A 922,746-nucleotide genomic window follows, 5' to 3' on the forward strand; every position below is an offset into this window, starting at 1 on the left:
TCTTTCTTGTTCTTGTTGCTTGCGCAATTTTTCTGCTTCAAGTAAATCTTTTAAGGTTTGCTCCAGAAATTTTTCTCTGCTAACGGGATCCATGTCAGCAATGCGTTGCACGCTGTCCTCAAACATTACTGTTTCATAGTGAAAAACCAAATCTTCTAAGCCATCAGCTTTGCTTTTTATCGCAGGATAATCTTCATATTCTTCAGGCATTACTTTAACACAACTGTCATAATATTTTTGTGCTTTGATATAATCTTGTTCATTAAAATGCAGATCAGCCAGCCGCAGATAACTGATGCCTTTTTGACGATCATTTTTAACTGACCAGTATACTGAACTTGAATAATTTGTTTTAGCTGATGGAACATCACCATCCTTCATGTCTAATTCGGCCAAGGCATAATAAATCTGATCTTTGTACTCTGCATTCTTTTCATCGCGCAGCATTTTATGAAGTTCCTTGCGGATATCTTCTCCACCAGATGTTGCAGCCAGCGCACGATTAATTTTTGCTTGGAATTGCATTTCATAAGGCGCTGATGAGTGTGCCACTTTGTTATAATAATTTACGGCCATTACACCATCACCCATGCGTTGATATAATTGTGCCAACACAAACATATAACGGGCTTTTAGTTTTCTGTTATGACATGTTTCAATGGCTAATTCAAGATTTTCAATGGCGGGTTTATACTGTTCTTGTTGAATATATAAATCAGCCATGGTTGCATAGTAGTCTGACTCTAGTCTTTTTGGAAAAATAGCGGGTTCTTTGATGCCTTTTTTCTTATTTTTCTTTTTAGCGCTGCGATTTTTTTTCCTGTCACTGAGTTTTTCACCAAGTTTTCTGTCACGCAATTCCTCTGCATTTTTCATGGAAATTTCTACCTGGGTAAGTATGCGTTTTGCTTCAGGATAGTTGCCCAATGCAATATAAGTGCGCGCCAGCCAAATTTGCGCTTCATACACTGACTCTTCACCTTGATATACTTTCTGAACGTATTCAAATTTTTGTGCAGCTAATAAATATTCTCTTTTATAAAAATGTGCTTGAGCAATTACCAACCAGTTGTCATCAATCCATCGGCAGTATTCTTCATTTTGTTTTTTCTTGCCTTGCATGGGCATGCTGTGGCGCAGAATTACCTTCTCACATTTTTCAATGGCTTTGTCCATTTGAGGGTAAAGTGCCGGAGCATCTTTTTCTGATGGATATACAATGAGCGGAATAATGTCATAATACGCATCAGTGTACCCGCTGCGGTAAGAGAGCAAAGTTTCATCAATAATAACACCTGCATTGTAGTAACCGTTGAAGCGTGCGGTCATGTTATGGAAACCGCGGTTAATGGCAACATTTTTTCAGTTGAACATGATCCAAGCACAACCAATAGGATGATTGCAATATAATTGGATATGTCTTTTAGTACTTTCATTTAGCTGCCGCCGATTTGTATTAACTGCAAAACGCCAAAATTATTTTAAATTATTCAATCAACACGTCCTTTAGCACTTGAATTAAATTTTCAGGTTGTTCAATAAACCCCATGTGCCCGCAGTTTGCTAAAGTAAATACACTTGGTTTAATACGCAGTTTTTCAAGTTCTTGATCTAACAGACTAACAGGTATTACCGGGTCATTATCTCCTTGAATCATGATCACCTCATTGTCGTTCATTTGATCATACGCCCCGTGGCGATCACGTAAACCCCGCGTTGCAGCAATGATTTCTGATACCGGTATTTTGTCTGCTCTTTCAATCAGTCTGTCAATATGCTCTCTTCTGAATTCTCGGTTTTGTGGTGCAAATAAATTGGGAATAGCCTCATTTAAAAACAGGCGCCGTGATTTTTCAACTACTTCACACACGCGGTCTCTGTCTTTTTTTTTCTCCTCAGAATCAGCCCAGAAATTAGAATGGAGTAGTATTAATTTTTTCAGCGGTGACATTTTCTTCAGCGCTAGTCCGACATAACCACCCATTGAATGACCAATGATGATGGGGTGATGGATTTTTTCACGGATGATCAGATCTTGTATCCCCCAGGCCATCTCTTGCATGCTGCATTTTTCTCCCTCAAATCGTGAATTACCATGACAAGGCAAATCAGGCATATAGCAGGTGAAACCGGCATTGACAAAGGTTGGGAAAACAGAATACCAGATGGTGTGATCTTCAAGAAAACCATGTAGAAATATCAGTGCGGGTCCGGTTCCGGATTGTTTGACGAACAAAGGTTTAGATGACATCTCTTATCCTTTGTTGGTCTTTTTCTTTTTTGAGGCATTCATCAATTCTTCAATATGATCAGCTTCAATAGGGATATTTCTCATCAGATTAAACGGACTGCCTTTCTTTTGAACAACCACGTTATCTTCTAATCTGATTCCCAAATTTTCTTCAGGAATATAAATTCCGGGCTCAACAGTAAATACCATGCCTGCCTTGAGAGGTTCAGTCCACAAGCCAACATCATGTGTGTCTAATCCCAGAAAATGGGAAGTGCCATGCATGAAATATTTTTTGAACGCCGGCCAAGCAGGATCTTGTTTTTTAATATCCGTTTTATCAATCAGTTTTAATCCTAACAATTCTTTTTCCATGAGTTTACCTACTTCAATATGATAGTCGGCGAGAATGGTACCTGGCACTAATAATTTGGTGGCATTATTTTTTACGCGCAGCACGGCGTTATACACATCTTTTTGTCTTTTAGTAAACTTACCATTCACCGGAACGCAGCGAGTCAGGTCAGATGCATAGTTGGCATATTCTGCAGCAAAGTCCATCAGAATTACATCTCCATCTTTACATTGTTTATTGTTTTCAATATAATGTAATACGCAGGCATTTTTACCTGATCCAAGAATGGGTGTGTATGCAAAACCTTTTGAGCGGTGGCGAATGAATTCATGAATAATCTCAGCTTCAATTTCGTATTCCCACACATTAGGTTTAATAAAATCAAGAATGCGTCTGAAGCCTTTTTCAGTAATATCACAGGCTTGTTGCATCAGATCTAATTCTTCTTTTTCTTTTATTGAGCGCAACCGATGCATGATAGGTGCACTTTTTTTGTAAGTGTGCGCAGGGTAATGTTTTTTCAGGCGGCGAATAAAACGATCTTCCCTTGTTTCAGTCTCAGAATATCGTCTTGTATGCTCGTTGGTATTAATATAGACACTCTCAGCTTGAGCCATTATCGTTTTTAAAACGGTTTCAAATTGCGAAAGCCAAAATACATTTTTAATTCCAGATGTTTGAAAAGCAGCTTCTTTAGTAAGTTTTTCACCTTCCCAAATCGCAATGGTCTCACTGGTTTCTCTTAAAAACAACATTTCACGATGTGCAGTATTAAAGGCATCAGGACAAATGACCAGAATGCTCTCTTCTTGATCAACGCCTGAGAGATAAAAAATATCACGGTGTTGATGGAATGGTAAGGTACTGTCAGCACTAACCGGATAAATATCATTAGAATTGAAAAAGGCAACAGAATTTGGCGCAAGGGCTTTGACAAACTTGGCGCGGTTTCTTACAAACAGATCTTTTGAGATAGAATGATACTTCATGTAACTGAATTTAATGATACTGGTACGGTGCAGTGTTTCTTATAAAATTCCAATATCGATTTAATATTAAATGTGATACACTGCAAACAGGCGTCTAAGTTACATTTTTGTATATTTTATCAGAGTGTTAAGGCAGATTAATTTTCTTTGATCAGATAAAATTCTAAGAAAACAAGTTAATAGGCTTGATAATTCAGGATAACTGACTACATTTGCACCCTCAAAAAAGCGTGATATAACATGTCAGCCGGAGTAAAAATATTTTCAGGTCGTGCCACTACCGAACTAGCTCAGAAGATTGCCGATGAGTATGGTCAATCATTGGGTAAGGTAGATGTGAGTGTTTTTAGTGATGGAGAATTTTCTCCTTCATTTGAAGAAACGGTGCGTGGTCAAGATGTTTTTCTGATCCAGTCAACTATGCCACCATCTGAAAATTTGATGGAATTGTTGCTGATGATTGATGCGGCAAAAAGAGCTTCAGCAAAATCCATTGTTGCTGTTATTCCATATTTTGGATTTGCAAGACAAGACCGCAAAGACAAACCGCGTGTTGCCATTGGTTCAAAATTGGTTGCATCCATGTTGGAGACAGCCGGTGTACACCGCATTATGACTATGGATTTGCACGCTGATCAAATTCAGGGATTTTTTGAAAGACCGGTTGATCATTTGTATGCATCGTCAATATTTATTCCCTACATCAAATCCATTGACACCGGAAATTTGGTGATGGCTGCTCCTGATGCAGGCGGAGCGAAAAGAGCAAACTCCTATTCTAAAAAATTCAATACAGGTCTCGCCATTTGCCACAAACAACGCAAGGTGGCGAATGAAGTTGCAGAAATGACTGTGATTGGAGATGTGAAAGGAAAAGATGTCATTCTGCTTGATGATATGGTTGATACAGCAGGAACCTTGACAAAAGCTGCTGATCTTTTTATACAAGAAGGTGCAACAACGGTCAGAGCATTCTGCACCCACGCTGTATTATCAGGCTCAGCTTATGAAAGAATTGAGCAATCACAATTAACTGAATTGGTAGTGACAGATTCAATTCCACTCAAAAAGCAAAGTAAAAAAATAAAAGTACTTTCAGTAGCACACCTCTATGCTGAAGTCATGCACGCACTAATAAAACAAGAATCAATCAGCGCGCATTTTTGATGATTCTTACTTTTCCCAAGCCGCAGGCGCAGAGAAAAGTTAGAAGCATCAAATCCCGACCGGAGCGAAGCGGAATGTCGGGATCGGTAACCAAACGAGGAACCAAAAAAAGCTTTTCCCAAGCCTCAGGCGCAGAGAAAAGTTAGAAGCATCAAATCCCGACTGGAGCGAAGCGGAATGTCGGGATCGGTAACCAAACGAGGAACCAAAAAAAGCTTTTCCCAAGCCGCAGGCGCAGAGAAAAGTTAGAAGCATCAAATCCCGACTGGAGCGAAGCGGAATGTCGGGATCGGTAACCAAACGAGGAACCAAAAAAAGCTTTTCCCAAGCCTCAGGCGCAGAGAAAAGTTAGAAGCATAAAAATTCAATCAATCGAGATTGAAAAAAGTTTAAAGTTGTATTATTAACCAGTCCGGCAGATAACCCGGACATAAAAACAAATAAAAATGAAAGAAGTATCGTTGAGCGGTTCGCTAAGAGCGGGCGTAGGGACTAAAGATGCTACAGCTGTAAGAAACAGCGGAAGAATTCCATGTGTAGTTTACGGAAGCGGGAATCAAACCCACTTCAGTGTTATGCAGTTGGATATGGAACGTCTTGTTTTTACTCCCCATGTATCTATTGTTAATTTGGATATCGAAGGAAAAAAATCAAAGGCAATTATTCAGGATATTCAATTTCACCCGGTGACAGACAAAATTCACCATGTGGATTTTTTGGAATTGAATGACAGTAAAAAAGTGAAAGTTGATGTGCCGGTAAAACTAACCGGACGTTCAGTAGGTGTTATGGCCGGTGGTAAATTACAACAAGTTTTCAGAAAAATGAAAGTGCATGCTTTACCAAAAGATTTACCAGATGCCATTACCATTGACATTACAAATATGAAAGTAGGCGATGCAGTTCGTGTGAAAGAATTAAACACCGATGCGGTTCAAATTTTAACTCCACAAAATGCGGTTGTTGTTTCCGTAAAACAAGCACGTGGTGTAGTTGAAGAGGCTCCTGCTGCAGGTGCTGCTGCTGCTCCAGCCGCTGCTGCTAAACCAGCTGCTGATAAAGCAAAAAAATAAATAGTATTCAAATCAAGTAAAAAGCCGGTAGAATTTTCTGCCGGCTTTTTTTTTGAATAATTAACGACAATTGAAGCAGACGATAATTGGTACCAACCTGATGAGCGTTGATTAGATGAATTGTTTCCCAATTTCACAAAGCGAAAAAGAAGGGTATTTAGAATTATTGCAATAATTCCCGTTGCAATATGGATATTACTTTCTATACTCATTCTGTCTATCATTAGAAAAATTAAGTCTACTTGTGCTAAAAATTGATTACACCTGCTTGCGTTCAGCATCAATTGCATATCTTTATATAAGCCGTCGCAATTTATTGTGGCTCGTTTCATCCAAACCCAAAAGAACTTAAAATGAAGCCATTCCTGAAATCAATTCCCTGGATACTTTTATACTCGCGGTTATTTATAAGTATGCTTTTTGCGTTTTTTGGAATAGTTGAGCAATTGTATTTCAATAACACGGTGCTATGTCTGGTGCTTTTCAGTTTTGGTTTTATCGGTGATATTTTTGATGGAATTATTGCGAGATATCTAAAAATGGATACAACAAAAATGAGAATGTTGGATAGTATATTTGATACCCTGTTTTGGTTATCTGCAAGCTATTTGTTATTTCTTACTAGTGGAGAAATGCAGCATGTTTTAATTGTTGGAATTGGAAGTGTTATTGGTTTGGTTTTTGTTGAATATGTAGTTTGTTTCTTGAGGTTTTCCAGAACTCCTTCTTCTCATAATTTCATATCTAAATTCTTTGGCTTATTCTTGTTCACTTTTTATTTTTTAGGATTTATGGGTATGTCACCTATAGTTTTTGGAATTGGGGTTTTTTGCTTTGGTTTTATTGCCCGCCTTGATTCTTTGATTATCTATCTAATTGTCAAAGAATGGACACATGATGTTCCCTCTTCATACCATGCGTATTTAATACGAAATGGCAAAAAATTCAAGCGCAATAAACTGTTTCATTCTGAGCATTCAGGGGTATAGATCCTGTTCTTTAAGTACTTGAAACGCATAGATGCAACGCAAATCCAAAACGAATTGATTAAATTCTGATGCCCACAATGCATACATCATCAATTTGTTCCAGATCTCCTTTCCATGTTTGAAAATATTTTGCCAATGTTTCTTTTATTTCGTGAAGTGGAAGATGGGCTGATTCAGTGAGAAGTTTTTGCAGACTTGAATACTTAAATTTTTTTCCTTTCTCTCCGCCGAACTGATCAGCGTAACCGTCAGTGAGCAGAATGATGAGATCATTTTTCTTCAGTTCAATTTCATGTGCTGTAAATGAAGTGGACATGTGTTCATGTTTGCCAACCGGCATCTTATCTGGTTTGTATTCAGTTAGCCCCCAAGACACCTCCTCTTCCCCTGTCCCTCTGCGAAGGAGTGGGGGGATGTTTGTGGTGGAATTTGAAGTAGCGCTGGCCTCTGATGGCTCAGAGCTGATTTTTCGTAATAACCAAAGTGGGTTGTTGGCCAATGAAAATTCCAGCTTGGTTTTTTCTTGGTTGAAAATTATTAGTGCTGCATCCATCCCGTCTTTTCCGCCATCTGCACTGCCGTCGTTGGCAAGTGTTTGTACTATTATTTCTCTGGTTTTATTAAGTAGTTCATTGGATTTTTCATAGCCAAAATTTACCGCTTCTTTCAAGCTATTCATGTTCATCATACTCATGATTGCGCCCGGTACGCCGTGACCGGTGCTGTCGGCGCACACAAAAATGAATTTTCCGTTTTGAGAAGTTGTCGCCCAGAAAAAATCTCCGCTTACTTTTTCTTTTGGATTAAAATAGACAAAGTGATCAGGCAGATATTGCTTGAGCATGGTTTCTGTTGCCATCAAAGATCTTTGCAGCCTTTCAGCATAATTGATGCTATCTGTAATTTCAGAATGTTTTTCATGCAGCACTGAATACATGACTGAAATTTTCTCTTCTGCTTCTTTGCGCTGTCGCACTACTAATTTGAATATCTGATTCCACCCCAGAAAAACTAAAATGAGAATGACAACACCCAAATATTGCAGAATATTTCCGCCCGGCCAATGCATTACTTTGAATAGATAACCAAGCAAATTTGTTGTCAACGCAAGTAAATCTCCAATGCATAGAAAAAGTAATTTCCAGTTCGCAGGTGTAAACTGCTGCCACTTTTCATATCTGTTTTTAACGAGAAGAGGCATGTAGCTGAAGCACATGAAAAGTGATGTGAGAATAAATAGAATTGAGCCGCCGGGTATTTTAAATTCCCTAAAGAAAACAAGTGCAACAACGAGTGTTAAACCAATGACCAACAATATCAGCGCTGTTTTTTTACGTCTGTCATAAGACCATTCGAAAAACAGGAATGACAAACCAAGGAACCCCAATGCAATTTCAATTAACATAATGATCATGCCGGCAAAATTGAATTCCTGTTTACTAAACCACACAATAGTGGGGGGTAAACTAATTGCCATGATGCAGATGAATATCCAGCCTGTTTTCTTCAACATGATGTAGAATTTAATCTAAGCTATTTATTTGTCAATTTGTTAGATTGTTGATACGAATATCAATATTAATCTTGTCAATTCTTTCAATTTCTAATTTAGTCTTGCCAGTGAATTATGCTGAACCCCCGCTTTTGTAATGAAAGAATTTCTGTACTATCAAGCTCAAATGCATAAGCAGCGGTAACATCAGTAAAATACATCAGTTCTATATAGTATGGAGTACCGGAAATGATATCACCCGCTTTGTATTTATTTTGGAAAGATGATACATCATTATAAAAATCAGTATCATTGGATGATAAGTCCTCAAAGGGCTTTATGCGCTCTGTTGAAAAACGAAAGGGTAAAGCAAACAAGGCAAACACCAAAATGGAAATCACTATTCTACCTTTTAATTGGTAGTCTTTTAATTTAAGCAGAAGGTAATCTGCGGCATAAGCAATGAGTATAAAGCAAGCCGGCGCACTCAGTAATAGGTAGGTGAACCTTTTTGTTTCACCGAATGAAAATATCAAGAGTGGAATGCATATCCAGGTCAATAGAATAGACAGCTTCAATTGATCTGTTTTCTTGTAAATCAAAAAGAATATCAGAGCGAGTACAAAATAAATCAGCTCACCATAGAGAATCAACATCTCTTGCAAATAATAATACCACGGGCCTGAATGGTTTTCTACAGCTGTGCTATATGCGCCAAGAAATTTATCTTTGATCAGCATAAATTCAGTCGGATAGTGTTGCGCAATATATAGAATCCAAAATCCGGCAACACTGAGAAATGTGCAGGTGATAATTAACGAGTGAGTAAAATAAAACCTGAATTTCATTTTTGGAAAATGGAAATAAAGCACGAGCAACCAAAGCGGAAAAATTATCCCGGCAGGATACCATTTTGAAAGAAAGGCTAAACCGGCAACAATTCCAACAAGCGCAGTGATTAGAATTTTGTTTTTTTTCTGATAAAGGTAAACAGCAATCCACACGGCAAGTTCAACATAAAATAGCAAAGCAATTTCAACATGATCTGAAGAAGTGCGACCGGCAATGAGTTCAACCAGCACTCCATGAATGGCATGAAGAAATGCTGCGTAATATGCGGTTCGTATGTTGAAGAATTTTTTTGCGATACTCCAAGTAAGCAATATGGCTAACATACCGTAAATAAATGACATGATACGAACTGCCCAAACCGTGTTGCCCAGTATTTTTATCCAGAGAGCCATACCCCATAAAGCGACCGGAGGTTTAGCCAGCCAGATATGATTACCAACCCAATTCTGTTGATCATAGGGTAACACAGGATGTTGATACAACGTTGGTTTTAATGGATCATCAATCAAATGTTTTGCTACTAAGGCATGATATTTTTCATCCCAATGATGCAGTTCGCCTTCACGAGCCAAGTACCATCTCAACCCGAATCCGATGAACAAGAGGCAAAGCAACGCCAATGTATTATTGTTTTTTTGCAATAACCGATATCCCGTATAAAACAAGAGTAAAACTGAGCTAATAATCGAAAGCCCTTTAAGCAAATCAACCCAGGATATCAACATGAAATTTTAGTAATGAGATAATTTTGTTTAAACGAATTTAGAGATAAATCGTCTATTACTTACTACCTACAATTTCTACCGACACTAAAACCGGTCGCAAGGGTTTTGAAAAACTATGAACTAACGTCACTTCCTCTCCTCAATCCTCTCCAAAGGAGAGGAAGACCAGAGCAAAAGGGTTTAGAAAAAGTGTGATGTAACGTCACTTCCTCTCTCCTTTGGAGAGAGGAAAGAGGAGAGAGGAGAAAAGCGTACAATCACACCACCCCAAACATATACCCTTCACTCTTCCAATATTTAATTAACACGGGCAACTCATATTTGAGATTTGAGAATGCTTTTTGAGAATCATGAAAAACAAAAATTGCTCCGGGTTTTGTTGCTGATTTTATTTTTGAAATCCGTGCAGATGAAGTCATGCTGTCATCAAAATCATACGTGAGGTGAGACCAAAACACTAAGCGATATCCCATTTGTGTGAGGGCTTCATACTGCCCCGGAGATATGCGCCCATAAGCCGGACGATAAAGCGTTGTTGGAATTATTTTAAAACCCGCTTCTGCGTTTTCAATATAATCTGCTTCTTTCGTTTTAAATCCATCCAAATGAAAATAGCCATGATTGCCAATAGCGTGTCCTGCATCACGCATTTTTTGTATGAGATCAGGATACAGCGATGCGTTTTTTCCAAGACAAAAAAAGCTGACTCTTATTTTATGCTGCGCTAAAAGATTCAACAGCCAGCAAGTCGTTTCAGATGTTGGTCCATCATCAAACGTGAGGTAGATTGTTTTGTCCGGTGATGAAAAAAAATCCCAAATGGCGTTTGGATAAAATCTCCTTAACCATTTGGGAATTTTGTAAATGCGCATACAGAAATTTTACATTCCCATGATGCGCTGGAAGAATGCGTAGAATGTTTGTTCTATCTGTTGTCTTGCGCCAGGACTTACTTTTTGAACGGCAGGTAGTGCACTTTGTACGCGCTCTGTCATGCTGTAGAAAGTATTTCCAACCTCTTCTTTAAATGCTTCATTGGTGCCGTAAATATTTACCGCTTGATACAATGAGAACATTCCACGGTAAGCTTGGAATAAATCATCAATCATACTTGCTGTAAATTCAGGTTCAACGCCAATGTAATAATTAATTTCTTCATCAAAAATAGCCATCATTTTCTTGGTGAGTTCTTCTGCTTTCGCTTCGTGACCAACACCGTAGTAGGTAGAAATGTATGACGGGAACACTTTATCATACGGCACATTGTACTCAGGCATTACCGCCAATGAACGATCAAGCACCTGTTCAACTTTCACTTTACTATCTGCAATTATTTCTTCTGATTTTTTTATTTCAGCAGGAATATCGTTGCGCTTAAAATTACCAATTGGAGTTTGAATAACCTGAGTAGAATCTCCAACCGGACCGGCTAAAATTTGATTGAATAAAGTCAAACGCTGTTGGTGAAAATCATAATCTTCTAAATAGGCATCAGCCAATACACTGAATTGAACACGATAATTATTGGTTAATCTGCGTGTATAGTAATCAACCAATACACCTTCTTTTTCCATATTACCCCATTTGAAAACAGTCATCAAGTTGTCATACAATTTTGGTTTGTTGATTTCGCCTAATGAGTTTGGGTTGCGGTTTGCTTTCACGTCAAATGGCATGAGTTTATATACTAAACCTTCAGCGTAGAAGAATTTATCAAGACCAAGATAAGTAGTTTTATCAGCTGAACTTGCAAAGTAAATAGCACGTTCCCAGTTGAAATGCGCAATCATATCTAATATCATGACATCAGCTTTGTAAATGGCTTGTTTATTAATTTTCCAACGGATTTTATCTTGAATGCGATCAGCATCTGCTTCAGAAACAATACCACTATTCAGCGCATTTTCTTTATTTACTTCAACGGTTAGTCCTTTAGAAGGCAAAAAGAATAATCCATTTGCACCGCGAGCTTCAGCATTATTATCATCAGCCAACCAGGTCATGGCATAATCAGCCGGCAAGTAATCAAACGCATCATTGAAGGTTAACAAAATATCTTGAATAGCGATTAGTTGTGGTTCAACCAATTTATATTTCTCAGGCCCTTTTTGCAAGAGATTAAAGATGAGATTGCGGAATTCAAAATAAGTTCCTGTTGTATCAAATCCCGGTAATTTTGCAAATAGTTCTGCCTCTTTTGTAGCAAATTCTGTCTTAGAGAGAATACTTGTCAAACTATCACATGCAGCACTGAAAGCAGGTTGGTAAAGATCAGGATTGAATTCAATTTTTTTAGTGATGATATCTCTCCATTTAGGTAAAATTTCAGCTTCTCGCATGGTGAGTTCATTGGTGCTTAGCACATACATGAAATCACGTAAACCACCTTGTCTGTATTGATCTTTTGTAAAGCTTATTGGCAATGGTTTTGAATCATATGCTTGTCTTGTCATTTGTTCAGTATACCAATCAGTATTCAAGAGTGATAAGTTACAGACACGCACACTTGTTTTTGTTCCTTCCACCTCTTGTAAGTACCAAAGTGGGAAAGTATCGTTGTCACCATTCGTAAAAATTATCGCGTTGTCATCACAACTGATCAAATAATTATATGCAAGCGCTTGTGCAGTGTAACGATCACTGCGGTCATGATCATCCCAACCAACAACACCCATCAGAATAGGAACCGGCAGGGCAAGTAATGTTGATACCAGAGCACCGTGAGTTTCTTTAGCAATAGTTTTACGCAAGGTTATCATCAAAGCAAAAACAATTGCTATAACAAAAGTGATGTAAAGCATACTTAATGCAAGTGTGGTATCAGCAATGGCAAATATCAGTGAAAGCACAACCATAGGGGCAAGCATCATGGCAAGCTCTTTCCAATTTAACGATTTGAATGCTTGATACAATGAAAGCACACTGAGACCAATGAACATGGCGAATGCGTAAAATGATGCAGCATAAGCATAGTCACGTTCACGAGGTTCACTTGGTTTTTGGTTCAGGTAAATGATGATAGCAAATCCGGTGAGTAAAAAGAGTAGCATGATAATCCACCATTCTTTTGAAGCACGCATTAAAGTGAAAAGAAAACCAATCATTCCCAATATGAGTGGCAACATATAGAATTTATTATGTGCTGCATTTTCAGTAATGAATTTTGGTGCATCGGTTTGATCACCTACGTGATGTTTATCTATGAAATTTAAACCTGAAATCCAGTTTCCATCTCTGGCACCACCGTAACCTTGTTCATCCCATTGACGACCTGAGAAATTCCACATAAAATATCTCCAGTACATCCAGTTAATTTGGTATCCGCCAAAGTATGTGAGGTTTTCACCCATGGTTGGTTTACGCGTACCACTGTGCCCACTCCAATTTTTATATCCGGTGATATGATGTGGTTCTCCGCTGTACATTCTTGGGAAAAATCCGCTGTGATCATCGTCATAGGCAGGTTTTGCTTTTTCACCATTAAAAGTCATGTAGTATTTTTCTTCTACTTCACCTCCGTTTTTCACAGCAAATGAATCAGCATCTGCTTTATTATTGAAACCCTCTAATTCTTTTCCGGTGCGTGATGTTACAACCCATAGTCTCTGATAAACATCACTGCGGTCATCCCATTCACTTTGATCTTTTGGTTTTGCCGTGAAGTATTGACCATAAAGAATTGGCCAGTCACCATATTGTTCGCGCTTAAGATATGATTCAAGACTTACCAGGTTTTCAGGATCGTTTTCATCTAATGGTGTGTTAGCGCCGGAACGAATAACAATCATGGCAAAGCATGAGTACCCAATAAATATCATAGACAATGCCCAAGCAGATGTATTGAGAATTGGCCATTGTTTTTTCTTTGAATAAATCAACAAGGCAACAATAATTGCTGTCATGAAAAGGAAGAAGAAAATTGTTCCTGCATTAAAAGGCATACCAAAACTGTTCACGAAAATACGTTCAAAAAATCCGGCAATTTGTACTGTTTTTGGAATGAGAATACTTTGAACAAAACCTAATGTAACTACACCAATGATGCCGGTAAGAATAAATCCACCCGTTGTAATAGTTTTGTATTTTCTGAAATAGATTACATAAGCAATTGCCGGTATACACAAGAGATTCAATAAATGGACACCAATAGACAGACCCACCATAAAGAAGATAAAGATCAACCAGCGATTTGCATTTTTTCCCGCAATAGCAGTGTTGTCCGGATTCCATTCTTGCGTTTGTAATTCATGATCCCATTTGAGAATAGCCCACATAACAATGGCGGTGAAGAATGATGACATGGCGTATACCTCACCTTCAACGGCTGAAAACCAGAATGAATCAGAGAATGTATACGCAATGGCGCCAATGAGTCCGCTGCCAATTATTGCCCATTGTTCGCCTTGAGATAATTCACGTTTGGTTTGTTTATTATCTGCTGAATCATCTGAACTAAAAAGAGATGAAGGAGATAATACAATGCGTTTGCCAATCATGGTTATTGACCAGAAAAGGAAAAGAATTGTAAAGGAACTACTGAGAGCCGACATGAAATTCACCATGTAGGCTGCATTTTCAGGTGATGCAAAAACGGTGAATAAACGACCAAGCATCATGAATAATGGTGCCCCCGGAGGGTGACCCACTTCTAACTTGTAGGCAGTAGTGATGTATTCGCCGCAATCCCATAAACTTGTTGTCGGTTCAAGGGTCATCCAATACACGGTGGTAGCAAAGATGAAAACCATCCAGCCTACAATTGTGTTCATTCTTTTATAATCCATAGGTCATTTTTAAGCTGTGCGAATTTAGAAATATATTCGCTCGTTTCCTCTTAAAAATCCCTAAATGCACCTTGTTTTAAGTACTAATAAGATTGTTTGGTGTCCTTCTATTCAAGTTTTTCTGGCGTAAATACTCTCTGAAAACCAAACAGGCACGGCTTTTTACCGGTTCAATGGGTAAGATTTTCTTGCGAATTAAAAATAAATATTTATATTTGCGCCCGCATTGCCCGATCGTCTAAGGGCAGGACTTCAGATTTTGGTTCTGAAAGTGTTGGTTCGAATCCAGCTCGGGCAACTTGAAAACCTCTCAAAAAAACTGGGAGGTTTTCTTTTTTCATACCATTTAGCAATAGCATCAGCGGGTATTACTTTGATTCAGTGAACTCAACATAAAAAAAATTCCTACCTTAGATAAAAACTTTTTTATGAAAAAGATATTCTCCTTATTTCTTTTGTGTTCAATTGTAAGTATTGGATTTGCTCAAAAAGTGAAAATAAAAGATGGTGTTGCTACGGTGGATGAACAACCCACATTGAAATGGGAAAAAGGAGCCGCTGGGGAAATTAATATTTCCGGCATCAACTCAACCGCACAAGAAATTTTTGCGACTTACTTGAGTTATAATGATCCAGGTAAAATTACTAATTCAAATCCTGAAGGTAAAGTAAGATACATTGAACTGAATTTTTTAACGCTTGGTAAAAAATGTGAAATTGAAACCCGTCTGCAAGCTGCACTGGTGAAATTTCTGCTTGAAAATAAGGTTTATGTTGATGGCGTGTTTAATTCTGAAAATGCTGAGTTGGTAATCACTAAATACGGAACACGTTATACTGAAAATCGTCCGGCCAATGTACATATTTATGTGCATGAGGATTAACTAGAATTTCCTACTTAAAGGTTATTGGGGGTTTAGCACGAGCCAGATGCTTGCGCTAGCAGGAATTTCGTTTTGCAAGATGCTCGCGCTAGCAGGTTATTTAGTTTCGTAAAATGCTCGTGCCTTTGAAAGTTTCTGGTTTACTTTTAGCGTTTAATCTTTATTATTCTTTGATCTTTTTAAATGAGAAAGAGATTGTCCTAAAACACGGCAATATCATAGTTGTTTATGCATCTAGAATATCTGATTCAAGCCGTGAAATTTCTTTCAAAAAAATAAACGATTGTATAATAGGGGTGAAGCAAAGCAGATAGATAGTGATTTCATAAGCTGCCCAAAAATCAGTGAAATAAAAAATGAGGCATGGGATTAAAATCAGCAAATTTGCCAAGCTAAACAAGCGCAACCAGTTTGGAAAATTTTCTTTTGAAAAGAGCAAGAGAACACAATAAATGAACATCAAAGTTGACTGTGCGAACTGAATAGGTAATGGCGGATACAAACCGGCAACGTACATAAAAAAATTCACACAAATAGCTGCATTAAAAAGTATCCATGCTGATAAAATATGAGGATATTTTTTTTGGTAGAACCACTTCGCAAAAAAATAAATTACCGGCAGATAAGCTATGCCCGGAATCAAAAAAAATGGTTGTGACAATATGCCTTCAATAAAATTTTCCTGCGTGAATAAAATGTGATTGGCATACACCATTCCCGCGCAGACCAATACAACGCAACCAATTTTTATATAGGGCAAGACGCTTGACACGGCATGAGTTTAAAGAATTGACTCACCGTTGCTATTGGTTGTAAGCGCAGTACTCATATAATCAAAAAACGGACGCATTTCTTTAAATGCAGCATTCATTTTGAGATGAAAATCTGACGCAAGCACTTCTTCATCAGTAAATGATTTGCTGATTAAAAATTGTTTCAATCTAATGTATTCAATATGCGGATGATTTTTGTCAAAACCCTTTGGAGCAGTTTTCAAACTTTCACCCCAGATTGTTCCAAAAGTGGACTTGAATTTTTTTGCTTGAAGAATTTTTTTCAATTCATCTCCGTTGTCTGCAATATCTTCTCTGACGCGCTGCAAGTCTTCCGGTTTAGGACCCCAAAAACCACCGCCAACAAATGAGTTCCCGGGTTCAATGTGAAAATAATAACCTCCGCGTCTGGCGGCTGTGGCGCGTTTAAAGCTTCCACCAAAATGTGAGTTGTACGGTGTCTTGTCACTTGAAAAACGAATATCACGATAAATGCGGTGAAGACTTTTTTTGCCGGTAGGTGTTTCAATTACATCATGCTTATTCATTTCAGTTAGTAATGCATCAGCAAAATGAATCATCTTTTCATGTTGTTCAAGATAGATTGATTTATGTGCATTGAACCAATCACGGTCATTGTTTTTTTTCAACTTTTTTAAAAAGTCAAACACCGATTTATCTAAAAAGATTTTAGCCATGCAAATGAATCAATTTATAAACTGTAAAAAAAAAATTCATCGTGCCAAAAGAATTTTCATAATTCTTCTGGTCAATTTTTACTGAGTGCTATTTTGTGAAAACGATTAGTGCCCTTTGATTAATTTGAAGGTTTTTTTGCCTTCAGTGGTTGAAAGAGAGACGAAATAAATGCCCGGAGCATGTGATGAAAAATCTACCGTTTTCACATTGGTGCCTTTGAATACACGTGTGCCTGAAATGTCATATACTTCAACTGAATATTCAGGTGCGCTGCAAACTAATTGAAGATTTCCGTTTTCAAACCAAACTTGTGATACCATTTCTAATTCTTGAACTGAAGCAGAACCAACGTTAATTTGCACCTCATTAGAAGTTTGTATGTCACCTGAAAAATCACTCACGCATACCACATAATAAGTGCCAGCGCTGGCGAAATTTGGAGTATAAGTGGTGCCTGTTTGTGCCGTACCAAATGATACATATCCTGAGCCTGAAACTGTTGAATATTTCCATTCACGAGAAGTTGCTGCTGATGGTGATTCTGCGGCGGTAAGCATGGTTCCGTTTGCGCCAACGTTTATACTTTGCGTGGCAGTTGGAGAAATGGAAACCGCGTTGGTTGAATTGAGCACTGCATCAATTTTTAAACTATTGAAGTTTGCTTGCGCCGGTGAACCAAATGTGCCTGACATTTTTAGTTTAATATAAAATGTGGTGACACCCGGATCAAATGTTGGGGATATGAGTGTAGATACTGAAAATCCTGCCCCCCAGCTTTGTGAACCCACTAAGGTATAGCTAACATTATCTGTACTGAATTCAATGGAAACTAAACAATTTTCAGTGGTTGCGGTAAGATAAAAATCCAAATCATTTGAATTGATCGTGAACTGACGATAAGTTTCTATGGTATAGGCGTTACCTGTTGTACCGTTAAAATTGTAGATGTTGGCGCCATTAACACTATTGGATGTGATATTGGTAGTTACCGGAGTTGACCAGCCCGTCCATGCGTCTACATACGATTGTCCTGTTGTGTAAACAGTAGTTTGTGCAAATGATGCTCCAATCCATACAAGGGATAATAACGTGAAGAGTAATTTTTTCATAAGTGTTCTGAGTGTATAGTTTTCAGTGCCGAATTTACATAAAATAATAAACCAAGCAAACTGCAGGAGTTAGACCAGCGTCAGTATTTTGTTAAATTTAGTGAAGACGACATTCCATGATATTCATCACTTTTGACAATTCCATGACAAATACCCATTTACCAATCCTGATTTTTGCGGCATGATTCGGTTTAATGTTATCGCATTTACACACAATTGTATTGGAGTAGAAGAGATTGGTAAGTTCCATGTGGAGGCTGATCAAATTGTGCAACGCATGCAATTTCTGCAAGAGGAAGTAGGTATTTCTGAAATCATGTATTTAAGTACCTGTAATAGGGTAGAATTTATTTTTGTGACAAGTGAAGAGGTGGATGCAGATTTTATTGCACTCTTTTTAAAGGCATTCAATCCATCATGGCATCATACTCAAATTCAGCATTACCTTGAGCGGGCAAAATGTTGGAATGGTATCAACGCCGTCAATCACCTGATTGAAGTTGCATCTTCAGTTGACAGTATGGTGCTTGGAGAACGTGAAATCATTACGCAAGTGCGCAATGCGTTTGATTTTTCACGTGAACATCATTTGTCAGGAGACATCATTCGCTTAGTGGTTAGGCAAGCAATTGAGACAGCAAAAAAAGTGTATACAGAAACGCAAATTGCTACAAAACCGGTATCGGTTGTTTCATTGGCTTATCATCATTTGTGTGAAAGAAATCCTGATATCAATTCCAGAATTCTGGTTGTTGGGTCAGGTGTCACCAATACAAACATGTGTCGGTTTTTGAAAAAGCATGGATTTAAAAATTACCAAATTTATAACCGCACAAAAGAAAATGCTGAGGTGCTTGCTCGCTTTACGGGTGGCAGTGCGCATGCATTGAGTGAATTGTCAGATCATATCAATGGGTTTGATATTCTGGTTACTTGCACCGGGTCACAAGATCATGTTATTACACAGGCAATTTATGAACGATTGATTGCAGACGATAAGAGAAAAAAAATTGTGATTGATTTGGCAATTCCGGCTGACCTTGATCCTGCTATACCTGAAAAATTTGAGGTTGACCATATCTCAGTTTCATTTTTAAAATCAGTGGCAGATGAAAATTTAAAAGAGCGCCGGAAAGAACTCATCAAAGTGAGGCAAATTATTTACGAAGCGGTTGAAGAATTCAAAGAGATTTTTAAAATGCGTCAGGTAGAAATTAAAATGCGCTCAATACCTGAAAGAATCAAAGAAATCAGATCAACTGCAACCGGTCAAGTATTTGCAAAAGAGATCAATCAGCTGGATGAAAATTCACGTGAAATACTTGAAAGAGTCTTGGATTACATGGAGAAAAAATACATCAGCGTGCCGATGGTGATGGCAAAAGAAATGATGATGAAAAAAGAGGCTGAGGAAATCTGATTTGTTACATTAACCTGAACACATTTGTTCTACCAAAACGCCAAACAAAAATCATATAAGAGATTAACATGAAATAGCCAGATGACTCGGCTTGATAAACCGAAAATCAGTATGGCGCAGTACCCGTCTACCAACAGGCAGGTATGTTACCTTCAAAAAATAAATTATTTACACATGAAAATCAGAATAGGTTCACGCGGTAGTGATCTGGCTTTATGGCAAGCAAACTTTGTAAAAGCACAACTTGAAAATCTGGGTCATCAGGTAGAGATTAAAATTATTGTAACACGCGGTGATCGCATTCAGGATTTGAGCTTTGATAAAATTGAAGGGAAAGGTTTTTTCACCAAGGAAATTGAAGAAGCGCTCTTGAATAATGAAGTTGATTTAGCAGTTCACTCGCATAAAGATCTTGAAACTACCAATCCTGAAGGACTCATCATTGGTGCGGTTTCGTATCGTGAAGAGCCAAATGATATTTTATTAATTCACCCATCTGCATCAGATAAAAGCCAACCGTTTTCACTGGCAGTTAATGCTGTAGTTGGCACCTCTGCCGCAAGACGCAAATCACAACTGAAGCGTTTACGACCCGATTGTTTAATTGAAGATTTGCGCGGCAACGTACCAACACGTGTTCAAAAATTGCGTGATGGAAAATACGGCGCTATCGTTCTGGCTTGCGCCGGTGTTGAGCGCTTACGTCTCAATTTAGAAGGGTTACATGTTATGAAATTAGCCCCTGAAGATTTTGTGCCTGCACCTGCTCAAGGGGTGCTGGGTTTACAAATAAGACAACAAGACATTGAACTTGCTCAAGCCCTGAAGAAAATTCATCATGAAGATGTGGCTGAATCAATACAGGTAGAGCGCGATGTTTTGCGTTTAATGGAGGGCGGTTGCCAATTACCTTTAGGCATCTATTGTCAAAAGTTAAATACCGAATTTCATGTATTGGTGAGCTATTCTAAATCAAGTGCTGAGGCAGGTAAATTATACCAATTCAATCAATCATCAAGTGCAGGTTTGGCTGAAAAAATTGTGCAAGAACTAAAGCGTGGCTAAGTCAAGAGTCATATTGATTACTCGCAAGTTGAAGAATGATTCTGCTTTGAAGAACTGGGCACATCATCAAGGATATACATTGAATGATATTTCTTTTATAAAAACAATTCCGGTCAAGGGTTTGAAAATTCCTGAAACGGATTGGATATTTTTCAGTTCTCCGTCAGCGGTACGTTGTTTTTTTGAAGAATACACCTTGAAGCAAAAACGCATTGCTTCATTGGGTAAAGCCACTGCAAGTGTATTGGCAGACTATGGGTATCAGGCTGATTTCATAGGTGATGATGAGAAAACGCCCTCTGAAATTGGCAAAGAATTTTTTGATAAACGGTCAGGAAATGAATCCATTTTTTTTCCGCTCAGTAATTTATCACAACGGAATGTATTATCCCATCAGGGCAATAGAAAAGTAATTGAATTAAATACGTACCACACGCTGCCCATTCAATATACCTTGAGTGAAAAACCGGATGTCATAATTTTTACCAGCCCGTCAAACATTGAATCCTATTGTTCAACAAATGAACTTACTTTATCTGATACCCTTGTTGCAATTGGTAAAACAACAGCTGCTGCGCTTGAGAATTTAGGTTTTCGCAAAATCATCGTGAGCAGCACACCGCGTGAAGAAGATTTGATTGCCGCATTGCAATCTCTTGAATAAATTGGAAACACTACCTTTGTTACCATGAGTGACGGCATTTCATTTGAAACTTTGTTAGAGAATTCAGTAGTTGTCTCTGAAAATAATGATTATCATTTCGAGATACGCTTGTATGCCGACCCGAATAAGCAATACCAGTTACTTTTCACCAATGGGTTGCGAACAAAAGCACAAGAAGTGAATGAGCGAAATGTGGGTTTTGAACATATTGAACTCTACATGTTGTTGCCTGAATACTGGAATCTTCAACAACATAGCTGGCCACAAGAATGGCTGAATAAAATTGCCCAGATTCCAAAAAAAAATAATACCTGGTTTGGCCTCGGAGATACCATTCCTGCGGGTAATCCAACAAAACCAATTACTGAAAAATTCAAGGCTGAATATTTTATTATAGCCAAACCCATGAAGTTGGAACGAGTGCTGAAAACAAAAGATGCTGGCTTTGAATTTTTAGCTGTTATACCAATTTATAAAAAGGAATTTCAATACAAAACACAATTTTCATCTATTGTACTATTTGAAAAATTTCAGGAAAAAAACATTTCTGAAATGATAGATGAATTTCGATTACCGGCTGCGCGCAAGAAGTTTTTGGGGGTGATATAATCTTTCCGTTTTACTTAGAGTTGTACAAACTCATTGTCTTCTCTATGCCTATAGTTACAAAGGCATGAATCATTTCACAGGCCAATTTCATGCGTTCTTGAAGAACAGGGATTTCATCTGTTTGCCATTCGCCCAGCACATAATCTACTTGTTTACCTTTTGCAAAATCACTTCCAACACCAAACCGTAACCGTGCGTAATTTTCAGTTTGCAAAGTAGCCTGAATATCTTTCAACCCATTATGGCCGCCGTCACTGCCTTTGGGTTTCATCCGCAATTTTCCCAAGGGCAAGGCAAGATCATCCGTAATTACGAGTAAATTTTCAACCGGAATTTTTTCGTGTTGCAACCAATAATTTACTGCCTTACCGCTTAAATTCATAAAGGTTGATGGCTGCAACAAAATAAGCGTGCGCCCTTTGTATTTATGTGTTGTCACATTCCCTAGTTTGGCCGTTTCAAAACGTGCATCAGTGCCCTCAATCAATTGTTCAACCACCCTGAAACCAATGTTGTGACGGGTGTTTGCGTATTTTTCTCCGGGGTTTCCTAAACCAACAATCAGGAATTTCATGTGAGGGAATTTGGTGGTAAATATACGAAGTGAGAATTGATAAACTCACATCAATTATTCCGATCTTTACGAGGCATCAATCGTAATCTTCTTTAAAATGAAGCGCACCAATCTTACACTTGTTATTTTGATTTTTTTTGCAACGCATCTGTTCTCTGTGCGAGAGGCATTTGCTGTGTCACTGGCGTATTCTATTTGTGAAAGTGAAGACAGTTTACATACTGACTCAATAAACGTGATGGCATATTACGCTGCTAATCATGACACCTTGTTGCCAAGCAAATCAGTTGGAACTGTTTCAGAAGGAGAGTTAGTGAATGGTCGAATCATTCCGTTTTATGGTGAAAATTTTCAATATTTTTCTGCTGAGAGTTATTTGGGAGGAAGAGCATTTGCGCACGAAAAAGTAATTAATACGCTCTTGCTTTTTTATGCTGATTTGAAATCAAACTATCCTGAAAGATTTTTTTATATCATGGAAATGTCAAACAAACAAGGAGGAAAAATTTATCCGCACCGTACGCATCAAAACGGCCTGAGTGTTGACCTCATGTTGCCAAAAATTAAAAATGGTCAACCTGATTATTCATTAGACTCATTAGGGAAGAATCACTATTTTCTTTCGTTTAATGATCATGGTGAATTTGCCGGTGACTCTTCTCTCACCATTGATTTTGAATTGCTGGCGCATCAGTTACTCTTGCTTGATTTTTGCGCGAAGAAATCAGGTTTGAAAATTGCCAAAGTCATTATCAAACTGGAATATAAAGATGAATTATTCACGACAAGTTTTGGTGAGCAATTAAAAAACACCGACATTTATTTTGCCCAAAAACTTACACCACTGATCAATGATTTGCATGATGATCACGTGCATGTTGATTTTGAAGAGAAAGATTAGTTTTTTAAAAATCAAACTTAATCCCTTGCGCAAGTGGCAAAGCGGTAGAGTAGTTGATGGTGTTTGTTTGACGGCGCATGTAAACTTTCCACGCGTCAGAACCTGATTCGCGTCCTCCGCCGGTTTCTTTTTCACCACCAAATGCTCCGCCAATTTCAGCACCGGATGTTCCAATATTTACATTCGCAATACCGCAATCTGATCCGGCTTGTGAAAGGAATAATTCTGACTCGCGAATATTGTTGGTGAAAATTGCAGAAGACAATCCTTGTGCAACATCATTCTGAATTTTAATGGCATGATCAATTTCACCTGAATATTTGATCAAATATAAAAGCGGAGCAAAAGTTTCATGCTGTACAATTTTGTATTTGTTGTCAACTTCTGCAATGCATGGTGAGACATAGCAACCTGATTCATAGCCTGCGCCTGATAGTACTTTGCCTTCAACTAAAATATTTCCACCTTCACTTTTTACTTTTTGAATGGCTTCAAGATAGGTTTGTACTGCGTCGGTATCAATGAGTGGCCCCATGTGATTCCCCTGATCAAGTGGGTTACCAATTTTTATTTGTTTATACGCATTAACCAGAATATCTTTTACCTGGTTGTAAACTGAATCATGAATAATCAAACGACGAGTTGAAGTGCAGCGTTGTCCGCTAGTGCCAACTGCACCAAAAACTACAGCGGGAATTACCAATTTCAAATCGGCAGATGGCGTAATAATAATTGCGTTGTTTCCTCCAAGTTCAAGTAATGAACGTCCCAGACGTTTTGCTACTGTTTCACCAACAGCGCGTCCCATGCGGGTTGAACCGGTTGCTGAGATTAAGGGTACACGATTATCTGATGTGAGCATTTGTCCAATTTCTGCACCGCCAATTACTAAACCGCAAACACCTTCAGGTACATTATTTTCTTTGAAAACTTCAGCGGTAATTCGTTGGCAAGCAATTGCAGTAAGGGGAGTTTTTTCAGATGGTTTCCAAACACAAACGTCACCGCAAACCCAAGCTAGTGCAGTGTTCCAGCACCACACCGCTACCGGAAAATTGAATGCTGAAATGATGCCAACAATTCCAAGTGGATGATACTGCTCATACATTCTGTGTGAGGGTCTTTCTGAATGCATGGTGAACCCGTGTAATTGTCTTGACAAACCAACTGCAAAATCACAAATGTCAATCATCTCCTGTACTTCCCCCAATCCTTCTTGTAATGATTTGCCCATTTCATAAGACACCAATTTACCAAGTGGCTCTTTGTATTCACGAAGCTTTACTCCTAATTGTCTAACCATTTCTCCGCGTTTTGGAGCCGGTATTAATCTCCATTCTGCAAAGGCTTCTTGTGCCTTTAAAATGGTTGCCTCGTAATCTGTTTCTGAGGCACTGTGAACTGATGCAATGAGTTTACCATCAACGGGAGAATAAGAATCTATCTTGGTTCCGCGTGTTGCAAACCAGTATGAACCGGTTGATGCACCGGAATTTATTTCCTTAATTCCGAGTTGTGATAAAATTTGACCAATTTCAGATTGTACAGCAGTTGCAGACATAATGAGCAGATTTAGTTTTGCAAATTTACCACTTATTGAAGGAAACCGGTTGTTGTTTTTAGAAAATTTAACTTGTAGGGACAGGTCGCGACCTGTCCCTACAAGTATCTGCCGAATTAGCTTGATTCATGGAAATGACTTGCATCATGGTATGATTTATGCTAAACCACCTATATTTGCTAAAAATTTGACTTATGAAAAAACTATTATTAATTCCTGCTTGTGCTGCCTTAATGGCTTTCACCATGAGTGGAGAGACCGATAATGGCTGTAACGGTTATTGGATGGTTGAAAAAGGTGTTACCCTAGAGTATTATGACTACAATTCGAAAGATAAACTAGAAGGTTCTCAAACAACAACCATCACTGAATTGTCTACAGTTGAAGGGGTATTAAATGCCACAATTCATTCAATTACCAAAGATGATAAAGGAAAATTAACCTCTGAAGGTGATTTTGGCTTTACATGCAAAGACGGTGAGATTACGATTGATATGAAATCTATGTTGGACCCTTCAACTACTGAAGGATTTGAAGACATGGAAGTAAAAATTGATCAAACTGATTTGGTTTATCCATCAACGCTTACTCCTGGTCAAACATTGCCTGATGGTAAACTTACCATGACGGTGTCAACAGGCGGTATGACGGTTATGACCATGGTGGTTGATGTGGTAGATCGCAAAGTTGAAGCGGCGGAGAGCGTGACTGTTCCGGCTGGTACATTTGAGTGTATTAAAATGAGCCAAACCAATAAAATGGATATGGGTATGATGAAAATGACAACTACATCGGTTGATTGGTTTACGCTGGGTGTTGGGGTAGTTAGGTCTGAGTCGTATGATAAAGATGGAGCCCTGGAATCGTATCGTGTACTTAACCAAATAATCCGATAATCAGGCATTGAAACAACCTGACTGGACATCACTAAAAACTATTTTAATTGCCGCATTGGTCGTTCGGGTCATTGCGGCAATTTTTTCGCAGGGCTATGGCATGCATGATGATCATTTTCTGGTGATTGAAGCTGCTGCATCCTGGTCTGATGGATATGATTACAACCATTGGTTGCCTTGGTCTATCGGAAGTACAGGTCAACCTGAAGGACATAGTTTTACTTACGTAGGCATTAATTACATCTACTTTGTTATTGCTAAATTTTTTGGAATTGCTGACCCTAAATTGCTCATGCTTTTTAACCGGTTGCTGCACGGAATTTTTTCATTGCTCATAGTTTATTTGAGTTATCGAATTACAGAGAAAATTTCAACAAAAAAGGCGGCACAAACTATTGGTTGGATTTTAGCTTTACTTTGGTTATTGCCTTACTTATCTGTGCGCAATTTGGTTGAAGTTGCTTGCATACCTTTTATTCTGGGTTCGGTTTGGCTTGCCATAAAATATGATTCTAAAAAATATCTGCTTGCTGCCGGAATGCTGATGGGTGTGGCGGTATCATTCCGTTATCAGGTGGGTGTATTTGCAGTGGGGATGGCTGCAGTTTATTTTTTCAAAAAGGAATGGAAATCTTTTTTCAATTATTCCGGTGGTGTGATTATTGTTTTTATCATCACGCAGGGAATTGTTGACATGCTCATCTGGGGTTATCCCTTTGCAGAATTTATTGCGTATTTCACGTACAACTCGAATGAGGGCACCGCGTATATTCCCAATAATAATATTGCTATTTACATGTTGGTGCTTGGCGGAATTTTTGGCTTGCCGTTAGGCGCACTTTTAATTTTAGGGTTCTTCAAATCATACAAAAAATATGTATTGATTTTTGTGCCGGTACTTTTGTTTATTCTCTTTCACTCTTTTTATCCAAGTAAGCAGGAAAGATTTATCATGCCCGTTTTTCCGCTGTTTTTAGTCTTGGGTGTTGTAGGTATATTGCCCTTGTTAGAAAAATTAAATTGGAAGAAATGGTGGAATGTTTCATTGAAAATATTTTGGATTTTGAATATTCCAATTCTGATGGCAGCCACCTTTGCGTATACCAAAAAATCTAGAGTTGAAGCCATGTATTATTTTTATGAAACCGGTCAAAAACCTAGAAAGTTATTACTTGAGGCAAGCGGAGAAACCGATGTTTCCATGCTGCCAAAATTTTACTGCGGAAAATGGAGATATGGTGTTCTTGAACATAAAAAAGATACTCCTTTACTCACCGTTTTTCCGGGGTATGAATATGATTTTATCGTGTTCTTTGGTGAAGAGAATCTGAAAAATCGCGTGGATGAATACCGGACAATTTACCCAAAAATGGAATTGGGTAAAGTATGTGAACCCGGTTTTGTTGACCTCTTTTTAAGGTGGCTTAATCCGCGCAATTCAAATGAATATATTGAGGTTTGGAAAACAAATGAAATTGCCCGTTAATATTGAGTTATGGCTATGTTTTCTACTGTGATTGAAAGTGAATTTCTGTTAAAAACTTGTTTACAAATCAGGCACAAAACTTGCGTACCATGAAACTGAATTAATCGTTTTATTAATTAGTTTCGGTCTAGCTATGAGAATCAAATTGATTGTTTTTGTTCTGCTTGCTTTTCTGGTAATCTCAGGATTGCTAGCGTAAAGATTGTCCTTTGTATGATGTACGCCTGATTTCTTGAATCAATTTGGTTTGTGCATCTAGTACATTGTTGATAGAAATGAATTCACCTCCACCTAGGTTGGCTATACCGGTAAGGTGCTCAGCAATTAATTCCGTTACTTTAATTCCCACAACTGAAAAACGTGTACCGTGTTGCGCATAATGTTGCTTGATGGTTTCATCATAATCTTTTGCCCCTTTATTAAACATACCATCGGTAATAATGATGATGAGGTTATTGCCGTCATGCAAGTGTTTTTCATAATTTAAATTGTAGGCAGTTTTAATTGCATCACCGCCTGCAGTTGATCCGCTTGTTTTAATTCCTTTAATGGCTGAAATAATTTCATCCTTTTTATCGCCTGATGTATGATCAAGCACAATTTCAGTTTCTGCTGCATACTTCAATACAGTCACGTTGTCTTCAGGACGCAAAATTTTCACCAACTCAATCATACTTAGTTTGAGTAATTCTAATTTTCCATTTGCGTTCATTGATGAAGACGCATCCAATATAAACGTGATATTGCTGTAATTAAAATATCCCGGGTCAAGAATGGTGTCGGGTATTTCAGTAAGTGGCGGAATAATTTCAGGTACAATTTCAACGGGCGTTGAATCAATGGGTGTATCGTTGGTGATTACAACATTGGTAGTTGTGGTATCTTCTTCCGGTTCATCATCAGAAACAATTTCAACCGGCTCAATATAGGTGTCAGGATTAATTTCAGTATAACTCATTTCAATCTCAACATAGTTTCTGGTAGCGTTGAGATATCCTTCAAAATAATTATTGGTATAGGGTGATTTTTCAGCGGTAATAAAATAATAACCCAAGGGCAAATTTCTAATCACAATACCTTTTTGATTGGTGGTGTAATTTCCAACCAATTCTCCGCGCTCTACAAAATAAACGCGTGCATTGGCTATTGGTTCACGGGTAATAGAATCAATCACTTTCACAACTAATGAAAAAGTTAAATCACCTGATGGTGGCTTGTCATTAAAATCAGGACAATCAGTAAGCGAATTAGAATTTACTTTCTTAATATCACCTTCCAAATACAACGTGGTTGCCGTAGGAGAATCTGAAAAATAAATATCAATGGTATAGTTGAATTTACCTTTAATGGCTGTGTTTATTTTGTATCGTATGACAATGGAACTATCTGGCAGAATTTTTTTATCGGAGAAAAGATAGTACACGTCTCTCGGTTTATCAATTGTCAACAGATATTGTGTTTTGCCGGTATTGTTGGTATATGTAATATCAACAAATGAAGCCTCTTCATCATAAATCTCTCCAAAATCAAATGATGTTTTAGATGGCGTTATTTGTGCAAACAAATTCTGGTGGGTGATTAAAAAGAGAATCACAAAACAGGTTGATTTTATGGACTTATGCGCAAATTTCATATCAAGGGTACTGCAAGAATAATTCCAAATGATTTATTGGTAACAAGGTAAATTGAAAGTTTTCATAGTAAGAGTCTCAATCTGAGATCATGAGTAGGCTTCTACGGTTTTTTACGGATAAAGTTAGGTTATCTACCGTAGACTTGATGCTTCTGTGGCCAATAATTTAGCACCAAAATACAGATGTTATGAAAACCCGATTTAATTATTTAAGAAGTGGCACCTGGTTATGGGTGGCCTCTTTATTTTTTGTGTTCAATTCATCAGCGCAGATGTCGTATGAAGAGTTTCATGCCAAATACGTTCCGCACTATGAAAAAATTGTTCCTGATTTTGAAACCGTAAAAATCACCAATGATGCTGATGCGGCAACAGGTGCATTGATTGTACAGTTGCTCATGCTGCAAGCTGAAGAGGGAGATGAAGATTCTCAACTGAAAGTGGTAGCCATTCTCACCAGTTGTAACCGAGAAAAAGTTGCGGCTATTCTCAAAGAACTTAGCGTTGATCAAGCAGTAAAAGCCTTGGGATATGTGAAGTATGAATGGCAATTAGAATTGATGTGGTTCGTTGATGAAACTACCTATCATAATCTAGCACCTAATTTATTATCCATGCTTGTGTATGATGGTCCAAAAGGTCCTTTCGGACCGGTGATTGGTGATTGGAGCCCGGCCTATGCAGGCATAGGTCTTGACAAAGGCTGGTCTATGTTCAAAGGAGCAAATGAATTTTTAGATACGTATGGTGATGCTGAGTTGTTGGGTGGCTTAACCGGTTTCACGGCTTTTGCTGGTTTCCGTACAAGTGGTGCAAAATTTATTCAGCTGGGGTATCAAAATCGCTCTGCCAAAGCAATTCAAACTTCAACAGGGTATGAAGATATTAAATATGGAATGCATACCATTTCTGCCACCTTTCTAAAATGCAAGTCTGATGAACCTAAATTCTTGAAATTTGCCCAAGGATTTGGCTTGCAGGTAAATTTTGCTAAATGGTCAACAGATAATGGATCCGGTTGGAACAAAGCCGGTGGAGGAATAAATGGCGGCTTGAATTATCATATGAAATTTTTTATTAATCCGGTGCAAAAATTACCGGTGATGTTGAGTCTGGATGCTTATGCACAATTAAATTTTCCGGGCATGAACTTCAACAGTTTGTATGATACTTTGTACAATATTCCTGCTGCTTCATCTATTCCAAATGATGATTTTAAATCTGGCATTGCATCTTTTGGAGTGCAGATTAATGCGATGTATAAATTTGGTAAAGCAAAAGATCCACGTGTTTACACAGATTTCAACACGGAGATGGTGCAGCACATGGACAAACACGTTAACACGGCGTATACAGAAATTCTTCCGGTAATTTCTCCTGATGGTAACACACTTTATTTTATCAGATCTGATCACCCGGTGAATACAAAAGGTTCTTACTCTACGCAAGATGTTTGGGTAGCAGATGTAAGTAATGGTATTGATAATGCAACTGCTGAACACATGCCGGCTGTGCCATTCAACTCGCTTCAATATAACATGATTGCCGGTGTTAGTCCTGATGGAAACTCCATGGTTATTAAAGGTATTTATGACGCTGAAGGAAACTATGTGAAACGCGGTTATTCTGTAATTTATCGTACTAAAGAAGGATGGACAAAACCTCAGTCACTTGAGATTGATTCGTATGATGAAATGTCTGTTGGAAATTATACCGGCGCATATTGGACTCAAGATGGAAAACATATTATCTTATCTATGTCTGAAATTGATAATGATGAAGAACAAGATTTGTATGTTACACATTTGAAAGATGACGGAACATGGACCAAACCTGTTTCTCTTGGATCAACAATAAATGATAATGAAACTGACGAACATTCACCGTTCATGGCCTCTGATGGAAAAACGCTTTATTATTCAACCAATAAAGAAGGCGGTTTGGGAAGCAATGATATTTACATGGTGAAGCGTGAAGATGATTCTTGGACAAAATGGAGCGAGCCAATTAACCTGGGTGAAGGGGTAAATACTGATCAGTGGGATGCGTATTACTCTATTGATGCCCAAGGAAAATATGCGTACATGGCCAGCGCAAAAAATTCTAAAGGTAAAGAAGACATTGTACGTATTCAGTTGAAAGAGGAGGTACAACCTGACCCTGTAGTTTTGATTACCGGTAAAGTGTTAAATCAAAAAACAAATGAACCGCTTGACGCTATCATTACATACAATGGTTTAGTTGATGGAAAAAATTATGGTATTGCCAGAACAAATCCAACAACCGGTGAGTACACCATCGTATTGCCTTACGGAGTGAACTATGACTTCACTGCTACTGCTGCCGGATTTATTGGTGTATCAGAAAACCTTGACCTTACTAGTGTTGGAGAGTATCAAGAAATTAAAAGAGATCTTTACTTAGTACCAATTGAAGTGGGTGCAACAGTTAGGTTGAACAATATTTTCTTTGAAACCGGAAAGGCAGAATTGAAAACAGAATCATACAGTGAATTAAATCGCGTAATAGATTTCTTGCAAAAAAATCCGAATGTAAAAATTGAATTGTCTGGTCACACAGACAATGTGGGAAATGCAGATTTCAATAAAACACTCTCGCAAAAGCGAGCAGATGCTGTAATGGCTTACTTGGTTTCGAAAGGAATTGATCCTTCGCGCTTGTTGGCTAAAGGTTACGGTATGGAAAAACCTGTGGCAGATAACGCCACAGATGAAGGGAAAGCTATGAATAGAAGAGTTGAATTTACAATTCTATCCAACTAGCAATCTCATAACAATCTGTCTCCACCCCGGTCTTGCAAAAGGTCGGGGTGGTTTTTTTATACTTGACCCCTGCCTAATGAAAAATTCATGTTCTAAGATGAATGAATCCAACACACCAAATATTTTCTATCTTAGATCTATAAAAAAAAAGTGAAGTATGCAAAAGCAAGCACCGGGCTGGGGAAAGGCAATCGGAATTTTAATGATCATTTTTGGTTCGTTTGGAGTTTTTATACAGATTTATAAAATCATTATTCCAAGCATGCTCAAATTACAAAATAGAATGATGCATAGCTTTTCATCTATGGATATGAACGGAGAACCAAATCCTTTTCGTGAGAGCCAAGAGGTTTTTGATGAGCTACTTTATATGTCTGATACGCAAGCAAACGTGATGATGGTGTCAGGGATACTTGGTTTTATTTTATGTGTTTTTTATATTGTGGGTGGGGTAAAATTACTGAAGCCAAAACCGGCTCATTATAAATTCGCTTTGTATTCATTGTTCGCATTTTTAGGTTTGAATGCGCTTACTTGTATTCTACTTTTCGCATCAGGTCCTTCTATTGTTATTATTGGAATTCTGGTGTATGTTATTATGGGGTTGGTAATGGATCTTGTATACACAATTATACTGGCAACCAGTGATAAAACCAAGTATGGTATTGGTGTGCCTGAAAGTGCAGATACGGTGTATACGCCTGACGATGTCTTACAATAGTCAGGATTCAATTCTTATTTTTTTTGCAGAGAATTGGATTAATGTCTATGGTGAAGGGAGTCAATGGCTTCGTTCTTTCAGCATTGAATCTTGTATGTGCAGGGTTGAGAATTTACTCAAAAGAATTATATTTACCTTAAATCATTAAACCCTGAAACATGAAAAAGTATCTTTTAATTTTGCTCATTGTAATTACCGGTAGTTTGGCATACGCTCAAAAATTTGAAGAGTGTGAAGATATCAAACTGGATGATGAAGAAGATTTTGTTGCGTCAGAACCAAAAGTCATTGAATGTGTTGACTATATTTTTGCGTGCAAATTAGATGACCCCGGAAAATCTAGAGAAAACGCAGTCGTTTTCATGTTCCGCTGGGCTATTGAGGCCCCGTATGATTTGATGATTTTTAGCTGGGGAACCAAATTAGCCAAGAAGCATCCTCAATTCATCATACTTCAACTTGCCGCCCTGGTAAAGTCAAAATTGAATAATAAAGAAGCAGATGAAGATGTGGTTCAACTTGAAGCTGCAACTATGGTTTACAAGTACATCAAAGATCCTCAATTCAGAGTTGAAGTAAAAGGACCAATTAAAAAATTTGTCGCCGCCGGAGATAAAGGCATATTGGCTGAATTTATTGAGGAATAAAATGCAGTTGGCGAAGGTCGCGACCTGCGCCTACGTTTAAGAATTTAATTTGCAACCCACAAATAGACCATCAATATTGCATTGCTTATTTTAAAAGAAACCATTTGCTGAAATTATTTTCCATTTCACCAACACCTTAACCCTAACTCCTAACCCCTAATTCCTACCTCCTAACCAACTCACACCTCCTTGTTTAAAAAATAGATTGAAGCCTAGTTGGTGAGTAATATCAATTCATACCTTTATTGGGTTAAACTTTTTGCATCATGACATATTCAAACATACTCACTGAGCAACGCGGGCATATTCTGCAAATCACAATCAATCGTCCCAATCAGCTGAATGCTCTGAATAAGCAGACTATTGAAGAGTTGCACCATGCGCTGTCCAGTGCAAATCAAGATAAAAATACCGGAGTAATTATTCTTACCGGATCAGGTGATAAAGCCTTTGTTGCCGGTGCTGACATTAAAGAATTTGCTGATTTTGATAAGGCAAAAGGAAAAGAACTTAGCGCCTCAGGACAAAAATTACTCTTTGATTTCGTTGAGAATATGAGTAAACCGGTGATTGCTGCCGTGAATGGTTTTGCCTTGGGCGGAGGACTTGAGCTTGCCATGTCTTCTCATATTCGTATTGCATCTGAGAATGCAAAAATGGGATTACCAGAAGTTTCTCTTGGTGTTATTCCCGGGTATGGCGGAACACAGCGTTTGGCGCAGTTAGTTGGAAGGGGCAAAGCTTTTGAAATGATTACCACAGCCGGCATGATGAATGCGCAAGAAGCCTTGCAATGGGGCTTAGTAAATCATGTTGTACCACAGGCTGAGTTGTTGGCATCTGCTGAAAAAATAGCTTCAAAAATTCTTGCTAACTCACCCAATGCTATTGCGGCCGCAATACGCTGTGTCAACGCCAATTTTAAAGATGGTATCAATGGCTATCAGCAGGAGATTGATGAGTTTGGCAATTGTTTTGACACGGTTGAATTTAAAGAAGGTACCGGCGCATTTCTTGAAAAGAGAAAACCAAATTTCCGCGGATAATTCGCCCTTTATTTTCAGTAAAATAGTTGAATGCTGAAAAAATGGCCTGCTTGTTCCGGTGCATTATGAATAAAATAATTGTTGTACACGGGTAAACATATCTCATGAGCACCCTTAAAAAATTGGCAGGACAAACAGCTGTTTATGGTCTTTCTACCATCTTTGGAAGACTGTTGAACTATGCGCTGGTTCCGTTGCATGTTTGGATATTTGCCCCGGCTGAATTTGGCGTAGTGGGTGAGTTTTATGCGTATGCTACTTTTTTGGCGGTGCTGCTAACGTTTGGTCTTGAAACTACCTATTTCAGGTTTGTCAGCAAATCAGGTAATGAGGAAAAAACCTACACTGAAATCTTTTCAATCATCCTCATTCTGAATGGAATTTTTTTAATTCTTGGTCTACTCTTTTCACAAGCTATTGCGAATGTATTACTCTATCCGCAGTATCAATATATTGTGATGGTGTTTGTAGTTATTCTTGTAATTGATGCATGCACAGCGTTGCCTCTTGCCCGATTACGACAGCAGAATCAAGCCAGAAAATTTGCCTTGGTTAATCTGAGTTCAATTGGCGCAGTTATTCTATTCAATCTCATTTTTATTCTCTATGCAAAACGTCAGGTAGACGGGGGTGATGCAAGTTCGTTAGCAAGTGTGTTGTATTCGCCTGCCATAGGTATTGGATATGTTTTCATAGCAAATTTATTGGGCAGTTTGGTTAAACCGCTGATGTTATTAAACGACTTGAAAAAATTCAAATTCAGTTTTCCAAAAGCTGATTACAAAACTTATCTCATGTTTGCTGCACCCATTGCACTGGCTGGTTTAGCAGGTATGGTAAATGAAGCTATTGATCGGCCATTGCTAAAATATATTGTTTACGCACAGTCCAATGATCTTGAATTTGCGAGTGCACAGGTTGGTGTGTACTCTGCCAATTATAAATTATCTATCATCATAACCTTGGTGATACAAGCATTTAGATACGCGGCTGAACCGTTCTTTTTTGCCCAGGAGAAAAATGCTGACCGTGCAAAAATTTATTCAAGGGTAATGACCTGGTTTGTGATTGTGGTAGTTTTTATTTTTTTAAGCGTATCATTGTCTTTAGATATTTTTAAGTGGTTTTTGCCCAAACCTGCGTATTGGGAGGGTTTGCATGTTGTGCCTGTGCTGCTGTTAGCCAATGTGTTTTTAGGTATTTATTATAACCAGAGTATTTGGTATAAGCTGGCAGATAAACCTTTGTACGGAGCATGGATTGCTGTTGGTGGTGCTTTGATGACCCTGGTGTTGAATTTTATTTTCATTCCATTTTTTGGCTACACCGGCGCGGCATGGGCTACATTGTTTGTCTATGCGAGTATGACTGCCGGGTCGTGGTATTTTGGTCAAAAGCACTATCCTATCAAATACAATCTTAGAAAAATTGCGCTCTATCTGTCGGTCGCTATCATCTTGTGTTTACTGGGATTATGGTTGCAGGGTGATCAGGTGACACAGAATTTATTGATCGGGTTTATTTTCTCAGCACTATTTATTGGTCTTGTCCTGTTCATAGAAAGACCTTTATCCTCACTCAGAAAGACATATTTTATCTAATTTTGAACGGGCTGAGGTAGCTGTCGTTTTGAATCCATTATTCAGTGAATCAACTGACGACCACAAAATCATCTCAACATAAAATTATCATGCATGCAAGTAGACATCATTAATAAATCAAAACATCCACTGCCAAAGTATGAGACAAGTTCGTCAGCAGGTGTTGATTTGAGAGCAAATATTGAGGCACCCGTAGTGTTGAAACCACTTGAAAGGGCTTTAATAAAAACCGGACTTTTCATTGCTTTACCTCACGGGTACGAAGCACAAGTGCGACCTCGCAGCGGTTTGGCTTATAAAAACGGCATAACGGTTTTAAATTCGCCGGGCACTATTGATGCTGATTATCGTGGTGAAATTGGTGTGATTTTGGTGAATCTTTCAAATGAAAATTTTACCGTGCAAGATGGTGAACGTATTGCGCAGCTGATTGTAGCTAAACATGAGCAAGCAGAATTTGTTGAAGTAAACGTGCTGAGTGAAACAACACGTGGAGCTGGTGGATTTGGAAGTACCGGGGTGAAATAATTTCCGTTAGAAATTATTCACCAAAAAACGAAAGTTGAATTGACAAGAAAAACATTTTACAAAACGCATGAAAATAATTATTCCCATGGCTGGCAGAGGCAGTCGGTTACGTCCGCACACACTCACAATTCCCAAGCCGCTTGTGCCTGTTGGCGGTAAACCTATTGTGCACCGCTTGGTTGAAGATATCGCCCGCACACTTCCGCAAAAAATTGATGAAATTGCTTTTGTGGTAGGTGATTTTGGAAAAGAAACAGAAAATGAATTGATTGCAGTTGCTGAAAAATTGGGTGCAAAAGGCAGTATCTATTATCAACATCAGGCATTAGGTACGGCGCATGCGGTATTGTGTGCTGAGCCTTGTTTAACGGGCCCGGTTGTTATTGCTTTTGCTGATACCCTGTTCAGAGCTGATTTCACGTTTGATAATCAAACGGATGGTATTCTTTGGGTGAGTCAAATTGATGACCCATCTGCTTTTGGTGTTGTTAAACTTGATCCGGAGGGCTTCATTACAGATTTTGTTGAGAAACCTAAAACTTTTGTCTCTGATTTGGCCATGATTGGGATTTACTATTTTAAAAATGGAGATCAGTTGCGTGATGAATTAAAATATTTGATTGATCATAACATTGTAAAAGGTGGCGAATATCAGTTGCCTGATGCGTTAAAAAATCTTACTCAAAAAGGCGTACGCTTTAAGCCGGGTAGGGTTGATGAATGGTTAGATTGTGGAAATAAGGAGGTAACTGTACACACAAATCAACGGGTATTGGAATTTGATAAAGACAAAAAACTAATTGCTGATTCAGCCACTCTTATCAACTCCACAATTATTCCGCCTTGCTTTATTGGTAATAATGTCACCATTGAAAATTCTGTTATTGGTCCGCATGTCTCAGTTGGAGAAAAATCTGTTGTACAAAATGCAGTCATCAGCAATTCAATTATTCAGTCTAACACTAGAATTAGCTGCACGGTTTTCAAAAACGCCATGATAGGCAATCATGCTCAAATCAAAGGAAAGATGTCAGATTTTAGTATTGGTGATTATACAACGATTGAATTTTAATGTTTCAAAAAGTAAATATCCATTCCGGTGTTACGTATGCAAATCGTAAAGTATTACGTTATGCATTTATTGCATGGTTGAGTGTATTTATTTTTAGTGCTTGCAAGACACAAGAAGAAAGCACACATTCAACTAAACCGGTAGATCCGAGAGAACAATTCAAAACATTGTTCCATGAAGCCATGAGTGAAAAAATGGTGGGGCATTATGATCGCGCGGTAACGCTTTTTGAGCAATGTCTTTCCATAGAACCCGAAAACGGAGCAGTGAATTTTGCTTTATCTGAGCTTTATATTCTCACCGGAAATGTTTCCAAGGCGTTAATAGCCGGACAGGCGGCGTACAAATCAGACAACACGAATAAGTGGTATGCGCTTAATCTTGCACAATTGTATTATCGCACGGGTGATTTTTTAAAGAGTGCAGAGTATTATGAAATTGCCCTGCAAGATGATGAACCAAATATTGAATTAAAATATCAATATACTGATGTACTTATTCTGAGCCAGCAATATGAAAAGGCTATTGCTATGCTGAATGAAATTGAAACTGAAATTGGCAGAATACCTGAGTTTGCGATTGCCAAGTATGAGATGTATATGATCATTGAACAACCCGAAAAAGCACAGCAGGAAATTAATTTATTGTTGAGTGAAAACCCAAAAGATACTGAGATGAGAAAAACCTTGGGGATTTATTATTTGGGACAAGATCAATTTGAAAAAGCGCGTTTGATGGGTGAAGAAATGATCGCCATTAATCCGGATGCGGGTGAGGGGTATTTTTTAACTGCAGATGCTGAAATCAGATTAAAAAATACACAACGAGGTTTTGATTTGTATAAACAGGGCTTTGCAAAGTCTGATATTTCGTTAGACAGAAAATTGGAATTGTTGTGGACACTAAGTGGTATGCCATTTGATTACACAAATCCTGATGCAAAAATTGCTGAACAAGGTCTTGAAAGTTTGTACGTTTTGGTCTATGATGCTTCGCTGAAAAATCAGACATTGCACACGTATTATGGGACATTTTTACTCAATCAAGGAAAGAGTGAAAAGGCCTTGGAGCAATTCAAAATTGTGTGTGATTTGAATGCATCGGATTTTTCTTTCTGGAATCAGTTATTATTTCTTGAGCAAGAACTGAGCGCATTTGAATTTTTGTATACGGATGCGCAAAAGGCCATTGAACTTTTTCCATCACAACCGGTTTTTTATTTACACACGGGTATTGGTGCTTATGAAACAAAAAGATATACTGAGGCAGAAGAATTTTTATTTCTTGGAAAAGATCTGGTAGTGAATAATCCTTCTTTGCTGGCTGATTTTTATATTCATCTTGGCATTATGGAATTCAGGCAAAATCATCAATCAGCGGCATACGCGTATTTTGATCAGGCTGACCAAAGTAATCCAACAGATGCAAAAGCTACAGGCATCAAGGCGTATTATCTTTATTTGGATGGAAAGTACGCTGAAGCAAATACGTCTGTTTCAAAAGGTCTTTTAATCAATCCGCTAAACGCTCAGGTTTTGCACGCACAGGGCGTGTTATTTCTTCAACAGAAAAATTTTACAAAGGCACTTGAATCTTTAGAAATGGCTGCAATACATGAACCACGCAACGGCTTAATATTGGAACATTATGGTGACGCCTTATTTTTAACCGGCGCACCTGATAAAGCTTTACAAATGTGGATTGAGGCATCAAGACACGGAAATAAATCAGCTTTGCTGAATAAAAAAATTGCGGACAAAAACTATTATGAAAATTAATTCAATTCACTATATATATACACTCACTGCGGCAGTTTCTTTCCTGTTGCTATCATGTAAAACAAAAGCTGATAGTGGTAACGAGCCAATGAAACGACTCAATGATAAAGAATTGCTTGAGCATTTGGATTCAATCAATATAATCCCCTTTGAATTTTTCTATTCAAAAATTGGTATTGACTTTACCAGTTCTGTGCGCTCTAATTCTTTCAAGGCAACAGTGAAAATGAAAATAGATTCTGCTTTCTCAGGCACGCTTAGTGTGGGTCCGGTAATTGGCGCCACCTATCTGGTTGCAACTGATTCTATTTTCTTTACTGACAAAATGAAAAGCTGTTATTTCAAAGAAGATTTCAAATATTTGTCAATGATTTTTGGAACTGAAATTGCCTATAACTTTTTTCAAGATTTGATACTGGGCTTGCCGGTTGGGTATGATGAAGATTTGAAATATAATATCAAACACACGCGTGACTTTTACATACTTTCAAGTTATAAGAAGAGGGAGTTGAAAAAACCGGATGATAAAGAAGAAGACAATATTTTTGTTCAGTACTACATCAATACAGCAACGCGTAACCTAGATAAAATATCAATTCAAGTGCCGTCTGATACGGTTGACATTGACATTGATTATATGAACAGAGTGAATTACGATAATTTCATGTTGCCCGAATTGACAAAAATACGCTTGGTGCATCCGCGTGATTCTATTTTTGTGAATATGGATTACGGATCTGTTAAACTGAATGAGAGAAAAGAAATTGGCATCAATATTCCTGAATCGTATGTTAAATGTGACTAAACTGATTTGGATACTTTGCTTTATGTGCTGTGCCATAGTTTATGGTCAGCAAAAGGAGAGTGATCGTCTTAAAAAAGAGCAGTCTGATTTGCAGAAGAAAATTTCTTTCACGCAGAATCTGCTTGAAACAACCAAAGAGAACAAAGAAAATCTCACAGAGAATATCAACCTGATTGATCGCAAAATTGACTACCGCAATGATTTGTTAAACAATTTGGACAAACAATTGAGTCAACTTGCGTTGGATATTGAAGACAGAAAAAGTGAAATTGAAAAATTGCATGTTGAAATTGAGCGCCAGAAAACCGCATATAAAGTGATGTTGGTGCATGCGTACAAAATGCGTAATCAAAGTGCGTCACTTATTTTTATCTTATCGTCTGATTCATTTAATCAAGCTTCTCGCAGAATGGCTTATCTCAAACAACTTTCTAAATTCAGATCTGATCAGATTTTCAAAATTCAAAACGGGAAGAAAAAACTTGATCAGGAATTGGCAGAACTTGAAACTAAAAAGAAAGAGAAAGATGATTTATTGAATAGTCAGAAAACTGAACAAGCTCAATATATTAACGACCGTGAATATCAGAAAAAACAAATTGAAAATCTAAAGGGAAAAGAAGCGCAACTACAAAAGGAATTAGAAGCACAGAAAAAGAAAGAAAAGGAATTAAAAAACGCACTCAACGCTGCTTTGAACAAAGAAATTTTAGACAAGAAGAAAAAGAATGATGACAAGCCAATGACAGAAAAGGAAATAAAGGAATTGGAATTAAGCAATAAAGGTTTTGAAGCAGATAAGGGGAAATTGCCATGGCCTGTGAGCAAGGGAGAAATTACGCGTGGGTATGGAAAACAGGCGCACCCTGTACATATCAATGTGTACACGTATAATAATGGGGTGGATATTACTACGGTTAAAGGTTCAACCGTGCGTGCAGTGTATGATGGTGAAGTGAGCAGTGTTATTGTAATTCCCGGCGCCGGAAAAGCAGTTATCATTGCGCATGGTGATTATAGAACCATTTATTCTAATTTATCAGAAACATACGTAAGCAAAGGAGATCAGGTAAAAACAAAAGATGAAATAGGTGTTTTACTTGTGAATGAATCCGGTACATCGGATGTGCATTTTGAAATTTGCAAAATCACGGCAGAAGGTGATATCGTGCATGTGAATCCATCTTACTGGATTGTTCCAAATTAGTGCTGACTCTTACTTTTTATGCCATCGCATATTGGTGTGTAGTTGTTGCTCTCTACAAAAACATGAGTAACCCATAACGACCTTCTTAATCCACATGAGTGCGCTTATTTTTTATGCATTGCAGCTTTTCTCATCCTGCTCGTATTAAATGTCAGCATTGACTTTGTACCAAGAATAGTAAAAAAAAATCCACCTCAATGGGTGGATTTATAAAGTAAATAGTACTGTCTATTACGGTGTGATCACCACGGTTTCTTCTGAAGTTTTTTCGTCTTCAATTTTAATGATGCCTTCTCCATACAAGGTATCTCCGCTGCTCACTTCAATATCTAACACAGCAAACCCTGCTTGGCCTAAATTATAATTTTCGGTATAATCAAAAATGGCAACTCCTTCAGCGTTGGCATAGAGGGTATCATCAATAATGATTGCGCCATGTTCAATTACAGTAGGAGTTGGGTACAAGCGAACCATTGCTCCGGGAAAAGGATTTCCGGCAGTATCAACCACATAAATACGCGCAATGGTTGGACTTTCTTTACGGCACGATAAAAGTGATACAGAAATCAGTCCTGCAAAGAAAACTGCAATTCCTGCTTTGGCAATTAGTTTATTCATTTTTTCAGTTTTTGGCACATTTAACAATCTGCGTATTAGCAAAAATAGTTTTTTTTCTGCTTCAATGCATACTTTCGTTAGCTATAATACGGTAATTAAGTCCATTTGGTTGTTTAATCAGCCTTGTTTTTGAGCTGAGTTTTACATGGGTTCCATAATTACGGTGTGTTCATTCAATTTTTCTTCTTCAATTTTAATGAGGCCTTCTCCTTCCAATTCATCACTTGCCGTTACTTCCAATGTGAGTACAGCAAATCCGGCTTGACCCACATTAAAATCTGGTGTAAAGTCAAAAATTACTTCTCCTTTATTATTTGTAATCAAGGTTTTATCAATGATCATGGCTCCGTGTGGATCAGTTGTGGTAGACTCACCATAGATGCGCACCTCGGCGTTTTCTAAACGGTTTCCATCCGTATCAAGTACGGTAATTTTGGCCAAAGTGGGTTCAGTTTTTTGACAAGCCGCGGTCAAAACAGAGATGAATGCAAAAGCGCATAGCCGACTCAATATTTTTTTTGTTCTCATATACGATCTGTTAAAGTATGTTTCAATTATCCGTGGTCAGCGTTATCACTTTGAGTATCGGTTGCTTTTTTATGTAATTTAGCAACGCCTATATTGGCGTCTCTATTGGTAAAACAACTGAGATCCCTTAAAAGTTACACTGCATCTATGGAATTGAAAGAAAAAATTGCTGAAATCCGCGTAAGTATTGATAAATCTGTGCTTTCATCAAAGGCTGAATTGGAAACCTTCAGGGTGCAATTTTTAGGCAGTAAAGGATTAGTTAAAGGTTTATATGAATTATTGAAAGAAGTTCCCAATGAGTCAAAAAAGGAATTTGGTCAACTGATCAATGATGTCAGAACCATGGCTGAATCTAAACTTGCTGAGGCTACTGAACAATTTTCAGCATCAGGTTCATATAAGGGCGGTGATTACGATTTGACCAGACCGGGAGAGGATTTGGAATTAGGCAGCAGACACCCGCTTGCTGTTGTGCGCAACGAAATTGTAGAAATTTTTAAACGCATCGGATATACCGTCTCTGAAGGACCGGAAATTGAAGACGACTGGCATAATTTTTCTGCATTGAATTTTCCACCTGATCATCCGGCAAGAGATATGCAGGACACTTTTTTTATTGCAAAAGGTGATGGTTCAGATCCAAAAAGTGAAATTGCATTGCGCACGCATACTTCTTCTGTTCAGGTGAGGGTGATGGAATCAAGCAAGCCACCAATACGCACTATTTCTCCTGGGCGTGTATATCGCAATGAAGCCATTTCAGCAAGAGCACATTGCTTTTTTCACCAGATTGAAGGATTATATATTGATAAAGATGTTTCATTTGCTGACTTGAAGCAAACACTATTATATTTTGCACGTGAAATGTTTGGTGAGAAAACTCAAATACGTATGCGCCCTTCGTATTTCCCTTTCACTGAGCCAAGTGCTGAGGTTGATGTTTCATGCACCTTATGTGCAGGTAAAGGATGTAATGTCTGTAAATATTCCGGCTGGCTTGAAATTATGGGTTGTGGCATGGTTGATCCTAATGTATTAGAGGCTTGTGGTATTGACAGTAATACCTACAGCGGATTTGCTTTTGGAATGGGCATTGAACGTATTGCTCAATTAAAATTCAGAGTGACTGACTTGAGAATGTACTCTGAAAATGACATCCGTTTTTTAAAGCAATTTAAAGCTGCTTTCTGATGTGGGGATCTTCTAAAAACAAAACAATAGTAAACTGGAATCATCTAACAGAGATGAGCCAGTTAGCTGATCTTGAAAATATTTCTGGTGAAAAACCGGTACTCATTTTTAAACACAGCACACGTTGTTCTATTTCATCTATGGCTAAAAACCGCCTTGAGTTGTATTGGGATCAAACTATAGGAATTGAACCCTGGTATCTTGACTTGCTTAATTACCGCAACATCTCAGATGAAATTGCCAACCGCTATGGGGTGGTGCATCAATCTCCACAAATTTTACTTATCAAAAATGGGGCTTGCACGTATCATGCAAGTCACAACGAAATAGATTTTAATCAGATAAAAAAATTGATATGATTCGTGCTGTTATTATTGATGATATTCCTGAAGCAATTTCTGTGTTGAAATCTGATTTAGAAAATTATTGTGTAAACATTGAAGTCATTGGATCTGCTGAAGGAGTAGTTACCGGAGCAAAATTGATTCGTGAGCAAAAACCCGATCTTGTTTTTCTGGATATTCAAATGAAAGATGGCAGCGGCTTTGATTTGCTTGAAATTGTTCCTGATGTTCATTTCAAATTAATTTTTACTACCGCAAGTGATGAGTTTGCAGTGAAAGCGTTTAAATTTTCAGCCGTTGATTATTTGCTCAAACCCATTGATCCTGATGAATTGATGGATGCCGTAAGCCGTGTTGAAAGCCAAGATAAACCTACCCAACGAATTGATTTGCTCAAAGAAAATTTTGTAAAGACGAAACGCATTGCGTTGAATACACTTGAAAAAATTCACATCGTTAATATTGATGAAATTCTGCGCTGCGAATCTAATATCAACTATACCATGTTTTATTTTGTTGACGGAACAAAACTATTGGTAACAAAAACGCTGAAAGAATTTGACAATCTTTTATCAGAACATCAGTTTATTAGAGTGCATCAATCTCATCTTATCAATGCCAATTTCATTAAAGAATTCCTTAAATCAGCCGGGGAAATTGTGATGAAAGACGGAACCCGTGTGCCGGTTTCTACTCGCAAAAAACAAGTGCTCATGGATATGATTTCAAATTTTTAATTATGAATTTATTTCGCGTAAAATATCTTACACTTCTGGTATTACCTGCTGTACTTTTTGCCTGCAGCGGAGAACAAAATAATGACGGTGATGAGCATTTGCAAAAAAATCAACCACCCCTAAAAATAATCAGCCCCTTGAATGAAGACGACTTCACCGTAGGCGATATCATTGAAGTACAAATTGAAGTTAACAAACCAACAGAAGTAAAAAACCTTGAGCTTTATTTTGCAGACACTTTATATCAAACCGGCTTAGATGCCGTGACTCAAACAATTCAAATTGACACCAAAAATGGAAATGTTGGTTTCACTAAAATACATCTATCTTATCAAACATCAGATGGAGAACAACATGGTGATACCCGTAAAATTGTATTGTTCTCAGATACCGCACCGGTACAGAAAAAAGCAGTCATCGTAAAATCTTACGTACATGACAAATCATCGTATACACAAGGGCTTGAATTTAACAACAATCAATTATTTGAAGGTACCGGACAATTAGGGCAATCTATACTGGCAGAAGTAAATTTGAACACAGGTCAGATCCTAAGAAAAATTTCTTTGGAACCAAGTTATTTTGGAGAAGGGATTACCATTCTCAATGATACTATTTATCAAATAACCTGGACAGATAAAACTTGTTTTGTCTATGACCTGAACTTTAATAAAATCAGAGAAATGAATTATGAAGGTGAAGGCTGGGGCTTGTGTAATGACGGCACATACATCATCATGTCTAATGGCACAAATGAAATTGTTTGGAGAGATCCGCACACGTTTGAAATAGTAAAACAGCTATATGTTTTTTCAGATCAGTCAGACTATTCCAATTTAAATGAGCTGGAACTAATCAATGGCAACCTTTTCATCAACGTGTATACTGAAGACTATATCGTTGAAGTTGATACTGCGTATGGTAAAGTGCTGTCTGTAATTGATTGTGCTGATATTGTGATTGACGGGCGTGTTCCGGGTGCAGATGTTTTAAACGGTATCGCGCATCATAAGTCAAGCGGTAAAACTTACCTTACCGGAAAATGGTGGCCTAAATTATACGAGGTGAAATTTGAAGAAGTCACTCTTCCTTAATTTACCGACGCTTCAATACAATCTGTTAGATTAATTTTCCGGATATCCTTGCTTGATCCAGCATTGCATGGTTTTTATTTCGTCTGCCGTAAGAGAGTCTATTCCAAAATCATTTGGCATCACCGGCATGGTGTGAGCAGTAAGCACTTCGTATTGCCAAATGCCGGCATCACAATATGCTTTAATGGGTGTGTAATTTGTAATCCAAGCATCATGACAACCGGTGCCTGGGCCTAAGCCTGTCATGCATGAACTTTCTATAATGGGTTTTATTTCTAAACTATAGCTGATTATTTGAGGACAATCAGGATCAATTGGAAAAGTTTTATCCTTATAACATGATGTTAAAGTGACAATCAAGAAGGGTAGTAATAAAAAACGCATGTTCATGCAATTTACTAAAGATCCTAAAGACTTTGTTGAGTATGATAAAAAATAATGGGGAATCATAGACTCCCCATTTTATTCTGGTTGATTAGTTATTTCTTAAAAAGTATATGGTAAAAGTAAACGCAGAATAGGTGTAAGTACTATTTAAATTTTGCATATCTGCTGGCCACTTCATTCCAATTTATCACGTTAAAAAAAGCATTCACGTAATCAGGTCTGCGGTTCTGGTATTTAAGATAATATGCATGCTCCCATACATCAAGCCCAAGAATTGGAGTGCCTCCACAACCTATGCCGGGCATCAGGGTGTTGTCTTGATTTGCAGTAGAACATACTTCAACAACACCTCCTTTTTTTACGCAAAGCCATGCCCATCCTGATCCAAATCTGGTTGCAGCTGCTTTTGAAAATGTTTCTTTAAAATTGTCAAAAGATCCGAATGCCGCATTGATAGCATCAGCTAATTCACCTGAAGGCAAGCCGCCGCCATTAGGACTCATTACTGTCCAAAAGAGATTGTGGTTGTAGTAACCGCCACCGTTATTTCTCACAGCCGGTATGTCAACACATTTCTGAAGAACTTCTTCAATACTTTTTCCTTCTAATTCAGTGCCGGCTAAAGCAGCATTCAAATTAGTGGTGTATGCTGCATGATGTTTGCCATGATGAATTTGCATGGTTAGTTCGTCAATATGCGGTTCTAGCGCGTTGTGCGCATATGGTAGTGCTGGTAATTCAAATGCCATGTTTTCTGTTTTTTAGATTTATGTCAAAGTTAAGGGCTTTATTTTTTTTGAGAATACTTTTCAAATCTCAATTTCAATCATTAATTTCGATATACGAATAGATGGAATTGATACTCCTTGCTTTTTTTACCTCTTAGAGTAATTCTGTTTCATTATTATTTATCACCCTAAAGCATCTATTATGAAATTTGTTTTGAAAAGTATTGCTGCACTTCCTTTGCTTGCATTATTGTCATGTGGTTCTGAACCACCGCCACCGCCACCACCGCCAACAAACCCTGTCAACAACGCTATTCAACACGGTGTTAATGAAGTGACTGAAGAACTTAGTGACACTTCTTCAGAACTCAATCATGCCATGGACACGCTGGATGAAGTCCTGGATGAAGGCATGAAAGAACTCAACCAAGGACTCAACGAGCTTAAAAAGAATTTCTGATTTAACTTCACGTATCAACCCCACAAGGTTGATAAACTCTGTAACTATAGCTGGTATTGCGTTATGGTCTAAACTACCTTTACAGGTTGGATGAAGAAATTTTGGCGATACCTTAAAAAAATTCTTTTCTGGGTTTTTTTTGTTTGTCTCTTTTTAGTGACAACCGTTGTGGTATTGCTGCACATTTATGAAGATGATATTAAACAATACGCAATAGATGAAATCAACAGCCATCTCAATACTGATTTGGATGTGCAAAGTATTGAATTATCTTTCTTTCATGATTTTCCGCGCGCATCACTTGAATTCAGACACGTACTCATTCACGATGCGTATAAAGAAACCTTAAGCGAAGACACCTTGTTTTATTCAAGACAAGCATTCTTAAGTTTTAATATTTGGGATTTGTGGAATGGTGATTACCGCGTGAACCGAATCTCATTTAAGAAATCAAAACTTAACCTGAAAACTGCGGCAAGCGGTGATGTGAACTATGATATATTGAAAGAGGATGATGATACCACTGAATCCAATTTCAGATTCGTGATGGATTTGTTGAGAATTGATGAACTTGAGTTTACCTACCTCAACCTAGCAACCGGACAGAACTATTGCATTGATTTTAACAAGGCATTGCTCAGTGGTGATTTTTCTCAAAATGAATTTGAAATACATGCTGAAACGGAAATGTTTGTGGAGAAACTCAAAAGCAATTCACTTACCTTAATTCGTAATAAACCTGCAACAGGCAATATCATTTTACATGTTAATACCCAAAGTGAAAAGTACACGTTTACTCAAGGAGACATTACCATAGCCAAAATGCCGTTTGAGCTAACGGGATACATTGACTCAACATCAGTTGATCTTGAAATTTCTGGAAAAAACATTGAGTTGGCAGACCTCGCAAACTCGCTTTCTGCGGGCACAATGCCATCCGCTACTAAATACAAAAGCACCGGTGAATTATCCTTCAGTTCACATATAGAAGGCCCAATGTCAAAAACTGCAATGCCATCTATTACTGCGGATTTTAGGCTGGATCAAGGCACTCTTACGAATCCCGTTAACAACTTAAAAATTTATGATATTCAATTGGATGGACGCTATGAAAACGCACAAACTGATCGTGAAGAAAATCTGGCGTTCAAAAAATTTAATCTTAAATTACTAAATAGTTTTTTTGAAGGCAACGGAGATGTAAGCAATTTCAGTGAACCTAATATTCACACCAAAATGAAGGGGAATTTAGACCTCTTCAGTTTTAATCAATTTTTTCAGTTTCCTGGCATTGAAAAAATTGAAGGCAATATTGTTTTAAATTGTGATCTGGCTATTCGTTTTCTTGACCCTCAGTATCGTGCTGATAAATTTGTGGTTTCTAAATCTAACGGCTCTCTTGCTTTAAAAAACGTGTCTTACAAACATGTTAAAGATCCAATAACTTACCAGGACATGAACGGAAATGTGGTAATCGTAGATAACGATGCCGCTGTGAAAGATCTTTCATTTAAAACTGATAAGTCTGATTTTCTGGTGAATGGCGCACTCAATAATTTACTACAATATCTTGCCGGATTTGGTGGTCTTGGAATGATAGCTACTGTTGAATCAGAGCATGTTGACCTCAATGAATTTATAGGTGAAACAAAAGAAAATGAAGACGATTCACCTGAAAAATTCATTCTGCCCGCTGATTTGAATCTTAATGTTGATCTTGAAATTGGAAAATTAGATTGGGATGAACATGTTTTTGAGAATGTGAACACCAATCTTATTTATATGAATAGAAAGGCTACTGCGACGAATTTTTCCCTGAACACCATGGGTGGCTCAGTTGCCGGAACACTTATGCTCAATAATCTGGTTGATGCAGGAAATGTGATAGAAGCAAACCTCTTGTATAAAAACATTGACGTGAAAAGAATGTTTACTGAATGGAAAAATTTTGATCAAGAAACTATCACCGATGAACATCTTTCCGGCAAGTCAAACGGAAACTTGGATATACTCATGTTTTTCAATCCTTATTTCTCGTTAATTGAAGATAAATTGTTTGCAATTTCAAATATTGAGATCACCAATGGAGAACTCAATAATATGGAAACTATGAAATTGATTACTGATTATATGAGATCGAACAAAGCATTAAAACTGATGCTCAATAAGCACATTGATCAATTTGAAGACAAGTTGCTGCATCTCAAATTTGCTACCCTGTCTAATACTATAGAAATTAAAGACAGAAAAATTTATATTCCGAAAATGATCATTGCCAGCAACGCACTTACTGTTGAACTATTCGGCTGGCATGACTTTGATAATAATGTTGAATATCACTTTAGCTTTAGATTCAGAGAACTAAAAACTGTAGCTGAATATACTGAATTTGGCAAAATTGAAGATGATGGTTTAGGTTTGGTAATCTATATGACTATGTCCGGTCCAATGGATAATCCGGTATTTGCAATGGATAACAATGAGCTCAAAAATGAATTGAAAGAAGATCTCGCGACAGAGAAACAAACCTTGAAATCTATTTTGAAAACTGAATTTGGTATGTATAAAAATGATTCAACTGTAATTGAAATGGAAGATCGCAATAAAGCACAGGTTGAGTTTATTTTTTATGAGGATGAAGCATCTGATACGGTCACAACAGATAAGATAAAGAAGAAAAAAAACAGATCAGGCAATATCTTTGGTGACCTGGAAGAAAAATCAAAAAATGAAAAGGAAGAAGTGGAATTTGGTGAAGACGAATAAACTATTCCATCAATATTTTCGTTATTTGCCATAACCATGAACTTATATCACAGAAAACAACGTTGGAAAATTGCGCTACTTGGATCCGCTATTCTTTTGGTGGTTGCGTCCATTTGGTTTTCTTACCGAATTGTGTCCAAAGTACAAGATCGTGAGGTTGATAGAGTACATCAATGGGCTGATAATGTTAAACGCAAGTCAGAATTGGTTAATCTTACCAACCGGGTATTTGAAGAATTAGGTGAAGCACTTTCTGTCATTGAAGAGAACGATTTTAGAACCGTGGGTATGTGGGTTATGGCCATTGAAGAAGCTAACCGCCCGCTTGATGACTATTCCTTTGTAGTCAAAATTTTAGGTGAAGTGTCTACCGTTCCTATGATTGTTACGGATATGGATGAAAACATTGTATCAAGTTACAATTTGGCAGGGCTTGATAGTTTGATCTCAAAAAATATTCGTGATGAATATAGTGTGCAAACAAAAGCATTTAGAGATTCCGTATTCAGGGCGGTGAAGACAGATAGTCTCAAATCATTTCTTCCGGTATGGAAAAAAAATCATACGCCTATAGAAATGGATTTGTACATGAGTGAAAAACAAAAGGTATTTTATTTTGATAGCGTGTTCTTCAAAAATGAGCAGCTTGCTAGGTTAAAATTTAGTCGTGATTCCTTGGTGAATGCATTCAGTGATGAATTAGTAAACAATGAATATTTGGTGCCCGTTGTATTTATTAATAGCAACAGCAGAGAAATAATTGCCACCAATATGCCGCAGTATGACACGGTTACCGGACCTTTGCATGACAATTTACTACCTCATTCAGATGATTCTATTCTTGTTGATTTAGGGAATAAAAACAAAGGCGTAATCTATTACGAACATTCTCCTGAACTGGTACAAATGAAATATTTTCCGTTTGTTCAGTTCTTCATGATCGGTTTGTTTATCCTAATCGCTTATCTTGTGTTCAGCACATTTAGAAAAGCTGAACAAGATCAGGTTTGGGTGGGTATGGCCAAAGAAACAGCTCATCAGTTAGGAACACCAATTTCATCACTGATGGCGTGGAATGAATTATTGAATGGTCAAGGGGTTGATCGCTCAATTACTGACGAAATTGCAAAAGACATTGATCGGTTGAATACTGTTACCAATAGGTTTTCTAAAATAGGGTCAGAATCCTCACTAGAAGAATTGGAAATTGCGCTAGTCGTTGAGCGCGCGGCTGAATATCTGAAAAAAAGAATTTCATCAAAGGTTCATCTTCAATTTATATCTGAGGCTGATGAAATGAAGTCCATGATTAACGCCCCATTACTTGAGTGGGTAATTGAAAATATCGTTAAAAATGCCGTTGATGCTATTGAAGGTGAAGGGCAGATAAAAATATTGGTGCATCCGTTTGAACAGGATCTTTATATTGACATATCAGATAACGGCAAAGGAATTCCGGCCAACAAAATTAAAACCGTTTTTCAACCTGGCTATACAACAAAAAAACGAGGATGGGGTCTTGGTCTTTCACTAGCTAAGAGAATAGTAGAAGATTTTCACAAAGGAAAAATATTTGTGCTTCACTCAGAACCTGAAAAAGGAACAACGTTCAGAATAGTGCTGAAACAAGTCTAATTATTTCTTTTCTTGACAAATTTCTATCAGAACACCATTTGCTGATTTTGGATGCAAAAAGGCGATACGCTTATTGTCAGCACCATCTTTAGCCGTTTTATTAATCAGCTCAAAACCTTCTTTTTGAAGCCGCTCAATTTCTTCATCAATATTATCAACCTCAAATGCCAAATGATGTATACCTTCTCCCTTTTTGTCAATATATTTGGCAATGGCGCTATCAGGTTTTGTTGCTTGCAAAAGTTCAATTTTTGTCTCACCGGTTTTGTAAAATGCCGTAAGCACGCCTTCAGAATCTACTTGCTCTGTCTTGTAAGGCTCTTGTTTGAAAAGAACAGAAAACAACTTATTAGACTTTTCAATATCGCGCACCGCAATTCCAATGTGTTCCAATTTCATAAATAATAGATTAAAAAAAATCCCGGACTACTAGGTAACCCGGGATTTAAATATAGAATTGACTAATTTATATTTTCACGAATTTTTCGTTTTTATTGTCGTAGTTAATATAGTACGCCCCTTTTTTCAAGTTTGTACAATCTACATTATCTCCAACACCCTTCTTCACAATGTTGCCGTAAGCATCATATATTTCATACTTAGTTTCAACAGCTGCTCCATCAGCAATAAATTTGATTACATCTTTAACCTTGAGTGGAGTAATTGTTGGTTCCTTGACATTGGTTGGAGTAAAAGTAGTTTCCGGTGATGGACGTTTTTTACCTGTATGGTCAGTTTGAACTACACGTACTTTATTTTCACCTGAGTGCGGAGAAACCTTAAAAGTGTATTTATTGGGTCCTTCAGTTCCTAATCCATCAACTTCTCCAATTGATACCCATTTGTTCCAACGATATTGTTCAATGGTGAATGTGAGTTTGCCTGATTCACCGGTAGTTGTCCATGTCAATGTTCCGTCTGGGGTACATGATATATCACCATCGGCAACAGTAAATGTACTTTTAGGTAAGAGTACTTCAGGATTCAATATTTTTGGCTTGCAACCCATACCGTGCTCAAGCACAATAAATACAGCATCACCAATTCTGAGATTAAACTCAGCAAAATTGATTTCAAATGCGCTAGATTGAATTCCGTCAGAAATAGGATCTCCGTTAACGGTTGCGTTTGTTACACAAAAACCAAATCCGTCTTCATCTTCTGGGTTTTGAACAAAGAGATTTTTTCCCTGATAATGACCTTCAATAGATAAATCAGCAAACGAAGTATAGGAAGCTCCTAAAAAGAGTAAGAGTAAATAACTGTTTTTCAACATGATAGATTTCTTTAAAAACCTTGTAAGTCCAAAAGTTAGTGCAATATTAAAACTAACTTTCAATAAAAACAAGACTAACAGATATTTTTTTTCTACGAAGTTGCCTTATTGGTAGGTAGGTGAAAATTTAGTTCAGATAAGATTTTCATAATTTTGATATATATTTGGCATATTATCAAAACCCGATCGGTTATAAAAAACCGGTAAGCCTATGATCAAAAAATGGATGCTTTTACTGGCAGGTGTGCCGGTTGTTTTTCTTAACTCCTGCGGGGGTTCCGGAGATGACAATAACAATAATGTTGACAGCGTTTCTATGTACGGCGGTACTTTTAATATGCCTATTGGAAGTTATTTCTCTCCAACCCGGGTGGTTGAAGTACAAAAGCTTGAAACAGCCCAGGTCTATGACCAGATTTTAGAAGGATTGGTGAAATACAATCCAAAAACGCTGGAGGTTGAACCTAACCTGGCAACAGGATGGGAGGTTTCAGAAGATGGCCTCACTTACACTTTCACCCTGAAAGATGATGTTTATTTCCATGACCATGAAGTTTTTGAAGGTGGCAAAGGCCGCAAACTAACAGCTGAAGATGTACTTTATACCTTCACTACCATTTACACTGCCGGTCCTGAAAACAGAGCCTACGCTGCATTTAAAAATACTATCGCCGGTGGTGATGATTTCTACAACGGCAAAGCAACAGAAATTTCAGGCATCAAAGCGGACGGCAATAAAGTAATTTTCACGCTGACAGAAACCAGTACCATTTTTCTGCAAAAACTAGCTGCTATTCATGCGGTGATTGTTCCAAAGGAAGCAGTCGAAGCGCCTGAATTTATTCCTGTTGGAACCGGTCCGTTTGTTTACGACAAACGGTCTACTTCTGAAGTAGTGCGGTTAGGTAAAAATCAAAAATATCACGGTAAAGATGAAAAAGGAAATCAATTGCCATACCTTGATTCTGTGGTATTCAGTTATTATGAACATCAAGAAGACCCAATGGAACTTTTCTGGTCAGGTAAAATGAGCTATATTCCAAACGTACCTATCACCAGAATCTCTGAAGTACTTGAAGAACGTATTGCAGACTTTGAGAGCAAACCGCCAAAATATGTTTTGATCAGTGAGCCGCAATTGTCAACTACGTATCTTGAGTTCAACATGACCAATAAAGTACTCAAGAATAAAAACGTGCGCAAAGCCATTAATCACGCAATTAATCGCCAAAAACTGGTTGAAAAAATCATGAAAAATCAGGCCTATGAAATTGGCAAATTCGGGGTTACTCCGCCACTGCCAAAAATATTCAAAGACTACGATTTTGAAGGTATAGAAGATGCATCATACCAATACAATCCTGAGTTGGCAAAAAAATTACTAGCTGATGCAGGATACCCTGATGGTAAAGGTTTTCCAACACTAACTTTCCAGTTCAGATTAGGAAATGATCACTATCTGGTTGCATCAGAAATTCAGAATCAGTTGAGAAGTGTGTTAAATATCAATGTAGAAATTGAAGCTATAGAATTTAATGACCTCATTGAAAACCAAGGTAACGGACGTGCAGATATTTTCCGCACTACCTGGTTTGGTGACTATCCTAGTCCTGAAACCTGGTTGTTGAATGCGTATGGAAAAATTGTACCATCTGATCGTAGCCTTCCATCTTACGTGAATAGTTCGCGTTTTCAAAATGCTGAATATGATAAGTTGTTTGAACAAGGTGTGCACGCATCCACTGAAGAAGAAGCATACAAATCATTTGCTGCTGCAGAGAAAGTACTCATGGAAGAGGCTCCGTTCATCATCTTGTGGTATGGTGAAGACATGATGCTGGTTCAGGCAAGTGTGCGTCAGCTTGAAACGAATGGCATGCGTTATCTTGATTTGAGAAACGTATATTTTAAAGAGCCAACAGCCGACGAATACGCTGAGAAAGAAGATAAAAAATAAAAAATGGCGGCCATGTGAGCCGCTTTTTTTATGGCCGGACTCTATATACACGTTCCATACTGCAAGGTAAAATGTAATTATTGCGATTTTCATTTTTCTACTTCAAGTAAAAATCAGCATGACATGTTAGAAGCCATGTTGCTTGAACTTGAAATGAGAAAAAATTATCTCGCAGATACACCTGTTGAAACAATTTATTTTGGCGGAGGTACGCCCAGCGTAGCCGGTGGTTTATTTATCTCCAAAATTCTTTCTGCCATTCAAGATAATTTTAATGTATCACCTCAGCCTGAAATTACGATTGAATGTAATCCTGATGATATCACAGACCAACTCTTGAATGAATTGGTTGCTGTTGGTGTTAACAGGCTCAGTTTGGGTGTTCAGTCTTTTGATAATGAAGTTTTAAAAATGATGAATCGGGCACATGATTCATCACAAATTTTTAATGCAATCAATCTTATTAAAAATGCGGGCATCGCTAATTCTACGCTTGATTTAATTTATAGCATCCCTGGAAAAAACATGGATTATTGGAAAGAACAGATTGATGTTTTTCTCTCGTTAAACATTCCTCACCTTTCTGCCTATTGTCTTACAATTGAAAAGAAAACGGTATTTGGTGCCATGCATAGAAAAGGTTTATTGGCTCCCGTGACCGACGAACTTGCTCTTGAACAATTTGAGTTTTTAGTAAGCCGGCTACATGACAGGGGTTATGAGCAATATGAAATTTCCAACTTTGCAAAGGATGGATACATTTCAAAACACAACTCAGCTTATTGGCTTGATGAAAAATATCTCGGTATTGGTCCATCTGCACATTCATACAATCTCGAGAAAAGAGACTGGAACATCAGCAACAACGCACGTTACATAAGAGCATTAAAATTCGGAGAGAAATTTTCAGAATCAGAAATGATAACTACAACCATACGGTGTAATGATTATTTGCTTACCAGGTTGCGCACCAAATGGGGAATCAATTTGGACGATCTGCATTATATAGGTGAAGGTAGACTGAATACTTTGAGAAAAAAAACTAATCAATTTTTGAAAGATAATTTACTTGAAATTAACGCTGACGGCAATCTTATTCTCACTAAGGAAGGTAAATTTAGAGCTGATGGAATTACGGCAAGTCTTTTCACGGATGATGAAGGTTGATAAATTGGATTAATTTTGCGCTATGGCTGAAAACTTACTGATAGGGGGTTCAAATCGCGCTGAAAAATATCAAGTACTCATTCCACAAGTGAAGGCGCTTATTGAGGGAGAGGCAGATATCACCGCAAATCTTGCCAATATTTCGGCCGCGTTGAGACAGACCTTTGGATTTTTTTGGGTTGGTTTTTACCTTGTGAGGAATAATGAATTGGTGTTGGGTCCTTTTCAGGGCGATATTGCCTGCACTAGAATCCAAAAAGGGAAAGGAGTTTGTGGTGTCTGTTGGGAAAAATCTCAAACCATCCTAGTTGCTGATGTTGATCAGTTTCCCGGACATATTGCCTGCAGTTCATTGAGTAAGTCTGAAATTGTTGTTCCAATAATTTGTAAAAATCAAGTGGTTGCCGTATTAGATGTCGACTCAGATCAATTAAATGATTTTTCAGAAACAGATAAAATATATCTTGAACAAATTACGTTCATCATTTCCGGCTTATTTACTAATTGATTGGATTTTCCAGAAAAACATATTAATGGGTTCTATGCTCTTTCAGCAAGAGTGAGCAGACGGGCATTGATTTTTTCAATGGTCCTATTACTCAATGGCTGCGCACAAATTGCTGTATTAACCGGAGGACAAAAAGATGAAACAGCGCCAACCATTGATTCTTCGAAGACATATCCAATGAATGGTGGTACTGATTTTTCAGGAGATCGTATTGAAATACGTTTTGATGAATACATACTGCTCAATAAACCCAAAGACAATATTTTAATTTCACCCAGACCTGCGCTTGCACCCATCATTTCATCACATAATAAAACGCTCAAGATTGAATTTCAAGAACCGCTGCTTGACAATACTACATACACCATCAATTTTAATAGAGCAATAACTGATATTACCGAAAAAAACGACTCTGTTTTCCAATATGTTTTTTCAACCGGAACATGGATTGATTCTTTTTCAATTCGGGGAACAGTCAAAGACGCATGGACAAATCTGCCTGCTGAAAATTTTGTTGTGGCGCTTTACCCGGTTATTGATTCAGTTCAATTTGACTCTATTCCAAAAAAACTCAAACCTACTTACCTTGCGCAAACTGACAACCAAGGAAATTTTGTGATGAACTATCTGCATTATGGCTTGTATTATGCAATTGCTTTTGATGACAGAAATAAAAATTTATATCTTGATAATGACGAAGCCTTAGCCTTTTTACCGGAAAAAACTATTCTCGTAAATGATGAAAATATACGAATTTCTTTAGTTTCATTTTTACCTAACCAAACCCAATCTGATGTCAAAAAAATAAACTTTTCAGCGCCTGGTAGAGTAGAAGTTTTGTTAACTGCACCGGCAGATTCTTTTGTAATAGAAACACCAACATGTGCACTGCTTAAAGAAGAAACAGGACGCAATGACTCCTTAATATTCTGGCTTGACAAGGTACCCGTGCCAAAAATGATTTTTACGTATCATTTAAATGGGATACCTGATACCATAAAACCGGTTTATAAAAATGCTGAAAAACCTGCCGGCCTGAATATTAAGGCCAATACGGATGCACAAACTAAAAAGCTGAAACCTGCTCAAAATTTAGAGCTAACTTTTTCTGAACCAATTCTACAAAGTGATGTTCAATATGATCTCATTAAACTATATGATAAAGATTCAAATCTACTCAGTCCTATCATTTCATTCATTGGTCCGCGTACAATGGTTATTGAGAATTTATCAGAAAATAATATGAGACTGGTGATTGATTCTGGTGCTGTAAATTCAGTTTACGGAACTGGTTTGAATGAGGAATATACAATTGAATTTTCTCAACATCCGCAAACCTGGTACGGAACATTACTCGTCAATATCGCAACCGAAAACCAACAATCCGCCATCGTCTATTTGTTGTTTGACGGAGAAATTATAGACACTGCTGTTTTTGCAACAACCTTAAAATTTGAACAATTAACGCCCGGAAACTACCAGTTGCAAATTATTTTTGACCAAGATCAAAATGGAGTTTGGACCAATGGGTCGTTGCACGATGTGCGTTTGCCTGAAAAAGTTGTCTACTTTAATGAAGCAATTACTGTGCGCTCACGATGGGATTTGGAAATTGATTGGATACTAAGTGATATAGAAAACTAACAGATATGGGGTTTATCAAAGATTTTCTTAAACGTAAATTCTATATTTTTAAAGTGAGAGATCGCTTTTCTGCTTCTGTGCAAATTCATCAACGAAAATTATTCCTTGAATATCGCAAGGCAGCGCAAGAAAATAAATTGCCTGCTCTTAAAGACACCGGTTTTCGCGTGTTTTCTCAATTTGAAGAAGATGGAAAAATTTTATTCATTCTTTCTTTATTAGGCATGCCACAGAAAACATTTCTTGAAATAGGCTCTGATGACGGAATTAATAGTAACTGTGCTAATCTTGCGTTCAACTTTGGGTACCACGGCCTCTTTCTTGACGGAAATGAAAAGGCGATTAAGCGTGGTCGTGAATTTTATGCAAAGTATCCACATCCTTACATGTATGCTCCAAAATTTACTTGTGCAAAAGTGACAGCAGAAAACATCAATCAGCTTGTTACAGATGCCGGATTATCTGGAGAAATTGATATCATGTCTATTGATATTGACGGTAACGACTATTGGATTTGGAATGCGCTCAATGTGGTGAAACCAACTGTTGTGATCATTGAAACACATGTTGAATTTGGTATGCGCAATATTGTGGTGCCTTATGACCCAAATTATTTTTACCCGGGTAAACATCCGGTTTATCATGGTGCTAGTCCGGTTGCGATGATTAAACTTGCTCAAATGAAAGGATATCGTTTGGTTGGCGCTAACGATCTTGGCTTTAATTTTATTTTTGTTAGACAAGGAATCCTTGAAAGTGAGTTACCTGAAGTTTCTGTTGAATCTGTTCTTTCTCATCCTTCTGTAAAAGAATCATGGAACAGATTTGAGCCAATCAAAGACTGGAAATTTCTTGAAGGTTAATTTCCTTTTTAACTTGTGTCAAGGATGTTGTTGGCATGATTTTTCTGTTTTGTCTTGAAAAACAAATTCAATTGTTGATAATATTCTGGAACTTACGGAACCTGAATTTTTAATTTTACTGCGAGAAAATTTGCAGTATGAATGTACTAGTTTTAGGGTCAGGTGGAAGGGAGCACGCAGTAAGCTGGAAAATTGCCCAAAGTTCACAAATTGATAAACTTTTTATTGCTCCGGGAAATGCCGGCACAAATCAGGTTGGTACAAATGTGGACATTGAAGTGGATGATTTTGAAGCCTTGCGTGATTTTTGCGTTGAAAACAAAATTGATGTCGTTTTTGTTGGACCTGAAGGACCTCTGGTGAACGGAATTGTAGATTATTTTAGAAGTGACAAACAAGTTGCTCACATTGCCATGATTGGCCCTGACAAACAAGCTGCGCAGTTGGAAGGAAGCAAAGATTTTGCAAAACGCTTCATGAAAAAATATAATATTCCTACTGCTAGATTTCTAACTGTTACAAATGAAAACATTGAAGATGGTTACACTTTTCTTGACTCGCTCAAACCACCTTTTGTATTAAAAGCTGACGGTTTAGCTTCTGGCAAAGGCGTGCTCATTTTGAAAACAATAAAAGAAGCAAAAACTGAACTCAAGACTATGCTTGACGGAAAATTTGGTCAGGCATCTTCACAAGTTGTTATTGAAGAATTTTTAAAAGGAATTGAATTGTCTGTTTTTGTTATTACAGATGGAATTTCATATAAAATTTTACCTGAAGCAAAAGATTACAAAAGAGTAGGGGAGGCTGACACTGGTTTGAATACCGGCGGTATGGGGGCCATTTCTCCCGTGCCTTTTGCCGCAGGTGGTTTTATGGATAAGGTAGAAAATCAAATCATCATTCCTACCATTAAAGGATTGAAAGCAGAAGGAATTGATTATCGTGGATTCATATTTTTTGGACTCATCAATGTGAAAAATGATCCTTTTGTTATTGAATATAATTGCAGATTAGGTGACCCGGAAACGGAAGTCGTTATTCCTAGATTGAAATCTGATTTATTAGAATTGTTTGAAGGGGTTGCAACACAAACATTATCTGAGCGTGATGTGGAATTTGATGAGCGTGTAGCAGCCGGTGTCATGCTAGTTTCAGGTGGATATCCTGAAAAATTTGAAAAAGAAAAAAGCATTAGTGGGTTAAATAATATTTTTGACTCAATGGTTTTTCACGCAGGCACAAAACAAGATGGACCTGCCGTGCTTACCGCCGGTGGACGTGTATTGTGTGTAACATCTCTTGGAAAAAATCAAATGCGGGCACTGGATAAAACGTACGAAAACGTGGCAAAAATCAAATTTGATAAAGCGTATTTCCGAAAAGACATTGGTTTTGATTTGGATGATCAGGTAGATTAAAGCACAAATTATTTATCTTTACTGAAAGCGGTTGTCATGGATGATGGTCCCCAGACGGTACTCATAATTTTGATAAGCCTGATTTTTTCAGCTTTTTTTTCAGGTGCTGAGATTGCATTTGTATCGGCCAATAAACTGAAAATTGAGCTGGATTATAAACAAGGACATCTCAGCGGAAGAATACTTCACTATTTTGTTCAACATACTTCCCGGTTCTTATCTTCATTGCTTGTTGGAAATAATCTTTCATTGGTAATTTATGGCCTGTTCATGGCTAAACTTCTTGCCCCGGTTTATGGGCAAATTGCGCAAGAACCTTTTCTCATCATTTTGCTTCAAGCTATTAGTGCTACGCTTATTGTTTTGGTAACTGCTGAATTTTTGCCCAAGGTATTTTTTGCACTCAACCCAAATAAAAAATTGCAGTGGACAGCCATCCCACTGCTCATTTTTTATGTTCTGTTATTTATTCCCACAATTATTATTACGGCAGTTTCAAAATTGTTACTGCGTTTAATTGGTGTTAAAACAATTGAAGCCCAACCCTCTTTCTCACGGTCTGACCTTGATCGTTTTGTTAGAGATATTGACGAAAAAATGGAAGGCAAAAGTGAATTGGATAATGAAATTCAAATTCTCAAAAATGCATTGGAATTTTCAAGCGTCAAGGCGAAAGACTGCATGGTTCCTCGCACAGATATTGAAGCGATTGCAATTGACAGTTCACTTGCGGAATTGAAAAATAGGTTCATTCAAACCGGTTATTCAAAAATTTTAATCTATCGTGACAATACTGATAACATGGTGGGCTACGTGCATGCCTTTGAGTTATTTCATGAGCCAAGTTCAATTCAACAAATTTTATTTCCGGTTTTCATCATTCCTGAAAATGCCCTGGTGAAAGAAATTTTATCACAGTTTACCCGTACTAAAAGAAGCATTGCAGTGGTGGTTGATGAATTTGGTGGTATAGCCGGCATGGTGACAGTTGAAGACATCATTGAAGAAATTTTTGGAGAAATCAGAGATGAGCATGATGTAGAAGAAGAGATTGAAAGGGTTGCGGGTCAAAAAACCTGGCTCTTGTCCGGCAAACTGCAGATTGATTATTTGAATGATAAATACAGTTTTGATTTACCAAAACTTGATAGCTTTGAAACCCTCGCAGGGTTGGTGCTTCATAAACTTGAAGACATTCCTGACGCTGGAGCAAAAATTGAAACAGAAAAATTAATTATTGAGGTGATTAGCGCCACCGATACGCGCATTCTAAGCCTTAAAGTGAGTTTAAAATAATATGCAACCATTTATTGGATGTTATTTTTATTTAAAATTCACCTGTCTCGGCTTGATCTCATTGAGATGCCATAATAATTTTGTATATTTGACATTCATCAAAAACGGATTGGGATGTTTAAAGGAAGCAGCAGTAAAGCAGAAGCCGTGAATTCACCAGACAAGTTAAACCGTCTGGTAGAAGGTACTTCAGTAAAAGGTGATGTAAAAACCGATAGCAACTTCAGGTTGGACGGCGAATTAATTGGCACCCTTAATACCTTAGGCAAGTTGGTTGTTGGTCCGCAAGGTCGTATTGAAGGAGATATTATATGCGGCAACGCGGATATTGAAGGAGAAGTAATAGGCAATATCAGAGTGGATGGAACCCTTCTGTTAAAAGCCACTGCCAACGTAAAAGGAAATATTATAACACAAAAATTGGGCATTGAAACCGGGGCAACTTTCAACGGCAATTGTCAAATGGGTAAAGATATTTCCACACAAAACTCTGTTCCATTGAATCAGCCATCTGAAAATGAGCTGGTATACTAATGACTCAAGCCGGTAAAAAAAAGCAAGGTCCAAATCCTTATATCCGGTTTTCATCGGTGGGTGTTCAAATGGGTTTGATGATTGGCGCCGGAGCTTGGGGAGGCTCAGCGTTAGATAATTATCTTAAATACCAAAAACCTGTTTTCACTATTGTTTTCAGCTTGCTGGCTATTGGTATATCCCTGTTCCTTGTGATCCGTGAGGCAATCAGACTTTCAAAAGATGAATAATAAATTACTTTTTACTCAAATTGTCGTGCTGATTGCCGGGCTTGCGGCCGCATGTGTGCTGCATTATTGGCTGGTCAACACTTTGTTATTGCAATACTTCATTCCGCAAACCTGGATTATATATTTGGTGGTGACATTACTTACAGTTTCTACCGTGGTGGTGGTTACCTATCGTTACGCAAAGCAAAAAACGAGTGCAGCCATGGCCTATTTTGTTATGGCTTTTATTAAAATGGTGATCTCGGTTTTATTCCTTCTACCGTGGCTCATAAATAAAACACCATTAACAAAACCGTTCGTTTTACAATATATTATTGCTTTTTTTATTGCACTCTTTATAGAACTGGCTTTGATAGCCAATGTTTTAAACCAGAAATCCGCGCTGTCAGTAAAAAATGATTAAAATCAATTTTATCATTTGGTGATAACAAGTTTTTATACCTAATTTTGCAGCGCTTTTTCGGAACAACCTTCTCCGGCATACACAGAAGCGTATGAACAAACGTGTAAAAATTCTCGTCTCTCTTGTTGCAGTCCTGATTCTGTCTTTAGTTATTTATCCTGTGGCTTTTGCAACCAGTCCGGAACATAACGAGACGCATGAAGCGGAAACTTCACATGACCAACATGCTGAAGCTACTAAAGAATTTAATACAGCTGAACACGCAACGCACCATGCCAAAGATGCGCACGAGTTTCATTTCACAAATAATTTTGTTATTCCGCTCCCGGTTATATTATGGACAGAAAAAGGTCTGATAACATTTATGTCCTCAGAGTTTCACCATGATGATAAAGGACACCATGTAGTTGAAAAAGAGGGATTGAAATTTATTAAAATTCACGAGAAAATTTATCAGTTAGAAGCGGGTGAAGATCATGCCGTTCTGGATGGACAACATCATCCAATGAATGCTAAGGCAACGTTGGATATTTCGCTTACAAAAAATGTGATCACCATGTTTTTAGTTGCAATTCTGATGATATGGATTTTTATGGCCAGCGCAAAACATTACAGAATGGGTTCTCCGGCGGCTCCAAAAGGAATTGCAGGGTTTACTGAACCGTTGATTTTATTTGTGCGCGAAATCGCAACCGATAATATTCATGGGCACGACAAATACAAAAAATTCATGCCGTATTTATTGACCGTATTTTTCTTTATTCTGATCGGAAATTTGCTTGGGTTGATTCCTTTCCTTGCAAATCCTAACATGACCGGTAGCATTTCAGTGACCATTGTACTGGCAACATTTACTTTCATTGTTCAAATGATTCATTCTAAAAAGGCATTCTGGGCTCACATATTTGCGCCTCCAGGGGTACCTTGGGCTTTGTGGCCAATTCTGATTCCGATTGAATTTGCTGGGATTTTTATTAAACCGGGCGCTTTAGTGATTCGTTTGTTTGCAAATATTACCGCCGGGCACATCATTGTGGTTTCTTTGATCTCAGTAATTTTTGTTAATCAAAATATGGGATGGGCAGCCTTGTCAGTACCAATGACTTTGTTTATTTCTGTTCTTGAATTGCTTGTGGCGTTTTTGCAGGCGTATATTTTTACCATGTTGTCAGCATTGTTTATTGGCACGGCGGTAGATGAAGGACATCATTAATTGTGTAATTGTTTAATTAAATATAAAGTAAAATGGGATCAACAGGAATCGCAGTACTTGGAGCAGGTTTAGCTGTTATCGGTGCCGGAATTGGTATTGGTAAAATTGGTGCTTCTGCCGTAGAATCAATGGCAAGACAGCCTGAGATTGCAGGTAAAATTCAAACCGCAATGATCATCGCAGCGGCGCTGATTGAGGGTGCAACTCTCTTCGCAGTCGTTGTTGCTATGATGGGGTAATTAAAGGCTGGTGCAGAGGATTGCTCTGCACCACTTTTTTTGATTAAACAGAATATAAAAATAAGATACTATGGATTTGATTACACCCGCAATTGGGCAGATGGTTTGGGCAAGTATAGTTTTCGTGCTCTTATTATTCTTGCTGGCAAAGTTTGCATGGAAACCAATTTTAAAATCGGTAGAAGAGCGTGAAAAAACAATTTCAGATTCAATTGCATTGGCTGAAAAAACGCAAGCTGAAATGAAACAACTTCAGGCACAAAATGAAACGCTATTGCGTGATGCACGTGCTGAAAGAGATTTGATGATTAAAGAAGCTGCTGAAACCGGCAAAAAACTTATTCAGGATTCAAAAGACGAAGCAAAAATTCAGTTCAATAAAATTGTTGCAGAGGCGCAGGATGTAATTAAAGCTGAAAAGGCAGCTGCATTGGCTGACTTGAAAACACAAGTGGCTTCTTTCTCTATTGAGATTGCTGAAAAAGTGATCAAAGGAGAATTATCATCAAATGACAAACAAAAAGCACTCGCTGATAAACTGGCAGGTGAAATTAATCTTAACTAATCAGCATGAATACCAGAGTAGCGTCACGATATGCACAAGCTTTGCTTGATCTGGCAATTGAGCAGAATCAGCTCGACCGGGTGGATGCTGATATGGCATCACTGCATGATGTTTGCCAGGATTCAAAAGATCTGACAAGCGTAATGAAAAGTCCGGTAATTTCACCATTCAAAAAGGTTGAAATTTTGAATACCATTTTTGGAAAAACAATGAACCAAATGTCATTGGCTTTTATGTCTTTGATTGTAAAAAATTCAAGAGCGGCATTGTTACCTGAGATAGCTGAAAGTTTTATTCACCTGAGCAAAAAACATCGCAATATTTTGGATGTTTATCTTACCGCGGCACAGCCACTTGACCAATCAGTAAAAGATAAAATTTTACTCAAAGTGAAAGCGGTCCATAATGGACAAATTAATATCATTGAGAAAACTGATCCACAATTGTTAGGTGGATTTATTGTACGCATGGACGATCGTCAGATTGATGCATCAATTGCAAATCAACTGACAAACCTTAAGAATATATTATTAAACTGAAACAGGCTTGGCCTGACTAAAGCTAAATTAAAATAACATGGCAAACATTAAACCAGCAGAAGTTTCTGCAATACTGAGAGAACAGTTATCCGGTTTTAAATCGGAGGCAGAACTTGAAGAGGTAGGCACCGTGCTCCAGGTGGGTGACGGTATTGCACGCGTCTACGGACTTTCAGGTGTTCAATATGGTGAAATGGTGGAATTCCGCAACGGACTGCGCGCTATTGCACTGAACCTTGAAGAAGATAACGTCGGTGTCGTTTTGCTTGGTAAATCTGACGAAATTAAAGAAGGAGATACAGTAAAACGTCTTGGATTAATTGCCTCATTGAAAGTTGGTGAAGGCATTGTTGGACGTGTGGTTGATACCATGGGTAATGCTATTGATGGTAAAGGACCAATTCAAGGTGAAACTTTTGAAATGCCATTAGAGCGTAAAGCACCCGGTGTAATTTTTAGACAACCGGTAAATGAACCATTGCAAACGGGTATCAAAGCTATTGATGCCATGATTCCAATTGGTCGTGGACAACGTGAGTTGATCATTGGTGACCGTCAAACCGGAAAAACTACGGTTGCTATTGATACGATCATCAATCAGAAAGAATTTTACGACAAAGGAGAGCCGGTATATTGTATTTATGTTGCAATTGGACAAAAAGGATCTACCGTTGCAGGATTATTGAAAAAACTTACTGATGCGGGCGCAATGGCTTATACTACAATTGTTGCAGCTAACGCATCTGACCCGGCTCCAATGCAATTCTATGCTCCATTTGCAGGTGCTGCTATCGGAGAATATTTCCGTGATACCGGTCGTCCGGCGTTGATTATTTATGATGACTTGTCAAAACAGGCGGTTGCTTATCGTGAGGTGTCTTTGCTTTTAAGAAGACCACCGGGACGTGAGGCTTATCCTGGTGACGTATTCTATTTGCACTCACGTTTGCTTGAGCGTGCTGCAAAAGTGATTAAAGATGATAAAATTGCTTCTACCATGAATGACCTTCCTCCTTCATTGCGTGGAAAGGTAAAAGGCGGTGGATCGTTAACTGCTCTTCCAATTATTGAAACGCAAGCAGGTGACGTGTCAGCTTATATTCCAACAAACGTAATTTCTATTACTGACGGACAGATTTTCCTTGAGTCAAACTTGTTTAACGCGGGTGTACGTCCTGCAATTAACGTAGGTATTTCTGTGTCACGTGTAGGTGGTAATGCGCAAATTAAATCTATGAAAAAAGTGGCAGGTACACTTAAGTTGGATCAAGCCCAATATCGTGAGCTGGAAGCATTCGCAAAATTTGGATCTGATTTGGATGCTGCTACTAAATCAGTACTTGATAAAGGTGCGCGCAACGTAGAAATTCTTAAACAAAATGAAGGAGATCCGTTTACGGTAGAGAATCAGATTGCTATTATTTATGCCGGTTCAAAAGGATTACTTTCTAACGTGCCGGTAAATAAAGTGAAAGCGTTTGAAAAAGAATATCTGACCTACTTGAATGCACAACACCGTGATGTTCTTGATCAGTTGAAGGCAGGAAAGTTTGAAGATGCAATCACATCGGTACTTGAAAAAACCGCAAAAGAAATTGCATCTAAATACTAAAAAAGTCACTTTGAAAAATGGCTAATTTAAAAGAGATACGGAATCGCATTACATCAGTTGGATCTACCATGCAGATTACTTCTGCCATGAAAATGGTGTCAGCAGCTAAATTGAAACGTGCGCAAGATGCCGTGATTAAAATGCGGCCGTATGCTGAAAAGCTTCATCATATTCTTGGCAATCTTTCTGCCTCATTGGATACTTCAGAGAATGAATATTCAATGCAGCGTGATGTGAAAAATGTATTGCTTATTGTGATGAGTTCTAATCGCGGTCTGTGCGGTGGTTTCAATAACTACGTGATTAAAGAAGCTTTGCGTCAGGCTCGTGAGACATACAAGGATCAAAATGTTGCCGTGCTAACAGTTGGAAAAAAAGCAACAGACACATTTAAAAAATCAAATTACTATATCAAAGGATCTGATTTACCAAAAAATTTAGATGATGTGTGGGGCACGCTCAATTTCGCTACGGTTGGTCCTATTGCTGAAAAAATCATGAAGAGTTTCACCAATGGTCAAATTGATAAAGTTGTTTTAGTTTACAACCGTTTCAAAAATGTGGCAACACAGGTGGTTACTGTTGAACAGTTTTTGCCAATTGTGCCGAAAAAACAAGATGAAAAATCAGCAAATCTTGATTATATATTTGAACCTTCTAAGGAAGAAATTGTGAGTGAATTGATTCCAAAATCATTAAAAATTCAATTCTACAGTGCCTTACTTGATTCGTTTGCAGGTGAACACGGTGCACGAATGACTGCGATGCACAAAGCAACAGACAATGCCACTGCACTGAATAAAAAACTTAAACTAGAATACAATAAAGCACGTCAAGCTGCAATTACAAATGAAATTCTTGAAATTGTAGGTGGTGCTGAAGCCCTTAATGGATAAACAATTCTATTGATTTCTTTAAATCCCGATTGAACAACTTGTTTGATCGGGATTTTTTTATTTCCTGTGATAACTGACCCTAAAAAATTCATAGTCACGAATTCTGCGTAATTTTATCACGTGACAAGATGAGGTATACTCATGTTAAGTCAACAAATCAATTGTATATGATTATTGAAATTGAAGATAAACTGGTTTCATCAGAACTTTTTACCAAAGATTTTGTATGTAACCTGCAGGCATGCAAAGGCGCTTGCTGTTTAGAAGGCGACACGGGTGCACCACTTGAGAGAAAAGAAATTACCTTAATTGAAAAAAATCTGGACAAAATAACTCCTTTCATGACATCTGAAGGAATAGGAGTGGTGAATCAACAAGGTGTTTTTTATCATGATCCTTTTGGTGATCCGGTTACGTCATTAGTAGAGGGTAAAGATTGTGTTTTTGTTTTCAGAGATGAGCAGGGAATCACCAAATGTGCAATTGAAAAAGCCTACCGCGACGGGAAAATAGATTTTAATAAACCCATATCTTGTCATTTGTATCCTATACGTACACGCAAACTTGCCAAACATGAATCACTCAACTATGATAGATGGTCAATTTGTGATGATGCCTGCAAATTGGGTAAAGAACTTCAGGTACCGGTATTCAGATTTTTAAAAGAACCAATCATCAGACGATACGGTGAAGCCTTTTTCAAAGAACTTGAAATAGCCGAAGAGGCAATAAAAAATCAAGCAAAAGAAAAAAAGAAATCAAAGTGAAAATCAAGAGATGGCTTTCAATTTCGGAAAAAAAGATAAACTGTGCTCAACCAAATTGATTGATGAAATTTTTTCCCGCGGAAAAGAAGTGAAAGTTTATCCATATGTATTGAAGTATCTGATAATAGATGAACAAGATGGTGCAAGCGTTAAAATTGCCTTCTCAGTGCCAAAAAAAAGGATTCGTAAAGCCGTGAGTAGAAATTTAATCAGACGAAGAATGAAAGAAGCATATCGGCTGAATCGTGCGGATTTTATGAACCTGGTTGATCAACACAAAATGCATTTAGCTGTTTTTTTGATTTATACCGGCAAAGAAAATGAGACGTACCAATTTATTGAAGAGAAAATAAAACTAATTTTAAGTGAGATAAAAACCAAATTGTTTGTATGAAACTCCGTCAACTTATTCTCATTCCCCTGATTTGTTTTGCTGCATTTGGTAATGCACAGACCAATACAGATTTTGAGATCATCAAAAATCTTGAACTATTTGAATTGGTTTACAAACAGGTTGACATGGAGTATGTGGATGAGCCCAACCCGGGCCACCTGATGAGAGTTGCCATTGACGCTATGTTGAGAGAGTTGGATCCATACACGGTTTATATTCCTGAATCACAAATTGAAGATTTGAAATTGATGACCACCGGGCAATATGGTGGAATTGGTGCGCTCATTCAACAACAAGACAATCACGTGGTAATTTCAGAACCGTATGAAGGCTGGCCGGCAATGAAATCAGGCTTAATGGCAGGAGATATTTTTATTGAGATCAATGATCGGAATGTTGAATATTTAAGCTCATCTGAGGTGTCTGATGTACTCATGGGTAAACCGGGCAGTGAGGTAAAAATAAAAGTGAAACGGCAAGATCAATACATCACTAAAACAGTAATTCGTGAAGAGATAAAACTGAAATCAGTACCCTATTATGGTATGATTGATCAAACCACGGGTTATCTGAAATTCACATCATTTACACGCGGAGCTTCAGAAGAAGTTTTACAGGGTTTTTTAGCATTGAAAAAATCAGGCATGACAAAATTTGTTTTTGATTTGCGCGGCAACGGTGGAGGCCTTCTGGATGAAGCCGTGAAGATTGTCAACTTTTTTGTAAATCAGAATGAAACTATAGTGTGGATGAAAGGGCGCAAAGAAGATGACATCACCATTTGGACTGCCGTTAACAAACCGGTTGACACTGAAATACCAATTGTTGTGTTGATTGACGGAAATTCAGCATCTGCCAGTGAAATCGTCAGTGGAGCTTTGCAGGATTTGGATCGTGCGGTAATAGTGGGGCAAACTTCTTATGGTAAAGGATTAGTGCAACGTCCGCTAGATTTAAAATATAATGCCAAACTAAAAATTACCATTGCAAAATATTTTACCCCAAGCGGAAGATGTATTCAGAAACTAGATTATTCAAACCGAAACATTGGTCAATCTGCACAAAATATTTCTGACTCTCTCATCAATAAATTTAAAACAAAAAATGGCCGTGAGGTGATTGATGGAAGAGGAATTGAACCAGACTTGCCGGTTGCATTGCCAGAATACAGCCGACTCACCGCTATGTTGGTGATTGAACACATCATTTTTGATTTTGCTACACAATACCGTATTCATCATGAGAATATTGCACCTGCACGTGAATTCAAAGTGACTGATGAATTGTACTCTGAATTTATAAACTATGTAATGACACAGAATTTTACCTATACAACGGCCTCAATAGAGCTGATGGAAAAATTGAAGCAAACCGCCGAAATAGAAAATTATTTTGCAGATGTTACGAATGAGTACAACGCATTGCTTGAAAAACTTAAACCATCAAAAGAACGTGACCTTGCAAAATTTAAACCTGAAATTAAAGAACTACTTGCTGATGAAATTGTTGGAAGATATTACTTTCAAACCGGACGTATAGAGTATGCATTAGTTGAAGATCCATTTATTCTTGAGGCGGTTAAAATATTAAATGATTCACCACGTTACAAGCAAGTACTTCGCATCACGGAATAATTATTATCACCAGTGAAATTTACTAAATAGTGCGGTATTGATTGTTTGACAAAATTCCATGTTTGATCAGTGGCTTAAAATACCGGCTCATTATTATCTGCGCATTACGGCGCTGATTATTCTTGCAGTGGGAGTGTCTGTGTCAAATGTATTAATGAGCATTGGCGCAATCTGGATTATTTCAAACTGGCTCATTGAAGCAAAATTCTCTGACTATAAATCGCGTATTTTACGTTCTCCTGAGTTGCTTTTAATTCTTTGCTTTTTAGCTTGGACAATGTTGAGCGCAGCATGGAGTGATGATTTCTGGTTTGCGTTTAAAGATGTCCGTATAAAACTTCCCCTGCTTGCAATTCCGCTTGCGCTGGGAAGTGGCAAACCGTTGGAAAAAAATGTACTTCCATTTATTCTTTTTGTGTTTATTGGGTTGGTGCTTTACACGAGTGTATACAACTATGTTGCATTTAATATTCATGATCAATCACAAGATATTCGTAAGATGTCTCGTTTTATTTCTCAAATTCGTTTTGCAACGTTGGTGAATCTTGCTGCATTTATCTCAATTGCTTTGGTCATTGAGAAAAAATGGAGATGGTATTTGGCTTTACCTGTTTTTATCTGGCTAAGCTTCTATACTTACAAAGCTCAGGTTGTTAATGGGTACGTGTTGTACACGGTATTATTTGTTTTTACCTATGTTTATTTTATTGTCAGATCAAAAAAATATTATGCAAAAATTGGTTTGTTTCTGGTATTTTTTGCGTTGATATCTTTTGGTGTAATTTCAATCAACAAAATGATTGGCCGATATAAGGGTCTTGATAACGTTGATTACAAAAAACTTGAATTTTATACACCCAACGGAAATCCTTATTTTCATGACACAACGCAAACGATTACTGAAAATGGTCATTATGTTTGGATGTACGTATGCCAATACGAACTGGAAAAAGAGTGGAATGAACGCGCCTCAATTCCTTATGATTCTCTTGACTTGAAGGGTCAACCCATGTTTGGAACTTTGATGAGATATCTCACTTCAAAAAATTTTCATAAAGATTCTGTCGGTGTATGGTCACTTGATGAACGCGAAATTAAAAGTATTGAAGCAGGTTGTACGGGCATCAATATGAACAGCGGTCTAGAGGCTAGGGTACATTCTTTTTTATATGAATGGGACATGTATCAACATGGTGCTGATCCAAATGGATTTTCTTTTTTACAACGAATGGAGCACCTCAAAGCTGCTAAAATTCTTGTAAAAAAATATTGGTTATTTGGCTGTGGCATAGGTGATCTTAAAACTGTTTTTGATGAGTACTATGCTGAAACCAATAGTTTACTTTTACCTGAAAACAGATTGCGTGCACACAATCAATTTTTAACGGCATGGATTGCAACCGGGGTAGTTGGTTTTACTTGTACCCTATTCTTTTTTTTAGTGCCTGTTTTCAAATTCAACCGAAATTATTTTTCTATGATCTGCCTACTTTCCATCTTCATTTCTTTTTTAAGTGAAGACATGTTGGAGACACAGGCCGGAGCAACTATTTTTGCTTTGTTTTATTCTTTGGGAATTTTCAAAGCAACTGAGGGAACAGAATAGATCAAATTAGCTAATCATGCTGCAACTCATCAGCAGGCATGTTTTCACCGTTTAAATATCTCAGCATTTTTTGGTACTGGTGCACATTGGTAAACCAACTGTTGAATTTGAGTTTTTTTCCTTGCACAAAAACGCGATTCCCGCTTATACAAATCTCATTTTTTTGTTCCCATTTATATGTTTTGGAAATTTCTCCAAAGAGCCCTGTCACAGTAATTTCATTTTTAAAACAACAGATATATGGCTTTCTCAGCCTGTTGATTCCCATCACAACTATACCAATTGATAAAATCAAATACAGGAAATAAAAAAAATCCTTCAAAATCAGAGCACCCAGAATAAAAATAACCGAAAACAAAACGCCGGTGAGTATGTGAAATGTTGCAAACGCTTTCATATACCACACCTCAATTTCAGGTTCTATAGATAGGGTTGTTTTCATAGATTATAAACAAATATCTATGAATTATTTTATTTAACAGTGTCACTAACAAAAATGTATCTACAGTATTTTGGCGGCATGAAGTGGATTATTTTGATTTTTTTACTTGGTACAGGTTTTATTTTATCAGGACAAAAAACTTCTGTCACCATTCTCATTGACCCGGGGCATGGCGGTAAAGATCCCGGTCACCTGCCACTGACAAATGACATTGGACAAGAGAAGGAAATTGCGCTTATTATTTCTACTAAACTGGGTATTTATCTTTCTACTAATTTATCTAATGTAAACGTGCTGTACACGCGCACCGGAGATACCTACCCAAGTTTGGATGAACGAGTTGAAATGGCTAATTCAAACAACGTAGATTACATGTTGAGCATTCACGTGAATGGCAGTGACAACCCTGAAACGCACGGAACAGAAACACATATTCATAGTTTTGATGCTAAGGTTTCTTATCAATGGGCATTATTAATTGAAGACCAATTTAAACGTCGGGCAGGAAGAAAGAGCCGAGGTGTAAAAACACTAGATGATATTGGTCACTCATTGCAAGTATTAAAATACACAAAAATGCCGACGGTTTTAGTTGAATGTGGTTTTCTGACGAATACCAACGAGGCTACTTTTTTAAATTCAGATTACGGTCAAGATATTTTGGCGTCAGCAATTTTTAGAGCAACGCGGGATATGCTGAAGAAAAATCATCCTGATATTGATTTTAGTCCTGTAACAAATCAAGTAACACAAACTGATCAAAAGTCAGGGCCTGTTTATAAAATTCAAATTATGTCTTCAGTTGATTCTGTGTCAACTAACATTGAGCAATTTAATAAATTGGATTATCCGGTAGAACGAGTTCATGTTGAAAGTGCAGGTAATTTTAAGTACAAGTATTATGTTGGTCCTTTCACCGATAAACAAGAGGCCAAAAAAGTGCAGAAAGACGTGCAGGCTAAAGGTTTTGCTGATGCTTTCATTGTTCAGTTTGATTAATCAATTTATTTAAATCACTCATTAATAGTTGGATAAGTCAAAAAAAAGACTTATATTGCTTTGTTGTTCCATAAAAACTGACTTACTATGGCTACTATTTTTGAGACCCGACTTATTGGAAACATTGGCAAAGACGCAACGGTGAAATCCATGGAAAAAGGCGTAGTTGCCATCAATTTTCCTGTTGCTCATAATAAAAACTGGAAAGATAAGCGCACCGGTGAACAGCGCACAAAAACAACCTGGGTAAATTGTACTATCTGGAAAAGAGAAGGTGCCAATATGCGCATCCTTGATTTTCTTAAAAAAGGAACTTTGGTGGAAATAACCGGAACACCTTTTGCTAAAGGCTATCTGCAAGAAGATAATAGTGTAAAAACTGAAATCAGACTCAATGTTTCTCGCACGAATATTTTGAGACCATCAGGTGGTTCACTTAGAAAAGATGATGAGTTTTTTGATTTTGATGAGGATGAATTTGATTCAGAGTCTACCGATTCTTCTCGCGCATTGGAAGAGCTTGAACAAGATCTTTTTTAATTCTCTCATTCATCAGCATTTCAACTTGTGTACATTTGTGTATGCATGATTCAGTTTTTGGTTTCCGCCTGAACGTACCGGGGCGAATAAATTTTCTGCTATGCAGATCACGGATAAAATTATTATCCATTTTTTTCTTTACACTTCTTTCAACGTGTCCCTTTGCTCAAACAACTATTTGCACCTTGGAAATGGGTGATAGCGTAATCCAGGTAATCAATGAAAACTCAGAATCAAAAAGTGAAATTTTATTCATCAATGTGCATGAGAATGAGTTGACCAGTGTTGAGGCTTACCGAAAATTTGACCTTGAAAAAAAGTATCAATTCATTTGGTTACAACACAATATTACCAGACGAATTTATTTTAACCATCACGATGTTGTTTACAGCGTTGATCCAAATCGTATTTTCACACATGCCGGAATTGAAGAAACCATTGCCTATGACACACTCTTCAGCAGAAAAGCTGAACGCATGGCTAAATCTTTTGCGCATGATATATTGAAATTGTTGCGCAGTGCAGGTTGGGTGATATCATTGCACAATAACACGCCAGACAATTATTCTATTTTCAGTTATCAAGTCGGTGGTGATGAGTATGGAAATGCTGCCCAAATACATATTGATCAAAACATGGATCCGGATGATTTTATATTCACTACTGACAAGAACTTGTATGATCATCTTTCACAATTGCCGGTAAATATTATTTTGCAGGATAATAATAACTGCAAAGATGATGGATCACTCTCAGTTTATTGCGGCAGAAAAGGAATTCCGTATGTAAATATTGAAGCTGAATATGGTCATTTAACTGAGCAGGTTAAGTTGATTGAAATGGTAGTCTCTGAAATTGTCAGCATGAACGAATGAAAAAAAGCACTCCAAGTCAATGAAGTGCTTTCCCCTTTTTGTTATGAAACCCAGAAAATGTTATGATGGCCGGTGTATCTGGCCCCAAAAAAGCGTGTGTGAGTAAAAGAACCGTTTACCATCATCACAACATCTTCAACTTGTTAATCTTATTATGGATGTCGGATTATTGAAAAGGTAACCTCTCGAATGGTTTTTATTCAATTATTTGGTTGGGAACTATGACAAACTACTGTGCATCGTAAAAAAACAAAAGTCCCCTCGCTTTCTACGGGAGACTTTTGCCGTTACATTAGTTGCAAATCGGAAAACTGCAAAAATTCCGACTTTGTCTTTGAGGGCAAATTGATTGCCGATTTCATGTCACCCTCAAAAAATGGAGCTTGCTGAAGGCTCTCTGCTTATATATGTCAACATCAATAAAAGGTAACCAAGGGAAAAATTTGAATTGAAAAATATTTTCAATAACATGAATGAATAGTCTCATTTACAGGGATATTTGATTCATTTATTTCAATATAATTATCATTATTCCTCAACTTTTTCTTTCATGTAGGATTGTTCAATACATTAAATTACTATATTTGCCCTCGCTTTTAGCGAAAATAAATTCCTCCTTAGCTCAGTTGGTTAGAGCATCTGACTGTTAATCAGAGGGTCTCAGGTTCAAGTCCTGAAGGGGGAGCAAATGATAGAGCCGGTTTCTGACCGGCTTTTGTTTTTACCTTCATTCAATTGCACATAATTTTGTGACGCTTTCCAGATATAGTGACATCAGGCTGAATATTGTATAGTTGGCATGAGTGTGGCTTAAATTAGTGGTTATTCAAGTAATTCGCCGTAATGAGTCTAATGACTTATTCTACTATGGTAATTAATTCTGCGCAAAAAAAAAACAGACCCTAAAGTCTGCCTTTCTTTTTCATAAGATTTGCGATTATTCAAGAATAATGCGCTCGTATTTATTGTCGTAATTCACGTGGTAAACACCTTTTTTCATGTTCTCACATACAACCTTAGAGTTCATTCCTTTTTTTACAATGTTCCCGTAGCTGTCAAAAATTTCATATTTAGTTTTAACCGGTTTGCCGTCTTTTTTGAATTCAATTGCATCACCGGTTTGTTCCATTTCTGGCTCAGGGCATGATTCACACGTAAAGGAAATTTCTTGAGAGTTTCTTTTTTTACCGGTGTTATCAGTTTGGCTGATGCGAATTTTATTTTCACCTGAGTGAGGCGTGATATTGAACGTGTATTTGTTTAGTCCTTCAGTTCCAACGCCGGCAACTTCACCAATTACCACCCATTTATTCCAGCGAAATTGTTCAATCTGATAAGACAGTTTACCAGACTCACCGGTGGTTGTCCAAGAAAGAAGACCATCAGCGGTACATGACATTTCACCAACTTCAAATGTGCTTTTTGGTAGTAAAACTTCAGGATTCAATAGTTTTGGATTGCAGCCATCTTCATGTTCTACAACAACTAAAACCGGATCACCAATTTGAATATCAAATTCGGCCATATCAATCATGAATGCACTTGAGTGAACTGAGGCAGATGTTGGAGTGCCGTTTACAGTTACGCGATTGATACAGTAGCCAAATCCGTCTTCACTTTCAGGACTTTGAACTATCAGATTTTTTCCCTGATAATGTCCCTCTACTGAAATGTTTGAAAATACCGGTAATGCTAGTATCGTGGTTAAGCATCCGGTGATTATTATTTTTTGAATCATTCCTTCTCTCATTTCGTTTGCAGTTATTTTGTGTTTGTTGTATAGCAACTACTATACCAAAAAACTTCGACAAAGTTACGACTTTTCGGGTTCAGAGCAATAAAAATGATCGATGAGTACGTTAAATGTTCGTTAAAATACGGCATTTCAACAGGTTTTCACGGGCTTGTTAATTCTTTAACTTGCTCAAAATCAGAATTTATATGAGAAACCAATGCCTATTACCTCTTTAAACTGTGTGCGCGGACCGGTATTTCCGTCTGCATCGGTAATATCAATATCATCATCATAAATCAAATGCGTTGCAAGGGTAGCTGAGATATATTTGTTCACTTTAAATTCTATAAGATTTTCCCAGTTGACATCAATGTTCTGTGGATTATTGGCATAATTAGAAAACAAACTCAGCTTAGACGTGATGGTAATATTTTCCATCACTGTTTTTTTGTAGGAGAAGCGCACATACCCTCCATACTCAAAACGAGTTTTTGAACCCTTTGTAACAATATTTCCCAAGTCATCATAAGTAGCTTCTTGAACACCATAAGCACCAGCGTCTGCAAGAGAATCATCATTGACAAAGGTCATTTTCATGGTGATTGGAGAAATAAACGCAGTAAAATATTCACTGGGTTTATAATCCATACCCGCAGCACCAAGCAAATAGGCAGGAGCCATGAATCGTGAAATAACTAATGAATCATTGGGATAAGTATAACCCGGAGTAGATTGCGTATTGAAATTGATCAGCCCGGCGTAGTACCATTTTTCAGATGCCATTCTTCCATATTTAGAAACAAGGTCAATCTTATCATCTGTTTTCATAAACACGCCGTTTCGTAAAGCCATACCTGAACCCTGACGCAAAATTCCGTAACCCAAATCCAAAGAGTTATCCCAGGTTGATTTTCCAATTTTTAAATTGGCATACAAACTCACAATGCCGTTCAATGCAATGGAACTTTGACCACCGGCGGCCCAATTGGTTAATCCAACTTGTGAAATATTCAATGCCGTGAGTCCGCCTTTTTCCATCCATCCAATGAATCAAGCCTTATTTCTTTCAGCTTGTCTTCTTTTTCTGTTACTTGATTGTATGCAGAAAATCCTGAAAATAACAGAATCAACACAAGGTAAAATTTAGATTTTGACATATACTTTTTTATTCTATAATTTTTGAAAGACAATAAAAAATAGCAGAGTTCAACTTGATGGACTTCGCATATTTTTTTAATAAAAAAAGCGTTTTACTTTTTTAGTAAATCGCGTATTTCAGTTAGTAATTTTTCTTCGTTACTAGGCTCCTTTGGGGCGGGTGAAGCTTCTTTTTTACGCGTTGCTTTATTCATGGCTTTCACCATAATAAAAATGACAAATGCAATAATGACAAAGTTGATGACGGTTGCAATAAATTTACCATACAATACCCCATTCCACGCAATTTCTTCGAGTTTTGTTACGTGTAATTTTTCCATTACCGGATTTAGAATGAGCGGGGTTAAAACATCAGTAACCATAGAACTTACGATTGCTCCAAACGCGGCACCCATTATGACAGCTACTGCCAAATCAACTACATTGCCTCTCAAAATGAAGGCCTTGAATTCTTTTAACATAATACAGTTTTTAAAGTGTACAAAGTTAGATTAGCGCAACTCAACACGCAATAATAATGTGTTAAAATTTTGAAAAGCAAATTGTTGAATGATTCACATCAAAAGCCAGCTTATGGATAGTTGTACAGGGTGATTAGTGCAGCCTTTATTGAATCAAAACACCCATTACGGTCATATCATCAAGTTGGTCAAATTGACCTTGCCACTTGTGCATAAAATTTGTGAGGTATTGACCTTGCTCAGTTGGAGAGAGGCTAACCATTTTGGTTAATTCCTCTTTGAATCGTGATGTTTTTAATTTTTTTCCGCCCACTTTACCGGCAGGTAAATTTTCACCACCAAACTGATCAGCGTAGCCGTCAGTATATAGATACAACATATCTCCAGGCAATAGTGTGAATGTGGTTTCAGTAAATTTTACAGCACCGGTGTAATATCCAATTGGTCTGTTACACGCTAATAATTCTATGAATTGGTAAGGCCCGAACTGCCGTACTTTCATGTTATCTTTTTTTTCTGTTTCAGCATCTGATTTTCTGATGATGTATGCCCCGTTGTTTGCTCCGCAGAAACTGAGAGAATACTTTTCCAAAATACAAAATGATATATCCATCCCGTCCTTAATATCATCATGTAATGAATCTTTGTTTGAGAGTGCTTCAATTAAAGTGGCATTGAGCTGTTCCAAAATTTCTGCGGCATTTAGGTTATGAACGGCTACTATTTTTGACAACGATTCATAACCCAACATGCTTACCATAGCACCAGGAACGCCATGTCCGGTGCAATCAGCAACTGAAAAATATTTCTTCTCACCTGATTTATATACAAAATAAAAATCGCCTGAGACAATATCTTTTGGTCTGAAAAAAATGAAGTGATTACCCAGAACATCATTCAATTTATTTTGTGATGGTAGAAGTGCAGATTGAATTCTTTTGGCATAAGTAATACTATCTGTGAGTTCAATATTTTTTTCTTCAATAATTATTTTTTGCAAATTAATTTCTTCGTTTTTTTCAAGGAGAAGATTATTCATCTGCTTTTGTTTTTTTGAATTGCGATAAACGTAGATCAACAAACCAAGTGTCAATGCGGTTAATAGTAATGAAGCTGCTAGTTGCCATGCCTTGCGTGATGCCTTTGCCTCGGCTTCACTTTCTCTTGCAAGTGTAATATCAAGCTCTTGCTGATTCATGTGCAATGAATCTTGGATTTTTTCTGTCTGATACTTTTTGTCTAACTCAACTAATTGCGCTTTTTGTGACTCACTATAAACGCTATCACGATATTGATTACTCAACAATAAATATTCGTAGGCTTGCTTGTATTGATGGAAGTTAGCATTAATCTCTGCCATATTTTTATAGAATTCATAGATATCGGATTTTGCATTCCGTTCTTCAGCAATTTGCAATGCTTGATTAAAATATTGCATGGCTTTGGTAAGATTTCCATCCGGATTTCCCCAAACACCGCCAAGGTTTGCCAGATTAATCATTTCATAGCGCCGATTACCGCTGAGCCTGTTTATTTCTAATGCCTTGAGCACATATTTTTCAGTTGTGATATATTCTCCCTGATAAAAATACAAACTGCCAATATTGTTATAGATACTTGCCATTGCTAAAGAATCATGCAACTGTTCCTCCTGAATTTTCAGAACATGGCGGTAATAATATTCTGCTGAATCAAGTTCGCCTGAAAGTCGTTTGGTAATGCCAATGGAAATATAAAGAGACGAAGCAGTAGTATAATTTCCGGTTGTTTCGCATATAGCTAATCCTTGACGATAAGTCAGCAATGCGTTTTCATAATCTCCGGTGCGCGCATACACATTACCTAACAATAGTTTATTTGCTGCTATGAGGTTAGTGTAATTATTTTTACTTGCTTCACGGTCAGCTTCCATTAACAAGGTTTTGGCGGTGATAAAGTCTCCCTCATGCCAGGCCAGTGTTCCCTTTACAAGCATTACCCCAACTAAACCCCGATGATAATTAATTTTGGTAGACAGCAATTCTGCCTTGGACAAATAGTACTTTGCAGAATCCATGTTCTGCTCTGAAATGTCTTTGCAATATTCAAGCAACGCCTCCACTTTAGCGGTATCATTAGACATAGCAATAATCTCTGAACTAGTGATTTGCTGTGCTCTTAATGCCACGGATAAAAAAAGCGGAAATATTACTTTCAGCAATTTCATGCAGTTTTGTTTTGTTTAAAGTTAAGGAATAGTTTCAATAAATAAATGAAAAACGTTTTCAGCTTGCAGATGATTCATGAATAGTGATTTTAAAAGGCAATTTTAAATTTCTTCAGGATAAATAAATATTTTTAACGAATCAACAATCTCTTTATAACAGGATATTCTTACTTTTATCTGCCTTGAAGGAAACAGATTTCATACAACAAAATAAAAAGAAGTGGGCGCGGTTTGAAAAACTGTCTGCCAATGGAAATAATGATCCGGATGAAGTAGCTGAACTCTTCACTGAAATTACGGAAGATCTTTCCTACGCAAAAACATTTTACCCGCGTCGCTCTGTTCGTGTTTACCTAAACCAATTGGCACAAGGGGTATTTACCAGTTTGTACAAACAGCATAAGCAACCAATAGGAAGTTTTTCAAAATTCTGGACACAAACCGTACCACTTGAAATGTATCGGTCACGATATAATTTGCTAACGGCGTTTCTCTTTTTCTTGTTGGCTTGTTTAATCGGTATCGCATCGCAAGCAAATGATGAAGGTTTCGTGCGTATTATTTTAGGTGACGGATATGTGGATGAAACTCTTCGCAGAATTGAAGATGGCAATCCAATGGGGGTTTACGGTGATTCACCTTCAGGCAGTATGTTCTGGCAAATCACCATTAATAATATTCGCGTTGCGTTTATCACTTTTGTTGCCGGAATCACCGTGGTGCTTACCTACTTTTTGTTGTTATACAACGGCGTTATGTTGGGCGCTTTTCAGTGGTTCTTCAAAACTAAAGGCTTATTGCTTACCTCCTTTTTAGCGGTATGGATACATGGTGCTTTTGAAATTTCTTCCATTGTGATTGCCGGCGCTGCAGGAATAACGGTTGGAAGTGGTTTGCTTTTCCCAAGATCGTATTCCCGTTTGCAATCGTTGGTTTTTTCTGCAAAGCGAGGCTTAGTTATCATGGTGAGTTTGATTCCGTTTTTTATTATTGCAGGATTTCTTGAAAGTTATGTCACTCGGCATTATCTTGCTATTCCTGATCCCATAAAACTGGTGCTTATTCTGTTGTGTTTTGGTATCATGATTTTGTATTATGTTATTTATCCATTTTTTGTTGCGAAAAAATTCCCTGAAAAAATAGAATTAAAAGAGGTGCCAAGACATATACCTGAAAAGAAAATGGAGTGGAATATTATCCGCAATGCAGGTGAAGTTTTTACAGATACTTTTTATCTCTTCATTGCAAAGGCTTCACGTTTATCTCGCATTTTTATGTCGGTGGTGCTGCCGCTAATTCTTGTTTTCACAGTGTTGATTTATATTTTGGAAGCCGGTCGTTTTAACTATGTTTCATTAAGTTGGTATGAAAATATGGGGTCGCTTTTTGGTACTCGAGGAGATTTTACTTTTTATAAATTATTTGGCTGGCCGGTTGCCCTTAGTTTGCTAATTCTTGCGGCACACTTTATCACACATGACAAGTCAGATGAAAGTTTGATGTCAAAATTTTTCAGTTATAGTTTGAAGCCTTTCATTTGGGTATATTTATTTTCTCTAATGATATTTTCAATTTTAATTTTTGCAAACGGGTTTATTATATTTCTGCTTCTTTTTGTGAGTCCTTTTCTTCTACTTATTCCATCTATCATATTAATTGAGAAGAAAAATTTTTTCTCAGCTTTTGGACAGTGCTTCTCATTGGGTAAAGGCGCGTATGGAGATGGCCTTGGTTCTGTCATGCTCTTTGCTCTTATCACGGTTATTTTCTTTTTCTTTCTTGAAAATCCATTTTTTGGTTTTCTTGAGTTGTTACTTCAAATTGTTAAAGAATTTGTCATTACATCAAGTGATAGTTATTTGATTATTCTGGCTTTTATTTCAAGCATCGCTTATCTGTTGTTCATCTTTTTTATGTTTAGCATTGTGCTCATTGCGCTTCAGTTTTGTTACTACACCTCAAGTGAAAAAAGCACGGCAAAAGGTTTGTATGAAAGACTGAATCAATTTGGACGTCGAAGCCGGAATTTTGAAAATGCACTTGACTTTGAATAGGCTATTTTTCTATATCATCTTTGTGTTTGGTTCGTCCATATTATTTGGGCAAGATAATGAATTGTATGACCACAGATTGGACGACAAAAAGTGGGAAGAAATTCGCAGAAATATTCGCTATGAAAATCGTCCGCAAAATGATGCAGGCCGAGAATGGACTTACGAAAACCGCGAAGATTATCAGCGAGCCCAGCGTGATATGCAACGCAAACGTAATGGTGGAGGAGGAACAGGCCAAGGTGATGGTGGATCTGAAAGTGGCGGTAGTTATCGCCCAAATGAATCAGAATCGTATGATTATGAACCACCTCCTTCAGCTCAGATTAACCCACCGGCATGGGGTGGTATGGGTGCTTTGGGATATATCCTGTTGATTCTTTTGGTTGGTGTGTTGGCTTTTCTGATTTATTATTTATTTGTCAATCGTGCACGAGATGGCGCCAAAGTGAAACCAATTCTTGATCTGGATGAGCAGGCACCAACTGAAATTCCGTTGACAGAATTACAAAAATTATTGCGTGATGCCCTTGCACGAAATGACTATCGCGCGGCGGTGCGTATCTATTTTATTTTCATCCTTCGTGATCTATCTCAAAAGCGTTGGATTGAGTGGCAAAAGGAAAAAACTAATTATCATTATATGCGTGAGATGAGTGAGAATTCGTTGTATTCTCCTTTTAGTAAATCGGTAGGATATTTTGAGGTGATTTGGTACGGCAAACGTGAAATTGACCGGCAAACTTTTGATAAAATTCAACCTGAATTTAAAGGCTTGCTTGATAAACTGGGGGTAGAATAATTGAGTAAAAACGGCAAAATATTAGTTGTTGCGGGAGTGATTATTCTCTTTGTTGTATTGCTCTATCTTTTTGGAGGAAGTAAAAGAGAAAAACAACCAGAACAATTTGTGACGGATGTTTGGCTTGAAACTTATGATCCCGCTGATCGGGGTCCTTATGGAACCCATGTTTTGAAAGAGTTGCTGGATACGGTGGGTCTCTTTGGTAATTTTCTTCAACTCAATGAAGAATTGTCTACGGCATTAAAAGACAATAAAGATGTCAATGATATTTATTTTTTCATTGGAGCCTACAATTTTTTGGAAGATGTGGATGCCGACTATTTGTTTGATTTTTTACTGGAAGGTAATACCGTTTTTATGGCTTGTGATGAATTTCCTGAGCCGTTCATTTCTTTGATCACACGTGATGCGGATTCGTTGTTGTATGAATTCTCTGAGCGTGATTCAGTGCAACGTTTGCAGTTTACTCATCCTGATTTAATGAATGATTCCTATGAATCAAAATACATTTATGAAAATAAAGGTAGAGCACGAGCATGGGAATATATGCGCTCAGATATTTTTAGTCTCTTTGGTGATGATACCCTATTTGTTTTAGGTACTGATGAGTATAGCAATGCAAATTTTCTGCGCATTAAATATGGGGCAGGTAATATTTTTCTTCATAGTACTCCGTATCAGTTTACGAACATCTCAATGATGAAACGCAGAGGGTTTGAATATGTTGAAAAGGTTTTGGCACATATTCCACCCGGACGCATTCAATGGGATAGATATAATCTTGAATCTCATTATAGCTCTGAAGGTGATGATACCGGAGGAGTAGAGGAGAGGAGAAGTATACTTGAATTCTTAATGAATAATCCTCCGTTGCTGTGGGCAAGTATTGTTTTATTGCTTGGCGCATTGTTCTATGCTATTTTCAGAGGTAAGAGAAAACAACGAATCATTCCGGCAACTGAAGCTAAAGATAATACCAGCATGCAGTACATTACAACGCTGGCATCTTTGTACTTGCAAGAAAACCAACACAACAAATTAATAAAACTCAAAGAGAGAACTTTTCTAAATTTTCTTGCTGATCACTATTATATAACCAGCAAGGACATAGATGAAAAATTTATCTCACGCGTTGCTATGAAATCAGGAATAGAAAAGGAGCGCATTGCTGAGATATTTAAATTGTTTAGCGTGCTTGAAAATAAAATGGGAGTAACAGACGAAGATTTAATTCTGTTACATCAGAAAATAGAATACTTTTATAAAAAATGTCAATGATGGAAGAACAGGAAAATGTAAATGCCGGCAACGATTCAGGCATGAATCAAGGCGGAAATCTACCTGCGTCAGGGAGCGCACAATCACAGAGTATAGACCCGCTTTTCGCGTCATCGCTGAACCTTGGTTTAATTCATGATAAAGTAGTTCAAACACGCAAGGAAATTGGAAATTTTGTCATTGGTCAGCATGACATGGTTGATCTGCTGATGGTAAGTATTTTTTCAAACGGGCATGTCTTACTTGAAGGTGTTCCGGGTGTTGCAAAAACACTCACGGCAAAGGTGCTCTCTAAAACTCTGTCAGTTGATTTTTCAAGGATACAATTCACCCCTGATTTAATGCCGTCTGACGTGATTGGAACTTCAGTGTATGATTTAAAAGATAGTTCTTTCAACTTTAAAAAAGGACCTGTATTTTCAAATATTGTACTTATTGATGAGATTAATCGGGCTCCGGCAAAAACGCAAGCAGCGTTGTTTGAAGTAATGGAAGAGCGCCAGATTTCTTATGATGGTAAAGTATATCAAATGACTTTTCCTTTTCTTGTTTTGGCTACTCAAAACCCAATTGAGCAAGAAGGAACATACAATTTGCCTGAAGCACAATTAGACCGTTTTCTATTCAAAATAAAAATCAATTATCCTACCCTGGCTGATGAGCAGGAAATTTTAAGCAGATACAAAAACAATGTAAAGTCTCCTGATCTCAATGAAGTGAAAGGAGTGTTTACCGCCGGTGATTTGCAAAAAATTCAAGATTTGGTTGCACAAGTAAGAATTGAAGATCAGATTTTAAAATACATTGCGCAGATTACGGATAAAACCAGAAATCATGGTAAATTATATTTAGGTGGTTCACCGCGTGCGTCGTTGGCAATGATGAAAACCTCCAAAGCTTTTGCTGCTATCAGAGGTCGTGATTTTGTTATTCCGGATGACGTACAGTTTGTAGCTCCACATGTTTTGAATCACAGATTAATATTGACTCCTGAAGCTGAAATGGAGGGGCTCACAACGGAAGATATCATCAAAGAAATTATTCACGAAGTTGAAGTTCCAAGATAAGGTTGAATGAGATATTTAATACGCCTCATATATCCTGATTTATACCTGACACCCAGATTTTTTCTGATGCTGTTTATCGCGGCAGGAATTCTGGCAACAGGCTTTGTTTTGCCGGTTTTTTTCATTGCCGGACAAGTTTTTCTGGCAACGCTGCTTGCTATTATTCTGGTTGAATTATTGATGCTCTTTTCCAATCGCAAGCCTGTTTCAGCTCAGCGGTTTGTGCAAAGTCAAATTTCAATGGGTGATGAAAACAAAGTGCGTATTAATATAAGACATCATTATCCATATCTGGTTTCGTTAGACATTTATGATAATCCACCATATCAATTGCAATTGCGTGATATGCATAAACAAATTAGAATTGAAGCCGGATTTGAGGCAGATTGGATTTATCACATCACACCCACAGAACGGGGCGAGTATCTTTTCAATGATATTTTTGTTTTCATTTCAACCCTGACCGGCTTTGTTCAACGGAAGTTTGTTGTTGCTGAAAAGCGCACAGTTGCTGCTTATCCTTCTATTCTGCAAATGAAAAAGTATGAGTTGAAGGTATTTGCTAAAACTGCTACAACAGGCATTAAAAAAATTAGACGTCTTGGACATAACAATGAATTTGAGCAAATAAAAAATTACGTTCAAGGAGATGATTTGCGCACCGTAAACTGGAAAGCTACAAGCCGAAGAAATGAATTGATGGTGAATCAATATCAAGATGAACGAGCACAACATGTTTATTCCATTATTGATAAAAGCCGAAGCATGCGCATGCCATTCAATAATCTCACCTTGCTTGACTATGCGATTAATTCAACCCTCGCTTTTTCAAACATCTGTTTGAGAAAAGGTGACAAGGTTGGGCTCATGACTTTTTCAGATAAACTGGGTTCTAAAATTGCGGCAGAGCGAAATTCAAATCAACTTACCAAAATTCTTGAAATTTTATATCGGCAAAAAACAAGATTTCTGGAAGCTAATTATGAAATGTTGTATCATGGTGTGCGCAATCACATCAAAGGTCGCAGTCTCATTATGCTTTACACCAATATTGACACTGAATACGCGCTGAAACGCAATTTGCCATTACTGAAAAAAATTAATCAACTCCATGTTTTGGTGGTGATCTTTTTTGAAAATACAGAGATTGAAAAGGCAGCTGAAATGCAAACAAGACACGTGCGTGACATCTATATAAAAACCTTTGCTGAAAAGCATAAAATGGATAAAAAGAAGATTGCGCTTGAGTTGAGAAAAAATGCCATTCAAACTGTTTTGACTACACCTGAAAAACTCAGCATTGACACCATCAACAAATATCTTGAATTGAAGGCCAGAGGGGTAATTTAAATAAGATCGTAATGAATTACGTTCGTTTTTTTAATTCTGTTTTTCTTGGGGCAATTATTACAATTCCCATCATGGTGCTAACAGGCCGTGAAGTAGATGAATTGGAATTTTTAGAAGATTTTTACTGGATTCCAATCATTGTTGCACTGCTAGCGCTTTTCATGAAAACGGTGATTGAGAAAAAAGGGAAATGATTGTTGGCAGGAATCCGCAACCGCATATGAATCAATTGAATGAATATTGAACAAGAAGGGTTGCAATTTATTGTCGTTCAGTAGGCTCAGGTCGCGACCTGAGCCTACGCAGAGAATTTGATTTGCAACCCTTCATGGACCTCAAGATTCTATTGCTTAATTTGGGGTAATAGTAACCAGTTACCGCAGTATCAAATCAAGTCTACGATCGCAATCCCGAGGGGATGACATATTACTAAATTGAGAACTCAATAAGGTACGAACCCAGTATGGGTGACATAATACCCGGTTTCAATAATCCTGGTATTCGATCATGTCATGGCTTCTCGGAAAGTTGCAACCTGCTATAACTAAAGTTTTTGATCAGAAACATCTTTCATCACAATGCGCGCCGTATGTCTTGATTTTTGTTCAAGATAAATTTCTTTGTCAACAGTTACACGCTCAATCGTTGGCTGATCATAGTGACGAATGGTTACTAATTCAAGCCCTTCGTTATATTTCACTAAGTAATTTGACGTAAAGTGATCATACAATTTTTTCAAATCTACTTTTTCAGCATCCACGCAGAATGAAAAACTTACAGCTGAATTTTGCATCAGGTGAATGCGAATATTTTCCTGACTCAGGTAACTGAAAATACTCTGCAAATTTTCTTCTACGATGAATGAATAATCTTTAGGCGTCAGAGAAATCAACACCTGATTCATTTTAAAAATAAAGGATGGAATGTTGGCATCAAAATCTTCTGAAGCTTGAATAACCGAACCTTTTGCATGGGGATCAAGAAATGATTTAACGTAGAGCGGAATGTTTTTTCTTTTCAGCGGTTGAATGGTTTTCGGGTGAATTACGGAGGCACCGTAATAGGCTAATTCAATGGCTTCATGGAATGAAATTTTTTCAAGCAGCAAGGTATTGTCAAAATATTTTGGATCAGCGTTGAGCATGCCGGGTACATCTTTCCAGATGGTTACATCTTTTGCACTGAGGGTATAAGCAAGTATGGCAGCGGTAAAATCTGACCCTTCACGACCCAGTGTAGTGGTGAATCCTTCTGCTGTTGAACCAATGAATCCTTGCGTTATAATGATACGTTGACCTTCTTGAGTGAGCTGTTGTATTTTTTGATTCACGAGTTCTTCTGTTTTATCCCAGATGATGTTGGAATCTCTCCAACGGTTTGTAGTACGTATTACATTACGCGCATCAAGCCAGGCGCATGGATAGTTTTGTGCCCGTAACCAACCCGCAATTATTTTGGTAGAAATCACTTCACCTAACGAAATGATCTGATCATATTCAAAATGAAAATTCTCTGAGGCATTTCCCTTGCACTTTTCTTTTAGCGAATTAAAAATACTTGATATTTCTTCTGAAACCGGGTGATTATTTTTTGCAAATAAATCGGTTTCAATAGTCAAATGGTATGAGCGAATTTGGTCAATGAGTTCATTGGTTTTTCCGTCTTTATTCCAATATGATTTCATTACTGCTTCCAAGGCATTGGTGGTTTTGCCCATAGCTGAAATAACTACCACTAATTGCTCTTGCTGAAAAAGAGAAAGTATTTTAGCAACGTTGCGCACTGCAGATGCATCTTTCACTGAAGCACCGCCGAATTTGAAAATTTTCATTCTATCAATTTATTTATACCGTTGATGCACGCACCAAACTTTGTGCGAAATTAATACGATTACGCTCAACCTCGTCATGCAGAACTTGTTTTCAATTATTTATCACGACTGATTTATTATGTGTGAAAAATTATTGTGAATCGGTGGCTGGCGTATCTATTTGATTTCTCAGGTGATTGTTGTATATTTGTCTTGTGAAAAATACCTCACTTAAATATCAAATTGATGCATTGCCTAAAGCACTTCGCGAACAGGTAATGGATTTTATTGCCTTTTTGGTAGAGAAAAACGAAAAGAAAAGAAAACCCATAAAAAACAAAAAGCGTCAATTCGGTGCACTTAAGGGAAAAATCAAATTATCTCCTGATTTTGATGAACCGTTAGATGATTTTAAAGAGTACATGTAGTGGGATTTTTATTAGACACACATACTTTTCTTTGGTTTGCAGCTGGGGATAGACAATTACCCAAAAGTTCCGTTACTTTGATTGAGGATTTGGATCTGACATGTTGTTTGAGTATTGCTAGTTTATGGGAGTTCACAATTAAAGTACAATCCGGGAAATTACTAAAGGCTCCAACTCTCAGCGAACTTGTGAACGTAGCACAGAAAAATAATATCAGTATTCTTCCAATTTCACCTGAACATCTTGAGGCGCTTTCAACCTTACCCTTTCACCACCGTGACCCTTTTGACAGATTAATTTTTGCCCAGGCTCTTTCTGAAAATCTCACATTGATTTCAAGAGATAAAATTGCGAAATCATACAAGGTGAAGTTGCTTTGGTAACATTTCATGCTATCCATCTGTTATTGATTTTTGCAATTCTAAGGCTTGTATAAAACAGCAATCACATCAAAACACATTTTTTGCATTTGCGTCTTCGACTTCTTTTAACAAACAAATAACACGGGCGCTTTCACATAAGTTGTACCTTTTCATTTTATTCTCGCGCTAAATAATTTTTGTGGAAAATGTGAATAAACTCCAGTACATATTCTTTGCTTTGCTTTTACTTTTGGCTAATAAATCAATTGCTGGAAGATATTGTTCTGATGCATCAGGTTTTGACCTCAACAGAATATGCTCTGCAGACACAAATTTACGTTCACCAAGAGACGCATATTTTCCTGGTGGAGAATCCGCTTTCATCTCATTTCTCGATGAGAATTTTAATCAAAGTTTAATTGATAGCATTGGAATTGCAGGCACAATCTATGCTGAATTTGTAATTAACGAAAATGGAATAGTGAGTTCGTGCCAAATAAAAAAATCTTTACACCCTTTATTGGATTGTGAATTGAAACGGGTTATCATGTTGTCACCTCAATGGTTGCCTGCAGTTTGTATTCCAACCTATGTTACTGATCCACACGAAAATCCTAATTATGTTGAAACGTATGTATACTGTAAATCAAAATTGATTATACCCTTCAAAATAGTGATTTGAAGGAAGGGTCAAATAATCCATAGTGTAGATATTTTCCTCATTGAAAAAATGATGTGTAGATTTGGTTTGAAGAAAATGCAGTGACCACGTAAAACTCGTATAGCAAGGGCATGAACCAAAAACTCGTTTTAAGCAGACAAAATCTGACAACCTATTTTCAGGGTGAACAATTTGTGCGTGATACTATTGCTCAAATTAATAAAGATTTAGGTGAATTTGATATCATTGAACCAAGTATTGAATTCTATGCACTTCATGATAAGCTGCGCCAACTGGTTATAATCCTTGCGCCGGTGTTGGATAAGCTTGCTCGCCATGCCGGTGACCAATTAGCGCAATTTATTTACCGGGTAGATGTGAACGAAACCATCTTCAAACAATGTATGTCAGAAGCACAACCCTATCATCATTTGGCAGAACAAGTAATTCAACGATGCGCGCAAAAAGTTTACTTGCGTATTAAATTTTCTCAGAAATAGGATCTGCGTTTACTCTAAATGAACAATATCAAAGGTTTTAACGTTATTTACGCAAGTCACGGATAATTTCTAACTTTGTTCGGGCAACTATCATTTTTCATCATGGACAAATTCACGTATTTAGGCAATAGCGATATCAATGCTATTGACGATTTGTATAACAAGTATCGCCAGAATCCTGAGTCGGTTGACATTCAATGGGCCAGATTTTTTGAAGGCGTTGATTTCGTAAAAACTGATTTCACCTCAGGCGGTATTCCTGAAAATTTTCAAAAAGAATTTAAGGTAATCAATCTGATAAACGGGTATCGTACCCGTGGTCACTTATTCACCAAAACAAATCCGGTGCGTGAACGACGCAATTATTCACCTGATTTATCAATTGAAAATTTTGGTCTTGAACAGGCTGATTTGAATACAGTTTTTCAGGCCGGTAATGAAGTTGGAATTGGACCGGCAACCTTGGTTGAAATCATTGAACATCTTAAACAAACCTATTGCCAGTCTATTGGTATTGAGTTTGCTTACATGCGTGAACCTGAGAGAATACAATGGCTCAGAGAGCGCATTGAATTAAAAAATCGTCCCAAGTTCAATGCGATTGATAAGAAAAGAATTTTCCAGAAATTGAATAATGCAACCGTGTTTGAACAATTTCTCCATAAAAAATATGTTGGTCAAAAAAGATTTTCACTTGAAGGTGGTGAGTCGTTAATTCCTGCTTTGGACATCATTGTACAACATGGTGCAAAATTGGGTGTGAAAGAAATTGTGGTTGGCATGGCGCACCGCGGTCGCTTGAGCACGCTGGTAAATATTTTTGAAAAAGATCACAAGTCAGTTTTTACAGAATTTGACGGAAAGACTTTTGATACTGATGAGTCGTTTGATGGGGACGTTAAATACCACCTTGGTTATTCAAATGATATCAAAACCGATGACGGAAAAAGCATTCATATCACCTTATCACCAAACCCATCTCACCTTGAAGCGGTGAATCCTGTTGTTGGTGGTATTGCACGCGCAAAATTAGATCATTATCTGAAAGATGAAAACAGTATTATACCTGTGCTCATTCATGGTGATGCCGCCGTTGCCGGACAGGGAATTGTTTATGAAGTAATTCAGATGGCGCAGTTAGATGCTTATCGTGTTGGCGGAACCATTCATATTGTTGTAAATAATCAAGTTGGTTTTACGACAAATTATTTAGATGCTCGCTCGTCAACCTATTGTACTGATGTTGCAAAAACAACCTTGTGCCCTGTATTCCACGTGAATGGTGATGATATTGAAGCAGTGGTTCAGGTAATGAAAATTGCAGTTGACTACAGACAACATTTTCATCGTGATATTTTTATTGATCTCTTGGGTTATCGCAAATATGGCCACAATGAAGGAGACGAACCAAAATTTACACAACCTAAATTATATAAAGCAATTGCAGCCCATCCAACGCCGCGTGAAATTTATCTTAACCAATTAATTGCTGAAGGTGTTCTTTCAAAAGATGATGGTCAGAAATATGAAAATGATTATCTGACAACATTAGATAAGGCGTATGATGAATCTCGCAAAATGGATAAAACCGTTGTGCTGAATTTTCTTGAAAAAACATGGGAAGGATTCAGACATGGAAAAGCAGAGGATTTTGATCAGTCACCGGTAACTGCTGTGGCTAAAAATAAATTGACAGATATTGGAACAAAACTGGCAACGCTTCCTAAAGAAAATAAATATTTCCGCAAGATTGAAAAATTATTGGAAGACCGATTGCAAATGTTGAAAGACGATGCATTAGATTGGGGAATGGCGGAGATGATGGCCTATGCATCATTGCTTGTTGAAGGCCACCCGGTACGTATCACAGGTCAGGATGTTGAGAGAGGAACATTTTCTCACCGTCATGCCGTGGTTAAAACTGAAGATGATGAAAAGGAAATTATCACACTCAATTTGCTTGAAAAAAATCAGGCACCAATGTCTATTTATAATTCCTTGTTGTCAGAATATGGTGTGCTGGGATATGAATATGGATACTCGCTGGCAAATCCGCAGGGCCTAACTATTTGGGAAGCGCAGTTCGGTGATTTTTTCAATGGTGCGCAAATCATGATTGACCAGTTTATTGCAGCGGGTGAAGATAAGTGGTGGGTGCAAAGTGGTTTAGTCATGTTGTTACCACACGGTTATGAAGGACAGGGTGCTGAGCACTCAAGCGCCAGAATAGAGCGCTTTTTACAGATGTGCGCTGATTATAATATGCAAATTTGCAATACATCAACACCGGGAAATCATTTTCATTTATTGAGAAGACAAATTCATCGTGAGTTTAGAAAACCCCTGGTTGTATTTTCTCCAAAAGCTTTATTGCGTCATCCAAAAGCAGTCTCAAAATTAGATGATTTGGCCAAAGGTTCATTTCAAGAAGTGTTAGATGATGATGTAACAAAATCTAAAGTTGACACCATTGTACTTTGCTCGGGTAAATTTTATTATGAAATGAAAGATGAAGCAGAGAAGAGAGGTGTCATCAATGCGACTTTCATACGTCTTGAACAAATGTATCCGTTGCCTGAAAAACAATTGGAAAAGGTATTGTCAGGATATAAAAATGTGAAACAATTTATTTGGGCACAAGAAGAACCTGAGAATATGGGCGCGTGGTCATACATGGCGCTTGCACTGAGAAAGTATAATCTTGATTTTGCTGCAGGACGTCCATCTGCTGCGCCAGCGGCTGGTTCGGGAGCTTTGCATAAAAAACGGTTGGCTGATTTGTTTAATCGCCTGTTTGATAAAATTGCACTTCAAGAAAAAACAACTAAAAAATAATTGAATTCAACATACTAAAACGAATTGCACATGTCAGTACTTGAAATGAAAGTTCCCTCACCGGGAGAGTCGATATCTGAAGTAGAAATTGCTACCTGGTTGGTAAAAGATGGTGATTTTGTAGAAAAAGATCAACCCATTGCTGAAGTTGATTCAGATAAAGCCACATTAGAATTACCGGCTGAAGCAGCTGGAATTATCACACTAAAAGCTGCGGAAGGTGATGCTGTAAAAGTGGGGGCAGTTGTTTGTCATATTGATACTTCTGCAGCTCGTCCGGCAACTGCAACACCGGTTGTTGAGAAAAAAGCGGCTGAACCGGTTGCAGAAAAATCAACGGTAAAAGCTGAAGCGGCCAAACCAAATCCAATGCCGGCTGAAACCAAAAAAACGGAAACCGGAAAATCGTATGCAACAGGTCATCCATCTGTATCTGCAAAAAAATTAATGGATGAAAACGGAATCAGTTCACAACAAGTAAATGGTACCGGTAAAGGCGGACGCATTACAAAATCTGATGTGGTAAATTTAATGGCTGCCGGTTTCTCAACTGAAAGTACGCAAGGTTGGGGCGGTTCACGAAATCAAAATCGTGAAAAAATGTCTATGCTCAGACGTAAGGTTGCTGAGCGTTTGGTCTCGGTAAAAAATGAGACTGCTATGCTCACTACATTTAATGAAGTAGACATGAAACCCATCATGGATATTCGTGAAAAATATAAAAAAGCATTTGCAGATTTGCACCAAGTGAATCTTGGATTCATGTCGTTCTTTACTAAAGCGGTTACTGAAGCATTGAATTTGTTTCCGGCGGTGAATGCTCAACTTGATGATAAAGAAATTATTTTCCATGATTATGCTGATATTGGAATTGCCGTATCATCTCCCAAAGGTTTAATGGTGCCAATTGTACGCAATGCTGAGCGCATGAGTCTGGCTGAAATTGAAGCTGAAATCAAACGTCTTGCTGTACGTGCACGTGATGGAAAAATTACTCCCGACGAAATGACTGGTGGAACATTTACTATCACTAATGGAGGAGTTTTTGGATCTATGCTTTCTACTCCAATTATTAATCCGCCGCAATCTGCCATTTTAGGTATGCACAATGTGGTTGAACGTCCGGTTGCCGTGAATGGAAAAGTTGAAATTCGCCCTATCATGTACGTGGCGCTTTCTTATGATCATCGCATTATTGATGGTAAAGAATCAGTGAGTTTTCTGGTGAAAGTGAAAGAGATGCTGGAGAACCCTGAACGCATGTTGTTTGGCGGTAAAGATCCGGTGCAGGTGCTGTTAGGATTATAAACTCAAATAATTCTTTACCTGACAGGTTTCAAAGAAGGGAATTGAATTTATCCCCAATTAAACAATAGAATTTTAACGTCTATGGAGGGTTGCAAATCAAATTCATCCCGTAGGCGCAGGTCGCGACCTGCGCCTACAGAAGGATTATTAATTGCAACCCGTCTTGTTCAATATTCATTCATTTGCTTAATTTGGGTTTATCATTTAGTTGACAGAAATTCTTTAAACATCATCTGAAAGAATTTTGTATTTTCGTTCCATAAAACAAACCACTATGAAATTAAAAATATTTATGTCCGGGCTTGTTGCTGCCATTTTGTTATCGGCTTGCTCAACCGGTAATGATGTTGTAAGCGGCAACGGAATTCAAAAAAGAAAATACAACGATGGGTATTATATCTCATGGGGTAAAAATTATAAAAAGAATAATGCGGATGCAAAAGTTGACGATGTCACTATTGCAGAATCTCAAAATGAAAAATCAAAAATTGAATTTACTGAAGAGAGCGTAAAAGTTACGTTGGATTTAACATCCGAAACAGAAGAAACTTTTGTGCTGGTTCCGGTGATTGAAGAGCGTGAATCTGAAAATGAAATTCAAACTACCCCTTCACAACATAGTTCAACACCACTTAGTGTGACAGAGAAAAATGATCGCACGGTTTTCAAACCAATGCGCAAGTTTTCACCAAAGTCAATGAAAAAAACGGTAGAAGACAATGCAAGTGCTGCTGCTGATACCATGATAATTCTTCTTGTTATCCTAGCCTTGTTTATTCCCCCATTGGCGGTGTTTTTATTTGAAGGAGCAACGGGTCGTTTTTGGATTGATTTAATTCTTGCCCTAGTGGGTTGGGGTGTTGGTTGGTGGTTGCTTGGACCAATTGGTTGGGTTTGCGGTTTGGTTGCCGTTATCTATGCCATCTTAATTATTCTAAGCGTCATTTGATTTCAAAGTATAGAATTTATTTGAGGAGCTTTAGGGCTCCTTTTTTTTCTTTCGTGAATTACGTAAACTATGGCCGGTTTTCTTTACATGAAAACAAGGCTCCCTCTACAACAAACTATACCTTTTCCCCGGTGCGCAACGTACCAATCCTTTTAATTCAAGATTAAAAAGATGCATAGATAAACTGCCATGAGTCATTTGAACGCCAAACGATAAATTGTCAATGTCTGTTTCAGATTTTTCACGCAGATATCCAACAATTTTATCTTCTTCATCTGATAATTCTGGAAAAAGCTGTGGCTGTACCGGGGCAGAAATTTCTTTTTCTTCCCACCCCATTATGCGCACCAAATCTGCAGCTGAGGTAATGAGATGTGCTTTATCTTGCTGAATTAAATAATTGCATCCTTTAGAATATTCTTGATCAACATTGCCGGGAAAAGCAAACACATCACGGTTATAATCATTAGCGAGATGAGCAGTAATTAATGAACCGCCTGAGAGCGCACTTTCTACAACAATGGTAGCTGCACACAAGCCTGCAACTACTCTGTTGCGTTTTGGAAAATTGGATGTATCACCCGGAGAGTTGCTCACGAATTCAGTAATCAATCCACCGTTTTGCAACATTTGTTTAGCGGTATTTTTATGTGCAGCCGGATAGATCAAATCAAGTCCATGCCCAAGCACGGCAAGGGTTGGCATTTCATGATGAAGACATGCACGGTGCGCTTCGATATCTATACCGTAAGCAAGTCCGCTTACAATTTGAACATCGTATTCTTTAAGTTGCGCAACCAAATCTTTTACAATTGTCTTACCGTAATTAGTTGCTTTGCGTGTGCCAACTACGGCAATATTGCGATGATTAAAATTGACATTTCCTTTACTAAATAAAACGATGGGACTGTCATCACAAAATTTTAATTTGGCAGGATAGTTTTCATCTTGATAATAGTAATATCCAATCTGAAATTTTTCAATAAATGAAAGTTCTTTTTCAGCACGCAGCAGGCATTCATCACGATTAAGGCCACGTAAGGTAATCGTGCCTATTCCTTCAATTTTACTTAATGCCCTGATTGATTCTTTAAAAACTGCTTCGGCACTTCCTGCATGTGCTACAAGCGCTTTGGCTTTGACCGGTCCAACGCCGTTGAGTAAACTCAGCCCTATCTCAAATATCCTCTTCTCCACGCTGCAAATGTAATCGGATTTTTGAATTTTAAATCATCCTATCTGATCCAAATAACAATAGAATTAGAAAAATGAATTGTCTTTTTTCTATCTAGAATAAAATTGCAGTGAAGAACAAAAGGGATAGTGATGTATTAATAAAGGGAATTTTGTAACTTTGAAGCATACGCTGAAAAATTATGTTAAAGCAAACACTGAGTCAAAAGATGCTTCAAAAGCTGTCTCCACAACAGATACAGCTCATGAAGTTGCTTCAGGTACCTACCATGGAGCTGGATCAGCGTATCAAAGAGGAGATTGAAGAAAATCCTGCTCTTGAAGAAGGCGCTGATGATGATGAAAGCTATGAGGCGGATGATTATGAAGAGCGAGATGGGGAAGTAACAGAAGCAGAGCGTGAATTTGACATCAATGATTATCTGGATGATGATCTTCCGCAATACAAAACTTCAGTTAACAATAAGGGTAAAGATGATGAAGACAGAAGCATGCCATTGAGTGGTGGTGTGTCTTTTCAAGAAGTATTATTATCTCAGCTTGGATTGCGCAAACTAACACAAAAAGAGCGCACCATTGCCGAAATTATCATTGGAAATATTGATGAAGACGGATATCTGCGCAGAGATATTGCTGCTATGGTGGATGATCTTGCTTTTACTCAAAATGTGCAGTGTGCTGAAGAAGAAATTGAAGATGTACTTTTTTTAATTCAGGATTTTGAACCGGCTGGCGTTGGCGCACGTGATTTGCGTGAGTGTCTGCTATTGCAGTTAGAGCGCAAACACCACGGTAATATTGCGATACATACGGCTAAAAAAATTCTGGAAAAGTGTTTTGAAGAATTTACCAAAAAGCACTATGACAAAATCATGGCAAAGTTTGAAATTGAAGATGAAGACTTGAAAGATGCCATTGATGAAATTGTGAAATTGAATCCAAAACCGGGTGGATCTGTCAAAGAGGTAACCGACGCTAAAAATATTCAGCAAATTATTCCTGACTTCATTCTTACTGAAGAAGAGGGAGAACTGCAACTCACGCTCAATGCACGCAACGCACCACAGTTACGGGTGAGTAAAACGTATGAAGAGATGTTGCGGTCTTATGCTGAAGGCGCAAAATCAAGCAAGGCAGATAAAGAAGCTGTGCAATTTGTCAGACAAAAATTAGATTCGGCGAAATGGTTTATTGATGCAATTCAACAAAGGCAACAAACCTTATTGCTCACCATGCAAACTATCATTGATTATCAAAGAGATTATTTTTTGTCAGGTGATGAGACGCAAATGAAACCCATGATTTTGAAAGATATTGCAGACATAGTTGGTATGGATATTTCAACCATATCAAGGGTTGCAAATAGTAAATACATTCAAACGCCGTATGGTATTCTTTCGTTGAAATTTTTCTTTTCTGAGGCTTTATCTACTTCAAGCGGCGAAGAAGTTTCAACCCGTGAAGTAAAAAAAATTCTCTCAGAGGCTATTGGGGCAGAAACAAAAAAACGTCCGCTTACTGATCAAAAGTTAACTGAAATACTCAAAGAAAAGGGATACAATATTGCCCGACGCACCGTGGCAAAATATCGAGAACAATTGAATATTCCGGTGGCACGCCTGAGAAAAGAACTCTGATTAACATCATCACAGAATCGTTGTTACTTATGAAAAATAGTACATTTTACCTGTAAACTAGTTTTAATGAAATTGCTTGCACAGGTATTGTCGTATATTTTTCATCCGCTGCTGATGCCTGTACTGGGTTTGATTTGTATTTTTTTTCTGCCCACTTTTCCACGGACGCTTTACATTTTTGACTCACTCTATTTTTATCCCGGTGAAATAAAATCAAAACTTTTTTGGGTTTTTGGTGTGCTCTTATTTCTTGCGCCGCTGGTCAGTGTGCTCATCATGTATTGGAACAAAATGATATCAAGTCTTCATCTTGAAAAAAGAGAAGAAAGAGGTTACCCGTTTTTTATTGTCACGTTTTATTATCTGCTTACGTATATTTTTTTCAGGTATCAGTGGCCTGAAGAATTGAGGCATCCGGCTTTGGTATCTTTATTATTTGGCTTGGTGATTACCGGTGTTGTGGTATTGCTTATTAATAGGTACTTTAAAATTAGTATACATGCCGTAGCTTCTTTTGGTCTTGCAGGATTGCTGCTTGCATATAACCAAAACCAAATGTCGTTTTATGAAAAAGTGAGTTTTCCAAATATTCCGGTGATTCTTGCGACTATTGTACTGGCCGGTATCATTTCAACTGCACGTCTCTATTTAAAATCACATACCTTATCTGAAATATTGCTTGGTATGATTGTTGGTTTTGGCACCATGTACGCGTGTGTGAAATGGGAATTATATTTGTAGTTCTTCTAAAAATTACAACAAACAATTATTATTAATTGAATTATGAAAACCGGATACATGTTAGCATTGGCCATGGTTGTAGGTATTTTATCCTCATGTGGCATTGGACAAGGAACAGATGGTAAACCCGGCAGTGGGTTCAATTTATTCACTGTTGAGCAAGATAAACAACTGGGTTTACAAGTAGCTATGGAGATAGAAAGCAAACCTGCGGAATACCCCATTCTTGACTCAGCAACCAACGTGAGTGCTTACAAATATATTTATGATATCCGCAATAAAATTCTTGCTACTGGTAAGGTGACACATAAAGATGAATTTGCTTGGAGAATTCGCATTGTAAAGGATGATGAAACGTTGAATGCATTTTGTACACCCGGTGGATATATTTATGTTTACACAGGTATAATAAAATATCTTGACAATGAAGCTGAACTTGCCGGCGTTATGGGGCATGAAATGGGACATGCTGATTTGCGCCACTCTACCCGACAAATGACAAAAATATTCGGTATTCAAATTTTGGTAAACGCTACGCTTGGTGATTCATCTGCAGTTGCTGATATCACTACCGCTTTGATTGGATTGAAATTTTCACGTGATCATGAGACTGAGGCAGATAGAATGTCTGTTGAATATTTATGTGGTACTGATTGGCCGGCTGATGGTGCAGCAGGATTCTTTGAAAAGATTGAAGCTTCAGATGGTGTAGGTGTACCGGAATGGTTGAGCACGCATCCAAGTCCGCAAAACAGAATTCAAAATTATCATACATGGGCAATTGAACTTGCTTGTCCCGGAAAAGAAAAATTTGAGCAGCGATACGCAGCGTTCAAAAAATTATTTTGATTCTTCAGGTGCGGATTTTTTAAAGCAAGCAGGATTTAAAACCAGACTGAAGGTGACTGCCTGTTTATATTTCAATTTCTCTGTATTGAAGTGTTGATACACCGGAAAATCATAGGTTGCAGAAATGAAAATTTTCTTGAAAAAAGTATAACCTATTTGCGGTGCAACAAAAACAGTATTAGAGCCGGTGGTAGTGACATCTGCACCGGTTGAAAGTTTATCCATCATGCGGTAATCATGGCGCACCTGCAAAACTCCCAATAAATTGCATGAGATAAAATTTAGATTTTTTGCGACAAAAAGTGATGTGGTAAAACTATGACCATAAGTATAGTCATATTGATTTGGAAAATTGATATCTGTGCGGTGCTGTAAAAATAAATTCAGACTTTGTTCTTTGAATTTTTTGAAGATTAAAATCTTTGGTGCCACACCAAATGCACAGGTTGAAGGTTGATTGTCTAACGGAATTTGAACGCCATCTACAATTTGATAATCTGTAGTGAAAGGAAATTTGAAACCCATGCCGGCAACAAAATCCCATGTTCCGCTTTCACCTAATTTAAATCCGTATTTGAGGGTGAAATATCCATTGGAAAAACCAAAACCGCGCACAAGAAAATCAGTGGTACCAACTGTATAATGTTGTGATTTGTTGATGAAATATCCCAACTCTGCTTCGGCAGTTATTCTGTTGGTAATTCCGTATGAAAGTGCTGTTCCAACAAAATTAAAATCTGCACTTGTGATATTGTATGGGTTTGGTGTTTTCTGGCTAACAGATTCACTCCAGCGATAAAAGCTCACGAATTGAAATTCATTTCTGCCTAAAACGCCCATGTTGCCTGCGCCACCCATCGGAGTGCCTTGCGCGCAGCATTGTGCAAACGAACTACTGCCTACACCGCTTAGGAGAATAATGGCAAAAACAGAATAACGTATCAAACCAATCACGCAATCACTTTAATGGTAATAGACTTAGCTTGTGTTGCACCATATTTATCACTTACCGTGCAGGTGACATTATGCATACCTTCACAACAAGCCGTGAATGTTACAACGTTTCCGGTACCTAATAAGGTTCCAATATCAATGGTCCAAGTATAGGTTAACTCATCACCATCTGCATAGGCATTGATATCTACCGTTTCATTCATGTGAACAACTGAAGCTGTTATTAGTGAATCAAACACTAGGGCTTTTGGCGGAATGGTATCATTATTATTATCGTCATCTACCGGTGGATCAGCTTTCTTACATGAGGCCATGGCCACAATTCCTAGAATGAAAAATACCGAAAGTAGTCTGTACATAATTTTAGCTTTAAAACGTAAAGTTCAGAATAATTGAACTCTTCTGCAAAAATAATTGATGTGATTCTTGGATTCTATGATTGAAACCTGATAAATACCGTGATGTTGATCATGAAGTTTGCCTTAAACACTGGTTATTAGCAACAAAATTGAATTTATTGCGTAGACATTGACGTGTCAAACCAGATTAATAAAAAGGAAATAGAACACTTAATCGGTCAGGTGAATGAGCGAAGTGTTTCCATTCAGTATCTTGATTTTTTTAAAGTGCATGCTTATTCAGGTAATCGTTTGATGATTTTAGGCAGTGCAGATTTCACAACACATCACAGCTTAGAATTAATTTTTGAAGATGTTCTTTTTTTCAAGGGAGATTTTGAATGGAGCCGAAATGATGAAAAACCTCTGATACAACTCAGCGATATTTCACCCGGCGAATCAGAATTTAAATTGCAATTTGTTTTAGAAAGTGACGGTTATTATTTTTCAAACAATGATCATCGCATAGAAATTCACGCGCGTGATTTTAATTACAATACAGATGTAGTTCTTTATTTTCATAAAGATGTGCTGGCACCCGGAGAGCGCATTGCGGAATGGATACGGAGGCCGGAGTGAGGGTGAGTTTGAGAGTGAGTTTGAGAGTGAGAAGATGAATTACAGAAAAAATTTCTACTTTTAGGTTGCAATTTAATTTTATGAAGCATTTCTTATTATATACATTATTCATTTTGTTAAGCAGTTTCACTTTTGCGCAAGCAGAGGAAGAACCCATTGCAGATTTTGCTGAGCAAGAACCAACTTATAAAGGTGGAAATGAAGCCATGTTTAAATTTATTGAACAAAATTTTGTCTATCCGGACTCATCCAGAATTAACGGTGAGCAAGGAACAGTTTTCGTTCAATTTGTAGTCAATACTGATGGTACATTAACAGAGATTAAGATTGTCAAAGGCGTATCTCCATTATTAGACGCAGAAGCTAAGCGTGTTGTGTCCATCATGCCGCCATGGAATCCAGGCTCAAATGCCGGTAAATATGTGAGGGTACGGTACAGAATTCCTATTAAGTGTGTGATATAATTTTACTTCGGTCTACTCGACCGTACAACCATTGGGGTTGCAAAATAAAAAAAACATTCTGTAGGCACAGGTCGCGACCTGTGCCTACTTGGAGAATCTAATTTTGCAACCCGAAGATACACTTTCCAATTCTATTGCTTAACCCGAGTTAATTGAAAATAAATTATGAGATTCCTGATAGTACTTTGTTTATCTTTTTACTCATTAACGCAGGCTGTCGCGCAAGATCCTATTCCCATATTTGAAGACGATTCATTAATTTATTTAGGTGATGTGGAAGCATCTTTTCCGGGAGGTGATTTGGCTTTGGAGAAATTTGTTAGTGACCATATAGTTTATCCAGACTCAGCAATTTACTATGGAGCAGAAGGCACGGTATATGTTAGATTTGTTGTGAACAAAGATGGTACCTTATCGGATATTGTTGTGATGAAAAGTGCCGGTAAATTTATTGGAGCCGAAGCCATCCGGGTGTTTAGCATAATGCCCAAATGGGAACCGGCCACGCATAATGGATATCCGGTAACATGCAGATTGACTTACCCACTCAAGTTTAGTTTGAATCAATAATTCATCGTCTGATTCTCTTGCAAAGGCCTGATCAACTCAGATAGGAGTGAATAATTTTGTAGCTTTATCTTACGTTTTATCCAAAACACACCATTATGAAAAAATTTGCAACACTTCTTTTTCTATGTGGCATTACCTCATGGAATTTTGCACAAGACACCAACAAAGTAAAGACCGCCGAACCAATTGTTGATTTTGCTGAGGTAGAGCCGCAGTATCCCGGTGGTGATTCAGCTATGGTTAATTTTATCAGAGATAACGTAACGTACCCTGAAAAATCAAGAGAACTCGGCGAGCAGGGAACCGTATACGTACAGTTTGTTGTTAACACAGATGGCTCAATCAGTGAGGTAGAGGTTATCAAAGGGGTATCTCAACTTTTGGATGAAGAGGCGATGCGAGTCATTAAACTAATGCCAAATTGGATACCCGGTATGCAACAAGGAAAACCTGTAAGGGTGAGATATAGAATTCCTATTAAGTTTTCAATTTCTTACGGTAGGGGAGATAAGAAGAGAAAGAAGGATAGAGGGTGATTCTTGCTTGATAAGCAACGTCAAGAGATATTTCTTACGAAATTCATATGTCGGCGCAAAGGTATTTTTGTTTTGTGCAGCACCTTTTTTTATTCCTCTAAATAGTACCTTTTGTAACTTCAGAAAACTCCTTACAAAAACCAATATCAGTTTTCACTCAATTCTTTGACCTTTTCGGCCCAGTTATTTAGTATGATTTTCTGTGTTTCATAATCACTTCTAAAAGGACCACAAACTATTTTCAAAGTAGTGGTTTTTGTTTCACCATTTTCCAGCAATAAAAATTTTTCTGTGTAATCCGTATAATCATTCTGCACATAAAAATTCCCAAACAAGATATCAGCATATTTTGCGGTAAGGGTACCGCTTTCTGGATAATTATAATTTACATTTTTTCCCTCTATCCAATTTGGTTGAAGTTGATTTTTTTCATCAAAAGTGCGTTGAAGTTTTGACGCATACTCTGTTTCTGTCAACACTTTTTGAATAAACGATGCCGAAGCATTTATTTCAATATCAAATGAGACAAAACGGGAAGCCGGAATTTTTGAAATTTCATCATCAGAAAGAAATTTTACATCTGAAATTAGTGCTGTTCCATTACCTCCATTTAAAAATCGAAATCCTACAATTGAATCCGCATCAATTGTGAAGGCTTGAATCACGATGATAAAATCTTCACGCCCACTATTTGGGTTAAAGTATGTTGCTAGTTTTGGCATAGTTATTCCAAGAACCGTTGCTGTTGGATATTCAGCGGGATCTACATAAACAAGTGATGCGCCATTTTGAGTTTCTTCTTCAGTTGGCATTCTTCCGTTTATAACCGGTACGTTTTTCCAATCTGCAATGTCCACTGCAGGTAAGCCATTCAGATTATCCGGGCAATACCATCCAACAAAATTATGCGGTTGGGAGTTTACGTTGTCTTCTGTTTGAGTTAGCGTATCTGAATTGGAATTGGCATCTGAAGAATTTCCCTGGGAGCAGGCAAAAAGTAAATAGGCACCTGCAATCACAAGTCCTTTTTTAATGATTTCATTTTTCATACTGTTTGATTAAAATATTTTGGGTCGAAAGTATATTCTCTTGATTAGCAAAAGAGTTAAGTAATGTAAATTAGTGTAAAATTCAGAAAAACTAAGTCTCATAGGGATATATTCAAGTAATTTTGTTGCGTTATTATGGATATGCTACGCAAAACTTATTTTCTTTTAACTGTGTTGTTGCTTTTAGTTTCAAATCTAAAGGCAGCAACTGATGAACAGCATATGAAGGTTGCTCTGCGAAATATTGGACATCAATTCTTACTCAGTATTGGTGATTCAACCTCCCGGGTTTTGCCAATTGAAAAGATTAACGGTCGCTATGCCATACAATTTGAGCGAACCTTTGCCTTTCAACCTGAAAAACTCATTGAACTTTGTTCATCGGTACTCAATGCGTCAAATCCAAATGAAGATTACATTGTTGAAGTGGAGAGATGCCATTCACCGTTAGTAGTTCATAGCTTTGAAATAAATTCAAACATACCGGATAGCGCCATTTCCTGTTTAGGGAGAACATTGCCTGAAGATTGTTATGTGTTCTTTTTCACAGAAATTGAATCAAAAAATTCTAGTGGGTCTATTGTTACGCAAGTTGATGATGAACCTAATTTCACAGAAAAATCTGCTTCCAAATTCATATATTTTTTACTGATTATACCCATTGCTGCCACCGTCGTTTGGTTTTTAAAACGTCAAAAGAAGAAAACATTAAATACGAATCCGCATATCATTCAGATAGGTCAATTGGAATTCGATCAGAAAAGAATGATATTGCGATCAAAGTATGAATCAACAGAGCTTTCAGGTAAAGAAACAGAATTACTTTTGTTGCTTTACCATAACGAAAATAAAATTCTTGAACGTGAGTATATTCTAAATCAGGTTTGGCAAGATACCGGTGAATACGTGGGCAGAACATTGGATGTATTCATATCAAAACTGCGAAAAAAAATGGAATCAGATGCTAATTTAAAGATCATCAACATCAGGGGAGTTGGGTATAAGTTTGTGATTAGTGAGGGGTGATTTTCCTGTCCTCCCTTGAGGGAGGAAATAATCTTTAAGGGCGAACTGTAAATTCATTCAAATTAGCACTTCACAAATTTAAATCTTTACCACCTTCTTTTTAAATTCTTGAGTTGAATGTCCAAAAAATTGAATGAAATAAATTCCGGGCTCAAATTCTGAAAAATCTAGTTCTAGTTTTTCATGAACTTGTTTCGTCAATAATACTTCACGATGTATTGTGACTATTGATATTTGACCAATTTCCGGGACTTGAATAATTAATTTGTCCTGAACAGGATTGGGGTAAACTGAAAATTCGTTCCATTTTGTTTCTGATAATTCCAAGTGCGTTAAGAGATATTCGCAATCGGTGCCGGATGGATTATACAAACTGAACGAATCATCTTCAAAACACTTAAATGAAGTATAATACCATTCAACAATGACATTGGTGTCACATTCTATAATGCGTGGGAATAAATGCCAGGGACCATAGGACATTAAACCAAATTTTTCATTGTAAACTCCGGCTAAACCGTACGATGATCCTGCAACCGGCTCAAGGGTTATTGTTCTCAATACTTGTGAATTGATGATTACAGTTCCTGTATCAATTACTTGAACTCTTGAAGTATCATCACAAAATCCACCCCCGTTATTGGTTGTAGAAATTATCCAAGTGTCACCAATTGAAGCACCAAAATCAAATAGCACAAAAAATGCATCATTGTTGCGGTAATAAACAGTGTCGTTGGAAACATATGTGTAATATTCAGCAACCGAGTTACTGTCAAGAAAAACTACCTCCGGCCAAGTGTAAAATTCATAAGCCCTACACGCTATTTTTTGACAAGTAATTCCGTCAATAATTGTATCCTCATGGTATAAGTATTTGTAAAATCCCTGAATACTTAAACCGCTTAACTCTTCTAAATTGTAATGCCAAGTCGCGTTTGAATCAATCCAGATTTGAGAGTTTGCCTGATGCAAAACAAAAAATAGAATTATCAGATGGAAGAATTTTTTCATTTAGACCGGCTTCTGAACGGGAAACGGTATTATTTTGGAATTCGTTGGTGAGATGATGTTTTTGCTTTTGTCTTTCGAAAGACAATTAGATTTTAACGAATTGCTGCATTAGTATACCTTTTTCGTTAGTTACTATTTTGATAACGTAATTCCCGTTTTTGAAACCAGATAAATCCATCGGAAAATTGATCAACTGGCTTTCCTTGTGAATACAAAATTGCTCGATTACCTTTCCTGTCATATCACAAATTTCTAGAGTAAAGTCACCCATATAATTGCCTTCGATTAAAACTGACAAAATATCTTTGGCTGGATTCGGATAGAGATTAATTGAGTTTTCCGACAACCATAAATCATCAAATCCAACAGTAACAAGTGTACAAGTGTCAAGAAAACATCCATTGGCATCAGTTATTCTAACACAATACGAGTCGTCACATAATTTATCCAAAAAACTTGAAGTGGAAAAACCAGCAGCATCATTCCACAGGTAGGTATAAGTTGGTGTTCCACCAGTTGCATTGACTGTAATAGTTCCATTACAATTCTGCACTGCACTTGCAGTATTAGGAGTGATGATGAAATTTGCCACTATTGGACTTGGGTCATCAATGACTATTGAATGCGTTGATGAACATCCTATTGAATCTCTGAGTGTCAAGTTGTATGTTCCACCTACCAAATTGTAGATAGAATCTATTCCATTGTTGTTTCCAAAATTGGGGGACATTGAGTAAACAAACGTGCCGTTGTATCCAATCGGATGGAAACTTATTGCTCCGTCCGAATCGCCATTACAAAGTGGATTATAAACAGAATATTCAAAATCAAAATCACACGAGTTGAAACAAGCAGTATCAATATCTATATATGACATATTAAGAGTCATTGGCTCATTAATTTCACTAACAGTACCAGCGGTTAATGGAAAATCAACAACACTTAAAATTGGAGTATTATTAACCACGCTAATTGGCGAACTTAAACATCCATCAATCCCATTCTGAGTAATACGTGAAATCCATCCATCATATTGAAAAAAACCAGCTCCATTACTACTTTGGTTTATTCCTGTTAGGATATAACCGTCCTGATAATTTTCTATGTCAAACAAAATGTCGCCATAAATACCAGAATAAATTCTCGACCAAACCAGATTTAGGTTAGAATCGAGCTTTAACGACATCCCCTCATCGTTACTCCCTATTACATAAGATTTGGCCGCCATTACGAATTCACCTTCTGAATTTGATGTGACATCATAAGAAAAATCTTCGTTAGGCGTACCGTATGTTTCAACCTGAAGAATATTGCCATTCGTGTCGAGCATCAAAAACAAATTATCATAGTTTAATCCTGGATTTGCATCGTCATGCATTCCAACTATCAATATTTTGTCTTCATTCACGAACAAAGTATTTAGAGGTTCCTCATCTCTAACAGAACCGTATACTTTCGACCAAACTGTATTACCGAGCATATCCAATTTAAATACCATGACGTCGGTTCCGCCATGAATACTTGGACTATCAGTGCTTCTTCCTGCATAGATTATCCCACCCGGTATTTCTTGAATTGCGCATGAGTTTGTTGGGATAGCTTCGATGAAAGTTTTGCTCCATAAAGTTGTCCCATCAGCTGCTATTCGAATTATTGAACCTCCATTATTATGAGCACAAACAACAATGATTGAATTGTCGTTAAGAATTTTCAGATAGGTTACATTTCCAGCGTCAAAGGTTTTTTGCCAAATTTCATTTCCAGATATATCATAACTAAAAACTTTTGCCTTCTGAACAAGTCCATCGGGTGCATTAGTGTAGCCACCAGTGACGAGCATATTACCTTTAACGTCAAGTGCTGACAAGGATTGATTAAATCCGGCATTTGTTGATATGATCCACTCAATTTCCTCAGTAACTAGATTAAAATTAACGATAAATGCATCTTGTGCAGAACCATTATATAATCCACATAAATAGAGGCTGTCTCCCTGAACTTTTGACGCCTCAATGTATCGTGAGTTTGATCCGTCATTAATAAAAAGATTGTAATAGTCTTGACTAAATACACTCAAAGATGATGAGAGAAATGAAATCAATGCGAAGTAAAATATTTTCATTTGTAAGTATTTGTTTCTTTCAAATATAATTAAATTCAACCAATTGTAAATCAAAGAAAAGCTATTGTTTCCCGCAAGTAGTAATCCATTGCGTATGATTTTTTAAGACGAGCGCTTCGTTTTTTATTTCCAGTTTACTTTGCACGGATTTCTTCACTATCATTGCTACTTCGGAGATATTCAGAAAGTTATTTGTTCGTTTAAGAATTTAGTTTACATTTGTTTTAATGATGTTTACGTGTTTATGTGTCATTATGATTAACAAATTCTACAAAAATATTTCTTCAGGTAAATTAGTTAAATGCATTGGAATTCACGATCGCAAAAAGGGAGATCTAAATCCAGATGTGTTAGCACAAATGCCTAATGATCATGACAGCAATTTAAACACTGATATTGCCCGAGAAATTTGGTTGATAAACTGTGAAAAAGAGTCTGAAACACACAGGGTAATTACCTTGAATTCCTTTGTTGTGTGGGAGTCCGAATTCAATAAAGACTACAAATCAATTTGATCTATTAACAACAAAAAAGCTATGAACAGAATGAATTTATTCCTTTCACTAGTTATTACTTTCAGTTTCTTTTCTGCAGAACTGGGGTTATATGCACAAAATTCTTTTGTAATACAACATTATGATTCTTTCGGTAATGAACTTAACCCTAATGTTAGTGAGAATAGCAAAATGGTCTGGACTGTTTCAAAAGACGGTAAAATTCTTCACATGAGAAGATACGACACTGAGGATAGCGGAGCGATAAGTTGGGAGAAGGACAGGGATATTTTTTCAGTTGAAACAACGGATAAGGGTCTAATATATACGGTTTCAGATAATGAAGGCGGTAGCTTAAAAGTCGAGTTTTTAAATCCCAGCCTTTATACTAAAAAAGTTAAAACAATATACTCCGATGGAGGCATGATGGTTTATACTGGAAATATTGATTATTCAAGTTTGTTTTAAGATTGTTGTGAATTAATTTCTGGGACACTTTTTCAGTAGAGGACTATCTTGATTTAATCCAACCCAAAGACTATTCCGGCATGTCATGGATAATTTCCTGTGTGAGAGATTCCATATCAATCCAATGAGCCGTCAGATCTATTAGTTTTTTTAAATCCCTTAAATCTTTATTTTGCCATTTTCTTTCGTAATGGGCCTCATCGTTTCCAATCCATACCGCCCTCTTAGCAACTGATTTTATTCGTGTGTCATTTACCAATTCATCGATACACCTTCCAAGTAACATTTTCTTCACCTGACTCTCTTGTTCAGGATAAAGAATAATTAAATAATCCTTTATCAGGTGTTCAAGTGCTTTTCTGAAACCAACGCCACAGATTTCACAGAGGCCTACCATCTCTGCCTCTAAGGCTTGATTATAAATTATCACAAAATTTGGAGAAATCTGATTGATTGTTTCACTAAAATCCTTTGGCATAGACCGTTTTGGTATAATTATCTTCTCGAAGTAAACGTCTCCATGCCCAGAGTCCCCATAAAATGCTAAGAATGAACTATTACATTTTAAATTTGGACAGACGAAATTGACCTCAACTCCTTGATTTACATAATTAACATGACCAAAAACTGGAATTGGTTGAATAGCTTTATGACAGTGGGGGCAATTTCCAGGGAGGTCATTCAATCTCGCACTTCCAGTATCAGTTTTGATGTCTATCATTATTTCCATAATCGTTAAAAAATGTCATGGTTTGTTAGCTGACCAACACCCTCACAAATTCGGAATATCCTCTTTTCTGAACTCATACAACTTATCGGCTTCTTCAGCTTTGAGTTGCATCACTAAGTCAAGCGCTTCTGGCACTACATCTGAACACAGCACAACAAGCGATCCTTTACTTGCATTTTTTACAGCGTAACGGATAGCCTCGTTTTCTGATGGTATGATGGTAATCTTTTTATTCGGATCTACTTCTTTGATTCCGTCAACTAACATGTTGATGAGTTCGTCTTCTGATTTTCCACGTAAGTTTTTATCTTGTCTGATGATGATTTCATCAAACATTTCAGCGGCAATTTTTCCTATTCCGTTGTTGTCTTCAACTCGTCTGTCTCCAACGCCGGCAATGATTCCAACTTTTGGACTGCCGTCCATGCGTTCTATCATTTTTTGTAATGCTCTTAATCCCGGAGGATTGTGTGCATAGTCTAATAACAAATCAAAATCTTTGAAGTTGAACATGTTCAATCTGCCCGGTGTTTGTGCCGGTGATGGTATGAATGTTTCCAATGCTACCTTGATATCTTCAATACCAAATCCCTGAACGTAACCGCTTATGACCACAGGTAAAATATTCTGAATCATAAACACGGCTTTACCTCCAAAAGTTAATGGAACATCAACAGCGCGTATGACTCTCATTTTCCATGTTCCTCTGCAAACAGTGATATATCCATTTTCATACATGGCGGTAATACCACCTAATTTTTGCAGCGCTTTGATGCGTGGATTATTTTCATCTAAGGAGAAAAGTGCTACATTGGCTTCTACATTTTTACGCATGCCGTAAACCAAATCATCATCTGCATTTAAAATAGCGTAGCCATCTTTTTTTACTACTTCAGGTACCACCCCTTTCACTTTTGCAAGTTGCTCCAAAGTATGAATTCCTTTTAGTCCAAGATGATCTGCAGTTACGTTGGTGACAATTCCAATATCACATTGTTTAAAACCTAAACCTGCGCGTAAAATTCCACCGCGTGCGCATTCAAGTACTGCAAAATTTACGGTTGGATCTTTCAAAACAAATTCTGCACTTTGTGGTCCGGTGCAATCACCTTGCATCAACATTCTATTTTGAATATAGACACCGTCTGTTGTGGTATAACCAACTTTGAATCCTTTCATTTTGGCCATGTGAGCCATCAAACGGGTTGTCGTTGTTTTACCATTTGTTCCGCTCACCGCAACAATCGGAATTCTTGCAGATGAACCCGGAGGAAACAACATATCAATAATAGGCGCGGCGACATTTCTTGCCAATCCATCGGTTGGATCTAAGTGCATACGTAAACCGGGGCCGGCGTTTACTTCCAAAACTGCTCCGCCTGTTTCAGTTACCGGAATTGAAATATCAGATGTCATCACATCAATTCCGCAAATGTCTAAACCAATTATGCGGGCAATTCTTTCTGCCATAAAAACATTGTACGGATGCACAATATCTGTTACATCGCTCGCTGTTCCGCCTGTGCTTAGGTTTGCGGTGTCTTTTAAATCTAATCGCTCTCCTTGCGGAATAACAGAATCAAGTGTCAGATTTTTTTTGACCAGTATTTTTTCTGTCATCGCATCTACTGAAATCATGGTCAGCATTTTTTCATGACCATATCCACGACGAGGATCTTTGTTTACTTCATCAATTAATTGTTGAATAGTTGATTTTCCATCACCAATGACATGTGCCGGTTTGCGCAATGCCGCCGCAACCAGTTTGTAATTGATTACGAGCAGACGATAATCTTCACCGGTAACATATTTTTCAATGATCACTGTTCTTGAAACTTCTTTTGCTTGTGCAAATGCGGTGACCGCGGTGTTCCAATCTTTAATATTTGCAGTGATTCCTCGCCCATGATTTCCATTGACAGGTTTTACAACAACCGGATACCCGATGCGATCAATGGCATCTTTCATGCCCGCTTCAGTGCGCACGATATCACCTTTGGGAACAGGAACTTCTGCCTGCTCTAATAAAAATTTCGTATCTTCTTTATCGCATGCTAATTCTAACGCAATAGAACTTGTATTACTGGTAACGGCAGCCTGAATTCTTTTTTGATTAGCACCATAACCCAATTGGCAAAGAGAATATTTATTCAACCGAATCCATGGAATATCTCTTGACACAGCCTCATCAATAATTGATTGTGTGCTTGGTCCAAGACGACTGCTTTCACGCAGTTCACGCATCTCTTGAATATCTGTTTCAAGATTATATTCTTTACCGGCAATCAATGCTTCAGCAATAGCAATAGCAGCTTTTGCGGCGTATAATCCAACTTTTTCTTCAAGATAATCAAAGACAACAAAATAGACCCCTTTTTGCCCGTAGTCACGGGTGCGACCAAAGCCAACTTCCATCCCGGCGAGTGATTGAATTTCTAATGCAATGTGTTCAATGACATGACCCATCCAGGTGCCTTCTTTTACGCGCATGAAAAATCCGCCCGGGCAACCTTCAGAGCAACGATGCTCATACATAGTAGGAAACATTTTTTCCAAACGCTCTAAAAATCCGGGAATTAAATTGGTAGGTTTTTCTTCGAGATCTTCCAAATCCAACGTCATTACAATTAGTTTATGTCTTCTGACTGACCAGTAGTTTGGTCCGCGCATGGCACGTAGTTCGAGTATTTTCATAGGGTGTTTGTATTAATTATATCGTTCGGTCAATCCCGTAGGCGCAGGTCGCGACCTGCGCCTACGGGATCGGGAACGCGGTTGATCAATGCTAAATTTAGAATTAAAATGAATATATTCTTAATTTTGAAACGTATATTCTGAAAAAACAAAATTCGTTTCCCCCTTTGAAGGGGGATTAAGGGGGATGACAGTCGTACTATGTTGAGCGAATTACTGTCACCTCTGTCTGCGCTGTCGCTTCGACAGACAGGCTCCTTAATCCTCCCTCAAGGGCAAGGGAAGAAAGGCACTCAAAAACCAAACCATGACACACGTAAAATTTATCAAAGGCACTCTTTTTCCCATCGGCGGAAACGAAGACAAACACATTGAAGACAACGAGCTGTATACGCAAGATTTTATTGAAGATGGAATTCTATCACATGTAGTGAGAGAAGCGGGCGGAACGGATGCAAAGATTGTGGTGATTCCCACCGCATCAAGTATTCCGGTTGAAGTGGGTGAAAATTATTTGCATGCGTTTGATCATTTGGGTTGTAAAAAGGTGAAGGTTTTGCAAATAAAAAACCGTATTCATGCAGGCAATAATGATTACATGAAGGCCATTGAAGAAGCCGACTGCATTATGTTTGGCGGTGGAGATCAATCTAAAATTGTGGCGGCCATTGGCAGTACACGTATGCACCAATTGATTTTAGATAAATATTACAATACGCCATTAGTTATTGCCGGAACAAGTGCCGGAGCCATGTGTATGTCACACGAGATGATTGCTGGTGGTTCAAGCACCGATGCCCTTGCAAAAGGATCTGTGCGATTAGACAAAGGAATGGGTTTTATTCCGCAAACAATCATAGATTCTCATTTCATTCAGCGTGCCCGGTTTGGGCGTTTGGCTGAAGCTGTAGCTGCATTTCCAAATTTGATTGGCATTGGTCTTGCTGAAGATACGGGGGTAATTATCAAAGAAGCTCGTCACATGAAAGTTGTAGGTTCAGGCATGGTAGTTTTATTTGACGGTCATGGGTTAACTCACAACAATCACGCAATATTAAAAATGGGTACGCCCATGTCAATGACTGATTTAAAAGTGCATATTTTAGCCAACGGAGACCGTTACGATCTGGAAACTCGCCAGGTGAGTGTCTTGCCAATGGCGTCTAAGTTTGAGTAGGGTTTTTAAGGAGTTAGGAGTTAGCGCTTAGGAGATAGTAGATTATTGATTTCAATTTGTAACTTATCCACGCGTTTTGCTTTATATAGAAGATTGTTTGTAAAGATTAACTTGATTCAAATATTTACTTTGACCCGTGTCCTGATTTCAATATTGCTCATTTTATTGACATTCGTAGTAGCGAGCTTTTATGATTATCCATCAACTTTTTTAAATCATGACCCTGATTTCAGGTACTGGGTTAATAAAAACAAGGTTAAAAAACTCACTTGTTCACCAAAAACATATTGGACAGGTTTTGACACTAATTATTCAACTGAATATTCCTATTCAGAAAAAGGCGAATTGATTGAAGAGCGCTTTTATGAAGAGTTTATTGGAGATGTTTCGATAGATGATACCGCTGCATTATTTGACGACGGTTTTGTTTTTTTTGACACATTAGGCATCAGTCACAAAGGATATTTTTTAAAGGGAGACATCATCAGAAAAATTCAACTGACCGATGCAAATGGAAATTTGGTGTTTTACTTTTTTAAAGATGACGAAGATGATTTCGATTTTTATAGAGCGAAAATTCTTGTTAAATCAATCAAGTACATTGATAAAAAAAGAGACATCGAAATATTGAATTTTGGTTTTATGAGCTATTACGCTCCTTACTTTGATACGTTGTCATCTGTGAAATTATTAAATGACAACAAAACAAATCTAATATCCGTAACTGCATGGGTGAAAGATCCAATTGAACAAGATTGGTATAACGGTGAATTACGCAAAGTATTTTCAACCGAAAGAAAACGCATTGACACACTTTCCGGTGATAAAATCATCAGATTAAATAATGAATTCTACAATGAAAAAATTATTGCTCACTTTGGAAGAAATTTTCCAGCCGTTTTTAAAAGTTGTTTGGTAACTGCCTATTTTGATACTAATGCAAATTGGTTCATTAGATCAAGACTACCACAATTGAATCTGGATGATATTAAATATAGCATGCAATATGCATTTTCTGAAGAGCGCAGATTCTTTTTTACAAATTCAGATTCAAGTATTATATTTCACTACCGGCATTCACAAATTGAAACAGTGACTAAAAATGAAATCGGAAAATTGAAAAGAACTTATTATTTATATGGCCCGATTTCTGAGAATCCACCTGAATTAAATGGTTATTTTCAATATGACAAAAATGGCAATTTAATAGAAGCGTATAGTCTCAATTGCATAGGTTGGAACAAAACCAGTTATGAATACGATGGAGAATTAATCAAAAAAATGACGATTTACAAGGAACATATGGATTCAATAGTTTACAGGTGTGAAAGAAAAAAATTCCTTGTGAGGTTGCCATACGGTCAATCCTTTTATGATGATGTTATTGAATTTTATTCAGACGTTGATTATCCTCCATCACTGATTTATGACACAATAAAGTCCGAAGATTATTCACAAAAAAGCAGAATAAGTTTTGTTGGTAATAGCAGAGACACCATCACAAATTTTATTGTTGCTGATAGTTCAAATAGAATTTATACAGTGGAGTATTGGTGATATAAATTGCATTCCCCACGCCCTTAAGCACTTTGTCCTCTGTCCTTTTTCTGTTGGCTTAGCCCTCTGTCCTAAGGCCTCTGCCCTCAGCCCTCCTCCCCATCCACCTCGGTAAAATAATAGACCCAATAATCAGATACGGATAATATGAAATCAATCTCCACAAAAAGGCAAGGCTTAATGCAAGAGCACCGTTGCGAATATAGTCTGACAATAATTCACCAAAGAGATATTCTGCCATGCCGCTGCCGCCTGGTGTTGGGGTAACTAACATGACCAGCCACATCACCAATTGTCTGCCAAGAATAATGAAATTGTCAAACAGATTTAATTCTATAAATGCCAGCAAAACAAAATTGATCACCAAATAACGTGATGTCCATGACCAAATGGTGGCCAGAAAAAGTTTTATCCAAAAAATAATTGTTTTTCCTTTTAATTCAATGGAAGCAATTTCAATGTCGTGCGCGAATTTTTCAGCTTTGTGTTTTCGTCGTTTTAATAAAGGCAAACGGTAAATGAACAGAGCTAATTTTCCAAATAATTTCGGATAGATAAAAATGCTGATGAGCAGTAAAAGATTTATTGCGGTGATGATCGAATATCCTATCCAGAACACTGTCATTCCACCTTCACGTATTGATGCAAGATTTGCCGGAAGTAAATCAATCGGAGAAACGAAGAGAAACAGAACAGGAAGTAAAAAAATATAGAAAAAATTGTCCAAAATTGTGGTGATGATAACCAGCGCAGTGGACTTGCCAAGCGGAATTTTTTCTTTCTCCAAAATAAACATAGCAACCGCTGCACCACCCACAACGCCGGGTGTTACGGCTGATGCAAATTCCCACAGAAAAATAACGTTGAAACATTTTTTCCATGGCAAAATTTTATTAGTGAGAATGCGAATACGAATCATGTATGCAAAATCACGAAACGCCATCATGACAATGGCACAACATAAAAAGACGAGAGATTTTGAATTGAAATGTATAAGCGACCAATCAACTTCTGATTTAGAAAATTCGCGATAAAAAAGAAATGAAGTGAGACCGAGGCAAATTACCAAAACCCAAATGATGCGACGGTAATTTAATAAGCCGGAAACTTCACCTCTTTTTGACATGTAATTTGAAACTACATAAAGGTATGAAGAAATACATATTGACCTTGCATTTATTTAGATCATGGCATGTAAATGATCTATACGATACACGAATAAAGAAAAAACGCTCGTTTTTTTGTCACTCGCTTAATGGGGAGTTTCAATAAAACACTTTGACTTTATACCAAGAATTGGTATATTTGTATAAATACATTAGATATGTCAAAGAACACATCAATACTTCTGGGTGAATATTTTGAGCATTTTGTGAATGAGAAAATCTCATCAGGTAAATATTCCTCAGTCAGTGAGGTGATTAGAACAGCACTCAGATTGTTAGAGAGTGAGGAGAACAAATACAACGTTTTGATTCAGGAGCTGGAAATTGGTGAAAAAAGTGGATTTGTAAAGAAATTTGATCCCAAAAAAAATCTTAAAAAACTTCACGCCAAACATGTGAAGAAATGAAATACGTCATTAGCAAGAAAGCAGCTCAAGACATTGAATTGATATGGTTGTACACCTATGAAAACTGGTCACTTGAACAAGCCGATAGATACTACAATTTATTGATGGATGAAATAGAATTTATTTCTGAAAATATTGAAAGGGGTAGAGACATTGGGTATTTAAAAGAGGGGTACAGAACATCATTGGTAAAATCGCATATTATCTTCTATAGAAAAACCGGCAGAAACTTAATAGAAGTGGTGAGGATACTACAGGTAGCATCTCAAAAAGTGTGTAAGGCCAAAAGTTATTCTGAAATTTTTGACCTTTAACAGTCAAAAAAATTTCGGAAATAACTTTTGGGTGGCTTTAACACATAATGTATGAAAAAAGAGGAATTATTAACTAAAGAATTTTTAAAGCAGTTCAAGACAGGAGATGCCTTGAATAGTTTTATTGAAGAGCTTCAGAAACGAGGCATAGAACAGTTATTAGAAGGTGAAATGGATGCTCACCTTGGTTATGAAAAACATGAAAGATCCGATGGTAAAAATGCCAGAAACGGTCACATAACCAAGCGACTCAAAACCAAAGAAGGCGAAATGGAGGTAAAAGTGCCACGCGATCGCCAGTCAGAATTTAACCCTATTCTGGTTCCAAAACGCAAGAGCATGGTTGAGGGTGTAGAGAATATTATTGTCTCAATGTATGCCAAAGGAATGTCCGTGAGCGATATTGAAGAACAGATTCGAGAGCTCTACAATTTTGATGTGTCAACATCTACAATATCTCGCATTACCGAGCGTGTATTGAGCGATGTGAGTGCTTGGCAAAATCGTGCTCTTGATCCGGTCTATCTCGTAGTTTGGATGGATGGTATTGTTTTCAAGGTTCGAGAAAACTCAAGAGTGGTTGAAAAAACAGTTTACATTGCTATTGGACTTAGTATTGATGGTAAAAAGGAGGTGCTTGGAATGTGGCTTGGAAAAAATGAATCTGCTGCCTTTTGGATGTCCGTACTGACTGACTTGAAAGCCAGAGGCGTAAGAGATATACTCATCACAGCTACCGATAATCTCAAGGGATTTACAGAAACTATCCGTGCTATTTTTCCCGAATCAACAAAACAAATCTGCGTGGTACACCAAATACGAAACTCTTGCAAGTACGTTTCCTACAAAGACAGGAAAGAGTTCTCAGCTGATATGAAACATATTTACAATGCTCCAAACCGTGATGCTGCCGCTATCGCTCTAGATGACCTTGAAAAAAAATGGGGCGGTAAATACGGTTATGCTATTAAAGTTGGCGCGCCAACTGGGAGGAACTAACTGCGTTTCTTGACTTCCCGGTTGAAATCAGAAAAATTATTTATACAACCAATGTTATTGAAAATCTGAACGGAAAAATCAGAAAGTACACTAAAAATAAACTATCATACCCGACAGACGATGCCGTAATCAAATCCGTTTTTTTAGCAATAAGAGAAGCAACAAAACGATGGACCATGCCCATCAGAAGTTGGGGTGAAATATTAAATCAATTTATGATTATTTTTGGAGAAAGAATTAAACCGTAGCCGGAACTACTTACACACTTTTAGGGATACTGTCATACTACATCAGAAAATGGACTTGGAAAGTAGAATTGATAAATAGTACTGAATTGTACGGATGTATAAACCGACCTTGATTGATAATTGAGTACAGAAAATCAATCCGCTGCGAATTCAATTTCAATACGGCGGTTGATATCACGTCCCCATTTGTAAGCATTTGGCGCTATGGGGTTTTCTGAGCCGTTGCCTTTATAAATTAATCTGCTTGCAGGTATTCCGTTTGCAATTAAATAGTCATACACGGCTTTTGCGCGTTGCTCTGAAAGTACAATATTATTCTCTTCAATACCTGATGCATCTGTATATCCGTTGATGGTTATTTTTACGTACTTATGTTCTTGCAAATATTTCACCAATAGATCTAGATTATTTTTGCCATAACCGCTGTCCGGCAACGTAGCCATGCTTGATGGAAACTCAAGTGAATCAATAATAAACACACTTCCTAAATCAGAGCTTCCTTGATTGGCAAAGAAATAGGTGAGTGACATTTTACGCAACTTTTCTTCATCAACCACTTGCGCGTTATTGGAATAAAATGATTCATCAACAAGTCGGTTTCCGCTGTGTTGGGTTTTGTTTAAAATCTTTACTTCAATCCTTCGGTTTCCTTCTCGTGTGGCTTTGTATTTATTGCTGAAAATAGGATTTGCAGGTCCATATCCTTTATACGAAATACGATGCGGCGGATATCCTTTTGCAATAAGAAAATCATAGATGAATTTTGCCCGTTGAGTTGATAGCGACATGTTTTCAGAATAGCTTCCTGAATTATCTGTGTATCCTCCAATTTCAATGACTAGGCTGGTATCCATATCCAGTGCTTGCATGAGGTAAACAATGTCTGAATTGGTTTCTATGCCGGTGAATGAAGTATAACCCGGTTTGAATTTTACATTGTACAATACAATTTGATATCCCACCGGAATTGCTTCCGGCACAATGACGAGATGTTCAATTTCAATATGCAATTGTGAGCTGTCAATTTTAGTTGGCATATCAGGACACAAACAATCTTGCAATGAATCAGAAATCATGAATTCCGGGTAAGGGACAAATTCTTTTATTCGTTCGCGCTGCTCTTGATAACGCGGGCTTGTATTGGCTCCGTCTGTTCCTAAATCCCAATAGTTTACAGCATCCCAGTTTGAGAATCCGCAAAATTGTTTTAGCATAACCGCAGACACGTAACCTGAGGCATGCCAGCCATTCCAGCAATGTAAATAAACAGGTCCAACCTCTGTACTTGTTGCTGAAAGATACGTCATCTTCAACATGCGATATACGTGCGTTGAATCAAAATAATCTAACTGATGATATTGCATACTATTCCATGAAGAATCAATGCATGAACAGGTGTCACCTTTTGGATAATTTTCAAATCCATGGCGATACAAATAAACTGAATTTGAAAATCCTTCTTCACATAAATTATGTAATCCATCTTCAGGCAATGGATTTTGATTATCGCGTTTATTTGTGAGATGATAATAGTTATTTGCACCACCTCTGTATGCTACGCCGTGCAATATCGGTCGCATATTGCGCGTTCCGTATAAACTGTCAAATCCGTTGCCTTTATTGTCAGTGATTTTATACATCAAATCTCCTTCACCATATCTGCGGATATAGTATTGCGGATTTAATTCAATTTCCGGATGAATGGCAAACAACGAATCGTAATTTATTTTTGATCCAACAGGCACAACTACCCAAGTGTCCAAACCAATTTTAACAGTGTCTGTCTGACAAAAAACGGTGTGGGCTGTCGTTAATAAAAGTCCTGCTATGAATACAAATCGAATCATCCTTGTAAAGTTACATAACAGGTATTATGCCATTTTCAATGTGTGTATAAAGTTTTTCACAGTCTTTTTTTTGTAAACAATGATTGATTATTCGCCCTTGGCGTAGGGGCAGTTCGCCACTTGCGCCTACGCCGCGCCAAATATTGAATTTAACTCGTATAACCATCTTGCTGATCTGTGTTATATTTACATCCATTCTTGCTCTATGAGATTAACAATTATTATCAGTTTTCTGTTTCATTGTCTTGTTAGTTTGAGTCAATTGCCTATGAATCTCAAGTATGACCAACTTGAATATTCTTATGATTCTGCCACGGTTCTGGTTTATTCTAAATCAAAATCTGCTGTGTTTGATTTGAGAACCGATAAATTTTTAATTGATTTTACAAAGGATGTTGTTGTCAATTATCCATTCACAAATTTTTACCTGAAAATTGCCTTAAAGAAAGGTGAATTATCAATTTATGATTTTAGCAATCAACATGAATTTTATCAGGTGACAGATAGAGATTCATTTATTTATATAGGTATTGAAGATCCCCGAATTCAGCCTGGTTTGATGTCAATGAATGGAGTTATGAATACAGATTTTCCAACGGTGGAATCTCCGTGTAAATGGTCAAAAATATCTTGCACAAAAGTCACTCATGATATCTATATTCTCAACGCATACAAAACACATATTTATAATGAAACTGAGAATCTTCCAAATGATGATTTTATTGATGGATTTAATTCTTCAGGTGTTTATTTGGTCTCTGAAAAAAAGTGGTTAATTGACCCTGTTTATCACGCTTGTTATTCATTAAATGATTATTATTTCTGTGCCAGACAAACGCTGGTACCAAATTATCGTGATGGGGGAGAAATGATCAGAACCCCTAGTTATGAATACAGTTGGGATCTCTACCACTACACGGATGAAAAAATGAATTTAATTGTGGGTGATGCGTATGAAATAGAGCCGGATTTAATTGCGCGAATTATGCGGGTTGATTCTGTGATGAGTTTGAATAATGACAAATCTCTATTTGAATTTATTGATGCCGGTAAAAGAGGAATACTCAGTTTTCAACTTTATTCGGGAGGTTATTTTGGTGAACAGACATTTCATTGCAAAATATTATTGGATGCAAAATATAATTTAGTGGTTTATTCAGAGATGTTGAGCAGATTAGTTGTCTCTGAATTGAAAGATACATTGAGTCATACTATGTATAAAATTAGATTTGATGAGAAAGGGTTCGGGTTGCGTAAACAATTTCAAATTGATGATAATTTTTCATTCGATGCTCCTGAAGCCCCGGCAGAAAATTGGAAAGAGTTTTTGGTCCTTTATCCTTCTAGTTCAAATAAACTATTTTATCAAGTGATATTTAGTAATGAAACTGAGTCATACACGTTGTCAGAAATATCATCAGAAAATCCAAATACCGAATTGAGCAATATTGGTGTGAGTAAAATAAATGACTCACTTGTATTGGTGAATTTATATGTACAAGATAATCGCATAGAGGTTGTGCACAGTGAAGTTCATCCTGATGAAGATTCAGTTGATAAGGATGGAAATACAATTTACTATGAGCCAAATCCTTCTGAAATTAGCTCAGGCGTTTTTAATTATCAAAACGGCAACTGGTTTATTGAGCCGCAATATGCTAAAGTTATTCAAACAGCTAATGGTTGGATATGTGTTATTGAAAGCGAAAACGATCAGAGTACTTATACGATATCTTTATTAGATGCACGGGGTGAAACAGTGTTCTCATCAAAGCTACCTGAAGATATTATATTGAATGATTATTTAGAATATCTATCTCCCTATAAAAATACTGATACCGTTTTTTTGGCGCCAAATGGATTTCAATCACATCAAAAATGGAATACACCAAATCAAATGTATTACGCTCGTTTTAATGGAAAGTACAGCTTGTATAATCCGGGTAGATTTTTTGAAAATGAGTACTTCGTAAAGCCCTACGATTTCATTCACGTTCATCCACAGTTAGATATTTTAATTGCTATTGAAAATGATTCACTTTATTTTAGTTCACCTTTTGTTTCAACCTCGATGAAAGCTGAAGGCGCAGAACTGGTTTATAAACAATACGCAGATTTCAATGATCCGTATGAAGCCTGGGAATTGACAACTATTTATCAGGGACAAGCTACGGTTGATGGAACAAAAGAAGTTTGGGGTTCTCAAATCACAACCATATCCATTCAAATTTCTGAAAATGAAATTATCATCAACGATTGTACGCCAGATTCAAGAGTTTCTTTTTGCCCTGAATGTTATAATGAAAACGATGAAATATACACCTCACAAACTATGTTCTATACTGAGAATTCTTCAGTTTGGAGACGAACAGAATATGGATGGATTAAAGCTAGCCCATATTATGCCGGTATTGAAAAATTAAAACATGGTGAGTACATTGCGCACTCAGGAAAATTTCTCTCATCTGTTATTTATGATGGACTTGGAGTATTGCACGGTAATGATGATGTACTCACCGAAATCCCATCTCGCTATTTCCTCCTTGACTCCAATTTCAACGCAATTCCCTTCATGGATTATTTTGATTTTGCCTACATTGAAGATTTGGGTTTTGGCTTAAAAGTGCAGTTCAATCCGGGTGAAAAATATTTTTTTATGACTTATGATCATCGTGGCATAACCAATGCTGAATGGGATGATTTTACATTAGAAAACGGAAAATTGAAAGCCATCATTCATACCCAATATGAAGTTGATGAAAATGGTGAATTGGTTTTGGATGAATTTGGCAATCCTATTGAAGCGGTTTCAGAAACTATCAAGTTTTTTAAGTTGAGATAGACTCTTTATTTTCCCATCATCCGCTTCACATACTTTCCAATAATATCAAATTCAAGATTAACAACAGAACCAACTTTCAGCGTGTGAAAATTGGTATGCTCAATGGTGAACGGAATGATGTGAACAGAAAATAATTTATCTTCTGAACGCACCACGGTTAATGAAACTCCATTTACGGTTATAGATCCTTTTGCAACAGTTACATCATCAAAATCATACGTGAAAACAAATTCAGTACTGCCTTCATGATGATGAATTTCAATGCAAATTCCTGTAGTATCAACATGTCCTTGAACAATGTGTCCGTCTAAACGTGAACCTACTTTTGTGCAACGTTCTACATTCACTAAATCACCCACCTGAAGCTGACCTAAATTGGTGCGTTTGAGTGTTTCATCTATTGCCGTCACGGTATATTCATTATTTTGAATTGAAACCACCGTGAGGCAACATCCGTTATGCGCTACACTTTGATCTACTTTTAATTCGTGCGTAAATGGGCATGAAGACGTAAAATGGATATTGGTTTTGTCGCGTTCAATTTTTTCAACGCGCGCCATGGATTCTATTATTCCGGTAAACATTTAGTGTGAATTGATTATTTGAATATTGCCTTGAAATGATCTTGGAATCAGACCTTCTAATTTTATTTCGTAAACTGTTACGGAGTAAAAATAAACTCCATCATTTAATGGTTTTCCACCGTCTCTGTCAGTACCATCCCAGTTCAAGTCAGGGTCATTGGTTTGAAAAACTAATTTACCCCATCGGTTGAATACTTGAAAATCTACGCTGTCAACAAATTTATAAGGCAGCAATGGATGATACAAATCGTTGATTAAATCATCATCCGGCGTAAACACATTGGGCAACACATAATATCCTTCACAATTGTCAATACACACTTTGTTTGACGGCACACTTTCATTGTTGTATTGAATTGAATCAAGTGCAGTGATGTAATAACATCCGGCAATACTACCGCGATCTTTGTGAGTATAGAATGTATCTAGATCTGATGAAAAACTGATGAGTAATTCAAGAGAATCTCCTGAGAATGGAGCAAAATATAAATTGTACCGTGTAACATCATCAGCACAAAGGTTGTTTGGATTGGTCCATGAAATATAGGTTTCTTCCAAATCGCAATCACCGGCAATAAATGCAGTAGGAGCACATGGTGCCGTCAGGTCTACCGGTTCAGCGCAGGCCTCTTGTGACCAGTTGATAATTGGTGTGATGATGCCATCAGCGGTGTATGCACCTATGCTTTTAATTTTATAACAATAAGATATTCCGTTGATCAGTCCGGTGTCAGTGAAATTTTGCAAAGTGGATGATCCTATCAGATTAAAAATTCCGCTGCCGGCAAATGTTTCTTTATAAATTTCATAGAGGGTGTTGGTCCATGGCACTTGCTCATTCCAGTTTATCGTGATGGCATTGTCGCTTGGTGTAAGTGTAATGAAAATAGAAGATGCATCAAGGGATGAGCCTATCAAAATATTGTTGCTGTACATTTCAACGCGGTATGTATATGGAAGATTTTCTGTGTTCAATGTAAGATCTGCAAATGCGGTATCAGCATCTTCAATCAATATTTCCTGTGGTGTGGTGAGCACTAAGGTTTCTGCTCCACCTCCATAATTTTCTGAGCGATATAACTGGTAATGGTATGGACCAGGATACAAAAAAGCATTCAATTCTTTTGGATACGACCAAAGAATAGAATCTTTTCCTGTAGACAGGTTTGTTTCGTAAACGCTTACGTTGGTCAATACCGGAATTTCAAAATTCAGATGTTCGCAGTCCTGAATTGATACGCAACTTTCTACACCTGATTCATTAACGGCTGTTACCAAATAGCAATATTCATTTCCAACGGTGAGTGTAGAATTATCGGTGTAAGTTGGAAGAGTACTTGTGCCAATTTGTGTATATCCCATCAGTTGTGCTGTGCCGTTTGCACAACAATTATCAATGCTGTTGGTGCTGTCAATACTTCGGTAAATAGTGTAATGATCAATGTCGGCACATGAAGATGCGTCCCAGGAAAGTACCATTGAATTTCCGGAAGGAGTGACTGAAAAATTTTCAACTGGCGGAATATTGACTTTAATTTTATACGTACTCAAATCTGAAAGCTGTACTCCGGGATCATTGTCTTCAGCGTGAATGATGATGTTGTATGTTGCATTAGACGCATCAGCACAGGTTGGTTCCCATAAAAATGTTCCGGTTACACTATTCACTGCAGATATTTCTGCAAATGTTGCCGGATTTGCCGGAAGATGAAAAACTGCACCGGTAGCATACAAGGTAATAACATCTCCAGCATCCGGGTCAGTAGCGGTAAATTGAATGGACAGGGAATCTCCTGCAAAAACGCAGGTGTCCGGTTTGTCTGTGATATCCGGAGGATTATTTGAACATGCTTGCACTGTAAGTTGCATATCCTGAACCACTGCACCAACATAAAAACCATTGCGCCATTCTGAAATTTTGATGGCTAAATTATATTCTCCGGGTATTTGCGGCATGTCCCAACACAATGTTCCGGTAATTGAATCAATACTCATGGTTCCTCCTCCGGCGGCGTCAGGCCATTTGTAAATAACCGGAATTTGCATTTCAAGACAATCTTCTCCACGACAAGGTACCAATGAATAACTTAAGCTATCGCCATCAGGGTCGTAGGCTGATAAGTTATAGCAATACATCTGATTCAAGCAAGCAAATTCTGGACAAGGACAATCTTCTATAACTAATGAATTATTGGGGTTGCCAATAAAAGGTGAGATGATTAATTCAGTTTGAATGCAAAATACTTTATCTACTGAATTAGTAATATTAATCACGCCGGCATTTCTATTTGGGTCTTCAACACTAATAATGTATGATGATGGTCCGGTATACGTATGTTGTCCAATGTACGTATTGATTTGAACGTCATACAAGGTGATGTATTCTATATTAACTCGTGGAATAGTATCGTATGATCCGTCTCCCCATTGTATTTCTAGTTCGGGCCGGTCAGCTTCACTGCTGGTTTTTGTACATGTGGTTACAGTGAATTCATACGTGGTGCCGTACAAATGACGATACTTAATGGTGCCCGAACGGTTGTGCGTAGCCAATGCAGATGCACTCTGAATCAGAAAAAGCAGTAAGACAATATATTTAAATCTTATTATCACCAGACTAGCAAAGTTAGCAAAAAGCAAGGCGCCTTTATGCATATTAACGAAAGAAGGGGGTCGTTTGTTGATTGTACTATATCTAATTCTGAATTTTGCATCAGGGATATCTTGTAAAATAGATACCTTTAAGGCAAAAATTTTGTAGATATATGTTTTTATTCCCTCAATATAGTGCAAAGCCAAAAACAGATAATCTGGTATGGCTGGTGGCTGAAGATGATAATCTGAAAAATCTAAAACTGGACAAAAACCAGACGCAGTTTTTAAAAGATGCTTTCAAAAAAGAAAACATGGTGGTAATGCATCATTACGGATTGATGAATATCTATTGCAAAGTTGAAAATCTGAAAGCAGATGCAGATAAAGAAAAACTTCGTGTGCTTGGTTATAAAACTTATGAAGCTTTGAAATCTAAATGTGAAACGGCGCATATCAAAAGTGAATCTGCTTTTGCACTTGAATTATTTGTTGAGGGATTTGCGTTGGGATCATATGAATTCATCAAGTATTTTACTAAGCCCAAAGAACAAAAACTTCAATCTATCACGCATGATAATTCAAAGGCTGATTTAAAGAAGGTGGAAACAATTGTTGATGCTACTTTATGGGCGCGTGATCTCATCAATGAACCGGTGAATGTTATTAATGCACCACAATTGGCAAAAGAAATTGTGAAAAAATGTAAGGGCACTAGCATACATCATGAAGTTTTGGGTCAGGCAAAAATTGAAGCCTTGAAAATGGGTGGTATTCTTGCGGTGAATAAAGGATCTGTTGATGAAGCCACTTTTACCATTTTAGAATACAAACCAAAAAAAGCAAAAAATAAAAAACCTATTGTATTGGTTGGAAAAGGAATTGTTTATGATACCGGAGGTTTGAGTTTAAAACCAACCAAAGGCTCAATGGACAATATGAAATGTGACATGTCTGGGGCAGCAGCTATGGCAGCTACGGTTATTGCATGTGCTAAACTTGGTGTCAATTTGCATTTGGTTGCGCTGATTCCTGCAACTGATAATCGTCCGGGAGGCAATGCTTATACTCCTGGTGATGTCATTAAAATGTTTGATGGTACGACAATAGAAGTTTTAAATACAGATGCTGAAGGACGAATGATTCTTGCTGATGCCTTGTCTTACGCCAAAAAATATAAACCTGAATTGGTGATTGATGCCGCAACGCTTACTGGTGCGGCTGCTGCTGCAATCGGACCATTTGCTTCTATTGTGATGGGTAATGCTTCGCAAAAAGAATTTGATGCTCTGAGTAAAGCTGGTTTTGCAACGCATGACAGGGTAGTGCAATTTCCATTTTGGAGTGAATACAAAGATGAAATGAAATCAACCATCGCAGATATGAAAAATGTTGGTGGCGCGTATGGAGGTATGATAACTGCCGGAAAATTTCTGGAACATTTTACTGATTATCCTTATATCCATATTGATATCGCAGGGCCAGCTTTTACAACTAGTCGTGATTCATACAGAGGGCTGGGCGGAACAGGTTGTGGTGTCAGATTGTTAGTTGAATATCTTTCAGGTAAAGCAAATGGAAAATAAATTGATACGTGTTGGTATTACTGTTGGTGATATCAATGGGGTTGGCATTGAAGTAATCATGAAAACTCTCAATGATCACATGGTATATGCTAATTCAATTCCGATTATTTACGGAAGCTCAAAAACTTTTTCCTTTCATAAAAAAGCCTTGGGTCAAAATGAATTTAATTACCTCGTGATTAAAAACGCGGCGGAAGCAAAACCCAAAAAAGTGAATTTGATAAATTGTTGGGATGAGGAAATAAATATTGTGTTGGGTGAAAAAAATTCCAGCGGCGGAAAATATGCTATTAAATCTCTCTCCATGGCACTGGATGATTTAAAAGCAGGCAGAATTGATACACTGGTTACTGCGCCCATTAATAAAGATTGTGTGCGTGAGGCTGGTTTTGAATTCCCGGGACATACAGAATATTTGGCGCATGAATTTGGATCTAAAGATATGTTGATGCTCATGGTGGCGGGTGATTTGAGAGTTGGTGTTGTTACCGGTCACGTGCCTTTGAAAGATGTAGCGTCATCAATTACGAAAGAGAAAATTGAATCTAAATTAAATCTATTATTAGCTTCACTCAAAAAAGATTTTGTAATCACCAAACCGCGCATTGCTGTACTGGGGCTGAATCCTCATGCCGGTGATAGAGGTACTTTGGGAACTGAAGAAATTGATACGATTATTCCGGTAATACAAAAATTCCGTGATGAAGGTGAAATGGTTTTTGGACCCTATTCTGCTGATGGGTTTTTTGGCTCATCCAATCTTAAAAACTTTGATGCAATTTTAGCTATGTATCATGATCAGGGATTAACCGGCTTTAAATCTATATCATTTGATGAAGGAGTCAATTTTACAGCTGGCTTATCAATTGTACGAACAAGTCCTGACCATGGAACAGCGTATGACATTGCCGGTAAAGATAAAGCGTCTCCAACATCTTTTAGAAACGCTTATTACTTAGCTTTAGATATTTTTGAAAACAGACAGAATTTCAAGCTATTACAAGATAATGCGCTTCAAAAACAGGCACCGGTAAAGTGAAATTTTTGAATTGCTTGAATTTTTCAGAATTTTATTTCTACCTTTGCCCCTCTTATTTCTTAGGCAGTGGCGAAGAAAAGTGAATATGCAATCGGGTTTACCGGTCTGTCAGACGGACTTCACCACTTCAACTTTGAGATTGGAAAATTGTTCTTTGAAGCTTTTGAAAATACTGAAATTAAAGATGGAAAGGTAACCGTGAATCTTTCACTTGAAAAGAAACCCAATATGATGCTTGCGCATTTTGAAATGAAGGGTGACGTGATGGTGATGTGTGATCGTTGTACAGATGATTTCTATCTACCGGTGAATGGAGCGTATGATTTGGTATACAAGTTTGCTGATGAAGATTATGATGATGAAAATATTATCACCGTTTTACCTTCTCAAACAAGTATAGATATTGCTCAACCTGTGTATGAATTCATTATACTTTTGTTACCAACCAGACGGTTGCACCCAAAAGGTAAATGCAATGCACAAATGCTGGCCGACATTGATAAATATCTCATTGTTGAAGAAAAAAAACAAGAGATCAGTAAGGAAGCTTCTGAAGGAGAAGTTGACCCGCGGTGGGCAGCTTTAGAAAAATTGAAAAATAACAAGAATAAAAAATAAAAAGCGATGGCACATCCTAAGAGAAAAATCTCAAAAACACGCAGAGATAAAAGAAGAACGCACGATAAAGCCGTAGCAAAAAATATAGCTACATGTCCTACAACCGGACAACCTCATTTATTCCACCACGCTCACTGGCATGAAGGTAAACTTTACTACAGAGGAAAAGTGGTGATGGAGAAAGAAGTAGCTGTATAAGGCTATTTTAATACAAGTACTGGAAGGATAACTACTGCCTATTAAGCAGAGTTGTCCTTTTTTAGTTTTTACGCTTTTTATTGATTTCCATTCTATTTTGCATAAAATCCCATCAATTTTTACCTTTTTTGGGTTATTTCCCGCCAATTTTTACAATTTTGATACATTTGTACTTGTAGATTTTACAATTACCGATTAACTAACGAATACGTGAATGCAAAAAATCAGGGCCGCCATAACAGCCGTTCAGGGATATCTGCCTGAAAAAAGGCTAACCAATCATGACTTAGAGAAAATGGTGGATACCACAGACGAGTGGATTTACACCCGAACAGGAATTAAGGAGAGACGCATTGTTTCACCCGGTGAAGCTTTATCAGATTTTGGAGCAAAAATAGTTGAAGGCATTTGTCAGAAAAAAGGAATTTCACCACTTGAAATTGACATGATTATTGTGGGCACCATTACGGGTGATTACCGTTTTCCAAGTGCCGGCAACGTGATTGCTGATAAAGCCGGATGCAAAAATGCATGGAGTTTTGATTTGAGTGCTGCTTGTTCTGGTTTTATTTACGCCTTGGATGTTGGCAGGGTGTATATTGAAAATGGAAATTACAAAAAAATAATTGTTATCGGTGCTGATGTGATGTCAAGTATCCTCAATTACGAAGACCGCGCTACTTGCATTATTTTTGGTGATGGCGGCGGAGGTGTTTTGCTTGAACCAAATAATGAAGGCTACGGTGTGATTGATGCTGTATTAAAAGCTGACGGTTCTGGAAGAGAATTTTTATTGCAAGCTGTTGGAGGATCTCTAGAGCCAATCACAAAAGAAAATGTTGGTTCACCTCGCCAATACGTTTATCAAGAAGGTAAAGCTGTATTCAAACATGCCGTTCAAAACATGGCGGATGTTTCGGTAGAGATCATGCAAAGAAATAATCTCAGCTCAGATGATGTGACATGGCTGGTTCCGCATCAGGCTAATTTGCGCATCATTGATGCAACGGCCAATCGCATGGGACTTGGAAAAGAGAAGGTGATGGTAAATATTGAAAAGTATGGAAATACTACCGCCGGAACAATTCCGTTGTGTTTATGGGAATGGGAAAAGAAATTAAAAAAAGGTGATAATCTTGTACTGGCATCATTCGGTGGAGGATTTACCTGGGGCGCCCTTTATGTTAAATGGGCTTATGATTCAAACTAAAAATTATAAAACGTGCAAAATAAACATCTTATGGACATCAAAGAAATTCAAAACCTGATCAAGTTCGTCTCTAAAGCAGGCGTAAACGAAGTAAGTATTGAACAGGGTGATTTTAAAATTACCATTAAAACAGAATGCAATGGTGGCGCAAGTTTTGACCAACCCGTGCTAGTTCAGCAAACACCGGTTGCAATGCCTGTTCAAACTGTTGTTCAACCTTTAGTTACTCAGCAGGCGGTTGCTCAACCAACAAAAGATGCTACACCTGCCAATGGTGCAAATGAATCAAATTATGTCACCATTAAATCGCCTATGATTGGCACGTTCTACCGCAGATCATCACCTGATAAAGATGCTTTTGTTAATGTGGGTGACACGATTAGTCCGGGTACGGTTTTATGTATTGTTGAGGCCATGAAACTTTTCAACGAAATTGAAGCTGAAATTTCCGGACGCATTGTGAAAGTGCTCGTTGATGATACTTCTCCAATTGAGTATGATCAGCCATTGTTCTTAGTTGATCCATCTTAGGTGATGGTTAAGCTGAGTTCTCTTTACTAAATTAAAATACGAACCTATGTTCAAAAAAATATTAATTGCAAACCGTGGGGAAATTGCGCTTCGCGTAATACGTACCTGCAAAGAAATGGGCATTAAAACAGTGGCTGTTTACTCTACTGCTGACCGCGATAGTTTGCACGTGAGATTTGCTGATGAAGCTGTTTGTATCGGGCCACCGCAAAGTGCAAATTCTTATCTTGATATTCCAAAAATTATTGCAGCATGTGAAATTACTAATGCTGATGCCGTGCATCCGGGATATGGATTTCTTTCTGAAAATGCGCACTTTTCTAAAGTTTGTCAAGAAAATGGAATCAAATTCATTGGTGCATCACCTGAAATGATTAATGCCATGGGTGATAAAGCATCTGCAAAAGCCACCATGATTAAGGCGGGTGTTCCTTGTATTCCGGGATCTGTTGGATTGCTCAATGATTTGGATGATGCCAAATCAACCGCAAAAAAAATCGGTTATCCTATCATGATGAAAGCAACTGCAGGTGGTGGTGGAAAAGGAATGCGTGTATGTTGGGATGATAAACAACTGGAAGATGCGTGGGAATCTGCACGTAAAGAAGCTAAAGCTGCTTTTGGAAATGACGGAATGTACATGGAAAAATTCATTGAAGAACCACGTCATATTGAAATTCAAATTGCAGGTGATCGTTATGGAAATGCCTGTCACCTTTCTGAACGTGACTGCTCTATTCAGCGCAGACATCAGAAGTTAGTTGAAGAAACTCCTTCACCGTTCATGACTACTAAACTGCGTGATAAAATGGGGAAAGCTGCGGTGAAAGCAACCAAAGCAATTAACTATGAAGGTGTGGGTACCATTGAATTTTTGGTAGATAAACATCGGAACTTTTTCTTCATGGAAATGAATACCCGTATTCAGGTTGAGCATACCATTACTGAAGAAGTAATCAATTATGATTTGGTGAAAGAACAAATTAAATTGGCTGCCGGTGAAAAAATTGTAGGCAAAGAATATTTTCCTCAGCTGCATGCAATTCAGTGCAGAATTAATGCTGAAGATCCTTATAATGGTTTCAGGCCAAGTCCTGGAAAAATCACCAATTATCATCAACCTGGCGGACATGGAATTCGCGTAGACGCACATGTATACGCCGGTTATGTGATTCCGCCTTATTATGATTCACTCATTTCAAAATTGATAACAGTAGCACAAACCAGAGAAGAAGCAATTACTAAAATGGAGCGCGCGTTGGAAGAGTATTATATAGAAGGTGTTCAAACTACTATTCCTTTTCATCAGCAACTCATGAAGAATGAAGCGTTCAGAAAGGGAGAATTCACGACCAAATTCATGGAAACATTTGTGATGAAAAAGTAGATTTCAAATCTCAATGAAAAGCCGGTTTATCCGGCTTTTTTTGTTTTGTACCGGTAACAAATACGTAACCTTAATTGTTATACAGAGTATAATCATGCGCATCTGAGAAGTTGTCTTTTCCATATCTTATTGGTTTTAGTGCCGTTTTCACTACAGGCGCAGGACATTCATTTTTCTCAAACAACCCGAGCTGACTTTCAAATAAATCCGGCATTCACAGGTGCATTTTCAGGAAATTTACGTGTAACCAGTAATTGGAAAGATCAGTGGCAATCCATCAACAAAACCTTCAGAACATATTCTGCAGCGGCTGAATTTTCATTTGGTAAGGGACGCGCTCAAAGTCCAACTTTTTTTGCCGTTGGAATTAATGCATTTAAAGATGCAGCAGGAGATGTAGAGGTGGGTAATACAAGTATTGGTTTAAATTTTTCTACCCTAGTGAAAATTGACAGAAATAGCAGATTCATTGCTGGATTACAAGGGAACTATGGAATCACTGGTTTAAATCCTGCCAATATGCAATGGGGTAGTCAATATGACGGAATTAATTTTGATCCTTCGCTGGTGAATGGAGAGGGTACTGAATTCAGAGGATTTAATTATCTTGATTTTGCAGCTGGCATTGCATATTGGTATACAAAAAATGATAAAAACGTAGTGCATCGTGCACCATCAGACGCAAAGGTCGGAATCTCTGTATTTCATATTAACAAGCCGGATTTCACCTATGATCCAAAAGGAAATTCAAAACTTCCCAGACGATTTTTGATTCATGGCTCAGCACTCTTTTCAACAGAGCAATCTAATTTGTATTGGTATCCAAATATTAATCTGATGTTTCAAGGCAAGCAGCACGAAATTTATGTTGGGTCGTTGTGGAAGTGGGTACTGTCTTCGGGTTCAAAAAACACCGGGTTCATGGCTGAAGCATCCATTACCGGAGGAATGAATATGCGCATCACCAATGTGATTGATGCTTTGGTGCCTCAGTTGTATATTGGTGCATATAATTTCAGTGTCGGTTTATCTTATGACATCAATGTTTCTAAATTGAACGCAGCATCTCAGTATCGTGGTGGTTTTGAGATATCGCTGCGTTATACAAATCCTGACGCCTATATTCACAGAAATCCTTTTAGAGGAGCGGTGTCTATTTAATGGTTTACAAATCAAGTATTTGCCCTTTATCCTTTCAGCAAACATCTTTGTCTAAAATATCGTTGCTATGCATAATTTTTATATATATTTGTTGGATAGCGTGGTTTGAGCCTTGTTGCTAGAGTTTATAAAGAAAAAGCATAATTGATAATCAGATGAGACATTTTGGATACTTCACATTTTCGGCATTTTTATTTCATTTCATAGTTTCATGTAGTGGAAGTTCCGGTAATGATGCGCCTGAGATTGACCCAAATAAAATTGAAAAAGTTGAAGGTGGCAAATTTCGGGGCGGTGTTTTGAGGTTAAATTCAATTGAAGATTATACCTCCCTTTTTCCGGTTGCAATCAATGATATTTATTCAACTCACATTGCAGGCCAGTGCTATGAAGGTCTTTTTAAATTCAATCAAAAAACATTGCAAGCAGAACCATGTTTGGCAGAAAGTTTTGAAATAGATAATTCAAAAAAAGTCTACACATTTCACATTAGAAAAGGAGTTTATTTTCATGATGACGAATGTTTTCCTGAAGGTAAGGGACGTGAAATGAATGCCAATGATTTTAAATATTGTTTTGATTTTATCTGCTCAAGTCATGAAGAAAATAAATGGCCCACTCTTTTCCGTGATCGTATTTTAGGCGCGGCTGATTATGCAGATGGAAAATCAAAATCAGTTGAAGGAATTAAAGTAATAGATAACTATACATTACAGTTGACATTAATTGACCCTTTTGCAGGTTTACCTGATTTGCTTGCCGTACTAGCGGCCGCAGTGTATCCAAAAGAAGCTATTGATAAGTACGGTTACACTGGTATGCACAATAAAATGGTTGGTACTGGTCCTTTTCTCCCAACTGTATTAAAGAATGGAGAGAATGTTGAGTTCATTCGCAATGAAAAATATTGGAAAAAAGATGAATTTGGAAATCAGATGCCGTATTTGGCAAAGATTACTTTCTCTTTCATCAAAACAAAACCTGAAGAGTTAAAATCATTTCAAGATGGAAATCTGGATATGGTTTGGGGCTTGCCTGTTGAAGAAATTCCAAATATTATGGCTGATTTTGAAGAGGCGCTTGAAGGTGCAAATCGCCAATTTGATTTGCAATCAGTGAATAGTTTGAATATACAGTATTATGGATTTTTGTTTACCAGTGAAACTTTCAAAGACGTGAGAGTAAGAAAAGCATTCAATTATGCAGTTGATCGCGATTCACTGGTAGAATTTGTTTTGCAAGGTGAAGGAATTCCTGCTCATCACGGATTCGTTCCTCCTATGTCAGGATACCCAACTGAAAATGTGAAAGGTTTTGATTACAACCCAAAACTTGCAGCAGATTTAATGAAACAAGCGGGATTTCCGGGTGGTAAAGGTTTCCCTGAAGTTACTCTGCACTTGAATTCTAGTGGTGGAACTAACGAAAAAATTGCAACCTATATTCAAGGAATGCTCAAACAAAATTTAGGAGTGAATATAAAATTGAATGTTATTCCTATGGCTGAATTACATCCGCAAGCTGAAAAGGGACAACTTGATTTTTGGCGGTTTGGTTGGATTGCTGATTATCCTGATCCGTCAAATTTCCTTTATCTGTTTCACGGAAAAAATATTGATTCAACGAAAGAATCTTCCATCAATTATTTCAGATATACAAACCCTGCCTTTGATGAATTGTATGAACAAGCATTGAAAGAAATTGACGATAAAAAACGTATGGAACTTTATGCGCAATGTGATCAGTTACTGATGAATGATGCAGTAGTGATGCCTTTACTTTTTAATGTTGACATTAGATTGATTAATCCTGAGGTTACTGATTTTGATATCAATGAACTTGAATATCGTGATTTATCTGTAGTTTACTTTACGCAAAAAAATAAATCAAATGTGAGAGTTTATGAAAATCTGATTGAAGAAGAAGCAGAATAAATAATACTTGATTGTAGTTATAGAAACTAAAAAACCCGGGTCATAAGAATCCGGGTTTTTTTATTTTCTGATCTTTGTTTTTGAACACAGATTGATTGTATTTGGATTAACGATTTACGCAGTCACCATCTTTTTATCCAGCAAGTAGCGCGCAATTTGTACAGCGTTTGTTGCTGCACCTTTTCTCAAATTATCAGCAACTATCCAAAGATTAATTGTTTTGGCTTGTGATTCATCACGACGAATTCTTCCAACAAAAACTTCATTTTTACCGCGTGCGTACAAAGGCATTGGATAGGTATTGGTATCTGTATTATCTTTTAAAACTACACCGGGAGTTTGGTTGAGTATGGCCCGCACTTCATTTAAATCAAATTCATTTTCAAATTCAATGTTCACCGCTTCTGAATGGCCTCCGCGTACCGGCACACGCACTGCGGTTGCGGTTACATTGATCGTCGGATCAAGAATTTTTTTTGTTTCATTGGTAAGTTTCATCTCTTCTTTGGTATAACCATTTTCAAGAAAAACATCACAATGTGGAAGGCAATTTTCTAATATTTGGTAAGGGTAAGCCATCTCACCTTGCATGCCTGCTTTTTCGTTGTCTAATTGTTGAATGGCTTTAGCTCCTGTGCCTGATATAGATTGATACGTGGAAACAACAGCGCGTTTTACCCCATATTTTTTGTGTAAAGGTGACAACACCATAACCAATTGAATTGTTGAGCAATTTGGATTAGCAATTATTTTGTCATCTTCTCCTAAAATATCCGCATTGATTTCAGGAACAACCAATTTTTTTGTGGGATCCATTCTCCATGCACTTGAATTATCTACCACCGTGGTTCCAACCGCGGCAAATTTTGGTGCCCATTCAAGTGAGGTGCCGCCTCCGGCAGAGAAAATAGCCAAGTCAGGTTTTGCATCAACGGCTGTTTGCATGCTAACTACTGTATAGTCCTTACCCTTGAATTGAATTTTTTTACCAACTGATTTCTCGGTTGCTACTAATATCAATTCATCAAAGGGAAAATTCATTTCAGCCAATACGTTCAGTATCTCATTCCCAACAAGACCTGTGGCTCCAACTACAGCTAGTTTCATACGTTTTGATTATTACTATGTTAATTCTGGTGTGACTTTAATTTGGTCACGGTGCAAAATTACTATATTTAACACGCTTAGTTTTCATCTGTCATGCGCAATTATTTAACCTTTTTATTATTTGTTGTTAGCAGCCTATCGTTTGCGCAATTCTCTGATGATTTTTCTGATGGTGATTTTACCAATGCACCTGCGTGGGTTGGAATGACTGCGAACTTTGAGGTGGATGCCTCAGATAAACTTCATTTGCTTGCGCCGGCAGTTGATGATACATCTTATCTCAGTGTGGCAACAAGCAATGTAGTAACCACCTGGGATTTTTATGTGCGCATGGAATTTAATCCATCTTCATCAAATCTCACGCGTGTTTATCTCATGTCTGACAATGCCGATTTAACGGCTTCACTTAATGGTTATTTTGTGATGATTGGAAACACGGATGATGAAATTTCGCTTTATCGGCAAACCGGAACTACGATAACTGAAATTATTGATGGAGCAAACGGAACAGTTAATTCTGACCCGGTAAATGTGCGCATACGAGTTTCGCGTGATGCATCCGGTAATTGGGATTTGACAAGAGATGCTACCGGTGGATATTCATTCACATCGGAAGGTACAGTGAATGACAATACCTATACCTCAACAAGTCATTTTGGCGTCTTTTGTAAGTATACGTCTTCAAGATCTGAGTTATTTTATTTTGATGATTTGGGTGATCCCTATGTTGATGGAATTGCACCAACAATAATTTCTGTTACACCTGTTTCTGCAACTCAAGTTGATGTTTTGTTTTCAGAACCTTTAAATGCAATTAGCGCTGAAACGGCGTTGAATTATTCTGTTGATAATGGTATAGGTGTGCCACTTACCGCAGGTCTTGATGGTACCAATTTTGCCTTGGTGCATTTGACAACAGCAACATCATTGGTCAACGGAACTTCATATAATCTTACTGTCAACAATGTCACTGATGTGAATGGAAATTCCATTAGTTCTCCAACCATCATTCCATTCCTGTATTTTGTACCAGATGTTGCAATTTACAATGATGTGATTATTACTGAAATTATGGTTGATCCAAGTCCGGCTGTTGGATTACCTGAAGTGGAGTACATTGAAATTTATAATCGCTCAGCAAAATATTTTGATTTGACAGGATGGACAATTGCGGATGCATCATCAAGCAGTGTGGTGTCAACCTATGTACTGGCGCCTGGTATGTATGCACTAATTTGCAATACAGGTGACGAGACTTTGTTTTTAGCCACAAATAAAACAAGTGTTTCTCTTCCATCTTTCAATAATGATGCTGATGCGGTAGTATTAAAAAATGATGCCGGGGTTATGATTGATTCGCTCTATTTTGACCTAACCTGGTACCATGATAATTTAAAAGATGAAGGAGGATGGAGTTTGGAAAGAAAACATAATGATGCACCATGCAGCGATGAGAATAACTGGTCAGCATCAAATGACATTGCAGGTGGTACACCGGGTACACAAAATTCTGTATGGACTGATCAGGCAGATATTACGGGTCCGGTTGTAAGCGATTACGAGGTAATTTCTGAAACTGAAATGCAGATTTATTTTAACGAATCCTTAGATACAACCATCAGTGCCATACTTAGCTTGACACCGGCAATATCAGTGCTAAGCTGGAATTATATTTCACTTTCAGCCTTGCACGTAAACGCAAACACTTTGGCGGTTAACGTGCCATATTTACTAGCGGTTTCAGGTGTAACTGATTGTTGGGGAAATACCATCAGCGCAACAACCATTGAACTTGGTTTGCCTGATAGCATTGAGTCTGAAGATTTGATTTTAAATGAAATTATGTTTAACCCATTAACCAATGGATCTGATTATGTTGAGATCTATAATCGTTCAGAAAAAATTCTTGATCTGAATGATCTTATGATGGCAAATTGGGATGATGACTCTATAGCAAATTATAAAGATGTGATCAATCAACAACAATTGATTTTGCCCGGTGAATATATTTTACTTACTGAAGATTCAACAGATATTCAACATGATTTTTCTATCTATGGTGTAGGCAGATTTGTGATCATGGATTTGCCAACATATAATGATGATTCGGGTTCTGTTTATTTGCTTAATTCAAGTTTTCAAGTGATTGATTTTTTCAGGTATGATGAAGATATGCACTACGCCCTGATTACAGATGAAGAAGGAAAATCTTTGGAACGCGGTACTTTTGATGGCGGCATGAACAACGCTGAAATTTGGCACACGGCAGCAGAAAATGTAGCGTGGGGTACGCCGGGTTATCTCAACTCTCAACTTTTGTATCCTGCCGTTAATGGAGCAGTAACTTTATCTCCTGAAATTTTTTCACCTGATAATGATGGATATCAAGATGTACTTACCATTCAGCTTGAACTGGAAACAACAGACAATATCATAAACATAGAAATTTATGATAACAGAGGACGAATGATTAAAGAATTAAAAGACAATTTTTTTGCCGGTAATTCTGCGCTTTTTACCTGGGATGGAAGCACTGAAGAAAACACCAAAGCGCCCATTGGTACCTATGTATTGCTAATAACAATTACGCATGCTGACGGAAGCAAATCAACATACAAAGAGGTTTGTGTGGTGGGAGGAAAATTGTAAAAAAAATCTTGTTGATGATAAAAAGATACCTTTTCTTTTTTTTTATTCTCATTGCTGCAATAAGAACGGGTAATTCATTGGCGCAAGAAAACGAATATGCACCTAGTGATTTTTATCTCATTGATACTCTCAACCTGAATTTAATTTCTAATGAAGAGCTCCACTATATAGATAGTTGTCTAACAATTTATCATGAATCAACGTCTGATACAACCAAAATACTCGCTCTGTTTTCTATCGTTGACAACATTTGGAATGATAACGTGTGGCCATTATACAATCGCTACGTGATGGATCGTATTTTAAATACCGTATCCTATTCTGCTAGTAAAGAAGAAAAAAAATTCATGCAAAAAAGTTTAGGCTCTGCTTTGAATAACGAAGGATTTTTTCAGCGTAGTCAGGGAAATTATCCAATGGCAATCCAGTATTACTTAGAGAGTCTTAAGATATTCGAATTAATTGAAGATCAGCAAAGCTTGACATTCTCTTACAATAATCTTGGTGTACTCTATCAACAGCAATTTGATTATGATAAGGCACTTGAGTATCACAACAAATCACTTGAGCAAAGCAAAACTGTTGGTGATTCAGCTATGATTGCATACAGCTTGAACAACATTGGTGTAGTTTGGCAGTTGAAAGATAGTTTAGTTTTTGCCTTGAATTATTTTCAGGCTGGGCTTGAATTGTATACAAAGTTTAATAATGTCAGAGGTCAGGCTAACGGCCACTATAATATGGGGTTTGTTTATTTGCAATTAGACAGTTTAGCGGCCAGTGAAGTTCATTTTGAAAAAAGCTTAGACGGATTCGAATCTATAAGAGAGGAATATGGAATCAGTCTTGTTTGTTCTGGCTGGGGTGAACTTGATTTGAAGTTAGGCAGAATTGAATCAGCAAAAATTAGAGGAGAATACGGATTACAGCTTGCTAAAAAATTGCATGATCCTGATCTAATGAAACGAAACGCAAATCTCCTTTACGAGGTTGCTGTAAAAAATGGTGACTGGAAACATGCGCTTGAGATGCGTAATCTTGAAGTTAGTATGATTGACAGCATTGAGAGTATGGATAATATTAGGGCAAATGCTAAAGCAGAAGCGGGGTATGCCTTTGAAAAGCAACAAGCTATTCGCGACACAGAACACAGAAAGGAAATGGAAAAACAGCAGTCACTTTCACTTGCAGAAAAAAAACGTCAGAATGTTATTATTACTGCAGTGAGTGTTGGATTGTTAATCGTCGTGATTTTCACTTATTTTCTGGTAAAGCGTTTCAGAATCACCCAAAGGCAAAAACAGATCATAGAAGAACAAAAATTTGTGGTAGAAGAAAAGAATAAAGAAATACTTGACAGTATCCATTATGCCAGAAGAATTCAAAATGCTATTCTGCCTTCAATGAATGCAATGCAGCTCGCTTTGAGAGATGGATTTGTATTATATAAACCAAAAGACGTGGTTGCAGGAGATTTTTTCTGGATGGAGAAAAGTGACACCAACGTGTACTTTGCCGCTGCGGATTGCACTGGTCACGGTGTGCCTGGCGCTATGGTGAGTGTGGTGTGCAGTCATGCCTTATCAAAAGCTTTGCTTGAAGAAAATGCAAAAACAACTGGTCAGCTTTTGGATAAAACCAGAGAGATTGTAATAGACCGGTTGGCAAAGAGTGGTGATGAAATGAAGGACGGAATGGATATTTCTATTTGTGCCGTTGATTTTTCAAATTTGACCATGATGTGGTCAGGGGCTAATAACCCATTATGGATTGTACGTGATAAAAGGCTAATAGAATATAAACCCGATAAACAACCAATCGGTTTGTATTCAAAAAAATCTTCGTTTCAAACACACTACATTGAGCTCTTCAAAGGTGATAAGCTTTACATTATGACAGATGGATTTCAGGACCAGTTTGGTGGGCCTTCAGGTAAAAAATTTAAGTCTGCTCAGTTGAAAGATTGTCTACTCTCTTTGGAAGCTGAGAGTATGGATCAGCAAAAAATTGTGCTAAATCAAACCTTCGAAAACTGGAAGGAAAATTCTGAACAAATTGACGATGTCTGTTTAATTGGAATCCGAATTTAAATCTGACTCAACTTAACCATGTTTGATTTCCCTTTTTCCTCAACGGGAACAGAAGCAACATTAATCACATAATCACCGGTTTTTACCAAGTCTTTTGCTTTTAGAAAAAGTTGACAATCTAAAATGGTTTGATCTGTGCTTCCAATTTTATCATAGAAATATCCTTTGACTCCCCAAACTAAATTCAGCTGCGTAAGTATTCTGCGGTTTTCTGTAAAAACATAGATGTCTGATTTGGGCCGTTGTGATGAAATTTTATAAGCAGTGTAACCCGAGAATGTCATGGTAATAATAGCACTTGCTTCTACGCGCTGAGCAAGGCGTGTTGCATTGAAGCAAATAGAGTCAGATATAAAACGATCTTCGCTGCGTTCAGGCAATTCTTCTTTGTGGTATATTTCATCGTGCGCTTCAATTTCTTTAACGATGCGAGTCATAGTTTTAATTACTTCTACCGGATATTTTCCAACTGATGTTTCACCTGATAACATAACAGCATCTGCGCCATCAAGCACGGCGTTGGCAACATCATTTACTTCAGCTCGTGTGGGTGAAAAATTATGAATCATGCTTTCCATCATTTGTGTGGCAACAATGGTTGGTTTGCCATATCGTCTTGCTTTTCGAATGATCATTTTTTGAATGCCAGGTACTTTTTCTGCAGGTAGTTCAACACCCATGTCACCGCGCGCAATCATGATGGCATCTGTGGTTTGTATGATAGCATCTATATCTTCAACGGCTTCAGGTTTTTCTATTTTGGCAATAATTTTTGTGTGCTTTTGTTTTTTAGTTATTAGTTTGCGTAAATCTTCAATATCTTTTGCTGAACGTACAAAAGATAATCCTATCCAATCTACATTGTGATCAAGGGCGAAATCTAAATCGCGCAAATCTTTCACGGTGAGACAAGGCAATGAAATTTTTGTGTTTGGTAAATTCACCCCTTTTTTTGAGCTTAATACTCCTCCGTTAATTACGCGGGTTGTTACTTCATCTTTACCGTTTGTTGCTGTTACTTCCAATTGAAGTTTGCCATCATCCATCAATACTCTATCACCAACGGCAACATCTTTTGGAAATTCTTTATATGTGAGATATACTCTATCCTTGGTGCCAGTGCATGGCTCAGTACTAATGGTTAGTTGTGCCCCTTCAACCAGTTCAACCGCATTATTTTCAACATCGCCAATTCTGATTTTTGGTCCTTGCAAATCTGCCAATAGCGCTACGTCAACATCTAATTCTGAGTTAATGTCACGCACCATATTTATCGTGTTGAGATGATTCTCATGCTGACCATGTGAAAAATTTAGACGACAAACATTGGTTCCATGGATGATCATTTCTTTCAAAATTTCTTTTGATTCTGTTGATGCAGGCCCCATGGTGGCAACTATTTTTGTTTTTTTCATGCTGTTTTATTTTCTTTTACTGATATTCAGTTTAATTATCAGAGCTGTTTACATTTCTTTGACAATGTTAGGCATTCCAATGTAGATGTCAGACATTGGTGTTTTACTAAAACATAAAATTTTCTTTTGACTTCAGTTCAAATGGATCAATATCAATAACAACAGAAAACTGATCAACTTGTTTTAACTTATCGCTTAATTCGGCTGAATCTAACTGGACATTATTTTTAATTAAAATGAAATAATCAATTTGGTTCATCTCAGGGACAAGGTGTGTAAAGGCTGAAGATAAATTTTTGATCAGATAAAATTCTGTGCCATCTTCATGAGTGAATTGATAAAAGGAATGACTGCTTTCTTTTTCTTTTTTATTTATGGTGGAAAAATCTTGCTTTTTTTCCAGATTAATACCTAGAAAATTATTCAATATCCAGCAAAGCCGGTAATCAGCTACCGGAGAACAAATACCAATGAGTTCAAAATCCGGCTCATTCTCAAAATCTAATTTGTACTTTGGCATAACCTAATAACGAATGTAAGGTTTTTTAATTTTTTTGTTGCAGGTAATCAGTCGCTCTCAACAAAGATTGAAGTAAATTTGAACATGCAATTGGATATAAGTTCAAAACATTACATTGATACATCTCAAGGTATTGATATTTCTATTCCTTTAAAAAGCGGTGAAAATACTGTACGAGCATGGTATTGTGATGAGGTGAAAATTGAAGCGGTAAAAGCAAATGGCTTTATTGGAGATGTAAATGAGGGGGGTAGCGTAAACTTTAGAAATGTTGCTTTTAATCCGCATGGGAATGGAACGCATACTGAATGTGTTGGTCATATTTCAAAAGAATTTGTTTCTCTGAATGATGGTTTGAAAGAATTTCATTTTAACGCTTTGCTAATTTCTGTAAAACCTGATTTAGTTTCGATTGGTAAAGATGAGTTTGATCAAGTTATAACCCGTCAGATGATTGAAACGGCCTATAATAATTTGTTGCCTCAAGTTTCTGATACGCTATCGGCGCTAATTGTGCGCACTTTGCCCAACGATGAGAATAAATGTCAGAAAGATTATTCAAATTCTAATCCAACTTATTTTACTGCTGACGCGATGAGCCTTGTTGTGGAGCTTGGCATTAGGCATTTCATTACTGATCTTCCTTCTGTTGATCGTGAAGAAGATGAGGGAAAACTAGTGGCTCATCATATTTTTTGGAATTATCCGGCTCAAAAATTCAGCAAGAATACAATTACTGAACTGGCTTTTATCCCAAATTCTGTTATAGATGGCTGGTATCTCTTAAATCTCCAAATCACTAGTCTGGTCAATGATGCGTCACCATCTAAACCTGTGCTCTATAAACCCATTACAAAAAAATAATCAGAAAAAATTGGAGCAAAGCACCTAAAATGAGTATATTTGCACCGTTGATTTATTAAAAACAAGGAATGAGGGGACGAAAGTCCCCTCTTTTTATAAGCAATGATTTCAAGGGAAAAAATTATCCAGCTGATTGAAGAGCGGATTGCAGAGCATGACCAGACACTGTATCTGGTAAACCTGAAAATTAATCCCGGTAATATCATTCAGGTTGAAATTGATAAAGAAAACGGATATGTTTCTATTGATGATTGCGTTGCAGTGAGCAGAAACATAGAACACAACCTTGACCGTGATGCAGAAGATTTTGAATTAGAAGTTTCCTCTGCCGGACTTGACCAGCCATTGAGAATGTACAAACAATACATTAAAAATATTGGCCAAAAAGTAAAGATTAAATTACCTGAAAAAGGCAGTGTTGAGGGTGAAATAAAATCAGCTGATCAAAATGGTTTTGTGATTGAAACCAAAGAGAAAAAAACGGTTGAAGGACGAAGAAAAAAAGAATGGGTGGTGAATGTGATTCCGCTCCGTTATGATGAAATAAAAGAAACAAAACTTATTCTCTCTTTTTAAAATGTGTAATAGATTATGAATGCGCTGGAGTTAATTGAATCGTTCTCAGAATTTAAAGAATTCAAGAATATTGACCGTGAAACCATGATGAACATCTTGCAGGATGTATTTAGGTCCATGCTCAAAAAAAAATATGGTAATGATGAACATATTGACGTAATCATTAACCCTGATAAAGGTGACCTTGAAATCTGGATCAATCGTGAAATTGTGCCTGATGGTGAAGTTGAAGATGAAAATCTTGAAATTGCGCTTTCTGAGGCTGTAAAAATTGAACCTGATTTTGAAGTAGGTGAAGAGGTGGCTGAAGAAATTAAAATTGGTGATTTCGGACGCCGTAATGTATTGTCTCTGCGTCAAAATCTGATCTCTCGTATCCTTGAACTTGAAAAAGATCATATCTACAAAAAATATCGTGAACGCATTGGTGAAATTGTTACGGGTGAAGTTTATCAGGTTTGGAAACGTGAAATTCTTGTTTTAGATGATGAAGGAAATGAACTTATTTTGCCTAAGTCTGAACAAATTCCATCTGATTATTTCAAAAAAGGTGAATCTGTACGTGCCGTTGTTGCTCGGGTAGATTTAAGAAATAATACACCAGTTATTGTACTTTCTCGCACCGCACCTGAGTTCCTTGAAAGACTTTTTGAACTGGAGGTACCAGAGGTATTTGATGGTTTGATTACAATTAAAAAAATTGTGCGTGAACCAGGTGAACGTGCTAAAGTTGCAGTTGAATCTTATGATGATCGCATTGATCCGGTTGGTGCTTGCGTGGGAATGAAAGGTGCCCGCATTCATGGTATTGTGCGTGAATTAAAAAATGAAAATATTGACGTAATCAATTACACAAACAATGATAAGTTGTTTATTCAGCGCGCTCTTTCTCCGGCAAAAATCACCTCCATTGAATTGAATGAAGAAACCGGAAGAGCTGAAGTATATCTTAAACCTGATCAGGTTTCTCTGGCAATTGGTAAAGGCGGACACAACATTAAATTGGCCGGTAAATTATCTGGCTATGAAATTGATGTTTATCGTGAAGGTGCTGAAGATATTGAAGATGTTGACTTAGATGAATTTGTTGATGAAATTGAAGGTTGGATTATTGATGAATTAAAATCAATAGGTCTTGACACAGCTAAATCAGTTCTTGAATTAAATAAAGAAGAATTACTTAAAAGAACTGATCTTGAAGAAGAAACAATTGATGATGTACTTGGAATTTTAAAAGCAGAATTTGAAGAATAATATCAAGCTCAGATTAAATATTGAATAAGAAAGAAAATTAAAGAATGTCAGCAAAAAGGTTAAATAAGGTTGCCAAAGAATACAATATCAGTATTACTACCATCATTGATTTTTTGGGTACAAAAGGCGTGAAGCTTGATTCAAACCCAAACACAAAGGTAGAGGAGGATATTCTGCAGATACTTGAACAAGAATTTGCGGATGATAAAAAAGCTGCCAAACAAGCTTCTGAAAGTGTCGTGCTTTCCAAAGAAAAAAGAGAATCACTTTCACTGCGTGACATAAAAAAAGATAAAAAAGAGGAGGAAGAAGAAGAGGAAGAGGAGCAACCAAAACCACGAAAAGCTCGAACCGTTGTTGAAAAGAAAGAGCCAGTTGAGGTAGTTGAAGAACCGGTCAAATTAGAAGAAAAAGTTATTGAAGAAGAACCGGTTGAAAAACCAAAAGTGGCTGTTGTTGGCAAAATTGATTTGGATGCATTGAATCAGAAAACGCGTCCAACAAAAAAGAAAAAAGAACCTGAACCTGAACCTGAACCAAAGAAAGTGGTTGAGGAAAAAGTTGAACCAAAAGTAGAAGTTAAGCCTGTTGAACCGGTTAAAGTAAATACGCCTGAACCAATTGAAACTATAAAGGCTAAAACTGAAAAACTAACCGGACCTGTGGTGATTGGTAAAATTGTATTACCTGTTGCAAAAGAAAAAGCTTCGGACCATGATTATGCTGACCGCAAAAAACGCAAGCGAATCAAAAAGGTAAATATTGAGAAACAGGCAGCAGAAGCAGGTTCTAAAAAACCAGGTCAGAAAGGAAAACCAAAACAAGAAAAACCTCAGGTAACTGACGAAGAAATCCAAAAAGAAATTAAAGAAACTCTTGCGCGCCTGCAAGGTGGAGGAACCAAAAGTAAAGGTTCAAAAATCCGCCGTGAAAAGAGAGAACTTTTTGCACAAAAAAGAGAAGCAGAACTTGAACGTGAAGAACAAGAAAAAGGCATACTTAAATTAACTGAATTTGTAACCGTTTCTGAGTTAGCTTCCATGATGGATGTTTCAGTAAATGAAGTAATCAGTGCCTGTATGTCACTTGGAATTTTTGCTTCTATCAACCAGCGCCTTGATGCTGAAACCATCCAAATTGTCGCAGCTGAGTACGGATTTGAAACGCAGTTTATCAGCGCTGAGGTTCAAGAGGCAATTAAAGAAGATGTTGACAAGCCCGAAGAATTGAAGCCGCGTCCGCCTATTGTGACTGTTATGGGACACGTAGATCATGGTAAAACTTCGTTATTGGATTATATCCGAAATACAAACGTAATTAGCGGTGAAGCAGGTGGTATTACCCAGCACATTGGTGCATACAGCGTTGTAACAAGCAGTGGTAGACACATTACATTTTTAGATACTCCCGGTCACGAGGCATTTACTGCTATGCGTGCTCGTGGTGCTCAAGTCACAGATATTGCAATTATTATTATTGCTGCTGATGACCAAGTGATGCCGCAAACAAAAGAGGCTATTTCACATGCTCAGGCAGCTGGAGTTCCAATGGTATTTGCAATTAACAAAATTGATAAACCTGGAGCTGATTCTGAAAAAATTAAACAGCAGCTTTCTCAGATGAATATTCTCGTTGAGGATTGGGGTGGAAAATTCCAGTCTCAAGAGGTTTCTGCAAAAAAAGGATTGCATGTAGACGAATTGCTTGAGAAAGTTTTACTTGAAGCTGATTTACTTGACCTCAAAGCAAATCCTGAAAAAAATGCAGTAGGTACGGTGGTTGAAGCAACGCTAGATAAAGGTCGGGGTTATGTAACTACCTTATTGGTGGCTGCAGGTACTTTGAGAATTGGTGATTTTATTGTTGCCGGTCAACACTACGGTAAAGTGAAGGCAATGCACAATGAGCGTGGTCAAGTGGTTAAAGAGGCAGGCCCATCTACTCCGGTTTCTATTCTTGGATTTACCGGTGCGCCTAGCGCTGGGGATAAATTTAATGTCTTGAGTGATGAACGTGAAGCAAAACAAATTGCAACTAAACGTGAACAACTGCACCGTGAACAAGGATTGCGTACTCAAAAACACATTACTTTGGATGAAATTGGAAGACGAATCGCTATTGGTGACTTCCAAGAACTCAACATCATTGTAAAAGGTGACGTGGACGGTTCTATTGAGGCATTGTCTGATGCATTGTTGAAATTGTCTACTCCAAAAATTCAAATTAATATTATTCATAAAGGGGTAGGTGCAATTTCTGAAACGGATGTTACGCTTGCCTCTGCTTCTAATGCAATTATCGTTGGTTTCCAAGTCAGACCTTCGGCGTCGGCACGTAAACTTGCAGAAAAAGAAGAAATCGATGTAAGACTTTATTCTGTCATCTATCAGGCTATTGATGAGGTAAAAACGGCCATGGAAGGCATGCTTGCTCCTGAGTTTAAAGAAGAAATTGTGGGTACAGCTGAAATTCGTGAAACATTCAATATCTCCAAAGTGGGTACCATCGCGGGATGTTTTGTCACAGAGGGTAAAATTATCCGCAATAACGAAATCAGACTCATTCGTGATGGAATTGTAATTCACACCGGAAAACTTGATTCTCTAAAACGCTTCAAGGACGATGTAAAAGAAGTGAAGCACGGTTATGAGTGTGGCTTGAGTCTCGAGAAATTCAATGATCTTGCAGTAGGCGACATCATAGAATCATACCAAATGGTTGAGGTAAAATCTAAATTGTAAGTTTACTGCCTAATTGATTGAATAGTTGCTCGGATATTTTTGAATAAGTAACTCAATTATTTCCTGCGCCGGTTTCCGTATTCAGATTAGGTAACTGAATTTTATCAGCAACCACAAGTGCTGTTGGAAAAAGTGGAAGTAGTTCTTGTTTTAATTTTTCTGCCTCAAGCTCTGTTCTAAAATTGCCAACTCTAACCCTATAATTTGGAGCAAGATAGTCTACGTAAGCTTTATAGTCAGGATACATGGTTAGAAAATAAGCCTTCTGCTGCTCTGCAACTGTTTTAGACATGTCAAAAAATATCAGCACCCGATAACCATCTATCTTAACTCCTTCAATGCTTTCTTCCCCGCTTCTTACAAATGCTTCAATTTTAGTAATTCGGTCATCTTTATGGATCGTAACTGTGCCAGGTTTGGAATTAAAACTCAGTTTATTTGCAACCACAGGAATGCTATCCTGAGGGCTGTTAAATCCTAGGCTTGTGTCCTGTGAAAAACTGATATGAGTTAGACAAAGAAAAAGAAAACAAGTGATCCCTTTTTTCATGGTTGTTTTATTTGTTTAGTATTAGGTGAAAATCTATAAACATTTTTCAAGGTCAAAGGTAGTTGTTTTTCTGATCACGTATTTTTTAAGGTGATATTACCCGCGTGTCATTCTATTCAAAGCAAGGTTCAAGTTATTATTATCTAACTCTTTGTGATAATCCGTTATTTAGAATGATTTTAAATTATGTAAATCAGAGCTAAAAAGTGTACTCATAAGATATGTTAAATCGACAATCTTATAATTTTGTCCGTGATTAATCAACGTGTACATACAGCAAAAAGTCTAAAATTTTGCAAATGAAAATAGCTAATTCATTCATCCGCAAGTCATTCAGTTCGTTTCTGGCAGCTTCAATGCTGCTCTTTGGAACATTGAGCAATACCCATGCCAATGCTCAGGACGGAGAAAAATTATTCCAACAAAATTGTGCATCCTGCCACAAGCCCGATAAGGACATGACAGGGCCTGCCTTGAAAGGTTCTCGCCAACGTTGGATAGATAATTCTTCTGAGGATAATTTCTATTCGTGGGTACGTAACTCTGGTGATGTAATAGCATCAGGCGATGCTTATGCAAATGAGCTCTTCAATAAGTGGAATAAGTCTACCATGACTCCACAAAACTTGACAAATGAGCAAATCGATGCAGTATTTGAATATATTGAATCTTACACTGGTCCCGTTGCTAAAAAATCTGATGCAGCTGCGCCGGTTGCCGGCGGTGAAGAAGAAGAGTCATCTACTTGGATATGGTGGGCAATGGCTGTTTTACTACTGGTGGTGATTTTTGCGGTTGGCTCTGCACGTTCAACTCTCGTGAACGTTCAACGTCGTCAGGACGGTTTAGATCCACTTCCGAAAGAAACTATCGGAAGATCATGGCGCAATTGGGCATGGAATAATCGTGGTTTTGTTGGCGTAGTTGGGTTCATTGTAATGATTATGCTTTTAGTGGCAGGTATGATTGACTTGCTCCAAATTGGCGTATTCGAAAACTACAAACCTGAACAACCAATTGCGTATTCACATAAATTGCACGCAGGTGATTTGGGTATTGATTGTAAGTATTGTCACAGCTCTGTAACTAAATCTAAACATGCTGGAATTCCTTCTGTAAACGTTTGTATGAACTGTCACCGTGCTGTGAGTGAAGGTACGACAACCGGTACAGCAGAGATCCAAAAAATCTACGATGCTGCCGGATTTGATCCTAAGACAATGTCCTATTCTGGCGTTGAAAAACCAATCAAATGGGTAAAAGTACATAATTTGCCTGATCACGTTTATTTTAATCACTCGCAACACGTTGTGGTTGGTGGACTGGATTGCCAAGCTTGTCATGGAAATATGAAAAATGAAACGGTAGGTCGTGTTATGTCTTCAACTGATTTGAATGCCGTTGGAACTAATGGTGATGGACTTCAAGAAAACACGGTTAAATTCACTAGACCTACTTTAACAATGGGTTGGTGTGTAGAGTGTCACAGACAAAGCAATGTGGATATTGCCGGTGCGGCAAATAAAAATCCTGATTCTTATTACGGAATTATTCATCAAAGACTTTTGTTGGATAAAAAAACTTACCAGTCTTATCTTGAAGACGATGTTGTAACAGTTGCTGAACTTGGCGGCTTAGAGTGTGCTAAATGTCACTATTAATCTTGATTTAAGAGCCTTATTATAGATATGGGAAATAATAAAAAATATTGGAAAGGTCTTGATGAACTGAATGCTACTCCTGAGTTTGTGGAGCGCACTGAAAGAGAATTCCCTCAAGAATTATCTGTTGATCAGTTTTTAGCTGATGATAAACTGAAAGAATCTTCTACCGGTCGTCGTGATTTCCTTAAATTTTTAGGATTCAGCGTTGCCGCTGCAACAGTTGCAGCTTGTGAGTCTCCGGTTGTGAATGCTGTACCTTACGTTGTGAAACCTGAAGATGTAAATCCTGGGGTTGCTAATTGGTATGCTTCTTCTTTTTATGATGGAAATTCTTACGCAAGTATTCTCGTTAAAACGCGTGAAGGAAGACCTATTTTTATAAAAGGAAATCGTGAGCATGGCTTCACTAAAGGGGCAATTAATCCGCAAATTGCAGCATCAGTTTTATCCTTGTATGATGGTGAAAGGCTAAAAGGTCCAATGTCGGCCGGTGCTGACGCAGAGTGGAACACTGTTGATTCTGACGTTATTAAGAGTCTTCAATCTGCTGCATCTAAAGGCAAGAAAATAGTATTATTATCCGGAACTGTGATTAGCCCAAGTGCTCAGGATGTTATCTCTCAGTTCATTACTAAATTTGGCGGTACTCCAAGTGTTCAAATGCAAGCGCCGGTAACTGCAGTGCCGGTTGAAGGTGAAGAGCAACCGGTTGATTCTACTAGCCTAGTTGGGTCTGCTGCCACCGACAGTTCTGTTATACATATTCAATATGATGCTGTATCGTACAGCGCTATTCGTGAAGCAAATCTTGAATCATTTGGTAAAAAGGTGATTCCTGATTACGATTTCTCAAAAGCTCAGGCAATAGTTTCTGTTGGCGCTGACTTCTTGAATTCGTGGTTGTTGCCTACACAATTTGTGGGTCAATATGGGTTGAACAGAAATCCAAACAAAGAGTCTATGTCGGTTCATTACCAGTTTGAATCAAACATGTCAATTACTGGTTCTAATGCTGACTTCAGGGGTATGGTTAAGCCATCTGAATATGCTAAAGTGCTGGCCATGCTGCATAAAGAAGTTGTGGGCAGTGCGGTACCAGGTGTTGATTTTAGCACACTCAGTGAGGATGTTCAAGCGAAAGTAAAAGCGGCTGCAGAGTCACTTAAAGCTAACAAAGGAACATCGTTGGTGGTTTGTGGTTCTAATCGCAAAGGTCTGCAAGTAATAACCAATTCAATTAATAGTGCACTTGGAAATTATTCTTTGACTATTAACTTGAATGACCCAATTAATCTTTTTGCTTCTGAAGATTCAAAAATGAATCAATTGGTAAAAGATATGAATGCAAAACAGGTTGGTGCACTCATTATGTGGGATACTAACCCTGTATATACACATCCAAGTGGAGAAGAGTTTAAAGCAACACTGGCTAATGTTGATTTAACTGTGTCAATGTCTTCCTACGCTGATGAGACAGGATCTGCTTGCCAATATATTTGTCCTGATCATCACGCTCTGGAATCATGGTATGACTTTAATCCAAAAATGAGTCATTATTCCATTGCGCAACCTACTATTAGACCATTAGGTAATACTCGCTCAGCTATTGAATCGTTGATGATTTGGTCTGATCAAGCCGCACATGTTGGGCCAGATAGCACCAATTTTCATGATCGCATTAAAACCAACTGGGAACAATTTGGTTTCCCAATGCAGACAAAATTTCTTGATTTCTTCTCATATTGGAATAATGCTGTACACAATAGCTGTGGATCAATTAATGTGATTCCGGCCTCATCTGTTGTTTTCAATGGTGATCTTGCCGCGGCCGGTAAAGATGCAAATTCATTTACCGGGGGTGAATGGGAAATATCGCTATATCAAAAAGCAGCAATGGGTAATGGTTCGCAAGCTGGAAATCCTTGGTTACAGGAGATGCCTGATCCAATGACTAAAGTTACTTGGGACAATTACATCACTATGTCTCCTGCTGATATGAAAGCAATGGGACTAAACATGGAACTTGGACAAGAGAGCAAATCTTCTGTCGTTTCTGTGAAGATAGGTGACAAAGAAATTAAACTTGCTGTTTATCCACAACCTGGTCAGGCCCCTAAAACAATTGGTATCGCTTTAGGTTATGGTCGTGGTGAAGGTGGTGAAAAAATTGGAAGGGGTGCATATCATACAAACGAATTTGGTAAACACGAAACTGGAAATAACGGTGGTCGTGTAAAAATCGGAGTAAATGTTTTCCGTTACATAAATAATGGCGCAGCAGAATTATCCGCTGATAGCATTACAAAAACGAATGAAGAGTATTTTCTCGCGTGCACACAAACTCACAGCACGGTGATGGCAAGAAACTCAATCGTGAAAGAAACTACGCACGAGATTTTCAAAAACAAACCAAAATCTGCCTATAATCATTCACATACTTTACATTCTGGATGGAATCATGACGATAAACCAATCAGTGAATTTAACTTATGGGATGAGCACCCGGTAGAGCATGTTGGTCACCGTTGGGCAATGACCATTGATTTGACTTCGTGCGTTGGATGCGGTTCATGTTTGATTGCTTGTCAAGCTGAAAACAACGTTCCTGTTGTTGGAAAAGATGAAGTTCGTCGTGGTCGTGAAATGCATTGGTTAAGACTTGATCGTTATTACGCTTCTGATCTTGAGCCAACTATTGGTACGCGAGATAAAGCTCAATTTAAAGCGCAAGGATTCTCTGCACTTGAAATTCCCGCTGAAAATCCTAAAGTGGTACACATGCCAATGATGTGCCATCACTGTAATCACGCGCCTTGTGAAACCGTTTGTCCGGTTGCTGCAACAACACACTCAAATGAAGGGCTTAACATGATGTCCTACAACCGTTGTATCGGAACACGTTATTGCGCTAATAACTGTCCATACAAAGTGCGCAGATTCAATTGGTTTAATTATCCAAGTTATAGAAAATTTGTTGAGGTAAATCCGGCTCAGGATGATTTGGGTCGTATGGTACTCAATCCGGATGTTGTTGTGCGTACTCGTGGTGTGATGGAAAAATGTTCTTTCTGCGTTCAAAAAATTCAAGAAGGAAAACTTAATGCTAAAAAAGAAGATCGCAAATTGATTGATGGTGATGTGTCTACAGCTTGTGCTGAAGTTTGTCCTACCAATGCAATTATTGTTGGTGATTGGAATGACACAGAATCTTTCGTTAGAACAAGCACGCAGGAAGATCGCGCATATCAAGTTCTAGAAGAAGTAGGAACAAAACCAAACATTTGGTACAAGGTGAAGGTGAGAAATGAACACAATGAAGTATTGGACGGAATTCAGGTAGTTCACGAAGAAGGGCACGGAGAACATAGTGAAGAGGGACATACGGAAGAAGGTCACACTGAAGAGGGACATGAGAGTGCAACACCAGAATCAAGTCACCATTAATTAAAAATTATTTCAGATCATTAAAACTGAACAGGAATGCATAAAGAAGCCGAAATAAGAGAACCCCTCATTTTAGGTCATAAAACGTATCATGACATTACCGAGGATGTTTGTCGTTCAATTGAAGGAAAAGCACCAAAGACATGGTATATCATGCTTGGTGTGGCAATGCTTGTAGGTCTTTACGGTGTTGGTTGTATTTTTTATTTGCTCGGGACAGGTATAGGTACTTGGGGGCTTAATAAAACGGTACAATGGGCATGGGATATTACCAATTTCGTTTGGTGGGTCGGTATTGGTCACGCCGGTACGTTGATCTCAGCTGTGCTTTTATTGTTTAGACAACGGTGGAGAATGGCGGTGAACAGATCTGCAGAGGCGATGACAATTTTTGCGGTTTTCATGGCTGGTATTTTTCCGTTAATTCACATGGGTCGTCTTTGGGTAGGGTATTGGGTAATGCCTATTCCTAACCAGTTTGGTTCGCTTTGGGTTAACTTTAACTCACCTCTCCTGTGGGACGTATTCGCAATCTCAACTTATCTTTCTGTTTCACTCGTTTTCTGGTATATCGGCCTAATTCCTGATTTTGCTACTATCCGTGATAGAGCGAAAAGTCCGGTTGCCAAAAAAGTTTATTCAATCATGTCTTTTGGATGGTCTGGAAGAGCAAAGCACTGGAATAGATTTGAAATTGTTTCTCTAGTTCTTGCTGGTCTTGCTACTCCTCTGGTGTTTTCGGTGCACTCAATTGTATCATTTGACTTTGCTACTTCGGTGATTCCTGGATGGCATACAACCATCTTCCCTCCATATTTCGTTTGTGGGGCTGTATTCTCAGGTTTTGCCATGGTGCAAACACTGCTCCTAATTCTTCGCAAAGGAATGAAATTGGAAGCGTACATTCATACGCGTCACGTAGAATACATGAATATAGTAATCATGGTTACCGGTTCAATAGTTGGTGTTGCATACTTGACTGAATTGTTCATTTCATGGTATTCAGGTGTTGAGTATGAATCATATGCATTTATCAATCGCTTTTCTGGTCCATATTGGTGGGCGTATTGGTCAATGATGACTTGCAACGTTATCTCACCACAGTTGATGTGGATTAAAAAACTAAGACGAAGTTTGATGTTTACATTCTTTATCTCTATTGTTGTAAATATTGGTATGTGGTTTGAGCGTTTCGTAATTATCGTTACTTCAATTCACCGTGATTATCTACCATCAGCTTGGAGTATGTTCTACCCAACTTGGGTTGATATCGGAATCTATATTGGAACATTAGGTTTATTCTTTTCATTCTACTTGTTATTTGCCAGATTTTTCCCTGTGCTTGCAATAAGTGAGGTGAAAACAATCTTGAAAATTTCAGGAGAAAGTTATAAAAACGGAACTGCGCCCGGAGCAGCACACCATTAAGAAATAACAAATTATTAAACAATGGCAGAAAGAGTTATATACGCAAGTTACGATGACGATGATGCACTGAAATCAGGTGCAAAAAAACTAGTCGCTGATGGGGTGCATATCACAGATGTGTTTTCTCCGTTTCCAATTCACGGAATTGATCCAATTATTGGTGTGAAACACACTAGACTTGGTATCGTGTCTTTTATCCTAGGTCTGTTTGGATTATTATTGTCAATTTACGGGTTCAAATTTTTTATGATTGATGATTGGCCGATGAATATTGGAGGTAAACCTAACTTTAGCCTGCTAGAAAATTTTCCTGCTTTTGTTCCGGTTGCATTTGAGTTTACTGTATTGCTTGCAGCACACGGTATGGCTTTTATCTATTTACTGCGCAATAAAACTTTGCCTGGTATGCCGGCAGATAATCCGTATCCAAGAACAACTGATGATCGCTTTGTAATGGAAATAAGATTATCTGATAATATGGGATTTACTTCAAGTGATATTCAGACTAAGTTAAAGAATACACCGGTTGTAGAAATTGAAGAAAGAGATTACGTAGTTATTAAATAACTCGATTGTAGATTATGAAATTGACAACAATCAAATTGAATTCTGGATTGGCAGTTGTGACAGCCTCCTTCATGATGGCTTGTACAAGTGATCCTAATTCACCGGGACTTGAATACATGCCTGATATGTACCGTTCTCCTTCTATTGAAGCTTATGTTGATTATGCAGAAGTGAGGGGATTATTCAGACCTGAATTAGTAACTGATGCGGTTGCTTTTATTCCTCCGGCTGGTACTATTCCGTACAATGGGCAGGGTGAATTTGCTCAAGTAATGATGCCGTACGTGCACGGTGCGCCAATTGGTTCTGACAAAACGCATGGTTTGTATGGGGTATGGCAAGATACTGTTGGTTATGCCTCTTCAGCTTTTGATAAAAATCCAATTCCATATTCTGACGACGTGGTTGCTGAAGGTAAAATACTTTACGGATCATACTGCGTTCACTGTCATGGTGAATCTGGAGATGGACAAGGGTCTGTGGTTGTAAACAGCAATGGTAAATATCCGCCGCCGCCATCCTACAGTGGCCCATTGAAAGATCTTCCTGCTGGTAAAATATTCTATTCAATTACTTATGGTAAAGGAATGATGGGATCTCACGCTTCCCAATTAAGCAAAGAGGAGCGCTGGAAAGTGGTACATTATGTTGAAAAACTACAAGGCAAACAACAAGGTGTTGCGTTATCTGATACTACGGTGGTAGTGGGTGACGCTGAGCTAGCTCCTGCTGATGGAGCTCATCACAATAATTAATAGTAACTAGAAAATATTGACTTCATGGAATTTCAAATTTCTTCCAAAGCAAAAAAGGTAATTTTCGGAGCCATAATAGCTGGTGTTGTTTCCTGCCTTATCGGGGTGATGGTACACATTGATGACGAACAATTTAAAACACGTATTCTTTCAAATTTATTGATTGACGGATTTTACTTTTTCGCTATTGCGTTAGGCGCTCTCTTTTTCCTTGCGCTCCAGTATGCCACTGAAACAGGCTGGTCTGTTGCAATTAAACGTGTTGTTGAGGGCGTAGCTTCGTATGTGTTGGTTGGTATGGTTGTGTTAATTGCTCTTTTTGCATACCTGACATTTACAGGTGGCGGATATTCTGACTTACATGGTCACCATTTGGGTCATATATATTCATGGATGGACCCTACCGTTGTTAGTTCAGATGAAATAATTCAAAATAAAGCTCCTTTCTTAACTACCTGGTTCTTCTGGGCGGCAACGGGCTTGTATTTTCTAGTTTATTTCTTGTTTTATACAGGATTTAGAAAGCGGAGCAAACAAGAAGATATTGAAGGTGGTCTTAAAATTCACTACAAAAACTATGTAAAAGGTGCCATTTTTCTGGTGCTTTTTGGATACTTCTCTTCAACTTCTACATGGCATTGGTTAATGTCTATTGATGCTCATTGGTTTTCTACGCTCTATGGATGGTATGTTTTTGGAGGTATGTGGTGTACTTCAATGACGGCTATTATGCTGGTTATTCTTTATCTTAAAAAGAATGGATATTTGCAACAAGTAAATGACAGCCATATTCATGATGTCGGTAAATGGATATTTGCAACAAGTTTCTTGTGGTCGTATCTTTTCTTCTCGCAATATATGCTTTACTGGTATGCAAATATCCCAGAAGAAGTAATTTACTATGATTTCAGAATAGAGAATTACAAGTTTACGTACTGGGCAATGTTTGCCGTAAACTTTATTATTCCAATGTTGATTTTGATGTCAAGAGAAGCTAAACGTCATGCTGGAGTTTTATCTGTCGTGTGTGTGATCATTTTAATTGGTCATTGGGCTGATGTGTATATGCTTGTCACTCCCGGAACAATGGGTGAGTATGGATGTATTGGATTCATTGAAGTTGGTTTGCTTTTATTGTTTGCAGGTGTGTTTACACTTGTAGTACTTTCAACACTTACCAAAGCTCCATTGATGCCAAAAAATCACCCATATTTGGACGAAAGTAAACATCACGAAATTTAACCTAACCCTCATAAATAAGAAGTCATGGAGATTAAGTTTATTGTATTGGTTGTAATTGTGCTAACGGCAATTGCCATTGCACAGCTCATGCGCGTGTATGAGTTATCCTCAAAAATCAGAAATAAAAAAGAAGAGGATATTGAGGTACCCACAAATAATTTCAACGCATTCCTGATGATGGCTTTTCTTGCCGTATTCTTTGGCAGCGGAGTGTACATGTTATTTAAATACGGAAACGGATTGCTGCCTGAAGCGGCTTCTGAACACGGACAAGAAGTGGATTGGTTATTCAATGTAAATTGGGCAATTATTTTCACGGTTTTTCTTGTGACTAACTTCTTGTTGTTCTTCTTTGCTTATAAATATGCATACAACCCAAACAGAAAAGCGTATTATTTCACGCATGATAACAGACTGGAGTTGTTATGGACCATCGTGCCAGCAAGTGCTTTGGCGGTAATTATCATTCTAGGTTTGATGACTTGGAATAAAATGACGGGAAAACCTTCTGACAATGCTGTGATAGTTGAACTATATGCAGAGCAATTCAATTGGACTGCGCGTTATTCTGGTGATGACAACAAGCTTGGCTTCGCTGACTATAAATTAGTTACGACATTCTCTCAGAATCCCAATCCGTTGGGTGTTATAACAACATCAAACATTGAATGGAGATTGAAGGAACTTGACAGTACAATTCACGCAATGCACATGGATATTGCTGCGGAAGATAATAATGAAAAAGTTTTTTCAGTTGCGACTTCCGAAAAAATGAGATCAAAAGTTGAAAAATTGGAGCGTATTCGCGAACGAGTTGCTACAATGCAGGGTATGTATTCTGATTCAACAGATATGATTGCACAAGATGATTTCATCGCAAAAGAATTATTTTTAATTAAAGATCAAGAATATCAATTCATTCTGCGTTCAAGAGATGTATTGCACTCTGCGTATTTCCCTCATTTTAGAGCTCAAATGAATTGCGTGCCGGGTCAAAGAACCAAGTTGAAGTTTAAGCCTATTTTCACGACAGAAGAAATGCGTGAAAAAACAGGTAATCCTGAATTTAACTATGTTTTACTGTGCAACAAAATCTGTGGTGAATCGCACTCAAATATGAGAATGAATGTGATTGTTGGAACTGCAGAAGAGTTTGTAGTATGGAAAGAAGAGGGAAATACAGCCCTCGTTGTAGCGTCTAAATAATTATTAAATAAAAAGAAGAAATTATGTCAGCAACAGTTCACTCTGCTCAAGGACATCACCACAAGGAAAGTTTTATTACTAAATATATTTTCAGTCAGGACCATAAAATGATTGGAAAACAATATTTGGTGACGGCAATATTTATGGCTGTGGTAGCTGTTATTCTTTCCATTCTATTCCGTATTCAACTTGCATGGCCAGGTGAAAGCAATAGTGTGTTATCATTTTTCCTTGGTGATACTTGGGCTCCTGATGGTATTATGAACCGAGGGATGTATCTTGGATTGGTAACAATTCACGGCACAATCATGGTGTTCTTCGTTTTAACCGCAGGATTGTCTGGTACCTTCAGTAATATTCTTATTCCACTTCAGTTAGGAGCAAGAGACATGGCTTCTGGATTGCTGAATATGATCTCATATTGGTTGTTCTTCTTGTCTTGCGCTTTGATGATGTATTCTCTGTTCATTGAGACTGGTCCAGCGAATGCCGGATGGACAATTTACCCTCCACTGTCTGTGTATGAAGAGGCAATTGGTGGTTCTGGAATGGGAATGACTTTGTGGCTTCTTTCAATGACTTTGTTTGTTGCATCTTCATTACTTGGATCTTTGAACTACATCGTTACTGTATTAAATCTTAGAACAAAAGGAATGAAAATGACTAGAATGCCACTTACAGTCTGGGCATTTTTTGTTACGGCAATCATCGGTGTACTTTCATTTCCGGTATTGGTTTCTTGCGTGGTTCTATTATTAATGGATAGAACTTTGGGTACTAGTTTTTATGTTAATGATGCAATCATAGGTTCTGAAATTCTTGAACAATCTGGAGGATCTCCAATTTTATTTGAACACCTCTTCTGGTTCCTCGGTCACCCTGAGGTATACATCGTGCTTCTTCCAGCATTAGGTATTACGTCAGAAATTGTTTCTAATAATGCAAGAAAACCAATTTTTGGATATCGAGCGATGATTGGATCAATTTTGGCTATAGCTTTCTTGTCTTGCATTGTTTGGGGTCACCATATGTTTGTGACTGGGATGAATCCATTCCTTGGTGGTGTTTTTGTATTTACAACTCTTTTGATTGCTATTCCTTCAGCGGTGAAGGTGTTTAACTATTTGACTACGCTTTGGCGTGGTAATATTCGCTTTACTCCGGCAATGTTATTTTCAATTGGTCTGGTATCATCCTTCATTACTGGAGGTATTACTGGTTTGATACTCGCGGATTCAGCGCTAGACATGCAGGTTCATGATACTTATTTTGTTGTTGCTCACTTCCACGTTGTAATGGGACTGTCAGCTATTTTTGGAATGTTCGCTGGAGTGTATCATTGGTTCCCGAAAATGTATGGTCGCATGATGCATTCAAAAATGGGTATGGTGCATTTTTGGTTGACATTCATTTGTGCTTATGGGGTGTTTTTTCCAATGCACTTTGTAGGTATTGGCGGTGCCCCACGCAGATATTATGATTACTCGGTTTATGAAGGTTTTGATAACAATCAATTGGGTATGATCATGGATTTAAATGTGATTATTACCATTTTTGCTATTATTGGAGGCCTTGCTCAGGCAATCTTCATATTCAATTTCTTTTACAGCGCTAGAAGAGGACAGGTTGCCCCTCAAAATCCTTGGAAGAGTAATTCCTTGGAGTGGACAACCCCTGTTGAACACATCCACGGAAACTGGCCTGGTGAGCTTCCTGAAGTACATCGTTGGCCTTATGATTACTCTAAACCTGGTTGGGATGATGATTTCGTCCCACAAACAGTCCCTGTGCATGAAGGGGAAGAGGAGCATTAACGAATTCTGAAACACATATCAAAAAACCCGGTGGCAACTCCATCGGGTTTTTTATCTTTATAAAAATTTTAATCAGTGGAATCATTCGATTACAGAGATGATGAAAGTCTAAAGAAGGACGAAGAATTTGATCAGGTCCTAAGACCCAAGGTCTTTGGTGATTTCGCAGGGCAGGGAAAAGTAATTGATAATCTCTCGGTTTTCGTTGCCGCTGCAAAAAAGAGAAATGAACCATTGGATCATGTGCTTCTTCACGGTCCTCCAGGTCTCGGTAAAACTACCCTCGCAAATATTATTGCTAATGAGTTAGGTGTAGGAATTAAAATAACGTCTGGACCGGTGCTGGATAAACCCGGCGATTTGGCTGGATTGCTTACGAATTTACAGGTGGGTGATGTTTTGTTTATTGATGAAATCCACCGATTGAGTCCTGTTGTTGAAGAATATTTGTATTCTGCGATGGAAGATTTTACCATTGACATTATGATTGATAGTGGCCCCAGTGCTCGAACAGTCCAGTTAACGCTCAATCCGTTTACGTTGATAGGTGCTACAACCCGCAGTGGATTGCTAACTGCCCCCTTACGAGCACGATTTGGCATCAATAGCAGATTGGAATACTATGATTCGAATATTCTATCAAAAATTGTAACTAGAGCATCCGGAATTTTAGAAATAGGAATTGAAATGCTGGCTTCTGATGAAATTGCAAGACGAAGCAGAGGAACACCTCGTATTGCAAATGCCTTGTTGAGAAGAGTAAGAGATTTTGCACAAATTAAAGGCACTGGTTTTATTGACTTGAAAATTGCGCATTATGCCTTAGAGGCGCTTAATGTTGATCAGTATGGTCTTGATGAAATGGATAATAAAATTCTCAACGTCATTATTGATAAATTCAGCGGAGGACCTGTAGGGCTGACAACTATTGCGACAGCTGTTGGTGAGAATGCTGGAACCTTAGAGGAGGTTTATGAGCCCTTTCTTATTAAAGAGGGTTTCCTCATGAGAACACCCAGAGGCAGAAAAGCTACTGAAAAAGCCTATAAACATCTCGGAAAAAATTTTGGCTATTTACAAGGGGGATTATTTTAATGAATAGGACAGAGTTGACTAGTCAAATCAGATTAAAAGCACTTGAACTTGGAATTTCTTCAATTGGTTTTTCTAAATCAGAATTTCTAGAATCAGAGGCTAAAAAATATGATGCTTGGTTAAATAATAATTATCAGGGTAAGATGGATTATATGTCCAGAAATGTTGATAAACGTTTGGATCCAGGCCTGTTGGTTGAAAATGCAAAATCCGTAATTTCTGTTCTTCACAACTATTATCCTGAACAGAATTTGTTTGATAAAAATTCACTTAAAGTATCGCGGTATGCCTACGGTGAAGATTATCATTACGTGCTGAAAGATAAATTATATGAATTGCTCAATTTTATTAAAGAGAAAGTAGGTGATGTTTCAGCAAGAGTTTTCACTGATTCTGCCCCTGTTTTGGAGAGGGCTTGGGCAATGCGCAGCGGACTTGGTTGGATTGGAAAAAATGCAAATTTGATAAGTAAACAAGCTGGTTCTTATTTTTTTCTCGGAGAGATCATTATAGATGTGGAATTTGATTATAATTCAGCCGTAACTGACCACTGTGGTTCGTGCACCAAGTGCATTGATGCCTGTCCAACTGATGCAATCTTAAAACCACAAGTTGTGGATGGTTCAAAGTGCATATCTTATCTTACGATAGAGCTGAAAGAGAATCTCATCCCACGCGAATTTCAGAGTAAATTAAATAATTGGATTTTTGGTTGTGATATCTGTCAAGAAGTTTGTCCTTGGAATCGATTTGCAAAACCAACGCTTGAGCCTAGATTTAAACCTATTTTATCAGCCCAACTGATCAACTCAATTAGCAATAGCATGACTGATTTAGATTTTAAAACGATTTTCCACTCTTCCCCAATCCTCAGAACTGGTAAGTCCGGATTATTGCGAAACATCGATTCATCGCTTAATATAAAAGTTTAACCAAACTTTCATTTCTTAAGTTACTGTTACTTTTCTTCGTAATCCGTTGAACCAACCGTTCATTTTGTTATATTTGAGACTTCACATTTAACCTAAGTGAGACTACTATACTCCATTATTCTCTACCATTTTCATGGTAATATTCTGCGATTTGCCCTGTTGGCTTTTAGTCTCCTGTATGTGTTTTCGGGAAAAACTCAGGTGACCGTTGAATTTAGAATAAGATGGGTGAACACCACTATCCCTCATACTGTTGATGGAGGTATTGGCTCTGCTGATCCCACTTGGGAGTATTCTATCACAGATGTTCCGGCCAATAACACACAATCAGGCGCAGTGTCTCTTATAGACACTTCTTGTTTTTCAGCAAATAACGTGATTAACGATGTGTTTTTTTCTCAAGTTTATAATTGTCCGGCAGATATTCCAACCAGTTACAATTTCACCTGGTCGGCCTATGACGATGATGGTTTATTACCTGTAAATTTGAATGATGCTTATGGGACTGAAACAATTGCAATCAATCCCGGTGCTTGGCTTTACCCTACCGGCGTATGGACGTTTGCAGCAATTAGGACAATTTCAATACCAGGTCTTCTAAATTGCACCGGGACAGGGAATACAAATTTCAGGTTGAGACTCGAATATCGCACTATTGGCTCCAATGACGATATTTTACCCCCAACAATAGCCTGTCCCGCTGACCAGACAGTAACATTAACCCCAACCTGTGATTATACTTTGCTTGATTATACTGCGTTGCCGGTAACTTCTGATAACTGTTCTGGTGCAATCACGGTAACGCAAAGTCCTCTTCCTGGTACTGTAATAAATTCTGATCAGATTATCACCTTAACAGCAGATGATGGAACCATTACTACAAACCCAACCAGCACTTGCACATTCAATATTATTACGGATGACATTGTGAATCCGGCAATCGTGTGTCCGGCAGATATTGTTCAAAACAACGATGCTGGTTTATGCGGTGCAGTCGTAAATTTTATCGCTCCTGTTGGTACCGATAATTGTGCTGGTCCGCTTACCACCTTGACAGCAGGGCAAGCTAGTGGAACTCTTTTTCCCGGAGGAACTACAACAAATACGTATACGGTAACTGATGCTCATGGAAATACTGCTTCTTGCAGTTTTGATATTACAATAAATGATATTGAATCACCTTCCATTACCTGCCCGGCGAATATTACACAGTCTAATGACTTAAATGTATGCGGGGCCACGATCACGTATGCCACCCCGGTAGGTACGGATAACTGCGCAGGACCAATAACGGCATTAACAGCAGGACAAGCGAGCGGCACGGTATTCCCAATAGGCACCACCACGGTAACGTATGAAGTAACGGATGCAAGCTTAAACACGAGCACCTGTTCATTCAGTGTAACGGTAAACGACACGCAGAATCCGGCGATTACTTGTCCGGCGAATATTACGCAGTCGAATGACTTAAATGTGTGCGGTGCCACGATCACGTATGCTACCCCGGTGGGTACGGATAACTGCGCAGGACCATTAACGGCATTAACAGCGGGACAAGCGAGCGGCACAGTGTTCCCAATAGGCACCACCACGGTAACATATGAAGTAACGGATGCAAGCTTAAACACGAGCACCTGTTCATTCAGTGTAACGGTAAACGACACGCAGAATCCGGCGATTACCTGTCCGGCAGATATCACACAGAATAATGATGCGGGTGTATGCGGTGCCACGATCACGTATGCCACCCCGGTAGGTACGGATAACTGCGCGGGACCAGTAACGGCATTAACGGCAGGACAAGCCAGCGGCACAGTATTCCCAGTAGGGGTTACCACGGTAACGTATGAAGTAACCGATGCGAGCAGCAATACCACAAGCTGTAGTTTTGATGTAACGGTAGATGATACAGAAAATCCGGTGATTGTTTGCCCGGCAGATATCACACAGTCTAATGACTTAAATGTATGCGGGGCCACGATCACGTATGCTACCCCGGTAGGTACGGATAACTGCGCAGGACCATTAACGGCATTAACGGCGGGACAAGCCAGCGGCACGGTATTCCCAATAGGCACCACCACGGTAACATATGAAGTAACCGATGCAAGTACGAATACCAATACTTGTAGTTTTGATGTCACAGTAAACGATACGCAAAATCCGGCGATTACCTGCCCGGCGAATATTACACAGTCTAATGACTTAAATGTATGCGGGGCCACGATCACGTATGCCACCCCGGTAGGTACGGATAACTGCGCAGGACCAATAACGGCATTAACAGCAGGACAAGCGAGCGGCACGGTATTCCCAATAGGCACCACCACGGTAACGTATGAAGTAACGGATGCAAGCTTAAACACGAGCACCTGTTCATTCAGTGTAACGGTAAACGACACGCAGAATCCGGCGATTACTTGTCCGGCGAATATTACGCAGTCGAATGACTTAAATGTGTGCGGTGCCACGATCACGTATGCTACCCCGGTGGGTACGGATAACTGCGCAGGACCATTAACGGCATTAACAGCGGGACAAGCGAGCGGCACAGTGTTCCCAATAGGCACCACCACGGTAACATATGAAGTAACGGATGCAAGCTTAAACACTAGCACCTGTTCATTCAGTGTAACGGTAAACGACACGCAGAATCCGGCGATTACCTGTCCGGCAGATATCACACAGAATAATGATGCGGGTGTATGCGGTGCCACGATCACGTATGCCACCCCGGTAGGTACGGATAACTGCGCGGGACCAGTAACGGCATTAACGGCAGGACAAGCCAGCGGCACAGTATTCCCAGTAGGGGTTACCACGGTAACGTATGAAGTAACCGATGCGAGCAGCAATACCACAAGCTGTAGTTTTGATGTAACGGTAGATGATACAGAAAATCCGGTGATTGTTTGCCCGGCAGATATCACACAGTCTAATGACTTAAATGTATGCGGGGCCACGATCACGTATGCTACCCCGGTAGGTACGGATAACTGCGCAGGACCATTAACGGCATTAACGGCGGGACAAGCCAGCGGCACGGTATTCCCAATAGGCACCACCACGGTAACATATGAAGTAACCGATGCAAGTACGAATACCAATACTTGTAGTTTTGATGTCACAGTAAACGATACGCAAAATCCGGCGATTACCTGCCCGGCGAATATTACACAGTCTAATGACTTAAATGTATGCGGGGCCACGATCACGTATGCCACCCCGGTAGGTACGGATAACTGCGCAGGACCAATAACGGCATTAACAGCAGGACAAGCGAGCGGCACGGTATTCCCAATAGGCACCACCACGGTAACGTATGAAGTAACGGATGCAAGCTTAAACACGAGCACCTGTTCATTCAGTGTAACGGTAAACGACACGCAGAATCCGGCGATTACTTGTCCGGCGAATATTACGCAGTCGAATGACTTAAATGTGTGCGGTGCCACGATCACGTATGCTACCCCGGTGGGTACGGATAACTGCGCAGGACCATTAACGGCATTAACAGCGGGACAAGCGAGCGGCACAGTGTTCCCAATAGGCACCACCACGGTAACATATGAAGTAACGGATGCAAGCTTAAACACGAGCACCTGTTCATTCAGTGTAACGGTAAACGACACGCAGAATCCGGCGATTACCTGTCCGGCAGATATCACACAGAATAATGATGCGGGTGTATGCGGTGCCACGATCACGTATGCCTCCCCGGTAGGTACGGATAACTGCGCGGGACCATTAACGGCATTAACGGCAGGACAAGCCAGCGGCACAGTATTCCCAGTAGGGGTTACCACGGTAACGTATGAAGTAACCGATGCGAGCAGCAATACCACAAGCTGTAGTTTTGATGTAACGGTAGATGATACAGAAAATCCGGTGATTGTTTGTCCGGCAGATATCACACAGTCTAATGACTTAAATGTATGCGGTGCCACGATCACGTATGCTACCCCGGTAGGTACGGATAACTGCGCAGGACCATTAACGGCATTAACGGCGGGACAAGCCAGCGGCACGGTATTCCCAATAGGCACCACCACGGTAACATATGAAGTAACCGATGCAAGTACGAATACCAATACTTGTAGTTTTGATGTCACAGTAAACGATACGCAAAATCCGGCGATTACCTGCCCGGCGAATATTACACAGTCTAATGACTTAAATGTATGCGGGGCCACGATCACGTATGCCACCCCGGTAGGTACGGATAACTGCGCAGGACCATTAACGGCATTAACAGCGGGACAAGCGAGCGGCACGGTATTCCCAATAGGCACCACCACGGTAACGTATGAAGTAACGGATGCAAGCTTAAACACGAGCACCTGTTCATTCAGTGTAACGGTAAACGACACGCAGAATCCGGCGATTACTTGTCCGGCGAATATTACTCAGTCGAATGACTTAAATGTGTGCGGTGCCACGATCACGTATGCTACCCCGGTGGGTACGGATAACTGCGCAGGACCATTAACGGCATTAACGGCAGGGCAAGCGAGCGGCACAGTGTTCCCAATAGGCACCACCACGGTAACATATGAAGTAACGGATGCAAGCTTAAACACGAGCACCTGTTCATTCAGTGTAACGGTAAACGACACGCAGAATCCGGCGATTACCTGTCCGGCAGATATCACACAGAATAATGATGCGGGTGTATGCGGTGCCACGATCACGTATGCCACCCCGGTAGGTACGGATAACTGCGCGGACCAGTAACGGCATTAACGGCAGGACAAGCCAGGGCACAGTATTCCCAGTAGGGGTTACCACGGTAACGTATGAAGTAACCGATGCGAGCAGCAATACCACAAGCTGTAGTTTTGATGTAACGGTAGATGATACAGAAAATCCGGTGATTGTTTGCCCGGCAGATATCACACAGTCTAATGACTTAAATGTATGCGGGCCACGATCACGTACCCCGGTAGGTACGGATAACTGCGCAGGACCATTAACGGCATTAACGGCGGGACAAGCCAGCGGCACGGTATTCCCAATAGGCACCACCACGGTAACATATGAAGTAACCGATGCAAGTACGAATACCAATACTTGTAGTTTTGATGTCACAGTAAACGATACGCAAAATCCGGCGATTACCTGCCCGGCGAATATTACACAGTCTAATGACTTAAATGTATGCGGGGCCACGATCACGTATGCCACCCCGGTAGGTACGGATAACTGCGCAGGACCATTAACGGCATTAACAGCGGGACAAGCGAGCGGCACGGTATTCCCAATAGGCACCACCACGGTAACGTATGAAGTAACGGATGCAAGCTTAAACACGAGCACCTGTTCATTCAGTGTAACGGTAAACGACACGCAGAATCCGGCGATTACTTGTCCGGCGAATATTACGCAGTCGAATGACTTAAATGTGTGCGGTGCCACGATCACGTATGCTACCCCGGTGGGTACGGATAACTGCGCAGGACCATTAACGGCATTAACGGCAGGGCAAGCGAGCGGCACAGTGTTCCCAATAGGCACCACCACGGTAACATATGAAGTAACGGATGCAAGCTTAAACACCAGCACCTGTTCATTCAGTGTAACGGTAAACGACACGCAGAATCCGGCGATTACCTGTCCGGCAGATATCACACAGTATAATGACTTAAATGTATGCGGTGCCACGATCACGTATGCTACCCCGGTGGGTACGGATAACTGCGCAGGACCATTAACGGCATTAACGGCAGGACAAGCCAGCGGCACAGTATTCCCAGTAGGGGTTACCACGGTAACGTATGAAGTAACCGATGCGAGCAGCAATACCACAAGCTGTAGTTTTGATGTAACGGTAGATGATACAGAAAATCCGGTGATTGTTTGCCCGGCAGATATCACACAGTCTAATGACTTAAATGTATGCGGGGCCACGATCACGTATGCTACCCCGGTAGGTACGGATAACTGCGCAGGACCATTAACGGCATTAACGGCGGGACAAGCCAGCGGCACGGTATTCCCAATAGGCACCACCACGGTAACATATGAAGTAACCGATGCAAGTACGAATACCAATACTTGTAGTTTTGATGTCACAGTAAACGACACGCAAAATCCGGCGATTACCTGCCCGGCGAATATTACACAGTCTAATGACTTAAATGTATGCGGAGCCACGATCACGTATGCCACCCCGGTAGGTACGGATAACTGCGCAGGACCATTAACGGCATTAACAGCAGGACAAGCCAGCGGCACGGTATTCCCAATAGGCACCACCACGGTAACGTATGAAGTAACGGATGCAAGCTTAAACACGAGCACCTGTTCATTCAGTGTAACGGTAAACGACACGCAGAATCCGGCGATGTACTTGTCCGGCGAATATTACGCAGTCGAATGACTTAAATGTGTGCGGTGCCACGATCACGTATGCTACCCCGGTGGGTACGGATAACTGCGCAGGACCATTAACGGCATTAACGGCAGGGCAAGCGAGCGGCACAGTGTTCCCAATAGGCACCACCACGGTAACATATGAAGTAACGGATGCAAGCTTAAACACGAGCACCTGTTCATTCAGTGTAACGGTAAACGACACGCAGAATCCGGCGATTACCTGTCCGGCAGATATCACACAGAATAATGATGCGGGTGTATGCGGTGCCACGATCACGTATGCCACCCCGGTAGGTACGGATAACTGCCCTGGACCAGTAACGGCATTAACGGCAGGACAAGCCAGCGGCACAGTATTCCCAGTAGGGGTTACCACGGTAACGTATGAAGTAACCGATGCGAGCAGCAATACCACAAGCTGTAGTTTTGATGTAACGGTAGATGATACAGAAAATCCGGCGATTGCTTGCCCGGCAGATATCACACAGTATAATGACTTAAATGTATGCGGGGCCACGATCACGTATGCTACCCCGGTAGGTACGGATAACTGCGCAGGACCATTAACGGCATTAACGGCGGGACAAGCCAGCGGCACGGTATTCCCAATAGGCACCACCACGGTAACATATGAAGTAACCGATGCAAGTACGAATACCAATACTTGTAGTTTTGATGTCACAGTAAACGATACGCAAAATCCGGCGATGTACCTGCCCGGCGAATATTACACAGTCTAATGACTTAAATGTATGCGGAGCCACGATCACGTATGCCACCCCGGTAGGTACGGATAACTGCGCAGGACCATTAACGGCATTAACAGCAGGACAAGCCAGCGGCACGGTATTCCCAATAGGCACCACCACGGTAACATATGAAGTAACGGATGCAAGCTTAAACACGAGCACCTGTTCATTCAGTGTAACGGTAAACGACACGCAGAATCCGGCGATTACTTGTCCGGCGAATATTACTCAGTCGAATGACTTAAATGTATGCGGGGCCACGATCACGTATGCTACCCCGGTGGGTACGGATAACTGCGCAGGACCATTAACGGCATTAACGGCAGGGCAAGCGAGCGGCACAGTGTTCCCAATAGGCACCACCACGGTAACATATGAAGTAACGGATGCAAGCTTAAACACCAGCACCTGTTCATTCAGTGTAACGGTAAACGACACGCAGAATCCGGCGATGTACCTGTCCGGCAGATATCACACAGAATAATGATGCGGGTGTATGCGGTGCCACGATCACGTATGCCACCCCGGTAGGTACGGATAACTGCGCGGGACCATTAACGGCATTAACGGCAGGACAAGCCAGCGGCACAGTATTCCCAGTAGGGGTTACCACGGTAACGTATGAAGTAACCGATGCGAGCAGCAATACCACAAGCTGTAGTTTTGATGTAACGGTAGATGATACAGAAAATCCGGTGATTGTTTGCCCGGCAGATATCACACAGTCTAATGACTTAAATGTATGCGGGGCCACGATCACGTATGCTACCCCGGTAGGTACGGATAACTGCGCAGGACCATTAACGGCATTAACGGCGGGACAAGCCAGCGGCACGGTATTCCCAATAGGCACCACCACGGTAACATATGAAGTAACCGATGCAAGTACGAATACCAATACTTGTAGTTTTGATGTCACAGTAAACGATACGCAAAATCCGGCGATGTACCTGCCCGGCGAATATTACACAGTCTAATGACTTAAATGTATGCGGAGCCACGATCACGTATGCCACCCCGGTAGGTACGGATAACTGCGCAGGACCATTAACGGCATTAACAGCAGGACAAGCCAGCGGCACGGTGTTCCCAATAGGCACCACCACGGTAACATATGAAGTAACGGATGCAAGCTTAAACACGAGCACCTGTTCATTCAGTGTAACGGTAAACGACACGCAGAATCCGGCGATTACTTGTCCGGCGAATATTACGCAGTCGAATGACTTAAATGTGTGCGGTGCCACGATCACGTATGCTACCCCGGTGGGTACGGATAACTGCGCAGGACCATTAACGGCATTAACGGCAGGGCAAGCCAGCGGCACAGTATTCCCAATAGGCACCACCACGGTAACATATGAAGTAACGGATGCAAGCTTAAACACGAGCACCTGTTCATTCACTGTAACGGTAAACGACACGCAGAATCCGGCGATGTACCTGTCCGGCAGATATCACACAGAATAATGATGCGGGTGTATGCGGTGCCACGATCACGTATGCCTCCCCGGTAGGTACGGATAACTGCGCGGGACCATTAACGGCATTAACGGCAGGACAAGCCAGCGGCACGGTGTTCCCAATAGGCACCACCACGGTAACATATGAAGTAACCGATGCAAGCTTAAACACCAGCACCTGTTCATTCAATGTAACGGTCAACGACACAGAAAATCCGGCGATTACTTGCCCGGCGAATATCACGCAGTAGAATGACTTAAATGTATGCGGTGCCACGATCACGTATGCTACCCCGGTAGGTACGGATAACTGCGCAGGACCATTAACGGCACTAACGGCGTGACAAGCCAGCGGCACGGTATTCCCAATAGGCACCACCACGGTAACATATGAAGTAACCGATGCAAGTACGAATACCAATACTTGTAGTTTTGATGTCACAGTAAACGATACGCAAAATCCGGCGATGTACCTGCCCGGCGAATATTACACAGTCCAATGACTTAAATGTATGCGGGGCCACGATCACGTATGCCACCCCGGTAGGTACGGATAACTGCGCAGGACCATTAACGGCATTAACAGCGGGACAAGCCAGCGGCACGGTATTCCCAATAGGCACCACCACGGTAACGTATGAAGTAACGGATGCAAGCTTAAACACGAGCACCTGTTCATTCAGTGTAACGGTAAACGACACGCAGAATCCGGCGATTACTTGTCCGGCAAATATTACCCAGTCGAATGACTTAAATGTGTGCGGTGCCACGATCACGTATGCTACCCCGGTGGGTACGGATAACTGCGCAGGACCATTAACGGCATTAACGGCAGGGCAAGCGAGCGGCACAGTGTTCCCAATAGGCACCACCACGGTAACATATGAAGTAACGGATGCAAGCTTAAACACCAGCACCTGTTCATTCAGTGTAACGGTAAACGACACGCAGAATCCGGCGATTACCTGTCCGGCAGATATCACACAGAATAATGATGCGGGTGTATGCGGTGCCACGATCACGTATGCCACCCCGGTAGGCACGGATAACTGCCCGGGACCAGTAACGGCATTAACGGCAGGACAAGCCAGCGGCACAGTATTCCCAGTAGGGGTTACCACGGTAACGTATGAAGTAACCGATGCGAGCAGCAATACCACAAGCTGTAGTTTTGATGTAACGGTAGATGATACAGAAAATCCGGTGATTGTTTGTCCGGCAGATATCACACAGTCTAATGACTTAAATGTATGCGGTGCCACGATCACGTATGCCACCCCGGTAGGTACGGATAACTGCGCAGGACCATTAACGGCATTAACGGCGGGACAAGCCAGCGGCACGGTATTCCCAATAGGCACCACCACGGTAACATATGAAGTAACCGATGCAAGTACGAATACCAATACTTGTAGTTTTGATGTCACAGTAAACGATACGCAAAATCCGGCGATTACCTGCCCGGCGAATATTACACAGTCTAATGACTTAAATGTATGCGGGGCCACGATCACGTATGCCACCCCGGTAGGTACGGATAACTGCGCAGGACCATTAACGGCATTAACAGCGGGACAAGCGAGCGGCACGGTATTCCCAATAGGCACCACCACGGTAACGTATGAAGTAACGGATGCAAGCTTAAACACGAGCACCTGTTCATTCAGTGTAACGGTAAACGACACGCAGAATCCGGCGATTACTTGTCCGGCGAATATTACGCAGTCGAATGACTTAAATGTGTGCGGTGCCACGATCACGTATGCTACCCCGGTGGGTACGGATAACTGCGCAGGACCATTAACGGCATTAACGGCAGGGCAAGCGAGCGGCACAGTGTTCCCAATAGGCACCACCACGGTAACATATGAAGTAACGGATGCAAGCTTAAACACGAGCACCTGTTCATTCAGTGTAACGGTAAACGACACGCAGAATCCGGCGATTACCTGTCCGGCAGATATCACACAGTCTAATGACTTAAATGTATGCGGTGCCACGATCACGTATGCCACCCCGGTAGGTACGGATAACTGCGCAGGACCATTAACGGCATTAACGGCGGGACAAGCCAGCGGCACGGTATTCCCAGTAGGGGTTACCACGGTAACGTATGAAGTAACCGATGCGAGCAGCAATACCACAAGCTGTAGTTTTGATGTAACGGTAGATGATACAGAAAATCCGGTGATTGTTTGCCCGGCAGATATCACACAGTCTAATGACTTAAATGTATGCGGGGCCACGATCACGTATGCTACCCCGGTAGGTACGGATAACTGCGCAGGACCATTAACGGCATTAACGGCGGGACAAGCCAGCGGCACGGTATTCCCAATAGGCACCACCACGGTAACATATGAAGTAACCGATGCAAGTACGAATACCAATACTTGTAGTTTTGATGTCACAGTAAACGACACGCAAAATCCGGCGATTACCTGCCCGGCGAATATTACACAGTCTAATGACTTAAATGTATGCGGAGCCACGATCACGTATGCCACCCCGGTAGGTACGGATAACTGCGCAGGACCATTAACGGCATTAACAGCAGGACAAGCCAGCGGCACGGTATTCCCAATAGGCACCACCACGGTAACATATGAAGTAACGGATGCAAGCTTAAACACGAGCACCTGTTCATTCAGTGTAACGGTAAACGACACGCAGAATCCGGCGATTACTTGTCCGGCGAATATTACTCAGTCGAATGACTTAAATGTATGCGGGGCCACGATCACGTATGCCACCCCGGTGGGTACGGATAACTGCGCAGGACCATTAACGGCATTAACGGCAGGGCAAGCCAGCGGCACGGTATTCCCAATAGGCACCACCACGGTAACGTATGAAGTAACGGATGCAAGCTTAAACACGAGCACCTGTTCATTCAGTGTAACGGTAAACGACACGCAGAATCCGGCGATTACCTGTCCGGCAGATATCACACAGAATAATGATGCGGGTGTATGCGGGGCCACGATCACGTATGCCACCCCGGTAGGTACGGATAACTGCGCGGGACCATTAACGGCATTAACGGCAGGACAAGCCAGCGGCACAGTATTCCCAGTAGGGGTTACCACGGTAACGTATGAAGTAACCGATGCGAGCAGCAATACCACAAGCTGTAGTTTTGATGTAACGGTAGATGATAATGAGGCACCAATGATTATTTGCCCTGCTAATATTTCTCAAGGTAATGATGCCGGTTTGTGTGGTGCATTGATCACTTATTCTTCCCCATTCACGTCTGACAATTGTTCTGGAGCAGTTACAATTTTAACCAGTGGATTTGCAAGTGGAACTGTTTTCCCTGTTGGATTAACAACAGTAACTTACGTGATTACTGATGGAGCAGGAATTACTGCAACTTGTAGTTTTGATGTAACTGTGGATGATTTCGAACTCCCTGTAATTACCTGCCCTCCTAATATTTCACAAGTGAGTGACATGGGTGTGTGTGGTGCAGTAGTAACTTTCCCAGTTCCGGTGGGTGTAGATAATTGTCCAGGTGTTAATACGGCTCTTGCGGGAGGATTGCCAAGCGGCGCACTTTTCCCAGTAGGTACTACAACTGTTACATACATCACTTTTGATGTACCAGGTAATATCGCCACATGCAGTTTTGATGTTACAGTAGATGATATCCAAGCTCCGACTATTAGTTGTCCATCTTCAATTGTACAGGCAAATGATTTGTCAATATGTGGGGCTACAGTGCTATATCCAATGCCAATCATTAATGACAATTGTGCTGGAGCGAGTACAATACTGACCGGAGGTCTTTCGTCAGGCTCTATATTCCCATTAGGCACCACGATAGTTACCTATGACGTTGTTGATGCGAGTTCCAATACTGCCAGTTGTGCTTTCACAGTTGACGTTTATGATAATGAAAATCCTTTACTGATATGTCCACCCGACCAAACCGTGCCATTGGATTTAAATTGCGAATATATTCTAGCAGATTATGTGCCACTTGCGATACCAACTGATAATTGCGGAATTGTATCCACCTCACAAAGTGTCTTGCCTGGTACAACCTTGAATAACGCAATTTCCCTATCAATAACCACAACCGATTTTTCTGGAAACGTTTCATCTTGTTCATTCAATGTAACTCCTGTTGATGGCATATTGCCTGCAATAATTTGTCCACCAACTCAAACAGAAATTGTTGGCAATTCATGTGAATATGCATTGCAGGATTATACTCCTCTTTCTATCACATCGGATAATTGCGGCGTTTTTTCAATATCACAATCACCTGTTTCAGGAACAGTGACAACAGCAACAACAAGCGTTGTGACCTTAACAGTGTATGATTTAACCGGAAATACCCAAACATGTACCTTCAATGTTGTAGCGTCAGATACTACATCACCACAAATTAGTTGTCCAGCTTTCCCGATAAACGATGTCTTCAACATAAACTGTGAATTTGTAGTTCCAGATTACAGTGGAGTTGTAACAACTTCAGATAACTGCGGTATTGCTACAATAACGCAGTCACCCGGAGTTGGATCTGTATTAACTGCCAATCAAACCTTTACTATGACAACAATTGATTTGAGTGGGAATGATCAGACATGCACTTTTGATTTAATTATTGCGGATGTAATTCCACCTACAATTGGTTGTCCGGGTGCTCAGATTCATTACACTAATGATACCTGTTTTGCCGTATTGGATGACATGACGGCTTTAGCGGTAACAACTGCAAATTGTGAAGCTGTGACTGTAACTCAAACTCCAGCACCTGGTCTAATATTTAATTTACCGCAGACTGTGATTCTTGTTGGTACTGATGCAAGCGGCAATAGTTCATTCTGCTTTTTTAATGTCACTTTGGTTGACACAATAAGACCACAGATAAGTTGTCCAGGAAATATCACCACATGTGATAACGTTGTCACCTATAGTGCCCCAACGGCCACTGACAATTGCAGTACTCCGACATTGGTGCAGACGTCTGGTTTACCATCAGGTTCGTTCTTCCCAGATGGTTTAACTGTAATAACATTCACAGCAACCGATGCTGCAGGAAATTCGATAAGTTGCAGTTTTGATATTTATGTGAATGAAAAACCAGACCCTACTGCGGTTGTAACAGATGTGTCATGCAATGGTGCCGGTGACGGTTTTATTGATGTTACAGTAACCGGCGGTGTTTTACCATACTCTTATACATGGAGTACCGGACAAGGCACTGAAGATATTGGAGGATTATCTGGTGGAACATACCAAGTTATAGTTCAAGAATCTAAAGGATGTGTAGATACTCTTGTGTTAGATATTTATGAGCCGCCAGTATTAATTGCAAGTGGAGTTACCACTGATATTACTTGTTATGATTATGATGATGGAATAATTGAAATTACTGCATCGGGTGGAACTCCATCATACAACTACAACTGGACACCAATGAATTCTGGTGCGGTAGTAAATGATCTTGGACCTGGAGACTATGCAGTAGACGTGGTTGATGCAAATGGTTGCACGGTGACGTTGGATTTCACAATCAATAATCCTGATTCAATTTTAATAAGCGGAGACATTTCTCAATATCCAAATGGATGGCAAATTAGTTGTGAAGGATGTTATGATGGTTCAATTGATTTAAGTGTCACTGGTGGAAATCCTAGTTATACTTATGATTGGAGTTCAGGAAGTATGAATGAGGATCTGTCGTCAATTCCAGCGGGTACATATACAGTAATTGTGACGGATGATAATGGATGCGAAAATGAGGCAACATTTATTCTTGATCAACCATTAGCAGTTGTATTGTCAAATGCGTTCAGCCCAAATGGTGATGGGGCGAATGATTATTTCCAGATAAAAAATATTGATAGATATCCGAATAGCACTTTAACTGTCATGAATAGGTGGGGTGATGTGGTATACAAGGCGGATCCATATACGAACAATTGGTATGGTGAATCGAATACCGGTTTAGTGCTTTATGGAAACGAATTGCCTGAGGGCTCATACTATTATATTCTGGACTTGAATGACGGTTCAGATCTTATCAAAGGTTACGTTGTAATAAAAAGATGATGAGCATGATAAAATTGATATTATTTCTGACATTGATTCTTGCATTTGGCAGTGGATTATTGTCTCAAAACAGGCTTAGTTATAGCCAGTACATGCATAATCACCAGATTTTTAATCCGGCGTATGTTGATGGCGGAAAACATGTTGGTGGTTCACTACTGTATCGTATGCAATGGATGGGTTTTGAAGGAGCTCCGAGAACTGCCATCGGGAATGGATTTTATAGTGTTAAAAACCACTCATTCAATCTTCAATTGCTAAGTGATAATATAACTGTGTTCAAGCATATTGAAGCAGGCTTGTCTTACAGTTATCAAATACAACTGAGCAGATATACAACAATGGCTCTTGGGGTTAAAGCCACGTATAACCAACAGTCGGCAAATTATGGTAGTTTGACATATTTTGATGGAGGAGATCAGGCCTTATCTGGGGCAATTAATACCTGGTCAATAAATTTTGGAGGTGGTCTTTTTGTTCGAAGCAAGGATTGGTTTGCAGGAGTAGGAGCCCCATATATTTTTAATAATAAAAATGTATCTAGTGGTATGAGTATGTTTAATGATATATCATACAACCATTTCTATATTACTGGTGGCTATAAAGTTGCAGATAATTATATGTATGTTTTTTATCCAACTGCTTTAGTTAAGTGGACAAAGGGCAGTCCATTGACTGCCTCTGCTGATTTGAACTTCATTTGGAATGAGCGCATATGGGGCAGCTTAGGTTATCGCATTGATAATACTGTTGTATTTAGTGCAGGCATCATTTTCCTTAAAGATTTTAAGGCCGTTTATTCTTACGATTTAGGATTAGGTAAGGTGAATCGATACGGTGGAATGACTCATGAAATTTCAATTGGTTATGGAATGGAATTGTATAGGAGTTCGTTTACCAAGAGAAAATTCACTACTCGTAAAATGTCATTTAGAAAACGCCCTAGAAGATCAAGATATACATAATGGATTTTGTTCACAAGATTCATTGCTCAATTTATTCGGAATCTCTCGTAATAAAATCTTGAAGAAGTTGAAATTAAAAAGCCCTCCGTCAAGAGGGCTTTTTTCATGTTTTATAATCTTCAAGATCTGGAAAAAGCTGATTTTATAACATCAGGATATTTTCTGCCAAACTGGCTAAAACACCAGTTTTTAAACTTTTCCACCTCATCAGACTTTATCCATTTTAGAGCTTTGTTCAACTCTTTCTGAAAAAGTAATTTGTCAAAACTAACTTTGACTAAAATCTCTTTGCACATTTCAAGCATAGCAATAATGAGTTAATTATGATAAATATATTAAAAACGCCGATAAAGAATATAAATTCATGGATGAAATTATAAACATCTCTTGTCTCATACTGATAAGACGTTTCTTTTACCTAAATTATTGTAGTGAATTTATTAAAAAATGATAAAGAAGTCAATACCAAAAAATCAATCAATTTAATTCATGTTTAATTACCTGAAGAATTTCGTAGGTATTGGTGTCATAGACGTAAATCAAGAGATGAAATTCAGTGTTGTCCTGACCTGATGGGAGCTGGAATGAATAATCAAAGTAAGATTTTTGTCCAGTTTTGTGATCTCCTGAAATAGTTTGTCCCCACGCTAGACCATCTAAACAACCTCTGAAAACAGAGTGATGCTCGTAGTCTTCAATGATAACTGTCATGCTATCTTGAGTTGCTTCAACATGATTTTCAAGCAAATAAACGACGGTGTTATAATCACCTGTTAAGTCTTCAAGAAATTCAATTTCAGTGTGCAGATAAAATCCGTTAGTTTCAGTGTAATAATTTGACTCAGCCTGAATGTTAACTTTTAAATCATTGTTGCTAATCACCTCATTCACGCGCGCTGCCCATTCTGTTTTAAATTGGAACATTGTTGAACCTGCAAAAGTAATTCTATTGATTGTTCCTTGCGGATTACCGATAAATTGAACCGTTGTTCCACCATTGCCAAAGGTTGTTCCAATTTCTATTCCTTCATCACAATAAAGTTGTTGACAGAATTCATTTTGTGGATTAGTTACTGTGCCGCAATCTGTAGCTACTGTTTGGAAATTTCCTAAACCGGTAGGGCTTGCGTGAATTGAAGCAACAAAAACGCGGTCAGAATTTGCTGCTTCAATGATTTTTGCTTCATAGGCTGCATCTGGGCAGTTTGGACATTTATGGCCAGTAAAATCTTCCAATAAAACATTGCGATCAGTATTCGGGTTTTGTGTAAATACTGGCCAATACATGTCAACATATTCTTGCCAGTTACCCGGATACAAAGTGGTGTCTAGTAAGATAGCCGGTTTAATTGGTTGCTCAACCTTATCGCATCCGGTGAAAACTAATACAACAAAAATTGCTGTGATTAGTTTAGAAATATTTTTTATTGCTCTCATTGTATTATCCAAGATTAAAATACACTTTGTTAATTAAATCAGAAGCTGGTTGTAAATGTTACAGTAAGACCTGATGTAGCTGGCACTGCTCTGCAGACACCTCCGATACAAAAAATTCCTTCACGCTGCTTGCCATAGGTTATAGATAAACGGCTGGCACCAAAAATATAACCTGCTGAACCAATAAGATAGTGCGTCCTTTTATCAGGATTTGGATTGCCATAATTATATTGATCCATCACAGCGAAATAGAATTTTGGTGAAATACTATATTCAATTAAAAAAGTTGCCCAGTCTCCTTTGTCTTGTTTCACTCCGTTTTCTTTTTTTGTCCAAAGGCCTTGGAGTTCCATACGCACAGAATGCTTTTTATTGATTTTGTATAAAATTTCTGAAGTGAAAATATGGCAATTGATCATTCCATGTGCATCTTTTGAAACGTCATTAACATTGTCATTAAAATCAAAATGGAAATATTTTACCGTGAGTTTCCATGATTTGTTCAGTGTACGTTTTATTTCAATGTTGAAATCACGATAGTAGAGACTGTCACTTTTATCAAACGGTCTGGTTTCATAGATGACCATGCTTGAATCAGATAAATCAATATTGCTGGTGTGTCTCACCGGACGATAAGAGGTTGCAAAATTGATGTTGATTTCAGTGCCGTATTTACCACCAAGTTTTGTCTCTTTTGGAATTTTATAAAAGATATCAATCTGGTATGCAACTTCGCCTAGTGGTTGGGTAGCATAAGGATACAAGGATGCGGCAAGATTTTCAGTATGTGATCGAGTGAGTGCAGGAAGAAAATTCATATTGAGTGAAGTGAGTTTTGCATTTGGATCAACCCGATAACTCATATTGTCTATTGACTTTCCGTAGAGAATAATTCCCAGACCTTTTTGAGAGTATCCAAAATTTACATAAGCTGCATGACCATTGTTGAAGATGTAATTATTATCAGAAGAAGGGTCATTTTCTTTCATCACATATTCGGCGTTGAAGAAAAATCGTGCATATTTCATTTCAATTCTTCCACCATAAGAACCTACGTTTTGAGGCATATTATAAGTGGGGTGTGTAACTTTTTGGTATTTGCTTACAAAACTTCCACCAACTGTGAGTTTGAATTTTGAGTCAGCCAGCAAATTCATAAACGATGAGAAATCAATTGAACCGTCAAAACCGCGCACTAATCCATCTGAGTTCACTAAACCATCATCAAATGTTCTACGCATTTTACCATAAACTGCTTTGATTTCAAGACCAGGCATTGGTCTAAGTCTTAAGTTGAGACCATCCATGGCATTGTCAAGACCAAGTTGTCTTTGCTCATAAGAGCGAAATATCATTCCGTTTCCAAATTGTTCATAGAAATTCCCAACAGTGAAGTCAACTTGTTCGGTTGAATATCCTACATTTCTATAACCAATTCCCGTGCCTGAGAAGTAATCAGGATAACCGACAATTCTTGGAAGGTAAGATTCAAAGCGAACCCCACTGTGAAATCCTTTATAGCTCATGTTTACCAAAGCATAATTATTCATTACACTTTTTTCAACCGGTTGCTGAGCGTCAATTAATGTGTCTTCAAAAAGATATTGAAATGTAGTTTCAACGTTACCGGTTACATTGATTCCTTCTTGTTGTGCAAATACGCCGAGAGATCCGCACAGAAACGGAAGTAATATTTTTTTCATTGACTAGATGGATTTAGGAACGGGATTGGAATTATCTCTGCTATTTAGCGCTGATTTCTTTCACATGTTCATACAGTACTTCTTCATCTCCCGGTACAAAATTATTATGAGAGTAAACAATATTTCCTTCCCCGTCAAGTAAAAAAGTGTGAGGTACATTATTTACACCAAGCGCTCTTTTAAATTCTCCGTTTGGATCCATCCAGATGTCATATTCCCAGCCTGCGGCATTAACAACTGACTCAACGCTGTTGGCTGTTTTTTGATCATCAATAGATACCGCAATTAGTTTTACTCCTGTTTCCTCTTGCCAAGTTTCATATTCTTCAGCAATGGTGTTTAACTCTAACTTGCATGGTTTGCACCATGTTGCCCAAAAAGAAATAACAATAGGTTTGCCGTCATTAGATACTTCAGCTGTATTAATTGGATTACCGGCCATATCTTTAATATTTACCGATGGTAATTTTTTACCTGGATTTGTCTCATCTGTAAGTGATGGTGAAAATGCCAGAAACGCTGCGCTGGCAATTGATAATAGAAATAATTTTTTCATTGTTTTTTGTTTTAATATTTCTGATTCAAAAACCAGACCAATTTTTTACTGAGTAAATATAGGAGAAAGAGATGGAATGAAGGAATCATTGAGAAATTTATCCTTGAATTCCTAAAAAGATAGATGTTGTCTATTAATAATAAAAAAACCCGGTTGCCAAAAGACAACCGGGTTTTTCAATCTTGTATTTACACTTAATTATTTTGCAACAGAGAAGCGTTTTGTCATAACAGTACCGTTTACGGTAATGTTGATCAAGTACATTCCTGCTTCAAGGTCAGTAGTGTTAACATTTACTTTTTGAGCACCGTTTACCTCACCCATATTGTTCGTATAAACAACTTGTCCAAGTGTGTTAACAATTTGGATAGTTACATCAGAAGCAGAAGTAATATTGAACTCAATATTTGTTTGCTCAGATGCCGGGTTAGGATATACTGTAGCATCTTCAACAGTTTGGATGTTTTCAATTCCTGTGAAACCACCATCACCAGCTGTAGTTACTTCGAAAGCATAAGTACCCATAGAACCATAGTTCACAGCGAAGCTTCCATTGTATCCGCTTTCAGATTCAAGGTTTAATTGACCATCAGCGCTCGTACCGGTGCCACCAACTGCACCATCATTACCTAACATACCATCACCATAATCATCAAACATTAAGAAGTGGTAGCAACCAGCAGTAAGACCATACCATGTTACATTGCGCACAATTCCTTGTCCTGAACCAGAACCAGTCCATGTTCCAATTGCATTGAAATCAACTAGACCAGGATAAGTTCCACCGTTTCCTTGAGAATAAGCCGCTGCAGGGTCAGTGATTGTAGGAGTGCCTGAAGCAAGTAATACACCTACTTCTGATCCCCAAGCATCCATGGTCATGTGAAGAACTAGGTCACCTGTTCCAACGTTTGCTGCGTTAGTTACAGTAACAGGCGTGCTCACACCATTGTTTAATGCATCATCGTCAGTATCAGTGATAGCTGTAATATAGTTATAAGTTCCAGCAGAAAGAGAAACATCAACAGTTACAACAGTAGCTTCATAAGGATCAAGGTTAACAGAAACTGTGGTAGTTCCAACTGGTGTCATTCCATCTAACACTGCTACAGTTTTAGAACCAGTGATGTTAGCAGTAGAATAGTTTTGAATAACTACTTCAAAAGTTACTGTTGTTGATCCGCCACCGCAAGTAACAGCCGTAGCCGGAGTATTGTTTGTAATTGCACGCAAGTCATTTGCATCAGTAGCAACACCGCCGCAATCAGCAACAGCAGCTTCCCATGCAGCTTGGTTTACCTGACCCACTTCAGTAACTGTTCTGTCAGGGCAAATAAGAATAAGCGTAGGATAATAAGCAAGGTTCATCATACCTGCAATAACATCATCATTACACATTGGGTATGGAGTACCAGTAATCCAGTCTCCTTGAGATGATCCACCGCCATCCATGTCAGCTTCTGGCTCACCTGAGTCAGCTTCAACTCCCGCAATAAAAACATCTCCAGAACCACCGTATCCTATTGAATTGTATACGTCTTCCAATGTTCCGCCAGTATGATATGACCAGCATGGACCACACCAAACAGCAAACATGTCAATAATAACCGGGGTACCTGAGTCAAGAATAGAGTCAACGTCAAAAACCGGACCTGACTGGAACTCATCAAGTATCAACCCTCCAGGATAAATACCATTATCTGGTAATTGCGCGTTTGCCTGTATACCCACAGTAACAGCAGCAGCAATACCTAAACCTTGTAACATTTTTTTCATGATAAATCAATTATTTAAGATTAGCGTTTCAAATATATAACAACAGCCGCAAATCTCAACACTCAGGTTCTATTCAATTCTTGGGTTCCTAAAAATTACTTAAATTTTTTCAATAGGTTTTGGAACAAACTTTGCTTGATAGTTTTCGTATATTTACCTGACAATACGTTTATACTTATGAAAAACATTTTTACTATCGGCTTTACAATTGCACTTGGTGGTGTTTCCTTTGCACAAGACTTGGAGTTTCATGAAAACGGTGTTGCAATTTCAGGAACCGTAATCACCATAGACAGTTCTGAAACCTGTGACCATACTCTTGGAAACTATTACATCGTTAACAAAACATCAGGTCCATTAACTATTTCTTGGTCACGTACACGGGCAGCTCACATGAGTCCTTATACAGATCAAATTTGTGATGATATTTTATGTTTTGACGCTTCAAACACTACAGTTTACCAAAGACCAACCACTATGACAGTTGCTGCCGGAGATTCAACCGTTTTTCAACCAAAAGTTTATCCGTATGATACTCCCGGATGTGCCATCTATACCTATAAAGCCTATACTGGTCTGGGTACTTTTCAAGATTCTATTCAGGTGAAGTATCGTTTTGGCGGACAAGATTGTTTTCTTGAGACACCAACAGAAGAAATTGTCTACAGTGTATATCCTAACCCGGCTTCTGATCAGTTGAACATTAAATTGAATACCGGAGGAAATGCTGTGCAGTTGAAATTATTCAATATTATGGGTGAGCTTGTGATGAAAACGCAGCTAGTTGAAGGTAATAATACTGTTTCATTGAATGATTTAACTAACGGCATCTACTTTTATTCTATTATAAAAAATGGTGAGGTAGTTGAAACTCGAAAATTGATTATCAAACATTAATCATCATTCAAATCGAATTTTCAGAAGGGACTCTAACGGGTCCCTTTTTATTTTGTGCTCTTGGAATCCTGAATTAATTTTTCAACCAGCATTGGAACCTGTTCTGAGGCTTTTCCCTTCAAATGTTTCAGGTTTTTATATTTAATATTGGTTAGATCATTCAGATCAATAATAAATTTAGATGCGGCAGTTGGACAAACGTACACCAGATTTGCAGCCGGATACACATTCAAAGATGTGCCGATAACGATAAACACATCAGCCAATCGCGCAATATCTTCAGCGTCATACATGCGCGGAACTGGTTCACCAAACCATACAACATGAGGTCTCATTTGGTGACCGTCAGGAGCTTTGTCACCTAACTTAATTTTTTTATTACCAATATGAAATGTGGTTTCTTCATCTTCTACACTTCTTGCTTTCAAAATTTCACCATGCAAGTGAAGTACCTTTGAAGATCCTGCCCTTTCATGTAAGTCATCTATATTTTGAGTAATTATTTCAACATCAAAATGCTTTTCCAACTCAACCAGGGCTGTATGTGCGGCATTTGGTTTGGCATTGACCGCAAGTTCTCGGCGCCTGTTATAGAATTCTAATACAAGTTCAGGATTTTTATGCCATGCTTCAGGAGTAGCAACATCATTGATGTCATATTCATCCCACAAGCCGCCTTTGTCTCTAAAAGTGCCTAGGCCGCTCTCAGCACTGATGCCGGCGCCGGTAAGAATGACTATTTTTTTTAATGCAGATTCCATACTGAATAGCAGCTAAAGGTAGTAATTTATTGAAACGACAAGGATTGATTTTGATAGGATGACCAATCTCAACACAATTACTTTTGTTTTGAAATAATCAGACCATTAGGCTGAGTATCGGTTATTCCGACAGTTTTCTTAAATTTGGCGCCTTATCAAATTTAATTCAATGGCTAAAGTCAGACAACAGGATGCCCTGGAATATCATGCATGCGGCAGACCCGGTAAAATTGAAGTCATTCCAACCAAACCTACTAGCTCACAACGTGATTTATCACTGGCGTACTCACCCGGTGTTGCAGACCCTTGTCTGGCAATTGCAGAAAATAAAGAGGACGTATATAAATACACGGCTAAGGGAAATCTGGTGGCTGTTATTTCCAACGGTACGGCTGTATTAGGCTTGGGTGATATTGGGCCCGAAGCTGCAAAGCCGGTAATGGAAGGTAAAGGTTTGCTATTTAAAATTTTTGCAGACATTGACGTTTTTGATATTGAAGTTGATGCAAAAGATCCGGATGCATTTATTGCTACCGTTAAAGCAATTGCTCCTACATTTGGTGGCATTAATTTGGAAGACATCAAAGCACCTGAATGTTTTGAAATTGAACGCAGGTTAAAAGAAGAATTGAACATTCCGCTCATGCATGATGACCAGCATGGAACAGCAATTATCACGTCAGCTGCCTTGCTCAATGCGCTTGAACTTGCAAAGAAGAAAATTGACAAAATAAAAATTGTCATTGTTGGAGCAGGTGCCGCGGCATATTCTTGTACAAAATTATACGTTGCCTTAGGTGCAAAAAAAGAAAATATTTTTATGTATGATAGCAAGGGTTTACTTTGCAAAAAAAGAAAAGATCTTGATCAGCATAAAAAAGATTTTGCAACCCATGCCAATGATATAGCGCTGGAAACAGCCATGAAAACCGCAGATTTATTTTTAGGTCTTTCAAAAGGTGGTTTGATTTCAAAAGCTATGATTAAATCCATGCCAAAAAATCCTATTGTATTTGCGTTGGCCAACCCTGTTCCTGAAATTTCTTATGAAGATGCCACCTCAGTGAGAAAAGATATTATCATGGCAACCGGTAGGTCTGACACGCCTAATCAAGTGAATAATGTGCTTGGATTTCCATTTATTTTCAGAGGGGCACTTGATGTCAGGGCAACATGCATAAATGAAGAAATGAAATTGGCTGCCGTGAAAGCAATTGCTGCGTTAGCAAAAGAACCGGTACCTGAAGAAGTGAATGAAGCCTACGGAGCAAAAAATATTTCATTCGGAAAAGAATCTATCATACCAAAGCCGCTTGACTCGCGATTATTGACCGCAGTTGCTCCTGCGGTTGCAAAGGCTGCCATCAAATCAGGTGTTGCACAGCGAGTGATAAAAGATTGGGAAAAGTACGAAGACGAGTTAAAGCAACGTTTGGGATTAGATAACAAGCTGGTAAATTTTTTAACTGAAAAGGCAATTAAAAATCCTAAAAGAGTAGTGTTTGCTGAAGCAGATAATTATAAAGTACTTAAAGCGGCACAAATTGCACATGAAGAAGGTTTTGCTTTTCCAATTCTGCTTGGGCGACGAGAAAAAATTCTTGAATTGATTCGTGAAAATAATCTTGAGTTTGACAATCCTGAAATTGTTGATCCAAAAGAAGAGTCAGAGGTGAAGAATTGTGAACGTTATGGTAAAATGTTTTTTGAGAAAAGAAAACGCAAAGGAATTACCTTGTTTGAAGCGACAAAATTAATGCGTGAACGAAATTTCTACGGCGCCATGATGGTTGAAACGGATGAAGCAGATGCGCTGATTTCAGGTATTACGCGCAAATACAGTGATGTAATTAAACCGGCACTGCAAGTTGTGGGCACAAAAGAAGGTGTTTCAAAAGTTGCCGGCATGTATATTTTGGCAACAAAACGCGGCCCTTTATTTTTGGCTGACACAACGGTGAATATTGATCCATCTGCTGAAGATCTTGCTGAAATAACAGCCTTAGTTGCAAAACAGGTTCGCAGACTAAATATTCAGCCTCGTATAGCCTTGTTGTCATATTCTAATTTCGGATCTTCACTTACACCTGATGCAATAAAAATGAGTCAGGCTGTGAAACTGATAAAAGAGCGTCACCCAAATTTGATTGTAGATGGAGAAATTCAAGCAAATTTTGCGTTAAATAATGATTTGCTGGTTGATAAATTTGATTTCTCAACGCTGGCAAATAAAAATGTAAATACCCTAATTTTTCCAAATTTATCAGCTGGAAATATTGCCTATAAGTTACTGCAAGAAATGCTTGAAGATGTTGAAGCAATTGGTCCAATTTTGCTTGGTACAAAAAAATCAATTCACGTTTTACAACTTGGAAGTTCAGTGAGAGAAATCACCAATATGATTAAAATTGCTGTACTTGACGCACAAATAAAATTATAAATGATAACGCATCTATCAGGTAAACTCACTGAAAAGGCACCCACTCATGTTGTGATAGAATGTGGTGGCGTAGGTTATTTCGTTCGCATTAGTCTCAACGCTTTTTCAACTATTCCAAACGACGGAAATATCACTTTGCTTACGCATTTGATTGTGCGTGAAGATGCACATGCATTGTATGGTTTTTATAATCAACGTGAGCGTGAAATGTTTAATCATTTGATTTCTGTATCTGGCATCGGTGCTAACACTGCCATGCTTATGCTTTCTTCAATGTCACCTGAAGATATTGCCTCTGCAATTTTAACAGATAATGTTGCGCTTATTCAAAGCATTAAAGGAATTGGTTCAAAAACAGCGCAGAGAGTAATTGTTGACCTGCGTGATAAAGTGGCTAAAACTGAGTTTACCGCAGAAAATCTTTTCAGACCAGACAATACAAATCAGAAAGATGCGTTAACTGCCTTACTGGCCCTTGGTTTTGAAAAGAAAAAAGCAGAAAAGGCAATAGAAAAGGTGGCAGAAGAAAATCAAACTGTTGAACAATTAATAAAGGCAGCACTTAAGGTTTTATAATCAAGCGTGAGAAAAGTATTATTAATAGTATTATTGATTTTGTGCGGCGTTAAATTGCAGGCACAAACAAAGGATACCGGCAACGTGCACTTGCCTTTTCCTATTTATGATTATTACGATTACACTCAGCAGCAGAATTCGCCAATCAACCTAGCTGACCCTGATAATCTCAACACTGAAATCGTGTACAACCCAATCAGCGGTCAGTATGAAATCTATCAGAAAATTGGTAGCTTTTATTATCGTTATCCAACTAGTATGACGCTGGACGAGTACATGGAATATCAGCGAAAAAAAGCTGAGAATGATTACATGACCAGCAAAATTGAACAGCAAACTGAACAACAAAGAGGTTTGATTCCACCTATCAAAGTGAAGAGTGAGACCTTTGATGTTATTTTTGGTGGAGATCAAATCAACATTCGTCCGCAAGGTTCAGCTGAACTTTCATTTGGCGTAAATATATCTCGGTATGATAACCCTATTCTGCCTGTCAAACAACGACGTGTTGCAACCTTTGATTTTCAGCAAAAAATTAACTTGAACTTGGTTGGTCAAATTGGAGATAAATTAAAACTTACTATTCAACAAAACACTGAAGCAACTTTCAATTTTGAGAACGTTGTGAAGATTGAGTACACCGGTTATGAAGATGAAATCATTCAAAAAATTGAAGCGGGTAACGTGAGTATGCCACTCAATTCGTCTTTAATTCAAGGATCACAAAGTTTATTTGGAATTAGAACTGATTTAAAATTTGGACCACTCACCGTTCAAACCATCTTTTCACAACAACGAGGTAAACAACAAGAAATAAATGTAACAGGTGGAGCCCAGATTCAAGACTATGAAGTGTATGCAGATAATTATGAGGCAAACAAACATTATTTTTTGAATTATTATCACCGTGAGCATTATGACTCTGCAATGCAAACCATGCCCATTGTAAGCTCAGGAGTGAACATCACAAAAATTGAAGTGTGGGTAACTAACCGAATAAATAAAGTTGAAAACACCAGAAACTTTATTGCCTTTACTGATTTGGGTGAAAGCAATCCTGCAAATTGTGAAGGAAATCCAATTCAGTTTGTTGGCAATTTACCTGATAACAGCTCAAATGAACTTTACGACGTGATGTCACAAGCACCTGAAATAAGAGGCTTTTCAAGTGCCGTTGCTTATCTTTCAACATACAGCGGTGTACCTGGTCCGTTTGCACAATCTGAGCATTATGAAAAAGTGGAGAATGCAAGACAATTGGGTGAACAAGAATTTACTTACAATTCCCAATTAGGATTTGTGTCGCTAAAATCTCCTCTCAATCAAGATGAGGTACTTGCGGTTGCATATCAGTATACCTACGGAGGAAGAACTTTTCAGGTAGGTGAATTTACTTCTGACGTACCGGTAGAAGAAGGTTCAAAAAGCGCCTTGATTTTAAAATTGATCAAGCCAACTATCATCAATCCAAAAAATAAAACCTGGGATCTGATGATGAAAAATGTGTATTCAATTGGGGCATATCAGGTTTCTCAGGCTGACTTTGTATTTGACGTTTGGTACAATAGCCCAATGACTAGTACGGATGTCATTTATCTTCCGTACTCAGGTGTAGATAATAAAATGATTATTCAGCAACTGGAATTAGATCGTCTGAATTTAAATAATGGACTTGCATCAGACGGTAGGTTTGATTATGTGCCTATACAATATGATAATAATCGGGCAATAAACGGAGGTACCATTGATCCTAAAACAGGCAGAGTTTACTTTACTACAATTGAACCTTTTGGCAAAACGCTGGAAGAAAAACTAACTGCAGCAAGCACCCTCGCTCCGGTTGAAATCAACTCTATTGTTTATCATGAATTGTATGATTCAACCAAAACAGCGGCGCAGCAAATTCCGGGTAAAAATCGCTTTAAATTAAAAGGTAGTTACAAATCATCTGTGAGCTCTGACATTTCACTTAATGCGCTTAATATACCTGAGGGCAGTGTTGTTGTAACGGCCGGAGGACGAGTGCTGACAGAAGGCGTAGATTATACTGTTGATTACAATTTGGGTCGTGTAAAAATTTTAGATCAAGGAATTCTTGAATCACAAACTCCAATCAGTGTAAAGTTGGAAAGTAATCAGGTATTTGGTTTCCAATCCAAGAGTATGGTGGGTGCACATTTTAATTATGAATTCAGCAAGGATTTTAATGTGGGTGCAACCGTGATTAATTTAACTGAAAAACCACTCACGCAAAAAGTAAATATTGGTGATGAACCTATCAGTAATACTGTGTTGGGAACAGATATCAGATATCGTGGAGAAATTCCGTGGTTAACCAAGGCGGTTGATTATTTACCAATCATTTCAACAAAAGAAAAATCATACATCACCGCCAGTGGAGAATTCGCTTATTTGATTCCGGGCACACAGCGTGCAATTAGTAAAGAAGGAATTTCATACATTGATGGATTTGAAGGAAGTCAAAGCGCCATTGATTTAAAAACATTTGGTACTTGGCGATTAGCATCTGTACCGCAAGGTCAGCCAACACTTTTTCCTGAGGCGTATATAAAAACGGGCTTAGCTTCAGGTTTTGATCGTGCGCATTTATCATGGTATGTAATTGATCCAACTGCGTTTTATCAAAATTCAAGCACAACGCCTGACTACATTGCAAATAACCCGCTGTATCTTGAAAACTCTCAGATGCACATGCTGGCACAAACTGATTTATTTCCTCAGTACAATCCAATTCAAGGTACGCTTAACAATATTCCTGTATTTGATTTAGCCTACTATCCTGAAGAGCGTGGACCATACAATTATGATACGGTGAATACCTATATTGATGCAGATGGTCACTTTACTAATCCTGAAGATCGGTGGGCAGGTGTTATGCGATCACTCACTACAACTAATTTTGAACAGGCCAATATTCAGTTCATTCAGTTTTGGTTGCTTGATCCTTTCAATAATGATGCAACAGATAGCGGAACAGTAAATTTAACCGGTGGTGATCTATATTTTAATTTGGGAAATATTTCAGAAGATATCTTGCCTGATTCACGCAAAAGTTTTGAAAATGGTTTACCGGCCAGTACAACATTTGACCCCAATGATTTTGACACAACTGATTGGGCTGCGGTTCCAAATCAGCAGGTAATTGTAAATGCATTTGATAACAACACCTCATCACGAGAATTTCAGGATATTGGTTTAGATGGTTTAGATAATGATGCAGAATCAGCACATTTTGCAGAATTTATTAATTGGGTTAACACAAGTGGATTGACCCCAGATGCAAAACAAAAATTGTTGAATGACCCTTCAAGTGATTACTACAACTATTATCTGGATGATGATTATGATGCCGCTACATTAGACATTGTTGAGCGATACAAATATTACAACGGAATGGAGGGTAATTCTCCTACATCCGAAATGGCGGGTCAAATGAATGCTGATGGTTATCCAACCCAAGCTACAACCATGCCTGATATTGAAGATTTAAATCAGGATAACAACTTGAGTGAAACAGAAAGTTATTTTCAATATTCAGTGAGTTTGCGTCCGCAAGATTTAGTTGTGGGGCAGAATTACATTACCAATTCACAGGTTGTTGAAGTGAATGATCAGGGAAAGACAGAAACTTGGTATCAGTTTAAAATTCCAATTGAAGATCCTGAATCGGTGATCAATGGAATTTCTGATTTCAGATCAATTCGTTTCATGAGAATGTATGTTACCGGGTTTGAACATCCTGTTGTGTTGCGCTTTGCAAAACTTGAATTAATACGCGGCGAATGGAGAAGATACTTAAACAATATTGATGAACCGGGTGAATATATTGAAACTGATCCTGACGCAACTGAATTTAATATTGCTGCCGTAAACCTTGAAGAAAACAATTTAAAAGAACCGGTGAATTATGCTATTCCGCCGGGCATTCAACGTCAGCAAGACAATGCCTCAATTAACTTCAGACAATTGAATGAGCAATCACTTTCACTGCAGGTTTGCGGATTGAAAGATGGAGAGGCTAGAGCTGCATACAAAAATGTTTCATTTGATGTGAGATCTTATAAAAACCTGCGCATGTTTGTTCACGGTGAAGCGCGCAATATTGAAGCCAATCTTCAGGATGATGAATTGACTGTTTTCATTCGTTTAGGAACTGATTTTGAAAACAACTATTATGAGTTTGAAATGCCAATTAAAGTTACTCCATGGGGGACTGATTATACACAGGATTTGGTGATATGGCCTGAAGCAAATAATATGATCATTGCATTTGATTCATTGATTAATCTCAAAATGAAACGCAATGCTTCTGGTGTGCCTTCCACATCAGAATATATTTTGACTTACACAGATCCTACAACAGGTCAGGTGGTGAGAATAAAAGTTAAAGGAAATCCAAACTTACAGGGCATGAAAGTAATCATGATTGGAGTTAGAAATCCCGGAAAAGACACAAATCACCCATGGATGCATGCTGAAGACGGGATGGATAAATGCGCTGAAATTTGGGTGAATGAATTGCGCCTCACAGATTTTGATCAAGAAGGTGGTTGGGCTTCAACTGCACGTGTTGGTGTTCAAATGGCTGATTTTGCAAACGTGAATTTTTCAGGAAATTATTCAACACCTGGTTGGGGAAGTATTGAGAAAAAAGTGAGCGAAAGACAACGTGATACACGAAAGGGATTTGACTTTTCAAGCAGTGTTGAATTAGGACAATTTTTTGGAAATAAAGTGAAATTGCAAGTACCATTTATGTACGGATATTCTGTTACCGCAATTGATCCGCAATATGATTTATTAGCACCTGATGTCAGGCTTGAAGATTATTCTGACTTGGCAACTAAGCAAGAGCGAGCCCGATTGTCACGCGATATTACAATCAGGCAATATTATAATTTCACCAATGTCCGACGAGAAAGACCGGCGGGAAAACCAGTGCATTTTTGGGATGTTGAAAATTTATCTGCAACATATTCTTACAATGAATTGTATCAGCGTGACATCAATACTGATCATGATATTACTAGAACGTATCGTGGTGTGCTGAACTATACCTTCTCTGGCAAACCAATTGAAGTGCAGCCATTCAAGGATAACGCCTTCTTCAAAAAATCAAAATGGTTTGGGCTCATCAAAGAATTCAATTTTAATTTAGGTCCTAAATCTATTGCAGTGAGCAGTGAAATTACAAGGATGTATAATGAAAGACAAAACAGAAATGTCCTAGACACTAGTTTCATTTTCCCGCAGACGTATCTAAAAAATTTCACATGGAATCGTACCTATGATTTTAAGTATGATTTTACAAAGCAACTCAAGTTTACTTTTGCCGCCATAAACAATGCTATCATTTATGAACCTAATGGCATAATTAATCCTGATGCTGCAGAGGGTTCAGATGATTATAACACGTATCAATTGTTCAGAGATGGTGTTGACAAAGCATTCAATCCATTCAGCTCATCAAGTGATACCTTGAACCGGTTTGGTGGATACACGATGAGTTATAGTCACAATTATAATTTCACGTATAAAATTCCATTCAATCAATTACCTCTCACAGATTGGTTGTCATCTAACGTGAAGTATAGAGGCAGTTATGATTGGCAGCGTGCGCCTATCTCACAACCTGCATTTGGACATACCATTCAAAACTCATCAAATTTCAATTTGACTTTGCAGGCAGATATGTCAAAGTTATACAACCGCATTGAGTTTTTCAGAAGAGTGAATGGCGGTGCACCGCAGCGTGGAGGACGCACAACGACATCCGGCGGGTCTGATGGTAAAGATGGAAAGGAAGGTGGAGAAGGTGATGAAAAGGATGAAAAAGAAAAAGATGAAAAAGAGAAAAAGGAAAAAGGAGAATTACATCCTGCATGGAAATTTGTTGGGCAAATGCTCATGACTTTGCAATCTGTAAACTTTACATATACTGAAGTAGATGGAATGTTGATGCCGGGCTTTAATAATTCAACAACTTTATTTGGTATGAATAATTTTGGTGCACCCGGATTTGCTTTCATCTCAGGTCAACAAAATTATGATATCTGGGGCAGACCGAACACCGTTTGGGGTGCTGATAGCAGTTTTGCAAGATATGCCGCCACTAACGGATGGTTGGTGCAAAACCCTAATCTCAACGTTCAGCACACCGTTATGCACACGCAATCAATTAATGGTAAAGTCACCTTACAACCATTCAAAGATTTTTCTGTGAATCTTTCATTAGACAGAAAAATTACTGACAATGAAAACGGATTTTATCGTTACAATGATACAACTGCATTTTGGGAATATCAGAACCGCGTAAATATGGGTTCACTTACCTTCACCACTATTACATGGAAAACAGCGTTTGCAAAAATTGATACCACTAATTTCTCACAAGAATTTCAAGACTTGAGAAACTCTCGTGATGAAGTGTCACAACAATTAGGTACAAACGCCGGAACATCTTTGGGAAGTGATGGTTTTTATGATGGTTTTGGCGCTAACCAACAAGATGTTCTAATCGGATCTTTCTTTGCAGCCTACACCGGTAAAGGTTCTGGTAATAAATTCTTTGATGTATTCAGCGCTATTCCTTTGCCGAACTGGGATGTGCGTTACAATGGTTTGGCTAAGCTTGAATTCATGAAAAAGTATGTCAAGAATTTTACTTTGTCACATTCATATCGTTCTACCGTATCTGTTTCTAATTATCAAACTAATTTGGGTGCATTTGATGAGAATGGTATTCAACTGCGTGATGCATCAGATAATTTTATTGCGGGTAGACAAATTCAAAGTATCACCATCACAGAGCAATTTGCTCCGCTCATTGGATTGGATGCAACTTGGACAATTGGTCAAAACGGATTGCTTACTAAATTTGAGTACACAAAAGATCGTACGCTTGCGCTGAACATTCCTAACGCACAAGTAATGGAAATGCGTGGATGGGAAATTGTGATTGGTTCTGGTTACGCATTCTCTGACGTAAAGCTGCCAATTAAATTCATGGGTAAAACACCTGAAAGTGACTTGACTTTGCGGTTTGACCTCAACATTAGAAACAATATTTCAGTAGCAAGAAATATTATTGAAGACACCAATCAACCTTCAGCCGGTACAAGAACCTGGTCATTGCGTTTCAGAGCAGATTATAATATGGGTCCTAATCTAAACGTGGCATTGTATTTTGACCGTGTAGTAAATAAACCGGTACTGTCCAATGCGTATCCAACAGCAAATACAAGTGCAGGTCTTTCATTGCGCTTTAACCTTGCTCAGTAATTCATGACTTCATCACCAAGCATAATCAGACCGGCAACTAAATCAGATGTTGGAGATGTGCTGAAATTGATTCGTGAACTTGCTATGTATGAAAACGCCGCACAAGAAGTTTCAAATACTGAACAGCAACTTACTGAAGATTTGTTTGGAAACAACTCCGTTTGTGAAAGCATTGTTGCTGTGCACAAAAATCAAGTAGTTGGTTTTGCTCTTTTCTATACAGCTTATTCAACATGGAAAGGAAAATGTCTTTACCTTGAAGATTTGTACGTGCAAGAAAATTTCAGACGTGCAGGCATTGGAAAAAAACTGTTTGACTATATTCTGCAATTAGCAAAAACTCGCAACATGAAAAGGTTATCATGGCAAGTACTGGATTGGAATGAACCCGCTATTGAATTTTACAAAAAATATCACGCGGAACTTGATCCGGAGTGGATTAACGGAAAGATCAGATTGGATCAGTGATCACGATTAAGCAAAAACGCAGCCAGTTCTTCAAGCGGTTGGCGTGCTTCATCTGAAATTTTTATTTCACGCAGATTTTTTAAAGCAATATCGTGGTAATATTTAATGGCAGATTCAGTTTCTGTTTTAATATTCAATTGCTCAAAACAACGTTTAGCTGCGGCTAATTTTTTTTCCGGATTATTTTCTGTGAGCATTGTTTGTAATGCTTCTTTCTGTCTCTGATCAGCTTGTTCAAATGCCTTTAGTACAAGAAATGTTTTTTTATTTGCAAGAATATCACCGCCGGTTTGTTTGCCAACTTTTGTTGAGTCACCGTACAAATCAAGCAAGTCATCTTGTATTTGAAATGATATTCCCAGATTGACACCAAACTGGTATATTTTTTCTTGGTCAGAAAGATCACGCTGAGCAACTATAGCTCCAAACTGTAAACTACAGCCTAACAATACCGATGTTTTGAGACGAATCATTTCAATGTATTCTTTCAACGTTACATCTGAACGTTTTTCAAAGTCCATATCCAGTTGCTGACCTTCACACACTTCAGTTGCCGTTTTATTAAATACTTCTATCAGCGCATGAGAAACTTCAGGTGAGTAGGTGTTGAGTTTTTTGTATGCTTCAATCAGCATTCCATCTCCGCTGAGAATTCCAACATGGGTATTCCATTTTGTGTGAACAGTTGCTTTACCTCTGCGCAATGGCGCAGCATCCATGATATCATCATGAATTAAACTGAAATTATGAAAAAGCTCAACAGCTAATGCTGCGTTCATACTTTGTTCAGCAGGTTTTCCAAAAGCATTGCATGACATCAAAGTCAAAACTGGTCTCATGCGTTTTCCACCTAGAGAAAGTATATACTGCATGGGTTCATACAACAGTGCAGGTGTTTTGGGGAGCTGAATTTCTGAAACAGCTTTTTCAGTCAGTTTGAGATAAACTTCTAAATTATTCATCGTTGATCTGCTTCGAGTTTGAATCTTCTGCCTCGTATTTGCGAACGGTGTTTTCAATTTCAAGATTGTCAAATTCAATGTCTTCTTCTTCATGAAATATTTGAAGCATGGGTTCACGCATGGCTTTTACAATCATCTTTTTATCCATCCACAAAAGCAGCGTTGGTAATACAATTAAATTTGAGAGCATAGCCACAAGCAGTGTAAGAGAAACAAGTATGCCCAGCGCTTTAGTACCACCAAATTCAGAAAAAGTAAACATCAAAAATCCAAAGAAAAGGATGATAGACGTATAAATCATACTGGCACCGGTTTCACGCAAGGCCATCAGTACACATCTTCTAAAATCATGTTCATGATGTTTTAGTTCTTGTCTGAATTTAGCAAGAAAATGTATGGTGTCATCAACTGAAATACCAAATGCAATGCTGAATACAAGTAGCGTAGATGGTTTCATGGGCACACCAAAATATCCCATGATAGCAGCAGTAGTCATCAATGGAATAAAATTTGGAACAAGAGAAATAATAACCATGCGCCATGATTTGAAAAGGAATGCCATAATCAACCCGATTAAAACAATAGCAATAGAAAGTGAAGTAAACAAATTGATAACAAGATATTGTGTTCCGTTTGATGAAACTACTGATGTTCCGGTAAAGGTTACATCCCAGTGGTTTTCATCAATTGCTTTTTTGAGACTGTCATTGAATCCTGCATTGTCATGATTTGCGTAGAGTGAACTTTCATCTATATTGTTTACATCATCAGTGCCTGAATAAAATCTTTTTAAATCACTTGTCACGGCAGGATATTCAGAATAGAACAATTGCAATGCACCAGTTTTTTCTTGTCCACTTTTCTTGATGATTTGCTGATACGCACTATCCATGGCGGCGTATTGCGGATTGATCAACCGATCAATCACCGGACCAATGCTATCAACAATTGCCTGTATTTCATAAGCGCCCGTGTCACGAATTTGCATGGTGATGCGGGTAATGGTTTTGGTTGAATCTAGAAAAGCGTTGGAACCTGTTCCGCCCGCAGAGTTTTTTATATACGGCAGCATTTTGTTCATCTTGGTTACAGACGGAATAACATAACGAGATGAATCATTATTGCTATACGCCATGTTGATGATTTTTATACCGTCAGCAACTGAAAGTGATTTTGAAAAATATTCAAACTTTGCAAGGTAGTTTTGCACATCTTCTATTTCTTTGAAACGATTCCAGTAGACATTCGAATCTTTTGTATTGATTAATATATCAAAAGGAATAGAGCCTCTGAAATTGTCTTGAATGAAATGCAAATCTTGTGTGATGGGATCGTCTTGAGGTAAATCACCGGTGATATTACCGGTTGTTTTTATTCTGATAATTCCGAATATTGATATAATGGCGATAATACCAACTCCGGCATAAATCCATTTGCGTTTATACATGCTGAGATATTCAAGTTTTTCAACTGCAAATACCAGCCATTGTTTTTCAAGATGTTTAAGATGTTTAGTTTGGGGTACTTTGGAATAGCTTAAAATAATTGGCAATACGGTAAGGCAAAGAATAAAAACCACCATGATATTAATGGATGCAACTACGCCAAATTCAAATAGTCTTTCTGAATTTGTAAACATGAAAGTACCAAAACCAAGTGCGGTGGTCAGGTTGGTCATGAATGAGGCAATACCAATATTGCCAATAACTCTTGAAAGCCCTTTGATTTTATTGCCGTGATGTTTAATCTCTTGATGATATTTTGTGATGAGATAGGTACAATTGGGTATACTAATCACAATCATCAAAGGTGGAATCAACACCATCATAATAGATAGTTTATACCCCAACAAACCTATTGTTCCCAATGCCAGAATAACACCAATAAATACAACTGAAACACAAATGAGCACCACGCGAACTGATCTGAAAAAAATAAAGAGTACTAATGAGGTTACGCCAATGGAAAGCGCAATAAAGAAACCAAGTTCACCTTCAAGTTTTTTAGCAACCGCCACTCGTATGTGCGGCATGCCTGATACCCTTATTTTACCCAACACCGGTTCATATTTCAAAGCAATTTCTTCTACCTTGATAAGCTCTTTAGCAGTTTTCATATCTGCCATGATGCCTTCATCAACAAATGCCATCAAAAGAGAGGTGTTTGTTTCAGGGTTATAGATCAAATCTTTGTATGAAGGGTTTGAGCGAATGATTTTTTTGAGACTATCTACCTCTGCTTGTGTTTGAGGTTTTGATCTCACTACTTTGTCAAAGAAAAACTTTTCATTTACAGTATCTTTTGCCAATTGGTAAAGATGTGCTTCAGAAAAAATAGAATCTATGGCATCTGATTTTGCTACTTCAAGTCCAAATTCATACCAAGCATTAAATTTTTCAAGCGAATAAAGATCCTCTGTTTGTACAGCAAAAATTAAAAGTGATTCACTACCTCCAAAACTACTTTTCAATAATTCGTAATCACGTTTTGGTTTAGAATCTTTAGGCAACATGGTTCCATAGCTGTTGTCCATTTTGATTTTTGTAAACGCAAAATAACCAAAGAATGCTGTAAGTAAAAATATTGCAATCAGAATAATAATCCGATAGCGCAAAATCATTTGTGAAATTTTAAACCACATGCTGTGCCGAACTTAGAATTTCAAAAGTAATATAAAGTCAATGAATCAAAGACGTTTTAGACAAGGATTCTTTTTATCAGAAAGAAATATATTCTTGTGGATTTAACGCAACCCCTTTGTGCCAGAGTTCAAAATGCAGATGAGGCCCTGAAGTGTTTTCACCTGTGTTGCCCACTATTCCAAGTGGATCACCTGTTAATATGCGATCTCCTTGTGTTTTTAATAATACTGAACAGTGTTTGTAAACCGATATGAAATCATTGTTGTGCTGCACAATCAGAATGTTGCCCTCACCCGGAACCCAAGTGGCAACTACTACAGTTCCATCAAGACAGGCTTTTACCGGCTCATCAGCCACAGTAACTACATCAACACCAAAGTGATCTTTAGCCGCGTTGAATGATTGTGAAATCTGACCATTCACCGGTGCAAAGAAAAAATCTACCGCAAACCCTCCCGGATTTCCCGTTGGAACTGATTTTTGGTTTTCCATTTGCTCTCTGAACAAACTGTCTTCAGCTGATCTTGAAAAATCAGGTTTATAATTTACGTACGTAGTGTCTTGCTTTTGAAGATAAAGACTGTCATCAAATGGTTCATCAGTGAGTATATGTTTAATGTCTCGTAGAAAAATATCATTGTTATTGGTCATTTGGTATAATGAATCAATGGTTTTATTCTGCTGTTCCAGCATCAGTCTTGTTTCATCAGCAGATTGCGTGCTAACAATGGTGCTGAGTGAAGTATACCTGAATAAAATCATCACAGTAACAATCACCAGCAAAGTGTAAAATATAATGACTGAAAGAATGGTCATAGACGACACGGAGAAACTCCACTTCTCATGGTAAGTGGTATCATCCATATAAGTGAGCTTATGCTTTTCACGCATGCGCTCAATGATTTGTCCTATTTTCTCAGTCCATTTCAAGATGGACAAAAATACCGAATTTAATTACACCTTAGAATACAAGATATTCTGCCTGATCTTTGTCATCTGAAACTCAGTGCTGAAAAATATGTTAAAGCATATCCGCAGCCTGCTGAAAGGATTTAATATTCAAAGTCACAGTCGGTGTCTTTTAAAATCATCTGATAGTTGAATCAATGGTTCATACATTTGGCTCGTTTTTTGCTTACATTTGAACAACCATTTACTTGATTTGACGTTATATATACTAAACAGGCAAATCAACTAACTGCTAAAAAAAACACCCGATTTCTGAAAAGTCTGATTCACATATCTTTCCTCAGCATGCTGCTGCTTGTTCAAGTTCAGGTATACGGACAATTAACTACCTCAACTTCCATGACACCGACACAACTGGTAGAAAACGTACTTGTGGGCAGTGGGGTAGCAGTGTCAAACGTAATGTATAACGGACACCCTGAAGCAATTGGCTCTTTTACCGGTACAGGCACTAATCTTGGATTAAGTAACGGAATACTATTAACCACAGGTACAGTTTTAAATTCAGGTGGATTTTTGGAGGTAATGGTCCGCACGGCCCTAATGACAGTGGAAGTGCCGGCATTGATAATGGAGAACCCGGTTATACTCCGCTCACTACACTTGCCGGAGCCTCAACATATAATGCTGCCATTCTTGAATTTGATTTTGTGCCACAAAGTGACAGTGTGAAGTTCAGATATGTTTTTGGTTCTGATGAATATCCTGAATTTGTTGACGGCGGTTTTAATGATGCATTTGCTTTTTTCATCACGGGTCCGGGCTTTGGAGGTACTTATAATATGGCTAATATTCCCGGCGGCGGTGGTGTGGTTTCAATTGACAACATCAACAACGGAACATCCAACACTGGGCCTTGCCAGAATTGTACATACTACGTCAACAACGGTACAGGATCTAATGCACCATACAACGGCAGTAGTTTTTACATTCAGTATGATGGCTTCACGGTAGTGATGGAAGCTAAAGCAGATGTTCAATGTGGTGAGACCTATCACTTGGTAATTGCTATTGCAGATGCGGGTGATGGCGCTTATGATTCAGGAATTTTTTTGGAAGCAAACTCACTCGCAAGTTTTGCGCCCATTGAAATTAATGGAGACTTAACCAATGATCATTTTGGTAATAATTATCAGATGGCTGAAGGATGTGAATCAGTTACTGTAACGGTTAGTCGTCCTGCATCCATGGCGGCGGCAGCTGAAAGTATTCCAATCACTGTATTAGGCACCGCAACTGAAGGAGTTGATTATTCCAACATTCCACCATCAGTAAATTTTGCTGCCGGACAAACTACCGTGACCTTCACAGTTGATGCTTTTTCTGACGCATTGGCTGAAGGAGATGAAACTATTATTATTCAATTGAATCAGCCTGATCCATGTGGTACAAGTACTTTTATTTCTCTTGATCTTGTCATAAAAAATACAGCGCCTTTACAAGTGAGTATCTCAGGTCACTCGTTGCATTGCCCCGGTGAAGAAGTTACTTTGAATGCCACTGTCACCGGTGGAATTGAACCTTATACTTTCTCTTGGACAACAGGTGAAACTACAGAAGACATCCTTGTTGCTCCATTATCAACCACCACATATACACTCACGGCAACTGATATCTGTATTGGTACACCGGCAAATGGATCAGCGGTTGTTACCGTTCCGGTTTATCCGCCAATCAGCATAATCACTTCGCCTGATACGTCAGTACTTTGTCCTAATACTCCGGTTGTTCTTTACGCTGAGGCTTCAGGCGGTGAAGGTTCCTTTACTTATACATGGATGGATGGAACAACTACCATTGGCACCGGTCCTGTAGTTACGGTTTCTCCTATGGTTACAACTACCTACATTGTTATGATTGAAGATGGTTGCGGATCTCCAACGCAAACGAATATAACTGTTACGGTGATTGCATCCGTGTTAGAATTAATTATGTCACCTGATCAATTGATTTGTCCGGGTGATACGGCCAATATTTTTGTGATTGCATCTGAAGGTTTGGGTAACTATACTTACTATTGGTATCATTCAGGTGAAACAACTTCTTCTGTAATGGTGTCGCCTAATTATACTCACACGTATACCGTTGCTGTTGAAGATGATTGTCACACCTATCATATTGATGGCTCAACCATAGTTGAGGTAGTAAGACCTCATGCAAATTTTGGTGTTCTCACCAATGAACCTATGGTAGATTTACCCGTGGCATTCCAAAATTTATCCACCGGAGGAGTTGCGTGGGAATGGTATTTTGACAACGGAGATTTTTCTACTAATAATTCTCCTTTGACTACATATAGCCATTGGGGATGGTATGATGTTACCCTTGTTGCATTCAATGAGATTGGTTGTACTGATACGGTAACAAAACCAATTTACATCAAACCTGAATTCTATTTCTATGCGCCAAATAGCTTTACACCAAACGCTGACCGCTTCAATAATTATTATGAGGTAAGTGTGATTGGTGCAACTGACTTTTTATTCCAGATTTATGATCGTTGGGGAAATTTAATTTACGAAACCACCGATCAGTATTTCCGTTGGGATGGCACGTATAATAATCAAGTAGCGTTTGATGGTGTTTTTGTTTATAAGGCAAGAGTTGTTGATCGTGAATTAATGCCACATGAATACGTTGGTCACATTACCGTTCTCAGGTAATTAAAAAAATCGCTGTATTTTGAATTTCTATTTTTAGTTGAAATTAAAACTAGAAATTGCTTTTCACTTTTTTCAAAGCGGAAGAAGGCAGTCGATACTCATTTGCATTCAGCAGATTATTGTACATTTGAATGATAATTGTTATTGGGGATGCATCACTTTTTTTACCGGTTTTTTTTTGCGTATAGTTTGTTTGCTTTTGTGTTCTTCTCATGTGGCGGAGAATCAAACAGTGTTGAGCAACATGAAGCGGGAATTGACAGCACCTCATTTTGGGCTGATTCTATTTTTGGTAATCTTACACAAGAACAAGCATACAATCAACACCTCATCTTTGAAATTCCTGATCATTACCAACAGGCCATAGATAGTTTTGCTAATTGGGTTGTGGAACATCAACCTGGCGCTCTTCATTTGATAAATTGGAATACAGACAGCATTCAAAGACTAAAAAATATACTTGACACGCACCAACTGGTTCAGCCATTTTTCTATGCTGATTATACTGAAATAACAAATACGACTTCATATCCATGGTGGGAGGCAAACAAAGATGCACGTGATCTTTCATTCACGCAATTTTTTGGTGAGGCAGGATTTCAATTACTCAATTTTAATCAACCCATACCACCTGATAAATTCAATCGTGCTTGGCTTGACTCCATTTATTTGAAACAAGGTATCACGCCGGTAATCCAAAACTTTCATGATCAAAATGCACAAACTGATTTTGATAATTTTCTCAATAGTTTATCATGGTGTAATCATGCAATTGAGTTGACACTGCAGCAATATGACAGTGTTAGTTTAAACAATTACCGAAAATCATATTCTTTTGCAGGAATTTTTATTGTGCGTACAAAAGAACAAATGATCAACTACTTGTTGGGAAATGGAACAGACCTAGTGTATAAAAGACTTGAATCTCCTGAGACATTTTCAGCATGGAAGCCCTCTTCAGAAGAACAAATTATTTTTGATGAAAGCACCAAAAGAATTCTCAAACGAAAAGCACAACGACCTGAATATAAAAAACCCGTTAATAGCAGTGAAGAATTAAATTATATCCATCTGAATTTTCAGTCAAAAAGCACCGCGTTGTTGCGTAATGATGGTAAGTTAATTCCGTTCAAATCAAAATTTACTTTGTACACAGATAAGACAACAGATTTGAGTCAAAAGACAAGAACAGATTGCGGAGTGAGCTTAGTAAATAAAAAAGCAGACAGCAAAAATCTGAATGAAATAATCAATTCAAAAGGCAATAAAGTGATTATGTTGGATGACACGTGCAGTGATGATTTTCTTGCAGAAATAAATAAAATAAAAGCAGAAAAAAACACCTTGGTTGCGTTCTCAAATCCTGCGCATTATGAAAAGTTGAGTGCTTGTCCTAATTTAATTTTTTATCCTGAAATAAATGATTTTTCAGTAGGAATTTTTGTGCAACAGATCACTTCACGTCTCACCTTAAACGGAGATTTTTACTTGCCGGATACTTTGGTAAAAGGAATTTTTTTGGAGAAAAAATTACTTGCTCGTACTGATCCAAATTTTGTTGGATTAGATGCAGACACCCTTGCCTATATTTCGGGCATGATGAGTAATTGCATGAGTAATCACGCTTTCCCCGGAGGACAAGTTTTAATTGCAAAAAATGGTTGTATTGTGTATGATCGTGTTTTTGGAAAACATACCTATCAAGGACAATCTTTGGTAACTGAAAATTCCATGTATGATCTGGCTTCAATAACCAAAGTTGTTTCCACTACCATGGTAGGCATGAAACTTTATGAAATGGGCATGTATGCATTAGATGACAGTCTTGCTACCTATTTGCCGGATTCATTGCGCTTGCATTTGAAATTTCCTAGTACCATTCGCAATCTCACGTTTCAGGAATTGTTCACCCATTGCAGCGGAATGCCTGCAGGTTTTCCCGTTATCAAATACATGAAATACACCACACCTGATTATGGCAGATATGATAAATATTATTGTGATCGTCCGGATTCAGTTTATAATACTGAAGTAGCTGAGGGATTTTATTTGGAAAGAGAACAGCAAGATTCAATGTGGCTCAAATTAAATCAGATTTATCTCAATCCTGATAAGTCATATCACTACAGTGATGTCAACATGAATACTTTGTATTTTATTTTTAAAAGTATCATTCAAAAAGATCCTGCAAAATTTGGTTTCAATCAGCCAAAAAAACAACTGAAGGATAAAAATTTATTTGAAGAATTTTTGTACAATACCTTTTACAAACCATTAGGAATGAATCACACCATGTATCGTCCGCTGAAAAAATACAGCAGAGATATTATTGTGCCAACAGAAAATGATACCTGGTGGAGAAAACAACTTTTGCATGGCTATGTGCATGATCCCAACGCAGCTTTGCATGGAGGAGTAGCAGGTAATGCCGGTATCTTCTCAACAGCAAATGATTTAGTCATATTATTCCAGATGTTGCTCAACAAAGGAGTGTATAATGGCCAACGATATTTGAAAGCAGAAACCGTTGAAAAATTCACCTCACGTCAGGAAAATTGTTTTCGCGGATTAGGATTCAACAAACCATCCATGGGTTCAGTATCATTTGGTATGTCACCCAACGCATCATTGAGCACTTATGGTCACACAGGTTTCACCGGCACCTGTTTTTGGATTGACCCTGAACACGAATTAATTTATATTTATTTGTCTAACGCCGTTCACCCAACCGTGAATAACAAAACCTATGAATACGGTATCCGCAAACGCGTGCATCAATGTGCGTATGATGCCATGATGGGAGAAGAGTATTAGAATAAATTCTAGGAATGCCTACAGGTTAGAAATTTATGAATCTCTACGTGTCCTTACCGGCCTTAACACCTTTATGAAAAGCGCTAAAAAGAAAACGCTAACTCATTCCCTCATTCAATCCGCTATTCCTCACGCTACAAACTCTTAGTCCTCCCCCCGTCAACCGGCACGTTAATTCCGTTGATATAGCTTGCAGCCGGAGACGCTAAAAATGCAATTACGTTTGCTACTTCTTCAGGTTCTGCAATGCGTTTCATGGGTGATTCATCAGCCATATGTTTGAGTAAACTATCATAACTTTCACCGGTTTTTGCAGCTTTATTTTCAAGAATAGATTTTAACCGTGCTGTGTTGGTTGCACCCGGCAGAACATTGTTAACGGTGATATTATATTGACCCAATTCATTGGCTAATGTTTTGCTCCAATTGGCAACAGCGCCTCGTATGGTATTTGATACACCTAAATTAGGTAAAGGTTGTTTAACTGAAGTAGAAATCACATTGATGATGCGTCCGTATTTTGCGGCAATCATTTTATCTTTTACTGCGCTCACTAAAATATGATTGCAAATTAAATGCATGTTGAAAGCAATTCTGAATTCTTCTAATGATGCTGAATTAACAGGTCCCGCCGCTGGGCCGCCGGTGTTGTTTACTAATATCTCAACAGATTTATCTTTTAAAAAATCATGAATCCGTTTTTCCAGTTCTTGACTTTGAGAAAAATCAGCAACTAAAAAAGTGTGTTTTTGGTTTTTAGAACTGTCTAATTCATTCTGTACCGCCTTTAGTTTGTTTTCATCTCTTGCAAGCAAAATAATATTTGCACCCAGCAAAGCAAGTTCAATGGCGGTTGCTTTACCAATACCTTGTGTGCTGCCGCATACCAGGGCGGTTTTATTTTGGAGGTTCAGATTCATGGATGATTATTTTCTCAAAAGTAAACACAATTGCAATTTGTCATCAAAACTTGTTTAATTGTTTTGTGGTTTGGCCCTATGCTTCTTTTTGTGAAAAAACAGATTAACTCTATGTGAACAAGTTCATCTGTTATCTGTTACAGACATCAAGTATAAACAATTGTTGATGAGCAAAATTCGTTAATAATGAACGATTTAGGATTGATTTTATCACACTTTATATTAATTGGATGTGAAGAAATTGTGCAGATAAATGAATGTCGTGAATTAATTAGTGCGTAATTTTGTCCCCTTCAACACTAAACTAATAAATATGAAAAAGTCTTTACTAATTTTTGGGCTGGCAGTCTCTGCTTGGGGTTCAGCTCAGGTGATTAACACCTATCCCTACAATCAAAACTTTGAAGGTGAAGGAGCATCTACAGCTTGTACCGGCTATACAATGCTAAGTACAGGATGGTCAAATGATCTATCAGATGCCAATGACTGGGTACCTGATGCGGGCGGCACTCCTTCTGCGTTGACTGGTCCAATCGTAGATTACAATCCGGGTAACGGAACCGGAAAATACATGTATACTGAGTCATCAGGATGCTTGAATGATCAAAGAAAACTGAACTCACCGTGGTTTGATTTAACAGGCGCAGCTGCTTACGAGTTGTCTTTTGCTTATCACATGTACGGAACAACTCAGGGTACTTTATCAATGGAATACAGAACAGGTTTAATTGAACCATGGACAGTATTAGTTCCACCAATGACTGACAATATTGATCTTTGGCAAGTAAGCTCTAGCGATATCACCATGTTGGCCGGAAATGATTCAGTTCAATTTAGATTTGTTGCTCAAGTAGGAACAAGTTTCTACAGTGACATGGCAATTGATGATTTCAATATTGAAGCAATGAGTTTCACTGTGGCTGTTGATTCTTACAATGATGTAACTTGTTTTGGTGCAAATGACGGCGAGATCACAGTATCTGCTTCCTTTGGTGTTCCGCCATTTACGTATTCATGGGATAACGGTGGCACAACCGCTACAATTTCAGGATTAGGTGCAGGCACATATTGCTGTACAGTTACTGATGATAATGGTGCATCTGATGTGGTTTGTCAAGTAATAACTGAATTAGCTACAGCTCCTCTTGCTGCTACAACACATGCAGTAAATGAATGGATATGTTTGGATTCAACAGGCGTATTAATTATTGACAACATCACCGGTGGTGTAAATATCACTCCAACATTCCCAAGTGAACTTTCTACTTATGCTTGTACTGGAGTAGCTGATACTTTCAGTGTTGATGTAACATCTACCACTTTGAATACAACAACAACTTACCCATGCCCGCTTGGTAACTTTTATTGGGGTAACCGTGAACAGTTTTTATTCAGAGCGGCAGAATTAAACACAATGGGAGTTCAACCAGGAAACATTTCAGGTATTGCATTTTATGTTCAAAGCACAGGTACTTCTACACTTACCTTGAATAACTGGACTATTAAAATGGGTGCAACAACAAACAACAATACATTAGCTTGGGACAACAGTACTGTTGAGGTGCTTGCGCCTGCAACACACACTATTACTGTTGGATGGAACTGGTTCAATTTTGATACTCCTTATTACTGGAATGGAATTGACAACCTAGTTTTAGAAACTTGTTTCAATAATTCAAACTACACTGAAAATGTGATCATGACCATGACAACTCCTGATGTTGTGAATACATCTTCAATTTACTACCGTGCGGATAATGCAACTGTTTGTGGAGCTAGTACTATTACTGGTACAAGTACAACAAGACCAGTAACGCAATTCATTAATTGTTATGTGAATACTTCAACAGGATTTGACTATGTGTATTCATGGAGCAATGGATCAATTTCCGATACCACGTATGTACCAGCCGGTACTTATACGCTGACTGTTACTGATGGTGTTGGTTGTGAGGTTCAGGAAACAATTACAATTAGTGAATCTATGCCGGTTAATATTGATGATGTAACTATTTGTGAAACTAACCCAACTGTTTATGCTGCATCAGCAGGATTTGATACATATCTATGGAGTAACGGAGCAACTTCAAACGTGAACTCTATATCAACTGCAGGCACTTATTATGTCACAGCAACAGATTCTTTGGGATGTGTTACTTCTGATACTGCTTATGTAAGTTCGTTACCTGCTCCTGTTCTCGCTGCTTCACCTTCTCCTGAAACGTATGGAAATGACGGAGCTATTTATCTTTCAATCTATGGTTCTGCTTATCCTTTCATGGTTGATTGGGACAATGATGGTACTGGTGACAATGATGATACTGAAAATCTTTTCTACCTTACTTCAGGTGACTATACAGTTATTGTAACTGATAGCAACGGATGTTATACCACACTCACTGTTACTGTTGACAGCCAAGTTGGTGTTGATGAAAATGGAAATACATTGTATACCATCTACCCAAATCCTGTTTCTGAAGTTCTCTTCATTCAACCTGCCGGTACATTTGCTGACAACGTAAGTGGTCAATTAGTTGATGTTACAGGTAAAGTAATTGAAACTTTCTCAATGAACAGTGCAAACGCAGTTCAGGTAGATATGAGCCAGCACCAAAGTGGTGTTTACTTCATTCACATATTGATTGATGGAGAAGTTTACATTACCAAAGTAGTAAAAGAATAATAAAAGCAATTTATTATATGAAACGCCCCGACAACCTCGGGGCGTTTTTTTTATCTTAGCATCTGAATTCTAACCCCCATATTATGCCAATACGTGCTCCGTTTAATTTGAAAAAGTGGATTGATGAAAACAGAAATCTGTTGAAACCTCCTGTATCAAATAAAAATTTGTACACTGAATCAGGTGACTATATTGTGATGATAGTTGGCGGGCCAAATGCAAGAAAAGATTATCACTTCAATGAAACGGAAGAACTTTTTTATCAGATTGAAGGAGACATATCTGTAACCATTCAAGAGGATGGCAAGGCGAGAAAAATTGAAATCAAAGAAGGTGATATGTTTCTTTTGCCGGCCAACACCCCGCATAGCCCGGCGCGTCCTGAAAATACCGTTGGTCTTGTAGTTGAATGTGTGCGCAAGGGAACAAATTTCAGAGATGGCTTACTTTGGTTCTGTGACAAATGCAATCACAAATTACATGAAACCTATTTTGAGTTAGAGAATGTAGAAAAAGATTTTCAGCCGCGATTCAGAGAATTTTACAATTCACTTGATTTGCGCACGTGTAAAAAATGCGGACACGTGATGGAGACTGACCCACGCTTCACTGACGAAAAGTAGTTGTGTGTTTTAGATAAATGCATGGGAGGCATTATAGGCCTAACATGGTTCTTAAATAATTTTCCAGTTCAATTTTAAGTGAAGAGTTGGAATCAACAAATAAACTTTTTTTGCCAATCACCAAGGTACCACAACCCATCAGACGGGTGTCTAATTGATTCTTTTTATCTTTTATAATTGATTTGATTAAAGTTGAAATGAAATCAAATTCCGGTTCATTAATGGATGTTGATTTTGGTTCACCTCCAGAATATTCTCCTGATGAACTTTCACTGGGTTTAATCGGATTATAAATCAAACTATCTGTACGAATAATGAATTCATTGTTGTTTCCATCAACATAAATATAAGCCGGAGAATCTGGTTTGGCGGCAGACATACCAAGTAATGATATAGCGCAAATAAAAACCGGAAAAAATATTTTTTGAATTTTCATAACTTGATTTTATTTCAGTACAGTGACATGACCTCTTAACTGATGTTCATTTTCATCAAGGTCTTTATACATGATCACCCAAACATACACATCATCCGGAACTTTTGTGCCATTATACGTGCCGTCCCACTGATGATCAATAGAAGATGTTGAATAAACAATTTCACCCCAACGATTAAAGATGAGCATTTCAAAGTAAGAGATATTCTGAGTTATTGCTTGAAAATAATTATTGTGCTGATCTCCATTTGGTGTAAAGGCGTTAGGAACATAGATTAAAGGATCAAAATAGATAGGAACATTGGCGCTTGCTGTGCAGCCGTTCTGATCTACAACCGTTGCGGTATAAATCATTTCACCCGGAGGATAAACAAAATTTTCAGCGCACTCAACACAGTAAACATAGTAAGGAGGAGACCAAATGATGGTTCCGTTTGCTTCAGCCCAAATTGGAACCGTATCTCCCTGCACGGCATATACTGCCGGTGATACCGTAATAACAGGTGATTCATATAATTCAACGGTTGTGATTAATGAGGTAGAACATCCGTAGATATCTGTTATTGTAACTGTGTAGGTTGTGTTGTTGTTTGGGTTGGCGGTAGTCACAGAATCATGCGGATCAGAAAGTGTGCCTGTCGGAGTCCAGCTGTAGCTTACTCCGCCTGATGCCCATAATACCGCTTCACCTTCAGGACAAATAATGGTGTCCGGTGAAACATATCCTGTCACTTCAATGACATCAACATGTACGGTATCAAAAGTTGAACCGCAGGCGTTGGTGAATTTAACAGCATAACTTGTATCAACCGATGGCCAAACAAAAGGATTATAAATATTGGTTGCACTGATATTGTAATTTGGGCTCCATAAATAACTTGTCGCACCATGCGCGGCAATCTGCACTTCATCGCCTTTGCAGAGTGCAACGTAATCAACTAGATTTGGATAAGGTAAATCTTGATCAACTATGACTTTCACCGTGTCAAAAATATGGCATCCTTCAGGGGTGACAATTTCAACAACGTACGTGGTAGTAATTAAAGGTGTTGCTATTGGAGATGAGCTTGAAGGATCATCTAAAGAAACCGGTGGTGTCCAGGAATACGTTTCACCTCCGGCTACAAAAAGTTGAGCTGAACCTCCTACGCAAATTGCGGTATCAGGACTTGCAGCAGCATCAGCACCAAAGACGTGTACAATAACATCAACCGTACTTTGTCCGCAATCACTTTCTACAACAACGGTGAAAGTTGTTTCTTCCCATATTGTAGCCACCGGATTTGCACTTGTGGAGTCATCTAAAAATTCACCCGGACCCCAAACATAAGAGTCGCCACCAATTGCCCAAAGTTGTACTGATTCTCCCGGACAAATAGTATCAGCAAGTGTTCCTGCTTCAGCTTGTAATAATTGAATTTCTACATCTACATACGCGGTATCCGGTAAAAAACAACCCATGGAATCAGACACAATAAGCATGGCAGTGTAGTTACCCGGTGTGGTGTAAAAGTGCGTTGGTTCGTAGTCAGTTGAAGTTGATCCATCGCCAAAATCCCAGAAGTAAGAATTCCCGTTCTGGCTGTTGTTGTCAAATATAACAGGGTCAGGAATGCATATCACGGGAGTTCCAAGACCAAGCACGGCTTCAATTTGATTTAACTCAAAAAGAAATGCCGCAAGATTACAATTGTTGCTGTTATTAGTTGGAGAAAAAACACCGGGTGAAGTTGGAAAACCATTTGGATTACCACCGCACGCCGCGCATACTGCGTGATAAATTCCGCCTCCTTTGTCAAAACGAGAAGTTCCTCCATCCACATGATCATTGGCACCGGTTGTACTTCCCATAAAGGTTGCATATTTCAACGTGAGCATATCTTTAGAATATTGAGCCAAATAGAAATTGCTGCCAGATGTGGTGAGTTGGTATGCATCCGGCGTCACAGGAAAACCAAGTGTAGTACTATTAATGGCAGATGAGTTGGTTGAATTGGTAACACCGCCCCAGCCCGCAATAAAAATTTCATAACAATCACTTACGAGAAAAGCAGTGGGTGAAATTTCTTCGTTTCCACTACCTCTGCCAAACACTGATGACCATTGTGTGGTAGTTAAATCATTGCTGATTTTGTGTATAAATTGTCCGCTATTGGGATTAACGTAGTGACCTGAAGTAACGGTGTAGGGACCTTTGGTTTGTCCGTAAACATAAACGTAATTATCAATGTCCAACTGAACAAAATACGCTTGATCATAATCATTTGTTCCAAGATAAGTTCCTTTTACGGTACCATAACCGGGGGCAGCAAAACGGTAAACGTATCCATCAGTTGTACCGCCTTTGAAACTAGGATTCATGCTGCCGGTTGTGTTTAATAAATTTGCACTGGTTGTTCCGCCTGCAACAAAAATATCTCCATTAGAATCAAGTTGAACAGAGTTACCCGACTCTAAACCTGATCCACCAATATAGGTACTCCAAAGAAGTGAAGTAAGATTGCCATTGAGTTTTGCAACAATCGCATCTTGCGTGCCGCCTAAGGTGTTATCAAAACCTCCGACAATTGGAAAGTTAGTAGATTGCGTACTGGAAGTAACATAGACAGATGAATTGTCAACCATAATTTCACCGCGGAAAACATCTCCATAATTAAATGCAATGTCATTACCGCTTGACATACCGTCATTACCTGTTCCACCAAGATACGTGCTGCCAATAATTGAATTGCCTGATGCAGATAGTTTGGTGATGAATAAATCAGATCCATCAAAAGTCACATAGTTGTCAAACATGAAAGATGCTCCACCCTGTTTAGTGGTTTGATAAGCACCTGCGCTGACAGGAAAATTAGTTGACGAAGTAACGCCAAACACGTACAATTCATTGGCATCATTTACAATTAATGAGTGAGGAGACTCTTCATCATTTCCACCTAAATAAGTAGAGAAAAGAATGCCTGATCCGGTTGAATTAAATTTAGTAATTCCTATATCAATTTGTCCCCCGTTAAATGAGCCGTCAAGTGGTCCTGATGAGGTAGGGTATCCAGAACCAAAAACAATTCCTGCGGCAATAAGATTTTTGTTCTGATCAGGGCATGCAGTCATTCCCCAGTTGTCAGCTGAAGAGCCTGTGAATGTAGAAAAAGTTAAATCAGGATCTATAACTAAAACAGCCGAAGTATCATAGCCGTTTGGAAAAACAAAGTGCATTTGATTTCCGTTGAGTTGATAATAACATGCAACTTCAGTTTTTTTATCATCAATGATTTGATATGCTTTTGGTTTGCCTTCAATGATATTTCCTAAACTGGTTTCAATGATTAGTTGATCATTTTGAATATATACTCTATCATGCCCTTCATACTCTACAACAAAATCTTCAGCGTTAGCACCGGGTTGAACAAGCACGTCATATTTGAGCGTAGCATTATTTTCATAGATATGTAAATCAATTCCGTTGTAGAGAGAAAGATATCTTACTTCATTACAGGCATAAACATTAGTTGCCCATTTAGATGAATCAGAACCAAGGAAATAATTTTCATAAAATGGAGCGGGTTCACGCTCTTCAAATCCGGGATTAGGATTAGCGCCAATAAAGTGCGTGCGCACTACGTGAGATTTCATTTCTTCAGGTTTTTCTTCATCATCATGGTGATGTCTGAATTCACTGAAATTTGTAAACGCGTATGTGAAACCGCCTTTCTCTAAAAACATCTGACCGCCGGGCACGTTGATGAGGTATTCAACATTGTCATGCCACTGACCGCGGTTTGGGCGCATCCAAATTTCATCCTGACCAAAGATTGGCAGAAGAAAAAAGCTGAATAGGATGAGCAATAAGTTTTTCATTTCAATGTATGCTTGACCAGGTTTGGTTTGTATGATGATGAAATGAGGTACACAAGGGTTGCACAAAATTCATCTATCAAATACCGTACCTGTCTAAACGTTTAACGGCTTAATAAGGTTGCTTTGTAAGCTCTGATCAAATGTACTAAAAATCAACGATTTAATTTGTGTCCTGCTTAAAATGTATGATCTAGTGAGTTAACGGTAATTGATTGGCTTTGTTTTGCGTGAGCCGAGTAAAAAGACTAAGTCCCTTTAGAGATCTTTGAAAATCAGTATTTTTCTTCTTTAGAAATATTGCCTTCTTCATCGTAGAAGGTCCAGGTTCCGGTTTTTAGGTCATTTTTATATTCACCCACATACCTGATTTGTCCGTTAGGAAAAAAAGTAATTGAATGACCTTCTTTTTTTCCCTTGGTGTAATATGACTCACTCCATTTATTTCCGTTATCATAATATGAAATCCAAAGCCCTTCACGTTGAAGTGAGTCATTGTAAATTCCTTTCATTTTTACCGCACCGTTGGGATGATAATCAGTATAATCACCGGGTAAAATTTCAGGCGTCAATGAATTATTTTGGATAGGATTAGTTTGTGTTTTGGTTGAGTCATTCTCTCTTTTATCTTCTTTATTTTTTCCCCCGTTACAAGAAATAAACGCGATTAAAATCAGAGAAAAAAACACGACAGAAAAAGCGAATTTATTTTTTTGCATGATTGAAAAATTCAATTCCATAAGTGCATACTATTTTTCACGATAAACGGTGTATTCAACTAAACCGGCAAGAGCATTTTTTGGGGCTGAGTCGGGGAATTCATTCAAAAGATTCAACGCTTCATTTTTCAATTCAATCATTTTGTCATAGGCATATTTTACACCGCCTGAAGACACTACTAATTCAATTGCGCGCTTAACTTTAGCAGATTCTTCGTTGTGATTTTTAACGATATTCATAAGCTCTCTTTGAATTTCTGCGCTTGCATTTTTCAAGGCAAAAATTAAGGGTAGCGTAATTTTTCTTTCACGAATATCATTGCCGGTTGGTTTTCCAATTTTATCACCATCACCGTAATCAAAAATGTCATCTTTAATTTGAAAAGCCAGCCCAACTAATTCACCAAACTTTTTCATTTTATCAACTTGATCTTGATCATCAGAAACTGACGATGCGCCGGCTGCGCAACAAGATGCGATCAGTGAAGCTGTTTTTTGTCTGATGATTTCAAAATATATTTCTTCGGTGATATCTAATTTTCTCGCTTTTTCAATTTGAAGTAATTCGCCTTCACTCATTTCTTTTACCGCGGTGGAAACAATTTGTAGAATTTTAAATTCTTTGTTTTCTACCGATAAAAGTAAACCTCTTGAAAGCAGATAATCTCCAACGAGTACTGCAATTTTATTTTTCCATAAAGCGTTGACAGAGAAAAAACCACGACGTTCGTTAGCATCATCAACAACATCATCATGAACTAAGGTAGCGGTGTGCAAAAGTTCAATTAATCCGGCGGCGGTGTAGGTTGAATCTTTCACTTGTCCGTTAATGCATTTTGCAGAGAGAAAAACAAACATGGGGCGCATTTGTTTGCCCTGTCTTTTGATTACATAATGCATGATTTTATCTAGCAGAGCAACGTCAGTGCGCAATGATTCTTTGAATTTGTCTTCAAAAATCAACATCTCATCTTTTACGCTGTCTTTTATTTCCTGCACGGATACCATGTTTGCAAAGATAGCGCCGAGAGGTTAAAATCAGATAAAAAAATTATGCATTGTGGCAAGATTTACTACTAGTCAGAGTTTTCTGTTAATGAATCAACAAAAATTTCAGGGGTGACAGCATGTGCAACTTGAAAATTTCCAATTGCCGTGCGGCGCAATGCCGTGAGATGTCCGCCGCATTTCAGAATCAAACCAAAATCGTTTGCAATACTTCTGATATAGGTGCCTTTTGAACATGTGATTTTAAAATGAATATCAGGCAACGCAATGCCGGTAATTAAGAACTCAGAAACCAGAATTTTTTTTGGTTTTAATATGACATCTTTCCCTGCACGAGCCAAGTCATACGCTCGTTTTCCATCCACTCGTTTGGCGCTAAAAATGGGAGGCATTTGATCATATTCACCGGTTAACTTGCGTGCTGCTTCAACCAACATTTCTTCAGTGAGGTGATTCAGTTCAAAAGTTTGATCAATTTCAGTTTCAAGATCAAAAGAAGGAGTAGTTGCTCCAACCCGAATGGTACCGGAATAAGTTTTGTCCAAACCCATGAGTGAATCAATTTCTTTTGTTTTTTTTCCGGTGCAGATGATGAGTAACCCTGTGGCAAGCGGGTCAAGTGTTCCGGCGTGTCCAACCTTGATGTTTTTTACTCCGGTTTTTCGTTTCAAGTGATGTCTGATTTTATTCACTGCCTGAAATGATGTCCAGGTAAGTGGCTTATCAATGAGTAAAATTTCACCGGCAACAAAATCCATCAGATGATTTGAAGATTATATCCACCCCAAATAAGGGAAAGCAAAATGATTCCAACAACAATGCGATAATATCCAAAAACGCGAAAACCATTTTTAGTGAGATATCCGATAAATGATTTGATGGCAACAAATGCAACAACAAAAGCAACTATGTTACCTACTATCAAGATCCATATTTCATTATTGGTTGATTCAATGAGCATATCTTTTTCATCCCACATAGTTTTTACTGTTGCTGCAAACATGGTAGGTACGGCAAGAAAAAATGAAAATTCGGCAGCCGCTTTTCTGGTAAGTTTTTGTGAAAGTCCTCCAACAATAGTGGCGGCTGATCTTGAAACGCCGGGCACCATAGCAAGGCACTGTATCAGCCCAATAAAAAAAGCTGAAATAAAAGTTACTTCACCTTTTCCTTCGGTTTCATTTTTTGCAAACCATTTGTCAATGAAAATGAGAAAAACACCACCCACTAATAAAGAAATGGCAACCACTGTAACATTGTCAAGCAAGCCATCAATGGTATCTTTTAATAATAAACCTATAATTCCGGTTGGAATAAATGCAACAAAAAGTTTGTAGTAGAATGACATGGATTGAAAAAACTTTTTGAAGTATAAAACTACCACAGATAGAATAGCGCCAAACTGAATGGCAACTGTAAAAAGTTTTGTAAAATCATCATCTGCAATACCCATAAAGGTTGATGCGATGATCATGTGTCCGGTGGAAGAAACGGGTAAAAATTCAGTGAGGCCTTCAATGATGGCCAGTAAAATTGCTGCGAAAAAATCCATGGATTAAACCTGTACGTTCGGTTTTTTCATGATGCCGTAAATCACCACTGCATACCCTGCAATAACCAAAAACGGAGCAATGGTAATACGCACTGATGAGAATAATTCGTCTGCATTAAATACATTCGGATCTTCAGAACCGCCGCCAATCATTAGCACAAAACCAAGTAATGTAACTGCTATACCGGCAAGTATGATGTAGATATTATTTTTTCCGAAAACAAATTTTTCTTTTGCTGCCATACGTCAATAGAGGTTGTCAAGATTTAGGCGAAGATACTTACGTAAAGCGAAAAAAGTTGAAAGTACAGTCATAATTATTCCAAAAATTACAATTCCGGCCAGAACTATTAGGAAAATAGAGACATCAGTCATCTCCAGAAAAATAGGATCATAGCGTTCAAGTAGCATGATGAAACCTAATACCAAACTACCGGCAATCAAACCTGAAATAATAGCCTGACCAATGGCTGACAGAATAAATGGTCGTTGAATAAATGTGGGTGTGGCGCCAACCAATTGCATAGTTTTAATGAGAAATCGCTTAGAGTACAAGGACAACCGAATGGTGTTATTAATCATTCCAACTGCAATGAATAATAGCATTAAGGCAATGAGCAGAACAAAATATACCAGCCTTTGTAGATTTTTATTTACCTCTTCAAAAACTTCTTCTCGGTATGATACTTCAGTGAGTTGACCCGCATATTCCTGCATGAGTTCAGCTTCAATTTTTTTGACGCTTTCGCCGTTAAAATGTGATTCTTTCAATGTGATGATGACTGATTGACTAAGTGGATTTTCATTGTCAATGATAGCTAAAGCAGAATCACCAACTTCTTCACGCAGTATTTCCCAGGCTTCACTACTTGAGCGGTAGTAAGCTTTTGAAACGTATGTTTTAGCTGCAAGTTCACGTTCAATGACAGCCAGTTCTGCCTCTGTGACATCTTGTTCAAAAAATAAGTCAATCTCAAAACTTTCAATTTTACTATTTTTAAGATGATTAAGACCCAAGATAAACCAGGTAACTACGCCGGTGATGAACAATACCATGACAATTCCAATCACGGTTGAAACGTATGCTGTTTTTAAACCTCGTTTTGGAGCTTGCGCCATCTCAAAAAATTAGATAGGCGTAAAATTATAAAAGAAAGACAAGCAAGCCCGGCAAGAAATCATCTCAAAGGCAGAATTTGTGAAAAATGATAAGTTGAAAACCCGTTAATTTCTTACCAAATGCACCGTGCCCTGCCCTTCAAACTCAGTACCGTTTGATGCTACTCCGTGATAAATGAAAAAGTAGACACCATCAGTTGCCGGTTTTCCGTTTTTGGTGGTGCCGTCCCATGCATCAGTGATACTAGTGAACTGGAACATCTCTTTACCCCAACGGTCAAATACTGTACACTCAAATTCAACAATTGCAGTTTGACGATTTTCAAAAGTGAATAAAGGGTTAGCTGCATCATTGCCCGGTGTGAACACGTTAGGTGCAACCAAAGTTGGGTAATCATAAATTGTCAACACCTTGCAGGTTGTATCTGAACATCCGTTTTTATTTAATGCAACCAAACAAACTTCATATTGCCCTTCAGCATAATAACATGTATCAAATACTTCATTTACATCATGGCTAATTTGCCAAGGTAAGTTATACCCCATTTCCCAGAAGAAGGTGGTATCAGCCAAAGGATCATATTCATTAGCAAAATATTGTGATGTATTTTCAAATTCAGTACATACAATTGCAGTTCCTGAAAGTGAAGGAATATCTAATGATGCATCAGCAGATAATACATTGAAATTGGCAATTGGATTAACTGAATCTAGCTGAATAGTTTCAACTAAAGTACAACCTACATCATCAGTCACCGTCATTTGATATGTAGCCGGATTCAAGCCTCCCCATGTTGTAGCATTTGTATTTGCTCCGGTTGATAAATTCACCCATTCATATTCATAATCAGGCACACCACCACTTGCTGATGCGTACACAACACCATTACCTGATTGATATGAGAACATGCGACAAAAAGCAGGGTGTGAACCAAATTCTGCAAACACGATTTCAGGATTTTGTGTCAAGGTAAATTCATATTGGTTGTAGCATAATTCGTCTTGTATAGTAAGCACGTAAGTTCCTATGGGCAATCCGCTTGCTAGATTTGAAGTTGAAGGAGGATTTGGAATAACACCTGCAAGGTTCCAGAAATAACTTACATTACCCACTGCATTTGAAACGCTGTCAACAATAATTCCGCCGGTGCTGTCACCATAACAAAGAATGTCTTTGACGGTAAAGTGTCCGTATAGAGAATCAGGCTGTCCTAAATCAATCTGAATAGAATCTTTGCAACCATTGTCATCAGTCACAAATGCCCAATAGGTTCCGGCTGACAAATTATTAAAAGTATTACTTGAGTTTGCCGGATTCCATGAATACGTTACCGGACTTACTCCTCCGGTTGAAGATACAGTAATTGATCCGTCACTGAAACCATAACAAACCGGTTCATTTTGATTGGTAACATAAACGTCTAATTCTTGTGGTGCCCCAATAACAATTGGAATGGTCACCTCACATCCTGAATCATCTGTAATAGTTACGCTCCAGTTTCCGGGCTCAAGACCGTTTTGCGTGTTATTTGTCCAGTTGCCTGAAAGAATTTGTCCTGAAGGGCCGTTCCAAACAATGGTCACAACACTGCCACTTGGCGTTGGTGTTGCAGAAATTTGTGCGCTGCCATTGCCATCACCGTAGCAAGCCTCATCAGTTTGTGCTACAATTTGTACATCTATATAGTGACCGGTAGATGTGATGGTAACTGCACTATCCGTAATGCATCCCTCTTGATCTGCAACAATGATGTTTACCAATGTTCCTGCAATATCAGAATATGAATCGGTTGTTCCTGTTGTTGGCGGATCACCGGCCATAATAATTGTGTAGGGTGCTCCATTTCCTGATGTGCCGTTCACAGTTACATCTACGTCACCGTTACCACCCAACGGACAAGTAAGTGCCGGTGTTACCGTAATATTCTGAATAACCGGTGCAAGAAAATTTCCACTAATGCTTGCGGTACATCCTTGCGCATCGGTTATATCAATCTCATACGTGTCACCATTTTCAAAATCTGTGATGGTTGCGGTACCTCCGTTTGGTACTGAGGTTGAAACTAAATTTCCATCACCTTGATTCACGATAGAATAGTTACCTGATCCGCCTGAAATTTGAATATCCATGCCGTTCACCACCGCAGGCGGATTACAATTAATAACTGCCGTTGTTTGAATCGCACAAGCATACGTAACCTGCACAGCATCTCCTAATACAAAACAGTCATTGTTATTTTTATCCCAATGTAAACCACCGTTATCATTTACTCCGTTGGCTACGTTATTATTTCCTCCAACACCATCATCACCTGCAATGGGAACAAACCAGTAGGTTCCGCAACCTAAACCTGAAATAACCGGACTAGTTCCATTATTGATATCAGACAAAACATCACCTGGAATGATCATATTTAAAAATCCGGGATCAGTTGCAGGGTCAGCGCTGGTTGGTGCTGCATCATATACAAGCCACATGAGTTGGGCAGAATAAATACCATCACCAATTGGCAAGGGTAAGGTGTCATTAGGCAAAATATAATCACCGTTGCTGATTATTTCAAAATCTTCTCCTTCACACAAGTAAACCGGAGCAGCGGTGAGTGATCCATTTTTTTCTATGACGTAAGTTCCGGGGTTAGAAACGCAAGGATCAGGAGTAACTATATTACAGTTGGTTCCACCGGTACCTCCTGACTGAACTAATGTGAGGTCTTGAACAATACTGGCAAAGTTGGCAATTAAAATAACATATACTTGTCCAACTACTGCACTTGGAATATTGATAAATTCTGTAGCTGACGGAGATATTCCGCAATCAATTACCACATCTGAACCCGGCGCATTACCGAGGTTACCGCAATTATTCACCGCATCAGCATAACTGGCAAAAGGACCCCAGCAAACAAAATCAATATCTGAGCCTGCCGTCAATGTCATATCAATATTACCTGCAATACCCACTTCAAGATAGTACCATGATGGGTTAGGGCCTGTCCACATACACCCATAATTGTTGGTTGGAAATGCTGATACTGCATTTACACCACCTGTGCCTGCGGTAAAAGTTAAACCCACGTCAGTACAAATAGGCTCCATATCTTCACAAAGCGCGTTTTGTGCCTGTGCGGTGCTGATACCAGCAGCAAAAATTAGGGTCAGAATGCTTTTATAGCTCATAGCGGGTTATTTTATCATAACTAAGACGCAGCCAAGATATAAACGTTGCACCATATATTTTTTTAGTTAAGTGAATAAATGTTGTAAGAAGTATATAAATTTGCGCCACAAAATCTAAATCAATCGTACGAAAAATGAAAAAAGAAATCTTATTGGGAATCGCTGCATTCTCTATGTTAATCGCTTCTTGTGGTGGTGGTAAATCTGAAGATACAACAGGTGCTGACACTACTAAAAAAGATACAACTCCTGCAGTTGTTGAAAATGTTTACTCTGTTGATACTGCTGCCTCTTTGGTTAGCTGGAAATCTTATGGTAAACTGAATGATACTACAAACTACCACCTTGGATCTTTGAAACTTGAGTCTGGTTCTATCACTACTACAGATTCAGCCGGAACTGCAAACGTAACTGCCGGTGAATTGGTTTTCAACATGGCTTCAGTTACTGAAAGCAAAGGTGAAATGAAATTGGTTGATCACCTTAAATCTGCTGAGTTTTTTGATATCGCTCAATTTGCAACAAGCACTTTTACTTTTGAATCATTTGATGGTACAACTGCAACAGGTTCTCTTTCATTAACTGGTAAAACAGTTGCTGTTAACGCTCCTGCTGTGATCACTATCACTCCTGAAAGCGTAAACGTTGAGGTTTCAATGTTCCTTGTTGATTTCCTTGCAATGGAAATGCCTTTCTTTGTTGAAGATGCAAAACAAAAACCCGCAAAACAACACAACCCTAAAGTAGAAGTTACTGCTACTATCGTTGCTGTAAAATTATAATCAGATTCTTCTGAAAAAAGGAACCCGGTCTATTGTTGACCGGGTTTTTTTGTGTCATTAATTAGGTTTCCGCGTTTACCTCAGGAATACAACCTGACCAAGTATCTTTAAAAAGAGAATGAGTAATTTAATTAATTTTGTCAGAAATATTGAGCCATGCATATTGAAGAAATAAGTCCTGAGCAAGCCATTGCAGCTATTGAGAATGGTAGTGTTTTTGTTGATGTACGAGAAGATTATGAAATTGATGAGATGGCCTACGACGTGAAAAATAAATTAGAAATTCCACTGGGTGATATTCAGAAAAGAATAGCAGAATTTCCAAAAGATAAAAATATTGTGATAGCATGCAGATCAGGAAAGCGCAGTTTGCAAGCCTGCACTTATTTAAAGATGAATGGCTATACAAATATCCAAAATCTAAGTGGTGGAATTATTGGTTGGAGTGAGGCGGGGTTTCCGGTGAAGTGATAAAACCAATTCCATTACCAATTTCTTTATTAATCTGATTTAAGGATTTTTTATTGACCTGTATTTTGCTGGTTACATTCAACAGCATGCATACGTTCGTTTTATTCGCGCGTGAAAATAAGTATGTTTGATTTTGAACAATTACGAGATACGTATTCCGCTCAACCATTCACTTAACCGTTGATACCACCGTTCAATCAATAATCCGCTCGTTCCCTCATAAAAGGGTGGATTTCACAATATAATATCGTACCTTCAAAGCCTCAAAAGCAAAGCCATGAAGAATTTTTTACTCGTGATTACCCTGATAGGGTTATTACCGATGTTGCATGCACAACAAAACTGGTGCGGTACAGATGCACATCTTGAAAAGCACTTTGAAGAAAATCCTGATCAAGTAAATTCGTTTGTTGAACACTATATCAGAATCAGCAATGGACAAATGACGGGTCAGGTTGATCGGACAGATCCTATAATTATTCCCGTGGTAGTGCATGTAATACATGACAATGGCGTTGGCAATATTTCGTATGAGCAAATTCAATCAGGTATTGACATGCTGAACATAGATTACAATCGACAGAATGCTGATACTATTGATACACGCAATACAAGCGATGCGCCTTTTGAACCGCTGGCAGTTTCATTTGATATTTCATTTGCCCTTGCAAAAATTGACCCGGATGGAAATTGCACCAATGGAGTTGAGCGCAGAAATTCTCCCGGAGCAACTTACAATGCCGGAGAAAATGCAAAATATTATGACCAGGGAGGTTTAGATGCATGGCCACGTGATCAGTACTTGAACATTTGGATAGTTAATTCTATTGAAAGTGATGGCTCAGGAGGTATTACACTTGGTTATGCTGAGTTTCCACAATTTGCTACTGATGGGTATGGTGTAATCATCAGACATGATTCGTATGGTACTATGGGCACAGCAAGTGGAGATCGCACGCTGACACATGAAGTTGGACATTGCCTGGGATTGTTACATACATTTCAGGGTCCGTTTTTTGGAGGTGGTACCGGTTGTCATACATCTGATTGCGGAGCAGCCGGAGATTTTTGTTGTGATACTCCACCCGCCAGTGCCGCGCATTGGGATTGTCCTCCATCATACAATTCTTGTACAGGTGTACCAACAAATGATCCTTATGGATTTGACGCCTTCGATCAGTGGGAAAATTATATGAGTTATGCTCCTTGTCAAAACATGTTCTCTCAAGGGCAATATGATATTGTGAGCGCAAATCTTTCTGGTATTGCTTTTTTAGCTGACTTGGTTTCATTGGCTAATCAAACAGCAACCGGAGTTCTGTTACCGGCCACGCTGTGTCAGGCTGATTTCTATAGCAACCAACAAGTAATTTGCGCCGGTAATAGTGTGGATTTTTTTGATGCATCTTATTTCAATGTTACAGGTTGGAGCTGGACATTTGAAGGCGGATCACCGGCATCTTCTACTGATCAAAATCCGATAATTACTTACAATACTTCGGGTACATTTGATGTTACGTTGACAGCAACAGATGGCGTTTCAAACGTGAGCATCACATTAACTGATTATATCCGCGTATTGCCTGACCCGGGTGATAATTTACCATATAAAGAAGGATTTGAATCAATCACAACGGTGCCTGATTATGATCGGTTTTTTGTTGAGAATCCTAACGGTGCAACTGCATGGGAAATTAATAATTCAGTTTCTTATTCAGGAAATGATTGTGTTTGGCTTGAGAATTTTGGAAATGAAGATGGTTCTATTGATGAAATTATTTCAGGAACTATTGACTTGAGTACTGTATCGAGTTCTGATACCATGATATTTTATTTCTATTATGCTTATGTGAGAAAAACCAGCGCTACTGATGAATGGTTGAAATTTTATATTTCTAAAGATTGTGGTGAAACATGGGCATTGAGAAAAAATATGCACGGTTCCACCTTGGGTGAAAATGTTCAGTCAACCGCCTTCACCCCGGATGGAGAAGACGATTGGAAAAAAGTATCTGTAACCAATATTACTTCAGATTATTTTGTTTCAGATTTCAGATACAAATTTGAGTTCACCAATGATGCGGGCAACAATATTTATTTAGATCACATTAATATGTATCCGGTATCTATGACCGGTGTTGCTGAACCTGATGCGCTTGTGCAACTTGAAGTTTATCCAAATCCGGCAAATGAAGATCTCACAATTTCTTTCATTTCTGCAGGACAAGAAAACTGTAAAGTTATAATTTATGATGCACTAGGCAATCAAATTGATGTGGTGTATAACGGAAGCTTAAATCAAGGCGCTCAGAAATTCACGTATAATACATCTGGCTTGAGTGCAGGTGTTTATTTTATCAGAATTGAAGGAGAGGATTACACTGAAACAGTAAAATTAATCATTGAATAATTTCAACTTTAAACAAGCACTCATGCTGAGAATACTAAGCGTTTTATTTTGTTTTTCATTCTTGACTACGTTTGCTCAGAACCGTGTGTGTGGTTTTGACCAACAAAATGAAAAAATAAATCAAGAGCAACCCGGGCGTCAAGATGCCATACATGAACATCTCATGCGTATGCAGCAGAGCGGACAATTAGGCGGAGATCGCACTGATCCAATTATAATTCCTGTTGTTGTGCATGTGATTCACAAAGGAGATGAAAGCAATATTTCATACGAACAAATTTTAAGCGGTATTCAAATGTTGAATGAAGATTTTAATCGTCTGAATGCGGATACTATTGATACGCGCAATTATGCCAATGCACCGTTTTTACCTATTGCAGCAGATGTAGGAATTCAATTTGAACTGGCAAAAATTGATCCTGATGGCAATTGTACCAATGGAGTTGAGCGTCGCTACAATCCAAGTGTAACTGATGGCGCAGGAGACAATGCAAAACATTATAGTCAAGGTGGTTTAGATGCATGGAACCGAAATAATTATTTTAATATCTGGGTTGTGAACTCTATAGAATCTGATGGGGAAGGCACAATTTTAGGTTATGCAGAATTTCCATATAGCGGTGGTAGTTCAAATTATGGAGTAATTATCAGACATGATGCGTATGGAAATGTTGGAACCGCAATTTCAGGTGATAGAACTTTGTCTCATGAAGTGGGACACTGTCTTGGATTGATGCATACATTTCAGGGTGGTTGTCATTCTGATGACTGTTCTGACAATGGTGATTATTGTTGTGATACTCCACCTGAAAGTGAAGCGCATTGGTCATGTGGAGGCGCACAAAATTCTTGTAATGATGTTCCGCTAAATGACTTGTATGGTTTTGATGCCTATGATCAATGGGAGAATTTCATGAGTTATGCGCCATGTCAAAACATGTTCAGTGAAGATCAAAAAGCAATCATGTTATACAATATTTCTGACATTACATTTCTTGCCAATCTCACTTCACTAACTAATCAAACTGCAACCGGAGTTGGACAACCCGCTCAACTTTGTCTTGCAACTTTTACATCCGGCACAACGGTGATTTGTGCAGGATCAAGCGTGTCATTTTATGATGAATCATATTTTAATGTAAGCGGGAGAACATGGAATTTTTCAGGTGGAACTCCTAATACTTCCTCTGATCAAAATCCGGTTATCACGTATAATGCGCCGGGCATTTATGATGTTTCGCTTGAAGTTACTGATGGCAGTTCAAGCGTATCTACCATCGTGAATGATTACGTGATTGTGCTTTCAAATCCGGGTGAAACATTGCCGTATCATGAAGGGTTTGAGTCATACACTACCTTCCCTGACAACCAACAGTTTTTAGTACAGAATGATGACAATGGTCAAACATGGAATATTTTTGATGAAACAGCCTACACCGGAGACCAATGTTTGAAACTGAAAAATTTTGGTGAGAATGACGGAAGTGAAGATTCTTTTATGTCCGGTACAATAGATTTGAGTGGCGTTGATCCGGCTGATGAAATGATTTTTACATTCAGGTATGCTTATCAAAAAAGATCAGAGACTAATGATGAATGGTTGCAAATTTATATTTCAAAAGATTGTGGAGAAACCTGGGTGCTTAGAAAAAACATTCACGGTGATGCACTCAGTACAAATGCATCTAACATTCCGTATGAACCATCAAGTGATGGTGAGTGGATTGAAGTAGAAGTGGATAATATCAATTCTGATTATTACGTATCAACCTTCAGATACAAATTTGAATTCCAGAATGACGTAGGTAATAATATCTACATTGATCACATCAATTTATATCCGGTTTCCATGATAACACTTGACGAGAATCAAGAAGAAGATGTGTTTACCGTTTATCCAAACCCTGCTAATCAACAAATCACCATTGAGCATTACGCAAATGAGGCTGAATGGTGTGAAGTAACTATTCAAAATGCACTTGGTCAAGAAATACTTTTGGTGTATTCAGGGGAAACTTCTGCCGGAAAAAATCAATGGCAAACCGATATATCAAATTTGCCCGCGGGAATTTATTTTGTAAACGTGAAAACAGGTTCACAAAACAAAACCATCAAATTAATTGTTGAATAAAAACAGAGAACACAATAAGAACTTAATTATATACACATGAAAATGCAAAAACATAAATTACACATGCTGATAGCCGGATTTTTTCTGACAACAACAGCAGGCTACACACAAGATGAGCATGTAGATTTTTGTCATGCCAATGAAAAGATGGATGAGCTGAGAAATTCTGATCCCGCTATTGCGTTGGATATGGAACAATCAAGATTAGAATTGGAGGAATGGACAACCAACTACATTGCTAATGAGTATGATCCAAATAGCCGAACAGCAATTTACACCATACCCGTAGTATTTCACGTGTTGCACACCAACGGACCTGAGAATATTTCTGATGCACAAATATACAGTGCACTGCAATTGATGAATGATAATTTTAATAAACTCAATGCATCATGGTCAACTGTGAATCCTGCTTTTTTAGGTATTGTTGCTGATTGTCAAATTGAATTTGTGTTGGCCAGAAAAAAGCACAACGGACAATGCACGAATGGAATTACAAGGACCTACACCGAGACCACGCATGCTGATAATGGAGATGATCAGGTTGATGCAGTTTATGATGCGCAAGGTAACTGGCCGGGGAATAAATACCTGAATATTTTTGTAGTCAATGAAGCAAGCGGAGCTGCCGGTTATACCACGTATCCATCAAACTGGTCAGCTACTTCTATGAGTAACGGCATAAAAATATTACACAATTATGTTGGTAGTATTGGTACAAGTAGTATGAGTGTTTCAACATCACTCTCACATGAAATTGGTCACTGGTTAAATCTGGCACATTGCTGGGGTGATTCAAATGAACCGGGTTTATCATCTAACTGCAGCACAGATGATGGAGTAAGTGATACACCAAATACAATGGGTTGGACATATTGCAATGTCAGCGGCGTTAGTTGCAGTTCTCTAGACAATGTTGAAAATTATATGGAGTATTCATACTGCTCAAAAATGTTTACTGAAGGACAAAAAGCACGCATGCATGCAGCCTTGGAATCAAACGTTGGCGACCGTGATAATTTATGGACAACAACCAATCTAACTGCAACCGGAGTAAGCTTGCCTGAAGCATTGTGTCAAGTTGTTTTTAGTGCAGATAAAACAGAAATTTGTGCGGGTGAATCTATTACGTTTACTGATGAATCATTCAATTATGTAACCGGAACCAACTGGACTTTCAGCGGTGGATCACCGGCGTCTTCTACTTCTTCAAGTCCTACCATTACATACAACACACCTGGAATTTACACCGTGTCATTGCAGGCAACTGACGGAAGCACAATACTAACTAATACACAGACAAATTATATCATTGTGCATGCTAACCCGGGTGATGGTTTACCATATTCTGAAGGGTTTGAAAATTTATCTTCATTTCCTGACAACCAACGTTTCACTTTGTCAGATGATGATGGTGATGAGGCGTGGGAAATTACTTCATCTGCTTCTTACATGGGTGATAAATGTGTTTGGTTGAATAATTATGGTGTGACGAATGATGGAACCCATGACGCGTTTATGTCGGGCCCAATTGATTTAAGTGGCGTGTCACCAACAGACGAAATTGAATTTAATTTTAAATACGCATACAGAAAACGCACATCTACAACAGATGAATGGTTGCGTTTTTATATTTCAAAAGATTGTGGTGAAACGTGGGTATTGCGCAAAAATATTCACGGCTCAACCTTGAGCAGTGTCACCGCTTCAACTTCCTATACACCACCTTCAGCAGATGCATGGTATTCAGTTTCTGTTGACAATATCAATTCAGATTATTTTGTTTCAAATTTCAGATACAAGTTTGAATTTGAAAGTGACGGGTATGGTAACAATATTTACATTGATAATATTAATTTATATCCGGCTTCTATGACCAGCGTTGATGAAAATGAAAACGCGTTTGGTTTGAGCGTTTATCCAAACCCGGTGAATGATATGTTGACTGTAAATTTTGATGTAATTGAAAGCGGAAATTACAACATCACCTTAGTCAATTTATTAGGAGAAACTATTGCATCCATTTACAGCGGTGATTTACCAAGCGGACAAAATCAGTTTGGTTACTCTGCAGCAACTTTAGCTAAAGGTGTTTACTATGTCAGAGTTGAACATGATGGATTAGTAAGTGTAATTAAGTTTGTAAAAAATTAGTTCGCAAAATTTAGTATTAGAAGCCCGCTGTCTTGATGATGGCGGGCTTTTTTGTTTTATTTGCCGTACGCATTGTTGTGTTCTTGAATGTTCTGAGGCGTATAAGAGATATACTTACCAAAACACCATGCTTCCCAAACTCACCATTCAGACAAGTATAAATATCTCAGAACTTTCTTTTGTCAAACACCTACTTTTAAGTATTTTGGATAAAACCAATTTCTATGAAACACTCACTACTCATTTCATTTTTAATTTTAGCTTCACTTGCGAAAGGTCAGATTTGGCAAAGTGATTTCAGTAATGCATCAGAATGGATCAGTACTGATTTGCATGGAGGATCAGATCAATGGTTGATCAGTTCAACAGGAATTGGCGGTGATGTGGATACTATAAATTCACTAAGTGCCGGGAATGGTTTTGCGCAATTCAATTCTTCAGGACAATGCGCCGGAAATCATCAGGATGTTGTGCTGACCTGGTATCAACTCATTGATATTTCAACCTACGAACTTTCATACATTGAATTTGTGCAGCATTATAAACGCAAAAAAGATTCAGTGTATGTTGAATTCAGTGCTGATGGTTTTACGTGGGAATCAATTCGCATTAACCAAGAATTTTGGTATAATCAGCAAACAGATAATCCTGACACGGTACGGGTTTCAATTCCGGCTTCTGTTCAGGCGCAACCATTTTATCTGAGATTCCGATTCACCGGTGATTGTGGTTTTGCCTGGTTGATGGATGATATGAAGATATTTGAGAAGGAGCAGTTTTCGATGTTTGGTAGTGGAAGAATAACCAGCGCCGGTCATGGTTATGTAGAGTCATCATATTGCTTTGCAACACATTTTGATGGAGAATTTATTCTTACAAATTTTGGATTGGATACACTGTTCAATGTGAATATTCAGTCAGATGTTTTTATTAATGATGTATTTGCCTATAATCAGTCAACCGTTATACCCTATATTGCACCAGCCGATACGCTTATGGTAAATCAGCTTGAACTCCTTCAGGGGCCCATGATAGCGAATTATGAATACAACATAGTTTCTCACATCAATAACTCAGAGGTTACATTGCCAGAAATAAAAGATTCAATTTTTATAACCAGCGACGAAACTAGCGCTTATGATGGAAATATTGAAGGATATCTATTGCCTTATGAAATTGATAGAGAATTAATCGGAAATGTTGTTATTCCTACAGGATCGACATGTATCAGCTCTCCTGAAATTTATATTCCGGACAGTGCATTTTATATTGGGTCACTTGTTTGGGCCATTATTATGAAAAAGAATGGAGCTAACTGGGATTATTGTGCAATGACGCAGGATTATTTAATAACAAGTGCCGATTTAGGAAGTTGGGTAGTGTTAGGAGTTGACGCACCATTCCCCGGAACAGATGTGTTTTTTGAAATAGGGGATACATGTCTTATTTTATATGGGAATTATGGCTCAATCGTCCCAATTGCTTACGGAGCAAAAAATCCTTTGGGTACTTATTATACGGACTTTTTTGGGAATCTGAAATATGATTCTGAAGGTCATTCTGCCGTGGTTCGTTGGAAACCGTATATAGGATGTGATGCGTGCTGGGAATCATTAGACGAGAACAACCAACCTTCCATCTCCATCTACCCAAACCCGGCAAATACAAAAATTGATATTGAACCAGTAGATAAAAACTTTTTATCATACAGTATCAGCAGCGTTGATGGCAGATTAATTTGTGACCATGTTGACTATGCAGGAGAATCAATTCCAATAGATTTTTTGAGTAATGGAATTTATATTCTCACCGTGGAAGCAGAAAGTGGACATACTTATGCGGTGCGGTTTGTAAAAGAGTAAGTCTCAAAAAAATTACTGAACCTTTTGTGCGTAAAATTGTACCCAACTAAAACACCCGTATGATTTTATCAGGAATTACTTTTGGACTTGCATTGTGCGCTGTCTGTCCGATGCAGGATAATGAGATTGAAAACCATGCTCCCACAGATTTTTTGGACGCCACTTTCTGGGATGTTTCTTCATCACCTTTTGAGGATGCCAGTGTTGAGGTGTACGAACTGAAAGAGATAGAAGATGTGGAATTTGATTGGGGATACAGCATTAATTTTCAGGCAAACGAATTTTCATCAAATTACAGTGCCCCTTGCGGAATGGACTGTTTTACCAGTGTTTATGGCAATTACGAATTTGTCAAAGACAGCGTTATTCACGTAACAGTTACAAACATAAACCGTTCAGGATTTTGCGATAAAAAATCACAGGTATTAAACCGTGATGCCGGGAAATTTAAACTGAGTAAAACTGAAACCGGATACCGAATGGAGCGTGATCATTGATGATTTAACGCCCGTGGCGTAGCGACAAGTCGCGTTCATCGTAGGGACAAGTCGCGACTTGTCCCTACGAACAACGACATCGAAAATGATTATTTCAAAAGATGTGATTTGGCATTATTCTTCCAACCGGCCTGTGATTCGTAATCAACCCAGTAAATTTTCAAATCGGCTTGTGATTCGTATTCAACAAAATAAACTTTAACATCAGCTTGTGATTCGTAATCTACAAAATACCACAGGCCTTCTTCATCAGCTTGTGATTCGTAATCTACTTCATACACCAGCAAATCAGCCTGTGATTCGTAGTCAACAATATACACGGTGATGTCAGCTTGTGATTCGTAATCTGTTTTGTAGATTTTTTGGGCAGATGCATTGGATCCGGCAATGGCAAGCAATGCAAAAGCAACTAAGGAGAATAATTTTTTCATAAAATTTATTTTTTAGCAGTTTATTTATTCATTCAAATTTCAGTGGAATCTTGAAAATATTTGTAGCTCTTGCTGCAAATATCAAACCAATTTAGTTAAAAAAACATTTCGTTCAGCATTCGTCTGATTTTGGTGACAATAAACTAAGACAATAGGTATTTATTAACTTAGCATCAGATGATCAATCAACCTGAAGATATCAGAAACCAAAAAGTGCTTGTTAGCGCTTTAGATTGGGGCATGGGGCATACGACAAGGTTGATCAGTATCGTGAAAAAATTACACCATCAACAAAACATCATCTATTTTGCAGGGACTCCTGAACAGTTGAGTATCATCACGAGAGAATGTGATGCAATAATTCCGCTTGCGTTGAAAGGGTATGAAATAAAACTGAGCGGTACCAGGTCAACTTATCTGCAATTGTTTTTGCAAAGCCGAAAATTTTTAACCGCGGTGAAGATGGAAAAAAAATGGGTGTGTGCCGCTTGCAAGAAATATTCTATTGATCTGGTAATTTCAGATAATCGATACGGTTTTTATTCTGATGATTTGCCAAGCGTTCTCATCTCGCATCAATTAAATTTACAAGTACCCGTATTGCGCGGCGCGGCGAACAATATCTTGCACAAAGCACTAAAAAAATTCACTAACATTTGGATACCTGATTTTGAAGATCACAAACTGAGTGGAAAATTAAGCGAGTTAACTGAAATATTTCCCCTGAAGTTCATTGGTCCGCTTTGCCGATTTGAAAAATTAGATCTGCCAAAAAAATATCACTTTGTAGGCATTGTGAGCGGCCCTTCACCAGAACGGAATCGGTTTGCCCAATTGCTGGCAGATTTTTTAGTACGGCAGAAAAAACCTTGTGCTTTGGTAGGGTCAGGTTTGAAATTGGAAGGCATTGATTGTTTTGATCATTTAAACACGCAAGATTTAGGTAACCTCATTCAATCTGCTCATTGCGTTATTTCAAGAGCCGGTTATACCACTATCATGGAATTATTCACCCTGCAGGTAAACGCCATTTTAATTCCAACACCCGGACAATATGAGCAAGAATATCTGGCCAAAATGATCTATTCAAATATTGATTTTAAAACGGAAAAATGGTTATTAGAAAACGAATAAAAAGATGATTCCGATTTAAAAATACTCTGAAAAGCCTTATAAAATCAGAGGTTCAAAGAATAAAACAAAAGCTAAAGAATTTGTGAAAAAAATCGAGTAGTTGGTGCCTATCTGACCAGAATGAATAGTTTAGCTATCCTCAAAAAACAGATTGTGAAAGAACAAGTAGAAACCAGAAAAGCTACCATTGAAAAACAAGGGGATGATGTGTTGTACACACTTTATAAACCCGGTGTTGAAATTTCTATGCATGATGCGCAAGAACTTGATGTAATTTATGCTGACATGATGCGAGGGCAAGATTATTTTTTGCTGGCAGATTTCAGCGCCAAAGAAGCAGATATTTCAACTGAAGCTCAAACCTATTTTTCACGCAATGCCCGTATTGTACCTTCTGTGAAGGCAGCGGCAATTGTGATTGGTTCAATCCGTGCAAGAATTGTTGCGCGTTTTTATATTCAATATTTCAAACCGCTGTATGAAACAAAAATATTTGGCAACGTCAGCAGCGCACAAGAATGGTTTGAGTCAATTCGCAAAACTACTTGTGTAGAAAATTAATCTACTTTTGAGCAGAATTTATATCCAACACCTTTTACGGTTTGAATAGTATCTTGCCCAAATTTTTCACGCAGTTTACGAATGTGTACATCAATAGTACGATCTCCGATGTGAGAATTATTCCATACTTCACTCAAAATTTCTTCTCGTCTGAAAACTTTATCAGGTCGGCTCATGAGCAATGCAAGCAGTTCAAATTCTTTTTTTGGTATCGTTGTTTCAACTTCACCTTGCGTGATTGAAAACCGTTCAGGATTGATGGTAATACCTGAAAGCGTAGTACCTTTTGGTGAACCGTTTACCCGCTCAAGCAGTGCGCGTATTTTGTGAATGAGAATTTTTACTCGGATGGGTTTCACCAAATAATCATCAGCTCCGGCGTTATAACCGGCAACCTGAGAATAATCTTCCTGACGTGCAGATAAAAATAAGATGAGTGTGTTTTTAAATGCGGCATCAGCACGTAGCGTTTCACAAATTGAAATGCCGTCCATGTCTGGTAGCATTACATCAAGCAAAATAATATCCGGATGATTTTTGTGAGCAGATTCAATGGCAGTTTTTGCAGTTGCAGCCGTATATACGGTAAAACCTTCTTTCTTAAAATTATAATTCAGTAGCTCAAGGATATCTTCCTCGTCATCAACTACCAGTATTTTTACAGATTTCATTAATTTTTTTTCAAAATTAGGTTTCACATATTGGCTAACAGTTAGGCAAAACTCAATGCATGGTTAAGTTTGTGTTATATATAGCGTATGATGAAAATTCAACCATGCAGTGAGGTTTACCAAATGTCTTTTAGAACGAATAGCTGAAGCGCAGAATAATTGTGCGCCCGGGATTCAGTCTTGAAAATCTCATATCAGATGCATTGTATGAACTAAATACTGACTCTTTAGAATCATTTAAAAGATTTTCAGCTTTTAATCCAAGTTGATATTGCCCTTCATTTCCAAATGTTTTCATAATATTCAAATTCAAACTATGGAAAGGATTTGTATAAATATCCGGACGATCAACGATACCAACATACTCTAAGGTTTTGCCTTGTACATTGTATAGAATACCCACTTCAAACCCATTCCAGAAACCACTGTCTGCTTGTCCTTGATAATATAGTCCGGCATTGATCAAATAAGGTGATTGTCCGGCCATGTCGCGATACAAACCAACCTCTTGTCCTTCACGTGCATTGTTGATACGACTTTGATATTCTGTCTCACTCAATTTAATGCGTGATAATGTGTAAGTAACATTTGCTGACAAGGTAAGAGCATTTAATTTCTCACTCAAAAAGCCCAATGATTGTTTGATTTCAATTTCACCACCTAACACTTCACCATCACCTACGTTGCGTGGTTGAAATGATCCGGCTTGTGCTGAGAATTGTACAATTTCAATTGGGTTGAAGAATTTTTTATAAAATACACCGGCAGAAATTGATTGACCGGGTTTGTTGTAAAATTCCCAACGCAAATCAAAATTATGAATGTCAGTACTAATCAGATTACCATCCCAGTAAACAGTACCGCTTGCATCATCTGCATCACGAAATAAGCCACCAATGAAAGTACGACCGGTAATAGGGTCATAAATTTCAGCGTAAGATAATTCTTTGAATGAAGGGCGGGCGATTGTTTTGCCGTATGAAAAACGCAGGTTTTGTTTTTCAGTAACAGCATAAACTAAATTCAATGATGGAAAAATTCCAAGGTTATCTAATACTTTATCATTATTCAATACATTAGTTCCTAACTGATCTTGTCCGGTATAGCGTTGTGTGTAATTTTCAACTCGCACGCCGGCAACAGTTCTGAAGCGTTTGCTGAATTTTATTTCAGTAGATGCGTATGCTGCAATATTACTTACTGTTGCAGAAAAACGGTTTGGATTAACCGGCACAAAGTTAGCTTCAAAGGTTGTACCTGAAGTTGGGTCACCGTTATATGGCCACAAATTTTCAGGTGCAAATAATTCATTTGGATCACCTGTTAAATCCATATTTCTCACGTTGAGTGCAAATGTGCGCACAACAAAATCACGTTGTTTGTACGTATATGCCCCACCAAATTTTATTTCTGATTCTTCATCAAACAGGGTGAATTTTTTAGAAACGTGTACTTGACCGTTGGCATTTTTCTCAGTCAATTCTCTCCAAATTCTTTCAGGGAAACCTGATTCAGTTGAAATGGTATACACGCTATCGCGATCTTCATAACGGGTAAAACGAATGTCCGGATCATAAATCGTTGACAGGGTAGGCGCAATTTTCCAGGTTAATCCCCAGTCAGTGTTATCAAACGTGTGAATACCTTCAATAAATAAATTGGTTAATGATCTTTGGCTGTATTCCAGGTTATGTTGAAACCCTTGAAATACTGCGCCCTGATCAGCGTTATAATAATCAAATACTCCGGCTTTAGATTCTCCGTTTTGCAAATGCAAGGCGTTAAAGCGGAATCTGAATTTTTCTGTTTTAATAGCAAAGCCGGCCATACCGGTCAGCAATACATTGTTCACTCCAAAATCTCCAACTTGTCTTTCACGTATTTCCATTTCAGCAACTGAAGAATTGCCTGACAAACCATATCTGCCATATTCAGCATCTTCAAAATATTCAGTTGAATTTTTATACGTGATTACAAAGTTGTAACCCAAGGTGAATTTTTTCATTTTAATTTGATTGCCATAATTTGTTCCAACAGAATAATCCATGAAACTTGTTTGACGCATGGCAGCAAGGGTAGGGTTAAATGAACCCAGTATCTCACGATATCTCAATCCATCTTCACCATCAGGATTTCCAACTGCCTGTGAGAAGAAAGGAATATTTGTTACTGCAGGAATATCTCGAGATCCGTCATCAAATCCTAAAAAATCAGTTTTGCTACCTTGATAGGTAAGATAATTTGAGTTAAAGTGATAGTTAGGATTATATCCAAAAGAAAAAACAACCGATCCTTGACTTTTTTCAGGAAAAGCTTTTAATCCGATATCAATAATTCCACCTGCAAAATCAGCCGGTAAATCAGCTGACAGTGATTTATAAATAACCATGTTAGAAATTACCGATGTTGGAAAAATATCCATTTGCAAGGTGTTTCTATCAGGGTCAAGTCCCGGAATATCCATTCCGTTGAGAAGTGTTTTATTGTATCTGTCACCTAAACCGCGCACGTATACATAACGTCCGCCTGCAACTGAAATTCCGGGTACACGTTGAATTGCTCCAACAGCATCCCCGTCTCCATTTCTTTTCCAGGTTTCTTGCCCGATAGCATCAATGGTGTTGGTTGAATTCTGACGCATTTTGGTAATAGAATTGTCAGAGTCAGTAATTTTTGTAACGCTTACCGTTACCTCACCCAATGTAGTGGTGGCTTCTTTCAACTGAACGTTTCCGATATGAGTTGTTTCACCTGATTTTACCTGAACATCGGTAATGATGATTGTTTCATAAGACAAGAAACTAATTTTGATAGAGCAGGTTCCGGCAGGTGCTGAAATATCAAAGGCCCCTTCCAAGTCAGTAATATCACCGCTGGTGGTTCCTTCAATTAATACTTTTACTCCAATGAGTGGCTCAGAGGTGATGGCATCCAAAATGGTTCCTCGTATTGTTCCGTTCTGAGCATAATTGACAGCCGGTAAAAACAAAACCGCCATCAGAAAAATCAAACATTTATTTCGCATACACTTTATAATTCAAACTTTCGTCAATTAGAAAAACACGCAGCGTCTCGCACACTGCGTGTTTTATTATTTTATTTATTAAGGCTTGTCAGTCCCATTAAAAATCAGCTAATTCACCGGCAACGTCAGCCCATGTCCAGCTTGCAAAAGAAGCTTTAGTTACTCCAACGGTGTTAGCACCGGCAGCAACTGCAGTCACAAATGCATCACTACCTCCAACAAAGAAGTCAGTTAAAACTGAAGTACCTGGAAGAGTAGCTTCGAAATCTGTAAATGTGCAAGTATAATCAACTGGTAATTGGTCAAAATCTTGTCCTACAGTTAAACCAAAGAAATAGATATTGTCCATGTCAACGTATGAGTTAGCATCTAAGTCAACTAATCCGTCAGCAGCTCCTGCATAGATTGAACCGTTGGTAATGGTATGTTTAGCAGCCATTGCTCCTTCAGGACCATCTAATTCAAAACACTCATCACCGGCATTGATTACGATAAAGTTGTTCAATGTACCAGCCCATGATTGGTCAGTATCAATTGCATCATCACCAACATTCCATACAAGTAAGTTGCTTACGTTTACAGTTCCGCCAAAGAATTCAACACCGTCATCTTGGTTAGCGATAACTTCTACATATTCAATTGTTGTTCCTGAACCAACTCCACCTAAAGTAAGACCGTTGATTTCATTTCCTTCACCAATATTAGTTCCACCATGACGGATAGAAATATATTTCAAAGTACCTGAATTGTCAGTACCATCTGTTCCACCATATAAGCCGTTAGCATCAGAAACCGGAATACCTTCAATTTGTACTGATTCAGCATCAGCAGAAATTGGTGCATTACCAAGAATCAACAAACCACCCCAAAGACCATCTAAGTCATTTGATAAGTTTGGTGATGCAATTTGTCCTGGTTGAATTTCATCAGCAATTGAAGTGAAGATGATTGGTTGAGTTGCAGTACCAACCGCGTTGATATCAGCACCTTTTGCAATGATCAGTGCAGTTGCGTTAGCTCCTGTACCTGCTTCACCTTTTACAATTACACCTGGCTCAATAGTCAGGGTTGCTCCGCTTGTTACAGCTACACGTGTGGTTAACACATAAATTTTACCTGTTTCCCAAGTAGTGTTTGTTGTGATGTTTGAACTTACATATACTGTGGTAGTATCTTCCGGTTCTGGGTAGATGCATGACCCATCATCATTTTTTTCTTTTACATCTTCGTCATAATTGAGTGCTGTAGGATCGGTACAGCCTTCTTTTTTACATGATGTCGCTACTGCTAGTCCTGCAACTAAGAAGAAAAATAGTCCTTTTTTCATAAAGTGTGTTTTTGTTTACTGATTTACGATGACAAAGTAAGACCACTACTTTCACCTTATGTTTATGCCTGTGTTAAGTATTTATTATAGTTATGCAACCTCTACATTACGTGTTTTAATTTGATGTAAAACACGGAAAATCAATGAGAAACACGAGTTTTATAGCCGGAAACAATTTCTTAACATTGGGTCAAAATGCTAACTGAAATTTAATTCAGGGAGAAACTTGAATTGGTATTGAATGCTTTACTTTGGCTTGTCAATTACATGAAGGCATAACACTTCATAACAAACTTTCGCAGGAAAGAGGACTCAGCAACGGGTCCTCTTTCTATTTATAGGCATCTCTTCTCATTTTATATCAATACTTCATCCGGGTTATTTTGATTTACTATTTAACTACTGAAATCAGATTTGATGTGGGTTAATGCTGAGTCAGTATAGCAGATAAAAAAAACCATCCTACTCAGGATGGTTTTTTTTTTGATTAGAATTTTATTCTGATTTTAAAATGCAATCATTTTTTTACCCTAATGCCTGTTTCAAATCTTCAATCAAATCATCGGCATCTTCAACACCAACAGATAAACGCAAAAGAGAATCTACTACTCCGGCTTTTTCTCTTTCAGCCTTTGGAATAGATGCGTGAGTCATGGTAGCCGGGTGATTAATCAGTGATTCAACTCCACCTAATGATTCAGCCAAAGAAAAAACCTTGAAGGATGATGCCAATTTAAAGGTGCTTTCAAGTGTTGCATTTTTGGTGGTGAAAGAAATCATTCCACCAAAATCTTTCATTTGTTTTTTTGCAACCTCATGATTAGGATGATCAGTAAAACCCGGCCAGTAAATTTTATCTACTTTGGGGTGTGATTTTAAAAACTCAGCAATTTTACGACCGTTGAAACAATGACGCTCCATGCGCAAGTGAAGTGTTTTGATTCCGCGCAGCACTAACCAGCTGTCCATAGGACCGGGATTTGCGCCGCAAGAATTTAAAATGAAATACAGTTTTTCATGTAATTGATCATCATTCATAATCAAAGCACCCATTACTACATCGCTGTGCCCGCCGAGATATTTTGTAACGGAATGCATCACAATATCAGCCCCCAATGAAAGTGGGTTTTGTAAATAGGGTGAAGCAAATGTATTGTCAACAGCTAATAAAATTTCATGCGCTTTAGCAATTTTTGAAACAGCCGCAATGTCTATAATTTGCATTGTAGGATTGGTAGGAGTTTCAGCCCAAATGAGTTTTGTATTTTTATTAATTGCCTTTTCAATATTAGATGTATCAAACATATTCACAAAGTGAAATTTGATGCCAAAAGGCTCATAAATCTTAGTGAACATGCGATATGATCCTCCATACAAATCATCGCCGGTTACCACTTCATCGCCAGGCTTTAATAATTTAATCACGGCATCCATGGAGCCCATTCCGCTGCTGAAACAAATACCATGTTTACCGCCTTCTAATGCAGCAATACAATTTTCAAGCGCAACGCGCGTTGGATTTTTTCCACGTGCATAACCGTAGCCTTTATTTTTTCCCGGTGATTCCTGAACATACGTTGAGGTTTGATAAATGGGAGTCATGATGGCTCCTGTGGTTGGGTCAGGTTCTTGTCCTGCATGGATGGCTCGTGTTCCAAATCCATATTTTTTTGCATTGTCTGCCATGGTAATTTTCATTAAATGATAAAACAAAAGTACGTATTTTTTTGACCATTGGAATCTTGTGCTAATGCCTTAAATAATTGAACTTTATGATGTAGATGAGGTCAATTTCCTTTCTGCCAATATGCACTTGAATGATGTTTCAAGTTATCAAACAAAGGTTGATTTGTTTTCATTGGGTTTTTCTTTATCCTTTGTAAGCTCACTAATATCAGCTGAAGATTTGAGTTTATGATCAAAATCCTTGTGTTTGAGTGATCTCAAGATGCGAATTGCAAAGTAAGAACCGGCAATAACACCCGCAATCGGAAATAAAATCATCACCGGATCACTCCAGGTCAATGAGGTAGTATAGATAACAATTGCGCCTAAGATTACTGATGCAAACACAAACAAAATAGTAATATGTAAAAACTTCAAGCCTGTATCAAGAAGTATCACCGGATGATCTTCCGGCAGTGAATCATCAGGAAATTCTTGCTTCTGTGAATAGCTGTTTCTTGGTTGTGCTTGTTTATCCACTTTGTTTTGATGAGGGTCACTATTTTTCATGAAGTAAAAAATAATTTGATACGTTCAACGGTTTGATTGAAATGATACAACAAATCATTTGACGTGACGAGCATGATATGGCTGAATCTTTTTTGCAATGCGTGTATTAAAGACGGAATGCGAATGTCTGATTCATATAATCCCGGATCAGCCAATAGTATTTTGTCTTCATGCACAAAACAACACACACTGACATTATTGTCTGCCTGATGATAACGGAATTTAATTTTATGCTGTCTGAGAATTTCTGAAATGATTTTGTGAATAGGATTCTCAATCACTTCGTCTGAAAGCTGCATGTTTTTTTGTTCAACCCATTGTAAAAAATCTCGTAAAATTTGTACTCCTCTGTTTTCAGAAAATCCAAAATCACCTGAACGAACAGAAGAAAAAATCACCATCTGCTCAATGGCACGACTGAATAATACGTTCAACCGATTGGCTCCCGCATCTTGATTCAAAGGGCCAAATTGCAACCTGAATTTTTGATCTTTACCGGGAGCATAACCAATGGATATAAGAACAATTTCTTTTTCAATTCCCTGGATGTTTTCAAGATTTCTCACCAGCAAGGCATCATTTATAGGAAGATTAAATTTTTGAATTTCTTTCTCAATGCAATCCTGCTGTTCTTTCGAAAAGGCTATGATGGCAATGTCTTCTCTTTTTTTACTGAGTAGTTTTTTGTAAAACTCAGCAATGGATTTTGCTTCTTCTCGGTTTATTCCGTTTTCAAAAACACCTTCAATGTTTATTAACCGGATAGGAAAATTGCCATCAACACCCGGCATGGGTTTCAATTCATTATCATAAAAATGACGATTAGAAAATTCAATTAATTCAGGTTGTTTACTCCGGTAATGAAATTGAAGACGGGTATTTTGAAAAAGAAATTCACCATGATCAAGTAAACTTTTTGTTTCATCAGAGGAGGTAAAAAAATGCGATGGCGGCATTTGTTGTGAATCACCGGCAAGCACAAAATGTTTTGCGCGCCAGGCTGACGGAACAAAATCTTCAAGCGGAATTTGGCTGGCTTCATCGGCAATCACCACATCAAAAAAACCGGGTTTTGCCGGAATGAATTGTGAAACCGTGACAGGGTTCATAATCCACACCGGAAGAAGATCAATAATGGTTTCATCACAAGTATCCAAAAGTGATTTTACCGGTAAATATTGTTTTGTTTTTGATAATTCATGGCTGATTATTTTCTTTTGCTCTTTATATTTATGTTTGTTCTTTTTACCTTCTTCTTTCAATTTTGAACTCGGCGTATAGAGCAGTTTTTCTTTGCTTGCTAACCTGTTTTGAATGGCTGTTTCAATGCGTTCATTGTCGGCTTGATTCAATGCACTTGAATTTTTAATAACCTGCTGCGCTGCCTCAAGTAGTGTGATGCCCTCAAAATTTTTATACGCCGGAATAAATCTTGTTTGATTCAATAATTCTTGATAGGCAATATGTAAATCAATTTCTTTCACCGGTTTTTTAAATTGATGCAGCAGATTCAACACATTACTTGGTACTTTATTAAAAACTGCAATTTCAAATTGATATCGCTCCATGAAATCCAACTCGTCACGCAAAAGTTTTATCCACGCAATGAGCTCTGAAATGCTTTTTTGATTTGGATCAGCGTAAAGAAATGAAATGATACCCGATGCATGATTGATATCTTGATGCAACTTAGCCAGTGATTTAATCAGTTTTTCACTTTCTGCATGGGATAATAATGTTTCATATTCATGATGTGTTAATCTGTTCAGCTTTGATCTTACTTGTAAAATATGGTCAATGTCAGTATCCGGATTTTGGATTTCAAACTGATGTAATAATTTGATCTTGATTTCTTCTAGTTCTCCTCTGATTTTCCATTCTAGGCGCACTTCTTCAAGTAGTTGTAATTTTGTTGTTAGCGCTATGTCATCACTGAAATCAGTAAAGTAATTTTTTTGTTTTGCGGCATTTCTCTTCAACAAACCGAGTATGCTTTTTCGTTTTTTTTGCTGCTTAAGTAATCCGGTTAATTCTGTGATTTCTGCAATGGTTGGTTTATCGCTCCATTTTTTATTTACCTGTTCAATCTGTTTGAGTTTGTTCAATGTAATCTGATATTTTTTTGCCAGATTATTAAATGTCTTATAGGTTTTATGCTCTTTATCCAACAATTGAATTTGATTGCGATTAACCATGGATAACATACTTGCCGCAATAGCGTATTTTGTTACGGAATCAAATTGTTTGGTGATTTGAAAATCCTCAGAAACCGTCAGAATGGTTGCTAGCGATTTTTCTAATTGATCTAATCGCCCAATGAGTTTTTCAACCGGATTTTGTTCTATCCATACTGCTGAGTTCAGTCTGAAAAACGCCGCTTGCGTTAATTGAGACACGTTTAACTCAAGCTGAACCAAATGTTCAAAATGATGTAATAGTTCAACATTGTTTTCCCAGATTTTAATTCCCGGAAAATTTGACACAGGAATAAAGGAATGAGTATCAAATTTTGCTGCAATTAGCTTTTCATGTAAGTATTGAATGCTGTATCCTGTGTCTTTTTGCAATGCTTTTACCTTGTCAGGATATTGAGAAAATATCGTGTCCTTTTCTAATGGCTCAATAACATGCTTAGATTTATTTTCAGGATGTAAAACCTGCAGATATGTTTTTTTAAGTTGAGAGTAAAACTGTTTTTTCTGATCTTTTTCTGTATTAAAAAAGGTAGTGTATTGATGCAGTTTCTCTTTCTTGAGAATGTTGTAAACTATTTCAAGTGCTGATCTTTTCTCTGAAACAAACAATACTTTTTTTCCTTGCAACATGAAATTTTTAATCAAGGTGGAAATGAGATGTGATTTGCCGGTGCCCGGAGGACCTTGAATTACCGTATGATGTTGCAATGCCGTAGTTAAGGCGTTCAATTGTGAATGATCTAAAAGCGAATGAAATGAAGGACGAGAAGAATCTCTAACTCCTGCTTTTTTTTCTTCTCCAATAAACTGAAATAATTCTTCACCGGGATTTTCTTTAATCCAATCATAGTCTTTGGAAAGACTCAACTTTTTGTAATTAAAAATTCCAACAGCCTCACATTTCATTACTTGCCAAATTTGCTCGTCGTTGAGCTGATTACTTAATTGTAAATCGTTGAATTCATGGACTAGAAAATTTATCAAGTCGTCTGCTTTATCGCTGATATCAGGAATCACAAGATTGAACTCGTCATGAAATATTTTTTTAATTACAGGATTGATGAAATATGCTGAATTGAACTGCATGTCCCAGAGAATTGTTTCTCGGTGTTTTTCTTTCAGTTTTACTTCTCTACAAAGTAGGGGCGAAGTGATAAAAATGTCGTGGTTTGGTTTTTTCCAACGTAAAAAATGACTCACCCATAAGGTGGTATCTAAGCCGTATTCTTTTTCAAAAAATTTGGCTTTTTTGTAAACTGTTGAAGGTGATGCGCCGATATTTTCATAATCTGGTAACCAGCATTGATGTATATCACAATTTATAAGTGGATTTCTTGCCGTCAAATCAAATAACTTTTGCTGAAGCAAATTCATTGCTTCACGCATGCTTGATTTTGATTGCGAATCCGTAGACATCAACCAAATTTAAAGTAAATTATTGAAAGCTAGAATTTGCTTGAGATGATATGCGCGAACAGGGTAAAAACGAAGAAGCAGATCTCACGACCTGCTTCTTTGTCCCGAAAAAATTTCGGCCTGCTAAACGTCAAACTATGTTCTTTAACTTTTGTTTTAGGTATTTAAAGTATATCAGCAAATTACTGCATGATTTTGCGTTGATCAAGATCAATGTCAAATGTTTTTCCATTGTTCGTTGTCATAGTAGCAACATTGTCACAGGTTCCATCACCAAAATCTATTGTTCCTCCACGATGTTTTGATCCTTGACCTTCTATGTGAATTGAACCAGACATAATATAGTTGCATTGTCCTGGAGCAATATAGAGTGGACTTTCAATGGTGGTAGTAGCTGTTCCGCGCGGACCTTCAACGGTGCCTGTGCCGGTGATCAAAAATTCATCGTCTTCACGTTCACAAGTTTCTGATCCGGCAATCCACTCACGTTCATGATTTATTGTGCGTGTGCGACTAACGCCATCGCGAATAGCTGTTGTGGTTCCAGTAACTGTGATCACTAAATTTCCGTTGCCATTCAAACCAATATTGGTGGCAGTGCGTGAACCGGTGATTTGAAAATCGTCAATGTAAAAATTTTCATAAGTCAAGGTTCTTACTGCACCTTCATTGTGTAGGTTGTCAGAAATTTCTAGAATGATTTTTCCTTTTTTCACGTGTCCGTGTGGACCTTCACAACCATCGCTATAATCAATAGTAACTGTTTTTGGATAATCAGTTGAACTTTGTGTAACGGTTGCGCAAGTGCCGCAAAGTTGTGACCAGTCATAGTTACAATCAGTACCGGCATAAAATTCTTCAGCCATGTTTTCTTCTTGATCGCGGTTACTTACTATCACATCTTCACCCACGCTTGTTGCTTCGTCAGTTCTTGATTCTTTTTGACAAGCAGTGAAGAAAAATGGAACAGCCATCAGTGCAATTCCGGTTTGTAAAAAATTTTTTCGTTTCATATAAAAAAGTGTTGTTTAATTAGGCGCTCAATTCAATGATAGATGAAGTTGGATAAAAGTTGGGTCAGGTATTAAAAATTTATTGAAGTGCCGAATAGTACTGACATTTCTCGACTATCCCATTCAATAAATCCATTCTCTGGTTTGTAAAATTTCTGTAGTGGAAAATCAGATTGCCCTTCAACAAATAATGAAATTCGTTTGCCAAGATGAAATTCAATTCCAAGTGCCGGTTGAGCTGAAAGATATACCGGTTGTAAACCATTTCTTTGGTTATTTGATACGTTTCGTTCATTGCCGCCACGCACAAATCGTAATTCATTCTGCGTTGCCGCAAGAATATTAACTGAGGCTCCAAGTCGTACATAAGGATTTATAATACGCAATCCCGGACTAAGTTTTACATAAAGAGGAATGTTAACGTACTTCACCGTTTTTGCAAATGCAATTTTAAACAAGAGCGTATCAGATCCTGTAATGCTGTTATCATAGAAGGATTCTAAATCCGAAGTACTGGCAGCCATTCGTCCGGTTGGCGAATCAAATTCATAACCTGTGTTTGAATGAACAATCATCTTCATGAATTCTTTTGATTTAAATTTCCAGCTGCTATAACCTAATCCGGTTCCAATGGATAAATATGGATTGAATTTGTATTGGAATAATAGGCCGGTATTGAAAGTGCGTGAACGCGGTTTAGTTTCTGAAAATTTATTTGACCAAATGTGATCATCATTGACGTTCAAGCTCACAATATTTTCTCTGCGTCCAGGACCAATATAAAATGAAATTGCGTAATTAAATACATCAACCGGTTTGGTCAGATGAATGGGAATAGCTCCTCGTTCAATTTCATAATTTGCAATGGGAAGAATAGATGCTCCTTTTAATTTTTCGGGTAATTCTTCCTGTTGGTTTTTGGTTTCAGTGAATGAATGATGTTCATGCAGCACAATTTGCTGATAACCGTTTTCATTTGAATATTCGGTTAAATTTCCGCCGCCTGATTGCGTGAGTGGATTGGTAGTTTTTTCAATTTCTGTTTCATTCGTTGTTTTCTGATCCCCACTGTTTTCATTCGCATTCATATCACTCTCACGCTGATTCTCGCTCTCACACTCCCCCTCACTCTCACGCTGTTCCTCACTCTGTGTCTTCGTTCCCGCAGGGATGAGGTTGCCGTTGAGCGCATGTGGCTCCTCATCCCCGGGGTCCAAAGATTTTTGGTAAGTAGAGTTTGTATTCGTGTTTTCATCTGCCATTTGATCATCATTTAAAATAATCAAACCACCTATTGAAAGAATTAGGCAAGCGGCTGATGAAAATATCATCCAGAAAATAATTCTTTTTCTTTTGCGCTCTTTGCGCATTGTATCTAGTTTGCCTGAAAGATTATTCCACACGGCAACCGGTGCAGCAATCTCTTCTTCAGGCTGAGCTGAAAAAAATGATTGATAAGCATCTTTATTTCGTGTTGAATCTGTCATACAATTTTTCGGGCTGTCATATAATTTAGTTCAATGGCTTGTCGCAATGTTTTTTTTGCGTCAAACAATTGTGATTTTGAAGTGCCTTCAGATATCCCCAGCGTTTCAGCAATTTCTTGATGCGAATATCCTTCAATACAAAATGCATTAAATACTAGGCGTTGTCCATTTGGCAATGCATTGATGAGATGTTGTAATTCTGATCTTCCAATTTGCTCAAGTATATTGTGGTCCGGTTCAAGTTCACCATCTGCTTTGGTAAGGTCAGTTTTATTTATTTTAAATTCTGTTTTTTGAAAATAACCCAGGGCAACATTTACTGTTAATCTTCGCATCCATCCTTTGAAATTCCCTTCTGCACGATACGTAGTTAATTTTTCAAAAATGCGAATGAATGCATCTTGCAGCATATCTTTTGCAAGATCAGTATCATGGGCATATCTCAAACAGAGTGCGTACATCCATCCTGAATTTTGGTCATACAATGTCTTACACGCTGACTGGTCAAGTTTTTGACAGCGCTGTATCAGTTCCTCTTCTGTGAGTTCTGCAGACAGTTTGATGAGCATTATTTACCCTTTGATAGGTTAAGACGTCAAAAGGTTGGCTTGGTTTAAAAAATATTTTTAGAATTTTTGTTGAAGACTTGATTTTGCTGAATATGACGCTGGGATTTTATCAAAACTTTAACTCTTTCAAATTACAGATATCTTCACTAACCAAATGAATAGTTTGCAAACCAAGTTGTCTGGCACCTTCAATATGTTGAATGCTGTCATCAATAAAAAGGGTTGAATCAATGGTGAGTTTGTGATCATCAATGACTTTTAAAAATGCATCAGCATTAGGTTTTCGCCTGCCTACTATATGCGAATAGTATGCTTGGTCAAATAAATCATCCAGCAAATTTTCATTCCCGAAATGTGTTTTAATTGTTTGCCTAAATGCGGTATGATGAATTTCATTGGTATTGCTGAACAAATAGACCGGCATCTTTTTTTTTATTTGCCGAATAAGATCTATTCTTCTTGCAGGTAAATCAAGCAACATGGCATTCCAGGCATCATCTATCTGCTGATCGGAAATGTGTTCACCTAAAAATTTTCTGAAGTAGTTTCTGAATTCCGGTGATGAAATTTTTCCGGTTTCAAACAAGTCAAATATTTTATCTTGATGAGATTGAGTGTACAATTGATCAAAATTTTCTTTACCCAAATTTTGAAAGGCTTCAATGGTGAGGTTGTAATTTAAATTCAGAATTACACCGCCAAGGTCAAAGATGATGGCTGATATTGGTTGAGACATGAGCAAAATTACAGGCTAAATTTTGAAAAATTGCAATAAATAAGATACATTTGCATCCCGATAAAATAAAACCTAATTTGTTTGGGGCCTATAGCTCAGTAGGTAAAGTATATTTAATTTGGGGCCTATAGCTCATCCCGATAAAGATCGGGAGGTTAGAGCACCGGACTCTGCCGATAGTTATCGGCACAGTAGGTAAAGTATATTTAATTTGGGGCCTATAGCTCATCCCGATAAACATCGGGAGGTTAGAGCACCTGACTCTGCCGATAGTTATCGGCACAGTAGGTAAGGTATATTTAATTTGGGGCCTATAGCTCATTCGGTTAGAGCAACTGACTCATAATCAGTAGGTGCTTGGTTCGATTCCAAGTGGGCCCACCACGAAAGCGAGACATCATGTTCTCGCTTTCTTTTTTATGTACTCGGTATATATTTTGTATAGCAAAAAGTTGGGCAAACACTACATTGGGTTAACCAGTGATACTATTGAGCAACGAATTGAAAAGCACAACACAAAACACCACGGGAATCATCGTTTTACGGCAGTGGCGAATGACTGGGAATTATTCTTTCAGATAGCGTGTGAATCATTAAGTCAAGCTAGAAAAATAGAACTTCATATTAAGTCAATGAAAAGCAAAGTCTATCTTCAAAATCTCACAAAATATCCGGAAATGACGGAAAAACTCCTTATGAAATTCAACAAGAGCACTTGACTCTGCCGATAGCTATCGGGGAATATTGCCTAAAACACCTATAAAATAAGGCTTTGTAGAGGGTTTGGAGAAAACCAAAGTAACAAACTGGTAACAAGTTGTACCTAATTGTTACTAAATAACTGTAAAATCAGAGTTTACATTTCTTTAGAGTGGCTTGTGTTTTCCCAAATGAAAACCCAGCAATATTTCAATGAACTATCATAAAGATAAGAAAAAAAACTGACACCATTTACAGCGCAATATTTCTCGCCATTTACCGTCAATAAAATTTACAAATAGTTCATTTCCTTTTTAAGGACGATTTTGCTGAAGACTTTTTTAATATATCATCCAATATCTTTTTTTTTGCCTTCATTTCTTTTTCTAATTTGTAATAATTCTCTACGGTTTCACCTTTATTTATTTTAAGTTTATGGTAGCTAATTTGGCAATCCTGACATGCGGTAAAATATTGAAATAGTACAACTGCAATTTTTGGGCATTTAGCACTAATATCGTCTTGTACTTTTTTGAGATTAAAATTTTCTGCATCCCAAGAAATAGAAAATTTGTCACAAACGTAAATAGAATAAGGAATTTGAACTTCTGATCTTTTTTTTGGTTTTTCTGGCAGATTAAGTTCTATCAACTGAGGTTTCGATTGCGCACTCAAATTAATTTGGGCATCAATCAACCTCGATTTTTTTTCGGATAAAGCCTGAATGTTTTTCAAAATTTCTTCTGGTGAAATTCCCAAAAGCGCGGCCATCCTTGTTGTGTAGTCTTCTTGCAATGCACCATTCCAAACAATAGCCTCTTTTACCATTTTGGTTATTTCGTCAAAACCGTCTTTTTTTTTCTTCATATTTATTCCATCACACTTTACAATAACAGCAATAGCCAATTAAAGTTACCTATGTCTCCAGGGGTACTAACGGAATTTTTTTTAATTTATTGAAACCAAGATTGAAATGGGATTAAAGTCAGTTCATTTAATCCAGTTGGTGTTACTATTCTCCAATTGAACTAACTAAGGAATATAGAAATATAATGCATTAATAATTTGAAGGACGATTCCGGTTATAGAGTTGTTAATTGTCATTGGACTGATACATTTTTCATATATTCGCATCTGTGAAACGCTTCATTGTCATATTTTTATGTCTGCAAATCCTTTCAGGAAATACGTTTGGCATGGAGTTAATGAAGGTGCAGTCTGCCATTGCTCATTATTTCGATCATGAATCGGAGGAGCATCCCGGCGAATCATTTTTTGATTTTTTGTATGAACATTATGTCGCTTGTGATCATGATGGTGAGACAGGTGGGCATTGCGATGAAGAAATGCCGTTTAAGCATTGCGGAGACTGCTGTAGTCACCACGTAGTGTTTCTTCCTTTTACGCTTCCTGAAGATTATTCTGAGATTTTAGTGACAGTCGAATTCTCACAATTTCTAGTTGAATATAACGAGCCATTCGTTTCATCTCTCGATTATTCTATCTGGCAACCGCCAAAAATAAATTAATGAATTGCTGACGTCTATCGTCGGCGGTATATTCGATATACCATTTTTTTATTCATTAATTAACGCACAAAATTATGTTGGATGCAATCATCCGCTTTTCTATACAGAATAAGCTCGTTATAGGCATATTTACATTAGCCTTAATAGCTTGGGGAAGCTATTCGTTAAAACAACTACCCATTGATGCCGTGCCTGACATCACTAATAATCAGGTACAAATTATTACTTCTGCTCCGTCGCAATCGGCACAGGACATTGAACGATTGGTCACTTTTCCGGTTGAACAGGCTGTTGCAACCATTCCAGGAATTGTAGAAGTCCGCTCTTTTTCCAGATTTGGGTTGAGTGTTGTAACAATTGTTTTCAAAGATGAGGTTGACGTTTATAAAGCGCGCCAACTTGTTTCTGAAAGGCTTAATGAAGCGATGAATCAAATTCCTGAAGGTGTCGGGATACCAGAATTGGCACCAGTTACAACGGGTCTTGGTGAAATTTATCAATACACACTTCACGCTTTGCCGGGATACGAAGATCAATACGACGCTATGGAATTACGTTCCATTCAAGATTGGATTGTACGCCGCCAATTACTTGGTGTTGAAGGCGTCGCTGATGTCAGTAGTTTCGGCGGATATTTAAAACAATATGAGGTCGCACTCAATCCAGACAAGTTAAAAAGTATGGATGTTACCATCAGTGAAGTTTTTCATGCACTTGAAATGAACAACCAAAACACAGGGGGTGCTTATATTGATAAGCAACCTTATGCTTGGTATATTAGGAGTGAAGGTTTAGTGGAAAGTTTAGACGACATTGAAAATATTGTCATTAAACAACTCGAAAATGGCACACCTGTTTTAATAAGGGATGTCGCTGACGTAAATTTCGGTCAAGCAATTCGATATGGAGCCCTCACTTACAACGATAAAGGCGAAGCCGTAGGTGCAATTGTCATGATGCTCAAGGGTGCTAACTCATCTCAAGTTATTGAAAACATTAAGGAACGTGTTGAACAAATAAAAAAGACTTTGCCTGAAGGCGTAGTTATTGAACCTTTTTTAGATAGAACAAAATTGGTGAATAGTGCTATCGGAACAGTGACAACAAATTTGATGGAAGGCGCCTTAATCATCATTTTTATTCTAGTCGTTTTTCTCGGAAATTTCCGAGCCGGATTAATTGTTGCATCGGTAATTCCATTAGCGATGCTATTTGCAATTTCCTTGATGAACATGTTTGGAGTTTCGGGCAACTTAATGAGCTTAGGGGCAATTGATTTTGGGTTGATTGTGGATGGAGCTGTAATTATTGTTGAAGCAACTATGCATCACTTAGGTCTTATTGCAATTGGTGGAAAACTGACACAGTCTCAAATGGACAAGGAAGTTTTTACCTCGGCAAGTAAGATTAGAAACTCTGCCGCCTTCGGTGAAATAATTATTTTAATTGTGTACTTGCCAATTTTGGCATTAGTTGGCATTGAAGGAAAAATGTTTAAGCCGATGGCGCAAACAGTTTCGTTTGCAATTCTTGGTGCTTTCATTTTATCATTGACATACGTGCCGATGATGAGTGCGTTGGTACTGAGTAAAAATATCAATCACAAAAAAACCATTTCTGATAGAATGATGGATTTTTTCCATCGAATGTACGCACCTTTTATTTCGGGAGCATTAAAAGTCCCAATAGTTATTGTTGCAAGTTCCGTTATGTTGTTGGTTGGAAGCCTTTTTATTTTTAATCGATTGGGGGCAGAGTTTTTACCAACGCTTGATGAAGGTGATTTTGCTGTTGAAACTAGAGTAATGACCGGAAGCAGCTTGGAGGAAACAATAGATGCAGCGAATAACGCAGGAAAATTAATTCTTGAACGATTTCCGGATGAAGTAGAAATGGTTGTAGGAAAAATTGGATCAGGAGAAATACCAACCGACCCAATGCCAATTGAAGCGTGCGATATGATGATCATTTTAAAAGATAAATCGCTATGGAAAAAAACGAATAATAAAGAAGAATTAGCCGTTTTAATGGCTGAGGAACTTGAAGATATTCCAGGTGTAATTTTTGGATTTCAACAACCAATTCAAATGAGATTTAATGAGTTAATGACTGGAGCACGACAAGATGTTGTTGTAAAGGTTTATGGTGAAGACCTAGAAATGCTCACTTACTACTCAGAACAAATAGCTGAAATCGTACCGACAATTGAAGGTGCAGAAGCACTGTACGTTGAAAAAGTTACTGGCGCTAGACAAATTCTCATTAAATACAAACGTGAAGAAATTGCCAAATTCGGAATGAATATCGTTGAAATAAATAATACAGTAAATACTGCTTTTGCTGGACAGGCAGTTGGTCTGGTTTACGAAGGCGAAAAACGTTTTGATCTTGTGGTGCGATTGCAAGATGATGAAAGGAAGAGCTTAGAGGATGTACAGAATTTATTTGTGACTACTCCAGGAGGAATGCAAATTCCTTTATCGCAAGTTGCTGAGGTAGATTTTGATTATAAAGCTCCAATACAAATTCAACGTGACGACGCCAAACGAAGAATCACAATTGGTTTTAACATTCGTGGACGTGACGTTGAGAGTGTTGTAAATGAACTGAAACAGAAAATTGAAGATCAAGTTGATTTTGAACCCGGCTATTATCCAACTTACGGTGGGACATTTAAAAATTTGGAGGAAGCTCGGGCGCGACTATTGATTGCAGTTCCTGTAGCGTTGCTTTTAATTTTTGTGTTGCTCTATTTTACATTTGGTTCAATCAAACAAGGACTACTTATTTACACAGCAATTCCGCTTTCTGCGATCGGAGGAATTTTAGCCTTGTGGCTAAGAGATATGCCATTTAGCATTTCTGCCGGTGTTGGATTTATTGCGCTATTCGGCGTTGCGGTTCTAAATGGAATTGTTTTGATTGCTGAATTTAATCGCCTTAAAAAAGATGGAATGACGGATGTGGTTGAGCGAATTTTTACGGGAACAAAAACAAGATTACGTCCTGTTATTATGACCGCTGCGGTTGCCTCTCTCGGATTTTTACCAATGGCAATTTCGCACGGAAGTGGAGCCGAAGTTCAAAAGCCTTTAGCAACTGTTGTTATTGGTGGATTAACAACTGCAACACTCTTAACACTCTTAGTTCTTCCGTGCATTTATTTTCTCGCCGAAGGCGGATATAAACGAAAATCAAAAAGAAAAAAATGAAAATTTCCGAACCTCTCGTTCTACTATTATTGCTGGTGGGAATTCCATCTTTTGGACAAGTTCAGGTTGTAACGCTTGATTCTGCATTGAGCATTGCTTATGCAAATAACAAAGGCTTACAAGCCGTGACAGCCGAATCTGAGTACTATAGTTTTCAGAAAAAAACAAGTTCAGAATTACCAAAGACAGATGTTAGCTTGACTGTTGGGCAATACAACAGTTATTATCGAACAGATAATAACCTGACAATTTCTCAAACGATTCCTTTCCCAACCGTATTTACTGCGAAATCATCTTTAGCAGAAGCAAATATTCAGTCCACTGATCTAAAATTCGAGATGTCGAAAAACGAACTGACCTATCACATTCGTGATATTTATTATCAGCTTCTTTTTTGGGAAGAGTATAGAAATTTGTTACTGAGTCAAGATACGATGTACACGAATTTCTACAAAATTGCAGACCTTCGTTTGAGTGCTGGTGATGGAACACTGCTTGAAAAAACATCGTCCGAAACGCGTCTCAACGAAGTCAAAAATAATATTCTTCGACTTGATGCAACAATGGGCGGGCTTGCAAGTCAGTTACAAAGTCTAATGGGTGTTCCCATTCAAATCCTGATTTCTAAAGAAGAGGAATTTAAACGAACATTTATACTAAACTCAGATTCTTCTGCAATCGCATCTAATCCACAATTGGCTTATTTGCAACAACAAATAGTCATTGCTGAAAGAGAACGTTCATTGATTAAAAGTGAGGTACTTCCAGAATTCAGAATTGGCTATTTTAATCAGTCTCTATATGGAAGTCCGCTTGACGCAACGAACACTACTTTCGCAGATGGATCGAATCGATTTCAAGGTATGCAGGTCGGTATAATAATTCCACTTTGGTTTGTTCCAGAAATGAACAAAAGTAATGCAGCTGAAAAACAAATTGAAATCGACCAGTTGACCTATGAAAATGAACAAATCATGCTACAAGGGTTGTACCAACAGGGCATTCAGTTTTATCTCAGTTCACAACAAAAAATAACCTATTACGAATCATCAGCGTTAAAAAATGCTGAGTTTATAAAACGTCAATCTCGAATTGCTTATGAAAGTGGAGAGATTGGTTATACAGAACACTTGTTGAATTTTCAGCAGGTTGTTTCTATTGAGGAAGGTTATCTCGAAGCAATTCAAGAACACAATCAAGCTGTCATTTATTTAGAATATTTAATTGGTCTTTAGATCAGAAAAAAGGAAGATATGAAAACGATTATAAAAAATAAAATAATAGAAACGAGTAGAAGTAAATTCTTCTATTTGTTTATTATCTCTCTTTCACTCTTTGGATGTGGTGGAAGTGCGGAGGAAAAAGTAGATGAGCATGCAGGCGAACACGAAGATGCCGAAGATGTTGTTGAATTAACTCAGTCGCAATATGAATCCGCAGAAGTTGGTTTGGGTAATGTGGAAATGCGCACGATCAGTGGAACAATTCCGGCAAGTGGTTTCTTAGATACACCTCCCCAAAGTAAGATAAGTATTTCTGCACCAATGGGAGGCTTTGTTAAATCAACAAAATTGCTTGAAGGTTCGCCTGTTAAAAAAGGTCAAGTTGTTGCTGTGATGCAACACCCTGATTACATTAAATTGCAGCAAGACTATCTAGAGAATGTTAGTCAACTTGAATTTCTAAAATCTGAATATGAACGTCAAGAAGAATTGGCGAAAGAAAATGTGAATGCAAGAAAGTCACTAGAAAAAGCGAAAGCAGATTACAATACAACTAAAGCTACAGTTCAAGGACTAAAAGCAACATTGCAAATGCTTAACATTTCTATCACAGAATTAGAAAAAGGAGAAATTCAAAATACAGTGAATTTGTACTCACCCATTTCGGGTTACGTTACAAAAGTGAATACAAATATTGGTGCTTTTGTAAATCCTACTGATGTACTTTTCGAAATTGTTAACACACAAAAACTCCATGTTGAACTGACCATTTTTGAAAAAGATATTCCGAATTTGGAAATTGGTCAACGGGTACTTTTTACATTGGCGGATGGAACAGAGTCGCGCGTTGCGCGAATTCAATTAATCGGTCGTGAAATTAGCCACGATAGAAGTATTCAGGTTCATTGCGAAATTGAAGGAGACGATATGGATTTAATTCCTGGTATGTATTTAAACGCAGTTATTGAAACAGATTCGGCGAAAGTAACTTCCTTGCCTGAAGAGGCCGTAGTACACTTTGAAGGAAAGGATTATATTTTTGTATTAACAGAGGGAGATCCGACATCTGATGAACACGCAGGACATAACGAGGAAGGACATGAAGAACACGAAGGAGAATCTGAAGAAGGACACGACGAACATGGACACGGTGGTGAAGGTGAGGAGCCTGCGGCCTACCATTTTCAAATGATTGAAGTAACCAAAGGTGAACTTGACCTGGGCTATGTTCAAATAGTTTTACCTGATGGTTTTGATGCGAGCTCAAAAGTTGCTGTTAAAGGTGCATACGCCATTCTTGCAAAAATGAAAAATAGCGAATCGGAAGGCGGACACGCACATTAAAAAAAAATCAAAGTCCCTGCCCCTTTTTTCATAACCTAATAATTAGTTTTCGGGGCGGGGTACTTTGAGATTTATTAAACCACAACATGAATATAGATCCAAATCATAAACACACTTACGACGAACATGGTCAAATGACTTGTTGTTCGTTAGAAGAGAAAATTAATGCTAAAGCAGATGATAGTCACGATCATTCTCATGAGCACGGTGATAAGCATGTGTCTCATTGGAAAGAATATCTTCCAGCAATAGTCAGTTTTGTCTTATTACTTTTAGGAATTGTCCTCGACCAATTTATTCAACCCGAATTTTTCAAAGGAACTCCTCGATTAATTTTGTACATCTCTGCCTATATACCGGTTGGAATTCCCGTTCTTAAAGATGCTTTCAAAGCAATGCTGAAGGGTGATTTTTTCAGTGAGTTTTTCCTGATGAGTCTTGCTACTATCGGTGCATTTGGAATTGAGGAATATCCTGAAGCGGTTGCTGTCATGTTATTTTATGCAATTGGTGAATTGTTTCAATCTGCTGCGGTTAAGCGCGCTAAACAAAGTATAAAAGCACTGCTGGATGTAAGACCCGATACCGCAACGGTTTTACGCGATGGAAATTCAATCACCACAAAACCGGATACAATTGCAATTGACGAAATTATTCTTGTAAAAGCCGGGGAAAAAATTCCGTTGGATGGAATTTTACTAACGGAAAAAAGTAGTTTTAATACAGCTGCTTTAACAGGTGAAAGTAAACCGGATACAATCTACAAAGATGGAAATGTCTTGGCTGGTATGATTAATCTAGATCAAGTAATCGAAATTAAAGTCACAAAAAAATTCGCAGATAGTTCAATCAGCCGAATTTTAGAAATGGTTCAAAATGCAACTTCACGAAAAGCAAAAACAGAATTATTTATCCGAAAATTTGCAAGAATTTATACGCCGATTGTTGTTTTGTTAGCTACACTTTTAGTTCTAATTCCATATTTTTTTGTAAGTGAATATTCCGTTTCAGAGTGGCTTTATAGGGCGTTGATTTTTCTAGTTATTTCTTGTCCTTGCGCATTGGTTATTTCAATTCCGCTTGGATATTTTGGCGGTATTGGTGCAGCTTCGCGCAACGGAATTCTTTTTAAAGGATCTAATTATTTAGACCTGATGACAAAAGTTGATACAGTAGTAATGGATAAAACCGGAACACTCACAAAAGGCGTTTTTAAAGTGCAGCAAGTAAAGGCTGAAACAATGCAGGAAGAAAAATTTTTAAATATTGTCGCTGCGCTTGAATCAAATTCAACTCATCCTGTTGCAAAGGCAATTGTTGCGGAAAGTGATAAAAAGTTTAAAGACATTGATATTGATAGTGTCGAAGAAATTTCGGGACATGGTTTGAAAGGAAAATTAAATGGAGCTGTGATTTTGGCAGGTAACACAAAATTGCTAAAGAAGTTTAACATTGTTTATCCTGTTGATGTGGATAAGATTGTTGACACAATTGTTGTTGTTGCAATTGGAGAAAAATATGCAGGATATATTACCATCGCTGATGTAATAAAACCCGATGCAAAAAAAACAATTCAGGATTTAAACGCAATGGGAATTGAAACGGTGATGCTTTCGGGTGATAAGCAATCAGTCGTAGATGAGGTTGCAAGAGAACTTAAAATTGATCAGGCATTCGGAAATTTATTGCCCGAAGAAAAAGTGAAACATGTTGAGCGAATTAAAAATGAAAAATTAAGAACACTTGCATTTGTAGGAGATGGAATAAATGATGCGCCTGTTTTAGCCTTGAGTGATGTGGGCATTGCAATGGGCGGACTTGGAAGTGATGCCGCGATTGAAACTGCAGACGTGATTATTCAAACTGATCATCCTTCAAAAATTGTTACCGCAATTAAAATCGGAAAAACGACCAAAAAAATTGTTTGGCAAAATATTGGATTGGCTTTTGGAGTGAAAGCGATTGTTTTAATTTTGGGCGCAGGTGGATTAGCAACGATGTGGGAAGCTGTTTTTGCCGATGTTGGCGTGGCGCTTCTTGCAATTTTAAATGCGGTAAGAATTCAACGCTTTAAATTTAATTGATTGAATTATGCAGGATAAAAACTTCATCATAGAAATCATTATGCAAAACAATCCCAGAATAAAAAGGGAAATATTAATGCCATTAAGCATTGAGTCATTAATAATGATCCAATCCCAAACGGAACTTGAAGTTTTGAATAACAAATAGTACAATTTATTGAGTAATAATTTGGCAATTAATTTTCAAAAAAAAATCACAGCATCATTTGAAATGGATTGCCATTTTTTTATTGTCTAATCCTTTAAAAAGGTTTTAAAGGAGAATTTTTAAAACTTATAACTGTAGCCAATTCTTATAACCTGGGTTTCATAATAATCGGTACTTGTATATCTAAAACCGTCTCCAAAAATTTCTTTTTTAATAATCATTGTATTGAAAAGATCAGTTGCATTTAGAAAAAATTCACCCTTGCCTTTTTGAACGTTTTTTTTCAGACCTATATCAATTGTAAATCGTGAGTTAATTTTACCCTGAGGAATAAGGTCAGGGGCTAGATAAATGATTGTAAATTGTGCGTCAAAATTCTTTTCGAAATGAAAGATACAATTCAATTTTCCGTTTCCTGAAATTATTTCTTGTTTTCCGGCTGTGAAACTGTGAACTACTGGATACAGATTTATTACAGTAAAACTATCAATTTGATTGTGATAAGCATTCGCACTTAAATTCAGTGAAAACCACTTTGATACTTTTTGCGAAAACATAATTTCAATCCCTGTGCTGTAACTTCGGTTCACATTTTGAAAAATCGCATAAATTAAATTACTCCCGGCTACCGTACTTGAAATTCTTGTAATCGTTCCATCTGCGATGCGATGATAAAGAGCAGAATAGAAATAGCCCTTTTTCCAATTTGTTTTATATGCGAGTTCAAACGAATTTGTAAACTGTGGACGCAGCGCAGGATTTCCAACTTTTATTATTTCTGCATCATCATATTTTGGAAAAATCCGAATATCAACTTCATTTGGTCGGTCGACTCGGCGATTATAAAATGCAGACAATTTATTGTTGTCATTGAATTTGTAGGCAAATCTGAGGGTCGGAAAAGGTTGAGCATAATTGTAGCCATCGCTTTTATAAGTATTATGATTCGGATTTACGTTATACTGCAACCCTACATATTCAGCCCGTAAACCAATTTCAGCTTCCAGTTTTTTTGTTTCAAAAATGTAATTACCGTAAATGGCAGGAATTATTTCGCTGTATGTAGCCCATCCACCTGCACTTGTATCTAACGGAGAGTTCAGTCCTGGAATAAATTGCATGTTTGTTGGAATTTCTCTTCTTCTCAATTTGATTCCTGCTTCAATTCGACCATATTTTAAAGGCTGTACATAATCAATGTTAAAATCTGCAACCTGTTCATCTGAAATTAATTTGAAGGCGTCGTAACCTGTATAAGATGGCATAATATTATCAAAAAAATATTTTTCGTCTTCGCGGTGAAACGTGTAATTGAAGCCAAAGTTTACCGAATGTCCCGGCTGTTTAAATTTATGCTGATAAAATAAAGAAGCCATAATGGTTGTCTTTAATTCATCTTCGAGAAATTGCCAAAGGCGGTAACGGTCAGACAAGTCTTCGTTAAAAAAAGGTTGATCACCGCGATCAATAATTCGTTCACTGCTAAACAATCCGGACAAAGTAAACGTATTGTGTTCATTGATGTTCCAGTCAAACCCTGTCTTAATCGCAATCAATCCTGTATTTCTGTTCCGTTTGAGTTGTTGATTTATAATCGTGCCATCGTCATACGTGCGGGTCACGAATTCATTTTTATTTAATGTTTGGGTATATAAATAATCTCCTTGAAAAAATAAATTGATTTTATTCTTTCGATAGTTCAGCGAGAGTGACGGATTTATTTTTGGGGTAAACTGATATTGGGGTCGAATTGTTGGTAAATTTTCTTTACGTATCCATAATGAACCTAGCCCGGTTGAAAGTCCCACCTTTCCATTAAAACCTTCCTGTTTCTCTTTTTTCATTATGATATTAATAATTCCTGCGTTTCCATTAGCATCAAATTTTGCTGACGGATTATTAATAATTTCTATTCGTTCTACAGAAGATGCCGGAATATTATCAAGTCCGGATTGACCGCCAAATCCTGTTAAGGAAGTTTGTTTACCATCAATTAAAATTGTTACCTGATCACTTCCGCGTAAAAGCACTTTACCATCTTGAATTGTAATGCCGGGTAAGTTTTGAAGCATTTGTAAAACAGACCCACCGCTTTGAGAAATATTGTCTTCGACAGAATAGATTTTTTTGTCCATTTTAATACTGATGTCATCTTGATTTACGCTAATAGTTACTTCGCCCAAAACAGAAGTCGATTGATCTAATTCCACCGTTGTTAAGTTTAAAAATTCACTAAGAGTTCCAACATACAGAGGTTCACTTTTGGATTGATATCCAATGAAAGAAAATGCCAAATAATAATCTCCGGGTTTTAAATCTGCAATTGTAAATCGACCTTCTTCGTTGGTAATTGTTCCTGTAACAAAAACGCTATCGCTTGCTGTTTTTAAGACAACCTTAACAAACGGCAGAACGGCTTGTGTTTTTTTATCTATTACCACACCTGAAATTGTTATAGACGTTTCCTGAGCAACTGAACTCAAATCACACATGGTGAAAAGTAAAAGTGCGAAAGTTGATTTAATTAATAAGTGTTTCATCAATTTTTGAAATTTTGAGTGTATTTTAAAACATTCAAATCATCACTTTTTCTTTTTGTCAAAGTTAAAATTTGTAACCCACATTATTTGGGCAAGATTAAACAGACGAAGATCGTGCTGTTGATTTCGAGTAGCCGTCTGTAATAAATAACCAAGTTCAATTTTTCCCATTTTTCCCAGATTAAGTCCAACACCTACGTATGACCAATTTTCACTGAAAGTTGCATTCTTGGCTCCTGTCAGACTAAAATAGAATTCGTTGTAAGTGTTAAAATAGAACTCGTTTTTTTCAAGTGTTTTACCCTGCAAAGGCATATTAAAACCAACCTGATACCTAAAACGAGTAGATAACGGGTAAGTCGCTAAATTCTTGTTTTGTGTAAAGCGTTCTTCAAATCGAAACCTATTTATTAAGCGACCTTTAGAAATAGGAAATGAAAAAATAACTTGTTGCCACAAACGATGCTCATTAGAGAAAGCGCTATTTAACGGATTATTCCGTTGGTAAGTATAACTTCCTGCAAAATTGAGATTTGGAGAATAAACGTATATAATACTAGGTTGGATATACAATTGAAAATCGGTTGCCGGATAATCTATGCCATTTATAACTCGATCAAATCCGTCAATTGTAGTGGAAGCAAAAAAATTGTAGTTTATTTTTTTTGTAATTTTTCCGGTTTGATTAATGGCAGGTAAAAATCCAAAAAAGGTCAAATTTTGCGCCATAGAGGCTGAACCAAAAAGACCAAACGAAATGACTATAATAAGTTTTTTCATAGTGTCAATTTTGTGATGGTATTGGTTCAGCTTCAACCTCAACTTTCCGCAAAAGACTTCCTTGCGAATCAAAGAATAATTCGAAATAGTTCGTTGACTTTTCAGAAGTCCCTTTTACCAAAATTTCATAACGTAAATTTGTTTGAGGATTCACTTCTTGGCATTCAATAATTTTATACGCCGAAAAGAGACTGTCTAAAGAAACTGTAATTGTCGCTTGAACATTAGAGGGAATTGCGACGAAATTTCTAAAAATCTCAATTTCAATTAATGTGTCGTTTTTGAAAGCGAGGGAATATTTTTCGCCATTAAAACTAAATTCACTTTCTATTAGGATCAAATCTTCGCCTTTTTCTACATAGAATTTCAGTTTGGTAGCCGAAGGATAATTTGAAGATATATAATTTTGAATTATCGCAGGCACATCTTTTGTGCGCATATTTTTCTCTTGACCAAAAAGTACTTGATGGCCTAAAACAGATGCGAATAGTATTATGAACGATTTCAATTTCATTTCAATTTTATTTGGATTAATTCAAATCATCTGGTAAATAAATAAACAACGAGCAATTTCACGACACAATAAAATCAATCATTAAATTATCAAGTCGTAAAATCCATCTCGCAATTTTATTTAATCAACTTTCCGTCCACGTCGAAAAAAATATCTTTGCCACCAATCTCCGCTTCATATTTTATTTTGCCGTCAGCTGATGTAATTTTTGCAGCTTCTGTAATTTCTTGCCCAGCGTAATTTTTTTCTATATAAGCTAAGGCTTCTTTCGGCAACTCGCTCACAGCTATTTCAAATTCGGTTTCAAGAACCTTTCCTGAAGGACTATAAGTAACTGAGTTTTTATTCCCATTCACTCTGAAATTTACTTCGTAATCGCCATTTCGTTCTTTTTCCCACTTAGCAGTGGTGACCTCTGGGTACGCCAATTTAAATACTGATTTAACGCTATCCGGCACAGCCGATTCTTCAATTTTTTGAGTGTATGCTAATGATCCGAAAAGGATTAATGCTGTTAAAAATAATAGATTTTTCATTTGTTCAATTTTAATAATTAGTTATTGGTAAATGTTTTGTTTCTGCTCAATACTTAATAATAATAACAGAAATTACGAATGAAGATTAAACGAATCCGAGCAAACCCGGATTCGTTTTTCTTTTTTGTGAAAACAATTCTATCCTTCAAATTTTAATGTTATCCTTCTTCGTTCAGGTCACATTCGCATCCATCATCATCACTTTCTTCGTTATCTGCCTCTTCACCATCATTCTCTTCAGCATCGTTTTCTTCAACATCAATTTCTTCAACTTCTGTTTTAAGAATCGCTCCGCTATTGTCATAATATACCTTTGTTTCCATTGCATCTTTGATAAATAAGGCCGTGTAACCTTTACCATCAACATTGAACCAGGTAGTTACTGCAATACCTGCGTAATCGCGTTCTTGAGCCGTTTTAACAGCGGTAGGCACGTCTTCAGTAGCAACTGTTGGACATGGTTTATCTTTTTTATCGAACAAACCATGTTCTCCTTCTTCGCATGCAACGAAAGCAAGGATAGAAAATGAATAAATCAGCAATTTTTTCATAATGAATAATTTTAAGTTATTTGTTAGTATGAGTACAATATTAGTTTACGTTTCTGAAGCAAATCTGAAGTACTAAAAAAACAGACTTAATAGGACGGATAGACTAAAATTCAATTTTAAACTGATGCAAATTTGAAATGAAATTGTAAGATACTTTGCAGTTGTGCATTTTGCAAATACTTTCAACAATCGCCAATCCAAGTCCTGTAGATTCTGAATCGATATTGTCCTTGTAAAACCGCTTAAATAGTTGTTCTCCGTTTGAGATAAGTTTTTCACCAGAATTCGAGAACACCAAACTGTTTTCATTTGAAACAATATTTATCTCTCCTTCTTCAGGACAATATTTAATAGCATTGGTTAACAAATTAGAAACCAAAATATCGGCTAAGTCAGGATGGAACGGAATTTTTACTGAAATTAGTGAAGTAGATAATCTGATTTTTTTCATTTTTATCAGGTCATCATACAATTCTATTTTGTCTTTTATCACTTCTGATAAATCAATTTGATTAGTAATAGTAAATTGGTTATTTTCAATTTTAGTTAATAGAATTAATGATTGATTAATTCTTCGCAGCCTTGCAATTGCACGATTAATTTCAATCAACTCGCTCATCTGCGCTTGTTCTAATCCTACACTTTGCAATAAATTTTCTGTCTTAGATTGAATAATAGCAAGTGGAGTTTGTAATTCGTGCGACGCATTTTCGGTAAAAGTTTTCAGATTTTTAAATTCGTTACTGATTTTTACAGACATTGATTGTATTGCGTCATTCAATTGTTGAAACTCCAAAATGGTGGATTTTTTTGTAACAATTAAATTGTTCTGTGATGGTTGGAAAATTCCAATCTCCTCAATTGTATTGAAAAAAGAACGCCAAATGAGTTTTGAAAAGAAATAATTTACTGTCAACAACAATATAATGAATGCCGAAATAATCAAGGCAAACGATGCGAAAATTGTTTCAATTAATTCATCCTGTTCAAGCACAGCATCACAAATTCTGGCTTGATAATTTTGTCCATTTAATTGTAAACTAAAATTCAATATTCGATAGGGCAAATTTTCGCTTTGCATTTCACTGTATATAAGCGTATCGCTAAAAGAATCAAGCGTATTTTCGGTGGACGGCAGAAATACCATAAACTCTTCACCGGTTAACTCATTTGGAAGTCGATTATTCTTTGCTACAAATTGCAAAACTTCATTCTTTTTTTCAAGCAATTCTTCGTTGGATTCCTCGTCAATTATATTTGTGAGTTGAATGTAAAAGACAAAACCACCGACCGCAAAGACGATCACTGAAACAACTAAAGAAACAAACGTGTTTTTAGTAAGTAATTTCATGGTTCACTGAACTTATAACCTTCGGCATAAACTGTTTTGATATAATCTTCACCACCCTTTGCTAGCATTTTCTTTCGCAGATTTTTAATGTGTGTATAAATAAAATCAAATGAGGAAGACATGTCCATGTCATCTCCCCACAAATGTTCAGCTATTATTTCTTTTGTAAGGACTCTGTTTTTATTAGCGATAAAGAAAAGCAACAAGTCGTATTCCTTTTTTGTCAAATTCAATGATTCACCATGAATGAGTGCAGATTTTGAATCAGGGTTTATGCAAATTTCATTAAAAATTATATCTGATCGACCGTCGAATTTTTTGCGCCTAAGCAAAGATTTAATTCGTGAATTAAGTTCTGCAAGATTAAATGGCTTTGTCAGGTAATCGTCAGCGCCTAAATCAAGTCCGGTAATTTTATCGTCAACGGAGTTTTTAGCTGATATAATAATAAGACCCGTTCGTGGATTATGCTTTTTGAGACTGCGCACTATGTCTAAACCACTTCCTCCCGGCAGGGTGATATCTACAAGAATACAATCGTACTCATAAAGCACAACCTTTTCTTCACCGGTATTAAATGTTGATGCATGTTCACAAATATAACCCTCGTGTTTCAAGTAATCGATTATCGATTCAGCCAATGCTTGCTCATCTTCAATCAACAAAATCTTCATGAGCTAAAATTAAGGGTTAATTCTGAAGTAATTCTGAGTTAATGAATTATTGGCAGAATTGACAATATTCAGCAGCTATTGTGATGAGGGAAGGTGTTATTTTCTCAATATTCGAACTCCAATTGTCAGCATGATAACGGGTAGCATGGCCTAATATCGGTGCTTGGCGTCAATGACGGATTTATTCTTGAGTTCTCAACTGAACGTTCAAAATTGTAAACATTTCGTCTAGTTCTTCTGAAATTTTAAATTTAATTCGCTTTTTTTTCTTTGCGTCTTCCATCAATGACAGTAAACGAATCATCAAAAATCGCAAGAATTGTTTAAATGGATAATCTTCAGGCAGACAGTAAGCAATTGAACCGTCACAAAATTCACGAATCTGGTCATAACAACTACATAGTTCTCGATGGGAGATGATTTTATTTCGTGACGCCAAACACAAACGTTTAAAAATTTCCAACATTTTTTCATTGACATATTGCGAAAGCCCCCATTCTTTATTCGACCAGTTAGGAAATAAAAGGCGCACATAACCCTTTGGAGGTATTGGAATCGTGAACTTGTGAAGCAGCATAAGCTCAAATACATCTTTCGCTTCAATTACCGTGTCATTATATTGTGTTGATGTTGTTGGTTCTCCCGTTTCGTTTGCTTTCTTGATAAAAGTCTGGTCTTTTTTTTGCTTTTTCTCCAATCCGTCATTGACGTTTTGTGACGGATTTTGTGTAGAATCATGGGATTTTATAGGCCTTTCTGATTTATTCGTCAAGTTATCTGTCATTGACGGATTATTGACGGCACTGCTTAATAATTGCATTAGCATTTCCGGATTTACTTTACCCAGCATATTTGCAAGTCCGGCCAATTGATCCGTAGACTTCGGCTCAACTGGATTTGTTGAATATTTTCGCTCAACATACGCTAACTGCCTGCACGATTGTGTGCAATAAAACTGGTTCCGACGTCTCTGCCGGAACTCAGTTTTGCAATGATTACATGAATGTGTCATATACAGATTATTGACGTTTTACAATTCAAACACCTTATCATCCGAGTCTTCATCATCTGCTTTGGACTTTTTCTTGCCATTTGCTTTTAGAATTTTAGTGATGGCCTTCTCGAATTTTTCATTCGATTTCTTTTCACCGCGGCGTTCACCAATAAAGTAACCGATAACACCACCAACCAAAGCAGCGAGACCGGAATAGGTCAACACCTGTGTTTGTGTATAGGTAGCTTGTTCAGCTTTCTCTTCTTCTTTCTTTTCCTCAGCCATAAAATTGTTTTTTAAAATTGTTTGTCGTTCAATGTGTCATTGACGGATTTACTTTTTTGTCGTCAGCACGTAGGTTGCTGCTTCACCGTCTATTTCGCCGGTAGTTTTTACTTTTCCTTCCATGATCCATTTTTGCAGATCAGAAAGATTGAAATAGAGTTTATTCCCTTTTTTGAAATGTGGAATGAGCTTACGCGAAGTTTTTTCGTAAAGTGTTGTAAGTTGCAACCGCAGGAATTTAGCTGCTTGCCTCACATCAAGGATATGAGATGATGTTTCTGTTTGTTTAGTAAGTTCCTCTTGCAGGACTTCGCGAATTGCCTCTTTCAGGAATGCTTTGAATTCCTTTTCGTCGAGATTTGTCAAAAATGATAGTGCCATTGTAGTAAAATATTAAGTGAATATTCACTACAAAGATCGTGATAAGGGTAGCCCTTTTCAGGGTTCCTGAAGGTTCAGGCAAGGTCGTGGATACTTACTTTTTATCCTTTAACTCCTTGCCAATCTGTATTCTAAGCTTAGCTAAAAAATTATCGACTTCGGTCAGGTTTTTACGGTTTCGGATGGGTTCCAATTCCGTAGTTGACAGTTTTTGACGGATTGTATCCGCACTAAAGCCAGTTAAAATGTGAAATGCCTGGCCAGCGAGCTTATTACTCAAAAAATCTCCTTGTAAAATGCCTTTTGATTCCTGTAAAAGACGGATCAGAAGAACCGTTTGTTCCTGATTTAATGCCGTGAGTTTATCCTCAGACGTGCGCTGTGGTCTTCCTTTTACTTTGATTGCCTTGTCATCGTCAGTCGCCGAATTCATTTCCGCGTCTTTTTGCTGCGCCCATTCAGAAGCAGTTAAAAAGTGATTTCTTTCCAATAGGTCATTGCCATATTTCCGCAACGCTAATGTCAGGAACCGGCAAAATTTTTCAAAGTCGTTGCTAAAGTGATTGAGCAAATGATAATCCAGGAAATCGTCAATGTCCATTAAGTCAATGTGACGGATTTTGTAGACAAAAAAGGCACTGTAGAGTTTATCCTTTTCGGTTATATGAGTATCTGCGCAGGTATCATACCATGCGTTTACTTCATTACCATCCCTGAGTTTCTTGCCTGCGGATACGTATCGCGCTTCAACATTTTCAGTCACTTCTAACATTGTACCTTTGCCATGACGGGCGAGGATCTCATCTTCCCAAGCGTATTGGTTTCTCATGTCCATTATTCTCATAACACCTTCTTGAAATTTGGCGTAGTTGTGGCCGAAATATGTTATTTCAGTTAGTGCCATTAGGGGCAGGTATAGTTCGAGGGATTTATCCATAGTTGACGGATTGGGTTTGGACTACTAAGTGAATGTTTCTTGGAGAACGCGGAAATAGCGGAAAAGTTATTCTAATTATTGTTAAAGTAAATGCTGCATCTGTCAATTGATACTTTCAAAACCATCAACAAGGTTCTTTCCAAATCACTTCATTTTCAAGTGAAACGAAATCACCCTCTTCTTTTAAATCTAAAATATAATCACTTTGCGCTTTCTCGATTTATGTTCGACCTCCCTGTCAACGGTCTTATTGACAAATATCCGTTTCACCAGTTTATTTCTCACGATATATCCCTTCTCCTGACATATTTTTAAGTTTCGGTGATAAGTAGCTTTGGACCTGGTTTCTTTTAATGCCTTAAGACTCTTCGAATAATATAGCTCAATTAAAAACCATCTCACCGCTCTCGGTTCTTGCATAAGCCATGTGGTAGGTGATTTTTCCTTTAGCGGCTTTGACATCGTCTTCTCTGGTACAGGCGCAAATTCGCAATCCTGTTCAAAAATGTCCGTTAGGCCATCATTAATTTCACATTCAATCTCGACTTGATATTCGGCTAGAAGTTTTGTCTTGTCACGCCAATCAAAGAGCATGACTTGATAAATGCACAATTTGGAATTGGCTCGAATTCTTTTAACAAAAGCGAAGTTATCGAGGAACACATACCTATCCGTGTGTTGATAAACCGATTGGCATAAATCGTCAAAGGCTTGATTGATTAACACGTCTTCGTAAGATCGTCCATGCAGAGATATAAATCCTCTAGCACCTCTCGCTTTTCCAGTCCTGTAATATTTTACTCTGAATACACTCATATACTTTTCTCGCAAAGATCATGGCTCTGAAGTCCAGGTAAAAATTGCTTAAACAACTACGTCTCATATTGAGACTAATATCATCAAAAGTAATTGATTATAAGTAAATTAAAAATTATTAATTTTATGAGTTCTAACGATCAACTTGAAGATTAATTGTTTTCAATCGCAACCATCCTTTCAATTATCTTTATAGGCTTATTTGGCTTTCAGGAATATAGTGTTGACAAAAAAAGTCGTTTGTTTTTCGAGTCTTATGGCAGTGAACAACTTATAATCAATTCAAACGTCGTCAACTGAATGTGGCAACTTTTGATCTAAGGTACTAAGCAAATTAAAATTTATGAATCCAAAAATTATGGACCCTTTATCAAGCTTTGCCATTAAAGTGGCTGCCGGAATCGCGCTGAAATTGATTCAAGGACCGCAAGGAGAAGTGAAGTATCAAATGAAAAAAGCTTATAAGAAGGCTTTAAAATTATGGTCGCCTAATGTCTGGATAAGATGGCGAAATCAAAATCGCATAAAATTATATTTCACTGAGCTATTTGAAAACCCGGACCAACAAATCAATGTACATCTGGAGAACACTGAACTTCAAAGATTTTTTGAGAAATATAATGAAGCTCTTGCGCAATTCCCTTCAGCCTATGCGCATGTGAAAGACATTAAGGATGAAGCCCGTTTCAAAATTGTGATTAGACATTTCCAAAATATTGAGAGGAAAATTGATGTCCTTGATGACGGCCAAAAGAAAATGATGGATTATCTGGAAAAAAATCTAATAAACTCAGATAAGAAATTAGAGATTGAATGGAGGAGACAACTCAGTGTTTACAGAGAAAGCATGGAGAAATTCAAGCCACAAACAGCTCTTGACCTACTCAATGAGCTAAATAACAGTTTCGTTATTAATAATACAAACCCGCATCATACAATTAAGGCTAGCATTGAATTCTTAAAAGCCCAATGTTATGGAATGTTAGGAGATACGGCGGTATATCGGGCATTCATAAATGCACATAAGTTGGACGCCACTTCTAAGTTATTTAAAGAATGGGCTTGCTTTGGATATGCTAAAATTGGCGAGTTGAATGAGTCTAAAAGATTAATCGACGAAATCCTCGCAGAGGATAATTTGAATTTGATGGCATGGGTTGTTAAAGTCATTATATCAACCACTGACGATTTGAGAAAAGAACTGATGGCTGTTCCAAAAATTGTGATTGAAAAAATGGACTTCAAAAGAATTCTATACTTCAACACACGTTCCAATCCTCAATTTTTGGATCTATTGGAGGCATACCAAAAATTCGCAATTATCCCTGAACTATCTGAATATAACGACGAGACGCTAACTTTTAGCACTTATAAAACCAAGATGTTTCTTATTACTACAGCAGTTACAAAAATACTCCAAACGACGGGTTTCGATTTAAATCGACCGTACATAGGAAATATTGAATTGTTAAGGCAAGTTAAACCGACATTGGATAAATTTTTAGATGATATAAAAGATTCGGAAATAGGGTTGGATTTTCAATTATTTGAGCTATTCCGGCATTATATAGACTTTATAATTTTGAAACAAAAGGAATCTGCCCTCAAAATGAAATTCGTTTTTTCAAGTTTGACTACGAAAGATGAGCCTTACGTTATGATGACAGGAAACACGCTTCAACACGTCAAGGAATTTGACCTAGCTATAGAGGTCATAAATAGCCTAAAGGATAAATCTGCTGAAATTGTTCTTCTAGAAGCAATTTGTTTTTTAAAGAAGGGTGATATTAAAAATTTTGCAAGGTGTTCGAGGGAGTTTATTTCAAAAATTACTTTCGTGGATGAAAATCGCTGTTCTCAAATCCTGGATATTCAAAACCATCTCTATTTCCACTACAAAGAAAACGAAATTGATGTCTACGAAACGCTCAAGGATAAAGAATTTGAAAATGACCACTTAAAGAATCTAATTTCGGAATTCTGCGCAATTACAAGAAAAAATAATGATACTGAAACAATTACGAACTTAAAAAAAATTGAAACGTTTCTTTTAGAATCAAAGTCTCCTTGGATTTATTACGTGGCTTATTCGTATTTTTTATTGAATGAATTCGAGATAACGGCTGAGCTCTGCCAGAAGTTTGTCAGAGACGATGTGGAATCCCAAGAGTTGGAGATTTACATAAAATCCCTGCATAAATCAAAAAGTAATCACAAAGAACTGCTGAGGTTATTAAAAGTTTGGCGTACTAAATTTTCTTATAACGAAGAATTGTTAATGATTGAAGCCAATCTATGCAAGCAAGTGCTCGATTGGGAGAGATGCGTTGAAATATGTGAATTCCAATCGAGCAAATCTAAGGACCAAGAATTCTTTCTGAGTCTTTATCTCGTTAGTCTAAGTCGCAGCAACATGGATCAAAAGACATCGAAAATAAATGAGTTAGTGGACAAATTTAGGACTTTCAAATTCAAGTTCTATAATAATGCGAGTGTTGTCAGCAGAGCACTGGTCGAAAATAATCACCATAGAATTGCTTTGGATGTTTTATATCCATTTGCCATCGAGAAAGAAAATAAGCCGGCAAGAATGGAATATTTTATGTTATCTATTGGCCTTCCGTCGCAGCTGATAAAAGAAAACGAGATTGTCGAAATAGGATGGTTTGTCAAATATCAGCTAAACAAAGAATCAGCGAAGTTCATTGAGATAGTCGAGGGTAATCATCTTGCAAAGGAGCTGCTGGGTAAGCATGTAAATGATGTCTTTTCGATTAAACGTCAGATGGTCGGAACTACTGACACCGTTAGAATTTTGCGAATTATGGATAAGTACCTTCATTTAAGTGAGCTGATTATGGATGAGGTTACTAACGACCCTCATTCAGGCATGCCAATGCAAAGTATCCAGATTGAAAAAGATAACCCAAATGCACTTATTGAGACTCTTCTGTCGACTGTTGGGGCGGATGCGGCTGAAAGGGAAAATAACGCTGAAAATGCATTCCAGAAATATTACAGTAACAAATTATCATTTTCGGAATTGGTAGCTGTTAACTATTCATCTAATCACATTCAAGGTTATTTTAATCTGACACGCTATAGAGAAGGATTTACTATTATTCCGAGAGTTGCTTTTCCACAAATTGACCTCACTAAACGGAACCTTGTATTAGATTTTTCATCTCTACTTATCATTTTTCAAATTCATTGGGAAGTTAAAACGGAATTCCCCGGTAAGTTTTTAATCTCTGCTGCGATTCGTGATTTCATCAAAGATTATTTAAAACAAGAAAACGCACTGCCCAGGCCAGAAATGTCAATTACTTTTACGACCGCTGGAATTGTACATTCTGTAAAACCAGAAGATGTTTACAAAAATAATGTGGCCTACCTTAATAATCTCCTTGAATTTATTGATAAAAAATGTACTGTTGTCATAGCTGAGTCAAAATTGGACTTAAGCAGAAAATTAGACCAGAAGCTTGACGACCTGCCAATCGTACACTACCTTATTGATACGTTAGCCGTAGTTACTGAGAATGATGGCATATTGATCTCCGATGACGCCTTTTTTCTCAAATTTTTGAACTATAAAAACGGGCAAATTATTAGTAGCGAGAAATATGTCGAACTAGCGCTTGGTGAAGAATCCAAGTACAAATACGAGTTTGTTAAAAGTAAATATATTGGTCTCACAATTTCTAATGAACTTATCAAATTAGAATTCGACAAGAAGCGGAAGGGCCAAGAGAATTTCTATGACAATTGTATTGCTAATCTTTCCGTTTCACTGAATCCAAATGAACTTAATATATATACTTGTGTTGAATTTTTAAAGGAAATTGCTTCAGATTCAAGTTTAAGCGAAAAGGAATTAATTCAAGAAGGCACTCACTTATTTGTAAGCTTATTAAAGGGGCAAAAGGAACTAAAAGTTTTCCGTGGTGTTGCCTTCTTAATTCAAAAAGAATTTCAAAACGATCCGGTTAAACTTGGGAGTATGTTTACCGCTTATGACGAAGCCCTGCGTGTTTTAGGCGTGCCAAAAGAAAATTAGCTTCCGCTATCCTTTAAAAATCTACCTGGCGGGATTGCAGTATTCAATATTAAGCTAATTAATAAGAATAGCCACATCCATTAAAGCAAAGAGAGGAGGCCCCAAATTGGGCTCCTCTCATACGTTTTTAGACTTTGGTGAGTCAAGTAAGTCTATAATTCACCATTTCTGGTGGCTTTTCTAATAAAGTTGCTTATGCTAATAAATTCAATGAAGGAAGCGATTTTACCGCCGCCATTTTTCTCTTATCCCTGATCTTAGCATAAATCTGCGTAGCCTGAATTGTTTTATGCCCCAATAGCTTTGACACGGTGTATAAGTCACCTTCAGGACAATGTTCCAAAACATTGGTTGCAAAGGTGTGGCGTGCAGTATGGAAGTGCATTAGCTTTCGATTCAATCCGGCAGCTTCAGCCCACGTTTTAAGATGGTAGTTTACCTTTCGGTTCATTGCACCATTTTTATTGTACTCTTTAATAGCCGGAAAAACAAACACACTTGGTTCTTCTTTCAAATGTTGCTGCCTTCTGCGCTTGATAATTTCAGTCGCTTGGTCAGAAAGTGGTAGATACTCGATGGCATCCGTTTTTTCTTGTTGGAAGTAAATAAAGTAGGTTTCTACTTTGTCAATTTTCTTTGCAGTTATCTGATCCCACCGCAAGCAGTTTACATCGCTCCAACGCAAGCCAGAAAAACAACTAAATAAATATGCCTGTTTAATTTGCGGATGAATGGCGCATGGTGTACAAATCAAATGTTGCAATTCTTCCAACGAATAAGCTTTTCGGAAACTGTCCTGCTTCTTAACCAGATCTTTTCTGTCAATTAAACTAAATGGATTCTTGCGGATGATGTCTGCTCGTTCCGCGTCCTTCAATGCCGTATTCATGCTTTTGACATAATGACGCGCGGTGTTGTTGCCCATGTTGGTAAGCAGATAAGCAATGAAAGATTTAATCCAATCCGGTGTCACAGCTTGAAAAGTCAGCGGGCGATTTCCTAAATACTTTTTCAGGTAGTTCAAGGTTTGCTTGTAAAGTCGGTTGTGCGATTTTTGTTCGGCGTATTTTTCAAACCATTTTACAAAATCGGCTTTTTGACTGTTCTTATTTATTAACCCATTGTCTTGAACAATCAATTCGTTTTCTCTTTTGATTTTAATTTGCTGTGCATACAATTTTTTCTCCTTGTCTTCTGGAGTAGGTTTGTTCCTATTGACATGAATATCTAAAAATTCATACCACCGATGTTTGTTATGGTAAATGTCGAGGTAAAAAGATACCTGTCCGTTCCCTAATTTTTTTTCTCTTAAATAAACTCCCATTTTCTCTAATTTTAAGGTTAAACATTACCCCTGCGATACAATATCCGAAATCGCAAAAGCGTCTGAAGGGTTCATGAACCTTCATGTGATCCTTGAAATATTTTTGGGTAACAAATGGGTAACAAAAGCCGTCGAAAGAAGCCGAAAGACATCCAAACAGGCATAAACTAAAAAAGGAGGGAAAGCCACTGAATTTGTGGCTTTTTGATGGTTTTGTTGTTTTTAGTTAGATTTGAGACAATATCCGATAGCTATCGGCACAGTAGGTGCTTGGTTCGATTCCAAGTGGGCCCACCACGAAAGCGAGACATCATGTTCTCGCTTTCTTTTTTATGTACTCGGTATATATTTTGTATAGCAAAAAGTTAGGCAAACACTACATTGGGTTAACCAGTGATACTATTGAGCAACGAATTGAAAAGCACAACACAAAACACCACGGGAATCATCGTTTTACGGCAGCGACGAATGACTGGGAATTATTCTTTCAGATAGCGTGTGAATCATTAAGTCAAGCTAGAAAAATAGAACTTCATATTAAGTCAATGAAAAGCAAAGTCTATCTTCAAAATCTTACAAAATATCCGGAAATGACGGAAAAACTCCTTATGAAATTCAACAAGAGCACTTGACTCTGCCGATAGCTATCGGCACAGTAGGTGCCTGGTTCGAGCCCAGGTGGGCCCACCACGAAAGCGAGACATCATGTTCTCGCTTTCTTTTTTATGTACTCGGTATACACCGGGGGTTCACATTTCTTGTTTTCATTTTGCTGCTTGTGAATTCATTTCGCCCGTTTGTGAATTTGATTTGGTGACGCTTCATCAAAGAAATAATTTTAGATCATAATACATGCAAAATCATTTCAATAGAGTGAAAAAATAATTTCAAATACATAATAATTCTAATTATGAAAAAACGTATATCCATTTCTGGCCTGGTAAAAAAAATGCTCCTGCTTCTTATTCTTATGCTAAACAACTTGGTTGTGCTGGCACAATTTGAAAGAGAGTACGCTATTGAGCCTTGTAAAGGTTGCTACTGGAAGGACAGAACATATTACAAGCCGAAAGGTCAAACGGCCGGGTGGTTACCCGGTAGACCAATTAAACTTTATTCATGCATGAATGGAGAACGGATCAAAAATTTATTTGCATTAGCCAGCAGAGAAGGTACAGAGGATATTGACTGGATTGTTGACTTGACTACTAATCAAATTTTAATTGATGTAAGATCATGGAAGGATGGAAAAATCTTGCTCGCCTCATCAAAGCTTAAATCTACAGAGGGTTTTGGAAGTAAGTGCGCCAATGAGTATTGGTTGGTTATCTATGATGGTGGATCTGTAGTATTAGACACAAATTTTGTAGAGCTTCTACCTTTTGTTAAAGGAAGTCCATATGAATTTCGAGGTCAGTTAATTGGTGATGAACCTATGAAAGACTTGAACGATTGGGCAATCAAAAATCCAAACTCAGGTGAGTTATTTGATATAAACGGCAAACCCATAGGAGGTTTTATTGCCGATGTTCAGTTTGATTTTGGGAATGACATTTTTCTTGGCACTGATAACAAATTGTATGTTAAGGGAAAAGTAGTTAATATGGGCTTTGGTGTTGAGGCAAATTATTTTGGACGTAAGATGGAAGATTTTATATTTTACCAGAACGAAAATATACTAGTTGTAAAATCTAATGCTGAAAACGGTAATTTGATAAACCTCGAAACATTGATTGATTATGGTTCATTTTATTTTAAAGAAGTTGAAGATATTAACCATAAACCAATACTGCGAAATGGCAAGTATTTTTTGATTAAGCCGCAAAGTGATGCATTGGGTGTATTGAATGCTAAGACCGGAAAATACTGTAATGAACAACTCGGAACTATAGTTTATAAAGACGGGGCATTCTATACAAAAGGAACCACAGGTGATTATTCATTGGAGGTTGATCCGGAAACGTGTGGTACAAGTTATGTTGGTGCCAAGACTGAAACTTATTCGGTCTATGATATTAATATTTTTAACAGTATCAGTTTTCTTTCATCCATGTCATTATGCCTGACACAAAGCGGAAAACTAATGAGTCTTGAAAAGGGATTTGATGGTGATCTTCACTTGAAAAAATTTAATTATCCCACAGCAAATACCTATTCAGAGAATTCAATCTCAAGTACTGATTACATGAATAAAATTATTGCCTTACAAGGTGGTGGTTACGCAGCTTGTGGAAGAGATCATTTAGTGTTGATGGACGATGAATTGAATGTACATTTTCAATTAGATGACCCAATGTTGAATTATAGAGCTTATTCATCCAATCCTGACTACGCAGGTGCAAAAATGGATACTTGGAAAACCGGATCAGGTACTGGCACGGCGGTTGATTTTCTGGATATAGCGGAGAATTCAAATGGTACTGAAATCAGCTCCGTGTTTTTATTTCATGCCTGGGTGAATGGTGCACAAAAAATGTATTTGGGTCTCAGTGTGCAAAAACTTTCAAATCCCAGTGAAGTCATTTTACATGATTTGGCAATTGAAGTGCCTGAAGGTTTCATTACATCAACTAATCAGGCTTCTATCCGTGTTAACGTCATTTACTTGAATGACACTCACGTGCTCATTTCTTTTGGAGGTGATGGGTTTCAACAAACAGTTGTTTCTACAGAATTATTATTTCAGAAAAAACCACTTAACGCTAAACTATGGCAAGGAAATCTATTTGATGTTGATGATTTTGTCAACGGTGGTTTAGTAAAAGATGGGGATAATACGTACATCGTAGGTTCTGGGCATAAAAACGGAACAAGTTTTTTAGCAATTGGTAGAATTGAATGGCAAAATAATGTGCTTACTCTTGAAAAAGTATGTTATCGTACTTTTGGATTTTCTAATGCAAATATTGGTGAAGCGCATTGTGTCACTCAACTCAATGAAAATGCTTTGATAATTTCCGGAATTTCATCATCTGATTATTCAGCTTTTTCAGGGTATCCTTATTTTGTTGAATTTGATTTGAATAAATTTGATTTGAATACCGATAGGGCTTTCATAGTTAAAAATGATGATCTCTATAATGCTCACGTGGCTGATTTAGTGCCGTATTCAGATGGAACTGGAAAAGCTGGATTTGTTGCTTTGTACGGAAATCATTTTGACACTAAATCAAAGTTCACCATCACTCAATTTACCTTTAGTAAATAACCTCACAGATTTGCTCTTCTTTTATATCTCCTGACCTTTTTCGTGTCAGCTGATTTAATGCAATTATGAAATTAATCATGTATTGCCGACAGCATTTGAGTTTAAATTTGCAATCATTGAAGTTTTATCATGGCAAATCAAAACACGACATCCGACGACCTGCTCTTCCTCGATGGCCCCCGATCTAGATGGAAAGAATTCACTTTTGTTTTAAAAACCATGCGTGAGTTTATTCGTGGATTCAGAAAATTACATTTTGTTGGTCCTTGTGTTACTGTTTTTGGTTCTGCCAGGTTTAAAGAAGATCATCCGTATTATGAAATGGCCAAAACAATGGGCGCTGCTATAGCGCGTGAAGGTTTTACGGTGATGACAGGTGGAGGTCCCGGTATTATGGAAGCTGCCAATCGTGGTGCGCATGAAGCCGGTGGCCGTTCTGTTGGTTGCAATATCGTTCTGCCTATGGAGCAAAAACCAAATCCTTATGTACAACAATGGGTAAATATAAAATACTTTTTTGTGCGCAAAGTGTTGCTCTCTAAATACTCATACGCATTTGTTGTATTGCCCGGCGGGTTTGGAACGCTGGATGAATTGTTTGAAGCATTAACCTTGATTCAAACCGGTAAAATGGAAAAATTCCCGGTGGTTGTGATGGGCACCGAATATCATCAGCATCTCAAAATCCACATTGATAAAATGGTTGAAAACAAAACAATCAATTCTTCTGATTTGGATCTTTTCTTAATGACTGATTCGGTAGATGATGCAGCAAATCATATTAGACAAACGATTGCTCAATACGGGCTCAAGGGACAACGCAAGTTTAAGCCCAACCGCTTGTTAGGGGAGAAGGGGATGAGGTGAACGCCATAAGCAGAGCCAATAATTACTATGTTTCTGAATCACTGAATAAACCCTAACTTTGTGATTGTATTATGTCACAAGTCAAACAAAACATCCGTGATCTCTCACAAGACGAATTAATTACTCTACTTGAAAATCAAGGGGAGAAAAAATTCCGCGCCAAACAGGTGTATGAATGGATTTGGAAAAAAGGTATTCGCTCGTTTGATGAAATGAAAAATGTGCCCAAAGCATTGGTTGAATTCCTTGATCAACATTATTTTTTAGATTGTTTGGCTATTTCTGATTTGCAAAAAAGTAATGACGGAACCATTAAATGTGCTTTCACAACGCATGATAATAGAATTACTGAAGGAGTTTTAATCCCTACTCCAACAAGGGTTACTGCTTGTATATCGTCACAAGTGGGTTGTAGTCTGGCATGCAAATTTTGTGCAACAGGTAAATTAAAAATGCTGAGAAATCTGAGTCCCGGTGAAATTTATGATCAGGTTTTGTTGCTCAATCGTTTGGCTGAAAAAGAATATGGTCAGCACCTGAGCAATATTGTGTTTATGGGAATGGGTGAGCCACTGCTCAATTATAGCAATGTATTACTTGGAATTGAACACATCACATCTGAAATTGGATTAAATATTTCATCTAAACGAATCACCGTTTCAACTGCCGGTGTAGCTAAAATGATCAAACGTCTGGGTGATGATAAAGTGAAGTTTAATCTGGCTCTTTCATTACATGCCGCTGATGATACAAAGCGAAGCGAAATCATGAATATCAATGAAACAAATAATCTTGAAATTCTTGCTGATGCTTTGCGTTATTTTCACAAACAAACTGATGCACGCATTACGTTTGAATACATTATTTTCAGAGATTTTAATGACTCAATGCAAGATGCCAGAGACCTGGCTAAATTCTGTAAAAATGTGCCCGTAAAAATTAATATCATTGAATATAACCCAATTGATGACGGAAAATTCAAGCAGGCTGACAGTGATAAGGTGGATAGTTTTGCAAAATTTTTGGAATCACTCAACTTAATTGTGAATATTCGCAGAAGCAGGGGGAAAGATATTGATGCCGCTTGTGGGCAGTTGGCTAATAAAAATTCTGCCGTAGAATTGAAAGACCGCGTTTTAAAATAACCTATCTTTAGTTTGATATCTTACATTCACCGGCTCATGGCATTGCAAAATCACAGATTATTATTCTTACTTCTGGCCTGTGTTGCTTTTACCATGCATTCCCGTGCACAGTTTGGCCAGGTGGTGAAAGGAGATGAATATTCAACTGCACGCAAAGAAAATTTCAACGGGTTCATTGGTGAAAATCAAACCACGCTTTTTACTGTTGATTATCTCTATATCAGTAGAAAAAAACAAGAACTTATTCTCAGAAAATTTTATAAAACAGATCTTTCCTTGGTGGATTCAAAAAATATCTATGAAATTCCACCCGATGGATTTTATGGCGAACCCATTGAAGTGTTCTATCAAAACGACTCTGTTTTTCTGTTCAATAACCTCTATGATGAGGCGGCAAAAACTTTATATATCACCATGGAAGTTTTTAATATCAATTTTGAAAAATTATTGAGCTTTACTGTTGATACCTTGCCTGATGATGAAACAATGCACATCAGAGAGAGCGCGAATAAAAATGGATTCATATTGTTGAAGTCAAAAAAATTCAGCAATCTCACTGAGCAGGAAATTGGCGCAAAAATAATTGATCATTCCGGTGAGTTATTTCTCAATGAAACGCTCAAGTCTCCGCTCGCTTTGCAGACCCTGAATATTGAAGAAATTGAATTTACCCTGCATGGGCCAGTGTATATTTTGTGCAATTACAATTTTGATCCGGCTAACAGTGGAATTCAAGACGAGCGAACTGTGATAGCAAATAAATACGCAATCTGGTCGTATGATATTGAATCAAAATTCATGAAAGAAATTGAATTGCGTATGAAGGGTAAATGGATAAATGGCGTGAAAATGAAATTGAATGATGCTAACCAACTCATCTTATCAGGATATTTTAATGAGTCAAAAAACAATACGGTGAATGGGGTTTTTAGTGTATTGATTAATGAAGATCTTACCATTGCAAAATCTTCGTATGAAAAATTTTCAGATGATGTATTATTTAAATTTATTGATGAAAAAGACAGATCAAAAATTAAAGAACTTGAAGATTATAAATTGAATGAAATGGTGATGTTGGAAAATAATTTTTACTTTTTATTAGGTGAACGTTTCTATAAATATGTTGAACGGACCTACGATCCTCGCACAAATATTACTACTACAACAGAGCATTATAATTACAATTCAATTATTGTCTCACTGTTTGATAGTCTTGGAAATGAACTATGGACTGACAGAATTCCAAAATATCAGAATTCAACGAATGATTATGGCTATTTTTCATCTTTCGCTACCATGACTAACGGCAGCAAATTATTTCTGTTCTTTAATGATACAGATAAAAATAACGAACTTGCCCTCAACGATTATTTCAATTATAAAAGTCTTTACAACAACAGAAGATTTCAAGTTACCGGCGTTGAAATTGACACCAGCGGAATCATTTCAAGAAAACAAATTTTAGGCACTGATAACCCATTTATGTTACGCGCCAAAGTATCAAATCAAGTGAGTGATTCGGTGATGTATATGTTTACTGAAGTAGGCAGATCAGCAAAGGTTTTTGCTGTTGGGGTGGAATAGTAAGAATAGAGTTTATTTAATTGTTACCAGTAATTAGCCCACCTTCTGTACTAACTACATTCTGGCTCCCATAGCTTGTTCGGAAGCCGCAGTAAACCATTACTACTACCTTTAATTGTAAAATTCGTAACTTTACGCTTAATGAAACGCCTGTATATAATAGCTGGACCGAATGGAGCAGGAAAAACAACTGCTTCCTATACAATTCTTCCGGAAATTTTTGACTGCACAGAATTCGTAAATGCCGACGAAATTGCGAAAGGAATTTCTCCTTTCAGTCCGGAAAATGTTAGCGTAAAAGCTGGACGAATAATGCTCGAAAGAATAAATGAATTATTGGAAAAAGAAAATTCATTTGCGTTTGAAACTACTCTATCGACAAAAAGCTACACCGAATTCATAAAAAAAGCTCATCAAAAAAAATTCGAAGTAATTTTACTTTTCCTCGCTCTTGACTCGAAGGAACTTGCTTTAAAAAGAGTTCAAACAAGAGTTGCAGAAGGCGGACATAATATTCCTGAGGAAGCAATTATTCGAAGGTTTAAATCAGGCTTAGAGAATCTGTTTCGACTTTACATTCCTATCGTCGACCAATGGATTTTAGTTGACAACTCAGGTGAAAAATTTGAATTCATAGCTGAAGGATCAAGACAAGAATTAATTATTAAAAATGAAAACATTTGGTCATCAATAAAAAACAAATACAATGGGAATTAAAGAACAATTGCTCGATTTGGAATCTAAGATTAGCAAAGGGCTCGAACTTGCTTACAAAAAAATGATTGAATTCAAAAAGCAAAAAAATAGTCCCATCATTATTTCGAAGAATGGGCAAATAATCGAAATATCTGTTGACAGCATATTGCCAAATAAAAAATAATTTATTCCCGTGTCGCAATTGATACAACATCACTTGCCCATGTCTCGAGCAGTGGTAAAATAACTACTGGTAACAAAAGCTAAAATGTAATTGTGTTGCGCTCCTAACAGGAAAAATTTACGCTCCTTAGAAAAAACGCAAACAAAAATTTTAGTAAATGAAAAATTTACATAAATGTTTTGTTGGCTTGCCTTATCAGGAAAAATCCTATCTTTAACTACGGCGCAATCACAACTACAATTAGCTCGCCGTTATACGCAATTGCATAAATGAAAAGACTTTTGTTGTTAATATTTATTGTTGTCGGAATTTTAGCGGTCGTTATTATTGCTTTCAACTTCTTGAATAAATCAGGACCTCATCAAACTTCTCTGCATTGGAAATTTGATTGTAATGACACTACATTCTATTTAACTACCCACCAAGGGCCACTGTTCACTTTTAATTATTATGACTCAACCGGAAATGGTCAATTATACGCAAGTGGGGAATATAAATACGAACAGGAAAAAATAGTGCTTTACGCCGGAAACCGGCAAGACAGCATAACACCTTATATTATTGAGAATACTTTATATGACTTTTACAGCCACGCAGAAGCGATCGTGATGGAAAAAACGACCGACTATTTCGACGCACAAGAAGAATAAACAGCTTATAACACCACATGCTATGTAAACCCTTAAGTCCTGATCTCAGCGCTCACCTTGGTTTCAGTATGTCAAAAACATAGTTTTTATTTTTATGCTGTTAATTGTTGGAAAATTGTGTTGGCATTTTGTGCCGGATTTTTTCAGTATCAATAACTGTCATTGGTTTTAATTTCGGCAAAATTGCGTGAATGGAGAATTTCACGCACAGTTGTTTTAGAACGCAGAATGAAAATTTCTTGCAAGGCTTTTTTGTGCATGATTAATCGCAAAAAATGAAATTCGCCTCAAAAAATTCACTCATGAATTTCAAGAGGCTCTTCATAGCGCACGCGTGCCTTTTTTCCAAAAGTTGCCAGATAGAATGCAATGAGAAATAAGATGACAGCAGCAATAGTAAAAATGAGCGGAACCTGATTCATGTCGTTTTGATAAAGCAGCATGCCGAAATAAGTTCCAACCATTAATCCAAATTCTAAGCCCATCCAAAGTGTCCCAAGTCCGCGGCCTTTTTTAGTTGGTATTGATAAATCAGTTGCCCAAGCCATGGTGGTAGGTGATATAATTGCTGTACCTATTCCGTATAAAAATCCACAGATAAAAAAGAGTGCGACACTCTGCACAAAAATCATCAGAGTTGTAGCGCAGGCAAAGATGAATACGCCTAATAGCAGCGCTTTTCTGCGTCCAATACGATCTGACAATCTGCCCGCAAGATAGCGCACCACCAAACCGCTTAGCATGTGGGTAGTAAAAAATAGTCCTTTATTTTCTACTTCAAGATGCAGTGAAATTTCTGGAATTAATAAAAAATAAAATCCTGTACACACAGTAATCAAGGTCATAATAATTGCCGGAACAAATACCTCCGGTGCAATAATTTCGTCAGGACGTGGAATAACATCTGTTAATTTGAATTGTTTTTTTCTGGCTTGTGTTTCTTTGACCGGCAAGGTGATGAGCGTTGCAATTAATCCAAAGAATGCAACACTGTAAAATAATCCGTCCAAACCTAACCACTCTTTGATGGGATAACCTAAAAATGAACCTAATCCAAAACCAAGTGAAATGGCAATGGAAAAAAATCCCATGGCTTCACCCCGCATGTCTTCAGGTATAAGATCAGCCGCAAGGGTGGATGCACCTGTGGGTTGAAATCCAACAGAAAATCCATGAATTAATCGTACAAGAAAAAACAGAGATAGAGCGCTTATCACAGGGTAAAAAAATGCGATACCGATATTGACGATCAATCCAAAATAGATAACAAATTTACGACCAACTACATCTGACATTTTTCCACTCAAGGGTCTAAGCAACATGGCTGAAATTGTCCAGGGTAGCAGTACAGCCCATTTATTTTCACCTTCGCCAATTAGTTCAAGAAAATGATTCAGTTCTGGCAGAATCAAATTAAAGCTGAGAACAAAGATGAGTGTTGAGGCGCAAAGCAACCAAAAATCACGCGGGAGCCGTTTCATGAATTGCAAAGGTACGCTGTAGATGTTATTTAATCATCAGCCCAAAAAATTTATTTAGCGATTAAGAGGTAGAAGGAAAAGGGCGGGATTCTAATATGAAGAATCTTGCCCTTTTCTCTGTAGGCGCAGGTCGCAATCTGTGTCAATTTAAGAAGGATAAGAAATAAAAAAAGCCTCCGTGTGGAGGCTTTCTATGTTGTTTGATTTTTATTTTCCGTCATCGTCCTGATCGAAATCTTCGTCTTCGTCCGGATCAACTATTCCATCAAAATCTTCATCTTCATTTGGATCGGTGATGTCTCCATCAGTTCCGCCTGTGTTGTTTAGATCAAAAATGTCGTCATCTCCGCGTGAACCATCTGTATCATTTTTGTCAGATTCAGCGCCACGAGTATCAGAGTTTACAAAAGGATCTTCTGTAATAACAGGCTTTTGGCATTTCTCGCAAGCTGCAAAAACCAGCAAGAACGCTAACAAACTCATTATTTTTAATCCTTTTTTCATCTTATGTATAACCGCATTTACCACGGTCTTATAACAAAAGTACGTATAAAAATGGTTCAAATCAAGTTTTCAACCTAAAATTTTTAATCTTTTTCTTGATTATCTACGTGAACCTTAATGATTACCTTGGTTCCAAGGCATTCTCCTGATTCATTATTGAGTTGAAACGGACCAATAATCATCAGGTTTTCACCGGTTAGTTTGCGCAATAGTTCTATTCTGCGATTGGTTATCTCCATGCCCATTGATTCATGCGCATCATCAGATTTTCTTGCTTTTTTTTGCGCAAGACTATTGTCTATACCAATACCATCATCGGTAACTTCAAAAACCAAAGAATCAAATTCAAGGTAAATTCTCAGTTTGATGTGACCTTTGCGGTTGATTGGTAATACTCCATGGATAATACTGTTCTCAACAAAAGGTTGCAATATCATGGATGGTATTTCTATGCTTTCTGCATCTATCTCATCTTCCAAATCAATTTCATATTCAAACTTGCCTTCAAAACGCATTTTTTCTAATGACAAATACAATTCTATGCGTTCAATTTCTTCTTTGAGTGTCACAATAAAATTATCTGCCTGCGAACTGTCCAAATTTTTTCTGATAAGTTTTGCAAAGCTGGTCAGGTATTTATTTGCCGCCAATTTATTTGAACTGTTGATGAAGTATTGAATTGAGTTCAATGAGTTGAAAATAAAATGTCGGTTCATACTTGCATTGAGTGATTGTTGTTCAAGAAATAATAATCTATTTTTTATTCCCAGTTTTTCGTTTTCTTGTCGTTGTTCTATTGACCGAATGCGCGCATTGTAGATAGCCAATAAAATGATTAGTCCGCAAAGAATACTCAATGATATAAACCACCATGTTTTCCAAAACGGAGCAGTGATGATGACGTGCATTCGGTTTATTTCTGACCATTCTCCTGATGCGTTGGTGGCGCGCACTTCAAAATCATACTCACCGTGTGCAATGAATGAGTAAGTGGCATAATTGTTTGAGGTGACAGGTGACCAATCCTCTTCAGCACCTAACAAACGGTATTGATATTTTACACCTTTTGGGTCTTTGAGATTGATGCCAATAAAGTCAAACGTCAGGTGATTTTTATTGTAGGGAAGCGTAATGGTAGTTGGAATGCCAGACCGTTCATCCAATGTTGTTTTGTATTGATTGTAATCAAATTTTTCCATGAATAATCGCATGCCGGTAAATACAAGTTCTGGTCTTCTAAAATGAAAAAGTTCGTCATTTTGAGAAGGGTTAATTCTTACAAGTCCTTCTGAAGTTCCTACCCAAATAAAATGATGATGATCTTCATAAATTGCATTCTGGTTACACTCTAGGGTAATTAAACCTTCTGGTCTACCAAAATGAAATATCTTAAATGCAGATGAAGTTTCTTGATCAAAAACAATTTGATAGACACCGTTTAATGTACTCACCCAAATGTTTTGATTAGTTGACAAAAGTAAGCCCAGCACAGTGCGTGACTTGGTGTCATTAGCATCTAATTCAAAGGGCAAAATTTTTCCGGTAGGTAATAGAACAAACAAACCTGAACTATTGGTGCCAATCCAAATATTTCCCTGGCTATCGCTTGTAATTGTTTTGACATTATTTTCTGGAAGAGAAATAAATTCATAATTAGATTCATCACTTAAATCAAAAATGAACAAGCCCGTTGTTGATGCTATATATATTTTCTCATGATGCAATAAGAGTTTGTTTACATCCAGTTTGAGATCCGGGAATAAATTTTTTACATTTTCTTCCTTTATACAATACACGCCTGCTGATCCGCCCACAAAGGTTAGTGAATCATGAACATGTAGAATAGATCTGACTTTAGAGCTGATTTGTTGCGTGATTTTATTCTCAATTATCTTTCCGTTTTCAATCAAATCAATACCGCTTGATGAGCCAACCCAACATCTGTTATGGTGATCTGTTTGCGTAATCCAGATGGTTGAATTTTTTAATTCAGTATTGATTTGAATGGCAGAAGCACTATCTCCTGTTGGTGTCCAAATAGTCACACCGGCATCATAGGTTCCAAAATAAAATTTACCTTCTCTGTCTTGTGAAATGCTCATAACAGCGTCACTACTTAAGCCGTCAGTGCGTGTATATGACAATACTGATTTTCCGGTTAATTTGAGTAAACCTTTTCCATCTGTACCTAACCAAAGATTAGACTCACGATCAATAAATACACTTCGGATATTTTCAAAAATTAAACCGTTTCCAATGTTGTAGTGATAAATTGCATCTTGCGTTAATTCTATGGCTCCGTTTTTTGTTGCGCACAAAACTGAACCTGATGTCACACAGATGTTCCTGATGCGATTCAAGGGTAATTTTGGGCTATTGATTTCTTGGGTTTTGGTATTAAAGAAGTAAACGCCTTTTCCATACGTAGCAATGATGAGTTCATCTTCTCTAAATTCTATATCACTTATATTAATTGAATCAAGTATGGCATGATGAAGCGTTTTTCCTTCAATTTCATCAAACGTGTACAGACCGTTTTTTGATCCGCAATATAAGATGCTGTCATTTTCATTGGCTAATGCACGCAATTGTCCTGCCTGCTCAAATCCTTGTGTGATGAGCTTAAACGTATCTGCCTGAAATAATAATAACCCCTCATCACATGCAAGATAAAGTTGATCTTGAAAAAATATTAAGTCATTGACGCGATATTCAACATTTGCTGAATCAGAAAAAAACCAAGAGGTAAAACCTTCAGCAGTTTTTTTAGAAATTCCTTTGGGTGTGGCTATCCAAATATTGCCTGATTCATCGGTGTAGAGTTTGTCTATTTCGTTATCCGGCAAACCATCTTCAGTTGAAAAGCTGGTGAAATTAATTCCGTCAAATCTACTTAAACCGGTTTCTGTTCCTATCCACAAATAGCCATACCGATCTTGACAAATATCTGATACTTGTGATTGCGGCAAACCTTCTTCAAGCGAATAATTGACAAAATTAAAGCGTTGCGCAAAAACTTGCGCGGTATAAATAAACGATACTAAAACAAGAAATCGCACTAAAGTGATTTAATTGTTTTTACAAATGAAGAAACCCGGTTGCGCGCAACCGGAATTAATTTTCCGTTGTTCATGACTGCAAAATGACCGTCTTCATTAATGTATTCTTTCAGGTAGTTAAGATTGATGATGTGAGATTTGTGAACACGATAAAAAATGGCTGGATTTAAAATGCCTTCATATACTTTAAGCGTGCGTGTATCTAAATAGCGTTTGCCATCTGTAAAATGAATCATGGTGCAATTGCCTGAAGCTTCAAGAAATATGATGTCTTCTATGTCAATTAGCTTGATTCCTTTAGTATGTGATATGGCTACTTTATGACCATACCCTTGCGTGTCTATTGACTGTGAAAGATTGCGAATAGACTCAAAATAGGTGTTATAATTCTCAGGATTTTCTTTGAAGGCAGATCTTGCTTCTTTTACTTTTTCAACGGCTTGCTGCAAATCTTCAATATCAACCGGTTTGAGCACGTAATGAACGGCATTGGCATTGAAAGCGCGCAGTGCGTAATCTTTAAAGGCCGTGACAAATACCACCAAAAAATCTCTTTTATCAATGCTTTCAAGTAAATCAAATCCCTCAGATCCACTTGGCATTCTGATATCCAGAAAAACCACATCAGGATTCAGTTCTTCAATGCGCATGCGTGCATCGTTAATATTGCCGGCTTCACCTATTACTTCAATGTCTTCACAATATTCTTCTAGTAACATGGTCAGATTTTTTCTGGCCAGATCTTCATCATCAATAACCAATGCACGTAATTTCATATTGCTCGTTTTGTGATTTGATTTATTTCAAATCGGTTGTTGAAGTAAAGATAACAATTTGGGTTTATCTCTACTGAACCATAAAATTTTGATTACCCACCGTTCAATAGGAAATTGACACAGTTGAATTTTTTTCCGATTCTGGCTTGCACTAACTGCGTAACTTGGATATGAAAATTTTAAGGTTTACTTATGACAACAAAATTACACTTGGTTTCTGCTTGCAAAATCTGGATCTTCAACGACAACGGCAATTAGATCTGGTCCTGGCTTTGCTACAAATGAAAAGAGGGTTCAATGCGAACCCTCTTTTTCGTTTATGTGAAATGAAATTACAGCGTTCCTCTGTTTTCCTGTTCTCTTTCAATTGATTCAAACAAGGCTTTAAAATTTCCTTTACCAAATGATTTGGCTCCTTTGCGCTGAATAATTTCAAAAAACATGGTAGGACGATCAACTACCGGCTTAGTGAATAATTGTAGCAAATAGCCTTCATCGTCACGGTCAATCAGAATTTTATGTTTTTTGAGAAGTTCCACGTCTTCGTCAATTTTCCCAACTCGGTCAAATAAATCATCATAATACGTGTCAGGCACATATAAGAACTCAACACCTCGATCTCTCATTGCGCTGACGGTAGCCACAATATCATTAGTAGCAACAGCGATATGCTGACAACCTGCTCCGTTGTAAAAATCAATGTATTCTTCTATTTGTGATTTCTTTTTTCCTTTGGCAGGTTCGTTAATCGGGAATTTAATACGACCGTTTCCGTTACTCATTACTTTACTCATGAGCGCAGTGAAGTCGGTTGAGATGTCTTTATCATCAAATGAAACTATTTGCGCAAAGCCCATCACTTTAGCATAAAATTCTGTCCATTGATTCATTTCTCCCCAACCTACGTTGCCAACCATGTGGTCAATGTATTTTAAACCAACCGGTGATGGATTGTAGTGTGATTCCCACTTGCGATATCCCGGTAGAAAAATGCCGGTATAATTTTTTCTTTCAACAAAAATATGCACGGTTTCTCCGTAGGTATGAATTCCTGAGCGCACCACATGTCCGTTTGCATCTTCTTCACGGGTTGGTTGCATGAAAGATTTTGCTCCACGGCTGGTGGTTTCTTCCCACGCTTTGGTTGCATCTTCAACCCATAAGGCAATTACTTTTACACCATCACCATGTTTGTTGATGTGTTCATTGATTGGTCCGCCAGGTGTTAAAGGGGTTGTTAATACCAACCTGATTTTGTCTTGTTTTAATACGTAAGATACGCGATCTTTTACTCCTGTTTCTAAACCGCAATAGGCTTCACTCTGAAAACCAAATGCTGTTTTATAAAAGTGCGCTGATTGTTTTGCGTTGCCAACATATAGCTCAACATAATCAGTACCAAGCAGGGGCAAAAAATCTTGTGCATCTGCAAATTCTTTCTTCAGTGAATACTCGTAGTTCTGAAGATTTTGAAGGTTTTTAATTTCTGACATAAAATGAATTTTTTCAAGATCAATAATTTTTTATTCTATCATCCATGATTTGTAATAATCAGACACCTCAAGTGCAATGGCATCTTCAGTAATGCTCATGGGCGCAAATGGATCAATCATCACGGCTAATTCTTGTGTTTCTTTTTTACCAATACTTCTTTCAATTGCTCCAGGGTGAGGCCCGTGAGGCACACCTCCGGGATGAAGCGTCAACTGCCCTTTTTCAATATTATTCCTACTCATAAAATCCCCATCAACATAATACAATAATTCATCAGAATCAACATTGCTGTGATGATATGGTGCCGGTATAGCATCGGGATGATAATCATACAAACGCGGAACAAATGAACAAACAACAAAGCCCGCTGATTCAAAGGTTTGATGAATTGGTGGAGGCATGTGAATGCGTCCGGTTATGGGTTCAAAATCAAAAATAGAAAACGCGTAAGGATAATTAAAACCATCCCAACCAACGGCGTCAAACGGGTGGCGTCCATAAACATATTCCCACATCATGCCTTGCTTTTTTATTTTCACATGAAATGATCCTTTCTCATCATGAGTTTTCAAATTTTGTGGAACGCGAATGTCTCTTTCACAAAAAGGAGAATGTTCAAGAAATTGTCCGTAATTATTCCGGTAACGATCAGGAGTAAATATTGGGGCAAATGATTCTATAAAAAGTAGTCGGTTTTGCGTAGTATTGAAATCCAAACGGTAAACTGTACCGCGAGGAATAACCAAGTAGTCTCCGTATTTAAAAGGTATTTCACCATACATGGTTTTGAGAAAACCTTCGCCCTGATGAATAAAAAGCATTTCATCTGCATCAGCGTTTTTGTAAAAATAATCTTTACTAAAACTTTCAGGGGCGGCTAATCCAATGTGAAGTGAAGTGTTTACAAAAAGTGTTTTGCGGCTTTCAAGGAAATCTTTCTCCGGCTTAAGAGAAAAACCTTTAAAGCTGAGCGCCTTCATGTTTTTTTCAATGGCAATTTTAGGTGCAACAGAATAACTTTTCACCGGCTCTGTAACTATGGTTGGCGGATTAAGGTGATAAATTAAAGATGACATACCTGAAAAACCAAGGGTACCGAATAGTTCTTCGTGGTATAATTTTCCGTCTGCGCTGCGGAATACAGTATGTCGTTTTGCCGGAATTTTTCCAAGCGTATGATATCTGGGCATAGAATGAGTTTTGAGATGTAATTATAAATAGAAATAGCTAAACCTAGGGAATTTTCATTCCGGATTACGTTTAAGACGAAATTTCCAGTCAATAAATGAAAGGTTGAATGATTGCATAGTTGTCCAGACTGCAATTTAGGCAAATATACAGCAATCTGATATTTTTTAATTGACTTTTATCAGACGGCTTTAAATAAAATATATTTTTGCTGGGTGAATGGTGTAGTCGTGCATACCGCCGCAAACCTGCAAAAGGAAATTAATTCATGAAACTGAGCGGATTAGGATAAATTCATTCTCTATCAACTTTTAGTTTTGTGATACATGAAAAAACAGATTGTGTAGCATGAAAAAAATTCTTGTAATTGGCTCATCCGGTCAGATAGGTACTGAATTGGTGATGGCGCTAAGAAAAAAATTCGGTACTGATGCTGTAGTGGCGTCCGATGTTCAACCACCAAAGCAGGCTCAAGGCGAAGGCCCGTTTGAAGTTCTTGACATTTTGGATAAATCACGATTGATTGAGGTTATTCAAAAGCATCAAATTAAAGAAGTGTATTTATTGGCGGCCTTGCTTTCTGCTACGGCTGAGAAAAATCCTGCTTTTGCATGGAAATTAAACATGGATGGTTTATTCCACGTGCTTGATTTGGCAAAGGACAAAGTGATTGACAAAATTTTCTGGCCAAGCTCAATTGCTGTTTTTGGTCCAAATACGCCCAAAGTAAACACGCCGCAATTTACTGTAATGGAGCCAAGCACCGTATATGGAATCAGCAAACAAGCAGGAGAACGCTGGTGCGAGTATTATTTTCTAAAACATGGGGTAGATGTACGGTCTATCCGCTATCCGGGCTTGATTTCGTATACCTCGCCTCCTGGTGGTGGTACTACAGATTACGCGGTGGATATCTTCTATTATGCAAAACGCAAAGAAAAATACACGTGCTTCTTGAAAGACAATACCCCGCTGCCCATGATGTATATGGAAGACGCAATACGCGCCACCATTGATTTGATGGAGGCTCCGGCTGAAAAAGTAAAGATTCGTTCGTCGTATAATATTGCCGGTGTATCGTTTACACCTAAAGATATTTATGAGGTGATTAAAAAGTATGTCCCCGACTTTGAGATTGCATATCAACCTGATTTCAGACAGGCAATTGCTGATTCATGGCCTGGAAGTATTGATGACACTGAGGCCAAAGCCCATTGGGGATGGAAAGCTAAGTATGATTTGGACGCTTTGGCACAGATTATGCTTAACCATATTCAGGGATAGACAAAGATGATTTATCACGGAAAAAATGGTCTGATTGATCAGTTTTTTTGTCTTTAAAAATTCTATGTTTATCGAAAACTTAATAGAGCGTACGAATAAAGTTGTAAATTGTAAGCAAAATGTATAAAACCCTCCTGTTATGAAAAGCATTTTTACCACATTTATTTTCATACTACCACTACTAGGGCTAACTATGCCCGACGACCTGACACGCACAAATGCAAACATAGGAGTAGAAGGTATTGACCCACAAGCTAATAACCAGAAAGACGCGAACGGTCTTAAGCAGGGTTATTGGATTTTCTACGGTAAAGATATGCCTGAGAAAGGATATCCTGATGATGGAAAAATTGAAGAAGGAAACTTCAAAGACGATAAGAAAACCGGTGAATGGATCATGTACCATAAAGATGGTAAAACGCCCCGCACCAAAGGATTCTTTGAAAACGGGCGCCCAAAAGGTGCTTACGTGAAATATTACGAAAATGGTGCTGTGATGGAAGAAGGAACCTATTCAAATGGTAAACAAACCGGATCTTTTGTGCGCTATTATGAAAATGGCAATAAAGCGCAAGAAAAAAACTTCAACACAGAAGGCAAAGAGGAAGGTAAAGTAGTTCTATATCATGAGAATGGTCAACCTGAATTTGTCTACAATAAAGCCAATGGTGTAACAACCGGTCCTGCAACCAGATATTATGAAGATGGCAGCGTGAAAGAAGAGATAGTTTATGGTGCTGATGGAGCTGTTCAGTCATCGGTTCAAAAAGATCCTCCTTCTGGTGTAAACACTAGCAACAATACTACAACCGGTTCAGGTGGACCAAGCGGTGCAGGTGGTGTTATGAAAGATGGTAAAAAATTCCAAAGTGACGGTTACAACAAAGTCTACAACAAAGACGAAGAGTTGTGGATGGATGGTCAGTTTAAAGGTGGCAAACTTTGGGATGGTAAATTGTATAAGTACGATAGTGATGGTATCCTCCTGAAAATTGAAATCTGGAAAAATGGTGCCTACCACTCTGATGGACAACTATAAGATAATTTCTTAATCATACAAAACCCGGGTAATTAACGCCCGGGTTTTTTGTTTTATCTTATTTCCTTTCAGGTTATTCTAGCTCGATGGCTGACTGAGTTTCCTGTCCTTTATTGATTCATCTCATAAAATTGATCACCGGTCGAAAATTTTTGATGGATATCATTTTTTTTTGTAAGTTAGTTATTGTCAAATGATTTTGTGTAATATTGTTCAGGTCATTTGACAAGCATGCACACCCCTAAAAGCAAACCCTTATGAAAAAAGTCGTGCTATTTTTGGTATGTTTAATTCCGGTGCTGAATTACGCTACCCAGGTAACTGTTGATGTTGCACTTGTTGCAGATGAGGACGAACCTCGTGTTGCCGGCTATATTGATGCCAATGGAAAACAAGGATGGTGGATTATCAGAGGGAAAGATGTTACGGACCAAACTGAATATTCTGCTGAAGCAATCATTGAAGAAGGGAACTATAAGAATGATCGTAAAGTTGGTGAGTGGACAACTTATCATCCAAATGGTAATCCTAAAACCATTGGCGTTTATGTTGATAACAGACCAAATGGAAAATATCGGAAGTTTGATCTTGATGGGAATGAAACAGAAAGCGGAACCATGCTCAACAAAAAGCAGGTAGGTACTTTTGCTACTAAATATAGCAATGGTCAAACCAAATGGTCAAAAACTTTTGATGAAAATGGATTGGAACAAGGCACCAGTACCATGTATTATGATACGGGTGTGAAGCAATATGAATACACAAAAACAAATGGTGTATTAACCGGACAAGCTATTCGCTATTGGGAAGATGGCAGCATACGTGAAATAAAAACGTATGATAATGAAGGCAATGTTGTTTCAACTGAAGTAGTGAACGCTGAACCGCCGGTTGCACCTAAAGTTGAAGAGGGTAAAGGCGGACCTGACGGAAGCAGAGGTAAAATTCTGGATGGTAAAACATTTGATCCTTCAGGTTATAATAAAGTGTATAATGAAGACAAAGACCTCTGGTTGGATGGTTTATTCAAAAGTGGAAAACTCTGGGACGGAAAACTGTATAAATATGACAGTGATGGAATTCTCCTTAAAATTGAAATCTGGAAAAACGGAGCGTACCATTCAGACGGACATTTGGATTAGTCACAACAAGACACTGAGTATTTGTTAAGCATACTCGCGTCTCACGTAAAATATCTAATTTTAAACCCGGACAGCAAATAGCGTCCGGGTTTTTCTTTACAGATCATGGAACAACAATTAAAAATTTACAACACGCTCAGCGGAGAAAAAGAAGTATTCAAACCATTGGTTGAAAAACATGTAGGAATGTATGTGTGTGGTCCTACTGTGTACAACGATGTCCATTTGGGTAATTGTCGGACATTTATTTCGTTTGACATGATCTATAGATATTTGTTACATCTGGGATTTAAAGTGCGATATGTGCGGAATATTACAGATGCCGGACATTTAGAAAATGATGCTGATGAAGGAGAAGATAAAATTGCGCAAAAAGCCAGGTTAGAACAATTAGAACCCATGGAGATTGTTCAAAAATATACTGTAGGTTTTCATCAAGTGATGGATCAATTTAATAATATGCCTCCTTGTATTGAACCCACTGCCACCGGACATATTATTGAACAAATTGAAATTACAAAAACTATTCTTGAAAAAGGATTGGCTTATGTGAGCAATGGTTCTGTTTATTTTGATGTTGAGAAATATAATGTCTCCGGAAACTACGGCATCTTGTCAGGTCGCAAAACAGAAGAGTTGATAAGTGGCACGCGAGATTTGGATGGACAATCTGAAAAAAGAAATCCACTTGATTTTGCCTTGTGGAAAAAAGCATCACCATCACATATCATGCATTGGCCTTCACCGTGGAGTATTGGTTTTCCAGGATGGCATTTGGAATGTACGGCCATGTCAACAAAATATTTAGGAGAGCAGTTTGATATTCATGGTGGTGGTATGGACTTGAAGTTCCCACATCATGAATGTGAAATTGCTCAAGGAAAATCTTCGACCGGAAAATCACCGGTGAATTATTGGATGCATGCAAACATGCTAACGCTGAATGGAAAAAAAATGAGTAAGTCAACCGGCAATACCTTGTTGCCTGATGAGTTGTTCAGCGGAAAAAACAATTTGCTGAGCAAGGCATTTCACCCTATGGTGGTAAGGTTTTTTATGATGCAGGCGCATTACAGAAGTGTTTTGGATTTTTCATCAGAAGCCTTATTGGCATCTGAAAAAGGATTTATTAAATTGATGACAGCGGTTGCAGATTTGCAATCACTTCAGGCAGGGAATACCAGTTCTGAAAACGTGAATGAACTGATCGCAAATTATTATGCTGCCATGAATGATGATTTTAATACCCCGGTGCTGATTGCAAATCTTTTTGAAACGGTGAATTATATCAATAAAATCAAAGATCAAAAAGCAGAAATTTCCGGTGATGATTTATCCAAATTGAAAGCCGAAATCAATGCCCTAATTTTTGATGTACTTGGTCTGAAAGAAGTGCGTGATGGCAATGATTCAAAATTGGATGCCGTGATGCAGATTATTCTTGAGATAAGAAAAAATGCCCGTGAGCAAAAAGATTGGGCAACATCAGATTTACTACGCGACCGATTAAGCGCAATTGGCATTCAAATCAAAGACGGAAAAGAGGGCGCTAGTTATTCGGTTTCGTAATTTTGGGGGATGAATACAATCTGTTGGAGCATTCGTATCGCGCGCGTATGATGACAAAATATATCCCAGATTACGCAATAGAATAACACACCCACTGGGGTTGCAAAATAAAAAAAACATTCTGTAGGCACAGGTCGCGACCTGTGCCTACGTGGAGAATCTAAATTTGCAACCTGAAGATACATCTTTCCAATTCTATTGCTTAATTCGTTAATGGACAAAATACCTCCAAACTTCTTGAAACGTTCAAAAGTAAATCATGCAAAAGTTGGTAAGAATAATGGTGGAAAGATTATTGTTGCTTATCCGGCTTGCACTTTCCCTTTTACATCAGTACGACCAAGCATTTTAACAGCGGTGTTTACCATGGTTGCCGTATCATAATGACATTCTGCATAGAGTTCATCCTGGGTGCCGTGGTGAATAAATTCATCGGGTATTCCAAGGCGAGTTACTTGTGCTGAATAGTTGTGATCAGCCATAAATTCTAGAATTGCAGAACCCATACCACCCATCAGGCAACCATCTTCAACCGTAATGACTTTAGAAAATTTTGAAAAAACTTCATGCAACAACATTTCATCCAGCGGTTTTACAAAACGCATATCATAATGCGCCGCAGAAATTCCTTGTTCAGCTAAAATTTCAACTGCTTTTGTGGTATAATTACCAATTGCACCAATGGTAAGAAATGCAATATCATGACCGTTTTTTAATTTGCGTCCGGTGCCAATTTTAATTTCTTTGAATGGAGTTTTCCAATTGGTCATTTGACCATTTCCACGAGGATAACGAATTGAAAACGGTCCCTGATCAGGTAATTGCGCCGTGAACATCAGGTTGCGTAATTCTTCTTCATTCATTGGAGCTGATACAATCATGTTGGGAATTGAACGCATGTATGAAAGGTCATACGCCCCGTGATGCGTGGCACCATCTGCACCAACTAACCCTCCACGATCAAGACAGAATACAACATTCAATTTTTGCAATGCAACATCATGTACCACTTGATCATATGCGCGCTGCATAAATGATGAATAAATATTGCAATAAGGAACCGTGCCTTGTGTTGCCAAACCTGCTGAAAAAGTAACTGCGTGTTGTTCTGCAATACCTACGTCAAATGCACGGTCAGGCATAGCTTTCATCATGATATTGAGTGAACAACCCGACGGCATGGCAGGTGTAACGCCCATTATTTTTTCATTCTGTTCTGCTAATTCAACAATGGTATGTCCAAATACATCTTGATATTTTGGTGGCTGAGGTGAAGCCGGAACAATTTTAATAATTTCACCTGTTTCTTTATTAAAAATTCCTGGTGCATGCCATTGCGTTGCGTTTCCTTCTTCTGCCGGTGCGTAACCTTTACCCTTTTTGGTAAGTACGTGTAAAATTTTTGGACCGGGAATGTCTTTTAAATCTTGCATTGCTTTCACCAAACCAATCACATCATGCCCATCAACCGGACCGAAATAACGAAAGTTCAGCGACTCAAAATAATTACTTGATTTGAGTAAAGATCCTTTTAGTGCATTCGAAATTTTTGAAGCAATTGTTTGCGCGTTGGGGCCAAACTTTGAAATTTTACCTAAAAGATTCCAAACCTCATCTTTCATTTTATTGTAAGTATGCGATGTGGTAATATCCATCAAATATTCTTTCAATGCACCAACATTTGGATCAATAGACATGCAATTGTCATTGAGAACAACAAGCAGGTTGGTGTCTTTTAAACTACCGGCATGATTCAATCCTTCAAAAGCAAGACCTGCAGTCATAGATCCATCACCGATAACAGCAATATGATGACGATTATCTTTTTTATATTTATTGGCTACTGCCATTCCAAGCGCACCGGAAATTGAAGTAGAAGAGTGACCCACACCAAAGGTGTCAAATTCACTTTCACTGCGTTTTGGAAATCCGCTGATGCCACCTTTTTGTCTGTTAGTATGAAACCGCTCACGACGACCGGTTAATATTTTGTGTCCGTATGCCTGATGGCCAACATCCCAAACTAATTGATCAGTTGGTGTATTGAAGGCATAATGCAAAGCAACAGTCAGTTCAACCACACCCAGACTTGCACCAAAGTGAGAATTGCCAATTTCAGAAATTACATCTACAATATATTGTCTGAGTTCATCTGAAACCTGCGGTAACTGATCAACGCTCATCTTGCTGCGCAAATCAGCGGGTATTTCAATTTGTCCTAATAAAGGACCTGCCTGATAATGTGACATAGACACCGGTTGGTATTACAAAGTTATGAATAATTGTTACTGGTTGTAACGTATGAATGCATGAAGTGTTCAAGGGATTTTAGAAAAATTAGGAGGAAAAGACATGAACGAGGCTGGTCGAAGGATGATCTCAATACCCGGTAAGCCCAGCCAGATGAAGCTATCTGCCTATTATTTAGCCCCTCCTTTCAGTAGTTATGTCCCTAACAAACGGTCAATTTCGGTCTTAAAAACAGGGAGATCGCGCATAACGATAGCCCAGATTATGTCATCTGAAACACTGTCATAACCGTGAGAAATTCTGTTTCGGGTATCAACTATTTTTCTTGAACTTGTTATTGCAATGTTTGGATAGTGAGACAAAATTCTGTTTACAGCTTCTCCGATGATTTCAATATTTCGTTCAATAGCCCGCTTTGTTTTCAAGTCTTTTTGAAAGTCTTGAAACATTTTTGAAGAAGGGAAAAATTGCTCTATTTCAGAAATTGCTTGTTTAATATCAGAAAGCCAAATTTTGATTTCCTTTTCCATAAACAAGAACTTTAGTTTGGTCAATTTTTTGCTTCAGGAACTGGTTCCTGATGGCGCGCAATTCTAATAAGTCAATTCGTCGGTTGAGTAGTTGTTGAAGCTGAAATTTTAAACTAAAATAATCATCCGCGTAAGACAGCGGATCGCTATTATCAATGTCAACAATTAAATCAATATCACTATTTGGCTTCAGGTCGTCACGCGTTACGGAGCCGAAAGCAAACAGCGATTTCACGTGATGCTTATCGCAGAGTGTAGTAATCGTACTTATGTGGCTTGAAAGAAGTTGCATTGCCTAACAAGGATATGGAAATTTTCAGGACTTTTATCAGGCAATTTTCAGAGGCACTCGCACAACACCGGGACTTATCAATACTTTATATAGGTAATAGTTTGCATTTCACCCAGATTTAGAAAATAGATACCCGGTTGAAGATCATCAGTTACAATAACATTTTCACCTTGCACAAGTTGAAATTGATTTAGCATTCGTCCTTGAACCTCAAAAATTGACAACGCAGATTCAATATTTGTTTTGATAGTGATATTGAATTGTGTTGCGGAATATTCATACGAATTGGATTCTTCTTGTGTGGAAATATATTCACAACTGATTGGATTTCCAATGGAAAGATTATATGCTGTTCCAAGTGAATCAAGATAAGTTCCGGAAAAGGAGCAGAGGTTGCATGATGATTCAAAATGCTGAAATACCGGACGAAAAAATCCGTTGGTGCTACCTAATCCTTCTACCCAAATATCAGGCACAAAACCTGAAAAATAAAACGTACGTCTGTTAACACCAAGAATATTTGAGTAACCAATACTATCTATTATTTGAGGTATAGAGCTATCAAAATAAGCTGTATCTCCCGCATTCAGTGTAAAGTCATACATTAGATAGGGAATACTGGACATGAAACCTCCCCCAGTGCCAAAAGAAAAATTTGAATAACCAAGATAATATACCTTGCCGCTGTCTGCCCTCACGCAACCTCGGTCAATACCGAACTGATCAGTCATAGAATGCCAGAAAAAACCTAGGGTATCAATCGTATCATTCAACATCGTACATTTATAAAAACTAGAAATTGAACCAGAACCGTCCCAGCTTGATGCACCAACTATCCACTTGGCAGATATGTTCGGGAACAAGGTGTCTGATTGAGCGTTTGATAAGTGGCAAAAACTCCACAATGTAATAGCTGTTAAGAGATTTTTCATGAACTGTGAATTTTAGTCCACTTTTAACAACGATTAAATAGTGGTTTTGGTTGGGATTTGGTGAATGGTCAAAACATACTGAATGCTATCCCTCAGCCCTAACCCCTAATCCCTAATCCCTAACCCCTAATCCCTAATCCCTCACTTAAACCCCCAATCATACTTATCCAAATCAATCAGGCAAGCGGTGAGCAAATCAATACCTGCTTGAATATCGTCTTTGTCGGCCATTTCAATTACCTGGTGCAGGTGTCGGGTTGGTACAGAAACGGCGCCGGCAATGGAACCTCCTTTGGTCATACGTTGAATTCCGGCTGTATCGGTTCCGCCTGCGGTGAGAATTTCAGGTTGCCATTTAATTTTATGTTTATCTGCCGTTTGTTTCATGTAGCGCACCATGCGATAATCACAAATTGCTGATGCATCCATAATTTTGATGGCAGTGCCCTGACCAAGACGTGTTATTTTTTCATGTTCGGCGGCGCCGGGTAAATCAAATGCAATGGTGGTATCTAAGCCAAATCCAAAATCTGGATCTATTTTCAGTGCAGAAACATTAGCACCGCGAATGCCTACTTCCTCTTGCACGGTAAAAACACCATACACATCATACGGCACTTTTTTTCCTTTTAATTTTCTCAATGTTTCAATCAACATAAAAACAGCCAATCGATTATCTAATGATTTGCTGTTAACGCAATTTCCCATTTGAATGAATTCACGTTCACGGGTTACAGGATCACCAATGTTGATGTGTTTTTCAACTTCTTTTTTTGGCAGACCGGTATCAATAAAATAATCAGTGAGTTTAGCAACATGATTCCGTTCTTCAGGCGTCATCACGTGAATGGGTTTTGAAGCCATCACACCCATAATATCTTTTTTACCGTGAATGATAACGCGCTGTGCTGTGAGCGTTTTTGGATCAAATCCACCTAAGGTAGTAAAGCGCAAAAATCCTTTATCATCAATATGTGTAATCATGAATCCGATTTCATCCATGTGCGCACCAATCATTACTTTTTTGCGATCTTCTGATGATTTTGTTTTTTGCGTTCCTTTTTTTACAGCATACACATTGCCTAGATTATCGGTTGAAATTTCATCAGCCAGCGTTTGAACTTCTTTGATGACTAGTTCGCGCACTTTTTGCTCAAAGCCTGGCGCACCGGGTGTTTTACAAATTTGTTCAAGTAGTTTCAGGTTCATAGTGGAGTTAATTTATTGCGTGTTGGAATTCTTGTCTTTGCCAAATCGCACAGCTATCATAACAGGCAAAGCAATGAGACAAATAAGTAAAATTAAAATTCCTTGCACGGTGGGTTGGACTGATGTAATATTTTCTTTTAACAAGCCATTGGGTAATGATTCATTAAAAAGAATTGTACGCAAAGAGACATCTGTTGTAAGTTCTGCAAATTCACCTTTTATAGTGGCTTGAAAAATTTCAGCGGGATAGAAATAAAAAAACGAACCCAGAATTCCGAACGCGATAAGGAAGATGAGAATATACTTTACCATGAATCAAAATTAAGTTCAAGCAAGCAGTATTTAACCAGGTGCGCAGAATACTTATCAAACGATGAAGGTTAAGCAAGCCACCAAGCCTTTTCATATAATTTATTGACAATTAGAGAGAAATATTTTATGCCGTGGCTTGTGGTAATAAAAAAATATTATCTTTAAACCACTAACTACTAAAGCGATAAACTATGTTAAAGAGTATTGGAATGTTATTATTAGGGCTAGGTGTAACAGGCTGCATCATCTATCCTATGGGATATATTCCCACATCATTGTATTTTATTACAGAAATGGGAGCAGGAGCTACATGGGGAGCATTAATTGGGCTGGTTGTGCTGGGCGGTATTCTTACATTCATGGGAATGCGTGCAGCAAAAGCTGAAAATAAATAAGGTAAAATTCCTTGAAACAAAAAACGCCTTCGAAAACCGAAGGCGTTTTTTTTGTTTAGAATTATCAATTAGCAAAACTGATCATATACTTGTTTCAAATGATCAGAAAGCATTTCAGCAGAGCGACCTTCAATATGGTGACGCTCTAAAAAGTGCACTAGGGTACCATTTTTGAAAAACGCAATAGAAGGAGATGAAGGAGGATAAGGCAAGGTATACTTGCGAGCCTGAGCAACTGCGTCTCCATCAACGCCTGCAAATACGGTAAGTTTTTTCATTGGCAGTTTTGCGTGTTTCAATGAACTTAAAACACCCGGACGCATAGCACCGGCGGCACATCCGCAAACTGAATTAATTACTAATAAAGCCGTATCCTGTGTATTTAATGCATTGTCAACAGCCTCTGCATTTTCAAGGCTTACAAATCCTGCATCTACTAATTGTGCCTTCATCGGCATCGTGAGTTCTGGTGGGTACATGGTCAATAATTTATAAATAGTACTGGTGCAAAGGTCGTAAGAATTATATGAATAAATTCATCCAACAAAAATTTTTAACGGGTCAGGTATTGTTGCTTGGTATGCAGAATCAATGAATTGCTATCTATTTTTGTTTTTTATTGAATTAGATTCTATCTTTGTCGCAGTTCTTACAATTATTAACTTATAAAGAAAGGTGGAGGGACCGGCCCTGTGAAACCTTGGCAACCTGGTCAGTCAAAAGACTAAGGTGCCAATTCCTGTTCACTTCAGGTGAACAATATAAGCCATGATCACTTTTCCGGTCTCGCCCCTGCACGTGTTATGAATGACATCAGGGAAATAATTAAACATCGCATTTTGGTATTGGATGGTGCCATGGGTACCATGATTCAGCGGTATAAACTCACTGAAGAAGATTTCAGAAAAGGTTGGTTTGAAGATCATCCAAAATCGCTTAAAGGCAATAATGATTTATTGGTGCTCACACGGCCGGATATCATCAAAGCAATACACCGTGAATATTTAGAAGCCGGGGCAGATATTTTAGAAACAAATACCTTCAGTGGAACAAGCATAGCACAGGCAGATTATCAACTTGAAAAATATGCGTATGATATCAATTACCATGGTGCAAAAATTGCACGGGAAGTTTGCGATGAGTTCACTAAAAAAGATCCATCAAAACCCAGATTTGTTGCCGGTTCAATTGGACCCACCAATGTGACTCTTTCTATTTCTCCTAATGTGAATGATCCGGGTTATCGTGTGACTACGTTTGACAAAATGGTAACGGCTTATGAAGAACAAGTAAAAGGGTTGATTGACGGTGGTGCAGATATTCTGCTGATTGAAACAATTTTTGATACACTCAATGCAAAAGCCGCCATGTTTGCTGTACAAAATGTGCAGGAAAAGATGCAAACTAATTTGCCAATTATGATCTCAGGCACTATTACAGATGCCAGCGGAAGAACCCTTTCAGGTCAAACAGCAGAAGCCTTTTTAATTTCAGTTCAGCATGCAGATTTGTTGAGCGTGGGATTAAATTGTGCCTTGGGTGCATCTACCTTGAGACCTTATCTTCAAGTTCTGAAAAACAAAGCACCCTTTGCCATTTCAGCACATCCTAATGCAGGTTTGCCGAATGAAATGGGTCAATACGATGAAACGCCTGAACTGATGGCAAAACAAATTAAAACCTATTTGGATGAAGGATTGGTAAATATTGTTGGAGGCTGTTGCGGTACAACACCGGCTCATATAAAAGCCATTGCTGAGCTTGTAAAAAATTATCTACCGGTTGAAAAAGCATAAAGAGACACATTGAAATATCTGAGGCTGATGTTCGTCTGTATAGGCATATTTTCAGAGCTAATTGCTGAGTATAAAAGATGAAAATGCATCAAAAGAAAAAAACAAGATGGCACATTTTGGAAAAATTTTAGGCGGAGGATTGGGTTGGGCTTTTGGCGGACCATTAGGTGCATTAATTGGTGTAGCTATTGGGGGCATATTAGATGTGGGTGCAACAAAAACTCCCGTAAAACAACAAGCACATTCACATCAAAACAGAAATTACAGACAACACCAAACGCAAGAAGGAGATTTTGGAGTTGCGCTCATTGCTCTGTCTGCCGTGGTGATGAAGGCAGATGGAAAAATATTAAAGTCAGAAGTACAATTTGTTCGTGATTTTTTTGCTCAGCAATTTGGTCATCAACGCACCAATGAATACATCAAGCTACTGCAAGAAATTCTCAAACAGAATATTCAGGTGCGTGAAATTTGTTTCCAGATCAGACAGAACATGGAACATCCACTGCGTCTTGAATTACTCCGTTATTTGTTTGAAGTGTCACGTGCTGATGGCAATGTTGACCGATCTGAAGTAAACATCATTCAACACATTGCCAATTATCTGGGTATATCTGAGAAAGATTTTCTTTCATTGAAGAACATGTATTACAAGGATGTTGACTCAGCCTATAAAATTTTAGAAATTAATACCAATGCTACCGATGAAGAAGTGAAAAAAGCTTATCGGAAAATGGCAATAAAATATCACCCTGATAAATTGAGTGGACTTGGAGAAGAGTTTGAAAAAAACGGCAAAGAAAAATTCCAAAAAGTGCAGGAAGCTTACGATAAAATTAAAAAGGAAAGAGGATTTAAATGATATCCAGCCATCCAAAATGAATGGATATAAAACACACATATTAAAATGAATTTACACACGGATTATAAAGGAAAATATCAGTACAAATGGTCAAATCTACCCAACATGAAGTTGAGTGGATTAGAGCCATTGGAAATTACAGCAGAATCAAATTTTGTGAATATTGGTGAGCGTACTAACGTAGCCGGTTCTGCTAAATTTTTACGACACATCAAAGAAGGTCAGTTTGAAGAAGCATTGCAAATTGCCAGAGATCAGGTTGAGGGTGGTGCACAAATCATTGACATCAATATGGATGATGGTTTGATTGATGGAAAAGAAGCCATGGTAAAATTTCTCAATCTCATTGCATCTGAGCCTGACATTGCGCGTGTACCGGTTATGATTGATTCATCTAAATGGGAAATCATTGAAGCCGGTTTGAAATGTGTGCAGGGAAAATGTGTGGTGAATTCTATCAGTTTGAAAGAAGGTGAAGATAAATTTATTGAACAGGCAAAAAAAATAAAACAATACGGTGCAGCAGCTGTGGTCATGGCATTTGATGAGGTTGGTCAGGCAGATTCTTATGAAAGACGCATTGCTATTTGTGAAAGAAGTTATCGTATTTTGGTTGATAAAGTAAAATTTCCGCCGCAGGACATTATTTTTGACCCCAATGTTTTTCCAGTTGCAACAGGTATGGATGAGCACCGTCGCAATGCGTTAGATTTTTTTCTGGCAACAAGATGGATTCGCGAAAATTTACCCGGTGCACATGTGAGTGGGGGAATTTCAAATGTTTCCTTTTCGTTTCGTGGCAACAATCCGGTGCGTGAGGCTATGCACTCAGCATTTCTTTTTCACGCAATCAATGAAGGTCTTGATATGGGTATTGTAAACCCAACCATGTTAGAAGTGTATGATGAAATTCCAAAAGATTTACTTGAGCATGTAGAGGATGTTTTGCTTGACCGTAGGGCTGATGCAACCGATAGATTGTTAACTTTTGCTGAAACGGTGGCCGGAACTTCCAAAGAGAAAAAGACAGAGTTAGAATGGAGAAAAGAATCTTTGCAAGAGCGCATTACTTATTCACTGGTAAAAGGCGTAACTGAATTTATTGAGCAAGATGTTGAAGAGGCAAGGTTGTCTGTGAAACTGCCTATTGAAGTAATTGAAGGACATTTGATGACCGGAATGAATGTAGTGGGTGATTTGTTTGGTGCCGGAAAAATGTTTTTACCGCAAGTAGTAAAATCTGCTAGGGTTATGAAAAAGGCCGTGGCTTATCTTCTACCTTATATTGAAGCATCAAAAACTGAAACAAAAGCAAAGGGAAAAGTTTTACTTGCAACCGTGAAGGGAGATGTGCATGATATAGGAAAAAATATTGTGGGTGTTGTGCTTGGTTGCAATAATTATGAAATTATTGATTTGGGTGTCATGGTGCCGGCTGAAAAAATTCTACAGGCAGCGCGTGAACATAATGTAGATATTATTGGATTAAGTGGTCTTATCACCCCATCGCTGGATGAAATGGTACACGTTGCGAAAGAAATGCAGCGAGAAGATTTTTCTATTCCGCTTTTAATTGGAGGTGCAACCACTTCAAAAGTTCATACGGCGGTAAAAATTGAACAGAATTATCAGCGTGGGCAAACTGTTTATGTATTGGATGCATCTCGGTCAGTTACGGTTGTATCAAGTTTGTTGAGCGATGAGAGGAATAAGTTTGTGCAAGAAGTGAAAGCAGATTATCAGCGCATGCGAGAAACTTATGCCAGCAAAAAACAATTCAAAGTATATCTGCCAATTGAAGAAGCAAGAAAAAATAAGTTAAGTATTGACTGGAAAAATCAACCTCCCGTAAAACCGGCGTTTATTGGCACTAAAGAATTTATTGCTTATGATTTGAATGAGCTGCGCGAGTATATTGACTGGACTCCGTTTTTTCATACCTGGGAATTGCGTGGAAAATATCCTCGCATTCTGTCAGATGAATTAATGGGTGCTGAGGCAACAAAATTATTTGATGATGCAAACAAGATGTTGGATGATCTCATTCGTGAAAAATGGATTCAGGCAAATGCAGTGATTGGTATATGGCCGGCAAATTCAGTCAATGATGATGATATACAGATTTATAAAGATGAATCAAGAAAAGAAATTTTGTACACTCAAATTGGCATGCGTCAGCAGTTGAAAAAAGCAGCAGGTTTACCAAACGAGTGTGTTGCAGATTTCATTGCTCCGGTTGAAACAGGTTTAATTGATTATGTTGGTGGATTTGTTGTAACCGCCGGTATGGGCATTGAGAATAAACTTGCAGAATTTGAAGCTGATCATCATGACTATCATGCTATTTTATTAAAGGCATTAGCTGATCGTTTGGCTGAGGCTTTTGCTGAGAGATTACATGAGCGTGTGAGACAAGAATTTTGGGCTTATGAAAAAACAAATCTGGCTAAAGAAGAATTAATTGCAGAAAAATATACTGGAATTCGTCCTGCACCCGGTTATCCTGCAAACCCTGATCATACTGAAAAGCCGGGATTATTTACTTTACTTGATGCACAACAAAAAACAGGTGTTCACTTAACTGAATCATTGGCTATGACACCTGCCGCATCTGTGAGTGGTTGGTATTTTGCACATCCGCAGTCACACTATTTTGGTGTTGGTAAAATCACCGAAGATCAACTTGAAAGCATTGCAAAACGAAGAGGAATGGAATTAGAAACCATGCGCCGCTGGTTGTCACCTTGCATGGATTAATGATGAAGCAATTTTAATGCATTGCTTCAAAAAATTGTCGTGCTAAAGTAATTCGTTTGCCAAATTTGCAAGCTCTGATCTCTCACCTTTTTCAAGTCGGATATGCGCAAACAAACGATGTCCTTTTAAGCGGTCAATCAAATAGGTTAGGCCGTTGGATTGTTCATCCATATACGGTGTATCAATCTGGTTGATGTCTCCTGTGAAAACAACTTTGGTTCCTTCACCGGCACGGGTAATGATGGTTTTTACTTCATGCGGGGTAAGGTTTTGTGCTTCGTCAATTATAAACATCATGTTAGATAAGCTGCGTCCGCGAATAAATGCGAGCGCCGTGATGGAAAGTTCACCTGAAGTTTCCATATCATCAATGATCTTATATTTTTTTTCTCCGGGTTTAAATTGACTCTTAATGAATTTCAAATTATCCCAAAGCGGTTGCATGTAAGGTGATATTTTATCTTCAGCAGTGCCGGGTAAAAATCCAATGTCTTTGTTGCTTAGCGGAATAATTGGACGTGCAAGTACAATTTGATTATACAAATGTTTTTGTTCAAGCGCGGCTGCCAATGCCAGTAATGTTTTTCCGGTGCCGGCAACACCCTGCATCGCAACTAATTTAATGTCCGGATTGAGCAGCGCATTGATAGCAAATGTTTGCTCAGCGTTTCGCGGTTTTACACTAAAAACATATTCTTTTTCTACGCGTTCTATTTCGTCTGTTACTGCATCATAACGACAAAGCACTGAATCGTTCCCGTTTTTTAAAATGTAATATCCGTTGGCAACTTTGCGCGGACCAATTACTTTTTTTTCTTCAATGCGTCCACGTTTATATAATTCTGAAATCAGTCGGTTATCCACATCTTCAATAATTGGAAATCCCTCTGATACATTCTCAACATCTTTCACCTTACCGGTCTCATAATCTTCTGATGTTAGACCAATGGCTTTTGCTTTAAGGCGCAGGTTGATGTCTTTTGTAACCAAAATAACCTGTTTGCCTTTTTCTGAATGTGCAAGGCCAAGGGCTGAGTTGATTATCTTATGATCATTTTTTCCGTGTCCGTAAATCTCTTCGGCATTTTTTCCGTTGACCAAATTGGACATGACAATTTTCAAACGACCACGTTTTGGACCCAATGATAACCATTGATCCATGTTGTGATTGCCTGATAGTTTATCAAGGTAGCGAATGATTTCACGTGCTTCAAAATTTTTGGTGTCATTTCCAATCTTGAAACGGTCAAGTTCTTCAAGTACGGTGATTGGTATAGCAACATCGTGATCTTTGAAATTCTGGATTGATTGGTGATCAAATAGCAGTACTGAGGTATCCAGAACGAAAATTTTTTTTGGGCTGGTTTTTGCCATAAAGAGCGTTTTGTTGGTGAAAAGGTAAGTACTAATTGCAAAGTGCAGAGTAGATCATTAAATAGTTATTAACCAGTTGATATTAACTACCTGAGGACAAAAAAAATCCCGGTTGTGTATGAACCGGGATTTAACATTAAATCAAAAATGAGGTTACATGTATTCCAGTTTCTTGCGGTTGTCTTTTACGTCTGCTTTTTCACGCAGGGCTTTTATGACAAGTCCGTCAGCTGCTCCGGCACGGGCAACTTGCAAACTAAAACGGGTAGGGGTATAGTCAGTTGTTTCAGGTGCCTGTGTTTCGCTGTCTATGATAACAACGTAAACTCCCGTATTTCCTTTAATTGGTTTGGTCATTGATCCGGTAGGAATTTTAGTAAACAATTTTCCTATTACCTCAGGCTCATTACCGCCACCACCTTGTATTACCGATGAGGCAAAATAAACTTCAGCAGTTAAAATTTGTCCGTTGTGAATCAATGGCAAAATTTCTTCAAGGCTTTGTTTGCCCGCCATTTTTTCCATATAAATTTTTGCCTGTTTGTCTTTCAGCGCAGGATAACGCATTTGATCTTTTACGTCTTCAAACTCAGGCGCTCCTTCAGGTATTACATTGGCAAGATATGCTACCACGTATTTATCTCCATCTAAAATTGGATCTGAAATTTGTTTTTCCAAGGTGTTTTTGCTGAATGCAAAACGCATTGCACGTTCAGGGTTGTTCATACCCATGACAAAATTGTTAGTCAACCAAACACGTGTTCTGTTAACGGTTAGATTGCTGTCTCTTGCAGTGAAGTGAAAGGCTGAATCTCCTGATGCATTATTCACTGTATATATAAAGTTGAACACGCGCTCTTCCATCAATTGTTTTGTCTCTTCACTTGGCTCAACTTTTTTAGTGATCACTGCCAATGATGGTACGTTTCTTTCAGCGCGACCAAGTACTTCTATGATGTGAAAACCGTACATGGTTTTTACTAATTGTAATTTTCCAATTGGCCCTTTAAATGATGCATCATTGAATTCAGTAACCATGCGTCCTTCAGGAAACCATTTATATTCTCCGTTGGTTGCTATTGATCCCGGATCTTGTGAAAATTTCTGAACCATCTCAACAAAATTATCTTGTTCATTAATCACTTTCATGATTGAGTCACAAAGCGCTTTTGCTTCTGTGTCAGGTTGATTTGGATCTGTTTTAATAAGTATGTGGCGTACCCAAGCTTGTGTTTCTTTTTTCAGACGAGTAACTTTTGCAATGGCAACATTTTGACCTGATTTAAATGGCCCGATAACATCACCTATTTGTGCTTGCTGTACCATTTCATCTGCTGATTCAGGATATTGATTGTTTCCAAAAAATGAATCAAATACCAGTTCTTGATCTCCCTTTGAAAAAGTAGCTGTGTCATTATAATACTGCGTTGAACTATTACGCTGCATAAATGAAACATTATCTGTTGTGGTAGCAAATTCTTTTTTTCAGTTGATCAAGATTTGACATGATGTTTGCCACATCTGCTTCAGTAGGTTCAATACTAAAAGTCACAAACTCAAGGTCACGGGCTTCATCTTGCTCATATCTTTTTTCATGTTTGTGCTCTTCATAATAAGCCTTGATATCTTCGTCAGTAACTGTGATTTCATCTTGTGGAATATCTGTGTAACGTTGAATCACGAAGCGAATTTTTTTCTTGTGCATTTCACCATAATACTGATCTTTTGCTTCAAGAGAATTTACATACAAACCTCGTTTAATCAAGGTTACATATTTGTCTGCAATGCGGGTAGATTTCAACTCTTTTTCAAACTCAGCCCATTGTGCTCTTGCTTCTAACCAGCTGGCGCGAGCCTCTTCTGTTGGTGGTTCATTTTCAAGATAGGTAATGAATGATCTTACGGAGTCTCTTGAGAATCCCATTGGCCCGTTAAAAATTGGAATTTGCATCACCCAAGGATGCACATGATTTCCGTGCAGCATATCATTTAACTCTGCCGTGGTACAAGTAAGTTTCAATTTGTCAAACTCACGATTCATCAGATTACGACGCACAACCTCATTGAAAGCCTGATCTTTTGATTGTTGTTGCGCAATCTCATCATATTCACGTCCCTGCATCATAGAGTTTTGACGGTCACGAGTCATGTAACTTTCTACGATATAATCATACTCTTCTTCATCTAAAGGTTCATCGTAGGCAGAACCGAACGGAGTAATTTCAGTATCATTACCGGCTCCTGACTGATACTCGGTATAAATAAAGGCAAACATTGCCAGACCGATTACAATAAGAAGCAATACCGAATTGCGTTGAATTTTTCCAATTATTGCCATTTTAATTCAGCTTGTTTAAAATTTTGAGACTGCGAATATAGTCTGATTCCCTTAAATAGCACAGCACAATAAGTAAATTTTACCAAGATTCAAGGAATTCAGGCATTGAAAAAATCTGAAAGAGACCAGAATTATCTGGCAGACATGCGTCAGAAAGCGACATTTCAGGCAATTACCTGTAGGAGGTCACTCAGTGTTTTTGTGAGGTCAAGTCCGGCTGCACGTAATTGTTGCGGAATGATAGAGGCAGCCGACATGCCGGGATTAGTATTTACCTCAATCAGATAAGGCACTCCGTCAGCAGTCACAATGTAATCAACGCGCGCAAATCCTCTTAAACCCAACCTACGATATACGTGTTTAGTGGTGTTTTGAATGGTGGTGGTCCAGCTTGCCTGAATTTCTGCCGGGGTTACTTCTTTTGATTTACCTTCATATTTGGCGGCGTAATCAAAGAACTCATTCTCTGAAATAATTTCAGTTGGAGGAAGGGCAATGACTTCTGAACCGTTGAAAAATACACCACAGGTAATTTCTCGTCCGGTAACGGCAGACTCAATTACTACTTCTGATCCTTCTTCAAAAGCTGCGGCAATGGCACCCGGCATATCCATCAAAGTTTTCACCTTGCTTACACCAAAGCTTGACCCGCCATCATTTGGTTTTACAAAACATGGAAAACCTAATTCATCTGCAATTTCTATTGCATTGGGTGTTTCTCCTTTTCGTATTAAAATTGCTTTAGCCGTTGCTATTCCAAATGCCCGCAAGAAACTATTGCATGCCCATTTATTAAAACTTAGTGAAGCGGCAAAACAATTTGAATTGATGTAGGGCAAACCTACCATGTCAAAGTAAGCCTGAAGCTTGCCGTCTTCACCGGGTGTACCATGAATGGTGATAAACGCAATATCAAATCCGCAAACTTCTTCTTGATTTATAAAGGTGAATTTATTTTTGTCAATGGGAGAAACGCCACCATTCAAATGAACATGCCAACTGTTTTCAGTAATTTCTACCAGATAGGGTTCATACAATGTGCGGTCAATGTTTTCGTAAATCACTCCACCGCTTTTTTGAGAAATTTTTGATTCTGAAGAATATCCCCCGTAAACTACTGCAATTTTCTTTTTCATGGCATGACAAATTTTGATTCAATGCAAATCACGCGAACATTACATGATGCCTTGCTGTAAAGTTAAGGCTAAACCTGCCTATGGTCATGCAGCAAATAATAAGATATCAACAACGAATATTAAAAAAATGCGAGGAATTCGTCAAAGGTCATCTTGTAGGTATAGTCTACAGTCCACTTTGGTCTGAAAATAAAAATACCTGCCTTTAATTTTCCTCTGATGGTAAAATCAATTCCTTTGCCACTCATCATATTCCAGATAGAAGAGAAAGTACTTTTTACAAATTGAGATTGTTCTCCAACCAACACAAAATGATAAGGTGCTTGTGTTTTTTTCTTGAGTTTTATTTTTTCTTCAACATGCACCCAGCCGCAATCCTGATCAGCAATGATGAGTTGAAGACTTGATGGCATAATGATGGCACTAAACCAGTTTGGATTGTTGATTACGTAATCAAATCCAACCAACACCTTACCGTCTTTTTTTTCAACAGAAAAATTTTCCATGCCGATAAACTCAATGTCTTTGTACTCATTGCCAGCCAAGGTGATGGATGAAACTAAAAGAAAAAATGGAAAGAAAAATTTAATCATGATTTTGAAAAAAATGCAATTCAGTACAAAACTAAAGTAATTAATTAAATGACACTATTTTTTCAGTGCAGCATAATGTTTGTAATAGAGTGGAATTGTTTGAATCCCTTTAAAATAATTGAACACACCGTAGTGCTCATTTGGTGAGTGAATAGCATCAGTATCTAAACCAAATCCCATGAGAATAGTTTTTAATCCCAATACTTCTTCAAACATAGCAACAATTGGAATAGAGCCTCCGCTGCGCACAGGAATAGGTTTTTTTCCAAAACTTTCTTCCAATGCAAGGCTGGCCGCTTTGTATTCAATTGAATCAGTTGGTGTCACCACAGGGAAACCCGCATGATGCGGCTTTACAATCACCTTTACACTTTTAGGTGCAATCTTTTCAAAATGATCTTGAAAGAGCTTGGTAATTTTTTCAGGATGTTGGTTAGGTACCAGACGCATTGAAATTTTAGCGTATGCTGCTGATGGAATTACTGTTTTTGCACCAATGCCCGTGTAGCCCCCCCACATACCATTCACATCTAACGTTGGACGAATGGTAGCCCGCTCAATAGTTGAGTATCCAGCTTCACCAAAGGTTTCTGCAATATCTAACGCTTTGCGATATCTCTCTTCAGAAAACGGTGCGCGTGCCATTTCTGCTCTCTCTTCGGCAGAGAGGTTTTGAACGTCATCATAAAAACCCGGTATGGTAATGCGGCGCTGATCATCATGCATAGAAGCAATCATCTGACTTAAAATATTGCACGGGTTTGCAACTGCACCACCGTAAAGACCACTATGCAAATCACGGTTTGGACCAATTACTTCTACTTCAAAATAGCTTAATCCGCGCAAGCCAACTGTCACTGAAGGAATTTCTTTGCTCAACATGCCGGTATCAGAAATTAAAATGACATCTGCCTTCAACTTCTCTTTATATTCTTTGATAAATGTTTCCAGATTTTCTGAGCCAACTTCTTCTTCTCCTTCAATCATAAATTTCACGTTACACGGCAACCCCGTTGTTTTGAGCATGGCTTCAACTGCTTTTACGTGCATATAAAATTGCCCTTTATCATCACACGCGCCACGGGCAAAAATTGCTCCTTCAGGGTGAACATCCGTTTTAATAATTACAGGTTCAAATGGAGGTGTCTTCCATAGCTCCAAAGGGTCAGCGGGTTGTACGTCATAATGACCATAAACCAAAATAGTGGGTAATGTTGGATCAATTATTTTCTCAGCATAAACCACCGGATGCCCTGCAGTTGGAAATACTTCAGCTTTGTCCAGTCCGATTTTTTTAAACGCATTGCACACAAAATCCGCCGTTTTTTTAACGTCTGCCTTAAAATTTGCGTCAGCGCTAACAGAAGGAATGCGCAATAAATCAAACAACTCATCTAAAAAGCGTTGTTTGTTTTCTGAAATATAATTGTTCAACATCTAGTATTTATTGGGGTGTGAGCAAATGTAACAATAGTTTGCAAACCGCTTTTTTTGCGGCTGGAAAAAAATTGAACTATCTTGTGCAACCTTTTAAAAGCAAATTAGGTCTTTCACATCAGAACATCATTTAAAATAAGATAAAATGAAAAAAAGAAATCTAGTACTCGCCAGTGCATTCCTGTTCAGCTCTTGGACAAGTATGGCACAGTCAATCACCATTGACCAAACCATGACTCCGGCTGAGTTGGTGAATAACGTGCTAGTTGGTGCAGGGGTTGTTGTATCCAACGTTGAATTCAATTATTCAGCTCCTTTAGCTAATGCCGTTCAAACTCAGGTTGCCTATTTTACTGCGGGCACATCGTCATTTCCAATTTCAGAGGGAGTGATCATGGGAACAGGTAATATGATTATGGCGCTTGGTCCAAATACGTCACCATCAATGACTGATAACTCAGGGGTAGCGCCTGATCCTAACGATCCGGATTTGGATGCTATCAGTACGGCAGTCATGAATAATGAAGCTGTATTAGAGTTTGACTTTATTCCTTCAGGTGACTCTGTGGTTTTTGAATATATTTTTGCCTCTGAAGAATATCCAGAATATTCACCTTCTTCTTTTAATGATGCATTTGGTTTCTTTATCAGCGGACCGGGATTTTCAGGGACATACACGGGCGGTGCCGTAAACATTGCTCTACTTCCTTCTCCGGTAATTCCCGTAACTATCAATAACGTGAACCCAACGACAAATGCTACTTATTATGTGAGCAACGCGGGTGGTACATCAACCCAGTTTGATGGATATACTGTTACCCTTACGGCTGCAGCACAAGTGCAGTGTGGTGAAACGTATCATATTAAATTAGCCATTGCTGATGCAGGTGACCAAGCTTATGAATCTGCCGTTTTCCTTAAGGCAAGTTCTTTCTCATCAAATGGGGTACAAGTTGAAATTGCTTCAGCTACGGGTAGCGCAGCTATCACTGAAGCGTGTGACTCTGCTATTGTAAGTTTTATTCGCCCTTCAGATCAAACATCTACTATTCTAACGATCAGTTATGGAATTGGAGGAACAGCAACCAATGGTGTTGACTATCCTGGCCTTTCAGGTTCAGTTACTTTCCCTATTGGTGAAGATACTGTGCAGTTTTATGTGACACCTAATGCGGATGGATTAACAGAAGGAACTGAAACGGTAATTCTTTCAGTGAGTATTGTAAACGAATGCGGTGACACAATAACTACTGATGCAATCATTGAAATTGTAGACCCCATACCATTCAACGTCGTCCCCGCGGATGTTACTATTGATTGTCCAACAGCTACGGTAGATATTTCTGCTTCACCTGATGATGGTGTACCTGCATTTACGTATGATTGGGGAATATACGGAACGGGCACTACGGCTAGCGTTCCGGGTGATATTGTTGGAACAACGAATTACAATGTTGAGATTACAGATGCTTGTGGTACAACTGCCACCGGAGTTGTTGCTGTTACATTGGCTCCGGCTCCTGAACCAACTATTACATTTAACCAGAATACATTTACAATTTGCCCTAATGATGACGCAACTATTATTGCTACAGTAAATAACCCGTATAGCGGAACCATCACGTATGACTGGGCTCCTGATCCGGGCACAACCAATACAATCACTGTTTCACCAAACGCATTAACATGGTATTATCTCACCATCAATGATGGATGTTATGATGTGACAGACTCAGTTAAAGTTGAAATCGGAAATATTGATTTGACTAATATTGTGGTTACAGATGCTACGAATTGTCCTGGTCTGCTTGGTTTACCTGGCTCTGTTGAAGTGTTTCCGGATGACCCTACATTTACTTACCAGCTAACAGGTGGTGGTGATGTGTTCGGTCCACAAACAAGTAATTTATTCAGCAACTTGGATGGTGGAATTATTTACTTCCTCCATGTTGAAGATGCTGACGGATGTTCAATTGATACAACAGTGGAAGTTACATTGGGATCTAATGCTGTACTTGCAACCTGGATGCCAGGCTCATTGCAAGATGTGACTTGTTTCGGAGACTTAAATGGCGCTGCTGAAATCACGAATGTCAGCGGTGGTATTACTGCACCTTATGATGTCACTTGGACTCACACTACCGGATTGTATGATCAAACAACCATCAACCTTGGTCAAGGTGATGCTATCAATAACCTGATGGGTGGTAACTGGGTTGTTACCGTAACTGATCAAGAGGGTTGCGCATGGTCTCATTTGTTTAATATATATGAACCTGCTGAACTTACCTTAGATTTTATATTCAATGATCCTAGCTGTTATGGTTTTAATGATGGTTCAGTTACTGCAAGTACCAGCGGTGGTAACGGAAGCAACGTATTTACTATGACAAATAGCGCAGGCACTCAATTAAACGTAAGTAATTCAAATACCATCAATCAATTAGTTGAAGGCTGGTATTATACAACTATTGTTGATTCTGAAGGATGTAATGTTGAAGATTCTGTATTCATTGATGATCCGGGCGAAATTTTAATTGACTTGGATATTGATCAACCACTGTGTTATGGTGTTGAGTCAGGTTTTGCAGAAGTTGATACCGTCTATAACTACACCGGATCTTATGGTAATGTGGCTTATTTTTGGAACCCAAATCCATCAGGTACGCAAGGAATAGGTGCAACCTTCTCAAATCACATGGGACCTGGAACTTATTCTTTAACCATCAATGATGAAAACGGATGTTCTAATGTGTTTGACTTTGTGATTGCTTATCCTGACTCATTATACTTTACTGAGTTTGGTACACACCCAGCACATTGCCGTACTCAACCATGGCAATCAGGTAACGGGGTAGTGTATGCTGCTGCTGCCGGAGGTACCCCTGATTATGACTATCTATGGACTTATGAAAACACCGGGGCCACTACAACTAATACTACCTGGGGTGGACGCAATGCGGGTACTTATTTTATCACAGTAACTGATGAGGCGGGATGTGTATTAACCAAATCGGTTGAATTGGATTCTGTTAGTCCAATTGCTGATTTTGAAATTTATTCAGCTTCATTCTTAACTCCTGGTACCTATGAAGGAACAGGAACGGTATGTGTTGAATTTGAAAATCAATCACAATATTTTTCAAATGATCAGGATCCATTAACAGATACAACGTTCCAGTGGAATTTTAATCATCCAACAAATCCTTGGATTACAACACATGATTATTATGCAACATTTGATACTTGTTATACCGGCGAAGCTGAATATGAAGTTTGTCTGATAGCAATTAATAAAAATGATTGTCAAGATACCTTGTGCAAAACAATTATTGTGCATGATGATTTGCTTTTCAGTCCTGTAAACGTATTCTCGCCGGATGGAGACGGAGTGAACGAAACATTCACATTCATTCATCTTTCAAGAGCGGTTGCTGAATTTAGCTGCGTGATTGTTGACCGTTGGGGTATCGTAATGTATGAAATGGATAACATTGCAGACGAGTGGGATGGTACTGATAAAAATGGAAGTAAATGCACTGACGGAGTTTATTTCTATACCTACGAAGGTGTGTCAACTGATGGAACAGAATTCAGTGGACAAGGAAATGTAACCATTGTGAATTCGAAATAGCATATCGAAAAATAAATAACGAAAAAACCCGGCGTCAACTGACCCGGGTTTTTTTAGTTTTTATCTGTGAAATTAATTTACGTTAGTGTTTGGGCGAATTCGATTCGCCCTTACGGAAATATTCTCCGCTCTCGCTCTCCCACTCAAACTGTATTTTTTATCGTGTGGTTGAATTATGCGGTATATGTAATTAACCGATGGTTTGTATTTATCTTTGTGAAAACATTGAATTATGAATGCAAAATCACCGCGTGAATCAATAGCCATAACAACCAAGGTTGTGTTACCGCATGAAACCAATACGCTTGGAAAATTATTTGGCGGTGCTTTATTGGCATGGATGGATGAAATTGCAGCAGTGGCTGCGCATCGTCATTCACGCGCGGTGGCAGTGACGGCATCGGTGAATAATGTTTCATTTAATGTGCCAATTGATTTGGGTGCCTTTGTCACGCTTGAAGCTAAAGTTTCTCGCGCATTTAAATCAGCCATGGAGGTGATCATAGATGTATCCATTGAAGATCAGAAAACCGGAATTCGTCGGCCAAGCAATCAGGCTATTTATACATTTGTTGCTGTTAGTGAACAAGGCAAGCCGGTTGAAATTCCTGAAATCATTCCTGAAACTGAAGAAGAAAAAAGAAGATTTGATGCTGCGCTCAGACGCCGACAACTCAGCTTAATACTTGCCGGTAAAATGAAACCTGAAGATGCAACAGAATTGAAGTCGCTTTTTAAACTGCCTTAGCATTTCCGGTGACCATATCACCACACCCTTGATTTACACATTTGACAATGGCATCTACATTTTGTTGTTGCATGCAGTTGAAGTGTTTTTTTGGGCATTCAGGATATCCAATTTTGGAACAAGGTCGGCAATTGAGTCCCTTCACTTCATGCATGCTGTAAAGATGTGGATCCATGGGTGAATAAGGATACATACCAAATGAAGGAACGGTGTTGCCCCAAACTGAAATAATTTTCTTTTTAAAGCAACTTGCAATGTGCATCAATCCTGTATCATGTGTTACCATTTTTTCACATTGTCTAATGATAGATGCTGACTGATTCAAGTTCATTTTACCACATAAATTAACGGCATTAGAACATGCTGCGGCAATTTGTTCACCGTTTTCAAAATCAGTTTTTCCACCCAAAATGGCAACAGGCATTTTTATTTTTTGAATGATGGAAATTATTTTTTCGTTAGGTAATTTTTTCGTGTTGAGTTGCGCACCAATAGCAAAGGCTATGAATTTTTCAGGCAAATCAAATTGTAAAGGATTCACTTCATCATGCGGTGGAATAAAATAATCACAGGGATTCATATCAGGGTGAACGCCCCATGATTTTACAGCAGCAAAATAACGATCAACCACATGCAATTCTGGCAAACGATCAATTTTAAATTTAGTCAACAGAAATTTTTTGACATTGAGTTTTGGAAATGAAGCTGACTTAACACCCAGTTTTTGTTTCAGAATAGATGAGCGTAAGTTGTTGTGCAAATCAACAATAAAATCATATTGCTCATCACGCAGCGCGCCGGCAACCTCACTCACATCTTTTTCAATAGTGAATATTTTACTGATGTGCGGATTGCTTTCCAAAATATGACTGAAACTTTTTTTAGTCACGTAATGCACCTCAGCGCCCGGCACTTGTTTTTTAATACAGCGCACCACCGGCGTAGTCAACACAATATCACCAATAGAACTAAATCTAACAATGAGGAATTTGGGCATAACCCAAAGATACGAAAAAACATCTGCTGTTGCTGCATTTTACTGTGATGCTAATATCAAACCGGTGAGGTTATTCATTCAATGAACTTGCAAATCAGGAAAAAATATGGTGGGTTGAATCGTTTGAATTTTGATGATTACTATTTTGAAAAACAATTTTAATGTACATGCGACGGTGCATAGTTTAAAACAAAGCACCTAACTACATGATACAAATCATGTTGCAGTTTATTTAAATTTTAATACATTAGCATAGTTTAATCCAATAAAAAATCAAATTTTATGTTTACCCCCCCCCTAATTTCTAAAAAGGGCGTTATGCGTGCGCTAATTGCCTTTTGTGTTGTGCTTGCAAGTACACATTACCTCAATGCACAAAATCCTACAGTCATCAGTGACTCACTAGTTGTTCAACAACGGTTGTATGCAAAAGAAAAATTGGTAGTTGATCAAGAGGCAAGGTTCAAACAAGATGTTATTGTTAAAGGTGATTTGAAAGCCAAAAGTGATGTACGCATTGACAGTTTATTGAAGGTTGACGGAACAACAAGATTGTTAGGCAATGTAAAAATGGAAGGGCTGGGTAATGCTACCACAATTACGGCAGAAACAGAAATTGTTCTTATACTGCCAAACGGAAGTCTTATTAAGGGCTCAGTTACCGGCATTGTAAATGCTTTTGCAAACCCACAAGGCATTACCACGGATTATTGTACTGCAAATGGTGGTATTGCAAAATGGTGGGCAGTTGCACAGAAATTATTTACGGCCTGCCCTGATGTAAATGTGGGTATTAGAACAGATGATCCGCAGTTTGCATTAGATGTGAAAGGTTCAACCTATGCAATGCGTTTTTTAGCGGGAAATCCTGGGGCAACTACAGACGCTCTGCTTAATGGATATTCAGAAAACACATCTCAGGATTTAATTCGGTTGGGTGGAAAAATAGGAGCCAATGATGAAGAAGTCCGGTTTAAAATTTTAAATGATGGTACGGTCTTCGCTAAAGAACTGCGTATTCGTGCCATTTCAGATTTCCCGGATTATGTTTTCGATGAAAAATATGCCTTAATGAGTCTGAAAGATTTGGCAAATTTTATTGACCTAAATCATCATTTGCCAAATATGCCAACTGCAGCTGAAGTAAAAGCAAATGGAATGGCAATGGGAGAATTAACAATGAAAATAGTTGAGAAAATTGAGGAAATTACACTTTACTGTATAACTCTCAATAATGAAAATGAAAATTTGAAAGAAGAATTGAATAGGCAATCTCATCAAATTAATGAGTTGCGCGAAGAGATTAATTCTATTAAGGCTCAACTTAAAAAATAGATCCATGAGAAAGCTATTGATGTTTTTACTTTTGCTGTCTCTTGGAAATACTGTTTCTGCTACACATTTAGCTGGTGGACATATGGAATATGAATGTCTCGGTGATGGTCTCTACAAGGTGCGACTAGTGTTCTTTCGTGATTGTTCAGGACTTGAAGTACATCCAAATGACGGCCCTACTTTGTGGCTGGAATCAACCACATGCGGCGTAGCTTGTATAGATATGGGTCAGATGGAACATGTGTCTCATGAAAATGTAAATTATGGATGTGGGAATACCTGCCTTTTTGGGTCATACCCTGGCTTTCAAAAATGGATTTTTGAGAAAACAATATTCTTGCCATTTGAATGCCCTGATTGGAAAGCATCAATTTATATTTCAGCCAGAAATACTACTGAATATGCAGGGTCTGGAAATTATTTCAACTACATTCTCATTAACAATCAAGCTGGAGTGTGCAATAACTCTCCAGTTTTCACCGACATGAGCGTATGGGTTGGTTGTTTAAATACGTTTAGCCAATTTGAAAACTCGCACACAGAGGCGGATGGAGATCAACTTATATTTGAAATTACTTCGCCTCTGAACTTAGATTTTCCACCTAATTGTAACTCTGCTCCAATAACATACGACAGTGGTCTAAATTTTGGTCAGCCATTTCCCTCTACATCTCCTTTTACAATCAATTCCACTACAGGTGTTGTAAATTTCACGCCAATTCTACAAGGCACATCGTATTTTGGCATCAAGGTGAAAGAATATCGAAGTGGTATACTTGTTAGTGAAACTATTAGAGACGGTGAGATTATTGTTGTTTCTTGCACACCTGCCGACGATGTTACCTTTGGTTTTTGGAATGGCTCGGACTCATACAGCTTAAGCGTATCTCCTTACCAAGATTCTTGTTTTGTAATTCCAATAACTGCAGATGCAGATATTATCGACGTCTCAACTCTCGGACTTTCGCCGAGTAACTATAATGTTGCTTCCGTAGGAATTGGAACGGAAAATGCTCACTTGTCAATTTGTCCAATTTGGGATAGTTTTGGTGGCTTTTGTGATCCAATTTTTGCTAAAATTACTGTCATGGTCACAACCGAATTGGAAGCATGTTTTGCCAACGGAGGTAGTGGAATCAAAATATATAATTTGATTATTAATCCTGTTGGATATTGTCCAGAGTATAGATTTTTTACTAATCGAAATCCTGACACAGGAATATTAATGCCTCTATACGCAAAAGCAAGCAACACTATTTGGGTTGGTGATAGTATGCCTCCTTTTGGCCCATCACCGAGTCAGTGGGGAGAGGTAATTTACTCTGGAGACATTACATTGGAGGCTGGAGTAGAAATTATTATTCCAAATTGTAGTGGTGGATCTGGAGTTACGGACTGCGTGATTCTCAGCGGAAATCAAACACTGATATTAAAGCCATCCAATTGCTCTCCCGATTGTGAACTTATTGAACTTGAGATTGACGTTAAAGATACGTTTAATTGCCACGAAGAGAGCGTTCGTGTAAGTGTTTTAAGTGGGACACCACCATACACTTTCGTATGGACTGATGAATCAGATAATATACTTGGTTATGGGAACTCAATAAATGTGCATGACTATGTTTCTTCACAAGAATGGGATTCAGTGTTTCATTACAATTTATATGTGGAGGATGCCGTTGGTATGACTGCAAATTATTCTGGATTAGTTCATGGCACATCCAGATTTTATTCTCCGCTTTGGTATAACATGTATCCTTTCCCGGTAGCAGATTTTGAGGATAATAAATGGTACTGTTATCCTGAACTGGAAATTGATACAAATGCAGTATATCTCTATGATGGAAATTTTTCGGTATATTATAATTATCCAATGGTTCTTTGGGATGGTATAAATTCCACCCCTCCATGGTATGGAGCAACTAAAATTGAGTTTAGAGTATTTGATAGTTATGGTAGTATTCAACGCGAAAAAATAGTTGATCTTGAAGAAACAGATGATTGGTCAATGGATAATTATGAATTTTACTGGGACGGTACTACTGGCAATACTGGAGACCCAGATGACTGCTTAAATTCACCCCTTGATGTATTTAATTATACCCTCTTAGCTGAAAATTGCCAAACTATTCCTCATTGTGAAACAGGAATGATTATACATTTTGCTTGCTATGAGGGTGATTGGAACGATTCAGTTTGGGTAGTTAAAAGTGCAGAATCAAGTAATTATGGCGGGGTCATTTTTAATGATGGTAGAACAAGTCTTGATCCTTTGTCTTTAGATGTAAAGAATTCAAATTGGACTCAAAATATAGAAATCTATCCTAATCCTGCAAACAACATAGTTTATCTCAATGGTAAAAGTGTAGAAATAGATCGAATAGAACTATATGACATGAAGGGAAAACTTGTTTTAATGTCAACGATTACTTTTATAAATATATCAGACATTGCACCAGGGAGCTATCTCGTTAAAATAATTACTTCTGAAGGGGTTACTTCCAAGCAACTAGTTGTAAATTGACTTTATAAATTGAAAATATGCGAATTTATCGAATTGGAACGAGTATTGTTTTTTTATTGTTCATATTCTGGCAAAGAGGCTTTTGTCAAGACCGGCAATTTAGGTATGGATTATCACTTTATCCACATATGTCTGATGGATTTGCTCAAGCAAGTGATTCCAATACATTTTATTATAGCGGCCCAAAGACAATGTCCTTTACATATTCTGCCGGATGTACATTTGAATTTGAAACAAAATCACATTGGGGTGCAGCAATTGGTATAAACTTTCAAAGAACTGGTGACAGAAGTATATTAATCCCTTGGGATCCTCACCGTGGATATCCTCCTCGTTTATATAATCATTGGCATGATTATATAGAATTACAATTAAATGTTTTTCGAACATTTAAAGACAATTGGATTATAGAAATGGGTATTAGTCCATTACTAAATTTGAGCAATGAGGTTCGTTTTTTACTTGATGGTCTTGGTGACCCTTACTCGATGGAAATTGACCCTTATGTAAATAGTAAATTTGGGATAACTGGCAACTTAGGATTTGGCTATATTTTGAATGGAAATAATTTCCTGGTTAAGTTTACGCCATACGCACAATTCAATTTTATTCAAGCCATGAACTCTTATGATTTTAATTTTAGTGGAGTAGTCATGGATTATTTACCCGCAAGAAAGTATTTGAACTCTGGAATTCGATTGTCTGTAGTGATTAAATATCGGAGTGCTCAATAAATTGAATCCGTGAATGTGTTCAGTATAATATTGTGCTTATTTACTCTGTACCTAATAGTTTTTACCAGAAGAATCAATGGCGTCCTAAACGATTTTTTGATTCAGGTATTTACTATTCACTTTTCAGATCAAAGAATTAGCGCCGTAACGGATGATCAAATAATGCCCTGGATAAACAACATGACTGAACAACCGGGGTTTACCTTTTTAGAGAATTTTATGTGGAACATTGGGCACATGATACAAGTAAGTTATGATCATGATGGACCTTTGAAAAGTTCAGAACAGGGTGATGACCATGTAAGCGACTCAAGTGATCACATGATATTGGATATTTTTCTGTCGGATACTATGGACATTAAAATTTATCCCAATCCGGTGGAGTCAATTCTTGTTATTGAATCTCAGGAAAGATGGAAGTGGGATAATGTAATTTTTCAATTTGTTGATGCTAACGGTAGGGTAGTCATCCAAGATCAATTGGATAGCCAAATAGAAACAATAAATCTTACTGATATAGAGCCGGGATTTTACTATGTAAAAATCCAAAGTGAAGATGGTGTATTTGTTTTCCCTATTTCTAAATTATAGCAATGTCACCAAAACACTTCACTATAATTTTAATTTTATTGTCAGCACTCACCTGCCGGGCTCAAAGCTCTATTGGTATAAATGCGCATGGAAATTATTCAAACCGGTGGACTCATCTTTATGAAAAAGATAAATATTTTTTTAAGCCCGGATATGGTTTTGGCCTTGCATATAAGTATAGGTTTAATGAACAATCACATGTACTAGTAAATATCAGCTACGAGTACGCGGCTTTTAAAAAAATAATTAAAAAACCTACGCATGTGATTACCTACGAATCTAATGCGTCACTTATTGATGTTCCGGTTTTTTATTCAGTTGACCGCAAAATATTTAGTGTTCTGTTTGGGTTACAATTTTCTTTTGGTGTTGGAAATAGAAATGAAATACGTGTAGTACAATACGACGATGGAACAACTTTTGGGCCATATCCCAGTGGCTGGTCATCCAGAATTTTAGATATAGGTCCTACTGTTGCCATATCAATTAATGCAAGTAAAAATATTAGCTTCATGGCATCGGCGTATCAGGGGTTGATTGAAAATCACGGATTCATGACACAACATGTGTATTGGACCAGATTTTATTTTGGGTTTGTTTATACACCGGTAAATTTTCATAAACGTACTCCTAAATAAGAAATTTGAGTGTGTGGACATAATTATTTTGAAAATGGCAACTTGCAAAATGAAAAAAATTATTTTTATTCTTACACTGATCCTATCTGAATTTGCACCATTCTCACAAAGTTCAGCAGGGTTAACCAGCTCAGTTAATTTGGCAAATCGCTGGAGCCATGCAATTGAATATAATACCTACACGTTCAGGCACAATTTATCTATGGGATTTTTCTACAACTTTAAATGGAATGATCACTCTTCTCTAACCATGAATTTCAGTTTTGAATTTGTTAAATACAGAAAGATGAAAGAATCCCCTTCATTAACCAGTAAATATTACAAGAGCGCCTTACTTTATACTATTCCAATTTATTACAATTATACGCTTGATAGAATTAGTTTTCTTTTTGGTTTTCAACTTGCATTTGGAAGCGGTCGAGGAGGAGAAATGGGTTATCCTGAATATCCGGATGGAAGCACGACAGGCCCGTATGATGGCGGTTGGTTATACCGCAAAATTGATTTTGGTCCAAGTGTAGCAATCAGCTACAAATTGAGTGAAAGATTCAGTTTGTTTGCTTCAGCATATCAAGGTATAATTGAGAATAGTGCTGCTGTAAATACACATTCCTATTGGACAAGATTCAATTTTGGATTCACCTATAAACCAATCAGGTTGTTTGATGGAAAATCAGGTAGTAAAAAAGTCGTTGAGTAGTCTGTTTGACCTTGGTTGAAATTTCCTATCTTGTATTATAAACCAACAACATGACCGTCCAGCGTTTATCAATTATTTTTTTGCTGATTCAGTTTTGTTGTTGCTGTAATTCTCATTGCCAACCAACCTACGGTCTGTTCATTTCACCAACAGTTGGCTTGGATGTAATTGAAAACGAATATTACCGCATATTGGTACATGGATTTGGAAATGACCGGTGGTTACCGCTCATGGGAGTTCAAGCAGAATATGGTGAGTCATTTTGTACATGGGTTACCCGCTTTGGTTGTGAACCAATAGTCAATGTGGGCTCATATTATGGTGCATCGGTGGATGTGTTTCAACAGTTGAGAATTGGAAAATCATGGTTTAAACCAACTATTGGTGTTGGTTCTATGTTTCGGACATTAGACCATTTTTCTTTGCGACAGACTTATCTTTATTGTGCTGTTGCACCTGAATTTGTAATTCGAAAAAAAATTTCCATTGAGCCTGCTTATTGTTTTGGAATTATGTATGAAATTACTCGTCATCCTCTTTTGAACGGAAACAGTGACGGGCGTTACTTGCAAGATTGGCTGCGCATTAATTTAATTTATCATTTTTAAGCACTATTGTCCGGGGAAAAAGTAAAATATTCAGATAAAGCTTCCCCGGCCATCAAAAAAGATAGGTGATAATTCGCGGCGAATTCTTAGTAAGGACGGGAAGCTCCGTGCAGATAACGTTCCTTCAATTACAAATGTTCCGGAGATCACCCGTCCGCACTTAGAATTTGCAAGAAGTATTGCCTGTCTTTTTTGCGGGCCTTGACTTTTTGCTTCTTTTGGGTCAAGCCAAAAGAAGAAATAAACTAAATTGAAAAGCGGTAACCATAAGTAAGCCCCAAACGTGATAATGTGTTGGCATCACCTGATATTATTGACATAACGGCAGTCCGTCCAAAAACCCCTTTCAACCCCAACCGCCTCATTAAAATTAATCAATTAAATGAGTTTTAAGCGATGATTATTTGAGATTTTATAAAAATGATTTGGCTTTTGGCAAAAAAAATCGTGCTGAAAATCTGCTTAAAATGCTTTCTAATGGAATGAAAAAAATGGTCAAGTTCCAGGAGGAACTTTTTGAGTGTGATTTTGTCAATCAAATTAAAAATTCGGCGTAGGTTGTATGCTGTAAAAATAAATCCAACATCTGCTGAGGCATGCTTTATTGTTCGTTTTGTGAGGATGTAATAAAAGTCCCATTGGCGTTTTATTATTCCGTATGGATGCTCAACAATGGCTTGTCTTTTACGATATGTTTGCATGTTTTGATCCAGTCTTTTTTTGTTTGCTTCTATGAGATCTTGATGCTCTGTACGCTCAATTAATCTGCCTGATTTGTTGCGCGTACATCGAGCAAAAAAACGACAGTTTAAACAGGCTTTTGTTTTGTAATGTTTTATTTTATTGATGGTTTTTCCATGCGCTTTAGTGTACCAACTTCCGTTTGTTTTGAGTTGTTCACCGGCAGGACAAGTATATGCATCACGCTCTTTGTTGTAATGAAAGTTTTCTACATCAAATGCAATGTCCGGTGCGTGCGAGGCAACATCTGGCGCAGCTACAATAACTTCTACTCCGTGTTTAAATGCGTATTCAAATTCACTACCTGTATGATATCCTTTGTCATAAAGTGCGGTAAAATCACTGGAGCCTAAAATTGTTTTGGCTCTGCGAACCATTGCTCCCATTGCTTTGCTGTCGTTCTTGTTGGTTACTTTAAAATCAATGGGAATGTTGTGTTTTGCATCAACGGTGGTTTGAATGTTGTAACCAACTTCAGTGATATTGTTGCGTACAAGCAGTTGTCTGCTATCAGGATCTGATGTAGATATTTGGACCTGATTGGTTTGTTCCAATTCTTGTTGAAGGGATTCATACTTTGTTCTGTTCTCTTTGTGCTGATTGATTTTTGATTCAATTTCTGATTTCTCTTCAGTGGTAATATCCTTGTCTTCACTTGCCAGTACAGCGCTATAGTCGCTTAATTTTTCATCAATGTAAGCAAGATGTCGTTCTATTTTTTTCTCATTAAAATTATTCTTCTTTGAATTTTGTGCACGAAGTTTAGTGCTATCACCAGCGAGTAATTTTCCGCCAATGAGTTCAAAATTTTTAGCCAGCTCAACCGTTGACCGAAATACTTTTTGGATGGCTTTTGGATTGTCTTTTCTAAAATTTGAAATCGTGTTGTGATCAGGCGCAAGTCCTTTCATGAGCCACATGAGTTCAATGTTTCGTCTGCATTCCTTTTCCAGTTGTCTTGAAGATCGAATACGGTTCAAATAACCATAAATAAAGAGTTTCAACAAATCAGCCGGATGATATGCTGGGCGACCGTTTTCAATAAAATCCATCTTGAATCCAAAATCAAAAAGACGAATTGAATGAACGAACAAATCAATCAACCGAACTTCATTGTCATCAGAAACGGCTTGTTCTAAACAGAAAAACTCTGTCTGACTCCTGTCTTTTCCTTGAATAAATTTCATGAGGTAAACCTACGGTAATTCATCTCCAAATTCAAGTCATTTTTATCAACTTATCGACATGAAAAAAGTTGAAAACGTTACGAAAAAAGCGTGGAGGTTTTTAGACAGTCTGACGGATGCCATCAAATGTTTTTATCGGACAGTAGTGATTTTTAAGAATGAAAAGAATTTTCTTAATCATAATTCTTCTGCTCATTGGATTGAATGGTTATAATCAGGATGTGAAAAAACAGTCTGGCATTTACTGTGGAATTTTACCCATGCGAGATTTTAATTTTAATGAGCCGATTAATTACAGTCAGTATTGTTACAATGATGTCTTGCCATTTTTTGGGTATTACCACATTTTCAATTTAAAAAAAATTCAACTACGTCCTTTTATTGGAGGAGAGACTATTTTTATGTGGCGGGAAAATTATGGATTTTCACTGGATGCAGGTTGTGTTTTGTTGATCGGAAAGAAATGGATAAAAGCAACGCTGGGTGGCAATTATATGTTTAGAAATTTTCAGGTTGAACATGTCAGACAGCAGATGGTTGCATTTTTTGCAGGCCCCCATGTAAACCTTAAACAAATTTATTTTGCTGAATTTTTACTCGGCGGATCTTTGATTTATGAGCTGGATAAATCATCAAACTCATCATCCAACGGCTGGTACAAACGATTATTCATGCGCGTTAATATTGGCGTGAATTTTTAATATCAGCCACACTGCATCAACCCATCTATTTGCTATCAACCTAAATAGTAACGAGTCCATTATTTGTTATACCGGCTTGTAATTGGACTAAGTTATCATGGTAAATGGTATTACATGCATTTGTATGTTTGTGACAAAAATTCCGAGTTAACCGGTTTGAATTTTGATGAAGTCGTGAAAACTTCAGCAAAAAAAAGTGAAAAAGAAAAGCGGGTCTGTAGTACCCGCTTTTCAATAGATTACGATACAAACTACAACTACAGATATTTTTTCTCTATTTCAACAGCACGTGGAAATAGAATATTGTTTTCAAGATGAATATGCTGATGCAAATCTTCTTCAAATTCACGTAACTTATGATACAGTACTCTGTATGTATTACAAGCATGTTCAGGTGGCGTATAATTGTTTGAAATTTCAGCAATTTTAAATCCGTATTGACCAACTACGTCATGCTCATGTTCCATCATATTGATTGGATTTTGCACCGTACCAAAATGAGGTAACTGAAATGAAATATTTTCTTTCTCAACCAAAGCCAAATTTTTGATGTATGGAAAAAGTACCTGCTCTTCTTTACACATGTGTTTATTCAATTCGTCAGCAATAATTCTGAACAAATAATTAATTTGAACCACCTCAGGGTTTGCGTGACCATGCACTTTTGCTACTTTTTCAGCGTATTGACTAATGATTGGAATATTTTCAGTGACGTAAGCGTGATGTTTGTCAACAATATAATCAGTGAGTGTTTCTAAATCCCATTTGGTAAAATCGTGTTGTGCATCGTTACCTTGTTCAATGGCTTCTAATTCAGTTTTTATTTTTTCAAAGGGAATGTCTTTTTTAGAGCAAATCTCACGCACAGAAATTTTGCCTCCGCAGCAAAAATCAATGCCATTTTTTTTAAATACATCCGCAGTGCGGTAATTTGCTGTCACCAATTCTGCTACCGTCTTGTTTTCTATATCCAACATGGTGTACTAATTTTAAATCTGAGACCAAGGTATAGAGGTTGGCATCTTTAAAAAATGATATATATCATACAAAATCCTGAACTCAATCTTGTAAGTGCACTGAACATGAGGTTTTCAGGGTTTGTGGAGCTTGATACAAATTCAAGAAAATAGCCTATTAATCCTGTCGCTGAATGAGAGATAAAAGAATTTTCTGAGTGTGTTGCAATCATGAATTTTGTGGCTAGTTTATTTTTGCCACGCATACCTTGATAAAAGAAAATACCCTATTTAAGGTGTTCAATTTTAAGAAATAGACTGAAGAATAAGCGCGTTGAGTTCATCCATCAATTCGGCTCCTTTATTGGTGTTATACCAATCTTGAATTTTCATTTCTACGTCGTGTTTTGTTAACTCTCCGGGATTTTCTTTCCAGCTTTTCATGATAGCGGTTGCACCGGTAGGACGCGGCCCCCATGTGAACAAATCTTTTCCGTTTTCATCGCGGGCAAAAAGTTTTGGAATTGCACGACCTCCGTTGGTGAGATATTGATCCATCACTTCAGGATTGTCGTCACGGAATATGACCTGAAATTTTATTTTTCCTTCTGATGCTTCAGCTATTTTTGCCAGCACCGGCACGTTTTGAGATCCATCACCACACCATGATTCTGTAATTACTGTCCAACATTGTGGATGATTCATGCGCGCAAACGTAGTTTTCAACGCTTCACTTACTTGAAGTGTTTTGCTGAGTCTTTTCATGCGCGAAAAATTCAATTTGGTGTATCCAATGCGGTCAGCAGTTTGGTCAGGTCCGGATGTCATTTCAGCATTTGAAAAATGATCAACCAAATCATAATACTCTTGATAACTATATGCCTTAGCCGTTTTATTGTTTGTTGTGATAGCGCAGTTGCTCATATTCGTTTGAATTAAAAACAATGCAAATTTCTGTCAATCCAAAAGAGCAGATTATGACTTAAGTCACATAGTGACGCTACCAAACCTTGAATGAGGTATTATTTCAGATAAATTTCTTCAATTAAAACGGCGTATTTCTGCGCTATGATTTTGCGTTTTAATTTCAGTGTTGGAGACAGTTCACCACTAGCGGGAGTCCATTCATCAGGGACTAATTTCACGCGCTTAATTTTTTCATCATCACTGAGTGATTTATTGAATTCATTTACCTGATCATGGAAAAATTTTTTGACTATTGGATTCTCAATTTTTTCAAGTGCACTTCCTGCAATTCCATATTCTTTACACCAGTTATTGAGGGCTTCCATATTTGGTGAAATTAATGCACTGGCAAATTTTTCACTTTCACCAATCACCATTATCTGATCAATGTATACCCATTCTCTGAATTTATTTTCAACGGCTTGCGGTGATACATATTTTCCGTTAGACAATTTGAATATTTCTTTTTTTCTATCGGTAATTCTCAGAAATCCTTGCTCATCAATAGTGCCAATATCACCAGTATGAAACCAACCATCAACGATGGCTTCTTTGGTTGCGGTTTCATTTTTAAAATATCCCAGCATCACGTTAGGACCTTTGCAAAGAATTTCACCGTCAGAGGCAATTTTTACTTCAACACCTTTAGCGGCTGCGCCAACAGTTCCAAGTTTAAGTAATGGTGCTGAGGCTCGGTTGATGGTAATGATGGGTGCAGTTTCAGTTAGCCCATACATATTGAGTAATTTAATACCGGCTGCCCAAAATACCCGTTCAATGTGCGGAGGTAAAGCAGCGCCACCAACGCCAATTGATTCTACATTTCCACCCAAAGCTGCTCTCCATTTACTGAAAACTAATTTGTCTGCAACTTTTAATTTGAGGCGATATCCGAAACTTTTTTCATTACCCGGTGCAAACTCAAGTCCAAGTTTAATTGACCAGAAAAATATTTTCTTTTTTATGCCGGTCAGTTTTTCACCTTTGGCCATAATTTTATCATATACCTTTTCAAGTATGCGTGGCACAGCGCCAAATCCTTGCGGTTTCACATCTAATAGATCAGCTGCAATGGTGGCAAGATTTTCGCCGTAATAAATATCGCAACCTGATATTTGTGATTGATAACATCCCATACGTTCGCCAACGTGACATATTGGAAGTATACTGAGATACCGTTGTTCAGGTGTCATTTTAAAAACACTTGCAGCAGAATTTGCAGCACTCAATAAATTGCGATGTGAAAGCAGTACTCCTTTTGCATTGCCTGTGGTGCCTGATGTATAAATTAGGGTAACACATTCATCAGGTGATATATCTTTTTTTCTTTGTTCAAGGTTTGCTTGAAGTTGTGCGGCGCTATCATTATTTTCAATGAGCAAATTTTTCCAATGAGTTGTTTTATCGGTGATATCAAAAGTAAAAACTTGTTTTACTGAAGGCATTTCTGCAAGATGTTGTTCAAGTTCAATTCCCAGTTTAGGATCTCCGGTGAAAATGTATTTTGCTTCGCAGTCATTCACCAGCGTGATATAATCTGCAACTTCAAGATTAGCAAAAAGCGGCACATGCACTGCACCGGTCTGAGACAAGGCCATGTCGGTAAAATTCCATTCAGGCCGGTTATTTGAAATGGTTACAACTTTTTCTCCTTTTGCTAAACCAGCTTTTATTAGGCCAAGACTGAGCTGATCAGAAAATTTCACGTAATCAGCAGCACTATAATGTACCCATTGCCCTTTTTCTTTTCCGGCAAAAGCAGTTTTTTTTGTGCTGAATTTTGTACGATACAAATCCAGAATATCAAATGTTTTGTTCAGGCTCATTTCAGATTCTTGTTAATGAATAATGAATTGGTTGTGCTTTAGTTCTTTTTTTTCCTGTGCCACCGCGGCGGCATATCCTGCAGGTGCATTTACTGTCTTATAATATGCCTTTGTATTCTCTATTTCTCTGACAAGATAGCTATTTTCTGCAAAGTCAATTTCAAATTTATGAGGCTCAAGGCGCATGCCCAAGCCTGTAAGTTTTAAAAAGGATTCTTTGATTGTCCAGAGTTGGAAAAAATTTTCAGGTTTTTGGTTTTCATTTTTGCAGATGATGTGTTGTTCTGCAGATGTAAAGTTTTTTTCAATCAGATTTTCAAGATCATGGAGTGGTCTGATTTTTTCAATATCAATTCCAATTGGTCCGCTGCGCGACACGGCAACCATACACATTCCGCCGGTATGAGATACATTGAAATCTATTGCATAATCTGGTAAAATGGGTTTGTCCAATTGATTTGTTTGAATGATAATTTCAGCGGGTTCAATTTTTAAAAAGAGAGACAAAACATACTTGAGCAAAATGCGTGACGAAATAAATTGCGCTCGTGCGGCATCGTTCAAAAAAAAGTTTGCTCTTTGCACTTCGGATGTATTCAAAATAAAACCGGGATCAGAAACAAACGCTTGTTCTGACCCCGGTTGAGTAAAAATATATTCAGACTTTGGTTGTTAACACCTGTATCCACTTTATGCCCAATTAATGCCGGCCAGTGTATGGTATGTGTGTCAACAGTCTGCATTGGCGGTTAAGCCAGTACAACTTCTTCCAATTCGTCTGCTACTAATGGCAACAAATCTTCTTTATTATCTCTGCAGAACAAGTGACCACCTTTTACTTGTTTCAATGCAAAATGAGAAGACGTGTGTGCTTTCCATCCATTTACCTGATCAACTGAGAAGATATTATCTTCTGTTCCGGCAAATGCAATTAATGGACATGTCAGCGGAGCATCTTCATAATAGGTATAATTTTTACCTAATAGAATATCAGCTCTCAGAGAAGGAAGCATTTCATTGAACACTTGTTCATTTTCAATCACCGCTTCAGGTATTTCAAGTGAGCGCAAGTGATTTTTAATGTTAGGTATGTTGTGATCTTTGTATACTTCGTTGTCAGCAATGGCATCAAGGAATTTGAACGGACTCACCATGTGAGGTGCTCTCCATCCGCCAACCATAAATTTCACCGGATTCACGTCATACTTCTTGCGCAAATGTCTAGCAAGCTCAAGTGCAACACCTGCACCGGAACTATGGCTATAGAATGCACATGGTGCAGTTAAAAGCGGCTCCATTACCTCAGCTAATTTTTCAACCAGCTTGAATACATCATCAAATGGTTTTTCATTTCCGCGTTCTTCACGACCCGGGAATTGAACTGCACACACTTCAACGTTGTCAGGTAAAAACTCATGCCAGTTATTGAAGATAGATGCTCCACCTGCAAAGTATGGAAGACAGAACAGACGCAATCTTGGATTGTCTACTTTTTTTGTGCGAATAATCCATTTATCTAATTCTGATTTTATTTCATCTTGTCCGCCATCTGTTGATGTTGAACCTGAGAACATTTCTAAAATTTGTACGGTCATTTCTTCCATTGAAGGGCCGCGCATAATTTTCATCATTGAATAATCAACGCCAACGTTTGATTGTATCCAGTTTCTGATTTGGTTTGCCATCAATGAATCCAAGCCGTATTTTGTAACCGGTTCAACTACGCTCAATTTGTCAGCAGTAGTACCCAATACGCGACCAAATGTTTCTTTCAACTGATCAATCAGAATAGTGAATTTCTCTTCTGCAGATGCTTCAGTTAATGATGCTTTTAATGCGCCATCACCTGCACCTGCACGTCCACCTCCTTGAAGTGATTTTTCATTTACTAAATGCGCAAAACGACTTGATTTTGCTGTGTGTGGATAGAATCCTCCAATCACTTCCCAATCAGAATCAGTTGCAACGCGTTGTACAGGGTTCGTCAACAATATTTGTTCTAAAACTCCTAATGCTTGTTGCAATGAGAATTGTTTCCATCCTTGTTTATACAGTAATCCACCAACATTTCCACTGCGTGCTACAAATCCAACATCACCTAATACACCCCAGTTAATGGTTGTGGCGGCAAGACCTTGTGATCGTCTCCAATGTGAAAAATTATCAAGGAAACTATTTGCACCAACATAACTTACCTGCCCGGGATTACCATAAATTGCAGAGATAGAAGAGTAAGAAACAAAATGATCCAAATCCATTGCTTTGGTTTCTTCATGCAGCAACCAGCATCCTACTGCTTTTGGTATGAAAACTTTCAAATAACGTTCACGGGTAATTTCCGGAATACTTCCGTCATCAAGCACCATGGCCGCGTGTTGTATACCTTTTAAAGGCGGCATTGAAGATTTGATTTCAGCAAAAATGCGTTTGATGTCTTCTTGATTTGAAACATCGCCTTTTGCCATCATCACGTTAACTCCTTTTGCACGCATGCGGTCAACAACTGCTTTTTCTTGTTCTGTTTTTGTTCCTGAACGGCTTAATAGAATTAGATTTTTTGCTCCGCGTGATGACATCCATTCTGCAACAGCTAATCCAAATCCAGATGCTCCACCTGTTACCAGATAACTTCCGTTTTCTTTGAATTGTATTTTAACCGGAGGTGCAATTTTCACATCGCCTTCCATTTTCACAATTACTTTACCAATGTGTCTTGCGCCTGCCATGAACTGGAATGCGTCAGCCAATTTATCAATGGTAAATACTTGTACCGGGTGTGCAGGGAATTTATGTTCAACAAAATAATCAATTGACTGTTGGAATAATTTTCCACCCGCTTCTTTTTTCTGTTCAAATAAGCGGTCAACGTCTACACCAAAATAGCTCAGGTTGTTTCCAAAAGGTTGCAATCCAAGTTTGCTATTACGGTAGATATCGGTTTTTCCAATTTCAACAAAACGACCATACGCTGAAAGACAACGTACTGATTTGAAAATGGCTTCGCCTGAAAGAGAATTCAACACTACATCAACTCCTTTGCCATTGGTTTTTTCCATAATTTGATCAGCAAATTCAAGCGTACGTGAGCTCATGATATTTGCAGGTTTAACACCAATGCTTTCAATGTAAGCGCGTTTGTCTGCACTACTTACCGTTGCGTAAACTTCAGCACCAATAGAAAGTGCAATATGAATAGCAGCAATACCAACACCACCGGCAGCGGCGTGGATCAATACTTTTTCACCTTTTTCAAGTCGGCAATGATGAATGAGTGAGAAATAAGCTGTAGTGTAAACAACCGGTAAACTTGCAGCTTCAGTCCATGAAAGATGTGCTGGTTTTTTTACAACGTGCACCGCTTTTGGATAAGCAAATCCACCTAAACATGAAGGTGCAGTTGCCATTACTTCATCTCCTGCTTTCAGGTTTTTTACATTTTTTCCTACTGCTGAAACTACTCCGGCACATTCAAGACCAAATGTTTTGCCGAATAAACCACCAACAACTGCTTCATCTGACAACAAGCCCATACCAATCATGATATCTCTGAAGTTTAATGCAGATGCTTTAACTTGCACTTCTACCTCATCATCTTTTGGTGTTGTTCTGTCTGTGTGACGAAGTACCAGATTATCCAGTACACCATATTCTGTCATGGTTGCTTTGTATGATGATCCTTCAGCAGGCATTGTTTTATATGCGCGCTGTGCAATCACATCTGTAGTGATGCGCTCAAGACGATTCACGAATCGTTTTTTGCCGCGGTATGCAATCTCATCTGTATGTTCTGCTGAGAATAATTCATCTGCCAACTGATCTAATTCTTCAGGTAAAATGTCTGAACTAAAATCAACCAGTGATGATTGATAATTTGGGAACTCATTTACAATTACTCTGGCAACTCCGCGTAATCCTTCTTGTGAAAGATTCAATACTTGCGGGCTTCCGGCAACTGTTTGTGATCCGTTGAACAGAGTCCAAATGCGTGGATTTGAAGAAAAGTTAGTAGCATTCAATTTGCGCATGATATTCATGAGCATTACGGATGAATTGTCTTCAGCTGCAACTATAGTTTGTGCATTTAACTGATTGTTGGATACTGAATCAAGTCCCCAAGCAAAGATGATACCTTCTAAATTATTATTTGCGCACGCAGCATCAACTACGGCATTGGCATCATCTTGTGACAAAGCAGCAACCGAATAAGCATTATCGTTTGCTTTACTGAATTTATCAGCGCGTGAAACTTTAATACAGTTTTTGCCATTTGCATTCAGTTTGCTGATCATGTTATCAGCAATTCCTTTGTCATCAGCAAATACTAACCAGTTTGCATTTTTTGCTTTTCCTTGTTTAATGTGATCATCCGTGTGCATTTCCAATTTTGGAGCACGCGCCATAATGATATTCTGGCATGATGAATCATTTTTTTCAAAATCACCAAAAGATGCTACGTCAGTAAATTGATTTTTTTCAAGAACCTGTTTCCATTTTTCAGGAGCCATGGTTGCGTGTTCAGTTCTGATATCGGTATCTTCAAACAACCACCAACCCTCAGTCATACCAAAAATGAAATCAAGATATACCGGAGAATTTGTTACCTCAAGCATCATCAATACACCTTCAGAGGCAAGCAATTTTTTAGCATGTCCTAATGAAACGGCAAGATTACGGGTGGCGTGAATAACGTCAGATGCAATGATTAAGTCAAATGAATTTAAATCAAGACCCTGGTCAGCAGGATCTTTTTCAATATCCATGATTTTATATTGAACAAACGGATATTTAGAGAAGCGCTGTTGTGCTTTCAACATGAACATGTGTGACAAGTCAGTGAAAACATATTCAGTTCTGTCAGCGGGTAACACAGGTAATAAAGCCTGAGTCATACCACCTGTTCCGGCACCAATTTCAAGTACGCGCAAAGTTTTGTCTTCAGGTAATGCGGCAATGAGTTCTCTTATAGCACGAGCGGCAATGTCGTTGTATTTTTTGAAGGCGAATCCTTCTACATAATAGCGTACAATTGCGTCCCACTTATCTTCAGGGAAAATTAATTGAATAGGATCAACATCACCTTGAAGTACACCTTGAATTTGCGGACCGCAACGACCCAACAACGTTGATTCATGATGGAATTGCGGATATTTAGAATTTAATTCATGCATCCAAGTGAATACATCTTTAAAGTCAGGTGTTTTAGTTACAATATATTTTCCGTCAGCACCTTCAATAAATCCTGCGCGACTCAAAAGAACAAACATGTGATTAAATAAACGGTGATGGTTTTTCACCACGTTCATTTTTTCAGCAAGCTGCTCCACATTGATTTTCTCTCCTTTGTCAAATGCAAGTCCCATATCACGTAGGGCACGACAGATATAACCAATGGTTAATTTATATTGCTCAGGTTCATACGCATTGTAATATTCACCTTGCTCTTTGCGATTTTTTACTTCTTGTAATGTTTCATTTACTTTAGCGCGTAATTTTTCAGGTGCTGGTAAATATTCTCCCGGATTTCTGAGTTTTTCCAAATCAGCGCGAGATTTCATTTTCCAGTTGTATTCATAGAACCATTTATCTTGCTCACCACCTTGTTCACCGCGTGATCCTTTCAAATACTGAGAAAGGAAACCGTGGAATTCAGCTACCAATGAACCATCTTCATTAAAAATCCAAAGTTCACCTAAAGCATATTCATCAGTCCATTCTCTTAAGCGACCATGAACAAATAATTTGTATGAATTTACATCATTGTACCATTTGATACGGTCAATATGTCTTGGTACATATACACCCATTTTGCGTGACTTATCTTCACGTTCGTTGAAAATACCGAACACCGTTTGAAAGCAACTGTCAAGTACGCCCGGGTGAATATTGAATTGGAAAAATTCTGAACGAATGCTGTCATGCACTTCAATTTCACTCAATGATTCCCATTTTCCGTCAGTGCAATACAGTTTTTTAATTGCTCTGAAAGTTGGCCCTAAATAAAGTCCGCTTTCTAACAATTCATCATGCATAGGTTTAACCGGAACCGGAATGGTGATGCGTTTTTTCAGGTCTTCCAGATTTACAGGAATAGAATCAAATTTATCACCAATATGATTGATTTTACCATTAGAACACATAGTCCACTGCGCATCTTTTGAGCGTGGTTTTGTGTAGATAAAATAATCTCCACCATCATGTGAAATATCAATTTGAATGTACGGAGGCTCACCATTATCAGGCAAGAAAAGTGCATTCTCGAAATTTACATTTTCAATGAAAGAGAATTTATCACCAAATGATGCTTTTGCTGCACCAATCATTAAATCCATGTGTCCGGCACCAGGGAATACAATTGGTCCTTGCACTTTGTGATCTTCAATATATGGATACGTTCTTTTATCTAATGTAACATCCCAGATTATATTGTTTGCTTCACGACCTGAAATAGTTTTATTAGTCAAGTGCGGATGCCCGAATTCAACTTTACCAAGGCGTTGTTTTTTTCCTTCTTCAGATTCTATCCAATATGATTCTTTTTGCCAAGGATATTTTGGAAGTTTAACCCAATTGGTTTGTTTGTTATAAATTTCTTTCCAAGCCGGCATGAAACCGAAAGCATAGAGAGCTGCAAGAGCACTTAAGAAAACTGTTTTTTCAGTTTCACCTCTGCGCAGAGACGCAACAACCAATCCTTTTTTCTTGTTGTTAGCCAAAAGATCATTGATACCAATTGCGTGAATTGGGTGTGGCCCAAGTTCAATGAATGTATCAAATCCATCATTAATTTGTGCTTGAATTGCATCAGTAAAGAAAACAGGTTCACGCACGTTTCTGAACCAATACATTGGTGTCAGATTTTCACCTGCAACAATTTTTCCTTCTACGGTAGAGTAGAACGGAATTTTAGTTGGACCTGTTTTGAAATCACCTAAAGATGCCAACAATTCCTCTTTCAATGGTTCCATGTGATGACTATGGAAAGGCACATTTACTACAAGGAGTTTATGGAAAATATCTTTTTTATTGAGATCAGCTGCAATTTCTTCAATAGCATCAATATCACCTGAAAGAGCAACCAGCGCCGGGCCATTGACAGCACCAACAGACACGCGATGTTCTTTTCCTTCAACTAATTTTTTTGCTTCAGCATAAGGCAAACCTACAGCTAACATGCGACCTTTGTCAGTTGCTTTAAATTGTACACGGCTTCGGTGGAAAATAAGCAATACTGCCTGATCTAACGTAAGGGCGCCTGATACATACCCTGCAGCAACTTCACCAATACTGTGACCAACTACTGCTGATGGATGAATACCATGGGCTTTCCACATTTCATATAAGGCAACTTGAATTGCAAAAATGGCCGGTTGACAAATATTGGTTTCGCTAACACGAGAATCTTTTTCACTTTTTGTGAGCTCATCAATCAATGACCAGTCAGCAAGTTTTGACAACATGCCGTCTAATTTTTCTATCCATGATTTAAAGAGCGGTTCTTTTTTCAATAACTGACGACCCATTGCCCACCACTGAGGACCTTGACCTGAGAAAACAAAAACAATTTTCTGTTTTTCATCGTTCACACGGCCTTCTTTAATTTCATTCAGTGTAGTGCCGTTTAGGTAATGTTGTAGTTTTTCAGCAAGATCTTTTTTTGAATCTGCTACAAATGCAACACGCAAATCATGGTGAGAATTTCTTACCGTAGATGAATAGCAGATGTCAGTGAAAGACTCTTGATTATTTTCATCTAAAAGATATTCAATATAAATAGCGGCATGTTTTTTCAATGCATCTGTGTGGCGCGCAGATAAAGTGAAAACCTGAGTTGCTGCTTTTTGTGTTTTACGTTTTATTTCTTTGTCATAACCTTGTAAAACTACGTGTGCGTTAGAACCACCAAATCCAAATGAGTTTACACCACCAAATCTTCCGTTTTCAGATTTTGGCCATGGCATAGCATCAACCGGAACTTTTAATCTGAATTTTTCAAAAGCAATATTTGGATTCCCTTTTTTGAAATGAATATTTGGCGGCACGGTATTGTGATGAAGTGCAAGAGCTAATTTAGAAATACCGGCAATACCTGAAGCAGGTTCAAGGTGACCAATGTTTGATTTAACAGATCCAATGAGTAAATCTGTTTTTCTGTTCACGCCAATTACGTTACCAATTGAATTGGTTTCAATAGGGTCACCAACAAAGGTTCCTGTTCCGTGAGCTTCAACAAATTGTACATCTGTTGGTTCAACGCAAGCATCATCATAGGCAACGCGCAACAAATCTTCTTGCGCTACAGGGTTAGGTACAGAAATACCTTTTGTAGCACCATCTTGATTAACAGAAGTACCTCTGATTACGGCATAAATATTGTCACCGTCAAGCTCAGCATCTTTTAATCTTTTAATGATAACCAAACCTGCACCTTCACTTCTGATATAACCGTTACCGCGCTCATCAAATGAATAGCATGTTCCGTCAGGAGAAAGAAATCCACCTTTACTGAAACCCATTTGCGGTTCAGGCTTTAAAATAGAGTTAACGCCACCGGCAAAAGCCATGTCAGCATCACCATCCCAAATAGCGCGACAAGCAGAGTGCACCGCGTTAAGAGAAGAGGAACAAGCAGTGTCAATTGCATAGCTTGGACCTTTTAAATTATAGCTGTATGAAATTCTGTTTGCAGTAATACAAAGAGCAGAACCAACGTTAGTATGAGAACCGATATTTACACGTTCTTGAGGTGTGTTTTGAAGATCACCATAATCATGCGCAGAGATTCCGACATAGACTGCAGTTTTAGAACCATTCAGATTATTAAGGCTTAAACCGGCATCCTGAACAGCCTCATAAGATACCTCAAGCAACATGCGTTGTTGGGGGTCCATACGAGAAGCTTCAATAGGGGATATACCAAAAAATCCGGCGTCAAATTTGTCCACATCATGGATAAATCCTCCTCGTTTTACACTAATTTTTCCTGCACGTCTCCACTCTGGCGCATAGAGTGATTCCATATCCCAGCGATCAGCCGGTATAGTTTCCAGCGCATCTGTTTTGTTCATCAATAAATCCCAAAATTCTTCAGGGGAATTTGCATTTCCCGGGAAACGGCATCCGATTCCGATGATGGCAAGCGGTTCTCTTTTAAGTTTCTTTTTTGTCATAAATGCGTAATGTGAATAGTCGTTCAATGTCTGTTCCGCCTATTCGGATTAATGGTTACTGTTGAAATTAATGAAGTCAGCCAATTGTAAAAATTTAGCTTTGTTCAGATTTAATTTCACCTGTTAAATCAGCTAACAGGTTCTATGCGCATGCTTCAAAATTTTAGGGGGTAAAAATAAATATTTTTTGAATCAATTCAGAGATGAATACCCTGATGATTCAAACGAAAATGCTACCCACCAAATTCAAATCTAGCTATATTTCATGAATTTACCACAACCTTTCTCTTATTCCTTGTAATTTAAGGACATAGAAATGTGAAAAAGGAGATTTACAGATATTCTCTGAAACTGTTAAGCCAAGTAAAATAATACTCTTAGGTTTGTTGTTTTAAATGAATCTCATGTGAGTTCGCAAATTTGTGCCGGCCTATGCTCATGAAATTTTACAGGGTACTTTACCAATTTATACTGTCACGCAGATATCGCGTAAGCTTTAAGGGTTTGTCATTATTGTCACAACCCGGAGCGAAACTAATTTTTCCAAATCACCAGTCGCATATTGATCCGCAGCTTATTGCTGTTGAGTGTTACAAGTATTCAGACATTGTGCCTGTTGTCAATGAAAAGTATTTTAAAATTCCGGTGGTGAGATTTTTTTTAAAAAAATTTAATGCCGTTGCCGTGAGTGATTTTAAAGGAGGTAATCGGGATCCGCATATTCTGAAAAAAATATTCTCAGGTGTTATTAAAGCGCTGGAAGAAGGCAAGACGGTAATCATATACCCTTCAGGCCAGGTTCAGGAAACTGCTCTTGAGCGTATAAAAAATAAACAAAGTGCCTACACCATTGTCAAGCAATTACCTGATGGAACAAAGGTATTAGGACTGAGAATCACCGGGCTTTGGGGTTCAAGTTTTTCATCAGCATGGACAGGGGCTAAACCTATTTTTTTGAAAAGATTTTTAATTGGAATAGGGTACTTTTTTGCCAATCTGATTTTCTTTTCACCAAAAAGAAATGTGGAGTTTGAATTTACTGATATCACGCAAGATGTCATTAGAGAAGCACAAGGTGATAGGCAGTCATTCAACCAATTTCTGGAGACATTTTTTAATCATAAGGGCGAAGAAAAAGCCTATTTTGTCAGACACTTTTTCTTTTTGCCGGGGAGAAAAAACAAAGTTTAGTTATCCTGAATTCCAAAATTTGATTTGGATTGCGCTCAGTTTTGGTGTCAGTTCACTCTGCCTTTGAGATCAGAAAGGTGTGAAAATTAGTATCACCAGAAATATTCCAACTGATAAACACCTTCACTTGAATTGGAGACCAGAATCAGATTTCCAACCAACAAGGCATCTTTCGCATTTCTGTTTACGAAAGGCCCGTTTTGTTCTAAAGGATAAATATCAAAGTTACCTGTGCCGCCATCATTGAGAAAAACCATACCCGGGTTTCCATCATATCTCGGAGTTTCAATTTCTGCTTCATATTTATTTCCAAAAGCCATGAAGTCAAGATACGGATCATGGTTTAAGTGAAGCGGAATAATTTTATTGATAGGTCCGATTTGCGCAAAATTGCTGAACGGAATGAAATCAAGTTTACCATCATTCCACATGAGAATACCGCTGGCAAACTCAGTGGCAATTTCAGGATCAGTAGTAAAATTAAAAATCTGATCAACAGGCGTAGTTGCAAATGCTTCGTAAGTCTGAAAACGTTGTTTAATTTCCGGAATCTGATCAGATAAACAACCACGTCCTCGCACAGGATGAAGCACACCTCCAAAATATTTTGTCAGCACCAAATCATGTGTTCCGTTTTTATCAAAATCTTCCAACCTTGCTGAAAGAGGAAATTCAGCAGATGGATGAAATTTATTATTCAACCCAACATTACCCAACACATACTCATGTATACCATCACTGTTTATGTCTACCGCAGTGATGCAATTCCACCATCCAAATAATTTTTCACAAGAATTTATTTTCTCGGTCTGAACAAATTTTCCGTTTTGATTTTCAAAACACAAAGGCTTCATCCATTCACCAACAATGATTAAATCATCATCACCATCTGCATCAAAATCTGAAAATGTACCATCCGTGATCATACCGGCAAATTGCAATTCAGGTGCAATTTCTTTTGTTTTATTAGTGAATTTTCCTTTATCATTTAGTAAAATATATGACTCAGGTTTGAGTAAATAAAATCCCGGCACTTGTCTTCCAAGCACAATTAAATCCTGATCACCGTCTTTGTCAATATCATGGGTTACTACTTTTTGTCCGCTTGCATTTATTTCAGGCAATGCGTTGATGTCTCGTGTGAAAATTCCTTTGCCGTTATTGAGATACAAACGATCTTGATAGAAAGGAGAATACGCTTTATATTCATTACCTCCACTCACTACATAGAGGTCTTGATCACCATCACTGTCTGCGTCAAAAAAAACTGAACCGGCATCTTCAAACATTGAATCCTTTGCAAAAGCATCTTGTTGAATTTCATCAAAACCTGATGAAGTTTGCATGTATAATTTACCTGCCTTATCGCGCGTGCCTCCAACATAAAAATCAGACAAGCCATCACCTATAATATCACCTGCGGACATAAAAGGACCCAATTCAGACATTTTATGCGGCAACAAAACTTCTGTTGCAAAATCATCAAATGGTATTTCAGAAAACTTGCTGAATTGTTTGGATGATGAGGGCAAATTGAAAAGTGGTGACGGAGTTTCAATGCGTGACTGTGAGTAATCAACAAGGAGAGTTGAATTTATTTCTAGCGATCCAAGTGTGGTTTGCTCTGTTGCATTCCAAATAATTTCTACACTTCTTATTTCTGTTGCATCACCCAACCCAAAAATTAAAACAGGTTCGCATGATGATGCATAGCCGCGCGATGGATAAAGTTCTTGCATCAGGTTAGATTGATCAGTATGAACAATTACTTTAGCCCCATATGCGAAAGGATTATTGACTGATCCTTTAAGTGAAATTTTCAGATATTTATTTTCATTGAGTTTGTTCTCTAAAATTTGCACCGGTTCATTAATTGCCGTAATCACAAGATCAAGATCACCATCATTGTCTAAATCTGCATAAGCCGCACCGTGTGAATTGCTACCCATGGTAATACCCCATTCGGTTGATACATCTTGAAATGTCAAATCTCCTTTGTTTTTATACGCGTAATTAATTTCATGTGATTGCGGAATTTTTGAAAGCATATCCATACAATTAAACGGATTGGGTTTTGTTGCCATGTAATCTTTCAGTGTTGAGGTAAAATCTTTATTTCTCACTTCACGTAAATAACCGTTGGTTACAAATAAATCTTTCCATCCATCTTGATCAAAATCTGCAACTAATGGAGCCCAGCTCCAATCAGTGCTTGCTATACCTGATAGTTGCGCAATTTCTGAAAAATAACCGGTGCCCAAATTAAGTTGAAGCATATTGTACATGTATTGATGATGATATCCTTTGGCCACATTGTCCCAGAATGTTGCAACATTCATTGCACCCATATTGGTTTTTGATTTGGCGTAATCTTTATTTGACATATCTAACACAAATAAATCAGCTGCCAAGTCATTATTAAAATCTGCAATGTCAATTCCCATGGAGTATTGTGAAGTATGTCTTACTCTATCACGCACCTCATTTTTAAATTTTCCATTCTGTTGATTGATGAACATAAAATCAGGCGTATCATAATCACTGGCAACGTAAATATCAGGCCAGCCATCATTATTCAAATCACCAACTGATGAAGCAAGACAAAAACCAAAACTCAACAGTCCGCTTGCTTTTGTTACTTCCGTGAACTTATCACCATCATTTCGATAGAGGCGGTTTGAATGAAAGAGTTCAGTATAGGGAATCTTGTTATAGATATCCATGATGGATAGATTTTCACGATGATTAGTTACAAAAAGATCCAGATCACCATCCATATCATAATCTAAAAAATCTGCATCCATTGATCGTCCGGGATCATCAATGCCGTATTCTTTTGCTTTTTCAGTAAAGGTATTATCGCGGTTATTGATGTAAAGCAAATTTCTGAAGTTCACTTTTTCTGTTTGACCAAGACCATGTTTACAAACATAAATATCAAGCCAACCATCTGCATTCACATCTGCAAAAGAAACTGCGGTATGCCAACCGGAATGATCTTGTTGGGGGAATGCTTTTTTGGTGATATTTTTAAATTTCATATTGCCCAGGTTGATGTAAAGCTGATCATATCCCAGGTTTGATGTAAAATAAATATCTGCTAAACCATCATTGTTGATATCACCGGTTGCTACCCCTGCACCATTGTATAAATTATCAAAATAAAAATAATTGAGGCTGTCATTCTCAATCACAGAATTTTGAAAATCAACTTTTGTTTTTTTGGGTGAGAGTAATTCAAACAGTGGTTGGTTGGATTGAGCTTGTGAGTTGATGAAGATGATCAAAAGCAGAACTATGGAATTAAATTTTTTCATACGCATGTGGAACATCAGAAATTTTTGTGGAAGCGGAAGAAATTCTCTGTTCAAAAAAATTCCAGTTAATCAAATATAAGAATTTATAATGCCTTTCAGCGTTTACCCCACCAGCAAATTACAACCTCGCAAGTCAGCATCATCAAAACGGCCGGCAATTTCAAATTGATTTCCGTTCACTATACCAAGATCTTGTGTAGCAATAAATGAACATGACCAGATATTAGCCAGATCAATTACGTTGATACCTCCGGTTTTTCCTTGAATTAATTCAAAAGGATCATTGTATTCACGCGTGAGTATTTTCATCCAAGGCGGACAGGTGAAAACTCCATCTCCCTTTGACCAGGCTTGTGACAATAATTCTGTCATACCATACTCAGATCCTATACTTTGAGATTGAAATTTTTCTTTGAGAATTTTATGCAAATCTGATTTGATGAGTTCTTGTCGCCTCCCTTTCATGCCTCCGGTTTCAATGATGAGTATGTTATGCAAATCAGGCTGACATTGTTCAGCCAAATCAAGCAATGCATAAGAAACGCCAAGTAGCATGACCTTGTTTTTTTGTTTTGCTTTTGCCAGTTGGTTTGGTAATGTATTCAGATCATCTAGAAAAAATCCGCCTTCATTCCCGGATGCTGTGATAAGTTGTTCAACCATGTAAAGCAAGGAGGCATTTTTATTTTCATGATATGAGGGCAGCAAAGCAAAAATTGAATAATCTGAAACCGGTCCAAAAAAAAGTTCAAATCCGTTGAGCAATGATTGATTGTACAGTTCAAGATCAGCAACCAGGTGGCGGCTCAGATTGTTTTTAGTTGTACCACTGCTGTAAAAGGTGGTTTCTACTTCAGCCGCGCAAACTACCTCATGCGTTTTAAAAAATGATATGGGTAAAAACGGAATCTGAGAATAATGCTGAATATGATTTACCGATGAATGAATACGCTCAACATATTCTTTATACACCGGATTAGCAGCCAACTGAAACCTGAAAATTTGCAGGGCAACATCATTAAAATCATCATCTGATTTAATGGAAAAAACTTTGTCGTATGGTACCGTTGATTTCAGGTTAATTGTGCTGCTTAATATTTCTTTGTAAATTTAGGGCATAAATCAATTCATTGCGTTTTGTTTTGTCAACGAAAATATATTTTCTTTTTTCTGGTCATCACCGGATTCACTTTGTCATCATGCTTCAAGGGTGAAGAATTTCCGATTGAACCAATTATCAGCGAACCAGAGTTCATTAACATGACAGACAGCGCCGTGATCAGATTTCACTTCACAGATGGAGACGGGGATGTTGGTTTGAGTGATACTGAATTGGATCCGCCTTATGATAGTTCATCTTACTATTATTATAATCTCTATCTTGATTATTATGAAAAAGACGATGCATTGGGTTGGATGAGAGGAACTGATTTGGCCGGTGATTCAATTTCATTTAAATATAGAATGGAGCGCATTGCAGTGAAAGGCAAGCAACGAGGCATGAAAGGCACCATTGCTGTAGCATTGAATGATTTTCAAAATCCATTTTCAGATCAGTCTGATACCATCAAATTTACCATTAAACTCATTGACCGGGCCCTGAACGAAAGCAATGTTTTGGAGACTGAAGAAATTGTGCCTTGATTTTTTGTGGGGGTGGGGTAGTATTGAGTTTAGAAGATTGTTAGCTGCAACCCAATGACAATAGAACAAGCAAAACAGAAAATTTTGACGACTATTAATTCTGACAAAGAATCAGTTGACCGCTATGCTATTGACGACAAAAATATTGTTGACCACGATTTCGCATGGTATATACCTTTTCTGAGTAAGACACCATCTGAAGAAATATATGGCGGTGCTTGGAACGGTTTTTTCGTTGACAAAAAAACGGAAGAAATGTTTCAGCCCGGTTCTGGTTTGCCATTAGAAAGATGGCTTGTTGGCTTCAAAATCGGTCTTCGTTACGACAAATACGACCTACATATTCAAAATATCAAAGACAAAAATACTAGTATTCTATACCTCAAAAAATTGAATTTTCAGTATTATACAGAAGAACGCGAAGGCGGGACTATTTGGAAGATTCCAAAATCATTTTCGAATAAGATGCTTTTGGAAAGACTTCAGAGTTTACCAACAGTTTTCCGGAATCAACGTTTGACATTTAGCATTGATACCTTCGAACAAATAATTCAGTCAGGAGCATTTGAATTTAAATTGGACCCGAATGTTTCATCTGACAATACAGTTGGAGAAAACCTAACTAGAAAAGGCAGCAGCTAACACCGCATGCTATGTAAAGCCTCAAGCCCTGATCTCAGCGCTCACCATGGATTTGGTATGTCAAAATTATAATTTTTATTTTTTATGCTGTTAATTCTTGGAAAATTGTGTTGGCATTTTGTGCCGGAATTTTTCACAACCAAAATTTATAAATCGAAAAATATTTTGACTTGACACATTAAAGGTTGAGCAAACCGGGTTGCAAATTTTGATCGTCGTGTAGGCGCAGGTCGCGACCTGCGCCTACGTTATGGATTTTCATTTGCAACCCTTACGCGTGACATCAATATCCTTTTGCATAATTTGATTTTGAGAAGATTTCCAGCACAATTTTTATTCTCAAACACCAATTCACTTTTATAAAACCTCAAATAATCATCGCTTAAAACTCGTTTAATTGATTAATTTTAGATTGGTGGTTATCTCAAAAGAGGTTTTTGGACAGACTGCCGTTATAAACCATTCCAAAAATATTTCGAATTTCACTTGACTTTATGTAACTTTTAAGTTACCTTTGTGTTTTATAATTAAAAAGGTTCGTCACGTTATAGCATATAAGAATTACTTCGAAGACTTCTTAAAGTCGCATCCGAAGAAAATTCAAGACAAAATCTATAAAGTCATTGAAATTATTGAAACCTTTGAGCGTGTTCCGAACACATACTTAAAAGTATTAACAGGAACGGACGGACTGTATGAAGCAAGAATTAAATTAGGTTCAAATATTTGGCGAGTATTTTGCTTTTTTGACGAAGGAAAACTTGTGATTCTTTTAAACGGCTTTGCAAAAAAGACGGAAAAAACACCTTCGAAGGAAATTGCAAAAGCTGAAAAATTAATGAGTGAATATTACCAAGAAAAAAAACGAAAATGAAAAACACAAAAGTTGGAGCGACATAAAAGACAACGTATACGGAAAAAAGGGTACTGAGAGAAGGGATCAACTTGATCGTGATACCGAAACATTTAAAATCGGACTTCTCTTGCGCGAATCTCGTGAAAAGAGAAATTTAACTCAACAAGATTTAGCCGAACTCGTTGACAAAAAACGAACTTATATTTCACGCGTTGAAAACGACGGAAGCAATATTACTTTGAGAACATTATTTGATATTGTTGAAAAAGGACTTGGTGGTAAAGTCAAAATCGTAATTGACTTGTAAAAAACGGTTTATAACACCACATGCTAAAAGTAATGGCGCTTCGGTTCTCCAATTTTAAGTGTTTCATAGCAGCAGCGCCGCACAAAAATTTTTTAAACACTCCCGATGGCTATCGGGATTATTAAAAAAGTTTTTGTTCCGCTTGGTGGGTACTTTTAAGTTCAGTACTTTTAATCAAGGTTGCGCTACTACTTTTATGCGTAGTCCGTTATGCTTAATTAATAAAAATGACATGAAAAATAAAATTTTCGAGAAAGGAAAATCCTATTCACTTCCACTTCAAGGTTATGTCATTTCAAGTATCAGTACCATGGGACAAAGAATCGAATTATCCGAACAAGGAACTAACTCTGCAGAATTTGTATTGGAAATATTTACGGACTTTCAAATAATCAGATTTAATCAGATCAACCATATCAAGCAGAGTTCAAAGGATTCTCTGATGAAACACTTATGTTCAGACCAATATGTGATAAAACATTCTGAATGCTCAAAGTCAGGTGAGTTGCATCTTATTTTTGAGAATGAAACCGAAATTATTGTACCTGATTCAGAATTTGAAGGTTGGATTATTTCCAAATTTACTACAAAACAAATTTCGAATACGTGGGTTGTAGGCGGAATTGGAACGACAACAATTTTCTCGACAAATTGACGGAATTGAAGTATGCAAGTAATCACTGATTTTTTTGAGTTACAAAACCGCGACTTATAAAAGAGAGAGAAAGTGTTAATAACTGATAAAACTAAACATAACACCACATGCTATGTAAAGCCTCCAGCCCTGATCTCAACGCTCACCTTGGATTTGATACGTCAAATAATTATTATTAATGTTATCCATTCTTGGAAAATCGTGTTGGCATTTTGTGCCGGAATTTTTCACAACCAAAATTTATAAATCGAAAAATATTTTGACTTGACACATTAAAGGCTGAGCAAACCGGGTTGCAAGTTTTGATCGTCATGTAGGCGCAGGTCGCGACCTGCGCCTACGTTATGGATTTTCATTTGCAACCCTCATGCGTAACATCAATATCCTTTTGTATAATTTGATTTTGAGAAGATTTCCAGCACAATTTTTATTCTCAAACACCAATTCACTTTTATAAAACCTCAAATAATCATCGCTTAAAACTCATTTAATTGATTAATTTTAATGAGGCGGTTGGGGTTGAAAGGGGTTTTTGGACGGACTGCCGTTATGCATTATTTCAAAGAGTACACTCCACTGAGTCAAGAAAAGTCAACATGTTCGTGAAAATTGTTTCTATTGTTTCTTTGTTATGGTTTGGCATTAGTTGCTTTTCTCAAAATATCTTTTCAGTAGATAGTCTAAGTGGCAGATACATTCTAATCGATAAATATTCGGAACTTAATGACTCGACACCAGTTGAGTATTTGTTAACTCAATATGAGTTTATTCCGAAGCGCGGTTTAATTCTTCTAGATTGTACTGACTCTACCTTCAGGTATAGCTGTTGTCATGACACACTTTCTGAAGTCGACACATTTTACACTAACAGCCATGTATTTATGGGTGTTTACCACGGATTGATAAATCAATGCGCATATTTTTACAACGAAAAACACGGGTGGGAATTAGAGTATTATACGTTCAATGAATTTGCCACGTCATGCGAACATAAGAGGGATCGTATAAAATTTGAAGGAAAATGGAAATATGGAAAGAAGCATGGCATTTGGAAATATTATCCAATCGACGGAGAGACTACAATTATTGAAAAGTACCGAAGAGGAAAACTTATACGCAAAAAAACACTGCATAACACCGCATGCTATGCAAAGCCTCAAGCTTTCATCTCTGCGCTCACCTTGGATTCGATATGTCAAAATTATAATTTTTATTTTTTATGCTGTTAATTGTAGGAAAATTGTGTTGGCATTTTGTGCCGGAATTTTTCAATAAAGTGACACTTAGTATCCTGTTCTGATATTGTCGCGAAAAATTTATTTCAAATTGAAAGCTCTAAAAAAATATTTTGTTCCGCTTGGTGGGTACTTATGCAAAATAAGCGGAATTAACGGTTGAAAATTTTTGGAATAATCAAAATTAACAACTGGTATAATTTTAATGCCTGTACTTTTAATCAAGGGTTTGTTACTACTTTCATGTGTAGTTTGAAAGCCAATTTAACGCGACAAAAACAAGTGATTTGACCTAAATATTTTGTAAATTTGAAATGGAGTAAAGACTGTAAAATATGTTCAACACGATAGAAATAGACCGAAGCAATCTGACAATAATGGGTGTTAAGTTTTCAGACTTGAAAACATTAGAAGGTACTGCAAACGCTTTGGGGAGTAATATGTTTGAAGGATTTAAACCTACGCCCAAAGGCATTGAAATTATTAGGGACTATGTAACGGGAAAAATATCCCTAGCAGAATTTGTTGCATACGCCAAACAAAAAGCCTATGTCTAATTCCTACAATTACATAGACCCTGATTACACCTACACTGACCCTAAGACAGGTGTTTTAAGGAATTTACAGGATATACCGATTCCGATATTTTGCTCTTTGTTGAGAGCGGTGCGCTAACAAAACGACTTCAAGATCTTTACGAGGATCCAATAAAAATAAAAGGGATTGAAAGCCTCTTTGAAATTCATAGATATTTATTTCAAGACATATATTCTTGGGCAGGAGAAAAAAGAACAGTTGAAATTAGCAAAGACGGCAAACAGTTCTTCCCTACTACCCACTTTGACAACGCTTTCAGGTATATTGACCAATTAATTGCTGGGTTCAAGAAAATTCCGAAAGTCAATAAAAAGCTACTTGCAGAGAAATTGGCGGAAATTTTGGATAACGTCAATTATTTACACCCATTCAGAGAAGGAAATGGACGAGCACAAAGAGAGTTTTTAAGACTGTTGGCTTTAGAAAAAGACTTGAAACTTAATCTCAATCCTCCAAACAACAGAAGTGTTTACGAACAATATATGAAAGGCACAATTGAAAGTGACGTGCAGACTTTGACAGAATTAATTGTTGAACTAATTGGCACGAATGATAAATAGAAAAACAGCTTATATAAAGCGCAACATTTGTACCACTCTTGTATAAAAATCAGTGAAAGAAAATCCTCTCAAAATCCTAAATTGAAAAAGATATTTTGCTTAAATTCATTTATGGTTGAACCAAACGGGTTGCAAATTTTGATCGTCGTGTAGGCGCAGGTCGCGACCTGCGCCTACGTTATGGATTTTCATTTGCAACCCTCACGCGTAACATTAAAACGCTATTGCAACATTTGGGTTTATATTAATTCCACTGCATCAGCATTTTCATTTACCACAAAAAAAAACCGCCATCTTGTGAGATGACGGTTCTTTAAAAATCTGAAAAAAATCTTAGCGATTCACAACAATCTGAACATCTTTAGAACTTCCATCTTCCATGGTAAGTTTTAAGGTGTACATACCTGTTGGCAATGATGTAACGTCAATAGTAAGCATGGCGTTGTTCATGGTAATGTTTTGCGTTGAAACAATTTTACCGGTGATGTCAACCACGGCAACTGAAATGTTTCCTTCACATTGTCCAAGCGGAATGTTCACTACCTGATTTGCAGGATTTGGATAAGCTGTCAAATCATTTTGCGGAAGCTCAACTAGTCCAATGGTATTTACATCTTGAAAATTGATTGTTACAGCAGGTGAAAGATCAGTGCCGTAGCCTGCAGGATACCATTGACCACCATCAATACGCACCATGTTGATTGGTTGTAAATAGGTTTCAAAGTTCCAGTTATAATCTAGGTCAGAATCGTATCCCGGATAAATAGCAGGTGAATAAAGATTCAGGCAGAACAAATAACGCATATTGTCTTCAAGCGGAATATATTCTTCAAATTCTACATATACATTTTCACCTTGCAGGTTGGCTGTATAAATATATTCAGCTGAGGTAATGTCGCTGATGGTAATATTATTTAAGTCTAATGCCACATCATTGATATCTGCGAAAACATCAGTCCACTCATACACGGTGATTTCAACAAATTCACCATCTATGCTGGTTGCTGTTGGATTTTGTGAAGTACCGGCTGAGAAAGTCATCCCTCTTGCAAATAATCTGCTTGCATTTGGATCTTGAAAAGCAAGACACGTTTCAAGTGAAGTAGTAGAACCATTAAACAAGTTTTGTGTGTTTACCGGTTGTAATGTTACATCATTAACCTGACCATACGACCAAAGTGAATCATTGATCATAAAATCAGCTTCACGTTGGTTATCATAGGTTGATTCATCTAATGGAGTCATGTCAACAGTGTAAACCATGTCATAATATCCGTTTGCATACGAAGTTTGAGAGAAAGTTGGAAGTGAAACAAAAACTGAATCACCAGAAAGCAAATCAAATGGAGCTGAAGTTTCATCATACACATTTGAAGCACCCAAATCAATCATACAATTTAAGGTAATGCCTGTTTGATCATTGCTACCATAGTTTCTTACCCAAGTACCAATTTCAATTTCAAACTCGGTGTTATCTTGACAAAGCAATTGTACGTTAGAGAAACTTTCAGCACGCAACAAATCAGCATCAGTAAATCCTAAGTCATCACCATAAAGTCCATTTTTTGAACCGATGAAAACGGTAGTGTTTTCAGCTAAAATTTCAGGACGTAATAAAGCACCGTCAGTATTAGAAATCATGATAACCGGAATGGTTACATTGAGACCTTCAGCACCACCACCCATTGCAACCGGAGCACCGGCGGCATTATTGATAATGATCACCGCAATGGCACCTTGGTTTTGCGCGTTGAGTGCTTTTAAACCAAACTCACAGCTTCCACGGTAACATACTGCTACCTTTCCGGTGAGGTTATTAACTGCAGGGTTGCAGCTCAATGAATCAGCAGAGGTACCATCATCTACAAATTCCATTATACCTGAAACTGCGTTGGCAGGGTTGGTCATATCAGGCACTGCCCAGGAAGTTCCTTCAGCATAAGTGAAGTCATAGTTGCCTTCATTTGGAGATGGAGCCTCCACATAGCAAATAATCTGCGCAGTACTCATAAAGGAGATGAGCATTGCACTTGCAATTAGTAAAACTTTTTTCATGGTTTTTCAGATTTAGTAAATTTTCAAGGACAAATTAACAAAATTCAAGCGAATTAAGAAACATTAACTTCATGAAGCCTTGTTGAATTTTTCACATTTCTATCACTAGAGTTCTTTAAACTCCCTGAACATGCACTCTAGCACGGCACGACATTTTTTTAGAACAAGGTCGGTTTTTTGCTCATCGGCGTATGCGCTTTTAAGCAAATGCTCATTAATCATCTGATACACGGTATATCCTGATGAATCTTTCCACCCATAAGATAAAGTGGATGTGCACAGCGCCCATTCAGGTGAATTTGGATTCATCAAATCTTTACTCCAATGAAAATCTTCACTGTTTAATTTGAGTTGATTTAATAATGTTTTAGCAAGATCTGCTTGTGATCCAATTTTATCAATCACCATTCCCTGACATTCAGGTTTTATTGCGCCTCCCCAGAGAAGTAATGGAATATGAAAATATTTTTCGTCATACGTGTCTGCATTAATGATATTGGTTTTGCCATGATCTGAAATCATAATAACAAGCGTATTTTCATAGTCAGGTAATTTTTTAATCTCTTCAATAAATTTATGCAGATGTTCGTCAGCGTAATGCATGCTGGTTACATAACCATCACCATCATATCCTTCAAATGGATCACAAGGCATGTCATAAGGCGCATGCGTACTTTGAGAGAACATACCATAAAAATACGGTCGTTTGGCTTGTTGAATTTCAGATAAAAAATACGGGAACATGGCTTCATCATGAATGCCTAATTTTCCCTTGGGTTGCAAGTTCAAATCATTTTCATCAACCAAACGATCAAAGCCTACATCAGATAAATATCCACCAATATTTCCATACGAAAGAGAACCGCCAAAAGTATAAAACGTTCTATATCCTTCAGCTTCTAAAACCTGGTTAAGGCTGGGTAATTTTCTGCATTTAGCAGATTCAGTTGAAATGGAAATTCCAGCAAGTGTAGGATAACCACTCATAATAGCCGCGTGCCCAACTTCTGATGTTCCGCCGGTTGCATAGATCTGGGAAAACAAAACACCTTCAGTACATAATTGATTAAAGTGTGGCGTAATTCCTTTTTCACCTCCCAAGGGTTCTATCATTTGTGCTGACCAACCTTCAAACGTAATGAGTATGATGTTTGGGCGATCTGTTGTGAAAATATAGTTGACTGAATCAGCCGGTGCGGTTGCATACACTTCATCACGTAATTTTTCTGCTTCATCAACCGGTAAATTATCGTAGTATTCTTCCAAATCAACTTTCAGATACGCGTATGACATGTGTATAAAATTCCATACCGGATTTACTGAAATATCATTCACTAATCTTGATTGAGAATAGTACGCATCTGTAGCGCTGACCGGAATTTCCTGCACGCCCCCGCGCACACCCAAACCAATGAGTGAAGTGCCAATGAAAAAATAAATCAAACCGGTTCCAATCTTTTTTGTAATGCTCAAATCAATTACGCCCAGATAATTTTTGCGGAATAATTTCACGTAAATAAACCAAGCAAAAACCAATTCAAGTACAAAATACAAAATGAACCAGTAGGTGTATGAGCCTGATGAGGTGCGGAAAATTTCAGAAGGTGTAGTAAAATGAATCCAAATTTTGGAAGACAATTTGGTTTGCCATTCGTAATAACTCACAATTTCACTGGCTGCAATTAATGATGAAATTACGATGAGAGTCCACATCAAAATAAATATCACCCGGTTAATGATGCGAATTCCTTTCTCAGTTTTAGGAAAAAAAGCAAACAACGAAATCAAAAACGGAAGACCAATCAAGTAGCTGATACCTGAAGCATCAAGTCTCAAGGCATGCCAGGGCAAAATAAACAAATCAGCGTAATGACCTTCCAACTCACCATAAAAATGAAATACAAATAAGATACGCTGAAAAGTAAAAATCAACAACCAAATAATGAAGAGTCTTAAAGGAAATAATAGTTGTTGTTTCATTTGAAAGAGTCTGATCTTGGCAATGGTTATCTAGATATTTAGATTTCGTTACGTTATTGTTCGTCCGGCAAAAATACACATAGTTTGGTCACCACGTGATTTCAGTCACCATGAATTCACGCCTAGCGCCGTAACTTTGTAAAAAATTGAGATTATGAGCAAGTTTAGAGACCTCATACAATCACAAAAATTGGTTTTGGCAGATTTTTCTGCATCATGGTGTGGACCATGTCAAACCATGGCGCCTATTTTAAAAGATGTTTCATCACGTGTTGGTTCAAGAGCCAGAATTGTGAAAATTGATGTAGACAATAATCAGGCACTGGCAGCAAAATTAAATGTACGTTCAGTGCCCACATTGATTTTGTATAAAAATGGTGAACCTATTTGGAGACAATCGGGCGTGTTGCCGGCTGATCAGTTGGTGAAGTTGATTGAGGGGTATGATGGGTGAGGGATTTAGTAACAATTTTGGTGTTAGACGTTGATATTGTATTTGCGGGTTGTAAATTAAAATTCCTACTATGGTATCGTTTATGACCGCCGTCTAGATAAATACCAATCCTTGCAAGCTTTGCGGCCAGATATTGTTTTATTAATTGACCACTGATTTAATTGCTTTAAATGTCATGCAATAAAACAATGATATCATATATTGAATTTAGCCTGCACAAACTCATTCGATCACCAACTTCATTGTTTCATTTCCAGATTCAGTTTTGATGTATACAAAGTATATGCCTGCCGATAATTCGTTCACTGAGATGTGTGTTGATATTGATTGTATCAATTCGGTCTTAATTAAAACCCCATTAATAGTGTAAAGTTCAAGCACGGGTGAGTCTGATAATATAAAAGCATCAACCAGTAAGATAAATTCATCATCTGTTGGATTAGGATAAAGCTGCACACTCATTTTTTTATCATCTTCCTTAACTGTTTCAGCCGGAACAGTTTCTCCTTTGTGCTCAGTTGATTGATTCATTTGATTTTTTAGAAAGAAATCTGAACCGCACGCTTGTGAGGGATCAATGTAGGCATGAAAGTTTGAACCCGGTTCTACAGAAGTACCAGTACTCAGCACCACTGCGTGTCCGGCACTGAAGTCAACACTCGTGCCATTTTCTATCAACACATCTGAAGACAGCAGGGTGTTGTTAACATGATAATCTAGTATGTAATCATTCTCAACAAATGAATAGTTATTATCAATAGATGTATTTGTACTAAGGGTTTTATTTTCTACAAAAAGATTGGGGCAATTTCCTTCAATATTGAATAGGGTGATTTGTCCTTCAAAATTTCGGAACACAAGTAATTGTTCGTTGAATGAGTTAATACCAAAATTTCCGGCTATCAGTGTACTGATTTGCTGCTGTGGGTGAAAATATTCAGTATATATTTTTTCTATCCCCGTTGTTTTTACTTTGAATATCATCATCTGACCATCAGTAGTTCTATGTGCCACCAACTCATCTTGTGCATCACCGTCAAAATCACCGGCTGTAAAACCAGACCAGTTATTACCTGAACCTAAGCCTGAATATGAATGAATAGGAACAAATGTTGTACTGTTTTGATCAAAACTATAAATAGTAATTCCGCTTGTTTCATCTAACACTGCTACTTGTGGTCTTGAATCAGTAAGATCAAACTGACCTGCTGCAATACCTCTGATTTGATTAAAACCGGTAGAAAATATTGCAGGAGATAATTGTATCATTCCGCTGTAATAGCCAATAAAATATAAATCTCCACCGGTAGATATGGCAAGCGCCTCATCTCCCGGAAGTGTGCTAATGAAATCATATCCCGTTATACCTTGCCATAAGAATGATGATGCAACTGATTGTTCAGAAAAAGTGCTTGCATTGACCTTTAAAAAATATACTGACCCATCACTTTCAAGTGCAAATAATTCATCACCATTGTGATCAGCAGGTGCCATTGATTGATCAAAATTTCCACCTGCAATTCCTTTCCATTGCACAGTGCCATGCGGCGCACTTGATCCCTGAACCCAGCAATTGCCGGATGCATTTGGATTTTCACAAATTGACGGTGTGTACAAATAAAAAATACCGTTGCCGGTTACACTTTCATCAACGGTAATGAAATCAAGTTTCTGATCATTATTAAAATCACCGCAGGCTAAATTGAAAACAGAACTGGCAGGACTACTACCACGACGTACGGCAACGGGATTAAATTTAAAGTTTTCATTGTTGATAGATTGTGATTGGTGAAACGTGCTTTGCAGAATTGATAAATCTGCCATGGTTGCTAAATGAGCCTCGCCGGCAATGTATGAGCCATAGATAGAACCCTCACAACTATAATCAGACATCATTTGAAAAATGTACGGGTTGTAATCAGCCAGAAAAGCATAGCGAGAGATGCCGCCGGTATTGCAAATTGCACCAGTGAGATTTGAACCTGCCGTAGTTTGGTAAAAATCTAGAGGCTGCTTATAAACACTGAATACAATTGTATTGGCAAATTTTTGCATGTCAACAAGATCAAACAATGGGGCACCTGTGCTGTTATGAGTGATTCCGTTTTTGTAACAGATATCTGCAAACTGCATGGTTAAATAGGCGTGTCCAACATCCTCAATGCATTCAGTCGAACCTGCTGTCCAACTATAAAACCAAGAGTAATACGGGTAATCAATACCATTCACAACTTTTACATTTTCTTCAATCCAAAAATCAACCAATTCTGCAATTGCAACTGTTCTATCATAGTAGAATTGTTCACCTGTAATCAGGTACATCAAGGCTATGGTTCTGCCAAATGACGTATTGCCATTTAAATACTCTACGTGATAATGCTCTTTGTCAATATTTTCATCATATTCCCATCCCCAATTATCAATGAGGTTATCGGCATCTTCATGATATGCAATTGTTTCAGAAATTCTGCACCTCAACCAAAAGGCATAATCACTATAAGTTTGTAAATTGGTTGACGGACACCCGGTTGAAGCAGGCACCGTTTGCGCCTCAAGGGGTAATGGCTCATTTTGCAATGCCATAAATGCAGGGTCACTTTGCATGTACCAAACAAATAATGCCATGGGGTAGGTGATTTCTCCGGATTGGACGGGGGCAGGGGAAACTAAAATACAATCACATGGATCATCGATATAAGACCACGCCTTATTTGTTATTTCAATTTCAGATAAACTTTCTATCGGTTTTGTGCAGAACTGATAGTCCTCGAAACACCATGCGTCTTCAGCAATTGGCATCACCACAGGAAAAAAGTTTATCAACAGGTTTTGAATTGACAGAATATTATCATCTCTCCTTTCCTGCACCCGTTTTGTATGAATTATAAACTGATCCAAATATTTTTTATCGTGCGTTGCCAAATACATATTCATATAACCTATCAAAAAAACAGACTCATCATTGTGAATTTTGCTTGCTACATTGCTATAATAGGATGCACCTTGACCATTGCCGCCGCTACTACTGAAATCTCTTTTATCAAAACCGGTACGGAAGGTTTGGGAATGAGCTATTGATATCTTCAGAATCAGGATAAAGTAAATTATATTTTTAGTAAATTTCATACTTTGTTTTGTTAGAAATATTTTCGTTGATACTATAAAAATAAACCGTTAAAATCTAAATGCCAAACCCATTGAAAATTTTATATACGTCAGAAACTCCCGTTCTTCAAGTATATGTCCTGCCGTACTCATTTCATATCGTTTAAATGGTGTAAGTTGTTTAATTGCTTGTGCGCATATTTTTAACTCAAGATGATCTGAAAGCACATGTGAATACAATATTCCGGTATTAAACAGAATATCTCTTTCGACATCGGTGAAAAAACTCTTTTCCGAATATTGTCCGGAATCATTTTGATAGGTTGTGTGGTTTTCCAATAAGTATAGAAATGACAGTCCAACAAAGGGAGCAATTTGCATTCTGTATTTATTTTCTAATATATTAATCACATATAAGAGCGGAATACTCAAGAAGGAATATGTAGATGTTTTTAAAGAGAGAGTTGTGTCAGTTTGACCCAATATTGGATTCCCTGAATTTATAGCCTTTGCTTCAAGACGATCAAATGAAATTCCACTGTGTATATTAATAAAACGTGAGTGTCCATAGGTTACCAAAATAGTTGCGCCGTATTGAAGCTGAGGTTTCGCAATCCGGTAATAATTAGTACTCGTATAAAAATCTGGAAACAAATAATTGATATTAAACATTAGGCCCAGATTCCAGATTCGATTTTTTTCTGCTATTCTTGTATCATTATCACAGATGGTGTCATCAATATTTAATAAAGGTTCAAAATATCCATTATCGAACAAACTAATTGGTGTTCTCACAGTTGAATCATAATAAGTTGGAAAAGCAGCATTCAAAGTTCCATAAAATCCCAGTTGAATATGTTTTGGTTTCGCTTTTTCCGGCAGTAAATATTTTTTTTTACAAACTGAATTACTCGCATGGTTTGGTTCATTCTTCCAATAAAGGATACTGTATGAATGATCTACAGGATAGACCGAAAATTCTTCATGACCCTTGAGAATTGTTTCATGAAAATCAAAAAATTGGGTTGGAAATCCAATTAACTCATTTGACGATAGAGTCAAAATATTATCATCTCTCCTTTCTTGCACCCGTTTTGTATGAATTATAAACTGATCCAAATATTTTTTATCATGCGTTGCAAAAAACATGTTCATGTACCCAATCAAAAAAACAGATTCATCATTATGAAGCTTACTTGATACATTGCTGTAATAGGATGCACCTTGACCATTGCCGCCGCTTGAACTAAAATCGCGGTTGTCAAAACCATTTCGAAATGTCTGGCTAATTGCTTGGTTAATTAGTAGAACTAATAAAATAGCGATTTTACTTTTCATGTTTTTGAGATTTTAACAAATAATTGATGCCAAATACAAGACTAGAATAGCGGAAATAACTCTTGTTGACAATAACGTTTCCACTCTGTCCGAGGTATTCCCATTTAAGTGGAGTTAGTGCCAAACGATAATCAATTCCAAATTGGATTCGGATTCGTTGATGGAATTGATATTCTATGCCCATCTGTGCTGATATAAAACTAGTAAAGTCTCCATTGTTATAAAATTCACTTTCACTATAAAATAATTCGTCTTCTGAAGTCTGTTTATTACAAGTTAAAACTGAACCAATAATTTTTAGACCCAAAAATGGTCGCCAATTACTATTTGGCATAAAATGATAATTAAGAATAATTGGTATGCTAATAAACTTATATTGATTTTGAATTGTGCGATTTAATACAACAGAGTTATAGCTCAGCGAAATTTCAGAATAACTTTTTAATGCTTCAATTGAAATTCCCACCCCAAGAGACATATTGCTACTAAATAACGCGCTAAATTCGAAACCAAATTGAGTTGAGAAATTTTTAAAATTTATAAATTTATCGCCAATATATGTGGCACCACCAAATGGAGATAACGCAAGATTTGTGATTTTACCCCCGGAGTTATACACTCCCTTATCTTCACTATTTCCACTCCAAGGATTTGGTGCTTGATAAATATTTATATATCCCTTCAGATACGGAGTATCAATATTGTGAACATCGCTTTTAACAATAGCATAGAATGAACGCTCTTGACCATTTCTGCTGCTAGAGTAAAAATCAAGATTGTCAAAACCAACTTCAAATGTTTGCCCTGATAAATCAATACCCGGCAAAAAAAATAGTGTGCCGAGCAATAAATTTTTATGGAAGAATTTTTTAGATTGTGACATAATTTTAATCTCTTAGAAAATAGTATGAATAAATTATTTTCTGGTAATACCAATATGGTTTAATTTTCAATTTTTTGTAAATATTCCATGCGCCGCAATTCCAATAATGAGATGCGTTGAATATAGTGTTTGACCGCGAAATGATAATTTGGTCAATGATCTTGTATGTGCAAATTCAACGAATCCTGAAAGTCGGTTATTTAAATTTAAATTATATCCGGTCAAAAACGAATAATTAATTTCTGATTCGATGCCCTTTGGATATTGAGGACTCAAAACAGAGGAACTAGTAGAACGTTCATAGCCGTTTACTAAAAAATTACGATGGACTAATCCCAAGGAAAATGAGGAACCAAAATATATGCTATTTCTTTGGTTGTTAAGTGGGATAAAAAGTAAAAGATCTATTGGAAAACCAAACTGAAGGAAGTTAAATTGATATATTCCGGAACGATATTGGACATCTCCATTATCAGTTCCCACATTAATCGAGTCCTGATAATTCGATTTATACGAAACTCTTGAAATTCGAAATCCTATTCTGAGTGAAAAATGATTATTAAAATTTATACGCATAGCTTCCGCAGCGCAAAAATTAAATTTTGCAAATTCATTTTGGTTATATTGTTCCTCCAATGAGTTATTTTGAAAATGTAAATTTCTGAAGGTGTAATTAGGTCCGGCATAAAAATCCAGTTGTAGTCTGTTCTTTTTTGGTAATGGAAGTGTATCTTCAGCTTTAGACAACAGGCTAATCAGCAAGAGGCAAACGGTTAATGCCGTGGATATATGTACTCTTGTTGTGTTCATACTTCAGGTAATAGAATTTTATATATACACTATTTCTGATGCTTCAAAGAAGCATTCTCCTTTTCCAGTTCAGTAATTCTGGTTTCCATCTTCGCCATATTTTTTTCCATTTCAATGAGGTACAAAGTCATCTCCTCAATTTTCTGCATTTGAATTTTTTGCATTTCGCCTAAATTAAGCCCGTCTTGATCAATTTGTTCAGCACTTGGCACACCGGGTAGGTGATGATTCACTTTAATAAATTGGGCAACGTCTCCCAATTTTGGCAAATGGTAATCATCATCAAAAACGTGATCAGCCCAGGTATCCTGATCAACTCTAATTTCTCGTGCACGCAACAAACCATCATCTTCTAATTGTAAAATTTTATTGCCATCATTGGCATGTACCACAATTGCATGACCCTTTCCATTATTTATCAGTAACGAAGGTTGTGTACCCGTATTTGTAATTTTAACCTCACCATAACCAGAGACGGTAAATCTTATTTCTTCAGGTGAAACACCCAGTTTTACACCAAGGTTCATTAAAGTTGCGGCATTAGACAAACCAATCACATTAAAATACGCATTGGTAGATCCAAAAGTACTCCCTGCTAAAAAAGATTTAGAATAAGTTGTACCCACTGTATGCAGTGCAAACTGCGGATCATCTGTTCTAATACCCACATTTACATCAGGGCAGGCAGTAAATAATTTTTGAGCAACCGCCCACCATTTTGCAATACCACCATTTGCAGTACAATAATCCGTAGTAATGCCTTGCGGGTTTGCAAAAGCATTCAGCATACCGTCAATATCTCCGCGTATGATATTTCCGTTGGGCATTATCAATAGAATTTCTGTTTCTGATGTGATCGTAGTTGCAGTTCCAAGTCCCTCCATTTTTACACTACCTAACAATCGTGTTGTTCCGTCAACCTTCAATAAACTGTCAATGCGTACATCACTCTTGGCTTTCAAATCACCTTTAACAATAACATCTTGTTTAAACCTTGCCTCTTGATCAACTACTAATTTTTCTTTTGCATACAACCGTTGTTGAACAACTAATGAGTCACTGATGACCGTAGGATTTTGTGCATTGAGGTAATGTGTATTTGCAAGCACAACACAAAAGGCAATTAGCGCACGCATAACGCCCTTTTTAGAAATAAGGGGGGGGGGTAAACATAAAATTTGATTTTTTATTGGATTAAACTGTGCTAATGTATTAAAATTTAAATAAACTGCAACATGATTTGTATCATGTAGTTAGGTGTAGAGTGATTAATGAATAGTGAGGTATGATTTTCGTTGACTTAGTATAGCATTGGATCAATTGGATATTAAATTGAAAATGAAAAATGTGATCTAACATAGTGCGCCTGTTGTAGCGTTATATCATCATGTAATTTTAATTGAAGGGAATTTTGGCGCATTTGTTTTTTTACCGTAATAAAAAATTAAATAATCTTTCGGTTATCTATTTTGAAGATATAAATAGATAAAACACTTTTTTGCCCACCTAAATAATTACCCTTACCTTAGTCTCTCACGTACAATCAGGTTGAGCAAACGCACCCGTTACATATTAAAAACAATGACTTTTTTAAGAGTTTGGAATTTTTTTCAACTCAGATTGTCTTATTATCTCTCTCGTGTGGTGCGCAAGCCAATTCATTGGGGATTGCCTATGGCTATTTCAATAGAACCAACCACGGCGTGTAATTTGCGTTGTCCACAGTGCCCAAGCGGACTGAGACAATTTACTCGCCCAACCGGAAATCTCAAACCGGATGAAAATAAAATCATCTTACAAAAATTTGGAAAACGCCTGCAGCACATCAATTATTATTTTCAAGGTGAACCATTCATCAATTCACATATTACGGAATTATTCAATGAAGCTCGGCGCAGAAATATTTATACCATTACCTCTACCAATGCTCATTTCATTTCTCCGCAAACGGCTGAACAAATTGTAGATTCAGGTTTGAATGAAATAATTATTTCTATTGATGGAACCACGCAGCAAACCTATGAGAATTATAGGGTAGAGGGAAAGTTGGAAAAAGTTTTGGAGGGAATAAACAATCTGGTTAAAGCAAAAAGAATGAAACAAGCAGCACTGCCCTTGATTACGTTTCAGTTTTTGGTCACCCGACAAAATGAACATCAGTTGAATGAGATAAAAAAGATGGCTGATGATTTGGGCGCTGATCGTCTCACCTTAAAAACTGTGCAGGTGTATGATGTTGAAAATGCCGCAAACCTGATTCCGAAAAATGAAAAATTTGCCCGTTACCGAATCAATAAAGATGGAAAACCAGAGTTGAAAAATATATTCCGAAACTCCTGCTGGAGAAGTTGGAGCAGTTGTGTTGTTACCTGGGATGCAAAAGTAGTTCCCTGTTGTTTTGATAAAGATGCAAAATACCAGTTTGGAAATTTGCTTGAACAAAATTTACAAGATGCTTGGAAGAATAAAATAGCTAAAGATTTTCAACAAAAAATTTTAACAGACAGAAAACAAATTGATATTTGCCGTAACTGTTCTGAAGGAAGTAAAATATGGATCTAACAAGTTAATGTATGAAAGGCTTTTACCATCAGGTGCTGCTCAACCGTGTCTCTTGGTTATCCTTTGATATTTATTGAACCCTTCGTATCTTTAGTTGTATTTTACCTTGATTCTAAAACCAGATCTATGAAATTACTATCAACCTTTACCTTGATTTTATGCCTGTCAATTTCTTTTGCGCAGGACATCAACACCATAAAAATCAGCAGTACGATAAAACGTGTCACTGTTTTTATTACCGGTGGAGAAGAACACCGCACGGCAACGGTACCGGTTAAAAAGGGAAGAAATAAATTGGTGTTTACTGATATCTCAACCGTGGCTGATACTAAAAGTGTTCAATTCAATGCTGATAAAGAATTTACCTTAGTTTCTGTAAGTTCTGAAATTGATTATTTAAGTTTTGTTGAGAATAATCCACGTATTCAAGAATTGCAAGATTCATTAAAAATTCTGCGTGACAAAGTAGTTGATCTGCAAAATGAAATGGATGCATACATGCAAGAAAAACAACTGCTGCAACAAAATACGGATATTAAAGGTGAGCAACATAATTTGTCAGTTGATGAATTGAAAGCTATGGCAACTTATTATCGCACGCGCATCATGGAACTGAATAAAATTATAACAGACTACAATAATAAAATCAATGAAGCAAATGCGCAACTATGGCGTTACCAAAATCAGTTAACTGAATTGAATTATCGTGAAACCATACGCAGCAATCAGATAATTATTTTAGTTGATGCGCCTGAAGCCGGCACCATGAATATTGATTTAAAATATGTGGTGTCCAATTGCGGATGGCAGGCCAATTATGATTTGTCTGCTGAAAATGTTTCAGGTAAAATTGGCTTGCAATACAAAGCAAAAGTTTTTAATAATACCGGGAATGATTGGAATGATGTAAATCTTGTTTTATCTACATCTGACCCTAACATTTCTGCCTCTGCTCCAACACTCACACCATGGTATCTCAATTATTCTTCTATGGGAAATTATGAAGCAGATTATGAAAAGAAAGAACAATATGTAGTACCGCAAAACAGAATGTACACACAATATTATTCTAACAGCAATGAAGTACCTCAAATTTCAAACAGCTTGGATGGATTAACTTTGGGTGATAATAACTGGGCATATAATTCAGGCATTGGAGTGCAACCGGGTAATAGCTCTGTAAGCTTTACTACAATTGAGGTGGCGCAACTCAGCAAAGAATTTGTGATTGAAAGAAAATACAGTATTCCAAGTGATTCAAAACCGTATTTGGTAGATATTACACAATATAATTTAGATGCCACATTCTCTCACAAAGCAGTTCCAAAATTAGATAAAGATGCATTTCTGCTTGCCAATATTGTTGGTTGGGAAAAACTTGATTTGGTTCCGGGCCCGGCTAACGTATATTTTGCAGATACCTACGTGGGGCAATCATACATTAACACGGCACACGTTGAAGACACACTGCGACTTTCATTTGGACGTGATGCTAAAATTGAAATCACGCGCAAATTGATGGAGGAATTCAGTGATAAAAAAGTAATAGGTGCCAACCGAAAAGATTCGTACACCTATGAAATCAAAGTAAAAAACAACCGTGAATCAAAAGTGCAGTTGAATTTATTTGATCAGGTTCCCATTTCACAAGACAGTGACATTGAAGTAACCGTTGATGAAATTTCGGGCGGAGATCATAATCTCACTACCGGAAGGTTGTTGTGGATTGTAAATTTAGAGCCCGGCCAAACTTCAACCTTCAAGTTGGCATTTACCATCAAATACCCTAAAGACCGCGTGATTACAGTGAAAAAGTACCGCACCGTATCAAGCCCTAGTTTTTAAAGGGTGATTTATATCAGTTTTTTAGACATCAAAGTTCATTTCTGTTCATCGGCTGTAAACCGACCTTTGTCGTTGAATTTTAGGGTGAGAATTGAAAACTTTGCTGGTACCGACTGATTTCTCGGCTAGTGCGAATAATGCGCTGAGGTATGCGTGTGAACTTGCACAACAAACCGACAGCACCATCATTTTACTGCATTGTTATCAGATACCTGCCGGGCAAGGCAACGTGCTTATTGATTTTAAAGACATTCTTGAAAAAGATTCTCAAACCGGTTTAAAAAAAACAGTTGAAAATTTTCAAGACGAAGATTTTGCAGCCGGACTAAAATTTCACACCGAAAGTTATTATGGTTTTTTACCTGAAGGCATTGAGGTGATCTCAAAAAAGTATGCTGCTGATTTGATTGTGATGGGTACTACCGGAGCGTCAACCTTAGCCAAAAAATGGTTTGGCAGCAATACCGCACATTTGTTGAAGAATACCCATCTTCCTGTTTTGGTTGTGCCCACCGCAGCCAAATGGCAAACATGGAATCAGGTGATTGTTGCCACTGATTACGTGCCTTCAAAAAGCGGAAATATCATTCGGCAATTGAAAAAATTAGACGGAAGTTTTAATTTGCGCTTTGATGTTTTGCACGTTATTCAACAAGAAAATGAACCGGCTGATTTCAACAAATTTGAATCAGCATTTATTGCAGCTGTTGGCAGTACTGATATCACTTTTCATTATCAACCCGCTGCTGATGTTACGCAAGGAATTCTCAACTACGTAGAAGATCATAATTGCGATTTGCTTGTTATGTTGCGCCGTAAACATGGTTTTATGGAACAACTTTTTCAGGCAAGTGCAACTCGCAAAATGGCGCTGCATGCTAAAAATCCGGTGCTGCTTTTGCAGGATTGATTTTTTGGAGTGGGAAACAGTTTCATAATTTATTTTTGGGTGAAAACAGACTAAAAGTAATTGATGCAATTATGTTTTCTTAACTAATTTCGGGGCATATGCATTGAACTTTTCCACTCTCACACTCCCACTCACTCTGATTCATCTCACTCACTCTGATTCATCTCACTCTGATTTTAATTTCCACTCTCACACTCTCACTCACTCTGATTCATCTCACACTCCCACTCCCTTTGATTCATCTCACTCCCCCAACTTAGCTTCAATTTGTTTGCGCACGGCAAGAATACCTCTTTCCAAACCTGAAAAAAATTTGGAGCGTTCTTTCGCGTTTACGATACTGATAGGGCTAGAATTGGCGAACAAATTCTGCAACATGTATTCAGCTTCTTTGGTATAATACGGATCAGCGGTGAGCAAATAATTCATGATGTTTTGTGTGTTGTAAACTGCTCTTCCATCTTTCCACTTAATCAAATAGGTGTTGTGAGAAATGTAGGTTTCATTGTAATACACATGATACTCATTCCCTGAAGTCACCGGTTCATTACCACGGGTAAATTTTCTGCCTAGTTCAGCTTGCAACTGCATGTGTTGAACCAATTGCAATAAATTGTCAAGCAACTCTAAACTATATTCCGGTTCTTCAAACAAGTCTGCATCAAAATAATATTGAATTTGCCTTAAGGTTCCGTGTAGGGTTTCGTTGCTGTACACTTCATGCGTGGTGATAGAATTATAAAGGCTGTGCGCTTCTAATCCAACCTGAAGAGATTGCTTATCAATTTTAACCCGCTTGAATTTTTCATTTGCATAGGCGGGCATTTTCAGATATGTTTTTGCCCAAAAGAAAAATTTGAATCGCGTGATGTGTGGTAAATTGAAAATTTGAAACAGTGGAGTATCATTCACGCTCAAATAAAGTTCAGGGTTTTCAAGATTTTTGACTTGTCTTAATCCATCTCGCAAACCGGTGAGGTATGCCAGATAATTAAAGTCAGTTTTAGATAAAGTATTGTAAGTAAAAACAACCTGACCTTTGCGATAAGTACCATAATCATCAAATGAAATATCATACTTTTCACACAGGGTTTTAGTTTCATAAATAGTGAGCGGAACTTCACCTCGCATGCGCCGGTATACTGCGTCTTGACTTAGGTTGAGCGTGTCTTGCAACACGTTGGCCAGTTTCTCTCCTTTGTTCAGTTTTTCTTTCACTGCATTGAGGAGACGCTGTTGAATATCCGGTTGTTTTTCCATAATAAATGGTTTACATATACTGGTGACCGTTGAGGTAATTTTTCACGTAATCATCCACTCCGTCTTCTAACGAATGAAAAGGCGTTTGGTAGCCATTGCGCAAAAGTTTAGACATGTCAGCCTCTGTGAAATACTGGTATTTATCACGTATGTCAGCAGGGGTGTCTATATATTCAATATGTGCAGTTTTTCCTAAAGCATTGAATGTTGCAAGCGCAAGATCTTCAAAGGTTCTTGCTTTGCCTGTTCCTAAATTGTATAAGCCTGATTCAGGTTGATGAGTCATCATGAAGATGCAAACGTTGACTACATCTTTTACATAAATAAAATCACGCAGCTGACCTCCATCTTTATATTCAGGTTTATGTGATTTGAATAATTTCATTCCGCCTTTATCACAGATTTGATTAAAAGCGTGAAAAATTACTGAAGCCATGCGCCCTTTATGATATTCATTGGGTCCATACACGTTAAAAAATTTGAGACCTGCCCAAAAAGGCGGAACCAGATTTGCCTCTTTTTTTGCTACCTGATTAATCGCCCATTTATCAAAATCATTTTTAGAATCACCGTAAGGATTGAGGGGTTTAAGTAACTTCACTACTTCGTGCGAATCAGTATAACCATGCTCACCCAAACCGTACGTTGCGGCGCTGCTTGCATAAACAAGCGGTATGTTGTACGTGGCGCAAAATTCCCAAACAGCAATGGAGTAGTGATAGTTCAATTCATCAAAAATTGCCTTGTTGAATTCGGTGGTATCTGTACGTGCACCTAGGTGAAAAACAAATTTTATTTCTGAAGCGTGTTGTTTTGCCCAAGCAATAAAAACTGATCTCTCAATGCGTTGTTGAATTTTTTTACCCGACAAATTTTCATTTTTATCAGCGCGTGAAAAATCGTCCACTGCAATAATATTATGATGTCCTGCTCTGTTCAAAGCGCTGATCAGACAAGATGGAATAAAGCCCGCTGCTCCGGTAACTACAATCATGGTGTTCAAATTAATTTCAGACAGTTTGACAGCCTTGTTAGCGTGGCAAGCCAATTGCTGCGTCAGAACAAAAATAGAATTATATTTTAACTAATTTTGATCAAACAAAACTAAATCTATGAGCTACAGTAATTATGATGTGATTGATGATGGCCGCGGATCAGTGGCGCTGTCACGTTCTTTTTTTGCCAATGTCTACAAATACATGTTCTTTGCCCTTGCCATTTCAGGCGGCTTAGCCTATTATGCTTCAACTTCGTACACCTTTTTATCCATGATGTTCAATGAGTCCGGTTTAAGTGGTTTCGGATATGTGATCATCTTTTCTCCAATTTTGGTTGTGATTGCTATTCAATCTATGGTCAACCGGTTGTCGTTTAGTGTGATTTTATTTCTCTATCTGGTGTATTCAGTTTTAATTGGTCTGAGTTTAAGTTTTATCTTTCTTTTGTACACTTCTTCTTCCATTGCACTGACATTTTTTGTAACAGCCGGCGCATTTGGTTCTATGGCCTTGCTCGGTTATTTCACCAAAACTGATCTCAGTAAACTGGGCTCATTACTTTACATGATTTTTATTGGAATGTTCATTGCAAGTATTGTCAACGTTTTTATGGGAAGTGATACTATGGACTATGTAATTTCTTTTCTTGGTCTCTTTGTATTTACCGGTTTAACTGCTTGGGAGATGCAAAAATTGAAAGCCATTTCTGGCAATACCTCACTTGCGGGTGATGAGAGAAAAAAAATGGAACTCATCGGAGGATTGCAGTTGTATGTGCTTTTCATCAATTTGTTTTTATCTATTCTTCGTTTTGTTGGAGATAGAAATTAATACCATGATTTTCGGGATGCATAAATTTTGATCTGCAAGAGAAAAAATTGCAAGCATAAAAAAAACCGCAGTATTCAACCTGCGGTTTTTTTATTCATTTTTTTTCAAATTCAGAAATTGAATAATCTCAAATTGATCAAAACGTTCATTGTTTGCACTCCGTTTGGTTTAATAATTATTCTATACCTCAATTTAGAATCATTGAATGGTCGCAAAATTTTATTCAAGAATGGCGGTGTTCAGAGCAAGGGTAAACCGCCTAAAAAAATCAGGTGTTGAATTTGTAGGTTGTAATCTTAATAAATCAGGAAAAGATAAGCTCACCCAATCACGAATTTCAGTACATTTACCTCATGGGTAAAACACTGGCTAAACCGCTGAAAATTTATAATGCTTCTGCCGGAAGTGGAAAAACCTATACCTTGGTGCAAGAGTATCTCAGAATTATTTTGCAGGATTTATATCCGGGAAAATTCAAATCTATTTTGGCCATGACCTTTACCAATAAGGCGGCCAATGAAATGAAAACAAGAATTATTCAGGCGCTTGAAAAATTGGCAAAACCTGCACCGTTAAAGTCTGCTGATGACACCAAATTTTTACTTGATACGGCAAAAGAACAAAATATCTCACCGGAATTATTAGAAGAAAGAGCAGCAGTTATTCTGAATGAAATTCTTCATCATTACGGTGCATTTTCCATAATGACCTTAGATAAATTTACCCACAAAATCATACGAACCTTTGCTCGTGATTTGAATTTGTCTATGGATTTTGATGTAGAATTGGATGTAGAATCACTGAGAAGAAATATCACCGATTTATTAATTGATCAAGTTGGCAGAGACGGTGATTTGACTGAGCTCATGTTGCGCTACGCCAATTCAAATCTCATGCAAGATAAATCGTGGGACTTCTCAGGTCAGGTATTTGAGTTTAGTGATTTACTATTTAAAGAGTCGGCGCTCAAAGCTATTTCATTGTTGAGTAAATTAAGTCCTTCTGATTTTTTAAATCTGCAAGCTGATCTAAAAAAAGAAATTGCCATCTTGCAAAATACCATGGAAGGCAGTGCTATTGAAGCGTGTGAACTCATCAGGTCGAAAGGGTTAACGCTACAAGATTTTAAAGGAAAATCAACCAATAGCGTTTACGCATATTTCATCAAAGTGAAAGCCGGTAATTATGTTTTGCCTTCAGATACTTTGACAAAATATGTTGCTGCCAATGAATGGGCAGAGCCAAAATCGTATGCTAAAAATGAAATAATTAATCTTGCGCCGTTACTCAAAAAATATCTTGATCAAGTGTGTGACGGAATAGAAAAAGCAAAAGAAAAATTTACTCTTTCGCAAGAAATTCTTAAGAACATCAACAACCTTTCACTGCTTAATCATTTGATGAAACTGGCTGATGAAATTAAAGCAGAACAAAATATTTTACTCATTTCAGATTTCTACAAAAAAATTGCCGAGGTAATCATGGATGAAAAAGTTCCGTTTCTCTATGAACGAATGGGTGTGCGCTATGAACATTTTTTGTTGGATGAATTTCAGGACACATCCAGATTGCAATGGATCAATATGGTGCCACTGATTCATAATTCACTTGCCGCAGGGAATACTAATTTAATTGTAGGTGATGGTAAGCAAGCAATTTACCGTTGGCGCAATGGTGAGGTTGAGCAATTTACCAATTTACCAAAGAAAATATTTAATCCTGAAAACATCGCTTCGTTACATGATGCTGAAGAATTATTCCAGAGCTCAGGTGAAATAAAAAATTTGGATAAAAACTTTCGTTCAGCGCCTGAAATTGTGAATTTTAATAATGCACTTTTTGATTTACTGGCAAAAAATCTTTCACCTGGTTTGATATCTATTTATGAAAGTGTGAAGCAAATTCCGGTTAAAAGACATCCGGGCTTTGTTGAGGTATTTTTAAAAGATAAGTTGACAACCGATGCACAATTTGAATACATTCATCAAATAATCGGTCGCTGTTTGAATGCCGGCTGGCGATGGAAAGATATTTGTGTGTTGGTGCGCAGGAATAATCAGGGCGCTGATGTGGCGGCGTTTTTGACCAATCTCGGTATGAAAGTAATTTCTCCTGATAGTTTATTTATTTCAAAAGATCAGCAGGTAAAATTCATTTTCAATCTCATGTGCTCAGCGGCAATGCCCTATGACCGAAATTATAAAATTAAGGCACTTGAACATTACGCGGTATTGTTTGCCCAACAGCAACCCGGTATTCTTATTGATCAATACAGATCACAAATAAATTCACAGGAAATTGAATCAATTTTTAAACAAGAAAATTATTCGCTTGAGAAATATACCTCATTTGAAAATTTGTTTGACTATGCGCTTCATTTAGTACACTCTTTTAATTTAGATGAAGAAAAAAATCCTTACATCCAGTTTTTTTTAGAAGAGATTCACGAATTTGAAAAAAGACATAACACGGGTATTCGTGACTTTGCAGAGTGGTTTACTGAAAAAGGTAATTCAAAATCTATTGTAAGTCCTGAAGGGGCTAATGCTATTCAGGTAATGACCATACACCGGGCAAAGGGCTTAGAATTTCCGGTGGTGATTTGTCCGTTTTTTGACTGGTCACCAAAATTAGAAAATCAGGTTTCATGGATTGAAGATGAAAAAAGCACTTTACCTGCATTTTTTCTGAAAATGAATTCCAGCGTAAAAGAAACGAAATACAAAACCGTATATGATTCAGAATCTGCAAAACTTGATTTTGATAATCTGAATTTAATATACGTGGCATTAACCCGGCCTGAATGTGCCTTGTTTATTTCAGGTGATTCATCTAAACCAAGATCTATTGCAAAAGACTGGTTGACCAATGCATTCAAGCAACTTCCTTGGTCATTGACAGAGAGTGATCGTTTATCAATCGGAGAACTTAAAAAAACCGAAGAGCACAAGAAACAAACTGCAAACGCATACACCATTGATGAAAAATATAAAACCTTAGACAAATTAAAATTCAGTTTTAAAAGTGCCGAGAATTGGAGCGTTGAACATCTTGATGAAAAGCGGCGCTTTGGTTCAGAATTACATTTGGTTTTGTCCAAATTGAACAAAGAAGAAGATCAACAAAACATCATCAATTACTTGGCAAAAAAGGGCATGATTTCTTCAGAGAATAAAGCTGCTTTAGAAAATGCCGTGAAGGATTTGTTCAGAGACGAGCGGTTTAGATCATACTTTGTGCCTGAAGCCGTGAATGAAAAAGCCATGGTGAATGAAAAGGGTCAAAAACTAATTCCGGATAAATTGATTTTTTACCCCCATGAATTATTGGTAGTTGATTTTAAAACCGGATTAGAGAAAGACCAATATTTGGGTCAGGTGCGCGATTATATTCAAACTTTACAACGCATGGGTTATTCCAATGTGCGCGGAGAAATCTATTACGTACATGACAAATCAGTCATTGAAGTGAGGTGAATTTCAGTTAGGTCGCAAATTAAACTCTTCTCGTATATGCAGGTCACGACATGCGCAACCAGATTGTCCTTTTCTTGCAACCTCATGACCCAAAATTTACGCCATTACTTGACGAGATCAAATCATACATTAAGTACCCTAACGAAACTCCATAGCCCCAAAAAAATCCCGAAGGGATGACATGATACTACCGCTGAAAGATATTAATCCCGAAGGGATGACATGATACTACCGCTGGGAGAACAAAAATATTTAAATCCCGAAGGGATGATATGATACTACAACTGAAAGAACTGAAAGATATTAATCCCGAAGGGATGACATGATACTACCGCTGAAAGATATTAATCCCGAAGGGATGACATGATACTACCGCTGGGAGAACAAAAATATTTAAATCCCGAAGGGATGATATGATACTACAACTGAAAGAACTGAAAGATATTAATCCCGAAGGGATGACATGATACTACCGCTGGGAGAACAAAAATATTTAAATCCCGAAGGGATGATATGATACTACAGTTGAATGAGCAAAAAGATCTAAATCCCGAAGGGATGACATAATCTCCCGGTTATTTCTTCTTCAATTGACGCCGAAAAAAAAGGTAATTAAACAATCAATAAACTAATTTAATCTTAAAAAAATTACGCCACTCCCGGATTTTTTTTCTGAATCTGCGCAACAAAATTTTTAATTTTTTGTTCGTCATCCTGTTTCACCACCATCAGAATTCCGTTTGATTCAACAACAATATACCCGTTCAATCCTTGAAGCAGTGCCACTTTACCATCAGGTAAGTTTACAATATTGTTGCTGCATTCAAATAAGTATGATTCATTTCCTATCACTGCATTTCCTTCAACATCTTTAGTGAGATGTGTGTATAATGAGCCCCAGGTTCCAAGGTCAGACCAACCCAAATCTGCCAATACCACGTAGACATTTTTTGCATTTTCTAACACGGCAAAATCAATAGAAATATCTTCACACGCTTTGAATGCGTTATTTACAAATTCTTGTTCTGAGTTTGTATTGTAATCATTTCCTTTAGATGTAAAAAGTGCGTTGAGTTTGGGTTTAAATTTTTCAAGCGCCTCAATGATTGTTTTTGCTTTCCAAATAAATATGCCGGAATTCCAATAATAATCGCCACTGCGTAAAAATAATTCAGCTACTTCTCGGTTAGGTTTTTCAGTAAACTGTTTCACTTTTCTCACTTCACCAATGATGATATCGCGTCCGTCTTCAAACTGAATATAGCCATAGCCTGTATCAGGTCGGGTAGGTTTTAGACCAAGAGTTACCAGGCATTGTTCTGTTTCTGATTTTTGCAATGCAGTTTCAATCACTGAGACAAAAGCATCTTCTTTTAAAATAAGATGATCTGATGGTGCGATAACGAGATTAGCATCTTTGTTTAGCGAAAAGATTTTGTGTGCAGCATATGCAATAGCCGGCGCGGTATTTTTTCGCATGGGCTCAGTGAGAATATGTTCGGATGACAAACCCGTTTGTTCTTTTACCAGGGATGCATATTTTTGATTTGTTACAACGTAAATCTGATCAGAGGGAATGAGTTTTTGCAAACGTTCAACTGTCATTTGAATGAGTGTTTTACCGGTGCCAAGTACATCTAGGAATTGTTTTGGACGGTTTTCCCTACTCATAGGCCAGAACCGGCTGCCAACACCGCCTGCCATGATTATTGCGTAATGATTATTCTTCTTCATCTCTTATTAATTCAACTTCAGCTACGCCGTGTACGCGATATTTTTCATTGGTTTCAAGCAAAATGCACTCATACCGCTTGCGCAGCTTTTTTCCTTTAACGAAAATTCTGTCGTTAAGTTTGAATTTTTGCCCAAATTCAATGTGTTCAACAAAAACGGCTGGTCGTTTGTCATAGCGTCTGAGTACTCTGTACAAGGCATCATCACTGCAACTGGAAGCTTTTATATTGCCCAAATAATTGTTCACGGCTAGGGTAATATCAAAGGGTAAAATTTCAGCATCTAACACGGGTTTGAAAAGTATTCTGAATTCATTTTTCCATTCTCCACCGTGTGACTGAACGGTATTTCTGTATTTTTCCCAGCAGGTAAGATGCGCCATTTCATGAATGGTAGTAATTAAAAACGCGTACTTGTTGAGATTCCCGTTTACCGTTATTTGATGTGTTTTACCCATAAACGGATGCCGATAATCTCCGTACTTTGACTTGCGCTCTTGCGTGATGGTGAAATGAACTTGTTTTTCAACCAGAAAACGTGAAATATAAGCCTCTGTTCCAACCGGAACAAAACGCTGAAGCACCTGCGTGAATTGCTGTATTTTTTCAATGGGTTCTATGATACCAAATTACATCGTTTTGTGAAGGAATTTAATTTTTCCCAAAAGAAAAAATCAACAAGGTGACGAGAAATAAAATAATTTTGACTTGTGAATTCAAAAAAATCTTGGATAGAGAATCTTGTAGTAGCACTTCAGAAATCAGGCTGCAAGGTAGAACTGAAGCAGGATCACTGGCAGGTTGGTAAGCTTAGGGTTGTTCTTATTTCATCAGGGCATAAACATGAGGTGATGAAATCTGAAACAATTTATTTACATGAAGATATAGTGCGCAACAGAATGTCACAAGTTGTAAACCGACTCATCTCTCAAGCTGGCATGAACCAACGAAAAATTCACGGCAGGTCAACTAAGGTGTTTAAAATTGATTTGAAATCTGCAAAAGAATTTATTGATGACAATCATGTGATGGGTTTTGGCGGAGGTAAATATTTTTATGGTTTGTATTTGAAAACTGAACTGGTTGCTGTTGCGGCTTTTTCTAAAATCAGATGGATGAAGTATGAAAATCCTCCCTATTGGTCAACTGAACTTGAGCGGTATTGTTGTCTACCACAAACTTCAGTTAATGGTGGATTAAGTAAATTGATTTCATTTTTTGAGCTTCACCATAAATCAGATGATCTCATCACAACCAGTGATCTTGAATGGTCTGACGGAAAGGCATATCAGAAAATTGGGTTTGAAGCAATAGATAAAACTAGCGCTTTATTATTTGCTGTAAATAAAAAATCTTTTCAGCGCAGATTGATCAAGTTGGAGACTGAATTATTGGAAAATGAATATGCGGTGAGCAACCTTGGCAATATCAAATGGCGAAAAAACAACGACTATTCTTCGCCTAAAACGTCTTGAATCAAATCATGCTCATACCCTTTAGAGGCAAGGTATCGCATAAGTTTTATTTTTTTATCTGTTTGGCTTTTGGCCTTCACCAATCGTTCTTTACTTTTCTTTAATTCAGACAGTGTGAACACGTAATCATCTGCATCAATTTCTTTCAACGCTTTTTGAATTGAATAATCTGAGATTTTTTTTCGTTTTAACTCAGCACGTATTTTTATTTTCCCCCATTTTTTTATTCTGAATTTACCACTTACAAAAGCTGATGCAAAGCGTTCTTCATTTAAAAAATTATGCGTGATAAGATGTGAAATCAATGCTTCAATTTCATCAGGTTTCAAGCCCCAAGAGTTTAGTTTTATACGTATTTCTTCGGGTGCCCGTTCCTGATAGGCACAATAGGATTCAATTTTTGTTTTGGCTGTGAGAAAAGAATATGACGCTGCTTGCGGCATTGTCAGAATTCAATAGGTTGGTTGTTCCCGTTTTTAAAATGATATTCCATAAACTGATGTTCACTAACGGCATGAACCGGAATCCATTTTTTAAATTTGAAATACCATTTCCATTGTTTTGATTTTGGAAATCCACCTTTGGTAAAGTATGCTGCCAAGTAAGGATGAACATTAAGAGATAGTTTTTTCTCTTTTCTGTCCAAGATGAGATAGTTCAATTGATTTTCAATTTCATCTGTGAACATGATAGAAGCCTGAATTTTTCCGCTGCCTCCGCAACTAGGACAAACTTCTGAAGTTTCAATATCTGTTACCGGTCTTACACGCTGTCTGGTAATTTCAACAACGCCAAATTTACTTGGTGGAATAATACTGTGTTTTGCGCGGTCAGGCTTCATAAACTCTTTCAGTTTTTCATGAAGTAGTTTATTATTTTCCTTGCTGTGCATATCAATGAAATCAACACAGATGATGCCTCCCATATCACGTAAACGCAAAACGCGTGCAAGTTCTTCGGCGGCTTCAAGGTTAACGGCAATAGCATTTTTTTCTTGCGTGTCACCTGCTGAACTGCGGTTTCCGCTATTCACGTCAATTACGTGCATCGCTTCGGTGTGTTCAATAATGAGGTAACCGCCACTTCCTAGTGGAACTTTTTTACCGAATAGAATTTTTATTTGCTTGTTAATTCCGAAGTGCTCAAAAATATCATGCTTACCCTCATACAATTTGAGAATATTTACTTTATCAGGTGAAATAGATGAGATATATTCCTTGATCTCTTCTAGCAGTGAAGGGTCATTGATGGTGATTTTTGAGAAATTCTCATTGAGCAAATCACGCAGCAGAGACGAGGCCCTGTTCAACTCACCCAAAACACGCGCCGGAGATTTAGCTGTTCTCAGGTTGGTGTGCATGGTTTTCCAGCGTGCTAACAGATCGCGCAAATCAGTATCTATTTCAACTATTTTGCGATTTTCAGCTACGGTGCGAATAATTACACCAAAATTTTTGGGGAGAATACTTTTGACAATATCGCGCAGGCGATCTCTCTCAGCACTTTCTTTAATTTTTTGAGAGATTGAAATTTTGTTTGAAAAAGGCACCAGCACAACATAACGTCCGGCCAGTGTAATTTCAGAACTCAATCGTGGTCCTTTAGCTGAGATAGGCTCTTTGGCAACTTGGACTAAAATTTCACGGGTAGAGCTTAGAACATCGGTAATTTTACCGTCTTTATCAATATCACCTTCGGGTTTGAAGTAGAGCAGGTCAGCTACATTCTGTTTTTCATGAAGCGTATCCTGCGTGAATTTGTCCATAGATTTGAACTGCGGACCCAGGTCAAGATAATGCAAAAAAGCATCCTTCTCATAACCTACATTGACAAATGCTGCGTTAAGATTAGGAACAACTTTTCGTACTTTTCCCAAATAAATATCACCTACTGTAAAATCTGTATTCCCCTTCTCCTCATGAAGTTCAATTAACTTGCCTTCACGCATCAGAGCAATCCAAATTCCACCCGGTTTTGAATTAACTACTAATTCGAAATTCACAAGAACAGATTTAAGATAAACTAAGAAAACTTAGCAACAGAAGCCGCTAAGTTTTAACGATTCATTTTTTGCCTACTCAAGGTAAGGCGTAACAGGCTTAAAACTTAATACCAGCTCAGATGCTGACATTATTTTTTCTTTTTATGTCTGTTTTTTCTTAGTCTCTTTTTTCTCTTGTGAGTTGCCATTTTATGTCTTTTTCTTTTCTTTCCGCTTGGCATAGCTAAGTCTTTTAAGTATTAATAATTCAGTTAATATTATATAAAAAACTTCCTGATTTACAGGAAGTTTTATCACATACTCCATTAATTTTGGAGGTCAAAGATAGGAAAACAATTCGTTTTTACAATAGTCTGGTTATTTTACCACTACATTGTCCTTTACTTCTTCAACAAAGGTTTTTGCCGGTTTAAAGGCAGGAATGTTGTGAGCAGGGATAATAATAGATTCATTGCGTGAAATATTTCTTCCTGTTTTTTCAGCACGTTCTTTAATAATGAACGAACCAAAACCTCTTAAATAAACGTTGTCACCGTTGATCAACGATTTTTTAACTGAGTTCATAAATGCTTCTACAGTAGCTTGTACAGCAACTTTTTCAATGCCTGTTTGTTCTGAGATTTCAGCAACGATATCTGCTTTTGTCATAATATTGGTGATTTAAATCTGGTTAATTTGGGTGCAAAAATAACTGATATTCATTGAACTATTCCAATAATTTAGACAGAACTTTACATTTTGTATATTAAGAATGGATTTTACAACATCAATACAAAAATGGTTTAGACAAAACCACCGCAGCATGCCTTGGAGAGAGACCAATGATCCGTATTTGATTTGGTTATCTGAGGTGATATTGCAGCAAACACGGGTTGAGCAAGGTATGCCGTACTATCTGCGTTTTGCACATAAATTTCCCAATGTTCAGGCACTTGCAAGGGCTAAAGAAGATGAAGTACTGAACTTGTGGCAAGGCCTGGGATATTATAGCAGGGCTCGCAACTTGCATGCGGCTGCAAAAGAAATTGTATCACGTTTTCACGGAACATTTCCAACTGGTTATGCAGACATAAGATCGCTCAAGGGAGTAGGTGATTACACCGCTGCGGCTATTGCATCATTTGCCTTCAATCTCCCTCACGCAGTGGTTGACGGAAATGTTTTCAGAGTCATCAGCAGATTATACAAAATTGATTTACCGCAAGACAGCGCCGCAGGAAAAAACTTAGTCAGTCAAATTGCTCATGAGCTGTTGAGCCCAAAAAGTCCGGGTTTACACAATCAGGCTATGATGGAGTTGGGATCATTGGTTTGTACGCCTTCAAAACCAAAATGTGAGTCTTGTCCGGTTGCTCATTTTTGTTTGGCATTTGAAGATAAATCACTGCTGAATTATCCGGTGAAAAAAAAGAAAATAAAAATCAGAGAGCGCTATTTTAATTACCTAGTTATAACAGATGAAAAAAATGTCTTGATCAAAAAAAGATCTGCGGGTGATGTTTGGGAAGGTTTGTATGATTTCAAATTAATAGAAACCCCTCAGGCATTGACTTCATTATCTGCAAAAGATTTACCATCTGATGTACTTAAGATCACGCATGACGGTAGCTTTATGCACATTCTTTCACATCAGAAAATTTTGGCTGACTTCTGGCTGGTGAATGTGAAAAAAATTCAAGCGCAGAAAAATGAACGTAAAATTGCCCTCAACGACCTTGAAGATTATCCCATGCCGCAATTGTTGATAAGATATCTGAAAAAGGCAAAGCTGGCTTCGGGTTGAAATCTTTATATTTGTTAGAGGCGGTTGAGTTTTGTTGTTTCTCCCTGCAATCAATAAATTCTAATAAATGCATTATGGCCGGTACTGTAAACAAAGTTATTCTGGTAGGTAATCTCGGTAAAGATCCTGAGATAAAATATCTGGAGAGTGGTGTACCTGTTGCAAAATTTTCTATTGCAACATCTGAAATTTACACAGATAAAAATTCGGGTGAAAAAAGAGAAATCACCGATTGGCACAACGTGGTGATGTGGCGCGGCTTGGCAAAAATTGCAGAACAATATCTGAAAAAGGGCATGAAAGTTTATATTGAAGGAAAGTTAAAAACCCGATCATGGTCGGATGAAAATCAGCAAATGAAATATGCCACTGAGGTTATTGCAGATGAAATGGTGATGTTAAGCAAAAATGAGGCAGCTGGTGATCAACAGGTGAAACCTTATCCGCCAACAACTGAAAATATTGAATTGCCGCCAATGAATCTTGGTGAAGATCCTGCTGATGATCTTCCATTCTGAACCATTAGTAATAATGCCTGAGCCTGGTTTTCATATCATCTTACTTCAAAATACTCAGCCGGATTTCAGTGCAACGCCGGTAATAATTTCGCTTGTTTTTATTGCCATTGCATTGATTGGTTCAGCACTGGTATCTGCCAGTGAAGTTTCATTTTTTTCTATCAATCCTGAGTTGAAAGATGAACTTGAAAAAAACAATAGCAAGTCAGCAAGGCTCGCAATTTCTCTTGCTGAAAAACCAAAAGAATTGCTGGCAACCATTGTCATAGCAAATAATTTTTTCAATGTTACTTTTATTCTCCTTGCTGCTTATCTGAGTTCTATTTTATTCCCCGCTGATTTGAATGCTGACATTACACGTTTCATTTTAGATGTGGCAATTTTCACAGTGATCATTTTGATATTTGGTGAAGTTGTACCAAAATATTATGCAACACGTTATGGAAAAAAGGTGCTGCTCATGATGGCAATTCCGCTCTACTATTTCAGTCATCTGCCTCCGTTCAGCTGGGTAAAACTTGTGCTGGTGAAAGGTTCTAATCTTGTTGGTAAATTCAGTAAAGTTGATGAAAGTGATCTTACGGCAACTGAATTGTCACATGCTTTGGAGTTGACCATGGAAGAAGGTGGCACCCTGCAAGATGAACAAATTTTAAAAGGGATTGTAAGTTTTGGAAAAAAAACGGTGAGACAAATAATGCGTCAGCCGGGTGAAATTGCTGCTGTCTCTGCACGCTATGATTTTGGTAATGTACTGGCTTGTATTCGTGAATGCGGTTTTTCAAGAATACCGGTTTATCAAAAATCAATTGAAAAAATCGACGGGGTAATTTTTGTAAAAGATTTGTTGCCACATATTGATAAAGGGGTTGATTTTAAATGGCAAAAATTAATCAGACCGGTATACTACATTCCTGAAACAAAAAAGATTGATGACCTCTTGCGCAGTTTCCAAAACCGAAAAGTACATCTAGCTATCGCACTCAATGCCCAACATAAAACTGCCGGTTTAGTGACGCTTGAAGATGTGCTTGAAGAAATTGTGGGTGATATCTCAGATGAATTTGATGAAGATGAAATTACCTATTCTCGTTTGGATGATGATACCTTTGTTTTTGAAGCAACAATGCCTCTGCAAGATTTTTTCAAAGTAGTGAAACGCTCAGATAACGAATTTGATCACATTAAAACCAAAGCACAAACTTTGGGTGATTTTGTTATGTTTCATCATAATGAAACTAATCCAAGTGGTCAGGTTAGTATTCCTGGTCTTATTTTTACCATAGAATCATTTGAAGATAAAAAACCAAAACGAATCAAAGCAAAAAGAATTTAATAATACCTTAATATGAAATTCCAATACTACGCAATAGCTCTTTTTACCTTTGGATGTCTGGCTTGTGGAGCTGATATGCCTGAGTATTATCCAAAACCTGATGGATATTTGAGGCTTGATTTTCCTGAAAGAACTTATACAAAATATGAACCAGCGTGCCCTTATGCGTTTGAAATTCCTGATTACTTTAATGTGATTGATAAAGATTCATTTTGTAATATGAAAGATATTTTGATGCCACGTTTTAATGCCCAATTGAATCTTACGTATATTCCGGTTGACACCAATTTATTATTGCTGATTGAAAAATCAAGACAACTTGTCTATGAACATAGTCAATTCGCTGATGGGATTGATGAGTCAGTGATTACTGATGCTTCAAAGGGAACCTATGGTGTCAGATATCAGATTACGGGTGATGCCGCTTCACCATATCAATTTTATCTCACAGATAGTACAGATCATTTTTTACGCGGCGCATTGTACTTTAATGTTAAACCAAATTATGACAGCGTGAAAGCATCGTTAGATTATATTCAAGAAGATCTGGATCACATGCTTGAAACTGTCATTTGGAAAAAAGACTCATTGAAATGAATTTTTCAAAACCTATCAACATGATTGCTGCCGGTAGCGTTATTTTAACTCTACTGGTTTTTATTGGCGTGATTTCATTACAACAAGTTGCCGAAAATTCATTTCCATTGGTTTCTCTTATTGCTATTCCTCTCACTGCCGGTGTAGCATCGTTTGTTATTTTTTGGATGATGGTTGAGCGATACATCAATAAAAAAATCAAATTGATATATCGCATCATCAGCAATAGAAAAATCACAGATGATCAGGTGAGAGAATTTAAAATCACGGAAGACGTGTTCAGTAAATTAACTAAAGATACAGCAGAGTGGGCAGTGCAACAATCAAAACAAATTTCAGAGTTGGAAGAGCAAGCAGCTTTCAGAAAAGAATTTTTGGGAAACTTGGCGCATGAATTGAAAACTCCGGTCTTTAGTATTCAAGGTTATATCCTCACCTTGCTTGAAGGCGGTTTGGAAGATGAAAAAGTAAACCGTGATTTTTTAGAAAGAGCACTGAATGGTGTTGAGCGCATTGCGCATTTGTTAGAAGATCTAGACGAGATAAGCCGATATGAATTTAATCGGCATGAAATAAAACTAAAAAAATTTGACATGGTAGCCCTTGCCAAAGCTACATTTAAAGAGCTTGACCAAAAGGCAAAAGAAAAGGGAATCAATTTGACCTTCAATAAAAATTATGATCCGGTTTATGTTTTTGCTGATGAAGGAAAAATAAGACAAGCGCTCACTAATTTGGTGGTGAATTCAATAGCTTACGGATCAGAGAAAGGAACTACTACGGTGCGCTTTCATCAATTAGATATAACATCTGATAAAACAGGTAAACAAAAAATATTGGTTGAAGTTGCAGACAATGGTTTGGGAATTGAGGAAAAACATTTGCCTCGTTTATTTGAGCGTTTCTATCGGGTTGATAAAAGTCGTGCACGCCATGCGGGCGGCTCAGGTTTGGGCTTGGCAATTGTAAAACATATCATTGAGGCGCACGGTGAAACTATTAAAGTGCGAAGTACTGAAGGGGTAGGCTCTACTTTTTCATTCACGCTTGCCGGGGGCTAGAATTTCTTCCTTGATTCCATAAAAAAAAAAGGAGCCCATCAGACTCCTTTTCTAAATTATTTTAATTTTTCTTATTCAATAACCAAGGCATTCCAGCGGTTGGCATCAACAAGTTTTACTAAATCAAATCCGTCTTTTTTTAAGGTAGAAAGATCTGCATCTGACAATAGGTTTGGATTACCTGCTAAAACGCTGACTGAGGTATTTCCGTTTTCTGTTTTTTGTTCTATCTCAACATTCACACCTAATGTATCAGTAAGCACCATTTTTTTAATTTGAATATCATTTTGCGTGGTTACAGTAGTGTCAGCAGGCGTTGTAATTTCTTCTTCATGATGACCTCCACTTAATAGCGGGGCAATAACTAAACCAACCAAACAAGTTAGTTTAATCAAAATATTCATAGATGGACCAGATGTGTCTTTGAAAGGATCACCAACAGTATCACCTGTTACAGCTGCTTTGTGTGGTTCAGATTTTTTGTAGAAAGTTTCACCGTTAATTACAACACCTTTCTCAAAAGATTTTTTTGCATTGTCCCATGCTCCACCGGCGTTGTTTTGGAACAAAGCCCAAAGTACACCACTAACACATACTCCTGCCATATAAGCTCCAAGCGCTTCAGGTCCCATTACAAAACCAATGATGATTGGAGAGATAATAGTGATTGCACCCGGCAACATCATTTCACGAATGGCAGCACGCGTAGAAATTTCTACACATTTTCCGTAGTCAGGTTTTCCGGTTCCTTCTAAAATTCCAGGAATTTCTCTAAACTGACGACGTACTTCATTCACCATTTGCATAGCCGCCTTACCAACAGAACTCATTGCAAGGGCTGAAAAAACAACCGGCACCATACCGCCAACAAAAAGCGCTGCAAGCACATCTGCTTTAAAAATATTGATACCGTCAATTCCGGTGAATGTCACATAAGCGGCAAACAAAGCAAGTGCTGTGAGTGCGGCAGATGCAATAGCAAATCCTTTTCCAATAGCAGCGGTAGTATTACCCACTGAATCTAAAATATCTGTTTTAGCGCGCACTTCTTTAGGCAATTCACTCATTTCAGCAACACCACCTGCGTTGTCAGCAATAGGGCCAAATGCATCAATTGCAAGTTGCATAGCGGTAGTTGCCATCATAGCAGAAGCAGCAATTGCAACACCATAAAATCCGGCTAAAGAATAAGAACCCCAAATTGCACCGGCAAATAAAAGAACGGGCATTGCAGTACTCATCATACCTAATGATAATCCGGCAATAATGTTGGTTGCAGCTCCGGTTCCTGATTTTTCAATAACACCTCTTACAGGACGTTTGCCCATGCCGGTATAAAATTCAGTAATGAAAGAAATTAAACCGCCAACTGTAAGACCAATAATAACAGCACCAAAAACCATCATGGAAGTAACTTCTTTCATGCCTTCACCAAAGAAACTCATGGTCATTTTTTCTGGCAACATGGCTGTAATAATAAAGTAAGAAGCAATAAGTGTAAGTATGATGGATGTCCAGTTACCTAAATTGAGTGCGCCTTGAACTTTGCTTTCATTAGCACCTTCTTCTTTTACTTTCACTAACCATGTTCCAACAATAGAGAAGACAATTCCTAATGCTGCAATGACCAATGGAAGTAAGATGGGTCCAATATTTCCAAAAGCATCTGTAACACTTCCGCCCATGTCTTTAATCACATAATTTCCAAGTACCATAGCTGCCAGAACAGTAGCTACGTAAGATCCAAATAAATCAGCACCCATACCGGCAACATCACCTACGTTATCACCTACGTTGTCGGCAATGGTAGCGGGGTTGCGCGGGTCATCTTCAGGGATACCGGCTTCCACTTTACCAACCAAGTCAGCTCCAACATCAGCCGCTTTTGTATAAATACCTCCACCCACGCGCGCAAAAAGAGCAATAGATTCAGCACCTAATGAAAAGCCTGCAAGCGCTTCCAATACCATGGTCATATCTCCAGTGTTGGTCCATTGACCGTTCATGAACATGTGGTAAATCAAAATAAACAACATGCTCAATCCAAGCACAGCTAAGCCCGCAACGCCAAGTCCCATTACGGTTCCGCCGGTGAATGAAACTTTTAAAGCTTTGGCTAATGAAGTTTTTGCTGCTTCAGCTGTTCTTACATTGGCTTTGGTTGCAACACGCATTCCAATGAATCCGGCAAGGGCGCTGAAAAAGGCTCCTATCACAAAGGCAACCACAATGAACCAATGTGAATGCTCTGCTTTAATTCCGGGTACAGTTGAAATGATGCCGAGCAATATACCTGCTAACACCACAAAAATTGCCAATACGCGATATTCTGCTTTCAAAAAAGCCATTGCACCATCTGCAATTGCACTTGCTATGCCGCGCATTTTTTCACTCCCTGCATTTTGTTTGGTTACCCATTTAGAAAGAATAAACATGTAAATCAGCGCAATTACGCCGAATGCAGGAATGATGTAAATTAATTTTTCCATAGTTCTGTTGAAGTTTGGTTGTCTTACCTTTCTTTTGAAAAGGTCGGCAAAAGTATATCATTTGTACTAATTGTGCAAATTCAGATATTCAATCGGTTCAAGTTCACTGATATCTATGGCGTGATATTGCTTTACATGGCGTGAATTGTGAAGAGTTCAACAAGTTTTTATTAATAAAAATCAACCCTTTTGTAATTAAATCGTCTTGTACTATATAAATTTATACGCTGATCTCGAATTGATGGGGCAACACAATTGCGGGACAAGAATTAAAAAACTACAAGCATGAAAAAAATTTTCAATTTGTTTTTACTGGGTGCAGCCACATTCGTTTTACAGAATTTGAATGCACAAACTGTGATTTGGAGTGAGGACTTTGATCCAACTCCCGGCGGATGGACTTATGCTGCAATTGGACCAAATGGAGCCGATCCTAATTTTTTTGAAATGGATGATGATGAATCCGGTGTTGCGCCTCCGGGTTGTGGTGTTGCCGGTACCGGAAATCAAACATTACACATCACATCGGTATTTTTTCCTGGTGGTGGTGCAGCCTATGATGCCGGCGGTCTATGCGGAATTTTAACTTGCCCTCAAACAGCAACACGTGCGCAATCTCCTAATATTTCTACGGTTGGATATACCAATCTTACCCTCTCATTTGATTATATAATGGGTGGAGATGCCTCTGATTTTGGTGGTTTATGGTATAATGACGGAATGGGGTGGGTAGCTCTTACCAATCCTTTGCCTCAAACTCCAGGTGGTTGTTTGCCACAAGGTCAGTGGACTAATTACTCTATTGCATTACCGGTATCATGTGAGAATATTGCCAATTTACAAATTGGATTCAGCTGGATAAATAATGATGATGGAGTTGGAACTGACCCGTCTATTGCAATCAATGACATTGAAATTACTACGCCAACATCTACACCTCCTGTTGCATCTTTCACTACCACGTCAACTACAATTTGTGTTGGTGATTGCATTGACTTTACTAATACAAGTACCGGTGGCCCTTTCACAACTACTGACTGGACTTTTACAGGTGCTACGCCGGCGACATCTGCCGTAAATAACCCAACCAATATTTGTTATAATACAGCCGGAACTTATGATGTTTCTTTGTTTGTTGAAGATGCTAACGGAAATGATATTGAAACAACAGTAGGCTACATAACTGTTGTAAACACACCAAACGCCGGTGCAGATGGAAGTTCTAATATTTGTAACAACGCCACGCTTGATTTAAATACCTTATTGAGCGGTGCTGATGCAGGTGGAATCTGGGCAGAAACTTCAGGCACACCAAGCGGACAATTTACAGCAGGTACCGGTGTGCTTGACGGAAATGGATTGGGTGTAGGAAATGTCTACACGTTTACGTATACCGTTTCTGCAAGCTGTGGTTCTGATGTTTCAACCTTCACCATTACGGTGATTGATTGCAGTGCGGGTACTCCACCAACAGCTGATTTTTCTGCTTCGCAAACTACAATTTGTGCAGGTGACTGCATCACCTTTATTGATTTGAGTACACCGGGTGATATTACCAACTGGGCATGGGATTGGGGTGGAGGTGCCACACCAAACAATTTTGTTGGTCAACATCCATCTGCAATTTGCTTTGATACGCCGGGTACTTTTACCGTTACGCTGGCAGTAATTAATCCATTTGGCAATGATACTGAAACTATGACTATCACGGTGAATGCCTTGCCAACGGTAACTGCAAATGCATCTCCATCTACTACAATTTGCGCTGGTGATCCGGTTACGTTAACCGGTGGTGGAGCATCAACCTATACATGGACAGGTGGAGTAACTAACGGTACACCATTCACTCCTGCTGCCACTGCCACATATACTGTTACGGGTACAGATGCCAATATGTGCGAAAATACGGCCAACATTACTATCACTGTTACTACCTGCGTGCCAATGGTTGCAGGGTTTAGTTATAACGACAATATTTGCGCAGGTGATTGTATCACTTTTACAGATACTACAACCGGTAGCCCTATTTCATGGAATTGGGATTTTGGCGGCGGTGGAAATCCTGCTACATCTACTGACCAAAATCCGGTGGTATGTTTTGATGCACCCGGCACGTATAATATCCAATTAACAACTACTGATGCAGGAGGAAATAATTCATCTACCACAAACAGTATTTCTGTTTTTGCTTTACCAACAGTTACAGCAGAATTAGATACTACCATTGATATTGGAGGAGCAGTAGAATTAATTGCTGCCGGAAGTGGTAGCGGTTCATATATGTGGACTCCTGATGATGGTGATATTGATTGTGATACTTGCTCGTCAACTTATGCATATCCATTAATTGATACTGAGTTCTTTGTTGTATTCACAGACATCAATGGATGCACTGCACAAGATACGGTATCAGTTGTCGTAAATTTTATTGAAGGAATTGGAATACCACAAGCATTCTCACCAAATGGCGACGATCAAAATGATGTATTATTTGTGCTTGGTTATGGGATTAAGCAAATGAACTTTACCATCTATAATCGCTATGGACAGAAAGTTTTTGAAACGACTGATCAAACCATTGGTTGGGATGGAACATTTAAAGGCAAAGATGAAAATCCCGGCGTGTTTGTGTGGGTGCTTGAGTACACTTTTATCACCGGACAAGGTGGAGTGATGAATGGTAATACTACATTAATCAGATAAAAAAATCAGCAAGATGAAAAAGATACAGGCAATTTTTGTAATCACGTTGGGAATTACGTCAGGCGCTTTTGCCCAACAAGATAAGCACTTCTCTATGTTTGCTGAATCACCGGTTTATATGAATCCGGCGGCGGCTGGTTTTTCTCCGGGAAATATGCAATTGTTTACCAATTTCAGAATGCAGTGGCTCACTGTTTCTGATACGCCATTCAGAACAATTAGTGGAAGTGCTGATTGGAGAATGATGGATCATGGCAGCTTCATGGGTATGGGTATTAATTTTTATAATGATTTGTCAGGTGACACAAAATATCAAACCAATGAAGTAACTCTGCCAATTAACTATGCTATTGAATTGTCAAGAGATAATCACTTGTCTCTTGGTATTCAACCAGCGTGGTATCAGCGAACCATGTTAAATCAAAATGTAACCTGGGATAATCAATGGACTGGTACATCTTTTAATACAAGCATCAACAGCGGTGAAACAATTTTAAATCAAAATTTGTCACTCAATAAATTTGATATTTCAGCCGGAATTTACTGGTATGCACACTTGAATAAAAATGTGCGTTTGTCTTTTGGTTTGGCAGGACATCACTTGTCAAAACAAAAAATTAATTTCATGGCTGAAGACAATAAATTATACCGCAAACTGACCTTGCACGGTCAGGCAGTATTTAAAAATCCAAATTCACAATTGTCTATCATTCCTGCATTTTATGGATTTATTCAAGGGCCAAATAAAGAGTTGGTCATTGGGTCAAACTTCAGATACCTCATTCGTGGTTCATCACGTGTGACAGGATATTTTGAAGAGATTGCATTGTCATGGGGCGCATACTACAGATTAGGTGACGCAATTCTTGCAAATATTATTTTTGATTTTGCCGGATTAAGTGTTGGTGCAGCATATGATTTAAATATATCATCACTCACCAGAGCATCAGGTGGAGTTGGCGGATTTGAGGTATTTTTAAGATATCGCATCCAATTTGGAACCGGAGGTTTAGGTAATCCAAGTATCCATTAATATTTTTGTGTTATTATAAAATGGAAGAACCGGCGCTTGCCGGTTTTTTTTTACTCTTTCATGTCCGTATCTTTGTACTATGTCAGTTAAAATTCGTGATATTGAATTGGGAGAATTTCCTCTGTTGCTTGCTCCAATGGAAGATGTGAGTGATCCTCCATTCAGAGCTTTGTGTAAAAAACACGGCGCAGATTTAATGTACACTGAATTTATTTCAAGTGAAGGGTTGATTCGTGATGCGGTGAAGTCAAAACAGAAATTGGATATTTTTGAATATGAACGACCAATTGGAATTCAAATTTTTGGTAGTGATATAGAATCAATGAAACGCACAACAGAAATTGTTGCGCAGACAAATCCTGATATCATTGATATTAATTATGGGTGTCCGGTAAAAAAAGTTGCATGCAAAGGAGCAGGTGCCGGCATACTGCAGGATATTCCAAAAATGGTAAGTATGACTGCTGAAATAGTGAAGTCAACTTCTATACCGGTTACAGTTAAAACAAGATTGGGTTGGGATGATAAATCAAAACATATTGTTGAGGTTGCTGAGCGTTTGCAGGATGTAGGTATAGCTGCAATTTCAATTCACGGCCGCACAAGACAACAAATGTATAAAGGTGAGGCTGATTGGACGCTGATTGGAGAAGTGAAAAAAAATTCTCGCATGGTGATTCCTGTTTTTGGAAACGGAGATATTTCATCACCTGAAAAAGCACTGGAGTATAAAAATAAATACGGCGTTGATGGTATCATGATTGGTCGTGCTGCAATTGGTTACCCTTGGATATTTAATGAAATAAAACATTACTTCAAGCACGGTGAATATCTTCCACAACCATCCGTAATTGATCGTGTTGAAGCTGCACGTGAACATTTGAAATTGTCCGTTGAGTGGAAAGGAAAAGGATTAGGCATTGTAGAAATGCGCAGACATTATTCAAATTATTTTAAAGGGCTACCTAACTTTAAAGATATGAGAACGGTGTTGGTTACGTCTAATAATTTGGAGGAGATTTATGAAACGCTGGATCGCATTACAATAGAATTTGCTGATTCAATTTTAGGTGAATAAATTTCTACTTCAACTCCGCAAAAAGTAAAACAGCCATTCCCAAGCCCATCATAAAAACTGCAATGGCAACAGCCAGAACAATGAATTTTTTATTTGCAGGTATGTTGATTTGATTTTCAGGTGATGGTTTTTGTTGTATGCTTTTTATTGGCGGATTGGATGAAACTTTTGGTGCGGTATTAATTCCGGCAAATTCAAGAATGGATTTCAAATCATCCACTGAAGTAATTTCCTGCCACGGCCCCTGATCAACACTTACCAGCGTGGTTGAACTTATCCGCTGATATTTTAAATCATCAAGCATAAACGGACCCGTAACTTTTTCTCCATTTTTGAGATAGTATTTTTTCATGTGGATTTTATTAAATTGAAATGATAAGCAAGTGTATAAAAAAACAGCCGAATTTGAATTCGGCTGTTCTTTATTTTGAATTTCTATTCAATAATTAAATGACCGGATTGTAATAAAGTTCCATCTGAATGAACAATGGTGTATGTATACGTACCACCCGCAAGCGTTGATATGTTTATTTCTGAAGTTTTGTTGATGCTGTATATTCCAACTGTTCTTCCGCTTACATCAAATAAGTAAAACTGCACAAGCTGTTCTGAAGGATAACTAATGGTAATTTGTTTGTCAGCCGGATTTGGGTAGATATTAAATAGTAATTCATGTTCATCAAATCCAACAGATGATCCAACCGTAACATCTGAAATCAAGATGATGCAACCGTTATTATCTGTCACTACTACATTGTAAATTCCGCCAACAAGTCCTGTGATATCTTCAGTTGAAGCAGTGTATCCTGATGGACCTGTCCAAGCAAAAGAATAAGGCGCAACTCCCCCTGTAACGGTGAGATTAATTGCACCGTCAGCACCAATTAGTTCATCGGTAACTGCAGTTCCGCCACCCAAGGCAGCTGGTTCATTAATTGTGATGTCAACGGTTTGGTTACACAAATCTCCATCATCAACCGTTACCGAATACGTTCCTGCACAAAGTGAATTAAATGTGTTTGAAGTTTGCGCACCCGTCCCTATATCATACGTAAAAATTCCTGAACCTCCGGTAGGATTTATTACTACTGATCCATCACAATCACCGTTGCAAGTTGCGTTCACGGTTGTCTCATTTAATATCATATCGCATGATGGCACATCAAGTCCGGTTAGAGTAAATTGGCATCCGTTATTATCCGTAATTGTTACATTATATAAACCGGGAGCCAAGGCGCTTATGTCTTCAGAAGAAGATGTAAATCCTGATGGCCCTGTCCAAGCAAATGAATAGGGTGCGCTTCCGCCTGAAGGAGTGAGATCAATACTTCCATCATTCCCTGACGGAGATGGAGAGATGACAACAGACCCATCCACAGCTGAAGGATCAGTTACGGTGAAATCAAGAACTTGTGTACAAGCTCCGCCATCGGTTACGGTAACAGAATAAGTGCCTTCACACAAACCGGTAAATGTGTTTGAACCTTGTGGTCCACTTCCAATATCGTATTGATAAATACCTGTTCCGCCGGTTGCAGTTACGGTGATAATACCATTGCAATCATCTGCGCAATCAGGGTCAGTTGAAATTCCTGATGATGTCATATCACATGTGGTTGGACAATTGGTAAGTACGTATTGAACACTGTTATTAGCATTCAATCTTCCACCGGTTACAGTTTCAGTAGTTAAATTAGAAACAGGATCAACTCCATTGAGTAGAGCATCTCTCACAAAATCTGCAGCTGCTTGCGGATCAGACAATGCCAAATCTGCAAGTCCACTACAAGGTACTGAATATAAAAGGGCAATTACCCCTGCGGTAACAGGTGATGCAAATGAGGTTCCCGATACAGTTGAAATTCCAGTGCTACCGGTGGTAACTACATTTTCTCCCGGAGCTCCTAAATCAATGGTTGTTTGTCCGTATCCTGAGAACGTGCGGACATCATTGTTGTTAGTTGCTGTTACAGAAATCATGTACGGACTTGAACAAGCAGTTGGCATGTCACCTTGTGTGTCTATATTGATATTCAGATTTGCTGTTGCGCCACAATTTAATATTCCGGCTTGTCCAAGGGTATTATAGAAATCACACCACAAAGGGTAATCCGTTGGATCACCATAGTCAATTCCCCATGATGCATTTGTAGCAACAACAAAAGCGCCATCAGTTCCTCCACTTGCATTGTAATCTTGCCGCAAGGTTAAAGGATATGTATAAGCAGCAATCACATTTGCTTCAGTGAGTGAGCCCATATCAACCTGCATTATTTTTACTGTCCAGTTTGCACCGGCAACGTTTGTGTTGTTATTTCCAACTGCGCCAATCATTCCACTTACTTGTGTGCCGTGTGTACCGGTACCAATGTTGTCTGTGTTGTTTCCTGAATTCCATCCATCATAATCATCAACGTACCCGTTGCCATCATCATCAATACTGTTGTTAGGGATTTCAGCTGTATTCACCCAATGGTTTGCCACAAGATCAGCATGCGCCCAGTTGGCTCCTGATCCTTCAATCACGCATACCACAATTTCATCTCCGTTGGATGTGGTGCCACCTGTGGTAACATCCCATGCCAAATCAGAATCAATGTCTTTATCATTGGTATTTACATGATGCCATTGAGAACCAAAAGAAGGATCGTTTGGCACAGTAACTCTCTCCTGAATATAATGATTGTTTTGTGCAATCAGAATATGTTTGTTGGTGTACAAAGAAGTCAACATTTGGTCATGACTGATCGCGTTCTCATCAAATGAAAGTAGCCAGATATTGACTGGCTTTGAAATTTCTCTGGAAACACGCAAGCCGGTATAAACATCGGCAATAAATTGATGTGATTCAATAACCTCGACAATATTTGAGGGATCATCAATTTGAATTAGAACTTCTCCGGGAACATACGTTGCCTCTTGGAAATTTTCTTGCGCCATACAAGGAAGTAAAGAAAAAAGAAGCGAAGTGAAAATTAGCTTTTTCATTGAATAACAGTTTTTTGAGGTTTTAAATCTACAAAAAAAAAACGGATAGCTGATGTTCAACCTAGGCTAAAGAGCTAGTTACCGTGTATTATTTAACAACGAACTTGTGTTCTGAAATATTTCCGGTTTCTGAAATCAATTTCAAAACATAAATACCTGACACCAGATTAGACACGTCAATAAGATTTTCCAATTTTCCTTCCAAAATGATTCGTCCACTGAGATCAACTATTTGATAGTGATTAAAAGAAGATTCGGCAAGAACATATAATTGATTGCTTGTTGGATTTGGAAATATTTTTGTTGAGGTAACGTTGGCCAATTCCTGATTTGAAACCCAGGTGTTGTTAGTTGGTAAAATAATTCTGCTTTGATTTGCGTCATCGTGGTGAATGCTTATGGTGGCTGTTACGGGTGTTGCTGTGGTGTACATTTCAAGTCCATCCTGCAGGTTCACATTCCATCTGATAGAACTATTTCCACCAACATAAATTTTTAAACGATGTCCTGCCAACCAAGTATAATTTGTAAAAGGCAATTCAACATCTACTTCATAAATTTCACCGGGTATCATGAGTTCTTCATCTGTAACAGAATACCCATTTCTGAAACGCACTCGCTGAATTCCATCGGTAATAAGCATGTTGGTTCCATCGGGATATAGATCTACCAATCGAACTACCAAATCACAATCTGCAGAAGTAGAACTGATGAATAATTTAATGGTAATTTTTCCGGTAATTGAAAGATCATTCAACAATGAGTCGGTTTGAAAGGTAATGATATCATCTCGTCCGTCAAGATATGTTTGATCATAGGGGCCTTGTTCCAGATCAGGATGAAGTGTAGCGCCACCAATTGTTGGTGAAGGATCAGTGGGATCAGAAATAAATTCAGTGAAACCATTTCCGTTTTCATTGGTAAGGCGTGCAGAAGAATTTAAATACAACACTTCATGATTGGTTATTGCAATATCATCATCAGCAGAATAGTGCCATTGGTTTTTGCCTAATTCATAATAGGTAATTTTTGGATGATCTAACCAGCCGTTCAAAGAATCAAGCATGTAAAATTTTAAAAATCTCCATGCAAGAGAATCATTATCAAATTCAGCATCAGGATACGATAATTCTCCTTGTGTACCGCTGCCAACGTAAGCAATGCCTGAGCCTCCATGAACCCATGGTCCAATTAGCAACCATTGCTGATCTTGTACACTTGAGGCTGCAAGGCTTCGGCTGTCTTTGTAAAATTGCATTACTTCATCAATATTGTGATCATACCAACCTCCAATTTGCAGGGTAGGAATTTCAATATCATCAGGGTAATAAGTTTGTGATTCTGCATACTGCCAGGTTGTATTATAATAGACATTGGCCATTACAATAGTTGAGAGACCATAACCTAAGGCGTCCAATTGTTCAAGGCGTGCTTCTTCAAGTGCGCCGCCATAAAAATACCCCGTATATGCAAATTGCGGACTTGCCACAACAGGAATTGCACACGTATGATTTGGGTGATGCTTAGCGATTAACTGATACTGAATATTTCCTAAAGCGGATGGTCCCCATGTTGCAATACGATCATTGTGCCATGGCTGATCAACAATCCACTCACAAATATCAAAAGCATCTTGCCCACGATCTGGGCTGCTCACTGTTGCAGCTGCTGATCCATAAAATCCTCTCCAGTCTACAATTACCCAAATGAACGGTTGATCATCTACATTTTGTCCAATGCCCATGGGTAAGCTCCATTCAAATAAATCTTTATTGTATGGTGTCTGCACTAATACCACTTCACATGATGTGCAACCTGAGGGAATGTAAACATCGGCCTCTAAAAATTTTCCATCACTCATGGGTATCATGATATCATCTTCAGTTGGAGTTAGCTGTGAAAATGAAGTCATGCTAAACAATAAACTTGCTATCCAAATTCCTGATTTTTTCATCGTGCTCATTCCGGGTTAATATAGTACAAAGGTAGAAATTATGTCCTTCATTGCCTTTATCTACACGTATCCATGCCTCTTTTGGTTTGGTCTCACTTTATTTAAATTGTATCCTGAGAACATATTTTTTTAATTACGACATATCGCTTTTTGATGTAATTTGAATTTCTTCAATCCGTTTTTTGTAAAAAAATATTTTCATAAATAACAGAAAATCAAACAACAAACTGAATAGTCTATAAAATCTATCAAAATAATAGACTAAAAGTTTGGAAGTATGAAAAGTATGTATTTATCTTTGACCCGTTCTTAGAAAAAAGATATTTTCAAACTTAACTTTTTAAGACAAGCATAGGCAGATTGAATTAATAAGACTGAATTGTAAAGAATGAGTCTGTCGAAAAACAAAAACATGCTGAATAACTCAGCGATAAAAAAAAGAAAAAATGGTCAATAAGAAAAATAATATGTGTTGTATGTATTGTATGTGGAATGATACCACACCTGACCACTATTTTTTATATTGAATAATCACTTACTTAATATACAAAGCCCGGTCAGTTTAACTACCGGGCTTTTTTAATTTAAATTTTTATGCAAAGTTTCAGAACAGAATTAGAAAATCCGGTAGTTGAAAAAGATATCATTGAATTAGAAAGAAAAATTTACCAATTCAAAAATGGCACGCTTCCAGAAGAGTCATTCAGAAGTTTACGTTTAGCGCGCGGAATTTACGGGCAGCGTCAGCAAGGCGTTCAGATGGTGCGTATCAAATTTCCGCTGGGTATTGTTTCTTCAGCACAACTGCGCCGAGTTGCTGATATTTCTGATGAGTATTCAAATGGTAATTTACATTTAACCACTCGTCAGGACATTCAATTACATCACGTGAGTTTAGACAGAACACCTGAGTTGTGGTCAGATCTGGAAAAAGATAATATCACTATTCGTGAAGCATGTGGAAATACGGTCAGAAATATTACTGCATCGCCTTTAGCCGGTGCTGATCAAGATGAACCTTTTGATATTACCCCATTTGGTTTTGCACTCTTTGATTTTTTTCTGAGAAATCCAATTGGACAAGAATTAGGTAGAAAATTTAAAATCGCTTTATCATCATCTGCAAAAGATACTGCACGTGTTTATCTGCATGATTTGGGATTGATTCCGGTTGTTAAGAATAGTGAAGTGGGATTCAGAGTTGTTATAGCCGGTGGTTTGGGTGCACAGCCGGCTTTGGCCGAAGTAGTCTCTGAATTTCTACCCGCAAATCAACTCCTCAAATTTGGTGAAGCTTTATTGAGAGTATTTGACAAATTTGGTGAACGCAACAAACGTCACAAAGCTCGTTTAAAATATCTTCTCAAAGAAGAAGGATTAGATTTTGTAAAACAACAAATTGAACATCATTTGCAATTTACGCAAGCACCGGAACTGAATTTGGATGTACAATTTTATAAGGCAGACGTAATAAATTCTAAGCCTGTTACTGATGCAACCAGTCATTATTCAAAATGGATCAATACCAATGTTTTTGCACAAAAACAAAAAGATTATTTTGCCGTGTTGATCAAAATAAGAAATGGTAATCTCTCTTCAATTCAAGCAAAAAAATTGGCCGATACAATGGAGTACTTCAGCAGTGAGCCCGCCAGAATTACTATTGATCAGAATATTTTACTGAGATCAGTTTCAGTTGATTTGCTCCATGAATTATTTACTGAACTCAGCACGTATGGATTTGCTGATTACGGCGCCGGAAAAATTGCTGATATCACCTCATGCCCCGGAACAAGCACTTGTAATTTAGGGATCACTTCAACCTACAACGTGGCAAACGTAATTGAAAAATTACTTTACTCAGAATTTAATGAATTCATTTTTGAAGAAGAATTGGAAATAAAAATCAGCGGCTGCATGAATTCTTGCGGACAACACGCCGTGGCAGATATTGGTTTTCATGGAAGCAGCTTTAACGCCAACGGAAATGTGATTCCCGCTTTGCAGTTAGTTTTGGGCGGAGCTAATCTTGGAAATGGTCATGCTGCTTTTGCCGAAAAAATTATTAAAATTCCAACAAAAAGAGTTGAGCAAGTTGTAAGAATTCTATTGCGTGATTTTAAAAATGAAAAGGAGAACAACGAGAAATTTTACGCCTATTATCACAGAAAAGGAAAAAATTATTTTTACGAATTATTAAAGTCTGTTGCTGATGTGAAAGCTATAAGTGATGACGAATTGCGCGATTGGGGCAGCGATGAAAAATATAAAACAGAAATTGGAGTAGGTGAGTGTGCCGGTGTAAAAATTGATCTCACTAAAACATTATTATTTGAGGCAGAAGAAAAATTGGTTGAGGCAGAATATTTTTTCCTGCAGTCAAAATTTGCTGATGCAGCATACACTATTTATTCATCCTTGATTCAAACGGCAAAAGCCTATTTGTTGACTAAAGGAATAGAAACAAATTCCAAAGCGCAAATAGAACAAGCGTTTGAGCCCGAGTATGCAAATGTTGCACAAAACATTGCTGCAAAAACATTTGGTGAGTTGATAGAGCAAAGTCATGATGCAGGTAAATCAGCAAGTGCTTTGACAATTTATTTAGCCTCAGCAAAACAACTTATTGAAAACATTCAAAAACATATTTGAGATGAAAGAAGATATACAACCAAAATTAGTATTGATTGGCGCCGGTCCAGGAGCGGCGGATCTGTTAACTCTGCGCGCTGTGAACAAACTCAAATCTGCTGTGGTGATTTTGTATGATGCATTGGTTGATACGGCGGTGCTTGATTACGCACCAAAATCGGCAATTAAAATATATGTTGGAAAACGCGGTGGTAAACCTTCTTTCAGCCAAGAAAAAATTAATCAATTGATTGTTTCTTATGCATTGACGTATGGTGAAGTGATTAGATTAAAAGGGGGTGATCCTTTCATTTTTGGCAGAGGAATGGAAGAAATTATCTTCGCTCGCAAGCATGGAATTGATACAGAAGTTGTGCCGGGTATTTCAAGCGCAACAGGTTTAACGGCACTTAGTCAGGTTCCGCTCACACACCGCGGAAGTTCAAATGGTTTTTGGGTATTAACGGCTACAAAAAAGGAAAATCAATTTAATCGTGATTTACTGCTTGCGGCTAAATCTGATTCTACCTTGGTAATTTTAATGGGAGTTGAAAAACTGCAAAAAATTGTCAACGCATTTTTATCTGTTGAAAAAGAAAATACCCCTGTGCTGATCATACAAAACGGTTCTTTGGAAAATGAAAAAATTGTGCTTGCTGATATAAGTTCTATTGTTCATCGGGCGCATGAAGAAAAGGTGGAATCTCCCGCAATTATTGTGATAGGGGAAGTTGTTTCCGCATATCGCGAGTTACAAAATCAACATGCTGCACTTTCATACCTGAATTGATATGAATGAATTATTTCCCATTTTCTTGAAGGCAAATCAACTGCGTTTTTTAGTGATAGGCGGTGGAAAAGTGGCACTTGAAAAATTGCAGTTCATCCACAAATCATCACCGCACGCCGGAATTGATTTAGTGGCTCCAACTATTTTACAAGATGTTTTTTCTTTGTTGAAATTATTTCCGGATTCAAAATGCTATCAGAGAACTTTTGATATTGAAGATTTAATTGGAAAACAGCTTGTCATTGCAGCCACCGGAAATAAAGCGCTTAACCTCTATCTGAGAGATCTTGCAAACAAGTATAAATTTTTACTCAACGTGGCAGATCAACCTGACTTATGTGATTTTTATTTGGGCGGAATTGTAACTAAAGGAGATCTAAAAATTGGCATTTCAACCAACGGAAAATCTCCCATACTTGCAAAACGATTGCGCGAGACATTTGAAACTATTCTACCACCAAGCATTGAAGAAACTATTGAATCAACCCACGCGTTGAGAAAAAAACTCCATGGCAGTTTTGATGATAAACTCAAAGTGTTGAATGAGCTAAGTAAGGGGTTGGTGGGGTGAATTGCAAATTATGACCTGTTGAGGATTCAGATTTTTTATTTTCAGAAATTTGAAGCGAGAATCTAACTCTGCAATATGATCGCTCACAAAAAAATATTTTTTTACGCAAGACTTTTTGGCCTAAAACGCAAACGAATCAACAATCAAATTGAAATTGCAAAATTTACCCCCCCCCTTTTCCTTTGGAGAGGGGGGGCGAGGATATTAATTCATTCTCTTCTGCAATTCTTTATTGAGTGATTCAAGAAAATCTTCAGTATACACGTAGTGCGAATCATTCAGATTTTTTCCATGAACGCACACGGCTAAGTCTTTTGTCATTACTCCGCTTTCAACAACATCAACGCACACTTTTTCAAGAGTTGTACAGAATTTTTCAAGCTCTGCATTCTTGTCTAATTTTGCACGGTGAGCAAGCCCACGAGTCCAGGCAAAAATAGATGCAATTGGATTGGTAGATGTTTTTTTGCCTGCCATGTGATCACGATAGTGACGTGTAACGGTGCCGTGTGCAGCTTCTGCTTCCATAATCTCACCATCCGGTGTTACAAGTACTGAAGTCATCAAACCTAATGAACCAAATCCTTGTGCAACAGAATCTGACTGAACATCGCCGTCATAATTTTTACATGCCCATACAAATGAACCGTTCCATTTCAAAGCAGAAGCAACCATGTCATCAATCAAACGATGTTCGTATACAATACCTGCTTCTTTGAATTTATCTTTGAATTGACTGTCATAAATTTCTTGAAAAATATCTTTGAATCGTCCATCGTATTTTTTAAGAATGGTATTTTTTGTTGAAAGATAAAGTGGCCATTTTTTTGCCAATGCAATATTAAAACATGATAAAGCAAAACCTTTAATTGATTCGTCAATATTGTACATACCCATTGCAACACCCGGACCCTTGAAAGAGTATACTTCATGCTCAATTACTTTTCCGTCTTCACCTTCAAATTTCATGGTGAGTTTTCCTTTACCCGGTACAACAAAATCAGTTGCTTTATATTGATCACCAAATGCGTGACGACCAACAATAATTGGTGATGTCCAATTGGTAACCAAACGAGGTACATTTTTGCAAACAATGGGCTCACGAAAAACGGTTCCGTCTAAAATATTGCGGATAGTTCCGTTAGGTGATTTCCACATTTGTTTCAGGTTGAATTCTTTCACACGCGCTTCATCAGGTGTAATGGTTGCGCATTTAATTCCAACTTTATATTTTTTAATGGCTTCAGCAGCATCAACCGTAATTTTATCTTCTGTTTTATCTCTGCTCTCAATTCCTAAATCATAATATTTAATGTCAACATCAAGATACGGAAGAATCAGTTTGTCTTTGATAAATTTCCAGATGATGCGGGTCATCTCATCCCCGTCTAATTCAACAACCGGATTTGCTACTTTTATTTTTGCCATGATTGGTAAGGTTTAATGGTTTTTTTAATGAGAGCAAATGTAAGTATTTAGAAACAATCAGCAAATGATCTATCTTGTGAATGAATGGTCTAGTATTCACCCTTGAGCCAAGTAAGGCATTTAACTGTCTTTCAAATAAATGGTTGCTGTTTGGTTAGTTGAAAACAAAATCAGGCAATGAACCGGTTACTTTGTATCTGAGACTTAGTTCACTTGCAAGTTCGGTTTTAAAATTTCGCATCAAATCACTCTTAAGCTCTGTTAACATACTTCCATTGTCTTCTCCACTTACATCTGTTGAATAAGAAACTTCATCAGAATTGGCAGCATCAAACATGAACTGATTTTCAATTTGATTATTTGATGTATTAAATACATAAACCATAGCTACTATTTCACCCGGTTCATACATTATTCCTTCAGATCTTGGATAGAAATTGTACAGTGTTTTAATGTAAATTACATATTCTGAAGCTATCATTTTTTTAATCTTGTCTGAGACTAGTTTGTAGCGATCCAAATCGTATTCATTAGTTAAGTTTTGATTGTGAAGTTCTTCAAATTCTTCCATGTCTTTTTGCTGAGCAGATGTGTAATACACAACATCTGATGCCATTGCAAGACGTATGCTAAACAAGGCATCAACAAATGCTAATGCCTTTCTGAACTCATCATAAGCGGTGGTGTCGAATATTTGTGAAACATGAATAACCGTATTGGTTTTATGCTGTCCAATATCACTTAAAATTAAGTGTAAACTATCATGGCTTACAAATTCCGGTTCGTCTTCATAAAAAACCTGATAACCCACTTTACTTGTGGTATCTTCGCAGTAGTTGAGATTTGCATTATAGCTATCCAGAGCAGACCGATAATTATTTTCAAAATGATCATGCAAATTTTTAAATTCTGTTGTCGGATCAACCTCCATAGTTTCTGGTGAACTTGACCCGCATGCAACGGCAAAAAGGCTTGTACAAAGCAAGATATTGTTGAATAGTTTCATGAGTAACAAATTTTATTTCTTTTGTCAAATAAGATGTTGGTTTTAATCAAAAGAAAGATATTAAAATTCAATTGAATGTCAAAGTATTGGTATGTAAAAAAAATAAGCGAACCCAGAGATTCGCTTATTTCATGATTATGTTGTTGGTTAGGGGGTCAGAATAGTCCGTTGATTTCAGCGTCAATGGAGGTAATTATTTTTCCTAAGTCATCAGGATTATCATTAAAATTATTGGTGTCTACATCAATGACAATTAATTTGCCTTTGTCATAAGTAGAAATCCAGGCATCATATCTTTCATTGAGGCGTTTCAGGTAGTCAAGGCGAATGCTTTCTTCATATTCACGTCCACGTTTTTGAATTTGATTAACCAGTGTAGGAACAGATGCCTTCAAGTAAATGAGTAAATCTGGGGCAGAAATAAATGACTCAAGCAAATTGAACAGAGAGAAATAGTTTTCAAAATCACGGGTTGTCATTAATCCCATGGAGTGCAGGTTAGGAGCAAAGATGAACGCATCTTCATAGATTGTTCTGTCTTGAATTACATTTCGTTTGTATGATTTAATTTCCTGTATTTGGGTGAAACGGCTATTCAGGTAATAAATCTGCAAGTTGAATGACCAGCGTTGCATGTCTTCATAAAAATCATTGAGATAAGGATTTTGTTCAACATCTTCATAGTGGGTATCCCACCCGTAATGTTTTGAGAGTAATTTGGTGAGCGTGGTTTTTCCTGATCCTATATTACCGGCAACAGCTATATGCATACCTTGATTAATTTGTGAGGCATCTAAAGTAGAAATAATATTGCTGGTCTATTGGTTTATGTCACTAACTTTTTTTTCAACAATTCACCTGACACCCCTAATCACAAAACAATTACTAATTTTAATCCTCCATCACCTTCCGCTTCGTCGGTCAGGAAGGTTTGGTTTTATTCCTCATAGCTTGCGACAGAATAGAGTGTCTAGAGCTTGCGCCGGGTTGAGTACTTTTTATTACAAGCTTAAATTGCTGGGTTATGACGAAATTTGACTGGATAGCTATTGGTTTATCCGCCCTTTCATTGTTGATGTTGTTCTACATAGTTTATATTTCATTAAGATTTAATTCTTTGAAGAAATTACATTTTGCCTCTAGTTCCGGAAAGGAGTTTCTTCCCGCAAGCAGCAGAACAAATGCTATACGAATGATGATTATGATTGCCTTCTTTGTTCCGACAGCAATTTTTTTTAATGTACTGGTGATGAATCAACCTGAAAAAAAGTTTTTGGTTATTGCAGTAGATATTTTCATTCTTAGTTTCTTGCTTGCTTTTTTCATGTTATTTTCATTGCGCGGAAAATTGTATAAAATTACTGCAGATGAAGTCAGATGTCTGGTGCGTGACAAGTATCTTTCAATTCAGAAAAAGGAAATCAGAACAGTAAAAATTTTACCTTGTGCTGAAGCTGAGCAATTGATTTTTGAAAACAGATATGGAGGAGAAGAAGGTCGTATTGTGATTGGTCCAAAAAAAGATCATTCGTCACCGTTGACTTGGTATCTCAGTATTCCTACAATTGAAAAAAGTATCACACGCAATGGAGATAGATTAAAGCTTAAGTCCATTAAATTAGGTGCAGATGTTGTTTTGATAGAAACTCATCAAGATCAGAAATATTTGATTAGTCCGGCAGATAAAGAAGGGTTTTGCAAAGGGTTATCACAGGTGGGGATAAATATATAGTTCAATGCCACACCATATTGTAGCGTTGGGTTGTAAGTTGAATACAATTTTATTCATCGATTAAAGCATTTTTTTGTGTCGAAATAGTGTGTCTGAATATGGGATGTTCGTGACAGGAGATTTTTATTGAAATTCAAAAAATGATTTACACAGGTACTTTGGAATAGTTCAAACTTTTTTCACATCTTTTCCTCCCCCTTAATCCCCCTCCAGAGGGGAAAGCCACATCGCAAGGGTTATGAAAAAGTGCGAACTAACGTCACTTCCTCTCTCCCTCGGAGAGAGGAAAGAGGAGTGAGGAAAAAAAACGCAAAGGTTTTCGGAATATTCCAACTCACATCACCAAATATCCTCCCCCTTAATCCCCCTCCAGAGGGGGAAAGCCGTATCGCAAGAGTTTTGAAAAAGTGCAAACTAACGTCACTTCCTCTCTCCCTCGGAGAGAGGAAAGAGGAGTGAGGAAAAAAAACGCAAAGGTTTTCGGAATATTCCAACTCACATCACCAAATATCCTCCCCCTTAATCCCCCTCCAGAGGGGGAAAGCCGCATCGCAAGGGTATAGCAAAAGTGTGAACTAACGCTACTTCCTCTCTCCCTCGGATAGAGGAAAGAGGAGTGAGGAAAAAAACCCGAAGTCTCTCAACCCCGGGTTTCTCAATAAACAGATTTATTTATCGCTTAATTCTTTTTCACAACAGCAATTACTTTGGTATTCTCACCTGAAACAATTTGTACGTAGTACGTTCCATCTGCAAATGAGGCAAGGTCAATCTGCGTCATGTTATCGTCAGTTAATTGGTAAGTGAAAATAATTCTGCCTGTAATGTCACGAACAGAAATGAATGTTTCTCCGGAAACAAATTGTCCAAAATCAAGGGTGAAAATTCCTGTAGACGGGTTTGGATAAATCATCAGATTATTAAATCCGTTTTCTGAAATTCCTACTTCTGAATCTACAATGATTCCTGAAATCACAATTGAGCAATTGTTGTCATCAGTGATAGTTACGCTGTAGGTTCCGGCGGCAAGTCCTGAAATATCCTGAGTGCTTGCAGTGAATCCACCCGGACCGGTCCATGCATAATCTAATGTTCCGGTTCCGCCGGCAGCGGTGAGATTAATGGCACCATCATTGCCAAGTGATTCATCTGTCACAACGGTGCTACCGGTAATTTCTGATGGTCCATTTAAGGTTACTGAAATTACTTGGCTGCATCCATCTCCATCAAGCACGCTAATATTATAAGTGCCCTGACACAAGCTACTGAATATATTACTTCCTTGAGGTCCTGATCCAATATCATATGAATAAGGTAAAGTTCCTCCTGAAGCATTCACGGTAATTGTTCCATCGCAATCATCAAAACAAATTTCTTCAGTAGTGGTATTGTTAACTGAACCGGCACATGGTGAAGCAATGCAGAAATTGGTAGTTTCTGTTGCCCCGTAATCAGGTGTTGACATGGCTGCTAAAACTGTGGCTGAAGAATTGGTAAGTTCATAGTTTCCGTCAATTGCGCAACCTGAACCTGTACCATCAAAACCATCACCCCAATCATCATAAACTACCAAATCATAACATCCTACAGCTAGGCAGAAAGTTTCTGTTACAGTAGTCTCATCACCGTATGATCCCGGATCACCTGTATTTGCAATTTGTCCTCCACCAGGTATGACAGAAAGATTTCCACCTTCTTGAATTACGTTACTTGAGCCGTCAAGAATTTGCCAAGCGAATTCATAACCCCAGCAATCGGTATCAATGGTAAGCGTTACGGCTTCACCTCCAATAGTTGCATTGTAAGATGAAGAAGCATCATCATTTGCAGGATTAGTATCTACGACAGCGTTAGGGTTAGAGGTGTATGCATTAAATGTGTGTGCTCCGGCGGTTGTTGTCATCGTAGGTAAGGTTACATTGGTGGTTGCTCCGGGTGCAAGTGTCCCTGTCCAACTGTATGTATTGTTTGTTCCGCCATCAATGTCATAATTGATAGTTACCTGAGTCAAATTATTTGCTCCATAATTTCTCAATGTAACAACCGGATCAAATGTATCAGTACAAAAATTTCCTGATGGAGTAGATATTCCATTAATTCCGGCATCATCATTTGTTGGAGGCGAAACAGGATCCCAACCGTCGTTAGTGGTAGGAGAACCGCAACCTCCCGGTGCAAGCCAAGTATCAATGTTTGGCCATGATACGCCAAAGCGACCATAATAATCAGGTTGGTTGTTGTCATTAGTGCCTGAACATGCAGCGCTACCTCCGTAAAGTTGACCAATGATGCGATGATTTTGATCAAACAAAGGTGATCCTGATGAACCCGGTTCAGTTACTCCTTGATCCCAGTTTGCAATTTGCCAGCACGCAGCACCACCCCATGAAGTTTGAGAAAGCGCATTGTCTTCACGACATATTTTTTTCACATCGCCTGATGGGTGGTGAATACCTGTACCTTGTGAAACCGGTCCATCTGTATTATCCCAACCGGCATAATAACAATTCCAGTTTTGTGCATCTGTTAATGTCATATTGGTAATTTGCAATAGCGCAACATCTGAGGCAGGACTTGCGTATAATTCAGTTGCCCCATTTGCAGTTTGATCATACGGCGCACCGGGATCAGTACTTGTGCCTGCAGTTTGACAAATAGCCACCGGACTATCCCAATTGAAACGGAATGCCCAAGTTGAAAGATTGGCTCCGTCAACGCAATGGTTTGCAGTCAAAAAATAAGGTGTTCCGTCATCACATGTATTGTTGATTAAAGCTCCTGTACAAATTCCGTTACCGCTAACCACAATCATAGCAACGGAGCGAATTTCATTTTCCCATCCATCTCCAAGAGGACAATTCACATCAACATTACAATTGCCGGAATCTTCCAAATCTTTTAACAGAGACTCTTGCACTTTACTTAGGCTTCTGTAACCATGAACCACATTAGCAATGGTGAGCGTACCTTGTCCTGCAACTGCAGCGGGTTCAAAATATTCAACAATGATATGGTCTCCATGCACTAACTCAGTTCCCAACATGTTTTCACTGTTATTATTTCTGCTGGTGTAAGCGCCTACGCGATTTGTTTTATTGACATCATACAAATAAATATAAGCACCTTCAGGTATCTGTAAATTTTCAAAAATCAGATTGACCGTGAGAGCCCCATTACAAATCAATTCAATTTGCCATAGACGGTTTCCGTTGTTTAGGTTTGTCCATGTACCTGAATTTTCTAATGAAAAATTGGTATTGTATTTATAACCAAATCTCCAGGGACCTGCTTTAGTGAGGTCGTTAATTGAATCTTCATATGCAACCGCAGCGGCATCAAAGCCGGGCATAGCGTGCGAATCAACATTTTTTGGCTGAACAAATTTCGGATGCCAGCCCATGGGTCCGCCCAGATCTGTTGTCTGCGAAATTGCTCCCGCACCAAACAACAAAGCCAGGGTAATGGTGTACAGTTTTTTCATCATAGATTATTTTTGAGGGTATGAAGATAGGGTTTTTTGGATGCGTTGACAAGCAAGGTCTGTGGGTATTATTGAATTTCTACCGTTTATTGCCCAATTAGCAGGAAAACCTTTAATGAATAGTGGTGAAAGTATAAACTATTTCACCTCTCATGGTCATAATTTGATGTAAATTGTTATTCCTGGTTTTGATAAAATTATTCCCCAAAAATTCTATTTCATCATAACCCGTTGTATTAATTTTTTCAAGTTCATTATAGACAAACCATTTGTATTCACTAATGCCACCAATATCTGAAACCTCCTCTTTGGCAAAATAATATGCGTTGATTACATTAGGTACGAAAAGAATTGATTTTAAATCTTTAAAGGATTTTGAAGTTACCTCATCTTTGTTCATGTAATAAAAATTCCCCTGCATGTTTTGAACAGCAATGGAACCATCTGGATAAATTAAGAAATCATTGAATTTACCTAAATAGGTTTTACGGGAAAATGATTCATGATAAAGATTAATTTCTGGCTTATCGAGATAAATTGTATTGTTAGTTGATAAGATGGAGAATACTTGAATATTGTCAATAGTAAGATTGAACCCCGTGTTAAGAGAATTGAAATATTCTCTCACCGTTATTGTTTTGAAACCCTTGCTAAAATTGATATCTCCAGAAGAATAAACTGCGGTATATTCTTTTAATGTTGTGGCGAAAATCGCGGTATCAAACAGAATAAATAATGGATCTATTACCGAAAGCGAACCATCATACTGCACAATTGGCCGTGAATGTGCTGGCGTTTGTGAGGTTGAGTTAGGTGAAAGTACAGATAGCATAGGGTCTGATAAATCACCACTGCCTCCGCTAAAATTAAAGAGCGTTTCGTACGAATGAAAGGGCATTGAACCAATATAAAACGTACTCTTATCTTCTTTTTTTCCAATATCAATATGGTGGTTGATGAGATTATCAAATTGCGGTTCCACTGCATAACCCTTATCCCGTTTTTTTTTGCTGCCGATTTTACCACTTAATTGATCTCTGAAGGTGATGCATGGTGTTGTTATAACATATAATGGTGATCTGTTTCTATGTCGGTCTATATGAAGTATACCCTCTTGTTGATAGACCGAACTGTCTTTTCTCATACCGTTTTCGACTGTCAGAAAAACAATAGTATTACCTAAATAATATTTTACTCCAGTACCTGTGCAAAATACAGCGGTGCAATTTGTTGGTGTAATCAACCCGCGCTCATTTACAAGAGCTGAAATTTTTTTTGATGTATTCACCAGCTCAATATAATCACCGTTTGTTATATACACTTCATTCCAGATTTCAGGGGATATTAAGACGCCATTTGAATTGTAAAATCCATATTTATTTCCTTTCAAAGTAATAATGCCTGTTTCCAAAGGTGAAATTTCATCATATATCAGATCTAAAATAATTGTCCCGTGTTGATTACATAATGCTTTTTTCTCTCCTAGATGGAGTCTGAAGTAATTTGGATAAGGATATTCAATAAAAGTATATTCAGGTTTTATTTTCCAATTCCCGTTTAAATCAATTACCCCAAACAGAGAATCTTTCATCACAATAAATCCGTTTTCATCAGCTGACTCTATGTATTCGAATTGCTCAGTAACAACTATGGTTCCTTTATTTGTGCAAATGCCAATTTTATTATTTTTTTTATAGGCAAAGTACTTCGTAATATTATCTGATTCACTTTTGTTAAGTGGAAAAACATCATCACCCGTATAGTCTACTATTTTTTCCAATGATGCATTGATGAGATAACCCTTTCCATTTTGATAAATTTTGTAGCCATTCCTTACAACTTGAAGAACAGAATCAGTGTGTGGAAATGGCACCCCTGTTGTATAAAAATACTTTGTTTCGTTGGCAGAATTTTTCAATGATATGATTTGATTATTGAAGAAAGAAATGGATCTGTATTCAGGGCGAATATTTTTTCCTGAAAGAGAAATAAATCCGAATAATGATCCCTTTCTGGTGAGAATTACTCCATTGAGGTAAAAAGCATCATCAAAGATTAATGAGTCATAGATTTGAAATGTTTCAGTTGTCACGGCAGTTCTCATGTAATCATCAAAGAGAAACAGTTGTTCTTTAGCCGAGTCGTATGGGTTAACCGGAATTATTTCAACCTCTTTTTCACCTGATAGATGAAATAATTTTTGATAACCTCTGGAGTAAATGTCTACACCTTTCAAGTTAAAACAAAACAGAAATTTTTTGTGCGGAATAATAGTGTCATATTCAGATGGGATGAGTGGTAATAACTTCTCATCGGCCATACCCCACTTATTATTATGGTTGAGTGTCATGTAATGAGTAGTACCTGTTGGATCATGCAATACTTGTTTAAATGTGACATACCCTGACCATAATTTTCCAGTGGGAGTAATGGTTGCGTAATAACCTAATGAATCAAAAAGAATAGTTGTTTTTGACTGGCTTGAAACATTCGTTGCAAAACAAATCAGTAGTATGAAAATGGTCAACTTTTCCAACATAAAAATACGTTTAATTGAGCAGAGATATTAATGGGAAAGTTGATTAAAATGAAGCCATGTGTTTTTGTACTTGATCCGGAGATTTTATAGCTTCAGAAATTTCTTTTACCTCCATATTCATTATGACATTTGATGATCCTGTTTGCAGTGCCTTCTGGTAAGCACCTTCAAGTTCGTTTGGTTTTATTAGTCCTATTTTGTTTCCCGGAAGTATTGCGAGAAATCCATTTCTAATTTCCGGATCAAATCTAAAATTATTAACTTGAGTACTGAAATATTTAATTGCAACAGTGCCATTATTTGTAATATGAAAAAAGGATTTAATTCCTGCTTCACATATTAAAATTAAATTCACGGTAACTAATGCCGCATATTCTAAAATTCTATCACAATTGTAAACACCCATTCCGCTGATTTCAAACAGCCGCCACAAATCGGCTTCTTGTTTGGCTGCTATCGCATTTTCCATCGCATCATTGAGTTCTTTGATTTTTTTTCGGAATTCCATTTTTACCCGTTGGTATGATTTCCCTGACCACACCGGTGTTACATTAAATACCCTTTCATTCTCACTAATTGTATGATGATTAAATATTGCGAGTTCGTATTGATTGCATGAATCTGAGGGAAGCAAGGTGAAATGGTTGAAGCCGGATAAATATCTGCTCAGTTGTTTTTTATCTTCATCTGAACCATTGCAAATCCACATGGCATCACTGAATATTTGATATTCGGGATACTCGAGCGGATCAAATTGGAGATCAAAAATGTCCATTCCTTGTTTGTACTCAACCGGGTCTTCATCACAAATTGATTCTTCAACCTTTTCCACGGTTGTTTCCGTTTTCTTGTCTTCATTCGGTACTACAATGCTTTGCCCAATGTACTCCCAATTACCACTTTTTTCATTCATTTTATAGTTGTTGAATTTGCCCTTTTTAAATGAGGCCAGATTTACAGAAATCTTTTTATGGTCTTTCAATTTTAATTCGCTTCCATTGCTATATGCCCTTATTTCAAACATGCCCGCTGTTTCAAAATCTGCATCAAGGGTGTCTCCTTCATTGTACTTCATGTTGATGCCGCTTAAAATGATATCGGTTGCAGTATGAAATTCGCGATACTTTATTTCAATTGGTTCACTCACTTCATTCCCGTTCATGTGTTCAAAGGCATTTTCAGGTATGCTTATTTTGCTCCCTGTTGAAAAATCAATGACCATCGCTTTGTTGGAATTATATGCGTAGGTTTTGAAAGGCACGTCTACGTTCTCAAAAGGAGGATCAAATACCGGAACTACCCAAGCATCTGTAATATTGCTGTCAACAAGTTGAGTTGTATCTGAGTTGTTTGATTTTTTATTGGTTTCGTCTGCTGCAGGACTGCTGCAACTCTTGAGTATAAAAACAAATCCGGCAATAAATAACAGGTGAATTTTCAACGTACGCATAAAAATAAGTTTTGGCTGATACAAGGTGAACGTTTTTTTTTGATCTTATGTCTGATTTAGGCGATATAAATAATTCAATACACTACTGTCCGATAAAAACTAAAAGTACGTAAAAACCCTTTCAAAACCCTCATGGTTGCGTATGAAAAGCCTTGTATTTCAAAAGTAAGCCCCCTCTTTTCAGGCTGAACTAAATTCGAATTGAAGTTGTGGATCTATTTCAACTAGCCAATCTTTTCTGGATTTTCTAGAAATTTGATCAGATGAATGTAATTGAAGAGATGCAGTCTGCAAAAGTTGGCCAGATTAGAGAAAGCCCATTTTCGTTTAATTTTTTGTGGATAACGGTCAACAGCAGATTCACTATTAGCGTACACCAAATCTGAATTTTGATTGCATTCTCATTGTCGCCTAAAAAATATTTTAGCGGAAAGTTTTGTTTGAGCTGTTTGAAAAGTAATTCAATTTGCCATCGTTTTTTGTAAATGAGTGCGATGTGTCCTGCGTTCATCCCTTGTATGTTGGTTATAAATTCAAAGCATCTTTTGTGTTCGTCATCCCAGTAAGCAATTCTTCTGAGTTCAGTAGTTTTGAGATATTTTCCGTTGTCTTTGACTTCAACTTTTATAATTTCATCTTTCAATACACCTGCGTCAATATAGCTGGGAATATCATTTTCTACAACCAATTCATAGGTTGCATTTGATTTTAGTCTGGTGACAAAATAGATGTTGTTTTGTGTGAATTCATCAAAGGTTTTATAATCATTATATCCTTTATCAAACACAGCTATTTTGCCTTTTTCCAGCTTAAGTTTTTTAAGGAATTTTTTATCGTGTGTTGTCGCTGATGAAAACCAAATCAGTTTTGGAACCTGTTCCTGAAGATTAATTTGAGTGTGTACTTTTATGCCTCCTTTTCTTTTGCCATTGGAGGATTTTCTGCCAACACAGCTCAATAAATCACGAAACAATGAAATAGTTGTTGAATCAATAATTTCCACTCTTTGTTCCCATACATATTGTTTTCGGCTGTCCGAGATAACCCCTGAGTACTCTTTGTACAATAAATAATAAATCTCTTGAAAAACCTCATGACTCCTTCGAGCATTTGCATCACTCAAGGTGCTTTTGTGCGGAATGTTTTTAACTGAAAATGATTTGTCTTTCCTTTGAGCCCAAGCATAGCACCGGCAACCTCTCGCAACGATGAACAATTGGCGAAAGTTGAAAACAACATGCTGATTAAGTGATCAGATGTGTCAAATCGTTTGGTATAATAATCAGAGTTACGGTTCTTAACCACTCTGCTTACAAGAGTTGGGTCAATTAAAGAAATCAGCTGTCCGAAAACCGACTGTCCAAAAAAGTAGTTACTTTTATTCATGTGTATTTAGTTCGTCAAAACCAAATTACACTAAAGCGGGAAATCTGTTATGGAAATCCCGCTTTTAAATTTTTTTTATCGGACAGTAGTGAATTCAATAACAAAAATTAATAAAAATCGCTCAATAATCCAAATATTGGGGTTTGTTACCCAATATCCAGATGCAGACAGGGGCCAGCCGAATCAATAGGAATTCTGGTTTTGTTAAAAAAAAGCCCCATTCAATTTAATAAAACCCAGAGGCAATGAGTACATTCGTTGGGTAAAAAAGAGGCCTGTGGGAGCAAAGAAAAATTCAGATCAATCAGCTGAAACTCCGCTGATGAAACAATATAATCAAATTAAATCACGCTATCCGGATGCATTGTTGCTTTTTAGGGTTGGTGATTTCTATGAAACATTTGGTGAAGATGCAGTGAGAACGGCTAATATTCTGAATATAGTGCTCACTAAACGTGGCAAAGATTCAGCGTCTGAAACACATTTGGCCGGTTTCCCTTATCACGCGCTTGATAATTATCTGCCAAAACTTGTACGCGCCGGTATGCGGGTGGCAATTTGCGATCAGCTTGAAGATCCAAAAATGACAAAAACTATTGTCAAACGCGGCGTTACAGAATTAGTAACACCCGGTGTATCTTACAATGAAAAAGTATTAGACGGTAGAGAAAATAATTTTTTAGCAGCCATACATTTTGATGTTAACCGCACAGGGGTTGCTTTTCTTGATGTATCTACCGGTGAGTTCATGGTGGCTGAAGGTAATTTTGAATACGTGGATAAACTGATTCAAGGTTTTGCACCAAAAGAAATTTTGTTCCAAAAAAGCAAACAGAAAATCTACGCTGAACAGATTTCAGCAACTACCTACAACTATAAATTAGATGATTGGATTTTTACTCCTGACTTCGCGCTTGAGATGATTGAAAAGCAATTTGAAGTGAAATCACTCAAAGGTTTTGGTGTAGATAATTTGAAGCTGGCCGTCATTGCCGCAAGTGCTATTTTACATTACCTCGGTGATACGCAACATGACAAGTTAGGACACATCAAAAATATTGCACGCATTGAAGAAGATAAATATGTTTGGTTAGATCGCTTCACTATTCGTAATCTGGAATTGCTTTCATCACAAAATGAAAATGCAACAACACTTATTCAGATTCTTGACCAAACTATTACTCCGCCCGGAGCACGTATGCTCAGGAGGTGGATGATTTTACCACTCAAAGAAATTGCCCCCATCCGTGAACGGCATGATATGGTGCAAGAGTTTATCAGCAATACAGTATTCAAAGAAATTATTACCGAGCAATTAAAAGAGATTGGTGACCTTGAACGCATCGTGTCAAAAGTTGCAACAACGCGCATCAATCCCAAAGAAATTTTACAACTTGCCAGAGCTTTACGTGCTATGGCTCCTATAAAAATGGCTTGCGCTAAATCATCCCATGAGTCATTTAGATTATTGGCTGATCAATTGAATTTGTGTGATGTTCTCCGCGGACGAATTGAACGTGAAATTCATTTCGATGCCGCCATTGCTGTTGGTCGCGGACAGGTGATTGCTGACGGTATAAATTCTGAACTGGATGAACTTAGGTTGATGCAGTCTTCAGGAAAAGAATATCTTGAAAATATTAAACAACGTGAGATTGCCGCAACCGGTATATCAAGTATAAAAATTGCATTTAATAACGTGTTTGGTTATTATATTGAAGTAACCAATACGCATAAAGATAAAGTACCAACCAATTGGATCAGAAAACAAACTCTGGTAAATGCTGAGCGATACATTACAGAAGAACTGAAAGAATACGAAACAAAAATTCTGGGTGCCGAAGAAAAAATTCATGCGCTGGAAACACAGTTGCTCAATGAATTGGTTGGCGCCATGACAGAATATATTTTGCCCGTTCAGCACAATGCAACGCTACTTGCAAAATTGGATTGCCTGCACGCTTTTGCAGATGTTGCGGTGATCAACCAATATACCCGCCCTGAAGTGAATGAAGGGTTTGAATTGGATATCCGTGACGGACGTCACCCGGTGATTGAAAAACAATTGCCTCCCGGTGAAAATTATATTGCCAATGACTTGTATCTGGACAATGCAAGCCAACAAATTATCATGATTACCGGCCCAAACATGAGTGGTAAATCTGCTTTGCTCAGACAAACAGCAATCATAGTGCTGATGGCTCAAATGGGTTCGTTTGTTCCTGCTCGTTCAGCCAAAATTGGATTGGTTGATAAGGTGTTTACACGGGTTGGCGCCTCTGATAATATTTCATCTGGCGAATCAACTTTTATGGTTGAGATGAATGAAACGGCAAGTATTCTCAATAATCTTTCTGAAAGATCACTCATTATTCTGGATGAAATTGGACGAGGCACAAGTACCTATGATGGTATCTCTATTGCATGGGCAATTACAGAATATTTGCATCAGAATAAATCAGCGCGGCCTAAAACTTTGTTCGCTACCCATTACCATGAACTCAATGAAATGTGTACCACGTTTGATCGCATTAAAAATTACAACGTGGCAGTGAAAGAAGTTGGCAACAAAGTGATTTTTCTTCGCAAACTAATGCCCGGTGGAAGCAATCATAGTTTTGGTATTCATGTTGCACGCATGGCCGGTATGCCTAAAGATGTTATTCAGCGCGCTGATGAAGTGCTGGTGCAATTGGAAAAAAATCATAGCAGCGATCTCAGAAAAGAAGCCAAAGCAATTGCCGCTGACGCAAAAATGCAACTCAGCTTTTTTCAATTAGATGATCCTGTTCTGATGCAAATCAAAGAAGAAATTGAAAACATTGATATCAATACGCTCACTCCGGTTGAAGCACTCATGAAACTCAATGAGATTAAAAAATATGTTGGGGTGAAGTGAAAAGTGTTTATAAACCAAATTATTTTGGGGGATTCATCACTCGTTTTTGATTATTGAGAAAAGATTTCGTAGATTAACTGAATGAAATCAATATCAACCTCTTTATTGTTGTCAGTTTGTTTGTTGACTTGTTCAATCAGCAAGGCACAATACAAAAACTCATTAGACTTTGATGGCATCAATGACTATGTCAATCTCAACGTGCTTCAAAATGATTTTTATGCAAACCAAACTCACTTTACGATTGAGTTTTGGATGAAAGCGTTGAAGGATGATCAAACGTCTTCAATTAGAACGGTGATGTTTGCAATCAATGAACCGGCTGGAGAAAACAGACTATTAATTATCATGGGCGGACCATCAGCGCAAGACGGAAAATTGATGATTTATCCGGATGGTTCATGGGGTACCGGCGCTATTTATACTAGTTCACAAGTTATTGGAGACAATGTTTGTCATCACATTGCATATACTTACGATGATGGATTTTGCTCTGTTTATATTGATGGCATTTTGGTGAACACACATTCAGCGGTTTGTTCCATATCCGCAACTGATCGATATAGCCTTGGTCAAGAGTATGATAATTTAGCAACATCACAATTTTACAATGGTGAATTAGATGATGTACGAATTTGGGCTACTGTGAGAACCGCTGCTGAAATTGCTGATAATATGGATGAAGAATTGTCTGGCACTGAATCGGGATTGATTGCGTATTACGATTTTAATCAAGGAAATCCGCTCAATCCAAATCCGGGGCTTGATACCTTGGTTGATTTAACGAATGGATCACATACCGGTTCACTCTATAATTTTGCCTTAAATAATGCCAGCTCAAATTGGGTGAGAGGCTTGTGCGTTGATCCTTTTGTTGGGGTGTATGATATGGATATTACTGGAGACAAAAGCGAAATTTTTGTCTACCCAAATCCAACGGATAATTTTGTTTATATAGTAATTCCTCCTTTAGATATAAATAATACATGTTGCGTAGAAATATATTCACTAGAGGGAAAATTGTTGATTTCAAAATCTTTGGAAGACATATTTTTTGACAGTGTAAAAATTGATATCAGTGAAATTCCTAATGGGCAATACATAGTCATTTATCGTTCTGAAGCTAAAGTGTACTGTGAAAAATTAGTCATTGCAAAACAGTAGTTTCATGTTCGTAAAAGTAAAATGATGCGTAAATGAAATCAACCAAAACCTGCCCCAAATGTCAAAGCACTGAAATATTCACCAATATGGGAATTACAAAACGTGGTGAACGCAGTGTAATACCGGTTACCGGATGGTCACGCATTCACGTGGATGTTTTTGTGTGCACTCAGTGTGGATACTTTGAAGAATATTTGGACATGAAAGATAAAAGCGGAATTGAAAAATTGAAAGTGCAGTGGAATAAAACTTGATCGCGAATTTTCCAGTGCATAGCTGCTGAGGTATTAACAATTTCTTCATGACTCCGTTCGTCTGATCTTTTCTACTTTATATTCTTATTTCCTATCTTCGTTGGGTGAAGTCACTGAAATTTTTATTGTTATTTCTGATCTCGTGTCTGTATAATGTAAATACTGATGCTCAATCTTTTTTCAAATCAGATTCTGCTTTTAATAAAAATCGTACCATTGGTGTAAGCATTACTGATGGCGTTTTGTGGGCAGGTTCAATTTCTGCTTTGCAATTTGTGTGGTATGATGATTTTGCTAAAACTGATTTTCACACTTTTAATGACTGGAACGAATGGCAACAAATGGACAAAGCAGGTCATCTACTAACATCATGGAATTTTTCACGAGCCGCAGGCGATTTATTCGAATGGTCAGGCATCAATCACAAACAGGCCTCGTTACTTGGTGCGGCTTATAGTATTGGCTATATGTCAACCTTTGAATTGCTTGATGCTTTTAATGCAGATTGGGGGTTTTCATGGAGTGATGTGGCGTTTAACTCAGGAGGAAGTCTGCTTTATTTTGGGCAAGAATTTTTCTTCAACCAACAATACGTCAAGTTGAAATTTTCATGTCATCTGACTGATCTTTCTGTTTTGCGTCCGCAAGTACTGGGTGATTCTTTTTTATCACGGGTATTCAAAGATTATAACGGGCAAACTTATTGGATGAGTTTTAATCCTATCAATTTATTTAAGCAGCAAAAAGATGTTTTACCATGGCTCAATTTATCTTTTGGTTACGGAATTAACAATCAATTATATGGTGATGGTAGTGTTTTTATTACCGGCGATCCGGGCGCCACAACTACCTTTGTTCCCTATCGTCAATATTACTTGTCGTTAGATATTGACTTTGAAAAAATTCCTGTTTCAAAACCCTGGCTCAAATTTGTTTTTAGATCACTGAATGTTTTTAAAGTGCCATTTCCGGCGCTGGAATTTTCAACGCATGGGGTGAAAGTTAGAGCGCTTTACTTCTGATTTTTCAATATCAAACGGATAACAAAACTAGATTGAAGCGAAAAAAAAAAAAGGAGACCAAAGCCTCCTCTATTCTGCATTATTTTTTGGCGTATGCTATAAACGCACTTGCTAATTTTACTGCTCAGCTATTTCAATTCCAAATTGTTCATGCATGTAGTGATCATAAAAATCTGCTTTCTTGAATAATTCATCCAAAATCACTTTACCGGTTTCTTCATTCAAATCATCATCATAAATAATACTGCCAAGAATAATATTCTGCCGGTCAACACTGAATGCAAGGGAATCCATGGTGTAGTTTTCACGCAACATGTATTCGTATAATTTTCCAATATTATCTTTTGGAATTGAACCAAGTGTTGCATCACAATAAAGAAACCGATTATTAGTATTGTATGAAATTTTAACTAGTGCACTGCCGCTTTCAATGTCCCATGCAATTTTGCCTACTCTTGACAGCTCAACGTTTTTTCCAATAGTAGTAAGAATGCGTTCTACTGTGGCTGAAACACCTTCAGGTTGATAAGGTGTGGCTTCAAATTCTTTCACGTCAAATTGATTTCCACAGTGCGGGCAATAACCATCTTGCAAACTGGTTTTTGTAATCAAATTGGTACATGACGGACATTTTGATGCACGTTCATTATTGGCTTTATCTGAATATTCACGCAAAATTCCGTTTAATGTAACAGAAGGTAAAGCAAAACCAAGACTTTCACCATCGCGAAAAATGAAGGTGTTTACACCAACCACTTCTCCGGCTTCATTGATTAGCGGTCCTCCGCTGTTTCCCGGATTGATGGCAGCATCTACCTGAATGTAATCTACATTATTAAACTTGCGTTCAGCTTTTGATACAATGCCTTGGGTGGCTGTAAAGCGCAATCCAAGCGGGTGTCCAATGGCAATAATTTTTTCACCGGCCTCAACGGCTCTGTCTGAAATGCTCACGTTGGCTGATTTTTCATAACCATCCGGTATGCGCAAAAATGCTATATCATTCAAGGGGTCTGTATAAATAACATCTGCCATGGTTTTGGCAAAATTTTCTCCGCGAATGATCACTTTCTCATTCCCAAAAATCACGTGTCGGTTGGTGACAATGAGATTTTTTTCTTTGACAATAAATCCACTTCCTGATCCCCCGGGTGTGTTGATTTGTACAATGATGTCTTTATAATTACTGATAATATCTTTCATATTTTTCTCTACTAAATAAGTGTTATTTTTTTTAATTTTTATTGAGATTTATGCGATCAATTTCCAGAATCATGGAATCAATAAAATTGGCAGCGCTTGTAAAATTGAGCTTGTTCACGTCAATAAATACATGCGGATATTCAGCTTTAGCACGACTAGTCATGCGGTTAATTTCTGCTTTGATATTAGTTGCATTTAACGCCTTATTAGCATCAACTAATTTTGGTGAGGCACCAAAACTTTCATAGTACTCAGGATTGAGCACATGCATACAAAGGTTCAGCATATCTGTTACCGGATACACCATGCCGTAGTTAAAAAATGCGTAACTGATCATGTAGCTGTAAATAGCATCAACAATTTGCGGATAGTTATTGTCACGATACCAGTTTACTTTGTTACGTTCATCAAACATCATATCCATCACCGTTTTGTGCGCTGTTGGATTTGCAATGGCAAACGTACATTTTACATCATACAAACCTGCCATGATTTTTTCTTTTGGCCATGCCGCTACTTTATCAAATTCTGCCATGATATTGCGATTTTTTTCAACCGTGCTGAGGTTGTCTTTGGCAAAAAACATCTGTTGAATTTTCTCCAGTGAATCTGTCAAGTTTCCTTGCGGACAAATGAGATAATCTATTTTATAAGAAAGATTCAATAAAATAAACGCTATACCACCTGACATATAATTAGGGTCATGTTTGGCAATTTCAGCTTTGGTATCATTGATCATTTGAACAAGGGCATTGTATTTAATTTCTTTTTCTTGTTCAGTGAGTGAAATGATGTTGTCTGTATCTATACTTTTAAGTGAGGTAAATTCTGCCGTGAGTAAATCATCTTGCTGATCAGCTTTTTTACTCATTTCTTTTAATGCTGCATATAATTTGTAAGGACCGGCATCAATGGCGTGTGAACTGAATTTCATGACAATGGTATTGTCTTTCAGCGCAAACTTAGAATACAATAGGGTATAATTAATTGCCATCAGTTTGCGCATAACCGGAATGCTGGGTGCGTCCATTTGAACAATTGGACACTCAGCCCTGAATTCAGTTGCGGTAGCTCTGCCGCGCACAACTTTTGAACCTTGGATGATTTCAAAATCAATGGTACCTGTTCCTCTTGTCAGCTTCACATTGTCCAAATGTTCATCGCGGATGTATTCAAGCAAAGCATCAAAGGATTCTAGATAGGCTTTTTCTTTAAATTTATTATAAGCTGTATTCCACGCATCCAGCTGGCGTTTGTTTTTATTGCAGTCAGTGTATCGTCCAAATTTTACTTCTTTCACATTTGACGCACTTGCTGTACTGTTTTTTGATGGCACGGTACTTGCCTCTTCTTTTGATGTACCAAACAGATTTTTTAAAAATGACATAGCAGTTTGAATTTAACAGCCCCAAATTAGTAATTTGTTCGACAAATCAATACATTATGCCGACAAATTAATGTCTTTTTTATGCTAAAACGATTTCACGCCTGTTGAATAGAATGCCGTACCTTTCAATTGCTTATATTTGTTCAATGCGTATTCTTAGTCTGATAATAAGCCTCATTCTACTGTCTGCTTCAGCAGCTGCGCAACAATTTCATTTGAAAAAATATGGCCTTGAAGAAGGGTTGCCTCGTGTTGGGGTTTACGATATTTTGCAGGATGATCATGGATTTTTGTGGATAGGTACTGAAGGTGGAGGTGTGTGTACGTTTGATGGGTATAAATTTCACTCATACACGCGACGCAATGGTTTAACGTCTGATAATGTTCGCTTAATTTTTCAGGCAAGTGATAAAACAATATGGGTTGCAACGGATGAGGGAGTGTGCTATTTTAACGGCACTGATTTCATCAAAGTTTCGCTGTCTGATTCGTTGGATGAAGACAGAATCAGATCAATTCATGAAGATGACAACGGAAAAATTTGGGTAGGTTCTGATCATGGTATCAGTTTCATTCACGCTGACAAAAAACTGGCTGATACAAGTTTCAGTTTTCAGCAAAATTTTTCTGATAGTACCGTGAGGTGTCTTACTTGGTATCAAAATAAAATGTGGGTTGGCACTGACTCAGGCCTTTATTGGTATGACAAACAAAATGGCTTGTCTCTTTTTCCAATGCAAAACAATTTATGTTCTTGGTCAATATTGAAAGTTTTCCCTGATTCAAAAGGAAATATTTGGATTGGAACTGATCAAGGGGTGAATAAAATTTCAGATTCTATCATCACGGTTTTCACAACAAAAGATGGGTTAATAAATAACCGTGTGCGCTCTATTGCAGAAGATCAATATGGAAATATTTGGTTCGGTACTTCAAGAGGCATTTCTGTATATGATTACGGTGAAATGATTAATCTCACTATGGCTAACGGGTTAACAAATGATCGGGTGCGCTGCCTGACAACTGACTCGTTTGGTAACATGTGGGTGGGTACTTTTTTTGGTGGAATCATGCGTTACAATCCTAAAGATTTTATTGGATTTACCACAACAGAAGGTTTAGCAAGTAATCAAATTCAGGCATTATGTGAAGATGAATACGGTGACGTGCTGGTTGGTACCAATGCCGGTTTGACATATCTTGAAGTGATAGATAATAAATTGTATAATTACTCTACTCTTACATTGGGTGATAATTATTTGGGCAATTCTATTCGTGCGGTATATTATGATGAAAACGGATATGTATGGTTAGGAAATGCCAGAGGAATTACCATTATAAAAAATGATTATAAAAAAGAACTTGTTTTTGTAAATAGTGAGGACGGTTCAACAAATGTTACGGTTACTGCAATAAAAAAATACCACGGAAAATATTACGTGGGAACTAACTCCGGCTTATTTCAGGTGAATGTTGATGAGCAATACCAGTTTTTTGAAATCATTAATTTATCAGAGAATAATCAAATGGGAGGAAAAGAGGTTTCATCCATTGCTAAAGATTATAATGACCGTATTTGGTTTGGATTTTCTGATGGCACAATCAGTGTATTGGATCAGGCAAAATTAATTACCCCGGCTGTGCCTGAAAATCTTGAAAACGTACTCACCATTGCTATTGATTCAACGGGAAATTTATGGTTTGGTACGAATGGAAATGGGTTGTTCACCGGCACCTATGATGCCTCCAAACGAAAACTCAATCTAAAAAATTACAGCACCTTGGAGCAATTGTCTTCAAATTATATTTATTCTATCCTTGTTACTGATGACAAAATTTGGCTTGGCCATGAACACGGAATTGATATTCTTTTAAAATCAGCCGACTCTGTTTCAACCATCATTCATTGTGGTAAAGAAATTGGTTTTGCAGGCTTACAAAATAATACCGGTGCCGCTTTGTTAGACAGCAAAGGCAATATTTGGTTTGGCACCATGAATGGACTGTACCGCTTGAATACCAAAGAGCTTAGCTCATTTACTGATGGCACACCTTCTATTGTTTATCTCACGGGATTGATGGTGAATGAACAATTTGTTGATTGGAAAAATTCTGAGTGGTGTGACACTACTTGGGGTATGTATGATTTGCCGGTTAATCTTAATTTGCCGTACAACAAAAATAATTTGAGTTTTGAATTTTTAGGGATCAATTTCATTGCGCCTGAGAAAATAAAATTCAGTTGGAAATTAGAAGGCTTTGATGATGACTGGTCTGCACCTTCATCTTTTTTACAAGCTCAATATACCAATCTGCCGGCCGGAATTTACACCTTCAAAGTACGTGCTTCAAATGAATTGGGTGTCATTCAAGATACCTATGAATCTATCACTTTTATTATTGAAAAACCATTTTGGGAAACTTGGGGCTTCAGAATTGCCGCTGGCGTTTTTATCACGTTGTTGGTACTGATGTTCTTGCGTTGGAGAACCAAACAGCTCAGAGAAAATCAAAGAAAACTGGAAGCTATTATTGCAGAGCGTACGCAAGAAATTACCAGTCAAAAAGAAATGCTGGAAGAAAAAAATAAAGAGGTTACTGATTCTATTTTTTATTCAAGAAGAATTCAACGATCTATTTTACCTGCAAAAGAAAAAGTAGCTAAGCTCATTGAAAAGTATTTCATCTTCTTCCGTCCAAAAGATATTGTATCAGGAGATTTTTACTGGGCAGACAGATCATTGGATAAATCAAAAACATTTTTTGCTGTAGCTGATTGCACCGGACACGGTGTACCGGGCGCCATGGTTTCACTTATTGGAGTGCGTGCGCTCACCAGTGCTTTGCGTGAATCAGGCATTACTGTTGCCTCTGAAATACTTGACAATGTAAATGAATCTGTAATTGAAACTTTTACTGATCATTCTACAAATACCATCATTAAAGACGGAATGGATATTGCCTTGTGTTCATTGGATTATTCCAACAATAGCAGTATTCATTTTCAATATGCCGGTGCACATAATTCAGTTTGGATTGTCAGAACTGAACTTGATGAAAATATTTTAATTGATGGTGAAGTGTATGAACCCAATCTTGTTTACGCGGGTTACAAACTTTTTGAAATAAAAGCCGACAAACAACCAATTGGATATTTTGATGGAAGAAAAGCTTTCTCAAATCATACCGGCGTATTGAAAAATGGAGATCGCATTTATTTATATAGTGATGGTTTTGCTGATCAGTTCGGTGGAGAAAAAGGTAAAAAATTCAAGTATAAAACATTGAAAGAACTCATTCTCTCAGCGCAGGAGCATACTGTTGAAGAACAATACACCATCATCAGAAATGCCTTCTACGACTGGAAGAGAGAGTTTGAACAAATTGATGATGTCTGCCTGATGGGCGTTGAAGTATAATCTTAAATAGACTGAATTAATTGGATGAAAGCTTGAAGTTTTTCGCGTTTCTCATGCAGATAATTTTCAGTATCTTTTTTTAAAGCAAAAATATTTTTTAAGCGAGTATCTTGCATGTTGTCTTCTGCTTCTATCAATGTTGGATTAAACCTGAAGTAGGTAATTTTACCGCCTTGTTCCAGTTCTTCACATTGTTTATGCGTTGATCGCACCATGGATTCTATTTCATCCAACTCGCGTAATATTCCGGTTCCTAAACTGAGCAAGATAATGTGTTCATGTTGTTTTAATGATTTGTCAATTGCCAACATAGATGGATTTTTTGCGCGAATAAATCCATCCACATAATCATGTTGTCTGATGCGCACCGGTTTAAATATCCGAGGAACCGCACAGGTTGCTTTCAAAGCGGTTGCCAAATTGGTATTGTTTTCTTTACTGAAAATTTCAACTTCAAATTCCGGCAGCCTGCAAGTGACAACATGTAAATTTTGAATGCGGTCAAATTGATGATTTCCAAAATTCTGGTTGAGTATTTTATTCAGCGCACGTGCCGGCTCAGAAGTGCCAAACGGGTTGATGGCAGATGATGACCTGAACTCATAAATATCCAATACATTTTGAATGGCTTCATGAAAATCATCTTGAGGTTGAATGAGTAAGCCGGCTGCAATGACAGCACCTGTTGAAGTGCCGTACCATGCATGCACTTTTTCTGATAAGTTAAAGTTTATTTTTTCCTGAATTGCTCGTAAAATCACTAATGGAATAATACCGCGAATGCCACCGGCATCAATGGATATGATCAGTTTTTTTTGCAATCAGCGCACCTTTAATACTTGTCCAATGTGAATGATGTCTGTTGATTTGATTCCGTTCAGCTGACATAATTTTGTTACCGTGGTGCCATATTGTAAGGCAATTTTTGAGAGCGTATCTCCACTTTTTACTTTGTGCGTTTTAGCTGATGAACTGCTGCTGCCACTTGAATTGGTTGTGTTTGTATTTCCGCTTCCTACCTTAGCTGTACCATCATCTAACCGAGCAGTTGAACGATATCCGCCGTCAACAAAAATTCCTTTATGCACTAATAAATTATCATTTACTGCGCCATATTTAAAATTAAAAACTAGTTCAGGATCAATAGGCACATCATAAAACCGAATTTCAAAATGAAGGTGTGCTCCATAACTATGCCCTGTATTACCACCCAATGCAATGGGATCGCCTGCCTTTACCTCTTGATTTAATCCAACCAGTAATTTTGAACAATGCGCATAGTAAGTTTCCAGTCCGTTATAGTGACGCAAAATGATCAGGTTACCAAAACCATTTTCATGAAAAGTAGCAAAACGAACTTTGCCATCAAAGGCAGCACGTATGGTATCACCTTCTTCTAAATCTAAATCTACACCATTGTGATTTCTGCCATGTCGGTATCCAAATCCTGATGTCATCCGCCCATCAAAAGGGATGCAATAATCCATGTGAGCTGAGTCAAGTATGCACATCCAAATAGTGTCACTCATACTGCCAACCTCATTATTATTGCACGTAATGGTGACATTGGTTTTCCAGAATTGCTGATAATTGTAGTTAGTATCATTTTGAATAAAGTTATACAAGCCTTCATTCATGATTCCGTCAAAATATAAATCTTCAAGATACTGCCAAGTACGATCAGGATAAAGCAGAATGGTACCATGGTCAGTATAAAAGGTGTCAATGGGTTCGTAGATTTTTTGTGCGTTGGTGTTTATCCATGTCGCCAAACTAATCAGAAAAATAAACCATTTTTTCATCTGAACATTTTTGTAGAGCTTCTTGATTCAATACTCAGCTGGTGCAAATTTTGAATCAATCACTCTGTTTGATTTTGGCCACTGAATTTATTGAGTTAGAATCTGGTGTTATCCTAAATTCAAGCCATCGTTAAATTCAATTGCCTAATAATAATTTTTTAAGACTGCCTAAGTTAGTTGATTTCTCATGAACGATCAGTCTTTCTGCTATTTAATTGGGTGTTAAAAAATGTTATATTCCTCTGAATCAGCTGAAAAATGGGGCAAATTGAACATAGAATGGGCAACATAATGAAAAATGCTGTACCTTTGCACCAAAATTTCCGTAACAGTACGGGTTCACTTCAGTCTTGATAATAATTCAATGTCGCGCAAATTTGGAGAATTTAGTTAGCGAATTAGAATCAGGAGAAGCGGGATAAACTAACTAAATTAAATTAAATGACATTTCAGGAACTGGGTCTGAAGAAAGAGCTTCTTTCAGCCGTAACAAAAATTGGTTTCGTAAATCCGACACCAATTCAAGAACAAGCAATACCTTATTTATTAGAACAACAGGGAGACCTAGTTGGACTTGCATCAACCGGCACCGGCAAAACGGCTGCATTTGGTTTACCTATGCTCAATCAAATTGATTTGGATGAGAAGCATACGCAAGGTTTGGTACTTTGTCCAACCCGTGAATTATGTATTCAGATTACGAATGATCTGGTCAATTTTGCTGAAAACCTTGATGGGGTAAATATTGTACCGGTTTATGGTGGTACTGACATTGTAAAACAAATTAGACAAGTTGATCGCGGTGCACATATCATTGTTGCCACACCCGGCAGATTGATAGATTTGATTGAGCGTAAAAAAGTGAAATTACAGGGCATTAATGTCGTTGTGCTGGATGAAGCAGATGAAATGCTCAACATGGGTTTCAAAGAAGATATTGATCAGATATTAAAACAAACTCCTCCGGGAAAATCGGTTTGGTTATTTTCAGCTACCATGCCAAAAGAAGTTGCTGCTATTGCCCGCAACTACATGGATAAACCTTTTGAAATTACAGTGGGTGGTAAAAATGAAGGGAATAAAAATATTGAGCATGATTATTATGTAGTGCGTGATCGTGATCGTTATGAAGCACTGAAAAGAATCATTGATTTTAATCCTGACATCTATGGTTTGATTTTCTGCCGTACAAAAATTGAAACAGCAAAAGTGGCTGATAAATTAATGGCTGAAGGATATAATGCAGAACCATTGCACGGTGACCTTTCTCAGGCGCAACGTGATAGGGTGATGGATAAATTCAGACAACGCACCTTGCAAATTTTAGTGGCAACTGATGTGGCTGCGCGTGGAATTGATGTTACGGATATCACCCATGTCATTCATTATAATTTACCTGAAGACACTGAAAACTATACGCACCGCAGCGGACGTACTGCACGTGCCGGTAAAAAAGGAACTTCCATTGCCATTGTCAGCACCAAAGAACAATTTAAAATCAAATCTATTGAACGCATCATCAAGTCTTCGTTTAATTTGAAACAAGTTCCTACACCTGATGAAATATGTGAAGTTCGCCTCATGCACTTGGTAACCCAAATGACAGAAATACCGGTTGACAGCAAAAGAATGAGTAAGTTTTTACCTGCCGTAATGGAGAAACTTGGTGAATTGTCAAAAGAAGAACTTATTCAACGTTTTATTTCAGCTGAGTTTAATACCCTGCTTAATTATTATGGTGAATCTGCTTCTGACTTAAATGCTGATACACGCTCTGATAGAGGTGATCGTAAGCAACGTGATGACTTCCGTGATCCAAACGGATTCAATAAAGGTCGTCGTGGTGATTCACGTCGTGATGATTCAAATTTTCAGCGCTTTTTTGTCAACCTCGGCAAAAAAGATGGATTAAATCAAGGCGCTTTGCTGAGATTGGTTTGTGATAATACAGGTGTAACCAAATCAAGCATCGGTAAAATTGATATCATGGCAAGTTTTTCATTTTTTGATGCAGATAAAGGTGAAGCTGATATGATTCTTAAAAAAATGAAAGGGGCAGATTTTGAAGGCAGATCAATGAATGTTGAACAAACCAGCAAAGGAGATAGAGCGTTTAAGCAATCATCAAACAAAGGAAGTGGTTCGTTTGAAAAGAAAAATTACGGAGAAAAAAAGTACGGAGATAAAAAAAGTGGCCGCCGTGAATACGGTGGTGGCGATTTCAAATCTGAGAAAAAAGAATTCGGCAGAAGAAAAAAAGACGGTGATGATGCGGGAAAATCATTTCGTTCAGACAGCCGTCCCCGTTCAAGAAGAAAATAACCTAATAATTACAGCATAAAAAAATGGACATCAGAAACATTGCGATTATTGCACACGTTGACCACGGAAAAACTACCCTGGTTGACCGCATGATTGAAGCAGGAAAAAACCCGATTAAAAGTTCAGGAGAACTCATTATGGATAGTAACGATCTGGAGCGCGAGCGCGGAATTACTATCGTAGCTAAAAACGTGTCAGTGTATTATAATGAGACAAAAATTAACATCATTGACACGCCCGGCCACAGTGATTTTGGTGGTGAAGTTGAACGCGTGCTCAACATGGCTGACGGAGTTTGTTTATTGGTTGACGCCTTTGAAGGGCCTATGCCGCAGACTCGTTTTGTATTGCAAAAAGCACTTCAACTTGGGTTAAAACCATTGGTTGTAATCAACAAAGTAGATAAAGAAAATTGTACTCCTGAAGAAGTGCATGAGAAAGTATTTGAACTCATGTTTGAATTGGATGCAACTGAAGATCAACTTAATTTTGAAACAGTATACGGTTCAGCAAAAAATGGCTGGATGAGCAAAGACTGGAGAAAACCAACTGACTCTATTACTCCGATACTGGACGCAATTATTGAATATTTTCCACCAAAAAAATTCAGTGAAGGAACAACACAGTTACTTATCACATCATTAGATTATTCTTCTTTTGTGGGACGTATTGCAATTGGTCGTTTGACAAGGGGAGTGATGAAGCCTAATATGCCGGTTACTCTTGCAAAAAGAGATGGTGGCAAAGTGAAATCACGGGTAAAAGAAGTTTTTGTTTTTGATGGTCTTGAAAAAAGAAAAGTAGAAGACGTTCAGGTAGGTGATATTTGTGCGGTTACTGGGGTAGACGGGTTTGAAATTGGTGATACCATTTGTGATTTTGAAAATCCTGAACCAATGGCAACCATTTCTATTGATGAGCCTACCATGAGTATGCTCTTTACCATTAACGATTCTCCGTTTTTTGGTCGTGAAGGAAAATTTGTTACCTCACGTCACATACATGATCGGTTGATGAAAGAACTGGAAAAAAATCTGGCCTTAAAAGTTCAGACAACAGGTTCTGCTGATAAATGGAATGTATTTGGACGCGGCGTTATGCACTTGAGTGTATTGCTTGAAACTATGCGCCGTGAAGGGTATGAACTGCAAGTTGGACAACCGCAGGTGATTTTTAAAGAAATCAATGGAGAACGTTGTGAGCCGGTTGAAGATTTAACTATTGACGTGCCTGAAGAATATTCAGGGACTGCAATTGATGCTGTGACGCGCCGCAGAGGTGAAATGGTGAGCATGGAACCAAAAGGCGGACGCATGATATGTAAATTTATTATTCCTTCTCGCGGTTTGATTGGTCTGCGTTCTTTTATGCTCACACAAACTGCGGGTGAAGCTGTGATGGCGCATCGCTTTAAAGAGTATCAACCGTATAAAGGAGATATCGCAGGTCGTATTAACGGCTCTCTGATTTCTATTGAACAAGGTCAAAGTATTCCATATTCTTTACATAATTTGCAAGACCGCGGAAAATTTTTCGTTGATCCAAACGTTGATATCTATGAAGGGCAGGTTATTGGTGAAAATTCCAAATCAGGTGATCTGGTTGTGAACATTACTAAAACAAAAAAGCTGACTAATATCCGCGCAAGTGGTACTGATGAAAAAATGAAAATTGCTCCGGCTAAGTCTTTTTCTCTTGAAGAAGCACTGGAGTATATTCAAGAAGATGAGTATGTAGAGCTCACACCACAAAATATCAGACTGAGAAAAATTCTTCTCAAAGAAACTGATCGCAAAAGGGCTGGTAGATAGTTTTGTTCATAAGCGTGTTGAAAATATATACACTCACTGAACCGCTCTCAGAGGTATAATTCTAAATTTGTTACAGACAAAAAGGATTATTCTATGTTTGATGACGACGACGAAGAAGAACTTTTTGACGCTCATTTCCATGCTGAACTTGAGCGCTATGAAAAAATGATCAAAAACCAGGAATCGTATTACTTTGATGCGGAAGTACTGGAGCAGATCATTGATCATTTTATCATGAAAAATCAGGTCAAAAATGCCCTGAATGCAATTGACTTTGCAAAAGATCAACATCCCAAAAATTTGGTGTATGATTTGAGAAAAGCACAACTCTTTAGTACCAATGGAAAGCTAAAAGAAAGTCTGCTCATTCTTCAGGCGCTTGAAAAAGCTGATCCCATGAATCCTGAAATCTATATCACCAAAGCATCCGTTTTTTCTCAATTGCGAGATCATCATAAAGCAATCAAATACTACGAAAAAGCAATTGAAGTAGCGCAAGATTTTGAAGATGAAGATTTGGATGATATCCGCTTTGACTTGGCGCTGGAATATGAAAATACCAATGATTTTCAGAGCGCCATAAAAGTGCTTGCCCGCATTTTAACCAACATGCCTGACAATGAAGCTGCAATTTATGAGATAGCGTATTGTTATGAACGTATTGGAAATTTTGACAAATGCATTGAGTTTTACACTAAGTATATTGATAATAATCCATACTCATTTACTGCCTGGTATAATTTGGGGAATATTTATTTCCTGAAAAACAATATTGAAAAAGCACTTTGGGCTTATGATTACGCTATTGTAATCAATGAAGAATTTTCATCAGCTCATTTTAATATGGGAAATACCTATATGCAGGCAGCTGATTATGAAAATGCAGTTGCATCGTATCGTAAATGTATGGAAATAGATGGTGAAGAGCCGCTCACGCTAAGTTATTTGGCTGAGGCTTTTGAACGCATGGAAAGATACGATGAGGCCATGTTTTATTATGAGCGCGCAAAAGAACTAAATCCTGATTTGGCTGAACCTTGGTTAGGTATTGGCATTATTCGTGAGGTACAGGGTGACTTGAATAGCGCTATTGTGTACGTGCAGCGTGCGGTTGAATTGCAACCTGAAAATCCTAATTATCGCTTAGTTTATGCTGAATGTCTGTATAAAGTGGGTAGAGTGGATGAAGCTGAAGTGCAATTAGAAGAAGCGGTTGAGCTTGACCCCGGCTACAGTGACGCTATTGTGCTGCTGGCAGCTATTTATGAAGAGTATTCTGTAGAAAAAGCAATTGATCTCATTGAAAATCAACCTGCGTTGGAAACACTGGAAAATAAAGTAAGATTGAGCTTGGTTGCTCTATTATACAAAGCCGGAAGACACACAGACGCTTTGGTTTTATTTGAATCTGAAATGAAAGCCGATAAAACTGCAGCCAAAACATTACTTTTGTACTTACCAGAAGCAGAAAAACTGCCTGAGTTTGTTCAAATAATTGAGTCCTATAATGACTAGAAATTTTACCTTACCGTATATCCCTGAAAGAAATGCCAGACCACGCAAAGCGGGCGTTACCATGATGATGGACAAAGGGATGAGCTTGAGAGAAACAGAAGCTTTCCTAGAGGGAAATGCAGAATATACAGATCTTGCGAAATTTGGTTTTGGTACAGCCATGATTACGCCAAATCTGAAAGAAAAAATTAAACTTTATCAAAGTGCCGGCATCAGACCATACTTCGGCGGCACGCTGTTTGAAATTTTTCTGGCAAGAAATAAATTTAATGAGTATCGCAAATTGCTTGATAAATTTGATATTGACTTGTGTGAGGTTTCAGATGGATCTATCATCATTCCGCATGATAAAAAATTAGAATATATCAGCAAATTGGCTAAGGATAGAACGGTTCTTTCTGAGGTTGGCTCAAAAGATGCAGGCATTATTATTTCACCCGCCAAATGGATTAAAATGATGAGCACTGAATTGCAGGCGGGCTCATGGAAAGTAATTGCTGAAGGTCGTGAAAGTGGAAACGTGGGTGTGTTTAGACCAAACGGTACTGCGCATACTTATCTTATCAACAAAATTGTTGCTCGTATTGACCCTGCTGATATTTTGTGGGAAGCTCCTAAAAAAACGCAACAAGTATGGTTTATTCGTTTGTTTGGTGCAAACGTAAATCTTGGAAATATTGCCCCTAATGAAGTGATAGCGCTTGAAACATTGCGCCTCGGTTTGCGCGGTGATACGTTTTTTGAATTCTTGCCTGATGAAATTGGTGCTGAACTGAAACAAAATCAATCTGACGAAACAGAAGAGTAAATTTCGGTTTCTATTCTCATTGCAAGAATCAACCTTATGGTAGAACTTTTCACGCACATCATTCATCTTGATTTTAAATGGCTTTTTGATAATTATCACACTGCGGTTTATGTCATCTTGTTCTTGGTTATTTTTATTGAAACCGGACTTGTGATAATGCCTATCTTACCCGGCGATTCTCTTTTGTTTACAGCCGGACTTTTTGCCAACCAAATAAATGAAACTACCGGAGAACCTTATTTAGATGTTTTCTTACTGCTAATTCTTTTATTTACCGCAGCGGTGTTAGGTGACAATTCTAATTATTGGGTAGGACGAATTTTGGGCTTGAAAGCAGTGAATATTAAAATCAAAAACAGACGCATTGTAAAGCAACAATATTTGGATAAAACAGAAAGTTTTTTTGAGAAATATGGTACCAAAACCATTATCATGGCTCGGTTTGTTCCAATTGTTCGCACGTTTGCACCCTTTGTTGCCGGAATAGCCAAAATGAAATATCGCAGATTTTTGCTCTTTGATATTTTAGGCGGCGCAGTGTGGATTGGATCAATGATTATTGCCGGATACTTCTTAGGTCAATTTGAATGGATCAGGAAAAACATTGAACTCGTTGCCTTGGCAATCATCTTTATTTCTGTGCTGCCAATTATCATTCAGTTGATAAAAAGCCGTCTGAAAAAGAAAAAACAATAATGCTTTTTTAAGCTCAGAATTTAGCCTCAGCCAACCCTGTCACTTTTTTTTTCGTAACTTTCGCAGTGAATTAGTTTGGATGACAGCCTTCTTTAAATTACATATCATCATTGCAACTTCATTGATTTGCCTGTGCATGAGCGCATCAGCTCAGTCAAATTTATTTGTGCAGTTTAGAATAGTAACACCCCTTGATCAGCAAATGGCAGCAGAAGTAGATAAAAAAATGGCGGGCAAAGATGGCGTTTTGGAATCACGAACTGATTTTGTTACCGGTACCTACTTTTGTCTTTTAAATCCGGAATCAACCTTTACAAAAGAAAATTTTGTTGCATGGTTTACCAAAATGGGACTTGAAATTGCTTGTTATACCAAAGGCATTCAAGGTACTGATGCAACCATCTCACCACATGTATTGAAAACTTGTACTGATGAAAAAACAGAATAACGTGATGAAAAAAATGCAGTCTATATTTTATATTTTTACAACAATCATTGCAACTGTTTCAGTGAATAGTGCTTTGGCACAGGATCCGCATTGTGTTTATATGGCAAGTGATGTGTATCCCGGCTCATACGGTGCTGCTCCCAATAATTATATTCAGTATGATGGCGCAATCTATTTTGCATCAACCGGAGATGTGAATGGAATGGAGCTATGGAAATATGAAGGCGGTGTATCTTCATTAGTCGCTGATATTAACCCTGGCGTTCCGGGGTCAATGCCAAATTATCTTACTGTAATAGGCCCTTATCTTTATTTCTCTGCCAATAATGGTGTAAACGGAACCGAGTTATTTCGTTATGACGGAACAACAGTTACCATGATTTCCGATATCAATCCCGGTGTGCTTGGGTCATTTCCTAATATGTTTACTGTGGTTGGTTCTGATCTTTATTTCGTTGCCAACAATGGTTCACTCGGTTTTGAACCTTATGTCTATGACGGAAGCACGGTGAGTCTTATCGCAGATATTAACCCGGGAATGAATGGATCAACGCCTGGTGAAATTGTTGAAATGAACGGTGATATTTATTATACCGCGTATACGGATGCAAACGGAGAAGAATTATGGATGTATGATGGAAGCACGATGACATTGTTTGATATTTATCCCGGTGTAACCGGATCTGATATTGGAGAGCTTACGGTGATTCCGGGTCAGGTTGTGTTCAGAGCTACAGATGGAACCTTAGGTTATGAGTTAATGACCTGTGACGGAAGTAATGTGACTAATCTGAATGTAAATCCATCCAGTGATTTTACTCCTTGGGAACTTACACCGCTTGGCAATGAAGTTTATTTCAGAGGTTTTATATCTACAACAGGATATGAATTATGGAAATATGATGGAACTTCTGCAAGCCTTGTGATGGATATTAGACCGGGTACATCTAATTCAACACCAAACAACCTGACAGCGGTTGGATCTGTTCTCTATTTTGCAGCGCATGATGGTACGCATGGAAATGAATTGTGGATGCATGATGGGGTTACAACTGCACTTGCAGCAGATATTAAAACAGGTTCAGCTGGTTCAATGCCGGCACCTTCTTATGATCCTTTTGGAATTGTGGGTGATTGGGTTTTTGTTGTTGCTGAAAATGGTACAACCGGTTATGAAGTGTGGGGATATGATGGAACTAGCGCCATGCTTGGAAAAGATATCGCACCCGGTGCTACTGCATCTACTCCGGTAGGCTTTAAAGGAATTGGTAATATTTTATATTTTACTGCAGACAATACAACCAACGGAAGTGAAATGTGGGCATGGGATATCACTGGTGATTTAACTGATACCATTGCGGTAACAACGTGTGATGCGTATACCTCACCGGCTGGAAATGTTTATACCGCACCCGGCACATACTCACTGGATGAAATATTACCAAGTGTTCAATGCCCCGGCTGTGATAGCTTAATTCATATTGATCTAATCATTACTGATCAACCCGGATCTACACAAAATATTGTTGCTTGTAATGAATACACCTCTCCCGGTGGCAACTACTTTGGGACTGTTGGAACATATAATTTCACTGAAATAGTTCCAAGTATTTCTTGTCCATCGCTTGATAGCATCATCACCTATAATCTAACTATTGTTGAAACTATTAATCCGGCAATTGTTGTTTTTAGTGGTGTGTTAGTGGCTCAACAAGCAGGCGCAACATATCAGTGGTTAGATTGTGATAATGGATACGCACCAATACCCGGAGCAACTGATCAGGATTTTTTACCAACCGTTGACGGGACGTACGCTTGCGAAGTTACGCTTGGTTGCACTGATACCAGCAATTGCTATTTCGTTGAAAGTACTTTTGGAATTGGCTTCAGTGAAAATTTACCTGCTGATGTTGTCATTTATCCTAATCCCGCACAAAGTGAAATCAATATTGATCTGAAAAATAATCAGTGTTCAAAAATTGTTCTGTTGAATACGCTCGGTGATACGGTACAAATGGTGATACCAACAACGCAGCAAGTGAATATGAACGTAAGTGAACTCTCAGCCGGAATTTATTTTATCTCGTTAGAAACTCAAACCGGAAACTTCATTTATAGAATTGCAATTCGATAGGTGAAGAATATTCTATTTCCTTTTTTAGCTTGTTAATTTTGTCACTTCCATTCGAATTCTTGTTTATTTATTTAATCAGAGATTGAATTTTCTGTCCTCGTTTTTTTTCTAAAAAAATTCTCCTGTAGATAAGAGACTATTGAAAATACTGTATTCATGGCAATTTAACGTTGAATTCATTATGAGTGCATAATGCGTAATGGTCAGTGTTAGATCTATGACATTATCATTCATTCCTGTTATTTGGAAAAATGGAGGCAACCTTTTAAACTTGTTGGCGTTTCAGAACTAAAGAGATTTAATACCATTAGCCAATATAATTTAGTCTAAAAAGAGCATAATAAATATTTGAAGGAACAAATTTTCTTTACTGTTTTTGTTGTAATTATTCTCCTCACAACCTTGGCTAAGTGTTTGCCCAATTGATCGATGGTATTAAAGATTTGCAAACGAACTCTTGTTTGAGTTGCCTACCAAATTTTCTCGGGGGGTTTAGTTCTGGACTATAAGGCGGCAGAAAAATTAAAATGATATTCTCGGGTATGATTAGTTTCTTTGCCTTATGGAAGGCTCCGTTGTCAAGCACGATTAGTTTAAGTTCTTTTGGATTCTGCTTTGATAATTCTTGAATAAAATATTGAAAGCAATCTGTATTACAATAAGGCAGTTCCAACAAAAAGCTATCTCCATTTATTGGTGAGAATGCTCCATATAGGTATGTGTTTTCGAATTTGTGTTGATAAGTACAAACGGGTTTTACCCCTTTGCTGTTAGAACCCGCCCTGTTCTTGTGAGTAGTCCAAATCGACTCTCATCCTGGCAATAAATATTAATGCTTTTATAGCATCCCAATAGTGGTTTTACTTTGTCTTTACAGATTCGTTTGAAGTTTTTTAAAAGTAGCAACCGCTTCTTTATCCTTTTAATATGACTCTTGCGGGTACTTTTAACGATGCGCCAAAGTGCCTTTTAACATAATGACGCAAGCTGTTGTAATTAACTCCTTTAATAAAATTATTTTCCACCCACGCATGTAATTGTTTGTAGCTTGAAAATGCGGCATCCTCTGAACAAAGCTTCAATTTAATTTTCTTATGCACAGACTTACTTATTATGGAGGGCTTAAATCCAATTCTACCATCCTTTAATAATTCGGATATACCGCCCTTTTGATATTTAGTCCGCCATGTCTGAATACTGTTGTGATTTACACCTATCAGTTCCGCTAATTCATTCTTGCCTAATGCTCGATCAGAACGCTTGATCTCAATAAGCATTTTTATTTTCGGACCGTGGTGGTCTGCAGATTTTTTAAGAGACTTCTTAAGTCCTTAAGCGATTCTTTCACCGTAATAGAGAGTGCATTTGCCATACCTCAAATATATAGCATATATACATTAGTCTAATATAGTTCAAGAAAAGATATTGACAATTTACTTGTTAATATCAGACTATTCTATAATAGCTAATGGTATAACTCAATTAAAAACTGCTAAACAAATTCATCTGTGTTAAAACTTAAATCACATAACTAAAAAGAAAAACATTTCTCAGGCAGAAGCAACTTTTACCTGAAGATAACCGTTAGTTAAAACGATGTTTGATTTGAGACATTAATTGCAGAAGAAAAAAAAACTTAAAAGAAATGAAAACAAATTGGCTGAACAGAAATTTACTCGTGATTGCACTTCTTGCCGGAGGCGCAATTCAAGGTTTTTCTCAGACTACGGTGAGTTTCCCTTTTACGGGTGCTCCAACTTCGTGGACAGTTCCAAACTGTGTAACCAGCATCACCATTACGGTGGCAGGTGCGCAAGGCGGTAACGCGCTAGATGGCGCAAGTTATACCGGATCAGCGGGAACCCCAGTATTGGGTGGTGAAGGTGCGGTTGTAACTGCAACTATTCCGGTTACGCCTGGTGATGTTATTGATATCAACGTAGGCGGACAAGGAACAATTGGTGGCCCAGGCTACAATGGTGGTGGAACAGGTAACTTTTCAACGGATGGAAATTTAGTAAATGGTTCTGCCGGTGGTGGTGGATCAACCAATGTGAATTTAAATGGTAGCCCAATTATCATTGCTGCAGGCGGTGGTGGTGCCGGCGGAGGATCTTATTCTTTTGGTGCTGAAACCAATATTGGTGGTGACGGTGGTTGTGCAACAGGTCAGGCTCCTTCTCCAGGTTCACCTTGGATTGGAACCGGTGGTGGTGGTGGAACACAATTTGCTCCGGGTGCCGGTGGTGCTCCATGGGCTGGTGTTCCTACAGGTGGTTTTGCCGGTGTAGGCGGAACAGGTGGTCAAGGTGGAATTTGGCAAACTGCTCCTGGTGGCGGTGGCGGTGGCGGCTACTTTGGCGGTGGCGGTGGCGGTAATGATGGTTGCTGTACCGGCGCTAATGGTGGCGCAGGTGGCGGTGGCGGATCAAGTCTTGTACCTGGTGGTGCCGGATGTACGCAAGGTGCTAATACCGGAAACGGATATGTAACTATAACTTATACCGGCGGCGGATCAACTGCTTCTCTTTCTCCGGCTGCAATTTGTGAAGGCTCAACTACAACTTTATCTTTGGTTGGTTCTGTAAGTCCCTTTAACTGGGAAAGTTCTTCTGATGGTGGTGTAACTTGGACTACCATGCCGGGTGCAACAACAACTCCTTATGTTACCGGTGCACTTTCTCAAGACATGTGTTACAGAGCTTTTGAACCAGGCGGTGGATGTTCTGGTACATCATATTCTAACGTTATTTGTGTTACTGTAAATCCAATGCCTACACCTAACGCCGGTTTGGATGATACTATTTGTTTTCCTACCGGTTATGTTCTGCAAGGAACTTCAGCTGGTGGTACAACTGCATGGACTCAATATACAGGTGCTGGTGCAACTGCATTTGCTCCTAGTGCAGCGGTATTGAATGCCACAGCTACTCCAACTGCTGCGGGTGCGTATCAATATATTTTATCTGAATCTGACCCAAGCGGTATTTGTCCGGCAGGTAAAGATACTGTAGCAATTTTCTTTGCAGATGAAAATCATACAACATCTTTCACTGACCCAACATGTAACGGATACGCTGATGGATCAATCACCATTACATCTACCGGAAATATCGGTGCAATTAATTATAGTTATGACGGCGGAGCTTCTTACGTTGCATCTAATACATCTGGCTTGACAATGCCTGCCGGAACTTATACCGTTATCTCAGAAGATTATTTCGGATGTTCACATCAAAGTGTTGTGACTTTAACTGATCCTCCATTGGTGATTGTTTCTGTTTCTAACGATACTACGGTTTGTGAAAATGGTACAGCAACTGTTTCTGCAAGTGCTACCGGTGGAACAACTTATTCATATCATTGGTCAATGACTGCTGACCTCGGAGCAGTTCAAACAGTGAGCCCTACCGTTGCTGAAAATATTACCGTGTTTGCTGAAAATGAAGTGGGCTGCGTATCTGCTCCTTTGGATATTGACATTACACTGCATGCTCCAATCACAGCAACAATTACGGTGAATGATAGTATTTGTCCGGGTTATGATTCTCAGCATACTGTTGTGCCTGCCGGTGGATACATGGGATACAACTATGCATGGACAGCAAATGGATCAGCCATCATGGCGGTGAATCCTGTGCTTGATATTAACCCAACTTCAAATACAAATTATTGTGTAACGGTTACTGATGCCTGTGAAAGTACTCCACGTGTTGTGTGCACGGCTACTATTATGCGTGAAGTTCCAAATCCAATTTTTACTTCTGATACTACGCAAGGTTGTTCACCAACTATTATTGAATTCCAAGATTTGACAACTTTGATGGCTCCTGCCTATGTTGATTCAGTTACTTGGATCATTGAAGGAATTATGTACCATGATCTGGTACCATTCAGTCATACGTTTGTAAATGTGGGTTCTTATGATATTTGGTTTGAGGTTTATACCAACTACGGTTGTCATAATTCTATTACTGTGGATGATTATATTACAGTACATCCTAACCCTGAAGCAATGTTCTATGCTAACCCAAATCCAACAACCATCTTCAATACAGAAGTAGATTTCAATAATTTGTCAACTCCTGGCGCTAATACCTATTACTGGTCTTTCACCGGTGGAAATCCAACTAGTTCAATGGATGAAAGTCCAACCGTTGTTTACCCGGAAGGTATAGCCAATGAATATCCGGTTCAGCTGATTGTGGTGAATGAATTTAACTGCCCAGATACCGTTGTAGGAATTGTAGACGTACAAAGTGATATCCTCATTTTTGCTCCAAACGCTTTCACACCAGATGGTGATGAATTCAATGAGACATGGAGAATTTATATTGATGGTATTGATATCTATGATTTCCACCTGACAGTATTTAATCGCTGGGGTGAAATTGTTTGGGAATCATACAACCCTGAAGGACAGTGGGACGGAACATACGGTTCTACAAAGGCAAAAACAGGCACCTATGTGTGGGTGATTGAAGCAAAAGATAAATTCTCTGATAAAAAAGTTGAATGGCGCGGACACGTTACCGTTCTGAAATAACTTAGTTTGATTTTTAAAGAAGCCCGGGTAACTACCTGGGTTTTTTTATTTTATTCAATTTAGCATTTCTTGTAAATTCATTTCTGTTTGAACTTTTTACTTTGCTTACTTTTACATCGGTAGGATATTCAATCTTATCTGTTATACAAGTTTTTGATCTATGCAGTTTGAAAAAAATGTTTTAATTACGGGCGGCGCAGGATTTATTGGTTCACATGTGGTGCGCCTATTTGTAAATAAATATCCGCAGTATAAAATTTTCAATCTTGATAAATTAACCTATGCCGGCAATCTTGACAACCTGCGTGATGTTGAGAAAAAATCAAACTATGAATTTATCAAAGCAGACATTCAAGACAAAGACAAATTAGTTCAAATTTTTGAGCAAAGAAAAATCACACACGTAGTTCATCTTGCTGCAGAATCTCATGTTGACAGATCAATCAGCGGCCCCGTAGAATTTATCATGACCAATATTGTTGGTACCGTAAATTTGCTTGAGGCAGCAAGAAGTTTTTGGAAAGATGGTGACCATATTTTTTATCATGTTTCAACCGATGAAGTATATGGTTCGCTTGGTGCTGAAGGATTTTTCACGGAAGAAACCGCGTATGATCCACGCAGCCCCTACTCAGCATCCAAGGCAAGTTCAGACCACCTGGTGAGAGCGTATTTTCACACCTACAAATTGCCGATTAAAATTTCAAATTGCTCTAATAATTATGGGGGTCATCATTTTCCTGAAAAATTGATTCCGTTGATGATTAATAATATTCAGCACAATAAACCATTACCGGTTTATGGTAAAGGAGAAAATGTGCGTGATTGGTTGTGGGTTGAAGATCACGCGCGGGCAATTGATTTGATTTTTCATCACGGTAAAGTAGGGGAATCATACAACGTAGGCGGACATAATGAATGGAAAAACATTGATTTGGTAAAATTTTTATGTCGCCTCATGGATCGGAAATTGAATCGCGCCGAAGGCACTTCGGAAAAATTGATCACGTATGTAACAGATCGCGCAGGGCATGATTTGCGTTATGCTATTGATGCTTCCAAAATTGAAAAAGAATTAGGATGGAAACCAACCATTCAATTTGAAGAAGGATTAGAAAAAACAGTTGACTGGTATTTAGAAAATCAAGCTTGGATTCAGAATGTCACTTCAGGCGCCTATCAAAAATATTATCAGCAACATTATGAGAATCGTTGAGAAAAAAATTCCATTTCTCTAAGTTTGTGCTGGTAGTTTGTTAGGAATCGTATACCATTTAATTAGTCACCAAGGTATCTGTTTCATTCAAGTGATTGTACATTTCTTTGTGAAGATACTCAGGTAAAAAAACATCTTGTGTACTGCGCGCACCTAAAACAAGTACAATTAAAATGCTGGGGCGTTGGTATGATTTACGATAATCAGGTATGGGTTTAACGGCTATCCCCATCGTTCTAAAATCATTTGAAAAAATTATCCTGCGCAGCTCACCTGATGAAATTTTATCTGAGAAATTAACAAGTAATTGTTGTTCTGAAATCGGGTACACTGGTTCAGGTTCCAAATTTTTTGATTCTGATTTTTTTGGAATTTTCCCTTTGTAACAGTTGATGGGACTGCTGCCAACAAAATTATCGTAGTAATATGCATCACCCAATTCTAAATCCAGAATATCTAATTTGAAGGCAAAAATTTCACATGCCTTGTATTTTGAATGATCACGTTGCAGAATGTATTTAACTGAGCGTCGTTCTTTTCTGCAACGGTCTGTATTTATTTTTCTGCTGTCGGACATGCCGGCTAGAAGTGTCTGCGCTATTTGCGAGTAAAGCGTATCCGTGATAAAAATATTTCTCTTTTTCTTTGTTCTTAAGGCGTTGGTTGCATCAAAAAGTATTGAATTGAAATGTTCATATTCAAATTGATTCAGCCGAATAGGTGAACTGCTTGCCGTTTCAGTTTCAGCTTGCGGAATTGATGGCTGCACCTGATGAACACGCTTATAAAATCGCTTGCTGTAATCAGATTGGCAAGACAGAAAAATAAATAATATGACAAGGCTGATACTACTCCGCATGGATAAGAAAGTTGGCAAAACTTGATTTATTCATGTTTTCAATATTCAATAATTCAATTTCACAGATACCATTGTCACGTCGGTTAATCCAACTGTGATAGATGCCAACCAATACCGATGAAAGCATAACCGCAATAGTTGTTTTTGATCCTTTGTCAAAAAACGCTTCAGACCCCGGCGGAAAATTTATGACTGAATTTTTGTCGTGATCTATGATGATAATTTCTTTTGAATCGGCTTGCATCAAATCTCCGGCAGATTTGGTAATAAATTCACGACGAAGGTTTGTAGGACTCAACATACGCGATCGAATATCGCAATTCCATACTCCAAAGCCATCTATTTGAAAAGCTCTGACAACACTGCCTTCTCCGGCGTATGAGTTGAGGTAATCGGCTTCTGTTGCTCTCAATTCTTGTCTTGCTTTTTCTTCTTCAATAGCTCGTTTTTTTAACTCGTTTGCTCGTCTGGTAATTTCTGATTTCAACCGGTTTCTGTTTTTGGCCCGCAAGCGGCGTGATAGTTTCCAGTGACGAAGAAATCTCTTATAAAACAATTTTGATTCGTTCATTTTTTGACTCGATGTCAATTCTTTTGGATACGTGTTTACAGGCAGTGATATAACGGTGTCTTTAAATAAAAAACTCATTAAAAACCGGTCATTTTCATGGTCGGGAATTAATTCAATATTGGCCAGATAATTTGGACCGGCACGACGATAAATCTTTGTTTTAGGAATACGCAAGCGTTCATATTTGTCTTCACAAAATTCATTCAAACTATCTAAGAAGTTGAAATAATATTTTGCACTGTCACCTTCAAATATCAATTTTTGCGAACCAAAAAAGTTACCTACGTAATCAGGTTCAAATACGCGCATATAATCTTCATTGTTATCGTTGGATTTATGTTTTGAAGATGAAAATTTTCTGAAAGTAATACTGAAACTCTCGTAATTATGATCCCATTTTACCACCGGAATAAACCGGTCAGTTTGAAACTGTATCTGCGAAAAAACAAACTCTTTAAAATCAATGGCAAGAATGGAATCAAGTTTTTCCTGATCATATTTGAACGGCTGCACCACTTCATTTTCACCTTTTAATTGCCACACTCCGTTTTCATCTAATTGATACAAACTCATGCCCGGATTTGCGCTCATGCTGTTCATGTTTACTTCAATGGGTTGCTCAGGATTTATAAAAAGAGGGTTCCCCTGATTGTCTGTTGCCTCAATACTGAACATGCCTCCGGATGAGAATAGCATCGTTTCTCCATCTTCTGTTGCAGTCATGGTAATACCTGAGAAAAATATTTCAGCTGGATTTGAATAGGTTTGATACTCCATCTGCACTTCACCGGTATAATAATTTCCATTTTGATCAACTAGTGCATTGGCAGGTATTTTCAAATCCATAATTCCCAAATCAACTTCTATGTCTTTGCCGGCTACAAAGGTTGTTTGCTGCGGTGCTTCAACAAATTGTTCAAACGGTGGACTAATGCCAACATTTGGTGTAATGGGTTCTCTGCTCAACAGTTCAATATCAGGTCGTGATTCAGCAAAAGCATCTACCTCATTACGCGGCAAGGGATTATTTCTTAAATCAATAAATTTTACAGATTTATTTTTTGCAAGCGGAGCCAAACTGAATGTGCCGCAATTCACCAGCGTGATGCTATCTGTTTTCAAATCTAAAAATGGAACCAGCTGGTCTGCCGGAATATTATGAAATTCAATTTGCCCGGGATTAGAATATGTATTCAATAAATCTACTAATACGTCTGGCTTTTCAAAAATACAGGCGTCAAATACAAGATGCTGAATGGGTGTAGAATTTATTGCTCTTGGAAATTCACGAATAGTAGAATTTTTTACTGTGAGTTTATGTGTGTTCAACAGGCTGAAATCTTTTGGAAAATAATCCACATGACTTATTGTAAGTTCATCCAGTTTATCAAAGAAACTCAAGGTGAATAATACGGCAGAAGTTTTAACTGCAGTATTACCATCCAAATATATTTTTTTTAATGACCACCAGTATCCTGTCACCCATCCCATTTCATGCAGTTCATTTTGTGAAATATCAATGGTTTTCAAATTTGAAAGTTCCATCATGGAGTAGGGGAGATTGGTGAGCCGGTTGTTTGAAAGCAAACAGGTGGTCAGATTTTTTTGTTTCCCTAAATTTTCAGGCAAATTCAATAAACCACATGATGATAAATCAAGATGAGAAAGATTGAATGTTGCTGTTTCAAAAACTTCGTTCAAATCACTTGCGCTTAATCCCTGATTTGAGGATAAGTCTAAATACTTTAAATTTTTTAATTGAGCTAAACCTGCGGGCAATTTCATGATTCCGTTGTTAGATAAGTTTAGCACCTGCAAATTGCTGCACAATAAAATTTCTGACGGAAACACTGTGAGTCCTTGGTAGCTTAAATCTATTTCAGTAATGCTGCCTTCTTTGCCTTGAATGTCTTTTAAATCAGTTACCCGCGTTGCAAATGAGAAAGAATGAAAGCAAACGAGCAGAATAATGGTTTTACATATTTTCATGGCGAAAAAAATTTCGTGAATAATTCAGTTTCATTTTTAATCAGTCTCAGGTATCATGATGTCATGAAAGGTGAAGCTGTAGTTATTAATGTCAGATAAAAGAATTAGTAACTATAATCAAACGGCTTATAACGTACTTTCTTCTCTTGGTTAACGAATATTTAACATATTTTACTTTGAATCACCTCTCTGCCAATGGCGCTTTATGCTTACTTCGGATGGATTTGTTGCTTCACTCACCAAAGTTCAAGAGCTTTTTTTGTAACTTGCACTAAATGATAGAGATCAATCTGAAAATTTGTAAGCGATACCATAACCGAATCAAATTCTTGATATTATGAATAAACTGTTATTCTTTTTTGTACTGACTGCATTTTCTCAATTGTCTTATTCGCAAGATAACGACGGTGATGGAATACCTAATAGTTTTGAAATTTCAAATGGTCTTGATCCAAATGATTGTGACACGGATGATGACGGATTAAATGACTATGAGGATTATTTTGATTATAACTGTAATCCTCTTGAATCTGATACTGATGGAGATGGCATACAGGATGGAACTGAACTTGGATTTACTGCAGGATGTTCTGATACAGATTTAGGAATTTTCATACAGGATGCTGACCCAGTTTATGTAACTGACCCCAATAATACAGATTCTGATTCTGATGGATTACCCGATGGTGATGAAGATGTCAACCACAATGGCTCTGATGATGCAGGCACTGAAACTAATGCCTCAATGATGGATTCAGACGCTGATGGACTAATTGATGGGCAAGAAGTTTTTAATTACCTCACTGATCCGCTTGATTTGGATACAGACGATGGTGGGGCATCCGATGGCGCTGAAGTCAATACTTATGGCACAGATCCACTCAATAGCGCAGACGATATTTTTGCCTTGGATTCAGATGGAGATTTTTTAACTGACGGATTTGAAATTGGAATAGGAACAAATCCTGCAGATGATGATACAGATGATGATGGACTAACTGACGGAAATGAGGTAAATAGTTATGGAACTAATCCTTTACTTTTTGATACTGATGGAGGTGGTGCAGGTGATGGTATGGAAATTCTTGCCTCTACAAATCCACTTGATAATGCTGATGATGCGGGTGCTGGTGATGCTGATGGCGATGGACTCCCTCTTAATCTTGAAAATAGTTTAGGGCTATCTGATACTGATTGTGATTTTGATGATGATGGTCTTTCTGACGGAACAGAATATCTAAATGAAGGCACTAATCCTTTTCTTTTTAGCACAGATGCTGATGGAATTTCTGATGGTGTAGAACTTGGACTTTCTGCTCCTGAATGCTCAGGGACTGATCTTGGATTTTTTATTGCTGATGCGGATCCTGCAACAATTACTAATCCATTTTTAATGGATAGCGATTACGATTGGCTTGATGATAATCTTGAAGATGTCAATGCCAATGGCGCCGCTGATGGATCTGAGACAGACGCCGCAGATTGGGATTCGGATGATGATGATTTAGGAGATGGTGAAGAATTGTCATCAAGCGGAACAGATCCAAATGACGCTGATACGGATGATGGCGGAGCGCCTGATGGGTTAGAATATCAAAATGGTTACAACCCAAATGATCCGACGGATGATGATAATGATCTCGATTTTCTCAGCAATCTTGATGAAATTGCCGCCGGCACTGACCCCAATGATCCAGACACCGATGATGATTGGTTGGATGATTATGACGAAGTAAGTAACTATGGAACAAATCCACTTGACAGCGATACAGATGATGGTGGAGATATTGACGGACATGAAATTGATCAAGGCTCTGATCCTCTTGATCCGGCTGATGATGATAATGATGCAGATGGTTTATCAAATTTAGATGAAGTAACCTATGGAACTAATCCGGCAGATAGTGACTCAGACGATGATTATCTAACCGATGGTCAAGAAGTAAATATTTATTCTACTGACCCATTGGATTCTGATTCAGATGACGGTGGTGTTAGTGATGGTGATGAAGTGAATGCAAGTACAAACCCAAATGATGGTTCTGACGATGCTCTTGCCGGAGATGATGATAGTGATGGATTGAGCAATGCGCAAGAAATTATTTATGGTTCTGATCCAATGGATACAGATTCAGATGATGATGGTTTAACAGATGGAGCGGAGGTGAATATTTACGGTACAAATCCGATGGATACCGATTCGGATGACGATTTGTTGGATGACGGTTTAGAAGTTGCTATGTATGACACTAACCCTGCAGTTTATGATACAGATTCAGGTGGTATTGGAGATGGCCAGGAAGTTTTGTTTGATAGTACCAATCCTAATGATGGATCCGATGATAACGTTGTGCCGGATTATGATTTGGACAATGATGGATTAACTGATGCTGAAGAAAATTTGATTGGAACAAATCCTAATGATACAGACTCTGATGATGATGGTCTTTCAGATTTTGATGAATATATCATTTACCAATCTGATCCGTTGAATCCTGATTCAGACTATGACGGATTATTAGATGGATATGAAATATCTATTGGAACAAATCCAAATAATAATGATACTGATGGTGACGGATTAGGTGATTTCACAGAAGTAAATACAACGGATACTGATCCTGCTGACGCTGATACAGATGACGATGGGTTAACTGACTTTTTTGAACTCAATGTTTCAATGACAGATCCGCTGCTTGCTGATTCTGACGGCGGTGGAACTAATGATGGTCAAGAGCTTGTGAATGGAACTGATCCTAATGACAATTCAGATGATTTTCTCGGCGTAGTCACATTTAGTGGACCTGAAATAAAAGTGTATCCAAATCCTGCTGAAAATTTCCTGATGGTATCATGTCATGAAGAGATAGAAATAATGAGAATAATTTCGTCTGATGGTAAAACATTAGCAAGTTATTTAGTGAGTGACTTCAGCAAACAAATTGAGATAAGCCAGTTGCAACCGGGCACTTATTTTATTGTTGTTTATACTGCTGAACATCAATTCAACATGACTTTTATTAAAAAATAGGATAATGATTTGGGTTTGCTTGTGCTGAAAGTTAAAAAGTGCAAGCAAACTTTCTTTTCATTTACAAGTTGTGATTTAGAGTAAAGTAAAACTAATTAATCTCGTTCATTCCAACTTGACCAAATCAGTACAACAAGAGAAAATAAATTCAACATTAATTCTCTTCACTTTTCTCTCTCTTCAAGCGCCAGCACAAGAAATGAGGCCAGCCAGTGACTGCCCATGTAATCACTGCCCAGAACATATCCGGATGATGCCATAACATGAGCATCTGCCAGTTGAAATAAATTTTCATGTAAGTCAGGCAATTTTCTGGCAATAGCGTAGAGGCACCAGGCGCGGGCAAAATTTAATCCATCTAAATGAACTAATTTTCCATCCGTGCGATCAAGTACAATGCCGGGTACTAAATTGAATTTCTTTTTTGTAATTGCGGGCAAGAATTTTTTAATCCAACGTTCATATTCCTCTTCGGTTAAAATTTTAGACATCAATTCTGCCGTTTGCAAACATGGAGATAAAAAATCTGATCCTCCGGGTTCATATTCAATGGGGCAATTGCAATCTTGCTCAAATAGCCTGAGTGCATGTTCTTTTAAAAAATCTTGAAAACATTTGTCATGTTGTGCAACGGCGTAGTCATAGGCAAGGGATAATCCAAACGCAGTATTGGTATGCTCTCCATTGCGCACCGGATACACTAGTTTGGGTAAATAATTTTTGTACGAATTAACAATAAAATCACACAGTGGTTTTACTTGTGATGACCAGTTTTTATGATGAACTGAATCTGCCTTCACCAATTCTGTTTGTAATTTTAAAAGCCAAGCCCATCCATAGGTTCGCTCAAATGATTTTTCAAGTTTGGGTTCAAAGTAACGCAGTTCAGCCTGCATATTTTCATGGGTAAATTGCTTATCAAACAAATGAATGATTTCAGTGGTCCAGTCGGCATCCGAAAATTTATTGAGCATGCAGGCAAGCAGCCAATGTCCGTGTACTGAGGAATGCCAGTCAAAACATCCGTAAAAAACCGGATGCAACTCCCTTGGTGAATGAAGGTAGCTGGAGTCTGTGAGCACCTGATTCAATTTGTTCGGATATTCTTGTTGAATGCATTCCAATGGCAATGCTGCAATTTGCTTGTATGCTTTTTCAGAAACATTCAATAATGAATCAGCTTGCTCACCATAAACGATAAACGAACTTAAAAGAGAAAGAAAAAATAATTTATACATGCAAATTTGTAACTTTGGTTCAAGCGATTAATTTACAAAAAGGAAAGCACGTGGGTATATTTCAGAAAATATTTGGAGGACAAAAGGCATTAGAGCCAATTGATTTTTCTTTGGTAAAGACAGATATCCACAGTCACTTGATTCCGGGTATTGATGATGGATCAAAATCAATGGATGATACACTCGCTCTTTTGAAAAAGTTTGAAGAAATGGGGTACACCAAAGTGATTACAACTCCCCATGTGATGTCTGACTTTTATAAAAACACGCCTGAAATCATCACCCAAGGATTGACAAACGTGCATGAAGCCATGAAGCAAGCCGGGCTAAAAATTGAATTGGTTGCATCAGCAGAATATTATCTTGATTTTCATTTTGATGATTTGATTAAGCAGCATCGCTTGATTCCGTTTTCAGGTAAACATATTCTGTTTGAATTGTCATTTAATGAAGAGCCTCCGCGTGTTAAAGAAGCTATTTTTAATTTGGTAACTGACGGTTATAAACCAATTCTGGCTCATGTTGAGCGATATCCATTTTATCTTAATCAATGGGAAAAAATTGATGATTACCGCAACCGGGGTGTATTGCTTCAACTAAATATTAATTCGCTCTCAGGTCACTATGGTCCGCAAGTAAAAAAGATGGCTGAACAATTAATTGACCGTGATTGGATTGATGTAATTGGTTCTGATTGCCACCATTTTGGTCATTTGCAAATGATGGAATCTTTGCGCACTAACCCGCATCTTCACAAAGTAATAGCCAAAGAAAATCTGCTGAATAAATTCTTGTGAATTATTTTTTCTCACGCTAGTGTTTTTAAAAAACCCGCTTCATCACATCCTCCTTATACATTTGCCCAACCGGAATTTGCTTATCGCCAATAAGTAGGTTACTCCCCTCTAATGCTGTTACCAGATTTTTATTGACGATAAATGATTTGTGACAACGCACAAAAATATCAGCCGGTAAATTTGTTTCAAGATATTTTAAGGCCATCAATGCAGTAATGCGTCCGTTGGATGTATAGAAGGAAACGTACTCACGCATGCCTTCAATATATCGGATATCATGATAAAGTACTTTGTATAATTTGTGATCCGCTTTTATAGTCAGATAATTTTGCTTGAGATCAGCTTGCTGTACACTAACTGATTTTAGTTCAAGATATGTTTTGGCTTTTTGAATAGCTTTTTCAAATTTTTCAAACTGAATTGGCTTTAATAAATAGTCAATAGCATCTAGTTCAAACCCTTCTAAGGCATAATCACGATAGGCAGTTGTGAAAATTACCAAGGGTCCGTTTTCAATTGATTTCACCAAATCAGTACCGGTTAGTTCCGGCATTTGAATATCTGTAATCAACAAATCAGCAGGTTGATTTTGCAGATATTCTAATACTTCTTTTCCATTTTTAAAAGACCCCACCAATTCAGCACCCTGAATTTTCTCTAAATAAGATTCAATGAGCTGTCTTGCTAATTGTTCATCATCTGCAATGATACATTTCATCACAATAGCGTCCTAAACGAATTTTATTTAGTTTAAAGTTATTGAATTTGCCGGGTTTCGATATAGAAAATGGTTAAATTCAAAACAGAACCCCCTGATAAATTTCTTTGTCCGGAGGTTTGCTTTCTTCAAATGGTTTATTGATCCACTGCTGAAGATCAATTTTCACGAATAAATTGAGTCGCAGAAAAGCGACAAGGTTTGAGAGATGCCATTTAAATTTGGCCATTGCTTTCATTGCTTTTAAAATCAGAATTGTTATTAATGCCGTCCATATTTGAATCATTACGGCATTATGACTTGTTCCAATGAACGATTTAATGTGAAGGAGTTGTTTTATTTCTCTGAAAAAAATTTCGATTTGCCACCGGCTTTTATAGAGTTCCCCGATGGTATTGGCAGTCCAGGTTAATTGATTGGTGATGATTTCAATTACCTGCTCATTTACCTCATCCCAAACAGATACTCTCCGTAACGGTTTGGGATATTTCTTTTTCGAAAGGACACCCGTTAGTTCAATGAGTTCATCTTTGAGTATATGCTGATGTCGATTATCTAGTAGAGGATTTTCTTTTTTTGGTTTTGTATTGGATGTTTTCTTTGTGCCTGATGACAAAATATACTCCGCTGCTGTCCCAAATGTTTAACAATGAAAAATCGTTGTAATATCGGTCTGCTACAATCACACTTCCTTTGAGTAAAGGAATATCATATGCGCCTTTATTGTCGGCTGTTTTTCCATCGGTGATATTTACATAAGCCGGCAAATTGCCATCATAATCAAGCATTGTATGCATTTTCACAGCTCCCTTTGCCGTCTTGTATCTTGCCCAATCAAATAATGAGAGGCACAAACTTATGGTACTTGAGTCTACTAAAAATATTTTGGATTTGATTTTAAATTTAACCTGTTTAAATCCCACCTGCTGTCCTAAACTTCCCAGCAAATGATAATAGTATGTTCTAAATAGCTCCCAATCCCTGTGTTTATTTTGGTAGCTTATGGTTGATTTAGAAGGAGCTCTTTCTATGCCCATATGATTTAAGTTACCGGTTGCTGATCGTAAACCGTTGCTAATATCCCGTATTGATTGACTTTTTGCAAATTGACAAAAGAGCATTGAAATCAGATGTGTCCAGCTATTGTAACCCTTTTGATGCTTGTCTGTTTGTTTTTCCTTTACAATCTTATTGAATTTTAATCTATCCAGTTTGGAGATTATTTGAGAAAACAAGGTTAATTTTACCATAGGAGAAGGTGTTGGTTTTTTGTTGTGGCCCTCAAAGATAATTTGAGTTACAGAAACTATCCTTCTCTTACTTTTTTTAATTGATCGTTTAGGACGCTATTGATTTCATCATATAAAATTTTTTAATCCCAGTTCTGGGGCTTTATTGTTACTATGTTGCAACCATGTGGCAACCATGAGGCAACCATGAGGTAATCATGAGGCAATAATGTGGCAATCATGAGGCAATCATGAGGCAATAATGTGGCAACGCGATTAATCGCGTTACCACATTATTGCCACTACACCTTCACCACAAAGTGACCATAGTAATATTGTTGTTGCCAAAGTAAAATATTCTGCTCTCACTTGGTCAATAACCCCTAAGTCCTAACCACCAATTCAATCCCATAACTTTCTTCACTATCCGTAATGCTCAACTGATGTTTATCTGGGTAAAGGAGTGCCAACCTTTTTTTTACATTTTCCAGACCAACGCCTCCCGTTTTATCATTGCGCATTTTTTGATCCGGTTTTGAATTATTACAGATCAAGTGAATTTGTCCGTTGGCTGCTTTTAACTGAATAGTAATCCAGCCTTTTTCTTTGTCATCGTGATTGCTGTGTTTAAAGCAATTTTCAATGAACGGAATTAAAAGAAGCGGTGCAATTTTATAATGTCCGTTTTGATTTTCAATTTCAATGCGAATGTTTGATTGGTCTTCATCTTTCAGTGCTTGCAACATGATGAAACTTTCTATCGTTTTTATTTCATCTTTCAAATCAACTTCATTTTGGTTGCTGTCATAAGTAACAAAGCGCAATATGTCTGACAAATGCATGATGGCAGCAGGTGCTTTGTCTGATTTTGCTTGTGCCAGGGCATAGATATTATTCATGCTATTAAATAAAAAATGGGGATTTATTTGTGCCTTCAATGCTTTCGTTTCTGCCTCCAGCATTTTGTTTTTTAATTCAAGACTCTCTTCACGCTGTTTGCGAACTTGCATTGAACGATTCACCAATGAGCTGACGATAATAGGCATCACTGACATAAAAAAGCGTGCAACATAAGATGTGTACAAAGGTCGTTCAAGATGTTTGAAATTGTGAAAAGGTATTTTTATATCAAGATAGAGATCAGCGCTTGCGCCTAAAAAAGTAGCAATACCAATTACAACAAGTATGACGATAAAATAGTTAACCCTTGAATTGCTGTCAAGAAAACGCGGAATAAAATAATACAGGTTGAGGTAAAACAAAATCATTTCAGGAATAGTAATGGCAAGCACCCTGATAACTGATGGTCCCAGATCAATGAAATTGGAGATAATCCATATCCATATCAAGGTATAGGCAAGCCAACCAAGCAGGGTATATTTAAGCAAATTACTCATGGATTACCAAAGTGTGAATATTGTGATTTTGTTTTGCCCGGTAAAGATAAGGTCTGACCGGCGGCTTTTTATATTTTTTCTATGTACAGCCTTATTTTTTAAACGAAATATGCATCTATATCTGAACAAAACAATCCCGTTACAGTTATATGTTCAATGACAAAACAAGGCGTTTCGTTGAAAATTAAATACAAACTGAAAATTAATAACCAACTTTGCTGTAACAAATGAACGGATTCAACCGTCACTACCCAAACAACTCACTATTCAAACTAAATTAAAGTATAATGCGTTATTTGAATAGTTGATTTGTGTTTCAACAGAATAATTAAATGAAAAAAATGGCTTTACTCAGATCAATTGTACTAGTTACAATTTTATTTTTCACTCAGGCGCTCACTGCGCAAGAAAAATTTACTATCAGTGGTACCTTAAAAGATGGTGCAACCGGTGAAGATATTATTGGTGCACGCGTGGCGGTATTGGAATTACCCGGTACAGGTGCTATCACCAATACGTATGGATTTTATTCTCTCACCTTGCCGGCAGGAAATTATACGCTGCAGTATAAATCAATCGGGTTTACTACTACTGAAGTGAAGGTGGTGCTTGATAAAAATATCACCCAAGATTTAGAACTGGCACCTGATAGTAAAGTGCTGGATGTAGTTGAAGTATCAACCGTAAAAGAAGATGAAAATGTTACTTCAGGTGAAATGAGTGTACAAAAATTGGATATCAACGAGATTGAATCAATTCCTGTAATTTTTGGTGAAAAAGATGTTTTTAAAACCATGCAATTATTACCCGGTGTAAAATCAGCCGGAGAAGGTAATTCAGGATTCTACGTGCGCGGTGGTGGTGCTGATCAAAATTTGGTGTTGCTTGATGGAGCACCGGTTTACAACGCTTCTCACTTGCTGGGTTTTTTCTCTGTTTTTAATTCTGATGCTTTGAAAGATGTAAAATTATATAAAGGTGGTGCCCCTGCTGAATTTGGTGGTCGTCTATCTTCTGTTATGGATATTAAAATGAAAGAGGGTAACTCAAAACAATTTTCTATGAGCGGTGGTATTGGGTTAATTTCTTCTCGCCTTACTATTGAGTCTCCAATTGTGAAAGATAAAGGTTCGTTTATTATCTCTGGTCGCAGAACTTATGCTGATGTTTTTCTGAAATTATCAGATAATGAATCACTCAACAAATCTATTCTCTATTTCTATGATTTGAATGCTAAGGCAAATTATAGAATTGGGCCTAATGATCGTATTTTTTTATCAGGTTATTTTGGTCGTGATAATTTTGGATTCAGTGATCAGTTTGGTTTTGACTGGGGTAATGCAACCGGAACCTTACGTTGGAATCACATCTATTCAGATAAATTGTTTGGTAATACTTCATTCGTTTTTTCTAATTACAACTACAAAATAAAATTTGGTGGAGGTAATGAAACTTTTGAAATTGGTTCTGAAATTCAAGACATGAATTTAAAACAAGATTTTGACTGGTACATCAATTCAAATAATACATTCAAATTTGGTGTAAACATTATTCATCACACCTTTAAGCCTGGTGAAATTGAAACCGGATCAGGAATCAATTTTGAGCTGAATGATATTCAGAAAAGATACTCTTTGGAAAATTCACTCTATGTGCAGAATGAGCAAAAAATTAAAAAAAGATGGGTTCTGAATTATGGTTTGCGTTATGATAATTTTGCTCAATTAGGGCCCGGTGATTTTTACACCTATGATGAAGATGGCAATGTAACGGATACAACAAATTATAGTGATTGGGAGGTGGTTAAATGGTACAATGGATTATCACCTCGTTTAGGTGCAACTTTTATCATCAATGAACTCAGTTCAATCAAAGCAAATTACGGGCGCACATACCAGTTCCTTCACCTGATCTCAAATACAACAGCATCTTCTCCAACTGATATTTGGTTGCCTTCAAGCAATAATATCAAACCTGAAATTGCTGATCAATTTGCCATTGGATATTTCCGCAATTTTTTCAATAATGCTGTTGAGGGTTCAATTGAATTTTATTATAAAGACATGCAAAACACCATTGATTACCGTGATGGGGCAGAGGTAACTTTAAATCCAACGGTTGAAGGTGAGTTGTTGTATGGTCGTGGGCGTGCTTACGGTATGGAATTTTTATTGCGCAAAAAATCAGGTAAGTTTACTGGTTGGGTTGCATATACCTTGGCAAAAACTGAACGATTATTTGATGAGATCAATAACAATACGTGGTATCCTGCAAGACAAGATCGTAGACATGATATTTCACTAGTTGGAATTTACACATTGAATGACCGCTTAACTTTTTCTGCAACTTGGGTTTTTTATACCGGTAATGCTGTTACTTTTCCAAGTGGTAAATATGAAATTGACGGACAAATTGTAAATTATTATACTGAGAGAAATGGTTACCGCATGCCAAATTATCATCGCTTGGATGTTGGTATCACGCTGAATAATAAAAACTACAAAATTGTGAAAGATCCAACTACAGGAGAAGAAAAACAAGTTCCAAAACGCTGGGAAAGTAGCTGGAATCTTTCTGTTTATAACGCTTACGCGCGTGAAAATGCGTACTCTATTTCTTTTCAAGAAAATGAAGAAACCGGTCAGACAGAAGCCGTGCAACTTGCATTATTCAAAGTGATTCCTTCCATTACCTATAATTTCAAATTCTGATTTTTTATGTTTCGTTATTCTATAGCAGCAGCAATTTTTGGTCTGATCGGTTTTTCTTCTTGTGAAAAAGTGATTGATATTCCGCTCAATGAAGCTGAACAACGCGTGGTAGTTGAAGCTTTGTTGATGGATCAACCCGGAAATAATTATGTGATTCTCTCAAAAACCGGATCGGTATATCAAGAGAGTGATTTTGAAAAACTTTCAGGCGCAACGGTAACCATTACTGATGAAGCCGGTACTGTTTATACACTCGCAGAAATGCCCGGTATGCCGGGTTATTACAATAATGCAACGCTTGAAGTATTTGTAGATAATGACTATGATTTAAGTGTCACGTATAATGGCGAAGTTTTTACATCATCAGTGCCAACTTTTTATAAACCTGAGCTTGATTCACTGAATTATCTTGAACAATCTGGTAGTTTTGGTCCGCAAACTGATACAACGTATTTAGTTTTTTTCAGCTTTAGTGACAACGCAAATCAAGATAATTTTTATAGGATAAATGTGTATGTAAATGGCATCAAAGATCCAAATTACTACATCACCAATGATGATTTATTTAACGGTGAAACGTATACTCAACCGGCTTTTGCAACCGCTGTAGAAAAGGGAGATACCGTGGTAATTGAGTTACTATCGGTTGATGAAAGTAATTATGATTATTTTTTCAGTCTTTCAAGTAATGGTAGTGATGATCCTTTTTCTCCAACACCATCTAACCCGGTTTCAAATATTGAGGGAGGAGCTATTGGTTATTTTGGGGCATACACTTCTGATACTATGTCTGTAATCATTCCGCAATAAATGAAATTGAATCAGCTGAAATATTATAGTATTGTATTGATCACGCTGAGCTTATTTTCATGTGAAAAAGTAATTGATCTTGAACTGAATGAGGCCTCGCCCGAAATTGTTGTCGAAGCTGTTTTAAAAGATAGTCCCGGGAATAATTATATCATGTTATCCTACACTTCTGCCGTATATACTGATCAAACTTTTGACAAAATTTCAAATGCTGATGTAAGAGTTACTGATAAAGACGGAAATGAATTTGTCTTTGCTGAAGATGCTTACATACCTGGTTATTATCATCACAATGATTTTGTTGTGTTGCCTGATAATGATTATTCATTATGGATTGATGTGAACGGAACTATAATCACATCTCAATGTCATTCATTTTCAAAACCTGAAATTGATTCTATCGTTTATTCTTTATCACCATTTTCGGCAGTTACTGACAGTGCTTATATGATTGAATATTATTCAACTGACAACGCAACAGAAGTGAATCATTATCGTGTGCGTATATTTATTAATGGAACCGAGCAACGTGAGTTTTATTACATCGGCAATGATGATTTCATCAATGGGCAAAATTACAATGCACCTTTTTTTGGTGCTGATGCATTCAAAGGTGATACAATTTTTATTGAGCTTATCACGCTTGACAAAGCAAATTATACTTACTTCTATACCTTGTCAAGTAATGAGTCAAATTCTACTGCACCGGCTAACCCTACAAGTAATTTGGAAGGAAATGCCATCGGTTATTTTGGCACTTACACAACGGATACCATGTCGGTTGTGATTGAGTAATCAATTTGTCCTGCGTCTGATTCTTTCCGCATCGCTAATTTCAAAGTTTGAGCAAATTGTCTGGAATAATCGAACAACATCATGCTGTTTGACAGATGTTTTTCCGTATCTTAGATTCATGCTGAAAACCACCCAGGATACAAAAAATATTGTGGATGAAATTATTTATCCGCACTCAACGATAAGGCTGCGTGATGACGGTATTCTTGAACTACACACCAATGACACGCACGTTTATGAAATCAAAGATGTCATTGAAAATGTAGACGCATTTGGAAAACTAACAGGAAACAAAAAGGCGCCAGTCATTATTTTCGGAGGTTCGTTTACTTCACTCAAAGCTGAAACCAGAGCGTTTATGGCCAGTGAAGAATCGCTGAAATATTCTGCAGCTGAAGCTTTTGTTCTTCGCTCGTTGGCACAAAAAATATTGATTAATTTTTATATCAAATTTGATAAACCCCTGGTGCCCACCAAAGTTTTTCGTGATAAAGCAAAAGCAATTGAATGGCTTAGGCAGTTCAAATAGTGACAGCTTGAATTTTCCACCATGCAACTCGTGCTGATTTAGTAATATCTTCTTAAACCTCCCTTATTCTTTAGTAAATAGCGGTCTGGTAATTTTGCAATCTATTACCATGACAGAAATTATTCTATCCATCATTGCCGGACTCGTTCTCTTTTTATTCGCCGTTAATAATCTTTCTACGGCATTAAAAAATGCGCTGGGTGATAATGCAAAAAAGTGGATATCACGTTTTACCGGTAATACATTCAGTAGTTTGATTGTAGGAATAGTTGTCACTACACTGCTTGATTCATCGTCGGCTGTAATCATCATTACCATTGTATTTGTGAATTCGGGTTTTTTAACACTCAAACAATCATTGGGAATTGTGTTGGGTGCTAATATTGGAACCACGGTAAGCAGCCAAATTATTGCAATGGATATTGGAAAATATTCTCCCGTTTTTTTGTTGATTGGTTTTGTGTTGCTCATGATTTCAAAATCAGATAAAATTACCCATGCCGGTCGTGTAATACTTTATTTTGGTGTCTTATTTTTTGGTTTGTTCACCATGGAAAATGCTGTTGAACCCCTGAAAGATGAAGCATTTTTTACTGAGATGCTCAAAAAAATTGAGAACCCGGTAACCGGCGCAATGATTGGCGCAATTGTTACATTGGTTATTCAGTCTTCATCAGCCACCGTGGGTATGGCTATTATTCTTACTAAAAAAGGCCTACTAACCGTTGGTGGAGGTATTGCAATTATGCTTGGAGCCGAACTTGGGACGTGCAGTGATACGCTGATTGCAACTATTAAAGGCAGCCGTGATGCAATCAGAACAGGAATGTTTCATTTGATATTCAATTTTGTTTGTATTCTTATTGGTTTGATTTTTTATTTTCCCTTTCTCAATTTAGTAAAATATATCAGTGCAACCGCCAGCGTTGAACGTACAGTTGCAAACGCGCACATGCTATTTAATTTTCTAGGTGTATTATTATTTATCTGGACCATTCCCTTCGCCGTAAAATTGCTCCACAAATTAGTGCCGGATAAAAAAATCAAGAAGTTGCAGGCTATATAGTGTAATAATTTTTTTGTGTCCGTCTAGCTCATTCTTAAGTGAGAAAAGAAAATGAGCACGTTTGATATTATTGAATTTAATCACCTTCAATCACCAATCTTTCACCAACGTTGTAGGCAGCAATTTGCGTCCCTTCAGTCCTTAAAGTCCTTCTAACAAACCGGCAAGAAATTTTTTCACCTCTACCCCCCAATCCCAATAATACAAACATCATCCAACTGCTCTAAATTACCACGCCAATTTTCAAATGTTTTTTCAAGAATTTCTTTTTGTTCTGTAAATGACTTGGACTGCATACCGGCAAGAAGTTCTTTCAAGCGTGACGCCTTGAATTTTTTACCGCCTTCTTTTCCGCCGGGTAAATTTTCACCGCCAAATTGATCGGCGTAGCCATCGGTCAATAAATAAAGCGAATCATTTTTCTGCAGTGAAATTTTGTGTGAGTGGAAAGGGTCATTGTGATATGATTTTCCTATTGGATGTTTATCAGGTTTTACTTCTTGTAATTCTCCGTTGGTATAAATCCAAAGCGCATTATGCGCACCTGCCCATACTATTTCATGGGTATTAATATTTTTTGAGATAAATGAAATATCCATTCCATCTTTTACATCTTGTCCACTTTTTTCAAATGTTTGCACTACTAATTCTCGTGTTTTATTCAAGATATCTGCCGGATCAGTTAATCCAAATTCTTTAATAGATCTGGTTAAGGCGTTAGAGCAAACTATACTTACCATGGCACCTGGCACACCGTGTCCCGTGCAATCTGCTGCTGCATAAAAAATGTGTGTATCTGTCTTTTCAAAAAAATAAAAATCACCCGCAACGATGTCTTTTGGTTTGTACAATAAAAAACTCCGCGGAAAAAATTTTACAATCTCATCTTGTGGTGCTAGAATGGCATGTTGTAAGCGTTGTGCATAAGTAATTGAATCAACAATTTCTTTTTGTTTTAATTCTAATTCAAGTTTATGATATTCTATCTCATGCTTCTGCTTTTTAATTACCTGAAAGCGATTGAATATAAAGATTAACAAAATCAGTACTAAAAGCAGACCAATACTTACTATTATCAAAATCATTTGTTGTTTTGATTTTTGAGCATCTGCGACTGCTTTGTCTCTGTTTTTGGCGGCAAGTAATTCTGCTTCCTTTGCTTCAAATTCATGCCTTGATTCTAATCTTCCTATTTCTCTTGACTTGCTATCGTTGTAAATTGAATCTTGTGTCAGATTATAAATTTCAAACCAATATAATGATGAGTCAAACTGTTTTGTGTTTTGGTAATTAACGTATAGCCCTTGTGATGATGTCATCTCTTTTTGCAATACGCCATTGAATTTTGCCAGTTCATAAGCTTTGAAATAGGCATGTATTGCCGCCTGGTGTTTTTTCTGCAGGGTATATGTAGTTGCTAATCCAATATAGCAGTCAGATAATTCGTAAGATTTATTGTTAGTGGCGTAATAACTGATGGCAAAGTTGAAATAGTGAATAGCTGAGTCTAATAGAAAATCTGATTCAAAATCAACAAGGAATTCTGATGAAAAATTAAAATAGTAGATCACGGAATCTTTTGGCATAAAAGCTACATCATTAAAGAGTTGGGCAGTGCAATTCATGGCATCAGCTACTAACTCTTCATCATGGAGCAGCAAACCAATTTGTTTTTCTTTCTGGTAATAATGATAAGCTTGTTTATAATCTTTAATATTATAATAGACATTTCCAATATTATTCCATGCATTAGCTGCATCTGCAGAATCACCTCTCGCAATATAAAGATTGGCACTATTGAAAAGATTTTCTAGTGCTTCGTTATGCATCATGAGTCTTTTGTAGTTGATTCCAATACGGTTGTATGCCGATGCCATACGATATTTATCTCCGGTTTTTTGGCCAAGTTCAAGTTCTCTCATGGAGTAACTTAATGAGGTAGGGTAGTCACCGGAATTGTAATAATACATACCCGTGTGCCCTAATATGGCGCCTTGTTTTTTGTATAATTTATCTTGAGATGCAATTTGAAATGCTTTCACAAAATACGCTGGAGAAAGCCCGAAACTATCTGTGTGCTCAATCATCAATCCTAAATATCGGTATGCATCAACCAGCTGTTTACGGGCAAATGAAACGTATTCTTTTTTGCTGATTAATGTGTTAGACAAAAGCAACATGCTTTGCGCAGTAGAAATTCCTTGATCATAATTTCCATCACGATAATTTGCGCGCATTTGCTCATTCAACGTGGTCAACTTCAACGTATCTTCAGTTGATGATGAATTGTTTATTGAGGATGCGCCAAAGGATGAGGATCCGCAGATCCAAAGAAGTAATAGGATAGAAAATGCTTGGGTTTGCACGGGGCAAATGTAATAAAAATGAGCGTCTTCGTTGATCTTTGTTCAGACACGTTTATACATTGCTACGCGACTAATGAAGATTGTTTTGTGGAAGAAGTAAATTACGTTTCCCAACCTGATTGCAGGTCACTCAGATTTCATTTTATGAAAACTTAAGCCTCATTCACTGGTCCACCAAAATTCATTGGAATAACGTGTCCTACTGGTCCATGTTCTTTTATCGTGCCATGAGTTGATTCGTATTTGGAAATATTGTCCATCATCGCTTTCATCAATTTTTTAGCATTCTCAGGCGCCATCACAACGCGTGATCTTACTTTACCTTTTGGTACTCCCGGCATCAATTGTATGAAGTCAACGATAAATTCTGTTGGTGAATGAGTAATTACAGACAGGTTGGAATAAATTCCTCCTGAAATATCTTCAGACAATTCTATGTTTAGCTGGTTTGGTTGTTTTTCGTCTTTTGCGCTCATAACAGATTGTATTTTATACTAGATAAAAAAGGCGTACCATTCAGTACGCCTTTATTTTTTTGCTTTGCTTTTTTAGTGAGTGGCCAACATTTCTTCGTATTCTTCTTGGCTGCCCACCAATATTTGTTGGAATTGTCTAAACCCTGTTCCTGCAGGAATCAAGTGTCCTACAATTACATTCTCTTTCAATCCTAACAGTGAATCTTCTTTTCCATTCAGCGCTGCTTCGTTCAGTACTTTAGTAGTTTCCTGGAACGATGCCGCAGAGATAAATGAACGAGTTTGCAATGACGCTTTGGTGATACCCTGTAACAATGGAATTGATGTAGCAGGTACAGCATCGCGTGCTTCAACTAGTTTTTTGTCTTTGCGTTTGAGAACTGAATTTTCATCACGCAGTTTACGTGCGGTGATGATTTGTCCTGCTTTCAATGATTCTGACTCACCTGGGTCTATCACTACTTTTTTACCATATAGTGCATCATTCTCTTCAAAGAAATCTGCTTTGTGTACTGATTGTCCTTCAAGGAATTTTGTGTCACCTGCCTCTTCAATCTCTACCTTCAACATCATCTGACGTACGATAACTTCAAAATGTTTATCGTTGATTTTCACACCTTGCAAACGGTATACCTCTTGTATTTCATTCACAAGATATTCTTGCACCGCGGTTGGTCCTTTGATGTTTAGAATATCTCTTGGAGTGATAGATCCGTCTGACAACGGTTGACCCGCTTTTACAAAATCATTCTCTTGTACAAGAATATGTTTTGAAAGTGGAACAAGATAACGGCGCTCTTCACCGGTTTTTGAAATCACCACAATCTCACGGTTACCACGTTTGATTTTTCCGTATGAAACAATTCCGTCAATCTCTGCAACTACTGCCGGGTTTGACGGATTACGTGCTTCAAATAGCTCCGTTACACGTGGAAGACCTCCTGTGATATCCCCTGATTTTCCTGATACTCGTGGAATTTTTACAAGAATAGTTCCCGCTTCAATTTTATCTCCCTGATTAACCACAATGTGTGCATTCACCGGAAGGTTGTATGATCTCAACACTTCTTTTGATTTACCATCAATGATTGATACAGTTGGTATGGTTTTCTTGTTTTTATTTTCAGTGATTACTTTCTCTGTAAATCCGGTTTGCTCATCTATTTCTTCACGGAAAGTTTCTCCTTCTGTGATGTTTTCAAATAGAACAACTCCTTTGGCATCTGAAAGAATTACTGCGTTGTAAGGATCCCATTTACAAATCACGTCTCCTTTTTTAACACTAGAATTATTATCAGCAACCAAAATTGATCCGTAAGGAATGTTTGCAGTCATTAATATAATTCCGGTGCGTGAGTCAGTGATTTTTGCTTCAGCTGAACGACCAATTACAACTTGAACATCTTTTCCGTCTTTATCTTTTGTAGGAATAGTTTTTAACTCTTCAATTTCAAGTTTTCCTTCAAATTTTGCTTTGATATCAGCCTCTTCAGCAATGTTTGCAGCAGTACCTCCCACGTGGAACGTACGAAGTGTAAGTTGTGTACCTGGTTCACCAATTGACTGTGCAGCAATAACTCCTACAGCATCTCCCATTACAGCCATTTGGCTAGTTGATAGGTTGCGACCGTAACATTTTGCACAAACACCACGCTTCATTTCACAGGTAAGCACTGAACGTACTTCAACACTTTCTATTTCTACTGCTTCAATTTGTTTTGCTGCAGTTTCTGTTACTTCTTCTCCTGCAGCAATGATCAACTCATCAGTACCCGGTTTATAAACATCATGTACTGTTACGCGACCCAAAATACGGTCGTACAATGATTCAACAATGTCATCACTTTTCTTAAGTGCAGATACAACAACGCCACGAAGTGTTCCACAGTCTGCTGTATTAATTACAACATCCTGAGCAACGTCAACCAAACGACGTGTAAGGTAACCGGCATCAGCCGTTTTCAACGCTGTATCGGCAAGACCTTTACGAGCACCGTGTGTAGAAATAAAGTACTCAAGTACTGACAACCCTTCTTTAAAATTAGATAAGATCGGGTTTTCAATAATATCTTGAGAAGATGCACCTGATTTTTGTGGTTTCGCCATCAATCCACGCATTCCTGAAAGCTGACGAATTTGTTCTTTAGATCCACGTGCACCAGAATCCATCATCATATAAATTGAGTTGAATCCTTGCTGATCTTTAATCAAACGCTCCATCAATTTTGATGTCAAACGGGTATTGGTATGTGTCCAAATATCAATGATCTGATTATAACGCTCGTTGTTGGTAATGAGACCCATGTTGTAGTTCATCATTACTTCTTCAACTTCTTTATTCGCTGTTGCAATCATTTCATCTTTCTCAGCTGGAATAATAACATCATCCAAATTGAATGACAAACCTCCGCGGAATGCCATGGTAAATCCAAGATTTTTAATATCATCAAGGAATTGTGCCGCACGAGCTGTTCCGCACACCGCAAGTACTTTAGAGATGATATCACGAAGTGCTTTTTTAGTCAACACATCATTGATGAATCCGCACTGTACAGGTACAAGTTCATTGAATAAAATTCTTCCGGTAGTTGTTTCAATTAATTTAGTAACAACGTTTCCGGCTTCATCTAAATCTTTTGTGCGCACTTTGATAGAGGCATGTAAATCAAGCTTACCTTCATTACGTGCAATGATAACTTCTTCCGGAGAATAGAATGTCATTCCCTCTCCTTTTACTTTCACGGTATCTGTACTTTTTTTCAGTTTGGTGATATAGTATAATCCAAGCACCATGTCTTGTGAAGGTACCGTGATGGGCGCACCATTAGCTGAGTTACGGATGTTGTGCGAAGCAAGCATCAGAATTTGAGCTTCAAGTATTGCAGCATTTCCAAGCGGAACGTGTACCGCCATCTGGTCACCGTCAAAGTCGGCGTTAAACGCTGTACACACTAATGGGTGCAAACGAATCGCTTTTCCTTCAATCAGTTTTGGCTGGAATGCCTGAATACCCAAGCGGTGCAATGTAGGGGCACGGTTTAGTAATACAGGGTGTCCTTTCAATACGTTTTCAAGAATATCCCAAACGATTGGCTCTTTTTTGTCAACTATTTTCTTTGCAGATTTTACAGTTTTAACAACTCCTCTTTCAATTAGTTTGCGAATAATAAACGGCTTGAATAATTCAGCTGCCATATCTTTTGGCAAACCGCACTCATGCAATTTTAAGTTTGGTCCAACAACAATTACTGAACGTGCAGAATAGTCAACACGTTTTCCAAGCAAGTTTTGACGGAAACGTCCTTGCTTTCCTTTCAAAGAATCAGAAAGTGATTTCAACGGACGATTTGATTCAGTTTTTACCGCACTTGATTTGCGTGAGTTATCAAACAATGAATCCACTGATTCCTGAAGCATCCTTTTCTCATTTCTAAGAATTACTTCTGGTGCTTTAATTTCCAACAGACGTTTCAAACGGTTGTTGCGGATGATTACTCTGCGGTACAAATCATTCAAATCTGACGTAGCAAAACGACCTCCGTCCAACGGAACCAATGGACGTAATTCAGGTGGTATAACCGGAATAACTTTCATCACCATCCACTCAGGTCTGTTCTCAACTCGTCCAAATGATTCACGAAGTGATTCAACAACCTGAAGACGCTTTAATGATTCTTTTTTACGTTGCTGTGAAGATTCAGTGTTAGCGCGGTGACGCAAATCAAATGATAACGTGTCCAGGTCAAGACGCTGTAACAAATCATGAAGAGCTTCTGCTCCCATTTTTGCAATAAATTTATTCGGATCAGTGTCTTCCAAATATTGATTTTCTTTCGGAAGCTCATCTAAAATATCCAGATATTCTTCTTCTGTTAAAAAATCCATGTATTCCAAAGGCTCACCGTCATTGCGATTAGCGATACCTTTTTGAATTACGACATAACGCTCGTAATAAATAATCTGATCAAGTTTTTTTGTTGGAAGACCTAACAAATATCCAATTTTATTTGGAAGAGAACGGAAGTACCAAATGTGCGCAACCGGAACAACAAGTGAAATATGTCCCATGCGCTCACGACGCACTTTTTTCTCTGTCACTTCAACACCGCAACGGTCACAAACAATTCCTTTATAACGAATACGTTTATATTTTCCGCAGTGGCATTCGTAATCTTTTACCGGACCGAAAATACGTTCACAAAACAAACCATCGCGTTCAGGTTTGTAGGTACGGTAATTAATTGTTTCGGGCTTCAACACTTCACCATGTGATTTCTCTAAAATCATTTCAGGTGAAGCCAGGCTGATGGTAATTTTTGAAAAACTACTCTTTGGTTTTACATCTTTTCTGAACGCCATAGTCTATTTATAATTTTTTAATAGATCCAATAATTATTATTCCATTGTGATATTCAATCCCAAACCGGCAAGCTCATTCAACAATACATTGAATGATTCTGGTATACCTGGTTCATGGAATACTTCACCTTTGACAATTGACTCGTAAGCTTTTGCTCTACCAATCACGTCATCAGATTTAATTGTAAGAATTTCACGCAGGATATTTGCTGCACCGTATGCTTCAAGTGCCCAAACCTCCATCTCACCAAAACGCTGACCACCAAATTGTGCTTTACCACCAAGAGGTTGTTGAGTGATGAGTGAGTATGGTCCAATTGAACGTGCGTGCATTTTGTCATCTACCATGTGACCAAGTTTCAACATATAGATCACCCCAACTGTTGCTGCCTGGTCAAATTTTTCACCGGTGAGACCATCAGTAAGATGTGTTTTACCAAATTTTGGTATTCCGGCTTTTTCGGTGTATTCGGTTATAGTCTCCAGCGATGCTCCGTCAAAAATTGGTGTAGCAAATTTAACCCCAAGCTCCATACCTGCCCAACCTAATACAGTTTCGTAAATCTGTCCAAGGTTCATACGTGAAGGTACCCCAAGTGGATTAAGTACGATATCTACCGGTGTTCCATCTGGTAAGAAAGGCATGTCTTCTTCACGAACGATGTTCGCAACAATTCCTTTATTCCCGTGACGTCCGGCCATTTTATCTCCAACTTTCAGTTTGCGTTTTTTAGCAACGTATACTTTGGCCATTTTTACAATTCCCGCAGGTAATTCATCACCAACTGATATTTGGAATTTTTTGCGTTTATAAACTCCAAGTAAATCATTTGCTTTGATATTGAAGTTATGCAGTAAGCGTTGAATGAGTTTATTCGTTGCTGTATCAGCTGTCCACTCATAAGGATTGACAATTGAAAAATCAACGGTTTGTAAACTCTTAGCGGTAAATTTAACCCCTTTCTTTAGAATCTCTTCTTTGTAATTGTTGAAGACACCGTTTGATTTTTGCTCACCCAAAATGTTGAGTAATTTATCAATCAAAACTGATTTCAATTCACCGGCTTCTTTTTCGTAGTCGGCATCTAATTGTGCCAATACCGGTTTATCTTTTGCCTTTGTTTTACGATCTTTAATTGCGCGTGAAAATAATTTTTTATCAATTACCACACCGCGTAATGATGGACCGGCTTTCAACGATGCATCTTTTACGTCTCCTGCTTTATCACCAAAGATTGCACGTAAAAGTTTTTCTTCCGGTGATGGATCTGTTTCGCCTTTTGGTGTGATTTTTCCGATCAGGATATCTCCTTCTTTGATATCAGCACCAATTCTGATAATTCCGTTTTCGTCAAGATCTTTGGTAGCATCTTCAGAAACATTTGGAATATCAGCAGTCAACTCTTCCAAACCACGTTTTGTATCACGAACTTCTAACGCATACTCATCAATGTGAATTGAGGTGAAGATATCGTTGCGAACTACTTTTTCAGAAATTACAATCGCATCCTCAAAGTTGTATCCTTGCCAAGGCATGAAAGCAACTTTTAAGTTTTGACCCAAAGCAAGTTCTCCGTTTTCTGTTGCAAATCCTTCACACAATACTTGTCCTTTTTCAACCTTTGTTCCTTTGAAAACAATTGGACGCAAATTGATGGTAGTACTTTGATTTGTCTTTTGGAATTTAGTTAACTCGTACGTTTTAAGATCACCATCAAAACTAACTAATTTGTCATCTTTAGACATGTTGTAACGAATTTTAATTTCGTTCGCATCAACATACTCAACAACACCATCTCCTTCGGCATTAATAAGTACACGAGAATCTTTTGCAACTAATTTCTCAATTCCTGTTCCTACTACCGGTGCACTTGGTTTAAGCAAAGGCACAGCTTGACGTTGCATGTTTGATCCCATGAGCGCACGGTTGGCGTCATCATGCTCTAGGAAAGGAATTGAAGATGCAGCGATAGATGCAATTTGGTTAGTACCCACATCCATCAGATTTACCGCTTTTGGTTCAACAACCGGGAAATCACCTTCTAAACGTGACTTAACACGTTCAGATGTAATTTTACCTTTACCGTCAACTGAAATGTTTGCCTGAGCAATAATTTTTCCCTCTTCTTCCTCAGCACTGAGGTACATTGGTTTGTCTAATTGTGCTGTTCCGTTTTCAACTTGATAATATGGTGTCTCAATGAAACCAAGCTTATTCACTTTGGCATAAACGCAAAGAGATGAAATCAAACCAATATTTGGACCCTCTGGTGTTTCAATAGTACACAACCGTCCGTAGTGCGTGTAGTGAACGTCACGTACCTCAAATCCGGCACGCTCACGTGAAAGACCTCCAGGCCCGAGTGCTGATAAACGACGTTTGTGCGTTACTTCAGACAGCGGATTGGTTTGATCCATAAACTGAGACAACTGATTTGTTCCAAAGAACGAGTTGATCACTGAAGATAATGTTTTTGCATTGATTAGATCGATAGGGGTGAACACCTCATTATCTCTCACGTTCATGCGCTCACGGATGGTACGTGCCATACGGGCAAGTCCAACACCAAATTGCGTGTGTAACTGCTCACCAACGGTACGAACACGACGATTTGACAAGTGATCAATATCGTCAATCTCCGCTTTTGCATTAATCAATTCAATAAGATATTTTACAATCAGAATGATGTCATCTTTGGTGAGCACTTTCTGATCCATGTCTGTTTTAAGACCTAATTTGGTGTTGATACGGAAACGTCCAACTTCACCAAGGTCATATCGCGTATCCGAGAAAAAGAGTTTTTCAAAAACGCTGCGAGCAGTTTCAAAATCTGGTGGCTCAGCATTTCTCAATTGACGATAGATATGCTCTACCGCTTCTTTTTCAGAGTTTGATGTGTCTTTTTGTAGGGTATTATAGATGATCGCATAATCAGCTGTGTTGACATTTTCTTTGTGAAGAATTATTGTTTTCACGCCTGAATCAGCAATCAGATCAAGATGATCTTTTTCAAGAATGGTTTCACGATCAAGTAAAACTTCGTTACGTTCAATTGAAACAACCTCACCGGTATCTTCATCAACGAAATCTTCAATCCACGTTTTTAGCACACGGGCTGCAAGTTTGCGCCCAAGCACTTTTTTCATAGCTGCTTTGTTTACTTTGAATTCATCCGCTAAATCAAAGATTTCAAGAATATCCTTATCAGTTTCATAACCGATTGCACGGAACAAAGTAGTTACAGGTAATTTCTTTTTACGGTCAATGTAAGCGTACATGACATTGTTGATGTCAGTAGCAAACTCTATCCATGATCCTTTGAAAGGGATGATACGGGCAGAGTACAATTTTGTACCGTTAGCGTGTCTGCTTTGACCAAAAAACACGCCTGGAGAACGATGTAATTGAGATACTATTACGCGCTCAGCTCCGTTGATCACAAATGATCCTTTAGGAGTCATGTATGGAATAGTTCCCAAATAAACGTCCTGCACGATGGTCTCAAAATCTTCATGCTCAGGGTCGGTACAATACAATTTCAGTTTTGCCTTGAGTGGAACACTATAGGTAAGTCCTCGATCAATACACTCGGTTATGGTATATCTTGGTGGGTCAATGAAGTAATCAAGGAACTCCAATACAAACTGGTTACGTGTGTCAGTGATTGGAAAATTTTCGCTGAAAACTTTGAAGAGGCCTTCGTTACTCCTGTTTTCCGGCGTAGTTTCAAGCTGGAAAAACTGTCTGAAAGATTCGAGCTGAATGTCTAAGAAATCTGGATATTCTAATCCTGTTGAACGGCTGCCCAGATTAATTCTTTCGGTGATATTTTTTTGTGTTGCCAAGGCTAAAAAATTTAGTTAAACAAATTCATTCAAAAACAAGGTCCATTTTTAAACAGATGTAGGCACATACCCATTGGGTAGTGCCTAATCTGTGTAAATACAAGCCTTTATTAGTTAACTTCAACTACTGCACCTGCCTCTTCAAGAGATTTTTTCAGGCCAGCAGCTTCGTCTTTAGAAACTCCTTGTTTAAGAGGAGAAGGAGCTTTGTCAACGAGTTCTTTTGCTTCTTTCAGTCCAAGACCAGTTAGATCTTTAACCAATTTCACGATAGCAAGTTTGTTAGCACCTGCATCTTTCAGAACAACATCAAATTCTGTTTTTTCAGCAGCAGCTTCTGCGCCTCCACCACCAGCAACAACTACTGCAGCAGCTGCAGGTTCAATGCCGTACTCGTCTTTCAATATTTGAGCCAATTCGTTAACTTCTTTTACTGTCAGGTTAACCAATTTTTCTGCGAATTCTTTTAATTCAGCCATTTTATTTTGTTTTATTAATGTTAATACTTCACTCTTTTTTACAAGAGTATTTTAATTTTCTGCTGGCCATTTGCGGTCTTCACGAGTAAGACCAGAAATAACTTTTTGAGCAGGTGATTTAAGAGCAAGAATAATATCGGCAACAAGCTCATTTTTGCTTTTCAACGCAGCAAGCATATCCACATTTTTATCACCTACATAGGTGTTTTCTTGGATATATGCCCCTTTCAAAACCGGCTTATCACTTTTTCTTCTAAACTCTTGTATCAATTTGGCAGGTACGTTACCTACTTCTGAAAACATTACCGCTGTAGGCCCATGTAACGCTTCAAACAGATCAGCATAATTTCTGTCTGCAAAACGTTGCATTGCTTTTTTAAGGAGCGTATTTTTTACTACCCGCAACTCTACTTTACTATGGAAGCATTTTCTGCGCAAGTTGTTGATAGATTCTACGTCCAGTCCGGCTGTATCAGTCAGATAAAACACGCCTGATTCAGACAACTTTGCCGCCAAATCATCAATGTACTTTGATTTTTCTTCTTTTGTCATTTTATAGCGTATTTATTATTGAGCAAAACTTCTGGCATCAATTGAAATGCCCGGACTCATGGTTGAACTCATGTAGATACTTTTTATGTAAGTACCTTTTGCAGATGAAGGCTTCATCCGAACAATTGTCTGAAGCAATTCATTCGCGTTTTCTTCAATCTTTTTGGGATCGAAAGAAACTTTAGCTACTGCAGAATGTACGATACCATTTTTATCAACACGGAAATCAATTTTACCAGCTTTGGTTTCAGTTACAGCTTTACCGACATCCATTGTTACGGTTCCGGTTTTCGGGTTAGGCATCAATCCGCGAGGACCGAGTATTTTACCTAAAGCACCTACTTTACCCATTACTGAAGGCATGGTGATAATCACGTCGATATCTGTCCAGCCTGCTTTGATTTTGTTGATGTAATCATCTAACCCAACGTGGTCAGCTCCGGCTGCTTTAGCCTCAGTTTCTTTGTCGGGTGTACACAATACAAGTACCCTTACATTTTTACCAGTACCGTGTGGAAGTGCAACACTACCACGTACCATTTGATTGGCTTTTCTTGGGTCAACGCCGAGGCGCACCGCAATGTCAACCGATGCATCAAATTTTGTTGTTGAAATTTCCTTAACCAGGCTTGAAGCTTCAGCTAAGGAATAAGCTTTTGCCCGATCAATTTTCGCGAGCACAACTTTTCTCTTTTTACTTACTCTTGCCATGATTAATTTGATTTTGGAAATTCACCTGTTACTGTAAGACCCATACTGCGAGCTGTGCCGGCTACCATTCTCATGGCAGACTCCACTTTAAAACAATTCATGTCCTGAATTTTGTCTTCAGCAATTGTTTTAATTTGATCCCATGATACCTTACCAACTTTGTTACGGTTTGGTTCTGCTGAACCTGATTTCAATTTAGTAGCTTCAAGAAGTTGTACGGCTACCGGTGGTGTTTTTACAACAAATTCAAACGATTTGTCTGCATAAACTGTAATAACTACCGGAAGAACTTTCCCTGGTTTATCTTGGGTTCTAGCATTAAATTGCTTACAGAACTCCATGATGTTTACCCCTTTGGAACCGAGAGCCGGACCAACTGGAGGGGAAGGATTAGCCGCTCCACCTTTAATTTGAAGCTTAATTAATCCAACGATTTGTTTTGCCATTTTTGTTTGTTTTTTGTAGTTCAATCGTGCGTTAATCGGTGAGGGAAGCATTCAGTGCTCACCGTAGCACTCCTACACGTTAATAAAACTCTTAATTGCTTTTGTCAACCTGCATGTAGCTTAGTTCTAATGGTGTTTTACGACCAAAGATTTTTACCATTACCTGCAGTTTTTTCTTTTCTTCATTTATTTCTTCAATAACCCCGTTAAACCCGTTGAATGGACCATCAATCACCTTTACTGTCTCACCAATAACATAAGGAATATTTAGTTCTTCCTCATGTTCACTTAATTCATCCACCTTACCAAGTATACGATTCACTTCTGAAACGCGCATTGGCATGGGCTCACCGCCTTTTGTTCCGCTCATAAAACCAATTACGTTTGGAACATTGTTAATCATGTGTTGTACTTCTCCATCAAGCACCGCTTCAAGAAGCACATATCCTGGTAAATAAGAACGTTCTTTCGAAATTTTCTTACCGTTTTTTATCTGATACACTTTTTCAGTTGGGATCAATACTTGTCCAACCAAATGTTCAAGTTTGTGCCGTTTAATCTCCATTTCAATGGAGTCGCGTACTTTTTTTTCTTTTCCGCCGACAGCACGAACCACATACCAGAGCTTTTTCTCATCTCCGGTGGGTTTGTTTTTATTTGTTTTTTCTTCTGCCATTGGATTAGCCTTGAACGATACTGTAATAAAGCCCTAAAAATCCTCGCCAGAAACTATCAATTGAATTAATTCCAAAGATAAAATCCATTGCAAAAATGATAAGAGCAAAAATGATTGAAGCCACCAGAACTACAATCGAACTGCTTTGAAGTTGACTCCATGTTGGCCAGGTCACTTTGTGAACCAACTCGCCGAATGACTCTTCAATGTATTGAATAATATTAGCCATTTCTAATTTCTTTTATAAGCCCCGGTTTACTTTTGCACTGAGTTGAAGTAAGACCTGTAAATTAATTGATCCGGAACAAGCCGGATTTATTCTTTTTTTCCTTTTCACTTCAGGGATTGATGATTATTCCTGATTTTTCTATTTCACATTTATTATGAGCGGTTGACGTTTTTTTGTCTTTCAAAATTCAAAATCAATTCGCCCTTTTACTTATGCACGGGCGGAGAGATTCGAACTCCCATCAACGGTTTTGGAGACCGCTATTCTACCCTTGAACTACGCCCGTAAAAGAGAGAGGCTATTCACCTCTCTCGTCTACTTTGTTCATTTAATTATTTCAAAATTTCAGTTACCTGACCAGCACCAACTGTTCTACCACCCTCACGGATAGCGAAACGAAGACCCTGGCCGATAGCTACCGGAACGATCAATTTTACAGTAATTGTAACGTTGTCACCAGGCATAACCATTTCACGACCATCTCCAAGAATAATTTCACCAGTTACGTCAGTTGTTCTAACGTAAAACTGAGGACGATATTTATTATGGAATGGAGTGTGACGTCCACCTTCTTCTTTTTTCAGGATATAAACCTCAGCTTTGAATTCTGTGTGAGGAGTAATTGAACCTGGTTTTGCGATAACCATACCACGACGGATATCAGTTTTCTCAATACCTCTTAACAACAAACCTACGTTGTCACCAGCTTCACCTCTGTCAAGGATTTTGCGGAACATCTCAACACCAGTTACAACTGATTTCAGTTTTTCTTCACCCATTCCGATGATGTCAACCTCTTCACCAGAGTTGATTACACCTGTTTCAATTTTACCAGTAGCAACAGTACCACGACCAGTAATAGAGAACACGTCTTCAACCGGCATCAAGAATGCTTTATCAACTTCACGAACAGGAAGTTCGATCCAGCTGTCAACTGCATCCATCAACGCTTTTACGGTAGCAACCCATTTTTCTTCACCGTTCAATGCTCCTAGAGCAGAACCTTGAATAACAGGAGTTTTTTCACCGTCATATGAATAGAAAGATAATAAATCTCTGATTTCAATTTCAACAAGCTCTAACAATTCAGGATCATCAACCATATCCACTTTATTCATGAATACAACCATACGAGGAACGCCAACCTGACGACCTAAAAGGATGTGTTCACGAGTCTGAGGCATTGGACCATCAGTAGCAGCAACCACAAGGATTGCACCATCCATCTGAGCAGCACCTGTTACCATGTTTTTAACGTAATCCGCGTGACCCGGGCAATCTACATGCGCGTAGTGACGTGATTGAGTAGCATACTCAACATGTGACGTGTTAATAGTGATACCTCTTTCTTTCTCTTCAGGAGCGTTATCAATAGAAGAGAAATCGCGCAGCTCAGCCAGACCTTCTTTTGCAAGAACGGTTGTGATAGCGGCAGTTAGAGTTGTTTTACCGTGGTCAACGTGACCAATTGTTCCAATGTTTACGTGCGGTTTGGAACGGTTATAGGTTTCCTTAGCCATAATCTACGATTGTTTACTTTTTATTATTAATACAAAATTTACAAAATACAAAAACACACCCCTTAACAAGTGTGATAATCATTTGAGCCAACGATGGGAATTGAACCCACGACCTCTTCCTTACCAAGGAAACGCTCTACCCCTGAGCTACGTCGGCACAATGCTCTTTTAATTTTTATTGAGCGGGAAACGAGACTCGAACTCGCGACCCTCAGCTTGGAAGGCTGATGCTCTACCAACTGAGCTATTCCCGCCTGTTAATAAAGTAAAGTGGGGAGAGCAGGATTCGAACCTACGAAGACTAAGTCAGCTGAGTTACAGTCAGCCCCAGTTGGCCACTTTGGTATCTCCCCAAGTACTTTATTATACTTGAGCCGGCAGAGGGACTCGAACCTCCGACCTGCTGATTACAAATCAGCTGCTCTACCAACTGAGCTATGCCGGCCTACATGATTAAAAGAACACGTTAAAACCCCTATTTTTTTGAAAACGGGAGTGCAAATATATGAAACTTATTGACAGTGTCAACAAGTTTTTGAAAATTTTTAGGGATTATAGGGATTATTGTCCTAACATTTTGGCCTTCAGATTTTCATCTGCCGGATCATCACAGAGCCAAATTCCAAAAAGAGCTTGTTTGAAGTCAAGACCGGTGATAGTGAGCACAACAGTGTTGTTTTTACTCAATGAAGTTCCTTTTCCAGGCATATAAATGAGGTCAAAAATATCGCCAACGCCTATTTCTTGTTTGAATCCGGCGTTGATCAACTCATCTATTTTTGATTGAATTGGTGCGGTATTGTCATTGGTTGATTTTTCAAATCCGGTGCGGATAGCTTCTTCCATATTTTCTTTGGTGACAAAGCTTGAGATTACTCTCATTTTTATGCCCATTGGTTCATCAGCTTTGATGATTTTATCAGCGTCAGAAGATTTTTCACGCAGATACAAAACACCAATGTATAAGTCCAAGGTCATTTTTTCACGGATGCCACCTCCGTTTATCTTTAAATATTCATCACCTGCCTTCATTACATTTGGCATGACGATACCTCCAATTTTTGTTTGACCAAAGCTCATAGCAGAGATCAACATGACGATTGCGACGAGATAAAATCTTTTCATAAGCATTCTTTTTTTTGGGTTCAAATGGATCAGACTAGGAACAAATAAAAAACCCACGACTGATGCGTGGGTTCAAATATATAAAATAAAACATTTGTTTACTGATGCTTACCTTTGTGTTTATCAACTTGGCGACGCAACGCTTCACAAGCTAAATCGGTTGCTTCTTCAAAACTTTTACATTGTTTTTTTGCAAATAATTCTTTGCCCGGAATCATCAGTTTGATTTCAGCTACTTTGTTTTCAGAATCATCTGATTTATCAAGTTTCAGGATGACTTCACCTGAAATTATTTTATCAAAATATGTTCCTAATTTGGTTACTCTTCCGTTGACGAAATCGATCAATTTTTTGTCTGCATCAAAGTGCAGGGAGTGAACTTGTAAATCCATAGTTTTAAATTTTAATCTGCTCCTCCTCGGGGATGAGCTTTGTTATAAATCTTCTTTATTTGAGCAAACGAATTGTGTGTGTATATCTGTGTTGCAGATAAATCAGCATGACCCAGCAGCTTTTTTATTGACTCAAGTGAAGCACCATTATTTAACATGTGCGTAGCAAAAGTGTGCCTTAGTACATGCGGACTTTTTTTACTCAAATCCGTTGCCTTACCAAGGTAGTAATTAACTTTTCTATAAACAAATTTTGGACTAAGTTTTTTGCCTGATTTATCACAGAACAAATAATCACCGTTGGAATTGAGCAGATCTTTTTGTTGTCTAAACTCTTCAATCAATTTTGTGAGGGCAGAAGAAATGGGAATAATCCGCTCTTTATTTCTTTTTCCAAGCACTTTTATTTGTGACTTGCTGATGTCTGATTCTTTGAGATTAATTAATTCACTTAGACGAATACCGGTTTGATAGAATGTTTCAAGAATTAGTTTCACAAGACACGTGGCATATTCATCATCTTCATCAGATACCGTATTTACGTTCCAAACTTGTGATTCAGGGACAAAATTGGGAAGAGATTTTTTCTGTTTGAGACTTTTTACTTTCGTCGCCGGATTAACTGCGCAATTATCTGTTTGTCTTAGAAATTTGAAAAAAGTTTTAACGCTAGATAGTTTGCGATTCACGCTGGTGTTTTCAAGTCCTTGTTCAACCAATTCTACCAGATAAGATCTCAAGTGACGGTGTTTCAAATCTTTTATTTCGTCATCAGAAGAAATGGCAAGAATTTCAAGAAAATTTTCAATATCTTTTTTATATGCAATAACAGTATGTTCACTGTATCGCTTTTCATGGATGAGATAATGAATAAAATCTTCAGGTAATTGCATAAAAAAAAGGGGCACAAGCCTGTACCCCTTCAATACGTATGAAGTTAAAAATTGTTGTGCTTAATTTCCTTCTTGGCTGTTCATTTTCTGCTTATAAATAGCTTTCAAACGACCTTGACGAAGTTCAACAGAAGGTTTGGTGAAAGACTGACGCTCTCTGAGTTCACGGAGAACTCCGGTTTTTTCATATTTCTTTTTATACTTTTTAAGCGCTCTTTCAATGTTTTCGCCTTCTTTAATTGGAATAATAAGCATATAATTTTCTTTTGTTCGTTCAATTTTGGACCGCAAAGATAGGATAAAAATTGAAATTAGTTCATTATTTTAAAATTTCCCTTGAAATTACCAGTTTTTGTATTTCAGAAGTGCCTTCGCCAATGGTGCAAAGTTTAGAATCACGGAAGAATTTCTCAACCGGAAAATCTTTGGTATAGCCATAACCACCGAAGATTTGAACAGCTTCGGTAGAGACAGCAACAGCCACTTCAGATGCGTAATATTTAGCCATTGCAGACTCTTTAGTCATTTTTTCACCGCGTTCTTTCAAGTCAGCGGCACTAAGTAATAGTAATTCAGCAGCCTGAATTTTAGTAGCCATATCGGCCAGTTTAAAGGCTATGCCCTGAAACTGCGAGATAGGTTTTCCAAACTGTTCACGTTCTTTTGAATATTTGACAGCAGCATTGAAAGCACCCTTAGCAATACCCAGAGCAAGCGATCCGATGGAAATTCTTCCTCCATCCAATACTTTCATAGATTGAATAAATCCATAACCTTCTTTGCCAATGAGTTGATCTTTATGCACTCTGCAATTCGTGAAAATTAGTTCAGCGGTTTCTGACGCACGCATGCCCAGTTTATTTTCTTTTTTACCTGAATTAAAACCAGGCGTTCCTTTCTCAATAATGAAAGCTGACATGCCATGTGAATCACCCTTTTCACCGGTGCGCGCAATTACAACGGCAACATCACCAGTAATAGCATGCGTGATAAAATTCTTTGATCCATTGAGTACATAATAGTCACCATCTTTCACGGCGGTAGTTGCCATTCCGCCGGCATCAGAACCTGTGCCTGTTTCAGTTAATCCCCAGGCGCCAATCCATTCACCGGTTGCCAGTTTTGTGAGGTATTTTTTCTTTTGCTCTTCACTACCGTGGTACATGATATGCCCGGTGCAAAGTGAGTTATGCGCTGCAACGGATAATCCAATAGAACCACATACTTGAGCAATTTCACTAATCACGGTGATGTACTCAAAGTAAGAGAGACCGCTTCCACCATATTCAGTTGGAACCAGCACACCCATTAAACCAAGTTCACCTAATTTTTTAAAAACAGGAACGGGGAATTCTTGTGATTCATCCCATTTCATTACGTTTGGTCTGATTTCTTTTTCAGCGAAATCACGAACCATTTGTTTTATCATGACCTGATTGTCATTTTCTATAAGCTGCATGGAGAGTAATTTTTTTCTAAAAGCGCACTAAAGTACTAATATTTTCTGAGTAATTTTTTATCCTATTCTGTCCATTCAAAAAAGAAAGGTCAACCAAGAAACTAAAGCCGGCAATTTTACCGTTTTGTTTCAAAATTAGCTCGGCAGCAGCAGATGCCGAGCCACCCGTTGCAAGTAGGTCATCATGAATGAGAATTTGCTGACCAGGTTGTATTGAATCAACATGCATTTCAATCTCTGCTGTGCCATATTCAAGTTCATACGCATGTGAAATCGTTTTATATGGCAACTTTCCTTTTTTTCTTACTAAAATAAACGGAACATTCAAGGCCATTGCAAGAGGCATTCCTAGTAAAAAACCTCTACTTTCAATGCCAGCAATACCATCAATTTTTTTTCCTTTAAAATCGGTTATTATTTGACTCACCATTTGTTGACATAAGCCGGGATCTGCCATCAGCGGGGTGATATCTTTGAATAGTATTCCCGGTTTTGGAAAATCAGGTACATCGCGAATAATCGTTTTTAATTTTTGTTCTAATTCCATGGGATAAAATTATGTGTTTTTAATGTGAAATTGGCACCGTTTATCAATCTTCAAAAGATATATAGTGCAATAGCATGTTTAGTTTGGATTGATCAATAATTTTTTCATCAAGCAAGAAATTAAGATGTTGAATTTTTTCAGTTTCACGTTTTTTCAAAATGGAGGCCGTTGCGGCGAAATCAATGTATGGATGTTTATCAATTTCATCTTTACTTGCTGAATTGATTTGGATTTTTTTCAGTGTTGATGCATCTGCTACAAAATGGTCAACCAAAACCTGATACATTTCTTCAGTCAGGTTGTAAACTTCATGTAACTGTGTCATGCTGTAAAAACCGCCCAATGAGTTGCGATAATTTAAAATTCGGCTTGCCATTTTTTCACCAATACCGGGCAAGGCTTCAAGATCAGCTGCGGTTGCCAGATTAATGTTTTGCAGAACTGAATTTTGTGTAGTTTGAGATTCAGTATTTAGTTGAATATACGGTTCCAGTTCAGCATATTTTTCTTCACTGATTACAAAAACTTTTTTCAGATCAGTTTTTTGTTTGAATGAGCCAATTTTTTGACGATAAGAAATGATGGATGCGGCTTGTTTTTCAGAAAAACCTAAATCAATCCAGCCAGCAGTTTCTAAGGTATTTGGATCAAAATAAAAATAGTCAATTTGCTTTTGTGGCTTATTTTCTGAGTAAGAAATTTCACGTTGTGCACTATCCGGTTTGAACGTTAGAAAATCTGCCTGATCAGCAGGAATAATTTCAACATCAAAATCTGCCTTTGAATTTTGTAACGCAAGATAAATTATGAAAAAAAACATCAATACAATCCAGATGAGAAATCCGGCTTGTTGTCCACGTGTCAGAGAAAAATATTTTTTCAAGACTTGGTAGCAAAAATCATGCGTTATTCCTGATCATCATTTTCAGTGAATGAATCAGGCTCTTCATGTTTTTTAGTAGTGAGTACCCGATAGAAAAAATAACCTGTAACACAAGCAATGGTTATTTCAGTAACAAGCATCATGATTAGTGCAGAAGTATTCATATAAACTAGGTTAATTATTTTTTAAACTATTCATGCAATTCTTTCTCAAGAGGAAATCTTCCTTCTCGTATTCGTTTTTTATAGGCACGATAAACGAGATAAGCAATGCCAAGCCAAAGGGCTAAAAGACCGGCGCGAGAGATGTTAACGTAAAGCAGCTTTGTTTTCAAATCAGCAATCACTGTTGCATCAGTTGTAGCGGCAATTGCGTCGTAGATATCTTTGTTTATTATTTTATCCCAAATACCCGGCATACTCATAAAGAATACATATCCTAAAAGTAAGGGTGTGATATACTTGATGATGAATTTAAAAACATTGGGCACCTTAATATCAGAACCCGCGGTTATTTCTCGCCAACCTTTATCCATGCCAAATACCCAGGCAAATAAAATGATTTCAAAGAAAGCAAATACAACTAAGGCAACGGTACCTGCCCAATAATCATATTCATCAAACACACCCTGATTGAAGAACAGAACAGTCGGCAAACCAAGCAACATCACTATGCCGCCAAACGCCCATGCTGCAGGTTTTCTTTTCCATCCATATTCATCTTCCAGAAAACCCATTACCGGTGTGCCCATTGCAAGAGAAGATGTGACACCGGCAAAGAAAAGCAAGCCAAACCAAAATATGCCGGCAATAATTGCCATTACCGTTCCCCATTGATCAAACAAGTATGGCATAGTCTGAAATCCAAGACCAAGGCCACCGTTTTTTGTCATTTGAACAACGGTGTCAATTCCGAGATATCCAACCGCTATAGGAATTAAAATGGCAGAACCAAGTACTACCTCAACAAATTCATTCATCCAACCAGCGCTCATGGCGTTGAGGGCAATGTCATCTTTCTTTTTAACATACGATGCATAACATTGTATTGAGCCCATACCTAATGAGAGTGTGAAAAATACTTGTCCGGCGGCTGCTAGCCACACTTTTGGTTCCCATATTGAACTAAAATCAGGAGTCCATAAAAAGTTCAAACCTACCACCCCGTCAAATGTTGCGCCGTGTTCACCAGCTTTAATAGTTATCGCTTTATATGCGAGAAACGCACCGAAAATAAGCAGTAAAGGCATTCCAATTTTTGCCGCTTTTTCAACACCACCACTCAAACCGCGAGAAAGAATCCAAGTATTTAATAAAAGACAAATCAGCCAAAAAATAATTGGCATTGCTGAGAATCCACCTTCACCATTTTGTAGTGATACATAGTTTCCAAAATAGGTTGCAACTTGTTCTTGAGTTTGTCCTGAAAACGTACCCGCAATGGAGTTCCAAACATAAGACAATGTCCATGATTCAAGATAGCAATAATATGCGGCCACGGCAACATTGGTGAAAATTCCAAAAACACCGATGTATTTCCAAAATTTTCTGCGATCCATGGCGTCAAAAATAAACGGCGTACTGTGATGTCCTTTTGAGCCACCAAAGCGTCCGCTTGACCATTCAACAAATAAAAGAGGTAAGCCCATTAAAACAAAACATACGATGTAAGGAATGATAAAAGCTCCACCTCCGTTTTGAATTGCCTGAACAGGGAATCGCAAAAAATTTCCAAGTCCTACCGCGTTGCCTGCCATTGCTAAAATGAGACCCACCCGTGAGCCCCATGCTTCAGTATTTGCCATGTATCTATTTTTTGATGATGGGTAAATTTAACCCAATATCCTGAATGGGCAAGAATTTTTTTAAAGATGATTTTTGATTTTCAATTATTCAACAAAAATCAACGCAACCGTTGTAGAGATTCTTCAAATGTAAGCGGGTCATATTTCAGATCACGTTTTGCTTTGTCTAAAATAAATCCTGTGCGCAAGGGACGTTTAGCTTTTTGATTGAGCGTTTCAGAAGATACGGCAAGTAATTTTGATTTGTCATATCCGTAAAATTCTGCAATGCGAAAAACCATTTCAAAGATGGAGAATGTTTCAGGGCCTGAGATATGGTAGATACCGGTTGCGTTTAGATTTGCTGTTTGAATACAAGCCCAGGCTAAATCGTCAGCCCAGGTAGGTGCTCTGAACTGGTCATTCACAATTTTTAATTCTTGACCTGATTTCAATGCTTCTTTTGCCCACAAAACAATATTTGATCTGCTCAAATTATGACCTTGCCCAAAGACAATAATGGTGCGCAAAATTGCCCAGTTTTTATATTCACTCTGCAATAATATATCTTCAGAATCAGCTTTTGATTGAGCATAAATACTGAGCGGATTTCGGTCATCTGTTTCTTTGTACGGGCCCTTTAATCCATCAAAAACAAAATCAGTTGAAACATGGATGAGGTGAATATTGTTTTCAATTGAAATATTGAGTAGCGTTTTCACAGCATCCACATTAATTTTCTGACAAGCGACTTCTTTGTCTTCACACTCATCAACATTAGTCATGGCAGCGGTGTTGATAATGCAGGTGGGTTGATGTTTTTCAATCAAATTTTTAATTTCTGTTTCAGAGGTGATATCTAAATTTTCATAGTACTGATTAGGGCAATCAGGATTTCTATTTTCACCTTTTGAGGTAGCAATAAAATCAATATTTTGTCTCAGTAATTGTGAAACTACTTTTTGCCCTAACAAACCATTAGAGCCGGTGAGTAATATTTTTAAATCAGATGCCAAAAAGAGAATTCAATTTATTAATTTGATTTGGATTTCCAAGAACAAAAAGTTTTGATCCGGGTTCAATTTTTGTTGTGCTATCAGGGTTGATTTTAAATTCTCCGGTTGATGATTTGTATCCAATGACATTACAACCTGATTGTGATTTTTCTTCAAGTTCACGAATAGTGCAGGATTTTAAATCACCGGGTATCTGATCAAATTTTATTTCTTCAAGATTAACGGATGACTTACCTGAAACGCGAATGAGATCAATAAACTCCATCAAGTCAGGTGTGACAATGAGAGATGCCATGTGTGCGCCGCCAACAACATCAGGCATAATTACATTAGATGCACCGGCAACTTTGAGTTTTTTTACTGATGACAAGGCAGATGCACGTGAAATAATATTGAGATTTTTATTCAATTCATGGGCTGATAAAACAACAAACAAATTATCTGTATCTGCAGGCAAGGCAGTGACGAGTGCAGTTGCATTTTTTATTCCGGCTTTCTCTAAAATTTCATCATGCGTTGCGTCACCTTGAATAAAGGTTATCTCATCATGTTTATCATGCAAATCCAATTCATTTTTTTCGATGACAACAATTTTTTTACCGTAAAATAAAAGTTCACTGGCAGCCTGTTTACCTACTCTTCCGTATCCACAAATGATTGTGTGATTTTCCATGCGTTGAACAGATTTTATTGTTTTTAATTCAGCCCGGTATTTTTTTAATTCGCCTGACGCAAGATACGAAGTTATTACAGAAACGGTATAAGCAATTGTTCCAAAACTTGTGATGATGAGTGAAGCCGTGAAAACTCTACCGCCAAGAGAAAGCGGATGAATTTCTCCAAACCCAACTGTTGTAACGGTAATAACCGTCATGTAGAAAGAATCAAACCAAGCCCATTTTTCAATGAAGTGAAACCCAATGGTGCCTGATAAAATAATAATTAGTGTAAGAAAGAAGGCATGATATAAACCCTTGAAATATTTGTATCCGGCAATCATATTAAAGTTCCCAGATAGTTTTTCTTTTACGCTGAAATTTAAAAATGTGTTTGTGTTCTAATATCCACGCCATCATCAGATAAAGTAAAACAGGAGAACCCAATCCAATAAAAGAGAAATAAATAAAAAACAACCTTACACGTGAAACGTTGATATTCATTTTACGCGCAAACCACGCACTCACTCCAAAAGACCGGAGTTCAAAAAACAAGGTGATTTTCTGAAATAGACTCATGCGCGCAGTAAGGAATTTCCTATACTACAAATTAAACACTTTTTTTTGTCACAGAACTCATTTTTCTGTTCAATCAAGGCTTGGGTGTCATAAGCAGATGATGCCGAAAGGTTAAGTTTTTTCCATTTTTCAATGAGGCTATTTTTTTCGGCGGGTAGCTCTGAAAGTATGTCTGTTGCCTGCATTTTTAAATATTCATCAGCCTGATAAATACCGCAAGCAAATAGATAGGGGACAACAGCATTAACCAGAACCAGATGACAAAAATCATGCGTGAGATTTTTGCTGCCACGTATTGAAACGTTTTTGAAGTGATAGTGATTTTGCCAAAAAGCAGGTAAGTCAATTTGCATTTTAACTAGTAGATCAGCAATAACCATTTGTGAAGGCAATTGATCAAATATTCCTTCTTTTTTTCTAATTAATTCAGCCAGTTGTGCAAGCCTGATAGTTGGATAGCCCGGTGGATTCATGCGTGAAAATCTGAAACATGAACCTTCCATTTCTCTCAATTGATATTTATGTTTTAAATAGGAAAACTCTTGGGTTAATTCTTTGCAATAAGCTTCATCAGACATTGCGGGTAACATGCCTGAAATACCGAAGAGAAGAGCATGAATGAGAGTAGAATTATCTCTATTTTTTTCTATGATGTTCAAATCAGTGAACCTGGCCAATAACTCAAAGGCATCAGCATTTACTTTACCTCCAAATGCGCGTGCAAGTAAAATGAAAAACACTTTTTTAAGATCACCTTTGAACTCATGTATCAGTCTTTCAGCATAGCCGGCTTTGCGTTCAAGCCGGTTGATAAGTGCTTTTTCCTTTTGAGAAGAAATGATGATTTCATCTGTGTGTTGAATCATTTTTTCACAAGCAATGGGGGAAGATTTATCAGTAAAAAGCAGGTTGAATTTTTCAAGATGTTTTTCTGAAATCAGGTTTTTTAATTCAACGACCGGTAATGCCACTCCGCCAATTTCAACATCGGCATCATATTCGTAAACAAAGTGTGCAATTACATTTTTGTAATTTTTGTCATGTTGATGCCGATGTAAATACCAATCAGAAGCTTTGATATGGAACTCAATGGAGCCTGCCCATCGTTTGTTATCAAATTCAATTATTGACGTTAAAAAATCAGGTCCGGCGTTGGGGTTTTGTTGCCCAAACGATAGCACTTTCAAGTCTTTGTTTTGTGATGTTTTAAATGTATTACCCAACTGACGGGTAATAAAAAGATAATGTAAATACTCCTCTCTCATACTTCTTCAATCCGTGGTAAAATTATAAAAGAATTCTAACTGACACAAAACATTCATACATTTGTTTCTGAAATGAATAATGGATGCTAAGTATGTTCTACTTGTATCAGGCACCACTTATGAAGAGCTGTTTAATTTTTTTTATGTTTTTTTTGTCGGCAGGAATTTTTTGTCAGCAAAAATTTACCTTGAGCGGACATGTCACCAGTGCTCAAACCGGTGAGTCATTGATTGGTGCAACGGTGAAAGTAAAAACTGCTGAAGGGATAAAGGGTACCATTGTTAACTCATACGGATTTTATTCTATCACATTGCCACAGGGCGATTACCCAATTGAAATTTCTTTCATTGGATTCAGCACCATTTCTGATACCATTATTTTACTCAGTGATATTCAACGTGATTTTGAATTGAAAGAATCAGGATTACTGAATGAAGTTGAAATAACGGCAGAGGCGAGCAATGATAATATTACATCAACTGAAATGAGTAAAAATGAACTCAGCATTGCAGAAATTAAAAAACTGCCTGCCTTAATGGGTGAGGTAGATATTATCAAAGCCATTCAACTATTACCGGGTGTACAGTCAGTAGGTGAGGGCGGTTCAGGGTTTTATGTGCGTGGTGGTGCGGTTGATCAGAACTTAATTTTATTGGATGAGGCAAACGTATATAATGCCTCTCACTTGATGGGTTTTTTTTCTGTTTTTAATCCTGATGTTGTTAAAGATGTTCAATTATATAAGGGCGGAATTCCGGCTGAATATGGTGGACGACTTTCATCAGTATTAGACATTAAAATGATAGACGGAAATTATAAAAACTTCACCGCTGAGGGAGGCATTGGAACCATTTCATCAAGAGCTACTATTGGCGGACCTATTGTTAAAGATCGTGGGTCATTTGTCATTTCCGGTAGACGAACTTATGCTGATATCTTTCTTAATTTTTCATCTAAAGAAGAACTTAAAAACAGTACGCTTTATTTTTATGATGCAAACATTAAATTGAATTATAAACTCAATGACAACAACCGAATTTATTTGTCAGGATATTTTGGACGCGATGTGTTTGGCATTGACAGTATGTTTAGAATGGACTGGGGCAATGCAACAGCTACTTTGAGATGGAATCATGTTTTCAGTAACAAGCTCTTTTTAAATACAACCGCTACATTTTCTAACTACGATTATTTTTTAGGTGAGCCTACCGGAAAAGAAGCGTATGAATGGACTTCGAATATTCAGGATTATTATTTGAAAACTGATTTTTCATATTTCATCAATCCGGACAATACGTTGAAATTTGGAGGACTTGCCTCATATCACCGCATTGATCCCGGTATGGCAGTGGGTACCGGAGTTTCAATTCTTGAAGAATTTGTTGTATCAAAAACTAACGGCCTTGAGTACGCATTTTATGTGAGTCACAAAATTAAATTCAACAACCGGTGGACAGCTAATTACGGTTTACGGTATTCTATTTTTCAAAATATTGGTCCGGGAACATATTACACATATGATGAAAATTTCAAAGTGAAAGACACATCAGAATATAGTAAAGGAGAAGTATTTAATACCTATGCCGGATTTGAGCCGCGTGCTGGATTAACGTTTGTACTTAATGAATACAGCTCATTAAAATTAAGCTACAACAGAACACGTCAATATATTCAACTGGCGTCTAATTCAACTTCATCATCACCTTTAGACATTTGGTTTCCATGCAGCCCGAATGTAAAACCACAAATTGCTGACCAAATTGCACTCGGATATTTTGTTAATCTTTATAAAGATGCATACGAAACATCAGTTGAAGTATATTACAAAGAGATGCAAAACGCTATTGATTTTAAAGATCACGCCACCTTGTTGTTGAATCCATACATGGAAGGTGAGTTACGTTTTGGACGTGCATGGGCATATGGTTCAGAGTTCATGGTAAAAAAATCAACCGGAAAATTAACCGGATGGATCAGTTATACTTTGTCACGCACGCAGAAACAAATTGATGGTATTAATAACAACAAACCATATCTGGCAAAATCAGATCAAACCCATAATTTGAGTGTGACCGTATCGTATGAATTTTCAAAACAATTATCTGTTTCAGCTAATTTCATATACAGTACCGGCTCAGCAGTTACCATGCCAATAGGTAAATATGAATACATGGGCATGGTGATTCCGCTTTATTCAGATCGCAATGCGAAAAGATTACCTGATTATCATCGGTTAGATTTTGCTGCAACTTGGAAAGTAAAACAAAAAGAAGGAAAGCGTTGGCAAAGTGAATGGGTGTTTAGTGTATACAACGTCTACAATAGAGCAAATGCATATCAGATTAATTTTAAGCAAAATCCTGACAATGCAAATGAAACAGTAGCTGAGATGATGTATTTATTTGGTATCATTCCATCAATCACGTATAATTTTAAATTCTGATGCAAAAAAAATATTTCTTTATATGCTTGTTGATTCTGGGCAGCGGTTTTATGTCTTGCAAGAAAATAATTGATATAGAATTAGAAGAAGGAGACCGTGTGTTGGTGGTTGATGCATGGTTTACTACTGAATCTAAAGTGCATGAAATAAGATTAACCCAAAGCACTGATTTTTATGACAGTGAACCAATACCTCAGGTGAGTGGTGCTGAGGTAAATATTACAGGTGGGGGAGAAACATTTTATTTTACAGAAACAGCTCCGGGGATTTATCATTCTGCTTCGGGAGTATCTGCAAAAATGCACACGAATTATACGCTGAATATTACCTACAATGGCATTACATATTCTGGTGCGGATTATTGTGACACTGTGCCGGTTTTAGAAGATATGATACCGTATCCGGCTTTTGATGATGATGGAATTTTACTTGGTTATGATGTGCTAATTTGGACAACTGAATTGGCAGGCTTTGGTGATTATTACGCTTGGCGTGTTTTGAAAAATGGACACTATGAATCAGATACCTTGAGTGACATTGATTTTGGCTCTGATGATTATATTGGTGATGGTTTGTATTTTGAAGCTTGGCCTATTTCATTTATTGAAGAATTAAATTCTGGTGATACCCTTAGGCTTGAGCAACACAATATCACAAAATCTACTTATGATGCTTTTATGGCTGTGATGCTTGAAACCGAATGGCGCGGCGGAATTTTTGACGCACCTCCTTCTAATGTCCCTTCTAATATTTCTAATGGCGCCATGGGACATTTCACCGTTTCATCTGTGTCAACATTTGATTTTATTGTGCCATAAAATTGAGTTTAGCGGTCTCTTGTTCTGTGATCAATCTGAAATTACTGACGATGATTAACCTTGAAAAATGGAAGAATAATTTTTCAAAATTTAGCGTCAAAAAATCATTAAAAAATAAACAGCCTTGTTAATCTCTTTGTCCAATCGTAAACTCAATACGCCCATTCATAAATTTATCATTGATTTAATGGTTTGAACTTAGATACAAGTACGTGAAATTTATATCTTTACCCAATCTAAAAATTACTTATGAAAAAACTTTTCGCTTTATTCAGTTTGGTGCTACTGACTTCAGCATCACTGAATGCACAGGTTTCATTTTACGCTGACACCTATTCAGGATGTGCACCTATTACCATTAGTTTTACGAATACCAGTGTTGACGGTGTCCATTTTGATTGGTATTTTGGTGATGGAGGTTATGTGTATGATTCTTACAGTGCCGGTCATATTTATGCCTACTCAGGTACTTACACTGTATACTTGTATGCCTATGACGCCTCATGGAACTCGGTAGGGTCATATAGTATAGTTCTTAACCTAGGTGGTCAACCTGATTATTTTAGTGTATCACCATCACCCGCCTGTCCTAATGACTACGTGAATTTTTATATTCCACAACAACCAACGTATTCATATAACTGGGATTTTGGCGATGGTTCACCAATACAAACTACTTCAGACTATTATACTAATTATACCTACTCAACCATGGGGACATATTACCCTTCAGTGAGCTATTATGATTATAACTGTGGTACTTCGTACTCTCTTTCTGGAATGATAGAGGTTGATAATTCCAATCCATGGTTTGGTGGATGGCCAAATCTCTTTGTGTCTGAAAATAATATTTGCCCCGGTTCTTCTGTAAACTTTCAAATTGGTGGCGGTCCTTACCAGAGTATAGAATGGAACTTTGGTGATGGTACTTATGGCTATGATCAATTTGCCGATGTTACGTACGCAACCAACGGCACATACAATGTATCCCTAACTTTGATCAATGGCTGTGGAGTAGATACTACGCTCTATACCAACATTACAGTTGATAATTCTGTTCCGGCTCCATCTGTATCAATTGATGGCCCAACTGAGGTTTGTCCGGGTGAGCAAGTTTACTTCACATCATATGGTCAGCCAAACCTCATGTATACTTGGGATTTTGGTGATGGTACTCCTGTTTTGACAACTGATTATTCTTACGTTTATCATGTTTTTGATAATCCCGGGACATATAATATTCAGATGACAGTTACCAATTCTTGCGGAAATACAACTACCTCTTTCTACACCGTAAATGCAACAACTAGTGCCCCGGTTTTTGATGCATATCTTCAAATTGACCCACACAATGTTTGTCCTGGTGATGATTTCAATTACTGGGTTCCTTGGCAATATGATTATTACATCAATTTTGGTGATGGAACATGGGAAACTGAGGGTTACTCACATAGTTATGATAGCCCGGGATCATATCCAATTTATTGCATGGTACAAAACGCATGCGGAATGACTGCAGAATTTTTTGATACCGTAAACGTGATGAATAATTTACCAATTACGCAAAGTCTTTATGCTGGTGCTTCACCAAATGTTGTGTGTCCTGGAGAAGATATTACTTTCTATACGGCTAGTGGATTCTCAAACTATACGTGGAATTTTGGAGATGGATATTCTGCTTCAACTGCTTTCAGTGATGTAAACCACCCTTATGTGAATTCAGGAACTTACAACGCATCTGTAACTGTTACTAACGGATGCGGATATGATACCACACAATATGTAACCATTGACGTTGTAAATAATTTACCGGTTGATCAAATAGATTATATGATTTTTGGTAATCAGGTTTGTCCGGGCAGTGAAGTGTATATGTCTTTTGATGATGACTATGGGTATGAAGTAGAATGGGATTTTGGTGATGGCTCAGCAACATCTGATGATTTGAATACATCACATGTTTATCCTTCTTTAGGAACTTATACGGTTGCACTGTCTGTTACTAACGGTTGCGGTATGGACTCAACAGTATATCAAACAATCACCGTTGCTAACGGTCTAACTCCTGACCTTTCTCAAATTGAAGGAGGTATTCAAACTCCGGGCTGTGTGGGTGATTCTTTATATTTTGCAATTAATCCTGCTGGTATTGCTGATTATTATTGGGATTTTGGTGACGGAAATTCTGGTCCCGCTGATGAATTATTGATTGTTGAAAGCGGTACCTACATGACAGCTTTCCATGCATATAATAACCCGGGTACTTACATGGCAACTTTAACCGTTACCAATTCTTGTGGCAATTCTGTTGATTCAACATTTGTAGTTGAAGTGGGTGGATTTGGCAGTGGAACACCGGTTGATGTATTTTTCTGGAGTAATGAATCAACCCCTACTTGTGAAGGACAACCTGTTGGATTTTTTGCAGTAGGTGCCGGAACATATATTTGGGATTTTGGCGACGGAACAGGAGAATTAGTTACCTACAGTGCTTTTGAAAATGTTCAACACACCTATGAACATGATGGCGTGTATGCAGTGACTTTGGTTGGATTGAATAGTTGTGGTAATTCTGATGAAGCTACTGAGATGATCATTATTCCAAATTCTGATCTTGACGTAATTACTAACACAGTAGCTGATTCTGATTGTGGTGAAAATAACGGTACTGCAATTGTTACGGCAAGTGGTGGATTAGCACCTTATACCTTCTCATGGACTAACGGTGATGAAGGATATGTTGCGGATAGTTTGTACAGCGGAATTTATGTTGTAACCGTTACTGATAATAACGGATGCAGCACTGAGGCACTTGCAACGGTTAGCGATGATCAGGGTCCGGTTATTATTCTTGAAAATATTGTACATAATGAATGTGCCGGTCAAGATAATGGTGTGATTTCAGTTTCAATTTTTGGTGGTGCTCCGCCTTATGATATCTTGTGGTCAAATGGTGAAACATCTGAAGACATTTATAATCTGGTGGCCGGTCCGTATGAATTATTTATTACCGATGCTAACGGATGTTTCTCGGTTGAAAGTTTTGAAGTGCAAGAACCGGCTACCACGTATCTTTCTGTAATAACAACTGATGCAGATTGCGGAATGAACAATGGAACTGCAACTGCAGTTATCAATAACGGAACCGGGCCTTTCAACTTTATTTGGCCTAACTCAACCGGTTCAAATAATTCAACGATTGGATTGCCTGGCGGGGTGTATGATTTGATGGTAATTGATGGTAACACCTGTTTAATTGAAGCATCATTTGTAGTGAATGACATGGATGCAACAGTGATCTTAACTGATTCAATTACTGATCCAACTTGTACCGGAACATTGAGTGCTGTTTATATCAATACAATGGGTGGTGTGGCACCGTATACTTACCAATGGTCTAATGGTTCAACTTCTCAGGATTTGACCAATGTTGTGCCGGGTGAATATAGTGTTGAGGTTACCGGAAACAATGGCTGCAGCGCGTATGAAATTTTCAATATTGAAATGTCAGCACCAGATGAAACAGATATTTGTATCGTAACAGTGGATACAAATTACAATTCAAATATTGTTGTTTGGAATCCGGTTGCGTCACCTGATGTTGTATCATATAATATCTATAAAGAAAGTTCGCAAAACGGACTGTACTATCTCATCGCAAATCAAAGTGCTGACAGTATCAGCCAGTATAATGATCTTGCTTCAGATGCTGCAATTCGCTCATGGAGATATAAAGTATCAGCGGTAGATGATTGTGGTAATGAATCTGATTTAAGTGAGCCTCACAAAACCATTCACCTTTCATCTAACCTTGGTGTTGGTGGAGTTGTTAACCTGATTTGGGATCACTATCACGGATTCACTTATGACACTTATTATATTTGGCGTTATCACCCATCAACCGGATGGGAGAAAATTGATTCGTTAGGTTCAGATAATATTTCTTATACAGATTTGACACCTCCAAGTGATAGTAACTTGGTGTATGTAATTGAAATTTTACCACCTTCAATTTGTACTGCGTCAAAAGTGCAAGATCACAACTCATCACGTTCTAATAAATCTTCTATCAATATGCCTGAAGAGGAAGAAGAGTTAGGTGTGAATGAAATTGAATCAAACCACTTGAGCATTTATCCAAATCCAACTTCTGGTTTTGTACAACTTAAATATTCTGATGTAATTCAAGAGGTGCGTGTTTATGATATGTCTGGTCAACTAGTTTTCAGAGCAAATAATAATTCTGAAATTTTATCCATTGACTTTGCAGCTTACGCACGTGGTGTTTATACTATTGAGTTATATACTCCAAACGGTATATTGCACAGCAGAATTGTGAAGCAGTAATATTTTGATATACAGCATAAAACAGCCATCCAATCGGGTGGCTGTTTTTTTTTGTAAAAGATTAAGTTATTTTTGAGTAACACAGTTCAAAAATTCAACATGAGTACAGACCAATTTGTTTTACGCAGCGCTTGCCAGATATGGACTAATCAGAATATGCAGGCCAAACAAATCAGACAGGATATTGATTTTGATTTACAAAAAAAATTACTCAATATGCTAAGTGTTGGTGATTATTATGTGTTCATTTTCAATCTCGCTGATCTCAAATTTGATTATGTGTCTGATGACGTTGAACGAGTTTTGGGTTATAAAGCAGAGGAGTTTACCATGCCGTTTATTCTCTCAAAAATTCATCCTGATGACCGAAATACTTTTGTGAATTTTGAGAATACGGTGATGAATTTTTTTAAAAAATTACCACAAGATCAATATTTCAATTATAAAATGCGATATGATTATCGTGTGATGCGCAGTGATGGAACATACGCTCGCATTTTGCAACAAGTAATTACCATCAACTACAGTATTGACGGTGGAGTGATACATACATTTGGTGTACACACGGATATCTCCCATTTGAAAACATCTAATCATACCCGACTTTCATTTATTGGGTTGAATGGCGCACCTTCATTTTTAGATTATCCGGTTGAAGAATATAAATCAATTTCACCCACAGTAGATTTTACCAAACGCGAACTAGATATTCTGAGTTTGATGTGGGAGGGTATGGATACACATGAGATTGCTGCGGCTTTACAAATCAGTTCTGAAACTGTCAAAACAATGCGAAAAAAAATGTTAGCCAAAACTAATTCTCCTAACGCCGTTTCACTGGTACGTTATGCACTTGAACATGGGGCTATTTAATTTAGTCAGCTTCCCATCAATTATTTTTTATTTCATTCAAAATGCCTATTTATTGAAAGTCATTTATTTGCGATTAAATTGTTGATTGGTGAATTCAATACGTTTGTTTTAGTGAGTTCATACGCTTATATTTGAATAGAGCACAAGCCTTATATCATGAGTCCACAAAACTTTCTGTTGAAATCAGCCAGTCATATCTGGACAAATCAACACATGCAACAGAGAAGAGTGAGACAAGAAATTGATCTGGTCTTACAAAAGAAATTATTAAATCTTCTCAATGTAGGAGAATCATATTACTACATTTTCAATTTACAAGATCTTAAATTTGATTTTGTTTCAGATGAAATAATTCATGTACTGGGTTATGCGCCTGATGAGTTTACCATGGAATTAGGGTTGTCAATCATTCACCTTGACGATCAACCAAAATTCATCAATTTTGAAAATACGGTGATGAATTTTTTCAAAGAATTACCACCTGAAAAATACTTTAAATACAAAGTAAGGTATGATTATCGCATGCGTAGGAAAGACGGAAACTATATTCGCATACTGCAACAGGTAATCACTATTAATTATAGTTTGGATGGTGGCGTGATACATACCTTTGGTGTGCACACAGATATTTCTCATCTGAAAACAAGTAACCACATGAGTCTCTCACTCATTGGGCTTGATGGAGAACCTTCATTCATTGATTATCCGGTTGAAGCATACAAAGAAAACAATCAAAAGAAAACTGCGTCATTCACTAAGCGTGAACGTGATATTCTGAGCCATATCTGGGAAGGCAAAGACAATAAACAAATAGGAAGTGATTTAAACATAAGTCCTGAAACGGTAAAAACTATTCGCAAGAATATGATGGCAAAAACCGGCGCAAAAAGTACTATTGCTTTAATAAGACTTGCACTTGAACACGGCGCAATCTGATGAACAGGGTTTTTAATTTCATACCCATTTTGGGGTATTTTTTTTCAAATTGATCTGGCATAGCTTTGCCTAAATACTTTTTGCTATATAGCTAAGTTCAATTTTGATTTAACCTGAATATATGAAAACACACCCTTTGTGTTATAAAAAGCTGGCCCTCATGTTGCCGGCTTTTTTATTTTGTTCCCTTGTTTTTTCTCAGACGTTTACGAATGAGTTCCATGACTTTAATGATAATCAGGTGCCGGCTGGATGGACATTTTATGCTTCCAATGCAACATTATCCGGCGGTTATATCGGTGCTTTCGTGAGTTCCGGAGATGCGCAACTTACAAAAACAGGAGTTATGCCAGGCTGCACGGATAGCGTTGCAATAGAGTGGGAAGGATCTATTCGCTATAACTATTGGGGATGTCGGACTCTCTTGGAAGTATCCCTTGGTGACACGCTCTTTGATTTTTGGCACGAGTATAAAGAGTACTTCTGGGGTAATACTAACAAATCTTTCATTCATTTCCCAAACAACAACATTACTGTTTCTACTCATACCGTTGCTGCTGATTTTTCAGATTTTCATTATAAAGTAGTTTTTACCCATGATTCAATTTATTTTCAGACTCGGAGAATTTCGGATAATGTTTTGGTTCAAAATCATGGTATTGATCCACAGGCCTTTTATCCAAATTATGCTTTAGATAGTATCTCTCAGATAAAGTTCTATTGTCAAACGGGCACCGACTGGAGTATTTTCTTGGACAACGTCAGCATCCAATTCTACCAAAAAACCCCATACACCGGCAGTGAAACCGTCACTGTTTGTTCAGGTGAATCATACACTTTTCCTGATGAATATTTTGAATCAAATATTACCGGTACAGTAAATCACACGAGTATTTTGCAAGGGCAATTTGGATGTGACAGCACGATAAATACTACTGTTAATGTTATACCTTCCTATAATCTGACTGAGAATATTTTTATCTGTTCAGGTAGTGATTATTTATATCCTGATGGTTTTTCACAAACCAATATCACCGCCCCGGAAAATCATATTAGTTCTCTTATTGCCCTGAATGGGTGTGATAGTATTATTACTACAAACATCAGTATACATCCTGAGTATAATTTGAGTGAATCTTTCAGTGTTTGTTCGGGTGCTTCGTATACTTACCCTGACGGAACCAGTTCAACCAATATCATTTCATCTGAATCACACGTGAGTAATTTAACTACTATCAATGGTTGTGACAGTATCATTACAACAAACATTTCAGTTGATCCTGTTTTTGCCCTTAGTGAGAATTTCGTCATCTGTTCAGGTGATTCATATACATATCCTGATGGTAGTTCAGAAACTAATATCACATCATCAACTTCACATGCGAGTAATCTTACAACAATTGAAGGTTGTGACAGTGTGATCACAACAAATCTTTCTGTTATGCCGGTATACAATTTTTCAGAGAATGCTAATGTGTGTTCAGGTAACAACTATCTTTTTCCGGATGGAACACTGGCAATTAATATTAGTGCAGACATGACTCATGTAAGTAATCTCACCAGTATTTCAGGGTGTGATAGTGTCATTACAACAAATATAACATTGGTGGCAGATCCGGTAGTGACTATTAATTTTACGACGTCTGCTTTTTGTGAAAATGACGGAATGATTTCACTTGTTTCAAATGCAAGTCCGGCCGGAGGATTTTGGTCAGGCACAGGTGTGAATACCGGTTCATCAACGTTTGATCCATCACTTGCCGGCCCCGGTGCACATACATTGACATATACTTTTTATAATTCTGACGGCTGTTCTGGTTCATCATCATTTCTTGTAGAAGTAAACGAAGTACCGCAATTAAATGTCACCACAACTGATGCAGGTTGCGGAGAAGAAAACGGAACAGCGTCTGTGAGCATTAGTGGCGGCGCATCACCTTATGACATCTACTGGACAACAGGAGAATCAACGAACAGTATTGATAGTTTGGCGGCAGGGACATATCTTGTCACGGTAACCGATGACAATAATTGCCAGGCCTCGTATCCTGCCATGGTATCATCAACAGGTATTAGCATTAGTGGAACAGTTATACCTGTCACGTGTGCAGGTGGTAATGATGGTGCAATTGATGCGTTGATTACTGCTTCATCCGGGGTACAATCTATTCAATGGTTAACTGGTCAAACATCTGAAGATATTTCAGGATTAACTGCAGGATACTATGAAGTAACCGCAGTGTCTAATAATGGATGCACAGCAGTAGCCATGTTTCAAGTGACTGCATCTTCAACTTTTAGTTTTATTAATTCATCTGTCAACGCAACGTGCGGGTTGAATGACGGCTCCGCATCATGTATTGTGTCTGGCGGAACAGCACCTTATGAGTATCAATGGTTTGAAAGTGTTTCAGGTTTGCCGGTTGGAATAAACAGTGCTAATCTAACAGGTGTTGAAGCAGGTGCATATCATGTGCTTATTACTGATGACAACGGGTGTTCATCTATTCAAAATATTGTTATCAATAATGCAGGAGGACCTGAAATAATAATTAATTCAATCATCCCGGCAACTTGTTTGAATAATGGAGCAATTAATATTTCAATTCAATCTGATTTTGTCATTAGTTCTATTCTTTGGAGCAATGGAGCAACAACAGAAAACATCAACGCACTTGCTCCGGGATATTATAGTGTAGAAATTACAGATGAAAACGGGTGCGTTGGAATGGCAGGCGCAGAGGTGAATTCATTAGTGCCTGAGTTTATTCCTATTTGTCTTGTAACCGTTGACACACTTACTAATACCAATTTGCTGGTGTGGGAAAAACCTGCTTCAACTGACATTGACTATTTCAATATTTATAGAGAAACATCTGTTGCCGGAATTTATCAGTGGATTGCTTCAGTTCCTTATTCCAATGAATCTATTTATTCTGACCCATTTGCATCACCTGCAGTAAGATCATGGAGATATAAAATTTCAGCCGTCAATACATGCGGTGAAGAATCTATGCTAAGTGATTTTCATAAAACCATTCATCTTACCATAGATTTAGGTATTGGTAATACCATCAATTTACATTGGGATGAGTATGTAGGATTTGCTTTTGGTACATACGATCTTTACCGCTACACCAATGCTAACGGGTGGGAATTAATTCAGAGCCTGCCTTCAACCAATTTCTCTTATACAGATAATCCTTCACCTATGGGTGGCTTGGATTATTTTATCAGCGTGACACCACCGGTAACTTGTACATCATCTAACAAAGTGCAGGATCATAATTCATCACGATCTAATAAAACATCATCAGTCATTGGAGATTATTTTGGATTTGAAGAAAATGTTAGTTCATCATTAAGTATTTATCCGAATCCTACTAACCATTTAGTTAGCGTGAGCAGTGATGATGAGATTACTGAAATTGTTGTGTACGATATGAGTGGTCAGGAAGTCTATCGAGCTCAACCTAATACAAATCATTATACGTTTAACTGCGCGTATTTTGCTGATGGTGTATATACCGTCAAGGTTAAAACAACATCAGGATTTTCCATAAGCAAACTCATTAAGCAGTAATTGATTAACTTTGTTTTCTGAAAAGTGAAAGGGAGGATATTTTTTCCTCCCTTTTTATTGATGAAAACCTATGTCAGGAGCTGCACGCGTACAAAAGAAAGTACTCATTTTATTATTGGTTGTTCTAGTTGGAGTCATCACCAGCGCTTATTTCGTTTACACTAGTTTAAGTGAAATAGTAACTGACCTTACTGAAGAGGCGCGCCCTGATGAATCTCTGCTTCAGATGAAAGAAATGTTGTATCATCTTTCTGATGCTGAAAACAATATAAAATCGTATGCCCTGACACAAGATGTCAATTACCTCAATGCGTATTATGAGAATTATACTGAAGCAAATGCCTCAATTGATAGTTTGCGCAATTTAACTGTCTCTGAAAAAAATCCTGCGCATGACATAGACACTCTTGATTCACTTGTATCAAAGAAATTTGACATGCTTGATAACCTCTTACTACTGCAAGGAGAATCACGTGTGATGACAGCACTTGAAAAAATATCACTGGAAATTGAACCGGAAAATAATTCAAGCAACGGTCAAAACAATGAAAATACTGAACTGCAAGAACGCGAAGAAAAAAACTTTTTTGACCGTTTATTGAACAAGCGCAAAAAGAATAAAAAAAATGAAGATGAAAATTCCTCAACAGCTCCAGAGGATAATACGCTGTTTGCAGAAAAAATTACAGTAGATGAATTGAATGCAGAAATTGAAACTATTCAACTTGAAGAAGAACGGATAGACAAAAAGTTAAAAGCAAAAGAACTTGAATTGATTCAGGCAGACAAGGCAGTAATGGATGAAATAAGAAAAATTATTTCTACCATGGAAGAGCGCGAAAAACTCAACATGGATGAAAAATTAGCATTGGCTGATGATACCAGTTTCAAAACCAAAATTATGATTGGTTTCTTTTGTCTTCTCACCTGTGCTTTGCTTGCGATTGCTGTGGTTATAGTCAATAAATACATTGTCAGAAATGAAGCATTTAAAATTGCGCTCAAACGCGCTAAACATGAAACTGATTTGAAAAATAAAGAAATTACTGACAGTATAACTTATGCAAAAAAAATACAAGAAGCATTGTTGCCTGATGAACAAAAACTGAGTGAAAATCTGAATGACTATTTTGTTTTTTATGAACCAAAAGATATTGTTGCCGGAGATTTTTATTGGATTGAAAAAAGCGCAAACAAAACCTTCATTGCTGTTGCTGATTGTACCGGACATGGTGTGCCAGGCGCTATGGTGAGCGTGGTATGCAGCACTGCCCTCAACCGGTGTGTACGTGAATTTGAATTGCAGACACCGGCAGAAATTTTGGACAAATGCCGCAACATGGTGATTGATGCACTGGCTTCAGGTAACCAATTGGTAAAAGACGGAATGGACATTGCGCTCATTGCAATTGAACATGCATCGCATTCAAGTAATGAGATCAACGTGGAATATGCCGGAGCAAATAATCCGCTTTACATGATCATTGAAAATAATTTGCAAGAACTGCGAGCAGATAAACAGCCTGTTGGTTTGTATCAACATCAAACCCCTTTCACCAATCATAAAATTACCTTGAAAAAAGGAACTATGCTTTATTTGTTCTCAGATGGATATGCTGATCAATTTGGTGGGCCTCAAGGTAAAAAATTTAAATACCGCCCTTTTCAGGAAATGTTAAAGAAAAATTCAGGATTAGAAACGGAGAAACAATTGCATTTTATCCGAGATAATTTTATGTCATGGCGAGGTTCATTTGAACAAATTGATGACGTTTGTGTAGTTGGAATAAAAGTGTGATTTTTTCAAATCTTCATCAATCAAATTCTGATTAATTAATCATTTCTACTTTAACATCATCAACCCACAAGTGACAATTATTATCGTATGAATTTGCCGTAACGCCGAATTCAATATTGCTGTAAATTCCTTTAGTGCCTTGAATAAAATAGAGCAAATCTTTTGGCATGGTGCGAGTGTTTGATCCTTCCAGAAGTAGGGTTCCATCTTGCCAGAGTTTAACTGTGCCGTCTTTTTTTTGTGAAAGACCAATTTCCCAAACTACTTCAACCCATTGATTGCGCGGAAAATCTATTTCATTTCCTGCTGGTTGAAAAATATCCGGTTCATTAAATTTATGCTCTACTGCTAAATGATTGTCTACAAGAGCAACTCGCATTCCCGGTCCGGCACCAATAGCGGTGTATTCTTCCAGATCAATTAAAAAAAGCCAGTCAAAACTAATCGTGTCCTGAATAAAAAACCAGGCTGTAATGCGTATTGTTTCTCCTTCATGAAATGCCATGTGTTGTCTGTTTATGCTGGCTTTTGACACATTAACATCATTTGATTTTACCCCAAAACAATGCACTGAATTGTTACCGCTGTGAGCCATGGTAGTATCAAGCGTGATAAAATTATTATCAAAGGTCAGCTGTTTGAACGACCAGTATTTATCCAAATTTGGCCAGGGCAAAAACATACTGTCAACGTGTTGATAATTTTCAAAACCATCTTCGTAAAAATCTTCTCCACCAAAATGCTTTTCTTTATTGCAACTGCTGATTACAAACAGTAGTACAAAAAATAAAATTAAATGTATTGATTTCATAAGCGCTTGTATTTTTTGAATGACTGATATCATGAAAATTATTTATTGAAAAACGAATAGCCTATGCTGATACCACCCCAATGCTGTACTTGAAAATCGAATAGATAAGAGATAAGTGGAGTATAGGTCACGCGGTAATAAAAATGTTTGTCAGCAGGTTGAAATCTATAACCGAATGAAGCAGTGGTAAGAATAAAAAAATTCCCTTTTGTAGTCACGGTTATTCCTTGTCCCAAACCACATTCTAATTTATGCGCTGATTTACCTGTAGAAGTATGAATCATCAACGGGAAAACCAATCCCATTCCGTTATTTTTATCAATGGGTGCCACACTAAATCCTGCACGCCACAAGAACATAGTGTTTTTTGTCTGCCAAAAATCACGCTCATAATTAATAGAACCTAAACCACCGCTACCGGCAATTTCTAAAAATATCCCGCTTCGTTTGGTGGTTTGGGATTGGGAGAATGCAGCCCAGTGTAACATAAATAGAAGCGTCACCAGAGTATTAACTTTCATTTTTAATTTGTTTATTTAATTCTACTTCAGAAAAGAATTTGATATGATCATTTGTTGAAATTGGTCAACAAAAAGCGCGGTTTATCTTATATCATGTTAAATTTAGTACTTATTAAAAACCGGCATCTATGTTCAGGTGAAATTAACTTGTACGCTCTGCATATATGCTTAAAAAGCATGCAAGCTAAGGGTTTTAGAAGGATGAAGAGACAAAAGCGCAGTATGATGCTTATGTTAAAATACTATTTTCACGGTATTTGAATGTATCATGAAACAAGATAAATTTGTACCTGAAGAAAAGCATGGAAGACATTAGTTATTACTTACCTTTTGATCAACTCTTTGAACCTAACAAACGAGTATATTGGCCATACTTGGCGTTATGCGTGGTGTATGCACTCATCTTTATTTTGTTTACCGGCACTAAGATCAAACGCTACGGCATGCGTGATGTTTTTTCAAAATCCAGTATGATTGATGGGGTTGCGTGGGGACTCAACCACTTGTTGCAAATTTTGGTTTTGCCCTTGTTGTTTACCAATTCACTTGGGGTTGCATCTTATGTTTACAAGGGAATGAACAATGTGTTTGGTGACTACACCAATACCTATTTTTCTACCAATTGGGGTTTGGTTTTATATGCATTGACCTATTTTATTTTTTCTGATTTTACCCGGTTTGCTTTGCATTATCTTCTTCATCACAATGCTTTTTTGTGGCGTTTGCATCGCATGCATCACACGGCAGAAATTTTAACACCTATTACGTTTTTCAGAATTCACCCTTTTGAAATGGTATTGACTCAATTAAGATTCTTACTTGTGCACGGTGTGATAACCGGAATTTTCATCTACTTTTTTCTTGAGGTGTATGATTTTCCAAAAATAATGGGCGCCAGTTTTTTTGTATTTTTCACCGCTATACTAGGTGGAAATTTGCGACACTCACATGTTCCAATAGGCTTTGGAATTTTTGAAAAAATATTTCTCAGTCCTAAGCAACATCAAATGCATCACAGTAAAGACCCCGCTTTACAGCATTCAAATTACGGTTCATTTTTTGCGTTGTGGGATCGGATGTTCTCTACTTGGAAATCTTCCAAAGGCATTAAAGACATTGAGTTTGGCGTAAAGCAACAAGAGAAACAATCACTCAAAGATGATTTGCTTTTTCCTTTCATGCTCAAAAGAAAATCTGAGTCTGCTTCTAATTTGAAAAGGGAGTAGTTATACTTTTCCGCAGATGCGATTTTAATTAAATTTGGTTTGTACTTTTTCGTTGATCAAAATCAACTAAAATATTTCTTCTTCAGCAATTTTTCAATTTCCTCAATTGCCTTGGTGAAACGTTGGTTCCAGTCTCCTTTAATTTCAATAAGCGTAATTTCGTTTTCATTTAAAATATCGCGATGCGAATGATCTAATAAATTCCGGTTAGTAATATCTAGCCTTGTTCCATCTTGAACGTGTGGCACGTCACTATTAAGGTAAAGGTGAAGATCAGCTTTGTTTGTTTCAAGTATGTTTGAATCAGTTTCAAGTTCCTTTTTAAAAATGAAACGAGCGTATGATTTTGTAATGTGAATGTCTGTATCAATGATGATTAAAGGGTGTTTACCTGTGGCAGCCGTTTCAATTCTTTTGGCGTGTTCAGTTGCAACCAAATGCAGATCATCAAACTGAAATTGATTTGAATCAGGAATTAAATCACGCCCCGCTTCAAATACCGGTGTGCAGTTGTAGTGAGCAGAAAGCTTTTCTGTCAGCGTTGTTTTACCCGTGCTTTCAGTTCCTAGAATAACAACTTTTGTGATGAAAAAACGTTTAACGCTTGCGGGTAAATAATTCCAATGAGCGATAATATCGGCTTTAATTTGCGATGCAGATATTGGCGTGATAGTGCGATCTCTGTCGTATAATAGGTGAGTGATACCCATATTTTCTGCAAGATAATCACCGTACAATTCAGATGTAATTACAACCTGATAATCAGGGAACAATTTTTTAAATGCTTGTGCCCATTTTTGTGAAACATCTCTTGAAGATACAGAGGTATTTGGTAATTCATCAGAACTGTAATGAAAGATTTGTACGTCAATTTTGGGTTCATGAGGATATGATTTTTTAATCCATTCAGCTCTTATTTCGCCATCAATTACTTCAGATGATTCTGCACAAACCAATACAGTAAGTTTATCGCATTTTGTCAATGCAAAACTAATCATGGATTCATGACCTTTATGAAAGGGAAGAAATTTACCGAATACAAATCCTTTATTCATGTCGCATTTGTTTTTTCCATTGAATTAATCCATACAAAGCCAGTATCATGAATAGCATGTATTCAAAAGCCAGAAAGGCAATTTGTTTTTGAAAAAACAAGACAACACAAATTATATCAACGAGTATCCAAACGTACCAGGTTTCAATTTTTTTTCTGGCGAGTAAATATGTAGCCGCAAAACTGAGTATCATGATAGTAGAATCAACAAAAGGATACGCTGCAGGTATTGGAAAAAATGCCGGCATCAGGAGGTGAATTTGCATCATGAATAAACCCATGAGCAAAGTTCCGATTGAAATAAATATTGACAGCTTTATACACAACGCATTATTGCATTTAGAAACTGAGTTTGTTCCTGTATTTTTCTTCCAGTTATACCAGCCGAAAATTGTGACAACAAAGAAAAATATTTGTAGAAACATATCAGCATAAAGTTGCACCTGAAAAAAAAGAATAAATAGAAATAATTCGTTGATAATACCCGTTGTCCAGGTTAAAATATTTGCACGCGTTGCAAGATAAACAGATATGAATCCGAAAGTGGTTCCAATAAACTCAACAAAACTGACTTTGTATCCTATCAGTTCAAAAACGATGAAATGAATATCAAATATGCTCATCAGAAAGTGAAGTTCACTGACGTGAAGAAATTAAGGGGCGCTTGAACAAAATATTTGTTGGTTCCATCGTAGTCAACATAACCCTGATTATAATAGTGTGCATTGGTTAAGTTATTCAAAAAAACGGCGAATTGAAATTTTTTCAATTGCAGATGTGCTCTAAGATTTAGCAGGAAATAACTGTCAACCATTGCGCTATTGGCAAAGTCAATATATGACTTGTGTTGATATCTGCCCATGACACCGAATCTGAAATTTTTAAGTTTGAAAACAATTTCTTGATTAATAATGAGAGGTGGGGTTAAAATGGGTTCAAAAGAAATAGATTGTTCTGTAATATTGCTATAATTAAATGATGATTGGTGATTCAAAATAAGAAACGAATTGATTTCATATTGCAGGCTTAATTCAATTCCGGTTCTGATACTTTGTTCTACATTATTTGTCAGCGCCAAACCATTTGGACCAAATTTTCCATTGAGTACAATTTCATTTGCAAAATCCATAAAATACAAATTAACATCTGTTGTAAGTTTTTTATTTTGGTACCTGAAACCAAGTTCATGATTTTGTACTCTCTCAGGTTTAGTATTGAACAAAAGTGCATTGCCAAGACTGTCTGAAAGAAGATCGTCATTTCCGCCAAACATGTCATTTCGCGTAGGTTCACGACCTGTGCTTCCATAGCTGTAATAGATTCCGGCGTGCTCATTTATTCTAGCATGTACGCCTGCTTTTGGATTAAGAAATTGCCATGTCTGGGTAGGCATTGAAACCAATCCTGAATAACTGAAGTTCACAATGCGGTATTGTATGTCTGCAAAAAAATTAAATTTTTTTAGTTTGTATTCCGCTTTGCTATAAATTGATAATTCATTCTTTGTTCCTGTATTTTGATAGAGTTCACCAAGAGATTTTTCACTACCAATATGGCGTCTACTGTAATTGTTACCATGTATACCGGTGATCCAATTGATGGTTTTTGAGTGATAGGTAAAGTTCGAGAATAATCCGGTAAAATGAGATCTGAATGCATAATTGTATAATTCATTTGTGCTTGGCAATCCGATAAAGTTATTAAAATCAAAATTGTAATTACCATCTAAAAATGTATAGTATAAACTTGAATTTAGATAAAAGTGATTTTTGATACGCCACTGGTTTTGTATTTGAGCAAGGCATTGTAAAAATCGGTCAACTTCTTGTTCAGCGTTTGCATTTGTTCTTTTGTCAACTGCAATCAACGAATCAGAAACACCAAGCCAAGCCATACCATTTTGTTGTTGCCCAAGAAGTATGTTTAGTTTCCAGTCTGAAGATGTTTTGAAGAGACCTGTACTTAAAAAAATGGATTGTGAATTGTTGTGTGCATGATATTTGTAACCATCAGAATATACTTGTGATGCTCGGACATAAAGTGCCTTGTTGTTTTTTAGTCCACTATGGTATTCGCCAAAAAAACGCATCGTATTGAATGATCCATAACCTGCGCCAAAGCTAGAGTGAGCAGTGTCATACAAAATGGGTGAATACAATTGGACACTGCCACCGTAACTTGCGACGCCATTTTTTGTTGTTCCAACTCCTCGTTGAATATGAATTAAGCTTACTGAATTTAAGATGTCGGCATAATTTGAAAAGTAGGCACCCTGGTCTTCCGGCTCATTGAGTGGAACACCGTCTAGGGTTACATTGATTCGGGTTTGATCAATACCTCTGATTCTGAAATATGAATATCCTTGTGGCCCACCACCATCAGAATAATTAGTTACTGATGGTGTTTCTGAAAGCAAAAAAGATGGTTCTTGCCCGGTTGATTTTAATTTCAAATCAGCTTGTCTAATATTCAGGTATGTCACCGGTGTATTATTTTCTGCTTTATATACAATCAGTACTTCATTGACTTGTTTTACCGTATCGTTCTCTTGAATTTGCTGCGCCAACACGGGTAGCATGATGAACAAAAGGACCGCAGTACAAAGTTGTTTTTTCATCGTTATTAATTTTAAAATTCAGATGCCAATTTATCGTCAGAATTTAAAAAGATTTTTTTTTTGAAATTTAATTTATTTCCTAATCCGATTTCTTATTTGATCTAAAGTATAATCTGCAAGTAATTTTCCGTCTCTAAAAATTTCTTTCAGTTCGCCTTGCTTTTCTTCGTTCCAATCAACTTGATCAATTAATTTATAGTTTCCGTTTTCAAGCACTATTTTCATTAATCCTTTTGCAGATTTTTTAGTTCCGTCATCTGTTATGGGATCTTTGAAAATGGAACGACCTTCTCCATTTACTTCACCATAAGTTGCTTTCATGGCAAAGCCGAAAGTGTCACGCGTATTATATTGATAAGTATATGATCCAATACCAAGGACAACGTTTGTTGAAGCGAATCCTTTTTGTTTTAATCGTTCACAAATATCTTTTGCTCTTTCAATGGTAATGCTGTCACCGTAAATAGCACCAATTTGTGGAATGAGTTCCTTGTATCCTTTTGCATTTGTTGTTCCGCCAAAAGTATCCCATAATAATTCAATTACGCCTTTTTTCTCTTGTTCGTTTTTTCCATTGGGGTTTCCGCAAATTATATCAACGGGATCTCCGCTATCAGGGCGAATCACTACTTTGCCTTCTCGTGATTGAATTTCAGATCTTAGTGCCGGTAAATATTCAGATAGTACTTTCCATAAATCCCAAGTGTCTGAAACAATTGATACAATTCCTTTTGGATAAACTTCACAAATCAGTCTTCTGAAAGTACCAAGTTCATCTGACATGGTGCCCATGCACATCACAGAGTGTTCAGTGGCAGCAACAGAACCTCCAATAAGTTCATGATCAGAACTGGCGTTATAATATTTTTCTAGAAAATCAATTGCCGGAATAGTATCTGTTCCGGTGAAGCTGAGAAGATGTCCGGCGGCTGAAGTTAGTGCGGCTTCAATACCCGCCATACCCCGCATTGAAAAATCATGTCCTTGCCAGTTTACAAATTCTGGTGATGATGATGTTTCATGGGCATATTGATCAAGTATTTTTCTGTACTGTCGTGCGATGGTGGCTGATGTACAAGGCATCCAAATAACTGCAGACAACAAGGTTTCAAAATAATTGGTCAACCAAAAAAAGTCAGGGTGTGTATTATATATTGTAAAAATTGGAACTCGTAAAGGTACGCTAACTCCCTCAGGAAGAGCTTTAATTACCATCGGAATATATCCTAGATCATGCAGTGCTTCAATATGCTTGGTGCCTACCTGATTTTCTCCAAGATAATTGTTGATGCGTCGGTTGTATTCTGAAATTATTTTTGACTTCGGTTGCTTGAAAAAATGATTTTCAAAATCTTCTAATATGTATTTTTTTATAAAATATTGCAGACCAAAAAACACTACTTCGTCAATGTTTTCAATTCTACTTTTTCTTGGTGTCCAGTTGGAGTACACAAGAGTGGTTCCTTCAGGATATTGCCTGCGATGATCTACCTTGTAGCCATCAGTAAGTAAGAGTGGATTATGCATATTTATATCTAGTTAAAATTTATTTTTACTTATTGTTTCATGATAATATTTGGTCGTTGATCAGTATTTGTGTTAGGCATGGATGTGACAATTCTTTCACTGAATTTGTTGTGAAGATTTTAGTGAAACACGTTGACAATTCATCAAATCCTTTACTAAAAATGCCATGTGATACTGCCAAGTATAATTTACCGGCATTTTTCTTCTTAAACTCTTCCGTCAATCCAATGAAGGTGCTTCCACCATCACAAATGTCATCAACAATCAGACATGCTTTATCTTGTAGGTTGTCTGTGTAGACCTGAAATCCAGAAATTTTTCCGGTCTTAACATCTCTTCTTTTACTACATTCTACAACTGGAATTCCTCCCAGATAATGTGATACTTTGTAGATTTTTTTAAGTGCTCCGCCATCCGGCGAGATCAAAATCAGCTCTTCGTTAATTTGACTCATAACCTGTTTGATAAACGCATGATTAGGAATAGATATACAATTATTTAAAACAGCCGGTGTCACTTCAGAATGGGCATCCAATACTACCACGCACTGAGCATTTATTTGATTGATGATCTCAGCATAAACTTTAACTGAAAGTGGTTCACCCGTTACCATCACACGATCTTGTCTGGCTGCAGGAAAATAGGGAATTATTAGTTTCTCAATCTTCACTTGCATGCGGTTGAGAGCATCTGCTGCAAGACATAGAAGTCCTAAATCATTGAATGAGTTTATCCGATGTGTCAACGTAACGCTGCTGCCTGCGGCTAGGTCTGATGTTATTCTTATGTGTGGTTCTCCACCGGGAAAAAGAAATTGTTGAAACGATATTTCCTGTCCTTGTTGTGGTTTAAAATTTGAATCTAGATTAAGTGTTTTCATATTACTTTGTGTATGTATTACGCAAATGTAGGCATTTAATTTGTTCCTGTCAATACATTGTGTGAAAATTACGCAAAATGTATTTCGAAGTAAAAACCCGACTGAACCAATTTGGTGTATTTTGACTTGTTAAACCTGAAAAGCTTTGCAGGTCTTCCGCTTTTTCTTTGCGAATACCTAGGTGTTTCTTCAATAATGCCGTAGCTCATTATTTTTTTTCTAAAATTTCTGCGGTCAATTTCTTTTTCTAAAATTGTACTGTATAAATTTTCAAGATCAGAGAATAAAAATTCTTTTGGCAATAGATCAAATCCGATGGGTTGATAAGTCAGCTTGTTTTGTAAGCGCAACACCGCGGTTTGTATCATAGCACGATGATCGAAGGCCAATTTTGGTAATTTTTTTAGTGAATACCACGCTGCCTCTTTTGCATCAGTATCAGCAACGGGGAATAATTGGTCAGAATTTACCAGCGCAAAATATGCGACGGAAATGACTCTCGCTCTTGGATCGCGATTGATTTGGTCTCCGAAGGTGTATAGTTGCTCAAGGTAATTTACTTTTATTCCTGCTTCTTCATATAATTCTCGCACAACCGCATCGCGCAAGGCCTCGTTGTTTTTAACGAATCCACCCGCAAGCGCCCATTGATTTTTTAGTTTACCAAATTTTTGTTTGATTAGTAAAACTTTCAAGTCGTTTTCAGAATAACCGAAAACAATAGCATCTACTGCTACTTTGATGTTTTGAGAAATTTTCATACTTGCGTAAATATTACACTAATGTATGAAAAATATAATTCTATTATTTAAGAGAGAATAATCAACAGTTTTCTAGAAACAAACTTGGTTAGCATGTGATTTTAATCGAACCTTTTGGTTAAACAAAAATTTCCTCAAGCGCTTTCATTCTAAAATCAAAAATCTGATGGAGTTTTTTTCTGATGAAAAGTGAATTGGCAATGGCGCCAAAAAAGCCCAAGGGCGGCATATAGGTAATGATGTCTGTCATTAGTACACCACCTTCAGTAGGTTCAATTTTATGCTGATGATGCCAGAGCTTGTAAGGTCCAACACGTTGTTCATCTACAAAATAATATTCAGGTTTCACCTGGGTAATTTCTGTCATCCATTGCATGGACAATCCGGCAAGCGGTTTTACACTATAGGTGATAATCATGCCGGCATACATGGTTTCAGCCACTTGTTCACTTGTCATTTTGAATTCCATAGAAGTCGGCGTAATTTTGCTCAAGTTTTCAGGCCGAGAAATGAAATCCCATACTTGTTTAACATTCGCCGGTATTTTTTGAGTACGTGTGAATTGGTAGAAAGGCATTTGTTTTTTTTTGTGATTGTTTATACCCAATAACAATTAATCACGGTGAATGTTTGAGAGAAATGTACTACGTATACACAGATTGGGATCTGCGGAGTGGGGACCGTATGTTTTGTAGCGGGTTGGGTGCATGTTCACGTTAGCACTTGATGCGGAATAATTGAAAATTATATTGCGCGATAAGAGCGCAAAAAAAGGAGAGTTGAATTTCAACTCTCCTTCCCTTTTATTGATAAAAGCTGTTAGTTCAATGCAACTTTGGTGTAATATATTTTTTCACCAACTTGAATTTTTACTAAGTACATACCGTCAGCAAGATTTGTCAAATCAATTTCGTTTGAATTATTTCCGGCTGTGATATTCATCGTTTTAAAATACACAACTTGTCCGGCAGAATTCAATATTTCTACTGCAACATTGTTATGATTTTCGGCAGATTCAACAGTTAATTGTACCAAGCCATTTGAAGGGTTTGGATAAATTGTGAATCCGAAATCAGCATCTGCTTCATTAATCCCAACTTGAGATGAAACAACCACTTCAAGAGTGTCATAACATCCGTTCATATCTGTTACAGTAACAATGTATGTACCCCCAGCCAATCCTGATAAATCTTCAGTAGTACTTCCATTGTCCCAGTCAAATGTGAATCCCGGAGTTCCGCCTGATACAGTTAGATCAATTGTTCCATCATTTCCTAAAAGTTCATCTGTAGAAGTAGATGAAATGAGTACATCAGGAGAAGTAAATACATCAATTGAATTGCTGGTTCCGCACAAGGTATTTGTCAGGGTATATGTTCCTGGTGTTGAAACTATAATTGAATCAGTTGTTTCAGTAGTACTCCAAGATGAATATCCCATACCAGGCGCAATGTCTGAAGATAGTGTCACATCATGACCGTTGCACAAGTATGCAGAATTCATTGCGTTAATTACTGGAGTTCCCATTACATGCATTTCAAATGTTTCAGATAGTGTACAAATATCATAAGTAACTAAATGTACACCTACACCAGCAACTACGGGATCAAAGATATTTCCTTGATTATAAACCTGTGCAAATACGCCGGCAAAGTTTCCTGAAAAAGCAGTGTATTCAATTGATATAGTATTTGTTCCTCCAAAGTTCCAGTTTGTTTGTATTGCAGGATCAGTAGCAGTAATGTATTCAATATTTGAACCTGCTACCGGAGTACAAGAACAAGTATTTGGATATTGTCCGGCAATGGTTTCAACTAAAACTCCGTTTACGTAAATATTCCAGCTATATGCGGCATCACAAGATGTATGGGCAAAGGTGAATCTGATACTATCAATCATCGTTGCGGTATTTTGTAAACTAAAAGCAGTTGAGTTAAACATAGTACCACCAATAATGCCTTCAGTGCATAAGTCACCACCCCAGGTTAATGTATCTTCAAGACCTGCGCCCGGTGCATCCATTATTTTCACGGTATCAATGTTGAGACCTCCGCTAATTACTCCAACACCGGACCAAACTCCTTGACTTGCATCATTAGGACTTGGATTAGTAATAGGCACAGCATAGAGCGTAACTGGCGCATCACCTTCGCACATGGCAAGTGGAGAAGTTAAGTTTGTAATAGATGCTACAGTAACATTGATGGTATCTGAATCAGTGCATCCGCCTCCATCAACAATGTCAACGTAATATTGTCCTCCACCTGAAATAGCTAAAGAATCATCAGTAGATAAATCATTCCATAAATAAGTTGCCATACCAAATGCCGGCGACACATAAGCAGTTTCACCGGGACAAAGAGAAAAATCTGTTCCAAGATTTGCTGTTACTGCAGTGGTAACAGTAATGTTTGCAGTAGCACAATAGGTTGGAATGAAAGCAACATAGTCATTAGAAATTGACCAACTTGCAGCATTTCTGCCTGTCACTGCATATCCAGTTGACCCATTGAAATTCTCAATACCCATGGTGTGAGTTCCTCCATCAGAAGGCATAGAGGTTGTGTGAATTTCAATCACGTTGGTTGTTTCATACAAATGTACTTGAGTAGTTATTGCATTTCCACCGCCATAGTGTTGAACATTGTAAAATTCAACAATCAATTTTTGGTTTGGCGCTGTACCCGTGGTAAGATATCTAACTGAACCACCTAATCCTGGATGTATGTCTTCCCATGCAAATGCAATCATGTTGTCAGGATTACCTAATGTAGGAATAGTTTGACCAGAGCAACATCCATTTGACATGCCCGCACTGAATCCAATAAATCCATTAGATGAAATATAAAAATCAGTATAATCAACACCAAAAAAGTTGAATGTAAAACCAATTGGTAAAACACCAGTGACTTGATCATCTCCTAACGAAACTGATGTTCCCGCAATTGGTCCAGGCATTGGACTGTATGTTCCGGTTTGATCAATGGTATATAAATTTGGTGCGTACATTGGGTCAACAACAAAAAGTGTATGAGTACCAACTCCGGCAACTAAAGGATCAAAGCTGCCACCAGATACTCCTGGACCAACTAATGTGCCGCCGCTAACAACAGGTGTTTGAGCTGTGCCATTCACACAGGTAGGACTGTTAAGCCCGGTAATTGAACATTGATTCCAACCAGTTGTAGCAATTGCCACCACCGGAATAATACTTAAAAATATTTTTTCATGTTTTTCAATTTAACGGGTTTCTACTACGATTGCATTTTCAAAACGCCACAACTGTTGACGGAGATAATTGACACGAACAGAATCATTCGCATTTTTCAAAATCTCTTCTTTAAGAGCTGAAATTTTTCCGGGCACAGTGCTGTCCAATTCTGCTTGACTTGAAAAAGTTACCGGTTGACCATCTGCTGGTTTAATGCCCGTGAGGATTGGATTCTGTTCGGTTTGAACAGTCTCCTGCGCATAGGCTTGGTGAATCGTCATTCCACCAAACAAGAGGCTTAGAATAATTAGAGTTTTTTTCATATTGTAGATTTAGTTTCAGGCAAATGTATGTCATTTGTTTAATGTGAGCAAGTGCTTTTAATTCAATGTTTTCGACAATTAATGATTGGTAAAGTTGGGGGGGGTAATTGGCATGATGATTTGTGTTGTGTTTTCTAATTCGTTCTATTAAATCATCTCTGGTAAAACCGATGCAATATTTGTTTTTGCTTTTTGATTAAAGGATATAAGTTGTGTAAGTCATTCAAAAAAAATTAGGCAAAAAAAAACGAGTTGATAAAGCCATCTCGTTTTTTGTGAATGTAAGAATTGCGGGATTCCCTGTCTGCCTGATGATCAACTTTATTATCGAATGATTTCTTTCAGATAGGCAGGGAACCCCCGACCCTCCCGACGTAAAGTCGGGATGCTCTGAACCAGCTATTGAGAAATTAATTTTTCAATCATTTTTCTGGACTTCCACTTTTTGATTTGTAGTTCTCTTTGTCGGGCGTATTGCACAGAATTGAAGGATTCATGGTAAATCAATATCCAATCACCTGTTCCACCGGTGAATCCATGATGATTTGAATTATGTCTTCTTATTCGTTCATGCAATTCGTCACCAGTTGATCCGATGTAATATTTGTTTTTGATTTCGGAGTATAGAATATAGGTAGTATACATTTAAAAAGTTTAGAGCAAAAAAAAACGAGATGGTTTATCATCTCGTTTTTTATTAGTTGGTGGGAATTGAGGGATTGACTAAGGTCGAACTTACGTTTCGAACCCCCGACCCTCCCGACGTAAAGTCGGGATGCTCTGAACCAGCTATTGAGAAATTAATTTTTCAATCATTTTTCTGGACTTCCACTTTTTGATTTGTAGTTCTCTTTGTCGGGCGTATTGCACAGAATTGAAGGATTCATGGTAAATCAATATCCAATCACCTGTTCCACCAGTGAATCCATGATGATTTGAATTATGTCTTCTTATTCGTTCATGCAATTCGTCACCAGTTGATCCGATGTAATATTTGTTTTTGATTTCAGAGTATAGAATATAGGTAGTATACATTTAAAAAGTTTAGAGCAAAAAAAAACGAGATGGTTTATCATCTCGTTTTTTATTAGTTGGTGGGAATTGAGGGATTCGAACCCCCGACCCTCTGCTTGTAAGGCAGATGCTCTGAACCAGCTGAGCTAAATTCCCAATACGTTTATTTTTTATTTCAGCTACCCCGACCCTCCCGACTTTTTGTCGGGATGCTCTGAACCAGCTGAGCTAAATTCCCAATACGTTTATTTTTTATTTCAGCTACCCCGACCCTCCCGACTTTTCGTCGGGATGCTCTGAACCAGCTGAGCTAAATTCCCAATACGTTTATTTTTTATTTCAGCTACCCCGACCCTCCCGACTTTTCGTCGGGATGCTCTGAACCAGCTGAGCTAAATTCCCAATAAAATTCCTCCGTTTTCGTTTAAACGGGATGCAAATATAGTCAGGTTTTTATTAATCGCAAAAAAATCTAAAAATTTCTGATTATTCTTTAACGGGTTTATCAACTACATGCCAAGTATCATTGTAACTTCCAGCGGTTTGGAAATGATATTCCTTCTCTTGAAAAATTAGGCCTAAAGGAATTCCAACTCCTAATGCGCATGCGCTGTACAGTTCAAAACGCCAAAAACGTTGCCAGTTATAATTTTTAAAGCTTCCGTTATTCATGCCAATAAAAGGGGCTACCCACATAGCGTTAATAGCTGCCAAATAGCTTATTCCAACTCCAATTCCAAAAAAAACACTTTTTGTTTTGGTTTGGTGAAACATACTGATTGAAATATCCGGATTAGGATTTGTATAATTTAGCATCAAGGATGAATCCTCATCAAGCCAAATAGATTTATCAAATGAATAATATCCTTTATCGTTATCGGTAGAATAGCTTTCAGAATAATCATCAAAAATGAACTCAACTTGTTTCTCACCAAATAAGCATTTCTCAGGAGCATCGGATGAGTAGGTGATGTACGACGTGAAAGCTGAGTCTATTGCAAACTCAAGATTACTGGTGTGGTCTAAGTTAATTTTTTTAATTTTTCCTGTTGCATCATTTTCTAGGTAGAGAAATTTACTTTCGTTTTGTCCAAAGATTGGTAAAACTGCGCAAACGGAAATAAGGGTGAAGTAAAGTTTAAACATAATAGATCAATGAATATTTTGTAAATGTAATTTTATTTTCTCAGCCACCCTAAACGCATTGGCATATATTGTAAAGGTGTACGGTACGCTGCCGCCCGTTGGCATAAAACTTCCATCCGTTATATAGAGATTAGGCACTTCATGTGATTTACAATTCTTATCCAACACTGATTTTTTTGGATCATTGCCAAAGCGACAACCTCCTGCCTGCAAATTTTCAGGTGGTGATGATGTTGTTCCACCGCTCACATTTTTTGCACCCATTTCAGTGAGTATTTCTTTTCCAATTTCTACTAAAAAATTACCTGGTTCACGATTTGCCGGATGATATCCTAACCGCACTCGTGCGACCGGATCTCCCCATTTATCTTTATATTCAGAATCAAGTGCAACATAACAATCATCATGTGGTATCCAATCACAAAATACTTCAAACCGCACGCGTTTTTGTTCTGTGAAATAAACCTGAAGTTTGCGCTTGAATGCTGAACCATACACTAATTTTCCGTCTTCTTTTTTCAGTCGAATGGATTTTGGCATTGGGTTGGAGTGTTCAAGTAAAAAATCAATCGTGCCACCTTTTATTTTTTTTCCTGTTCCTGGTTGATTAATTTCATAAAACTGCTGAATGGCTCTGTTTACAAAAGTCATTGGATTATTTATTTCAGCAATTTTTTCAGTTGCAAAATCTTCAAATTGAATATTGCCACTACCTGTGCCAATGGCTGAGAAAAGTAAATTTTTTCCAACTTGTCCGCTGTTGTTTGATAGGCCATTTGGGCAAGATGGGTTTTTACTCATCAGCAAAAGGCGACACGTTTCTATTGCCTGGGCCGCCACAACAAATAGTTTTGCTTCAGCTGATTTTTTTTCTCCATTCAACGTGTAATACCACGCTTTTACAATTCGGTTTTCTGAATCAGTTTCCAAGTGAAAAACTTTTGAATCAGCCATAACCTGAACACGCCCCGTTTTAAGTGCAGGATTAATAAGTGCAGCACGCGAACTGCTTTTGCCATCTGACGAACATCCGAAACTTCCGCAGTAATTTGATAGATAACATGCATTCCGATCTTCATGCGGTTGAGAAATAATGCCTCTTGGCGCCGGTATCATTTCGTATCCTTTTTTTAATGCCGCGGCAGAAAACCAATCAGCAATTTTATTTGTTTCAAGCGGAGGAAAAATAAAGTCTTCACTGCTGCGTGGTTCTAAAAATTTGTGCTGAATTACTTTGCCTGAAACGCCTACCACTTGTTCAACTTTGGTGTAATATGGCTCCAGTTCATCATACGTGATTGGCCAGTTTTCTATATTGCTTCCTTCAATTTTTTCAAATGTTGTGGCCAATATAAAATCATTGGGTTTCATGCGATGAAAGTAGGCGCTCATAAAATTGGATGATCCTCCCACGGCTGATCCATTCCAAAAATCACGACGACTTTCATGAGTGGGCATTGCGGTCCATTCACCATTGGCGTTTTGTGTTTCTAATACGTGAAATTCATCTTTAAAAGCGGGCGTGTAAATGGCGCGTCGGGTAGCCGTCATTTCATCTTTGGTAAAATGTTCTGTCTTAAACCAAGGACCTTTTTCAAGTACTAATACATCAAAACCTGCAAGGGCAAGTTCGTAAATGACTGGTCCGGCACCTGCGCCACTGCCTATGATACATACATCGTATTTCATAGGTTGGTATGGTCTTTACGAACAGTTTGCATGATCTGATCATAACGGGTTTCTTCGTTTGCTCTTGGCAAACCGGGGGTGTGTTGTAGCCATTTCCATCCTGCTTCATTTGCATTTGCTCCATAGATAGGATCAAGCAATAAGGCTTCTAAAATATATGTCAGCACAACAGAACACCATTCGTTTCCGTTTTCAGTTTCAATAAATGTTGCTATGATTTGTGTTTGCTGTTCAGGGGTTCCATTTGAGAACTCTTCCTCAATAATTTTTTTTGAAAAATTATCCAATTCTTCCATGCCTTCAGTGAGAATGGTTTTATTTTTTTCATAGGCACCTTCATCAGTTTGAACCCAGGTGATATAATCAAATGCGTTTATGTCTGAGCAGCTTGGACCGTTACCGTCAGCAGGGAATAATACTTCCATGGCAAATTTCAAAATACCTTCTTGCCTTGCGGTAAAAATTTTATTGCCATTGAATTGAAGAGATGAAGTGCAGGCTTCTAAAAAACTAATTTGAGATAGGGTTCCTGCAATCAAACCTGCGCGAATAATTTCACGACGATTAGTTTGCCACTCAAACAAGGTATCAGCAAGTTTATTCTTTGACGGATTACTCACTTGGGTTAGGTTTTATGAGTTCTTTTTTTCTTCAGAATTATTTCAGCAGTCACCGGTAACTTCTATTCAAGATGATGTGTATATAATGCGTGTAGTGAAGTTACAAAACAATTGCAAATAATGAAGTTGGTATAGGAGCAAAAAAAAACCCTGCTTGCTTAGCAAACAGGGTTTTTAAATTTCAACGATTCTTAGTGAGTAGCTTCACCTTCAGCTGGAGCATCACAAGCTTCCATTGTAGAGTCTGTAGGAGCAGGCTCAGTTGTAGCAGGCTCAGTTGTAGCAGGCTCAGTTGTAGCTGGAGTTTCAGCAGGAGTTTCAGTAGTTTCTTCTTTAGCACCACCGCAAGCAGCCATAGCAACAGCTGCAAAAACAACGAATCCGAATTTTACCAATTCTTTTTTCATACTTTTCTTTTTTTTAGATTAACAATTGATTAACTATTGATTTCTTTAACGCTGCAAACGTATGGAGAAAATTGGGATTTACAGTCATTTACGGGCGCATTGAGCCCAATTCAAGGCATATCTTAACAACTTTTAACAATTGTTGATGCCCCTGTTTTAGCGGATTACAAGGTCAAAAAGTTTTGAATCTCCAATAAAACCTGACAGTTTATCACCTAATGCTACTGCACTAACTCCTTCGGGTGTACCGGTGTAAATTAGGTCTCCTTGTTTGAGGGTAATGTATTTAGATACGTGCGCAATCAATTGATCAATGGAGAAAATCATGTCTTTGGTATTCCCTTTTTGAACCGGTTGACCATTTTTTGTCAATGAGAATTCCAGATTATTTAGATTGATTTTTGTTTTGTCTAACCATTGGTTTGATAATACCGCACTGTTGTCAAATGCTTTTGCTTTTTCCCAAGGCAAGCCATTTTCTTTGCAGTGTTTTTGAATATCTCTGGCAGTGAAATCAATTCCCAGGCTTATTTCTTGATAATATCCTGAAGCAAATTCAGCATCTATGTGTTTACCATTTTTAGAGATTTTGACAACAACCTCAATTTCATGATGCAAATCTTTTGTGAAATCAGGCAAATAAAAATCTGTTTCACGATGCAATGCTGTGTCCGGTTTCATGAAAAAAATTGGTTCTTTCGGTAAAGGGCTGTTCATCTCTTTTGCGTGATCAGCATAATTTCTTCCAATGCAAATTATTTTCATATTTCATCAAGATATAATTTGTGAACTAGGATCCGAATTTATTTTTTAATTGACTTAGTTTATCTGTAAATTTTTGCTCCTCTACTTCTTTCTTTTTTTCTTTTTGCTCACGATTAGCTGTAATCAATTTATCGGTTTCTTTTTTTACAATTGATTTTGTGTAAAGCGGGAATTCATTATCCAGAATCCAGCGGTGATAGCCGGGTTCTAACTGATACACTTCACGAATAGTTTTACCTGCATGTTTGCCAAAATTGTACATGATTTCTTTTTTGTCATTCAAAGCAAGTCGACCAACAAAATCAATTTTCCGATTTTTATCTGTTTGAGTAAATTCTGATAAAAACAAAATATCATTTTTTATATCGCCGTATTTTTCAAGTTGGGCTTTTAAAATTTCAAAAGTGGCAACAATATCTGCTTCAGCGCTGTGAGCATTTTGCATTTCTTGATGACAATAAAATTTATATGCTGCAGACAAGGTTCGTTGTTCCATTTTGTGGAAAATGGTTTGCACGTCAATAAATTTTCTGTCTTCCATTTCTAGTTCAATCCCAATTCGCAAAAATTCTTCCAATAAAAATGGGATATCAAATTTGTTAGAATTGTATCCTGCTAAATCTGCCTGACCAATAAAGGTTTTTATTTCTTCAGCAATTTGTGAAAATTGGGGAGCATCTTTCACATCAGCATCTGTTATACCATGAATTTCAGTTGAATCAGCAGGAATTGCCATGCCGGGATTTACGCGTTTTACATATCGCTCTTCGGTTTGATCCGGGTGCACCTTAAGTATTGCTATTTCAATGATACGGTCTTTTGAAATATTTAACCCCGTGGTTTCAAGATCAAAAAAGGCAAGCGGCTTGGTAAGATTTAATTGCATGATATAGAATGACTATGTACTTACAAAGATAAGTATAAGTCAGCCATTTCAGGAATTTCAATTTTAATTTCTACCCGACGGTTTAATTGACGGTTATCAGGACTATCAGATCCGTCAGGTGCCATATTATCATATGCCGGACGAGTTTCACCAAACCATTGATTTTTGATTCGGTTAGGTGCAATGCCTTTATCAATTAAATATTTATGTGCTGATAGTGCCCTGCGTTCTGATAATTTTTCGTTGTATGGCTCTGATCCAAACCAGTCAGTGTGACCATCAAGTCGCAGTGTAACATTTGGGTTTGCCTTCATGAAATTGTATACGTCATCCAATACGTTTTTGCTTTTATCACGAAGGAAAAATTTATCAAAGTCAAATAAAATATTCGCAAATTCTTGTCCTCCACCCGGCGGCAACATGTCACGCAGCTCAATAATATCTACATATTCTGTATAAGCCAATTCAGTAGTTTTAGGATCTATATACATGATATAAGCAGAGAATGCTACTTCCACATTGCTCATATCTAAATTGTAAGATACTGTTTTGTTATTCAGTGTTGCTACAACATCAGGAGTTGAGCTAACGTTTGTAAATTCAAATTTACCTGTTCCGTCAGTTACTATGGTGTTGGTAATTTTGCGTCCGGTATTGCCAAAATAAACGGTCACATTAGGGCGTGGTGTGTATGAAATCTCATCTTTAAATTCTCTGATAATACCTGAAACGGTAACGGTTGAACCTGAAGAAAAATTGTCGCCAAAATAACTTGCCTTGGCATCATCTTCATTTATCATTACGATATATGTTTTGTACGGATCAATTTTTTCAAACGTGAAATTGCCGTGCTCATCAGTATGTGTCATGCGTAATATCTGATGATTTTCATTCATTAAAACTACCTCAACGTAACGGGCATTGAGTGTGTTATTATGTGCAAGATGTCCTGAAATACCTTGATGTTGCGTTGTACCGGCTGAGGTAAAATCTTTTGATCCGTAAGTTTTTTCAATCTCTGCCTCAATGTCAAACATGGCATTTTTAAAAACTGCACGTTGGGCATATACTTGCCCGTCTTCATCTTTTAAATAATCTACTGTGATTTGTTGAAAGAGATTGTATTGTTCACATTGTTCAGGAATAAAAAATTCTTCACGGTGCGGCCGCAGTTCGTTGTACTTGCTTTGTGATACCGTAAGCTCAAGATAATATGTCTGATTTGGAGGAAGCACCATCGTGTACTTTCCTGTTTTTGGATCAATATTATAAGTGCCCATCACTTCTCCTGTTGTTTTATTGGTTACTTTGATGTATCCATTTACAGGCAAGTGGTTTTCTTCAAAAATTGCATATCCTTTTATGGTGGTTGTAGCAAGATTTTTGCAACCAAAACTTGCTGTATATAAGTCAAGATATCCATACGACCCTGGACGCATGGAAGCATAATAAGCAAGGGTGCCATCTTCATTTTCTACATAATAGATGTCATCTCCGGCTGAGTTGATAGGTGCTCCAATATTTATAGGTTCTGACCAATTGCCATTTTCATCACGCACTGATTTAAAAATATCAAAGCCACCCATAGAATTGTGTCCTTGTGAGGCAAAATAAAGTGTCTTTCCGTCTTTAGATAGAAATGGCGCATCTTCTTTATAGGGTGTATTAATAACCGGACCAAGATTTACCGGTTTGTCCCAGGTTCCGTTTTCATTTTTGCGTGAATAGTATATATCACGTTCTCCATAACCGCCTTCAGCACCCACTGATACAATAAACATTTCTTGCTCATCCGGCGTGATGAAAATACTTGGATTTGCATCGCCAATATTCACATTCTGATTCATGCGCACCGGTATTGACCATTTACCACTTTCATCTTTTACACTTTTCCAAACGCTGTTCTCTTTATAAATGTACAGTGTGTTTCCATCAGGTGACAAACTGATTGGTGCCTCATGTGCCTTTCCGTCGTTGATTTCTTTATTCAGATATCCTGATGATTTATTGATGACTTCAGCTTGTTGCCATACTCCATTTTTATTCGTAGTGTAGAAGATGTCTTCAAAATATAATCCATCCAGATTTTTCTTTTTACCCGGCGGGCGGCGCGAACAAAACAAAATTAAATCTTCATTATTCGTAACAACCGGCACATAGTCGGGATAATCAGAGTTTACCTTGTCTCCCATATTAACAACAGTAGCATCTTTCACGGTTGTTTTACCGCGCAAATCAACTCCATTATTACATACTTCAATCTCTCTGATGACTTCTTGTCTCAATTCCATTCCCTTTTTATTGTTTTTTACATCATTGAGAAAAAGGGTGTAGAACTCAATTGCTTTCTCGTATTCACCATTGAAGTGATATGCTTTTGCGGTGTAATACAAAATTTCAGGCATGGTGTCATCAACTGACAATTCAAGGGCCTTTAAGAAATAGGTCAAAGATTTTTCACGCTCAACTTCAGAGTCGTAGTAAACCATTCCGGTTTCAAGCCAGTATTGTGGTTTAGTAGGATTTTCAGCAACAACTTTATCATAGAAAGATTTTGCTTTCCAATACTCTCCTTTGCGGTATGCATTTCTCCCTTTGCGCAGAAATTTTTTCTCTTTCCCGCGTTCAACTTTTTCTTCTTTCTCATCCTCTTCTTCATCACCATCTTGGCTATAGGCAGATGATGAGAGCAGAACTCCTGCAAAGAGCAACAATATGGATAGTATTTTAAAAAACCGTTCCATTTTCAGAATTGGATTTCAAATTTAATATATTGATAGCGTTGGTAAACATTTGCTTTTTCAACAGCATCGTTATTATAGTCCGGACCCTGTACAAGGGCTTCTTTTTCAACGAAGGTAATTTTACTTACATCAATACCTTCAGATTTTAATAATTTGATTAGAATTTCTTTACCTGACTTTAATCGCTGATCGGCAAGTTCCTGATTGTTGGCGTATGATTTTGTGGGTACTTTAGATGCGCTTGATGAAATAATGATGGTCACCTTTTGCCCATTGTCAATGAGTTGTTTAATGCCTTTTACATATAATTGCAAAGCTTCATTTTTTGTGTCAAACTTATCTTTGTTGTATCCGAAGTTGTACTGAAAAATTGGTGTGGTAAGTATGGTTGAGTATTCTGAAACGGTAGATCCGGTTTCACAATTGGCTTTGAACGTGTATGAATCAACCGCTGTATTATTGCTGTCTACCAGATTTAAAAATAAATCTTCACAAAAATCAAAATCTGCTTCATCAATTTTTATCAGATGTGATTTATCGGGATCCAATTCTTTGTAAGGGAATTGACCGTACTTATTGATTACTTCTTGATAAACCAGTTGTTTGTCTTCATAAATAGAAACTCTTTGACCTGTTAAGTCTGTGAAATATTCTGTATTACTAAATTCCCAACGCGTCCCGTCAATAGGCAAATCAGCGTTCATGGCAACCGCATCAAGGTTAACAATATCCAATAATAATTCGTGTTTTAATTCTTGATATGATGAATTACACGGCACATAAATTTCAGTTTTGTAAAAGGTCTTTCCATCAAGTTGATAATCCAGTTCGTAAGTATGACAGGGCTTTAGCGTAAGTACATAACCGCCGTCACGTCTGCGTGGGCTGTATAGTTTTGGTGGAGTTGCATCAGTAAGATCTGTAACGTAAATGGAAATTCCTTTTGGAATCATGCTATTGTCTGACGTAAAAATAAATCCGGTTAACACGGCAACATTTCTGATGAGTGAGCGGTCAGACTCAACCATGTAAATATCTTTATCTCCTTGTCCTTCTTGTTTGTCTGATGAATAGTATCCTGTGAGTCCATCAGCTGTAGTGGTATAAAAAATATCATCATCAAAAGAATTTAGCGGATACCCCATGTTTACAGGTTCTGACCACTGTTCTGATTCATCCATTTGAGTTACAAAAATGTCAAAACCACCCATACTTGCCGGGCCGTTAGAACTGAAATACATGGTGCGATTGTCAGCTCCCAGAAAAGGAGATTCTTCATCATACGGCGTGTTAATTGGTGCGCCCAAATTCATGGCTTTACTCCATTCACCATTAGGTAATTTTTTTAAGCGATAAATATCTCGCCCACCCATGCCGCCTTCACGGTCTGAAACAAAGTAAAGATAATTTCCATCAGGACTAATGGTAGCGTGCGTTTCCCATGCTGAAGTATTCAGTTCCTCTGCCGGAAAAGGCATGATGTTCACAAACACAGTATCTCTGAGTTCAGAAAAATAAATATCACCACCGCCTAAATCTTGATAAACAAAAACAGTTTGACCATCAGGAGAAACTGATACCGATGCATCATTGGATTTTGGCTTGCAGAACTCAAGATATTTTGGACTCTCCCAATTTCCGTCGTAGTTGCGATAGCACACGTAAATATCTTCATAATGTTGACCATTTTCAAGACTGATGTATCCGGCATTGGTGCTATCCGGCCGCAATCTTTTTGAGGTAAAAAATATAGCTGAACCATCAATGGTAATTACCGGTGAATATTCAGGATTTGATGTGTTAATGGTTATGCCCATATTTGTTATCACATAATTTTCAGGATTAGCCATAAGCTTTCGGGCAACTTGACATTGTGAAATACCTAATACAGCCAAATCATAATTCATGTGCTTACGTTTGCAGTTTTGCAAAAAGAGGTCATATTGGTAAAATGCGGTATCAATATTGCCTTTTGAATGGTTAGATTTTGCCAGGTAATAATAGATTTCAGTGGGTGCATTTCGTTCAAGAGATGAAAACGGGTTGTATGATTTGCTAACCGAGTACTGCGCTTTTTCAAAATACGGAATGGCTTCAATTTCACGATTCAGGTACACCAGACACATGCCGGCTTTGTACAATAAATTTGCGTTTGTTGGATCTTCTTCAAGCATGAACTCCCAAATGAATAATGCTTCATTGTAAATTTTATCATACATGAAATCATTGGCTAGTTCAAATTTTTCATTGAAAGATGCGTTTTTGAGGGCTTCACGCAACTCTTCACGAGTAGGGCGGGGTTGTGCTGTCGCCATTAGGGAGGCGAATAAAACTGTAAGAAACAGAGAGAATTTTAGCACAATTTCGGTTAAATTATTCTTCAAAGAAAAAAAGAAAACCCATTGTCCTGAGGCAGTGGGTCTTCAAATTTTTTACGGTAAAATGTTTATAACTCTCTGTTAATATCAAATTGCTCAAGGTAGTCAGCTACCCTTCTTACAAACTGTCCACCCAGCGCTCCGTCTACAACGCGGTGGTCATAGGAGTGTGATAAAAACATCTTATGTCGTATGGCGATTGCATCACCTGAAGGCGTTTCAATTACGGCCGGCATTTTTCTAATAGCTCCAACTGCAAGCACTGCAACTTGTGGTTGGTTGATGATTGGGGTTCCCATAACATTGCCAAATGTGCCAACGTTAGTGATGGTGTAGGTTCCGCCTTGAATGTCATCAGGATTAAGTTTGTTATTTCTTGCACGATCAGCTAGACTGTTCACTTGCTTGGTTAAGCCAATCATGTTCAACATATCTGCGTTTTTAATCACCGGCACAATCAGGTTTCCGCTTGGTAAAGCTGTTGCCATTCCAATGTTGATGCTTTTGCGACGGATGATTTTGTCTCCGCTGACAGAAATATTTACTCCAGGAAAATCTTTGATAGCCTTCACAATAGCTTCAATGAAGATAGGCGTGAAGGTCATTTTTTCTTTTTCTTTTTTGAAGAATGAATCTTTTATTTTTTCTCTCCACATCACAATATTGGTGACATCTGCCTCAACATACGAGGTAACGTGTGGTGAGGTATGTTTAGACATCACCATGTGGTCAGCAATCAACTTGCGCATGCGATCCATTTCAACAATTTCATCTCCTTCCCATATTGGAACTTCAGGAGTTTTAAATTCACGCTGTGGCTGGCTAACTACGCTGGCTTGCACTTGTGCAGGTTTGGCCGTTTCAGTTTGTTTTGCCACGGTTGGTTCTGATTTAACGGCAGTGCGGTTTCCGTTTTGAACATAACTGAGAATATCTTTTTTAGTTACTCGGTTATTTTCTCCTGTTCCGGTTATAGCATCAAGTTCTTGCATGCTGATTCCTTCTTCCTTTGCAATGCTGCGAACCAATGGTGAATAAAACCGACCACTTTCACTGGTTTTGTCAAGTACCTGAGAGGTAACTGTTTGTGTTTGAGCTGTGGTGTTGGTTTGCGCAACTGCCTGTACCGGTTGTGCTGTAGGTGTTTCTACCGGTTTTGAATCAGTGCCTCCGCTTGAAATAATGGCAATGACATCACCAACTTGTGCAACTTGATTTTTCTCAAATAATTTTTTGATTAAAATGCCTTTTGCTTCTGAAGGGAGTTCGTTGTCAACTTTATCCGTGGCTACTTCTACCAGTGGTTCGTCTAATTCAACAGAATCACCAACATCTTTCAACCAGTTGGTTATCGTTGCTTCTGTCACACTTTCTCCCATTTTCGGAAGTCTGATTTCTATTTCAGCCATGGTATTTTAACTATAAAATTCTGATGACAAATTTAGCCTATTTTTTCTTTGTGATCATGCGGCACATAAGAATCACTGAATTTTGATTTGGTTAGCCTGATTTGACCAATCTATCAGACACTTGGATAATTACTTGGCTTAATAAGATTACTTAATAGACAAATTGGAAAAAGATCTTTCTTGTTCATGATTCAGAGGAACCAAAAAAAAAGGCTGCTGATTAGCAACCTTCTTTTTGATATTTTTTGTGAGATTAATCTTCGTCACCTTCTTCCTCTTCTTCATCATAAGGCTCATCAGCGGTGTCTTCCTCTTCTTCATCGTCATCTCCTCCTAGATCTTCATCTCCAACATCTGGTGTTTCTTCACCAATATCCATTGTATCAACTTCGTCGTCATCGTCTCCAATAGCCGGAGCCCCTGCAATACCTACAATTATGAGGTGGTCAATTCCTTTGTATGCAAAAATGTATCCTTTCATTTCTTTACCCTGATAAGGGAATGAAATAAAGACAGGGTCATTGGCTTCAATAAATTCTTTCAATGCTTGTCTAACTTCAGGATCTAATTTGCCAATGTTGCTGACAATTTTTTTCAGGTTTGGTTTTCCAGGTTGTACCGGACGGTAAACAGGCGGCGGTACTTCTGGTGTCTTGCTCGCTCTAGATGATTTAGGTTTTTCAACTTTTGCCGGTTTCTCTTCTTTGATTGGTTTTACCGGTTCTGGTTTTTGTGCCTTTGGTTTTTCTTCTTTCAGTTTTGATACCGGTTTAGGCGCCGGTTTGACTGGTTTTGTACTTGTTGCTTTCACGTTTGATTTATTCTTTACTTGTATGGATTTTTCTTTTGAAACAGATGGTTTGGAGGCTTTTGACTGTATTGTTTGTTTGGTTGATTTGGCCTGTTTCACTGGTTTACTCGCCGGTTTGCTTTTACCCGGTTTGGCAACAACTTTCTTTGCAACTTTTGCTGCAACTTTTTTCACTGGTTTGGCAACTACTTTTTTTGCTGGTTTGGCCTTGGTAGCCACCTTTTTAACCGGTTTTGTTGCTTTTTTTGGAGCAACTTTTTTCACCGGCTTGCTCACTTTTTTAGACGCAGCCTTTTTTGCCGGTGCAGATTTTTTTGCCGGTTTACTAACTTTTTTTACCGGTTTGCCAGCCGCCTTTTTGACCGGCTTGGATTTGGCTGCCGTTTTCGGTTTAGTTTTGGCTACTGCCTTTTTAACCACTTTCTTAGCCGGTTTTGCCTTCGCAGATTTTGCTGGCTTTGCCGGTTTCTTGTTCACCTTTTTTGCTGGTGCTTTCTTTGCTTTTGCCATGGGCATTCAGTTTAGTAGTTGTTTCGCGATCAAAGTAAACTAATTCACGCCAATCGACTCATGAGTAATATTTACTGTGCGCAAAATAAGTAAAAAATAATATGATATTTTATATTCGTAGAAAATTTCACTGGAATGGATGAGATTGACATCAAAATATTAAAGCATCTACAAGAAGATGCAAAAATAACTACCAAAGATCTGGCTTCCAGACTTTCCTTATCTGTTACACCGGTGTATGAACGCATCAGAAAACTCGAAAAATCAGGCATAATAAAAAAATATGTGGCGGTATTAAATGCTGACCTGCTCAACAAAAGTTTAATCGTTTTTCTGAATCTCACCATAAAAGAGCACCACTTGGCTGCACGAAAAGCACTTTTACAAGAGCTGGTTTCACTCAATGAAATATCTGAACTTTATCATACTTCAGGAACATATGACTTTGTAGCTAAGGTGCGATTTGAGAATATAAAAGAGTATAAAGATTTTTTAGTAAACAGAGTGGCAGGCATTGAAAACATAGCTGATATTGAAAGTCATATTGTGCTGGATGAAATTAAACACTCCACAGAAATTTATTTGGATTAAGGTTTCTGATCAATTTGTTTCAGTCAATTTTGACCGGACGACTGTAATTGTGAAAAGTGCTATCCCATTTTTTTACATCGCTGATTAATTTGTACTTGCCGGTATCATCTCTAACAAATTCAACAATGGCGCAGTTTGATGGATTGGCAAGAAGCTCAAATTCTTCAACTGTCCAATGAAACCACTTCATCAAGAATAATCTAATAGCCATACCGTGGGTTATGATCACCGTGTTCTGTGGAAAATCTGATTTTAAAAAATCTCGGTGAAGGGTTCCAAAAAAGTCACTTATGCGATCATATACGTCTGCTGCAGACTCTCCATCAGGGATGCGGTAATAAAATGTGCCATAGGCATCACGTGCTTTTTCAACTATCTTACTTTCATCTTGTGTGCGCAAATGTCCCCACTCTTGTTCTCGTATGCGTGGCTCTTCTCGATACGTGATCTTTGATTTGTCAAATGACTTGGCTATTTCTTCAAATGTTGTTCGCGTGCGCCACATGGGGGATACATAAAAGAATACCGTTTCATCACCTATCATTGCTTTGAGTCGTTTGCCTGCTTCATAGGCCTGATTTTTTCCCGCTTCTGTCAACTCCAGAGTATAATCCGGCTTTTCAGCGTAGATAGATTTATTTACATTGCCTTCTGACTCACCATGTCTGACCAGAAATAATTTATTTGGTTTCATATTATTTTCAGTTGAGATTGGGTTTTGAAGTTAGATAATTCGTCAAATTTGTTCTGTTTATTCAGGTTTGATTATTAGTAGATTTTGATCTGAAATTAAAAAAATATCAGCTTGTATAATGATAAAATGTTTCTGTAAGGCTAACCAATTTTGTTATCAGTACGTTAAGACATTGTGAAAAATATTTTACCTTCGATTAAACCTATCACCAAAATCGGGGTCTTAACCGATATTGAAAACATTTTTATGAAAAAAATAATCTTCCTTTTGTCCTTTCTTCCAATTTGCAGTTTTGCGCAGGATTTGTACGATATTGATCACATCACCGTGATTGAAATTGAATTCAGCACGTCAGACTGGGATGCTATGATGGATGCAAATGACTTAACAGATGACGGAACTAAGTTGCCCGGCACAGTTACTATTGATGGTCATACGTATGATAGTGTTGGTGTGGCATATAAGGGCAACAGCAGTTATGATGAAAACAATCTTAAAAATCCGCTGAACATTGAATTGAATTATATTCTTGACCAACGCTACCAAGGTTATACCACGCTGAAATTGGCATCAGGAAAAAATGACCCTTCTTTTGTTCGTGAAGTGCTTTGCTATCAAATTGGACGCAAATACATGGACATGCCGTTGTCAAATTACGCCAAAGTGTATATCAATGGTGATTATTACGGATTATTTTCAAGTTCTGAAGCAATTGACGGCAGATATGGTGAGCGCAGAGTTTATGCAAACAAAAATAACCCGCGCTTTAAATGTAATCCGCCTAATGGCATGGGACCGGGCAACGAACCTTCTTTAGATTATCTTGGTGCTGACTCTGCTTTGTACGCCAATATCTACGAATTGAAAACAGATTTGGGCTGGGCTGAGTTAATTGAATTCATGTATCAGTTAGAATACAACCCTTCAACCATTGATCAGTATCTTGATGTTGATCGTACACTTTGGATGCTTGCCTTTAACGTGGTTACTGCTAACATGGATAGTTATAGCGGACCAACAAAACAAAATTATTATATGATTCTGGCGGACAATGGACATTGGTGTCCTATCATTTGGGATCAGAATGAAGGTATAGGTGGTTTTGAAAGTGTAGGTGACGGACCTCCGGGGCCACCCGATATTGCTGATTTAACAGATATGGATATGTACCTGAGAATTGGCAGTGCGCAATGGCCGCTCATAAATAAATTATTGGCTATTCCGCGTTACAAAAAAATGTACGTGGCTCACATGCGCACAATTTTAGCTGAGAATATTTCTAATGGTTGGTACTATACCCGCGCTCAAGAACTACAAGCTATTATTGATACCGAAGTTCAAACTGAACCTAATCCGTGGTACACGCATGCACAATTCACAGACAACTTGGATATTGAAGTAACCGGCATGGGCGGTGCATTTGGTGTTGCTCAAGTTTTAGACGGGCGAAATACCTATCTCACCGCACAACCTGATTGGATATTGACAGCACCTACCATTAGCGCTATCGCTAATTCGCCGGTGAGTGTGCCGGCAAATTCACTGGTTACTTTTACCGCAAATATCACCAATGCTAATTATTCGTATTTAGGATACCGCAGTTATACCGGTGATGTTTTTGGAAAATCTGAAATGTTTGATGATGGTTTACATGGTGATGGAGCAGCATCCGACGGCACTTACGGTGTAGCAATTTTTGTTGGAGCTGCTGATTTGGAATATTATATCTATGCTGAAAATAATGATGCCGCCATGTTTTCTCCTGAACGTGCTGAGCACGAATTTTACCATTTGGCAGTTGATGCTGATGTTGTTATCAATGAAATAATGCCTAAAAATAATGTGACAGCAGAAGACGAAGATGGTAAACATGAAGATTGGATTGAACTGTACAATAACTCATCTTCAGCGGTTGATCTTATGGATTATTATTTGTCTGATGATATTTTGAGTCCTAACAAATGGCAGTTCCCTGATACCAGCATTGCTGCCGGAGGATATCTTATTATCTGGTGTGATGAAGACACCCTAGACAGTGGTTTGCATACAAACTTTAAACTGACATCTTCGGGTGAAACAATCATACTTTCCAACTCATCAGGATTTGCCGTTAACCAGGTCACCATGCCTGAAATAGAAAGTTCACAAACGTATGGAAGATATGTAAACGGAACAGGTTCGTTCATTCGCATGGTGCCAACTTTTAGTGCACAAAATTCTTACACGGCAATTGGGGTAGAAGAAATTTTCACCACAGATATCTTTGGCATTTATCCAAATCCGGCTAGTGATGTAGTGTATGTCAAAACAGGTTCAGCAAATGCAATTCAAGTTGATTTGTATGATCTGAATGGTCGTTTGATAAAATCAGTAGAAGTGAATGATAATACCTCAGTTGATGTTTCAGACTTGACAAATGGCGTCTATCTATTATTTGTGCCGGCTATGAATAAAACTATCAAGCTGGTGAAAAATTAATTGATCATTCATTTGATTTATGAGAACTCTGACAATGATATTGTCGGAGTTTTTTTTTCTCCTTCATTAAGGAGCAGCCATTTGAGAGCCAGAATCAAAACTGTCTTTTGCTTTAGCGTTATACTTATTCTTCCCAAAAAGATAACAAACTTCATAATTCCAATATCCGGCATGTATCACGTTGACATAAAATTTGTGATCATTTTGATACACGCGATATTTTTGTTTTTCAGGCAAGTGATCAGGATGATCATAAAAAAAACTACTGTCCGGCTGATTATAGGGAGTAAATGAATTGACAACGATGATCAGCGTATCTTTTTTTGTCAGTTGTAAAGGATCTCCATTGAAGTAAATATCGCAAAGCGAAATTTTTGCGTGAACACTGAAATAATATAATTCATATCTGCTCACGCCACCATCTTCCATTCCGCCCAGCACTTCAGAGTAGCTATTATAATAATTTACCAGTTCTGTTTGACTTTGTGAGCCAAGAGCTATGAATAGAAGAAAAATTACTACCAGCTTTTTCATGGTCCGGTGTTTTTATACAACAAGATACAAAGGAAACGCCAATTGGTTCAACTAATCAATGGTTAGCCACATGCAAAATACATGGATAACACATTGAGCAACACAAAAAAAAGTCTAAAATTTATTTTTTTGGAATCACCGCGGGAAAATTTTTGCGTCTTTCTTTTTCTTTTATGATGAGTGAAAGTTCTCTCCCGGTTTGACCTGCAACGGAAGTGTTTTCCTGAGCACGGCGCATGAGGTATGGCATCACTTCTTTAACCGGACCATAAGGCACATATTTTGCAACATTGTATCCGTTGTGGGCAAGGTTGTAAGTAATATGGTCACTCATACCTAATAGTTGTGCTGCAAAAATGCGTTTGTCATGTCGGTCAATTCCGTGTTTTTCCATCAATGATAAAAGATGTGCTGTACTTTTTTCATTATGTGTTCCGCAGCAAAGAGAAAAAATTTCAAGACGTTCCATCATGTAAGTTAATGCAGCGTTGAAATCATGATCTGTTGATTCTTTGTCGGGTTGAATAGGTGAGGGGTAGCCCATTTTTTCAGCGCGCTCACGCTCTTTTTCCATGTAAGCGCCACGCACTAGTTTTATTCCAACAAAATATTTTTCTGCTCTGGCAGTTTCGTATGTGCTTCTAATAAATGCAAGTCGGTCATGTCTATACATTTGTGCCGTGTTAAATACAATTGCTTTATGCACGTTGTATTTCTTCATCATGGCAATTGTCATACGATCAATGCCGTCTTGAATCCAACTATCTTCAGCATCAACAAAAACCGGTATATCAGCTTCAGTTGCTGCTTTGCAAATTGCATCAAACCGTGCAAAGTATCGGTCTCTTTCTGCAATTTCATCAGCGCTTAAATTTGTTTTTTCATCATTGAGTTTTTCCAATAATTCAAAACGCGCTATGCCGGTTGGTTTAAATACTGAAAAAGGAATTGACTTGCTCTCAGCTTTTGCACGAGCGATGGTTGCAATGATTTCATCACGTGTTTTGTCAAGATCATCTTCTGATGTTTTGCCTTCAACAGAGTAGTCTAGAATAGTACCAATACCAAAATGGCTCAGGTCTTTTATTTTTGGATCACATTCTGCTATGGTTTCTCCTCCAACAAATTGTCTGAAAATAGTTTTTTTAATGAACCCCTTTACCGGTAAATGAATGGCTAAAGCAAATTTTGCCATAGCTGTGCCAAATGAAACCATCCAGGGTTTACCAATCACCTTAAACAGACGGTATGACCATTTTAAGTCTCTATCTGATTTTCCTTTAAATGCTACTTCAGTATCATCAAAATGTGGCTCCATAAACCTGTAATTTGTTCTGCAAATGTAAGTAATCAGAATCAGGTATTACATATCATGCTTTGTTCACACGAGTTGAGTTTCATTTTCTGCTTGCTTGGCATGATTATTCTGGGGCACGACACGAATAAATATCACTCAAAATAAATATTGAACTCCATGAATGAAGCAGAAATTGAATGATAAATAGAATCTGCCTCTTTCAATGTTTCACTTGCACTGAAATGATCACTCATGTCAAGAAAAGGAAGTAACCATTTATGCAACTCATCATGCGCTTGGCCTGTCATAGTGCAGTTACTGGTGAGTGAGTCAAGATTAGTACTGATATTTGATGCCAGTTGGTGATACATCTTTAATGTTTGAGTTTGCGTGTCAGCAGTGAAATCATATACTTCAGTTTCAATTTGTCTGATCCAGGCTAACATGTGGTCGTCAACTTTCCATTTTTTTCCATTGTCTAATACTATGGGTTCAGCCGGTTCATGCACATGGGGTTCTTCTGTTTCAATAACCGGAACGCTGTCTGTTGCTGAGGTATTTGTTTGGTCGCTGCTGTTTTGTCCACATGATGCAAAAAAAAGAGTCGATAAACAAAGTGTGATGATTGAAAAATATTTTGTCCGCATTTTGTCAGTTTTTATGCAAAGTTCAGCCGTTTTTGAGCTGAAAAATATGATATATGACAGTTTTTTCTGTTTAAAATTGGCTCATGATTGGTTTCTCAGCTAAATCTTAATCTTTTGTCAACAACCCATGAACCAAGGAAATCAAATACATGATAAGTGATAATAAGATTAGAAATCCGCAGCTGAATAGTAACCATTGCCAGGCCGGAATAATAACTCCATGTTGCCACAGTAAATATCCCTGTAAAAAAAGAAGAAAAATAGTACCTACACCACCCACTAAAAAAAGCAGCACGGCAATTTTATTCCTGCCGTTGTTCTGAATTTGCTGATGAATAAAATGTATTAACGCAAGACTGGCAACACCAAGCATCACCAAATGAATATAGCCAATGGTAAAATGACGCAAACCAAAAGCAAGTTTTTCAAGCTTGGGAATTGTGGTCAGTATTTCTAAAATAAGTTTGATTACTAAACTAATGGTGATAATATAAATTATCCATTTGACTAAGTTAGATTTTGACTGAAGTTCGGGTGCGAATGAAATCATATTTTTAATCATCAATATCAGCGTCATTAGCAGCAAGACATTAGAGGTTATATGAATTAAATAAAATAATTGAGCATGAAATAATACGTGCATAATCAATGTAATACCACTGATAACTGTCAATGCAAACAAATGAATTTGTAAAGTAGAGGAAAATAAAAAATTATGTTTAGTGAGGTTTGCAGAGAATACTTGTCTTGTGAGTAGAACAGATGCAAAAATAAACCATCCTGAGAATTGAAAATGCAGGTACCACTGAATGGCGAATTGATACCATGCTGAACCTTTGCCGGCAATTACCATGGATGGTCCAAGCATCCAAATACCAAGTGTTGAAATGAATAAAAAGATCAATGACCAGTTTAAAATTATTTTGTCAGAATCATTTCTGCAAGATGAGTTTTTAAAAAAATGGAAAATAAAAACGTACGAACATAATACATGCAGTGCAGAAAACGGAATAGAAAATGAGCCGTAACCTTGCAATGGAAAACTGATCATCATGCCCACTACTGAAATTTGTGTAATCCAAAAAAGCCACGTGTGAAAGGGTAAAATATCTTTTACAAAATAATACACGTAAGCAAGATAAAAAGCCTGATACGCCCAGCCTAATGCGGCAGTGTGTGAATGGGCATGTAAGAGAAAGGAAAAATTAAAAGAAGTTTCACCAATAAATGCGTAGCGCAAAAATAAACCCATCACGCCCGCAATAATAAAGTTCAGCAGCGTGATGGTAAGATGAATGTTCAACCATCTTGATCGGTTTTGCATGGCATAAAGATACTACTTAGCTTGCAGCGCAAATCTCACCCCGGCAAAAAATCGGATGCCTTGAATAGGAGCATAATTGTAACCCGGATCAAAAGTATACCCGTTTGGATTGTTTACCGGATCGTTTACATTTTTATCAAACGGATCAAATGGTCTCATGATTGGATCTTCATCCGGAATAAAGTTTAATAAATTTTTTACGCCGCAATATAATTTCAAACCTGAATTAAAATCTTTGGTGAGTTGAATATTCAACAGGGAAAACCAAGGTGAATGATCAGGACGGTAATCGTTGGGTAAAACAGGTAATAGCATAGGGCTATACACATTACCGGTTAAATCAACACCCAATTTTATTTTTTTGAAAGTGTAGCCTACAACAAAATTTCCGGTTAGTGGTGGAGCGTGTACTTGTTCTGTTTTAACTAACACTCCATTTTCATCATGTTCCCAAATATGCACGTCAGTAAATGTTGCTCCAATAATTATTTTTAACGGAATAGTGAAGCTACAGTGTGCCATCAAACCTGCGCCCTGGGTGACTCCATATCCATCCAGATTATCAAAAATTACCTGGTTGGCATTTGTAAAATAATCAGCCACAATTTTATTGCAGAAATAGGTGTAAAATAAACTTGATTCAATATTTAAAAATCCGCCAGCAAAATTTATATATGAAGACATATTGATGGTTCCATTCCATGATCTTTCAGGTTTTAAATTATTTACCACAACTACTTCACGTGCACCGCTAAAAGCGGCATGATCTTCACTGAATAGATTGACAACGCGGTATCCGTTTCCAATGCCTACACGAAGAATGTGGTACTTGTTCATGCTCCATTTCCAGTTTATTCTTGGTGACACCACATGTCCGTGATGATTGTTATAATCATATCTAACCCCGGCTAGCAAATTATTTTTTTCATTCAATTTGATTTCATCCTGAACAAAAATTCCGGGCAAATAAGTTTGTGATGGTTTATTCTGAGGATTCAAACTGTCTTTGGTTTGAGTAATCATCGTATTGTCATCATAGTATGTGTATCTCACGGCAATTCCGGTCATCACATCATGTCGCAAACTGGTAAAGTTTTTAATTGCTTGTAAAAATCCAATATGTTGTGTCGCAGTATAAGGTGTTTTACCGTAAGCAGAATTTTGAAGATGGGTATTGTAACTGTACTGAATTTTTGCACCTTTTCCTAAAAATCCAATCGGACTTGAACCAATTAATTCAATGCGGTGTGTAAAAATACTTTCTCCGTAAATTGAATCACTGCCTCGCCAATCTTCAGTCCAATTCAATTCACCTCCCCAACGGTTTTCGTAAAAATAACGAATGGCTATGCTTGACGCATTTCCTGATTTATGCGTGAATGAAATTTTGTTGAATGCAGCATATCTTTTTTGCAATGTAACATCGGTAAAATTGTCTTTATTAATATCCCACAAATGGTTGAAATAAAAAACATTTCCACTGAATAAGCCTGATCCTGATTTGCCTAATCTGTAGCGTACACCAAGGTCTCCATTAAAATCCTGATAAGTCGTTCCGGTGAAATCAAAAGAAAAGAGTGGTGCATTTTTTGGTGATTTTGTAATTACATTGATCAGTCCGCCAACAGCTTCTGAGCCGTACAATGTAGATGCAGGGCCTTTTTGAATTTCAACTCTTTCAATAATTGAATTTGGAATTCCCATCAAACCATACACGGTTCCCAGTGCAGACATAATTGGCATTCCATCAATCATTACCATGGTGTAAGGACCTTCCATTCCGTTGATATGAATGTCTCCGGTATTGCATACATTGCATTGTAGTTGTGGTCTTACGCCATTTACCATATTGAGTGATTCAAAAATACTGGGTGTGGGATTTTTCTGAAATAATAGCGGAGTGATCACTTCAATTGCAACCGGACTTTCATCGCGCGATATTTCTTTTAGTGTTCCTGTAATTACCACTTCTTCCAATTCATTTGCCGTGCTGCGCATTGTTAATGAAAGTTGATGGTGTGTGTTTTCTGTAAATTGTAGCACGGTGTCAATGGTTTCCATGCCGGTAAAACGTGCTGTCAATTGATGTGTTCCGGCCGGAATTCCGATGATTTCAAATTTGCCATTCTGATCCGTCACTGCGCCAAGTTGAGTGTTTGTAATCATCACTTTTACAAATGCAGCCGGTTCTCCTTGTTGATTGTAAATGATACCGTCAACTTTTGATTGTTGGGCAGATAAAGTGACAGTTAACAAGATCAATTTTATACTTAGTATCAGTTTTGTTTTCATACGCCATGCTTGTTTACAAGATGTTTAAATATTTAGACTAATTCTAAATAGATGCGCCAAATGTACGTGATAGTTATTGATTCATCAACAAGAATACTTCGTTGAATTAATGAAAGAAGATTAAAATACCCTGAATGAGGTATGCATTTTGAGATGAGTCCACGAAATAATTAAAAATTAAAACGTGATATTTATTTTGAAACACCTATTGCGTAGAATTCAAATAATGGCAAACCAAAATTTGAGTTTTATCTATAAAGCTGATGAGGAGATTCAATCAGATCAAAATTGGAAAAGAAAAAATTACCTCACCCTTCAACAATCAAAAGATAATTATTCTTTTTGCCTTTGCCGAGTAATACAAATTTATTGTTGATTAAAAATTCAGGACGAATCACGAATTCTTCAGCCACTTTTTCTTTATTGACAGTAATACTATTTCCTTTCAGCTCACGACGTGCTTCGCTGTTTGATGCCAAAAATCCGGTGCGGGTTCCAAGGGCGTCAATGATTCCTAATCCGGCATTTATTTCATTCATAGTGATGCGTGCTTGCGGAACGCCATCAAATATTTCCAGAAATTGTTTGTCAGATAATTTTTTCAAATCATCAGCGGTTGATTTTCCAAAAAGAATATTGGTTGCGGCTAAAGCAGTTTCAAGGGCTTCTTTGCCATGCACCGTGAAGGTTACTTCTTCTGCTAATTTCTTTTGCAGATTTCTAAGATGAGGTGCTAATTTATGTTCTTCTTCAATGGATTCAATTTCAGATTTGCTCAGCAAAGTAAACGTACGAATGTATTTTGGCGCATCTTCATCCGTAGCGTTTAACCAGAATTGGTAAAATGCGTAGGGAGATGTTTTTTCTGGATCAAGCCATACAGTTCCGCTTTCTGTTTTTCCAAATTTTGTGCCGTCAGCTTTTGTCATCAAAGGGCAAGTAAAAGCAAATGCTTCTCCTCCTTCAATTCGTCTAATTAATTCAGTTCCCGTAGTGATATTTCCCCATTGATCACTTCCTCCCATTTGAAGTTTGCATCCGGTTTCACGGTATAGATGTAAAAAATCATATCCTTGCAATAATTGATATGAAAACTCAGTGAATGAAATACCGGTTTCCATTCTTTTTTTCACTGAATCTTTTGCCGCCATATAATTTACCGTGATGTGTTTACCTACATCACGAATAAAAGTCAGAAAAGAAAAATTCTTCATCCAGTCATAATTATTGACCAGTAATGCAGGATTTTCTTTTGCATTAAAATCAAGAAATTTTTCAAGTTGTGCTCGCACTCCGGCAATATTTTTTTGCAAGGTATTTTCATCCAGCAAATTTCTCTCATCTGATTTTCCTGATGGATCTCCAACCATACCCGTAGCACCACCAACTAAAGCAATTGGTCTATGTCCCGCACGTTGTAAGTGTACAAGCAACATAATAGGAATCAAACTTCCGCAATGCAATGAATCTGCTGTCGGGTCAAAACCAACATAGGCTGTTACTTGTTCCTTTGAAAGCAAATCTTCTGTTCCTGGCATTATGTCTTGTAACATTCCTCTCCAGCGCAATTCTTCTACGAAATTTTTTGGCATGATTTAATTTCCTTTTTCTGTTGACAAAGATAGATACTTTAATGTTTTATTTTGAAGATGTTGAAAGTTCCGCCTTATCTAGTTTGTTTCACCTGAAAAGTCAAACCCAACTTGCCATTGGAGTGCCAAAGGTTCATCCATGATGATTGGTTTCCACTTGATGCTTCTCCATAAAAATGTATCTTTATACCATGTGTGGACGCTATGTAACGGTTACAAAAACTGAAATCATTGAAAAAAAATTTCATGTCAAGGCTGTGCCTGATTTTGATTTTAATGGTGATTGTAATATTGCTGCCGGTGACAAAGCTCCAATAATAACAAGTGAAGAGCCCGGCTTGCTTCAGTCGTATGTTTTTGGCTTCACACCTTCATGGTCTGAAAAAAAAACTTTTATCATCAATGCACGTGCTGAAGGTGATCATAATAAAGATAATTCACCAATGTATTCAGGGGCCAAGGGTATTATTTCCAAACCATTTTTTCGGGCATCTATCAGAAATAAGCGGTGCCTGGTAATTGCTGATGCATTTATTGAAGGCACTACTTCAGAAAAATTAAAAAAGCCTTTTTTGGTGTATTTATTAAATAAGCAAAGACCATTTGCAATGGCAGGCATTTATGACACTTGGATTGATAAACTAACCGGTGAAGTGATCAATTCTTTTGCTATCATTACAACTAGGCCTAACACGCTGATGCAGAAAATTCCTCATCATCGTATGCCGGTAATTCTTGATGATGATGCTTGTCAAATGTATTTGAAAACTGATGCGCAACTTTCAGAAATCACCAATCTACTTGAACCGTTTTCGGCTGATAAAATGAATGCATATCCCATCAGTCCTGCTATTAGCAAAAAGACTAATAAAGATGTTGCCCTGCTTGAACCCAAGGGTGAACGAGTTCAACCTGAATACCTCTTTAAACATTCAGAAGAAATCAAGCTGGAAGGAATGGGCATGACAACTTCACGAAAAAAGAAAAATTCATAAGCTTTTGGTTTACTGATACTATCAAAGATTGTTCAATAATTGATTGATTTCAGTCAGAGATATCCTCAAAAATGATTGACGTCATAATTTGATTCAGTCACAATTCAGAACTTCGGCAGCGATACCTATAATTAAAGCTACATTAATGAATTCTGAAATTACGAGCCTTAGTCGTTCGCATAAGCAATTGTTTTTTAATACCCTAGCCTTTGTAATCTGCTTTGCGGTATGGATGCTGAACGGAGTTTTGGTAACCTATTTAGTTGATAACGGTGCCTTTGACTGGACAAGTTCTCAAGTTGGATGGCTGCTCGGTATCCCTGTTCTTACAGGATCTATCATGCGGTTGCCGGCAGGAATTTTATGTGACAAGTTTGGAGGAAAATGGGTTTTCGTTTCTCTCTTTGTACTTGCTGCAATTCCGTTATTCTTGATGTATTATGTTGATTCTTATCTTGGGTATGCATTGTTGAGTTTTGGGTTCGGAATTTCAGGTGCTGGTTTTGCCGTGGCCATTGCTAATACATCGGTTTGGTATCCTAAAAAAAATCAAGGTTTGGCTTTGGGTATTGTTGGTGCAGGGAATGCCGGTGCGGCAATCACCACCATGTTTGCTCCTTCAATTCTGAATAACTTAACTAACAACGGACAAAACATTGAGCAATGGAGATTGTTGCCGATTTCGTACGGAGTAGTGCTTGTTTTTTTAGCTATTGTCTTTGCATTGTTCACGCATAATAAAAAGACCACTGCTGAAAAGAGATCCATGGCAAAAGTTCTTGCCCCTCTCAAAAATATTCGTGTGTGGAGATTTGGTTTATACTACTTTTTAGTGTTTGGTTGTTTTGTTGCTTTTGCCCAATGGTTAGTTCCTTATTATGTCAATGTGTACGGTGCTTCTTTGGTTACCGCCGGTTTTTTTGCTTCATTGTTCAGTTTTCCTTCTGGTGCAATTCGCGCATTGGGTGGTTGGATGTCTGATCGCTGGGGAGCGCGCAAAGTGATGTATTGGGTCTTAGGCTCATCATTGGTTTTATCACTCATGCTTGTCGTTCCTAAAATGGCAATTATTTCTCCGGGGCAAGGTATTCAGGCAAGCGTTGAAGGCACCGTGAGTTTTGTTTCTGATAGTTTAATTGTGATTGATGAAACACCTTATCAGATAAAAGAAAATAAATATAATTTTTTAGAAGAATCTCCTGAGCATTTTATTCTTCCTCAAAAAGATGATTGGCAAGAACCTGTTGTGAAAATTGGTGATCATGTCAAGAAAAAACAATTGCTTGCCAAAGGAACAACACGCATTGTTTTTCAGGCTAACATGTGGGTGTTTACTGTTTTGGTGGTAATGATTGGTATTATTTGGGGAATAGGGAAAGCCGCAGTATACAAACATATTCCTGAATATTTTCCAAATGAAGTGGGTGTTGTTGGCGGTATGGTTGGCGTAATTGGTGGTTTAGGTGGTTTTATTTGTCCTATTGTGTTTGGTTATTTATTGCAGGGAACAGGATTATGGACCAGTTCATGGATGTTGATGCTGCTGATTTCAGCGGTTGCTTTGTGGTGGATGAACAGCGTAATCAATAAAATGATGCGTGATCGTGATCCAATGTTCAATAAACAGATTGAATCAAAATCAGATTCTCATTAAATAATTTTCAATGAATGCCGATTTTATGTGCTGGATCATAGTTGAGAAATAAATAAATTCATCAAAAGAGAAAGTCATGATTTTCTTTTCTGAAGTCAGATATTTAATTGAGAATCGTCATTTTTTTGCATAGTATGCTAAGGGAAATTTGTCATCAGATTATAATACGAACTAATACCTACATCTATGGCAAGTTTTAAAACATTCCTCAAGGCGGGGCACCCGCCAACTTTGTTCGCATCATTTTTATACTTTGACTTTTGTTTTGCAATCTGGGTATTGAATGGTGCTATGGCTCCTTTTATCAGTGAAGATTTTGGTCTTACTCCGGCACAAAAGGGATTCATGATTTCTGTTCCAATTCTCGCCGGAGCAATTATGCGTTTCCCACTGGGTGTATTAGCTCAGTATATTGGAAGAAAGAATGCGGCTCTCACTGAAATGGGGTTAATTTTTGCATCTCTGATTTTTGGATACCTAATGTTGCCAACCTACAATAACGTGTTAGCCATGGGCGTATTCTTGGGTATAGCCGGTGCAAGTTTTGGTGTTGCTCTTTCGCTGGGGTCCGGCTGGTTCCCTCCTAAATATAAAGGACTCGCGATGGGTATTGCCGGAGCAGGTAACAGTGGTACCGTACTGGCTATGCTTTTTGCCCCGCCATTAGCTGAGGCATATAGCTGGCAAGTGGTTTACGGAATTGGAGCTGTCTTCATGTTGCTGCCAATTTTAGTGATGATCATTTTTGCAAAAGAACCACCTGATCGTGAAAAACAATCTTTGAAAGAACACTTAGCTTGTTTATTTCAACGTGATGGATGGACTTTTAACTTGATTTATATTATCACTTTTGGTGGATTCATTGGTTTATCTAATTTCTTACCTACTTATTATCATGATCAGTTTGGTGTTACAAAAGTAGAGGCCGGACAGCTTACCATGTTAGCTGCTCTAATGGGTAGTGCTGTTCGTGTGGTTGGTGGATATGTTTCTGACCGGTGGGGTGGTATCAACACACTCAGTGCAATTTTTGGTGTCATCATCATTTGTATGTTGATTGGTGCTATGCAAACAAATATTGTACTCACTACCATTTTATTCATGGTGTGTTTTGCTGCTCTGGGTGCCGGTAACGGTGCCTTGTTCCAATTAGTGCCGCTCCGATGGCCACTCACCACAGCGGTGGCAGGTAGTATGATTGGTGAAATTGGTGCTCTTGGAGGAAGCTTCATTCCAAATGCAATGGGTATTGCAAAACAACGCACTGACTCGTTTGCATGGGGATTTATTTCTTTTGCTATTTTGGCTATCATCGCTTTTGTTATTCTGAGAATTGCACAACGCAAATGGACCAAAGCTTGGGTTGATAAAGGTGGACGTGCTAAAGTGAAAAAAGATGAGGTAGAGTTTGAAATTCATACTCACGTACCGGGTCTGGTAACAACTCCTTTGGCTAAAGCTTTGCACGGTGAAAATTTTGCATACCGCTCTATCATTTTGCCTGTTGGAAATTCTCAATTGGCAGATAAAGCAAGAGAACAAGCTGCATACTTGGCTAAAAACACGGGTGCCCGTGTTGTATTACTTTACGTTGATGAAAAATTCCACAGCACCGGATTGCTTGCAAGTGATTCACCTGAATGGGAAAAAGTGCGTCAGGGTTGGGTAAATGAAGGGCGTGATATGCTGATCAGTGAAGCAAAAATGTTGAAGAATATGGGCGTAACAAATATTGAAACTGTATTTGGTCAAGGTGATGTTGGGGCTGAAATTGTGGCACTAGCAAAAGAACGTGCGGCAGAATTGATTATACTTGCCAGTCACGTTGCTTCACCAATTGGCAAATTATTAATGGGAAGTAGAACATACAGTGTGTTCAAAGATGCACCATGTCCGATTTTAAGAATTGTGCGCTAGTTAAATTGTAATTATTAAATAAATATATATGGGAACCTGGTTAGAAAAATGGACACCTGAAGATGATGTCTTCTGGAAAAATGAGGGAAGCCGGCGGGCATGGCGAACTCTTACCGTAACTACAATCGCTCTGATTCTTTCATTTGCCACATGGTTTATGGTGAGTGCAATTGCGGTAAAATTGCCTGGAATTGGATTTAAATTTGACAAAGATCAGTTATTCTGGTTAACAGCTATGCCTGGTCTTGCTGCCGGAATTTTCCGAATCATTCATACGTTCATTCTTCCGATCTATGGTTCTAGACATGTGATCACTTTTGCAACCATTATCAAATTAATTCCGGTAATTGGTTTAGGTTTTGCCGTGATGGATCCGTCAACACCTTTTTGGGTATTTATGGTTCTGGCTTTTACTGCTGGTTTTGGTGGAGGAGATTTCTCTTCATTCATGCCTAGTACGAGTATTCATTTTCCTAAAAGATTACAAGGTACCGCACTGGGTATACAAGCCGGTATTGGAAACTTTGGTGTGAGTGTTGCTCAGTTCATGACTCCTGCTATGTTAGGTATTGCAACCTATGGTGCGGCTGAAGTGTTCACAAAAACAGATCCAAAAACGGGTGAGGTGTTAACCTCAAATATTTATTTGCAAAGTGCTGCATTTTGGTACGCTCCACTTTTGATTGTTCTTGCAATTGTTGCCTGGTTAACTATCAGAAGTGTACCAATGAAAGCATCCATCAAAGAACAAATGGATATTTTTAAAGACAAACACACCTGGTTTTGTACAATCACCTATGTAATGACTTTTGGAGGTTTCTCTGGTCTTGCTGCTATTTTTCCATTGTTGATTAAAACAATTTATGGTGAATTTCCAGGTGCTCCTGACCCATTAAAATATGCATTCTTAGGCCCGCTGATTGGTGCTAGCAGTCGCGTTCTTTTTGGTTTTGTTGCCGATAAAGTGGGTGGAGCAATTCTTACTACGTTGACAGGGGTAGGTATGATAGCCGGTTGCGCCGGACTTGTTTTTACCGGAGCATTAACTCCAACTTCAGTAGATAGTTTTGATACTTTCTTGTATTTGATGTTGTTCTTGTTCTTCATTACAGGTGTTGGTAATGCCGCAACATTCAGACAATATCCAATTGTATTTGGTCATAATCCTCGTCAGGCTGCCGGTGTAATTGGTTGGACTGCTGCAGTTGCTGCTTTTGGTCCATTCATCTTTGCAATTTCTGTAAGTGCTGTGATGAAAGCAACCGGAAATGCAAATGGATTCTTTTACATATTAGCCGCATTTGCTGTAATCGCCACACTGATTAATTGGTGGTATTATAACAGAAAAGGTTGTGAAAGGCCAAGCTAATTATTCATATGTAGCTTTAGGGTAGTTATTAAAGCTTGGCATTTTTAGCGAAGAGGAGTTATAGGTCTCCTCTTCGTTTTTTTTTTTTGTATAATCTTGAGAAAAGATTTTAAGTTGGAGGTGAAAAAGTTTTGCATTTTTTTCCTCCCCCTTAATCCCCCTCAACGAGGGGGAAAGCAATGGGTCAAAAGTTTTGAAAAAGTGCGAACTAACGTCACCTCTTTTCCTCTCCTCAGTCCTCTGCAAAGGAGAGGAAGACCACTGCACACGAGTTTCCGAAAAGTGCGAACTAACGTCACCTCTTTTTCCTCCCCCTTAAACCCCCTCAGCGAGAGGGAAAGCCACAACACAAGGGTTTCCAAAAAGTGCGTACTAACGTCACTTCCTCTCTCTTGTGGAGAGAGGAAAGAGGAGTGAGGAAAAAAACACAATGGTTTCCAAAAAGTGTATACTAACGTCACTTCTTTTCCTCCCCCTTAATCCCCCTCAGCGAGGGGGAAAGCCACAACACAAGGGTTTCCAAAAAGTGCGTACTAACGTCACCTCTTTTTCCTCCCCCTTAATCCCCCTCAGCGAGGGGGAAAGCCACAACACAAGGGTTTCCAAAAAGTGCGTACTAACGTCACCTCTTTTTCCTCCCCCTTAATCCCCCTCAACGAGGGGGAAAGCCACAACACAAGGGTTTCCAAAAAGTGCGTACTAACGTCACTTCCTCTCTCTTGTGGAGAGAGGAAAGAGGAGTGAGGACTCACTCCTCATAAATCAAATACCCTTTCCGCATCTCCCTAAACCGCTCCAAATCTTCTTGCCAACTTGCTTCTATTTCTGCCAATGTTTTTCCGGCAAGTATTTGTGCTTTGAGTTCATCTGTTCCTGCAAGATTATTGATGAAATTGGTAGATAAAAAATAACTTGTCCCCATGTTCAATTTTTTATAGAACTCAAGCAAGTATGATAGATCTAATTTCTTTTTTTCTCTGATTTCTTGAATGTCTATTGTGGATAAATTGTATCCGTAACAAGTTTGTCCTTCAAGCACCGGATGAGCTGATGCCTCATTAGGCATTGGTTTGAAACTGTATAGTTTTTCCAATACATCAACTTCCATTTTGGGGTGACCAATTACTTCAAATGGTAAATCTGTGCCGCGCCCAATACTTACAACGGTGCCTTCAAAAAAGCAGAGTGATGGATATAAATAAATGGCGCGCATGGTTTTCAGGTTGGGTGATGGTGCTATGGGTAACTCATAAAATTTTGTATGATCCCAACCGGTGCATGGTATTACTGTGAGATCACACTTAACTTGATTGCTCAACCAGCCTTCTCCGTTTATCATGCCTGCATATTCACCAATACTCATACCGTGTACAACAGGTACAGGATGCATGCCAACAAAAGATTTAAATTTTGTATTCAAAACAGGACCATCTACATAGTGACCATTCGGATTTGGTCTGTCGAGAACTATGATTGGTTTTGAATTTTCTGCTGCTGCTTCCATCACATAATGCAAGGTTGATATATAGGTATAAAAACGCGCACCCACATCTTGAATATCAAAAACAAGAATATCAATATCTGCCAATTGTTCTGGTGTTGGCTTTTTATTTTTTCCATAAAGTGAAATTACCGGTATGCCGGTGATGGCATCAACTCCGCTTTCAACTTTTTCTCCTGCATCAGCATCACCTCTGAAGCCGTGTTCGGGTGAAAAAACTTTTATTACTGAAATTCCACTTTTTAGTAAAGTATCAACCAAATGTGTTTCATTCAACATGGATGATTGGTTTCCAACTACACCAACTTTTTTTCCTCGCAGCAATTCAAAGTAAGCTTCTGTTCTGTCAGCACCGGTTTTCACATCTGCATTGCAAAATAGTGGGTCAGGTTGTTTTATCAGCGTATCATCTTTAACTGAAGAAGTATTTTCAGTTAACACAGTTGACGCCGTTTCTGCTGAACATGACGTGCAAACGCCTAACAATAACAGCACTGAAAGTAGCTTATAACGAAAGAATTCATTCAACATCGCGTGAAGTTTTTGTACTTTTGAAATCAAATGTAACAAATTGAATACCGAATTATTCATAGCACGAAAAATAATCAGCTCTAAAGAGAATAAAAGCAGACTGACAAGACCAATCGTTATTATCTCTCTAATAAGTATTATGCTGGGCGTGGCGTTTATGATTGTGACGGTTTCTGTTGTTACCGGTTTTCAAAGCGGAATCAGAGAAAAAGTAATTGGGTTTGGTGCACATATACAAGTGACGGACTTGGATGATAATTCTTCAATGGAATCAAGCGCTGTGTTGAGTGATCAAGATTTTTACCCTGAATTAAATGATGACCCACGCGTAAAAAACATTCAACTTTTTGCATATAAACCCGCCATTCTTCAGTCACAACAAGATTCAGTACGAATTGAGTTGAGTGATAATAAAGACACCATTGAGTCAAGGCAGGATATTTTAGGAGTACGTTTTAAAGGGGTTGATGAACAGTATGATTGGAGTTTTTTTCAAGACAAACTGGTTGAGGGTAGATTGATTGATTTTACTTCAGAGAATAGTGAGGTGATGATTTCTAAATATATGGCAGACATGTTAGGTTATAAAACCGGTGATGAAATTGCTGCTTTTTTTGTTGAAGAAGATGGTCCTAAAAAAAGAAAATTTAATGTGTGCGGAATTTACCGCACAGGTTTTGAAGAATTTGATAAACAATTTATCTATACTCAAATCCATCACTTACAAATTTTAAATAACTGGGGTGTTCAAACAAATCTTACCGTGCTTGATACATGTTTAGGTGAATACTTTGTGATGGAAGCAAAATCATATCATGGTTCAGGTGGGTATCGTTACGATTGGGGGCGTGGCTACACTGAAAGCAAATACTATTTATTCACCGGTGAGCTCAATGATCGTATACGAGTAATTTCTACTGATTTTGAAATGGAAATTTATGGTATGTCACCAAATCCGGCGTCGGTGCCTGATACGGCGTGGGCTAAAGTGGTGGTTGAAAATTCTTGCACGTGCAGTGAACAAATTTTGCGCGATAAACCAATTGAGTATGTTTCAGAAAATGAGATTGAGATGCCTTTTGGAAAAATTCAAATCACAAATGGTCAGGGCACACATCACCTTTATACCGGAGGTTTTGAAATTATTCTCAACAGTTGGGATGATCTTGCTGAAATGGATGATATCATCTATGAAGAAATTCCGTTTGACATGAAATCAAAAAAAATCACAGATCTCTATCCGCAGATTTTTAAGTGGCTTCAATTTCTCAATATTGATATTGTAATTATGTTGGTTTTGATTTTGCTTGTTTCTGTTATCAATATGGTAACAACTTTATTGGTGATGATTTTAGAAAAAACGAATATGATTGGAATTTTGAAAGCACTTGGCGCAACGAATAAATCTATCAGAGCTGTGTTTTTGTATAATGCTTTTTACCTTTTAAGCAGGGGATTAATTATCGGTAATCTCGTTGGTATAGGGCTGGTTATTTTGCAACAGCAAACTGGTTTTGTTACCCTCAATCCTGATATCTATTATCTGGATACTGTTCCGGTTAATTTTAATATCTGGCATATTTTACTGATTAATTTACTCACCATCTCAGTATGTTTTATCACGCTACTTTTACCAAGTATTCTCATAAGTAGAATCACTCCTGTAAAAGCTATCCGATTTAATTAATCATCAATAGTTAACCAGGAAAAAATCACCCCAAAATGGCTAACTGATTTTTTATTTCCCTGGTACCCGTAACCAAATTTCATCGCTGAATTATTTTAATAGAATTCCCCGCTGTGCCATTTTCATGTTCTGTCAAGGTCATGAAAATGGTCTGGCAAAACCAGACAACTATGCAAGTATTCAAATTAAAACAAATGTCTGATGAAAAAATTCTATACAACCATTTCGGTCATGGCCATATCATGGTTAGGATCAACAGCGCTGGGATCAAATCACTTTACTTTAGACACACTGCTGAAACAAGGTGTCATTCAAGCATCATTTGAGGGGCTTGGTGGATATCAGGAAAACTGCGTTCAACTGATTGTGAAAAATAATTCGCATGATTCTGTTTACGGCTTTGTTGAGCCGGGCAGACGACTAGTTTCTGCTGATGAAAGTGAACAAGATATTTTTGTGGTGAAGTCAGCCTTGTTTGCATTAGCGCCCGGCAAACGTGATACCGTTTTAGTGCATGGCTTTTGTTGTGAAAGTACAAAAGCTGCCCCGCAAAAAGGATCTGTTTTTTTGTCCGGATTCATGGCACCGGTGGCCTGGGTTTTTATTGCTAATCTGATTGATAAAAATAAATTCTCTAAAGATGCTGTGCAGCACGCTGTCTGGGTTTTGTCTGATAAGCATGATATTCGTTCTATTCCTGCTTATTCAAATCCTGCTATGGATGCACTGAGACATGCCGTTGCCGATATTCTGGATATTGAATTACCGTGGTATTCGTTTTTATATAAAGAGGGTGAGGGTGAATTATTCTCAGGAATTAAAACGCATTTTTTTGCTGAGGTTGATTTTTCAATTCCGAAACACGCTATGATTTCAACTGAAGTCAGAGATGAAAGCGGGCATCTTATTTATGCTGATAATCCTCAATGGTTTGGTGGTGGTGATCATACGCTGCGCGTAAAATTTCCAATCGCCGGGTGGGATGAAAAAGGGTATCGTCTAAGTATAATGGAAGATTTAAATACCTTAAACACACAACGCTCATTCACGTTGAAAGATCAGCCTTAAACAAAAAAAACCGCCTCATTGCTGAAGCGGTTTCTTTGTATAAAATCAGTTCGGTATTATTGAACAATTGCTGTGAAAGATGCGTTTCCAAAGAATTTAATGAATTCTCTGTCTTTTGCAGCTTTACCTTTCAAGCTTGGATCTTTTGCGATTGCGTTTTTCAGGTTATCAGTAAGCATATTCAGATCATTTTTACGTGCTCCGATAATTGCTTTCAGGTAATATCCAAGTGCTGAATCTTTGTCAGGTGATGCATCAATAGTTGTTTTTGCTGCATCGTTATCACCGTTCAACAATTGAGCAAGTGCTTTGTTGAATGTATTGAAGCTTCCAAAATTTCCAATTGCTTGTGCATATTTTCCATTTTGAATATCAATGATACCTAAGTTGTATTTCACTTCAGGACCAGCAGAGATCGCTGAGTTGAATAATTTAGTTGCTTTTGCACGATCTTTTTCTTTCACGTGTGCAATAATTCCAAGGTTATTCAATGTAACAGGATTTTCTTTAATGCTGTTTGCTTTTTCCCAGTTGGTTTTTGCATTATCTAGGTCATTTTGCATATAGTAGCAGTAACCTACGTTGTTCCATCCTCTCCAATCTTCAGGATATTGTTTTGTAGCCAATTGATAGCAACGCATTTTTTCATTGATATCAGTGTACAAAGTAGCCGTGAAAAGAAGCTCTTCAATAGTTAAGGTATCAGGTTTAGTTAATGAAAGTTGTTTCAACTCTTCATCTGACCAACCAATTTTATCATAAACTACGTTGATTTGAGTTCTTCTCAATGAAGGAAGAATTTCTTTTTCAAGTTCTTGATAAGTTTTACCCATGTTTTTGATCTCTTGCTCACGTTGACTTGGATCAGAGTACATTTGTAGAACACGGATGATTAGTTCTTTATCTTTCAATTGTGAAGCGTTCACAGCAGTTTTGAAACCTTCCCAGTCTTCACCTTTAGGCTGAGCGTTCATTGTGATTTGCTGAGTGAATTTTACTTCTTGCAACATTTTTTCAACTGCTGCCTTTCCTGAAAGTGCACGGTCATTTGCTAATTGATCGTTTTTAGCAATTTCACCTTCTGGAGAAGCGTAAGCAACAAAGTTGATAGCTTTTACTTTTTTCTTTGGGTTCACTTGAGCATCAGCCATCCATGCTTTGAAAACAGGAATGTCTTTATCTTTCAGTTCTGTTGAACGAACATCTGATTTTCCTTTCAGGTAGTTGATTTGAGTACCTGTGAAAACTTCTTCAGTAGTTCTAACAAAGTTATCTTTTCCAATTAACGCTTTATCGTCAAATTGTACTAAGTATGGAGTGATGATAGTACCATCAGCAATTTTTTCAGGATCAAGAGCGATTTCTTTTTTCCCTTTTTTAACATTACCGGTGATCATTAAATCTGCATTTTCCATTGATGGATCATATGGAAGAACGTCAGTGTAATTTACCGTACCACCCGGTTTGTATGAAATTGTTTGTCCGTTTCCGGTTGCTTTTTCTCCTTGAACAGTGATAGTTTTGAATGAAGAGTTACCAAGTTGCGGAGTAATCTCAGCAATGGCTTTCTTTTTCAAACCTTTTTCAGGGAATTTTACGGTAACGCTTACTTTCACGCTGTCACCATGCATTTGTACCGGATCTTGTTGTACGGTGTACTCTACGTCACCTATTAACTTACATCCGGTTAGCATTGCACCAACTACGGCAATGGCTGCTAAACCTTTATAACTTTGCTTTTTCATTAGATCTGATTTTATATCCTTATTTAATTACCTAAAAACTGTGCAATATTAAGTAATTTTTTTCATCCGATACCCTAAAACGGGCATTTTCGGGTATTTTATGAATCTTAATCGTTTACAGCAAGTCTCAAAGCCTTGATTTCAGTGGGATTTAAAGTCTGTATTAATTCTTTGATATGCTTCTTTGAATCAGGATGCATCCAATTGGGTGAAATATCTTGCAGAGGTAGTAATACAAAGGAACGCAAGTGCATTTTTGGGTGCGGAACCTCAAGTGCTTCACCCGTTATAATTAATCCGGCGTAGTCCAGAATATCTAAATCAATAATTCTTGATTCATACCCGCATTCGCTTTTCCGGGTTCTGCCCATTTCAGTTTCAATTTTCTTGAGCTCTGCAAGTAATTGAACGGGATCAAGTGTGGTGCGTATGCTGATAACGGTATTGTAAAAATCTTGTGAAGCTTCAAATCCCCACGGGGGTGATTGATAGATGGGCGATAAGTGATCAATGAAAATGTGCTCTTTTGATTCAATTAATTCATAACAACGCTGCAGATTTTCCATTCTATTTCCAAGATTGGTGCCAACACCGACAAAAATTTTTTCTTGCACAAACATCTTCTCTTATTTACCGTTTCAAATCTACCATTATTAATTTTTAAATTTGCAGCGCCGAAATTTAATTCGGCATCCTGATCTGAAGAAAAATATCATGGCAATTGCTAAAAAAATTTTATTGGTTGAAGATGAAGAAAGTTTACTCAATGTTCTTTCATTAAATCTTGAACTTGAAAACTATGAAGTAGTTATTGCAACATCAGGTAAACAGGCATTGAATCTTTTTGACCAATCATTCAGTTTAGTTATTTTGGATGTGATGTTACCTGAACTAAGCGGCTTTGATGTGTGTCGTGAAATACGCAAAGTTAGTCAGGTGCCGGTATTGATTATTTCTGCCAAAGGCACTTCTGCTGATCGTATTGCCGGTTTAAAATTAGGTGCAGATGATTATCTGGTGAAGCCCTTTAATCTGGAAGAACTTTTACTGCGTGTTGGAATTTTAATTGACAGAAAAAAAACAGACATCGAATCTCTGCCTGATGTTTTTGAATTTGACGGTCATCGAGTGAATTTTAAAACGTATGAAATAGTTCCGGCATCGGGCAATAAACAAACTTTATCAAGAAGAGAAATGGAATTGCTGAAATTGCTCATCACTAAAAAAGGTGAGGTAGTTTCACGTGATTTAATTCTAGATACCATTTGGGGTAAAGAACAGTATCCTACCAGCCGAACTATTGATAATTATATCTTGAACCTACGAAAATACTTTGAAAAGGATAATCGCAATCCTCAGTATTTCAAATCATTAAGAGGTGTTGGATATAAATTTGAAATTAATTCTTAAATCCCAGCCAACCAATTTAATTCTTTAAGCGTTATACCATCAGAACGCAATTTGATTGCTTCTGGTTTTAATTTCCTTGCACGGTAACCTGAAAAGAGCATGCTACTACCACGACTATCAGTAATCTCTTTTCAGGTTTTTTTATTTTCCTAAAAAAAAATCCTGCCACTTGCGCAACAGGATTTATCAAAATGTTTCTTGTATGAAATCAGATTGTCATAATATCTGATTCTTTTTTGGCGGCTAATTCATCACAACGCTTAACGGCTGCATCAGTCAAGGTCTGAATTTTTGTTTCTAAATCTTTCACTCTGTCTTCAGGCAAACCATCGGTTTTAAGTTTTTTCAATTCATCCATTGCATCTTTGCGATTGTTACGGATACCCACTTTCGCATGCTCAACTTCTGCTTTCACTTTTTTCACCAGATCTTTTCTGCGCTCTTCTGTTAATGCAGGTACGTTGAGAATTATCATGTCTCCGTTGTTTTGCGGATTCAAACCAATATTTGCATTGATAATTCCAGTTGCAATGGCGTCAAGTATTCCGCGCTCCCAGGGTTGAACTGTAATAGTGCGGGCGTCCATTGTATTTACATTGGCTAATTGGTGAATCGGAGTCATTGCACCGTAATATTCTACCATTACACTGTCAAGCATTGAAGGTGTAGCTTTACCGGCACGCACTTTTTCTAGTCCTGCAATAAGATGCGCAATAGTTTTGTCATTATTTTCTTTAGCTTGTTCTAACAACAACTGAATTTCGTCTTCCATAACATGATTTTAGGAGGTTACTAAAGTACCAATTTTTTCGCCTGAAACAACTCGCAGTAAATTGCCTTTTTGATTCATGTCAAAAACAACAATGGGTAAATTATTTTCTTTGCAAAGTGTAAATGCAGTGAGATCCATTACATTGAGCCCGCGTTTGTAGGCCTCATCAAATGTAATGGTATCAAATTTTGTAGCTGATTTATCTTTTTCTGGATCTGCTGTATAAATTCCATCAACGCGAGTGCCTTTTAAAATAACGTCTGCATTGATTTCAATGGCTCTCAAGGCCGCAGCTGAATCGGTAGTGAAATAGGGACTGCCGGTACCTGCGCCAAATATTACTACTCGTCCTTTTTCAAGATGTCGTACGGCTCTTCTTTTGATAAATGGTTCAGCAATTTCTTTCATTTCAATGGCTGATTGCAAACGGGTATAAATTCCCAACTTATCCAGCGCTGCTTGCAAAGCCATACTGTTAATCATGGTTGCTAACATCCCCATATAATCTCCTTGGGTTCTGTCCATGCCTCCATGTTCAGCCTGAACTCCCCTGAATATATTTCCACCTCCAATAACTATGGCCACTTCAATACGTGCATCACAAAGTTGTTTGATTTCAGCTGCGTATTCGTTTATGACTTTGTTGTCAATTCCAAATTGTTTATCTCCCATGAGAGATTCTCCGCTCAGCTTTAGAAGTACTCTTTTATATTTCATTTCTTCGCTCTTTTTATTGCCATTTTATAGGCAAGATATTTATTTCTTTGTTCTTGATTTCAGCTCAGGCAAAAAAAAAGAGAGACTAAATCTCTCTTTCTTTTTTTTAAATCTTATTATTTTAATGCAACCCGTTTGAAATCTGAAACAGTAAGCCCTTTCTCAGTATCATTGAGAAATTGCTCAACAGATTTTTTATTATCACGGATAAATTCTTGAGACAATAAAGTACTTTCTTTAAAGAATTTTTGCAGACGTCCTTGAGCAATTTTCTCAGCCATGTCAGCTGGTTTTCCTTCTTGAATGGCAAGTTCTTTACCAATTTCAATTTCACGTCGAACCGTGTCAGCATCAACTCCATCTTTATTTAATGCAATTGGAGCCATTGCGGCAACTTGCATCGCTACTTGTCTTCCTGCATCTGCAACAGTTTCACCAGCTTTGTTAAGTGCTACAAGCGTTGCGATTTGGTTACCAGGGTGATTGTATGCAACTACAGTCTCTCCATCAATAATCCATAAATTCGAAAGTTCAAGTTTTTCACCAATCACACCAACTTGTTCAGTAATTTTTTCAGCAACGGTTAAGGTAGCATCATATTTCTCATTCATGAATGATTCTATAGATGCGGGACGTGTTTTTCCGGCAAGATCAACAAATGAATCTACCAGTTTATAATACGATTCATTTTTTGCAACGAAATCTGTTTCACAATTCAAGGCAAGAATAACACCGGTTTTTGCGTTGTTAAAAGTTTTGGCTATCGTGATTCCTTCTTTTGCTTCGTTGTCACCGCGTTTTGCAGCAACTTTTTGTCCTTTTTTACGCAGGATGTCAATGGCAGCTTGTGTATCACCGTTGGCTTCAACAAGTGCTTTTTTGCAATCCATCATTCCTGCTCCGGTAATTGCCCTTAGGTTATTTACCTGTGCGGCTGTAATGACCATTTCCATGATGTTTATATAATGCGATTAATTAATTTTCTGTCTCTTCAACGTTAGCCTTTACTTTCGGACGGCTTGATTTTTTTGCAGCATCATCTCCGTCTTCTTTTGCACCGGCACGTGAATTTTTACGCTCTTCAAGTCCTTCATTGATGGCTTCAGTTACTTTATCCAAAATTTTTGCAATTGATTTTGTTGCATCATCATTTGCGGGTATGATAAAGTCAATACCGCGTGGGTCAGAATTAGTATCCACCATTGCAAATGTTGGAATTCCCAATTTTTTGGCTTCTTTCACAGCAATATGCTCTTTCATTACATCAATAACAAAAATAGCAGCCGGTACGCGAGTCATATCAGCAATGGTTCCGTAGTTTTTATCAAGTTTACCACGAGTACGTGACAATTGCAAACGCTCTCTTTTTGAAAGGGTAGCAAGTGTTCCGTCTTCACCCATTTTATCAATAGATGTCATTTTGCGGATAGCTTTGCGGATAGTACCAAAATTGGTAAGCATTCCGCCTGACCAACGTTCAACTACAAATGGCATTTTTGTAGGTTTCACACGGTCAACCAAAATATCTTTTGCTTGTTTTTTGGTAGCCACAAACAATACTTTTTTACCAGATTTTGCGATTTGTTTCAACGCTGCGCATGCCTGATCAAGATGTACTGCTGTTTTATTTAGATCTAGAATGTGGATGCCTTTTTTTTCTGTAAAGATGTAAGGCGCCATATAAGGGTTCCACTTACTTTTCAGGTGACCAAAGTGAACACCTGCTTCTAACAATTCTTCAAATGATGTTTTGTTCATTTTTTTCTTTTTGTGTCCGTCTTTGACGAACGGTTGTTTACTTTCTTTTTACTTTTTTCCGCAGCTGACCCCGTCAGGTGCGAAGGATTCGTTTTAAAGCAATCACTGAGTAGCATTCTTGTTTGAATAGTCTCAGCAATTTAGATACTAAACGACCCCGGAATATCCAAAGATTAACGTTTAGAGAACTGGAATCTCTTGCGTGCTTTCTTTCTTCCTGGCTTTTTGCGCTCTACCATGCGCGGATCTCTGGTCATTAATCCGTCTGCTTTCAACATTGTTTTGAAATCAGGATTAATTTCTACCAAAGCGCGTGAAATGCCAAGGCGAACTGCTTCTGCCTGACCATTCACACCACCACCATCAACATTGATGTTTGCATCATACTGACCTAATGTTTGAGTCAGATTGAAAGGCTGATTTACTTTGTCAAGCAATACTGCTGTTGCAAAATATTCTTTAGCCTCACGGTCGTTGACAGTGATTTTCCCTGAGCCTTTAGAAAGGTATACGCGCGCAACGGCGGTCTTTCTTCTTCCTAATGTGTTGGTTACACTCATAGTTTGGTTTATACTGTTTATTTAATTGAATCTAGTTTGATAGGCTCTGGTTTTTGTGCCTCATGGGTGTGTTGTGTACCGGCAAAAACTTTCAGGTTTCTGTACAACTCACTTCCCAATTTGTTTTTTGGTAACATCCCTTTTACGGCTTTTTCTACCAGTCTTTCTGGTTTTTTTGCAAGAAACTCACGAGGGGTAGTTTCACGCTGTCCTCCAGGATATCCGGTGTGGTGAATGTAGATTTTTGTCTCCATTTTATCTCCGGTAAGAACCACTTTCTCAGCATTAATTACAACTACATTGTCACCGCAGTCAGCATTCACGGTAAAATTAGTTTTGTGTTTTCCTCTGAGAAGAAATGCTACGTTACTTGCCAAGCGGCCCAGTGTCTGTCCTTCTGCGTCAACCAGTAACCACTTTTTGGCGGCTGTTTCTTTGCTGATTGAAACTGTTTTGTAGCTAAGTGTATTCACAATTTTTGTCTTTTAATAATTAGTACTCTTTCCTATAATTCGGGGTGCAAATGTACAACGTTTAATTTTATTAACAAAGATTCAGTGGAAAATTCTTAAAATATTCCCGTATACCGTTATTTATAAGACTTTCTTAACTTTGCGCTCACAATTCAGTCAGCCACCTCATCATGAGCGACCCAATAAAGCACGAATGCGGAATAGCACTGCTCCGCCTGAAAAAACCGCTCGAATTTTATTTGCATAAATACGGCACCTTGTTTTATGGCGTCAACAAAATGTATCTGTTGATGGAAAAACAACATAACCGCGGTCAAGACGGTGCCGGTTTAGCTAATATTAAATTTGATGTTGAGCCCGGACATCGCTACATCAGTCGTTCAAGATCTGTTGATCCACAGCCAATTCAAGAAATTTTCAGACGTATCAATGCCAGATTTTTGGATATTGAAGCTAAAAATGCCGCTTATCTGCGCGATTCTGAATATATGAAGCTTAATGCAGGTTTTACAGGTGAGCTTTTTTTAGGACATTTGAGATATGGTACTTACGGCGGTAATTCAATTGAAAACTGTCACCCATTTTTGAGACAGAATAATTGGAAAACCCGCAGTCTTTTGGTTGCCGGAAATTTTAATTTAACCAATAATGATGAGTTGTTTGAACTGCTTCTCAAACTTGGTCAGCATCCAAAGGCAATGAGTGATACTGTGACAGTAATGGAAAAAATTGGTCACTTTCTGGATGAAGAAAATGATAAATTATATGCTCAGTTCAAAAATGATTCGCTCTCAAATAGAGATATCTATAATCTCATTGGACAGCATATAGATATTCAACACATACTGAAAAAATCATCTGAGGTTTGGGATGGAGGCTACGCCATGGCTGGTCTTATTGGTCATGGTGACGCATTTGTATTGAGAGATCCAAATGGAATCAGACCTGCCTTTTGGTATGAAGACGATGAAATTTGTGTTGTCGCGTCTGAGCGTCCTGCTATTCAAACTGCCTTTAATGTGCCGGCTGAAGCTATAAGATATATTCAACCTGGCCATGCTTTGATAATAAAACGCAGTGGTGAAGTTTCTGAAAAACTAATCAAAGAACCAAAGGAACAAAAACAATGTTCATTTGAGCGAATTTATTTTTCACGCCCCGGCGATTATTCAATCTATAATGAAAGAAAAGAGCTTGGCAGAAACATGGTACCTGCAACACTCAAGGCAATTAATTTTGAATTGGACAACGCCGTTTTTTCTTACATACCTAATTCGGCTGAAACTGCATTCTACGGTTTGATAAAAGGGTTAGAAGATTATCAAAACGAAGAGAAAATAAAATTGATTCGTGAGAGCGGCAATTCTCTTTCTGATGAAAAATTGAGAACTATTCTTTCACGCCGCACTAGAATAGAAAAAGTTGCCATTAAAGACACCAAACTCAGAACCTTTATCAGTCAAGATAAAGGACGTGACGACCTTGTTGCTCACGTTTATGACATTACTTATGGAACCGTTCGTCCGGGGGTTGATCATTTGGTGGTGATTGATGATTCTATAGTGAGAGGCACAACGTTGAAAAAAAGTATTTTGAGAATTCTTGATCGTTTGCAGCCAAAACAAATAGTCATTCTTTCCAGTGCTCCGCAAATACGTTATCCTGATTGTTACGGAATTGATATGGCAAGGCTGGGTGATTTTATTGCTTTTGAAGCAGCAATAGAACTTCTCAAAGAAAGTGGAATGTCTCATGTCATTGATGATGTTTATCATCGTTGTAAAGCTCAAGAGAAATTGAAGAAAGAAAGCATGGTGAATCTGGTGAAAGAAATTTATGCTCCATTTTCTGACGATCAAATTTCAGAGAAAATTTCTCAAATGCTCAGACCTGAGTCGCTGAAAGCTGAATTGAAAATAGTTTTTCAGACGGTAGAGAATTTGCATATATCGTGTCCTGAGAATAAGGGTGATTGGTATTTCACCGGAGATTACCCAACCCCGGGAGGCAATAAAGTTGTCAATAAATCTTTCATTAATTTTATTGAAGGAAAAAATGAACGAGCTTATTAAATGAAAAGTAATTGAGTAAAAATAAAATCTGACCTATGAAAAAAATTGTATTAATTCTATGTTGTTTTCTAATTGCAACACCGTTTGTGTATGCTGACCAGTTGGCTTATTTATCTAAAGAGGATGCGCAACGAGCCGCAGATTATATTGAATCTGTGAAAAAAATTGGACTTTTCTGTGGCTGCTGCGATAATCAGGAAATTGAAATAATTAAACCGAAAGGTGTAGAAGTAAAATTTACCGGTTATGAGCAGTACTATGAAGTTTATTTGCAGTACTCATACCAAGGTGAATTGAAATCAACGCCACTGGATCTTGCGTATACTTGGGTGAAAATTAAAGGTGAGTTAAAAACAGTTGGTCAGGTGCTCGGCCTTGATCATGATCCTTGCAAATCTCCTAATTGGTAATTACTGTTTGTTTGATTTTTTATCAGAAAATTTCACGATTGAAAAATCGAAACTGATCTTTAATACTAGAAAAATAGTAATAACTGCTGCGTCTGGTATTGGATGATTTTTGAGTAGTTGCGTTGCTGAAAAAACTAGTATCATCAAAAGAATGTTTTCTATCCAATGCCAGATGAAAAATCTTCTTGATTCTTTCAGTAAAAAGCGTCTTGGCACAAAAAAAGTGAACTGATCTTTCACGTAATACATCAGTAAAACAACCGGTAACAACAGCCACAGCTCTTCCGCTGCAAAAGTTTTCAGTTCGTTCGAAATATTTTGTTCTGCTGTCGGCTCAAACAAGGTGAAGTAATCAATCAAAAGATAACTCTCAAACGATAACATGGCTAGACTAGATAATGTGCTGACAATAAGAAGAAGGAAACGTGATTTATTTTCAGCTTTGGAAATGGCAGAAAATTTACGGATGAAAGAACTTTCTGATGCTATCTGATCAATAAGATAAAATGCGGCAATAATTACAAGGGTCCAATCAAAGAAAAAATATCCGGCAAGCGGTAATATAATCTCTAGCAGATACTGCTGTACAAAAGGGTTTCTTAATCGTTCCCTTAAAGTCATTATTGCAGTCTGTTTAAATTATCTTTTGCAATTTTAAAGTCAGGATTTATTTCTACCGCTTTCATGTAATTTTTTATCGCCTTTTGTTTATCTCCTTTTTTCTCAAACGCCAAACCAAGGTTGTTGAAGGCCTGATAATATAGGGGATCAAGTTCGGTGGCTTTGTTCATATAATAAACTGCGCTATCTAGATTTTCCTGAATAAGCAAATAAATATACCCCTGATTATAATAAGGGTCTGCCCAGGTTGAGTCAATATCATTCAGTGTCCGGTAACAATTTAATGCCTCTTCAATTCTATTTCTATTTTGATAAAACATTCCTTTGTTATACCAAGCTTCTATACTTTCAGGGTAAATATCTAGTGCTGAGTTATAATATTCTACCGCAGTTGAATCACCAAGCTGATCATACATTACGCCAAGTTGTACGTAGGCTGAATAATTTTCGGGATCTTGTTCAATGGCTGTTTGAAAAGATGACAAGGCTAGGTCCCAACTCTCGGTCCTACCTGTCTGTAAAAAATCACTGCGATAAATCATTCCCTTCATAAAGTAAGGGTCACTTTGATAAGGATCTAGTTGGAGTGATTTATTCAGATATGCAATTGCTGCGGCATTATTCTCAAGTAGAGCATAGAGTTTACCCATGCCGGCAAAGGCGGGAGCGTTGAGGGAGTCACGCTGAATAATAAAATCAAAATGATATTTACTTTTTTCCAGATTTAATTTCGCCATCATGATGTCGGCGTAAAGTTTATGCACTTCTAAATTGGAGGAGTCAAGTGACAAATATTTCTCAAGATCTAATTGCGCCTGATCAGCGTCTCCTTTGCGAACAAAAAATTTTGCTCTTTCAAATAATAGGAATTTGTTGTTTGGTTCTGCAGAAACTTTTTTATTAAACCAAACCAAGGAGTCGGTTATAACAGTGTCTCTGTTTTCATTTACAGGTTGGCTTTCTCCTGAGCACGAAGCCAGAAAAATGAGAACGGGGATAAATATTTTGAATTTCACAAAGACTGATTTGATTCAAATTTAGAATAATAGATTTACAAAGGTATCATTCATTGATTGAAGTGTATAAAAAAAGGAGTGCCGGAAAAAATCCAACACCCCTCTTTTGTTTGGTAGAAGTAAATCTGCCGCGCTTGTTGTAAGCCTGAAGCTTACGCGTTTTCTTTAGCTGAAAGTTCGTCAATGATTTTTTGCTCGAGCTCTTCCATCAATTCTTCATTGTCTTTGAGAATAATTTTCACAGCATCTCTGCCTTGCCCAAGTTTGGTATCGCCGTAGCTGAACCAGGAGCCGCTTTTTTTAATGACACCCAGCTCAACCCCTAAATCGACGATTTCACCCACCTTAGAAATTCCTTCTCCATACATAATATCAAATTCGGCCTTTTTGAAAGGAGGCGCAACTTTATTTTTTACAATTTTCACTTTGGTTCTGCTTCCGGTCACTTCATCTCCTTCTTTAATTTGACTGGCTCTCCTTATATCTACGCGTATAGAAGAGTAGAACTTAAGTGCGTTACCCCCCGTAGTAGTTTCAGGATTTCCAAACATAACACCGATTTTGTCGCGGAGCTGATTAATAAAAATGCAGCATGTATGTGCTTTATTAATAGAGCCTGTCAATTTTCTGAGCGCTTTGGACATCAATCTGGCTTGTAATCCCATTTGAGAATCACCCATTTCTCCTTCAATTTCAGCTTTTGGCGTTAATGCAGCAACTGAGTCAATCACTAGGATGTCTACTGCACCTGAGCGAATCAAATTGTCTGCAATTTCAAGGGCTTGCTCTCCATTGTCAGGCTGTGACACCAAGAGGTTTTCAGTATCTACCCCGAGTTTTTCGGCATAAAACCTGTCAAAGGCGTGCTCTGCATCTATAAAAGCTGCTATGCCTCCTGCCTTTTGTGCCTCTGCAATTGCGTGCAGCGCAATGGTTGTTTTACCTGATGACTCAGGACCAAATATTTCAATAATACGGCCTTTTGGAAATCCTTTCACTCCCAGTGCCAAATCAAGTGATACCGAGCCTGAAGAAATTACATCCATTTCTTCTACTGCTGAATCACCAAGTTTCATTACGGTACCTTTGCCGTAAGCTTTTTCAAGTTTGTCTAGCGTTAATTGCAACGCTTTGATTTTTTCATTGTTTACTTCTGCCATAACATTTGTTTTTTTTGTCAAAGAAATCGCCTCAGACCGTAAACTATTTACGACCCCTTTTTTTACACTATTCGATTTAACTATTTCTACACGCACAAACTTTTGATCAGAAAGCTTGTGCTTATTTTACTCTCAACACCATCGAATGATTCATTATATTTATCACTTTTACCTATCAGAGTGTTTCGTTTGATTCAATCTGTAAGACGATATATTAATCATTAACTGACACAAAACTAATCATAAAATTGATATCTGCTTAAATAACAGTCAATATTTATGAACAAATGATATTTGATTTAGTGTTTATAAATACATTAACTAGCAGTAATACAGGTGTATAATGAATAATTATTTGAAAAATATTACCGATAAAATATTTTTAATAAGCGAAAAGTCAATTGACGATATTTCAATCATTTTGCCGGGAAAACGAGCTGCTGTCTATATCCAGAAATATCTTGCTGAGCATCACACAAAACCATTATTCTTACCAGAAATTCTGACTATTGATGAGTGGATTACTTCTTATTCTGAAAAAAGAATTCTCAGTCAACACGAACTCATGTTCAGTTTTTTTGATGTGCACAAACAATTGAGTCCTTCAACCAATGAATCATTCAATGAATTCGCAAAGTGGGCCACAAATCTGCTGGCTGATTTTGACGAGGTGGATCGGAATTTGATTGATCCAAAGGCTATTTTCAGAGATTTGAGAAATATTAAGGAATTGGAACAGTGGAGTTTCTCTGACAGTGAACTCAGTAAAGGACAGCAACAATTTATGCATTTATGGGATAGTTTGCCAAAATACTATGAGAAATTGCACCACACGCTAAATGCTAACGGTGAAACAACCCGTGGTATGGTTTACAGAAATCTTGCAAATGAAATTGATCATATTAATTTTCACCGCAAGTATTTTCTTTTTGCAGGATTCAATGCGCTATCTGCAAGTGAAGAAAAAATAATCAGGCATTTGGTAAAGTATCAGTTAGCTGAATTTATTCCAGATGTTGATGAATTTTATTTTCTCAATGAGGGTCATGAGGCCGGGTATTTTTATAGAAAGATTTATAATAGTTGGAATAGCAAACCGACGTTAAGTTCTTTTTTCAAAGATGTACCAAAGGAAATTACTGTAATTGAAAGTGCTCAACAAACGGGTCAAGCACGCATTGCCGGAAAAATTCTGCACTCTTTATCAAAAATTCAAGGGCACGACATGAGTAAAACTGCCATTGTGCTTGCTGACGAATCACTATTAATTCCTTTTCTGAAATACATTCCCGATGAACTTGGGAATGTCAACGTTACGATGGGGTATCCTATAAAACTTACCCATTTTAAAAGTTTACTTGATCAGATATTTGAATTGCAATTTAGCTTTTCCAAATTTTCCAATTCAAAGTTATATCACAGAAATCTTCTTAGGATTTTAGATCACGCATTTATACGCGCGATGATTAAAAAACAAGAGAAGGTTCAGGAAATTGAAGAAGAAATTAAAGCCAAAAACAAAGTATTTATAGATTGGATTGAAGTTGGGCAAACTTTGCCTGAACTTGAGCCCTTGTCTAATGTATTCAAATATTGGAGTGATTGCGTTAATGATGGATTTAAAGCTATGCGTGAATTGGTATCTTGCTTGTATCATCATTTCAAAAAAATATCATCTGCACATCTTGAACTTGAAATTTTGTATCACTTCATGGTGGCGGTTAAAAAATTTGAGCAAATTCATGTTAAGTATCCTCATGAATTAGATTTAAAAACTTTCAGAAAAATTATGTTTCAGTTTTGGCAACAAGATTCGTTGTCATTTCTAGGTAACCCAATTGAAGGTTTGCAGATTATGGGAATACTTGAAACGAGGCTGATTGATTTTGATACGCTAATTATTCTAGGTATGAATGAAGGTCAGATGCCACAAGTTGGAATCAGTAATTCCATGATTCCGTATGACCTTCGCAACTTTCATGGATTGCCAACTGAAGAAGAACGTCAAGCGATTTACGCACACCATTTTTATCGTTTATTGCAGCGTGCAAAAACGGTGTACATGACTTACAACAGTTCAGCTGATGGCATAGGTAATTCAGAAAAAAGCCGATACATTGAGCAAATGAAAAATGAACTCATTACGCTACCAGGTTATATGTATCATGAATATACCTATAGTTCTGAAGATTCAGGCGCTAATATTAACATGCCTCAATATGCTTCAGTGAATTCAGTGCATGAAAAACTTGATCATTATTTTACAAACAAGGGCTTATCGCCTTCTGCGCTGAACAAACTAATTAGTTGTCCGTTGGATTTTTATTACCGGTATATTTTAGAAATGAAAGAGGATAGTGGGGTAGAGGAAAATATTGAATCATCAACTTTTGGTACAAAAATTCATAAGGTGCTTGAAAATATTTTTAGAAAACACTTTTTGGAAACAGGGCAACCACTCAGCGCAAAAATTCTGAAAGATGAGAAAAAAAATCTGTCATCGTATTTATGGAATGAATATGTTTTAGAGAATGCAGATGAGCCGGGAAAAGTGTTGTTTGAGGCAGAGGAATTGAAATATGGGCAGAATAAATTATCGTATGAAATTTCACTTGGTTTTTTAGAGCGATTTATTGACAGACAAATTATAGAAATTGAACAATCAAATGATCCAATTTTTATTCAGCATCTTGAGCACCATCTTGAAACCACAATAGAAATTGATACTGTTTTAGGAAAAAAATCAATCAGATTGATAGGTAATGCAGATCGCATTGATCGGATTAATCAAACTACTCGAATTATTGATTACAAAAGTGGAAAATGTGACCGAGAGAAAGTTAATTTTCCGGACAATTATTTGGATCAAGATCAGATGTTCAAATTATTTGAAGGTTCAAAAAGATCCTATGCCAGACAATTGTTGATGTACGCTGTACTATTCGAAAATAATGGTTCAGTGAGGACACCATTCTCTGCCGGAATTATCAGCATGATTAATCTTTCATCTTGGTTGCAGTTTGTTAAAAGTACAAGTGCTGAAGATGGAATTATTTCTCATGAAATGTTGAAATTATTTAAAGATGAATTAGGCAGACAAATTGCTTTATTGTATGATCCGAATTTTATTTTTAGTCATCATGCAGACTCTGCATTTTGTGAGCATTGCAATAAATAAAATTGCAGCACCATTATTATCAACTGAAGTAAATGATGCAGATCATTTTTTGTTTTCTCTAAAATGCTGATCTTGCCAGAATGAAAGTTACTGCACTCGTTATCTTTATCGGTCTTTTTCTTCTTTCTTGTCGTAAGGATAAACATTATCCAGTAACCATGCATGAGCAGTGGGGAGAATACAATCCACAGCCGTATAATTTTCCTGTGGCATTTGAAAATTTTCCGGCGGTACCTGAACCTGACTGGAATAAAACTACTGTAGAAGGAGCATATCTGGGAAGAAAATTATATTATGATACAATTCTTTCAATGAATGGTAGATCTTGTTCAACGTGTCATCATCAAGAAGAAGGATTCACTTCCGGCATTCCGGGTCCAAATGGCATGAGCATTCCTCCGCATGTAAATCTAGCATGGAACAGCAATTATGGTTGGCTGGGAGATACGCATGCTTTGGACAGTGTGGCCCTTGCTGATTTGGCTGAAGGAAATATTTTTCTGAACGCAAATAATGATAGCATTTTATCCCGATTAAGCAGACATGATGAATATCCAAAATTATTTTGGCAAGCATTCGGAATTGAAATAATAAAATTAACTACTGATGAAAGAAAAAAATATATCAGCTACGCACTTGCACAATTCATGCGAACCCAAATTTCATACAATTCAAAATTTGATAAATACCTGCGTGGAGAAGTGAGTTTGACCTCGGATGAAATTGCCGGATTTTCATTATTCATGGATGAAAATGGAGGAGACTGTTTTCATTGTCATGGAAGTTCAAGTAATCCCATGTGGCGTGATAATTTGATGCATAATAATGGGTTGAATTCTACATTCAGTGGTAATGATTTAGGGTTGTTCAATATTACCGGAAATACGTCAGATATTGGAAAATTTAGAACACCAACCTTGCGCAATATTGAACTGACAGCGCCTTATATGCATGATGGTCGTTACGCTACACTTGAAGAGGTAGTTGAATTTTATAGTACCGGTCTACAGCATTCGGTTTATATTGATCCGTTGATGAAAAAAGTGGATGATGGAGGGGTACTGTTAAATCCGGTTGAAAAAACGCAAATGGTGGCCTTTCTGAAAACACTTACGGATGATACATTTACCAGTAACCCTGAGCTAAGTAAACCAGAATAATGATTCACCAAATTCCACGGGCGGCATTGATCATCAATAGAAAAATCACAGTGATAACCACCATTCCAAGCCGGGGAACAATTTTTAATTTAATGTGAAAATCAGCCATTGCATTGGGATCTTTTTCTTGAATGTATCCAAGTTTTCTGGCAAGCTTATGTTCTATAAAAAAATGGAAGATAGCTAACACAGTTGCCATAATTCCACCGACTAAAATTGATAATCCCCATCTGCCTGCAAACAATCTGGACAAATCATCACCTGTCACCAAATAAACAAGGGCTACACCGGTAATTAGAGCGAGCACTGCCAATATAGATGCCATTTTAAAAACTGCCGGAAATACTTTGGCAAAATATTCACTTCGTACCTGATCATTCATTTTTTCAGCAGCCGGAATAATGATGAAATTTATTACTGCAATTTCACCAATCCAGAATGCGCCGGACAAAACGTGAATAGTTCGTATCAAATTGAGAAATTCCATGTTGGTAGATTAGTGGTGTCAAAGTTATTGCAGAATAAAAAAGAGGCAAATACCTTGTTTGAGGTATTTACTGTTTTGGTTTGCTGAAGTCAAACAATATAGCCAAACTGTTAATTCTTATAAAGGAATAAAATATCTCATCACGCTTGAAAGATGATTTCACCTTCAAATGTGATTCTTTCAACCCAACCGGCTGCTCCACTTTGTCCAATAGATTCACTGAATAATCCGTAGGTAATGGTAACCGTTTTGCCTTCATATTTATTTTTCAGTATTTCAAATTCACGCGCCGGTATGAGCAGAAAAAGAGTTCCTTTTTTAGCCGGAATTCGAATGCCGGTATCAACGGCTTCCATACATTCATTGGGATTATCAGAGCCATTATAGGTTATAGATTCAGATCTAAATAGGGTTTCTATCGTAATTAATTCTTGCTGGCTGATTACAGATTGGTTGAGAATTATCAGAGTAAAAAGTATAAATCCGGATTTTTGCATAACTCAAAATTTGTAGATTATATCTTGATCTGTTGTTAGATACAAATCAAAGTCAAGATAGTTCATTTTATTGAATTTATAAAGATTCTTTTTAAAAGAACTCAGAAATAAATCATGTGCTTGATAAAAGTTTTATTGAACGGAGATACTATTGAAAATTGAAGGAACTTTTGCAGAACAATTTCTCTCAAAATTTGTTGATTAGTAATGAAAGAAAATTTATATGAGTGAATCATTGGTTGTATTTTGGTTTAGAAGGGATTTAAGATTGCATGATAATGTAGGATTGAATGCCGCTTTAAATTCTGGCAAACTTGTTTTACCTATCTTCATTTTTGATGATCAAATTTTAAAAAATATTGACCAAGATGATGCCCGGTTAAATTTCATCTATGACCAATTGCAGAAAATTAATGATCAATTAGTAAATTATGGTTCTGCCCTTGAGATATTAAAGGGAAACCCTGTTGATGTATGGAAAGATATCACAGATAAATATAGAGTAACTCAGGTTTATTTTAATCATGATTATGAACCGTATGCAATACAAAGAGATTATGAAGTAGAGGTTTTATTATGCAGCAAATCAATTGGTGTACATGCGTTTAAAGATCATGTTATTTTTGAGAAGGATGAAGTTGTAAAACCAGACCGTTTCCCTTATACAGTTTATACCCCGTATAAAAATAAGTGGTTAGAGAAATTTGAAACCATAAAGGAAGAATTGCAAGAAAAAAAAACTCACACAAAAACAAATTATTTATGCCGCATTTCAATTTTCCCTTCACGAGAAGAATTGGGGATTAAAAACTCAGCTATACGAGTACCAGAATTTGATCTAACTAAAATTAAGAATTACAAAAAATATCGTGATTTTCCGTTTCCTGATAATACTAGCCATGTTGGTCCGCATTTGAGATTTGGAACTATTAGCGTGAGAGAATTAGCATTGCGCGCAATACAAATTGATGAGGTGTATTTGTCGGAAATAATCTGGCGTGATTTTTTTATTCAGATACTATATCATTTTCCATATGTTACTGAATGGAGTTTTAAAAAACAATACGAATTTATACGGTGGGAAAACCGGACAGATCATTTTGAAAAATGGTGCAGCGGAGAAACAGGATATCCAATTGTTGATGCGGGTATGAGGCAACTCAATGCCACGGGTACTATGCACAACAGAGTGCGTATGGTATGCGCAAGTTTTCTTGTAAAACATTTATTAATTGATTGGAGATGGGGTGAAGCATATTTTGCAGAAAAATTGCTTGATTTTGAACTTGCATCAAATAATGGAAACTGGCAATGGGCTGCCGGTTGCGGATGTGATGCAGCTCCTTATTTCAGGGTGTTTAATCCATCAATTCAGCAAGAAAGATTTGACCCTGAATTGAATTATATCCGCACATGGATTCCCGGCTATGAATCGTCCAATTATATTAAGCCCATAGTTGAACATAATTTTGCCCGAGAAAGAGCTATTCAAAGATTCAAAGACGGACTTCACGAAGCAGGCATGAATAATCAAAATTAGATTCTGCTTTGATACGTGTACAAATTGTAATATCTCCCTTCTGCGCTGATCAATTCATCATGCGTGCCGCGTTCTGCAATCAATCCTTGTTCAATTACTAAAATTTGACTTGCCTGGCGAATGGTACTCAACCGGTGGGCAATTACAAATGTGGTTCTACCCTTCATCAATTCTGATAAACTTTTCTGAATGAGAGATTCACTTTCAGTATCTAATGACGAAGTAGCTTCATCAAGAATTAAAATTTTAGGATCAGCAAGAATAGCGCGCGCAATAGCAATACGTTGACGTTGTCCGCCTGATAATTTTACTCCGCGTTCTCCAATTACTGTGTCTAGTCCCAACTCAAACCGATCAGTAAATTCATTGACATAAGCTGCCTTTACGGCATGCTGCAGTTGTTCTTCTGTAGCTTCAGGACGTGGAAATAAAATGTTTTCACGAATGGTTCCTTCAAACAAAAAATCATCTTGTAATACAACACCTAAAAAACGTCTATAGGAAGAAAGATTTACTTGAGTGATATCCATTCCGTCAATGGTAATTTTTCCTGCGTGTGGTTGTAAAAAAGTTGCTGCCAAACCGGCAATGGTTGACTTGCCTGAACCACTTGTACCAACCAGTGCAGTTACTGATCCTGAAGGAGCGGAAAATGAAACTCCATGCAACACTTCTTTACCTTGTTCATAAGAAAATTTCACATTGTCAAATTCAATATCACCCTTCATTGAATTAATTTGAAGTGTTCTCGTTTCATCATCATTTTCAGGTGCTGCATTCATGATTTCAGCCGTGCGGTCTAAACCTGCAAATGCTTCAGTTAATTGAGATCCGATATTGCTCATTTGCACGATGGGCGCAATCATAAAACCTAACAATACCGTGAAAGAAATAAATTCACCATTGGTCATTTGACCTTCCATGATTAAAAATCCGCCTATACCCATTATGGTAACAGACCCAACGCCTAAAAGAAATGTGGCAAGACTTGTGACCATAGACGTTGCTGTTAAACTACTTTTTACATTTTCAAAAAGCTGATCCGTGCCGCGTTGAAAAATTTTATTTTCTTGTTCTTCTGCGTTGAATCCTTTGATTACTCTAACACCCGATATTGTCTCTGTTAAGCGCCCTGTGACATCTGCATTTATTTTTCCACGCTCTTTGAATATGGGTCTTATTTTTCCAAAAGCTTTCATGGCAATAAACGCAAAAACAGCAATTGGAATCAAGGTTGAAATGGTCATGATCCAATTCATTTTAAGTAACCAGATCAAAGCAGCAACGGCCGTTATTGAACCTCCAATAAGTTGTACGAATCCGGTGCCTACTAAATTTCTTACCCCTTCAACATCTGTCATTATGCGTGATACCAATGCGCCTGACTTGTTATTGTCAAAAAAACTCACCGGCAGGGTAAGTACTTTTTTTTGCACTTTCACGCGTAATTCAGAGATGAGATGCTGCGCTTCAACACTCAACAGTTTAGTAAGCCAGAACGATGTGATTGCTTGAACTCCCAAAGAAATGATTACAGCACCTAATACAATTTTCATCAGATAAAAATCTTTGAGCGGAACTATTTCGTCAATTAATACTTGGGTAGAATAGGGTAGTACCAAACTGGCACCGCGACTGACAAGAATAAGGAGTAATCCAACGGCAAGAATTTTTTTGCGTGGCCAGATAATATCTTTGAAAACCTGTTTAAGAGAAATTTTCTTTTTTGACATATTGAATAAATCAGGGTTAGTTGATGATGTGATGACGAATAGAAGTGCATAATATTTTAAATAGGATTCAAATAGTATGAAAGAGTGAATCCATAAGGCATTGCTAATAATTTGTATCTTTGAAAACATGAAAATTAATAGTGCAGAATTTGTTATCAGTAATACAGATTACAAACGTTGCCCAAATCCAACACGGCCTGAATATGCTTTCATTGGAAGATCCAATGTTGGTAAATCATCGCTTATCAATATGCTGTGTAACAGAAAATCGTTGGCCAAAACATCTTCAACACCTGGAAAAACGCAATTAATCAATCATTACTTGATTAATGAACAATGGTTTTTAGTTGACTTACCCGGTTATGGCTATGCCCGAGTTGGCAAATCACTCAGTAAAAGCTGGCAAAAATTTATTACAGATTATCTTCAGCATCGTGAGAATTTGATGAACGTTTATGTTCTTATAGACAGCCGACATCCAACCCAAAAAATTGATCAAGAATTTATGCGTTGGTTAGGTGAACATCAAATTCCTTTCAGCATTATTTTCACCAAGACAGATAAATTGAAACCCCATGAGAGATCAGTTGTGCCAGAGAAATGCAAAAAAGAAATGCTCACATATTGGGAGGAGATGCCAACGCATTTTATGAGTTCAGCAGAAAAGGCCGTAGGCAGAGATGAAATCCTTGCTCACATTGCAGAAATAAACACCTATTTCCAGGGCTGAAAATGCACCTGAAAACAATTTATTTTGGTCTGAAAATAGCTTATCTGAACTAACTTTTAGGAGGCAGAATACCCATTTTTTCAGCAAAGTGCTGACAATAATCTCTCAAATCCTCTGCAATGTTGCGTTCACCTGTGGCGCGCTCAAAAGTGTCAGACATGGTGAGAAGCGTTTGGTGAAAAAACTTTTTCATTTCATCAATGGTCATTTCCTGATTCCAAATATCAATGCGCATTGCGGTATGTGTCTTGCCATCCCACAAAGACAGAAGCATGGCTTTTGCTTCAGCATCTTTAATATCTCCTTCGTCTGCATTCCAGATTATTTTTTCAGGGATATGATTTTCATTGGTTGTTACATCAACCCGTATTTGAGAGTTTTTTTTATTGCTCATTTTCTCTTGGTTTATATGCTTTTAAAATTTTTCCTTCGTTTGTTTCTTTGATTAATTCTTCTACTGTGACTTCAGGATTTTTCTCCATGTATTGTTGCACAATCCGCCAACCAATAAATTGTCCAATTCTTCCGGGAGAACCCTCCATGTCAACCGTTGTTGGCGCTTCTTCAAAGTAACGCAATTTTACCTTTGCATCAGTTGAGTAAATATAATCCATATCTACCAAAAACTGCCAGATGTTGAATTCACTTGCCAAAGCCCATTCATATTCTTCAGTTGTATATCTCAATAAATAAGAATCTTCAGTATCCGGAATCATGGCAGAAACTAGGTATCTTAATTTGCCATAATAAATTGCGCTTGACAAAAAAGTTTCACCTTGATCTTCACCCAGCACGTTTGAAATAACCCAGCTGTGACAAATATCTACAAGCAAATACTCTTTGCTCATTTTTTGTTTCATGAATTGCGGAAAACCAATTTTTTGAATTATCCGGTTTTCATTTCCCAAATACATTTCAAGCCCAATTCCAATATATTTATCCGTTGAGACAACACCATAATTAAATGCTGAATTCCAAGTAATCACTTTTTCAGGAATTTTGTTTTCAGGCAGATGATATTTAAAATGCTTAAACGCTTCAATGATTTGTTCTTGTTCAGTTTGAAAATCACCAAAAGTAGCGTTGATATCATCAATGACCATGTTCATCATGCTGTCTGATACAAAATAGAAAAGATAAACACCAATGGAGTCATCGTGCACATTACCTGAGCGTAACATTTCCCACACGTAAAATTCATATAGTTCCCCGGCAGAGGCTAAACACTCATCATTAATTTTCTTCATTTCAACAGGTGAACCTGCGGCAAACATTTTTTGATCAAATCGTTCAAAGGCAATGTTGGCTTCAATGTCAGATACATCAACGTCTAGCGGGTCACCGGCGCATGAGGCAAAAAGTAGAATGATGGAGATAAATAAGTAAAATCTGCTGAACATTTGTGAGGAATTTAGTATTATTGCTATCAATTAATAAACTACTAAGGTATGAAAAAGTTACTCTCTCTGGTTTTGTTAACAGGGGTTGCGCTGGGTTCACAAGCTCAGGATAAAAAATTCCAAATTGGTCTCGTGATGGGAACAACCGTTAACTGGACAAAAATACAAACAACTCAACTTGAAAAAAATGGGTTAGGAAAAGATTTTACAATTGGCGTTGGAGGAAACTTCATGTTTAATGAAAACGTTGGTATTGCGTCAGGCGTGCAGTTTGATATGGGTAATTTTTCACTAAATTACGGTTCTGATGCCAGTGTTAATTTAGGCGATGTATATTACGCTTATCATGATACTGAAATTAAAATGTATAAAGATGGTGCGGTTGAAGATGCGGTTGACACATCAGCTTTTCAATTGCTTACCCGCACATATCGCACAAAATATATTACTGTCCCTTTCTTTCTGAAATTTCAAACCAGTTTGATTGGTCAATTCAAATATTATGGAAAATTTGGTCTGAGAACTAGTTTCCTAGGTTCAGTGAGAATGGATGATCTTGGACGTGATGCGTATTATGATGCGGTTACAAAAGAATTTACTACCAACGCCCCTATCTCTGAAAGAACTATGGAGAACATGAAACCTGTTGGATTGAAAAAAGAACTTTCTCCGGTAAAAATGGCTATTGGTGTTTACGCCGGAGCTGAATGGAATTTTACGGGGAATACCTTTTTATATGCTGAACTTGGATTTAATTATGGTATTATTCCACAACTCTACCCTACCTCAAGTACTCTGGTAGATAAAGTAGAAACAACCACGGCTGGTGTTTACAACTATTCTAATCTGGAAATAGATAATAACCCACAGCACATGATTGAATTCAAAGTGGGCTTATTATTCTAAAAAACACTTGTCTTGAACGCAAAAAAGACAGCAGAATACATCACGAATTGGCTTAAAGATTACGCCATTCGTGCAAACGCAAAAGGATATATAATAGGAATTAGCGGCGGAATAGATTCCGCCGTTACTTCTTTATTGTGTGCCCAAACCGGCTTGTCTACTCATTGTCTTGAGATGGCAATACACCAAAATCAGGCTGAGGTAAACCGTGGTTTAGAACATATCGCATGGCTTGAAAAAAAATTCCCCAATGTGAGTCATCAACAAATTAATCTCACTGAAAGCTTTGATACTTTGTGCGGCGTATTGCCTGAAAAAACTACCTCACACGGATTATCCATGGCAAACACACGCGCTCGCTTGAGAATGCTTACGTTGTACGCCGTTGGTCAATCTAAAGGTTTGTTAGTTGCAGGAACCGGAAATAAAGTTGAAGATTTTGGCGTAGGTTTTTACACAAAATATGGTGATGGAGGAGTAGACGTTTCGCCCATTGCTGATTTGAAAAAAACAGAAGTGTATGAAATTGCCAAGGCCTACGATATTATTCAGTCAATTCAATCAGCTGCTCCAACTGATGGTTTGTGGAAAGACGAAAGAACGGATGAAGGTCAGTTAGGCGCAACGTATCCTGAATTAGAATGGGCAATGGACTTTTATCTTTTAAAACCACATTTATTGTCAGGTGAATTGCTTGATTCAGAAATTTCAGCATATTCAGTAAGACAAAAGGAGGTGCTAAAAATTTACCGCAATTTCAACCGAGCAAATCAACATAAAATGATCCCAATTCCGGTATGTATAATACCTGATTTTGTAAAGGAATAATTTCAATCAATATCTTCTACTGAAGAGCAATATTCTGCGTTTTTGAAAATGCTTAATTCCCTTCAGGGGCAAGCCTCACAACAATACCATCAATAATAGGTGTCACCGGAATCTGACAACCAAGGCGGCTGTTGGATTTCACGTAGAAAGCTTCATCCAGCATGGCAGCTTCAGCATCAGATAGGTCTGGTAAATGCGTGCTGGATTCAACATAACACTGGCAAGTTGCACACATGGCCATTCCGCCGCATCTACCTTCAACAGGCAATTCATGCATGCGACAAACTTCCATCAGGTTTAGGCTGATGTCAATGGGTGCATTTAATACGTGGGTATTACCCTCCCTGTCTATTACATTGACAATGATTTCATCTTTGTTCATTAGTTGTCCAGATTAATGATATGCAAATTTATTTTGAATTTTTATTCATACCAATAGTGTAACAACGAAAGATGCTTTTTTGTTTGTAAGCAAGAAATAAATATTTGCAGTATGAGGCTAATTATTCAAGAAATGCGGCAGAAATTTTCAAATCAGCGGGGCGTGTGATTTTAATGTTTTCAACCTCACCCTGTACTAATGATACCTTGACTCCGTGAGCTTCAAGAACAGAGGCATCGTCAGTAAATAAACGTGAATATGGTTGCTGATAAGCCTCTTTTAGTAAATCGGTTTTAAAACATTGGGGAGTTTGTACAATTCTGAAATCTTCACGATTAACAACAAATGACATCTCATTTTCAATTTTTCTGAGAGATTCACTAACAGGCACCACAGGAATGGCTGTTCCGGTTTCCAGTGCTGTATTGAAACAATGCTGAATTAATTGAGGGCTTATTATTGGACGCACAGCATCTTGCACGGCTACGTAAGGTTTTGTGACTTCACGCAAACCATTTTGTATTGAGAAAAAGCGTTCATCACCACCAACAACTACTTTGTGATTTGCGGTGAAAAAATATTTTTGACATAATTCTTCCCAATAATTTATCCAATCTTCAGGCAAAACAATGATCAACTCTAATTCTGCATCAAAAGCAAGAAATTTTTCAATGGTGTGCAGAATAATAGGTTTGTTGTGTATGAGATGAAATTGTTTAGGTATATCACCGCCCATTCTGCGTCCAATACCACCGGCAGAAATTATAAGAGACCAATTACTCATAGTTTCACTAAGGTACACAAGATTTCATTCACGCAGAAAAATTAATGCCTGATTAAATTATGTCAACAAATTAGTTCAGTGAATTTCTGATTAAAGAATCAGCATTGCGTCACCGTAAGAATAAAAGCGGTATTTCTTTTTGATGGCTTCTTGATATCCTTTCATAAGTAAATCATGTCCGGCAAAGGCAGAAATCATCATTAATAAAGTAGATTGCGGCGTGTGAAAGTTGGTAATCATACAATCAGCTATAGAAAAATCATACGGAGGAAAAATAAATTTATTTGTCCAGCCAGCGTATGGTTTGAGTAAACCTTCAGTAGAAACACTGGTTTCAATTGCACGCATGGTTGTTGTACCTACAGCACACACTTTCTTTTTAGCAAGTTTTGCTTTATTGACAACATCAGCACATGTTTGGTTGATTTCACATTGTTCAGAATCCATCTTGTGTTTAGTCAAATCTTCAACCTCAACAGTTCTGAATGTACCTAGGCCAACGTGCAATGTGAGTTCAGCAAAATTCACACCTTTTATTTCAAGACGTTTCAATAACTCACGACTAAAATGCAAACCGGCAGTTGGTGCAGCAACGGCTCCTTCATGCTTAGCGTAAATTGTTTGATAACGATCTTCATCAGCAGGTACTACTTCACGCAAATTTTTGATGTATGGCGGAATCGGGGTTTCACCTAGTTCAGTGATTTTCGCTTTAAATTCTTCATATGTACCATCAAACAAAAAGCGTATTGTACGACCGCGTGAAGTTGTGTTGTCAATAACTTCAGCAACCAATGAATCATCATCTGTGAAATAAAGTTTATTCCCGATTCTGATTTTACGAGCAGGATCAACTAACACATCCCAAAGTAAACTTTCACGATTCAGTTCACGAAGTAAAAATACTTCAATACGCGCACCTGTTTTTTCTTTATTACCATATAATCTTGCAGGAAAAACGCGTGTATTATTCATGATCATCACATCTCCTTCATCAAAATATTCCAACACATCTTTAAACATTTTATGTGTGATGGTTTGTTTTTTACGATCAAGCACCATCAATTTTGATTCATCACGATTTGGTGATGGATGTTGTGCGATCAGATTTTCAGGAAGCGTAAAGTCAAATGCTGATAATTTCATGTCTAGATATTTTTAATTTTCACCGAGCCGCAATTTGTTATGAGGCTGTCACTTTATTATTCTTGGTTTTATTGCCAATGCAATTGTTCAATTGCAGGCTAAAATTCTTTATATTAATTCTTTGTTCTTTTCTGAATCTGACAAAATCAACTTCATCTTTATATATCCGTGTCAGAGAGGCAAAAAGAGCGCAAAGTTAAGAATAATTGAGACATGTTTGTAAAACTCTTGTGTAGGTTGATTTATAAGGAGTTGCAATATATTTAATTAGGTTAAGGCCAAATACTTAAACAAGGAGATACCGACTAAAGTTTCAAACCAATGATACAGATATCATCTAATTGTTCAAGCTCTCCTTTCCATTGAATGAAGGTGTCGTGCAGCGTTTTTTTCTGGTAAGACATATCAGAATTGGCAATAGACTGAATTAATTTAAAAAGATTAGCCGATTTAAATTTTTTACCTCCGCGGTTGATGTCTTGTCCACCAAATTGATCTGCGTAACCATCAGTAAAGATGTAAACCTGATCACCTTTGTTCAATTCAATTTCATGTGAGGTAAAAGGTGTTTGTTTTGTAAAATTGCCGACAGGTTGATTATTTGGTTTGATTTCTATCAATGATTTTTCTTTAGCACGATAAATCCACATAGGATTATTAGCACCGGCGTATTCAAGTTTAATTGTTGGTTCATTTTTTTTAATTCTAACCAGCGCAATATCCATTCCATCGTTTACGTCATGCTGACTTTTTTCAAAGGTTTCAATTACCAATTCACGCACTTTGTTTAGAATTGTAGCAGGGTTTTTTAATTTCAATTCTTTCACTGCTCTATTCAGTGCATTGGAACAAACCACACTCACCATGGCACCGGGTACACCGTGACCAGTGCAATCAGCGGCTGCTATAAGTACATCATTATCATCAGCGTTCAGCCAGTAAAAATCACCTGCAACAATATCTTTTGGCAAGTAAAGTACAAAGTGATCAGGTAAATATTTTTCTATGAGTTGAGCAGGAGGCAAGATAGCTTCTTGGATGCGTCGGGCGTAATTGATGGAATCAGTAATTTCTTTATTCTTTTCTTCCACCATGGTTTTCTGTTCAGCAATAATTTTGTTTAGTTGCCTTTGCCTGCGATTACTTTTACTGAGAATAATTACTATGATTAAGATAAGAATCAATACCGCAAGCCCACCCACGGCAAATAGTCTGAATTTAGTTTGTTGAGCAGAATTTTTATCTCTCTCTTTCTGCATTTCATAGGCAGCAATTCTCTCTCGTTCTGCGTTTTTTAAACTATCTTCTAATTGTTGTTTTTTGTAAGTAAATTCAATCTCTAATTTTTGAACTTTCTTTGTTTCTTCATCACTGAAAATACTATCTCTCCATGCTATGAAGTTTTCAAGATATTGATAAGCTTGACGATAGTCACCAATGGCTTGGTATGATGTTGCCATATTTCTGGCGATGCTTACGAGTGTTGGTTTGAAATTTCCGGAATTGGCTAGTTCTTCTGCTTTTTTAAACATGAGAATAGCATTTCTATGATTGTCTTTTTTTTGCCAGATATCACCCAATGCGGCATAGGCCTCCATCATGCCCATCTGATAATTTACATTTGAAAATTCTGCCAATGCAAGATTGGTATAATACAATGCAGAATCAAGATTGTTTTGCATTAAAAAGAGAGAACCAATATTACCGTATGAAATAGCCATAGCCTTGCGGTCTCCTATAGCCATTCTTAGATTTAGTGCACTTTTATGATAAATCCATGCACTGTCATAATATTCAAGTTCATGATAGAGTACTCCAATATTAGATAGAAAGCCAGATTCAAGCACCGTGTCATGCATTGATCTAACCAAATTTAATCCTTGCACATAATAAAACTTGGCCTTGTCAGCATCCTTTTGCTGTCTGAAAATTAAGCCTAAGGTATTGTATGATCTGGCAGCCCCTGTTGTGTCATGAGCCAGATTAAAATATCTCTCTGATTCAAGCGCATGATTTACTGATTTGGCGTAGTCTCCGGTATTTTTGTAAACATTTGCTAATCCGAGATTAGCATTACCTATGCTTAAGGTATCTTTCAAATATAATGCATAGGATAGCGCTTTTTGAAAATCAACTATTGCGCTATCACTGTTTCCGATTTGCCAATACATGATTCCGGCAGCGTGATAAAATCGTTGAAGAAAAAAATGATTGTGTGTTTTTTTTGAAACAGAAATTCCCTCATGAATCAGGGGAGCAGATTCAGCATAACCATGTTTTATTTGCTGAACATAGGTAAGTCTGGCTTGTAAACCAATTGAGTCGTCAGGATGCTCAAGAATAAATTGGTTCAGTGAGTCTTTGTTCTCAAGTTTGGCAATACCATTTTGTGGAAGACCAACTGCAAATAATATGATTAACCACAACAGTGCACGCATGAATTCAAAAATACAATAAAATCTGAATTCGCAGGAAATCAAATCATTCGGGTTCAGGCGGGCACCTGTTGTTTTTTCATGTGCATATTATAAATCATGCCATCAGCAAGCCCAACTTTAGGTACAAAAATTTCTTTTGCTTTGATTTCTTTTAATGCATTCAGATAAATAACACAAGCCGGAACAATTACGTCAGCGCGGTCAGGTTTGAGGTTGAATTTTTCCATGCGCTCGTTGATGTTGTACTTTTCTAATTTTTCATAAACATCTTCCAGCTCTTTGTAGTGAATGGCGTCTTTTTCTTTTTTACCAACGAATTTGTGAATTTTATTGATGTTTCCACCTGTTCCAAATACTTTGTATTTATCGGATTTTCGCAAGTTTTCCTCCAACCAGTTTTCCATTTCTTTCCAGGCTGATTTTTCTGCTTTTCCTTTGATCATACGAATGGTTCCCAATCTGAACGATTTTGAAATAGGTTTTTGATTTTTGGAAAATACGGTTATTTCAGTGCTACCACCACCAACATCAATGACAATAAAAGGGTCATCATGATCATGTTCTAACAGCATGAAGGTTGAAAAAATTAATTCAGCCTCTTCTTGTCCCCTGATAATTTCTATTTTTAAACCGGTTTCTTTTTCAATTAGTTCACGCACTGCTTCTCCGTTTTCAGCTTCACGCATGGCAGATGTTGCACATGCCCGCAGCTCATTTACATCAAAAACTTCAGCAATTAATTTAAAGGCGTGCATTGTTTTTTTAAACTCAGTGATTTTGTGATCTGAGATACGACCATTTTCAAAAACGTCCATACCTAAACGCAGCGGCACACGCACGTATGAAAGTTTTTTCACAAAAGCCCGGCCATTACTTTCTGCAATTTCCCCGATCAATAATCTGGTGGCATTAGTTCCAATGTCAACAGCTCCGTATATCATGTTTAGTTAGTTTTATTTTTAAAGTATGCGTACAGTTCGTCTTGTGCGCTAAAATCAGGTTCAGTATTTTTTATTTTTTTATTTTTCTGACCTGAATCCAGCCATCTGGTTTTTTGATTATCTCTCATGCAAGTATCAAAAATAAAATCCAATTCACGTTGAATATCTTGATCTAAAATGGGACAAGTAACTTCAATTCTTTTATCAATATTGCGCTCCATCCAATCTGCAGAAGAAATAAAATATTTTGGTTTGCCTCCATTAGCAAAAATGAGAATGCGCGAGTGCTCAAGATATCTTCCAATAATGCTTCTCACCTGAATGTTTTCACTCACATCTTTGATTCCTGGTATAACACCGCAAATCCCTCTAATAATGCATTCAACTTTTACACCGGCCTGTGAAGCTTCATACAATTTTTTTATAGCCGGGGCATCAATCAGGTTGTTTAATTTTAGTTTGATGTATGCAGGTTTTCCTTTTTGTGCATTTTCAATTTCTTCATCTATCAATGCAACTATTTTTCTACGCAGATTGAATGGTGATACAATGAGTGTTTTAAAAATACTTCTTTCAAGATTATTTTTTAGCAATTTAAATATCTTATCCACCTCTTTTGTAATTTCATTACTTGCGGTTAAGAGTGAGCAGTCAGTATAAATTTTGGCGGTTTTTTCGTGAAAGTTGCCAGAGCCGATATGTGCTATCATTTCAATTTTTTCACCAGTTTTTCTCTTGATTAGAAATAGTTTTGAGTGTACTTTCAGGTTAGGCACTCCAAACAAAACAGATACTCCGTTCTCTTCAAGTACATTTGACCAGCGAATATTATTTACCTCATCAAAGCGAGCTTTTAACTCAACTATGGCGGTAACTTTTTTTCCGTTCTGAGCCGCAGAAATTAATGCGTTGATAATTTGTGATTCAGGTGCTACGCGATATAAATTTATTTTGATTGAGATAACTTTTGGATCAATGGCTGCCTCACGTAAAATATCAATCACATGTTTGAATGTTTGAAAAGGATAGCAAAGCATGATATCTTTTTTCAACACCTCCTTTATTAATGATTTTTCTGTGCCTGCAAGAGAAGGATGATCAACCGGCTTGCGTTTTTCATAGATCAAATCTTTTCGTTCAAAATCAGGAAAATTCAGAAAGTCTTTGAAGTTATGATAGCGTCCTCCGGGTATAATGTTTTCTCCGGCAGTGAGCTCAAGTGCATGCATCAAGTATCTGAGCAAATCAATTGGCATGGCCGAATCATAAACGAATCTTACGGCTTCACCTTCTTTTCTGTTATAAACAGATTCACGCATTTTTTCAATAAAACTTTTTGAAATATCATCATCAACATCCAGTTCAGCATCACGTGTAATTTTAAAAGTGTATGCGGCAATGTCATCAAAATAGAATATTGAAAAAATTTCTTTTAAGTGTAAACGAATCACATCATCAATGAGAATAAGTTTATGTTTACCTTCAGGCTGATCAGGCACTATGACAAATCGTGAAATATTTTTGGGAATAGCTATGAGTGCATATTTGATTTTTGATTTGTCAAATGAAATCATTTTAACCGCCAGGTAACTGACCTTATCCTGCAATTGTGGAAGAGGTCTTTTTGACGAAAGCATGACAGGAACAATTGCCGGTCTAATAGTTTCAGCAAAATAATCCGCAATGAAATGTTTTTCATGATCATTTATGTCTTCTTCTCGAGCAATTAGGATGCCTGCATTTTTTAATTCTTGCAATAATTTTTGATAGGATATTTCAAAAAGGTGTTGCTGCTCAAGTACTCTTTTTTTAATTTCCTTTAGAAGCGCTTCTGGTCCGCCATTGAAACCTTCAACTTTTTTTTGTTTGAGTTCTACCAGACGAATAACCGATGCCACACGCACTCTGAAAAATTCATCCATGTTGTTAGAGTATATGCCCAGAAAACGAACTCGTTCAATCAGGGGATTAGCCTGATCAAATGATTCTTGCAATACTCGTTCATTGAATGAAAGCCAACTGAGTTCCCGGTTAAAAAGCTGCATGTGAAAAATTTATTTCTTACAAAGGTACAAACCGGCTGAAAATAAAAATACCTGCTGATGTTCGACCAGCAGGTATTTTCATCTCAAAAAACTATGTTCCATGAAAAAACATGCCACAAATGTAGAACAAAAAAAGTTATCCGCAATACTTCTAATTAATTTTTCTTCTCATTTATCATTGTGACCTTGACACAGTTTATAAAAAGTATGGTTTTTGGTTGTGATTTAGTACATTTGGTCTCCGTTCTTACTTGAGCGATGTCAATAATTAATCACCACTTAACTTAAATATAATATGAGCCTTACTGAAAGAATCAACAATGACATCAAAGAAGCAATGAAAGCCCGTGAGAAAGAAAAATTGGAGGCATTGCGAGATATCAAATCTAAATTATTGCTTGAGGCAACAAGCGGTTCAGGTACTGTTACTGAAGAGTCTGAAAATAAAATTGTATTAAAATTACACAAGCAACGCCTTGAAACATACGAAATATATACCCAGCAAGGTAGACAGGATCTGGCTGATGCTGAAATGTTTCAGGCAAAAATTATTGAAGCCTATTTGCCAAACATGATGAGTGAAGAGGAAGTGAGAAAAGTGGTGCGTGAAAAAATTGCAGCAGTTGGTGCCAGCGGTCCACAGGACATGGGTAAAGTTATGGGTCCGGTGATGGGACAACTCAATGGAAAAGCTGATGGTAAGGTGATTTCTGAAATTGTTAAACAGGAACTTAGCAGCAAATAAACTGATAGCTTTTTTAACCAATAAAGTTTCGAACTAAATTGTAAAATTCTTCAGGTGCTTCTGCGTGAATCCAGTGGCCTGAATTGGGGATAGTATGTATTGAACTGTTTGGAAATTTTAAATGAATTTCCTCAAAGTCTGCTTCAGTAATGTAATTTGATAGTTCACCCCGAATAAACAAAGTGGGAATTTCAATTTGATCAAATGTAATCTCAAGTAGAATCTTAGGAATTTCACGCGTTAATACCGGAAGATTTATACGCCAACCCAGTGAAACGCCCGGTTCAATCCAATATAGATTTTTGAGAAGAAATTGTCTTACTCCTGCTTGAGGAATGTATTCATTCAACAAAGCGTCAGCCTCAGATCTTGATTTAATTTTTTTCAGATCAATGGCATTTAAACCCTCAAGAATAGTGTCGTGATGCATGGGGTATGCTTTGTGTGAAATATCTCCAATAACCATTTTATCTACCATTTGCGGATACTTTGCTGCAAATGCAATGGCGGTTTTTCCACCCATGGAATGCCCAATAATATTTACATTTTTTTCTTCCAGATCTTGAATGAGTTCATGGAAATCTTGTACCATTAAATCATAATTGAATTCATGGGTGTGCAAACTATGTCCGTGATTTCTCTGATCAACAAAATACACTTTGTAATGTTCAGCAAATCTTTTCCCCAAAGTTTGCCAGTTATCGGATGAGCCGAAAAGACCATGCAAAATAAAAAGTGGTTTTCCTGAGCCAATGGTGCGGTAGTGAAGTTTCATGGGGCAAAGGTAAGGGTTTCTCCTCACTCCTCTTTCCTCTCTCCGAGGGATAGCGGAAGTGAGGTAAGCACACACTTCTCTCAAAACCGTGTGTTCTGGTTTCCCCTTCACTGCGGGGATTAAACGCTTGCGCAGGTGCTTCAGCGTTGGTGCAGGGGGCGGAAAAATGGTGACGAAAATTCACTTTTTCAAAACCCATGCGCAATGGTTTATATCAAAACCTTCCCTTCAACTTCAAATCACTTTACCTCTGTTGTTACGGATATTTCTTTCACCTTATTTTTGACGTTTGAATAGATTTTTATTCTTCGCACGGTTAACCCTGATTGAGTAGTGGTGTTCAGGCTTACTTTTATGGTTGCGCTTTCTCCGGGTTTGAGAATTTTTTTATCCATCTCGTAAGTGAAACATGGACAATCTGATTCAAGGCTGTCTATGATCAAATCCATGTCGCCGGTATTGGTGAAGGTGAATTCCCAGCTTAGTATCTGACCCTTGGTTGAAGCTCCAAAATCATGAATCTCCTTCAGAAATTTCATCTCGGCATAGCTTGAATCTTTTTTCACCAAACTCACACTTTGAATTTCAATTTTTCTTTCAAGTGCTGCTTTTCTGCTGTAAACTGAATTTTTTTGATCGTTTACGTTATCGCTGATTAAAATATCTGCCGTGTATTCTCCAAACGGAATTTGTACAAACGTTAGGCTACCTCCGTTAGATGCTGTGCCATCTAAGTACGGTATAAATTCGCCTGTGCCGTATTCACGCAGATAGTTTACTAAACTTGAAATTCGTCTCTTGGTGAGACTTACATTATAATCTGTTTTTGCTAACGGAGATGCAAATCCTTTGATGGTAACTTCAATATCATATCCTTTGTTGAGTTCAATTAAAAGAAGACGCGTAAATTCTTGCAAATCCAATACTCCCTGCTCAACATATTGTGTAAAAAAATCATCAATATCTTCTTTGGCTTCTTCAGCATCATCACCCGATAAGCCTGCTGAATATTCTTTGTGATAAGTTGGTTTCAGTTTAATGTATTCACGATAGGTTGTCATGTAATTCAATCCGGTAACAGTATCACGGCTGCGTGGATTTGGTTCGTCATTGTGAAAATATAATACCACGGGTAGTTTTTTATTCAAATCTTCAAGTGATTCAAATCTGCCTTGCGGAATAATTACTTCAGGTAAAGCAGCAATGAAAATATCATTACAACAAGTTGGATTTTTTGCAAAGTTGACACCCACCCGGTTGCTTGAAAAATAAAATTTTCCGGTTGTTGGATGAACTGCTAAATACGTATCATTTTGTGCAGAGTTAACCGGAATTCCCAGATTAGTCGGTGTGCTGAACTGCATATCCAGATTTGGATTTTCTGCATAAAAAATATCTTGTCCACCAAACCCCTCATGCCAAGATGATGAAAAATACAAACGATTTGTTGTGGTATCATAAAATGGGGTGATGTCATCGTCCATGGTGTTGATGGTTGGGCCTAAATTTTTTGGTAATGAATATTGATTGCCGTTTTTTACAATGGTATACCAAATATCCAAACCGCCATAATTATGTTTGATGGTAGAGCAGAAAAACAGCACTTCTTCTCCATTGATAAGTGTGCTGTGAGGCATGGTTGAAATATAACCGGGCTCATTAATGATTTCTCCCAAACTATCAATGTCAGTAATTTTATCACCTTCTACTTTACCAACAAAAATTTTACATTCATAATCACCGTTGCAACGTGAAAAATAAAATCGTTTTCCATCAGGACTGAATGTGCCGTTGGCTGAATGCAAACCTTGTATATAAACGTCACTCACCCGGGTGAGGTTGTTAAACATGCTGTCTTGCTGATCAACGGTATAAATCTGCAACGAATAATCTGCTGTATAAACTTCTTCTGAAAAATTTATTGAATCTGCTTTCAGTGAAGTGAAATACATTTTGTTTTGATGAAATCGTGGAGCAAATTCTGAATCTTTGGAATTGACCGGTTCAGGTAAATGAGACAAATTATAATCTGAAGTGTCACGCACAGCTTTGGATGCCCAGAGACAACTTTTTATTTGTTGCTGAGATTTTAAATACAAATATCCTTCCCGATCTTTTTTATACACTTTTTTTGCTTCTTTCCAATGTTCCAATGAGAGTGAATATTTTCCATTCATTTGTTGCATGGTTGCCAGCCAGTAAATACTCATGGGGTAAATGCGGGCTTCTTCTTTTTTATAAACTTTTGCGTAATAATATTCTGCCTTGGGATAGTCTTTATATTTTCTTAAAGCTTCAGCATATTTCCATAATAGTTCTACTGAATTTGAATCAATTTGCATTGCACGTTCATAATATTGAATGGCATAGTAGTAATCACCTTCAATAGATTTTTGATCAGCAAATTCCATTAATTGCTGAAATGATTGTGCTTGTACCCGAGTGTTGCAGATGACAAGAATAAATGAGAGAGAAATTAGAACGCGTGCAATCATGTATTATAAATAGTCAGGACAAATGCGGTGTTTGATATCTTTAGGTTTAAACAAATGCAAAACATACTGCACAGATATTTCAAGACCGCCTCGTACATTACTTGCCGGTACAAGTTTTGAAACATTGAAATCATAACTGATTCCGGCTGTCCAGTCATTGTAATACATACCAACTACCATGTATGCCGCATCTCTGTTTCTGAACCAGATTCCACCGTACGGAGCAATAAACTCGCCTTGTTTGTCTTTGATAATATAACGAGCGTTAGAACCAAAAATAATTTCTTTATAATCTCCTTGAAACTGCATAAATATTCCCGGCTGAATGTCCCACTCAAAATTTAATTTATAGGTTGCGTTAGCATGAAAAATAAAACGACGATCACGTTTTATAAGATCATCACCGTACAAACTTTGTTTCATTTGTGGTATATTAAAGAGACCAAATCCGGCAACAATTTCTTTGCGATGTTCAGGTCGCCATGCATACATTAATCCAAGATTCAAATTAAAGCCGGTGCGTTTTGAAGATCCAAAATTTTCAAGAGTAGGCAAGCCCGGATCATAATAATACCCATTGAATTGACTGTCAAAATTGAGTTTTGAAAAATCTATAGACCGATGATTTACCCCAAGTTGAACTCCGGGTGTAATGGTATGTATTGAATCTTTGTCAAGGTAAAAACGATAAGCGGTTGATAGATTAAATTCAACTGTGCGATAATTTCCATCACCTGCTGCATCATGAAAAATATTTACCGCATGATACATGGATGGCATAATAAATTCTTCACGACTTTCAGCTGAAATACCAATCGTGTTGTATGGCCTTGACACTGATCTCCACTGGCTGCGTTGATTCCCTGCAAACCGCATGCTGCCGTCAAAATCACCACTCAATGCCGGATTCAAAAATACCGGATTCATGTAAAACTGTGAAAAGTGAATGTCTTGCCCTAATGATGAAAGCGCAACAAAAACAAATGCTATGACCAAGAAATTTTTCATCCTTAACGCATCAGAGTGATGTTACCTTTTATCAGATTTTCTTGTTGATCAAAACAAATTACTTTGAGATGGTATACATATACATCCGGATCCACCAGTTCACCTTTAAATGTACCATCCCAGCCAACTGACTGATCAGTGGTTTCAAAAACCAGTTCACCCCAGCGGTTAAAAATTTTAAATTCCATTTCCAGAATATTTTCACCGCGGACATACAATTTATCATTCACGTTATCTGCATTAGGTGAAAATGCGTTTGGTACAAAAATGTAAACATCACCACAAACATATTCACGGGTATAAATGGTGACTGTAGTTTTTGCCTGACAAGTACCTTCAAACACCGTTACCTCATAAGTTGTTGTTTGATCAACAGTGGCAGTAGTTGTTTGACCGGTTGGGTTGCTCAGGCCGGTTGGTGGAAACCATAAGTAAGCATATCCTCCCGGTGTTACAAGCAAGGTTGAAGTACCTCCTTCAGGAATGGTATCAGGTGTTGCTGTTGCATTCAACATAGATGAATTTAAATTGATCACATTCACAAAAACCGAATCAGTATAAGTACAACCCAAATCAGTAGTTGCTGTTACATAATAATACATTGATACTGTAGGATCAGCAACAGCTGTATTCCCACTTTCAGAAGCCAGTGCGCTGTCTGGTGACCAATTAAATGTCATGTTCACTGATGGCACCAAATTTTCAGCGTGAAGAAAAGCGTTGGTGCCAATACAAATGGTAGTATCATCCATGACATCAACTGCACCTTCAACAAAAAATACTTGTACTGAATCAATAATATTACACAGTGGCCAGCCATTGGTTGCGGTAACGTAATAGGTAGTTTCAGTGCCGGGAGATACGGTGATTACAGAATCCATTCCACTTGCCAGCGGACTTGAAAAATCAGGATCATCATCCCAGATAAAACCACTTGCCGTGCCGTAAGAATTTGCCACTAAATCAAATGTAGATGATGAACAAATTATCGTATCATCAGGAATTGAAAGTTGTAACGCATTATACACGGTAACAACCTTGAGAGCGGTATCAGTTAAATTACAAATAGTATCTGTGATAGAAAGATAAATATTGTACGTACCCGGATCAGTAAAAAGTATTTGTGGATTAGCTCCGCCACTCAATACAATAGCCTCAGGCGGAAATGACCAAACTGAATTCAAGGTATCATTACTTTCGTTATCCAAATCTAACGTCAACGGCGCGCAACCTTCTAACTGACTTATTTCAAAATCAGCAATGGGTACAATTTCAAAATCAAATTTGAAAACGATGTTATTACAATTAGGACTTAGATTTGCGTTTGACCATGCGCCTGCTGTTGTTGGAAAGGTGCTTGACCCTCCACAGCCCCCACATACAGATTGATAAACTACCCCATATTTGTCAAATCTTGATGTACCTCCATCAACATGTTCGTGAGCATTAGCATCTCCTAGATAGCTACCATACAACATACTTTGTGCATCACGTTCTAATACGAAAAGATAGAAGTCAAATCCATCTTGTGGGTATTGTTGAAATGCATCTGCTGTAACTGGCATGTTTTTGAGTGAATCGCCTGGGGGAAAAAATTGTACTAGATGTTCTCCCCATCCTGAAACATATACATTTCCGCATACGTCCACTAGAAACGCCGCAGGTGATATATCAGGATCACCTGACCCGCTTCCGAAAACAGTAGAATAAATTACAGATGTTAAATCAGGTTGAATTTTCATGATGAACTGACCACTATTTGGATTAGAAAAGACAGCATTAATGATCGGCATTGACCCATTGGTGTTTCCTACAATATACACATTATCCCACCGATCAATTTCAACAAAAATGGTTTGATCATAAACATTTGTTCCAATATAGGTTGATTGCACTAAGGTGGTTCCATCAGGGGTAATTTTTGCAACAAATCCATCTGTTTTACCGCCCAGATATGCGGGGTTTAATCCTCCTGCTGTTCCAGGAATATTCGTTGATGATGTTCCTCCGGCAATCAGTATATTATAAGAAGAATCAATTTTAACAGAATAACATGCGTCATTTTGTGAACCACCAAAATAAGTTGACCAAAGAAGGGTATTGAAATCATTCGAAATCTTGAAAAGAACACCATCTTGTTGTCCGGCATTAGCGCTTTGAAAACTATTCAACACCGGAAAATCAATTGAGCGAGTACTTGATGCAATTAATACATTATTATTTGAATCAAGCATAATTTCACCTCTGAACTGATCTCCGTAATTGGATGTGAGAGAGTCATAAGATGCTACGGAGTTGTATGTTCCACCACCAATTCTGTAGTTGATGCCATCATTACCTGTACCTCCAATGTAAGTTGAACCAAGGAGAGCAGTACCATCGGAACTAATTTTTGACACAAAAATATCTGTACCTTGGTTGCCATAGTACACTCCATTATAATAATAATTTGATCCTGCTGTTCCTCCAGAGTGAGTAGGTTGAAATCCATTCATTATTGGAAAATCAGTTGAGGATGTAGCCCCATATAAATAAACATTATTGGCGGTGTCACAAATAAGACTATGTACTGTTTCGGTTCCGGCAAACTCGTCACCACCGCCTAAAAAATTTGTCCATATCATGGTTGTGCCATCAGTAGAATATTTGGAAAGAAAAACATCAGTGATGCCGTAGCTCAGGCTTCCAGCACTACCAAAAAATGGATCAATGGCCCATGGAAAATTTGCATTGATGTCAAAAGCTGATGCAAATGGAGCTGGATATGCATTGCCAAACACAGTGCCGCCACTATATGCTTCAGCTGAATAGGAATAGGTTGCGGTCATTCCGAAGTTATCAGAAGGAGAACCACTGTAAGTCGCGAAAATTAAAACAGGATCTATTATTAAATCTAGTGATTGATCATAATCTCCGAGTTCGAAGCTCATTTTGTCATCTTCTATTTTAAACTCACCATCAATTTCAATTATTTTCCCGTTTTTTATTTGGTAGACATAAGGCTTTTGTTCAATGATTTGACCTAATGAAGATTCAATAATAATATTTCCTGATTTAGACTTTGTTATTTTTTCAGTTCCAAAGTATTGAACTACAATTTCGTTGTGATTACCGCCAGGATGAACAGTGAATTCATATTTTAGCTGTCCACCTTGTTCATAGAATTTCAAGTCTATATTCTCATACAAATTTTGATATTCAATTTCATTATAACCATGAATATTGGAGACCCACTTGGTTTTATCATTGCCAATAAAAAAGTTGTAGTACTCCTTAGTTGGATGATCATGTTTAGTGGTGTGATCCAGGTTTGAATTTAAAAATCTTGCGTAAATATAATCCTCTAGTATTGGCTGTTCGTGCTTGTCAGTTTTTTCCAATCCTTCATGGTGGGCAGTATAATAGTTATTGAAATGATACAGTATGCCATACTTTTCAAGCCATATATGTCCACCAGGTATTGTGGCTCTATAATGCACATGGCTCGGCCATTGTCCGCCGTTTTCAAGAAAATTGTAAGTCCCCGGAGGATGGTCAGTCTCTTGGGCAAACGCCAACACGGTGAAGCAGGTTAGCATTGCGCACAGTATGGATTTCAGGTTTTGCATCACGGAAAGGTAATAATAATTAGCATAATTGTCCATTCTCTCAGACGTAAAAGACATGCTAATAGTTGAATGTCAGAATTGGTAAAACGGTAACCCGCTGGTGTTGACAATCGACAATAAATGATATTCTACCTGCAAACTTAGCTTGTTGAGCTATTTTAGTACAACGTTTCAAAAAACTATATACATTTGCCCCTATTACATAAAAATACTTTTCTATGTCAGCAAAATACAAAGCTCAGATTGATGAGTTTATGAAAAAGGTGACTGCAAAAAACCCGAACGAACCGGAGTTTCTACAGGCAGTACATGAAGTTGCAGAGGCTATCATTCCGTATATCGCGGATAAGCCAAAGTACAAAGAGGCAAATATTCTTGAGCGCATTGTAGAGCCTGAGCGCGTGATTATGTTCCGTGTTCCTTGGGTTGATGACAAAGGAAAAATTCAGGTGAATCGTGGGTTCCGTATTCAATACAATTCAGCAATTGGGCCATACAAAGGTGGTTTCCGTTTTCACCCAACCGTAAATCTTTCTGTGTTGAAATTTTTAGGTTTTGAGCAAACATTTAAAAATTCATTGACTACGCTGCCAATGGGTGGTGCAAAAGGTGGATCTGATTTTGATCCAAAAGGAAAATCAGACAATGAGGTAATGCGTTTTTGTCAATCATTCATGACTGAAGCTTTCCGTCATATTGGGGCTGATACAGATGTACCTGCAGGTGATATTGGAGTAGGTGGCCGTGAAATTGGTTTCTTGTTTGGACAATACAAACGTCTGGCAAATGAATTTACCGGAGTGCTTACCGGAAAAGGTCGTAACTGGGGTGGATCATTGATTCGTCCTGAGGCTACCGGTTATGGTACAGTGTACTTTGCTCAAGAAATGTTGAAAACCAAAAAAGATTCTTTCAAAGGAAAAACTGTTGTAGTTTCTGGATCAGGTAATGTAGCACAATATGCCGTTGAAAAAGCTACTCAACTGGGAGCTAAAGTGGTTACTGTTTCTGACTCTGACGGATATATTTATGATTCAGCCGGAATTGATGCTAAGAAATTAGAATTCGTGATGGAGTTGAAAAACGTAAAACGTGGCCGTATCGAAGAGTACGCTAAAAAATTCAAAACCGCAAAATTTGTAAAAGGTAAAAAACCTTGGGAAGTAAAATGCGATATCGCTCTTCCATGCGCTACTCAAAATGAGCTTGATGGTAAAGCTGCAGCCGTGCTTGTTAAAAACGGATGCAAATGTATTGCTGAAGGAGCTAATATGCCTTCAACACCGGAAGCAATTGCTGCTTTCCACAAAGCAAAAGTTTTATTCTCTCCTGGTAAAGCATCTAACGCCGGTGGTGTTGCTACTTCAGGTTTGGAAATGTCTCAAAACTCATTGCGTTTGTCATGGACTCGTGAAGAGGTTGACCAACGTTTACATAATATCATGATTTCAATTCATGAAGCTTGTGTAAAATATGGTAAAGACGGAAATTATGTTGACTATGTAAAAGGTGCCAACATTGCAGGTTTCGTAAAAGTTGCTGACTCTATGATTGATCAAGGAGCAGTTTAATTTTAACTATGATTTCAGAAAAAATCCCGTTCAGTTTGAGCGGGATTTTTTTTTATCAGTAAAGATGAATCTTGTTTTACTGAGATAATAACGTGCTGCTGTTAACACCCCGTTAATAAATTCATTCGTTGTGGTGCATTGAATCATGCCCATGTTCAGGCAGTAAGCCTTATATTTGGAGCGCAAATTAAACAACATCCAATGCAATCTATTTCTACCTATGATTTTAAAGGCAAACGTGCTCTAATTCGTGTTGATTTCAACGTGCCATTGAACAAAGAAACTTTTGAGGTTACTGATGACACGCGCATTAGGGCAGCCATTCCGACAATTAAAAAAGTGCTTGATGGCGGAGGTAGTGTTGTACTCATGTCTCATTTGGGTCGCCCAAAAAATATTCCTGAAGAAAAATATTCACTCAAACATTGTATTCCGGTAATTGAAAAATATCTAGGATTTAAAATTGACTTTGCAACAGATTGTATTGGTGAAAGAGCGTTCGAAAAATCTGCCTCGTTAAAACCGGGTCAGGTTTTATTACTTGAAAATTTGCGCTATCATCAGCGAGAAGAAAAGGGTGACCGGGGTTATGCTGAACTGCTTTCAAAACACGGAGATTGTTATGTGAATGATGCATTTGGTACAGCGCATCGTGCGCATGCATCAACTACTATTGTGGCTGATTTTTTTTCGAATGATAAAATGTTTGGTTACCTGCTTGAACGTGAAATTGAAAGCGTTGACAAAGTATTGAATTCAAACCAAAAACCACTCACGGCTATCGTCGGTGGTGCAAAAGTTTCTTCTAAAATTACGATCATCACACGCCTGCTTGATAAAGTAGATAATCTGATTATTGGTGGCGGCATGGCATATACCTTCATCAAAGCGCAAGGGGGACAAATTGGAAAATCACTCGTTGAAGATGATCATTTGCAAACAGCAAAAGACATCATGCAAAAAGCAAAAGAAAAAAATGTTCGCATTCTTTTACCCATAGATACCATTTGGGCAGATGAATTTTCTGATAGCGCCCATACAGGAAAAGGAAAAATAGGTGAAATACCTGAGGGATGGATGGGCCTTGACATTGCCGATGAATCTATTCGCCTTTTCAATGAATGTATTTTAGCATCAAAATTAATTTTATGGAATGGTCCGATGGGCGTTTTTGAAATGGAAAAATTCCAACACGGCACATTAGAAATTGCAAAAGCGGTTGCAGCCGCAACCGGCAAAGGAGCCTTTACATTAGTAGGCGGTGGTGACAGTGTGGCTGCAGTAAATAAATTTGGTTTAGACAAAGAAGTTTCTCATGTATCAACCGGCGGCGGCGCCATGCTTGAATATCTTGAAGGAATTGAATTGCCGGGGATTGCGGCTATTTTGAAGAAATGATTGACATGATTGAAATGGAAGAATTGTATCGCCTTTTTTTGCAATGTGACGGCATCTCAACCGACACCAGAAAAATTACGCCCGGTTCAATTTTTTTTTCACTGAAGGGTGAGCATTTCAATGCAAATCAATTTGCCTCACAAGCGCTTGAACAAGGCTGTGCTTATGCCGTCATTGATGAGAAAGAATTTGCTGTTTCAGATAAATGTATTCTGGTAAATGATGTGCTTAAAACGCTGCAGCAATTAGCCAACTATCATCGCAGACAATTTAATATTCCGGTTATTGGTATAACGGGAAGTAATGGAAAAACCACGTCTAAAGAATTAATTGGTGCGGTTCTTTCTACCACCTATAATATCTTAATCACTGAAGGTAATTTAAACAATCATTTGGGTGTGCCTTTTACCTTGTTGCGCTTGAATATGGATCATGAAATGGCCATCATTGAAATGGGTGCAAGCAAACCGGGAGATATTCAAGAGCTCTGTGAAATTGCAGAGCCTACACATGGTATCATTACCAACATTGGTGCAGCACATATTGAAGGTTTTGGCTCATTGGATGGTGTGATAAAAACTAAGACAGAACTGTATCGTTTTCTTAAAAATACTAAAGGAACTATTTTCTATAATGCTACCGACGATGTGTTGTGCAAGCATTTGCCCGCAGATACAAATTGCATTGCGTTTGGAAATGAAACCGGTCTGGTAAGTGGTGAGATAACTGCACTGACTCCTTACGTGAATTTTAAGTGGAAAAGTGATAATTATTCATCGCCTGAAATTTTAACCCACCTGGTTGGCAATTATAATTTTTACAATTTTTTATCTGCTGTTTGCATTGGAAAATTCTTTGAAGTTGATGCTGAAAAAATAAATACAGCACTTGCATCGTACATGCCTTCAAACAAACGATCACAAATTGAAAAAACGGAACGAAACACTTTGATTGTTGATTGCTACAATGCCAATGCAACCAGCATGAAAGCCGCTATTGAAAACTTTCTGGCTATTGATCATCAAAGCAAATTAGCTATTCTAGGTGACATGCTTGAGTTGGGACCAATATCACGAGATGAGCATCAAAAAATTGTTGATCTGTTGAAGAATAAAAATTGTGAAGTGATGGTTGTTGGGAATGAATTTGAAAATACGCAAACCAACTTTCTAAAATATAAATCAGCACAAGAATTAATCCAATCCGGAAAATTAGAAAAGTTCACTAATTATCTCATTTTAATCAAGGGTTCTCGCGGCATAAAACTTGAATCTGTTTTATTGTTGTTGTAATGCAAGTGTATTGAATTTAACTTGATGTTTCAGTGAACTTATTCTTTTGACTTTGGTTGTTGATGCAATTGGTAATTCATTCTTTCTAATGATTAAAAATGGAAAGAGTTTACTGCTCGTTTGTTTTTCCTAATTTTGTAAAAAATTTTCCTTTGGCAGGCAAGGCGCATCATACATCACAATACATCATTCAGAAAGTAGCTCCTATTTTTAATAAACACGGCTATTATGGAACCAGCATGGCTGATTTGGTTGAGGCTACCGGACTAACCAAAGGGGCTATTTATGGCAATTTTAAAAATAAAGATGAGCTGGCTTTTCTCGCTTTCAAATACAATGTTGAACGGGTTGTTTTAAAAATTAGGGAAGAGCTTACCGGAATTCATTCTCCCCTGCAACAATTGTATGGTATCACCAATTTTTATCGCACGTATAAATCAGTTACCATTGAATTTGGAGGATGTCCTATTTTAAATATTGGTGTGGATGCCAATAATCAACACCCTGAATTGTTAGAGCGGGTGCAAGATGTAATTACACGCCTGCAAAGATACATCACGCGTATAATTCAAAACGGAATTGACTCTGGTGAAATCAGAAAAGAGATTAATCCTAAAACCTACGCACGCAAATTTTTTACACTTATTGAAGGATCTGTTTTTATGACCGCCACCATGAATGATGATTCATATATTCAGGAAATGATGGCACATATTGACACCATCATCAGTAAAGAATTAGCTATGTAAAATGATAACTGCGTGAAATTCTTTTTACGCTTTATTTCAAAATTTCATCCAAATCATCATCCTTTTTTTGTTTTTTCTTTTTCTTGTTCTTTTGGATTGCAACTATAGTAATCACTAATCCGGCACCATACAGCAGAGCATAGAAAATCCAGATATAATCTGATTCAAAGAAATTAAACAGTGCGCTATTATCCATAAATGCGTTTGAATAAATCAGCGTGCTTTTCAAGAATTACTTTGCGTTTAAGTTTCAATGTGGGTGTCATTTCACCGGTATTTATTCCCCATTGAATGGGTGTTAATTCAAACCGTTTTACTTTTTCATAGTCACCAAAAAACGTGTTGTATTGATCAACTTCTTTCTGGAATAATTCTATCACCTTTCCATTTTGAATCATCTCTTCCTGACTTGTTCCGCATTCTACACAATTGTGCTTTACCCAATCTTTCAATTGTTCAATAGCAGGTACAATAAACGCTGCAGGCATTTTTTGATTTTCACCAATTATCATGATTTGTTCAATGAAACGTGATTCTTTGAATTTATTTTCCATGATTTGAGGTGCAATATATTTTCCACCGGATGTTTTGAAAATTTCTTTTTTACGATCCGTGATTTTTAAAAATTTTCCTTCAACCAAGGTTCCGATATCACCGGTGTGAAACCAACCTTCTTTGTCAATTACTTCTGCCGTAGCTTCAGGCATTTTATAATAGCCCATCATGACGTTTGGACCTTTTACTAAAATTTCTCCGTCTTCAGCAATTTTTACTGTTACATTATCTATAACAGTTCCGGTAGTTCCAATTCTCACCAAATTATCTTTTTGCCAGTTTACACTAACTACGGGAGATGTTTCAGTAAGCCCATAGCCTTCCATAACGGGCACACCTGCAGCAATGAAAATGCGCGCCAAACGTGGGTTTAAAGCAGCACTACCTGAGGCCACAACTTCAACTCTACCGCCTAATGCTTCTTTCCATTTTGAGAAAATTAATTTACGTGCAATGCCCAATTTAAAATGATACATGCCTGATTTGCCCATCACATCATATTCTTCACCTAATTTTATAGCCCAGAAAAAGAGTTTTCTTTTGATTCCGGTGAGTTCTTCACCTTTTGCCATAATTTTTTCATACACTTTTTCCAATAGTCGCGGAACAGCGGTGAATACGTTAGGTTTTACTTCACGCAAATTATCGCCAATGGTGTCCATGCTCTCTGCAAAATAAATAGACACTCCGGTGTATTGATATAGATACAATAACATGCGCTCATATACGTGACAAACCGGTAAAAAACTTAAGGCAATGGCATCTTTTCCAACCGGAAGCCGTGGTTCACACGCTATAACATTACTCAATATATTATTGTGAGACAACATAACTCCTTTGGGATTACCTGTTGTTCCGGATGTGTAAATGAGCGTAACTAAATCTTCTCCCTTAATCTGTTCTTTTCTTTTAGCAATTTCTGAATCTAAGCTGCTGTCAGCATCAACGTGAAGTTCAGTCCAAATTTTTGCGCCATTTACTGATTCAAATGAGTAAAGTCCTTTTAAACTAGGAACTTTAGATATGATTCTATTCACTTTGTCAGCTAATTCTTGATCGCTGACAAAACACATTTTTACTTCTGCATCATTGAAAATATAGGCGTAAATATCTTCATGAATGGTTGGATAAACAGGAACTAGAATAGCTCCGGCTTGCTGAACTGCAATATCCGTCATGTTCCATTCAGACCGATTATTAGCTATCACGGCCACTTTATCACCTGGTTGAATGCCATTTTTTAGCAAACCACGACATAGGGAATTAGCTTTGTCAACATATTCTTTTGTGCTGATTTTTAACCACTTGCCTCCACGTTTGTCACAAAATGCATCGTCTTGTGGATAACTATTTAGTTGGTGATACGGAATATCGAAGAGTCTTTTTACGTTCATAATACGTCTGGCTTATAGTTTGACTGAGGCTAAAAATAGAACAAAAATGGCTGATTAACGTAGTAAAACATAATATTTTAGTAACTTGTCAAAAAATTATCGTTAGAAAATTTGAACCAGGTGTAACTTTTTGAGGAGTGAGATTGTTTTAGCTGTTTGAAAGGGGACCCGTAGGTCTGATTTAAAACCCGAGTAGTTTGGAAAGAAATGAGTACAATATCGCAGTGAAAGAATTCTCAGGACGCCTTTACGGCTACTGCCTGAGATATCTTCAAAACCGGGAAGACGCCGGGGATATTGTGCAAGATGTTTTTGAAAAACTTTGGGAAAACCGGAAAAAAGTGGAGAATGTGAAAGCCAAAGCCTGGCTTTTTACCTGCGCCCACAATGCCATGCTCAACATGATTAAGAAAAACAGCAAGGTAACTTATGTAGAAAAAGTGGTAAGCAATGAAACCAGTGAAGTTCATAGCCACAATTTTGAAATGAGTGAAATTGTTGAACGTTGTCTGGCAAGCTTACCTCCGGTGCAAAAATCAGTCATCCTTTTAAGAGATTTGGAAGGATACAACTACAATGAGATTGGCGAAATCCTTGGCTTGTCTGAGCCTCAGGTGAAAGTTTATCTCTTCAGGGCCCGCAATAAAATGAAAAAACAGATAAAAGATCTTAGCCTGGTGATATGAATATATCTGAAAATTTTGACCGGTGGATGTTTGATTACAAAGAGGGCAATCTCTCTGCAGCTGATGCAGAAAAGTTTGAATCCTTTCTGTTGAATCATCCTGAATTTGATGCCGATGCCGATGCCTGGGATATGGCATTCGTTGCTGATCAGCCGGTTGTTTATCCAAACGCACATAAATTAGAGAAAAAACGCCGCGTGATTGGTTGGTACTATTGGGGTGCTGCCGCTGCGGTTATTGCTGTGCTTTCTATCACAACTACTTGGCTTATTTCAGGGTCGGTTGATGAGGTTACGCTCCAAAATTCTCAACTTGATATGCATGGTTCTCGTTCCAATAAGTGGTCGGCTCAATCTAATCAGGTGATTTCTGAACGCTTCGCTAATTTATTCGCAGATATCACCGGTAACTCTCCATCTGATCAAAATCAACAGTATGCGCAAAGTCTGAATTCTGATGGAACAATTAACCTCTCAACAAATAATAATTTTGTCAACCAACCTGAAAATAATGGGGAAGATGAATTAATGTTCAACCGTGGAAATTATGCGTACCATGGAAATGAATCACTGGTAAACTCTGAGTCAGAAAAAATGAATGGAGATCAAGATGCAGGTAAATACAGAGCCAATCCTGCAGGTAAAAATCTGAATTTTGAAATTCAAAAAGGATCCAATCAAAAAAACAATAGCCGCTCAATATCTGTGTTTCGCAAAATTTACAAAAAAATTGACCGAATGCTTGGTTACCCGGTTGGTTTGACCAACTTACGTGACCCGGAGTTATTGTTGCCGCAAAGTTCATTGCTTTCTTTCAACTCAGCTTTCACCGGTGGTATGCTTAAACCTCGCTTTGAAATGACCTACCGCAATCAATGGTTGGGCTCTGAACAAAATTCACAAGAATTAAATATTTCATTTGACAATTACCTCTACAGCATGCGCGGTGGAATAGGTTTGATGATCACTGCACAAGATTATGGAATGGGACAGTTTGGAGATTACAATGCCAGCCTGATTTATTCACCAAAACTAGTAGTGTCCAGAAATTTCATGATTGAACCATCCGTTAAATTTACTATGGGATCTATGATTGCAAACGGTGATAAATTACCATCAAGTAGTTTAATTGAAATGGATAGAGGCAGAACGCTTCAAACCGTTGGCGATAATGAAATGGGAGGAATTACCCATCAGTGGTATAAAGACTACGGTTTGGGCTTGGTTGTCAATACAAAATGGTTCTATGCCGGTTTTAGTGCAGATAATTTAAGCAGACATTATGAAAATGTTTACGGAAATGATTTATCTTCACCGTCTGAAACGCCGGTAAGGCTTTCAGGAATAATTGGGACAGATTATGTATCCAATCAGAAGACAATGACGTATAGTCCTTTTGTGGCATATCAACAATTCGGAAACAAACCTGAGTTCTGGGGCGGAATGAATTACCGCGCAGGATGGTTTACTATTGGTGGCGCTGTTTCTACCAATAGAGAGTTTACCGCATCTGCCGGAATTCATTTTGAAACTTTCAAATTTGTTTATCATTACGACTACACTGAGTCAGCTATTATGCAGAATAAGTACGGATCGCATAATATCGGAATCAGATTCAATGCAAAAAGGAAAAATCAGAGATTAACACATTAAGACGATGAAAAAGTTAGTATACATATTCGCTATATTGATTTCAATCCAAAGCCATGCGCAGGATCCTGAATTCACCCAATTCTATGCCAACCCGATTTATTTAAATCCGGCTTTGGCAGGGACACACGGATGTCCCCGACTGAATATGAATCACCGTAACCAGTGGCCATCACTGACTGGTGCTTTCATTACCAACAGTATTTCTTATGACCAGTTCGTAAACTCTATGCAAGGTGGTATTGCGTTAATGGTTACCAATGATATGGCCGGTAAAAACACACTCAATTGGACTACCGTGAACCTGGCATATTCTTACCACTTACAAGTAACCAGAAAGTTTACATTGCTTTTTGGAGCTCAAGCCGGTTGGAATCAAAAATACCTAGACTGGAGCAAACTAAGTTTTGGTGATATGATTGACCCTCACCGTGGTTTCATTTATCAAACAGGAGATTTGCCTAGAGGTAAACTGAACGGCACTTGGGGTACTAAAGGATTTTTTGATGTTCAAGCAGGTTTGGTTGGATACTCAAAAAATTTCTACTTCGGATTTTGTGCTAAACACTTGAATACACCTGAAGAAAGTTTGATCCTCAACCCACAAGGTGATAGCCGTTTGCCAATGCGTTTCACAGGGCACATGGGTGCAAACATTGAATTTGGAAAAGGATCACAATACCAAAATGTAACCGCAATTTCACCGAATGTCATCTATACTTATCAGGATGGTTTCATGCAACTGAATATTGGTACGTATATTAAATATGGCGCCTTCACTGCTGGTGCTTGGCTGCGTCCGCGTGATGCGTTTATCCTGTTGATTGGTATTGATACCGGTACTTTTAAATTTGGTTATAGCTATGATGTTACCGTTTCTAAATTGACAAATGCTTCAGGTGGTTCACATGAACTTTCACTTGGATTAAATTTCAACTGTAGAAAACCAACTAAAAAATTCAGAACAATTTCTTGTCCTTCTTTTTAAGTTGACAAAACAATCATTGGCAACGGTCAATGGAGAATAAAATATTGATAAGCTTTAGCAATTATGATTAAAACTACTGCTCAAAATTAATTGCTAAAATTCAGGGGTGGTTCCCTGATCCTGACGAAAGTTGGGAAAGTTTTCTTTGTTTTGGTTTGCGGAAAACGGTGTATTGAAATTCAGTACACCGTTTTTCTTTTTTATTCTGCACTAAAAACTTCAACACCTCCAATAAATGTTTTCTCTACAAATGTGTTGAGAATTTCAGCCGGCGGAATCACCATGATATCTTTGGTGAGAATAATAAAATCTGCATATTTTCCGGCCTCAAGTGAACCTTTTTTGTTGTCTTCAAAATTAGAATAAGCAGCCCAGCGGGTCATGCCCAGCAAGGCTTGTTCTCTGGTAAGCGCCTGATCAAAATAAAAACCACCCTCCGGATTTCCTTGTTTATCTTGCCGAGTAATGGCGGCGTAAAAAGTTTCTAATGGTGAGATATTTTCTATTGGAAAATCTGTTCCCAATGCTAATATACCTGCATGCTCTAATAACTTTTGCCAAGCATAGGCATAGAGAATTCTTTGCGCGCCCACATGTTTTTCTGCCCATCTCATATCTGAAGTGCAGTGGGTGGGTTGCACTGATGGAATAATATGCAAATCACGGAAGTAGTGAAAATCATCCGGTGATAATAATTGGGCGTGTTCAATTTTCCAACGATGATCAGGCACATCACCAATTATATCTGAATATATTTTTAACATCACGCGATTTGCTGAATCACCAATGGCATGGGTGTTAATTTGATAACCAATTTCTGCTGCAAGCTCAGCAATTTCTCTAAAATCATCAGGTGTTGAAAGTAACATACCATAAATACCGGCTGAATCACTATATGGTTGTAAAAGGCATGCACCGTGTGAACCCATGGCACCATCAGCAACTAATTTGAACGAACGAATGAGTAAATGACCTGTTTCATATACTTTGTTTTCTGATGCAAATCGGATATTTCCTTGATCAGGCATGAGCATACAATAGTTTCTGATAGTGAGTAAACCTTGCTCATACCAATTCACAAATAATTCTCGGTCTGTTGAATTTACACCGGCGTCATTCAGTGAGGTCAACCCTTGTTCAAATAAATTATATTCCGCCTCTTGCAGATATTTTAATTTTGTTTCAGGTGATGATTCCGGAACAAATTTGGCAACAGCATCAAATGCATTATCCAATAAAATGCCGGTTGTTTTTCCATTTATTTTTTGGATTTCTCCTCCGGCAATGACAGTGTCTTCTGTGATGCCTGCAATTTCAAGTGCCTTGGAATTTGCCAATGCGGCGTGTCCGTCAATGCGTCTAATGAGAACCGGTTTGTCAGGAAAAAGAATGTCCAATGTATCTTTAGTCGGGAACTGCTGACCTTGCCAAAGTGTTTGATCCCAACCACGTCCTGTTATCCAATCAGGATTATTTTTTTGATCGTACGCTATCAGTTTTTTTATGACTTCATTGTATGATAACGATCCTGTCAAATCTACTTCAATCAATGTTTGTGCATAAGCCCAAAAATGACAATGCGCATCATGAAATCCTGGATAAATTGGTTTCATACCGGCATCAATTACCTGATCACAATCATATCGGTTTAGAATTTCTCTCTCAGGACCAAGTTCTAAAATTTTTCCGTCTTTGATTGCCATTGCTTCATACATGGTAAAGTTTTTATCACAAGAATATATTTTGGCATTGTGTATGATCAGATCAGCATCTTTTCCTTGATAACAGGAACTAAGGAGAAATACAATAAAAAAAAGTGCACTAATTTTTTGCAGACGTGGTGATTTTTTTCCCATGATATAAAATAAAAAACAAAATAATAATAAAGAGTTCAGCTGGTGTTTTGTAACGTGCAATGGCTCCAAATACCGGTGTTGTCCAGCCAATGAGAATTAGTAAACAAAATGAAAATCCGGTTAGCATCACAATAAAATATATTTCGTTTGCCGCATAATTTTTTTTTCTTTTCAAAATTCCAAAAATTAACATGGAAAGAATAACAAGATTTTGAATGAAGGAAAAATTTTTCAAGGATCCACCTGAATCAGAAGGGAACGGACGCACCAAGGTATTCAATAATGTTTCAGGAATAGTAGTAATCATCTTTAATCTATTGCCTGCTATTTTTGTTGTTTTAAAATAACTATTGGACGGCGCAGTAACTAAATATACTGCGTATTCCTTGTCAGAAGGTGTAATAGTGAAGGAATGAAAAGTGTCATGTCCAAATAACTTATACTCACCTATAGTAGATTCCAATACTTTGATTTTAGAAATAGTATCTGTCTCAAAATTTTTCAAATACTTGTAGTCAAATGAACAGAAGGCTGAATCGTTGATGAAAAAAATTCCCCCGCGCGCCAAATTATCCAACTCTGCTTGTTTGAATGATACCCGTTCACAGAGATTAATTTTTTTAGGCGTGAAGGTGAAAACCATGGCAAGTAATAGCATGGAAGAAATGAAAATCCAAATTCCGGACCTGCGCCAATGAATAAAATTTCCTGCTAAAATAAATAGGATGAATGGGAGCAGAATTAAACCCACGTGCGGTTTATTGAACAAGGAAATAAGCAAACCAAAACAGAGCACAAGTAAATACTTAAAATTGAAATCATCGCTTATTTTTTTCAGTGACCAGCAAAGGATGCCAATAGAAAAAATGCTGACTGATTCTTTGGTAATTCCGCTACTCCAAAAAGCAATTGAAGGCATCAACAACAAAACGAGCAAGAATAATTTTTTATAATGAATCCAGTCTTTAAAACTCTGATAAATTAAAATAATACCTAGAAAAGAAATGGCTGCAAAGACTAGCGCGTGTATATATGAATTGTTACGTGAAAAAAAATGTATGCATGAATTGAGTTTAATAATTAGGCGGTTATCATTTATGGTTTCGCCATTTTCACCTGCGTCCCAGACAACAGAATTTTTCAAAGCGCCCTGAAGCAGTTCAGGTTCATCTCCGGCAAAACCGGCCATGATTTTTAAATATAAAACCGGATCATCTTTTGCAATTTCATATAAGACTTTCCCATCTTCTTGAAATTTATAGGAGTCTCCTTGCAATGCATAATTTTTGGAAGGATTATAGTAGACACTGAAGATCTGAACAAAAAGAATACAATACAGTAATTTGCCAAACCAGCCAATCCATAAAAATCTCAGGTCAATAGCGGTTTTCTTGGATATTTTATACAGTATCCAAGCAAAGAGCAAAAAGAGTAGTATGAGTATTAAGTAGTCCAACGCCTATAAAAATACAAATAATCAGATGTATTGATGATTATTATACCTGTTGAAAAGTTGAGATAACATCATTCAGGGTTAGTCCATGACCTCAGAAGAATGACTAAATTTGCATAATTAAATATCAAGTTATATGGGAAGCAAAGTATCTCCACCTGCCACTTTAGAACAAGCCATTGAATTAGGATTACGTGCTGAAGAATTTGACCAAATTAAAGAAATTCTTGGGCGCACACCAAATTTTACAGAAATATCAATTTATTCTGTAATGTGGTCTGAGCATTGTTCTTACAAAAATTCTATCAAGTGGTTGAAGACCTTACCAAAAGATGGCCCACACATGTTAGTGAAAGCAGGTGAAGAAAACGCAGGACTGGTTGATGTTGGTGATGGTGTTGGTTGTGCTTTTAAAATTGAATCACACAATCACCCGAGTGCATTAGAGCCCTATCAAGGTGCCGCAACAGGTGTTGGCGGAATCAATCGTGATATTTTTACCATGGGTGCACGTCCGGTTGCACAATTAAATTCTTTGCGCTTTGGAGAACTTGACAAAGCCCGCACAAAATGGTTGGTTAAAGGCGTGGTAAAAGGAATTGGTGATTACGGAAACGCATTTGGAATTCCCATTGTTGGTGGTGAAGTTTTTTTTGATAAATGCTACAATACTAATCCTTTGGTGAACGCCTTTTCAGCCGGCATACTAGAGGGAAAAATGATTTCAGCAAAAGCAAAAGGGCCGGGTAATCCTGTTTATATCGTAGGCTCTTCTACCGGTAAAGATGGAATTGCCGGCGCAGCATTTGCAAGTAAAGACTTGACTGAAGAATCAGCTGCAGATTTACCCGCCGTGCAAGTGGGTGATCCGTTTCAAGAAAAACTTTTGTTAGAGGCTACGCTTGAACTTGCAAAAACAGATGCCATTGTGGGTATGCAAGATATGGGCGCAGCAGGTATCACATGTTCTACAACTGAAATGAGCGCCGGCGGTGGGGTAGGTATGGATATTGATTTAAGTAAAGTTCCAACCAGACAAGAAAACATGAAAGATTGGGAAATTCTTTTGTCTGAATCTCAAGAGAGAATGTTGGTTGTAATTGAAAAAGGAAAAGAAAAAGTAGTTGAAGATATTTTCAAAAAGTGGGATTTACATGCCGTGCAAATTGGTGTTGTTACTGATGGCCCAATGAATAATTATTATATGCACGGTGAACTTGTAGCATGTGTGCCGGCAAAATCACTGGTGCTGGGTGGTGGTGCGCCACAATATGATCGTGAATACCGTGAACCTGCCTATTATAAAGAGTACAAAAAATTCACTATTGATTCTGTTAAACAACCTAACGATTTGAAAGCAGTTGCCATGAAGCTGATGAAAAATCCTAACATCGCTTCTAAACGTTGGGTGTATGAGCAATATGACTCCATGGTGTGTACCAATACCATAACAACAAACAGACCAAGCGATGCAGGCATTGTCAATTTAAAAGGGTCAAACAGAGCGCTTGCTATGACCGTTGATTGTAATTCAAGATATGTGCATGCTGATCCTGAAATTGGGGCACAAATTGCCGTGTCTGAAGCCGCCAGAAATTTGGTTTGTTCAGGTGCCGTTCCGTCTGCTTTAACTAATTGTCTCAATTTCGGAAATCCATACAACCCTGAGTGTTACTGGCAATTTGTTGGTGCAATAAAAGGCATGAGCAAAGCTTGTCTCAAATTTCAAACACCGGTTACGGGTGGAAATGTTTCTTTTTATAATCAAACAAAAATTGATGGTAAAGAAGAACCCGTTTTTCCTACACCTACTATTGGAATGATTGGTGTGGTGAAAGATAAATCAAAAATCATGACCTTGGATTTTAAATCAAAAGGTGATATGATTTTTCTGATTGGTGAATCAAAAGATGATATTTCTTCATCTGAATATTTAGTTTCATATCATGGCATTACTAATTCACCTGCTCCCTATTTTGATTTGGAAAAAGAATTTGCCGTGCAAGAAACGGTGAAAGGATTAATTGATAAAAAACTCATTAATGCTGCGCATGATTGTGCTGATGGTGGTTTGTTCACGACCTTGGTTGAAATGGCAATCCCTAACAAATTAGGCTTTGATATTGTAACTGATTCTGAAGTGCGTGAAGATGCATTTTTGTTTGGTGAAGCGCAAGGCAGAGTGGTTGTAGGGGTTAGTGAAGCGCAAGAGGATGAATTCATTGAGTATATGATGGAACAAAAAACACCGTATACTTTATTAGGTCATGTAACCAAAGGAAAAATTTGTGTTGATGAAATTCAGTTCGGATTTTTGGATGACTACAAAAAAGTTTACGACAATGCGCTTGAAGAAGCCTTGTCTTAAGATTAAAAAGGTACTCACTGCGTAAACAATTCAATTGAAGCAGCAATGATCAGAAGCGCAACAACAGCTGACGCAAAGCAACTTGCTGATTTGTATAATTATTACATCAGGCATACGTTGATTACATTTGAAGAGGTTGAACTAACTGAAGAAGATTTTGCTGAGCGCATATTAAATATTCAAAAAAATTATCCGTTTTTAGTATTTGAAGATCAAGGTGAAATTCTTGGTTTTGCATACGGCAATAAATGGCGTGAACGTTCAGCTTATCGTTTTGCACTTGAATCAAGTGTGTATGTTAAGCAAGGTCATTTCGGAAAAAAAATTGGCGCCGGTTTGTATCATGAACTCTTTCGTTTACTAAAGGCGCAAGGGTGTAAACAAATCATCGGTGTGATAACCTTACCAAATGATACCAGCGTGCAGATGCATGAAAAAATGGGATTTGTAAAAGCTGCACATTTTCATCAGGTAGGTTTTAAATTCAATACCTGGTGTGATGTTGGATTCTGGCAGCGCCCGTGTGAATAAAAAATTGTCTGCTAAATTTTCTTCAAATCTTCAATGAATATCCAACCGGTGGTTCCATTTACATCAATTTGCAACCAGGCATCGTTTTGCTGAAGAATTTTCACTTTAGAACCTTCATGCAATTCAAAACTCACGTTGGCTTTGTCAAGTGGTGAAACTCTTACTTCAGCTGTTTTGGAAATGATGATAGCCTCGTCATCTGACATGAGAGATTTTTTGTGCATCCATGAAGTAATTGTGCTGAACGCAAGTAGCAAACCAAACAACATGCCGCCCATCAGGCTTAGGTTTCTGATGCGTCGTGATTTGCTGATGAAAAATAATAGCACTACAAAACTGAACAGTACACTGCTAGCCATGCTGATATAGGCCCAGAAATTAATGTTAGGACCAAAAAGTAATCTACGTAACCACTCTGTTATTGCTGGTTCAGGTTGTTCAATCTGATCTTCAGTTAAGAGGTTGACAAATTCAAGATTAAATTTTGCATCTTCATTTTTAGGATCAATTTTCAATGCACGTTCGTATGCCCAGATGGCTAAACCAATTCGGTTACTCTTGTAATAAGCATTGCCTAAATTATAATATACTTCTGAATTATATTCTGATGAATCTAAAATGCTTTCGTATTCTTTTGCAGCAGTTTTATAGTGCTCTTCACTGTAATATTTATTGCCTGATGAAAACAAATCATCTGCAAACGTATTTGCCGTAAAAAGCAAACACAAGAGGGTGATATGAAAGTTAAATTTTTTCATCTAATTGTTCAATCAGTTTTTGCGTGGCGCGTACAGTTTCTTCTAAATTTTCAGCGGATACCGGAGCGTATTGCGCCATTTCAATTTTTTTCCAAATGTGTGAAAGTTCAAGTAATAAGTCAGTTTCAATTTTCAATTTTTCTAATTCCAGCGTAATTGATTTTAACGACAAGCCTGAAAGCGATAGATTCAATTTGGTCATCAGGTAGGTGATCAAGGTGTTTTGCACTATTTTAACTGCTTCTTTGTCTTGTCCGTTTCTCAATGTTTGAATAGATTTTGAAAGATTTTTCAAGGCAGTTTTTCTTGCTGATTTTTTTTGAAGATCTGATTTTGTTTCAGGGGAGATATTTTTACTACGTCTGCGAATCAGTGCTACCAATACAACCAAGAAAGGAGGCCCAAGCAACATGATAAAATAGGGCATGGTTCCAAAAATAAAATCGCCGGTGCTAAATGTAATTCCTTTGTTTTGATGAATGAATTGGATGTCTGTGTTTTCAATGTCAATCGGCTGCTGTCCTTTGTAAATAGTGCCGTGGTTTTCATCACCTTCTTCAACATGAATTGAAATTTTATTGGTGCTTAGTTCAGTCCATTTTTTTTCATTGAGATTGAAGTAAGAAAAGGTCACCGGCTGAAGTTCATAATCACCGGGTTTTTCTGCGGTAATAATGTATTTATAGGTAACTGTACCACGTAATCCTTGTTCAGTCAATTCTGTTTCATCTTCAGCCACCGGGTCAACGGTAGTGAAACCTTCAGGTAAATTTAGTTTTGGTTCATCAAAGGCATTGAGATTTCCTGTACCCGTAATTTTAATGCTTAGTGTGAATGACTGTCCTTGTACCAGTTCATCTTTGTCTGAATCTGCAGACAAATCAAATCGTCCTACCAAACCATTGGCGTTTGGCGGAATGTCACCGGGTAATTTTTTGACATCAATAGAAACTGAGTTTGATTTACCTTCTTCCCTGTCGTTGTTAATGAAATCAATTGCAATGAGTAATGATCCGGCGTAGGGATCAATAGTAATTTTTCCTGCGCGTTGTGGTATGCACAATTCTTTTCTCAATTCAAGCACGTAGAAGCGTTGACCCTTAATGTTCTCTTGAGTCATGGTATAATTTGTGCGGTTCGGGTTGAGGTCTGTTCTCCACAATCCGCTGGCATTTCCAAGTTCAATACTCTCTATTTGAGTAGGTTTTTTAAGGCTGTAATATTTGAACGTGAGAACAAAAGGTTCTCCAACAAAAACGGATGATTTATCTGCACTGAGTTTGAAAAAATAATTGCCTTTGTTGCTGCTTTGATTGGTTGTGGTGTTTTGTTGTCCTTTACTAATTACTTTAACTGTTGTGGGCTGACCGGAATTTACCTTTTTCAATTTACATTTCATGCTTGCTGTTCCAATGGAATAGGTGCCTTTTTTTGGGGCTCGCAAATAATAGGTTGTAGTGTATTCTGTTTTCTGGGTAGTTTTTCCATTAACAGAAACACTGCTGCTTGAATAACCTGTTTCAGGGCCGCCTTCAATCGTAAATTCTCCAAAGTCAGGCGGTGTTACGGGGCAGTCATTGTTAGCAACCAGTTGATAGGCAAAAATTTCTCCTTCTTCAACGGTGTTTGATTCTATGCGCACTTCAAGTGTTGGCACATTTTGACTTAATGCCACACCGGTGTATAAGAAAAATACTATGTAAAAAATTGTCTTCACTTACCAATCTTTTTTTCGTGGAGATCCTTCTCCAACTTTTTTCTTTTCATCTAATTTTTTCTGAACTTCTTTTTCTTTTTTCAAGGCTGAATCTAAAATTCGTCTGGCTTGTTCTTTAGAAATGCGCTGTGGTTGTCCGTTCTGCATGTTTTTATCTTGTTGCTCATTTCCATTATTATTCCCATTCTGCTGATCATTCTGATTGTTTTGATTCTCGTCTTGATTCTGATTTTGGTTTTGATTCTGATCTTGATTCTGATTCTGATTCTGATTTTGATTTTGATTCTGGTTTTGATCTTGATTCTGATCTTGATTTTGATTCTGATTTTGGTTCTGTTGTTGCTGTTGTTGTTTTTTCAATTCAAGTGCATAAGCCAGATTATAGCGTGCATCTTCGTCTTTAGGATTTAGTTTCAGACATGATTTATAGGCATCAATGGCATCATCTAATTTTTGATTCATGAAATAGGCATTGCCCAAGTTGTGATAAACTAATGAACGATCATACGCTGTAGGAGCCATATCCAGTATTGTACCGTAAACATCACTTGCTTTTTCAAATTCTTGATTTCTGAAATATGCATTGCCTAAATTGTAATTAGATTTAAAACTCAACGGCGCAATGGATACCGCTTGTTGATAGTAATCAATAGCATCAGCATAGTTCTCATTTTCATAAGCACGATTTCCGTAGTAGAGGAATTTTTTTTCCTCTGTCTGCCCCAATGCTTGTGCACTGATGAGCATGATGATTATCCATTTTATCTTATCCATTGTACTCTTGTAATCTGTGAATGATTCCTGATCGTTTTTCTGACAGAAAAAATTCGATGAATAAAAAGAAAAATCCAATTCCTAAAAACCATTGGTACTGGTCTTCAAAATCTGTATATAATACTGATTCCATTTCAGTTTTTTCAATATCTCTGACAGTTTCTAATAAGCCTTCCAGATTGACATACGTTCCTTCAGCTTGCACGTATGCGCCACCGCCGGCCACTGCTATTTCCTGTAACATCGTTGCGTTCAAAACGGTAAAAACCGTGTTGCCGTTATCATCTTTTTTGTATCCTTCAATTTTGCCATCAACATAATTTGGAATAGGCGTTTCTTTGTTTGTACCCATTCCAACAGTGCTTACAACAATATTATATTCAAATGCACCTTTGGCAACGGATACCGGATTTCCTTCGTGATCTTCTCCGTCTGAAATAACGATGATGGCTTTGTTTACACCATTTTCCATGTCAAAACTTTTCATGCATTTATCAATAGCCAAGCCAATATCTGTACCTTGATTGGTCATCATTTCAGGGCGTACAGATGATAAAAATAATTTAGCCGCGCGATAATCATTCGTGAGCGGAACTTGAACAAAAGCATCACCTGCAAAAATTACAATACCTACTTTATCTCCGTGTAAATTATTCAGTAATCTTTCAATGGAAAGTTTTGCAACCTGTAATCTGTCCATCTCAGTATCCAAATCTTTGGCGCGCATTGAATTTGAAATGTCTAAGGCAATCATGATTTCAATTCCCTCAGCAATTGCTTTATTTTTACCTTGGCCGTATTGTGGATTTGCCATCGCAAGTATGAGAAATACAACCCCGTTGCGAAATAGAAAAAATTTCACAAAAGATTTCACGTTAGAAACCGGAAAGGTGAGATAACGCAATAAACGATCATCTGCCAGCGCTTTTAGTTTTTTATTTTTCCATTGCATTACGGCAAAGTATCCAAGAATTAAAAAAGGAACGAGCATCAATGCCCACAACCAGTCTGTGTTTTCAAATTGAAATGCTTCCACATCATCTAACATAAAATAATACAAACTAAAATACAACAGCCAGAAAACTGTTTCCCAAATCACAACAGAAATGAGCAGATTTTTGAGGTCATATTTATGTGTATTCAATTCCATTATGGTATGCTGCGTAATAAGGTATGATTAAAAATTTTATGCAAGATTAAAAGACAAATACCAATAAATAGAAGACCGTAAAATTTCTCCGGTGGATTCACCCGATACTCCAACACTTTTACTTTAGATTTTTCAAGCAAATCAATTTCTTTATAAATCATTTCAAGTTGATCTTTATCTTTTGCGCGATAGTATTTTCCACCGGTATGGTCAGCAATTTGTGTCAGTAATTCTTCATCTATTTCAACCGGCATGTCTTGAGTAATTGTACCAAAAGGAGTTTGTACCGGAAAGGGTGCAGTGCCATCTTGTCCAACACCAATGGTATAAACGCGAATATTATTTTCTTTTGCAACAGATGCAGCAGTAAGCGGATCGGTATCGCCTGAATTATTTACTCCGTCAGTGAGCAGGATAATAACTTTACTTTTTGCATCACTTTCACGCAAGCGGTTAATGGCTGTGATCAAACCTAAACCAATTGCGGTACCATCTGTAATAATATCGCTGTTTTGAACTTGGTTGAACAAATCTTTCAGCATTTCATGATCATTGGTGAGTGGCGCCTGTGTATAAGCCTCTGCTTGAAAAACTACTAATCCAATGCGGTCAGCAGGTCGTTCATCAATGAAATCACAGGCAACTTCTTTTGCTGCTTCTAACCGGTTTGGTTTAAAATCCATGGCGCCCATACTGCCTGAGGCATCAATTGCCATCACAATGTCAATACCCTCCATGTTTTTTTTGCGATAATCATCAATATCATTTGGCAAATGAGGACGAGCCATAGCAAGTATCAGGGCAGACAATCCAATCAACAGTACGAACAAATTCAGATGTCTGAACAAGGCAATGAAACTGAATTTTTCAAGATTAAAATTTTGCAGCGATGAGAAATTTATGTTTTTAAATTTTGATGACTCATGATATAAGTACCAAAAAAGTATTGCCGGCAAAGCAAGAAATAACCAGAACGCCTCTTTGTGGACATACGTGTAATCAAAAATTGCTATGTCAAAATATTTACTCATTCAGTTGTTTGTGCCGGTGTTTCATCTTTGTCTGCAATTCTTGTGCGCTCTACAAAATCAATGGATTGTTGAAGTGAAAGGTAACCATCCTCATCCATGGGTTTGAACTTGGCAAATTTCACCATGTCTGCTTGTGAAAGAATTTTTTTCAGATTTACTTTATCGTTGTCATCCATGTCAGCGTTGCGCAAATCTGCCAGAATTTCTCTAGTTGTTTTCTCCATGGCAAAAATGTCAAAACGCTCTTCCAAGTATTTTCTTACGGTATCGGTGAGCAATGAATAATACTCTTTTTTATTTTCATCACGCCATTTTTCATTGTTGAGCAAGTCATGAAGTACGGATAAAGCGGTAATGTGAGCAGGCACTTTTGGTTTTTCAGGTTCTGGTTCATCTTTCTTTCTACTTTTCATCCATCTGAACAAAAAGAAAATTGCTGCAATAAAGGCAATGCCTGCGAATATATACCAGTAAGTTTTTAACCAGTCTTTTGCCATTTCACTGAATGAATATTCTACACCATAAATGGGTTTTATGTCAACAATTCCTTTGGATGTATCCACTTCAACGGTTTCTACCAAAAGTTCAAGTGGGTTGGTTTTTATTTTACTATCATTCCAGGTTATTTCTTGTTCCGGTATTGTAAATCTTCCGGGTTCAAAGGCTGAAATAGTTAGTTGTTGCTCACGACGATAAATTTTGTTGACCGAATCAATGAGTGATTCATAATCAACTGTCTTGTCAATAATTTCAATTTCATTCGTTAGATATTCATCATACTGCGGCCAGCCAATTAATGCATCTTCAGCCGGATTTGGATAGTCAAACAAAATGCGCAATACCGTTTGCTCACCAATTCTGATATGATTGGTATCTATACTCATCTCGGCCTTTTGTGCAATACCAAAAAGCGGAAGAAAAAAAGCTATGGTTAAAAAGCGTTTCATCCTCGGTGATTGAACAAATTCATGAGTGGTTTGATATAGCCTTCATTGGTGAAAATTTCTGCAAAATCAACTTTTGATCTGCGAAAAGTTATTCTCAGTTTTTCATCACGGCTTATAGATTGTTGTTTGAATTTTTCCCTCACTTTTTTTGATGAAGTATTGATCCATCTTGTTTTGCCGGTTTCCAAATCATACAAATTTGCAATTCCTATATCGGGCAATGTTTGATCTGCTTTGTCAAGTACTTTCAATGCAACCACATCATGTCGGCGTGAAGCAATTTTAAGCGCATCTGACAATTCTGATTTTTTTTCATCAGCAAGGGGAACCAAAAAATCACTCAGAATGAAGGCAATACTTTTTTTCTTCACCATTTTTGAAAAATATTTCAGGCCTTCCGGAATATTTGTACTTCTTCCCTCCGGCTCAAAATTGATTAATTCACGAATGATTCTGAGAATATGTGATTTTCCCTTTTTAGGAGAAATGAATTTTTCAACGCGATCAGAAAAAAGCACCAATCCAATGCGATCATTGTTAGACACGGCAGAAAATGCAAGCACCGCGCAAAGTTCAGTAATGGTTTCTCGTTTCAACTGATTTCGGGTTCCAAACATGCCTGACGCTGAAACGTCCACCAATAACATGACAGTTAATTCACGTTCTTCTTCAAATACTTTTACAAATGGTTCATTGAAACGCGCGGTCACGTTCCAGTCAATAGTTCGTATTTCATCACCAAGTGCATAATCACGCACTTCACTGAAAGCCATACCGCGTCCTTTGAATGCAGAGTGGTACTCACCGGAAAATATCTGGTTAGAGAGTCCTTTTGTTTTGATCTCTATTTTGCGTACTTTCTTTATGAGTTCTTTGGTTTCCACGTTTATTTCATGTCTATAATTTGCCAGCTTTTTAGTTCACTGGTTCCACCTGAATACTGAACTAAAACTGCACGCAACGTAATTTTTTTCTTTAACTCTTCTTCAGTCCAACTTTCTTTTTTATTCAAATAAAATATTTCTGAATCAGCAAAATCCCAAACAAAAGCAGCACGTCCGTTGTGATTCATGGGGTATCCGGTAAATACTGTTTTCTCTACTGTATCAATGCTCATTGGATAAAGCACCAGACGATAATAAATTTTTGTTGTGTCAGAGAACATTCCCTGCGGTCCGTCTGGAGTAGAATAATAATCACGCGGGTATGGTTCTCTTTGAATGATACCTTTTACGGCAACAAATTTTCCTTGATAATTTTCTTTGGTGTCAAGGTAAATTCCATCAAGTTGTTGACCTCCTTTGGGGTGGTACACTTCATCTTTTACAATCACTGTATCTCCCAATTTATAAAACGGACGCTCGTACATTTTTTCTATTTGTATGTATGCTGCTAGTCTGGCAAAACTTGAGAATTCAAAAATGCGTACACAGTTTTCATACAGCTTGATGCCACCCATGTGCCAACGCAAAAAAGGCATACCGTCATCTGTCAGCATGCGGCTATTTGGCTGAATGGTCATCACGGTATCAAACTCTTCACCAGACTGATTTAAAAAATGCGTGAACATGAGCGTATCATTCAGTGGGGTGAGGTGAATTTCTCCATATTCATTTCCGTAGACCGTGGTATTTTTTGTCTGTGAATTTTTCTCAACGAATTCTGTTTCTACATAGCTCAACTGATCTGAACAAGCCGCAGATGTGCTCAGAAAAATGCCCCATGTTATGTATAAAATTCGTGTCAAAATCTTGAATTATTTTCTTGGTTCAATTCTATTCAGTAATTTTTTTCAGTAGAGATATAAGAGTCTATGGCACTTCAACAAAGTCCATAATTTTTTTCACTAAATCAGCTTGGGTGATATCCTCCGCTTCGGCTTCATAGGTCAACCCAATTCTGTGGCGCAAAACATCAGGACACACAGCCCGCACATCTTCAGGAATTACAAATCCGCGGTGATTGATGAAGGCGTAAGCTTTTGCAGCCAAAGCCATATTGATACTTGCACGAGGTGATGCGCCAAAACCAATCAGGTGGGTGAGATCTTTCAATCCGTATTCGGCCGGTTTGCGTGTTGCAAAAACCAAATCAACGATATACTTTTCAATTTTCTCATCAAGATAAACTTCTTTCACCAGTTCTTTGGCACGCAAAATTTGTTCAACACTGATGATGCTGTTTGCTTTTGGAAAACCTTTGGGTGAAATATTCTGACGAACAATTAATTTTTCTTCTTCTCTGCTTGGGTAATCAAGATATACTTTAAGCATAAAGCGGTCAACCTGTGCTTCAGGTAATGGGTAAGTACCTTCTTGCTCAATTGGATTTTGTGTCGCTAAAACTAAAAATGGTTGAGGCAACATATACGTGGTTTCACCAATGGTTACTTGTCTTTCCTGCATCGCTTCAAGCAAGGCGCTTTGCACTTTTGCAGGGGCACGGTTGATCTCATCTGCAAGAATAAAATTGGCAAAAACGGGTCCTTGTTTTACCGTGAACTCTTCTCTTTTTTGATTGTAGATCATGGTTCCTACCACGTCAGCAGGTAAGAGGTCAGGGGTAAACTGAATACGATTAAATTTTCCGCCAATGGTATCTGACAAAGTTTTAATAGCCAATGTTTTTGCCAGTCCGGGTACACCTTCCAACAGTACATGTCCGTTAGCAAGTAAACCAATCATGAGTCGTTCTATCATGTATTGCTGACCAACGATTACCTTGTTGATCTCAGCATTCATTTGGTCAAGGAACGCACTTTCATGTTGAATTTTTGCGTTGATTGCCTCAATGCTTTGAGGTGAATTTGATGTTGAATTTTCTTCCATAAAAACCTTTGTTGCGCTCTATATACAAAACTACAAAGGGTGTACGCCGTAACAGGTTGATCGGCTGTTAAAAATTGTTAAGCACTGAAAGCACTGTAAATACTGAGGTTTTTAGTGAATTTATTTACTTGATTTTATGCTTTTTTAACGCAAATTTTAACTGAAAAATTATTAATATCGTGGTGTACTAAAATGGGGTGAATTAAATTATCTTAGACAATGAAATTTTGGTACAAGATGATTCTCTTTTTAATCATAAAAATTAATTCTCTTTATTAGTATGATTTTAAGATCAGTTTTATTCGCATTTTTTTTATGGATGTTTGTGCTTCCTTCTGATGCGAACGAGGTAATAATATCAGTGAAAATATTTAGTGAAGATTATTCAAGTCAGCTTCAGAATGCACATATTGAAATTAATGCAGAGGGGGCCAATCCTAAAAAATATAGTGCTGATTCCTCAGGTCAAATTTCTCAAATTAAGTTGGAATTTAATCAACAGTATGTAGTGCGTTTTATGTGTCGTGGTTATGTCAGCAAATTAGCATGGATTGACACCCGGGTGGCACCTGATTATTTTAGTGGACTGCCTGAAAATAATACACTCAGTCAAAAAATGGAAGTGAGTTTATTCAAAAAAGCACCTCGCCAAAAATTGAAATTTCTTAAGACAGAGCCCATGATAAAATTCACAGTAGATGAAAATTATCTTTCACTCACTTGGGATATAGAATACACAAAAACAATGCTTCAAAGAGTGGAGGAGGGGAGAGAGTGATTAGTTTTTTATAAACCTCCAAACATACATTCCACAAACGGCCCCGAGAAAAGGTGCGGTTAAATAAATCCACAAATGGTTGAACTCTCCTGAGATGAGTGCCGGTGCAAGTGATCGGGCAGGATTCATGCTGGCACCACAAACGGGTCCGGCAAACATGGCTTCTAACATCACTACTGATCCAATGGCTACTCCTGCAAATAAACCCTCTTCTTTTGATCCATGGGCAACGCTCATGATTACGAACATCAGAAAAAATGTAAGTAAAAATTCAAGTATGAATGATTGTGACCAATCACCTGATGGCATAGTTGAACCTAAAAATTTATTCTCAGGAAATAATACATGCAAAACAATACTTGCTAAAATTGCACCTGAAATTTGTGCAACAATATAAGCCGGAATTTCTTTTGCACTAAATTTTTTAGCAAGATAAAATGCAATAGTCACTGCGGGATTCATGTGTGCACCTGAGACTGAACCAATGGAATAAATCATAGCCATTACTACCAAACCAAATGTGGCGGCAATGCCTGAGTTGCCAATAATTCCACCGGTGTGTTGATCAATTACAATGGCTCCTGTTCCGCAAAATACCATGGTGAATGTACCAATAAATTCTGCCAGATATTTTTTTGTGAATGATGATGACATGGTGTTTATTTTTTGATCAGTGAAAAGACATACAAATTATCTCGTAAAATTTCTTTGAAGCGATCTTGATAAACTACTTTTTCTGTTCCACTGCCATCTGAAATTTTTGGATCATCATACGGTGTAGCAATTTTTATTTCTGCTGATGGAATGAATGGGCAATCAGTTTCTGCTTCACTGCAGGTCATTACGGCAGCAAAGCCTGATGCCGGGTTGAGCGGATGATCAAATGTTTTTGAAAAACAAATTGTTTTTATTTGTTCACCAAGATATACTGCGTATTCTGCATTCTCTTGCTTATTAATTTTTTCAATCTTGAATTCAAAATCTTGCAATGCCTGAATAGCATTTTCATGAAAAGCTGTTGCCACAGTTCCGCCTGAAAAAGTTTGAACTTTTATGTGATAATATGATGCAGCAACTAATCCGGCTATCTGTCCAAAATGGCTTCGTCTTGAATTATGAATGCAGATATACATGATTGATGGAATTTCATTTTTTACTAATTTTTCTGAAATGAATGCGGCTAATTTTTGCAAGCTATTTTTTCGTTCATCGGGTATTTGATCAAATGAATTTTCAAGTGATTTAATCAAATTAATTAATGGTGGATACATCATCAACAAGGTAGGTTAACAACAAGTTTTTTTCTTTTCTAATCGTTCTCCAATGCCTGAAAAATATTTTTCAAGTTTTGTAATTATTTTTTCATTCAGACAATAACAAATGGCATTTCCATCAATTGAACCTTTGATGATGCCCGCTGTTTTGAGTTCTTTCAAATGCTGTGAGATGGTAGCTTGTGCCAAGGGTAATTCATTGACAATATCACCACAAATGCATGAATCTACTTTGAGCAAATATTCAACAATGGCAACTCTGGCCGGATGTCCCATTGCTTTTGCCAAATTTGCAATTTCATTTTGCTTCTCTGAAAAATGATCTGTTTTACTTATACCCATCGCTTATTTATTGTAAATACAATATTGCAATATTACGATAAAAAATGATTCTTTTATTTTGATCTTGTCAGAAATAAAAAAAGCCACCCGGTTGGATGGCTTCTTTATCAAATTATTAATTCTTATTGTCTTACTATTTGCAACAAATTCACTTGTTCATCAATGAGAATTTCTGCAAAATAAACTCCTGATTCAAGTTGTGAAAAATCTATTGTTCTATTATACATTCCTGAGAAGTTGGTAAGATTTTCTGTGAAAACTATTTTACCATCGGCACTGTATATTTTAATTTGTACAGTTGCATTTTTTTCTTGTGAAAATTGTAAATTGATATTTGATTGCGTTGGATTTGGATAGCAAGTAATGCCGGCAGGATTTGAGTTTTCATCAATACCTAAACAACTAACCACGTTGATATCTGCTGTGGCTGAATTAGAGCAGTTGTTTGCATCGGTATAATCATAGGTAATGGAAAATGTTCCTTGCGTTGTTGGGTTAAACATTCCGGCTGATACACCGGTACCTGAATAAGTTCCACCGGCTGGTGATCCGCCTGTTAAAGTAACGGCTGCTGCATCTTCACACACATTGCTAAATGCGGCAAGTGTAACAGTTGGTGCTGTGTTTACCGTAATGGTTCCGGTTGCAATTTGTGTACATCCATACACATCAACCAGTGTATAGGTGATAAGTTGTGTTCCTGATGATGGGTCAAATGCGGTTCCGGTTACCCCGGTACCTGAATAGGTTCCGCCTGATGGAGATCCTTCTGTCATGGCATAATTTCCATCGTTATCACAAAGATTTGGAAATGCAGCAAGAGTTGCACCATTGGTTGGACAATCAATAGTGAGTGTATACGCCAAACTTCCACTGCATCCGCTGTTGTCAGATACACTAATTGTAAAATTGTACGTGCCTGTTCCGGTTGGTGTACCTGATAATGTTCCACCGGTAGATAAAGTAAGTCCCGGAGGCAATGTTCCTGAAGTTACAGTATAAGTAGGAGAACCCAATGCACCGGTTTGTGTCATGGTTTGATTGTATAATACACCTGCTGTTCCGTTAGGTAATGAAGCCGGACCAACAGTGAGTGTTGGACATACATACGGAGTATAAACAAAATTATCAATACCAATATAATCCGAGTTAGCGCCGGACGGGCCACCATTTGGCACATAATATCTAAAAGCAAAACGGCCGGATGTTGGTGCTGATAATCCTGAAATGGTGATTGAATATTGTTGCCAACTAGTATAGGGATAAACTCCCAATGCCAGTGTTGGATTAATTTCAAGTAAGAGTGTTGTAAAATCACCAACAGCTGAAGCGCCGGTTCCAACATTGGTGCTTGCTCCGTTGGTTGACATGCGTACTTGCAAATTATCCGCCCACATATTATCAGGACTTGCGCGTGTATAAAAGGTAATTACATCACCGTTTTTAATTGTCACGTTTGGTGTTACCAACCAATTGCTGATATCATTTGCACCGGTGGTATTATTGAAGTTTGCACCAATATATGAATCTGATGCGCCGTTGTATGCAGCAAATACGGTTCCGTTTCCTTGAAACCAATTTGTTGAACCCGGTACACTGTTGTTTTGCATGAACCAGCCTGATCCGGTTAAGGTGGTGATCAAGTCAAAATTCTCAGTAATCTGCGCACGAGTCGTCAGACTTGTTATTGCGCAAATTAAAGTAAGACATAAGTAAGAAGTAGTTTTTCTGATCATAGATTTTTTATTTAATACATACGCAAGTTACGTTGTGGTAATCTATTTAGCAAGAGTTCTAATACAGCTTCATTGACTCTTTTGTGTTGATTGTTAATATAATACAATTGGTATAACGTTTTAAATGAAGAGGTTTTATTTATTCAATAAGAAAAGAAATTTTTTAAATAATCCTAAGAAATGATAAATGCAAAATCCATGTGATGTGAAAAATGAAGAAGTCTCTTTGTACTAATTTTATTGGGCTTGAGCTATTGTCTTTTATTTACTGCAAATGAAATCGTGTTATCAGATTTCAAAATTGAATGACAATTTTTTGATTTTGCAACCACATTTTTTGAATCGGTACTTCAATTTATGGCTAGATATATACCTATAACTGCAAAAACATCGTAATTTATTTACGTTCTCTTAAATTTTATAAATGACACAAAATCAACTAATAAAACAAGTGTAAACGAATACAAATGTAAAATAACCGACAACAAACGACATATAGACGGATATGATTTTTGAGTCGTCATTCCTTTGCCTCGTCGAATCAAACAAATAGCGACAGAAATAAAAAACAAATTAGTATTAACCAAATGCCACTAGCGGAGATGCGGTGGAAAAACAAACAAACACGTATGAACAATTTAAGAAACAAAGTACAATTGATCGGAAACCTGGGACAGGCACCTGAAATTCTCACATTCGAGAATGGAAACAAAATGGCAAAATTCAATCTTGCGACACATGAGTACCATAAGAATGCTAAAGGCGAGCGAGTAGAAAACACACAATGGCATCATGTAACTGTATGGGGTAAGCAGGTTGAGACAATTGAAAAATATGTTACCAAAGGGCAGGAGATTGCGATTGAAGGAAAATTGGTAACACGCACTTATGAAGGCAAAGACGGGGAGAAAAGAACGAAGACGGAGATTGTGGCGCACGAGTTCTTGTTGATTGGGAAAAAAAGCGCATAGGTGACAAGGCGGTCAGGGCGCGGAGAATAATAATGAAAAGGATTTCCGCGTCCTACCTGGCCTTGGTTGGAACAAGAAATGATTAATTCAAATTGAAAAATAAATAATACAAACACGATAAAAAATAACGTATATGAACAATCTAAGAAACAACGTACAATTAGTAGGCAACATTGGTAAAGCTCCAAAAATCATTACTACCAACACGGGCAAAAAAATGGCTGTGTTCAGTCTGGCTACCAAAGAATTTTTTACAGATTCTAAAGGAGAACGTCAAACAGAAACGCAATGGCATAACTTGGTAGCATGGGGAAGACAAGCAGAAATTGTTGAGCAATATTTTAAACCGGGTCAGAAAATCACGGTTGAAGGAAAATTGATGAATCGCAGTTACGAAAATAAAGAAGGCGAAAAAATTTCACGTACCGAAGTGAAAATTCAAAAGATGTTGATGTTGATGAAGTCAAAAATGAATCAGGCGTAAAAAGAAGTAATAGTTAACTACACAAAAAACAGAAAACGATGAATACATTACAAAATACAGTCAACCTGATTGGAAGAACAGGCATTACCCCGGTGATAAAAACATTTGACAACGGAGTTAAACTTGCAAAATTTTCATTGGCTACAAACGAGACGGTGATTGAACCGAGTGGAAAATCAGTTAAGACACAATGGCATCATGTCATTGCGTGGGGAGTGAAAGCTGAACTAGTGGAGAAGTTTGTGAAGAAGGGACAGCTGCTGGCAGTGGATGGAAAACTGGTGAATCGCATTTTCAGGGATAATACAGGATCGAATAAACGAGTGACGGAGATACAGGTGAATGATATCCTGCTAATCAATCCTCAGAAATCAGCGTAACCCGGAGTTTGATTATCGTTAAACCGCCGTGGGCAATCCATAACAATCAGGTAGAAGGTTGGGATGGATGGTCCGGGCGGTTTTTTTATTTGAGAATATTCCCAAGTTATTGGCAGTAAATCAAATTGAACCATTACTTTTGAGTTATAACCAATAAAATAAACTATGAAAAGAAATTTACTTTTTGTTTCAGTTCTACTCTCTTATTGTGGAATTGCTCAAGTCAGTTACAATGAAATGTCGCCTGTCTATAACGGAGAGTCAGGAATTACCACAACGGGAACAACAAGTGGAACAGTTACCTTCAGCGGTGATCGCGCATTCTGGGATGTTCAGTTGGATGTTGATGCAACAACCATTGCACCCGGTTTGGCAGCTTGCTATTGGACAGGAACAGAGTTTTGGGTTGCAAGATGGGGAAATGATTCCTTGTTTACCGTTAATGCTTCAGGTGTAACTACTGATACGTTTGTAGTAGCCGGTGTTACAGGAACAAGAGCCATCACTTCAGACGGCACTGATATGTACCTTGCAGCTAATACTACATCTATTTACAAAGTGAATAAAACAACCAAAACGCTTACCAGCACAATTACCACATCAGTCACCAATTGTCGTTATTTAACTTATGACCCAACGCTAAACGGTGGTGCAGGTGGATTTTGGACAGGTACCTGGGCAACTGATTGGACAGCTGTTAGCATGAGCGGAGCAACGCTTAGTACTATATCTGCAGCAACACATGGTATGACAACAACCTACGGACTTGCATACGATGGTGTATCAATCAGCGGACCATACTTGTGGGCATTTGATCAAACTGCTGCCGGAACCGGAGCAACTCTTGTTCAATTTGATATGTCAGGTAATCCAACCGGGTTGACACATGACACACAATCTGATCTTCAAACTGCACCAAATACCGGATTAGCCGGTGGTCTTTGGATTTCTGACAACTACAGTCCGGGTGTGAATTCAATTGGTGGTATCAGTCAAGGTGTTTCTTTGTTTGTTTATGAATTGGCTGATTTAGCTTCAGTGAGCGAACAAGAAATGGAAACTGTTTCTGTTTATCCTAACCCGGTTGTTGATGTGTTAACCATTAGTACTGACGCTAAAAATATTGAGCGCATTGAAATTTATTCTTTGAATGGTCAATTGATTGTTAGTCAAAATCAAACTAGCAATTCGGTAGATGTAGTTGAACTATTGTCTGGCGTTTATCTGATTAAAGTGTATACTGAATCAAGTGTACTTACTAGCCGCTTTGTGAAGAAATAAAATTTTCGATTAAATGTGATTCATTAATCCCGCTGATTTTTTCAGCGGGATTTTTTTTATAATCCATAATCAGAATAAATTTTCTGATTGAAAAAACTGAGTTGACCGTAATCAAAAAATTCTACTCCGGTAAAATAGAATTTTAAAATCTGCTCAAATGAAAATCCAAATTGCGCCATACGCATGGCTCCTTCTTGACATAATCCAACACCATGACCAAATCCTTTACCTTGAAGTACCAGCTCAGTACCTTCCAAATGACATGAAAACCAAGTAGACTTTAATTTGAATTCTTCTCTCAAATCACGCAGCGGAATTCCAAAATGCGGAGACAAGAAAAATGCATAACGCACAGGTTGATTAAAATAATAAATAGCATTACCAATCAACGAATCGTTGACAGGGTATCCAAAATTTTTATTCAAATACGATTTCCATTTTTCTGCCGGAATTTTTTTTGACCACACCGCTTGTTTTGAGTGAATACAAAAAGTATCTCGTACACTTTTGCACCAGGGTAATGATACGTTCCAAACAAAATCTGATTCACTGGTTTGTCCGCCACAATTGGCAAAAAAATATCCATCAGCCAAATTGTATTGCTGATCAATCATTACAATTCCATCTGTTGCATCAACGGCAGTTTTTATGAGTGGTGTAAATCTCATCATACTGTGATAGGCTTGACAGTGCACATCATCGCATAAACTAAAACCATCTTTACTGTGTTTAGACAAATGATCAAGCGCATAGGTTCTACTCAAAACAGCCTGTACTTTGTAATATTCAAGATGCTTACCGCCGCCACCTTCACTTTCAATAACTCCGGCAAGATAATTTTTAATGTCTACTTTATTTATGATGCGCAAGGTTCCGTTTGCTGTGGATGATATTTCAAAATTATTCATGTATCGTCTGGATTTTTTGACTGTCGGGTTGAGACACTGAAATGAGAGATCGCTATTTTCAATCCGCTCATACATGAAAAGTGTATTTGTTAACCAATGCTCTGTATTATTTTTTTTTACCTGAATTTGATTGTTTACAATATCAACATGGACAACATCTTCTTTCGCTATTGTGAAAATAAAAGAAGAGTCATTATAAAAATCATAGGCACCTGAACCATACGTGATGCTGAGAGATTTTGGTTTTTGAGAATAAAAAATGCCGATATCTAATTTCTGCGCGTGGCATGAAATTTCTGCTGCACCCGTGAAGATGAAAAGTAGGGCAACATGTATCCATCGTTCTAAAAATATTACAGGCATTCAGCAGGTGACAAATAAATTTATTGTTTCGTATAATTGAGTATCAATTCAGCAGTTCTTTTGCTTGCTCCACCACCTCCTAATACCTCAGCAAGTGAATCATAATTCTGCATTAAATTGGTGTATGCTGTGTGTTGCTCATCTTTCAAGTTTTTTAATTCGTGAATGATGTTTTCAGGGTTGAGTTCGTGTTGAATCAATTCTTTCACAACTAGTTTATCCATGATTAAATTTACCAGCGAAATATATTTCACCTTGATCAAGCGTTTGGCAATTTGATATGAAATATTGCTGCCTTTGTAGCATACAACTTCCGGTACTTTGAACAGCGCTGTTTCAAGGGTGGCAGTACCTGACGTTACCATGGCAAGATGAGCATTGTTCAGTAAATTGTAAGTGTCATTTTGTATCAGATGAATAATTTGTTTAGCAGCCAATTTCTGATAAAATTCAGGTGGAATATTTGGAGCACCGGCAACCAATACATCATATTCAGGAAAAGCCTGCGCAGCTTTCAGCATGATGGGTAATTTGATTGAAATTTCCTGACGCCTGCTACCGGGAAGTAAGGCTAAAATCTTTTTATCTCTAAGATGATATTTGCTTGTGAATTCAGTTTTTGATAAAGCTGATTTTTTAAATTCTTCAATGGCATCAAGTAGCGGGTGACCAACGTAATGAACATCCATTTCAAACTTTTTATAAAAATCTTTTTCAAAGGGAAGAATGCAATACATCTCATCTACGATATTGCGAATTTTAAACACTCTGTTCTGTTTCCATGCCCACACCTGCGGAGAGATGTAGTAGTGAACAGGAATGTTGTTCTCGTTGGCAAATTCAGCAATGCGTAAATTAAATCCGGGATAATCAATCAGAATAATTGCATCAGGCTTATACTTGAGAATATCAGTTTTACATAATTTAATGTTTGCCATAATGGTTCTGAGGTTAGCAAGCACCTCAATGAATCCCATAAAAGCAAGATCACGAATGTGTTTAACCGGTTGTCCGGCAATAACAGCCATGCGATCTCCACCCCAAAAACGAAATTCTGTTCCCGGCTCTTTGGCAAGCATTGCTTTCATCAGATTTGAACCATGCAAATCACCTGATGCTTCTCCGGCTATCACGTAGAATTTCATTTCGTGTTTAGTTTTTATTTTTTAGCATGCTGCAGAATCTTTGCAATCTGACAAATAATTACCAGATGCTGTCAAACTATCAAAGTTACCGGAATATAATCTAGCAAATCATGCGGTATGCCATGCAGAATTAACAGTGAGATGTGAAATAATGTAGATTTGACAAAAAAACCTGACCTTAACTTATTTGTACCTTTACTGGTTAAGATGGTTTGATCTTTTGAGTTCAAAACATAAAAAACCTGCAATTTCATCATCACACATGAAAAAAATATTTTCTCTGTTATTCATTTTATCTGCGCTTCATCTAAACGGGCAAGATCGGAAAATTGATCAGTTGGAAATTTTTTATGCGCAGGGTTATTATGCCAAAGTGCTGCGCAAGGCAAATAAATTATTGGCTGATCCCCTGTATGATTATAGCGGATTACCATCCTATTATAGGTCGTTGGCTTTGTTTAGGCTGGCTGAAGATCCAATATGGTTTAAAAAACATCCTACCGGTATTGATGATGCAATAGCGGCTTATGCTGAATTTGCAGACAATGAAAAGATAAAAGATTACGTGTATGCGCATTATTTTGAACTAGCTAGTTTAAAAACCTACTTGGAAGAATTGCAAGAGAATTTCAGGGAAAGAGGATTGATTGGCACAGCAGATAAACTAAAAATATTTATTGCAGAAGATCTGGGTAAAATAAAATCTCGACCCGATGAAGAACCAATAAAAAATAATGACAAACCAAAAGATACAACCATACAGGCAAGTGATTTAAGAAATCAAATTGTGACTTATGCCAAGCAATATATTGGTGTAAAATATGTTTGGTCAGGTACTGATGCGAATGGATTTGATTGTTCAGGATTCACCAGTTATGTGATGAAAAAATTCAACATTGTTTTATCCCGCACGGCTTCAGGTCAGTTATCAGAATCAAAACAAATTAAAATAGAGAATGCGCAAAAAGCTGATTTAGTTTTTTTTGGATCAGATGGAAAAATAACGCACGTTGGTTTAGTCACCTCAGAAAAAGGTGCTGAGTTAGAAATGATTCATGCCTCCACCAGCAAAGGTGTAATCATCACCAATATCATTCAATCTACTTACTGGAATCCTAAGCTGCAGGCAACGGGGACTTATTTGTAGTGATTTTTTTGGTTGGGGTTTTTATGAACGCACCGCGGGTTTTCAACTGGACGCTGAGACGAACAGATGTTGGAGGATTGATTTTGTTTAGTTGTTGTTAGAATACCTATTAATTTATTATTTCTGTTCCAATAACTACTTTTGAGACATACATGCTGTACTCTAAATTGTCCGTAATGCTCATTAATAGGGCGAATAGTATTGTGAAAAAAACAAAAATATTTTTAAGTTTTTCCGATTTTCTATAAAGTGCGTATGAAAAGAAGGCTAAGTTACAAGTGAAAATAATTGTCCAGAGCAAACAAATGTTTAATTCCATGTTTGAGATTGTTTGTCGCAAATGTTCAACGCCATTAGTTGCTAATTGTGATTCTGATTGATGTGATGCAAAATAAGAAATTGCTTTAGAGGCAACTGCATAAAAAACAAATACAAGTGCCATTATTCTAATTGCTTTCATTTGTCTGTTTGATTAATTTAAAGTTTTTTGTAGTGGGCAAGTTATTTTTTTACGCCATAAGTGATCGAAGATACTGAACTAGATTTTAACGCAAAACTGTTCAACCAAATTTTCAAGCATTGCTATTAAAGATTTTTAGTAGGGATGCTGTTTATTCAGCTGAATCAGGACGTTTCTATCCCGACTGAATTATTTTTTTGTAAGTGCAGTAATAATTTCTGTGTTAATATTCGTTTCCATGTCCTTTATCCAGTTTTTGTTTTGCCGTAACAATTTGAGCTGTAATGGCGATTGCATCAAGAAATTCACGCTCTTGAGTGGAGTCCTTAAGATTATATTTTTCTTTCAGTTTCGGATATGATAATTCAACAAGGTCATCGAGTATGATAAGGGACGAGTCGCACAAAGTGAGATCGCCTATTTGAACCATGTAACTTTTTTTTAAGAATTCGGTTTCCGGTTTGATAATATTGACGAGGCTGTCAAACTCAAGTTCATTTTTTGTTTTTTCTGGCAAGAAAAAATTACAACTATTTGTTGTGAAAGCTAGTATAATGCATACAATGTTTTTCATGAGAATTACAATTATAACTGCCCATTCATGCCTTTTTTCATCCTGAAGCTGCCAAATCAAAATTAGTCAATTAAGCCAATTTTTTTCATGGATTATTTAAAATTCCAATCACAATTTTGAAGTAATAAAATCGACATAAAATGCATTTATAAGTAAAATTGGAATATAATATCTGATGAATTAAAAGAGAGCATCGGTATACGGACTTAACAACTTTGGAAAGCAGGCGGGGTTAAACATTATTTTACTCCCCATACCACACGGGTCCATGACCACAACAGTCAATTTTTCCATTTGCAAAATCGGTTTCATATTTTTTGTCATTTTTTATCCATGTAATCACTTTTTGAGGATTGTCCAGAACAAAATCAATGGTCATTTTTCCATACTTTGATGTTCCGATGGCGACATGATTGAAGATTCTATTCATTTCATAATAATGGCATGGAGCATGACCTTCATACATTTGCATGATTCTAATGATTAATTGTGAATCTTGCATGGTTGCAAATTCTGGATCATTCTGAAAATCTTTCATTTCATCAAAAGGTCCCGGAATAAAAAGATATTCATACAAAATATTTCCTTTAATGGATCTAAATTTCATATTCTTTCCATCCTCTATAAAATGATCTCGATAGACAACTGAAAGCTTGGAAAAATTCGGGGTAAAAATATATGAACCGGTTTGATCAATTACTCCCCATAGTGTATCTACTCTAACAGAGGTGTATTCACTCACAAAGTTGCGGACTTCATCGAAAGTTGGTTTGATGACGAATGAGTTTGTTGTGTCTGTGAATCCGTATTTTCCGCTCAGCGTATCTAATTTTGGTGTTAGATATTGCCAATTCTGAGAGATTCCATTGAAAGCTGACAAAACTGAAACTAAAAATAATATCTTCATAATTAATGTATAGCTAAAATTGTTCCGTACTACAGCTCACCCAAGCTCGAATTAAAATTAATCAACTACACGATATTATCCAACGATTTATTAAAATTCCGATCTAATTCTGAAGATCAATAAAAGTTTGGATATCTAATATTACATGACAGTTTGCGGCATGTGACCATGTGTGTTGTTCTTTTATTCAAGGAGTATGAATTCTTTTTCATTCCATTCATATAGTTCTGGCTTCGCGAAATAATCTGAATAGGAAGTAAGACTAGAATCTGTAAATGTCTCAGAATTTGCAATAAGCAAGCGACTATCAATTTTGTACAAATAGACAGTATCCCTAAAAGTGTGTAAGTAGTTCCGGCTACGGTTTAATTCTTTCTCCAAAAATAATCATAAATTGATTTAATATTTCACCCCAACTTCTGATGGGCATGGTCCATCGTTTTGTTGCTTCTCTTATTGCTAAAAAAACGGATTTGATTACGGCATCGTCTGTCGGGTATGATAGTTTATTTTTAGTGTACTTTCTGATTTTTCCGTTCAGATTTTCAATAACATTGGTTGTATAAATAATTTTTCTGATTTCAACCGGGAAGTCAAGAAACGCAGTTAGTTCCTCCCAGTTGGCGCGCCAACTTTTAATAGCATAACCGTATTTACCGCCCCATTTTTTTTCAAGGTCATCTAGAGCGATAGCGGCAGCATCACGGTTTGGAGCATTGTAAATATGTTTCATATCAGCTGAGAACTCTTTCCTGTCTTTGTAGGAAACGTACTTGCAAGAGTTTCGTATTTGGTGTACCACGCAGATTTGTTTTGTTGATTCGGGAAAAATAGCACGGATAGTTTCTGTAAATCCCTTGAGATTATCGGTAGCTGTGATGAGTATATCTCTTACGCCTCTGGCTTTCAAGTCAGTCAGTACGGACATCCAAAAGGCAGCAGATTCATTTTTTCCAAGCCACATTCCAAGCACCTCCTTTTTACCATCAATACTAAGTCCAATAGCAATGTAAACTGTTTTTTCAACCACTCTTGAGTTTTCTCGAACCTTGAAAACAATACCATCCATCCAAACTACGAGATAGACCGGATCAAGAGCACGATTTTGCCAGGCACTCACATCGCTCAATACACGCTCGGTAATGCGAGATATTGTAGATGTTGACACATCAAAATTGTAGAGCTCTCGAATCTGTTCTTCAATATCGCTCACGGACATTCCTTTGGCATACATTGAGACAATAATATTCTCTACACCCTCAACCATGCTCTTGCGTTTTGGAACCAGAATAGGGTTAAATTCTGACTGGCGATCGCGTGGCACTTTTACCTCCATTTCGCCTTCTTTGGTTTTGAGTCGCTTGGTTATGTGACCGTTTCTGGCATTTTTACCATCGGATCTTTCATGTTTTTCATAACCAAGGTGAGCATCCATTTCACCTTCTAATAACTGTTCTATGCCTCGTTTCTGAAGCTCTTCAATAAAACTATTAAAGGCATCTCCTGTCTTGAACTGCTTTAAAATTCTTTAGTTAATAATTCCTCTTTTTTCATACATTATGTGTTAAAGCCACCCAAAAAGTTATTTCCGAAATTTTTTTTGACTGTTAAAGGTCAAAAAATTTCAGAATAACTTTTGGCCTTACACACTTTTTGAGATGCTACCTACAAATAGCCCCATCTTCCACCATTTGGCATACTACCCGTAAATATTTGGCCTGAAATTCTATCAATAAGAAAGATATGTGAACACATAGCCCCGCATCCTCTCTCAATTATTGTGTAATGCCCTCCGAAATTTATTCCACTTTCCTTGCAGCCTTTTTTAATGAACTCAACATATTCTGTATCCTTAGAAAATTCACTTGTACTAAAGTCCGGATCAGCGAGGGTTCCTTTGAATACCTTTACATAAAATGTTGAGAAGTTATATTTAGATTCAAATTTTACGAATTTTCCTTCCTTGTAATTTGAAACGGAATCACCCTGTTGAGTAACTGATAGATTACTGTCCAGTTCTACTTGTGTATGCTTATCACTAGAATTTCTTGTTGACTCGTGTTGCTGACACGAAGTCAAAAGAGTAATAGTTAATATGATTAAGGTGGTTTTCATAAAAATGCCGCATAACAACCTCCCCAATGAAATTTTTCATCCAGATATCTACCGATAGCTATTCCGTCCGTTGTTGGTTTGATCAGATTGATTTTTTTCAGCAGTATTTTGCCCCGCAGCAGAATTGGTTTTTGGTTTAAGCCATTGAAATAAAATAACCCATAATCCTATAGTAGCAAATGCTATGGTTTTTACTAATCTGTCTGCCCAATCACCATTTACATAGGCTGTGAGTAGTATGGCATCAACAACAACAAAAACCAAACAGATGATGCTTGCCACCAGACCTGCCATGAATTTTGATTTCATTATTTTTTGTTTGTCAAGATATAATTCTGCATTTTTTTTTGAAATGAATTATTGTGCAATTTCAAAATCAGGTTTTTGTTCTTCTGATTCTTTCGCACTTTCAAATTTTTTCAGGGCATCTTCTAACCAGGCTTTGAAAGATTCAGGATTTCCATGCGATTGATAATTTGCCTTTTCTGTAATTGCATTTTCATTGTGATCAAGAACAATGTACATGGGTTGAGTCACTTCTTTATAACGGCTGATTTGCATTTCCATCCATTTATCGCCTACTGTTTTCATGGTCTTTCCATTTGACATAGGTTTTCCTGCTTCATCAGCCGGTAATTCTGTTCTTTCATCAACATACAGAGATGCAACAATAAATTTATCTGACATCAACGGGCTAACAGTTTCATCAGCCCAAACATTTTCTTCCATGCGTCTGCAATTCACGCATGCCCAACCGGTGAAATCAAGTAACAAAGGTTTTCCGGTTTCACGCGCGTATTCCAATGCTTCTTGATAATCACGAATAGTGTTGATCCCGTGTCCATGCGGATGAGTTGACACAGGCCATCCGGCATCCACTTCAGGCGCTGAGCCGTGAATGCCATAAGGTGATTCAGCATAGGTCAGTGGTGGAGGAAAACCGGAAATTAATTTCAGTGGAGCTCCAAAAATTCCCGGAATCAAATAAATTACAAATGCAATAACCAATGTAGCCAACATACCTCTGCCAACAGAAAGTTTTTTCACTTCATCATCATGCGGAAATTGAATTTTACCAAATAAATAAATAGCCAACACCAGAAAAATTCCAATCCACAAGGCAAGGAAAACTTCACGTTCAAGCAAGTGCCATTGTTTTACCAAATCTGCATTTGACAGGAACTTTAAGGCAAATGCCAACTCCAAAAATCCCAAGGTTACTTTTACAGTATTCAACCATCCACCTGATTGAGGTAATGAATTTAAATATCCCGGGAATGCAGCAAAAAATCCAAACGGTAAAGCAAGTGCAAGACCAAAACCTAACATAGCAATGATTGGACCTGAGAGACCGCCTTCAGCTGATTGAACCAAAACGGTACCTACAATTGGACCGGTGCATGAAAAAGATACTAAAGCCAGAGTGAATGCCATAAAGAAAACTCCAAGCAATCCACCTTTGTCTGCTTGTCTATCTGCTTTGTTTACCCATGATGATGGAAGGCGAATTTCAAAAGCGCCAAAAAATGCAATTGCAAAAACAATAAACAAAACAAAAAATCCAATGTTCAACCACGGATGTGTAGCCAAATCATTCATGGCTGTTGCACCAAATATTGAAGAAACTAATACTCCCAATATTACATAAATAACTACGATAGAAACTGAGTAGATAATGGCTTTTCTAATTCCTTCAGATTTTGTTTTAGATTGTTTGGTGAAAAAAGTAACGGTCATTGGAATCATTGGAAAAACGCAAGGGGTGAGCAATGCTATTAATCCGCTCATGAAGGCAACTATAAAAATCCACCAAAGTGAACTTGATTCTTCACGTTGACCACTGTCTAATGATTGAGAAAGATCAAAAAATAAATTGACGGTTTCAGTTGATTGAAAATCATTTTCACATCCCATCAAAAAAATGTCAAGACTTGCTTCAGCAATTGGAAAATTGGTGGTGTCTTTGGTGATGATGGTTTGCGTAATAATCAAATGCTCTTTATATCCTTTCACATCACCAACCATAACCTCATGTGCCGCATTTACTTCATAAGGTTTTGTTGATTCAATTTGTTCATGTTCTTTGAGTGTAAAAACAGATTTGCGACCAACAGTATTGTCAAAGGCATACATGGTGAAAAGAGAGTCAATGGTGATATCTACAGTTACCACAAATTCACGATCACTTTTGCGTTGCGCTTTAAATGCTTTTACTGATACCGGTTTGAATTCATCTACGTAATGAAATCCTTCACACGTGCCGGCAAGGCCAGACATCCAGGCAGCGCCGGTTGAATTCATGGCGGTGGTGTCAGCTTGATTTGTTTCACACGGCAAGACTGAAGGGTCAACGCCTTTAATCGTCAATTCTGTTTGTCTGTCATCCGGAGGAAAGCAAGCTGTTTTACAAGCCATGAATGAATATTTCAATTCCAGCTTAAAATCTTTTTGTGAAATGATTTTTATTTTTTGTTTGAATACTGCTTTTTTACCGGGAAAATATTTTTCAGGTATACCATCGGTTACGTGTTCTTCAGCGCCAACCTCAGTGGTTTTACCAATCAGTTGGTAGTGTGGTGAAGGAACAAACTCAAAAGTTGTTGGAAAGGAAATTGCCTCTGCAGGTTGTTTTTGAGCGTAGACATGCCAACCATCTTTTTGGTCTACCGTAATTGTGACCGTTGCAATATCACATTCATACGTGACATCAAAATTCCATTTGATCACCTCATCAACAGAGGCGGGCATATCATCCTGAGCTGAAAGCAAGGCTGGAAAAGCTATTGCAAAAAATAAGAAGAATTTTTTTAACATAAGATTGAGTTTTTGCCTTGGTTTGGCTTGTCAAAGTTATGTCAAATGAAATGAAAGAAAATATCAGATACTAAAATATTCTTGTATTTCTAAAATAAAAAAGGGCGACCAAAAAAATAGTCGCCCTGAACAAAAATCAGAATTGGGTTTAAATTGACCTCACATCTTTAATATTCGCAATAGGAATCCACACTCCGCCTTTGAGGCAGATAAATTTTGTGCCTGTTGCCCAAATAGTGGTTTGCACCGTTTTCAAACCGGTGTCCGTAAAAAAATCTATATTGAATTTCACTTTAGCTGTATTGCCCAGCCGTGTGGCGTCTTCAAGTTTTTTCAAAAGATTAGGTGCTTGTTCAAAAAGAACTGAATTCTTGAAACTGAAGCCGGGAATAGCTTCCTTTTCAACCAAGGTTGTTGTAGTAGTCACTTGCATATGGATTTAGGTTTTTGGTTTGAATGCGTTAACTCATTTGGGGTAGTTCGGCATTCTCAACAAACCAATTTATAATTCTTTTTTGAGAAAAACAAGAGAACATAGTAAAAATAAAAAACCTCGGAACAAAAGTCCGAGGTTCAATATCGTTTAAATGGTGAAATTTAAAGCAGAATATAAGTTGCCATGAAATCATCCAATGGATGGTCAGTACCTGCAGCAGAAATAGTTTGAATTTCTAAACTTACGAAGAAGCGAGTAATTACGCGTCTTGACATTTCGCTGTTTTCAACTAATTTAATTACGGCATTTACACCGCCATCAGCAGAAGCAGTAGCTACAATGGTAAAATAACTTGTGTAGTAAACAGCGGCTTTATCAATTTGATCAACTGTAAAGGCTGATGTAAAACTGAAGTGGAACTCACTAGCGGTGGTTTTGTCATACCCTGCATTTGCATCAGTGAATGTTACAGGTGCCTGGCTGAATGCAGCTGAGGTCATGATTACTGCAGCGATAAGTCCTAATATCTTTTTCATAACTTTGATTTATAAATTGATTCTTGGTTTAGTTTTTTATACCTGTCAGACGCAACTAATGTGCCAAAGGTTGTACCAAGGTAGAAAATTTTTTCAAAATGAAGACTAACCTGGTTTTTGCCGGTTAAACTTATACAAAAAAGAAGGATGGCGTTAAAAATGTTTTACACTGCCGGAAAAATTGAAGCAGGATGTGATGAAGCCGGCAGAGGTTGTCTTGCAGGGCCTGTGATTGCAGCTGCTGTTATTCTGCCGTCAGATTTTAAATGGCCATCTTTGAATGATTCAAAAAAAATGACTGAGCGTGAACGTGAGCAAGCCGAACCCTATATCAAAGAAAATGCAATAGCATGGGCAATTGGTTTTGTTGATCAGGTGCAAATTGATCAAATTAATATTTTGAATGCTTCCATTCTTGCAATGCAAAGAGCACTTGATCAGTTGAAAATCATTCCTCAGCAGATATTGGTAGATGGCAATCGTTTCAAGCAATATAAAGATATACCTCATCATTGCATTATTAAGGGAGATGGAAAATACTTCTCTATTGCAGCAGCATCAGTTCTAGCTAAAGTAGAACGCGACCGCGTGATGACAGCTTTGCATGAACAATACCCGATGTATGCCTGGTCAAAAAATAAAGGATACCCCACGCAAGATCATCGCGCGGCAATTAAAAAACATGGCCCATGTGAGCATCATCGGCTTACATTCAACTTACTAGGTGATAACCAGCTTTCACTTGATTTTTGAACCTGATCAAAGTTGTGCTTTGTGCAAAGGCAGTCATTATTTTAGATTGCAGAAAATGATCAACTTTCTTTTTTGTGGTAAAGATTCCACACTGGGCTGTGTATATTCTCCGCTCAGTTAGTTGACTGCGCATGTGACCTGAACTTAAATTTGTACTATGAACCGGAAACCGGGAAAATTTATTCGCATCCTGTTTATTGGCTTGCTGGTGATATCGTTTGGTGCGCTGGCTTTTTTGCTTTGGAAAAAACAGCAAGAGCGCTATGAATTTGCATCGTTTGCAATAGAAAATGAAACCCATGCTGTTTACATTGCTGATGCTGACCGTCTCAATAAATTGACCGCCTCAACAGAAGAACTTGGTTTGCCATATCTTCCTTTAAATCTTGAACAAGCTATTACAACTTTTCTTTCACAAGATCATTTCAAGTTGGCTGATGCTTATGGGCCATCATGTTATCTTTCATATAATTCAGATGATTTTTTATTAGTGTTTAATACCAGCGCTGTATCTGCATCATCAATTACGCATGATTTGAAATCTTCTTTTACAGCACAAGCAGAGTTGACTGATGAAGGAATTTCTGTAAACGAACAAAATTTTTATCTGGAGCAATTTGCACATTTTCTTGTCGTCAGCACACAACCTGTAAATCCAATTTCAGGAAAACAAAAAGTGAATTATGGCAATGCTGATTTTATTGTTTTTTCAGCGGATCAAAAAATGGTGTCCGTCATATTCTTACTGAAGATATGCATCATAAGCTAGAGGAAGATTCAATACCCGGCCCAAGCGGAAACGCATTGCTGCACAAATCCTGGATGAGTTTTGTGCCTGCTGCTTTTTCTGAAATTCAGTATTTTGGAAGTGATGATTTTGCACAGGATGCAATGAGTTTTTTCAATGCGCCCAATGTATCAGAACTCACCCAATGGATGGATCAAGGATTTATATTCGTTAAAAAAGATTCGTTTGAATTAATTATTGGAATTCAAAATGTAGAATTTGATTTGAAAAGATCATTGGAAGAAATGGCAGTCAACGAAATGACAGATTCCAGCAGTCTTACTTATTTTAATATTGGGCCTTACCAAATTTTACCTTATAGAAATGAAAAAAACTGGGCTGGTATAGTGCATCAAGGCGGCGCAGACATGGAATATTTTACTCAGTTGAATGAGTTTAATATTTTGGCAAATTCAATACCTGCCATGCGGTGGTATTTGGGTGAGGTGCAATTGGGAAATCTTTTCATGAAGAATACACTGTTGGCTCAAATGTATCAAAACTCTTTGCCGGCAAGGGTTCATACATTCCAACTAATCAATCAGAAGAATGGAGAATATGCTGCTTCAGCATCTATCTGGCGCAATGCAAATATATGTTTGCAAGTGACATGTCAATCAGGCAATAGTTCAGGCAAAGCAGATGGAGTAGAGATGATCACTTCATTTGATTGTGAAATAATTCCAACCCAACTTCAATTAGTTCACTCACATGATAGTCTGTTTATTCTAGCATCAAACCAAACACAGTTGGTATTATTTAATGTAGCAGGTGAAAAATTGTGGCGCTTAAATCTCAGTACACCTTTAACCGGTGTCCCGCAAATAGTTGATATTGAAAATGACAAACAAGATGAAATAGTTTTGTTTCAGCAAGACCAGTTGGACATTGTTTCAGTCAGCGGAAAATCTATCAGTGGATTGCCAAAAAAATTTGGTGGCACATCAAAAGGAGGCATCGCGGTAAACTATGACAATGCCTATAATTATCGTTTTTTGGTAAGCGTTGACAATCAAATAAAAAGTTTAGATGAAACCGGAACGCCCGTAGTTGGCTGGATGTTTAATACCATGAGTACAAATTTAAAAGGTCAAATTTCATATTATGTGACCCAAGGTAAAGACATGATTTCATTTAAAGATATCAGCAATAATCAATATGTGATTAACCGCAGGGGTGAGTCACGATTAACCAAGCCTGTCAACTTTGCACTGCCTAACGAAGCCGGTTTTGTGATTGGCAACTATGATGAAACTTCGTTCAGAAAATTGGGATATCGCAACAATTACATCATCAATTATTTTCTTTTAGATGGGCATCGTGATTCTGTTAAGTTAGATAAAGAGGTAAATGCATTGAACGCATCGTGGATTTTTAATAATAATCAGGCATTGCTGGTTATTGAAGAATTTGAGCGGGTAGTAGTATTAGATGAGTTTGGATATGAAAAGGAATCTGTATTGAAGCCGGTGGCCGGTCAGTCACTTGCTCGATTGCTGATATACAATGACTTCACATGGGTGTTTGCAGATAATTCACAGAATGCCTTATATTTGCTTGACAGATTTGGCAAAATGATCTTCCCTGTTCCAGTTGACGGCTCGTCAGTTTTTGAATTCAGTGAAGATATTTTGTACACGTTTACAGGCTCAAAAATTAAAATTTATAAAACCAAAAATCATGATGAAAAAAACTAAACTACTCTTCATGCTGGCGTTTCTAATGGTTCTGCACACTGCAATTTCGCAGGACTTTGTTGGATTTCGTCAGAGTAATTATTCAGGTGTTTCCGGTGGTGATTGGAACCCCGCAATGATTGCAGACAACCGCATGGTGGTGGATGTAACACTAGGTGGTGTATCTTTTACCGGATACAATAATCACCTGTACATGAATACCCACCTTATGCCATACTGGTGGTCACAATCATTTGACAGCAATGACCCGGCAGTTGATGCGTGGTTGAATGATACTATTGGTCCCGGTTTCAATATCATTGATGATGATTCAACAGATTATTTCATGAGTCGCAATGAGGGAAATTTATTTCAGTTCCCTAATGCTGATGGCAAACCAAGAACAGCGTATGTTGAGAACAGTGTTGAAATTCTCAATTTCATGGTAACTATTAATCGCACCATGGCTATTAGTGGTGGAGTAAAAAGCAGAACTTTTTTAAATGTGGATCACTTATCAAGTGACCTGCTTACACTTGCTCAAAATAGTTTGGAATATGAAGATTTATGGAATCTTCCTCTTGAAGATAAATTGCTTAACGTTTCATTTAACAGTTGGATTGAATATCATGCAGGCTTTGCCATGGTAGTGTTAGATGATGAAGAACATTTTCTGAAAGCAGGTACTAAACTGAAATTTCTGCAAGGCTTAGGCTCACTATATATTTATACTGATCAAGTGAGTTATGAATTTTTAAATGATGATACTATTGCAACCATTAGCGGTGATTTTGATTATGGTTACTCAGCTAATATTGATCAGCAATGGGATGCTAATTCAAGCCAATATGTGGGTGAACCTACCTTTAATGACATCTATAAATTACATTCTAAATTAGGCTTTGGTATTGACTTGGGTGTTATTTATGAATACCGTCCAAAATGGCAAGATTATAAATATGACATGGATGGTGAAACCAATTTATGGCGCAGAGATAAAAACAAATATTTGTTGCGTGTAGGTTTTGCTGTAAATGATATTGGTGGAATGAAATACGCAAAATCAGAAAACAGCCGAAACTTCAGCGTGAACGCTAACATGCTTGATCTTTTCCAGTTTGATGACAGTGATGGATTAGAGTCTTTCAACCACAATGTGGATACGCTTGTTTCAAACGGTGGTGCCACTCGTATTGATGACCCTGCTTTTTTCTACATGAATTTACCAACTCATATCAATGCAGATATTGATTGGAATATTTGGAGAGATTTTTATTTGAACTTCAACTCTATGATTGGTTTTCAAATGAATAAAGATGCGCATAAAGTGCGTTATCCAACAAGCATCACCTTGACACCGCGTTATGATTTTGCCTGGGCTGGTATTGCAGCGCCGGTTTCTTACAGCGGAATTTACGGTGTGCGTGCAGGCTTAGGTTTGAGAATGGGGCCAATCATTATTGGAACCGGTGATTTGAAATGGGTTTTTGCACCGGGTAAAGATAAAAAAGTACGCGGGGCAGATATTTATTTCGCATTGAAAGTTCCAATTCTTTACGGTCATCCTAAAGATATTGATAATGATAAAGTATCTGATAAATTAGACATCTGTTTGGAAACTCCGGGAGTGTGGCAGTTCATGGGTTGTCCTGATACTGATATGGATGGAATTCAGGATTCTGAAGATGCTTGTCCTGCTGATCCTGGATTGGCAAGATTCCAAGGCTGTCCTGATCGTGACGGAGATGATATCATTGACAAAAATGATAATTGTCCTGACGATAAAGGGCTTGCTGAATTCAGCGGATGTCCTGATCGTGATGGTGACAAAATTATTGATAAAGATGATGAGTGTCCGGATGAAGCAGGTCTTGAAGCATTCAAAGGATGTCCTGACAGAGATGGTGATGGCTTGAAAGATTCAGATGACTTATGTCCTGAAGTGGCTGGTCCAATTGTGAATCAAGGTTGTCCTGATACTGATAATGACGGAATTTTTGACTATTTAGATTCATGTCCACTTGAAGCCGGTCCTTCTGATAACAGAGGTTGTCCTTGGCCTGATACCGATAAAGACGGATTGTTAGATAAAGATGATCAGTGTCCTTACAATGCCGGTCCGGTTCAAAACCACGGTTGTCCATATACTGATACTGATGGTGATGGTGTACTTGATAAAGATGATGAGTGTGTGAACACACCTGGTCCGGTTGAAAACAAAGGTTGTCCAAAAGTAGATCTTGAAATTATTAAACGCGCGTTTGATAATCTTGAGTTTGAAACTGCTAAGGCAATCATTCTTCAATCATCGTATGCTTCATTGGAAGATCTGGCGAAATACTTGGTTGATAATCCAACGTTCCGTATCATCGTTGCCGGTCACACAGATAATCAAGGTGATGATCAGAAAAACTTGATTCTTTCTAAAAAACGTGCTGAGGCTGTGCGTGACTTCCTAGTTTCTCGCGGTGTGGCTGAAGACAGAATCATTGTACAGTTCTTTGGTGAAGAAAAACCAAAAGAATCTAATGATACTCCTGAAGGACGTCAGAAAAACAGACGTGTTGAAATGGAAATCATTTTTGAATAAGTAACGTTATAATGAAATCATCAAAAGGGTTCTTCAATTGAAGGACCCTTTTTTTGTTACTTATTTTTTGATGTTGAATTCTATGAAGGCATGACCGTGAGATGTTCAGATAAAGTAATTTTTACTGAGAATGATTTATCTTTGAAACCTTGGTCTGTTACTTTAAGCATTTAAGAGGTATGCTTGTAACTGGTTTGATCAAAAGAAAAACAAACGTGTATGAAAAAATCTGGTTTGATAATTTGCTGTTCAGCGCTCATGCTGCTTGCGGCTTGTGCTCCCAAGGGAGAAGATGGGAAAATAGTTTCAGTTGAGGTGGATGAAAAATCCATTGATCAATACGTGGCAGAAAAATTAGATACATCACAAACCTATGATATTCTGCCGGGCATGCGCTTTTCACGTGGAGAAAATTATGCCTATACCGCGGTGCGTTTCAGTCAGCAGGACAGCGCCATCTTATACACTGAAAAAATAGAAGAAGCCAGCGGAATCACCTATCGCAATATTTTTTATAAAGAAGGAAAACCAATTTTTGTTGAGGAGTATATTACCATTGCTGATACCATGACTGCCTTATATATTGAACGCAAAGCCTATTTAAATGGCGCCATTGTGCTGAAGGCATACGAGAAAAAATCTGAAATAGAAGAAGAGTTGACTAACATACCGTTTAAAGAAATTACCATGACCATGAATCAGTTTGATTTTGACAGAGCAGAAAAAGCGGTGACACAAACAGAAGAATATGAAATGCGTTTTGGTGAATTTCTAACGATTGATTTGACCATGTCTTATCTGATTCTTGAGAATGAAGAGAGCGGATACAATGTGGCTTTGCTGATCATGCAGCCTGATGAATTGATTGACTATCTATGGGCTGATCAGGCTGGTAATCAGGGAAAAATTATTCGCCCTTATCACCAAATGATGCAACTTGGAGGCATGGAGCAAATGGTGTACATGGGTGGTGATTTGATTGAGTAATCAACCGTGTGATAAATTAATTTGCTTCAATGGTCAACGCAGTGATTTCTTTGCCGGCGTCAATTGATTTGCTGTTGAGTGTCACTCTGAAAATGGCGTCAGTACAGGTTAGCTCGCCAATGAAATATTCACTTTGTCCTGATTTTCCTTTGTGAACAATAATAAACTCACTGGGACTATGTTTGGTGAAAAAGCTTTTTAGAATTTGTTCAGCCTGAGATTTAGAATACAAGTTCTCCGTATCTAAAATTGACAAATCAACATTTTCAGCAAAGTACGATGCAATTTTTTCTGCGTTACCTGCTTTGAAAGCAGTAACTAAAGCTGCTTCATAAGTTGGTTGTTGCACTAGTTCAGTTGCTTTACGTTCATAGCGCACAAATTCTTTTTCCTCTTGTTCAAGTGGTTGCGCAAAAGATAAACCCGCAAAAGCGAGACAAGCTATAGTGATATATTTTTTCATCAATTCGTAACTTTAGCAAATCAGTCTTAAATTAGGCGATAACTATCAAAAATTGAGCCATACTTAAATTTCGGTCTTATGAAGTTCAGATTACTCACAGTTGGAAAAACGAATAAACCTTACTTCACTGAAACTGAGCAAGAATATGGCAAGCGCCTTGCCAAATATATCATTTTTGAGAAAATTGAATTGTCTGATGTGCGCAATGCCAAAAATCTTACCGCTGATCAAATCAAAAAAGAAGAAGGTAAATTGATTCTGTCCAAGCTAGAAAAATCTGGTCTGGTTGTATTATTAGATGAAGGCGGAAAAGAAATGAGCTCACCACAATTTTCAAGTTGGATCAGAGATGAAATGAACCGCGGACATAAGTCAATCACCTTTGTTATTGGCGGCGCTTATGGTTTTTCAGAAGAAGTATATGCGGCGGCAGCCATGAAATTGTCCCTATCTCGCATGACCTTCAATCACCAGATGGTGCGTGGATTTTTTATTGAACAGCTTTATCGCGCCTTCACTATTTTGAGGGGTGAGCCTTATCATCATGGGTAGGGGGATAACTATAGCGGGTATCATTCGTATACCTTTTACCATAAAATAATATGATTTCACTGATTGACTGGATAATGGCTGCAGGCTATCTGGTGGCTTTTTTTGCCATCATTTGGTTTTATGCTTTTTTCAGATACAATCAAAAACAGGCCAAAGAATTTATTTGGTTGTACATGGTTAGAATTATTGGCGGAATTCTTTTTGCAGTTATTTATGTATACTATTTCAAAGGAGTGGGTGATACTATTGCGTATTGGGAAGGTGGATATAGTTTAACAAATGTGTTTTTTGATGATCCAGTTGCCTATTTTGCTTTGTTGAATTCTGATGCAGCGCAAATTGATCCGGAGTACATGCATTACGTTGATAATATTGTGTACTACGATACGGCTGAAGAATGGTTCACTGTGAAAATTGTATCTATCGTTGGATTTTTTTGTTTCAAAAGTTTATTACTCTTCAATCTTTTTTTTGGTCTCATAGGCGCATTTGCTTGCTGGCAGCTCATGCGTTTTGTTAAAGAATTTATTCCTGAAATCAATCGCGCTGCTTTTTATGTTTTAACTTGTGTTCCGGGAATTCTGATCTGGTCATCAGGGCTGTTAAAGGATACAATTACGCTTGCTTCATTTTCAGTTTTTCTTCTCTATTACTGCAAGCTTGTTTTAAATCGGGAGAACAAATTGAAATATTATATCATTCTCATCCTTAGCGGATACATCATGTTCAGAGTGAAACCATATGTACTTATCTGTGAGGTTCCTTCTTTGGCATTGGCAACTTATGTTTTTTACAAAAGCAGAATAAAAGTGCCTTTTTTGAGAAGAATTCTCATGCCTGCCTTGTTGACGAGTTTGATGATGGTGAGTTTGGCTGGGGTGGTACAAATCGCTGAGGCTTCAGAAAAATACCGAATAGAGAATTTGGAGAAGCAGGTAAAAGGATTTCAGAGTTGGCATCAAATGCTTGGTGGCTCATATTATACATTAGGCGGAGGTCATGTTGAGTACACAGCAGCAGGCGTAATCAAAGTTGCACCTGAAGCTCTTTCACACACGTATATCCGCCCTTTTTTATGGGAATCGCGCAGTGTGTCTATGTTGCTTTCAGCAGTTGAAGGAACACTTATTCTGGTACTGCTATTAATTTCACTTCGCTACTATATTATGGATTCTGATCTTAGAAAGTTTTTACACAGTCATCCGGTGGTTACCTTTTTATTTGTGTTCTCCATTATTTTTGGGTTTACCGTTGGATTTACTTCGTACAACTACGGTGCATTGGCAAGGTACAAAGTGCCATCTCAAATTTGTTTCCTCTTTTTACTGTTTTACATTGTCAAAAAAGGACGTGAATTTAAAAAGATTCAATAGTGTTTTGCAGCATTGATCACTTCGTCTTTTTTATGAAATAGATTGATAAAACATAATCGTTTCGTCAACCATGTTATTTAGTGAGTGATGCTTCAAGACATATTCTCTGGCAAGCTTTCCTGTTGAAATTAATTCATCCGGTTTTTTTGAGAGCTGAACAATTTTTTCTGCAAACTCTTGTTCATTGAACGGGCTGATGAGGTATCCGTTTTTTCCATCTTCAATTACTTCAGACGGACCAATAGTATTAAATGCGATGACAGGTTTTGAAAGGCTCATGGCTTCAAATATTACCAGCGGAAGACCTTCTGCATATGAAGGAATCAGTACCAAGTCTGCTGACAATAATAACGGACGAACATCAGGTACCATGCCAATAAATTTCACATACGAATGAAGGTTGTTATCTAAACAATATTTCTGCAGCTCATCTCTTGATGATCCATCTCCAATAATTAGTAATTTGAAATTTGGAATATGCGCTGTCAAATATTGAATCTTCCGCAATACCATCATGTGACCTTTGCGTGGAACCAATCTTCCGGGAATGGCGCAAACAAATTGCTCATCTTGATGATTTGTTACTGCAGGAATGATTGCATAATCAAATCCGTGATGAATTACACCGGGTTCTTTTTGAAAACGAATCCCAGCTTCAATAAAAAAATTCTTCAAACCCTCACTGCAAGCGTAAACATGATCAATGCGTTGGTATGTGAATTTGGCAATGCGGTAATAGCGATTGTGCGGAATTTCTTTTGGCTTAAGACAATACTCGGTATATATATTTTCCTGATATCCATGAAGCGTGGACACCGTGATAATATGTTTTAATCTAAAAAAAGATTTTAGACAAGCTGACCAAAAATCAGCATAAATTAAATGTGAGTGAATGAGTTGAATTTGATTGTCAAGAATTATTTTTTTTATATTTTTTAATAGTTTCAGACTGACATAAGATTTCGTCTCAACTTCATGCACAACAATATGTTGTTTTCTCAGACCCAAAGAAAATTCTGTTGAAATATCTTTAAATTCAGGTTTGTGTACACTTAGAAATTCAATGTTCCAACCTCTAGCTACCAAAGCAGGAATGATGTGCCAGAAGTACTTTTCAGAACCTGCAATACCTTCAATATTTTGTACAAAAAGAATTTTCACTTTTTCAAAACATATTTTGCACGGGCTAATTTTCCGTTTGCTTTTTTTGGTAATATTTTTTTAACTCCGTTGATTAACCAACCTGAAAAAATTCGGAATCTGAAATTAATTTTTTTTGCGAAACCGATGTTAAATATTTTTTTTGCGATTGAAAAAACCTCACGCGTTGCTTTTGTTCTGTTCATATCAGACGCGCCACCGGCCATCACGACACTGATGGTTTTATTCAGGTACTGAAATGAGTGATTTTTTTTATACAAAGACGCCAGCTGTTCGTAATCTGCACAATAACGCCAAGTCAAATCAAAAGGATGATCTTTAAGTAAACTTGTTTTAACAATCACACTCTGATGCACAAACGGCAGTGATTTCCAAAACTTCTCTAAAGGCAAAGCTTTGGCGGTTCGTGTAAAATCATGATAATTGATTTCTGTGTCGCCATATAAAACATCAAATTCAGAAACGGTGGTGTGAATATGGAATAAAATATCATCCTCACAAAAATGGTCACCGGCATTCATGAAAATGCAATATTTTCCCTTAGCCTGTGCAATTCCTTTATTCATGGCATCATAAATCCCTTTATCACGACCAATAATGCGATGAATTGAATTTTGAAATTGAATGCTGTGCAAATAATCCAACGTTCCATCATTAGACAAACCATCCACAATGATGTACTCAATTAACTCACCAAATCCCTTTTGAGCCAACACATTGTTGACCGTGGATTTCAACCAGGGAAGCTGATTGAAGTGAACGGTGATGACAGAGAAAACTGGTTCCATTTCAAGTTGAGATCAAAATTAATAGGATATCTTTACAAGTGAAAATATTTAGTGGGTGAAATATGCCGGGGATGATGAATAAAATTGCTGCAAGATTAAAGATTAAATTCAATCCGAAGGGTTTTTCCAGAATAAAAGCCGGGTATGGGCGTGGCATTCTTTGGTCACATCTTGTCTCAGATACACGTTATTTGACGGGCAATTACGAAAGTGAGCTTGCTGAGTGGCTAGTGTCAAACTTAAAATTGGGAAAATCATTCATTGATATTGGGGCCAACGCGGGTTATTTCAGTTTGATAGCTGAAAAATATGCAATCAGGTCAGATCAGAAAATAATTGCTGTTGAACCACTGCCTTATAATGTGAATTTGATTCAAGATCATTTACTGAAGAATCAATCATCAAAAATTGAAGTTGTAAATTGTGCTGTATCTTCATCTTGTGGTGTGGTTGAATTTTCTGACTCAGGAAATCCATCAGCGAATACCTATGTGAAAGAATCATCGCTTTACATTTCATATCCAAAAATTAAAGTGAATACCATAACACTGGATCATTTAATTGAAAAATATGAGTTAAAAGATTTTGTTGTGAAAATTGATGTAGAAGGCGCAGAGTTGGACGCTTTAATAGGTTTTGCTGAATCTTTGAATAAATACAAACCCGAACTAATTCTGGCGACGCATGATTGTCATGTTCCCGGTGTTGAAAAGGCTTGTCTTAATTTGCTTGCATCACATGGATATACAGCGGTACCACTGCATGAAATGAAAGAAGTGACTGGCCAAAAAGATTACCGTTGTTATGTGCCCTTTACTCCTTAAATATTTTTAATAAACTTTGAGCTGATTCTACGGCGCGGTTGTGAAATGATTCATAAAAAATTCTGCTTGCATCACCGGTTTCTGCTAATCGGCCAAGCAATTCAGCGAGTTCAGCACTGACATTGGGCTTAAAAAAAAGTCCCATATTCTCAAGTTGTTCTTGATGAATTTCAATATCAGATGCAATTACTTGTTTATTCAAAGATTTAGCATCTTCAATCACCGTACTCCAACCTTCAAACAAACTTGGTTGTACAATTGCTAAGCTTTCTTTCATGAGGCAGAGTTGATCTTCTCTTGGTATAAAACCGATAAAATGAACCCGATTCTGAAGCTTGAATTCTACGGCTAACTTTTTAACTTCACTGAAGTACGGTTCATCTTGTTTTCCTGAAAAGACGGTATCAAAAGACAGCCTGTTTTTTTGATTCAACAGATGAAGGGCTTCAATCACAATGAGGTGATTTTTATGTTTCCAGAATTGATTAGCCACCATGAAAAATGGTTTATTTATCTGGTATTTATTTTTGGTGGATTCTGCATCAGGCAATGAATTGCTTACGGAAGATACAAACTTGAATATGTAAATTTCTGCCTTGGACTCAGGATAGAACTTCATATAATGTTTCAACGCAGTTTGGCTTGAAAAGACAATGTGATGAACACGTTCACTGAAAGTGGCAAGGTAATGATCGCGATGGTTGATTTCTTTCTGTGTAAAAAACTGCGGTAAAAATTTGTGCTGAAAATCCGGAAACCATGCAATGGGAATAACCGGTCCGCGCACTTTAGCATTGTAATTATATGGATAAATATAATCCAGGCGATATTTTTTAGCTAAAGAAGAGGTGATAAAGTCTATTTTAAATATCTTCCTGATTATTTTATGGAAAGTTGAAATTAGCGGTGTTTGGTTATAAGCAATCACTTCAACATCCGGCAGATTTAATTTGAGTATGTTTAGTTTGGCTGAATCATTTCCATAAAAAACATAAACCTTTGGACGATCTGTATGAGTTAATAATTGTAAAGTTTGAAGAACGTGAATTGGATAATACAAACCACCTGCCCAGCGCTCATCACCCAAAACTAATATTCCAATTCTTTTAACCATGATGTATATCTTTTGATGCCTTCGTCCAGACTTATTTTTGGTGCAAATCCGAGATCATTCATTTTGCTGAGGTCGGCTTTCCAATTGGTTGGATCACCTGCTTTTGTCGCACCATTAAAAAACAACTCTCCTTTAAAATTCAGTTCGTTTAGTAATGTTTCTGCTACAGCCTTTATTTTAGTTTCTGTTCCTGAAGCAATATTATAAATTTCAAACTTTGTTTGGTTGGATTCGGCAATTATACTCAATGCGAGCATAACATCATCAATATGCACAAAATCCCGTGTTTCATTACCACTCCCAAATAGCGTTATTTTATTTTTGTTCTCTTTGAATTTTTGATAAATATCCCAAAGCAATTGTTTTTTTAAGCCTTCACCATAGGCTGAAAAGATCCTTACCACGCAAATTTTCAGATTATATAGTTCAGCATACTCTTTACAAACTTGTTCAGCAAGTAATTTGTGTTTTCCATACGGCGATAGCGGATTTGTTTGCGAATTTTCTGCTATCGGAAGACTTTGCGGGTTTCCATACACGGCTGCACTTGAAAGGTATATAAATTTTGCTTTTGAGTTAGCCTGCTGCATGGCTTTAAGCAGTTGGAAACATGATGTTGTATTTCTCAAATAATCATCGTCAGGATGTTGAAATGAATAGGCAACGCTTCCTGTACCGGCACAATGAATTATTAAATCAAAATCTGTTGCAGCGAATATTTTTTTGTAATCGGGCTGATTGATATTAATACTGAAATAATTTTGTTGATCTTGCTGACTACCGGTATCACACGAATAAACGGCATAATTGGAATCAGTAAAATATCTCTTTGCATGCGAACCAATAAAGCCATTTGAACCGGTGATCAATATTTTTTTCATGGTTTATACGCTAAGTAGGTATATAATCTTCCGGGTTTGTTTTTCTCTTTTTTTGCCAAATAGTTCAAAGCAATTTTTTGAATGAATTTGAACGTACCAAGTATACCCAGTTTTTTTCTGAAAATATTTTCGTCAAGTGGCATATAGTTGATGGGGGTTTCAAAATGCTTGAGAATTTTTATTCTATCAAGACCTGCTAAACGTATGGCATGAAGATACTGTTCATTTGTGTATGCATGCTCTCCTCCGTAAAATTTTTGTAATGGATGATTTTGTAAGAACGTATCTAAATCTTTTTCGTCTGACAGAACATGTTCACGAATAGCAATGAAGATTCCACCCGGTTTCAGCAATCTGGACGCTTCAGATACAAATTGATTCAGTTCATGCGCATGATGCAATGCTTGTCTGCAAAAAACTATATCTGCTGAAGCTGCTGGTAAGGGTATGTTTTCTGCGTAACTGGTAATTATTTTCAGTTTATCACCACATTGAAAATGTTTGGCTAATTTCTCTATTGCTCCGACACCAATGGTATCGCTGTGGTCTGGCTCAACTGCCACAACCGTATAGCCATGATTGAAAAAAGCAAGACTTGCAATTCCGTTACCGGCACCAATTTCTACAAGTATCTTTTCATTACCTGTTTTTTGATGGTATTGAATAAGCTTGAGTAAAGCCTTAAATTCATGACTTGTCTGATACCTTTCTACATTATCAATGAGATTTGCGCCCAAATAAGCATCTCGTACCAAGCTGTTGAATTCTGGTACTTGTCGTATATGCAAAATGGTTTCTTCCCAAGTCATGTGTTGAGTTGCTTTATGGCGCGTGCCGGGTTACCGGCCACCATTGTAAATTCAGGTACGTCATCCGTTACCACACTGCCGGCAGCAATTATAGCTCCTCTACCAATTTTAATTCCTTTAAGAATAATCACATTAAAGCTTATCCATGCGTAATCTTCAATAATAATTGGTGCAGTCAAGATAGAACCTTGATTTTTTGGATGACCATTTTGAAGAAGATCCTGAAAACCTTGAGCTCGTTCAAGATGATCAATTTCATGAGAGTTGGTATCAATGATATTTACGTTGTGTGATATTAAAACATGATTACCGATTTGAATTTTATTGCCTGACCAAATTCTTGATCCTTCACCTACAAAAACAAAATCGCCCATGTGAATAGAACCTCCGTAGGCAAAAATTTGAAGTTCACCACGAATATGGCAGTTTTTGCCTAGCGAGATATTTTCTTTGTTATTTTGAAAATTATTGATTTTAGCAGAAGAGTAAAAATAGGATTGCTCATGACACACCCGTGATCGCAGTCGTCTATTGGCAAACATGTCTGCAAGTTTTTGCCGGAAGTTATAATATTTATTCAGTAGACTCATTGATTATTCACATTACCGTTTAATAAATTGATATAATCATCGGCATATTTGTACCAACTATACTTATCCTGAATTTTCTTTATGCCCATTTCAGAAAATGATTTAGTTAATTCAGGGCTATTATATAATTTCTCAATTTGAATTGCTAAATCATTGACGTTGTCAATTTCAAAGTAGAGTCCATTGCCTTCTATTCTATCCTTTACCTCAACTGTACTATTTACGATGATTGGTGATCCACAAGCAAGACAATCCAACATGCTTGTAGATTCTTGTCTTGGCCATACGCCAACATCGGACATGGCATAAAGTTTTGACAAAGTTTCCTGATTTGTAAATGGGTGGATGACGCAACTTTCCCGAGATTTAATTTCATCTTCTTGTGGTCCGTTGCCTATGAACAAACCTTTTATTTTTGAATTATTCTTGTTTAAAATCTCAACTGCCTTTGCCAATACAAGAGGGTTTTTATCCTCACTGAATCGTCCAGAGTAAACTAAAACAAAGTCGTTTTCTACAAAACCATACTTCATTTTTAGTTCATTTTTATCACGCAGAGAAATCGGGTGATACACTTGCGTATCAACAGAAAGGCTTTTAACAAGTGTTTTATTTCTTTTAAACCCAAAGAATAGAATACTTAATTCACGCCCTTCTTCATGTGGACAGATTGAAAGATAAGTTTGACGATAAATAAATTTACCGGGTAAAGTGTGAAGTAATTTCCATTTAGTTTTTTTTATCCAACTCATGTTTTTCCATGAGCGAAACATGGGAAAAACGGAGTAGTGAATATGATTTGAGTTGATAAATTTATATTTTAAAAACAGGCTGAAGACAGCTAATTTAAACGTAAGTAGTGAGCCTATGTCAAAGATATGAACGACATCAGGTTTGATTTTTCTTAGAGTTTTAAATACTTTTTTAGGTAAAACTTCAGTTTTAAAAAATGTGACCGGAAGACGGTGAATTGTTACACCATTTTCTTGGTACACTCCTTCATCTGTATATGGAGGACCAAGGAAAGTTTCATAAGTGTTTTTATAATCAGCAGAGGTGCTGAATTTTTGGGAAGTACTTGTAACAATGTGCACATCACAACCTTTTTGAGCAAGTGCCCTGGGAAGATAATTTGCCATATATCCGAACGGACTGGAGTACCAACCACAAACGAAAACAATTTTCAATTTTTGGTTTTCCATATGGATTAAAATGAAAAGAAGAAACTAATAATTATCATTTGTGGTTCCTCCATGATTTAATTAATTTTCCGCCACGAATTAGGTCATGTTTGTTCAGAAAAGACATGGATGTAAATATAACAAATAGTACATAGAGTAAAACCTCTATCCCCCATCCTAACTGATAATAGATATTTGAATAGGCAATCAATAATATTACAATAACATTGAAAAATACTTTAGACATAGAAAGAGGAATATAATATTCTTTTGATGCAAAGTGCCTAATGAGAATTAAATTAAGTGTGGTACTTATTATTCCTGCAATGCAAGCGCCTAAGATACCAATATTCGGGATAAGCAAAAGGTTAATTGCCAGATTGAGTATTCCTGTTCCGATAGAGATCACGCTGATAATTTTGGTTTTTTTTGCGATAATTAGTCCGGGAAAAAATTGATTTAAACTTGCAAACTGAAGTGTTATAAGAAGAATTGGGACATAAAATATTGCATTTTCGTATCCTGACCTTCCAGCAAGAAAGTGTGTAAGTTGTAAAGAAAAAATACCTATAAATGCAATTGCTAAAAATGAGAGAAAACTAAAGTAACGAAAAATTGAATTAATTTTCTGTGGTGTATCAGACTCCTTATAGTGCTTATATATCAGAGGAGCCAATGCTGTTGACATACCGAGATGGACAATGCTAAGGATAGAAGCCATTTTTAATGAAAAACTGTACAACCCTAATTGTTCAAGACCAACAAAATGTTCAATACAAAATCTATCAATAATGAGAAAAACATAAATCCCTATTGCATTCGGTAGCATTGGTAGGGAAAAGTGCAGAAGTTTTTTGAGGACAACAGGGGAAAATACAATTCCAAAATCTTGACGGGTGAAAAACCAGCCTAAGGAAATTCCAATAAAGGCACCTATTATTTGGCTGATAAAAATACTCTCAATACCATACTTGAACTTTAATACAAGAAGTATGGTTAATGAAATTGTAGTAAGATTGTAAACTAAGGCACAAATCATTTGTTTCAAAGGGAGTATTTTCCATGTCAACTGGTTTTGTGAAAAATAAAAGATTCCATTCAGTGAAATAGATGCTGCTGCAAGAACTAAGAGCTCACTATTAACGGATATCAGGGAACTTAGTTGATTTGCAAAAACAAGAGTAAGAATGAAAAATCCACTGAAGGAAGATAGTACAAAATAGGCGACGGTTGAAGTGTAAATTCTAATCTCTGATGCACTTGAAAGTTCATTATAGTAGCGACCAACACCTTCTTGTATTTGTAAACTAAATATTACAATAGCAAATGTAGAAAGCACACTGATCATTTCAAGGATTCCATAATCACCTTGAGAAAACATCATGGTATAAAATGGCAACAAAAAAAATGAAATTCCCTTTGTCAGAACGTTGGAAAGATAATAGATGAAGCTGTTTTTTACAAATGATCTTAGCATTTGGAGAAATCTGTTTTAGAGAATTTGTACAAACTATATAGCATCAAAATTTTCCAAGTTGCAGCAGGCGGAATTTTAGCTTTGATCCTTATCCAGCCAATATCTTGTAATGCCTGAATAGCCACATCAATTAGTTTCACGGTTTCTGGATGTTCTAACCACTTTTGTTGCGGAGGAGCAAAACCCATCTTGTCTTTTCTCCAGCAGATTGCATCTGGTATTTTGTTTTCAAAAGCTTTACGCAGAACAAATTTTTGCCATCCTTGGTTTATTTTAAATTCTGCAGGCAAACTGAAACAAAAATCAACCAGATGATGATTCAGAAAGGGCAATCTTGTTTCAATTGAGAAAGCCATTGAGTTTCTGTCACCTATTCGAACTAACGTCTCAATATAATAATTGTTTAAATCTGCATATAATACATCATTGAGAATTGGTTTTTGAATTGGATAATTAAAGTGATCAAATCCATGACAATTGATAAAGGATTTATCCAATATTTTACTCCAAGGTGAATGCACGCGAGAACGCAGAATTTTATTGTGTCTCAATTTTACTTTCAAAGTGTGTAGCAAGCCATGTAGCCTTGGACTGCTTTTCTTTATTTTTCCGGCTAAATCCAATCTGCCTTTTAATTCAGAACTCTGATCTGATTTGGCATGTAATTCTTGCAAATAAATTCTGTTGTGCCATGGATAACCTGCCAGTATTTCGTCTGCACCTTGACCTTCGAGAAGAACAGATATGTGGGATTCAGATGCTAATCTCATTACTGCAAAATGGTTTAGCATACTTGCTGACCAAAAGGGTTCTTCTTGATGATAGAATATTTTTTCCAAATCATGTGTAATAAGTTCAAATGTCGGAAAAACTGATTTGTAATCTCCTGCTATTTCTTTACTCACGATATCGATGAAGTGATTCTCGGAAAATCCCTGATCATTAAACCTGGCCGAGAATAGTTTATTTTTTAAGTTTTCTGAGTGATTAAGGTAAGATTCACTAATAAGTGAGTGAATAATGGTACTATCAATCCCACCAGACAATGTTGATCCAATTTGAACATCAGAGGTCATACAATTGTCAACACTTTTTATTAGATGATCGAAAAGAATTTTTTTTGCAGTATCCAGATTAATGTTGTCAATTTTGCGATTAACACTGTAGTATTTGCACGTAGTTAATTTTCCTTGATAGTCAACTTTTATCCATTGTGCTTTGGGGAGTTTTTTAATGTTTTTATAAAATGTCTGCGTTTCTATTGCTGGATTTACAACCAAATCAGTCACTAAAAAATTTGATACCATGAACAGATCAATTTCAGCCGTGATACCCACCCCAAACAACGCCTTCATCTCAGACGCAAAATAAAACGCATCGTTAGACTGATAGTAAAAAAATGGCTTTTCTCCAAAACGATCTCGGGCGCAAAATAATTTCTGTTCCTGTTCATCCCAAATGGCAAAAGCAAACATGCCATCCAGTTTTTCTAGCATTTTTTCCCCATGCTTTTGATAGAGTGCTAATAAAACTTCTGTATCACCGGTAGATTTAAAAGATTGGCCGGTTTTAATGAGTTCTTCTCTAAGTTCTTTGTAATTATAAATCTCACCGTTATACGTGATGCTATATCGGTTTGCAAATCTCATAGGTTGCGCGGCATTTTCTGAAAGATCTATAATTGAAAGTCTGCGATGTCCAAGTCCAACTGTTTGTTGCTCGTTTATCCATATTCCTTCTCCATCTGGTCCACGGTGACGAAGTAGATGATTCATTTTCTGAATTTCTTCAGTATGAACCTTTCCGCCAAATCTCACAATGCCTGCTATTCCGCACATCCGGTGTCAATCAATGATTAATGTTTCAAATGTACGGAATAATGAAGGCTTCACGTGCGATTTTGAAAAAGTTTTTCATTTCAAATTATACGCTATGAAATTGTTATTTCTGATTTAACTTTGCTACAAAATCAGCCTTACTAAAAATGTGCGTGTAAAAGGGCAATAAAAAAAAGAAATTCCCTTTGTCAGAACTGTTGACAAATAATAGATCGCGCTGTTTTTTACAAATGAACTTAGCATTTTCCAAAATCAGTTTTTGAAAACTTAAGAAGACTAAATAACATTAATATTTTCCAATGAAACTTCGTAGGCAATTGCACATCTTTGTTCAACCAGCCGCTTTTAATCAATGTTTCAACTGCTAGATTGATCAGATTCATGTTGTCTTCTTGTTCCATCCATTTATCCTGTAGGGCGACGCCCGAAATTCCAACTTTGAGCGAACAACTTTTTGGCAATTTTTGAATCCCCATATAAAATGTTTGACTTTCGTTTTCTGGGTTAACAACTAAGTCTGTCAACAAAAAATTCGAAATCATAGATGGGTCAACATCAACAGAAATACCAACGGCAAAAAGCGCTTTCATTTCAGAAGCAAAATAAAACCCCTCATTAGAAACATGTTAATAAAAAGGTTTTTCACCAAATCAATCTCTTGCACAAAATAGAATTTGCTCAACATCATCCCATATTGCCAAAGCAAACATACCATCAAGCTCAATCAGGGTTTGTCTTTTTTCTGATCGTAAAGCGCTAATAATACTTCCGTATCGCTATCTGAATGAAACTGATAACCGTCTTTAACAAGATCTGATTTTAGTTCTTTGAAATTATAAATTTCGCCATTGAATGTGATCGTATATCTATTCAGATAAGTCATAGGTTGACTTGCTCTTTCTGACAAATCTATGATTGACAAACGTCTGTGTCCAAAACCAACATTTGCTTTTGAGTTTATCCATTGCCCTTCTCCATCAGGTCAACGATGGGCAAGTGCATCCGTCATTTTCTTCAGACCTTGAATCTCTACATTTTTCTCGCCGAAACACAATACACCAACTATTCCACACATAGGCTTCATTAAACAAAGTTCTCACCAAAGGTAAAATTTAAAGAGGTTGAGTCAACATACCAGATTGAATAAAACAAAGAGTTATTTCTAAATATAATTATCAAAGTTTTGACCAAAAATTGAACAGAAGTCATCGAAAAATTTCATTCATTATAATCTCAAATACACGCTCGGTAGATTTTCCGTCCCAAAAGTGAGGGATTGCACCTTTTTTGAAATCACCGCTTTCAATTTTATCGATTTCTTTTTGAATGTCTGTGTTCGTAAATTTGACCAGAATATTTGTCCCTATATCTATAGTTATCGGGCGCTCAGTATTTGGTCTTAACGTTAAACAAGGTTTGTGTCTATAAGTTGCTTCTTCTTGAATGCCGCCGCTATCCGTTAAAATAAATTTGCAGTTCTTAATCAACGCCTGAAAATCAAAATATCCTTTTGGTTCCGTTATTATTAAATTCTGACATTGTCGCAGTTCACTCTCTAAATCAAATTTATTGAAGTTGTTCTTGGCACGTGGGTGGATAGGAAGAACAATTTGATATTTTTGACCTAAGTAATTAATTAGGCTGATTATTTTTTTTAAATCTTTTTTTTGATCCACGTTTGAAGGTCTATGCATGGTCATTAAAATATAGTCACTTTGTAGCTTTAATTCACTTAAAATATTTGAGTTAGAAATTTCATTTTCAAACTTATTAATCGCGTCAATCATTGTATTTCCGATTAGAAAGGACTTGCCCTTTAATTTTTCAAGTTGAATATTTTCTGCACCAGATTTTTCGGTAATGAATAGATAATCTGAGACCCGGTCCGTTAAAATGCGATTTATTTCCTCAGGCATCGTTAAGTCGTTAGATCGTAGTCCACTTTCGAGATGAGCTAAAGGAATATTCATTTTATTTGCAACTAATGCTCCAGCCAGAGTAGAGTTTACATCTCCAGGAACTATAATCAAGTCAGGTCTAAAAGTATTTAAAATTAGACGCTCGAGATTCTGCATTGCGGTTGCGATTTGAACTATTGGACTAGAAGAATTTAATTCAAGAAAAAAATCAGGTTGGGTATTAAATTGCTCAAAAAACACGCTGCTCATAGCTTGATCATAATGTTGACCTGTATGTACAATTCTTACTTCTAAATTTTCATAGTGGTTTGCAACTTCTTTAAAACGACAGACTTTAATAAAATTTGGCCTTGTTCCAACAATAACAAGAATTTTTTTTTGAGTTAATGAATCCGCCATATTTCGTCGATTATTTTTTTGTTCTACCTTTACATTTAATTGAGCTGCAAATTAAATTTGTTGCGCAAATTCGAATGAAAAATACTAATTCCGCCCTCTTCTATAAAGTTAACAATTATAATTTTAAGCAATATTTTAGCACAAATATAGGTTATGAATCTCCTCTTCGCAACTCAAAATAAAAGCAAAGCCATCGAAATTCAAATGATGATGCCTGGAGGTTTCGCTGTCAAAAGCTTACAAGATGTTGATTGTGACGATGACATTCCGGAAACGGGAAAGACATTAGAGGAAAATGCGTTAATCAAAGTGCGATATGTGTACCAAAAATTTGGTGTCGATTGTTTTGCAGATGATACCGGATTGGAAGTTGATGCCTTGAATGGTAAGCCTGGCGTGCTCTCTGCACGTTACGCTGGAGAAGAAAAAAGTGCAGAGGCGAATATGAATCTGATTCTAAATCAACTTAAAAATACATCCAACCGCAACGCAAAATTTAGAACAGTAATTGCTCTCATTGTAAATGGAACAGAAATTTTATTTGAAGGAATTGTTAATGGAATAATTCTGGAAGAAAAATCTGGTCAAAAAGGTTTTGGATATGACCCGATTTTTAAACCAAACGAATCCACAAAGACTTTCGCTGAAATGTCACTGGATGAAAAAAATAAAATTTCTCACAGAGGCAGGGCATTGGCAAAACTTGTTTCGTGGTTGAAAACGGTAAACTGAAATCTAAACTTTTCTGCTTGTCGAAATCTCTTTACATCAATTCTGCTAATACTGCATCAACAGATTTATTTGCTTTTGTAAACGTGAGTATTTTCTGAATAACCCTATCAACCGTAGCGTCAGGGCAGGATGCGCCGCTGGTGACAATGATGTTTTTCACGCTATTATCAACCAGAAAATTTGATGTGGTTTTCATTTCTTTACTGTGAAGATCAAAATGGTGAATTTCGTTTTCTGATATTAATTCTTTTTCATCTTGTATGAAGTAGGTTGGAAATTTAGTCTCACATAATTCTACTAAATGTGATGTGTTTGAGCTGTTATAACCTCCAACTACAATTGCAATATCTGCTTGTTGATTCAGTAATTCAAGCGTGGCTGACTGGTTGTCATTGGTTGCATAACACAAGGTGTCACGGGTGCTTGCAAAATGATTTGTTATTTCAGAGGCACCATATTTCTGAACCATAATTTCTTGCAAGTAATCTGAAATTTCTTGCGTTTCACTGGCTAGCATCGTGGTTTGGTTAACTACGCCAATGCGGTTTAAATCAATTGCCGGGTCAAATCCTTCCGTAAATCTTCCGGTAAATATTCTTGCAAAACCATCTTTATTTAATGTTCCAAGAATGACTTCTGCCAATTGTTTTGCTTCTGTTATGTCACGAATGACAAGCGCTTTGGCAAATTCATTGGTGTGAGAAAATGTTGCGCGTGTTTCTTCATGTTTATCTTTGCCATGAATGATTACGGTGTATTGATCAGATCCTAATTTTTCTGATTTTTTCCAAACTCGTTGTACAAATGGGCAAGTAGTATCATATTTTTCCAATTGAATTCCGCGTGAACGTAATTCTTGTTCAATTTCTCGCGTTGTTCCAAACGCCGGAATAATCACAATATCATCTGCTGTTAATTGGTTAAAAGGAATAATTTGATTGCCCTTCGTGTCTTGTAAAAATTGTACACCTCTTGCAATCAAATCAGCATTCACCTCCGGGTTGTGAATCATTTGGCTAAGCAAATAAATTTTTTTTCCCGGATTTTCATGAATGGCTCGATAAGATATTTCAATGGCGTTTTCAACCCCGTAACAGAATCCAAAATGTCTTGCAAGTATAATTTGTGAATTGCCAAAGTTGAGTAAGGTAGGAGAGAAGTCCTTTTTCAATTTATCTTTGGCGCTGCGCATGGCTTTCACTCTGCTTATAACAGGTGAACGGTAATATTGCGGAATTTCAAAAGTTTTCAAGACGTCGCTTTTTTACAAAGGTAACAGTTGAACTTGATTATTGTTCAAGGTTCAGTAGGTAGTCTAAGCCTGAATAGTTGAGGTTATCACCTGTCCAGTGTTTAAGGGTATTGCCGTTATTATCTATTAGAAATACGGAAGGGAAAACTCCGTCTGAAGTTTCTACAAATAATTGATCGTTGTTTACATACCGAACATCAAATTGTTGTCCGCCGTGTTCAGCAATGAATTTTTCGGTATCAGCAACCTCACCAGGAAAAACTGAGACCACTTTTATTTTTTGTCCTGCCTCTTGATTAATGCCAATTTTTTCTGCTGCCACCTTGCAGTGAGGACATGTGGTAGTGAAAAAACACAATAGCGTAGAGCTGTTGTCGCTGCTTAGAAAATTACCAATCTCTGCTTTTAGTTCATCTAATTTTACTAATTGAACATCATCTGTCAAATCACCGTAATCTGACTGATAAATAGGAGAGATAAACGAGATGCCAAATCCTGTTGGCAAGGCTATCAAAAAGACAATGACTAAAGAGATTTTTCTGGTTTTTGAAAATGTATTTTTCAGAATCAATAATGAAATGAAAACAGAAAGGATGCAAAGTGCACGTAAAATTATAGTTGCTGCCACCCATCCTGTTCCGACTTTTACCAAACTAATGGTGAGCAAATCAAAATAAAAGGGTACAATAAAACTTGCACTGAAAAATATCAAGCTGAACAATATTCTGAGAACCATAGAACAAAATTAAGCAAAAAAAAATGACCGTCTCCCGGTTGAGAAACGGTCATTAAATAAGATTAATTAATTACTTCAATTCGCAAGTTTGGCTGTCAGAACCAATTGAGAATTCAAAAGAATCACATTTTGATTCTGCATCTTTTTTAGTCATGTCAGCAAGGGTGGTATCAGCACCGCTGTATGGAATTCCGAGTACAGTTCCAGAACAAGTACAAACATAATCTTTTTTGCAAGAAGTGAAAACCACCGCACTTGCAACTACTACTAGAGCTAAAGCTACTTTTTTCATACGATATTTAGTTTAAGTTAATTTATTTTAATTCACAGTCAACATAGTCTGAACCAAAACTTGCATCACCTTTGTTGCATTCTGATTCAGCATCTTTTTTAGTCATGTCAGAATAAGTTGTGTCTACACCACTGAAAGGGATGCCTAACACGGTTCCTTCACATGAACATACATAATCTTTTTTACATGCTGTGAGAACTGAGAAAGCCCCAATTACACCCACAAGTACAAATAATTTTTTCATAATTTTTTGATTTTGTGTTGCAATGATACAAATAAAATGCCAGAAAATGACCTTAACAGCCTAAACAGAAGGTTAAATATTTGTGTCAACAATTGATAACAAAGCAACTATACCAGTGCTCAGCGCATTTTCATCAATATCAAACCGTGCATTATGCACCCCGTGAACAATACCGCGTTGCTCATTCCGCACCCCAAGCCGGATAAAGGTTGCAGGTACTTTATGTGCATAAAATGAGAAATCTTCACCGGTCATTCTAATGGGTAAATCTTCAACAGCATGTTCACCTAAGGTGCTTTTTAAAACAGACCTTACTTGTTCAGTGAGATCGGGATCATTTTCAAGATAAGGGTAGCCGCGTTCAATAGTTATATCAACAGATGCGCCGGATGCTTGTGTAATTTTTTTTGCTGTTTCTGTGATGAGTTCATGGGCTTTGATTCTCCATTTTTCATTCATGGTTCTAAACGTACCTTGCAATGTCACGTAATCAGGAATTACATTGGTTGCACCCAGACCTTCAATACGGCCAATTGCCAGCACGCAAGGGGTGTTTTCAGGGCAATGCGCTGCAGGTAATTCATGCAAAGCCACAACTAGTTTACTGGCAATTAATACCGGATCAATGTTCAACTTTGGCATGGCAGCATGTCCGCCTTTACCGTAAACCGTAATGTGGAGTTCATCACAAGACGCCATGTACATGCCTGATTTAAGTCCAACTTTTCCGGTTTCCATTTCAGGAAAAACATGGAGGGCAACTATTTTTTCAACTTTTGGATTTTCCAATACACCGGCTTCAATCATCAATTTTGCACCGCCGGGTAATTTTTCTTCTCCGGGTTGAAAAATGAGTTTAACTGATTTTTTTAATTCGTGCCTGTATTCTTGTAATACTTTTGCTGTGCCTAACAAAATAGCTGTGTGTACATCGTGTCCGCAGGCGTGCATTTTACCGGGATAGATTGATTTGTAATCCACTTCATTTAATTCAAAAATGGGTAAAGCATCCATATCTGCACGCAAGGCAATACAAGTATCATCTGATGTGTTTGCATGGATCATACCTACCACACCTGTGCCCGCAATACCGGCTTGAAAAGGTATTCCCCATTCACGCAGTTTTGACTGAATGTAAGCCGATGTATGCACCTCTTCAAATGAAAGCTCAGGATGCTGATGAAGATGACGCCGGATTGCAATTATTTCATCACGTATTTCGTGTACGCGTTGTTGTATATTTTCCATCTTCATTTTTGAAACCACCTTTTGTACTTGAATAAATCATGCGAGCTGCAACGTAGAGCATAAATATTCCAAAAATCAATTTGACAATATTGGCATTGAGTTTAAGAGAAAGTTTTGAGCCGTAGTACGCGCCAATCACAAAAGCAACGGCAATGATGATACCATAAGTCCAATTAATTTGCCCGGCTTTGTAATAATTCATCACGGCAAGTATTCCAATAGGAGGCAACATCAAAAGCAAACTGGTACCTTGCGCAGTGTGTTGCGTAACGCCTAACAAATGAACCAGCGCCGGCACAATTACTACGCCGCCTCCAATTCCAATGAATCCGCTGGCTGAGCCTGCAAATAGACCTATCAAAATAAGCAGAATAATTGTTTGTACTGTCATATATCTTTTGTTAATGAAAAATAAGGTAATGGTTTTTGAATTTCAAGATCTTCAATGCCCCAGGCTAAATCAAATCGTACGAAATATCCCCAAATTTTTGACCGCATGCCAAATCCAATTCCGCCAATTATTGGTTCACGTAAATTTTCAACACTAATGGTAATGGGTTTATCATTTATCACTTGTGTGTTGAAATAGTTTTCAGGACTGAAAGGGTGTGGACCAGTCCACGCAGTGCCAATGTCACCAAAAGCAATGAGTTGAAAATGTCGCAATAAATCACTTTTAATTGGGTAGCTTGAGAAAAAAGTAAATAAGGGTAATCTCAGTTCAGTGTTGTACAATAAAAAACTATTTCCGTTGCGTGTGTTTTGAATGAACCCTCGCATAGGTGTTGCAATAGTTTGAAAACCGAAATTTTGATTTGGATCTACCGTAATGTCTTGATCAAAGTCAGGGTTTGAACGCAGCACCCAATTATCTACAGCGCCCATGTAATATACCAATTTGCGATCTCCTAATGAAGTGGCTCCGGCTAAACGATTAACCCATATAAAATTCCGAGTGATGCGTTGGTAATGCCGAAAATCAAATCCCAAGTTAAATGTTGGATCGTAATTTCCTCCAAGCTCTTGTAAATACTCTGCAAAAAATTTCAATCGGGTACCGCGCTGAATATTTAGTTCCATTGGAATGGTATTGTCAAAAACCAATTCTACATTCACGCCGGAATTATATGAATTGCGAGACTCAAGCAAAAGAGAATTATCACTATACGGAATAAAAACCTGCCGATCTTTGCGCACGTTGAATGTGGTTCGCAAGGCAAATGTTTCAGAGAAAGGATATGAAATGCGATATCGTACATCATGCGTAAATGCTTTATAAAAACCACTTGAATTGATAGATTTTTGCCTGTAAATTACTAAGCGATGATCTAATCGGTAACGCAGGTGTTGCGCCATGAATAAAAATTCTCCGCCTGAATTAAAGTTGGTAGGAATTCTGATTCCTCCTAAAAGTTTATAATCATCAAATAAATCGCTGGCACCAATTTTAAATAGCGCATTCAATCCCGGATTAAAATAGACTGAACCGGGTCCTGAGTAAGGCTGATAATTTGGAAATAAAAAGTTGTTATCAAATTGTGATAGCACATAATCTTTGGCAAAATTCACTTGATAAATAGAGAATTTTGGTGGTTCAAATTTCTTAATTTGTCCTGCAATTTTTGTGCTGTCATCTTTCAATTCAGGGTTTGCAATTTTTTCTCCGTCTTCACCTATTTCTACAATCACACGTTGATATTTCATGTCGCCAATATACACTGTATCTAATGGTGCGTTTTGAAGTTCCAGTACTTGATTGTTATGCGATTTTCTTTTATTCCGCTTGTCGATATAGCTGGTGTTCCAAATTACATCCAGAGTACTTGTATCTGCTTTAGTAGTAATAAATTTATGTTGACTGTTTTGATACACCACATACACCATATCATTTTGTTGATTGATATGTTGCTCAACTATACTGGTAACATAATTGGTTTGCGGTGAAACAATAATTTGTGTGCGGTAGTGAATGGTAGTATCAATATGACTAATGGTGCTATCTTTTTTTGCAAAAAACCGATTGGATATTCCGTTTTGATTACTCAAAAAAACGTATTGATTTTTACCAATTCCGTATGGTTGTGATTCATCCCAATCTGGCGTATTGGTTACTTGTTCAAGAAATTTATACGTATGATCAGCTTGTTTAATATCATAAATGAAGATATCTCTTTTTGATTGGGTAAAATCAATGTCCGGCTTTTTGAAAATGGTATCACTTAATCGGTTTGAAGAAAAGATGATGCGTGAAGATTGTTCAATAAACTGTGGGTGCAAATCATCCCAAATATCGTCCGTGAGTTGTTTTCTGGTCTGTGATCCAACATCAAGTAAGTAAAGATCCGATTGACCTTTAACAACGCCTGAAAAAACAATTTTTTTTCCATCAGGTGAGTAAGCAAAGTCAAGTACTTTGTCTAATTCTTTCATTTCTTTTTCAACCAATGATTTATCATCAAGTGAATAAATGTACATCCAAAGTTTACCTTTTCTCTCGGCAAAAAAAGTCAAGGCGGCACCACCCGGATGCCACCCAATCACCGGATAAGAGTAATCTTGTATGCGCTCCATTTTTGGCTCGGCTGCATAAACCTTAGTTGTTTTTCCGCTTTCCGTATTCAATATTTTTACACGATATCTGCCCAGCGTATTCTCAACATAGGCAATGTTAGAACCATCAGGACTTATTTTTACTTCATAATAAACTGATTCTTTTTTTATTTTATATTCAACAGCGTCTCCATTAGGCTCAGTTTGATTTTTATATTCTTCAACATAGCGTGCACGATAAAATGAAATATAATTGCGGGTAAGTTTTGCAAAATCCATGTTGAGGAGTGAATAAAAACCACGTTCAATATTTTTAGTTACCCTCGTTATGTAAATGATGTTTGGAATAATGGTGGCCCCATGTGTCTCAGCTATGTAATTCCATACTGCGTGACCTGCAAATGCTTTTTCTTCATCCGTCAGTTTATTGAACTTATCAATTTTTTTTGTCAGTATAAGATCTTTTACACGGCTTTCTGTTTCTTCATCCCACTCTTTTACAAAGTATGAAATTAGTCCTTTTTCAAGCCAGGTTGGAATCCCTGAATTCATGGTTGATTTTAATTGGTCTTTCCAATCTCCGCCAAAGAGCATGTGTTTAATTAAAACTTCATAAACCGCTGATTTAATATTCTGGTTAAATGATTCATGATCACCTTCAAAATACATGAATATTTTTGAACCCACAATGCGGGTGCTGCCTCCTACATTACTATAGTCTTCATTGTTTATTCCCAAATTACTTTGTCTGAATTTAGATTGACTTTCGTACACAATCACATCTAATTTTTCAGGGAAAATATAATCTAATTTTGTTTCAGCATCCGTCAAATAGTGATGCATGGTGCGCGCAACATAAACAGCCACATCATCATTGATGCCTGAATAGTGAATTTTAAAGCGTTGGTAATTGTGATATTTCCATGAAAAGCCATTATACTGAACGCGGTTTTTACCGTACTCCTGATATGAACCTTGATAAAATTGTGATAAACCTGTCACTGAAAAATTCAGTACAAGAAAAATCACAAAGGCATATAGCAGGTTTTGCTTCATCTGTTGAAATGTAAAGATACAAATATCAAGGCATGTTTGTTACCTTTGTGCAAGCATCAGTTTTCATATATGATTCAGGTTCATAAATTAGTATTTAACGCATTTCAGGAAAACACCATCATTTTGAGTGATGAAACAGGTGAGGCGCTCATCATTGATCCCGGCTGTTATGACAGGGCTGAACAACAGTATCTGAAATCGTATATAGAAAATAACCAGTTAAAACCGGTTTTGTTGTTAAACACGCATTGTCATATTGACCATGTGCTGGGTAATTATTTTGTTATGCAGGAATTTAAGTTGGATCTGGCTATTCATCAAGCTGATTTGGACACCTTATTATCTGTTGTAAATTATGCGCATGTTTATGGTTTCACCGGATATCAACCATCACCTGAACCAACACGTTTTATCAAAGAGGGTGAGAAAATACAATTCGGAAATTCTGAAGTTGTGGTGTTGTTTGGTCCAGGTCATTGTCCGGGGCATGTTGCGTTTTACAGCGCTGAAAATCATTTTGTCATTAATGGCGATATTCTTTTCAGAGGCAGTTTTGGAAGAACTGATTTACCCGGTGGTGATTTTCAGACTTTAAAAAAATCCATTCTTAACACCATGTTTGCATTGCCAGACGAGACTGTTGTTTATTGTGGTCATGGACCAGAAACAAACATTGGAGAAGAAAAGCGAAGCAACCCAATTAGGTACATGGAAGCGTAATTAAAGAAGTTTTTTTGAATCAGAAAATCTATTCAACTATAAAAGCCCGTTGAGGTTTTAACGCATCACGCACGGTATAGACATGTTCTTCAGAAACCGTGAGAAAAGACATGGTATGAAAATCTGCTGCTGACGCAGTACCCGTTTCAAAAAACGGAAGTTTATGTTTCTCCATAAATTCAGCAACATGTTCAGCATGGCGCTCAGCGGTTTTTTGAGATTTATCTCCGTAAAAATCCCAAATTACTTTGATCTTTCTGTTCACAGCACAACTAGTTTTTTTGTGTAAACCATGTCAGCGGTATTCAATTGGATAATGAAATATCCTGAAGGAACATCGGTGATATGCCATGTTGCAGTCTCCGTGTTTTCAATGGTATAAGTTTCTACTTTTTGACCGGTAGTGCTCACTAATTCAATGCTGATTAACTCCACTTGCTCGCTAATGGTTACATAAATTTCATGTTCATTGGCAGGAATTGGAAATACAGTAAAAGCATCATCTGTATTTTCTTCAGTATTCAAACCGCCCCAAGTATCTTCGGCAGCAGTACCACCCCAAATGCGTGTTGCGATGTATGGATTATCAATGAACGGATTTCTGTTACCCTGGTATGATTGAATAACATCATTGCGCGTTTCTTCCAGTTGAGATACCGGATCCTCAGCATTCCAGTCTAATAATACGTTAACCATATTGGCATCAACTGAATTGACCGCACCCACTGCGCAAAAATAGGGTCTGCATTGCAAGCTATAACGCAAATACATATACATGATGATTCGTGCGCAATCACCTTTCCATTCGTCACCCGGATACCAATTTGCGCCCACAGTACCGGCATCGCCACTGCCATCAGCGAAAAGTAAACTTCCTCGCATATTATTCATGTCAACATCACTGGCTCGTAAATTATGCGCATCACTGCCAGGACCAGATGTACCAAGATCAGGATTGCCTAATGATTTGGCAAATGTGTGTTCTCGGTTCCATTGTCCGCTGCTACCGCCATAATTGGTTTTTGTTCTTGTGCGATCATTAAAGACACTGCCGTCAGTATCATCATATCCATAAGCTAATAATACTTTTGCGCTGTTGCTTGGATCAAGGTCAGATAGTTGAAGAATTGTCCAAACATCATCATACGTAACCGGACTAGTATGCGTGCTGATAATCAAATTTGCCAAGTCATTTTTCAGAGGTAAACCGCTTTGTGAAAAATTGATGCCGCTATAATACGCCGGAACCTGACCATTTACAGGTGATGTACTTAGATAAACAGCTAATAATACTACTAAATGATGCAGGAATTTCATATAAATACGAAGTTAAGGATTTTTCAACATGCTGCATTATTTGTCAACCGCTATATATTATCTGGAATAACTAAATATATTTGAGCCGTAATCTAAATTTGAAAAGTAATCCTATGAAAAGAAACCTCCTGATCATTTCACCTATTGCATTGAGTGGAATGATGGTTGCTTCCATTGCAACATCATGTGGTGGTGATAACACAAACACCACTGATTCAACTAAAAATGACACAGCTGTAGTTGCTGACACAGCTAGTAAAATGACTCTTGCTCCAGGGATGACTCCTTGGGATTTTCCAACCGTGGGCATGACATCAGAACCTGGAAATCACGTTTTGTGTCCGTCATGGGGCATGTACACCAGCATTTTTGAAGAAGAAGTGCCGGCTGATCAAACACTCATTTTCTACGATGCAGTAATGTCTGCAGCAGGTGAAGTTGAGTCTGATGTAGAGTTCACCTTTGATGGCGTGCAAAAAATGCCAAACTCTATGGTGATCAATATTCCTAAAGGTCAAACTGCGGCCGTTGGTGATATTGTGCTCACTTGGTGGCAAACCGGTTCAGGTATGCAACGTGCTATTGTAACTGATGCATCTGATCCTAAATCACCAAAAGTACGTTACCTTGATTTGTCTTATGATAATCCTGCAACGGATGATGAAAGTGGAAAATCAATTGGTGCAACTGAGTACAAATTAGATCCTGACACATTTGTAAAAATCACAGATGATTGGCAAGAAGGAAATACGATTGCAGTAAAAACTGAGTGGGGCTATGAAGCTGCTACCATCATCAAAGTTTCTGGTGATAAAGTTTTGACTTGTGGTTTTGCAGGCAAAATGAAAGTATATTCTAAAGCTGATTGCAAAGTGGTTCCTCGTGTACCAGATGTAAAACCAGGTGATAAAGTTTGGGCTATAACATCTGTTTCTTTCAATGAAGCAACTGTTGTAAAAGTTGACAAAAAATTGGGCGTTGTTTTTGTAAAAGCTAACGAAACTGAATACCCTGTTTCTTACGGTGAAATCACCAAAGAAGAAATGAAATAATTTTTTTACGATTGATTAGAAAACCGCTCCACTTGGGGCGGTTTTTTTTATTCAATCTGGTTGTAGTAGGGGACAGGTCGCAACTTGCCTACTACAGCATTTTTATAGCAAAAGTGCAAGTGCCTTGAGGGAGGAAGGAATTAGCAGAACCAATTCACCGGAAAAATTTACGCACATTTTTCCTCCCTTGAGGGAGGATTAAGGAGGGTGACAGCATGCCATTCAAAAAAAGATGCTTAGGGTTATTGCAACGCAAAACGGTCACCCGCCTCGGTCCTCCCTCAAGGGAGGATGCTATTAGCAGAGACAATTTACCGGAAAAATTTACGCACAGATTTTCCTCCCTCCAGGGAGGAAGGAATTAGCCAATGCGGGTTAATTTTTTTTCGGTAAAATTTCTTGAACCAGATAGAAACTGCCAAACACTAAGATCAAATCGTTTTCACCGGCGGTTTCATAAGCAGCAGCAACTGCATCTGCCGAACTTGAATAGAAATCTGCATTCAGTTTAAATTCTTTGGCGAGGGAAATAAAATCATCAACAAGGAGTGATCTTTTTGAATCAAATTCAGTGAAATAATAAAGGGCATCTTTAGGAAAAAGTTTGAAGATGTTACGCACGTCTTTATCATTTGCCGCACCATAAATCAAATGCAGTTTATCAAATTTTACTTGCATGATTTCAGCAAATAAAGTTTTTACTCCATCTTCATTATGTGCTGCGTCAACTATTACCGCAGGATTATCCTGTAACTTTTGAAAACGCCCGGTGAAGTTGGTGTTTTTGGTGACATGTTGAAATCCATCCCTGATTTTTTTGGGCATAAAATTCCAACCCTTTGCTCTTAATACTTCAATGGATTTCATCACCGTTGCAATATTTTTTTGCTGAAAATTTCCTTTCAAATCAGAAACGAAACCTGATACCAAACCGGCAAAATAAATTGGCGCATCATTCAAACTTGCCGCGCGTTCAAAAACAGGTTTGGTTTCATGGGTGCATTCTCCAATTACAACCGGAATATTTTTTTTTATGATGCCTGCTTTTTCGTAGGCAATTTGTTCTGTGGAATCTCCTAAAAATTGGGTATGATCCAAACCAATGTTCGTGATAATTGATATTTCCGGTGTAATGATATTGGTAGAATCTAAGCGACCACCTAATCCGGTTTCCATAATGCATATATCACATTTTGCCTGCTTAAATGCAGAAAGTGCCATCACGGTGGTGATTTCAAAAAATGATGGTTTTATTTCTGCCCAGGCTTGTTTGTTTTGCTCAACAAAGACTGTGACAAATTCTTCAGAAATCATTTTTCCGTTTATGCGTATTCGCTCTCTGAAATCATGCAGATGAGGTGATGTAAATAGGCCGGTTTTATAACCGTGTTCCATCATGATGCTTGCCAGCATATTGCAGACAGAACCTTTTCCATTGGTACCTGCTACATGAAAAAACCGGCTCTGAAGAATTTCAGAACCGGTCAGTTCAACTAATTTTTTTATGTTTTCAAGTCCTGGCTTGTATGCTGATTGTCCTTGCAGTTGATAATTTGGCAACTGTGAAAAAAGCCAGGTCAGCGTTTCAGAATAAGTCATCAAACTTTTTTAAATTCAAAAATCTGGTAGCCTACATATTCTTTAACGGCGCCGGGTTTTTTCTCATATTTAATGGTTTTTGCCGCGCGTGTTGCTAATGAAATAAGGTATTCGCTTCCGCTGGTTGATTTTGATTCTTTGTAACGCACTTGCACAACATTTCCATTTTCATCAACCCAAAGGTCTAATGCAATTTTCCCTTCTTCTTGCACATTTCCATTAAAGGTTGGTTTGGTTGTGATTTTGCGGTTGAGGTTGGATACGCCATCTCCTCCGGGTCCATTTCCGTTACCTGCGTTGGTGCCATCACCATCACCAAATCCGGTACCGGTGCCGTTGCCATTATCATCACCGCCATCACCGTTAAAACCTAATGAATGGTCAGGTTGCGGTTGATTATTCACTCCGTTTTCAGTTTGATTTTCACTGCCCGCATTTACTTGTACACTCTGTTCTTGCTGTGTGGTTTCTTCTTCTGCTGAATTTTCTACTTGCTGATCAACCGGACTTGGTCCACCATCTGATCCACCGCCACCCGGTGCTTCTTCAGTAAATAATTCTTCAGGTATCATGATATTCTCCAACTCAATGGGAATAACTTTTTCTGTGAGCGGAGGGTCTGGCTCTTCCATACTCACTAATAGAAAAAACAATGTTGACAGCATAATGAAAATCATGGTGGCATAAAATGCCCTGCGATGATCTTCTTCTTTTAATGCTTTTAGACTTTTCGTGATCACGTTCATATTTCCCCTCCCTCTTTTTTAAATTAGACTAGTTTGCGTATGATAATACGGGTTTCCATCCTTTTTGTTTCGCTAGTGCAATTACTAAAAAGATAGACTCGTAATTAGCCGTTTTGTCTCCTGATATTTTTAAACCATCTTGTCCGCTGTCTGCCATTTTCTGCTCAAGAATTGGAATCATCTCTTCCATCGTATAATTTTCTGGAGCCTCTTCTGTGAAAAAATATTTATTGTCACCGGTAATTCCAACTTCAACAACACCCGTTTTTGATGAAGGATCAGTATAATCATTTGATGGCAAATCAACCGGCAAAGTTTTATTACTCATGGTACTCATGATAATGAAGAAAATCATCATCAGAAATATCAAGTCGGTCATTGAAGCCATTCCGGCTTCAACTTTTACTTTATTTCGTCTTCCCAGATTCATATCTTACGGTTTAATACAACTATTTGCCCGGTTCGTTCAATAAATCAAGGAACTCAATAGAGGCGCCCTCCATGTGGTGAATCACCTTGTCAACTTTTGATACCATGAAATTGTAAGCCATGAAAGCCAAAATACCAATAACCAAACCGGCAATTGTGGTTACCATCGCCTCCATAATACCGCCGGAAATTGATTGTAATTCTACTGTTGATTCAAATTTCATGGCGTGAAAAGTTTTCACCATACCAAGTGTTGTACCAAGGAATCCAATCATTGGGGCTGCACCGGCAACGGTTCCTAAAAAACCAATGCGTTTTTCAAGATCGTAAATTTCTAATTTACCCACGTTTTCAATTGAACTTACGATATCTTTCATGGGTTTTCCAATGCGTGAAATACCTTTTTCAACCATGCGTGCCGCCGGATTATTTGTTTGCTGACAAAGTGCGCGGGCAGCATCAATTTTGCCTTCAACCAAATATTCTTTCACCTTGATCATGAACTTTTTTTCATCTTTCAATGCTTTTTGAATCATGAGAAAACGCTCAACAAAAATGTAGACCATCATGATAGAAAGAATGGCGAGTGGAATCATTGTCCATCCACCGGCTAAAACGAGATCCCATAATGGAATATCACGTGTCAGCTCGTTAACTCCTTCAGCAACCTGTTGGTTGTCTGTTCCGGTTAAATCACCGGTCTGAAGCAATACTGTGAAAAAACTCATAATCTATAGGTTTTAGATAAATTAACGCAATCTATGATCAGTTGTTACACTAAGTCATGAAATAAAATACAGCAGCGCCGGCAAGATATCCTACTAAAGCGTAGCCACTTATTTTTTTCAAATACCAACCAAAACTAATTTTTTCAAGGCCCATCACGGCAACACCTGCAGCTGAACCAATAATTAAAATGGATCCACCTGTACCGGCACAGAATGCTAGGAATTGCCAAAAAGTTCCATTTACTGCAAACTCAGTTCCTTCAACCAATGGATACATTCCTTGGGCAGCAGCAACTAAAGGCACGTTATCAATAATTGCTGAGAGAAGACCAATTGAAACGTTGATGGTATACATATTTCCATCTAACGCTTTGTCAAGGAAATGTGCAGCAGCGGTTAAGTGACCTACTTCTTGTAAGGCAGCAACGGCCATCAAAATTCCCAAGAAGAATAATACACTAGAGGTATCAATTTTTTGTAATACGGCGATGACAGATAAACCTCTTTTATGTTCATCTGATTTGCGTTTATGCATGAGTTCACTCACAACCCAAATAACACCTAAGCTGAACATCATGCCGGTGTAAGGAGGCAAATGCGTCATGGTTTTCCACACCGGAACAAAAAGTAAGCCTGCCAGACCAAGAACAAAGATGATATTGCGTTCTCTGGTACTCACTGATGAACCGTGATGATGTCCATGTTCATCGTGTTTTCCGGGACGTTCAACTTTTCCGCGCAAAAAGAATGAAGCCATCAATAGTGGCACAGCCAAAGAGGCAATAGAAGGTAAAAATACATGAGTAATCAACGCCATTGAATCAGGCAATTGTCCATTATTCCATAACATGGTGGTGGTAACGTCACCAATTGGAGACCAAGCACCGCCGGCATTTGCAGCTATGATAATGAAACCTCCAAAAATCCACTTGGTTTCTTTATCACTGATCAATTTTCGGATAACTGAAATCATGACAATGGAGGTTGTAAGGTTATCTAATGCGGCAGAAAGAAAGAAAGTAACAATGGCGACAATCCATAGAAGAGTAACGCGATTTGTAGATGAGATTTTAGAAGTAATCACTTCAAATGCGCCATGAGCATCCATTAACTCAACGATGGTCATTGCGCCAAGCAAGAACAACAGAATACCTGCCAAATCAAAAAGATGGTGAGATAGTCCATGCTCAACAAAGTGATGCATTTCTGCATTCGTTTCTTCAGCCGGTATCGTAGGCGACATGGTTGGGTCAGCTGATGCTTTTTTATCGTACGTTATGGTTTCTTCATGAATGTAATTTGCCAATGCCGGAGTTCGTTCTGCAATGCTTGGGTCATGTGCCAGCTCATGCAATGACTTGGTTGTATCAACCTTCAAGTGTTCAGCAGGCCATAAAGCATAAAGTCCCCAGCACAACATACCAATCAACAAGGCACTTGCAGCTTTGTTGATATGAATGGAGTGTTCAGTTGCAATCATAATATACCCTAGGATAAATATGATCACCATGATGTATTCAATTCCCATACAATTGATTTTAGGTTTTACTTTTTATTTTAGTTTACAAGTTTGTTCAGTGCAATTTCAAATGCGCTGCGGGCAATATTGGTTTTATTTTTATTCTTTGCGTATGTAGCCACTAAAGCATTTTTAATAGTCGTTGACGTGTCTTCAAAAATTCCTTTATCAGTTAATTTTGGAATATCAGAACTCATCAGATAAGCAAAAACTCTTGCCATTCCACAATTTGAAATGAAATCAGGAATAACTGAAATTTTCTTATCTGTTTCAGCAGCAATAGGGCCAAAAAATATTTCTTTATCAGCAAATGGTACATTGGCGCCAGATGAAATAACTTCAACGCCGGCTTTAATCATTCGTTCAGCTTGGTCTTTGCTGATGAGGCGTGAGGCTGCGCAAGGAATAAATATTTCAGCCGGGACATCCCAAATTTTTGAATTTACTTCATCAAATGAAAGCATGTTTTTTGCATTCAATTCATTTCCGTTTTTTTCCAAAAAAAGTTGTTTGATTTCATCAAATGAGAATCCTTCAGGTTTGATTAATCCACCAACGCGGTCAATGATACCAACCACTTTTGCTCCCATTTGTGCCAGATAATAAGCACCTGCAGAACCAACATTTCCCCAACCTTGAACAATTACACGTTTTCCTTTTATGTCACCGCCCCAAATTGCATAATAATGTTTGATTGATTCAGCAACCCCGTAACCGGTGATCATGTCAGCAACAACATATTTTTTGTTGACGTCAGGAGAGTAGGAAGCGTCTTCAATTACTTTTAACACACCTTGGCGCAATTGACCAATGCGGTTAATTTTTTGTGCTTCTCGTGGTTGAAAATGGCCGTTAAAAACACCTTCTTGCGGATGCCAAACACCACAATCTTCAGTGATTGGAATTACTTCGTGAATTTCATCTACATTCAAATCTCCACCTGTGCCATAATAATGTTTAAGTAAAGGAGTAACGGCAGCATACCATCTTCTGAGCACACCTTCTTTGCGCGGATCTTTAGGGTCAAAATTAATTCCTGATTTTGCGCCACCTATTTGTGGTCCGGCAACGGTGAATTTAACTTCCATGGTTTTTGCAAGAGACTCAACTTCTCTTTTATCTAAACCAATGCGCATGCGTGTTCCGCCACCTGCAGCACCGCCACGGAGTGAATTTATCACAACCCAGCCTTCTGCTTCGGTTTCAGAATCTTTCCATTCAAATACAATTTCGGGACGTTTATTCTCGAATTTTTCGAGCAAGTCAATCATGAATCAGCTATTTTAAAGAACCAAAATTAGAAAATCTTTCTGCTTTGAATTTTCAATATAGATGATCTATTCAAAAAGTTTTAACCAAACTATGTTAATGACTAAAGTGGCGGATGCCGCCCATCGAATCTTCTTTGGCTCCCGTCACTGATTTAAAGGTGTTGATCGAATCATGAAAATTTAAAAATCCAAGGAAGGCAAATATCAAAGCCTCTTTAAAATCAATGATTGCGGTATCAGGTAGTGTAATTTTGCAGGCAGATTTTTTCAAGATGTTTATAAGATGAGTATTATAGGCTCCGCCCCCTGTTACCAAAACCTCTTTTAGTTGGTTTTCATCAAGTACACGGACAATTTGATGTCCTATGTGTTGACATAGGGTGCTCAGCAAATCTTCAATAGGCAAAGGAAATTCTTCAACAACCGGCATAAACTCATGCGTTAGCCATTCATAACCCAATGATTTAGGGGCTTGCTGCTGATAATATGGAATTGTATTCAGTTTTTGAAGCAAAGGGTCATAACATTTACCACCGGCTGCAATGGAGCCTGCATGATCATAAGGCACATTCAAATATTTTTCACACACTATATTTAGTGGTAAATTGCAAGGACTAATATCAAATGCAACGCGCTGTCCCTGATGAATAAGGCTGATATTTGAAAATCCTCCCAAGTTAAGGCAAGCCGGATATTGAGCAAACAGATATTGGTCACCAACCGGAACCAAGGGAGCTCCCTGACCACCAAGCTGAACATCTTTGATTCTGAAATCATTGATAACCCTAATACCCGTTAGTTGATTCATGATTGAGCCGTTACCTATTTGCACGGTGACTCCTTTTGCCGGTTCATGAAATATCGTATGTCCGTGTGATGCAATGAGAGAAACTTTATTTTCCAGATGATGCTGTTGGATAAAGTGCTTCACTTTTTCTGCCAGATAATAACCAAATTGTTGATCTGTTTGTTTTAGCTGTTCTGAATTTTTATGAAATGCTGCGCGCAGAAATTTTTTTTGGTCTTCATCATAGGTATAGGTGTGCGCAATCATGTTTGAAAAATAAAATTGACCGTTTGCGCGGCTGAATTCGGCATAACAGCAATCAAGCCCATCCATTGAAGTGCCTGACATGAGACCAATTACACCCATGGCTTGTATGTCAGTTAAATTTTCGGGTCGTTGCACGCTATAAAAAATTGAGCAATGAAGGTAGCCAGAATTTTGTCAGTACAAATAAATATGTGCTAAATTTGGACACTAGTTTTATTACAAACTCAAACCTGAGAATATGGATTTCAAATTGACAGAAGAACAATTAGCGGTACAAGCCGCAGCCAGAGATTTTGCACAAAATGTGTTGAAACCGGGTGTAATAGAAAGAGATCGCGAAGCAAAAGTTGCCAAAGAAGAATTGAAACAACTTGGTGAACTTGGTTTTCTCGGCATGATGGTGAGTCCTAAATATGGTGGCGGCGGAATGGATGCGGTTTCATATGTATTGGCAATGGAAGAAATTTCAAAAGTTGACGCATCAGTTGCAGTGTGCATGTCTGTATGCAACTCACTTGTAAACTGGGGACTTGAGAAATTTGGAAATGAAGAACAAAAACAAAAATATTTGGTGCCTTTGGCTAAGGGCGAAAAAATTGGTGCATTCTGCTTGAGTGAACCTGAAGCCGGTTCTGACGCTACCTCACAAAGAACAACAGCTATTGATATGGGTGATCACTATCTGGTGAACGGTACAAAAAACTGGATTACCAATGGTGGACAAGCTTCAACCTATTTAGTGATTTGTCAGACAGATCGTGAGAAAGGTCATCATGGAATCAACGTACTCATTATTGAAAAAGGAATGCCAGGGTTTATTGTTGGTGAAAAAGAAGATAAAATGGGTATTCGCGGATCTGATACGCATACATTGATTTTTAATGATGTGAAAGTTCCAAAAGCAAACCGCATTGGTGAAGAAGGATTTGGATTTAAATTCGCTATGCAAACATTAGGCGGTGGCAGAATTGGAATTGCATCACAAGCATTGGGTATAGCTGCGGGAGCATTGGATTTAGCTGTTCAATATTCCAAACAACGCAAAACTTTTGGCAAAGAAATTTCAAAGCATCAGGCTATAGCATTTAAGATTGCAGATATGGCAACTCAGGTAGAGGCCGCACGCTTAATGTGTTTGAACGCTGCTGCCATGAAAGATCAGGGACTAGATTTCAGTACTGCTGCAGCTATGGCAAAATTATACGCATCTGAAATTGCTCAGTCTGTTACTTCAGAAGCAGTGCAAATTCACGGTGGTTACGGTTACGTGCGTGAGTATCATGTTGAACGCATGATGCGCGATGCGAAAATTACGCAGATTTACGAAGGAACTTCTGAGATTCAAAAAATCGTAATTTCTAGAAGTATATTGAAGGACTAATTTTCTAGCCTAGATAGAAAGCAAAACCTGCTCGGTAGTATAGTGGAATGCCCGGAATGAGTTTGGGAACCGGCATGTTTTCGTTGTCAATAAAATCAAACATCAGCATGAGACTATAGTATGCGCGGTCACCGAGCATACCGGCGTATCCTGCGCCAAACATGAATACCGGAACATTAATTCGGTTGCCCGGTGCTGACGTGTAGTTGACCGTATTCAATAGATCAAATTCAGTTTGAAGAATGAGGAAGTCAATTGGCCGGTACCTGAAAAAAATGCCGCCGCCAATGGTGTGTTCTGATTGTGAGCTAACCCCATTAGATAAATAAAGTAACTGATAAATACCTGAAACACCCACTGACATTTTTTTGTAGAAATCATATCCAATCATGGGTGATGCATAAACATAAGTAAGGTTACCGAAACGGGCTGAAATATCTCCGCCAACATAGGTCTTTTGTTTTATGTCAAACCAATTTATTTTGGGTTCTTTTACTTCTTCCTCTTCTGTGTTGGTATCTGTAATATCATACTGCGCATGCATGATCAAAGGAATAAAAAGAAACAATATGAAAGATAAATTATATTTCATGTAGCAATTGATTCAAGGTTTGATTATGTAATTCATGGGCACCGTCAAAGATAATGAGTCCAAATTTCGTGCCTGATTCTGAGAACTTTTCTCTGTCAATACTTATTTCACCTGACTTGTAGTACTTATCCTGATTGCCGACTACAAAATAGTTTTTGGATTTTGAAAGCCTTTCATGCGCTGTTAATTCCATATCAGCAGGGAAAACTGTACCCCACAATATCAATGAATCAAAAAGCGTATCACCCAAAGTGAAAAATCGACTTGCGGTTGCACCACCTTGTGAAAATCCGAGAAGAATTTTTTTTTCAAATGATCTTCTCATCAATACATCAGTCACTACACTATTTAACATTCGGATATAATTTGCAATGTCAGCCTCGCGATTTTCTTTTGTCATCCAAGATGCGCCTACTTTACCGCCGGTACCGGTTAAATAAAATCTATGTGCTGCTTCAGGCACAACAATAAAGTATTCATCAGAATTGAGAAACTCAAATTGTGATAAAAAATATTCACCCAAATGTCCATATCCGTGCAAGCATATCAGCAGTTTTTTTGCTGAATGATTCCCGCTTGTAAAGTACCGTCCGTCGGCTTGATATGAGATTTTATTTTCCATTTCAAAAAAAAACACTCAGCAGAATTCCTGTGAGTGTTTTGATTTAGAAGAATGTTTTATTTTATCCTTTCTGAATAAACTCCGGTGCGAGTATCCACTCGGATTTTGTCTCCTGTATTAATAAATAATGGTACTCGAATTTCGGCACCGGTATCAATGGTTGCAGGCTTTAACGTGTTGGTTGCGGTATCACCTTTAATGCCTGGTTCAGTATATGTTACTTCTGTATCTATATAGTTTGGTAATTCAACAGTAAGCGGAGTTTCCTCTTCGGCATGAAATTGTATGATGCAGGTAATTCCTTCTTTTAAGAACTGAGGGTTTTCAATCATTGTACCTTCAATGAAAACCTGTTCAAAGGTTTCGTTATTCATAAAATGAAATCCTGTTCCTTCAGGATAGAGGTATTGATATTCACGCGTCTCAATACGTACTGTTTCAATTTTGTGACCTGCAGAAAAGGTATGATCTACCACCTTTGCGGTTTCAAGATTGCGCAATTTAGTACGCACAAAAGCGGGACCTTTACCCGGCTTAACGTGTTGAAATTCTACGACTGTCCATAGTTTCCCGTTGTGGTTTATGCACAATCCATTTCTGATGTCTGCTGTAGTTGCCATGCTATTAAATCTATTCTTGTATTCTGATTATTAATTTTTCTAAATCGGTCCTTTTACTATTCCGCGCTCTGAACTTTTAATAAATTCAAGCACTTTTCTTTTCTCGTCACAGTCTTTTATTTCCTTTTCAATGGCTGCAATTCCTGATGGAATAGAGTTATTGAGAATGAATAAATTTCTGTAAATATCTTCAATTAATCTTACTGTTTCATCACTTGCCCCTCTTCGTCTCAAACCAACTGCATTTACTCCGGCAAAGGTAATTGGTTCACGTGCAACTTTAATATAAGGAGGCACATCTTTTCTCACCTGGGTCATACCGGCAATAAATGAATGCTCACCTACGCGAGTGAATTGTTGTAAACCACACATGCCTTCAATGATTGCCCAGTCTTCAATCAGACAATGACCTGCAACGCCTGAATAATTGGCAATAATTACATGATTACCCAAAATACTGTCATGTGCAATATGCACGTAACACATGATCAAACAATTGCTGCCAACTACGGTTTTCATTTTATCTACCGTTCCGCGATGAATGGTCACACATTCTCTCAGCACCGTGTTGTCGCCAATTTCAGTGGTGGTGTACTCGTGATTAAATTTAAGATCTTGAGGAATTGCACTGATGACAGCGCCCGGATAAATTTTACAATTTTTTCCAATGCGTGCGCCGGAATATATCACCACGTTAGATTCAATCACCGTTCCGTCTCCAATTTCAACATCATCATGAATAACTGAAAATGGGCCAACAGAAACGTTGTTTCCTAGTTTTGCTTTTGGATGTATTTGTGCCAGGTTACTTATCATGCTTTATCTTTTACAACCTGAGCTAACATTTCAGCTTCAACAACCACTTTACCGTTGACATATCCTTTACCAAACATGTTCACTAATCCACGGCGAATTGGCGATACTAATACTAATTCAAAAACCACTGTATCTCCGGGGCGAATCATGGCTTTGAATTTCACTTTATCAATTTTCATGAAGTAAGTAGAGTAGAGATGCGGCTCATCAACCTTACTCAAAGCAAAAACCCCGCCACATTGAGCCATGGCTTCAATTTGCAATACTCCGGGAAAAACCGGATTACCGGGAAAATGTCCCATAAACATGGGTTCATTTTTGGTGATGTTTTTCATTCCGACAATCTTATCGTCTGTAATCTCAAGCACTTTGTCAACGAGTAAGAATGGATACCGGTGAGGCAACATTTTTTCTATTTGAATTGAATCATACAAAGGCTCTTTTTCAAGATCAAATTTACGTGGCTTGTCTACAGATTTTTTAGCGTATTCTTTCAGTAGTTTAGCAAACTGAACATTGCCTCCATGCCCGGGACGTGCAGCCAAAATATGACCTCTGAAAGGACGACCAACCAAAGCTAGGTCACCAATGATGTCAAGCAATTTATGTCTTGCAGGTTCGTTTTCAAAATGTAGGCGCGTATTATTCAGGGTTCCTATTGCATTTGCAGAAACAGATAAATTTTCTTTGCCAAGTAATTTTGCCAGACGATCTAACTCTTCTTTACTGATATCAGGACGTTCAACCAAGACAATAGCATTGTCCAAATCACCTCCTTTTATTAATCCATTTGTAGCAAGATATTCCAACTCTTTCAAAAAACAAAAGGTACGACAAGGTGCAATTTCTTTTTCAAAATCATCAATTTTATACATGCTGGCGTGCTGCGTTCCAAGCACCGGTGATTTATAATCTACCATCACAGTAACGCGATATTCTTTATCAGGCACGGCAAGAAACTCAGTTCCTTTTTCAGGATCTTCCCATTTGAGATTTTCGTCAAGTTCAAGATATTCACGATCTGCATCTTGTTCTTTCAAACCTACTTGTTTGATTGCTTTTACAAAAGGCATTGCACTACCATCCATGATAGGAACCTCCGGTGCGTCTAATTGGATAAGTGCATTGTCAACATGCATTGCATAGAGAGCTGACAATAAGTGTTCGGTTGTATACACTTTTGCTCCTTTTTCTTCCAGCGTTGTTCCACGTGCAGTTGACACAACGTTGTCCGGATCAGCTTTGATAATAGGTTTATTTTCCAGGTCAATACGCTGGAATTTGTAACCATGTTTTTCCGGTGCAGGACAAATTGTAATGTTCACCATTTCGCCTGTATGTAAGCCTACGCCGCTCATTTTAATTTCCGCGGCAATTGTTTTTTGCTTTTCAGCCATTGGGTTATTTATTTTCCTTTAACTTTTTTACTTCATTTTCCAGTTCGCGCAGTCTGTCCAAAATTTGAGGCAAACGACGAAAACCCATGTATGCTTTTTTATAGTCCTCAGCATCATACGCCGGAGAACCAAGAATTGTTGTACCCTCTTCACGAATAGTTTTAGGTACGCCTGATTGTGCTCCAATCATCGTTCCGTCAGCCAATGAAATATGGCCCACAATTCCTACCTGACCACCAACCATCATGTTTTTTCCAAGTTTAGCAGAACCGGCAATACCGCCTTGAGCAGCCATTACGGTATTTTCACCAATCACAACATTATGCCCTATCTGCACCAAATTGTCAATTTTAACACCTTTTTTTATGATGGTAGAACCCAATGTAGCCCTGTCAACGCAGGTGTTGGCGCCAATGTCTACGTGGTCTTCCAATATAACATTGCCAATCTGTGGCACTTTTTGGTAATTATTTTCTGAATTGGGAACAAAGCCAAAACCATCTGCGCCAATTACTGCACCTGAATGTATTGTACAATGTGCACCAACAATACAATCACGATAAATGGATACATTGGCAAAAACTTTTGTTGAAGCACCTAGTTTAACCTGATCTCCAATGAATGTGTTGGCATAGATTTGACAACGATCTCCAATCACCGCTCCTTCACTAATGACAACGAATGGACCGATGTACACATCCTGACCTATTTTTGCTGATGCGGCAATGGATGCTTTTTCATCAATACCAGGTTGTTTTGCTGTGGCCTGATCATAGAATTCTAGCAGTTTTGCGAAACAGGCATACGCATCTTCAACTTGAATCATGGTACTTTTGATCTCTTTTTGCGGAACAAAAGATTTATTCACAATCACAATAGAAGCGGTAGTTGAATAAATGAAATCTTCATATTTTGGATTGGCAAGAAAAGTGAGCGTACCGGGTTTTCCCTCTTCTATTTTAGAGAGACCCGCAACTTTTTCATCTGCGTTGCCAACAATGGTGCCGTTAAGTATGCCCGCAATTTGCTGTGCTGAAAATTCCATTCTTCAAAAATAGTAATAATAATATCGTGCTATAGGCAGATTGACGAAGTTTTCAACAAAGGGTTAGCGGATTTAGGCACTTTTTTTTAACAATCAGCTAAATCTGGCATAGCAGAAGCAAGATTTTTCAACCGGTTTTGAAAGGGCGACAATGTTTAGATTATCTGATGCCTGAGCAATATCAATGGTTTCACCTGAACGGGTGAGAATGATAATTTGTTTATCACGTTCATCATACGCACTGTTTACCAAGGTTTCTTTTATGACAAAGTAGTGTACATCCTTTTCTTCAATGCCCATGTGCCGGCAGATATCAGAAACTTGTTGCCGGTAACGGTTGTCATGCACAGCACCTTTTGTAATTTCAGTTTTAAATAATTTTCTTGACAAAATCATTTTGCACAAGGTGGCCAGAATTTTATCATCACAGGTTTGCCACACTTTTACAGAGGTAATCACATCGTTATCATCAATGAGGGCAAAGTTTTCAAGCCAATTACTTCCAGCAATAAAATCTTGTCGGGTAACCTGATGTTGTAGAAAAAGTTTGAGACTTGGACTTGCAAATAAATCTATTCCTTGCCGGTACAATTCTTTCGCTCTGTTCAGTATACTGGTTAGCATGTATTCAGATGCCACCACAGTTTTGTGCATATATACTTGCCAATACATAATGCGTCGGGCACCAATAAAATTTTCAATGCTGTAAATGCCTTTTTCTTCAATTACCAAATTATTATCAACAACATCTAACATAGTAATGATGCGCTCACTGCCAATTACACCTTCTTCAACACCGGTGAAGTAACTGTCACGTTGCAAGTAATCAAGCCTGTCCATATCCAATTGTCCGGATACCAACTGGTGTAAAAATTTTTTAGGATGTTGATTCGTGAATATTTCAATAGCCGTATTCAGTTTACCATGATACTGCCTGTTGAGTTCTTCCATGAACAGCAATGAAACCTCTTCATGATGCACTCCATCAAGCAAAGAGTGCTCAAGGGTGTGTGAGAAGGGGCCATGCCCAATATCATGTAATAGAATAGCAATAATTGCGCCCAGCCTTTCATCTTCTGAAATGTCAACTTGCTTTTTTCTTAACACATCAATGGCTTTCACCATCAAATGCATTGCCCCAATAGCATGATGAAAACGCGTGTGATTTGCTCCGGGATAAACCAGATGAGACAGCCCCAATTGCTTTATGCGGCGCAAACGCTGAAAGTATGGATGCTCCATTAAATCATAAATGAATTCATCAGGAATAGTAATAAAACCATGCACCGGATCGTTGATGATTTTTCTTTTATTATGGGATTGCCTGTTCACGCGCAATTTTTGACTAATTTTAACGGATCAAAGCTAAAGAAAAAACAACAGATGGCAGCAAGAATTTTATGGGCAGATGATGAAATCGATTTGCTAAAACCTCATATCTTATTCCTTGAACAAAAGGGATACCAGATTGACACAGCAAATAATGGTGCTGACGCAGTTGAAATGAGCGCTTCTACGCATTATGATGTGATTTTTCTGGATGAAAATATGCCGGGACTAACTGGACTTGAAACCTTGTCGCGGATTAAAGCCAAGAAACCCGGAGTGCCAGTAATCATGATTACCAAAAGCGAAGAAGAGCATATTATGGAAGAAGCCATTGGTGGTCAAATTTCAGATTATCTGATTAAACCCGTGAATCCAAACCAAATTTTGCTGTCGCTAAAAAAACATTTGGATGGCAAAGAACTCGTTGACCAGAAAACATCTGTTGATTATCAAACTGAGTTCAGACAACTTGGAATGCGCATCAATGATAGGCCATTAGCAGCTGAGTGGATGGAAATTTATCATGACTTAGTAAATTGGGAATTGAAATTGGAGAAATCATCAGATGCCGGAATCAGAGAAATTCTCAACATGCAAAAAAAAGAAGCCAATGCTCAGTTTTGCCGTTTTGTTGATCAGAATTATCGTGATTGGTTGCATGGAGATGAAGATGCTCCGCTTTTATCTCATCAGATACTACAAAAAAAATTATTCCCCCAACTTGGTAAAGAACCTATATTCTTAGTTGTTATTGATAATCTGCGCTATGATCAATGGAAAACTCTGCGTCCATTACTTGAAGAATTTTTTGTTGTTGAAAAAGAAGAACTCTTTTATTCTATTCTGCCCACTGCAACACATTATGCGCGCAACGCATTATTTGCCGGAATGACACCCTTGCAGATAGCTAAAAAATTTCCAAAACTGTGGATGAATGAAAATGATGAAGGTGGAAAAAATATGCATGAAGCTGAATTTCTGGAGGGCAATTTGAAACGCAATAACAAGCAAGTCAAAATGTCTTATCACAAGGTAATAAAACTAGATTTTGCAAAAAAACTGGTTGACAAGTTCAATGAATTATTGCACCATGATCTCAATGTGATTGTCTACAATTTTGTAGATATGCTTTCACATGCACGCACTGAAATGGATGTGATCAAAGAACTTGCAGATGATGAACCTGCGTATCGGTCTCTTACCGCATCGTGGTTTAATCATTCACCATTGAAAGATATTCTGAAAAAAATTGCCGGAAAAAAATTGCGTGTCTTTATTACAACCGATCACGGAACTATCAAAGTGGATAACCCGGTCAAAGTGGTAGGTGATAAAAACACCAATACCAATTTGAGATACAAGGTGGGAAAAAATCTTGACTATAATGCAAAAGAGGTTTTAGTTTCTTCAAACCCTGAAGACATTGAATTGCCAAAAGAGAATGTGAGTTCAAGTTTTATTTTTGCCAAAGAGAATGATTTTTTTGCGTATCCTAACAACTACAATCATTACGTGAACTATTATACAGACACCTTTCAGCACGGAGGCATTTCACTGGAAGAAATGATTATACCATTTATTGAATTACGCTCAAAATGATGATGGATTTAAAGTTTAAATACGAGGTTAAAAATCTTGATCAACTTGAAGATGCCGCGATTAAATTTTTTGAATTTTTACAAGCGCAATCTCACAAAATAGTTGCCTTTCATGGCGCTATGGGGGCGGGTAAAACCACGTTCATTAAAGCCTTGTTGAAAATAATGGAAACAGCAGACTTTGGGTCATCGCCTACGTTTGCTCTGGTGAGTGAATATCATTCAGATGTGCATGGCAGAATTGTTCACTGTGATTTTTACCGATTAAAAACACCGGAAGAGGCTTATGATATTGGTATTGAAGAAATTTTGGATGATACCTGTTGGTGCTTTGTTGAGTGGCCTGAGAAACTGGGTAACCTTCTGCCACATGGTTGCGTACACGCTAAGATAACTGATCAAAACGGACTTAGAATAATTACGGCAAGCGTATGATAACAGATCCTGATGCACTGAAATCACTCATGAAAGAGGCAAGCATGCTTCCGCAAGAAGAGATGTTGGCCATAGGAAGGAAGAAGGGAAAGCTGGTGATTGGTATTCCCAGAGAAACATCTTATCAGGAAAACCGCGTGGCACTTACACCAGAGGCGGTTCAATTTTTGACCAGTAACGGTCATGAAATTCTGATTGAAACTAAAGCCGGTGAAAATGCCCGTTACAGTGATCATGATTATTCTGAATCAGGTGGCTCAATTGCTTATGACAAATCAGAAGTTTTTAAAGCAAACATCATTCTGAAAGTAGCCCCACCTACAGATGAAGAAATAGAATTAATGCCGGGCAATCAAACATTGATTTCTGCTTTGCAACTTACTTTACATCCAAAGAAAACGTTGGTGGCGTTGATGCAGAAAAAAATTACGGCCATAGCTTGGGATTATATTCAGGATGAGCATCAGATTTTTCCTGTGGTGCGCGCCATGGGTGAAATTGCCGGCAATACGTCTGTATTAATTGCGGCTGAATTATTATCAAATTATAAAACCGGAAAAGGATTAATGCTTGGCGGTGTTGCCGGTGTGCAACCAACTGAAGTTGTTATTCTGGGTGCCGGCACAGTTGGTGAGTATGCTTGTCGTGCTGCAATGGGTTTGGGTGCTTCAGTAAAAGTATTTGATAATTCCATTTCTAAATTGCGTCGTCTGCAAAATGATTTGGGGCAACGAATTTTCACTTCAGTACTTCAACCAAAATTATTAGAAAAAGCAATCATGCGCGCTGATGTTGTTATTGGTGCTGTGCGTGCTCCGTTTGGACGCACTCCTTGTATTGTTACTGATAACATGGTGAAAGGTATGAAACCTGGTTCAGTGATTGTTGATGTGAGTATAGATCAGGGTGGATGTTTTGAAACCTCACGCGTAACTAATCACACCAAGCCTACCTATACTGAGCATGACGTAATTCATTACTGCGTTCCAAATTTAGCATCGCGTGTGTCACGAACTGCATCTATTGCGTTGAGCAATATTTTCTCTCCTCTATTACTTGAAATGGGTGAGATGGGAGGCAGTAAAGAAATGATTAAACGTGATCCCGGAATTAGAAACGGGGTTTATATCTATAAAGGAAAACTTACCAGTGAAATTTTAGGTAAAGTATTTGATCTTCCGTTTAAAAATATTGAACTCCTATTGGCCGCAATGTAATTATGGCTTCAATTGAAAAAACTTAGACAGACTGATCAAGTTTTCTCCAATTTTTAATCACAATTTTTAAATCCATTAACATGGAGTGATTTTTGGCGTAGATCAGGTTGATACGTGCAATAGCATCTTCATCATGCACACCTTCTTTGAATTGTTGATTTGCTTTCAGAATGCCTTTTTTAATTTTTGGCAAACGCAGTGAACTGATGTGTTTCACCGGAGCATATCCTACTAATGAAACAGAGCCAAATAGAAGACCAATTGCATTTTTGAACAGTTGTTTTTTATTGTTGTACAACAACATGAAGAGAGGGAAAAGCAAAATCATTTTCAACCCGCTGAAAAAATCAACTAATCTTTTCATACGTTGATTGGCCGGCTTATTTATGCGGTTGAGATCCATTACATATAAATCACCTTTAGTATCAATTGAATTGCTTCCTATTAAAAATGAAGTTTCAGGTTGCGCAATTTTGAAATCAGCGCCTGATCCTTCAAGATTTAGCATGGATGAAATTATTTGTTGAGAAGATATATTTTTTGCGCAAAAAATGACTTCATCAATTTTGTGAATTTCTACAACTTGCTCAAGCTGACTAATGCTGCCTGAAAATTTTTTATCACCTTTTTCTTCATCGGCTGAAACATATTCAACGGATAAAATTTTTGAATTGGTTTGTAATAATAACTGATGCACTCGTTCGGTTTCATCCGTGTCACCAACAATAACAAAGCGCTTGTTGCGCACACCGCCAATGCGCCAATCAGGTAAAACAAAATGTAAGAAGATACGTGACAGCAAGTAATAAAGTCCAACCATGATGCCGCCGGCAAGTATAATCAAACGTGAAAATTGAATATCTTTTGGCAACAAGGCATAACCTATAAGAATAATACCTGTACCGGCTAATGCTCCAAAAACTGATGGAAGAAGCCTAATGGGTTTGTCATACGCACCGCTGAATAAGGCAGACAAAAACCATACACCTGCGTATACAGGTAAGGCAATTTTGAGAATATTTTCAGGTACTAAAATTTCTGTGTAGTGATGATGTACAGAAGCAATTCCGAATAGTGCAATCAGTATCACTGCATAGTCCAACAAGGGAATGATAGATTTTTTAATCAACCGATTCATAACAGCAAGACCTGCTCTGAAATATATTGCCAAGTTGATTAAGAAAGAAAAAAGACTGGCATTTTTAGATGAAAAGTGTTTGCGCGCAAAAATGATCATGGCATTGTAAAACACGAAAACATAATTCACACTGGTTTTTTTTGTGCTTTCTCCTTTGTAATGGATGATGCGTGTGCCGGGGTAATAATAATTTTTGTATCCTCCAAGCACAATGCGGTAACTCAAATCTATATCCTCACCATACATAAAAAATGCTTCATCAAGCAAGCCAACTTTATCAAGCACCGTTTTGCGCATGAGCATAAAAGCGCCTGAAAGAATTTCTATTTCATGCGTTTCATCAGGGCTGAGGTATGATAAATGATAACGCCCGAATTTGCGTGATTTTGGAAACAACCTGGACAAACCAAAAATTTTGTAAAAAGCGTCTCGAGGTGTTGGAAGTCCGCGTTTTGATTCAGGCAAAAAATTACCTCTTCCATCAATCATTCTAACGCCCAAACCACCTGCATCAGGATGCTCATCCATGAAGCGCACTATTTTTTCAAAGGTGTCTTCTTCAACAATGGTATCAGGGTTAAGTAGCAAATGATATTCGCCCTTGGCAATTTTTAATGCCTGATTATTTGCTTTTGAGAAACCTGCGTTCTCTTTATTTTCTATGAGTATAACTTGCGGAAAACGGGTTTTAACCACTTCAACAGAACCGTCAATAGAATTGTTGTCAACTACAAATACTTCACCACTCACATGTGCCAGTGATTTGAATACTGAATTGAGACATTGCTCAAGAAAGAACTCAACATTATAGTTTACTATGACAACAGATAATTTCAACGTTTATTTGACTAATTTCTGGTGATCAATGAGGGCGGTAAAAAGGCTAATACTTGTTCCGTCTAATCTTGTCCAAATAGGACGTATAACGCCATTATGTACTGAAATATTGGTGTAATCACCAAAAAAAATCTTTGAGTTAGGTTTAAAAGATGAGTTGCTGATGCGTGTATTGTGGAATGATTCACCACCATCTTCACTCCATGCCAAATATACATCAGTGAGTATGCCGTCTTGCGCACGACGATCATAAAAAACAAAATATAGAAATCCATTTGTTTGGTCAATGGTCATCCAGGTGAGGAACTGATGTTTTTCACCGGAATCATTATTTACTTTTTTTACCTCTGACCAAGTTTTTCCTGCATCAGTAGATTTTATTAACCAGATATCCGTGTTGTTTTCTCCATTTCGTTGATCTGCCCAATTGATATAGATGGTACCTCGGTGCTCAGAATTGCTAAGATCACAATTAGTAACAGGCAAACCATTGCAGCGATAAATTCCCGGAATGTCAATCACCCATCCAACAGGTTGTGTTGTGACAAATTGTTCTTTTGACAACCAAGTTTCTCCGTTGTCAGTTGAAAAATTAAACCAGATAGAATCATTGCGTGACCATGCTACATAAATTTCTCCATTCGCTCCAACGGCAGGTACTGCACCTTCAGCTGTTTTATCATTGTCAAGGCAATCTCCGGGAATAAAAGAAATTTGTTTTGGAGTACTCCAGGTAAGTCCTCCATCATTAGTTTTTGAAAACAAGATGTAGGAAAAATCTTTTGGATCACTTGAATCATACGCATCAAATTGTGTCCACGTCAAATAAATTTCATTTGTTTTTGGATTCAAAGCTGCCCATTCTTTATCATGAAATTTTCCGTTAGCCAGGGTGTGTCCTTGGTATTTGAATTTGCCTTCAAGCACGTTTGATCTTTGGCAAACCATTCCACCAACTAATGTTTGTCCTTTAATTTCTGAGAGATGAAAATAATAAAATCTGCCGAGGGTATCAATCAGCATGCAGGGGTCACCGTAAACGCCGTATTTTGATTTGATAGATTTTGAAGTCCAAGTTGCACCGGCATCTGATGAATAATAGTAATCGTTTAAAACTGATCCGGCAATTACTTCATTGGTATTACGCGGATTGATGCAAATGGATGGTTCAACTTGTGAATAATAGTATTTAGACTTTTCAGCACGAGGCAATTTAACATTTTTAAAGTCTGATTGCGCCTGTATCTGAACAGAATAAATGATGAGTGATATCCAAAAATAATATTTCATGGTTTAATAATTTTTATGCTTTTGCGCCTTGTTCTTTTTGATGTTCACAACAAGGTAAGAAGCAAAATTTATTTTTTCTGTAGTTTCAAAAACAGTTGTCTTGTAAGGTGGTGTATGAGATGAGGAGCAGCACATGAAAAAAAGTAATGTCAGAAAGGATAACCGATTCCAATATTAAACCTGAGCGCATGCGGTGCAAAGTAAGGATAATAAGATTCGTCACCGGCTTTAACTAAGTTTGGTTTATCAGGATCACTTCCATCCGTATCTCCTCCGTCAATTTTGCCATTTCCGTTGAAGTCCCAATTACTAAAGTAGGTGTCATACGGTGTTCCAAACCATTTTTCACCTGCGGGCAAGTAAGGATTGTGTAGGGCAAATGCAATATCTAAGCGTACAATAAGAAAATCAAAATCAGCGCGAATACCAATGCCGGGTCCAATAGCAACTTGTTTCCAAAAAGTGTTGAATTTAAAAATTCCCAAATCATCATCCATGGTGGTAGTGTCATCTTTAATTTTCCAGATATTTCCCATGTCAACAAACAGCGCGCCTTCTAACATATCAGTGATATAGAAACGATATTCAAGATTAATTTGCAATCTCATATCACCAATTTGCGTGGTGGTTCGGGTGGTATCTTCATAGGTGCGTATGCTTCCGGGTGCCATTGAGCGGGCCGGAAATGCGCGAATATCATTTGAACCTCCTGAATAAAAACTTTGCTCATAGGGCAGTGAGGGAGAATTACCATAAGCAAAACCAACACCTGCCAAAAATCGTGCTGCCAGTTTATGTTTTTTATTGATTTTCCACAATAATAAATATTGGTTGTCAATTCTAATAAACTGCGTGAATGGCACACCAAAAATTTGTTTTAATCCATCATCACTCAAACTATTTGAACCAATATTTGATGCACCCAATAATCCGCCTGACTGAATAGCATTAAACGTGTTTATGCGAATGAATTTATTATCTTGATTGGGTTTTTGACTATCTTTTTTATATGATATACCATTGTAAAGAGTAAAGTGATCAGCATACGAATTCAACAGAAAAGGGTCATTCAACTCAGCAAGTTTCAGTTTGAATTCATCTGTTTTTTCAAGACGCACAAAATCAAAATTAATCCAGCGAATAGCATATTCATCTTTCTTTCCTTCATCACCACTCACTTTGAAATTCCACTCATAAGAAAAGTGCGCCAAACGCCGCTTGAACTCAGTTCTTTTTTCAAAATTTACTGTCAAATCAAATTTGGTAGTTGGAAAAGCGCGTTTGGATGAGTTTTGGTAAAACTTTTTTGTCATAGGCACCAATTTTGGGAATGACAACTGAATGCTTGGACCCCACTGGAAGGTGTTTAGCGAAAAAGATTTTTCTTCAACTCCATCACGAGAGACAATGAGAGGTTGTGCTTCAAAACCACCAATAAATGACACCTTGAGTTTTTGTGCACCGCGGAACAAGTTTTTATGATTGTAACTCACTTGTCCCATAATACCTACAATGCTGTTTGAGTTTACCACTTTGGGTTCAAGCACAAAAGTTTGTCGTTTAGCTGGAGTGAGGTGATACGTAACATTGACACCTCTGCCAAGCGGATCTTTTGGATCAACCTCAACAATTGGAGTGATAGTACTAAAGACATCTAGTTGCAACAATGCCCGGTATGATCGTTCCAAATACTCTTCCTTTGCAAAATGGGGAATGTAAAGGAAGTTGTTTTTGTCTATCAAATCAGGTTCTAGAAAGGGCACGTCATTATAAATGAATACGCCTTTATTAATTATTTTTGGATCACCTTTTCTAAAATGAATTGTGTCAATGTTGACAAATGTGTCAAGCAGCACGTATTGATTATCTATTACGTAATTAAGATTGTATTGATCACAACGTTTTTTAAAGAAATCAAAACCATATTTAAAAGATAAGGTATCAGGATTGTGCAGATAAAAAGTAACATTTCGCACGGTATATGCACCATATTCAATTGGTACCAATGAATCAGGGTAATAAGGGTGTTCAACAAGTTTAGGCGCAATATGCATCACCACTCTTGCGCTATGCCCTCCACCCAAGGTATCAACTTCGTATGTGATATAACTTTTATTAAATCCAAAAAATGCACCTTGATCACGGCCGTAGCGCGAAAAATTATCACGTTCCAAATCAAGCACATCTTCATCTATCAATGCACCAATTTCAATTACTGATTTGTCTGCTTCGCAAAATTTTCTGTATTCACCAATCACATTTCCATCAGCCATTGGATCTATGTAAAAAGTATCAATGCGATATGGTTCACCCAGGTAAACGGTGTATTCAACAAAGGCTTTGCGTTTTTTCTCTTTGAAGGTCACGGTATCAGTAACGGTAGCATCAAAATAACCACGCTTGTGAACGTAGATTTCTAATTGTTTAGTAGATTTTGAAACTAGGGCTGAATCATACATAACAGGGTTTTGTCCCATGTGCACCAGCACCCAGTCTCTCCAACCATTTTTTTGTTCCTTTAATTCAATTTCTTTTTGTCGGTAATATTCTTTTCCTTTTTTACGCGCTTTTGCAATTCTTCGGTCGTTAATTTTTTTCTCTTTCTCTATGCGGTGATCATTTTTTTTCTGGGTCTTATGTTTTTTGTTAGCAAGTTGCTCTGTATATTTCGCCGTGTCAATTCGGTTATAGATAAAGAGTTTAAATTTTTTATTGGGAACCGGTTTTACCAAATCATACATTTCAGATGCATATATTCCCTCTTGCTCATCAGACTTCACGGTATCACCATCAGGAGAAATGGTCACAAAGTTGATTTCATTTTTTTTATGCAGGTAGTCACCTTCGCCAACATATTTTGCCTGTCTGCACCCAATGATGAACAGGGTACCGATTATAAAGGGCAGATATTTTAGTTTTTGTTGAAGCATCATTTCTGTATCTTTACAAAAATAATTGAATCCGCAGGATGGCGCTATCACGGAACGAAATAAAATTAATCAGGTCGTTACAGGAGAAGAAAGGAAGGGAGGCTTCAAGACTCTTTCTTGTTGAAGGGGTGAAAATGGTAGAGGAGCTGTTTTGTCAGTCAAAATACCGCATAGAGTCTGTGTTTTATACGGTTGATTATCAAGGCAAGATACCTCATGATGTGCATGCGTATGCAGTTTCTGAAACTGAATTGGAGAGAATATCAGGTCTGATTTCACCGAATAAAATTCTGGCTCTTGTAAAATATCCGCCAAGATTCATCCCTGACTGGAAAAATGAGCAACTCGTTCTTGTGCTGGATGAGGTTCGTGATCCCGGTAATCTGGGTACCATCTTGCGCACTGCTGATTGGTTTGGTGTAAAAACTGTGATTGCTTCTGAAACCAGTGTTGATCTTTACAATCCAAAAGTTATTCAGGCCAGTATGGGTGCGGTATTCCGCATCAATTATTTGCAAGATAACTTGATCAATGTCATGTCAGAATTGCAAGAACATTCTTTTAAAATTTATGGGGCAGATCTAAAGGGCAAAGATTTGTATCAGGTTGAATTAGCAGCTCATTCAGCTATTGTAATGGGCAGTGAATCACATGGGCTTACACCGGGTGTTAAGCAAATGTTGAGTGAAATTGTTACCATTCCACGTTTTGGAAAGACAGAATCATTGAATGTTGCAATGGCCGCCGGTATCATTCTTTCTCATTTCCGCAGCAAGGTGATTTGATCAACAGGTATTGACCTCATTGATTTTATTGCTGCAAAACCCATCCTTTGATAGCTAGGTCATGATAGATTGAGCTAATGGCATTTTCGGCATCTGTTCTATTTTCAAAACATGCGGCTGATACATAAGTCATCCCTTTTGAGTTAGGAATTAATTTTGCCTGATATCCTTTGCCGGTAATTTCAGCTTGGTAATTTACAGCATTCTCATAAATTGAAAAACTGCCAACAATGACATGATAATTACAGTTAACATCTGATTTTACACTTGGTGAAGATGGGGTTGAAGTAACCGTTTTTTTCTTCTCAATTTTTGAGACATCCAGTTTTGAAAGAGAATTAATATTGCCCTTAGCAACCGGAGCTGAGACAGGCTCATCTTCTAAAGTTTTAGTAACCATGTCAGCTTCATCATCTAACGTTATATCATTGTCATTAGCTTTTTGATCAGAAGAATTTTTAGGGAGACTTACAGGTTGAAATAGAGACAGAAACAAATCAAGCTCTTGTTCAAAAATGAAATCTTCATGTGCATTTTCTTGCGCCAATTTAAAATCTTTAAATATTTCAATTTTACCTTCATAACACGCTACCCAAATTTCTGAATCTTCCCAGTTGGCGGTGATACCTATTGGGTGATGTCCTGTGTTGACGACTTCAACAACTTGCATACTGTCAGTTCTTATTTTACTAAATGTGTTAGCAAAATAATTGACTACGTACAAATATTTTTGATCAGGAGACAAGATCATACTGCGCGGCCCGGCATTGGTACTGCAATATTGATGTGTACTATCAGCTATACAATATTTCAATAAGGAATTGCCTGAATTAAGCGAAATATAAAGCAAGCTGTCATTGGAAGAAAGCACAACATGCCGTGGTGATTTGCCTACATTAGAGATGTATGTTTTTTCATACGACGCTAAATTGATACGGGCAATTTTGGTTGAACCCATTACCGTGATATATGCCCATTTTGAGTCTGATGAAATGGCAACACCCCTAGGATGCGCGCCAACATCAACTTTTTTAATTTCTTTTTCAGTTGCCAAATCAACAATGGAAACATCACCGCTACTCCAGTTTGAAACCACCATTTTTTTTTCATCGGGCGTAATAGCAAGATATTTTGGAACGGCACCTACTTTAATTACTTTTTCAATTTGAAATGTTTGGGTATTTATTTTGTAGATGAATCCCGGGTCATATCCTTTTCCATTGCAAGCGTCACATCCGGGATTATTGAATCCGTCACCACTCATGGTATAGTTTGATACCCACAAGTAATTTCCATTATGAGAAAAACTAGCCTCAACGGGTCCACCCAAATATGAATCTCCCTTGTAATCACTGAAACCGTGTGCTTTCAAATCAATCTCATCAGAAATTTTTGCTATCAGTTCTCCGTTTTTGTTGTAAAGAGTTACTGTGTGCCGGTACATCATGTTTTGCGCGGCGAATAGACCTGTACCGCTTGCAACTACTGATTTTGGAGAGATTCCGTCACCCAATTCCATTTTCTTATAAATATACTTTTTGCCCTGCGCAAAAGTGAAAGGTGATAGTAGAATGAAAAAAAAGTAGAAAATAATTATCCAAGCACGGTTTGGATCTGTTGCAGATCTTGTGCTTTCTGATTTTCTCCAACCCTGCTGTAGGCGTATGAGAGATTGCTCAGCATGCGTCTGAGTATTTCGGTATTTGAACATGGTTCAAAATAATCGCGCTCAAAGGGTAGATTCAGACTTCGTAAATAATTCTCAATCTCATTGTGATCAAAAATTCTTCCACGGCTGAATGGATTGATATAAAACAATACATTTCGGTCGTCATCAAACCCTAACATTTTTAATGTCTTGAGTTCGTCTACGAAACCAAGCACAAAATGGTTAGGTAAATTTACACCATAAATTGGTATTTGCAGTCTTTGAGCAATGACAGAGTAAAGGATTGACAGGCTTAAAGGATTCCCTTTCTTTGATTCAATTACCGTATTGATGTACGAATTTTGCGGTGCATAGAAATTGTTTTTACTTGACTCAAAGCCACAAATGTCAAATAAAACGTGATTAAAAATTTTGACAATTTCAAAAGCAGTATTATTCTCATTGATTTCAAGCCAAACCTTTTGTTTTATTTTTTCCAGCTCATCTTCAATTTTCTTTTCATTTAAATCTGGAAAATGGAATTTGCTCAAAATCATAGAACCTCTGAACAGATCGCGGTTAGACGAGTCTCTCCATTTTTTGAGCTCTGTTTTTATTTCATTCAATCTTATTTCATGTATGATTCCATTCAACCTATCCTGATATTCTTGTTGGGTAATGGTTTGGTGCCAGGTTTCTTCTAGGGCTGATACAGCGTTTTTACCATAGCCAACCAATTTGTCTCTGACATGGTCATAAACTAAAGGGTCAGGGTCTTCAACCAGTTTGATTAAAGCAGCTAACTCTCGCGGATTATTTGGTACCAGTGTAGTTCTCACCTAACAAAGGTATGAAGCCTTATCGCCGGCTGCGGTTGACGGCCTTAAATGTTTTTAACCCGCTAATGTCAATTGATTTATTTTGATCATCACCTGTAAACCACTGAATTCAACGGATTGAGCAGGTTATTAACAAAGATTTTTAATTAAACCGTTAATTTAATTAGTACATCTTCAATCAAACTGATCATTTTGGTTTTGTAGTCAGGTTCAAATTGATTTGTATATCTGTTGGCAACAACCAGACACACCGTGGTAGCTTGGTGTCCCAGCGCTTTAGATAATGCAAAAAGGGCAGATGATTCCATTTCAAAATTGGCTACCGGCATCTGATTCCATGTAAATTTTCTGATGGTGTCCCTGAAATCAGGTATGCTCAGTGGTACACGCAATTGTCTTCCCTGTGGTCCGTAAAAACCGTTAGCTGTTATGGTGATGCCTGAATGAAAACCTGAACTCAGTTTATTGAATAGTGACTCATCACTGCTTGTAAAATAAGGAGTGTTGAGGTGTGTTGGCCATTGCGTTTGTTGAATAAAGGCGTTTGAAGCTGCACACTCATCCGGTGAAAAAGGAATTTGGTAGAAGCCTGCTACGCCATCTAACCCAATTGCATAACGTGAAACAATGCTTTCTCCCGGAGCTATGCTTTCTTGCAATGATCCGCAGGTTCCAATTCTTACGAGCTTTAATGATTTAAGCGCCGGTAATAAAGTTCTGGTTGAAAGTTCAATGTTTACTAAAGCATCTAGTTCATTAAGCACTATGTCTATATTGTCGGTTCCTATTCCGGTTGATAAGGCGGTGATTTCTTTACCTCTGCAGGTACCCGTTACAGTATAAAATTCGCGGTGTTGATGTTCAAAACGTATTGTATCAAAGAATTTTTTGATCAATTCCACTCTGCCTTGATCACCCACAAGCAAAATCGTATCGGCAATGTCTGCCTGATTAATGCCAAGATGATACACGTTTCCATTTGAATCTAAGGTTAGTTCTGATGCTTTAAATGTTGACATAATTTTAACTATACATTACACGCACTGCGCAATTTGAAGCATTATCACTGAGTAGCCTGATCAAGTCGTCAACCCATGTTTTGTTAGCTAAATAATAGGGAAGAAAATTGACTTTTCGTTCAGCAAATGAACCATCAGGAAAAAGTTGACCTCTCAATTTTTTTATGCGGTTGAGCGTAGTTTCGTCTTTTTGCTTTTGGGATCTGATCAGTTTTTCTTCAATTTTTTTTAGTGATGCAGACATTTTTACAAATTCTGCTTCTGTTAGGTTTGCTAATCCGCTGTCAGTATGTTGTACTAAAGCTGATATTTTTTCTTTGATGGTTTGCAAGTCTGTTTGTGCTTGTGTAATTTCATTTTCAATACCTGAATTTTCTCTCACAAATTGTTTCATCAGATAATCTGCTTCTTTTTGCAGATCAGTAATATCAAGAGATAGTGTTTCTAAATCTTCTCTTTGTTTTTGATTAATCAAGACAATTGAATCACGCACGCGCAATACCGGAAAACTCACGTTGAGCGAATCAAATAAATGACGTAATTGCATCCAGTATGAAATTTCACCGGCACCACCAACATATACCAAATTGGGCAAAACTAGTTCCTGATAAACAGGTCGCAATAAGGCATTGGGTGATATTCTTTCAGGATACTCTGTTATAATTTTTAATAGTTCATCCGTAGTGAATGATAGATTTCCTGCAGTAAATGTTGTACCATCAGTTATAATTCTGTGTCTGATGTTAAGTTCATCAAGATAAAACAAGTTGCACTCTCTGACATGGGCTTGTTGATGATAGCCATGTTTTTGGAGTCGGGCGTTGGTTTCAGTAACCGTTTTATGTACAATTTGAGATGTTATTTCTTTTTTATAAACCTGAACCATTAGTTTTTTTAATTCTCTTTCATTGCCATCCAGAATAATCAAACCATGATTACCAAATAAGTCATTATACAAATGCCGAGTAGCCTCAGCTAAATTTTTTTCTTGCAGATAATAGTTGCGAAATTTCTGAATGATTTCTTTTTCAAAATTTTCACGGAACAAGTTTTCAATTTCATCAAATACTCCGCTGAGGCTAGCCGTTTCAAATTTTCCGGCTATAAGAGATTCACGAACCGGTTTAACCCATTCAATATTTTTTCCAAATAAATTGAGGTGATTTATTTCTTCAAAATCATGGTCTTCTGAAGCCATCCAGAATACTGGTACAAATTGATGCTGCGAAAATTTTTTACCCAGATGTGCAGTCAAAGCTATAGCTTGAGCAATTTTAATGATTGAATATAGTGGCCCGCCCAGCAAGTTAAGTTGATGTCCTGTTGTAATACAAAAGGTATTCTGATTTTTAAGTGAAAGAATATTTTTTTTTGAGCTTTCTGACAAGGAAATTTGAGCATTCTGTTTTGCTAAAATATCATAGAGAAGATTTCTGTCTACAGCAAATTCTTCTTTTTTATTGAGTTTGTTTAGAATGGCTTCGTCAGAATAAAATTGTTTACAAAATTCAGTCACACGATCATTCTCCCCAACATAATCTTTAATTAGGTCAGGAATGGAACGAAATTGAGAAAAAGGGTATGAATTTTTCAGCATAGATCAAAATTAACCCAATTTTGCTATATCTGCAATCATGGATACGAATCAAACTTTAAGACGAAAATGGTGAAGAGATATTGTAAAAAAAAAGCCACTTGTCAATACAAATGGCTTTTTGAAATATGATGGTGCTAATTATCCTACCAATTCTGCATCAGAGAAATGGAAAGCAATTTCAATTGCAGCATTGTCATCAGAGTCTGAACCATGCACAGCGTTTTCTGCTTTTGATTTTGCGAATTTTTTCCGAATGGTTCCTTCAGCAGCTTCAGCAGGATCAGTTGATCCAATCAATTTTCTGAAATCAACTACTGCGTTATCTTTTTCTAATGCCATAGATACAATAGGGCCACTTGACATGTACGCTACAAGTTCTCCATAAAAGGGACGTTCTTTGTGAACTTCATAAAAAGCACCTGCGCGCTCTTTAGATAGTTGTGTCAATTTCATTCCTTTAATTTTGTAGCCGGCGGCAATAATCATGTCAATAATTTTGCCGGCATGTCCTGCAGCAACTGCTTCAGGTTTAATCATGGTAAATGTTCGGTTGGTAGCCATACGTATAAAATTTTGTGCAAAGATAGATAGAGTTTTATTATCAGAACAATAAAAATAAAGTTGAACAAACCGGAAATAAAAAACCCTGTCCTTTTTATTTGACAGGGTTTTTAAAGTTTATTTACTGTTTATTATTTGAATTGAGCCTTGGCCTTCAAATGGAGTACCGTTCTCAGCAACTCCTGTAAATGTGTAGAAGTAAGTTCCATCACTGCAGGTGTCTCCGTTCGGATCTGTACCATCCCATTTATCAGTAATGGATGTCATTTCATACATTCTAACTCCCCAACGATTCACAATAATACAATTGAATTCAGCAACGCCTTCAGCATATTCATAAAAATAGAATTCGTCATTTGTTCCGTCGCCATCAGGTGAGAATATATTTACTGGCATAAAATCTAGCGGATTATATATTACTACCGGTTTACACAACGTATCTGAACAACCATTGCTGTTTAATGCTACAAGGCAAACTTGATAGGTTCCGCCCTCAGTGTATGAACGATCATAAGTTTCATAATAATCATGCGTTAAAATCCAGTTTTCACCGGCAAAACCAAAATGCCAGAAGAAGGTGGTGTCAGCCATTGGATCATTTGGATTGGCGAAATATTGAGATTCATTCACATAATGAACATCAACCTGTGCAGTACCAAAATATTGCGCTGTAAACTGAGGAGATGTCATTTCAAAATCAGCAATAGGTGAAACTTCAGGCACAGTGACTATGGTTGTAAGTGTACAACCTTTTGTGTCTGTAACTAAAATTTGATAGTCACCCGGATTCAGACCGCCCCAGGTTGAATTACTAGAAGTAGCACCGGTTTGTAAATTTGTCCACAAATAAATATAGTTTGGATTTTCACCCGAAGCTGCCGCATAGACAACACCGTGCCCGTTTTGATAATCAAACATGCGACAATCAGCCGGTTCAACTCCTAATTCAACAAAGTAAAGTGAGTCAGGATAAACAATTGAGAAGTCAAAAACATCCGAACATCCGTTGGCATCATTAATTGTCAGTGAATATGTGCCCGGAGGAAGTTGCACACAAGAGTCTTGACCAATTCCATTTATTCCGTTTGGATTCGGATTCCAGAAATAACTCAAGGCGTTGTAACTTCCATTATAGTTGTAAACGGTATCAGCAACAGCTAAACCTGTGTTGTATCCATAACAAAGCGGTTGTGTGATATGTAAATCAACGTCTAATTGTTGTGGCTGATTAATAAAAACTGAATCAATTCCTGCACATCCACTTCCATCATCCACGTTGAGGTAGTACCAACCGGTACCAATATTATTTACTGTGTTTGTTCCTGTGCCATTGATTTGTGTACCTGCTGAGTTGGTAATTACATATGTATATGGTCCACCACCCGCAGTATTGATGGTGAGTGATCCATCAGTAAATCCATAACAAGAAGGTGTTCCAATGGTCAACGCCATAGTTGGGCTGGTATTGATTTCAATTGGCATACTGTAGGTGTCAATACATCCTTGATTTGTTTCAATAGTTAATTCAATGATATAAGTACCTGTCGCGCCATATTGGTAGGTTGGATTTGTTGATGATGATCCATTTCCGTCACCAAAATCCCAATCGTTGATAGTTATTGTAGCGCCACCACCACCGGCAATGGAGTTATTGTCAAAAGTGATTGGATTAGAAATGCATCCCCCGGTAAGTCCATCTGCTGATGATTGCCCGTTGATAATAAATTCAAAATCTGCAATTGGTTGTGCATTCAAATTCACAGTTACAATGGCTACATCATCCAAACATCCTGATGCTCCAGGAACGAGATATTCAAATGTATAAGTTCCTGCAAGTCCGGTTCCGGTTAATACGGCTGTACTTGTATTAAATTGTCCGCTTGGTACTGCTGTGGTTTCTGACCAGGTCCCAGAATTTGAAGTAGTGAGGTAATCATCTAAATCTAGCACTGTGCCACTGACGTTACACATCGTTATAGTTGAATCACTTCCTGCTGCACCAGACCCTCCAAAGTCAATGACGATTTGCTGAACAGAAAAACATCCTCCAACAGGATCTGCTATTACAGCATAGACCACATCACCCGGCCCCATGGTATTTGTTGGCCAAATTCCTACGGTCTGATCAGCACTATCCGGAATTACACCGTAAAATTCAATGACAGTACCCGGAGTATTATTGAGATCGGTTATGACTAAAGTTGTTAAGTCAAATGTACCGCATTGTGGTCCCGGATCGGTTATTACAATTTCTGGTCCTGCTGTCAAGTCTACCACTATTTCTTTAATAATTTGTCCAGCAATACAAGATGTTACGGGAGTACCGGTTACAGTATATGTAGTAGTATTGTTAGGTGAGGCTTGCGTAGAAGTTCCAGTAGTTGTACTTAAATCGTCAGTAGGTGTCCACACCCATGTATAGTCGCCGGTATTTGGTCCATCAACACTTATAGTTGTAGGTACACCGGCGCAGGTGAATACGGTATCAACAGATGGCTCGCAGAAAGCAGGTGGTAATCCTGTTCCGCCAACAAAATCAAAGAAATATAAACTTGAAAGCGCTGCATCAATTTGATTTTGGTCAAGTATTACACTGAATTGAAAAGTTTCGCTCGCTCCTGCAGATAATGAAGAAATTTTGTAAGCAAGTGAAATAGCTTCATCAGCAAATACGCTTGAGCCGGCAGTTCCAACAAGTCCAGCGGTTCCATTCCAAATGTCAGACGCATCACGGTTTGAAAATCCACCGTGACTCACTCTAAAATTTGATCCAATGGCGGCTAAACCAATGTAAGAAACCCAAGGTGAATTTTGAGTTGCAGAAACTAATGCTTTTTCACATCCGGGTGCCGGTTGAGACACTATCGTGTTTTGCGTATAATAATCAAATGTCAGTTCCTCATTGTTGTCAGGGTCCAGATTTCTGTAATAGTACAGATCATTCAATGTACCCCCCGTGTTATTGGTAAGCGTAACTTCAGTTGTATAATAAAGCTGTGTGATATTTAGTGAGTACACAATGGTAATAGCAACATTAGCTACAGCGCCATCCCACTGCAAGCTTATACAATCACCATTTTGCTGATAGTTACTTAAACTACCGGGAATTTCATATTGTGTTCCCCAACCGGTATTTGCATTGATACCATTATTGCTGTAGTTAACACCATTTATTTCTAATCCAAAACCATTCTCAGGTGTTCCGGGGGTGAAAAAATCTCCATCGTAATTTACCCAACCATCATTTTGCGGATTTGCAACAAATCCCAAATAAACATCCGAAGTAGAATTTGTGCGAGAGTTTGAACCCGGCAAATCCGGTGCACCTTCATGACCATGATTGTGCACGCCAATTTCAACTTGGTTACCCATCAGATAACCACCATTAGCGTTGATTTGTGAGTTTGCATTCATTCCTGAAATAACGCAAGCTATCCCAATCAGAATCTGCCATTGGTTAATATGATTTTTTATCATGGTACTTATTTTCCGTTAACTACATGTATGTTTCCTTGCCCACTGAATTCTTCTCCATTCTGTGCTACACCTTCATAGGTATAGAAATAATAACCGTCAGTAACCAAGTCCCCGCTTTTATCTGTTCCATTCCACACATCACTGATGCTGGTCATTTCAAACACTGTTACTCCCCAGCGATTAACAATTACACAAGAAAATTCTGCCACACCTTCAGCGTAGTTTGCGAAGGTAAAGCCATCATTAATTCCATCACCGTCCGGAGTAAATACATTAACCGGAACGAATGAAAGCGGATCGTAAATCACAATTGGTTTGCACAAAGTGTCAGAACATCCATTTTTATTCAATGCAACAAGACAAACTTCATATGTTCCACCAATTCCATAACTTGTATCAAATGTCTCAAAATAATCTTCACTCAAAATCCAGTCGCTTCCGTTGAAATTCCAGAAGAATGTAGTGTCAGTGAGCGGATCATTCGGATTAGAGAAGTACATAGATTCATTGACAAAATGTGCATTTACCACTGCTGTTCCAAAATATTGTCCTGTAAATTGTGGAGAGGTAATTTCAAAATCAGCAATTGGGTTTAGAGAATCCAGTGTGACAATTTCTGTCAAAGTACATCCCTTATCATCCGTAGCTACGATTTGATATTGCCCCGGATTTCTGCCTCCCCAAGTTGTGTTGGTAGAGGTTAAGCCAGTTGATAATTCTGTCCAGAGGTAAGTGTAATCAGGTGTACCGCCGGCAGCAGCAGCATAAACTACGCCGTTACCTGATTGATATGAGAACAATCTGCAGAACGCGGGGTCAGTACCAAGTTCAACAAAGTATAACGAATCTGGGTATGTAATAGAAAAATCAAAGGTGCGTGAACATCCTTGAATATCATTTATAGTTAAGGTATAAGATCCTTCAAAAAGTTGACTTGATGAATCTTCTCCCATACCGTTTGTTCCGGCAGGATTTGGGTTCCAGAAAAAGCTGACAGTATTATATGCTCCTGCATGATTATAAACTGTATCAACAAAGGCAATGCCGGTAGGTATGCCATAGCAAAGAGGTTGCGTAATAACCAAATCAATGTCAAGCTGTCCGGGTTGATCAACAAAAACAGAATCAGTAACAAAACAACCATTTCCATCACTGATAGTTGTATAGTACCATCCGGTTGGAAGTTGGTTGATGGTGTTTGAGTTGCTGACATTTAACTGCGTACCTGCTTCGTTGGTCATGGTGTAAACATAAGGTGCAACGCCATTAACTAAATTCGCTGTTACAGATCCATCAGAGAAGGCATAACAAGTAGGTTCGCTTGAAGTAAAATCAATGCTCAGTGGAGGTGGCTCACTAATCACGAAAGTTTGAGACCATCCGCAACCATTTTGATCTGTAATGTTAACAGTCCAATTGCCAATACCTAAATCATTTTGATAGGCTGATCCTCCGGTGTTGACTACTTGAGTTTCAAAAAGCGACGCCCCATTGTACCATTCGACATCAAAAGGACCGCCGTTACCAATAATATTGTTGATGTAGGCAGTACCATCATCATCACCACCACAACTACCATTTGACAAACTGTCTACAACCCAGTTAGCGGTTACACCAGTGATATCAATGTCAACAAAGGCAGATGCGAAACATGCTGAAGCTGTATCCCCAATGATATATTCATATACACCTGACAAAAGCGTATCACTTTGAGCAGATGGATTGATTGGATCATTACCGGCATCAAGCCAGAAACCGCCGGGAGTTGGTGATCCACCCAGGAAATTAAAGAGGTTTACCAGACCGGCATCATTACAAATTGCAAGTACGCTGTCTGTTCCCGGATCCAGTGGTGGCGGTACATCTAACTGAATAGGAAAAGATGCAATACCCGGTATTGGACATACTTCATCTGAAGCTACAACAGAGATGATTGATCCGCTGTATCCTGCTTGAAATGTCCAGCATATTGTTGCAGTTGCCGGATTAGTGCCCGTTTGCGTAAGTGTTGCGCCAGGTAAAAACAAATCAATATTTGAGGTCAGAACAAGGTCATCACCTAAATCAGGATCATCAAAAACTACATCAAAACAAAATTGATCACCAGTACAAAGTGTTATGGTGTTTCCATTCACAACTGCGTTGGTTCCGAAATTATCAAAATTGGTAATAGCCAAAGGTGCATTTGGCGGAGTATTTGGGCAGTTTTGAACAACAAATTGAATATCGTGCATCAGCGTACCAACTAAATCACCAGCGGCATTATACTCCTCAACCATGATGGTTACAACATAATTTCCAGGCACAGTTGGCGTAAAATTAAGTTGTCCGGTATTTGGGTCTACAGTAATTCCAGGGATTGGAGCGCCTGCTGAATATCCACCGGTATAAGTTATTGGTGCACCACCGCTTCCAAGCGCATTCACAAAGGAGAAATGGAGCGAGTCACCATCGGGTTCCAAAACACCAAAGTCATAACTTACAGGAATGTTTGTGCAAACGTATGGAATTGGTTGACTGGTTATTATTGGCGAGTTATTGCAAACGGATGTGGCAGAATAAAGTTCAGATTGAATATAGAAACAATTTGTACCAACCAGATTTGTTGACGGGTTGCGATCACATACTTCATAACTCATCGTCCATGCATCACAAACGGGATTTAAAGTCACTGTACCGGTATAAATATACTCCTGCATACCGGGTAAAGTACCCGTTCCACATGTACTGTTTGGAATTTCAGGAGTACACAATTGTGACACTTCACTTGATGATAACAAAGACAAGGTTAAAAATGGATTTGTTAATCCGCAATCATTAGAAAACTGAATGCTTGGACTTGTTGGAGCACTTACCCCGCTGCAGTCCCTGTAAAGGGTTAGGGTGATGAGGAACTCGTTAGGATTGCCCGTGCATGTGTATCCGATATTACCACCTGCAATATGCGTTGCAAATAGCGATTCAGAAAACATGATTCCCAAAAATGCTGTCAGAAGTGAAATTCGTTTTATCATCATTTTATTCCAATTTTTTTATTTGGTTTTATGTTGAGACTCTTATTAATTCAATAAGGTTGCATTAAAGTTGTGAATATACCTGTTTTTTAAATATGCTGACCAAGGTTGGGTTCATGTGGTATTTGAAACGGTAAAATAATAACAATAATCAGCTTTGGTGATCAATATTAGACTTAGTCAGAATCATTGACGGACTTTCAGATTTGAAAAAAAAAAGAATAGTTGATTAAACCTGTGATGCATTATAATGTCATAGAGGTGAAAAACAAATTAAAATCTACACGTATGAAAAGAGCAATGAAAATGATGATGTTGGCTTTGTTGATGATAGTCGCAAACATAACAATGGCGCAAGAGGGGAAAGAAGGAGATAGCCTTACCGTTGAACAAAGAGCTGATAAACGAACGCAAAAAATGAAACAAGAACTTTCATTGACTGAGGCTCAAGTAAAATTGATTTATGATATTAATCTTGCCCATATCACCAAAATGGAACAATACAGAGCAGAGATGAAAATTTTGCGTGAAAAAATCAAGGCTGAAAAAGAGTCAACTCGATTAAAGATTAAGGAGGTTCTAACACCTGAACAAAATGTCATCTTTGATCAAAAACTTGAAGAACATAAGAAGAAAGAACAAGAAAAACACCCTGAGCCGCACAGAGACTAACCGACTGTTTTAGCGCATAAATCCCACCTTGTTTGGTGGGATTTTTTTATTCACATGCCTTGCCTTAATTCGATTAAAATTATATATTGCATTAAATTTCAGGGCAAAGCAATGACAAAAGATTTTATTGATACTGAATTCGATAATCTGATGACTGAGGATGGATTTGTTGATCTTGGATCTGTCACAATTTCTTTTGAGAATAATATTGCATGGATCGTGACACGTGAATTTGCTGAAATATCAGCTGAGGATATGCAAAAACAAATGGATGTCTGCGCGGCATATTATCCTATTGATAATTTTGGGGTATTGGTTGACGCAAGCAAATACTGTGTTATATCTAATCAAGCCAAGTCGATGCTGGCATCAAGTGTATATAAAAATAGAAAAGCCATTGCTATTGTGAGTGGTAGTTTGCCTCTTCGTATTTTGGCTAATTTTTATATTTCTGTTTTTAAACCAAATACGCCGACACGTCTCTTTAAAAATGTTGTTGAAAGTGAAAAATGGCTAAACACTATGTTATCTCAATAAGAAAAGTCGCAAATCAAATAATGAAATTTGCTTCAGATTTTGGTAATTACAAAAAACAATCTACATTTGTGCCATTAACAATTGTAATCATGTTAAAACAAGTACATCATCATCATTCTCACACTTGCACTCAGGCGAGCTGGTAATGATGTATATGTAAAACAAAATATTTCAAACCCGTCTGAGTTAATCAGGCGGGTTTTTGTTTTTAATCCCAACTGGTTTACTCAGGCACAATTTTTAAAAGCATGAATAAACTAAAAATCGCAGTACAAAAAAGTGGAAGGCTCAGTGAAAAATCGCTTGAGCTTTTAAAAGAATGTGGAATTAAAATTTCCAATGGAGACCGAAAACTGAAAACAGTTGCGGCTAATTTTCCCTTGGAGGTTCTTTTTTTGCGTGATGATGATATACCGCAATATGTTGAGCAAGGTGTTGCTGATATTGGTATTTTGGGTGAGAATGAAGTGTGGGAAAAAGATAAAAACGTGTTGACAATTGAGAAACTGGGATTTGCAGGTTGTAAACTTTCACTCGCCATTCCTAAAGATGAAAATTATTCCGGTTTATCCTATTTTGAAGGTAAACGTGTTGCAACATCTTATCCAAAAATTCTGAGAAATTACTTTCAAGCGCAAAAGGTTCATGTAGAAATTGAAGAGATAGGCGGAAGTGTAGAAATTGCCCCGGGAATTGGATTGGCAGACGGAATCTTTGATATAGTTAGCACAGGAAGCACTTTGCTCATGAACGGATTGAAAGAAGTTGAGGTTGTAACAAAAAGCGAAGCAGTTTTAATTTCTTCACCTGAGATGACAGAGGAGAAAAAAAATATTCTTGAGAAATTTTTATTCAGAATACGCGCAGTCAGAAACTCTGCTGAGAATAAATATATTTTATTGAATGCGCCCAATAACGCAATTGAAGCAATTTCAAAAATTTTACCCGGCATGAAAAGTCCAACCATTTTGCCATTAGCTGAAGAAGGATGGAGTAGCATTCACTCTGTTGTAAAAGAAGATCAGTTTTGGGATATCATTGATCAATTGAAAGAAAATGGTGCGCAGGGAATTCTTGTGGTACCAATTGAAAAAATGATTCTTTAATTCAGAAATTAGACGCAATGAAAACAATTATTAATCCTGCAATAAAAGAGTGGTCATCTCTGATTCAGCGCCCTTCAGCATCAACAAAAGTATTAGATGAAATTGTTGATGAAGTATTTCAAGCAATTCTTACAAATGGTGATAAAGCACTGTTTGATTACACCAAAAAATTTGATCAGGTAGAATTGAAAAATTTGCTTGTAGAAAGAGATGAATTAAAATACTCATCAAGGCTCTTATCTGATAAATTGAAGAAGGCAATTAAACTTGCATATACCAATATTTCAAAATTTCACAAGTCACAACGCGAGAAGGTGCAGAAAATTGAAACTAGTACAGGGGTAATATGTTGGAGAGAATCACGCGCAATTGAAAGAGTAGGGATTTACATACCCGGCGGATCCGCACCTTTATTTTCTACTGTGTTGATGTTGGGTATTCCGGCAAAAATTGCCGGTTGTAGTGAAATTATTCTCTGTACTCCACCGGATAAAAGTGGAAAAATAAATCCAGCCATTCTATATTGTGCTTACCTCATTGGAGTTGATGCTGTCTATGCAGTTGGAGGTATTCAGGCAATAGGAGCAATGACTTTTGGAACAAAATCTATTCCGCGAGTATCTAAAATATTTGGCCCGGGAAATCAATATGTGACAGCGGCAAAACAACGTGCACAAAATTTTGGTTTGGCCATTGATATGCCGGCGGGTCCAAGTGAATTATTGATTATTGCAGATAAAAAATCAAACCCTGAATTTGTTGCAGCAGATTTACTTTCACAGGCAGAACACGGTGAAGATAGTCAAGTTATTTTACTCAGTACTTCAGCAAAACTCATACAGGAAACCAAAAAATCATTAAGTGCCCAATTGGAAAAATTGCCCAGAAAAAAAATTGCAACCGAAGCATTGAAAAATAGTTATGCTATTCAACTCAGAGATGAGGTGGAGTGTATTAGTTTTAGTAATATGTATGCTCCTGAACATTTAATTTTGGCCTGTGAAAAAGCGGATATACTTGCTAAAAGTGTGGTCAATGCAGGTTCAGTGTTCATTGGTAAATATGCTTGTGAAAGTGCCGGTGATTATGCTAGTGGAACCAATCACACGTTACCAACCAATGGTTACGCAAAAAATTACAGCGGTGTTTCACTGGATAGTTTTGTTCGTAAAATTACATTTCAGAAAATTAGTAAACTAGGTATTCAAAAAATTGGTCCGGCCATTGAACTTATGGCTGAGGCAGAAGAGCTTATTGCTCACAAGAATGCCGTAAGTGTCAGACTTAAAAAATCAAAAAAATGACTTTTATAGAAAATTTAATACGACCATCATTACTTAAAATTAAACCGTACTCCAGTGCTCGTGATGAATACAAAGGATCTGACGGAATTTTTCTTGATGCAAATGAAAATCCATTTGGTGAATTAAACCGTTATCCTGATCCGTATCAGAAAAAAATTAAAGCAGAATTATCAAAAATTAAATCCATTTCAACCGATTCAATTTTTATTGGAAACGGGAGTGATGAAATAATTGATCTTGCATTTAGAATATTCTGTCGGCCGGCCAAAGATAAGGCATTGACGTTCTCTCCAACCTATGGTATGTATGAGGTATGTTCAGCATTGAATGATGCAGAATTATTGAAAATACCATTGAATAATGAGTTTCAAATTGACCTCGATAAGTTGGATAGATACATCCATGATTCTGCATTAAAATTAATTTTTATTTGCTCGCCGAATAATCCAACCGGAAATTCGATTCAAGGAGTTGAAGAAGTTGTAAGAAAATTTAAGGGTATTGTGATCATTGATGAGGCGTATATTGATTTTAGTGAGCAACCTTCATGGACAAATCGTGTTTTGGAATTTCCAAATTTAATTGTCACACAAACTTTTAGTAAAGCATGGGGTTTGGCTGCTGCAAGGGTAGGTGTTGCTTATGCCCAACCAGAAATTATTGCTTGGTTTAACAAAGTGAAACCACCCTATAATATTAGCCAGCTGAATCAAACAGCTGCACTATCTGCTCTGCAAAACAAAAACACAATTGATGAACAAATTTTGTGTATTAAATCAAGCAGAGATCAATTGATCAATGAACTCAAATCAGTTAGCAGGGTGAAAAAAATCTTCCCATCCGATGCGAATTTTATTCTGGTTGAATTTGATGATGCTGAAGATGTTTATAAAGGTCTTATCAATAAAAAAGTGATAACCCGAAATAGAAATTCAGTTATAAAAAATTGTGTACGTATTACTATTGGCACACCTCTTGAAAATGCGAAATTAATTTCAGAACTTAAAAAAATGTAAGATGAAAAAAGTACTTTTTATTGATCGTGATGGTACCTTAATTATTGAACCGCCTCAAGATTTTCAGGTTGATAGTTTAGAGAAGCTGGAGTTTATACCCGGTGTATTTTCAGCTTTGTCAAGAATAGCCGGTGAATTGGATTTTGAATTAGTCATGATTACAAATCAAGATGGTCTTGGTACGGCATCTTTTCCTGAAGACACATTTTGGCCGGCTCAAAATAAAATGATAAAGGCTTTTGAAAATGAAGCCATAGTATTTTCTGATATCTTGATTGACAAGAGTTTTCCGCATGAAAATTTACCAACCAGAAAACCGGGAACAGGACTATTGACAAAGTATATTTATGGAAATTACGATCTACAAAATTCCTTTGTTATTGGTGACCGATTGACTGATGTTCAATTGGCAAATAATCTGGGTTGTAAATCAATCTATCTGGGTGATGATAATTTGGTTACTGCTGAGCTTTGTACCCAAAACTGGAGTGAGATTTATTCATTTCTGAAATCTGCGCCAAGAAAGTCATGCGTAAAACGAAAAACGGTTGAAACTGATATTGAAATTGAACTTAACTTGGATGGATCAGGTAAATCAAGTATTGAAACCGGCATAGGTTTTTTTAATCACATGTTAGAGCAAATTGCAAAACACGGAAACATGGATTTGCGTGTTCATGTTAAGGGTGATTTACACATTGATGAGCACCATACTATTGAAGATGTGGCACTGGCATTAGGTACAGCTTTCATTGATGCACTGGGTTCTAAAAAAGCTATTGAGCGTTATGGTTTTTTATTGCCAATGGATGATTGTTTGGCTCAGGTGGCAATTGATTTTGGAGGTAGACCTTGGTTAGTATGGGATGTAGATTTTAACCGTGAAAAAATTGGAGAAATGCCCAGTGAAATGTTCAAACATTTTTTCAAATCTTTTAGTGATAATGCAAAATGCAATTTAAACGTGAAAGCTGAAGGTGAAAATGAGCATCACAAAATTGAAGCTATATTTAAAGCATTTGCAAAAGCGCTGAAAATGGCAAAGCAAAAGACGAATGATTATTCTATTCCAAGTACAAAGGGATTATTATGATAGCAGTACTGAAATATAATGCGGGTAATATCGGGTCGGTTCAAAATGCCTTGCAAAGATTGGGTTATGAATCGGTGGTTACTGATGATTTTGAGGTATTGTTGAATGCAGATAAAGTCATTTTTCCCGGTGTGGGTGAAGCTAGTTCGGCTATGAAATACCTGAAAGAAAAATCTTTGGATACCTTAATTAGATCATTGAAACAACCCGTACTTGGAATCTGTCTTGGACAACAATTGATGTGCGCTTTTTCTGAAGAGGGAAATGTAAATTGTTTGGGAATATTTAAAACGATAGTTAAAAAATTTCCTCCTCAGGATATTGTGCCGCACATGGGTTGGAATAATTTAACGCATCTCAAGGGTGCTCTATTTAATGGTATAAATGAACAGAATGATTTCTATTTTGTGCATAGTTATTATGCTGAACTTTGTGAGACAACATCGGCCAACTGCAATTATATTGTGCCTTTTAGCGCCGCCCTGCAGATAAATAATTTTTATGCAACTCAATTTCACCCTGAAAAGTCTGGAAAAACCGGTGAAATTATATTACAGAATTTTTTAAAAATATAAGATGAGAATTATTCCTGCAATTGATATCATTGATGGTAAATGTGTGAGGCTTACCAAAGGAGATTATGGAACCAAAAAAGTGTATCATGATGATCCAATAGAAGTAGCAAAGCAATTTGAAGCACACGGAATTGAATGTCTTCATTTAGTTGATTTAGATGGAGCAAAGTCAAACAGAATCATCAATTATAATATCATTTCTTCTATAGCAACAAATACAAAATTGAAAATTGATTTTGGAGGAGGATTAAAAAGTGATGAGGATATACGAATTGCGTTTGAATCTGGCGCATCACAAGTTACGGGAGGAAGTATAGCAGTTAAAAACAAAGACTTATTTCTGACATGGATATCGCGATATGGAGCTGATAAAATTATTCTTGGTGCTGATTGTCTCAATCGTAAAATTGCAACTCAGGGATGGTTGGAAAATTCAGAAATGGATGTAGTTACTTTTATTGATGAGTATCAGAAGTGTGGAGTGAAATACGTGATCTGTACTGATATTTCTAAAGATGGAATGTTGCAAGGAACAGCCAATGAACTGTATCAAGAAATATTGAAAAACACACAAGTTAATTTAATTGCAAGCGGTGGTGTTTCATCGTTGAGTGATTTAGTAGAATTAAAAAAGATTGGCTGTGAAGGTGTAATAGTGGGTAAAGCAATCTATGAAGGGCAAATTAACTTGGCAGAATTGAGTGAATTTTGTCTTAATAAATGAGCAATAAAAGATTCTTGTGTAACAACAAGTAGAACATAAAAAATAAAATAGATGCTAAAAAAACGTATCATACCTTGTTTAGACATACAAAATGGACGAACAGTTAAGGGGGTAAATTTTGTTGATATAAAAGATGCCGGTGATCCTGTTGAGTTGGCAAAAAAATATTCAGAGCAAGGCGCTGATGAGCTAGTTTTTTTGGACATCACAGCCACAGAAGAGAAGAGAAAAACCCTGACAGACTTAGTAAAAAATGTTGCTGCGGTTATTAATATTCCGTTCACGGTGGGTGGTGGAATAAATTCTTTACTTGATGCTGAAGCTGTTATTCATGCCGGTGCTGATAAGGTTAGTTTAAATTCAGCTGCCGTTAAAAACCCGAATTTGATTTCAGAAATTTCTGGTCAATATGGAAGTCAATGTGTGGTTGTTGCTATTGATACACGTTATGTGAATAATGAATGGATGGTATTTGTGGGTGGGGGTAAGGTACCAACCGGTCTCAGGGCTCTTGAATGGGCGCACACTGCAGAGCAGGCTGGTGCCGGAGAAATTCTGCTAACTTCTATGAATAGTGATGGAACTAAATCAGGTTTTTCCATTGATATTACCAAAACAATTTCTGAGTCTGTTGGTATTCCGGTGATAGCTTCAGGTGGGGCAGGAGTTGTAGAACACTTTAGAGATGTCTTCATTAACACAAAGGCGAGCGGTGCTTTGGCAGCAAGTATTTTCCATTACAATGAAATTTCAATACCGGATTTAAAAAATTATTTAAAGTCACAAAATATTTCTGTACGATGAAACCTGATTTTACAAAAGAAAATGGATTGGTTCCTGTTATTGTTCAGGATTCAATTTCTATGCATGTGCTAATGCTAGGCTATATGAATGAAGAGGCCTTTGCCAAAACATTGTCTGAAAGACGAGTTACTTTTTTCAGCAGATCCAAAAACCGATTATGGACAAAGGGTGAAACATCAGGAAACTTTTTAAACGTTGAAAACATTCGTCTTGATTGTGATCAGGATGCGATCTTGATTTCTGCAACACCTAATGGACCAACTTGTCATACCGGATCACAATCATGTTTCGGAGACGCTAGTTCAAAAGGTTTCATTTATCAACTAGAGAAAACTATTTCTGAAAGAATTGATTCTGATGACCCTAATTCATATACAAATAAACTTTACAAAAGAGGCATTAATAAAGTTGCACAAAAAGTGGGTGAAGAGGCTGTAGAGCTTGTGATTGAATCTAAGGACCAGAATGATGAATTATTTTTGAATGAAGCAGCTGATCTGATGTATCATTTTTTAATTCTTTTGAAGGCAAAAAATCTTTCTTTATCTAACGTGGAAGATGTATTGGCTGCGCGGTCAAAATGATATTACAACAAGAGAATGTCTTTGCCTGCTATGACATGCACTGTTACTTTTTCATGAACAAATGTTTCACTTTGATTTTTAGTGAGAATATATGCTTTTTTCATTTTAAAGAAATGAGCTGCTTCAGTCAATCCTGCTAGTTCGCGGTCTAGATTATCTGAGTTCAATTCTTCGCATACCTGTATTGTATGGATGCATTTATTTTTGTCCATAACAACGAAATCACATTCGGTTTTTTCTCGGAAGTAATATAATTGTTGATATTTTTGACGCAAATAAAGATATACTGTATTCTCAAGCAATCTTCCCTTGTCTTTGCTAAAACTTAGCGAGTTTGCGTTTATCAGTCCGCTATCTATTGCATAGACTTTTCTAGGATTGACTGAAACACTTTTTGCAGAGTAACTGAAACGTGGTAAAAAGAAAAGCAAATAGGAGTCTTCTAACCAGGCAAGATACCCTACAACAGAATTTGTGCTACCCACTGAGAATGTGCGTCGCAGACTGTTGAAGGTGGTTTCTTTGGCTATATTGGATATTAAAAACAAGGTCATATCCATCAGTGTTTTGTTGTTGCGTATAGCGTACCGTATAGCAATGTCTCGCAGAACTATGTCTTTTAATAATGTTTGCAACATTTCTTGATTATAATCTCTGAGATATTCAGGGAACCCACCATGTTCAATATATTTTTCAAAACTTGCGGTTGTGTTTTTTAATTTCTTGTGGATGAGAAATTCACTATATGAAAATGGAAATAGTTCATGGTGAAGGTGGCGTCCAGTTAAACGAGTACCTAATTCTTTACTTAAGAGAGATGCGTTAGAACCTGTTATGTACACTTTTTCTCCTCGATCATGTAATTGTCTTATGAATATCTCCCATCGCGGAACATTTTGGATTTCATCAAAGAAATAGGCTGATTTACCGCGTCCCATTATTTCATCAAGTTTCTGAAAGTCTTTCACATCAAAACCAAAAACTCTCGGATCTTCAAAATTGAAATACGCTATATTTTTTTTGTGTTTTGCCATGAGTTGTTTCATGAGCGTACTTTTGCCACACCGGCGTATGCCTGAGATTACTTCCACGTGGTTTCCGCCTTTACCAAATTTGCCAAGATATTGACGTGATGTGGCTCCTATATCTTTTAATATTTCTTGTTGTTGAAATACGTACGCGTTTTCTATTTCTTGTTTGAGTACCATACTTTATTCTTGCTGATTATATTAAATTAAGTTACTGTTCCTTCTGGTATTCTCTTCTAATTTCAATTGGGTGTATATATCTTCCCCTTTAGCTTAAATCATTACTCTATGCATAACGGTTACTGCTCTATACGTCAAATATCCACTAAAAAAAGATAAATATGTATTATGGTAAAATACAAGGATAAATAGTATTAGTGTACAAGAGTTTATAAAACCAATGAACAACAGATTATATTCTTAATTCACAAATATGTATATTACTAAGATACAAAAATATATATTACAAATATAAAAAAAATATATTAGTAAAGTACAAAGGCATATATTTCAAAAATACAAAAGTATATATTACTAAAATACAAAAGTATATTATATTAAAATACAAAATGGTATTAAAAAACAGAACAGTATATTGCTAATGAGCTAAAGAATGATTAGAAATGAAAAGAATTTCTTTACGTTAAATATGATGCAATTACTATAAACAAAGACGTAGCTCACCCGTGCTCTTGTACAGTTCATTGTATGGTGTGTTTGCATAAAAACCTGGCAGTGCTGCGCCGATATCTTATTGTTGTAGACTTATTGCGATATAACAACACCTGAACTATATCTGATGAAATACAATGTAGTCAACTACGATAGTTGATGTATTGATCGCATTTAATGCGGATTATAATATAGATTCACGGTATAACCCTTTTTATCTAATTGCGTACAAATACCTGACACATGGAAAGTTTACTTCAATATCATCCGGTTTGGTTGGCACTTGGCGCTACGCTTTTTACGTGGTTAGTAACGGCTGCAGGTGCGAGTTTGGTGTTTTTTTTTAAAACGGTCAACCGTAGAATTTTGAATGCCATGCTGGGATTTGCTGCTGGAGTTATGATAGCAGCAAGTTTCTGGTCTCTTCTTGCGCCATCAATTGAAATAGCTGAAGAAGCGGGCATGATTCCTTGGTTACCTGCCTTGGTTGGTTTTCTGTCAGGGGCTGGGTTTTTATTATTGTTTGACCAGATATTACCTCACGTACATCCCCGGATGAAAACTGAACAGTCAGAAGGGATAAAAACATCTTGGAATCGCAGCGTACTACTTATAATGGCCATTACGTTGCACAATATTCCTGAAGGTTTGGCTGTTGGTGTGGCATTTGGTGCCTTAGTTGGAAATCCGGATATTCAATTATTAGGTACGGCAATTGCCTTGACCATTGGTATTGGATTGCAAAATTTCCCTGAAGGCGCTGCTGTTTCTATTCCGCTCAGACGTGAGGGATTTACTCGTAGAAGAGCTTTTTTTTATGGACAGATCTCAGGTATTGTTGAACCCATTGCAGGTGTCATTGGTGCATTACTGGTTGTTTACATTGAACCTATGTTGCCTTTTGCGCTGGCATTTGCTGCCGGAGCAATGATTTTTGTGGTGGTTGAAGAATTGATACCTGAATCTCAATATGGAACGGGATCAGATTTATCTACCATCGGAGCCATCATAGGTTTTGCTGTCATGATGCTTTTAGACGTTGCTTTGGGATAAAAAAAACCCGATCATGTTGACCGGGTTTCCAATGTGAATTCAAATTTTAATTTCCAACAATTTCAAATTCTGTTCTTCTGTTTTCTTGTCTGCCCTCAGCAGTATCGTTGCTTGCCACCGGACGATCGGAGCCGTATCCTTTGGCTACCAGTCTCGATTTGTTGATTCCTTTGCTCACTAAATAATCAACAACTGCTTGCGCTCTATCTTGTGATAACTGTTGATTCAATGTTGCAGAACCGGTGTTGTCAGTATGCCCTGATAATTCAATTTTTAGAGTTGGTACATCATTTAGTAATTTAACTAAACGATCAAGCTCAGGATATGATTCAGGACGAATGGTAGATTTACCGGTGTCAAAGAATACGTTACGCAATGCAATTTTACTTCCTACTTTGATGTTCTTCAATTCAATTGTTTTATTCACCAAGTTGTAATCTGCAGTAGAAGGGATGTCAAAATTTTCTGAGTGGAAAAGGTATCCATCAGCCTTCACGGCAATTCCGTAATTTCCGCCTGCGCTAAGTGAAATCAAGAATTTTCCGGTGGCACTATTGGTTACAAATGTTTCAATCACTTTACCGCTTGCATTGTCTGTAATTTCAATGCTTGCTTCAACAGGTTTTTTTGTTAATGCATCAACAGTAATTCCTTTAAATACGGTAAGGTTAATTGTTGCTGCAACCTTTACTTCTCCTGCAAGTTCAGGATCTTGGATAGGACGAGCAAGTGATGCTAACAAATAATCTTGCGTAACCAATGATGGTTTCTTTTCCGGTCCCCAAAAAGTAACTTTATAGATATCAAATCCTCCTTTTCCACCGGCTCTGTTTGAAGAAATGTAGGCGTATTTACCATTTGCTGTTGCGGCAAAGAAATAATCATCATATTGTGAGTTGATCGGATATCCCAAGTTGATTGGTGCACTCCAGCTTCCTCCTTTTTTCTTGCTCATAAAAATGTCATAACCTCCCATTGAATTAAAACCTTCTGATGCAAAATACATCGTTTTACCATCAGGGTGCATATACACGGGTCCGTCATTAAATGCTGAACTTACTTCAGATACTTTTGTTGGCATAGAGTATTCACGGTTGCGTTTCACAACAGGGCCTGACACATAAATATCATAACCTGCGGTACCACCTTCATTGTCTTTAGCATAGTAAATGAGCTTATCATCAAAATCATAAGAAGCAAAAAGTTCATTTGATTTCAAATTGATATTAGAAGAAAAACTTACTGATCCTGTCCAATCTGCTCCTTTCAAAAATGCTTCAAAGATGTCATAGTTTCCATTGGCGTTTAAAACACTATACAATAATTTGGTTCCATTATAAGAAAGATTACTTGAGATATCATCCTGAGTTGTGTTTACTGTTCCGCTTAATCCTCGTGGTGATTGCCATACTCCGTCAACCATGGTTGAAGAATAAATATCAGCGTCATAATTTCCAACTTCATCCGGTGTATGACCGTTTGGTCGGTTAGATGTGAAGATGATTTCTTCTCCATCCATAGTAATTGAAGGCGCATAGTCATCTTGTTCTGAAGAAAGTTCTGGCACTAAATCAACCCAGGCACGAACCGGACTAGCAGTAAGAGTTTTAGCTGAAGCGCACTCATCTTTGCGCTGCTCAGTAAATTTATTGAACAAATCAGCCTTCTTATAGTCGGTTTCAAATGCAATAAAATGTTTTACCGCTTCATCATATTTTCCATCTAATTGACATGCAAATCCCATATAGTATTTCATGAAATGATGACAAAGTGGATTTAATTCATACGCTCTATAGATGTATGGAATTGCCTTCACTTTATACGATGAATGCGCATAACAAACGCCCATTTTAAAATTTAATTCTGCGCTGTTTGGATTAAACTTGTACGCTTTTTCAAATTGTTCAAGAGCTTTCCAGTAATGTAATTTCGGACTCTTTACAATAAACACTTGCTCGTTTCCTAAAAGCCAGAACTCAGTTCCTTTTTCATACGCTTCTAATGCTGCCTGAAAACCTTCTTTATTGTCTTTAAAGTTTGATGCTTTAAATTCAACATCTTGAGCAGTTGCCTGCAGTGAAGCTAAAATGATGATGAAGAATATTATTTTTTTCATGATTGATTTTTTTAAATGTTTATTTCAGCTATGATGATGTCGTTATAATACATCTTGATAACCTGATAAAAAAATTAAGTTTTATAATTTCATTTTACTCTTGCTGATATTCTGCTTATCTAGTTTGAGCAGTTTTGTGAATGATAATATTTTCCAATTTCAGAGCCAAGTTCACGTGCTTTATGCCAGTCTTCACAAGCGCCATCCATGTCTCTCAGCATTTCACGGGCATTTCCGCGATTGATATATGCATCTGCATCATTAGGGTCCAGTTGTATGGCTTTGTCTCCATCTGCTTTTGCCTTTTCATATTCTTTTTTTGTAAAGTATGCTCCACTTCTGTTGCTATATGCAGGCGCAAAATCCGGTTTCAATTCAATGCATTTGGTAAAATCATTTATGGCATCATCCACCCGTCCCATAGCCATATTGGTTACACCTCTGTTCAAATATGCAAGATGAAATTTTGGGTCAACACTCAAAGCTCTGTTGTATGCTTTCATTGCCTCATCATACAATTTCATCTTATGTTTGGTAGTTCCAATATTATTCAAAACGAAGGCAAGATTTGGATTTCTGCGCGCTGCTTCTTCATAATCTTTTACTGCTTCAGGATATTTCTCCAACATACGGTAACATGAGCCGCGATCATTATAAGCATAAGCATCATTCGGATCAAGTTCAATTACTTTGGTGAACTGAGTGATTGCTGCGGTATAATCTTGTTGTAAAAATTTCAAGGTACCAAAGTTGTAATACGCTTTCGGATTTTTTGGGTCCAGCTCAATTGATTTTTGATAGTCTTTTTCTGCCATCAAATAATTATTCAGCCCTTGATAGGCTCGTCCACGCTGAAAATATGCCTTGGCATAATTGGGTTTCATGCTAATTACCTGATCACATGTTTTAATGGCGTCTTCGTATTTCTCTGCTTTAATTTCTGAAAGCGCCTTGTTGTAATAAGCTGTTGTAAAATTTGGATCTGCAGTAATTGATTCTGAGAATTTTTTAATTGCACCAACATAGTCTCCCTGCTTGTAAAGCTCAATACCGGCATTATAGGCATTTTGTGATTGTACCAGAGCGGCGTTTGATTGATTTAGTGCTGAAATAGAATCACGATACTTGATTTCTTCGGGTGTCAAATCTTCCTGACCAAAGGATATCACACCACAAATTGCCATACTTAGGGTTAGTAATAATTTTTTCATGTCTGTTTAAGTTTTCTGTATGGTGCTTCACATTTTGTTTTTACACCATACGGGTTTTACATTTTTTCCTGCTGAACAAGGCCGATTGGTAATTTGCAGGTATCGGGTTTAATGCTTACAAACCGGTATGCTTTTTTTCGGGAGCATGAAAATAGTGGAATTTCAGTTGTTTGCTTATGGTTTACCGGCTGATAATTTTCAACATATGTTAATAACCTATCTACATATCCCTCATTGTTTCTGAAATAATCATGCCATTATCAGGGATTAAGCATCATTCCGGCATCCTTGAATACGGGTTACATTATTGTGAAAGAAACATTATTAATAAAACATGTTTATTTTTACTCTATGAATTTTCAAATGATACTTTGGGTTTTTCTTGGTGGAGGACTGGGAAGCATTCTCCGTTTTGGTACCGGAAAACTTTTTTCAACTTTATTTTCCGTCAAATTTCCAATTGGAACGCTTGTATCAAACGCACTTGCTTGTCTAATTCTTGGCCTTACTTTGTTTCTATTTAAAGACAAAATGCAAAGTAGTGAGTTTTTACGCCACTTCCTGATCATTGGTCTTTGCGGAGGGTTTTCTACTTTTTCAGCATTTAGTTTTGAAACGGTCAAACTTATGCAGGATGGGTTGATTGGAATTGCTTTGCTGAATGTTCTGATTAGTCTGTCGCTTGGATTTGGTATAATTTATTTTCTGGTAAAATAATAGTACTTCGTATGGCACTAAAAAATTTACTTAGGTCTTTTACCGCTATTATTCTGTTACTGGTTTTGTGGAAGTGTACTTATCCGCGGAATCCCAGCACACATAATTACAACAAACCGGTCAAATACAATAAACACTTGCTTGATTCAACTCGTGGTTATCTTAACCCCATGAGATCATGTTATGATGTGAGGTTTTATCACTTGAATCTTTCAATCTTCCCAAATAAAAAAAGTATTGCCGGTGATGTCACTATGGTCTTTGATGTCCTCAATACAACACCGAAAATTCAGTTAGAGCTTTCAGAGAAACTTAATATCATTTCCATAAAAGAAAATGAACTTTCTCTGAATTATGAACGTCAGGGCAAAGCGGTCATCGTTTCGTTTGGCAGAGAATTGCAAGCCGGAGAAAAAATTACCATCGTAACAAGTTATGAAGGCAAACCCAAAATTGCTGAAAAACCACCCTGGAGAGGTGGATTAGTGTGGAAAAAAAAGAACGGTATTGATTTCGTCGGTGTAGCATGTGAAGATGATGGCGCAAGTATTTGGTGGCCGCTCAAAGATCATATTTCAGACAAGCCTGATAGTGTGATGACAACATTTAATGTACCACAAAATTTATTTTGTGTAAGCAATGGAAAATTAGTTGAAGAACGTGAAGGAGAAGACGGAAGAATGATCTACACCTGGAAAACATCATACCCAATCAATCAGTATAATGTCACATTTTACCTTGGACCGTTCAGACATTTTAGTCTTGATTATAGAAATAATTCAGGTACACACCCGCTTGATTTTTATGTGTTGCCTGAAAATTTTGAAAAAGCCCAAATTCATTTTGAACAAACAATAGATGTCATTGAAGTGTTTGAAGAATTGTTTGGTGAATATCCTTGGTGGAAAGATGGATACAAATTAGTTGAGAGTCCGTATGCGGGAATGGAGCACCAAACCGCCATTGCGTACGGCAGCGGTTATAAAAACGGAAAATGGATTAACTACGATTATATTCTTGTTCATGAAACAGCGCATGAATGGTGGGGTAATGCAGTTACTGTTTGTGATATGGCTGACCTATGGATTCATGAAGGTTTTGCAACGTATGCTGAAGCCTTGTATATGGAAAAAAAAGGCGAACCCTATGACTATGATGTGCTGCTTTCAGTAGACCGAAGTTTCTGTAAAAATAAACGACCGGTTGTAGGGCCGCATGATGTTGCTTATACAAATTACCGCGACGGAGATATTTACTCAAAGGGCGCTGTCACACTGCATACCTTGAGAAATGTCATTGATGATGATGGAGTGTTTTTCAGAATTATTTATCGGTTTGGAACTGAATACCGAGATAGCTGTGTTGCTACGCAAGATTTTATTGATCTGGTAAATTCTGAAACTAAAGCAGATTATACTTGGTTGTTTAATCAGTTTTTATATCGGCCTGAACCACCTGAATTGTTTTGGTATTATTATGCCGATGGATATAATGCAAAATTTCTCTATCGCTGGAATTCAGAAATGACTAATGCAGATTTTAAAATGCCAATCACACTGAAAGTTGACGGTAGTGAAATTATGATCAACCCAACAACTGAACTGCAGTCATATCATATAAAAAATGGCTTGTATAAGGCCTTGTCAATTGACAGATATGCATTTTGTGTTTTTACTGAATCAAAGAAATTACTAGATGAACTTAATCAGTAAACCATCACTTCTTTCATAATAGAATCTGCAATGCCATCAGCATTTTTAATGATGAGTTTTACATCGTAAAATCCGAATGTGGTGTATAGCATGGAATCATTTTGAGTGTGTGAATTGAACGCGTTTCCAAAATCCCATTCCCACGAAACGGCGTTGAGTGAATTGTCATAAAAATATACCCAGCATGGAGAAATGCACCCGCTGTTTGAAACCAGAAAATCGGCAAATGGTTCAGGCGCCGGTGCAGGTTTTTCTTTGCATGAAGACAATACGGCAAGCATGATCAAAAGAATGCCATATTGTTTCAGGGTGCACATTTTTTATCGCACAATATTCATTTCTTCAATCAGGTGATGGGCGTCTCCATACTTGTCAATCACCCACAAAACATAACGAATATCAACCACAATATTTCTGCAACGAGATTCATCAAACATAAAATCACTCATGGTGCTTTCCCAACTGCGATCAAAGTTTATTCCAATAAGATTGCCTTCTCCATCAATCACCGGGCTACCTGAGTTACCTCCGGTTGTGTGATTTGATGCAGTGAAACATACCCAAAGTTCTCCATCTTGCGCATACTCACCAAAATCTTTTTTGTTGTAGAGTTCAATGAAACGGTCAGTCAATTCAAAATCCGGATTTTTTGGATCATATTTCTGCATGATTCCATCAATAGTTGTGTAGTGCAGATATTGCATTCCGTCATAAGGTTGTGAACCATCTATTTTTCCGTAAGCGATTCGCATGGTTGAATTTGCATCAGACCACATTTTTTTATCCGGGAACATGACTATCATGCCTTCAACATAGCGCTGCATGAGTTCATCTTCTTTAACCATAAACCATTTGTACTTGTCAACTACGTTGTCATAATATGCCGAGTAAATTTGTATAGCAAAAAGTATGGTTGGATCTTTCTGTAATTTTTTGGCAGATTTAGCGCTGAATTTGTCCAACATAAGTTCTAATTTTTCACGATCTGAAAAAATAGATTTTGTGTATATGGCAACCTCTGTTTTTTCCCATGTTTCAATGAATCCTTCAGGCAGTAAATCAGTACTAACGTAACCGGCGTAAAGTGGTGTAAGTTCATGAAAAATACTCTGGTCAAGTTGAGCGTTATAGTCTTTATAAAAACTCTTCACATTATTTTTTAAGCCTGTAATTGTTTCTTCTAATTTGCCTTCTGATTCTAGTTCATCATACCTGAAAGCAAGTTCATAAAAATCAAAAGCAAAACTGATAATTTCCGGTCCGTAGTAGAAATATTCAATGTACATGTTGCGGGCAAATTCATAACGTCCATATTCAGCTTGCAGTTGATCAAGTTCATCTATTATTTTTCCATATTTTTCCTTCCATTCAGTTCGTTCAGCTGCGCGTGCTCGATACTCTTCTTCAAAAGTTATTTTTTTTCCAATGGCATCTAGTTCATTGAGTCCACCTAATTGTCCAATCCATTTTTTCCATGCGTTGGCAATGCTTGCTTGTTTGGCAGAATATTGAATTCGGATGGTGTCATTTGCATTCATTGCAGGTTTCATTAAATCTAATGTGTGTTGTCGCATATTAATTCTGGCCGGTGCTTCAGTTTCAATGTAGAATTTTAATTTGCTCGCGGTGTAATGTTGATCGGTATATCCCGGAAAGCCATACACCATAGTGAAGTCTCCAATTTGTTTTGGTTTTAATGAAATAGGAAGAGAATAGGCCGGTTTGTATGGAACATTATCTGCACTGTATTCAGCAGGTTGATTATTGTTATCTGCATAAATTCTGAAAACTGAAAAATCTCCTGTATGTCTTGGCCAAACCCAATTATCAGTATCTCCACCAAATTTACCAATGGCATTAGGTGGTGTGCCAACCAGTCTAATGTCTTCATAGTTTTGCGTAATCAACATAAAATATTCATTCCCCTGACTGAACGGTTTTATTTTTGCAGCATATCCGCTTTTCTTTTTTTCTTCTGCTTCAATCAAGGCAATATTTTTCTTTATTTTTTCCTGAATTTCTTCAGCGTTTGCTGTTTTATCTACTCCGCTTAATACTGCTTCTGTTACATCTCTTATTTCCTTTACAATGGTGATGTTAAGCCAAGGGCATGGCAACTCTTCTGAGAAATTTTTTGACCAGAAACCATTGGCCAAATAATCATTTTCAATGCTGGAATGTTTTTGAATAGCATCGTATCCGCAGTGGTGGTTAGTTAAAATCAATCCCTGATCTGATACAATTTCTGCCGTACAGCCTCCGTTAAATTGAATCACGGCATCTTTCAAACTGGAATTATTGGTAGAATAAATTTGTTCTTTGCTCAACTTCAACCCATAGGTTTGCATGTCAGAATAAAACATGTCTATGAGAGAAGGTATCCACATGCCCTCAACTGAAAGTGCCTGACCGGCAAAAATTATACTAAACGTGAACGTGATTATCAGTTTTTTCATTTTCATCTGGTTTTAATCTGTACGGTACATGCAAATATACATTGTTTTATGAGAGATATTTGCCAACTTTGACCTGTTTATCCAATTGATATAAGCACTGTGAAATTCCAGAATCTGATAAAAAAGGCAGCGACATCAAAATTTGCATTGTTCAAATTGAACTGGTTGCTGGCATTAATGGTACCCTTTAATAAACCTCATCGCATAAAAATTGCATCAATTGGTGATGATTTTGTCTCAGTTAGAATTCCGCACCGAAAAAAAAACTTTAACCATATCAAAGGTATTCATGCCTGCGGTTTAGCCACGGCTGCTGAATTTGCAAGTGGCTTTCATTTACTGCGCAGTCTTGATCACAACAAATATAGAATCATCATGAAATCATTGCATGTAGATTATTTCTTTCAGGCTAAAATGGATGCATTAGCAAGTTTCCGTGCTGATGAGAAATGGATACATGATCACATTCTTGAACCACTTGTGAGTGAAAGTTCCAAAACTATTACCGCTGTTGTTGAATTGCATGACACCAAAGGCAATCATTTGGCAACAGCTCAGGTAGAGTGGCAAGTCAAAGCCTGGGAACATGTGAAAACAAAATTATAAATGCTGATTTTTTGTCAGGTTTTTTTTCTCGCACGGGTTTTGATACTTTTGCACCATGGAAGTATTGAATTTTATTTTTGTACTTGGAATTAACTTTTCCATTTTCGGGTTTATCTGGGCATTAATTATGTTGGTAGTGAGGCTTTTTAAAAATCCTGCACAACCTTCTAATATGTCACTTGATTATGTGTTGCGCATTGTAAAATATTTTTTACTCGTATCGGTTATTGCTAATTACATCAACAAATTTCAAGGGAGTGATTTGGATACAAATACCGGTTTAGCAAATTTGATCACCGGTGCAATTGTTTTGGCATTGTACTTACTTGGTAAACTTCAAAATCGGGCGGTGCTTCATCAAATGGGACAACATCCCCTTTTCAAACAGTTTGCTTCAACCATTGACCCAAAAGTAGAACGGTTTTTATTATTGGGATCTGTTGTGTATTTTATTTTTTGTGTCATCTATCCGCAAATGGTTGATAATAAATTAGTGAATTGGTTTACTGATTCTATTCAGAACATTTATGACACACCCATTATTGGTTGGGTGTTTGCCATCATTGCGTTTTTCTTTTTGGTTACCATTATTTTGCGCGCCGCAAACGTCATCGGTCGCTTGCTCAATGGCCAATCTATTATGCAGCCCGGCGTGAATACAAAATTCACCTATGAGAGACGCGATTTTCACGCTGATCAAACTAATCAAGATAAATTTTCTGATTATGAAGATATAACTGATGAAGAGAAGGAGCCGGAAAAATAAAAGTTCAGATAAAAAAAATCCTATCTGCCCTGAACGCTTTGCGCCAAGTAAATTTACTTTTTAGGCAATGATTTTTCCTGTCAAATCATAATGATCTGCAGAAATTATTTCAACCTTTCTAAATTGACCAATTAAAGATTTGTCTTTTGATTCAACAATTACTTCATTGTCAACTTCAGGTGAATCAAACTCAGTACGTCCAAAAAGATATTTTCCTTCCTGACGATCAAACAATACCTTGAATTGTTTTCCTATTTTAAGTTGATTTAGTTCAAAAGAAATTCCGCTTTGCAATTCCATGATTTTATCAGCCCGTTGCTGTTTTGTTTTTTGCGGCACATTATCTTTTAAAGCAAATGCTGAAGTGTTTTCTTCATGAGAATAAGTGAAAATTCCTAGCCTGTCAAACCGACTGCGTTCAACCCAGTCATACATCTCTTGAAAATCTTTTTCTGTTTCACCCGGAAATCCTGATATAAGTGTAGTTCTCAATGCAATGCCAGGTACTTTATCGCGAATTTTAGCTACCAGTTCTTCTGTCTTTTCTCTGGTTATTCCGCGTTTCATTGCGGTGAGCATTTTTGTTGAACCATGTTGCAGAGGCATATCAAGATACTTGCAGATATTTGCGTGATCATTCATCACATCAAGCACATCCATTGGAAAACCTGATGGAAATGCGTAATGTAATCGTATCCACTCTATGCCATTAATTTGAGCAAGTTTTTCTACAAGTTCTGATAAGTTTCTTTTTTTGTAGATATCCAAACCGTAATAAGTGAGATCTTGCGCAATGAGCAATAATTCCTTTACACCTTGGTCAGCCAATGATTTTGCATTGTCCAGCAATTGATTCATGGGTGTTGAAACGTGATGACCTCGCATGAGCGGTATTGCACAAAACGCACAAGGTCGGTCACATCCTTCTGCTATTTTAAAATAAGCGTAGTGAGAAGGTGTAGCTAATAATCTTTCACCAATTAATTCTTTTTTATAATCGGCTTTAAGTGTTTTTAATAAGCGTGGTAAATCTCTTGTACCAAAGTATGCATCAACATCAGGTATTTCTTTTTCAAGATCATCTTTGTAGCGCTCACTCAAACAACCGGTGACATATAGTTTGGAAACCAGACCTTGAGTTTTAGCTTCAGCAAATCGTAAAATGGTGTCAATAGATTCTTGTTTTGCACTTTCAATAAATCCACAGGTATTGATGATGACAATTTCTGCATCGTCTTGTTTTGATTCATGCTCAACGGTAAATTTATTGGCTTTCAGTTGAGCCATCATGACTTCAGAGTCAAATAAATTTTTAGAACACCCAAGTGTAACTACATTGACTTTGTTTTTTTTCAGCGTTTTAGTTTTCAAGGCTGATAGCGGTATATGGTGAAGTATAATGTTTTGCCTTTGCGTGCATGCGCTTTAACAATGTAATAGTTTTCTCCGGTTTCAATAATTTTTGCAAACACATCAAGCGGAGATTTTCTTAGGCCATCATTTGGATCAGAGAGAATATAAGTGCATTCACCGGTCCAGGTGATGTCAAATTTTGCATCAATATCTTGTGAAGGAATTACTTCGTTCTGATATTTTGCGGTGCGAAAAATGAAACAAGTATCGCTGGATCCAGGTTCAAGTAAATAAAAACTGCCGGTATAAAATTCTCTGCAGTTACATTCTTTGTCTTGAGCGTTGACAAACTGAACTGCTGAAGTCAACGCAATGATTACAATTAATTTTTTCATATTGGGTAAAATGAAATTACAATGGCAAATTTAATTAAAGAGCGAATCAACAAATTCATTCTTATTAAAAACTTGCAAATCGTCTATTCCTTCACCTACACCAATGTATTTCACCGGAATTTTCATTTGATCTGAAATACCAATCACAACGCCTCCCTTAGCTGTTCCGTCTAATTTGGTAACAGCAAGTGCGTTAATTTCAGTGGCCTGTGCAAATTGTTTTGCTTGCTCAAAAGCGTTTTGCCCGGTTGATCCATCTAATACGAGCAGTATTTCATGTGGTGCATCAGGAATAACTTTTGACATCACCTTTTTTATTTTTGAAAGTTCATTCATCAGGTTGATTTTGTTGTGCAACCTTCCTGCTGTATCAACAATAACAACATCAGCTTGCTGTGCTTTGCCAGATTGTATGGCATCAAACGCAACCGATGCCGGATCAGCCCCCATGCCTTGCTGAACAATAGGCACACCAACACGCTGTGACCAAATAATTAACTGATCAACTGCTGCAGCTCTGAATGTATCTGCTGCACCAAGTACTACTTTTTTACCTTGTTTTTTAAATTGGTTTGCTAATTTCCCGATAGTAGTTGTCTTACCAACTCCATTCACCCCAACTACCATAATCACATAAGGTTTCTCAATGTTTGAGGGTAGAGTAAACTCAGCCGTGTCACCGGAATTATTTTCAGATAATAATGAGGCAATTTCTTCTTTTAGAATTTTATTAAGCTCTGCTGTGGTTAGATATTTATCTTTAGCAACACGGTCTTCTATTCTGCGAATAATTTTCAATGTGGTATCAACACCAACATCTGAAGTGATTAAAATTTCTTCTAGTTCATCCAGTACCTGATCATCAATGCTTGATTTACCAACAACGGCACGGGTTAATTTAGAAAGAAAGGAGTGTTTGGTTTTTTCCAAACCTTTGTCAAGACTTTGCTTTTTTTCTTTTGAGAAAAGATTGAAAATACCCATATAAAATTAAAAAAGCTCCTCCCGGTCATGGAAGAAGCTGTGATTAAATGTATTCAAAATAGATTTAGCTTTTGGCAAACCAATCCTGAACTTTATCGTTGTGTACAACTTCTTCTTTGAAACTGTACGCACCGGTTTTTGGATTTTTAATCATTTTCACACATTTAGTGTGTTCTTTTCCTCCTCCGGTTTGCAATGAAGCAACTACTTTCTTAGCCATGGCTCTGCTTATTTAATTTCTTTGTGAATAGTGTATTTTTTAAGAATCGGGTTGAATTTTTTCAACTCAATTCGGTCAGGTGTGTTTTTACGGTTTTTTGTAGTCACATAACGTGAAGTACCCGGCTGTCCTGATGTTTTGTGCTCAGTACATTCTAATATCACCTGAATTCTGTTTCCTTTTGACTTTGCCATTTTCTGATAATTTTATCGGGTTAAATGAATCCTTTTTCTCTTGCCTCTTTCAAGCAAGCTCCAATGCCTTTTTTATTGATTGTTCTCAAAGCAGACGTACTCACTTTAATCACTATATACTGATTTTCTTCAGGCACAAAAAAGCGCTTAGTAACCAGATTTGGGTTGAATCTGCGTTTGGTTTTACGATTTGAATGGGAAACGCTGTTTCCTGTAATCGCTTTTTTCCCGGTAATTTGACAAACTCTTGACATGATGTTGTGTTTTATTTTCCGTTTTTCAGATTTGACAAATCATCTCTTCCTGAAAATTGGGAGTGCAAAGTAACTAACTTTTTTATGGATTTACAAATAATCAACAAAAAAAAGCTGAAAAACACCATTTCAAACCCGGCTTAAGTGAGTTAATCATTTGTTTTACAGATTATTCTTCTTAGAAAATTCAATGCATACACCACCGTAAGCTCAATATTCCTTTCCCGATTATGCTTAAACAGAAATTGTTTTGAGTAAACTTTTTCAGGACTTGCAATGGCAATCCATACTGTACCTACCGGCTTTTCCGCAGTTCCCCCATCAGGGCCTGCTATACCTGTTGTTGCAATACAATAGTGTGAATTTAGTCGTTTTGCCCCGCCCAATGCCATTTGTTCAGCTACTTGTTGACTAACTGCTCCATGTGTTGAAATTATCTCAGGCTGCACATCAGCTAAGCTTGATTTTACGGCATTATCATACGCTATAATGGATCCAAGATAATAGGATGATGAACCCGGAACGCTGACTATGCGTGAAGCTAATGTGCCGCCGGTACAACTTTCTACCGTTGAAAGGGTTTGATTTGATGAACTAAGATGTTTTCCAATTACTTTCTCAAGGGTGTCATCATCAAAGCCAAATACCTGTCCTTCAAAGCGCTTTTGCATCAATGAAAAGTGTTGCTCCATGATGCCTGATTGTTCTTTAGTACCGGTTAATCTCAATTTAACAATGCCGGGTGATGGCAAATATGCAATCGCTATTTCACTCTTTGCACATGCTTCTTCTATGTCGTTTATTTCATGTGCAAGTTGTGATTCGCCTATACCTTGAAATAAAATAGTGCGATGATAGAAGGTAGCAAGTTTGTATTTTTTCTGAAATTCAGGAATTATTTTTTCCATGAGTCCTTTCATTTCAAACGGTACTCCGGGCAATGAAATGACATCTGCTCCATCTTTGGTAAACCACATTCCTGAAGCTGTTCCCAAATCATTTTCAATTATAATCGCCTTAGAAGGCAGCATTGCCTGTTGTTTATTGACATCCAGCATAGGACGATTCAGGTGTCTGAACATTTCTTCTACTCTCTTGAGGATAGTGGCATTCAAAATCAACGTGTCATCAAAATAATGAGTGAGTACATGTTTTGTTATGTCATCTTTGGTTGGCCCTAATCCACCGGTGAATATAACCAGACTGCAATTTGTTAGCATTCTATCAAGTGCTTCTGTAATTCTGTCAGCCTTATCTGAAATACTTAGAATTTCTCGCACGGAGATTCCTATTTCATTGAGTTTAGTCGCTAACCAGGCAGAATTGGTATCAATGGTTTGCCCCACTAATATCTCATCTCCAATGGTGATTATTCCGGCATGAATTTGTGTTTGCATATTTCTTGGTACTCTGTTTGTAAGGATAACTATAAATGACTATGTTTGACAAATAAAACTGAACGTAAATGAAAACGAAATTATTGATTTATCTCGGATTTGGAATGATGTTATCAAGTTGCGTGCTTGAAGAAATTGCAAACGATGTAATCACAACCGGCACCGGTACGGGAACAGGTACAACCACAGCTCCTGCTCTGACAAATGAAGAAGTTATTCAGGGATTGAAAGAAGCTTTGACCATTGGAATTAAAAAAGGTGCTGAAATGGCTTCCATGACAGATGGTTTTTTTAAAAATGATTTGATTAAGATTCCTTTTCCTCCTGAAGCAAATAATATTAAAGACAAAGCCATTGAGTGGGGATTGCAAGGAAAAGTGGATGAGATTATTCTTACCCTGAACCGTGCGGCAGAGTTGGCCTCTCAAAAAGCAACACCAATTTTTGTTGATGCCATTACCAACATGAGTATTGGTGACGGTTTTGAAATTCTGCATGGTTCTGATTCTGCAGCTACCATGTATCTCATTAAAACTACTACAGCGCCATTGACAGAGGCTTTTTTGCCAGTAGTTAAAGAGGCCATTGAAACAGTAGAGTTAACTAAATACTGGAATCCGGTGGCGACAAAATACAACCAATGGGCAAAAATTTCAGGCAAATCTGAAATCAATCCAGACCTTGATAAATATGTGACAGATCGCGGTATTACCGGTCTTTTCGTGTTGGTTAAACAAGAAGAAAAGAAAATCAGAAAAGATCCTGTTGCGCAAGTAACTGACCTGTTGAAAAAGGTTTTCGGCAGTTTGCTTTAAGCCAACGTTGGGAAAATAGGTTGAAAAAAATCGTTTAAAGTCAACCTTTTTGGCGAATATTGCGTATAGGTTATAAATCAAGTTATGGGAAAGTTGTTAGTAAGCATCATTTTTGTACTCTCAATGAGTAATTCTTTTGGTCAGGATTACAGCTACTCCTTTAAAATAGATGGAGTGGTCGATCTTGCTACTGCCAAGGAAATTACAGATCCACTCAGAGAGTTGTTTAAAACCTATCCAACTTTTATTGTAGATACACAAAAATTTGATTTTATCTCAGGATACGAATACACTGAGGAGGATTTGAGTTCCTACCTCATAGAATATGGATATTACCTTACTGAATTCTCTGTCCTTGTAATTGAATGACTAGTTGCAAAATTCCATACGTGATACGCCATTATCTTACTAAATTAATATTAGTGGGTGTGGTTATACTCGGTTATCATGACGGGTTTTCTCAAACCAATCCTTCTGATGGTTGTACAGGTATTCCGGTATTGACGGTGAATGCAAATTGTACACCAACAACTTACACCTTACCCGGAACTTATGCTAATGGTGGTTTAGTAAATGCTTCTTGTAACTTAGGAACTAATATGGATGACGGTTGGTATCAGTTCACAGCTACAAATACTACTACTGATATTGATTTAACCGGAAGTAGAACTCATACCCTTTCTGTTTGGAGTGCTTGCGGAGGTGGAACTGAACTTGCGTGTAGTCATGCAGCTGCAGGTACGGCAGCGTCTGTATCATTTGCTACGACTATAGGTACAGTTTACTATATTCAAGTTCACCGAAATCAATCAAATAATACATCAAGTATGAACGGGTCAATCTGCGTTCATGATCCGGTAGCTCCGGCTAATAATTGTGATATTGGCATTCAGGTTTGTGCAAGTACAGGATTTCCCGGAAATAGTGCAGGTTTTGGTACTCAGGAATTGGACGTAACTAATCGGGGATGTTTGAACAGTAATGAGCATCAATCATCCTGGTATTTGATCTCTATTGGTACGGCTGGAACTCTCCAGTTCACAATCTCCCCAAGTAATGGAACAGACGATTATGACTTTGCCTTGTGGGGGCCATCATCTGCGTGTCCTCCAACCGCTGCTCCGATCAGATGTTCTTATGCCGCTGGTGGTGGAAACACGGGTTTGAATACCGCACTAAATGGCGCTGAATCACCTTCTACAACTGAAGGTTCTGGAGGAAACCGATATGTTGATGATCTAACGGTTGCTGCCGGGGATGTTTACTTGCTTGTAATTGATAATTTTACTTCTTCGTTATCGTCATTTAACTTTATCTTCGGTGGCTCTGCCGGTATCTCCTGCGTGCCGCTGCCCGTTGTATTGGTTTCGCTTGAAGCGCAAAATGAGGGTCAGGTAAATGTGATTAAGTGGCAGACAAAATCTGAATCAAATAATGATTTTTATACTCTTGAAAGAAGTACCGATGGCGAAACGTGGTATGCGGTAGGCAACATTGATGGTGCCGGTAATTCTTCTGAAACTATTGACTATCAATTCAGAGATTTTTTTGTGTCTGATCAAGTAGTTTATTATCAACTTTGGCAAACTGATCATGACGGGGTGACAACAAATCTTGGTATTGTTGCAGTAGAGTCTGATTCAAATGCGCCTGAATTGGTTAAAATTATTAATCTCTTAGGTGAAGAGGTTGATGAAAATTATGATGGAATTCAGGTCTATGTTTATAGTGACGGTTCTACCATCAAAAGGTTCAGACAAAAATAAATCAAACTCTCCTCAATTTTATTTTTGATAAATTCGTGAGGTGAAAGTACTTTTTCTTACGGATGGAATATTTCCCTTTGTGCTCGGCGGAATGCAAAAGCATAGCGCCATTCTTATTAAGTTATTAGCTGAGCGAGGATGTGAGTTGACTGTAGTTCACACCGGCGGAAAAGATTATTCTGAATCTAAATTGCAAGAAATATTTGTTGGTACTCAAATCAAGTTCGTACAGGTTGAGTTTCCTGTTTTGAATAAGTTTCCCGGTCACTATGTCAGAGAAAACAAATTGTATTCTCAACAATGTTTTAAAAAATTGGCACATGTTGTGAATGATTTTGATCTCGTTTATGCGCAGGGTTTTACAGGATATCATTTTGTCAAGCAGCGAAAAGAAAATAAATTGCGTGTTCCGGTACTAGTTAATTTGCATGGCTTTGAAATGTTCCAGCGTCCACCGGATTTCAAAGCCAGATTGGGAAATATTTTTCTCAAACAAATTGCAAACTATTTATTGAATCATGCAGATTATATTTATTCTTTTGGTGCAAGATTAAATGAAGTTCTTGATAGAGAAAATATAGACAAAGCAAAAATTCTAATTCAATCAAATGCTGTTGAAGAAAATTGGATACATCAAACAAATCAATTGGCTCAAGTACGATCATTTGTTTTCATCGGTCGCAATGAACGACGTAAGGGCTTAGCAGAACTTTTGGCTGCAATTGAAATTCTGAAATCAAAGAATATGGTTTTCCAATTTCATTTTATTGGTCCTGCAGAAGTTGAGATGGATCACTCAAAAATTAAGATGTTTTTTCATGGTGAAATCAGAGATGTGACTAGAATTCAGGAGATACTTGATATGTGTGATTGTATTGTGGTACCAAGCCATTCTGAGGGTATGCCAACGGTAATACTTGAAGCCATGGCTCGTTCATTAGTTGTCATTGCAACGGATGTTGGTGCGGTGAGTAGAATGGTTAAAGAGAACGGAATACTGCTGAATCAACCGCAACCGGAATTGATAGCCGATGCAATTCAAAAAATTATTCAAATGCCCGATGAAGATTTGAAAAAGATGAAAATAAAATCCGCAGAAATTGTGCCACAACAATTTATCTGGCCGGTTGTTGCTGATGATATTGTTGAGCAATTTAAAAAGATACGTTCCGTCTGATTATCTCAGCTCAGCTTTCAATTCGATTTCAAGTTTGGTGCGAATATTCTGCATCATCAAATCCACCTGAGCATCCTGAAGTGTTTTCTCGTTGTCTTGGAATATGAAACTCACTGCGTAAGATTTTTTGCCGTCAGGTAAATTTTTTCCTTCGTATACATCAAACAAATTCACTTCTTTCAATAATTTTTTTTCTGATCCTATGGCAAGATTTCTGATGTCTTCGTAACGTACCACTTTATCTAATAAAAGAGAAAAGTCTCGGCGCACAAATTGAGTTTTTGGCAAAGATTTAAATTCAATTTTTGTTTTGGAGATTAATTTTAATACTTCATCCCAGGCAAACTCAACATAGAAAACGTCATTTCTTATGCCGTACAAATTTTTGACTGAAGTCTTAATCCATCCAATCTGACAGAGGTTTTTATCACCAGAAGCAAGTAATAAACCGTCTTGTAATAAGTTGTTTTCCACAGCATGCGTTTGAATAGTTGAAATGCCTAATCGCATAATAATTTTTTCTGCAATTGACTTGGCTGAATAGAAACTGCAAGCGGTTGAAACACTATCAGTATGAAGCCAATTTTCTTCTCGTCGGCGGCCTGATAGATAAATTGACAATGTCTGTTTTTCTACGTAATTGTTCTGATTTTTTGCGTATGTTTTTCCAAATTCATAAAAACGTAAATCGGCGTGTTGTCTGTTTTGATTGTACTCAATATTTCTTAATCCACCCGGAATCATGGAATAACGCATCACATCAAGTTCATTACTCAATGGGTTTTGAATTCTGACCAAATAATCATTCACCTCTTTTATTGTCTGATTATAGAATGATGATGATTCAAGTGAATTATTCATGATTTCAAAATATCCTGAGTCACTTAATAGATCAGCAATCATATTCACTAATTTATCATGATCAGGCTTATTAGATAGTGTGATTGACGTGTTGAGTTTTTCAGGTAATGGAACATTATTGAATCCATGAATTCTCAAAATTTCTTCACATAAATCTGCTGGTCTTGTCACATCAAAACGATAGGCAGGAATTTGCACCAGCGCTGAATTATCTTTTTTCTCTAGTATGATATATTCAAGTTCGGTAAGAATAGTAATGATATTTTCAGATGAATAGTTCACGCCGCAAATTTTTCGGCAGTAATCGAAATCAAGCAAGATAGATTTGCGTTCATGAGGATTTGAAATGACTTCATGAACTTCTTTCAACTCTCCTCCTGCAATTTCAAGAATGAGACCTATTGCGCGATTGCGTGCATAAATAACTTGCTCCTGATCAACGCCTCTTTCAAAACGGAATGAAGAGTCAGAATTTAAAATATGTCTCCTTGCAGATTTTCTTACAGAGGATGGATTAAAGAAAGCGGCTTCTAAAAAAATATCTTTGGTGTTTTGTGTAATGCCTGAATGTAAACCACCCATTACACCTGCAATACACAATGGTTCACTTGCATTGCAGATCATTAGATTTTCTTCAAGATTGTTGCGCTCAATACCATCAAGAGTGTATATTTTTTCAGCAGGTTTTCCATCTCTTACACAGATATGACCACCGGTTTTTGAAAGGTCAAATGCATGAAGTGGATTCCCGGTTTCGTGCAAAACAAAGTTGGTGATGTCCACCACATTATTTATTGGTTTAAGTCCAATTGATCTAAGTTTTGTTTTTAGCCAGTCCGGTGATTCTGAAACTGAAATTCCTTTGATAACTGCTCCGCAATATTGTGGACACGCAACGGTGTTTTGAACTTCAATGCATAACTCCTTTGGTGAAATGACTGAAAATTGTTTTACAGCCGGATATTTAATTTTTATTTTATTGTTTTGATGAACATTTAACCATGCTTTGATGTCTCTAGCAACTCCAATATGTGACATGGCATCAGAGCGGTTGGGGGTTAAGCCTATTTCAAGCAAATAATCTTCTGTGATATGAAAATATTCAGCAGCAGTGAGTCCAATTTTTGTATCAGTCGGTAAAATTAAAATTCCATCATGTGATTCACCTAAGCCCAATTCATCTTCTGCGCATATCATGCCTTCAGATTCTTCACCTCTTATTTTTGATTTTTTTATTTTCAGCGGTTCACCTTCAGTGGGGTAGAGTGTGCATCCAACTGTGGCAACTAAAACTTTTTGTCCGGCGTCAACATTTGGTGCGCCACAAACAATATGTAAAGGGCTGCCGGTTCCAATATCAACCGTAGTAAGGCTCAACCTATCAGCAGCCGGATGTTTTTCTTTGGTTAAAACATGACCAACCACAACACCGGCAAGCCCACCGCGATAAGTTTCTGTTTTTTCTACTGATTCTACCTCAAGTCCGGTAGAAGTTAAAATTTCCGCAATCTCATTGGGTGTCTGAGTAAAGTCAAGATAATCTTTAAGCCAGTTATAAGAAATTTTCATAGGTGTTTTTCTGATTCTATCGTCGTTGCTTTTGTAAACTAGATGGAGAATTTCACCAAAATTAATCAATAGGAATCAATCAGGTGAAAATAAAAAAGACCGCTTGCGGCGGCCTTTCTTTTTTCCGTCGTTTAAAATTAATGTTTGATAAATTTAGTGGTTTCAACCAAGCTGCCTGCTGTCAAACGTACAACATAAGTACCGCGTGGTAATTCACTAGCATCAAATGTGATAATATTAGAACCTTTGTTCATGTTTTGTTGAGATACTTCCTGAACTAATTGTCCATTTAAGTTGAAAATCTGAACATATACATCCTCATTAGTTTCAAGGTTAAATTGAATATTTCCAGAATCATTTACCGGGTTAGGGTATAAGTTGATATTTGGCGTGTATTTAGCCGGGTCAAGATTATCTTGCTCACCCGGTAAGGTCAAATATGCATCTGTACTCCAGATACCGCGTCCATGAGTTCCAATGAAAATACGACCAGGTTTAATAGAACCTTCGTCATAAGTTCTCCAGTTTTGTCCCATATCAAATACAGGCACTTTACCAAATTTGCCCGGAGCATTTACCCAAGTTGTGCCTCCATTCTCAGTGTAATAAACTCCAAACTCACCACCAACTACAATTGTGTTTGGATCGTCACGGTCAATCACTGAGCTATAGTATGGCATTGAAGGTAAATCACCCATAATACTTGTCCAAGTTGGTGAGCCTCCTGTAGCGTTAGTTGTTTCACGAACTTTACCTGAGCCAGAAAAATTACCCAAAGTGACTACCACGTGATCTACATCCCCTTCAACCGCTATGCTGGTGATAGGAGCGCCCAAAGCACCAATGTTAGTCAATGTGGTTGCATAATGTCCTTCATCCCAATCAATCAACGTGTCTAATGTGGTTGGTGAGTATACATCTCCAAAGCCAGATAGTCTATAAATCTGACCTGTCCATGTTCCAATAAACAAGTGATTTCCATCACGAGAGAATTCCATAGAGGAAACTTCACCAATGCCATCTGCCACTAAAAACCATTCCGCTGAATTAGAAGCAAGACGCAATGAATTACGGGTCATCCAAACACCACTTTCTTCACCTGAACCACCCAATCCGATTGCAAACCATGATTGGTAGTGATCTTGAACTTTTAACGTATCCCAAGCAACATTATAAACCTGTACGTCATTTTCCATGTCATAGACTTTTCCAGGGCGTAACGGGTTTGTGCCGAAGTAGTGATTGATTGTCACCCATGAATCTACTTCAACGGTAGTATCCAGATCAACAATATAGAGTGAGTCCCCGTCATTAATTGGTGGTGCACCTGCTGCTGCATCATATACCAAAACATAGTCAACAATAGCCAAGTTGTATTCAGTTGCCCCCGGCGTTGTAATAATAGTGTCAAACGTGGTAAGCGATGAGTTAAAGTCAAGCGTATCATCAAAAACAATATCACTTGGAGTCACATAGTTAATGAATTTTTGAGATGTTTTTGATGGCACTAGTACCGTTTCTCCGGCTAAATAAGCTTCTTGTGGAATGTATGTAATTGAGTCCGTTGAGTTCAAATCCATAGGGTTTTCCCATAATCTAAAATTGGTGAAGAATTGACCGCATCCAGATTCTAATCCACCCGGATCACATGACCACTGCGGAGGGGTAAAATCATTGGAGTTCGCACCACGATCTGAAGAACGACTCACAGAACCGTGGTAGACTGATGTGAATAAGATATTTCTGTTAATGAATGAAATTGCTGCTGAGAAACCATCACCACCACCTACTTCATCATGTGATTTGTATGTTGCATTATCATGATAATTTGCCTGCGTTCCGTTGTCTTGAGCACCGCCAATTACATCACTGTGAGCTGAGAAGCCAATGGCATAAAATTGAGTTACATTATATCCACGGTTACAAGGTACAAAGGTGTTACCACCATCATCCGAGTATCCTAAACCACCATCATTTCCAATGTATAAACGACCTTGGTTATCCCAAACCATTTCATGTTGGTCAGCATGCGCATACTGAGAACTCTGAGGTGGGTAGAACCACTGGGTCATTTGTGTCCAGTTTCCGCCAAGTTTCCATGAATAAATATCAATTCCACCAACAAAAATTTTATCAGGGTCACCTTTTTTTACTGAGATGATATTGTCATAAGTACCTTGCCCAGAAGTTTCACTATGAGAGAATGGGGCAAAATTTCCAGGTGCGCCATTTGCTGCAGGTGCTATTTCTGTCCAATCAAGGCCATTGTTTTCTGAACGCCAAATACCAACAAGGTGTGTATTGGCGCAAGAAGCATATACATAGTAGTTGCCGTTTGATGCTTTTTCATGTGAGATCGCATACTCCACTCGACTAGCTCCGGCTTCAATTTCACCGGCGCCATTTCCTGAGCGATCACTGAAGCTTGTGCCTCCATCTATTGAAACATTTGTTTTACCTCCGGCCATGTTGGCTACAATGACCATTCCGTCTTTAGAAATTGACAAGGCAGCGCAAGATCCAGAACTGATCCCTCCACTTACGTCAGTAATTCCTGAACTTGGGTCGTATTTTTTTAATCCGCCTGAACAAGCAATCCAAACAATATTATGAACTGTGTCACATACAACTTCATTGATCCAATCAAATTCACCGGAAGTGGTAGTACCGGATACTAAATTGATTGTACCGTCAGTACCTTTTACGTAGATTCCATATCCATTGTGACCAGTGTCATAGGCGTTTTGAGAACCACCGGTTTGTTCTTGCTGATGCCCTGTAGCAATATATATATTTCCATCCGGAGTTTGACACATAGATGATACCCCAAGGTTTTCATTAAAGCCTTCAATTATTTGCCATTCATTGGCGCGGTTGAAAGACTCAAATAAACCGCCGGAAACTGATCCGGCATAGATATGATTGATATCGTTTTTATCAACCAGAATTGCTCTTGTACGACCACCAACGTTGTCCGGACCATGGTCAGTCCATGTAAAATCTGTGCGATCAACCGGCATCATTTCCGCTTCGTTGCGGGCTCTTAACCAATCTTCACGTGAATAGTCTCCACGTAATTTATGATACAAGTCAAATGCACCATCTATTCCCGGTGTACTTTCAGAGTGGTTTTGCGTACGAGGAGTATAGGCTGAATCTGGAGTTGAGTAGTTGGAAATTACTGTTGCAACTATTGCTGTTACAGCCAGAGAACCCACGAGTACTAATTTTTTATTCATAACATTTGTTTTCATGAAGCGCTTTTTCAAGCGACTAATATAGTACAAAGTTACGACGACAGCCCCCCCTTTGTCAAATTTTCGTAAACATCAAATGTGAATTTTATACACATCAGAATTAAAAGATGTGTCTTTCAGCATGATAAGAAGATCTGACCAATGGTCCACTTTCTACATACCGAAAGCCTTTTGTGAGTGCGTAAGCTTTATACTCGTCAAATTTTTCAGGAGTGACAAATTGTGCAACGGGCAAATGTGAGGGTGTAGGCTGGAGATATTGACCCATGGTTAAAATATCTGTCTTTACACCTGACAGGTCGTCAATGGTTTCAAAAATTTCTTCTTCAGTTTCACCAATACCAAGCATGATGCCTGATTTTGTTTTCATTCCGCCTTTTTTCAGTCTGAATAATACTTCTAGCGAACGGTCATATTTTGCTTGAATGCGCACCTGTTTTGTTAAACGACGAACAGTTTCAAGATTATGTGAAACAATTTCAGGCGCTGCGTCAATGATGCGTTGAAGGTTTTCCCATTTGCCGGCAAAATCAGGAATAAGCGTTTCCATGGTAGTGCCCGGAGATTTTTTGCGGACAGCGCGAACTGTAGAAGCCCATATTTCAGAACCTCCATCGGGTAAATCATCACGGTCAACTGAAGTAATGACTGCATGTTTCACTTGCATCAATTTTATTGACTGAGCCACACGAGCCGGTTCAAAAGGATCTGCCGCAAGAGGTTTGCCTGTTGCAACCGCACAAAAACCACATGATCGGGTACAGATGTTGCCAAGAATCATAAATGTTGCGGTTCCATCTCCCCAGCATTCACCCATATTAGGGCAATTGCCACTTTGACAAATGGTGTGAAGCTTATGCTCATCAACCAAGGCACGCACTTTTTTATATTTTTCACCTACCGGCAATTTTACACGAAGCCATTTTGGTTTTTGTATTGATATGGTATGTTGTTCTTTTGATTCCATGTTAAATCAGTATAGTCGTCTTCCAAAATTAAACTGAAGATACAGTGCGGTAAAATAATTCTGTTCAGGATTATTGTATAGTATTTTCAGATGATTGCTCAGGTAATAATCAATGGCAATACCGAATTCTCCTCCGCTGATTACTTCTCGGATAGGTGAAAAATTAAAATCAAAACCAATGCGTGAATATATACCGGGAATTAATTTTGCTTCTGAAATTCCAAGGAACCAGGATGATCTGGAACTAATATTACTGCTGTTATGAATGGTGGGATCATAGCGTTCATCTATAATCATGGATGTTTTATCAATTTTTAAATACACCGGTTTTAGTAGTCCAAGCGAAAGTCCTGCTGCCCATTTCAGTGAAATTTCAATACCGGCCTCACGTTTGGAGCGGAATAAAATTAATTTGCCACCAAACGTTGGTCTGAAACTAACCAGAGAATTCAGTTTTCCATAATAATAACCCTTGGTGCTGGTAATAGCATCAGGGTATATTTTCTGTTCTTTTTCATGTCGGATATTGGTGAAGGTAAAACCAATACAATGCTTGTATTTATAGTTTTTCTGAAAGCCGTAATCAGCACTGATTCCCCATCCACGTGTATTGAAATTTACACCTGCAATTATTTCTGCGCGCATGAGGGTTTGCGTATCATCAGGCGCATGTTCTTGACTATAGCAAGAAATGCCTAAGCTTATAAAAAGAAAATATAGTGCACTTTTGTACATCATTACAAAATTACTCAAAAGCAAAACACGAATCAATTTAAATTGTTCAATATATGGAAAATCCAAATTTTACAGTTGACTATACAGGAGAATTGATGACCCGAGCAGTTCATCTTTATTCAGGCACTGAGATAAAAACAGACGCTCCGCTTGACAACAATGGCAAAGCTTCAGCGTTTTCTCCAACTGACCTAGTTGCTGCCGCCTTGTCTGCATGTATGTTGTCAATTATTGCCATTCATTTTGATAAACAGGGAAAAAGTCTGAAACCCGTTAAATCAAGGGTTAAAAAAGTAATGGCTTCAAATCCACGCAGAATTGGAGAAGTACATATTGAGTTTGATTTTGGAGATAATGGATTTTCACCCGTTGAACTAGAGCAACTTGAACGGTTGGCGCATGCGTGTCCGGTTGCAAAAAGTTTGGGAGCTGAAGTGATTATTAAAACCTCATTCATTTAGTTGCTGAGCTGTTTTGATGAAGAGCTCACTGTGTTTTAGCGCAGGAATTGTAGTAAGAGAAACACTTTTTACCGGATGATAGAGTAGTGAATCATCTTTCAAATTTTCAGGAACCATTTCATTTCGTTGATCATAGGATTCAATTATCACAAGTAAGGTACTGGTGAGGTACAACATCTTTACCAAACCAAAAAACAAACCGGCTAATTTGTTCATAGGAGTCAGGGCTACAGCATTCACTGCTTTTTCTATTAGCTTACCTGCAAAATAGACTATAGCACCAACACCTAAAAAAATAAGTGAGAAGGAAATAACCGGCAGATATTCTGATTGAATACCTGCGTGTTCTCTCAATATACTGCTCATGAAATCAGAGAAGTGAATGCCGGCATATATACCAACAACCAATGCAAGCAAGGTAAATAGTTCTATAATCAAGCCTTTTTTGAAACCTCGCCAAGCTCCAAAGATGAGTGGAAGAACTAAAACAATGTCTAAATAATTCATTCTTTCAAATTTAATTCTCTATTGTCTGTTATCAGAAGTATCAACTTTCAAAGTATCAACATAACTTTGTGCAGGAATGGATCATCAGACAGAATTAGAATTAATATTAATTCAAAAGAAATTGAGAGAACAGTTTCCGGGTGACGGTAATATGGATATCAATGCTATACTCATGATTATTGGTGTTCAGGAATCAGGTAGAGGCAATAGAGGATATACGAAGGATGATAAAATGAACTTGCTGCATGTTGCTATTTGTACTCTGCTTAGTCAGTACGGATATTATGAATACTCGCATGATGATGATGAGGGCTGGCCTCATTTTAAACTCATAAGTCCATTACCCCATATCACGGTGAAAGAGCAAGAGGAGTTGATTAAAACAGCCATTGTAAACTATTTTAAAGAGAACGGATTCATAGCCGTATAAAATCTCAAGGCTGAAATTAAATGTCTGTTGCTTTTTGAGAAGATAAATGAATGATCACGCAATCTGAATACTAAACAGTATCTTTGAACATTAAAATTTTACCGGATGGAAATTCTGATTAAAGGCGGACAATTAATTCTTAGTTTATCATTGCTAATTGTGCTCCATGAACTTGGACATTATTTACCAGCACGTTGGTTTAAAACACGCGTTGAAAAATTTTACCTCTTCTTTGATTATAAATTCTCTTTATTTAAAAAGAAGATTAAAGATACTGAATGGGGAATAGGTTGGATACCTCTGGGTGGATATGTGAAAATTGCAGGCATGATTGATGAATCCATGGACAAGGAACAAATGAAAAAAGATCCGCAGCCGGATGAATTCAGATCAAAAAAATCATGGCAACGCCTTATCATTATGATTGGTGGTATAGTGGTAAATTTCATTGTAGGTATCCTTATTTACTGCATGGTTTTTTTTGTGTGGGGTGAAGATTATTATACGATGAACGATTTCAAAAATGGTTTTGCAGTTCATGAAACCATGGAGAAATATGGATTCAGAGATGGTGACCGAGTGTTAGATGTTGATGGTGAAACCCCTCGAGATATTTTAGATGTCAATGTGATGATTATGCTGCGCGGTGCACATAATATTCACGTTATGCACGCAGATGGAACAGATGAAACCATAGCACTGCATGAAGACATTGAATGGGAATTGTTCAAATCAGATGGTATGTCACCTTTTACACCGCGCGTGTATACCGTGATAGGATATGTTGATTCAACCATGAATGCAAAAAAAGCCGGCATACTTGAAGGTGATAGCGTGGTTTCAGTCAATGGTGCCTCAACACTTTTTTATGATCAGTTTGTTACTGAAGTACAAAAAAATAAAGGACAAAAGGTGAGCGTATTTTTGTTCAGAAATCAAAATCCTATGACGGTTGATGTGTTGGTAGATTCAACCGGACGCGTTGGTGTTGCTATGAAAAAAATTACAGATGTTTTCCCTCCGCAACACAATGATTACTCTTTTGGTGAAAGTATTTCTGAAGGTTTTGGTATGGCATATAATACTTTGCATGATTACGCCGTGCAAATGAAATTTGTATTTACTTCTAAAGGTGCATCAAGCATTGGTGGGTTTGCTTCATTTGGTGCTATGTTTGCTCCGGTTTGGGATTGGCACTCATTCTGGATGCTCACTGCATTTATTTCTATCATTCTCGCCTTTATGAATTTTCTCCCAATTCCTGCGCTTGACGGTGGTCACATCATGTTTTTATTGTACGAAATGATCACCGGCAGAAAACCGGGCGATAAATTCATGGAATACGCGCAAATGGTTGGTATCATTCTATTGCTTGGCTTGCTGTTGTTTGCCAATGCTAATGATATTTACAAACTTTTTGTGAAGTAAAATATCATCTTCAATAACTCCAACTGTTGGAGAATGAGTTGTAGAAGTCAAGCCCAAATTTAAAGTTGAGTTGAACTGAAGGGGCATTATTTTCTCTCATCACATAAAATGCAGAGACTTTGAAAAGCTGTTTTTTGATTTTAAATTTTCGCTCAATACCAGCATAAAATTCCAGATGTCTGTAATTGAGTTCATCAATTAATAAGATACCACCACCTGCAACTAATTCAATTTTTGTTTTGTTGATAAGTGGAATTTTATCTGTGATAGCACCATTGAAGTGATGTATAACAAAGGCTTGCAAATAGGGGCGTGCGGTGTGCATGGTGCTGTCAAGTAATTGAAGTGATTTGAGTGGATTTGAGAAAAAGAAAAAATCTGAACCTCTGAAAAATTTATGTTCAATAAATCTGATTGCGTCAATATCACTCCCTAAAAAACTACCGGCAACAAAATTCCATTTCATTTCACCAAAGGTGCCTATTGTGACATTGTCCGATGCGCCAAGTTCAAGAAATGAAAAATTCACATCACTGCCAAATAGATTAGGCACACCAATTTTATAATTTAATTTCAGTTCAGGATACTCAGTTCCAATGATTATTTTTTTTCCTTTTTTATAGATGTATGATTGTTTAAAACGGTACGCCAATTCAAGTTCAAAAATAGATACAGTATAGGTTTCAAAAGGTTTTGCTTGAATGTCTGATCCAATATTTTGCATCAATGAATCAAGCCATGGTGCACGCGCAAGTTCTGGCACTGCAATGCGTTTAGAATAGTCATAACTCACTCTTCCATATAATCCATTTACAATTTCATATCGTTGCCCAACAGCAAAAAATGTTTTTCTCACAAAGTTGGATGATGCCCCGGTATTCACAATAGATTCATAATTATTTACGAGATCATACACATCACCACCGGCAATTCTGAAACTTCCGAAATGTTTTGGTAAATAAGTGTATTCAACACCTAACATTCCCTTCAAATCTTTGTATTTGAAACCATAATCAATTTCACTATTGATGCTGATTTTTTGTCCGTTTTCAAATTCTTTGGAGTACATGCCGGAAATTTTATGCCGATAAGGACCAAATCCAAAAAACTGAGGTTGAGAGATTAGTGGAGCAATGTAAATTTCTTGTCCTTTTTCTCTGTTTCTAAATCCAACTCCGTTAAGTAAAAAATCCCAGACAGTGAGTTTGTTGTATACGGCGTTCACACTGTCAATGTATTCAAACGATGTGAATTCGCGCATGATACTGTCTTGCTCATGGATGTAGAGAAGTTCTTCAGGTTTTAGTTGAATTGGACGAACATTTTCCCAGTAGAGTGAATCTTTGTCAAATGCATCATCATGATATGACATCACAGAATTTTTAAATTGTTTATGATCAAATCCGGCGTTAAAAATATAATTGCTGTGTTGCACTCGGGTATTTGCCATTATTTGATCACTACCGTCATTCATTGTATAAATAAACTCACGTCTTACCACCACCCATTTGCCATCAACAAGTTCATAGTCATGAATAATTCTGAACTCTTTGAAGTAGTCCATTGCGGCCGGATTGATTGACAAATCAAATGATTTAATCACCCACAAACTATCAATGATATAAATTACACCTGAAAAAAGCGGACCTTCTTTGAAGCGTGGCTCCACTTTAATTTCATAAATTTTTTGTCCGTTCTCATAAAAAATTCCGCCAAGATTATACTTGTAATTCAAGAATGCATTCACTGCAACCGGAGACACTAATTGTTTAGATGAAATTTTTGGTAATTCAATCAAGTTTTGATATGGATCTACATCACCATCTTGTACTTTTTCAAAAAAAATGTAGGGATTATATTCAATTACCTGATTGGGAATTAAATTATCTGCATTGCTAAAATCAACTGATACCACCATGGTGTTATTTGCCTTTTCAGCGTAGTCATGATGTGCTATAATATCTTCGTGATAGGTTGCGTTTTGCTCAAAATGTGTGACAGAATAAGATTCAATCAGGTTCATTCGCTGTTTCCCAAGTGTATCTCGTGTAGCTAAAAATGGCAATCTGTTTTCTTTCTCAAGAGATGTTTTTATGTAGGTATTGCATTGATAAGAGTCAAATTGTTTGCCTAGATTTTTTTTATTATCAATGACATGACCAATTATTTCTTTAGCTAAATCACGCGTGTCAGAATAAACTTCAACTGTACCCAATTCGGTGGAACTTTCTTTCAATGTGATGCTGTGGTAAGTGATTTGGTCTTTAACGATAATGGTGTCTGAAGTTTTTTCAAAACCAAGCATGGAAAATGTCAGCACGTAGGTTCCGGCAGATGGAACTTCAAGGAAATAATTTCCCTGAGCATTGGCAGGTACTCCGTAGGTAGTGTTTTCCAAAGCAACACGCACACCGGGAATACCTTCACCATATTCATCTGTGATTGTGCCTTTGATGGCGAATTGCGCATTCACCGTTAAGGTAGCAAGGCAGCAAATAGCAAGTAGAATTTTTTTCATGCAGTTCAAAAATAGCAAATCAGTTTTAGTGTTGTTATACTATGTGGCTCACACTACATAACAGCACCTGTTTTTTACATGTTCTGAACTTGTGACGAATTTAGGTATGCAAAAGTTACTTTAAGGTCAAAACTATTCTTCCCAACCTAATATTTCATCAATGGTACCTGATGACACGGAATGATAATTGGGTCTTGCTTTTGCGTAAATTTTCTTTGCAAAGGCTAAGCCTGATTCTGTTTTTGCCAACTCTTCATAAATAGGTTGAAGGTATTTTCTACGACCCACGGTAATGAGAAATTTTTCCATGTATGGATTGATTTTATCATATCCTTTGCGCAGTGAAAGCTGATACCATTCAGATTGAATTTCTGCATTGCCTGAATTGCTGAAATTAAATTCTTGATCAAGCATAGCCAAGGTTGTCACATCAGCATTATCAGGGATGTGGCGTATAAAATGCATCCACTCTTGTGTTGTCCATTTTGATTTGTCAATGCCTAATTCTTTACCAGATTTAACCGTGGTTACCAGCAGTGCTTTTTCATCCACTTTTGCAAATCGGTCTGATTCAACTTTTATACAATTGTCCGGAATTCCTTCACCATAAATCCAATCATCTGTATTGAATTTAAGTTTATTTGGTTCAAGCAGATTTTTATTGAGGTAATCAACAAACATTTCAGTTGTCACAGGTTGAAATTCGTAGGTGGCAAAATAACTTTTCAAAAACGGATCAAATTTTTCACGTCCGGCAAGTGATTCTAATGTTTTAAGAAATAGAGCACCTTTCACATAGGCAATAGTAGTCATTCCTTCATCCGGGTCACGACCATCAAGGTTAAGTTTCAGATGAGTGTCTTCAGCTTGTCCGCTTGAAATTAAATCTGCATTCTCTAATTCCAATTCTTGATTTTCAATACTCAATAACATGTCTGCATACTCTTTCCCATATACTTCTTCCATGATTCTGTTTTCAATGTACACGGTGAAACCTTCGTTGAGCCAGAAATCATCCCAAGTAGCGTTGGTTACCAGATTGCCTGACCAAGAATGAGCGAGTTCATGCGCAATGAGAGAAACCAATGAACGATCACCGGAAATAATGGTTGGTGTTGCAAATGTGAGTTTAGGATTTTCCATTCCACCAAAAGGAAATGAAGGAGGCAAAACAATGATATCATATCTGCCCCACTTGTACTCTCCATATAAACCTTCAGCAGCAATTACCATTTTTTCAACATCCACAAATTCGTAAACGCATTTATCCAGCATGACAGGTTCAGTATAAACTCCAGTGCGTTCACCCAAACTTGCAAAGGAGAGGTCACCCACCGCCAGCGCAATTAAATACGTTGGTATAGCCTGAGGCATGTCAAAAGTATATTTTCCATCAGCACTTTTTTCTGTTGGATTATTGGCGCTCATAACTGCCATCAAATGTTTTGGCGTTGTGATATTGGCTGAATACGTGATGCGTTTCAATGGAGTATCTTGGCAAGGAATCCAGGTTCTGGTTAATACAGCCTGACCTTGCGTATAAAGATATGGATGCTTTTTACCGGCTGTTTGCTGCGGGCTGAGCCATTGCAGTGAGCCAGACTCAGGAGATGTTTCATACCAGATTTTAACTTTTTTTGTTTCCGGTTTAATTGTAACGGTTAGTGGAGAACCAAGCAACTCGTCATCTTCACCCACATTAAAAATAGTAGATGAGGTGTCTTCATCCAATGTTACTTTGAAGATTTTTTCATCATTCATGTCAAATACCATTTGAGATGAATGAGCAGGATTTTCAATGGTGTGTTCAACAGATCCAACCAATTTATGTTGATCAAAGTCTACGGTTAAATCCAAATGAAGATGGCTTGAATAAACCTCATTCACATTAGAATATGAATGCTTGTCTTCAAGTATAACCACTGAGTCAGTTGAGATTGAATCTTGGTTTGATGATTGATTATCAGCAGATGTTCCACCGCATGAAGCCAGTAAGAAAACCGGCAAACCGGTCAATACAAAGGGTTTAAGGGACATAATTACAGTTTAATCTTCTTTTCGGGCGTCAAAGATAGAATATCCAAGGGCTCGCAGCAGCATAATTTATATCAATGCCCTGATCGCATCGTTAAATATTCATATTTAGTGGATTAAGCTAAAAAACCCGAATTAAATTGGTTTAAACAAATAATTATCATTTTATTTTGATTAATTTCACCGCCTCATACTTTTCAGGTTGTGCAAGGAAAAAACCAATGAAAAGACGATTAGATTCAAAGTGAATAAATTGAGTCAGCGTTTTATTTGGATAGATAAGAAGTAGAAGGACGAAAAGTAAAGTTTACTCAAAAAACGACTTCAGTCCGATTATGCACACTGATCAAAGCACAGAAAAGTTTTTTCAATCTAAGGTTTTAGGACATCCTGCCGGTTTATTCGTTTTGTTTTTCACGGAAATGTGGGAACGTTTTTCATTCTACGGAATGCGGGTATTGTTGGTGCTGTTCCTTACCATGTCTTTTATTGGAACAAATCCCGGGTGGGAATTTTCAAGCGGTGAAGCAACTGCTTTATTTGGAACCTATGCCAGCTTATTATATCTGACGCCTATTATAGGTGGTATTCTTGCTGATAAATTCCTGGGTTATAGAATGGCCGTTGTGGTTGGTGCGTTGATCATGACGCTGGGACACGTTTGCATGGCGCTTGAAACTGAGTTTTCTCTTTATTTGGGATTAGGATTATTGGTTGTTGGTACAGGTTTTTTCAAACCAAATATCACATCCATAATCTCTACAATGTATAAAGATCTTCCAAAGAAAAAAGACGGAGCCTATACCATTTTCTATATGGGTGTAAATGCAGGGGCATTTTTTGGAATGATGCTTTGCGGATACATTGGGGAAAAAGTGGGTTGGCAATATGGTTTCAGTCTCGCCGGTATCTTTATGTTACTTGGCGCACTTCAGTTCTGGTTAGCTAAACCGTTGTTTGGAACTATAGGTGATAAACCGGTTAAAGGTCAAACTGACAAAGCAGTTGAAGAGGTTAAAGGAGTTGAGCTTACAAAAGAAAGTGTACTTGATAAAGCAACACAGGCCAGAGGATACAGACCAAACCCTTTTACACTTGTTGATTTAATTTTAGTAGCCATTTCGGTTTCAGTGGGATTGGTATTTATCATCAATGACCCTATGTTTAAAATTAGTGGCTTCTCTATGTTGCCACAAGAGTTAAATATTGGTGGATCTAAATTCAACGGACCTTTACTTATTCTGGTGATTTTTGGTTTACTGCCATTTCTTTTCTTGATCATCAGTCGTATTATTAGATATGATCAAGTGGTTAAAGGGCGCATGTTTGCCGTAATGGGTTTTGCTATTTTCCTCATCTTTTTTACGCTGACTTTTGAGCAAGGAGCTACTTCGTTAGTATTATTTGCAGATAATTTTACTGACAGAGTACTTGTTGGTAATTCAGCCATTGTATTTAATGTGGTTAATATTCTGCTAACGGTTGGACCGCTGTTAATCATTTCTTGGGTTTTGTTACGATTATTTATTGAAACCTGGGCTGAAATTAAATGGTCAAACATTGTTTTAGGTACTAGTTTTGTTTTGGTTTGGATCATGGCAATTTGGATGATCAATCGTGATTTATCTACCAAAGCGTATGAGTTCAAAACACAAATGATTTCATATCAAACTACTAATCCTGATGATGGCACCACTAGTATCGTGTATGAAGATTTTACTGATTCAACGGTTGTTCAGCAAAATGAAAAGGTAATAGATACTGTTCTCACCTTTAATGAAATTGAAGTGATGCAGCCAAATGCGCCTGTTAGATTAGTTTTTGAGAATGGAAAATATGAGCGATTAGATGCAACAGAAGAGGCAAAGTTGAGCCAGCAAATGGATTTACATAAACGACCATCACCTATTATTACCGGAACGGTGGTTGATGCAAAGGCAGGTGGAGTTGAAATTGCTGCATCATGGTTCAGCATCCTCAATTCATTTTTCATTATTGCGTTGGCATCTTTCTTTTCGCGTTGGTGGGAAAGTAAATACAACCCAAGTCCTGCAATGAAATATGCTATTGGGTTATTTTTTATAGCATTTGGTTTTGCAGTGATGGCTTACGGTTCAATTCCTATTGGAGATGGAACTCATAACATTCGCGTGAACATGGTTTGGCTAATTATTGCTTATTTCTTGCATACCTTGGGTGAGTTATGTATTTCTCCGGTGGGCTTGTCCATGGTGAGTAAATTGGTTCCGGCGCGTATGATTGGATTCATGTTTGGTATGTGGTATCTGGCCATAGCCATAGGGAATAAAATCGCCGCATCTTTAGGCGGTGCCATTGAACCGGTGGTTGCTAAATATGACATGATGACTTTCTTCCTGATCTTTACCGTTATCGCAGCGTTTTCAGGCTTAATTGTTATGTTGCTGAATCCATTGATGAAACGATGGATGGGCGGGGTGCATTGATGGATTGGTCGCTTCTCTTGAGTTGTTTCTCGCATATTTTCAGTTAAATTTTTTATAGGATTTATTCCAATGAGGAGTCAATTCTAATATCCCAGCACTTTCATTTTAATGCCATTTTCTTCTCCAACAAAGGGGCAGGAAAAAATCTTTCAAAATTTTTTTTAACCTGAATGGGGGTTAAGTTTCTTTTGATTGTCATACTAGAAACAATACAAAAAATATGAGAAAATTAATTATAGCTGTTGTCATTCTAACCGCTGCAACATCTTGCAAAAAAAATGGTATTTTCTGTTACAATGGTAACGGTAACATAATTACAGAACAGAGACAACCCGGTTCATTTGATGAAATAGAATTAAGTATGAATGCCGATGTGCACATTTCTCAAGCTTCAACTTATTCAGTGAGTGTAACAACAAGTGAAAATTTAATGGACATTATTAAAACAGATGTAGATGGGAACACGTTGTGTATTGAAACAAAGTCAAACAAGTGTATTGGACATCATGATGAAATTGATGTGTTTGTTACCATGCCGGTTGTTCGCCGAGTTAAAATTTCAGGCAGTGGTAATGTAACTTGTCAATCAGCTATCAATGTGAATGAAATTGAACTTATCATTACTGGAAGCGGGAATATTTCTATGGATAGTTTAACAGCTGTGATTTGTGATATGACCATATCAGGCTCAGGAGACATGGAAATAAACGGAATAGGTTCCGGCTCAAGTCAAAACATTAATATCAGCGGTTCAGGTAGCGTGAACACCATAAATCACGCATTTGATGATGTTGATGTGAACATTTCGGGCTCTGGTTCGGCTTCGGTGTGGGCAACCAATAGTTTAAAAACAAATATTTCAGGCAGCGGTGACGTTGTTTATAAAGGAAATCCAATTATTACCAGTTCAAATTCTGGTTCAGGATCAGTGCGCCCTTATTAACGGAATACATGCATTCAATGTATCTTTGTTCATCTGGAAATAACTGAGTCCATATCCATTACAGAATTTGAAGTGATTTTTAAAAATCATTATCAGGAGTTGTGTGCTTATGCTAACTCTTTTATGGTTGACATAGATTCATCAGAAGAAATTGTGCAAGAATTGTTTGTGCGATTTTGGGAACAAAGGGAAACAAAAGCTATTACAACGTCAGTTCGCGCTTACTTATATACTGCTGTCAAAAACGCCTGTTTAAACCAATTGAAACATTTGAAAATAAAAGATAAATACAAACAAGAACAGGAGCGCGAATTGACGTTTAATTCTTCTCATGACCAACATGGATTAGAAGTATCTGAATTAGATCAAAAAATTCACGCTGCAATTAATTCATTACCTGAAGGACGAAGAAAAATATTTATCCTGAGTAGGTTTGATGGATTGAAGTATCAAGAAATTGCCGACAAATTGAATATTAGTATTAAAACAGTAGAAAATCAAATGGGCGAAGCCTTGAAATTTTTAAGAATTCAACTAAAAGATTTCATCGTAACTGTTTTGATAATTGTAAAATTATTCACGCATTTATAACATGAGGGTATGAGTGAGATGAATAGCAAAATAAACGAGGCTCTGTTGATGGCATACATTAACAATGAACTTAGTGAACTAGACAAAAATCAAGTTGAAATTTGGCTGAATAATTCAATTGAGAATAAAAAATATTTTGAAGAGCTAAAAGAAGTCTGGATTCTCACGGGTAAAGTCAAAATAAAACCGGTTGATGTCAATACTAGTTTAGCTTGGCATAAAATCAGTGAGCGCATCAATACTGCAGAGCAATCACCAAAGAAAACCAAGGTGATTTCAATGCGTTTAATCTATGCAGCTGCAGCAGTTGTAGTAATTTTATTTGGTTCTGTTGTCTTGATTAAATTCATCTCAAAAAACAACGACCTTATTCAATTGTCTGCAAAAAAAGAGGTAGTGATTGACACCCTGCAAGACGGATCTGTTATTTCATTAAATCAAGGATCTCAGTTAGAATATCCGGCTGAATTTTCATCTGATGAACGGCGCGTTACTCTACATGGCGAAGCATTTTTTGAAATCACACCCAATGCTCAACAACCCTTTATTGTGGAATTAGATCACCAAGCAGAAGTGAAGGTTTTGGGAACTTCATTTAATATTGAGGAATCAGATTCAACTACTACGGTATTTGTTAAATCAGGCAAGGTAGAATTTAAATCAACTGAAAATAGTGTCATTTTGTTGCCCGGAGAGAAAGGTATTATGAACTTTGCTGACGGTTATGTCAGAAAAGCCTCTCAAAATGAAATTGATTTCAATGAAATTTATTGGCTTGATCAAAAGTTAAATTTTGAAGATCAACCACTAGATCAAATTATCTCAATTTTGGAGTCAATTTTTGAAGTTAGTATCTTGTTAGAAAACAATAAGGCAGCCAATTGCAGATTAACAACTCATTTTGAACGAGAGAGCATTGAAGAGATACTGGAAGTCATAGCTGCGTCATTTGAAATGGAATTGATTAAAACTAAAAATGGATTTATATTGAAGGGTAATGGTTGCTAAATATCTGTTTATAATATTCAGTATTACTCACTTTAGTGGATGGGCAAAAAGTTCAGTGGAAATCCCTACTTCAAATTTGTCTAACACGATATTGGAAAGAAAAATATCTGTTGATGTTGTTGATCTAAAATTAGTCAAAGTTTTACAAATCATTGAACAAAAGGCATACTTCAAATTCTCATACAATTCTACTTTAATAGAAGAGTCAAAACTGATCACCCTAAAAGTACAAGATGAAACAGTTGCTAAAATTTTGTACAAAATATTTGGCGATGAATTCAGATATAAAGAGGCAGGAAATCATTTGATTCTACTCAAAAATCAAGAAACATCAAATGAAGATGTGAAACAAAAATTCTATCTTCAATTCAGCGGGCAGATAATTGACGCATACACCGGTAAGCCCTTGTCAGGCGTGAGTATTTATGATGTTGAATCACGTAAGGCCAGGCTGTCTGATGAAAATGGTGCTTATAAAATGACCATTGAATCTGATGAAAAGATGAGGGGATTTTATTTTAGTAAAGTGGGGTATCATGATACTACCATCGTGGTGCATTCTGATAACCCTGAAATCAATCTTGAACTAATTCCTTTAAATCCTGAAATTGAAAAATTGCCAGGCGCAACAATTTCAACTATTGATTTTCCGATAGAACAGCGACCTGTGAGCAAAATATTTGTTCCACAAGAATCATTTGTACATGCTGAGAATTTGAAAGCAATTAAAGAAACGCGTATTGCCCAAATTTCATTTATTCCAACGTGGAGCATTGGTTCTGATTTGTCTACCAACGGCCTCATGATAAATCGCTTTTCATTCAATGTTTTGGGTGGTTATGCTAATGGTGTGGATGGCTTTGAATTGGGTGGATTATTTAATATTGACAAGCAAAAAGTACGAGGTCTGCAAATTGCCGGAATTGGAAATATTGTTGGAGGCACAACTAGCGGACTTCAAATTGGCGGCATTTCAAATATTGTTGGTGATACAACAAACGGATTACAAATTGGTGGGATAAATAATGTTGTACGAGGTCATTTTTATGGTGTACAAATATCAGGTATATCCAATGTGGTTACAAAAGGTTTTGATGGTTTTCAAATAGCAGGCATTAATAATTTTGTTCGTACCTCTTCACGTGGTTTACAAATTTCAGGCATTAATAATATTGTAATGGACACCTTGTACGGCGGACAAATTGCAGGCATTGGTAACTGGGCAAGAAGAGGTGTAAATCGTTGTCAAATTTCAGGTATTGTTAATCTTGCTAACATAAATACCGGTGTGCAAATCACCGGAATTTATAATCATTGCCGCGTAAATGACGGCATGCAAATTGGGTTAATCAATTCCTGCATTTCAGGTTCAGGTGCCGCACTTGGCTTGGTTAGTTATTGTAAAGAGGGATACCGTTCTACTGAATTTGGCGCAAATGAAGTGGGACATTTACAAGTCAATTTTAAATCAGGAGTCAACAAATTGTATAATATCTATTCGCTGGGTGTAAATTTCATTGATAGATCTAGAATTATGGTTGGTTTAGGACTTGGAACCAAATGGCATGCCGGCAAAATATTTTCTGTTTCAAATGAATTGATTTCTTATTTAGTTCAATTTGAAAATTTCAACGCATTTCAAGGAAATCAATTTCACCGATATCAGCTAACATTTGATTTTAGGTTTGCAAAATGGTTTACTTTTTTTATTGGTCCTTCCGCTAATATCGGTTTTTCACGCACGCAAAGTGATGAGGGCGAATATCTCCATTTCATGAATTATCAGCCTGTCTATGAAGCTGATTTCTCTGACTCTCAATTGCAGTTTTGGATTGGAGCCCAAGCAGGCATTAGGGTTGGTATTAGAAGATAGGGTAGACTATTCAAATTCAAAAATATTTTCATTGAAATAGGGGTAAGCTCTTTCATGATTGTCTCATTAAAAACAAAACGAAACAATTATGAAATTAAGTATTCTGATATCTCTATTTTTTTGCTTTACAGTCATTCAAGTTCAAGCGCAATTTACGCAAACGGTGAGAGGAACCGCGGTAGATTATGATTCTAAAATACCGGTTGTTGGAGCTAAGGTAATTGTTGTTGGAACTGATCCTTTACAGGGTTCAATCACTGATGCTGAAGGAAATTTTAAAATTGAAAAAGTTACTGTTGGCAGAATTGATTTAAAAATTTCAGCCATTGGTTATCAAGAAATATTTATGTCTGGTTTGTTGGTTGAATCAGGCAAAGAATTGGTTTTGAATCTTGAAATGACAGAAGATATCAAGTCGCTGACAACGGTGACTGTTACTAGTGAAGATAAAGATGAATCCATTAATAAAATGGTTACCGTTTCAGGGCAAATGTTTACGGTTGATGAGACAAATCGGTATGCGGGTTCATTCAATGATCCGGCACGTATGGTTTCAGGTTTTGCGGGTGTTACCGGTAATGCTGAAGGGGACAATGACATTGTGGTAAGAGGAAATTCTCCCAAAGGAATTTTGTGGAGATTAGAAGGAATTGATATTCCAAATCCAAATCACTTTGCCAATGAAGGAGGAACCGGTGGACCAATCAGTGCTTTGAACGGAAGCATGTTGGCAAATTCTGATTTTTTTTCCGGAGCCTTTTCACCTGAATACGGAAATGCTTATTCCGGTGTGTTTGACGTTAGATTCAGACAAGGGAATAACGAGAAACGTGAGTACAGTTTTTCTTTTGGAGTAATGGGAACAGATTTTACCGTTGAAGGACCTTTCAAAGTGGGTTACGGGGGATCCTATTTAGTGAATTATCGGTATTCCACCATTGCACTGTTAGACAAAGCAGGCATACTTGATTTTGGTGGAATACCAACATATCAGGATGCATCATTCAAAGTAGTTTTACCAACAAAAAAAGCGGGTACTTTTTCATTGATTGGTTTGGGTGGTATTTCTTCAATTTTTCAGTCTGATGAAGATGAAGAAACGTTAACTGTTTATTCAACTTATGATTTTGGTGCAAATCTGGGAGTAATGGGATTGAAACATACTTTCATGTTTAATGACAAAACATATCTCAAGAGTTTTATCAGTGCATCTACCTCATCTAGTACCGGACGGGGTGAATGGTTAAATGCTGATAGCTCAGCTCTTTTTCTTGCAGAGAGAGAACTATTTCAAGACAACCGGTACAAAATTTCATCAACTATACATCATAAAATGAATGCAAAAAATTTGTTTCAACTGGGGGCAATTTTTACGGTGTTGGATTACAATTTATACTTAGAAGAAGACTATGACAATACCGGCATATTTACTCGGCTTGTAAACGGAGAAGGAAATTCATACATGGCGCAAGCTTATGCCAGTTGGAAACATCGTTTTGGTAACAATCTAACAATGATAAGCGGACTACATTATTTACATTTCTTTCTAAATAATCAGAGTTCTTTGGAACCGCGGTTAGGTATTAAATATCAAATAAACCCAAGAAATTATATCTCAGCAGGGGCAGGTTTGCATGGTAAAATTGAAAGCCTGTCTACTTATTTGTTCAGCGAAAAACAAACCGACGGAACTTATCTATTGCCAAACAAAAATATCGGCTTAACAAAATCAGCGCATTTTGTTGTTGGTTATGGCTTGCAGTTAACTGAACGATGGAGATTCAAAACAGAATTATACTATCAACATCTATACAATATTCCGGTTGAGAATGATACTGCGAGTTCAATGTCATTGCTGAATTTTTCAAATTGGTTTCCTGATGTGCATCTTGCAAATGAGGGAACAGGCAGAAACTATGGAATTGAATTCACCCTTGAAAGAAATTTTGAGAAAAGTTTTTATTGCATGGCAACCGGTTCAATTTATCAGTCGAGCTTCACTGCTTTGGATGGAATTGAAAGAGATTCAAGATATGATGCAGGTTATGCTGCAAACTTGTTGTTGGGTAAAGAATTTTTGTTCGGGGAAAATAAAAACAATGTGATTGGATTGAACGCTAAGGTTTCTTTTATTGGTGGAAATCGTTACACACCAATTAATCTTCAGGCTTCTCAAGATGCCGGATATCCTATTTATTCTGACAAGACACTTTCTGAAAAGGGAGACGATATTTTCTTTATCAATTTTGGAATTACCTATCGGTTGGATAAATCAAAAGTCAGTCATTCTATTAAGTTAGATTTTCAGAACCTCACTAATAACAAAGCACGAGTGAACGAATATTTTAATTCAAGAACTAATCAGATAGAATACTCAACACAGCTTTCTTTTATTCCAAATATTATTTATACCATCAAATTTTAATTTATGAAATCAAAAATATCTTTTTTAACCTGTACATTTCTTCTTTCTTTTCAAGCGCTGTCACAAGCTGATACAACGGTTATTGTACACAAGTATCCTAAACTATTTCCGTCAGATGATTCAAGTAATACTTCACCGGTTCAAGTGAGTTTTATTTATCCAATGGGCACCAATGGTATACACTCTCCACAAGTAGCTAATAATTTTTCATTTAACACATTATATGGAGTCAACGGTGGTGTCAATGGATGTGAAATTGGTGGATTGGTAAATGTAAATACTGCCGATGTTAATGGAATTCAAGTTGGTGGAATTGCAAATATTACCGCAGGAGCATCAAAGGGAACTGTTATTGGAGGCATTGCAAATATTGTGAAAGATTCTACTCAAGGAGTTTTTATTGCAGGAATAAGTAATGTCGTGGGAGAATCTTCATCAGGTTTTGAAATTGGCGGAATTTCCAATTCTGTCAACGGAAATTTTGACGGAGGGCAAGTTGCAGGCATTGCAAATTATACCCATGGCTGCATGGATGGATTTCAACTTTCAGGAATTGCAAATTTCAGCAATGGTGATTTGAATGGAGCACAAATCAGTGGAATAGTCAACACGGTAAATGGCAATGTGAATGGAACACAAATAGGTTTGATCAATTATGCTGACACGGTTAAAGGAACTCAAATTGGATTGATCAATGTGGCAAAATCCGGAGAAAATTCGTTAGCAATTGGCTTGATCAGTTTAGTACACAACGGTTATCATGCGCTGGAATTTTCTACCAACGAATCAATCTACGGGCAGTTGGCGTTGAAACTTGGTGTGCCTCAATTCTATTCTAGTTTCAGATTTGGAATTACACAAAATAATGACGAAGGAATTTTAACTTACGGCTATGGAATTGGCTCAATGATCTCATTAAATGAAAAAAATAAAATTGGTTTTGACCTTTCAACTAATCAAACAATCACCAATTTATTTACGTATGACTTGGATCTTTTAAACAGATTTGAAATTACCTACCGACGGTTTATTGCCAAACATTTTGAGCTTTTCGCCGGACCTGCTTTAAATATTTATGTCTCACAAACCGAGGTTGAAAATAATTATGGAGTCTTGCGCATTCCTTATACCTTATATGACGAAAATTGGTCTGATGGGCGCGTGGCAATTTGGGTTGGATTACAGGCAGGTTGCGCTTTGAGGTTTTAACTCAAATTGATTTGATTTGATAAGACATGTATACAGAAAATAATTTGATCACGCGGATAAATCATCCGACTGCTTTGTCATGCATAAATAAATCTCTTAGCCAAACAATCCAACCTACTCCACCACAATTTTGCTTTGCGTGCTTGATGTTCTGAAAATATAAGTACCACAAGAGAGCGTGGTTAGATCTAATTGATTTTGCCCTTCGTTCAAATTTCCTTGTTGTACAATTTGTCCGCTGGTGTTGATGATTTGAAAAAGATCAGCTTGTGATGATTCCACGGTAATTTGATCAGTTGCAGGTACAGGGAAAATTTTCAATTCAGTGCTCGGTTCATCTTGCAGGTTAACCAATGATGTGTTTTGTGTAATGGTTCCTGTTTGATTGATGATATCATTGTTGGGATCAATTTCAACAGAAACTATTGTGCCCGGGAAACCGAGATAATGCAAACTGCTTGCAGCATTGATGTCACTCAAACGGAAGTAGGATGTATTTCCCATATCATCTGTAATGGCAATTTCAAGATCATTGGTGAAGAAAGGAGTGACGCCCGGCATTGATACAACTTGATCAAGTTGAATATACACGGAGCTGTTTATTTGATTCCACTCTATACTATAAGTTGGATATCCTTCACCATAATACCATTCATTAAAGTAGTTGGTGAAATTCATTCCGGTTACTGATTCCAGAATAGTTTTAAAGTCTGAGGCGTGTGCTGTGCCATCTGCAAAAACTTGCTGATAGGTTTGAAGCACTTCAAAAAACAAGGCATCATCATTAATTAAAAAACGAAGAGTGTGAATGATAGATGCGCCTTTGTTATACACTAATCTTCCGCTGAAAATTGCATCAGGGTCAAGCGAATCTTCAACCCAAACGCTGCCGCCCGGTTGTTCCATCACGTTATCATGTCTGCTTTGCAAATCAGCAATTTCATCACCCGGATAAAAATATTCCAACATGAGATGTTCAGTATACGAAGCAAACCCTTCATTCAACCAAATATCACTCCAGCTTGCGCAAGTGACGTTGTCTCCAAACCATTGGTGCCCCATTTCATGTACGGTTAACCCATCATCAAACCAGCCTTGTGTTGTCATGGTTTGATGCTCCATGCCTCCACCAATAGGCGCCATGCAATGACCATATTTTTCTTCATGAAAAGGATACAAGCCATAAAGCGTAGAAAAATATTCAATAAAATCTGCGGTGTTATCAATTTCATCTTGAAAGTATGGAAGTGTTGCCGGATTATTGTACACATAATTTTGAATGAGAATTGGATTTGGTGCTCCAACCGGATTAGCATAAATAGAATAATCAACATACTCTGCAACAGAAATTGAAATCAAATAATAATCAATAGGGTAATTTGATTTCCACTCATAGCGGAATAAACCTCCACCCATGTCAGTGATGGCAGTGAGCACACCATTACAACCTGCTTTGTTGGGTGATGTTGTTGTCACAAAAGTATAAACAGAATCTGCCTTATCGGTCAAAGATTGTTTGCACGGAAACCACTCAAAAGCACTGAAGGGTTCACTCAATGTCCAGGTGACAACATTTCCCCAGCTGGGTGAATTATCATTACTCATACCGGCACCTCCCAATGGATTTGATGCAGGTGTTGGTGGTGTGCCACCGTAAATTATTTTCATATAAAATGAATCTCCCAATCCAAAACTTACCGGCACAATAACGGCAGATCCAACACGGGTGAATGGCATTGAAGTGACACCATCAAGTAAAATATCTGTAATGGTTAAATCTTCATGCAGCTCAACAAGAAATGTATCTAGCACAGCCACTTTGCTTGTTACATGAATTTCAACAGACCCGTCAATATCTGTTGACGTATTTTCTAATGCTACATCTAAAAAATAAAAATGTACATCATATTCTTCAGTCAACTCAATGTATTCAAGAGGTAAGGTGTTTGATCGTTCATTCATCATATTCCTTGATTTCATCTGTGCACAATGCATACCGCTTTGAGCGTTTGAAACTAATCCGGCAGTGAGCAGGAGAGAAATGGCGATAATTTTTTTCATTTTATTTTAGTTTTTTGAGATGCCGTTCAACGCTTTCTGAATTGATAGGCGACTAAAATTACGAAACTTTCTGTGAGAAATGAAGTTTTTATGATCAACGGCATGAACCATTGATTTATCAGCTTTATAGATAGGCTGATTAGTGGCTGTCAAATCCTCTATTGAATACTGAATAATTGCACCAATCCATTGTTGTTTGCAACAAGTGCACCTATCGTACCATCTTTTCCAAGTTTAATCATGCTCATGCATTTGGCATCACCCGGCACAAAAAATTGTGATGCTGTTTGTGGGGTTATACTGAATGATCCATCCGGTTGTTGTACCATTTCAAGGCCACATCCTGCATCATAACGCGTAGTTTCAACTTCTGATCCGTAGCGGTTACCAATGGCAAGAATATCAGATTTTCCATCATGGTTTATATCTAGTACCAGAAAATCATTGATGAAAGATAACTGCGCTTCATTGCCAAAAGGCGAAAATGTAAAATTGCCTTTACCGTCATTATAAAAAATTCCACTTCGGAATTCAGTTACCCGATAATGCAAGGCGCTATCTAATTTTTCTTTGCTGTAAATCTGATACAAATCTGATGTTGCAAAAGCCTGATAGGTAGGAAATTTTTCAACTAAGAAAGGCATTTGACTTGATGAACATTCCCTGCCGCGCACGGGTAATAGATGCTCATTTTTGGTGTGTGCCAATACAATGTCTAGAGTACCGTTGTTGTCAAAATCATTGGCGTAAACATCAATTGGACGATTAGTTGATGCCTTAAATTTATTGTTGAGTCCGGCGTTGCCAGCCAGTAAATCTTGATCACCGTCTTGATCAATGTCAGCAGCCGTTATGCATGACCACCAGCCGGGCATATTTATTCCTGTTTGTGCTTTGGTAAATTTTCCTTTGTCACGAATAAATACCGTAATGTCCATCCATTCTCCAACCACTACAATGTCTTTATCTTTATCACCATCTACATCAACAAATTCAGCATCATTCACCATTCCACAGTATTTTAATTCCGGCGCAATCTGATCTGTAATATTGTAGAAAAATCCTTTTTCATTCAGTAAAATACTTGTAATTCCGGGGAAGGGATATTTTCCGGGAGAAGCTTTTCCGCAAATTAATAAATCAGTATCACCATCCAAATCAATGTCTTCACCAATCACTTTACCTGAATTAAATGCATCTTTTGGCATGGCATTTTTTACATAACCAAATCCGCCTTGTCCGTTTCCAATATACAAGCGGTTGATATAATTGCTGTCACCTTGTGCATATTCATATCCGCCTGATGTGATGATGATGTCTTTGTATTCATCTTTATTTGCATTAATAACCATAATGCCTCCGTCTTCACATCCCTGATGATTATAAAAAGCCGGTGAAACCACCTGACTAAATGTACCTTCTTCTTTTTGTATATAAACCTGTGGAATTTTTCCAACGGCTGATGATAAAATAAAATCTTCCAAACCATCAGCGTTTAGGTCGCTCACTGCTAGTTGTGGCCCTGCATCACTCATGCGATGAGGCAGCAAGGTTTCAGTTTTGAAATCATCATAATCATTGTCTTGGTAAATAATTTGTGGAAGCAGTTGTGCAGATATGTCTTGAATATTTACATCAAAATTGATCAAGTCTAATAAAGCCAAATCATGTACTTCAATATCTTTCAAACGAATTTTTATGGTTTGATCAGGTGTAATATTTTTAATCATGGCATAGTAAACGGGTAAATCAATCACAAGATCTTTCGGTTCATCATTTTTATCCCAATAGAAGAAAATATTTTTTTCAACGGATGATTGATAGCCACGCACAAAATTTGCTTCTTTAGCTTGTGTTGTTTTTTTTGTTGTGAGTAGAAATTTGGCACCGCTTATTTTTTCATCCGGTATTTCTGACAAATCAAGTTTCAAATAGTGATTGCCGTTACTGGTTGTATTCTGATAGACTGAAGCAAAATCATCCACATTATTCAATACTAAATCCAGATCACCATCATTGTCAAGATCAGCGTATGCTGCGCCGTTTGAATTCAATTTTTCATCAATACCCCAGTCAGCCCTTTTATCTGCAAATTTCAAATCATGCGTGTTTCTGAAGAAGAAATTTTCAATGCGCACTGAAGGAATCAATTCAAGTAATTCCATCACGCTGATTTGATTTTTTTTCTCCAGTTGTTGATTGATGAGGTATTGAATGTCATTGTTTTTTGTGTCACGTTTGTAGCCGTTCGTAATAAATAAATCTAACCAGCCATCCATGTCAATATCCATCAAAAGAGGTGCCCAGCTCCAATCAGTTTTTGCTACGCCGCTGAATTGAGCAATCTCTTGGTAAACGCCTTTTCCGGTGTTTAGGTGAAGCATATTGTGCATGTATTGGTAGCCCCAACCTAACTTAACACGTGCCCAGAATTTTGCCGGAGTCATAGAAGCCATATTGGTTTTTGATCGTTCATGTGAATCAAAGGCCATGTCTACAGAAATGTAATCCAGATAGCCATCATTATTGAAATCACCTACATCATTTCCCATGGAATAATTAGATGTATGTTTAAAATAATTTAGGTTTTCATCTTTAAATGTTTTGTTTTTTTGATTGACAAAAACGTGATCAGGTTCATCAAAATCATTGCAGACAATGATATCTGGATACGTGTCATGATTGATATCGGTAATGGCCAACCCCAAACCATAACCAAACTCAAAAATGCCGGCTTGTTTTGTGATGTCAATAAATTTACCGTTTACATTTTCAAGCAGGATATCACTTTCTACTTCACCTTTGAGAATGGTTGTGATATAAGTTGAGAAGTCAGATTTATGCATAAATTTTCCCGGATGTCCCATTACGTATAAATCCAAATCACCATCGTGATCAAAATCTAGTGGAGCCGCCTGTGTATGATGACCGGCCAGATCAAGACCATACGATGCAGCATCTTCAATAAACTTTCCGTTTTTTTGATTGATGTATAGAACATTTTTCAATTTTTCAGAATTAGTATACCAACCTGATCGGCATACATAAATATCTTGCCAGCCATCTGCGTTGATATCAACAATGCACACGCCGGTACTCCAACCATTTTTAGTGATGCCGGCTTTTAACGTAACATCTTCAAACGTAAAATTTCCCTTGTTTAAATAGAGTTTATCGTCAGTGAAATTTCCGGTGAGAAATATATCTTGTAAACCATCTTGATTAAAATCAATGATACCCACACCACCACCGTTGTACAAATAATCATACATGGTGATATTCACAGAGTCAGTTTCAGTGATGTCATTTCTGAATAATATGCCTGATTGTTCTGAGGGAATTTTGGTAAAACCTTCTTTTTGTGCTTGTGTGTAAAAAGCAATACCAATAAAAATAACAAAGATAGGCTTGCGCATAATCAATTAAGATTTTAAGTGAAGGTACTAAAAACTATGGGATTCATGAATATTATTGACTATGGAAATGTTTGTGAAAATAGCCTGCAAATCAATAAAGCATTACTTGATTCCTATTTTCTGCAAGCGATTAACTTTGCATTACCTTCAGTTTTTTTTGAATACTGATTGGCTACATAAATCATGCAAACAAAAGAGATTCATAACTATTCATGGCAACAAATGCTTGAGGCTGTTGAACCAAATCAAGTTGTTCTTTTGAAAAATTCTGACCATGATTTTATCTTGGCGTGGAATTTTACGCACGCATATCAGCCGGACAATACTGATTTTTCTTTTTCTGATTTACAACAATTTATTGATCAGCATACAGGAAAATATATTTTTGGTTATTTAACTTACGATATCAAAAATAACATTGAACCATTTTTGCAAAGCAAGCATGATGATGTTGTTCAATTCCCAATTTGCCGCTTTTTTGTAACAGAAAATGTGGTTGTCAGATCTATTGAAAATACTACTTATTATGGAAAAATATCACCTGAAGAATTGATAGAACTATTTGGCAAGAGTAAAAAATCTGTCTCATCAAATAGCAATCAAGTGGCTTTGAAAGAATCAACATCACAAGAAGAGTATATCAGAAATATTCAAAGCATTCAGCATGAAATTCAACAAGGAAATTTATACGAAACAAATTATTGCATTCAGTATACCGGTGGTGTAGATGAATTGAATACCTCTAACGTATTTTCAAAATTGAATCAATTGGCTGATGCTCCTTTCTCGGTATATATGCAAGATGAAACACATGCTGTGATGTGCGCTTCACCTGAACGCTATATTTGTAAAAAGGGCAATACACTGATTTCACAACCAATCAAAGGAACAGCGAAGCGTGGCGAAAATACCGCGCAAGATGATCAGCTTAAAAAGGTGTTAGAACGTGATGCAAAAGAACGATCAGAGAATATCATGATAGTAGATTTGGTGCGGAATGATTTTTCAAAAATTGCGTTAAAAAATTCGGTGAACGTAGATGAGTTATGCAAGGTGTATAGTTTCAAAACGGTGCATCAGCTGATATCTACCATCTCATGTAAAATAGATTACGGCACATCATTTACCGATGTGATCAAAGCCACTTTTCCTATGGGCTCAATGACCGGTGCACCTAAAATTGCCGCAATGCAACTAACTGAAAAACTTGAGAATTTTAAAAGAGGTTTATACAGCGGTACAATTGGATACATTGAACCCAATGGCGATTACGATTTTAACGTAGTGATCAGATCAATTTTACATAACCGTAAACTGAAAACTGTATCTTGCAGCGTGGGTAGCGCAATTACCATACATGCTGATGCTGCCCGTGAATACGAGGAATGTATGCTCAAACTGCGCGCATTACAATTGGCACTAACCTGATTAAAAATCTATTAAATTGGATGAGTGTCAGAATAAATTGGATAGTTTATGTTAAGTAAGTTTAAGAAAAATATTGAGGATCATTTTAGTCAGCTGACATCGGCAAAAATATTTCTTGCCATCAGCGGAGGAAAAGATTCAATGACCTTGTCACATCTTTTGAATGAGGCAGGCCTTAAACATTGTTTACTACATTGCAATTTTCATTTGCGTGGAAAAGAATCTGATACTGATGAACAATTCTTGCTCACATACGCTTCAGCACATCAGTTGGAAATTTTTGTCAATCATTTTGATGCCGCCAAATTTGCTGAAGAGGAAGGAATGACTATTCAAGAAGCGGCCAGAAAACTGCGATATGACTGGTTTGATACTTTTCTGCAAGATCATAATGCTTACTTGCTTACTGCGCATCATTTAGATGATTCAATTGAAACATTTTTTATTAATTTATTCCGCGGAACTGGTTATCGTGGACTTGCCGGTATACCGCCAAGGAACGGAAAAATTATGCGACCCCTGTTTAATTTTACAGCGGAAGAAATTTATAGATATATTGATCAGCAACAAGTGGAGTACAGATCTGATTCAACCAATGCAAAAAAAGATTATCAGCGCAATAAAATCAGGCATGATCTGATGCCTGAATTACATTCACTTGAACCATTGTTACACGGAAAAATGGAAAATCTTTTTTCAGAATTGAATGAGCTGAAAGATTATTTCAACAGGACATCTATAGAATATTTTAATGAACACGCAACCAATACGAATGGCAAAACAGTGATTCCACTGAACAAGGTTTTGAATCTTCATCCCTTTCTGCGTCAACAGATTTTTTACGGGCACGGAATTCATAGAAAAAATGTTTCGGAGTTTGAAAAATTTCTGCAATCAAATACCGGGGCAGAATTTATTGCCGGGAATCATCGTTTTCTGATTGATCGTGATCAGCTCATTTTCTCCTTGAGTGAAGCTAAACCTATACCAATCTTGACCCAAATACAAGCCTTGCCGGTAGAATTGTACAGCGGGAAAAATACAATTCGTTTTGAACAAAAGGAAAAGTTCAGTCTGATAAAAAATTTCCCATCCATTCAACAAGTTGATTTTCATTTATTAAAATTTCCGCTCACCTTGCGCAATTGGCAACAAGGAGACAAAATGCAACCATTAGGCATGCAAGGAAAAAAGTTGATTTCAGATGTTTTAATTGACAAAAAAATATCACGCACAGACAAAGAAAATCAGCTGGTGCTTGAAGATGCAAGCGGTGAAATTATTGCCCTAATTGGCTTGGCTATTGCAGATTCTTTTAAAATTACTGAGATTACCAAGGCGATTTTGGAAGTGCAGATTGTTTGAATAGCTGCGAGTCAAATAATTTGATCGAGGATAGTACCCGAATGTTGCAATACTCTTTTGCGTAGGCAAATTTCATTGTCCAAAATTGAAAGATAGTATGAATATTTGATAACACGGGTTGCAAGAAATGATCGTTCTGTAGGCACAGGTCGCGACCTGTGCCTACGTGAGGAATTTTCATTTACAACCCAAATAATACGTACCAAATTCTGTTGTTTATTTAATGATGATGTACTCAATAGGAATTGAAATTGAAGTAAAACTCCCCAATTGCAATTATCTTTGATGACATCTACTCAATAACAATGGAACCAAATTATATATCTCCCCAAGAAGCGGTGGCAAAGATTACAAGCAATAGCCGCGTTTTTGTTCAGGGCAGCGCTGCGACACCGGCAACCTTATTGCGAACTTTATTCAGCCGCACTGATCAATTGAAACAGGTTGAACTTGTCAGCATTACTACACTTGGAGAAAATATTTTTTCACCGGAAAAACTGAAAGACCGTTTTTTTATCAACTCACTTTTTGTTTCTGATAATGTAAGAAAAATAGTGAATGGTGAAGGAGGCGAATATGTCCCTGTTTTTTTAAGTGAAATTCATTTGTTGTTTGAGCGTGGAATTTTGCCGCTTGATTATGCATTGATTCACGTTTATCCACCTGATGCGCACGGTTTTTGTTCATTAGGAACCTCGGTAGATATTGCTCGTGCTGCGGTAAAAAATGCACGTTGTATAATTGCTCAGGTAAATCCAAAAATGCCGCGTACGCATGGTGATGGCGTTATTCATATACGTGATATACACGCTTTGGTAAAGGTGAATGATGATTTGCCTGAAGTATCGTATGCTGAATGTCAGAATGGTGTTTCACTTGAAATTGGAAAACATTGTGCAGGCTTGATTGAAGATGAATCTTGTTTGCAAATGGGTATTGGGGCTATTCCTGATGCAGTATTAACGTGTTTGGGCAATCACAAAAATTTGGGCATTCATACCGAAATGTTTTCTGACGGAATAATTCCATTGGTTGAAAAAGGCGTCATTACCAATTCTCACAAGAAAAAACACCGCGGAAAATTAGTTACTGGTTTTATCGCGGGTACTAAAAAATTATATGATTTTGTAGATGATAATCCTTCAGTTCATTTTCTTGAAATTTCGTATGTCAATGATCCGCATGTGATCAGATCAAATCCAAAAACAGTTGCAATTAATTCTGCAATTGAAATAGATCTTACCGGTCAGGTATGTGCAGATTCAATTGGAACGATGCAGTTTTCAGGAGTTGGCGGTCAAATGGATTTTATGCGAGGCGCTGCCTTGTCACCGGGTGGCAAACCCATCATTGCCATGCCTTCAACAGCAAAGAATGGCGAGTCTAAAATTGTACCTTTTCTCAAACAGGGGGCAGGCGTTGTAACAACTCGTGCGCATGTGCATTATGTAGTCACTGAATATGGTGTGGCCAATTTGTTTGGTAAAAATTTGCATCAACGCGCTAAAGAATTGATTAGAATTGCCCACCCCAAACATAGAGATTGGTTGGAGATGGAAACCAAAAAAAGATTTGGATAATATTGTAAATGCTAAATTCACAATGATTAATATTACGCTGTAAATACATGACGATATGAAAACTAAACATCCTTTATTATCTCTTTTTTTACTCATGGTTTTTATCCATTTCTTATCGTGTGCTACGCACCCAAAAGAAGATTCATCAACGCGCTTTAACGTGAATGATAACAGTGAGACTGAAATTAATCAGTCAAATACTAATACTACGGAAGTATCTCTCGGATCTGATGATACCCTTGGCGCAGTATTTTCTGCTGATGCTGTTAGCTTATCAAGTGAAGAAGAAAAAATGTATAAGTTGATTATGGCATATAGAGTAGAGAATAATTTGTCTGAAATTCCATTGTCAAAATCATTGACCTTTGTTGCTCAACAACACTGCAAAGATTTGTATCACAATCGGCCTGACAAACCTAAAGAGTGCAATGCACACAGCTGGTCAGCCAACGGTGCATGGACTGCATGTTGCTATACATCTGACCATAAACAGGCAAATGGTATGTGGAAAAAACCATCTGAGTTAACACAGTATACCGGTAACGGTTATGAAATTGCCTGCGGAAGCTCAAAAGTAAATGCAGATTATGACATGACTGCTGAATACGCTGTTGATAGTTGGAAAGGAAGCACCGGACACAATAATGTCATCTTGAATAAGGATGGTTGGGATGGTTTTCCTTGGGGAGCAATAGGCGTTGGTATATATAAGGGATTCGCTTGCGTGTGGTTTGGCCAGCAAGAAGATCCAGCCGGTGTTATCACAATCAAATAATAATATTTCAAAAACGCTGTACCATGTATAAGTTGATTTTTTCTGTTTTCGTGCTGACATTATTTTCTGCCTGCAGACATAAGAGTGTGAATTGTGACGTGGCTTGCACGTATGAGGAAGAATTACTTTTCCAAACCGGATTTAACGGAACATCACTGACAAATGGAGAATATCAGAATGCGGAATTTAGTGGTACCGACTCTGATTTACCTGATCATGCAAGTTGGGAAAATTTTATTGAACATGCAGATATTGGATACGTTGAAATTGGTTATGAAGATGGTAATGATGCGCAACGAAAAGCATTGATTACTGCTGATCCTGATTCAGCAGCAAATCAGGTATTGAGTTTTAGTATTACTGAACCGCATATAAAAGAAGCTTCACATTATAAGGGCAGAGTTCAGTTAAGTGTTAACGAGAATAAATGTATTCGTGAAATTTATCAGACGGTGCGGTTAAAATTGCATCCTGATATGGCTTATTTGAAAGAATGGGATGAGCGAATGCCATGGTTAACTTTGTTTGAATTTTGGAATAATGCCACTTGGTCAAAAGAGAAAAATACTTTCAGAGTCACAGTGAATTTGTTTAAGGATTCGGAAGGACCGGTTGATGCTATTCATTTTCATGTCAAAGCGGATCATCAGAAATGCAAGGTATGCGAATGGAAAAGTGATTGGGAAGAAGAAGCGACAAACTTTTCTGTTCCCTTTGGTGAGTGGATGAATATAGAACTTTACCTAAAAGAAGGAGATGATAATAATGGTAGGTTTTATATGGCGGTCACACCTGAGAGCGGAACCAAAGTAGTATTGTTTGATCTGACAAAGCGCACGCAGCATGAGAATGAAAAATGTCCTGATGGTTTTACGCATTTCCAACCTATGAAATTATACACATCAGATAAAGTGATTGAGTACATGAAAGCAGGAAATAAAAAACTTGAAATTTTCTGGGATGATTGGAAATTGTATCGCAACAAGCAGTATTAAAGGTGAAGAAGGGCGTTGAAAAATCGCCCTTCTTGATCTTCCTTCTTAATATTAGCGCTGAAGTTTCACCTCAAATTCTTTTCAATCAAATAGCTAGTTAAAAGAAAATACAATTCTGAAACCGATGTTAGGATGTGCTTCTGTTTGATTTTGGTAGAGATCCGTTCCGAGAATTTTTAGTTCGTCTTCTGAACTTAGCCAGCCTCCACCCGCAGTTCCGGCTTCTTTGGTTTTAATTGATTCATATACCATTTCTGCCGCATTGCCTGCCATGTTGTACAAACCAAACTCATTCGGCAGGTAAGAATTTACTTTCACGGTGTAATATCCTCCATCAATAAAATTATTGTCGTCAAATGGTTTATAATTTGCGAGGTAACAGCCTTGGTCATTTACTGTTTTATCTCCTTTCCATGGAAAAACAGAAGTGCCACCGGCAGCATGCATCCACTCAGTTCTTAACGGAAGTCGTATGGGTTGAATAGGTGTTTTATTTCTACTTTTGAGATACGAATTTACCTCAGCTGTCAACCAGGCACAATACATCTCTGCTCCAGTGCGGCTGATGTTCACTACCGGATACTCATTGTAGGCAGGATGTGTAAAGTATTGTTCTTCCATTTCAAGATTTGATTCTCCGAACATCTTGGTCCAATTTGATTGTACTGGTTTTGCAATAAGAAAATCTTCTTCCTTGTTTTGAATTAGTAAATCATATAAAAAGGTGCGATACTGTAAATTGGTGATTTCAGTTGTACTCATATAAAAGGCACGAACCGAAATCGTTGAATCGTTCAGCGAAAATTTACCTGATGGAATGAATGCGTAATTCTTTTTGTCCATTTTTTCAAACTGTTTCATCATTTTTTTCTTTTCTCTTTCAGTGGCGGCTTTTTCTTCATCGGTCAATATAGGAATGTTACTAGATTTATCTTCAAGTTTAATTTGTGTAGTGGATATGTGCATTGACGCTTCATCATTGTTTTTTTCGATTAGTATAGGCTGAAGAAAGAATTCTGATTCTGTCTTTTCTTCGGTGTAGGAGGTGGTTTTATTTTCCGGAAATGCCGGTAAGGCAATTAGGTTATTATCTTTTTTATCAATGTTTCTTTCTTCAATTGGATTGGTGTGTTCAGATGTGTGGTTATTATTTTCTTCTTCAATTTCTTTAGAGTGATCAGAGAACAGAAAAATGCTCAGAACTGCTGTAGTAATTACTGATAAAATCATAATTAATTTTTTTAAAGTGGATAATTGATTTTTTTGAAGATGAATTTTTCTGATTCCTGAATCAGCATATTGTCTGAAATTCATACTGATTTCTTCGAATGAAACCTGAGGTTTTTCGTTTTTCAACGCATCAAACAAGTGGTTCAGCTGTTTTTCACTTTTCATAATTTGTTTGATTTTTACATGTTACCTCGTGCATTAATTCAGTCAGTTTTTCCCGTCCTCTGCGCAAGCGTTGTTTGATTGCTCCTTCTGAAACGCTTTGTATGTCCGCAATTTCTTTCAAACTGAATCCTACAATTTCAAATAGTAAAACGCATTCCTTTTGATCTTCCGGCAATTGATTTAACAAGGTGTACAATAGTTTTATATCCATGTTTAAGTCTGGATCGTCATCACTTGTCAGATGATTAAACTGGTTGACGCTTTTAAAGTTTTCAGGTTTCTTTTTTTGTTTCAAATTTGAAATTACTCTCACACAAATACCAAACAGAAAACCAAGAAATGCTTTTTCAGATCTCAATGAGCCAAGTTTGTCATAGGCAATTAATAGACTTTCATTCATGACATCCTGATAATCCATTTCACCATAAACGCGCGATCGACAGAATCTCTCAAACCGTTCATGAACCGGTTCATAAAGTTGTAAAAAATGGTTCTGCCTTTCTTTGCTCATTTTGTATAATTCACTCTTCTGTCAGTAAGTGTGGTAAAGTGGAAAGAAGTTACGGATATAATTTATTATTTTACAAATAGCGAATTATTTCGGCTGAATATGAGTGATTTATGATGCGTACAATTCTGCATTTAAGTGAATATATGTAGTGAGGGAATTTCCATTTTTCCAACGCAGGTTACAACTTAATAACCTTAGAAAGTCTATTCTCTACGTTGGGAAAATGGGGTACAATTTTCTGCACCTAACCGCATAATTTGGTCAACAACATAACGTTGGTTAACAAGCGTTGATAAATATACTCTTATGCGTTTAGTTTTATTTCTTTTGGTTTGTTGTTTGAATTTCGTAGGATTTTCTGGTCATATTTTAGATACACGCCATGTTTATAATCCGAACATCAATGCATGTTTTCAGGTTTTTAATAATAAAATCATCAAGTATAACCCAGCTGATGATGAGGTAGAAACTGCACATTGTAAAGAGGCAAAACAAATATTCACCAATTGGCTTAGCAGTGCTGATTGTCCTTATTATTTTCAAGATATGGACACTACGCAATTCTACTATCAGTTTGTTGAGAATAAATTTTACGGTAAAAACAAAACCGGTGTCATACTGATTGTACCGGATGAAAAAATTGATTCTGCTTTCTATAAAGAGCTGGGTGGGGGATTGGAAATACCCGGTGAACGTTGCCTTGATTCAAAATGCTCATGGATTAACAATGGAGAGATATTTTCTTTTGTGGTTAATCATGCAACTTCAACGATTGAAGATTTTAAAAACTGGAGATTTGAAAAGGAGTATGAACAATTTGATCCCATGCACGCATATTATGCCCAGCTGACGATAAATTACAAATGTCCGGCTAAACAGTTAAAAGAAACCCGGTTGGTTTTGTTTGTACAAAATGAATTGAGAGAGGCAGTTGAAGTAGCGCAGAATACTCCAATTCTGTTGCCTAAAGGAAAAGTTTCATCACTGGTATATTATGTGAACGGGCAAGTGAAAGGAGTTTTTTGTTTTGATATGCGTATGATTAGTAAACAATGTCCAATGCAATTTGAGAGTTCTGTTTATTTAAAAGACAAGTTAGGATACGAGAGAATTTTATTGGCGCAACCGCGCTGTGAAGGAACTTATCCGGTAACGGTACTTGAAAAAAATGACCTGGAAGAATTGGTTGGCCTTGCATGGGGAACCATTGAAGAAACTGGCAGTATCACCGAATTTTCAGCCAGCAAATAAGAAACTGATTAGATACAATTAGTTAACCAATTCAAGTTTTCCACGACCAATCTTCAGCTTACCTGATTTTTCCATTCGTTTAAGAATGCGTGAAACAACTTCTCTTGAAGTATTCAAGTCTGTTGCAATTTCCTGATGTGATAGTTCTAGTGAAGTGCTGTTGTGTATTTCAGCTTTTTCTTTCAAATAATTGGTGATACGTTCATCCATATTGTGGAAAGCAAGCATATCAACAACCTTGAGTACTTCTTCAAATTTTGCGTTGTAGGTATTGAGAATGAAATTACGCCAGCTTGAATATTTGACCATCCACTGATCAATGTATTTGATAGGTATTGCAAGAAAAATTGCTTTCTCTTCAACCACGGCTCGGATAGTACTTTTTTGATTACCAAAACCTGATGTAATAGATGCGGCGCATGTGTTACCTGAGTGCACATAGTAGAGAAACATTTCATTCCCTTCAGCATCTTCACGTACAATTTTTAATGAGCCTTCAATGAGCAAGGGCATGTTTTGAATGGGTTCACCAATATCAATCAACATGTCGCCGGCTTCAACCTCATGAATAAAAGCAACTTTCATAATTTCTTCCACCAGCTCAGGCTCACTCAGCATGGGAAAATTTTCAGATAATACTTTTCTAAGGATCATGGCTTAAAGATAGGGAAAAAATGGGTTTACATACGCACTTCATGCTGCGGCATTTGAGTTCAGCGCTTGCTACTGGTTTAATTCCAATTTACTTTACAAACAAAAAGAGGGATGATACGGCACGCCTTATCGGTGAACCTGTAACATTTCTCCCCAAATACGTATAGTAAGGAATGATTTTTGCCTGATTACCTATATGCGCGTGTTAATTTTAGTAGCAATTTTTTTAGTGGCTGATGCAGCGCATGGTCAACTTAATTTTTTGGAGGGAACCTGGCAGGGTATCATTACAACAAATCCTGATGGTTATAAAAAAGGTGCGGCTATTTGGTTTGATTTTGCGATTGACAAAACAAGTGGCGACATGAAAGGCGAGTCAAGACTTGAAACACCGTTTACGAAATATTTTGCGTACAAAAACATTAAGGGCAAGGCTGAGAGTAAAAACAAAATTTTATTTGAAGATGTGATTATTGGTTTGCAAAAAAACACCAGTGGAAAGGTGTGGTGCACAAACAAGGGCACGCTTGAATACAATGATTCAACAGGATATTTGAGTGGCACTTGGACATCTATTGACTGCAAGAGGGCGAGTGGAAAGATTGTGCTGTATAGATCAAAATACGAAATGTCACGCACAGATACAACCAGCTTGTATCACTCATGGTTTAATAATTTGGTGACGGATTTGGAAAGAGGTTGGAATGCGTACTATGTGCGTGAAGCGGAGATGAAAAATTTTGAGTTTGTGCCGGTGTATTTTGATCATGATAAAGATAGTTTGAAGCCGGAGTTTGAACCTTATTTAAAAAACATGGCACGCATTGTAAATTCACATAGTGATTTGCGAATTAAAATTATTGGTCACACTGATTCAAATGGAACAGATGAATACAACGTAGACTTGTCAAAACGAAGGGCTGAAAAAGTGAAACAATTTTTGATTTCAGAAGGCGTGAGAGAAGATAAAATTATCATTGAATTCCGCGGTGAAAATGACCCTGCAACTACCAATGAAACGCTGGAAGGAAAAAGTAAAAACCGAAGGGTGGATTTTGAGTTTGTTTGATGGTTTAGGACTTAGGACATAGGTATTAGGGCTTAGAGGTGATTTTTTGATCTAATTTTTTTTAACCAACGGAGCACTTTCCTATTTCTTCAAAATAACTTTTTGCATCTCTCCATGTACCTTAGTTCAAGTATCCGAGCATTAAACAATTTGTAAATTTTCCCTAACCCCTAAGTCCTAACGCCTAACCTCTGATAGGGCTTAGGTTTTGGGGATTAGGGCTTAGAGGTGATTTTTTGATCTAATTTTTTTTAACCAACGGAGCACTTTCCTATTTCTTCAAAATGACTTTGTACATCTCTCCATGTACCCTAGTTCACGTATCCGAGCATTGAACAATTCGTAAATTTTCCCTAACCCCTAAGTTCTAACTCCTAAGTCCTAACCCCTAAGTCCTAACGCCTAACCTCTGATAGGGCTTAGGTTTTGGGGATTAGGGCTTAGAGGTGATTTTTTTGATCTAATTTTTTTTTTTACAAACGGAGCACTTTCCTATTTCTTCAAAATGACTTTGTACATCTCTCCATGTACCCTAGTTCACGTATCCGAGCATTGAACAATTTGTAAATTTTCCCTAACCCCTAAGTCCTAAGTCCTAACCCCTAAGTCCTAACGCCTAACCTCTGATAGGGCTTAGGTTTTGGGGATTAGGGCTTAGAGGTGATTTTTTTGATCTAATTTTTTTTACCAATGGAGCACTTTCCTATTTCTTCAAAATGACTTTGTACATCTCTCCATGTACCCTAGTTCACGTATCCGAGCATTGAACAATTCGTAAATTTTCCCTAACCCCTAAGTTCTAACTCCTAAGTCCTAACCCCTAAGTCCTAACGCCTAAGTCCTAACGCCTAAGTCCTAACCCCTAACCCCTAAGTCCTAACGCCTACCTAAATTTCCTCACCTCAATAAGTTCAACATCAAAAACGAGGGTACTGAAGGGTTCAATAGGGCCGCTGCCTGCTTCTCCGTAAGCTAGTTGATAAGGCATGAACAAACGATATTGTGCTCCCTCATTCATGAGTAATAACCCTTCTTGCCAACCCGGCACTAATCCCATGGGAGTAAATTGAGCCGGTATTCCGCTGGGAATGGTACTTTCAAATTCACGTCCGTCTAAAAATCTTCCGGTGTAATGCACTACGCAGGTATCTGTAATGTTAGGCTTTATGCCTTTGCCTTGTTTGTATACAATGTATTGCAGTCCGCTTTCAGTAACAACTACGCTGTCACGACTTGCATTTTCAGCCAGAAAAAATTCTCCGTCTTCACGGTTGAGGTTGGAGTAGTAGTTTGCTACTTCTGTACGCGCAGTGATAAGATCTACTGAAGGTGGTCTGTTGAGCATGCCGTCTTGAACGCCGGTTACCAGCAAGTCAACATCAATGGTTTGATCAATGCCACGACCAACTAAAGAACTAACTAATACATACCCCTCTTCAAGTCCGACGGCGTAGCTGGCATCTGCTTTTGAAACTACAGATTCATCTACACTTCCATCCGGTCTCAAATAATTTTCAAAAATAGAATCACTTGATTCAAATGGAATGCGTAGTGGGTTGCCAAGTAAAAAATCAACCATACCTGAAGATATCTGACTGATGTCAAATTTCTGTTTGTTTTCTGGCGAACCGTATATGCCGAGTGCTGTAAATCCATGATCTAATCCTATACAATATGAAACCTTCTGATTGTAATCTTCAAATTCAATTTTATTTTGATTATCATGGGTAATGATAGTATGATCTGTTTCTCCGCTGCAAGCAAAAAACAGCAAGCTCAATACAAGGCAATGGATAAAGAACAGAAATTTTTTCATACTGGTTTTTTTATGCAATACTCAATAATTCTACTTCAAAAATTAATGCCATAAAAGGTTTGATGGGTCCGCCCGGATGTGGGTTTGCACCATAAGCCAAGTCTTGCGGAATGAATAATTTCCATTTTGATCCTTGCGGCATTAATTGCAGTGCTTCGGTCCATCCTTTGATTACTTGGGTTACTCCAAAACTTGCAGGTTGCTGGCGCTGTACTGATGAATCAAAAACGGTTCCGTCAATGAGTGTGCCGTGATAATGCACAGTAACATGTGAGTTCATGGTTGGTTGCTGACCATTGCCTGCAGTGATGATTTCATATTGCAAACCTGATGGCAAAGTAATTACTTCTTTACGTTGCGCATTTGATTTCAGAAACTCATCGCCTTCTTTTTGATAGGCTTCAAATTTTGATGCTGATGCCTGTTGAATAAATTCTTGTATGATTTGATTTGCCTGCTGAGGTGAAAATTTTGGTTGCTCTTGTGCAAATACCGCTTTCATTCCGCTTACAAATTGATCAATATCAATGCTGCCCAACTCTTGGTTTTCTAAACTATAGGCTACGCTCATGCCAACACAATAGCTGGCGTCAGATTTTAAATTGCTCATGAATTTTTTTTTACAAAGATAGGGATTGATTTGGTCTCAGCATGATTCTGTTTTGTTGGTTTACATAAAAGTAAAGATAATGAAGACAGGAGCTTAAGAGAATTTTTAATCTGAATCAAGATAGGAGATTAAAAGTGGTAACTCAGCGTGAATCCAAACGGACTGCTATTGAATGTTGTTGTTTTTTGGTAATCTTCAGTGAGATTGAAGTTTTTTGTATCATCAAACCAACGTTGTCCTAATTGATAAAATGCTTGGTATGAAATTCTGAAATGCTCTCTTGCAATTATTTCAACCCCCAGATTGATACCTGCTAACCAAGTTCTGTAATGTTGGCTAATTTGAAAATCAGATGACCAGCCTCCGGTGAAAATTCCTTCATAATCACCAAAACCGGCAAGACCTCGTAATTCAATAAAAGGTTTGACTGGAAAATGACTGCCGGATAAAAACAGGTATTTCACGCCGAGATAAAAATTAAATTCTCTCATCCAAGAATCACCCATTGGTACGTCTGCACAACTTCTACAATATTCATGCAGTTGATTTGCTGCGTATTCAAGATTGGTAGTCAAACGGAATGATGACCAACCGGTTTCAAAGGATAGATTAGTAACCAGCTTTGGTTCAAACTCATCACCTTGAGTAAGGTCGTTTAACTCAATTCTGAAAAGTGAAATGCCAATTTGAGAATTGTCTTTGAGTTGCGCTAATGAACTTGTTGCAGAGAAGATAAGAGAACAACATATCAAGTTAAGTCGCAAATTCATGTACAAAATTTTAAAAGTTTTTTGAACAAGTTTTTGACGCTGATTTATTCAGTTCACTATGCATCAATCATCAAATCCCGGGCGAATGAATTTAGGTGCATTCGGAAAATCAGCAAGCAACAATTTTCTGGCGCGGTCAAGTAGTACTAAGCAATTCCAACAATCATCTTCCATTTCAGGAAAGTGTTTAATCAAAATTTCCCATGCCGGAAAACATTTTTCAATACAAAGCAAAGCAACTTTTGCAACGCCGTTATAGTGAGATTGAATTTCAGAAGTTTCATTTTCAAGTTGTCCAAAACTCATGTAAGCCATGGTAATTTTGACGGGAATTTGAGTTTCATACCACATGATAGTTTCCATGGCGTGGTGTACTTCTCTTACAATTTCAGAGTCACCTTTTAATCCAAGCTCAGCGCGATTTTCCAGATTGGTTTTGAATACATTCAATTCTTTGGCATACTTCGCCCGGATATCTGCAGCTTTTTTTCTGTAATCAAGTGCCAACTTAGAAGTAATATTGGTGCGCGCATGTAGCTTATTGTATTCACGACGTGCTGCCCATGCAGGGTCTTCTTTTTGCAAATCTTCTAAGGGAACATTATTCTTTTTTGCCCAATTTACCAGCATAGACATGGTCTTACTGAAATTCTCATGAACTACAGCAAGAGATTCTTCGGTATTCATTTCTTTCTCATCAGGAATAAAAATTTCACACCGAGAAGTCATCTGACAGCGTTCACACCAACGATCACAATAATTGAAAATGCCTGGTATTTTAGTTTTGGGGGTACTGATATCCAATTGTTTTAGAGTGCGAATATAACTAAAATTATATGTTCAAGCCGGAAAGAGTTAACCAAAATTGCACAATTCATGCACAGAATCAATGGTTTGGCAAACTAAGTCTTATCCTAACGTATCAATAAGATTTCCGAACGCAGAGACAAATCAGAATATTCAATTTCTCTTAACTGCAAAAATATCGTTGATTTCAGCACGCTTAAATTCGGGATCATCGGTCCAAGTTTCTTTGGGAACAATTTTAAACGGCAAATAAAAAAGCGGAAGGTTTGGTTCACTCGTATGCGTTAAATCAAAAGCAATGGCATCAATTGTTTCATTTTCATTCACTGTTACACGCACTTCATAGCTGATACAATAACCCGTGATATTTTTATTTTCAAATTCGGTTTTACAATAGGTATTGAGTGCGTCAACCACTTTGTGTAATTGCGGAATATTGTTTTTATCAATTTCCATTTCAAGTGGATGCACGTTGCCGGCACGATCAATAAATGCTCCAAACGGATAACAATCACCTGTTTCATTCAAAAGCTCAGTGGCATATTCGGTCACATGATCCAGCATTTTTTTTATTTCTTCATGCATGATAAAGCTTATTTTGTTTGTAATTTCTTTTCTAGTAAAAACATTTCATCACGTAATCTGGCAGCGGTGATAAAATCAAGTTCTTTTGCTGCGGCCTCCATGTCTTTTTTCAATTTGAGAATGGTTTGAGTAAGCTGATCTTTACTCATGTACTCAATAACCGGATCTGCTGCAATAGATTCTACGGTATCCAAATTATATTCCGCTACTTCACTCTGTGTTCGGTCAGCTACTTTAGTTTGTCCTAAAATACTTTCACGAGACTTTTTAATTTGCGTTGGCGTGATATTGTTGTTTATGTTATACTCTTCCTGAATCATGCGCCGACGATTAGTCTCATCAATAGTTTTGCGCATGGAATCAGTCATTCTGTCTGCGTACATCAGTACCATTCCGTTAACATTTCTGGCTGCACGACCAACTGTTTGTACCAACGATCTTTCTGAACGTAAAAAACCTTCTTTATCTGCATCAAGAATTGCAACCAGAGAAACTTCAGGTAAATCCAATCCCTCACGTAAAAGGTTCACACCAATCAATACATCAAATTCTCCCAGACGGAGTTGACGTAAAATTTCTACGCGTTCTAAGGTGTCAACATCGCTGTGAATATATCGGCAGGGTATACCCAGTTTATCCAAATATTTCTGCAATTCTTCAGCCATTCGTTTTGTGAGTGTAGTAACTAAAACACGCTCATCTTTTTCACGGCGAATTTGTATTTCTTCAATCAAATCATCTATCTGGTTGATGCTTGGACGCACTTCAATTTTTGGGTCTAATAATCCGGTTGGTCTAATAATTTGCTCAACAATGACTCCTTCTGATTTCTCCAATTCATATTCCGCCGGAGTAGCACTAACAAAAATTGCCTGCTTAATTAAAGCCTCAAATTCTTCAAACTTCAATGGACGATTATCCATTGCCGCAGGTAAACGAAAACCATATTCAACCAGATTTTGTTTGCGTGAACGGTCACCTCCATACATGGCTCTGATTTGTGGCATGGTGACGTGACTTTCATCAACCATGAGCATAAAATCATTCGGAAAATAATCAATCAAACAAAATGGACGTGTACCGGGCGCGCGTTGATCAAAGTAACGTGAATAATTTTCAATACCGTTACAATAACCTAATTCACGAATCATTTCCAAATCATACACCACACGATCTTCAATCCGTTTGGCTTCTTGAAATTTTTGTTCTCGTTTAAAATATTCTACGTGTTTGCCTAAATCAATTTCAATAGATCCAATGGCTTTATTGATGGTGGCTTGACTAGTAACAAAAATATTAGCCGGAAAAATATTAATATCTGTAAATGATTCAATTTTGCTGTTGTTGATAGGATCCAACGTATATATGTCCTCTATTTCATCTCCCCAAAAAATGACACGCAGAGCGTAATCAGCATAGGCAAGAAAAATGTCTACTGTATCACCTTTTACTCTGAAATTTCCTCGTTCAGGTGTAACATCATTGCGGGAATATAAATTCTCAACCAGTTTCAATAAAAATTTATTCCGACTAATGATCATTCCTTTATTGATGTGAATGATACTCTCTTTAAATTCTGCCGGATTACCAATTCCATAAATGCAAGAGACAGATGAAACAATGATTACATCTCGTCTTCCTGATAGCAATGCTGAGGTTGCAGATAAGCGCAACTTTTCAATTTCATCATTGATAGAAAGATCTTTTTCAATAAAGGTATCAGTAACCGGAATGTAGGCTTCCGGTTGATAATAATCGTAATAGGATACAAAATATTCTACCGCATTTTCAGGAAAAAACTGTTTGAATTCACCATACAATTGCGCCGCCAGAGTTTTGTTGTGAGATAGAACTAGCGTGGGTCTATTCAACTCTTTAATCACGTTAGCCATGGTGAACGTTTTGCCACTGCCGGTAACTCCAAGTAATGTTTGAAACGGCACACCCGTATTTAATCCATGCACTAATTGCCGGATGGCTTCAGGCTGATCTCCGGTTGGTTGATAAGGTGAGTGAAGAATAAAATCCATTAGCCCATTGCCCCGTATAGGCCAAATACGCCGGTTTCAGCACTGCGCTGCATGTATACGGTGCAATAACAAGTAACTGAACTGCTCTGCACCATAAAACGGATTTCATATTTGTTTTTATCATCAGGCTGCGCAGCGTAACGCATGAGTTGCGCGTTGTTTATTTCATTAAAACGCAATCCTTCACACCAGAATAGTTCAGTCAAAAATTGCAGGGTTCTACCCGCTAAAAATTCATCGTGCTGCATGCGCTTGTACTCCGGTTCAATATAAGTCATCATCACATCAGCATCATGCGTGATCAGAGCGGATTCTACTTTTTTCAAAAAAATATATTCCGGTGCTTTCTTCTTGAACTTCATTGGTTTTTCATCTTGTGAATAAGATAAAAGCGGAGCCGTAATGAAAGCAAACAGAATGATGAGAGACATCTTCATACAAAATTGTGTTAAAGGTTGATAGGACAAAGATCGTAAACTTTTCAGATATCTGTTTGATGTATTTTATGAATGCGCAGAATAATCCTAATTTCATCGCAGGATGTACGAGCATCCGACTTGTTCCCCGCTGGCTTTAGAATCTTTTTCGTGCCTTTACTCTCACCAACCCCGTTAAACAGGATTTCCGTACCTTAGCAAAAGGGAATAAAATTTGTTGTATCAGTTGTATGCGTAATTTGATTTTTATACTGGCAATTTTATGTGGTGTGCAATTGCGTGCGCAGCAGTTACAATTTAAATTAACTGATTCTATTCCGGGAAAATATTCTTCGTTTGCCGTAGATAATTTTGGACGAATTGCTTTAGTGAAAAACGATGTGATTCTCAGCTTTTCAAATCAGTTGGATACGCTTTTTTCTACATCACTAAAATCTTTCCGTCCCACTTATATTGAAAGTTCTAAATCATTCCGCACGCTGGTATTTGATCAAGAGCGCAGTGTGATACATTTTTTGGATAACACCATGACAGATATTCACGGAGAAATTGATCTAGTGAATCAAGATATTCAGCAAGCCTGGTTGGTGTGCGAATCATTTGGCGGCAATGCGTTTTGGGTTTTTGATGCAGGTTCAATGAGGTTGATTAAATTGAATGAAAATTTGGATAAACTAATCATTACTGAAAATCTGGCATCGGTATTCAGTTCAGAAACTCTGCCAAGTTATATGATGGAAGCGCATGATTTATTATTTATACTAATTCCGGATACCGGCATTGCCATGTTTGATGTATTTGGAACGTATGTAAAAACTATTCCTTTTACTACGCAACAATTTGATGTATTCAATGAACATATCTTATTGCGTGAAAACAAAACCATACGCGCCACGCCCATTAAATTTGACAGTCGTCCTGATCAATATTTTGAATTCACAGACAGCATTCTTCAATTCAAATTTAAGCAAGACAAAGTGTATTTTTTAACGCCTGATGGTTTGATGATTGGGGGGTATTGAGGGGGAGTGAGGGTATAGTTTTTTGAGCTAAGTTTTGTCTCGAAAAAAATGAATAAAATCTAAAATAATAGTTCTTACCCAACCCCCAACCCCAAAAGCAAATTTCGCATCCCGTTCCAACTGCAACTGGAATCATCTAATAACAGAATTTGAAATCCACAAAATGAAATTGAATACTCATCTGCTGTTGTACAACCAGTTCCATGATTGAAATGCAGAAGTGTGTATTCGAAATCTTTAATTTTTTGAATTTGTTCTATCGTTAACTGAATGGTTTTGCTCTTATAAGATAAAAAGTAATTTTCTCCAACGCGAGAAACAACAATTGAATCTTGACTGAAGTGAAAACAGCCACTAGAATTCATGTGAATAGCATAAGTTGCAGAGTCAGGTAAGATGCTAATGAAATTAGAGTCCAACCTAAACCATTCACAGTTTGTTTGACTGAAAGCTTTGAAAAAAGTAAAATGAAAAATGATGAATGCAACAACCGCAATCCTATTTCTCATACGCTATAAAAATTATTTAACTCACTCTCTAACCAACACTCCCACACCAATCAGATCATGATCAGCGTTGATGAGTCGCACGTAATAAATTCCGTCAGCCAGATGGTCAACGGCTAAGGTTGTTGTTGTGTTGATGGTGTATTGTGAAAGTACTATTCTTCCGGTTGCGTCAGTGATAATGATTTGAGCAGCATCATTGTTGTTAGTTTGTATAGTGACAGTTTGTTGCGCAGGATTTGGATACATGGTAAATTGGTTGTCTGAATTTTCATTCATTCCCAAACAATCTAGAACTGAAATGATGGTGGTTTTTGTATCAGGACAAATAGTACCCACCGTATAGGTAACGGACCAGTTTCCAATTCCGGCAAGTGAAGGATTGAATTCTCCTGTGCTGGCATTGATGCATGCGCCGCAATCGGCAGACCACGTTCCTCCGTTTTCTGCAGCTGTCAAAATCACGTTGCCTTGTTGGCGACACAGTGGCGCAAGGGCAGTAATAGTAGCATCTGATTGTTGGTTCACGGTAATATTTTCTGTGTCAGTATCGCCACAAGCACCAGCAATGGTATATGTGATGGTGAAGGTTCCGGTACCTGCAACTAATGGATCAAATGTGCCGTTGCTCGTGTTGGTAATTCCGGTTCCTGACCAGGTGCCTCCGTTGTCAGCGGCGGTTAAATTCACGGGTGCATCGGCTGAACAAAAATCTGAAACAGGATCAATGGTTGCATCTGCTAAATCTGAAACGGTGATGTCTTCAGTGTCTGTGTCGGGACAAAGCCCACCAATAGAATACGTTATTGTAAAAGTTCCAACGCCTGAAACAGATGGATCAAATGTTCCGTTCACTACATCGGTAATTCCGGTTCCACTCCAAGTGCCTCCATTTTCTGCTGCGGTGAGATTGATGGATGAACTGTTGGAACATAATTCAGGATTAGTGAGAATGCTTGCGTCGGTTTGTTGGTTTACGGTGATAGTTTCTGTATCTGTATCACCACATGTTCCACTGAATGTATAGGTGATTGTATGTGTTCCAACTCCGGCGGTTGCCGGATCAAATGTTCCGCTTGCGCTATTGGTAATTCCTGTTCCACTCCATACACCACCTGCATCAGCTCCTGATAAGTTGAATGATGGATCTTGTGAGCAAAGTGCAGAAACAGGATTAATAGTTGCATCATATCCATCAGAAACAACTATAGTTTCAGTATCGGTATCACCACATGCACCTGCAATGGTATAAGTAATCGTATGTGATCCTATTCCGGCTGCAGCAGGATCAAAAGTAGAACCGCTGACACCGGTTCCGCTCCATGTTCCACCGGCATCCGCACCGTTTAATGTGATAGGGGCATCTGTCGTACACAATGCACCCGGGTTAGTAATGGTTGCGTCTGCATTTGGTGTTACGGTAGCTGTTACAGGTGCACGTAAACTGGTGCATGGATATTCTTCAATTTCCCAGTTGTAGAAAAAATAATAATAGGCTCCGCCGGCGCTGCTTGAGGTGATAGAAATGTATCCGGGTAATGTATATGGATAAGATGCTCCTGCATTATTTCTATACAAAGACGGACTGCTGCCTGCCAAGGTTCCAAGTTGTAAATTGGTTCCAACCGGGATATCAAAATTCAACGTAACATTACTCGTTCCGTTGGGAATATTGACAACCAATTCCTGAATTACGGTACCGGTATTATCACGCAATTGTATGGTTCTATCTCCTGCACCGTTGGCGTAAACTTTTACACTTTTTAAAATAACAGGGGTAGTGCATGTGAAAACCTGATGTTGATCACCGTTAAAATTTCCTCCGGTGCCAAATGCGTTTGTTGCTGGTCCAACAAAATTAATATCACCTGCAATTTCTTCTTCAACATAATAGGTGGTAGTTGAACTCAGTGGAGGTGTTGTATACGATGTTCCTGATGTGATCAAAGTTCCGCCACTTGGTGCATCATACCAGTTAAGTGTACCTGTTCCGCTTGCACTTAAATCAGCGGTAGTGTTTTCACAAATTGCATCACCGGTTGCTGAAGGTGCAGCCGGTTTATTGATGGTGATGTAACTTGTTTTAATTTCAGGATCACTTCCGTAAGAATTGGTTGCTGTGAGTTGTACAGTAAATGTACCGTTTGTGCTGTACGCGTGAGAAGGATTTTGTGAGGTTGAAAAATTTCCGTCACCAAAATTCCATGACCATGAAGTTGGTCCATTAGTTGACAAATCTGAAAAATTAATTTCACCACTGCAGCTAGAAGTAACATCAGCAATAAAATCAGCAACAGGTGGGGTAGTTGCTAGTGTACAATTCCAATCAATATCAAATCCGTTTTCTTCTAATCCACCGTCAGAATGAAAAACCAGTGTGATTGATCCACCTGAAGAATTAATGGTTGCAGGAGGTAAGTTGTTATTACAGTATGTTCCTAATAAAGTTGAACCGGTTGATGGTCCGTCATAAACTCGGAGATAATCATAATTGCAATTGGTACCTGAACTGCCTGCTTCAACATCAAAAGAATTTACGGTGAGTGTCACTGTTGATGCACCAGATGGAGAAATGGTAATTTGAGCATCTTGATTAGCACCGTAAACAGATGATGGTCCACCGCTGTCATAAACTGTTCCTGCGCATGCAGTTTGTAAATTTCCTGATCCGCTGGTTGGCATAATAACTTCACAAGGTAACATGTTGTCAATAGTAATATAATTGGTCATTACAAGATTATCTGTTCCGCATGCGCCGCCGTCAGCGGTTAGAGTTACGGTATATGTTCCAACTGCGGTATAGGTATGTGAAGGATTATTAGCGGTGCTGTTTCCGCCATCACCAAAATCCCATACAAAAGATGTTCCGTTAACACTGTTATTTGAAAAGTTAACGGTGAATGGTGCGCTGCACGAACTTGTTACCGGTGCAGCAAAATCAGCCACAACGGTTGCAACATAAGCATTGCCAACTCCTACTGCATACCAAGCATTGGTTGTTGTTTCAACTTGTGGTGTACATGCTCCAAACAAATCAATAGCTGATTGAATTGCATAAAATCGCGCATCAGCAAATTCAGATGTTGGCGTAAGATAAACAGTGAGATTGCGGAATGTAATTTGACTGGCCTGAGTAAATCCGAGTCCGGTTACTGAATAAGCTTCAGCCTGATCGTTGGTTCCCGATCCGCCCATCACCATGAGATAGTACCAGTAATTTTGTACTCCGCTATTGGTGTGAACTCCTCCGTTATCACCGCCTGTTAATGATGCCCAATTGGTTCCGAAATAAGTATCTGGATCACCATAAGCATTAGGGTTTGACATGGATCTGAATGCTCCGCCAATGTCTTCACCCATAGTCCAGTTCCAGTTTGATGGACGTGCATAATTTTCAATGGAAGTTCCAAAAATATCACTGAATGATTCATTGAGTGCACCTGATTCAGCGCTATAATTTAAATCAGCAGTATAGGTTGTGAGTCCGTGAGCAATTTCGTGACCGGCTATATCAATTGATGTTAGCGGATCATCAGTACTTCCATCACCGTCACCATAAGTCATGCGTGATCCATCCCAAAATGCATTGTCATAATTCACATCATAATGCACGTAACTGTTGAGTGCAAAACCGGCATTATCAATACTGTTTCTGCCATGCTGATAGAAAAAATAATCATAGGTCATTTCAGCTCCCCAATGCGCATCAGTTGCATATTGATCCAAATCTGCATTGACATTGTTCCATATATTGTCAGTATCGGTAAAATCAACGGCTGCACCATACGATGTGCCGGTGTTCATGTCATAGGTATTAACTCCGTTTCCGCGGGTTGTTTCTCTTAATCTGTATGAACCAGAGAAGCTGTCACTGACAATGTTTTGTGAACCGCTATAGGCTGTTATGGCTGTTCCGGGAGTATTCACGTGATGAATGATTTCTTCTTCAAGCAAAATTTCACCGGTTTGTGCATCAACATATATAAATGCACGATAAAGTTTTGAGTGTGCATAGATATTGAACTTATAAGCTGCGCGATACGTATTATTCAGATATTTTGAATCAGCTGAGATATATACTTTTTCAGCACTTGGATAATAGGTTGCGAATGGATTATTTTGTTCTCTTTTTAAGTGAGCTTCTTCTTCTTCAACCTCCCATTTGTAAGTTTCTGCATCAACAAAATCAAGTGCGTAAGAAAGTGCATTTTCTTCACTGATGCTGTATGATCCCGGTGCGCTGAAGTTGGTGTATAACAAACCATTCATTGAAATAACCTGATCATTTTTAATGTGTAGAATCCAGATTGCGTCTTCTACCTTTGAGCCTTGATAAGTTTGTACATATCGCACGTGTTCAAATCCCAATTCATCATAATCAGTTCTGAGATATTCAAAGCCAAAAGCGGGTTGAATGGCAAAGTTTTTTGTGATCCAGTTTAAGGCACCATCGCGGTTGGGACCCATTCCATCACGGAATTTTAAATACGAAGGCGCATCACTGAATTGTGAAGTGCGTACGCAACTGGTTCCGGTAAATAAACGGTCAGCTTGTATACCTTCCAAAATTTCTTGTGCTGATAAGGTGGTTCCAAAAAGTAGGAACACCCATACCATCATCGGCTGGATTAATTTTTTCATCTTAGTTTTCTTGAGACTATGAAGGTAAGGATATTTTTTAATCAGGATGAATTGCATGGAGCATTGTGTTTATTTCTGTTCAAGTTCAATGAGTCATGATGATTCTGATGAGATCCGGTTTGTCTCTGAAAAATTTGTTCATCCCCTGCAAATGAAGTAATCCTTATCTTTAGGCAAAATTAAATCGAGCAAGAAACTAGGTTAGGCTCGATTTTTGATAGAAAACAGAAATTTTTATGATTAAAAATAATTTAACTATTGCTGTCTTTGTTTCAACTTTTGGTTTTGCGTTCGCACAAGAGCATGAAGTGATACATGATATGCCAGCCGGTGATTATGCAAAAAAAGAATTCACGGCAGATGAGATTAATCTCGTAGAAAAAAACAGTGATGATTTTTCAGGCATGCCAAAAATTATTGCCGTGAATGAGGCTAATCCCAACGGGGTAGAATCAGAAACTGAAAAATGGCCTGAAGGAGCATGGGGAAGGGGATATGCAACATGGCCTAACATGGTTTTATACACTAAAACAGCCTATGGATATTTTGCCTGTAAACCCCTGATCAGGGATGTGTCATGTTTTACCAGAGGGCATTTATTTTTATATCTTGATAATAATTCTCTCACAACAAGTTTGCGGTTAGTTAAAGCAGGAATTGATTATTTACTCGATGAGCAAATTAAAGAAGGTAAAGAAAAGGGAGCTTATATGTGGTGGTTAAACCGTGAGTCAGATACCAGTTTGAATATGAATGCACCCATCAACAAAACACAACCGTATGAAACTACCTATGCCCTTGTTGCACTCTGTGATTTTTACCGTTCAGGAATTGATTACCGAAGAGATGAAATTAAAATAGCGATAGAATTGTCTGCAAAACATCTGGAAAAAATCAATTGGAAAAAATCTTCTAAAGTGAATAACTCAAATATGCGTTCACTTGGTATATGGTCACTTGCCGCAGTGTATCAGGTTACCGGCGATGAAAAAATGTATGATAAGGCAGTTGAAATTGCTGAAATGATCATTGATATGCAACGGGTAGATTCAACAAGTGAAAATGGTCTTTGGTATACCGGTGGGGTTGATCAGGTTGATAATTACAGAATATATCATGATACAAAGATTTATTATCACTGCATGATTCTGCGTGGCTTGATTGAAGCATTTGAAATTGTGCCTGATGATGAAACTGAATTGAAATGGAAAATTGCAGACGCAATGAAGAGAGGTCTCAATCACCTTATTGACTACCGTGTCGATCGTTCAAATTCAAAAAATTATAAATTGAGATATGCATCTAAAACTGAAAACGGAGAACAAATGCCTGATTGGTTTTCTCATGAATTAATTGACTTTGACAAAGTTCTAGAACCCATTGTAAAAATTGCTTACTACTCAAAAAATAGCCCATACTTTACTGAGCAAGAACATCAAAATTTATTGAAATTGGCATATCAAATTGGTTATGGATTGAACGCTACAGAAAAATGGTACACGCCAACTATTGGCATGTATCAATATTATATTGGTTCAGTTTTATCAAACCGAAATGTTTTTACCAACTAAGAAATCACATCATTACATCACATCTATTGAATGAAAGTCAGATTTATATTTATCCTTTTTTGCCTTATAATTTTTTTACCCGGCAAGGTGTTTTCGCAGGTTGTTACGGTGAAGGATATTGTTAGTCTTGAACCTGTACCTGGTGTTACTATTCGTTCGTCAGAACACACTGAAACCCTTTTCACCAATTCAAAAGGGCAAGTAGATATCAGTGGATTTAAAGGTTCAAAAATGGTGGTATTTACACATATTAATTTTATTACACGCCCTTTTACCTGGGATGAATTAGTGAAAAATAATTACACCATTTATTTGACTGAAAAAGTTGTCAGCACTTCAGAGGTAATAATCTCAGCGAATAAATTTGAAGAGAATTCAGAAGATGTTGCACAACCGGTTCAGGTAATCAGCGCAAGAGATCTTACTTTCATGAGTCAACCAACTACAGCAGACGTATTGAGTAATTCAGGTAACGTGCTGGTTCAAAAATCACAGTTGGGTGGGGGCAGTCCTATCATTCGCGGATTTGAAACTAACCGAGTTCTCATTGTGATTGATGGCGTGCGCATGAATAACGCAATATATCGCGGTGGTCATTTGCAGAATGTAATCACTATTGATAATTCTATGCTTCAACGTTTAGAAATTGTTTACGGTCCCGGCTCAGTAATTTACGGCAGTGATGCACTTGGCGGTGTGATGCATTTTTACACTAAAAATCCTTTGCTCAATGATACGGCCGGAGTAAATTTTTCTGGCCAAGCTTACACGCGTTATTCAACCGCCATGAATGAAAAAACCGGTCATTTTGATTTTAGCTTGGGGGGTCTAAAATTTGGTTCTCTCACTTCTTTTACCTATTCTGATTTTGATGATTTAAGACAAGGATACAATCGCAATCAACTTTATGGTGACTGGGGATACAGACCTTTTTATGTTGAGCGATTCAATGACCAAGATTCCATGGTAGCAAATCCTTCATGGAATTTACAAAAACAATCAGGTTATTCACAATACGATTTGATGCAGAAATTTATTTACAAACCGTCTGATGGAATTCTTCATACGTTGAATTTGCAATATTCAACTTCAACAAATATTAATCGGTATGACCGCTTAACGCAAATGAGTGGAGGTTTACCAAGATTTGCGCAATGGTATTATGGCCCTCAGCAGCGCTTGCTCGCTTCTTACAGTCTACAAATTACAGATAGTGTAGTTATGTTTGATCATGCGCGTTTCACCATTGCTTATCAACAAATTGAAGAGAGCAGACATGATAGACGATTCAATAAAAATATCCTCAATCACCGGACAGAAAGTTTAAATATATTTTCATTCAATGCAGATTTTGCAAAAAAAATTGAAGATCATGAGATCAGATATGGAATAGATGGATGGTATAATGATGTTCAGTCATCTGCTTATGCTGAAGATATTATTGCTGATACTACCGGAACGCTTGATACCCGATACCCTGACGGCGGTTCTGTAATGCAAAGTTATGCCGCTTACCTGAGTCATTCTTTTGAAATTTCTGAAAAATGGATTTTAAATGATGGCGTGCGATTTAGTTATGTAAATCTTCAGGCGAATTTTGATGATACTTCTTTTTTTCCTTTTCCTTTTTCTTCTGTTGAACAAAATAATATGGCAGTAAATGGTAATTTGGGTATTGTTTTTATGCCAAATAAACAGTGGCGATTCACCTTATTAGGCTCTACCGGATTCAGAGCGCCCAATGTAGATGATCTTGGAAAAGTTTTTGAATCAATTCCCGGAAATATTGTAGTGCCCAATCCTGATTTAAAACCTGAATATTCATATAACGCAGATTTCAGTGTATCACGAATTTTTCATGAAAAAGTACAGTTGTCAGCGGGTGTTTATCTCACGTATCTTACCCATGCTATTGTTACTCAACCGGGCACTTTCAATGGCGCTGATTCAATTTTGTTTGACGGTGAGCTAAGCAAAGTAACCATGAGTATGAATGCAGCAAATGTGTATGTAACCGGTACACATATTTCATTGAAGGCAGAAGTTACTGAATCATTTTTTATCACCTCAGATTTTAATTATACGTATGGACGAATTATCACAGATACTATTCCGTACCCATTAGATCATATTCCGCCCGTGTTTGGAAAAACATCATTCAATCTTGCCTTGAATAAATTTAGAGGAGAATTTTTTGTAGTGTATAACGGCGCAAAAAAATCTAAAGATTATAATTTGAATGGTGAAGATAATTATACGTATTCAGCTGATCCGGTAAACGGCTACATGCCTGCTTGGATGACATTAAACCTGAGAGCAAGTTATCAGTTTAATAAAAATATTCAATTGCAAATGTCTCTTGAAAATATTGCAGATACCTATTACCGAGTATTTGCTTCAAACATCTCAGCGCCGGGTCGTAATTTTATTGTTACGCTGCGAGGAAGGTTCTAAAAGCATGAAATAATTCAGCAATTAATCTTGATGATTGCTCACTGATTTTTAATTCTAAATCACATGCTCCCTTTCACTATCAATTCAACCACGGCAGGATCAAGCAAAGTTGAGGTATCACCAAAATCTTTGGTATTTCCTTCAGCAATTTTTCTGAGAATGCGTCGCATAATTTTACCTGATCTTGTTTTTGGAAGACCTGTTACGAATTGAATTTTATCAGGGCGTGCAATTTTTCCAATGATAGTTTCAACCAGTTGATGAATTTCAGTTCTAACCTTATTCAAATCATCGGGTTCATGATCACAAATGACATACCCGTAAATGCCCTGACCTTTGATATCATGAGGAAAACCAACAACAGCAGATTCAATTACGCTGGGATGTTCATTGATTGCATTTTCAATTTCTGCAGTACCCAATCTGTGACCGCTAACATTAATAACATCATCCACACGACCAATAATGCGAAACATTCCGTCTGCATTTTTTCGCGCTCCGTCACCGGTGAAATAATATCCTTTGTATGATGAGAAATAGGTTTGTCTGCATCGTTCATGATCATCCCAAGTGGTGCGCAAAATAGATGGCCACGGAAATTTTATTGCCAATAATCCTTCGGCGTTGTTTTCAGTAATTTCTTTTCCTTCAGGTGTCAGCAAGACGGGTTGAATACCGGGTAGTGGTCTTCCGGCGTAGGTTGGAATTTGTTTACCGGTTTTGCCAAGACCTGAAATCATGATGCCTCCGGTTTCTGTTTGCCACCACGTGTCTACTACCGGACATCTTTTTTTTCCAACATGATCATGATACCATTGCCATGCTTCAAGATTAATGGGCTCTCCAACTGAACCAATTATTTTCAGCGTTTGCATACTGAATTTTTCAGGTACTTCCGGTCCTGACATCATGAGTGAACGAATGGCAGTAGGCGCCGTGTAAAATTGTGTAACGCCAATTTTTTCTATCACCTGCCAAAATCTAGATGTATCAGGATAATTTGGTACCCCCTCAAATAGCACACAAGTTGTGCCGGCAAGCAGGGGGGCGTAAGCAATATAGGTGTGTCCGGTTACCCAGCCTACATCGGCAGTACACCAAAAAATATCATCTTTTTCTGGTTGAAATACATTTCTAAAACTATAATCTGCGTACACCATATAGCCACCGCAGGTATGCACAACACCTTTTGGTTTGCCGGTTGAACCTGATGTATACAAAATAAATAATGGGTCTTCACTGTCAGTTTCAACCGGAGTAAATTCTGCGCTCACGTTTTTATATTCTTCATGATACCATTTGTCAAGATGATTGGTTTTTACCTTATCACCGGTATGTTTTACAGTGAGTATAGTTTCAATGGATGGACAATTTTCAACCGCTTGTTGCACAATGTCTCTCAATAAAATTTTTTTATCACCCCTCACTAAACCATCTGAAGTGATAATCATTTTTGCGCCGGCGTCTTGAACTCTCTCTGATAATGCGCGCGCTGAAAATCCTGCAAAAACAACTGAGTGAACCGCACCAACTCGTGCGCAGGCAAGCATGGCATAAACTGCTTCAGGTATCATGGGCAAATAAATACACACACGATCTCCTTTTTGAATATTATTTTTTACAAGAATATTTGAAAAACGATTCACTTCGTCTCGCAGAACTGACCACGTGATTTTTTTACCTTTGCCTGTCGGATTATTTGGTTCCCAAATCAAGGCTATGTCATTTGCTTTGTGCGGTAAATGACGGTCAATTACATTTTCAGTGATATTTAATTTTCCGTTGCAAAACCATTGTACGCTTGGTGACGTGAATTCCCAATCAAGAGTTTTGTCCCATTTTTTTCTCCACAAAAAACTTTCAGCAATTTTGTTCCAGAAATTTTCAGGATGTTCAACTGCTTGTTGATATGCTTTCAGGTATTCTTCTTCATTGCGTATCTGATAAAAAGGAATTTGTGACATACTTCATCTGTTTACACCGAAGTTAGAAAAGAATTGTGCATTGACAAAATCATTGAGATGAAGCAAGCTGAAATTTTTCGACGCTGCACACGGCACTTACATTATTTCTGGGGTGATACTATTTTTGCGCAGTCTGTTTTTTTTTCAGACTATTTATCAGGATCAATCGTGTCAGCAATTTTATATTCTTGCGTGATGGTGCCGGTTATGCGCATGAGATCAAAATGTGTTTTTACCAAATCAAGCAACCGATCATAATACGTAATAACAGCAGATTCATATCTCATTTTAATATCATTTAATTCAAACACGGTAAGTTTTCCAATATTGTATCTCTCAACCCCCATGTTCCATAATTGTTTGCCGTTAGCAACACGTTCAAGCGACATGTCTTCAACTTTACTTTGTGCTTGATACAAATCAAATATTGCGCGCAGGTTGTGAGAAAGAGTGAGGATGAGATCTTCAGTTTGCAATAATGTAATTTCTTCCTGAATTCTTGCAATTTCTACATTGCGTTGTCTTGCATATCCATTAAACAAGGTGTAGCGCAATGAAATATTTCCATAATAATTAACTGAATTGGTATTGGTTTGAAATGGTTGATCACCAAAAAGTTCAATGCGCCCGACTGAAGGCGTAAGCCCCAGATTAAGAGTTACCGTTGGATAATACACCGCTTGTTTTTGTTCTGTATTTAATTTTTGTAATTCTAAATTAATGTATTGGTTTTTGATGTTTTGGTTATTGGCAATCATGTAATCATAGAGTTCTCCCCAGCTTGCATCAGGCACATCAAATTCAATTTTATCAATCAGATTAAAACTGCTTTCAAGGGGCTCACCCATTTCAAGACTTAAATTGCGATACGAATTTTTTAATGAGAGTTCTTGCATCACTAAATTACTTGAGTCAGTAAGTACTTGATTTTTGAACTCAAGCAGATCAATGGAAGTTTCTCCTCCAATTTCATTTTTTATTTCATGATATTCAAGTTTTGATTTTGAAAACGACAACATTTCACGCAGAATATCTAATTTGCGTTGTTGCGTTACGGCAGTGTAATACGCAATGATGACATCATAAATAGTAGTCTCAATGGCAATGATGGCGTTACCTGTGGTTTGTTCTTCAAGTTGATCAAACCGTTCTTTATTAATTCTGATTCCAAAACCTGAAAACAAGGTATAACTCAAATCTAAGGTTGCTCCTAAATTATCATTCAGCACCACACCCGGAAAAAATGAAGCAGGGTTATTGGTATTATCTGAAAGCGTATTTGTATTGTTGACATTGAATGATACGGTGGGTATTGCGCCTGCCATGCCCCAGGTGTTTTGCGTTTCAGCAATTTCTAAATTGGCTTTTATAATCTTGATCTGATAATTATTTACCAATGCTTTTTCAATTGCCTGTGCCAGGGTAAGATCGTCTTGCGCATTCAAATGATTGAACGGGCTGCACGCTAGTATCAGGTAAAAACTAATATTTATAAAGCTTCTCATTTTAATGTTTTTAAATTGAACGCTTGTCTTCTTCTTCTTTATTCAATAGGGCAGGTTCTATTTTTTCAGCCGCTTGAATATTTCTGCTTGACCAAATTTTCTGTATAATGCGATTAAATAATTTATCAGGGAAAATAACAAATAAAACAAGCGTTGCCGCTGTAAAAATGTAAAATACAATTTGAGAAACTACTCCGCTATCCGGTTTGGGAAATGTGATAAATGCAATGATTGGAATAAAATAGAGATAGGTGCTGATATTCAACAAAACCGTTCGGAAAAGCATATTAGATTTATTTTTTCTTTGAGATTTTTCAATAGAAAGATTATCCAATTCATCTATTTGAACTTCTACTACCGGTGTAGTTACTGTTGAACCGTTGAATGCGAAATTCCACCCACGTCTGAAGTCGCTGCTTGCAAGAATAATACAGGGGAAGAACAATAAAATAAACAAAGTTCCAAACACCAGTCCAAATGAAATCATGGCAGCCATTGGAATGAGAAATTGCGCCTGAAAACTTGTTTCCATAATTAATGGCATCATACCGGCAACGGTTGTTACAGAGGTTAACAGAATTGGCCTGAAACGTGAGCGCGCTGCTTCAAATACGGCATCTTTCACCGTGAGTCCGTCACGCAGATTTCTGTTGTACTGATCTAAAAATACAATGGCATCATTTACTAAAATACCAATGAGTGCAATCATACCAAACGCACTGAGAATTGAAACCGGAATTCCAATCAGGGTATGACCAAGAATTCCGCCGGCAACGCCAGCCGGTATAACTAACATGATAAGTAAGCCTTGATAAACTGATCTGAAAGTAAGTGAAATCATCAGAATCATGATGACAAATAATATGGCAAGATTAATGCCCATTGAAGCAAGTGCTTTTGAACTTCGCTCACCTTGTCCGCGCTGAATTACTTCAACGCCCGGGTACTGTGCTTCTACTTGCGGTATCACTTCTTTAACAATAATTCCATTCACGTCTCCAACTTTTTCAGGGTCATCAACACTGGCGTCAACGACAATTTCACGTCGACCATCGCGGCGCTTTAAACTTACCGGTCCACGTTCTATAGTATAATCAGCAAGATCTGACAAAAGTATTTGTTTACCGTCCATGGTTTTGATGCGAAGATTTTCCAAATCGTATTGATCTTGTCTGCCTGCCTGATCGTAACGCACCCAAATTTTTACTTCATCGGTTCCTAAAATTACGCGCTGAACTTCTTGACCAAAAACACCCTGCCTAATTTGTTTTGTCACTTCATAAACTCCCAGGTTGTAAAAGTCTGCTTCCGGTTTCATTTCAAGATTGATTTCTTTGCGCCCCAGAGGTTCATTGTCTTTGAGGTTACTGATAAGCGGAATTTCTTCAACCAGTTTTTTAAACAAGTCTCTGGCCTTTCTCACTTCTTCATCATTGTTGCCGGTGAGTGAATATTCAACGGGTTTTCCAAAAGTCATGGTAGGTGCGCCAACAAAAATTCCTTCAGTGAGTTTGGTTGATTCGTTAGCATATATTTTTTCCATGATGCGGCGTTGCAATGAATCAACCGGCATTGCTTTGCCTTCTCCCTCAATGGTGAGCGTAAACATGCCTGTATGAAAACCTGTTTCACCCAAACTCTGTGACATACCAACTGTCATGGTGTATTTTGTCATCAACGTATCACCGCATAAATCAATAATTTCTTGATTTGATTCTACTATGGCTGCTTCTGTTTCTTTCAGCCATTTCATGGTAATGTCTTTTGCTGTGCCCGGTACAAAAGCTACTTCTACATTGATTATTTCAGGTTTTATCTCCGGAAAAAAGGTATATCCTATTTTTTTATGGATACTGAGAATGATGATGGCAAACGTGAAAATAAGAGGCAATACTACAAATGCGCGGTATCTTTTGAAAACAAATTTCTGCATCTCTGCAAAAATTTCATCACGTAAATAATCTACTATTCCATTTAATAATTTGCGTGCCTTGAATCTGAAAGTGCCTTCTTTTGGACGTGATAATACTTTGTGACTGGCCATGTGAACCGGCAATGTAATAAAGCCTTCAAGCATTGAGAAAGCCAATGCCAATATTACAACAACAGGCATCTCCCACATCATTTCCATTTTTTCAACTGCCAAAAGCATAGAAAAGGCAGCAATGGTAGTAAGTAATGAACTGATAACCGAAGGCAATACTTCAGCTGTGCCATCAAGAGCTGCCTGATGGGGTGTTTTACCGCGCTCAAAATGCACTACAATATTTTCAGCAATCACAATGGCATCATCAACTAAAATACCAACCACCAGTATCATTCCAAACAAGGTGATCATATTGATGGTGAGGCCCATCATCACGGCAACAATGAACATGCCTAGAAACGCAAAGGGAATTCCAAATGCAACCCAGATAGAAACACGTGTACTTAAAAATAATCCGAGCATTAATAGTACAAGCGCTAATCCCATCATACCATTTGATGTAAGCAGGTCTATACGATCTTGGAGATTTTTTTCTGCTTCATATTGAATATGCAATTTTGCCGGATGATATTCTTTATTGTATGCAGCAACATATTCTCTGATGTATTCAGTGATGGCACCCAGGTCTTGATCAGGTGTCTTTTTTATTTCAATGCTAATTGAGCGTTTTCCAAGATAATATACTTCAGCAGAGGTTTCAGAAAATCCTAAACTTACATCAGCTACATCTTCAACCAGTATTTTTTGTCCTGATGGTGTTGTGCGCACAACAATTTTTTCAATTTCTTTTGGGTCTGTGGTGCGCTTACGTGAACGTATAACCAACTCTTCTTTATCGTTACGCAAAATACCTCCGGTTAAATCTTGATTGTTTCGTTGAATTGCCAGCGCAATTTCATCAATCATGATTCCGTATTTCAACAAATTTTCTTCCTGCACTGCCACTACGAGTTCAAGTTCAGGAAAACCTCTCATTTCAATATTAGAAATCAAGCCGGAATTGAAAAGATCATTTTCAATTTTATCTGCCTCTTCTTTCAAGGTCATAAAATCACCATCACCGGTAAGACCGATAGTGCTCACCATTTCAGAAACCGGATTCAATTTCAGACGTCGAATGACAGGTTTCTCAGCCCCTTGCGGAAATGAGTTGATGCTATTCACTGCATTTTCCACATCTTTATAAACCTCATCCATGTCCGCACTTTCAAACGCCTGCACGGTGATCATGGCAACGTTTTCTGAAGATGTTGAGTTGATTTGTTCTACTCCATTAATGCCTCGCAAGGCTTGTTCCACTTTAATGGTAACACCTTCTTCCATCTCCTCCGGCGATGCTCCGGGATATAGCACAGAAACGATTACTCTCCGTGGATCAAGTTCAGGAAAAAACGACTTGTTCATGCTGAACATGCTGTAAATTCCGAACAGAGAGATCACAAAGATGAACGCATTGGCGTACATCGGGTACTTGATAAAATATCGGATAATGCTTCTCATGTGATGAATGTTTTACTTGCGTACAGTAATTTCTTTGTTTTCCGTTATTTTATTATGATTCCATACTTGGCAGTATCACGGTAATTGAGCACTTCTTGTATAATAATTGTATCAGTGTCTGATATCCCTGAAACAAAAAATCCTTGTTCATTTTCATTGAGAATTTGAACGGGTTTTTTATTCAACAAAGAGTCAGTTTTAGAGTAAACATATACCTGACCATCTTGCACAGCTGAACGCGGAATCAAGCAACCATTTTGTGTGAGTTCAGCATCAATTTTTACCAGCAAATATTCTCCTTCAATATAATCTGCGTCTTTGTCATTACCCGGCTTTACATACACGGTTACACTTTGTGTGGTGCGGTTAATTACTTCAGATATGCGCACAACTGAACCGCCGCCTCGCTCTGTTCCATCCGTAGAATAAATAGTGCATTTGGTTCCTACTTTTACCATATCTAATTGACTCACCGGAACCGCAACGGGTATTTCATAATTTCCGGTTTGAACTACTTTGATAATTTTTGCGCCGGGATTCACAAATGAAAATTCAGGCATATATACTTCACTGATCATTCCGCTGAATGGAGCATGTACCGTATATTTTTTTAATTGCTCTTCCTGACTTTTGATATTAAAATATTCTGTCAGTACATTTCTGGTTGAAAGAAACACTTTTTCTTTTTCACTACTCCAAGCAGGTAGGGTAGGCAGTGACTCATTCAGTTTTATACTCTCCAAGTAATCACTCCACTTTTTATACTCTGAATTATAATCTACTTTAATATCAGGTAAAATATTTGCAAGCAGATTTATGAAGGTGCTTTTGCGCGCTCTGATTGAATATCTTGCTTCGCTGTCATCAATCCTGAAAAGTAAATCACCCTTTTTAAAGCGCATGCCCGGTTTAAGTGCTTTGTTGCCTGCATACAGTTTACCTTGTATTTCAGCAGCCAGGTCCACCGTGTTATAAGATGATAAGGTGCCATAACCACTTACTCTGATTTCTTCTACTGTATTATTAACCTGCATGGCTTCAAGGTGTGGAATCACAAGTTGGTCTTTTTCTTCTACAGTCTTTTTTCCGCCGGCATTCATCAATACCATGCCAATGAGCAAATTGATGACTAAAAAGAGTACGATAATTACAATGTGTCTGATTTTCATAAGTAATAACTGATAACGCAAAGGTAGTTAGTTTGTTTTTGTTATATAAAAGCCGAGTATGCTATTCAATTAAGCAGAATGCTTTTGCTACAAAATGCGCAAATACATCTACCAAGGGGGTAATTTTTTGCGCCAGATGATAATGTTTTTATCCCCACTTCTTGAATTTGCGTTTATCGCAGATTTTTATTTGAAGCCTGCGTTATTCAATTATTCTGCCCCATATCAGCGACATACTTTTGGGTCATAAACGAACGATCTGGTAAAAAAAAAATAAAGCCGGATTAAAAAAACAAAACACTATGAAAACAAAATGGATGATTACCTGTCTGATGTTCATCTTTACATCATTAACATCAATGGCAGAAAGTATTGCAGTTACCAACTTCAGTACAAACGGAATTTCGTCAAAACCTGAGATGGTTGCTAAAATGGCGCGATTAGAAATGGTCAAAATGGAAAAGTACTCAGTACTTGACGAATTTGACATGGCAGAGGTGCTTGAAAAAAATCCGCAGTATTATACCTGCTACGGAAAAACCTGTCTGGTTGAATTAGGTAAAAAATTCAACGTTGACTACGTGCTTTCAGGCAGTGTTGATGGGTTTGAAAATAAAATTGTCATCACAATTAAATTGATTGATGTAAATAATGGAGAGCTGAAAGCGACCCGTACCATGGAATTTGACGATCAGGAAAGTGAGTTGCAACGCATGTTGGGAATTATTCTTTATGAAATGCATGGAATGACACCTGATGTGCATACAAAAGCACAACTGGAATTTAAAAATGATGTGATCACTTCTAATAATGTGGGTCGTGTAAACAATTCAGGTCCGCGCGTTGGCTTTGGCTATGTTGGCTTTGGTGATTTAAATGAATATTTCACTCGTAAAGAATCACAAGGTGGATTGGAAATTATACCGGTGATGTCAAATATCGGATATCAGTTTGAAGGGCAATATATTGGTACTGAAAATTTTTCTGCACTTGCTGAATTTATTGTCAACGTTGGCGGTATGGAGCAAGGTCAATTTATTCCCTCATTGACTTTATTGAATGGTTTCAGATTTGGAAGAGCAGGATGGGAATTTGCTTTTGGACCCGGTATTGGTTTGAGAACAACAACCAAAGGAGTTTTTTCTGACGGCGTTTATTACAGACAAAGTGAGTGGGAAACATTAAAGTATGATGAGTGGAGAACAAATCCTGACTATGTAAATCAAACAACCGGTGAAGTATATGTGAATTACATGGCACCAGATCCTTCAGTATATACTAGAAATTTGGACAAAAGAGGTTCAGTTGAATTGAGCTCTAACTGGGTGATGGCATTTGGCAGAACATTTCGTTCAGGTGCCTTGAATATTCCGGTGAACATTTATTCTTCATCTAATAAATACGGACTTGTGCTTGGAGCAAGCGTTGGGTTTAATGTGAACAAACGCACCAAATTAATTAATCAGGATTAAGCTAATAAATTGATAAAAAATATTTTGTATGAAAACATTAAAATTAATAGCAGTTTGTCTGATGATTGTATTGTCAACAGCTGCGCAGTCACAAACCATCGCGGTTGCACCAATTAAGGCGTTTGGTTTGTTTTCTAGTTCAAATACCTGTACCAAACTCACGCAGCTTGAATTAGTGAAACTAAATAAATATGCCGTGATGGATAAATTTGACATGAACGAATTAACCAAGCCATCAGATTACGATAGCTGTTTTGGAAAAACATGTTTGATAGAATATGGTAAGACATTAGGTGCTGATTTTATTCTGTCCGGAAATGTTGACGGCCTGGGTGACAAAATTGTGGTAAGTTTCAAAGTGATTGACATAACTGCCCAATCGGTTAGCAAAAGTTTGTCCATTGAATTTGATAATATGGAAGAAGAATTGCAACGCATGATTGGAATTGTTTTGCAAGAAATGCACGGAATTATTCCTGACCCTGAATTGAAAAAACAACTCATCTTTAAAAATGAAGTGATTATTTCTAATAATATCGGGCGCATCAATAATTCAGGTCCTCGTATGGGATTGGCTTATACAACCGGAGCAGTCAATGAGTTTTTAACTCGTCCTGAAATTGAAGGTGGTTTAGATATTGCACCGCTTGTATCAAACATCGGTTATCAATTTGAAGGACAATACGTGGGTACTGAAAACTTCTCAGCCCTAATTGAATGTCTCATCATGTTCTCAGGCCTTGAACAGGGAAAATTTATTCCAAGTATTTCTGTCATGAATGGTTACCGTTTTGGTAACAGCGGGTGGGAATTTGCATTTGGACCTAGTTTCAGTTTGTCAACAGTCAGTACAGGTTTTTTTGATAGCAAAGAAATTTATGGACCAAAAGATAAGTACTGGAGATCATCAGATTTAGTTAGTGCAGGCTTTGATCCAAATGGAATAGATGAAAACGGATACTCATGGAAAAAAACGCTGGACACAAGAGGTGACCTTGAATTTTCAACACGCTGGGTAATGGCTTTTGGCCGCACATTCAGATCAGGTGCACTAAACATACCGGTAAATATTTTCTACTCATCTCAAAAAGGTGGAGGCATGGCCGGTGTAAGTGTTGGATTCAACATTGTGAGATCTAAAAAATCTGTTAAAACAAATTAATAACACGGAGAAAAAGATGAAAAGGAGTTCATCTGAAATCTAATTTTTAATCATTATCAAAATCATGAAAAAAATGTTTGCTATTATTTCAATACTTAGTTTATTCGTCTCTTGCACCAAAGAAATTCCGCAGGTGAATTATTTACCCGGAAAATGGGGATTAGTTGAAACAGCATTGTATCAGGGAGATTCTCTCAATGCCGTTTCAGTGCAAGAAGAAATTTCAACCGTCTACTATTTCGGCTCATGTGAAACTTCACACAGTCAGCAATGCGAAATGTATATTGAAGAAGATGGTGAATCAAGTTGGTTTAGTTATTTGTATGATGAGTCTAACAATCTCATTATTCTCAATAACCAAAGTACGTTTGAAGTAATGCAAATTCAACAAAACCAATTGGTGCTGCAACGGAGCTATGACAATTACAAGTCAACGTACCGATTCATACGCAGTGAGTAGGTGATTAGCTGGTTCGTTTAACCCTCACGCAGAAAAGCGTCTTCGAAAGGAGGCGCTTTTTTTTGTACTTTAGGACTTGTTTTTACGCTCATACGTTTTTGTTTATCATGAAATATTTTTTTGTTACGCTCACTTTCTTTGTTCTTTGTTCAGCCAAATTATTTGGTCAGCAAGAACCTTATCTCTCTAATCAAACCTATACCTATGATGAGGCAATAAATCAATATAAAGTTATGGCTTCAACATACCCGCAATGGTGTGCTTATCAAGAATTCGGTATGAGTGATTATGGTTTGCCGGTTTCACTTTTTTTGATGAGTAAAGGAGGAAAATTTTATCCAAGAGAATATGCGGTTAAACCTGTTTTTCTAATCAACAATGCCATTCATCCGGGTGAGCCTGAAGGGGTAGATGCGTCTATCAAATTGGCTAAAGATATGTTGGCTGATACTTCATTATTGCCTGATAATATTATCATTGCTATCATTCCAATCTATAATATTGGTGGCGCCATGAATCGCAACTGTTGTAGTCGTGCAAATCAAAACGGACCTATTGAATATGGGTTCAGAGGGAATGCAAAAAATTTAGATCTAAACCGTGATTTTGTGAAAACAGATAGTAAAAATACATTAGCGTTTTATAGTATTTTTCATGCATTGAAACCTGCTGTTTTTATTGATACGCATACTTCAAATGGGGCAGATTATCAATATACCATGACACTTATCACAAGTCAGTTGAATAAAATGAATCCTGTTCTGGCTGAATTTGTCAAAGATGAAATGAATCCGGTATTGTATGATTCTATGAGTGCAAAAGGTTTTCCTATGGTTCCTTATGTTACCACATTTGGTGAAACACCTGATGCGGGAATTATTGATTTTTTAGAAACACCTCGCTATTCTACCGGTTACACTAATCTGTTTAATTGTATCAGTTATGTTGCTGAAACGCACATGCTCAAACCATTTGATCAACGCGTTTTAGCAACGTATGATTTGCTTTTAACCATTTCAGAATTTATGGATGCTCATGCAAAAGAATTGATGGAATTAAAAACCAAATCGAATGATGAGTTATCTAAAACAGAAACATTTGCTTTGGACTGGGAATTGGATACCACTGTTTTTGACATGATTGATTTTATGGGCTACACGGCAGATTATAAAAAAAGTGAAGTAACCGGAACTAACCGCCTTTATTATGATCATGAACGTCCGTACACTAAAAAAATAAAATATTATAATACGTATCGTCCCATGAAAATGGTGCAGCGCCCTGAATATTATATTATACCTCAACAATGGGATATAGTGATTGAAAAAATGAAAAAAAGCAATGTAAAAATATATCGTCTCAATAAGGAGATAACATTGCAGGCAGAATATTATGACATAATCCATTTTGAAACAGTGAACGGACCCTATGAAGGGCATTATCTTCATCATGCCGTTGAGGTTTTAAAAGACACCACTACAAGTACGTTTAGAAAAGGTGATTATGTTATTCCGACCCGAAATGAAATGGCAAGATTTATCATTGAAACTCTGGAGCCTCATGCAGTAGACAGCTATTTGGCTTGGAATTATTTTGACGCCATTTTGCAACAGAAAGAATGGTTTTCAGCGTATGTTTTTGAAGATGAAGCACCGAAGGTTTTAGCTGAAAATCCTGAATTGAAAAAGGCATTTGAAGAGAAGAAAAAAAATGATCCTTCATTCGCCGCAAGTTCATTTGCTCAACTTTATTTCATCTACAAAGGATCATCTCATTATGAACCTACCCATAATCAATATCCGGTAGTGCGTGTCATGCAAACAATAAACAGCAGTTATCTTGAAGAAGATTTGTCCCGATAATAATTGCTTAGATTATTTCTTTTTGCCTTTGTAGAAAATCATCAACAAAACAGGTAGTAGAAATAAATCATTGATCAAGGCAAAAAGTAGAGAAAGACTGATGAGTAGACCGACATAATAAGTTCCCAAAAAATCTGATAGCATCAACATTAAAAATCCTGCACATAAAATCACTGAGGTGAGTACCATGGCTTTTCCGGTTGATAAAAAAGTGCGTTTCATAGCATACAAATAGCTGCGTCCTTTGCCTAACTCCAATCTGAATCTGCTCATAAAGTGTAAGGTGTCATCAACCGCAATACCAAATGAAATTGTAAATATAATGGCGGTAGAAACTTTTAAATCAACGCCGGCAAATCCTAATACCGCAGCAATCATTATCAATGGCATAATATTTACAAGCAGTGAAATGAGAACCATTTTTAATGAACGATAAAGTAGCCCCATGATGAGTCCAATTAATCCAATAGAAATCAACAAACCAAACAGTAAGTTTTTTGAAAGATAACTCATGTTCAGGTCAAGCAAATGTCCTGTACCGGTCATTTTAAATTCAACCAAATTGGTATTGGTGCTGTCTGCAATGAATTGATTTAAGCCGGTATTTTTTTTGTTGATTTCTATCAAACCAATATCGCCAATGGTGCTTGAAATTCTGCCATACTGTTCAGTTGAATCTACATAGATGTTCAGCATACCTTTTTTATCAAACTCTTTGATTTGTTCAATCATGTCGTTGGCTTCACTTTCTTCAGGTAATTTGGCGTATGACAATTGTCCACCGTGTTGTGTGCGGTTGGCTAACTCCAATACACTGACAATTGAAAAACAATGTTTCAATCCGTAATCTCTTTCAAGATAATTCTCAACTTTATTGATCTCTTTCAGTACTTCATAATCGTAAATAGTTTTTGATTGATCTTTCACGATGATTGCCATTTCAAACGGTCTCAGTCCCATGAATTCTTTATCAAAATATTCATAATCCTGTCTTATCTTACTTGACTTAGAAATGTCTTCAAGCAAATAATAATTTGCTTTGATCATGAATGTGCCAATAGTGCTGATGACGGCAACAATAATTGAAATTATTAAAACCAATTTACGTTGTCTGATCAGCCAGCTGAATGTTTTGTGAAGAATGCCATACCAAACACTCTCTGTAATTTCTTTTTCAACAATGCGGCGTGGCGGTTTTGTGATAAATAATAAACCTGGCAATGTGATATAGGCTAGCAAAAATGACAGCATCACGCCAATTGCGGTGTACACTCCAAAATCTTGCACCGGTTCCATATTCACGGTGAGAAGCGTGATAAATCCAATAGCCGTTGTGAGTGATGTCATCAGGGTGGCAATACCTACTTCTTTGTATGCAGTGTAAATAGCTTGCAACTTAGTTTTGCCGGTGCGCAATTCATCCAAATATTTTGATACAAGATGAATGACATCAGACATGGCAACCACAAAAATGATAGATGGCAATACCGTTAATATTAAATTGATGGGTTGATTCACTAACACCATAAATCCGACAATCCATCCCATTGACAAACCAACAATCACTAACGGAACCCAAATGCCCCAAATAGATTTAAACGTGAAAGCAAGAAAAATAATTACCAGTATAAAAGATAATCCAATAAAAAATACAGTCTCATATTGCATCTTGTTAATGTAATATGACATACCAATGGCCCTGCCTGCATATTTTGTTTCGTCAAATTGTAAGGTTGCTATATGTTCATCAATATGCTCTTTGAGTAAATCACATTTTTTCTTACTCATGTACTGCTGATGCTTGATGTAAACCATTAGGGCATCAGCTTTTTGATTAATGAAAAAACCTACAAGTTCAGGGTGTTTGAATATGCGCGCTGAATCTTTTTCATACATACTTTCATCATCAATATGCAGATAAGGATTTTCAAATACCATGGGTGAAAAAGGTGTTTTCACATATTCACTCATGCCGGTCAATGATTGTACTTCACGCACCAGCGTATCTTTTTTCAATGAATCAGTAAAAGCCTGTACTTTTTGTAAAAAATCTTTTTCAAAAACCCCATCATGATTTGTCAGAGCAACAAAAATAAAATCATTGTCTGATTCAAATCTCGCGCGGTGCTCTTTGAAAAATACTGTCTCAGGATCCTCTTCAGGGAAAAACGCCTCAAAGTCATAATCAAAGCGAATATCTTTAATCAGATAAATTAAAAAAGCTGATATCAAAAGAGATACCACCAAACTTACCTTTGAAAATTTCTTTAAACCTTCCAACCAATTATTGTATTAATGCGTAAGCAAAGTTGTACATTTAGTCTAATATCATAAACAAAAACAAAGAAATTATGAAAAAGTTTTTACTACTTGGTTCAGTAGCAGCATCATTTGGAGTAACCGCCCAGTCTTATACCGCCGCTGATACCTTGCAGCCCGGAATGAGTGAAACCTATTATGTGATGGATAGCAACGCCGTTAATTTAGATGCTATCACCGGTTCAGGTGTTACCTGGAATTATTCAACCCTTTACGGTGAAATTGGTGTTGCTACAAATAGTGATGTGGTGCAATTGGCGTCTGCCGGAACCAACGCCGCTGATTTTCCTGAAGCTGAATACAATGATGATCTGGCTTCATTTGCCTCAGTTTATTTTTCAAATAGTGCTGATTCTGTTACGGTGTATGGTTTTGTTTTCACCGTTGATGGGTTTGATGTGGTGTTGCACCATGATGCTAACCCATTAAAGGCAATGACTTTTCCGGCGGCTGTTGGTACAACTATTTCTGATGTTACTGCAGGAATCGTTGATGTGAATGGAGGATTTGCAACAGGTCTTACTACAGGCACTGCAAATGTTGATGTTGATGGGTTTGGTACTCTCATTGTTGGTGGCGACACCATTACCAATGTGTTGCGCGTGAAATTGGTTGAAAATATTTCAACTGAAATTACAATCTTTCCTTTTCCAACTGATTACGGAACTGTAACCCGTACAATTTATTCATACTATCATTTGTCTTCAGGTAAACAAGCAATCTTTCAGCACGCAACTATAGATATCAATACTACGCTGGTAAATGATTCTTTTAATGCTGTGTTTTATCATTCACTTCCTTCATATGTTGGAGTAGCTGAACAAAATGTAAATCATTTCTCGGTGTATCCTAATCCGGCAAGTGATTTTGTTACTGTAACTACTTCTGGTAATGCTTCACAAATGAGTATGTATACAGTAAATGGACAACTGGTAACTTCATTCATCAATCCACAAGTGGTTGAGACAATTGAAGTTTCTGAACTTCCAGCCGGTACTTATATCATTCAAGTAATTGAAAACGGTACAGCGGTTGAAGAAAAAATTATCGTAGAATAATATAAATACCCCACATTTATAAAAGACCGGTAATTTACTGCCGGTCTTTTTTTATGTCTGCTTTTATTTCAGCATGAGTCATGTTTTGTTACAATAATTAACTTTGTTCTGTGAAAGCAGAAATAGATCAGGCAGCTAAAATTATTTCGCAGGGTGGAGTCATTCTATATCCTACTGATACAATATGGGGTTTGGGTTGTGATCCGCAAAATACTGCAGCAATTGAAAAAATTTGTCAGATAAAAAAACGAAGTGAATCGCAACATTTTATTGTACTTGTTAACAGTGATTATTTGTTGAATAAGTACACGGATACTATTCCGGAAATTTGTTATGATTTGATGGACATGACAGAATCTCCTCTCACAATTATTTACCCGAAAGGCAAAAATGTGAGTAGCAAAATACTTGCTGAAGATGGTAGTATTGGTATACGCATGGTAAATCAATCTTTTTGCACAGCCTTGATGAATAAAACCAGAACCGGACTTGTTTCAACATCAGCCAATATCTCAGGTAAACCTTTTCCAGCATCGTATCATGATATTGATCCTGAAATCCTCAAGGCAGTTGATTACACGGTGAATGTTATGCATGACCAAGCACCTTCAAAACCATCGCGCATTATTAAAATTAATATGAATGGTGAATTCAAAATAATCAGAAAATAGTGAACCTTAAAACGCATCTTCAACATAAAATATTTTCAGCCGTATCTGAAACAGCCAGAACAGAAAAAAAATCAGTTTTTGTTATTGGTGGATATGTGCGTGACCTACTCTTGGATCGCCCTTCAAAAGATATTGATTTTGTTGTGCTTGGTGATGGGTTAGAGTTTGCACAAAAAGTAGCCGCAAATTTGAATGTAGATAAGGTAGCATTGTATAAAAACTTTGGTACAGCTGCTTTTGTTTTTGATGGATTGGATATAGAATTTGTTGGTGCGCGCAAAGAATCATACAACCGTGATTCACGTAAACCGGTAGTTGAAAATGGTAGCCTTGAAGATGATCAGAAACGACGAGACTTTAGCATTAACGCACTTGCCATTAGTTTATCATCAACAACATTTGGTGAAGTGGTTGATCCGTTTGATGGCTTAACTGATTTAAAAAATAAATTAATTCGTACTCCACTTGAACCTGATCAAACCTACTCTGATGATCCTTTGCGCATGATGCGTGCAATTAGATTTTCATCTCAATTGGGCTTTACAATTGAAAAAGAATCGCTGAAGTCTATTTCTCAAAATGCAGAGCGATTGAAAATAATTTCTATTGAGCGCACCATGGATGAGTTTAATAAAATTGTTTTATCTGAAAAACCTTCACGTGGAATTTCACAACTTTTTGATACCGGATTATTGCATTATTTTTTTCCTGAAATGATTGCCTTGCACGGGGTTGAAAATATTCAAGGCAAAGGACATAAAGACAATTTTTACCATACGCTTGAAGTATTGGATAATATTGCACGTGATACGGACAATCTTTGGCTAAGATGGGCAGCAATTCTTCATGATATTGCCAAGCCTAAAACCAAAAAATTTCAACCGGGCGTTGGTTGGACATTTCATGGCCATGAAGATTTGGGAGCGCGTATGGTCAAAAATATTTTTACCCGTTTAAAACTTCCGCTTGACAGCAAAATGCGATACGTTGAAAAATTGGTGCGACTTCATCTCAGACCTATTGCCTTGGTTAGTGGTGAAGTCACTGATTCTGCTGTGAGAAGATTGTTGTTTGAAGCCGGTGATGATGTGGATGATTTGATGACATTATGCAATGCGGATATCACTACTAAAAATGAATTCAAGATGGTGAAATACCGTCAGAATTTTGAAAAGGTGCGTGAGAAAATCAGAACAGTGGAAGAAAAAGACCACATCCGCAATTTTCAACCTCCGGTTTCAGGTGAAGAAATCATGCAGATTTTTAATATTGAACCTTGTAAAACGGTTGGTATTTTAAAAAATGAAATAAAAGAAGCTATCCTTGAAGGCCATATTCGTAATGATTATAATTCTGCATACGAGTTTCTTTTGAAGTCCGCTTCTGACAAAGGATTGAAGCCTTTCGTGCGCAAAGCATAACTGTCAAAAATCCCACCAGTTCTAGGTTTGCATTCAACCAAGCTGTGTGAATAACTCTGTTGATGCGTGATTTAAAGCATTTAGCAAAGGTTTTACTTTAGCATTGCCAAAATGTTATGTATTTCGTATGCCTGCATTTTGACGGTAAAAATAAGTAGTCACTAATACAACACTATGTTTGGATTACTAGTAAAGAAAAAGTTGGATTGCAATCAGCTGGCAAATGTCTTTGTGAACTCGCTGATTGAAGCAGTTGACAGTGGTTTTCCGGATATTGCAGAGATGATCAACGATGATCCTGCATTTATTCATCATCCGGGAATTGATTCTGCGTCTGCTGATCACTTTATTTTGATTGTCCTGGTTGGTAATCTCAGATATCTGGATGATCATTTTGAGGCTGATGATGCCCGTGAAATCAGATTAAAAATTATTGAAAAATTTGCAGCAGTGTATGATATGTCTCCTGCTGAATTTGACAAAATTATTGCTGAATATGATTCTTTTATTTCTCGTGTCAATCATCCTTCAAAAAATACGCTGTATGGTATGTCAAAGGCGTTATTCCACAAACTCAATCTGAATGAATTTCAAGAGTCATATTTTAAAAGTATGCGCGCACCAAATCCTCTGTTTTTAAAGCGTATGGATGAAGTGATGATGAATTACCTCTGGGATTGGGATGCATTTTTTAAAAAGCACAAACTACAAAGCGCATAACCTGAATACTTAACTGATTTACAAATTCAAAAGAGCAGTTGTTCACGCAGCTGTTCTTTTTTTTTGGTACCCATCTTCAAAAAAAATTTATAACTTGGACTGATTATTCAAAAAACTATTGGCATGATAAAGTCACTCTGTCTGTTTGATTCTCGTGATCACCTGATAGACTTTTTATCCGCTGCTTTTATTAAAAACCAAAATCTAATTTCATGAAAAAACTTTACTTCCTGGTTGCCTCGTGTCTCTTGGTAACCGGCGCTTTTGCTCAGCAAGTGGAGAAAACAGGACAGCCTGTTGGCGCAGGCGGAGGAATGCAAATTCTTCCCGCTTCTACCAAATTGGTTTCTACTGCTCCTTCCATTTCGGGTACAACAAGTTCAGGGCATAACTGTAAGGCCCATGATTTGACATCAGCTCATTTTGAGTCTGAAGGCTATAATTACGAAGACCTGATGGCAATTGATCATCAGCAGATAGCTGTTGAAGAGCCGGTGGGTATGAATAAAACGCCGGGAACAAACACGATCTCGGTGATTTTTCACGTGGTGTATAATAACCCAACTGAGAACGTTTCCAATGCATTAATCATGCAAGTGTTTAATGATTTGCAGGAAGATTATCAGCTACTAAATGCTGATGCGGTCAATGCAAGAACAGGTTTTGGTTTTATTCCTGCTGATGCCAACATCAATTTTTGTCTTGCCACACAAGATCCAAGTGGTAATCCACTCTCTGAGGTAGGTGTTGAACGTGTTTCTACCAGTGAAGTTTGGTATGATTCAGACAACGGCGAAGAAAATAAAATGAAATCTACTGTTACAGGTGGAGCTAATATCTGGGATCGCAGCAAATATCTCAATATCTGGATTTGCGATATTTCAAACGGAGCTTCATCAGGTACTGCGGGGTATGCTTATCGTCCTGTTGGTGGTGTTTTGCCATCTGCAAGTATTGACGGTATCGTACTTGATTATAACTTGGGGATGAACAATGAAAATGTACTTACGCATGAGGTTGGACATTATCTTGGACTTGACCACACTTGGGGTGGATCAGGATCATGCGCTATGGATGACGGTTTTGCTGATACGCCAAATACAGCAGGTCCTTCTTTCAACTATTCAGGATCTTGTTCTGGTAACCAAACTACTTGTTCAGGTATTCAAACACAATATGAAAACTACATGGATTACGCAAACTGTACCTGTATGTTTACTGCGCAACAAGCTAACCACATGTTAACTGTTTTGACCGGAATTCGCGGTTCTCTGCTTTTATCACCCGGTTGTGATCCAACTAATACTCCTCCGAATTCTGCCTTTACGGCCGATCTCGCTGACCCAATCATTATACCGGTAGGCGCTACGGTAAATTTAATTGATCAGTCTACCAATGTGCCAACCGCTTGGGCTTGGGTTATCTCAGGAACAGCAGGTGTAAACTGGAACTATGTGGGTGGAACTAACTCTTCATCACAAAATCCTTCTGTTACTTTTCTTACGGTTGGAACATACAATGTGACATTAACTGCATCTAATGTTTACGGTGCTGATGCAACACCTGCCGTTGAGACTGCTTATATACAAGTTGTGGCACCTGCTTCAGGTACGGCTTGTGATACCTTGAGAAATTATGATCCGGCTACGGAAGATTTGGCAGCCTATGTTTTGAGTGGTGCTGCTCCGTATTCTGATTGGGGTTATTTACCTGGTCATGGTGGTTATGATTTTACTACCGGTGCAGGTGGTTTATATAACATCACGCATTATGCTGATCGGTATGTGGCTACTTCTACTTCTGAAGTTAGACGACTTAGTTTCCCTGTCTTGGAAGTAACTGATCAAGGTGCTGCCGGATACATTAGAGTACAAGTTACCGGTGAAACGGCTGGTAGTCCAAATTCAACTATCTATGCTACTGACACAATTTATTTTGCTGATTTAGATGAAGGTTTTTGGAATGAATTTGATTTTACAAATCCTGGAACAGTGACAGGTGCGTTTTGGGTAACCATGCAATTCTATTACGCAGCTCCGCAAGACACAGTAATCCTTGCTATCGTTGACTTGAATGATCGCGCTGCAACCACAGGTTTGAACACCATGAAAATGCAAATAAATAGTACCTGGTATACGTTAACCGATGCGTACGGAGTAAATTCTTCAATGTACATGGATGTGATGCTATCAAACGGACCGGCGCCTGTGGCTGATTTTACATTCAGTGATTCTGAAGTTTGTCCGGGTGGTGAAATTATTGTGAATGGTGCAAGTTCTCAAAACACAACCAACTATTATTGGTATCAAACAGATGATCCGTATACCACAACCATTGCCACAAGCAACGCAGGTGGTGCAACATTTGATTTTGCTGGTCCAGCCGGTGATTATGCAATCTATTTATTTGCTGACGGCTCATGTATGACTGATGCTGTTGTTTTACCGGTATTAGTTAATCCGGCGGTGAATGCAACTGCAACGGTAACAAATACAACTTGCGGAAATAATAATGGTGCAATTACCGTGAATGCAACAGGCGGTGATGGGGTGTATGAGTATAAATTGAATAGTGGCGGATGGCAGACAACGAACGCGTTTACCAATTTACCTTCTGGTACATATACGGTATATGTAAGAACCGGTGGTGATGGATGTGAATATTCTTTCACGGTAAATATTGCAACGTCTACTGCATTCTCTGCAACCGTATCAGCCAATCAGGATATTTGTCCGGGCGGCAATGCAAACATTACTGCTGGTGGCGGTGTAAGTTACGTTTGGTCTACCGGCGGTACTTCTGCAACAGTAAACGTTACGCCAACTGTGACCACAGCCTATACCTGTTTGGTAACTAACGGATCCGGCTGCCAGTCATTGGTAAGTACAACCGTAACTGTTGATCCATTAGATGATGCAACATTTGATTTTTATGATTTCTGTTTTGGTGCATCTAACTCTGCAGTGAATATTGCAACGCCTGGTGGAACTTTCTCTTTCAATCCTGCTCCTGGTGATGGTGCAACTATCAATGCAACTACCGGTGAAATTTCAAATGAGGTAGTTACTACAACTTACTCAGTTCAATACACAACAAGCGCAGTTTGTACTAACTCAAGTGTACAAACGGTATATGTAAATACTGCTGATGATCCATCTTTCACAACCGGAAATTATTGTGCTGGTTCTGCTAATGCGGTTTCTGGTATTGCAACACCGGGTGGAACATTTACATACAATGGTGCTGATGCTTCTTCAATCAATGCTTCAACCGGTGTAATTACGGGAGGTGTTTCTGGTACTACTTATCAAATTACCTATACAACACCTGCAGGTGTTTGTCAGTCGGTTTCTGCTCCGGTTTCTGTCACTGTTAATCCTACTCCAACTATGTCTGCTGTTTCAAATCAGTCGGTGTGTGATGGGGCTAACTTTACAGGTATCACTTTCTCAGGAACTGGTGGAAGCACCTATGCTTGGACAAATACAAATAGTACTGTAGGTCTTGCCGGTTCTGGTTCTGGAAATATTTCTGCTTTTGCCGGAACGGGAACAACCGTTGGAGGATCTGATATTGTTGCTACGGTAACCGTAACTCCAACTATTGGATCATGTTCAGGTACTCCACAGAACTTTACCCTTACAGTGAAAGCATTACCTGATGTGGATGCCGGTATTGATCAAACCGTGTGTGAAGGTTCTTCTGTTACATTGAGTGGATCTGGTGCTGCTACTTACGCTTGGGATAGTGGAATCGTTGATGGGGTAGCTTTCACTCCATTAGTAGGTTCTACAACTTATACGGTTGTGGGTACAGCTTCAAACCTTTGTCAGAATTCTGATGCTGTGGTGGTGACAGTAAATGCTCAAGATGATGCTTCATTTGCTTCAACTGATATTTGCGAAGGTTCATCTAACGTTGTTTCAGGAATTGTTGTTTCAGGTGGTACATTTACGTATGACGGATCTGATGGTTCAACATTGAATCCAACAACAGGTGAAATTACCGGTGGTGTTGTAAATACCACGTATAACTTAATATACACTACTCCGGCTACCGGTTGTCAGGCTGTGTCAACACCTGTTGCGGTGACGGTATTCCCTAATCCAACTGCAGGTGGTACAGTAACTAGCAATGATACCGGTGCAGGTGATGGAAGCATTGACTTAACTGTTACCGGCGGAACGTCACCGTTTACGTATAACTGGGATAGCGGACAGACTACTGAAGATATCAGCGGATTAGCCGCAGGTGTTTACAATGTAACTGTTACAGATGATAATGGCTGTTTTGACTCTGAATCATTCGTAATCATTTCTCTAGTTGGGGTTGATGAAAATAATTTCAGTGGTTTGAGCATTTATCCAAATCCTGCTACCAACTTAGTGAATATTCAACTGCCAGGTGCATTCAATATTACACTGACAGATGCACGTGGAAGAATTGTTGCGCAAAAATCAGGCAATGATAATATGCAACTAGACCTTACATCGCTTGAGGCAGCAGTTTATTATGTGATGATTGAGCAAAATGACCAAATAGTGGTTAAACGTGTAGTGAAACAATAAATTTCTAAAAAATAATTCACAGAAAACTGCTCTCTTCGGAGGGCAGTTTTTTTTTTGTAATTATCATTATTTCAGAATCGTCGTCTGTTTTTAATTCTGTGATGTTTTATTCATCTGTTAAAATGACTATCCCTCTTCATGAGAGCTGCAAAAAATATTTGTTACTTTTATCGTATGGTTACATTCTTGAGATAACCGCATACTTTTCATGCAAGGAAAACCAGGGGACGGCCGTCTGATTATTCAGGCGGCTGTCTTTTTTCTGACAAATACGTATATTTACTTCACTAACCTAACCTAAATAAGATGGACTATTCAAGCATTAACTGGCTTGCAGTGATCACTGCAACGCTGGCAAGTTTTGCATTAGGGGCATTGTGGTATAGCCCTGTGCTTTTTTCTAAAATATGGCAACGTGAAGTTGGGCTCAAAGATGAAGACATTAAATCAGCCAACATGGCAAAAATATTTGGAACCTGTTTGGTTTTAACCGCGTTCATGGCTGTGGGAATGGCTTTTTTAATTCAAGGACATCAGGCAAAAGAAATTTCGGTTTTATCCGGCGTTATGCATGGAGTGTTTATTGGAATTTGTTTTGTTGCAAGTTCAATCGGTATCAACTATCTCTACCAGAGAAAATCTTTTATTCTTTGGTTTATTGATGCAGGATACCAAATGAGTTTTCTTGCATTGATGGGTTTCATTCTTGCAGCTTGGAGATAATTTTATCTGTTTCAGAATTTGATAGTGCTGATTGAGTTGCTATTTGTATTCAATGGCGTGAACTGAGTTGAATATAATTGTAGAAACTGTATGGGTGTAATTATTTTTCTTGGTGAAGCGGCTTAAGTAAATCAAGTACAGTTTTTACCGGAGAAAAACAAGCAGAATCAATTTCATAAAAAAGAGTTAGCCAATTTTCCATTCCACCATTCCACAAGCCGGGTTCTTCAGCATATTGGATTGGTACACCATTGTGGGTTTTACGCACTATAAAATACAAATCAGAATTTTTGAACTCTGTTAAATTGAAAATTTGTCCTTTGTAATCAACAAAAGAACAAACAATTTCAACCGGATTAAAGTGCGTAGATTTTACAATCAGAGAAAGCTGTGAGGGATCATTTGAAATTTGAGATTTCTCTACAATTTGTCTTGTTCTGATTCCATCTTGATTCATTACCCAGAATGGTCCACCGCCGGGTTGTCCTTCGTTTTTTACCATGCCACAAATTCTGATTGGACGATGAAGAAATTTGTAAATAAAGGCTGCATCACTGAACTTTTCCTTCGGAATTTCTAACTGAAATTTTTCATTCAACAAGTTTAAGGTCTCATGTATTTCATCTGATTTCTTTTCTTCAATTTGTAGAAGAACATCATGAATCAGTTTTTTTATCTGCAACAGGATACCAGCCATGGCTTTGCGTGTAAGAATTGATTTTGTTGCCTTTGACTGATGCTGGATATTGTCAATATTTCTGATAAAAACTATGTCAGCATTTACCTCATTCAAATTTTGCAACAAGGCGCCATGTCCTGCGGGACGAGTGATGTAATCACCGCGTTCATCACGCAACGGATCTAAATTCTCATTAAATGCTATTGCATCTGTTACCGGATGCTGCTCTGAAAAACTATGGTTGAAATCAATCCCGGTAATATCTTTCAGAATTTTTACTGAATTGTGAATCTTTGTTTCAAATTTGTTGTTGATGGTAAAATGAAAATGTGTACGATCACCTGAAATAGATACGCCTTGTAAAATATGCTCTTGAAAAGGGTTAACAATAAAATTTCCGTAGCGGTGAAAAGGAATAAGACCTTTGGGTAAGTTTCCAAAATTAAATCCGTTTTCAGATAATAGAAGTTTAATGAATTCTTGGATATCTAGCGTTCCGTTATTTAATTCATCTTTGAAGCGCTGAGGTAATTTGTTGTAGAAAGCAAAATCCACTGCACAGTTGATAAAGTGCTCAACAAATTCTAACGTTTCTTCATTAGGCCGCGGTTGAATGATAAATTGAAAAAGAGATTCAAACATGCGTGAACCTGAACCGCTGGCCGGAATAAAATGAGCAATATTTATAGTTGCATCACGATGATCAAATTCATGCACGTACGTTTTAATGTGGTCATCGTCTAATTCCTGAATGCCATTTCCTAAACGGCATGACGACTCCAGATGAAGAACCGGATTCCCATTTACCAATCTGTTTTTCTGAAATTCAATACGCTGTTCCAAGAAAATACTTATATTAGATATTATAACGTCTACGAATTTATTGAGGGCAAGTTACTTTTCAAAGCGCTTTGATCAGAATTAAATCATATTATACATATTGGAAACACAGAGTTGATGCTCATGGTATTCATTCTCCGTTTGTTTTTGATTTTTACAACACCGTGTTGGCAGAGGCTGACAAAATCTATGACACCCCAATCAGACGAGTATATCATCAATTGCGAAGAGACCACCGCAAAATTCAGGTTACTGATTTTGGTGCGGGTACCAAACATACTCATTCAAATCTGAGAAAGATATCTTCTATTGCACACAATGCATCTGTTTCTCGCAGATATGGAAAATTAATGACCAGACTGGCTGAACGATACAATTTGAATTATGCTGTAGAGCTTGGAACATCACTTGGATTGGGTTCAATGTATATTGCTCAGGCAAGTTGTATGAAAAAATTAATTACTATTGAAGGTGATCCGGCGCTGCATGCCATTGCAAGTGAAAATTTCAAAATGCTTAATCTTCAAAAAATTGATCAGCGCTGCGGTAGATTTGAAGATCATCTGTACGATGTAGTGAAGCAAATGCCACAAATAGACTTAGTGTATATTGATGGTAACCACACCTATGAAGCTACTATGAATTATTTTAATTTTTTTCTGAACCATGTGCATGATTCTTCGTTTATGATATTTGATGACATTCGTTGGAGTGATGAGATGGAAAAAGCATGGAATGAAATTAGCGCCTCAACTAAAATAAATGTGAGCATGGATTTACTTAGAATGGGTGTAGTATGCAAACGCCCCGGGCAGGCTAAACAACATTTCATACTCAAGTACTAAGCATATCACAAGTTGCAGACAGAAGAATAGTAATACTTGACTACTTTTACCAATGAAAAGAGCAAGACTCATTGTTTAAAATAGATGATGACTGTTAAAATGAGAATAGATGAAGATTTATACAAAAAAAGGTGATCAGGGAAAAACAGGGCTAATTGGCGGAACAAGAATTTCAAAACACGATGTGCGCATAGAAGCCTATGGCACGGTTGATGAGCTGAATTCTTACGTAGGTTTATTGCGTGACAAATCATTTACTGAAAAATCCAAAGAAGAATTGATTTTTATTCAAGACAGACTTTTTACCATGGGTTCATGGCTTGCAGCTGACCCTGACAAAAAAGTGATGACATTGCCTGAATTGCATGAGGCTGATGTGACTGTGCTTGAAGAATCAATTGACCGTATGGAATCAGAACTTGAACCCATGAAATCATTTGTATTACCCGGCGGACATGAAACGGTTTCATTTTGTCACATTACCCGCACCGTGTGCAGACGAGCTGAGAGAAGAGTGTGTCAATTGGATGAAATTACACCGCAAAATCCTCTTATCATCATGTTCTTAAACCGTTTAAGCGATTTTCTCTTCGTCTATTCAAGATGGGCAACATTAAAACTTCAGGCAAATGAAATTCCTTGGAAACCTAAGAATTAACAATGAAATGAAAGCTTGTTGTTAATAAAACTCAACAAAAACTTGCTTTTTATTTTAAAAAATCTATTTTTGCGAAAAAGTAAAAAACCGTAGAGATATGTATTGGACACTTGAATTAGCATCGTATCTTGAAGATGCGCCTTGGCCTGCGGCTAAAGATGAATTGATTGATTTCGCAATTCGTACCGGTGCACCTTTGGAAGTTGTAGAGAATCTCCAGGAAATTGAGGACGAAGGCGATATATATGAAAGTATCGAAGAAATCTGGCCTGATTATCCCACTAAAGACGACTTCTTCTTCAATGAAGATGAGTACTAGAAATTATCAAAACCGCTCTCAACAAGCGGTTTTTTTATGCCATTTCAACTCACTTGTTCTATTTTAGTTGACACTTTGTCACGCTTTGCGGTTTGGAATGATTTATGACATTTTAGCCCGTACCTTATTTTATTCACTTGAACTTCGCTAATTTTAGCGAATTATTTATACCACATCGAAATGTTTGGAATTCTTAAAAAACTGGTTGGAAGCAAAGAAAAAAAAGACGCAAAAATTTACCAACCTTACGTTGACAAAATCAAAGCCGTTGAAAATTCAATTACAAGGTTGTCTCATGATGAGCTCAGAGCAAAAACCCAACAGTTTAAAGAAAAAATAAAATCACGTACGGTTGATCTTGATAATGAAATACTAAATCTTGAAAAGAAAATCAAAGATAATCCAACAATGGATTTTCAAGAAAAAGATGAAGTCTATAATCGCATTGACAAAATAAAAAAGGAAATTGACCAAACCATTGAAAAGGTTCTTGAAGAAATTTTACCTGAAGCCTTTGCCGTTGTCAAAGAAACAGCCAGAAGATTTACTGCCAATGAATTTATTGAAGTAACAGCGCAAGAATTTGATCGTACCTTATCAACACAGCGTGCATTCATTCAAATTGATGGTGACAAAGCCCGCTGGAGCACTTCATGGGATGCATACGGCACCGCAGTGAAATGGAATATGGTACACTACGATGTACAGTTGTATGGTGGAGCTGTGTTACACAAAGGAAATATTGCCGAGATGCAAACAGGTGAAGGTAAAACACTCGTTGCAACTTTGCCGGTTTATCTCAATGCACTTGCAGGTAAAGGAGTGCATGTTGTTACCGTGAATGATTATCTGGCTAAACGTGACTCTGAATGGATGGGGCCACTGTATCAGTTTCATGGATTAACAGTTGATTGTATTGATCGGCATCAGCCAAATTCTACTGCCCGCCGGAATGCATATCGCGCAGATATAACTTTTGGAACCAACAATGAATTTGGTTTTGATTATCTGCGTGACAACATGGCTTCTGATCCTAACCAAATTGTACAACTCAAACATCACTACGCCATTGTTGATGAGGTGGATTCAGTATTGATTGATGATGCGCGAACACCCTTGATCATCTCTGGCCCTACGTCAAATGGTGATAAACATGAATTCATGGAGCTCAAACCAAAAGTTGAAAAATTGGTTGAAGCACAACGAAAACTCATCAATAATTATCTCATTGAAGCAAAAAATAAATTGAAGGGTCTTGAAGCCGGTGAAACTAAAAAAGAAGAGTTAGAAGAAGGTAGCATGGCATTGCTCAGATCATTCCGTGGTTTGCCAAAAAATAAAGCACTCATTAAATTTTTAAGTGAGCCGGGTATTAAAGCACAATTGCAAAAAACTGAAAATTATTATTTGCAGGATCGTGAACGTGAAATGCCTAAAATTGATAAAGAACTCTACTTTGTTATCAATGAAAAACACAATTCCATTGAGTTGACTGAAAAGGGAATTGATTTGCTTGCTCATGGTGAAGATGGAAATTATTATGTATTGCCTGATTTAGGTTTGTCCATGGCTGAACTTGAAAAACAAAATTTACCAAAGACAGATTTATTAGCAAAAAAAGAACAGCTCATTGATGAATACACCATCAAGTCTGAACGCATTCATACCATCAATCAATTATTGAAAGCATATACGCTTTTTGAAAAAGAGGTTGAATACGTGATCATGAATGGCAAGGTGATGATTGTAGATGAACAGACCGGTCGTATCATGGAAGGTCGCCGCTATTCTGATGGTTTGCACCAGGCAATTGAAGCAAAAGAAAATGTGAAAGTTGAAGCTGCAACACAAACTTATGCAACTATCACACTGCAGAATTTTTTCAGAATGTATCACAAGTCGGCAGGTATGACCGGAACTGCAGAAACTGAAGCACAAGAATTGTGGGATATTTATAAATTAGATGTGGTGGTAATTCCACCAAACAGACCTGTTCAAAGAAAAGATGAGCACGATCTCGTATATCGTACACAACGAGAAAAATACAATGCCATCATTGATGAAATTGACAAATTAGTGAAGGCAGGTAGACCTGTGTTGGTAGGTACAACAACGGTTGAAATTTCTGAATTGCTGAGTCGGATGCTCACCTTGCGCAAAGTACAACACAATGTCCTCAACGCAAAATATCACAAAAAAGAAGCAGAGATTGTTGCTGAAGCAGGTCTTGCCGGTAAAGTTACCATTGCCACTAACATGGCAGGTCGTGGTACTGATATCAAGTTGAGTCCTGAAGTAATTCAAGCAGGCGGTTTGGCAATTATCGGAACAGAAAGACATGATTCACGTCGTGTTGACAGACAGTTGAGAGGTCGTGCAGGACGTCAGGGAGATCCTGGTTCATCTCAGTTTTTTGTTTCACTTGAAGATCCTTTGATGCGTCGTTTTGGTTCAGACAGAATTGCAAAAATCATGGATCGCATGGGGTATAAAGAAGGTGAAGTGATTCAGCACGGCATGATTACAAAATCTATAGAACGTGCACAGAAAAAAGTGGAAGAAAATGCTTTTGGTACTCGTAAACGTCTCCTTGAATATGATGATGTGATGAATTCACAGCGTAATGCTATTTACCGCAAACGCCGGAATGCATTGTACGGTGATCGTTTGGATCTGGATGTACAAAACATGTTTTATGATGTGGCTGAAGAAATTGTCAACGAACATTTTCCACGTAAAGATTTTGACTCATTTGAATTGGATGTTATTAAATATCTTTCTATTGAAACACCAATAACGCGTGAAGATTTTGCAAATACAAATCCCGGTCAGTTGATTGATTTGTTATTTGACAACGCCATGTCAGCGTATGAGAAAAAATCAGAAAAATTAGCCGTTACTGCTAAGCCTGTCATAGAGCAAGTGTTCGCAACACAAAGTGATAAATACAAAACAATTGCTTTTCCAATCACTGATGGCCACAGAGGCATCAACACGATCATATCATTAGAAGAAGGGGTAAAAACACAAGGTCGTTTATTGCCAAAAACGGTAGAAAAACTGATCAATCTTTCATACATTGATAATGAATGGAAAGAGCACTTGAGACAAATGGATGACTTGCGTACTTCAGTTCAGCACGCACAAATTGAACAAAAAGATCCTTTAGTGATTTACAAAAAAGAATCGTATGATTTGTTCAAGACAATGCTTGAAAAAATGAGTAAAGAGGTTGTTTCATTTTTGACACGTGCTAATCTTCCTCCACAAAATCAACAACAGGCGCCAAAACAACAACAAATGCAAGAGGTGGGTCATGCCTTTGACAAAGCAAAAGTGAATCAGGCAACAGATTCAACTGAGCAGGTTAATCAGGCAAGACAACAAAGTGGACAACCGGTAATTAAACGCCAGCCAATTATTGTACAACCTAAGGCAGGGCGGAATGATAAAGTAGAAATAAAAAATCTACAAACCGGAGAAACTCGCCAAATGAAATACAAGCAAGCTGAAACTTTGGTGAAATCCGGTCAATGGATTGTCACCCAAACTATCGAAGGATAAACCACATTTTTTTTTCAGAACCGGAATTAGTTTTAGATAAATTGATTCCGGTTTTTTTTGCATTTGTGTGAGATGTATTGGTGATTTTCGTCGCGCTTTAAGGAACCTTTGCTGCAAGTGTGTCCTTAATCCAACCAACTAAAATTGCCTTAATGTCCAAGCTTCCTCAGAAACGTAGGTGATTATAATCCTAACAGCCTGTATTTAACAAACCCCCAACCACAATTTGATACATTTCGTAACTTAGTATGCCGTTTATTGAGTTGTGATATTCAACTCATGGTTTTCAACTTTGAGGTTTATTAAGTTTATGAAAAAAATTTTCATGTTGTTGGCATTGATTTCTGCAATAGAAGTCAGTGCGCAAATTCCGGGCTGTCAGGAAAAAAATCTGACTCATCTCACCACGAAAACATTATTCAAATCAGGCAATGAAGCTTTGCGCAGTGATACCATCAATGTACTTGCGTACGATATCTACATGGATTTTACGTTGGCAGGTTCAGGTACCTTGAGTGGTTTTTGTGAGGTGAAATTCTCCCCACTGCAGAGTGTTTCATCTCTGAATCTTGACCTCTTACAAATGACAGTTGATTCTGTTGTAGTGCATGGTTCACAAATTGCGTATTCGTATAATGACACGTTATTGGTTTCACATTTTGGATCAGTTATCAATGCCGGACAAACGGATAGTCTCACGGTTTATTATCACGGTGCACCGCAAATGGATCCATCCGGCTGGGGTGGCTTTTACATGACTGGCGGATATTATTATAATCTGGGCGTCGGCTTTCAATCTGATCCGCACAATTATGGAAGAGTATGGCATCCATGTTTTGATAATTTTGTTGAGCGTGCTGGGTATCGGTTCTCTATTTTAAGTAACAATAATAACACGGCATATTGCAATGGTACAAGACAATCTGTAACCAATGTGGGTACTGATAGCTTATTGACGGTTTGGCAATTGGATGATGAAATTCCATCCTATCTTGCGTCTGTTGCGGTGGCTTCTTATACGCACGTGAGTCAGATGTATTACTCTAATTTGCAAAGCATGAATATTCCGGTTTGGCTCGCTGCAAAACCTGCTGATACAACTAATCTAAAAAATTCATTCATTCATTTGCATGATGCACTTTCTGCATTTGAAAATTATTATGGCCCTTACGTTTGGGAAAGAGTGGGCTATGTATTAGTACCATTTAACTCTGGCGCTATGGAGCATGCAACCAATATTGCGTATCCGCTTGCAACGGCTAATGGCAACACCACTTATGAAACACTTATGGCACATGAATTATCTCATCACTGGTGGGGTAATTTGGTAACTTGTAAAACAGCAGAAGAGATGTGGATTAATGAAGGAATGGCAAGATATGCTGAGCACCTTTTTACTGAAGCGCTTTATGGATATGACGAATATATGGAAGCAATGCGCGCAAATCATTATGATGTGTTGCACAAAGCGCACATTAATGATAGTGGATATTACGCGTTGAATGCTGTGCCAATAAAATTTACTTACGGTGATCACAGTTACAATAAGGGCGCTGATGTTATGCACACGCTGAGATCATACATGGGTGACACTGCTTTTTTCAATGCGCTGCAATCTATTCAATCCAATTTTGCCGGACAAAATATATCAAGTGAAGAATTTATGAATCATATCAATTCCGTCTCTTCAGTGAATGTGACAGATTTTTTTAATGCCTGGATTTTTCAACCTGGATTTGCCAACTTTAGCATCACGCATTTGAACATACTTCCATCAGGATCTGATTTTCTTGTAAAAGTAGTTGTTGCACAGAAATTAAAAGGTGGTGCTGCTTATCATGAAAATGTGCCATTGCAACTTACATTTATGGATGAAAATTGGAATGTGAATACGCAAGAAATTATTTTACCCGGACATTATGCTGAGTTTTCTTTTACCTTACCTTTCAGTCCGGTGTTTGCCGGTGTAAATCTCAATGAAAAAATAAATGATGCAACAACTGCCATTACTGAAACAATTACAGCTGAAGGTACTTACCAATTTAATTACGCCAATACAAGATTAGTTGTGAGTAATCTTACTGACTCAGCTTTTCTGAGAATTGAACATTGCTGGGTGTATCCTGATATGATGAATGTGCCTGATAACATTCAGATTTCAAGAGAACGATATTGGAATATTCACGGTGTTGATCTTGAAAATATTGAAGGCAATTTGCGTTTTGAGTTTAATGGAAAAACTATCATCAGTGGTAATTTTGATAATCATTTGCTGGTTGATTTGGGTGATCAGCCTTTCATTGAAGACAGTCTAGTGTTGTTGTATCGTCCTACAGCGCAATCATCGTGGCAGGTACATGATGATTATACCTTGCAATTTACCGGATCTCACACGGATAAATTTGGTTATATCACGGCAGAGACATTTGCTCCCGGACAATATGCATTTGGATATCGCACACACTCTGTAGGTATTCAGAACACCCAAAAAAATGATCGGCTATATTCTGTTTATCCTAACCCGGCTAATGATAGTATGATCATTGATTTGTCAAACTGGGATTCAAAACAGGTACAATTAACTGTTTTTGGTATTGAAGGAAAATTGGCAATGCAACAAGCTATTCAAGCTGGACAAAAAAATCTCATTGATATTTCAAACCTGAATGCAGGGACTTACATTATCACTATTTCAGATTATTCAGGAATGGTTATTGGATCAATGAGAGTAGTTGTTGAGTAGTAGTGTTTTGAATGATCAATTATTTCAGAACAGTTACATGTCCATAATATTCATGCTCTTCTAAATTTGAATCTACAATGATGCATTTCCATACGTATACATCATCCGGAACACGAACGCCGTTGTAGGTTCCATCCCATTCAACAGTTTGATCTTCGGTTGAGAAAATCATTTCTCCCCAGCGGTTAAATACCATCAAATCATAAGAAACTGCACCCCATGCATACCCGCGCCAAGTTGGGTTTTTTGTATCACCATTTGGGGTGAATGTGTTGGGAATAAAAAATGAAAATTCACCAAATACATATACTGAATGAATTGCCGTATCTGAACATCCAAAATTACTGTACACAATTTGTTGCACGGCAAAATATCCGGTATCATTAAACGCATGCAATGCATTTACATCATTGCTGTATCCGCCATCTCCAAAATACCATTCCCAGTTCATCGCTCCTGTTGACATATCATAAAATTGTACTTCCGGTTCAAGAATAGAAACTTGTGTAAAATACGGACTGAATTCTGCCTCAGGTTTTGGATACACAATAATTGGATAATCTACATATGAATTAAAATCACATCCTTGTGAAGTAGTTACCCAAAGTGAAACATAATATTGTCCCGGTTCACTGTAAATGTGTATTGGATTTTGCGCAAAGGATAAAATACTATCTCCAAAACTCCATTCCCAATTTGTAATAGAGCCATTCAATACACTGGTTGAATCTGTAAATTGAACAACCAAAGGCTGGCATCCTGAAGTAACATCCGGTGTCCAATTGAAATCAGGGAAAGGATGAGTCTGCACTAAATTAATCACAGTGTCAGTACACCCAAAATTTGAAGTGACAATCAACTCAACATAAAAGCTATCACTTGAAATTAAAAAACCATGTTGTGGATTTTGTTGTGATGACCCGGTTCCATCACTAAAATCCCATGACCAATTGGTGATAGTACCGCTTGAGATAGTTGACAAATCAGTGTATTGAATGGTATCTTGCGGACATGCAACAGGTGCTGTGAAATTTGCAACCGGCGCCGGATAAACAATCACGGGTGAGGTATAAGAGTCTGAGCAATTTAATGCTGAAGTTACTGTTAATGTAACATTGAATGATCCCGAGTTAGTGTACACGTGAATTGGATTTTGAAGTATTGAAATTGGTGTTCCGTCACCAAAACTCCATTGCCATGCATTCACTGTCCCGTTTGCTATAACAGAAGCGTCATTGAACTGTGTAACTCCATTCTGGCATGCTGAGAATTCTATAAAATCGGCAACTGGCATATCCAGTACTACTACCGTGAGTGTTGCTGTGCTATTACATCCTGTACTTGATCCAACGGTGTGTGTTACTGTATATGTTCCTGGTGCAGCATACGTGTATGTTACATCTTCAGCAGTTGAGGTATTTCCATCACCAAAATCCCAGAACCAAGTATCAATTACTCCGGCAGAAATAGTAGAGTTATCTGTGAAGTTAAAACTTGATCCATCACAGACAGTATCATTGGCTAATATGCCTGCTTGAACGTTGTTGCTAACAACAACAAATTCAAATGTCTGATCAGTGCAAACACCACCTGCTGAAACAAAAAGTGAAACCGGATAAGTGCCCGGTGCTGCATAAGTATGCGTTGTTACAGGTCCGGTCATAGATGAAGTTCCGTCACCAAAATTCCATAACCAGGTATCCGGAAATCCTGTTGACACATCTGTAAATGTTGTCGGGCTTCCGGTGCAAACGGTATCTGCAATAAAATCTGCTACAGGTATATCAGATACATATACCGGATGAGTAATTGAACTGTCACAACCATAAATATTGGTTACAAGTAAGGTCACATTGTATACGCCTCCATTTTGAAAAATATAGGTTGGATTTTGTGAGAAAGATGAATTCCCGTCATCAAAATTATAATACCAACTTGCAATAGGTGTTGGGTCAATTGTCAGATCATTAAATGTTGTGATAGAGTAGAGGCATGCGGTGTCTGCAGTAAAGTCAGGTACAGGTACAGTATAAACATCAACCGGAGTAATGAGGGTGTCCATGCAGCCCGCAGGATTTCCGACAATGAGCGTGAGTGTATACGTTCCGCCCGGATCATAAATGTGAGTAGGATTCTGACTGAAATCTAGCGGAGATCCATCACCAAAATCCCATTGAAAAGTTGTCGGCGCATTTTGTGAAATATCTGTCATTTGAACAGGTTCACCGGCGCATACATTATTATAAGTAAAGTCAGCTTGTGGTTGAATTAATACACTCACATTTTGTGAACTTGTGTGCGTGCATCCAAAAATATTTTCAACCGTAAGGTCAACTGTGTATGTTCCCGGATTGGGATATATATGCGTTGGTGAAGCATTGTTGTCCAGTGCACTTGCATCACCAAAATCCCATGTCCATACCACGGCACCGGTTGAGTTATCTGTAAATATATTTGGATAAGTATGACATGCTGTTGTAGCATTAAAATCTGAAACCGGATTTGGATTCACTGTGACATTGTGTGTGATAGTATCTGTGCAACCAAAGATATTAGCAACTACTAATTCTACCGTAAACGTGCCTGCGGTGGTGTACATGTGAAACGGATTTGGGCCAACAACTACAGGGGTACCATCACCAAAATCCCACTGCCATGAAACGGCTGAAACAGACATATCAGTGAATGCCGTGAGAGTATTTAGGCAAACAACATTTGAACTAAAATCTCCAGCAGGTAATGGATAAACTTCAACTGATGAATTGAGTGTATCAACACATCCATAAATATTTTCAGTAATGAGTTCAATGTTGTATGTTCCCGGATTGAGATAGGTGTGAACAGGATTTTGAGATGTTTCAATGGGCGATCCATCTCCCAAATTCCATTGCCATTGGTCAGGTGTTCCTGTGGTAAGATCTGTAAAATTTGTTGCCAAGCCCAAGCATGGGGTATTAGTTGTAAATGCCGGCGTGGTGCGCGGAAAAGCAATAACTGCTTGAGTAAATGAGTGAGTGCAGCCGCTTGCCGCATAACCTGCAGTAAGTGTTACATTGTAAGTACCGGCGGTTGCATAAATGTGAGTTGGATTTGGATTATTGGTATTATCTGTAAATCCATCTCCAAAATTCCATGACCATGTATCAGGTAAACCCAAAGATAAATCTGTAAAATTAGTTTCATCATTTATGCAGGTATCCGCAAAAATAAAATCTGCTGTGGGCACCGGCGTAACTGTGATAGGCATTGTGATGGTATCTGAACAACCATTCCCTGCCATGGCTATTAATTCAACTGTATAAGTTCCAACTGCGGCATAAGTATGAGTAGGATTTTGAGTAGTATTTATTGCAGATCCATCACCAAAATCCCATTGCCATGATGTTGTTATTCCGGTTGACAAATCAGTAAAAGAAGATGCTGTACCAAGGCAAGTACTGCCTGTTGTAAAGTTTGCATCTGGCACTGCACTGACGTTAACAAGTTGTGTTAATGTATTGGTACAATTAGCAGGATTGGTAACTGTTAAACTAACATTGTATGCGCCATCATTTCCATAAAAATGAGTAGGATCAATAAAGTTACTTGTAGGGGAACCATCTCCAAAATCCCACAACCAATCAGTTACCCCACCCATTGATAAATCAGTAAAATGTGTTGTGTCAATTTTACAAACAATGTCAAATAAAAAATTTGCTGTTGGAATAGAATCAATATAGATTGCATGACTAATTGTGTCAGTGCAACCGAATGGAGTGTATGCAATCAATTCAATTATGATGTCTCCGGTAATTGAATAGGTGTGTGATGGGCTTGGTGTTACACTTGTATTTCCGTCTCCCAAATCCCATGCATACGTATTTGCTCCGGTTGAATTATTTAAAAATCCTACCGGTGTTCCGGCACATGCAGTGTCAGGCAGTGGTGTAAAATCTGCAACCGGCAAAGGGTGAACTAATACGGTGAGTTCAGTACTGTCAACGCATCCAGCAGAACTTGTTACTATGAGTTCAACAGTATATGAAGCATCAATTACTGCGGTTGTATATGTTTCACTTGTAGGGGTAGGGCTGACAGAATTATTTCCATTGCCAAAATCCCAGTTGTAAACATCACCTGGTAGGGCGGTACCCGTGTAAGTAAAATTCACATCTAGTGGTGAACATCCGGTTGCAGGTGTGAGTGTAAATGTCGGGTCAGGAATTTCATTCACGGTAATTGTTTCAGTGTCTGTATCGGTGCAACCAAGCACATCAACAGTGAGACTTATAGTTTGAACGCCTGCGCTGCTAAATGTTACCGGTGCAGGTGCATACACTGATGAACTTGCAGGCGTTCCGTTTTGAAAGGTCCATGTATATGTTCCTCCCAATGTTGAATTGTTTGTGAGTGCAACAGTTTCTCCTTCACAAATGCTTAATGGATTTGCCGTAAAATCAGCAACCGGAATTGGCAGCACAACAACATCCATGGTCATTACATCCGGTCCGCAATATCCATTGACAGTTAGTGTCGCTGTATAGGTACCGGCTACATTATACTGAATGTTGTGCGGACCCTGATTGTTGTCTGTGCCGATACCAAAATCCCATGCCCATGTTAAATTTTCTCCATACGATTGATCAATAAAAATAATTGATTCTCCTTCACAAATTGTATCTGTTGTCACAACAAAATCTGCCAGCGTTTCAGGGTGAACGGTAATAATTTCAAGATCAACATCTGATCCGCAATGATTGCTGCCATTGAGTTGAATGGTATGATTAACCGGACTAAATGAGCCCGTATTGGTAAATATTTGATTAGGTAAATTTGCCATATTGCCAACATAAACTCCATCTACATACCAAGCATAATTTATTGGTGGCGCATATGAATTATTTACTGTTGAAACTACTAATGGTGAACAACCATCAACAGGGGTTGAAACTATGTCAACTACCGGAATGGTATCTATGGTTATGTTTGCTGTAATAGTATCTGTTCCGCATGCATTACCTGCAATCAAACTGATGGTGTAAACTCCACTATTCGTGTACGTTTGCACGGGAGGATTAATCATGTTTGTATAGGTATTGCCATTACCCATATTCCATTGATAATTATTTGCAGGTGATGTACCGGTTGAGCTGTTTGCATACGTAACATTTTGTGGTGCACAACCTGCAGATCCGCCAAGACTGGTAGAAAAATTTGCATTTGGTCCGGCTACAATAACAATTGGGCTGATGGTAGCGTTTGCCATATTGCAACTGTTGATTGCAGTGAGTGAAATGGTGTATGTACCAGACGTGGTGTAAAAATGTGTTGGTGGCACGGCTGAGTTTGTCGTAATGATAGTGCCATCTCCAAAATTCCAGGTGTATGAATTGGCGTTCACTGATAGATTGGTTAGGGTGCTCAGGTCATGTGGTGCGCATCCGCTATATTCAGTTATATCCAGTGTCATGGCGGCAGATACATATTTTTCAAAAACAACCGTGAGTGTTGCCGTGGAAGTACACCCATTAGCATGCGTAGCTGTCATGGTAACTGTGTAGGTTCCATAACTGGTATAGGTGTGTGGAATATCAGCAAGAGATGCGGTGGTGAAAGGTGGTGTACCGTCGCCAAAATCCCAAGTGTAACTTACGCCTCCGGTTGTGAAATTTGAAAACGTCACTATTTCTGAAGTAGATGGATCTGCCGGTAAAAGACAATTCGTTAAATCTCCATCGGCATCAACTCCTGAAATAGAAACTGCCGGAATTGGGAGATTGGTGACAGCATGTGTTTCTGTATTGGTGCAGCCGGGTCCGTTGGTTTGTGTAAGTGTAACGTTGTACGTTCCACCTGCTGTGTAGGTGTGAGTAGCATTGGTTGTTGTTGCTGTGTTACCGTCACCAAAATTCCACTGATAGGTTGTTGACCCCGTGGTACCGGTTGAACTATTGGTAAACGTGACAGGCAAACCTCCACAATCATTGTTTGGATTGAAAGTGAAATTGGCATTGGGTGTTGGATAAATTGTCACCACAACAGTAGCGGTATCGGTGCAAGGCACTGATGCATCAGATGCCACAAGCATAAACGTATAGGTGCCAACGGCTGAAATGGTTGAAGTGCTCGGTGCAGCTAAACCTGTTGTATTATCAAATGAAACGCCATTTAAAAACCATTCATAATCAGCTGTTGCGTTATTTGCTCCAGTACTTGTATTAACAAAGGATATTACTTGTGCGCCGGGACCACAGATGTTAGTTTGCGATGTGGTGAATGAAGCGTTCACTTGAGGACACGCAGCATACATTATTTGTTCAAATAAGAGCAAACAAATGAAACTTGTGATGACCGATAATGCAGTTTTTTTCATGTCAACCTGTGGTTGATCAGACGTATAATAATGTCTCTAGTTGCTGAAATTAATAAAAATATTTGATGATCAGAAATTCATAACCAAGGCCCCTTGTGATTTCAACGGATAATAAAGGAGTTCAGGAAATGAATTCAGTATAAATTTTTCAAACTTACCAGACAACGAGGGTCCGCCAATTACGGGTTTATTATTTTTTTGTGCGTGTTCAAGAATTTCTTTGTGTATATATGAAATCTGATCTAAATAAAGGACATCAAAATTTTGAAACTGCTCAAGCCATATTCGGTCATGAATTTCTTGATTTATGAATAAAAGTTTTTGACCATTTATTCTGACTGACGGATTTTGTTCTGTCAAATAAAAAGTGCGGTCTTCATTAGTTTGATTTGATTTTTTAATGCGGTGCGGATAAACATGATATGAAAGCTGACTTTGTAAAGGAACTTGCCCGTCAAATAAAAGTGAACATATTTCGCCGTTTTGAAAAATATCTGCTACAAATGAATGCTTGATTGAGTAGAAAACAATTTCTCTTTTTTCACTTTTATTATAGGATTGAATACTGATTGAGAGAATAAATACGGTGAACGCTGCCACTGAGAGCAACAGAATTTTTTTTGATTTTTGAATGATTGCCCAGCTGATAAAAAATAAAAAGAAATAGAGTAAGAACATCTCAGCCTGGGTGATGCTTAATCCACTTGTGATAGCTCCAGGTAAATTTTCAATTAATCTCACACCTTCATTTAAAATGATCAATAGCAAGTTCAATATCCATGCAATAAGTGTTGAGATTAGCGGAATAGTGCTTGTAACTAAAAACAAAATTCCTCCGGTGAGTGCCAGAAAAGAAATTGGAATTACCACCAGATTTGCCAGAAGAAAATAATTAGGAAATTGATGAAAACAATAAATACTCAAAGGAAATGTTGACAGTTGAGCAGCAATAGAAACAGCAGTGATTTGCCATGTTTTTCTGAGTACAATATTTTCAGTCACCAACAAGGAATAAATTTTTGGATAAAAAAATACAATACCAATAACGGCAAGATAGCTTAGCAGAAATCCAAGATTAAAAATCACATGCGGATCAAAAAAAATAATTAGTACAGCTGAAGCCATCAACGATTGGTATACCGATGTATCCTTTTGCATTTCTTTACCAATGAGCACAAATGAAAACATTACAGCAGCTCTTAGCACAGATGGAGATAATCCGGTGAGCGTGGCGTAGAACCAAATTCCGGTTAAAGCAAAAAGCAGAAACATGAACCTACCTTTTCTCAAGGAGCGAAGCGGTTTTAATACAAAACTTAGCATCAACATAACAATTCCTACATGCAAGCCGGAAACTGCAAGTACATGCAGTGCGCCTGCTGCTCCATAACTCAGCATTAATTCGTCAGAAATTGTTTCTTTATCACCAAGAATCAATGCTTTTGCTACTGCCTTATTCTCATCACTCAGGCTTGATTTATCAAATTGATCACTACACCATGATCTGATTTCATAGATAGTATTCAGCAAATAGTTTGCGCTGTTTCCGGTTTTTTTCCATGAACCCGAAAACAAAAAACTTTGCGCATAAATATCTTCATGACTTAGATAATTGGAGTAGTTAAATTCATCAGGATTTTTTGGATTCTGAACATCAAGAAATTTATGCTGACAAAAAATCTCATCACCATATTGAAGATTTTCTGACAATGAATCTCGTTCTATGTAAAGTTTGATATTACCAGTTGCTAGGTTTTCATTGATTACCTGAACCTGTGCATCGCATTTAATCCATTTTTCTGAAATTACCGGCGCTGAACTAACTCGCAGTTGTGAAATTTCAAGTTGGCTGTCAAGGCAGAAATTTGTATAGTACGATGAACGATTCCGGCTGTCATGATATTGATTGAGTTGTATGCCAATCAGTACGACAGAAAAGAATGCAAGTGGTAAAAATCCGGCTTGAATTTTACTCATTATTTTTGCGCTGTACCAATACGCAAAAAGTGTACAAACTACTGCGCCAAAACAGAATAGAACAGAACAAGTAAAATCAACATAATAACCTAGTAAAATACCGGAAATCAGACCCACCAGTATGAATAGAATAACCGGTGTACGCGTGTTCACAATTTATCTTAATCAAAAACTGACAAAAGCAACACGTCTTCCGCATTTACTGCTTGAACGAGCAATCTGACCTAATGAAAAATTAAGTTCAAGGTGGAGTTGCACAGTAAATGGATTGGTTTCAGTTCCGCCGGTTATATCAGTATAGTTGCTGAACGGAAAATTTGAACTCTCGTAATCAGGATGTGTGAGATTTGACAAACTGTAGTGAACCCTCAAGCCCATTTGAAGTGCAACTATATCATTGCCTACTATATATCCTCCAAAACCAAAAACTAAATTGGTCATTTTGGTGTTGATTCGGTCAGTTGAGAAATTGGTCAATGAAGTTGCCTCATCTGAAATGGTTGGTTTTTTCACCATTACAAATTCGGGTCCGGCTTCTAAATAAGATGCCTCTTTAGTAAATCTGAAAAGAGGGGTAATACACATTGCATTGTAATTTACCGTGTATTTATAAGTAGTAGTTGATCCAAAAAGTTCAGCCTGATTAAATGAGAAAGAGTTTTTGCCGTAGGTAATATCCGTTGCAATTGACACGTAGTAACCGTAGTTAATGCCTACTTTTCCACCAAAGAAATAGTTGTATCCCGGATTGATTGTAAGTCTTGAGTCATCTTTAATAACTGAACTTTTCAGAAAACCTGAACCGCCGCCGCCTTTCAATCCTACATCAAACCAAAGTTGTCCATGACTGACAGTTGCAACAATCATGAAAATACTTAAAAAAGCAATTCTTCTCATAAACGATTTAATAAATTGGAAAAACAAAGGAACGAAAAAAATGGAATTCCTGCCATTTTATTAAAAAAATGAAGTCGGATACCATCTGATTAAAAACCTTTTTTTACTTTAGCTACCCTAAATCTTTACAAAAATGACTGTAAAATCAATTCAAGGCCTTGCTCTTGCCGCTATTTGCGGATCTTTTCTGGCATCATGCGGTAACTCAGAGCCAGAAGACAATGTGAATGTGGTAGACACCTCTGTTCACGAAGAAATTCTGACAGAAGACATGTTTGAGTCTCCAGACGTAGACTATCATTTGCCTTCTCCATTGCAGGTTGCAAGTATCTTTAAAAAATCAGGATTGGCTTATCACAGCAATATTACCAACCCGGTTGGCAACGAATCAAAATATACTGAAGAGTTGAAACAAATGCTCAACTTCGGAGTTTATTCTGCTGATATGGCATACTGCGTTTTAAATGAACAGTCAAATGAAGGTCGCAAATATTTAAGTGTGATTACCACATTGGCTGAAAAAATTGGAATGGAAGCCGTTTTTGAAAATCAGGATTTGATGGAGCGTTTTGATAAAAATATTGAAAACAAAGATTCTATTGAAATTCTAATGATTGATATTCATGAACGCACTGAGTCATACATGGAAGAAAATGACATGCAACATAAATCGTCAATTCATTTTGCCGGAGCATGGACTGAAGGAATGTACCTAGGTGTTTATGACTACGAGAAAAATAAGAATAAAGAAGGTCTTGGTGCACAAATCACTGAGCAAATGTCTATCCTTAGCAATATCATCAAAGGATTAAAAGACCCTAAAAACAGTGGCACAGATATTGGATGGCTCATTTCAGATCTTGAAAATATTCAGGTAACTTTTGATGGATTCGCTTCTGTACAAGCTTATGTAGCTGATGAAAATGCAACTGAACTTGAGCTTTCTGAAGATGAGTTTAAAACTCTGGGTGATCTGATTAAAAAATTACGATCTAAAATTGTTAATGCATAACATGTGAGCCAGCGTATTCGTTGAATGAATTGTCAAAAGATAAATACGCAAGCGATAAAATAAACAAAGGATTGACGCACGCCATGAGCCAAAAAAGAATCTCGGAACTAGTCCGTTAAATTGAATAGGCAACCCGCTGCAAGGGTTAAGTGGATAAAAAAAATAACATATGAAAAGGACGCTCATTATTATTGCAAGTTTCTGTTGTGTTGTGCTGTTTGCACAAACCGCAGCTAATCTTACAGAATTTAAAGAAAACATTGAGTCACAAAAAGTTGAGGCAAAAGATGCTTTGAAACCCTATCGTTATGATGGTTCTAAAGTTACCTACTTCAACTTTAAAACTTACAAACAAACAAAAGAAGTGGAAGTTTATTTGTTCAATCAAACTGACTATCGTTTCTCATTCAATGGTAAATCATTGCCAAATGACATTACTGTTCAGATCTATGATGAAGACCAAACTATTACAAGCCGCATTTTGCTGAAAGAATTCAGTGGCATTATGGGTAAAAATGTAGTGGTTGAAACTACTGAACTGCAAAAAGTATACGACGAGAAAAAACCAAACGGAGGCAGATTAAAACGCGTTTTCGTTAGCTATTCAATTCCGGGCATCGTTGGTGCTGAGAACAAAACACCAACCATGAAAGAACGAGGTGCAATGGTTCTGGTAATGGGTTATAAAATGTAAAACTGATTCAAGAAATCAAGAGCTCCTCAGGCAAATGTCTGAGGAGCTTTTTTTTTATCGTACTTTTGCACCGCTGTTTAATAATGCAACAACTTGTGTCAGTGAAATCTTTTTAAGGTGACACCCTGACACAGATTTAAATAAACTACAATTTGGCTTAACATGATTCAAGTTACTTTACCTGACGGAACTGTCAGAGAATACCAACAAGGCGCTACAGCATTAGATGTGGCATTAAGCATTAGTGAAGGATTAGCGCGCAACGTGCTTGCTGCTGAAGTAAACGGTGAAATAATTGATGCAACGCGCACCTTGCCTGAAAAATCAGTATTAAAATTACTTACCTGGAATGATGATGGGGGTAAAATGGCAATGTGGCATTCATCTGCTCACTTGATGGCTGAGGCAATTGAAGCACTTTTTCCGGGTGTAAAACTTGCTATTGGCCCACCTATTGAAGATGGCTTTTATTATGACATTGATTTAGGTGAACATTCAATTACTGACGCTCACTTACCTGAAATTGAGAAAAAGATGATGGAACTAGCTTCTCAGAAGAATCCGTACATCAGAAAAGAAATTTCCAAAGCAGATGCAATTAAGTATTTTACTGAAAAAGCTGACCCGTATAAACTTGAATTGATAGATGGTTTGGCTGATGGTACAATCACCTTTTATACTCAGGGAAATTTTACTGACTTGTGTCGGGGTCCACATATACCAAACACCGGATTTATTAAGGCAGTGAAGTTGATGTCAATTGCCGGTGCATACTGGCGAGGCGATGAAAAAAATAAACAACTTACCCGCGTGTATGGTATCACTTTTCCTAAAGCTAAAGAACTAGCTGATTATTTAACTATGCTTGAAGAAGCAAAGAAAAGAGATCATAGAAAATTAGGGAAAGAACTTGAATTATTTACCTTTTCACAAAAAGTTGGAATGGGGCTGCCGCTATGGCTTCCTAAAGGAGCTCAACTGCGTGAAAGGTTAGAGAATTTTTTGAAAAAAGCACAACGAAAAGCAGGTTATCAGCAAGTAATTACTCCGCATATTGGAGGCAAAGAATTGTACATTACTTCAGGACATTTTGCAAAATACGGAGCTGATTCGTTCAGAGCCATTACAACTCCCAATGAAGGCGAAGAGTTTATGCTCAAACCGATGAACTGTCCGCATCACTGTGAAATTTATAAGAGCAAACCAAGAAGTTATAAAGATCTGCCGATACGATTTGCAGAGTTTGGAACTGTGTATCGTTATGAGCAAAGTGGCGAACTACATGGGTTAACTAGGGTAAGAGGATTTACGCAGGACGACGCCCATTTGTTTTGCACGCAAGATCAGGTGAAAGAGGAATTCAAAAACGTGATTGATTTGGTTTTGTATATATTCAAGACACTGAAGTTTGAAAATTATCAGGCTCAAATTTCATTGCGTGATCCAAATAATCCGGATAAATATATTGGAAGTGATGAGAACTGGAACAAGGCAGAACAAGCCATCATTGAAGCCGCTGCAGAGAAAGGATTAAAAACAGTAGTTGAATATGGTGAAGCTGCGTTTTACGGCCCTAAACTTGATTTCATGGTAAAAGATGCCTTGAATCGTGAGTGGCAGCTAGGAACCATTCAAGTAGATTATAATTTACCTGAACGCTTTGAGCTTGAGTATATTGGTTCAGATAATGAAAGACATCGTCCGGTGATGATTCACCGAGCGCCTTTTGGATCAATGGAACGCTTTGTGGCCGTGTTGATAGAGCATTGTGCCGGAAAGTTCCCACTGTGGCTGACTTCAGACCAAGTAGCGGTGCTGCCAATCAGCGAAAAATATAATGATTACGCACAAAAAGTTTTAGATTTCTTAAATAATTACGATATTCGCGGCTTCGTTGACGAAAGGAACGAAAAAATTGGAAAGAAAATTCGAGACAACGAAGTGAAGAAAATACCCTTCATGTTAATTGTTGGGGAAAAAGAAGCAGAAGCAGGTGAGGTTGGTGTTAGAAAACAAGCAGAGGGAGATTTAGGAAGTATGACACAGCAGGCATTTGCAGATTTTCTGACCAAAGAAATAGAAAAAGAATTGAATTAGACAACTCAAGAAAGGAGGAACGAACTATAGCTTACGAAACACAAAGAAGACCGGAAGGAGGCAGAAGATTCTTCAATAGACAAAAAGAAGAAGCACACCGGATCAATGAACGTATAACGTCGCCTGAAGTGCGCGTAGTGTGGGATGGTGGAGCTGACGTCATGTCAATCCGCGATGCACTTAAAAAAGCGCAAGAATCAGAACTTGATCTGGTTGAAATTTCACCTAATGCGGTGCCGCCGGTCTGTAAAATCATAGACTATAAAAAGTTCCTCTATGAACAGAAGAAAAAACAAAAGGAAATTAAAGCTAAACAAGCGCAGGTTGTTGTAAAAGAAATTCGTTTCGGTCCTAATACCGAAGATCACGATTTCAACTTTAAACTCAATCACGCCAAAGCATTTTTGAAAGAAGGCTCCAAAGTAAAAGCGTATGTGTTTTTTAAAGGAAGAGCCATTGTGTTCAAAGAGCGTGGGGAAATTTTATTGCTGAGATTTGCGCAAGAACTTGAAGAGTATGGAGTGGTTGAACAATTGCCAAAACTTGACGGTAAAAAAATGATCATGATGATCAACCCGAAGAAAAAGTAAATAATTAGTTGGGATATAAAAAGAGAAGAAGATGCCAAAGATGAAAACAAAATCCAGTGCCAAGAAGAGATTCACGGTTACCGGAAGTGGCAAAATCAAAAGAAAGCACGCTTTCAAACGCCACATTTTGACTAAAAAGTCAACGAAAAGAAAAGCACGCCTCACTAAAGACGGTTTGGTTCACAAAGCCGACGTTAAAAGTGTAAAGGCACAATTGCTTATGTAATTCCTGGTGCCCAAATTATTGGGGACTGAACAGGAAAGGTTAAAGTTAACAACCCGGTAAGCGAGTAACTAAGACGTAAACAAAACGCACTCTTTACCAAAAACAATTTAAACGTATGCCAAGATCAGTAAATGCCGTTGCCTCGAGAGCAAGAAGAAAACGCTTCATGAAGCTCGCTAAGGGGTACTGGGGAAGAAAGAAAAATGTATGGACCGTTGCTAAAAACGCCATCGAAAAAGGTCTCGTTCATGCCTTCTCAGGACGTAAACAAAAGAAACGCGCTTTCAGAGCGCTTTGGATTCAAAGAATTAATGCCGGAGCTCGTCAGCACGGAATGAGTTATTCTCAGTTCATCGGTTTGGTGAACAAAAAAGGTGTCAAACTCAACCGCAAAGTTCTTGCTGATTTAGCACTTAACCACCCAACAGCTTTTAAAGCAGTGGTTGATTCGGTAAAATAAATATTCATTCTCTCAACTAATTAGAAGAACTCCTCGGCAAATTTTGTCGGGGAGTTTTTTTTTGTGATTAATACTCTTTATTGCATTTGCAGCTTTGAAGTTTTTGAAAATGGAAGATAATTTGGATCACCTATTCTCCTTTATTATAAAACCAAAAATTCAACTACCTTCACCTACGTTTCAATTACACAAATTTGAATTGAGGAAACATGACTAGGGTAAAAATTGTATTAGCAACTTGCATTTGCTTTGCAGCTATGCTTTGCACTGCACAATCAGATGCTGAGAAAGCCGGTTTTAGGGGCAAGGTAAAACATGTGAAAGAAGAGGTGTATATGTTGTACCCAAACGGACGCGGTGGCGTGACCAAAAGTGGCCCCACCTTGTGGGTGGAGTATGATTATAATGAAGCAGGGCAACAAACCATGCACACCGAATATTCAAACTATGGCGGCATAAATTGGTTGTACAAAAATGAGTTTGATTCGTTGAATAGAAAAATTTCTCAAACCTATATGCTGGCTGATTATACGGTAACTTATCGTATGGTTTTTGAATACGATAAAAAAAATAGACTCAGCGGTTATAAAACCTACAATTTGTTTGATACTGTGGTTTTTGAACAGGTAAATACCTTTTCTAAAAAAGGCTTATTGCTTGAATCAAAATATTATGGAAAATACGGAGTACTGGCATCAGTTTGCCGTTACGCTTTTGATAAAAAAGGAAACCGAATTGGGGAAAACTGGCTGAGTGCAGCAGGCACAGTGACTAAACAGGTTGCAACAAAATTTGATAATGAAGGCAATGCAATAGAAGTGAAACATGTGAATGCCGATGGTGAATTGATTCAACTGTGGGAACAAGTTTTTGATAACGCCGGCCGAATTCAGGAGGTGAAGTTTTGGACAACTACTGCGCAATATGATACACGCACAATGTTTCAGTATGATGATAACGGAAATATAAATAAGAAACTGCTGTATGATTTCAGGGATAGCGTGATATCTGAATTCAACTATGAATATGAATATGATTCACTGCAAAACTGGTTGTCGAAAACTGAACGTGAGCCTCGCAATACAAATCCGGCAAAAAAAACTGAGAGGACCATTAGTTATTTTGATTTGTAATTTTTTATAGGGATGTTTATTCAATTTCAAGTTCAATGAGTATAGAAAAACAGTTTCTTAAAATTCTTGTACAATTCACGCAAAAGGACTTAAGTTTTGATGACTTATACCAAGAATTCTATTTTAATTTCATGAACAATTGTCCCGAACTTGAATTTTTTGCAGAGGATTTTTTTGGGGTGATTTGTGAAAAAATGGACTACACTTTAGAATCACGAAATGTAGATGATGAGGATAGAAAATACGGTTGGGTTAATATTGATGAGTTCAGATTATGGTTAATTAATTATCTGAATGAAAATCACGCCAAATTAAATTTTTAGGGAATCAGCAAACGACTGGTTGCTATAATCTACGTGCGAAAAGTTTTGAGGATGCAGTATTTCATTACCGAGGCATGGTTCACGGTGATTAAACGGTGAAATGATTAATTTTTATTGTATTGGGCAGATTGGTCGATAAAATTGATAATAATCAATAAAAATTCGAAATATATAGTTAAAAAAACTGTTTATTTATTAAAAAATAGATAAAACAACTTATTAACAATTATTTAAGAGATAATTATACTGAACGGTGTTTGAAAAATTTATAAATTCGGGTCTATGATTTCAAACCTGATAAGTAAAATGAAGAACATCGTTTATTATCATGAATTGTCACAAGCAGTGCGTGAGGCAATTCGAAAATTTGTTGTGGAGCGTGCACCCGACATTATTTCATTCCCCTTTAGAGGTAAACACATGCGTGGTTTTTTCTTTATGTGGGAGAATATGACTTATTTAATTATTAAGTCAGAAGTTGTGCGCAACGGAAATTCAACCATTGAGTTGGATTTGCTCACTGAACGTGTGAGATAGAAAATACAATTATTAACCTTAGTTATGAAGCCTCGTGAAAACGGGGCTTTTTTTTTACAATCAATCAAGATTTTGCGTGCAACCTGCTACCCAACCTGCCAGTGATTGAAGTGGATAGCTTGTGTGCATGACCTGTGTGTGAAGATTTGTTTTTAGGAGCGACCAACGGAAGCTACTAAAAAAAAATTGCTGAACCACAGGGCAAAATACAACTAGAAGCGGAAAGCACGCCCGGGCAGCCTGATTATTTTTTAATAGATGTTGTTGAATGCCTGAGTATTTTTTTTTGTTCACGTGATGGTGTGCGTGATAGATAATTTAGTGGTGCACTGTTTCAATGGCGGAGAAAAATATGAACGGGAATCGGAAAAATTGACCTGTGGTTAATAGAATTACAGAATAATTGTCATTAAAACCGCTAGATTACAGTCAAATTTTCAGGAAAAGAGATTGAAAAATGGATTGGAATTTTTATTGCTGGATGAGATTTCAAACTTGCATAGTTGATTTGTACGCAATGTCACTTAATGCAGAATAAAAAGTGAGTTTATGAATTTTGAAAAACTGACAACCAAATCACAAGAGGCTTTGCACAAGGCACAATTGATTGCTGAGGGTAACGGACAGCAAGTGATAGAACCTGCTCATTTACTCAAGGGAATGATGGAGGTGGATAACAGCGTGATTCCGTTTTTACTAAGAGAATGTGCAGTGAATGAAAAAATATTTCAGCAGACAGTAGACAGCATTGTGGTAAGTTACCCAAAGGTGAGTGGCGGACAATTGCACTTAAGTGGTGCGGCTAACACCTTGTTGGCAAATGCCTTTAAACAGATGGATACTTATAAGGATGAGTATTTATCTATTGAGTTATTGTTTCTGGCAATGAAAGATTTGAATGACCAGCTGGGAAAATTTTTAAAAGATTCAGGTATTACAAAAGAGAAAATTAAACAGGCCATTATGAAATTACGCAATGGAAATACGGTGAACTCAAAAAGTTCAGAAGATACATACCAAGCATTGGCTAAGTATGCTAAAGATTTGAATGGTTTGGCTAAGGCAGGTAAACTTGACCCGGTGATTGGGAGAGATGAAGAGATAAGAAGGGTATTACAAATATTAACGCGCAGAACAAAAAACAACCCGATATTAATTGGTGAACCTGGTGTGGGTAAAACCGCCATTGCTGAAGGAATTGCGCACCGAATTGTAAATGGTGATGTGCCTGAAAATTTGAAATCACGCAAGGTTTTTTCATTAGACATGGGAGCGCTTGTAGCAGGGGCAAAATACAAAGGCGAATTTGAAGAGCGCCTTAAATCTGTTGTGAAAGAGGTGATAGATTCAGATGGTGAGATTTTATTATTTATTGATGAAATACATACCTTGATTGGTGCGGGTGGCGGTGAAGGCGCCATGGACGCAGCCAATATTTTGAAACCTGCACTTGCCCGGGGAGAATTGCGCGCCGTGGGTGCCACCACACTGAATGAGTATCAGAAATATTTTGAAAAAGATAAAGCCTTGGTGCGCAGATTTCAAACTGTATTGATTGACGAACCAACTGCTGATGATGCCATATCGATACTACGCGGAATTAAAGATAAATATGAAGCACATCACAAAGTACTCATTAAAGATGCTGCAATTATTTCTGCTGTAGAACTTTCACAGAGGTACATTACCGACCGGTTTTTACCTGATAAAGCAATTGACCTGATTGATGAGGCTGCTTCAAAACTGCGCATGGAAATGAACTCAAAACCTGAAGAGTTGGATGAAATTGACCGACGTATTATGCAACTTGAAATAGAACGCGAAGCAATAAAGCGCGAGAAGGATCAGAAAAAATTAGAACAGTTGCAGCATGAACTTTCAGAGTTAAATGAAAAACGCACTGCCCTAATGGCTAAATGGCAAGCAGAAAAAGATGTGGTTGAAAATGTGCAGCGCACCAGTGAAGAAATTGAACAATTAAAACTGAAAGCTGAACAAGCTGAGCGTGATGGTGATTACGGAAAAGTGGCAGAAATAAGATATGGATTGATAAAAAATAAGGAAGAAGCTTTACTTAATTTTAAGAAAGAATTAGCCGATATGCAAGCTGATTCAAAGATGATTAAAGAAGAGGTAGACGCGGAAGAAATTGCCACTGTTGTTTCTAAATGGACAGGCATTCCGGTTTCAAAAATGATTGAGAGTGAACGCTCAAAATTGCTTAAGCTGGAAGAAGAATTAGGCAAACGAGTTGTTGGGCAGGAAGATGCTATCACCGCCATTTCAGATGCGGTGCGCCGCAGCAGGGCAGGTTTGCAGGATATGAAGAAGCCTATTGGTTCATTTATATTTTTAGGAACTACCGGTGTAGGTAAAACTGAATTAGCAAAGGCATTAGCTGAATATTTGTTCAATGATGAAAATGCAATGACGCGGATTGATATGAGTGAATACCAGGAAAAGCATTCAGTTAGCAGGTTAGTGGGAGCGCCTCCGGGGTATGTGGGATATGATGAAGGCGGACAATTGACCGAGGCTGTGAGAAGAAGACCGTATAGTATTGTACTGCTTGATGAAATAGAAAAGGCGCACCCTGATGTTTTCAATATTTTATTGCAGGTGTTGGATGATGGAAGACTAACTGATAATAAGGGCAGAACCGTGAATTTTAAAAACACGATTGTGATAATGACATCAAATTTAGGCGCTCATATTATTCAGGAAAATTATGACAAACTCACGGATAAAAACAAAGATAAAATTGTTGAACAAACCAAAGAAGAGGTATTTGATTTGCTCAAAAAATCAATTCGCCCTGAATTTTTAAACCGAATTGATGAAACAATCATGTTTCAGCCACTGAGCAGAAAAGATGTGTTGCAAATAGTGAAGATACAATTTGGTATGCTGGCAAAACGACTCAAAGAAACAGATGTTGAAATTGAGGCAACCGATGAAGCATTGGAGTGGCTTGCATTGGAAGGATATGATCCGCAATTTGGTGCAAGACCGGTAAAACGAGTGATGCAACGTGATTTGCTGAATCAATTATCAAAATCAATACTTGCCGGAACGGTGCATGCGGGCAGTAAAATTTTGCTTGACCTCAAAGATGGGAAACTCAGCTTTGAAAATTTGAAGGTACTTAAGGTGTAATGATTTTTTTTTGAAATGATTTTGCAGACAAACAAATCAAGAGAGTGATTTAGTGTGTAACACCTTCTCAATTTTTTCAAGTGCGAAATCAATTTCAGCTTTGGTGGTATAACGGCTGAATGAAAAGCGAGCATTAGGTTTTCTTGTTTCAGCTTTTATACCTTCAAGTACATGTGAACCTGTGCTGGCACCTGAGGTACAAGCGCTGCCGCCTGAGCATGCAACACCTTCAAGATCTAACAAAAACAAGAACATGGCTTTGTGTTCAAAATCAGGAAACTTCACATTGAGTACGGTATACAAACTTTTGCGAGGATCAATTTCACCATGAAAACCAACACCGGGAATTCGTTTCTGCAATTCATCAATCATGTATGACTTTAAACCTTGCACGTATTGCTGATGCTCTTCAATATTTTCATTAGCTAGTTCGAGTGCTTTTGCCAGGCCTGCGATGCCTGTAAGATTTTCAGTTCCGCCGCGCAAACCGCGCTCTTGTGAACCGCCGTGAATAGCCGGGGTGAATTTTAAATTTTTATTCACGTACAAAAATCCAATTCCTTTTGGGCCGTGAAATTTATGTGCGGCGCAGGTTACGAAATGAATTTCAGGATCATGAATATTCACCGCATAGTGTCCCATTGTTTGCACGGTGTCTGAATGAAAATAGGCATTGTAAGTTTTGCAAAGATTTCCAACTTTTCTCACGTCAAGCAGGGTACCAATTTCATTGTTGGCGTGCATCAGAGAAACAAGTGTTTTTTCATTGCTTGCTTTGAGCAATTCTTCCAAATGATCAATGTCAACGCGTCCGGTTGGAGTGAGATTAACGTAGACTACCTTTGCTTTACTTTGTGCTGTGACGGTATGTCCTACTGCGTGATGTTCAATTGCAGATGTTATAATACGGGTTACACCCAAATCATCTATGGCAGCATGAATAGCCAGATTATCTGCCTCAGTGCCGCCGGATGTAAAAATGATTTCTTTTGATTCAGCATTAATTAAACGAGCAACTCTTCTGCGTGCATGCTCAATGATGGCTTTTGACTCTCGCCCAAATGAATGTTGTGATGAAGGATTTCCAAAATTATCTTTCATTACGTTGGTCATCACCTCAATTACTTCAGGTGCCATGGGTGTTGTTGCTGCATTGTCAAGATAAGCGCGCATAGAGTTTTGAGAATTCTTGGACAAATGTAAATAATTACCAGAAACAAGCCATGCTTATTAGCCCATTGCCTGCAACATGGGATTCCAAGAATGAGCGTATTAGAATTGGTACGCCGGGGTATTTTTATCAAAGTATCGGATATCGCGCAGCAATTTATCAAAAACGTGATATTGACCTACAACCAGTCTGCCGTCAGGTAAAACAACCCAAAGTCTGTCTTGATCATATTGAAGTAATTTTCCGTCATATCCATAACGCTCAACAACAAATCTTTTTTTGTAAAGCGCTATTTTCTTTGACTCATCTTTTTTATTGGTCACCTCAATGGTAAAGTACGGTACAGCAAGTTTGAGTGAATCTACCTGTTTAGCATTGAGCAATGAGTTGTGTGATTCATAGTGCACTTTTTTATAATAGAGAATATAAGAACGCACTCTGGTAGTATCAAAATTTGCAATACTTTTCTGATTATTGAAGAGAGAAAAATTATTTTCATCGTTAGCCACAATTTTAAAATTGAGATGGCTTGAATCAGGTTGCTTTACATCAATTGATTTGACATCTAACGGATCATAATTGAAAATTCCTGAGCATTCCATTTCATTTGGGTTAGTAATGAAACGAGATTGTAAACTGCCATGTTCATTAGGCATGTGCATGATAAATGGCTCAGGTGATTTGCCTTTTTCAGGATCTTTCAGCAACATGTAAGTGCCATAATGATCAGGTGATGGATTACCAATGTACCAGGTTTTTACAAGCTCTCCCTGAACAAAGATTTCTAATTTTTTATGGTGTGTAGTGAGATTTTTATTTACGGTTTCAATGGCATCCTTTGGTACTAGTCCCTTTACGGTGACGTGTCTAATTGTTTCAAGCATGGTGTTGACCAGATGTTGTTGAACGCAGATATCCTTATCAGTGGTCCATCCGTTGGCGGTGCGGATTAAGGTCACACCAGGATTTCCTTCCGTATCATTCAAAATCAGTTTATCAATAGCCGCTGTATCTTTCACCGCAAAATCTGAAAGCGCCTCATCTGCAAGTTTTGAGTTATCTTGACCTTTGTTTAACCACCAGGCAATTAGTGCTAGCCCTGCCAACAGAACCAGAATAGATATTGTTCTAAATTTTTTTGATCGCATCATGTTAACTAAGTTGAATGATTTTGCCTGAGTTTCTTTTCAAATGTATGCAATAAAATATCTGAGAATAAAAGACAGACACTTCAATCATGCACAAATATACAAAACAGTGAGTTGGAGAACTTATGAAGAATCAGCAATTTTTTACCAGTCTTTCAGAAGCCGGAGTTTATATCAGAAACCGGTAGCAAATCTTTTTTTGCGAATTAAAAATTGACCTGCGCCAACCAATGAGATGAGCATGAGCGGCAGCAAGATGTTGAGCATTCTCCAAAATTCTTTTTCTTCAATAATGCGCGCGGTATCAAGCATTCGCAATGTGATCGTTTTAGTGCGCACATCTATTAGTGAGAAATCATCCAACATATAATCAACTGAATTGAGTACAAATTCTTTATTACCGTAAATGTATTTTGGGGTGCCATTTTGATTCATTACTCCATACACATCTGTTTTTAGAGGGATAGGATAATATCGCATTTGCCCGTCTTTAAGCATAGAGTCAACTTCATTGCGAATAATATCACCATCAGCAACCACAAGCATTTTTGTTGAGTCAGATCTGAATCTTGTTTGATAGTCGGCTGAATTGACAAATGCATCAGGCAATCTGTTTTCAAAGGCCGACGGAAAAATTCCTTCAAGTAAAACAGCAACCGGAAAATCACCTTGTGTACCGTCATTAAATTTAGGTTCAACGTCAATAATTGAATAGTTTACACGCGCACGTGCTTTAAAAATGCGGGAGTTATAACTTGATTTGAGTAGTACGGTTTTCTTGATAGATTTTTCTTGCTCATTTACTATATCAATAGAACTGGCATATTCTGACTTAATTGGATCAATGTTTTTTGTGATTGGATGATTTTCACGTTCAAGATTTGGATAAAAATACCAGTCTACAATTCCCGTAGGATGACCAGGCACATAGAGCGGGCCACATGTTTTATCAATGATGAGATCAGTGTTTAATCTCACTCCGTATTTGTAAATCATATCTTTTTCTATGTTTAGATTGGAGGCAACACCATAAGTTTCTCCGGTGAAATAGAGAGAATCACGATCAACATAAACCGGATCAACAAACCATAGAACTTTGCCACCTCTCATAATAAACTGATCAATAACAAACTTGTCTCGTTCATTGAAGCGCTCGGTGGGAGATGCCACAATTAGTGCGTCAATTTCATCCAGTGCGTTGATTTGTCCGTTAATGGTAACATCTTTTACCTCATAATATCTCATCAAACCATCTCTGATATCAGCAGTTTGAACAGGCATCAGTTCACCTTGTCCTTGCAAAAATGCTATCCTTTTTTTCTCCTCATCAGTTACTCGTCTGATAGCTGAAATTAAAAGATACTCCAGATTATTTATTGAAACATCTGCCAGATTGCGAATGTCATCATTGTGCAGAATTACCCGTTTTTTGAAAAATTGTACATGATCAATGGTTAAGCCTTTGTATTCAATAATGGCTCCCGGCCAAACGGTTTTGATTTCAGTTTTTCCTGATTCAATGATTTCCATGTCACAGGGAATAATACCGCGCCCTTTGTCATAGATTGATTCCTGCACCTGTAGATTAAAATCTTCATCTTCATCTCCGTTTGGATCAATGAATTCATATTGAATGTTTTCACCGGCATAAACAATGAATTCATCTAATTTTTCTTGCACTGCATTTCTAATGCGCATCATATCTGCCGGCAGGTCACCTTCAAGATAAATTTTGAACAAGATACGATCCTGCAATCTTTTTTCATTCTGCAATAGAGCAATGGTGTTAGGAGAAAGTGTGTGACGCTTATCTTCAGTAAAATCAAATCTTCCAAAAAAGAATGAGCAGATATAGTTCAATAGAATAATTACTCCAATCAAAGCAGCAAAGTTGATGAGGTCAGATTTTGAACTATTTTTTTTCTTTACAAACATATATTACCACTTACGAGACTGCAGAATGAGTTTTGTTGTGAGAATAAAAATTGCGATGAAACTGATAAAATAAATTAAGTCGCGGGTGTCAAGTACTCCCTTTTGACACGCGGTGTAATGCTCCATCATTCCAAGATTTCTGAACAATAAATCAAGCCCGCCAAACTGACTGTAAACGGCCAGCAAATCAAGTCCCAGAAAAAGAAACCAGGACAAGAACATGGCTAAGATGAATGAAACAATTTGACTATTGGTAACTGAGCTGGCAAAAATTCCAACCGCAACCAAACAAGCACCAATTAACATTAATCCAAAATAAGAGGTGATAGTTGCCCCATCATCAACAATGCCCACAGGGTCACCTAACTGATGCACCGTGAAGTAATATACAAATGTTGGAATGATAGAAATGAAAACCAGGGTAACGCCTGCCAAATATTTGGTAAGAATTATGGTGAGGTCTGAGATAGGCTTGGTGAATAGCAGTTCAATTGTGCCTGTGCGTTTTTCTTCAGAAAATGAACGCATAGTTATTGCCGGAATCAAAATGATAAAAATGATTGGGCTGATACCAAAAAACGGGCGCAGGTCAGCAGTGCCCCCATCTAAAATATTTGTTTCATAAGAGAATACCCAAAGGAACAAACTATTCAGTACCAAAAAAATGGTAATGAAAATGTAGCCAATGATAGACCCTAAAAAACTACGAAGCTCTTTTATATACAATGCTTTCATGTAGAAATGGAAGAACTTATTTACTCTTTATAACCTGTCAAAGTTAATGCAAACTGACATAGGCTACCGGTATGATTTCTCAAAATTTATTAATAATTCAATGTGTCTAAATATAAATGCAACAGGTATTTTGGTTACAGGCACCATACATTGCTATATTTGCAAGGATTAAACTTATTTATATAACCGATGATACAAAGAATTCAATCAGTTTATTTTTTAATTGCCTTGATTTGTGTTTTGCTCATGCTCTGGTTTCCATTGTTTTCAATTGAAATTAGCACTGTGATTGGCACTGAAAAAATTACAAGTACAACTAGTCTAGGGCCAAACGGACTTGTGGGTGATTTACTTGGAACTACGCGCGCTGTGCCGCTCTATTTGATATACGTTTTACTGGCACTGCTGATCATTGTTTGTTTCATGATGTACAAAAAACGCAAAAGACAAATTCTGCTGACACGTCTCACGCTGGTTTTACATATTCTGGTTGTATTGGGTATTTATGCTTTTTATTTTTTTGGAAAACCGGTGCTTTTATCAGCGGCAGCTGTTGAGAATACGGATGATTTGATCGTTCAATTTTCAACCAAACCCGGTTTCTTTATATTGGTAGCCGCAATTCCTTTTCTATTATTGGCTTTACGTGGCATTAAACATGATGAACAATTGGTGAAATCACTTGACCGGTTGCGCTAATTAAATTTTGAAATGAATTATTTATCGGTTGAAAATCTTACCAAATCATTTGGTGTACGTGTACTTTTTAAAGACATAACATTTGGGTTGAACAGAGGTGATAAAGTTGCCTTTGTTGCAAAAAATGGTAGCGGAAAATCTACTTTACTAAAAATACTTTGCGGTATTGAGGGAGCGGATAGTGGGAATATTGTTTTCAGGAATGATATTCGTGTGGATTATCTTCAACAGGCTGAGAATTTTAATCCGGATAAAACTATTTTAGAAGAGATATTGTCTGCAGATACCCGCGAATCAAAAGCTATTAAAGCATATCAAAAGGCGCTTGAGAATCCTGAAAATGGAGATGAATTAGAGAGAGCAGGTGAACTAATGAATTCAGCTAATGCCTGGGATTATGATGTGAAAATTGACATGACTTTGTCTCAATTAAAAATTGATGATAAGAGTCAAAAAATAGGCACCATGTCAGGTGGTCAGAAAAAGCGTCTTGCACTTGCAAAAATTCTGATTAATGAACCTGATATTATGATTCTTGATGAGCCCACCAATCATCTTGACTTAGATATGATTGAATGGCTTGAGGCTGAATTGTCAAAGTCTAAGTCAACCATTATCATGGTTACGCATGATCGTTATTTTTTGGAGGTGATTTGTAATACAATTTTTGAGATGAATGATCAAACTTTGTATCGTTACAACGGAAACTTTTCATACTATCTTGAGAAAAAAGCTGAGCGAGAAGATATTTTGCAGGCCACTATCAGCAAGGCAAAAAACCTCATGCGCACTGAGCTTGACTGGATACGTCGTCAGCCTAAAGCGAGAGGTACAAAACAAAAAGCACGCGTTGACGCTTTTGATGATTTGAAAGAAGTAGCTTCTCAAAAAATAAAAAAAGATCAATTGGATTTGGATGTCCAGATGAGTCGGCTTGGGTCAAAAATTGTAGAATTTCATCACGTAGGAAAACGATTTGGCGAAAAAATAATATTACGTGATTTTTCTTATGTATTTAAACGAGGTGAGAAGATTGGAATTGTTGGAAATAATGGAACAGGTAAATCAACTTTTCTTAATTTAATTGCAGGCGCAGAAATACCTGATTCAGGTAAAATAAATGTTGGTGAAACCGTTGTACTGGGTTATTATCACCAAGATGGAATGAAGTTTAAAGATGATCAACGTGTGATTGAAATTATCAAAGAGATTGCTGAATTTATACCCTTGTCTAAAGGGCGTACACTTTCAGCAGCTCAGTTTCTTGAGAAATTTTTATTCCCGCGTGATATGCATTATAATTTGGTTGAGAAACTGAGCGGAGGTGAAAAGAAGAGACTTTATTTGATGACCATTCTGATGAAGAATCCGAATTTCCTCATTCTGGATGAGCCAACGAATGACCTGGATATTTTTGTGCTGAGTGTTTTAGAAGATTATCTGAGTGAGTTTGATGGATGTTTGCTTGTAGTATCACATGATCGTTATTTCATGGATAAGATGGCTGAGCATACATTTTATTTTTCCGGCAATGGTGAAATAAAAGATATACTTGGAAATTATACCGTATATAGATCCTATTTGAAAGAGCAATCGTCAACCCAAAAAGTGGTAGAGAAAAAAGAAGAGCAGGATCCTCGTGAAGCAAGTCCAAAACGAAAACTAAGCTATAAGGAAAAGTCAGAGTTAGAGAGTCTTGAAAAAGAAATGGAAAAATTGCAACATGAGAAAGCTTCTATCACTGAACTCCTAAGTGATCCTAATGTTGAAGGCAATGAAATTACACGTGTATCTATCCGTTTGGCAGAAATTGAATCAAGACTTGAAATAATAGAAATGCGTTGGCTTGAGCTGTCTGAGTTGGATAGTTAGCTATCTTGAACTATTAAGTTTCAAAATTATAGGTTATTATGCGATTTATTGATAAGTATAGATGATTTCTATTGAAGGAATTAACGTAAATATATTGAATGTAATGAAGGAATTAACGTAATTATATTGAATGTAATGAAGGAATTAACGTTAAATAATATGATTAATTGAAGAGAATGGTGTATTTTAGTACACATAGTTAGTCTAAAATTAGCTAATCTTGTATTGTGTTTTTTTTAAATAAGTCAATAAAAATTCCCGAGTGATGAAGGAAAAATATCTTACACGATCAGTTTTTTCAGAAATTAACCGAAAATTTAAGTCGCAAAAAGTGTTGATTCTGCTAGGGCCAAGAAGGGTGGGTAAAACTGCGATACTCAAAGAATACGCGGCATCCTTGGATAAAAAAAAATACCTCTTCTATAATGGAGAAGATATAAGAACCCATGAATTACTGGCAGAACGAAGCATTCGTAACTACCGACGTGTAATTGGAAATCACAAGCTGTTGGTAATTGATGAAGCACAGAAAATTCCTGACATTGGTGCTAAGCTTAAATTGATGGTAGACACCATTCAAGATCTGAGAATTCTTGTCACCGGTTCTTCAATGCTTGATTTAACCAATCGATTGGGTGAACCACTTTTAGGCAGAAGTTATACTCTTCGATTATTTCCGCTGGCACAAATGGAATTCAGTAAATATGAAAAATATGCGGATACCCGAGACAAATTAGAAGAACGACTCATTTTTGGATCATATCCTGAACTTGAACATATTGAAGACTGGGATGAAAAGGCAGAATATCTTGATGAGCTGGTTGGATCGAATTTGCTGAAAGACATTCTTGAATTTGAAGGCATACGTAAATCAGGAAAAATATTAGACTTACTGAGACTGATAGCTTTTCAAACGGGCAAAGAAGTCAGTGTTGATGAGCTAGCTAATAATTTGAAAGGTATTAGCAGAAATACTGTTGAGAATTATCTTGATTTGCTTAGTCGGGTGTTTGTGATTTATAAAGTTGGCGGATTCAGTAGAAATCTGAGAAAAGAAGTTGTTAAATCAAACCGATGGTACTTCGTTGATAATGGTGTTCGTAATGCCATACTTAAAAATTTCAACCCGTTGCGTTATCGTCCTGATGTTGGAGAGTTGTGGGAAAATTACATTATGTCTGAACGTATAAAGTACAATTCATATACCCGCAAATCTGTCCATTTTTTTTTCTGGAGAACTTATGACCAGCAAGAAATTGATCTCATAGAAGAGTCCAGTGGAAAATTATCTGCCTGGGAATTTAAATGGAATTCTGGTAAAAAAAATCAGAAGGCACCTGCGGGATGGAGTAGGACTTATCCTGAGGCAAAATATAAAGTGATCACTCCGGACAATTATCTTGATTTTATTCAACCAACAAAATGATTTAAATTGCCTTGTAAATCACTTAGTCAATGTTGTACTTAATGATCAACAGATTTACATATAATGTCCGTAATAATTAGGATCGTCCCATAGTTTTTTCTGTTCTTCATCGTAATGATCTGCCTGTTTTTTATCTTGTTCCGCAAGATCAAATTGACCTGTTAGTCTATATAGTTTCTCACGCAAACGCAGACCAAAAGTTGACATTTGCTGTGGATTGAGATCAAGACCTTTTAATAGATTGACAGCTTCTGAATATCGTTGTAAATAACAAAGTGAATCTGCAATATCAACTTTAGAACGCACATCCGGATTTTGCTTTGTGTAGGCTAAAATGTCTTGTATACGTTCAGCATGCATGTCCAATCTGAAATAGCATCGTGAACGTTCTTCCAGTGCAAGTTTAAAATCAGGATTAATTGAAATAACCGCTGAAAATAATTCTACGGCTCTTTTAATATTAAATGTCGGACTATCATTGTAGGTGCATTCTTGCGCCTCATGATATATTTTTTCCAGATCCATTTTTATAAATTTTGTAGAGTTTATTTAATTCTTGTTTTCCTCTGTGCACTATTCCCGGAGAAACTTTTTCCTCAACTAAAATTTCAATCAATGGAATTGCTTCAACCGATAATTCAGGATACTTTTCACAAATTTTTCTGAGTGCTGTCATGGAAAATGCTTTAACTGCAATGCTTTCATCGGCATCTTTTAAGTATCCCAGCGCTTGCTCAAAAAATATTCCTTCTGATTCTTCAGGAACATTTTCAAACTGAAAGGTGCGTATGATAATTCGCTTAACAGCGTCTATTGGTTTTTTTGAAAGATGTTGAATCATTTGCGTGAGATAGGGGCGCACCATTTCCGGGTTTTCATCGTAGACAAGCGCCATGATTTGTGCAGATAATTGTGCAATTCTTTTTTCGTTTGAAAAGAACCACTGCATCAAGTCGTGCATCTTGTTTTTGTCTGAACCAATGAACCTTGCCGTTTTTTGCCAATTCAATTTTGAATTTTCATGCAATATCATTTCACGCAAATTCATATATTCTGTTTTATCGCCAGAGCACTTTCAAAAAATTAATTGATTCACGCAACAGAATGCGCATATTAACTTTGCTGAAAACGACATCTGGCTTGAGCTCTACTTCAGCTAGTGAAAATTTGAGTTTTCGTTTACTCGCTAATTTTATAAATTCAAGATCAAATAAAAAACGATCAATTTTTGTTTCAAGAAAAACAGCGGCTCCATTTTTATTGAATCCTTTGATGCCACATTGAGAGTCGTCAGTAGGCAGGCGTAGAAAAGTTTTTAATGTCCAGCGTAAAAATTTTGAAATCAATTTTCTGAGAAACGGAGTCTTTGAATAATATTCATTACCCCGGTGACCGGGCACTACATCATATCCTTCAGATAATTTTTGATAAACACCCAAAAAACTTTTTTCAAGATATGGAAAATCAATATCTGTATAAATAATCAAATTATACTTTGCTGCTGCAACACCTTGTCTAAGTGCGTGTCCTTTACCTTTGTTTATTGGATATTGAATGTATGTGAAATCAGGTAAATTATTTTTGATGAATTCAATTTTGTCATCTTCCGTATTTTTTACTGAGCCATCATTCACTAGAATGAGTTGAGGAACTATTCCGGTTTTTTCTATGATTGATTTCACAGATGACACAACAATTTTTTCCCAATTGGTAGGAGGATTGAAACAAGGCAATACCAGCGAGAAAAAATCATTATGTGTGTGGTTGGTGTTCATGTTGATTCCCAAAAGTACGAATTGAAGCCCGATTTATTCGCATGCACAAAATATTCTTTAGCTTTGAAGACTAACATTTGTGAATCATGACAATTCAAGAACAGTCAAAAACTAATTACGGAGCATTGGCTATGCTGACCACAGTCTTTTTTTTCTGGGGTTTTATTGCGGCAGGAAATTCAGTATTCATTCCTTTTTGCCGGAGCTATTTTGACCTGGATCAGTTTCAAGGCCAATTAGTTGACTTTGCGTTTTATGGTGCTTATTATTTAGGTGCCTTGGCTCTATTTGCATGGGGATCAGGTAAAGGCAAAGACATTATCATGAGTTGGGGTTATAAACGCAGCATTGTGTATGGTCTGCTTCTTTCAGCTGTTGGAGCAGCAGCTATGATTATTTCAGTTTATGCCAATGTCTTTACAGGCATGTTAGTTGGGTTGTTTATTATAGGTTTGGGTTTCTCAGTGCAGCAAACTTCTGCTAACCCTTTCATGATTTCTATGGGTGATGAAGCAACGGGCAGTAACCGAATTAATCTTGGAGGAGGCATAAATAGTTTTGGTACCACTATTGGACCTGTAGTGGTGACATTAGCCTTGTTTGGAACATCAGCCGCAATTTCAGATGATCAAATTCAAGCACTTAGTTTATCAAAAGTTATATTACTGTACGGATGTGTCGGATTACTTTTTCTGGTTGCTGCAACCATGTTTGGTTTCTCTAAAAAAGTGCCGGCTATGATAAAGAACGAAAAAGCCGAACCGGCAAAAAATGCGCTACTTACATTAGGAATTATTACCGGCTTATTGATTATATGTTTTGCTCCGGTTTTTGCAAGTTATAAATCGGCTGAAGCAATTACTCTTTCTGAAATGCAAGAGCAAGTTCCGATCATTGAACAGCAGGTGCAGGATGGATTGCAAACGACGCTGTATCTTGAAAAATTTCAAGAACAAGTTTCTGAAATTAAAAAACCACTTGAACAAAGCCGCATGATGTGGTTGAGTTTTGGTTTGGTAGTAGTGCTTGTTGGATTAATGTACTCATACTTCAAAGGCAAAAAACAAAAAGAAGGTTGGGGCGCTATGCAATATCCACAACTGACCTTAGGCATGCTTGCTATTTTTGTTTATGTTGGGGTTGAAGTTGCAGTTGGAAGTAATTTGGGCGAATTATTAAAACAAGAAAAATTTGGTGGTTTTGATTCGTCTGAAATTGCACCTTTCATTTCTATGTATTGGGGCAGTTTGATGATTGGCAGATGGGCAGGTGCAATTAATGCGTTTAAATTGAGTCAAAGCACTAAAGCGATCTTGAGATTTATTGTGCCCCTGATTGCTTTTGCGGTTGTGCTCGGTTTTTCTCGCATAATGGGCTATCAAGTTGATTATTTTTATTGGTATATTCTGTGTGTATTGATTCAAATTTTTGCTTTTATTATTACAAAAGATAAACCCGCACTTACTTTGGCTGTGTTTGGAATATTGGGCGTGGCTGCTATATTGACAGGTTTAATGAGTTCAGGTCAGATAGCAATTTATGCATTTTTGTCAGCCGGATTATTTTGTTCAATTATGTGGCCTTGTATCTTTTCGCTATCGCTTGCAGGCCTTGGAAAATATCAATCACAGGGTTCAGGCTTTTTGGTCATGATGATTCTGGGTGGCGCTATTATTCCGCCCTTACAGGGAAAGCTCTCAGATGTAATTGGCATTCAGCCATCGTTTATTGTCGGCTTGATTTGCTTCGCTTATCTGGCGTTTTTTGCAGTGTATGTCAAAACCTTACTCAAAAAACAGGGCATATCATTTGATGATTCAGTTGCAGCACATTAGAATCACTGAATTTTGAAATGCATTAAAATATTGTTTGGTTCTATTCGTCAACGCAAATAATCAATTGAACAATATAAGATGGCATACGTTAAGGAAATAGCACTAGTGAAACCTGATATAGCACAAACGGTAGAAAAAGAGCGCGGCAAACTTTTCAATTTTATACGTAAAAGAGTGAAGTCTACGCTGGATGCAGAAGATATTCTGCAAGATGTATTCTATCAATTTATCCGCGTTCAAGACGAAGTGCAAAAAATTGAAAAAGTCAGTTCATGGCTTTTTCAGGTGGCCCGTAACCGAATTACTGATCTTTATCGCAAAAAAAAGCCGGCCAATTTTTCTCAATTTATTACTTCAAGTGAATCTGATGATGAGTCGTCTTTAAGTTTTGAAGATTATATTCCTGATCTTACTGATTTACCTGATGCCACAATCACACGTGAAATGGTTTGGGAAATACTTGATGAAGGCTTGAATGAATTGCCTGAAGAGCAGCGTGAGGTTTTTAAAATGCACGAATTTGAAGATCTGTCATTTAATGAGATCTCTGAAATTACAGGTGAAGGCGTCAACACGCTGATTTCAAGAAAAAGATATGCTATTCTGCATCTCAGAAAAAAACTAGACGAATTATATCGTGAAATTGTAAATGGTGATTAATCACACCGGTCAATTTTTTTCTGTTCCTCTTAATATCCCTTGTTAGATTGCTAATAAAAACAGAGATCTAAGAATACTTCAGAATATCTCATTGACACCCAGAAAGAGTATCAACCAAAACAAAAAATTATGAAAGCAAAATATATTTGGTGGCCAATTGGTTTTGCAGCAATCGTTGTAATAGTTAGCTTTATTGTCATGTGGCTTTGGAATTGGTTGATGCCTGAACTCTTTGGTTTGGTTGTCATCAATTTTTGGCAGGCACTTGGTTTGCTTATTCTGTCTAAAATTCTTTTCGGAGGAGTATGGGGACATCACAAAGCATGTCATCATGGCCATCATCATGATTGGAAATATCGGTTCAAATCAAAATGGCAATGCATGTCTGAAGATGAAAGAAAAAAATGGGAAGATAAATTTGCCGCAAAATGTAAAGAGCACGATAATTCAGGCGAATAAAATTCTGACTAAATCTTTACTATTTTTTCAGTTAATTCTCGCTCATCTTCATCCTTAATTTTAACAATGTACATGCCGGCCGGAAAATCTCGTAGACTCACTGAGTATATATCTTCAATGGCAGAATTGATCACCAGATTTCCGGATGAATCATACACCGATAATATGGTATTGCTGTAACCCAATTTTAAGAATACGGTCAGCACGTTTTCAGCAAAAGTTAATTGTGCCCAGGGTTGATTTTCTATTGGCAGCGAATCACTTTCAACGTGATAAATAAATGAAACTGTATCTTGGTCAGACGGATTAAGTTCATCAAAAACGGCAAACTGAATGATGCCATCACCGGGCGTATCATTCGCTGATAAATTGATGGAAATGTAAGCTGATTCTGCCGGAGTAATAGTTCCAAGAGAGCCGTCATCAGGCACTTTGGTGTAACAAATCATATTGGTGCAACCTGTTACACTCCATGCTTCAGGGATATCTGAATAAATGAGCTCAAAACTTAAACTGCGCGGAATGGAAGATTCATTTTTGATGTAAATATATTCCGTGTTATAGTAATTGGTGTTCACCGTGCTCTCATTGATGAGCCCCGGATCAAAGGAAAGATTTTGCCCAAAAGCACACGAGCCGGTTAGCAGAAACGGAAAAAATATTTTCATGCCTTGAGAACGAAGAAAGAAATAAATTATTGTTCAATTTCTTCTTCAATAGGTTCATCTCCGGTCATGATATATTTTGTAACAGACATTGAATCTAATTGTACTTGTAAAGGTTTGATATATTCAAGGTAATGTGGCAGAAGAGAATCAACCATAGGTACTGATTCAGGAAATTTTTCAGCGCGATGATCAATTTGTTGACCGTTTTTCCAGAAACGATAGCACACGTGTGGTCCGGTGGCAAGACCTGTGCTTCCGACGTACCCGATAATGTCACCTTGCTTTACATGAACACCTTTTTTTATTCCAGGTGCAAAACCTGACATATGTAAATATTGCGTTTCATAGGTGTCATTGTGATGAATTTTCACATAATTACCATTGCCACTTGTGTATGATGCTGCAATTACAACGCCGTCACCCGTAGCCATGATTGGTGTGCCATGTGGTGCAGCGTAATCTGTTCCTAAATGGGCTTTCCATCTTTTTTGTACAGGGTGAAATCTTTTCATAGTGAAACCTGAACTGATGCGCGAATATTTTACCGGTGCCATCAGAAAAGGTCGTTTCATTTCTTTTCCTGCAGTATCAAAATAACCTATTTGTTTGTTAGCAGAATCTACTACATACCTGAAAGCATAATATTCTTTCCCTTGATGCTTGAACCACGCTGCCTCAATATCACCAATTGAATACGGAATACCTTCAACTGATTTTTCTTGATAAATTACTTTGAATTCATCACCCGGATGCAATTTGAAAAAATCTATTGTCCATGCAAATACGCCGGCAATAAATTCTGCCATTTCACCTGTCATATTGATGTCTTTCAACTGTTGATCCAATGCAAAGGTGAGGTTTGAATTTTTCACTATTTCACCTGAAAGAATTTTTTCTGCTGTAGATGTTTCTTTTTCTTTTTTGCTAACGATTACTGTGTCATTCTGAAAATCAAAAACAATATACTCAACTCTGTTTTTTGGATAGATACAGTACAATGCTTTTTCAGATGTATCACCAATGGCAGCCAGAATCATGAAGGGCACACCTTCTTTTACATACTTTAATCCAATGGTTGAATCAGCACATAAATTTGCTGCAATGTTAATGTTTGCTTGAGAAACGCCGTAGGGACTCAACATGTGACTGAGAGTCCACTCAGGTTGAACCGTATCACGGATCACTTGAAATGAATCAAGAATAAAACCATACTCAATGGTAGGTAGTTTTACAATGACAGAGTCTTTTTGATCAGCCTCATCACTTGAACCGCCACTACAAGATAAGACAGAAAGCATTGCTGCAAAAGCAACCAAGTATAAATATAAACGCATGCTGATTGATTATTTCAGCAAATGTAGAACATAACACACTTAAGGTGACAAGCCTCAAGCAGTGTTTATTAAAAGGATAATGTTTAATGAAACGGAAAGTGTGAAGATTTCGCCCAGTCTAATGAGGTCATGGATTATATATTATCTCTCAATTTCTCGGTGCGAATACCGTCAGCCATCACCTCGTCAACCCATGCTTTGCCCCATTCGTCCATTTCTTTTTGAGACCATAGCTCAGGATAAAAAATTCTGCGTTGAAAATGTGGTGGTAAATAATTTTGCCAGTTCGTTCCTCCGGTTCCTTTTGATTCACCTGATTCTCTTGCAAGATATCTCACCGCTGTGCGATAATGAACAAGCGGCCAATTGATATTTACGTTCACATCCAGCTCACGCATTTCTTTTACGAGTTTTGGATTTTTTCTGTCCGCTTCACTCAACTCGCTGTATTTTTTCCACACGTTGCAGGTTTCAAATTCATCTGCCAGTTTGTGAAATTCATGCATGTATTTTTTTTCAAAATGTACCAGTGTCAAAGTTTTTTCGCCGGTTTCTTCTACTATGGCTCCTTGTTTCCAATAAATATTGTCTAGTTGCTCATGCACATCAGCATTCCAAAGATATTTACGTTTTGATTCATGTACTAAATATTTTAAATCTGTGCAGGCAATTTCAATTCTTCTGTATGAAGCGGTTTGGAATCCACTTGCGGATAAAAGTGACATTCTGAATTTGGTGAATTGATCTTTATCCATTCCAAATCGCATCACATCAAATGACTTGGTAAGTGCTTCAAAATATTTGTTGATTCTACGTAAGCGATCAATTAAATAATCTGCTTGAATTTTTTCATTCCAGCCTAAATCTTGTCCTTGCTCGCTGATGTTTTTTCCGTTGTAAGCAATTTGCTTCAACTCATGTTCTGCCAAACAGAAATATAATTCGGTGATTTGATGATATACAATAAAAATTTTTTCATCCGGAAAATCTGTTTTTGGTTTTTGTAAGCTTAGCAGGGCATCAACTTCAATATAATCCCAATAAGCTAGAGGATTGGCATATATTAATCCGTCAAGATATGCGTTGAGATCTTGTCCAATTGACGCATACTTGGTTTTGAGAATTTCTATTCTCTTCAAGGTTTCTTGTGAAATTTCCATGGGGTTAGGTATTTATTGCAGCTAATATAGAAAAGATTTAGAATGATACGAGATGACATTTGTCAGCGATTCTTTTTTTTGATTTGTAAATCAATGTTGTAACCGATTTAATCAAACCAGAACTATTCCTTGTTTTATTGCACTGAAAAATTTTGTTCATCACGGAATACTTCTATCCAAATAGGATATTTTTCAAGCAAGTTATGATAGATTGCATTTTCTTCAGTCATACGATGTTTTGTTACGATAACACTTAGTGTATAAGCCCCGGTCTCTTTCACTTGATATCTGAACAAATACTGACGTGATTCTTTTGGCTTGAGATTATTATCATCAATTTTTTTTGCCTCCGGATACCATTCCCAAGTTTCTCCAATGCGGTGCGTTTCTTCTTTTGTAATCTCTCCCTGAGAATTTGTCAAACGAAATGTAATGATGAAATATCTTTCAGGATCTCCGGTAGGAACAGAGTGTCCGGCAAAACTGTTTTGCAATGTGATTTGATGAATGATTGTGTCTTTTGAAGTATATGTTTTTCTAAGTTGTCCAACCTGAAATTCAAGACTTGTGAGTCCTTCAACTTTTGTGTCCATAAATTTTGGAATTCCTGAGCCGGGAAAATGATGAAAGTGTCCTGATTTTTTTTCAAATCCATTCACCAGCGGACGCTCTGTTAATGGCATGTGGCATGAAATACAATTTTTACCTTCTTTACTTGCCCAATTATTTTTCCATTCATCACCCGTTTCAAAAGTACATACCAGAACCGGATTTAACTGGTCAACCACATTGTGGCAGCTCATGCATAATTTTTCGTTCAAAAATGAAGTATCTTGTTTTGTTTTATGCGGTGCCTGCGTGTTGCCTATTGCTCCAATCACATAACCGTCGCGCACATGACAAGTTGCACAGGTAATACTTTCTTGTTGCAACGAAGCATCAAAATGAGGATTTTTTTCAAGTACCGGTTTTTTGTAGTCTCCATCAATAAATCCTTTCACAATAAATTGTTGTTGATCTTGCAAAGGGATGTGACAATTGATACAGCTAATGATACCGTTTTTTTCCAATTCAACTTGAAATTGATAATCCTGCCAAGCTACTGCATGGGTGCTTTTTTGCCAATCATGATAGATTTCTTGATGACAGGCACCACAACTTGCTGCTGAAATTGAATTTAATCCTTCAGGTATTTCAAGGTGTGGTATGGGGGATTCCCAATGTTTGTTTAATGGAACTGTGTCATGAGGGATGTAGGCGATTACCTGCTCATTTTCATAATTGCATGCACTGATCCAAACTACACCACTGATAGTAATTGCTAGTATGAAGTAGGGAAAATATTTTCTTAATTGCATCTGAATACCGTGCGGATGTTTTTAATTTTTACAAGATACGATTTCAAATTAATTTTGTTTGATTCTCAGCAAACCGCGTATTTCATTTAATTCAAATCCGGTTGCTTTATCATTCGGATATTTTTGTTTTATATGTTCATTGAGGGGTTCACTTATCTCTGTGCCAATATTTCCATGACAATTTAAACACAGCGGACCGGCAATGTAAATGGGCGCATAAAAGGTATAACCATCAGCCCCTGAAAGCACAATAGGAGTTTTGTTCATGTCTTTTTCAAGGGCATATTGTGATATAATATATTTTTCAATTGCTGACGCTTCATTGTTTTGATTACGGGCTTTGTGTGAAATTCTTTGAATATTCATGTGCTGACTTGTGGAAATGCTGTCTGTGATTGAAACTGCGTTAAGCGAGCAAAAATCAACAGCACCTTCAAGACCATGAGCGCCTATGGCATTTGTGAGCGCAGTAACTAATGTTGTGTTTACCTGGTTGCCTATTATTTTACTTTGTTCAAGAAAGACATTTCGTTGAATGGAATCTTCAGCAAGGGCTTTTGAAATATCTTCCTTTTCTATAGTTGATTTATTTGTATCTGCACAACTCCCTAATAATTGTATTATCCAAATACCTGAAATGACGATGAAATTTTTGGTGTTTATTGAAAGAAACATAGTGTGATGGTTTATGAAAGGAATATTTTCAAGCGAAATAATTTTAGTTCAAAAGTTTAATTGTTTACAAAGTTATGAACTAATTCAAGATTATACAAATGAAAAAAGGAAGCACCATGTTGTGATACTTCCTTTTCTCTTGCAAAAACTATAAAACCCAAAGAATCTGTACTTATGAATAACAGATCCAAAACAAAGGTAGCACAATTTCAGAAAATGTCAAGATTATTACGGATAAATTTTACGTAAAAGAATTGTTTGATCGTCAAGATGCCAGTCCTTCGGCTTGATATTACTGAGAAACCAAGGCCTGTTAAATTTTGCAAAATCTGACCTAGTCTATACCTTATCTGATCTCTATTTTGCGGAATAGCATGCTGTCATCAAAGGATATTCTGACCAGGTAAATTCCGGGAACAACAGAAACCTGATTTAAATCAATTTCTTTTGAAACAGTTCCGCTTAAAATTTGTTCAGAAAAAATCAGTCTGCCTCGTGCATCAACCAGATCAACTTGTATAGGTTGTTTTGATTCATCATTCCACTCTATTATAAATGAACCAGAAGCCGGATTTGGATAAATGAATATACTTGCCTCATCATGCTCTTCTATTGCTGATGTTTCAATTACCGTAACTGTTGACCAGGCAGTATCATTTGGACAGGTGCCATTGATAGCAATCATCATAACGGAGTAATTTCCGGCAGATGCATAACCATGCCATGGATCATTATCTGCTGAGGTGTATCCATCTCCAAAATCCCAGAAGTATCCGTTAGAATTAATAGATGAGTTCGTAAACGTTACATACGGATAATCCATTGCGACCGTGTCAGTACTTTGCGTGAATTGCGCATCCGGCATTTGCAAAACTTCAATGGTTAAAAACTGAATTTCTGAATCGGTTCCTCCGGGGCCATCAGCGGTAAGTGTGATCTCATAGGTGCCTGAAAACGGGAACTGAAAATAAGGATTTGTAGCCGTTGAACTAGGTGGTATTGCACCGGGTGCGGTCCATAAATAATCAGTTGCATCTGCACTTGAATTTAAAATTTGCAGAGAATCACTCACACATACATTGGTATTCATCAACGTGAAATTTGCCGTTGGAGGATTAACCGGAACCTGAAGAAATTGCCCATCAGAACTAATTATATCAGACAACAAACCGGCACCGTTTTCTGCACGCACATTCACGTAATACATTTGCCCATATGTTAAACTCAAACCGGCATTCGTCATGGATGTGTCAAACCAATTATCAGTCCACGTAACTATATCCGTTAGGCCTGGTGATGTACCAATTGAATACCAATAGCGCGCAATGTCAGAATGACTATCACTTGATGTAAACCAGTTGGCTGAAATTTCAGTATTAGATGTAAAGACAGAAATATCGGACGAAAGTCCGTCAAGCACTTGAGAAATATTTGCAGGTGCTGTCCAATCAATATTTGCCAATTGCCACCCAATAGCAGATACATTGGATGAACTGTCAATGGTGATAGATTTAATTTTAGCAGAGGCAGTAGACGGATTTGTATTTTGATAACGAGCATCACCGCTTATTCCAATACTTACTGTTTCACTTGAGGCACGATTGTGATACACCTTAAAATCATTCACGTCATAAACACAGTTTCCGGATCGGAATGAAACAGAATTACCTGCTGAAAGTGGCGTTGAATCTGTCCAAGATGTAACAAATTCATCATTGACCCAAACTTTAATTGTACCGCTGTTTTTGTCATAACTTGTTTTAAAATCATACCACTGATTTGCATTGATTGTATAGGTCACATCAGCCATCAAAGTAAACACATCACTGACTACTTCATAAATTTGTACTTTATTGTCGTCTTCTCTGAACCAAATAAAATATGAGTTTCCACGATTTGGTAAAGATGGATTATCACACATGAAATGAAATCCTGCACGCTTGTTTGTGCCGGTTCCGCTTATTTTTCCTCCCCAGTGATACAAGAAAATTTGATCATCATCCTGATTCAGGTTTGCATAAATATTGGTATTGGAATTGCTTTCATCGTTTTGATTGAGGTAACCTGAAACAATATTCCAGTTGCCTGTTGATGTAGTCCATTCCGGATGAATTGCCAAATCAAAATTGTCTGAAAAAAAACCATGATCAGCATTTGCTCTCCATTCTGTTCCGTCAAAATCTATTACTTGATAAAATTTATAGTGAATGCCGCTACCGCCTGTATTGTCTGCATCTGTAAAATCACTGTTGAAATCTGTAGTTTTCCAGTCTGTTGAAAAACTAACCGTTGTTGACGGCGGAATAATGTCACCTGGCACAGGACCAGCAACACTACTCCAGTTAATTTGCCAGCCTGATGAAACGGTAGCACAATCTGATCTGAATTCAATTAACATTTCGGCACCTGTTGATGTGATATTGGAAGGTAAGGTACTACCGGTGAAAACACCTAGTACCGGATCAGTAGTTGAAGAACCATCATAGATATACATATAATCCCAATCAGTTTCCAGATTAAAACTGACAAAGCTGATAGAAACGGTTACCGCACCTGATGGTTGAATCAGATACAGTTTTCGTTCGTCGTCTGAATAATTTGCACCGGCTCCTCCGCTGTCATAAAAAGTTCCGCTACTCGCTGTATAAGTTGTTACGGTGGTGTTGTCATTGATGAGTTGATAATAGTGTTCCCAATTCCAGTATATTCCCGGGTCAGTATGAGTTTGACTAGGGTAGTGCTGATGTCCTTTAATTTTTGTGCATGATCCAATAACGTTTATTCCAGATGTTGCTGGTCCCTGAAAAGTTCTCAGCGGATTGATTCCATATCCACTGTTGCAAATATCTTTAACCAGATTTGCTGATCCAATATACATGGCCTCAGTATACCAAGCAGGATTTGTAACATAACCTTCATGCTCAATGCCGATGGTGTAAGGGTTTTCAGATCCAACATGCCATGCTTTGTTTGCTTCATAAACCATCTGTGTTATCTGCCCGTCAGATGACCTGGCAACATAATGATATGATACGTTGGCATCACAATTTTGAGCCCATGAAATTGCACCGGCGTACGAACCTTGAATGGTGTGAATAGTGACGGCTGAAATGGCTGTTCCGCTGCGTGATGAATAATTACATGATGGGGCTGCAACCCACAATGCCGGTGCGTATTCAAGTGATTTGAATTGTGGGGTATATTGCGCTCCATCGTTAGATTGAATTACGTCTTCGTTAATGATTACGGTTGTAGCTGAAAGTACTTCAAAATTTTCTTCACCGTAAATAGAAATAAAATCTAGTTGATATGCAGGAAAACCATACGCAATTTGTTTTTGAGGATCAGTTAAAAATCGGAGCACTTCATACGTGAAACAATCTAGTGCAAATTGATTGGCTTTGTTTTTATCTATTGGAATTTCTGAGAGAATTTCAAGTGTCTGAAGATGTTTGTCAATAGTATTTTCCAATGCAGATAGGTGGTTTGTTTTATTTTCATTCTGCATTAACATATTCAAATGGTATGCATAAGCAGCGGCATAAGCATAGATATTTTTTAAAGGATCATTTTTTATTTCATCCACAGTGATACCTGATAAATCAGATACCATCAGCAAATTATTTTTGAAATAGCCTTCTCCGTTTTCAGTCAACCCCATTACACCGGAAACCACGGGTAATCCGGCACAGCCCTCATCCATGGTTTGAATATGCTCAATGCGGGTTTGTGCATAAGCTACTGCTTCAAGCATTCCTTCAGGTATTTCAGGAAAAGCATCATACGCATTTTCAAATTCAGTTTGATATGGATAATTTATTGCAGACTGACTCAGCACAAAATTTGGTGATAAGGCAACTAAAAGGATTGAGAAAAAAATATATCCGACAGCTTTCATAAAATCTTTGAATTTCAAGGCGCTAAGATACATTCTGATATCTGATTTTATGCAGATTATTTGTGAAGAAAAGGGAAAGGATAGATTATTTTTAAGAAAACCTAAAAAAGTTTCACGAATAGGTAATTTTTACTCTAACAAATGCCTATTTATAGTCAGTGATTGGTTCAAAAAATTCTATTGTCCTTGATTTGAAATGAACAGAACTTTCATCATCGTTCATTGCACCGAAAATGATATCATCTTCATCACTTCTAATATTTGGCGTGAGATAATAATAGACAAGCGTATCACAAGTTGCCTTATTTTTACAGCCACAATCTGTTGGAGTAAATCCTTGCCAGCTGTAATCTCTGTCTTTATAACTCATGGTGGTATACAAAATCAATTTATTGTCGGTGGGGAGCGGCTTGCTCATCACGTAAGTAACTTTTATCCAAACATGTGATTTTAGTACATAGTCGTTTGTTTCAAGTCGCAGAATTTCCAAATATGGATTTGCAGAATTGATGCTGTCTTTCAAATTAAAATTGGTATTCAGGGTGAAAGCGTTGGAGTAATTTTGCTCATTCTTCTTAAAGCCTTCCCGATATCCTTTTTCAAGATCAAAATGGAGTAATTTTTTTTGTTCCTTGCTGGGTGCATTCACTTGAAAAAGAGTTGAGAAATAATAATCTCTTGTCATAAAAGAATGATTCAATATTTTACTGCTGAATTGGTATGTTTGAAATAAGTTCAGAGAAGTTGTTGCAACGACGAAAATGGCGAGTAGAATTTTTGATGTTGTTCTCTGAATAGTCATCAAGAAATAGCCTGCAGGTAAAATACAAAGAACATAACAATCAACCATTGCCCTTGAACTATAACTGGCACCGTACCACCAACATGACCACGAAGAGGCAATGTAGGTAAATATTAAAATGATAGCAGAAATTATACGCCCCTGTGGATGTAGTTTTGAGAATTTATACATGCCAATAATGGCAAGTAACATAAACGGCGTATAAATAAACCAGCCTTTTCTGAAACTAAATAAAAATTCAAAAATAAATGGGTCACTAAAATTAAAACCCTCACCCGGGTTATTGGCATAGCTATTCAATAACCATGATCCGCTTGATAAAAACCAATACAGCGCTTGAGGAAAAATCACCAAAATAAATGCAGTGATCATGAAAATAAAATGATTTCTGTTTGAATGTTGAAACCAACTGAACGGGTCTGACCATTTTTTCCATGTGGTCAAAGGCCACAAAAAAAATAATAAACCAAAAATTCCATCTGGCGGTCTCACAAGAGTTAACAATCCCCAGAATATGCCGCAAACAAAAGCTTGTTTAATAGTTTTGCTTTGATAGAATTTGATCGTGTTATATAAAAAGATGCTCAACATGCTTAGGGCTAAAAGATGAGATTGACCGATAGCTCCATAATACATCCACAGAAGATTTGTTGAAAAGATCAAAAGAACAAGTAAAGTTGCCGCCTGCTTATCACTGAAAAAATGCAGAAGTATTTTACGAATATAAATCAGTCCAACAATTTCATAGAACCAGTTTCCAATATACATCATCAGCTGATAAGGATAACTAAAGCCATCAGCAGGATAATCTGCCAATGACGCCCAGAATTCAGCAATCAAATAAAATGGAGTCATGAGTATTGCCCACCCGCCTGTGTATTTTGTGTAGTAGTGTCCTGATTCAGTTGCAACAAATTGGTAGAAAGCAGGCGATACATCATATATTTTATCAACGCTTTCAACGTAACTCAAATCATTCAGAATAATTTGATTGTTTTCAAAAATCAAAGGAAGATATACGTAGTGACCAAATATATCCCAACTCAGAATTTGTGGAATAGGTGGATAAAAAACTAAGCAAGTAATAATAACTGAAATCAGTACAAGAATATTTTTTGAATTGAAATATTTTGTCATGCTGAATATGTCAGAGTTATAGGTTATTTTTAATATCCCCCACTGTATTTGCGATAAAACCACTCAGCGGCCAAGGCAGACATAATAACAAAAAACAACCACCTGAAATCTATGATGTCATCAAATGTTTTTTCTTGATAAACTACTGACACCATTTCTTTACTGTTTAAAATTTCTTCAGCAAGCAAATCTGTCTGATCTGGAAAATAAAACTTGCCTGAAGTATTTTCTGAAATATTACGCAATAACCTGTGATTAGCAGTAGTATTAATCCATTCCAATCGAACTTCGTTTACTAAAAAATTTCCTGCTTTGCTATAGGTTTGATCTGAAAATTTAGTGTTTGCTTTCCATTGATAAATGCCTGATTTGAGTTTACCAAGATTAAGTTGATAACCGGTTGGTGATGGTAAAAAGGCAAGTTTGAATTCGTTACTGTCTTGATCCGTCAAGGTGAAATTTATTTCTGCATCTCTGATTAATTCGTATGATTTGTTGTACAATTCAGCAGATATTTTTATCTCTTCATTTTCATTGTATTCATTCTCAATATTTATTTTGAATGGATCTTTATTTTCTTTCACCGCAAGATAGGTGATTAACTTACTGGTGAATTCTTCAAATATCAAGGTAGATTTATTGCGCTGCTGGTCATATAGTCTCCAACGCCAGATGCCTTCTCCCATGATCACGCCTAATCTTGATTTTTCTTTGGTTGTAAAGTAAATGAGAGGTTGATCAAGTTGAATGTTTCCAACTTTTTGAAATGCCAGAATATCCAATGCATTGCTGTATGATAAATTACCAAATGGTGCATGCAGGGGAGGAGCAGAGCTCAAGGTTTGAATAATTTTAGGGGATAATAAAATGTCTCTGAAACTTGTGTTCACTGCAAATCCTAACTCCTCAGTTGAATTACCGTTACCGCTGAATCCAACTTTTAAACTTTGAAGTTTGCTCATGTTGGTTGAGGTACCATTGATTAATAGGAAAGGAACAGTGCCGTTCAGAATTGCTTCATCCAGTGTTGTGTTTCCTGATTGATAATTGTGCACAACCACCAAATCGTACTCAGTCAAATTCGTGATCTCTTTAAAATATTTTACCTCTGCCTCATAGTTTTCATTGTTCTCTATGACAAATCGCAGTGCTGCAATATCAGGATGTGGTGCATCATGCGCAAGAAGAATTTTTTGTCTGCCGTCAATTACTTCAACGTAAAAATTGTACACGTTATTTCTGGTTGTATATTCTCCGTCAACTGTTGAAATTACCGCAGTATACTTTTGTAAACCTGCTGTCTTTGCTTTCACCATAAACATGATCTTGGATTGATCATAGTCCGAATTGAATTTGTATGCCTGGCTTGCAATTATATCGTTGCCTTTGCGCAGTGAAATCTGAATGTTTTCACCTTGCGTTTTTACACCTGAGAAATTGATTTCTACGGGAAAATCATTTCCCATAAAAGCTACTTTATTGTGATTTACAAGATCAATTTTTGCATCGCGTTGCAAACTGGTATCTCCAAGCCCTATTGTGTATACCGGAACAAAACTTTTTTCAGAAACTGTGTAAATGGGGTTTGCCCCGGTATTGTAAATTCCGTCTGTTGCAAGAATTATTGCGCCAATATTTCTATTCGCATATTGTTCAAATATATGTTGCAGCGCTTTTGCAATATCGGTTGACTTACCCGTGAAATCTGTTTTCAAATCTCCTTCAGGCAAATCTGAAAAACTGTACATGGCTACTTCAAATTTCTCTTGCAAACGCACTGAAAGATTATTCATCGCTTGAGGGTATTCAGTGCGATACCAGTTGGAATCAACATGCATAACAACTGATTCAGAATTGTCCGATGCTATTACAATCAAAGGTTCTTCAGTACGCTCTTCAGTATGTTCAATCACAATGCCAAGTACAAGGAATAGAATCATCCAAACCGCAAAAAATCTGAAAATAGCCATGATGAACTTGGCAGTTTTACTAGCGTCTTCAGTTAACTTGTCTTTGTAATAGAGTGCAAGCGGAAAAATAGCAGCCAGCAAGGTGATTACGAAAATCCAGATCGGGTGATATGTGAGAAGCAGTTCCAATGATTGCCTGAAAAAACGCTAAAAATAAGAAATTGTTTTCTAAGCAGGTCGTAAAATTGAGGACAACGCAATTTGCTGCTGAATCTTAATTAAATTTGTTGACACGTCATGAATTTTTTTCAACTACTCAAATTGGGATATCGCAATTATTGGAAAGGTATCTTGTTTCTCATACGGCATCGGTTGTGGTGGTTCGTTATTTTTCCGGTTGTACTGTTTTTTGGAATTTATTGGCTTGGCACTGTTTTTAATGCAATGGAGTACCGTTTGGGTGGTGAAATAAGTCACCGCGCTTCATCCTATGATAGTGTGAACGAATTGATTTGGTTTACGGCTAAATTAATTTTTATTGATTCGTTGTATATCGTGTTTACAAAATTTGCTCTTTACATTGTGGTGGTTATGTTAGCGCCTGTACTCAGTATTTTGTCTGAAAAAATTGAAGAAATTATTACAGGAAATATTTACCCATTCAGATTTTCTCAATTAGTGAAAGATGTTCAGCGTGGTATGAAAATAGCCCTGCGCAATATTTTATGGGAGTACTTCTTTATTGTGTTGGTTCTTGGTCTGGCTTCTTTTTTCACCGGCCCGGTTAAAGCGGTCATTATATTTTCAATTCCTATGTGTTTCGGTTTTTATTTTTATGGATTCAGTTTTATTGACTACATCAATGAGCGCCGAAGATTAAACGTGCAGCAAAGTGTTTATTTTGTTTCACAACACAAAGGTTTGGCCGTGGCAATTGGAAGTATTTATTCGGTGTTCTTTCTCTCTTATCACGCAGTCATGCATCAATTTCAATTTTTAGCTACGGACACTCAAACGCAAATTTTGTGGGGAACTATATTGGTAATTGCTTTCATTTTTGCTGTGGTTGCTCCCATTATTGCTATAACTTCAGCCACCCTATCAATGCATGAACTGGTTGATCTTTCAAAAAATAAATTTGCTGACAGAAAACAGAATTAACCGGCCTTTTGAGATTTGCTTTGATAGCTTCACAACAATTCATTATATTTGGCTCAGGTCTGATAGGTATTAATTGTGAGAAATAAAATTTTAATGCCGTGTGGCTCTTGATTTTATACACAATTTTACCCGGCGAAAATTCAAATACCCGATAAGCATTCAATATGAAAAAATTAATCGCAATTATTTTTGGAATTCAGTTATCAATGGCTTGTTTTGCTGCTCCACCTGATTCTACAAGTACCATGTTTGAAAAAGGTACTGCGCAGTACTTCATCAGTGAGGGAAGGCGATTGTTTGGAGAAGAGCAGTATCAGTACGCTTTAGTTAAGTTTAGAGAGGCGCTTTCTAAAGACGCTAATAACGCAGCCGCTTTGTACTGGGTTGGTGAATGTCATCTTGCACTAGGCAATTATGAAAAAGCCATTGAAAATGCAGAAAAAGCACTTGAAATTGATACAGCTGTATATATTGAGTCAGCCTATTTATTAGGCGTTTGTTATCATCGGTTAGGCGAACTTGATAAAGCCATTGCGCATTATTCTAAGTTATTCGCCTTGATTTCTGAACCACGCTTGAAAGAGTTGCGCGTGCAGTTTAAAATTGATGAATGTAATAGAGCAAAAGAGATGATTGGCAAGCCAGTTTCTGTTGTGATTACAGCAATGGATATGAACGTTAACTCGCCATTTGATGACTACGCACCGGTACTTTCTCCTGATGGTAAATCTTTTTACTTTGTTTCTCGACGCGCTGATAACCTTGGAGGCGGTGTAAGCCCCGGTGATAAAAGATATTTTGAAGATATTTATGTCAGCGTCTGGAGTGATTCACTAAACGCATGGACTGAAGGAAGCAATTCTGATGAAATTGTTAAAAGACTGAACTCATACGGATTTGACGCCATTAACTATATAAGCCCTGATGGAAAAACACTTTATCTCACCATCAATACCATGGGATTGGATGCTCCGAAACCGAAAACCAAACACTCTGATATTTTCATGTCAAAAATTAATAATAAAGGAGGATGGAACACGCCAAGACCAATTGTTAAACCTATACAGACAGTCTATTTTGAAGCTGCTTCAACATTTACTGAAGATGGTAAAACCATGTACTTTATTAGTGAACGATTAGGTGGTGAAGGAATGGCTGATATCTGGATGAGTACAAAAGATGGAAATGCTTGGGGTAAACCGGTGAATTTGGGAAATGTAATCAATACGCCATATCAAGAAACTACTGTTTTTGTTTCTCCGGATAATAAATATCTCTTTTTCAGTTCTACCGGTCATCCAGGAATGGGGGGGTATGATATTTATGTTTCTGTTAACAACGGAGGTGTTTGGGAAACCCCTATAAATCTCGGTTATCCTATCAATACCGTAGCTGATGATTTACATTTTGTTTATTATCCTAACTTGAAAAGAGCGTATTATTCAACCATGACGAATTCTCAAAACAAAGGAATTGGAGCAAGAGATATTTTCATGATTGATCTCTCAAATTATACAATGCCCTAAATCGGTTTTGCAGATTCAAAACTTTTCATTAACTTCATGTTCGAAATAATGATTTACTTGAGCAATCAGGTAAGTGTTTGTAATTATCTTAGCGCATAGATTTATTTTGTGAAAAAAACTTGGTTAATAATAGTTTTATTCTCTGTCCTTTTCAATTCTAGGGCAGTGGCCGATACGCTGAGCACCGTTATTAGACCTCGCATTGGCTTAGGCACCGGAACAATCACTTACTTTGGTGAAATACAAAATTATCAGAAGGGTTTCACCTATTCAGTTGCACGTTTTGGAGGCATGGCTTATGTAAATGCACCAATCACACGTTATTTTAATCTTGAATTTACGGCGTCCTATGGTCGTTTTGCCGCTAATGAACGCACTCTTGTACGCAATTACAATTTTATGTCGCGCATTCGAATGGGAACTGTTCATCTGTACTATAATTTTTACCCGTTTTTTCAAGGACGCCGCTCTACCTTTCATCCTTTTATTGGAATTGGATTTTCATCTTTTGAATTTCTTTCTAAAACGGATTTGATTCAAGATTCAACCGGACTCACTTATTACTATTGGTCTGACGGTTCAGTTATGGATATGGATGAAAATGATCCTCTGGCTCCAACTATGGCAAAACCATTGGCCCGTGATTATACGTATGAAACCGATTTACGAGAACAGAATTACGACAGCCTTGGTAAATATCGTGAACAAAGTTTTGCATTTCCCTTGTCTGCAGGTTTTGAATTTCACATGTCACCCAGATGGGATTTCAGGTTAGCAGCAACTTATTATTTTACATTTACTGACTTGATTGATAATATTTCACCCGCCGGTACCGGTATCAGACAGGGTGATAACGCAAAAGACAAATTACTTTATACCTATGTTTCTCTTTCGTATGACTTGCAGTTCGGCAAGAATAATAACGAAGGGCCAATTGAAGATGAAGATATTCCTTTGTTTGCTGATTGGGATCAGAATGATTGGGATCATGATGGTGTGATTGATGCATTAGATGACTGCCCCGGCACTCCTCTTGAAGCTATTGTAAATAATGACGGCTGTCCGCAAGACAAAGATCAAGATGGTGTTCCTGATTTCAATGATGACGAACCTGATACGCCGCTTGGAAATTATGTAGATGAATTTGGGGTAACTATTACTAAAGAGCAATTTGACAGACATTGGGAACTGTACAATGATTCAACAGGTTACTTGCATGATTTTGCCGAACAAAGAACCACCGTGCAATTTCAAACTGATGATAAAACATACAGCTATAACCCATACAAAGTGCCAACCGGAAAAAATTATGTGATCATCATTGGTAAAGAACATAAAGATATTTCTGCCAATGAATTGCATCAATATCTAGGCTTCAATGATTTTAAAACAATCACTCGCGGAGATACAGTCTATTACGTGTTGGGAGAATATCAGCGAATTGAAGACGCCGTGGCAGCAAAAACTGAATTGGAAAGTCAAGGTGTTCAGGTAGATTTGATTGGAAAAGATAATATCAGAAATGGAACCTTAACTCCGATTGACACTGTGGTAATTAATAAAGTTGAAAAAGTAAATCTTCAGAATGGTACAACCGGACCTGATTATTCAATTCCGCAACAAGTTTATAGAGTTCAGGTTGGGGCATTTAAAAATAAAGTTGATGAAGATGTCGTTTTCCCTGATATTGAAACCGTTCACGCAACTGGTGGTGACGGTATTACTCGTTACTATTCAGGATCGTTTTCAACCTATGAAGAGGCTGAGGCATATCGCAAACAGATGGTCGCCAAAGGATACAAAAATGCCTTCGTGGTTGCTTATGAAGATCAAGAAAGAAAAACACTTGTTGAAGTGGGAGTTGATCCTGGCAAATTACCCCCTGGATACAATGAACAAAATGAACTTAACTCTTTTGTAGAGCCGCGTGATACCACTCAAACAAATCAAACAAATTCAAACTCAAATATTGAATGGTCTAAAGTAAAATATCGTGTAAAACTTGCTTATTACACCGGTGCAGTGCCTACTGAAATGGTTGGAATATTGTATGAAATTGGTGGCATTAAGCCGGTTAAAGGCACTGATGGTTCTACCACCTATTATAGCCGTGAATTTAAAAATCAAAATGAAGCTGAAAATGCCATGCTTGATTATAAAACGTATGGACTTGATGAAATGAGCATCATTGTGGAATACAATTACAAGTATTACACTCTTGAAGAATTTAAAAAGCTTTCTGAATAATTAACAAAGATTCGTCAGATTCCATTTCTTTTTCGGGAACTACTTAAACTCATGCAATCTGAAGCAATCGATCGAATTCTGCTTTTAAATACAATACCGCGCGCTCAGTTGGTTGATTGTGAAGTTGAGCTGAAATCTCTAGAATTGCCCTGCACAAGTCAAGACACATTGCCGTTGGAGGTAAATTAGTGGCTGCCATGTTGATGATTTTTACGGTTTCATCTTTACTTGTTTTTGCAAGATTCCATGCCTCTGCTGATACAAAGATTTGTTGTGCCAGATTGTGTTCATATTCCTGACGGATATTGTCTAATAATTGTTGCTGAAATACGCGTGCCGGCAATACCGGGTTAGTTAAGCGCATAATTAAATTATTGGGTGATATTCTTTCAAGGAATAGCACAATACGTTGGTAGGCGTCAACCTGCATAGGAAGTATAGATTCCTTATTTGAAATTTTTGCAGCATTGGTAAGTTGCGGTGCAGCCCCATTCTTTGCTTGTGGTATTTTCTGAAGACGCAATTTTTCACGCTGAATTTCTGTCCATTTCTGCATAATCAGATAGACAGATCCAAATAGTGCCAATGATGGCAACATAAAACAAACTAATTGAAAAACTATTTCTGAACGTGTCATATTTTTATGGGGTGTAATTTAATTTTAATCAAGTTCTCTTTTATCATGTTTCAATCACGCAATCATAACAAAAACTAGTTTGCACTGTTATACTTGAGTGAGCGGAATAACATAACTTCAGCAAACTTACATAATAAGAATACATAATTTACAAAAAGTAACAAGCCTGATTTATTTATAAGGATTTTTTAAGACGGATGGCTTGCTCAGCGTAGAATCCGTCCATAGAAATGATGAGGTCAAGCACTGTTTTAGCCTCTTCAATTCTCTTTAATTTCAGCAAACTCTTTCCTTTATACCATTGTGCATCTTCATCAAATATATGAACCGGATTTTTTAATAGATTTTCAAAGAATTGCAACGCCTTATCATACTCTGAAAGATTGAAATAACAGAGGCCACCGTAAAACAAACCATTTGCATCGGTTTCAAACTGGCTGAGTATAATTTCATAACGACTCAAAGCACGTTTAAAATCCCCTCGTGAGAAAAATTCCATGGCTTTTGACAAATACTCCCAATATGAAACACTCACTTCTTTCTCAAGTAATTCAGTACTCTTTTCTTTTTCTTCAGACTCAAACTCTGCACTGGTACCACTGAATTCATATTTGGTATAAATTATTTCTGTTTTTTCTCTTTCTATTCGGCGATAATCCACCACAACCATGTCATACAAGTAGGTTGCGGGAACAAATTCTGCTTTTGAATTGATTTCTTTTTCCGGTATCAGAGTGATATCATCCGGAATTGATTCATTCTCTTCAAGTATGTCAATGATTTGATGATCCGTTTCTTCGTTTTCAGGGGTCAAACTTTCTATTCTGTTTGTACTTGAATTGATGATCTCTTGTGATGCCACAATTTCATGTTCAATTGCGGGAATGAGGCTGTCAATATAATTCGGAATAAGATCAATTTCAGTCAATGGCTCTGGCTTATTCATGCTATCAGTATGTTGGTTTGCCTGATCTGCTTGACTTGGCTTGTTCCCATGATTCACTACCAGAATAGTGACAAGAGCACTAGTGATTACCAAACCCGAAATTAATAGCCCCGAGTGAAATTTCTTAGTGCGTATTTTAATAGTATTCTGCGTGGTTTGAATGGCGTTAGGGTTAAGTGAATATCCATCCATGGCATCTTGAATGAAAGGATCATCCAATGCCATTTTCTCAAGTATATTTTTTTCCCTCTCAGACAAGGTGCCGCTGAAGTATGAGGAAATCAACTCATTGATATCAGGTGGTTTTAAACTCATTCAAATGTTCAAGTTTCAATTTTAAATTGCGTTTTCCATTTTGGATATAACTCTTAACCTTTTTCACTTCGTATCCGGTTGATGATGCAATTTCATCATAACTTTTGTTATTCAGATAAAATAATTCAACACATTGTTTTTGTTCTTCATTTAAACCTTCCATTGCTTGTGATAATAGAAGAATTTTTTGTTCATTCAATTGTGCCAATTGCAAACTCTCGGTAGAATCTTCAGTGAGCTTCATGAGTTCTTTTTCTGAGTCTGCAAGGTTAATTTTATTTTTTCTAAGCAACATCAGGCATTCATTTTTGCTGACACTATAGAGCCATGATCTGAAATTACTAATCGTATGATTCTGCACTTTATTACTTAGTTTACTGAATAGTTCCATCATCACATCTTCAGCCTCGGCTTCGTTTTTCAAATATTTTAGACAGACACCTTTTACAAGTAACGAGTATCTCACAAAAATCTCATTCATTGCCTCAAGGTTGTTAGCCCTGATCAATAATAAGAGATCATCATCACTCAAATGGTTAAATTTTTTCCTGAAAAAAATTCCTGCAAGCATCAGCCATACTTATTTGTTCTCATCGTGTTTAATTTGGTTCAAACAGCAGATGCGAGATGTTTTGAATTTCCATAAAACTAGTTTGAAAAAATTATTTCCACAATAAACGTAGTGTTAAATCATGCTGCAATAACAGGTTTTTACTGAATGTCAGACCATAATCTACTTTTGTTTGGTAAGGTTGATACATAAGTTGGGCAACAATCTGGTCACTTACTCGGTATTCAATTCCTAGATTGATTCCACCTCCCCAACCCATTCCACTTACTTTAGTATTGAAGTTATTAGCTGGATTGTGTTTGCTGAATAAATTCATCTGATATCCATAGATTGATGCAAATTGTTGGTCAATACGCCATGCATTAAAAATTCCTGAAAGTCCGGCAATAAAGTTGAGTTTATCCCTGGTAAAAATATAGTCAAGATTAAATCTTCCATCAAATCGGCTCTCTTCGGCGTAAAGCTGTCCAACTGCGATAACGGGTTCACTTGTCCAATTTGACGGATCATCAACCACAATGGTAAATGCATCTTTTACTTTCAATTTGCAGAAATTTGCATCAAGACTCATCTGAAATTTCGGACTCACTTGGTAGCCTAATGTTACACCTGTGATAACTCCGGGTGAATAACGAATGTTTGCAGGATATGCATCGTAAGGTAAATAGAAATGTTTATCACCTAGTAGCATGTAGATTTGATTGTAGTTATAGGTATTGTTCATTAGTGTCACATATAACTCATCCTGATACAATCCTGAATAACGAATGGCATAGTTTTTATTTGCTAATTTTACTCCGGCATTCAGTCCAAAAAACAGCGTCTTTTCTTTCTGACTTAACAGGGTTAATGAAATAATTTGGAGCAATGCTAGAAGAATAATTTTTTTCATAGTTAATTTTCAGAGATGATAAAAGTACAAAATATTGCGGTGCTTACCTCAGGTGGAGATGCCCCTGGCATGAATGCCTGTATCAGAGCAGTTGTTCGTTCATGCGTTTACCACAAAGTAAATGTATTTGGGGTGTTAGATGGCTTCAATGGTCTTATACATGATCAGTTTGTTGAGATGAATTACGATAGTGTTTCTAATATTCTGCAAAGGGGAGGAACTATTCTTGGTACAGCGCGATGCAAAGAATTCCACCAATCTGAAATGCGCAAAATCGCCTTTGAAAATATGAGAAAACGAAACATTGATGGTCTTGTCATTATTGGGGGAGATGGTTCATTTAGCGGTGCTTCGGTTTTTTCAACTGAATTTGATATCAAAGTAATTGGTATTCCGGGTACAATTGATAATGACATTAATGGAACAGATTATGCCATTGGCTTTGACACGGCTATGAATACCATTATTCATGCAGTTGATAATATACGCGATACAGCAAGTAGTCATCACCGTGTCTTTTTGGTTGAGGTGATGGGAAATAATTCCGGTGTTCTTGCATTAAACACGGCAGTTTCTAGCGGGGCAGAAGAAGTATTTATGCCTGAAAAGAAAGAAGATCTTGAAGAAATTCGTGAAAAGATTAATAGAGCCGTGAATGCAAACAAGTCTTCAATTATTATTGTTTCAGAAGGCGATCAAGTTGGCGGTGCTAAAGAAGTATTTCAATATTTGCAACAATTTGGTTTAGCTGATAAATTAAGAGTCTCCATTCTTGGACACATTCAACGTGGTGGTTCGCCTACCTATCTCGATCGCCTTTATGCAACACTTTTTGGTGAAGAAGCTGTTGCTGCTTTACTTCAGGGACGAAGTGATTTATTGGTAGGATTAAGAAACGGAGAAGTTATGCTAGATAATCTCGCCGTTACGCGGATGCCATATCAAATTAAAAATATGCACTACTTGAAACTTATCAGAAAACTCAGCGTTTACTAGGTCACCTTCGAAAAAAAAATTAATCAGGGTTTTACCAACGCATGCTTTTGCATTCAATTTTTCTAATTCAAAAAAAAATCAATTTTTTTTAGATTTGATATATAAGGAGTTAAGTAGATAAGCGAAAAAATATTTAAAAAAAAGTTTGAATAAATTTGGAGGGAATAAAAAAGTGGTTACCTTTGCGCTCCCGTTGAACGAAATGGGAGAATAAATAAAGGGGTTAAGAATAGTTTTACCTTACCGAAATAAGTTCTTTGAAAGATTGAAGCAAGATAGAAACAGCAAAAGTCTGAGAGGTAGAGATCGCATAAATAAGATCTAAACAAAAATCAAATCTTTATACTATGGAGAGTTTGATCCTGGCTCAGGATGAACGCTAGCGGCAGGCCTAACACATGCAAGTCGAGGGGCAGCGCGGTGTAGCAATACATTGGCGGCGACCGGCGCACGGGTGCGTAACGCGTATACAATTTACCTTATACAGGGAGATAGCCCGGAGAAATTCGGATTAATATCCCATAACACTGTGATATGGCATCATATTATAGTTAAAGCTACGGCGGTATAAGATGAGTATGCGTCTGATTAGCTAGTTGGTGAGGTAATGGCTCACCAAGGCGACGATCAGTAGGGGGCCTGAGAGGGTTATCCCCCACACTGGAACTGAGACACGGTCCAGACTCCTACGGGAGGCAGCAGTGAGGAATATTGGTCAATGGAGGCAACTCTGAACCAGCCATGCCGCGTGCAGGAAGAATGCCCTATGGGTTGTAAACTGCTTTTATTTGGGAAGAAACCCCTCTACGTGTAGGGGCTGACGGTACCAAAGGAATAAGGACCGGCTAACTCCGTGCCAGCAGCCGCGGTAATACGGAGGGTCCAAGCGTTATCCGGAATCATTGGGTTTAAAGGGTGCGCAGGCGGTAAAGTAAGTCAGTGGTGAAATCCCTTCGCTCAACGAAGGAACTGCCATTGATACTGCTATACTTGAATATAGTTGAAGTAGGCGGAATGTGTAGTGTAGCGGTGAAATGCTTAGATATTACACAGAACACCGATAGCGAAGGCAGCTTACTAAACTAATATTGACGCTCATGCACGAAAGCGTGGGGAGCGAACAGGATTAGATACCCTGGTAGTCCACGCTGTAAACTATGATTACTCGTTCTCGGCGATATACGGTCGGGGACTAAGCGAAAGTGATAAGTAATCCACCTAGGAGTACGATCGCAAGATTGAAACTCAAAGGAATTGACGGGGGCCCGCACAAGCGGTGGAGCATGTGGTTTAATTCGATGATACGCGAGGAACCTTACCAGGACTTGAACGCATTTTGACAGATTGAGAAATCAGTCGTTCTTCGGACAATTTGCGAGGTGCTGCATGGCTGTCGTCAGCTCGTGCCGTGAGGTGTTGGGTTAAGTCCCGCAACGAGCGCAACCCCTATTCTTAGTTACCAGCGAGTAAAGTCGGGGACTCTAAGAAAACTGCCGGCGCAAGCCGCGAGGAAGGTGGGGACGACGTCAAGTCATCACGGCCCTTACGTCCTGGGCCACACACGTGCTACAATGGCGAGTACAGAGGGCAGCTACCCCGCGAGGGGATGCAAATCTCAAAAGCTCGTCTCAGTTCGGATCGAAGTCTGAAACTCGACTTCGTGAAGCTGGAATCGCTAGTAATCGCGCATCAGCCATGGCGCGGTGAATACGTTCCCGGGCCTTGTACACACCGCCCGTCAAACAATGGAAGTTGGGAGTACCTAAAGTCGGTAACCGTAAGGAGCTGCCTAGGGTAAAACCAGTAACTGGTGTTAAGTCGTAACAAGGTAGCCGTACCGGAAGGTGCGGCTGGAACACCTCCTTTCTAGAGATCAGATCGACACTGATCAGACACTGCTGTTTCTGCTTCAATTTTTGTGATATTACCCCTCCCGCATAAAGAGAATGAGGGAGAGCGACAAAGCATACGGGAGAGAATATAATAGTCCCGTAGCTCACCCCGATATTGATCGGGAGGTTAGAGCGCTACACTGTTCCGATAGTTATTCCGATTGCTATCGGAATTAGAGGTCAGCGAGCTAATTAATGTGAGCTATGAAGATTAGAAAATAGTCCCGTAGCTCACCCCGATATTGATCGGGAGGTTAGAGCTACACTGTTCCGATTGCTATCGGAATTAGAGGTCAGCGAGCTAATTAATGTGAGCTATGAAGATTAGAAAATAGTCCCGTAGCTCACCCCGATATTGATCGGGAGGTTAGAGCGCTACACTGTTCCGATAGTTATCGGAAGTAGAGGTCAGCGAGCTAATTGAGTGAGCTATGAAGATTAGAAAATAGTCCCGTAGCTCAGTTGGTTAGAGCGCTACACTGATAATGTAGAGGTCAGCGGTTCAACTCCGCTCGGGACTACAACTCAGCGTGAGAGCGAGGAGTGAGATATCTCACTCTGTTCACTCACACTCACTCTGAACTATCGGGGGATTAGCTCAGCTGGCTAGAGCGCCTGCCTTGCACGCAGGAGGTCGTCGGTTCGACTCCGACATTCTCCACCAGACAAATCACCAACGGGTGTTTTGTAAAAGAAGGAAAAAAGAAAAGATTTTTAGACGGTGAGAACCGGTTTAAGGATTGCAATTCTGGTGAAATCCAGAGAAAGTTCTTTGAAATATTGAATATTGATTGAAGTAGTGAGTCACTTTTGGATAAAACCAAAGGAAAAATGACATTAATAAGTTACTAAGGGCATACGGTGGATGCCTTGGCTCTCAGAGGCGATGAAGGACGTGATAAGCTGCGATAAGCTACGGTTAGGTGCAAACAACTTTTGACCCGTAGATTTCGAATGGGGAAACCTGATATGTTGAAGACATATCGCAATAGCAAACCCGGAGAACTGAAACATCTAAGTACCCGGAGGAAGAGAAAACAAGAGTGATTTCCTGAGTAGCGGCGAGCGAAAGGGAAACAGCCCAAACCAGTGTTGTTTCGGCAATACTGGGGTTGTAGGACTGCGTTGTGGACATATAAATTATAGAAGAACAAATTGGAAAATTTGGCCAAAGAAGGTGATAGCCCTGTAATTGAAATAGTTTGTATACCTAGCAGTATCCTGAGTAAGGCGGGACATGTGAAATCCTGTCTGAAACTGCCAGAACCATCTGGTAAGGCTAAATACTCCTGAGAGACCGATAGAGAACAAGTACCGTGAGGGAAAGGTGAAAAGCACCGTGAATAACGGAGTGAAATAGAACCTGAAACCGTATGCTTACAAGCGGTCGGAGTCTGTAAGGATGACGGCGTGCCTTTTGCATAATGAGCCTACGAGTTACTTCTCGTTAGCAAGGTTAAGAGTTTAAGGCTCGGAGCCGAAGCGAAAGCAAGTCTGAATAGGGCGAAAAAGTTAACGGGAGGTAGACGCGAAACCTTGTGATCTACCCTTGAGCAGGTTGAAGCCTCGGTAAAACGGGGTGGAGGACCGAACTGGTAAACGTTGAAAAGTTTTCGGATGACTTGAGGGTAGGGGTGAAAGGCCAATCAAACTGGGAAATAGCTCGTACTCCCCCGAAATGCATTTAGGTGCAGCCTCGAGGTTGAGTATTGCAGAGGTAGAGCTACTGATAGGGCTAGGGGGCTTCACCGCCTACCAAACCCTGACAAACTCCGAATGCTGCAATATATACTCGGGAGTGAGGGCGCGGGTGCTAAGGTCCGTGTCCGAGAGGGAAAGAACCCAGACCATCGTCTAAGGTCCCAAAATCTATACTAAGTTGTTTTTAACGTTGTTCGATTGCATTGACAGCTAGGATGTTGGCTTGGAAGCAGCCATTCATTTAAAGAGTGCGTAACAGCTCACTAGTCGAGCGATCGTGCGTGGATAATAATCGGGCATAAGTATAGTACCGAAGATGTGGCATATTTATATGGGTAGGGGAGCATTCCATTCTGCGTTGAAGGTGTACTGCGAGGTATGCTGGAGTGTATGGAAAAGCAAATGTAGGCATAAGTAACGATAAAGCAGGCGAGAAACCTGCTCACCGTAAGACTAAGGTTTCCTCAGCCACGTTAATCGTCTGAGGGTTAGTCGGGACCTAAGGTTAATCCGAAGGGAGATACCGATGGCAAACTGGTTAATATTCCAGTACCACTTGATGTTGCGAAGGAGGGACGGAGGAGTGAAAGGTCTGCGCACTGACGGAATAGTGCGTTAAAGGGTGTAGGCGTTGATTGGGCAGGAAAATCCACCCAAGAGCTGAACCTGATAGTACTCTGAGCCTTTTAGGCAAGGAGATAATGACCCTAAACATACTTCCAGGAAAATCTTCTAAGCTTCAGGTAGTAAGTGCCCGTACCATAAACCGACACAGGTAGTCGAGGAGAGAATCCTAAGGTGCTCGAGTGAATCATGGCTAAGGAACTAGGCAAAATGGTCTCGTAACTTCGGGAGAAGAGACGCTGGTAGCGATATCAGCCGCAGTGAATAGGCCCAGGCAACTGTTTATCAAAAACACAGGACTCTGCGAAATCGAAAGATGAAGTATAGGGTCTGACACCTGCCCGGTGCTGGAAGGTTAAGAGGAGATGTTATCTTCGGAGAAGCATTGAATTGAAGCCCCAGTAAACGGCGGCCGTAACTATAACGGTCCTAAGGTAGCGAAATTCCTTGTCGGGTAAGTTCCGACCTGCACGAATGGTGTAATGATCTGGGTACTGTCTCAGCCATGAGCTCGGTGAAATTGTAGTATCGGTGAAGATGCCGATTACCCGCAGTGGGACGGAAAGACCCCGTGCACCTTTACTATAGCTTCACATTGCTATTGGGTAATTCATGTGTAGGATAGGTGGGAGACTTTGAACCTGCGTCGCCAGGCGTAGATTAGTCGTCGTTGAAATACCACCCTTGGATTACTTGATATCTAATCCCGTGTATACGGGAGACATTGTGTGGTGGGTAGTTTGACTGGGGTGGTCGCCTCCAAAAGAGTAACGGAGGCTTCTAAAGGTACCCTCAGCACGCTTGGTAACCGTGCGTAGAGTGTAATGGCATAAGGGTGCTTGACTGAGAGACCGACAAGTCGATCAGGTACGAAAGTAGAGCATAGTGATCCGGTGGTTCCGCATGGAAGGGCCATCGCTCAAAGGATAAAAGGTACGCCGGGGATAACAGGCTGATCACTCCCAAGAGCTCATATCGACGGAGTGGTTTGGCACCTCGATGTCGGCTCGTCACATCCTGGGGCTGGAGAAGGTCCCAAGGGTTGGGCTGTTCGCCCATTAAAGTGGCACGCGAGCTGGGTTCAGAACGTCGTGAGACAGTTCGGTCCCTATCTACTGTGGGCGTTAGATATTTGAGAGGACCTACCTCTAGTACGAGAGGACCGGGGTGGACATACCTCTGGTGTACCTGTTGTGGCGCCAGCTGCATCGCAGGGTAGCTATGTATGGATGAGATAAGTGCTGAAAGCATCTAAGTACGAAACTCGCCTCAAGATGAGATATCTTTTAAGGGTCGTTGAAGACGACAACGTTGATAGGCTGCAGGTGTAAATCCCGTGAGGGAAAAGCCAAGCAGTACTAATTACCCGTAGACTTATAATGGCTTTTACGGGCTCACTACTTCGATCGTATTCGATATAATTATCAATAAACATTCAAAACATTGTATCCTCTTTTGGTGTTTGCCAAAAGGATAAGTTCACGCAAGCCATGGCTGCCAGGTGAATCAAGTTTTCGGTGTCTATGGCGGTTGGGTCCACCTCTTACCATTTCGAACAGAGAAGTTAAGCCAACTTGCGCAGATGGTACTTCCCTTTTAAGGGCGGGAGAGTATGTTGATGCCGGTTTTTAAATCCCCACTAGTTTTACTGGTGGGGATTTTTTTTTGTCCGTAAAATATTTTTTTTTTTAGCACTAAGTCCCAACGTTCCGCTATTGCTTGAGTCGGAATGCAAATATCTCCTTTATCAGCAAATCAAAGTTTTAGAAAACTTTTTATCACCATGCTGCATGCATGGAGTTTTTTCTAAATTCGCACTTTTTTTAATCTGTTGATAATCAATTTGCGCATTGAAGAATAAAGATCAAATAGTAAATATTGCCCCCATTGCGATGGGGAGTCAAAGGAGAGTTTCTTTGATATTTAATATTCATCTTCTACTATTTATTATTTCCTTTTTTATCTTTTCACAAAAAGGATTTTCCCAAACCTACCCCGTTCAAACTTTTGTTCAGGTTAGTGCCCCGCATACAAGTTATCTGCCTGATTATGCTGATCCGATGAGTAATCAGATGAGAATTTTTTTACGCAGTATCAATTGCACAAGACACTGCCCGAGGGCCATGCATGATTTGTGTTGAAGTAATTGATTTCACTAATCCCAATCAACCAGTTTTGTCAGGACCCAATGCATGTACCTAGGTTTGGTTTTCGCTCAATGATCCTCCGCTTTTGAATACTCCTTTTTGTGGTAATGAAATTTCACCCACTGATCCGCAGCAAATAGTTTTTTTCGTGGTCGCCGCTTCACATGAATTCTATCAACAGCAGCGGAACGCAATACGTGTTTGAGCTTTTTGAAATTCGCCCCGATGGTGCTGACCCCAATCAGGTAGTGAATTCTTCTCTGCCCATTTTCATGCAAATTACCAATCAAACTTTTATCAATTACAGCATCACCGAACCGCAGTTGCAAATTGGTATGTCTTACGCCTGGAGAGTTCGCGCGCAGGATATGGATGGACATGATTTTTTTAGAAACAATGGTTATTCATCTGTCTGCACATTTACCTACGGGAATATTGCATCATCTGTAGCCGATGGTATCACACTCACATTAAACTCAAACGGCATTGGAACCCGCGTGGGGTATGCGTGGTGGAATGTCTCATCAACTTTTACACTATAAATTAGAGCTGCGCAAAACCGGAAATCCAAATTACGTGTGGTTTCCGTATGAATCAACAACGGGTGAATTAAAAATTTATCAGCTTGAACCAGCTACACAATATGAGTGCAGAGTGAAAGGTTGCATTGATGATGATTTTGAAAGTGAGTGGAGCAATGTTTCAGTTTTCACTACACAACCTGTACCTGATTATGCTTGCGGAAGCACCACCACACCACCCCTTGATGCAACCATCACACCACTTACCAACGCCATAGCCGGCATGACTTTTACCATTGGTCAATTTGAAATGTTGGTCACCGATATTCAACCACTTGATCCTGTTTTACAACCCGGACATTATAGCGGAACAGGAAAAATTCAAGTTGGATTTGCGCTCATTAATCTGCGCGTAAAATTTGATGATATTCTGGTGGATGAATATCTGATGGTACGAAGCGGAAAAGTGGAAGCCATTACCCAAGGCATGGATCAGTGGATTTATGAAAACGTGATTCCGCAGCCCGATTATTTTGTTGATGAAACCATCACTGATTTTTCATGGAATGATTCTACTTCAATTACCGTTTGGGTTGATGGAGTTGCCCAGAGTTTTAATTTTCAAAACGGTGAACCCATCATTATTCAAGATGACGAAGGCATGATCTACACCTTCAATGCTGACGGCACATACAGCGTGTATAGTACGCTTGTTTACAGTTCAGATTATCTTGCGGCAACCAAAGATTATCGTGTTGATTTTGAAGCGTACGATGAACAAGAATTTGGTTTTGATAAAAAAGAATACGCAGCATGGATCAGTAATTATGAAGTGATTCGCTTGATTGATTCTACTAATTATTTTGTTGCCTATAAATCTCTGGCTCCTGATCAAAGTGATTATGTCATTGCAAGCATCAAAAGTGAAAATCAACTTAGCGGTTTAAGTTTTGTTGCACTTGAAAACGGATCAGAGAGACAACTCACCGCAGAAGAAATCAATGACACTACCTACAAAATTCTGCTTGATGGCATGAGCAGTTCATGCTACGTTTACGCAAAAGATAATGAACTGCGCATTGGAAAATTATGGGTGAAAGTATTGGAAGAAATTTCATTTGATGTGGTGCTTGTTCCGGTGAACGGAGCGACACTTTCACAGATAGAAAACATAGAAAATCAACTCAACGAAATTTACGCACAGGCAAACGTAACATTCAACGTAACCATAGCAGAAAATTACAACTCAACTACCTGGGATCTCAACGCTGACGGCAAACTTCAGAATGGTGATATCAGTTTGGTGTCACACTATTCAGATGAAATGCGTTTGCTGCGCGAGCAATATTTTGAGAGTGATTCAGCCGATCATCAAAACAAATATTACCTCTTCATCATACCAGAATTTTACGAAGCCGAACTAGAAGGCTACATGGTACGCGGCAAAGCACTTGGATTTTTAAAAGCCGGAGAAAACGCCATCACAGCCGCCCACGAATTAGCTCACGGAATTTTTTCGTTGGAACACACCTTCCCTCAAATTGCTCAAGCCACAACCCTCAACCTGCTTGACTACTCAGGGGGGACACACCTCACACAAAAACAGTGGCAACACATTCACTCACCGCTTCCGGCATTTTCGTTTTTGGATGATGAGGAGGGGGGGGAGCATATATTACTGTTACTTCAAGATGATAATTTTTCAATTTTTGGGGAAGGTATCTATTTTGCTTACTTGACACCGACACTTGAGAGGATTGTATTACCTAAAAATTTTGACCCAGTATTTGCTCATGGAGTGGCTCATGATTATAATGAAGATATAATTCCAGGGACTCTATTTGCATTTGTAGATCCAAATGGGATAGAATATCGAGCTAAATTTTCAGATGGAATTTTTCATGGATACTATTCCTCTGTCAATGGATATTTCAGTGACACAATTACGGTATCAAGTGATGATAATTCCTACTCAGTTTTGCTTCCTGGTTATAATATGGGGCAACCCATGATTATGCGATACAAATTCTATACTCAGATTTCTAGATTTGGAATTGGTGGAGATAAAATAATGCCATCAACGAGGTCTGAAGATTTGCAGACTTTAGGTTTGTTTGGAAGTGCGAATCCTGCCGTATACAGTATGGCATTTAATCTAAATAACGATGTGTTTAGTGGTGAACAAATGGATTTTTCGAATTTTGAGTTCTGGATAATAAATGACAACCTGCAATTTGGACATTCAGCACAACCAGAAATTTTTGTTTTGGTTAAAATAGCTGAGATGGCTAAGCGACATGAAACTTATTTTTACGATTTTACCATTCATTTTAATAACTGGACTAATGAAATGAATGGAGGAGTATGGGACGAGCAATACTTTGATCAATATAAAGGAACATTTTTACAGGAAGGAAACCGCATAGAACATAATCCATTTCTTTATGATTTCTACTGTGATTTTCTCAGAGAATTTATGGACTATGTTGATTACAGGCAAGAGTTGACAGCACAATGTTTGGATTTTGCGTTTGATTTATTCTCTATGGATTTACTGACCACTTTGTCTGAAACAGGATTTTTCAATAATTTAAACAATGTAATGTTTACGCTTGATCAGTCATCACAATTTAGACAGTGCATTGGAGGGTTAAGCCAAGATGAGATGTACGAGTTGTCAGACACAAATCGAAATAACGCGATAGCGATATTGCTTTGGAATGAGAATAATGGCTACAACCAAATTGTCAACTTGATAAAATATTCAAATAATCAAAAATTCCATTTTTACCAAACATGGGATTTAGTTGTTGAGTTTGGAAGTGGAACTCGATTAATTGAATTTCTATCTGCATGTCCAATAGAGTTACTCGCTTATATTGGAATTAATGCAAGAATTGCAGTATTAGATGCAGTTGTAAAAGATGATTCAAAATGGTACAATACAGATTATAAATCAAACCTTCTAAACAATCTAATTCTTTCAACTCCAAAATCAAATCAAATTCAATTACTGTCGGAATTTCGCACTAGTATCTGGTTTGCAAAGATTCAGGAACAGATGTCAGAATGGACGGATGCAACTGATATAATGGATCTGCAGACTGTTCAGATGGCGTTTTCAAGTCTAGCTCTAATGGTGATTGAAAACTATAGCGCGCTCAACATTGGAACAGCGCATCATTCAATTTTATATTCCAGTACTCATTACCCTAATTCCGGCTATTTGACGTCAAATGGTGCGAGCCCTTACAATTCAGACTTTTTACTTGCAGATCAACAGGAGTATGTGATTGAATTTACGTTTGCAGATTTCCCTATATTAGTTGGTAATACCGGTGTGTCAGATAGTTGGTCGCTTGGAAGCAATGATGGATTGCATCAAAATTATTTTGTTTATCCTAATCAAGAAAGTATTCCGTTTGAATTCAGCGGAGGTACACTTAATGTAACGCAAAATTATAGACTAAGAGAATCGATCATGCCACCGACCCCAGCAATAATTTCTGGAGACCCCTACAATTTCAATAATTATCAATACAACTTTTCACCGGTTGAGTACGACGTGTTTCACATCAACAATTCATATAGTCTGCATCCGTATGAGTTGGTTGAGTTCGTTTTTGTTGAAAATCACAACACAGCGGGGTATCAAAAAGGTGACCGTATGTTGCTCCCTGCATTCTATGGAATATGTCTTGCACAATCATTAGAGAACGAGGATTTTCAAATTGCGATGGAGTGGGTAGAGCCCGTTGTTATGGCTGCTGCAGCTGCTTTAGCCCCTGAATCAGCAGGAGCTAGTTTGCTACTGGCGGCAGCAATTTTTCAAACTGTTGATGCAGTTATTAATGAATATAAAGTTTCAGTAGACCCAAGTTTTGTCAATAGTTCATTTGTACAAATTTGGGATACTTTTGATGATGTGATAACTCTAATTGATCTTGCAGGAGGATTAACCATGGTTCCTAAACTTTTCAACGGCTTATACAAAATTGGTCAATTTGGATTGGCTAAAGGATGGAAATTAGTTGAGTCCATTGTGATTCGCAGGCTAGTGAATTTACCGTATTTGGCTGAAAATTTCTCGACACCTTATCACAAGTTTTTTACCATGAAACTCTCAGAAGCATTCAGAACAGGGATGACGTACAATCAAATTCTAAATTTTTATCAAGCCTTAGGTGCCGGTTTAAAAGCAAATGTTTTATCCCGACTTTCTGATGATCTTTCCGCTTTGAAAAGCTGGATATCAAGTCTTGATGAAAGCAATCATATTGACGTTTTAATTAAGCTGGATGATCTTTCAGCAAATCAAAATATGACTGCAGTTTTGATAAAACTGAATGACGATATTTTGACAGGAAGCAATACCTTTAAAATTGCTCTGAAAGATATTTCCATTTTTGAAGAATGGATTAAACTTAGTGATGCCAATTTTCCTGCGACATTTAGGAAAAATGCTGATATTTTGGAGTATGCTAAAATTTTAGATTGCAATTGATTATGAAAAGTCTTCTGTTTTTTCTTTACTTGTTTTTTCAGCTTGCTATTTCAGCACAGGATTGTGACCATTACGCCCTTAAGACGGACATAACGAATAATCCTTCACTCGCTTCTGCGATTGAAGCTAATCCTGAATTAATTGCCAGTTGGAAATTCATTCGTGAGGCTATTCCTGGACTCAACGGGACAACCCAATTTGCCCTTGATCCAAAAACATTGAATAAGGTTGCTGAAATGATGAAAGAGGGATCCATATTTAGAAATAAATTTCCTTCAAATTGGAGTCAGGAATTAGCAACTATAATTGGTAAAAATAATATCCTTCCTTGTGAGACCTGCGGCACTCCTTCAGGTTATACACTCGCGCGCTATAGTATGGTTGAATTTCTTGGGCAGGTTGAATTTTTTGTCCTGCATTATGACATAACAACCTCTGGAAAAAAATTCTATAATTGGATCAGACGCCTTGGAGCTGACGGTGTCACTCCTATGAATGCTCATGGAAATGTGGAAGAAATGTATCAAACACTTTACTACATTAAAACCAACGAAATCACAAACATTGTTGATTTTGGAAAAACATTTCCAATTGGAACCAATGAATATGATCTTTTTTTTGGAGGTAAAAAATATGTTGAACTCAAAAACGTAGATTTTACCAGCAGTGGTCTGAGTATTGAAACACAAGATCAATTAATATATGGATATTTACAAAACATAGATAACCTAATTGACTTTCAATGGATTGCTCATTTCAAAAAGCTTCAGGGCGCCGGGTGGTCATCAAAGGAGCTCGCTGAAGAGAATTTGAAGACAATGTGGAAGAATGTTTTTGTTTCAAGGGCGGAAGAAATATTTGAAGCCATGAATTCTGAACTTAAGGAGAGTTTACAAATATTTTCACTTGATGATTTAACATTGTCCAAAATTGATTTTATACTGAATGCAATAATTAAAGTTGAATAGAAATGTACAAGGAAGTTGATAGAAAAGTTGCGGTAAATTCGTTTTCCCTTAACGAAAAGGGGGATTGCCTATATAACACTTCTAATGAGGTTATTTATTTGAACAGCGATAAAGTTTTGTACAAACATCCAGTTAAATTACAAGAAATGCGATTTAACGGAAAATTTTTCGTAAATGACCAATATGGCAAAGGAATTTATTTTGATGAAAATTTGAATGTGGTGATAAATGATTTTTTTATCCATCTTTTTGAAAATGACTATGTATTGTTGTCTAAGAAGGAGAATAACGAAAGAAATACATTTATTCTAAATATTTCTATAAAAGAGATTAATAGAATAAAATCAGGCTCTACTGTTAATCTTGTTCATGGTAAATTCTTATTCAGGAAAAATTTTGATCTCAATTTGATAGAAACATATTCATTTCTTAACGCCCAACCCCTTTGGCAATTTAGTGTTGCAGATTTGGGTTCATACTACGACACATTCCAACGAGAAGAAAAACCATACCAGGTTTCAAAGTTTCTGGGAATCTGCAATAATGAATTGTTGGTTGCTATGCAAGAGCATAAAATTCTAGCCTTGGATATTGCTAGTGGAAAACTAAATCGTTCATGGAACTCAATCGAAAATTTACATTTTGATGACGCTGTGAAAGACCTCATACCAAGGTCAAGTAGCTTTATTTTGACCAATAACAAATTGATCGGTGCCTTGCATAAATTTTATTTTGAAATAGACTTGGAGACAGGTATCTCAAAATTTTCTGATCTGAAGGCTGTTCTTGACAAGCATGGAATTCTTTCCATTTATCCGGTTTGGGACAACCCGTTGGATGGAGATCATTTTTATTTAACAGCAAAAATGAAAGATCAGGATAAAGGACCTGAATGGTCGTTTGATTGTCTTCTAGCTCTGAATATTGTGAGCAAAGAAATCGATTGGATGCATTCATTTGATCAGGCTGCGATTGGCGTCAACCGGCCTCGATACGCCAACGATAAGCTTTATCAATTGGATAATAAACATACCTTGCATATCTTCCAGAAAGTCTAAATTGCTATTTTAGTGAAGGGCTGAGTCTTCGCTCCAGCCCAAATTCTTTCGCATGTTGGAATGGTTTAGAAAGCATACCCTAATCATCAGCAACCAAAAGCACCTACTACCGTAAACTTCAATATACTTTGGCTAAATTTTTTTTGCACAGAGTTTGATGTGATCTGCACTTGGTTAATTTTGCAAGAGCCAAGTCTACTAAATACGAAAAAATCAAATCCTGGTCAAACCTATACTTTACTGATCAACCAACCCCCCCGCTGGCGCGAGCGTCACGCTCGTGCCTTACGTAAGCCTTATTAGAATTTCAACTATAGAATTTATATTTGCCCCTTCAATGAGTACTAAATATCGTTTTCATAAACCTGAGGCTGCCTATTTTATAAGTTTTGCAACTGTCAACTGGGTGGATATTTTTACGAGAGAAATCTATTTTGAAATTCTGATTGACAGTATTAAATATTGTCGCAAAAACAAAGGACTTGAATTATTTTGTTACTGCATAATGCCAAATCATGTACACTTGATATTTCGTTCAAAAAATGAAGATCCAAGTGGTTTGATACGGGATTTTAAAGGTTACACATCTAGGATGTTAATCAAAACAATAAAAGAAAACCCACGTGAGAGCAGAAAAGAATATCTGCTAAAAATGTTTGAGGAAGCCGGATCAACAAAATCAAATGTTGAAAAATTTCAAGTATGGCAACATGATAATATGCCAATTGAATTATACAGCAACAAAGTCATCAAACAAAAATTTGATTACATTCATAATAACCCGGTTGAAGAGTGATTAGTGTTCAAAGCAATTGATTGGAGATACAGCAGCGCAAGAAATTATTTTGGAGATGACACTGTTGTTGAAATAGACATTTTGGGTTCAAAAATTGAAAACTGATTTAATGAAATTAGGGCTTTCGTTTTGGTCGGGCATTTGCGTGAGGCACGAGCGTGACGCTCGCGCCAGCGGGGGAGATTAGAGGCCGGCATAGATGATGCAGAAAATTTCAGGTTTGACATGTTATTTGAAGACGCTAATGGAGTCAGAATTTTTGTAGAAACAAAAAATTATGCAAGCACCACAAGCTTTAGCACCTCTTTCTATAATCAATTTAAAGCGTATATTTCGAGCCAGGAAATAACAGATATCAGTCAAATTAAATACTATTTCAGAGCAAATTCAGGCGTGTCAAAAGCAAGTCAGGTTCAGAAGTTTAAGAATATGATTAGTAACAATGCTAAGGCCATTTTTGAGTCCAATCCGAATGTTTTTACCAAAATAAAAAAAGAAAATCAAATTGATTTCATTGATGATTGGGAAGATCTTAAAATAATGATGGATAGTGAAACCATATCTCTTGATCATCAAATTTTTAGTTTTATTCAGGTCTATTAAGTTGAAGGCTAAAGTTAAATACAGAAATGTCACTTTTTTCGATGTAGCAATTGATTCTTTCATAATTGATCATAGTGACATCGCGGAGTTTCACAGTGGGAAGGTTCTTTGCACAATAATTGATTCTGCGAGTGTACTCGAAGTCAATTCAAATAGAATAATATTAGATAGTCTTAATAGGAGTAAAACAATAAATGGGTTTGAGTTCCTGCAAGACAGAATATTGAGGTTTCAGCCCCCATATCTTTTGGTATATTCTAAGTCACCTCAAAGATATGCCCTTTTAGATTGTAAAAAAAACTGCATTATTTCCGACACACATCAATTTGGCAAGTATATTTTTAATGAATACATAGTTGATGGTGTTGGTGATTCAGAATTTATCAAAGTAAGAAGTATTTTAATCAATAAAGAAATTTTAAAATTTAATTTGAGTGATTTAAATAACTGGCTTGATGGCAACATCGAAAAACCGTATCAAGTTTCAGAGTTTTGTGGAATACATGAAAACACATTGGTTTGCACATTAAACAGTGGTGCAATTTTACTTTTAGATATTCATAGCGGTGATGTGAAGCGATTCTTGCCAGATGCGAAATTCCCACGGCAACTTTACGCAAAAAAAGGCGCACCACATATTTATGTTGGACTTTTTTCACAGCGCTACATTGAGGTTGATGTTTTGAAAGGTGAAATTATCAAAGACATCAGCATTGAATCTCAGCTAAAGGCTATTAAAGGTATAAGTGAAGGTGACCGTTGCTGGTTTTCTGTTGGTTTTTCAATTTTATATGATGACAAAATCTATTTTTTAGCGGAGACTAATTTTGTAGGTGTCTTTGATCCAGCGTCTGAGAAAATTGTTGACTTTCATGAGTTTGAATTTGACAAAAGTAAAGGGCAACAATTGCGTGGAGGTAAAGAAAATTTGCAAGTGAGAGAAGGTAAAATATATTGCCTGGATACCCTTGGTAATTTGTATGAACTTCAATCAGACAAAATAGGTGCGAAAAATTTAACGTAAGTTAAAGTTGAAAGAATTGCAAACTAAAATAAATTTGCAGAGTGAATGTAATGAATTATAACCCGCGTCAGAGACGCTACCTTGGTGAGTTGAGACTGAAGGTACACACTCGACATCCGTTGGAAGTCGAGCGCGAGGGGGAGAATGGATTAAATTAAGTGATGCCAATTTTGCACCAATTATCAGACGAAATACCGGAATTTTAGAAAATATAAAACACCTTGATTGTGATTAACTCATGAAAAAACTACTCTTTTTACTATTAGTCAAAATCCATCTGATTGCTTTTAATCAGGATTGCGATCTATACGCGCTAAAAGCTGATATGGATAATCACCCGGAGTTTTCAGCGTTAATTCAAGAGAAACCTGAGTTGATTGAAGCGTGGAAACGGTATTATGATTTGGGAGAAGACGTTATCCCAGCAGGCCTTAGAACAAACGGTAACTTCCTCACGAAATTTGATGATCTATCCAAAAACAATAACCTCGGATTAGGTGCTACCGACATTGAAAACATCTTAAAAGCACCTAGTCTTAAAACTGGTTCTAACGGCTTACCTATGAAATGGGATGACCCAGAAGCTGTGCTTGATGCTATAAAAAGAACATCTGATTCAGGCACATCAGGAGTAACAATATCTCATAAGAAGTTTCCTACTCCGTCTGAAGGAAATGAATCATTTGTTTTAAAGAATGCTAAACAGTATCAGGCTGAAGCTAGTGGAGATGCAGGGTTGAGTTTTGATAAAAACGGAGTAAGTTTTGACAATGTTGCATCTGATGGGACCTTAATAGATAGAAAGTATGGACATGGTGGTTCTATTTTTAATGAGGTTGATGATGGATTAGGCGGAGCAACGATTGAGATACACAATAATTCAAGGGTGCAAAGTATTCTAGACCAAGCTCAACGCCAAGTGGATGCCGCTGGAGGTAGCCATATAAAGTGGGAAGTATCAACAGAGTTGGGAGCTAAGGGGATTAGATATGTATTTGATAATTTGACAACTTCACAATTAATTAAAAATATTGAAGTGGTGTATGTACCACAAGTAACAATCATTCCTTAAATGGCCAAAAGTATTTTTGATATTGGATGTGTTTTGGAGGGAAAGCAACTTAAGATTTCGGAAATTTCAACTACTCTCACCGAAATTCTAATTCAACTTTCGAAAGTTGATTCTGCATTTTTGAACCCTACATACGTAAAGGGAAACAACAGAAAAAAACTTCACATTCAACCTACTAACAAATCCATGAGTATTGAATACTTCAATCAATTAATTATCCAATCCTTTAAAGAAGATATCCTTAATAATGATGGTGAACCAATTCCCACAAAAGAGTATTCTAGACCATATGGATTTTTATTACTCTTGGAATTTCACTTCGAAGACAAACAACAATTTGCGGTATTCACACGACTAGGGTCAAAAGAATATCAGGATTTCAAGATTTTCAGTGTTAATAAAACAATTGAGCATAACTTTGATTGGTATGGATCTCTTTTGAAGAATTTAGTGGAGTATTTCAGCCCTTCTCAAGGGGCGGTTACAATAAATCTTCCGGCGTTTAATGATAAGTTTAAACCTTTAGAGGTTTGGCCTCCCCTAGGCTGGATAACCTATTTTTCAAATGACTATGGAGTCCAAATTCCTGATGATTTGAAAGGTATAGAATATGAATTTACGGATAAAGGAAAGTACCTAATTCTAACCAGGGAAGATTTTACAATCAGTAAAGAAGCGTTTGAAGAGCAACGAGATAAGTTGATAATGTTAATGTCTGAAATAAAGAGAAGGGTTGCCGAATATTCTAAGTAGCATTGTCTCCTCCCCATCATTCAGCACCAATTGTAAATTAGTAAATTTAACAACAATTGGATATGAAAAAGAAACGATTCTCAGAAACGCTACGAAGGTGAGTTGATACAGAAGGTACACACTCGACATCTGCTGGAAGTCTTGCGTAAGTGGGGATTCAAAATCAATTGCATTCGTGATCAATTAAAACCGAAAATCAATCAGTCGGAAGTTCTTTCTTCCAATCAAAATTGAAATTCTTCCGCTGTTGGGACTTGAGTATTCTTCTTTTGATGGATAACCAATGTACATCGTGGAATATTTGTCATCCGTTAATTTTGACAAGTCTACGGGAGTTTTCTCCTGAGTAGTTAAATCGCTACAGCTCACTTTCAGAAAATTTAAATCGGTTTCAATGACTGCATTGGATGCATAAACTGCTTGGTAATCGTAATCGCTGATTAATATGTTAAGTTTACCGTCTTTGCAGTATGAAAAACTATTTATTATAAATTTATTTGATTCGGCTTTGAAAACACGGGAGCTTACTTCTCCTGTTGTGCTGTGGTACTTAACAATTAACATGCGGCCGCCTTTTTCATTAATATTGTTTGAAACCATTAGGAAAATATTTTCACCATCCGAAGCTAAATTAAGTTCTGGCTCTTTTGACAGCGAAGTGTTCATTGCTTCATTGAAGTCATCTGTAAGTTGAAGGTCAGAAAATGGTATCAGTTTGGGCTCAGACATTGATTCACTAAAAAGAAAAATGCCATCATATTTCATATTGTTGTAATCGGATTTGTCATTTGCATAAATTCCAGCCGACCATACCGTGTTATTTAATTCTTTCAGAACATGATCAACTTGTTTTATTCCATAATCAAAACTTCTTTTGTCACTGTATCCGTTCTCAGAAATTATTGCGTACATCAGCTTGCCATCCGTATCATTATTAGCCAAAAAAATGTTATTGCCCTTATCGTCTGTGCGACCAAATTTGGTAGTCCATCCTTCGGTGACCGGATTCTCATGCAGAAATTCATTCGTTAACTTTACCGTAAGATCGGGTGAAATAGTTGCCACTTGGTGTATAGTTGTCCCTGGATTACCAAGCTTTCCGAAAAGTGAGATATCCGCCACCCAGCCATCGCCTGATTCATAAATATCTACATTAATTGCTGGAGCGAACACCATGGCAGGGTATTCGTATTTCAGTATCTCATTTTCCTGTGATATTGCCTCAAATGTTGTCAAGTCAAAAACGTCATAATAAAAATATGCAGCACTGCCAACACGATTTCCGTAGAATGCAATTATTTTATCTCCGGCAAGCATCAGATTTTTTGAGACATTATAGGTGGAATATCCTTTCCAAAAATATCCTGATTCAATTTCTCCTTCACGCAATAATTTAAGATTGCGATCAAAAACATAAATAGGACTTTTAGTTCCGTTCGGAGCATAGGATGTGATAACGATATGTTCGTCATCCACGCCAACTATCTCGAAAGCGAGACCGGGTTTGTCTTTATAAGCGACTGCCGGTCCATATACAACCTCCTGAGAAAAAATTAGTGTAGGGAATAATAGTAATGATAGAATTAAGTAACGCATAAGTTTTTTTTGAGTTGAGACGAAGATAAGTAAAAATCATAATGATTGATTTTTTTTGAAAGACAGGTACCACTATTTGTTGAGTACACCTCTACTGCACTAATGGAATAAATGTTGACATTATTGTTCCACCTAGAATATCAATTCTTCAGCTCACATCACAAAAAAAAATTTGGCAACACTGAGTATCGCTACTAAAAAAATTGGTACGAATAGCACCAACCCCAAATCAGTACCACCTATTCCACAATCTCAATCTTCTCAATTTTGTCTCCTTGGCGTATGCTGTCAAGTACATCAAGTCCTTCTGTTACGATGCCAAAGCATGTGTGATTGCCGTCAAGGTGTGCCGTGTTGCGACGACTGTGGCAAACGAAAAATTGTGATCCTCCGGTATTGCGTCCGGCGTGTGCCATAGAAAGTACTCCACGGTCATGATATTGTTTTTCTGCAGTTACTTCACAGGGAATAGTCCAGCCGGGTCCGCCGCTGCCTGTGCCTTTTGGGCATCCACCTTGAATGACAAAATCTGGTATGACGCGGTGCCAGGTGAGTCCGTTATAAAATCCTGACTTAGCTAATTTGGTGAAATTTTCTACCGTGATAGGTGTTTCTTTGTCGTATAAATCTGCAGACATAATTCCTTTGTTGGTGGTGATGATAGCTTTCATGTTTGTATTTATTTTTGATTTATTTTTCTCCTAAAGCGCGAATTATTTTTTTAACAAGTGAGTGTCTTATCACATCGTGTTCATCTAATTCAATGATTTCAATGCCACTGATTCCGCTAAGTTTTTTTATGGTTTCATTCAGCCCTGAAGTTTGATTTCTGGGCAAGTCAATTTGGGTTGCGTCACCGGTAATTACAAATTTTGCAGAGGCTCCCATGCGGGTGAGAAACATTTTCAATTGACTATAGGTACAGTTTTGGGCCTCATCTAAAATGACGAATGCTTTGTCTAAGGTTCGTCCGCGCATAAAAGCAAGTGGAGCAATTTGAATGACACCATTCTCTAAATGTTCTGCAAGTTTTTCAGTTGGAATCATATCGCGCAATGCATCATAAAGTGGTTGCAAGTAGGGATCCAATTTTTCTCGTAAATCGCCGGGAAGAAATCCAAGATTTTCACCGGCTTCAACCGCCGGTCTGGTAAGAACAATGCGTCGAACTTCTTTGTTTTTTAGCGCTCGCACAGCAAGTGCAACTGCGGTGTATGTTTTTCCTGTTCCTGCCGGTCCAAGGGCAAATACCATGTCGTTCTCAATACAAGCTTTAACCAGTTTGCGCTGATTAGGTGTGCGTGCCTTGATTTGGTTTCCCCCGTTGCCATGAACAATCACATCTCCTTCTTCAAGATATGATGCGGTATCATCTTTCTGAAGTAAAAGTGTTTCAATATTGCCATCACTTAAAGCGTTATATCTGTTGACATGCCGAATCATCAGTTCAAGTTTTTTCTCAAACTGTTCTATAACCTCAGTTTCGCCTGAAACTTTGATCAAATTATCACGAGCAACGAGCTTCAGTTTTGGAAAATACTTTCTGATTATTTTCAGTTTCTGATCGTTTACTCCAAATATTTCAATTGGCGCAATGCCGGTTATTTCAATTATTTTCTCGTGCAAGGTAAGTTCTTGTTGAAATGATGAGTATCTTGTTTTTTACTACTTTTGGTAAAAATACGGATTTTTCAAAACTTCTGTGATCAGATCACGGTCACAGTGATAAAAACGAGATGAAACTTGTCACACTGACATCTGACCTGGGGCTGGCTGATCATTATGTTGCCAATCTGAAAGGCTTATTGTATTCAGCGGTGAAGAGTATTGAAATTATTGACGTATCTCATTTAATTCAGCCGTTTAATATTGCTCAGGCAGCTTATTGCATCAATAATTGTTGGCAGGTTTACCCTAAAGGTACAGTTCATTTTTTATGTGTTGATAGTTTGCCTGTGATAAACATTGGTAATCCTGATCGCAATTTATACCCTGTAGTAATGAAATTGCAAGGCCATTATTTTGTTGGATGTGACAATGGAATTTTTTCTTTGATTGATAATTATCAGCAGGCTGAATCAATTATCAGAATTGATTTCAGTGCTGCGGGCTTAGAATTGAAAAATGCCAATAAATCTATTTATGTTCCTGCCATTCAAAAAATACTTGCGGGTGATTCATTGGATAAAATAGGTGAAGAGGTGACTCAGTTAAAACAAGTATTTGTGCCGCAACCGGTGGTAGAAAAAAATCTGATCAAAGGTGCTGTTGCGCATGTAGATAAATACGGCAATGCAATTTCAAACATCACAAAACAACTTTTTGAAACGGTAGGGCAGGGGCATCCTTTTATTCTTTATTTTAAAAATTCAGGATATTATATTGATCAGATATCTGATACATATAATGATGTTCCAATGGGAGAAAAGTTGGCATTATTCAACGAGAATGGCTTGCTTGAAATAGCCATCAATAAAGGCACACCGGGTAATGGCGGTGGTGCAGCAACTTTGTTGGGTATTGGTGAACGATCAACATTGCGCATTGAATTTCAGCCGCGCGGATCAAAAAATAGTCTTGAAGAATTGTTTTAATTCTAATCAAAGAATTTTTTTACCAGAAAAAAAAATCAATCAAGATTTTTAGAAGAAATAATTACCCGCCTCTTTTGAATTCACAATCAACACAGGTACACCTGATTTATTTGTGATCAAGCTTTGGGCAAAGGTGTCAAACTGTGGCAGCAAACTGTCACTGTGATATGAGAATGCAATAAGATTTGCTTTTTCTTTTAATGCGTACTCCACAATATCACTTGAAAAGCCTTTTACTTTAGGTATTACTTGAGCAACGTAACGGATATCTTTTTCTTTGAATTGTTTTGCAATCAATCCGCTATGCACTGCGCACTTTAGTTTTAGATTACTGTCTATTTTCTTTTCAGTGAGAATGTGTACTTCTGAGTTTGCCATTTTTGCCATACCACTGGTTACCTGTTCAATTTGCAGACTCTCTTGTGACTCATCAATAGGCACAACAATTTTTGAAAGATCAGTACCGGTATATTTTTGTTGAACAACCAGAAAAGGCACGTATGTACTAGTGATTACCTTGATTGCAAACGAGCCAAATAATTTTTGCATACCCACGGCTCCGTGTGTACCCATGATAATTAAGGTTGATTTTAATTCAGCCGCTTTTGATGCGATATCAGTAAAAATAGTACCTGATTTAATGTGATATCTCACATTCACTTCGGCCGGTTTGTCTTTCAGATTGCTGATGATTTTTTCAAACTGCGCTGTTACCTTAGTGCGATCTTTTTCATCTTTAACAACATGTAGCAAATCAACATCTGCTCCAATTACCTTAGCCAGTAAGATTGCATAATTCAACGCGTTATCACCAACGGCGGTAAAATCATGCGGAACAAGTAGTGAACGACGGTCCATAGTTTCGGTGTTTGACCGTAAAGATAACAAATTCAGTGAATGAACAATACATTCAAAAAAAAGCGGCACAGCCAGATGTGACCACGCATTCAGCATTATTTTGCAGCGTAATCAAGGCTTTAAATAGGCTTGTCAAGATGACGTTGAAAATTCATTTAAAGGACTAGTTATCCACTTATCCTAACCATCCACCTCTATCCAAACTTCTATACTGAATAGCCTCAGCCAAATGATGTGGTTGAATGTCCGGTGCATTTTCAAGATCTGCAATGGTGCGTGAAACTTTCAATATTCGCGCATACGATCGGGCAGATAAGCCCATTTTATCCATGGCATTTTTTAATAGCATTTGTCCGGCATCTGTAATGCTGCAATATTTTTCAAGCAATTGTGAACTGAGTTGTGCGTTATAATATATTCCCTTGTACTCTTTTAATCGTTCCGCTTGCAAATTTCTTGCGGCTATTACCCGATGTCTGATTCTTTCACTGCTCTCTCCTTTGCGCACATCAGATAGCTCTTCAAATTTTACTGCAGGCACTTCAATATGCAAATCTATTCTATCCATCAACGGACCTGAAATTTTTTGCAGATATCTTTTTACCACAATTTCAGGATCAGAGTTTGGATCATTAGCATCATAAAAATTTCCGGAAGGTGATGGATTCATAGATGCAACGAGCATAAACCCCGCGGGATACTCAACCGTCATTTTGGCGCGTGATATGGTGACAACCCGATCTTCAAGTGGCTGACGCATTACTTCTAATACTTGCCTTTTGTATTCAGGCAATTCATCTAAAAATAAAATTCCGTTGTGGGCAAGTGAAATTTCTCCGGGTTTTGGATTTGAGCCACCTCCTACTAATGCAACATCTGAAACCGTATGATGCGGAGAACGAAATGGTCTTGTCATGAGCAGGCCGTGATTTGCACCCACTAATCCGGCAACGGAATGAATTTTTGTTGTTTCAAGTGCTTCATCAACCGTAAGTGGAGGTAGAATAGTAGGCAACCGTTTTGCAAGCATAGTTTTACCTGAACCCGGCGGACCGACAAGAAGAATATTGTGACCACCTGCAGCAGCAATTTCCAATGCACGCTTCACATGTTCTTGCCCTTTTACATCTGAAAAATCCATAAGATAATTCAGTGTGCAATGATCTGCATTGACATGTTCAAAGCGGGTTGGTTGAATGTTGTGCGAGCCATTGAAAAAATCAACTGCTTCTTGAATGTTTTCAATTCCAATGATATCAATTCCATCAACAATAGCGGCTTCGTTGGCGTTTTTTTTGGGCAATACAAAACCTTTGTAGCCCAGTTCTCTTGCCTTAATTGCAATAGACAAAGATCCGCGAATAGATTGAAGACTTCCATCAAGAGAGAGTTCACCCATGATGACATATTTATCTACTTCATCACTTAATATTTGACCGCTGGCTGTTAAAATTCCAATTGCAATGGTTAAGTCATAAGCTGATCCTTCTTTGCGAATATCAGCCGGCGCCAGATTGATAGTAATCTCCTGCATGGGATATTTGAATGCAGAATTTGTAAAAGCAGCCTTGATGCGCTGATGACTTTCTTTAATAGCGCTGTCGGGTAAACCTACAATAAAAAAATTAATGCCTTTGCCAATGTTTGTTTCAACGGTAATTGGAATAGCTTCAATGCCATAGACCGCGCAACCATAAGTTTTTACTAACATAAGTTGTTTTCATAAAATCGTTTTGAATACTGGGGATCGTTTTGTCTTGATCTTTCAAGACAGTAAATGAATTCTATAAATGAGGTGGTCGCAATTTGCGACCACCTCTGGAGACTTCGATGTTCCTATGGTATCAAATTATTTAGGAACTTTAAACCCGATTTGTTTTCGTGGTGGTTTTGATATTATTTCTTCTTTAGTTTGCATGACTTCATCCATGTATTCAAATAGAAGTTCAATGCTTTTCGTATTTCCATTTGTTTCCCGACTTATTGCCTGAAGCATTGATTTTATTTCCTGAATTTCCTTGTTCGTTTGTCTGAACGAAACGAAAATTCGCATGATAGCGATATTGACTTGAATTGCTTTTTTACTGTTCAAAACACTTGAAAGCATAGCAATTCCTAGTTCTGTAAATGCATAAGGGAGCTTTCGCTTACCACCCCAACTTGAAGTCGCAATTTGCGACTTCAAGTTGTCATATTCATTCTGATTCAGCCGAAAGGCAAAGTCTTCGGGAAACCTATCTAAATTTCTTGTTAGCTGTTCATTGAGCCTTTTGGTAGGCACATCGTAAAGCTCTGCCAGATCGGCATCGATCATTACTTTTTGACCTCTGATGAAATAAATTTTGTTAATCACTAATTCATCTGTTAGCCTTGACTCCGCTGTGTTGATTTCCATTTTTTTATGATTTTTAGAGGTGGTCGCAAATTGCGACCACCTCTGGGTTGCTTTATATGACTGGGTTATCTGCGTATTGACTAGCTAAATTTGAGGTGACAATCTGATGCCTCAAATTTTTGAATCTCGATTCAGCACGATTATTTTTTATAGAGAAAAAATGAAATATCTCTACCATTAACTTGATGTCACAGATTGTGATATCAAATTTTTCTGATTGACAAAAGCTCAAATTTATCATGCAATTAGAACTCAAACTTGATACCGCAATTTGCGACTTCAAGTTAATAGACATTACAGAGTTGAATCTAAATACAAATACTTCAGGGATCTTAAAATCCATTCAGTTATTTAATAAAATCGTCTTGAGTAATTTGGATTGCGTTTTATGGCCAAGTAGTGACCAAAAATGAATTTGCCAGATTAACAATTTCAGAGCTAAGGTAACCAAAAGATTGGAGCAACCAAAAAAAATAATTGAAAACTTGTTCAGCTAAGTTTATACGTGAACCCAAAACTTGCTTGAAACAATATTAATGTAGGTGAATCATGTAAAGGTGAAAATGCGATACCTGTTCCAGAACTATGAAAAATCATGGTACCGGCTTCAACTTGCTCAAATAAAGTTATCCTAGCTGAGATTTTATGACTAAATCCAACTCCACATCTTAAATTAAATGATAGAATAGTATAACTGGGTACAATATAAGGAAGTACCACGCTAGACCAGCTAGCATCGTAATATCCAGTTTGAGTTTCTCGATGTTGCAAGAGTAATTCGCTACCAAGAAGTGTAAATGGCTGTAACCAAAGTTTATTGCCAAAATAGCGTTGCCATGAATATCCTAAAGAAACTAATTCGGCTCTACCTTCAAGACCATACAAAGTATCCATATCTTGCGGATAAAGGGCAGGATAAATAATAGTATCCTGATAGCTGTTCAATGATCCGTACCGTACGTATAAAATATGACTGTTATTGTTTGTATCACTTAGGTCAATACCACCGGCAATTACTGGACCCGTATTTTGATAATAATCAGCTATAATGGTAGGTGTCCACGAAAGTCTGGGAATATGCAACACCCCTAAGGAAAGAGAGACTGCCTTATTATAATTTCCCAAAAAAGTCTGGGCATTCCCCGAAATAAAATTTATAGAGAAAAAAACTAAAATGACCTGTTTCTTCATAGGGATATTTTATTTGTGTTATGTGCAACACAAAAACGCTGATGTAGAGCTACCGTCTGATGTCATCACGCCAATGGAGAAGCCAGAGGTCGCAGAATGTGTACCGAACATATTTACAAAACTAGTACCATTGACTACGCTTTTCAGTTTTGTTACAAATTGCATACCATCTTCACGACAGTAACAGACAATAATCCAATCATCAATCTGAGTCAATTGATGAATATATGTTATGTTGGTAGTCCATCTTTGACCACCAAAAAGATAGCAAGGAAAACCACCGCCAGCATTATAGTATAAATTATTTATATACCCGGTGGATAGTCCATATGCGATATTGAACATATTAAATCCAGTACCACCGGTGCCTAAAATTTTCAAAATAAAATCTCCGTTTATCAAAACATATGTGAATCCATTTATATACTTCATGTCAAATGCAAAATGGTTGTGTGGAAATTTGTAGGAACCTAGAAGATATGGTGTACTTGGACCGTAGGTTGCAAATCCGTTAGACGTTTGGGTGATATTAAACATATTCTGTCCCGTCCCACCTGCACCTAATATCTTCATTATTCTTCCGTCCGCAAAGCAGAAAAAAGTATTATTACCAACTACTAAGCTTTTTATAATGTAAGAATTAAACTTATGACTACCCCAGAGAATATAAGTCCATGGTACGGACGAGTAACCATAATTTGTTTTAATAATTTTGAACATATTAGCTCCTGTTCCACCAGTGCCAGCAATTTTGATTTGTCTTCCATCCTTGAAGGCTATGAGAGTATAGGCTGCTACCGTTGTAATATTGGTTACATCAGAATCTAATTTTTCATATCCGGAATAGTAATTGTATCCAGGAACGCTTGAAAAGCCATTCAAAAACTCAGTAATTGCGAAAACGTTATAACCCGATCCACCAGTACCATTTACTTTCAAAATTTTACCTGCCTCAAAGCAAACTAGAGTTTTACCACCTATATAGACGATATCTAGAATTTTTTTTTGAAATTTATGACTACCTACCAAATAGCTTTGAAGTGCCGTGTTGGCGACGGCAAAACCTCCAGAACTTGCAGTAATATTAAACATGTTTTGTCCAGTCCCACCAGTGCCAAGTACTTTTAATATTCTTCCATCTTCAAAACCGATTAAAGTAAATCCTTCGGCATATTCAATTGAGGTTATGTGTTTGCCAAATGCAGAAACCCCTACAGTATTCATGCAGTTAATGCCAGAAACGGTACACTTGATTATTAGAGACCTTTTATCTTGAAAAAACGCGAAAGGTACGTCACTACCATTAATATTTAGCGTAAAATTCACCAAATATGCTTCGTAATTTAGAATATAAAAATATTCATCAGGAATAAACTGTGCAGTAAAACCTCTGCTACGATCTATTTCGACGGGCCTTTGAATTACTCGCATTATCTTAAATTTTCATAGCTTAACAACCGCAGCCATCTATACTTCTTTGTTTTGATATACTGTCTCGTCTAATAATGCGATAGATCACTTTACCTGCTCCAGTAGCGATGCCACCGCATAAAGCAGAAGCCAAATCTACTCCTGCATTTGGAGTTGTAGTACCGTCAATTAATGGATATGTAGTTGATTTTTTCGCCATTAAAAGGATACCTTCCATACTCGCGGATACCCAAAACGGAATATTGGAGGTATTAATTGCTGAATTGGTATCAAAAAATATCGCCCAATTGCCAGGCGTTGTAATCTTTGGTAGCCAATAAGTGATATTTTGTTTACCAACTTCAAGCGCTATAAGTAACGGGATTTGATCTTCAATACTGAGCTCAGCTTTTGTAACATTATCCTCAATATCTAAAAGTATATCCAATATTTCATTAAGAGGAGAATTGGTTACATCTTTAAGCATTTTATTTATAAAGTAATACTGACCCAGATGGTTTGCATATCCACCAGCGTCAGATTTTATTATGGAATTCGAATAGCCATTCATTGAGTGCGCAACAGTGCTCTGAATTTGAATACTTAATCTAGTAGATAGTGGAAGAGGTGGATAGTAAATTCCTCCAACATAGTTAGCAACCGCAGCCGCAAAATTGTCATTTGTTGGGACTCCTGTTGCGCCAAAAGCGAGAGCGATAGCATCCAATCCAGCGGAGTGTTGTGAGCCAATTAATCTATAAGGGTTAAAAGTTTTAAAAATCATAAGTTTGGTTTTAGTTGAATGTTGTAATTAAAAGGAAAAAATCAACGAGGACAGCCTTATCTTTTTATATACACCTCGAACAGTCTACATTATTTGTAGTATGATATCGAAAATTTTATCTTTAACTTACGAATTGTAAACTTAAGTTGCTGTGAGTAACAAATATAATAAAAAAAATGAAGATTCCAAATAAAGTCTAATTTATGTAGAAGGAGAATTTGACAGCGTAATTTAGATTTATCTTTAGATTAATAATTTTACTACCTTTTGTGCTAGTGCCACTGAAACATAAAATCTACCGGAAATCTTTGCATATTTCTTTTTACCTGTTCGTTTAATTTGGTGGTGGATACACTATAAAGTTCCGCTAAATCAGCATCAATCATTATGTTTTTGCCTCTTAGCTGATAAATTTTCCGAAGTACAATTTCTTCGTTTATTTCATTTTTTAATTTTGACATGATTTTATGATTTTTAGGTGGTCGCAATTTGCGACCACCTCTGCGTTGCTTTATATGACTGGTTTTTACGTGTATTGAATAGCTGAATTGGAGGCGCCGATTTGGCACCTCCAATTTTTGAATCTTACTCCAGAATGATTATTATTTGTATAGAAAAAATGAAATTTCTCCAGCATGAATTCGTGGTCACATTTTGTGATTTCAAATTTTTCTGATTGACTAAAGCGCAAATTTAACCTGCAATTGGAGCTCAAACCTGATATCGCAATTTGCGACTTCAAGATTATAGATATTGCAGAATTCAATCGAAATGCAAACACTTCAGGGATCTCAAAATCCATTCAGTTATTTAATAAAATCGTCTTGAGTAAAGCGGATCGTTTTATGATTCAGAAAGAATCACAGAGAAATTAATTCAGAAAGATTAATTCTGGCACTAAGGTAATAAAAAGAATAAATGTTTGTCAAGAGAAAAAAATCTACCCGTGAATATTCGTCTCAATATAATGAATCAGCGAGTGAATAATTTTAATGTGAATTTCTTGTACCCGGTCAGCCCATTGACTCATAGGAGTTCTGATTTCAAGGTCAACCATGGATGCCATTTTTCCGCCTGATTTTCCGGTGAGGGCAACAACAAACATTTTATTTGCTTTGGCGGCAGTTACGGCATTGATCACGTTTTGAGAATTTCCGCTGGTTGAAATGGCAAGTAAAACATCACCCGGCCGACCAATGCTTTCAACAAATCTTGAAAAAATATAATCATACCCATAATCATTTGAAATGCAGGTAATGTGCGCCGGATCAGAAATAGCAACAGCCGGAATAGGGCCACGATTTTCCCTGAATCTACCCGTCATCTCTTCAGCAAAGTGCATGGCATCACTCATAGATCCACCATTTCCGCATGAAATTACCTTGCCTCCGTTTTTAATTGAAGCAATCATGGCATCCCCGGCCTTTTTAATCTTCTCAAAATTAGCAGGGTCAGCAATGAACTGCCCTAATAATGACTGGGCTTCCAGAAAATGGTCCGCAATTTGTTTAGTGCTCATGTACGTGTAGATTTCATCAAATGTACTAAAAATGTAAACAAGCATTTTATTCATTTGTGAATCTTAGTTATATTTGAAGGATTGTATAATTGAGTGCAAAACCATTTTAACCTATGAGAAGAATAATTTTACTTAGTTTTTTCACCCTGATGATTGGCGGAAGCTTTGCGCAGACCGGGTGCTATACTGAATGGAAAACGGCGTTTGATGAGCGAGGATCATACGCAATTGGCGATGAAGTACATCGCAATGTCTATATCGCATTTGTTGAAGACGGAGAATCTTATTGCGTGCAGGGTAAAGCGAGAGTAGAATACGGTAAAATTGTTTCTATCTGGTTTATGTTTGAAGATGGAACCTATGATCTCATGGAATCTGACAAGTTTACCAATAAAGCAAAAGCCGCGCCCGGCATTGTGAACGGAATTTCAGAAGAAATTATCACAAAAGATGGAGAACATTTTTACATCATTTTCGTTGATAAAATAAAACCAAAAAAGAAATCATATAAAACAGTTGGTGGTCCACCAAGTGAATAATTGAAAGAAAATAAAAATTGAAATTGAAATCCGCTGTCTTGTTGAGATGGCGGATTTTTTTTTCCATCACTTGAAAATAATGTCTAGATAAATTGGCAAATGATCAGCAAATCCGCCATGGTAATCAAAACCAATATAGGTGCGATTAGTGGTTTGTCCTATGCCGTCTTTTTCAGGTTCTAACAGATATTCTGCATCAAAAATTTGGGCGCGCTCTATGGGTGATAATAATTTAACTGCACCTGAAAATAAAGCAGGTGATGCAATGAATTGATCTAAAATTCCCCACTCGTGTTGATAGTTGTGCGTGCCTTTTACGTGTTCATATTGCCAGATAAGATTTAAAAGATCACCGGCCTGCATTTCACTCGTGTCTTTTTTTGCGCGCAGAATTTCAAACATGCTGACATCATCAGGATGATCATTGAAATCTCCCATTGCTAAAATATTAGCATTGGGATTGATGGCCATAAGCGAATCATATTTTTGCCTGAGAGTTTGTGCTGCAAATTGTCTTTTAGGCTCGGTTGCCATTTGCCCACCATACCTTGACGGCCAGTGATTCACAAAAAGATGCAAGGTGTCTTCTCCTACCATACCTTTGACATATAAAATGTCTCGGGTAGGACTGTGATCAGCCGGAAAAATTAATTCGTACGAATGAAAAGAAATAAACTGAAAAAATTCAGGACGATATAATAAAGCCACATCAATTCCTCGGTTATCTTTTGATTCCTGATGCACAATTTCATATCCAAATTTTTCAAGCGGAGAATTATAGATGAGATCTTTCAGACATTGGATATTTTCAACCTCACACAAGCCTACAACAGCCGGCGGTTCCCAACCTCCAAGGGCAATAATGGTTTTTGCTGTTTTATTTAATTTATCTTGATATCGTTGGTATGACCAATAGCGGGTTCCCTCAGGGGTAAATTCATCATCATTTTTCAGTGAATCATTCGACGGATGAAACAAATTCTCCACGTTATAAAACATGATCCGGATTCCGCTTTTATCTTCCTGCGGATTTTGAGAAAATGAAATCTGGTTTGCTAATAAAACAACAAACAAGAATGTGAATTTGGATATGGTTTGATTATCCATCATTTTATTTCTTTTGTAAAATCCTTTGTCCTTAGGTAGGTAAACTTGGTGATTTGGTGGTGACAGTGGTGATTTGGTAGTGACAGTGGTGATTTGTTGGTGACAGTGGTGATTTGTTGGTGACAGTGGTGATGCGATTAATCGCATCACCACATCACCACATCAACAAATTACTATATCACCACAGGTTAATCCTCTGTTTGTTCAGTCAATTTGGTACCAATCAATGTTCCTTGAATG

At 37.7% G+C, this 922,746-nt stretch carries 727 protein-coding genes, 11 tRNA genes, 3 rRNA genes, 11 pseudogenes and 1 riboswitch (2 of these 753 only partly in view); of the genes and pseudogenes, 367 read left to right on the forward strand and 385 right to left on the reverse strand.

Annotation, left to right across the window (positions count from 1 at the left end):
• From IPH66_11820 to IPH66_11830, 3 genes are all read right to left on the reverse strand, one after another.
• A protein-coding gene (locus IPH66_11820) for a tetratricopeptide repeat protein (protein ID MBK7130035.1) crosses the window boundary here: on the reverse strand, positions 1-1,329 show its 5' portion. It extends 1,245 nt beyond the left edge of the window; only the first 1,329 of its 2,574 coding nucleotides appear in the window; its start codon is at positions 1,327-1,329; its stop codon lies off the left edge, out of view.
• A 157-nt stretch (positions 1,330-1,486) separates the two neighbouring features.
• A complete protein-coding gene (locus tag IPH66_11825) occupies positions 1,487-2,251 on the reverse strand; it encodes an alpha/beta hydrolase (protein ID MBK7130036.1) in 765 nt (254 codons plus the stop codon).
• A 3-nt stretch (positions 2,252-2,254) separates the two neighbouring features.
• Positions 2,255-3,574 (reverse strand): aminopeptidase P N-terminal domain-containing protein, encoded by a 1,320-nt coding sequence (locus IPH66_11830; GenBank protein ID MBK7130037.1) that lies wholly within the window; start codon positions 3,572-3,574, stop codon positions 2,255-2,257.
• 240 nt (positions 3,575-3,814) lie between these two features.
• On the opposite strand from IPH66_11830, the gene IPH66_11835 reads away from it, so the two are divergent.
• The 3 genes from IPH66_11835 (at position 3,815) to IPH66_11845 (ending at position 6,803) form a co-directional block, all read left to right on the forward strand.
• Positions 3,815-4,741: a ribose-phosphate pyrophosphokinase gene (locus tag IPH66_11835; protein ID MBK7130038.1), complete on the forward strand. Its 927-nt coding sequence runs from the start codon at positions 3,815-3,817 to the stop codon at positions 4,739-4,741.
• A 446-nt stretch (positions 4,742-5,187) separates the two neighbouring features.
• Positions 5,188-5,814: a 50S ribosomal protein L25/general stress protein Ctc gene (locus tag IPH66_11840; protein MBK7130039.1), complete on the forward strand. Its 627-nt coding sequence runs from the start codon at positions 5,188-5,190 to the stop codon at positions 5,812-5,814.
• A 353-nt stretch (positions 5,815-6,167) separates the two neighbouring features.
• A complete protein-coding gene (locus IPH66_11845) occupies positions 6,168-6,803 on the forward strand; it encodes a CDP-alcohol phosphatidyltransferase family protein (GenBank protein ID MBK7130040.1) in 636 nt (211 codons plus the stop codon).
• A 58-nt stretch (positions 6,804-6,861) separates the two neighbouring features.
• Here the strand turns inward: IPH66_11845 and IPH66_11850 are convergent, their stop codons facing one another.
• The 4 genes from IPH66_11850 to IPH66_11865 form a co-directional block, all read right to left on the reverse strand.
• Entirely contained in the window at positions 6,862-8,316 is a 1,455-nt protein-coding gene (locus IPH66_11850; protein MBK7130041.1) for a SpoIIE family protein phosphatase, read from the reverse strand.
• Positions 8,317-8,411: 95 nt separating this feature from the next.
• Positions 8,412-9,872 carry a glycosyltransferase family 39 protein gene (locus tag IPH66_11855; GenBank protein MBK7130042.1) on the reverse strand — a complete coding sequence of 487 codons (1,461 nt, stop codon included), beginning with the start codon at positions 9,870-9,872 and terminating at the stop codon, positions 8,412-8,414.
• A gap of 257 nt (positions 9,873-10,129) precedes the next feature.
• Positions 10,130-10,744, reverse strand: coding sequence for a polysaccharide deacetylase family protein (locus IPH66_11860; protein ID MBK7130043.1), 615 nt, complete (start codon positions 10,742-10,744; stop codon positions 10,130-10,132).
• Positions 10,745-10,753: 9 nt separating this feature from the next.
• Positions 10,754-14,656: a DUF2723 domain-containing protein gene (locus IPH66_11865; protein ID MBK7130044.1), complete on the reverse strand. Its 3,903-nt coding sequence runs from the start codon at positions 14,654-14,656 to the stop codon at positions 10,754-10,756.
• Between the two features lie 227 nt (positions 14,657-14,883).
• On the opposite strand from IPH66_11865, the gene IPH66_11870 reads away from it, so the two are divergent.
• A tRNA-Gln gene (locus IPH66_11870) sits at positions 14,884-14,954 on the forward strand.
• Positions 14,955-15,084: 130 nt separating this feature from the next.
• Positions 15,085-15,540: a hypothetical protein gene (locus IPH66_11875; protein MBK7130045.1), complete on the forward strand. Its 456-nt coding sequence runs from the start codon at positions 15,085-15,087 to the stop codon at positions 15,538-15,540.
• A 226-nt stretch (positions 15,541-15,766) separates the two neighbouring features.
• Here the strand turns inward: IPH66_11875 and IPH66_11880 are convergent, their stop codons facing one another.
• From IPH66_11880 to IPH66_11890, 3 genes are all read right to left on the reverse strand, one after another.
• On the reverse strand, positions 15,767-16,312 hold the full coding sequence (locus IPH66_11880; GenBank protein MBK7130046.1) for a hypothetical protein: 546 nt from the start codon (positions 16,310-16,312) through the stop codon (positions 15,767-15,769).
• 9 nt (positions 16,313-16,321) lie between these two features.
• Positions 16,322-17,011 carry a DUF2461 domain-containing protein gene (locus IPH66_11885; GenBank protein MBK7130047.1) on the reverse strand — a complete coding sequence of 230 codons (690 nt, stop codon included), beginning with the start codon at positions 17,009-17,011 and terminating at the stop codon, positions 16,322-16,324.
• A 105-nt stretch (positions 17,012-17,116) separates the two neighbouring features.
• The gene (locus IPH66_11890) at positions 17,117-18,121 is read right to left on the reverse strand and encodes a T9SS type A sorting domain-containing protein (GenBank protein ID MBK7130048.1); all 1,005 of its coding nucleotides are present in this window, start codon (positions 18,119-18,121) and stop codon (positions 17,117-17,119) included.
• 181 nt (positions 18,122-18,302) lie between these two features.
• Between IPH66_11890 and hemA the strand changes: the two genes are divergently transcribed.
• The 4 genes from hemA (at position 18,303) to IPH66_11910 (ending at position 21,879) form a co-directional block, all read left to right on the forward strand.
• A complete protein-coding gene (hemA, locus tag IPH66_11895; protein ID MBK7130049.1) occupies positions 18,303-19,541 on the forward strand; it encodes a glutamyl-tRNA reductase in 1,239 nt (412 codons plus the stop codon).
• A gap of 174 nt (positions 19,542-19,715) precedes the next feature.
• A complete protein-coding gene (gene hemC / locus IPH66_11900) occupies positions 19,716-20,606 on the forward strand; it encodes a hydroxymethylbilane synthase (GenBank protein MBK7130050.1) in 891 nt (296 codons plus the stop codon).
• Positions 20,599-21,270, forward strand: a complete 672-nt coding sequence (locus IPH66_11905) for a uroporphyrinogen-III synthase (protein MBK7130051.1) — start codon at positions 20,599-20,601, stop codon at positions 21,268-21,270. Before hemC ends, IPH66_11905 begins: the two co-directional genes overlap by 8 nt.
• A 24-nt stretch (positions 21,271-21,294) precedes the next feature.
• On the forward strand, positions 21,295-21,879 hold the full coding sequence (locus tag IPH66_11910) for a suppressor of fused domain protein (protein ID MBK7130052.1): 585 nt from the start codon (positions 21,295-21,297) through the stop codon (positions 21,877-21,879).
• 10 nt (positions 21,880-21,889) lie between these two features.
• On the opposite strand, the gene IPH66_11915 is transcribed toward IPH66_11910, so the two are convergent.
• Positions 21,890-22,453 (reverse strand): aminoacyl-tRNA hydrolase, encoded by a 564-nt coding sequence (locus IPH66_11915; GenBank protein ID MBK7130053.1) that lies wholly within the window; start codon positions 22,451-22,453, stop codon positions 21,890-21,892.
• 97 nt (positions 22,454-22,550) lie between these two features.
• On the opposite strand from IPH66_11915, the gene IPH66_11920 reads away from it, so the two are divergent.
• Positions 22,551-23,354, forward strand: coding sequence for a penicillin-insensitive murein endopeptidase (locus IPH66_11920; GenBank protein MBK7130054.1), 804 nt, complete (start codon positions 22,551-22,553; stop codon positions 23,352-23,354).
• Between the two features lie 4 nt (positions 23,355-23,358).
• Here IPH66_11920 and IPH66_11925 read toward each other — a convergent pair whose 3' ends face one another.
• A complete protein-coding gene (locus IPH66_11925; protein ID MBK7130055.1) occupies positions 23,359-24,915 on the reverse strand; it encodes an aldehyde dehydrogenase family protein in 1,557 nt (518 codons plus the stop codon).
• A 194-nt stretch (positions 24,916-25,109) separates the two neighbouring features.
• Between IPH66_11925 and IPH66_11930 the strand changes: the two genes are divergently transcribed.
• Both IPH66_11930 and IPH66_11935 read left to right on the forward strand, forming a co-directional pair.
• A complete protein-coding gene (locus IPH66_11930) occupies positions 25,110-25,811 on the forward strand; it encodes a hypothetical protein (protein MBK7130056.1) in 702 nt (233 codons plus the stop codon).
• A 7-nt stretch (positions 25,812-25,818) separates the two neighbouring features.
• Positions 25,819-27,297 (forward strand): glycosyltransferase family 39 protein, encoded by a 1,479-nt coding sequence (locus tag IPH66_11935; GenBank protein ID MBK7130057.1) that lies wholly within the window; start codon positions 25,819-25,821, stop codon positions 27,295-27,297.
• Positions 27,298-27,487: 190 nt separating this feature from the next.
• On the opposite strand, the gene IPH66_11940 is transcribed toward IPH66_11935, so the two are convergent.
• Positions 27,488-28,891, reverse strand: a complete 1,404-nt coding sequence (locus IPH66_11940; GenBank protein MBK7130058.1) for a VWA domain-containing protein — start codon at positions 28,889-28,891, stop codon at positions 27,488-27,490.
• Between the two features lie 1,295 nt (positions 28,892-30,186).
• Here IPH66_11940 and IPH66_11945 point away from each other — a divergent pair.
• The 10 genes from IPH66_11945 to IPH66_11990 all read left to right on the forward strand — a co-directional run bounded on the left by IPH66_11945 (position 30,187) and on the right by IPH66_11990 (position 41,118).
• Positions 30,187-31,713, forward strand: coding sequence for an OmpA family protein (locus IPH66_11945; protein ID MBK7130059.1), 1,527 nt, complete (start codon positions 30,187-30,189; stop codon positions 31,711-31,713).
• Positions 31,714-31,870: 157 nt separating this feature from the next.
• The gene (locus tag IPH66_11950; GenBank protein MBK7130060.1) at positions 31,871-32,434 is read left to right on the forward strand and encodes a hypothetical protein; all 564 of its coding nucleotides are present in this window, start codon (positions 31,871-31,873) and stop codon (positions 32,432-32,434) included.
• Positions 32,435-32,592: 158 nt separating this feature from the next.
• Positions 32,593-33,081 carry a hypothetical protein gene (locus IPH66_11955; GenBank protein MBK7130061.1) on the forward strand — a complete coding sequence of 163 codons (489 nt, stop codon included), beginning with the start codon at positions 32,593-32,595 and terminating at the stop codon, positions 33,079-33,081.
• A 266-nt stretch (positions 33,082-33,347) separates the two neighbouring features.
• Positions 33,348-34,127: an enoyl-CoA hydratase/isomerase family protein gene (locus IPH66_11960; protein MBK7130062.1), complete on the forward strand. Its 780-nt coding sequence runs from the start codon at positions 33,348-33,350 to the stop codon at positions 34,125-34,127.
• Positions 34,128-34,231: 104 nt separating this feature from the next.
• Positions 34,232-35,728 carry a polysaccharide biosynthesis protein gene (locus tag IPH66_11965; GenBank protein ID MBK7130063.1) on the forward strand — a complete coding sequence of 499 codons (1,497 nt, stop codon included), beginning with the start codon at positions 34,232-34,234 and terminating at the stop codon, positions 35,726-35,728.
• A 93-nt stretch (positions 35,729-35,821) separates the two neighbouring features.
• On the forward strand, positions 35,822-36,256 hold the full coding sequence (gene dut / locus IPH66_11970) for a dUTP diphosphatase (GenBank protein MBK7130064.1): 435 nt from the start codon (positions 35,822-35,824) through the stop codon (positions 36,254-36,256).
• A gap of 67 nt (positions 36,257-36,323) precedes the next feature.
• The gene (locus IPH66_11975) at positions 36,324-37,328 is read left to right on the forward strand and encodes a nucleotidyltransferase (protein ID MBK7130065.1); all 1,005 of its coding nucleotides are present in this window, start codon (positions 36,324-36,326) and stop codon (positions 37,326-37,328) included.
• Entirely contained in the window at positions 37,328-39,106 is a 1,779-nt protein-coding gene (locus IPH66_11980; protein MBK7130066.1) for a tetratricopeptide repeat protein, read from the forward strand. Before IPH66_11975 ends, IPH66_11980 begins: the two co-directional genes overlap by 1 nt.
• Positions 39,096-39,911: a DUF4292 domain-containing protein gene (locus tag IPH66_11985; GenBank protein ID MBK7130067.1), complete on the forward strand. Its 816-nt coding sequence runs from the start codon at positions 39,096-39,098 to the stop codon at positions 39,909-39,911. The genes IPH66_11980 and IPH66_11985 overlap by 11 nt, the downstream gene beginning before the upstream one ends.
• Entirely contained in the window at positions 39,904-41,118 is a 1,215-nt protein-coding gene (locus IPH66_11990) for a peptidoglycan DD-metalloendopeptidase family protein (protein MBK7130068.1), read from the forward strand. Before IPH66_11985 ends, IPH66_11990 begins: the two co-directional genes overlap by 8 nt.
• 231 nt (positions 41,119-41,349) lie before the next feature.
• On the opposite strand, the gene IPH66_11995 is transcribed toward IPH66_11990, so the two are convergent.
• A complete protein-coding gene (locus IPH66_11995; protein ID MBK7130069.1) occupies positions 41,350-41,736 on the reverse strand; it encodes a hypothetical protein in 387 nt (128 codons plus the stop codon).
• Positions 41,737-41,877: 141 nt separating this feature from the next.
• On the reverse strand, positions 41,878-42,264 hold the full coding sequence (locus IPH66_12000; GenBank protein ID MBK7130070.1) for a hypothetical protein: 387 nt from the start codon (positions 42,262-42,264) through the stop codon (positions 41,878-41,880).
• A 147-nt stretch (positions 42,265-42,411) separates the two neighbouring features.
• Here IPH66_12000 and pheS point away from each other — a divergent pair, with 147 nt between their 5' ends.
• The 4 genes from pheS to IPH66_12020 are packed head-to-tail and all read left to right on the forward strand — an operon-like array spanning position 42,412 to position 45,633.
• The gene (gene pheS, locus IPH66_12005; protein ID MBK7130071.1) at positions 42,412-43,458 is read left to right on the forward strand and encodes a phenylalanine--tRNA ligase subunit alpha; all 1,047 of its coding nucleotides are present in this window, start codon (positions 42,412-42,414) and stop codon (positions 43,456-43,458) included.
• On the forward strand, positions 43,458-43,817 hold the full coding sequence (ytxJ, locus tag IPH66_12010; GenBank protein ID MBK7130072.1) for a bacillithiol system redox-active protein YtxJ: 360 nt from the start codon (positions 43,458-43,460) through the stop codon (positions 43,815-43,817). The genes pheS and ytxJ overlap by 1 nt, the downstream gene beginning before the upstream one ends.
• Positions 43,814-44,539, forward strand: a complete 726-nt coding sequence (locus tag IPH66_12015; protein MBK7130073.1) for a response regulator transcription factor — start codon at positions 43,814-43,816, stop codon at positions 44,537-44,539. Before ytxJ ends, IPH66_12015 begins: the two co-directional genes overlap by 4 nt.
• 2 nt (positions 44,540-44,541) lie before the next feature.
• Positions 44,542-45,633: a glutaminyl-peptide cyclotransferase gene (locus IPH66_12020; protein ID MBK7130074.1), complete on the forward strand. Its 1,092-nt coding sequence runs from the start codon at positions 44,542-44,544 to the stop codon at positions 45,631-45,633.
• Positions 45,634-45,663: 30 nt separating this feature from the next.
• Here the strand turns inward: IPH66_12020 and IPH66_12025 are convergent, their stop codons facing one another.
• Both IPH66_12025 and IPH66_12030 read right to left on the reverse strand, forming a co-directional pair.
• Positions 45,664-46,017 carry a hypothetical protein gene (locus tag IPH66_12025; protein MBK7130075.1) on the reverse strand — a complete coding sequence of 118 codons (354 nt, stop codon included), beginning with the start codon at positions 46,015-46,017 and terminating at the stop codon, positions 45,664-45,666.
• Between the two features lie 146 nt (positions 46,018-46,163).
• Positions 46,164-46,769, reverse strand: coding sequence for a superoxide dismutase (locus IPH66_12030; GenBank protein MBK7130076.1), 606 nt, complete (start codon positions 46,767-46,769; stop codon positions 46,164-46,166).
• Positions 46,770-46,950: 181 nt separating this feature from the next.
• Between IPH66_12030 and IPH66_12035 the strand changes: the two genes are divergently transcribed.
• The 3 genes from IPH66_12035 (at position 46,951) to IPH66_12045 (ending at position 51,609) form a co-directional block, all read left to right on the forward strand.
• On the forward strand, positions 46,951-47,208 hold the full coding sequence (locus IPH66_12035; GenBank protein ID MBK7130077.1) for a hypothetical protein: 258 nt from the start codon (positions 46,951-46,953) through the stop codon (positions 47,206-47,208).
• Positions 47,209-47,298: 90 nt separating this feature from the next.
• Entirely contained in the window at positions 47,299-49,974 is a 2,676-nt protein-coding gene (locus tag IPH66_12040) for a hypothetical protein (protein ID MBK7130078.1), read from the forward strand.
• A 36-nt stretch (positions 49,975-50,010) separates the two neighbouring features.
• Positions 50,011-51,609, forward strand: a complete 1,599-nt coding sequence (locus IPH66_12045) for a HAMP domain-containing histidine kinase (protein MBK7130079.1) — start codon at positions 50,011-50,013, stop codon at positions 51,607-51,609.
• Here IPH66_12045 and mce read toward each other — a convergent pair whose 3' ends face one another.
• Both mce and IPH66_12055 read right to left on the reverse strand, forming a co-directional pair.
• A complete protein-coding gene (mce, locus tag IPH66_12050) occupies positions 51,610-52,008 on the reverse strand; it encodes a methylmalonyl-CoA epimerase (GenBank protein MBK7130080.1) in 399 nt (132 codons plus the stop codon). It lies immediately after the preceding gene.
• 67 nt (positions 52,009-52,075) lie between these two features.
• Complete coding sequence (locus IPH66_12055; GenBank protein ID MBK7130081.1) at positions 52,076-52,885, reverse strand: hypothetical protein; 810 nt, start codon at positions 52,883-52,885, stop codon at positions 52,076-52,078.
• Between the two features lie 211 nt (positions 52,886-53,096).
• On the opposite strand from IPH66_12055, the gene IPH66_12060 reads away from it, so the two are divergent.
• The 20 genes from IPH66_12060 (at position 53,097) to IPH66_12155 (ending at position 72,373) form a co-directional block, all read left to right on the forward strand.
• Positions 53,097-54,842 (forward strand): peptide ABC transporter substrate-binding protein, encoded by a 1,746-nt coding sequence (locus tag IPH66_12060; GenBank protein ID MBK7130082.1) that lies wholly within the window; start codon positions 53,097-53,099, stop codon positions 54,840-54,842.
• Positions 54,843-54,872: 30 nt separating this feature from the next.
• Positions 54,873-56,009: a radical SAM family heme chaperone HemW gene (hemW, locus tag IPH66_12065; protein ID MBK7130083.1), complete on the forward strand. Its 1,137-nt coding sequence runs from the start codon at positions 54,873-54,875 to the stop codon at positions 56,007-56,009.
• 22 nt (positions 56,010-56,031) lie between these two features.
• On the forward strand, positions 56,032-56,517 hold the full coding sequence (locus IPH66_12070) for a GAF domain-containing protein (GenBank protein MBK7130084.1): 486 nt from the start codon (positions 56,032-56,034) through the stop codon (positions 56,515-56,517).
• Positions 56,518-56,595: 78 nt separating this feature from the next.
• A complete protein-coding gene (locus IPH66_12075; protein ID MBK7130085.1) occupies positions 56,596-58,161 on the forward strand; it encodes an Ig-like domain-containing protein in 1,566 nt (521 codons plus the stop codon).
• A 5-nt stretch (positions 58,162-58,166) separates the two neighbouring features.
• Complete coding sequence (locus IPH66_12080) at positions 58,167-59,024, forward strand: hypothetical protein (GenBank protein MBK7130086.1); 858 nt, start codon at positions 58,167-58,169, stop codon at positions 59,022-59,024.
• Positions 59,025-59,161: 137 nt separating this feature from the next.
• Positions 59,162-60,445: a phosphoribosylamine--glycine ligase gene (gene purD, locus IPH66_12085; GenBank protein MBK7130087.1), complete on the forward strand. Its 1,284-nt coding sequence runs from the start codon at positions 59,162-59,164 to the stop codon at positions 60,443-60,445.
• A gap of 69 nt (positions 60,446-60,514) precedes the next feature.
• On the forward strand, positions 60,515-61,741 hold the full coding sequence (locus IPH66_12090; GenBank protein MBK7130088.1) for an HlyC/CorC family transporter: 1,227 nt from the start codon (positions 60,515-60,517) through the stop codon (positions 61,739-61,741).
• 114 nt (positions 61,742-61,855) lie between these two features.
• A complete protein-coding gene (locus IPH66_12095; GenBank protein MBK7130089.1) occupies positions 61,856-62,275 on the forward strand; it encodes a polymer-forming cytoskeletal protein in 420 nt (139 codons plus the stop codon).
• On the forward strand, positions 62,275-62,505 hold the full coding sequence (locus tag IPH66_12100; protein MBK7130090.1) for an AtpZ/AtpI family protein: 231 nt from the start codon (positions 62,275-62,277) through the stop codon (positions 62,503-62,505). Before IPH66_12095 ends, IPH66_12100 begins: the two co-directional genes overlap by 1 nt.
• Positions 62,498-62,908 (forward strand): hypothetical protein, encoded by a 411-nt coding sequence (locus tag IPH66_12105; protein MBK7130091.1) that lies wholly within the window; start codon positions 62,498-62,500, stop codon positions 62,906-62,908. Before IPH66_12100 ends, IPH66_12105 begins: the two co-directional genes overlap by 8 nt.
• Before the next feature lie 91 nt (positions 62,909-62,999).
• Positions 63,000-64,121 carry a F0F1 ATP synthase subunit A gene (atpB, locus tag IPH66_12110; GenBank protein ID MBK7130092.1) on the forward strand — a complete coding sequence of 374 codons (1,122 nt, stop codon included), beginning with the start codon at positions 63,000-63,002 and terminating at the stop codon, positions 64,119-64,121.
• A 32-nt stretch (positions 64,122-64,153) separates the two neighbouring features.
• Positions 64,154-64,360, forward strand: coding sequence for an ATP synthase F0 subunit C (atpE, locus tag IPH66_12115; GenBank protein MBK7130093.1), 207 nt, complete (start codon positions 64,154-64,156; stop codon positions 64,358-64,360).
• Positions 64,361-64,430: 70 nt separating this feature from the next.
• Complete coding sequence (gene atpF, locus IPH66_12120; GenBank protein ID MBK7130094.1) at positions 64,431-64,925, forward strand: F0F1 ATP synthase subunit B; 495 nt, start codon at positions 64,431-64,433, stop codon at positions 64,923-64,925.
• Between the two features lie 5 nt (positions 64,926-64,930).
• On the forward strand, positions 64,931-65,464 hold the full coding sequence (gene atpH / locus IPH66_12125) for an ATP synthase F1 subunit delta (protein MBK7130095.1): 534 nt from the start codon (positions 64,931-64,933) through the stop codon (positions 65,462-65,464).
• Positions 65,465-65,501: 37 nt separating this feature from the next.
• A complete protein-coding gene (locus IPH66_12130) occupies positions 65,502-67,076 on the forward strand; it encodes a F0F1 ATP synthase subunit alpha (GenBank protein ID MBK7130096.1) in 1,575 nt (524 codons plus the stop codon).
• 17 nt (positions 67,077-67,093) lie between these two features.
• Positions 67,094-67,972 carry an ATP synthase F1 subunit gamma gene (gene atpG, locus IPH66_12135; protein MBK7130097.1) on the forward strand — a complete coding sequence of 293 codons (879 nt, stop codon included), beginning with the start codon at positions 67,094-67,096 and terminating at the stop codon, positions 67,970-67,972.
• Positions 67,973-68,142: 170 nt separating this feature from the next.
• On the forward strand, positions 68,143-68,739 hold the full coding sequence (locus tag IPH66_12140) for a DUF3109 family protein (protein MBK7130098.1): 597 nt from the start codon (positions 68,143-68,145) through the stop codon (positions 68,737-68,739).
• Between the two features lie 10 nt (positions 68,740-68,749).
• A complete protein-coding gene (locus IPH66_12145; GenBank protein MBK7130099.1) occupies positions 68,750-69,133 on the forward strand; it encodes a ribonuclease P protein component in 384 nt (127 codons plus the stop codon).
• A complete protein-coding gene (locus IPH66_12150) occupies positions 69,130-70,767 on the forward strand; it encodes a S41 family peptidase (protein MBK7130100.1) in 1,638 nt (545 codons plus the stop codon). The genes IPH66_12145 and IPH66_12150 overlap by 4 nt, the downstream gene beginning before the upstream one ends.
• Positions 70,768-70,825: 58 nt before the next feature.
• On the forward strand, positions 70,826-72,373 hold the full coding sequence (locus IPH66_12155) for an O-antigen ligase family protein (protein ID MBK7130101.1): 1,548 nt from the start codon (positions 70,826-70,828) through the stop codon (positions 72,371-72,373).
• A 10-nt stretch (positions 72,374-72,383) separates the two neighbouring features.
• Here IPH66_12155 and IPH66_12160 read toward each other — a convergent pair whose 3' ends face one another.
• Positions 72,384-72,815: a hypothetical protein gene (locus tag IPH66_12160; protein MBK7130102.1), complete on the reverse strand. Its 432-nt coding sequence runs from the start codon at positions 72,813-72,815 to the stop codon at positions 72,384-72,386.
• A gap of 78 nt (positions 72,816-72,893) precedes the next feature.
• Between IPH66_12160 and IPH66_12165 the strand changes: the two genes are divergently transcribed.
• The 4 genes from IPH66_12165 (at position 72,894) to IPH66_12180 (ending at position 75,914) form a co-directional block, all read left to right on the forward strand.
• A complete protein-coding gene (locus IPH66_12165; GenBank protein ID MBK7130103.1) occupies positions 72,894-73,814 on the forward strand; it encodes an N-acetylmuramoyl-L-alanine amidase in 921 nt (306 codons plus the stop codon).
• Between the two features lie 87 nt (positions 73,815-73,901).
• Positions 73,902-74,354, forward strand: coding sequence for a single-stranded DNA-binding protein (locus IPH66_12170; protein ID MBK7130104.1), 453 nt, complete (start codon positions 73,902-73,904; stop codon positions 74,352-74,354).
• Positions 74,355-74,545: 191 nt separating this feature from the next.
• Complete coding sequence (locus tag IPH66_12175; GenBank protein MBK7130105.1) at positions 74,546-75,229, forward strand: hypothetical protein; 684 nt, start codon at positions 74,546-74,548, stop codon at positions 75,227-75,229.
• A gap of 611 nt (positions 75,230-75,840) precedes the next feature.
• A tRNA-Asn gene (locus IPH66_12180) sits at positions 75,841-75,914 on the forward strand.
• A 252-nt stretch (positions 75,915-76,166) separates the two neighbouring features.
• Here the strand turns inward: IPH66_12180 and IPH66_12185 are convergent.
• The 5 genes from IPH66_12185 to IPH66_12205 all read right to left on the reverse strand — a co-directional run bounded on the left by IPH66_12185 (position 76,167) and on the right by IPH66_12205 (position 80,789).
• A complete protein-coding gene (locus tag IPH66_12185) occupies positions 76,167-76,979 on the reverse strand; it encodes a hypothetical protein (protein MBK7130106.1) in 813 nt (270 codons plus the stop codon).
• Positions 76,980-77,159: 180 nt separating this feature from the next.
• Positions 77,160-78,002, reverse strand: a complete 843-nt coding sequence (locus tag IPH66_12190; GenBank protein MBK7130107.1) for a DUF3078 domain-containing protein — start codon at positions 78,000-78,002, stop codon at positions 77,160-77,162.
• Positions 77,975-78,121 (reverse strand): hypothetical protein, encoded by a 147-nt coding sequence (locus IPH66_12195; GenBank protein ID MBK7130108.1) that lies wholly within the window; start codon positions 78,119-78,121, stop codon positions 77,975-77,977. The genes IPH66_12190 and IPH66_12195 overlap by 28 nt, the downstream gene beginning before the upstream one ends.
• A gap of 93 nt (positions 78,122-78,214) precedes the next feature.
• Complete coding sequence (mscL, locus tag IPH66_12200; GenBank protein ID MBK7130109.1) at positions 78,215-78,583, reverse strand: large conductance mechanosensitive channel protein MscL; 369 nt, start codon at positions 78,581-78,583, stop codon at positions 78,215-78,217.
• 145 nt (positions 78,584-78,728) lie between these two features.
• Positions 78,729-80,789 carry a tetratricopeptide repeat protein gene (locus tag IPH66_12205; protein MBK7130110.1) on the reverse strand — a complete coding sequence of 687 codons (2,061 nt, stop codon included), beginning with the start codon at positions 80,787-80,789 and terminating at the stop codon, positions 78,729-78,731.
• A gap of 182 nt (positions 80,790-80,971) precedes the next feature.
• Here IPH66_12205 and IPH66_12210 point away from each other — a divergent pair, with 182 nt between their 5' ends.
• The 6 genes from IPH66_12210 to IPH66_12235 all read left to right on the forward strand — a co-directional run bounded on the left by IPH66_12210 (position 80,972) and on the right by IPH66_12235 (position 87,534).
• Positions 80,972-82,843 (forward strand): stage II sporulation protein M, encoded by a 1,872-nt coding sequence (locus IPH66_12210; protein ID MBK7130111.1) that lies wholly within the window; start codon positions 80,972-80,974, stop codon positions 82,841-82,843.
• Positions 82,836-83,642: a hypothetical protein gene (locus IPH66_12215; GenBank protein MBK7130112.1), complete on the forward strand. Its 807-nt coding sequence runs from the start codon at positions 82,836-82,838 to the stop codon at positions 83,640-83,642. The genes IPH66_12210 and IPH66_12215 overlap by 8 nt, the downstream gene beginning before the upstream one ends.
• Positions 83,643-84,923, forward strand: coding sequence for a hypothetical protein (locus IPH66_12220; protein ID MBK7130113.1), 1,281 nt, complete (start codon positions 83,643-83,645; stop codon positions 84,921-84,923).
• Between the two features lie 41 nt (positions 84,924-84,964).
• A complete protein-coding gene (locus tag IPH66_12225; protein ID MBK7130114.1) occupies positions 84,965-85,990 on the forward strand; it encodes a MoxR family ATPase in 1,026 nt (341 codons plus the stop codon).
• A gap of 66 nt (positions 85,991-86,056) precedes the next feature.
• Complete coding sequence (locus IPH66_12230; protein ID MBK7130115.1) at positions 86,057-87,340, forward strand: DUF58 domain-containing protein; 1,284 nt, start codon at positions 86,057-86,059, stop codon at positions 87,338-87,340.
• A gap of 11 nt (positions 87,341-87,351) precedes the next feature.
• Positions 87,352-87,534, forward strand: a complete 183-nt coding sequence (locus tag IPH66_12235; GenBank protein ID MBK7130116.1) for a hypothetical protein — start codon at positions 87,352-87,354, stop codon at positions 87,532-87,534.
• A gap of 350 nt (positions 87,535-87,884) precedes the next feature.
• Here IPH66_12235 and IPH66_12240 read toward each other — a convergent pair whose 3' ends face one another.
• Positions 87,885-89,171, reverse strand: coding sequence for an aspartate kinase (locus IPH66_12240; GenBank protein ID MBK7130117.1), 1,287 nt, complete (start codon positions 89,169-89,171; stop codon positions 87,885-87,887).
• A gap of 194 nt (positions 89,172-89,365) precedes the next feature.
• On the opposite strand from IPH66_12240, the gene IPH66_12245 reads away from it, so the two are divergent.
• The 7 genes from IPH66_12245 to IPH66_12275 all read left to right on the forward strand — a co-directional run bounded on the left by IPH66_12245 (position 89,366) and on the right by IPH66_12275 (position 96,193).
• The gene (locus tag IPH66_12245; protein MBK7130118.1) at positions 89,366-89,578 is read left to right on the forward strand and encodes a DUF2281 domain-containing protein; all 213 of its coding nucleotides are present in this window, start codon (positions 89,366-89,368) and stop codon (positions 89,576-89,578) included.
• Positions 89,578-89,961, forward strand: a complete 384-nt coding sequence (locus tag IPH66_12250) for a type II toxin-antitoxin system VapC family toxin (protein MBK7130119.1) — start codon at positions 89,578-89,580, stop codon at positions 89,959-89,961. Before IPH66_12245 ends, IPH66_12250 begins: the two co-directional genes overlap by 1 nt.
• A 178-nt stretch (positions 89,962-90,139) precedes the next feature.
• Complete coding sequence (locus IPH66_12255) at positions 90,140-90,622, forward strand: hypothetical protein (GenBank protein MBK7130120.1); 483 nt, start codon at positions 90,140-90,142, stop codon at positions 90,620-90,622.
• 110 nt (positions 90,623-90,732) lie between these two features.
• The gene (locus IPH66_12260; GenBank protein ID MBK7130121.1) at positions 90,733-91,101 is read left to right on the forward strand and encodes a hypothetical protein; all 369 of its coding nucleotides are present in this window, start codon (positions 90,733-90,735) and stop codon (positions 91,099-91,101) included.
• A gap of 102 nt (positions 91,102-91,203) precedes the next feature.
• A complete protein-coding gene (locus IPH66_12265; GenBank protein MBK7130122.1) occupies positions 91,204-93,936 on the forward strand; it encodes a 2-oxoglutarate dehydrogenase E1 component in 2,733 nt (910 codons plus the stop codon).
• Between the two features lie 30 nt (positions 93,937-93,966).
• Positions 93,967-95,244: a 2-oxoglutarate dehydrogenase complex dihydrolipoyllysine-residue succinyltransferase gene (odhB, locus tag IPH66_12270; protein ID MBK7130123.1), complete on the forward strand. Its 1,278-nt coding sequence runs from the start codon at positions 93,967-93,969 to the stop codon at positions 95,242-95,244.
• Between the two features lie 274 nt (positions 95,245-95,518).
• Entirely contained in the window at positions 95,519-96,193 is a 675-nt protein-coding gene (locus IPH66_12275) for a YqaE/Pmp3 family membrane protein (GenBank protein ID MBK7130124.1), read from the forward strand.
• A 105-nt stretch (positions 96,194-96,298) separates the two neighbouring features.
• Here the strand turns inward: IPH66_12275 and dprA are convergent, their stop codons facing one another.
• Positions 96,299-97,390 (reverse strand): DNA-protecting protein DprA, encoded by a 1,092-nt coding sequence (gene dprA, locus IPH66_12280; GenBank protein ID MBK7130125.1) that lies wholly within the window; start codon positions 97,388-97,390, stop codon positions 96,299-96,301.
• 179 nt (positions 97,391-97,569) lie between these two features.
• Here dprA and rpoN point away from each other — a divergent pair, with 179 nt between their 5' ends.
• The 3 genes from rpoN to IPH66_12295 all read left to right on the forward strand — a co-directional run bounded on the left by rpoN (position 97,570) and on the right by IPH66_12295 (position 100,614).
• Positions 97,570-99,024, forward strand: a complete 1,455-nt coding sequence (gene rpoN, locus IPH66_12285) for an RNA polymerase factor sigma-54 (protein ID MBK7130126.1) — start codon at positions 97,570-97,572, stop codon at positions 99,022-99,024.
• A 66-nt stretch (positions 99,025-99,090) separates the two neighbouring features.
• Entirely contained in the window at positions 99,091-99,765 is a 675-nt protein-coding gene (locus IPH66_12290) for a phosphatase PAP2 family protein (protein ID MBK7130127.1), read from the forward strand.
• Between the two features lie 57 nt (positions 99,766-99,822).
• Positions 99,823-100,614 (forward strand): M48 family metalloprotease, encoded by a 792-nt coding sequence (locus tag IPH66_12295; protein MBK7130128.1) that lies wholly within the window; start codon positions 99,823-99,825, stop codon positions 100,612-100,614.
• Here the strand turns inward: IPH66_12295 and IPH66_12300 are convergent.
• Both IPH66_12300 and IPH66_12305 read right to left on the reverse strand, forming a co-directional pair.
• Complete coding sequence (locus tag IPH66_12300) at positions 100,606-101,568, reverse strand: hypothetical protein (GenBank protein ID MBK7130129.1); 963 nt, start codon at positions 101,566-101,568, stop codon at positions 100,606-100,608. The genes IPH66_12295 and IPH66_12300 overlap by 9 nt on opposite strands.
• Positions 101,565-101,927, reverse strand: coding sequence for a PKD domain-containing protein (locus tag IPH66_12305; protein ID MBK7130130.1), 363 nt, complete (start codon positions 101,925-101,927; stop codon positions 101,565-101,567). The genes IPH66_12300 and IPH66_12305 overlap by 4 nt, the downstream gene beginning before the upstream one ends.
• Before the next feature lie 174 nt (positions 101,928-102,101).
• Here IPH66_12305 and IPH66_12310 point away from each other — a divergent pair, with 174 nt between their 5' ends.
• The 4 genes from IPH66_12310 (at position 102,102) to IPH66_12325 (ending at position 104,115) form a co-directional block, all read left to right on the forward strand.
• Positions 102,102-102,545: a hypothetical protein gene (locus IPH66_12310; protein MBK7130131.1), complete on the forward strand. Its 444-nt coding sequence runs from the start codon at positions 102,102-102,104 to the stop codon at positions 102,543-102,545.
• 80 nt (positions 102,546-102,625) lie between these two features.
• A complete protein-coding gene (locus IPH66_12315; protein ID MBK7130132.1) occupies positions 102,626-103,009 on the forward strand; it encodes an energy transducer TonB in 384 nt (127 codons plus the stop codon).
• Positions 103,010-103,174: 165 nt separating this feature from the next.
• Positions 103,175-103,579, forward strand: coding sequence for an energy transducer TonB (locus tag IPH66_12320; GenBank protein MBK7130133.1), 405 nt, complete (start codon positions 103,175-103,177; stop codon positions 103,577-103,579).
• A gap of 95 nt (positions 103,580-103,674) precedes the next feature.
• On the forward strand, positions 103,675-104,115 hold the full coding sequence (locus IPH66_12325; GenBank protein ID MBK7130134.1) for an energy transducer TonB: 441 nt from the start codon (positions 103,675-103,677) through the stop codon (positions 104,113-104,115).
• Between the two features lie 146 nt (positions 104,116-104,261).
• Here IPH66_12325 and IPH66_12330 read toward each other — a convergent pair whose 3' ends face one another.
• Positions 104,262-105,164: a hypothetical protein gene (locus tag IPH66_12330; GenBank protein ID MBK7130135.1), complete on the reverse strand. Its 903-nt coding sequence runs from the start codon at positions 105,162-105,164 to the stop codon at positions 104,262-104,264.
• Between the two features lie 135 nt (positions 105,165-105,299).
• Between IPH66_12330 and IPH66_12335 the strand changes: the two genes are divergently transcribed.
• A complete protein-coding gene (locus tag IPH66_12335) occupies positions 105,300-106,190 on the forward strand; it encodes a response regulator transcription factor (protein ID MBK7130136.1) in 891 nt (296 codons plus the stop codon).
• 78 nt (positions 106,191-106,268) lie between these two features.
• On the opposite strand, the gene IPH66_12340 is transcribed toward IPH66_12335, so the two are convergent.
• Both IPH66_12340 and IPH66_12345 read right to left on the reverse strand, forming a co-directional pair.
• On the reverse strand, positions 106,269-107,201 hold the full coding sequence (locus IPH66_12340; protein ID MBK7130137.1) for a T9SS type A sorting domain-containing protein: 933 nt from the start codon (positions 107,199-107,201) through the stop codon (positions 106,269-106,271).
• Positions 107,202-107,286: 85 nt separating this feature from the next.
• The gene (locus IPH66_12345) at positions 107,287-109,323 is read right to left on the reverse strand and encodes a T9SS type A sorting domain-containing protein (GenBank protein MBK7130138.1); all 2,037 of its coding nucleotides are present in this window, start codon (positions 109,321-109,323) and stop codon (positions 107,287-107,289) included.
• Between the two features lie 536 nt (positions 109,324-109,859).
• On the opposite strand from IPH66_12345, the gene IPH66_12350 reads away from it, so the two are divergent.
• Entirely contained in the window at positions 109,860-110,285 is a 426-nt protein-coding gene (locus IPH66_12350) for a hypothetical protein (GenBank protein ID MBK7130139.1), read from the forward strand.
• A 70-nt stretch (positions 110,286-110,355) separates the two neighbouring features.
• Here IPH66_12350 and IPH66_12355 read toward each other — a convergent pair whose 3' ends face one another.
• A complete protein-coding gene (locus tag IPH66_12355; GenBank protein ID MBK7130140.1) occupies positions 110,356-111,015 on the reverse strand; it encodes a DUF4145 domain-containing protein in 660 nt (219 codons plus the stop codon).
• A gap of 42 nt (positions 111,016-111,057) precedes the next feature.
• Positions 111,058-113,709: a cyanophycin synthetase gene (gene cphA, locus IPH66_12360; protein MBK7130141.1), complete on the reverse strand. Its 2,652-nt coding sequence runs from the start codon at positions 113,707-113,709 to the stop codon at positions 111,058-111,060.
• Between the two features lie 307 nt (positions 113,710-114,016).
• Between cphA and IPH66_12365 the strand changes: the two genes are divergently transcribed.
• Positions 114,017-114,886 carry a cyanophycinase gene (locus tag IPH66_12365; GenBank protein MBK7130142.1) on the forward strand — a complete coding sequence of 290 codons (870 nt, stop codon included), beginning with the start codon at positions 114,017-114,019 and terminating at the stop codon, positions 114,884-114,886.
• Positions 114,887-115,015: 129 nt separating this feature from the next.
• Positions 115,016-116,443 (forward strand): hypothetical protein, encoded by a 1,428-nt coding sequence (locus IPH66_12370; GenBank protein MBK7130143.1) that lies wholly within the window; start codon positions 115,016-115,018, stop codon positions 116,441-116,443.
• Between the two features lie 58 nt (positions 116,444-116,501).
• On the opposite strand, the gene IPH66_12375 is transcribed toward IPH66_12370, so the two are convergent.
• Positions 116,502-117,569, reverse strand: coding sequence for a flippase-like domain-containing protein (locus tag IPH66_12375; protein MBK7130144.1), 1,068 nt, complete (start codon positions 117,567-117,569; stop codon positions 116,502-116,504).
• Positions 117,570-117,767: 198 nt separating this feature from the next.
• Between IPH66_12375 and IPH66_12380 the strand changes: the two genes are divergently transcribed.
• The 3 genes and pseudogenes from IPH66_12380 to IPH66_12390 all read left to right on the forward strand — a co-directional run bounded on the left by IPH66_12380 (position 117,768) and on the right by IPH66_12390 (position 119,577).
• Positions 117,768-118,016, forward strand: coding sequence for a type II toxin-antitoxin system ParD family antitoxin (locus tag IPH66_12380; GenBank protein MBK7130145.1), 249 nt, complete (start codon positions 117,768-117,770; stop codon positions 118,014-118,016).
• The gene (locus IPH66_12385; protein MBK7130146.1) at positions 118,013-118,330 is read left to right on the forward strand and encodes a type II toxin-antitoxin system RelE/ParE family toxin; all 318 of its coding nucleotides are present in this window, start codon (positions 118,013-118,015) and stop codon (positions 118,328-118,330) included. The genes IPH66_12380 and IPH66_12385 overlap by 4 nt, the downstream gene beginning before the upstream one ends.
• Positions 118,331-118,381: 51 nt before the next feature.
• A pseudogene (locus tag IPH66_12390) lies at positions 118,382-119,577 on the forward strand (IS256 family transposase).
• Positions 119,578-119,711: 134 nt separating this feature from the next.
• On the opposite strand, the gene IPH66_12395 reads toward IPH66_12390, so the two are convergent.
• Positions 119,712-121,424: an OmpA family protein gene (locus IPH66_12395; GenBank protein ID MBK7130147.1), complete on the reverse strand. Its 1,713-nt coding sequence runs from the start codon at positions 121,422-121,424 to the stop codon at positions 119,712-119,714.
• Between the two features lie 205 nt (positions 121,425-121,629).
• On the opposite strand from IPH66_12395, the gene IPH66_12400 reads away from it, so the two are divergent.
• Positions 121,630-124,266 carry a hypothetical protein gene (locus IPH66_12400; protein ID MBK7130148.1) on the forward strand — a complete coding sequence of 879 codons (2,637 nt, stop codon included), beginning with the start codon at positions 121,630-121,632 and terminating at the stop codon, positions 124,264-124,266.
• Positions 124,267-124,271: 5 nt separating this feature from the next.
• Here IPH66_12400 and IPH66_12405 read toward each other — a convergent pair whose 3' ends face one another.
• The gene (locus IPH66_12405) at positions 124,272-124,850 is read right to left on the reverse strand and encodes a riboflavin synthase (GenBank protein ID MBK7130149.1); all 579 of its coding nucleotides are present in this window, start codon (positions 124,848-124,850) and stop codon (positions 124,272-124,274) included.
• Positions 124,851-127,463, reverse strand: coding sequence for a gliding motility-associated C-terminal domain-containing protein (locus IPH66_12410; GenBank protein ID MBK7130150.1), 2,613 nt, complete (start codon positions 127,461-127,463; stop codon positions 124,851-124,853).
• Between the two features lie 152 nt (positions 127,464-127,615).
• Between IPH66_12410 and IPH66_12415 the strand changes: the two genes are divergently transcribed.
• The 9 genes from IPH66_12415 (at position 127,616) to IPH66_12455 (ending at position 137,106) form a co-directional block, all read left to right on the forward strand.
• Complete coding sequence (locus IPH66_12415) at positions 127,616-129,028, forward strand: peptidase M17 (GenBank protein MBK7130151.1); 1,413 nt, start codon at positions 127,616-127,618, stop codon at positions 129,026-129,028.
• Positions 129,018-130,067, forward strand: coding sequence for a 4-hydroxythreonine-4-phosphate dehydrogenase PdxA (pdxA, locus tag IPH66_12420; protein MBK7130152.1), 1,050 nt, complete (start codon positions 129,018-129,020; stop codon positions 130,065-130,067). The genes IPH66_12415 and pdxA overlap by 11 nt, the downstream gene beginning before the upstream one ends.
• A 66-nt stretch (positions 130,068-130,133) precedes the next feature.
• The gene (locus IPH66_12425) at positions 130,134-130,685 is read left to right on the forward strand and encodes a DUF177 domain-containing protein (GenBank protein MBK7130153.1); all 552 of its coding nucleotides are present in this window, start codon (positions 130,134-130,136) and stop codon (positions 130,683-130,685) included.
• Positions 130,686-130,691: 6 nt separating this feature from the next.
• Positions 130,692-130,883, forward strand: coding sequence for a 50S ribosomal protein L32 (rpmF, locus tag IPH66_12430; protein ID MBK7130154.1), 192 nt, complete (start codon positions 130,692-130,694; stop codon positions 130,881-130,883).
• A 214-nt stretch (positions 130,884-131,097) separates the two neighbouring features.
• Positions 131,098-132,093, forward strand: a complete 996-nt coding sequence (locus IPH66_12435) for a ketoacyl-ACP synthase III (protein ID MBK7130155.1) — start codon at positions 131,098-131,100, stop codon at positions 132,091-132,093.
• 30 nt (positions 132,094-132,123) lie between these two features.
• Positions 132,124-132,624, forward strand: a complete 501-nt coding sequence (gene accB / locus IPH66_12440) for an acetyl-CoA carboxylase biotin carboxyl carrier protein (GenBank protein MBK7130156.1) — start codon at positions 132,124-132,126, stop codon at positions 132,622-132,624.
• 46 nt (positions 132,625-132,670) lie between these two features.
• Positions 132,671-134,011 (forward strand): acetyl-CoA carboxylase biotin carboxylase subunit, encoded by a 1,341-nt coding sequence (accC, locus tag IPH66_12445; protein MBK7130157.1) that lies wholly within the window; start codon positions 132,671-132,673, stop codon positions 134,009-134,011.
• A 138-nt stretch (positions 134,012-134,149) separates the two neighbouring features.
• Positions 134,150-135,172, forward strand: a complete 1,023-nt coding sequence (locus IPH66_12450) for a PorP/SprF family type IX secretion system membrane protein (GenBank protein MBK7130158.1) — start codon at positions 134,150-134,152, stop codon at positions 135,170-135,172.
• 155 nt (positions 135,173-135,327) lie between these two features.
• The gene (locus tag IPH66_12455; GenBank protein ID MBK7130159.1) at positions 135,328-137,106 is read left to right on the forward strand and encodes an ABC transporter substrate-binding protein; all 1,779 of its coding nucleotides are present in this window, start codon (positions 135,328-135,330) and stop codon (positions 137,104-137,106) included.
• Positions 137,107-137,220: 114 nt separating this feature from the next.
• On the opposite strand, the gene IPH66_12460 is transcribed toward IPH66_12455, so the two are convergent.
• Positions 137,221-138,213 (reverse strand): aspartate-semialdehyde dehydrogenase, encoded by a 993-nt coding sequence (locus IPH66_12460; GenBank protein ID MBK7130160.1) that lies wholly within the window; start codon positions 138,211-138,213, stop codon positions 137,221-137,223.
• Positions 138,214-138,306: 93 nt separating this feature from the next.
• On the opposite strand from IPH66_12460, the gene IPH66_12465 reads away from it, so the two are divergent.
• Together IPH66_12465 and IPH66_12470 are read left to right on the forward strand one after the other, a co-directional pair.
• Positions 138,307-140,862: a lamin tail domain-containing protein gene (locus IPH66_12465; protein ID MBK7130161.1), complete on the forward strand. Its 2,556-nt coding sequence runs from the start codon at positions 138,307-138,309 to the stop codon at positions 140,860-140,862.
• A gap of 14 nt (positions 140,863-140,876) precedes the next feature.
• Entirely contained in the window at positions 140,877-142,952 is a 2,076-nt protein-coding gene (locus IPH66_12470; protein MBK7130162.1) for a tetratricopeptide repeat protein, read from the forward strand.
• On the opposite strand, the gene pyk is transcribed toward IPH66_12470, so the two are convergent.
• Both pyk and IPH66_12480 read right to left on the reverse strand, forming a co-directional pair.
• Entirely contained in the window at positions 142,949-144,367 is a 1,419-nt protein-coding gene (gene pyk, locus IPH66_12475) for a pyruvate kinase (GenBank protein ID MBK7130163.1), read from the reverse strand. The genes IPH66_12470 and pyk overlap by 4 nt on opposite strands.
• A 106-nt stretch (positions 144,368-144,473) precedes the next feature.
• On the reverse strand, positions 144,474-144,887 hold the full coding sequence (locus IPH66_12480) for an IPExxxVDY family protein (GenBank protein MBK7130164.1): 414 nt from the start codon (positions 144,885-144,887) through the stop codon (positions 144,474-144,476).
• An 84-nt stretch (positions 144,888-144,971) separates the two neighbouring features.
• On the opposite strand from IPH66_12480, the gene IPH66_12485 reads away from it, so the two are divergent.
• The 4 genes from IPH66_12485 (at position 144,972) to infB (ending at position 150,322) form a co-directional block, all read left to right on the forward strand.
• A complete protein-coding gene (locus tag IPH66_12485; GenBank protein ID MBK7130165.1) occupies positions 144,972-145,751 on the forward strand; it encodes a cyclase family protein in 780 nt (259 codons plus the stop codon).
• A 102-nt stretch (positions 145,752-145,853) separates the two neighbouring features.
• The gene (rimP, locus tag IPH66_12490) at positions 145,854-146,327 is read left to right on the forward strand and encodes a ribosome assembly cofactor RimP (GenBank protein ID MBK7130166.1); all 474 of its coding nucleotides are present in this window, start codon (positions 145,854-145,856) and stop codon (positions 146,325-146,327) included.
• Between the two features lie 15 nt (positions 146,328-146,342).
• Positions 146,343-147,581, forward strand: a complete 1,239-nt coding sequence (gene nusA, locus IPH66_12495; protein MBK7130167.1) for a transcription termination/antitermination protein NusA — start codon at positions 146,343-146,345, stop codon at positions 147,579-147,581.
• Positions 147,582-147,625: 44 nt separating this feature from the next.
• Positions 147,626-150,322 carry a translation initiation factor IF-2 gene (infB, locus tag IPH66_12500; protein ID MBK7130168.1) on the forward strand — a complete coding sequence of 899 codons (2,697 nt, stop codon included), beginning with the start codon at positions 147,626-147,628 and terminating at the stop codon, positions 150,320-150,322.
• A 52-nt stretch (positions 150,323-150,374) separates the two neighbouring features.
• On the opposite strand, the gene IPH66_12505 is transcribed toward infB, so the two are convergent.
• Complete coding sequence (locus IPH66_12505) at positions 150,375-150,872, reverse strand: hypothetical protein (protein ID MBK7130169.1); 498 nt, start codon at positions 150,870-150,872, stop codon at positions 150,375-150,377.
• Positions 150,873-151,171: 299 nt separating this feature from the next.
• On the opposite strand from IPH66_12505, the gene IPH66_12510 reads away from it, so the two are divergent.
• The 24 genes and pseudogenes from IPH66_12510 (at position 151,172) to IPH66_12625 (ending at position 180,637) form a co-directional block, all read left to right on the forward strand.
• A complete protein-coding gene (locus IPH66_12510) occupies positions 151,172-152,533 on the forward strand; it encodes a c-type cytochrome (protein ID MBK7130170.1) in 1,362 nt (453 codons plus the stop codon).
• A gap of 27 nt (positions 152,534-152,560) precedes the next feature.
• Positions 152,561-155,980, forward strand: a complete 3,420-nt coding sequence (locus IPH66_12515) for a TAT-variant-translocated molybdopterin oxidoreductase (GenBank protein MBK7130171.1) — start codon at positions 152,561-152,563, stop codon at positions 155,978-155,980.
• 36 nt (positions 155,981-156,016) lie between these two features.
• On the forward strand, positions 156,017-157,408 hold the full coding sequence (nrfD, locus tag IPH66_12520; protein MBK7130172.1) for a polysulfide reductase NrfD: 1,392 nt from the start codon (positions 156,017-156,019) through the stop codon (positions 157,406-157,408).
• A gap of 21 nt (positions 157,409-157,429) precedes the next feature.
• Positions 157,430-157,975, forward strand: a complete 546-nt coding sequence (locus tag IPH66_12525) for a DUF3341 domain-containing protein (GenBank protein MBK7130173.1) — start codon at positions 157,430-157,432, stop codon at positions 157,973-157,975.
• Positions 157,976-158,091: 116 nt separating this feature from the next.
• Complete coding sequence (locus tag IPH66_12530; protein ID MBK7130174.1) at positions 158,092-158,730, forward strand: cytochrome c; 639 nt, start codon at positions 158,092-158,094, stop codon at positions 158,728-158,730.
• A gap of 108 nt (positions 158,731-158,838) precedes the next feature.
• Positions 158,839-159,972, forward strand: a complete 1,134-nt coding sequence (locus IPH66_12535; GenBank protein MBK7130175.1) for a quinol:cytochrome C oxidoreductase — start codon at positions 158,839-158,841, stop codon at positions 159,970-159,972.
• Positions 159,973-159,996: 24 nt separating this feature from the next.
• Entirely contained in the window at positions 159,997-161,178 is a 1,182-nt protein-coding gene (locus IPH66_12540) for a cytochrome c oxidase subunit II (GenBank protein MBK7130176.1), read from the forward strand.
• Positions 161,179-161,201: 23 nt separating this feature from the next.
• A complete protein-coding gene (locus IPH66_12545; GenBank protein MBK7130177.1) occupies positions 161,202-162,992 on the forward strand; it encodes a cbb3-type cytochrome c oxidase subunit I in 1,791 nt (596 codons plus the stop codon).
• Positions 162,993-163,067: 75 nt separating this feature from the next.
• The gene (ruvB, locus tag IPH66_12550; GenBank protein ID MBK7130178.1) at positions 163,068-164,087 is read left to right on the forward strand and encodes a Holliday junction branch migration DNA helicase RuvB; all 1,020 of its coding nucleotides are present in this window, start codon (positions 163,068-163,070) and stop codon (positions 164,085-164,087) included.
• Positions 164,087-165,019, forward strand: coding sequence for a tRNA epoxyqueuosine(34) reductase QueG (queG, locus tag IPH66_12555; GenBank protein ID MBK7130179.1), 933 nt, complete (start codon positions 164,087-164,089; stop codon positions 165,017-165,019). Before ruvB ends, queG begins: the two co-directional genes overlap by 1 nt.
• A 96-nt stretch (positions 165,020-165,115) precedes the next feature.
• On the forward strand, positions 165,116-169,753 hold the full coding sequence (locus IPH66_12560) for an HYR domain-containing protein (protein ID MBK7130180.1): 4,638 nt from the start codon (positions 165,116-165,118) through the stop codon (positions 169,751-169,753).
• A pseudogene (locus IPH66_12565) lies at positions 169,734-169,871 on the forward strand (HYR domain-containing protein). Before IPH66_12560 ends, IPH66_12565 begins: the two are co-directional and overlap by 20 nt.
• Positions 169,872-169,889: 18 nt before the next feature.
• On the forward strand, positions 169,890-171,398 hold the full coding sequence (locus tag IPH66_12570; protein ID MBK7130181.1) for an HYR domain-containing protein: 1,509 nt from the start codon (positions 169,890-169,892) through the stop codon (positions 171,396-171,398).
• A 7-nt stretch (positions 171,399-171,405) separates the two neighbouring features.
• Positions 171,406-172,134 (forward strand): HYR domain-containing protein, encoded by a 729-nt coding sequence (locus IPH66_12575; GenBank protein ID MBK7130182.1) that lies wholly within the window; start codon positions 171,406-171,408, stop codon positions 172,132-172,134.
• Positions 172,085-172,327: pseudogene (locus IPH66_12580) on the forward strand (HYR domain-containing protein). Before IPH66_12575 ends, IPH66_12580 begins: the two are co-directional and overlap by 50 nt.
• Before the next feature lie 96 nt (positions 172,328-172,423).
• Complete coding sequence (locus IPH66_12585; GenBank protein ID MBK7130183.1) at positions 172,424-172,627, forward strand: HYR domain-containing protein; 204 nt, start codon at positions 172,424-172,426, stop codon at positions 172,625-172,627.
• A pseudogene (locus IPH66_12590) lies at positions 172,587-172,820 on the forward strand (HYR domain-containing protein). Before IPH66_12585 ends, IPH66_12590 begins: the two are co-directional and overlap by 41 nt.
• An 18-nt stretch (positions 172,821-172,838) precedes the next feature.
• Positions 172,839-173,120 carry an HYR domain-containing protein gene (locus IPH66_12595; protein MBK7130184.1) on the forward strand — a complete coding sequence of 94 codons (282 nt, stop codon included), beginning with the start codon at positions 172,839-172,841 and terminating at the stop codon, positions 173,118-173,120.
• Positions 173,121-173,226: 106 nt separating this feature from the next.
• Positions 173,227-173,613 carry an HYR domain-containing protein gene (locus tag IPH66_12600; GenBank protein ID MBK7130185.1) on the forward strand — a complete coding sequence of 129 codons (387 nt, stop codon included), beginning with the start codon at positions 173,227-173,229 and terminating at the stop codon, positions 173,611-173,613.
• On the forward strand, positions 173,573-173,857 hold the full coding sequence (locus tag IPH66_12605; GenBank protein ID MBK7130186.1) for an HYR domain-containing protein: 285 nt from the start codon (positions 173,573-173,575) through the stop codon (positions 173,855-173,857). The genes IPH66_12600 and IPH66_12605 overlap by 41 nt, the downstream gene beginning before the upstream one ends.
• A 117-nt stretch (positions 173,858-173,974) precedes the next feature.
• The gene (locus IPH66_12610) at positions 173,975-174,109 is read left to right on the forward strand and encodes an HYR domain-containing protein (GenBank protein MBK7130187.1); all 135 of its coding nucleotides are present in this window, start codon (positions 173,975-173,977) and stop codon (positions 174,107-174,109) included.
• A pseudogene (locus IPH66_12615) lies at positions 174,057-174,299 on the forward strand (HYR domain-containing protein). Before IPH66_12610 ends, IPH66_12615 begins: the two are co-directional and overlap by 53 nt.
• 63 nt (positions 174,300-174,362) lie before the next feature.
• A complete protein-coding gene (locus tag IPH66_12620; GenBank protein MBK7130188.1) occupies positions 174,363-179,672 on the forward strand; it encodes an HYR domain-containing protein in 5,310 nt (1,769 codons plus the stop codon).
• Between the two features lie 5 nt (positions 179,673-179,677).
• Positions 179,678-180,637, forward strand: coding sequence for a PorP/SprF family type IX secretion system membrane protein (locus IPH66_12625; GenBank protein ID MBK7130189.1), 960 nt, complete (start codon positions 179,678-179,680; stop codon positions 180,635-180,637).
• A gap of 477 nt (positions 180,638-181,114) precedes the next feature.
• Here the strand turns inward: IPH66_12625 and IPH66_12630 are convergent, their stop codons facing one another.
• The 4 genes from IPH66_12630 to IPH66_12645 all read right to left on the reverse strand — a co-directional run bounded on the left by IPH66_12630 (position 181,115) and on the right by IPH66_12645 (position 186,109).
• Positions 181,115-182,074, reverse strand: a complete 960-nt coding sequence (locus IPH66_12630; protein MBK7130190.1) for an Omp28-related outer membrane protein — start codon at positions 182,072-182,074, stop codon at positions 181,115-181,117.
• A 38-nt stretch (positions 182,075-182,112) separates the two neighbouring features.
• Entirely contained in the window at positions 182,113-183,777 is a 1,665-nt protein-coding gene (locus tag IPH66_12635) for a hypothetical protein (protein ID MBK7130191.1), read from the reverse strand.
• A gap of 40 nt (positions 183,778-183,817) precedes the next feature.
• Complete coding sequence (locus IPH66_12640) at positions 183,818-184,333, reverse strand: TlpA family protein disulfide reductase (GenBank protein MBK7130192.1); 516 nt, start codon at positions 184,331-184,333, stop codon at positions 183,818-183,820.
• A 198-nt stretch (positions 184,334-184,531) separates the two neighbouring features.
• Positions 184,532-186,109 carry a T9SS type A sorting domain-containing protein gene (locus IPH66_12645; GenBank protein ID MBK7130193.1) on the reverse strand — a complete coding sequence of 526 codons (1,578 nt, stop codon included), beginning with the start codon at positions 186,107-186,109 and terminating at the stop codon, positions 184,532-184,534.
• A gap of 177 nt (positions 186,110-186,286) precedes the next feature.
• On the opposite strand from IPH66_12645, the gene IPH66_12650 reads away from it, so the two are divergent.
• On the forward strand, positions 186,287-187,006 hold the full coding sequence (locus IPH66_12650) for a T9SS type A sorting domain-containing protein (GenBank protein MBK7130194.1): 720 nt from the start codon (positions 186,287-186,289) through the stop codon (positions 187,004-187,006).
• Positions 187,007-187,053: 47 nt separating this feature from the next.
• Here IPH66_12650 and IPH66_12655 read toward each other — a convergent pair whose 3' ends face one another.
• On the reverse strand, positions 187,054-187,767 hold the full coding sequence (locus IPH66_12655; protein MBK7130195.1) for an NAD-dependent deacylase: 714 nt from the start codon (positions 187,765-187,767) through the stop codon (positions 187,054-187,056).
• Between the two features lie 169 nt (positions 187,768-187,936).
• Here IPH66_12655 and IPH66_12660 point away from each other — a divergent pair, with 169 nt between their 5' ends.
• The 4 genes from IPH66_12660 to IPH66_12675 are packed head-to-tail and all read left to right on the forward strand — an operon-like array spanning position 187,937 to position 198,553.
• Positions 187,937-190,207 carry an NADP-dependent malic enzyme gene (locus IPH66_12660; GenBank protein ID MBK7130196.1) on the forward strand — a complete coding sequence of 757 codons (2,271 nt, stop codon included), beginning with the start codon at positions 187,937-187,939 and terminating at the stop codon, positions 190,205-190,207.
• The gene (ruvA, locus tag IPH66_12665; GenBank protein ID MBK7130197.1) at positions 190,208-190,783 is read left to right on the forward strand and encodes a Holliday junction branch migration protein RuvA; all 576 of its coding nucleotides are present in this window, start codon (positions 190,208-190,210) and stop codon (positions 190,781-190,783) included.
• Positions 190,784-190,789: 6 nt separating this feature from the next.
• Positions 190,790-198,085: a cell surface protein SprA gene (gene sprA, locus IPH66_12670; protein ID MBK7130198.1), complete on the forward strand. Its 7,296-nt coding sequence runs from the start codon at positions 190,790-190,792 to the stop codon at positions 198,083-198,085.
• A 3-nt stretch (positions 198,086-198,088) separates the two neighbouring features.
• Positions 198,089-198,553: a GNAT family N-acetyltransferase gene (locus tag IPH66_12675; GenBank protein MBK7130199.1), complete on the forward strand. Its 465-nt coding sequence runs from the start codon at positions 198,089-198,091 to the stop codon at positions 198,551-198,553.
• Here IPH66_12675 and IPH66_12680 read toward each other — a convergent pair.
• The 3 genes from IPH66_12680 to IPH66_12690 form a co-directional block, all read right to left on the reverse strand.
• Positions 198,547-199,515, reverse strand: coding sequence for a polyprenyl synthetase family protein (locus IPH66_12680; GenBank protein ID MBK7130200.1), 969 nt, complete (start codon positions 199,513-199,515; stop codon positions 198,547-198,549). The two genes, IPH66_12675 and IPH66_12680, sit on opposite strands and share 7 nt — an antisense overlap.
• A complete protein-coding gene (locus tag IPH66_12685) occupies positions 199,508-201,097 on the reverse strand; it encodes an MMPL family transporter (protein MBK7130201.1) in 1,590 nt (529 codons plus the stop codon). Before IPH66_12685 ends, IPH66_12680 begins: the two co-directional genes overlap by 8 nt.
• A gap of 1,135 nt (positions 201,098-202,232) precedes the next feature.
• Positions 202,233-203,096: a M23 family metallopeptidase gene (locus tag IPH66_12690; GenBank protein ID MBK7130202.1), complete on the reverse strand. Its 864-nt coding sequence runs from the start codon at positions 203,094-203,096 to the stop codon at positions 202,233-202,235.
• Between the two features lie 315 nt (positions 203,097-203,411).
• Between IPH66_12690 and IPH66_12695 the strand changes: the two genes are divergently transcribed.
• The 3 genes from IPH66_12695 (at position 203,412) to IPH66_12705 (ending at position 208,603) form a co-directional block, all read left to right on the forward strand.
• On the forward strand, positions 203,412-203,798 hold the full coding sequence (locus tag IPH66_12695) for a choice-of-anchor L domain-containing protein (protein MBK7130203.1): 387 nt from the start codon (positions 203,412-203,414) through the stop codon (positions 203,796-203,798).
• Entirely contained in the window at positions 203,795-205,789 is a 1,995-nt protein-coding gene (locus tag IPH66_12700) for a choice-of-anchor L domain-containing protein (GenBank protein ID MBK7130204.1), read from the forward strand. Before IPH66_12695 ends, IPH66_12700 begins: the two co-directional genes overlap by 4 nt.
• Before the next feature lie 150 nt (positions 205,790-205,939).
• On the forward strand, positions 205,940-208,603 hold the full coding sequence (locus IPH66_12705) for a serine hydrolase (GenBank protein MBK7130205.1): 2,664 nt from the start codon (positions 205,940-205,942) through the stop codon (positions 208,601-208,603).
• Between the two features lie 134 nt (positions 208,604-208,737).
• Here the strand turns inward: IPH66_12705 and IPH66_12710 are convergent, their stop codons facing one another.
• Complete coding sequence (locus tag IPH66_12710; protein ID MBK7130206.1) at positions 208,738-209,523, reverse strand: SDR family oxidoreductase; 786 nt, start codon at positions 209,521-209,523, stop codon at positions 208,738-208,740.
• Positions 209,524-209,836: 313 nt separating this feature from the next.
• On the opposite strand from IPH66_12710, the gene IPH66_12715 reads away from it, so the two are divergent.
• Both IPH66_12715 and IPH66_12720 read left to right on the forward strand, forming a co-directional pair.
• Entirely contained in the window at positions 209,837-212,206 is a 2,370-nt protein-coding gene (locus IPH66_12715) for a T9SS type A sorting domain-containing protein (GenBank protein ID MBK7130207.1), read from the forward strand.
• An 83-nt stretch (positions 212,207-212,289) separates the two neighbouring features.
• The gene (locus tag IPH66_12720; GenBank protein MBK7130208.1) at positions 212,290-212,829 is read left to right on the forward strand and encodes a 3-hydroxyanthranilate 3,4-dioxygenase; all 540 of its coding nucleotides are present in this window, start codon (positions 212,290-212,292) and stop codon (positions 212,827-212,829) included.
• A gap of 31 nt (positions 212,830-212,860) precedes the next feature.
• On the opposite strand, the gene IPH66_12725 is transcribed toward IPH66_12720, so the two are convergent.
• The 9 genes from IPH66_12725 to IPH66_12765 all read right to left on the reverse strand — a co-directional run bounded on the left by IPH66_12725 (position 212,861) and on the right by IPH66_12765 (position 224,698).
• A complete protein-coding gene (locus tag IPH66_12725) occupies positions 212,861-213,265 on the reverse strand; it encodes a hypothetical protein (GenBank protein MBK7130209.1) in 405 nt (134 codons plus the stop codon).
• 9 nt (positions 213,266-213,274) lie between these two features.
• Positions 213,275-217,123 carry a gliding motility-associated C-terminal domain-containing protein gene (locus tag IPH66_12730; GenBank protein MBK7130210.1) on the reverse strand — a complete coding sequence of 1,283 codons (3,849 nt, stop codon included), beginning with the start codon at positions 217,121-217,123 and terminating at the stop codon, positions 213,275-213,277.
• A 272-nt stretch (positions 217,124-217,395) separates the two neighbouring features.
• Positions 217,396-217,839 (reverse strand): hypothetical protein, encoded by a 444-nt coding sequence (locus tag IPH66_12735; protein ID MBK7130211.1) that lies wholly within the window; start codon positions 217,837-217,839, stop codon positions 217,396-217,398.
• 30 nt (positions 217,840-217,869) lie between these two features.
• Complete coding sequence (locus tag IPH66_12740) at positions 217,870-218,847, reverse strand: polyprenyl synthetase family protein (GenBank protein MBK7130212.1); 978 nt, start codon at positions 218,845-218,847, stop codon at positions 217,870-217,872.
• Positions 218,848-218,915: 68 nt separating this feature from the next.
• A complete protein-coding gene (truB, locus tag IPH66_12745) occupies positions 218,916-219,605 on the reverse strand; it encodes a tRNA pseudouridine(55) synthase TruB (protein MBK7130213.1) in 690 nt (229 codons plus the stop codon).
• Positions 219,605-220,399: an undecaprenyl-diphosphate phosphatase gene (locus IPH66_12750; GenBank protein MBK7130214.1), complete on the reverse strand. Its 795-nt coding sequence runs from the start codon at positions 220,397-220,399 to the stop codon at positions 219,605-219,607. Before IPH66_12750 ends, truB begins: the two co-directional genes overlap by 1 nt.
• 3 nt (positions 220,400-220,402) lie before the next feature.
• Positions 220,403-220,642: a DUF3098 domain-containing protein gene (locus IPH66_12755; protein MBK7130215.1), complete on the reverse strand. Its 240-nt coding sequence runs from the start codon at positions 220,640-220,642 to the stop codon at positions 220,403-220,405.
• A gap of 3 nt (positions 220,643-220,645) precedes the next feature.
• Entirely contained in the window at positions 220,646-221,518 is an 873-nt protein-coding gene (locus IPH66_12760; GenBank protein MBK7130216.1) for a hypothetical protein, read from the reverse strand.
• A 105-nt stretch (positions 221,519-221,623) separates the two neighbouring features.
• On the reverse strand, positions 221,624-224,698 hold the full coding sequence (locus IPH66_12765) for a gliding motility-associated C-terminal domain-containing protein (protein MBK7130217.1): 3,075 nt from the start codon (positions 224,696-224,698) through the stop codon (positions 221,624-221,626).
• Positions 224,699-224,832: 134 nt separating this feature from the next.
• On the opposite strand from IPH66_12765, the gene IPH66_12770 reads away from it, so the two are divergent.
• The 7 genes from IPH66_12770 (at position 224,833) to IPH66_12800 (ending at position 235,005) form a co-directional block, all read left to right on the forward strand.
• Positions 224,833-225,480, forward strand: a complete 648-nt coding sequence (locus IPH66_12770; GenBank protein ID MBK7130218.1) for a YceI family protein — start codon at positions 224,833-224,835, stop codon at positions 225,478-225,480.
• Between the two features lie 156 nt (positions 225,481-225,636).
• The gene (locus tag IPH66_12775; protein MBK7130219.1) at positions 225,637-225,951 is read left to right on the forward strand and encodes a rhodanese-like domain-containing protein; all 315 of its coding nucleotides are present in this window, start codon (positions 225,637-225,639) and stop codon (positions 225,949-225,951) included.
• A gap of 277 nt (positions 225,952-226,228) precedes the next feature.
• Positions 226,229-228,361 (forward strand): T9SS type A sorting domain-containing protein, encoded by a 2,133-nt coding sequence (locus tag IPH66_12780; protein MBK7130220.1) that lies wholly within the window; start codon positions 226,229-226,231, stop codon positions 228,359-228,361.
• Between the two features lie 22 nt (positions 228,362-228,383).
• A complete protein-coding gene (locus IPH66_12785) occupies positions 228,384-230,492 on the forward strand; it encodes a T9SS type A sorting domain-containing protein (GenBank protein MBK7130221.1) in 2,109 nt (702 codons plus the stop codon).
• A gap of 36 nt (positions 230,493-230,528) precedes the next feature.
• The gene (locus IPH66_12790; GenBank protein MBK7130222.1) at positions 230,529-232,646 is read left to right on the forward strand and encodes a T9SS type A sorting domain-containing protein; all 2,118 of its coding nucleotides are present in this window, start codon (positions 230,529-230,531) and stop codon (positions 232,644-232,646) included.
• A 224-nt stretch (positions 232,647-232,870) separates the two neighbouring features.
• Complete coding sequence (locus IPH66_12795; protein MBK7130223.1) at positions 232,871-234,508, forward strand: T9SS type A sorting domain-containing protein; 1,638 nt, start codon at positions 232,871-232,873, stop codon at positions 234,506-234,508.
• A gap of 59 nt (positions 234,509-234,567) precedes the next feature.
• The gene (locus IPH66_12800) at positions 234,568-235,005 is read left to right on the forward strand and encodes a hypothetical protein (protein MBK7130224.1); all 438 of its coding nucleotides are present in this window, start codon (positions 234,568-234,570) and stop codon (positions 235,003-235,005) included.
• An 89-nt stretch (positions 235,006-235,094) separates the two neighbouring features.
• On the opposite strand, the gene IPH66_12805 is transcribed toward IPH66_12800, so the two are convergent.
• A complete protein-coding gene (locus IPH66_12805; GenBank protein ID MBK7130225.1) occupies positions 235,095-235,436 on the reverse strand; it encodes a hypothetical protein in 342 nt (113 codons plus the stop codon).
• 177 nt (positions 235,437-235,613) lie between these two features.
• Between IPH66_12805 and IPH66_12810 the strand changes: the two genes are divergently transcribed.
• Both IPH66_12810 and IPH66_12815 read left to right on the forward strand, forming a co-directional pair.
• A complete protein-coding gene (locus tag IPH66_12810) occupies positions 235,614-236,570 on the forward strand; it encodes a hypothetical protein (protein ID MBK7130226.1) in 957 nt (318 codons plus the stop codon).
• Between the two features lie 153 nt (positions 236,571-236,723).
• On the forward strand, positions 236,724-237,131 hold the full coding sequence (locus tag IPH66_12815; protein MBK7130227.1) for a hypothetical protein: 408 nt from the start codon (positions 236,724-236,726) through the stop codon (positions 237,129-237,131).
• Here the strand turns inward: IPH66_12815 and IPH66_12820 are convergent.
• The 10 genes from IPH66_12820 to IPH66_12865 form a co-directional block, all read right to left on the reverse strand.
• A complete protein-coding gene (locus tag IPH66_12820; GenBank protein MBK7130228.1) occupies positions 237,128-237,802 on the reverse strand; it encodes a response regulator transcription factor in 675 nt (224 codons plus the stop codon). The two genes, IPH66_12815 and IPH66_12820, sit on opposite strands and share 4 nt — an antisense overlap.
• 130 nt (positions 237,803-237,932) lie before the next feature.
• Positions 237,933-240,827 (reverse strand): TonB-dependent receptor, encoded by a 2,895-nt coding sequence (locus tag IPH66_12825; GenBank protein ID MBK7130229.1) that lies wholly within the window; start codon positions 240,825-240,827, stop codon positions 237,933-237,935.
• A 97-nt stretch (positions 240,828-240,924) separates the two neighbouring features.
• On the reverse strand, positions 240,925-242,154 hold the full coding sequence (locus tag IPH66_12830; GenBank protein MBK7130230.1) for a hypothetical protein: 1,230 nt from the start codon (positions 242,152-242,154) through the stop codon (positions 240,925-240,927).
• A 525-nt stretch (positions 242,155-242,679) separates the two neighbouring features.
• A complete protein-coding gene (locus tag IPH66_12835) occupies positions 242,680-243,840 on the reverse strand; it encodes a cystathionine gamma-synthase (GenBank protein ID MBK7130231.1) in 1,161 nt (386 codons plus the stop codon).
• A 147-nt stretch (positions 243,841-243,987) separates the two neighbouring features.
• Positions 243,988-244,389: a hypothetical protein gene (locus IPH66_12840; GenBank protein MBK7130232.1), complete on the reverse strand. Its 402-nt coding sequence runs from the start codon at positions 244,387-244,389 to the stop codon at positions 243,988-243,990.
• A complete protein-coding gene (locus IPH66_12845) occupies positions 244,386-248,000 on the reverse strand; it encodes a hypothetical protein (GenBank protein ID MBK7130233.1) in 3,615 nt (1,204 codons plus the stop codon). Before IPH66_12845 ends, IPH66_12840 begins: the two co-directional genes overlap by 4 nt.
• A 182-nt stretch (positions 248,001-248,182) precedes the next feature.
• Positions 248,183-249,013, reverse strand: a complete 831-nt coding sequence (locus tag IPH66_12850) for a hypothetical protein (GenBank protein ID MBK7130234.1) — start codon at positions 249,011-249,013, stop codon at positions 248,183-248,185.
• 71 nt (positions 249,014-249,084) lie between these two features.
• Positions 249,085-250,500, reverse strand: coding sequence for a hypothetical protein (locus tag IPH66_12855; protein ID MBK7130235.1), 1,416 nt, complete (start codon positions 250,498-250,500; stop codon positions 249,085-249,087).
• A complete protein-coding gene (locus IPH66_12860; GenBank protein ID MBK7130236.1) occupies positions 250,497-251,069 on the reverse strand; it encodes an RNA polymerase sigma factor in 573 nt (190 codons plus the stop codon). The genes IPH66_12855 and IPH66_12860 overlap by 4 nt, the downstream gene beginning before the upstream one ends.
• Positions 251,070-251,178: 109 nt before the next feature.
• Positions 251,179-251,805, reverse strand: a complete 627-nt coding sequence (locus tag IPH66_12865) for an HAD family phosphatase (GenBank protein MBK7130237.1) — start codon at positions 251,803-251,805, stop codon at positions 251,179-251,181.
• A gap of 307 nt (positions 251,806-252,112) precedes the next feature.
• Here IPH66_12865 and IPH66_12870 point away from each other — a divergent pair.
• Both IPH66_12870 and IPH66_12875 read left to right on the forward strand, forming a co-directional pair.
• Positions 252,113-252,189 (forward strand) — tRNA-Ile (locus IPH66_12870).
• 35 nt (positions 252,190-252,224) lie between these two features.
• The gene (locus tag IPH66_12875; GenBank protein MBK7130238.1) at positions 252,225-252,524 is read left to right on the forward strand and encodes a GIY-YIG nuclease family protein; all 300 of its coding nucleotides are present in this window, start codon (positions 252,225-252,227) and stop codon (positions 252,522-252,524) included.
• 283 nt (positions 252,525-252,807) lie between these two features.
• Here the strand turns inward: IPH66_12875 and IPH66_12880 are convergent, their stop codons facing one another.
• Entirely contained in the window at positions 252,808-253,371 is a 564-nt protein-coding gene (locus IPH66_12880; protein MBK7130239.1) for a hypothetical protein, read from the reverse strand.
• Positions 253,372-253,640: 269 nt separating this feature from the next.
• On the opposite strand from IPH66_12880, the gene IPH66_12885 reads away from it, so the two are divergent.
• From IPH66_12885 to cadA, 4 genes and pseudogenes are all read left to right on the forward strand, one after another.
• Positions 253,641-254,033, forward strand: coding sequence for a hypothetical protein (locus tag IPH66_12885; protein MBK7130240.1), 393 nt, complete (start codon positions 253,641-253,643; stop codon positions 254,031-254,033).
• A 74-nt stretch (positions 254,034-254,107) separates the two neighbouring features.
• Positions 254,108-258,480: pseudogene (locus IPH66_12890) on the forward strand (CusA/CzcA family heavy metal efflux RND transporter).
• An 18-nt stretch (positions 258,481-258,498) separates the two neighbouring features.
• A complete protein-coding gene (locus IPH66_12895; GenBank protein MBK7130241.1) occupies positions 258,499-259,812 on the forward strand; it encodes an efflux RND transporter periplasmic adaptor subunit in 1,314 nt (437 codons plus the stop codon).
• A gap of 86 nt (positions 259,813-259,898) precedes the next feature.
• Positions 259,899-261,896: a cadmium-translocating P-type ATPase gene (gene cadA, locus IPH66_12900; GenBank protein MBK7130242.1), complete on the forward strand. Its 1,998-nt coding sequence runs from the start codon at positions 259,899-259,901 to the stop codon at positions 261,894-261,896.
• 267 nt (positions 261,897-262,163) lie between these two features.
• Here cadA and IPH66_12905 read toward each other — a convergent pair whose 3' ends face one another.
• The 11 genes from IPH66_12905 to IPH66_12955 form a co-directional block, all read right to left on the reverse strand.
• A complete protein-coding gene (locus IPH66_12905) occupies positions 262,164-264,584 on the reverse strand; it encodes a TonB-dependent receptor (protein ID MBK7130243.1) in 2,421 nt (806 codons plus the stop codon).
• A gap of 42 nt (positions 264,585-264,626) precedes the next feature.
• Positions 264,627-265,364: a DUF2490 domain-containing protein gene (locus IPH66_12910; protein MBK7130244.1), complete on the reverse strand. Its 738-nt coding sequence runs from the start codon at positions 265,362-265,364 to the stop codon at positions 264,627-264,629.
• A gap of 4 nt (positions 265,365-265,368) precedes the next feature.
• Positions 265,369-265,878, reverse strand: a complete 510-nt coding sequence (locus IPH66_12915) for a hypothetical protein (GenBank protein MBK7130245.1) — start codon at positions 265,876-265,878, stop codon at positions 265,369-265,371.
• 116 nt (positions 265,879-265,994) lie between these two features.
• On the reverse strand, positions 265,995-266,414 hold the full coding sequence (locus tag IPH66_12920) for a PepSY-like domain-containing protein (GenBank protein ID MBK7130246.1): 420 nt from the start codon (positions 266,412-266,414) through the stop codon (positions 265,995-265,997).
• Between the two features lie 158 nt (positions 266,415-266,572).
• On the reverse strand, positions 266,573-266,965 hold the full coding sequence (locus tag IPH66_12925) for a hypothetical protein (protein MBK7130247.1): 393 nt from the start codon (positions 266,963-266,965) through the stop codon (positions 266,573-266,575).
• 103 nt (positions 266,966-267,068) lie between these two features.
• A complete protein-coding gene (locus tag IPH66_12930) occupies positions 267,069-268,316 on the reverse strand; it encodes a HAMP domain-containing histidine kinase (protein MBK7130248.1) in 1,248 nt (415 codons plus the stop codon).
• A complete protein-coding gene (locus tag IPH66_12935) occupies positions 268,313-268,990 on the reverse strand; it encodes a response regulator transcription factor (GenBank protein MBK7130249.1) in 678 nt (225 codons plus the stop codon). Before IPH66_12935 ends, IPH66_12930 begins: the two co-directional genes overlap by 4 nt.
• Before the next feature lie 181 nt (positions 268,991-269,171).
• A complete protein-coding gene (locus IPH66_12940) occupies positions 269,172-269,858 on the reverse strand; it encodes a hypothetical protein (protein ID MBK7130250.1) in 687 nt (228 codons plus the stop codon).
• Between the two features lie 162 nt (positions 269,859-270,020).
• Entirely contained in the window at positions 270,021-270,269 is a 249-nt protein-coding gene (locus tag IPH66_12945) for a hypothetical protein (protein ID MBK7130251.1), read from the reverse strand.
• Between the two features lie 48 nt (positions 270,270-270,317).
• Positions 270,318-270,650: a helix-turn-helix domain-containing protein gene (locus tag IPH66_12950; GenBank protein MBK7130252.1), complete on the reverse strand. Its 333-nt coding sequence runs from the start codon at positions 270,648-270,650 to the stop codon at positions 270,318-270,320.
• Between the two features lie 94 nt (positions 270,651-270,744).
• The gene (locus IPH66_12955; protein ID MBK7130253.1) at positions 270,745-271,587 is read right to left on the reverse strand and encodes a hypothetical protein; all 843 of its coding nucleotides are present in this window, start codon (positions 271,585-271,587) and stop codon (positions 270,745-270,747) included.
• Between the two features lie 1,159 nt (positions 271,588-272,746).
• Here IPH66_12955 and IPH66_12960 point away from each other — a divergent pair.
• The gene (locus tag IPH66_12960) at positions 272,747-276,463 is read left to right on the forward strand and encodes a hypothetical protein (GenBank protein ID MBK7130254.1); all 3,717 of its coding nucleotides are present in this window, start codon (positions 272,747-272,749) and stop codon (positions 276,461-276,463) included.
• 193 nt (positions 276,464-276,656) lie between these two features.
• Here IPH66_12960 and IPH66_12965 read toward each other — a convergent pair whose 3' ends face one another.
• On the reverse strand, positions 276,657-277,787 hold the full coding sequence (locus IPH66_12965) for a site-specific integrase (protein ID MBK7130255.1): 1,131 nt from the start codon (positions 277,785-277,787) through the stop codon (positions 276,657-276,659).
• A gap of 332 nt (positions 277,788-278,119) precedes the next feature.
• Here IPH66_12965 and IPH66_12970 point away from each other — a divergent pair, with 332 nt between their 5' ends.
• The 7 genes from IPH66_12970 to IPH66_13000 all read left to right on the forward strand — a co-directional run bounded on the left by IPH66_12970 (position 278,120) and on the right by IPH66_13000 (position 286,121).
• The gene (locus IPH66_12970) at positions 278,120-278,419 is read left to right on the forward strand and encodes a GIY-YIG nuclease family protein (GenBank protein ID MBK7130256.1); all 300 of its coding nucleotides are present in this window, start codon (positions 278,120-278,122) and stop codon (positions 278,417-278,419) included.
• Positions 278,420-278,697: 278 nt separating this feature from the next.
• The gene (locus tag IPH66_12975; GenBank protein MBK7130257.1) at positions 278,698-280,995 is read left to right on the forward strand and encodes a hypothetical protein; all 2,298 of its coding nucleotides are present in this window, start codon (positions 278,698-278,700) and stop codon (positions 280,993-280,995) included.
• Positions 280,996-281,124: 129 nt separating this feature from the next.
• The gene (locus IPH66_12980; GenBank protein ID MBK7130258.1) at positions 281,125-281,862 is read left to right on the forward strand and encodes a TIGR00730 family Rossman fold protein; all 738 of its coding nucleotides are present in this window, start codon (positions 281,125-281,127) and stop codon (positions 281,860-281,862) included.
• A 71-nt stretch (positions 281,863-281,933) separates the two neighbouring features.
• Positions 281,934-283,007: a 23S rRNA (adenine(2503)-C(2))-methyltransferase RlmN gene (gene rlmN / locus IPH66_12985; GenBank protein MBK7130259.1), complete on the forward strand. Its 1,074-nt coding sequence runs from the start codon at positions 281,934-281,936 to the stop codon at positions 283,005-283,007.
• A gap of 36 nt (positions 283,008-283,043) precedes the next feature.
• On the forward strand, positions 283,044-284,591 hold the full coding sequence (locus IPH66_12990; GenBank protein MBK7130260.1) for a hypothetical protein: 1,548 nt from the start codon (positions 283,044-283,046) through the stop codon (positions 284,589-284,591).
• Positions 284,592-284,732: 141 nt separating this feature from the next.
• Positions 284,733-285,308, forward strand: coding sequence for a zeta toxin family protein (locus tag IPH66_12995; protein ID MBK7130261.1), 576 nt, complete (start codon positions 284,733-284,735; stop codon positions 285,306-285,308).
• A gap of 432 nt (positions 285,309-285,740) precedes the next feature.
• Positions 285,741-286,121 (forward strand): hypothetical protein, encoded by a 381-nt coding sequence (locus tag IPH66_13000; GenBank protein MBK7130262.1) that lies wholly within the window; start codon positions 285,741-285,743, stop codon positions 286,119-286,121.
• Positions 286,122-286,417: 296 nt separating this feature from the next.
• Here the strand turns inward: IPH66_13000 and IPH66_13005 are convergent, their stop codons facing one another.
• The 6 genes from IPH66_13005 to IPH66_13030 all read right to left on the reverse strand — a co-directional run bounded on the left by IPH66_13005 (position 286,418) and on the right by IPH66_13030 (position 294,625).
• Entirely contained in the window at positions 286,418-287,602 is a 1,185-nt protein-coding gene (locus IPH66_13005) for an MFS transporter (GenBank protein MBK7130263.1), read from the reverse strand.
• 207 nt (positions 287,603-287,809) lie between these two features.
• Entirely contained in the window at positions 287,810-288,106 is a 297-nt protein-coding gene (locus IPH66_13010) for a hypothetical protein (GenBank protein ID MBK7130264.1), read from the reverse strand.
• Between the two features lie 83 nt (positions 288,107-288,189).
• Positions 288,190-291,165 (reverse strand): histidine kinase, encoded by a 2,976-nt coding sequence (locus IPH66_13015; protein ID MBK7130265.1) that lies wholly within the window; start codon positions 291,163-291,165, stop codon positions 288,190-288,192.
• Entirely contained in the window at positions 291,165-291,941 is a 777-nt protein-coding gene (locus IPH66_13020; GenBank protein ID MBK7130266.1) for a response regulator transcription factor, read from the reverse strand. The genes IPH66_13015 and IPH66_13020 overlap by 1 nt, the downstream gene beginning before the upstream one ends.
• Before the next feature lie 332 nt (positions 291,942-292,273).
• Positions 292,274-293,434 (reverse strand): 4-hydroxyphenylpyruvate dioxygenase, encoded by a 1,161-nt coding sequence (hppD, locus tag IPH66_13025; GenBank protein MBK7130267.1) that lies wholly within the window; start codon positions 293,432-293,434, stop codon positions 292,274-292,276.
• Between the two features lie 30 nt (positions 293,435-293,464).
• Entirely contained in the window at positions 293,465-294,625 is a 1,161-nt protein-coding gene (locus IPH66_13030; protein MBK7130268.1) for a homogentisate 1,2-dioxygenase, read from the reverse strand.
• A 346-nt stretch (positions 294,626-294,971) separates the two neighbouring features.
• On the opposite strand from IPH66_13030, the gene IPH66_13035 reads away from it, so the two are divergent.
• The 4 genes from IPH66_13035 (at position 294,972) to IPH66_13050 (ending at position 299,657) form a co-directional block, all read left to right on the forward strand.
• A complete protein-coding gene (locus IPH66_13035) occupies positions 294,972-295,907 on the forward strand; it encodes an NAD-dependent epimerase/dehydratase family protein (GenBank protein MBK7130269.1) in 936 nt (311 codons plus the stop codon).
• Positions 295,908-296,046: 139 nt separating this feature from the next.
• A complete protein-coding gene (locus IPH66_13040; GenBank protein ID MBK7130270.1) occupies positions 296,047-296,946 on the forward strand; it encodes a hypothetical protein in 900 nt (299 codons plus the stop codon).
• A 257-nt stretch (positions 296,947-297,203) separates the two neighbouring features.
• A complete protein-coding gene (locus IPH66_13045; GenBank protein MBK7130271.1) occupies positions 297,204-298,088 on the forward strand; it encodes a hypothetical protein in 885 nt (294 codons plus the stop codon).
• A 105-nt stretch (positions 298,089-298,193) separates the two neighbouring features.
• Positions 298,194-299,657, forward strand: coding sequence for a cysteine--tRNA ligase (locus tag IPH66_13050; protein MBK7130272.1), 1,464 nt, complete (start codon positions 298,194-298,196; stop codon positions 299,655-299,657).
• A gap of 302 nt (positions 299,658-299,959) precedes the next feature.
• Here IPH66_13050 and IPH66_13055 read toward each other — a convergent pair whose 3' ends face one another.
• The 6 genes from IPH66_13055 to IPH66_13080 form a co-directional block, all read right to left on the reverse strand.
• Positions 299,960-301,906 (reverse strand): 1-deoxy-D-xylulose-5-phosphate synthase, encoded by a 1,947-nt coding sequence (locus IPH66_13055; protein MBK7130273.1) that lies wholly within the window; start codon positions 301,904-301,906, stop codon positions 299,960-299,962.
• A gap of 195 nt (positions 301,907-302,101) precedes the next feature.
• A complete protein-coding gene (gene pscD / locus IPH66_13060) occupies positions 302,102-302,437 on the reverse strand; it encodes a photosystem P840 reaction center protein PscD (GenBank protein MBK7130274.1) in 336 nt (111 codons plus the stop codon).
• On the reverse strand, positions 302,406-302,729 hold the full coding sequence (locus IPH66_13065; GenBank protein ID MBK7130275.1) for a nucleotidyltransferase domain-containing protein: 324 nt from the start codon (positions 302,727-302,729) through the stop codon (positions 302,406-302,408). Before IPH66_13065 ends, pscD begins: the two co-directional genes overlap by 32 nt.
• A gap of 77 nt (positions 302,730-302,806) precedes the next feature.
• The gene (locus IPH66_13070; GenBank protein MBK7130276.1) at positions 302,807-303,661 is read right to left on the reverse strand and encodes a T9SS type A sorting domain-containing protein; all 855 of its coding nucleotides are present in this window, start codon (positions 303,659-303,661) and stop codon (positions 302,807-302,809) included.
• A 141-nt stretch (positions 303,662-303,802) separates the two neighbouring features.
• A complete protein-coding gene (locus tag IPH66_13075) occupies positions 303,803-304,870 on the reverse strand; it encodes a M42 family metallopeptidase (GenBank protein ID MBK7130277.1) in 1,068 nt (355 codons plus the stop codon).
• A 12-nt stretch (positions 304,871-304,882) separates the two neighbouring features.
• Positions 304,883-305,182, reverse strand: a complete 300-nt coding sequence (locus tag IPH66_13080) for a hypothetical protein (GenBank protein MBK7130278.1) — start codon at positions 305,180-305,182, stop codon at positions 304,883-304,885.
• A gap of 191 nt (positions 305,183-305,373) precedes the next feature.
• On the opposite strand from IPH66_13080, the gene IPH66_13085 reads away from it, so the two are divergent.
• Positions 305,374-305,577: a hypothetical protein gene (locus IPH66_13085; GenBank protein ID MBK7130279.1), complete on the forward strand. Its 204-nt coding sequence runs from the start codon at positions 305,374-305,376 to the stop codon at positions 305,575-305,577.
• Positions 305,578-305,645: 68 nt separating this feature from the next.
• On the opposite strand, the gene IPH66_13090 is transcribed toward IPH66_13085, so the two are convergent.
• The gene (locus IPH66_13090) at positions 305,646-306,056 is read right to left on the reverse strand and encodes a BrxA/BrxB family bacilliredoxin (protein ID MBK7130280.1); all 411 of its coding nucleotides are present in this window, start codon (positions 306,054-306,056) and stop codon (positions 305,646-305,648) included.
• A 181-nt stretch (positions 306,057-306,237) separates the two neighbouring features.
• Positions 306,238-306,345: riboswitch (SAM riboswitch) on the forward strand.
• 35 nt (positions 306,346-306,380) lie between these two features.
• On the opposite strand from IPH66_13090, the gene IPH66_13095 reads away from it, so the two are divergent.
• The 3 genes from IPH66_13095 to metH all read left to right on the forward strand — a co-directional run bounded on the left by IPH66_13095 (position 306,381) and on the right by metH (position 310,992).
• On the forward strand, positions 306,381-307,373 hold the full coding sequence (locus IPH66_13095) for a homocysteine S-methyltransferase family protein (GenBank protein ID MBK7130281.1): 993 nt from the start codon (positions 306,381-306,383) through the stop codon (positions 307,371-307,373).
• A 106-nt stretch (positions 307,374-307,479) separates the two neighbouring features.
• Positions 307,480-308,235: a TerB family tellurite resistance protein gene (locus IPH66_13100; GenBank protein ID MBK7130282.1), complete on the forward strand. Its 756-nt coding sequence runs from the start codon at positions 307,480-307,482 to the stop codon at positions 308,233-308,235.
• 45 nt (positions 308,236-308,280) lie between these two features.
• Entirely contained in the window at positions 308,281-310,992 is a 2,712-nt protein-coding gene (metH, locus tag IPH66_13105; GenBank protein MBK7130283.1) for a methionine synthase, read from the forward strand.
• 42 nt (positions 310,993-311,034) lie between these two features.
• Here metH and IPH66_13110 read toward each other — a convergent pair whose 3' ends face one another.
• The 6 genes from IPH66_13110 to IPH66_13135 form a co-directional block, all read right to left on the reverse strand.
• Positions 311,035-312,366, reverse strand: coding sequence for a PhoH family protein (locus tag IPH66_13110; protein ID MBK7130284.1), 1,332 nt, complete (start codon positions 312,364-312,366; stop codon positions 311,035-311,037).
• Between the two features lie 153 nt (positions 312,367-312,519).
• Positions 312,520-313,812 (reverse strand): peptidylprolyl isomerase, encoded by a 1,293-nt coding sequence (locus IPH66_13115; GenBank protein ID MBK7130285.1) that lies wholly within the window; start codon positions 313,810-313,812, stop codon positions 312,520-312,522.
• A 10-nt stretch (positions 313,813-313,822) separates the two neighbouring features.
• Entirely contained in the window at positions 313,823-314,704 is an 882-nt protein-coding gene (locus IPH66_13120; protein MBK7130286.1) for a SurA N-terminal domain-containing protein, read from the reverse strand.
• 164 nt (positions 314,705-314,868) lie between these two features.
• Complete coding sequence (locus IPH66_13125) at positions 314,869-315,840, reverse strand: D-alanine--D-alanine ligase (GenBank protein ID MBK7130287.1); 972 nt, start codon at positions 315,838-315,840, stop codon at positions 314,869-314,871.
• Positions 315,841-315,959: 119 nt separating this feature from the next.
• Positions 315,960-316,433: a hypothetical protein gene (locus IPH66_13130; GenBank protein MBK7130288.1), complete on the reverse strand. Its 474-nt coding sequence runs from the start codon at positions 316,431-316,433 to the stop codon at positions 315,960-315,962.
• Positions 316,434-316,487: 54 nt separating this feature from the next.
• On the reverse strand, positions 316,488-317,870 hold the full coding sequence (locus IPH66_13135) for a dipeptidase (protein ID MBK7130289.1): 1,383 nt from the start codon (positions 317,868-317,870) through the stop codon (positions 316,488-316,490).
• Between the two features lie 145 nt (positions 317,871-318,015).
• Between IPH66_13135 and IPH66_13140 the strand changes: the two genes are divergently transcribed.
• Positions 318,016-321,504, forward strand: a complete 3,489-nt coding sequence (locus tag IPH66_13140) for a choice-of-anchor L domain-containing protein (GenBank protein ID MBK7130290.1) — start codon at positions 318,016-318,018, stop codon at positions 321,502-321,504.
• 232 nt (positions 321,505-321,736) lie between these two features.
• Entirely contained in the window at positions 321,737-322,252 is a 516-nt protein-coding gene (locus IPH66_13145) for an acyl-CoA thioesterase (GenBank protein ID MBK7130291.1), read from the forward strand.
• Here the strand turns inward: IPH66_13145 and IPH66_13150 are convergent.
• Positions 322,239-323,249 carry a glycosyltransferase family 9 protein gene (locus IPH66_13150; GenBank protein ID MBK7130292.1) on the reverse strand — a complete coding sequence of 337 codons (1,011 nt, stop codon included), beginning with the start codon at positions 323,247-323,249 and terminating at the stop codon, positions 322,239-322,241. The genes IPH66_13145 and IPH66_13150 overlap by 14 nt on opposite strands.
• 318 nt (positions 323,250-323,567) lie before the next feature.
• Here IPH66_13150 and IPH66_13155 point away from each other — a divergent pair, with 318 nt between their 5' ends.
• The 7 genes from IPH66_13155 to IPH66_13185 all read left to right on the forward strand — a co-directional run bounded on the left by IPH66_13155 (position 323,568) and on the right by IPH66_13185 (position 330,379).
• Entirely contained in the window at positions 323,568-324,584 is a 1,017-nt protein-coding gene (locus IPH66_13155) for a hypothetical protein (GenBank protein ID MBK7130293.1), read from the forward strand.
• 4 nt (positions 324,585-324,588) lie between these two features.
• Positions 324,589-327,108 carry a T9SS type A sorting domain-containing protein gene (locus tag IPH66_13160; GenBank protein MBK7130294.1) on the forward strand — a complete coding sequence of 840 codons (2,520 nt, stop codon included), beginning with the start codon at positions 324,589-324,591 and terminating at the stop codon, positions 327,106-327,108.
• Between the two features lie 17 nt (positions 327,109-327,125).
• Positions 327,126-327,842 carry a hypothetical protein gene (locus tag IPH66_13165; protein ID MBK7130295.1) on the forward strand — a complete coding sequence of 239 codons (717 nt, stop codon included), beginning with the start codon at positions 327,126-327,128 and terminating at the stop codon, positions 327,840-327,842.
• Between the two features lie 96 nt (positions 327,843-327,938).
• On the forward strand, positions 327,939-328,433 hold the full coding sequence (locus IPH66_13170) for a T9SS type A sorting domain-containing protein (protein MBK7130296.1): 495 nt from the start codon (positions 327,939-327,941) through the stop codon (positions 328,431-328,433).
• A gap of 2 nt (positions 328,434-328,435) precedes the next feature.
• On the forward strand, positions 328,436-329,071 hold the full coding sequence (locus tag IPH66_13175) for a hypothetical protein (protein ID MBK7130297.1): 636 nt from the start codon (positions 328,436-328,438) through the stop codon (positions 329,069-329,071).
• Between the two features lie 49 nt (positions 329,072-329,120).
• Positions 329,121-329,771: a hypothetical protein gene (locus IPH66_13180; GenBank protein ID MBK7130298.1), complete on the forward strand. Its 651-nt coding sequence runs from the start codon at positions 329,121-329,123 to the stop codon at positions 329,769-329,771.
• A gap of 50 nt (positions 329,772-329,821) precedes the next feature.
• A complete protein-coding gene (locus IPH66_13185) occupies positions 329,822-330,379 on the forward strand; it encodes a hypothetical protein (GenBank protein ID MBK7130299.1) in 558 nt (185 codons plus the stop codon).
• Between the two features lie 497 nt (positions 330,380-330,876).
• On the opposite strand, the pseudogene IPH66_13190 reads toward IPH66_13185, so the two are convergent.
• Positions 330,877-332,307: pseudogene (locus IPH66_13190) on the reverse strand (IS1182 family transposase).
• Between the two features lie 158 nt (positions 332,308-332,465).
• Here IPH66_13190 and IPH66_13195 point away from each other — a divergent pair.
• Positions 332,466-333,008 (forward strand): hypothetical protein, encoded by a 543-nt coding sequence (locus IPH66_13195; protein ID MBK7130300.1) that lies wholly within the window; start codon positions 332,466-332,468, stop codon positions 333,006-333,008.
• Positions 333,009-333,265: 257 nt separating this feature from the next.
• Here the strand turns inward: IPH66_13195 and ric are convergent, their stop codons facing one another.
• The 5 genes from ric to IPH66_13220 form a co-directional block, all read right to left on the reverse strand.
• Positions 333,266-333,985 (reverse strand): iron-sulfur cluster repair di-iron protein, encoded by a 720-nt coding sequence (gene ric / locus IPH66_13200; protein MBK7130301.1) that lies wholly within the window; start codon positions 333,983-333,985, stop codon positions 333,266-333,268.
• Positions 333,986-334,270: 285 nt separating this feature from the next.
• Entirely contained in the window at positions 334,271-334,888 is a 618-nt protein-coding gene (locus IPH66_13205) for a thioredoxin family protein (protein MBK7130302.1), read from the reverse strand.
• Between the two features lie 98 nt (positions 334,889-334,986).
• The gene (locus IPH66_13210) at positions 334,987-336,756 is read right to left on the reverse strand and encodes a long-chain fatty acid--CoA ligase (protein MBK7130303.1); all 1,770 of its coding nucleotides are present in this window, start codon (positions 336,754-336,756) and stop codon (positions 334,987-334,989) included.
• Between the two features lie 12 nt (positions 336,757-336,768).
• Complete coding sequence (locus IPH66_13215) at positions 336,769-337,341, reverse strand: 4'-phosphopantetheinyl transferase superfamily protein (protein ID MBK7130304.1); 573 nt, start codon at positions 337,339-337,341, stop codon at positions 336,769-336,771.
• 164 nt (positions 337,342-337,505) lie between these two features.
• Positions 337,506-345,923: an SDR family NAD(P)-dependent oxidoreductase gene (locus IPH66_13220; protein MBK7130305.1), complete on the reverse strand. Its 8,418-nt coding sequence runs from the start codon at positions 345,921-345,923 to the stop codon at positions 337,506-337,508.
• Between the two features lie 432 nt (positions 345,924-346,355).
• On the opposite strand from IPH66_13220, the gene IPH66_13225 reads away from it, so the two are divergent.
• Positions 346,356-347,114 carry a 1-acyl-sn-glycerol-3-phosphate acyltransferase gene (locus IPH66_13225; GenBank protein ID MBK7130306.1) on the forward strand — a complete coding sequence of 253 codons (759 nt, stop codon included), beginning with the start codon at positions 346,356-346,358 and terminating at the stop codon, positions 347,112-347,114.
• Positions 347,115-347,206: 92 nt separating this feature from the next.
• On the opposite strand, the gene IPH66_13230 is transcribed toward IPH66_13225, so the two are convergent.
• Together IPH66_13230 and IPH66_13235 are read right to left on the reverse strand one after the other, a co-directional pair.
• Complete coding sequence (locus tag IPH66_13230; protein MBK7130307.1) at positions 347,207-350,437, reverse strand: VCBS repeat-containing protein; 3,231 nt, start codon at positions 350,435-350,437, stop codon at positions 347,207-347,209.
• 96 nt (positions 350,438-350,533) lie between these two features.
• Complete coding sequence (locus IPH66_13235; protein ID MBK7130308.1) at positions 350,534-351,472, reverse strand: acyl transferase; 939 nt, start codon at positions 351,470-351,472, stop codon at positions 350,534-350,536.
• Between the two features lie 96 nt (positions 351,473-351,568).
• Between IPH66_13235 and IPH66_13240 the strand changes: the two genes are divergently transcribed.
• The 7 genes and pseudogenes from IPH66_13240 (at position 351,569) to IPH66_13270 (ending at position 356,927) form a co-directional block, all read left to right on the forward strand.
• The gene (locus IPH66_13240) at positions 351,569-352,075 is read left to right on the forward strand and encodes a hypothetical protein (protein MBK7130309.1); all 507 of its coding nucleotides are present in this window, start codon (positions 351,569-351,571) and stop codon (positions 352,073-352,075) included.
• Positions 352,076-352,129: 54 nt separating this feature from the next.
• Positions 352,130-352,717, forward strand: coding sequence for a hypothetical protein (locus tag IPH66_13245; protein ID MBK7130310.1), 588 nt, complete (start codon positions 352,130-352,132; stop codon positions 352,715-352,717).
• A gap of 526 nt (positions 352,718-353,243) precedes the next feature.
• Entirely contained in the window at positions 353,244-353,591 is a 348-nt protein-coding gene (locus IPH66_13250; protein ID MBK7130311.1) for a type II toxin-antitoxin system RelE/ParE family toxin, read from the forward strand.
• Positions 353,566-353,880, forward strand: a complete 315-nt coding sequence (locus tag IPH66_13255) for a helix-turn-helix transcriptional regulator (GenBank protein ID MBK7130312.1) — start codon at positions 353,566-353,568, stop codon at positions 353,878-353,880. Before IPH66_13250 ends, IPH66_13255 begins: the two co-directional genes overlap by 26 nt.
• A 232-nt stretch (positions 353,881-354,112) precedes the next feature.
• Positions 354,113-354,535 carry a hypothetical protein gene (locus tag IPH66_13260; GenBank protein ID MBK7130313.1) on the forward strand — a complete coding sequence of 141 codons (423 nt, stop codon included), beginning with the start codon at positions 354,113-354,115 and terminating at the stop codon, positions 354,533-354,535.
• Positions 354,536-356,105: 1,570 nt separating this feature from the next.
• Positions 356,106-356,327 (forward strand): antitoxin VbhA family protein, encoded by a 222-nt coding sequence (locus IPH66_13265; GenBank protein ID MBK7130314.1) that lies wholly within the window; start codon positions 356,106-356,108, stop codon positions 356,325-356,327.
• Positions 356,320-356,927 (forward strand): annotated as a pseudogene (locus IPH66_13270) (Fic family protein). Before IPH66_13265 ends, IPH66_13270 begins: the two are co-directional and overlap by 8 nt.
• A 333-nt stretch (positions 356,928-357,260) precedes the next feature.
• Here IPH66_13270 and IPH66_13275 read toward each other — a convergent pair.
• Positions 357,261-358,982, reverse strand: coding sequence for a T9SS type A sorting domain-containing protein (locus tag IPH66_13275; GenBank protein ID MBK7130315.1), 1,722 nt, complete (start codon positions 358,980-358,982; stop codon positions 357,261-357,263).
• Positions 358,983-359,087: 105 nt separating this feature from the next.
• Positions 359,088-360,962 carry a sulfatase-like hydrolase/transferase gene (locus IPH66_13280; protein MBK7130316.1) on the reverse strand — a complete coding sequence of 625 codons (1,875 nt, stop codon included), beginning with the start codon at positions 360,960-360,962 and terminating at the stop codon, positions 359,088-359,090.
• 154 nt (positions 360,963-361,116) lie between these two features.
• On the opposite strand from IPH66_13280, the gene trxA reads away from it, so the two are divergent.
• On the forward strand, positions 361,117-361,416 hold the full coding sequence (trxA, locus tag IPH66_13285; GenBank protein MBK7130317.1) for a thioredoxin: 300 nt from the start codon (positions 361,117-361,119) through the stop codon (positions 361,414-361,416).
• Between the two features lie 222 nt (positions 361,417-361,638).
• Here the strand turns inward: trxA and IPH66_13290 are convergent, their stop codons facing one another.
• The 5 genes from IPH66_13290 to IPH66_13310 form a co-directional block, all read right to left on the reverse strand.
• Positions 361,639-364,041, reverse strand: a complete 2,403-nt coding sequence (locus tag IPH66_13290) for a T9SS type A sorting domain-containing protein (protein ID MBK7130318.1) — start codon at positions 364,039-364,041, stop codon at positions 361,639-361,641.
• 549 nt (positions 364,042-364,590) lie between these two features.
• The gene (locus IPH66_13295) at positions 364,591-365,859 is read right to left on the reverse strand and encodes an outer membrane beta-barrel protein (GenBank protein ID MBK7130319.1); all 1,269 of its coding nucleotides are present in this window, start codon (positions 365,857-365,859) and stop codon (positions 364,591-364,593) included.
• Positions 365,849-366,742 (reverse strand): outer membrane beta-barrel protein, encoded by an 894-nt coding sequence (locus IPH66_13300; protein ID MBK7130320.1) that lies wholly within the window; start codon positions 366,740-366,742, stop codon positions 365,849-365,851. The genes IPH66_13295 and IPH66_13300 overlap by 11 nt, the downstream gene beginning before the upstream one ends.
• Positions 366,743-366,808: 66 nt before the next feature.
• Complete coding sequence (locus tag IPH66_13305) at positions 366,809-367,552, reverse strand: hypothetical protein (protein ID MBK7130321.1); 744 nt, start codon at positions 367,550-367,552, stop codon at positions 366,809-366,811.
• 29 nt (positions 367,553-367,581) lie between these two features.
• Positions 367,582-368,688, reverse strand: a complete 1,107-nt coding sequence (locus IPH66_13310; protein MBK7130322.1) for a hypothetical protein — start codon at positions 368,686-368,688, stop codon at positions 367,582-367,584.
• Positions 368,689-369,133: 445 nt separating this feature from the next.
• On the opposite strand from IPH66_13310, the gene IPH66_13315 reads away from it, so the two are divergent.
• The 3 genes from IPH66_13315 (at position 369,134) to IPH66_13325 (ending at position 372,869) form a co-directional block, all read left to right on the forward strand.
• The gene (locus tag IPH66_13315; protein ID MBK7130323.1) at positions 369,134-370,114 is read left to right on the forward strand and encodes a radical SAM protein; all 981 of its coding nucleotides are present in this window, start codon (positions 369,134-369,136) and stop codon (positions 370,112-370,114) included.
• 126 nt (positions 370,115-370,240) lie between these two features.
• Positions 370,241-371,959 (forward strand): mucoidy inhibitor MuiA family protein, encoded by a 1,719-nt coding sequence (locus IPH66_13320; GenBank protein MBK7130324.1) that lies wholly within the window; start codon positions 370,241-370,243, stop codon positions 371,957-371,959.
• 91 nt (positions 371,960-372,050) lie between these two features.
• On the forward strand, positions 372,051-372,869 hold the full coding sequence (locus IPH66_13325) for a universal stress protein (GenBank protein ID MBK7130325.1): 819 nt from the start codon (positions 372,051-372,053) through the stop codon (positions 372,867-372,869).
• Between the two features lie 243 nt (positions 372,870-373,112).
• Here IPH66_13325 and IPH66_13330 read toward each other — a convergent pair whose 3' ends face one another.
• Positions 373,113-374,129 (reverse strand): hypothetical protein, encoded by a 1,017-nt coding sequence (locus IPH66_13330; GenBank protein MBK7130326.1) that lies wholly within the window; start codon positions 374,127-374,129, stop codon positions 373,113-373,115.
• A 10-nt stretch (positions 374,130-374,139) separates the two neighbouring features.
• A complete protein-coding gene (gene rfaD / locus IPH66_13335) occupies positions 374,140-375,123 on the reverse strand; it encodes an ADP-glyceromanno-heptose 6-epimerase (GenBank protein ID MBK7130327.1) in 984 nt (327 codons plus the stop codon).
• 118 nt (positions 375,124-375,241) lie between these two features.
• Between rfaD and IPH66_13340 the strand changes: the two genes are divergently transcribed.
• Together IPH66_13340 and IPH66_13345 are read left to right on the forward strand one after the other, a co-directional pair.
• On the forward strand, positions 375,242-375,958 hold the full coding sequence (locus tag IPH66_13340; protein MBK7130328.1) for a Bax inhibitor-1/YccA family protein: 717 nt from the start codon (positions 375,242-375,244) through the stop codon (positions 375,956-375,958).
• Positions 375,959-376,311: 353 nt separating this feature from the next.
• The gene (locus IPH66_13345; protein MBK7130329.1) at positions 376,312-379,434 is read left to right on the forward strand and encodes a UvrD-helicase domain-containing protein; all 3,123 of its coding nucleotides are present in this window, start codon (positions 376,312-376,314) and stop codon (positions 379,432-379,434) included.
• Positions 379,435-380,082: 648 nt separating this feature from the next.
• Here the strand turns inward: IPH66_13345 and IPH66_13350 are convergent.
• Positions 380,083-381,168, reverse strand: coding sequence for a mannose-1-phosphate guanylyltransferase (locus IPH66_13350; GenBank protein ID MBK7130330.1), 1,086 nt, complete (start codon positions 381,166-381,168; stop codon positions 380,083-380,085).
• Entirely contained in the window at positions 381,155-381,751 is a 597-nt protein-coding gene (locus IPH66_13355; GenBank protein MBK7130331.1) for a sprT domain-containing protein, read from the reverse strand. The genes IPH66_13350 and IPH66_13355 overlap by 14 nt, the downstream gene beginning before the upstream one ends.
• A 126-nt stretch (positions 381,752-381,877) precedes the next feature.
• Here IPH66_13355 and IPH66_13360 point away from each other — a divergent pair, with 126 nt between their 5' ends.
• Positions 381,878-382,642, forward strand: coding sequence for a hypothetical protein (locus IPH66_13360; GenBank protein ID MBK7130332.1), 765 nt, complete (start codon positions 381,878-381,880; stop codon positions 382,640-382,642).
• On the opposite strand, the gene IPH66_13365 is transcribed toward IPH66_13360, so the two are convergent.
• From IPH66_13365 to IPH66_13375, 3 genes are all read right to left on the reverse strand, one after another.
• Positions 382,618-383,085, reverse strand: coding sequence for a RecX family transcriptional regulator (locus tag IPH66_13365; GenBank protein ID MBK7130333.1), 468 nt, complete (start codon positions 383,083-383,085; stop codon positions 382,618-382,620). The two genes, IPH66_13360 and IPH66_13365, sit on opposite strands and share 25 nt — an antisense overlap.
• Positions 383,086-383,087: 2 nt before the next feature.
• A complete protein-coding gene (locus IPH66_13370) occupies positions 383,088-384,644 on the reverse strand; it encodes an Rne/Rng family ribonuclease (protein ID MBK7130334.1) in 1,557 nt (518 codons plus the stop codon).
• Between the two features lie 357 nt (positions 384,645-385,001).
• On the reverse strand, positions 385,002-385,292 hold the full coding sequence (locus IPH66_13375; protein ID MBK7130335.1) for an integration host factor subunit beta: 291 nt from the start codon (positions 385,290-385,292) through the stop codon (positions 385,002-385,004).
• Positions 385,293-385,395: 103 nt separating this feature from the next.
• On the opposite strand from IPH66_13375, the gene mutY reads away from it, so the two are divergent.
• From mutY to IPH66_13400, 5 genes are all read left to right on the forward strand, one after another.
• Positions 385,396-386,427: an A/G-specific adenine glycosylase gene (gene mutY, locus IPH66_13380; protein MBK7130336.1), complete on the forward strand. Its 1,032-nt coding sequence runs from the start codon at positions 385,396-385,398 to the stop codon at positions 386,425-386,427.
• Between the two features lie 74 nt (positions 386,428-386,501).
• Positions 386,502-386,945 carry a single-stranded DNA-binding protein gene (locus IPH66_13385; GenBank protein ID MBK7130337.1) on the forward strand — a complete coding sequence of 148 codons (444 nt, stop codon included), beginning with the start codon at positions 386,502-386,504 and terminating at the stop codon, positions 386,943-386,945.
• The gene (gene gldE / locus IPH66_13390; GenBank protein ID MBK7130338.1) at positions 386,929-388,281 is read left to right on the forward strand and encodes a gliding motility-associated protein GldE; all 1,353 of its coding nucleotides are present in this window, start codon (positions 386,929-386,931) and stop codon (positions 388,279-388,281) included. The genes IPH66_13385 and gldE overlap by 17 nt, the downstream gene beginning before the upstream one ends.
• A gap of 12 nt (positions 388,282-388,293) precedes the next feature.
• Entirely contained in the window at positions 388,294-388,878 is a 585-nt protein-coding gene (locus IPH66_13395; protein MBK7130339.1) for a gliding motility lipoprotein GldD, read from the forward strand.
• A complete protein-coding gene (locus IPH66_13400) occupies positions 388,875-389,939 on the forward strand; it encodes a sensor histidine kinase (GenBank protein MBK7130340.1) in 1,065 nt (354 codons plus the stop codon). Before IPH66_13395 ends, IPH66_13400 begins: the two co-directional genes overlap by 4 nt.
• A 71-nt stretch (positions 389,940-390,010) precedes the next feature.
• Here IPH66_13400 and IPH66_13405 read toward each other — a convergent pair whose 3' ends face one another.
• Positions 390,011-392,428: a sodium-translocating pyrophosphatase gene (locus IPH66_13405; protein MBK7130341.1), complete on the reverse strand. Its 2,418-nt coding sequence runs from the start codon at positions 392,426-392,428 to the stop codon at positions 390,011-390,013.
• Positions 392,429-392,713: 285 nt separating this feature from the next.
• Here IPH66_13405 and IPH66_13410 point away from each other — a divergent pair, with 285 nt between their 5' ends.
• The 3 genes from IPH66_13410 (at position 392,714) to dusB (ending at position 397,242) form a co-directional block, all read left to right on the forward strand.
• Positions 392,714-395,131 (forward strand): PKD domain-containing protein, encoded by a 2,418-nt coding sequence (locus tag IPH66_13410; GenBank protein MBK7130342.1) that lies wholly within the window; start codon positions 392,714-392,716, stop codon positions 395,129-395,131.
• Positions 395,132-395,144: 13 nt separating this feature from the next.
• Positions 395,145-396,164, forward strand: coding sequence for a PorP/SprF family type IX secretion system membrane protein (locus IPH66_13415; GenBank protein ID MBK7130343.1), 1,020 nt, complete (start codon positions 395,145-395,147; stop codon positions 396,162-396,164).
• 79 nt (positions 396,165-396,243) lie between these two features.
• A complete protein-coding gene (gene dusB / locus IPH66_13420; protein ID MBK7130344.1) occupies positions 396,244-397,242 on the forward strand; it encodes a tRNA dihydrouridine synthase DusB in 999 nt (332 codons plus the stop codon).
• 4 nt (positions 397,243-397,246) lie between these two features.
• On the opposite strand, the gene IPH66_13425 is transcribed toward dusB, so the two are convergent.
• The 3 genes from IPH66_13425 to IPH66_13435 all read right to left on the reverse strand — a co-directional run bounded on the left by IPH66_13425 (position 397,247) and on the right by IPH66_13435 (position 402,184).
• Complete coding sequence (locus IPH66_13425; protein ID MBK7130345.1) at positions 397,247-397,594, reverse strand: hypothetical protein; 348 nt, start codon at positions 397,592-397,594, stop codon at positions 397,247-397,249.
• Positions 397,595-397,677: 83 nt separating this feature from the next.
• Positions 397,678-400,230: a S8 family serine peptidase gene (locus tag IPH66_13430; protein ID MBK7130346.1), complete on the reverse strand. Its 2,553-nt coding sequence runs from the start codon at positions 400,228-400,230 to the stop codon at positions 397,678-397,680.
• An 88-nt stretch (positions 400,231-400,318) separates the two neighbouring features.
• Positions 400,319-402,184, reverse strand: a complete 1,866-nt coding sequence (locus IPH66_13435) for a CocE/NonD family hydrolase (GenBank protein MBK7130347.1) — start codon at positions 402,182-402,184, stop codon at positions 400,319-400,321.
• Positions 402,185-402,778: 594 nt separating this feature from the next.
• Between IPH66_13435 and IPH66_13440 the strand changes: the two genes are divergently transcribed.
• From IPH66_13440 to IPH66_13450, 3 genes are read left to right on the forward strand one after another with little or no spacing between them, the layout of a single operon-like run.
• On the forward strand, positions 402,779-404,836 hold the full coding sequence (locus tag IPH66_13440; protein ID MBK7130348.1) for a nitrite/sulfite reductase: 2,058 nt from the start codon (positions 402,779-402,781) through the stop codon (positions 404,834-404,836).
• Between the two features lies 1 nt (position 404,837).
• Entirely contained in the window at positions 404,838-405,605 is a 768-nt protein-coding gene (gene cobA / locus IPH66_13445; GenBank protein ID MBK7130349.1) for a uroporphyrinogen-III C-methyltransferase, read from the forward strand.
• The gene (locus tag IPH66_13450) at positions 405,601-406,176 is read left to right on the forward strand and encodes a bifunctional precorrin-2 dehydrogenase/sirohydrochlorin ferrochelatase (protein MBK7130350.1); all 576 of its coding nucleotides are present in this window, start codon (positions 405,601-405,603) and stop codon (positions 406,174-406,176) included. The genes cobA and IPH66_13450 overlap by 5 nt, the downstream gene beginning before the upstream one ends.
• A gap of 204 nt (positions 406,177-406,380) precedes the next feature.
• Here the strand turns inward: IPH66_13450 and IPH66_13455 are convergent, their stop codons facing one another.
• The 3 genes from IPH66_13455 to IPH66_13465 form a co-directional block, all read right to left on the reverse strand.
• Positions 406,381-407,604: an NADP-dependent isocitrate dehydrogenase gene (locus IPH66_13455; GenBank protein ID MBK7130351.1), complete on the reverse strand. Its 1,224-nt coding sequence runs from the start codon at positions 407,602-407,604 to the stop codon at positions 406,381-406,383.
• 154 nt (positions 407,605-407,758) lie between these two features.
• Positions 407,759-408,610, reverse strand: coding sequence for a hypothetical protein (locus tag IPH66_13460; protein MBK7130352.1), 852 nt, complete (start codon positions 408,608-408,610; stop codon positions 407,759-407,761).
• A 155-nt stretch (positions 408,611-408,765) separates the two neighbouring features.
• Complete coding sequence (locus IPH66_13465; GenBank protein MBK7130353.1) at positions 408,766-409,380, reverse strand: deoxynucleoside kinase; 615 nt, start codon at positions 409,378-409,380, stop codon at positions 408,766-408,768.
• Positions 409,381-409,634: 254 nt separating this feature from the next.
• On the opposite strand from IPH66_13465, the gene IPH66_13470 reads away from it, so the two are divergent.
• Complete coding sequence (locus tag IPH66_13470) at positions 409,635-410,342, forward strand: hypothetical protein (protein ID MBK7130354.1); 708 nt, start codon at positions 409,635-409,637, stop codon at positions 410,340-410,342.
• Positions 410,343-411,021: 679 nt separating this feature from the next.
• Here IPH66_13470 and IPH66_13475 read toward each other — a convergent pair.
• The 4 genes and pseudogenes from IPH66_13475 to IPH66_13490 all read right to left on the reverse strand — a co-directional run bounded on the left by IPH66_13475 (position 411,022) and on the right by IPH66_13490 (position 419,198).
• Positions 411,022-413,826: a T9SS type A sorting domain-containing protein gene (locus IPH66_13475; GenBank protein ID MBK7130355.1), complete on the reverse strand. Its 2,805-nt coding sequence runs from the start codon at positions 413,824-413,826 to the stop codon at positions 411,022-411,024.
• Between the two features lie 109 nt (positions 413,827-413,935).
• Positions 413,936-416,362: a WG repeat-containing protein gene (locus tag IPH66_13480; GenBank protein ID MBK7130356.1), complete on the reverse strand. Its 2,427-nt coding sequence runs from the start codon at positions 416,360-416,362 to the stop codon at positions 413,936-413,938.
• Positions 416,363-416,405: 43 nt separating this feature from the next.
• Positions 416,406-417,812 carry a hypothetical protein gene (locus IPH66_13485; GenBank protein ID MBK7130357.1) on the reverse strand — a complete coding sequence of 469 codons (1,407 nt, stop codon included), beginning with the start codon at positions 417,810-417,812 and terminating at the stop codon, positions 416,406-416,408.
• 224 nt (positions 417,813-418,036) lie between these two features.
• A pseudogene (locus IPH66_13490) lies at positions 418,037-419,198 on the reverse strand (IS4 family transposase).
• Between the two features lie 322 nt (positions 419,199-419,520).
• Between IPH66_13490 and mutS the strand changes: the two are divergent.
• The 4 genes from mutS to IPH66_13510 all read left to right on the forward strand — a co-directional run bounded on the left by mutS (position 419,521) and on the right by IPH66_13510 (position 424,537).
• The gene (gene mutS, locus IPH66_13495) at positions 419,521-422,097 is read left to right on the forward strand and encodes a DNA mismatch repair protein MutS (protein ID MBK7130358.1); all 2,577 of its coding nucleotides are present in this window, start codon (positions 419,521-419,523) and stop codon (positions 422,095-422,097) included.
• An 81-nt stretch (positions 422,098-422,178) separates the two neighbouring features.
• A complete protein-coding gene (locus IPH66_13500) occupies positions 422,179-423,261 on the forward strand; it encodes a T9SS type A sorting domain-containing protein (GenBank protein MBK7130359.1) in 1,083 nt (360 codons plus the stop codon).
• A 32-nt stretch (positions 423,262-423,293) separates the two neighbouring features.
• Positions 423,294-423,515: a hypothetical protein gene (locus tag IPH66_13505; protein MBK7130360.1), complete on the forward strand. Its 222-nt coding sequence runs from the start codon at positions 423,294-423,296 to the stop codon at positions 423,513-423,515.
• A gap of 104 nt (positions 423,516-423,619) precedes the next feature.
• Positions 423,620-424,537, forward strand: a complete 918-nt coding sequence (locus tag IPH66_13510; protein MBK7130361.1) for a DUF2279 domain-containing protein — start codon at positions 423,620-423,622, stop codon at positions 424,535-424,537.
• Positions 424,538-424,654: 117 nt separating this feature from the next.
• Here IPH66_13510 and IPH66_13515 read toward each other — a convergent pair whose 3' ends face one another.
• Together IPH66_13515 and IPH66_13520 are read right to left on the reverse strand one after the other, a co-directional pair.
• Positions 424,655-425,740: a trypsin-like peptidase domain-containing protein gene (locus IPH66_13515; protein MBK7130362.1), complete on the reverse strand. Its 1,086-nt coding sequence runs from the start codon at positions 425,738-425,740 to the stop codon at positions 424,655-424,657.
• A 31-nt stretch (positions 425,741-425,771) separates the two neighbouring features.
• Positions 425,772-427,127: a hypothetical protein gene (locus tag IPH66_13520; GenBank protein MBK7130363.1), complete on the reverse strand. Its 1,356-nt coding sequence runs from the start codon at positions 427,125-427,127 to the stop codon at positions 425,772-425,774.
• 146 nt (positions 427,128-427,273) lie between these two features.
• Between IPH66_13520 and IPH66_13525 the strand changes: the two genes are divergently transcribed.
• Positions 427,274-430,546 carry a SpoIIE family protein phosphatase gene (locus IPH66_13525; protein MBK7130364.1) on the forward strand — a complete coding sequence of 1,091 codons (3,273 nt, stop codon included), beginning with the start codon at positions 427,274-427,276 and terminating at the stop codon, positions 430,544-430,546.
• A 2-nt stretch (positions 430,547-430,548) separates the two neighbouring features.
• Here IPH66_13525 and IPH66_13530 read toward each other — a convergent pair whose 3' ends face one another.
• Positions 430,549-431,367, reverse strand: coding sequence for a patatin-like phospholipase family protein (locus tag IPH66_13530; GenBank protein MBK7130365.1), 819 nt, complete (start codon positions 431,365-431,367; stop codon positions 430,549-430,551).
• Positions 431,368-431,766, reverse strand: coding sequence for a LysM peptidoglycan-binding domain-containing protein (locus IPH66_13535; protein ID MBK7130366.1), 399 nt, complete (start codon positions 431,764-431,766; stop codon positions 431,368-431,370).
• A 1,023-nt stretch (positions 431,767-432,789) separates the two neighbouring features.
• Between IPH66_13535 and IPH66_13540 the strand changes: the two genes are divergently transcribed.
• The 7 genes from IPH66_13540 to IPH66_13570 all read left to right on the forward strand — a co-directional run bounded on the left by IPH66_13540 (position 432,790) and on the right by IPH66_13570 (position 442,082).
• A complete protein-coding gene (locus tag IPH66_13540; protein MBK7130367.1) occupies positions 432,790-434,670 on the forward strand; it encodes a DEAD/DEAH box helicase in 1,881 nt (626 codons plus the stop codon).
• 23 nt (positions 434,671-434,693) lie between these two features.
• A complete protein-coding gene (gene typA, locus IPH66_13545; GenBank protein MBK7130368.1) occupies positions 434,694-436,481 on the forward strand; it encodes a translational GTPase TypA in 1,788 nt (595 codons plus the stop codon).
• Between the two features lie 93 nt (positions 436,482-436,574).
• The gene (locus IPH66_13550) at positions 436,575-437,996 is read left to right on the forward strand and encodes a tetratricopeptide repeat protein (GenBank protein ID MBK7130369.1); all 1,422 of its coding nucleotides are present in this window, start codon (positions 436,575-436,577) and stop codon (positions 437,994-437,996) included.
• On the forward strand, positions 437,989-438,804 hold the full coding sequence (locus tag IPH66_13555; protein MBK7130370.1) for a phosphosulfolactate synthase: 816 nt from the start codon (positions 437,989-437,991) through the stop codon (positions 438,802-438,804). Before IPH66_13550 ends, IPH66_13555 begins: the two co-directional genes overlap by 8 nt.
• 36 nt (positions 438,805-438,840) lie before the next feature.
• On the forward strand, positions 438,841-439,500 hold the full coding sequence (locus tag IPH66_13560) for a VTT domain-containing protein (GenBank protein ID MBK7130371.1): 660 nt from the start codon (positions 438,841-438,843) through the stop codon (positions 439,498-439,500).
• 79 nt (positions 439,501-439,579) lie between these two features.
• Complete coding sequence (locus tag IPH66_13565) at positions 439,580-439,948, forward strand: hypothetical protein (protein MBK7130372.1); 369 nt, start codon at positions 439,580-439,582, stop codon at positions 439,946-439,948.
• A complete protein-coding gene (locus IPH66_13570) occupies positions 439,932-442,082 on the forward strand; it encodes a T9SS type A sorting domain-containing protein (protein MBK7130373.1) in 2,151 nt (716 codons plus the stop codon). Before IPH66_13565 ends, IPH66_13570 begins: the two co-directional genes overlap by 17 nt.
• A 406-nt stretch (positions 442,083-442,488) precedes the next feature.
• On the opposite strand, the gene IPH66_13575 is transcribed toward IPH66_13570, so the two are convergent.
• Together IPH66_13575 and IPH66_13580 are read right to left on the reverse strand one after the other, a co-directional pair.
• The gene (locus tag IPH66_13575) at positions 442,489-442,887 is read right to left on the reverse strand and encodes a transposase (GenBank protein ID MBK7130374.1); all 399 of its coding nucleotides are present in this window, start codon (positions 442,885-442,887) and stop codon (positions 442,489-442,491) included.
• A gap of 109 nt (positions 442,888-442,996) precedes the next feature.
• Positions 442,997-443,359 carry a helix-turn-helix domain-containing protein gene (locus IPH66_13580; GenBank protein MBK7130375.1) on the reverse strand — a complete coding sequence of 121 codons (363 nt, stop codon included), beginning with the start codon at positions 443,357-443,359 and terminating at the stop codon, positions 442,997-442,999.
• A gap of 368 nt (positions 443,360-443,727) precedes the next feature.
• Between IPH66_13580 and IPH66_13585 the strand changes: the two genes are divergently transcribed.
• Together IPH66_13585 and rfbB are read left to right on the forward strand one after the other, a co-directional pair.
• The gene (locus tag IPH66_13585; GenBank protein MBK7130376.1) at positions 443,728-446,628 is read left to right on the forward strand and encodes a gliding motility-associated C-terminal domain-containing protein; all 2,901 of its coding nucleotides are present in this window, start codon (positions 443,728-443,730) and stop codon (positions 446,626-446,628) included.
• A gap of 160 nt (positions 446,629-446,788) precedes the next feature.
• Positions 446,789-447,844, forward strand: coding sequence for a dTDP-glucose 4,6-dehydratase (rfbB, locus tag IPH66_13590; GenBank protein MBK7130377.1), 1,056 nt, complete (start codon positions 446,789-446,791; stop codon positions 447,842-447,844).
• A gap of 58 nt (positions 447,845-447,902) precedes the next feature.
• Here the strand turns inward: rfbB and IPH66_13595 are convergent, their stop codons facing one another.
• Together IPH66_13595 and IPH66_13600 are read right to left on the reverse strand one after the other, a co-directional pair.
• On the reverse strand, positions 447,903-448,703 hold the full coding sequence (locus tag IPH66_13595; GenBank protein ID MBK7130378.1) for a hypothetical protein: 801 nt from the start codon (positions 448,701-448,703) through the stop codon (positions 447,903-447,905).
• The gene (locus IPH66_13600) at positions 448,693-451,263 is read right to left on the reverse strand and encodes a leucine-rich repeat domain-containing protein (protein MBK7130379.1); all 2,571 of its coding nucleotides are present in this window, start codon (positions 451,261-451,263) and stop codon (positions 448,693-448,695) included. The genes IPH66_13595 and IPH66_13600 overlap by 11 nt, the downstream gene beginning before the upstream one ends.
• 337 nt (positions 451,264-451,600) lie before the next feature.
• Here IPH66_13600 and IPH66_13605 point away from each other — a divergent pair, with 337 nt between their 5' ends.
• On the forward strand, positions 451,601-454,294 hold the full coding sequence (locus tag IPH66_13605; protein ID MBK7130380.1) for a T9SS type A sorting domain-containing protein: 2,694 nt from the start codon (positions 451,601-451,603) through the stop codon (positions 454,292-454,294).
• Between the two features lie 164 nt (positions 454,295-454,458).
• Here IPH66_13605 and IPH66_13610 read toward each other — a convergent pair whose 3' ends face one another.
• Complete coding sequence (locus tag IPH66_13610) at positions 454,459-455,532, reverse strand: DUF2891 domain-containing protein (protein ID MBK7130381.1); 1,074 nt, start codon at positions 455,530-455,532, stop codon at positions 454,459-454,461.
• A gap of 50 nt (positions 455,533-455,582) precedes the next feature.
• On the opposite strand from IPH66_13610, the gene IPH66_13615 reads away from it, so the two are divergent.
• On the forward strand, positions 455,583-456,329 hold the full coding sequence (locus IPH66_13615) for a capsular biosynthesis protein (protein MBK7130382.1): 747 nt from the start codon (positions 455,583-455,585) through the stop codon (positions 456,327-456,329).
• Positions 456,330-456,354: 25 nt separating this feature from the next.
• On the opposite strand, the gene IPH66_13620 is transcribed toward IPH66_13615, so the two are convergent.
• The 3 genes and pseudogenes from IPH66_13620 to IPH66_13630 form a co-directional block, all read right to left on the reverse strand.
• Complete coding sequence (locus IPH66_13620) at positions 456,355-457,053, reverse strand: response regulator transcription factor (GenBank protein MBK7130383.1); 699 nt, start codon at positions 457,051-457,053, stop codon at positions 456,355-456,357.
• 73 nt (positions 457,054-457,126) lie between these two features.
• Positions 457,127-458,297 (reverse strand): annotated as a pseudogene (locus IPH66_13625) (IS4 family transposase).
• A gap of 362 nt (positions 458,298-458,659) precedes the next feature.
• The gene (locus tag IPH66_13630) at positions 458,660-459,673 is read right to left on the reverse strand and encodes a histidine kinase (protein ID MBK7130384.1); all 1,014 of its coding nucleotides are present in this window, start codon (positions 459,671-459,673) and stop codon (positions 458,660-458,662) included.
• 341 nt (positions 459,674-460,014) lie between these two features.
• Here IPH66_13630 and IPH66_13635 point away from each other — a divergent pair, with 341 nt between their 5' ends.
• The 5 genes from IPH66_13635 to IPH66_13655 all read left to right on the forward strand — a co-directional run bounded on the left by IPH66_13635 (position 460,015) and on the right by IPH66_13655 (position 465,584).
• The gene (locus tag IPH66_13635; GenBank protein MBK7130385.1) at positions 460,015-462,384 is read left to right on the forward strand and encodes a TonB-dependent receptor; all 2,370 of its coding nucleotides are present in this window, start codon (positions 460,015-460,017) and stop codon (positions 462,382-462,384) included.
• A gap of 6 nt (positions 462,385-462,390) precedes the next feature.
• The gene (locus tag IPH66_13640; GenBank protein MBK7130386.1) at positions 462,391-463,194 is read left to right on the forward strand and encodes a DUF4249 domain-containing protein; all 804 of its coding nucleotides are present in this window, start codon (positions 462,391-462,393) and stop codon (positions 463,192-463,194) included.
• Positions 463,195-463,989, forward strand: a complete 795-nt coding sequence (locus IPH66_13645; protein MBK7130387.1) for a DUF4249 domain-containing protein — start codon at positions 463,195-463,197, stop codon at positions 463,987-463,989.
• A gap of 118 nt (positions 463,990-464,107) precedes the next feature.
• The gene (locus IPH66_13650; GenBank protein ID MBK7130388.1) at positions 464,108-464,518 is read left to right on the forward strand and encodes a hypothetical protein; all 411 of its coding nucleotides are present in this window, start codon (positions 464,108-464,110) and stop codon (positions 464,516-464,518) included.
• Between the two features lie 109 nt (positions 464,519-464,627).
• On the forward strand, positions 464,628-465,584 hold the full coding sequence (locus IPH66_13655; GenBank protein MBK7130389.1) for a Na/Pi cotransporter family protein: 957 nt from the start codon (positions 464,628-464,630) through the stop codon (positions 465,582-465,584).
• A gap of 182 nt (positions 465,585-465,766) precedes the next feature.
• Here the strand turns inward: IPH66_13655 and IPH66_13660 are convergent, their stop codons facing one another.
• From IPH66_13660 to IPH66_13800, 29 genes are all read right to left on the reverse strand, one after another.
• A complete protein-coding gene (locus tag IPH66_13660) occupies positions 465,767-467,950 on the reverse strand; it encodes a SpoIIE family protein phosphatase (GenBank protein ID MBK7130390.1) in 2,184 nt (727 codons plus the stop codon).
• Between the two features lie 152 nt (positions 467,951-468,102).
• Positions 468,103-468,426, reverse strand: coding sequence for a DUF3467 domain-containing protein (locus IPH66_13665; protein ID MBK7130391.1), 324 nt, complete (start codon positions 468,424-468,426; stop codon positions 468,103-468,105).
• Between the two features lie 72 nt (positions 468,427-468,498).
• Positions 468,499-472,785, reverse strand: a complete 4,287-nt coding sequence (gene rpoC / locus IPH66_13670; GenBank protein ID MBK7130392.1) for a DNA-directed RNA polymerase subunit beta' — start codon at positions 472,783-472,785, stop codon at positions 468,499-468,501.
• Between the two features lie 36 nt (positions 472,786-472,821).
• Complete coding sequence (gene rpoB, locus IPH66_13675; GenBank protein ID MBK7130393.1) at positions 472,822-476,613, reverse strand: DNA-directed RNA polymerase subunit beta; 3,792 nt, start codon at positions 476,611-476,613, stop codon at positions 472,822-472,824.
• A 128-nt stretch (positions 476,614-476,741) separates the two neighbouring features.
• Positions 476,742-477,110: a 50S ribosomal protein L7/L12 gene (rplL, locus tag IPH66_13680; protein ID MBK7130394.1), complete on the reverse strand. Its 369-nt coding sequence runs from the start codon at positions 477,108-477,110 to the stop codon at positions 476,742-476,744.
• A 51-nt stretch (positions 477,111-477,161) separates the two neighbouring features.
• Positions 477,162-477,662 carry a 50S ribosomal protein L10 gene (locus IPH66_13685; GenBank protein ID MBK7130395.1) on the reverse strand — a complete coding sequence of 167 codons (501 nt, stop codon included), beginning with the start codon at positions 477,660-477,662 and terminating at the stop codon, positions 477,162-477,164.
• A gap of 15 nt (positions 477,663-477,677) precedes the next feature.
• A complete protein-coding gene (locus IPH66_13690) occupies positions 477,678-478,373 on the reverse strand; it encodes a 50S ribosomal protein L1 (GenBank protein ID MBK7130396.1) in 696 nt (231 codons plus the stop codon).
• 2 nt (positions 478,374-478,375) lie between these two features.
• Positions 478,376-478,819 (reverse strand): 50S ribosomal protein L11, encoded by a 444-nt coding sequence (gene rplK / locus IPH66_13695; GenBank protein MBK7130397.1) that lies wholly within the window; start codon positions 478,817-478,819, stop codon positions 478,376-478,378.
• 91 nt (positions 478,820-478,910) lie between these two features.
• Positions 478,911-479,495: a transcription termination/antitermination protein NusG gene (gene nusG, locus IPH66_13700; protein ID MBK7130398.1), complete on the reverse strand. Its 585-nt coding sequence runs from the start codon at positions 479,493-479,495 to the stop codon at positions 478,911-478,913.
• Between the two features lie 4 nt (positions 479,496-479,499).
• Complete coding sequence (secE, locus tag IPH66_13705) at positions 479,500-479,724, reverse strand: preprotein translocase subunit SecE (protein ID MBK7130399.1); 225 nt, start codon at positions 479,722-479,724, stop codon at positions 479,500-479,502.
• Positions 479,725-479,939: 215 nt separating this feature from the next.
• Positions 479,940-480,010 (reverse strand) — tRNA-Trp (locus tag IPH66_13710).
• 46 nt (positions 480,011-480,056) lie between these two features.
• Entirely contained in the window at positions 480,057-481,244 is a 1,188-nt protein-coding gene (gene tuf / locus IPH66_13715) for an elongation factor Tu (protein MBK7130400.1), read from the reverse strand.
• Between the two features lie 85 nt (positions 481,245-481,329).
• Positions 481,330-481,401: transfer RNA gene (locus IPH66_13720), tRNA-Thr, on the reverse strand.
• Positions 481,402-481,425: 24 nt separating this feature from the next.
• Positions 481,426-481,498: transfer RNA gene (locus IPH66_13725), tRNA-Gly, on the reverse strand.
• 17 nt (positions 481,499-481,515) lie between these two features.
• A tRNA-Tyr gene (locus tag IPH66_13730) sits at positions 481,516-481,597 on the reverse strand.
• Positions 481,598-481,616: 19 nt separating this feature from the next.
• Positions 481,617-481,689 (reverse strand) — tRNA-Thr (locus IPH66_13735).
• Positions 481,690-481,805: 116 nt separating this feature from the next.
• A complete protein-coding gene (locus tag IPH66_13740) occupies positions 481,806-482,369 on the reverse strand; it encodes a chalcone isomerase family protein (GenBank protein ID MBK7130401.1) in 564 nt (187 codons plus the stop codon).
• Between the two features lie 98 nt (positions 482,370-482,467).
• The gene (raiA, locus tag IPH66_13745; GenBank protein MBK7130402.1) at positions 482,468-482,761 is read right to left on the reverse strand and encodes a ribosome-associated translation inhibitor RaiA; all 294 of its coding nucleotides are present in this window, start codon (positions 482,759-482,761) and stop codon (positions 482,468-482,470) included.
• 11 nt (positions 482,762-482,772) lie between these two features.
• Complete coding sequence (locus IPH66_13750) at positions 482,773-483,654, reverse strand: tyrosine-type recombinase/integrase (protein ID MBK7130403.1); 882 nt, start codon at positions 483,652-483,654, stop codon at positions 482,773-482,775.
• A gap of 60 nt (positions 483,655-483,714) precedes the next feature.
• A complete protein-coding gene (locus tag IPH66_13755; GenBank protein MBK7130404.1) occupies positions 483,715-483,909 on the reverse strand; it encodes a 30S ribosomal protein S21 in 195 nt (64 codons plus the stop codon).
• 64 nt (positions 483,910-483,973) lie between these two features.
• The gene (locus tag IPH66_13760) at positions 483,974-485,083 is read right to left on the reverse strand and encodes an acyl-CoA dehydrogenase family protein (protein MBK7130405.1); all 1,110 of its coding nucleotides are present in this window, start codon (positions 485,081-485,083) and stop codon (positions 483,974-483,976) included.
• Positions 485,084-485,129: 46 nt separating this feature from the next.
• Entirely contained in the window at positions 485,130-485,660 is a 531-nt protein-coding gene (locus IPH66_13765; GenBank protein MBK7130406.1) for an adenine phosphoribosyltransferase, read from the reverse strand.
• A gap of 43 nt (positions 485,661-485,703) precedes the next feature.
• Positions 485,704-486,543 (reverse strand): helix-hairpin-helix domain-containing protein, encoded by an 840-nt coding sequence (locus IPH66_13770; protein ID MBK7130407.1) that lies wholly within the window; start codon positions 486,541-486,543, stop codon positions 485,704-485,706.
• Positions 486,544-486,566: 23 nt separating this feature from the next.
• Positions 486,567-486,707 carry a hypothetical protein gene (locus IPH66_13775; GenBank protein MBK7130408.1) on the reverse strand — a complete coding sequence of 47 codons (141 nt, stop codon included), beginning with the start codon at positions 486,705-486,707 and terminating at the stop codon, positions 486,567-486,569.
• 26 nt (positions 486,708-486,733) lie between these two features.
• Positions 486,734-488,347, reverse strand: a complete 1,614-nt coding sequence (locus tag IPH66_13780) for a sodium-dependent transporter (protein ID MBK7130409.1) — start codon at positions 488,345-488,347, stop codon at positions 486,734-486,736.
• A 98-nt stretch (positions 488,348-488,445) separates the two neighbouring features.
• Positions 488,446-489,342 carry an SDR family oxidoreductase gene (locus tag IPH66_13785; protein ID MBK7130410.1) on the reverse strand — a complete coding sequence of 299 codons (897 nt, stop codon included), beginning with the start codon at positions 489,340-489,342 and terminating at the stop codon, positions 488,446-488,448.
• Positions 489,332-490,342 (reverse strand): potassium channel protein, encoded by a 1,011-nt coding sequence (locus IPH66_13790; GenBank protein MBK7130411.1) that lies wholly within the window; start codon positions 490,340-490,342, stop codon positions 489,332-489,334. Before IPH66_13790 ends, IPH66_13785 begins: the two co-directional genes overlap by 11 nt.
• Position 490,343: 1 nt before the next feature.
• Positions 490,344-490,577: a PspC family transcriptional regulator gene (locus IPH66_13795; protein ID MBK7130412.1), complete on the reverse strand. Its 234-nt coding sequence runs from the start codon at positions 490,575-490,577 to the stop codon at positions 490,344-490,346.
• Positions 490,574-491,842, reverse strand: a complete 1,269-nt coding sequence (locus IPH66_13800) for a DUF2851 family protein (protein MBK7130413.1) — start codon at positions 491,840-491,842, stop codon at positions 490,574-490,576. Before IPH66_13800 ends, IPH66_13795 begins: the two co-directional genes overlap by 4 nt.
• Positions 491,843-491,961: 119 nt before the next feature.
• On the opposite strand from IPH66_13800, the gene IPH66_13805 reads away from it, so the two are divergent.
• The 7 genes from IPH66_13805 to IPH66_13835 all read left to right on the forward strand — a co-directional run bounded on the left by IPH66_13805 (position 491,962) and on the right by IPH66_13835 (position 506,641).
• Entirely contained in the window at positions 491,962-494,286 is a 2,325-nt protein-coding gene (locus tag IPH66_13805; protein ID MBK7130414.1) for a TonB-dependent receptor, read from the forward strand.
• Positions 494,286-495,104 carry a DUF4249 domain-containing protein gene (locus IPH66_13810; protein MBK7130415.1) on the forward strand — a complete coding sequence of 273 codons (819 nt, stop codon included), beginning with the start codon at positions 494,286-494,288 and terminating at the stop codon, positions 495,102-495,104. Before IPH66_13805 ends, IPH66_13810 begins: the two co-directional genes overlap by 1 nt.
• A 249-nt stretch (positions 495,105-495,353) precedes the next feature.
• Positions 495,354-499,451 carry a PKD domain-containing protein gene (locus tag IPH66_13815; GenBank protein MBK7130416.1) on the forward strand — a complete coding sequence of 1,366 codons (4,098 nt, stop codon included), beginning with the start codon at positions 495,354-495,356 and terminating at the stop codon, positions 499,449-499,451.
• Between the two features lie 99 nt (positions 499,452-499,550).
• Positions 499,551-500,324 carry a PAS domain-containing protein gene (locus IPH66_13820; GenBank protein ID MBK7130417.1) on the forward strand — a complete coding sequence of 258 codons (774 nt, stop codon included), beginning with the start codon at positions 499,551-499,553 and terminating at the stop codon, positions 500,322-500,324.
• A 156-nt stretch (positions 500,325-500,480) separates the two neighbouring features.
• Positions 500,481-501,260: a PAS domain-containing protein gene (locus tag IPH66_13825; GenBank protein ID MBK7130418.1), complete on the forward strand. Its 780-nt coding sequence runs from the start codon at positions 500,481-500,483 to the stop codon at positions 501,258-501,260.
• A gap of 121 nt (positions 501,261-501,381) precedes the next feature.
• Entirely contained in the window at positions 501,382-504,843 is a 3,462-nt protein-coding gene (locus IPH66_13830) for a T9SS type A sorting domain-containing protein (protein MBK7130419.1), read from the forward strand.
• Between the two features lie 70 nt (positions 504,844-504,913).
• A complete protein-coding gene (locus tag IPH66_13835) occupies positions 504,914-506,641 on the forward strand; it encodes a SpoIIE family protein phosphatase (protein MBK7130420.1) in 1,728 nt (575 codons plus the stop codon).
• A gap of 31 nt (positions 506,642-506,672) precedes the next feature.
• Here the strand turns inward: IPH66_13835 and IPH66_13840 are convergent, their stop codons facing one another.
• Positions 506,673-507,452, reverse strand: coding sequence for a hypothetical protein (locus tag IPH66_13840; GenBank protein MBK7130421.1), 780 nt, complete (start codon positions 507,450-507,452; stop codon positions 506,673-506,675).
• 38 nt (positions 507,453-507,490) lie between these two features.
• Complete coding sequence (locus IPH66_13845; GenBank protein MBK7130422.1) at positions 507,491-507,973, reverse strand: hypothetical protein; 483 nt, start codon at positions 507,971-507,973, stop codon at positions 507,491-507,493.
• A 302-nt stretch (positions 507,974-508,275) separates the two neighbouring features.
• Here IPH66_13845 and IPH66_13850 point away from each other — a divergent pair, with 302 nt between their 5' ends.
• Complete coding sequence (locus IPH66_13850) at positions 508,276-509,199, forward strand: sterol desaturase family protein (protein ID MBK7130423.1); 924 nt, start codon at positions 508,276-508,278, stop codon at positions 509,197-509,199.
• Positions 509,200-509,261: 62 nt separating this feature from the next.
• Here the strand turns inward: IPH66_13850 and IPH66_13855 are convergent, their stop codons facing one another.
• The 22 genes from IPH66_13855 to IPH66_13960 all read right to left on the reverse strand — a co-directional run bounded on the left by IPH66_13855 (position 509,262) and on the right by IPH66_13960 (position 533,615).
• The gene (locus IPH66_13855) at positions 509,262-510,254 is read right to left on the reverse strand and encodes an AAA family ATPase (protein MBK7130424.1); all 993 of its coding nucleotides are present in this window, start codon (positions 510,252-510,254) and stop codon (positions 509,262-509,264) included.
• On the reverse strand, positions 510,247-510,876 hold the full coding sequence (locus IPH66_13860; GenBank protein MBK7130425.1) for a nicotinamide mononucleotide transporter: 630 nt from the start codon (positions 510,874-510,876) through the stop codon (positions 510,247-510,249). The genes IPH66_13855 and IPH66_13860 overlap by 8 nt, the downstream gene beginning before the upstream one ends.
• On the reverse strand, positions 510,876-512,870 hold the full coding sequence (locus IPH66_13865) for a TonB-dependent receptor (GenBank protein MBK7130426.1): 1,995 nt from the start codon (positions 512,868-512,870) through the stop codon (positions 510,876-510,878). The genes IPH66_13860 and IPH66_13865 overlap by 1 nt, the downstream gene beginning before the upstream one ends.
• Positions 512,871-512,942: 72 nt before the next feature.
• Positions 512,943-514,397 (reverse strand): nicotinate phosphoribosyltransferase, encoded by a 1,455-nt coding sequence (locus IPH66_13870; protein ID MBK7130427.1) that lies wholly within the window; start codon positions 514,395-514,397, stop codon positions 512,943-512,945.
• 37 nt (positions 514,398-514,434) lie between these two features.
• The gene (locus IPH66_13875; GenBank protein ID MBK7130428.1) at positions 514,435-515,277 is read right to left on the reverse strand and encodes a ribose-phosphate pyrophosphokinase; all 843 of its coding nucleotides are present in this window, start codon (positions 515,275-515,277) and stop codon (positions 514,435-514,437) included.
• A 68-nt stretch (positions 515,278-515,345) separates the two neighbouring features.
• Positions 515,346-516,038: an NUDIX hydrolase gene (locus IPH66_13880; protein ID MBK7130429.1), complete on the reverse strand. Its 693-nt coding sequence runs from the start codon at positions 516,036-516,038 to the stop codon at positions 515,346-515,348.
• A 118-nt stretch (positions 516,039-516,156) separates the two neighbouring features.
• Entirely contained in the window at positions 516,157-516,615 is a 459-nt protein-coding gene (locus tag IPH66_13885) for an SRPBCC family protein (GenBank protein ID MBK7130430.1), read from the reverse strand.
• Between the two features lie 242 nt (positions 516,616-516,857).
• Positions 516,858-519,236, reverse strand: a complete 2,379-nt coding sequence (locus tag IPH66_13890; GenBank protein ID MBK7130431.1) for a T9SS type A sorting domain-containing protein — start codon at positions 519,234-519,236, stop codon at positions 516,858-516,860.
• A gap of 42 nt (positions 519,237-519,278) precedes the next feature.
• Positions 519,279-519,572 (reverse strand): hypothetical protein, encoded by a 294-nt coding sequence (locus IPH66_13895; protein MBK7130432.1) that lies wholly within the window; start codon positions 519,570-519,572, stop codon positions 519,279-519,281.
• A 399-nt stretch (positions 519,573-519,971) separates the two neighbouring features.
• Positions 519,972-520,217, reverse strand: coding sequence for a GIY-YIG nuclease family protein (locus tag IPH66_13900; GenBank protein MBK7130433.1), 246 nt, complete (start codon positions 520,215-520,217; stop codon positions 519,972-519,974).
• A 144-nt stretch (positions 520,218-520,361) separates the two neighbouring features.
• Complete coding sequence (locus IPH66_13905; GenBank protein MBK7130434.1) at positions 520,362-520,607, reverse strand: GIY-YIG nuclease family protein; 246 nt, start codon at positions 520,605-520,607, stop codon at positions 520,362-520,364.
• A 57-nt stretch (positions 520,608-520,664) separates the two neighbouring features.
• Positions 520,665-520,742: transfer RNA gene (locus IPH66_13910), tRNA-Val, on the reverse strand.
• 330 nt (positions 520,743-521,072) lie between these two features.
• Positions 521,073-521,732: a hypothetical protein gene (locus tag IPH66_13915; GenBank protein MBK7130435.1), complete on the reverse strand. Its 660-nt coding sequence runs from the start codon at positions 521,730-521,732 to the stop codon at positions 521,073-521,075.
• 6 nt (positions 521,733-521,738) lie between these two features.
• Entirely contained in the window at positions 521,739-523,421 is a 1,683-nt protein-coding gene (locus IPH66_13920; protein MBK7130436.1) for a GMC family oxidoreductase, read from the reverse strand.
• A complete protein-coding gene (locus IPH66_13925; protein ID MBK7130437.1) occupies positions 523,418-524,041 on the reverse strand; it encodes a gluconate 2-dehydrogenase subunit 3 family protein in 624 nt (207 codons plus the stop codon). Before IPH66_13925 ends, IPH66_13920 begins: the two co-directional genes overlap by 4 nt.
• A gap of 191 nt (positions 524,042-524,232) precedes the next feature.
• Positions 524,233-524,448 (reverse strand): hypothetical protein, encoded by a 216-nt coding sequence (locus IPH66_13930; protein ID MBK7130438.1) that lies wholly within the window; start codon positions 524,446-524,448, stop codon positions 524,233-524,235.
• Between the two features lie 156 nt (positions 524,449-524,604).
• On the reverse strand, positions 524,605-525,213 hold the full coding sequence (locus tag IPH66_13935) for a fumarylacetoacetate hydrolase family protein (protein ID MBK7130439.1): 609 nt from the start codon (positions 525,211-525,213) through the stop codon (positions 524,605-524,607).
• Positions 525,214-525,238: 25 nt separating this feature from the next.
• Positions 525,239-526,099, reverse strand: coding sequence for a 3'-5' exonuclease (locus IPH66_13940; GenBank protein MBK7130440.1), 861 nt, complete (start codon positions 526,097-526,099; stop codon positions 525,239-525,241).
• Between the two features lie 20 nt (positions 526,100-526,119).
• Positions 526,120-528,843: an OmpA family protein gene (locus IPH66_13945; GenBank protein MBK7130441.1), complete on the reverse strand. Its 2,724-nt coding sequence runs from the start codon at positions 528,841-528,843 to the stop codon at positions 526,120-526,122.
• Positions 528,844-528,845: 2 nt separating this feature from the next.
• On the reverse strand, positions 528,846-531,158 hold the full coding sequence (locus IPH66_13950; GenBank protein ID MBK7130442.1) for a PD40 domain-containing protein: 2,313 nt from the start codon (positions 531,156-531,158) through the stop codon (positions 528,846-528,848).
• A gap of 131 nt (positions 531,159-531,289) precedes the next feature.
• Complete coding sequence (locus tag IPH66_13955) at positions 531,290-532,630, reverse strand: 2-oxo acid dehydrogenase subunit E2 (GenBank protein ID MBK7130443.1); 1,341 nt, start codon at positions 532,628-532,630, stop codon at positions 531,290-531,292.
• A gap of 253 nt (positions 532,631-532,883) precedes the next feature.
• Positions 532,884-533,615, reverse strand: coding sequence for a hypothetical protein (locus IPH66_13960; protein ID MBK7130444.1), 732 nt, complete (start codon positions 533,613-533,615; stop codon positions 532,884-532,886).
• Here IPH66_13960 and IPH66_13965 point away from each other — a divergent pair.
• Entirely contained in the window at positions 533,557-533,994 is a 438-nt protein-coding gene (locus IPH66_13965) for a hypothetical protein (protein ID MBK7130445.1), read from the forward strand. The two genes, IPH66_13960 and IPH66_13965, sit on opposite strands and share 59 nt — an antisense overlap.
• Before the next feature lie 92 nt (positions 533,995-534,086).
• Positions 534,087-534,542: an Lrp/AsnC family transcriptional regulator gene (locus IPH66_13970; GenBank protein MBK7130446.1), complete on the forward strand. Its 456-nt coding sequence runs from the start codon at positions 534,087-534,089 to the stop codon at positions 534,540-534,542.
• Positions 534,543-534,561: 19 nt separating this feature from the next.
• On the opposite strand, the gene IPH66_13975 is transcribed toward IPH66_13970, so the two are convergent.
• Entirely contained in the window at positions 534,562-535,236 is a 675-nt protein-coding gene (locus IPH66_13975) for a histidine phosphatase family protein (GenBank protein MBK7130447.1), read from the reverse strand.
• Between the two features lie 246 nt (positions 535,237-535,482).
• On the opposite strand from IPH66_13975, the gene IPH66_13980 reads away from it, so the two are divergent.
• On the forward strand, positions 535,483-537,714 hold the full coding sequence (locus tag IPH66_13980; protein MBK7130448.1) for a CotH kinase family protein: 2,232 nt from the start codon (positions 535,483-535,485) through the stop codon (positions 537,712-537,714).
• 66 nt (positions 537,715-537,780) lie between these two features.
• Here IPH66_13980 and IPH66_13985 read toward each other — a convergent pair whose 3' ends face one another.
• From IPH66_13985 to IPH66_14010, 6 genes are all read right to left on the reverse strand, one after another.
• The gene (locus tag IPH66_13985; protein ID MBK7130449.1) at positions 537,781-538,248 is read right to left on the reverse strand and encodes a hypothetical protein; all 468 of its coding nucleotides are present in this window, start codon (positions 538,246-538,248) and stop codon (positions 537,781-537,783) included.
• A 121-nt stretch (positions 538,249-538,369) separates the two neighbouring features.
• The gene (locus tag IPH66_13990) at positions 538,370-539,566 is read right to left on the reverse strand and encodes a proline dehydrogenase family protein (protein ID MBK7130450.1); all 1,197 of its coding nucleotides are present in this window, start codon (positions 539,564-539,566) and stop codon (positions 538,370-538,372) included.
• Positions 539,567-539,697: 131 nt separating this feature from the next.
• Positions 539,698-540,192 carry a hypothetical protein gene (locus IPH66_13995; GenBank protein ID MBK7130451.1) on the reverse strand — a complete coding sequence of 165 codons (495 nt, stop codon included), beginning with the start codon at positions 540,190-540,192 and terminating at the stop codon, positions 539,698-539,700.
• Positions 540,193-540,298: 106 nt separating this feature from the next.
• Positions 540,299-541,516 (reverse strand): hypothetical protein, encoded by a 1,218-nt coding sequence (locus IPH66_14000; protein ID MBK7130452.1) that lies wholly within the window; start codon positions 541,514-541,516, stop codon positions 540,299-540,301.
• A 12-nt stretch (positions 541,517-541,528) separates the two neighbouring features.
• The gene (locus IPH66_14005) at positions 541,529-543,808 is read right to left on the reverse strand and encodes a TonB-dependent receptor (GenBank protein MBK7130453.1); all 2,280 of its coding nucleotides are present in this window, start codon (positions 543,806-543,808) and stop codon (positions 541,529-541,531) included.
• 308 nt (positions 543,809-544,116) lie between these two features.
• Entirely contained in the window at positions 544,117-545,400 is a 1,284-nt protein-coding gene (locus tag IPH66_14010) for a tyrosine--tRNA ligase (protein ID MBK7130454.1), read from the reverse strand.
• A 191-nt stretch (positions 545,401-545,591) separates the two neighbouring features.
• On the opposite strand from IPH66_14010, the gene IPH66_14015 reads away from it, so the two are divergent.
• The 4 genes from IPH66_14015 (at position 545,592) to IPH66_14030 (ending at position 551,335) form a co-directional block, all read left to right on the forward strand.
• A complete protein-coding gene (locus tag IPH66_14015; GenBank protein ID MBK7130455.1) occupies positions 545,592-546,395 on the forward strand; it encodes an SOS response-associated peptidase in 804 nt (267 codons plus the stop codon).
• Between the two features lie 145 nt (positions 546,396-546,540).
• Complete coding sequence (locus tag IPH66_14020; GenBank protein ID MBK7130456.1) at positions 546,541-548,049, forward strand: NarK/NasA family nitrate transporter; 1,509 nt, start codon at positions 546,541-546,543, stop codon at positions 548,047-548,049.
• Positions 548,050-548,235: 186 nt separating this feature from the next.
• The gene (locus tag IPH66_14025) at positions 548,236-549,966 is read left to right on the forward strand and encodes an MFS transporter (protein ID MBK7130457.1); all 1,731 of its coding nucleotides are present in this window, start codon (positions 548,236-548,238) and stop codon (positions 549,964-549,966) included.
• Positions 549,967-549,994: 28 nt separating this feature from the next.
• Positions 549,995-551,335, forward strand: coding sequence for a NarK/NasA family nitrate transporter (locus IPH66_14030; protein ID MBK7130458.1), 1,341 nt, complete (start codon positions 549,995-549,997; stop codon positions 551,333-551,335).
• 748 nt (positions 551,336-552,083) lie between these two features.
• Here the strand turns inward: IPH66_14030 and IPH66_14035 are convergent.
• The gene (locus tag IPH66_14035) at positions 552,084-553,367 is read right to left on the reverse strand and encodes a DUF1343 domain-containing protein (protein MBK7130459.1); all 1,284 of its coding nucleotides are present in this window, start codon (positions 553,365-553,367) and stop codon (positions 552,084-552,086) included.
• Between the two features lie 40 nt (positions 553,368-553,407).
• On the opposite strand from IPH66_14035, the gene IPH66_14040 reads away from it, so the two are divergent.
• Together IPH66_14040 and IPH66_14045 are read left to right on the forward strand one after the other, a co-directional pair.
• The gene (locus IPH66_14040; GenBank protein MBK7130460.1) at positions 553,408-555,054 is read left to right on the forward strand and encodes an ABC transporter permease; all 1,647 of its coding nucleotides are present in this window, start codon (positions 553,408-553,410) and stop codon (positions 555,052-555,054) included.
• A gap of 201 nt (positions 555,055-555,255) precedes the next feature.
• Complete coding sequence (locus IPH66_14045; protein MBK7130461.1) at positions 555,256-556,122, forward strand: hypothetical protein; 867 nt, start codon at positions 555,256-555,258, stop codon at positions 556,120-556,122.
• Positions 556,123-556,178: 56 nt separating this feature from the next.
• On the opposite strand, the gene IPH66_14050 is transcribed toward IPH66_14045, so the two are convergent.
• Both IPH66_14050 and folK read right to left on the reverse strand, forming a co-directional pair.
• Positions 556,179-557,867, reverse strand: a complete 1,689-nt coding sequence (locus tag IPH66_14050; protein ID MBK7130462.1) for a hypothetical protein — start codon at positions 557,865-557,867, stop codon at positions 556,179-556,181.
• A gap of 107 nt (positions 557,868-557,974) precedes the next feature.
• Positions 557,975-558,487: a 2-amino-4-hydroxy-6-hydroxymethyldihydropteridine diphosphokinase gene (gene folK / locus IPH66_14055; GenBank protein ID MBK7130463.1), complete on the reverse strand. Its 513-nt coding sequence runs from the start codon at positions 558,485-558,487 to the stop codon at positions 557,975-557,977.
• A 94-nt stretch (positions 558,488-558,581) separates the two neighbouring features.
• Here folK and IPH66_14060 point away from each other — a divergent pair, with 94 nt between their 5' ends.
• Positions 558,582-559,277, forward strand: a complete 696-nt coding sequence (locus IPH66_14060) for a response regulator transcription factor (GenBank protein ID MBK7130464.1) — start codon at positions 558,582-558,584, stop codon at positions 559,275-559,277.
• A gap of 208 nt (positions 559,278-559,485) precedes the next feature.
• Here the strand turns inward: IPH66_14060 and frr are convergent, their stop codons facing one another.
• The 6 genes from frr to rplM form a co-directional block, all read right to left on the reverse strand.
• The gene (frr, locus tag IPH66_14065; GenBank protein ID MBK7130465.1) at positions 559,486-560,049 is read right to left on the reverse strand and encodes a ribosome recycling factor; all 564 of its coding nucleotides are present in this window, start codon (positions 560,047-560,049) and stop codon (positions 559,486-559,488) included.
• A gap of 9 nt (positions 560,050-560,058) precedes the next feature.
• Complete coding sequence (locus tag IPH66_14070) at positions 560,059-560,766, reverse strand: UMP kinase (GenBank protein MBK7130466.1); 708 nt, start codon at positions 560,764-560,766, stop codon at positions 560,059-560,061.
• Between the two features lie 116 nt (positions 560,767-560,882).
• Positions 560,883-561,713 carry an elongation factor Ts gene (locus IPH66_14075; GenBank protein ID MBK7130467.1) on the reverse strand — a complete coding sequence of 277 codons (831 nt, stop codon included), beginning with the start codon at positions 561,711-561,713 and terminating at the stop codon, positions 560,883-560,885.
• Between the two features lie 28 nt (positions 561,714-561,741).
• Positions 561,742-562,524, reverse strand: coding sequence for a 30S ribosomal protein S2 (gene rpsB, locus IPH66_14080; protein MBK7130468.1), 783 nt, complete (start codon positions 562,522-562,524; stop codon positions 561,742-561,744).
• Between the two features lie 173 nt (positions 562,525-562,697).
• Entirely contained in the window at positions 562,698-563,084 is a 387-nt protein-coding gene (rpsI, locus tag IPH66_14085) for a 30S ribosomal protein S9 (protein MBK7130469.1), read from the reverse strand.
• 17 nt (positions 563,085-563,101) lie between these two features.
• Complete coding sequence (gene rplM / locus IPH66_14090) at positions 563,102-563,557, reverse strand: 50S ribosomal protein L13 (GenBank protein MBK7130470.1); 456 nt, start codon at positions 563,555-563,557, stop codon at positions 563,102-563,104.
• A gap of 170 nt (positions 563,558-563,727) precedes the next feature.
• On the opposite strand from rplM, the gene IPH66_14095 reads away from it, so the two are divergent.
• Both IPH66_14095 and IPH66_14100 read left to right on the forward strand, forming a co-directional pair.
• A complete protein-coding gene (locus IPH66_14095) occupies positions 563,728-565,629 on the forward strand; it encodes an amidophosphoribosyltransferase (GenBank protein MBK7130471.1) in 1,902 nt (633 codons plus the stop codon).
• Between the two features lie 35 nt (positions 565,630-565,664).
• Positions 565,665-566,039: a hypothetical protein gene (locus IPH66_14100; GenBank protein ID MBK7130472.1), complete on the forward strand. Its 375-nt coding sequence runs from the start codon at positions 565,665-565,667 to the stop codon at positions 566,037-566,039.
• Here IPH66_14100 and IPH66_14105 read toward each other — a convergent pair whose 3' ends face one another.
• The 3 genes from IPH66_14105 to recA form a co-directional block, all read right to left on the reverse strand.
• Positions 566,040-566,660, reverse strand: a complete 621-nt coding sequence (locus tag IPH66_14105; GenBank protein ID MBK7130473.1) for a hypothetical protein — start codon at positions 566,658-566,660, stop codon at positions 566,040-566,042. It lies immediately after the preceding gene.
• The gene (locus IPH66_14110; protein ID MBK7130474.1) at positions 566,660-567,676 is read right to left on the reverse strand and encodes a tetratricopeptide repeat protein; all 1,017 of its coding nucleotides are present in this window, start codon (positions 567,674-567,676) and stop codon (positions 566,660-566,662) included. The genes IPH66_14105 and IPH66_14110 overlap by 1 nt, the downstream gene beginning before the upstream one ends.
• 152 nt (positions 567,677-567,828) lie before the next feature.
• Positions 567,829-568,836: a recombinase RecA gene (gene recA / locus IPH66_14115; protein ID MBK7130475.1), complete on the reverse strand. Its 1,008-nt coding sequence runs from the start codon at positions 568,834-568,836 to the stop codon at positions 567,829-567,831.
• A gap of 343 nt (positions 568,837-569,179) precedes the next feature.
• Between recA and IPH66_14120 the strand changes: the two genes are divergently transcribed.
• Together IPH66_14120 and IPH66_14125 are read left to right on the forward strand one after the other, a co-directional pair.
• The gene (locus tag IPH66_14120) at positions 569,180-572,014 is read left to right on the forward strand and encodes a PD-(D/E)XK nuclease family protein (GenBank protein ID MBK7130476.1); all 2,835 of its coding nucleotides are present in this window, start codon (positions 569,180-569,182) and stop codon (positions 572,012-572,014) included.
• An 80-nt stretch (positions 572,015-572,094) separates the two neighbouring features.
• Positions 572,095-573,174 (forward strand): cytochrome-c peroxidase, encoded by a 1,080-nt coding sequence (locus IPH66_14125; GenBank protein ID MBK7130477.1) that lies wholly within the window; start codon positions 572,095-572,097, stop codon positions 573,172-573,174.
• 4 nt (positions 573,175-573,178) lie between these two features.
• Here IPH66_14125 and IPH66_14130 read toward each other — a convergent pair whose 3' ends face one another.
• Both IPH66_14130 and IPH66_14135 read right to left on the reverse strand, forming a co-directional pair.
• Entirely contained in the window at positions 573,179-573,661 is a 483-nt protein-coding gene (locus IPH66_14130) for a DUF2269 family protein (protein MBK7130478.1), read from the reverse strand.
• A 140-nt stretch (positions 573,662-573,801) separates the two neighbouring features.
• Positions 573,802-574,158 carry a hypothetical protein gene (locus IPH66_14135; protein ID MBK7130479.1) on the reverse strand — a complete coding sequence of 119 codons (357 nt, stop codon included), beginning with the start codon at positions 574,156-574,158 and terminating at the stop codon, positions 573,802-573,804.
• Positions 574,159-574,381: 223 nt separating this feature from the next.
• On the opposite strand from IPH66_14135, the gene IPH66_14140 reads away from it, so the two are divergent.
• The gene (locus tag IPH66_14140; GenBank protein MBK7130480.1) at positions 574,382-575,698 is read left to right on the forward strand and encodes a deoxyribodipyrimidine photo-lyase; all 1,317 of its coding nucleotides are present in this window, start codon (positions 574,382-574,384) and stop codon (positions 575,696-575,698) included.
• On the opposite strand, the gene IPH66_14145 is transcribed toward IPH66_14140, so the two are convergent.
• Positions 575,695-577,431, reverse strand: coding sequence for an ABC transporter ATP-binding protein (locus IPH66_14145; protein MBK7130481.1), 1,737 nt, complete (start codon positions 577,429-577,431; stop codon positions 575,695-575,697). The genes IPH66_14140 and IPH66_14145 overlap by 4 nt on opposite strands.
• Positions 577,432-577,558: 127 nt before the next feature.
• Between IPH66_14145 and IPH66_14150 the strand changes: the two genes are divergently transcribed.
• Complete coding sequence (locus IPH66_14150) at positions 577,559-578,161, forward strand: YihA family ribosome biogenesis GTP-binding protein (GenBank protein ID MBK7130482.1); 603 nt, start codon at positions 577,559-577,561, stop codon at positions 578,159-578,161.
• Positions 578,162-578,210: 49 nt separating this feature from the next.
• Here IPH66_14150 and gldC read toward each other — a convergent pair whose 3' ends face one another.
• Together gldC and IPH66_14160 are read right to left on the reverse strand one after the other, a co-directional pair.
• Complete coding sequence (gldC, locus tag IPH66_14155; GenBank protein MBK7130483.1) at positions 578,211-578,555, reverse strand: gliding motility protein GldC; 345 nt, start codon at positions 578,553-578,555, stop codon at positions 578,211-578,213.
• Complete coding sequence (locus IPH66_14160; protein MBK7130484.1) at positions 578,545-579,561, reverse strand: hypothetical protein; 1,017 nt, start codon at positions 579,559-579,561, stop codon at positions 578,545-578,547. Before IPH66_14160 ends, gldC begins: the two co-directional genes overlap by 11 nt.
• Positions 579,562-579,609: 48 nt before the next feature.
• Between IPH66_14160 and IPH66_14165 the strand changes: the two genes are divergently transcribed.
• The gene (locus IPH66_14165) at positions 579,610-580,467 is read left to right on the forward strand and encodes an outer membrane beta-barrel protein (protein MBK7130485.1); all 858 of its coding nucleotides are present in this window, start codon (positions 579,610-579,612) and stop codon (positions 580,465-580,467) included.
• A 12-nt stretch (positions 580,468-580,479) separates the two neighbouring features.
• Positions 580,480-581,295, forward strand: a complete 816-nt coding sequence (nadE, locus tag IPH66_14170; protein ID MBK7130486.1) for an NAD(+) synthase — start codon at positions 580,480-580,482, stop codon at positions 581,293-581,295.
• A gap of 52 nt (positions 581,296-581,347) precedes the next feature.
• On the opposite strand, the gene IPH66_14175 is transcribed toward nadE, so the two are convergent.
• The 6 genes from IPH66_14175 to ppk1 all read right to left on the reverse strand — a co-directional run bounded on the left by IPH66_14175 (position 581,348) and on the right by ppk1 (position 589,031).
• The gene (locus IPH66_14175; GenBank protein MBK7130487.1) at positions 581,348-581,677 is read right to left on the reverse strand and encodes a 2Fe-2S iron-sulfur cluster binding domain-containing protein; all 330 of its coding nucleotides are present in this window, start codon (positions 581,675-581,677) and stop codon (positions 581,348-581,350) included.
• A 121-nt stretch (positions 581,678-581,798) separates the two neighbouring features.
• The gene (locus IPH66_14180; GenBank protein ID MBK7130488.1) at positions 581,799-582,461 is read right to left on the reverse strand and encodes a 2-C-methyl-D-erythritol 4-phosphate cytidylyltransferase; all 663 of its coding nucleotides are present in this window, start codon (positions 582,459-582,461) and stop codon (positions 581,799-581,801) included.
• Positions 582,462-582,551: 90 nt separating this feature from the next.
• Positions 582,552-583,607, reverse strand: a complete 1,056-nt coding sequence (gene queA, locus IPH66_14185; protein MBK7130489.1) for a tRNA preQ1(34) S-adenosylmethionine ribosyltransferase-isomerase QueA — start codon at positions 583,605-583,607, stop codon at positions 582,552-582,554.
• A gap of 305 nt (positions 583,608-583,912) precedes the next feature.
• Positions 583,913-586,045, reverse strand: a complete 2,133-nt coding sequence (locus IPH66_14190) for a tetratricopeptide repeat protein (protein MBK7130490.1) — start codon at positions 586,043-586,045, stop codon at positions 583,913-583,915.
• Between the two features lie 53 nt (positions 586,046-586,098).
• Positions 586,099-586,986, reverse strand: coding sequence for an exopolyphosphatase (locus tag IPH66_14195; protein MBK7130491.1), 888 nt, complete (start codon positions 586,984-586,986; stop codon positions 586,099-586,101).
• Positions 586,987-586,988: 2 nt separating this feature from the next.
• Positions 586,989-589,031: a polyphosphate kinase 1 gene (gene ppk1 / locus IPH66_14200; GenBank protein MBK7130492.1), complete on the reverse strand. Its 2,043-nt coding sequence runs from the start codon at positions 589,029-589,031 to the stop codon at positions 586,989-586,991.
• Positions 589,032-589,326: 295 nt separating this feature from the next.
• Here ppk1 and IPH66_14205 point away from each other — a divergent pair, with 295 nt between their 5' ends.
• Entirely contained in the window at positions 589,327-589,776 is a 450-nt protein-coding gene (locus tag IPH66_14205) for a GatB/YqeY domain-containing protein (GenBank protein ID MBK7130493.1), read from the forward strand.
• 13 nt (positions 589,777-589,789) lie between these two features.
• On the opposite strand, the gene IPH66_14210 is transcribed toward IPH66_14205, so the two are convergent.
• From IPH66_14210 to IPH66_14225, 4 genes are all read right to left on the reverse strand, one after another.
• Positions 589,790-590,551, reverse strand: coding sequence for an alpha/beta fold hydrolase (locus IPH66_14210; GenBank protein MBK7130494.1), 762 nt, complete (start codon positions 590,549-590,551; stop codon positions 589,790-589,792).
• A 239-nt stretch (positions 590,552-590,790) separates the two neighbouring features.
• Positions 590,791-593,046 carry a DUF1573 domain-containing protein gene (locus IPH66_14215; protein MBK7130495.1) on the reverse strand — a complete coding sequence of 752 codons (2,256 nt, stop codon included), beginning with the start codon at positions 593,044-593,046 and terminating at the stop codon, positions 590,791-590,793.
• Between the two features lie 3 nt (positions 593,047-593,049).
• The gene (locus IPH66_14220) at positions 593,050-594,054 is read right to left on the reverse strand and encodes a PorP/SprF family type IX secretion system membrane protein (protein MBK7130496.1); all 1,005 of its coding nucleotides are present in this window, start codon (positions 594,052-594,054) and stop codon (positions 593,050-593,052) included.
• A gap of 2 nt (positions 594,055-594,056) precedes the next feature.
• On the reverse strand, positions 594,057-597,719 hold the full coding sequence (locus tag IPH66_14225) for a gliding motility-associated C-terminal domain-containing protein (GenBank protein MBK7130497.1): 3,663 nt from the start codon (positions 597,717-597,719) through the stop codon (positions 594,057-594,059).
• A gap of 161 nt (positions 597,720-597,880) precedes the next feature.
• Here IPH66_14225 and gdhA point away from each other — a divergent pair, with 161 nt between their 5' ends.
• The 4 genes from gdhA (at position 597,881) to IPH66_14245 (ending at position 602,672) form a co-directional block, all read left to right on the forward strand.
• Positions 597,881-599,233 (forward strand): NADP-specific glutamate dehydrogenase, encoded by a 1,353-nt coding sequence (gene gdhA, locus IPH66_14230; GenBank protein ID MBK7130498.1) that lies wholly within the window; start codon positions 597,881-597,883, stop codon positions 599,231-599,233.
• Positions 599,234-599,434: 201 nt separating this feature from the next.
• Complete coding sequence (locus IPH66_14235; protein MBK7130499.1) at positions 599,435-600,631, forward strand: phosphoglycerate kinase; 1,197 nt, start codon at positions 599,435-599,437, stop codon at positions 600,629-600,631.
• Positions 600,632-600,639: 8 nt separating this feature from the next.
• Positions 600,640-601,923, forward strand: a complete 1,284-nt coding sequence (locus IPH66_14240) for a UDP-N-acetylmuramoyl-tripeptide--D-alanyl-D-alanine ligase (GenBank protein ID MBK7130500.1) — start codon at positions 600,640-600,642, stop codon at positions 601,921-601,923.
• 152 nt (positions 601,924-602,075) lie between these two features.
• Complete coding sequence (locus tag IPH66_14245; protein MBK7130501.1) at positions 602,076-602,672, forward strand: TetR/AcrR family transcriptional regulator; 597 nt, start codon at positions 602,076-602,078, stop codon at positions 602,670-602,672.
• A 31-nt stretch (positions 602,673-602,703) separates the two neighbouring features.
• On the opposite strand, the gene IPH66_14250 is transcribed toward IPH66_14245, so the two are convergent.
• Together IPH66_14250 and IPH66_14255 are read right to left on the reverse strand one after the other, a co-directional pair.
• A complete protein-coding gene (locus tag IPH66_14250; GenBank protein ID MBK7130502.1) occupies positions 602,704-602,868 on the reverse strand; it encodes a hypothetical protein in 165 nt (54 codons plus the stop codon).
• Positions 602,861-604,624, reverse strand: coding sequence for a long-chain fatty acid--CoA ligase (locus tag IPH66_14255; protein MBK7130503.1), 1,764 nt, complete (start codon positions 604,622-604,624; stop codon positions 602,861-602,863). The genes IPH66_14250 and IPH66_14255 overlap by 8 nt, the downstream gene beginning before the upstream one ends.
• 194 nt (positions 604,625-604,818) lie before the next feature.
• Here IPH66_14255 and IPH66_14260 point away from each other — a divergent pair, with 194 nt between their 5' ends.
• From IPH66_14260 to IPH66_14270, 3 genes are read left to right on the forward strand one after another with little or no spacing between them, the layout of a single operon-like run.
• A complete protein-coding gene (locus tag IPH66_14260) occupies positions 604,819-605,307 on the forward strand; it encodes an RNA polymerase sigma factor (GenBank protein MBK7130504.1) in 489 nt (162 codons plus the stop codon).
• The gene (locus IPH66_14265; protein MBK7130505.1) at positions 605,304-606,959 is read left to right on the forward strand and encodes a type IX secretion system membrane protein PorP/SprF; all 1,656 of its coding nucleotides are present in this window, start codon (positions 605,304-605,306) and stop codon (positions 606,957-606,959) included. Before IPH66_14260 ends, IPH66_14265 begins: the two co-directional genes overlap by 4 nt.
• A gap of 4 nt (positions 606,960-606,963) precedes the next feature.
• A complete protein-coding gene (locus IPH66_14270) occupies positions 606,964-607,944 on the forward strand; it encodes a type IX secretion system membrane protein PorP/SprF (GenBank protein MBK7130506.1) in 981 nt (326 codons plus the stop codon).
• Between the two features lie 200 nt (positions 607,945-608,144).
• On the opposite strand, the gene IPH66_14275 is transcribed toward IPH66_14270, so the two are convergent.
• Both IPH66_14275 and IPH66_14280 read right to left on the reverse strand, forming a co-directional pair.
• The gene (locus IPH66_14275; GenBank protein MBK7130507.1) at positions 608,145-609,800 is read right to left on the reverse strand and encodes an amidohydrolase; all 1,656 of its coding nucleotides are present in this window, start codon (positions 609,798-609,800) and stop codon (positions 608,145-608,147) included.
• Positions 609,766-611,256, reverse strand: coding sequence for a hypothetical protein (locus IPH66_14280; protein MBK7130508.1), 1,491 nt, complete (start codon positions 611,254-611,256; stop codon positions 609,766-609,768). The genes IPH66_14275 and IPH66_14280 overlap by 35 nt, the downstream gene beginning before the upstream one ends.
• Before the next feature lie 133 nt (positions 611,257-611,389).
• Between IPH66_14280 and purL the strand changes: the two genes are divergently transcribed.
• Together purL and IPH66_14290 are read left to right on the forward strand one after the other, a co-directional pair.
• Positions 611,390-613,621, forward strand: coding sequence for a phosphoribosylformylglycinamidine synthase subunit PurL (gene purL, locus IPH66_14285; protein MBK7130509.1), 2,232 nt, complete (start codon positions 611,390-611,392; stop codon positions 613,619-613,621).
• 45 nt (positions 613,622-613,666) lie between these two features.
• Positions 613,667-614,152, forward strand: coding sequence for an N-acetyltransferase (locus IPH66_14290; GenBank protein MBK7130510.1), 486 nt, complete (start codon positions 613,667-613,669; stop codon positions 614,150-614,152).
• Between the two features lie 11 nt (positions 614,153-614,163).
• Here IPH66_14290 and IPH66_14295 read toward each other — a convergent pair whose 3' ends face one another.
• From IPH66_14295 to IPH66_14335, 9 genes are all read right to left on the reverse strand, one after another.
• Positions 614,164-614,910 (reverse strand): tetratricopeptide repeat protein, encoded by a 747-nt coding sequence (locus IPH66_14295; GenBank protein ID MBK7130511.1) that lies wholly within the window; start codon positions 614,908-614,910, stop codon positions 614,164-614,166.
• Complete coding sequence (locus IPH66_14300) at positions 614,897-616,627, reverse strand: protein BatD (protein ID MBK7130512.1); 1,731 nt, start codon at positions 616,625-616,627, stop codon at positions 614,897-614,899. The genes IPH66_14295 and IPH66_14300 overlap by 14 nt, the downstream gene beginning before the upstream one ends.
• Complete coding sequence (locus IPH66_14305; protein ID MBK7130513.1) at positions 616,628-617,401, reverse strand: tetratricopeptide repeat protein; 774 nt, start codon at positions 617,399-617,401, stop codon at positions 616,628-616,630.
• Entirely contained in the window at positions 617,394-618,551 is a 1,158-nt protein-coding gene (locus IPH66_14310; protein MBK7130514.1) for a VWA domain-containing protein, read from the reverse strand. The genes IPH66_14305 and IPH66_14310 overlap by 8 nt, the downstream gene beginning before the upstream one ends.
• Positions 618,551-619,558 (reverse strand): VWA domain-containing protein, encoded by a 1,008-nt coding sequence (locus tag IPH66_14315; GenBank protein MBK7130515.1) that lies wholly within the window; start codon positions 619,556-619,558, stop codon positions 618,551-618,553. Before IPH66_14315 ends, IPH66_14310 begins: the two co-directional genes overlap by 1 nt.
• Before the next feature lie 20 nt (positions 619,559-619,578).
• Positions 619,579-620,529, reverse strand: coding sequence for a hypothetical protein (locus tag IPH66_14320; protein ID MBK7130516.1), 951 nt, complete (start codon positions 620,527-620,529; stop codon positions 619,579-619,581).
• Positions 620,526-621,413 (reverse strand): DUF58 domain-containing protein, encoded by an 888-nt coding sequence (locus IPH66_14325; protein ID MBK7130517.1) that lies wholly within the window; start codon positions 621,411-621,413, stop codon positions 620,526-620,528. Before IPH66_14325 ends, IPH66_14320 begins: the two co-directional genes overlap by 4 nt.
• Before the next feature lie 2 nt (positions 621,414-621,415).
• Positions 621,416-622,276 (reverse strand): hypothetical protein, encoded by an 861-nt coding sequence (locus IPH66_14330; GenBank protein MBK7130518.1) that lies wholly within the window; start codon positions 622,274-622,276, stop codon positions 621,416-621,418.
• Positions 622,277-622,340: 64 nt separating this feature from the next.
• The gene (locus IPH66_14335) at positions 622,341-623,357 is read right to left on the reverse strand and encodes a MoxR family ATPase (protein ID MBK7130519.1); all 1,017 of its coding nucleotides are present in this window, start codon (positions 623,355-623,357) and stop codon (positions 622,341-622,343) included.
• Between the two features lie 280 nt (positions 623,358-623,637).
• Here IPH66_14335 and IPH66_14340 point away from each other — a divergent pair, with 280 nt between their 5' ends.
• Positions 623,638-624,135 (forward strand): hypothetical protein, encoded by a 498-nt coding sequence (locus IPH66_14340; protein MBK7130520.1) that lies wholly within the window; start codon positions 623,638-623,640, stop codon positions 624,133-624,135.
• Here the strand turns inward: IPH66_14340 and IPH66_14345 are convergent, their stop codons facing one another.
• From IPH66_14345 to IPH66_14360, 4 genes are all read right to left on the reverse strand, one after another.
• Positions 624,136-624,789: an MIP family channel protein gene (locus IPH66_14345; protein MBK7130521.1), complete on the reverse strand. Its 654-nt coding sequence runs from the start codon at positions 624,787-624,789 to the stop codon at positions 624,136-624,138.
• 5 nt (positions 624,790-624,794) lie between these two features.
• The gene (locus IPH66_14350) at positions 624,795-625,409 is read right to left on the reverse strand and encodes a protein-tyrosine-phosphatase (GenBank protein ID MBK7130522.1); all 615 of its coding nucleotides are present in this window, start codon (positions 625,407-625,409) and stop codon (positions 624,795-624,797) included.
• Positions 625,410-625,421: 12 nt separating this feature from the next.
• Entirely contained in the window at positions 625,422-625,751 is a 330-nt protein-coding gene (locus IPH66_14355) for a winged helix-turn-helix transcriptional regulator (GenBank protein ID MBK7130523.1), read from the reverse strand.
• A 122-nt stretch (positions 625,752-625,873) separates the two neighbouring features.
• Entirely contained in the window at positions 625,874-627,487 is a 1,614-nt protein-coding gene (locus IPH66_14360; protein MBK7130524.1) for a choice-of-anchor J domain-containing protein, read from the reverse strand.
• Between the two features lie 629 nt (positions 627,488-628,116).
• Here IPH66_14360 and IPH66_14365 point away from each other — a divergent pair.
• The 4 genes from IPH66_14365 (at position 628,117) to IPH66_14380 (ending at position 630,603) form a co-directional block, all read left to right on the forward strand.
• Positions 628,117-628,458: a single-stranded DNA-binding protein gene (locus IPH66_14365; GenBank protein ID MBK7130525.1), complete on the forward strand. Its 342-nt coding sequence runs from the start codon at positions 628,117-628,119 to the stop codon at positions 628,456-628,458.
• A gap of 133 nt (positions 628,459-628,591) precedes the next feature.
• Positions 628,592-628,942: a single-stranded DNA-binding protein gene (locus tag IPH66_14370; protein MBK7130526.1), complete on the forward strand. Its 351-nt coding sequence runs from the start codon at positions 628,592-628,594 to the stop codon at positions 628,940-628,942.
• Between the two features lie 38 nt (positions 628,943-628,980).
• The gene (locus IPH66_14375; GenBank protein ID MBK7130527.1) at positions 628,981-629,322 is read left to right on the forward strand and encodes a single-stranded DNA-binding protein; all 342 of its coding nucleotides are present in this window, start codon (positions 628,981-628,983) and stop codon (positions 629,320-629,322) included.
• Between the two features lie 165 nt (positions 629,323-629,487).
• Positions 629,488-630,603, forward strand: coding sequence for a T9SS type A sorting domain-containing protein (locus tag IPH66_14380; protein MBK7130528.1), 1,116 nt, complete (start codon positions 629,488-629,490; stop codon positions 630,601-630,603).
• A 56-nt stretch (positions 630,604-630,659) separates the two neighbouring features.
• Here the strand turns inward: IPH66_14380 and IPH66_14385 are convergent, their stop codons facing one another.
• Positions 630,660-631,874 carry a SpoIID/LytB domain-containing protein gene (locus IPH66_14385; GenBank protein MBK7130529.1) on the reverse strand — a complete coding sequence of 405 codons (1,215 nt, stop codon included), beginning with the start codon at positions 631,872-631,874 and terminating at the stop codon, positions 630,660-630,662.
• A gap of 20 nt (positions 631,875-631,894) precedes the next feature.
• Complete coding sequence (gene lpxB, locus IPH66_14390) at positions 631,895-633,019, reverse strand: lipid-A-disaccharide synthase (GenBank protein ID MBK7130530.1); 1,125 nt, start codon at positions 633,017-633,019, stop codon at positions 631,895-631,897.
• A 262-nt stretch (positions 633,020-633,281) separates the two neighbouring features.
• Here lpxB and IPH66_14395 point away from each other — a divergent pair, with 262 nt between their 5' ends.
• Positions 633,282-634,166, forward strand: a complete 885-nt coding sequence (locus IPH66_14395) for a C40 family peptidase (protein ID MBK7130531.1) — start codon at positions 633,282-633,284, stop codon at positions 634,164-634,166.
• 109 nt (positions 634,167-634,275) lie between these two features.
• On the opposite strand, the gene IPH66_14400 is transcribed toward IPH66_14395, so the two are convergent.
• From IPH66_14400 to IPH66_14440, 9 genes are all read right to left on the reverse strand, one after another.
• The gene (locus IPH66_14400) at positions 634,276-634,626 is read right to left on the reverse strand and encodes a hypothetical protein (protein MBK7130532.1); all 351 of its coding nucleotides are present in this window, start codon (positions 634,624-634,626) and stop codon (positions 634,276-634,278) included.
• Between the two features lie 223 nt (positions 634,627-634,849).
• Positions 634,850-635,200, reverse strand: coding sequence for a hypothetical protein (locus tag IPH66_14405; protein MBK7130533.1), 351 nt, complete (start codon positions 635,198-635,200; stop codon positions 634,850-634,852).
• Positions 635,201-635,444: 244 nt separating this feature from the next.
• The gene (locus IPH66_14410; protein MBK7130534.1) at positions 635,445-636,107 is read right to left on the reverse strand and encodes a WG repeat-containing protein; all 663 of its coding nucleotides are present in this window, start codon (positions 636,105-636,107) and stop codon (positions 635,445-635,447) included.
• A gap of 358 nt (positions 636,108-636,465) precedes the next feature.
• Positions 636,466-637,632, reverse strand: coding sequence for an IS256 family transposase (locus IPH66_14415; protein ID MBK7130535.1), 1,167 nt, complete (start codon positions 637,630-637,632; stop codon positions 636,466-636,468).
• A gap of 140 nt (positions 637,633-637,772) precedes the next feature.
• Positions 637,773-638,222: a hypothetical protein gene (locus IPH66_14420; GenBank protein MBK7130536.1), complete on the reverse strand. Its 450-nt coding sequence runs from the start codon at positions 638,220-638,222 to the stop codon at positions 637,773-637,775.
• A 48-nt stretch (positions 638,223-638,270) separates the two neighbouring features.
• Positions 638,271-638,531, reverse strand: coding sequence for a hypothetical protein (locus IPH66_14425; protein ID MBK7130537.1), 261 nt, complete (start codon positions 638,529-638,531; stop codon positions 638,271-638,273).
• 48 nt (positions 638,532-638,579) lie between these two features.
• Entirely contained in the window at positions 638,580-640,523 is a 1,944-nt protein-coding gene (locus tag IPH66_14430; GenBank protein MBK7130538.1) for a thioredoxin family protein, read from the reverse strand.
• 661 nt (positions 640,524-641,184) lie between these two features.
• Positions 641,185-641,463 carry a hypothetical protein gene (locus IPH66_14435; protein ID MBK7130539.1) on the reverse strand — a complete coding sequence of 93 codons (279 nt, stop codon included), beginning with the start codon at positions 641,461-641,463 and terminating at the stop codon, positions 641,185-641,187.
• Positions 641,464-641,633: 170 nt separating this feature from the next.
• The gene (locus IPH66_14440) at positions 641,634-642,008 is read right to left on the reverse strand and encodes a hypothetical protein (GenBank protein ID MBK7130540.1); all 375 of its coding nucleotides are present in this window, start codon (positions 642,006-642,008) and stop codon (positions 641,634-641,636) included.
• Between the two features lie 159 nt (positions 642,009-642,167).
• Between IPH66_14440 and IPH66_14445 the strand changes: the two genes are divergently transcribed.
• From IPH66_14445 to IPH66_14465, 5 genes are all read left to right on the forward strand, one after another.
• Positions 642,168-642,761: a ribonuclease HII gene (locus IPH66_14445; GenBank protein ID MBK7130541.1), complete on the forward strand. Its 594-nt coding sequence runs from the start codon at positions 642,168-642,170 to the stop codon at positions 642,759-642,761.
• A 157-nt stretch (positions 642,762-642,918) separates the two neighbouring features.
• Positions 642,919-643,530, forward strand: a complete 612-nt coding sequence (locus tag IPH66_14450) for a hypothetical protein (protein ID MBK7130542.1) — start codon at positions 642,919-642,921, stop codon at positions 643,528-643,530.
• A complete protein-coding gene (locus IPH66_14455) occupies positions 643,515-645,245 on the forward strand; it encodes a hypothetical protein (protein MBK7130543.1) in 1,731 nt (576 codons plus the stop codon). Before IPH66_14450 ends, IPH66_14455 begins: the two co-directional genes overlap by 16 nt.
• The gene (locus IPH66_14460; protein MBK7130544.1) at positions 645,229-647,814 is read left to right on the forward strand and encodes an OmpA family protein; all 2,586 of its coding nucleotides are present in this window, start codon (positions 645,229-645,231) and stop codon (positions 647,812-647,814) included. The genes IPH66_14455 and IPH66_14460 overlap by 17 nt, the downstream gene beginning before the upstream one ends.
• A 219-nt stretch (positions 647,815-648,033) precedes the next feature.
• Positions 648,034-648,801 carry a hypothetical protein gene (locus IPH66_14465; protein MBK7130545.1) on the forward strand — a complete coding sequence of 256 codons (768 nt, stop codon included), beginning with the start codon at positions 648,034-648,036 and terminating at the stop codon, positions 648,799-648,801.
• Between the two features lie 16 nt (positions 648,802-648,817).
• On the opposite strand, the gene IPH66_14470 is transcribed toward IPH66_14465, so the two are convergent.
• Positions 648,818-649,264: a DUF4783 domain-containing protein gene (locus IPH66_14470; protein ID MBK7130546.1), complete on the reverse strand. Its 447-nt coding sequence runs from the start codon at positions 649,262-649,264 to the stop codon at positions 648,818-648,820.
• A 78-nt stretch (positions 649,265-649,342) separates the two neighbouring features.
• Here IPH66_14470 and rlmH point away from each other — a divergent pair, with 78 nt between their 5' ends.
• On the forward strand, positions 649,343-649,816 hold the full coding sequence (rlmH, locus tag IPH66_14475) for a 23S rRNA (pseudouridine(1915)-N(3))-methyltransferase RlmH (protein MBK7130547.1): 474 nt from the start codon (positions 649,343-649,345) through the stop codon (positions 649,814-649,816).
• 50 nt (positions 649,817-649,866) lie between these two features.
• Complete coding sequence (locus IPH66_14480; protein MBK7130548.1) at positions 649,867-651,189, forward strand: hypothetical protein; 1,323 nt, start codon at positions 649,867-649,869, stop codon at positions 651,187-651,189.
• 30 nt (positions 651,190-651,219) lie between these two features.
• Here the strand turns inward: IPH66_14480 and IPH66_14485 are convergent, their stop codons facing one another.
• Both IPH66_14485 and IPH66_14490 read right to left on the reverse strand, forming a co-directional pair.
• Positions 651,220-652,350 (reverse strand): glycosyltransferase family 4 protein, encoded by a 1,131-nt coding sequence (locus IPH66_14485; protein ID MBK7130549.1) that lies wholly within the window; start codon positions 652,348-652,350, stop codon positions 651,220-651,222.
• Positions 652,347-653,138 carry a glycosyltransferase gene (locus IPH66_14490; protein MBK7130550.1) on the reverse strand — a complete coding sequence of 264 codons (792 nt, stop codon included), beginning with the start codon at positions 653,136-653,138 and terminating at the stop codon, positions 652,347-652,349. Before IPH66_14490 ends, IPH66_14485 begins: the two co-directional genes overlap by 4 nt.
• A 71-nt stretch (positions 653,139-653,209) precedes the next feature.
• Between IPH66_14490 and IPH66_14495 the strand changes: the two genes are divergently transcribed.
• Positions 653,210-653,962, forward strand: coding sequence for an FkbM family methyltransferase (locus tag IPH66_14495; GenBank protein MBK7130551.1), 753 nt, complete (start codon positions 653,210-653,212; stop codon positions 653,960-653,962).
• Here IPH66_14495 and IPH66_14500 read toward each other — a convergent pair.
• The 11 genes from IPH66_14500 to wecB form a co-directional block, all read right to left on the reverse strand.
• Entirely contained in the window at positions 653,952-655,076 is a 1,125-nt protein-coding gene (locus IPH66_14500; GenBank protein ID MBK7130552.1) for a glycosyltransferase, read from the reverse strand. The genes IPH66_14495 and IPH66_14500 overlap by 11 nt on opposite strands.
• Positions 655,052-655,957 carry an SDR family oxidoreductase gene (locus IPH66_14505; GenBank protein MBK7130553.1) on the reverse strand — a complete coding sequence of 302 codons (906 nt, stop codon included), beginning with the start codon at positions 655,955-655,957 and terminating at the stop codon, positions 655,052-655,054. Before IPH66_14505 ends, IPH66_14500 begins: the two co-directional genes overlap by 25 nt.
• Positions 655,954-656,766: a methyltransferase domain-containing protein gene (locus IPH66_14510; protein MBK7130554.1), complete on the reverse strand. Its 813-nt coding sequence runs from the start codon at positions 656,764-656,766 to the stop codon at positions 655,954-655,956. The genes IPH66_14505 and IPH66_14510 overlap by 4 nt, the downstream gene beginning before the upstream one ends.
• Positions 656,763-657,308, reverse strand: coding sequence for an acyltransferase (locus IPH66_14515; GenBank protein ID MBK7130555.1), 546 nt, complete (start codon positions 657,306-657,308; stop codon positions 656,763-656,765). The genes IPH66_14510 and IPH66_14515 overlap by 4 nt, the downstream gene beginning before the upstream one ends.
• A gap of 44 nt (positions 657,309-657,352) precedes the next feature.
• The gene (locus IPH66_14520) at positions 657,353-658,558 is read right to left on the reverse strand and encodes a glycosyltransferase family 4 protein (protein MBK7130556.1); all 1,206 of its coding nucleotides are present in this window, start codon (positions 658,556-658,558) and stop codon (positions 657,353-657,355) included.
• Between the two features lie 34 nt (positions 658,559-658,592).
• A complete protein-coding gene (locus tag IPH66_14525; protein ID MBK7130557.1) occupies positions 658,593-659,921 on the reverse strand; it encodes an oligosaccharide flippase family protein in 1,329 nt (442 codons plus the stop codon).
• Between the two features lie 86 nt (positions 659,922-660,007).
• Entirely contained in the window at positions 660,008-661,852 is a 1,845-nt protein-coding gene (asnB, locus tag IPH66_14530) for an asparagine synthase (glutamine-hydrolyzing) (GenBank protein ID MBK7130558.1), read from the reverse strand.
• A gap of 236 nt (positions 661,853-662,088) precedes the next feature.
• Positions 662,089-662,442 carry a hypothetical protein gene (locus IPH66_14535; GenBank protein ID MBK7130559.1) on the reverse strand — a complete coding sequence of 118 codons (354 nt, stop codon included), beginning with the start codon at positions 662,440-662,442 and terminating at the stop codon, positions 662,089-662,091.
• A 60-nt stretch (positions 662,443-662,502) separates the two neighbouring features.
• On the reverse strand, positions 662,503-662,616 hold the full coding sequence (locus tag IPH66_14540) for a hypothetical protein (GenBank protein MBK7130560.1): 114 nt from the start codon (positions 662,614-662,616) through the stop codon (positions 662,503-662,505).
• Positions 662,577-662,813: a hypothetical protein gene (locus tag IPH66_14545; protein MBK7130561.1), complete on the reverse strand. Its 237-nt coding sequence runs from the start codon at positions 662,811-662,813 to the stop codon at positions 662,577-662,579. The genes IPH66_14540 and IPH66_14545 overlap by 40 nt, the downstream gene beginning before the upstream one ends.
• Before the next feature lie 244 nt (positions 662,814-663,057).
• Entirely contained in the window at positions 663,058-664,170 is a 1,113-nt protein-coding gene (gene wecB, locus IPH66_14550; protein ID MBK7130562.1) for a UDP-N-acetylglucosamine 2-epimerase (non-hydrolyzing), read from the reverse strand.
• A gap of 153 nt (positions 664,171-664,323) precedes the next feature.
• Between wecB and IPH66_14555 the strand changes: the two genes are divergently transcribed.
• Positions 664,324-664,902, forward strand: coding sequence for a non-canonical purine NTP diphosphatase (locus tag IPH66_14555; protein MBK7130563.1), 579 nt, complete (start codon positions 664,324-664,326; stop codon positions 664,900-664,902).
• Between the two features lie 31 nt (positions 664,903-664,933).
• Here IPH66_14555 and IPH66_14560 read toward each other — a convergent pair whose 3' ends face one another.
• From IPH66_14560 to IPH66_14590, 7 genes are all read right to left on the reverse strand, one after another.
• Complete coding sequence (locus IPH66_14560; GenBank protein MBK7130564.1) at positions 664,934-666,154, reverse strand: 4-hydroxy-3-methylbut-2-enyl diphosphate reductase; 1,221 nt, start codon at positions 666,152-666,154, stop codon at positions 664,934-664,936.
• A gap of 37 nt (positions 666,155-666,191) precedes the next feature.
• Complete coding sequence (locus IPH66_14565; protein ID MBK7130565.1) at positions 666,192-666,890, reverse strand: hypothetical protein; 699 nt, start codon at positions 666,888-666,890, stop codon at positions 666,192-666,194.
• Positions 666,891-666,960: 70 nt separating this feature from the next.
• Positions 666,961-667,182 carry a hypothetical protein gene (locus IPH66_14570; GenBank protein MBK7130566.1) on the reverse strand — a complete coding sequence of 74 codons (222 nt, stop codon included), beginning with the start codon at positions 667,180-667,182 and terminating at the stop codon, positions 666,961-666,963.
• A gap of 22 nt (positions 667,183-667,204) precedes the next feature.
• A complete protein-coding gene (locus tag IPH66_14575) occupies positions 667,205-667,426 on the reverse strand; it encodes a hypothetical protein (protein MBK7130567.1) in 222 nt (73 codons plus the stop codon).
• A 72-nt stretch (positions 667,427-667,498) separates the two neighbouring features.
• Complete coding sequence (locus tag IPH66_14580; protein ID MBK7130568.1) at positions 667,499-668,674, reverse strand: amidohydrolase; 1,176 nt, start codon at positions 668,672-668,674, stop codon at positions 667,499-667,501.
• Positions 668,637-669,065: a sulfite exporter TauE/SafE family protein gene (locus tag IPH66_14585; protein ID MBK7130569.1), complete on the reverse strand. Its 429-nt coding sequence runs from the start codon at positions 669,063-669,065 to the stop codon at positions 668,637-668,639. Before IPH66_14585 ends, IPH66_14580 begins: the two co-directional genes overlap by 38 nt.
• On the reverse strand, positions 669,062-672,280 hold the full coding sequence (locus IPH66_14590) for a PD40 domain-containing protein (GenBank protein MBK7130570.1): 3,219 nt from the start codon (positions 672,278-672,280) through the stop codon (positions 669,062-669,064). Before IPH66_14590 ends, IPH66_14585 begins: the two co-directional genes overlap by 4 nt.
• A 69-nt stretch (positions 672,281-672,349) precedes the next feature.
• Between IPH66_14590 and IPH66_14595 the strand changes: the two genes are divergently transcribed.
• Positions 672,350-673,000 (forward strand): MBL fold metallo-hydrolase, encoded by a 651-nt coding sequence (locus tag IPH66_14595; protein ID MBK7130571.1) that lies wholly within the window; start codon positions 672,350-672,352, stop codon positions 672,998-673,000.
• A 28-nt stretch (positions 673,001-673,028) separates the two neighbouring features.
• Here IPH66_14595 and IPH66_14600 read toward each other — a convergent pair whose 3' ends face one another.
• Together IPH66_14600 and IPH66_14605 are read right to left on the reverse strand one after the other, a co-directional pair.
• Positions 673,029-673,265 carry a hypothetical protein gene (locus IPH66_14600; protein MBK7130572.1) on the reverse strand — a complete coding sequence of 79 codons (237 nt, stop codon included), beginning with the start codon at positions 673,263-673,265 and terminating at the stop codon, positions 673,029-673,031.
• A complete protein-coding gene (locus IPH66_14605) occupies positions 673,262-674,317 on the reverse strand; it encodes an endonuclease (GenBank protein ID MBK7130573.1) in 1,056 nt (351 codons plus the stop codon). Before IPH66_14605 ends, IPH66_14600 begins: the two co-directional genes overlap by 4 nt.
• A gap of 113 nt (positions 674,318-674,430) precedes the next feature.
• Here IPH66_14605 and IPH66_14610 point away from each other — a divergent pair, with 113 nt between their 5' ends.
• Positions 674,431-675,369 carry a hypothetical protein gene (locus tag IPH66_14610; GenBank protein MBK7130574.1) on the forward strand — a complete coding sequence of 313 codons (939 nt, stop codon included), beginning with the start codon at positions 674,431-674,433 and terminating at the stop codon, positions 675,367-675,369.
• Between the two features lie 375 nt (positions 675,370-675,744).
• On the opposite strand, the gene IPH66_14615 is transcribed toward IPH66_14610, so the two are convergent.
• The 7 genes from IPH66_14615 to IPH66_14645 form a co-directional block, all read right to left on the reverse strand.
• On the reverse strand, positions 675,745-676,968 hold the full coding sequence (locus IPH66_14615; GenBank protein ID MBK7130575.1) for a bifunctional folylpolyglutamate synthase/dihydrofolate synthase: 1,224 nt from the start codon (positions 676,966-676,968) through the stop codon (positions 675,745-675,747).
• On the reverse strand, positions 676,968-677,714 hold the full coding sequence (locus tag IPH66_14620) for a hypothetical protein (GenBank protein MBK7130576.1): 747 nt from the start codon (positions 677,712-677,714) through the stop codon (positions 676,968-676,970). Before IPH66_14620 ends, IPH66_14615 begins: the two co-directional genes overlap by 1 nt.
• Positions 677,715-677,742: 28 nt before the next feature.
• Positions 677,743-678,144 (reverse strand): biopolymer transporter ExbD, encoded by a 402-nt coding sequence (locus tag IPH66_14625; protein MBK7130577.1) that lies wholly within the window; start codon positions 678,142-678,144, stop codon positions 677,743-677,745.
• Between the two features lie 19 nt (positions 678,145-678,163).
• On the reverse strand, positions 678,164-678,871 hold the full coding sequence (locus IPH66_14630) for a MotA/TolQ/ExbB proton channel family protein (protein MBK7130578.1): 708 nt from the start codon (positions 678,869-678,871) through the stop codon (positions 678,164-678,166).
• 49 nt (positions 678,872-678,920) lie between these two features.
• Positions 678,921-680,393 (reverse strand): sodium:proton antiporter NhaD, encoded by a 1,473-nt coding sequence (nhaD, locus tag IPH66_14635; protein ID MBK7130579.1) that lies wholly within the window; start codon positions 680,391-680,393, stop codon positions 678,921-678,923.
• Positions 680,394-680,428: 35 nt separating this feature from the next.
• On the reverse strand, positions 680,429-681,661 hold the full coding sequence (locus IPH66_14640; protein ID MBK7130580.1) for a Glu/Leu/Phe/Val dehydrogenase: 1,233 nt from the start codon (positions 681,659-681,661) through the stop codon (positions 680,429-680,431).
• Between the two features lie 94 nt (positions 681,662-681,755).
• Entirely contained in the window at positions 681,756-682,850 is a 1,095-nt protein-coding gene (locus tag IPH66_14645; protein MBK7130581.1) for an anhydro-N-acetylmuramic acid kinase, read from the reverse strand.
• A gap of 103 nt (positions 682,851-682,953) precedes the next feature.
• Here IPH66_14645 and IPH66_14650 point away from each other — a divergent pair, with 103 nt between their 5' ends.
• Positions 682,954-684,096, forward strand: coding sequence for an acyl-CoA dehydrogenase (locus tag IPH66_14650; GenBank protein ID MBK7130582.1), 1,143 nt, complete (start codon positions 682,954-682,956; stop codon positions 684,094-684,096).
• A 4-nt stretch (positions 684,097-684,100) separates the two neighbouring features.
• Here IPH66_14650 and IPH66_14655 read toward each other — a convergent pair whose 3' ends face one another.
• The 7 genes from IPH66_14655 to IPH66_14685 all read right to left on the reverse strand — a co-directional run bounded on the left by IPH66_14655 (position 684,101) and on the right by IPH66_14685 (position 690,430).
• Positions 684,101-684,688: a hypothetical protein gene (locus IPH66_14655; GenBank protein MBK7130583.1), complete on the reverse strand. Its 588-nt coding sequence runs from the start codon at positions 684,686-684,688 to the stop codon at positions 684,101-684,103.
• Complete coding sequence (locus tag IPH66_14660) at positions 684,678-685,310, reverse strand: hypothetical protein (GenBank protein ID MBK7130584.1); 633 nt, start codon at positions 685,308-685,310, stop codon at positions 684,678-684,680. The genes IPH66_14655 and IPH66_14660 overlap by 11 nt, the downstream gene beginning before the upstream one ends.
• 56 nt (positions 685,311-685,366) lie before the next feature.
• A complete protein-coding gene (efp, locus tag IPH66_14665; protein MBK7130585.1) occupies positions 685,367-685,930 on the reverse strand; it encodes an elongation factor P in 564 nt (187 codons plus the stop codon).
• Between the two features lie 39 nt (positions 685,931-685,969).
• Positions 685,970-686,746 carry an acyl-ACP--UDP-N-acetylglucosamine O-acyltransferase gene (gene lpxA / locus IPH66_14670; GenBank protein MBK7130586.1) on the reverse strand — a complete coding sequence of 259 codons (777 nt, stop codon included), beginning with the start codon at positions 686,744-686,746 and terminating at the stop codon, positions 685,970-685,972.
• Positions 686,743-688,143 (reverse strand): bifunctional UDP-3-O-[3-hydroxymyristoyl] N-acetylglucosamine deacetylase/3-hydroxyacyl-ACP dehydratase, encoded by a 1,401-nt coding sequence (locus IPH66_14675; GenBank protein MBK7130587.1) that lies wholly within the window; start codon positions 688,141-688,143, stop codon positions 686,743-686,745. The genes lpxA and IPH66_14675 overlap by 4 nt, the downstream gene beginning before the upstream one ends.
• Before the next feature lie 4 nt (positions 688,144-688,147).
• The gene (lpxD, locus tag IPH66_14680; protein MBK7130588.1) at positions 688,148-689,188 is read right to left on the reverse strand and encodes a UDP-3-O-(3-hydroxymyristoyl)glucosamine N-acyltransferase; all 1,041 of its coding nucleotides are present in this window, start codon (positions 689,186-689,188) and stop codon (positions 688,148-688,150) included.
• Positions 689,189-689,281: 93 nt separating this feature from the next.
• Complete coding sequence (locus tag IPH66_14685; protein ID MBK7130589.1) at positions 689,282-690,430, reverse strand: HD domain-containing protein; 1,149 nt, start codon at positions 690,428-690,430, stop codon at positions 689,282-689,284.
• Positions 690,431-690,571: 141 nt separating this feature from the next.
• Here IPH66_14685 and IPH66_14690 point away from each other — a divergent pair, with 141 nt between their 5' ends.
• From IPH66_14690 to IPH66_14700, 3 genes are read left to right on the forward strand one after another with little or no spacing between them, the layout of a single operon-like run.
• Positions 690,572-692,116 carry a PglZ domain-containing protein gene (locus tag IPH66_14690; protein MBK7130590.1) on the forward strand — a complete coding sequence of 515 codons (1,545 nt, stop codon included), beginning with the start codon at positions 690,572-690,574 and terminating at the stop codon, positions 692,114-692,116.
• On the forward strand, positions 692,113-692,550 hold the full coding sequence (tsaE, locus tag IPH66_14695; GenBank protein MBK7130591.1) for a tRNA (adenosine(37)-N6)-threonylcarbamoyltransferase complex ATPase subunit type 1 TsaE: 438 nt from the start codon (positions 692,113-692,115) through the stop codon (positions 692,548-692,550). The genes IPH66_14690 and tsaE overlap by 4 nt, the downstream gene beginning before the upstream one ends.
• Entirely contained in the window at positions 692,547-693,767 is a 1,221-nt protein-coding gene (locus IPH66_14700; protein MBK7130592.1) for an alanine dehydrogenase, read from the forward strand. Before tsaE ends, IPH66_14700 begins: the two co-directional genes overlap by 4 nt.
• A gap of 22 nt (positions 693,768-693,789) precedes the next feature.
• Here the strand turns inward: IPH66_14700 and IPH66_14705 are convergent, their stop codons facing one another.
• From IPH66_14705 to IPH66_14715, 3 genes are all read right to left on the reverse strand, one after another.
• The gene (locus IPH66_14705; GenBank protein MBK7130593.1) at positions 693,790-695,742 is read right to left on the reverse strand and encodes a glycosyltransferase; all 1,953 of its coding nucleotides are present in this window, start codon (positions 695,740-695,742) and stop codon (positions 693,790-693,792) included.
• A 3-nt stretch (positions 695,743-695,745) separates the two neighbouring features.
• Positions 695,746-697,032: an exo-alpha-sialidase gene (locus IPH66_14710; protein ID MBK7130594.1), complete on the reverse strand. Its 1,287-nt coding sequence runs from the start codon at positions 697,030-697,032 to the stop codon at positions 695,746-695,748.
• 149 nt (positions 697,033-697,181) lie between these two features.
• Entirely contained in the window at positions 697,182-699,965 is a 2,784-nt protein-coding gene (locus tag IPH66_14715) for a BamA/TamA family outer membrane protein (protein ID MBK7130595.1), read from the reverse strand.
• A gap of 176 nt (positions 699,966-700,141) precedes the next feature.
• On the opposite strand from IPH66_14715, the gene IPH66_14720 reads away from it, so the two are divergent.
• Complete coding sequence (locus IPH66_14720; protein MBK7130596.1) at positions 700,142-700,747, forward strand: RNA methyltransferase; 606 nt, start codon at positions 700,142-700,144, stop codon at positions 700,745-700,747.
• A 25-nt stretch (positions 700,748-700,772) separates the two neighbouring features.
• On the opposite strand, the gene IPH66_14725 is transcribed toward IPH66_14720, so the two are convergent.
• From IPH66_14725 to IPH66_14755, 7 genes are all read right to left on the reverse strand, one after another.
• Positions 700,773-702,458, reverse strand: a complete 1,686-nt coding sequence (locus IPH66_14725; protein ID MBK7130597.1) for an SPOR domain-containing protein — start codon at positions 702,456-702,458, stop codon at positions 700,773-700,775.
• Complete coding sequence (locus tag IPH66_14730) at positions 702,341-703,234, reverse strand: transglutaminase family protein (protein ID MBK7130598.1); 894 nt, start codon at positions 703,232-703,234, stop codon at positions 702,341-702,343. The genes IPH66_14725 and IPH66_14730 overlap by 118 nt, the downstream gene beginning before the upstream one ends.
• Positions 703,235-703,380: 146 nt before the next feature.
• Positions 703,381-704,253: a nucleoside phosphorylase gene (locus tag IPH66_14735; protein ID MBK7130599.1), complete on the reverse strand. Its 873-nt coding sequence runs from the start codon at positions 704,251-704,253 to the stop codon at positions 703,381-703,383.
• A 4-nt stretch (positions 704,254-704,257) separates the two neighbouring features.
• Positions 704,258-705,850: a bacillithiol biosynthesis cysteine-adding enzyme BshC gene (bshC, locus tag IPH66_14740; protein ID MBK7130600.1), complete on the reverse strand. Its 1,593-nt coding sequence runs from the start codon at positions 705,848-705,850 to the stop codon at positions 704,258-704,260.
• A gap of 138 nt (positions 705,851-705,988) precedes the next feature.
• Positions 705,989-706,411, reverse strand: coding sequence for a nucleoside-diphosphate kinase (locus IPH66_14745; protein ID MBK7130601.1), 423 nt, complete (start codon positions 706,409-706,411; stop codon positions 705,989-705,991).
• A gap of 117 nt (positions 706,412-706,528) precedes the next feature.
• Positions 706,529-709,888, reverse strand: coding sequence for a gliding motility-associated C-terminal domain-containing protein (locus IPH66_14750; protein MBK7130602.1), 3,360 nt, complete (start codon positions 709,886-709,888; stop codon positions 706,529-706,531).
• Positions 709,889-709,893: 5 nt separating this feature from the next.
• Entirely contained in the window at positions 709,894-712,905 is a 3,012-nt protein-coding gene (locus tag IPH66_14755; protein ID MBK7130603.1) for a gliding motility-associated C-terminal domain-containing protein, read from the reverse strand.
• 285 nt (positions 712,906-713,190) lie between these two features.
• Here IPH66_14755 and IPH66_14760 point away from each other — a divergent pair, with 285 nt between their 5' ends.
• The 10 genes from IPH66_14760 to IPH66_14805 all read left to right on the forward strand — a co-directional run bounded on the left by IPH66_14760 (position 713,191) and on the right by IPH66_14805 (position 721,317).
• Complete coding sequence (locus tag IPH66_14760; protein ID MBK7130604.1) at positions 713,191-713,574, forward strand: hypothetical protein; 384 nt, start codon at positions 713,191-713,193, stop codon at positions 713,572-713,574.
• Positions 713,575-713,685: 111 nt separating this feature from the next.
• Positions 713,686-714,111, forward strand: coding sequence for a hypothetical protein (locus IPH66_14765; protein ID MBK7130605.1), 426 nt, complete (start codon positions 713,686-713,688; stop codon positions 714,109-714,111).
• A gap of 248 nt (positions 714,112-714,359) precedes the next feature.
• Positions 714,360-715,217: an ATP phosphoribosyltransferase gene (locus IPH66_14770; GenBank protein MBK7130606.1), complete on the forward strand. Its 858-nt coding sequence runs from the start codon at positions 714,360-714,362 to the stop codon at positions 715,215-715,217.
• 17 nt (positions 715,218-715,234) lie between these two features.
• On the forward strand, positions 715,235-716,521 hold the full coding sequence (gene hisD / locus IPH66_14775; protein ID MBK7130607.1) for a histidinol dehydrogenase: 1,287 nt from the start codon (positions 715,235-715,237) through the stop codon (positions 716,519-716,521).
• The gene (gene hisC / locus IPH66_14780; protein ID MBK7130608.1) at positions 716,518-717,537 is read left to right on the forward strand and encodes a histidinol-phosphate transaminase; all 1,020 of its coding nucleotides are present in this window, start codon (positions 716,518-716,520) and stop codon (positions 717,535-717,537) included. The genes hisD and hisC overlap by 4 nt, the downstream gene beginning before the upstream one ends.
• Position 717,538: 1 nt before the next feature.
• On the forward strand, positions 717,539-718,630 hold the full coding sequence (gene hisB / locus IPH66_14785; GenBank protein MBK7130609.1) for a bifunctional histidinol-phosphatase/imidazoleglycerol-phosphate dehydratase HisB: 1,092 nt from the start codon (positions 717,539-717,541) through the stop codon (positions 718,628-718,630).
• On the forward strand, positions 718,627-719,205 hold the full coding sequence (gene hisH / locus IPH66_14790; GenBank protein MBK7130610.1) for an imidazole glycerol phosphate synthase subunit HisH: 579 nt from the start codon (positions 718,627-718,629) through the stop codon (positions 719,203-719,205). Before hisB ends, hisH begins: the two co-directional genes overlap by 4 nt.
• Position 719,206: 1 nt before the next feature.
• Entirely contained in the window at positions 719,207-719,929 is a 723-nt protein-coding gene (gene hisA, locus IPH66_14795; GenBank protein ID MBK7130611.1) for a 1-(5-phosphoribosyl)-5-[(5-phosphoribosylamino)methylideneamino]imidazole-4-carboxamide isomerase, read from the forward strand.
• A gap of 51 nt (positions 719,930-719,980) precedes the next feature.
• Entirely contained in the window at positions 719,981-720,733 is a 753-nt protein-coding gene (hisF, locus tag IPH66_14800) for an imidazole glycerol phosphate synthase subunit HisF (GenBank protein MBK7130612.1), read from the forward strand.
• Positions 720,730-721,317, forward strand: coding sequence for a bifunctional phosphoribosyl-AMP cyclohydrolase/phosphoribosyl-ATP diphosphatase HisIE (locus IPH66_14805; GenBank protein MBK7130613.1), 588 nt, complete (start codon positions 720,730-720,732; stop codon positions 721,315-721,317). The genes hisF and IPH66_14805 overlap by 4 nt, the downstream gene beginning before the upstream one ends.
• Positions 721,318-721,319: 2 nt before the next feature.
• Here IPH66_14805 and IPH66_14810 read toward each other — a convergent pair whose 3' ends face one another.
• A complete protein-coding gene (locus IPH66_14810; GenBank protein MBK7130614.1) occupies positions 721,320-722,525 on the reverse strand; it encodes an ATP-binding protein in 1,206 nt (401 codons plus the stop codon).
• Positions 722,526-723,260: 735 nt separating this feature from the next.
• Here IPH66_14810 and IPH66_14815 point away from each other — a divergent pair.
• Entirely contained in the window at positions 723,261-724,070 is an 810-nt protein-coding gene (locus tag IPH66_14815) for a ZIP family metal transporter (protein ID MBK7130615.1), read from the forward strand.
• A gap of 46 nt (positions 724,071-724,116) precedes the next feature.
• Here the strand turns inward: IPH66_14815 and IPH66_14820 are convergent, their stop codons facing one another.
• The gene (locus IPH66_14820) at positions 724,117-726,186 is read right to left on the reverse strand and encodes an OmpA family protein (GenBank protein ID MBK7130616.1); all 2,070 of its coding nucleotides are present in this window, start codon (positions 726,184-726,186) and stop codon (positions 724,117-724,119) included.
• 119 nt (positions 726,187-726,305) lie between these two features.
• Entirely contained in the window at positions 726,306-727,397 is a 1,092-nt protein-coding gene (locus IPH66_14825; protein ID MBK7130617.1) for a tetratricopeptide repeat protein, read from the reverse strand.
• A 351-nt stretch (positions 727,398-727,748) separates the two neighbouring features.
• Here IPH66_14825 and crcB point away from each other — a divergent pair, with 351 nt between their 5' ends.
• Positions 727,749-728,114, forward strand: a complete 366-nt coding sequence (crcB, locus tag IPH66_14830; protein ID MBK7130618.1) for a fluoride efflux transporter CrcB — start codon at positions 727,749-727,751, stop codon at positions 728,112-728,114.
• Between the two features lie 11 nt (positions 728,115-728,125).
• The gene (locus IPH66_14835; protein MBK7130619.1) at positions 728,126-729,826 is read left to right on the forward strand and encodes a M1 family metallopeptidase; all 1,701 of its coding nucleotides are present in this window, start codon (positions 728,126-728,128) and stop codon (positions 729,824-729,826) included.
• Here the strand turns inward: IPH66_14835 and IPH66_14840 are convergent.
• Positions 729,820-730,143, reverse strand: a complete 324-nt coding sequence (locus IPH66_14840) for a PKD domain-containing protein (protein MBK7130620.1) — start codon at positions 730,141-730,143, stop codon at positions 729,820-729,822. The two genes, IPH66_14835 and IPH66_14840, sit on opposite strands and share 7 nt — an antisense overlap.
• Before the next feature lie 3 nt (positions 730,144-730,146).
• A complete protein-coding gene (locus IPH66_14845; GenBank protein ID MBK7130621.1) occupies positions 730,147-732,282 on the reverse strand; it encodes a S46 family peptidase in 2,136 nt (711 codons plus the stop codon).
• Positions 732,283-732,381: 99 nt separating this feature from the next.
• Between IPH66_14845 and IPH66_14850 the strand changes: the two genes are divergently transcribed.
• Both IPH66_14850 and IPH66_14855 read left to right on the forward strand, forming a co-directional pair.
• Positions 732,382-732,888, forward strand: coding sequence for a DUF4442 domain-containing protein (locus tag IPH66_14850; GenBank protein MBK7130622.1), 507 nt, complete (start codon positions 732,382-732,384; stop codon positions 732,886-732,888).
• Positions 732,889-732,943: 55 nt separating this feature from the next.
• Positions 732,944-733,654: a hypothetical protein gene (locus tag IPH66_14855; protein MBK7130623.1), complete on the forward strand. Its 711-nt coding sequence runs from the start codon at positions 732,944-732,946 to the stop codon at positions 733,652-733,654.
• A gap of 60 nt (positions 733,655-733,714) precedes the next feature.
• Here IPH66_14855 and rimO read toward each other — a convergent pair whose 3' ends face one another.
• From rimO to IPH66_14890, 7 genes are all read right to left on the reverse strand, one after another.
• The gene (rimO, locus tag IPH66_14860; protein ID MBK7130624.1) at positions 733,715-735,025 is read right to left on the reverse strand and encodes a 30S ribosomal protein S12 methylthiotransferase RimO; all 1,311 of its coding nucleotides are present in this window, start codon (positions 735,023-735,025) and stop codon (positions 733,715-733,717) included.
• Positions 735,022-735,402 carry a hypothetical protein gene (locus IPH66_14865; GenBank protein MBK7130625.1) on the reverse strand — a complete coding sequence of 127 codons (381 nt, stop codon included), beginning with the start codon at positions 735,400-735,402 and terminating at the stop codon, positions 735,022-735,024. Before IPH66_14865 ends, rimO begins: the two co-directional genes overlap by 4 nt.
• Positions 735,403-735,432: 30 nt before the next feature.
• The gene (ftsY, locus tag IPH66_14870; protein ID MBK7130626.1) at positions 735,433-736,386 is read right to left on the reverse strand and encodes a signal recognition particle-docking protein FtsY; all 954 of its coding nucleotides are present in this window, start codon (positions 736,384-736,386) and stop codon (positions 735,433-735,435) included.
• A 64-nt stretch (positions 736,387-736,450) separates the two neighbouring features.
• Positions 736,451-736,606, reverse strand: a complete 156-nt coding sequence (locus IPH66_14875) for a DUF4295 domain-containing protein (GenBank protein MBK7130627.1) — start codon at positions 736,604-736,606, stop codon at positions 736,451-736,453.
• Positions 736,607-736,614: 8 nt separating this feature from the next.
• The gene (rpmG, locus tag IPH66_14880; protein MBK7130628.1) at positions 736,615-736,800 is read right to left on the reverse strand and encodes a 50S ribosomal protein L33; all 186 of its coding nucleotides are present in this window, start codon (positions 736,798-736,800) and stop codon (positions 736,615-736,617) included.
• 20 nt (positions 736,801-736,820) lie between these two features.
• A complete protein-coding gene (locus tag IPH66_14885; GenBank protein ID MBK7130629.1) occupies positions 736,821-737,054 on the reverse strand; it encodes a 50S ribosomal protein L28 in 234 nt (77 codons plus the stop codon).
• 149 nt (positions 737,055-737,203) lie between these two features.
• Positions 737,204-738,451 carry a competence/damage-inducible protein A gene (locus tag IPH66_14890; GenBank protein ID MBK7130630.1) on the reverse strand — a complete coding sequence of 416 codons (1,248 nt, stop codon included), beginning with the start codon at positions 738,449-738,451 and terminating at the stop codon, positions 737,204-737,206.
• Positions 738,452-738,519: 68 nt separating this feature from the next.
• On the opposite strand from IPH66_14890, the gene IPH66_14895 reads away from it, so the two are divergent.
• The 4 genes from IPH66_14895 to IPH66_14910 all read left to right on the forward strand — a co-directional run bounded on the left by IPH66_14895 (position 738,520) and on the right by IPH66_14910 (position 742,209).
• Positions 738,520-739,266, forward strand: a complete 747-nt coding sequence (locus IPH66_14895) for a DUF4197 domain-containing protein (GenBank protein ID MBK7130631.1) — start codon at positions 738,520-738,522, stop codon at positions 739,264-739,266.
• An 84-nt stretch (positions 739,267-739,350) separates the two neighbouring features.
• Positions 739,351-739,635, forward strand: a complete 285-nt coding sequence (locus IPH66_14900; protein ID MBK7130632.1) for a hypothetical protein — start codon at positions 739,351-739,353, stop codon at positions 739,633-739,635.
• Between the two features lie 20 nt (positions 739,636-739,655).
• A complete protein-coding gene (locus IPH66_14905; GenBank protein ID MBK7130633.1) occupies positions 739,656-741,032 on the forward strand; it encodes a hypothetical protein in 1,377 nt (458 codons plus the stop codon).
• Between the two features lie 40 nt (positions 741,033-741,072).
• Positions 741,073-742,209, forward strand: a complete 1,137-nt coding sequence (locus IPH66_14910) for a glycosyltransferase family 4 protein (GenBank protein MBK7130634.1) — start codon at positions 741,073-741,075, stop codon at positions 742,207-742,209.
• On the opposite strand, the gene IPH66_14915 is transcribed toward IPH66_14910, so the two are convergent.
• The 4 genes from IPH66_14915 to IPH66_14930 form a co-directional block, all read right to left on the reverse strand.
• Positions 742,210-744,639 (reverse strand): phenylalanine--tRNA ligase subunit beta, encoded by a 2,430-nt coding sequence (locus IPH66_14915; protein ID MBK7130635.1) that lies wholly within the window; start codon positions 744,637-744,639, stop codon positions 742,210-742,212. It lies immediately after the preceding gene.
• Between the two features lie 137 nt (positions 744,640-744,776).
• Positions 744,777-747,893, reverse strand: a complete 3,117-nt coding sequence (locus IPH66_14920; protein ID MBK7130636.1) for a T9SS type A sorting domain-containing protein — start codon at positions 747,891-747,893, stop codon at positions 744,777-744,779.
• 103 nt (positions 747,894-747,996) lie between these two features.
• Positions 747,997-748,863: a lipoyl synthase gene (lipA, locus tag IPH66_14925; GenBank protein ID MBK7130637.1), complete on the reverse strand. Its 867-nt coding sequence runs from the start codon at positions 748,861-748,863 to the stop codon at positions 747,997-747,999.
• Between the two features lie 6 nt (positions 748,864-748,869).
• The gene (locus tag IPH66_14930) at positions 748,870-749,664 is read right to left on the reverse strand and encodes a hypothetical protein (GenBank protein ID MBK7130638.1); all 795 of its coding nucleotides are present in this window, start codon (positions 749,662-749,664) and stop codon (positions 748,870-748,872) included.
• Between IPH66_14930 and IPH66_14935 the strand changes: the two genes are divergently transcribed.
• Positions 749,652-750,059 (forward strand): OsmC family protein, encoded by a 408-nt coding sequence (locus IPH66_14935; protein MBK7130639.1) that lies wholly within the window; start codon positions 749,652-749,654, stop codon positions 750,057-750,059. The two genes, IPH66_14930 and IPH66_14935, sit on opposite strands and share 13 nt — an antisense overlap.
• Here the strand turns inward: IPH66_14935 and IPH66_14940 are convergent.
• Entirely contained in the window at positions 750,048-750,566 is a 519-nt protein-coding gene (locus tag IPH66_14940; GenBank protein ID MBK7130640.1) for a CvpA family protein, read from the reverse strand. The two genes, IPH66_14935 and IPH66_14940, sit on opposite strands and share 12 nt — an antisense overlap.
• 76 nt (positions 750,567-750,642) lie before the next feature.
• Between IPH66_14940 and IPH66_14945 the strand changes: the two genes are divergently transcribed.
• Positions 750,643-750,996, forward strand: a complete 354-nt coding sequence (locus tag IPH66_14945) for a hypothetical protein (GenBank protein ID MBK7130641.1) — start codon at positions 750,643-750,645, stop codon at positions 750,994-750,996.
• Positions 750,997-751,101: 105 nt separating this feature from the next.
• Positions 751,102-752,424, forward strand: coding sequence for an RIP metalloprotease RseP (gene rseP, locus IPH66_14950; protein MBK7130642.1), 1,323 nt, complete (start codon positions 751,102-751,104; stop codon positions 752,422-752,424).
• Positions 752,425-752,434: 10 nt separating this feature from the next.
• Here rseP and IPH66_14955 read toward each other — a convergent pair whose 3' ends face one another.
• The gene (locus IPH66_14955) at positions 752,435-754,942 is read right to left on the reverse strand and encodes a carboxypeptidase-like regulatory domain-containing protein (protein ID MBK7130643.1); all 2,508 of its coding nucleotides are present in this window, start codon (positions 754,940-754,942) and stop codon (positions 752,435-752,437) included.
• A 132-nt stretch (positions 754,943-755,074) separates the two neighbouring features.
• Positions 755,075-756,979, reverse strand: coding sequence for a M1 family metallopeptidase (locus IPH66_14960; protein ID MBK7130644.1), 1,905 nt, complete (start codon positions 756,977-756,979; stop codon positions 755,075-755,077).
• Positions 756,980-757,311: 332 nt separating this feature from the next.
• Here IPH66_14960 and IPH66_14965 point away from each other — a divergent pair, with 332 nt between their 5' ends.
• From IPH66_14965 to IPH66_14995, 7 genes are all read left to right on the forward strand, one after another.
• Positions 757,312-759,441 (forward strand): peptide MFS transporter, encoded by a 2,130-nt coding sequence (locus IPH66_14965; GenBank protein MBK7130645.1) that lies wholly within the window; start codon positions 757,312-757,314, stop codon positions 759,439-759,441.
• A gap of 220 nt (positions 759,442-759,661) precedes the next feature.
• Positions 759,662-760,384: a DUF2807 domain-containing protein gene (locus IPH66_14970; GenBank protein MBK7130646.1), complete on the forward strand. Its 723-nt coding sequence runs from the start codon at positions 759,662-759,664 to the stop codon at positions 760,382-760,384.
• A gap of 21 nt (positions 760,385-760,405) precedes the next feature.
• Positions 760,406-760,975, forward strand: coding sequence for an RNA polymerase sigma-70 factor (locus tag IPH66_14975; GenBank protein MBK7130647.1), 570 nt, complete (start codon positions 760,406-760,408; stop codon positions 760,973-760,975).
• A gap of 9 nt (positions 760,976-760,984) precedes the next feature.
• On the forward strand, positions 760,985-761,983 hold the full coding sequence (locus IPH66_14980) for a FecR family protein (GenBank protein MBK7130648.1): 999 nt from the start codon (positions 760,985-760,987) through the stop codon (positions 761,981-761,983).
• Complete coding sequence (locus IPH66_14985) at positions 761,973-763,856, forward strand: carboxypeptidase-like regulatory domain-containing protein (GenBank protein MBK7130649.1); 1,884 nt, start codon at positions 761,973-761,975, stop codon at positions 763,854-763,856. Before IPH66_14980 ends, IPH66_14985 begins: the two co-directional genes overlap by 11 nt.
• Before the next feature lie 88 nt (positions 763,857-763,944).
• Complete coding sequence (locus IPH66_14990; protein ID MBK7130650.1) at positions 763,945-766,281, forward strand: TonB-dependent receptor; 2,337 nt, start codon at positions 763,945-763,947, stop codon at positions 766,279-766,281.
• 3 nt (positions 766,282-766,284) lie between these two features.
• Entirely contained in the window at positions 766,285-767,490 is a 1,206-nt protein-coding gene (locus IPH66_14995) for a hypothetical protein (GenBank protein MBK7130651.1), read from the forward strand.
• Between the two features lie 114 nt (positions 767,491-767,604).
• Here IPH66_14995 and IPH66_15000 read toward each other — a convergent pair whose 3' ends face one another.
• Together IPH66_15000 and IPH66_15005 are read right to left on the reverse strand one after the other, a co-directional pair.
• Positions 767,605-769,551, reverse strand: coding sequence for a T9SS type A sorting domain-containing protein (locus IPH66_15000; GenBank protein ID MBK7130652.1), 1,947 nt, complete (start codon positions 769,549-769,551; stop codon positions 767,605-767,607).
• 158 nt (positions 769,552-769,709) lie between these two features.
• On the reverse strand, positions 769,710-772,967 hold the full coding sequence (locus tag IPH66_15005) for a VCBS repeat-containing protein (protein ID MBK7130653.1): 3,258 nt from the start codon (positions 772,965-772,967) through the stop codon (positions 769,710-769,712).
• A 183-nt stretch (positions 772,968-773,150) separates the two neighbouring features.
• Between IPH66_15005 and IPH66_15010 the strand changes: the two genes are divergently transcribed.
• From IPH66_15010 to IPH66_15030, 5 genes are all read left to right on the forward strand, one after another.
• Positions 773,151-774,395, forward strand: a complete 1,245-nt coding sequence (locus IPH66_15010; GenBank protein MBK7130654.1) for an anthranilate synthase component I family protein — start codon at positions 773,151-773,153, stop codon at positions 774,393-774,395.
• Between the two features lie 48 nt (positions 774,396-774,443).
• Positions 774,444-775,760, forward strand: coding sequence for a tRNA lysidine(34) synthetase TilS (gene tilS, locus IPH66_15015; protein ID MBK7130655.1), 1,317 nt, complete (start codon positions 774,444-774,446; stop codon positions 775,758-775,760).
• A gap of 305 nt (positions 775,761-776,065) precedes the next feature.
• Positions 776,066-777,340 carry an acetyl-CoA hydrolase/transferase family protein gene (locus IPH66_15020; protein MBK7130656.1) on the forward strand — a complete coding sequence of 425 codons (1,275 nt, stop codon included), beginning with the start codon at positions 776,066-776,068 and terminating at the stop codon, positions 777,338-777,340.
• A 55-nt stretch (positions 777,341-777,395) separates the two neighbouring features.
• Positions 777,396-778,115: a CAP domain-containing protein gene (locus tag IPH66_15025; GenBank protein ID MBK7130657.1), complete on the forward strand. Its 720-nt coding sequence runs from the start codon at positions 777,396-777,398 to the stop codon at positions 778,113-778,115.
• A 23-nt stretch (positions 778,116-778,138) separates the two neighbouring features.
• Positions 778,139-779,110: a hypothetical protein gene (locus IPH66_15030; GenBank protein MBK7130658.1), complete on the forward strand. Its 972-nt coding sequence runs from the start codon at positions 778,139-778,141 to the stop codon at positions 779,108-779,110.
• A gap of 93 nt (positions 779,111-779,203) precedes the next feature.
• Here IPH66_15030 and IPH66_15035 read toward each other — a convergent pair whose 3' ends face one another.
• Positions 779,204-780,505 carry an SUMF1/EgtB/PvdO family nonheme iron enzyme gene (locus IPH66_15035; GenBank protein MBK7130659.1) on the reverse strand — a complete coding sequence of 434 codons (1,302 nt, stop codon included), beginning with the start codon at positions 780,503-780,505 and terminating at the stop codon, positions 779,204-779,206.
• On the reverse strand, positions 780,495-781,016 hold the full coding sequence (locus IPH66_15040; protein MBK7130660.1) for an RNA polymerase sigma factor: 522 nt from the start codon (positions 781,014-781,016) through the stop codon (positions 780,495-780,497). The genes IPH66_15035 and IPH66_15040 overlap by 11 nt, the downstream gene beginning before the upstream one ends.
• 306 nt (positions 781,017-781,322) lie before the next feature.
• Between IPH66_15040 and IPH66_15045 the strand changes: the two genes are divergently transcribed.
• A complete protein-coding gene (locus tag IPH66_15045) occupies positions 781,323-782,267 on the forward strand; it encodes a hypothetical protein (protein MBK7130661.1) in 945 nt (314 codons plus the stop codon).
• 18 nt (positions 782,268-782,285) lie between these two features.
• Here the strand turns inward: IPH66_15045 and IPH66_15050 are convergent, their stop codons facing one another.
• A complete protein-coding gene (locus tag IPH66_15050; protein ID MBK7130662.1) occupies positions 782,286-782,921 on the reverse strand; it encodes a Crp/Fnr family transcriptional regulator in 636 nt (211 codons plus the stop codon).
• A gap of 196 nt (positions 782,922-783,117) precedes the next feature.
• Between IPH66_15050 and IPH66_15055 the strand changes: the two genes are divergently transcribed.
• A complete protein-coding gene (locus IPH66_15055) occupies positions 783,118-783,990 on the forward strand; it encodes an OmpA family protein (protein ID MBK7130663.1) in 873 nt (290 codons plus the stop codon).
• 883 nt (positions 783,991-784,873) lie between these two features.
• Here IPH66_15055 and IPH66_15060 read toward each other — a convergent pair.
• The 7 genes from IPH66_15060 to IPH66_15090 all read right to left on the reverse strand — a co-directional run bounded on the left by IPH66_15060 (position 784,874) and on the right by IPH66_15090 (position 791,045).
• A complete protein-coding gene (locus tag IPH66_15060) occupies positions 784,874-785,806 on the reverse strand; it encodes an FKBP-type peptidyl-prolyl cis-trans isomerase (GenBank protein MBK7130664.1) in 933 nt (310 codons plus the stop codon).
• 10 nt (positions 785,807-785,816) lie between these two features.
• Positions 785,817-786,416, reverse strand: a complete 600-nt coding sequence (locus IPH66_15065) for an FKBP-type peptidyl-prolyl cis-trans isomerase (protein ID MBK7130665.1) — start codon at positions 786,414-786,416, stop codon at positions 785,817-785,819.
• A gap of 128 nt (positions 786,417-786,544) precedes the next feature.
• Positions 786,545-787,186: a hypothetical protein gene (locus IPH66_15070; GenBank protein MBK7130666.1), complete on the reverse strand. Its 642-nt coding sequence runs from the start codon at positions 787,184-787,186 to the stop codon at positions 786,545-786,547.
• A 63-nt stretch (positions 787,187-787,249) separates the two neighbouring features.
• Positions 787,250-787,915 (reverse strand): hypothetical protein, encoded by a 666-nt coding sequence (locus tag IPH66_15075; protein MBK7130667.1) that lies wholly within the window; start codon positions 787,913-787,915, stop codon positions 787,250-787,252.
• A 231-nt stretch (positions 787,916-788,146) separates the two neighbouring features.
• Positions 788,147-788,578 (reverse strand): hypothetical protein, encoded by a 432-nt coding sequence (locus IPH66_15080; protein ID MBK7130668.1) that lies wholly within the window; start codon positions 788,576-788,578, stop codon positions 788,147-788,149.
• Between the two features lie 8 nt (positions 788,579-788,586).
• A complete protein-coding gene (uvrB, locus tag IPH66_15085; protein MBK7130669.1) occupies positions 788,587-790,608 on the reverse strand; it encodes an excinuclease ABC subunit UvrB in 2,022 nt (673 codons plus the stop codon).
• A complete protein-coding gene (locus tag IPH66_15090; protein MBK7130670.1) occupies positions 790,608-791,045 on the reverse strand; it encodes a hypothetical protein in 438 nt (145 codons plus the stop codon). The genes uvrB and IPH66_15090 overlap by 1 nt, the downstream gene beginning before the upstream one ends.
• Before the next feature lie 230 nt (positions 791,046-791,275).
• Between IPH66_15090 and IPH66_15095 the strand changes: the two genes are divergently transcribed.
• A complete protein-coding gene (locus IPH66_15095; GenBank protein MBK7130671.1) occupies positions 791,276-792,067 on the forward strand; it encodes a hypothetical protein in 792 nt (263 codons plus the stop codon).
• A gap of 74 nt (positions 792,068-792,141) precedes the next feature.
• On the opposite strand, the gene IPH66_15100 is transcribed toward IPH66_15095, so the two are convergent.
• Entirely contained in the window at positions 792,142-792,576 is a 435-nt protein-coding gene (locus tag IPH66_15100) for a hypothetical protein (protein ID MBK7130672.1), read from the reverse strand.
• A gap of 21 nt (positions 792,577-792,597) precedes the next feature.
• Positions 792,598-797,214 carry a M4 family metallopeptidase gene (locus IPH66_15105; protein ID MBK7130673.1) on the reverse strand — a complete coding sequence of 1,539 codons (4,617 nt, stop codon included), beginning with the start codon at positions 797,212-797,214 and terminating at the stop codon, positions 792,598-792,600.
• A 236-nt stretch (positions 797,215-797,450) separates the two neighbouring features.
• On the opposite strand from IPH66_15105, the gene IPH66_15110 reads away from it, so the two are divergent.
• A complete protein-coding gene (locus tag IPH66_15110) occupies positions 797,451-798,785 on the forward strand; it encodes an AGE family epimerase/isomerase (protein MBK7130674.1) in 1,335 nt (444 codons plus the stop codon).
• 30 nt (positions 798,786-798,815) lie between these two features.
• Positions 798,816-801,239 carry a TonB-dependent receptor gene (locus IPH66_15115; protein MBK7130675.1) on the forward strand — a complete coding sequence of 808 codons (2,424 nt, stop codon included), beginning with the start codon at positions 798,816-798,818 and terminating at the stop codon, positions 801,237-801,239.
• A gap of 59 nt (positions 801,240-801,298) precedes the next feature.
• Here the strand turns inward: IPH66_15115 and acs are convergent, their stop codons facing one another.
• From acs to IPH66_15135, 4 genes are all read right to left on the reverse strand, one after another.
• Positions 801,299-803,203: an acetate--CoA ligase gene (gene acs, locus IPH66_15120; GenBank protein ID MBK7130676.1), complete on the reverse strand. Its 1,905-nt coding sequence runs from the start codon at positions 803,201-803,203 to the stop codon at positions 801,299-801,301.
• Between the two features lie 149 nt (positions 803,204-803,352).
• Complete coding sequence (locus IPH66_15125) at positions 803,353-804,708, reverse strand: TolC family protein (protein ID MBK7130677.1); 1,356 nt, start codon at positions 804,706-804,708, stop codon at positions 803,353-803,355.
• Positions 804,709-804,718: 10 nt separating this feature from the next.
• Positions 804,719-808,195, reverse strand: coding sequence for an efflux RND transporter permease subunit (locus IPH66_15130; GenBank protein ID MBK7130678.1), 3,477 nt, complete (start codon positions 808,193-808,195; stop codon positions 804,719-804,721).
• A gap of 44 nt (positions 808,196-808,239) precedes the next feature.
• Positions 808,240-809,364 carry an HlyD family efflux transporter periplasmic adaptor subunit gene (locus IPH66_15135; GenBank protein MBK7130679.1) on the reverse strand — a complete coding sequence of 375 codons (1,125 nt, stop codon included), beginning with the start codon at positions 809,362-809,364 and terminating at the stop codon, positions 808,240-808,242.
• 302 nt (positions 809,365-809,666) lie between these two features.
• Between IPH66_15135 and IPH66_15140 the strand changes: the two genes are divergently transcribed.
• From IPH66_15140 to IPH66_15155, 4 genes are all read left to right on the forward strand, one after another.
• Complete coding sequence (locus IPH66_15140) at positions 809,667-810,836, forward strand: hypothetical protein (protein ID MBK7130680.1); 1,170 nt, start codon at positions 809,667-809,669, stop codon at positions 810,834-810,836.
• A gap of 28 nt (positions 810,837-810,864) precedes the next feature.
• A complete protein-coding gene (locus IPH66_15145) occupies positions 810,865-811,998 on the forward strand; it encodes a hypothetical protein (protein ID MBK7130681.1) in 1,134 nt (377 codons plus the stop codon).
• Positions 811,999-812,062: 64 nt separating this feature from the next.
• The gene (locus IPH66_15150; GenBank protein MBK7130682.1) at positions 812,063-812,458 is read left to right on the forward strand and encodes a hypothetical protein; all 396 of its coding nucleotides are present in this window, start codon (positions 812,063-812,065) and stop codon (positions 812,456-812,458) included.
• Between the two features lie 107 nt (positions 812,459-812,565).
• Positions 812,566-814,320 carry a hypothetical protein gene (locus IPH66_15155; GenBank protein MBK7130683.1) on the forward strand — a complete coding sequence of 585 codons (1,755 nt, stop codon included), beginning with the start codon at positions 812,566-812,568 and terminating at the stop codon, positions 814,318-814,320.
• 12 nt (positions 814,321-814,332) lie between these two features.
• On the opposite strand, the gene IPH66_15160 is transcribed toward IPH66_15155, so the two are convergent.
• Positions 814,333-816,567 (reverse strand): MMPL family transporter, encoded by a 2,235-nt coding sequence (locus IPH66_15160; protein MBK7130684.1) that lies wholly within the window; start codon positions 816,565-816,567, stop codon positions 814,333-814,335.
• A gap of 104 nt (positions 816,568-816,671) precedes the next feature.
• Between IPH66_15160 and IPH66_15165 the strand changes: the two genes are divergently transcribed.
• The 6 genes from IPH66_15165 (at position 816,672) to IPH66_15190 (ending at position 825,800) form a co-directional block, all read left to right on the forward strand.
• On the forward strand, positions 816,672-817,697 hold the full coding sequence (locus IPH66_15165; GenBank protein MBK7130685.1) for a T9SS type A sorting domain-containing protein: 1,026 nt from the start codon (positions 816,672-816,674) through the stop codon (positions 817,695-817,697).
• A gap of 110 nt (positions 817,698-817,807) precedes the next feature.
• Positions 817,808-818,368, forward strand: coding sequence for a threonylcarbamoyl-AMP synthase (locus tag IPH66_15170; GenBank protein MBK7130686.1), 561 nt, complete (start codon positions 817,808-817,810; stop codon positions 818,366-818,368).
• Positions 818,368-819,789 (forward strand): HD domain-containing protein, encoded by a 1,422-nt coding sequence (locus IPH66_15175; GenBank protein ID MBK7130687.1) that lies wholly within the window; start codon positions 818,368-818,370, stop codon positions 819,787-819,789. Before IPH66_15170 ends, IPH66_15175 begins: the two co-directional genes overlap by 1 nt.
• A 174-nt stretch (positions 819,790-819,963) precedes the next feature.
• Positions 819,964-820,509, forward strand: a complete 546-nt coding sequence (locus IPH66_15180; GenBank protein MBK7130688.1) for a hypothetical protein — start codon at positions 819,964-819,966, stop codon at positions 820,507-820,509.
• A 212-nt stretch (positions 820,510-820,721) separates the two neighbouring features.
• Entirely contained in the window at positions 820,722-825,077 is a 4,356-nt protein-coding gene (locus tag IPH66_15185) for a T9SS type A sorting domain-containing protein (GenBank protein ID MBK7130689.1), read from the forward strand.
• Between the two features lie 306 nt (positions 825,078-825,383).
• Positions 825,384-825,800, forward strand: a complete 417-nt coding sequence (locus IPH66_15190; GenBank protein ID MBK7130690.1) for a DUF1761 domain-containing protein — start codon at positions 825,384-825,386, stop codon at positions 825,798-825,800.
• A 100-nt stretch (positions 825,801-825,900) separates the two neighbouring features.
• Here the strand turns inward: IPH66_15190 and IPH66_15195 are convergent, their stop codons facing one another.
• Positions 825,901-827,322 (reverse strand): DUF4301 family protein, encoded by a 1,422-nt coding sequence (locus IPH66_15195; protein MBK7130691.1) that lies wholly within the window; start codon positions 827,320-827,322, stop codon positions 825,901-825,903.
• A 68-nt stretch (positions 827,323-827,390) separates the two neighbouring features.
• On the opposite strand from IPH66_15195, the gene IPH66_15200 reads away from it, so the two are divergent.
• The 5 genes from IPH66_15200 to IPH66_15220 all read left to right on the forward strand — a co-directional run bounded on the left by IPH66_15200 (position 827,391) and on the right by IPH66_15220 (position 835,448).
• Positions 827,391-828,164, forward strand: a complete 774-nt coding sequence (locus IPH66_15200; protein MBK7130692.1) for a class I SAM-dependent methyltransferase — start codon at positions 827,391-827,393, stop codon at positions 828,162-828,164.
• Between the two features lie 109 nt (positions 828,165-828,273).
• Complete coding sequence (locus IPH66_15205) at positions 828,274-828,822, forward strand: cob(I)yrinic acid a,c-diamide adenosyltransferase (GenBank protein ID MBK7130693.1); 549 nt, start codon at positions 828,274-828,276, stop codon at positions 828,820-828,822.
• Positions 828,823-828,919: 97 nt separating this feature from the next.
• Entirely contained in the window at positions 828,920-829,141 is a 222-nt protein-coding gene (locus IPH66_15210) for a DUF2795 domain-containing protein (GenBank protein ID MBK7130694.1), read from the forward strand.
• A 180-nt stretch (positions 829,142-829,321) separates the two neighbouring features.
• Positions 829,322-832,705 (forward strand): preprotein translocase subunit SecA, encoded by a 3,384-nt coding sequence (gene secA, locus IPH66_15215; protein ID MBK7130695.1) that lies wholly within the window; start codon positions 829,322-829,324, stop codon positions 832,703-832,705.
• 310 nt (positions 832,706-833,015) lie between these two features.
• Positions 833,016-835,448 (forward strand): T9SS type A sorting domain-containing protein, encoded by a 2,433-nt coding sequence (locus IPH66_15220; protein MBK7130696.1) that lies wholly within the window; start codon positions 833,016-833,018, stop codon positions 835,446-835,448.
• A 19-nt stretch (positions 835,449-835,467) separates the two neighbouring features.
• Here IPH66_15220 and IPH66_15225 read toward each other — a convergent pair whose 3' ends face one another.
• The 3 genes from IPH66_15225 to IPH66_15235 form a co-directional block, all read right to left on the reverse strand.
• Complete coding sequence (locus IPH66_15225; protein ID MBK7130697.1) at positions 835,468-841,800, reverse strand: PKD domain-containing protein; 6,333 nt, start codon at positions 841,798-841,800, stop codon at positions 835,468-835,470.
• 69 nt (positions 841,801-841,869) lie between these two features.
• Entirely contained in the window at positions 841,870-843,930 is a 2,061-nt protein-coding gene (locus IPH66_15230; GenBank protein MBK7130698.1) for a ComEC family competence protein, read from the reverse strand.
• Between the two features lie 12 nt (positions 843,931-843,942).
• Complete coding sequence (locus tag IPH66_15235; GenBank protein ID MBK7130699.1) at positions 843,943-844,674, reverse strand: hypothetical protein; 732 nt, start codon at positions 844,672-844,674, stop codon at positions 843,943-843,945.
• A gap of 133 nt (positions 844,675-844,807) precedes the next feature.
• Between IPH66_15235 and IPH66_15240 the strand changes: the two genes are divergently transcribed.
• The 10 genes from IPH66_15240 (at position 844,808) to clpB (ending at position 854,902) form a co-directional block, all read left to right on the forward strand.
• Entirely contained in the window at positions 844,808-845,686 is an 879-nt protein-coding gene (locus IPH66_15240; GenBank protein ID MBK7130700.1) for a hypothetical protein, read from the forward strand.
• Positions 845,687-845,855: 169 nt separating this feature from the next.
• A complete protein-coding gene (locus tag IPH66_15245) occupies positions 845,856-846,380 on the forward strand; it encodes a hypothetical protein (GenBank protein ID MBK7130701.1) in 525 nt (174 codons plus the stop codon).
• A 162-nt stretch (positions 846,381-846,542) separates the two neighbouring features.
• On the forward strand, positions 846,543-848,477 hold the full coding sequence (gene thrS / locus IPH66_15250; GenBank protein ID MBK7130702.1) for a threonine--tRNA ligase: 1,935 nt from the start codon (positions 846,543-846,545) through the stop codon (positions 848,475-848,477).
• Positions 848,478-848,503: 26 nt separating this feature from the next.
• Positions 848,504-849,067 (forward strand): translation initiation factor IF-3, encoded by a 564-nt coding sequence (locus IPH66_15255; protein ID MBK7130703.1) that lies wholly within the window; start codon positions 848,504-848,506, stop codon positions 849,065-849,067.
• Between the two features lie 31 nt (positions 849,068-849,098).
• The gene (gene rpmI / locus IPH66_15260; protein MBK7130704.1) at positions 849,099-849,293 is read left to right on the forward strand and encodes a 50S ribosomal protein L35; all 195 of its coding nucleotides are present in this window, start codon (positions 849,099-849,101) and stop codon (positions 849,291-849,293) included.
• A gap of 115 nt (positions 849,294-849,408) precedes the next feature.
• Positions 849,409-849,753: a 50S ribosomal protein L20 gene (rplT, locus tag IPH66_15265; protein ID MBK7130705.1), complete on the forward strand. Its 345-nt coding sequence runs from the start codon at positions 849,409-849,411 to the stop codon at positions 849,751-849,753.
• Between the two features lie 209 nt (positions 849,754-849,962).
• Positions 849,963-850,886 carry a hypothetical protein gene (locus IPH66_15270; protein ID MBK7130706.1) on the forward strand — a complete coding sequence of 308 codons (924 nt, stop codon included), beginning with the start codon at positions 849,963-849,965 and terminating at the stop codon, positions 850,884-850,886.
• Positions 850,887-850,921: 35 nt separating this feature from the next.
• Positions 850,922-851,209 carry a hypothetical protein gene (locus IPH66_15275; protein ID MBK7130707.1) on the forward strand — a complete coding sequence of 96 codons (288 nt, stop codon included), beginning with the start codon at positions 850,922-850,924 and terminating at the stop codon, positions 851,207-851,209.
• 282 nt (positions 851,210-851,491) lie between these two features.
• Entirely contained in the window at positions 851,492-851,746 is a 255-nt protein-coding gene (locus IPH66_15280; protein ID MBK7130708.1) for a hypothetical protein, read from the forward strand.
• Positions 851,747-852,295: 549 nt separating this feature from the next.
• Positions 852,296-854,902 (forward strand): ATP-dependent chaperone ClpB, encoded by a 2,607-nt coding sequence (clpB, locus tag IPH66_15285; GenBank protein MBK7130709.1) that lies wholly within the window; start codon positions 852,296-852,298, stop codon positions 854,900-854,902.
• Positions 854,903-854,938: 36 nt separating this feature from the next.
• On the opposite strand, the gene IPH66_15290 is transcribed toward clpB, so the two are convergent.
• From IPH66_15290 to gldF, 4 genes are all read right to left on the reverse strand, one after another.
• Positions 854,939-856,075: a cysteine desulfurase gene (locus IPH66_15290; GenBank protein ID MBK7130710.1), complete on the reverse strand. Its 1,137-nt coding sequence runs from the start codon at positions 856,073-856,075 to the stop codon at positions 854,939-854,941.
• Positions 856,076-856,174: 99 nt separating this feature from the next.
• Entirely contained in the window at positions 856,175-857,224 is a 1,050-nt protein-coding gene (locus tag IPH66_15295) for a hypothetical protein (protein MBK7130711.1), read from the reverse strand.
• Positions 857,225-857,395: 171 nt separating this feature from the next.
• Positions 857,396-859,156, reverse strand: a complete 1,761-nt coding sequence (gldG, locus tag IPH66_15300) for a gliding motility-associated ABC transporter substrate-binding protein GldG (protein ID MBK7130712.1) — start codon at positions 859,154-859,156, stop codon at positions 857,396-857,398.
• 3 nt (positions 859,157-859,159) lie between these two features.
• The gene (gldF, locus tag IPH66_15305; GenBank protein ID MBK7130713.1) at positions 859,160-859,891 is read right to left on the reverse strand and encodes a gliding motility-associated ABC transporter permease subunit GldF; all 732 of its coding nucleotides are present in this window, start codon (positions 859,889-859,891) and stop codon (positions 859,160-859,162) included.
• Between the two features lie 189 nt (positions 859,892-860,080).
• Between gldF and IPH66_15310 the strand changes: the two genes are divergently transcribed.
• The 3 genes from IPH66_15310 to IPH66_15320 all read left to right on the forward strand — a co-directional run bounded on the left by IPH66_15310 (position 860,081) and on the right by IPH66_15320 (position 863,888).
• Entirely contained in the window at positions 860,081-860,590 is a 510-nt protein-coding gene (locus IPH66_15310; GenBank protein ID MBK7130714.1) for a DUF4293 domain-containing protein, read from the forward strand.
• A 12-nt stretch (positions 860,591-860,602) separates the two neighbouring features.
• Positions 860,603-862,462, forward strand: coding sequence for an ABC-F family ATP-binding cassette domain-containing protein (locus IPH66_15315; protein MBK7130715.1), 1,860 nt, complete (start codon positions 860,603-860,605; stop codon positions 862,460-862,462).
• Between the two features lie 265 nt (positions 862,463-862,727).
• Positions 862,728-863,888 (forward strand): ATP-binding protein, encoded by a 1,161-nt coding sequence (locus IPH66_15320; protein MBK7130716.1) that lies wholly within the window; start codon positions 862,728-862,730, stop codon positions 863,886-863,888.
• Between the two features lie 54 nt (positions 863,889-863,942).
• Here the strand turns inward: IPH66_15320 and IPH66_15325 are convergent, their stop codons facing one another.
• From IPH66_15325 to IPH66_15335, 3 genes are read right to left on the reverse strand one after another with little or no spacing between them, the layout of a single operon-like run.
• Positions 863,943-864,413 carry a hypothetical protein gene (locus IPH66_15325; protein MBK7130717.1) on the reverse strand — a complete coding sequence of 157 codons (471 nt, stop codon included), beginning with the start codon at positions 864,411-864,413 and terminating at the stop codon, positions 863,943-863,945.
• Positions 864,388-864,936 carry a hypothetical protein gene (locus IPH66_15330; GenBank protein MBK7130718.1) on the reverse strand — a complete coding sequence of 183 codons (549 nt, stop codon included), beginning with the start codon at positions 864,934-864,936 and terminating at the stop codon, positions 864,388-864,390. Before IPH66_15330 ends, IPH66_15325 begins: the two co-directional genes overlap by 26 nt.
• Positions 864,937-864,946: 10 nt before the next feature.
• Complete coding sequence (locus IPH66_15335; GenBank protein MBK7130719.1) at positions 864,947-865,663, reverse strand: glycosyltransferase; 717 nt, start codon at positions 865,661-865,663, stop codon at positions 864,947-864,949.
• Between the two features lie 86 nt (positions 865,664-865,749).
• On the opposite strand from IPH66_15335, the gene IPH66_15340 reads away from it, so the two are divergent.
• The 3 genes from IPH66_15340 (at position 865,750) to IPH66_15350 (ending at position 868,617) form a co-directional block, all read left to right on the forward strand.
• The gene (locus IPH66_15340; protein ID MBK7130720.1) at positions 865,750-867,498 is read left to right on the forward strand and encodes an MFS transporter; all 1,749 of its coding nucleotides are present in this window, start codon (positions 865,750-865,752) and stop codon (positions 867,496-867,498) included.
• A 78-nt stretch (positions 867,499-867,576) separates the two neighbouring features.
• Positions 867,577-868,158: a sigma-70 family RNA polymerase sigma factor gene (locus IPH66_15345; GenBank protein MBK7130721.1), complete on the forward strand. Its 582-nt coding sequence runs from the start codon at positions 867,577-867,579 to the stop codon at positions 868,156-868,158.
• Positions 868,159-868,287: 129 nt separating this feature from the next.
• Entirely contained in the window at positions 868,288-868,617 is a 330-nt protein-coding gene (locus tag IPH66_15350; protein MBK7130722.1) for a hypothetical protein, read from the forward strand.
• Positions 868,618-868,625: 8 nt separating this feature from the next.
• Here the strand turns inward: IPH66_15350 and IPH66_15355 are convergent, their stop codons facing one another.
• The 8 genes from IPH66_15355 to IPH66_15390 form a co-directional block, all read right to left on the reverse strand.
• Positions 868,626-869,285, reverse strand: coding sequence for a T9SS type A sorting domain-containing protein (locus IPH66_15355; protein MBK7130723.1), 660 nt, complete (start codon positions 869,283-869,285; stop codon positions 868,626-868,628).
• 26 nt (positions 869,286-869,311) lie between these two features.
• A complete protein-coding gene (locus IPH66_15360) occupies positions 869,312-870,619 on the reverse strand; it encodes a peptidoglycan DD-metalloendopeptidase family protein (GenBank protein ID MBK7130724.1) in 1,308 nt (435 codons plus the stop codon).
• A gap of 134 nt (positions 870,620-870,753) precedes the next feature.
• Entirely contained in the window at positions 870,754-871,779 is a 1,026-nt protein-coding gene (locus IPH66_15365) for a tryptophan 2,3-dioxygenase (GenBank protein ID MBK7130725.1), read from the reverse strand.
• Positions 871,780-871,913: 134 nt separating this feature from the next.
• Entirely contained in the window at positions 871,914-873,137 is a 1,224-nt protein-coding gene (locus tag IPH66_15370) for a cytochrome C554 and C-prime (protein ID MBK7130726.1), read from the reverse strand.
• Between the two features lie 48 nt (positions 873,138-873,185).
• Positions 873,186-873,812 carry a DUF3365 domain-containing protein gene (locus IPH66_15375; protein ID MBK7130727.1) on the reverse strand — a complete coding sequence of 209 codons (627 nt, stop codon included), beginning with the start codon at positions 873,810-873,812 and terminating at the stop codon, positions 873,186-873,188.
• Between the two features lie 346 nt (positions 873,813-874,158).
• On the reverse strand, positions 874,159-877,710 hold the full coding sequence (locus IPH66_15380) for an N-acetylmuramoyl-L-alanine amidase (GenBank protein ID MBK7130728.1): 3,552 nt from the start codon (positions 877,708-877,710) through the stop codon (positions 874,159-874,161).
• A gap of 145 nt (positions 877,711-877,855) precedes the next feature.
• Entirely contained in the window at positions 877,856-879,649 is a 1,794-nt protein-coding gene (locus IPH66_15385) for a hypothetical protein (protein ID MBK7130729.1), read from the reverse strand.
• A gap of 29 nt (positions 879,650-879,678) precedes the next feature.
• Positions 879,679-881,748, reverse strand: a complete 2,070-nt coding sequence (locus tag IPH66_15390) for a VWA domain-containing protein (GenBank protein ID MBK7130730.1) — start codon at positions 881,746-881,748, stop codon at positions 879,679-879,681.
• A gap of 108 nt (positions 881,749-881,856) precedes the next feature.
• On the opposite strand from IPH66_15390, the gene IPH66_15395 reads away from it, so the two are divergent.
• From IPH66_15395 to IPH66_15405, 3 genes are all read left to right on the forward strand, one after another.
• Entirely contained in the window at positions 881,857-882,720 is an 864-nt protein-coding gene (locus IPH66_15395) for an EI24 domain-containing protein (GenBank protein MBK7130731.1), read from the forward strand.
• A 164-nt stretch (positions 882,721-882,884) separates the two neighbouring features.
• Positions 882,885-884,246 (forward strand): PD40 domain-containing protein, encoded by a 1,362-nt coding sequence (locus IPH66_15400; GenBank protein MBK7130732.1) that lies wholly within the window; start codon positions 882,885-882,887, stop codon positions 884,244-884,246.
• A 165-nt stretch (positions 884,247-884,411) separates the two neighbouring features.
• Positions 884,412-886,493, forward strand: coding sequence for an SPOR domain-containing protein (locus IPH66_15405; protein ID MBK7130733.1), 2,082 nt, complete (start codon positions 884,412-884,414; stop codon positions 886,491-886,493).
• 49 nt (positions 886,494-886,542) lie between these two features.
• Here the strand turns inward: IPH66_15405 and IPH66_15410 are convergent, their stop codons facing one another.
• The 4 genes from IPH66_15410 to IPH66_15425 form a co-directional block, all read right to left on the reverse strand.
• The gene (locus IPH66_15410; GenBank protein ID MBK7130734.1) at positions 886,543-887,130 is read right to left on the reverse strand and encodes a hypothetical protein; all 588 of its coding nucleotides are present in this window, start codon (positions 887,128-887,130) and stop codon (positions 886,543-886,545) included.
• A gap of 175 nt (positions 887,131-887,305) precedes the next feature.
• Positions 887,306-888,391, reverse strand: coding sequence for a CDC27 family protein (locus IPH66_15415; protein MBK7130735.1), 1,086 nt, complete (start codon positions 888,389-888,391; stop codon positions 887,306-887,308).
• Positions 888,372-888,962, reverse strand: coding sequence for a sigma-70 family RNA polymerase sigma factor (locus tag IPH66_15420; protein MBK7130736.1), 591 nt, complete (start codon positions 888,960-888,962; stop codon positions 888,372-888,374). The genes IPH66_15415 and IPH66_15420 overlap by 20 nt, the downstream gene beginning before the upstream one ends.
• Positions 888,963-889,053: 91 nt before the next feature.
• Positions 889,054-889,854 carry a hypothetical protein gene (locus tag IPH66_15425; protein ID MBK7130737.1) on the reverse strand — a complete coding sequence of 267 codons (801 nt, stop codon included), beginning with the start codon at positions 889,852-889,854 and terminating at the stop codon, positions 889,054-889,056.
• 15 nt (positions 889,855-889,869) lie between these two features.
• On the opposite strand from IPH66_15425, the gene pfkA reads away from it, so the two are divergent.
• The 15 genes and pseudogenes from pfkA to IPH66_15500 all read left to right on the forward strand — a co-directional run bounded on the left by pfkA (position 889,870) and on the right by IPH66_15500 (position 908,513).
• Positions 889,870-890,850, forward strand: a complete 981-nt coding sequence (pfkA, locus tag IPH66_15430) for a 6-phosphofructokinase (GenBank protein MBK7130738.1) — start codon at positions 889,870-889,872, stop codon at positions 890,848-890,850.
• Between the two features lie 344 nt (positions 890,851-891,194).
• Positions 891,195-892,716 (forward strand): 16S ribosomal RNA (locus IPH66_15435).
• Positions 892,717-893,189: 473 nt separating this feature from the next.
• Positions 893,190-893,263: transfer RNA gene (locus IPH66_15440), tRNA-Ile, on the forward strand.
• A gap of 66 nt (positions 893,264-893,329) precedes the next feature.
• Positions 893,330-893,406: transfer RNA gene (locus IPH66_15445), tRNA-Ala, on the forward strand.
• Between the two features lie 174 nt (positions 893,407-893,580).
• Positions 893,581-896,449: ribosomal RNA gene (locus IPH66_15450) — 23S ribosomal RNA — on the forward strand.
• A 131-nt stretch (positions 896,450-896,580) separates the two neighbouring features.
• Positions 896,581-896,694: ribosomal RNA gene (gene rrf, locus IPH66_15455) — 5S ribosomal RNA — on the forward strand.
• Together the 16S, 23S and 5S rRNA genes with 2 tRNA genes alongside form the textbook arrangement of a ribosomal RNA operon.
• A 684-nt stretch (positions 896,695-897,378) precedes the next feature.
• Positions 897,379-897,756: a hypothetical protein gene (locus IPH66_15460; GenBank protein MBK7130739.1), complete on the forward strand. Its 378-nt coding sequence runs from the start codon at positions 897,379-897,381 to the stop codon at positions 897,754-897,756.
• The gene (locus tag IPH66_15465; GenBank protein ID MBK7130740.1) at positions 897,701-902,239 is read left to right on the forward strand and encodes a fibronectin type III domain-containing protein; all 4,539 of its coding nucleotides are present in this window, start codon (positions 897,701-897,703) and stop codon (positions 902,237-902,239) included. The genes IPH66_15460 and IPH66_15465 overlap by 56 nt, the downstream gene beginning before the upstream one ends.
• A gap of 2 nt (positions 902,240-902,241) precedes the next feature.
• Positions 902,242-903,207 (forward strand): hypothetical protein, encoded by a 966-nt coding sequence (locus tag IPH66_15470; GenBank protein MBK7130741.1) that lies wholly within the window; start codon positions 902,242-902,244, stop codon positions 903,205-903,207.
• A gap of 146 nt (positions 903,208-903,353) precedes the next feature.
• The gene (locus tag IPH66_15475) at positions 903,354-904,265 is read left to right on the forward strand and encodes a hypothetical protein (GenBank protein ID MBK7130742.1); all 912 of its coding nucleotides are present in this window, start codon (positions 903,354-903,356) and stop codon (positions 904,263-904,265) included.
• A gap of 337 nt (positions 904,266-904,602) precedes the next feature.
• Positions 904,603-905,166: pseudogene (locus tag IPH66_15480) on the forward strand (transposase).
• 120 nt (positions 905,167-905,286) lie between these two features.
• A complete protein-coding gene (locus IPH66_15485) occupies positions 905,287-905,664 on the forward strand; it encodes a hypothetical protein (protein MBK7130743.1) in 378 nt (125 codons plus the stop codon).
• A complete protein-coding gene (locus IPH66_15490; protein MBK7130744.1) occupies positions 905,612-906,688 on the forward strand; it encodes a hypothetical protein in 1,077 nt (358 codons plus the stop codon). The genes IPH66_15485 and IPH66_15490 overlap by 53 nt, the downstream gene beginning before the upstream one ends.
• 238 nt (positions 906,689-906,926) lie before the next feature.
• Entirely contained in the window at positions 906,927-907,760 is an 834-nt protein-coding gene (locus IPH66_15495; protein MBK7130745.1) for a hypothetical protein, read from the forward strand.
• Positions 907,761-908,513, forward strand: a complete 753-nt coding sequence (locus IPH66_15500; protein ID MBK7130746.1) for a hypothetical protein — start codon at positions 907,761-907,763, stop codon at positions 908,511-908,513.
• Between the two features lie 183 nt (positions 908,514-908,696).
• Here the strand turns inward: IPH66_15500 and IPH66_15505 are convergent, their stop codons facing one another.
• From IPH66_15505 to IPH66_15515, 3 genes are all read right to left on the reverse strand, one after another.
• Positions 908,697-910,109 (reverse strand): hypothetical protein, encoded by a 1,413-nt coding sequence (locus IPH66_15505; protein ID MBK7130747.1) that lies wholly within the window; start codon positions 910,107-910,109, stop codon positions 908,697-908,699.
• Positions 910,110-910,348: 239 nt separating this feature from the next.
• Positions 910,349-910,780, reverse strand: coding sequence for a peptidylprolyl isomerase (locus tag IPH66_15510; protein ID MBK7130748.1), 432 nt, complete (start codon positions 910,778-910,780; stop codon positions 910,349-910,351).
• Positions 910,781-910,799: 19 nt separating this feature from the next.
• Positions 910,800-911,735 (reverse strand): PhoH family protein, encoded by a 936-nt coding sequence (locus IPH66_15515; protein ID MBK7130749.1) that lies wholly within the window; start codon positions 911,733-911,735, stop codon positions 910,800-910,802.
• Between the two features lie 110 nt (positions 911,736-911,845).
• Here IPH66_15515 and IPH66_15520 point away from each other — a divergent pair, with 110 nt between their 5' ends.
• Entirely contained in the window at positions 911,846-912,703 is an 858-nt protein-coding gene (locus IPH66_15520) for an SAM-dependent chlorinase/fluorinase (protein ID MBK7130750.1), read from the forward strand.
• 48 nt (positions 912,704-912,751) lie between these two features.
• Here the strand turns inward: IPH66_15520 and IPH66_15525 are convergent, their stop codons facing one another.
• From IPH66_15525 to lpcA, 8 genes are all read right to left on the reverse strand, one after another.
• On the reverse strand, positions 912,752-913,561 hold the full coding sequence (locus tag IPH66_15525) for a universal stress protein (protein MBK7130751.1): 810 nt from the start codon (positions 913,559-913,561) through the stop codon (positions 912,752-912,754).
• A gap of 175 nt (positions 913,562-913,736) precedes the next feature.
• Positions 913,737-915,272, reverse strand: coding sequence for a YifB family Mg chelatase-like AAA ATPase (locus tag IPH66_15530; protein MBK7130752.1), 1,536 nt, complete (start codon positions 915,270-915,272; stop codon positions 913,737-913,739).
• Positions 915,273-915,410: 138 nt separating this feature from the next.
• On the reverse strand, positions 915,411-915,956 hold the full coding sequence (locus IPH66_15535; GenBank protein ID MBK7130753.1) for an ORF6N domain-containing protein: 546 nt from the start codon (positions 915,954-915,956) through the stop codon (positions 915,411-915,413).
• A 489-nt stretch (positions 915,957-916,445) separates the two neighbouring features.
• A complete protein-coding gene (locus IPH66_15540; GenBank protein MBK7130754.1) occupies positions 916,446-917,147 on the reverse strand; it encodes a hypothetical protein in 702 nt (233 codons plus the stop codon).
• A gap of 18 nt (positions 917,148-917,165) precedes the next feature.
• Positions 917,166-918,578 carry a hypothetical protein gene (locus tag IPH66_15545; protein ID MBK7130755.1) on the reverse strand — a complete coding sequence of 471 codons (1,413 nt, stop codon included), beginning with the start codon at positions 918,576-918,578 and terminating at the stop codon, positions 917,166-917,168.
• A 19-nt stretch (positions 918,579-918,597) separates the two neighbouring features.
• Entirely contained in the window at positions 918,598-919,341 is a 744-nt protein-coding gene (locus IPH66_15550; protein MBK7130756.1) for a hypothetical protein, read from the reverse strand.
• Positions 919,342-919,613: 272 nt separating this feature from the next.
• Positions 919,614-919,802: an ORF6N domain-containing protein gene (locus IPH66_15555; protein MBK7130757.1), complete on the reverse strand. Its 189-nt coding sequence runs from the start codon at positions 919,800-919,802 to the stop codon at positions 919,614-919,616.
• A gap of 479 nt (positions 919,803-920,281) precedes the next feature.
• Positions 920,282-920,860, reverse strand: coding sequence for a D-sedoheptulose 7-phosphate isomerase (gene lpcA / locus IPH66_15560; GenBank protein MBK7130758.1), 579 nt, complete (start codon positions 920,858-920,860; stop codon positions 920,282-920,284).
• Positions 920,861-920,973: 113 nt separating this feature from the next.
• Between lpcA and IPH66_15565 the strand changes: the two genes are divergently transcribed.
• The gene (locus IPH66_15565) at positions 920,974-921,399 is read left to right on the forward strand and encodes a hypothetical protein (protein MBK7130759.1); all 426 of its coding nucleotides are present in this window, start codon (positions 920,974-920,976) and stop codon (positions 921,397-921,399) included.
• A 66-nt stretch (positions 921,400-921,465) separates the two neighbouring features.
• On the opposite strand, the gene IPH66_15570 is transcribed toward IPH66_15565, so the two are convergent.
• Together IPH66_15570 and IPH66_15575 are read right to left on the reverse strand one after the other, a co-directional pair.
• A complete protein-coding gene (locus IPH66_15570; GenBank protein ID MBK7130760.1) occupies positions 921,466-922,659 on the reverse strand; it encodes an endonuclease/exonuclease/phosphatase family protein in 1,194 nt (397 codons plus the stop codon).
• A gap of 35 nt (positions 922,660-922,694) precedes the next feature.
• A protein-coding gene (locus tag IPH66_15575; GenBank protein MBK7130761.1) for an SPFH domain-containing protein crosses the window boundary here: on the reverse strand, positions 922,695-922,746 show its final stretch. 857 nt of this gene lie beyond the right edge of the window; 52 of the gene's 909 nt are visible here — the last part of the coding sequence; its start codon lies off the right edge, out of view — the gene reads right to left on this strand; its stop codon occupies positions 922,695-922,697.

The sequence above is a fragment of the Crocinitomicaceae bacterium genome (assembly GCA_016708105.1).
In the GTDB taxonomy this organism is placed as follows: domain Bacteria; phylum Bacteroidota; class Bacteroidia; order Flavobacteriales_D; family Crocinitomicaceae; genus JADJGJ01.

What these genes read in the sequence shown, in the direction of transcription:
- IPH66_11825 (MBK7130036.1), bottom strand. Translation starts at nt 2,251, where the DNA reads ATGTCATCTAAACCTTTGTTCGTCAAACAATCCGGAACCGGACCCGCA.
- IPH66_11830 (MBK7130037.1), bottom strand. Translation starts at nt 3,574, where the DNA reads ATGAAGTATCATTCTATCTCAAAAGATCTGTTTGTAAGAAACCGCGCC.
- IPH66_11835 (MBK7130038.1), top strand. Translation starts at nt 3,815, where the DNA reads ATGTCAGCCGGAGTAAAAATATTTTCAGGTCGTGCCACTACCGAACTA.
- IPH66_11840 (MBK7130039.1), top strand. Translation starts at nt 5,188, where the DNA reads ATGAAAGAAGTATCGTTGAGCGGTTCGCTAAGAGCGGGCGTAGGGACT.
- IPH66_11845 (MBK7130040.1), top strand. Translation starts at nt 6,168, where the DNA reads ATGAAGCCATTCCTGAAATCAATTCCCTGGATACTTTTATACTCGCGG.
- IPH66_11850 (MBK7130041.1), bottom strand. Translation starts at nt 8,316, where the DNA reads ATGTTGAAGAAAACAGGCTGGATATTCATCTGCATCATGGCAATTAGT.
- IPH66_11855 (MBK7130042.1), bottom strand. Translation starts at nt 9,872, where the DNA reads ATGTTGATATCCTGGGTTGATTTGCTTAAAGGGCTTTCGATTATTAGC.
- IPH66_11860 (MBK7130043.1), bottom strand. Translation starts at nt 10,744, where the DNA reads ATGCGCATTTACAAAATTCCCAAATGGTTAAGGAGATTTTATCCAAAC.
- IPH66_11865 (MBK7130044.1), bottom strand. Translation starts at nt 14,656, where the DNA reads ATGGATTATAAAAGAATGAACACAATTGTAGGCTGGATGGTTTTCATC.
- IPH66_11875 (MBK7130045.1), top strand. Translation starts at nt 15,085, where the DNA reads ATGAAAAAGATATTCTCCTTATTTCTTTTGTGTTCAATTGTAAGTATT.
- IPH66_11885 (MBK7130047.1), bottom strand. Translation starts at nt 17,011, where the DNA reads ATGGCTAAAATCTTTTTAGATAAATCGGTGTTTGACTTTTTAAAAAAG.
- IPH66_11890 (MBK7130048.1), bottom strand. Translation starts at nt 18,121, where the DNA reads ATGAAAAAATTACTCTTCACGTTATTATCCCTTGTATGGATTGGAGCA.
- hemA (MBK7130049.1), top strand. Translation starts at nt 18,303, where the DNA reads ATGATTCGGTTTAATGTTATCGCATTTACACACAATTGTATTGGAGTA.
- hemC (MBK7130050.1), top strand. Translation starts at nt 19,716, where the DNA reads ATGAAAATCAGAATAGGTTCACGCGGTAGTGATCTGGCTTTATGGCAA.
- IPH66_11910 (MBK7130052.1), top strand. Translation starts at nt 21,295, where the DNA reads ATGAGTGACGGCATTTCATTTGAAACTTTGTTAGAGAATTCAGTAGTT.
- IPH66_11915 (MBK7130053.1), bottom strand. Translation starts at nt 22,453, where the DNA reads ATGAAATTCCTGATTGTTGGTTTAGGAAACCCCGGAGAAAAATACGCA.
- IPH66_11920 (MBK7130054.1), top strand. Translation starts at nt 22,551, where the DNA reads ATGAAGCGCACCAATCTTACACTTGTTATTTTGATTTTTTTTGCAACG.
- IPH66_11925 (MBK7130055.1), bottom strand. Translation starts at nt 24,915, where the DNA reads ATGTCTGCAACTGCTGTACAATCTGAAATTGGTCAAATTTTATCACAA.
- IPH66_11930 (MBK7130056.1), top strand. Translation starts at nt 25,110, where the DNA reads ATGAAAAAACTATTATTAATTCCTGCTTGTGCTGCCTTAATGGCTTTC.
- IPH66_11945 (MBK7130059.1), top strand. Translation starts at nt 30,187, where the DNA reads ATGTATAAATTTGGTAAAGCAAAAGATCCACGTGTTTACACAGATTTC.
- IPH66_11950 (MBK7130060.1), top strand. Translation starts at nt 31,871, where the DNA reads ATGCAAAAGCAAGCACCGGGCTGGGGAAAGGCAATCGGAATTTTAATG.
- IPH66_11955 (MBK7130061.1), top strand. Translation starts at nt 32,593, where the DNA reads ATGAAAAAGTATCTTTTAATTTTGCTCATTGTAATTACCGGTAGTTTG.
- IPH66_11960 (MBK7130062.1), top strand. Translation starts at nt 33,348, where the DNA reads ATGACATATTCAAACATACTCACTGAGCAACGCGGGCATATTCTGCAA.
- IPH66_11965 (MBK7130063.1), top strand. Translation starts at nt 34,232, where the DNA reads ATGAGCACCCTTAAAAAATTGGCAGGACAAACAGCTGTTTATGGTCTT.
- dut (MBK7130064.1), top strand. Translation starts at nt 35,822, where the DNA reads ATGCAAGTAGACATCATTAATAAATCAAAACATCCACTGCCAAAGTAT.
- IPH66_11975 (MBK7130065.1), top strand. Translation starts at nt 36,324, where the DNA reads ATGAAAATAATTATTCCCATGGCTGGCAGAGGCAGTCGGTTACGTCCG.
- IPH66_11980 (MBK7130066.1), top strand. Translation starts at nt 37,328, where the DNA reads ATGTTTCAAAAAGTAAATATCCATTCCGGTGTTACGTATGCAAATCGT.
- IPH66_11985 (MBK7130067.1), top strand. Translation starts at nt 39,096, where the DNA reads ATGAAAATTAATTCAATTCACTATATATATACACTCACTGCGGCAGTT.
- IPH66_11995 (MBK7130069.1), bottom strand. Translation starts at nt 41,736, where the DNA reads ATGAATAAACTAATTGCCAAAGCAGGAATTGCAGTTTTCTTTGCAGGA.
- IPH66_12000 (MBK7130070.1), bottom strand. Translation starts at nt 42,264, where the DNA reads ATGAGAACAAAAAAAATATTGAGTCGGCTATGCGCTTTTGCATTCATC.
- pheS (MBK7130071.1), top strand. Translation starts at nt 42,412, where the DNA reads ATGGAATTGAAAGAAAAAATTGCTGAAATCCGCGTAAGTATTGATAAA.
- ytxJ (MBK7130072.1), top strand. Translation starts at nt 43,458, where the DNA reads ATGTGGGGATCTTCTAAAAACAAAACAATAGTAAACTGGAATCATCTA.
- IPH66_12015 (MBK7130073.1), top strand. Translation starts at nt 43,814, where the DNA reads ATGATTCGTGCTGTTATTATTGATGATATTCCTGAAGCAATTTCTGTG.
- IPH66_12020 (MBK7130074.1), top strand. Translation starts at nt 44,542, where the DNA reads ATGAATTTATTTCGCGTAAAATATCTTACACTTCTGGTATTACCTGCT.
- IPH66_12025 (MBK7130075.1), bottom strand. Translation starts at nt 46,017, where the DNA reads ATGCGTTTTTTATTACTACCCTTCTTGATTGTCACTTTAACATCATGT.
- IPH66_12030 (MBK7130076.1), bottom strand. Translation starts at nt 46,769, where the DNA reads ATGGCATTTGAATTACCAGCACTACCATATGCGCACAACGCGCTAGAA.
- IPH66_12035 (MBK7130077.1), top strand. Translation starts at nt 46,951, where the DNA reads ATGAAATTTGTTTTGAAAAGTATTGCTGCACTTCCTTTGCTTGCATTA.
- IPH66_12040 (MBK7130078.1), top strand. Translation starts at nt 47,299, where the DNA reads ATGAAGAAATTTTGGCGATACCTTAAAAAAATTCTTTTCTGGGTTTTT.
- IPH66_12045 (MBK7130079.1), top strand. Translation starts at nt 50,011, where the DNA reads ATGAACTTATATCACAGAAAACAACGTTGGAAAATTGCGCTACTTGGA.
- mce (MBK7130080.1), bottom strand. Translation starts at nt 52,008, where the DNA reads ATGAAATTGGAACACATTGGAATTGCGGTGCGCGATATTGAAAAGTCT.
- IPH66_12055 (MBK7130081.1), bottom strand. Translation starts at nt 52,885, where the DNA reads ATGTTGAAAAACAGTTATTTACTCTTACTCTTTTTAGGAGCTTCCTAT.
- IPH66_12060 (MBK7130082.1), top strand. Translation starts at nt 53,097, where the DNA reads ATGATCAAAAAATGGATGCTTTTACTGGCAGGTGTGCCGGTTGTTTTT.
- hemW (MBK7130083.1), top strand. Translation starts at nt 54,873, where the DNA reads ATGGCCGGACTCTATATACACGTTCCATACTGCAAGGTAAAATGTAAT.
- IPH66_12070 (MBK7130084.1), top strand. Translation starts at nt 56,032, where the DNA reads ATGGCTGAAAACTTACTGATAGGGGGTTCAAATCGCGCTGAAAAATAT.
- IPH66_12075 (MBK7130085.1), top strand. Translation starts at nt 56,596, where the DNA reads ATGGTCCTATTACTCAATGGCTGCGCACAAATTGCTGTATTAACCGGA.
- IPH66_12080 (MBK7130086.1), top strand. Translation starts at nt 58,167, where the DNA reads ATGGGGTTTATCAAAGATTTTCTTAAACGTAAATTCTATATTTTTAAA.
- purD (MBK7130087.1), top strand. Translation starts at nt 59,162, where the DNA reads ATGAATGTACTAGTTTTAGGGTCAGGTGGAAGGGAGCACGCAGTAAGC.
- IPH66_12095 (MBK7130089.1), top strand. Translation starts at nt 61,856, where the DNA reads ATGTTTAAAGGAAGCAGCAGTAAAGCAGAAGCCGTGAATTCACCAGAC.
- IPH66_12100 (MBK7130090.1), top strand. Translation starts at nt 62,275, where the DNA reads ATGACTCAAGCCGGTAAAAAAAAGCAAGGTCCAAATCCTTATATCCGG.
- IPH66_12105 (MBK7130091.1), top strand. Translation starts at nt 62,498, where the DNA reads ATGAATAATAAATTACTTTTTACTCAAATTGTCGTGCTGATTGCCGGG.
- atpB (MBK7130092.1), top strand. Translation starts at nt 63,000, where the DNA reads ATGAACAAACGTGTAAAAATTCTCGTCTCTCTTGTTGCAGTCCTGATT.
- atpE (MBK7130093.1), top strand. Translation starts at nt 64,154, where the DNA reads ATGGGATCAACAGGAATCGCAGTACTTGGAGCAGGTTTAGCTGTTATC.
- atpF (MBK7130094.1), top strand. Translation starts at nt 64,431, where the DNA reads ATGGATTTGATTACACCCGCAATTGGGCAGATGGTTTGGGCAAGTATA.
- atpH (MBK7130095.1), top strand. Translation starts at nt 64,931, where the DNA reads ATGAATACCAGAGTAGCGTCACGATATGCACAAGCTTTGCTTGATCTG.
- IPH66_12130 (MBK7130096.1), top strand. Translation starts at nt 65,502, where the DNA reads ATGGCAAACATTAAACCAGCAGAAGTTTCTGCAATACTGAGAGAACAG.
- atpG (MBK7130097.1), top strand. Translation starts at nt 67,094, where the DNA reads ATGGCTAATTTAAAAGAGATACGGAATCGCATTACATCAGTTGGATCT.
- IPH66_12145 (MBK7130099.1), top strand. Translation starts at nt 68,750, where the DNA reads ATGGCTTTCAATTTCGGAAAAAAAGATAAACTGTGCTCAACCAAATTG.
- IPH66_12150 (MBK7130100.1), top strand. Translation starts at nt 69,130, where the DNA reads ATGAAACTCCGTCAACTTATTCTCATTCCCCTGATTTGTTTTGCTGCA.
- IPH66_12155 (MBK7130101.1), top strand. Translation starts at nt 70,826, where the DNA reads ATGTTTGATCAGTGGCTTAAAATACCGGCTCATTATTATCTGCGCATT.
- IPH66_12160 (MBK7130102.1), bottom strand. Translation starts at nt 72,815, where the DNA reads ATGAAAACAACCCTATCTATAGAACCTGAAATTGAGGTGTGGTATATG.
- IPH66_12165 (MBK7130103.1), top strand. Translation starts at nt 72,894, where the DNA reads ATGAAGTGGATTATTTTGATTTTTTTACTTGGTACAGGTTTTATTTTA.
- IPH66_12170 (MBK7130104.1), top strand. Translation starts at nt 73,902, where the DNA reads ATGGCTACTATTTTTGAGACCCGACTTATTGGAAACATTGGCAAAGAC.
- IPH66_12175 (MBK7130105.1), top strand. Translation starts at nt 74,546, where the DNA reads ATGGGTGATAGCGTAATCCAGGTAATCAATGAAAACTCAGAATCAAAA.
- IPH66_12185 (MBK7130106.1), bottom strand. Translation starts at nt 76,979, where the DNA reads ATGAGAGAAGGAATGATTCAAAAAATAATAATCACCGGATGCTTAACC.
- IPH66_12190 (MBK7130107.1), bottom strand. Translation starts at nt 78,002, where the DNA reads ATGGAAAAAGGCGGACTCACGGCATTGAATATTTCACAAGTTGGATTA.
- IPH66_12195 (MBK7130108.1), bottom strand. Translation starts at nt 78,121, where the DNA reads ATGTCAAAATCTAAATTTTACCTTGTGTTGATTCTGTTATTTTCAGGA.
- mscL (MBK7130109.1), bottom strand. Translation starts at nt 78,583, where the DNA reads ATGTTAAAAGAATTCAAGGCCTTCATTTTGAGAGGCAATGTAGTTGAT.
- IPH66_12205 (MBK7130110.1), bottom strand. Translation starts at nt 80,789, where the DNA reads ATGAAATTGCTGAAAGTAATATTTCCGCTTTTTTTATCCGTGGCATTA.
- IPH66_12225 (MBK7130114.1), top strand. Translation starts at nt 84,965, where the DNA reads ATGAATCAAGGCGGAAATCTACCTGCGTCAGGGAGCGCACAATCACAG.
- IPH66_12230 (MBK7130115.1), top strand. Translation starts at nt 86,057, where the DNA reads ATGCTGTTTATCGCGGCAGGAATTCTGGCAACAGGCTTTGTTTTGCCG.
- IPH66_12235 (MBK7130116.1), top strand. Translation starts at nt 87,352, where the DNA reads ATGAATTACGTTCGTTTTTTTAATTCTGTTTTTCTTGGGGCAATTATT.
- IPH66_12240 (MBK7130117.1), bottom strand. Translation starts at nt 89,171, where the DNA reads ATGAAAATTTTCAAATTCGGCGGTGCTTCAGTGAAAGATGCATCTGCA.
- IPH66_12260 (MBK7130121.1), top strand. Translation starts at nt 90,733, where the DNA reads ATGAACCAAAAACTCGTTTTAAGCAGACAAAATCTGACAACCTATTTT.
- IPH66_12265 (MBK7130122.1), top strand. Translation starts at nt 91,204, where the DNA reads ATGGACAAATTCACGTATTTAGGCAATAGCGATATCAATGCTATTGAC.
- odhB (MBK7130123.1), top strand. Translation starts at nt 93,967, where the DNA reads ATGTCAGTACTTGAAATGAAAGTTCCCTCACCGGGAGAGTCGATATCT.
- IPH66_12275 (MBK7130124.1), top strand. Translation starts at nt 95,519, where the DNA reads ATGAAATTAAAAATATTTATGTCCGGGCTTGTTGCTGCCATTTTGTTA.
- rpoN (MBK7130126.1), top strand. Translation starts at nt 97,570, where the DNA reads ATGTTAAAGCAAACACTGAGTCAAAAGATGCTTCAAAAGCTGTCTCCA.
- IPH66_12290 (MBK7130127.1), top strand. Translation starts at nt 99,091, where the DNA reads ATGAAATTGCTTGCACAGGTATTGTCGTATATTTTTCATCCGCTGCTG.
- IPH66_12295 (MBK7130128.1), top strand. Translation starts at nt 99,823, where the DNA reads ATGTTAGCATTGGCCATGGTTGTAGGTATTTTATCCTCATGTGGCATT.
- IPH66_12305 (MBK7130130.1), bottom strand. Translation starts at nt 101,927, where the DNA reads ATGTACAGACTACTTTCGGTATTTTTCATTCTAGGAATTGTGGCCATG.
- IPH66_12315 (MBK7130132.1), top strand. Translation starts at nt 102,626, where the DNA reads ATGAAGCATTTCTTATTATATACATTATTCATTTTGTTAAGCAGTTTC.
- IPH66_12320 (MBK7130133.1), top strand. Translation starts at nt 103,175, where the DNA reads ATGAGATTCCTGATAGTACTTTGTTTATCTTTTTACTCATTAACGCAG.
- IPH66_12325 (MBK7130134.1), top strand. Translation starts at nt 103,675, where the DNA reads ATGAAAAAATTTGCAACACTTCTTTTTCTATGTGGCATTACCTCATGG.
- IPH66_12330 (MBK7130135.1), bottom strand. Translation starts at nt 105,164, where the DNA reads ATGAAAAATGAAATCATTAAAAAAGGACTTGTGATTGCAGGTGCCTAT.
- IPH66_12335 (MBK7130136.1), top strand. Translation starts at nt 105,300, where the DNA reads ATGGATATGCTACGCAAAACTTATTTTCTTTTAACTGTGTTGTTGCTT.
- IPH66_12340 (MBK7130137.1), bottom strand. Translation starts at nt 107,201, where the DNA reads ATGAAAAAATTCTTCCATCTGATAATTCTATTTTTTGTTTTGCATCAG.
- IPH66_12345 (MBK7130138.1), bottom strand. Translation starts at nt 109,323, where the DNA reads ATGAAAATATTTTACTTCGCATTGATTTCATTTCTCTCATCATCTTTG.
- IPH66_12350 (MBK7130139.1), top strand. Translation starts at nt 109,860, where the DNA reads ATGAACAGAATGAATTTATTCCTTTCACTAGTTATTACTTTCAGTTTC.
- IPH66_12355 (MBK7130140.1), bottom strand. Translation starts at nt 111,015, where the DNA reads ATGGAAATAATGATAGACATCAAAACTGATACTGGAAGTGCGAGATTG.
- cphA (MBK7130141.1), bottom strand. Translation starts at nt 113,709, where the DNA reads ATGAAAATACTCGAACTACGTGCCATGCGCGGACCAAACTACTGGTCA.
- IPH66_12365 (MBK7130142.1), top strand. Translation starts at nt 114,017, where the DNA reads ATGACACACGTAAAATTTATCAAAGGCACTCTTTTTCCCATCGGCGGA.
- IPH66_12375 (MBK7130144.1), bottom strand. Translation starts at nt 117,569, where the DNA reads ATGTCAAAAAGAGGTGAAGTTTCCGGCTTATTAAATTACCGTCGCATC.
- IPH66_12380 (MBK7130145.1), top strand. Translation starts at nt 117,768, where the DNA reads ATGTCAAAGAACACATCAATACTTCTGGGTGAATATTTTGAGCATTTT.
- IPH66_12385 (MBK7130146.1), top strand. Translation starts at nt 118,013, where the DNA reads ATGAAATACGTCATTAGCAAGAAAGCAGCTCAAGACATTGAATTGATA.
- IPH66_12395 (MBK7130147.1), bottom strand. Translation starts at nt 121,424, where the DNA reads ATGATTCGATTTGTATTCATAGCAGGACTTTTATTAACGACAGCCCAC.
- IPH66_12400 (MBK7130148.1), top strand. Translation starts at nt 121,630, where the DNA reads ATGAGATTAACAATTATTATCAGTTTTCTGTTTCATTGTCTTGTTAGT.
- IPH66_12405 (MBK7130149.1), bottom strand. Translation starts at nt 124,850, where the DNA reads ATGTTTACCGGAATAATAGAATCCATGGCGCGCGTTGAAAAAATTGAA.
- IPH66_12415 (MBK7130151.1), top strand. Translation starts at nt 127,616, where the DNA reads ATGTTTTTATTCCCTCAATATAGTGCAAAGCCAAAAACAGATAATCTG.
- pdxA (MBK7130152.1), top strand. Translation starts at nt 129,018, where the DNA reads ATGGAAAATAAATTGATACGTGTTGGTATTACTGTTGGTGATATCAAT.
- rpmF (MBK7130154.1), top strand. Translation starts at nt 130,692, where the DNA reads ATGGCACATCCTAAGAGAAAAATCTCAAAAACACGCAGAGATAAAAGA.
- IPH66_12435 (MBK7130155.1), top strand. Translation starts at nt 131,098, where the DNA reads ATGCAAAAAATCAGGGCCGCCATAACAGCCGTTCAGGGATATCTGCCT.
- accB (MBK7130156.1), top strand. Translation starts at nt 132,124, where the DNA reads ATGGACATCAAAGAAATTCAAAACCTGATCAAGTTCGTCTCTAAAGCA.
- accC (MBK7130157.1), top strand. Translation starts at nt 132,671, where the DNA reads ATGTTCAAAAAAATATTAATTGCAAACCGTGGGGAAATTGCGCTTCGC.
- IPH66_12455 (MBK7130159.1), top strand. Translation starts at nt 135,328, where the DNA reads ATGAGACATTTTGGATACTTCACATTTTCGGCATTTTTATTTCATTTC.
- IPH66_12460 (MBK7130160.1), bottom strand. Translation starts at nt 138,213, where the DNA reads ATGAAACTAGCTGTAGTTGGAGCCACAGGTCTTGTTGGGAATGAGATA.
- IPH66_12465 (MBK7130161.1), top strand. Translation starts at nt 138,307, where the DNA reads ATGCGCAATTATTTAACCTTTTTATTATTTGTTGTTAGCAGCCTATCG.
- IPH66_12470 (MBK7130162.1), top strand. Translation starts at nt 140,877, where the DNA reads ATGATAAAAAGATACCTTTTCTTTTTTTTTATTCTCATTGCTGCAATA.
- pyk (MBK7130163.1), bottom strand. Translation starts at nt 144,367, where the DNA reads ATGAAAAAAACAAAAATAGTTGCCACCATGGGGCCTGCATCAACAGAA.
- IPH66_12480 (MBK7130164.1), bottom strand. Translation starts at nt 144,887, where the DNA reads ATGCCAAAGTACAAATTAGATTTTGAGAATGAGCCGGATTTTGAACTC.
- IPH66_12485 (MBK7130165.1), top strand. Translation starts at nt 144,972, where the DNA reads ATGCAATTGGATATAAGTTCAAAACATTACATTGATACATCTCAAGGT.
- rimP (MBK7130166.1), top strand. Translation starts at nt 145,854, where the DNA reads ATGATTTCAAGGGAAAAAATTATCCAGCTGATTGAAGAGCGGATTGCA.
- nusA (MBK7130167.1), top strand. Translation starts at nt 146,343, where the DNA reads ATGAATGCGCTGGAGTTAATTGAATCGTTCTCAGAATTTAAAGAATTC.
- infB (MBK7130168.1), top strand. Translation starts at nt 147,626, where the DNA reads ATGTCAGCAAAAAGGTTAAATAAGGTTGCCAAAGAATACAATATCAGT.
- IPH66_12505 (MBK7130169.1), bottom strand. Translation starts at nt 150,872, where the DNA reads ATGAAAAAAGGGATCACTTGTTTTCTTTTTCTTTGTCTAACTCATATC.
- IPH66_12510 (MBK7130170.1), top strand. Translation starts at nt 151,172, where the DNA reads ATGAAAATAGCTAATTCATTCATCCGCAAGTCATTCAGTTCGTTTCTG.
- IPH66_12515 (MBK7130171.1), top strand. Translation starts at nt 152,561, where the DNA reads ATGGGAAATAATAAAAAATATTGGAAAGGTCTTGATGAACTGAATGCT.
- nrfD (MBK7130172.1), top strand. Translation starts at nt 156,017, where the DNA reads ATGCATAAAGAAGCCGAAATAAGAGAACCCCTCATTTTAGGTCATAAA.
- IPH66_12525 (MBK7130173.1), top strand. Translation starts at nt 157,430, where the DNA reads ATGGCAGAAAGAGTTATATACGCAAGTTACGATGACGATGATGCACTG.
- IPH66_12530 (MBK7130174.1), top strand. Translation starts at nt 158,092, where the DNA reads ATGCCTGATATGTACCGTTCTCCTTCTATTGAAGCTTATGTTGATTAT.
- IPH66_12535 (MBK7130175.1), top strand. Translation starts at nt 158,839, where the DNA reads ATGGTACACATTGATGACGAACAATTTAAAACACGTATTCTTTCAAAT.
- IPH66_12540 (MBK7130176.1), top strand. Translation starts at nt 159,997, where the DNA reads ATGGAGATTAAGTTTATTGTATTGGTTGTAATTGTGCTAACGGCAATT.
- IPH66_12545 (MBK7130177.1), top strand. Translation starts at nt 161,202, where the DNA reads ATGTCAGCAACAGTTCACTCTGCTCAAGGACATCACCACAAGGAAAGT.
- queG (MBK7130179.1), top strand. Translation starts at nt 164,087, where the DNA reads ATGAATAGGACAGAGTTGACTAGTCAAATCAGATTAAAAGCACTTGAA.
- IPH66_12625 (MBK7130189.1), top strand. Translation starts at nt 179,678, where the DNA reads ATGATAAAATTGATATTATTTCTGACATTGATTCTTGCATTTGGCAGT.
- IPH66_12630 (MBK7130190.1), bottom strand. Translation starts at nt 182,074, where the DNA reads ATGAGAGCAATAAAAAATATTTCTAAACTAATCACAGCAATTTTTGTT.
- IPH66_12635 (MBK7130191.1), bottom strand. Translation starts at nt 183,777, where the DNA reads ATGAAAAAAATATTACTTCCGTTTCTGTGCGGATCTCTCGGCGTATTT.
- IPH66_12640 (MBK7130192.1), bottom strand. Translation starts at nt 184,333, where the DNA reads ATGAAAAAATTATTTCTATTATCAATTGCCAGCGCAGCGTTTCTGGCA.
- IPH66_12645 (MBK7130193.1), bottom strand. Translation starts at nt 186,109, where the DNA reads ATGAAAAAAATGTTACAAGGTTTAGGTATTGCTGCTGCTGTTACTGTG.
- IPH66_12650 (MBK7130194.1), top strand. Translation starts at nt 186,287, where the DNA reads ATGAAAAACATTTTTACTATCGGCTTTACAATTGCACTTGGTGGTGTT.
- IPH66_12655 (MBK7130195.1), bottom strand. Translation starts at nt 187,767, where the DNA reads ATGGAATCTGCATTAAAAAAAATAGTCATTCTTACCGGCGCCGGCATC.
- IPH66_12660 (MBK7130196.1), top strand. Translation starts at nt 187,937, where the DNA reads ATGGCTAAAGTCAGACAACAGGATGCCCTGGAATATCATGCATGCGGC.
- ruvA (MBK7130197.1), top strand. Translation starts at nt 190,208, where the DNA reads ATGATAACGCATCTATCAGGTAAACTCACTGAAAAGGCACCCACTCAT.
- IPH66_12675 (MBK7130199.1), top strand. Translation starts at nt 198,089, where the DNA reads ATGACTTCATCACCAAGCATAATCAGACCGGCAACTAAATCAGATGTT.
- IPH66_12680 (MBK7130200.1), bottom strand. Translation starts at nt 199,515, where the DNA reads ATGAATAATTTAGAAGTTTATCTCAAACTGACTGAAAAAGCTGTTTCA.
- IPH66_12685 (MBK7130201.1), bottom strand. Translation starts at nt 201,097, where the DNA reads ATGGTGGTTTTTATTCTTTGCCTTACCGTATTGCCAATTATTTTAAGC.
- IPH66_12695 (MBK7130203.1), top strand. Translation starts at nt 203,412, where the DNA reads ATGCTGCTGCTTGTTCAAGTTCAGGTATACGGACAATTAACTACCTCA.
- IPH66_12705 (MBK7130205.1), top strand. Translation starts at nt 205,940, where the DNA reads ATGCATCACTTTTTTTACCGGTTTTTTTTTGCGTATAGTTTGTTTGCT.
- IPH66_12710 (MBK7130206.1), bottom strand. Translation starts at nt 209,523, where the DNA reads ATGAATCTGAACCTCCAAAATAAAACCGCCCTGGTATGCGGCAGCACA.
- IPH66_12715 (MBK7130207.1), top strand. Translation starts at nt 209,837, where the DNA reads ATGAAAAAGTCTTTACTAATTTTTGGGCTGGCAGTCTCTGCTTGGGGT.
- IPH66_12720 (MBK7130208.1), top strand. Translation starts at nt 212,290, where the DNA reads ATGCCAATACGTGCTCCGTTTAATTTGAAAAAGTGGATTGATGAAAAC.
- IPH66_12725 (MBK7130209.1), bottom strand. Translation starts at nt 213,265, where the DNA reads ATGAAAATTCAAAAAATATTTTTTCCGGTTTTTATTTGCGCTATATCA.
- IPH66_12730 (MBK7130210.1), bottom strand. Translation starts at nt 217,123, where the DNA reads ATGAAAAACTTATTGCTCATCCTATTCAGCTTTTTTCTTCTGCCAATC.
- IPH66_12735 (MBK7130211.1), bottom strand. Translation starts at nt 217,839, where the DNA reads ATGCAAAAAAATAAATTCGCTTTTTCTGTCGTGTTTTTTTCTCTGATT.
- IPH66_12740 (MBK7130212.1), bottom strand. Translation starts at nt 218,847, where the DNA reads ATGGTATCCGTGCAGGAAATAAAAGACAGCGTAAAAGATGAGATGTTG.
- truB (MBK7130213.1), bottom strand. Translation starts at nt 219,605, where the DNA reads ATGGATTTTGTTGCCGGTGAAATTTTACTCATTGATAAGCCACTTACC.
- IPH66_12750 (MBK7130214.1), bottom strand. Translation starts at nt 220,399, where the DNA reads ATGGATTTTTTCGCAGCAATTTTACTGGCCATCATTGAAGGCCTCACT.
- IPH66_12755 (MBK7130215.1), bottom strand. Translation starts at nt 220,642, where the DNA reads ATGGCAGCAAAAGAAAAATTTGTTTTCGGAAAAAATAATATCTACATC.
- IPH66_12760 (MBK7130216.1), bottom strand. Translation starts at nt 221,518, where the DNA reads ATGGCGCAAGCTCCAAAACGAGGTTTAAAAACAGCATACGTTTCAACC.
- IPH66_12765 (MBK7130217.1), bottom strand. Translation starts at nt 224,698, where the DNA reads ATGAGCTATAAAAGCATTCTGACCCTAATTTTTGCTGCTGGTATCAGC.
- IPH66_12770 (MBK7130218.1), top strand. Translation starts at nt 224,833, where the DNA reads ATGAAAAAAGAAATCTTATTGGGAATCGCTGCATTCTCTATGTTAATC.
- IPH66_12775 (MBK7130219.1), top strand. Translation starts at nt 225,637, where the DNA reads ATGCATATTGAAGAAATAAGTCCTGAGCAAGCCATTGCAGCTATTGAG.
- IPH66_12780 (MBK7130220.1), top strand. Translation starts at nt 226,229, where the DNA reads ATGAAGAATTTTTTACTCGTGATTACCCTGATAGGGTTATTACCGATG.
- IPH66_12785 (MBK7130221.1), top strand. Translation starts at nt 228,384, where the DNA reads ATGCTGAGAATACTAAGCGTTTTATTTTGTTTTTCATTCTTGACTACG.
- IPH66_12790 (MBK7130222.1), top strand. Translation starts at nt 230,529, where the DNA reads ATGAAAATGCAAAAACATAAATTACACATGCTGATAGCCGGATTTTTT.
- IPH66_12795 (MBK7130223.1), top strand. Translation starts at nt 232,871, where the DNA reads ATGAAACACTCACTACTCATTTCATTTTTAATTTTAGCTTCACTTGCG.
- IPH66_12800 (MBK7130224.1), top strand. Translation starts at nt 234,568, where the DNA reads ATGATTTTATCAGGAATTACTTTTGGACTTGCATTGTGCGCTGTCTGT.
- IPH66_12805 (MBK7130225.1), bottom strand. Translation starts at nt 235,436, where the DNA reads ATGAAAAAATTATTCTCCTTAGTTGCTTTTGCATTGCTTGCCATTGCC.
- IPH66_12810 (MBK7130226.1), top strand. Translation starts at nt 235,614, where the DNA reads ATGATCAATCAACCTGAAGATATCAGAAACCAAAAAGTGCTTGTTAGC.
- IPH66_12820 (MBK7130228.1), bottom strand. Translation starts at nt 237,802, where the DNA reads ATGAAATCTGTAAAAATACTGGTAGTTGATGACGAGGAAGATATCCTT.
- IPH66_12825 (MBK7130229.1), bottom strand. Translation starts at nt 240,827, where the DNA reads ATGCGAAATAAATGTTTGATTTTTCTGATGGCGGTTTTGTTTTTACCG.
- IPH66_12830 (MBK7130230.1), bottom strand. Translation starts at nt 242,154, where the DNA reads ATGAAAAAAGGACTATTTTTCTTCTTAGTTGCAGGACTAGCAGTAGCG.
- IPH66_12835 (MBK7130231.1), bottom strand. Translation starts at nt 243,840, where the DNA reads ATGGCAGACAATGCAAAAAAATATGGATTTGGAACACGAGCCATCCAT.
- IPH66_12840 (MBK7130232.1), bottom strand. Translation starts at nt 244,389, where the DNA reads ATGAAAAATAGTGACCCTCATCAAAACAAAGTGGATAAACAAGCACAA.
- IPH66_12845 (MBK7130233.1), bottom strand. Translation starts at nt 248,000, where the DNA reads ATGTCTACGGATTCGCAATCAAAATCAAGCATGCGTGAAGCAATGAAT.
- IPH66_12850 (MBK7130234.1), bottom strand. Translation starts at nt 249,013, where the DNA reads ATGAAACGAAAAAATTTTTTACAAACCGGAATTGCACTGATGGCTGTT.
- IPH66_12855 (MBK7130235.1), bottom strand. Translation starts at nt 250,500, where the DNA reads ATGACAGATTCAACACGAAATAAAGATGCTTATCAATCATTTTTTTCA.
- IPH66_12860 (MBK7130236.1), bottom strand. Translation starts at nt 251,069, where the DNA reads ATGCTCATCAAACTGTCTGCAGAACTCACAGAAGAGGAACTGATACAG.
- IPH66_12865 (MBK7130237.1), bottom strand. Translation starts at nt 251,805, where the DNA reads ATGTCTCAACCAATATCAGCCATCATCTTTGACCTTGGCGGTGTAATT.
- IPH66_12875 (MBK7130238.1), top strand. Translation starts at nt 252,225, where the DNA reads ATGTACTCGGTATATATTTTGTATAGCAAAAAGTTGGGCAAACACTAC.
- IPH66_12880 (MBK7130239.1), bottom strand. Translation starts at nt 253,371, where the DNA reads ATGAAGAAAAAAAAAGACGGTTTTGACGAAATAACCAAAATGGTAAAA.
- IPH66_12895 (MBK7130241.1), top strand. Translation starts at nt 258,499, where the DNA reads ATGAAAACGATTATAAAAAATAAAATAATAGAAACGAGTAGAAGTAAA.
- cadA (MBK7130242.1), top strand. Translation starts at nt 259,899, where the DNA reads ATGAATATAGATCCAAATCATAAACACACTTACGACGAACATGGTCAA.
- IPH66_12905 (MBK7130243.1), bottom strand. Translation starts at nt 264,584, where the DNA reads ATGAAACACTTATTAATTAAATCAACTTTCGCACTTTTACTTTTCACC.
- IPH66_12910 (MBK7130244.1), bottom strand. Translation starts at nt 265,364, where the DNA reads ATGAAAAAACTTATTATAGTCATTTCGTTTGGTCTTTTTGGTTCAGCC.
- IPH66_12915 (MBK7130245.1), bottom strand. Translation starts at nt 265,878, where the DNA reads ATGAAATTGAAATCGTTCATAATACTATTCGCATCTGTTTTAGGCCAT.
- IPH66_12920 (MBK7130246.1), bottom strand. Translation starts at nt 266,414, where the DNA reads ATGAAAAATCTATTATTTTTAACAGCATTAATCCTTTTCGGATCATTA.
- IPH66_12925 (MBK7130247.1), bottom strand. Translation starts at nt 266,965, where the DNA reads ATGAAAAAATTGCTGATTTATTCATTTTCTATCCTTGCTTTCGTTGCA.
- IPH66_12930 (MBK7130248.1), bottom strand. Translation starts at nt 268,316, where the DNA reads ATGAAATTACTTACTAAAAACACGTTTGTTTCTTTAGTTGTTTCAGTG.
- IPH66_12935 (MBK7130249.1), bottom strand. Translation starts at nt 268,990, where the DNA reads ATGAAGATTTTGTTGATTGAAGATGAGCAAGCATTGGCTGAATCGATA.
- IPH66_12945 (MBK7130251.1), bottom strand. Translation starts at nt 270,269, where the DNA reads ATGGCTGAGGAAAAGAAAGAAGAAGAGAAAGCTGAACAAGCTACCTAT.
- IPH66_12950 (MBK7130252.1), bottom strand. Translation starts at nt 270,650, where the DNA reads ATGGCACTATCATTTTTGACAAATCTCGACGAAAAGGAATTCAAAGCA.
- IPH66_12955 (MBK7130253.1), bottom strand. Translation starts at nt 271,587, where the DNA reads ATGGATAAATCCCTCGAACTATACCTGCCCCTAATGGCACTAACTGAA.
- IPH66_12960 (MBK7130254.1), top strand. Translation starts at nt 272,747, where the DNA reads ATGAATCCAAAAATTATGGACCCTTTATCAAGCTTTGCCATTAAAGTG.
- IPH66_12965 (MBK7130255.1), bottom strand. Translation starts at nt 277,787, where the DNA reads ATGGGAGTTTATTTAAGAGAAAAAAAATTAGGGAACGGACAGGTATCT.
- IPH66_12970 (MBK7130256.1), top strand. Translation starts at nt 278,120, where the DNA reads ATGTACTCGGTATATATTTTGTATAGCAAAAAGTTAGGCAAACACTAC.
- IPH66_12975 (MBK7130257.1), top strand. Translation starts at nt 278,698, where the DNA reads ATGAAAAAACGTATATCCATTTCTGGCCTGGTAAAAAAAATGCTCCTG.
- IPH66_12980 (MBK7130258.1), top strand. Translation starts at nt 281,125, where the DNA reads ATGGCAAATCAAAACACGACATCCGACGACCTGCTCTTCCTCGATGGC.
- rlmN (MBK7130259.1), top strand. Translation starts at nt 281,934, where the DNA reads ATGTCACAAGTCAAACAAAACATCCGTGATCTCTCACAAGACGAATTA.
- IPH66_12990 (MBK7130260.1), top strand. Translation starts at nt 283,044, where the DNA reads ATGGCATTGCAAAATCACAGATTATTATTCTTACTTCTGGCCTGTGTT.
- IPH66_12995 (MBK7130261.1), top strand. Translation starts at nt 284,733, where the DNA reads ATGAAACGCCTGTATATAATAGCTGGACCGAATGGAGCAGGAAAAACA.
- IPH66_13000 (MBK7130262.1), top strand. Translation starts at nt 285,741, where the DNA reads ATGAAAAGACTTTTGTTGTTAATATTTATTGTTGTCGGAATTTTAGCG.
- IPH66_13005 (MBK7130263.1), bottom strand. Translation starts at nt 287,602, where the DNA reads ATGAAACGGCTCCCGCGTGATTTTTGGTTGCTTTGCGCCTCAACACTC.
- IPH66_13010 (MBK7130264.1), bottom strand. Translation starts at nt 288,106, where the DNA reads ATGAAAAAAGGATTAAAAATAATGAGTTTGTTAGCGTTCTTGCTGGTT.
- IPH66_13020 (MBK7130266.1), bottom strand. Translation starts at nt 291,941, where the DNA reads ATGAAATTACGTGCATTGGTTATTGATGATGAAGATCTGGCCAGAAAA.
- hppD (MBK7130267.1), bottom strand. Translation starts at nt 293,434, where the DNA reads ATGTCAGAAATTAAAAACCTTCAAAATCTTCAGAACTACGAGTATTCA.
- IPH66_13030 (MBK7130268.1), bottom strand. Translation starts at nt 294,625, where the DNA reads ATGCCCAGATATCATACGCTTGGAAAAATTCCGGCAAAACGACATACT.
- IPH66_13035 (MBK7130269.1), top strand. Translation starts at nt 294,972, where the DNA reads ATGAAAAAAATTCTTGTAATTGGCTCATCCGGTCAGATAGGTACTGAA.
- IPH66_13040 (MBK7130270.1), top strand. Translation starts at nt 296,047, where the DNA reads ATGAAAAGCATTTTTACCACATTTATTTTCATACTACCACTACTAGGG.
- IPH66_13045 (MBK7130271.1), top strand. Translation starts at nt 297,204, where the DNA reads ATGAAAAAAGTCGTGCTATTTTTGGTATGTTTAATTCCGGTGCTGAAT.
- IPH66_13050 (MBK7130272.1), top strand. Translation starts at nt 298,194, where the DNA reads ATGGAACAACAATTAAAAATTTACAACACGCTCAGCGGAGAAAAAGAA.
- IPH66_13055 (MBK7130273.1), bottom strand. Translation starts at nt 301,906, where the DNA reads ATGTCACATTATCAGGCAGGTCCTTTATTAGGACAAATTGAAATACCC.
- pscD (MBK7130274.1), bottom strand. Translation starts at nt 302,437, where the DNA reads ATGGAAAAGGAAATCAAAATTTGGCTTTCTGATATTAAACAAGCAATT.
- IPH66_13065 (MBK7130275.1), bottom strand. Translation starts at nt 302,729, where the DNA reads ATGCAACTTCTTTCAAGCCACATAAGTACGATTACTACACTCTGCGAT.
- IPH66_13070 (MBK7130276.1), bottom strand. Translation starts at nt 303,661, where the DNA reads ATGAAAAATCTCTTAACAGCTATTACATTGTGGAGTTTTTGCCACTTA.
- IPH66_13075 (MBK7130277.1), bottom strand. Translation starts at nt 304,870, where the DNA reads ATGAACCTGAAACTACTTGAACAAATTTGTAAAACACCCGGTGCGCCA.
- IPH66_13080 (MBK7130278.1), bottom strand. Translation starts at nt 305,182, where the DNA reads ATGGTAAAGTATATTCTCATCTTCCTTATCGCGTTCGGAATTCTGGGT.
- IPH66_13085 (MBK7130279.1), top strand. Translation starts at nt 305,374, where the DNA reads ATGTTAAAGAGTATTGGAATGTTATTATTAGGGCTAGGTGTAACAGGC.
- IPH66_13090 (MBK7130280.1), bottom strand. Translation starts at nt 306,056, where the DNA reads ATGTACCCACCAGAACTCACGATGCCGATGAAGGCACAATTAGTAGAT.
- IPH66_13095 (MBK7130281.1), top strand. Translation starts at nt 306,381, where the DNA reads ATGAATGACATCAGGGAAATAATTAAACATCGCATTTTGGTATTGGAT.
- IPH66_13100 (MBK7130282.1), top strand. Translation starts at nt 307,480, where the DNA reads ATGGCACATTTTGGAAAAATTTTAGGCGGAGGATTGGGTTGGGCTTTT.
- metH (MBK7130283.1), top strand. Translation starts at nt 308,281, where the DNA reads ATGAATTTACACACGGATTATAAAGGAAAATATCAGTACAAATGGTCA.
- IPH66_13110 (MBK7130284.1), bottom strand. Translation starts at nt 312,366, where the DNA reads ATGGCAAAAACCAGCCCAAAAAAAATTTTCGTTCTGGATACCTCAGTA.
- IPH66_13115 (MBK7130285.1), bottom strand. Translation starts at nt 313,812, where the DNA reads ATGCAGCGTAATAGTTCAACGCAGTATTATAATGACACAGCTACTTTT.
- IPH66_13120 (MBK7130286.1), bottom strand. Translation starts at nt 314,704, where the DNA reads ATGGCAATAATTGGAAAAATTCAACGCAATTCGGTATTGCTTCTTATT.
- IPH66_13125 (MBK7130287.1), bottom strand. Translation starts at nt 315,840, where the DNA reads ATGAAAAAGAAAATTGCAGTAGTTTACGGGGGATATTCTTCAGAATCA.
- IPH66_13130 (MBK7130288.1), bottom strand. Translation starts at nt 316,433, where the DNA reads ATGATTAAATTTTTCTTTCCATTTTTTCTTTTAGTTTCATCCATCACC.
- IPH66_13135 (MBK7130289.1), bottom strand. Translation starts at nt 317,870, where the DNA reads ATGTTGAACAATTATATTTCAGAAAACAAACAACGCTTTTTAGATGAG.
- IPH66_13140 (MBK7130290.1), top strand. Translation starts at nt 318,016, where the DNA reads ATGAAAAAAAGAAATCTAGTACTCGCCAGTGCATTCCTGTTCAGCTCT.
- IPH66_13145 (MBK7130291.1), top strand. Translation starts at nt 321,737, where the DNA reads ATGAATGCAAAATCACCGCGTGAATCAATAGCCATAACAACCAAGGTT.
- IPH66_13150 (MBK7130292.1), bottom strand. Translation starts at nt 323,249, where the DNA reads ATGCCCAAATTCCTCATTGTTAGATTTAGTTCTATTGGTGATATTGTG.
- IPH66_13155 (MBK7130293.1), top strand. Translation starts at nt 323,568, where the DNA reads ATGCGTGCGCTAATTGCCTTTTGTGTTGTGCTTGCAAGTACACATTAC.
- IPH66_13160 (MBK7130294.1), top strand. Translation starts at nt 324,589, where the DNA reads ATGAGAAAGCTATTGATGTTTTTACTTTTGCTGTCTCTTGGAAATACT.
- IPH66_13165 (MBK7130295.1), top strand. Translation starts at nt 327,126, where the DNA reads ATGCGAATTTATCGAATTGGAACGAGTATTGTTTTTTTATTGTTCATA.
- IPH66_13175 (MBK7130297.1), top strand. Translation starts at nt 328,436, where the DNA reads ATGTCACCAAAACACTTCACTATAATTTTAATTTTATTGTCAGCACTC.
- IPH66_13180 (MBK7130298.1), top strand. Translation starts at nt 329,121, where the DNA reads ATGAAAAAAATTATTTTTATTCTTACACTGATCCTATCTGAATTTGCA.
- IPH66_13185 (MBK7130299.1), top strand. Translation starts at nt 329,822, where the DNA reads ATGACCGTCCAGCGTTTATCAATTATTTTTTTGCTGATTCAGTTTTGT.
- IPH66_13195 (MBK7130300.1), top strand. Translation starts at nt 332,466, where the DNA reads ATGAAAAGAATTTTCTTAATCATAATTCTTCTGCTCATTGGATTGAAT.
- ric (MBK7130301.1), bottom strand. Translation starts at nt 333,985, where the DNA reads ATGTTGGATATAGAAAACAAGACGGTAGCAGAATTGGTGACAGCAAAT.
- IPH66_13205 (MBK7130302.1), bottom strand. Translation starts at nt 334,888, where the DNA reads ATGAGCAACTGCGCTATCACAACAAACAATAAAACGGCTAAGGCATAT.
- IPH66_13210 (MBK7130303.1), bottom strand. Translation starts at nt 336,756, where the DNA reads ATGAGCCTGAACAAAACATTTGATATTCTGGATTTGTATCGTACAAAA.
- IPH66_13220 (MBK7130305.1), bottom strand. Translation starts at nt 345,923, where the DNA reads ATGACAAAAAAGAAACTTAAAAGAGAACCGCTTGCCATCATCGGAATC.
- IPH66_13225 (MBK7130306.1), top strand. Translation starts at nt 346,356, where the DNA reads ATGCTCATGAAATTTTACAGGGTACTTTACCAATTTATACTGTCACGC.
- IPH66_13230 (MBK7130307.1), bottom strand. Translation starts at nt 350,437, where the DNA reads ATGCGTATGAAAAAATTTAATTCCATAGTTCTGCTTTTGATCATCTTC.
- IPH66_13245 (MBK7130310.1), top strand. Translation starts at nt 352,130, where the DNA reads ATGACAATAGAACAAGCAAAACAGAAAATTTTGACGACTATTAATTCT.
- IPH66_13260 (MBK7130313.1), top strand. Translation starts at nt 354,113, where the DNA reads ATGAAAAATAAAATTTTCGAGAAAGGAAAATCCTATTCACTTCCACTT.
- IPH66_13265 (MBK7130314.1), top strand. Translation starts at nt 356,106, where the DNA reads ATGTTCAACACGATAGAAATAGACCGAAGCAATCTGACAATAATGGGT.
- IPH66_13275 (MBK7130315.1), bottom strand. Translation starts at nt 358,982, where the DNA reads ATGAAAAAAGTTTTACTAATTGCAAGTGCAATGCTCATCTCCTTTATG.
- IPH66_13280 (MBK7130316.1), bottom strand. Translation starts at nt 360,962, where the DNA reads ATGAAACAACAACTATTATTTCCTTTAAGACTCTTCATTATTTGGTTG.
- trxA (MBK7130317.1), top strand. Translation starts at nt 361,117, where the DNA reads ATGAGCAAGTTTAGAGACCTCATACAATCACAAAAATTGGTTTTGGCA.
- IPH66_13290 (MBK7130318.1), bottom strand. Translation starts at nt 364,041, where the DNA reads ATGGCATTATTTGTTTGGTACATGCAAAGTGACCCTGCATTTATGGCA.
- IPH66_13295 (MBK7130319.1), bottom strand. Translation starts at nt 365,859, where the DNA reads ATGAAAAGTAAAATCGCTATTTTATTAGTTCTACTAATTAACCAAGCA.
- IPH66_13300 (MBK7130320.1), bottom strand. Translation starts at nt 366,742, where the DNA reads ATGTCACAATCTAAAAAATTCTTCCATAAAAATTTATTGCTCGGCACA.
- IPH66_13305 (MBK7130321.1), bottom strand. Translation starts at nt 367,552, where the DNA reads ATGAACACAACAAGAGTACATATATCCACGGCATTAACCGTTTGCCTC.
- IPH66_13310 (MBK7130322.1), bottom strand. Translation starts at nt 368,688, where the DNA reads ATGCGTGCGCTAATTGCCTTTTGTGTTGTGCTTGCAAATACACATTAC.
- IPH66_13315 (MBK7130323.1), top strand. Translation starts at nt 369,134, where the DNA reads ATGACTTTTTTAAGAGTTTGGAATTTTTTTCAACTCAGATTGTCTTAT.
- IPH66_13320 (MBK7130324.1), top strand. Translation starts at nt 370,241, where the DNA reads ATGAAATTACTATCAACCTTTACCTTGATTTTATGCCTGTCAATTTCT.
- IPH66_13330 (MBK7130326.1), bottom strand. Translation starts at nt 374,129, where the DNA reads ATGGAAAAACAACCGGATATTCAACAGCGTCTCCTCAATGCAGTGAAA.
- rfaD (MBK7130327.1), bottom strand. Translation starts at nt 375,123, where the DNA reads ATGATTGTAGTTACCGGAGCAGCGGGCTTTATTCCATCTTGTCTGATC.
- IPH66_13340 (MBK7130328.1), top strand. Translation starts at nt 375,242, where the DNA reads ATGAGCTACAGTAATTATGATGTGATTGATGATGGCCGCGGATCAGTG.
- IPH66_13345 (MBK7130329.1), top strand. Translation starts at nt 376,312, where the DNA reads ATGGGTAAAACACTGGCTAAACCGCTGAAAATTTATAATGCTTCTGCC.
- IPH66_13350 (MBK7130330.1), bottom strand. Translation starts at nt 381,168, where the DNA reads ATGAAGAAGAATAATCATTACGCAATAATCATGGCAGGCGGTGTTGGC.
- IPH66_13365 (MBK7130333.1), bottom strand. Translation starts at nt 383,085, where the DNA reads ATGCCGCAAGCAGCGTCATATTCTTTTCTCACAGCCAAAACAAAAATT.
- IPH66_13375 (MBK7130335.1), bottom strand. Translation starts at nt 385,292, where the DNA reads ATGACAAAAGCAGATATCGTTGCTGAAATCTCAGAACAAACAGGCATT.
- mutY (MBK7130336.1), top strand. Translation starts at nt 385,396, where the DNA reads ATGGATTTTACAACATCAATACAAAAATGGTTTAGACAAAACCACCGC.
- IPH66_13385 (MBK7130337.1), top strand. Translation starts at nt 386,502, where the DNA reads ATGGCCGGTACTGTAAACAAAGTTATTCTGGTAGGTAATCTCGGTAAA.
- gldE (MBK7130338.1), top strand. Translation starts at nt 386,929, where the DNA reads ATGATCTTCCATTCTGAACCATTAGTAATAATGCCTGAGCCTGGTTTT.
- IPH66_13395 (MBK7130339.1), top strand. Translation starts at nt 388,294, where the DNA reads ATGAAATTCCAATACTACGCAATAGCTCTTTTTACCTTTGGATGTCTG.
- IPH66_13400 (MBK7130340.1), top strand. Translation starts at nt 388,875, where the DNA reads ATGAATTTTTCAAAACCTATCAACATGATTGCTGCCGGTAGCGTTATT.
- IPH66_13405 (MBK7130341.1), bottom strand. Translation starts at nt 392,428, where the DNA reads ATGGAAAAATTAATTTACATCATTCCTGCATTCGGCGTAATTGCGCTG.
- IPH66_13410 (MBK7130342.1), top strand. Translation starts at nt 392,714, where the DNA reads ATGAAAAAAATTTTCAATTTGTTTTTACTGGGTGCAGCCACATTCGTT.
- IPH66_13415 (MBK7130343.1), top strand. Translation starts at nt 395,145, where the DNA reads ATGAAAAAGATACAGGCAATTTTTGTAATCACGTTGGGAATTACGTCA.
- dusB (MBK7130344.1), top strand. Translation starts at nt 396,244, where the DNA reads ATGTCAGTTAAAATTCGTGATATTGAATTGGGAGAATTTCCTCTGTTG.
- IPH66_13425 (MBK7130345.1), bottom strand. Translation starts at nt 397,594, where the DNA reads ATGAAAAAATACTATCTCAAAAATGGAGAAAAAGTTACGGGTCCGTTT.
- IPH66_13430 (MBK7130346.1), bottom strand. Translation starts at nt 400,230, where the DNA reads ATGAAAAAGCTAATTTTCACTTCGCTTCTTTTTTCTTTACTTCCTTGT.
- IPH66_13435 (MBK7130347.1), bottom strand. Translation starts at nt 402,184, where the DNA reads ATGAAAAAATCAGGAATTTGGATAGCAAGTTTATTGTTTAGCATGACT.
- IPH66_13440 (MBK7130348.1), top strand. Translation starts at nt 402,779, where the DNA reads ATGCAAAGTTTCAGAACAGAATTAGAAAATCCGGTAGTTGAAAAAGAT.
- cobA (MBK7130349.1), top strand. Translation starts at nt 404,838, where the DNA reads ATGAAAGAAGATATACAACCAAAATTAGTATTGATTGGCGCCGGTCCA.
- IPH66_13455 (MBK7130351.1), bottom strand. Translation starts at nt 407,604, where the DNA reads ATGGCAAAAATAAAAGTAGCAAATCCGGTTGTTGAATTAGACGGGGAT.
- IPH66_13460 (MBK7130352.1), bottom strand. Translation starts at nt 408,610, where the DNA reads ATGAAACTATTCAACAATATCTTGCTTTGTACAAGCCTTTTTGCCGTT.
- IPH66_13465 (MBK7130353.1), bottom strand. Translation starts at nt 409,380, where the DNA reads ATGCATATAGCTGTTGCCGGTAATATAGGATCAGGAAAAACCACGCTC.
- IPH66_13470 (MBK7130354.1), top strand. Translation starts at nt 409,635, where the DNA reads ATGACGAAATTTGACTGGATAGCTATTGGTTTATCCGCCCTTTCATTG.
- IPH66_13475 (MBK7130355.1), bottom strand. Translation starts at nt 413,826, where the DNA reads ATGATGAAAAAACTGTACACCATTACCCTGGCTTTGTTGTTTGGTGCG.
- IPH66_13480 (MBK7130356.1), bottom strand. Translation starts at nt 416,362, where the DNA reads ATGTTGGAAAAGTTGACCATTTTCATACTACTGATTTGTTTTGCAACG.
- IPH66_13485 (MBK7130357.1), bottom strand. Translation starts at nt 417,812, where the DNA reads ATGCGTACGTTGAAAATTCACCTGTTATTTATTGCCGGATTTGTTTTT.
- mutS (MBK7130358.1), top strand. Translation starts at nt 419,521, where the DNA reads ATGAAACAATATAATCAAATTAAATCACGCTATCCGGATGCATTGTTG.
- IPH66_13500 (MBK7130359.1), top strand. Translation starts at nt 422,179, where the DNA reads ATGAAATCAATATCAACCTCTTTATTGTTGTCAGTTTGTTTGTTGACT.
- IPH66_13505 (MBK7130360.1), top strand. Translation starts at nt 423,294, where the DNA reads ATGAAATCAACCAAAACCTGCCCCAAATGTCAAAGCACTGAAATATTC.
- IPH66_13515 (MBK7130362.1), bottom strand. Translation starts at nt 425,740, where the DNA reads ATGAAAGATATTATCAGTAATTATAAAGACATCATTGTACAAATCAAC.
- IPH66_13520 (MBK7130363.1), bottom strand. Translation starts at nt 427,127, where the DNA reads ATGTCATTTTTAAAAAATCTGTTTGGTACATCAAAAGAAGAGGCAAGT.
- IPH66_13525 (MBK7130364.1), top strand. Translation starts at nt 427,274, where the DNA reads ATGCGTATTCTTAGTCTGATAATAAGCCTCATTCTACTGTCTGCTTCA.
- IPH66_13540 (MBK7130367.1), top strand. Translation starts at nt 432,790, where the DNA reads ATGACATTTCAGGAACTGGGTCTGAAGAAAGAGCTTCTTTCAGCCGTA.
- typA (MBK7130368.1), top strand. Translation starts at nt 434,694, where the DNA reads ATGGACATCAGAAACATTGCGATTATTGCACACGTTGACCACGGAAAA.
- IPH66_13550 (MBK7130369.1), top strand. Translation starts at nt 436,575, where the DNA reads ATGTTTGATGACGACGACGAAGAAGAACTTTTTGACGCTCATTTCCAT.
- IPH66_13555 (MBK7130370.1), top strand. Translation starts at nt 437,989, where the DNA reads ATGACTAGAAATTTTACCTTACCGTATATCCCTGAAAGAAATGCCAGA.
- IPH66_13560 (MBK7130371.1), top strand. Translation starts at nt 438,841, where the DNA reads ATGGTAGAACTTTTCACGCACATCATTCATCTTGATTTTAAATGGCTT.
- IPH66_13565 (MBK7130372.1), top strand. Translation starts at nt 439,580, where the DNA reads ATGACAGCCTTCTTTAAATTACATATCATCATTGCAACTTCATTGATT.
- IPH66_13570 (MBK7130373.1), top strand. Translation starts at nt 439,932, where the DNA reads ATGAAAAAACAGAATAACGTGATGAAAAAAATGCAGTCTATATTTTAT.
- IPH66_13580 (MBK7130375.1), bottom strand. Translation starts at nt 443,359, where the DNA reads ATGCTTATTGAGATCAAGCGTTCTGATCGAGCATTAGGCAAGAATGAA.
- IPH66_13585 (MBK7130376.1), top strand. Translation starts at nt 443,728, where the DNA reads ATGAAAACAAATTGGCTGAACAGAAATTTACTCGTGATTGCACTTCTT.
- rfbB (MBK7130377.1), top strand. Translation starts at nt 446,789, where the DNA reads ATGCAGTTTGAAAAAAATGTTTTAATTACGGGCGGCGCAGGATTTATT.
- IPH66_13595 (MBK7130378.1), bottom strand. Translation starts at nt 448,703, where the DNA reads ATGCGGAGTAGTATCAGCCTTGTCATATTATTTATTTTTCTGTCTTGC.
- IPH66_13600 (MBK7130379.1), bottom strand. Translation starts at nt 451,263, where the DNA reads ATGAAAATATGTAAAACCATTATTCTGCTCGTTTGCTTTCATTCTTTC.
- IPH66_13605 (MBK7130380.1), top strand. Translation starts at nt 451,601, where the DNA reads ATGAATAAACTGTTATTCTTTTTTGTACTGACTGCATTTTCTCAATTG.
- IPH66_13610 (MBK7130381.1), bottom strand. Translation starts at nt 455,532, where the DNA reads ATGTATAAATTATTTTTTCTTTCTCTTTTAAGTTCGTTTATCGTTTAT.
- IPH66_13630 (MBK7130384.1), bottom strand. Translation starts at nt 459,673, where the DNA reads ATGAGTAATTTGCTTAAATATACCCTGCTTGGTTGGCTTGCCTATACC.
- IPH66_13635 (MBK7130385.1), top strand. Translation starts at nt 460,015, where the DNA reads ATGGCTTTACTCAGATCAATTGTACTAGTTACAATTTTATTTTTCACT.
- IPH66_13640 (MBK7130386.1), top strand. Translation starts at nt 462,391, where the DNA reads ATGTTTCGTTATTCTATAGCAGCAGCAATTTTTGGTCTGATCGGTTTT.
- IPH66_13645 (MBK7130387.1), top strand. Translation starts at nt 463,195, where the DNA reads ATGAAATTGAATCAGCTGAAATATTATAGTATTGTATTGATCACGCTG.
- IPH66_13650 (MBK7130388.1), top strand. Translation starts at nt 464,108, where the DNA reads ATGCTGAAAACCACCCAGGATACAAAAAATATTGTGGATGAAATTATT.
- IPH66_13655 (MBK7130389.1), top strand. Translation starts at nt 464,628, where the DNA reads ATGACAGAAATTATTCTATCCATCATTGCCGGACTCGTTCTCTTTTTA.
- IPH66_13665 (MBK7130391.1), bottom strand. Translation starts at nt 468,426, where the DNA reads ATGAGCGCAAAAGACGAAAAACAACCAAACCAGCTAAACATAGAATTG.
- rpoC (MBK7130392.1), bottom strand. Translation starts at nt 472,785, where the DNA reads ATGGCGTTCAGAAAAGATGTAAAACCAAAGAGTAGTTTTTCAAAAATT.
- rplL (MBK7130394.1), bottom strand. Translation starts at nt 477,110, where the DNA reads ATGGCTGAATTAAAAGAATTCGCAGAAAAATTGGTTAACCTGACAGTA.
- IPH66_13685 (MBK7130395.1), bottom strand. Translation starts at nt 477,662, where the DNA reads ATGACAAAAGAAGAAAAATCAAAGTACATTGATGATTTGGCGGCAAAG.
- IPH66_13690 (MBK7130396.1), bottom strand. Translation starts at nt 478,373, where the DNA reads ATGGCAAGAGTAAGTAAAAAGAGAAAAGTTGTGCTCGCGAAAATTGAT.
- rplK (MBK7130397.1), bottom strand. Translation starts at nt 478,819, where the DNA reads ATGGCAAAACAAATCGTTGGATTAATTAAGCTTCAAATTAAAGGTGGA.
- nusG (MBK7130398.1), bottom strand. Translation starts at nt 479,495, where the DNA reads ATGGCAGAAGAAAAAACAAATAAAAACAAACCCACCGGAGATGAGAAA.
- secE (MBK7130399.1), bottom strand. Translation starts at nt 479,724, where the DNA reads ATGGCTAATATTATTCAATACATTGAAGAGTCATTCGGCGAGTTGGTT.
- tuf (MBK7130400.1), bottom strand. Translation starts at nt 481,244, where the DNA reads ATGGCTAAGGAAACCTATAACCGTTCCAAACCGCACGTAAACATTGGA.
- IPH66_13740 (MBK7130401.1), bottom strand. Translation starts at nt 482,369, where the DNA reads ATGAAAAGATTTTATCTCGTCGCAATCGTCATGTTGATCTCTGCTATG.
- raiA (MBK7130402.1), bottom strand. Translation starts at nt 482,761, where the DNA reads ATGGATTTACAAGTTCACTCCCTGCACTTTGATGCAGACAAAAAATTG.
- IPH66_13750 (MBK7130403.1), bottom strand. Translation starts at nt 483,654, where the DNA reads ATGCAATTACCTGAAGATTTTATTCATTATCTCATCCATGAAAAGCGA.
- IPH66_13755 (MBK7130404.1), bottom strand. Translation starts at nt 483,909, where the DNA reads ATGCTTATTATTCCAATTAAAGAAGGCGAAAACATTGAAAGAGCGCTT.
- IPH66_13760 (MBK7130405.1), bottom strand. Translation starts at nt 485,083, where the DNA reads ATGATAAAACAAATGGTTCGTGATTTCGCTGAAAAAGAAATCAGACCA.
- IPH66_13765 (MBK7130406.1), bottom strand. Translation starts at nt 485,660, where the DNA reads ATGGAATTAGAACAAAAATTAAAAACGATTATTCGCGATGTACCTGAT.
- IPH66_13775 (MBK7130408.1), bottom strand. Translation starts at nt 486,707, where the DNA reads ATGAATACTTCTGCACTAATCATGATGCTTGTTACTGAAATAACCATT.
- IPH66_13780 (MBK7130409.1), bottom strand. Translation starts at nt 488,347, where the DNA reads ATGGCAAATACTGAAGCATGGGGCTCACGGGTGGGTCTCATTTTAGCA.
- IPH66_13790 (MBK7130411.1), bottom strand. Translation starts at nt 490,342, where the DNA reads ATGATTGCCGGATACAAATATTTCAAGGGTTTATATCATGCCTTCTTT.
- IPH66_13795 (MBK7130412.1), bottom strand. Translation starts at nt 490,577, where the DNA reads ATGAGTCTATTTCAGAAAATCACCTTGTTTTTTGAACTCCGGTCTTTT.
- IPH66_13800 (MBK7130413.1), bottom strand. Translation starts at nt 491,842, where the DNA reads ATGAGAGAGGAGTATTTACATTATCTTTTTATTACCCGTCAGTTGGGT.
- IPH66_13805 (MBK7130414.1), top strand. Translation starts at nt 491,962, where the DNA reads ATGAAGAGCTGTTTAATTTTTTTTATGTTTTTTTTGTCGGCAGGAATT.
- IPH66_13810 (MBK7130415.1), top strand. Translation starts at nt 494,286, where the DNA reads ATGCAAAAAAAATATTTCTTTATATGCTTGTTGATTCTGGGCAGCGGT.
- IPH66_13815 (MBK7130416.1), top strand. Translation starts at nt 495,354, where the DNA reads ATGAAAAAACTTTTCGCTTTATTCAGTTTGGTGCTACTGACTTCAGCA.
- IPH66_13820 (MBK7130417.1), top strand. Translation starts at nt 499,551, where the DNA reads ATGAGTACAGACCAATTTGTTTTACGCAGCGCTTGCCAGATATGGACT.
- IPH66_13825 (MBK7130418.1), top strand. Translation starts at nt 500,481, where the DNA reads ATGAGTCCACAAAACTTTCTGTTGAAATCAGCCAGTCATATCTGGACA.
- IPH66_13830 (MBK7130419.1), top strand. Translation starts at nt 501,382, where the DNA reads ATGAAAACACACCCTTTGTGTTATAAAAAGCTGGCCCTCATGTTGCCG.
- IPH66_13835 (MBK7130420.1), top strand. Translation starts at nt 504,914, where the DNA reads ATGTCAGGAGCTGCACGCGTACAAAAGAAAGTACTCATTTTATTATTG.
- IPH66_13840 (MBK7130421.1), bottom strand. Translation starts at nt 507,452, where the DNA reads ATGAAATCAATACATTTAATTTTATTTTTTGTACTACTGTTTGTAATC.
- IPH66_13845 (MBK7130422.1), bottom strand. Translation starts at nt 507,973, where the DNA reads ATGAAAGTTAATACTCTGGTGACGCTTCTATTTATGTTACACTGGGCT.
- IPH66_13850 (MBK7130423.1), top strand. Translation starts at nt 508,276, where the DNA reads ATGGAAGACATTAGTTATTACTTACCTTTTGATCAACTCTTTGAACCT.
- IPH66_13855 (MBK7130424.1), bottom strand. Translation starts at nt 510,254, where the DNA reads ATGAATAAAGGATTTGTATTCGGTAAATTTCTTCCCTTTCATAAAGGT.
- IPH66_13860 (MBK7130425.1), bottom strand. Translation starts at nt 510,876, where the DNA reads ATGAGCATATTTGATATTCATTTCATCGTTTTTGAACTGATAGGATAC.
- IPH66_13865 (MBK7130426.1), bottom strand. Translation starts at nt 512,870, where the DNA reads ATGAAAAAACAACTTTGTACTGCGGTCCTTTTGTTCATCATGCTACCC.
- IPH66_13870 (MBK7130427.1), bottom strand. Translation starts at nt 514,397, where the DNA reads ATGCATAATCCACTCTTACTTACTGATGGCTACAAGGTAGATCATCGC.
- IPH66_13875 (MBK7130428.1), bottom strand. Translation starts at nt 515,277, where the DNA reads ATGAAAACACTTAATCTAGATTCAAATTTTAAACCACAACAAGGACAG.
- IPH66_13880 (MBK7130429.1), bottom strand. Translation starts at nt 516,038, where the DNA reads ATGAAAATTTCTCAAAACATCAAAGTAGCAGTAGATGCTATTGTTTTC.
- IPH66_13885 (MBK7130430.1), bottom strand. Translation starts at nt 516,615, where the DNA reads ATGCCTTTCTACCAATTCACACGTACTCAAAAAATACCGGCGAATGTT.
- IPH66_13895 (MBK7130432.1), bottom strand. Translation starts at nt 519,572, where the DNA reads ATGAAAAAAACTCTAATTATTCTAAGCCTCTTGTTTGGTGGAATGACG.
- IPH66_13900 (MBK7130433.1), bottom strand. Translation starts at nt 520,217, where the DNA reads ATGTATACTACCTATATTCTATACTCCGAAATCAAAAACAAATATTAC.
- IPH66_13905 (MBK7130434.1), bottom strand. Translation starts at nt 520,607, where the DNA reads ATGTATACTACCTATATTCTATACTCTGAAATCAAAAACAAATATTAC.
- IPH66_13915 (MBK7130435.1), bottom strand. Translation starts at nt 521,732, where the DNA reads ATGTTTAAACTTTACTTCACCCTTATTTCCGTTTGCGCAGTTTTACCA.
- IPH66_13920 (MBK7130436.1), bottom strand. Translation starts at nt 523,421, where the DNA reads ATGAAATACGATGTATGTATCATAGGCAGTGGCGCAGGTGCCGGACCA.
- IPH66_13930 (MBK7130438.1), bottom strand. Translation starts at nt 524,448, where the DNA reads ATGAAAAAAGAATTGGTAAAATTCGGATTCGTTGTTTTTGCAGCTGTT.
- IPH66_13935 (MBK7130439.1), bottom strand. Translation starts at nt 525,213, where the DNA reads ATGAAAATAATTTGCATTGGAAGAAATTATGCTGATCACGCAAAAGAG.
- IPH66_13940 (MBK7130440.1), bottom strand. Translation starts at nt 526,099, where the DNA reads ATGCAATTAAATCTTACCAAGCCGCTTGCCTTTTTTGATCTTGAAACC.
- IPH66_13945 (MBK7130441.1), bottom strand. Translation starts at nt 528,843, where the DNA reads ATGGAACGGTTTTTTAAAATACTATCCATATTGTTGCTCTTTGCAGGA.
- IPH66_13950 (MBK7130442.1), bottom strand. Translation starts at nt 531,158, where the DNA reads ATGGCGACAGCACAACCCCGCCCTACTCGTGAAGAGTTGCGTGAAGCC.
- IPH66_13955 (MBK7130443.1), bottom strand. Translation starts at nt 532,630, where the DNA reads ATGGCTGAAATAGAAATCAGACTTCCGAAAATGGGAGAAAGTGTGACA.
- IPH66_13970 (MBK7130446.1), top strand. Translation starts at nt 534,087, where the DNA reads ATGGATGAGATTGACATCAAAATATTAAAGCATCTACAAGAAGATGCA.
- IPH66_13975 (MBK7130447.1), bottom strand. Translation starts at nt 535,236, where the DNA reads ATGAAACCAAATAAATTATTTCTGGTCAGACATGGTGAGTCAGAAGGC.
- IPH66_13980 (MBK7130448.1), top strand. Translation starts at nt 535,483, where the DNA reads ATGAAAAAAATAATCTTCCTTTTGTCCTTTCTTCCAATTTGCAGTTTT.
- IPH66_13985 (MBK7130449.1), bottom strand. Translation starts at nt 538,248, where the DNA reads ATGAAAAAGCTGGTAGTAATTTTTCTTCTATTCATAGCTCTTGGCTCA.
- IPH66_13990 (MBK7130450.1), bottom strand. Translation starts at nt 539,566, where the DNA reads ATGGAGCCACATTTTGATGATACTGAAGTAGCATTTAAAGGAAAATCA.
- IPH66_13995 (MBK7130451.1), bottom strand. Translation starts at nt 540,192, where the DNA reads ATGCGGACAAAATATTTTTCAATCATCACACTTTGTTTATCGACTCTT.
- IPH66_14000 (MBK7130452.1), bottom strand. Translation starts at nt 541,516, where the DNA reads ATGCAAAACCGATCAAGATGGTTGAACATTCATCTTACCATCACGCTG.
- IPH66_14005 (MBK7130453.1), bottom strand. Translation starts at nt 543,808, where the DNA reads ATGAAAACAAAACTGATACTAAGTATAAAATTGATCTTGTTAACTGTC.
- IPH66_14010 (MBK7130454.1), bottom strand. Translation starts at nt 545,400, where the DNA reads ATGCCAAAAAATTTCGTAGAAGAATTGCGCTGGAGAGGAATGTTACAA.
- IPH66_14015 (MBK7130455.1), top strand. Translation starts at nt 545,592, where the DNA reads ATGTGTGGACGCTATGTAACGGTTACAAAAACTGAAATCATTGAAAAA.
- IPH66_14020 (MBK7130456.1), top strand. Translation starts at nt 546,541, where the DNA reads ATGAATTCTGAAATTACGAGCCTTAGTCGTTCGCATAAGCAATTGTTT.
- IPH66_14025 (MBK7130457.1), top strand. Translation starts at nt 548,236, where the DNA reads ATGGCAAGTTTTAAAACATTCCTCAAGGCGGGGCACCCGCCAACTTTG.
- IPH66_14030 (MBK7130458.1), top strand. Translation starts at nt 549,995, where the DNA reads ATGGGAACCTGGTTAGAAAAATGGACACCTGAAGATGATGTCTTCTGG.
- IPH66_14035 (MBK7130459.1), bottom strand. Translation starts at nt 553,367, where the DNA reads ATGTTGAATGAATTCTTTCGTTATAAGCTACTTTCAGTGCTGTTATTG.
- IPH66_14045 (MBK7130461.1), top strand. Translation starts at nt 555,256, where the DNA reads ATGAAAAAATTCTATACAACCATTTCGGTCATGGCCATATCATGGTTA.
- IPH66_14050 (MBK7130462.1), bottom strand. Translation starts at nt 557,867, where the DNA reads ATGAAAAAGCAAAGTTATAAAGGTTTAGCAGCCATTGCCGTAGTTGGT.
- folK (MBK7130463.1), bottom strand. Translation starts at nt 558,487, where the DNA reads ATGTTTGTGCAAGAAAAAATTTTTGTCGGTGTTGGCACCAATCTTGGA.
- IPH66_14060 (MBK7130464.1), top strand. Translation starts at nt 558,582, where the DNA reads ATGGCAATTGCTAAAAAAATTTTATTGGTTGAAGATGAAGAAAGTTTA.
- frr (MBK7130465.1), bottom strand. Translation starts at nt 560,049, where the DNA reads ATGGAAGACGAAATTCAGTTGTTGTTAGAACAAGCTAAAGAAAATAAT.
- IPH66_14070 (MBK7130466.1), bottom strand. Translation starts at nt 560,766, where the DNA reads ATGAAATATAAAAGAGTACTTCTAAAGCTGAGCGGAGAATCTCTCATG.
- IPH66_14075 (MBK7130467.1), bottom strand. Translation starts at nt 561,713, where the DNA reads ATGGTCATTACAGCCGCACAGGTAAATAACCTAAGGGCAATTACCGGA.
- rpsB (MBK7130468.1), bottom strand. Translation starts at nt 562,524, where the DNA reads ATGAACAAAACATCATTTGAAGAATTGTTAGAAGCAGGTGTTCACTTT.
- rpsI (MBK7130469.1), bottom strand. Translation starts at nt 563,084, where the DNA reads ATGAGTGTAACCAACACATTAGGAAGAAGAAAGACCGCCGTTGCGCGC.
- IPH66_14095 (MBK7130471.1), top strand. Translation starts at nt 563,728, where the DNA reads ATGAGCGACCCAATAAAGCACGAATGCGGAATAGCACTGCTCCGCCTG.
- IPH66_14100 (MBK7130472.1), top strand. Translation starts at nt 565,665, where the DNA reads ATGAAAAAAATTGTATTAATTCTATGTTGTTTTCTAATTGCAACACCG.
- IPH66_14105 (MBK7130473.1), bottom strand. Translation starts at nt 566,660, where the DNA reads ATGACTTTAAGGGAACGATTAAGAAACCCTTTTGTACAGCAGTATCTG.
- recA (MBK7130475.1), bottom strand. Translation starts at nt 568,836, where the DNA reads ATGGCAGAAGTAAACAATGAAAAAATCAAAGCGTTGCAATTAACGCTA.
- IPH66_14120 (MBK7130476.1), top strand. Translation starts at nt 569,180, where the DNA reads ATGAATAATTATTTGAAAAATATTACCGATAAAATATTTTTAATAAGC.
- IPH66_14125 (MBK7130477.1), top strand. Translation starts at nt 572,095, where the DNA reads ATGAAAGTTACTGCACTCGTTATCTTTATCGGTCTTTTTCTTCTTTCT.
- IPH66_14130 (MBK7130478.1), bottom strand. Translation starts at nt 573,661, where the DNA reads ATGGAATTTCTCAATTTGATACGAACTATTCACGTTTTGTCCGGCGCA.
- IPH66_14135 (MBK7130479.1), bottom strand. Translation starts at nt 574,158, where the DNA reads ATGCAAAAATCCGGATTTATACTTTTTACTCTGATAATTCTCAACCAA.
- IPH66_14140 (MBK7130480.1), top strand. Translation starts at nt 574,382, where the DNA reads ATGAGTGAATCATTGGTTGTATTTTGGTTTAGAAGGGATTTAAGATTG.
- IPH66_14145 (MBK7130481.1), bottom strand. Translation starts at nt 577,431, where the DNA reads ATGTCAAAAAAGAAAATTTCTCTTAAACAGGTTTTCAAAGATATTATC.
- IPH66_14150 (MBK7130482.1), top strand. Translation starts at nt 577,559, where the DNA reads ATGAAAATTAATAGTGCAGAATTTGTTATCAGTAATACAGATTACAAA.
- gldC (MBK7130483.1), bottom strand. Translation starts at nt 578,555, where the DNA reads ATGAGCAATAAAAAAAACTCTCAAATACGGGTTGATGTAACAACCAAT.
- IPH66_14160 (MBK7130484.1), bottom strand. Translation starts at nt 579,561, where the DNA reads ATGTTCAGCAGATTTTACTTATTTATCTCCATCATTCTACTTTTTGCC.
- IPH66_14165 (MBK7130485.1), top strand. Translation starts at nt 579,610, where the DNA reads ATGAAAAAGTTACTCTCTCTGGTTTTGTTAACAGGGGTTGCGCTGGGT.
- IPH66_14175 (MBK7130487.1), bottom strand. Translation starts at nt 581,677, where the DNA reads ATGAACAAAGATGAAATCATTGTCAATGTAATAGACAGGGAGGGTAAT.
- IPH66_14180 (MBK7130488.1), bottom strand. Translation starts at nt 582,461, where the DNA reads ATGAGTAATTGGTCTCTTATAATTTCTGCCGGTGGTATTGGACGCAGA.
- queA (MBK7130489.1), bottom strand. Translation starts at nt 583,607, where the DNA reads ATGAAATTATCAGCATTTGACTTTACGCTTCCTGAAAATCTGATCGCA.
- IPH66_14190 (MBK7130490.1), bottom strand. Translation starts at nt 586,045, where the DNA reads ATGCGTGCACTGTTGTGGTTAATCATATTATTTGCAGTTGGTCTTCCA.
- IPH66_14195 (MBK7130491.1), bottom strand. Translation starts at nt 586,986, where the DNA reads ATGATATACGGAGCTGTTGACATTGGAACTAATGCCACCAGATTATTG.
- ppk1 (MBK7130492.1), bottom strand. Translation starts at nt 589,031, where the DNA reads ATGCAGCTTTTTAACCGGGAACTCAGTTGGCTTTCATTCAATGAACGA.
- IPH66_14205 (MBK7130493.1), top strand. Translation starts at nt 589,327, where the DNA reads ATGAGCCTTACTGAAAGAATCAACAATGACATCAAAGAAGCAATGAAA.
- IPH66_14210 (MBK7130494.1), bottom strand. Translation starts at nt 590,551, where the DNA reads ATGAAACTTCACTACCGCACCATTGGCTCAGGAAAACCACTTTTTATT.
- IPH66_14215 (MBK7130495.1), bottom strand. Translation starts at nt 593,046, where the DNA reads ATGATTGCACGCGTTCTAATTTCTCTCTCATTTATTCTTGTCATCTGC.
- IPH66_14220 (MBK7130496.1), bottom strand. Translation starts at nt 594,054, where the DNA reads ATGAAAAATTTCTTGGTCATAGCATTTGTTTTTGTTGCGCTTTCATCA.
- IPH66_14225 (MBK7130497.1), bottom strand. Translation starts at nt 597,719, where the DNA reads ATGTCTTTTACGTCTGAGAGAATGGACAATTATGCTAATTATTATTAC.
- gdhA (MBK7130498.1), top strand. Translation starts at nt 597,881, where the DNA reads ATGTCAGCAAAATACAAAGCTCAGATTGATGAGTTTATGAAAAAGGTG.
- IPH66_14235 (MBK7130499.1), top strand. Translation starts at nt 599,435, where the DNA reads ATGCAATCTATTTCTACCTATGATTTTAAAGGCAAACGTGCTCTAATT.
- IPH66_14250 (MBK7130502.1), bottom strand. Translation starts at nt 602,868, where the DNA reads ATGGATAATAGCGCACTGTTTAATTTCTTTGAATCAGATTATATCTGG.
- IPH66_14265 (MBK7130505.1), top strand. Translation starts at nt 605,304, where the DNA reads ATGAATATATCTGAAAATTTTGACCGGTGGATGTTTGATTACAAAGAG.
- IPH66_14270 (MBK7130506.1), top strand. Translation starts at nt 606,964, where the DNA reads ATGAAAAAGTTAGTATACATATTCGCTATATTGATTTCAATCCAAAGC.
- IPH66_14275 (MBK7130507.1), bottom strand. Translation starts at nt 609,800, where the DNA reads ATGGGAAAAAAATCACCACGTCTGCAAAAAATTAGTGCACTTTTTTTT.
- purL (MBK7130509.1), top strand. Translation starts at nt 611,390, where the DNA reads ATGGGAAGCAAAGTATCTCCACCTGCCACTTTAGAACAAGCCATTGAA.
- IPH66_14290 (MBK7130510.1), top strand. Translation starts at nt 613,667, where the DNA reads ATGATCAGAAGCGCAACAACAGCTGACGCAAAGCAACTTGCTGATTTG.
- IPH66_14295 (MBK7130511.1), bottom strand. Translation starts at nt 614,910, where the DNA reads ATGAAAAAATTTAACTTTCATATCACCCTCTTGTGTTTGCTTTTTACG.
- IPH66_14305 (MBK7130513.1), bottom strand. Translation starts at nt 617,401, where the DNA reads ATGGATAAGATAAAATGGATAATCATCATGCTCATCAGTGCACAAGCA.
- IPH66_14310 (MBK7130514.1), bottom strand. Translation starts at nt 618,551, where the DNA reads ATGGAATTGAATACACATAAATATGACCTCAAAAATCTGCTCATTTCT.
- IPH66_14320 (MBK7130516.1), bottom strand. Translation starts at nt 620,529, where the DNA reads ATGAAACGCTTTTTAACCATAGCTTTTTTTCTTCCGCTTTTTGGTATT.
- IPH66_14335 (MBK7130519.1), bottom strand. Translation starts at nt 623,357, where the DNA reads ATGGAAGAAAATTCAACATCAAATTCACCTCAAAGCATTGAGGCAATC.
- IPH66_14340 (MBK7130520.1), top strand. Translation starts at nt 623,638, where the DNA reads ATGATTTTAAGATCAGTTTTATTCGCATTTTTTTTATGGATGTTTGTG.
- IPH66_14345 (MBK7130521.1), bottom strand. Translation starts at nt 624,789, where the DNA reads ATGTCATCATCATTCACAAAAAAATATCTGGCAGAATTTATTGGTACA.
- IPH66_14350 (MBK7130522.1), bottom strand. Translation starts at nt 625,409, where the DNA reads ATGATGTATCCACCATTAATTAATTTGATTAAATCACTTGAAAATTCA.
- IPH66_14355 (MBK7130523.1), bottom strand. Translation starts at nt 625,751, where the DNA reads ATGGGTATAAGTAAAACAGATCATTTTTCAGAGAAGCAAAATGAAATT.
- IPH66_14360 (MBK7130524.1), bottom strand. Translation starts at nt 627,487, where the DNA reads ATGATCAGAAAAACTACTTCTTACTTATGTCTTACTTTAATTTGCGCA.
- IPH66_14365 (MBK7130525.1), top strand. Translation starts at nt 628,117, where the DNA reads ATGAACAATTTAAGAAACAAAGTACAATTGATCGGAAACCTGGGACAG.
- IPH66_14370 (MBK7130526.1), top strand. Translation starts at nt 628,592, where the DNA reads ATGAACAATCTAAGAAACAACGTACAATTAGTAGGCAACATTGGTAAA.
- IPH66_14375 (MBK7130527.1), top strand. Translation starts at nt 628,981, where the DNA reads ATGAATACATTACAAAATACAGTCAACCTGATTGGAAGAACAGGCATT.
- IPH66_14380 (MBK7130528.1), top strand. Translation starts at nt 629,488, where the DNA reads ATGAAAAGAAATTTACTTTTTGTTTCAGTTCTACTCTCTTATTGTGGA.
- IPH66_14385 (MBK7130529.1), bottom strand. Translation starts at nt 631,874, where the DNA reads ATGCCTGTAATATTTTTAGAACGATGGATACATGTTGCCCTACTTTTC.
- lpxB (MBK7130530.1), bottom strand. Translation starts at nt 633,019, where the DNA reads ATGAAATTCTACGTGATAGCCGGAGAAGCATCAGGTGATTTGCATGGT.
- IPH66_14395 (MBK7130531.1), top strand. Translation starts at nt 633,282, where the DNA reads ATGAAAAAAATATTTTCTCTGTTATTCATTTTATCTGCGCTTCATCTA.
- IPH66_14400 (MBK7130532.1), bottom strand. Translation starts at nt 634,626, where the DNA reads ATGAAAGCAATTAGAATAATGGCACTTGTATTTGTTTTTTATGCAGTT.
- IPH66_14405 (MBK7130533.1), bottom strand. Translation starts at nt 635,200, where the DNA reads ATGAAAAACATTGTATGCATTATACTAGCTTTCACAACAAATAGTTGT.
- IPH66_14410 (MBK7130534.1), bottom strand. Translation starts at nt 636,107, where the DNA reads ATGAAGATATTATTTTTAGTTTCAGTTTTGTCAGCTTTCAATGGAATC.
- IPH66_14420 (MBK7130536.1), bottom strand. Translation starts at nt 638,222, where the DNA reads ATGAAAACCACCTTAATCATATTAACTATTACTCTTTTGACTTCGTGT.
- IPH66_14425 (MBK7130537.1), bottom strand. Translation starts at nt 638,531, where the DNA reads ATGAAATCAAAATTCATGGCAGGTCTGGTGGCAAGCATCATCTGTTTG.
- IPH66_14430 (MBK7130538.1), bottom strand. Translation starts at nt 640,523, where the DNA reads ATGAATTCAACCGGCGCTGCCTGGATGTCTGGCCTTGCCGGCACGTGT.
- IPH66_14440 (MBK7130540.1), bottom strand. Translation starts at nt 642,008, where the DNA reads ATGAAAAAGATATTAGGACTTATCGCTGCAGTAATCATGACCTCAGCT.
- IPH66_14445 (MBK7130541.1), top strand. Translation starts at nt 642,168, where the DNA reads ATGTTTTACACTGCCGGAAAAATTGAAGCAGGATGTGATGAAGCCGGC.
- IPH66_14450 (MBK7130542.1), top strand. Translation starts at nt 642,919, where the DNA reads ATGAACCGGAAACCGGGAAAATTTATTCGCATCCTGTTTATTGGCTTG.
- IPH66_14455 (MBK7130543.1), top strand. Translation starts at nt 643,515, where the DNA reads ATGCATCATAAGCTAGAGGAAGATTCAATACCCGGCCCAAGCGGAAAC.
- IPH66_14460 (MBK7130544.1), top strand. Translation starts at nt 645,229, where the DNA reads ATGATGAAAAAAACTAAACTACTCTTCATGCTGGCGTTTCTAATGGTT.
- IPH66_14465 (MBK7130545.1), top strand. Translation starts at nt 648,034, where the DNA reads ATGAAAAAATCTGGTTTGATAATTTGCTGTTCAGCGCTCATGCTGCTT.
- IPH66_14470 (MBK7130546.1), bottom strand. Translation starts at nt 649,264, where the DNA reads ATGAAAAAATATATCACTATAGCTTGTCTCGCTTTTGCGGGTTTATCT.
- rlmH (MBK7130547.1), top strand. Translation starts at nt 649,343, where the DNA reads ATGAAGTTCAGATTACTCACAGTTGGAAAAACGAATAAACCTTACTTC.
- IPH66_14480 (MBK7130548.1), top strand. Translation starts at nt 649,867, where the DNA reads ATGATTTCACTGATTGACTGGATAATGGCTGCAGGCTATCTGGTGGCT.
- IPH66_14490 (MBK7130550.1), bottom strand. Translation starts at nt 653,138, where the DNA reads ATGGAACCAGTTTTCTCTGTCATCACCGTTCACTTCAATCAGCTTCCC.
- IPH66_14495 (MBK7130551.1), top strand. Translation starts at nt 653,210, where the DNA reads ATGATGAATAAAATTGCTGCAAGATTAAAGATTAAATTCAATCCGAAG.
- IPH66_14500 (MBK7130552.1), bottom strand. Translation starts at nt 655,076, where the DNA reads ATGGTTAAAAGAATTGGAATATTAGTTTTGGGTGATGAGCGCTGGGCA.
- IPH66_14505 (MBK7130553.1), bottom strand. Translation starts at nt 655,957, where the DNA reads ATGAAAAAAATATTGATCACCGGTTCAAATGGCTTTATTGGTTCGCAT.
- IPH66_14510 (MBK7130554.1), bottom strand. Translation starts at nt 656,766, where the DNA reads ATGACTTGGGAAGAAACCATTTTGCATATACGACAAGTACCAGAATTC.
- IPH66_14515 (MBK7130555.1), bottom strand. Translation starts at nt 657,308, where the DNA reads ATGTTTGCCAATAGACGACTGCGATCACGGGTGTGTCATGAGCAATCC.
- IPH66_14520 (MBK7130556.1), bottom strand. Translation starts at nt 658,558, where the DNA reads ATGGAAAACCAAAAATTGAAAATTGTTTTCGTTTGTGGTTGGTACTCC.
- IPH66_14525 (MBK7130557.1), bottom strand. Translation starts at nt 659,921, where the DNA reads ATGATGTTTTCTCAAGGTGATTATGGAATCCTTGAAATGATCAGTGTG.
- asnB (MBK7130558.1), bottom strand. Translation starts at nt 661,852, where the DNA reads ATGTGCGGAATAGCAGGCATTGTGAGATTTGGCGGAAAGGTTCATACT.
- IPH66_14535 (MBK7130559.1), bottom strand. Translation starts at nt 662,442, where the DNA reads ATGAAAGCGCTTTTTGCCGTTGGTATTTCTGTTGATGTTGACCCATCT.
- wecB (MBK7130562.1), bottom strand. Translation starts at nt 664,170, where the DNA reads ATGGCGGATTCATTAACTCAAAAAAAAATTCTTGTTATTGTTGGAACA.
- IPH66_14555 (MBK7130563.1), top strand. Translation starts at nt 664,324, where the DNA reads ATGAATCTCCTCTTCGCAACTCAAAATAAAAGCAAAGCCATCGAAATT.
- IPH66_14565 (MBK7130565.1), bottom strand. Translation starts at nt 666,890, where the DNA reads ATGGTTCTCAGAATATTGTTCAGCTTGATATTTTTCAGTGCAAGTTTT.
- IPH66_14570 (MBK7130566.1), bottom strand. Translation starts at nt 667,182, where the DNA reads ATGAAAAAAGTAGCTTTAGCTCTAGTAGTAGTTGCAAGTGCGGTGGTT.
- IPH66_14575 (MBK7130567.1), bottom strand. Translation starts at nt 667,426, where the DNA reads ATGAAAAAATTATTTGTACTTGTGGGTGTAATTGGGGCTTTCTCAGTT.
- IPH66_14580 (MBK7130568.1), bottom strand. Translation starts at nt 668,674, where the DNA reads ATGGAAAATATACAACAACGCGTACACGAAATACGTGATGAAATAATT.
- IPH66_14585 (MBK7130569.1), bottom strand. Translation starts at nt 669,065, where the DNA reads ATGACAGTACAAACAATTATTCTGCTTATTTTGATAGGTCTATTTGCA.
- IPH66_14590 (MBK7130570.1), bottom strand. Translation starts at nt 672,280, where the DNA reads ATGAAGCAAAACCTGCTATATGCCTTTGTGATTTTTCTTGTACTGAAT.
- IPH66_14595 (MBK7130571.1), top strand. Translation starts at nt 672,350, where the DNA reads ATGATTCAGGTTCATAAATTAGTATTTAACGCATTTCAGGAAAACACC.
- IPH66_14605 (MBK7130573.1), bottom strand. Translation starts at nt 674,317, where the DNA reads ATGAAATTCCTGCATCATTTAGTAGTATTATTAGCTGTTTATCTAAGT.
- IPH66_14610 (MBK7130574.1), top strand. Translation starts at nt 674,431, where the DNA reads ATGAAAAGAAACCTCCTGATCATTTCACCTATTGCATTGAGTGGAATG.
- IPH66_14615 (MBK7130575.1), bottom strand. Translation starts at nt 676,968, where the DNA reads ATGACTTATTCTGAAACGCTGACCTGGCTTTTTTCACAGTTGCCAAAT.
- IPH66_14620 (MBK7130576.1), bottom strand. Translation starts at nt 677,714, where the DNA reads ATGAACGTGATCACGAAAAGTCTAAAAGCATTAAAAGAAGAAGATCAT.
- IPH66_14625 (MBK7130577.1), bottom strand. Translation starts at nt 678,144, where the DNA reads ATGAATCTGGGAAGACGAAATAAAGTAAAAGTTGAAGCCGGAATGGCT.
- IPH66_14630 (MBK7130578.1), bottom strand. Translation starts at nt 678,871, where the DNA reads ATGAGTTTTTTCACAGTATTGCTTCAGACCGGTGATTTAACCGGAACA.
- IPH66_14640 (MBK7130580.1), bottom strand. Translation starts at nt 681,661, where the DNA reads ATGATTGACTTGCTCGAAAAATTCGAGAATAAACGTCCCGAAATTGTA.
- IPH66_14650 (MBK7130582.1), top strand. Translation starts at nt 682,954, where the DNA reads ATGGATTTCAAATTGACAGAAGAACAATTAGCGGTACAAGCCGCAGCC.
- IPH66_14655 (MBK7130583.1), bottom strand. Translation starts at nt 684,688, where the DNA reads ATGAAATATAATTTATCTTTCATATTGTTTCTTTTTATTCCTTTGATC.
- IPH66_14660 (MBK7130584.1), bottom strand. Translation starts at nt 685,310, where the DNA reads ATGGAAAATAAAATCTCATATCAAGCCGACGGACGGTACTTTACAAGC.
- efp (MBK7130585.1), bottom strand. Translation starts at nt 685,930, where the DNA reads ATGGCAACTACAGCAGACATCAGAAATGGATTGTGCATAAACCACAAC.
- lpxA (MBK7130586.1), bottom strand. Translation starts at nt 686,746, where the DNA reads ATGATAAGTAACCTGGCACAAATACATCCAAAAGCAAAACTAGGAAAC.
- IPH66_14675 (MBK7130587.1), bottom strand. Translation starts at nt 688,143, where the DNA reads ATGGCTGAAAAGCAAAAAACAATTGCCGCGGAAATTAAAATGAGCGGC.
- lpxD (MBK7130588.1), bottom strand. Translation starts at nt 689,188, where the DNA reads ATGGAATTTTCAGCACAGCAAATTGCGGGCATACTTAACGGCACCATT.
- IPH66_14685 (MBK7130589.1), bottom strand. Translation starts at nt 690,430, where the DNA reads ATGGAGCATCCATACTTTCAGCGTTTGCGCCGCATAAAGCAATTGGGG.
- IPH66_14690 (MBK7130590.1), top strand. Translation starts at nt 690,572, where the DNA reads ATGGCAGCAAGAATTTTATGGGCAGATGATGAAATCGATTTGCTAAAA.
- tsaE (MBK7130591.1), top strand. Translation starts at nt 692,113, where the DNA reads ATGATGATGGATTTAAAGTTTAAATACGAGGTTAAAAATCTTGATCAA.
- IPH66_14700 (MBK7130592.1), top strand. Translation starts at nt 692,547, where the DNA reads ATGATAACAGATCCTGATGCACTGAAATCACTCATGAAAGAGGCAAGC.
- IPH66_14710 (MBK7130594.1), bottom strand. Translation starts at nt 697,032, where the DNA reads ATGAAATATTATTTTTGGATATCACTCATCATTTATTCTGTTCAGATA.
- IPH66_14715 (MBK7130595.1), bottom strand. Translation starts at nt 699,965, where the DNA reads ATGATGCTTCAACAAAAACTAAAATATCTGCCCTTTATAATCGGTACC.
- IPH66_14725 (MBK7130597.1), bottom strand. Translation starts at nt 702,458, where the DNA reads ATGTTCAAATACCGAAATACTCAGACGCATGCTGAGCAATCTCTCATA.
- IPH66_14735 (MBK7130599.1), bottom strand. Translation starts at nt 704,253, where the DNA reads ATGTCAACATTTAAAGCATCAGAACTAACCTTAGATTCAAATGGAAAC.
- bshC (MBK7130600.1), bottom strand. Translation starts at nt 705,850, where the DNA reads ATGCTGAAAAATTCATACCCTTTTTCTCAATTTCGTTCCATTCCTGAC.
- IPH66_14745 (MBK7130601.1), bottom strand. Translation starts at nt 706,411, where the DNA reads ATGGCTACCAACCGAACATTTACCATGATTAAACCTGAAGCAGTTGCT.
- IPH66_14750 (MBK7130602.1), bottom strand. Translation starts at nt 709,888, where the DNA reads ATGATAAAAAATCATATTAACCAATGGCAGATTCTGATTGGGATAGCT.
- IPH66_14755 (MBK7130603.1), bottom strand. Translation starts at nt 712,905, where the DNA reads ATGATGATAAAACGAATTTCACTTCTGACAGCATTTTTGGGAATCATG.
- IPH66_14760 (MBK7130604.1), top strand. Translation starts at nt 713,191, where the DNA reads ATGAAAAGAGCAATGAAAATGATGATGTTGGCTTTGTTGATGATAGTC.
- IPH66_14765 (MBK7130605.1), top strand. Translation starts at nt 713,686, where the DNA reads ATGACAAAAGATTTTATTGATACTGAATTCGATAATCTGATGACTGAG.
- IPH66_14770 (MBK7130606.1), top strand. Translation starts at nt 714,360, where the DNA reads ATGAATAAACTAAAAATCGCAGTACAAAAAAGTGGAAGGCTCAGTGAA.
- hisD (MBK7130607.1), top strand. Translation starts at nt 715,235, where the DNA reads ATGAAAACAATTATTAATCCTGCAATAAAAGAGTGGTCATCTCTGATT.
- hisC (MBK7130608.1), top strand. Translation starts at nt 716,518, where the DNA reads ATGACTTTTATAGAAAATTTAATACGACCATCATTACTTAAAATTAAA.
- hisB (MBK7130609.1), top strand. Translation starts at nt 717,539, where the DNA reads ATGAAAAAAGTACTTTTTATTGATCGTGATGGTACCTTAATTATTGAA.
- hisH (MBK7130610.1), top strand. Translation starts at nt 718,627, where the DNA reads ATGATAGCAGTACTGAAATATAATGCGGGTAATATCGGGTCGGTTCAA.
- hisA (MBK7130611.1), top strand. Translation starts at nt 719,207, where the DNA reads ATGAGAATTATTCCTGCAATTGATATCATTGATGGTAAATGTGTGAGG.
- hisF (MBK7130612.1), top strand. Translation starts at nt 719,981, where the DNA reads ATGCTAAAAAAACGTATCATACCTTGTTTAGACATACAAAATGGACGA.
- IPH66_14805 (MBK7130613.1), top strand. Translation starts at nt 720,730, where the DNA reads ATGAAACCTGATTTTACAAAAGAAAATGGATTGGTTCCTGTTATTGTT.
- IPH66_14810 (MBK7130614.1), bottom strand. Translation starts at nt 722,525, where the DNA reads ATGGTACTCAAACAAGAAATAGAAAACGCGTACGTATTTCAACAACAA.
- IPH66_14815 (MBK7130615.1), top strand. Translation starts at nt 723,261, where the DNA reads ATGGAAAGTTTACTTCAATATCATCCGGTTTGGTTGGCACTTGGCGCT.
- IPH66_14820 (MBK7130616.1), bottom strand. Translation starts at nt 726,186, where the DNA reads ATGAAAAAAATAATATTCTTCATCATCATTTTAGCTTCACTGCAGGCA.
- IPH66_14825 (MBK7130617.1), bottom strand. Translation starts at nt 727,397, where the DNA reads ATGAAAAAATTATTACTAACCCTAAGTATGGCAATTTGTGGTGTGATA.
- crcB (MBK7130618.1), top strand. Translation starts at nt 727,749, where the DNA reads ATGAATTTTCAAATGATACTTTGGGTTTTTCTTGGTGGAGGACTGGGA.
- IPH66_14835 (MBK7130619.1), top strand. Translation starts at nt 728,126, where the DNA reads ATGGCACTAAAAAATTTACTTAGGTCTTTTACCGCTATTATTCTGTTA.
- IPH66_14840 (MBK7130620.1), bottom strand. Translation starts at nt 730,143, where the DNA reads ATGTGCACCCTGAAACAATATGGCATTCTTTTGATCATGCTTGCCGTA.
- IPH66_14845 (MBK7130621.1), bottom strand. Translation starts at nt 732,282, where the DNA reads ATGAAAAAACTGATAATCACGTTCACGTTTAGTATAATTTTTGCCGGT.
- IPH66_14855 (MBK7130623.1), top strand. Translation starts at nt 732,944, where the DNA reads ATGGAAGTATTGAATTTTATTTTTGTACTTGGAATTAACTTTTCCATT.
- IPH66_14865 (MBK7130625.1), bottom strand. Translation starts at nt 735,402, where the DNA reads ATGAAAAAATTAATTGTAATCATTGCGTTGACTTCAGCAGTTCAGTTT.
- ftsY (MBK7130626.1), bottom strand. Translation starts at nt 736,386, where the DNA reads ATGGGTATTTTCAATCTTTTCTCAAAAGAAAAAAAGCAAAGTCTTGAC.
- IPH66_14875 (MBK7130627.1), bottom strand. Translation starts at nt 736,606, where the DNA reads ATGGCTAAGAAAGTAGTTGCTTCATTGCAAACCGGAGGAGGAAAAGAA.
- rpmG (MBK7130628.1), bottom strand. Translation starts at nt 736,800, where the DNA reads ATGGCAAAGTCAAAAGGAAACAGAATTCAGGTGATATTAGAATGTACT.
- IPH66_14885 (MBK7130629.1), bottom strand. Translation starts at nt 737,054, where the DNA reads ATGTCAAGAGTTTGTCAAATTACCGGGAAAAAAGCGATTACAGGAAAC.
- IPH66_14890 (MBK7130630.1), bottom strand. Translation starts at nt 738,451, where the DNA reads ATGCAAACACAAATTCATGCCGGAATAATCACCATTGGAGATGAGATA.
- IPH66_14895 (MBK7130631.1), top strand. Translation starts at nt 738,520, where the DNA reads ATGAAAACGAAATTATTGATTTATCTCGGATTTGGAATGATGTTATCA.
- IPH66_14900 (MBK7130632.1), top strand. Translation starts at nt 739,351, where the DNA reads ATGGGAAAGTTGTTAGTAAGCATCATTTTTGTACTCTCAATGAGTAAT.
- IPH66_14915 (MBK7130635.1), bottom strand. Translation starts at nt 744,639, where the DNA reads ATGAAAATTTCTTATAACTGGCTTAAAGATTATCTTGACTTTACTCAG.
- IPH66_14920 (MBK7130636.1), bottom strand. Translation starts at nt 747,893, where the DNA reads ATGAAAACAAATGTTATGAATAAAAAATTAGTACTCGTGGGTTCTCTG.
- lipA (MBK7130637.1), bottom strand. Translation starts at nt 748,863, where the DNA reads ATGGAATCAAAAGAACAACATACCATATCAATACAAAAACCAAAATGG.
- IPH66_14935 (MBK7130639.1), top strand. Translation starts at nt 749,652, where the DNA reads ATGGAAAATCCAAATTTTACAGTTGACTATACAGGAGAATTGATGACC.
- IPH66_14940 (MBK7130640.1), bottom strand. Translation starts at nt 750,566, where the DNA reads ATGAATTATTTAGACATTGTTTTAGTTCTTCCACTCATCTTTGGAGCT.
- IPH66_14945 (MBK7130641.1), top strand. Translation starts at nt 750,643, where the DNA reads ATGGATCATCAGACAGAATTAGAATTAATATTAATTCAAAAGAAATTG.
- rseP (MBK7130642.1), top strand. Translation starts at nt 751,102, where the DNA reads ATGGAAATTCTGATTAAAGGCGGACAATTAATTCTTAGTTTATCATTG.
- IPH66_14955 (MBK7130643.1), bottom strand. Translation starts at nt 754,942, where the DNA reads ATGAAAAAAATTCTACTTGCTATTTGCTGCCTTGCTACCTTAACGGTG.
- IPH66_14960 (MBK7130644.1), bottom strand. Translation starts at nt 756,979, where the DNA reads ATGTCCCTTAAACCCTTTGTATTGACCGGTTTGCCGGTTTTCTTACTG.
- IPH66_14965 (MBK7130645.1), top strand. Translation starts at nt 757,312, where the DNA reads ATGCACACTGATCAAAGCACAGAAAAGTTTTTTCAATCTAAGGTTTTA.
- IPH66_14970 (MBK7130646.1), top strand. Translation starts at nt 759,662, where the DNA reads ATGAGAAAATTAATTATAGCTGTTGTCATTCTAACCGCTGCAACATCT.
- IPH66_14980 (MBK7130648.1), top strand. Translation starts at nt 760,985, where the DNA reads ATGAGTGAGATGAATAGCAAAATAAACGAGGCTCTGTTGATGGCATAC.
- IPH66_14985 (MBK7130649.1), top strand. Translation starts at nt 761,973, where the DNA reads ATGGTTGCTAAATATCTGTTTATAATATTCAGTATTACTCACTTTAGT.
- IPH66_14990 (MBK7130650.1), top strand. Translation starts at nt 763,945, where the DNA reads ATGAAATTAAGTATTCTGATATCTCTATTTTTTTGCTTTACAGTCATT.
- IPH66_14995 (MBK7130651.1), top strand. Translation starts at nt 766,285, where the DNA reads ATGAAATCAAAAATATCTTTTTTAACCTGTACATTTCTTCTTTCTTTT.
- IPH66_15000 (MBK7130652.1), bottom strand. Translation starts at nt 769,551, where the DNA reads ATGAAAAAAATTATCGCCATTTCTCTCCTGCTCACTGCCGGATTAGTT.
- IPH66_15005 (MBK7130653.1), bottom strand. Translation starts at nt 772,967, where the DNA reads ATGCGCAAGCCTATCTTTGTTATTTTTATTGGTATTGCTTTTTACACA.
- IPH66_15010 (MBK7130654.1), top strand. Translation starts at nt 773,151, where the DNA reads ATGCAAACAAAAGAGATTCATAACTATTCATGGCAACAAATGCTTGAG.
- tilS (MBK7130655.1), top strand. Translation starts at nt 774,444, where the DNA reads ATGTTAAGTAAGTTTAAGAAAAATATTGAGGATCATTTTAGTCAGCTG.
- IPH66_15020 (MBK7130656.1), top strand. Translation starts at nt 776,066, where the DNA reads ATGGAACCAAATTATATATCTCCCCAAGAAGCGGTGGCAAAGATTACA.
- IPH66_15025 (MBK7130657.1), top strand. Translation starts at nt 777,396, where the DNA reads ATGAAAACTAAACATCCTTTATTATCTCTTTTTTTACTCATGGTTTTT.
- IPH66_15030 (MBK7130658.1), top strand. Translation starts at nt 778,139, where the DNA reads ATGTATAAGTTGATTTTTTCTGTTTTCGTGCTGACATTATTTTCTGCC.
- IPH66_15035 (MBK7130659.1), bottom strand. Translation starts at nt 780,505, where the DNA reads ATGAAAAGTGAAAAACAGCTGAACCACTTGTTTGATGCGTTGAAAAAC.
- IPH66_15040 (MBK7130660.1), bottom strand. Translation starts at nt 781,016, where the DNA reads ATGAGCAAAGAAAGGCAGAACCATTTTTTACAACTTTATGAACCGGTT.
- IPH66_15045 (MBK7130661.1), top strand. Translation starts at nt 781,323, where the DNA reads ATGCGTTTAGTTTTATTTCTTTTGGTTTGTTGTTTGAATTTCGTAGGA.
- IPH66_15050 (MBK7130662.1), bottom strand. Translation starts at nt 782,921, where the DNA reads ATGATCCTTAGAAAAGTATTATCTGAAAATTTTCCCATGCTGAGTGAG.
- IPH66_15055 (MBK7130663.1), top strand. Translation starts at nt 783,118, where the DNA reads ATGCGCGTGTTAATTTTAGTAGCAATTTTTTTAGTGGCTGATGCAGCG.
- IPH66_15060 (MBK7130664.1), bottom strand. Translation starts at nt 785,806, where the DNA reads ATGAAAAAATTTCTGTTCTTTATCCATTGCCTTGTATTGAGCTTGCTG.
- IPH66_15065 (MBK7130665.1), bottom strand. Translation starts at nt 786,416, where the DNA reads ATGAGCAATTTAAAATCTGACGCCAGCTATTGTGTTGGCATGAGCGTA.
- IPH66_15070 (MBK7130666.1), bottom strand. Translation starts at nt 787,186, where the DNA reads ATGAATTTGCGACTTAACTTGATATGTTGTTCTCTTATCTTCTCTGCA.
- IPH66_15075 (MBK7130667.1), bottom strand. Translation starts at nt 787,915, where the DNA reads ATGACTTCTCGGTGTGAAATTTTTATTCCTGATGAGAAAGAAATGAAT.
- IPH66_15080 (MBK7130668.1), bottom strand. Translation starts at nt 788,578, where the DNA reads ATGCATGAAGAAATAAAAAAAATGCTGGATCATGTGACCGAATATGCC.
- uvrB (MBK7130669.1), bottom strand. Translation starts at nt 790,608, where the DNA reads ATGGATTTTATTCTTCACTCACCTTATCAACCAACCGGAGATCAGCCT.
- IPH66_15090 (MBK7130670.1), bottom strand. Translation starts at nt 791,045, where the DNA reads ATGAAGATGTCTCTCATCATTCTGTTTGCTTTCATTACGGCTCCGCTT.
- IPH66_15095 (MBK7130671.1), top strand. Translation starts at nt 791,276, where the DNA reads ATGCGTAATTTGATTTTTATACTGGCAATTTTATGTGGTGTGCAATTG.
- IPH66_15100 (MBK7130672.1), bottom strand. Translation starts at nt 792,576, where the DNA reads ATGAGAAATAGGATTGCGGTTGTTGCATTCATCATTTTTCATTTTACT.
- IPH66_15105 (MBK7130673.1), bottom strand. Translation starts at nt 797,214, where the DNA reads ATGAAAAAATTAATCCAGCCGATGATGGTATGGGTGTTCCTACTTTTT.
- IPH66_15110 (MBK7130674.1), top strand. Translation starts at nt 797,451, where the DNA reads ATGATTAAAAATAATTTAACTATTGCTGTCTTTGTTTCAACTTTTGGT.
- IPH66_15115 (MBK7130675.1), top strand. Translation starts at nt 798,816, where the DNA reads ATGAAAGTCAGATTTATATTTATCCTTTTTTGCCTTATAATTTTTTTA.
- acs (MBK7130676.1), bottom strand. Translation starts at nt 803,203, where the DNA reads ATGTCACAAATTCCTTTTTATCAGATACGCAATGAAGAAGAATACCTG.
- IPH66_15125 (MBK7130677.1), bottom strand. Translation starts at nt 804,708, where the DNA reads ATGAGAAGCTTTATAAATATTAGTTTTTACCTGATACTAGCGTGCAGC.
- IPH66_15130 (MBK7130678.1), bottom strand. Translation starts at nt 808,195, where the DNA reads ATGAGAAGCATTATCCGATATTTTATCAAGTACCCGATGTACGCCAAT.
- IPH66_15135 (MBK7130679.1), bottom strand. Translation starts at nt 809,364, where the DNA reads ATGAAAATCAGACACATTGTAATTATCGTACTCTTTTTAGTCATCAAT.
- IPH66_15140 (MBK7130680.1), top strand. Translation starts at nt 809,667, where the DNA reads ATGAAAACAAAATGGATGATTACCTGTCTGATGTTCATCTTTACATCA.
- IPH66_15145 (MBK7130681.1), top strand. Translation starts at nt 810,865, where the DNA reads ATGAAAACATTAAAATTAATAGCAGTTTGTCTGATGATTGTATTGTCA.
- IPH66_15150 (MBK7130682.1), top strand. Translation starts at nt 812,063, where the DNA reads ATGAAAAAAATGTTTGCTATTATTTCAATACTTAGTTTATTCGTCTCT.
- IPH66_15155 (MBK7130683.1), top strand. Translation starts at nt 812,566, where the DNA reads ATGAAATATTTTTTTGTTACGCTCACTTTCTTTGTTCTTTGTTCAGCC.
- IPH66_15165 (MBK7130685.1), top strand. Translation starts at nt 816,672, where the DNA reads ATGAAAAAGTTTTTACTACTTGGTTCAGTAGCAGCATCATTTGGAGTA.
- IPH66_15180 (MBK7130688.1), top strand. Translation starts at nt 819,964, where the DNA reads ATGTTTGGATTACTAGTAAAGAAAAAGTTGGATTGCAATCAGCTGGCA.
- IPH66_15185 (MBK7130689.1), top strand. Translation starts at nt 820,722, where the DNA reads ATGAAAAAACTTTACTTCCTGGTTGCCTCGTGTCTCTTGGTAACCGGC.
- IPH66_15190 (MBK7130690.1), top strand. Translation starts at nt 825,384, where the DNA reads ATGGACTATTCAAGCATTAACTGGCTTGCAGTGATCACTGCAACGCTG.
- IPH66_15205 (MBK7130693.1), top strand. Translation starts at nt 828,274, where the DNA reads ATGAAGATTTATACAAAAAAAGGTGATCAGGGAAAAACAGGGCTAATT.
- IPH66_15210 (MBK7130694.1), top strand. Translation starts at nt 828,920, where the DNA reads ATGTATTGGACACTTGAATTAGCATCGTATCTTGAAGATGCGCCTTGG.
- secA (MBK7130695.1), top strand. Translation starts at nt 829,322, where the DNA reads ATGTTTGGAATTCTTAAAAAACTGGTTGGAAGCAAAGAAAAAAAAGAC.
- IPH66_15220 (MBK7130696.1), top strand. Translation starts at nt 833,016, where the DNA reads ATGAAAAAAATTTTCATGTTGTTGGCATTGATTTCTGCAATAGAAGTC.
- IPH66_15225 (MBK7130697.1), bottom strand. Translation starts at nt 841,800, where the DNA reads ATGAAAAAAACTGCATTATCGGTCATCACAAGTTTCATTTGTTTGCTC.
- IPH66_15235 (MBK7130699.1), bottom strand. Translation starts at nt 844,674, where the DNA reads ATGAGAAGAATTGCTTTTTTAAGTATTTTCATGATTGTTGCAACTGTC.
- IPH66_15240 (MBK7130700.1), top strand. Translation starts at nt 844,808, where the DNA reads ATGACTGTAAAATCAATTCAAGGCCTTGCTCTTGCCGCTATTTGCGGA.
- IPH66_15245 (MBK7130701.1), top strand. Translation starts at nt 845,856, where the DNA reads ATGAAAAGGACGCTCATTATTATTGCAAGTTTCTGTTGTGTTGTGCTG.
- thrS (MBK7130702.1), top strand. Translation starts at nt 846,543, where the DNA reads ATGATTCAAGTTACTTTACCTGACGGAACTGTCAGAGAATACCAACAA.
- rpmI (MBK7130704.1), top strand. Translation starts at nt 849,099, where the DNA reads ATGCCAAAGATGAAAACAAAATCCAGTGCCAAGAAGAGATTCACGGTT.
- rplT (MBK7130705.1), top strand. Translation starts at nt 849,409, where the DNA reads ATGCCAAGATCAGTAAATGCCGTTGCCTCGAGAGCAAGAAGAAAACGC.
- IPH66_15270 (MBK7130706.1), top strand. Translation starts at nt 849,963, where the DNA reads ATGACTAGGGTAAAAATTGTATTAGCAACTTGCATTTGCTTTGCAGCT.
- IPH66_15275 (MBK7130707.1), top strand. Translation starts at nt 850,922, where the DNA reads ATGAGTATAGAAAAACAGTTTCTTAAAATTCTTGTACAATTCACGCAA.
- IPH66_15280 (MBK7130708.1), top strand. Translation starts at nt 851,492, where the DNA reads ATGATTTCAAACCTGATAAGTAAAATGAAGAACATCGTTTATTATCAT.
- clpB (MBK7130709.1), top strand. Translation starts at nt 852,296, where the DNA reads ATGAATTTTGAAAAACTGACAACCAAATCACAAGAGGCTTTGCACAAG.
- IPH66_15290 (MBK7130710.1), bottom strand. Translation starts at nt 856,075, where the DNA reads ATGCGCGCTTATCTTGACAATGCAGCAACAACACCCATGGCACCTGAA.
- IPH66_15295 (MBK7130711.1), bottom strand. Translation starts at nt 857,224, where the DNA reads ATGATGCGATCAAAAAAATTTAGAACAATATCTATTCTGGTTCTGTTG.
- gldG (MBK7130712.1), bottom strand. Translation starts at nt 859,156, where the DNA reads ATGTTTGTAAAGAAAAAAAATAGTTCAAAATCTGACCTCATCAACTTT.
- gldF (MBK7130713.1), bottom strand. Translation starts at nt 859,891, where the DNA reads ATGAAAGCATTGTATATAAAAGAGCTTCGTAGTTTTTTAGGGTCTATC.
- IPH66_15310 (MBK7130714.1), top strand. Translation starts at nt 860,081, where the DNA reads ATGATACAAAGAATTCAATCAGTTTATTTTTTAATTGCCTTGATTTGT.
- IPH66_15315 (MBK7130715.1), top strand. Translation starts at nt 860,603, where the DNA reads ATGAATTATTTATCGGTTGAAAATCTTACCAAATCATTTGGTGTACGT.
- IPH66_15320 (MBK7130716.1), top strand. Translation starts at nt 862,728, where the DNA reads ATGAAGGAAAAATATCTTACACGATCAGTTTTTTCAGAAATTAACCGA.
- IPH66_15325 (MBK7130717.1), bottom strand. Translation starts at nt 864,413, where the DNA reads ATGGATCTGGAAAAAATATATCATGAGGCGCAAGAATGCACCTACAAT.
- IPH66_15330 (MBK7130718.1), bottom strand. Translation starts at nt 864,936, where the DNA reads ATGAATTTGCGTGAAATGATATTGCATGAAAATTCAAAATTGAATTGG.
- IPH66_15335 (MBK7130719.1), bottom strand. Translation starts at nt 865,663, where the DNA reads ATGAACACCAACCACACACATAATGATTTTTTCTCGCTGGTATTGCCT.
- IPH66_15340 (MBK7130720.1), top strand. Translation starts at nt 865,750, where the DNA reads ATGACAATTCAAGAACAGTCAAAAACTAATTACGGAGCATTGGCTATG.
- IPH66_15345 (MBK7130721.1), top strand. Translation starts at nt 867,577, where the DNA reads ATGGCATACGTTAAGGAAATAGCACTAGTGAAACCTGATATAGCACAA.
- IPH66_15350 (MBK7130722.1), top strand. Translation starts at nt 868,288, where the DNA reads ATGAAAGCAAAATATATTTGGTGGCCAATTGGTTTTGCAGCAATCGTT.
- IPH66_15355 (MBK7130723.1), bottom strand. Translation starts at nt 869,285, where the DNA reads ATGAAAATATTTTTTCCGTTTCTGCTAACCGGCTCGTGTGCTTTTGGG.
- IPH66_15360 (MBK7130724.1), bottom strand. Translation starts at nt 870,619, where the DNA reads ATGCGTTTATATTTATACTTGGTTGCTTTTGCAGCAATGCTTTCTGTC.
- IPH66_15365 (MBK7130725.1), bottom strand. Translation starts at nt 871,779, where the DNA reads ATGGAAATTTCACAAGAAACCTTGAAGAGAATAGAAATTCTCAAAACC.
- IPH66_15370 (MBK7130726.1), bottom strand. Translation starts at nt 873,137, where the DNA reads ATGCAATTAAGAAAATATTTTCCCTACTTCATACTAGCAATTACTATC.
- IPH66_15375 (MBK7130727.1), bottom strand. Translation starts at nt 873,812, where the DNA reads ATGTTTCTTTCAATAAACACCAAAAATTTCATCGTCATTTCAGGTATT.
- IPH66_15380 (MBK7130728.1), bottom strand. Translation starts at nt 877,710, where the DNA reads ATGAAAGCTGTCGGATATATTTTTTTCTCAATCCTTTTAGTTGCCTTA.
- IPH66_15385 (MBK7130729.1), bottom strand. Translation starts at nt 879,649, where the DNA reads ATGACAAAATATTTCAATTCAAAAAATATTCTTGTACTGATTTCAGTT.
- IPH66_15395 (MBK7130731.1), top strand. Translation starts at nt 881,857, where the DNA reads ATGAATTTTTTTCAACTACTCAAATTGGGATATCGCAATTATTGGAAA.
- IPH66_15400 (MBK7130732.1), top strand. Translation starts at nt 882,885, where the DNA reads ATGAAAAAATTAATCGCAATTATTTTTGGAATTCAGTTATCAATGGCT.
- IPH66_15410 (MBK7130734.1), bottom strand. Translation starts at nt 887,130, where the DNA reads ATGACACGTTCAGAAATAGTTTTTCAATTAGTTTGTTTTATGTTGCCA.
- IPH66_15415 (MBK7130735.1), bottom strand. Translation starts at nt 888,391, where the DNA reads ATGAGTTTAAAACCACCTGATATCAATGAGTTGATTTCCTCATACTTC.
- IPH66_15420 (MBK7130736.1), bottom strand. Translation starts at nt 888,962, where the DNA reads ATGCTTGCAGGAATTTTTTTCAGGAAAAAATTTAACCATTTGAGTGAT.
- IPH66_15425 (MBK7130737.1), bottom strand. Translation starts at nt 889,854, where the DNA reads ATGAAAAAAATTATTCTTCTAGCATTGCTCCAAATTATTTCATTAACC.
- pfkA (MBK7130738.1), top strand. Translation starts at nt 889,870, where the DNA reads ATGATAAAAGTACAAAATATTGCGGTGCTTACCTCAGGTGGAGATGCC.
- IPH66_15460 (MBK7130739.1), top strand. Translation starts at nt 897,379, where the DNA reads ATGAATTCTATCAACAGCAGCGGAACGCAATACGTGTTTGAGCTTTTT.
- IPH66_15470 (MBK7130741.1), top strand. Translation starts at nt 902,242, where the DNA reads ATGAAAAGTCTTCTGTTTTTTCTTTACTTGTTTTTTCAGCTTGCTATT.
- IPH66_15475 (MBK7130742.1), top strand. Translation starts at nt 903,354, where the DNA reads ATGCGATTTAACGGAAAATTTTTCGTAAATGACCAATATGGCAAAGGA.
- IPH66_15485 (MBK7130743.1), top strand. Translation starts at nt 905,287, where the DNA reads ATGTTATTTGAAGACGCTAATGGAGTCAGAATTTTTGTAGAAACAAAA.
- IPH66_15495 (MBK7130745.1), top strand. Translation starts at nt 906,927, where the DNA reads ATGAAAAAACTACTCTTTTTACTATTAGTCAAAATCCATCTGATTGCT.
- IPH66_15500 (MBK7130746.1), top strand. Translation starts at nt 907,761, where the DNA reads ATGGCCAAAAGTATTTTTGATATTGGATGTGTTTTGGAGGGAAAGCAA.
- IPH66_15505 (MBK7130747.1), bottom strand. Translation starts at nt 910,109, where the DNA reads ATGCGTTACTTAATTCTATCATTACTATTATTCCCTACACTAATTTTT.
- IPH66_15510 (MBK7130748.1), bottom strand. Translation starts at nt 910,780, where the DNA reads ATGAAAGCTATCATCACCACCAACAAAGGAATTATGTCTGCAGATTTA.
- IPH66_15520 (MBK7130750.1), top strand. Translation starts at nt 911,846, where the DNA reads ATGAAACTTGTCACACTGACATCTGACCTGGGGCTGGCTGATCATTAT.
- IPH66_15525 (MBK7130751.1), bottom strand. Translation starts at nt 913,561, where the DNA reads ATGGACCGTCGTTCACTACTTGTTCCGCATGATTTTACCGCCGTTGGT.
- IPH66_15530 (MBK7130752.1), bottom strand. Translation starts at nt 915,272, where the DNA reads ATGTTAGTAAAAACTTATGGTTGCGCGGTCTATGGCATTGAAGCTATT.
- IPH66_15535 (MBK7130753.1), bottom strand. Translation starts at nt 915,956, where the DNA reads ATGGAAATCAACACAGCGGAGTCAAGGCTAACAGATGAATTAGTGATT.
- IPH66_15540 (MBK7130754.1), bottom strand. Translation starts at nt 917,147, where the DNA reads ATGAAGAAACAGGTCATTTTAGTTTTTTTCTCTATAAATTTTATTTCG.
- IPH66_15545 (MBK7130755.1), bottom strand. Translation starts at nt 918,578, where the DNA reads ATGCGAGTAATTCAAAGGCCCGTCGAAATAGATCGTAGCAGAGGTTTT.
- IPH66_15550 (MBK7130756.1), bottom strand. Translation starts at nt 919,341, where the DNA reads ATGATTTTTAAAACTTTTAACCCTTATAGATTAATTGGCTCACAACAC.
- IPH66_15555 (MBK7130757.1), bottom strand. Translation starts at nt 919,802, where the DNA reads ATGTCAAAATTAAAAAATGAAATAAACGAAGAAATTGTACTTCGGAAA.
- lpcA (MBK7130758.1), bottom strand. Translation starts at nt 920,860, where the DNA reads ATGAGCACTAAACAAATTGCGGACCATTTTCTGGAAGCCCAGTCATTA.
- IPH66_15565 (MBK7130759.1), top strand. Translation starts at nt 920,974, where the DNA reads ATGAGAAGAATAATTTTACTTAGTTTTTTCACCCTGATGATTGGCGGA.